716 protein-coding genes, 7 tRNA genes, 73 pseudogenes and 1 riboswitch (2 of these 797 cut by a window edge) are annotated in these 922746 nt (G+C 69.0%); of the genes and pseudogenes, 301 read left to right on the forward strand and 495 right to left on the reverse strand.

Annotation, left to right across the window (positions count from 1 at the left end):
• From AB8998_RS15805 to AB8998_RS15835, 7 genes are all read right to left on the reverse strand, one after another.
• Positions 1 to 681: the 5' portion of a formate/nitrite transporter family protein gene (locus tag AB8998_RS15805; RefSeq protein ID WP_369741602.1), read on the reverse strand. Its footprint begins 246 nt before the window's first position; only the first 681 of its 927 coding nucleotides appear in the window; it begins with the start codon at positions 679 to 681; the stop codon falls past the left edge of the window.
• A gap of 55 nt (positions 682 to 736) precedes the next feature.
• Positions 737 to 1000 (reverse strand): hypothetical protein, encoded by a 264-nt coding sequence (locus AB8998_RS15810; RefSeq protein WP_369738737.1) that lies wholly within the window; start codon positions 998 to 1000, stop codon positions 737 to 739.
• The gene (locus AB8998_RS15815; protein ID WP_369738738.1) at positions 997 to 1626 is read right to left on the reverse strand and encodes an RNA polymerase sigma factor; all 630 of its coding nucleotides are present in this window, start codon (positions 1624 to 1626) and stop codon (positions 997 to 999) included. The genes AB8998_RS15810 and AB8998_RS15815 overlap by 4 nt, the downstream gene beginning before the upstream one ends.
• A gap of 10 nt (positions 1627 to 1636) precedes the next feature.
• Complete coding sequence (locus tag AB8998_RS15820) at positions 1637 to 2704, reverse strand: acyl-CoA dehydrogenase (protein ID WP_369738739.1); 1068 nt, start codon at positions 2702 to 2704, stop codon at positions 1637 to 1639.
• On the reverse strand, positions 2701 to 3186 hold the full coding sequence (gene cynS, locus AB8998_RS15825) for a cyanase (protein ID WP_369738740.1): 486 nt from the start codon (positions 3184 to 3186) through the stop codon (positions 2701 to 2703). The genes AB8998_RS15820 and cynS overlap by 4 nt, the downstream gene beginning before the upstream one ends.
• Before the next feature lie 10 nt (positions 3187 to 3196).
• A complete protein-coding gene (locus AB8998_RS15830; RefSeq protein WP_369738741.1) occupies positions 3197 to 3721 on the reverse strand; it encodes an OsmC family protein in 525 nt (174 codons plus the stop codon).
• 244 nt (positions 3722 to 3965) lie between these two features.
• Entirely contained in the window at positions 3966 to 4802 is an 837-nt protein-coding gene (locus AB8998_RS15835) for a DUF3097 domain-containing protein (RefSeq protein WP_369738742.1), read from the reverse strand.
• 249 nt (positions 4803 to 5051) lie between these two features.
• Here AB8998_RS15835 and AB8998_RS15840 point away from each other — a divergent pair, with 249 nt between their 5' ends.
• Complete coding sequence (locus AB8998_RS15840) at positions 5052 to 5534, forward strand: MPT63 family protein (protein WP_369738743.1); 483 nt, start codon at positions 5052 to 5054, stop codon at positions 5532 to 5534.
• Between the two features lie 63 nt (positions 5535 to 5597).
• On the opposite strand, the gene AB8998_RS15845 is transcribed toward AB8998_RS15840, so the two are convergent.
• The 6 genes from AB8998_RS15845 to AB8998_RS15870 are packed head-to-tail and all read right to left on the reverse strand — an operon-like array spanning position 5598 to position 11787.
• Positions 5598 to 6572, reverse strand: coding sequence for a patatin-like phospholipase family protein (locus tag AB8998_RS15845; protein ID WP_369738744.1), 975 nt, complete (start codon positions 6570 to 6572; stop codon positions 5598 to 5600).
• Between the two features lies 1 nt (position 6573).
• Entirely contained in the window at positions 6574 to 7704 is a 1131-nt protein-coding gene (locus AB8998_RS15850) for an ABC transporter ATP-binding protein (protein WP_369738745.1), read from the reverse strand.
• Positions 7705 to 7706: 2 nt separating this feature from the next.
• The gene (locus AB8998_RS15855) at positions 7707 to 8531 is read right to left on the reverse strand and encodes a carbohydrate ABC transporter permease (protein WP_369741603.1); all 825 of its coding nucleotides are present in this window, start codon (positions 8529 to 8531) and stop codon (positions 7707 to 7709) included.
• A 13-nt stretch (positions 8532 to 8544) separates the two neighbouring features.
• Positions 8545 to 9471 carry a carbohydrate ABC transporter permease gene (locus AB8998_RS15860; RefSeq protein ID WP_369738746.1) on the reverse strand — a complete coding sequence of 309 codons (927 nt, stop codon included), beginning with the start codon at positions 9469 to 9471 and terminating at the stop codon, positions 8545 to 8547.
• Complete coding sequence (locus AB8998_RS15865; protein WP_369738747.1) at positions 9468 to 10796, reverse strand: ABC transporter substrate-binding protein; 1329 nt, start codon at positions 10794 to 10796, stop codon at positions 9468 to 9470. Before AB8998_RS15865 ends, AB8998_RS15860 begins: the two co-directional genes overlap by 4 nt.
• Positions 10797 to 10842: 46 nt before the next feature.
• Positions 10843 to 11787, reverse strand: a complete 945-nt coding sequence (locus tag AB8998_RS15870; RefSeq protein WP_369738748.1) for a sigma-70 family RNA polymerase sigma factor — start codon at positions 11785 to 11787, stop codon at positions 10843 to 10845.
• Between the two features lie 172 nt (positions 11788 to 11959).
• Here AB8998_RS15870 and AB8998_RS15875 point away from each other — a divergent pair, with 172 nt between their 5' ends.
• Positions 11960 to 12322: a DoxX family protein gene (locus AB8998_RS15875; RefSeq protein WP_369738749.1), complete on the forward strand. Its 363-nt coding sequence runs from the start codon at positions 11960 to 11962 to the stop codon at positions 12320 to 12322.
• A gap of 15 nt (positions 12323 to 12337) precedes the next feature.
• Here the strand turns inward: AB8998_RS15875 and AB8998_RS15880 are convergent, their stop codons facing one another.
• The gene (locus AB8998_RS15880) at positions 12338 to 13150 is read right to left on the reverse strand and encodes a ketosteroid isomerase family protein (protein ID WP_369738750.1); all 813 of its coding nucleotides are present in this window, start codon (positions 13148 to 13150) and stop codon (positions 12338 to 12340) included.
• The gene (gene pncA / locus AB8998_RS15885; RefSeq protein ID WP_369738751.1) at positions 13150 to 13710 is read right to left on the reverse strand and encodes a pyrazinamidase PncA; all 561 of its coding nucleotides are present in this window, start codon (positions 13708 to 13710) and stop codon (positions 13150 to 13152) included. Before pncA ends, AB8998_RS15880 begins: the two co-directional genes overlap by 1 nt.
• A 108-nt stretch (positions 13711 to 13818) precedes the next feature.
• Here pncA and AB8998_RS15890 point away from each other — a divergent pair, with 108 nt between their 5' ends.
• Positions 13819 to 14655: a DoxX family protein gene (locus AB8998_RS15890; protein WP_369738752.1), complete on the forward strand. Its 837-nt coding sequence runs from the start codon at positions 13819 to 13821 to the stop codon at positions 14653 to 14655.
• Between the two features lie 22 nt (positions 14656 to 14677).
• Here the strand turns inward: AB8998_RS15890 and AB8998_RS15895 are convergent, their stop codons facing one another.
• Genes AB8998_RS15895 through AB8998_RS15905 form a run of 3 tightly spaced genes read right to left on the reverse strand, consistent with a single transcriptional unit; the run spans position 14678 to position 18732 of the window.
• Entirely contained in the window at positions 14678 to 15166 is a 489-nt protein-coding gene (locus AB8998_RS15895; RefSeq protein WP_369741604.1) for a gluconokinase, read from the reverse strand.
• Positions 15167 to 15204: 38 nt separating this feature from the next.
• Positions 15205 to 17208 carry a DUF7064 domain-containing protein gene (locus AB8998_RS15900; protein WP_369738753.1) on the reverse strand — a complete coding sequence of 668 codons (2004 nt, stop codon included), beginning with the start codon at positions 17206 to 17208 and terminating at the stop codon, positions 15205 to 15207.
• 18 nt (positions 17209 to 17226) lie between these two features.
• Entirely contained in the window at positions 17227 to 18732 is a 1506-nt protein-coding gene (locus AB8998_RS15905) for a carboxylesterase/lipase family protein (RefSeq protein WP_369738754.1), read from the reverse strand.
• Between the two features lie 88 nt (positions 18733 to 18820).
• Here AB8998_RS15905 and AB8998_RS15910 point away from each other — a divergent pair, with 88 nt between their 5' ends.
• Positions 18821 to 19492 carry a hypothetical protein gene (locus AB8998_RS15910; RefSeq protein WP_369738755.1) on the forward strand — a complete coding sequence of 224 codons (672 nt, stop codon included), beginning with the start codon at positions 18821 to 18823 and terminating at the stop codon, positions 19490 to 19492.
• Positions 19493 to 19669: 177 nt separating this feature from the next.
• Positions 19670 to 20515, forward strand: coding sequence for a cation transporting ATPase C-terminal domain-containing protein (locus AB8998_RS15915; RefSeq protein WP_369738756.1), 846 nt, complete (start codon positions 19670 to 19672; stop codon positions 20513 to 20515).
• Here AB8998_RS15915 and AB8998_RS15920 read toward each other — a convergent pair.
• Positions 20482 to 21696: a cytochrome P450 gene (locus AB8998_RS15920; RefSeq protein ID WP_369738757.1), complete on the reverse strand. Its 1215-nt coding sequence runs from the start codon at positions 21694 to 21696 to the stop codon at positions 20482 to 20484. The genes AB8998_RS15915 and AB8998_RS15920 overlap by 34 nt on opposite strands.
• Positions 21697 to 21790: 94 nt before the next feature.
• Here AB8998_RS15920 and AB8998_RS15925 point away from each other — a divergent pair, with 94 nt between their 5' ends.
• Complete coding sequence (locus tag AB8998_RS15925) at positions 21791 to 22420, forward strand: TetR/AcrR family transcriptional regulator (RefSeq protein WP_369738758.1); 630 nt, start codon at positions 21791 to 21793, stop codon at positions 22418 to 22420.
• Here the strand turns inward: AB8998_RS15925 and AB8998_RS15930 are convergent.
• The 4 genes and pseudogenes from AB8998_RS15930 to AB8998_RS15945 form a co-directional block, all read right to left on the reverse strand.
• Complete coding sequence (locus AB8998_RS15930) at positions 22417 to 24165, reverse strand: AMP-binding protein (protein WP_369738759.1); 1749 nt, start codon at positions 24163 to 24165, stop codon at positions 22417 to 22419. The genes AB8998_RS15925 and AB8998_RS15930 overlap by 4 nt on opposite strands.
• 57 nt (positions 24166 to 24222) lie before the next feature.
• Complete coding sequence (locus tag AB8998_RS15935) at positions 24223 to 26883, reverse strand: sugar epimerase family protein (RefSeq protein WP_369738760.1); 2661 nt, start codon at positions 26881 to 26883, stop codon at positions 24223 to 24225.
• A gap of 12 nt (positions 26884 to 26895) precedes the next feature.
• On the reverse strand, positions 26896 to 39402 hold the full coding sequence (locus AB8998_RS15940; RefSeq protein WP_369738761.1) for a type I polyketide synthase: 12507 nt from the start codon (positions 39400 to 39402) through the stop codon (positions 26896 to 26898).
• Positions 39403 to 39799: 397 nt separating this feature from the next.
• Positions 39800 to 40148 (reverse strand): annotated as a pseudogene (locus AB8998_RS15945) (hypothetical protein).
• Positions 40149 to 40341: 193 nt separating this feature from the next.
• Here AB8998_RS15945 and rbpA point away from each other — a divergent pair.
• A complete protein-coding gene (gene rbpA / locus AB8998_RS15950; protein ID WP_067015244.1) occupies positions 40342 to 40677 on the forward strand; it encodes an RNA polymerase-binding protein RbpA in 336 nt (111 codons plus the stop codon).
• Positions 40678 to 40695: 18 nt separating this feature from the next.
• Here rbpA and lnt read toward each other — a convergent pair.
• The 3 genes and pseudogenes from lnt to AB8998_RS15965 all read right to left on the reverse strand — a co-directional run bounded on the left by lnt (position 40696) and on the right by AB8998_RS15965 (position 45691).
• Positions 40696 to 43310: pseudogene (gene lnt, locus AB8998_RS15955) on the reverse strand (apolipoprotein N-acyltransferase).
• Positions 43311 to 43494: 184 nt separating this feature from the next.
• The gene (locus tag AB8998_RS15960) at positions 43495 to 45045 is read right to left on the reverse strand and encodes an amidohydrolase (RefSeq protein ID WP_369741605.1); all 1551 of its coding nucleotides are present in this window, start codon (positions 45043 to 45045) and stop codon (positions 43495 to 43497) included.
• Positions 45046 to 45148: 103 nt separating this feature from the next.
• A complete protein-coding gene (locus AB8998_RS15965; RefSeq protein WP_369738762.1) occupies positions 45149 to 45691 on the reverse strand; it encodes an FxsA family protein in 543 nt (180 codons plus the stop codon).
• 72 nt (positions 45692 to 45763) lie between these two features.
• On the opposite strand from AB8998_RS15965, the gene AB8998_RS15970 reads away from it, so the two are divergent.
• Positions 45764 to 46462 (forward strand): dienelactone hydrolase family protein, encoded by a 699-nt coding sequence (locus AB8998_RS15970; protein ID WP_369738763.1) that lies wholly within the window; start codon positions 45764 to 45766, stop codon positions 46460 to 46462.
• Positions 46463 to 46464: 2 nt separating this feature from the next.
• Here AB8998_RS15970 and AB8998_RS15975 read toward each other — a convergent pair whose 3' ends face one another.
• From AB8998_RS15975 to AB8998_RS15985, 3 genes are all read right to left on the reverse strand, one after another.
• Entirely contained in the window at positions 46465 to 46866 is a 402-nt protein-coding gene (locus AB8998_RS15975; protein WP_369738764.1) for a PPOX class F420-dependent oxidoreductase, read from the reverse strand.
• A gap of 97 nt (positions 46867 to 46963) precedes the next feature.
• A complete protein-coding gene (cobN, locus tag AB8998_RS15980) occupies positions 46964 to 50542 on the reverse strand; it encodes a cobaltochelatase subunit CobN (RefSeq protein ID WP_369738765.1) in 3579 nt (1192 codons plus the stop codon).
• 70 nt (positions 50543 to 50612) lie between these two features.
• Positions 50613 to 51113 (reverse strand): hypothetical protein, encoded by a 501-nt coding sequence (locus AB8998_RS15985; RefSeq protein WP_369738766.1) that lies wholly within the window; start codon positions 51111 to 51113, stop codon positions 50613 to 50615.
• Positions 51114 to 51280: 167 nt separating this feature from the next.
• Here AB8998_RS15985 and cobG point away from each other — a divergent pair, with 167 nt between their 5' ends.
• The 3 genes from cobG to AB8998_RS16000 are packed head-to-tail and all read left to right on the forward strand — an operon-like array spanning position 51281 to position 54543.
• Positions 51281 to 52408 (forward strand): precorrin-3B synthase, encoded by a 1128-nt coding sequence (gene cobG, locus AB8998_RS15990; protein ID WP_369738767.1) that lies wholly within the window; start codon positions 51281 to 51283, stop codon positions 52406 to 52408.
• Between the two features lie 9 nt (positions 52409 to 52417).
• On the forward strand, positions 52418 to 53044 hold the full coding sequence (locus tag AB8998_RS15995) for a precorrin-8X methylmutase (protein ID WP_369738768.1): 627 nt from the start codon (positions 52418 to 52420) through the stop codon (positions 53042 to 53044).
• Complete coding sequence (locus AB8998_RS16000; RefSeq protein WP_369738769.1) at positions 53041 to 54543, forward strand: precorrin-2 C(20)-methyltransferase; 1503 nt, start codon at positions 53041 to 53043, stop codon at positions 54541 to 54543. The genes AB8998_RS15995 and AB8998_RS16000 overlap by 4 nt, the downstream gene beginning before the upstream one ends.
• Positions 54544 to 54683: 140 nt before the next feature.
• Here the strand turns inward: AB8998_RS16000 and AB8998_RS16005 are convergent, their stop codons facing one another.
• The 7 genes from AB8998_RS16005 to AB8998_RS16035 all read right to left on the reverse strand — a co-directional run bounded on the left by AB8998_RS16005 (position 54684) and on the right by AB8998_RS16035 (position 63545).
• Entirely contained in the window at positions 54684 to 57683 is a 3000-nt protein-coding gene (locus AB8998_RS16005) for an MMPL/RND family transporter (RefSeq protein ID WP_369738770.1), read from the reverse strand.
• The gene (locus tag AB8998_RS16010; RefSeq protein WP_369738771.1) at positions 57680 to 58111 is read right to left on the reverse strand and encodes an MmpS family transport accessory protein; all 432 of its coding nucleotides are present in this window, start codon (positions 58109 to 58111) and stop codon (positions 57680 to 57682) included. Before AB8998_RS16010 ends, AB8998_RS16005 begins: the two co-directional genes overlap by 4 nt.
• A gap of 264 nt (positions 58112 to 58375) precedes the next feature.
• Entirely contained in the window at positions 58376 to 59902 is a 1527-nt protein-coding gene (locus AB8998_RS16015; RefSeq protein ID WP_369738772.1) for a PPE family protein, read from the reverse strand.
• Between the two features lie 212 nt (positions 59903 to 60114).
• Positions 60115 to 60843, reverse strand: coding sequence for a cobalt-precorrin-6A reductase (locus AB8998_RS16020; protein ID WP_369741606.1), 729 nt, complete (start codon positions 60841 to 60843; stop codon positions 60115 to 60117).
• Positions 60840 to 61595, reverse strand: a complete 756-nt coding sequence (cobM, locus tag AB8998_RS16025; protein WP_369741607.1) for a precorrin-4 C(11)-methyltransferase — start codon at positions 61593 to 61595, stop codon at positions 60840 to 60842. Before cobM ends, AB8998_RS16020 begins: the two co-directional genes overlap by 4 nt.
• Positions 61592 to 62764: a precorrin-6y C5,15-methyltransferase (decarboxylating) subunit CbiE gene (cbiE, locus tag AB8998_RS16030; RefSeq protein WP_369738773.1), complete on the reverse strand. Its 1173-nt coding sequence runs from the start codon at positions 62762 to 62764 to the stop codon at positions 61592 to 61594. The genes cobM and cbiE overlap by 4 nt, the downstream gene beginning before the upstream one ends.
• A gap of 31 nt (positions 62765 to 62795) precedes the next feature.
• The gene (locus AB8998_RS16035) at positions 62796 to 63545 is read right to left on the reverse strand and encodes a decaprenylphospho-beta-D-erythro-pentofuranosid-2-ulose 2-reductase (protein ID WP_369738774.1); all 750 of its coding nucleotides are present in this window, start codon (positions 63543 to 63545) and stop codon (positions 62796 to 62798) included.
• Between the two features lie 35 nt (positions 63546 to 63580).
• Between AB8998_RS16035 and AB8998_RS16040 the strand changes: the two genes are divergently transcribed.
• Positions 63581 to 63994, forward strand: coding sequence for a F420-dependent biliverdin reductase (locus AB8998_RS16040; protein WP_369738775.1), 414 nt, complete (start codon positions 63581 to 63583; stop codon positions 63992 to 63994).
• Between the two features lie 943 nt (positions 63995 to 64937).
• Entirely contained in the window at positions 64938 to 65990 is a 1053-nt protein-coding gene (locus AB8998_RS16050) for an ISAs1 family transposase (RefSeq protein WP_369738777.1), read from the forward strand.
• A gap of 14 nt (positions 65991 to 66004) precedes the next feature.
• Here the strand turns inward: AB8998_RS16050 and AB8998_RS16055 are convergent, their stop codons facing one another.
• The 3 genes from AB8998_RS16055 to AB8998_RS16065 form a co-directional block, all read right to left on the reverse strand.
• Positions 66005 to 67078: a transposase gene (locus tag AB8998_RS16055; protein WP_369738778.1), complete on the reverse strand. Its 1074-nt coding sequence runs from the start codon at positions 67076 to 67078 to the stop codon at positions 66005 to 66007.
• On the reverse strand, positions 67079 to 67423 hold the full coding sequence (locus tag AB8998_RS16060) for a helix-turn-helix domain-containing protein (RefSeq protein WP_369738708.1): 345 nt from the start codon (positions 67421 to 67423) through the stop codon (positions 67079 to 67081).
• Between the two features lie 342 nt (positions 67424 to 67765).
• Entirely contained in the window at positions 67766 to 67966 is a 201-nt protein-coding gene (locus tag AB8998_RS16065) for a hypothetical protein (RefSeq protein WP_369738779.1), read from the reverse strand.
• A 499-nt stretch (positions 67967 to 68465) separates the two neighbouring features.
• Between AB8998_RS16065 and AB8998_RS16070 the strand changes: the two are divergent.
• Positions 68466 to 69482, forward strand: a pseudogene (locus tag AB8998_RS16070) (IS256 family transposase); the annotation flags it as partial.
• Positions 69483 to 69659: 177 nt separating this feature from the next.
• Here AB8998_RS16070 and AB8998_RS16075 read toward each other — a convergent pair.
• The gene (locus AB8998_RS16075; protein WP_369738780.1) at positions 69660 to 70073 is read right to left on the reverse strand and encodes a transposase; all 414 of its coding nucleotides are present in this window, start codon (positions 70071 to 70073) and stop codon (positions 69660 to 69662) included.
• A 139-nt stretch (positions 70074 to 70212) separates the two neighbouring features.
• Between AB8998_RS16075 and AB8998_RS16080 the strand changes: the two genes are divergently transcribed.
• A complete protein-coding gene (locus tag AB8998_RS16080) occupies positions 70213 to 71448 on the forward strand; it encodes an IS256 family transposase (protein WP_369741377.1) in 1236 nt (411 codons plus the stop codon).
• A gap of 30 nt (positions 71449 to 71478) precedes the next feature.
• Here the strand turns inward: AB8998_RS16080 and AB8998_RS16085 are convergent, their stop codons facing one another.
• Positions 71479 to 72486, reverse strand: a complete 1008-nt coding sequence (locus AB8998_RS16085) for a transposase (RefSeq protein ID WP_369738781.1) — start codon at positions 72484 to 72486, stop codon at positions 71479 to 71481.
• A 117-nt stretch (positions 72487 to 72603) separates the two neighbouring features.
• Here AB8998_RS16085 and AB8998_RS16090 point away from each other — a divergent pair.
• Positions 72604 to 72828: pseudogene (locus AB8998_RS16090) on the forward strand (transposase); the annotation flags it as partial.
• A gap of 19 nt (positions 72829 to 72847) precedes the next feature.
• On the opposite strand, the gene AB8998_RS16095 reads toward AB8998_RS16090, so the two are convergent.
• The 3 genes from AB8998_RS16095 to AB8998_RS16105 all read right to left on the reverse strand — a co-directional run bounded on the left by AB8998_RS16095 (position 72848) and on the right by AB8998_RS16105 (position 77546).
• On the reverse strand, positions 72848 to 74032 hold the full coding sequence (locus AB8998_RS16095; RefSeq protein ID WP_369738782.1) for a hypothetical protein: 1185 nt from the start codon (positions 74030 to 74032) through the stop codon (positions 72848 to 72850).
• An 89-nt stretch (positions 74033 to 74121) separates the two neighbouring features.
• Complete coding sequence (locus AB8998_RS16100; RefSeq protein WP_369738783.1) at positions 74122 to 76416, reverse strand: alpha/beta hydrolase-fold protein; 2295 nt, start codon at positions 76414 to 76416, stop codon at positions 74122 to 74124.
• On the reverse strand, positions 76416 to 77546 hold the full coding sequence (locus AB8998_RS16105) for a M24 family metallopeptidase (RefSeq protein WP_369738784.1): 1131 nt from the start codon (positions 77544 to 77546) through the stop codon (positions 76416 to 76418). The genes AB8998_RS16100 and AB8998_RS16105 overlap by 1 nt, the downstream gene beginning before the upstream one ends.
• 59 nt (positions 77547 to 77605) lie before the next feature.
• On the opposite strand from AB8998_RS16105, the gene AB8998_RS16110 reads away from it, so the two are divergent.
• Positions 77606 to 78574 carry a 5'-3' exonuclease gene (locus AB8998_RS16110; protein WP_369738785.1) on the forward strand — a complete coding sequence of 323 codons (969 nt, stop codon included), beginning with the start codon at positions 77606 to 77608 and terminating at the stop codon, positions 78572 to 78574.
• 6 nt (positions 78575 to 78580) lie between these two features.
• Here AB8998_RS16110 and AB8998_RS16115 read toward each other — a convergent pair whose 3' ends face one another.
• The 11 genes from AB8998_RS16115 to dop all read right to left on the reverse strand — a co-directional run bounded on the left by AB8998_RS16115 (position 78581) and on the right by dop (position 90782).
• Positions 78581 to 79372 carry a DUF4333 domain-containing protein gene (locus AB8998_RS16115; RefSeq protein WP_369738786.1) on the reverse strand — a complete coding sequence of 264 codons (792 nt, stop codon included), beginning with the start codon at positions 79370 to 79372 and terminating at the stop codon, positions 78581 to 78583.
• Between the two features lie 65 nt (positions 79373 to 79437).
• A complete protein-coding gene (locus AB8998_RS16120; protein WP_369738787.1) occupies positions 79438 to 82200 on the reverse strand; it encodes a DEAD/DEAH box helicase in 2763 nt (920 codons plus the stop codon).
• A gap of 90 nt (positions 82201 to 82290) precedes the next feature.
• Positions 82291 to 83259, reverse strand: a complete 969-nt coding sequence (tatC, locus tag AB8998_RS16125; RefSeq protein WP_369738788.1) for a twin-arginine translocase subunit TatC — start codon at positions 83257 to 83259, stop codon at positions 82291 to 82293.
• A gap of 45 nt (positions 83260 to 83304) precedes the next feature.
• On the reverse strand, positions 83305 to 83571 hold the full coding sequence (gene tatA, locus AB8998_RS16130; protein WP_369738789.1) for a Sec-independent protein translocase subunit TatA: 267 nt from the start codon (positions 83569 to 83571) through the stop codon (positions 83305 to 83307).
• 85 nt (positions 83572 to 83656) lie between these two features.
• Positions 83657 to 84631, reverse strand: a complete 975-nt coding sequence (locus AB8998_RS16135; protein ID WP_369738790.1) for a helix-turn-helix transcriptional regulator — start codon at positions 84629 to 84631, stop codon at positions 83657 to 83659.
• Positions 84628 to 85635, reverse strand: a complete 1008-nt coding sequence (locus tag AB8998_RS16140) for a helix-turn-helix transcriptional regulator (protein WP_369738791.1) — start codon at positions 85633 to 85635, stop codon at positions 84628 to 84630. Before AB8998_RS16140 ends, AB8998_RS16135 begins: the two co-directional genes overlap by 4 nt.
• Positions 85636 to 85691: 56 nt before the next feature.
• Positions 85692 to 87050, reverse strand: coding sequence for a Pup--protein ligase (gene pafA / locus AB8998_RS16145; RefSeq protein ID WP_369738792.1), 1359 nt, complete (start codon positions 87048 to 87050; stop codon positions 85692 to 85694).
• Positions 87051 to 87289: 239 nt separating this feature from the next.
• Positions 87290 to 88051 (reverse strand): proteasome subunit alpha, encoded by a 762-nt coding sequence (prcA, locus tag AB8998_RS16150; RefSeq protein WP_369738793.1) that lies wholly within the window; start codon positions 88049 to 88051, stop codon positions 87290 to 87292.
• On the reverse strand, positions 88048 to 88926 hold the full coding sequence (gene prcB / locus AB8998_RS16155) for a proteasome subunit beta (protein ID WP_369738794.1): 879 nt from the start codon (positions 88924 to 88926) through the stop codon (positions 88048 to 88050). The genes prcA and prcB overlap by 4 nt, the downstream gene beginning before the upstream one ends.
• On the reverse strand, positions 88923 to 89117 hold the full coding sequence (locus tag AB8998_RS16160; protein WP_369741608.1) for a ubiquitin-like protein Pup: 195 nt from the start codon (positions 89115 to 89117) through the stop codon (positions 88923 to 88925). Before AB8998_RS16160 ends, prcB begins: the two co-directional genes overlap by 4 nt.
• 156 nt (positions 89118 to 89273) lie before the next feature.
• Positions 89274 to 90782 (reverse strand): pup deamidase/depupylase, encoded by a 1509-nt coding sequence (dop, locus tag AB8998_RS16165; protein WP_369738795.1) that lies wholly within the window; start codon positions 90780 to 90782, stop codon positions 89274 to 89276.
• Positions 90783 to 90926: 144 nt separating this feature from the next.
• On the opposite strand from dop, the gene AB8998_RS16170 reads away from it, so the two are divergent.
• Together AB8998_RS16170 and AB8998_RS16175 are read left to right on the forward strand one after the other, a co-directional pair.
• Positions 90927 to 92114, forward strand: coding sequence for a hypothetical protein (locus AB8998_RS16170; protein WP_369738796.1), 1188 nt, complete (start codon positions 90927 to 90929; stop codon positions 92112 to 92114).
• 9 nt (positions 92115 to 92123) lie between these two features.
• Complete coding sequence (locus AB8998_RS16175) at positions 92124 to 92768, forward strand: hypothetical protein (protein WP_369738797.1); 645 nt, start codon at positions 92124 to 92126, stop codon at positions 92766 to 92768.
• Between the two features lie 56 nt (positions 92769 to 92824).
• On the opposite strand, the gene arc is transcribed toward AB8998_RS16175, so the two are convergent.
• Positions 92825 to 94612, reverse strand: a complete 1788-nt coding sequence (gene arc / locus AB8998_RS16180; RefSeq protein WP_369738798.1) for a proteasome ATPase — start codon at positions 94610 to 94612, stop codon at positions 92825 to 92827.
• Between the two features lie 290 nt (positions 94613 to 94902).
• On the opposite strand from arc, the gene lppK reads away from it, so the two are divergent.
• Entirely contained in the window at positions 94903 to 95481 is a 579-nt protein-coding gene (gene lppK / locus AB8998_RS16185; protein ID WP_369738799.1) for a lipoprotein LppK, read from the forward strand.
• Between the two features lie 8 nt (positions 95482 to 95489).
• Complete coding sequence (locus tag AB8998_RS16190) at positions 95490 to 95792, forward strand: DUF503 domain-containing protein (RefSeq protein WP_369738800.1); 303 nt, start codon at positions 95490 to 95492, stop codon at positions 95790 to 95792.
• Here the strand turns inward: AB8998_RS16190 and trmI are convergent.
• Positions 95789 to 96640: a tRNA (adenine(58)-N(1))-methyltransferase TrmI gene (trmI, locus tag AB8998_RS16195; RefSeq protein WP_369738801.1), complete on the reverse strand. Its 852-nt coding sequence runs from the start codon at positions 96638 to 96640 to the stop codon at positions 95789 to 95791. The genes AB8998_RS16190 and trmI overlap by 4 nt on opposite strands.
• A gap of 73 nt (positions 96641 to 96713) precedes the next feature.
• On the opposite strand from trmI, the gene AB8998_RS16200 reads away from it, so the two are divergent.
• Positions 96714 to 97595, forward strand: coding sequence for a RecB family exonuclease (locus AB8998_RS16200; RefSeq protein WP_369738802.1), 882 nt, complete (start codon positions 96714 to 96716; stop codon positions 97593 to 97595).
• Here the strand turns inward: AB8998_RS16200 and AB8998_RS16205 are convergent.
• From AB8998_RS16205 to metH, 5 genes and pseudogenes are all read right to left on the reverse strand, one after another.
• Positions 97592 to 98970, reverse strand: a pseudogene (locus tag AB8998_RS16205) (FAD-containing oxidoreductase). The gene AB8998_RS16200 and the pseudogene AB8998_RS16205 sit on opposite strands and share 4 nt — an antisense overlap.
• The gene (locus AB8998_RS16210) at positions 98967 to 99449 is read right to left on the reverse strand and encodes a DUF4126 domain-containing protein (RefSeq protein ID WP_369738803.1); all 483 of its coding nucleotides are present in this window, start codon (positions 99447 to 99449) and stop codon (positions 98967 to 98969) included. The pseudogene AB8998_RS16205 and the gene AB8998_RS16210 overlap by 4 nt, the downstream one beginning before the upstream one ends.
• A gap of 82 nt (positions 99450 to 99531) precedes the next feature.
• The gene (gene hisG / locus AB8998_RS16215; protein WP_369738804.1) at positions 99532 to 100386 is read right to left on the reverse strand and encodes an ATP phosphoribosyltransferase; all 855 of its coding nucleotides are present in this window, start codon (positions 100384 to 100386) and stop codon (positions 99532 to 99534) included.
• A gap of 2 nt (positions 100387 to 100388) precedes the next feature.
• Positions 100389 to 100670 (reverse strand): phosphoribosyl-ATP diphosphatase, encoded by a 282-nt coding sequence (locus AB8998_RS16220; RefSeq protein ID WP_144948834.1) that lies wholly within the window; start codon positions 100668 to 100670, stop codon positions 100389 to 100391.
• A gap of 97 nt (positions 100671 to 100767) precedes the next feature.
• Positions 100768 to 104439 carry a methionine synthase gene (gene metH / locus AB8998_RS16225; RefSeq protein WP_369741609.1) on the reverse strand — a complete coding sequence of 1224 codons (3672 nt, stop codon included), beginning with the start codon at positions 104437 to 104439 and terminating at the stop codon, positions 100768 to 100770.
• 466 nt (positions 104440 to 104905) lie between these two features.
• Between metH and AB8998_RS16230 the strand changes: the two genes are divergently transcribed.
• The 3 genes from AB8998_RS16230 to AB8998_RS16240 all read left to right on the forward strand — a co-directional run bounded on the left by AB8998_RS16230 (position 104906) and on the right by AB8998_RS16240 (position 107653).
• A complete protein-coding gene (locus AB8998_RS16230) occupies positions 104906 to 105841 on the forward strand; it encodes a PAC2 family protein (RefSeq protein WP_369738805.1) in 936 nt (311 codons plus the stop codon).
• Between the two features lie 115 nt (positions 105842 to 105956).
• A complete protein-coding gene (locus AB8998_RS16235) occupies positions 105957 to 107435 on the forward strand; it encodes an amino acid permease (RefSeq protein ID WP_369738806.1) in 1479 nt (492 codons plus the stop codon).
• 77 nt (positions 107436 to 107512) lie between these two features.
• Entirely contained in the window at positions 107513 to 107653 is a 141-nt protein-coding gene (locus AB8998_RS16240; protein WP_369738807.1) for a hypothetical protein, read from the forward strand.
• Positions 107654 to 107670: 17 nt separating this feature from the next.
• On the opposite strand, the gene AB8998_RS16245 is transcribed toward AB8998_RS16240, so the two are convergent.
• Positions 107671 to 108555 (reverse strand): SDR family oxidoreductase, encoded by an 885-nt coding sequence (locus AB8998_RS16245; RefSeq protein ID WP_369738808.1) that lies wholly within the window; start codon positions 108553 to 108555, stop codon positions 107671 to 107673.
• A 25-nt stretch (positions 108556 to 108580) separates the two neighbouring features.
• Positions 108581 to 109828: a cysteine--1-D-myo-inosityl 2-amino-2-deoxy-alpha-D-glucopyranoside ligase gene (mshC, locus tag AB8998_RS16250; protein ID WP_369738809.1), complete on the reverse strand. Its 1248-nt coding sequence runs from the start codon at positions 109826 to 109828 to the stop codon at positions 108581 to 108583.
• A 361-nt stretch (positions 109829 to 110189) separates the two neighbouring features.
• On the opposite strand from mshC, the gene AB8998_RS16255 reads away from it, so the two are divergent.
• Complete coding sequence (locus tag AB8998_RS16255; protein WP_369738810.1) at positions 110190 to 110993, forward strand: PE family protein; 804 nt, start codon at positions 110190 to 110192, stop codon at positions 110991 to 110993.
• Positions 110994 to 111034: 41 nt separating this feature from the next.
• On the opposite strand, the gene AB8998_RS16260 is transcribed toward AB8998_RS16255, so the two are convergent.
• The 5 genes and pseudogenes from AB8998_RS16260 to AB8998_RS16280 all read right to left on the reverse strand — a co-directional run bounded on the left by AB8998_RS16260 (position 111035) and on the right by AB8998_RS16280 (position 114473).
• The gene (locus AB8998_RS16260; protein WP_369741610.1) at positions 111035 to 111802 is read right to left on the reverse strand and encodes a 3'(2'),5'-bisphosphate nucleotidase CysQ; all 768 of its coding nucleotides are present in this window, start codon (positions 111800 to 111802) and stop codon (positions 111035 to 111037) included.
• 64 nt (positions 111803 to 111866) lie between these two features.
• Positions 111867 to 112682, reverse strand: coding sequence for an SCO1664 family protein (locus tag AB8998_RS16265; RefSeq protein ID WP_369738811.1), 816 nt, complete (start codon positions 112680 to 112682; stop codon positions 111867 to 111869).
• Positions 112666 to 113253, reverse strand: coding sequence for a DUF3090 domain-containing protein (locus AB8998_RS16270; RefSeq protein WP_369738812.1), 588 nt, complete (start codon positions 113251 to 113253; stop codon positions 112666 to 112668). Before AB8998_RS16270 ends, AB8998_RS16265 begins: the two co-directional genes overlap by 17 nt.
• 75 nt (positions 113254 to 113328) lie before the next feature.
• Positions 113329 to 114065: pseudogene (locus AB8998_RS16275) on the reverse strand (histidine phosphatase family protein).
• Positions 114066 to 114170: 105 nt separating this feature from the next.
• Positions 114171 to 114473: a hypothetical protein gene (locus AB8998_RS16280; protein WP_369738813.1), complete on the reverse strand. Its 303-nt coding sequence runs from the start codon at positions 114471 to 114473 to the stop codon at positions 114171 to 114173.
• A 163-nt stretch (positions 114474 to 114636) separates the two neighbouring features.
• On the opposite strand from AB8998_RS16280, the gene AB8998_RS16285 reads away from it, so the two are divergent.
• The 3 genes from AB8998_RS16285 to AB8998_RS16295 are packed head-to-tail and all read left to right on the forward strand — an operon-like array spanning position 114637 to position 117046.
• Positions 114637 to 115650: a YncE family protein gene (locus AB8998_RS16285; RefSeq protein WP_369741611.1), complete on the forward strand. Its 1014-nt coding sequence runs from the start codon at positions 114637 to 114639 to the stop codon at positions 115648 to 115650.
• The gene (locus AB8998_RS16290; protein ID WP_369738814.1) at positions 115647 to 115916 is read left to right on the forward strand and encodes a DUF5703 family protein; all 270 of its coding nucleotides are present in this window, start codon (positions 115647 to 115649) and stop codon (positions 115914 to 115916) included. The genes AB8998_RS16285 and AB8998_RS16290 overlap by 4 nt, the downstream gene beginning before the upstream one ends.
• Positions 115917 to 115948: 32 nt before the next feature.
• Positions 115949 to 117046, forward strand: a complete 1098-nt coding sequence (locus tag AB8998_RS16295; RefSeq protein WP_369741612.1) for a quinone-dependent dihydroorotate dehydrogenase — start codon at positions 115949 to 115951, stop codon at positions 117044 to 117046.
• Positions 117047 to 117134: 88 nt separating this feature from the next.
• On the opposite strand, the gene AB8998_RS16300 is transcribed toward AB8998_RS16295, so the two are convergent.
• The 5 genes from AB8998_RS16300 to AB8998_RS16320 all read right to left on the reverse strand — a co-directional run bounded on the left by AB8998_RS16300 (position 117135) and on the right by AB8998_RS16320 (position 123043).
• Positions 117135 to 117992, reverse strand: a complete 858-nt coding sequence (locus AB8998_RS16300; protein WP_369738815.1) for an SDR family oxidoreductase — start codon at positions 117990 to 117992, stop codon at positions 117135 to 117137.
• Positions 117993 to 118045: 53 nt separating this feature from the next.
• The gene (locus AB8998_RS16305; RefSeq protein ID WP_369738816.1) at positions 118046 to 118864 is read right to left on the reverse strand and encodes an HAD-IIB family hydrolase; all 819 of its coding nucleotides are present in this window, start codon (positions 118862 to 118864) and stop codon (positions 118046 to 118048) included.
• 5 nt (positions 118865 to 118869) lie between these two features.
• Entirely contained in the window at positions 118870 to 120615 is a 1746-nt protein-coding gene (locus AB8998_RS16310) for a helix-turn-helix domain-containing protein (protein WP_369738817.1), read from the reverse strand.
• A gap of 482 nt (positions 120616 to 121097) precedes the next feature.
• A complete protein-coding gene (locus AB8998_RS16315) occupies positions 121098 to 121628 on the reverse strand; it encodes a YbhB/YbcL family Raf kinase inhibitor-like protein (protein ID WP_369738818.1) in 531 nt (176 codons plus the stop codon).
• Positions 121629 to 121669: 41 nt separating this feature from the next.
• Positions 121670 to 123043, reverse strand: a complete 1374-nt coding sequence (locus AB8998_RS16320; RefSeq protein WP_369738819.1) for a M20/M25/M40 family metallo-hydrolase — start codon at positions 123041 to 123043, stop codon at positions 121670 to 121672.
• A gap of 90 nt (positions 123044 to 123133) precedes the next feature.
• Between AB8998_RS16320 and AB8998_RS16325 the strand changes: the two genes are divergently transcribed.
• Positions 123134 to 123219 (forward strand) — tRNA-Leu (locus tag AB8998_RS16325).
• Here the strand turns inward: AB8998_RS16325 and AB8998_RS16330 are convergent.
• A pseudogene (locus AB8998_RS16330) lies at positions 123201 to 124067 on the reverse strand (recombinase zinc beta ribbon domain-containing protein); the annotation flags it as partial. The gene AB8998_RS16325 and the pseudogene AB8998_RS16330 sit on opposite strands and share 19 nt — an antisense overlap.
• Positions 124068 to 124220: 153 nt before the next feature.
• Positions 124221 to 125224 (reverse strand): annotated as a pseudogene (locus AB8998_RS16335) (IS5 family transposase).
• Between the two features lie 412 nt (positions 125225 to 125636).
• On the opposite strand from AB8998_RS16335, the gene AB8998_RS16340 reads away from it, so the two are divergent.
• Positions 125637 to 125981 carry a helix-turn-helix domain-containing protein gene (locus AB8998_RS16340; protein WP_369738284.1) on the forward strand — a complete coding sequence of 115 codons (345 nt, stop codon included), beginning with the start codon at positions 125637 to 125639 and terminating at the stop codon, positions 125979 to 125981.
• A gap of 26 nt (positions 125982 to 126007) precedes the next feature.
• Positions 126008 to 127057: a transposase gene (locus AB8998_RS16345; protein WP_369738131.1), complete on the forward strand. Its 1050-nt coding sequence runs from the start codon at positions 126008 to 126010 to the stop codon at positions 127055 to 127057.
• Positions 127058 to 127203: 146 nt separating this feature from the next.
• Here AB8998_RS16345 and AB8998_RS16350 read toward each other — a convergent pair.
• From AB8998_RS16350 to AB8998_RS16360, 3 genes and pseudogenes are all read right to left on the reverse strand, one after another.
• Positions 127204 to 127377: pseudogene (locus AB8998_RS16350) on the reverse strand (transposase); the annotation flags it as partial.
• A gap of 110 nt (positions 127378 to 127487) precedes the next feature.
• On the reverse strand, positions 127488 to 128318 hold the full coding sequence (locus AB8998_RS16355; protein WP_369738281.1) for an ExeA family protein: 831 nt from the start codon (positions 128316 to 128318) through the stop codon (positions 127488 to 127490).
• A 55-nt stretch (positions 128319 to 128373) separates the two neighbouring features.
• On the reverse strand, positions 128374 to 128952 hold the full coding sequence (locus AB8998_RS16360) for a Mu transposase C-terminal domain-containing protein (protein ID WP_369738821.1): 579 nt from the start codon (positions 128950 to 128952) through the stop codon (positions 128374 to 128376).
• A 151-nt stretch (positions 128953 to 129103) separates the two neighbouring features.
• Here AB8998_RS16360 and AB8998_RS16365 point away from each other — a divergent pair, with 151 nt between their 5' ends.
• Positions 129104 to 130339, forward strand: coding sequence for an IS256 family transposase (locus tag AB8998_RS16365; RefSeq protein ID WP_369741377.1), 1236 nt, complete (start codon positions 129104 to 129106; stop codon positions 130337 to 130339).
• A 30-nt stretch (positions 130340 to 130369) separates the two neighbouring features.
• Here AB8998_RS16365 and AB8998_RS16370 read toward each other — a convergent pair whose 3' ends face one another.
• The 3 genes from AB8998_RS16370 to AB8998_RS16380 all read right to left on the reverse strand — a co-directional run bounded on the left by AB8998_RS16370 (position 130370) and on the right by AB8998_RS16380 (position 133632).
• Positions 130370 to 131170 carry a DDE-type integrase/transposase/recombinase gene (locus AB8998_RS16370; RefSeq protein WP_369738822.1) on the reverse strand — a complete coding sequence of 267 codons (801 nt, stop codon included), beginning with the start codon at positions 131168 to 131170 and terminating at the stop codon, positions 130370 to 130372.
• 72 nt (positions 131171 to 131242) lie between these two features.
• The gene (locus tag AB8998_RS16375; RefSeq protein ID WP_369738277.1) at positions 131243 to 131878 is read right to left on the reverse strand and encodes a helix-turn-helix domain-containing protein; all 636 of its coding nucleotides are present in this window, start codon (positions 131876 to 131878) and stop codon (positions 131243 to 131245) included.
• A gap of 77 nt (positions 131879 to 131955) precedes the next feature.
• Positions 131956 to 133632 carry a transposase gene (locus AB8998_RS16380; protein WP_369738823.1) on the reverse strand — a complete coding sequence of 559 codons (1677 nt, stop codon included), beginning with the start codon at positions 133630 to 133632 and terminating at the stop codon, positions 131956 to 131958.
• 84 nt (positions 133633 to 133716) lie between these two features.
• Here AB8998_RS16380 and AB8998_RS16385 point away from each other — a divergent pair.
• The 9 genes and pseudogenes from AB8998_RS16385 (at position 133717) to AB8998_RS16425 (ending at position 140849) form a co-directional block, all read left to right on the forward strand.
• A protein-coding gene (locus tag AB8998_RS16385; RefSeq protein WP_475582073.1) for an IS3 family transposase occupies positions 133717 to 135134 on the forward strand; the annotation gives its coding sequence in 2 pieces (ribosomal slippage) (positions 133717 to 134062 and positions 134062 to 135134; 1419 coding nt in all).
• A 1085-nt stretch (positions 135135 to 136219) separates the two neighbouring features.
• Positions 136220 to 136438, forward strand: coding sequence for a hypothetical protein (locus tag AB8998_RS16390; protein WP_369738825.1), 219 nt, complete (start codon positions 136220 to 136222; stop codon positions 136436 to 136438).
• 6 nt (positions 136439 to 136444) lie between these two features.
• Positions 136445 to 136780 carry a type II toxin-antitoxin system VapC family toxin gene (locus tag AB8998_RS16395; RefSeq protein WP_369738826.1) on the forward strand — a complete coding sequence of 112 codons (336 nt, stop codon included), beginning with the start codon at positions 136445 to 136447 and terminating at the stop codon, positions 136778 to 136780.
• Positions 136781 to 136971: 191 nt separating this feature from the next.
• Positions 136972 to 137899, forward strand: a pseudogene (locus AB8998_RS16400) (IS5 family transposase).
• A 400-nt stretch (positions 137900 to 138299) separates the two neighbouring features.
• The gene (locus AB8998_RS16405; protein WP_369738827.1) at positions 138300 to 138455 is read left to right on the forward strand and encodes a hypothetical protein; all 156 of its coding nucleotides are present in this window, start codon (positions 138300 to 138302) and stop codon (positions 138453 to 138455) included.
• 68 nt (positions 138456 to 138523) lie between these two features.
• Positions 138524 to 138978, forward strand: a pseudogene (locus tag AB8998_RS16410) (type II toxin-antitoxin system Phd/YefM family antitoxin).
• A gap of 3 nt (positions 138979 to 138981) precedes the next feature.
• The gene (locus AB8998_RS16415; protein ID WP_369738828.1) at positions 138982 to 139416 is read left to right on the forward strand and encodes a type II toxin-antitoxin system VapC family toxin; all 435 of its coding nucleotides are present in this window, start codon (positions 138982 to 138984) and stop codon (positions 139414 to 139416) included.
• Between the two features lie 143 nt (positions 139417 to 139559).
• Positions 139560 to 139904 carry a helix-turn-helix domain-containing protein gene (locus AB8998_RS16420; RefSeq protein WP_369738829.1) on the forward strand — a complete coding sequence of 115 codons (345 nt, stop codon included), beginning with the start codon at positions 139560 to 139562 and terminating at the stop codon, positions 139902 to 139904.
• A gap of 47 nt (positions 139905 to 139951) precedes the next feature.
• Positions 139952 to 140849 (forward strand): IS5 family transposase gene (locus tag AB8998_RS16425; protein ID WP_369738830.1). Its coding sequence is split into 2 segments (ribosomal slippage): positions 139952 to 140286 and positions 140285 to 140849, totalling 900 coding nucleotides; the frame shifts between segments, so codons are not numbered across the junction.
• A 142-nt stretch (positions 140850 to 140991) separates the two neighbouring features.
• On the opposite strand, the gene AB8998_RS16430 is transcribed toward AB8998_RS16425, so the two are convergent.
• From AB8998_RS16430 to AB8998_RS16440, 3 genes and pseudogenes are all read right to left on the reverse strand, one after another.
• Entirely contained in the window at positions 140992 to 142335 is a 1344-nt protein-coding gene (locus tag AB8998_RS16430; protein ID WP_369736426.1) for an IS256 family transposase, read from the reverse strand.
• Between the two features lie 89 nt (positions 142336 to 142424).
• Positions 142425 to 143255, reverse strand: a pseudogene (locus AB8998_RS16435) (IS3 family transposase); the annotation flags it as partial.
• Positions 143252 to 143680, reverse strand: coding sequence for a transposase (locus AB8998_RS16440; protein ID WP_369738832.1), 429 nt, complete (start codon positions 143678 to 143680; stop codon positions 143252 to 143254). The pseudogene AB8998_RS16435 and the gene AB8998_RS16440, both read right to left, overlap by 4 nt.
• 81 nt (positions 143681 to 143761) lie before the next feature.
• Between AB8998_RS16440 and AB8998_RS16445 the strand changes: the two genes are divergently transcribed.
• Entirely contained in the window at positions 143762 to 144331 is a 570-nt protein-coding gene (locus AB8998_RS16445; RefSeq protein ID WP_369738833.1) for a helix-turn-helix domain-containing protein, read from the forward strand.
• Between the two features lie 30 nt (positions 144332 to 144361).
• Here the strand turns inward: AB8998_RS16445 and AB8998_RS16450 are convergent, their stop codons facing one another.
• Complete coding sequence (locus AB8998_RS16450; RefSeq protein ID WP_369741377.1) at positions 144362 to 145597, reverse strand: IS256 family transposase; 1236 nt, start codon at positions 145595 to 145597, stop codon at positions 144362 to 144364.
• A 134-nt stretch (positions 145598 to 145731) separates the two neighbouring features.
• Here AB8998_RS16450 and AB8998_RS16455 point away from each other — a divergent pair, with 134 nt between their 5' ends.
• On the forward strand, positions 145732 to 146421 hold the full coding sequence (locus AB8998_RS16455) for an ISL3 family transposase (RefSeq protein WP_369738834.1): 690 nt from the start codon (positions 145732 to 145734) through the stop codon (positions 146419 to 146421).
• 246 nt (positions 146422 to 146667) lie between these two features.
• Here AB8998_RS16455 and AB8998_RS16460 read toward each other — a convergent pair whose 3' ends face one another.
• The 14 genes and pseudogenes from AB8998_RS16460 to AB8998_RS16525 all read right to left on the reverse strand — a co-directional run bounded on the left by AB8998_RS16460 (position 146668) and on the right by AB8998_RS16525 (position 160963).
• Positions 146668 to 147729: an ISL3 family transposase gene (locus AB8998_RS16460; protein WP_369741613.1), complete on the reverse strand. Its 1062-nt coding sequence runs from the start codon at positions 147727 to 147729 to the stop codon at positions 146668 to 146670.
• 18 nt (positions 147730 to 147747) lie between these two features.
• Positions 147748 to 148983 carry an IS256 family transposase gene (locus tag AB8998_RS16465; protein ID WP_369741377.1) on the reverse strand — a complete coding sequence of 412 codons (1236 nt, stop codon included), beginning with the start codon at positions 148981 to 148983 and terminating at the stop codon, positions 147748 to 147750.
• Between the two features lie 833 nt (positions 148984 to 149816).
• Positions 149817 to 152210 (reverse strand): heavy metal translocating P-type ATPase, encoded by a 2394-nt coding sequence (locus AB8998_RS16470; RefSeq protein WP_369738835.1) that lies wholly within the window; start codon positions 152208 to 152210, stop codon positions 149817 to 149819.
• 140 nt (positions 152211 to 152350) lie between these two features.
• Entirely contained in the window at positions 152351 to 153607 is a 1257-nt protein-coding gene (locus AB8998_RS16475) for a fatty acid desaturase family protein (RefSeq protein WP_369738836.1), read from the reverse strand.
• Positions 153608 to 153909: 302 nt separating this feature from the next.
• Positions 153910 to 154080 (reverse strand): DUF6307 family protein, encoded by a 171-nt coding sequence (locus tag AB8998_RS16480; RefSeq protein WP_369738837.1) that lies wholly within the window; start codon positions 154078 to 154080, stop codon positions 153910 to 153912.
• Between the two features lie 305 nt (positions 154081 to 154385).
• Positions 154386 to 154459: transfer RNA gene (locus AB8998_RS16485), tRNA-Pro, on the reverse strand.
• Between the two features lie 70 nt (positions 154460 to 154529).
• Positions 154530 to 155304, reverse strand: a pseudogene (locus AB8998_RS16490) (IclR family transcriptional regulator).
• Positions 155301 to 155668, reverse strand: a pseudogene (locus AB8998_RS16495) (cyclase family protein); the annotation flags it as partial. The pseudogenes AB8998_RS16490 and AB8998_RS16495, both read right to left, overlap by 4 nt.
• Positions 155669 to 155747: 79 nt before the next feature.
• Positions 155748 to 157148: a ribosome biogenesis GTPase Der gene (gene der / locus AB8998_RS16500; protein ID WP_369738838.1), complete on the reverse strand. Its 1401-nt coding sequence runs from the start codon at positions 157146 to 157148 to the stop codon at positions 155748 to 155750.
• Positions 157145 to 157825, reverse strand: a complete 681-nt coding sequence (gene cmk / locus AB8998_RS16505; protein ID WP_369738839.1) for a (d)CMP kinase — start codon at positions 157823 to 157825, stop codon at positions 157145 to 157147. The genes der and cmk overlap by 4 nt, the downstream gene beginning before the upstream one ends.
• Positions 157822 to 158565: a pseudouridine synthase gene (locus tag AB8998_RS16510; RefSeq protein WP_369738840.1), complete on the reverse strand. Its 744-nt coding sequence runs from the start codon at positions 158563 to 158565 to the stop codon at positions 157822 to 157824. The genes cmk and AB8998_RS16510 overlap by 4 nt, the downstream gene beginning before the upstream one ends.
• Complete coding sequence (gene scpB, locus AB8998_RS16515; protein ID WP_369738841.1) at positions 158565 to 159272, reverse strand: SMC-Scp complex subunit ScpB; 708 nt, start codon at positions 159270 to 159272, stop codon at positions 158565 to 158567. The genes AB8998_RS16510 and scpB overlap by 1 nt, the downstream gene beginning before the upstream one ends.
• Before the next feature lie 12 nt (positions 159273 to 159284).
• Positions 159285 to 160103, reverse strand: a complete 819-nt coding sequence (locus AB8998_RS16520) for a segregation/condensation protein A (RefSeq protein ID WP_369738842.1) — start codon at positions 160101 to 160103, stop codon at positions 159285 to 159287.
• Entirely contained in the window at positions 160100 to 160963 is an 864-nt protein-coding gene (locus tag AB8998_RS16525; RefSeq protein ID WP_369738843.1) for a ParA family protein, read from the reverse strand. Before AB8998_RS16525 ends, AB8998_RS16520 begins: the two co-directional genes overlap by 4 nt.
• Positions 160964 to 161283: 320 nt before the next feature.
• On the opposite strand from AB8998_RS16525, the gene AB8998_RS16530 reads away from it, so the two are divergent.
• Positions 161284 to 161988: an O-methyltransferase gene (locus AB8998_RS16530; RefSeq protein WP_369741614.1), complete on the forward strand. Its 705-nt coding sequence runs from the start codon at positions 161284 to 161286 to the stop codon at positions 161986 to 161988.
• Between the two features lie 11 nt (positions 161989 to 161999).
• On the opposite strand, the gene xerD is transcribed toward AB8998_RS16530, so the two are convergent.
• The 14 genes and pseudogenes from xerD to AB8998_RS16600 form a co-directional block, all read right to left on the reverse strand.
• A complete protein-coding gene (xerD, locus tag AB8998_RS16535) occupies positions 162000 to 162941 on the reverse strand; it encodes a site-specific tyrosine recombinase XerD (RefSeq protein ID WP_369738844.1) in 942 nt (313 codons plus the stop codon).
• Positions 162941 to 163561 carry an NUDIX domain-containing protein gene (locus tag AB8998_RS16540; RefSeq protein WP_369738845.1) on the reverse strand — a complete coding sequence of 207 codons (621 nt, stop codon included), beginning with the start codon at positions 163559 to 163561 and terminating at the stop codon, positions 162941 to 162943. Before AB8998_RS16540 ends, xerD begins: the two co-directional genes overlap by 1 nt.
• Entirely contained in the window at positions 163554 to 165302 is a 1749-nt protein-coding gene (locus AB8998_RS16545) for a CTP synthase (RefSeq protein ID WP_369738846.1), read from the reverse strand. The genes AB8998_RS16540 and AB8998_RS16545 overlap by 8 nt, the downstream gene beginning before the upstream one ends.
• Positions 165303 to 165433: 131 nt before the next feature.
• Positions 165434 to 166378 carry a copper transporter gene (locus AB8998_RS16550; RefSeq protein ID WP_369738847.1) on the reverse strand — a complete coding sequence of 315 codons (945 nt, stop codon included), beginning with the start codon at positions 166376 to 166378 and terminating at the stop codon, positions 165434 to 165436.
• A complete protein-coding gene (gene steA, locus AB8998_RS16555) occupies positions 166379 to 167560 on the reverse strand; it encodes a putative cytokinetic ring protein SteA (RefSeq protein WP_369738848.1) in 1182 nt (393 codons plus the stop codon). It abuts the gene before it with no gap.
• Positions 167561 to 167762: 202 nt separating this feature from the next.
• Positions 167763 to 169508, reverse strand: coding sequence for a DNA repair protein RecN (gene recN, locus AB8998_RS16560; protein ID WP_369738849.1), 1746 nt, complete (start codon positions 169506 to 169508; stop codon positions 167763 to 167765).
• Positions 169509 to 169514: 6 nt separating this feature from the next.
• On the reverse strand, positions 169515 to 170438 hold the full coding sequence (locus AB8998_RS16565) for an NAD kinase (RefSeq protein ID WP_369738850.1): 924 nt from the start codon (positions 170436 to 170438) through the stop codon (positions 169515 to 169517).
• A pseudogene (locus tag AB8998_RS16570) lies at positions 170435 to 171239 on the reverse strand (TlyA family RNA methyltransferase). Before AB8998_RS16570 ends, AB8998_RS16565 begins: the two are co-directional and overlap by 4 nt.
• A gap of 4 nt (positions 171240 to 171243) precedes the next feature.
• Entirely contained in the window at positions 171244 to 171429 is a 186-nt protein-coding gene (locus AB8998_RS16575; protein ID WP_369738851.1) for a hypothetical protein, read from the reverse strand.
• Between the two features lie 23 nt (positions 171430 to 171452).
• Entirely contained in the window at positions 171453 to 172463 is a 1011-nt protein-coding gene (locus AB8998_RS16580; RefSeq protein ID WP_369738852.1) for an HAD-IIA family hydrolase, read from the reverse strand.
• A gap of 2 nt (positions 172464 to 172465) precedes the next feature.
• A complete protein-coding gene (locus AB8998_RS16585) occupies positions 172466 to 173266 on the reverse strand; it encodes a tetratricopeptide repeat protein (protein ID WP_369738854.1) in 801 nt (266 codons plus the stop codon).
• A gap of 32 nt (positions 173267 to 173298) precedes the next feature.
• Positions 173299 to 173661, reverse strand: coding sequence for a DUF732 domain-containing protein (locus AB8998_RS16590; protein WP_369738855.1), 363 nt, complete (start codon positions 173659 to 173661; stop codon positions 173299 to 173301).
• Positions 173662 to 173760: 99 nt separating this feature from the next.
• Positions 173761 to 175032 carry a tyrosine--tRNA ligase gene (gene tyrS / locus AB8998_RS16595; RefSeq protein WP_369741615.1) on the reverse strand — a complete coding sequence of 424 codons (1272 nt, stop codon included), beginning with the start codon at positions 175030 to 175032 and terminating at the stop codon, positions 173761 to 173763.
• Positions 175033 to 175051: 19 nt separating this feature from the next.
• Positions 175052 to 175666 (reverse strand): DNA-3-methyladenine glycosylase, encoded by a 615-nt coding sequence (locus tag AB8998_RS16600; protein ID WP_369738856.1) that lies wholly within the window; start codon positions 175664 to 175666, stop codon positions 175052 to 175054.
• 82 nt (positions 175667 to 175748) lie between these two features.
• Between AB8998_RS16600 and AB8998_RS16605 the strand changes: the two genes are divergently transcribed.
• From AB8998_RS16605 to AB8998_RS16620, 4 genes are all read left to right on the forward strand, one after another.
• Positions 175749 to 177020, forward strand: coding sequence for an ammonium transporter (locus AB8998_RS16605; RefSeq protein WP_369738857.1), 1272 nt, complete (start codon positions 175749 to 175751; stop codon positions 177018 to 177020).
• A 51-nt stretch (positions 177021 to 177071) separates the two neighbouring features.
• The gene (locus AB8998_RS16610) at positions 177072 to 177836 is read left to right on the forward strand and encodes an ABC transporter ATP-binding protein (protein WP_369738859.1); all 765 of its coding nucleotides are present in this window, start codon (positions 177072 to 177074) and stop codon (positions 177834 to 177836) included.
• On the forward strand, positions 177770 to 178588 hold the full coding sequence (locus tag AB8998_RS16615) for an ABC transporter permease (protein WP_369738860.1): 819 nt from the start codon (positions 177770 to 177772) through the stop codon (positions 178586 to 178588). The genes AB8998_RS16610 and AB8998_RS16615 overlap by 67 nt, the downstream gene beginning before the upstream one ends.
• A 229-nt stretch (positions 178589 to 178817) precedes the next feature.
• Complete coding sequence (locus AB8998_RS16620) at positions 178818 to 179456, forward strand: TetR/AcrR family transcriptional regulator (protein ID WP_369741616.1); 639 nt, start codon at positions 178818 to 178820, stop codon at positions 179454 to 179456.
• On the opposite strand, the gene AB8998_RS16625 is transcribed toward AB8998_RS16620, so the two are convergent.
• Both AB8998_RS16625 and AB8998_RS16630 read right to left on the reverse strand, forming a co-directional pair.
• A complete protein-coding gene (locus AB8998_RS16625; protein WP_369741617.1) occupies positions 179422 to 179649 on the reverse strand; it encodes a Trm112 family protein in 228 nt (75 codons plus the stop codon). The two genes, AB8998_RS16620 and AB8998_RS16625, sit on opposite strands and share 35 nt — an antisense overlap.
• The gene (locus AB8998_RS16630) at positions 179649 to 182618 is read right to left on the reverse strand and encodes an acyl-CoA synthetase (protein WP_369738861.1); all 2970 of its coding nucleotides are present in this window, start codon (positions 182616 to 182618) and stop codon (positions 179649 to 179651) included. Before AB8998_RS16630 ends, AB8998_RS16625 begins: the two co-directional genes overlap by 1 nt.
• Before the next feature lie 294 nt (positions 182619 to 182912).
• Between AB8998_RS16630 and AB8998_RS16635 the strand changes: the two genes are divergently transcribed.
• Both AB8998_RS16635 and AB8998_RS16640 read left to right on the forward strand, forming a co-directional pair.
• Positions 182913 to 183557, forward strand: a complete 645-nt coding sequence (locus tag AB8998_RS16635; protein ID WP_369741618.1) for a PAS and ANTAR domain-containing protein — start codon at positions 182913 to 182915, stop codon at positions 183555 to 183557.
• Between the two features lie 146 nt (positions 183558 to 183703).
• On the forward strand, positions 183704 to 185485 hold the full coding sequence (locus AB8998_RS16640; RefSeq protein WP_369738862.1) for an ABC-F family ATP-binding cassette domain-containing protein: 1782 nt from the start codon (positions 183704 to 183706) through the stop codon (positions 185483 to 185485).
• Positions 185486 to 185530: 45 nt separating this feature from the next.
• Here the strand turns inward: AB8998_RS16640 and AB8998_RS16645 are convergent, their stop codons facing one another.
• Complete coding sequence (locus AB8998_RS16645) at positions 185531 to 186601, reverse strand: type III polyketide synthase (RefSeq protein ID WP_369738863.1); 1071 nt, start codon at positions 186599 to 186601, stop codon at positions 185531 to 185533.
• 153 nt (positions 186602 to 186754) lie between these two features.
• Entirely contained in the window at positions 186755 to 189823 is a 3069-nt protein-coding gene (locus AB8998_RS16650) for a type I polyketide synthase (protein WP_369738864.1), read from the reverse strand.
• A 305-nt stretch (positions 189824 to 190128) separates the two neighbouring features.
• Between AB8998_RS16650 and AB8998_RS16655 the strand changes: the two are divergent.
• Positions 190129 to 190626, forward strand: a pseudogene (locus tag AB8998_RS16655) (PE family protein); the annotation flags it as partial.
• A gap of 203 nt (positions 190627 to 190829) precedes the next feature.
• Positions 190830 to 195119, forward strand: a complete 4290-nt coding sequence (locus AB8998_RS16660) for a hypothetical protein (RefSeq protein ID WP_369738865.1) — start codon at positions 190830 to 190832, stop codon at positions 195117 to 195119.
• Positions 195120 to 195135: 16 nt separating this feature from the next.
• On the opposite strand, the gene AB8998_RS16665 is transcribed toward AB8998_RS16660, so the two are convergent.
• From AB8998_RS16665 to AB8998_RS16785, 25 genes and pseudogenes are all read right to left on the reverse strand, one after another.
• On the reverse strand, positions 195136 to 201486 hold the full coding sequence (locus tag AB8998_RS16665; protein ID WP_369738866.1) for an SDR family NAD(P)-dependent oxidoreductase: 6351 nt from the start codon (positions 201484 to 201486) through the stop codon (positions 195136 to 195138).
• A gap of 24 nt (positions 201487 to 201510) precedes the next feature.
• On the reverse strand, positions 201511 to 207861 hold the full coding sequence (locus tag AB8998_RS16670; protein ID WP_369738867.1) for an SDR family NAD(P)-dependent oxidoreductase: 6351 nt from the start codon (positions 207859 to 207861) through the stop codon (positions 201511 to 201513).
• 48 nt (positions 207862 to 207909) lie between these two features.
• A pseudogene (locus tag AB8998_RS16675) lies at positions 207910 to 208972 on the reverse strand (type III polyketide synthase).
• Between the two features lie 104 nt (positions 208973 to 209076).
• Complete coding sequence (gene argH, locus AB8998_RS16680; protein ID WP_369738869.1) at positions 209077 to 210492, reverse strand: argininosuccinate lyase; 1416 nt, start codon at positions 210490 to 210492, stop codon at positions 209077 to 209079.
• A gap of 19 nt (positions 210493 to 210511) precedes the next feature.
• The gene (locus AB8998_RS16685; RefSeq protein WP_369738870.1) at positions 210512 to 211708 is read right to left on the reverse strand and encodes an argininosuccinate synthase; all 1197 of its coding nucleotides are present in this window, start codon (positions 211706 to 211708) and stop codon (positions 210512 to 210514) included.
• A gap of 26 nt (positions 211709 to 211734) precedes the next feature.
• Positions 211735 to 212229: an arginine repressor gene (locus AB8998_RS16690; protein WP_369738871.1), complete on the reverse strand. Its 495-nt coding sequence runs from the start codon at positions 212227 to 212229 to the stop codon at positions 211735 to 211737.
• A gap of 48 nt (positions 212230 to 212277) precedes the next feature.
• A complete protein-coding gene (gene argF / locus AB8998_RS16695; RefSeq protein WP_369738872.1) occupies positions 212278 to 213201 on the reverse strand; it encodes an ornithine carbamoyltransferase in 924 nt (307 codons plus the stop codon).
• Positions 213198 to 214397 (reverse strand): acetylornithine transaminase, encoded by a 1200-nt coding sequence (locus tag AB8998_RS16700; RefSeq protein WP_369738874.1) that lies wholly within the window; start codon positions 214395 to 214397, stop codon positions 213198 to 213200. The genes argF and AB8998_RS16700 overlap by 4 nt, the downstream gene beginning before the upstream one ends.
• Positions 214394 to 215329, reverse strand: a complete 936-nt coding sequence (gene argB / locus AB8998_RS16705; RefSeq protein ID WP_369738876.1) for an acetylglutamate kinase — start codon at positions 215327 to 215329, stop codon at positions 214394 to 214396. Before argB ends, AB8998_RS16700 begins: the two co-directional genes overlap by 4 nt.
• The gene (argJ, locus tag AB8998_RS16710; RefSeq protein WP_369741619.1) at positions 215326 to 216561 is read right to left on the reverse strand and encodes a bifunctional glutamate N-acetyltransferase/amino-acid acetyltransferase ArgJ; all 1236 of its coding nucleotides are present in this window, start codon (positions 216559 to 216561) and stop codon (positions 215326 to 215328) included. Before argJ ends, argB begins: the two co-directional genes overlap by 4 nt.
• A pseudogene (argC, locus tag AB8998_RS16715) lies at positions 216516 to 217575 on the reverse strand (N-acetyl-gamma-glutamyl-phosphate reductase). The gene argJ and the pseudogene argC overlap by 46 nt, the downstream one beginning before the upstream one ends.
• Before the next feature lie 116 nt (positions 217576 to 217691).
• Positions 217692 to 224885 carry a PE domain-containing protein gene (locus tag AB8998_RS16720; protein WP_369738877.1) on the reverse strand — a complete coding sequence of 2398 codons (7194 nt, stop codon included), beginning with the start codon at positions 224883 to 224885 and terminating at the stop codon, positions 217692 to 217694.
• Between the two features lie 389 nt (positions 224886 to 225274).
• Positions 225275 to 227035 (reverse strand): PE family protein, encoded by a 1761-nt coding sequence (locus tag AB8998_RS16725; protein WP_369738878.1) that lies wholly within the window; start codon positions 227033 to 227035, stop codon positions 225275 to 225277.
• Positions 227036 to 227192: 157 nt separating this feature from the next.
• The gene (locus tag AB8998_RS16730) at positions 227193 to 228296 is read right to left on the reverse strand and encodes a PE family protein (RefSeq protein ID WP_369738879.1); all 1104 of its coding nucleotides are present in this window, start codon (positions 228294 to 228296) and stop codon (positions 227193 to 227195) included.
• Between the two features lie 148 nt (positions 228297 to 228444).
• Positions 228445 to 230091, reverse strand: coding sequence for a PE family protein (locus tag AB8998_RS16735; RefSeq protein ID WP_369738880.1), 1647 nt, complete (start codon positions 230089 to 230091; stop codon positions 228445 to 228447).
• Positions 230092 to 230279: 188 nt separating this feature from the next.
• Positions 230280 to 231980 (reverse strand): PE family protein, encoded by a 1701-nt coding sequence (locus AB8998_RS16740; protein ID WP_369738881.1) that lies wholly within the window; start codon positions 231978 to 231980, stop codon positions 230280 to 230282.
• A 625-nt stretch (positions 231981 to 232605) separates the two neighbouring features.
• Positions 232606 to 232956 (reverse strand): hypothetical protein, encoded by a 351-nt coding sequence (locus AB8998_RS16745; RefSeq protein WP_369741836.1) that lies wholly within the window; start codon positions 232954 to 232956, stop codon positions 232606 to 232608.
• Between the two features lie 112 nt (positions 232957 to 233068).
• Positions 233069 to 233290: pseudogene (locus AB8998_RS16750) on the reverse strand (PE family protein); the annotation flags it as partial.
• 119 nt (positions 233291 to 233409) lie between these two features.
• On the reverse strand, positions 233410 to 235905 hold the full coding sequence (pheT, locus tag AB8998_RS16755; RefSeq protein WP_369738882.1) for a phenylalanine--tRNA ligase subunit beta: 2496 nt from the start codon (positions 235903 to 235905) through the stop codon (positions 233410 to 233412).
• Positions 235905 to 236948: a phenylalanine--tRNA ligase subunit alpha gene (gene pheS / locus AB8998_RS16760; protein ID WP_369738883.1), complete on the reverse strand. Its 1044-nt coding sequence runs from the start codon at positions 236946 to 236948 to the stop codon at positions 235905 to 235907. Before pheS ends, pheT begins: the two co-directional genes overlap by 1 nt.
• 160 nt (positions 236949 to 237108) lie before the next feature.
• On the reverse strand, positions 237109 to 237912 hold the full coding sequence (locus AB8998_RS16765; protein WP_369738884.1) for a rhomboid-like protein: 804 nt from the start codon (positions 237910 to 237912) through the stop codon (positions 237109 to 237111).
• Positions 237913 to 237921: 9 nt separating this feature from the next.
• The gene (locus tag AB8998_RS16770; protein ID WP_369738885.1) at positions 237922 to 238851 is read right to left on the reverse strand and encodes an adenylate/guanylate cyclase domain-containing protein; all 930 of its coding nucleotides are present in this window, start codon (positions 238849 to 238851) and stop codon (positions 237922 to 237924) included.
• A 182-nt stretch (positions 238852 to 239033) separates the two neighbouring features.
• On the reverse strand, positions 239034 to 239222 hold the full coding sequence (locus AB8998_RS16775; RefSeq protein ID WP_369738886.1) for a hypothetical protein: 189 nt from the start codon (positions 239220 to 239222) through the stop codon (positions 239034 to 239036).
• A gap of 39 nt (positions 239223 to 239261) precedes the next feature.
• Positions 239262 to 240074, reverse strand: a complete 813-nt coding sequence (locus AB8998_RS16780; RefSeq protein WP_369738887.1) for a PE family protein — start codon at positions 240072 to 240074, stop codon at positions 239262 to 239264.
• A 405-nt stretch (positions 240075 to 240479) separates the two neighbouring features.
• Entirely contained in the window at positions 240480 to 241880 is a 1401-nt protein-coding gene (locus AB8998_RS16785; protein ID WP_369736302.1) for an IS1380 family transposase, read from the reverse strand.
• A gap of 338 nt (positions 241881 to 242218) precedes the next feature.
• Between AB8998_RS16785 and AB8998_RS16790 the strand changes: the two genes are divergently transcribed.
• Complete coding sequence (locus AB8998_RS16790) at positions 242219 to 243262, forward strand: oxygenase MpaB family protein (RefSeq protein WP_369738888.1); 1044 nt, start codon at positions 242219 to 242221, stop codon at positions 243260 to 243262.
• Positions 243263 to 243360: 98 nt separating this feature from the next.
• Here the strand turns inward: AB8998_RS16790 and AB8998_RS16795 are convergent, their stop codons facing one another.
• The 4 genes from AB8998_RS16795 to infC form a co-directional block, all read right to left on the reverse strand.
• Complete coding sequence (locus tag AB8998_RS16795) at positions 243361 to 244143, reverse strand: TrmH family RNA methyltransferase (protein WP_369738889.1); 783 nt, start codon at positions 244141 to 244143, stop codon at positions 243361 to 243363.
• Between the two features lie 15 nt (positions 244144 to 244158).
• Entirely contained in the window at positions 244159 to 244548 is a 390-nt protein-coding gene (rplT, locus tag AB8998_RS16800) for a 50S ribosomal protein L20 (RefSeq protein WP_369738890.1), read from the reverse strand.
• Between the two features lie 80 nt (positions 244549 to 244628).
• A complete protein-coding gene (rpmI, locus tag AB8998_RS16805; protein ID WP_369738891.1) occupies positions 244629 to 244823 on the reverse strand; it encodes a 50S ribosomal protein L35 in 195 nt (64 codons plus the stop codon).
• A gap of 39 nt (positions 244824 to 244862) precedes the next feature.
• A complete protein-coding gene (gene infC / locus AB8998_RS16810; RefSeq protein WP_369741620.1) occupies positions 244863 to 245471 on the reverse strand; it encodes a translation initiation factor IF-3 in 609 nt (202 codons plus the stop codon).
• A 406-nt stretch (positions 245472 to 245877) separates the two neighbouring features.
• Between infC and lysX the strand changes: the two genes are divergently transcribed.
• From lysX to AB8998_RS16825, 3 genes are all read left to right on the forward strand, one after another.
• Positions 245878 to 249192 (forward strand): bifunctional lysylphosphatidylglycerol synthetase/lysine--tRNA ligase LysX, encoded by a 3315-nt coding sequence (gene lysX / locus AB8998_RS16815; protein ID WP_369738893.1) that lies wholly within the window; start codon positions 245878 to 245880, stop codon positions 249190 to 249192.
• A gap of 75 nt (positions 249193 to 249267) precedes the next feature.
• A complete protein-coding gene (locus AB8998_RS16820) occupies positions 249268 to 250752 on the forward strand; it encodes an alpha/beta hydrolase (RefSeq protein WP_369738894.1) in 1485 nt (494 codons plus the stop codon).
• A 13-nt stretch (positions 250753 to 250765) separates the two neighbouring features.
• Positions 250766 to 251011: a hypothetical protein gene (locus AB8998_RS16825; RefSeq protein WP_369738895.1), complete on the forward strand. Its 246-nt coding sequence runs from the start codon at positions 250766 to 250768 to the stop codon at positions 251009 to 251011.
• On the opposite strand, the pseudogene uvrA reads toward AB8998_RS16825, so the two are convergent.
• Positions 251001 to 253915: pseudogene (gene uvrA / locus AB8998_RS16830) on the reverse strand (excinuclease ABC subunit UvrA). The gene AB8998_RS16825 and the pseudogene uvrA sit on opposite strands and share 11 nt — an antisense overlap.
• A gap of 97 nt (positions 253916 to 254012) precedes the next feature.
• Between uvrA and AB8998_RS16835 the strand changes: the two are divergent.
• Complete coding sequence (locus tag AB8998_RS16835) at positions 254013 to 254717, forward strand: MBL fold metallo-hydrolase (protein ID WP_369738896.1); 705 nt, start codon at positions 254013 to 254015, stop codon at positions 254715 to 254717.
• Between the two features lie 13 nt (positions 254718 to 254730).
• On the opposite strand, the gene AB8998_RS16840 is transcribed toward AB8998_RS16835, so the two are convergent.
• Positions 254731 to 255174 carry a universal stress protein gene (locus AB8998_RS16840; protein WP_369738897.1) on the reverse strand — a complete coding sequence of 148 codons (444 nt, stop codon included), beginning with the start codon at positions 255172 to 255174 and terminating at the stop codon, positions 254731 to 254733.
• A 295-nt stretch (positions 255175 to 255469) separates the two neighbouring features.
• Between AB8998_RS16840 and AB8998_RS16845 the strand changes: the two genes are divergently transcribed.
• On the forward strand, positions 255470 to 257047 hold the full coding sequence (locus AB8998_RS16845; protein WP_369738898.1) for a mannosyltransferase: 1578 nt from the start codon (positions 255470 to 255472) through the stop codon (positions 257045 to 257047).
• A gap of 84 nt (positions 257048 to 257131) precedes the next feature.
• On the opposite strand, the gene AB8998_RS16850 is transcribed toward AB8998_RS16845, so the two are convergent.
• The 4 genes from AB8998_RS16850 to AB8998_RS16865 all read right to left on the reverse strand — a co-directional run bounded on the left by AB8998_RS16850 (position 257132) and on the right by AB8998_RS16865 (position 264302).
• Entirely contained in the window at positions 257132 to 258529 is a 1398-nt protein-coding gene (locus AB8998_RS16850) for an MFS transporter (protein ID WP_369738899.1), read from the reverse strand.
• Entirely contained in the window at positions 258526 to 260694 is a 2169-nt protein-coding gene (gene uvrB, locus AB8998_RS16855) for an excinuclease ABC subunit UvrB (RefSeq protein WP_369738900.1), read from the reverse strand. Before uvrB ends, AB8998_RS16850 begins: the two co-directional genes overlap by 4 nt.
• Before the next feature lie 110 nt (positions 260695 to 260804).
• Positions 260805 to 261701: a group II intron maturase-specific domain-containing protein gene (locus AB8998_RS16860; RefSeq protein ID WP_369738901.1), complete on the reverse strand. Its 897-nt coding sequence runs from the start codon at positions 261699 to 261701 to the stop codon at positions 260805 to 260807.
• 543 nt (positions 261702 to 262244) lie between these two features.
• Positions 262245 to 264302 (reverse strand): serine/threonine-protein kinase, encoded by a 2058-nt coding sequence (locus AB8998_RS16865; RefSeq protein ID WP_369741621.1) that lies wholly within the window; start codon positions 264300 to 264302, stop codon positions 262245 to 262247.
• Between the two features lie 325 nt (positions 264303 to 264627).
• Here AB8998_RS16865 and AB8998_RS16870 point away from each other — a divergent pair, with 325 nt between their 5' ends.
• Complete coding sequence (locus tag AB8998_RS16870; protein ID WP_369738902.1) at positions 264628 to 267225, forward strand: ATP-binding cassette domain-containing protein; 2598 nt, start codon at positions 264628 to 264630, stop codon at positions 267223 to 267225.
• 3 nt (positions 267226 to 267228) lie between these two features.
• Here the strand turns inward: AB8998_RS16870 and AB8998_RS16875 are convergent, their stop codons facing one another.
• The gene (locus AB8998_RS16875) at positions 267229 to 269277 is read right to left on the reverse strand and encodes a serine/threonine-protein kinase (RefSeq protein WP_369738904.1); all 2049 of its coding nucleotides are present in this window, start codon (positions 269275 to 269277) and stop codon (positions 267229 to 267231) included.
• A 214-nt stretch (positions 269278 to 269491) separates the two neighbouring features.
• Between AB8998_RS16875 and AB8998_RS16880 the strand changes: the two genes are divergently transcribed.
• Both AB8998_RS16880 and AB8998_RS16885 read left to right on the forward strand, forming a co-directional pair.
• Positions 269492 to 272035: an FHA domain-containing protein gene (locus AB8998_RS16880; protein WP_369738905.1), complete on the forward strand. Its 2544-nt coding sequence runs from the start codon at positions 269492 to 269494 to the stop codon at positions 272033 to 272035.
• 94 nt (positions 272036 to 272129) lie between these two features.
• Entirely contained in the window at positions 272130 to 272576 is a 447-nt protein-coding gene (locus AB8998_RS16885; RefSeq protein WP_369738906.1) for a ribonuclease FAU-1 family protein, read from the forward strand.
• Here the strand turns inward: AB8998_RS16885 and AB8998_RS16890 are convergent.
• Entirely contained in the window at positions 272568 to 273176 is a 609-nt protein-coding gene (locus AB8998_RS16890; protein WP_369738908.1) for an Rv1733c family protein, read from the reverse strand. The genes AB8998_RS16885 and AB8998_RS16890 overlap by 9 nt on opposite strands.
• A 243-nt stretch (positions 273177 to 273419) precedes the next feature.
• Here AB8998_RS16890 and AB8998_RS16895 point away from each other — a divergent pair, with 243 nt between their 5' ends.
• From AB8998_RS16895 to AB8998_RS16910, 4 genes and pseudogenes are all read left to right on the forward strand, one after another.
• Positions 273420 to 273938 (forward strand): DNA polymerase ligase N-terminal domain-containing protein, encoded by a 519-nt coding sequence (locus tag AB8998_RS16895; RefSeq protein WP_369738909.1) that lies wholly within the window; start codon positions 273420 to 273422, stop codon positions 273936 to 273938.
• 16 nt (positions 273939 to 273954) lie between these two features.
• Positions 273955 to 274919: pseudogene (locus AB8998_RS16900) on the forward strand (ATP-dependent DNA ligase); the annotation flags it as partial.
• Positions 274920 to 274929: 10 nt separating this feature from the next.
• On the forward strand, positions 274930 to 275652 hold the full coding sequence (ligD, locus tag AB8998_RS16905; RefSeq protein ID WP_369738911.1) for a non-homologous end-joining DNA ligase LigD: 723 nt from the start codon (positions 274930 to 274932) through the stop codon (positions 275650 to 275652).
• Positions 275653 to 275658: 6 nt separating this feature from the next.
• Entirely contained in the window at positions 275659 to 275823 is a 165-nt protein-coding gene (locus AB8998_RS16910; RefSeq protein WP_369738912.1) for a hypothetical protein, read from the forward strand.
• 13 nt (positions 275824 to 275836) lie between these two features.
• On the opposite strand, the gene coaE is transcribed toward AB8998_RS16910, so the two are convergent.
• The 4 genes from coaE to polA all read right to left on the reverse strand — a co-directional run bounded on the left by coaE (position 275837) and on the right by polA (position 281741).
• Positions 275837 to 277051: a dephospho-CoA kinase gene (gene coaE, locus AB8998_RS16915; protein ID WP_369738913.1), complete on the reverse strand. Its 1215-nt coding sequence runs from the start codon at positions 277049 to 277051 to the stop codon at positions 275837 to 275839.
• A 12-nt stretch (positions 277052 to 277063) separates the two neighbouring features.
• Positions 277064 to 278512 (reverse strand): 30S ribosomal protein S1, encoded by a 1449-nt coding sequence (rpsA, locus tag AB8998_RS16920; protein WP_369738914.1) that lies wholly within the window; start codon positions 278510 to 278512, stop codon positions 277064 to 277066.
• A gap of 107 nt (positions 278513 to 278619) precedes the next feature.
• Positions 278620 to 279066: a DMT family transporter gene (locus AB8998_RS16925; protein WP_369738915.1), complete on the reverse strand. Its 447-nt coding sequence runs from the start codon at positions 279064 to 279066 to the stop codon at positions 278620 to 278622.
• Positions 279067 to 279077: 11 nt separating this feature from the next.
• Positions 279078 to 281741, reverse strand: a complete 2664-nt coding sequence (polA, locus tag AB8998_RS16930; protein WP_369741622.1) for a DNA polymerase I — start codon at positions 281739 to 281741, stop codon at positions 279078 to 279080.
• Positions 281742 to 281876: 135 nt separating this feature from the next.
• Here polA and AB8998_RS16935 point away from each other — a divergent pair, with 135 nt between their 5' ends.
• Both AB8998_RS16935 and AB8998_RS16940 read left to right on the forward strand, forming a co-directional pair.
• A complete protein-coding gene (locus tag AB8998_RS16935; RefSeq protein ID WP_369738916.1) occupies positions 281877 to 282338 on the forward strand; it encodes a Zn-ribbon domain-containing OB-fold protein in 462 nt (153 codons plus the stop codon).
• Positions 282335 to 283537, forward strand: coding sequence for a lipid-transfer protein (locus AB8998_RS16940; RefSeq protein ID WP_369738917.1), 1203 nt, complete (start codon positions 282335 to 282337; stop codon positions 283535 to 283537). Before AB8998_RS16935 ends, AB8998_RS16940 begins: the two co-directional genes overlap by 4 nt.
• Before the next feature lie 35 nt (positions 283538 to 283572).
• On the opposite strand, the gene AB8998_RS16945 is transcribed toward AB8998_RS16940, so the two are convergent.
• On the reverse strand, positions 283573 to 284187 hold the full coding sequence (locus AB8998_RS16945; RefSeq protein ID WP_369738918.1) for an ANTAR domain-containing response regulator: 615 nt from the start codon (positions 284185 to 284187) through the stop codon (positions 283573 to 283575).
• Positions 284188 to 284301: 114 nt separating this feature from the next.
• Between AB8998_RS16945 and AB8998_RS16950 the strand changes: the two genes are divergently transcribed.
• The 8 genes from AB8998_RS16950 (at position 284302) to fmdA (ending at position 294005) form a co-directional block, all read left to right on the forward strand.
• Positions 284302 to 284375: transfer RNA gene (locus AB8998_RS16950), tRNA-Leu, on the forward strand.
• A 59-nt stretch (positions 284376 to 284434) separates the two neighbouring features.
• Complete coding sequence (locus AB8998_RS16955) at positions 284435 to 285766, forward strand: adenylate/guanylate cyclase domain-containing protein (protein ID WP_369738919.1); 1332 nt, start codon at positions 284435 to 284437, stop codon at positions 285764 to 285766.
• A gap of 29 nt (positions 285767 to 285795) precedes the next feature.
• Positions 285796 to 286398: an HdeD family acid-resistance protein gene (locus tag AB8998_RS16960; protein ID WP_369738921.1), complete on the forward strand. Its 603-nt coding sequence runs from the start codon at positions 285796 to 285798 to the stop codon at positions 286396 to 286398.
• Positions 286399 to 286494: 96 nt separating this feature from the next.
• The gene (locus tag AB8998_RS16965; RefSeq protein WP_369738922.1) at positions 286495 to 287958 is read left to right on the forward strand and encodes a cytochrome ubiquinol oxidase subunit I; all 1464 of its coding nucleotides are present in this window, start codon (positions 286495 to 286497) and stop codon (positions 287956 to 287958) included.
• A gap of 49 nt (positions 287959 to 288007) precedes the next feature.
• Positions 288008 to 289048 (forward strand): cytochrome d ubiquinol oxidase subunit II, encoded by a 1041-nt coding sequence (cydB, locus tag AB8998_RS16970; protein WP_369738923.1) that lies wholly within the window; start codon positions 288008 to 288010, stop codon positions 289046 to 289048.
• Between the two features lie 65 nt (positions 289049 to 289113).
• Positions 289114 to 290724 carry a thiol reductant ABC exporter subunit CydD gene (cydD, locus tag AB8998_RS16975; RefSeq protein ID WP_369738924.1) on the forward strand — a complete coding sequence of 537 codons (1611 nt, stop codon included), beginning with the start codon at positions 289114 to 289116 and terminating at the stop codon, positions 290722 to 290724.
• Positions 290711 to 292372, forward strand: coding sequence for a thiol reductant ABC exporter subunit CydC (cydC, locus tag AB8998_RS16980; RefSeq protein WP_369738925.1), 1662 nt, complete (start codon positions 290711 to 290713; stop codon positions 292370 to 292372). The genes cydD and cydC overlap by 14 nt, the downstream gene beginning before the upstream one ends.
• Positions 292373 to 292745: 373 nt before the next feature.
• Positions 292746 to 294005 carry a formamidase gene (fmdA, locus tag AB8998_RS16985; RefSeq protein ID WP_369738926.1) on the forward strand — a complete coding sequence of 420 codons (1260 nt, stop codon included), beginning with the start codon at positions 292746 to 292748 and terminating at the stop codon, positions 294003 to 294005.
• A 54-nt stretch (positions 294006 to 294059) separates the two neighbouring features.
• On the opposite strand, the gene AB8998_RS16990 is transcribed toward fmdA, so the two are convergent.
• From AB8998_RS16990 to AB8998_RS17045, 12 genes and pseudogenes are all read right to left on the reverse strand, one after another.
• Positions 294060 to 294350, reverse strand: a complete 291-nt coding sequence (locus AB8998_RS16990; protein ID WP_369738927.1) for an FmdB family zinc ribbon protein — start codon at positions 294348 to 294350, stop codon at positions 294060 to 294062.
• Positions 294351 to 294466: 116 nt separating this feature from the next.
• Positions 294467 to 295417 (reverse strand): annotated as a pseudogene (locus AB8998_RS16995) (bifunctional lysylphosphatidylglycerol flippase/synthetase MprF); the annotation flags it as partial.
• A gap of 219 nt (positions 295418 to 295636) precedes the next feature.
• Complete coding sequence (locus AB8998_RS17000) at positions 295637 to 296512, reverse strand: acyl-CoA thioesterase II (RefSeq protein WP_369741623.1); 876 nt, start codon at positions 296510 to 296512, stop codon at positions 295637 to 295639.
• Positions 296513 to 296545: 33 nt separating this feature from the next.
• Complete coding sequence (pyk, locus tag AB8998_RS17005) at positions 296546 to 297964, reverse strand: pyruvate kinase (RefSeq protein ID WP_369738929.1); 1419 nt, start codon at positions 297962 to 297964, stop codon at positions 296546 to 296548.
• Between the two features lie 90 nt (positions 297965 to 298054).
• A complete protein-coding gene (locus AB8998_RS17010) occupies positions 298055 to 298477 on the reverse strand; it encodes a DUF2752 domain-containing protein (RefSeq protein ID WP_369738931.1) in 423 nt (140 codons plus the stop codon).
• The gene (locus AB8998_RS17015; protein ID WP_369738932.1) at positions 298467 to 298850 is read right to left on the reverse strand and encodes an NINE protein; all 384 of its coding nucleotides are present in this window, start codon (positions 298848 to 298850) and stop codon (positions 298467 to 298469) included. Before AB8998_RS17015 ends, AB8998_RS17010 begins: the two co-directional genes overlap by 11 nt.
• Before the next feature lie 233 nt (positions 298851 to 299083).
• Positions 299084 to 300400, reverse strand: coding sequence for a prolipoprotein diacylglyceryl transferase (locus tag AB8998_RS17020; RefSeq protein ID WP_369738933.1), 1317 nt, complete (start codon positions 300398 to 300400; stop codon positions 299084 to 299086).
• Positions 300397 to 301212 carry a tryptophan synthase subunit alpha gene (gene trpA, locus AB8998_RS17025; protein WP_369738935.1) on the reverse strand — a complete coding sequence of 272 codons (816 nt, stop codon included), beginning with the start codon at positions 301210 to 301212 and terminating at the stop codon, positions 300397 to 300399. Before trpA ends, AB8998_RS17020 begins: the two co-directional genes overlap by 4 nt.
• Positions 301209 to 302468 carry a tryptophan synthase subunit beta gene (trpB, locus tag AB8998_RS17030; RefSeq protein WP_369738936.1) on the reverse strand — a complete coding sequence of 420 codons (1260 nt, stop codon included), beginning with the start codon at positions 302466 to 302468 and terminating at the stop codon, positions 301209 to 301211. The genes trpA and trpB overlap by 4 nt, the downstream gene beginning before the upstream one ends.
• 43 nt (positions 302469 to 302511) lie before the next feature.
• A complete protein-coding gene (trpC, locus tag AB8998_RS17035; RefSeq protein WP_369738937.1) occupies positions 302512 to 303330 on the reverse strand; it encodes an indole-3-glycerol phosphate synthase TrpC in 819 nt (272 codons plus the stop codon).
• A 100-nt stretch (positions 303331 to 303430) separates the two neighbouring features.
• Complete coding sequence (locus AB8998_RS17040; RefSeq protein ID WP_369738938.1) at positions 303431 to 304099, reverse strand: TIGR02234 family membrane protein; 669 nt, start codon at positions 304097 to 304099, stop codon at positions 303431 to 303433.
• Positions 304096 to 305625, reverse strand: coding sequence for an anthranilate synthase component I (locus AB8998_RS17045; RefSeq protein ID WP_369738939.1), 1530 nt, complete (start codon positions 305623 to 305625; stop codon positions 304096 to 304098). The genes AB8998_RS17040 and AB8998_RS17045 overlap by 4 nt, the downstream gene beginning before the upstream one ends.
• 111 nt (positions 305626 to 305736) lie before the next feature.
• Between AB8998_RS17045 and AB8998_RS17050 the strand changes: the two genes are divergently transcribed.
• Positions 305737 to 306195, forward strand: a complete 459-nt coding sequence (locus AB8998_RS17050; protein ID WP_369738940.1) for a peroxiredoxin — start codon at positions 305737 to 305739, stop codon at positions 306193 to 306195.
• Positions 306196 to 306225: 30 nt separating this feature from the next.
• On the opposite strand, the gene AB8998_RS17055 is transcribed toward AB8998_RS17050, so the two are convergent.
• The gene (locus AB8998_RS17055) at positions 306226 to 307317 is read right to left on the reverse strand and encodes a calcium:cation antiporter (RefSeq protein ID WP_369738941.1); all 1092 of its coding nucleotides are present in this window, start codon (positions 307315 to 307317) and stop codon (positions 306226 to 306228) included.
• 47 nt (positions 307318 to 307364) lie between these two features.
• Positions 307365 to 307970, reverse strand: coding sequence for a class I SAM-dependent methyltransferase (locus AB8998_RS17060; RefSeq protein ID WP_369738942.1), 606 nt, complete (start codon positions 307968 to 307970; stop codon positions 307365 to 307367).
• 94 nt (positions 307971 to 308064) lie between these two features.
• Between AB8998_RS17060 and AB8998_RS17065 the strand changes: the two genes are divergently transcribed.
• Positions 308065 to 309591, forward strand: a complete 1527-nt coding sequence (locus AB8998_RS17065; protein ID WP_369738943.1) for a serine/threonine-protein kinase — start codon at positions 308065 to 308067, stop codon at positions 309589 to 309591.
• On the opposite strand, the gene hisI is transcribed toward AB8998_RS17065, so the two are convergent.
• Genes hisI through hisD form a run of 8 tightly spaced genes read right to left on the reverse strand, consistent with a single transcriptional unit; the run spans position 309588 to position 315968 of the window.
• A complete protein-coding gene (gene hisI / locus AB8998_RS17070) occupies positions 309588 to 309935 on the reverse strand; it encodes a phosphoribosyl-AMP cyclohydrolase (protein WP_369738944.1) in 348 nt (115 codons plus the stop codon). The two genes, AB8998_RS17065 and hisI, sit on opposite strands and share 4 nt — an antisense overlap.
• Positions 309932 to 310726 carry an imidazole glycerol phosphate synthase subunit HisF gene (gene hisF / locus AB8998_RS17075; RefSeq protein WP_369738945.1) on the reverse strand — a complete coding sequence of 265 codons (795 nt, stop codon included), beginning with the start codon at positions 310724 to 310726 and terminating at the stop codon, positions 309932 to 309934. Before hisF ends, hisI begins: the two co-directional genes overlap by 4 nt.
• A gap of 1 nt (position 310727) precedes the next feature.
• Positions 310728 to 311528 (reverse strand): inositol monophosphatase family protein, encoded by an 801-nt coding sequence (locus AB8998_RS17080; RefSeq protein ID WP_369738947.1) that lies wholly within the window; start codon positions 311526 to 311528, stop codon positions 310728 to 310730.
• A gap of 7 nt (positions 311529 to 311535) precedes the next feature.
• The gene (gene priA / locus AB8998_RS17085; protein ID WP_369738948.1) at positions 311536 to 312270 is read right to left on the reverse strand and encodes a bifunctional 1-(5-phosphoribosyl)-5-((5-phosphoribosylamino)methylideneamino)imidazole-4-carboxamide isomerase/phosphoribosylanthranilate isomerase PriA; all 735 of its coding nucleotides are present in this window, start codon (positions 312268 to 312270) and stop codon (positions 311536 to 311538) included.
• A 2-nt stretch (positions 312271 to 312272) separates the two neighbouring features.
• Positions 312273 to 312893 (reverse strand): imidazole glycerol phosphate synthase subunit HisH, encoded by a 621-nt coding sequence (gene hisH, locus AB8998_RS17090; RefSeq protein WP_369738949.1) that lies wholly within the window; start codon positions 312891 to 312893, stop codon positions 312273 to 312275.
• Positions 312890 to 313510, reverse strand: coding sequence for an imidazoleglycerol-phosphate dehydratase HisB (gene hisB / locus AB8998_RS17095; protein ID WP_369738950.1), 621 nt, complete (start codon positions 313508 to 313510; stop codon positions 312890 to 312892). Before hisB ends, hisH begins: the two co-directional genes overlap by 4 nt.
• A complete protein-coding gene (locus tag AB8998_RS17100; RefSeq protein WP_369738951.1) occupies positions 313507 to 314643 on the reverse strand; it encodes a histidinol-phosphate transaminase in 1137 nt (378 codons plus the stop codon). Before AB8998_RS17100 ends, hisB begins: the two co-directional genes overlap by 4 nt.
• Positions 314640 to 315968 carry a histidinol dehydrogenase gene (gene hisD / locus AB8998_RS17105; protein WP_369741624.1) on the reverse strand — a complete coding sequence of 443 codons (1329 nt, stop codon included), beginning with the start codon at positions 315966 to 315968 and terminating at the stop codon, positions 314640 to 314642. Before hisD ends, AB8998_RS17100 begins: the two co-directional genes overlap by 4 nt.
• Positions 315969 to 316072: 104 nt before the next feature.
• On the opposite strand from hisD, the gene AB8998_RS17110 reads away from it, so the two are divergent.
• Positions 316073 to 316495: a nitroreductase family deazaflavin-dependent oxidoreductase gene (locus AB8998_RS17110; RefSeq protein ID WP_369738952.1), complete on the forward strand. Its 423-nt coding sequence runs from the start codon at positions 316073 to 316075 to the stop codon at positions 316493 to 316495.
• Between the two features lie 15 nt (positions 316496 to 316510).
• Here AB8998_RS17110 and nadC read toward each other — a convergent pair whose 3' ends face one another.
• The 3 genes from nadC to nadA are packed head-to-tail and all read right to left on the reverse strand — an operon-like array spanning position 316511 to position 319991.
• A complete protein-coding gene (gene nadC, locus AB8998_RS17115; RefSeq protein ID WP_369741625.1) occupies positions 316511 to 317365 on the reverse strand; it encodes a carboxylating nicotinate-nucleotide diphosphorylase in 855 nt (284 codons plus the stop codon).
• A gap of 2 nt (positions 317366 to 317367) precedes the next feature.
• Complete coding sequence (locus tag AB8998_RS17120; RefSeq protein ID WP_369738953.1) at positions 317368 to 318945, reverse strand: L-aspartate oxidase; 1578 nt, start codon at positions 318943 to 318945, stop codon at positions 317368 to 317370.
• A complete protein-coding gene (gene nadA / locus AB8998_RS17125) occupies positions 318942 to 319991 on the reverse strand; it encodes a quinolinate synthase NadA (protein WP_369738954.1) in 1050 nt (349 codons plus the stop codon). Before nadA ends, AB8998_RS17120 begins: the two co-directional genes overlap by 4 nt.
• Before the next feature lie 45 nt (positions 319992 to 320036).
• Here nadA and AB8998_RS17130 point away from each other — a divergent pair, with 45 nt between their 5' ends.
• Positions 320037 to 320762: an NUDIX hydrolase gene (locus tag AB8998_RS17130; RefSeq protein ID WP_369738955.1), complete on the forward strand. Its 726-nt coding sequence runs from the start codon at positions 320037 to 320039 to the stop codon at positions 320760 to 320762.
• Between the two features lie 183 nt (positions 320763 to 320945).
• A complete protein-coding gene (locus tag AB8998_RS17135) occupies positions 320946 to 322286 on the forward strand; it encodes a lipase family protein (RefSeq protein ID WP_369741626.1) in 1341 nt (446 codons plus the stop codon).
• Here the strand turns inward: AB8998_RS17135 and AB8998_RS17140 are convergent.
• From AB8998_RS17140 to AB8998_RS17180, 9 genes are all read right to left on the reverse strand, one after another.
• Positions 322281 to 322895: a DUF2567 domain-containing protein gene (locus AB8998_RS17140; RefSeq protein WP_369738956.1), complete on the reverse strand. Its 615-nt coding sequence runs from the start codon at positions 322893 to 322895 to the stop codon at positions 322281 to 322283. The genes AB8998_RS17135 and AB8998_RS17140 overlap by 6 nt on opposite strands.
• Positions 322892 to 323119, reverse strand: a complete 228-nt coding sequence (bsaP, locus tag AB8998_RS17145) for a biotin synthase auxiliary protein BsaP (RefSeq protein WP_369738957.1) — start codon at positions 323117 to 323119, stop codon at positions 322892 to 322894. Before bsaP ends, AB8998_RS17140 begins: the two co-directional genes overlap by 4 nt.
• Before the next feature lie 12 nt (positions 323120 to 323131).
• Positions 323132 to 324178: a biotin synthase BioB gene (gene bioB / locus AB8998_RS17150; RefSeq protein ID WP_369738959.1), complete on the reverse strand. Its 1047-nt coding sequence runs from the start codon at positions 324176 to 324178 to the stop codon at positions 323132 to 323134.
• Positions 324179 to 324250: 72 nt separating this feature from the next.
• Positions 324251 to 324760, reverse strand: a complete 510-nt coding sequence (locus AB8998_RS17155) for a 2'-5' RNA ligase family protein (protein ID WP_369738960.1) — start codon at positions 324758 to 324760, stop codon at positions 324251 to 324253.
• On the reverse strand, positions 324760 to 325440 hold the full coding sequence (gene bioD / locus AB8998_RS17160) for a dethiobiotin synthase (RefSeq protein WP_369738962.1): 681 nt from the start codon (positions 325438 to 325440) through the stop codon (positions 324760 to 324762). Before bioD ends, AB8998_RS17155 begins: the two co-directional genes overlap by 1 nt.
• Complete coding sequence (locus AB8998_RS17165; RefSeq protein WP_369738963.1) at positions 325437 to 326585, reverse strand: 8-amino-7-oxononanoate synthase; 1149 nt, start codon at positions 326583 to 326585, stop codon at positions 325437 to 325439. Before AB8998_RS17165 ends, bioD begins: the two co-directional genes overlap by 4 nt.
• A gap of 136 nt (positions 326586 to 326721) precedes the next feature.
• Positions 326722 to 330468: a PE domain-containing protein gene (locus tag AB8998_RS17170; protein WP_369738964.1), complete on the reverse strand. Its 3747-nt coding sequence runs from the start codon at positions 330466 to 330468 to the stop codon at positions 326722 to 326724.
• A gap of 430 nt (positions 330469 to 330898) precedes the next feature.
• Positions 330899 to 332353, reverse strand: a complete 1455-nt coding sequence (locus AB8998_RS17175) for a PE family protein (RefSeq protein WP_369738965.1) — start codon at positions 332351 to 332353, stop codon at positions 330899 to 330901.
• A 163-nt stretch (positions 332354 to 332516) separates the two neighbouring features.
• Complete coding sequence (locus AB8998_RS17180) at positions 332517 to 334025, reverse strand: PE family protein (RefSeq protein WP_369738966.1); 1509 nt, start codon at positions 334023 to 334025, stop codon at positions 332517 to 332519.
• Between the two features lie 551 nt (positions 334026 to 334576).
• On the opposite strand from AB8998_RS17180, the gene AB8998_RS17185 reads away from it, so the two are divergent.
• From AB8998_RS17185 to AB8998_RS17195, 3 genes are all read left to right on the forward strand, one after another.
• Positions 334577 to 334771, forward strand: coding sequence for a hypothetical protein (locus AB8998_RS17185; RefSeq protein ID WP_369738967.1), 195 nt, complete (start codon positions 334577 to 334579; stop codon positions 334769 to 334771).
• Positions 334772 to 335413: 642 nt separating this feature from the next.
• Positions 335414 to 335620: a hypothetical protein gene (locus tag AB8998_RS17190; RefSeq protein ID WP_369738968.1), complete on the forward strand. Its 207-nt coding sequence runs from the start codon at positions 335414 to 335416 to the stop codon at positions 335618 to 335620.
• Positions 335621 to 335927: 307 nt separating this feature from the next.
• On the forward strand, positions 335928 to 336602 hold the full coding sequence (locus tag AB8998_RS17195; protein WP_369738969.1) for a methyltransferase family protein: 675 nt from the start codon (positions 335928 to 335930) through the stop codon (positions 336600 to 336602).
• A gap of 34 nt (positions 336603 to 336636) precedes the next feature.
• On the opposite strand, the gene AB8998_RS17200 is transcribed toward AB8998_RS17195, so the two are convergent.
• The 3 genes from AB8998_RS17200 to AB8998_RS17205 form a co-directional block, all read right to left on the reverse strand.
• Entirely contained in the window at positions 336637 to 349233 is a 12597-nt protein-coding gene (locus tag AB8998_RS17200) for a non-ribosomal peptide synthetase (RefSeq protein ID WP_420492641.1), read from the reverse strand.
• Positions 349234 to 349243: 10 nt separating this feature from the next.
• Positions 349244 to 353824 carry an amino acid adenylation domain-containing protein gene (locus tag AB8998_RS31600; protein ID WP_420492642.1) on the reverse strand — a complete coding sequence of 1527 codons (4581 nt, stop codon included), beginning with the start codon at positions 353822 to 353824 and terminating at the stop codon, positions 349244 to 349246.
• Positions 353825 to 353917: 93 nt separating this feature from the next.
• Positions 353918 to 354142, reverse strand: coding sequence for an MbtH family protein (locus AB8998_RS17205; protein ID WP_369738970.1), 225 nt, complete (start codon positions 354140 to 354142; stop codon positions 353918 to 353920).
• An 806-nt stretch (positions 354143 to 354948) separates the two neighbouring features.
• On the opposite strand from AB8998_RS17205, the gene AB8998_RS17210 reads away from it, so the two are divergent.
• Positions 354949 to 355815, forward strand: a complete 867-nt coding sequence (locus tag AB8998_RS17210) for a class I SAM-dependent methyltransferase (protein ID WP_369738971.1) — start codon at positions 354949 to 354951, stop codon at positions 355813 to 355815.
• Between the two features lie 180 nt (positions 355816 to 355995).
• On the opposite strand, the gene AB8998_RS17215 is transcribed toward AB8998_RS17210, so the two are convergent.
• The 3 genes from AB8998_RS17215 to AB8998_RS17225 form a co-directional block, all read right to left on the reverse strand.
• Positions 355996 to 367020, reverse strand: a complete 11025-nt coding sequence (locus tag AB8998_RS17215) for a type I polyketide synthase (RefSeq protein WP_369738972.1) — start codon at positions 367018 to 367020, stop codon at positions 355996 to 355998.
• A gap of 305 nt (positions 367021 to 367325) precedes the next feature.
• Positions 367326 to 368594: a glycosyltransferase gene (locus AB8998_RS17220; RefSeq protein ID WP_369738974.1), complete on the reverse strand. Its 1269-nt coding sequence runs from the start codon at positions 368592 to 368594 to the stop codon at positions 367326 to 367328.
• A 41-nt stretch (positions 368595 to 368635) separates the two neighbouring features.
• Positions 368636 to 369775 (reverse strand): class I SAM-dependent methyltransferase, encoded by a 1140-nt coding sequence (locus AB8998_RS17225; protein WP_369738975.1) that lies wholly within the window; start codon positions 369773 to 369775, stop codon positions 368636 to 368638.
• A 348-nt stretch (positions 369776 to 370123) separates the two neighbouring features.
• On the opposite strand from AB8998_RS17225, the gene AB8998_RS17230 reads away from it, so the two are divergent.
• The 9 genes and pseudogenes from AB8998_RS17230 to AB8998_RS17270 form a co-directional block, all read left to right on the forward strand.
• On the forward strand, positions 370124 to 379819 hold the full coding sequence (locus tag AB8998_RS17230) for a fatty-acid--AMP ligase (protein ID WP_369738976.1): 9696 nt from the start codon (positions 370124 to 370126) through the stop codon (positions 379817 to 379819).
• 254 nt (positions 379820 to 380073) lie between these two features.
• Positions 380074 to 381270 (forward strand): hypothetical protein, encoded by a 1197-nt coding sequence (locus AB8998_RS17235; RefSeq protein ID WP_369738977.1) that lies wholly within the window; start codon positions 380074 to 380076, stop codon positions 381268 to 381270.
• Positions 381271 to 381455: 185 nt separating this feature from the next.
• Positions 381456 to 381836 carry a hypothetical protein gene (locus tag AB8998_RS17240; RefSeq protein ID WP_369738978.1) on the forward strand — a complete coding sequence of 127 codons (381 nt, stop codon included), beginning with the start codon at positions 381456 to 381458 and terminating at the stop codon, positions 381834 to 381836.
• Positions 381809 to 382315, forward strand: a complete 507-nt coding sequence (locus AB8998_RS17245; protein ID WP_369738979.1) for an acyltransferase family protein — start codon at positions 381809 to 381811, stop codon at positions 382313 to 382315. Before AB8998_RS17240 ends, AB8998_RS17245 begins: the two co-directional genes overlap by 28 nt.
• A complete protein-coding gene (locus AB8998_RS17250) occupies positions 382287 to 382685 on the forward strand; it encodes an SGNH hydrolase domain-containing protein (protein ID WP_369738981.1) in 399 nt (132 codons plus the stop codon). Before AB8998_RS17245 ends, AB8998_RS17250 begins: the two co-directional genes overlap by 29 nt.
• A 53-nt stretch (positions 382686 to 382738) precedes the next feature.
• Positions 382739 to 384430, forward strand: coding sequence for a transposase (locus AB8998_RS17255; RefSeq protein WP_369738982.1), 1692 nt, complete (start codon positions 382739 to 382741; stop codon positions 384428 to 384430).
• Between the two features lie 125 nt (positions 384431 to 384555).
• Positions 384556 to 384953: pseudogene (locus AB8998_RS17260) on the forward strand (SGNH hydrolase domain-containing protein); the annotation flags it as partial.
• A gap of 71 nt (positions 384954 to 385024) precedes the next feature.
• Entirely contained in the window at positions 385025 to 387214 is a 2190-nt protein-coding gene (locus AB8998_RS17265; RefSeq protein ID WP_369738984.1) for an acyltransferase family protein, read from the forward strand.
• 83 nt (positions 387215 to 387297) lie between these two features.
• Positions 387298 to 387477, forward strand: a pseudogene (locus AB8998_RS17270) (NAD-dependent epimerase/dehydratase family protein); the annotation flags it as partial.
• Between the two features lie 40 nt (positions 387478 to 387517).
• On the opposite strand, the gene AB8998_RS17275 reads toward AB8998_RS17270, so the two are convergent.
• Positions 387518 to 388567 carry a transposase gene (locus AB8998_RS17275; protein WP_369738131.1) on the reverse strand — a complete coding sequence of 350 codons (1050 nt, stop codon included), beginning with the start codon at positions 388565 to 388567 and terminating at the stop codon, positions 387518 to 387520.
• A gap of 26 nt (positions 388568 to 388593) precedes the next feature.
• Complete coding sequence (locus tag AB8998_RS17280; protein WP_369738130.1) at positions 388594 to 388938, reverse strand: helix-turn-helix domain-containing protein; 345 nt, start codon at positions 388936 to 388938, stop codon at positions 388594 to 388596.
• A gap of 37 nt (positions 388939 to 388975) precedes the next feature.
• Here AB8998_RS17280 and AB8998_RS17285 point away from each other — a divergent pair, with 37 nt between their 5' ends.
• Complete coding sequence (locus AB8998_RS17285) at positions 388976 to 389950, forward strand: NAD-dependent epimerase/dehydratase family protein (RefSeq protein WP_369738985.1); 975 nt, start codon at positions 388976 to 388978, stop codon at positions 389948 to 389950.
• A gap of 6 nt (positions 389951 to 389956) precedes the next feature.
• On the opposite strand, the gene AB8998_RS17290 is transcribed toward AB8998_RS17285, so the two are convergent.
• Complete coding sequence (locus AB8998_RS17290) at positions 389957 to 391237, reverse strand: glycosyltransferase (protein WP_369738986.1); 1281 nt, start codon at positions 391235 to 391237, stop codon at positions 389957 to 389959.
• Between the two features lie 369 nt (positions 391238 to 391606).
• Between AB8998_RS17290 and AB8998_RS17295 the strand changes: the two genes are divergently transcribed.
• On the forward strand, positions 391607 to 393787 hold the full coding sequence (locus AB8998_RS17295; RefSeq protein WP_369738988.1) for an acyltransferase family protein: 2181 nt from the start codon (positions 391607 to 391609) through the stop codon (positions 393785 to 393787).
• 48 nt (positions 393788 to 393835) lie between these two features.
• Here AB8998_RS17295 and AB8998_RS17300 read toward each other — a convergent pair whose 3' ends face one another.
• Positions 393836 to 394837, reverse strand: coding sequence for an NAD-dependent epimerase/dehydratase family protein (locus tag AB8998_RS17300; protein WP_369738989.1), 1002 nt, complete (start codon positions 394835 to 394837; stop codon positions 393836 to 393838).
• A 48-nt stretch (positions 394838 to 394885) separates the two neighbouring features.
• Complete coding sequence (locus tag AB8998_RS17305) at positions 394886 to 396268, reverse strand: nucleotide sugar dehydrogenase (protein WP_369738990.1); 1383 nt, start codon at positions 396266 to 396268, stop codon at positions 394886 to 394888.
• Between the two features lie 197 nt (positions 396269 to 396465).
• Here AB8998_RS17305 and AB8998_RS17310 point away from each other — a divergent pair, with 197 nt between their 5' ends.
• On the forward strand, positions 396466 to 397308 hold the full coding sequence (locus tag AB8998_RS17310; RefSeq protein WP_369738991.1) for an alpha/beta fold hydrolase: 843 nt from the start codon (positions 396466 to 396468) through the stop codon (positions 397306 to 397308).
• 55 nt (positions 397309 to 397363) lie between these two features.
• Here AB8998_RS17310 and AB8998_RS17315 read toward each other — a convergent pair whose 3' ends face one another.
• The 5 genes and pseudogenes from AB8998_RS17315 to AB8998_RS17335 form a co-directional block, all read right to left on the reverse strand.
• Entirely contained in the window at positions 397364 to 398344 is a 981-nt protein-coding gene (locus tag AB8998_RS17315; RefSeq protein WP_369738992.1) for a Gfo/Idh/MocA family protein, read from the reverse strand.
• Between the two features lie 39 nt (positions 398345 to 398383).
• Positions 398384 to 399317: pseudogene (locus AB8998_RS17320) on the reverse strand (transposase); the annotation flags it as partial.
• A gap of 142 nt (positions 399318 to 399459) precedes the next feature.
• Positions 399460 to 400422, reverse strand: a complete 963-nt coding sequence (locus AB8998_RS17325) for a class I SAM-dependent methyltransferase (RefSeq protein ID WP_369738994.1) — start codon at positions 400420 to 400422, stop codon at positions 399460 to 399462.
• Between the two features lie 198 nt (positions 400423 to 400620).
• Positions 400621 to 401068, reverse strand: a pseudogene (locus AB8998_RS17330) (Gfo/Idh/MocA family protein); the annotation flags it as partial.
• Between the two features lie 163 nt (positions 401069 to 401231).
• Positions 401232 to 402374: an SGNH hydrolase domain-containing protein gene (locus AB8998_RS17335; RefSeq protein WP_369738995.1), complete on the reverse strand. Its 1143-nt coding sequence runs from the start codon at positions 402372 to 402374 to the stop codon at positions 401232 to 401234.
• Between the two features lie 96 nt (positions 402375 to 402470).
• Between AB8998_RS17335 and AB8998_RS17340 the strand changes: the two genes are divergently transcribed.
• Together AB8998_RS17340 and AB8998_RS17345 are read left to right on the forward strand one after the other, a co-directional pair.
• Positions 402471 to 402815 (forward strand): helix-turn-helix domain-containing protein, encoded by a 345-nt coding sequence (locus AB8998_RS17340; RefSeq protein ID WP_369738996.1) that lies wholly within the window; start codon positions 402471 to 402473, stop codon positions 402813 to 402815.
• A 26-nt stretch (positions 402816 to 402841) separates the two neighbouring features.
• Positions 402842 to 403891, forward strand: a complete 1050-nt coding sequence (locus tag AB8998_RS17345) for a transposase (RefSeq protein ID WP_369738997.1) — start codon at positions 402842 to 402844, stop codon at positions 403889 to 403891.
• Between the two features lie 56 nt (positions 403892 to 403947).
• On the opposite strand, the pseudogene AB8998_RS17350 reads toward AB8998_RS17345, so the two are convergent.
• A pseudogene (locus AB8998_RS17350) lies at positions 403948 to 404880 on the reverse strand (acyltransferase family protein); the annotation flags it as partial.
• A gap of 351 nt (positions 404881 to 405231) precedes the next feature.
• Here AB8998_RS17350 and AB8998_RS17355 point away from each other — a divergent pair.
• Positions 405232 to 406872, forward strand: a complete 1641-nt coding sequence (locus AB8998_RS17355) for a GMC oxidoreductase (protein WP_369738998.1) — start codon at positions 405232 to 405234, stop codon at positions 406870 to 406872.
• Between the two features lie 46 nt (positions 406873 to 406918).
• Here AB8998_RS17355 and AB8998_RS17360 read toward each other — a convergent pair whose 3' ends face one another.
• On the reverse strand, positions 406919 to 407911 hold the full coding sequence (locus AB8998_RS17360) for a Gfo/Idh/MocA family protein (RefSeq protein WP_369738999.1): 993 nt from the start codon (positions 407909 to 407911) through the stop codon (positions 406919 to 406921).
• A gap of 64 nt (positions 407912 to 407975) precedes the next feature.
• Here AB8998_RS17360 and AB8998_RS17365 point away from each other — a divergent pair, with 64 nt between their 5' ends.
• A complete protein-coding gene (locus AB8998_RS17365) occupies positions 407976 to 409223 on the forward strand; it encodes a glycosyltransferase family 4 protein (protein WP_369739000.1) in 1248 nt (415 codons plus the stop codon).
• Between the two features lie 93 nt (positions 409224 to 409316).
• Here the strand turns inward: AB8998_RS17365 and AB8998_RS17370 are convergent, their stop codons facing one another.
• The gene (locus tag AB8998_RS17370) at positions 409317 to 410606 is read right to left on the reverse strand and encodes a glycosyltransferase (RefSeq protein WP_369739001.1); all 1290 of its coding nucleotides are present in this window, start codon (positions 410604 to 410606) and stop codon (positions 409317 to 409319) included.
• 750 nt (positions 410607 to 411356) lie between these two features.
• Here AB8998_RS17370 and AB8998_RS17375 point away from each other — a divergent pair.
• The gene (locus tag AB8998_RS17375) at positions 411357 to 412127 is read left to right on the forward strand and encodes a putative capsular polysaccharide synthesis family protein (RefSeq protein WP_369739003.1); all 771 of its coding nucleotides are present in this window, start codon (positions 411357 to 411359) and stop codon (positions 412125 to 412127) included.
• Between the two features lie 173 nt (positions 412128 to 412300).
• Positions 412301 to 413036 (forward strand): annotated as a pseudogene (locus AB8998_RS17380) (transposase); the annotation flags it as partial.
• A 35-nt stretch (positions 413037 to 413071) separates the two neighbouring features.
• Here AB8998_RS17380 and AB8998_RS17385 read toward each other — a convergent pair.
• Positions 413072 to 413587, reverse strand: a pseudogene (locus AB8998_RS17385) (IS256 family transposase); the annotation flags it as partial.
• A gap of 124 nt (positions 413588 to 413711) precedes the next feature.
• On the opposite strand from AB8998_RS17385, the pseudogene AB8998_RS31605 reads away from it, so the two are divergent.
• From AB8998_RS31605 to AB8998_RS17405, 4 genes and pseudogenes are all read left to right on the forward strand, one after another.
• Positions 413712 to 413864: pseudogene (locus AB8998_RS31605) on the forward strand (IS256 family transposase); the annotation flags it as partial.
• Between the two features lie 118 nt (positions 413865 to 413982).
• Positions 413983 to 415383 carry an IS1380 family transposase gene (locus AB8998_RS17395; RefSeq protein WP_369736302.1) on the forward strand — a complete coding sequence of 467 codons (1401 nt, stop codon included), beginning with the start codon at positions 413983 to 413985 and terminating at the stop codon, positions 415381 to 415383.
• A gap of 958 nt (positions 415384 to 416341) precedes the next feature.
• The gene (locus tag AB8998_RS17400; protein WP_369736444.1) at positions 416342 to 416623 is read left to right on the forward strand and encodes a type II toxin-antitoxin system RelE/ParE family toxin; all 282 of its coding nucleotides are present in this window, start codon (positions 416342 to 416344) and stop codon (positions 416621 to 416623) included.
• A 15-nt stretch (positions 416624 to 416638) separates the two neighbouring features.
• On the forward strand, positions 416639 to 416923 hold the full coding sequence (locus tag AB8998_RS17405; protein ID WP_369736446.1) for a HigA family addiction module antitoxin: 285 nt from the start codon (positions 416639 to 416641) through the stop codon (positions 416921 to 416923).
• A 234-nt stretch (positions 416924 to 417157) separates the two neighbouring features.
• On the opposite strand, the gene AB8998_RS17410 is transcribed toward AB8998_RS17405, so the two are convergent.
• A complete protein-coding gene (locus AB8998_RS17410; protein WP_369736448.1) occupies positions 417158 to 417793 on the reverse strand; it encodes a polyamine aminopropyltransferase in 636 nt (211 codons plus the stop codon).
• Between the two features lie 143 nt (positions 417794 to 417936).
• On the opposite strand from AB8998_RS17410, the gene AB8998_RS17415 reads away from it, so the two are divergent.
• Complete coding sequence (locus AB8998_RS17415) at positions 417937 to 419337, forward strand: IS1380 family transposase (protein WP_369736302.1); 1401 nt, start codon at positions 417937 to 417939, stop codon at positions 419335 to 419337.
• Positions 419338 to 419516: 179 nt separating this feature from the next.
• Positions 419517 to 420602, forward strand: a pseudogene (locus AB8998_RS17420) (IS256 family transposase); the annotation flags it as partial.
• 45 nt (positions 420603 to 420647) lie between these two features.
• Here the strand turns inward: AB8998_RS17420 and AB8998_RS17425 are convergent.
• Positions 420648 to 421388: pseudogene (locus AB8998_RS17425) on the reverse strand (IS256 family transposase); the annotation flags it as partial.
• A 147-nt stretch (positions 421389 to 421535) separates the two neighbouring features.
• Between AB8998_RS17425 and AB8998_RS17430 the strand changes: the two are divergent.
• Positions 421536 to 421820 (forward strand): annotated as a pseudogene (locus AB8998_RS17430) (transposase); the annotation flags it as partial.
• A gap of 272 nt (positions 421821 to 422092) precedes the next feature.
• On the forward strand, positions 422093 to 422767 hold the full coding sequence (locus tag AB8998_RS17435; protein ID WP_369739005.1) for a class I SAM-dependent methyltransferase: 675 nt from the start codon (positions 422093 to 422095) through the stop codon (positions 422765 to 422767).
• Positions 422768 to 423040: 273 nt separating this feature from the next.
• Here AB8998_RS17435 and AB8998_RS17440 read toward each other — a convergent pair whose 3' ends face one another.
• The 5 genes from AB8998_RS17440 to AB8998_RS17460 form a co-directional block, all read right to left on the reverse strand.
• Positions 423041 to 424288, reverse strand: coding sequence for a glycosyltransferase (locus tag AB8998_RS17440; protein WP_369739006.1), 1248 nt, complete (start codon positions 424286 to 424288; stop codon positions 423041 to 423043).
• A gap of 58 nt (positions 424289 to 424346) precedes the next feature.
• Entirely contained in the window at positions 424347 to 425138 is a 792-nt protein-coding gene (locus AB8998_RS17445) for an ABC transporter permease (RefSeq protein WP_369739007.1), read from the reverse strand.
• Entirely contained in the window at positions 425135 to 425878 is a 744-nt protein-coding gene (locus tag AB8998_RS17450) for an ABC transporter permease (RefSeq protein ID WP_369739008.1), read from the reverse strand. The genes AB8998_RS17445 and AB8998_RS17450 overlap by 4 nt, the downstream gene beginning before the upstream one ends.
• Before the next feature lie 14 nt (positions 425879 to 425892).
• Complete coding sequence (locus AB8998_RS17455; RefSeq protein WP_369739010.1) at positions 425893 to 426825, reverse strand: ATP-binding cassette domain-containing protein; 933 nt, start codon at positions 426823 to 426825, stop codon at positions 425893 to 425895.
• 480 nt (positions 426826 to 427305) lie between these two features.
• Complete coding sequence (locus AB8998_RS17460) at positions 427306 to 428790, reverse strand: PE family protein (RefSeq protein ID WP_369739011.1); 1485 nt, start codon at positions 428788 to 428790, stop codon at positions 427306 to 427308.
• 345 nt (positions 428791 to 429135) lie between these two features.
• Here AB8998_RS17460 and AB8998_RS17465 point away from each other — a divergent pair, with 345 nt between their 5' ends.
• Positions 429136 to 430785 carry a GMC oxidoreductase gene (locus tag AB8998_RS17465; protein ID WP_369739013.1) on the forward strand — a complete coding sequence of 550 codons (1650 nt, stop codon included), beginning with the start codon at positions 429136 to 429138 and terminating at the stop codon, positions 430783 to 430785.
• 3 nt (positions 430786 to 430788) lie between these two features.
• Here the strand turns inward: AB8998_RS17465 and AB8998_RS17470 are convergent.
• Positions 430789 to 432068 (reverse strand): annotated as a pseudogene (locus AB8998_RS17470) (glycosyltransferase).
• A 529-nt stretch (positions 432069 to 432597) separates the two neighbouring features.
• On the opposite strand from AB8998_RS17470, the gene AB8998_RS17475 reads away from it, so the two are divergent.
• The 3 genes from AB8998_RS17475 to AB8998_RS17485 all read left to right on the forward strand — a co-directional run bounded on the left by AB8998_RS17475 (position 432598) and on the right by AB8998_RS17485 (position 438973).
• On the forward strand, positions 432598 to 433023 hold the full coding sequence (locus AB8998_RS17475; RefSeq protein ID WP_369739014.1) for an MmpS family transport accessory protein: 426 nt from the start codon (positions 432598 to 432600) through the stop codon (positions 433021 to 433023).
• Positions 433020 to 435908 carry an MMPL/RND family transporter gene (locus AB8998_RS17480; protein ID WP_369739015.1) on the forward strand — a complete coding sequence of 963 codons (2889 nt, stop codon included), beginning with the start codon at positions 433020 to 433022 and terminating at the stop codon, positions 435906 to 435908. Before AB8998_RS17475 ends, AB8998_RS17480 begins: the two co-directional genes overlap by 4 nt.
• A gap of 146 nt (positions 435909 to 436054) precedes the next feature.
• Positions 436055 to 438973, forward strand: a complete 2919-nt coding sequence (locus AB8998_RS17485; protein WP_369739016.1) for an MMPL/RND family transporter — start codon at positions 436055 to 436057, stop codon at positions 438971 to 438973.
• Positions 438974 to 439100: 127 nt separating this feature from the next.
• Here the strand turns inward: AB8998_RS17485 and AB8998_RS17490 are convergent, their stop codons facing one another.
• From AB8998_RS17490 to AB8998_RS17500, 3 genes are all read right to left on the reverse strand, one after another.
• The gene (locus tag AB8998_RS17490; RefSeq protein ID WP_369739017.1) at positions 439101 to 439640 is read right to left on the reverse strand and encodes a PE family protein; all 540 of its coding nucleotides are present in this window, start codon (positions 439638 to 439640) and stop codon (positions 439101 to 439103) included.
• 441 nt (positions 439641 to 440081) lie between these two features.
• Entirely contained in the window at positions 440082 to 440552 is a 471-nt protein-coding gene (locus tag AB8998_RS17495) for a YbjN domain-containing protein (protein ID WP_369739018.1), read from the reverse strand.
• 176 nt (positions 440553 to 440728) lie between these two features.
• Complete coding sequence (locus AB8998_RS17500; RefSeq protein WP_369739019.1) at positions 440729 to 442039, reverse strand: adenosylmethionine--8-amino-7-oxononanoate transaminase; 1311 nt, start codon at positions 442037 to 442039, stop codon at positions 440729 to 440731.
• A gap of 62 nt (positions 442040 to 442101) precedes the next feature.
• Between AB8998_RS17500 and AB8998_RS17505 the strand changes: the two genes are divergently transcribed.
• The 6 genes from AB8998_RS17505 to treZ all read left to right on the forward strand — a co-directional run bounded on the left by AB8998_RS17505 (position 442102) and on the right by treZ (position 452141).
• Positions 442102 to 442542, forward strand: coding sequence for a hypothetical protein (locus AB8998_RS17505; RefSeq protein WP_369739020.1), 441 nt, complete (start codon positions 442102 to 442104; stop codon positions 442540 to 442542).
• Positions 442543 to 442861: 319 nt separating this feature from the next.
• Positions 442862 to 443611, forward strand: a complete 750-nt coding sequence (gene ripD, locus AB8998_RS17510) for an NlpC/P60 family peptidoglycan-binding protein RipD (protein WP_369739021.1) — start codon at positions 442862 to 442864, stop codon at positions 443609 to 443611.
• 93 nt (positions 443612 to 443704) lie between these two features.
• On the forward strand, positions 443705 to 445873 hold the full coding sequence (locus AB8998_RS17515; protein ID WP_369739022.1) for an acyltransferase family protein: 2169 nt from the start codon (positions 443705 to 443707) through the stop codon (positions 445871 to 445873).
• A gap of 36 nt (positions 445874 to 445909) precedes the next feature.
• Positions 445910 to 448111: a glycogen debranching protein GlgX gene (glgX, locus tag AB8998_RS17520; RefSeq protein WP_369739024.1), complete on the forward strand. Its 2202-nt coding sequence runs from the start codon at positions 445910 to 445912 to the stop codon at positions 448109 to 448111.
• Positions 448112 to 448114: 3 nt separating this feature from the next.
• A complete protein-coding gene (gene treY / locus AB8998_RS17525) occupies positions 448115 to 450415 on the forward strand; it encodes a malto-oligosyltrehalose synthase (RefSeq protein ID WP_369739026.1) in 2301 nt (766 codons plus the stop codon).
• On the forward strand, positions 450408 to 452141 hold the full coding sequence (treZ, locus tag AB8998_RS17530) for a malto-oligosyltrehalose trehalohydrolase (RefSeq protein WP_369739028.1): 1734 nt from the start codon (positions 450408 to 450410) through the stop codon (positions 452139 to 452141). Before treY ends, treZ begins: the two co-directional genes overlap by 8 nt.
• Before the next feature lie 9 nt (positions 452142 to 452150).
• Here treZ and AB8998_RS17535 read toward each other — a convergent pair whose 3' ends face one another.
• The 8 genes from AB8998_RS17535 to AB8998_RS17570 form a co-directional block, all read right to left on the reverse strand.
• Positions 452151 to 452384 carry a hypothetical protein gene (locus AB8998_RS17535; RefSeq protein ID WP_369739029.1) on the reverse strand — a complete coding sequence of 78 codons (234 nt, stop codon included), beginning with the start codon at positions 452382 to 452384 and terminating at the stop codon, positions 452151 to 452153.
• A gap of 112 nt (positions 452385 to 452496) precedes the next feature.
• Positions 452497 to 452976 (reverse strand): DUF5994 family protein, encoded by a 480-nt coding sequence (locus AB8998_RS17540; RefSeq protein ID WP_369741627.1) that lies wholly within the window; start codon positions 452974 to 452976, stop codon positions 452497 to 452499.
• 359 nt (positions 452977 to 453335) lie between these two features.
• Positions 453336 to 454625 carry a threonine ammonia-lyase gene (gene ilvA / locus AB8998_RS17545; RefSeq protein ID WP_369739031.1) on the reverse strand — a complete coding sequence of 430 codons (1290 nt, stop codon included), beginning with the start codon at positions 454623 to 454625 and terminating at the stop codon, positions 453336 to 453338.
• 49 nt (positions 454626 to 454674) lie between these two features.
• Positions 454675 to 455112: a nitroreductase family deazaflavin-dependent oxidoreductase gene (locus AB8998_RS17550; protein ID WP_369739033.1), complete on the reverse strand. Its 438-nt coding sequence runs from the start codon at positions 455110 to 455112 to the stop codon at positions 454675 to 454677.
• A gap of 89 nt (positions 455113 to 455201) precedes the next feature.
• Complete coding sequence (locus AB8998_RS17555) at positions 455202 to 455675, reverse strand: TetR/AcrR family transcriptional regulator (RefSeq protein WP_369739035.1); 474 nt, start codon at positions 455673 to 455675, stop codon at positions 455202 to 455204.
• Between the two features lie 83 nt (positions 455676 to 455758).
• Entirely contained in the window at positions 455759 to 456001 is a 243-nt protein-coding gene (locus tag AB8998_RS17560) for a hypothetical protein (RefSeq protein ID WP_369739037.1), read from the reverse strand.
• Positions 456002 to 456243: 242 nt separating this feature from the next.
• Positions 456244 to 458109 (reverse strand): lysophospholipid acyltransferase, encoded by a 1866-nt coding sequence (locus AB8998_RS17565; RefSeq protein WP_369739038.1) that lies wholly within the window; start codon positions 458107 to 458109, stop codon positions 456244 to 456246.
• A 100-nt stretch (positions 458110 to 458209) separates the two neighbouring features.
• Complete coding sequence (locus AB8998_RS17570) at positions 458210 to 458686, reverse strand: VOC family protein (RefSeq protein WP_369739039.1); 477 nt, start codon at positions 458684 to 458686, stop codon at positions 458210 to 458212.
• A 78-nt stretch (positions 458687 to 458764) separates the two neighbouring features.
• Between AB8998_RS17570 and AB8998_RS17575 the strand changes: the two genes are divergently transcribed.
• Positions 458765 to 458902, forward strand: coding sequence for a hypothetical protein (locus AB8998_RS17575; protein WP_369739040.1), 138 nt, complete (start codon positions 458765 to 458767; stop codon positions 458900 to 458902).
• Positions 458903 to 458957: 55 nt separating this feature from the next.
• On the opposite strand, the gene dnaE is transcribed toward AB8998_RS17575, so the two are convergent.
• From dnaE to AB8998_RS17595, 4 genes and pseudogenes are all read right to left on the reverse strand, one after another.
• Positions 458958 to 462491, reverse strand: a complete 3534-nt coding sequence (dnaE, locus tag AB8998_RS17580) for a DNA polymerase III subunit alpha (protein ID WP_369739042.1) — start codon at positions 462489 to 462491, stop codon at positions 458958 to 458960.
• A 66-nt stretch (positions 462492 to 462557) separates the two neighbouring features.
• A pseudogene (locus AB8998_RS17585) lies at positions 462558 to 462987 on the reverse strand (type II toxin-antitoxin system Rv0910 family toxin).
• A gap of 188 nt (positions 462988 to 463175) precedes the next feature.
• Complete coding sequence (locus AB8998_RS17590) at positions 463176 to 463979, reverse strand: SDR family NAD(P)-dependent oxidoreductase (RefSeq protein ID WP_369739044.1); 804 nt, start codon at positions 463977 to 463979, stop codon at positions 463176 to 463178.
• Positions 463980 to 463983: 4 nt separating this feature from the next.
• Positions 463984 to 465000, reverse strand: coding sequence for an SDR family NAD(P)-dependent oxidoreductase (locus AB8998_RS17595; RefSeq protein ID WP_369739045.1), 1017 nt, complete (start codon positions 464998 to 465000; stop codon positions 463984 to 463986).
• 238 nt (positions 465001 to 465238) lie between these two features.
• On the opposite strand from AB8998_RS17595, the gene AB8998_RS17600 reads away from it, so the two are divergent.
• Both AB8998_RS17600 and AB8998_RS17605 read left to right on the forward strand, forming a co-directional pair.
• Positions 465239 to 465745: a lysozyme inhibitor LprI family protein gene (locus AB8998_RS17600; RefSeq protein WP_369739047.1), complete on the forward strand. Its 507-nt coding sequence runs from the start codon at positions 465239 to 465241 to the stop codon at positions 465743 to 465745.
• 16 nt (positions 465746 to 465761) lie between these two features.
• Positions 465762 to 466520 carry a class I SAM-dependent methyltransferase gene (locus AB8998_RS17605; protein ID WP_369739048.1) on the forward strand — a complete coding sequence of 253 codons (759 nt, stop codon included), beginning with the start codon at positions 465762 to 465764 and terminating at the stop codon, positions 466518 to 466520.
• Position 466521: 1 nt separating this feature from the next.
• Here the strand turns inward: AB8998_RS17605 and AB8998_RS17610 are convergent, their stop codons facing one another.
• Both AB8998_RS17610 and lspA read right to left on the reverse strand, forming a co-directional pair.
• A complete protein-coding gene (locus AB8998_RS17610) occupies positions 466522 to 467448 on the reverse strand; it encodes an RluA family pseudouridine synthase (protein WP_369739050.1) in 927 nt (308 codons plus the stop codon).
• On the reverse strand, positions 467445 to 468035 hold the full coding sequence (gene lspA / locus AB8998_RS17615; RefSeq protein ID WP_369739051.1) for a signal peptidase II: 591 nt from the start codon (positions 468033 to 468035) through the stop codon (positions 467445 to 467447). Before lspA ends, AB8998_RS17610 begins: the two co-directional genes overlap by 4 nt.
• A gap of 41 nt (positions 468036 to 468076) precedes the next feature.
• On the opposite strand from lspA, the gene AB8998_RS17620 reads away from it, so the two are divergent.
• Complete coding sequence (locus AB8998_RS17620) at positions 468077 to 469024, forward strand: asparaginase (RefSeq protein ID WP_369739052.1); 948 nt, start codon at positions 468077 to 468079, stop codon at positions 469022 to 469024.
• Here the strand turns inward: AB8998_RS17620 and AB8998_RS17625 are convergent.
• Entirely contained in the window at positions 468989 to 470386 is a 1398-nt protein-coding gene (locus tag AB8998_RS17625) for a DNA polymerase IV (protein ID WP_475582074.1), read from the reverse strand. The genes AB8998_RS17620 and AB8998_RS17625 overlap by 36 nt on opposite strands.
• 34 nt (positions 470387 to 470420) lie before the next feature.
• On the opposite strand from AB8998_RS17625, the gene AB8998_RS17630 reads away from it, so the two are divergent.
• Positions 470421 to 470987 (forward strand): class I SAM-dependent methyltransferase, encoded by a 567-nt coding sequence (locus AB8998_RS17630; protein ID WP_369739053.1) that lies wholly within the window; start codon positions 470421 to 470423, stop codon positions 470985 to 470987.
• A 137-nt stretch (positions 470988 to 471124) separates the two neighbouring features.
• Positions 471125 to 471628, forward strand: a pseudogene (locus AB8998_RS17635) (hypothetical protein); the annotation flags it as partial.
• Positions 471629 to 471667: 39 nt separating this feature from the next.
• Here the strand turns inward: AB8998_RS17635 and ileS are convergent.
• The 5 genes from ileS to AB8998_RS17660 form a co-directional block, all read right to left on the reverse strand.
• Entirely contained in the window at positions 471668 to 474784 is a 3117-nt protein-coding gene (ileS, locus tag AB8998_RS17640; RefSeq protein ID WP_369739054.1) for an isoleucine--tRNA ligase, read from the reverse strand.
• Positions 474785 to 475006: 222 nt separating this feature from the next.
• Complete coding sequence (locus tag AB8998_RS17645; protein WP_369739056.1) at positions 475007 to 475243, reverse strand: Rv1535 family protein; 237 nt, start codon at positions 475241 to 475243, stop codon at positions 475007 to 475009.
• Between the two features lie 289 nt (positions 475244 to 475532).
• Positions 475533 to 475703, reverse strand: a riboswitch (M-box (ykoK) riboswitch).
• 103 nt (positions 475704 to 475806) lie between these two features.
• Positions 475807 to 476469, reverse strand: a complete 663-nt coding sequence (locus tag AB8998_RS17650) for a TetR/AcrR family transcriptional regulator (RefSeq protein ID WP_369739058.1) — start codon at positions 476467 to 476469, stop codon at positions 475807 to 475809.
• Positions 476466 to 477590, reverse strand: coding sequence for an NAD(P)H-dependent flavin oxidoreductase (locus AB8998_RS17655; protein WP_369739060.1), 1125 nt, complete (start codon positions 477588 to 477590; stop codon positions 476466 to 476468). Before AB8998_RS17655 ends, AB8998_RS17650 begins: the two co-directional genes overlap by 4 nt.
• A 66-nt stretch (positions 477591 to 477656) precedes the next feature.
• On the reverse strand, positions 477657 to 478235 hold the full coding sequence (locus AB8998_RS17660) for a carboxymuconolactone decarboxylase family protein (RefSeq protein ID WP_369739061.1): 579 nt from the start codon (positions 478233 to 478235) through the stop codon (positions 477657 to 477659).
• Positions 478236 to 479339: 1104 nt separating this feature from the next.
• Between AB8998_RS17660 and pks2 the strand changes: the two are divergent.
• The 4 genes and pseudogenes from pks2 (at position 479340) to AB8998_RS17680 (ending at position 489472) form a co-directional block, all read left to right on the forward strand.
• Positions 479340 to 485577: pseudogene (gene pks2 / locus AB8998_RS17665) on the forward strand (sulfolipid-1 biosynthesis phthioceranic/hydroxyphthioceranic acid synthase).
• Between the two features lie 58 nt (positions 485578 to 485635).
• Positions 485636 to 487081 (forward strand): condensation domain-containing protein, encoded by a 1446-nt coding sequence (locus tag AB8998_RS17670; protein ID WP_369739062.1) that lies wholly within the window; start codon positions 485636 to 485638, stop codon positions 487079 to 487081.
• Between the two features lie 50 nt (positions 487082 to 487131).
• A complete protein-coding gene (locus AB8998_RS17675) occupies positions 487132 to 488400 on the forward strand; it encodes a glycosyltransferase (protein WP_369741629.1) in 1269 nt (422 codons plus the stop codon).
• Positions 488401 to 488608: 208 nt separating this feature from the next.
• Positions 488609 to 489472 carry a hypothetical protein gene (locus AB8998_RS17680; protein WP_369739064.1) on the forward strand — a complete coding sequence of 288 codons (864 nt, stop codon included), beginning with the start codon at positions 488609 to 488611 and terminating at the stop codon, positions 489470 to 489472.
• 13 nt (positions 489473 to 489485) lie between these two features.
• On the opposite strand, the gene AB8998_RS17685 is transcribed toward AB8998_RS17680, so the two are convergent.
• Positions 489486 to 490208 carry a GAP family protein gene (locus AB8998_RS17685; RefSeq protein WP_369739066.1) on the reverse strand — a complete coding sequence of 241 codons (723 nt, stop codon included), beginning with the start codon at positions 490206 to 490208 and terminating at the stop codon, positions 489486 to 489488.
• A gap of 241 nt (positions 490209 to 490449) precedes the next feature.
• On the opposite strand from AB8998_RS17685, the gene AB8998_RS17690 reads away from it, so the two are divergent.
• A complete protein-coding gene (locus AB8998_RS17690) occupies positions 490450 to 493857 on the forward strand; it encodes an MMPL/RND family transporter (RefSeq protein ID WP_369739068.1) in 3408 nt (1135 codons plus the stop codon).
• Between the two features lie 7 nt (positions 493858 to 493864).
• Here the strand turns inward: AB8998_RS17690 and AB8998_RS17695 are convergent, their stop codons facing one another.
• A complete protein-coding gene (locus tag AB8998_RS17695; protein WP_369739069.1) occupies positions 493865 to 495619 on the reverse strand; it encodes an AMP-binding protein in 1755 nt (584 codons plus the stop codon).
• A gap of 133 nt (positions 495620 to 495752) precedes the next feature.
• On the opposite strand from AB8998_RS17695, the gene AB8998_RS17700 reads away from it, so the two are divergent.
• Positions 495753 to 497090: a condensation domain-containing protein gene (locus tag AB8998_RS17700; RefSeq protein ID WP_369739071.1), complete on the forward strand. Its 1338-nt coding sequence runs from the start codon at positions 495753 to 495755 to the stop codon at positions 497088 to 497090.
• Positions 497091 to 497107: 17 nt separating this feature from the next.
• Here AB8998_RS17700 and AB8998_RS17705 read toward each other — a convergent pair whose 3' ends face one another.
• From AB8998_RS17705 to AB8998_RS17715, 3 genes are all read right to left on the reverse strand, one after another.
• Positions 497108 to 497887 (reverse strand): glycosyltransferase family protein, encoded by a 780-nt coding sequence (locus AB8998_RS17705; protein ID WP_369739073.1) that lies wholly within the window; start codon positions 497885 to 497887, stop codon positions 497108 to 497110.
• Positions 497888 to 497942: 55 nt separating this feature from the next.
• Complete coding sequence (locus tag AB8998_RS17710) at positions 497943 to 498935, reverse strand: glycosyltransferase family 2 protein (RefSeq protein ID WP_369739075.1); 993 nt, start codon at positions 498933 to 498935, stop codon at positions 497943 to 497945.
• A gap of 107 nt (positions 498936 to 499042) precedes the next feature.
• Positions 499043 to 499807 (reverse strand): GAP family protein, encoded by a 765-nt coding sequence (locus AB8998_RS17715; RefSeq protein WP_369739076.1) that lies wholly within the window; start codon positions 499805 to 499807, stop codon positions 499043 to 499045.
• A 766-nt stretch (positions 499808 to 500573) separates the two neighbouring features.
• On the opposite strand from AB8998_RS17715, the gene AB8998_RS17720 reads away from it, so the two are divergent.
• The gene (locus tag AB8998_RS17720) at positions 500574 to 501629 is read left to right on the forward strand and encodes a glycosyltransferase (protein ID WP_369739077.1); all 1056 of its coding nucleotides are present in this window, start codon (positions 500574 to 500576) and stop codon (positions 501627 to 501629) included.
• A gap of 643 nt (positions 501630 to 502272) precedes the next feature.
• Here AB8998_RS17720 and AB8998_RS17725 read toward each other — a convergent pair.
• The 3 genes from AB8998_RS17725 to AB8998_RS17735 form a co-directional block, all read right to left on the reverse strand.
• Positions 502273 to 503082 (reverse strand): methyltransferase domain-containing protein, encoded by an 810-nt coding sequence (locus AB8998_RS17725; protein ID WP_369739078.1) that lies wholly within the window; start codon positions 503080 to 503082, stop codon positions 502273 to 502275.
• A gap of 331 nt (positions 503083 to 503413) precedes the next feature.
• A complete protein-coding gene (locus tag AB8998_RS17730; RefSeq protein ID WP_369739079.1) occupies positions 503414 to 504271 on the reverse strand; it encodes a class I SAM-dependent methyltransferase in 858 nt (285 codons plus the stop codon).
• A gap of 460 nt (positions 504272 to 504731) precedes the next feature.
• Positions 504732 to 506624 (reverse strand): hypothetical protein, encoded by a 1893-nt coding sequence (locus AB8998_RS17735; protein ID WP_369739080.1) that lies wholly within the window; start codon positions 506622 to 506624, stop codon positions 504732 to 504734.
• Positions 506625 to 506853: 229 nt separating this feature from the next.
• Between AB8998_RS17735 and AB8998_RS17740 the strand changes: the two genes are divergently transcribed.
• Positions 506854 to 507066: a dodecin gene (locus AB8998_RS17740; protein WP_369739081.1), complete on the forward strand. Its 213-nt coding sequence runs from the start codon at positions 506854 to 506856 to the stop codon at positions 507064 to 507066.
• 54 nt (positions 507067 to 507120) lie between these two features.
• Here the strand turns inward: AB8998_RS17740 and AB8998_RS17745 are convergent, their stop codons facing one another.
• The 7 genes and pseudogenes from AB8998_RS17745 to AB8998_RS17775 form a co-directional block, all read right to left on the reverse strand.
• Positions 507121 to 509085: an SEC-C metal-binding domain-containing protein gene (locus tag AB8998_RS17745; protein WP_369739082.1), complete on the reverse strand. Its 1965-nt coding sequence runs from the start codon at positions 509083 to 509085 to the stop codon at positions 507121 to 507123.
• A gap of 66 nt (positions 509086 to 509151) precedes the next feature.
• The gene (locus AB8998_RS17750; protein WP_369739083.1) at positions 509152 to 509652 is read right to left on the reverse strand and encodes a GNAT family N-acetyltransferase; all 501 of its coding nucleotides are present in this window, start codon (positions 509650 to 509652) and stop codon (positions 509152 to 509154) included.
• Positions 509649 to 509962, reverse strand: a pseudogene (locus tag AB8998_RS17755) (type II toxin-antitoxin system TacA family antitoxin); the annotation flags it as partial. The pseudogene AB8998_RS17755 and the gene AB8998_RS17750, both read right to left, overlap by 4 nt.
• A 49-nt stretch (positions 509963 to 510011) precedes the next feature.
• On the reverse strand, positions 510012 to 510437 hold the full coding sequence (gene hepT, locus AB8998_RS17760) for a type VII toxin-antitoxin system HepT family RNase toxin (protein ID WP_369739084.1): 426 nt from the start codon (positions 510435 to 510437) through the stop codon (positions 510012 to 510014).
• Positions 510427 to 510810, reverse strand: coding sequence for a type VII toxin-antitoxin system MntA family adenylyltransferase antitoxin (mntA, locus tag AB8998_RS17765; protein WP_369739085.1), 384 nt, complete (start codon positions 510808 to 510810; stop codon positions 510427 to 510429). The genes hepT and mntA overlap by 11 nt, the downstream gene beginning before the upstream one ends.
• A gap of 60 nt (positions 510811 to 510870) precedes the next feature.
• A complete protein-coding gene (locus AB8998_RS17770; protein ID WP_369739086.1) occupies positions 510871 to 511215 on the reverse strand; it encodes a type II toxin-antitoxin system PemK/MazF family toxin in 345 nt (114 codons plus the stop codon).
• Positions 511212 to 511442 (reverse strand): hypothetical protein, encoded by a 231-nt coding sequence (locus tag AB8998_RS17775; RefSeq protein WP_369741837.1) that lies wholly within the window; start codon positions 511440 to 511442, stop codon positions 511212 to 511214. Before AB8998_RS17775 ends, AB8998_RS17770 begins: the two co-directional genes overlap by 4 nt.
• 58 nt (positions 511443 to 511500) lie before the next feature.
• Between AB8998_RS17775 and AB8998_RS17780 the strand changes: the two are divergent.
• Together AB8998_RS17780 and AB8998_RS17785 are read left to right on the forward strand one after the other, a co-directional pair.
• Positions 511501 to 511677, forward strand: a pseudogene (locus AB8998_RS17780) (type II toxin-antitoxin system Phd/YefM family antitoxin); the annotation flags it as partial.
• Positions 511674 to 511862: pseudogene (locus AB8998_RS17785) on the forward strand (Txe/YoeB family addiction module toxin); the annotation flags it as partial. The pseudogenes AB8998_RS17780 and AB8998_RS17785, both read left to right, overlap by 4 nt.
• 448 nt (positions 511863 to 512310) lie before the next feature.
• Here AB8998_RS17785 and AB8998_RS17790 read toward each other — a convergent pair.
• Both AB8998_RS17790 and AB8998_RS17795 read right to left on the reverse strand, forming a co-directional pair.
• Entirely contained in the window at positions 512311 to 512658 is a 348-nt protein-coding gene (locus tag AB8998_RS17790; protein WP_369739087.1) for a type II toxin-antitoxin system PemK/MazF family toxin, read from the reverse strand.
• Complete coding sequence (locus AB8998_RS17795) at positions 512651 to 512887, reverse strand: antitoxin (protein WP_369739088.1); 237 nt, start codon at positions 512885 to 512887, stop codon at positions 512651 to 512653. The genes AB8998_RS17790 and AB8998_RS17795 overlap by 8 nt, the downstream gene beginning before the upstream one ends.
• A 193-nt stretch (positions 512888 to 513080) precedes the next feature.
• Between AB8998_RS17795 and AB8998_RS17800 the strand changes: the two genes are divergently transcribed.
• From AB8998_RS17800 to AB8998_RS17815, 4 genes and pseudogenes are all read left to right on the forward strand, one after another.
• Positions 513081 to 513356 carry a type II toxin-antitoxin system Phd/YefM family antitoxin gene (locus tag AB8998_RS17800; protein WP_369739089.1) on the forward strand — a complete coding sequence of 92 codons (276 nt, stop codon included), beginning with the start codon at positions 513081 to 513083 and terminating at the stop codon, positions 513354 to 513356.
• Positions 513353 to 513609, forward strand: a pseudogene (locus AB8998_RS17805) (Txe/YoeB family addiction module toxin). The gene AB8998_RS17800 and the pseudogene AB8998_RS17805 overlap by 4 nt, the downstream one beginning before the upstream one ends.
• A 174-nt stretch (positions 513610 to 513783) precedes the next feature.
• On the forward strand, positions 513784 to 514011 hold the full coding sequence (locus tag AB8998_RS17810) for a ribbon-helix-helix protein, CopG family (RefSeq protein WP_369739090.1): 228 nt from the start codon (positions 513784 to 513786) through the stop codon (positions 514009 to 514011).
• Positions 514008 to 514310, forward strand: coding sequence for a toxin (locus tag AB8998_RS17815; RefSeq protein WP_369739091.1), 303 nt, complete (start codon positions 514008 to 514010; stop codon positions 514308 to 514310). The genes AB8998_RS17810 and AB8998_RS17815 overlap by 4 nt, the downstream gene beginning before the upstream one ends.
• 75 nt (positions 514311 to 514385) lie before the next feature.
• On the opposite strand, the gene AB8998_RS17820 is transcribed toward AB8998_RS17815, so the two are convergent.
• From AB8998_RS17820 to mutA, 6 genes are all read right to left on the reverse strand, one after another.
• Positions 514386 to 516929, reverse strand: a complete 2544-nt coding sequence (locus AB8998_RS17820; protein ID WP_369739092.1) for an SEC-C metal-binding domain-containing protein — start codon at positions 516927 to 516929, stop codon at positions 514386 to 514388.
• Positions 516930 to 517049: 120 nt separating this feature from the next.
• A complete protein-coding gene (lipL, locus tag AB8998_RS17825; RefSeq protein ID WP_369739093.1) occupies positions 517050 to 518336 on the reverse strand; it encodes an esterase/beta-lactamase LipL in 1287 nt (428 codons plus the stop codon).
• Between the two features lie 189 nt (positions 518337 to 518525).
• Complete coding sequence (locus tag AB8998_RS17830; protein WP_369739094.1) at positions 518526 to 519560, reverse strand: patatin-like phospholipase family protein; 1035 nt, start codon at positions 519558 to 519560, stop codon at positions 518526 to 518528.
• Between the two features lie 41 nt (positions 519561 to 519601).
• The gene (meaB, locus tag AB8998_RS17835; RefSeq protein WP_369739095.1) at positions 519602 to 520582 is read right to left on the reverse strand and encodes a methylmalonyl Co-A mutase-associated GTPase MeaB; all 981 of its coding nucleotides are present in this window, start codon (positions 520580 to 520582) and stop codon (positions 519602 to 519604) included.
• Between the two features lie 79 nt (positions 520583 to 520661).
• Positions 520662 to 522872, reverse strand: coding sequence for a methylmalonyl-CoA mutase (gene scpA / locus AB8998_RS17840; protein ID WP_369739096.1), 2211 nt, complete (start codon positions 522870 to 522872; stop codon positions 520662 to 520664).
• 5 nt (positions 522873 to 522877) lie between these two features.
• Entirely contained in the window at positions 522878 to 524731 is a 1854-nt protein-coding gene (gene mutA, locus AB8998_RS17845; RefSeq protein ID WP_369739097.1) for a methylmalonyl-CoA mutase small subunit, read from the reverse strand.
• Positions 524732 to 524897: 166 nt separating this feature from the next.
• On the opposite strand from mutA, the gene AB8998_RS17850 reads away from it, so the two are divergent.
• A complete protein-coding gene (locus AB8998_RS17850) occupies positions 524898 to 525632 on the forward strand; it encodes a TVP38/TMEM64 family protein (RefSeq protein WP_369739098.1) in 735 nt (244 codons plus the stop codon).
• Positions 525633 to 525775: 143 nt separating this feature from the next.
• On the opposite strand, the gene AB8998_RS17855 is transcribed toward AB8998_RS17850, so the two are convergent.
• Positions 525776 to 527230 carry a sensor histidine kinase gene (locus tag AB8998_RS17855; protein ID WP_369739099.1) on the reverse strand — a complete coding sequence of 485 codons (1455 nt, stop codon included), beginning with the start codon at positions 527228 to 527230 and terminating at the stop codon, positions 525776 to 525778.
• A complete protein-coding gene (locus AB8998_RS17860) occupies positions 527227 to 527937 on the reverse strand; it encodes a response regulator transcription factor (RefSeq protein WP_369739100.1) in 711 nt (236 codons plus the stop codon). The genes AB8998_RS17855 and AB8998_RS17860 overlap by 4 nt, the downstream gene beginning before the upstream one ends.
• A gap of 84 nt (positions 527938 to 528021) precedes the next feature.
• Between AB8998_RS17860 and AB8998_RS17865 the strand changes: the two genes are divergently transcribed.
• The 3 genes from AB8998_RS17865 to AB8998_RS17875 are packed head-to-tail and all read left to right on the forward strand — an operon-like array spanning position 528022 to position 529107.
• Positions 528022 to 528255 (forward strand): FitA-like ribbon-helix-helix domain-containing protein, encoded by a 234-nt coding sequence (locus tag AB8998_RS17865; protein ID WP_369739101.1) that lies wholly within the window; start codon positions 528022 to 528024, stop codon positions 528253 to 528255.
• Positions 528252 to 528659, forward strand: coding sequence for a type II toxin-antitoxin system VapC family toxin (locus tag AB8998_RS17870; protein ID WP_369739102.1), 408 nt, complete (start codon positions 528252 to 528254; stop codon positions 528657 to 528659). Before AB8998_RS17865 ends, AB8998_RS17870 begins: the two co-directional genes overlap by 4 nt.
• Positions 528660 to 528708: 49 nt before the next feature.
• Positions 528709 to 529107, forward strand: a complete 399-nt coding sequence (locus AB8998_RS17875; RefSeq protein WP_369739103.1) for a hypothetical protein — start codon at positions 528709 to 528711, stop codon at positions 529105 to 529107.
• Between the two features lie 19 nt (positions 529108 to 529126).
• On the opposite strand, the gene AB8998_RS17880 is transcribed toward AB8998_RS17875, so the two are convergent.
• A complete protein-coding gene (locus AB8998_RS17880) occupies positions 529127 to 530479 on the reverse strand; it encodes an MFS transporter (protein WP_369741630.1) in 1353 nt (450 codons plus the stop codon).
• Between the two features lie 225 nt (positions 530480 to 530704).
• Between AB8998_RS17880 and AB8998_RS17885 the strand changes: the two are divergent.
• A pseudogene (locus AB8998_RS17885) lies at positions 530705 to 530794 on the forward strand (nitroreductase family deazaflavin-dependent oxidoreductase); the annotation flags it as partial.
• Here the strand turns inward: AB8998_RS17885 and AB8998_RS17890 are convergent.
• The 3 genes from AB8998_RS17890 to AB8998_RS17900 all read right to left on the reverse strand — a co-directional run bounded on the left by AB8998_RS17890 (position 530791) and on the right by AB8998_RS17900 (position 532863).
• On the reverse strand, positions 530791 to 531147 hold the full coding sequence (locus AB8998_RS17890; RefSeq protein WP_369739104.1) for a DoxX family protein: 357 nt from the start codon (positions 531145 to 531147) through the stop codon (positions 530791 to 530793). The pseudogene AB8998_RS17885 and the gene AB8998_RS17890 overlap by 4 nt on opposite strands.
• Positions 531148 to 531260: 113 nt before the next feature.
• The gene (locus AB8998_RS17895) at positions 531261 to 532394 is read right to left on the reverse strand and encodes an SPFH domain-containing protein (RefSeq protein ID WP_369739105.1); all 1134 of its coding nucleotides are present in this window, start codon (positions 532392 to 532394) and stop codon (positions 531261 to 531263) included.
• A 37-nt stretch (positions 532395 to 532431) separates the two neighbouring features.
• A complete protein-coding gene (locus tag AB8998_RS17900) occupies positions 532432 to 532863 on the reverse strand; it encodes an NfeD family protein (protein ID WP_369739106.1) in 432 nt (143 codons plus the stop codon).
• Between the two features lie 57 nt (positions 532864 to 532920).
• Here AB8998_RS17900 and AB8998_RS17905 point away from each other — a divergent pair, with 57 nt between their 5' ends.
• Entirely contained in the window at positions 532921 to 533841 is a 921-nt protein-coding gene (locus AB8998_RS17905) for a hypothetical protein (RefSeq protein ID WP_369739107.1), read from the forward strand.
• 6 nt (positions 533842 to 533847) lie between these two features.
• Here the strand turns inward: AB8998_RS17905 and AB8998_RS17910 are convergent, their stop codons facing one another.
• Genes AB8998_RS17910 through AB8998_RS17925 form a run of 4 tightly spaced genes read right to left on the reverse strand, consistent with a single transcriptional unit; the run spans position 533848 to position 537118 of the window.
• Positions 533848 to 534867, reverse strand: a complete 1020-nt coding sequence (locus tag AB8998_RS17910) for a ferrochelatase (RefSeq protein ID WP_369739108.1) — start codon at positions 534865 to 534867, stop codon at positions 533848 to 533850.
• Positions 534868 to 534873: 6 nt separating this feature from the next.
• The gene (gene inhA / locus AB8998_RS17915; protein WP_369739109.1) at positions 534874 to 535683 is read right to left on the reverse strand and encodes an NADH-dependent enoyl-ACP reductase InhA; all 810 of its coding nucleotides are present in this window, start codon (positions 535681 to 535683) and stop codon (positions 534874 to 534876) included.
• Between the two features lie 45 nt (positions 535684 to 535728).
• Complete coding sequence (gene fabG1 / locus AB8998_RS17920; RefSeq protein ID WP_369739110.1) at positions 535729 to 536496, reverse strand: 3-oxoacyl-ACP reductase FabG1; 768 nt, start codon at positions 536494 to 536496, stop codon at positions 535729 to 535731.
• A 52-nt stretch (positions 536497 to 536548) separates the two neighbouring features.
• Positions 536549 to 537118 (reverse strand): TetR/AcrR family transcriptional regulator, encoded by a 570-nt coding sequence (locus AB8998_RS17925; RefSeq protein ID WP_369739111.1) that lies wholly within the window; start codon positions 537116 to 537118, stop codon positions 536549 to 536551.
• 171 nt (positions 537119 to 537289) lie between these two features.
• Between AB8998_RS17925 and qcrB the strand changes: the two genes are divergently transcribed.
• Positions 537290 to 538927 carry a cytochrome bc1 complex cytochrome b subunit gene (gene qcrB, locus AB8998_RS17930; protein ID WP_369739112.1) on the forward strand — a complete coding sequence of 546 codons (1638 nt, stop codon included), beginning with the start codon at positions 537290 to 537292 and terminating at the stop codon, positions 538925 to 538927.
• 25 nt (positions 538928 to 538952) lie between these two features.
• Here the strand turns inward: qcrB and AB8998_RS17935 are convergent, their stop codons facing one another.
• The 6 genes from AB8998_RS17935 to AB8998_RS17960 all read right to left on the reverse strand — a co-directional run bounded on the left by AB8998_RS17935 (position 538953) and on the right by AB8998_RS17960 (position 545165).
• Positions 538953 to 539960, reverse strand: a complete 1008-nt coding sequence (locus tag AB8998_RS17935) for a VWA domain-containing protein (protein ID WP_369739113.1) — start codon at positions 539958 to 539960, stop codon at positions 538953 to 538955.
• A complete protein-coding gene (locus AB8998_RS17940) occupies positions 539957 to 540868 on the reverse strand; it encodes a DUF58 domain-containing protein (protein WP_369741631.1) in 912 nt (303 codons plus the stop codon). The genes AB8998_RS17935 and AB8998_RS17940 overlap by 4 nt, the downstream gene beginning before the upstream one ends.
• Before the next feature lie 50 nt (positions 540869 to 540918).
• Entirely contained in the window at positions 540919 to 542052 is a 1134-nt protein-coding gene (gene moxR1, locus AB8998_RS17945) for a chaperone MoxR1 (protein ID WP_369739114.1), read from the reverse strand.
• Between the two features lie 151 nt (positions 542053 to 542203).
• Positions 542204 to 542932, reverse strand: coding sequence for an NlpC/P60 family peptidoglycan endopeptidase RipB (ripB, locus tag AB8998_RS17950; protein ID WP_369739115.1), 729 nt, complete (start codon positions 542930 to 542932; stop codon positions 542204 to 542206).
• Between the two features lie 10 nt (positions 542933 to 542942).
• A complete protein-coding gene (gene ripA / locus AB8998_RS17955) occupies positions 542943 to 544382 on the reverse strand; it encodes an NlpC/P60 family peptidoglycan endopeptidase RipA (protein ID WP_369739116.1) in 1440 nt (479 codons plus the stop codon).
• Positions 544383 to 544613: 231 nt separating this feature from the next.
• Positions 544614 to 545165 (reverse strand): Rv1476 family membrane protein, encoded by a 552-nt coding sequence (locus AB8998_RS17960; protein WP_369739117.1) that lies wholly within the window; start codon positions 545163 to 545165, stop codon positions 544614 to 544616.
• A 241-nt stretch (positions 545166 to 545406) separates the two neighbouring features.
• Here AB8998_RS17960 and AB8998_RS17965 point away from each other — a divergent pair, with 241 nt between their 5' ends.
• Both AB8998_RS17965 and AB8998_RS17970 read left to right on the forward strand, forming a co-directional pair.
• Positions 545407 to 548223: an aconitate hydratase gene (locus tag AB8998_RS17965; protein ID WP_369739118.1), complete on the forward strand. Its 2817-nt coding sequence runs from the start codon at positions 545407 to 545409 to the stop codon at positions 548221 to 548223.
• Between the two features lie 66 nt (positions 548224 to 548289).
• Positions 548290 to 548871 carry a TetR/AcrR family transcriptional regulator gene (locus tag AB8998_RS17970; protein ID WP_369739119.1) on the forward strand — a complete coding sequence of 194 codons (582 nt, stop codon included), beginning with the start codon at positions 548290 to 548292 and terminating at the stop codon, positions 548869 to 548871.
• 9 nt (positions 548872 to 548880) lie between these two features.
• On the opposite strand, the gene AB8998_RS17975 is transcribed toward AB8998_RS17970, so the two are convergent.
• The 4 genes from AB8998_RS17975 to trxA form a co-directional block, all read right to left on the reverse strand.
• The gene (locus tag AB8998_RS17975) at positions 548881 to 549078 is read right to left on the reverse strand and encodes a helix-turn-helix domain-containing protein (RefSeq protein WP_369741632.1); all 198 of its coding nucleotides are present in this window, start codon (positions 549076 to 549078) and stop codon (positions 548881 to 548883) included.
• Positions 549079 to 549196: 118 nt separating this feature from the next.
• Complete coding sequence (locus tag AB8998_RS17980) at positions 549197 to 550834, reverse strand: ABC-F family ATP-binding cassette domain-containing protein (protein ID WP_369739120.1); 1638 nt, start codon at positions 550832 to 550834, stop codon at positions 549197 to 549199.
• 15 nt (positions 550835 to 550849) lie between these two features.
• Complete coding sequence (locus AB8998_RS17985; protein WP_369739121.1) at positions 550850 to 551659, reverse strand: enoyl-CoA hydratase; 810 nt, start codon at positions 551657 to 551659, stop codon at positions 550850 to 550852.
• A gap of 55 nt (positions 551660 to 551714) precedes the next feature.
• Entirely contained in the window at positions 551715 to 552074 is a 360-nt protein-coding gene (trxA, locus tag AB8998_RS17990) for a thioredoxin (RefSeq protein ID WP_369739122.1), read from the reverse strand.
• Between the two features lie 129 nt (positions 552075 to 552203).
• Between trxA and AB8998_RS17995 the strand changes: the two genes are divergently transcribed.
• Positions 552204 to 554030 carry an acyl-CoA dehydrogenase gene (locus tag AB8998_RS17995; protein WP_369739123.1) on the forward strand — a complete coding sequence of 609 codons (1827 nt, stop codon included), beginning with the start codon at positions 552204 to 552206 and terminating at the stop codon, positions 554028 to 554030.
• A 28-nt stretch (positions 554031 to 554058) separates the two neighbouring features.
• On the opposite strand, the gene AB8998_RS18000 is transcribed toward AB8998_RS17995, so the two are convergent.
• On the reverse strand, positions 554059 to 554253 hold the full coding sequence (locus AB8998_RS18000) for a hypothetical protein (RefSeq protein WP_369739124.1): 195 nt from the start codon (positions 554251 to 554253) through the stop codon (positions 554059 to 554061).
• Between AB8998_RS18000 and AB8998_RS18005 the strand changes: the two genes are divergently transcribed.
• Both AB8998_RS18005 and AB8998_RS18010 read left to right on the forward strand, forming a co-directional pair.
• Entirely contained in the window at positions 554252 to 554911 is a 660-nt protein-coding gene (locus AB8998_RS18005) for a DUF5666 domain-containing protein (protein WP_369739125.1), read from the forward strand. The genes AB8998_RS18000 and AB8998_RS18005 overlap by 2 nt on opposite strands.
• Before the next feature lie 116 nt (positions 554912 to 555027).
• Positions 555028 to 555741: a DUF5666 domain-containing protein gene (locus AB8998_RS18010; RefSeq protein WP_369741633.1), complete on the forward strand. Its 714-nt coding sequence runs from the start codon at positions 555028 to 555030 to the stop codon at positions 555739 to 555741.
• Between the two features lie 39 nt (positions 555742 to 555780).
• Here the strand turns inward: AB8998_RS18010 and AB8998_RS18015 are convergent, their stop codons facing one another.
• The 7 genes and pseudogenes from AB8998_RS18015 to AB8998_RS18045 form a co-directional block, all read right to left on the reverse strand.
• Positions 555781 to 556131 (reverse strand): metal-sulfur cluster assembly factor, encoded by a 351-nt coding sequence (locus AB8998_RS18015; protein ID WP_369739126.1) that lies wholly within the window; start codon positions 556129 to 556131, stop codon positions 555781 to 555783.
• Positions 556109 to 556595, reverse strand: a pseudogene (gene sufU, locus AB8998_RS18020) (Fe-S cluster assembly sulfur transfer protein SufU); the annotation flags it as partial. The gene AB8998_RS18015 and the pseudogene sufU, both read right to left, overlap by 23 nt.
• Positions 556592 to 557842, reverse strand: a complete 1251-nt coding sequence (locus AB8998_RS18025) for a cysteine desulfurase (protein ID WP_369739127.1) — start codon at positions 557840 to 557842, stop codon at positions 556592 to 556594. The gene AB8998_RS18025 and the pseudogene sufU, both read right to left, overlap by 4 nt.
• 3 nt (positions 557843 to 557845) lie before the next feature.
• Positions 557846 to 558625 (reverse strand): Fe-S cluster assembly ATPase SufC, encoded by a 780-nt coding sequence (gene sufC, locus AB8998_RS18030; protein ID WP_369739128.1) that lies wholly within the window; start codon positions 558623 to 558625, stop codon positions 557846 to 557848.
• The gene (gene sufD, locus AB8998_RS18035; RefSeq protein ID WP_369739129.1) at positions 558622 to 559791 is read right to left on the reverse strand and encodes a Fe-S cluster assembly protein SufD; all 1170 of its coding nucleotides are present in this window, start codon (positions 559789 to 559791) and stop codon (positions 558622 to 558624) included. Before sufD ends, sufC begins: the two co-directional genes overlap by 4 nt.
• Positions 559788 to 562364: a Fe-S cluster assembly protein SufB gene (gene sufB, locus AB8998_RS18040; RefSeq protein ID WP_369739130.1), complete on the reverse strand. Its 2577-nt coding sequence runs from the start codon at positions 562362 to 562364 to the stop codon at positions 559788 to 559790. Before sufB ends, sufD begins: the two co-directional genes overlap by 4 nt.
• Positions 562361 to 563164, reverse strand: a complete 804-nt coding sequence (locus tag AB8998_RS18045) for a helix-turn-helix transcriptional regulator (protein WP_369739131.1) — start codon at positions 563162 to 563164, stop codon at positions 562361 to 562363. The genes sufB and AB8998_RS18045 overlap by 4 nt, the downstream gene beginning before the upstream one ends.
• A gap of 67 nt (positions 563165 to 563231) precedes the next feature.
• On the opposite strand from AB8998_RS18045, the gene mptB reads away from it, so the two are divergent.
• From mptB to AB8998_RS18065, 4 genes are all read left to right on the forward strand, one after another.
• The gene (gene mptB, locus AB8998_RS18050; RefSeq protein WP_369739132.1) at positions 563232 to 564938 is read left to right on the forward strand and encodes a polyprenol phosphomannose-dependent alpha 1,6 mannosyltransferase MptB; all 1707 of its coding nucleotides are present in this window, start codon (positions 563232 to 563234) and stop codon (positions 564936 to 564938) included.
• Entirely contained in the window at positions 564935 to 565897 is a 963-nt protein-coding gene (locus tag AB8998_RS18055; protein ID WP_369739133.1) for an ABC transporter ATP-binding protein, read from the forward strand. The genes mptB and AB8998_RS18055 overlap by 4 nt, the downstream gene beginning before the upstream one ends.
• Before the next feature lie 62 nt (positions 565898 to 565959).
• Positions 565960 to 566670 carry an ABC transporter permease gene (locus AB8998_RS18060; protein WP_369741634.1) on the forward strand — a complete coding sequence of 237 codons (711 nt, stop codon included), beginning with the start codon at positions 565960 to 565962 and terminating at the stop codon, positions 566668 to 566670.
• Positions 566671 to 566728: 58 nt separating this feature from the next.
• Positions 566729 to 567664: a COX15/CtaA family protein gene (locus AB8998_RS18065; RefSeq protein ID WP_369741635.1), complete on the forward strand. Its 936-nt coding sequence runs from the start codon at positions 566729 to 566731 to the stop codon at positions 567662 to 567664.
• Here the strand turns inward: AB8998_RS18065 and AB8998_RS18070 are convergent.
• A complete protein-coding gene (locus tag AB8998_RS18070) occupies positions 567623 to 568480 on the reverse strand; it encodes an ATP-grasp domain-containing protein (protein ID WP_369739134.1) in 858 nt (285 codons plus the stop codon). The genes AB8998_RS18065 and AB8998_RS18070 overlap by 42 nt on opposite strands.
• A gap of 19 nt (positions 568481 to 568499) precedes the next feature.
• Here AB8998_RS18070 and AB8998_RS18075 point away from each other — a divergent pair, with 19 nt between their 5' ends.
• Positions 568500 to 569489 carry a quinone oxidoreductase family protein gene (locus AB8998_RS18075; protein WP_369739135.1) on the forward strand — a complete coding sequence of 330 codons (990 nt, stop codon included), beginning with the start codon at positions 568500 to 568502 and terminating at the stop codon, positions 569487 to 569489.
• On the opposite strand, the gene AB8998_RS18080 is transcribed toward AB8998_RS18075, so the two are convergent.
• Complete coding sequence (locus AB8998_RS18080; protein ID WP_369739136.1) at positions 569486 to 570463, reverse strand: heme o synthase; 978 nt, start codon at positions 570461 to 570463, stop codon at positions 569486 to 569488. The two genes, AB8998_RS18075 and AB8998_RS18080, sit on opposite strands and share 4 nt — an antisense overlap.
• 260 nt (positions 570464 to 570723) lie before the next feature.
• Between AB8998_RS18080 and tkt the strand changes: the two genes are divergently transcribed.
• From tkt to AB8998_RS18110, 6 genes are read left to right on the forward strand one after another with little or no spacing between them, the layout of a single operon-like run.
• Positions 570724 to 572823 carry a transketolase gene (gene tkt, locus AB8998_RS18085; RefSeq protein ID WP_369739137.1) on the forward strand — a complete coding sequence of 700 codons (2100 nt, stop codon included), beginning with the start codon at positions 570724 to 570726 and terminating at the stop codon, positions 572821 to 572823.
• Positions 572824 to 572838: 15 nt separating this feature from the next.
• Complete coding sequence (tal, locus tag AB8998_RS18090; RefSeq protein WP_369739138.1) at positions 572839 to 573960, forward strand: transaldolase; 1122 nt, start codon at positions 572839 to 572841, stop codon at positions 573958 to 573960.
• Positions 573957 to 575501 carry a glucose-6-phosphate dehydrogenase gene (zwf, locus tag AB8998_RS18095; RefSeq protein ID WP_369739139.1) on the forward strand — a complete coding sequence of 515 codons (1545 nt, stop codon included), beginning with the start codon at positions 573957 to 573959 and terminating at the stop codon, positions 575499 to 575501. Before tal ends, zwf begins: the two co-directional genes overlap by 4 nt.
• A 49-nt stretch (positions 575502 to 575550) precedes the next feature.
• Positions 575551 to 576462, forward strand: coding sequence for a glucose-6-phosphate dehydrogenase assembly protein OpcA (opcA, locus tag AB8998_RS18100; RefSeq protein WP_369739140.1), 912 nt, complete (start codon positions 575551 to 575553; stop codon positions 576460 to 576462).
• On the forward strand, positions 576459 to 577202 hold the full coding sequence (gene pgl / locus AB8998_RS18105) for a 6-phosphogluconolactonase (protein WP_369739141.1): 744 nt from the start codon (positions 576459 to 576461) through the stop codon (positions 577200 to 577202). Before opcA ends, pgl begins: the two co-directional genes overlap by 4 nt.
• A gap of 16 nt (positions 577203 to 577218) precedes the next feature.
• Entirely contained in the window at positions 577219 to 577620 is a 402-nt protein-coding gene (locus AB8998_RS18110) for an ATPase (protein WP_369741636.1), read from the forward strand.
• 8 nt (positions 577621 to 577628) lie between these two features.
• Here AB8998_RS18110 and ppc read toward each other — a convergent pair whose 3' ends face one another.
• The 5 genes and pseudogenes from ppc to gap form a co-directional block, all read right to left on the reverse strand.
• Positions 577629 to 580436 carry a phosphoenolpyruvate carboxylase gene (gene ppc, locus AB8998_RS18115; RefSeq protein ID WP_369739142.1) on the reverse strand — a complete coding sequence of 936 codons (2808 nt, stop codon included), beginning with the start codon at positions 580434 to 580436 and terminating at the stop codon, positions 577629 to 577631.
• A 47-nt stretch (positions 580437 to 580483) separates the two neighbouring features.
• Positions 580484 to 580717 carry a preprotein translocase subunit SecG gene (secG, locus tag AB8998_RS18120; RefSeq protein WP_369739143.1) on the reverse strand — a complete coding sequence of 78 codons (234 nt, stop codon included), beginning with the start codon at positions 580715 to 580717 and terminating at the stop codon, positions 580484 to 580486.
• A 122-nt stretch (positions 580718 to 580839) separates the two neighbouring features.
• Positions 580840 to 581625: a triose-phosphate isomerase gene (gene tpiA, locus AB8998_RS18125; RefSeq protein WP_369739144.1), complete on the reverse strand. Its 786-nt coding sequence runs from the start codon at positions 581623 to 581625 to the stop codon at positions 580840 to 580842.
• Position 581626: 1 nt separating this feature from the next.
• Positions 581627 to 582856 (reverse strand): annotated as a pseudogene (locus AB8998_RS18130) (phosphoglycerate kinase); the annotation flags it as partial.
• A 4-nt stretch (positions 582857 to 582860) separates the two neighbouring features.
• Complete coding sequence (gene gap / locus AB8998_RS18135; protein WP_369739145.1) at positions 582861 to 583880, reverse strand: type I glyceraldehyde-3-phosphate dehydrogenase; 1020 nt, start codon at positions 583878 to 583880, stop codon at positions 582861 to 582863.
• A 661-nt stretch (positions 583881 to 584541) separates the two neighbouring features.
• Between gap and AB8998_RS18140 the strand changes: the two genes are divergently transcribed.
• Both AB8998_RS18140 and AB8998_RS18145 read left to right on the forward strand, forming a co-directional pair.
• Positions 584542 to 585114, forward strand: a complete 573-nt coding sequence (locus AB8998_RS18140; protein ID WP_369739146.1) for a hypothetical protein — start codon at positions 584542 to 584544, stop codon at positions 585112 to 585114.
• A 125-nt stretch (positions 585115 to 585239) separates the two neighbouring features.
• Positions 585240 to 586472 (forward strand): ISL3 family transposase, encoded by a 1233-nt coding sequence (locus AB8998_RS18145; protein ID WP_369736917.1) that lies wholly within the window; start codon positions 585240 to 585242, stop codon positions 586470 to 586472.
• 79 nt (positions 586473 to 586551) lie between these two features.
• On the opposite strand, the gene AB8998_RS18150 is transcribed toward AB8998_RS18145, so the two are convergent.
• The 4 genes from AB8998_RS18150 to AB8998_RS18165 form a co-directional block, all read right to left on the reverse strand.
• Positions 586552 to 587376, reverse strand: a complete 825-nt coding sequence (locus AB8998_RS18150) for a L,D-transpeptidase (RefSeq protein ID WP_369739147.1) — start codon at positions 587374 to 587376, stop codon at positions 586552 to 586554.
• A 127-nt stretch (positions 587377 to 587503) separates the two neighbouring features.
• Positions 587504 to 588925, reverse strand: a complete 1422-nt coding sequence (locus AB8998_RS18155) for a phytoene desaturase family protein (RefSeq protein WP_369739148.1) — start codon at positions 588923 to 588925, stop codon at positions 587504 to 587506.
• Positions 588922 to 590679, reverse strand: a complete 1758-nt coding sequence (locus tag AB8998_RS18160; protein ID WP_369739149.1) for a DUF3556 domain-containing protein — start codon at positions 590677 to 590679, stop codon at positions 588922 to 588924. The genes AB8998_RS18155 and AB8998_RS18160 overlap by 4 nt, the downstream gene beginning before the upstream one ends.
• A gap of 13 nt (positions 590680 to 590692) precedes the next feature.
• A complete protein-coding gene (locus tag AB8998_RS18165; RefSeq protein ID WP_369739150.1) occupies positions 590693 to 591037 on the reverse strand; it encodes a hypothetical protein in 345 nt (114 codons plus the stop codon).
• 286 nt (positions 591038 to 591323) lie between these two features.
• On the opposite strand from AB8998_RS18165, the gene AB8998_RS18170 reads away from it, so the two are divergent.
• Genes AB8998_RS18170 through AB8998_RS18180 form a run of 3 tightly spaced genes read left to right on the forward strand, consistent with a single transcriptional unit; the run spans position 591324 to position 594970 of the window.
• Complete coding sequence (locus AB8998_RS18170; protein WP_369741637.1) at positions 591324 to 592064, forward strand: lysophospholipid acyltransferase family protein; 741 nt, start codon at positions 591324 to 591326, stop codon at positions 592062 to 592064.
• 15 nt (positions 592065 to 592079) lie between these two features.
• The gene (gene fadD12 / locus AB8998_RS18175; RefSeq protein WP_369741638.1) at positions 592080 to 593699 is read left to right on the forward strand and encodes an acyl-CoA ligase FadD12; all 1620 of its coding nucleotides are present in this window, start codon (positions 592080 to 592082) and stop codon (positions 593697 to 593699) included.
• 8 nt (positions 593700 to 593707) lie between these two features.
• The gene (locus AB8998_RS18180) at positions 593708 to 594970 is read left to right on the forward strand and encodes an alpha/beta hydrolase (protein ID WP_369741639.1); all 1263 of its coding nucleotides are present in this window, start codon (positions 593708 to 593710) and stop codon (positions 594968 to 594970) included.
• Between the two features lie 230 nt (positions 594971 to 595200).
• Here the strand turns inward: AB8998_RS18180 and AB8998_RS18185 are convergent.
• Positions 595201 to 595553 (reverse strand): annotated as a pseudogene (locus AB8998_RS18185) (WS/DGAT domain-containing protein); the annotation flags it as partial.
• A gap of 121 nt (positions 595554 to 595674) precedes the next feature.
• Between AB8998_RS18185 and AB8998_RS18190 the strand changes: the two are divergent.
• From AB8998_RS18190 to AB8998_RS18220, 7 genes are all read left to right on the forward strand, one after another.
• A complete protein-coding gene (locus tag AB8998_RS18190) occupies positions 595675 to 597345 on the forward strand; it encodes a nitrite/sulfite reductase (protein WP_369739151.1) in 1671 nt (556 codons plus the stop codon).
• The gene (locus AB8998_RS18195; RefSeq protein WP_369739152.1) at positions 597342 to 598058 is read left to right on the forward strand and encodes a phosphoadenylyl-sulfate reductase; all 717 of its coding nucleotides are present in this window, start codon (positions 597342 to 597344) and stop codon (positions 598056 to 598058) included. The genes AB8998_RS18190 and AB8998_RS18195 overlap by 4 nt, the downstream gene beginning before the upstream one ends.
• Before the next feature lie 31 nt (positions 598059 to 598089).
• The gene (locus tag AB8998_RS18200) at positions 598090 to 599454 is read left to right on the forward strand and encodes an FAD-dependent oxidoreductase (RefSeq protein WP_369739153.1); all 1365 of its coding nucleotides are present in this window, start codon (positions 598090 to 598092) and stop codon (positions 599452 to 599454) included.
• Positions 599455 to 599507: 53 nt separating this feature from the next.
• The gene (gene fdxA / locus AB8998_RS18205; RefSeq protein WP_369739154.1) at positions 599508 to 599825 is read left to right on the forward strand and encodes a ferredoxin; all 318 of its coding nucleotides are present in this window, start codon (positions 599508 to 599510) and stop codon (positions 599823 to 599825) included.
• Between the two features lie 164 nt (positions 599826 to 599989).
• Positions 599990 to 601201, forward strand: coding sequence for a YeeE/YedE thiosulfate transporter family protein (locus tag AB8998_RS18210; protein ID WP_369739155.1), 1212 nt, complete (start codon positions 599990 to 599992; stop codon positions 601199 to 601201).
• A gap of 234 nt (positions 601202 to 601435) precedes the next feature.
• Positions 601436 to 601711, forward strand: a complete 276-nt coding sequence (locus AB8998_RS18215) for a DUF2892 domain-containing protein (RefSeq protein WP_369739156.1) — start codon at positions 601436 to 601438, stop codon at positions 601709 to 601711.
• 42 nt (positions 601712 to 601753) lie between these two features.
• Positions 601754 to 602632, forward strand: a complete 879-nt coding sequence (locus tag AB8998_RS18220) for a sulfite exporter TauE/SafE family protein (protein WP_369741640.1) — start codon at positions 601754 to 601756, stop codon at positions 602630 to 602632.
• A gap of 33 nt (positions 602633 to 602665) precedes the next feature.
• Here the strand turns inward: AB8998_RS18220 and AB8998_RS18225 are convergent, their stop codons facing one another.
• The 6 genes from AB8998_RS18225 to AB8998_RS18250 form a co-directional block, all read right to left on the reverse strand.
• Positions 602666 to 604057 carry a WS/DGAT/MGAT family O-acyltransferase gene (locus AB8998_RS18225; RefSeq protein ID WP_369739157.1) on the reverse strand — a complete coding sequence of 464 codons (1392 nt, stop codon included), beginning with the start codon at positions 604055 to 604057 and terminating at the stop codon, positions 602666 to 602668.
• Between the two features lie 76 nt (positions 604058 to 604133).
• The gene (gene whiA, locus AB8998_RS18230; protein WP_369739158.1) at positions 604134 to 605111 is read right to left on the reverse strand and encodes a DNA-binding protein WhiA; all 978 of its coding nucleotides are present in this window, start codon (positions 605109 to 605111) and stop codon (positions 604134 to 604136) included.
• A complete protein-coding gene (locus AB8998_RS18235) occupies positions 605108 to 606196 on the reverse strand; it encodes a YvcK family protein (protein ID WP_369739159.1) in 1089 nt (362 codons plus the stop codon). Before AB8998_RS18235 ends, whiA begins: the two co-directional genes overlap by 4 nt.
• The gene (gene rapZ, locus AB8998_RS18240; protein WP_369739160.1) at positions 606193 to 607125 is read right to left on the reverse strand and encodes an RNase adapter RapZ; all 933 of its coding nucleotides are present in this window, start codon (positions 607123 to 607125) and stop codon (positions 606193 to 606195) included. Before rapZ ends, AB8998_RS18235 begins: the two co-directional genes overlap by 4 nt.
• Complete coding sequence (uvrC, locus tag AB8998_RS18245) at positions 607122 to 609065, reverse strand: excinuclease ABC subunit UvrC (RefSeq protein ID WP_369739161.1); 1944 nt, start codon at positions 609063 to 609065, stop codon at positions 607122 to 607124. Before uvrC ends, rapZ begins: the two co-directional genes overlap by 4 nt.
• A 36-nt stretch (positions 609066 to 609101) precedes the next feature.
• Positions 609102 to 609392: a CDGP domain-containing protein gene (locus tag AB8998_RS18250; protein ID WP_369741641.1), complete on the reverse strand. Its 291-nt coding sequence runs from the start codon at positions 609390 to 609392 to the stop codon at positions 609102 to 609104.
• 126 nt (positions 609393 to 609518) lie between these two features.
• On the opposite strand from AB8998_RS18250, the gene AB8998_RS18255 reads away from it, so the two are divergent.
• Positions 609519 to 610739: a cupin domain-containing protein gene (locus tag AB8998_RS18255; protein WP_369739162.1), complete on the forward strand. Its 1221-nt coding sequence runs from the start codon at positions 609519 to 609521 to the stop codon at positions 610737 to 610739.
• A gap of 139 nt (positions 610740 to 610878) precedes the next feature.
• Positions 610879 to 612309 (forward strand): PPE family protein, encoded by a 1431-nt coding sequence (locus AB8998_RS18260; protein ID WP_369741642.1) that lies wholly within the window; start codon positions 610879 to 610881, stop codon positions 612307 to 612309.
• A gap of 104 nt (positions 612310 to 612413) precedes the next feature.
• Here the strand turns inward: AB8998_RS18260 and AB8998_RS18265 are convergent, their stop codons facing one another.
• The 4 genes from AB8998_RS18265 to AB8998_RS18280 all read right to left on the reverse strand — a co-directional run bounded on the left by AB8998_RS18265 (position 612414) and on the right by AB8998_RS18280 (position 615322).
• Positions 612414 to 612875 carry a PH domain-containing protein gene (locus tag AB8998_RS18265; protein ID WP_369739163.1) on the reverse strand — a complete coding sequence of 154 codons (462 nt, stop codon included), beginning with the start codon at positions 612873 to 612875 and terminating at the stop codon, positions 612414 to 612416.
• Positions 612872 to 613354 (reverse strand): 6,7-dimethyl-8-ribityllumazine synthase, encoded by a 483-nt coding sequence (gene ribH / locus AB8998_RS18270; RefSeq protein WP_369739164.1) that lies wholly within the window; start codon positions 613352 to 613354, stop codon positions 612872 to 612874. Before ribH ends, AB8998_RS18265 begins: the two co-directional genes overlap by 4 nt.
• 7 nt (positions 613355 to 613361) lie before the next feature.
• Complete coding sequence (locus AB8998_RS18275; protein WP_369739165.1) at positions 613362 to 614642, reverse strand: bifunctional 3,4-dihydroxy-2-butanone-4-phosphate synthase/GTP cyclohydrolase II; 1281 nt, start codon at positions 614640 to 614642, stop codon at positions 613362 to 613364.
• Between the two features lie 80 nt (positions 614643 to 614722).
• Entirely contained in the window at positions 614723 to 615322 is a 600-nt protein-coding gene (locus AB8998_RS18280; protein ID WP_369739166.1) for a riboflavin synthase, read from the reverse strand.
• 84 nt (positions 615323 to 615406) lie between these two features.
• On the opposite strand from AB8998_RS18280, the gene AB8998_RS18285 reads away from it, so the two are divergent.
• Complete coding sequence (locus AB8998_RS18285) at positions 615407 to 616111, forward strand: LppX_LprAFG lipoprotein (RefSeq protein ID WP_369739167.1); 705 nt, start codon at positions 615407 to 615409, stop codon at positions 616109 to 616111.
• Positions 616108 to 617664, forward strand: coding sequence for an MFS transporter (locus AB8998_RS18290; RefSeq protein WP_369739168.1), 1557 nt, complete (start codon positions 616108 to 616110; stop codon positions 617662 to 617664). The genes AB8998_RS18285 and AB8998_RS18290 overlap by 4 nt, the downstream gene beginning before the upstream one ends.
• Positions 617665 to 617676: 12 nt before the next feature.
• Here AB8998_RS18290 and ribD read toward each other — a convergent pair whose 3' ends face one another.
• The 4 genes from ribD to fmt all read right to left on the reverse strand — a co-directional run bounded on the left by ribD (position 617677) and on the right by fmt (position 621862).
• Positions 617677 to 618702 (reverse strand): bifunctional diaminohydroxyphosphoribosylaminopyrimidine deaminase/5-amino-6-(5-phosphoribosylamino)uracil reductase RibD, encoded by a 1026-nt coding sequence (gene ribD / locus AB8998_RS18295; RefSeq protein ID WP_369739169.1) that lies wholly within the window; start codon positions 618700 to 618702, stop codon positions 617677 to 617679.
• Positions 618699 to 619409 carry a ribulose-phosphate 3-epimerase gene (gene rpe / locus AB8998_RS18300; protein WP_369739170.1) on the reverse strand — a complete coding sequence of 237 codons (711 nt, stop codon included), beginning with the start codon at positions 619407 to 619409 and terminating at the stop codon, positions 618699 to 618701. The genes ribD and rpe overlap by 4 nt, the downstream gene beginning before the upstream one ends.
• A 141-nt stretch (positions 619410 to 619550) precedes the next feature.
• Positions 619551 to 620933, reverse strand: coding sequence for an RsmB/NOP family class I SAM-dependent RNA methyltransferase (locus AB8998_RS18305; protein WP_369739171.1), 1383 nt, complete (start codon positions 620931 to 620933; stop codon positions 619551 to 619553).
• Complete coding sequence (gene fmt / locus AB8998_RS18310) at positions 620930 to 621862, reverse strand: methionyl-tRNA formyltransferase (RefSeq protein ID WP_369739172.1); 933 nt, start codon at positions 621860 to 621862, stop codon at positions 620930 to 620932. Before fmt ends, AB8998_RS18305 begins: the two co-directional genes overlap by 4 nt.
• Positions 621863 to 622028: 166 nt before the next feature.
• Between fmt and AB8998_RS18315 the strand changes: the two genes are divergently transcribed.
• Positions 622029 to 622853 carry a class I SAM-dependent methyltransferase gene (locus tag AB8998_RS18315; RefSeq protein ID WP_369739173.1) on the forward strand — a complete coding sequence of 275 codons (825 nt, stop codon included), beginning with the start codon at positions 622029 to 622031 and terminating at the stop codon, positions 622851 to 622853.
• A 16-nt stretch (positions 622854 to 622869) separates the two neighbouring features.
• Here AB8998_RS18315 and AB8998_RS18320 read toward each other — a convergent pair whose 3' ends face one another.
• From AB8998_RS18320 to AB8998_RS18330, 3 genes are all read right to left on the reverse strand, one after another.
• Complete coding sequence (locus AB8998_RS18320; RefSeq protein ID WP_369739174.1) at positions 622870 to 623358, reverse strand: MarR family winged helix-turn-helix transcriptional regulator; 489 nt, start codon at positions 623356 to 623358, stop codon at positions 622870 to 622872.
• A 128-nt stretch (positions 623359 to 623486) separates the two neighbouring features.
• The gene (locus AB8998_RS18325; protein ID WP_369741643.1) at positions 623487 to 625457 is read right to left on the reverse strand and encodes a primosomal protein N'; all 1971 of its coding nucleotides are present in this window, start codon (positions 625455 to 625457) and stop codon (positions 623487 to 623489) included.
• Positions 625458 to 625541: 84 nt separating this feature from the next.
• Positions 625542 to 626309, reverse strand: a complete 768-nt coding sequence (locus AB8998_RS18330) for a lysoplasmalogenase (protein WP_369739175.1) — start codon at positions 626307 to 626309, stop codon at positions 625542 to 625544.
• On the opposite strand from AB8998_RS18330, the gene AB8998_RS18335 reads away from it, so the two are divergent.
• The 4 genes and pseudogenes from AB8998_RS18335 (at position 626308) to AB8998_RS18350 (ending at position 629910) form a co-directional block, all read left to right on the forward strand.
• Positions 626308 to 627270 carry an alpha/beta hydrolase gene (locus AB8998_RS18335; protein WP_369739176.1) on the forward strand — a complete coding sequence of 321 codons (963 nt, stop codon included), beginning with the start codon at positions 626308 to 626310 and terminating at the stop codon, positions 627268 to 627270. The genes AB8998_RS18330 and AB8998_RS18335 overlap by 2 nt on opposite strands.
• Before the next feature lie 26 nt (positions 627271 to 627296).
• Entirely contained in the window at positions 627297 to 628268 is a 972-nt protein-coding gene (locus tag AB8998_RS18340; protein ID WP_369739177.1) for an alpha/beta hydrolase, read from the forward strand.
• Positions 628269 to 628325: 57 nt separating this feature from the next.
• Positions 628326 to 629334 (forward strand): annotated as a pseudogene (locus AB8998_RS18345) (flavin-containing monooxygenase).
• Positions 629335 to 629349: 15 nt separating this feature from the next.
• A complete protein-coding gene (locus tag AB8998_RS18350) occupies positions 629350 to 629910 on the forward strand; it encodes a pyridoxamine 5'-phosphate oxidase family protein (RefSeq protein WP_369739178.1) in 561 nt (186 codons plus the stop codon).
• Between the two features lie 72 nt (positions 629911 to 629982).
• Here the strand turns inward: AB8998_RS18350 and metK are convergent, their stop codons facing one another.
• The 5 genes from metK to mihF form a co-directional block, all read right to left on the reverse strand.
• Positions 629983 to 631194, reverse strand: a complete 1212-nt coding sequence (gene metK, locus AB8998_RS18355; protein ID WP_369739179.1) for a methionine adenosyltransferase — start codon at positions 631192 to 631194, stop codon at positions 629983 to 629985.
• Positions 631195 to 631293: 99 nt separating this feature from the next.
• A complete protein-coding gene (gene coaBC, locus AB8998_RS18360) occupies positions 631294 to 632544 on the reverse strand; it encodes a bifunctional phosphopantothenoylcysteine decarboxylase/phosphopantothenate--cysteine ligase CoaBC (RefSeq protein WP_369739180.1) in 1251 nt (416 codons plus the stop codon).
• A 20-nt stretch (positions 632545 to 632564) separates the two neighbouring features.
• A complete protein-coding gene (gene rpoZ / locus AB8998_RS18365) occupies positions 632565 to 632897 on the reverse strand; it encodes a DNA-directed RNA polymerase subunit omega (RefSeq protein ID WP_369739181.1) in 333 nt (110 codons plus the stop codon).
• A 110-nt stretch (positions 632898 to 633007) separates the two neighbouring features.
• Positions 633008 to 633646: a guanylate kinase gene (gene gmk, locus AB8998_RS18370; protein WP_369739182.1), complete on the reverse strand. Its 639-nt coding sequence runs from the start codon at positions 633644 to 633646 to the stop codon at positions 633008 to 633010.
• Positions 633647 to 633658: 12 nt separating this feature from the next.
• On the reverse strand, positions 633659 to 633976 hold the full coding sequence (gene mihF / locus AB8998_RS18375; RefSeq protein WP_015355818.1) for an integration host factor, actinobacterial type: 318 nt from the start codon (positions 633974 to 633976) through the stop codon (positions 633659 to 633661).
• A gap of 462 nt (positions 633977 to 634438) precedes the next feature.
• Between mihF and AB8998_RS18380 the strand changes: the two genes are divergently transcribed.
• Positions 634439 to 634861, forward strand: a complete 423-nt coding sequence (locus AB8998_RS18380) for a TOBE domain-containing protein (RefSeq protein WP_369739183.1) — start codon at positions 634439 to 634441, stop codon at positions 634859 to 634861.
• A gap of 5 nt (positions 634862 to 634866) precedes the next feature.
• Here the strand turns inward: AB8998_RS18380 and pyrF are convergent, their stop codons facing one another.
• The 7 genes and pseudogenes from pyrF to pyrR form a co-directional block, all read right to left on the reverse strand.
• Positions 634867 to 635694: an orotidine-5'-phosphate decarboxylase gene (pyrF, locus tag AB8998_RS18385; RefSeq protein ID WP_369739184.1), complete on the reverse strand. Its 828-nt coding sequence runs from the start codon at positions 635692 to 635694 to the stop codon at positions 634867 to 634869.
• Positions 635691 to 639040: pseudogene (gene carB, locus AB8998_RS18390) on the reverse strand (carbamoyl-phosphate synthase large subunit). The gene pyrF and the pseudogene carB overlap by 4 nt, the downstream one beginning before the upstream one ends.
• Positions 639041 to 639125: 85 nt before the next feature.
• On the reverse strand, positions 639126 to 640244 hold the full coding sequence (gene carA, locus AB8998_RS18395) for a glutamine-hydrolyzing carbamoyl-phosphate synthase small subunit (protein ID WP_369739185.1): 1119 nt from the start codon (positions 640242 to 640244) through the stop codon (positions 639126 to 639128).
• Complete coding sequence (locus AB8998_RS18400) at positions 640241 to 640771, reverse strand: PH-like domain-containing protein (RefSeq protein ID WP_369739186.1); 531 nt, start codon at positions 640769 to 640771, stop codon at positions 640241 to 640243. The genes carA and AB8998_RS18400 overlap by 4 nt, the downstream gene beginning before the upstream one ends.
• Positions 640772 to 640820: 49 nt before the next feature.
• Complete coding sequence (locus tag AB8998_RS18405) at positions 640821 to 642113, reverse strand: dihydroorotase (RefSeq protein ID WP_369739187.1); 1293 nt, start codon at positions 642111 to 642113, stop codon at positions 640821 to 640823.
• Positions 642110 to 643075: an aspartate carbamoyltransferase catalytic subunit gene (locus AB8998_RS18410; protein WP_369739188.1), complete on the reverse strand. Its 966-nt coding sequence runs from the start codon at positions 643073 to 643075 to the stop codon at positions 642110 to 642112. The genes AB8998_RS18405 and AB8998_RS18410 overlap by 4 nt, the downstream gene beginning before the upstream one ends.
• On the reverse strand, positions 643072 to 643647 hold the full coding sequence (pyrR, locus tag AB8998_RS18415; protein ID WP_369739189.1) for a bifunctional pyr operon transcriptional regulator/uracil phosphoribosyltransferase PyrR: 576 nt from the start codon (positions 643645 to 643647) through the stop codon (positions 643072 to 643074). Before pyrR ends, AB8998_RS18410 begins: the two co-directional genes overlap by 4 nt.
• Before the next feature lie 136 nt (positions 643648 to 643783).
• On the opposite strand from pyrR, the pseudogene AB8998_RS18420 reads away from it, so the two are divergent.
• The 4 genes and pseudogenes from AB8998_RS18420 to AB8998_RS18435 form a co-directional block, all read left to right on the forward strand.
• Positions 643784 to 644320, forward strand: a pseudogene (locus AB8998_RS18420) (DUF222 domain-containing protein); the annotation flags it as partial.
• A gap of 152 nt (positions 644321 to 644472) precedes the next feature.
• Positions 644473 to 645108 carry a class I SAM-dependent methyltransferase gene (locus tag AB8998_RS18425; RefSeq protein ID WP_369741644.1) on the forward strand — a complete coding sequence of 212 codons (636 nt, stop codon included), beginning with the start codon at positions 644473 to 644475 and terminating at the stop codon, positions 645106 to 645108.
• On the forward strand, positions 645105 to 646313 hold the full coding sequence (locus AB8998_RS18430) for a serine hydrolase domain-containing protein (protein WP_369739190.1): 1209 nt from the start codon (positions 645105 to 645107) through the stop codon (positions 646311 to 646313). The genes AB8998_RS18425 and AB8998_RS18430 overlap by 4 nt, the downstream gene beginning before the upstream one ends.
• Complete coding sequence (locus AB8998_RS18435; RefSeq protein WP_369739191.1) at positions 646314 to 646853, forward strand: GNAT family N-acetyltransferase; 540 nt, start codon at positions 646314 to 646316, stop codon at positions 646851 to 646853.
• 4 nt (positions 646854 to 646857) lie between these two features.
• On the opposite strand, the gene AB8998_RS18440 is transcribed toward AB8998_RS18435, so the two are convergent.
• Genes AB8998_RS18440 through AB8998_RS18455 form a run of 4 tightly spaced genes read right to left on the reverse strand, consistent with a single transcriptional unit; the run spans position 646858 to position 651928 of the window.
• Positions 646858 to 649704 (reverse strand): aminotransferase class I/II-fold pyridoxal phosphate-dependent enzyme, encoded by a 2847-nt coding sequence (locus AB8998_RS18440; protein ID WP_369739192.1) that lies wholly within the window; start codon positions 649702 to 649704, stop codon positions 646858 to 646860.
• 42 nt (positions 649705 to 649746) lie between these two features.
• Complete coding sequence (gene nusB, locus AB8998_RS18445; protein ID WP_369739193.1) at positions 649747 to 650238, reverse strand: transcription antitermination factor NusB; 492 nt, start codon at positions 650236 to 650238, stop codon at positions 649747 to 649749.
• The gene (gene efp / locus AB8998_RS18450; RefSeq protein WP_369739194.1) at positions 650235 to 650798 is read right to left on the reverse strand and encodes an elongation factor P; all 564 of its coding nucleotides are present in this window, start codon (positions 650796 to 650798) and stop codon (positions 650235 to 650237) included. Before efp ends, nusB begins: the two co-directional genes overlap by 4 nt.
• A gap of 14 nt (positions 650799 to 650812) precedes the next feature.
• On the reverse strand, positions 650813 to 651928 hold the full coding sequence (locus tag AB8998_RS18455; protein WP_369739195.1) for a M24 family metallopeptidase: 1116 nt from the start codon (positions 651926 to 651928) through the stop codon (positions 650813 to 650815).
• A 33-nt stretch (positions 651929 to 651961) separates the two neighbouring features.
• Between AB8998_RS18455 and AB8998_RS18460 the strand changes: the two genes are divergently transcribed.
• Positions 651962 to 652714, forward strand: a complete 753-nt coding sequence (locus tag AB8998_RS18460) for a B-4DMT family transporter (RefSeq protein WP_369739196.1) — start codon at positions 651962 to 651964, stop codon at positions 652712 to 652714.
• A 15-nt stretch (positions 652715 to 652729) separates the two neighbouring features.
• On the opposite strand, the gene aroQ is transcribed toward AB8998_RS18460, so the two are convergent.
• The 10 genes from aroQ to AB8998_RS18510 all read right to left on the reverse strand — a co-directional run bounded on the left by aroQ (position 652730) and on the right by AB8998_RS18510 (position 662314).
• The gene (aroQ, locus tag AB8998_RS18465) at positions 652730 to 653173 is read right to left on the reverse strand and encodes a type II 3-dehydroquinate dehydratase (RefSeq protein WP_369739197.1); all 444 of its coding nucleotides are present in this window, start codon (positions 653171 to 653173) and stop codon (positions 652730 to 652732) included.
• The gene (gene aroB / locus AB8998_RS18470) at positions 653161 to 654249 is read right to left on the reverse strand and encodes a 3-dehydroquinate synthase (protein WP_369739198.1); all 1089 of its coding nucleotides are present in this window, start codon (positions 654247 to 654249) and stop codon (positions 653161 to 653163) included. The genes aroQ and aroB overlap by 13 nt, the downstream gene beginning before the upstream one ends.
• A complete protein-coding gene (locus AB8998_RS18475; protein WP_369739199.1) occupies positions 654246 to 654776 on the reverse strand; it encodes a shikimate kinase in 531 nt (176 codons plus the stop codon). Before AB8998_RS18475 ends, aroB begins: the two co-directional genes overlap by 4 nt.
• The gene (aroC, locus tag AB8998_RS18480) at positions 654776 to 655984 is read right to left on the reverse strand and encodes a chorismate synthase (RefSeq protein WP_369739200.1); all 1209 of its coding nucleotides are present in this window, start codon (positions 655982 to 655984) and stop codon (positions 654776 to 654778) included. The genes AB8998_RS18475 and aroC overlap by 1 nt, the downstream gene beginning before the upstream one ends.
• A gap of 113 nt (positions 655985 to 656097) precedes the next feature.
• Positions 656098 to 656505 carry a prepilin peptidase gene (locus AB8998_RS18485; protein ID WP_369739201.1) on the reverse strand — a complete coding sequence of 136 codons (408 nt, stop codon included), beginning with the start codon at positions 656503 to 656505 and terminating at the stop codon, positions 656098 to 656100.
• A gap of 10 nt (positions 656506 to 656515) precedes the next feature.
• On the reverse strand, positions 656516 to 657325 hold the full coding sequence (locus AB8998_RS18490; RefSeq protein WP_369739202.1) for a shikimate dehydrogenase: 810 nt from the start codon (positions 657323 to 657325) through the stop codon (positions 656516 to 656518).
• Positions 657303 to 658538 (reverse strand): endolytic transglycosylase MltG, encoded by a 1236-nt coding sequence (locus AB8998_RS18495; RefSeq protein WP_369739203.1) that lies wholly within the window; start codon positions 658536 to 658538, stop codon positions 657303 to 657305. The genes AB8998_RS18490 and AB8998_RS18495 overlap by 23 nt, the downstream gene beginning before the upstream one ends.
• Entirely contained in the window at positions 658531 to 659049 is a 519-nt protein-coding gene (gene ruvX / locus AB8998_RS18500; RefSeq protein ID WP_369739204.1) for a Holliday junction resolvase RuvX, read from the reverse strand. Before ruvX ends, AB8998_RS18495 begins: the two co-directional genes overlap by 8 nt.
• Entirely contained in the window at positions 659050 to 661755 is a 2706-nt protein-coding gene (gene alaS, locus AB8998_RS18505) for an alanine--tRNA ligase (protein ID WP_369739205.1), read from the reverse strand.
• Between the two features lie 169 nt (positions 661756 to 661924).
• Positions 661925 to 662314 (reverse strand): secondary thiamine-phosphate synthase enzyme YjbQ, encoded by a 390-nt coding sequence (locus tag AB8998_RS18510; protein WP_369741645.1) that lies wholly within the window; start codon positions 662312 to 662314, stop codon positions 661925 to 661927.
• Positions 662315 to 662475: 161 nt separating this feature from the next.
• Here AB8998_RS18510 and AB8998_RS18515 point away from each other — a divergent pair, with 161 nt between their 5' ends.
• The gene (locus AB8998_RS18515; RefSeq protein WP_369739206.1) at positions 662476 to 663099 is read left to right on the forward strand and encodes a hypothetical protein; all 624 of its coding nucleotides are present in this window, start codon (positions 662476 to 662478) and stop codon (positions 663097 to 663099) included.
• Positions 663100 to 663214: 115 nt separating this feature from the next.
• On the opposite strand, the gene AB8998_RS18520 is transcribed toward AB8998_RS18515, so the two are convergent.
• Positions 663215 to 664570, reverse strand: a complete 1356-nt coding sequence (locus tag AB8998_RS18520) for a replication-associated recombination protein A (RefSeq protein ID WP_369739207.1) — start codon at positions 664568 to 664570, stop codon at positions 663215 to 663217.
• Between the two features lie 137 nt (positions 664571 to 664707).
• Between AB8998_RS18520 and AB8998_RS18525 the strand changes: the two genes are divergently transcribed.
• The 3 genes from AB8998_RS18525 to AB8998_RS18535 all read left to right on the forward strand — a co-directional run bounded on the left by AB8998_RS18525 (position 664708) and on the right by AB8998_RS18535 (position 671837).
• A complete protein-coding gene (locus tag AB8998_RS18525; protein ID WP_369739208.1) occupies positions 664708 to 665748 on the forward strand; it encodes a hypothetical protein in 1041 nt (346 codons plus the stop codon).
• A 78-nt stretch (positions 665749 to 665826) separates the two neighbouring features.
• A complete protein-coding gene (locus tag AB8998_RS18530; protein WP_369739210.1) occupies positions 665827 to 669147 on the forward strand; it encodes a transglutaminase family protein in 3321 nt (1106 codons plus the stop codon).
• A 23-nt stretch (positions 669148 to 669170) separates the two neighbouring features.
• Positions 669171 to 671837 (forward strand): circularly permuted type 2 ATP-grasp protein, encoded by a 2667-nt coding sequence (locus AB8998_RS18535; protein ID WP_369741646.1) that lies wholly within the window; start codon positions 669171 to 669173, stop codon positions 671835 to 671837.
• Here AB8998_RS18535 and AB8998_RS18540 read toward each other — a convergent pair.
• The 4 genes and pseudogenes from AB8998_RS18540 to AB8998_RS18555 all read right to left on the reverse strand — a co-directional run bounded on the left by AB8998_RS18540 (position 671834) and on the right by AB8998_RS18555 (position 674325).
• The gene (locus tag AB8998_RS18540) at positions 671834 to 671980 is read right to left on the reverse strand and encodes a hypothetical protein (protein WP_369739211.1); all 147 of its coding nucleotides are present in this window, start codon (positions 671978 to 671980) and stop codon (positions 671834 to 671836) included. The genes AB8998_RS18535 and AB8998_RS18540 overlap by 4 nt on opposite strands.
• A gap of 220 nt (positions 671981 to 672200) precedes the next feature.
• Positions 672201 to 672299: pseudogene (locus AB8998_RS18545) on the reverse strand (DUF6629 family protein); the annotation flags it as partial.
• A 39-nt stretch (positions 672300 to 672338) separates the two neighbouring features.
• Complete coding sequence (locus AB8998_RS18550) at positions 672339 to 673391, reverse strand: zinc-binding metallopeptidase family protein (protein ID WP_369739212.1); 1053 nt, start codon at positions 673389 to 673391, stop codon at positions 672339 to 672341.
• A complete protein-coding gene (locus AB8998_RS18555) occupies positions 673384 to 674325 on the reverse strand; it encodes a transglutaminase family protein (protein ID WP_369739213.1) in 942 nt (313 codons plus the stop codon). Before AB8998_RS18555 ends, AB8998_RS18550 begins: the two co-directional genes overlap by 8 nt.
• 85 nt (positions 674326 to 674410) lie before the next feature.
• Between AB8998_RS18555 and AB8998_RS18560 the strand changes: the two genes are divergently transcribed.
• A complete protein-coding gene (locus AB8998_RS18560) occupies positions 674411 to 674800 on the forward strand; it encodes an MmcQ/YjbR family DNA-binding protein (protein ID WP_369739214.1) in 390 nt (129 codons plus the stop codon).
• Here AB8998_RS18560 and AB8998_RS18565 read toward each other — a convergent pair.
• From AB8998_RS18565 to aspS, 3 genes are all read right to left on the reverse strand, one after another.
• On the reverse strand, positions 674733 to 675098 hold the full coding sequence (locus tag AB8998_RS18565; protein WP_369739215.1) for an aromatic acid exporter family protein: 366 nt from the start codon (positions 675096 to 675098) through the stop codon (positions 674733 to 674735). The genes AB8998_RS18560 and AB8998_RS18565 overlap by 68 nt on opposite strands.
• 101 nt (positions 675099 to 675199) lie before the next feature.
• The gene (locus AB8998_RS18570) at positions 675200 to 675631 is read right to left on the reverse strand and encodes a nitroreductase family deazaflavin-dependent oxidoreductase (RefSeq protein WP_369739216.1); all 432 of its coding nucleotides are present in this window, start codon (positions 675629 to 675631) and stop codon (positions 675200 to 675202) included.
• 51 nt (positions 675632 to 675682) lie between these two features.
• Entirely contained in the window at positions 675683 to 677464 is a 1782-nt protein-coding gene (aspS, locus tag AB8998_RS18575) for an aspartate--tRNA ligase (RefSeq protein WP_369739217.1), read from the reverse strand.
• Between the two features lie 77 nt (positions 677465 to 677541).
• Between aspS and AB8998_RS18580 the strand changes: the two genes are divergently transcribed.
• From AB8998_RS18580 to AB8998_RS18600, 5 genes are all read left to right on the forward strand, one after another.
• Complete coding sequence (locus tag AB8998_RS18580; protein WP_369741647.1) at positions 677542 to 678429, forward strand: oxidoreductase; 888 nt, start codon at positions 677542 to 677544, stop codon at positions 678427 to 678429.
• Positions 678430 to 678510: 81 nt separating this feature from the next.
• Positions 678511 to 679008 (forward strand): SRPBCC family protein, encoded by a 498-nt coding sequence (locus AB8998_RS18585; protein ID WP_369739218.1) that lies wholly within the window; start codon positions 678511 to 678513, stop codon positions 679006 to 679008.
• A gap of 9 nt (positions 679009 to 679017) precedes the next feature.
• Positions 679018 to 679899, forward strand: coding sequence for a KPN_02809 family neutral zinc metallopeptidase (gene ypfJ, locus AB8998_RS18590; RefSeq protein ID WP_369739219.1), 882 nt, complete (start codon positions 679018 to 679020; stop codon positions 679897 to 679899).
• Positions 679900 to 680091: 192 nt separating this feature from the next.
• The gene (locus AB8998_RS18595; protein WP_369739220.1) at positions 680092 to 680748 is read left to right on the forward strand and encodes a DUF5642 family protein; all 657 of its coding nucleotides are present in this window, start codon (positions 680092 to 680094) and stop codon (positions 680746 to 680748) included.
• A gap of 23 nt (positions 680749 to 680771) precedes the next feature.
• The gene (locus AB8998_RS18600; protein ID WP_369739221.1) at positions 680772 to 681797 is read left to right on the forward strand and encodes a hypothetical protein; all 1026 of its coding nucleotides are present in this window, start codon (positions 680772 to 680774) and stop codon (positions 681795 to 681797) included.
• A 15-nt stretch (positions 681798 to 681812) separates the two neighbouring features.
• On the opposite strand, the gene AB8998_RS18605 is transcribed toward AB8998_RS18600, so the two are convergent.
• Positions 681813 to 683297, reverse strand: coding sequence for a flavin-containing monooxygenase (locus AB8998_RS18605; protein ID WP_369739222.1), 1485 nt, complete (start codon positions 683295 to 683297; stop codon positions 681813 to 681815).
• Between the two features lie 146 nt (positions 683298 to 683443).
• On the opposite strand from AB8998_RS18605, the gene AB8998_RS18610 reads away from it, so the two are divergent.
• Positions 683444 to 685183: a PE family protein gene (locus AB8998_RS18610; RefSeq protein ID WP_369739223.1), complete on the forward strand. Its 1740-nt coding sequence runs from the start codon at positions 683444 to 683446 to the stop codon at positions 685181 to 685183.
• Positions 685184 to 685196: 13 nt separating this feature from the next.
• Entirely contained in the window at positions 685197 to 686381 is a 1185-nt protein-coding gene (locus tag AB8998_RS18615; protein ID WP_369739224.1) for an LLM class flavin-dependent oxidoreductase, read from the forward strand.
• 10 nt (positions 686382 to 686391) lie between these two features.
• Here AB8998_RS18615 and AB8998_RS18620 read toward each other — a convergent pair whose 3' ends face one another.
• A complete protein-coding gene (locus AB8998_RS18620) occupies positions 686392 to 687093 on the reverse strand; it encodes a nitroreductase family protein (protein ID WP_369741648.1) in 702 nt (233 codons plus the stop codon).
• A 10-nt stretch (positions 687094 to 687103) separates the two neighbouring features.
• Complete coding sequence (locus AB8998_RS18625; protein WP_369739225.1) at positions 687104 to 687937, reverse strand: alpha/beta hydrolase; 834 nt, start codon at positions 687935 to 687937, stop codon at positions 687104 to 687106.
• 67 nt (positions 687938 to 688004) lie between these two features.
• On the opposite strand from AB8998_RS18625, the gene AB8998_RS18630 reads away from it, so the two are divergent.
• On the forward strand, positions 688005 to 688274 hold the full coding sequence (locus AB8998_RS18630) for a cytochrome P450 (protein ID WP_369739226.1): 270 nt from the start codon (positions 688005 to 688007) through the stop codon (positions 688272 to 688274).
• Here AB8998_RS18630 and AB8998_RS18635 read toward each other — a convergent pair.
• The 4 genes from AB8998_RS18635 to AB8998_RS18650 are packed head-to-tail and all read right to left on the reverse strand — an operon-like array spanning position 688235 to position 691904.
• On the reverse strand, positions 688235 to 689167 hold the full coding sequence (locus AB8998_RS18635; protein ID WP_369741649.1) for an SAM-dependent methyltransferase: 933 nt from the start codon (positions 689165 to 689167) through the stop codon (positions 688235 to 688237). The genes AB8998_RS18630 and AB8998_RS18635 overlap by 40 nt on opposite strands.
• 38 nt (positions 689168 to 689205) lie before the next feature.
• Positions 689206 to 689721: a DUF2505 domain-containing protein gene (locus AB8998_RS18640; protein ID WP_369739227.1), complete on the reverse strand. Its 516-nt coding sequence runs from the start codon at positions 689719 to 689721 to the stop codon at positions 689206 to 689208.
• Positions 689722 to 689736: 15 nt separating this feature from the next.
• On the reverse strand, positions 689737 to 690393 hold the full coding sequence (locus AB8998_RS18645) for a flavodoxin family protein (RefSeq protein ID WP_369739228.1): 657 nt from the start codon (positions 690391 to 690393) through the stop codon (positions 689737 to 689739).
• Positions 690393 to 691904 carry a cytochrome P450 gene (locus tag AB8998_RS18650; RefSeq protein WP_369739229.1) on the reverse strand — a complete coding sequence of 504 codons (1512 nt, stop codon included), beginning with the start codon at positions 691902 to 691904 and terminating at the stop codon, positions 690393 to 690395. Before AB8998_RS18650 ends, AB8998_RS18645 begins: the two co-directional genes overlap by 1 nt.
• 125 nt (positions 691905 to 692029) lie before the next feature.
• Here AB8998_RS18650 and AB8998_RS18655 point away from each other — a divergent pair, with 125 nt between their 5' ends.
• Entirely contained in the window at positions 692030 to 692860 is an 831-nt protein-coding gene (locus AB8998_RS18655) for a class I SAM-dependent methyltransferase (protein ID WP_369739230.1), read from the forward strand.
• On the opposite strand, the gene AB8998_RS18660 is transcribed toward AB8998_RS18655, so the two are convergent.
• Genes AB8998_RS18660 through AB8998_RS18695 form a run of 8 tightly spaced genes read right to left on the reverse strand, consistent with a single transcriptional unit; the run spans position 692853 to position 713513 of the window.
• On the reverse strand, positions 692853 to 694115 hold the full coding sequence (locus AB8998_RS18660) for a phthiocerol/phthiodiolone dimycocerosyl transferase family protein (RefSeq protein ID WP_369739231.1): 1263 nt from the start codon (positions 694113 to 694115) through the stop codon (positions 692853 to 692855). The two genes, AB8998_RS18655 and AB8998_RS18660, sit on opposite strands and share 8 nt — an antisense overlap.
• Before the next feature lie 19 nt (positions 694116 to 694134).
• The gene (locus AB8998_RS18665; RefSeq protein WP_369739232.1) at positions 694135 to 694941 is read right to left on the reverse strand and encodes an ABC transporter permease; all 807 of its coding nucleotides are present in this window, start codon (positions 694939 to 694941) and stop codon (positions 694135 to 694137) included.
• Positions 694941 to 695753: an ABC transporter permease gene (locus AB8998_RS18670; RefSeq protein ID WP_369739233.1), complete on the reverse strand. Its 813-nt coding sequence runs from the start codon at positions 695751 to 695753 to the stop codon at positions 694941 to 694943. The genes AB8998_RS18665 and AB8998_RS18670 overlap by 1 nt, the downstream gene beginning before the upstream one ends.
• Entirely contained in the window at positions 695750 to 696730 is a 981-nt protein-coding gene (locus AB8998_RS18675; protein WP_369739234.1) for an ATP-binding cassette domain-containing protein, read from the reverse strand. The genes AB8998_RS18670 and AB8998_RS18675 overlap by 4 nt, the downstream gene beginning before the upstream one ends.
• Positions 696731 to 696740: 10 nt before the next feature.
• Positions 696741 to 701213: a type I polyketide synthase gene (locus tag AB8998_RS18680; protein ID WP_369739235.1), complete on the reverse strand. Its 4473-nt coding sequence runs from the start codon at positions 701211 to 701213 to the stop codon at positions 696741 to 696743.
• Positions 701210 to 706576: a type I polyketide synthase gene (locus AB8998_RS18685; protein WP_369739236.1), complete on the reverse strand. Its 5367-nt coding sequence runs from the start codon at positions 706574 to 706576 to the stop codon at positions 701210 to 701212. The genes AB8998_RS18680 and AB8998_RS18685 overlap by 4 nt, the downstream gene beginning before the upstream one ends.
• Positions 706576 to 710319, reverse strand: a complete 3744-nt coding sequence (locus AB8998_RS18690; RefSeq protein ID WP_369739237.1) for a type I polyketide synthase — start codon at positions 710317 to 710319, stop codon at positions 706576 to 706578. Before AB8998_RS18690 ends, AB8998_RS18685 begins: the two co-directional genes overlap by 1 nt.
• On the reverse strand, positions 710319 to 713513 hold the full coding sequence (locus AB8998_RS18695) for a type I polyketide synthase (RefSeq protein ID WP_369739238.1): 3195 nt from the start codon (positions 713511 to 713513) through the stop codon (positions 710319 to 710321). Before AB8998_RS18695 ends, AB8998_RS18690 begins: the two co-directional genes overlap by 1 nt.
• A 181-nt stretch (positions 713514 to 713694) precedes the next feature.
• On the opposite strand from AB8998_RS18695, the pseudogene AB8998_RS18705 reads away from it, so the two are divergent.
• Positions 713695 to 714694 (forward strand): annotated as a pseudogene (locus AB8998_RS18705) (IS256 family transposase); the annotation flags it as partial.
• Between the two features lie 55 nt (positions 714695 to 714749).
• Here AB8998_RS18705 and AB8998_RS18710 read toward each other — a convergent pair.
• Positions 714750 to 715984, reverse strand: a pseudogene (locus tag AB8998_RS18710) (IS256 family transposase).
• Between the two features lie 132 nt (positions 715985 to 716116).
• Between AB8998_RS18710 and AB8998_RS18715 the strand changes: the two are divergent.
• A pseudogene (locus tag AB8998_RS18715) lies at positions 716117 to 716365 on the forward strand (transposase); the annotation flags it as partial.
• 48 nt (positions 716366 to 716413) lie between these two features.
• On the opposite strand, the pseudogene AB8998_RS18720 reads toward AB8998_RS18715, so the two are convergent.
• From AB8998_RS18720 to AB8998_RS18765, 10 genes and pseudogenes are all read right to left on the reverse strand, one after another.
• Positions 716414 to 718600, reverse strand: a pseudogene (locus AB8998_RS18720) (type I polyketide synthase); the annotation flags it as partial.
• Positions 718597 to 720342 (reverse strand): AMP-binding protein, encoded by a 1746-nt coding sequence (locus AB8998_RS18725; RefSeq protein WP_369739241.1) that lies wholly within the window; start codon positions 720340 to 720342, stop codon positions 718597 to 718599. The gene AB8998_RS18725 and the pseudogene AB8998_RS18720, both read right to left, overlap by 4 nt.
• A gap of 4 nt (positions 720343 to 720346) precedes the next feature.
• Positions 720347 to 721213 carry a class I SAM-dependent methyltransferase gene (locus tag AB8998_RS18730; protein ID WP_369739242.1) on the reverse strand — a complete coding sequence of 289 codons (867 nt, stop codon included), beginning with the start codon at positions 721211 to 721213 and terminating at the stop codon, positions 720347 to 720349.
• A 64-nt stretch (positions 721214 to 721277) separates the two neighbouring features.
• Positions 721278 to 723029, reverse strand: coding sequence for an AMP-binding protein (locus tag AB8998_RS18735; RefSeq protein ID WP_369739244.1), 1752 nt, complete (start codon positions 723027 to 723029; stop codon positions 721278 to 721280).
• Positions 723030 to 723625: 596 nt separating this feature from the next.
• On the reverse strand, positions 723626 to 724273 hold the full coding sequence (locus AB8998_RS18740) for a transposase (protein WP_369741650.1): 648 nt from the start codon (positions 724271 to 724273) through the stop codon (positions 723626 to 723628).
• Positions 724191 to 725426 carry an IS256 family transposase gene (locus AB8998_RS18745; protein ID WP_369741377.1) on the reverse strand — a complete coding sequence of 412 codons (1236 nt, stop codon included), beginning with the start codon at positions 725424 to 725426 and terminating at the stop codon, positions 724191 to 724193. Before AB8998_RS18745 ends, AB8998_RS18740 begins: the two co-directional genes overlap by 83 nt.
• 144 nt (positions 725427 to 725570) lie before the next feature.
• Positions 725571 to 726302 (reverse strand): annotated as a pseudogene (locus AB8998_RS18750) (transposase); the annotation flags it as partial.
• 137 nt (positions 726303 to 726439) lie between these two features.
• Positions 726440 to 727144, reverse strand: a complete 705-nt coding sequence (locus AB8998_RS18755; RefSeq protein ID WP_369739245.1) for a thioesterase II family protein — start codon at positions 727142 to 727144, stop codon at positions 726440 to 726442.
• 22 nt (positions 727145 to 727166) lie between these two features.
• Positions 727167 to 728033, reverse strand: coding sequence for a dihydrodipicolinate synthase family protein (locus tag AB8998_RS18760; RefSeq protein ID WP_369739247.1), 867 nt, complete (start codon positions 728031 to 728033; stop codon positions 727167 to 727169).
• Positions 728030 to 728830, reverse strand: coding sequence for an aldolase (locus AB8998_RS18765; protein WP_369739248.1), 801 nt, complete (start codon positions 728828 to 728830; stop codon positions 728030 to 728032). Before AB8998_RS18765 ends, AB8998_RS18760 begins: the two co-directional genes overlap by 4 nt.
• Before the next feature lie 50 nt (positions 728831 to 728880).
• Between AB8998_RS18765 and AB8998_RS18770 the strand changes: the two genes are divergently transcribed.
• Entirely contained in the window at positions 728881 to 729405 is a 525-nt protein-coding gene (locus tag AB8998_RS18770) for a helix-turn-helix domain-containing protein (RefSeq protein ID WP_369739249.1), read from the forward strand.
• Here AB8998_RS18770 and AB8998_RS18775 read toward each other — a convergent pair.
• Entirely contained in the window at positions 729380 to 729826 is a 447-nt protein-coding gene (locus tag AB8998_RS18775) for a hypothetical protein (RefSeq protein ID WP_369739250.1), read from the reverse strand. The genes AB8998_RS18770 and AB8998_RS18775 overlap by 26 nt on opposite strands.
• A gap of 98 nt (positions 729827 to 729924) precedes the next feature.
• Here AB8998_RS18775 and AB8998_RS18780 point away from each other — a divergent pair, with 98 nt between their 5' ends.
• Entirely contained in the window at positions 729925 to 731511 is a 1587-nt protein-coding gene (locus AB8998_RS18780) for a purple acid phosphatase family protein (RefSeq protein ID WP_369739251.1), read from the forward strand.
• Here the strand turns inward: AB8998_RS18780 and AB8998_RS18785 are convergent.
• Together AB8998_RS18785 and AB8998_RS18790 are read right to left on the reverse strand one after the other, a co-directional pair.
• Complete coding sequence (locus AB8998_RS18785; protein WP_369739252.1) at positions 731508 to 732530, reverse strand: Rv2578c family radical SAM protein; 1023 nt, start codon at positions 732528 to 732530, stop codon at positions 731508 to 731510. The two genes, AB8998_RS18780 and AB8998_RS18785, sit on opposite strands and share 4 nt — an antisense overlap.
• 32 nt (positions 732531 to 732562) lie before the next feature.
• On the reverse strand, positions 732563 to 732832 hold the full coding sequence (locus tag AB8998_RS18790; protein ID WP_369739253.1) for a PE family protein: 270 nt from the start codon (positions 732830 to 732832) through the stop codon (positions 732563 to 732565).
• 331 nt (positions 732833 to 733163) lie between these two features.
• On the opposite strand from AB8998_RS18790, the gene AB8998_RS18795 reads away from it, so the two are divergent.
• The 3 genes and pseudogenes from AB8998_RS18795 (at position 733164) to AB8998_RS18805 (ending at position 736088) form a co-directional block, all read left to right on the forward strand.
• Entirely contained in the window at positions 733164 to 733493 is a 330-nt protein-coding gene (locus AB8998_RS18795) for a hypothetical protein (protein ID WP_369739254.1), read from the forward strand.
• 8 nt (positions 733494 to 733501) lie between these two features.
• Entirely contained in the window at positions 733502 to 734560 is a 1059-nt protein-coding gene (locus AB8998_RS18800; RefSeq protein WP_369739255.1) for a transposase, read from the forward strand.
• Between the two features lie 217 nt (positions 734561 to 734777).
• A pseudogene (locus tag AB8998_RS18805) lies at positions 734778 to 736088 on the forward strand (IS1380 family transposase).
• 155 nt (positions 736089 to 736243) lie between these two features.
• On the opposite strand, the gene hisS reads toward AB8998_RS18805, so the two are convergent.
• Together hisS and AB8998_RS18815 are read right to left on the reverse strand one after the other, a co-directional pair.
• A complete protein-coding gene (gene hisS, locus AB8998_RS18810) occupies positions 736244 to 737518 on the reverse strand; it encodes a histidine--tRNA ligase (protein ID WP_369739256.1) in 1275 nt (424 codons plus the stop codon).
• Positions 737515 to 738189 carry an MBL fold metallo-hydrolase gene (locus AB8998_RS18815; RefSeq protein ID WP_369739257.1) on the reverse strand — a complete coding sequence of 225 codons (675 nt, stop codon included), beginning with the start codon at positions 738187 to 738189 and terminating at the stop codon, positions 737515 to 737517. The genes hisS and AB8998_RS18815 overlap by 4 nt, the downstream gene beginning before the upstream one ends.
• 113 nt (positions 738190 to 738302) lie before the next feature.
• Here AB8998_RS18815 and AB8998_RS18820 point away from each other — a divergent pair, with 113 nt between their 5' ends.
• A complete protein-coding gene (locus AB8998_RS18820; protein ID WP_369739258.1) occupies positions 738303 to 739202 on the forward strand; it encodes a peptidylprolyl isomerase in 900 nt (299 codons plus the stop codon).
• A 10-nt stretch (positions 739203 to 739212) separates the two neighbouring features.
• Here AB8998_RS18820 and AB8998_RS18825 read toward each other — a convergent pair whose 3' ends face one another.
• Positions 739213 to 741600 (reverse strand): RelA/SpoT family protein, encoded by a 2388-nt coding sequence (locus tag AB8998_RS18825; protein WP_369741651.1) that lies wholly within the window; start codon positions 741598 to 741600, stop codon positions 739213 to 739215.
• Positions 741601 to 741822: 222 nt separating this feature from the next.
• On the opposite strand from AB8998_RS18825, the gene AB8998_RS18830 reads away from it, so the two are divergent.
• Genes AB8998_RS18830 through AB8998_RS18840 form a run of 3 tightly spaced genes read left to right on the forward strand, consistent with a single transcriptional unit; the run spans position 741823 to position 742887 of the window.
• Positions 741823 to 742008 carry a hypothetical protein gene (locus AB8998_RS18830; protein WP_369739259.1) on the forward strand — a complete coding sequence of 62 codons (186 nt, stop codon included), beginning with the start codon at positions 741823 to 741825 and terminating at the stop codon, positions 742006 to 742008.
• Complete coding sequence (locus tag AB8998_RS18835; protein WP_369739260.1) at positions 742008 to 742406, forward strand: hypothetical protein; 399 nt, start codon at positions 742008 to 742010, stop codon at positions 742404 to 742406. Before AB8998_RS18830 ends, AB8998_RS18835 begins: the two co-directional genes overlap by 1 nt.
• Complete coding sequence (locus AB8998_RS18840) at positions 742390 to 742887, forward strand: hypothetical protein (protein ID WP_369739261.1); 498 nt, start codon at positions 742390 to 742392, stop codon at positions 742885 to 742887. Before AB8998_RS18835 ends, AB8998_RS18840 begins: the two co-directional genes overlap by 17 nt.
• Before the next feature lie 45 nt (positions 742888 to 742932).
• On the opposite strand, the gene AB8998_RS18845 is transcribed toward AB8998_RS18840, so the two are convergent.
• The 5 genes from AB8998_RS18845 to yajC form a co-directional block, all read right to left on the reverse strand.
• On the reverse strand, positions 742933 to 743475 hold the full coding sequence (locus AB8998_RS18845; RefSeq protein ID WP_369741652.1) for an adenine phosphoribosyltransferase: 543 nt from the start codon (positions 743473 to 743475) through the stop codon (positions 742933 to 742935).
• A gap of 25 nt (positions 743476 to 743500) precedes the next feature.
• A complete protein-coding gene (locus tag AB8998_RS18850; RefSeq protein WP_369739262.1) occupies positions 743501 to 745147 on the reverse strand; it encodes an ABC transporter substrate-binding protein in 1647 nt (548 codons plus the stop codon).
• Positions 745148 to 745152: 5 nt separating this feature from the next.
• Entirely contained in the window at positions 745153 to 746418 is a 1266-nt protein-coding gene (gene secF, locus AB8998_RS18855; protein WP_369739263.1) for a protein translocase subunit SecF, read from the reverse strand.
• Positions 746419 to 746422: 4 nt separating this feature from the next.
• A complete protein-coding gene (secD, locus tag AB8998_RS18860; protein WP_369739264.1) occupies positions 746423 to 748219 on the reverse strand; it encodes a protein translocase subunit SecD in 1797 nt (598 codons plus the stop codon).
• A 130-nt stretch (positions 748220 to 748349) separates the two neighbouring features.
• The gene (gene yajC / locus AB8998_RS18865) at positions 748350 to 748715 is read right to left on the reverse strand and encodes a preprotein translocase subunit YajC (RefSeq protein WP_369739265.1); all 366 of its coding nucleotides are present in this window, start codon (positions 748713 to 748715) and stop codon (positions 748350 to 748352) included.
• 189 nt (positions 748716 to 748904) lie between these two features.
• Between yajC and gabT the strand changes: the two genes are divergently transcribed.
• Positions 748905 to 750251 carry a 4-aminobutyrate--2-oxoglutarate transaminase gene (gabT, locus tag AB8998_RS18870; RefSeq protein ID WP_369739266.1) on the forward strand — a complete coding sequence of 449 codons (1347 nt, stop codon included), beginning with the start codon at positions 748905 to 748907 and terminating at the stop codon, positions 750249 to 750251.
• A gap of 158 nt (positions 750252 to 750409) precedes the next feature.
• Positions 750410 to 753970 (forward strand): carboxylic acid reductase, encoded by a 3561-nt coding sequence (gene car / locus AB8998_RS18875; RefSeq protein ID WP_369739267.1) that lies wholly within the window; start codon positions 750410 to 750412, stop codon positions 753968 to 753970.
• A gap of 57 nt (positions 753971 to 754027) precedes the next feature.
• On the opposite strand, the gene AB8998_RS18880 is transcribed toward car, so the two are convergent.
• From AB8998_RS18880 to ruvC, 4 genes are all read right to left on the reverse strand, one after another.
• Positions 754028 to 754696, reverse strand: a complete 669-nt coding sequence (locus AB8998_RS18880; RefSeq protein ID WP_369739268.1) for a hypothetical protein — start codon at positions 754694 to 754696, stop codon at positions 754028 to 754030.
• Between the two features lie 74 nt (positions 754697 to 754770).
• The gene (gene ruvB / locus AB8998_RS18885) at positions 754771 to 755820 is read right to left on the reverse strand and encodes a Holliday junction branch migration DNA helicase RuvB (RefSeq protein WP_369739269.1); all 1050 of its coding nucleotides are present in this window, start codon (positions 755818 to 755820) and stop codon (positions 754771 to 754773) included.
• Positions 755817 to 756413, reverse strand: coding sequence for a Holliday junction branch migration protein RuvA (ruvA, locus tag AB8998_RS18890; RefSeq protein ID WP_369739270.1), 597 nt, complete (start codon positions 756411 to 756413; stop codon positions 755817 to 755819). Before ruvA ends, ruvB begins: the two co-directional genes overlap by 4 nt.
• The gene (gene ruvC, locus AB8998_RS18895; protein WP_369739271.1) at positions 756410 to 756964 is read right to left on the reverse strand and encodes a crossover junction endodeoxyribonuclease RuvC; all 555 of its coding nucleotides are present in this window, start codon (positions 756962 to 756964) and stop codon (positions 756410 to 756412) included. The genes ruvA and ruvC overlap by 4 nt, the downstream gene beginning before the upstream one ends.
• A 149-nt stretch (positions 756965 to 757113) precedes the next feature.
• Between ruvC and AB8998_RS18900 the strand changes: the two are divergent.
• A pseudogene (locus AB8998_RS18900) lies at positions 757114 to 757263 on the forward strand (DUF4178 domain-containing protein); the annotation flags it as partial.
• 104 nt (positions 757264 to 757367) lie between these two features.
• Here the strand turns inward: AB8998_RS18900 and AB8998_RS18905 are convergent.
• From AB8998_RS18905 to AB8998_RS18955, 11 genes and pseudogenes are all read right to left on the reverse strand, one after another.
• Positions 757368 to 758120, reverse strand: coding sequence for a YebC/PmpR family DNA-binding transcriptional regulator (locus tag AB8998_RS18905; protein ID WP_369739272.1), 753 nt, complete (start codon positions 758118 to 758120; stop codon positions 757368 to 757370).
• A gap of 227 nt (positions 758121 to 758347) precedes the next feature.
• Positions 758348 to 758944 carry a pyridoxal 5'-phosphate synthase glutaminase subunit PdxT gene (gene pdxT / locus AB8998_RS18910; protein WP_369739273.1) on the reverse strand — a complete coding sequence of 199 codons (597 nt, stop codon included), beginning with the start codon at positions 758942 to 758944 and terminating at the stop codon, positions 758348 to 758350.
• Positions 758941 to 759780, reverse strand: coding sequence for an acyl-CoA thioesterase II (gene tesB, locus AB8998_RS18915; RefSeq protein ID WP_369739274.1), 840 nt, complete (start codon positions 759778 to 759780; stop codon positions 758941 to 758943). Before tesB ends, pdxT begins: the two co-directional genes overlap by 4 nt.
• A 10-nt stretch (positions 759781 to 759790) precedes the next feature.
• Positions 759791 to 760696: a pyridoxal 5'-phosphate synthase lyase subunit PdxS gene (gene pdxS / locus AB8998_RS18920; protein WP_369739275.1), complete on the reverse strand. Its 906-nt coding sequence runs from the start codon at positions 760694 to 760696 to the stop codon at positions 759791 to 759793.
• 88 nt (positions 760697 to 760784) lie between these two features.
• Positions 760785 to 761819 (reverse strand): NUDIX hydrolase, encoded by a 1035-nt coding sequence (locus AB8998_RS18925; protein WP_369739276.1) that lies wholly within the window; start codon positions 761817 to 761819, stop codon positions 760785 to 760787.
• Positions 761819 to 762943 (reverse strand): glycosyltransferase family 4 protein, encoded by a 1125-nt coding sequence (locus tag AB8998_RS18930; protein ID WP_369739277.1) that lies wholly within the window; start codon positions 762941 to 762943, stop codon positions 761819 to 761821. Before AB8998_RS18930 ends, AB8998_RS18925 begins: the two co-directional genes overlap by 1 nt.
• Positions 762943 to 763863 (reverse strand): phosphatidylinositol mannoside acyltransferase, encoded by a 921-nt coding sequence (locus tag AB8998_RS18935; protein ID WP_369739278.1) that lies wholly within the window; start codon positions 763861 to 763863, stop codon positions 762943 to 762945. The genes AB8998_RS18930 and AB8998_RS18935 overlap by 1 nt, the downstream gene beginning before the upstream one ends.
• Positions 763860 to 764492, reverse strand: coding sequence for a phosphatidylinositol phosphate synthase (gene pgsA / locus AB8998_RS18940; protein WP_369739279.1), 633 nt, complete (start codon positions 764490 to 764492; stop codon positions 763860 to 763862). Before pgsA ends, AB8998_RS18935 begins: the two co-directional genes overlap by 4 nt.
• 99 nt (positions 764493 to 764591) lie before the next feature.
• A complete protein-coding gene (locus AB8998_RS18945; RefSeq protein WP_369739280.1) occupies positions 764592 to 765167 on the reverse strand; it encodes an ATP adenylyltransferase in 576 nt (191 codons plus the stop codon).
• Complete coding sequence (thrS, locus tag AB8998_RS18950; RefSeq protein WP_369739281.1) at positions 765160 to 767214, reverse strand: threonine--tRNA ligase; 2055 nt, start codon at positions 767212 to 767214, stop codon at positions 765160 to 765162. Before thrS ends, AB8998_RS18945 begins: the two co-directional genes overlap by 8 nt.
• Positions 767215 to 767676: 462 nt before the next feature.
• A pseudogene (locus AB8998_RS18955) lies at positions 767677 to 768606 on the reverse strand (MMPL family transporter); the annotation flags it as partial.
• Between the two features lie 126 nt (positions 768607 to 768732).
• Between AB8998_RS18955 and AB8998_RS18960 the strand changes: the two are divergent.
• Positions 768733 to 770133 (forward strand): IS1380 family transposase, encoded by a 1401-nt coding sequence (locus AB8998_RS18960; RefSeq protein ID WP_369736302.1) that lies wholly within the window; start codon positions 768733 to 768735, stop codon positions 770131 to 770133.
• A 289-nt stretch (positions 770134 to 770422) separates the two neighbouring features.
• On the opposite strand, the gene AB8998_RS18965 is transcribed toward AB8998_RS18960, so the two are convergent.
• From AB8998_RS18965 to AB8998_RS19000, 8 genes and pseudogenes are all read right to left on the reverse strand, one after another.
• On the reverse strand, positions 770423 to 770737 hold the full coding sequence (locus AB8998_RS18965) for a hypothetical protein (RefSeq protein ID WP_369739282.1): 315 nt from the start codon (positions 770735 to 770737) through the stop codon (positions 770423 to 770425).
• 179 nt (positions 770738 to 770916) lie between these two features.
• Positions 770917 to 772317, reverse strand: a complete 1401-nt coding sequence (locus AB8998_RS18970; RefSeq protein WP_369736302.1) for an IS1380 family transposase — start codon at positions 772315 to 772317, stop codon at positions 770917 to 770919.
• A gap of 118 nt (positions 772318 to 772435) precedes the next feature.
• Positions 772436 to 773944: pseudogene (locus AB8998_RS18975) on the reverse strand (MMPL family transporter); the annotation flags it as partial.
• On the reverse strand, positions 773941 to 774396 hold the full coding sequence (locus AB8998_RS18980; protein ID WP_369739283.1) for an MmpS family transport accessory protein: 456 nt from the start codon (positions 774394 to 774396) through the stop codon (positions 773941 to 773943). The gene AB8998_RS18980 and the pseudogene AB8998_RS18975, both read right to left, overlap by 4 nt.
• A 158-nt stretch (positions 774397 to 774554) precedes the next feature.
• The gene (catC, locus tag AB8998_RS18985) at positions 774555 to 774836 is read right to left on the reverse strand and encodes a muconolactone Delta-isomerase (RefSeq protein ID WP_369739284.1); all 282 of its coding nucleotides are present in this window, start codon (positions 774834 to 774836) and stop codon (positions 774555 to 774557) included.
• A gap of 1 nt (position 774837) precedes the next feature.
• Entirely contained in the window at positions 774838 to 775683 is an 846-nt protein-coding gene (catA, locus tag AB8998_RS18990; RefSeq protein ID WP_369739285.1) for a catechol 1,2-dioxygenase, read from the reverse strand.
• 22 nt (positions 775684 to 775705) lie between these two features.
• On the reverse strand, positions 775706 to 776809 hold the full coding sequence (locus AB8998_RS18995; protein WP_369739286.1) for a mandelate racemase/muconate lactonizing enzyme family protein: 1104 nt from the start codon (positions 776807 to 776809) through the stop codon (positions 775706 to 775708).
• Entirely contained in the window at positions 776806 to 777708 is a 903-nt protein-coding gene (locus AB8998_RS19000; protein ID WP_369739287.1) for a LysR substrate-binding domain-containing protein, read from the reverse strand. The genes AB8998_RS18995 and AB8998_RS19000 overlap by 4 nt, the downstream gene beginning before the upstream one ends.
• 201 nt (positions 777709 to 777909) lie before the next feature.
• Between AB8998_RS19000 and benA the strand changes: the two genes are divergently transcribed.
• Genes benA through AB8998_RS19020 form a run of 4 tightly spaced genes read left to right on the forward strand, consistent with a single transcriptional unit; the run spans position 777910 to position 785029 of the window.
• On the forward strand, positions 777910 to 779295 hold the full coding sequence (benA, locus tag AB8998_RS19005; protein WP_369739288.1) for a benzoate 1,2-dioxygenase large subunit: 1386 nt from the start codon (positions 777910 to 777912) through the stop codon (positions 779293 to 779295).
• The gene (benB, locus tag AB8998_RS19010) at positions 779292 to 779816 is read left to right on the forward strand and encodes a benzoate 1,2-dioxygenase small subunit (RefSeq protein ID WP_369739289.1); all 525 of its coding nucleotides are present in this window, start codon (positions 779292 to 779294) and stop codon (positions 779814 to 779816) included. The genes benA and benB overlap by 4 nt, the downstream gene beginning before the upstream one ends.
• Before the next feature lie 10 nt (positions 779817 to 779826).
• Positions 779827 to 782388 (forward strand): benzoate 1,2-dioxygenase electron transfer component BenC, encoded by a 2562-nt coding sequence (benC, locus tag AB8998_RS19015; RefSeq protein ID WP_369739290.1) that lies wholly within the window; start codon positions 779827 to 779829, stop codon positions 782386 to 782388.
• Positions 782389 to 782410: 22 nt separating this feature from the next.
• Positions 782411 to 785029, forward strand: coding sequence for a helix-turn-helix transcriptional regulator (locus tag AB8998_RS19020; RefSeq protein ID WP_369741653.1), 2619 nt, complete (start codon positions 782411 to 782413; stop codon positions 785027 to 785029).
• Here AB8998_RS19020 and AB8998_RS19025 read toward each other — a convergent pair.
• Genes AB8998_RS19025 through AB8998_RS19040 form a run of 4 tightly spaced genes read right to left on the reverse strand, consistent with a single transcriptional unit; the run spans position 784975 to position 788406 of the window.
• On the reverse strand, positions 784975 to 785655 hold the full coding sequence (locus AB8998_RS19025) for a CoA transferase subunit B (protein ID WP_369739291.1): 681 nt from the start codon (positions 785653 to 785655) through the stop codon (positions 784975 to 784977). The genes AB8998_RS19020 and AB8998_RS19025 overlap by 55 nt on opposite strands.
• Positions 785652 to 786422 carry a CoA transferase subunit A gene (locus AB8998_RS19030; RefSeq protein ID WP_369741654.1) on the reverse strand — a complete coding sequence of 257 codons (771 nt, stop codon included), beginning with the start codon at positions 786420 to 786422 and terminating at the stop codon, positions 785652 to 785654. The genes AB8998_RS19025 and AB8998_RS19030 overlap by 4 nt, the downstream gene beginning before the upstream one ends.
• Positions 786419 to 787189 (reverse strand): 3-oxoadipate enol-lactonase, encoded by a 771-nt coding sequence (pcaD, locus tag AB8998_RS19035; RefSeq protein ID WP_369739292.1) that lies wholly within the window; start codon positions 787187 to 787189, stop codon positions 786419 to 786421. Before pcaD ends, AB8998_RS19030 begins: the two co-directional genes overlap by 4 nt.
• Complete coding sequence (locus AB8998_RS19040; RefSeq protein WP_369739293.1) at positions 787186 to 788406, reverse strand: acetyl-CoA C-acetyltransferase; 1221 nt, start codon at positions 788404 to 788406, stop codon at positions 787186 to 787188. The genes pcaD and AB8998_RS19040 overlap by 4 nt, the downstream gene beginning before the upstream one ends.
• Before the next feature lie 253 nt (positions 788407 to 788659).
• Between AB8998_RS19040 and AB8998_RS19045 the strand changes: the two genes are divergently transcribed.
• Together AB8998_RS19045 and AB8998_RS19050 are read left to right on the forward strand one after the other, a co-directional pair.
• Positions 788660 to 789784, forward strand: a complete 1125-nt coding sequence (locus tag AB8998_RS19045) for an adenylate/guanylate cyclase domain-containing protein (RefSeq protein WP_369739294.1) — start codon at positions 788660 to 788662, stop codon at positions 789782 to 789784.
• A 96-nt stretch (positions 789785 to 789880) separates the two neighbouring features.
• Positions 789881 to 791316, forward strand: a protein-coding gene (locus AB8998_RS19050) for an IS3 family transposase (protein ID WP_369737985.1) whose coding sequence is annotated in 2 segments (ribosomal slippage) — positions 789881 to 790241 and positions 790241 to 791316 — 1437 coding nt in all. Because the reading frame shifts where the segments join, the coding sequence is not laid out codon by codon here.
• A 113-nt stretch (positions 791317 to 791429) separates the two neighbouring features.
• Here AB8998_RS19050 and AB8998_RS19055 read toward each other — a convergent pair.
• The 3 genes and pseudogenes from AB8998_RS19055 to AB8998_RS19065 all read right to left on the reverse strand — a co-directional run bounded on the left by AB8998_RS19055 (position 791430) and on the right by AB8998_RS19065 (position 793268).
• Complete coding sequence (locus tag AB8998_RS19055) at positions 791430 to 791681, reverse strand: hypothetical protein (protein ID WP_369739295.1); 252 nt, start codon at positions 791679 to 791681, stop codon at positions 791430 to 791432.
• A gap of 57 nt (positions 791682 to 791738) precedes the next feature.
• Positions 791739 to 792361, reverse strand: a pseudogene (locus tag AB8998_RS19060) (PaaI family thioesterase).
• Positions 792362 to 792395: 34 nt separating this feature from the next.
• Positions 792396 to 793268, reverse strand: a complete 873-nt coding sequence (locus AB8998_RS19065; RefSeq protein ID WP_369739296.1) for an aldo/keto reductase — start codon at positions 793266 to 793268, stop codon at positions 792396 to 792398.
• A gap of 56 nt (positions 793269 to 793324) precedes the next feature.
• Here AB8998_RS19065 and AB8998_RS19070 point away from each other — a divergent pair, with 56 nt between their 5' ends.
• The gene (locus AB8998_RS19070) at positions 793325 to 793825 is read left to right on the forward strand and encodes a DUF1990 family protein (protein WP_369739297.1); all 501 of its coding nucleotides are present in this window, start codon (positions 793325 to 793327) and stop codon (positions 793823 to 793825) included.
• 7 nt (positions 793826 to 793832) lie between these two features.
• Here AB8998_RS19070 and AB8998_RS19075 read toward each other — a convergent pair whose 3' ends face one another.
• From AB8998_RS19075 to AB8998_RS19085, 3 genes are read right to left on the reverse strand one after another with little or no spacing between them, the layout of a single operon-like run.
• Positions 793833 to 794183 (reverse strand): cupin domain-containing protein, encoded by a 351-nt coding sequence (locus AB8998_RS19075; protein ID WP_369739298.1) that lies wholly within the window; start codon positions 794181 to 794183, stop codon positions 793833 to 793835.
• Between the two features lie 38 nt (positions 794184 to 794221).
• Positions 794222 to 794647 (reverse strand): hypothetical protein, encoded by a 426-nt coding sequence (locus AB8998_RS19080; RefSeq protein ID WP_369739299.1) that lies wholly within the window; start codon positions 794645 to 794647, stop codon positions 794222 to 794224.
• Positions 794644 to 795324, reverse strand: a complete 681-nt coding sequence (locus tag AB8998_RS19085) for a helix-turn-helix transcriptional regulator (RefSeq protein WP_369739300.1) — start codon at positions 795322 to 795324, stop codon at positions 794644 to 794646. Before AB8998_RS19085 ends, AB8998_RS19080 begins: the two co-directional genes overlap by 4 nt.
• A 260-nt stretch (positions 795325 to 795584) precedes the next feature.
• On the opposite strand from AB8998_RS19085, the gene AB8998_RS19090 reads away from it, so the two are divergent.
• Positions 795585 to 796445, forward strand: a complete 861-nt coding sequence (locus AB8998_RS19090; RefSeq protein ID WP_369741655.1) for a universal stress protein — start codon at positions 795585 to 795587, stop codon at positions 796443 to 796445.
• Between the two features lie 26 nt (positions 796446 to 796471).
• Here the strand turns inward: AB8998_RS19090 and AB8998_RS19095 are convergent, their stop codons facing one another.
• The 4 genes and pseudogenes from AB8998_RS19095 to AB8998_RS19110 all read right to left on the reverse strand — a co-directional run.
• Complete coding sequence (locus tag AB8998_RS19095) at positions 796472 to 796750, reverse strand: hypothetical protein (protein ID WP_369739301.1); 279 nt, start codon at positions 796748 to 796750, stop codon at positions 796472 to 796474.
• A 466-nt stretch (positions 796751 to 797216) separates the two neighbouring features.
• Entirely contained in the window at positions 797217 to 798011 is a 795-nt protein-coding gene (locus AB8998_RS19100; RefSeq protein WP_369739302.1) for a universal stress protein, read from the reverse strand.
• A 10-nt stretch (positions 798012 to 798021) separates the two neighbouring features.
• Complete coding sequence (locus tag AB8998_RS19105; RefSeq protein ID WP_369739303.1) at positions 798022 to 799215, reverse strand: site-2 protease family protein; 1194 nt, start codon at positions 799213 to 799215, stop codon at positions 798022 to 798024.
• Between the two features lie 309 nt (positions 799216 to 799524).
• Positions 799525 to 800023, reverse strand: a pseudogene (locus tag AB8998_RS19110) (ATP cone domain-containing protein); the annotation flags it as partial.
• 135 nt (positions 800024 to 800158) lie between these two features.
• Here AB8998_RS19110 and AB8998_RS19115 point away from each other — a divergent pair.
• Complete coding sequence (locus tag AB8998_RS19115) at positions 800159 to 800590, forward strand: Hsp20/alpha crystallin family protein (protein WP_369739304.1); 432 nt, start codon at positions 800159 to 800161, stop codon at positions 800588 to 800590.
• 62 nt (positions 800591 to 800652) lie between these two features.
• Here AB8998_RS19115 and AB8998_RS19120 read toward each other — a convergent pair whose 3' ends face one another.
• A complete protein-coding gene (locus AB8998_RS19120; protein WP_369739305.1) occupies positions 800653 to 801330 on the reverse strand; it encodes an SRPBCC family protein in 678 nt (225 codons plus the stop codon).
• A gap of 206 nt (positions 801331 to 801536) precedes the next feature.
• Between AB8998_RS19120 and AB8998_RS19125 the strand changes: the two genes are divergently transcribed.
• The 4 genes and pseudogenes from AB8998_RS19125 to AB8998_RS19140 form a co-directional block, all read left to right on the forward strand.
• The gene (locus AB8998_RS19125; RefSeq protein ID WP_369739306.1) at positions 801537 to 801815 is read left to right on the forward strand and encodes a hypothetical protein; all 279 of its coding nucleotides are present in this window, start codon (positions 801537 to 801539) and stop codon (positions 801813 to 801815) included.
• Between the two features lie 71 nt (positions 801816 to 801886).
• On the forward strand, positions 801887 to 802240 hold the full coding sequence (locus tag AB8998_RS19130) for a wax ester/triacylglycerol synthase domain-containing protein (RefSeq protein ID WP_369739307.1): 354 nt from the start codon (positions 801887 to 801889) through the stop codon (positions 802238 to 802240).
• 88 nt (positions 802241 to 802328) lie between these two features.
• Positions 802329 to 802556: pseudogene (locus tag AB8998_RS19135) on the forward strand (WS/DGAT domain-containing protein); the annotation flags it as partial.
• 76 nt (positions 802557 to 802632) lie between these two features.
• Positions 802633 to 802677: pseudogene (locus tag AB8998_RS19140) on the forward strand (hypothetical protein); the annotation flags it as partial.
• 133 nt (positions 802678 to 802810) lie between these two features.
• Here the strand turns inward: AB8998_RS19140 and AB8998_RS19145 are convergent.
• From AB8998_RS19145 to AB8998_RS19155, 3 genes and pseudogenes are all read right to left on the reverse strand, one after another.
• Positions 802811 to 804214 (reverse strand): wax ester/triacylglycerol synthase family O-acyltransferase, encoded by a 1404-nt coding sequence (locus AB8998_RS19145; protein ID WP_369739308.1) that lies wholly within the window; start codon positions 804212 to 804214, stop codon positions 802811 to 802813.
• Between the two features lie 16 nt (positions 804215 to 804230).
• A pseudogene (locus tag AB8998_RS19150) lies at positions 804231 to 805158 on the reverse strand (IS5 family transposase).
• A 46-nt stretch (positions 805159 to 805204) separates the two neighbouring features.
• Complete coding sequence (locus AB8998_RS19155; protein ID WP_369739309.1) at positions 805205 to 806389, reverse strand: alpha/beta hydrolase family protein; 1185 nt, start codon at positions 806387 to 806389, stop codon at positions 805205 to 805207.
• A gap of 250 nt (positions 806390 to 806639) precedes the next feature.
• On the opposite strand from AB8998_RS19155, the gene AB8998_RS19160 reads away from it, so the two are divergent.
• Positions 806640 to 806900 (forward strand): hypothetical protein, encoded by a 261-nt coding sequence (locus tag AB8998_RS19160; RefSeq protein ID WP_369739310.1) that lies wholly within the window; start codon positions 806640 to 806642, stop codon positions 806898 to 806900.
• A 285-nt stretch (positions 806901 to 807185) separates the two neighbouring features.
• Here the strand turns inward: AB8998_RS19160 and AB8998_RS19165 are convergent, their stop codons facing one another.
• The 3 genes from AB8998_RS19165 to AB8998_RS19175 form a co-directional block, all read right to left on the reverse strand.
• A complete protein-coding gene (locus tag AB8998_RS19165) occupies positions 807186 to 810425 on the reverse strand; it encodes an AMP-binding protein (protein WP_369739311.1) in 3240 nt (1079 codons plus the stop codon).
• 3 nt (positions 810426 to 810428) lie between these two features.
• Positions 810429 to 810911 (reverse strand): flavodoxin family protein, encoded by a 483-nt coding sequence (locus AB8998_RS19170; RefSeq protein WP_369739312.1) that lies wholly within the window; start codon positions 810909 to 810911, stop codon positions 810429 to 810431.
• An 86-nt stretch (positions 810912 to 810997) separates the two neighbouring features.
• Positions 810998 to 812035, reverse strand: coding sequence for a GNAT family N-acetyltransferase (locus AB8998_RS19175; RefSeq protein WP_369739313.1), 1038 nt, complete (start codon positions 812033 to 812035; stop codon positions 810998 to 811000).
• A gap of 229 nt (positions 812036 to 812264) precedes the next feature.
• Between AB8998_RS19175 and AB8998_RS19180 the strand changes: the two are divergent.
• The 4 genes and pseudogenes from AB8998_RS19180 (at position 812265) to AB8998_RS19195 (ending at position 817273) form a co-directional block, all read left to right on the forward strand.
• Positions 812265 to 814104, forward strand: a pseudogene (locus tag AB8998_RS19180) (AMP-dependent synthetase/ligase).
• Entirely contained in the window at positions 814101 to 815432 is a 1332-nt protein-coding gene (locus AB8998_RS19185; protein WP_369739314.1) for a nicotinate phosphoribosyltransferase, read from the forward strand. Before AB8998_RS19180 ends, AB8998_RS19185 begins: the two are co-directional and overlap by 4 nt.
• Positions 815433 to 815499: 67 nt before the next feature.
• Positions 815500 to 816624, forward strand: a complete 1125-nt coding sequence (locus tag AB8998_RS19190; protein ID WP_369739315.1) for an Rv2629 family ribosome hibernation factor — start codon at positions 815500 to 815502, stop codon at positions 816622 to 816624.
• A gap of 298 nt (positions 816625 to 816922) precedes the next feature.
• On the forward strand, positions 816923 to 817273 hold the full coding sequence (locus AB8998_RS19195) for an RtcB family protein (protein WP_369741656.1): 351 nt from the start codon (positions 816923 to 816925) through the stop codon (positions 817271 to 817273).
• Positions 817274 to 817361: 88 nt separating this feature from the next.
• On the opposite strand, the gene AB8998_RS19200 is transcribed toward AB8998_RS19195, so the two are convergent.
• Together AB8998_RS19200 and AB8998_RS19205 are read right to left on the reverse strand one after the other, a co-directional pair.
• Positions 817362 to 818165, reverse strand: coding sequence for a sigma 54 modulation/S30EA ribosomal C-terminal domain-containing protein (locus AB8998_RS19200; RefSeq protein WP_369739316.1), 804 nt, complete (start codon positions 818163 to 818165; stop codon positions 817362 to 817364).
• Between the two features lie 50 nt (positions 818166 to 818215).
• Positions 818216 to 818497 (reverse strand): DUF1876 domain-containing protein, encoded by a 282-nt coding sequence (locus AB8998_RS19205; protein WP_369739317.1) that lies wholly within the window; start codon positions 818495 to 818497, stop codon positions 818216 to 818218.
• Positions 818498 to 818791: 294 nt separating this feature from the next.
• Here AB8998_RS19205 and AB8998_RS19210 point away from each other — a divergent pair, with 294 nt between their 5' ends.
• Genes AB8998_RS19210 through AB8998_RS19220 form a run of 3 tightly spaced genes read left to right on the forward strand, consistent with a single transcriptional unit; the run spans position 818792 to position 825130 of the window.
• The gene (locus AB8998_RS19210; protein WP_369739318.1) at positions 818792 to 820486 is read left to right on the forward strand and encodes an NAD(P)-binding protein; all 1695 of its coding nucleotides are present in this window, start codon (positions 818792 to 818794) and stop codon (positions 820484 to 820486) included.
• A 4-nt stretch (positions 820487 to 820490) separates the two neighbouring features.
• A complete protein-coding gene (gene nifJ / locus AB8998_RS19215) occupies positions 820491 to 824108 on the forward strand; it encodes a pyruvate:ferredoxin (flavodoxin) oxidoreductase (RefSeq protein ID WP_369739319.1) in 3618 nt (1205 codons plus the stop codon).
• Positions 824105 to 825130 (forward strand): dihydroorotate dehydrogenase-like protein, encoded by a 1026-nt coding sequence (locus AB8998_RS19220; RefSeq protein WP_369739320.1) that lies wholly within the window; start codon positions 824105 to 824107, stop codon positions 825128 to 825130. The genes nifJ and AB8998_RS19220 overlap by 4 nt, the downstream gene beginning before the upstream one ends.
• Before the next feature lie 37 nt (positions 825131 to 825167).
• Here AB8998_RS19220 and AB8998_RS19225 read toward each other — a convergent pair whose 3' ends face one another.
• The 4 genes and pseudogenes from AB8998_RS19225 to AB8998_RS19240 form a co-directional block, all read right to left on the reverse strand.
• Positions 825168 to 826535 carry an MFS transporter gene (locus tag AB8998_RS19225; protein ID WP_369739321.1) on the reverse strand — a complete coding sequence of 456 codons (1368 nt, stop codon included), beginning with the start codon at positions 826533 to 826535 and terminating at the stop codon, positions 825168 to 825170.
• Between the two features lie 113 nt (positions 826536 to 826648).
• On the reverse strand, positions 826649 to 827362 hold the full coding sequence (locus AB8998_RS19230; protein WP_369739322.1) for a phosphoadenylyl-sulfate reductase: 714 nt from the start codon (positions 827360 to 827362) through the stop codon (positions 826649 to 826651).
• A gap of 126 nt (positions 827363 to 827488) precedes the next feature.
• Positions 827489 to 827908, reverse strand: a pseudogene (locus AB8998_RS19235) (3-carboxy-cis,cis-muconate cycloisomerase); the annotation flags it as partial.
• Positions 827909 to 827964: 56 nt separating this feature from the next.
• A pseudogene (locus AB8998_RS19240) lies at positions 827965 to 828391 on the reverse strand (hypothetical protein); the annotation flags it as partial.
• Positions 828392 to 828557: 166 nt separating this feature from the next.
• On the opposite strand from AB8998_RS19240, the gene AB8998_RS19245 reads away from it, so the two are divergent.
• The gene (locus tag AB8998_RS19245; RefSeq protein WP_369739323.1) at positions 828558 to 828998 is read left to right on the forward strand and encodes a pyridoxamine 5'-phosphate oxidase family protein; all 441 of its coding nucleotides are present in this window, start codon (positions 828558 to 828560) and stop codon (positions 828996 to 828998) included.
• 13 nt (positions 828999 to 829011) lie between these two features.
• Here AB8998_RS19245 and AB8998_RS19250 read toward each other — a convergent pair whose 3' ends face one another.
• Both AB8998_RS19250 and AB8998_RS19255 read right to left on the reverse strand, forming a co-directional pair.
• The gene (locus AB8998_RS19250; RefSeq protein ID WP_369739324.1) at positions 829012 to 829497 is read right to left on the reverse strand and encodes a hemerythrin domain-containing protein; all 486 of its coding nucleotides are present in this window, start codon (positions 829495 to 829497) and stop codon (positions 829012 to 829014) included.
• Positions 829484 to 830476, reverse strand: coding sequence for a Rieske (2Fe-2S) protein (locus AB8998_RS19255; protein ID WP_369739325.1), 993 nt, complete (start codon positions 830474 to 830476; stop codon positions 829484 to 829486). The genes AB8998_RS19250 and AB8998_RS19255 overlap by 14 nt, the downstream gene beginning before the upstream one ends.
• A gap of 328 nt (positions 830477 to 830804) precedes the next feature.
• On the opposite strand from AB8998_RS19255, the pseudogene AB8998_RS19260 reads away from it, so the two are divergent.
• Positions 830805 to 831592: pseudogene (locus AB8998_RS19260) on the forward strand (Rieske 2Fe-2S domain-containing protein); the annotation flags it as partial.
• Between the two features lie 51 nt (positions 831593 to 831643).
• Positions 831644 to 831856 (forward strand): annotated as a pseudogene (locus AB8998_RS19265) (dihydrodiol dehydrogenase); the annotation flags it as partial.
• A 7-nt stretch (positions 831857 to 831863) separates the two neighbouring features.
• Here the strand turns inward: AB8998_RS19265 and AB8998_RS19270 are convergent.
• Both AB8998_RS19270 and AB8998_RS19275 read right to left on the reverse strand, forming a co-directional pair.
• A pseudogene (locus AB8998_RS19270) lies at positions 831864 to 832001 on the reverse strand (IclR family transcriptional regulator); the annotation flags it as partial.
• A gap of 182 nt (positions 832002 to 832183) precedes the next feature.
• Complete coding sequence (locus AB8998_RS19275; RefSeq protein ID WP_369739326.1) at positions 832184 to 833830, reverse strand: acyl-CoA synthetase; 1647 nt, start codon at positions 833828 to 833830, stop codon at positions 832184 to 832186.
• A 73-nt stretch (positions 833831 to 833903) separates the two neighbouring features.
• Between AB8998_RS19275 and AB8998_RS19280 the strand changes: the two genes are divergently transcribed.
• Both AB8998_RS19280 and AB8998_RS19285 read left to right on the forward strand, forming a co-directional pair.
• A complete protein-coding gene (locus AB8998_RS19280) occupies positions 833904 to 834773 on the forward strand; it encodes an SGNH/GDSL hydrolase family protein (protein WP_369739327.1) in 870 nt (289 codons plus the stop codon).
• On the forward strand, positions 834770 to 835435 hold the full coding sequence (locus AB8998_RS19285; RefSeq protein ID WP_369739328.1) for a DedA family protein: 666 nt from the start codon (positions 834770 to 834772) through the stop codon (positions 835433 to 835435). Before AB8998_RS19280 ends, AB8998_RS19285 begins: the two co-directional genes overlap by 4 nt.
• A 16-nt stretch (positions 835436 to 835451) precedes the next feature.
• Here AB8998_RS19285 and AB8998_RS19290 read toward each other — a convergent pair whose 3' ends face one another.
• Entirely contained in the window at positions 835452 to 836072 is a 621-nt protein-coding gene (locus AB8998_RS19290) for a TetR/AcrR family transcriptional regulator (RefSeq protein ID WP_369739329.1), read from the reverse strand.
• Positions 836073 to 836228: 156 nt separating this feature from the next.
• Between AB8998_RS19290 and AB8998_RS19295 the strand changes: the two genes are divergently transcribed.
• The gene (locus AB8998_RS19295) at positions 836229 to 836666 is read left to right on the forward strand and encodes an anti-sigma factor antagonist (protein ID WP_369739330.1); all 438 of its coding nucleotides are present in this window, start codon (positions 836229 to 836231) and stop codon (positions 836664 to 836666) included.
• Between the two features lie 121 nt (positions 836667 to 836787).
• Positions 836788 to 838446 (forward strand): DUF7159 family protein, encoded by a 1659-nt coding sequence (locus AB8998_RS19300; protein ID WP_420492643.1) that lies wholly within the window; start codon positions 836788 to 836790, stop codon positions 838444 to 838446.
• 24 nt (positions 838447 to 838470) lie between these two features.
• Here the strand turns inward: AB8998_RS19300 and AB8998_RS19305 are convergent, their stop codons facing one another.
• Genes AB8998_RS19305 through AB8998_RS19315 form a run of 3 tightly spaced genes read right to left on the reverse strand, consistent with a single transcriptional unit; the run spans position 838471 to position 841035 of the window.
• Positions 838471 to 839250 (reverse strand): sulfite exporter TauE/SafE family protein, encoded by a 780-nt coding sequence (locus AB8998_RS19305; protein ID WP_369741657.1) that lies wholly within the window; start codon positions 839248 to 839250, stop codon positions 838471 to 838473.
• A gap of 40 nt (positions 839251 to 839290) precedes the next feature.
• Positions 839291 to 840229, reverse strand: coding sequence for a catalase family peroxidase (locus AB8998_RS19310; protein ID WP_369739332.1), 939 nt, complete (start codon positions 840227 to 840229; stop codon positions 839291 to 839293).
• Between the two features lie 17 nt (positions 840230 to 840246).
• Positions 840247 to 841035, reverse strand: coding sequence for an SDR family NAD(P)-dependent oxidoreductase (locus AB8998_RS19315; protein WP_369739333.1), 789 nt, complete (start codon positions 841033 to 841035; stop codon positions 840247 to 840249).
• A gap of 105 nt (positions 841036 to 841140) precedes the next feature.
• Here AB8998_RS19315 and AB8998_RS19320 point away from each other — a divergent pair, with 105 nt between their 5' ends.
• Together AB8998_RS19320 and AB8998_RS19325 are read left to right on the forward strand one after the other, a co-directional pair.
• The gene (locus AB8998_RS19320) at positions 841141 to 841767 is read left to right on the forward strand and encodes a hypothetical protein (protein ID WP_369739334.1); all 627 of its coding nucleotides are present in this window, start codon (positions 841141 to 841143) and stop codon (positions 841765 to 841767) included.
• Positions 841768 to 841832: 65 nt separating this feature from the next.
• Positions 841833 to 843413: a long-chain-fatty-acid--CoA ligase gene (locus AB8998_RS19325; protein ID WP_369739335.1), complete on the forward strand. Its 1581-nt coding sequence runs from the start codon at positions 841833 to 841835 to the stop codon at positions 843411 to 843413.
• 11 nt (positions 843414 to 843424) lie between these two features.
• Here AB8998_RS19325 and AB8998_RS19330 read toward each other — a convergent pair whose 3' ends face one another.
• Together AB8998_RS19330 and AB8998_RS19335 are read right to left on the reverse strand one after the other, a co-directional pair.
• Positions 843425 to 844267: an enoyl-CoA hydratase/isomerase family protein gene (locus tag AB8998_RS19330; RefSeq protein WP_369739336.1), complete on the reverse strand. Its 843-nt coding sequence runs from the start codon at positions 844265 to 844267 to the stop codon at positions 843425 to 843427.
• A 101-nt stretch (positions 844268 to 844368) separates the two neighbouring features.
• Positions 844369 to 844659 carry a hypothetical protein gene (locus AB8998_RS19335; protein ID WP_369739337.1) on the reverse strand — a complete coding sequence of 97 codons (291 nt, stop codon included), beginning with the start codon at positions 844657 to 844659 and terminating at the stop codon, positions 844369 to 844371.
• 155 nt (positions 844660 to 844814) lie between these two features.
• Here AB8998_RS19335 and AB8998_RS19340 point away from each other — a divergent pair, with 155 nt between their 5' ends.
• Both AB8998_RS19340 and AB8998_RS19345 read left to right on the forward strand, forming a co-directional pair.
• A complete protein-coding gene (locus AB8998_RS19340; protein ID WP_281291721.1) occupies positions 844815 to 844940 on the forward strand; it encodes a hypothetical protein in 126 nt (41 codons plus the stop codon).
• A gap of 295 nt (positions 844941 to 845235) precedes the next feature.
• Entirely contained in the window at positions 845236 to 845724 is a 489-nt protein-coding gene (locus AB8998_RS19345; RefSeq protein WP_369739338.1) for a hypothetical protein, read from the forward strand.
• A 261-nt stretch (positions 845725 to 845985) separates the two neighbouring features.
• Here AB8998_RS19345 and AB8998_RS19350 read toward each other — a convergent pair whose 3' ends face one another.
• Positions 845986 to 846282, reverse strand: a complete 297-nt coding sequence (locus AB8998_RS19350; RefSeq protein ID WP_144946406.1) for an ArsR/SmtB family transcription factor — start codon at positions 846280 to 846282, stop codon at positions 845986 to 845988.
• A gap of 400 nt (positions 846283 to 846682) precedes the next feature.
• On the opposite strand from AB8998_RS19350, the gene AB8998_RS19355 reads away from it, so the two are divergent.
• The 3 genes and pseudogenes from AB8998_RS19355 to AB8998_RS19365 form a co-directional block, all read left to right on the forward strand.
• A complete protein-coding gene (locus AB8998_RS19355; protein ID WP_369739339.1) occupies positions 846683 to 847600 on the forward strand; it encodes a sulfurtransferase in 918 nt (305 codons plus the stop codon).
• On the forward strand, positions 847600 to 848184 hold the full coding sequence (locus AB8998_RS19360) for a carboxymuconolactone decarboxylase family protein (protein ID WP_369739340.1): 585 nt from the start codon (positions 847600 to 847602) through the stop codon (positions 848182 to 848184). The genes AB8998_RS19355 and AB8998_RS19360 overlap by 1 nt, the downstream gene beginning before the upstream one ends.
• 469 nt (positions 848185 to 848653) lie before the next feature.
• A pseudogene (locus AB8998_RS19365) lies at positions 848654 to 848915 on the forward strand (peroxiredoxin); the annotation flags it as partial.
• A gap of 25 nt (positions 848916 to 848940) precedes the next feature.
• Here AB8998_RS19365 and AB8998_RS19370 read toward each other — a convergent pair.
• Positions 848941 to 849612: a DUF2202 domain-containing protein gene (locus AB8998_RS19370; protein WP_369739341.1), complete on the reverse strand. Its 672-nt coding sequence runs from the start codon at positions 849610 to 849612 to the stop codon at positions 848941 to 848943.
• Between the two features lie 63 nt (positions 849613 to 849675).
• Here AB8998_RS19370 and AB8998_RS19375 point away from each other — a divergent pair, with 63 nt between their 5' ends.
• Entirely contained in the window at positions 849676 to 849798 is a 123-nt protein-coding gene (locus AB8998_RS19375) for a hypothetical protein (protein ID WP_342781006.1), read from the forward strand.
• 252 nt (positions 849799 to 850050) lie between these two features.
• A complete protein-coding gene (locus tag AB8998_RS19380; protein ID WP_369739342.1) occupies positions 850051 to 850257 on the forward strand; it encodes a hypothetical protein in 207 nt (68 codons plus the stop codon).
• Positions 850258 to 850652: 395 nt separating this feature from the next.
• Here the strand turns inward: AB8998_RS19380 and AB8998_RS19385 are convergent.
• A tRNA-Val gene (locus AB8998_RS19385) sits at positions 850653 to 850727 on the reverse strand.
• A gap of 179 nt (positions 850728 to 850906) precedes the next feature.
• On the opposite strand from AB8998_RS19385, the gene AB8998_RS19390 reads away from it, so the two are divergent.
• The 10 genes from AB8998_RS19390 (at position 850907) to AB8998_RS19435 (ending at position 856343) form a co-directional block, all read left to right on the forward strand.
• Positions 850907 to 850979 (forward strand) — tRNA-Gly (locus AB8998_RS19390).
• A 29-nt stretch (positions 850980 to 851008) separates the two neighbouring features.
• Positions 851009 to 851079 (forward strand) — tRNA-Cys (locus tag AB8998_RS19395).
• 18 nt (positions 851080 to 851097) lie between these two features.
• Positions 851098 to 851172: transfer RNA gene (locus AB8998_RS19400), tRNA-Val, on the forward strand.
• Positions 851173 to 851280: 108 nt separating this feature from the next.
• On the forward strand, positions 851281 to 851505 hold the full coding sequence (locus tag AB8998_RS19405) for a hypothetical protein (protein WP_369739343.1): 225 nt from the start codon (positions 851281 to 851283) through the stop codon (positions 851503 to 851505).
• Positions 851506 to 851583: 78 nt separating this feature from the next.
• The gene (locus tag AB8998_RS19410; RefSeq protein WP_369739344.1) at positions 851584 to 852009 is read left to right on the forward strand and encodes a hypothetical protein; all 426 of its coding nucleotides are present in this window, start codon (positions 851584 to 851586) and stop codon (positions 852007 to 852009) included.
• Positions 852010 to 852153: 144 nt separating this feature from the next.
• Positions 852154 to 852429 carry a DUF732 domain-containing protein gene (locus AB8998_RS19415; RefSeq protein ID WP_369739345.1) on the forward strand — a complete coding sequence of 92 codons (276 nt, stop codon included), beginning with the start codon at positions 852154 to 852156 and terminating at the stop codon, positions 852427 to 852429.
• A 237-nt stretch (positions 852430 to 852666) separates the two neighbouring features.
• Positions 852667 to 853011 carry a hypothetical protein gene (locus AB8998_RS19420; protein WP_369739346.1) on the forward strand — a complete coding sequence of 115 codons (345 nt, stop codon included), beginning with the start codon at positions 852667 to 852669 and terminating at the stop codon, positions 853009 to 853011.
• Between the two features lie 9 nt (positions 853012 to 853020).
• Positions 853021 to 853245: a hypothetical protein gene (locus AB8998_RS19425; protein ID WP_369739347.1), complete on the forward strand. Its 225-nt coding sequence runs from the start codon at positions 853021 to 853023 to the stop codon at positions 853243 to 853245.
• 183 nt (positions 853246 to 853428) lie between these two features.
• A protein-coding gene (locus tag AB8998_RS19430; RefSeq protein ID WP_369739348.1) for an IS3 family transposase occupies positions 853429 to 854573 on the forward strand; the annotation gives its coding sequence in 2 pieces (ribosomal slippage) (positions 853429 to 853696 and positions 853696 to 854573; 1146 coding nt in all).
• 334 nt (positions 854574 to 854907) lie between these two features.
• Positions 854908 to 856343, forward strand: a protein-coding gene (locus tag AB8998_RS19435) for an IS3 family transposase (RefSeq protein ID WP_369737985.1) whose coding sequence is annotated in 2 segments (ribosomal slippage) — positions 854908 to 855268 and positions 855268 to 856343 — 1437 coding nt in all. Because the reading frame shifts where the segments join, the coding sequence is not laid out codon by codon here.
• A gap of 9 nt (positions 856344 to 856352) precedes the next feature.
• On the opposite strand, the gene AB8998_RS19440 is transcribed toward AB8998_RS19435, so the two are convergent.
• A complete protein-coding gene (locus AB8998_RS19440; RefSeq protein WP_369739349.1) occupies positions 856353 to 857492 on the reverse strand; it encodes a type II toxin-antitoxin system HipA family toxin in 1140 nt (379 codons plus the stop codon).
• Entirely contained in the window at positions 857473 to 857817 is a 345-nt protein-coding gene (locus AB8998_RS19445) for a helix-turn-helix transcriptional regulator (RefSeq protein WP_369739350.1), read from the reverse strand. The genes AB8998_RS19440 and AB8998_RS19445 overlap by 20 nt, the downstream gene beginning before the upstream one ends.
• A 181-nt stretch (positions 857818 to 857998) precedes the next feature.
• Between AB8998_RS19445 and AB8998_RS31610 the strand changes: the two are divergent.
• The 3 genes and pseudogenes from AB8998_RS31610 to AB8998_RS19460 form a co-directional block, all read left to right on the forward strand.
• Positions 857999 to 858061, forward strand: a pseudogene (locus AB8998_RS31610) (putative alpha/beta hydrolase); the annotation flags it as partial.
• Positions 858062 to 858167: 106 nt separating this feature from the next.
• The gene (locus AB8998_RS19455; RefSeq protein ID WP_420492644.1) at positions 858168 to 859844 is read left to right on the forward strand and encodes a putative alpha/beta hydrolase; all 1677 of its coding nucleotides are present in this window, start codon (positions 858168 to 858170) and stop codon (positions 859842 to 859844) included.
• Positions 859845 to 859984: 140 nt separating this feature from the next.
• Positions 859985 to 860398, forward strand: coding sequence for a hypothetical protein (locus AB8998_RS19460; RefSeq protein ID WP_369739353.1), 414 nt, complete (start codon positions 859985 to 859987; stop codon positions 860396 to 860398).
• A gap of 744 nt (positions 860399 to 861142) precedes the next feature.
• Here AB8998_RS19460 and AB8998_RS31700 read toward each other — a convergent pair.
• Together AB8998_RS31700 and AB8998_RS19475 are read right to left on the reverse strand one after the other, a co-directional pair.
• A complete protein-coding gene (locus tag AB8998_RS31700; RefSeq protein WP_475582082.1) occupies positions 861143 to 861538 on the reverse strand; it encodes an alpha/beta fold hydrolase in 396 nt (131 codons plus the stop codon).
• A pseudogene (locus tag AB8998_RS19475) lies at positions 861426 to 862220 on the reverse strand (alpha/beta fold hydrolase); the annotation flags it as partial. The pseudogene AB8998_RS19475 and the gene AB8998_RS31700, both read right to left, overlap by 113 nt.
• Between AB8998_RS19475 and AB8998_RS19480 the strand changes: the two are divergent.
• Positions 862174 to 863157, forward strand: a complete 984-nt coding sequence (locus AB8998_RS19480) for a methyltransferase (RefSeq protein ID WP_369739355.1) — start codon at positions 862174 to 862176, stop codon at positions 863155 to 863157. The pseudogene AB8998_RS19475 and the gene AB8998_RS19480 sit on opposite strands and share 47 nt — an antisense overlap.
• A gap of 18 nt (positions 863158 to 863175) precedes the next feature.
• Here the strand turns inward: AB8998_RS19480 and AB8998_RS19485 are convergent, their stop codons facing one another.
• The 4 genes from AB8998_RS19485 to AB8998_RS19500 all read right to left on the reverse strand — a co-directional run bounded on the left by AB8998_RS19485 (position 863176) and on the right by AB8998_RS19500 (position 867010).
• A complete protein-coding gene (locus AB8998_RS19485) occupies positions 863176 to 863544 on the reverse strand; it encodes a DUF732 domain-containing protein (RefSeq protein ID WP_369739356.1) in 369 nt (122 codons plus the stop codon).
• 91 nt (positions 863545 to 863635) lie between these two features.
• Complete coding sequence (locus AB8998_RS19490) at positions 863636 to 865087, reverse strand: alanine/glycine:cation symporter family protein (protein WP_369739357.1); 1452 nt, start codon at positions 865085 to 865087, stop codon at positions 863636 to 863638.
• Positions 865078 to 866337 (reverse strand): ISL3 family transposase, encoded by a 1260-nt coding sequence (locus tag AB8998_RS19495; RefSeq protein WP_369737678.1) that lies wholly within the window; start codon positions 866335 to 866337, stop codon positions 865078 to 865080. Before AB8998_RS19495 ends, AB8998_RS19490 begins: the two co-directional genes overlap by 10 nt.
• 346 nt (positions 866338 to 866683) lie before the next feature.
• Positions 866684 to 867010 carry a DUF732 domain-containing protein gene (locus AB8998_RS19500; protein ID WP_369739358.1) on the reverse strand — a complete coding sequence of 109 codons (327 nt, stop codon included), beginning with the start codon at positions 867008 to 867010 and terminating at the stop codon, positions 866684 to 866686.
• An 81-nt stretch (positions 867011 to 867091) separates the two neighbouring features.
• On the opposite strand from AB8998_RS19500, the gene AB8998_RS19505 reads away from it, so the two are divergent.
• From AB8998_RS19505 to msrB, 7 genes are all read left to right on the forward strand, one after another.
• Positions 867092 to 867865, forward strand: coding sequence for a Clp protease N-terminal domain-containing protein (locus AB8998_RS19505; RefSeq protein WP_369739359.1), 774 nt, complete (start codon positions 867092 to 867094; stop codon positions 867863 to 867865).
• Between the two features lie 20 nt (positions 867866 to 867885).
• On the forward strand, positions 867886 to 868416 hold the full coding sequence (locus AB8998_RS19510) for a hypothetical protein (RefSeq protein ID WP_369739360.1): 531 nt from the start codon (positions 867886 to 867888) through the stop codon (positions 868414 to 868416).
• The gene (locus tag AB8998_RS19515) at positions 868404 to 868946 is read left to right on the forward strand and encodes a GNAT family N-acetyltransferase (RefSeq protein WP_369739361.1); all 543 of its coding nucleotides are present in this window, start codon (positions 868404 to 868406) and stop codon (positions 868944 to 868946) included. Before AB8998_RS19510 ends, AB8998_RS19515 begins: the two co-directional genes overlap by 13 nt.
• Positions 868947 to 869008: 62 nt before the next feature.
• On the forward strand, positions 869009 to 869779 hold the full coding sequence (locus AB8998_RS19520) for a pyrimidine reductase family protein (protein ID WP_369739362.1): 771 nt from the start codon (positions 869009 to 869011) through the stop codon (positions 869777 to 869779).
• 14 nt (positions 869780 to 869793) lie between these two features.
• On the forward strand, positions 869794 to 871353 hold the full coding sequence (locus tag AB8998_RS19525) for an alpha/beta hydrolase (RefSeq protein ID WP_369739363.1): 1560 nt from the start codon (positions 869794 to 869796) through the stop codon (positions 871351 to 871353).
• A 28-nt stretch (positions 871354 to 871381) separates the two neighbouring features.
• Entirely contained in the window at positions 871382 to 872686 is a 1305-nt protein-coding gene (gene aftC, locus AB8998_RS19530) for an arabinofuranan 3-O-arabinosyltransferase (protein ID WP_369739364.1), read from the forward strand.
• Entirely contained in the window at positions 872683 to 873093 is a 411-nt protein-coding gene (gene msrB, locus AB8998_RS19535) for a peptide-methionine (R)-S-oxide reductase MsrB (protein WP_369739365.1), read from the forward strand. Before aftC ends, msrB begins: the two co-directional genes overlap by 4 nt.
• A 63-nt stretch (positions 873094 to 873156) precedes the next feature.
• Here msrB and AB8998_RS19540 read toward each other — a convergent pair whose 3' ends face one another.
• From AB8998_RS19540 to hemE, 5 genes are all read right to left on the reverse strand, one after another.
• Positions 873157 to 874005, reverse strand: a complete 849-nt coding sequence (locus AB8998_RS19540) for a hypothetical protein (protein WP_369739366.1) — start codon at positions 874003 to 874005, stop codon at positions 873157 to 873159.
• A gap of 112 nt (positions 874006 to 874117) precedes the next feature.
• Positions 874118 to 874870, reverse strand: a complete 753-nt coding sequence (locus AB8998_RS19545) for a class I SAM-dependent methyltransferase (protein WP_369739367.1) — start codon at positions 874868 to 874870, stop codon at positions 874118 to 874120.
• Positions 874867 to 875562, reverse strand: coding sequence for a hydrogen peroxide-dependent heme synthase (gene hemQ / locus AB8998_RS19550; protein ID WP_369739368.1), 696 nt, complete (start codon positions 875560 to 875562; stop codon positions 874867 to 874869). The genes AB8998_RS19545 and hemQ overlap by 4 nt, the downstream gene beginning before the upstream one ends.
• A 5-nt stretch (positions 875563 to 875567) precedes the next feature.
• The gene (locus AB8998_RS19555) at positions 875568 to 876920 is read right to left on the reverse strand and encodes a protoporphyrinogen oxidase (RefSeq protein WP_369739369.1); all 1353 of its coding nucleotides are present in this window, start codon (positions 876918 to 876920) and stop codon (positions 875568 to 875570) included.
• The gene (hemE, locus tag AB8998_RS19560; protein ID WP_369739370.1) at positions 876917 to 877966 is read right to left on the reverse strand and encodes a uroporphyrinogen decarboxylase; all 1050 of its coding nucleotides are present in this window, start codon (positions 877964 to 877966) and stop codon (positions 876917 to 876919) included. The genes AB8998_RS19555 and hemE overlap by 4 nt, the downstream gene beginning before the upstream one ends.
• 131 nt (positions 877967 to 878097) lie before the next feature.
• Here hemE and AB8998_RS19565 point away from each other — a divergent pair, with 131 nt between their 5' ends.
• From AB8998_RS19565 to AB8998_RS19590, 6 genes are all read left to right on the forward strand, one after another.
• A complete protein-coding gene (locus tag AB8998_RS19565; protein WP_369739371.1) occupies positions 878098 to 878577 on the forward strand; it encodes a hypothetical protein in 480 nt (159 codons plus the stop codon).
• A gap of 3 nt (positions 878578 to 878580) precedes the next feature.
• Positions 878581 to 879321, forward strand: coding sequence for a gluconate 2-dehydrogenase subunit 3 family protein (locus tag AB8998_RS19570; protein WP_369739372.1), 741 nt, complete (start codon positions 878581 to 878583; stop codon positions 879319 to 879321).
• On the forward strand, positions 879314 to 881023 hold the full coding sequence (locus tag AB8998_RS19575; RefSeq protein WP_369739373.1) for a GMC family oxidoreductase: 1710 nt from the start codon (positions 879314 to 879316) through the stop codon (positions 881021 to 881023). The genes AB8998_RS19570 and AB8998_RS19575 overlap by 8 nt, the downstream gene beginning before the upstream one ends.
• Before the next feature lie 64 nt (positions 881024 to 881087).
• Positions 881088 to 881906: an enoyl-CoA hydratase/isomerase family protein gene (locus AB8998_RS19580; RefSeq protein ID WP_369739374.1), complete on the forward strand. Its 819-nt coding sequence runs from the start codon at positions 881088 to 881090 to the stop codon at positions 881904 to 881906.
• 182 nt (positions 881907 to 882088) lie between these two features.
• Positions 882089 to 882625, forward strand: coding sequence for a DUF3000 domain-containing protein (locus AB8998_RS19585; protein ID WP_369741658.1), 537 nt, complete (start codon positions 882089 to 882091; stop codon positions 882623 to 882625).
• A 1-nt stretch (position 882626) separates the two neighbouring features.
• A complete protein-coding gene (locus AB8998_RS19590; RefSeq protein ID WP_369739375.1) occupies positions 882627 to 883979 on the forward strand; it encodes an HRDC domain-containing protein in 1353 nt (450 codons plus the stop codon).
• On the opposite strand, the gene dxs is transcribed toward AB8998_RS19590, so the two are convergent.
• The 4 genes from dxs to AB8998_RS19610 form a co-directional block, all read right to left on the reverse strand.
• A complete protein-coding gene (gene dxs / locus AB8998_RS19595) occupies positions 883976 to 885892 on the reverse strand; it encodes a 1-deoxy-D-xylulose-5-phosphate synthase (protein ID WP_369739376.1) in 1917 nt (638 codons plus the stop codon). The genes AB8998_RS19590 and dxs overlap by 4 nt on opposite strands.
• 58 nt (positions 885893 to 885950) lie before the next feature.
• Positions 885951 to 887414 (reverse strand): cation:proton antiporter domain-containing protein, encoded by a 1464-nt coding sequence (locus AB8998_RS19600; RefSeq protein ID WP_369739377.1) that lies wholly within the window; start codon positions 887412 to 887414, stop codon positions 885951 to 885953.
• Positions 887415 to 887627: 213 nt separating this feature from the next.
• Entirely contained in the window at positions 887628 to 888896 is a 1269-nt protein-coding gene (locus AB8998_RS19605; protein WP_369739378.1) for a class I SAM-dependent RNA methyltransferase, read from the reverse strand.
• Complete coding sequence (locus AB8998_RS19610) at positions 888893 to 890887, reverse strand: APC family permease (protein ID WP_369739379.1); 1995 nt, start codon at positions 890885 to 890887, stop codon at positions 888893 to 888895. Before AB8998_RS19610 ends, AB8998_RS19605 begins: the two co-directional genes overlap by 4 nt.
• Positions 890888 to 891019: 132 nt before the next feature.
• Here AB8998_RS19610 and AB8998_RS19615 point away from each other — a divergent pair, with 132 nt between their 5' ends.
• The 3 genes and pseudogenes from AB8998_RS19615 to AB8998_RS19625 all read left to right on the forward strand — a co-directional run bounded on the left by AB8998_RS19615 (position 891020) and on the right by AB8998_RS19625 (position 893823).
• Positions 891020 to 891703 (forward strand): potassium channel family protein, encoded by a 684-nt coding sequence (locus AB8998_RS19615; protein ID WP_369739380.1) that lies wholly within the window; start codon positions 891020 to 891022, stop codon positions 891701 to 891703.
• A gap of 64 nt (positions 891704 to 891767) precedes the next feature.
• Positions 891768 to 892424, forward strand: a pseudogene (locus AB8998_RS19620) (potassium channel family protein); the annotation flags it as partial.
• 163 nt (positions 892425 to 892587) lie between these two features.
• A complete protein-coding gene (locus tag AB8998_RS19625; protein ID WP_369741377.1) occupies positions 892588 to 893823 on the forward strand; it encodes an IS256 family transposase in 1236 nt (411 codons plus the stop codon).
• A 65-nt stretch (positions 893824 to 893888) separates the two neighbouring features.
• Here AB8998_RS19625 and AB8998_RS19630 read toward each other — a convergent pair whose 3' ends face one another.
• Together AB8998_RS19630 and AB8998_RS19635 are read right to left on the reverse strand one after the other, a co-directional pair.
• The gene (locus tag AB8998_RS19630) at positions 893889 to 894530 is read right to left on the reverse strand and encodes a DUF3159 domain-containing protein (RefSeq protein WP_369741659.1); all 642 of its coding nucleotides are present in this window, start codon (positions 894528 to 894530) and stop codon (positions 893889 to 893891) included.
• Between the two features lie 53 nt (positions 894531 to 894583).
• Entirely contained in the window at positions 894584 to 894952 is a 369-nt protein-coding gene (locus AB8998_RS19635; RefSeq protein ID WP_369739381.1) for an OB-fold nucleic acid binding domain-containing protein, read from the reverse strand.
• 130 nt (positions 894953 to 895082) lie between these two features.
• On the opposite strand from AB8998_RS19635, the gene AB8998_RS19640 reads away from it, so the two are divergent.
• Positions 895083 to 895781, forward strand: coding sequence for an alpha/beta hydrolase (locus AB8998_RS19640; protein WP_369739382.1), 699 nt, complete (start codon positions 895083 to 895085; stop codon positions 895779 to 895781).
• 15 nt (positions 895782 to 895796) lie between these two features.
• Here AB8998_RS19640 and AB8998_RS19645 read toward each other — a convergent pair whose 3' ends face one another.
• Together AB8998_RS19645 and dut are read right to left on the reverse strand one after the other, a co-directional pair.
• Positions 895797 to 896603 carry a DUF3710 domain-containing protein gene (locus AB8998_RS19645; protein ID WP_369739383.1) on the reverse strand — a complete coding sequence of 269 codons (807 nt, stop codon included), beginning with the start codon at positions 896601 to 896603 and terminating at the stop codon, positions 895797 to 895799.
• 61 nt (positions 896604 to 896664) lie between these two features.
• Entirely contained in the window at positions 896665 to 897129 is a 465-nt protein-coding gene (gene dut / locus AB8998_RS19650) for a dUTP diphosphatase (protein WP_369739384.1), read from the reverse strand.
• A gap of 25 nt (positions 897130 to 897154) precedes the next feature.
• Here dut and AB8998_RS19655 point away from each other — a divergent pair, with 25 nt between their 5' ends.
• On the forward strand, positions 897155 to 897634 hold the full coding sequence (locus AB8998_RS19655) for a DUF3093 domain-containing protein (protein WP_369739385.1): 480 nt from the start codon (positions 897155 to 897157) through the stop codon (positions 897632 to 897634).
• 9 nt (positions 897635 to 897643) lie between these two features.
• Here AB8998_RS19655 and AB8998_RS19660 read toward each other — a convergent pair whose 3' ends face one another.
• The gene (locus AB8998_RS19660) at positions 897644 to 897946 is read right to left on the reverse strand and encodes a DUF4193 domain-containing protein (RefSeq protein ID WP_067115263.1); all 303 of its coding nucleotides are present in this window, start codon (positions 897944 to 897946) and stop codon (positions 897644 to 897646) included.
• Between the two features lie 194 nt (positions 897947 to 898140).
• Here AB8998_RS19660 and cei point away from each other — a divergent pair, with 194 nt between their 5' ends.
• The gene (cei, locus tag AB8998_RS19665) at positions 898141 to 898791 is read left to right on the forward strand and encodes an envelope integrity protein Cei (RefSeq protein WP_369739386.1); all 651 of its coding nucleotides are present in this window, start codon (positions 898141 to 898143) and stop codon (positions 898789 to 898791) included.
• A gap of 9 nt (positions 898792 to 898800) precedes the next feature.
• Here the strand turns inward: cei and AB8998_RS19670 are convergent, their stop codons facing one another.
• Positions 898801 to 899679 (reverse strand): inositol monophosphatase family protein, encoded by an 879-nt coding sequence (locus AB8998_RS19670; RefSeq protein ID WP_369739387.1) that lies wholly within the window; start codon positions 899677 to 899679, stop codon positions 898801 to 898803.
• Between the two features lie 120 nt (positions 899680 to 899799).
• On the opposite strand from AB8998_RS19670, the gene ppgK reads away from it, so the two are divergent.
• Both ppgK and AB8998_RS19680 read left to right on the forward strand, forming a co-directional pair.
• On the forward strand, positions 899800 to 900609 hold the full coding sequence (gene ppgK, locus AB8998_RS19675; protein WP_369739389.1) for a polyphosphate--glucose phosphotransferase: 810 nt from the start codon (positions 899800 to 899802) through the stop codon (positions 900607 to 900609).
• Positions 900610 to 900788: 179 nt separating this feature from the next.
• Positions 900789 to 902309, forward strand: a complete 1521-nt coding sequence (locus AB8998_RS19680; RefSeq protein WP_369739390.1) for an RNA polymerase sigma factor — start codon at positions 900789 to 900791, stop codon at positions 902307 to 902309.
• Between the two features lie 16 nt (positions 902310 to 902325).
• Here the strand turns inward: AB8998_RS19680 and AB8998_RS19685 are convergent, their stop codons facing one another.
• A complete protein-coding gene (locus AB8998_RS19685; protein ID WP_369739391.1) occupies positions 902326 to 902709 on the reverse strand; it encodes a DUF952 domain-containing protein in 384 nt (127 codons plus the stop codon).
• A 134-nt stretch (positions 902710 to 902843) separates the two neighbouring features.
• Here AB8998_RS19685 and AB8998_RS19690 point away from each other — a divergent pair, with 134 nt between their 5' ends.
• Entirely contained in the window at positions 902844 to 903026 is a 183-nt protein-coding gene (locus AB8998_RS19690; protein WP_369739392.1) for a DUF7455 domain-containing protein, read from the forward strand.
• 65 nt (positions 903027 to 903091) lie between these two features.
• Positions 903092 to 904069: a YihY/virulence factor BrkB family protein gene (locus AB8998_RS19695; RefSeq protein WP_369739393.1), complete on the forward strand. Its 978-nt coding sequence runs from the start codon at positions 903092 to 903094 to the stop codon at positions 904067 to 904069.
• Here AB8998_RS19695 and AB8998_RS19700 read toward each other — a convergent pair whose 3' ends face one another.
• Positions 904070 to 904309, reverse strand: coding sequence for a DUF3039 domain-containing protein (locus tag AB8998_RS19700; protein ID WP_369739394.1), 240 nt, complete (start codon positions 904307 to 904309; stop codon positions 904070 to 904072).
• 58 nt (positions 904310 to 904367) lie between these two features.
• Between AB8998_RS19700 and AB8998_RS19705 the strand changes: the two genes are divergently transcribed.
• The 3 genes from AB8998_RS19705 to AB8998_RS19715 all read left to right on the forward strand — a co-directional run bounded on the left by AB8998_RS19705 (position 904368) and on the right by AB8998_RS19715 (position 906744).
• The gene (locus tag AB8998_RS19705; protein WP_369739395.1) at positions 904368 to 904796 is read left to right on the forward strand and encodes a DUF3099 domain-containing protein; all 429 of its coding nucleotides are present in this window, start codon (positions 904368 to 904370) and stop codon (positions 904794 to 904796) included.
• A gap of 109 nt (positions 904797 to 904905) precedes the next feature.
• On the forward strand, positions 904906 to 905910 hold the full coding sequence (sigB, locus tag AB8998_RS19710) for a sigma-70 family RNA polymerase sigma factor SigB (RefSeq protein ID WP_369741660.1): 1005 nt from the start codon (positions 904906 to 904908) through the stop codon (positions 905908 to 905910).
• A 144-nt stretch (positions 905911 to 906054) separates the two neighbouring features.
• A complete protein-coding gene (locus tag AB8998_RS19715; RefSeq protein WP_369739396.1) occupies positions 906055 to 906744 on the forward strand; it encodes an iron-dependent transcriptional repressor DtxR in 690 nt (229 codons plus the stop codon).
• 5 nt (positions 906745 to 906749) lie between these two features.
• Here the strand turns inward: AB8998_RS19715 and AB8998_RS19720 are convergent, their stop codons facing one another.
• A complete protein-coding gene (locus AB8998_RS19720) occupies positions 906750 to 907808 on the reverse strand; it encodes a DUF4192 domain-containing protein (RefSeq protein ID WP_369739397.1) in 1059 nt (352 codons plus the stop codon).
• 367 nt (positions 907809 to 908175) lie between these two features.
• On the opposite strand from AB8998_RS19720, the gene sthA reads away from it, so the two are divergent.
• Positions 908176 to 909591, forward strand: coding sequence for a Si-specific NAD(P)(+) transhydrogenase (gene sthA / locus AB8998_RS19725; RefSeq protein ID WP_369739398.1), 1416 nt, complete (start codon positions 908176 to 908178; stop codon positions 909589 to 909591).
• 13 nt (positions 909592 to 909604) lie between these two features.
• On the opposite strand, the gene AB8998_RS19730 is transcribed toward sthA, so the two are convergent.
• Positions 909605 to 910423: a trypsin-like serine peptidase gene (locus AB8998_RS19730; protein ID WP_369739399.1), complete on the reverse strand. Its 819-nt coding sequence runs from the start codon at positions 910421 to 910423 to the stop codon at positions 909605 to 909607.
• 241 nt (positions 910424 to 910664) lie between these two features.
• On the opposite strand from AB8998_RS19730, the gene AB8998_RS19735 reads away from it, so the two are divergent.
• Both AB8998_RS19735 and AB8998_RS19740 read left to right on the forward strand, forming a co-directional pair.
• Entirely contained in the window at positions 910665 to 911639 is a 975-nt protein-coding gene (locus tag AB8998_RS19735; protein WP_369739400.1) for a proteasome assembly chaperone family protein, read from the forward strand.
• A 52-nt stretch (positions 911640 to 911691) separates the two neighbouring features.
• Entirely contained in the window at positions 911692 to 912723 is a 1032-nt protein-coding gene (locus tag AB8998_RS19740) for an alpha/beta fold hydrolase (protein ID WP_369739401.1), read from the forward strand.
• An 18-nt stretch (positions 912724 to 912741) separates the two neighbouring features.
• Here the strand turns inward: AB8998_RS19740 and AB8998_RS19745 are convergent, their stop codons facing one another.
• The 3 genes from AB8998_RS19745 to AB8998_RS19755 all read right to left on the reverse strand — a co-directional run bounded on the left by AB8998_RS19745 (position 912742) and on the right by AB8998_RS19755 (position 914337).
• The gene (locus tag AB8998_RS19745) at positions 912742 to 913227 is read right to left on the reverse strand and encodes a peroxynitrite isomerase (RefSeq protein ID WP_369739402.1); all 486 of its coding nucleotides are present in this window, start codon (positions 913225 to 913227) and stop codon (positions 912742 to 912744) included.
• A 34-nt stretch (positions 913228 to 913261) separates the two neighbouring features.
• Positions 913262 to 913726: a transcriptional regulator NrdR gene (nrdR, locus tag AB8998_RS19750; protein WP_369739403.1), complete on the reverse strand. Its 465-nt coding sequence runs from the start codon at positions 913724 to 913726 to the stop codon at positions 913262 to 913264.
• A gap of 116 nt (positions 913727 to 913842) precedes the next feature.
• Entirely contained in the window at positions 913843 to 914337 is a 495-nt protein-coding gene (locus tag AB8998_RS19755) for a LysM peptidoglycan-binding domain-containing protein (protein WP_369739404.1), read from the reverse strand.
• Positions 914338 to 914662: 325 nt separating this feature from the next.
• On the opposite strand from AB8998_RS19755, the gene lexA reads away from it, so the two are divergent.
• Positions 914663 to 915337, forward strand: a complete 675-nt coding sequence (gene lexA / locus AB8998_RS19760) for a transcriptional repressor LexA (RefSeq protein ID WP_369739405.1) — start codon at positions 914663 to 914665, stop codon at positions 915335 to 915337.
• A gap of 17 nt (positions 915338 to 915354) precedes the next feature.
• Here lexA and AB8998_RS19765 read toward each other — a convergent pair whose 3' ends face one another.
• The 6 genes from AB8998_RS19765 to AB8998_RS19790 form a co-directional block, all read right to left on the reverse strand.
• Positions 915355 to 917592, reverse strand: a complete 2238-nt coding sequence (locus AB8998_RS19765) for a sunset domain-containing protein (protein ID WP_369739406.1) — start codon at positions 917590 to 917592, stop codon at positions 915355 to 915357.
• Between the two features lie 593 nt (positions 917593 to 918185).
• On the reverse strand, positions 918186 to 919355 hold the full coding sequence (locus tag AB8998_RS19770) for an acyl-CoA dehydrogenase family protein (RefSeq protein ID WP_369739407.1): 1170 nt from the start codon (positions 919353 to 919355) through the stop codon (positions 918186 to 918188).
• A gap of 86 nt (positions 919356 to 919441) precedes the next feature.
• Positions 919442 to 920854 carry a GTPase HflX gene (hflX, locus tag AB8998_RS19775; protein WP_369739408.1) on the reverse strand — a complete coding sequence of 471 codons (1413 nt, stop codon included), beginning with the start codon at positions 920852 to 920854 and terminating at the stop codon, positions 919442 to 919444.
• Positions 920855 to 920900: 46 nt separating this feature from the next.
• Positions 920901 to 921773, reverse strand: a complete 873-nt coding sequence (gene dapF, locus AB8998_RS19780) for a diaminopimelate epimerase (RefSeq protein ID WP_369739409.1) — start codon at positions 921771 to 921773, stop codon at positions 920901 to 920903.
• 24 nt (positions 921774 to 921797) lie between these two features.
• The gene (gene miaA, locus AB8998_RS19785; RefSeq protein ID WP_369741661.1) at positions 921798 to 922727 is read right to left on the reverse strand and encodes a tRNA (adenosine(37)-N6)-dimethylallyltransferase MiaA; all 930 of its coding nucleotides are present in this window, start codon (positions 922725 to 922727) and stop codon (positions 921798 to 921800) included.
• 8 nt (positions 922728 to 922735) lie between these two features.
• Positions 922736 to 922746: the end of a class III extradiol ring-cleavage dioxygenase family protein gene (locus tag AB8998_RS19790; RefSeq protein ID WP_369739410.1), read on the reverse strand. The gene runs 679 nt beyond the window's last position; only the last 11 of its 690 coding nucleotides appear in the window; its start codon lies off the right edge, out of view — the gene reads right to left on this strand; it ends in the stop codon at positions 922736 to 922738.

Below are 922746 nucleotides of genomic sequence, written 5' to 3' on the forward strand. Positions count from 1 at the left end.
ATTGAGCATCAAGGGAAGACCCACAAATCCGGCGTTGGCGACGACGTGCTGGGTGCCGCCGACGACGAAGGCGAACGGGCCGTAGAAAGCGAAGGCCATTCGCGCGACGTCGCTGCGGGCCTTGAAGTACATGCACATCGCCGTCTGCAGGAACCAGGTGCACATCACCGCCAGCAACAGCGCGGTCCAGAGCGGCTGGCCGGCCTTCTGGGCGCCCACGACTGCCGCCCGCTCGGCGAAGGCACCCAGGTATGGACCTCCGGCGGCGCCGCAGACGGTGACGAACACCAGCGCTCCCGCGATGTTGCCGACGAGTCCGACGACAACCAGAAACCCGTAGCCACCCACGCTCATGCGGCCCTTGAGCACGGCGAGGAAGCCGGCGGCCATATCCGCGGTGATCAGCGACATGCCCGACACCAGGATGAGAACGAACGACATCCCGAACGCCAAACCCATCAGCAGGCTCGAGACGCCGGGGGTCTTCACCCCGGTGCTGACGACCAGTGCGAGCAACACCCCGAAAGTCACCATCGCCCCACCGACCAGGGAACGTATCAGAAAAGCCCAGGGATGCGTTGCCTTTTCGACCGCCATGGCGGCCACCCGGTCCACCATGGCCCCGACGCCGAGCGGCTCGAAGGGATCTCCGTCCGCCCGGTGTGCCGGCGGTGCGGTCATCGGAGGGCTGGTCGAAATCAGCTGAGCCATTGTGGTTTTCCTCAAGTTCGTGGGGTTAGTGGCCTGCCCGGAACGCGTTGATGCCCCGGATCACTCCGGCGATGTGCTCGTCGCTGAGTTGTTGTCCGTCGAAGACGTGGCTGAGCAGGATCCGGAGGTCGAGCATTTGTTGCAGGTAGACCAGGCAGGGCGGGCACTCGTCGAGGTGCCGGCTCACGATCGCGCCCCAGCGCCGCGGATCCGAGTCCACGAGATCGTCGACGAGCCGGACGAATTCGACGCAGTCGATGGCGGGAACTGCCTTGTCACGGACGGTCATCGTGGGTACCGCTTCTCCAGTGCGTTGCGAAGGTTCCCCCGGGCGCGGTAGAGCAGTGCGCGTTGCGCCTCGGCGGACAGGTCGAGGGTCTCGGCGGCCTCTTCGGCCGTCATGCCGACGACGTCGCGAAGGATGACCAGTTGCCGCTGCCGCTGCGGCAACGCATCCAGCGCGGCGCGCACGTGGCCGACGATCTCCTGCGTCATGGTCTGGTCCTCGGGCAGGAAGCGCCGCGACGGCGGGACGCTCCAGTGTCCGGCGTCGGGATGACCGACCGAGTGCATGCGACCCGACAGCGGGTCGGCGGCTTCGGCCTCTGCCGAGGCCAGCACCTCGTGGTCGCGGATCCGGGACTCGCGGCGCCGATGCCGCGACGCGGTGTTCTTGACGATCCCGAACAGCCAGGTGCTCACCGACGAACGGCCCTGGAAGGAACGCGAGGACTGCATCACCTGCACCCACGCCTCCTGCACCGCTTCTTCGGCGAGCACCGGCGAGTCCACCATGGTCCGGGCGAAGTTCACCAGCGGGCGGTGGAAGTCGCGCACCAGCACCGCCAGCGGGATCCCGCCGACCAGGTGCCGGTACGCGGTGTCCTCGGGCGGCATCGCCACCGGGGTCACCATGGATCCGTGCTCAGGCACATCGGGCGAGTTCCCAGCGCAGCTGAGCCTCGGACGGTGACTGGACGGGGATGAACGCCGCCTCCCGGTAGCGCCGGCTCGCCGGTGTCCTGCTCGCATATCCTTTGCCGCCGGCGGTCCGGATCTCCAGATCGGCGCTGGCGCTGGACAGTTCGGCGGCCGTGAGGCGCAGCGCCAGCAGCTGCCTCTTGGTCGGCTGTCCGGGGCTGCCGACCGCCGCCGCCAGGCCCGCCAACGTCATCTCCGCGCACGCGAGCCGGCCGGCGATGCGGTCCACATCGGCGGCGAAGACCTCGTTGACCCCCGTGAGCCCCCGCCGGCTCTCCTCCACCGTCGTCCTGGTCAGGCCCAGGCACATGGCCGACTGCAGGACGAGGAACGTCGGGCGGACGGCTTGCAGGAACCCGTCGAAGTCGCGTGACAGCACCTGCTCCGGACCGACGCGGACGCCTTCGAGGGTGAGGTGCGACGAGGCGGTGCTGCCCATGGCGAGCAAGTCGAAGTGGTTGCCCAGGGCCACGCCCGGCATATCCAACGGCATGGCCACGATCAGCTTTTCGCCGTTCTCGGTACGCGCCGCCGTGACCAGGGTCGAGTCGCGGTAGAGGTTGCTGGCCCACCTGATGGCGCCGGACACCTCGTAGCCGTCCGCCACCGGTGTGGCCGTCAGTTCGAGGTTGCCGCAGCCCGCCGCCTCCTTGAACGCCGACGCCATGCCGGTGACGCCCAATGCGGTGCCGGCAAGCAGCGGCCGGGCCGCGGCCGCGCTGAACGGCGTCGCGGCCGTGAGCAGGTACTCCACCGCCATCCGGTGGGCCCACAGCGAAAATCCCGTGCTCATGCACTCCCCGGAGATCAGCCGGATCACCTCGGCCATGTCGGGAAGCCGGCCGTCGGCGTTGCCCGGCGCACCGATCCCGAGCAGCCCGGCCGCACCCAGTGCGGTGAAGCTGCGCCGGGAGTGCTGCTCACCGCGGTCCAACACGCCGGCATGGGCCCGGATGTCTTCCAGCAGTTCGAGATCCAATCGGCCCGCCGCGGGATCCATCGTCGCCGTCATTCGAGTACCTCCTGCGCCTGCTGCGCGGCGTGTTGCCATGCGTAGTCGAGAAACTTTCCGTCGAAGATGACGACCACCCTGTCGCCCTGCGGATCGGGACGCCGTCGCACGCTCAGCTGAAAGTTGATCGCGCTCATGATGCCGTCGCCGAATTCCTCGTGAATGAGTTCTTTGATCGCCGGGCCATAGACGGCCAACGCCTCGTAGAACCGGTAGATCGTCGGATCCTTCGCGGCGACCGAATCCGATCCCCGGTACGGGGCGGTCTGTAGCACCGTCACCGCCTCGTCATCGAGGTCGAGGAGCGATGCGACCGTCGCCGCGTCGCCGGCCGCGAGCGGGTGCTGGCCGAGCAGCGCCGCCACGGTCCATACCGGGTCCTTGCGGATCGACTCGGCGATTTTCGCCCAGCTCAGTCCGCGTTCCACACGGGCCAGCCTGATGGCCTCCGCGAGAACCGTTTTGGTCAATGTGGTTGTCACGGTGGGCTTCCTATTGGGTGTACAGGGTCGAGTCGACGCTGACCGGGTTGCGGAACGTGTTCACCACGGGCGACCAGGCGATCGCGTTGTCGTGGATCTCCTTGAGCGTCGCCTCGTCGACGTCTGCGGCCAGGGTCACCGTGCAACGGACCGCGCTGAAGCCCAGGAGCTTGCCGTCGGGAGTGTCACCGACCCCCCACACGGCGGAGATGTCGATGTCGCCTTCCATCTCGACCTCGATCTTGGTGAGGGTCACGCCCCGGTGCGTCGCGTTGGCGAGCATCCCGACCGAGATGCAGGAACCGAGCGCGGCCAGGGCGGTTTCCGACGGGTTGGGCGCCGAGTCGTCGCCCAGCAGCGCCGGCGGCTCCCCCACCAGCATCGGTGCGAGGTCGCGTACATAGGTCATGTTGCGAAATCCGGCCTCGCACACCGTAGTGGCCTTCAGGGTCTTCTTGCCGGTCGCGGGGTCGGCCTTGGCGTTGCACGACAACCGGTCCAGGGCCGCGGCGTCGATGACGAGCGCGTCGGTCATGGGCTTCCTCCGTTTTCTCGCTGGATATGGGGTCTTCACGGGGTCTTCACGGTGTTAGTGCTCCGAGGACACCCGTATGTGACGGCGAGCGGGAGTGATTTACACGGACGACACGAAACATCACTTCGCTGAAACATCTCGGCCGCCCCGGTGACTGCGCGTGGGTGAATTATGGCCCGGACGAGGGGAATTCGTCGCGCCGAGCGTCACGCGAGCATGGCGCTCGCGGGGTCTGCGGCCGGGTTCAGGACTCCGACGGTTGCGTCACGAAGTCGATGAGCTCCTCGACCCGGCCGATCAGCGCGGGCTCGAGATCGTTCCAGTCGCGCACGCGGGACCGAATGTGCTGCCAGGCCCTGGCGATGTCGGCCTGGGCGGCGTGCGGCAGGCCCAGGGCCTGACAGGCGCCGCTTTTCCACTCCACGTGCCGCGGCACCTGCGGCCAGGCTTTCAGGCCGAGCCGCTGCGGCTTGACGGCCTGCCAGATGTCGACGTAGGGATGGCCGACGACCAGCGTGTCGTCGCCACCCGGTCCGCGCCGCACCGCGTCGGCGATGCGCGCCTCTTTCGAACCCGCCACGAGGTGGTCGACGAGCACACCGAGCCGGCGCCCCGGGCCCGGACCGAACTCGGCAACGATGTCCACCAGGTCGTCGACGCCGCCGAGGTGCTCGACAACCACACCCTCGACGCGCAGGTCATCGCCCCACACCTGCGCGATCAGCTCGGCGTCGTGGCGTCCCTCGACATAGATCCGGCTGGCGCGCGCGACCCGGGCGCGGACGCGCGGCACCGCGACGGAGCCCGACGCCGTCCTGGCCGGGGCAGCCGGCGCGGCGCGTCGGGGTGCTGTGAGGATCACCGGACGTCCCTCGAGCAGATACCCGGGTCCGAGGGGAAATCCGCGGGTCCGGCCGTGCCGGTCTTCCAGGTCGACCCGGCCGTACTCGACCCGCACCACGGCACCGACATAGCCCGTCTGCGCGTCCTCGACCACCAACCCCAGCTCGGCGGGATGCTCGGTCGAACGGGGCTTGCGCCGGCCGGCGGCCAGCACGTCGGTTCCATAGCGATCGACCACGCCGGCAATCCTAGAAAGGCCCACGGGTGATCACCGGCGCGGCGCGCCAGAGCCCGACATCACAATTTGTGGTGTCGCTGACGCCGGCCTCACGCTGCCGGGGCGACCATGACGCACTTCACAACACGTGACGAATTCCAATTGCAATGCGGCAAAGGCAATCAGTCCGAGCGGAGAACGTTTGGCCGGGCGGCTTCGAGGTACGCCTTGTCTAGTTCAAAAAAATGACGCGAACGAGAGGAACGAAGCATGAAGCTCTCCCAAATCGGGACGACGGCGGTCGCGACTCTGGCCGCGGCGACGGGGGTCGGGATTGCGAGCGCACCCGCCGCATCGGCCGACGCCTACCCCGTCTTCAAGAAGTTCGGCAACCAGGAGAGGCTCAACGACTCCGACGGCGCCGTGATCACGGGCTGGACGGTGAGCAACCTGCGCCCGAGCAACGACCCGATCCCGTATCAGCCCCGCGGCCACCTGTGGGAGGCCGACGCGACCGTCCGGGCGATCCGCGGGAACGTCCAGCCGATCATCCCGGACTTCAACGCCCGTGCGGCAAACGGCGACAACTACCCCGAGCTCGGTAACGTGGCCACCGCCCAGGGCATGAACCCGGCCGTGGTGAACCAAGGCGACGAGAGAAGCGGCAAACTGTACTTCGACGTCGTGGGGCCCAACCCCAACAGCGTGGTGTACGACGCCGGTGGGCGCGATCTCCTGTTCTGGACGCGGTGACGCCCGCCGCAGTGGCGCAAGCTGCCGGGTGTCCGTGCACTCGGCAGCTTGCCGGCCCTCACCTCACTTCCGGTCGCCGGTCGGTGGCCCGCACGCGGCCAGATAGGCCGGGTAATTCCAGGTCGTCAAAAAGTTTCGGCCCGCTCGCAAACCGCGTTGGTAAAGCGCGTCCCGTTGTTGGGCGGAAAGGCCGAAATCGATCGGACTGACCTCCTCGGCGGGAACGAAAATGGTGCGTCGCACCGTGCACGGGTCGTCGATGTAGGCGTTGTCCTGGTTGCTCATCAGCGTCTCGACGGCGGCAATGCCCAGCGACACCGGGCCGTGCACCGGGTGGGTGGGCGGAATGCCGGGACGCGCCGAGAGCCGGATGCCGAATGTCGGCCAGCGGGGCCGGCCGTCGGGCTCGTCGAACAACTGAACCGGAAAGTCCGACAACAATCCACCGTCGACCCAGGTGGCCCCTGCCACCCGGACCGGTTGGAACACGTACGGGATCGCCGCCGAGGCGTGAACCGCGCGGGCCACCGGAAAGGTGTCCGGGTCCACCCCGTAATCGGGCAGGTCCCACGGAATGCGCACCAGTCGGCGTCGGGACAGATCGCTGGCGGTCACAACCAGTGACCACGCGAACTGGTCGGGCTTCTCCCCGGTGCGCAGATCGGCGAACGTGCGCACGCCCAGCTCACCGAGCAGCCCGGCGAGCAGACGCTCCAGGTAGGCCCCGCGATAGACACCGTCGGACACCAGCAGCGACAGTCCCCCGCCGATGACAGGAATCCGGCCGATCATGCTGCGGTCGAGGAACTTTCGGTAGTCGATGCTGCGCATCACGTCGCCGAGCCGACTCAGCGGTTCGCCGGCCACCTCCAGAGCGGCCAGCAGCGAGGCGACGATCGCGCCCGCGCTGCTGCCGGCGACGCGCGGGAACCGGTAGCCAGCTTCGGCCAGCGCGTCCACCGCGCCGACCAGTCCGATGCCCCGCACGCCTCCGCCCTCGCAGACCAGGTCGGCGTGTGCCACGCTCACGGCCGCCACCTCAGCCCCGATCCGATGGGTCGCCGGGCCGCACGCCGCTCGGCAGCTCCACGGGAATGCGGCGGCCGTCGGCGCCGAAGAAATGCACGTGCCCGGGCTCGGGGTGCAGGCACACGCGGCTACCCCGTTCCGGCGGCCGGCGCCCGTCGGCGCGCGCCACGACGGTCTGATCGACGGCGTTGCCCGAGAGGATGATTCGCCCGTACAGGTACGCGTCCGCTCCTAGTTCCTCGACCACGTCCACCTGCATCTCGACGCCCCCCTGGGCCCCGGGACCACCCACCTCGAAGTGTTCGGGACGCACTCCGACGACGACCTGTGCCGCTCTGGCGGCGATCTCACGTGGTACCTGGATGGGCCAATCCCCCAGCGACACTGAAGAATGCACGATCGGCAGGGTGAACAAGTTCATGGCCGGCGAGCCGATGAAGCCCGCCACGAAGACGTTGGCGGGGTTGCGGTAGAGCTCGCGGGGCGCGGCGACCTGCTGAAGCACGCCGTCGCACAACACGGCGACCCGGTCGCCCATCGTCATGGCCTCCACCTGGTCGTGGGTGACGTAGACGGTGGTGGTGCCGAGTCGCCGTTGCAGTGCGGCGATCTGGTTGCGCGTCTGGACCCGCAGCTTGGCGTCGAGATTGGACAGCGGCTCGTCCATCAGGAACACCTGCGGACGGCGCACGAGGGCGCGGCCCATCGCCACCCGCTGGCGTTGCCCCCCGGACAGGTCCTTGGGTTTGCGGTCCAGATGCGGGCGCAGGTCGAGCAGGTCGGCCGCGGCCAGCACCCGCTCGCGGATCTCGGCCTTCGGCGTCCTGGCGATCTTCAACGCGAAGCCCATGTTCTGCGCGACCGTCATGTGTGGGTAGAGGGCGTAGTTCTGGAAGACCATCGCGACGTCGCGATACTTCGGGTCGACGTCGGTGACGTCGCGGTCGCCGATGCGGATGCGCCCGGAATCCAGCGTCTCCAGTCCGGCCACCATCCGCAGCGAGGTCGTCTTGCCGCACCCGGACGGGCCCACCAGCACGACGAACTCGCCGTCGCCGACCACCAGGTCCAGCCCGTCCAGTGCCGGCCGGTCCGCGCCCGGGTAGCGGCGGGTCGCGCGTTCGAAACTCACCGAGGCCACGACTAGCCACCGAGCCCGGTCACGGCGATGCCGCGGACGAAGGAACGCTGCGCGATGGCGTAGATGAGCACCAGCGGCAACATGATCAGCATGGACGTCGCCATGAGCACCGGCCAGCGGGCGGCGTACTCCCCGCGCATCCGGACCAGGCCGAGGGTCAGCGTGGCCAGGCCGTCGCGCTGGATCATCAGCAGCGGCCACAGAAAATCGTTCCACACGTTGACCCACGTGAGCACCGCGAGCACCAGCACCGCGGGCCTGGCATGGGGCAGCAGAACCCGCCAGTAGACCTGCCACGAGGAGCACCCGTCGAGGATCGCGGCTTCCTCCAGATCGGTGGGCAGTGTCAGGAAGAACTGCCGCATCAGGTAGGTGCCGAAGGCGCTGCCGAACAAACCGGGCACGATCATCGCCCAGGGCGTGTCGACCCAGCCGAGGGTCCGCATCAGGATGAACTGCGGGATGACGGTGACCGTCAGCGGCACCATCAGGGTGGTCAGGTACACGAAGAACAGCGCATCGCGGCCGCGGAATTGCAGCCGCGCGAACGCATATCCGGCCAGCGAGCAGAAGAACACCTGCCCGGCCGTGACGCAGCCGGCATAGAGCACGGTGTTGAAGAACATCCGCCAGAACGGCATCAACGCGAACACTTCGGTGTAGTTCGACCACTGCGGCCGCACCGGCCACAACGTCGGCTCGGTGACCTCGCCCTCCTTCTTCAAGGATCCCGAGACCGCCCACGCGATCGGGAACAGCGCACAGCAGGCGATGCCGATCAGGGCCGTGTAGACGACCACGGTCCGGATGGCGTTGCGCTTGAACATGCGCGTGGGGTGCTCAACCAAGCCCACGGGAAGCCTCCCAGGAGCGACGCCGCGTGATGCGTAACTGCAGCACGGTCAACACCAGCAGGATGGCGAATATCACCCACGCCAGCGCGGAGGCATATCCGAACTCCAGGAACGAAAACGCGTGCTGGAACAGCATGATGCCCAGCACGTACGTCGCGGTCTCCGGACCGCCGTTGGGCCCGTTGAGGACATACACCAGGTCGAACGCCTGGAAGGCGTGGATGACCGAGATGACGACCACGAACGACATGGCACCCCGGATCATGGGCACGGTGATGGAGACGAACTGTCGTATCCCGCCCGCACCGTCGATCCTGGCGGCCTCGTAGAGGTTTCCCGGCACTCCCTGCATTGCGGCCAGCAGTACGACGCTGGCGAACGGCACGCTCCGCCACACGCTGACCATGCACAGCGACACCATGGCCCATTGTGGTTGGATCAGCCAGGGAACCGGGCCGACCCCGGCCCAGCCGAGCACGATGTTGAGCAACCCGTTGTCGGTGTCGAAGGCGAACTGCCACACGACCGCCATCACCACCGAGGAGATGGCCAGCGGCAGGAACACGATGGTGCGAAAGATGCCGATGCCCTTGACTTCCCGGCTCAGCACGGCGGCCACGACGAGGCTGATCAGCACGGTCGGCACCACGGTGCCGACCGTGAGAACCACCGTGTTGCGAAGCGCGATGACAAACAACGGGTCGGACGTGAGGTCCCCGAAGTTCTTCAGGCCCACGAACTTCGGCGGTGTGAACAGGTCCCACTGCTGAAAGCTCATGTACAGCGAGAACCCGAGCGGGAACAGCATGAAGACGCAGACCGCGGCCAGGTTCGGCGTCACGAACAGCCGGCCCGCCCGGGCGCGTCGTCGCAGCGGGCGGGCGCCCGGGGAGCGTGTGCGGATCGGTGTCATGGGTTGCGCAGCACCTCGGCGAGGGCGTGCGACATCCCGGCCAGCGTCGTCGCGGGCTTCGACCCGCGCAGCACGGGACCGAAGTTGCGGTCCATCAGGGCGCTGACCTTCTCCCATGCCGTGGTGATCGGCAACGCCTCGGAGTGGGCCGGACCTTCGGTGAGCACGGACAGGTTGCGCAACCGGGCGTGGGCCGCGGCGAACCCGCGGGAGGTCAGCGCGGAGTGTAGCGCCGGCACGAAAAGACACGATTCACCGATCAGAGACTGCCCGACGAATCCGGTCGCGAATTTGACGAATTCCCAGGCCTGGTCCTTGCGTTGGCTGCTCGCCGAGATGGCCAGGCCGGTGGCGCCGATGTTGGAACAGGCCGCATGCCCCTTCGGCAGCGCCGGCCCCGTCGGAAGTGGCGCGACGTCGAACTCCAGGCCGTCGGCGCGCAGGAACGTCTGATAGCGCCAGTGGCCGCCCAGCGCGATCGCCGCCTTGCCGGCCGCGAACAGGTTGGGCGTGGACATCGACTGGGTCTCCGAGGCGGTGGGCGCCACCTGGTGCTTGGTGGCCAGGTCGGCGTAGAACTGCACCGCCTCGATGAACGCGTCGTCCCCGAAATTGAAGTGGCTGGGGTTCTTCAGCGGGGTCGACCACGGCACACCGTTGTTCATGGCGAACAGCCCCGCCGACGCGTACGGCAGGAACGTGTCGACGAAACCCCACTGCGTGGTCCGCCCGGAACCGTCCCGCCTGGTGAGCGCGGAAGCGGTATCCAGGAACTCACCGAACGTCCAGGGCTGCGCCCACGTCCCGGGCGGTGCCGGCGCCCCGGCCGCGGCGAACAGGCGCTTGTTGTAGTACAGGTAGTTCCCGGACCACTGCTCGGGGAACGCGTACTGGCCCCCGTTGAACGAGAAGACGTCGTAGAGCGGGCCGAGGCGGTCGGCCTCGAGCTCGGCGGCGAACGCCCGATCGCGCGCCAGCATCGTGTTCAGGTCGAGCAACACTCCCCGGCCGGCCAATTCGGCGTAGGTCGATTCCCAGGCCATCAGCACGTCGGGACATCGGCCGCCGGCGCAGAACGTCGAGAGCTGCTGCATCACGCCGGGCCCGGACAACAGCGTCCGCACCTTGATGTCGGGGTAGCGGCGCCGGAACGCTTCGATGACGCGCATCCTGGCATCGCGTTCGTCCGGGTTGGCGGCGAAGAAGAAGGTGAGCGCGTCGTCGTCGTCGGAAGCGCAGCCGCCCGACCACGGCGTCAGCGCCGCCGCGGTGAGCGCGCCGGCGCCCCGCAGCAGGCCCCGCCGTGCGAACGGCTCGTCGAGCATGGCGCTCCCCGGTCTTCGGTCCCGGCCGGTCGCGCGCCGGCCACTTCTAGTGTCCTTGGTACCCGATGCCACCGCGGGGTCGCCCGGGCGGCGGGTACGGCAACGCCAGAACGGCCCGACGCAGGCGGTCGGCGTCGCCGCGGATGTCGATCGTATGGATGTGGCTGTCGGCTCCGACGCCGATCAGCAGCAGGACCCGGGCGTGCCCGCCCGGCGCGATCACGATGCCCGGTGTCCCGTCGATGAGCAGCACCACACCGGTTTGCGCGCGTCCGGCGAAGCGACGAGCCTCCTCGGCGACCTCACGGGCGCCACGCAACTCGGTCGGCACCCCGGGCGGGACCAGCGACCGGTCGACCCTGCGCATCACGTCGGGAGCCAGCAACTCGAGCAAGGTGGCGACATCACCGCCGCGAGACGCCGCCAGGAACGCCTCCACGATCTCGAGGTGTTCGGGCGCGAGTCGGCGTGACTCGGCCGGGCCGGCGTGCAGCCGGCCCCGGGCTCGGCTGGCCAGCTTTTTCGCGGCCGTCGGCGACCGGTCCAACAGGGCGCCGATCGTCTCGAACGGCACCGCGAACACGTCATGCAGCACGAAAGCAACGCGCTGCGCGGGTGAGAGCCGATCGAGCACGACGAGCAGCGCGCCGCTGACCGAATCCGCCAGCAGAGCATCTTCGTCGGCAGGCGCCGAGGCGCTTCCCGCCAGCCGGTCCAGCTCGTCGGGATCGGCCAACGGTTGTTCGGCACGGCGCTTGCGCGCTCGAAGCTGGTCGAGCGCCTCGCGTGCGGTGATCGTGGTGAACCAGCCGGTCACGTTGTCAATCCCGCTGATGGAGCCGAGATCTGCACGACTGGCCTTCAACCAGGCCGCCTGCACCGCATCCTCGGCGTCCGCGACCGAGCCCAGCAGCTGAAACGCCACCGACCTCAGGTGTCGCCGGTCCGCGTCGAACCGTTGCGCCAGATCAGCGAGATTGTGTGCGCACATGGGTCACCTTTCCTGCGCGGGAGTCGTCAAGAAGATGTCCGCATCCATCGAACCCCTAGTCCCAGAGGAGACCCGTTATGACGCAATCGATTGTGCGCCGCGGCGAGCGTTGCAGCCATCCGGCCCACCACCACGCAGATCACCGCGCCCGCCCGGCAACGGTGTGAGCGCAGTGCATACCGCGTGCATCGTGATCACGCTGATCACCGCGACCATCACCGCCGCAATCGCCGTGGCCGACTTCATCCCCGCACGGTGCGTCCTGGCGAACTCGGCCGAGGTCGGGGTGCCGCGCTCGTGGCTGCCGGCGTTGGGAGCGGTGAAGCTGGCCGGCGCCGTAGGACTGGCCGCCGGGCTGCTCGGCACGCCCGCCCTGGGAATCGCCGCCGCCACCGGTCTGGTCCTGTTCTTCCTCGGAGCCGTCGTGACACATCTGAGGGCGCGTGTCCTCTACAACATCGCGTTCCCGGGCGCCTACCTGTGCCTGTCGGCGGCAACGCTGGCGCTGCTGGTCCGGCCCGCAACCTGGCTATGAATCCGGCCTGGGCGATCAGGCGGGGAAGTACCCGATCCCGTCGATCGCGTCGGCCCGCCGGGCCACCTCGGCGAACAGGACGGCGCGCCCGCGCCCCGAGTTCACCGCGACGGTCACGGTGGATCCGGCACCGATCGTCTTGGTCCAGCCGCCGCCCTCGAGTCGCTCGGCGAGCCCGGCGAGGCCGAGGGGCTGGTCGTCGCCCAAAGTTATTGTGGCGGTTGGGGACAGGGCACGTCCTGCGGTCGTCGTATCGCCGCGGGTCACGGCGCCCAGGAATGCCTCGACGAACTTCTGGTGCCGTGCACCCACGCGGCGAAAACCGGCCCCGAAGCCGGCGGTTCCCCGCAGGCCCTGGTTGGTCAGCAATCCTCGCGACAGTTGCACGGCAGGACGGATCGCCCGCGAGCCGGTCCCGAGGAACTGCAGCATCATCGCGGGCAACTCCCAGTAGGCCCGCAGCCGGGCAATCCGCCACTGGCCGTTGCCTTCTCGCAGGTCTTGCTGAAGGTCATAGCGCAGAAACGCCGGAATGTGCATCGTCACGGCCGAACCCATGCAGACCTCGAGCTCCAGATCCCGCACGACGACCGTGCCGACGACGACGTCGAGATCGCGGTGAAACGTGATGTCGCGCGGACCGATGAAGGTGTCGTAGAAGCGGCCGATCTGCCGGTGCCCCACGTGCGGCCGCGAACCCACCGGGTCCTCGATGCGGCCGTCGGTGGCGAACAACCCGACCCAGCCGGCACGGTCGTGCGCCGCGGCCGCCTGCGGCGAGCGCTCCACCGCGGCCAGCAGACGCTGCCGATCCGGCGGCACCACCATCAGGCCGCCTCGACCAGCTCGACGCCCGCCGCCCGCATCGCGGCCAGGGCCCGCGCGGCCGAGTCCGCGGCGACGGGGCGTGTCAGGTCCACCAGCACGCGCGTCGCCAAACCGGCCCGCGCCGCGTCCTCGGCGGTGCGCCGGACGCAATGGTCCGTGGCGATGCCGACGATGTCGACCGCGTCGACGCCGCGCCGCCGCAACCACGCCAGCAGCGAGGTGCCGTCCTCGTCGACGCCCTCGAAGCCGCTGTACCCGGCGGCGTGGGCGCCTTTGCAGAAGACCGCCTCGATCGGACCGGTGTCGAGGCCGGGCGGAAAGTCCGCACCCGGGGTTCCGGCGAGGCAGTGTGGTGGCCAGGACGACGAAAAGTCCGGCCGGTCGGAAAAGTGATCCCCCGGGTCGACGTGGCAGTCCTTGGTGGCCACGACGTGCCGGTAGCCCGGTCCGGCCGCCAGGTAGTCGTTGATCGCCGACGCCAGCGCGGCGCCGCCGGCGACCGCCAGCGCGCCACCCTCGCAGAAGTCGTTCTGCACGTCGACGATGACCAACGCCCGCACGGGTCCACCCTATCGCCGCCGCACCCCTGTCAGCTGGGAATACGGGCCCCGGATTCGCGCTGCGGACGGGGCGGTTTGTTTGCGGGCGCGTGGGGTAACCAGGCTGCCATGTTGATCCGCAGAATCGCGCGGCCGCTGTTGTCGGCCGTGTTCATCGGGCAAGGAATCGATTCACTGCTCAACCCCAAGGCCGCGGCCGAGGCCGCGGCGCCCGCGGTGGGTGGCCTCCAGTCGTTGCCGGATCCGGTGGGCAGCAGCGTTCCGAGCGACCCGCAGACCGTCGCGCAGATCACCGCGGCGGTCCAGGTCGGGGGTGGCCTGCTGCTCGCCACCGGGCGGATGCCGCGCGTCGCCTCGGCGGCGCTGGCTTTCACCGTGTTGCCGGGCAACCTGGGCGCGCACATGTTCTGGAGCGAGACCGACCCGCAGCGCAAAGCCGAGAAGCGCAAGGATTTCCTGACCGACCTCAGCCTGCTGGGCGGTCTGATGATCGCGGCCGCCGACACCGCGGGCAAGCCGTCGCTGGGGTGGCGCGGCCGCCGGGCGGCCGAGCGCCTCACCGACAAGGTGTCCTCGGCGCTGCCGGACCTCTCGGACACGGTCGGCCCCGACCTCGACGAGCTCGGCGAGAAGATCGTGCACGGGTTGCAGGCGCGCGCCGAACGCGGCCGCGAACTGGCTGGCGAGGCCGTCGAAAGGGCCGAACCGCTGACGAAGAAGGCCCGCAAACGCGGCGAGAAACTGGCTTCTCAGGCCGCCGAGATCGCCGAGCAGCCTTGGGCCCGGTCCGCCCTCGAGCGCGGCCGCGACCTGGCCGACACCGCCCGGGCCCGCGGCGAGCACCTCGCGGAATCCGCACGTCATCTCGCCGATTCCGCGAACGGCCACGCGGCCGAGAACGCGCTGGAGCGGGTCGGTTCGAAAGTCAAGCGCCGGATTCGCTGAACGGGCAGGCGCGCAACAGTTTTCAGCCGTCGGCGCACCGGCGCGCCGCCGAAGCGGACAGGTAGGCGTCGCAGATCGCGCCGACATCCCGGCCCACGTCGACGGTGACACCGGCCTCGTCGGCGCCGAGGGGCTCGAGCACCTCGAACTGCGACCGCAGCAGCGCGGCCGGCATGAAATGCCCTGCCCTGGCGGCCACCCGGGCGCCGATGAGCTCCGGCGAACCACTGAGGTGCAGGAACTCGACGCGCGGGCAGTGCGCGCGCAACCGGTCGCGGTAGGCGCGCTTGAGCGCAGAACAGCTTGCCACGCCGCCGGATCGATGGCCCGCCAACCACTCCCCGACCGCGTCCAGCCACGGGCGGCGATCGTCGTCGTCGAGCGGTTCGCCCGCGGCCATCTTGGCGATGTTGGCCGGCGGGTGCAGGATGTCGGCGTCGACGAACGGGACCCGCAACCGTTGCGCCAGCGCCGAACCCACCGTCGACTTGCCCGCGCCGGAGACACCCATGACCACGATCGGCGGCGGCACACCGGCCCCGGCTCGGCTCACCTGCTCGCCAGGTTGCGGTTCCACTCCACCCAGCCGACGCCGCGACGGCCGTCCGTGGCGGTGACGGTGACCCAGGCGCGCGGGAACTGGCTCACCCGCCCGTCGGCGGAGACCAGCCGAACCGGCGCCTGGCCGCTCACCTCGATGTCCGCGGCGATCCCGCCCGGGTCGAAGACCACAGTCGCGTCCAGCGGTAGACCGTTGGCGCCGAATGCTTCCCGCGAGTCAACCGTGTGCACCTCGGTGACATTGTGGTCGGGGTCCTGGACGTAGCCGAAGCTGAACGCCGGGGCCCCGGGGATGCGGATGTTCACGCCGTGCAGGTGCGTGCCGTCGTCGAGGTGCAGCGCGCTCCATATCCAGTCCATGCTCCACCAGTCGCGCACCCCCCAGGAGTGGTCGCGCTGTCCGGGCACGGAGGCGACGCGGTAGCTGGTGCCGTCCACGCTGACAGTGCCCGAGACCGTGCACGGGATCTCGTAGCGCGTCGTGAGCCGGTACTTGTACGGGGCGCCGTCGGTGGTCCACACCAGCTGCATCGTCATCTCGACCGGACTTCCCGGCTCCCCGCGCAACAGGGCCGAGGGGTCGTCGTACGCCCGGGCCTGCGCGCGGAGGTCGACGCGGTAGGTCCGCAGCGCGGCGGTGGCCGAGTGACCCAGCTCGACGGTGTCGGTGGCCACCACCCACGGGTCCGCGGGCAGCGGAACCAGCGCGTCGACGGCCACCGTCGCCATGCCGGGGCCGCACAGCAGCGCGTGCACCAGGGCCTGCCGCTGGTTGGCGATCAGTCCGAGGCGGAACCAGCCGCCCAATCCCTGTGCGGGATCGGCGAAGTCGGCATACCAGCTTTCGCTCCACAGCGGTTCGGCGGTCGGGGCGTGCGCAAGTTCGTCGTCCTCGTCCGGTCGCAGCGACTCGGGTGCCTTCGCGGCCGGCAGCGTCGCCAACGCGTCGGTGTCGATCACGTGCTCACAATGCCGTTGCAGCATCGTCATGAACATCCGGTCACCGCGCTCGGTGCGCTCCACCAGCATCGAGGAGACGATCGCCATCATCACCCCGAAAAAGCTCTGGCGGCGCACACCTTCGGCTACTTCGGCCAGGCCGATGGGGGCGTCGGGTCCCAGAGCCTCGTGGTAGGCGCGCAGCAACGCGTCGTAGTGCTCCCGACGGTCCGGCGGCGACAGCGCGCACCCCAGGAAGTAGGCCAGGTCGGTCAGCGCGGGGCCCCACGAGACGGTCTGCCAGTCGACCACGGTCAACGCGCGGTCGGCCCCCTCGCTGCCGAACAACATGTTGTCCAGGCGGTAGTCCCCGTGCACCAGCCCCTGGATCCGGTCCGGCTCGGACTCCTGCGCCAGGTACCCGTCGAACGAGGCCACCAGCCGTTCGCACACCACGCGGTGCGCCGGCTCGATCTGCTCGCCGTAGCGGTCGACGAAACCGGCATACAGCGGGGCGACCATCGCCTGGCTCAGCGGCGACTCGCGGTTGAGCCACGGCGCCTCGGCCAGCGCCGGATCCCCGAGCAGCGGGCCGTGCAGCCGTCCCAGCTCCTCGACGCCCAGTCGTGCCTGTTCCGTTGTGGCGCCGGCGATCTCGTCGCCGACGACGGCCGGACCCGCGTCGCCGAGCAGCAGGTCGAAGACGCCGGTCGTGGTGTCGACCGCGGCGTGGTAGCAGGGCGCGACCGGGCCACCCAGACGTGGCGCGATGTCGCCGTAGAAGCAGACCTCACGTTCGTAGAGACCCAGCGCGAGCCCGGTCTGGCGACTCATCGGATCGGTCGCGGCGACCTTCAGCACCACCGACTCGGGCCGGTCGGGGCCGGCCGGCCCGTCCGCGTAGCCGAGCCGCACCCGGTAACACTCGCTCATCTGGCCGGTGCCGATGCGCTCCACGGTGAAATCCGCGACGGGTGCGCCGATCGCCGCGCTCAACCAGGAGGCCGTGAGGTCGTCGGGGCCTTCGATGACTTGCTCGGTGTCGGCGTGCATGGGGGTCAGCGTGCCAGGTCAACGCGCCAGTGAAAAGCCTTCCCAGGCCCTCCGGCGATGCGGATGCGGGTCGAACTCGACGCGGCTCCTGCGGTCGAAAACCATGACGGCGCGGTCCTCGGCGATGTAGGCGGGCCAGTCGTCGCCGGGTACCCCGGTGCGGCTGAAGGTCCGCCAGCGGCGCTGCACCTCGTTGCTGACCCGCAGCGCGGCCCGGCGGTCGGCCGCGGCCGTCAGCAACGCGCCGAACCGGGTCCGATAGATGTCGAAGACCGCGAACAACTCGGTGGCATGCGTGGCGCCCAGACCCGACCAGCGCAGGGTCCGCGGGGCGTAGTCGTAGCGGTACAGGTAGGTGGGCGCGTGGGCGCCGTGGGCCTCGGCGATCTGCCAGGCCGCCGAGCCGAACGCGAAGTCCCCGCCGAGCTGGATACACGCCGACGACGCGGGGTAGTCGGGGTAGGCGGCGGTGATGCGTTCGCGCGCAGCCGGTTCGGCGTCGGCCAGCAGCTCCTCGATCATCGACTCGTTGGTGGGCAGCATCCGCAGGAAGCGGGTGAACAACCTGCCCTCCTCGGCGTTGGTGCCCACGACGAGCGGCACCCGATGCGCATGCCCGCGCCGCATCGCCTCGACGGGGTCGGCGGGCAGGACGTCGTCACCGAAGACGGGACCGATCGGGAAGGCACCCAGCCTGTCCTTCATGCCCTGGTCGAGCAGGCGGTGCTGCGCATCGACCAGCTGCTGCGGCGAGGCCTGCAGCAGGGCCTGCGCGGCGCCCCGGGGCCGGGCCCCGAGCAGTTCGGCGAAGCGGGTCGCGAACTCGGCGGCGGTCTCCTTGGGCCGCGTCATGCCCGAGGCCGGACTTTCGGCGATCGCGCGGGTGAACAACCCTGCGGCGGCGGGCACCGCCAGCAGCGTGGCGGTGATGTGCGCGCCCGCGCTTTCGCCGAAGACGGTGACGTTGTCCGGGTCGCCGCCGAAGGCCGCGATGTTGTCGCGTACCCACTGCAGCGCCAGTACCAGGTCGCGCAGGAAAAGGTTTCCGTCGATTTGGACGTCGGGTGTCGACAGCGACGACAGGTCCAGGCAGCCCAGCGCCCCGAGCCGGTAGTTCGCCGACACGTAGACGCACCCGCGGCGCGCCAGCGCCGCACCGTCGTAGAGCGGCGTCGCCGAGCTGCCCAGGATGTACCCGCCACCGTGGATGAAGACCATCACCGGTAGCGGCTCCGCGCCGCCGGATTCGGGGGTGACGACGTTGAGGGTGAGGCAGTCCTCGCTCATCGGCTGGTACTTGCCGACCCCGAGCAGGGTGTATCGCCGCTGCTGGGGCGCGCAGTTGCCGAATCCGTGGCAGTGCCGCACCCCCGACCACGGCCGCGCGGGCTGCGGCGCGCGGAAGCGCAGCGGCCCCAGCGGGGGGCGGGCATAGGGGATGGATCGCCAGCGGTGCACCCCGTCGCGGGTGAAACCTTCGACGGCGCCGGCGGCCGTGTGCGCGCGGACGGTGCGCTCATGCATGTCCCGACCGTAACCGACACGACGCGCACAACGCGCGCGCAGCGCCGCATTCGGGGCTGGTTCGTGGCTCGGCGGTTAGCCTGGCCCAATGCGGATCGCCGCGCTGGTCGCGCTGACGTTGCTGGTCGCCGGATGCTCACACGGCGACCCCGGTCAGCCCCCGCCTACCGGCCAGGCGCCTGAGACCTCCCCGACGACGAGCACCACCGCCTCTGGGCGGCCCGCCCCGCCGGCCGCGCACGCCGCGATCTCGGAGGTGATCGCCTGGATCGAGGCGGGTCACCCCGCCGACCCCGCCGGCTTCCACACCGTGACGCGCGACGGCGTTGTAACCCCACTGGGCGGCGACGTCGCCTTCACCGCACAGGCCGGCAAAGTCGCGTGCATGACCGACGCCAAACACACCGGGCCCGCGCCCGTTTGCCTGGTCGAGTTGACGAATCCCCCGCCCGCGCCAGCGACCGCCTACGGCGAATGGAAAGGCGGGTGGGTCTTCTTCGACGGGACGAACCTGCAGGTGGGCGCGGCCCGCGGCGACCCCGGTCCCTTCGTCGACGGTGACGGGCCCGTGCTGGCCGACGGTGATTCGCTGTCTTTCGGCGACTACCGCTGCCGGGCCGACCGGTCCGGCCTGTTCTGCGTGAACTACGCCCACCGCTCGGCGGTGCGGTTCGGCACGGCCGGCATCGAGCCGTTCGGCTGCCTGCAGCCCGTGCCGCCGCCCGACGGCGTCGGCCTGGCGTTCGCCTGCCCGCCATGATGGGCGAACACGTCGAGAATCGGTCGTGACCTTGGCCTCTGTCCGGCGGCGCCGGCCCGCCGCGGCCGAATCGCGGGTTCGGCCGCCGAAGCCGAGCGCGACCTGACGCTGCTGGGGCTGCTCGCGCTGGAAGACCCGCCGCGCCAGGCGCTGCCGCGCCGCGGCCACGTGGTTGCCATGACCGGCGTCGGGGTCAACGACGCGCCGGCCCTGCGCGAAGCGGCAATCGGGGTGGCCATGGGCCGGTCGGGCACCGACGTGGCCCGCGAAGCCGCCGACCTGGTGCGGCTCGACGACAACATCAGCACCATCGTCGCCGCCGTCGAACAGGGCCGGGCCACGTTCGCCAACCTGCGCCGCTTCCTCACCTATCACCTCGACAACGTGGCCGAGCTCGCCCCGTTCGTGGTCTGGGCGCTCAGCGCCGGGACGTTCCCCCTCTCGATCGGGGTGCTGCAGGTGTTGGCGCTCGACATCGGCACCGACGTCCTGACCGCCCTGGCCCTGGGGGCGGAGTCGGCCGCCGCGCACGTGCTCGAACGGCCCCGGCGCACGGACACCTGCTGGATCGGCGACTGTTCGCGCGCGTTCGGGGTGCTGGGCCCGGCCGAGGCCGCCGTAAAGCGCGGCGCCTTCCTGGCCGCGTTCCTCGCCCTCGGCTGGCGGCCGGGTGCGCCCTTCCCGCACGGTCCGGCGCTTCTCGCAGCCTCTGGGGCCGCGTTCACCGCCGTGGTGTTCGGGCAGGTGGCCAACGCCTTCGCCTGCCGCAGCACGACGCGCCCCGCCTGGACCGTGGCGCGGCGGACCACCCGCCTGCTGCTGGTCGCCGTCGGCGCCGAACTCGCCATGCTGGCGGCCTTTTTGTATCTGCCACCTGCTCGGCCAAACCGGCCCGACGTGGGCCGGCTGGCTGACCGCCCTGCTCGCCGTGCCCGCCGCCGACACGATCCACAAGCGGCTCCGCGGACGTGGCGCGGTGACAGCACGCGTCACCAGCTGACCGGAAGCTCCTTCATGCCGTAGATGTCGGCCTCTTTGAAGCTCAGCTCCTCCGGCGGTACGGCCAGTTTCAGCCCGGGCAGCCGCCGCGCCAGCGTGGCGAACGCGACCTGCATCTCGACCCGCGCGAGGTTCTGGCCGATGCACTGGTGCGTACCGTAGCCGAAACCCAAGTGCCCCCGGTTATTCCGGCCAGGATCGAAGGTCTCCGGGTGGTCGGTGAACTCGGGATCCCAGTTGCCCGCGGGCAGGTTCATGACGAGGAAGTCCCCGGCACGAACCACTTGGCCGCCGAGGGTCAGGTTCTCGGTCGCCACGCGATCGACCTGGCTGTGCACGATGCTGAGGTAGCGCATCAGTTCCTCGACGACGTTCGCTGCCGCCGACGAGTCACCGGTCTCGCCGAGCCGGCGGAACACGTCGGGATTGTCCAGCAGCGCAACGGTTCCCAGCGAGATCATGTTCGCGCTGGTCTCGTGGCCGGCCAGCATCATCACCACACCGGTCATGGCCGCGGTCTCGCGGGTGAGCTGGCCGGTCATGACGTACCCGGTGACCAGGCGGCTGATCAAGTCGTCACCGGGGTCGTGGACCCGGCGCTCCACCAGCTCGTGGATGTAGACGTACATGGCCCCGAACGACTCGGCCCGCTGCTCGTCGGTTGCGCTCGTCTGCAGCCCCACCGTCGAGTGGTGCTGGAACAGCCCCAGGTCCTCAGCTGGCACACCCAGCAGCATCGCGATGACCAGCGAGGGCACCGGCAGCGCGAAGTCACGCACCAGGTCCGCGGGCGGCCCGCCGGCGATCATCCTGTCGAGGTGCTGGTCGACCAGATCCTGGATCTGCGGGCGCATGGCCTCGCAGCGCCGGAAGGTGAAATCGCGAGTCATCATGCGCCGCAACCGATGATGCTCGGGATCGTCGACCCGCGCGAACATCACCGGGATGGTGCTGTCAGGTCCCGCCGGCTTCAGGGCGGCCGGGATGGTGTCGGCGGACAAGCGCGGATCCAGCAGCGCCGCCCTGATGTCGCGGTAGCGACTCACCGCCCACGCCGGCCGCCCGTGATACATGACCCGCCGCAGCCCCGGCTCGTCGCGCCAGTCCACGAACTCGGCCGGGGCGGCAAGGGGACAGTGTTCGGCGCGCGGGAGGGGGATGGCCGGCAAGTCGGTTCCGGGGCAGAAGTCCGAAGTCGTTGTCATCACCGGGCTTTCCCATTAAGTGTCAGATGGCTGCCAATTCGATCGAGCGTAGAACCCGGCCAACCGACCGTCAACTGTCAGTTACCCTGAGACGATGACGGCGGTTGAAGATCGGCCGCTCCGGTCCGACGCGGCGCGCAACGTTGCGCGCATTCTGCGCAGCGCACGCGCGGTGTACAGCGAGTTGGGCCCTGACACTCCCCTCGAGACCGTCGCCCGCCGCGCGGGCGTGGGGGAACGGACCCTCTACCGGAGGTTCCCGACCAAAGCCGCCCTGGTCCGCGCCGCCCTGGATCAGGGCATCGCCGAGGACCTCACGCCGGTGATCGAGGAGGCCCGCCGAGCCGACGACCCACTACAAGGCCTCGCCCAGCTGATCGAGGCGGCGATCTCCCTCGGCGCGCGCGAACACAACCTCCTGACCGCCGCACACCGGACCGGATCGCTGACCCCCGACATCTCGGTCGCGCTCAACGACGCCCTCAACGACCTTGTCCGCCGGGGCCAGCGGTGCGGCCGTGTTCGCGACGATCTGGTGGCCGACGATCTGCCCCGGCTGGTCGCGATGCTCTACAGCGTGCTGTCGACGATGGATTCCGCCGGCGGTGGCTGGCGCCGCTACGTCGCCCTCGTCCTCGACGCGCTATCCCTCGACGAGCGCCGGCCGCTCCCCCCGGCGCCCGCTTTCCGTTATGCGTCCGGGCCGAACAGCTGGCCGCTCTAGTCCGAGTTCACGCGGACGAACTCGTTCCGCCGGTATAGCTCCACGCACGCCGACCGTCTGATCTTGCCGCTGGTGGTGATCGGAATCGAACCGGGTGCCACCATGACCAGATCCACGACCCGCAGGTTGTGTGAGGTCGAGACCGCCGCGACGACCTCGCGCTTGACGCGGGCGAACTCGTGCGTCGCATCCTCGTCGGAATCGCTGCGCTTCTTGACCTCCGCGACGACGACGAGCTGCTCCATGCCGTCATCCGGAACGGCGATCGCCGCCACCCGGCCCCGGGTGATCTCCTGGATCGTCGCCTCGATGTCGTCGGGAGCGTGGTTACGCCCGTAGATGATCAGCAGGTCCTTGATGCGCCCGACGATGAACAGCGCTCCATCGCAGACGAAGCCCAGGTCCCCGGTCCTCAGCCAAGGCCCCTCGGGTGTGCCGGCCGACGGCTCGACCAGCACGGCGCCGAAGGTGCGCACAGTTTCGTCGGGCTTGTTCCAGTAGCCCGCGCTGACGTTGCCCCCGTGCACCCAGATCTCGCCGGTCGTGCCGTCCGGACACTCGGTGTGGGTCTCGGGATCGACGATCCGCACGGTGGGCCCTTGCAGCGCGGGGTAACCGACCAGCGCCGTCCCGGTCCCGCTCGCGCACCGTTGCGCCTGGCCGGCGGCAAGCTTCTCGGGCTCGAAGTCGACGATCTTCGGGGGTTCACCCTCCGTGCTGGTCGCCACGTACAACGTCGCTTCGGCGAGCCCGTAGGTGGGCCGCAACACGGTGTCGCGCAGGTTGAAGCGGGCAAACCGCTGCGTGAAGCGCTGGAGCGTTTCGGGGCGTACCCGTTCGGCGCCACTGATGATGACCGCCACGTTGCCCAGGTCACGCCCGGCCATGTCGTCGTCCGTCGTCTTACGGGTCGCCAGGTCGAAAGCGAAGTTGGGCGCCCCCGTCGATGCGCTGGGATAGGACGACAGCAGCTGCATCCACCGGGCCGGGCGTTCCAGAAAAGCCGCGGGGCTGGTGAGCACCGCACGGCACCCCGCGAGCACCGGTGTGCAAACACCCATGATCAAACCCAGGTCGTGATAGAAGGGCGTCCACGACACAATCGTGTGGTCGGGCGGTTCGATGCCTCCGTTTTGCGAAAAAAAGCCGGCCATCGTCAGCTTGTAATTGACCTGAAGGTTCGCATAGGAAACCATTACGCCCGCCGGCCGGCGGGTCGACCCGGACGTGTATTGCAAATACGCCATGCTTTGGTAGCTGCTTTCCCCGGTATCGAATCGGGCCGGTGCGTCCAGGTCGAGCAAATCGACCTCGATGAGCGAGGGCGCCTTTTCCCCGGGCCGGTTTGTGACATGCCGGGCGACGTCGCCGACGACGGCGGATGTGGTGAGCACGGCGATCGCCGACGCATCGCGCAGCACCGAATCCACCCGCTCATCGGCGACCCCGCCCAGCGGCACCGAAAGCGGAACCGCGATGACCCCGGCCTCCAAAGCACCCAGGAAGGCCACGATGTAGTCGAGCCCCTGGGGCGCCGATATCACGGCACGGTCCCCGGGTGAGGCACAAAGCCTGAGTTCGCGCGCGACGTTTCGCACCCGCCGATACAGCTGCGGCCAGGTCACACTTTCGGCGACGCCGGCCCAGTCCCGCTCGTAGTCGACAAACGTATATGCCACGTCGTCGGGCTGCAGAGCGGCACGTTTACGTAGCAAAACCGGAAAAGGGGTCCCAAGCACGGGCATGAGAGTACCGTGGCCGTCCGCGCTGCACCGGCGGAGCGGTTAAGTCCTTTTCTGTCGCTAAGAGTTGTTCTCCCGAACCGGCGGATCGCCGTCGGGACCCGGTTCGAGCACCTGAATTTCGCCCGTGGCGCCGTCGACCTCGACGAGGGCGCCGGACGGCAACAACCGGGTGGCGCCCTGGACGTCGACCACACACGGGAAGCCGAACTCGCGGGCCACCACCGCCGCGTGCGACATCGGGCCGCCCAACTCGGTGACCACCGCCGCGGCGTAACAGAAGGCCGCCGTGTAACCGACGTCGGTGACCTCGGCGACGAGGATCTCGCCGGGTTGCAGGTCGTCGATCGTCTCGGGTCGCACGACGCGCACGCGGCCGCGTACCCGTCCTCCGCACACGCCGACGCCGCGCAGGGTTCCCCCGCTGCCCAACGCCACCCTCGAGTCGATCGCGGGTTGCCAGCTTCCGCTGAAGACTGCCGGCGGGACGACACCGGCCAGCCTGAGCCGTTCGGCCCGGCGGCGCGCCACCAGCCCCGCCACGTCCGCCGGAAGCGCGTCGAGTTCGTCGACCAACAGGTAGAACACGTCATCGCAGGCTCCGAAAACGCCGGTATCGGTCAGCCGGCGCCCGTATTCCCGCAACAATCCGCGCAGCACCCAGTTGGCGCGCACCATCTTGTCCCGGCGCACCTCACGATCGCGCAGCTGCCGCACAAAAAGCGACGCCACGGGTTTGGCTTGCAACGGGATTCGCGGATGCTGCGGAACCGGCGCCGGCGGCGCACCGATCGCCCGGGTCACCATCCGCACCAGCAATTCCGGATCGTCGGCGTAGCTGGTCGAGAGCATCTCGAGTTCGGCGGGGCCGCGGTGCCCGATCAGATCCAGCTCGGCCAGCACCGCGGCGTGGAATTCCGGAACCTCCACGGCCAGCTTGCCGAGGCGTTCCCCCGGTTCGGCCAGTAGGCGTACCACATCCGGGTTGTGTTGTGCCGCAACCACAAGCCGCTGCACCGCCTCCACCGACCGCGCGCTGACCAACTCCGGACCGGCCGGCGGGGCGGTGTCTCGCCCGCACAGGCCGCGCAACAGCACGTTGTAGGCGGCACACAACATGAACGACCCCGAGGCCAGCACCCAGCTGTGCACGACGTGATCGCGCGCCAACGCGATCAGGCTGAGGAGCCGGGCGTCGTCGAGACGGGTGAGGTCACCGCCCGCGAGACGTTCCAATCGGTCGACGTCCGCGACGAAGGCCCGGGTGTCCAGCGTCGAGCCGGCGCTCAGGCCGACTTGGTTGACGGCGAATACCCCAATATTGCGGACGGTGCGCAGTTGTTTGCGTCCCCAACGCGTTTCCGGCGAGGGGCGCTCCGCACCGAAGATCGGCAGGGACGCCATGCTGGGGCCGAAGAACCCGCTCTTGCTGACCACCGTCGCGGGCTTGACGAACGGCACCGTCTCCGCCATGAAATGCGCCGTTGTGATCGCCCCGTAGAGGCGGTGGGCGAACACCGCGACCATGCGCATCGCGATTTCGCGCTGAACGATCCCCCCTGGCCGCAGCCGCTCGGCGACCCCGACGCCGGCGGTGCGCAGACCGCGAACGGTGACCGACGCCGATGACGGCGAAAACGGCCCGGGCAGCGCCTCGGACAGGTTCGTGGCCAGGAAGGTCGGGAAACGAGGGTCGATCAAGGTGTCGAACTCGCCGTTGAGCCCGTCCGGGCCGGCCGGTACGGGCACCACCCCGTCGTCGGCGGGCACGTCGGCGGCGGGCGGGTCGTCGATGGTGGCCAGCCGCCACGGCAGCGAGACCACCCGCCGGCCCACCGTCAAACGGCCGCGCAGTCCCATCGCGAGATCCTCGACGCATTCGTCGGCGTTCCATGCCGGTTCGAATCCCCACTCCTCGCGCAGCCGCGAGGTGTCCATCAGCGCGGCGCGTTGCAGCATTTCCAGCTCGCACAGCGAGGTCAGCCGCCGCCGCAGCGGCGCCACGAGCGGACCGCCCAGCGGGACTATCGGCCGGCCGGCCGCGGCGGCGAGCTGCCGAAACGTCGGGACGCCCGGCGCGGCGAGATTGACCGGGCCGCCGGTGATCCCGGTGTCCAGCAGGGCGCGGGTCAAGACCCGCAGCGCGTCGTCGAGATGGACAACCTGTACCGGCGCATCGGCGGAGCTCTCGGGCAGCAGCGGTAGCGAGAACAGCCGGCGCACCCAGTTGTCGACGCCGCGACCGACGACGAGCGCGCAACGGATCGTGACGGATTCGACGTCGGAGGCCGCCAGCATCTCCTCGACCCAGGCTTGCTGCACGCCGCCGGGGAGGGCCGGCGCCGTCGTGTCGCGCTCTGTGTGCGCGGCTCCGCCCATCCCGTAGACGTGCGCCGACGACGGAAAAACGATGCGCCGAGCACCGGTGTGCGCCATCGCTTCGAGGACGTTGACCGCGCCGCCGAGGTTCACCTGGTCGCTGATGCGCTGCTCGGGTCCGGGGGTTTTCGCCCACGCGCAATGCGCGACGACGTCGGCCCCGTCGACGCACAGTTTGACCGCGACCGCGTCCCGGATGTCGCCCACGATGAACTCGGCGGTGCTGGGCCAGCTTTCGGGCCGATGCCGCGCCAGCCCGACGACGTCGTGCCCCTGGCTGAGCAACCGGGCGGCCAGCCCACGTCCCAGGACCCCGCTCGCCCCCGTGATCGAGACTCTCACCGACTGCCCCGGCTAGTCATCGTTGTCCAGCAATGCGGCGTTGACCAGGTCGTCGAGATCCATGTCCGCGATGCTCTTTGCCGTGGTCGTCGCCGTCGTGGGCCGGCCCCCGACCCCGACTTCACTGCCGTTGGACTCATCGGCCAACGCCAGCAACAGCTCCAGAACCCCCGCCTGGCGCAGACGCTTGACCGGGATCGACGCCACCACCCGCCGGATTTCGTCTTCTCCGGGCGTCGCGGCCGGCGCGGTTTCCCCGGACGTTCCAACGAGTTCGCGGTGCATATAACCGGCCAGCGCGGCGGAGTTGGGGTAGTCGAAGATCAGCGTCGGCGACAGCGCCAGTCCGGTAGCGGTCTTGAGCCGGTTGCGCATCTCGACCGCGGTCAGCGAGTCGAAGCCCAATTCCTGGAACGCCTGGTCGGGATGGATCGCCTCGGGGCTGGCGCTGCCCAGCACGGCAGCGATGCTCGAACGCACCAGGTCCAACAGCACCGCGTGTTGCTCGTCCTCGGGTAGGCCTTCGAGTCGTTGCAGCAGGGCCGATTTCGACTTCGCGGCGGCCAGCGAGTCGTCGACCTGGCGCCGGGTGGGCGCGTTGATCAAGTCGACGAACATCGGCGGCAGAGTGCCCCCGTCGAACTTGGTCCGCAGTGCCGCGAGGTCGATGTGTGCCGGCAACACGAACGGCTCGTCGAGGATGAGCGCGGTGTCGAACAACTCCAACGCTTCTTCCGACGACATGGCCACCACGCCGTCGCGGGCGAAGCGGGCGAAGTCGACGGTCGCCAGTCGCCCGGTCATGGCGCTGGCCTGCTCCCACAGGCCCCAGCCCAGCGAGATCGCCGGCAGGCCACGGGCCCGCCGGTGCGCGGCCAACCCGTCCAGGAACGCGTTGGCCGCACCGTAGTTGGCCTGCCCCGAGGAACCCACCAGCGCGGCCAGCGACGAGAACAGCACGAACGCCGACACATCCAGGTCGCGGGTCAACTCGTGCAGATTCCACGCCGCATCCACCTTGGCCCGCAACACCACATCCATTCGCTCGGGGGTCAGGGAGGTGACGACCGCGTCGTCGAGCGCTCCGGCGGCGTGCACGACGGCCGAAAGCGGATGCTGCACCGGAATATCGGCGATCACCTTCGCCAACGCCTCACGATCGGCCGCATCACAGGCCACCACCTGCACCTCGGCACCGGCGGCACCCAACTCCGCCACCAACTCCGCAGCCCCCGGCGCCTCCGGCCCACGCCGGCTCACCAACACCAGGTGACGCACCCCGTGCCGGGCAACCACATGCCGCGCCAGCGCCGAACCCGCCATCCCCGTGCCGCCGGTCACCAGCACCGTGCCGGCGGCCCACGCCCCCGGCATGGTCATCACGACCTTGCCGACATGACGAGCCTGGCTCAGATACCGCAACGCCGCCGGGGCGCGCCGCACGTCGAACGTCGTCACCGGCAGCGGCCGCAGCACCCCCGCCTCGAACAACTCGGTCAAATCGGTGAGTATCCGCTGGATTCGGTCGGGCCCGGCCTCGAAGAGGTCGAAGGCGCGGTACCGCACCCCGGGATACTCCTCGGCGATGGCCTGCGGGTCGCGGATGTCGGTCTTGCCCATCTCCAAGAACACCCCACCGGGGGCCACCAAACGCAGCGACGCATCCACGAACTCACCGGCCAGCGAGTCCAGCACCACATCGAAACCACGCCCACCGGTGACCGCACGGAACTTGTCCTCGAACACCACGCTCCGCGAATCCGAGATGTGATCGTCGTCGAAACCCATCGCCCGCAAGGTGTCCCACTTGCCCTGGCTGGCCGTGGCGAACACCTCCAAGCCCAGATGCCGCGCCAACTGCACCGCGGCCATCCCCACCCCGCCGGTGCCGGCATGCACGAGGATGCGCTGACCCGCCTTGACGGAAGCCAGATCCGTCAGCGCGTAGTAGGCGGTGGCGAAGACCACCGATGTGGTCGCCGCGGCGGTGTGCGACCAACCCGAAGGCACCTTCACCAGCAGCCGCTGATCCGTCACGGCGACCGTCCCGGTGCCTTCCGGGAACAGCCCCATCACGCGGTCGCCCACCGCAAAACGACCATCGGCGGAGGCGGTTTCGATCACCACGCCGGAGGCCTCGACGCCCATGACCGCGTCGGGGTCGGGGTAGAGGCCCAGCGCGATCATGACGTCGCGGAAGTTGGCGGCGACGACCGACGGTGCGACGCGAACCCGCCCGGGCGCCAACGCCACGTCGGCGTCGGGGATGGGCTCGAGTCTGACGTCCTCTAATGTGCCCTGACCGCTCATGCCCAGTCGCCACGGCCCCCGACCGGGCGGCACGAGCACACCGCCGACCGCGCGGCTCCCGCGCACCCGGGCCGTGTACACCGTCCCCTCGCGCAGCAACACCTGCGGCTCACCCGCCGCCAGCACCGCGGCCGCGGCCGAATCGTCCAGCGGCACATCGGTATCCACGAGCACGATCCGGCCGGGATGCTCGGTCTGCGCCGCACGCACCAACCCCCAAACCGCCGCGCCCGCCAGATCGGTGACGTCCTCACCCGGCAACGCCACCGCACCCCGGGTCGACACCACCAGCATCGCCGACCCGTTGCCGGCCAACCACGTTTGCAATACGTTCAGCACGGCACGTGTGGCCGCATAGACGTCCGCGACGACGTCGTCGGTCACCGGCGGAGAGTCGAACAGATACGCCGCGGGCTCGACCTCGGTGGTATCGAAGACCGTTGTTCCCCAGGCGAACACCGAGACCGGCCGCACCTCCTCCGCGGGCTGCGCGGACCAGACGACCTCGAAGATGCGATCCGGGCCCGAGTTCGAAGCCGCCGCCAGTAGCTGCTGATCGCTGACCGGCCGCGCCACCATCGTCGACACCGACAGCACCGGCAACCCCAACCCGTCGGCGAGGTCGATCGACATCGCCGACGGACCCGACGGCGCAATACGCGCCCGTAGCGCCTCTGCGCCCGCGGCGTGCAACGAGACGCGCTGCCAGGAGAAGGGCACCAGCACCGAGCCTTCGGGCAATTCGCCCTCCCTGGACGCCAGGATCACCGCGTGCAGCGCCGCATCCAGCAGGACCGGATGGATTCCGAAGCCGGCCACGGACAGCCCGGCGTCGGCCGGCAGGGCCACCTCGGCGAACACTTCGTCGCCGCGCCGCCACATCGCGGTCAGACCACGGAATGCCGGCCCGTACCCGTAGCCGCGTCGGGCCAGAAGCTCGTAGCCCTCGCCGATGTCCACCGGTACGGCCCCCGCCGGCGGCCAGGCCGACAGGTCCGCGCTGGCCTCGACCGATCCCGCACCCAGCACCCCCTCGGCGTGCAGGAGCCAGGCGGAGCTCGTTTCGGCGCGCGAGAACACCGAGACCGTGCGGGTGCCCGACTCGCCGGGGCCACCGACCACCACCTGCACCGCAACCGAGCCGCCAGCGGTCCCGGCCGGCAGAATCAGCGGAGCAGCCAGGTTCAACTCCTCGACCACTCCGCAGCCCACCTCGTCGCCGGCGCGGATCGCCAACTCCACGAATCCCGCACCGGGAAACAGCACGGTGCCACCGACGGCGTGATCGGACAGCCAGCCCTGTGTGCCGGCCGACAACCGGCCCGTGAGCACCACCCCGCCCGATGCCGGCAACTCGACCACCGCGCCCAGCAGCGGGTGCTCGCTGACGCCCAGCCCCAGACCGGCGGCGTCGGCGGCCCCACCGCCACCGGAGAGCCAGAAGCGGCGCCGCTCGAAGGCGTAGGTGGGCAGTTCGACGAGGTTGGCCGTTCCGATCGCGCGGCGCCAGTCCACGTCCATGCCGGTGACGAATCCTTGTGCGAGCGCGTTGGCCAGCGTCACCGGCTCGGGGCGATCCTTGCGAAGCACCGACGCCGTCAGCACGGGCGTATCGGACAGCGACGCTTCGATCGCCGCTGCCAGGCCGCCGCCGGGGCCCACTTCCAGGAATCGGCTCACCCCGGCGGAGTGCGCGAAGCGGATGCTGTCGGCGAACCGGACTGCTTCGCGGATGTGGCGTTTCCAGTACGACGGCGAGGCATAGTCGTCTGCGGCCAGTTGCCCGGTCACGTTGGAGATGATCGGAATACCGGCCGCCGCAGTGGCGAGCCCGGCGGCGACCGCCCCGAATTCATCGACCATCGGCTCCATCAACGGTGAGTGGAAGGCGTGCGAGACGGCCAGCCGGTGCACTCGGCGGCCTTCCCCGCGGAACCGCTCGGCGATCGCGACCACACTGTCTTCGGCACCCGAAATCACCACGGAGGCGGGCCCGTTGACCGCGGCGAGACCAACCCGGTCGCCCAGCAGCGGCCGCACTTCCTCCTCGGTGGCCTGCACGGCGAACATCGCCCCACCCGCCGGGAGGGCCTGCATGAAGCGGCCCCGGGCCGCCACCAGCACCGCGGCGTTCTGCAGCGACAGGACGCCGGCGACATGCGCTGCCGACAGTTCGCCGACCGAGTGACCCATGACGAAGTCGGGCCGCACGCCCCAGGATTCGAGGAGCCGGAACAACGCCACCTCGACCGCGAACAGCGCGGGCTGGGCGAATTCGGTGGTGTTCAACAGATTCTCGTCGTGGCCCCACATCACCTCGCGCAGTGGGCGCAGCAGGTGTCGGTCGAGTTCGGCCACGACGGCGTCGAGGGCCTCGGCGAAGACCGGGTATTCGCCGTGCAGTTCCCTGCCCATGCCGAGCAGTTGGGAGCCTTGGCCGGGGAACACGAAGACGGTCTTGCCCACCGGTGTGGCGCTGCCCCGCACGACCGAACCGGCCAGGTCATCGCGCGCCAGCTCGTCGAGGCCGGCCAGCAACCGATCCCGATCCGCACCGACCACCACCGCGCGATGCTCGAACACCGACCGGCCCGCCAACGACCACCCCACATCGGCCACGTCGAGCTCGGGGTGCGCGGCCAGATGCGCGGCCAACCGGGCCGCCTGGGCCCGCAACGCCGTCGTCGACTTCGCCGAGACCACCCACGGCACCACCGGCGGCCGAGCAGCCTCGACCACCTCCGCCGGCGGCGCGGCCTCCAGGATCACGTGCGCGTTGGTGCCGCTGATCCCGAACGACGAGATCCCCGCCCGTCGGGGCCGATCCTCGCTTTTCCAGGTTCGCGCCTCGGTCAACAGCGCCACCGAGCCCGCCGACCAATCCACATGCGCGCTCGGCTCATCGACATGCAATGTCGCCGGCAGCATCTCGTGGCGCATCGCCAACACCATCTTGATCACCCCGGCCACCCCGGCCGCGGCCTGCGTATGCCCCATGTTGGACTTCACCGACCCCAGCCACAGCGGCTCGTCGCGGTCCTGCCCGTAGGTGGCCAGCAACGCCTGCGCCTCGATCGGGTCGCCCAACGTCGTGCCGGTGCCGTGCCCCTCGACCACGTCCACCTCGGCCGCGCTCAGGCCGGCGTTGGCCAGCGCTGCGCGCAGCACCCGCTGCTGAGACGGCCCGTTGGGCGCGGTCAGCCCGTTGGAGGCCCCGTCCTGGTTGACCGCCGAACCCCGCACCACCGCCAGCACCGGATGACCCAACCGGCGCGCGTCCGAGAGCCGCTCCACCACCAGCATCCCGCCGCCCTCCGAGAAGCCGGTGCCGTCGGCGGCGTTGGCGTAGGCCTTGCAGCGGCCGTCGACCGACAGTCCGCGCCAGCGGCTGAACTCCACGAAGATGTCGGGTGTGGCGTTGACGGTGACCCCGCCGGCCAAAGCCAGGTCGCACTCCCCCGAGCGCAGCGACTGCACCGCCATGTGCAACGCCACCAGCGACGACGAGCACGCCGTGTCCACCGACACCGCCGGGCCCTCCAGCCCCAGCACATACGACACCCGCCCCGAAGCCACGCTCGAGAGCTGACCCGTCAACCGGAAGCCCTCCACCGGCTCGGCGGCGAACATGCCATAACCCTGCGTCATCACCCCGGCGAACACGCCGGTGGCGCTGCCGCGCAGCCCGCCCGGGTCAATCCCGGCCCGCTCCAACGCTTCCCAGGACAGCTCGAGGAACATGCGTTGTTGGGGGTCCATGGCCAGCGCCTCGCTGGGGCCGATCCCGAAGAACCCGGGATCGAAGTCGGCGACACCGTCGACGAACCCGCCGATGCGGGTGTAGCAGGCGCCCGGGACGTCGGGGTCCGGGTTGTACAACCCGGGCAGGTCCCAGCCACGGTCGCTGGGGAACTCGCTGAGCACGTCGCGGCCCTCGACCAGCATGGCCCAGAGATCGTCGGGCGAATTCACCTCACCCGGATAGCGACACGACATGCCGACGATCGCGATCGGGTCGTCGCCTGTGACGCGCACCGCCGGCGCGTAGGTGACTTCCTGTGGGACACCGGCGAGTTCGGCGCAGATGTACTTGGCCAGCCCGTTGGGGGTCGGGTAGTCGAAGATGAGGGTCGGCGACAGCGCCAGTCCGGTAGCGGTCTTGAGCCGGTTGCGCATCTCGACCGCACTGAGCGAGTCGAAGCCCAGTTCCTGGAAGGCCTTGTCGGGGTCGATGGCCTCGGGGCTGACGTTGCCCAGCACGGTGGCGATGTTGGATCGCACCAAGTCCAACACGACGGCGTGTTGTTCGGATTCGGGCAGCCCGTGCAGACGCTGCGCCAGAGCCGATTTCGACTCCGCAGCGGCCAGTGAGTCGTCGACCTGGCGGCGGGTGGGCGCGGCGACGAGCTCGCTGAACATCGGCGGGACCACAGCGGCGTGCGCTCGCAGCACACCGAGGTCGATGCGGGCCGGTGCGACGAACGGCTCGTCGAGGACGAGCGCGGTGTCGAACAACTCCAGCGCCTCTTCGGAGGACAGGGCCAGGATTCCATCGCGACCCAGACGGGCGCGTCCGGCGGTGCCCAGTCCCCCGGTCATGGCGCTGGCCTGCTCCCACAGGCCCCAGCCCAGCGAGATCGCCGGCAGGCCACGGGCCCGCCGGTGCGCGGCCAACCCGTCCAGGAACGCGTTGGCCGCACCGTAGTTGGCCTGCCCCGAGGAACCCGCCAGCGCGGCCAGCGACGAGAACAGCACGAACGCCGACACATCCAGGTCGCGGGTCAACTCGTGCAGATTCCACGCCGCATCCACCTTGGCCCGCAACACCGCGTCCACACGCTCGGGCGTCAACGACGTCACCACGGCGTCATCGAGCACCCCGGCGGCGTGCACGACGGCCGAAAGCGGATGCTGCACCGGAATATCGGCGATCACCTTCGCCAACGCCTCACGATCGGCCGCATCACAGGCCACCACCTGCACCTCGGCACCGGCGGCACCCAACTCCGCCACCAACTCCGCAGCCCCCGGCGCCTCCGGCCCACGCCGGCTCACCAACACCAGGTGACGCACCCCGTGCCGGGCAACCACATGCCGCGCCAGCGCCGAACCCGCCATCCCCGTGCCGCCGGTCACCAGCACCGTGCCCGTCCCCAGCGCACCACCCGGCATGGTCATCACGACCTTGCCGACATGACGAGCCTGGCTCAGATACCGCAACGCCGCTGGGGCGCGCCGCACGTCGAACGTCGTCACCGGCAGCGGCCGCAGCACCCCCGCCTCGAACAACTCGGCGAGTTCGAGCATGTATTGGTGCATGCGGACGCGGCCAGGTTCGAAGAGGTCGAAGGCGCGGTACCGCACCCCGGGATACTCCTCGGCGATGGCCTGCGGGTCGCGGATGTCGGTCTTGCCCATCTCCAAGAACACCCCACCGGGGGCCACCAAACGCAGCGACGCATCCACGAACTCACCGGCCAGCGAGTCCAGCACCACATCGAAACCACGCCCACCGGTGACCGCACGGAACTTGTCCTCGAACACCAGGCTCCGCGAATCCGAGATGTGATCGTCGTCGAAACCCATCGCCCGCAAGGTGTCCCACTTGCCCTGGCTGGCCGTGGCGAACACCTCCAAGCCCAGATGCCGCGCCAACTGCACCGCGGCCATCCCCACCCCGCCGGTGCCGGCATGAATCAGCACCCGTTGGCCCGGTTGGGCGTCGGCGAGGTGCACGAACGCGTAGTACGCGGTCATGAACACCGCGGATATGGCGGCGGCTTCGGCATAGGACCAGTCGCCGGGCATGGGAAGCAGCAGTCGCACGTCGCCGGCGACCCGCGTGCCGTTGCCGTCCGGGAAGAAGCCGAACACCGAGTCGCCGACGGCGAATTCGGTGACTCCCGGGCCGACCTCGACCACCACGCCGGCGCCCTCTCCGGCGAGCAGTGCGTCGTGGGTGAACATGCCCAGGGTGACCATGATGTCGCGGAAGTTGGCGGCGACGGCGCGCACGGCGACTCGAACCTGGCCCGGCTCCAATGGCGCATCGGCGTTGGGAACCGGTTCCAGTTGCAGGTTTTCGAATGTGCCGGCGCTGCTCAGGCCCAGCCGCCACGGCCCGTCAGCGGGGGGCACCAGCACGCCCCCGGCCGCGCGGCTCCCGCGCACCCGGGCCGTGTATACCGTCCCCTCGCGCAGCACCACCTGCGGCTCACCCGCCGCCAGCACCGCGGCCACCGCCGAATCACCCAGCGGCACATCGGCATCCACAAGCACAATCCGGCCGGGATGCTCGGTCTGCGCCGCACGCACCAACCCCCACACCGCCGCGCCCGCCAGATCGGTGACGTCCTCCCCCGGCAACGCCACCGCACCCCAGGTGGACACCACAAGCACACCGGAGTCGCGCTCGGTGACCCAGGACTGCACGGCGGCCAGCGCCTGGTGCGTACGCGCATAGACGTCGGACAGCGGGAGCACCTCAGCCGCAACGGATTCGAAGACTTCGTAAGAGGGCAGTTCGTTCTTGGCCGGCGTCGTCGCCGCCGGCGACCAGATCAGTTCGAACAGCCGGTCGGGACCCGAACCCGAAACCGCCGCCCGCAGCTGCTGATCGCTGACCGGGCGGGCCACCATCGCACCCACCGACAACACCGGCAAGCCCAACCCGTCGGCGAGCTCGATGGATACGGCCGACTGTCCGGCGGGCGCGACCCGGGCCCGCACCCCTGTCGCACCCGCCGCGTGCAGCGCCACGTTCTGCCACGAGAACGGCAGCAGCACTTCCGCTGTCTGGGAGGCGGGCCGGCCGGCGGTCTCGCCGGCCACGATCAGCGCGTGCAGCGCCGCGTCGAGCAGCGCCGGATGCACCCCGAATCCGTTGATACCACCGGCGGCATCGGGCAACTGCACCTCGGCGAACACCTCGTCGCCGCGAACCCATACCGCGGTCAATCCCCGGAATGCCGGGCCGTATTCGTATCCGCGGGCCGCCAGCCGCTCGTACCCGCCGCGCGGATCCACGGCGACCGCGCCGGCCGGCGGCCACACCGACAGGTCCGCGCCCGGCGCGACCGCCCCCGAACTCAGCACGCCCTCGGCGTGGCACACCCAACCCGAACCCGGGGCCGAGTCGGAGCGGGAATACACCGAAACGCTGCGCCGTCCCGAGTCCTCGGGGGCGCCCACCACGACTTGCAGCGCCGCGGACTCTCCGGGAGCCGGCAACAGCAGCGGCGCCCGCAGCGTCAACTCCTCGATGACCGGGCAGCCGACCTCGTCGCCGGCGCGGATCGCCAACTCCACGAAGCCGGTACCGGGGAACACCGCCACCCCGGAGACCGCGTGGTCGGCCAGCCACTCGTGCGCGCCGGGCGCCAGCCGGCCGGTGAGCACCACCCCGCCGGAGGCCGGCAACTCCACCACCGCACCGAGCAGGGCGTGATCGCCCGCGCCGAGGCCCAGACCGGCGGCGTCGGCCCCGAAGCCTTCGTTCGAGAGCCAGAACCGTCGCCGCTCGAAGGCATAGGTCGGCAGCTCGACGAGGTGCGCCCCGTCCAGTACGCCGCGCCAATCGACGCCCACACCCGCCACGAATGCGGCGGCGACCGACGCGAAAAAGCGCTCCAGCCCGCCCTCCTCGCGGCCCAAGGTGGGCACCACGATCGCCTGGGCGTCACCACCGGCGCAGTCGTTAGCGATGTCCTCGAGCCCGGCGATCAGGGCCGGATGTGGACTGGATTCGATGAACGCGCGATACCCGTGTTCGCACGCGCTGCGGACGGCCTGCTCGAACTGCACCGTCTGACGGATGTTGCGGTACCAGTACTCCGCGTCCAGACCCGCTGTGTCCACACGGCTTCCGGTGACCGTGGAGAAGAAGGCGGTGCGCGTGGAACGCGGTTCGACACCGGACAGCGCCTCGATGAGTTCCGCACGGATGGCTTCGACCTCGACCGAATGCGACGCGTAGTCCACATCGATCCGGCGGGTGCGCAGTTCCTGGCCGGCGCAGACCCGCATCAGGTCCTCCAGTGCGCCCACTTCGCCCGAGACCACCACGGCCGCCGGGCCGTTGACGGCAGCGATGCCGATCCGGTCACCGTAGGGCGCCGACAACTGCCGTGCCCGTTCGGCGCCGCAGGCGATGGACACCATGCCACCGGGAGCGGCCAGTGACCGCAACAGCTTGCTGCGCAACGTCACCACGCGGGCGGCATCGCGCAGGGACAGCGCCCCGGCGACGTGGGCCGCGGCGATCTCGCCCTGTGAATGGCCGATCACGGCGTCCGGGTGCACGCCGACCGACTTCCACATCTCGGCCAGCGAAACCATCACCGCGAACAGCACCGGCTGCACCACGTCGACGCGGTCGATGCCCGGGGCGCCCGGCGCCCCGCGTAGCACGTCGATCAGCGACCAGTCGACGAACTCCGAGAACGCGTCCGCGCACGCCGCCATCTGCTGCGCGAAAACCGGTGCGGTGTCGAGCAATTGGACGCCCATCCCCAGCCATTGGGAGCCTTGGCCGGGGAACACGAAGACGGTCTTGCCCACCGGTGTGGCGCTGCCCCGCACGACCGAACCGGCCAGGTCATCGCGCGCCAGCTCGTCGAGGCCGGCCAGCAACCGATCCCGATCCGCACCAATTACCACCGCGCGATGCTCGAACACCGACCGGCCCGCCAACGACCACCCCACATCGGCCACGTCGAGCTCGGGGTGCGCGGCCAGATGCGCGGCCAACCGGGCCGCCTGGGCCCGCAACGCCGTCGCCGACTTCGCCGAGACCACCCACGGCACCACCGGCGGCCGAGCAGCCTCGACCACCTCCGCCGGCGGCGCGGCCTCCAGGATCACGTGCGCGTTGGTGCCGCTGATCCCGAACGACGAGATCCCCGCCCGTCGGGGCCGATCCTCGCTTTTCCAGGTTCGCGCCTCGGTCAACAGCGCCACCGAGCCCGCCGACCAATCCACATGCGCGCTCGGCTCATCGACATGCAATGTCGCCGGCAGCATCTCGTGGCGCATCGCCAACACCATCTTGATCACCCCGGCCACCCCGGCCGCGGCCTGCGTATGCCCCATGTTGGACTTCACCGACCCCAGCCACAGCGGCTCGTCGCGGTCCTGCCCGTAGGTGGCCAGCAACGCCTGCGCCTCGATCGGGTCGCCCAGCGGCGTGCCGGTGCCGTGCCCCTCGACCACGTCGACATCGCCCGTCGAAAGCCCTGCGTTGGCCAGCGCTGCGCGCAGCACCCGCTGCTGAGACGGCCCGTTGGGCGCGGTCAGCCCGTTGGAGGCCCCGTCCTGGTTGACCGCCGAACCCCGCACCACCGCCAGCACCGGATGACCCAACCGGCGCGCGTCCGAGAGCCGCTCCACCACCAGCATCCCGCCACCCTCCGACCAGCCGACCCCGTCGGCGGCGTTGGCGTAGGCCTTGCAGCGGCCGTCGACCGACAGTCCGCGCCAGCGGCTGAACTCCACGAAAACCGCGGGTGTGGCGTTGACGGTGACCCCGCCGGCCAAAGCCAGGTCGCACTCCCCCGAGCGCAGCGACTGCACCGCCATGTGCAACGCCACCAGCGACGACGAGCACGCCGTGTCCACCGACACCGCCGGGCCCTCCAGGCCCAGCACATACGACACCCGCCCCGAAGCCACACTGGAAGTCATGCCGGTGAGCCGGTAGCCCTCGATCTCCTCGGCCAACATGCCGTAGCCCTGCGTCATCACCCCGGCGAACACGCCGGTGGCGCTGCCGCGCAGCCCGCCCGGGTCAATCCCGGCCCGCTCCAACGCTTCCCAGGACAGCTCGAGGAACATGCGTTGTTGGGGGTCCATGGCCAGCGCCTCGCTGGGGCCGATCCCGAAGAACCCGGGATCGAAGTCGGCGACACCGTCGACGAATCCGCCGGTGCGGGTGTAGGTCTTGTGGCGCGCGTCGGGGTCGGGGTCGAACAATCCGGCCAGATCCCAGCCGCGGTCGGTCGGGAAATCCGACATGACGTCGCGGCCGTCGGCGACCATCTGCCACAGGTCTTCCGGGGTGTCGACCCCGCCGGGGAAACGGCACGACATACCGACGATCGCGATCGGCTCGCCGGACCGCTCCAGCAACGCGCGGTTGGTCCGCTTCAGGCGTTCGACCTGCCCCAGAGCTTTACGCAGCGCCTCGGTCGCATGCTGGAGTTGATCAACCATCACTATCCCTCGCCCTAACCCTCGCCTATTGGTGGCTGTGGCCCGCCGGATGCGGCTGTCGCCAACTCACGGGAGCTGCCGTACGACGCGATGTCATGGTCTTTGCGACCAACGTCGTGCTGCTCTCCGACCCAAGTCCGCTGGTGAGTATGGCCAACTCCGGCAGGATTTCAAAACGTCCGATACTCCCGGCTTCTCGAGGAGGACCGGCATCGACATGTGGAAGGCAGCCGAGTGCATGCGATGGCGCGCGCCGGCCTGCCCGGTGACTGATTCGTCCCGCTGACCCCCGGAAACGAGGACATATTCGGCGCGGCGTCCATGGCGCGACTGTACCCGGCCGGCGGCCGAAGGCGGTTACGCGGGCAATCGGGTGCCCGGGCGACAAAGGACACGGTCAGGCCCCCACCCGGCGCCAGCCGTCGGCGGCCCGGGCGGCCGCGATCAGCGTGTCGCACAGCTCGCGAAGTTCCACCGCCCCGGCACCCTCGTCGAGCGCGGTGACGACGTCCTCGGCCGCACAACGCACCTGATAGACCCGGTCAGCGAGGTCCGCCGCGTCGTCGGCCGACAGGACCACGGCGTCCTCGGGCACGGCGCCGCCCCCGGCACGGCTCAGCGACGCCCGCTGCTCGTAGCCGCTGCCGACAGGACTGCCGGCAATACTGGCGACGGCGGCCCATCCCGGCGTCGGCGACGTTCCGGCCGCACCAGCGGCACGGTTGGGGTCGGTCGCGGCGCGTCACGCCTGCGACTTTAGCCCGCTCAACGCTTGTCGAGCCGCTATGCGGGTATCATGAGTGGCTGCGTCGCGCGCATTCCGCGCCGGGCCCGGGGAACTACCCGGGCCGTCGCCACGTTTGCCATGCGAAGAGACGTCCGAAAAGAACTGCCACCACAGAGCCCACGAGAGCTCAGAGGTCCAAAGGAGTAGCACCTATGGCTGATCGAGTCCTGCGGGGTAGTCGCCTCGGCGCCGTCAGCTACGAGACCGACCGTAACCACGATCTGGCGCCGCGTCAGATAGCCCGGTACCGCACCGAGAACGGCGAGGAGTTCGAGGTTCCGTTCGCCGACGACGCCGACATCCCCGGCACCTGGCTGTGCCGGAACGGCATGGAAGGCACCCTGATCGAGGGCGATCTGCCCGAGCCGAAGAAGGTCAAGCCGCCGCGTACCCACTGGGACATGCTGTTGGAGCGCCGCTCCGTCGAAGAACTCGAAGAGCTGCTCAAAGAGCGGCTCGAGCTGATCAGGTCGCGCCGCCGCGGCTGACGCGGCGCGGCGGAGGGATCAGGCTCGGTCGGGAGCGCGTGTCCCGCGGGCGTGCGCCGTGCGACCCTCGATGCCCCACCGCGTGACCTTGATCAGCGCCTCGCGGATGTTGGATCCGCTCATCTTCGAGACGCCGAGTTCGCGTTCGGTGAAGGTGATCGGCACCTCGACGATGACGAACCCATTGCACGCGGTACGCCAGGTCAGGTCGATCTGGAAGCAGTAACCCTTGGATTCCACGCGGTCGAGGTCGATCTTCTCGAGCACCTCGCGGCGGTAGGCCCGGTAACCGGCGGTGATGTCGTGGACGCCGATGCCCAGCGCCACCCGCGAGTAGGTGTTGGCGGTCTTGGACAGGGCCAGGCGCCGCCACGGCCAGTTCCGGACGGTCCCCCCGGCGACGTAGCGCGAGCCGATGGCCAGGTCAGCACCCGCGTCGACGGCATCCAGCAAACGGTGCAGCTGTTCGGGCGCATGGCTGCCGTCCGCGTCCATCTCCACCAGCACCGAGTAGTCCCGGCTCAGACCCCAGCCGAAACCCGCCAGATACGCGGCGCCCAGGCCGTCCTTGGCGGTGCGGTGCAGCACGAACGTGCGGCCGGGATCGGCGGCGGCCAGCTCGTCGGCGAGTTGGCCGGTGCCGTCGGGGCTGCTGTCGTCGACGATGAGCAGGTGCACTCCCGGGCACGCCTTCTTCAACCGGTCGTGGATCAACGGCAGGTTCTCCCGCTCGTTGAAGGTCGGGATGATCACCAGCGTGCGCTGGCTTGGACGGTTGCCCGGGGCCTGCGGCGCCGGCTGGGCGGTGGTCATTTAGCTCCTCTGTGTCGCCCGAAGTAACGCGGTTGTCGGCCGCTCCGGTGGAGCGGAGTGTAGTCACCGCCCTCGTCGGGCGGGACCTGGTCGCCGCCGTCGTCGGGCGGGGGGTCCTGCGAATCCGAACCGCCCTCGTCAGGCGGTGCGTCGTCGTCCGGGTCGCCCGTTCTGGACCTGAGCCGAATCGGACGCGGGAACCACCCATTGTGCCGTATCCCGGCCAGGATGACCGCCCCGGCCACCGCGACCAGAACCCATTGCAGCGTCGGGCCCCATCTGGTTGCTGGCGTCAGCCGGGTCTTGAGCCGCACCTGCATGTCGAGATAGGCGGGTTCGAAGAACTCCGTGCGCACCAGCTCGCCGCCGTCCGGCGCGATCACGGCGCTGACGCCGGTGGTGCCGGCCACCACGACGAACCGGTCGTGCTCCACGGCCCGAACCTTGGCGAACGCGAGTTGCTGCTCGCTCATCGTCTTGTTGAAGGTGGCGTTGTTGCTGGGCACGGCCAGCAGCTGGGCGCCGTGCAGCACCGCCTCACGCGGCTCGCGGTCGAAGATCACCTCCCAGCAGGTCGCCACCCCCACGGGCACCCCACCGATGTGCACAACCCCGCTGCTTCGGCCCGGAACCATGTGGCCGGCCAGGCCGGCGTACCCGGAGAGGTGCCTGAACAGCCACGGCATCGGCAGGTACTCGCCGAACGGTTGCACGATCTCCTTGTCGTGGCGGTCGGCCGGACCGGTGACGGGGTTCCAGACGATCACGGTGTTGGTGTATTCGGGGTCGTCTGCCGGGCGGCCCGGGATGCCGAGCACGGTGCCGACGAGGATCGGCGCGTGGATGGCCGTGGCGGCTTTCGCGATCTGTTGGGCGGCGTCGGCGTTGACCAACGGGTCGATGTCCGACGAATCCTCCGGCCAGATCACGAACTGGGGTTGCGGAGCTGCCCCTGACCGCACGTCCTCGGCCAGCCGCAGCGTTTCCCGGACGTGGTTGTCCAGCACCGCGCGCCGTTGCTCGTTGAAACCGAGACCCAGCCGCGGCACGTTGCCCTGCACCGCCGCGACGGTGACCGGCGGTTCCCCGCCCGCGCCGGTCCCGGCGTGCCGCACCTGGGGCCAGACCGCGACCGCGGCCAACAACGCCACGCAGATGCACACGCCCGGCAACACGACGGCGGGCGGCCGGTCGACTTCGCGGTCGGTGCGTGCTTGCGCTCGGCCGCCCCGCGGCCACCACGCGACGATCTCCCGCGTGATCGCCGTGGCGCTGAACCCCACCAGCACGATCGCCGTCGACAGCAGCGCCACACCGCCGAGATGGGCCAGCGGCAGGAACGGCCCGTCGGATTGGCCGAACGCAACCGACCCCCACGGGAAGCCCCCGAACGGATAGTTCGCCTTCAACCACTCCTGGGCCGCCCACAGCACGGCGAACCAGATCGGCCAGCCGGGCAGCCGGCGCACCACGACGGCGAACAACCCGAACAGGCCCGGGAACAACGCGCACGTCGCCGCCAGCACCAGCCAGGGCATGGCGCCCACCAGAGCGCTGATCCACGGCAGCAGCGGCAGGTAGAGCGCCAGCCCGAACAGAAAGCCGTAGCCCAGGCCACCGACCGGTGTCGTGGCGCGGTGCGTGAGCACCCAGGCCAGTAGCGCGGCGGCGATGATGGCGGCCCACCACCAGTTCAGGGGCGGAAAGCTCGCGCACAGCAACAAACCGCCCGCGACGGCCAGCAGCAACCGAGGCAGCCTAGGCAGCATCGCGGCCCGGACCGCGGGCAGCCGGGCCGCCACCGCGGCACCCAGCCCCAGCGCGGCCCGGTGCGTCGCGGCACCCAGGCGTGCGGCCAGGGCCGGACCGGCGGGGACGGGCTGGGGCCCGTGTTCCCCCGCCGGCGCTTCCGCGGGCTCCGGCGGCGCGTCGGCGGCGGACTCGTCGTCGGCCGCGACGGTCTCGTCGGCAGCCGCGGGGCGCGCGTCGCGGGCGAACCAGCCCCTAACCATGGATGACAGCGCCCCGATGCACGGTTTGCCGGCAGCGTGGCACGGGGTCGCCGGCGCCGAGTCGGGGCAACGCCGGAACCCGGGAGCGCGGGTCGGTGGACCAGCGCTGCACACCGTCGGGCGCCGCCCGGGTGTCCAGGGGCCCGGCGTCCCACACGGCGTATGACGCCGGCGCGCCGGGCACCAGGGTCCCCGCCCTGGCGTCGAGCGCCCCGCTCGCGCGCCAGCCGCCGCGGGTCGCGGCGGCGAATGCGGCCCGGGGCGAGATTGCGCTTCCCGCGGTGCGATGGTTGACCGCGGCGCGGACGCTCACCCACGGGTCCAAGCCCGTGACCGGGGCATCGGAACCGAGGGCGAGGGGCACGCCTTGGGATGCTAACAGCGCGAACGGGTTGAGCCGGCTGCCCCGCTCGGCGCCGAGCCGCTGCGCGTACATGCCGGTGGGCCCGCCCCACAGCGCGTCGAAATTGGGCTGCACGCTGGCGATGACGCCCCAGGCGCCCAGTTTGGCGGCCTGCTCGGCGGTGACCATCTCGAGGTGCTCGAGCCGGTGCCCGCATCGGGCGACCGCGGCCATGCCCAGGTCGGCGACCACCGCCTCGAACGCCGCGACGACGGCCGTGACCGCGGCATCGCCGATGACGTGGAAGCCGGCCGTGACCTGCGCCTGCGTGCATGCCCGCACGTGCGCTTCGACGGCGTCGGGGTCCAGGTGGCAGCTGCCGACGCGGTCGGGCGCGTCGGTGTAGGGCTCGTGCAACCAGGCGGTGCGCGACCCCAGCGCCCCGTCCACGAACAGATCGCCGGCCAGCCCGCGAGCGCCCGTCTCATCCAGCAGCGCTCGGGCCCGAGCCGGGGTGGTGACCGCCTCGCCCCAGTAGCCGATCACCTCCACTCCCGGGACGCCCTGGACGTTGCGGTCCGGCGCGCACAGCCGCAGCCAGTCGTCGAGGCCCCCGATCTCGGGACCGGCGCATTCGTGCACGGCGACGATCCCGGACGCGGCGACGGCCCGCAGCGCGGCCGCCCGCGCCTCGGCCAGCTGCGTATCGGTGAGCAGGCCCCGGGCGACGGCCCGAACCAGGTGATGCGCGTCGCCGGTCAGTGGCCGCTCGGGGGCGAAACCGGCGGCGGCGGCCAGGCCGGGAACCAGCCGCCGCAGCGCGGTCGAGGCGAGGGCGGAGTGGACGTCGACGCGGGCCAGGTAGGCGGGCCGGTCGCCGAGCACGCCGTCGAGGTCGACGGTGCCGGGGGCATCGTTGTCCGGCCACGCCGATTCGTCCCAGCCGTGCCCCCACACCGGCAGGCCGGGATGGGCGGCCGCATGGTCGCCGATCATCTTCAGGCAGTGCGCACGCGAGGTGGCCGCCCGCAGGTCCAGGCCGCTGAGCGCCAGGCCGATCGCGCTGAGGTGAACATGGCTGTCCACGAACGCCGGCGCGACGAACCCGCCGTCGAGATTTTCCACGGTGGCGTCGGGGAACTGCTCGCGGCCGACGGCGTCGCTGCCCAGCCAGACGACGACGCCCCCGCGCACCGCCATGGCGGTGGCATCCGGGTGGGTCGGGCTGTGCACCCGGCCGTTGACCAGCAGCTTGGTCACAGGCCAAACCTAGTCAAACCTGGGCGTGGCGGTGCCGGGGCGATCAGTAGGGGCTTCGCGCGGTACGTTCCCGGGGCCCACCGGCAATCGGGGCGTTCGGCAACGTGGGGGGCTCGCCCTCGGTCACGTCGATGACCTCGCCGTCGATGTAGTCGATGTAGTCGCGTTCGCCGCCCGGTTCGCCCTGCCGTACACCGGCCGCGAAAGTGGTGATCAGCGGCACCCGCCGCTGCAGGCCGCGCATCGTCACCGCGGCCAGTCCCGAACCGGCGGCGGCCCGGATGGGCGGCACCAGCAGCAGGATCCCCAACGCGGTGGTGACCAACCCGGGCACGACAACCAGACCGGTGGCCACCGTCACCAGGGCTCCGTCGCCCAACGCACGCCGCGGATTCCTGAGGCCCGATCGCAGCTGGCCCACGTGGTGGACGAGTTGCGATCCCGCCATCGGCACCATCAGGGCCCACCCGAGCACGAAGCTGGCCAGCAGCGCCAACACGGTCCAACCGAACCCGATCGTCGACACCAGCGCGATGATCACCGCGAGTTCGACACCGGCATATATCAGCAACAACCGCCACAGCATATGACGCCAACGCCTGCGGGCCGGGCCGGAGTTCCCTGGTGGCGAACGACGCGGCTGCAGTTAGATGACGCTATGACAACGATCGAGATCAACACCCCCGACGGACCGATCGACGCGCTGCTGAGCCTGCCGCCGGGGCAGGGCCCCTGGCCGGGGGTGGTGGTGGTCCACGACGCGTTCGGCTACAACCCCGACAAGGAGGCGACCAACGACCGGATCGCCCGGGCGGGATACGTGGCGATCACGCCGAACCTGTACGCCCGGGGCGGCCGCGCCCGCTGCATCACCCGGGTCATACGGGAGGTGCTGACCCAGCGGGGCCGCTCCCTCGACGACCTGCTGGCCGCCCGCGACCACCTGCAGGCCATGCCGGAGTGCACCGGACAGGTCGGTATCGCGGGCTTCTGCATGGGCGGCCAGTTCGCGCTGGTGATGGCGTCCAGCGGCTTCGGCGCCTCGGCACCGTTCTACGGCACTCCGCTGCCGCGCCACCTCGGCGAGACGCTGGACGGCGCTTGCCCGATCGTGGCCAGCTTCGGCGCCCGCGACCCGCTCGGCGTCGGCGCGCCGGCGCGGCTGCGCGAAATGACCGACGCCAAGGGGGTGACCGCCGACATCAAGGTCTATCCGCACGCCGGGCACAGCTTCGCCAACAAGCTGCCGGCCCAGCCGCTGCTGCGCATCACCGGCTTCGGCTACGACGAAGCGGCGACCGAGGACGCGTGGAGCCGGGTGTTCTCGTTCTTCCGCCGGCACCTCACGGCGTCGTAGGCCTAGCCGGGACTTCCGGCGGGCCTGATCTCGAGGCCGACGTTGTTCTGCATCCCGCCGCGCAGCTTGCTGAACAGGTTGAAGACCTTGCCGACGATGCCGTACCGCCTGCCGATCGCGTCGTAGACGGCGCCCGTGTGCGACTTGTCGAGGACGGCCGCGCTGCCTTCGACGGCCTCGCTTTTCGGGTTGCCGCGCATGTCGCAAGCGGCCAGCGTGACCCGCGGGGTGTTGCGGATCCGCTTGACCTTCCACGACTTCTCCTGCGTGATCACCAGCAGCCGGTCCCTCTCCTTGTTGTCAAGGGCCGCCCAGACGGGCGTGGGCTTGGGCCGGCCATCCCTGGTGAACGTGGTCAGCAGGACGTATTGCGACTTGGCGAGGTCGGCAAAGGTGGGTGTCACGGTGTTCAACCTACCGCCGCGGCGACTCGAACGTGACCTGCAGCCACGGTGGGGCCCGAGCGTGACCGCAGTGTCACGTTCGGGCGCCAGAGGGGGCTCAGCCCTCGAGGTCGCCCTCGGTTTCCAGCAGCGCCTGGCGCAGACCGTCGAGCGTTTCCGGTTGGGGGTCGGCCCACATGCCGCGCCCGGCGGCCTCGAGCAGCCGCTCGGCCATGCCGTGTAACGCCCACGGGTTGGACTCCGCCATGAACTTACGGTTCTCCTGATCCAGCACGTAACGCTCGGCGAGCTGTTCGTACATCCAGTCGGCCATCACCGCAGCGGTGGCGTCGTAGCCGAACAGGTAGTCGACGGTCGCGGCCATCTCGAACGCGCCCTTGTATCCATGGCGGCGCATCGCCGCCATCCAGCGGGGGTTGACGACGCGGGCGCGGAACACGCGCGTGGTCTCCTCCAAGAGCGTGCGAGTGCGGATCGCGTCGGGCCTGGTGTTGTCGCCGATGTAGGCGGCCGGTGCCTGCCCGGTCAGCGCCCGCACCGTGGCCACCATGCCGCCGTGGTACTGGAAGTAGTCGTCGGAGTCGGCGATGTCGTGCTCGCGGGTGTCGGTGTTCTTCGCGGCCACCGCGATCCGACGGTACTGCCGGTTCATGTCGTCGACCGCCTCCCGGCCGTCCAGGTTGCGCCCGTAGGCGAACCCGCCCCAGGCCGTGTAGACCTGCGCGAGGTCGGCGTCGTCACGCCAGTTGCGGCTGTCGATCAGCTGCAGCAGCCCGGCACCGTAGGTACCCGGCTTGGAACCGAAAATTCTTGTGGTCGAGCGCCTCTGGTCGCCGTGCTGGGCCAGGTCGGCCTGGGCGTGGGCCCGCACGTAGTTGTCGGCGGCGGGCTCGTCGAGATCGGCGACCAGCCGCACCGCGTCGTCGAGCATCGTGACCACGTGCGGGAACGCGTCCCGGAAGAACCCCGAGATGCGCACGGTCACGTCGATGCGCGGGCGGCCCAGCTCCGCCGGCGGGATCGGCGTCAGGCCGACGACCCGCCGCGACGCGTCGTCCCACACCGGCCGGACACCCAGCAGCGCAAGCACTTCCGCGATGTCGTCGCCCGAGGTGCGCATCGCCGAGGTGCCCCACACCGACAGCCCGACGGACCGCGGCCACCGGCCGTGCTCGTCGCGGTACCGGGCGAGCAGCGAATCTGCAAGCGCCACACCGGCTTCCCACGCCAGCCGGGACGGCACCGCCTTGGGGTCCACCGAGTAGAAGTTGCGCCCGGTTGGCAGCACGTTGACCAGGCCGCGCAGCGGCGAGCCCGATGGCCCGGCCGGGACGAAGTGGCCGTCCAGGGCCCGCAGTACCTGCTCGATCTCGGCGGCGCTGCCCGCGAGACGGGGCACGACCTCGGTGGCCGCGAACCGCAGCACCGCCGCGGCGTCGGGGTTGTCGGTGAGCCGGTCGACGGCATCGGCGTCCCAACCGGTGGCCTGCAGCGCCGCGACCAGTTCCCGGGCGGCGGCCTCGGCGCCGTCGACCGAGGATCGATCGTCGGTGCCGTCCTCGGCCAACCCGAGCGCCTGGCGCAGGCCGGGCAGTGTGTGCTCGCCGCCGAATAGCTGCCGGGCCCGCAGGATCGCCAGCACCAGGTCGAGTTCGGTTTCCCCGGAAGGCTTTTGGCCCAGGATGTGCAGGCCGTCGCGGATCTGGACGTCCTTGATCTCACACAGCCAGCCGTCGACGTGCAGCAGCATGTCATCGAACGAGTCCTCCGCCGGGCGCTCGGACAGCCCGAGATCGTGGTCCATCTTCGCGGCCCGGATCAGCGTCCAGATCTGCTGGCGGATGGCGGGCAGCTTGGCGGGATCCAGCGCCGCCACGTTGGCGTGCTCGTCGAGCAACTGCTCCAGGCGCGCGATGTCGCCGTAGGTTTCGGCGCGCGCCATGGGCGGGATCAGGTGGTCGACGAGCACCGCGTGCGCCCGCCGCTTGGCCTGGGTGCCCTCGCCGGGGTCGTTGACCAGGAAGGGGTAGATCAACGGCAGGTTGCCCAGCGCGGCGTCGGGCCCGCAGGCGGCCGACATGCCCAACGTCTTGCCCGGCAGCCATTCCAGGTTGCCGTGTTTGCCCAGATGCACCACCGCGTGCGCCCCGAAACCCGCGTCCAGCCAGTGGTAGGCGGCCAGGTAGTGGTGGCTGGGCGGCAGGTCTGGGTCGTGGTAGATCGCGACGGGGTTCTCGCCGAAGCCGCGCGGCGGCTGCACCAGCAGCACCAGGTTACCGGATCGCATTGCGGCGATCACGATCTCACCGTCGGGGTCGTTGGTGCGGTCCACGAACAGCTCGCCGGGCGGCGGACCCCAGTGCGCCTGCACGGCCTCGGTCAGCTCGGCTGGCAATGTGGCGAACCACGCACGATATTCTCTGGCCGGCAACCGAATCGGGTTGCCTGCCAGCTGCCCGTCGGTGAGCCAGTCGGGGTCCTGGCCGCCGCGTTCGATCAGCGCGTGGATCAGCGCGTCGCCGTCGCCGTTCTCCACACCGGGCAGCTCGCCCACCCGGTAGCCGTGCTCGCGCATCGCCGCCAGCAGAGCGACCGCGCTGGCCGGGGTGTCCAGGCCGACCGCGTTGCCGATGCGGGCGTGCTTGGTGGGGTACGCCGAGAACACCAGAGCCACCCGCTTGTCGGCGGGCGCGACGTGCCGCAGCCGCGCGTGCCGGATCGCCAGTCCCGCCACCCGCGCGCAGCGTTCCGGGTCGGCCGCATACGAGATCAGACCGTCGTCGTCGAATTCCTTGAACGAGAAAGGAACCGTGATGATGCGCCCGTCGAACTCGGGCACCGCCACCTGGGTGGCCACGTCGAGGGGGCTCAGACCATCGTCATTGTCCAGCCACTGCCTGCGCGGGCTGGTGAGGCAAAGCCCCTGCAGGATCGGGATGTCCAGGGCCGCCAGGTGTTCGACGTTCCAGCTGTCGTCGTCCCCGCCGGCGGACACCGCCGCGGGTTTCAGTCCCCCGGCCGCGAGCACGGTGACCACCATGGCGTCGGCCTCGCGAAGCCGTTGCAGCAGATCGGGTTCGGCGGTGCGCAGCGACGCGCAGTAGAGCGGAAGGGGCCGGCCGCCGGCGTCCTCGATCGCCCGGCACAGCGCCTCGACGTAGGCGGTGTTCCCGGCCAACTGCTGGGCGCGGTAGTAGAGCACCGCGATCGTCGGGCCTTCGGCGCGCTCAGCGGCACCCGCGCGGGCGAGCTCGCCCCAGGTGGGGGTCGCCATCGGCTCGGCGAACCCGTAGCCCGTCATCAGGACGGTGTCCGACAAGAAGGCGTGCAACTGACGCAGGTTTTCCACGCCGCCGTGGGCCAGATAGATGTGGGCCTGCACCGCGATCCCGGCGGCGACCGTCGACAGGCCGGTCAGCTCCGCGTCGGCGGCCTGCTCACCGCTGACCAGGACGGCCGGGACGCCGCTCGCGATCACCGCGTCGATGCCGCTCTGCCAGGCGCGGTAGCCGCCCAGGATCCGCACCACCACGACCGCGGCGTTCTCCAGCAGGGAGGCCAGCTCGTCTTCGGAGAGCCGCGACGGGTTGGCCCACCGGTAGTTCTTGCCGCTGGAGCGGGCACCGATCAGGTCGGTGTCGGAGGTCGACAGCAGCAAAATGGTCGGGTCAGCCACCCATCATTCGTACCGCATCGGCCCACCGCATCGGCCCACCGCATCGGAAGGCGCGGATTCCCGGCCCGATTCACGCCAGCAGGACACCGCGCGCGACCAGCACCTCGCGTATCTCCTCGAAGATCGACTGGCGCTGCTCGTAGCCCCGAACGACGGCGACCCAGTCGTCGCCGCTCTTGACCGCGAACTCGGCGGCCGCGGTCAGCGCCGCGTAGTACGCCGCCCCGACATCGTCGGACCACATCACCCAGGCCGCCTCGTCGGTTTGGCACAGCGCGCCGATCGACGCGAAGAACGTGTCGAGCGCACCGTTCTCCCGATCCGGGTTCAGGAAGTACAACAGGTAGGGCAATTCCGAGTACACCCTGTGCAGGAAGCCGGTGATCGCCGGGTTCATGTATGGGTGGCGCTCCTCCAACTTGTCGGTGTCCGCGAATTTCAGCGCGATCGATCCGCGCCAGGCGCGGGCCACCGCCGGGTTCGCAGACACGTCGGCCAGGGTCTTGTGCATCACCGCGGTGTCTTGCGACCGCCAGTCGTCGGCCGGGATCTCGATCTGTCGCAGGCTCATGCCCCGGCCCGCCGTTGCCGCTCGTGCTCAGCACCGATTACCGGGTCTGCCCAAAAGGTGTCTGTACGCACCACGCCCCCAAAATTCACCACGCGACGCATGCCAGGCCATCATATTCCCCCGAGACCGTAGCGCCCGCGACCACGATCTCCGTCGTACCGTAGGGCATGCCTCGAACCCGCGACACCGACGCCTGTCCGGGTGCGTTGCAGGTGCATCAGGCCGCCGACGGCGCGCTGGTGCGGGTGCGACTGCCCGGCGGCATGATCACCGCCGACCAGTTGGCAGCGCTGACCGCCGTCGCGGGCGGGCTGGGCTCGGGAACCCTGGAACTGACCGTGCGGGGCAACGTTCAGGTGCGCGGGATCACCGACGTGACGGCGGCCGCCGCGGCGATCGCCGGGGCCGGGCTGCTGCCGTCGGCGACCCACGAGCGGGTTCGCAACATCGTCGCCTCGCCACTGTCCGGCCGCGCCGGCGGGCGAGCCGACGTGCGGGGATGGGTCGGTGACCTGGATGCGGCGATCCGCGCCGAGCCGCGGCTGGCCGAACTGGGCGGCCGATTCTGGTTCAGTGTCGACGACGGCCGCGCCGACGTGTCCGGTCTGGGCGCCGACGTCGGGGCCCAGGTGCTCGACGACGGTGTGGCGCTGCTGCTGGCCGGGCGGGACACCGGCGTGCGACCTGACGCCGACGGCGTCATCGAGGCGCTCGTCGCCGTCGCCCTGCGGTTTCTGGAAGTGCGCGGAAAGGCTTGGCGGGTCAACGAATTGGCCGACGTGCGCGTGCTGCTGCCCGCTGCCGACCCGCGCGGCCCCACGTTTCCCGTCCGCACCGGCCCCCCGGTGGGGTGGATAGGCCAGGACGACGGCCGCGTCACGCTGGGCGCCGCGGTCCCGCTCGGCGTGCTGCCCGCACGCGTCGCGGAGTACTTGGTCGCCGTCCAGGCGCCACTGGTCGTCACACCGTGGCGCTCGGTGCTGATCTGCGACCTCGACGAAGCCGTCGCCGACGCCGCGGTGCGGGTGCTGGCGCCCGTGGGCCTGGTCTTCGACGAGAACTCCCCCTGGCTGACGGTCAGCGCCTGCACCGGCAGACCCGGGTGCGCGCACTCGGTGGCCGATGTGCGGGCCGACGCCGCGCGGTCGCTGGACCCCGACTCCACGGTGCACCGTCACTTCGTCGGCTGCGAGCGGGCGTGCGGCAGCCCGCTGGCCGGCGAGGTGCTGGTCGCCACCGGGGACGGATACCGGCTGGAGCGCTCCGCGGCGGGTCGCCGCCGCGACGAGCCTTAGGGTGATCGGGTGCTCGACTACATCCGCGACGCGGCCGAAATCTATCGGCAGTCGTTCGCGACCATCCGCGCCGAGGCCGACCTGGGCCGGTTCCCCGCCGACGTCGCGCAGGTCGTGGTCCGGTTGATCCACACCTGCGGCCAGGTCGATGTCGCGGGTCACGTCGCCTTCACCGACGACGTCGTGGCGCGGGCCCGCGCCGCCCTGCGCGCCGGTGCGCCGGTGCTGTGCGATTCGTCGATGGTGGCCGCCGGCATCACCGCCGCGCGGTTGCCCGCCGGCAACGAAGTGGTGTCACTGGTGGCCGATCCGCGCGCGGCCGAACTGGCCGCCCGACAGCGCACCACCCGCTCGGCGGCCGGCGTGGAATTGTGGGCCGACCGGATGGGCGGCGCGGTCCTGGCGATCGGCAACGCGCCCACCGCCCTGTTCCGCCTGCTGGAGCTGATCGACGAGGGGGTCGCCGCGCCGGTCGCGGTGCTGGGCGGCCCGGTCGGATTCGTCGGGTCGGCACAATCCAAGCAGGAGCTCATCGACCGTCCGCGCGGCATGTCCTATCTGGTCGTGCGGGGCCGACGCGGCGGCAGCGCCATGGCCGCCGCCGCGGTCAACGCGATCGCGAGCGAGAGCGAATGACCGCCCCCAGAGGCACCGCGCGAAGCGCCCCCAGAGGCACCCTGTGGGGCGTCGGGCTGGGACCCGGTGACCCGGAGCTGGTGACCGTCAAGGCCGCCCGGGTGATCGGCGACGCGGACGTGGTGGCCTATCACAGCGCCCGGCACGGTCACAGCATCGCGAGGGCAATCGCCGAGCCGTACCTGCGGCCCGGTCAGATCGAGGAGCACCTGATCTACCCGGTGACCACCCAGTCCACCGACCATCCCGGCGGCTACGCCGGGGCGCTGGAAGACTTCTACGCCGAGGCCACCCGCCGGATCGCGGCACACCTGGACGCCGGACGCAACGTGGCGCTGCTCGCCGAGGGCGACCCGCTGTTCTACAGCTCCTACATGCACCTGCACACCCGCCTGACGGAGCGCTTCGACGCGGTCATCGTGCCCGGGGTCACCTCGGTGAGCGCCGCCTCGGCGGCCATCGCCACACCACTGGTAGCCGGTGACGAGGTGCTGTCGGTGCTGCCGGGCACCCTGCCGGCCGCCGAACTGACCCGCCGGTTGGCCGACGCCGACGCCGCCGTGATCCTCAAACTGGGCAGGTCGTATTCCAATGTGCGGGAAGCGCTTTCGGCCGCCGGCAAGCTCGACGACGCATTCTACGTGGAGCGGGCCAGCACCCGCGGTGAACGCGTGCTGCCCGCCGCGGACGTCGACGCGAACAGCGTGCCCTACTTCTCGCTGGCCATGCTGCCGGGCGGGCGGCGGGACCGCGGCCCGGCAACCGGCGCGGTGGCGGTGGTGGGACTCGGGCCCGGCGACACCGACTGGATGACGCCGCAGACCCGGCGGGAACTCGCGGCCGCGACCGATCTGATCGGTTACGCAGGCTACCTGGACCGCGTGCCCGCCCGCGACGGTCAGCGCCGACATCCCAGCGACAACACCGACGAACCCGCGCGGGCGCGGCTGGCGTGCTCGCTGGCCGAGCAGGGACATGCGGTCGCGGTGGTGTCCTCGGGCGACCCGGGCGTGTTCGCGATGGCCACCGCCGTACTCGAAGAGGCCAAGCAGTGGCCGGGCGTTCAGGTGCGGGTCATTCCGGCGATGACCGCCGCCCAGGCCGTGGCCAGCCGGGTAGGCGCTCCGCTCGGTCACGACTACGCTGTGATCTCGCTGTCCGACCGGCTCAAACCGTGGGACGTCATCGCCGCCCGGCTGACCGCCGCCGCCTCCGCGGATCTGGTGCTGGCCGTGTACAACCCGGCGTCCAAATCGCGGACCTGGCAGGTCGGGGCGATGCGCGACATCCTGCTGGCTCATCGCGAACCGGGCACACCGGTGGTGATCGGCCGCGACGTCTCCGGGCCCGAGGAAACCGTCCGGGTCGTGCGGCTGGCCGACCTCGACCCCGCCGACGTCGACATGCGCTGCCTGCTGATCGTCGGGTCCTCCCAAACGCAGTGGCACTCAGTCGATTCGGGTGACCGGGTGTTCACTCCACGGCGCTACCCGTTCTGATCGCGCTCGGCCCCGTTCAGGGTCGGACGACCGGGATATCACCCCCGACGAAAATTGCCCGGTAGGCCGCGCGGCGAGCGAAGGTGTTGATGGCACGAAGCTACGGCTGTGGACCGGAAGAGATGCGCTGCGCACCTGTGTCAATGCGCGTGGCCCAGCCCCGGCCCCTCGCCGCCGCTGTGCGTCATGTCGCCAGAGAATTGGCTGCCGTCCTTCTGGGTGTCCGCCGCGGCGTTGCCCTCCGGGCGCCGGGACCTGACTGTCGTCGCGTCCGCGGGCTCACCCAACAGCAGCGAGCGGACCAGGCGACGCGGCCCGAACGGCCGCAGCATCTCGCTGGCCGGGCGGGGCCGCACCTTCAGCGGCCACCAGAACCAGCGGCCGAGCAGCGCGGCGATCGACGGCGTCATCAGCGACCGCACGATCAGGGTGTCGAACAACAGGCCCAGCCCGATCGTGCTGCCGGCCTGGCCGATCGAGCGCAGGTCGCTGGCGACCATCGACATCATGGTGAAGGCGAACACCAGGCCCGCCGAGGTGACGACCCCCCCGGTCTCGCCCATCGAGCGGATGATGCCGGTTTTCAGGCCGGCGCCGATCTCCTCCTGGAACCGCGACACCAGCAACAGGTTGTAGTCCGAACCGACGGCCAACAGGATGATCAACCCGAACACCGGTGCGATCCAGTTCAGGTCCAGGCCGAGCAGGTGCTGCCACACCAGCACCGAGAGCCCGAAGGCCGCGCCCAGCGACAGCAGCACCGTGCCGACGATCACCAGGGACGCCACCAGGGCCCGCGTGATGATCACCATCACGACGAAAATCAATGTGATCGCGGCAATCCCGACGATCAACAGGTCGAAATTGGCGCCCGACTGGATGTCGCGGTAGATGGCTGCCGTTCCGGCCAGGTAGAACCTGCTGTCGGTCAGAGTCGTCCCCTTCACCGCATGGTGGGCGGCCTCGAGTTCCGGCTTGACCGCGGCGATGCCCGCCGGGGTCGCCGGGTCCTTCTCGTGGGTGATGATGAACCGCGCTGCCTTCCCGTCGGGCGACAGGAAGAGTTTCAGGCCGCGCTGAAAGTCAGGGTTCTGGAACGCCTCTGGCGGCAGATAGAAGTAGTCCCCACTCCGGGACGCGTCGAACGCCTGGCCCATCGCGCTCGCGGTGTCGGTCATCTGCGACATCTGCGTGACCAGGCCGGAGAAGCTGCTGTGGATGGTGAGCAGGCTGCCCCGCATCGACTTCGCGACGGCGATGATCGGCGGGAACTGGGCCACCATCTGGGGCATGATCGCGTCGATGTTGTTGACGTCCTTGATCAGCGTGCTCATGTTCTGGCTGAACTTGTCGACGCCATCGATCGCCTCGAACACCGAGCGGGTCGCCCAGCAGACCGGGATGTTGTAGCAGTGCTGCTCCCAGTACAGGTAGCCGCGCAACGGCCGCGCGAAGTCGTCGAAGTCCGCCAGGTGGTCCCGCATCTCGTCCAGCGTCGTCTGCATGTCATGCATGTCGCCGACCATGCGATGGGTCGAGTTGCTCATCCGCGCCATCAGCGCCTGCATGCGCTCCATCGACCCGATCATGGCGCCGAGATCGTCGCTCATCTTGAGCATGTCACCCATCCGGTCCTTCATGAACTGAAGGTTCTCCTGGATCGGGATCGACTGGGCGCTGATCTGAAACGGTATGGACGTGTGCTCGATCGGGCCGCCCAGCGGCCGGGTGATGCTTTGCACCATGGCGATTCCCGGCGAACGGAAGACGTCTTTGGCAACCCGGTCCAGGATGATCATGTCGCCGGTGTTCCGCATGTCGTGATCGCTCTCGATCATGAGGATGTCGGGATTCATCGTGGCCGCGCTGAAATGGCGCTCGGCGGCCTCATAGCCGACGTTCGAAGGCAGGTCTTTCGGGATGTAATAGCGGTCGTTGTAGCTGATCTTCATCGTCGGCATGATGAGGATGCCCACGATCGCGATGGCCAGCGAGGCCGCGAACACCGGGCCGGGCCAGCGCACTGTCGCGGTGCCGATGCGCCGCCAGCCGTGGACTTTGACGGCGCGTTTCGGGTCCAGCAGGCCGAACCGGCTGGCCACGGCGACAACGGCCGGTGCCGCGGTGAGCGCGCCTGCGACCACGACCAGCAGCCCCAGCGCCGAGGGGATGCCCAGCGCCTTGAAGTACGACAGCCGCGCCAGGTGGAGGCAGAAGGTTGCGCCGGCGATCGTCAGCCCGGATCCCAAAATGATGTGGAAGGTGCCGCGGAACATGCTGTAGTAGGCCGCTTCCCGGTCCAGACCGGCCTGACGCGCTTCCTGGTATCGGCCGATGAGGAAGATCGCGTAGTCGGTTCCCGCCGCGATCGCCAACGAGGACAGCATGGCGACGACGAACGTCGAGAACCCCAGCAGGTCGTAGTTGCCGAGTATCGCGACAAGGCCCCTGGCCGTGCCCATCTCGAAACCGACCATGACCAGGACGAGCAGCACCGTGCTGATGGAACGGTAGGCGATGAACAGCATGATCATGATGACCACGCCCGTCACGCCCATCATCACGAACATGCTCTTGTCGGCGGCTTCGTTCATGTCCGTCGTCAGTGCCGCCGGGCCGGTGAGGTAGACCTTGAGTCCCTGGGGCGGCGATGAGTGGTCGATGGTCTCCCGGACCGCTTTGACGGACTCGTTGCCCAGCGTGCTGCCCTGGTCGCCGGCCAGGTTGAGTTGAACGTAGGCGGCTTTACCGTCCCGGCTCTCCACACCGGCGGCGGTGAGCGGATCTCCCCATACGTTCTGGACGTGCTGCACGTGCTTGTGGTCGGCCTGCAGCTTCTTCACCAGGCCGTCGTAGTAGCGGTGTGCGTCCGGGCCGAGTTTGTGATCGCTCTCCAGGACGATCATCGCGATGCTGTCGGAGTCGGACTCGTGGAACGTCGCGCCGATGCGCTTGGCGGCGATCATCGCCGGCGCATCCCCGGGCGACATCGTGACCGCGTGATTTCTGGCGACCGACTCGATCGGCGGCACGAGCAGGTTGACGGCCGCGGTCAGCAGCAACCACCCAATGATGATCGGGACCGCGAAGTTGCGGACGAAGCGCATGAATTTCGGGCGCGTTTCGGTGTCTGTGTTCATCCGGCTTTCACCAAGCAAGAGGTTTGGGCGTGGTGGCCGTCCGCCGACCGCTCGTCTTTGACCTCGCCGTTGACAGTGATGCGGCACCCGATGGTGTCGCTGTTACCTTGTGCCACCAGGTTGGCGATCACCGCCGGCACCGTGGTGCTGATCGTGTAGGTCCAGGGCAGGCTGGTGAAGTTCGCCTGCTCCGGCTGGGCGCTCATGTCCAGGTAGCTCACGCTCCCGACCGTGTCAGCGGGCCCGTAGACCTCGTATGTCACCCGCTTGACGTGGGATGGTTTGAGCGGTTCGGCGCTGCTGCCGGTGGCCGTGAAGATTTCGTCGGAGCCGAACACGCCGCGAAGATTGATAACCGCGACAGCACCCAGGGCGACTGCCACCGCGACGACGAGAGGTACCCAAGCCTTCTTGAGAAAGGCCAACATCGGGGGTTCCTTTCGCTCGCGGTCTGGTTAAACCGGGTTTGCTCATCGGCAGTTTCACCCCTGCGCCATTGCAGCTGATAGGGCCATTCGACCCTGTGGGCAGTGGTCTTCAGCCATCTGACGTGCGGTTTGTTGCCTGGTTACGCGCCCGCAGCACAATTTATACCATACCCCCCACCGTATTCCGGGCCGCCGCCTCGCGAACCCCGCGCGCGCATCCGGCGCACCTTCAGGTCACCCGTTCCAACAGTATTAAACAGCTTGTCAGCAGGCCGGATTCGGCAGATGCCCACCCCAGCTGCCGGGCAGCATCGGCACGACCGGGCCCTCGGTCATGCCGTCGCCGGACAGTGTCATCAATCCGGCAGCCGGCGGGACATCGGATTCCGCTGCGGCCCCGGCAGATCCGAGCGGCCCCGCACCCGGCCCGGACGCCGTGGCCGGTACCGACGGTGCGGAGTCGCTCGCCTCCATGAACTCGTAGCGGTGCGCGTGATCCTCGACGGACGCCGCGAGACCGCGGCGCGCCCGCGCCCGCCCGTTGACCACGGCCGAGGACGCGGGGGCGGCCGCGACGTCCGGCGCCGACTCGGCGACCCCACGACGCGCTCGGCCGCCGGCGGCGGCACGCGCCGACAGCCTCCCCGACAGGCCCACGGCGTACACGGCGTCAGGCATGACCGCGCCGGGCCCGTCGGGGGCCGTTGGACCGAACCCCGTCCCCGGCCCGCCATCGACCGGTGCCCCGACGGGCGTCGCCGCCGTGCCAGGCATGCCCGGGCTCGGAGCCGCCGCCGCTCCGCCGGGCCCGGCGGCGAGACCGCCCGGCAGCGCGGCAGCCGCTGCCCCCGCCGCCGGCGCGGCCAGGGGAATCGACAGCGGAAGCGCGATGCCTGCCGCGGCCGCGGCGGCGGCCGCCACGGCAGCACCCTCCGCAGCCGAAACGACGGCGGCCAGCGCCGGAGCCAGCGATACGGCCAGTTGGATCGCCTGCTGGCCCAAGGGCCAGAAGATCATCAACGTGTGGAACATCGCCCAGCCCAGCGCGCCGGCCAGGGTCGGGGTCATGCCGGGGAGCTGCAGCAGCGCGGAGCTGAGCCCGTTGACGAAGGGCGCCGCGGGTATGGGCCAGCCGCCCGGGTTCAGCTCCTTGGAGACCGGCCAGGCGAATTTCGAGGTGTACTGCTTGATCGCGGCTGCCAGCTGGTCCTGCCAGGACTGGGCGGCAGCGGCGCTCGGTGCGGCCGCCGTGGCCGTGGCGACGATCTGCGGCGCGGGCGCGGTCGCGGGCACCGCGGCCAGCGCCGCTTCGGCGACCAGCTGGTAGGTCGCCATCGTCTCGGCGGCTTGCAGCCACATGCGTGTGTAGTCGGCCTCGTTGACGGCGAGCGGAATCGCGTTGATGCCGAAGAAGTTCGTGGCCAGCAACGCCGCGTGGGCCGCGTGGTTTGCTGCGAGTTCGGCTGGCGTGGGCATGGCGGCGAGCGCGACGCCGTAGGCGTTGGCGGCCGTCTTGTGCAGTGCGGCCGCGGCTTCGCTCTTGGCCGCGCTCTCGAGCAGCCAGTCCAGGTACGGAACGTGGGCTGCCAGATACCGTTCCGCGCCGGGGCCGTCCCACGCGTGTCGCACCGCACCGAGAAGCGCGCCGAGTTCATCGGCGGCCGCGGCATATTCGGTGCTCATCGACGACCATGCCCCCGCCGCGGATTGCAACGGCCCAGCGCCCGGGCCGCTGTTTAGCAAGGCCGAGTGCACCTCCGGGGGCAGGGCCAGCCAGACGGGGGCGATCATCGGGGCCGGACTTCGGAACCGAACAGCGACACGGGGACCCCTTGTTTGCCGGCGATGCTTGTCTTCACTGGTCGGTTGGCCGGCGACTTTGGTTCCCGTCGGTTCTCCGAGGTCGCACGACCGTGGCTGGGCCGCGATCGGCGTCGGCCTGCGCCAGGTGGCGTTCGCGGCCGGGCAGATCAGCGGCATCGAAAGCGGCGCTTGGCCGGCGATCAGCCGAGCCCGGTCACCCATTCAGCGGCCTCATCGATGGTTCCGACGGCGCGCACGCCCGCCGGCAGCGCCGGCCGCGCCACCATCACGACAGCGACATCCAGCGCGGCGGCGGCATCCAGCTTCGCCCGGGTCATGTCCCCGCCGCTGTTCTTCGTCACCAACGCGTCGATGCGGTGATCGCGCAACAGGGCGAGCTCGTCGTCATAGCGATACGGACCGCGGGAAAGGACCAGGCGATGACGGCGCGGCAGCACGGCCCCGTCCGGGGTGGTCACCGCGCGGATCAGAAACCACGCGTCGCTGCCGGCGAATGCCCCGACGCCCGACCTGCCCGTGGTGAGAAAGACCCGCGAATAGCTCTGCGCGGCGACGACTTCGGCCGCTTCGGTGTCGGACGCGACGACGATGGCCGCACCCGGGTCCCAGGCGGGGCGGGCCAACACCAGGTGTGGCACGCCTACTTGGCGGCACACCTGGGCGGCGTGGGCGGTCATCGTAGCCGCGAACGGGTGGGTGGCGTCGACGACGGCGTCGATGCCCTCGTCGTGCAGCCAGCGCCGCAGCCCGTCGACGCCGCCGAATCCGCCGATGCGCACCGGCCCGACCGGCAGGGCCGGGTCGGGCACACGACCGGCCAGCGAGCTAACGATGTCGACCCGTGGATGCAGGGCCCGGGCCAGTGCCCGCGCCTCGGCGGTGCCGCCGAGCAGCAATACCCGCATCAGTGCCTGGTTCCCCGGGTCCGCCCGCTCGAGTACAGGTAGCTGTCGGTGAACCCCTGCGCGGCCAGCACGTCACCGACGACGATGACGGCGGTCCGGGTGACACCGGCGTCGTGCATCTGCCCGGCGATGTCGGCGAGCGTGCCGCGCAGCACGCTCTCCTTCGGCCAGCTTGCGAAAGCCACCACCGCAGCCGGCGTTTCGGGGCGGTAGCCGCCCGCGAGCAGCTGCGGGACGATGGCATCGATCTGGGCGGCGGCCAGGTGCAGGACCAGGGTGGCGCCGGACCGGGCGAGCGCGGTCAGGTCCTCCCCGGGCGGCATGGGGGTCGACAGCGTGGCGACCCGGGTCAGCGTCACGGTCTGCGCCACCCCGGGAACGGTCAGCTCTCGCTTCAGCACGGCAGCGGCCGCGGCGAAAGCCGGAACGCCGGGCACGATCTCGTAGCCGATGCCCACGGCGTCGAGCCGACGGCACTGCTCGGCCACGGCGCTGTAGAGCGACGGATCGCCGGAGTGCAGCCGCGCCACGTCGTGACCGGCGGCGTCCGCGTCGGCCAGCTCCGCGACGATCTGTTCGAGCGTGAGCGGTCCGGTGTCAACGACTTTCGCATCGGGGGGGCACAGCGCCAACAGGTCGTCGGGCATGATCGATCCGGCGTAGAGGCATGTCCCGCATCGCTGCAGGATTCGCTGCCCGCGCACGGTGATCAGGTCCGCGGCGCCGGGACCCGCGCCGATGAAGTAGACCGTCACCGCGTCACCGACCATTGGGTGACCGGGTACTGCGGGCGCCAGCCGGTGAACTCGCCCAGCGGCTCGCCCTGGTAGTGCTGGAAACGTCGCAGCAGTCCACCGAATCGCGAATGCGCGTGGATCAGCGCGGCTTCCGATTCGGCGGTGACCACGTTGGCGACCAAGCGCCCGCCCCGGGGCAAGTTGTCGAAGCATGCGTCGAGCAGACCCGGTTGGGTCAGCCCGCCGCCGACGAAGATCGCCGACGGGGTTTCGGCCCCGTCGAACGCCCGTGGCGCGTCGCCGCGCACGTCGATGGTCACGCCCGAGGCGACGGCGTTGAATTTGACGTTCTCGCGGCGTTTCCCGTCGCGCTCGAACGCGACCGCGCTGCAGCCCGGCCAGCTGCGGCACCACTCGACACCGATGCTGCCCGATCCCGCGCCGACGTCCCACAACCGCTCCCCCGGCCGCGGCGCCAGCGCCGCCAGGGTCACCGCACGCATCGCGTGTTTGGTGATCTGGCCGTCATGCACGAACGCGTCGTCGGGCAGCGGCGAGATGCGTTCGTCGGGCAGGTAGTGGATGGCGATCACGTGGAGATCGTCGATATCCGGCGGGGCGTTGTGGGCCCACTGCCCCGCGGTGCCGTCGCGGCGGCGTTCGCCCGGGCCGCCGAGTTGTTCGAGGGTGGTCATCGAGGAATCGCCGCGGCCGTGGGCGTGCAGCAGTCCCGCCAGCGTTGCGGGCGTGGTGTGGTCGCGCGAGAGCACGATCGCCCGGCCGCCGCGGCGCACCGCGGTGTCGGGCCGCGCGGTGACCAGGCTGATCACCTCGGTGTCGTGGACGTTCCAGCCCATCCGGGCGCAGGCGAGCGCGACCGACGAGACGTGCGGCAGGACGGTGACTTCGCCTGCTCCGAACATGCGGACGAGGGTGCCGCCGACGCCGTGCATCAGCGGGTCGCCGCTGGCCACGACGTGGACGTCGAGGCCGGCCTCGACGGGCAGCTGCCGCAGGGCGGGCAGCATCGGCGACGGCCACTCCCGACGCTCGGCGGTGACGGTGGCGTCGAGCAGGGCGAGTTGCCTCTTTGCGCCGTAAATTACGGTGGCTCTTGCCAATTCGGAGCGTGACACCGACGACAGGCCCGCCATGCCGTCGGCGCCGATGCCGACCACGACGATCATAAGCGCCGCTCAGCATATTCGGCGGTGCGGATCATCGGGGCATCCTGCGCCACACGAACTGCGGCAACAACCGCATCGCGAAGAACACCGGCCGCAGCGCCCACGGGATCCACACGGTGCGCCGCCCCTTTGCCAGCGCGCGCGCGGTGGCCTCGGCCACCTGCTGCGGGGTGCTGGACAGCGGCGCTGGCGACATGCCCTGCGTCATGCGCCCGATCACGAACCCCGGGCGGACGATCAGCAGGCTGACGCCGCTGCCGTGCAGCGCGTCGGACAGGCCGCTGGCGAAGCCGTCCAGACCCGCCTTGGCCGAGCCGTACACGTAGTTGGCGCGGCGCACCCGGATCCCGGCCACCGAGGAGAACACAACCAGCGCGCCCTTGCCGGCTTGACGCATCGCCGTCGCCAAGTGGGTCAGCATGCTGACCTGCGCGACGTAGTCGGTGTGCACGACGGCGGTGGCGTGGGCGGCGTCGACTTCGGCGCGGGCCTGGTCGCCCAGGATGCCGAAGGCCAGCACGGCGGTCGCGATGGGGCCGTGCTCGTCGACGACCGCAGCGACGAACGGGCCGTGCGAGGCCAGGTCGTCGGCGTCGAACTCTTCGGTGTGCACCGCAGCCGCGCCGGCGGCTTTCAGCGTGGTGACCTGCTCGTCGAGCCGGTCGGCGTGGCGGGCGGCGAGCACCACCGTCGCGCCGGGAGCCAGGCGGCGGGCGAGTTCGACGCCGATCTCGCTACGGCCGCCCAGGATCAGTATCGGGCCTGCGCCCGTGTCATCCACGGCTGCGATTATCACCTGCGCTAGCGTGGGCGGTGATGGCGAACACCACGACCCGGCTCACCGACGACGCGCTGGCATTTCTGTCGGAACGTCATCTGGCCATGCTGACCACGCTGCGCAACGACGGTTCACCGCACGTCGTGGCGGTGGGATTCACCTTCGATCCCAAGACTCACATCGCACGGGTCATCACCTCCGGCGGGTCGCAGAAGGCGGTCAACGCCGACCGCGCCGGCGTCGCCGTGCTCAGCCAGGTCGACGGTGCGCGATGGCTGTCGCTGGAAGGCCGGTCCAAGGTCAACAGCGACGCCGACGCCGTGCGCGACGCCGAGCTGCGCTACGCCCAGCGCTACCGCACCCCCAAGCCCAACCCGCGACGGGTCGTCATCGAGGTGCAGGTGGAGCGGGTGCTGGGGTCCTCGACGCTGCTCGACCGGGGCGAGGGATAGTCTGGCCTGCTCGGGCCGAGTTGCCCGAGGCAAAGCCGTCGGCGCCCCGACTCCTCGCGTTTAGCGATCTCCCCTCCGAGGGTCATACTCGGTACCCGAAATGTCATCCCAAAACTTTGGCGAGATCTCTGTTGGCCGATCTTCGTCGGCAACGGCGTCTACTTTCTCCTGAAACTCATCAAAAAGTTGTCGTGCGCGCGCCAGCTTTTCCGCAGACGGCGGAGTAGCGCCTGCCTCTTCCCGGGCCATAAAGACCTTCCCCGCGATCTCCCTCACCTTAGACCTCCCGTGGTGTCATTTCGTTCATGGTTATTCTAGTCTTCCATCAATTCGATGATAGTTCGGCCAGTTAGGGGATCCACCCTATTATCGATCACCAAGAATCTGGTGTGCGAACGAAATAGCACTTCCTGTTCCGCCGGGAACACTGAAACTGCAGAAACGCCGCGACCGGCAAAGATACGATTCTGAACTCGACATTCCCTGCAAATGCTGGCGACTGAGCCACGACTGGATCCTTTGTCGTGCTCATGAATCCTTTTTCGATGATGTATTCGCCTGGTCGATATTCAGCAAGAACTTCGGGAGAGATTAGTACCACGGACCACTGGCCCCTCATATGCGGGGAGCTTTCCCAATGCATTATTTAGCGCTTCAATGCGAGCGGATTGAGACGCGTCCAAAGCATCGCTCCTCAACGCCTCGTTCATGTCTATGTAGCCTGAGCCAGTGTAGTCGGCAAATGCCGAAAGATCATCCGAGGTCAACTCGTCAATAGCCAGCGATGGGACGCCGCCTTCAGTCGCACCGCCATGGTTTCCGTGCCCGTCGCCGGGCCTCTGAGGCAGGGTGCCGGAAAAGTTGATGCGTAGTGCTGTGACCTTGGCTGTTATCGCCGCGTGACCGGCGTGGCGTATGTGGCGGGTGTGACCAACGGGTTTGGATGCAGGTTGCGAATCCATCCATCCGAACCCGAGGTCACACCCGCGTGCCATCTTCTCCTACGCCGCCTGCCGATGCGAATCCGACGCGCCACGAACGACTGCTGAGTGTCCTCAACACGGTGCCCGACCCACGTGACCGACGCGGGGTGCGTTACTCGTTGGTCGGGGTGCTCGCACTGGCGGTCACAGCTACCTTGGCCGGGTGCCGCTCGTTCGCGGCGATCGGTCAGTGGGCCGCAGAGACCGCAATTGACAATCTGGCCTCGTTCGGACTCACCAGCGGTAGCGTTCCGGACGAATCGACGTTGAGAAAGTTGTTCGCCCGCATCGATGCCGACGCCCTCGACCGGGCGTTGGGCACATGGATGTGGACGCGAACCTTCACCGTCGAGCAACGCCGGGTGATCGCGTTGGACGGCAAGACCCTGCGAGGTGCGCGCACCCGCCCCGACGGTAAGGCGCCGCAGCTGGTCGCCGCGTTCGACCATGGTGCCGGTGCGGTGCTCGGGCAGGTGGCCATCGACGCAAAGAGCAACGAAATACCTGCTGTGCGAACACTGTTGGGACAGTTCGATCTGGAAGGGGCGGTGGTGACCCTTGATGCGATGCACACCCAGACCGACACTGCCACCGCGATCACCGGGGCGGGTGGGGACTACGTGTTCACGGTCAAGGCGAACATGCCCACCCTGCACCAGACGCTCAAGAAGCTGCCGTGGAAGGACATGCCCGCGCACACCGCCACGACTGTTGAGCGTGGCCGGCGGGTCACCCGAACGATCAAGGTCGCCGACGCTCCCGACTGGATCGACTTTCCCGACGCAGCCCAAGTCGCCCAACTGCGCCGCACCGTCACCGACAAAGCAACCAAAACCGTCGAGGTCGTCTACCTGATCACCTCAGCAAACCACACGGCGGCGCCGCCGCAGCGACTCGCCGCCTGGGTACAGGGCCACTGGAGCATAGAAAATCGCCTTCACTGGGTCCGAGACGTCACTTTCGCCGAGGACGGATCACAGGTACGTAGTGAGGTGTTTCTGACTTTGCGATAGACATTCGCGTTTGATCAGACAACATCGTCGGGATCCTGTATGGGTTGAGTGTGCCTTTGCTGGCGGTGCCAGGCAAGTCGGCGGTTGCGGGCGGATTCGAGCCCGGCTTGGCGTGCTTTGCGGATGGCCTCCCCTCGTCCTTCGTGTTCGTCGTTGGGCGTGACATAGCCGATGCCGGCGTGCAACCGGACTCCGTTCCAGAATTGGCGGGTGACGGCAAGTTCGGCGCGCAGGGTGGCGGGGTCCTCGATCGCGAGCAGGTGCGGGAACTCGGCCTTGAGGTGCCCGTTGAAACTCTCGATCCAGGCTTGATCGGTCGGCGTTCCGGGGCGTCCGAAGTGCTGGGCGATCGCAGACATGGCCATGAACTCCCGCGTCGAGCCCGACGTCATCTGGGGACCGTTATCGGACACCGCGAGCAGGATCGGCCGGGCCTGGTCGTCGATGCCGATATCGACCAGGCCGTCGGCGCGTCGCTCAACGGCCTGCAGGAGTCCCTCGATGTCGAGCGCGTCGGTGAACCCGATCTCGACCTGGGTGGAGGTTTCCTCAGCGGAGACGACCTCGGTGATCCACTTGCGCGAGACCAAATCCTGAATGATCAACACTGCCATCCCCGCCCTGGTGAAGTGCGTCGTATCGTAAATCCAGATCGAGTTCGGCTTGTAGTCCACCCAATCCGGGAAGGGCTTGCGTTGAGAACGTCCAGGCTTGGGAAGTGGTCGAAAGTGCTTGTCCGCCAAGAACAGGACCCGACGAACACTCGACGGTGACACCCATACCCGGCCCAGATAAGAGCCGCGGTGAGCAAGCTTGCGGTGCGAGCGGTCGGTCTCGCCCCACTGGTCGAACAACGCCAAGATCTCGCTGACTTCTTCGTCGAGCAGCCCATGCATGGGCGACCCACCAGGGATCTTGTCGACCAGCTGGCCGATCGCTCGGCGAGCGATCCAGCGATGTGCCCGCAGCTCGCCGAGCTCCAACGCATGGCATGCCTGGCGCAGTGTCCAACCTTCATCGACCGCCTGGTCGAGCAAGCCCAACAGCGCCGTCTTGGGCCACGTCGACACGGTGTGGGACTCGGCCACTTAGCCCCAGCGCCCTTTTCCCTCGACCAACGTCAGCCGCACGGCCATCTCCTTGAGTGCCTCGGACAGCCGCGCGTTCTCGGCCTTGGCGGCATCGAGTTCGTAGTCGCGTTGGCGGGCCGCCGCGCCTGGCTTGGCTGCCGCCAGCGTGGCCAGCGCACCTTCCTTGGCGATCGTGCGGATGCGCATGATCGTCGTGCGATCCACCTGATGGTTGGCGGCGGCCTCGGCGATCGTCACCTCCTGGCGTACCAGCTGCAGCCATATCTCGTACTTCTGCGACGGGCTCAAGAACCGCTTCGGGCGACGGTGCGAGCGGTCGCCACCAGAGTTTGCTTCGGACATGATCAGATCCTCCAAGAGAGCTCGGAGAACCCGTCGGATGTCGTCTGATCGACACACCGATCTCTATCGCGAAGTCAGACGCAAAACAGTACCGGTCAAGCGCCACGCGTGATGGCCACCTGCCGCAACCTCGCCATCGGAATACTCCGCATCACCGGATGGGACAACATCGCCGCCGGCCTCCGCCACCACGCCAGACACCCAGATCACGCCCTCAAATTGATCCTGACCTCATGAGACGTGACTTTTCCGGGACCCTGGCCTCTGAGGTGTTCCATCGTGCAGGTGCGGCTCACGCGAGTAGCCGTCTGACGCACCGCCATCACACCATGTCCACGCAGATCAGGCCGTGCGGCGGTTTTCCTTGGTGCTGACCAGCCGACACGCCGTCGCCTGGCGTCCCTGGCCCACCAACACGCGGAGTTGGCAATTCAGCCGGACGACCGCTGGCAGGAGCGAAATCGGAAGTGCGAGGCGCAGGCGATGCGTCAGCCGGCGCAGGTGGGTGCGCAGCGTCGGATGCTGGCGCGGCGGGCGATCCACCGGGAAATTGCGGCACCTGCTCGGCCGCCGGCACGTCCGCCCAGGACGATTCACGGGCGCCGCCGGCGACGGCCGGCACCGGATCGTGCGGACCTTTGGCCGGCGGAGACGACGACGGTTCGTGCGGTGTATCCGTCGGCGTCGACCCCGGTTCATGCAAGGTCGGGGCTGACGCCGGTTCGCGCAGGCCGTCCGGCGGGGCCGGTGCCGGCTCGTGCGCGCCACCTGCCGGCGCGGGGTCGTCCGGGTGTGGTGCGTGCTTGACGGGGGCCGGGGCCAGCGTGTCGGTCGGCCGTCCGACGGGTTGGGCGCCGCGCGGGGATTCGGGCTTGGCTAGATCTCCGGTGAGGCCGTCGAGGTCTTTGGTCAGCGGGCGTGTCATTCCATCTGTGTAAGTCCGGGGTGGTCCATCATCGGACCGCCGTTGGGCGGACAGAAGGAGTGTTTTGTGACCAAGACCATGCAGATGCCGGCTGAGGAGACGACCGCGGCGCGGCGGCTGGCCGAGATGTTCACCGAAGAGACGCTGGACTCGTTGATTAAGGATGCGGTGAAGACCGGGACCCCGATCGACGGCGCGGACGGTTTGCTGAACCAGCTGACTAAGGCCGTGCTGGAGCGGGCGCTGAATGCGGAGCTAACCCACCATCTGGGCTATGAGGCCGGCGATCCGGCCGGACGCGGATCGGGAAATTCGCGCAACGGCACCACGCCGAAAACGGTGACCACCGTCAACGGCCCGGTGCAGATCGATGCGCCGCGTGATCGCAACGGCTCGTTTGAGCCGGCGATTGTGCCGAAGAAGACCCGCCGGCTCAACAACATCAATTCGGTGGTGTTGTCGCTGTATTCACGGGGAATGACCACCCGCGATATCGAAGCCCACCTGCAGGAGGTCTATGGGGCGTCGGTGTCGCGGGAGTTGATCTCCAATATCACCGAGGTGGTGGTCGATGAGATCAAGGCCTGGCAGGCCCGCCCGCTCGATGAGGTCTACCCGATCCTCTACATCGATGGGCTGCGGCTGCGGATCGGCGACAACGGGGTCATCACCACCAAGGTCGCCTATTTGGCCATTGGCGTGGATCTGGAGGGCCGCAAACACGCCTTGGGCTGCTGGATCCAGGACTCCGAGGGGGCGAAGTTCTGGCAGAAGGTCGTCATCGACCTGCGCAACCGCGGGGTGCGCGACATCCTCATCGCCTGCTGCGACGGGCTGACCGGTCTGCCTGATGCGATCCGCTCGATCTATCCCGATACCGTGGTGCAGACCTGCGTCGTGCACGTCATTAGGAATGCGATGCGCTTCGTGTCTTATAAGGACCGCAAGAAGGTCGCCACCGCGATGCGGGCGATCTACAGTGCGCCGACCGTCGATGGAGCCGAACTCGCACTCAAGGAGTTCGACCAGCAATTCGGCGCCCAATATCCGGGTGCAATTGACGTGTGGCACAACGCCTGGGGGGAATTCGTTCCGTTCCTGGACTATCCGGTGGAGTTGCGCAAGATCGTCTACCTCAGAATTTCACGGTGGCCCGGGTTCTGCTGTGGCGGTCTGCGGGGCGGCAGCTTTGTCGAGGTTTTGAGGCTGGGGGTAGGCGGCGGCGCCGCGTGTCGTGCGGTGACGCCGGGTCCTTTATCCCGGGGGTGGTTACTCCTTTCTTGGGGTCGAGAGGGCATAGGGGCCTGTGGGTCAGGGTATGGCGCGGACCCTGTTGAGGGCGTCGGCGAATTCTTGTGCCCAGGGCCAGGTTTGGGGGATCCGCAGGATCAGGTAGCGGGATCGTTTGATCAGCCGGGCCGCGGCGTGCAGCAGCCGGTAGCGCAGGGTGGCGGGTTCGGCTTTGGCCAGTGGGCCGTCCAGGAGTAGCAGTCGCATCCAGCACAGCAGGTCGATGGCGATCGCGACGGCGGTGACCCAAGCGGTGTTGATGGCGAACGAGTGTGAGGGCCAGCGGGCCAGGCCGGTGTCTTTGCCGGTGCGGATGAAGCCCTCCACCCGGGCGTGGACGCGGTGGCGGGCTTCCAGTCGCTGGGGTTGTCCACCGGCAGTCGAGGTGGCGAGGACCTGGTAGCGGTAGCCGGCCAGCTGCTCGAACAATGACAACTGGGTGCCGTGGGCGTGTCATTCCATCTGTGTAAGTCCGGGGTGGTCCATCATCGGACCGCCGTTGGGCGGACAGAAGGAGTGTTTTGTGACCAAGACCATGCAGATGCCGGCTGAGGAGACGACCGCGGCGCGGCGGCTGGCCGAGATGTTCACCGAAGAGACGCTGGACTCGTTGATTAAGGATGCGGTGAAGACCGGGACCCCGATCGACGGCGCGGACGGTTTGCTGAACCAGCTGACTAAGGCCGTGCTGGAGCGGGCGCTGAATGCGGAGCTAACCCACCATCTGGGTTATGAGGCCGGCGATCCGGCCGGACGCGGATCGGGAAATTCGCGCAACGGCACCACGCCGAAAACGGTGACCACCGTCAACGGCCCGGTGCAGATCGATGCGCCGCGTGATCGCAACGGCTCGTTTGAGCCGGCGATTGTGCCGAAGAAGACCCGCCGGCTCAACAACATCAATTCGGTGGTGTTGTCGCTGTATTCACGGGGAATGACCACCCGCGATATCGAAGCCCACCTGCAGGAGGTCTATGGGGCGTCGGTGTCGCGGGAGTTGATCTCCAATATCACCGAGGTGGTGGTCGATGAGATCAAGGCCTGGCAGGCCCGCCCGCTCGATGAGGTCTACCCGATCCTCTACATCGATGGGCTGCGGCTGCGGATCGGCGACAACGGGGTCATCACCACCAAGGTCGCCTATTTGGCCATTGGCGTGGATCTGGAGGGCCGCAAACACGCCTTGGGCTGCTGGATCCAGGACTCCGAGGGGGCGAAGTTCTGGCAGAAGGTCGTCATCGACCTGCGCAACCGCGGGGTGCGCGACATCCTCATCGCCTGCTGCGACGGGCTGACCGGTCTGCCTGATGCGATCCGCTCGATCTATCCCGATACCGTGGTGCAGACCTGCGTCGTGCACGTCATTAGGAATGCGATGCGCTTCGTGTCTTATAAGGACCGCAAGAAGGTCGCCACCGCGATGCGGGCGATCTACAGTGCGCCGACCGTCGATGGAGCCGAACTCGCACTCAAGGAGTTCGACCAGCAATTCGGCGCCCAATATCCGGGTGCAATTGACGTGTGGCACAACGCCTGGGGGGAATTCGTTCCGTTCCTGGACTATCCGGTGGAGTTGCGCAAGATCGTCTACACCACCAATGCGATCGAGTCGATCAACTTCCAGTTGCGCAAGATCACCAAGAACCGTGGTCATTTCACGGACAAGGACGCCGCGATGAAGTTGCTGTACCTCGGGCTGCGCAACATCTCCAGCGAGAGAGGAGGCTATTCGGGTACTGGAACGCACAACTGGACTGTGGCGCTCAACACACTCGCCAGACTATTCCCTGGGCGAATCCCATTGTGCTAGAATACAACTCGTAGTCAAATCACCTCTGACTTACACAGAAATCGTGACAGGCTCGGTGCCGTGTTCGATTTCTTCGCGCCGCACCAGGATGCGCATGCCGGCCGGCCAGCCGACCAGCCGATCCCCTCCGGTGCTGTGGCGCAGCAGCCCGGTCAACTCGGCGACCTGGGCGTCGTCACGGGCCGCTCCGGTGGCATCCAGTGCGGCTTGCCATCCCGCATCGGGCATCTGGCCGATCGCGACCCGGACCCGCTCATCGAGGTCGAATCCGACCGAGTAGCCCACTGACATCCCCGGCCGGGCATTGAGTTTCTCCAGGTGTTCGACGACGGCGTGGCTTGAACCCGCGCCGTCGATGGTGACCAGCAACTTGCGGCGCCACTTGGCCGGGATCGCCGCGATCGCGGCGTCGATGATCGCGATATGATCGGCCGCGGTGTTCGAGCCGGCGTTGCCTGCACGGGCGATCACCGCCAGCAGTTCGCCGGTGTTGTCACACCACGCCAACAGCGGGTGGAAGCCAAACCCGCCTTTGAAATTGCCTGCGGCGTGCTGCTTATCGCTGTGCGACTGAATCAGCGACGCGTCGATGCGGATCACGATCGTGTCCCCGAGGTCCCCATAGCAGGTCTGCGAAGCCGGGATCGCACCGTGGCGGGCCTCGATCGCCTCCCACACCCGAGAGCGGACCTTGTTGCGCACGGCCGTGACCTCGGTGATGCTCTGCTCGTCGATCTCGCCCAGGGACCGCCACATCGTCGGAACCGACGCCACCGCCTGAAACAACCGGTGCTGATCGCGCAGCACCGCGGTGCCGGCCAGGTTCTGCGCGCCGCCGGCGATCGATACCGCCACATCGCGCAACACCGCGCCTCGGTCGTGGGTGACTTCTGGGCGCGACAGCACCGACGACAAACCGCTGGTCAAACCCAGATTGTCGGCCAGCAACCGGGGTATCACGTTACCGGCGTGCCCGACCACGTCGTCGCCACGGACCTCAACTCGGACATTCTTCGACCAATCCGTAGTAGCCTGCATCTGACAGGTGCACTCCCATCCTGGATAACCGAGCCTCGAATACTCCGATTATCCTTGCGGCAGTGCACCTTTCACGTTAACGACACCCCTGAGCTCCACATTCGATGAAAAATCCAGGTCTACACCACCAATGCGATCGAGTCGATCAACTTCCAGTTGCGCAAGATCACCAAGAACCGTGGTCATTTCACGGACAAGGACGCCGCGATGAAGTTGCTGTACCTCGGGCTGCGCAACATCTCCAGCGAGAGAGGAGGCTATTCGGGTACTGGAACGCACAACTGGACTGTGGCGCTCAACACACTCGCCAGACTATTCCCTGGGCGAATCCCATTGTGCTAGAATACAACTCGTAGTCAAATCACCTCTGACTTACACAGAAATCGTGACAGGCTCTGGTCAGCCCCGCCCCGGCTTTGCCGATATCGCCCAGCGCGCCGCCGGCACCGGCGGCTCCCGCACCACGCCCGGCAACGCCGGCGGCCTGACCACCTTCTTCGGCGGCCCGCCCTGCCGCGGCGGCACCCTTGGCCCCGGCTCCGGCCTCACCGACCCCGGGCACAACCAGCGTCGCGACGTCGAAGAGGTTCTCCCCCAACCCCAATCCCGGGCGATCGGCGCGCCAATCGTCCAGGTGCAGCAGCGATCCGACCATCTGCTTGTCGGCGTCCACGGCATCCTGGGGGTTGAGGACGTGGTTGAGCAGACCCGTTTTGGTCATGGTCTTCCAGGTGGCCGCCGCGCCCTGCGGGTCGAGCACAAACCACCACGGATCCACCCCCTCGATGCCCCTGGCCATCTCGTAGGCGCCCTTGAGGAACCCCTCACCGGTGTTGACCCAGGTGTCAAACGTCGCCGCCACCTGATTGCCGACCTGCTGGCCCAGGAAATGGGTGAACTGGCCGCCCATAAACCGCTCCATCCCCACCACCAGGCCGTCGACGGCCTGCACGCCCCCATCCAGCGACTGCTCCCACGCCGGGGCTTCCCGGCCCAGGCAATGCAGGACGGCGTTGATGTCCGCGGCGATCCTTTCCACCTCGTCGAACGCCTTGCCCTCCAAGACCAACGCGATATCGTGGGCGATATCGCCCAGCGACCCCAACCGGTGCAACAGGTCCCGGATCGCTTTCTGGGCGTAGCTCACCTCCTCGGCGAACCGGTCGAGGGTCGCGGCCAGCTTCCCGCATTGCGCGCCGACGCTGCTCGCATGGTCACCGATCTGCGACAACACCTCACCGATCTGCGCGCCTTCGGGAATCTGCTGGCCACCGACGAGCGCAGTGGACGCGCTCAGCGCACCCGACAGCTCGATCTTGGCCCCGTTGAACCGGCACGCATTCACCACGGCCGCCGCCGCGCTCACCAGCGACTGGCCCGCGCACTGATACCCCAACCCGAGCGCCGTCCCGCCATGATCGTGCCCGGTGTTGGCCGCAAACCCACCCACCAGCACCGTGAGATTCGCAGCCAGCCCATCCCCGGCCGCCACCACGGCGGCGCCCGCAGCAGACAACACCACAGGGTCCACCACCAACGGAGTCACCCGCGGAATTCTCACCTCGCCAGCGATCGGTGCTAATCACCCAAGGGGCCGCGCCGCCAAGCTAGCCCTCACGAACAAAACAGCACAACTCACGCGCTAACAGGCCGGCGCGCCCCCAACGTGATCTGATGCCGCCCAGCCGGCACCGCGACGGGCGATCCCGCAGGCTCGCCATCCAGACGCACCTCGACCCCAACGGGCAACCCGCCGAGCGTGACGCGCGCGGCGGCGTCGGTGGTCACCATGATCGTCGACGCCGGCAGTGCGGCCAGACCGGCACGCGCAACATCCAGCGTGAGGCCGGCGACCCCGGTCAACCGCAGCGTCAGATACGGCATCGGGGCCGGGGGTGCCCCCACCCGCCAGTCCAGCGCGCTGTACACCCCGGGGGTCGGCTCGAAGTTCAGCACCACGCCGCGGTCATAATGCACGGTGTGCGTCGGGTCCGGCCGGGCGTAGGACCGCGCGTCGACTTCCGCGACGGCGCCGCGCCGCTCCGTCACCGCGGGATCGGCCGTCAGGTCCGACAACCACCACACCCGGTGCGGTCCGATACCCAGGTCGGGATGCACCAACTGCGGGTACCACGCGAAGGTGATGTGTCCGGGATCGGCTTGGCGCAGACCGGTTCCCATGTGGGAGATCGGGTCCTCGAACTTGTCCTGCAACACCCAGGCGAGATGGTCCTCGAGCGGGTAGGTCGTGAACCGGTGGCGGTAGCCCAGCCGATCGAGCTCGAGTACCTGCTCGGCGACCGAGGTGAACGGCACCAGCTCGTCGATCAATCCCTGGGCGATGACGTAGGGCAGCCAGCGGGCGTTCACCAGCAGCTTCCACGTGTCGCCTTCGCGCGCGCAGGTCGAGTCCGGGTCGACGTCGGCCGGGATGTCGACGTCGGGAAGCAACCGGACGCCGCACGCCGGTGGTCCCGCGAGCACCACGGCCTGTGCGAACACCTCGGGATAGCTCAGACCTAGCTTGTAGGCCGCGTATCCGCCCATCGAGTAGCCCGAGATCACGGTGCGGTTGGGGTCGGTGCCCAGTTGTTCGGCCACCCGCGCCCACACCTCCCAGACGTCGAGTTCCCCGGTGCCGAAATACCAGGTCGACGGCCCTCGGGCCAGCGGCGTGATCACCACCGAGTCGCGGCCCTCGCATACCTCGTGCAGCAGGCGCGGGTCGATCGCGGCGAACTGGTTCTGCCCGAGCGCCAGCGAGTGCAGCAGCAGCGTCAGCGGCAGCGACTGGCCGGGCTTGAAGCTCGACGGCACGCAGATCGAATAGGGCTGCACGCGCCCCAGGAACTGCGGCTTGAGACTGAAAATGTCGTCGGGAGCCACCCCCTGCCCCAACTCGACGGAGGACACGTACCAACGCGTCGAGGGGCCGGTGACGACCGGCTCGGGATCGGCCCGGCCGGACGCGAGCCGGTCCCACGCCACCGTGACGGCGAACTCCGACACGTCGCCTTTGGTCAGCGCCGCGGCCTGCGCCGCATCGGACCAGAAGTTCAGGTGCGGCGCTTCCTGCGCGTTGGTACGGAAGGCGACGTTGTAGACGTTTGGCTGGCCCGGGAGCGCGCCGTGGTCGGCGGGCACGTCGGCGAACCCGTCCCCGGCCTCGTTGGCCAGGCCCGCGCCCACTCGCACGGTCCAGCTTCCGGCGGGCTCGGCCAGCGACCGCGGCACCCGCGCCAGAAACGACCGCGACTCCATGTCCACGCTGTGCTCGACCGGCGTGCTCACCTGCGAGGACATGTCGATCAGCGCGGCGCCGCGCCCCGAGATGCGCAACGCCAGGTCGACACCCCTCGAGCGCACGCCGGCCCCGGCGGGCCAGGTCGCGGCGGCCGACCCGCCGCGGCCGGTGTCGATGGCGAACAGCGCGATCGGCACCGAGGCGTCCAGCAGCGTGTTCCAGTCGATTCGCCACCAGGTGTCGGTGTCGGTGAGCCCGATGGCGACCCGGAAGATGTCGGCGCCGTTGCGGGCCGCGGGCCCGGCCGGATAGACGTAGGTGCCCCGGGGTGGCGCCTGGATCTTCAGGTCCCCGACGGGCAGGCCCGTCGCACCGTGGTCGTCGTAGATGAAGTCGGTCCAGAACAATGCACCGCCGGCCACCCGGCCCGCGCCGCAGGTGCGGGGGAACTCCTCGCCGAACGGCCAGTCCGACGGCACGGGAAGCGGCGGCTCGGGCCGCAGCGCCGCCGGCGGTACGCCTTCGGGCATGCCGCCGACCACGACCAGCTCGGCAGGCGGAGCCGGTGCGGGCACGAGGGTGTGCACGACGGCGCCGGCGATGTGGCGTGCGACGCGAAGCGGAAGCAGTGTGAGATCCCCCAGGAGTGACACCCCGCCCAACCTACGCGGCCCCGGTGACACCATCACCGAGACACGGGCACCACGATCAACTCGTGCGGCCGGTGATTGACGGCCAGGGCGCCGTCGGCGGTGACGACGACGATGTCCTCGATGCGCGCACCCCACCGGCCGGGGAAGTAGATGCCGGGCTCGATGGAAAAGGCCATCCCCTCCGTCAGCGGCAGGTCGTTGCCGGCGACGATGTAGGGCTCCTCGTGCACCGACAGGCCGATCCCGTGCCCGGTGCGGTGCACGAAATACTCCGCGAGCCCCGCTTCGGCCAGCACCTCGCGGGCCGCGGCGTCGACCTGCTCGGCGCTCACGCCCGGGCGCACCGCGTCCAAGGCCGCACGCTGGGCACGCTCGAGCACCGAATAGCGTTGGGCCACCTCGGGTTCGGGGTCCCCGATGCTGTAGGTGCGGGTGCAGTCGGAGTGATAGCCGGGCTCGTAAACTCCCCCGATGTCGACGACGACGATGTCGCCCACCCGCAGTTCGCGGTCCGAGTAGCCGTGGTGCGGATCGGCGCCGTGCGGTCCCGAGCCGACGATGACGAACGCGACGTCCGAATGCCCTTCGGCGACAATGGCTTCGGAGATGTCGGCGGCCACGTCGGCTTCGGTGCGCCCGGGAACGAGGAACTCCGGCACCCGGGCGTGCACCCGGTCGATGGCCGTACCGGCCTTGCGCAACGCGTCGATCTCGCACGCCTCCTTGACCATCCGCAGCCCGCGCATCACCCCGGTGGCCAGCACCGGCAGCACGCCGAGCGCCCCTGCCAGCGGCAGCAGGTGCAGCGCCGGCATGGAATCGGTGACGGCGGTCGCGACGCGGCCCCCGCCCAAGGCCGTGCCCACCAGCGCGTAAGGGTCATCGCCGTCGACCCAATCGCGCACTGCCAAGCCCAGTTCCGTGATCGCGGACCCCTTCAGGGCGGCCAGTTCGAGGCGCGGCACCACGACCATCGGATCGCCGGCGGCCGGCAACACCAGCGCGGTGAGCCGTTCGAACGTCTGGGCCCGCGATCCGCAGAGGTACCGCAGGTCATAGCCCGGGGTGATCACCAGGGCGTCGAGACCCGCGTCGGCGGTCGCGGCGGCCGCCGCGGCCAGGCGGCGGGCATACACGCTCGCGTCGAATCGGTCTGCGTCCACGGCAGCCAGGCTAGCCCGGTGCGGCACCCACGGCGAGCAGGCGTGAGACCATACCCGGCATGCGATCACCACTGTTGCTGCTCGACGGCGCCAGCATGTGGTTCCGCTCCTACTTCGGCGTGCCCTCCTCGATCACCGCTCCCGACGGCCGGCCGGTCAACGCCGTCCGCGGCTTCATCGACTCCATGGCCGTGGTGATCACCCGGCAGCGCCCCGGCCGGCTGGCGGTGTGCCTGGACCTGGATTGGCGGCCGCAGTTCCGGGTGGACCTGATCCCGTCCTACAAGGCGCACCGGGTGGCTCAGGAAGTCAGCGGGCCGGGATCCGAGGGCCAACCCGACGTCGAGGAGGTTCCCGACGACCTGACGCCGCAGGTCGACATGATCACCGATCTGCTGGACGCGCTCGGGATCCCGATGGCCGGCGCGGCCGGGTTCGAGGCCGACGACGTGCTGGGCACGCTGGCGGCGCGGGAACGCGACGACCCGGTCGTCGTGGTCAGCGGCGACCGCGACCTGCTGCAAGTGGTCGCCGACGACCCGGTGCCGGTGCGGGTGCTCTACCTGGGCCGCGGGCTGACCAACGCGACCCTGTTCGGTCCCGCCGAAGTGGCCGATCACTATGGCGTGCCCGTCGACCGCGCCGGGGCGGCCTATGCCGAGCTGGCATTGTTGCGCGGCGATCCGTCCGACGGTCTGCCCGGCGTGCCGGGCATCGGCGAGAAGACGGCGGCGACGCTGCTGGCACAGCACGGCTCGCTGCAGCAGATCGTCGCCGCCGCCGGCGACCCGAAATCGAAGATGGCCAAGGGACTTCGTACGAAACTGCTGGCCGCCGCCGACTACATCGAGGCCGCCCAACCGGTGGTACGGGTGGCCACCGACGCGCCGGTCACCCTGTCGACTCCGACCGACGCGCTGCCCCTGACGGCCGCCGACCCGCAGCGCACCGCACGGCTGGCCACCGAGCTCGGTGTCGGCTCGTCGATCGCGCGGCTGCAGAAGGCGCTCGACGCGCTGCCCGGTTGACCGCCCCTACTGGGGCCGGCCGACCTCGTACGTGCCCTTGTTGTCCTGGAAGGTCACCGTCACGTGCTTCTGCGCGCCGTCGATGCTCACGCTGCAATCGAAGCTGGCGCCCTTCTTGACGGTCGGGTCGGCGCCGTTGTTGCACTTGACGTCTTTGACGTTGCGGGCGCCGTAGCCGTTGGTCTCATCCGACAGGATCTGCTGGACGCCGGTCTGGGCCTTTTTGATGTCCAGCTTGGTGGTGACGAAAAAGCCCGGCTCCCAGAAGCCGAGCACCAGCACGGCGGCGATGAGCAGGAAGGCGATCACGCCGACCACCCCGGCGATCAGCGTGGTCGAGCGCTTCTTGCCCGGTTGCTCGTAAGGCGGGAACTGCTGCGGGTACTGGCCCGGCTGGCCGTATTGACCGTACTGACCCGGCTGGCCGTACTGGGCGTACTGGCCCGGCTGGGCGTACTGGCCCGGCTGGGCGTACTGGCCCGGCTGGGCGTACTGGCCCGGCTGGGCGTACTGACCGTACTGAGTCGGCTGGCCGTATTGACCGTACTGGGGGGTTTGCCCACCGTACTGCTGCTCGGGCTGCCCATAGCCGGGCTGCTGCGGGTAGGCCTGCTCCCCCTGCTGCTGGTACGGCGAATACCCGGGGGGCGGCGTGTAGGCCGGGGTCTGCCACCCCGCGTCCTGGTTCGGCTGCTGCTGCCAGGGCGATCCTGCCTGGGCCGCTTCCGAGGACTGGTCGCCACTGTGACCGGGCGGTTGCCACTGCTGGTCCGGCTCGGATCCCTGCGGTCCGCTCATCGTTTCTCCTCAGCCCCTTGACGTCTTGGCTTCTCGTTACGGTGTCACCGTAGCTCCGGCACAGCCTACCCGGCGTCAACAGCGACGACGCCGCGCCGAACGTCGTTGATGGCGCGCTTGGCGACCGCCCGCAGATCGGCGTCGGGGGCGGCGTTGCGCACCTGGTCGAGCAGGTCGAGCACCTGCCGGCACCAGCGCACGAAGTCTCCCGCCAGCAACGGCGAACCGGTGCCCGTGACGTCCGCGGCGGCCAGCGCCGCCGTCAGGTCACCGGTCCGCGCCCAGCGATAGATGACGTTGACGAAGCCGTCGTCGGGCTCGCGGCTCGGGGCGATGCGGTGGGCCTGCTCGTCGGCGCGCAGCGCGGTCGACATCCGGGACGTCTGCTGCAGCGCCTGCCGCAACCGCTGGGTCGGCACCTCGGCGACGAACCCGGAGCCGGCCCCGTCGCCGCCCCGGGTCTCGTAGAGCACCGCGGAGACCACCGCCGCCAACTCGGCGGGCTTCAATCCCGCCCACGCGTCGGTGCGCAGGCATTCGGCCACCAGCAGGTCGCTCTCGCTGTAGATGCGGGCCAGCAGCCGGCCATGGTCGGTGACGTGGGGATCGGCGGCCGGGCCCTCGATGAAGCCCCGCTCGGTGAGCAGCCCGACGATCCGGTCGAAGGTGCGCGCCAGCGAGTTGGTGGCCGCGGCCACCTTCTTCTCCAGTTGCGCGTTGTCCCGCTCGATGCGCAGGTAGCGCTCGGCCTGACGAACCCGCGCCTCCAGGCCCGGACTGTTGTGCGACGGATGCCGGCGCAGCTGCGCTCGCAACTCCGCGAGCTCCGGATCGTGGAACTCGCCGTCGCCGTCACCGCCGCCACGGCGCCGCGACGGGACGGCCAGTCCGGCCACGGCCGAACGCAGCGCCGATGCCAGATCGCGCCGCACGCGCGGCTGGCGGTGTTCGACGTGCTTCGGCAAGGACATCGACCCGAGCGGACCCGGCGCACCCGAATAGTCCGCCGAGGAGATCCGGCCCGCCCACCGGTGTTCGGTCAGCACCAGGGGCCGCGGATCGTCGCTGTCGCGGGCCGACTCGAGCACCACCGCAAGCCCGCCGCGTCGGCCCTGGGTGATGTTGATGATGTCGCCTTTGCGCAGCGCGGCCAGCGCGTCGCTGGCCGCCTGGCGGCGTTGCAGCCGGGAGGCGCGCGACTGCGCGCGCTCCAATTCGGTGATCCGCGCGCGCAATCGGGCGTAGTCCAGGACCGGCGCCTTCGGCCCACCCAGTTCGGCGGCGATCTCGTCGAGCATCTTGGTGCCCCGCTCGATGCCGCGGACCAGGCCGACGACCGACCGGTCGGCCTGGTACTGGGCAAAGGACTGCTCGAGCAGCTGGTGCGCCTGTTCCGGGCCCATGTGCTGCACCAGGTTGATCGTCATGTTGTAGGACGGCGCGAACGAACTGCGCAGCGGGAAGGTGCGGGTCGACGCCAGGCCGGCCACCGCCGACGGTTCGGTGGTCTCCTCGCTGGGTTGCCAGAGCACCACCGCGTGGCCCTCGACGTCGATGCCGCGCCTGCCGGCGCGCCCGGTCAGCTGCGTGTACTCCCCCGGCGTGAGCGGCACGTGCTGCTCGCCGTTGAACTTCACCAGCCGCTCCAGCACCACCGTGCGGGCGGGCATGTTGATGCCCAGCGCCAGCGTCTCGGTGGCGAACACCGCCTTGACCAGGCCGGCGGCGAACAGCTCCTCGACGGTGTGCCGGAATGCCGGCAGCATGCCGGCATGGTGGGCCGCCAGGCCGCGCAGCAGGCCCTCGCGCCACTCGTAGTAGCCGAGCACCTCCAGGTCGGCGTCGGCCAGATCGCCGCACCGGTGGTCGATCACCTCGGCGATCTGCGCGCGCTCCTCCTGGGTGGTCAGTTGCAGCGGCGAGCGCAGGCATTGGTGGACCGCGGCGTCACACCCCGCCCGGGAGAACACGAACGTGATCGCAGGTAGCAGGCCCTCGGAGTCCAGGGTCGCGATCACGTCGGGCCGGGCGGGCGGGCGGTAGAACCGCGGCCTGCCACCCGGGCGTCCGGAACCGTGGCGGCGGGGACCTCGCCAGTCCGACATCCGGTCCGCCTCCCGGCGGTGTGCGATGTGGCGCAGCAGGTCCGGGTTGACGCGCGGCTCGCGGCTGCCGTCTGGGGGCTCGCCGGCCTCGGAATCGCGGTAGTCGAACAGGTCGTAGAGCCGTTTGCCGACCAGCACGTGTTGCCACAGGGGCACCGGCCGGTGCTCATCGACCACCACCGTCGTGTCGCCCCGCACGGTCTGGATCCAGCCGCCGAACTCCTCGGCGTTGCTCACCGTCGCCGACAGGCTGACCAGGCGCACCTCGTCGGGCAGGTGCAGGATGACCTCCTCCCACACCGGACCACGCATCCGGTCGGCGAGGAAGTGCACCTCGTCCATCACCACGTGGGAAAGCCCATGTAGGGCAGGCGAATTGGCGTAGAGCATGTTGCGCAGCACTTCGGTGGTCATGACCACCACCGGCGCATCGGCGTTGACCGACAGGTCGCCGGTCAGCAGGCCGATGCGGTCGCGGCCGTAGCGCGCCGTCAGGTCGGTGTGCTTCTGGTTGCTGAGCGCCTTGAGGGGCGTGGTGTAGAAGCACTTGCCGCCGGCCGCCAGCGCCAGGTGCACGGCGAATTCGCCGACCACCGTCTTGCCGGCGCCGGTCGGCGCGCAGACCAGCACACCGTGGCCCCGCTCCAGCGCCTCGCAGGCGCGCCGCTGAAAGGCGTCGAGGGCGAACGGCAGCTCGGTGACGAACCGCGCCAGCTCGGTCACGCGGCCGCCCTTGCGCGCCGCGAGGGTGCGCAGAATGCCGGCCCCGGCGGCGTGTCGCCGTACCGACGCGCACACTCGCGGGTGACGAGGCTAAGTGACATCGTCGTGCTGCCCCGTGGTGAACGACGGCTCGGGCACCGGGGGGGTCACCGGGCCGGGCCGCTCGATGACCGAGGCCACGTCGTCGGGAATCTCGGCCTGGGCTTCGCGTCTGGCCTTGCGCTTGTCGTGCAGCCGGGCGATCTGGATGGCGAACTCGAGAAGCACCGACAACGCCACGCCCAGTGCCGTCATCGAGAACGGGTCGGAGCCGGGCGTGAACACCGCCGCGAACACGAACATGCCGAAGATCAGGCCGCGCCGCCAGGCCTTCAGCCGCTGGTAGGTCAGCAACCCGGCCATGTTGAGCATGACGATCAGCAGAGGGAATTCGAAGCTGACCCCGAAGACGACCAGCAGGTTGATCAGAAAGCCGAAGTACCGGTCCCCGGACAGCGCGGTCACCTGCACGTCGCTGCCCACGGTCAGCAGGAAGCCCAGCGCCTTGGACAGTACGAAATAGGCCAGCATCGCGCCGCCGGCGAACAACCCCGCGGCGGGGACGACGAACCCGATCGCGAAGCGACGCTCGTTCCGGTACAGCCCCGGCGTGATGAACGCCCAGAGCTGGTACAGCCACACCGGGCAGGCCAGCACCGCCCCGGCCGTCAACCCGACTTTGAGCCGCAGCATGAACTGGTCGAACGGTGCGGTGGCCAGCAGCCGGCACTGCCCGTCGGCGCTGATGGAGGCCCGCGCCGACGCCGGCAGGGAACAGTAGGGATGGCGCAGCCACTCGCCGAGGCTTTCCATCCCGAAGACCGGGTGCGAATACCAGACGAACCCGAAGATCGTGGTGACCAGGATCGCGGCCAGCGAGACCAGCAGCCGGGTGCGCAACTCGGTCAGGTGGTCGACCAGCGACATCGTCGCGTCGGGATTGGTGCGGCTGCGCCGGTTACGGGGATTGAGCCGCTTCAGCACGGCGGCGGTGCGCGCTGAAACTTTGGAGACGTTCACGACGCCGGGTCAGTGGTGACCGGGCACCACGGGGATGCTGCCGCGCTATGCCGGGCGTGCTTCAGTGTGACCCTGCTCGGTAGCCGCGGGAGGGTCGACTCGCTGCGCTTGCACGGGAGTGGGGTTCGCCGACGATGTGTCGATCGCGGACGCCTCCGATTTGCTCTCGCTCTGCATTTCACGGATCTCGGATTTGAAGATGCGCATCGACTTACCCAGCGAGCGTGCCGCATCGGGGAGCTTCTTGGCACCGAACAGGACGATCACGACCACAGCGAGGATCGCCCAGTGCCACGGACTAAGACTGCCCACGTTCATTACCTCCAGACGTCCACCCGATGCTACCGCAGGGTGGCGCGATGCCGGTGGCTCCGCAGCCCGGCGTGGTAGAGGCCGGTCACGTCTGGTCTTGACCCCGGTAGAGCTCGAGGGCCGCCGCCGCGGCGTCCCGCACCCGCCGCGCCAGCGATTCCGGTTCGAGCACCCGGACGGCCGGGCCGAAGCCCAGCACCAGGCGCGTCATCCACTCGTCGGAGGCGTACGTCATCACGGCCTCGCACGATCCGTCGTCCAGCTCGCGAACCTCCCGCATCGGGTAGTACTCGAACATCCACGACGCCGAGGGCGCCACCCGCAGCCTGGCCGACGGCAGTGCCGGGTCGCCGTCGAACAGCGACGTGTCCGGCGGCGCCTGCCGCGCCGGTTCGGGCGGAGCGGCAGGTTCATCCAGCTCGTGCGCATCCACGATCCGGTCGAAGCGAAACAGCCGGACCCCTTCCGCGTCGCGCGACCATGCCTCGAGGTAGCTGTGGCCGGCGATCAGCAGCACCCGGATGGGGTCGACGACACGGCTGCTCAGGGTGTCGCGTGAGGCCGAGTAGTAATCGATGGCCAGCGCGCGCTGGCCCTGCAGCGCCGTGCGCACCACCGCCGCGACGCGGCTCTCGGCGGGCGCCGGCGCGCCGGTGGCCGCCGAGAGCCGCGGGCCCTGTTGCCCGACGGCTCCGGCGGCGGCCTCGATCTTGGCGATCGCGCTGCGCGCCGCCTCGGGATCGACGACGCCCGGAATGTCGGCCAGTGCCCGCAACGCCACCAACAGGCCGGTCGCCTCGGGCGAGGTGAGCTTGAGCGGCCGGTCGATGCCCGCCGAGAACGTCACCTCGATGGTGTCGCCGGAGAACTCGAAGTCGATGAGGTCACCCGGGAAGTAGCCGGGCAGCCCGCACATCCACAGCTGGTTGAGGTCCTCTTCCAGCTGCTTGTCGGACACACCCAGGCCGGCCGCAGCCTCGGCTCTGGTGATCCGCGGGTGTGCCTGGAAATACGGCACCATGTTGAGCAGCCGGACGAGCCGGGCGGACACGGCTGTCACCGGCCTTCCTCCCCGCCCGCGTGGGCGCGCAACCTGTCCAGCACGTCGTCGCGCAGGGACTGCGGCTCCAGCACGACGGCGTCGGGCCCGTATCCGGCGACGTCGCGCGCCAGACGCTCGGTGGATCCGATGTCCACCTCGATCACCTCGCCGTCGCGGTCGCCCAGCCGGCGCGCGCCCACCGACTTCCCCGCGCGGCGCAGCGCGGTGGCCCGGCCGTCGGCGACCCAGAGCCGGGCCAGCTCGCCCGTCGGGACCTCCGCTCCTGCGCGGGCGATTTTCTCGGCCACGATGCCGCGCAGGTCCACGTCGGCGGGCACGGTGATCGCGCCGCGCGGTCCGATCGGCGTGACCTCGGCCCCGATGCGCGACAGTCGAAAGATGCGCGTGTCGTCGCGGTCGCGGTCGTGCCCGACCAGATACCAGCGACCCTTCTGCGTCACCACGCCCCACGGTTCGACGGTGCGCGTGGTGTAGGGCTCGGCCCGCGACGGGCGATGCGCGAACCGCACCGCCTGCCCCGACTCGATCGCCGACAACAGCACGCCGAGAACGTCCTCCGAACCGCGCAGACTCGGCACCCCCGCCGGCGAGGCGATGGCCACCGGCGCATCCGGATCCACGTCGACGCCGGCGGCGCGCAACTTCAGCAGCGCGCCCTGCGTGGCGGTGACCATCTCCGGCGACTCCCACAGCTGCGTGGCGACCGCGACGGCGGCCGCCTCGTCCGGGGTCAGCTGCACCGGCGGCAAGGCGTAGGCATCCCGGTTGATGCGGTAGCCCTCGGTGGGATCCAGGGCCGACACCCGGCCGACTTCCAGGGGGATGCCCAGATCACGCAGCTCGTTCTTGTCGCGTTCGAACATCCGGGAGAACGCCTCGGCGTTGGGGCTCTCGGTGTAACCCGCCACGCTGGACCTGATCTTCTCCGCGGTGATGTAGCCGCGGGTGGACAGCAAAGCGATGACGAGGTTCATCAGCCGTTCGACTTTCGAGGTCGCCATTTGCCCGAGCCTAAAGCGTCCGCGCGGCCGGCGTCTCCCGCCACGCAGCAGACTCGCTACATGCTCGCGATGAGCCGCTTGACCCGCTCGTCAACCGCCCGGAACGGGTCCTTGCACAGCACCGTGCGCTGCGCCTGATCGTTGAGCTTGAGGTGCACCCAGTCGACGGTGAAGTCGCGGCCCGCGGCCTGTGCGGCGGAGATGAACTCGCCGCGCAGCCGGGCGCGGGTGGTCTGCGGCGGGTTCTCGACGGCGTCGGCGATGTCCTCGTCGGTGGTCACGCGCGTAGCCAGGCCCTTGCGCTGCAGCAGGTCGAACACACCGCGGCCGCGCTTGATGTCGTGGTAGGCCAGGTCCAGCTGGGCGATCTTGGGGTCGGACAGCTCCATGTTGTAGCGGTCCTGGTAGCGCTGGAACAGCTTGCGCTTGATCACCCAGTCGATCTCGGTGTCCACCTTGGCGAAGTCCTGGCTCTCGACGGCATCGAGTTGGCGGCCCCACAGGTCGACGATCTGCTCGACCTGGGCGTTCGGCTCCCGCGTCTGCAGGTGCTCGACGGCGCGGGCGTAGTACTCGCGCTGGATGTCCAGCGCGCTGGCCTGACGACCGCCCGCCAGCCGGACCGGCCGGCGCCCGGTGGTGTCATGGCTGACCTCGCGGATGGCGCGGATGGGATTGTCCAGCGAAAAATCGCGGAACGGAACGCCGGCCTCGATCATCTCCAGCACCAGCGCCGCGGTGCCCACCTTCAGCATGGTGGTGGTTTCGCACATGTTCGAGTCGCCCACGATGACGTGCAGCCGGCGATACTTCTCGGCGTCGGCGTGCGGCTCGTCGCGCGTATTGATGATCGGCCGGCTGCGGGTGGTGGCCGACGAGACGCCCTCCCAGATGTGCTCGGCACGCTGGGACAGACAGAACGTCGCGGCCTTGGGGGTCTGCAGCACCTTGCCGGCCCCGCAGATCAGCTGGCGCGTGACAAGGAACGGCAGCAGCACGTCGGAGATCCGGGAGAACTCGCCGGCCCGCACGATCAGGTAGTTCTCGTGGCAGCCGTACGAATTGCCGGCCGAGTCGGTGTTGTTCTTGAACAGGTAGATGTCGCCGCCGATACCCTCGTCGGCGAGCCGCTGCTCGGCGTCGACCAGCAGGTCTTCCAGAACCCATTCGCCGGCCCGGTCGTGGGTGACCAACTGCACCAGGCTGTCGCATTCAGCGGTCGCGTATTCGGGGTGGCTGCCCACGTCGAGATACAGACGGGCGCCGTTGCGCAAGAAAACGTTGGAGCTGCGCCCCCACGACACCACCCGGCGGAAGAGGTAGCGGGCCACCTCGTCCGGGGACAGCCGGCGATGGCCGTGAAAGGTGCAGGTGACACCGAACTCGGTCTCGATGCCCATGATTCGCCGCTGCACCTTACCGAGCGTACTGGCTGCGGGCGCCACTGGCGCGAAAGCGCGGCGGCAAATGACGTTTTTGCCGACCTTGACGGGTCAAGCAGCGGCGGCGCCGTTCCCGCCGGCGAGGTGCGCGACCACCGGTCAACCGCCGCCGAATGCGGGGATTCACTGCCGATTACGTTGCCACCACGCGGAATTCGGCCAGGGACCCGTCGGCGGCGCCCTCGACCGTCACCCGGCCGCTGCTGTCGAAGCTATTTCGGCGGCTCGCCGCCGCCCGAGTCCCCGTCCGCGGAACCGTTGTCGGATTGCGGTAGGAGCGCGTCCAGCGCGGGTCCGGTGATCCGCCGGAACGCTCGGCGCGGCCGGTTGGCGTCCAAGACCGCGACCTCGAGGCCGGCCACTCCGAGGGAGGACTGATCGTTGCCCGACGTCTCGGCGCTGCCCGCCCGCAGCGCGTTCACGGCGATCCGCACCGCGTCGGAGAGCTCCGAGTTCTCGGTGTAGGACTGCTTGAGCGCGGTGGTGACCGGCTCGGTGGTGCCACCCATCACCACGAAATACGGCTCGTCGGCGATCGACCCGTCGTAGGTGATCCGGTACAGCTCGGGCGGCTTGGTCTCACCGAGATGGGCGACCTCGGCCACACACAACTCGACCTCGTACGGTTTGGCCTGCTCGGTGAAGATCGTGCCCAGCGTCTGCGCGTAGACGTTGGCCAACTGGCGGCCGGTGACGTCCCGGCGGGCGTAGGCGTAACCGCGGGTGTCGGCGAACTGGATGCCGCCGCGGCGCAAATTGTCGAACTCGTTGAACTTGCCCGCGGCCGCGAAACCGACCCGGTCGTACAGTTCGCTGATCTTCTGCAGCAGCCGCGAGGGGTTGTCGGCGACGAAAAGCACGCCGTCGGCGTAGGTCAGCGCCACCACGCTGCGACCGCGCGCGATTCCTTTGCGCGCGAGCTCGCTGCGCTCGCGCATCGCCTGCTCGGGCGAGATGAAATACGGGAAGCTCATGACTCTCCCCACAGGTCTGCGTCCGGGCCGAAAGTGTCGGAGCGCGAACGACTCTCGATGACCTCACGCGCCAGTGCGGCGATGCGCTCTTCGGGCACCTCGACCGCGCCCTCGGCACCGATGGTCGCCGCCGTGGGGTAGATCCCCCGCACCAGGTCCGGACCGCCGGTGGCGGAGTCGTCGTCGGCGGCATCGTAGAGCGCCTCGATGGCCACCCGCAGGGCGGAATCCGCATCGGTCACCTGCGCGTACAACTTCTTCATCGACGACTTGGCGAAGACCGACCCCGATCCCACCGACTGGTAGCCCTCTTCCTCCATGTTCCAGCCGCCGGCGGCGTCGAACGACACGATCCGGCCTGCCTTCTGCGGGTCCGCGGCGTTGATGTCATAACCCGCCAGCAACGGCAGCGCCACGAGGCCCTGCATCGCGGCCCCCAGATTGCCGCGCACCATGGTGGCCAGCCGGTTGACCTTGCCGGGGAACGTCAGCGGCACACCTTCGAGTTTCTCGTAATGCTCGAGTTCGACCGCGTACAGCCGGGCGAACTCGACGGCGATCGCGGCGGTGCCGGCGATCCCGGTCGCGGTGTAGTCGTCGGTGATGTACACCTTGTTGACGTCGCGGCCCGCGATCATGTTGCCCTGCGTGGAGCGCCGGTCACCGGCGATGACGACGCCGCCGGGGTACTTCAGCGCGACGATGGTGGTGCCGTGTGCGAGTTGGCCACCGGCCTGAGCGCCGCCACCAAGGCTGGCCGGCAGCAACTCCGGCGCCTGACGGCGCAGCAGATCGGCAAACGAGGACAAATCGACGGCTGAGGCTTCGGAAAGCGCGGGGTTAGTGGGCAGGCGGTCGGAAAACTGCCAGGTCACTGTCCACCCTTCTGCACGTACGCGCGGACGAAGTCCTCCGCGTTCTCCTCGAGGACGTCGTCAATCTCGTCGAGCAGATCGTCGGTGTCTTCGGCTAATTTCTCGCGGCGCTCCTGGCCCGCGGCCGCGGTGTCGGTGAAGTCGTCGTCATCGCCGCCGCCACCGCCACGCTTGGTCTGCTCCTGCGCCATCGCCGCCTCCTGCATGATAAACAGCCGCGTCACGCGCCTGCTGGTATTTCCCTACCCTACCGTTCCACTCCGACGTTTCCCGGCTCCACACCAGTATTGTCGGCCCGCGTTGGCCGTCGCGCTTCGCACGCCCGCAAACAATCGGGTCCCCCGATATCAGCTGGTCAGCTGCTGGACCAGTTCGGCCGCGCTGTCCACCGAATCCAGCAGCGCCCCGACGTGCGCTTTGCTGCCCCGCAGCGGTTCCAGGGTGGGGATACGGACCAGCGAATCGCCGCCCAGGTCGAATATGACCGAGTCCCAGCTTGCCGCCGCGATGTCGGCACCGAATCTGCGTAGGCATTCGCCGCGAAAGTAGGCACGGGTGTCCGTAGGCGGACTGTCCACGGCGTCGAGTACCTGTTGTTCGCTGACCAGTCGTTTCATGGATCCGCGCGCCACCAACCGGTTGTAGAGGCCCTTGTCCAGCCGGACGTCGGAATATTGCAGATCCACCAGGTGCAGCCGCGGCGCCGACCAGCTCAGGTTCTCCCGCTGCCGAAAACCCTCCAGCAGTCGCAGTTTGGCCGGCCAGTCGAGCAGCTCGGCGCAGTCCATGGGGTCGCGTTCGAGCTGGTCGAGCACGTGCGCCCACGTCTCCACTACGTCGGACGCGCGTGGGTCGGGGTCGCGGCTGTCGACCAGTTTTGCCACCCGGTCCAGGTAAACCCGTTGTAGCGCAAGGCCGGTCATTTCACGGCCGTCGGACAGCGCGACGGTGGCGCGCAGGCCGGGATCGCGGCTGATGGCGTGGACCGCGTGCACCGGCCGGGCCAGGGTCAGGTCGCTGAGGTCTATTCCGTGGGCGGGGCCCTCTTCGATCAAGTCGAGCACGAGCGCGGTGGTGCCCAGCTTGAGGTAGGTCGAGGTCTCGGCGAGGTTGGCGTCTCCGATGATCACGTGCAACCGGCGGTACCTGTCGGCGTCGGCGTGCGGCTCGTCGCGGGTGTTGATGATCCCGCGCTTGAGCGTGGTCTCCAGCCCGACCTCGACCTCGATGTAATCGGAACGCTGCGAAAGCTGGAAGCCCGGCTCGTCACCGGATGGGCCGATGCCCACCCGACCGGAGCCGGTCACCACCTGGCGCGATACCAGAAACGGGGTCAGGCCGGCGATGATCGCCGAGAACGGCGTCTGCCGGCTCATCAGGTAGTTCTCGTGCGCCCCGTAGGAGGCGCCTTTGCCGTCGACGTTGTTCTTGTAAAGCTGCAGTTTCGCGGCGCCCGGCACGCTGGCGACGTGGCGGGCGGCGGCTTCCATCACACGCTCGCCCGCCTTGTCCCAGATCACGGCGTCCAGGGGGTCGGTGCACTCGGGCGCGGAGTACTCCGGGTGGGCGTGGTCAACGTAGAGCCGCGCCCCGTTGGTGAGGATCATGTTGGCCGCGCCGACCTCGTCGGCGTCGACCACCGGCGGCGGACCCGTCGACCTACTCAGATCGAAGCCGCGGGCGTCGCGCAGCGGCGACTCGACCTCGTAGTCCCAGCGGGTGCGTTTGGCGCGCTGAATGCCGGCGGCCGCCGCGTAGGCCAACACCGCCTGGGTCGAGGTGAGGATCGGGTTGGCGGTCGGGTCCGACGGCGACGAGATACCGTACTCGACCTCCGTCCCGATAATCCGTTGCATGCCATAAGCCTAGGCCCGGCGACGAAGCGGCCCGCGAAGCGGGGCGTGAGTAGTCGGCGGCGAAGAGCTGCCCGCGCTCGGTCGCCGCCTGGACGCGGCGGTATCGCCGGCGCGCGGAGCGCGCCGGCCGTAGGGTGAGCCGTCATGGGCCCTCTCAGCCGTCCGCCGGCCGGAGCGTCGGCGGGTGACGCGGCCGAGAGTTGGTTCCTGGCCCGCGGCCTGCCGCTGGTGCTGACACCGCGGGCGCGGGTGCGCCGGCTCTGGCCCCGGTCGGCGCCCGTGTTGGCGGCCTACGCGACGACCGAGGGCTGCGAGCTCGCGATCTGGGTGATCACCGGAGACCGCAACGTCGACATCGTCGGAAACCCGACGGCCGTCGAATGGGGACTGCTGGCCATCCTGGCGGCCATGTTGCCGCTGGCCGCCGTCGTCGGCTGGCTGGTGTCCCGGTTGTCGGGCAGCCGCAGCCGCACGGTTGTCGCGGCCATCGCGGTGGCCTTCGCGACCATCACCGGAACCATCGAAACCGGCCCGATTCACGTGCTGCGGATCGCCGCCCTGGTGGCTCTGGCGCTGCTCTTGACCGCCTCCGGCGTCGGGGCGGTGTTCGCCTGGGCGGTGCGGATGACGTTGTCGCACCTCGCGGCGGTGGGCTCCATGGCGGTGCGGGCCCTGCCCGTCGTGTTGCTGACCGTCCTGGTGTTCCTCAACCCCTATGTCTGGCTCATGGCGGCGACGATCAGCCAGCAGCGGCTCTGGCTGGCGCTGGCGTTTCTCGTCGCCATCGCGGCGGCGTTCGTCGTGTCCGGGAGCCTGGAACGGGTCCGGCCGATGCTGCGGACGACTGCCGCCCCGCCCCACGACTGCGAACGGCTGGCCGACACGCCCTTTGCCGACATGGCGGACCCGCCGGCCAGCCCCCGCCTGACCAGGGCCGAGCGCCTGAACGTCGTGTTCGTGCTCGCCACCTCGCAGCTGGTGCAGATCCTGGTGGTGGCCGCGGTCATCGCCACGATCTTCTTCGTTCTCGGCCTGATCCTGCTCAGCGAACCGCTGCTCGCCGAATGGACCCACAGCAAGGGCTCGACGCACGGCACGCTGCTGACGATGACGGTCCCGGTGCCGCAGCCGCTGATCAACACCTGCCTCTTCCTCGTCGCGCTGGCGTTCATGTACATCGGTGCCCGTGCGGTCGGCGACGGCGAATACCGGTCCACCTTCCTCGACCCCTTGATCGACGATCTGCACGTCACCCTGATCGCGCGCAACCGCTACCGCGGTGCCGTCGCTGCGCCGGCGCCAGCTGTTGACGCGGCCTATGGCAGTGACTAACTTCACCGTGTGTCAGCCCCCGAATCCGACCACGTAGCGAATCAACAGGCAACCGATCTGGCCGGGAAGCGTTACGGCGAAGTGCTTCTCGTGAAGGTCGGCGAGTCCGGCCCCCGGGCCACCGTGTACAACAGCTTCCCGCTCAACGACTGCCCCGCCGAGCTGTGGTCCGCGCTCGACCCTCAGGCCATCGCCGCCGAGCACGGCGCGGCCGCCGCATTGCTCAACGGCCCGCGCTACTGGCTGATGGATGCGATCGAAAAGCAGCCGCAGGGCCAGCAGGAGACGGAGACCTTCGGCGGGATCGAGATGATCCGCCAGGCCACGGTCGCGATGTCGTCGATGAACCCGGCTCCCTACAGCCTCAACGAGGTGGACCGCAACACGGTCTTCGTCTTCAACGCCGGCTCCGAGGTCTACGAGCTGATCGACCCCGAAGGCCGGCGCTGGGTCATGCAGACCTACAGCCAGGTCGCCGATCCCAACCTGTCCCGGGCGGACCTGCCCGGCCTGGCCGAACGGCTCAATCTGCCCGAAGGCTGGAGCTACCAACCGCGGGTGCTCACCGAGACCCTGCGCATCGACACCACGACCCGGCCGGCCAAGGTCACCCAGGACGACCTGACCAACAGCTACTCGCTCGCCGAAACATAAAGCCATGCGCCCACGCCGCGGCGTGGGCGCATGGCTTTTGTTTCGCGGTGGCGGCCTTAGAGGTACTGACCGAGGTTGGATTCGGTGTCGATGGCGCGCGACGCGCTCGATGACTTGCCGGTGACCAGGGTGCGGATGTAGACGATCCGCTCACCCTTCTTGCCCGAAATCCGCGCCCAGTCATCGGGGTTAGTGGTGTTGGGCAGGTCCTCGTTCTCGGCGAACTCGTCGACGATCGAGTCGAGCAGATGCTGGATCCGCAGACCCGGTTGGCCGGTTTCGAGCACAGACTTGATGGCGTTCTTCTTCGCCCTGTCGACGACGTTCTGGATCATCGCCCCGGAGTTGAAGTCCTTGAAATACATGACTTCCTTGTCACCGTTGGCGTAGGTGACCTCCAGGAACCGGTTGTCGTCGATCTCGGCGTACATCCGGTCGACGACCTTCTCGATCATCGCCTTGATGCAGGCGCCTCGGTCACCGTCGAACTCCGCCAGGTCGTCGGCGTGCACCGGCAGCGACTCGACCAGGTACTTCGAGAAGATGTCCTGTGCCGCTTCGGCATCGGGGCGTTCGATCTTGATCTTCACGTCGAGGCGGCCGGGCCGCAGGATCGCCGGGTCGATCATGTCCTCGCGGTTGGAGGCGCCGATCACGATGACGTTCTCCAGCCCCTCCACGCCGTCGATCTCGCTCAAAAGCTGCGGGACGACGGTCGTTTCGACGTCCGAGGAGACCCCGGTGCCGCGGGTGCGGAAGATCGAGTCCATCTCGTCGAAGAACACGATCACCGGCGTTCCCTCCGACGCCTTCTCGCGGGCCCGCTGGAAAATCAGCCGGATGTGCCGCTCGGTCTCGCCGACGAACTTGTTGAGCAGCTCCGGGCCCTTGATGTTGAGGAAGTACGACTTGGCCTCGCGGGCGTCGTCGCCGCGCACCTCGGCCATCTTCTTGGCCAACGAGTTGGCCACCGCCTTGGCGATCAGCGTCTTACCGCAGCCGGGCGGGCCGTAGAGCAGCACGCCCTTGGGCGGACGCAGCGCGTACTCCCGGTACAGCTCCTTGTGCAGGAACGGCAACTCGACCGCGTCGCGAATCTGCTCGATCTGGCGGGTCAGCCCACCGATGTCGGAGTAGCTGACGTCGGGCACCTCCTCCAGGACCAGGTCTTCGACCTCGGCCTTGGGGATGCGCTCGAAGGCATAGCCGGCCTTGGTGTCGACCAGCAGCGAGTCACCCGGGCGCAGCTTGCGGGGCTTGGTGTCGTCGTTCAGAGCGTCGGGAACACCGTCGGGCAGGTCCTCGGCGACCAGCGGCTCGGCGAGCCACACGATGCGCTCCTCGTCGGCGTGGCCGACGACCAGGGCCCGGCTACCGTCGGCCAGCACCTCGCGCAAAGTCGAGATCTCACCGACCGATTCGAACGTGCCGGCCTCGACGACGGTCAGGGCCTCGTTGAGCCGGACCGTCTGGCCCTTCCGCAGCGACGTGGGGTCGATGTTGGGAGAGCACGTCAAGCGCATCTTGCGGCCGGACGTGAAGACGTCGACCGTGTCGTCTTCGTGTGCGCCCAACAGCACGCCGTAGCCGCTGGGCGGCTGGCCGAGCCGGTCGACTTCCTCGCGCAACGCCAGCAGTTGCTGGCGGGCTTCTTTGAGGGTTTCCATCAACTTGGAGTTGCGGGCCGCCAGAGAGTCGATACGGGCCTCGAGTTGATGCACGTCTCGTGCGGTGCGGCCGCCGCCCTGCGTACCGACCGCCTGCTCGAGTTGCTCGCGAAGCAGCGCCGCCTCACGCCGTAGTTGTTCCAACTCGGCAGCATCAGAACGCTCTGAGTCACCCATGTTGCGCTCCTTTCCCACACCAGGAATTGGTGCAGCGGATACTTCAACGCTACCGGCGATTGGCGCTTGATGTGCGGAACCGAATGCCGCCAAAAGTTAAAACTGTGATGCCGCTGGTAACGTCGCCTTGCATTCGGGTGGATCGAAAGGGAAGGCGTGACCACAAACCCCCTCGCCACGGGCCCAGCCGCCCTCGCCGTTCCCGGCGCGGGAGCCGCCGGTGTGACGTCCGTTGCATCCGGCGGTGCGGTCTCCGACGCGGACACGCGGCGCCGGGGCTGACCGACTGGATGCGCCGGCAACTCTGCGTTGCGCTGGCCACCGTGGCCGCGTTCGGGCTCTCGGCATGTTCGCCCTCCAAGCCGACGGTGTCGTTGCCGCCGTCGTCGCGGGCCGCACCGGCATCGCCGACGTCGCCGCCTGCGGTGGTCGCTCCCCCGGCGGTCCCGTTGCCCGCACCCCCGGCGCTGACCGACGTGCTGAGCCGGCTCGCCGACCCCAACGTCCCCGCCGCCGAGAAGGTGAACCTCATCGAAGGCGCCACGCCCGAGAATGCGGGGACCCTGGAAAAGTTCACCACCGCGCTGCGCGACAACGGCTACCTGCCGATGACCTTCGCAGCCAACGACATCGCGTGGTCGGACAAGAACCCCTCGAACGTCAAGGCCATGGTCACCGTCAACACCGCCAAGGCGGACAACGGCAACTTCACCTTCCCCATGGAGTTCACGCCCTCCCAGGACGGCTGGCAGTTGTCGCGGCGGACCGCGGAGATGCTGTTGGCCCTGGGCAAGTCGTCGGCGCCGACGGCCTCGGCCCCACCGGCCCCGCCCCCCGCGCAGGCTCCGGCCCCGGCCCCACCGAGGTGATCAGCGGGATGTGGATCGGCTGGCTCGAATTCGACGTGCTGCTGGGCGACGTGCGATCGCTCAAACAGAAGCGGTCGGTGGTCCGCCCGGTGGTCGCCGAGCTGCAGCGCAAGCTCAGCGTGTCGGCGGCCGAAACCAACTCCCCCGAGTTGCATCGCAGGGCCGGCATCGGGGTGGCCATGGTGTCGGGCGACCGCAGCCATGCGGTCGAGGTCCTGGATGCCGCCGAACGTCTGGTTGCCGCGCATCCCGAGTTCGAGCTGCTATCGGTGCGACGGGGTCTGCACCGCAGCGACGACTGGTCCGGCTAGCCGTCGCGTCCCGGCCGCTTGCGGCCCAGCGGCGCCGGGGCCACCGCGCCGGGAGCGAGCCGGCGCGTGAAGATCAGGAACGCGGTGTGCCCGCGCATCGTGTGTTGCGGCCGCACCGCCAGGCCCACGACGTTCCAGCCGCGCTGCAGCGTCTCCCACGCGCGCGGCTCGGTCCAGCATTGCTGCGCCCGCAGCGCCTCCACCGCCTTCGACAGCTGGGGCACGGTGGCGACGTAGACGATCAGGACCCCGCCGGCGACCACAAGCCGCGCCACCGCGTCCAGCACCTCCCAGGGCGCGAGCATGTCGAGGACCGCGCGGTCGAAGGAGCCATCGGGGAGGTCCGACTCGCCGACGTCGCCGACGATCAACTGCCAGTTCGCGGGCGGCCGGCCCGCATCGCCGTGAAAGGCGGCCACGTTGCGCCGCGCGTGCTCGGCGTGGTCGGCGCGCTGTTCGTAGGAGACCACCCGCCCGTCGGGCCCGACGGCGCGCAGGAGCGAAAGGGTCAGCGCGCCGGACCCGGCTCCGGCCTCCAACACCCGGGCGCCCGGGAAGATGTCGCCCTCGTGCACGATCTGGGCGGCGTCCTTGGGGTAGATCACCTGCGGCCCGCGGGGCATCGACATCACGTAGTCGACGAGCAGGGGGCGCAGCACCAGGAACAGGGCGCCGTTGCTGGATTTGACGACGCTGCCCTGTTCCAGGCCGATCAGCGCGTCGTGCGCGATCGAGCCGCGGTGGGTGTGGAACTCGGCACCGGGTGTGAGCGACAGCGTGTAGTGCCGGCCCTTGGCGTCGGTGAGCTGGACGCGCTCCCCGCTGGTGAACGGACCGGTGGCAAACACGCGGTCCAGCGTGCCAGCCGACTCGCCGGTGCCGGTGCCCGGGGTTGTCGGCGCCCGGTCCTAGGCTGCGGGCATGACCGTCGAGCCGGAGACACGCCCGTCGCGGCCGGCTTCAAGACCGGCGCTGTCGCCGTCGCGGGCGGCGGACTTCAAGCAGTGCCCGCTGCTGTACCGGTTCCGGGCGATCGACCGGTTGCCCGAGGCCCCGTCGGCGGCCCAGCTGCGGGGCTCGGTGGTGCACGCCGCCCTGGAACAGCTCTACGGCCTGCCCGCGGGGCGGCGCGGGCCCGACACGGCACGGTCGCTGGTGGAGTCCGCGTGGGAACACGTGGTCGCGGCGGAGCCCGACCTGGCCGGCGAGTTCGATACCGACCAGCGGATCCGGCTGATCGAGGAGGCCCGCGACCTGCTCTCCGGCTACTACCGGCTCGAGGACCCGACCCGGTTCGACCCGCAGTGCTGCGAGGAGCGGGTGGAGGTCGAGCTCGCCGACGGCACGCTGCTGCGCGGCTTCATCGACCGCATCGACGTCGCCGCCACCGGCGAGGTGCGGGTGGTGGACTACAAGACCGGCAAGGCGCCGCCGGCCGCGCGGGCGATGGCGGAGTTCAAGGCGATGTTCCAGATGAAGTTCTACGCCGTGGCGCTGCTGCGTTCCCGCGGTGTGCTGCCCGCCCGGCTGCGCCTGATCTACCTCGCCGACGGACAGGTGCTGGACTATTCGCCGGATCACGAGGAGCTGCTGCGCTTCGAAAAGACGCTGATGGCGATGTGGCGCGCCATCCAATCTGCCGGTCAGACCGGCGATTTCCGGCCCAAGCAGTCACGGCTGTGCGACTGGTGCCCCCACCAGCAGCACTGCCCGCTCTTCGGCGGAACTCCCCCACCCTACCCCGGATGGCCGGAAAGCTTTGCGGCCGTTGATGTTTCGCCGCGCACCTCACCGGCGGCCTAATCCGATCGGGTGAGCGGCGAGAGCTCCTGCAACATCGTGGGGACGAGCTCGCTGACGGTGGGGTGGATGTGCATGGTGCGCGCCAGCGTGGTGTAGGGCGCGCCGGCGGACATGACGTCCAGGATGGCGTGAATCGCCTCGTCGCCGCCGACCCCCAGGATGGCCGCCCCCAGGATTTGCTCGGTGTCGGTGTCGACGACGATCTTCATGAAGCCTTGCGTCTCACCCTTTTCCACCGCCCTGCCCACCCGCGTCATCGGCCGCGTGCCGACCAGCGCCCTGCAGCTCGACGCACGGACCTGCGCGAGAGTCATGCCGGCCGGCCCAGCGGTGGATCGATGTACAGCGCGTAGGTGGTGATCCGGTCGCTCACGCGCCGCGGGTCGCCGTCGAGGAGGTTGGCGGCCACGATCTCGAAGTCGTTGCAGGAGGTATGGGTGAACGCGCCCCTGCCGTTGCAGTCGCCCATCGCCCAGATGTGATCGGCGCTGGTCTTGAGCCCGTCGTCGACCAATACGTAGCCGCGGTCGACGGTCTGCACGCCGGCCGCTTCCAGGCCCAGGTCGTCGGTGTTGGGCCGCCGCCCCGCCGCCAGCAGCAGGTGGGTGCCCGCGACCGGTGCGGCACCGGGGCCCGGCGTGAGGTCGAACCCTTTGTCGCTCTTGGTGATTCGCACGTCGTCGGCGCCGAGGAGGACCTCGACTCCTTCGTTCTCGAGGATGCCCAGGATGGCCGCCGACACGTCTTGGTCTTCGCGGGACGCCAGCCTGGGGCCCCGCTCGACCACGGTGACCCGGGACCCGAAGCGCCGGTACATCTGCGCGAACTCCAGCGCGATCTAGCTGCCACCCACGACGACCAGATGGGTTGGCAGCGTGTCTAATTCGAGGATCGAGACGTTGGTGAGATAGTCGACGCCGGACAGTCCCGGAATGTCGGGCACCACCGCACGGCCGCCGACGTTGAGGAAGATCCGCTCGCCGCGCAGCAGGTCGTCGCCGACCCGCAGGGTGTGCGGATCCACGAAACGGGCGTGACCGCGGACGACGGTGCAGCCGTCCATGTCGGCCAGCCAGCTCTCGACGCCGTGGCGGTCGGCGAGCATGATCTCGTCCTTGCGCGCCTTGACCTTCGCCATGTCCACGCGCACCGGTCCGGTCACGACGCCGTACTCCGCCCCGCGACGCGCCACCTGCGCGGCCCGCGCGCTGGCCACCAGCGTCTTGGTGGGGATGCACCCGGTGTTGACGCAGGTGCCCCCGACGAGTTTGCGCTCGACGACGGCGACGCGCTGCCCGGCGGCAGTCAGCCGACCGGCCAGCGGCGGCCCCGCCTGGCCGGCACCGACGATGATCGCGTCGAAACGCTCCGTCACAGGCTGGCCGTCAGCGCCAGGATCGCGAACCCACCGACCGCCGCGACCGCGTCCTCCAACAGCGCGATCGGCAGGTCCTGCCCGCCGCGGGACTCCACCAGCCGCCGGCGCGTCTGGTAGCCGCCCATGGTCCCGATCACGGCCCCGATCACACCGCAGCCGAGCGCGGAGAAGGTGTAGTGCCACGCGGCGCCGATCACCGCGGCGGCGAACGCGCCCATCGTGATGCGCCCGGCGAAGGCCGGCGGCGCGGTGCGCGGCGGTGTCTTCGGGAGTTTGTCGGTAACGAGTTCGGCGATCGCCAGGACGGTGACGATCGCGACCGTGATGCCGTTGCCCATCCAGAACGCCCAGGTGGACTGCAGGTCGATCCACCCGAGCATGGCGGCCCAGGCGACGACGGCGGGAGCCGTCAGGGAACGCAAGCCGGCGACGACGCCGATCAGCAAGGCCATCAGCAAAACGAGCACATGCAACACGGGCCCTCCCGGGGACTAAGGCGACGCGGGTGGCGGCTCAGCTACGCGGACGCTAACACAGCCGCGCGAGCCGCACCCGCCGTCAGAACCGGCAAAACCGGATGTCAGAGGCGAGGATCGCCTTGGCGCCGATCGCGGCGAGCTCGTCCATGACCTCGTTGACGCCCCGTCGTGGCACCAGCGCGCGGATGGCGACCCAGGCCGGGTCGGCGAGCGGCGCGATGGTCGGCGACTCCAGCCCCGGCGTGATCGAGGTGGCCTGGTCCAACACCGAGCGCGGGCAGTCGTAGTCGAGCATCAGGTACTGCTGGCCGAACACCACACCCTGGATCCGGGCCACCAGCTGGTCGCGTGCCGCCCTGGCCTGCTGGGCGTCGTAGTCCATGCTCTCGATCAGCACCGCCTCCGAATCGCACAGCGGCTCACCGAAGGCGACGAGGTGGTGCAGGCTCAGGGTGCGCCCGGACCCCACCACGTCGGCGATGGCGTCGGCGACCCCGAGTTGCACCGAGATCTCCACCGCGCCGTCGAGCCCGATGACGGTCGCCTCGATTCCCCGCTCGGCCAGATCTTTCCGGACCAGGTTCGGGTAGGCGGTCGCGATGCGTTTGCCGGCCAGGTCGGCCATCGTCCACTTGCGACCCGCCGGCCCGGCGTAGCGGAAGCTCGACGACCCGAAGCCGAGCGCCAGGCACTCGCGCACCGCCGCACCGGAATCGCACACCAGGTCGCGTCCGGTGATCCCGAAATCGAGTTCTCCCGAACCGACATAGATCGCAATGTCTTTGGGGCGCAGGAAGAAGAACTCGACCTGGTTGACGGGGTCGAGGACCGTCAGGTCCTTGGGGTCGCTGCGGCGACGGTAGCCGGCCTCCGCGAGGATTTCGGAGGCCGGCTCGCTCAGCGAACCTTTGTTGGGAACCGCGACGCGCAACATGCTCACAGCTTCCGGTAGATGTCGTCGAGGGACAGTCCGCGCGCGATCATCAGCACCTGCGTCCAGTACAGCAGTTGGCTGATCTCCTCGGCCAGGGCGTCGTCGGGTTCGTGCTCGGCGGCCAGCCAGACCTCGCCGGCCTCCTCGAGGATCTTCTTGCCCAGCCCATGCACCCCGCCGTCCAGCGCGGCGACCGTGGCGCTGCCGGCCGGTCGGGTGCGGGCGCGGTCGCCGAGTTCGGCGAAAAGATCCTCGAAGGTTTTCACGGCCAGCGATTCTGTCATGCTGCGCCCGCCGCGCTCGTCGCGAGGGTGCGCAGAATGCCACCCTCACCGGCGTGTCCCCGTACAAACACGCGCGCTCGGCGGCCGGGCGAGGGGCTCAGTCCTCCGGGTTGTAGCCGAGGTTCGGGCCCAGCCAGCGCTCGGCCTCCCGCAGGGTCCAGCCCTTGCGCTTCGCGTAGTCGGCGACCTGGTCCTGGGCCATCCGACCGATCACGAAGTACTGCGACTGCGGGTGCGAGAAATACCAGCCGCTGACGGCGGCGCCGGGCCACATCGCCATCGACTCGGTCAACTCGATACCGGTCCGCTCCTTGACCTCCATCAACTCCCAGAGCGTCAGCTTCTCGGTGTGCTCCGGGCAGGCCGGGTAGCCAGGGGCCGGGCGGATCCCGACGTACTTCTCGTCGATGAGCGCCGCGTTGTCCAACTGCTCGTCGGGCTGGAATCCCCAAAACTCCTTGCGGACCCGTTGGTGCATCCGTTCGGCGAACGCCTCTGCCAGCCGGTCGGCGATCGACTCCAGCAGGATCGCGCTGTAGTCGTCGTTGGCCGCCTTGAACTCCGCGATCTTGTCCCCGCCGCCCAGGCCCGCGGTGACGGCGAAGGCGCCGACGTAGTCGGCCAGGCCGGTGTCCTTGGGCGCGATGTAGTCACTTAGCGACCGGTTCGGGATGCCGTCCCGGTGCTCGCCCTGCTGGCGCAGGTTGTGCAACGTGGTCAGCACCTTGGTGCGGGTGTCGTCGGTGTAGACCTCGATGTCGTCTCCGACCGCGTTCGCCGGGAAGAAGCCGATCACCCCGTTGGCGGTCAGCCACTTCTCCTTGATCAGGGTGTCGAGCATCTCCTGGGCCTCGTCGTAGAGCTTGCGGGCGGCCTCGCCGGTGGAGGGGTTGTTGAGGATGTCGGGGAAACGGCCCTTCATCTCCCAGGCGTTGAAGAACGGCTGCCAGTCGATGTAATCGCGCAACTCGGCGAGGTCATAGTCGTGAAACTCCCGCACGCCGAGCCCTTGGGCGGGTACCGGCGGCGTGTAGCCGTCCCACTCGATCGGCGTCCGGTTGGCGCGGGCCTTCTCCAGCGTCAGCATCGGCCGCTCGTTCTTCTGGGAGTGCCGTTCGCGCAGCGATGCGTAGTCCTGCTCGGTGGCCTCCAGCAGCGCCGGACGCTGCTTGTCGTCCAGCAGCGCGGCGGCGACCGGCACCGAGCGGGATGCGTCCTTGACCCACACCACCGGGCCGCTGCGGCGCGGCGCCACCTTCACGGCCGTGTGGGCGCGCGAGGTGGTCGCCCCGCCGATCAGCAACGGGATATCCAGCCCCTCGCGTTCCATCTCGGCGGCGAAGTTGACCATCTCGTCCAGCGACGGGGTGATCAGCCCGGACAGCCCGATGATGTCGGCGTCGTGCTCCTTCGCCGCGGCCAGAATCTTCTCGGCGGGCACCATCACCCCGAGGTCGATCACCTCGAAGTTGTTGCACTGCAACACGACCCCGACGATGTTCTTGCCGATGTCGTGCACGTCGCCCTTCACGGTCGCCATCACGATGGTGCCGCTGGTGTCCTTGGCCTCGGGAGCCCCAGCCGTGCCGTTCTGCTCTTTCTCCGCCTCGATGAACGGCAGCAGGTACGCCACGGCCTTCTTCATCACCCGGGCCGACTTGACGACCTGGGGCAAAAACATCTTGCCCGAGCCGAACAGGTCACCGACGACGTTCATTCCGTCCATCAGCGGGCCCTCGATCACCTCGATCGGGCGGCCACCGGCGGCGGCGATCTCGGCCCGCAACTCCTCGGTGTCGTCATCGACGTGGGCATCGATGCCCTTGACCAGGGCGTGCGTGATCCGCTCGCGGACCGGCAGGTTGCGCCATTCGGCGGTCGCCGGGCCCTCGCTCTTCTCCGAGGAGTTGAACCGCTCGGCAATCTCCAGGAGCCGTTCGGCAGCATCCTCGCGACGGTTCAGGACGACGTCCTCGATCCGGTCCCGCAGCTCCGGGTCGATCGAGTCGTAGGGCACCAGCGCACCGGCGTTGACGATGCCCATGTCCAGGCCGGCCTTGATGGCGTGGAACAAAAACACCGCGTGGATCGCCTCGCGGACGGGATTGTTGCCCCGGAACGAAAACGACACGTTCGAGATACCGCCGGAAATGTGCACGCCGGGCAGGTTCTCCTTGATCCAGGCGCAGGCCTCGATGAAGTCGATCCCGTAGGTCGCGTGCTCCTCGATACCGGTCGCCAGCGCGAAGCAGTTCGGATCGAAGATGATGTCCTCGGCCGGGAAGCCGACCTCTTCGGTCAGGATCCGGTAGGCGCGCCCGCAGATCTGTTTGCGGCGCTCCAGATTGTCGGCCTGCCCCTGCTCGTCGAAGGCCATCACGACGACGGCGGCGCCGTACTTGCGGCACAACCGCGCCTCGCGGACGAACTTCTCCTCGCCCTCCTTCAGGGAGATCGAGTTCACGATCGGCTTGCCCTGCACGTTCTTCAGGCCCGTCTCGATGACCTCCCACTTGGAGGAGTCGATCATCACCGGGACGCGGCTGATGTCCGGTTCGGCCGCGACCAGCTTGGTGAACCGGTCCATCGCGGCGACGCCGTCGATCATGCCCTCGTCCATGTTGATGTCGATGACCTGCGCACCGACCTCGACCTGCTGCAGGGCGACCGACAGCGCGGTGTCGTAGTCCTCGGCCTTGATCAGGTTGCGGAACCGGGCCGAGCCGGTGATGTTGGTGCGCTCACCGATGTTCACGAACAGAGACTCGTCGGTGATGTTGAGCGGTTCGAGACCCGCAAGCCGGGTGGCCAACGGGATCTTCGGCACCTCGCGCGGCGGCTTGCCCTCGACGACCTTGGCGATCTCGGCGATGTGCGGCGGCGCCGTCCCGCAACACCCACCGACCAGGTTGACCAGGCCGGCGTCGGCGAAATCGGCGATGTAGCTCGCCTGACGTTCCGGGGACTCGTCGTACTCGCCGAAGGCGTTGGGCAGTCCGGCGTTCGGGTAGCAGGAGACGAAGGTGTCCGCGATCCGCGACACCTCGGCGATGTAGGGGCGCATCTCCGGCGCACCCAGGGCGCAGTTGAGGCCGACCGCGAGCGGCTTCGCGTGCCGGATCGAGTTCCAGAACGCCTCGGTGACCTGACCGGACAACGTCCGCCCGGAAGCGTCGGTGATCGTGCCCGAGATGATCAACGGCCAGCGGCGTCCGCGCTCCTCGAACAGCGTCTCGACGGCGAACACCGCCGCCTTGGCATTCAGCGAATCGAAGATCGTCTCAATGATGAGCAGGTCGACACCGCCGTCGACCAGCCCGTTGGCGGATTCGAGGTAGGCGGCGACCAGCTGGTCGTAGGAGACGTTGCGGGCCCCGGGGTCGTTGACGTCCGGCGAGATCGACGCGGTCCGCGTGGTCGGCCCGATTGCTCCGGCCACGTAGCGGGGCTTGTCCGGGGTGCTGAACTCGTCGGCGGTCCTGCGGGCCAGTGCGGCGCCGGCGTAGTTCAGCTCGTAGCTCAAATCGGACATGTCGTAGTCGGCGAGCGAGATCGCATTCGCGTTGAACGTGTTGGTCTCCAGGATGTCGGCGCCCGCCTCGAGGTACTCGCGGTGAATCCCGGCGATGATGTGCGGCTGCGTCAGGCTGAGCAAGTCGTTGTTGCCCTGGAGAGCGGTAGGCCACTCCGTGAACCGGTCGCCGCGGTAACCGGCCTCGTCCGGCCGGTCGCGCTGAATCGCCGTGCCCATCGCGCCGTCGATCACCATGATCCGCCGACGCAGTGCCGTGGTCAGTTCGTGGGTGCAGTCCGGCCGGATGTGCGGCTCGAAGGTCTCTGAAGCCGGGGCGCTGTTGGAGGCGTTCACGTACGTTCCTTCCGTAGTGGAAGGCGTCCTTGACTTCGCCGAGCGTGGCGGATACCGGTAGGCAGCCGGAACCGTTGCAACGCCTCTCGACCAGAGGAGTCTACGTCGCCACCCGACGTCTGGACGCCCAGCTCGACCCGACCCGCTCGGCGATTGCGAAGCCCTTGAGCGCCAGCTCGCGGATCTTGTCGGCCATGTCGGTAGTTACCCAGCTTAACCAAATGGCTGCCGAACGTATTTCGGCTCGACCGCGTCGTAGCCGGCCACCGCACGCTGGGGTTTGTTTTCGGCTGCCACCCGCTTAAGGATAGCCGTCCTATGGATTCGGGCTCGCCCCCGGCGGCGGGGTCCGCCGCCCCCGACCCGCATGCCGCACGGCCCGCGTCGTCGCCGGGGGACGCCGTACCCTGATTCTGTGACTTGGAGGGATGGCGGGCGCGAGGGCGGTGCCGCGCTGCCCGAACTGCGCAACACCGTCGTCGTGGCGGCGTTCGAGGGCTGGAACGACGCCGGTGACGCGGCCAGCGACGCGCTCGAGCACCTCGAGGCCATCTGGGAAGCGGAGGCCATCGTCGAGATCGACGACGAGGCGTACTACGACTACCAGGTGAATCGTCCGGTGATCCGCCAGATCGACGGCGTCACCCGCGAGCTGGTGTGGCCGGCGATGCGCATCTCGCACTGCCGGCCGCCGGGCAGTGGCCGCGACGTGGTGCTGATGCACGGGGTGGAGCCCAACATGCGCTGGCGCACCTTCTGCGCCGAGTTGGTGGCCATCGCCGACAAGCTCAACGTCGACACCGTCGTGATCCTCGGCGCCCTGCTGGCCGACACGCCCCACACGCGACCGGTGCCCGTCTCCGGCGCGGCCTACTCGCCGGAGTCGGCGAAGCTGTTCGGCCTGGAGGAAACGCGCTACGAGGGGCCGACCGGGATCGCCGGGGTCTTCCAGGACGCGTGCGTGGCCGCCGGGATCCCCGCGGTGACGTTCTGGGCGGCGGTGCCGCACTACGTGTCGAGTCCGCCCAACCCGAAGGCGACGGTGGCGCTGCTGCGGCGCGTCGAAGAGGTGCTCGACATCGAGGTTCCGCTGGGCGATCTGCCCGCGCTGGCCGAGGAGTGGGAACAGTCGATCACCGAGGTGGCCGCCGAGGACGAGGACCTGGCCGAATACGTGGAGTCGCTGGAGCAGCGCGACGCCGAGGTCGACATGAGCGAAGTCCTGGGCAAGATCGACGGCGACGCGCTGGCTGCCGATTTCGAACGCTATCTGCGCCGCCGCCGCCCCGGATACGGGCGCTGAGTCCGCCCCACCGACGAGACCGCCACAATTTGCCGTCATCGGCGGCGATGCGAAAAAATCGGCAGTTCAAGGGCAAACCCAGCCGGACGGCGTAAGCGACGACGATAGGACCCGCATGGCCGCGTGCCCCGATCCCGACAGTCCGGCGCCCGGCGGGGACCCCCTCGGCGAAGAGGCCGGCTATCACAAGGGACTCAAGCCGCGGCAGCTGCAGATGATCGGCATCGGGGGTGCGATCGGGACCGGACTCTTCCTCGGCGCCGGCGGGCGGCTCGCCAAAGCGGGGCCCGGGCTGTTCCTCGTCTACGCGTTGTGCGGTGTCTTCGTCTTCCTGATCCTGCGAGCCCTGGGCGAGTTGGTGCTGCACCGCCCGTCGTCGGGCTCATTCGTGTCCTACGCGCGGGAATTCTTCGGCGAGAAGGCCGCGTACGTCGTCGGGTGGATGTACTTCCTGAACTGGGCGATGACGTCGATCGTGGACACCACCGCGATCGCCACCTACCTGCACCGGTGGAGCTTTTTCGCCGTCGTCCCCCAATGGCTCCTGGCCCTGATCGCCCTGGCGGCCATCCTGGGCATGAACCTGATCTCGGTGGAATGGTTCGGCGAGCTGGAGTTCTGGGCTGCGCTGATCAAGGTGTTCGCGCTGATCGCCTTCCTGGTCGTGGGGACCGTCTTTCTCGCCGGCCGCTATTCCATCGACGGGCGCAGCACCGGATTGAGTCTTTGGACGGGCCATGGCGGCTTCTTCCCGACCGGGCTGGCGCCCCTGCTGGTGGTCACCTCCGGCGTCGTGTTCGCCTACGCCGCGGTCGAACTCGTGGGCACCGCGGCCGGGGAGACCGCGGAACCGGAGAAGATCATGCCGCGGGCCATCAACTCCGTGATCGCGCGCATCGCGGTGTTCTACGTCGGGTCGGTCGCCCTGCTCGCCCTGCTGCTGCCCTACACCGCCTACAAGGCCGGGGAGAGCCCGTTCGTCACGTTCTTTTCCAAGGTCGGCTTCTACGGCGCCGGGGACCTGATGAACATCGTGGTCCTCACCGCGGCGCTGTCGAGCCTGAACGCGGGCCTCTACTCGACCGGCCGCGTCATGCATTCGATAGCGATGAGCGGCAGCGGCCCGAAGTTCGCGAAGCGGATGTCCCGCAACGGCGTGCCCTACGGCGGCATCGCGATGACGGCCGTCATCTGCCTATTCGGGATCGCGCTGAACGCCTTCAACCCCGGCGAGGCGTTCGAGATCGTGCTCAACGTCGCAGCGCTGGGCATCATCGCGTCGTGGGCCACGATCGTGCTGTGCCAGCTTCAGCTCCGCCGGGCGGCGCGCGCGGGGCTCCTGCAGCGCCCGCGGTTCCGCATGCCGCTGACGCCGTACAGCGGGTACGCGACCCTGGCGTTCCTGGTCGCCATCCTGGTTTTGATGGGCTTCGACGCACCGATCGGCACGTGGACGGTGGCATCGCTGCTGGTGATCGTCCCGGCCCTGGTCGTGGGGTGGTACGTGGTGCGCCACCGCGTCATGGCCGTCGCGGATCGGCGCACGGTGCCGCAGCCGCCGATTGCCAACCCGCCGGTGCACCCGCGAGACTGATGCCCGTCGCCGAACCCCGCCCGCAGGAGTGAACCGCCATTCGCAACCGCTACGCCGCCACACCCCCGCTGTACGGAATGGCCATGGTCTTTTTGGCCATCGCCGTCGTCGCGGCCACCGCGTACCTGCACGCGGGCTGGTGGTCGGCCATCGGGTACGGCGCCGCGGCGCTCATCGCCGTGGTCGGCTTCGCGCTCATCTTTCGCGACCTGTCCTGACGCCGGGCGCGGACGGGTCAGGCCCCGGGCTTCTGCAAATCCTCGTTGTAGGCGCTCGTGGAGCGGCCGAGCGCGGCGACCTCGGCGTCCATCCGCGGCAGCAACTCGGCGGTGGTCCTGCGGATGGGCAGTGCCCCGACCGGGGTGGACAGCACCGGTTTGAGCCAGCGGAACGCGCCGACCCAGGGCGGGCAGTAGACGTGGTCCCGGCGGCCCTCGATGCCCTTCACCAGGGCGTCGGCGCACTTGTCGACGGTGGTCGTCTTGTTCAGCGGCCACGGCAGCTTGGCGAGCAGCTCGGCGAAGGAGGGCAGGTCAGTCTTGGTGTCGCGGACCAGCGCGGTGTCGATCCAGGACATGTGCGAGGAGCCCACCCCGACGCCCCGGTGGGCCAGCTCCAGGCGCAGCGCGTCGGCCAGGATCTCGACGCCGGCCTTCGACGCGTTGTAGGGCGCCAGCCCCGGGGCTGCGGCGTATGCCGCCAGCGACGAGACGACGAGCACGTAGCCACGACGGTCGATCACCGACGGCAGGGTGGCGCGCACGGTGTGGAAAACGCCCAGCACGTTGACGTCCAGCACCCGCTTGAACGCCTCGGGATCGACCTGCAGCACCGATCCGTAGCTGGCGATGCCGGCGTTGGCCACGACGACGTCGATGCCGCCGAAGCGTTCGACGGCCTTCGCTGCCGCCGCCTGCATGGCGGGCAGATCGCGCACGTCGGCGACCGCGGTCAGCACCACGTCCTCGCCGAGCTCAGTGGCCAAGGTGTCGAGCTCGACCTTGTCCAGGTCGGTCAGCACGAGTTTGGCGCCCTTGTCGCGCAGCCGGCGGGCGGTCTCGGCCCCGATCCCCCGGGCGCCACCGGTGATGAAGACGACTTTGCCCTGCAGCGATGTCATGGCCGAAAAGGTACCGCCGCGCCGCCTAGAGGTCCACCCCGAGCAGCGCATCGACCGCGGTCGCGACCAGCCGGGGCGCGGCGGTGTCGTGGCCGCCGTATTCGAGCGCGTCGGTGACCCAACCGTCAAGGGCAGCAAGGGCTTTGGGGGTGTCCAGGTCGTCGGCCAGGTAGCGCCGCAGCCGGGCGAGGACGTCGGCGGCGTCCGGGCCCGCCGGCAGCGCCGCGGCGGTGCGCCAGCGCCGCAGCCGCGCCGTCGCCTCGGCGAGCACCTGCTCGCTCCAGAACCGGTCGGCGCGGTAGTGCCCGGCGAGCAGGCCGAGCCGGACGGCCGCCGGCTCGACGCCCCGCGCGCGCAGCGCCGAGACCAGGACCAGGTTGCCGCGGCTCTTGGACATCTTGTGGCCGTCCCAGCCGATCATCCCGGCGTGCACGTAGTGGCGCGCGAAACGCCGCTCGCCCCCGACGCATTCGGCGTGGGCGGCGGTGAACTCGTGATGCGGGAAGATCAGGTCGCTGCCACCGCCCTGGATGTCCAGTCCGCTGCCGAGGCGGCTGAGCGCGATCGCCGCGCATTCGACGTGCCAGCCGGGCCGGCCGGCCCCGAACGGTGACGGCCAGCTGGGCTCCCCGGGCCGCGCGGCCCGCCACAGCACGGCGTCGAGCGCGTCGGACTTACCCGGCCGATCCGGGTCGCCGCCACGCTCGGCGAACAGCCGCAGCATGGTCTCGCGGTCGTAGCCGGACTCGTAGCCGAACTGCAGGGTGGCATCCGCGCGGTAGTAGACGTCGGGGTACTCGTCCTCGACGGTGTAGGCCGCCCCGGCGGCGACCATTTTCTCGACGAGTTCGACGACCTCGGCGATCGCCTCGGTGGCGCCGACGTAGTCGTGGGGCGGCAGGACGCGCAGCGCGGCCATGTCCTCGCGGAACAGGGCCACCTCGCGGTCGCCGAGCTCTCGCCAGTCGATGCCGTCGCGGTCGGCGCGCTCGAACAATGGGTCGTCGACGTCGGTGACGTTCTGCACGTAGCGGACGTCGTGACCGGCGTCCAGCCAATACCGGTGCACGAGGTCGAACGTCAGGTAGGTGGCGGCGTGCCCCAGGTGGGTCGCGTCATACGGCGTGATCCCGCAGACGTACATGCCGGCGACCGCGCCCGGGCCGGTGCCGACCGTCACCGGGCGGACCTGACGGTCGGAGGTGTCATAGAGCCGCAGCTCCGGGCCGCGTCCGGGCAACTCCGGAACCCCGGGAGAACTCCACGACTGCATGCCCCCGACTTTAGGCGCGGCGACGATGCGGCCCGGAACGGGCCGCTGAGTAGGCGCGCAATCCAACCCAGCGCGGCGACGATGCGGCCCGGAACGGGCCGCATGGACACCCCCTACAAACCGAAAGTCGTGTCGCGCGTCCTCACCGCGCAATTCTGCACGATTAGAACGCGAATTCGCAGTGCATTGTTGAGTCAGCGATACCGAACCAGGACCAACGACTCCCCCATTGGTTTTCGAGCTAGAAAAGCGGTCGAAAAATTCAGACGGCCAATAACGCGAATATCTTGTTAGGATTTGATTCGCGACAATATTTACCGGCCCGTCTTCGCGGGCCGCCTTTCCGAGAGGGGAGAAAGCCATGTCGGTGTTGAGCATCGAGCCGGACGCCATATCGGGAGCAGCCGCAAAATTGGAGGACCTCAACGCTGCCCTGCGCAGCGCGACGGTGGCGGCGGCGAGCAGAACAACCGCGATCGCGGCGCCGGCCTCTGATGAGGTGTCGAGGGCAGTCACATCCCTTTTTGGTGCGCACGCGCAAGAATTCCAGGCCCTAAGCACCAGGGCGGCGGCTTTTCATGATCAATTTGTTAGCCTATTGAGCCACGGGGCGGCACAGTATCTGAATGCCGAGTTTACTAATGCTGAAACTGTCGCGAATTCGATCAACGGGACCTCGACACCGGCCGCGCTCGCCGTCATCGGCCTTAACGAGCAGACCTTCAACATCCCGTTCGGCCCGTTCACGATAACAGCGAATCAGACGCTCACCCTCACGAACAGTGGATTTTCCGGAATAATTCAGGGAAGCCTTAGCTTCAACGGTCCGCACGGTTTAGTAAATGTGTTCTCAGGCAACGGGAACGAGAACTTCTCTGCGCTCAACGGCATATTGTCGGGAGACTTCGCTGGAAGCGGCTCATCGATTTCGGCCACCGGATACGGATCCCTCAATGAACTCTCCGGTGCGTTCTCCGCCGTGTTGAACGGGCTCGGTCCGTCCTGGTACGCAGGGGGTTCGATCGGCGGGTTCCTTCCCGTGAACGGCACCGGGTCCCCCCAAATCACCGCGCTCTCGTTGATGTTCGACGGGAGACTGTTGCCCGTCCAGCCGCTCATCGGCGACTTGAACCTGCTATTGCGGCAGTGGTACCCCTACATGTAGTCGGCCGCCGAGGAGACGTGCAGCCTCGGCGTGGCCGCTGGTCACCGGTAGGCGTCGCGTATCGCTCCGAGCAGAATCGGCGCCAGCTCGGCACGGCACATCACGAAGTCGGGCAGGTAGGGGTCGTACTGGTTGTAGCGCAGCGGGGAACCGTCGAGGCGCGACGCGTGCATGCCGGCGGCCATCAACACCCCGGCCGGCGCCGCCGAGTCCCACTCCCATTGCCCGCCGGCGTGCACGTAGGCGTCGACCTCGCCGTCGATCACGGCCATCGCCTTGGCGCCCGCCGAACCGATCGCCACGGGCTGGATGGGCAGCATCTGGTGGATGCGGTAGAGCACCGCGGGCGGCCTGGTGGCGCTGACCGCGATCCGGATGGTGCCGGTGACGCCGACGCGCGCGGCGTCGGCGGTCACCGTGTCGCTCCGGTACACCGTGTTGCCGCGGGCCGGCAATGCCACTGCGGCGTCGGTGATCTCGCGCTGGCCGTCGGTGGGCCGCTGCCACAACGCGACGTGGACCGCCCAGTCGTCGCGGCCGGGGGTGGAGAACTCCCGGGTGCCGTCGAGCGGGTCGACGATCCACACCCGGTCGCGCTGCAGCCGGACCAGGTCGTCGTGGGCTTCCTCGCTGAGCACCGCGTCGCCCGGACGCTCGGCGCGCAGCCGCCGCAGCAACAGGTCGTTGGCCAGCCGGTCGCCCGCGTCGCCGAGCATCCACGGATGACCGAAGCCGATCTCCTCGCGCACCTTGAGCAGCAACTCCCCGGCGTCGGCGGCGAGATCGGCGGCCAGTGCGGCATCGGTCATCTCATCCGCGCCGGGGCTCACCGTCCCAGTATCGCCGACGCCGGAGCCGGCGTCGGAGTCCGCGTCAGAAGGCCGGCCACGGAATGGGGCGGTGCCGGTTGGGTTCGGGCATCACCGGCTTGTCCAGCAGCGCCTGGGCGCGCCCGCGCAGGGCCAGAATCTCGGCCGGGGTGACGTGCCCGGCCAATTCGTCGCACAACGAACCGCGCAGGGCGTCGACGAGGCCGGCGACCGCCTCGCACGTCGCGTCGTCGATCGGCTTGCCGGCCCAGCCCCACAACACCGTGCGCAGTTTGTTCTCGACGTGCAGGCAGACACCGTGGTCGACCCCGTAGACCCGCCCGTCGATCCCGGACAGGACATGACCGCCCTTGCGATCGGCGTTGTTGACCAGGATGTCGAAGACCGCGATCCGCCGTAGCCGAAGGTCGTCGGCGTGCATCAGGACGACCTCGTCGCCGGCGTAGTCGTAGGCCCGCAGCACCGGCAGATAACCCGGCTGCGGCTTGCCGGCGGGAAACAAATCGATCAGGTCCGGTCCCGGCCGGGGATCGGCGCCGACCGCGTCGCCGGGTTGCTGCACCCACAGCTGCACCATGCCCGGGCCGGCGGGCCCGTCACGAATCACGGTGTAGGGCACGATGTCCCAACCCAGCTGCACCGACACCAGGTAGGTGCCGACCTCCCGGCCGGCCAGGGTCCCGTCGGGAAAATCCCACAGCGGCTGCTCCCCCGAGACGGGCTTGTAGACGCAGTGCACGGTCGAGCGGCCCAGGCTCGCCTCGCACAGGAAGGTGGCGTTGCTGGCCGAGCGGATCCGTCCGAGCATCGTCAGCTCGCCGTCGCGCAGCACCTCTCGCCGGTCATTCGTCGACGTCATCGCCGGGCCCGAGCAGCGCGCCGCGCCGGTAGCCGTTCGTGCGCGCGCAGATGTGACCGTCAGGGTCCAGCGGTTCCTCGCACAACGGGCAGGGCGGGCGTCCCGCGGAGATGACGCGGTTGGAGCGGCTGGCGAACTGGCGCGCCGACTCCGGCGTCAGGAACACCCGTACGGCGTCGGGGCCCTCCTCGGTGTCGTCGAGCACCACCGAGGCGTCGAACTCGCCGTCGGTGACCGCCAGCAGTTCGACCACCACCGTCTGGGCCTCCGAATCCCAGCCCAGCCCCATCGTGCCGACCCGGAACTCCGCGTCGACGGGCGTGACCAGCGGGCTGAGGTCGTCGATCTCGGAGGGCTCCGGCGGCACGGGCGTACCGAACCTGCGGTTCACCTCGAGCAGCAGCGCACCGATGCGTTCGGCCAGCACCGCAACCTGTTGCTTCTCCAACATCACGGACACCACCCGCGCATCGTGCACGGCCTGGATGTAGAACGTGCGATTGCCGGGCTGGCCGACGGTCCCGGCCACGAATCGGTCGGGGGTGCGGAAGACGTGAATTGCGCGGGGCATGGCACTTCCAAAATACCGGCTGTTGCCGTCGCCGTGCGATCCGATGGGGGACCCGATCGTCGCGCGGCGGCGAAATCAGTCGGTCGAGCCGCCGACCACCGCGTCGCCGGCCGGCACCGCCCCGGACGATTGTTCCTGCGCCTGTCCCGGCTCCTCCCGGGCGTCGTCCTTGGGGGTGGGCGCCGCCCGCAACGCGGCCGATAGCCGCGCACCGGTGTGGTTGACGTGCAGCACGAACGGCCGCAGCTCGGTGTAGCGGATGACGCTGACCGAGATCGGGTCGGCGGTGACGCGCTGGAAGCCGTCGAGATGGATGCCGTAGGCGTCGGCGATCACCGCCTTGATGACATCACCGTGGGTGCACGCCACCCACAGCGCGTCGGCCCCGTGTTGCTCGGCCAGCCGGCGGTCGTGTTCGCGTACGGCGGCCACCGCGCGGGCCTGGACCTGCGCCAGCCCCTCGCCGCCGGGGAACACCGCCGCGCTGGGGTGGGCCTGGACCACCTTCCACAGCGACTCGCCCGCCAAGTCGCCCAGCTTGCGACCCGTCCATTCCCCGTAGTCCACTTCGGCGAGCCGGTCGTCGACCTGCGGCTCGAGGCACAGGGACTCTGCGAGCGGTTCGACGGTGCGCCGGCAGCGCAGAAGGGGGAGCAGACGACCGCGCGGATCGGCAGGTCGCCGATCCGGTCGATCAGGCCGGCCGCCTGTTCGCGTCCCCTGTCGTCGAGATCGACGCCCTCGGACCGGCCCGCGAGGACGCCCGCGGTGTTTGCGGCGGACCGGCCGTGCCGCACCAACATCACGGTCATGCCGCGGCCAGCGCAGCCGAGACGACGCCAGGGAGCCGAGCCGTCGTCGAAACCGCAGTCACGACGACGACGGTACCTGGTGCCCAGGGCTGCCGACCGACCTGACTAGCGTGAGACGGGCACTGCGTGCGCGACCGAGTCGCGCACCGCCGCGGTCAGGCTGCGCTCGTCGGTGAGGTCGATGTCGACCAGGCCGCGGACCGCGGTGGCGACCACCTCTTCGGCCTGCGGAACCGGCCCGGCCAGGCGCGGCCGGTACACCTCGACGACGAGCGATCCGTGCTCGATGCGGAAGGAGAAACTACGCCCGTCTCCGACCCGCCCGTAGCCACTGGCGAAAATCCCCGTCAACATGTCCTCGACCGCGAAATGGTCGTCTACGACATGCCGGTCAACGGTGACGGTCATGTGGGGAACATACCTCTCCGGTACGGCCCGGTGTCGCCTACATGGCCGTATCGGATACGAAACCGTTCCTTAGAATTGACCTTTCCGTTATCCGACCCGAGGTTGCCCGTTGCCGTCACGACAGAAATCCGGTGAGCGACCTGTTCAGCGGCGCGTTGCCACATTGCTGGGGTTGCTGACGCTGCTCACGGCGTGCTCCTCGAATCCGCTCGAGGCCCCTCCACCCACGATCGAACCGGCCCGGCCGGCCGTGTCGCCGCCGCCGTCGCAGGAGCCGGCCGGTTCGGTACGGCCACTGGCCGGACACGCCACGGCGGCGGTTTTCGACGCGGCCACCCACCAGTTGGTGGTCCTGACACCCGGCCCCGACGCGGCGGCCCCGTCCGCGCTGACCGCGTTCGGCGATCCGCGGGGCGCGCCGCGTCTCGTCACTCTGCCGGGTCCGGCGGCGGCGCTGACCGGCGACGGCCACGGCACGGTCTACCTGCCTACCGACGGCGGGTACTTCGTGGTCGACGTGGCCACCGGCCACACGGCCCACGCGCGGGTCGCCGGGGCCGAGCAGACCCAGTTCACCGCGATCGCCCAACGCGCCGATGGCAAGCTGGTGCTCGGCAGCGCTGACGGCGCGGTCTACATCCTCGGCGCCACCACCCCGGACCGCGACGGCACCGCGACCGTCGCCAGTCGGAGCAAGATCTTCGCGCGCGTGGATGCCCTTGTCGCCCAAGGCGATACCACGGTGGTGCTGGACCGGGGACAGACCTCGGTGACGGCGATCGGCGCCGACGGCCGCGCCCAGCAGGCGCTGCGGGCAGGCGAGGGCGCGACCACCCTGGCCGCCGACCCGCTGGGCGTGGTGCTGGCCGCCGACACCCGCGGCGGCCAGCTGCTGGTGTACAGCGTCAACCCGCTGATGCTGCACCAGGCCTACCCGGTGCGGCAGTCCCCCTACGGCCTGGCCGGTTCCCGCGAGTTGGCCTGGGTATCCCGGACCGAATCGAATACGGTGGTTGGTTACGATCTGTCCACCGGAATTCCCGTCGAAAGGGTGCATTACCCAACCGTGCAGCAACCGAACTCGCTGGCCTTTGACGAAGCGTCAGGCACCCTGTACGTGGTGTCGGGGTCAGGTGCGGGGGTCCAGGTCATCGAGCACGCGGCGGGCGGGCGTTGAGCGCGCCGCGCCGAGCGGCGTTGCCCGCGGGCTGGGACACCGAGATGTCCGACGAATACGAGTGGGCGCCGTTGCGCCTGCCCCCGGACGTCACCCGGATCAGCGCGTCCACCCGCCTGTCGATCGAGGCCGAATACCGCGGCTGGGAGCTGACCCGCGTGCGGCTCTACACCGACGGCAGCCGACGGGTGTTGTTGCGCCGCAAGAAGACTCGCTTGGACAGGGCCGACGCCACCGGGCGCCGGCCCGACCAGCCGGAACTGTGACGGCCGTCGAGCGGCACGAATCCGCCCATCGCATATACGGTCTGGTGCGCCGGCTGCTGTTCGCCGTTCCGCCCGAGCGTATCCACATGCTGGTCTTCGCCTTGCTGCGCGGCGCGGCGGCCGTCGCCCCGGTGCGCCGGGCGCTGCACCGGCTGTTGGCTCCCTCCGATCCGGTGCTGGCCAGCACCGTGTTCGGGGTGCGGTTCCCGGGTCCGCTGGGGCTGGCCGCCGGTTTCGACAAGGACGGCACGGGGCTGCGCACGTGGGGCGCCCTCGGGTTCGGGTACGCCGAGGTCGGCACCGTCACCGCACGCCCGCAGCCGGGCAACCCGGCCCCCCGCATGTTCCGGCTGCCCGCCGACCGGGCCCTGCTGAACCGGATGGGCTTCAACAACCTCGGCGCGGGCACGCTCGCGGTCCGGCTGGCCCAGCACCGTGCCGCGGTGCCGATCGGGGTGAACATCGGCAAGACGAAGACGACCCCGGCCGCCGACGCCGTCGACGACTACCGGGCCAGCGCCCGCCTGGTCGGCCCCCTCGCGTCGTACCTGGTGGTCAACGTGAGCTCGCCGAACACGCCCGGACTGCGCGACCTGCAGGCCGTCGAGTCGCTGCGGCCCATCCTGGCGGCCGTCCTTGCGGAAGTTTCGACAGCCCCGGGGTCCTCGACCCCGGTGCTGGTGAAGATCGCCCCGGACCTGTCCGATTCCGACGTCGACGACATCGCGGACCTGGCCATCGAGTTGGGCCTGGCCGGAATCGTCGCCACCAACACCACCGTGTCGCGCACCGGACTGAGCACCCCCGGCGTCGACCGGCTGGGCCCGGGTGGCATCTCGGGACCACCGGTGGCGCGCCGCGCCGTCGAGGTGCTGCGCCGGCTCCACGCGCGGGTCGGCGACCGACTGGTGCTGATCAGCGTCGGGGGCATCGAGACCGCCGACGACGCGTGGGAACGCATCACCGCCGGGGCCTCGCTGCTGCAGGGCTACACCGGTTTCATCTACGACGGCCCGCTATGGGCCAAGCACATTCACGATGGCATCGCCCACCGGCTACACGAGGGAGGGTTCGCCTGCCTGGCCGATGCCGTCGGCTCGGCGGCCAGGCGGGAGGGCCCGGCGGCGTGAACCGGCCGTCGGCGATCCGCCGGCGCGAGAGTGCGTGTGCCCGGCCCCCGATGTGGTTCTCGCGGCGGGTGTTGCGGCGCACGTTCGATCAGGCTGTCAGTTCGGCGACCCGCACCCGGGTGGCCGACCACACCGTTCCGGCGGCAGCGCGCATTTCTGGATGGCGTGTCGAGAGCTCAACATCCACCGGTCGCCGTGCGCATGACCTCTCGGTTGCCACCGCCACAGCCGGCGCGCGTTTGCCGAGCAGCCCGGCGATGTAGTTTGCCCACTCCAACTTCGTCAGCCCGTCGACGCCGACGGCGTGATATACGCCGCGCCGGACATGCGTCGCGATGGTCATGGCGGTGACCTGAACAACATGGTCCAGCGGAATCGGAAACCGTCGGCGCTCGTCGCATCGAAGAGGTAGGCCCTTCACCGTCGCGTTGACGGCTTCAGCAACAAAATCTCTACTCCCGAACAGCAGAGGAAGCCGCAGCACGACATGGTCGCCGTCGTCGAGGAGAAACTGCTCCGCCTCAACCTTGTGACGTCCATAAACCTGCTGGGGCGACACCTGGGCGTCCTCACGGTAAGACCCGGGCGCCCCGAATACGTAGTCGGACGAATAGTAGATGATGCGACCGCCGATACGCGACGCCGCGGCGGCCGCATGGCGCACGCCCCGCACGTTGACGTCGTAGGAGGCCGACGGATCCCGCTCGCACCGATCCGGGTCGGACAAACCCGCAGCGTAGATCACGACCCGGGGCCGCACGGCTTCGACACACTCGACGACGTCCCCGGCGGAGCGGACGTCGACGCCGTGAACGTTCGCCACCGGCGGGTGGCGCGACGCACTGCTGATCGACAAGCCGTATCCGGGGAGCAGCCGGCCCAACGCTTCCCCGACGCGGCCACCCGCCCCGAGGATCAGCACGTCGGTGCGACGAGACGTCGCCATCTCAGCTGGACCCGAATTTCATCGCGCCCACCGTCGCCATCGTTCGTCCCACATCAGTCGGACGTCACGATCCTGTCCAACCACCCGGCAAGGGCGTTCGAGCCCGGGCCGTCGATGTGCTCGCGCGCCGCCGTTCTCGCACGGGCGGTCGCGGCCCCCACCGCGACCCCGTAGCCGACCATGCACAGCATCGGCGCGTCGGAATCACTGTCGCCGAAGGCCACGACGTCGCCCGGCGCTATGCCGAGATGCCGGCACAGTACCGTCATTGCATCAGCCTTCCCGACGCCCTTGGCCTGGATGTCACAGCAATCCAAGCCGCTCGCCACGGCGTCCAGGTCGGGAAATGCTTCCATATCGCCGAGTAGCCGTCTGCAGGCCGATTCGTTCCCCCGGCACATAACTTTCAAAACTGAAATACCGACCGTATCCTGCAGCGCATCCGAGGGGAGTCGGGAGTCGGCCGTCAAACCTGTCGCCCGCTCTTCGACTTCGATGAGGGTGGATTGCCCGAACGCCATCCAGTGCAATCCGTCACTCACATAGAGGTTCACCGCGCCGCCCATATTCGAAAATGTGCGGAGGACGTCAATCAGACGCCCGTCGACTCCGAAACTCTCAGCGGTCAGCTGCCGGCCGGACGCGGTTCTGGCCAGGGCGCCGTTATACGCTATCAAGTGCGCATCCAACCCCAAACCACGCGCAAGAAGTTCCAGTGAGGCAATCGGTCTCGAGCTGACGAGAACTATCTGGAGTCCTCGCTTCTGCAGTTTCCGAAGGGACGCTGCGGTGACATCGGAAACAGGATTTTCCGAATCCAGCAACGTGCCGTCGACGTCGAAGGCGACGAGACGCGCGTGGACATCGTGCATGTCTGCTATCCCTCGAGTCGCCACGCATCGTGATTGACGTCATTCATGCGGCTCAATCCGCGGTGCTGGAATTGGCTTGAGAACGGCAGGTCAATCGACAGTTTTCCGAGGACGTCCGCCAGAAGCAACGCGCCCGTCGCGTATATGGCCACGGCGACATTCGGCGAGGCCTCGGCATTTATGTGAAATGGCATGTCAGAACAGAAATGCATGGCCTCGTTGAAGTTGATCTTCAGATCCATTTCGTCAAAATCGGCGCCCAGAACTTCTTCGACGACGCCCTGCATGGAGTCCTTCAACCGCCGGTACAGTCCGACGAGATACGGCGATCTGAAGCCCAGGTCGACCACGACGGTGTCGTTCACGACACGATGCCTTACCTCATGTCGGCCCTCGTGCAGCAAGTCGTACATTCCGTTGTAACTATGGGCCAACTTCCCGATGTCATAGTAAATATCGCACGCGGGATAGCCACGCGGATCAACCAACCAGAACTTGTCCGACTCCTGGTCGTACAAGATGTTCTCCAGATGCAAATCGCCATGAATGTAGGGCGACACCCCGGGGGGCGCCAATTCCGCCACCGCACGACCGCTCCGCTCCAGCTCAAACAGCATCGCCGGGATGTTAGGAATAACACGTCCGTTGACCTGCAGGCAACGACTCTCTATCAGCGGAGCAAATCCTGGGTCCAGGTCGATAGTAACCCCGAGACGATTCCAGACACGACTGAAATGATAATCCTGCACATAGGTCGAGGGTGTCTCCGTCAAATGTCCGAGATACACCTCGTTGTATTCATAATCGAGAACCTTTCTGAGTACGGACGCCGCCCGCTCGGGTGTGATACGAAGATTCAGCAATAAATCACGGAGATTGGGGTAACCGACATAGTCGAGCCCGATACAAACGGCATCGCCCTCTTCGTGGGAAAACAATAACTTGGGATAATGGCGGCGAAGCGGTTCCGGAAGTCGCCCATAGAAACGCTTCTCGTCACCCAACTTCACCGAACCGCGGCCTTCGGCTTGCTTACGAAAATATTTCTGCACACCCGACTTTGCGAACGAGCCCCCGACGCGGACCGCATCGTTGGCCACGAGTTCATCAACCGTGTATTGGTGAAGATTCCTCGTGCTACTCAATTTCCGGAGTTCGCAGTCGAAATCACGGGGATCGCTGCAATTTATCTGCAGCACATCCCCACACGCGAGACGGGCGGCGGCTATGCGGCCGTTGTCGTTGGGATCCCACACGATGAAATGGGAGGGCAAGCGAACCGACCTCAACGTCAAGAGCCGCACCACCGACGGTATCAACTCCCGGCCAGAGCGGATGAGAATTACCTCGTCTGCGGGCGAGCAGCTATCCATCAACTCACCCAGGTCATCATTGGCGTAGAGAGTCAGGACATCGCTTACGCCGTACCGTTGCAACTCGTATTTAATCGATTCGTGTAGAGCGTCCGGCCCTTCGTCCGCATTGCTCCGTTGAGATTCGTCGACGATTATTCCGTGCACACGCGGGCCGCCCCCGAGCGCCGCTTGGATGAACTCGCCGAGCGGGGCACCCAACAGCTTCGCGAACCTGTCGAGCACGGTGACGTCGGTCAGGACGACTTCGCCACGTTCGACCTGCGACAGCCAGCTACTGGGTTTGCGCATCTCCTCGGCGAGCCGCTCACGCGACCAGTCGCGTTCGACTCGGTACTGGTAAACGAGGTCGGCGATGGTGGCTTCAGGCTCTGCCACGGTGCCCCATGAGCGGTGATCGGTTGGCCGCACCGCTCGCGGACCGAGGCCGTCGCGGCGTGGGTCTGCCGACGCTGTTCCTCGACGGGCGATCGCCTCGCGACGGCAGGGCCCCCCTCGGAGGGGCCACGAGCGGGTGTCGCCGAACGGGCCGCGGTTGGACGCCGACGGTGGCGCGCTCGTAACGGGCGGTCGCGGCGACCGCGTCCAAGCGCCGCGTGTGCGGCGCCCGGCTGTGGCGGTCACGGACCTTCAACTCGATGACGAGTGCAAACATCAATGGCCTTCCTGGCTCATCACGATGGGGTTGCGGCATCGACGACGTTAGCGTCCGCCAGCAGCCAGGCTACCCAATCGCCTCGCGGAGGTGATGCACCGCCCGAACGGGATGGGCCCGAACGGGATGGGATTGTCGGCGCCGACCGGGCGTTCGCCCGGCAACCCACGCGCGCGCAACCCCGACGGGATCCGACCGGGCCGCCCTAACGCTGTTCGTAGGTGCCGTAGATGTAGGCCCGTGCGATCGCGTGCTGGAAGAGGTTGAACCCGAGGAAGGCGGGGCTGGCGTCCTCGGTGAGGTCCAGCTTGTCGACGTCGACGGCATGGACCGCGAAGTAATACCGGTGCACGCCGTGGCCCGGCGGCGGCGCCGCGCCGACGTAGCGGCGCATGCCCGCGTCGTTGACCAGGGTCACCGCGCCACCCGGGAGTTCACCGCCGGCGCCGGCGTCCTCGGGCAACTCGGTGACGTCGGCGGGCAGGTTGGCCACCGCCCAGTGCCAGAACCCCGACAGCGTGGGGGCGTCGGGGTCGTAGCAGGTGACCGCGAAGCTGCGGGTCCCCTCGGGGAACCCCGACCAGCTCAGCTGCGGGCTGACGTCCTCACCACCCGCTCCCATGATCCCGCTGATCTGCGGTGTGGCCAGCGGTTCGCCGTCGGTGATCGAGTCGGACGTCAGGGTGAACGTCGGCAGCTTGGGCAACGCATCGTACGGGTCGGGCGGCGAGCTCATGGGGCGTTCCTCTCGTGACGTGATGTTTCGGGCTAACTCGGCTAACAATGGGTCAGGAAATGTGCCAGCACCTCGGTGCCGAACCTCAACGAGTCGACGGGTACCCGCTCGTCCACACCGTGGAACAGCGCGGCGAAATCCAGGTCCGGCGGCAGCCGCAGCGGGCTGAAGCCGAAGCAGCGAATACCCAGGCGCGCAAAGGCTTTCGCGTCAGTTCCGCCGGAGAGCATGTAGGGTACCGTCCGGCCGTCCGGGTCGAGCGCCAGCACCGCAGCGTTCATCGCGTCGACCAGTTCACCGTCGAACGTGGTCTCGTAGGACGGCAGGTCCCGGATCCATTCCCGCGTCACGTCCGGGCCGATCAGCTCGTCGACCTCGGCCTCGAACGCCGCCTTGCGGCCCGGCAGGATGCGGCAGTCGACCACCGCTTCGGCGGTGGCCGGAATGACGTTGGCCTTGTAGCCCGCCTTGAGCATCGTCGGGTTGGCGGTGTCGCGCAGCACCGCGTTGAGCATGCGGGCCATCGGGCCCAGCTTCTCGATCGTTCCCTCCAAATCCGGTGAGTCCGCGTCGAACGCGATGCCGGTCTCCTCGCGCACGGCGGCCAGGAACTGCGCGACGGCGTCGGTCATCACCGCCGGGAACCGGTGCCGACCCAGCCGGGCGACTGCCTCGGCGACGGCGGTGACGGCATTCTTGTCGTGCACCATCGAACCGTGTCCCGCCGGGCCCCGGGCGGTCAGCCTCATCCACGACAGGCCCTTCTCGGCCGTCTCGATCAAGTAGAGCCGGCGTTCGCCGCCGTCGCGGCGCGGCACGGTCAACGAGAAGCCGCCCACCTCGCCGATCGCCTCGGTGACGCCCTCGAACAGGTCGGGACGGTTGTCGACCAGCCAGTGCGCCCCGTAGTGACCGCCGTGCTCCTCGTCTGCGACGAAGGCGAACACCAGCTCGCGCGGCGGCACGACACCCGCCCGCTTCAACTGGCGGGCGACCACGATCATCATGCCGACCACGTCCTTCATGTCGACCGCGCCGCGGCCCCAGACATAGCCGTCCTCGACGGCGCCGGAGAACGGGTGCACGCTCCATTCGGACGGCTCGGCGGGCACCACGTCGAGATGCCCGTGGATCAGCAGGGCGCCGCGGGCGTTGTCGGCGCCCTCGAGGCGGGCGAACACATTGCCCCGGCCGGGCGCGCCGGACTCGACGTACTCGATCCGGTAGCCCACCTCCGCAAGCTGCTCGGCGACCCAGCGGGCGCACTCGGCCTCGCCGCGCGTCGTCTCCAGTTCACCGGTGTTGGTGGTGTCGAACCGGATCAACCTGCTGACGACCTCGACGACGTCGTCGCCCGGGTTGTCGGGAACCCCGGCCTCCCCACGATCAACGGTCACAACCCAAATTCCTACCATTGCCGGGGGCCGTGGGCCGTCTCAGCAGCTGGGTTGGGCGGGCGCAGGCCGATCCGATAGCCTTAGCTGCCGACCCGTGCGGTTGGTATTGTCCGAGTGGCGGAATGGCAGACGCGCTAGCTTGAGGTGCTAGTGCCCTACTAATGGGCGTGGGGGTTCAAGTCCCCCCTCGGACACATCCGGCGACACGACTCAAGTCGGCCGTCGCCTTGACCCGTCGCAGGTAGGGATCGTAGTCAAGACGCAGACCCAGGCTTGCGTACACCTGTGCGCGTTCCGCCCCGGTTGCCTCACCAAGCACGGCTGACAGCCCACCCAACTCCTCGACCAATTCGCTGATCTGCGCGGCAGATATGGCGCGGGGTCTTTCGGCTCGCTCAAGGCGGGCCTTCAGCTCGTCGCGCTCGGCGGTGCGGCGACGCAATGCAGCGGTCAAGTCCTCAACGGCCACACCAGACTCCAGGGCGGTAACGAGGGCAGTCACCTTGCCATTCGCCTCGCTGAGCTGGCGCTGCAGGGCGGCGTACCCAGTTCCTGATGCCGGGTCCGCGTCCTGCCCGCGTGCGAGGTCTTCCGCATCGGCCAGGGTGGCGATCCATTCGTCGATTCGCGCTGTCACCTCGTCTTCACGGAGGTAGACGGTGCGGGGGTGATCGCTGAGGTCTGCAGGTACAGAACGCGACTTACCTAGCTCACAGCGGTAGAGGATGCGGGTCGTTCGCTTCCCTACGCGGGCGGCGCCCTGCATCCGCCGTCCACATGCGGCGCAGAACAGCAGCCCACGCAGCGCATACGGCACCGTCGATTCTCTGCTGCAGACGAGGCCGGGGCCCCGCCGCGCCTGTGTCCGAAGACGAACAGCCTGAGCCAAATCGTCAGGGATCAGCGCTTCGTGCGTCCGGCGGTCCGGTGCGATCCAGTCGGCCTGATCACGCCACCGCAGCCGTGTCTCGTACCCAGCGGCGACATCGTCAGGGTTGACCAGGACCTCGTATTTCTCCTGCTTGCCCCAAACGCGGATACCTAGGGAAGCGCTGATCAAAGGGCCGTTGTGAGCGGTTGGACTTCGGGTCTTCCTCGTAGGGGCTGTGGTGGGACATCGCAGTGGCTCTGGCTGGCCCCGGGCCTCGGTTCGAAGGCTTGCGGGGCCGGTTTTGGGCAGGCTGACGCTTGGCCGTCACCCCATCAGGGCGACGGCGCGGGCCCGCATCAGCCAGTTCGCCGAGGCGAACAGCATGTGCAGGTGGTTGAGGTTCTTCGCTATTCCGCGGTAGCGGGTCTTGGCGAACCCGAAGTCGCGCTTGACGATTAAGAACGGATGCTCGACCTTGGCCCGCACCGACGCCTTGCGGGTCTCGCTGGCCCGGTCGTAAGGATGCATCGCCTTGAGCTCGGTCTTGCGGGCAGCCACCCGCCACGCGATCTTCGACTTGCGCTCGTCGCCGGTGATCTCGGGGCGCTTGTGCGCGCCCCGGTAACCCGAATCGGTGTAGACCACCTCGTCGTCATCGCGCACCAGGTTGGCCGCCTCGTCCAGGTCATGGGTGTTCGCGGGCGTCGCGGTCACCGTATGGACGTACCCCGTGCCGGCGTCGACCCCGATATGGCCCTTCATACCGAAGTACCACTGGTTGCCCTTCTTGGTCTGGTGCATCTGCGGATCACGCTCGCCCGCAGCGTTTTTGGTCGAGGACGGTGCGGCGATGATCGTGGCGTCGATGATGCTGCCCCCACGCATGATCCAGCCTTCCTCCTCGAAGATCTGGTTCTGCGCCTCGAACAGCTTCTCCCCGAGCTTGTGCTTCTGCAGAAGGTGGCGAAAACCCAGCAACGTGGTCGCGTCGGGAACCTGCTCGACAGCGAAGTCGAGCCCCATGAACCGGCGCATCGCATAAGAGTCATAGATCGCCTCCTCCACGCCCTCATCCGACAGCGAGAACCACACCTGCAGCAGGTACATCCGCAGCATCGTCTCGATCGGCTTGGCCTTGCGGCCCCGGGTCATGCCCGCTTGCCCGGCGCGTCGATGTAGTAATGCTGCTCGATCAGCCCCACCCACACCGCCCACGGGATCGTGGCATCCATCATCTGAAGAAATCGCTCACGGCGAGACACCCGCCGCCGGTTGCCGTACTCGATATCGGTGAAACTGGGCTGCTGGCTATCCACGACCCCGATCATTTCGCAACATCAGCCACCCAGGTGCCACCCAGGCCAGACGCCGGGCCGGACTACCACCGAATAAATCCGCGCTTCCCTAGATATGTCGGGTTGTCGAGTATGGCGCGGATCGCCGAATGCGACCCCCTCTCTGTCAACCTTGGGTGAGGCACCCGTCCCCTGACAATCAGTGACTCGAGGGCGGGGATGGAGAGCTTCCCCGAGATGACAAGCAAGGTGACCACGTTGGTGCGAGCGACCGGGATCGAAGATCCTAGGACGGCGCTGATGTAGTGACCTCCAGCAGGGCGGGGATTTCGCGGTATCGGGGTCTCGACGGCTGGGTGTTTTGCGTCTGACTTCGCGATAGAGATCGGTGTGTCGATCAGACGACATCCGACGGGTTCTCCGAGCTCTCTTGGAGGATCTGATCATGTCCGAAGCAAACTCTGGTGGCGACCGCTCGCACCGTCGCCCGAAGCGGTTCTTGAGCCCGTCGCAGAAGTACGAGATATGGCTGCAGCTGGTACGCCAGGAGGTGACGATCGCCGAGGCCGCCGCCAACCATCAGGTGGATCGCACGACGATCATGCGCATCCGCACGATCGCCAAGGAAGGTGCGCTGGCCGCGCTGGCGGCAGCCAAGCCAGGCGCGGCGGCCCGCCAACGCGACTACGAACTCGATGCCGCCAAGGCCGAGAACGCGCGGCTGTCCGAGGCACTCAAGGAGATGGCCGTGCGGCTGACGTTGGTCGAGGGAAAAGGGCGCTGGGGCTAAGTGGCCGAGTCCCACACCGTGTCGACGTGGCCACCAAGACGGCGCTGTTGGGCTTGCTCGACCAGGCGGTCGATGAAGGTTGGACACTGCGCCAGGCATGCCATGCGTTGGAGCTCGGCGAGCTGCGGGCACATCGCTGGATCGCTCGCCGAGCGATCGGCCAGCTGGTCGACAAGATCCCTGGTGGGTCGCCCATGCATGGGCTGCTCGACGAAGAAGTCAGCGAGATCTTGGCGTTGTTCGACCAGTGGGGCGAGACCGACCGCTCGCACCGCAAGCTTGCTCACCGCGGCTCTTATCTGGGCCGGGTATGGGTGTCACCGTCGAGTGTTCGTCGGGTCCTGTTCTTGGCGGACAAGCACTTTCGACCACTTCCCAAGCCTGGACGTTCTCAACGCAAGCCCTTCCCGGATTGGGTGGACTACAAGCCGAACTCGATCTGGATTTACGATACGACGCACTTCACCAGGGCGGGGATGGCAGTGTTGATCATTCAGGATTTGGTCTCGCGCAAGTGGATCACCGAGGTCGTCTCCGCTGAGGAAACCTCCACCCAGGTCGAGATCGGGTTCACCGACGCGCTCGACATCGAGGGACTCCTGCAGGCCGTTGAGCGACGCGCCGACGGCCTGGTCGATATCGGCATCGACGACCAGGCCCGGCCGATCCTGCTCGCGGTGTCCGATAACGGTCCCCAGATGACGTCGGGCTCGACGCGGGAGTTCATGGCCATGTCTGCGATCGCCCAGCACTTCGGACGCCCCGGAACGCCGACCGATCAAGCCTGGATCGAGAGTTTCAACGGGCACCTCAAGGCCGAGTTCCCGCACCTGCTCGCGATCGAGGACCCCGCCACCCTGCGCGCCGAACTTGCCGTCACCCGCCAATTCTGGAACGGAGTCCGGTTGCACGCCGGCATCGGCTATGTCACGCCCAACGACGAACACGAAGGACGAGGGGAGGCCATCCGCAAAGCACGCCAAGCCGGGCTCGAATCCGCCCGCAACCGCCGACTTGCCTGGCACCGCCAGCAAAGGCACACTCAACCCATACAGGATCCCGACGATGTTGTCTGATCAAACGCGAATGTCTATCGCAAAGTCAGAAACACCTCAGCGGGGATTTCGCGGTATCGGGGTCTCGACGGCTGGGAGGGGCTTGCGCTGGCTGATATTAATGGGATCGTAGGTGGCCTGGTGGCCTGGTGGCCTGGTGGTCCCGATCAGGCGATGGCCCAGCCCCCGGCCGCTGAATGCAGGCCCAGGCTGGCCAATCGGGCGAGGTTGATCGCGCCGGCTCGGGCGAGGATGTCGGTCAGGATGCGTTGTTGTCCGCGGCAGCGAGCCTTGCGACCACCCCAGGGGCGCCGGGTGAAGTGACTGATGTTGCGCGTCACTGATCTTGGACATGGTGGCGTCATTCCTGTTGAGGCTGGTTCGGGTGTGAAATAGCCCCGCTCAATCGTGTCGAGCGGGGCTGTCGGTGGTCGTGATGTCGCGGCGGTGCTCAGGGTGTCGCGGGCTGGATGTCGTGGTTGGTTTCGGTGATCGCCGATCGTGCGCTGGACTCGTCGACGAGGTTTTTGCCTGCGGCGCAGGCGGCGATGAGCGCGGCGATGGCGAGCCGGTTGACACCGCGGGGCTTGCCGCGACCGGAGTCGTGGATCAGGGCGAGGGCATCGTCGGTGAACAGCGGGTCGGATCGGCCGGCGAGCTGTAGGTGGTGGCGGATGTATCCGGCGGTCTCCTCGCTGGTCATGCCGGTCATGGTGCGGCGCACGGTGATGCGTTGTTCCAGGGCGGCCAAGATGCCCAGGGACATTTTGGCGGCGAGTGTGGGTTGGCCGAGAAGTATTGTGGCGAACGGTGATTCGGTGTCGAGACGGTGATTGGTGAGCAGCCGCAGCGCTTCGAGGGCGTCGTGGGAAAGCAGGTGGGCCTCGTCGATGCACAAGATGGGGACGCGGCCGCGTTCGGCGGCTTCGGCGGCCAGCGCATCGCGGGCTTGGGGAACCAGGGCGGCGTTGTGGAAGCTGGGCCGGCAGCCCAGCGCGGTCACGATGTGGTGGTAGATGCCGCGGGCGGCGACGGTGGGGTCGGGGATGTAGATCAGGTGGTGACGTGCCGGTTCGGCGCGCTCGATCGCGGCGCGGGCGGCGACGGTCTTGCCGACACCGACTTCGCCGGTGATCACGGTGATACCGCGGGTGGCGATGCCGTAGCCGATGCGGGCGGCGGCCTGGGAGTGGTCGGCACTGGGAAACAGCATGCCCGGCGCCAGGGCGCGGCCGAAGGGCATGGTCGTCAAACCGAAATAGGATTGGATCTTGTCGAGCATGATGGTCCGTTCCCCGTGGGCTCGCCACGGTGGTCGAGGTGGATAGCGTTGCTGCTTAAGGGTTTTGCGGTCCGGTTTGGTCGTGGCGGGGTGCTTGGATGTCGCTGTCGGCCAGGGCGAGATAGTTGATCGCCTGACCCACATCGGCTTGATGTGCCTGCTCCAGCAGGTGCAGGTAGTCGATGCCGGTGGCTTGCACCGGTGCGGGGATGTCGGGTTTGACCGCGGGGTGGGTGTGGCGGCCGATGGTGTGCGGAATGGCCCGGCCCATCGCCTTGCCCTGGTATTCGATGTCGATGACGGTCAGGTCGAACGGGGTGAACAGCAGATCCACGACACGGCCGACCAGGGCGGGGTCGAGCTCATAGCGGTTGCCGTGCAACGACACCGTGGCGGTGGCGGTGACCCTGCGCTGCTCGCGCCACAAAAACGCGCGCCGCAAAAGCCCCGCGTCCGGGCGCGGCGCCGGGGTGCGGCCCTGGGCGTGATAGCGCGCCAGCGGGGTGGCGCCGGTTTCTGAATGCACGCTGCGGTGGTAGTGCTGGTGGCACCAGGCGGTGAACAACCGGTTCAGCTCCTCGAGCGAGGCCACCTCCCCGGCGGCCTCGATCTCGACCAGGAACTGGTCGCGCACGGTGCGGTTCCAGCGTTCTATTTGGGCGTGTCATTCCATCTGTGTAAGTCCGGGGTGGTCCATCATCGGACCGCCGTTGGGCGGACAGAAGGAGTGTTTTGTGACCAAGACCATGCAGATGCCGGCTGAGGAGACGACCGCGGCGCGGCGGCTGGCCGAGATGTTCACCGAAGAGACGCTGGACTCGTTGATTAAGGATGCGGTGAAGACCGGGACCCCGATCGACGGCGCGGACGGTTTGCTGAACCAGCTGACTAAGGCCGTGCTGGAGCGGGCGCTGAATGCGGAGCTAACCCACCATCTGGGTTATGAGGCCGGCGATCCGGCCGGACGCGGATCGGGAAATTCGCGCAACGGCACCACGCCGAAAACGGTGACCACCGTCAACGGCCCGGTGCAGATCGATGCGCCGCGTGATCGCAACGGCTCGTTTGAGCCGGCGATTGTGCCGAAGAAGACCCGCCGGCTCAACAACATCAATTCGGTGGTGTTGTCGCTGTATTCACGGGGAATGACCACCCGCGATATCGAAGCCCACCTGCAGGAGGTCTATGGGGCGTCGGTGTCGCGGGAGTTGATCTCCAATATCACCGAGGTGGTGGTCGATGAGATCAAGGCCTGGCAGGCCCGCCCGCTCGATGAGGTCTACCCGATCCTCTACATCGATGGGCTGCGGCTGCGGATCGGCGACAACGGGGTCATCACCACCAAGGTCGCCTATTTGGCCATTGGCGTGGATCTGGAGGGCCGCAAACACGCCTTGGGCTGCTGGATCCAGGACTCCGAGGGGGCGAAGTTCTGGCAGAAGGTCGTCATCGACCTGCGCAACCGCGGGGTGCGCGACATCCTCATCGCCTGCTGCGACGGGCTGACCGGTCTGCCTGATGCGATCCGCTCGATCTATCCCGATACCGTGGTGCAGACCTGCGTCGTGCACGTCATTAGGAATGCGATGCGCTTCGTGTCTTATAAGGACCGCAAGAAGGTCGCCACCGCGATGCGGGCGATCTACAGTGCGCCGACCGTCGATGGAGCCGAACTCGCACTCAAGGAGTTCGACCAGCAATTCGGCGCCCAATATCCGGGTGCAATTGACGTGTGGCACAACGCCTGGGGGGAATTCGTTCCGTTCCTGGACTATCCGGTGGAGTTGCGCAAGATCGTCTACACCACCAATGCGATCGAGTCGATCAACTTCCAGTTGCGCAAGATCACCAAGAACCGTGGTCATTTCACGGACAAGGACGCCGCGATGAAGTTGCTGTACCTCGGGCTGCGCAACATCTCCAGCGAGAGAGGAGGCTATTCGGGTACTGGAACGCACAACTGGACTGTGGCGCTCAACACACTCGCCAGACTATTCCCTGGGCGAATCCCATTGTGCTAGAATACAACTCGTAGTCAAATCACCTCTGACTTACACAGAAATCGTGACAGGCTCTTCTATTTTGCCCCGCCCTTGCGGTTTTCCGGGCCGGCTGTGCACCAGCGCGATGTCGAGCACCGCCGCCGACCAGGCCAGCTGACCGCTGACGTAGGCAGCTCCGTTGTCGCAGTACAGTTTTCGCGGGCAGCCGTGGGTTTTGACCGCGTCGTGCAGCGCGGCCTGCATGCCCAGGGTGTCCTCGCCGTGGCCCCACCGGTGCCCGGGCACGTAGCGGGAGTGGTCGTCAAGCAGCGCGAACAACACCGCCCGGCGGCCGGCGACGATCGGGCCGTGCAGCCCGTCGCTGATCCACATCTGGTCGGGCGCCTCGGCCTCGAATCGGCCGAACGCGGCCGGCGGGTTGCCGTCCGGGCGGGTGTTGAGCTCGAGCCGGGCGAAGTGGCGTTGCAAAGTGCGCGCCGAGGGCGCCCACCCCTGCTCGGCCTCCACGATGCGGGCGATGTGGGCCGCAGTACGGGCGGGGTGTTCGCGCTTGAGCCGCGCCGCGAGCTCCAACACCTCGGCGTCGGTGCGCGGGGCCACCTGGCGTTCGGGCGGGATCAGCGCGTCGAACCCGCCGGCCCGCCACGCCCTAATCCAGCGGTCCAGGCTGGCGCGGGACACCGTCACCGGCTCACCGGATGGGCCCAGATGCACCTGGGCGGCCAGCTCCCGCACCAGCCGACCCCGCTCGGTCGCTGACAGGCCCGGATCGGCCAGCGGCCTAATCAGCGCATACCGGTACAGCGCGATATCGCGCGCCCGCTCGGCCCGCGACTTCTTCTTCGACATCTATTGGCACCTCAACGCTTCCCACGGTCGACGGCAGTGACGCGCTCGACCCTGACGCGCCGAGGCGGCCGTTCACAGACGCGGGCTCATGTTGATCGACAACGCCGCCACCGCCGGCGGCCCCGACCCCAACAGCCAGCCACCCGAGCACGCCGCCACCAGCTCGGCCGCCGACACCTCGAACACGGCCGAACCGGCCACCCGGCGCACCGCCGCGCACGCCACACCGATCTGGGCGACCGCATCGGCGACCGGGCTTGCCGCAGGAGCCAGACGATCCATGTCGGCGCCGGTATTGGCGTGGCGTTCCAGCCGGGCGAACCCGACCCGGATCGACTCGGCATGCACGCAAAACCGCGACAGCCAGCCCCGAACCGTGGAGGCCGGGCGACCCGCCGCCGCGCAGATCCGCCGCCACCCCCAACCCGCCGCCCGGGCCAGCAGCGCCGCCCAAATCACCGAAACCGCGTCGACCCGCCGGCCCAGACAGAACCGGGGTAGCAGCACGTGTGAGCGGCCACAGCCCGCCGCGCTCGAACAGATCGCCCGCCGCGGCCAGATCCGCTCCACCACCGCCGTCGCACGACGCACAAACCGCGGCGCGGCGTGCCCCCACGGCGCCAACCGCTGCCCGCACCGCGGGCAGCTCAGCACGCCCGAGCGCAACTGACGTTCAACAACAACAGGATCGACACCTACACTGAGCAACGACGCCTCCGGGCGTTCGGACGGCCCTTCCCAGTAGCCCAGTCAAAGCACGTGGGAAGGGCCGTCGACTTTCAAGATCACCCGGACCCTAAACCGACCGTCCTCACCGTGACAGCACCACCCACAACCCGCCCGCCGGTCGGCGTCACGCCCAGCCCGTCCTCAACCCACATGACGCACCACCACCCCGCCGTGCTCACCCAAAGAGTCGCGCCACAACTGATCTTGCGTTCCACAACCGGCCGATACGTTCGGTAATCGGTCTGCCAGGCCGGGTCGCGTTGGCGGGCCTTGGCCAGCTGTAGGGCGGCCTCATGGGCATGGATGGTGATCACCCGTCCACGGCGGGCTTTGGTGCATTGCGCCCGCAGCGGACACGACCCACACAATGCCCCGAAGCGAGCGACCTGCTGACGCCGCCCGGTGCTGATGGCCACAGTGTGCTCGGCCGGGCAGGTGACGGTGCCCGCAGTCAGGTCGATACCGAACTGGTCTTTGGAATAGCCGTTGGCGTTGCGCACCGGGGGCACTTTGGCGCGCATGTCATGGCCACGTTGGGTCTGCTCATCGAGGGTGGCCCCATCAGCGTAAGCCGAATCGCCATACACCTCAAAGACATTGGGCTCCGACTCGTTTCGCACATGCTCACCGTGATCGGTGATCGTTTCATCGGCATCGGCATCGGCATCGGCATCGGCATCGGCATCGGTGGCGGCATCGGTGGCGGCGGAATCGGGTGCAGCACTCGTGGTGTCGGTGACCGGGTTGCCCAGCAGCTCGTCGATGACCTCACGGTCGGCGGCGTTGGCCGCGGTGACGGCCACCGCGGTGATCAGCTCGTCATCGGGATCGATACCCAAATGGGACTTGTAGCCATCGAAGGTCCGCGCCCGCGACTTATGCCCATGGCGGGCCTCGGTATCAACGGTGGAGATCAGCCGATCCCGGGCCACCCGCCTCGCGATGCGAAACACCCCGTCGTCGCCGGCCTCGACGTCCTGGCCGGCCACCAGCGCCAGCAACTCGACCGCCTCACCGAGTGCCCCGTCAAGCTGGCGGCCATCGCAGGCCTCCAGTGCTGCCTTGGCGTCGCGCACCAGCGCATCGACCAAGGCTTCACGCGCCGTGGGATCGTCCCAGTCACACGGTGGTTTTCCCAGGCTGGCGTAGTCATCGTCGCGGGTCAGCACGGTGCGCACCGCACCGGCCACCTCCGGATCGGCCCGATCGGCCACCGCCAGTAGTTTGCGGATCGCGGCCCGCAGCTGGATCACCGTGTCCTGGGTGGCCACCGCATCCAACAGCGGAGTGGAATCGAGCACCCGGCGCCGTCCCCGCAACAACCCCGCCGCCCGCGCCGTGGTGTTGACGTCCTCGAACAACCGCCGTGGCCGATCCGATGCGCGTAGCCGGCTGCGCATCCCGACCAGCACCGTGGGATGAAACGCCTCCGCATCCACGGTCAACCCGGCGGCCGCTTTCCAGCGCAGGTCAAAGGCCAGCCGGTCGCAGGCCTCCCGATCCGAAAGCCCCTCGTAGGCCTGCAGCAGCATCACCGCGGCCATCACCCGCGCCGGCACCGTTGGCCGACCCAACGCCGAACGCTTGAACACATCAGCGAAATAATCGTCGTCGAACAGTGCACCGCCGTGGTCGGCCAGCAGCCGATAGATGCTGCCCGCCGGCAGCTGATCGCCGACAAGCAGCATCACGTCATCGAACCGGCCCTGCCGATTTTCCCGTCCCAAAGCCACGCATCTGATCCTCGCCGCCCATCCATGCGAAACCCGCTCAGCCACGCCGAAAGTCAGCGACTAAAACAGCACCGTCCTAGTCGGGTGTCCGACGCTGAGACGCAACGTCCCGATCCGCAGGTGCCCGAGCGGGCCCGGCGGCGAACGTTCACGGCGCAGTACAAGCTTGAGATCTTGGCGGCCTACGAGGCCGCCCCTGAAGGTGAGAAGGGTGCACTGCGCCGCGAGGGTTTGTACTCCAGCCACATCGTGGAGTGGCGGCGGGCCCGTGACGCCGGCGCGCTGGCGGCGCTGGCCGCCCCGCGTGGACGCAAGCGACGCGACCCACAGGCCGAACGGATCGCCCGGTTGGAGGCCGAGAAACACCAACTGGAGCAGGAGCTGGCCAAGACCCGCTTCGTGGTGGATGTCCAGGCAAAACTGCACGCGCTCTTGGAGACGCTCTCCGAGAGCGCGGAGCCCGAGAACGGGTCGATGAAGTGAGCGACGCAGCGATCGTCGAGCTGGCGCCCAAGATCGGCGTACGCAACGCCTGCGATGCCGTCGGTGTCGCCCGAGCCAGCTACTACCGCCGGCACCGGCAAAGCCCGCCATCACAGCGGCCGGCGCCGATCCCACACACCGACCGGGTGCAGCCGCGTGCGTTGTCCGGCGCCGAGCGGGCCGCAATCCTCAATAAGTTGCACAGCGAGCGGTTCGTCGACACCTCGCCAGCCGAGGTGTGGGCCACCCTGCTCGACGAAGGCCGCTACCTCGGCTCGATCTCGACCTTCTACCGGCTGCTGCGGCAAGCCGGCGAGAGCCGGGAGCGCCGCCGGCAGGCCACCCACCCAGCGACGGTAAAACCCGAGCTGGTCGCGTTCGAACCGAACCAGGTGTGGAGTTGGGATATCACCAAGCTGCGCGGCCCGGCGAAGTGGAGCTGGTACTACCTGTACGTGATCTTGGACATCTTCTCTCGTTACGTGGTCGGATGGATGGTTGCCAGTCGCGAAAGTGCCGCGCTCGCTGAGGTATTGATCCGTCAGACTTGCACCAAGCAGGGCATCGGGCGCGACCGGTTGACCATCCACGCCGACCGTGGCTCCTCGATGACCTCCAAGCCGGTGGCGTTCCTGCTCGCCGACCTCGGTGTCACCCAGTCGCACTCGCGCCCGCACGTCAGCAACGACAACCCCTTCAGCGAGGCGCAATTCAAGACGTTGAAGTATCGGCCCGATTTCCCCGACCGGTTCAACTCGATCGAGGCCGCCCGCCGGCACTGCCAGGTCTTCTTCGGCTGGTACAACGACGAACATCGCCATACCGGGCTGGGTTTGCACGTTCCCGCCGACGTGCACTACAGCACCGCCGCGATCATCCGTGACAAGCGCGCCGGTGTGCTCGACACCGCCTACGCTGCACACCCAGAACGGTTCGTGCGAAAGCCGCCCGAGCCGCCGAAACTGCCCAGCGGTTCATGGATCAACAAACCAGACGACACCCAGGAGGCCACTCAGTAAATACCACCCAACGGTGCCTCATTCAGGTTGACAGATTCCGACTGGAAAGCGCGCGACGCCGAACACAGGGGTTCGCGGGTGACGACGGCGGCGCGTGAGGGTCCACGGACTCGGGGCGTTCTCATCCGCTCCACATCCGCCGCGGCATCGAGTGAGGCTGTCCAGCCGATACCGCAGTCGATACCGCAGCACTTCCAGACCCGTCCAGCTCAGGCCAACGCGACAAGCCGCATCGCCGCAGCTAGAAACAGGTATTTCTCGAACGCGCCAACTCCAGCCAACCCAGCAAACACCCAGGTACACCGATTGTGAGTCCGTCAACACGCTAAGCCGCGGCCCCGAGCCACTGGTCGGTAATGGTTTCCCGACCCACGTAATCATGCCGGGTGGCGGAAGAGTGTCAGGTTAGTCAATCTTGTTCTGCCACAAGCTGTTCTCTGGCACGCCAAGGGCGAAATTGTGGTGTCGGGCTTGGTGAGCTGTCAACGCTCGAACCTACCGTTCGACCGCATGCGGCTACGGCCTTGACAGCTCACCGCGCCCGACACATATTCGGCACCTACCAGGGAAACCCCTGGCCGTCCCACGTCGCCGAACGCAAGTTCGCCAGGCCTTCCCCCACAGCGGGCGCTACTTCCGGCGGATGCGCGGCCCGCATCGCCGCCGGGCACATTCACCTATTATCCGCGGTGCATTCACCCTGCGCGCCCGCGGATTTCGCGATTACGGGCTGAGTGTCAAGTTCGGAACCGAACCCGATCACCTGCGACACCGTCTCGCCGTCCTCACCGCCGTGGCGTTCGACGGTGAGGGTCGCGCCGACCACCACGCCCCCGACCCAGCCACCTCGGCGCGACGTCGTACCCGCTTGTCGCCCAGCTACTCAATCGTCTCGACAGAGCCGGCCCGCCCCACGACATCAAAGCACGACCGGCGTCAGTGCGCGTGCACATACGGCCCGCCGACTGGCGCTGGGGCAGCAGCCCAAGATCAACTGATCCTACGATCGTGGACTCGCAGTCAGCGGCGGCGCACCGGACCGCAACAACGCCCCGCATGTCGCGTTGGCCTGGCACAATGAATCCATGACCACCCGCGAGCGGCTACACCTGCTTGTTGACGCTATGGACGACGAGCAGGCAGAGCGTGCGCTACGCGCAGTCGAGCCGATTGCGCAGTCCCGCTCTACCCGTGCTGACGCCGGTCGCCGACCGGTGCCTGAGTTCGTTGGGAGCTTCGACAGCGGACGCCACGACCTATCCCAACGGGTGGACGAGCTGCTCGCGGACGGCTTCGGCCGCTGACCGTTCGTGGTGATTCTGGTAGACACCAACGTCATTGTGGCGTTGGCGGATCGGTCCGACACCGCACATGAACGCTGCCGCCGCTGGCTGGAAGAACAGACCGAGGAGCTCGCCTTTCCGATCACCGTTTTGGCCGAGGCATGCTACCTCATCGATCGGTTCGGTGGTCCGAACGCCGAGGCCCAGTTCCTCGACTCGGTTGGCAGTGAGCCCGCACGCCGATTCCGCCCAGTGAACCTCACTGACCCCGACCTGCGGCGAATGTCCGAACTCGTCCGGCAGTACGCCAGTGGGCATGACCCGCCGATCGGCGGTTGGGCGGCACCGACGCCTCGCTGGTAGCAGTCGCCGAACGGCTTGGGGTCGCCACCATTGCCACCATGAACCGCAGGGATTTCGACAACGTCCAGCCTCGCCATGTGCCTGCGTTCACCGTCGTCCCCACCTGACCCGTACAGCATCCGCGCCCGCCGTTCACCCGAGCTAGGGCGTGTCTCCCAATTTTTCGACTGTTGACCAGCCAGGATTGGCTGGTGACGCGGATTGGTGTGATTTCTGACGAGTTCTGGGCGGTGGTTGAGCCGTTGATGCCTTCGCATGAGGGCAAGCGGGGCCGGAGGTTTGGTGATCACCGGTTGATTTTGGAGGGGATTGCCTGGCGGTTTCGCACGGGATGCCCGTGGCGGGACCTGCCCGCTGATTTCGGGCCATGGAAAACGGTGTGGAAGCGTCATCACCGATGGTCGCTGGATGGCACCTATGACGTGATGTTTGCTCAGGTGGCGCACGCCTTCGGGTTCGACGCCGAGATGGCCGGCGATATCGAGAAGCTGTTGTCGGTGGATTCGACGAACGTACGGGCGCATCAACATTCGGCGGGTGCCCGGTCGGACACGCTGGCAAAAGGGGGCCCTGTCGAATTACAAGAAATCCGCCGATGAACCCGACGACCATGCAATTGGGCGTTCGCGAGGCGGGCTGACCACCAAGATCCACACCCTGACCGATCAGCGCGAAGCTGTTGTCGCGGTCCGGTTGACCGCTGGCCAGGCCGGCGACAATCCGCAGTTGCTGCCTTTGCTCGACGACTACGACCACGCCTGCGCTGAGCACGGTGTGACCGGTGGCGACTTCCGATTGCTCGCCGACAAGGCGTATTCACACCCGAGCACGCGCACCGAATTACGTTCCCGAAGAATCAAGCACACGATTCCCGAACGCAAAGACCAGATCGCCCGGCGCAAGGCCAAGGGATCGGCCGGGGGTCGCCCACCGGCGTTCGACGCCGAGCTCTACGGTCTGCGCAACACCGTCGAACGAGGCTACAACCGGCTCAAGCAATGGCGCGGTATCGCGACCCGCTACGACAAATACGCCCTGACCTACCTCGGCGGTGTCCTATTGGCCTGCGCCGTAATCCATTCCCGCGTCGGAAACAACCAATTGGGAGACACGCCCTAGCCACAGCCAACTGCAAACTCGGTCACGCGTGTCGCAGGTGGCCAACTCCCCCCTCGGACACAATTTATTAGCTAAAAATATGGGCAAATCTGCTCTGCCCTCGATCGGAGAGGATTTTCTGGATTTGCTGATATCGATTGGGCATCGCGTTGATGTGCTAGATCTGTCATACGGCGGGAACAGCGAATATCCCATTGCGGTGCTATGCCGCGGGGTGTCGCGTGGTGCTCGTGCGGAGCGAGCACAGGACGATCGCAGAAGAGCATGACGCATTCAGCGGGCTCGCGTCTCTGGCAGCCGGTGAGTCTTGCGGGGCGGCTGTTAGCTACGGGGCGCGCGGCCCGGGTCGGGTGGCGTGTCGCGCGTGCCGCCTTCGGCCTCTTGGTGCCACGATCCGGTCATGGGGGATCGCCTGCGTGAAACGATGGATGGGACACTCGGCCATTTCTGGATGAATTTCGGCGATGTGTACAACCTCGACAAGGCAGCAGATGGCTACGTGCGGCTAGCCGACCCGGCGTCCGACACCGAAGCGCTGCCGTCTCCATGCAGCTGACTACGAAACGCCAGCTGCGCCGAAGTCCCACCGGAGACGGCAAACACCTTCCGCCGCAACACCTTCGGATGCAGCTTGGGCGGAAGGCGACCAGCCACCAGGACATCGACCGTCTCGGCGTCGCCAGCACCGCGGACGAATCGGTGTATCGGCCCGTTGCCACCTCGCCTCCGGCTTGCGCAGGTTAATCTTTCAGGTCGTCGTTGCCGCACTCAGGAGTGACACGTACAAATCACGGTTCAGTGAGTGTACAGTTCACGGTGTGGAGGTATCCGTGACCGAGTTGCGCGCGCACCTCAGCGATTGGCTCGATCGAGCTCGGGCTGGTGGTGAGGTCGTCATCACCGACCGCGGGATTCCGGTCGCGCGACTCGCTGCGCTGGACAGCGCAGGCACCTTGGAGCGTCTCACGGCTGAAGGCGTGATTGGCAAGGCCAACGCGCAGCGGCCCGTCGCTGCGGGTCGGTCCCGGCCCCGACCGCGGCGGCCGGTGTCTGACCGGGTCAGCGACCAGCGGCGCTGACCGGTGCCGCTCGTCTACTTCGACGCCAGCGCCTTCGTCAAACTTCTCACCTCCGAGACAGGGAGCTCGCTAGCATCCGCGCTATGGGACGGCTGCGACGCCGCATTGTCCAGCCGTCTGGCCTACCCCGAAGTCCGCGCCGCACTCGCTGCAGCAGCCCGCAATCACGACCTGACTGAATCCGAGCTCGCCGCTGCCGAGCGTGACTGGGAAGACTTCTGGGCCGCCACCCGCCCAGTCGAACTCACCGCGACGGTTGAACAGCACGCCGGCCGCCTCGCCCGCGCCCATGCCTTGCGCGGAGCCGACGCTGTTCATCTGGCCAGCGCGTTGGCTGTCGGTGAACCCGGCCTGATCGTCGCCGTTTGGGACCGACGCTTGCACGCCGGAGCCCAAGCCGCCGGGTGCCGAGTCGCCCCCGCCCAACTCGACCCCTAATCCGACCGCTCGACATTAGAGTGGGTCAACCCCAGCACGGACGACGATCAGGTACTGTTTTGCGTCTGACTTCGCGATAGAGATCGGTGTGTCGATCAGACGACATCCGACGGGTTCTCCGAGCTCTCTTGGAGGATCTGATCATGTCCGAAGCAAACTCTGGTGGCGACCGCTCGCACCGTCGCCCGAAGCGGTTCTTGAGCCCGTCGCAGAAGTACGAGATATGGCTGCAGCTGGTACGCCAGGAGGTGACGATCGCCGAGGCCGCCGCCAACCATCAGGTGGATCGCACGACGATCATGCGCATCCGCACGATCGCCAAGGAAGGTGCGCTGGCCGCGCTGGCGGCAGCCAAGCCAGGCGCGGCGGCCCGCCAACGCGACTACGAACTCGGTGCCGCCAAGGCCGAGAACGCGCGGCTGTCCGAGGCACTCAAGGAGATGGCCGTGCGGCTGACGTTGGTCGAGGGAAAAGGGCGCTGGGGCTAGGGCGTGTCCCGTAACCGTTTGGTGAGTTGGGTGGCAGTGTTCGTTGGATGTCGCGGTTGCAGGTGTTGTCCGATGAGATGTGGGCTCTGGTTGAGCCGTTGATGCCAGTGGCTTCGGCCAAGGGCGGCAGGCCGTTTCGTGATCACCGCACGGTGGTCGAGGCGATTATCTGGCGGTATAGGACCGGCTCGCCGTGGCGCGATCTGCCCGAGCAATTTGGCGCGTGGAAGACCGCGTGGCGCCGTCATGACCAGTACAGCAAAGACGGCACGTGGGACGCGATCTTGGGTGCATTGCTCACCGTCGCCGCCGACGCCGATCTGATCGACTGGGCGGTCAGCGTCGATTCCACGGTCAACCGGGCGCATCAGCACGCCACGAACCTCCCGCGCGACACAGGGGGCACCATCGAATTACAAGAATTTGTCCGAAGAGCCGGCTGACCACGGCATTGGCCGTTCCCGCGGCGGGCTGAGCACCAAAATCCATCACCTCGTCGATGGGGCAGGGATGCCTCTGGTAGTCCTGACTGCGCCCGGCCAGGCCGGCGATGCCCCGATGTTTCCGATCCTGATGGGCCACCTGAAGGTGGCCAGCAGCAAACCGGGTCGCCCGCGTACGCGTCCGGACAAAGTTCGCGGCGACAAGGCATACTCGTCGAAAGCCATCCGCGAACTGTTGCGTAGTAAGGGCATCACAGCGGTGATCCCGCAGCCCGATGACCAGATTGCCAACCGGCGGCGCCGAGGAAAAAACGGCGGGCGCCCACCAGCCTTTGATGTCGAGGACTACAAGGGTCGCAACGTCGTTGAACGCGGATTTCAACGCTGCAAGCAATGGCGCGGAATCGCCACACGATACGACAAGCACAACCTCAACTACCGCGGCGGCGTTGTCCTCAACGCGGTCGTCGCCTGGCTCAAACGGTTACGGGACACGCCCTAGCGGCGTAGGCCGCATCCAGCGTGGCGGCACGTTGGGCCTGGATCTCGTTTGCGGTGCCGTAGTGCACCGATGCAACGGTGTGGGTGGCGTCCGGATTCCGGTGTAAATCGGTGGGCGGAGATTCCGGCTTCGGTGGGTGATGTTACGCGGTGGCGCTGACGGTTTGGGTGGTGCTGTCGGCGGCGTTGGGGATGGGGTGGGGTCGCAGTTGCTGGGGTGGTTGCAGCAGGCTGCGGCGTAGGTCTTGGAGTCCGCGCAGCCCGGCCGGTGTCATGGTCAGTCCGCGCCAGCCGCGAGATGCCCGGTCGAGCACGGCCCAGGCGATGCTGATGCAGCTGGTCTCGCCGGGGAAACGTCCGATAACCTTTGCTCGGCGCCGTGTTTCGCCGAAGGTGCGCTCGATGAAATTCGAGTGCCGGATACGGTGATGATGCTCAGCCGGGAACCGCAGATAGGCGGTCAAGCCCTCACGATCGGTCAACAATATCTTCATCGCCGCCGGGTAGGTGGCGCCGTAGCGGGCAGCGAACGCGTCCAGCCGGGCATCGATGAGTTCGACCAGCCGCGGTCCGGGCTCGATGTCGGCCTCGGCGGTGGTATCGAAGAGGGCCCAGTAGCCGTCGCGGATCTCTGGCTGCATCCCGGTGGGGATCTTGGCCAAAACATTGCGCAGTCGATGAATCAGGCAGCGTTGCCGCAACGCCGCCGGGAAGATCTGCTCGATCGCGGCGATCAGACCGCGGGCGCCATCGGAGACGACCAGCAGCGGACACGAAAGCCCCCGCTCGGTCAGGTCGGTCAAGAAACCGGCCCAGGCATCAGTGGATTCCCCCGAGCCCGGCGCCAAGCCGACGAAGACGGGCTTGCCGTCGGTGCTCACCCCCCAGGCGGCCAGGACCGGCTCGGCCGGCGAGCCGGGATGCATCCGGAAAAACGACGCATCCAAAAACAGGTAGTCCAACACGATCTCGTCGAGGCGGCGCTTGGCCCAGGTGTCGTACTCGGTCTTGATCGCCTGGCAGACCTGCGAAACCGTCGATTTGGAGATCGCGGCCTGATCACCCAGCGCATCAGCCAGGGTGGCCTCGACATCGCGTACCGATAGCCCCCGCACGAACGAGGCGATCACCAGTGATTCCAGCGCGTTGGTCTTGGTGACGTGCTTGCCGAACAGCCGCGAGGCGAATGCGGTGGTCGTGCCGCGCAGCTTGGGTCGCTCCAAGGTGACCGGGCCGGCGGTGGTCTTGACCGACACCGGCCGATAGCCATTGCGCGACCCAGGCTGGGCATCCGGCGTCGCGCCGGCGCGTTGATAGCGGTCCCGGCCCAGGAATTCGGTCACCTCGGCCTCCAGCGCGGCCTGCATCAGCAACTGCGCACCGAGGCGGGCCACCTCCTCGAGGATCTCAGGCAACTCACGATCCGAGGCGAACAGCTCGTCGATCTTGGCACGGACACGATCGGTCGGGGATACTCGTGCAGGCACGGGCGTAGGTCCTTTCTTCGATGACTTGGTAGGTCTCGAAGCAGAACCTACGCCCGGCCTCTTTTACACCGGCTTTAGGACGCGACCACGGTGTGTAGGCCCACGCCGCTGTGGCGATGCTCATGGTTGTAGTAATCGAAGAATGTCGTGCAGAAGGCGCGGGCATCTTCGATCGAGCCGAACCGGCCCGGGAACGCCGGGCAGTACTTGAGGGTCTTGAAATTAGCCTCCGAGTAGGGATTGTCGTTGGACACGTGCGGGCGGCTGTGGCTGCGGTCCACCCCCAGGTCGATCAGCAACTGGGCGACCGGCTTGGAGGTCATCGAGGTGCCGCGATCAGCGTGCAAGGCCAACTGGCCGCGGGCGATGCCGTGACGGGCCATGGTGTCGGCGATAAATGCTTTGGCCAACTCACCGTCCTCAACTTCTGCGATGATCCAGCCGACGACGTAGCGCGAGAAGATGTCGATAATCACATAGAGTTGATAGAAGATACCCCGTTGTGGCCCTTGCAATTTCGTTATATCCCAGGACCAGACCCGGTTTGGTGCGTTAGCGATCAGCTCGGGTTTCTTGCGCGCCGGATGGGTGCGCTGGCGACGCCGCTCGCGGTTCTCCCCGGCAATGGCCAGTAGCCGGTACATGGTGCGAATCGAGCACAGGTAGACACCATCATCAAGCAGTCGCGCCCACACCTGCGCCGGCGCCAGATCGCAGTACTGCTCTGAGCGCAGCACCGTCAGAATCTGCTGGCGTTCGGCCTCGGTGAGCTTATTCAGTGGCTCGGGCCGCACCCGCCGTGCCGGCCGTGGTGGTGGGTTGCGGTGGCGGTGGAGCGTGGCCCGCGATGCACCCAGCAATTCGCACGCCCGTTTGGTGCTGGTTGCGGCCTCCAGGTCGGGCAGGTGCTCGCCGATCACGGCTTGGACTTCGGCTCGAAATCCGCGCTCTCGGAGAGCATCTCCAAGAGCGCGTGCGCTTTTCCCGTGATCTCCAGCGCTAGCTTGGTCCGATCCAGCTCAGCCTGCAGTTGCGTGGTGCGCCGCCGCAGCTTGTCCAACTCGACCTGCTCAGCGCTGCGCTTCGGCTTGCCCTTCGCCGACAAACCCTCCCGAGCACCGGCATCACGGGCCTTTCGCCATTCGGCGATATGCGAGCTGTACAGGCCTTCACGGCGCAGCAACGCACCACGCTCCGACGAGCCCACCGACAGCGCGTCGTACTCGTCGAGGATGCGGGCCTTGTACTCGGCGGTGAACGTGCGCCGCCGCGCCCGAGCACCTGGATCGGGCACGTTGTCCACTTGGTCATTATCACTGCACCCGTCCAGGGATGCGATCGTCATAGTCACGGAAAATGGGGCGCTTCCGGGTTTTCTGTGGGTCTGGTCTGGGCGTGATGGGCGCAGGGCGGCAGGATGTGCTGTGTGCGCGACACCGAGTTGTACCGCCATCTGCTGGGACTGGTAGCGCCGTGGGAGGTGCAACGGGTGGAGCTGTCGGCTCAGGAAGGTCGGGTGGACGTCTGGGTCGTGCATCCGGGCCGGACCCGGTTCGCCTGCCCGGACTGCGAGCGCGAGCTGTCGGTGTATGACCATGGCGAGGAACGGGCGTGGCGGCATCTGGACTCGTGTGCGTTTCTGACGTTCCTGCATGCCAGCCCGCCGCGGGTGGCCTGTCCCGAGCACGGGGTGCATCAGGTGCGGCTGCCGTGGGCCGAGCCGCATTCGCGGTTCACCATGTTGTTTGAGCGGCTGGCCATCGACGTGCTCGCCGCGTGCGACGTGGCGGCCGCGGCCGGGCTGCTGCGGGTCAGCTGGGACGAGGCGTGGCACCTGATGGACCGTGCGGTGGCCCGCGGCCTGGCCGCCAAACCGCTGGTGGCGCCGGCCCACGTCGGGGTCGATGAGAAGGCGGCCGGGAAGGGACAGGACTACATCACCGTGGTCAGTGACCTGGACGCGGGCACGGTGGAGCCTGTCACGATTTCTGTGTAAGTCAGAGGTGATTTGACTACGAGTTGTATTCTAGCACAATGGGATTCGCCCAGGGAATAGTCTGGCGAGTGTGTTGAGCGCCACAGTCCAGTTGTGCGTTCCAGTACCCGAATAGCCTCCTCTCTCGCTGGAGATGTTGCGCAGCCCGAGGTACAGCAACTTCATCGCGGCGTCCTTGTCCGTGAAATGACCACGGTTCTTGGTGATCTTGCGCAACTGGAAGTTGATCGACTCGATCGCATTGGTGGTGTAGACGATCTTGCGCAACTCCACCGGATAGTCCAGGAACGGAACGAATTCCCCCCAGGCGTTGTGCCACACGTCAATTGCACCCGGATATTGGGCGCCGAATTGCTGGTCGAACTCCTTGAGTGCGAGTTCGGCTCCATCGACGGTCGGCGCACTGTAGATCGCCCGCATCGCGGTGGCGACCTTCTTGCGGTCCTTATAAGACACGAAGCGCATCGCATTCCTAATGACGTGCACGACGCAGGTCTGCACCACGGTATCGGGATAGATCGAGCGGATCGCATCAGGCAGACCGGTCAGCCCGTCGCAGCAGGCGATGAGGATGTCGCGCACCCCGCGGTTGCGCAGGTCGATGACGACCTTCTGCCAGAACTTCGCCCCCTCGGAGTCCTGGATCCAGCAGCCCAAGGCGTGTTTGCGGCCCTCCAGATCCACGCCAATGGCCAAATAGGCGACCTTGGTGGTGATGACCCCGTTGTCGCCGATCCGCAGCCGCAGCCCATCGATGTAGAGGATCGGGTAGACCTCATCGAGCGGGCGGGCCTGCCAGGCCTTGATCTCATCGACCACCACCTCGGTGATATTGGAGATCAACTCCCGCGACACCGACGCCCCATAGACCTCCTGCAGGTGGGCTTCGATATCGCGGGTGGTCATTCCCCGTGAATACAGCGACAACACCACCGAATTGATGTTGTTGAGCCGGCGGGTCTTCTTCGGCACAATCGCCGGCTCAAACGAGCCGTTGCGATCACGCGGCGCATCGATCTGCACCGGGCCGTTGACGGTGGTCACCGTTTTCGGCGTGGTGCCGTTGCGCGAATTTCCCGATCCGCGTCCGGCCGGATCGCCGGCCTCATAGCCCAGATGGTGGGTTAGCTCCGCATTCAGCGCCCGCTCCAGCACGGCCTTAGTCAGCTGGTTCAGCAAACCGTCCGCGCCGTCGATCGGGGTCCCGGTCTTCACCGCATCCTTAATCAACGAGTCCAGCGTCTCTTCGGTGAACATCTCGGCCAGCCGCCGCGCCGCGGTCGTCTCCTCAGCCGGCATCTGCATGGTCTTGGTCACAAAACACTCCTTCTGTCCGCCCAACGGCGGTCCGATGATGGACCACCCCGGACTTACACAGATGGAATGACACGCCCGGCACGGTGGACTACATCGCCGACGAACGCCGCCAGGCCAGCCTGGACGGCTACTTCGACCGGTTCACCCCCGAGCAGCTGGCCGGGATCGAGGCGGTGGCAATGGACATGTGGGAGCCGTTCGCCGCCTCGGTGCGCGCGCACCTGAGCGACGCCGAGAACAAGATCGTCTTCGACCGCTACCACCTGATGGGCTACCTGACCAAGGCCGTGGACACCGTGCGCAAGGCCGAGAACCGGGCGCTGGCCGCGGCCGGCGATAAGAGCCTGGCCGGCAGCAAGTACCTGTGGCTGTATTCGGCGGAGAACCTGCCCGACCGTCACCAAGACCGCTTCGCCACGCTGCGCTCCGGTGACCTGAAAACCGCTCGGGCATGGGCGATCAAGGAGAGCCTGCGGCACTTCTGGTCCTACCAGCGTCGCGGCTGGGCAGCCAAACACTTTAAGCGCTGGTACTTCTGGGCCACCCACTGCCGTCTCAAGCCGATCATCGACGCGGCCAAGACGTTGAAGCGCCACGAGGCGGGGCTGTTGTCCTACTTCGCCCACCGCATCACCAACGCCGGTGCCGAGGGCCTGAACTCACGCATCCAGGCCATCCGGGTTTCGGCCCGCGGCTACCGCAACCGCGAGCACTTCAAGACCGCGATCTACTTCCACCTCGGCGGGCTCCAGCTCTATCCGGCCATCCCATGACCCACGGAGTTCCCAGAAGAGCCCCAAAATGGTGATCCTGTCTCGCCCTGTAGCGATGATTGGCTACTGCTGCTGTCTCACTTAACCCTGTCACACAGGGGACGGGTGCCTCACCCAAGGTTGACAGAGAGGGCAGGCTGGGCTACCTCAATGAGATTCAAAGCCATCTCGACCTTACGAAGGAAGTGTCGACTCCTTCTCGCGTGGTGTTAGCGGGGATCTCCTGACAGTTCCGTGGGTGGGGTTTCATGCTGTGCGGCCGGGTAGTGCGGGGCAGAGGCCGCCGCGGGTGAGCATGGCCATGCCGATCAGCGCATCTGGACTATGAAACCCGTATGCCCGCTTGGTCAACGCCCGTAGATGGGTGTTCGTGGACTCCGAGCGGGCATTGGACAGTTGGTGGTCGAGGGTGTTGCCGATCAACTCCTTGTGACGGCGGACGGTTCGGGCCACAGCGACGAATTCCGGGATGTGTGAGTGCGAGGCCCAGGACAGCCATCCGGCCAGCAGTTGGCGGCCGTCGCGGCCCTTGACCTGAAACACTTCGCGGAGTTGCTCTTTGAGCAGATAAGCCCGATACAGCGTGGCGTTGGTAGTCGTGATCGCCGCGAGGCTGGTGCGTTGCTCGCCGGTCAGGTCGGCCGGGTTTTTGCGGACCGCCCACATGGCGTGGCGATCCCGCACGCCGGCACGGGTCATGGTGCGCACCCGCACCTTGTCGAGAGCCCTCATCGCCCAGGCCACGATGTGGAAGGGATCCAGGCAGATCACCGCCTGAGGGGCCCGCTCGCGCAGCACGGTGTGGATCCATTCCGCGCCATCGCAGCTGACGTGGGTCAATGCCGCGGCGCGGGCATCACCGAGCTGGTCGAAGAAACGGCTCAGGGTGTCTTGGTTGCGGCCGGGTGCGGCCCACACCAGCCGGCCTGTGGTGTGGTCGATCACGCAGGTCAAATAGCGGTGGCCGTTGCGGTAGGAGATCTCGTCGATGCCGATGCGGGTCAGGCCGGCGAGCAGGTCGTTGGTGTCGCGGCCATCGGCGATGACCCGGGCCACGATCGCCGCGACGGTGCGCCAGGCGACCCGCAAAAACACCGCAACCACGCTGATCGCGGCGTGTGCGGCCCACCATGCGCAGGTGTCCTCAAAGGCCCAGGTGTGTTTGGCTCCGGGACGCGCCCACGGCACGTGTGCCACCCCCACTCCGTGCTCACCGCAGGTCACCCGGGGTACCGGTGCCTGCAGGTAGGCCTTGGTGGCGCCCACGTCGAGGAGCCTGTCACGATTTCTGTGTAAGTCAGAGGTGATTTGACTACGAGTTGTATTCTAGCACAATGGGATTCGCCCAGGGAATAGTCTGGCGAGTGTGTTGAGCGCCACAGTCCAGTTGTGCGTTCCAGTACCCGAATAGCCTCCTCTCTCGCTGGAGATGTTGCGCAGCCCGAGGTACAGCAACTTCATCGCGGCGTCCTTGTCCGTGAAATGACCACGGTTCTTGGTGATCTTGCGCAACTGGAAGTTGATCGACTCGATCGCATTGGTGGTGTAGACGATCTTGCGCAACTCCACCGGATAGTCCAGGAACGGAACGAATTCCCCCCAGGCGTTGTGCCACACGTCAATTGCACCCGGATATTGGGCGCCGAATTGCTGGTCGAACTCCTTGAGTGCGAGTTCGGCTCCATCGACGGTCGGCGCACTGTAGATCGCCCGCATCGCGGTGGCGACCTTCTTGCGGTCCTTATAAGACACGAAGCGCATCGCATTCCTAATGACGTGCACGACGCAGGTCTGCACCACGGTATCGGGATAGATCGAGCGGATCGCATCAGGCAGACCGGTCAGCCCGTCGCAGCAGGCGATGAGGATGTCGCGCACCCCGCGGTTGCGCAGGTCGATGACGACCTTCTGCCAGAACTTCGCCCCCTCGGAGTCCTGGATCCAGCAGCCCAAGGCGTGTTTGCGGCCCTCCAGATCCACGCCAATGGCCAAATAGGCGACCTTGGTGGTGATGACCCCGTTGTCGCCGATCCGCAGCCGCAGCCCATCGATGTAGAGGATCGGGTAGACCTCATCGAGCGGGCGGGCCTGCCAGGCCTTGATCTCATCGACCACCACCTCGGTGATATTGGAGATCAACTCCCGCGACACCGACGCCCCATAGACCTCCTGCAGGTGGGCTTCGATATCGCGGGTGGTCATTCCCCGTGAATACAGCGACAACACCACCGAATTGATGTTGTTGAGCCGGCGGGTCTTCTTCGGCACAATCGCCGGCTCAAACGAGCCGTTGCGATCACGCGGCGCATCGATCTGCACCGGGCCGTTGACGGTGGTCACCGTTTTCGGCGTGGTGCCGTTGCGCGAATTTCCCGATCCGCGTCCGGCCGGATCGCCGGCCTCATAACCCAGATGGTGGGTTAGCTCCGCATTCAGCGCCCGCTCCAGCACGGCCTTAGTCAGCTGGTTCAGCAAACCGTCCGCGCCGTCGATCGGGGTCCCGGTCTTCACCGCATCCTTAATCAACGAGTCCAGCGTCTCTTCGGTGAACATCTCGGCCAGCCGCCGCGCCGCGGTCGTCTCCTCAGCCGGCATCTGCATGGTCTTGGTCACAAAACACTCCTTCTGTCCGCCCAACGGCGGTCCGATGATGGACCACCCCGGACTTACACAGATGGAATGACACGCCCACGTCGAGGGTCCGCCAGCGGCGCACATCGTCGCCGCCGTCATAACCCGGGCAGTGTTTGCGGCATCGTGAACAACGACTGGCCTGCGATGCCTTGGGACGCACCGAAAACACCAGCACCTCGCTGGTCACCGGCGTCTTACCACGGGAGGTCTCCGTCTGGATCGTCACGTCCTCGATGAGCGTGTCCTGGCCCTCGAGAGCCGCTACGAATACCCTGGATTTGCGCAACGCCGTCCACCCTCCTTCGTCTTGAACCTTCCAACAGTCCAAAACGTAAGCAGGACACGGCGTTGCGCCCCAAATCCCCTGGTCACGGACCCACGACAACGTCACAAGAGCCGTTAGCGGGCCGGACAGGAAACGGGAAAACCGTTCTTGCATCGGACTATTGCCATATTGAAGCCATCTCGTACGCGTTCATATGTTGGGTCGACTGTCGCGACGTTGACTTCATCGAACCGCAGATCCGCAATCTGACTGAGCAGTTGAACGAGACCGTCCCAGGTGGTACGACAATCGGGCCGCGGACCACGGTGAGCACTGTCACTGCGGGAACATCGAATACCCATGCCGCCCAGTAATTTCGGCCCTCCCCCAGCCGCCCGACGAGCGCGTCCAGCGACCGTTGAACCACGTCGGTCGATCGGGTGAGCGCGGGTTACACCCGGCGTTGGTTGCGGCTCAACAGACCCATGTGGCTGATCTAGCCGGCCGCCGAATCGGCACGAGGAGCCGGGCCGGGTCGTCGACTCGCGTCGGGCGGAGTTGGCTCGTCCTCGACCAGGGTGAAGTAGTTTTCCTCCTCCTGGACGAAGTGCAGCCGCAGCAGGGCATACAGGCCGTACAGGCAGGCCAGGAGGTCGTCGACCTGGTCGGGCTGGATCGCTCCGGCCGATTGCGCCAGCGCCACATGCGTGCCGATGCGGTCGGCGAGGCGCTGGATCTCGGCGTGGGTGCGGCTCATGGTCGCGGTGGCCTCGTCGCTGCCGAGCGGCCGCGCCAACGCGGGGTACAGCAGGGTCTCCTCCGCGCGTTCGTGCGGCAGGATCCGCTCGGTGAGCAAGCCGTGCACTGTCCTCAGTGATTCCAGCGCCGCGGCGTCGGGGCCGTGGGCCAGGCGGTCGGCGCTGTCGCGCAGCAGGCCGATGGTGTCGCGCAGTTCGTCGTGTTCGGCCGCGAAACGCCGCAGCATCTGCTCGGTGCCGGTGGGCAACTCCAGTTCGGTGCGCGGATTGCCGCGCAGCGCACGCAGCGCGTTGAGGATCACCGCGACATCGATACCCTCCTGCAGCAGCGCACCCGGGGCCGGCGGCAGCCAGCCCAGCGCGGCGATCACCATCGCCAGCAGCGACAGGCTCATCCCCACCACGGCGCTCTGCACGGCGATGCGCCGGGACCAGCGCGCGATGTCGATCGCGTCGGCGAGCCGGTCGACGCGATCGGCGGTCAGCACGATGTCGGCGGCCTCCGAGGACGCGGTGGCCCCGCGGGCACCCATCGCCACACCGACCGTCGCCGCCGCCAACGCCGGCGCGTCGTTGACACCATCGCCCACCATCACGGTGACCGCCCGTTCTCGTTCGGTACGCACCGCCGCGACCTTGTCGGCGGGGGTTTGTTCGGCGTAGACGTCGTCGAGGCCCAGCACCGTGGCGACCTCGCGTGCCGGTTCGACACGGTCACCGGTGAGCATCACAAGCCGATTGAAGCCGGCCGCGCGCAACCGGCGCATCGTGTGGGGCGCGTTCCGGCGCAACGGATCCCGCAACAGCACCGCGCCGGCCGGTTCACCGTCGAGGCACATCCAGGCGATGGCAGCGCCGTCGAGGCGCGCCCGGTTGACCGCTCCCCGCGCCCACGCGCCGCTCACGGAACGGGGGGGCAGTTTGCCGACGGTCACCCGGCGCTCGCCGATGGTGGCGGTGACACCGCGGCCCGGCTCCTCGAGTACGTCGGCGGGCAAGGACAGCTCGAGGCCGCGTGCGAGGGCTTCGGTCACGATGGCCTCGGCGAGCACGTGCGGGGAGAGCTGATCCACCGAGGCCGACAGCCGCAAAACCTCGGTCGCGTCACCGCCGGGCGGGGCGATCACATCGACGACCACCGGTCGGCCCATCGTCAGCGTGCCGGTCTTGTCCATCATCAAAGTGGTTGCACTGCCGAGATTTTCCAGAGCGCCACCGCCGCGGACGATCACCCCGGCCCGGGATGCGCGCGACAGGCCGGAGACGATGGCCACCGGCGCCGCCAGCAGCAGCGGGCAAGGGGTCGCCACCACCAGCACGGCCACCGCCCGCACCGCCGACCCGCTGGCCAGCCACGCACCACCGGACAACAGCAGCGCCAGCGGCAGGAACCACGCCGCGTAGCGGTCGGCCAACCGCACGATCGGAGCGTTTTCCGCACCCGCCTGCTGGGCCAGCCGCACGATGCCGGCGTAGGTGCTGTCTTCGGCCGTCGCGGTGGCCCGCAACTCGAACGCGCTACCCGCGTTGACGACCCCGCTGCGCACGGGTTCACCGACGCCGCGCTCGACCTGCAGCGGCTCACCGGTCAGCACCGACTCGTCCAACACCGCGACCACGTCGACCACGCGGCCGTCCACCGGCACCACCTCACCGGGGCCGACTTCCAGCAAGTCGTCGACGACCACGTCGGCCAGTGGGATCACGCTGACCTGCGTGCCGTCGCGCCGCCGCGCGAAGCGTGGCGCCCGCTCCAGCAGGGCCCGCAGATCGTGGGAGGCGCGACGCGCGGCCGCCGCGTCCAGCGCACGCCCACCGGCCAGCATCACCGCGACCAACGCCCCGGCCAGGTATTCGTGCACCAGCAGGGTGCCCACCAGGGACAGCACGGCGATGACGTCCACGCCGAGCCGGCGCCGGCACAACGCCGCCGCCACCCATACCGAGGCGGGTAGCACCGCCAGCACGGTCCCAGCGCGCCAGCAACTGTCGGCGAGTTCGCGACTGCCGGTGAGCCACGCGATCCCGCCGGCGGCCAGCGCGCCGACCGTGAGCACCACCAGGACCGGCTCGATCAGCGGACGCAGCCGCGTGATCCCCCGCACGATCCCAGGTCCCGTACCGCCCGTCACTGCTGATCCTCCCGGTCGCTTCCGGCCGTCTGGGCAGAGTTGACCAGTGGCGGCCGCCGCGTTCTAGGGTCGCAATACCCCACCATGGAGGCAGTTGGGCCCGGGTGTGGCCGAAAGTGGCGGGCAGGGGCCGAACGGCTTCAGCGGCGGGACTCCGGCTCCCCCCGGCGCCATTCGCGGACCGCCGCCAGCGCCGTCTTGAGCCCGCGGCGGCGCCCCGTCACCAGGCCGGTGTCGGCGCGACCGGGCTCGAGTTCAGCGAACATACGCTCGCTGCGAGTTTCCGGAGCGTCGTCGGCGGTGTCGCGCAAGTACTTGTCCGGCAGCGACAATTTGGCGATGGTGCGCCACGTTTTGCCGTACTGCATCAAAAACGAGCCCGTCGTGTAGGGCAGGTCGTACTTGTCGCACACCTCGCGCACCCGCACCGAGACCTCGTGCAGCCTGCTGCTGGGCAGATCGGGAAACAGGTGATGCTCGATCTGATGGCACAGGTTCCCGCTCATGAACCGCAGCACCGGACCCGCTTCGAAGTTGGCGCTTCCCAGCAGCTGACGCAGATACCACTCACCCTTGGATTCACCGGCCATGTCGGTCTTCGTGAATTTCTCTGCACCATCAGGGAAGTGGCCGCAGAAAATCACCGCGTTGGCCCAGACGTTGCGAATCACGTTGGCAACCAGGGTGGCCTTCAGCGTCGATTTGTAGGTCGCCGCCGGCGACAGCGAGGTGAGCGCAGGGAACGCGACGTAATCCTTGAACACCTGCCCGCCGGCCTTGATCGAGAACTCGCGCATCTGCTGAAGGGTGGCGTCGCGGTCCGGGCCGGCCTCCAGGACCTTGGCCAGGTCGATGGTCTGCAATCCGATGCCCCACTCGAATCCCAGCGCCAGGAGGGCATTGAACAGCAGGTTGCCCGTGTTGACACGCTCCCAGGGCTGGTCACGTGTGACACGTAGGACGAAGTAGCCCACATCGTCGTCCATGCCCACGATGTTGGTGTACTTGTGGTGCTGGAAATTGTGGGCGGAGATCCAGTGCTTCGACGCGGCAGTCATGTCCCACTCCCACGTCGTGGAGTGGATCTCGGGATCGTTCATCCAGTTCCACTGGCCGTGCATGACGTTGTGGCCGATCTCCATGTTCTCGATGATCTTGGCCAGACCGAGCGTCACGGTACCCGCCCATCTCGCCGACCGTTTCGAGCTACCGGCCAGCAGGAGCCGGCCGACTACGTCGGCGGCGCGTTGTGCGGCGATGGTGCGGTGGATGTAGCGGGCGTCGCGCTCGCCGAGCGAGTCGATGACGTCAAACCGGATCGCGTCCAGCTCTGCGGCAAAATTCTCGATGTCGGCGACAGTTAAGTGGGCGAAGGCGGGAACGTCGGTAATCGCCATGGTTTCCTCTCTGCGGACTGCTATGTCGAAATCTCGGCGTGCACAATCGTGGGGCGTCCACCGGTGTTTGGCAGCGCCTGATCGCCGGGATGAGCCGCTCCTCGAGCGCTCAACACGACTAAGGGTGCTGCGGCTCCTTCTCGGCGGCGGACGTAGGTGTTTTCACGCCTGCAGGTGGAGCCAGGATGGCCGAACGTGGCCGAGATTGATTGGCCCCCTGCAGGAAACGGTTCGAGATAGGACGTGCGCACGAATCCCGCAGCCGTGTGACCACCGATGCGCCACCACCGTGGGTGCTTGTTTCAGCGCACCTTCTCCGGAATCGAAATCAGTGCGAGCAAGATCTGTTCCGCCAGTTCGCTCGCCGCCTTGTCTCCAAGCTTGGAATGGGACCTGATCGTGTCCCTGACCAGTTCGAGACGTTGGACGTAGGGCGAGCGGAATGCCGTTGGCGAAGCCATCAAATTTTCCATCCAGTGCAGGATGTCCGCTCACAACCGAGCGGACCGATGCCCCTGACGTTACCCGCTCACCGTCACTGCTGCGTGAGTACGGACTTGGGGCAGTCCGCCCGAGGCCACAACGGGCCCGGCGCGCGGCGGGCATCGGGGCGCCAGGACGCGGCGTTCGGGGCCACCTCGTCGCGGCCACGTCGCATCCAGTACGACGACGGCCTCTCGGGATCCATGGCCGGCGGCTACTCCCGCATACCCGGATACTTGATTGCCCGCCTGACCAATAAGCGGATCTCAGAGGCAAAAATACCCTCTGACCTGCGTCGGGCTGACAGGATTTGAACCTGCGACCACTTGACCCCCAGTCAAGTGCGCTACCAAACTGCGCCACAGCCCGGATGCCGCCAGCGTGCGCGGCAGCAGGTCGAAAGCCTACCTTAAGACACCCGCCGGCCCAGCAAGCGACCTCACTTCCGCTCGACCTGGCCGAACGAGACGTCGACCTCGGCCACGCAGGGCAGCAGCGTCCCGGCGAGTTCGGCTTCGCGGCCGTAGAATCGCTGCGCCGGAACCGGCACGCTCACGGCCACCCTGCTCTCAGTCACACCCTTGAGCATCGCGCCCACCGCACAGATGCCTTCGGTTTGCTTCCTGCGGTCGTAGGCGACACCCTCGGCCCGAACACGCTCAAGCTTCTTGCGCAAATCTGCGGGGCTGGTCACCGTGTTCGCGGTGAGCCGGGCCAGTCGGCTGGGCAGCGCCGGCGCCAATTGTTGGGGCGGCAGGCCGGCCAGCAGCGCTATGCCGTGGGCGCAGCAGTGCACGGGGAAGGAATCTCCCACCGCGCTGATCGCCCGCAAGCGCTGCGGCGAGACGACCTGGTCGAGGAATGTCGCTCGATCGCCGTCCAGAATCGACAGGTCCACGGTCTCCCCCAGCTCGCGAGACAACTCTTCCATGAACGGGTGCACCTCCATCACCACGCCGAGGCGCACGCTGGCGGCCATGCGCGCGATCTCGGGGCCGAGCCGATACCTGCCGCGGCCGCCGCGCGCGACCACCAGGCCTTTGTCGTCGAGCGCGTTGAGGATCCCGCTGACCGTGGAGCGCGCCCTTGCCAGCCGCTCGCCGATCTCGGCCTGGGTGAGCCCAGCCGGGTGCGCCTGCAGCAGTCGCAGCATCGCGGCCTCGCGCGATGACCTGGATGCCACCGCCGCGCGCTTCCTGCCCTTCGGCCGTCACGCCGACCGGCCCGTCTCGATGCGGTAGGCGCCGCCCGGATCCACGACCGCCACCAGCCGCACGATGCAGCCGTCGCCCCCGACCCAGGGCCACGGGAAGGCAGCGAAAGCGACGCGCTTGCCGGTGACCTTGTCCAGGTCACCGCCGACGTTCTCGAATCCGTAGATGCCCTTGGACAGGATCGCCCGGTGGCAGAGTTCCCACTCCGGGAAGTCGTCGAGCACCTTGCAGCCGGTGTCCTCCTCGTATTCGCTCATCGCCCGGGGCAAGACGCCGCCGGTGTGCTCGGCGGTCCGTGCGGGCCGATCGACGTGGCCAGCGGGTGATCCAGCGCCTGGGTGTCGGTGCCGACCGCCTTGACGCCCCCGAGCGAAAGTCGAAGATAATTCCTGTGATGCAGCTTTCACTGGCCGCATCGTGGGATTAAGGCGGTCGGCGCACGCTCAGCGCCGCTTGGGTGCCCGCTTCTCGCGCACCCGCACGTTGATCCGGATCGGGGTGCCCTCGAACCCGAACGTCTCACGCAACCGCCGCTCCAGGAAACGCCGGTAACCGGCCTCCAGGAACCCGGTGGTGAACAGCACGAACGTCGGCGGCCGGGCCGCGGCCTGGGTCGCGAACAGGATGCGCGGCTGCTTGCCGCCACGCACCGGCGGCGGCGTGGCCGCCACCACCTCCTTCAGCCAGGAGTTCAGCGGGCCGGTCGGGATACGCGCGTCCCACGAGGCCAGCGCCGCCTCCATCGCGGGCACCAGCTTCTGTAGCGCGCGGCCCGTCTTAGCCGAGATGTTGACCCGCTGCGCCCATCGCAGCTGCACCAGCTCGCGGTCGATCTCCCGCTCCAACAGCTCGCGGCGATCCTCGTCGACCAGATCCCACTTGTTGAACGCCAGCACCAGCGCCCGGCCCGCCTCCACCACCATCGACAGCACCCGCTGGTCCTGTTCGGTCAGCGGCGCCGAGGCGTCGATCAGCACGACCACCACCTCCGCGGCGTCGATGGCCGAATGGGTGCGCACCGAGGCATAGAACTCGTGCCCGCTAGCCTGCCCGACCTTGCGCCGCAGGCCCGCGGTATCGACGAACCGCCACACCCTGCCGCCCAGGTCGATCAGCGAATCCACCGGGTCGACCGTCGTCCCGGCGACATCGTGCACCACCGAACGCTGGTCCCCGGCCAGCTTGTTGAGCAACGAACTCTTGCCCACGTTGGGCTTGCCGACCAGCGCCACCCGCCGGGGCCCGCCGGGCGCCGGCGCCACCTCGGACAGCGTCGGCAGCACGGCCAGCACCTCGTCGAGCAGGTCGGCCACCCCGCGGCCGTGCATGGCGCTGACCGCGTGGGGCTCCCCGAGGCCCAGCGACCACAACGCCGCCGCGTCCGCCTCGTTCTTGTCGCTGTCGACCTTGTTGGCGGCCAGGAAGACCGGCTTGCCCGAGCGCAACAGGATCCGGGCGGCGGCCTCGTCGGCGGCAGTCGCGCCGACGGTGGCGTCCACCACGAGGATCACCGCGTCGGCGGTGCGCATGGCCACCGACGCCTGCTCGGCCACCAGTTGCTGCAGGCCCTTGGCGTCGGGCTCCCAGCCCCCGGTGTCCTGCACCACGAAGCGCCGGCCGGTCCACAGCGCGTCGTAGGACACGCGGTCGCGGGTCACGCCGGGAACGTCCTGCACCACCGCCTCGCGGCGGCCCAGGATCCGGTTGACCAGCGTCGACTTGCCGACATTGGGCCGCCCCACCACCGCCACGACGGGCGCCGGACCCGCCTCGGTACGCTCGTCTACATCGAAACCGACGGCGTCCCAATCGGTTTCGTCGCTCCATGTCCCGTCCTGGGTCACCGCATCACCCCGCTTCGCTGCTCGACCAAGTCCAGGACGTGGGCGATCACCTGCGCCTCGGTCATGTCGCTGGTGTCGACGACCACCGCGTCGGGCGCCGCGCGCAGCGGCGAGACCGCCCGGGTCGAATCCAGGTGGTCGCGGCGCCGCACATCGGCAAGCACGCCCTCGTAATCCCCGCCCAGCCCCGAGGCGAGGTTCTGGTCGTTGCGCCGCCGGGCCCGCGTCTCGGCCGAGGCGGTCAAAAAGATCTTCACCGGAGCGTCGGGCAGCACCACCGTCCCAATGTCGCGGCCCTCGACGACCACACTGCCCGGGCCGGCGGCCATTTCGCGCTGCAGCGCGACGAGCCGCGCGCGCACCGCGGGCACCGATGACACCGCCGACACCGCCCCGGTGACCTCTTCGCCGCGGATATCGGCCGAAACATCCTCCCCGGCAAGCGAATAGCTGAGCCGGTCCGGGTCGTAGCCCACCGCCAAGTCCACAGTCGACGCGAGCGCGGCGACGGCCTCGGCGTCGGCCGGGTCCACCCCGGCCCGCAACACCGCCAGCGTCACGATCCGGTACATCGCGCCGGTGTCCAGGTACCGGGCCCCCAGGGCACGCGCCAAACCCCTTGACACCGAGGACTTCCCAGTGCCAGCGGGCCCGTCGATGGCCACTACGACGTTCACAGGCCCACCGCTTGGTAGAGCTGCCCGACCTCGCCACGGCTCAACGACCGGATGCTGCCGGGCCGCTGCTCCCCCAGCGACACCGGCCCGAGCTCGATGCGCACCAGCGACTCCACCGGGAAGCCCGCCGCCGCCAGCAGCCGGCGCACGATCCGGTTGCGGCCCTCGTGCAACGTCAACCGCACCAGCGTCTTTCCGGGAATGGCGTCCACCACGGCGAAATCATCGACCCGCGCGGAGCCGTCGTCCAGGTCGATGCCCGCGCGCAGCCTCTTGCCCAGCCCACGCGGCACCGAACCGGTCACGGTCGCCAGATACGTCTTGGGCACCTCGTGGGAGGGATGCATCAACCGGTGCGCCAGTTCACCATCGTTGGTCAGCAGGATCAGCCCCTCGGTGTCGGCGTCGAGACGCCCGACGTGAAACAGGTTCTTGGTGCCGCGCACCCTGCGTTCCACCAGATCGCCGATGCAGGGGCGCCCCCGATCGTCGGACATGGTCGAGTGCATGCCGCGGGGCTTGTTCAGCGCCAGGTAGACCATCGAGTCGTCGGCGACCACCCTGACCCCGTCGACGCGGATCACCGACGCGTCGGGATCCACGCGGGTGCCCAGCTCGGTCACCACCTGCCCGTCCACCTCGACGCGACCCTCGAGGATCAACTTCTCGGCGGCGCGCCGCGACGCAATCCCAGCCTGGGACAACACCTTTTGCAGGCGCACTCCCTCGGTTTCGCCCATCAGTCGTGGTCCACGTCGAACGACAGCGCCTGCTCGGCCGGAACGCCCCCGGCAAGTTTGACGAAACGCGGCTCACTGTCCAGGGATTCGCTGAGCTCCTCGATCGTGTCGACGTCGGGAAGCAGCGGTGCGATGTCGGGCAGGTCGGCCAACGACGTCAGGCCCAACCGCTCCAGGAACAGCGCGGTGGTCGCGAACATCGTCGCGCCGCTGTCCGCGTCGGTGCCCGCCTCGGTGATCAGGCCGCGCGCCAGCAGGGTGCGCATCACCGCGTCCACGTTGACGCCGCGGACCGCGCTCACCCGTGCCCGGGTCACCGGCTGGCGGTAGGCCACCACGGCCAGCGTCTCCAGCGCGGCCCGGGTGAGCTTGGACCGCGAGCCGTCGAGCAGCAGCTTCTCGACGTACGGGGCGAACCTGGCCCGGGTGTACATCCGCCAACCCTCGTCGGTGTTGCGCAGGTCGATGCCGCTGTCGCGTTCGGTGAGTTCCGCCGACATCTGCTGCAGCCTGGTGGCAATCCGGTAGGCGGGCTGCTGGGTGGCCGCGGCCAGCGCTTCGACCGTGACCGGGCTGTCTACCACCAGCAACAGCGCCTCGAGCACCGAGCCGAGTTCGTCGGCGTCCATGGGCGCCGCCTCGGCGATGTCGGGGATGCCCGCGTCGGGGTCGACGTCAGGATCGACGTCGAATGCGTCGTCAGTCATTGGCGGCGCTCCTCACGACTCGTCCCGGACTTCTGCCAGGGCCTCGTTGGTCTGACGCTCCCCGGTCCACGAAATTTGAAGCACGCCAAGCGGCTCCGACTGGTCGAATGCTACCGTCCGGCTCCGATACAGTTCGAGCAGCGCCAGGAAGCGCCCGACGACCTCCATCGGCGCCCGACAGTCGGCGACCAGCTCCGAGAACGAGACCCACTGGCCGCTGCCCCGCGCCTCCAGGATCGCCAGCAGTTTCTTGGCCTGCTCGGGGACCGAGACCTGCAGCTCGTGCAGATGCCCGGTGCTCACCGTCGGCGCCGGGCGCGGCGTGAACACGATCGCGGCGATCTGGGCGAAGCGCTCGGCGTCGACACCGAGCATCACCTCGGGCAGCAGTTCGGTGAACCGGTCCTCCAGCGACACCGCGCGCGGATAGCTGCGCAGCGCGGTGGCCTCCAGCTCGGCGAACATCTCGGCGACGTGTTTGAACGCGCGGTACTGCAGCAGGCGCGCGAACAGCAGGTCGCGCACCTCCAGCAGCGCGAGGTCCTCCTCGTCGTCGACCTGCCCGGCCGGCAGCAACCGGGCCGCCTTGAGGTCCAGCAGGGTCGCCGCGATCACCAGGAACGCCGTGGTCTCCTCCAGATCGAGTCGCGGGCCGATCTCCCGGGTGTAGGCGATGAACTCGTCGGTGACCTGGTGCAGCGCCACCTCGGTGACGTCGAGGCGGTGGGCGAAGATCAGCTGCAGCAGCAGATCGAACGGCCCCTCGAAGTTGGTCAGCCGGACCTGAAAGCCGTTCTTTGGTGCCGCCTCACCGTTGGCGCTGCCGGTCACGCGCCGAATCGGTCGATGAACTCGCGGGCCAGCGCGCGGTAGGCGATGGCGCCGGTCGACTTCGGCGCCCAGGTGGTGATGGGCTCGCCCGCCACGCTGGTCTCCGGGAACCGGACGGTTCGGGTGATGACGGTGTCGAACACCAGGTCGCCGAACCGCTCCACCACGCGGGCCATCACCTCGCGCGCATTGATGGTGCGCGGGTCGTAGCGGGTGATCAGGATTCCGCTGATCTCCAGCTTCGGGTTGAGCCGGTCGCGGACCTTGTCGACGGTGTCGGTGAGCAGCGCCAGGCCGCGCAGCGAGAAGAACTCGCACTCGGTGGGGATCACCACACCGTCGGCGCAGGCCAGCCCGTTCACGGTGAGCAGGCCCAGCGACGGCTGGCAGTCGATCAGCACGTAGTCGTAGCGGTCCAGCACCGGGTGCAGCGCGCGGCCCAGGGTCTGCTCGCGGCCCACCTCGTTGACCAGCTGGATCTCGGCCGCCGAAAGGTCGATGTTGCTGGGCACCAGGTCCAAATTCTTGACCCGGGTGTGCAGCAGCACGTCGTCGATCGACACCCGCGACTCCACCAGCACGTTGTGGATCGTCTTCTCCAGCTCGTAGTGCGGAACCCCCAGCCCCGCCGACAGGGCACCCTGCGGGTCCATGTCGACCAGCAGCACCCGCCTGCCGTACTCGGCAAGGGCGGCGCCCAGGTTGATCGTCGACGTGGTCTTCCCGACGCCACCCTTCTGGTTGCACATCGCGACGACCTTGGCCGGGCCGTGCGACGTGCGCGGCCCGGGCTCCGGGATCGCCCGCGCCGGTCGCCCGGTCAGACCGATCTCGACGCCGTTGTCCGGCCGATCGGTCATGGCGGGGGTGTTCGGGAGGTGAACATCGCAGGAAAGTCTAACGGCTCCGCGCGCTGACACCGGGCGACCCGCAGGGCGATTTACCAGCGAATATGCCTGGATGCCGCGGGGTGCCGCCCATTCGAGTGCGCAGGCTTCACACCCGTCACACCAGCACCGTCGGAGCGGTCGTGGCCCGGATCCCATCGCCAACGCGCACGCGGCCTCGCGTTTGCGGAGGACCGCGTCCAGCCGCTGCGCCCGCCGCGGCTCGACGGCCTATCGTGGCGGTCGTGGACCTCAAGAAACGGATACCTCTGCTGCGCTGGTCGGCCTGGCGGATGGCCGCCGGGGTCCGCAACATCACCAAGACGGGCCAGATCGGTGACGGGCGGGAAGCGGCCGCGGTGAAATACGTCCTGCAGCACGCCCGGCCCGGCGACGTCGACGACGTGCTGGCCGCCATCGACACATTCGCCTACGAGAAGTCTCTGCTGATCAACGTGGGCGACGAGAAGGGACAGCTGCTCGACGCCGCGGTCCGCCGCGCCGATCCCGCGCTCGCACTCGAGCTGGGCACCTACTGCGGTTACGGCGCCCTGCGGATCGCCCGGGCAGCGCCGAATGCCAAGGTGTTCTCCGTCGAACTGGCCGAGTCCAACGCCGCCAACGCCCGCCAGATCTGGGCCCATGCCGGGGTCGCCGACCGGGTGACATGCGTCGTCGGCACCATCGGCGACGGCGGGCGCACCCTCGACGCCCTGGCCTTTCAACACGGATTCGGTCCCGGCGCACTGGGATTCGTGTTCCTGGACCACGACAAGAACGCCTACCTCGACGACCTGACCAGCATCCTGGACCGGGGCTGGCTGCGACCGGGTGCGGTCGTGGTCGCCGACAACGTCCGCATCCCGGGCGCGCCCAAGTACCGCGCCTACATGCGCCGCCAGCAGGGCACGCTGTGGAACACCGTCGAGCACAAGGCACACCTGGAATACCAGTCCATGATCTCCGACCTGGTGCTGGAATCCGACTACCTGGGCTGACCGCCCCCAACCTATTGCGCCCGCGGGTGGGCGCCGGCCCAGACTTCGCGCAGGGCGTGCACGGTCACCAGCGTGTAGATCTGCGTCGTCGTGACCGAGGCATGACCGAGAAGTTCCTGCACGACCCGCACGTCGGCGCCGCCCTCGAGAAGATGGGTGGCAAACGAGTGCCGCAGCATGTGCGGCGACACACCCGAGGTGATACCGGCCCGTTCGGCGGCGTCCTGCAGCACCTGCCACGCGCTCTGCCGCGACAACCGGCCGCCCCGCACGTTGAGGAAGATCGCCGGCGTGCCACGCCCGCGTCGCGCCAGTTCCGAGCGTCCGCGCACCAGGTACGCGTCCAGCGCCGCCACGGCCGGACGCCCCACCGGCACCAACCGCTGCTTGCCACCCTTGCCGCGCAGCAACACCGACCGGGCCTCGGTGTCGATGTCGTCGACGTCCAGCCCGACCGCTTCGGAGATGCGTGATCCCGTGGAATACAACAACTCCAGCAGCGCGCGGTTGCGCAACATCAGCGGGCCGTCGGCCGGGCTGTCGCCGCCGGCGCCCTCCAGCAGCGCCAGCACCTCGTCGACCGTCAGGCTCTTGGGCAGCCGGCGCGACGGCGTCGGCGGCCGCACCGCCTGTGCCACGTTCAGTTCGGCCAGCCCTTCGGCGGCGGCAAACCGGTGCAGGCCGCGGACCGCGATCAGCGCCCGGGCCGCCGACACCGCCGACAGTGCGGCGGTCCCGGCCTCGGGGTCGCCGCGACGCAACGCCACCAGGAAGTCGCTCACGTCGTTCTCGCCCACCTTCGCCAGATCGTGAATTCCCCGGTCCGCCAGGTGTTTCGAATAGCGCCGCAGGTCGCGGCGATAGGAACTGAGCGTGTTCGCCGAAACGCCCCGCTCGATCGTCAGATGGTCGAGGTAGCCCTGCAGTTGCGACTCCAGCGCCACCGTCGCCATCAGACCTTCCTTCGGGCGGTGAACGCCGTCGGCCGGTCGGTCCAGGGACTCTCGACCGGACGCGGCTCCGCGAACCCGGCGGACACGGTGTGGGCGGCCAAGAGTCCCGCCACGGCAATGGCGTTGACGATTTCGCCGCCGAACACCTTGCGGACGGCATCGGCGAGGGGAAACCACTCCAACTCCATGTCGGCTTCCTCGTGATGTGCCTCGGGCCGGTCCACCCCGCTCAACCCGGTGGCCAGGTAGACGCGCACGGATTCGTCGCTGAAGCCGGGTGTGGAATCGAGGTCCACGAGCACGCGCCAGGTGTCGGCCCGCAGTCCGGCTTCCTCCTGCAGTTCCCGGGCCGCGGTCAGATGCGGCGCCTCCCCGTCGACGTCGAGCAACCCCGCGGGTAACTCCCACAGCCGACGGCCCAACGCGTGCCGGTACTGGTAGACCAACGCGACGTTGCCGTCGTCGTCGAGCGCCACCACGGCCACCGCGCCGAAGTGCTCGACGACCTCCCGGGTGACGACCTTGTCGCCGGGCATCCGCACCCGGTCGCGACGCAGCGCGAAAATCTTTCCGGTGTAGAGGGTTTCGGACGACGTCGTCTCGAAAACGTGCTCAGCCACGGGACGCGGGCTCGGGAAGCGACCGCTCGCCGCTGTCTTGGTGACTGCCGTTGGCTGAGTGCTCGGAGATGTCCATCGGCAGCAGTTCGCCCGCCTTGTAGTCGATCGCCGCGCCGACGAACGCGGCGAACAGCGGGTGCGGACGGGTCGGGCGGCTCTTCAGTTCCGGGTGGGCCTGGGTGCCCACGATGAACGGGTGCACCTCCGGCGGATACTCGACGAACTCCACCAGGTGCCCGTCGGGCGAGGTGCCCGAAAACCGCAGACCACTCTCGGCGATCTTCTCGCGGTAGGCGTTGTTGACCTCGTAGCGATGCCGGTGCCGCTCCGACACCTGGGTGCTGCCATAAGCCTCGGCCACGATCGAACCCGGTTCCAGCACGGCCGGGTACGCGCCGAGGCGCATGGTTCCACCCAGATCGGCCTCCCCGGCCACGATGTCGAGTTGGTCGGCCATCGTGGAGATCACGGGATCCGGTGTGCCCGGCTCGAATTCGGCGGAGTTGGCCGCCTCGATGCCCACCGAGCGCGCGGCGTCGATCACGATGCACTGCAGGCCCAGACACAGCCCCAATAGCGGCAGACCGCGCGTGCGGGCATGGCGGATCGCCCCGATCTTGCCCTCGATGCCGCGGATGCCGAACCCCCCGGGCACCAACACCCCGTGCACGTCGGCCAGCGCGTGCGCGGCGCCGGCGGCGGTCTCGCACTCGTCGGACGCCACCCAGTGCATCTCCACCTTCGCGTGGTGCTTGAACCCGCCGGCCCGCAACGCCTCGGTGACCGACAGGTACGCGTCGGAGAGCTCGACGTACTTGCCCACCAGCGCGATTCGCACGGTGTCGTGCGGCTCGTGCACCCTGCGCAGCAGGTCGTCCCACTCGGTCCAGTCGACATCGCGGAAGGGCAGATTGAGCCGGCGCACCACGAACGCGTCGAGTTCCTCGCGGTGCAACACCTTGGGGATGTCGTAGATCGACGGCGCGTCGGGGGTAGAGATCACCCCGTCGATGTCGACGTCGCACATCAGCGCGATCTTGTTCTTCAGCGACTCCGGGACGTCGCGGTCGCAGCGCAGGATCAGCGCGTCGGGGGTGATACCGATGCTGCGCAGCGCGGCCACCGAGTGCTGGGTCGGCTTGGTCTTCAGCTCCCCCGACGGTGCCAGGTAGGGCACCAGCGACACGTGCAGGAAGAACACGTTCTCCCGCCCGAGGTCGTGGCGGACCTGCCGGACGGCCTCCAGGAAAGGCAGCGACTCGATATCGCCCACCGTGCCGCCGATCTCGGTGATGACGACGTCGGGACGGTGGCCGTCGGCGTCGGGTTCGGCCATCGCCAGGATGCGCCGCTTGATCTCGTCGGTGATGTGCGGGATCACCTGGACGGTGTCGCCGAGGTATTCCCCGCGCCGTTCCTTGGCGATCACGGTCGAATAGACCTGCCCCGTAGTGACATTCGCCGATCCGGACAGGTCCCGATCCAGGAAGCGCTCGTAGTGACCGACGTCGAGATCGGTTTCGGCGCCGTCCTCGGTGACGAACACCTCGCCGTGCTGGAACGGGTTCATCGTGCCCGGGTCGACGTTGAGGTACGGGTCGAGCTTCTGCATCGTCACATGCAACCCGCGGGCGGTGAGGAGCTGGCCGAGGCTGCTGGCGGTCAGGCCCTTGCCGAGCGAGGAAACGACGCCCCCGCTGACGAAGAGGTGCTTCGTAGCGGATTGCGGATGCTTACGCAACAGGCGACCTCCGTGAAGAAGGGCAGGGCTTGAGTTTTTCTAGCTTCAGCTAGATGGGCCTGCCGAACCACGGAATCCCACCCTAACACCCGGCACGCCCAGGTGCCGCGAACACGCCCGGCGCGAGCCGTTTACTGCGGGACGGTGACCGAGGTCGCCCCGTGGCCGATGCCGTACTGCCCGACGTGGCCGCCGTTGATCAGGTCGTGCAGGCCCAGGATCGCGGTGATCCTCCCCGGGGCGGTGTCGACGTCGTCGACGGTGCTGACCACCGACGACATGCCGGAGTCGGCGCGGGTCACGGCGACCGCGGCGCCGCCGGTGGCAGACCCGTCGCGCCCGGCGAGCAGCGTGCCCGAACCGTGCGGCGCCAGTGCCGCGGAGAACCGCGCCACACTGACACCCTGGTTGCCGGCGTCCTGCGGCAGCGCCCCGCCGGTCACCACGAGTGCGGCGTTGGCCGCCCCCAGGTGATCGGCCGGCTGATAGGTGATGAATCCGGTGTCCCGCAGCGCCGCCAGCACGGTGTCACGCTCGGGATCGCCGACGGCGGGCGCGTCGGGGTTGGCGTTGATCAACAGCGCGATGCCCATCAGGTCACCGGCCTGCGAGCCCTGGTCGACGAGCTTGGTGCTCAGTTGCTGGCCGGCGGGCAGGACCGACGAGTTCACCACCGTACGCAGCTTCTCGGCAGAGTTGGCGTCGACGAACTCCTGGGTCAGGGAAACCGTCCCGGTGACCGCGCCACCGGCCTGGCCGACGAACTTCGCGACGGCCGCCACGTCGTCGTCTTTGGCGTCCGGGGTGCGGAACACCACCACCGACTTGCCGCCCAGCGCGTCGTGCACGATGCGCCCGGCCAGTTGGTCATCGAAAGTGTTTGCCGCGCCGAGCTTTTGATTCAGCGCATTCTTCTGGTCGTTGAGTCCGCTGATCTGCGTGTACAGATCACGCTTCTCGGCGCGCAGGCTGGACAGCAGGGTGTCCGACAGGAAGCCGGAACCCAGCACCACCCCCACGGCCAGGGCCAGGAAGACCGCGGCCAGCGAGAGCGCGTGTTGACGTAACGAGATCATCTAGGTCATCCACTTCTGCACCATGAGAGTCAGGTGGTTCCAGTAGTCGGTGATCCAGTGCAGCACCAAGGCGTCAGTGCGCGAGACCCACAGCGCGACGACGACGGCGATCAGCATCGTCAGCGCCAGCAGCGCGATGGCGCCGCCGGAGATGTTGTGGCGGTACAGGGTAGCAACGGCCTTGGCGTCCACCACCTTCTCCCCCACCCGCAACCTGGTCAGGAACGTCGACGGGTTGCTCTGCGCGCGCGTGCGGTCGAAGAAGGTCTCGATGTTGGCGGTGTGGCCGGCCGTCACCAGCAGCGCGGCGCCGTGATGGTCGGCCAGCAGCAGCGCCAGGTCCACGGCCGAACCCGCCGCCGGGAACGTCATTGCCCCCACCCCAAGATCCTGGATCCGCGCCAGGCCGGGCGCGTGCCCGTCTGCATCGGCGGGCAGCACGACCTGGGCGCCGCACTTGAGGGCCTCGGTGCTGATGTGGTCGGGGTCGCCGACGATGAGTTGCGGGCGATATCCTGCCTTGCGCAACACATCCGCACCGCAACCGACACCGATGAGCACCGGCTGGTACTCCTTGATGAAGGGCTTGAGCGAGCGCAGGTCGTCTTCGGCGCTGGGCTCGTCGGCGACGATCACGACGTGCCGACGGCGCAGGTCGACGTCGACGTCGGGGATGCCGATACCGTCGATCAGCAGCGGGCTCTCGCTCTTGATGAACTCGATGGTGTTGCCCGCGAACGCCTCCAGGTGGGCGGCCAGGCCGCTCTTGGCCTCCCGCATCAGGTCGGCGATGTCGTGGTCGGTGCGCTCGGTCCCGCGGACCAGCCGACGATCCCCCGCGTACACCCCGCCCTCGTGCAGGCGGATCTTGGCGCCGTCCTTGACCTTCTTGAAGATCTCCGGGCCCGTGTCGTCGATCAGGGTGACCCCGTTGTTGACCAACACCTCCGGGCCCATGTTCGGGTAGCGTCCCGACACCGAGGGCGACGCGTTGACGACCGCGGCGATGTCGGCTTCCACCAGCGCGTCGGCGGTGATGCGGTCCAAGTCCAGAATGTCGAGTACCACGATGTCGCCGGGACAGACCCGGCGCAGCAGGCGGTCGATGTTCCGGTCCACCCGGGCGGTGCCGGTCAGGCCCGGCCGGGACGTGTTACGCGAGAGCAGCCCTGACATCTTCATGGGCCGATTCTGTCGGCGATGCGCCGCCGGGGCGGGGAGGCGCGCCGTAACACCAGCATCATAAGTTATCTAGAGCCACACCTGTCACAGGCCGGTGACAGGTCGGCATCGGGACTGCCGCGCAAGGGTGCGTAGTTGTACGCGGTTTGCGGCGTGTCAGCGCACAAAACACGCGCGGTCGCGGCTGATAGGGGTTTCGCCGCTAGGGGTGGCTGTCGCGCTGGGCGGCGTCGAGCAACTCGCGGGCGTGGGCGCGGCCGCTGTCGGATTCGCCCAGGCCGGCCAGCATCCGCGCCAGCTCGGCGACCCGCTCGTCGCCGGTGACGCCCCGCACCGAACTCGCGCCCCGGGCGCCGTGCACCACCAGGTGCACGTCCGCGTACGCGGCGACCTGCGGCAGGTGCGTCACCACGATGACCTGATGGGTGCGCGCCAGCCGGGCCAGCCGCCGCCCGATCTGCACCGCCGCGCGGCCGCCGACGCCGGCGTCGACCTCGTCGAACACCATCGTCAGGCCCGACGCGGAGGCCGCCAGCACCACCTCCAGCGCCAGCATCACCCGGGACAGCTCGCCGCCGGAGGCGCTCTTGGCCAGCGGCAGCACCGTCATGCCGCGGTGCGCCGCGAAGCCGAACTCGACGTTGTCGACGCCGTCGGCGCCCGCCCTGGCCAGTTCCCCGGAGGGCAGCGCGAGGGCCGCGGCGTCGTCCGGCTCCGCCGCCTCGATGCCGACTTCGATGGTGAACTCCGCGTCGCCCATCGCCAGGCCGGACAGCTCCGCGGTCACGTCCTTGGCCAGCCGCTTGGCCGCCTTGCGTCGCGCATTGCTGAGATCGACTGCGGCCGCTGATAATTCGGCTGCCAACTCGTCGACCCGAGCCGACAGGCCCGCCAGGCCCTCCGGCGAGGTGTCAAGCTGGGCGAGCCGCTCCCGGGCGTCGCGCGCCCAGCGCAGCACGCCGTCGATGTCGGCGGCGTACTTGCGGGTCAGCGTGCGCAGCTCGGCCTGACGGGCCAGCTTGGATTCCAGCGCACTCGCGTCGACGGGCAGCTCGTCCAGGAAGCCACCGAGCTCGCGGGCCGCCTCGGCGACCAGCGTCAGGGCATCGCCGACCTGCCCGGCCAGCGCCCGCAGCGTCGCGTCGTCGACCGACTCCAGGGCCGTGCGCGCCCGCCCCAGCCACTCGGTGGCGCCCGCACCGTCGGCGTCGTCGGTCGCCCCGGCCAGCGCTGCACGCGCACCGGCCGCGGCCTCGCGCAGCGTGTCCAGTTCGGAGAGCCGCACGATGTCGGCGACCAGCGCGTCGTCCTCGCCGGGTTTCGGGTCGACGGCGTCGATCTCGGTGAGCGCGAACTTCAGCCGGTCGGCCTCCTGCGCGAGTTCGCGGGCCCGGGCGCGCCGGTCGGCCAGGTCGCGCCGCGCCGACAGCCAGGCGTCGCGCAGCGTGCGGTAGCGCTCACACGCGGGGGCGGTGCCCGCGAAGCGGTCCAGCGCGGCGCGCTGCTCCTCCGGGCGCATCAGGCGCAGCTGGTCGTTCTGCCCGTGCAGGGTCAACAGCTCGGCGGTGAAACCGCTCAGCGACTTGGCCGGCACGCTGCGGCCCCCCAGGTAGGCCCGCGACGGCCCCTCCCGGCTGACCGAGCGCAGCGCGATGACGCTGCCGTCCTCGTCGCGCTCGGACCCCGACGCGTCCAGCATCCCGTCCAGGCGCGCGCTCACCGCATCGTCGAGATCGGTTGTGGTGAAACGGCCTTCGACTATGGCGCGCTCGGCCCCGGACCGCACCCGGGTCGGGTCGGCGCGGGCGCCGCCCAGCAGGTGCAGGCCGGTGACCACCATCGTCTTGCCGGTGCCGGTCTCGCCGGTGAGCACCGTGAGGCCGCGGCCGAACTCGGCGGTCGCCACGCTGATGGCGCCCAGCGACTCGATCCGAATCTCGGTGAGCACCCGCGGTTACTTTCCGCGCCACCCGGTCACCGGCAACCGGAACTTGCGCACCAGCCGGTCGGTGAACGGCGCACTGTCGATGCGCGCCCACTTCACCGGGGTGTCGCAGCGCGCGACCTCGAGCCGGCTGCCGGCGGGCACCGGCATCTCGCGGCGCCCGTCGCAGAACACCAGGGCGTCGTGACCGTCCCCTTCGATCTCGATCGCGACGGTGGCATCGGGACTGATGACCATGGGCCGGGCGAACAACGCGTGAGCGTTGTTGGGCACCACCAGGATCGCCTCGAGGTCCGGCCACAGCACCGGGCCACCGGCGGAGAACGCGTACGCGGTCGACCCGGTGGGCGTCGACACCAGCACCCCGTCGCAGCCGAAAGCCGACACCGGGCGTCCCTCGATCTCGACGACCACCCCGAGCACACCCAACCGCGGACCGCGTTCCAGACTCATCTCGTTGAGCGCCCAGTCGCGCCCGATGACCCGGTCGCCCTGGGTCACGACGACGTCGAGGGTCAGGCGGTGCTCCACCTGGTAGTTGCGGGTGACGACGCGGTCCAGCACGCGATCGATGGTCTCGGCCTCGGCTTCGGCCAGGAATCCGATCCTGCCCAGGTTGACCCCCAGCACCGGGACGCCGGCGTTTTTCGCCAGCTCCGCCGCCCGCAGGAAGGTGCCGTCGCCACCGAGCACCAGCACCAGCTCGCAGCCCTCGGCCGCGTGCGGGTCGGCCTCGACCACCTCGATGTCGACGCCCATCGCCCGCATCTCCTCGGGAGCGAGGTGCAGCGATCCCCTGTCGACGGCCTCGGCGGAGAGCAAGCGCAGCCTGATGCCGTTGTCGCCCAGGACTTTTACTATCCGCCGCGCGGTCTCGGTGGCCTCCTCGCGGCCGGTGTGCACCACCAGCAGGACGGTCCGTTCGGACGTCATCGCGGGCCCTCCGTCACGGCGCGACGCACCGCGTCCCCCAGCTCGTCTCCGGTCAGCGCGCGATCGGTCTCGGCGCGCAGCCACAAGAAGTACTCCACGTTGCCCGAGGGACCCGGCAACGGGCTGGCGGCGACGCCGACCGTGTGCCAACCCAGCTCCCCGGCCCGCCGCCACGGCCAGCACCGAGTCGGCGCGCAAACCGGGATCGGCCACCACCCCACCGGCACCCACCAGGCCCCTGCCCACCTCAAACTGCGGCTTCACCATGGGAACGATATCCGCGCCGCCCCGCGCGCACCGAACCAGCGCGGGCAACACGGTGGCCAGCGAGATGAACGACAGGTCGGCCACCACCACGTCGACCGCCCCGCCGATCGCCTCCGGTGTCAGGTCGCGGACGTTGGTCCGCTCGACGACGACCACCCGCGGATCGCTGCGCAGCGACCAGGCCAGCTGCCCGTACCCCACGTCGGCGGCGACCACCTCGGCGGCCCCGCGGTCCAGCAGCACCTCGGTGAACCCGCCCGTCGACGCCCCGGCGTCCAGGCAGCGGCGGTCCGCCAGGGAGATGTCGAAGGCGTCGAGTGCGCCGATGAGCTTGTGCGCCCCGCGCGACACCCAGCCGCGTTCGCCGTCGGCGACGGTCAGCCTGGCGGTGACGGCGACGGCGGTGCCCGGCTTGCGCGCGGGCAGCCCGTCGATGCTGACCTTCCCGGCGTCGATCAACTCCGCGGCCTGCTGACGCGACCGGGCGAGGCCGCGCCGAACGAGCTCGGCGTCAACGCGGGCACGTCGCGCCACCGCGCTAGCCCTTCTCCGCCGACTCCAGCGCGGCCAGCAGCACGTCGTGCGCCTCGGAGAGGCGGCGGGCTATGTCTTCCAGCTGGGCGAGCGAGGGCCCGTCCTCGGCGGTTTCGGACTCCCCGGGGTCGGGCAGCCGGGCGAGCAGGGTGTCGATTTCGGCGCGGATCTGGTCAGGGTCGATATCCATCGCGTCCCTACGCTAGTCATCCATCACTCGGAGTGCAGCAACGACCAGCGCTGCAGGGCGTCGCGGGCCCGGTCGTCGCCGGCCCGGATGCGCGGCGCGGCGGCCCCAGCGCTCCACACCGCGTCGGCGACCGCGCGCACGACCGCCATCCCGTCCCCATCCGGGTCGCCGCCGCCGTCGGCGCTGACGGTCACCGCGGCGTCGGTGACCTCCACGCGCCAGCCCGGTTGCGGGCCCACCGCGAGCGACTCGCCGCTGCGATGCAGGGAGCGCAGGTCGTGGCCGATGTAGGTGGGGCGGTGGACGGGCTCGGCGCACACCGCGTCGCGCGCGGTGTTGACCCCGCAGAGCACCAGCAGGCTGGGCAGCCCGGCGGCGTTGGCGCCCTCGATGTCGGTGTCCAGCCTGTCCCCGACCACCAGCGGCGCGCGGAACTCGCCGCGGGCCACGGCGTCGGTGAACAGCCGCGGCGCCGGCTTGCCGGCGACCTGAGGTTCGGCGCCGGTCGCCGTCCGCAGCGCGGCGACCATGGACCCGTTGCCGGGCAACAGCCCCCGTTCGGTGGGCAACGCGGGGTCGAGGTTGGCCGCCACCCACAACGCGCCGGCCCGGATCGCCTGGGCGGCCTCGGCCAGTTCCGGCCAGCCGACGGTCATGGACAGCCCCTGCACGACGGCGACCGGGTGATCGTCGTAGCGGCGCACGGGGCGCAGCCCGACCGCGGCGACCTCGCCGGCCAACGCGTCGGTGCCCACGATCAGCACCGGGGAGCCCGCCGGCAGCTGATCGGCCAGCAGCCGCGCGGCGCTCTGGGCGCTGGTCACGACGTCTTCGGGGGCGGCGGTGAAGCCGAGGTCGCCCAGGTGCGCCGCGACCTCCTCGGCGCTGCGGGAGGCGTTGTTGGTGACGAAGAAGATGCGGGCGCGCACCTCGGCGAGCGCCTCCACCGCGCCCTCGGTGGGGCTACGGCCGCAGAACGCCGTCCCGTCCAGGTCGATCAGCAGGCAGTCGTATTCCTGCGCGATGGTCCTCATGTTCAGGCGAGCTCGCCGACCCGGTCCTCGGCGTCGGTGACGCCTTCGACGTCCGCATCCGCGGAACGCAGGAACCAGTGCAGCGCCTCGTCCCTGCGACCCAGCGCGAGCAGCGTGTCGGCGTAGGCGTAGAACAGCCGGGCCGCCGTCGGGCCTCTGCGGGCCGGGTCCAGCTGCGGTGTGGACAGCACCGTCAGCGCCTGCTCGAGCTGGCCGAGATCGGCGCGAGCGCCGGCGGCGACGATGCGCAACTCGTCGGCGTCGTCGCCGCTCAGCGCGGCGGCCTCGGGTCCGCGGGCCAGCTCGATCGCCCGCTCCGGGCGGCCCAGCCCGCGCTCGCAATCGGCCATCATGGCGAGCAACGACGATTTGCTGCCCATCCGGCGCGCGGCGCGCAGCTCCGACAGCGCCTGGGCCCAGTCGCCGCAGTGATAGGCGGCGATGCCGACCGCCTCGCGGACCGCGGCGATCCTGCTGGAGCGGGCCCGGGCCGCGCGCGCATGAGCGAGCGCGGTCTGCGGGTCCTCGTCCAGCAGCGCGCCGGCGGCGACCAGGTGACGCGCCACCGCGTCGGCGGTGGCACGGTCCAGGGTGCTCAGCTCGCGGCGGATCGCGGGGTCCAGCTGGCGGGCGTCCACGTCGGCCGGGATGGCGGGCGCGTCGTGCACCGCGCGGTCGCCGTGGGGGTGGCGGCCGTCGGCGTTCTTCGGCTGGGACGTGCGGGCCCGGCCGGGCCCCGACCAGCCCCCCGACGCCGGGCGCGGACGGCGCTCCCTGCCGGGTTTCTGCCTGTCGTCGACCACGCTGCTGAGGATACGGGGCCGCCCGGACTCGACTAGGACTGCAGGCGGTTGGGCAGCAGCGGCGCCATCATCGCCGGGCAGTACGTCGCGACCGCGACGATCGCGAACTTGCCCGCGATGACGTAGGGCATGCCGGTGTTCGCGGCCATCCTGTCCACGACGGAGTCGAACGACCCGCCCGGGGAGAACAACGACGGGCACACCGACTGCCCCAGCGCCAGCGTGGTGGCGGGCTGGGAGTAGGCGATGCCGGCGTTGGTCAGTGCCGACAAAAAGGCGTTACCGAGCATGTCCGCGCGAATGGGCGCCGCCACCGCTCCGGCCAGAGCGATCAGCACCGTGGTCACCCCCAGGAACCGCACCAGGGTCAGTTGCGCATGCGTCGCCCAAGTCATCGTGACAACACTGGCCAACGGGGATCACAGCCGTGGCACGGTGAGGTAAAGGTTTGCGCACTAACGCGTTTTGCGGTCGCGGATCGTTGCGGCCGCGTTCTAGATCCTCTGCACCCCGGCGACGTTACGTTTGCCGCGGCGCAGCACCAACCAGCGGCCGTGCAGGAAATCCGAGCTCTGCGGGGCCCACTCCTCGGTCTCGATGCGCGTGTTGTTGACCGAGACGCCGCCCTCGCCGATCGTGCGGCGGGCGGCCTTCCGGCTCTCGGACAGGCCGCTGGCCACCAACAGGTCGACGATGCCGTCGGGGCCGCCCGGCTCGAGCTCGGCCACCGACGTCTCGCGCAAGGCCGCCGCCAGCGTCGCCTCGTCCAGACGCTCGAGTTCGCCCTGCCCGAACAGCGCGCGGCTGGCGTGTTCGACGGCCTCGGTGGCCGCCTCGCCGTGCACCAGCACGGTCAGCTCCCGGGCTAGCCGCCGTTGGGCGGCGCGTTGTTGGGGGCGTTCGGCGGTGGCCTGTTCCAGCTCGGCCAGCTCGTCGGCGGTCAGGAAGGTGAACCAGCGCAGGTAGCGGATCACGTCGGCGTCGGCGGTGTTGAAGAAGTACTGGTACCACGCGTAGGGGCTGGTCATCTCCGGGTCCAGCCACAGGCTGCCGCCGCCGGTGGACTTGCCGAACTTGGTGCCGTCGGCCGCAGTCACCAGCGGGACCGTCAGCGCGTGCACGGACGCGCCCAGCTTCTGGCGGACCAGCCGCACCCCGGCGATGATGTTGCCCCACTGGTCGGAGCCGCCGATCTGCAGCGTGCAGCCGTAGCGGCGGTGCAACTCGACGTAGTCGTTGGCCTGCAACAGCATGTAGCTGAACTCGGTGTAGGAGATGCCCTCGCCCTCCAGGCGCCGCCGGACGGTGTCGCGATCCAGCATCACGTTGACCGAGAAATGCTTGCCGAGGTCGCGCAGGAACTCGATCGCCGACAGCGGGGCCGTCCAGTCCAGGTTGTTGACGACGACCGCTCCGGTGGGCGACGTGTCGAAGTCGACGAAGCGCTCCAGCTGGCCGCCGATGCGCTCGGTCCACTGCGCGACGGTGTCGGCCTCGTGGAGGGTGCGCTCGCCGATCTCGCGCGGGTCGCCGATCATGCCGGTGGCGCCGCCGGCCAGCACGATCGGCCGGTGACCGGCCCGCTGGAACCGCCGCAGCGCCAGCAACGGCACCAGGTGTCCGGCATGCAGGCTGGGCGCGGTCGGGTCGAAGCCGGCGTACACCGTCATCGGGCCGCGCTCCGCTTCGGCGGCCAGCGCATCGAGGTCGGTGGACTGCGCGATCAGCCCGCGCCAGCCCAGCTCGTCGAGGATCATGGCGTCGATTTTTCCAGTGCGCCTCGGGCTAGTCGCTGGCGCCCGGCGCCGGCGCCCGGGGGTTACGGCGGTAGGCCGACACCTCCGGCCGGTCGGCGAGCCACAGGCGCCACGGCCGGTCGGCGGCCTGGCTGATCCCCACGCGCGGGCCCGCGACCGCGGCGCCCGCCGGCCCGTTGAGCGTCAAGCGCACGGCGGCGTCGGGGTCGAACACGTCGAGCCCGTTGTCGGCCATGGTGATTCCGAGCGCCGAACACAAATTGCCCGGGCCGCGCGCCAGCGCGGCCTCGCGCACCGACTCACCCCGCCGGGACCGGGCGACGGGCAGCCCGTCCTCGATCGCGGCTGCCCGCAGCAGGACCGCCGCGGCGGTGCCGTCGGGCCCGCACGAGACGTTGGCGCAGACGTGGATTCCGTGGCTGCGGTAGGTGTAGAGCCGCCCCGGCGGCCCGAACATGACGGCGTTGCGGGCGCTGAGCCCGCGGTAGGAGTGGGCGGCGGCGTCCGGCCAGGGGCCGTCGGGAACTCCCCCGTAGGCCTCGACCTCGACCACGGTGGCGCGCACGCCGCGGCAGGCGAGGGTGGCGCCGAGCAGCCGGTGCGCGGCCGCGACCGGGTCGACCAACAGCCGGCGTGCAGCCACCCGTCGAACCTACCGGGACCACGAACGTGGCAGGATCCCGGTGTCTCGAGGACGTCAGGGGCGGAAGAAGGAGCCCAAAGCGATGCAAGCGATCGACCCTGCCGCGACGGCGTGGCTCCTGGCCAGCACCGCCCTGGTCCTGCTGATGACCCCGGGCCTGGCCATCTTCTACGGCGGCATGGTCCGCACGACCGGGGTGCTCAACATGATCATGATGAGCTTCATCTCCATACCGCTGGTCACGGTGGCATGGCTGCTGGTCGGCTATACGATCGCGTTCTCCGACGACGCGGCGGGCGGGCTCGTCGGCAACCTCAGACACGTCGGCCTGCTCGGCATCACCCCCGGCACCGCCCACGGCGCGGTGCCTGAGTTGCTGTTCGCCACGTTCCAGTTGACGTTCGCGATCATCACCGCGGCCCTGGTCAGCGGCGCGATCGCCGACCGCGCCAAATTCGCCGCCTGGATGGTGTTCGTCCCGGTGTGGGCGATCGTGGTGTATTCGGTGGTCGCCCACTGGGTGTGGGGACCCGGCGGTTGGCTGGCCAAACTCGGGGTGCTCGACTACGCGGGCGGTCTCGTCGTCGAGATCGTCTCGGGTGCCTCCGCCCTGGCCCTGGCGCTGGCGCTGGGGCCCCGCATCGGCTTCAAGAAGGACGCCATGCGGCCGCACAACCTGCCACTGGTCATGCTCGGCGTCGGGCTGCTGTGGTTCGGCTGGTTCGGCTTCAACGCCGGGTCGGCCCTGGCCGCCAACGGGACCGCCGCGGCCATCTTCCTCAACACGCTCGTCGCCGGCTGCCTGGGCATGCTCGGCTGGCTCTCGGTCGAACAGTTTCGTGACGGCAAGCCCACCACGTTCGGTGCGGCGTCCGGGGTGGTCGCGGGCCTGGTGGCCATCACGCCGTCGTGCGGGACCGTGGACACCCTCGGCGCGGCGGTCGTCGGGCTCGCGGCCGGTTTCGTGTGCTCCTTCGCCGTGGGTGCCAAATTCCGTTTCTCCTACGACGATTCGCTCGACGTGGTCGGTGTGCACTTCGTCGGCGGTGTCGTCGGGGTGTCGCTGATCGGGTTGCTCGCCACGGCGGTCATGACGTCGGGGCCGCGGGGCCTGCTCTACGGGGGCGGCTTCGCCCAACTCGGCAAGCAGTCGGTGGCGATCGTAGTGGTCGCGGTCTATGCGTTCGTCGTGTCTTTCGTGCTGGCCAAGTTGATCGATCGCCTGCTGGGCTTCCGGCTCAGCGCCGAGGACGAGACCACCGGTGTCGATCTCACCCAGCACGCCGAGACCGCCTACGCCGAGGGCGTGCACGGGCACCTGCCGTTGCGCCGCCCCGGCTTGCCGGGGAGCTGAGCGCGCTTCGCCGCCCTTGACATCCCCGCTGCGCCGGCGGATATTCATCATGTGATGAGTTCATCGAGTGATGAATTATTGCGGGACGGCGCGGAACCGGCCGTCACCATCGAGAGCCTGCACGTGGTACGCGGCAAGATGCTTGCCGTCCAAGATCTTTCGGTGCGCATAGCGCGCGGCACGATCACCGGGCTGCTCGGCCCGTCCGGCTCCGGCAAGACCACGCTGATGCGCTGCATCGTCGGCACGCAGATCGTCACCGGGGGCTCGGTGACCGTCCTCGGCCACCCCGCCGGCACCCGGTCGCTGCGGCACCGGGTCGGCTACATGCCGCAGGATCCGACGATCTACGGCGACCTGCGGGTGATCGACAACATCCGCTACTTCGCCGGCCTCTGCGGCGCCGACCGGCAGGCCGCCGACGAGATCATCGACGCGGTGGACCTGCGCACCCACCGCACCACCCGCTGCGCCAACCTCTCCGGCGGCCAGCGCACCCGGGTCTCGCTGGCCTGCGCACTGGTCGGCCGCCCGGACCTGGTGGTGCTCGACGAGCCGACGATCGGCCTGGACCCGGTGCTGCGCGTCGAGCTGTGGGAGCAGTTCGGCGCGCTGGCGCGGCGCGGCACCACGCTGCTGGTCTCCAGCCACGTGATGGACGAGGCCGACCGCTGCGGCGACCTGCTGCTGATGCGCGAGGGCCGGCTGCTGGCCCACACCACACCGGACCAACTGCGGAAGGAGACCGGATGCACGTCACTGGAGGAAGCGTTCCTGTCCATCATCCGGCACACCACCATGCCCGCAGCCGGCTGACGCTGCGGAACTACGCGGCCACGACCGCCCGAATCTTGCGTCAGCTAGCCGCCGACCAACGCAGCGTCGCGCTGATTCTGGTGGTGCCGATCCTGGTCATCACGCTGATGTACTACATGTTCGAAAACGTGCCGCACCGGCCGGGCACGCCGTCGCCGTTCAACACCGCCTGCCTGATCCTGCTCGGCCTGTTCCCGTTCTTCGTGATGTTCATCATCACCGCGATCACCATGCAACGAGAGCGTGGTTCCGGGACCCTGGAACGCATCCTGACCACCCCGCTGCGCCGGTTCGACCTGCTCGCCGCCTACGGGACCGCCTTCTCGATCGCCGCGGCGGCGCAGGCCACCCTCGCCTGTGTCGTGTCGTTCTGGCTGCTCGGCTTCCAGACCGCGGGCAGCCCCGTGTGGGTGTTCGTGATCTCGATCGTCAACGCCGTGCTGGGCGTCGGCCTGGGCCTGCTGTGTAGTGCGTTCGCGCGCACCGAATTCCAGGCCGTGCAGTTCATCCCGTTGGTCATCGTCCCGCAGCTGCTGCTGGCCGGCATCATCGTCCCACGGGCGCTGATGGCGCACTGGCTGCAGTGGGTCGCCGACGTGCTGCCGGCCAGCTACGCCCTGGAGGCCCTCCAGCAGGTGGATGCGCATCCCGGGCTGACCGGCGTCGCGCTGCGCGACATCGTCGTCGTGTTGGGCTTCGCGGTGGCGGCGCTGGGACTGGCGGCGGCGACGCTGCGGCGGCGGACGCCCTAGTGGTGATCGCAAGCGCGGCGCAGCCGGGCGCAGCGGGTCACCACGGAGGGTCCTAGTGGTGATCGCAAGCGCGGCGCAGCCGGGCGCAGCGGGTCACCACGGAGGGTCCTAGTGGTGATCGCAAGCGCGGCGCAGCCGGGCGCAGCGGGTCACCACGGAGGGTCCTAGTGGTGATCGCAAGCGCGGCGCAGCCGGGCGCAGCGGGTCACCACGGAGGGTCCTAGTGGTGATCGCAAGCGCGGCGCAGCCGGGCGGCAAGGGCGCGCCCAGACGGCGCGGGCGGCCGGCGGGCAGTTCCGGCACCCGCACCCGGATCCTGCACGTTGCGCGGGAAATGTTCGCCGCCAACGGTTTCGGGAACACCTCGATCCGTGCGGTGGCGGCGGCGGCGGGAGTGGACTCGGCGCTGGTGCATCACTACTTCGGCACCAAGGAGAAGCTGTTCGCCGCTGCGGTGCACATCCCGGTGGATCCGATGGACATCATCGGCCCGCTGCGCGAGGTGCCGATCGAGGAGATCGGCTACCGGCTGCCGTCGATGTTGTTGCCGCTGTGGGATTCCGACCTCGGTACCGGGTTCATCGCCACGCTGCGGTCGATCCTCGCCGGCTCCGAGGTCAATCTGTTCCGCACGTTCATCCAGGACGTGATCGCGGTGGAAGTCGGCCCGCGCGTGGACGATCCCCCCGGCAGCGGGCTCATCCGCATCCAGTTCGTCGCGTCGCAACTGGTCGGTGTCGTGATGGCCCGCTACATCCTGGACCTGGAACCGTTCGCGTCGCTGCCGGCCGAGCAGATCGCGCGGACCATCGCGCCGAACCTGCAGCGCTACCTCACCGGGGAGTTGCCGGACGGGCTCGTGCCATGAGCTTGGCGTGCTCGTCGTCGTCGACGTCGCGGGCCTCGTCGATCAGCAGCACCGGGATGCCGTCCTCGATGCGGTAGGCGCGCCGCAGCCGCGGGTTGTAGAGCAGATCGGCCCCGCCGTCTTCGGATACCAGCACCAACGGACCCCGGTCGGCCGGGCACACCAGAATGCTCAGCAGTGCATCGTCGATCATCATGAGGCGCCGCTCATCTCGGATCGGACCCCCGGAGTCAGTTTGCGGAACTGTGTGCTGTCGGTGTCGAAATACCACACCTGGCGTCCCGGCTTGGGGATGCCGGCCGCGCGCAGGGCGCTGACGGTGGGACGGTAGCTGGCACTGAGCGCCAGCTCCGGGACCACGTGCACGACGTCGGGCCCGAGCCCGACGGGGATCTTGGCGACCGCCTCGGTCAGGTCGGCCGCGGTGATGGTGGCACCGGGCAGCAGCGTCACCGCCGACACCGCGACCTGCCTGTCCCCGACCGGCACGTTGTAGGTCACCGCCAGGTCGACGCCGTTGATGCAGCCCAACGCGTCGGTGACCGGCTCGGCGTAGACCAGGCCGCGGGCGGTGCGCACCACCGAGCCGCGCCGGCCCATCAGCCAGAAGTCGCCGTCCTCGTCGCGGCGGAAGAGGTACTCGGTGCAGATCCAGGTGTCGCCGGCGGCGAACACCCCGCGCTTGACCGACGCGCTGGGATCGATCGGCCCGTTGGACGCGGCGAGCAGGACCCCGACCTGGTTGGGCTCGGCGACCTGCACGAAGCCACGGTCGTTTTCCAGGATCAGGTCGCGCTCGGCGTCGTAGGCGCCCAGCTCGATTCGCCCGGCGCCGGGCAGCGGGCGGCCCTTGCTGCCGATCTTGGCGCCCGAGACGTTGGCCAGCACGGCCTGCCCGTCGGTGGTGGCGAAGAACTCGACGACGTGGGCGGGGGCGAACGCGTCGACGACCCGCGCCCACAACCCGGTCGGCATGCCCGAACCGATGAACAGCCGCACCGGATGGTTGCCGTGCAGCACGAAGGCGGGGTCGTCGACGACGTCGCGTAGCAGGGACCAGGTGTAGGACACCACGGTCACGCCGTACTGCCGGACCTCCCGGATGAACCGATCGGGCTCGAGGCCGCGCGACAACGCGATGCGGGTGCCGACCACGGCGCCGCCCAGGCTGACCAGCAGCGCGGACTCGTGATGCAGCGGTGTCAGGCAGTAGACGGTGTCTTTGCGGTCGAGCGCGGCCGTGGACGCGGTGCCGAAGGCCGACACCGCCCAGCGGTAGTTGGTGATGTGCCGGGGCACCAGCTCGCCGCCGACCGCGGTGAACGCGATGAACGCCAGGTCGCGGGCCAGCCCGGGGTTGGGCCGGTACCAGGCGGGCAGCTCGACGGCGTCCGGGTCGATCTGCTCCATGTCGATGATGTCGCTGTCGCCGGGCAGGTGCAGGTCCCGGGACTCGCCGCCGCCGAGCACCAGGATGTGCCCCGGAAGGTCACGCGCCGCGTCGAGATTGGTGGGGTCGGTGAGGATCTCCGACGCTCCCCCGAGCCGAACGGCCGCGGCCAGGTCGGTATCGGGCTTCATCACCACGGCGATCGCGCCCAGCCGTGACAGCGCGGCGATCGCGACCAGCGCACTGGGCCGGGTCTCCATCAGCACACCTACGCGATCGCCCTGCCGCACCCCGACCGCGATGAGGCCGCGCACGACGTTGTCGATGCGCCGGTTCACCGCCTCGTAGGTGTGCACGCGCCCGTCGAACAACAGGAACTCGCCCTTGGGTGCGTCGTGGGCCTGCTCCTCGATGATGCGGCCCAGCGAGATCCGGGTGTGGTCGTTGATCTGGCCGAGGCGGACCAGCCGCGGCAGCGTCCGGACCGTCTCCACGGCCAGGGTGCGCATGGACTTGTTGGCCGAGACGACGGCGTCGGCGGCGCCGCGGGCCGCCGACAACGCCGCGCCGGAGACCTCCCCGATGCCGTGCACGAGCCGCGCGCTGAGCGCGACCCCGCTGTCGGTGTGCTCTTCGGGCTGATCGGCCATCAAGTCGATGCCGCCGGGTTTGTCACCGCCGTTGGAGAGCCATTGCACCCATGCCGCGACGGTGGGCCAGCTCTGCTCCGCCGCCTTGGAACCGACGACGAGGCCGAAATGTCCTGTCCTGATGATGGATTCGTACACTTCGGCGTTCGGGGCCGCCCGGCGGATGCCGCGCACCGAGGCCGGCTGCCCGATGTCGTCGACCTCCCCGACGAAAGCCAAAACCGGGCAGGTGATGTCGGTGAGCGTGACCATCTGCCCGTTGATGGCGAAACCGCCCGTCATCATCCGGTTGTGCGCGATGAACTGCGTGAGCAGCTCGGAAACGGCCGGGCCGGACCAGGCGATCCAGCCCTCGCGTTCGAGGAACCTGCGCTGCTGTTCGCGCGGCAGCAGGGCCTCCCGGTCGTGCAGCTGACGCACGAAGTCGATCCGGGCCTTGGCGGTCTTGAGTGGATCGAGCATCTGGAAACCCATGCGCGCCAACCAGCTCGGGATGTCCATCCAGCTGAAGACGTGCTCGGCCATGAAGCTCGCGGCGGGCGCCGCGAAGTTCGCGGGGATGCCCATGGGCAGGGCGGCCAGGGTGTCCACCGGCGAACCGAACGCCACGATGCTGGCGATGTTCTTCGAACGCCGATAGGCCGCGGCCTGGTAGCAGAACATGCCGCCCTGCGAATATCCGACCAGGTGCACGTCGCTGCCGGTGGCGTCGTGGACCGTGTCGATGGCCTGGCTGAGCGCGACGATGTGGTCGGTCAGGTTGCGGCGCATGCCGCCCTCGACCTTGTCGGGCGAGCCGAAGTCGATCACCCACGGATCGAGCCCGTTGGCGTGCAGGATCCCGACCGCGCCTTCCGCGCGGGTGACGTCCCACATGTCGGCCGACATCATCATCGGGTGCACCATCAGCACCGGCGGACCCACCCGTCCCTGCCCTGGCCGGCTGTCCGGCGGGAAGTAACGGCGCAGCTTGTACATCGAAACGCTCTCGACCGTCTGCGACGGCGAGGGGACGCTGCCGGTCTCCAGGCCCCCCAGTCGCAGGACCTCCAGACCGTTCTGCGCCGTGGCGACCAGGCGCCCGACCGGTCGTGTGATCACCGACAAGTTCAGATCCACCAAAGCTCCCTGATTCTCGACAGCCTGGCCATCATGGCACATGAGCGCCCTTTGCGGTCCTGATCAGGACGTTTCCCGCGGCTACCGGGTCACCGTCGCCGGCCGGTCACCGGGTCCGCGGGCGTGCATGAACTTTTCCCAAAATGGGCATGTGTGACTCACAGAAACAAGCAGCGGTACAGCGAGGGACGCGCGATGACTGTGAATTTCGAAGGCGACTTCGTCCTCAGACCGGACGGGCGGCCAGACACCGAGGGGCAGGCGAGCACCGAAAGCGATTCACGGGCGCTCGAGTCGATGACGTCCGAGGTGATGCAGGAAGAGGGGCACACCCCGGTCGATCTGGTGCTGGGGCTGGGCGAGCCCCAGGAGGTGGGCAGGTTCCGGTTCTTCCTGGACGACGAGCGTTGGGAGTGGTCGGACGTGATCGCTCGCATGCACGGCTACGAGCCCGGGAGCGTCGAGCCGACCACCCAACTGCTGCTGAAGCACAAGCACCCCGAAGACCGCGAGCGCGTCGCGGCCGTGCTGGAGCACCTGCACAAGGGAGAGCCGTTCAGCAGCCGGCACCGCATCATCGACACTGCCGGGCGCACCCGCTGGGTCGTCGTCGCCGGAGACCGCATGGTCGACGACGACGGCCGGATCATCGGCATGTCCGGTTTCTACGTCGACGTCACCGACTCGTTGCAGTCCGACATCACCGCCGTGATGTCGACGGCGGCCGCCTCCCGGGCGCGGATCGAACAGGCCAAAGGCGTGCTCATGGCCGCCTACGGCATCTCCGCGGAGCGCGCGTTTCGCATCCTGGCCTGGCGTTCCCAGGAGGCCAACGTCAAGCTGCGTGACCTGGCGTCGCGGTTCCTCGACGTCGTGTCCGACGGCAGGGCGCCGGCCGACACCCGCAGCCACGTCGACCACGCGCTGCTCGCGCTCGAGTAGCGCCGGCCGGCCGTCATTCCGGCCACCGCGATGACGGGGCAGCCTGACGGGTAACTCAAATCGGACTTCGCTGTCGTGTGCTCTCGTGCAGCAAGCCTCACGCTGTCGTAGATGCCCGCCGCCGGCGTCCGACTAAGGTCGTCCCGGTGGCGCACCTATTGGGGGCCGAGGCCGTTCACCTGGAATATCCCACTCAAGTGGTCTTCGAGTCGGTCACGCTCGGGGTCAACGACGGCGCGCGCATCGGCATCGTCGGGCGAAACGGCGACGGCAAGTCCAGCCTGCTCGCCCTGCTGACCGGTGAGCTGCAGCCGGACTCAGGGCGGGTCACCCGCCGCAGCGGGCTGCGGGTGGGCGCGGTGAGCCAGGCCGACACCCTCGATCCCGACCGCACGGTGGGCTGGACCCTCGTCGGCGACCAGGCCGAACACCAGTGGGCGGGTGACGCGCGGGTGCGCGACGTCGTCGGCGGCCTGGTGTCCGACATCGCCTGGGAGGCGACCGTGGCCACCCTCAGCGGGGGTCAGCGACGCCGAGTGCAGCTGGCCAGGCTGCTGGTGGGCGAATGGGACGTGATCGCCCTCGACGAGCCCACCAACCACCTCGACATCGAAGGCATCACCTGGCTGGCCGAGCACCTGCGGCAACGCTGGGCCCGCAACACCGGCGGCCTGTTGCTGGTCACCCACGATCGCTGGTTCCTCGACGACGTCGCGACGACGACATGGGAAGTGCACGACGGCATCGTCGAGCCCTTCGAAGGCGGATATGCGGCCTACGTGCTGCAGCGCGTCGAACGCGACCGGCTGGCCGCCACGGCCGAGGCCAAACGGCAGAACCTGATGCGCAAGGAACTGGCCTGGCTGCGCCGGGGCCCGCAGGCGCGGACCTCCAAACCCAAGTTCCGCATCGAGGCCGCCAACCAGCTGATCGCCGACGTGCCGCCGCTGCGCAACACCGTCGAACTGGCCAAGCTGGCGAGTGCCCGGCTGGGCAAGGACGTCATCGACCTGCTCGACGTGTCGGTCTCCTTCGGGGGCCGCCCGGTGCTGCGCGACATCGAATGGCGAATCGGCCCGGGCGAGCGCACCGGCATCGTCGGCGCCAACGGGGCCGGCAAGTCGACGCTGCTGGGTCTGATCGCGGGCACCATCCAGCCCGACAGCGGGCGCGTCAAACGTGGCAAGACCGTGCGGCTGGCGGTGCTCGACCAGCAGGGCGAGATGCTCGCCCCGGTGGCCGGGGACCGGATCGCCGACGTCCTGGCCCGGCTGCGCGGCGGCTACCAGGTCGAGGACCGCGAGGTCACCCCGACGCAGCTGCTGGAGCGGCTGGGGTTCGGCCGCGGCCAGCTGTCCGCGCGGGTCGCCGACCTGTCCGGGGGCCAGCGGCGGCGACTGCAGCTGATGCTCACATTGTTGTCCGAACCGAACGTGCTGCTGCTCGACGAGCCCACCAACGACGTCGACACCGACATGCTCACCGCCACCGAGGACCTGCTCGACTCCTGGGCCGGCACGCTGATCGTCGTCTCGCACGACCGCTATCTGCTGGAACGGGTCACCGATCAGCAGTACGCGATCCTCGACGGGCGGCTGCGGCATCTGCCCGGCGGCATCGACGAGTACCTGCGGCTGGCGGCGCAGCGCACCGCGGCGAACGCCGCCGGGCCGGCAAGCGCCAAGGCTTCGGAGCCGCAGGCGATGTCCGGCGCACAGCGGCGTGCCGCCGAAAAGGAACTGGCCGGCGTCGACAGGCAGCTGGCGCGTCTGGCCGACCGGATCGCCGCCAAGCACGTCGAGCTCGCCGAGCACGACCAGGCCGACCACGTCGGCATCACCCGGTTGACCCAGGAGCTGCGCGGGCTGGAAGACGAGGTCGCCGCGACCGAAAGCCGCTGGCTGGAGCTGTCCGAGACCCTCGAATAATCGTCGCCGCGCCCCCGGGTCCAGCGGGCCCGGGACATCGGCGGGTCAGTGCCAGCGCAACAGCACCATCTCGGAACAGAATCCGGGCCCCATCGCAAGCATCAGCCCGGGGCTTTCGCTGGGCGGCGGCTTGGCGATGGTGTCGCGCAGGATGTGCAGCACCGAGGCCGACGAGAGGTTGGCGATCTCCCCCAGCGAGCGCCACGTCAACTCGAGTGCCTCGGGCGGCAGATCGAGGCTGTCGGTAATCGCGTTGAGGACCTTGGGCCCGCCGGGATGGGTGACCCAGGCACCGATGTCGTCCGTGCTCAACCCGTGCGCGGCGAGGAACCCGTTGACGTCGTCGGCGAGGTAACGGTGGATGAGCGCCGGCAACTCCGGGGACAGCACCAGTTGGAGGCCGGCGGAACTGACGTTCCAGCCCATGATGTTCAGCGAATCGGGGTACAGGCGGCTGCGCGTGTCGACGATGTCCGGGCCGCTGGCGCGGAGTCGTTCGTCGCGTTGGGCCCGGCGCTCCCCCACGGCCACCACCGCGGCCGCACCGTCGCCGAACAGGGCGCTCCCGACCAGGCCCGACACCGTGGGTTTGCACGCCGGGTACGTCAGCGAGCACAGCTCGACCGAAAGCAGCACCGCGACGTCGTCGGGCGCGCCGCGCAGATAGTCGTGCACCCGGGCCACCCCCGCCGCGCCGGCGACGCAGCCGAGGCCGAACAGCGGCATGCGGCGCACGTCGGGTCGCAGGCCGAGCCGTCCGGCGATCCGGGCGTCCAGCGACGGCACGGCGACGCCGGTGACCGTCGTGGTCATGATCATGTCGATGTCCTGGGGCTGCAGACCCGCCTCATCCAGCGCACCCAGCAGCGCCTCGCAGCCGAGTTCGACCGCGTTCTCGATGAAGATCTCGTTCGCCTCGCCGAAGTCGGTGAGCGACGCGTACCTTTCCAGCGGGAGGACGAGGTGGCGCGCGTTGACCTTCGCGGCGGCGTGCAGGCGCCGAACGATTTCCTCGTGCTCCTTGAGCCCGGGGAACTCGACGAACTGGTCGGTGACCTCGCTCTGGCTGTACCTATTCGGCGGCAATGCCCCGAACACACCCGCTATGACGCTCAATGTTCTACCTCCGGTGCCCCCGCCCGAAAAAGGCCCCCTGCGGTCGAAATCTTAGGACGTAATTTTCACGGTCGCAAAATTCTCGCTATTAAACACATGTGGTATTAGGGCGGGATTTTCGCCACGTAATCGCCGCTGCCAGCAAGAATTTCGTCAATCGACGTCCTCGGGCTCCTCTGAATTCAGCGCCATCGCCACCAATGCGTCGGGGCTGAGCGCGTCGATCTCATCAGCCCCGACCGGTGCGTCACGAGCCGGAAGTTGACCGGCGACCAGCAGAAGTTCGTCAAGCAATCCGGTGCGCCGCAGTTCGCGTAACGGAATCTTGCGCAGCATCGACCAGATCCGTTCTTCTTCGGATTCCCCGGCCTCGCGGTGCAGCAGTCGTTGCTGCAAGTGCTCGGCCAATGCGGCCGGCGTGGGATAGTCGAATATCAGGGTGCGTGACAAAGCCAACCCGACGTCGCTTCCGAGGCGATTGCGCAACTCGACCCCGGTCATCGAATCGAACCCCAGGTCCTGGAAGGCCTGTTCGGCATCGATGTCACTGCCGGCCGGGTGGCCCAAGACAATCGCCGCATTCGAGCACACCAATTCCACGAGCCGACGACGCTGATCGTCGGCGGACAACGCGTGCAGTCCGTCGGCCAGGGTGGCTGGTCGCGGCGCCGTCTCTCCCCGCTCATCCAGCCAAAATCGCTGCCTGGCAAAGCCGTACGTGGGCAACTCGACCGGGTGGGCATCGACGTCTGCAAACGCCCCGGCCCAGTCCACGGGTACGCCCGTAGCGAACAACCGTGCGGCCGCACCGAGCGCCGAGTCGATTTCGGGCCGGTCCCTGGGCATCGTCACCACCGCGAAGGCCCGCTCGTCGGTCAGGATCTGCTCTATAGCGGCGCTCAGACCGCCGGCGGGGCCGATTTCCACGAACACGCCGGCTCCCAGCGACTCGGCCAACCCGACCCCGTCGGCGAAGCGCACCGGGCGACGCACATGTTCCACCCAGTAATCCGGCGAGCCGTACCCATGACCGGCCAACCGCCCAGTCACGTTCGATACCAGCGGAATTCGCGGTTCTGCGGCCGTCACGCCGGAGACCACCGTCGCGAAGTCCCCGAGCATCGGCTCCATCAGCGCCGAATGAAACGCATGCGAGACCGCCAGGCGGCGCACCCGCCGGCCATCCCGGGCCAACCGGTCCACCACGGCGTCGACGGGTTCTGCTGCACCGGAGAGAACCACCGAGGCCGGGCCGTTGACCGCTGCGATGCTGACACCGTCGACGAGCAGGGGGGCCACCTCGGCCTCCCCGGCCGCCACTGCGACCATCACCCCGCCGGCGGGAAGCGCGCTCATCAACCGCCCCCGGGCCGCCACGATTTCGGATGCATCCTGCAGCGACAGGGCGCCGGCAACATACGCCGCGGCGATCTCGCCCACCGAATGCCCCATCACCAGATCGGGCTCCACACCCCACGACCGCCACAATGCCGCCAACGCCACCTCGACGGCGAACAGCGCCGGCTGCGCAAACTCGGTGTCATGCAGCAGGTCTGGGTCACTGCCCCACATCACCTGCTTCAGGGGCAGCCGCATCCGGGCATCCAGCAGGCGCGCTGCCTCGTCAAAGGCGTTGGCGAACAACGAGAACCGCTCGTGGAGCCGGCGCCCCATCGCCAACCACTGCGCGCCCTGACCGGGAAAGACGAACGCCGTCTTACCCACCGGTCGCACCCGCCCCGCGATGACGTCGGCACCCGGCTCACCGGCGGCCAACTCCGCCAGGCCGACGGTGACCTGCTCGCGAGTCGAGCCCACCAGCACCGCCCGATGCTCGAACACCGAACGCGTCGCGACCAACGACCACGCCACATCGCAGGGGCGAAGCTCCGCGTCGGCGGAGACGTGCGTCAGCAACCGTGTCGCCTGGTTGCTCAGCGCCGCGGCCGAGCGGGCCGACAACACCCACGGCACCGCCACGTCATCCCGTTGGGCCCCGGGGCTTTCCGAGCGCGGCGGGGCCTGTTCGACGATCACGTGCGCGTTGGTGCCGCCCATGCCGAACGACGACACCCCGGCCCGCCGCACATCGTGTTGCCATGGCAGCGGCGTCGTGTTGACCCGCAGGCCAAGCGCCGGCAGGTCGAGGGCCGGATCGGGGGTGGAATAGTTGAGACTTGGTGGGATCAAGGCGTTTTCGATCGCCAGCACTGCCTTCAGTAGGCCTGCGACCCCCGCGGCGGCTCCGGTGTGGCCGATGTTGGTCTTCACCGATCCCACCCGCAACGGCTCCTCGCGAGGGCCCGCGAAAACCTCCCCGAGTGCGTTCGCCTCCACGGGATCGCCGACCCGGGTGCCCGTGCCGTGCGCCTCGACGTAGTGGAGATCGCCGGCTTCCAGACCTGCCCGGGCCAGCGCCGTGCGGATGACGTCGGCCTCGCCGGGAACCGAGGGCACGGTCTGACCGGCGGCGGTATGCCCGGCGTTGCCCACCGCACTGCCGCGGATGACGGCGCGGATGCGGTTCCCGTCATCGAGGGCGGCGCGCAGCGGTTTGAGCAGCACGAGGCCGGCGCCTTCGCTTCGCACGTAACCGTCCGCGCGTGCGTCGAACGCGTAGGTGTGACCCGACGGTGACACGGCGCCGAATGCCGTTTCCAGCGACCGGGTTTCGTCCGCCAGGTTCAGCTGGAGGCCGCCGGCTACCGCCAGCGCGGACTCACCGCGGCGCAGGCTCTCACAGGCCAGGTGCACGGCGACCAGCGACGACGACTGGCCGCTGTCGACGGTCAGGCTGGGGCCGCGCAACCCGAATGCATACGAGACCCGGTTGGCGATCATTCCCCGGGCGATACCGGCGAACGACTGATGATCGAGATGCTCCGGCGCGCCGCTCAGCGTCAACAGGGCGTAGTCGTCGGTCATCGCCCCGAGGTAGACGCCGACCTGCTCGCCGCCCAGCGTCGCCGGCAGGACGAAAGCGTCCTCGAACAGCTCCCAGGCCAACTCGAGGGCCAGGCGCTGCCGGGGGTCCATCGCGCGGGCCTCGCGCGGCGACACGTTGAAGAAGTCGGCGTCGAAGCCGGTGACGTCGTCGAACGCCTTTGCCGCTTCCGCCCCGTCGCCGATCAGGCGCCAGAGGTCCCGGGGGCCGGCCGCCGACGGGAACCTGCACGCGAGGCCGATGATCGCCACGTCCGTCGGCCGCGCGGGTTGCTTCACGGAATGAGGTCTAGCACGACCCGTGCCGCCCGTCGATCCGCGGCGCACGAGCCGACCGCCGGCGCCGAGCGAGCCCCGGGCTCGCCGGCGCGATGGCACATCCGCGCCGCTGCGCTCACCGGGCCGGCACACCGTCCGGCGTGCGTACGTCCGCATTACGAAATCGTTAAATGAAAACGAACGTATCCCTTCCGACTATGTCCTATGGCTACCTATGCTCCGAAACAGCGCCAATTGCACTTAAGTCCAATTAATCCCAGACCAGGCAGGGGAGCCCTGTGTCTTTACTTGTCATGTCTCCAGACATGGTGTCCGCCGCGGCTGCGGACCTGGAAAGTATCCGATCGGGGCTCGCGGCGGCGCATACCGCCGCCGCGGCTCCGACGACGGGCATGCTCGCCGCCGCCCGGGACGAGGTGTCGACCGCCGTAGCGCGCTTGTTCGGCGCCTACGGCCGGGAATACCAGGCAATGGGCGCGCAGGCGACGGCATTTCATTCGCAGTTCGTTCGGGCCCTGAGTGGAGCGGCCGGGACGTATGCGGCCGCCGAGGCGGCCAACGCGTCACCGCTGCAAACCGTGCGGCACGACATTCTGGGCGTGATCAACGCGCCGGCCGAGGCCGCGCTCGGGCGCCCGTTGATCGGCAACGGCACGAATGGGGCGCCGGGCACCGGACAGGCCGGCGGACCCGGCGGGATTCTGTGGGGCAACGGGGGCAACGGGGGCTCCGGCGTGGCCGGAACCGCCATCACACCGGCCGGACCGGGCGGCGCCGGAGGCGCGGCCGGTTTCTTCGGCAACGGCGGGATCGGCGGTACGGGCGGGGCCGGCGCCATGGGCCATACCGGGGCGCCGGCGGGGTCGGCGGTGCGGGCGGCATCATCTTCGGGTCCGGCGGATCCGGCGGAATCGGCGGGGCCGGCGGCGGTGCCGGGCTCAATCTCTCCGGCATCGGATTGGCCGGCGGCAGCGGTGGGACGGGTGGGGCCGGGGGCACCGAGGGCTTGTTCGGCTTCGGTGGTGCCGGCGGCACCGGCGGGCAGGGCGGAGCCGGCTTTGCCGGCTTCGCCGCCGGCAACGGCGGGGCCGGCGGAGTCGGCGGCAACGAGGCGGTGCTCGGCGTCGCCGGGGCCGGCGGAAGCGGCGGCGCCGGCGGCATCGGTGCGACCGGTGCGACAAGCGGCGACGGCGGGACCGGCGGCGACGGCGGTGCCGGTGGTGCCGGCGGCACCAACCAGCTGATCGGGTTCGGCGGTGCCGGAGGCAGCGGCGGCATTGGCGGAAGCGGCGGCTCTGGCGGGAACGGTGCCGACAGCCTGGGCCTGGCCGGCGGGAACGGCGGCAACGGCGGGGCGGGCGGCAACGCCGGCGGCCCGGGCAGCGGCGGCGCGGGCGGAATCCTGGGCCTCACGGGCCAGGCCGGAACCTGGGGCGCCGGCGGCACCGGCGGCGCCGGCGGCACCGGCGGCGCGGGCACTGCCGGGGTCAGCGACGCCGTCGGCCTCAACGGCGGCGACGGTACCGCCGGCGGTGTCGGCGGCAACGGCGGGACGGGCGGCAACAGCGGGGCCGGAGGTCTCAACGGCAGCGGCGGGGCGGGCGGTGACGGCGGCGTCGGTGGGGCCGGCGGTAACGGCGGTGTGGGCGCCTCCGCGGTCGCCGGCGGCAACGGCGGCAACGGCGGGGCGGGCGGCAACGCCGGGTCGGGCGGCGCGGTCGGCACCGGCGGCGGCGGCGGGACGGTCGGATCCGGCGGGACCGGCGGTGCCGGCGGGCAAGGCGGCGCGGGTGGCGACGGCACCAACGGCAGCGCCGGCGGTGCCGGTGGGGACAGTTATGCCGGTGGCACCGCCGGCAGTGGCGGGCTCGGTGGTGACGGCGGAGCCGGCGGGCACGGCGGTGACGGCGCCTCAGCACTGAGTCTGGGACTGGCCAGCACCAACGGCGGTCTCGGCGGCAACGGCGGCGCCGGCGGCGACGCCGGAGCCGGCGGCGCGGCCGGGACCATCCACACCGGCACCGGCACCACCGGCACCGGGGGAGCCGGCGGTGTCGGCGGCGCCGGCGGCGACGGCGGCTCCGGCGGCGACGGCACCGCGGGCACCGATGTGGTGGCGACGTTGGCCGGCGGGGCCGGCGGTGATGCGGGCAATGGTGGGGCCGGCGGGGCCGGTGGTGCGGCCGGAGGGGTCGGGGCGGCCAACGGGTCCGGGGGGGCCGGCGGGTCCGGCGGACACGGCGGGGCCGGCGCGGATGCGGGTTCGAGCCTCGGGTTGGGGCTGGCCGGGGCTGACGGCGGGGCCGGCGGTACCGGCGGCAACGCCGGCGCCGGTGGGGCCGCCGGCACCGGGGGCACCGGTGCGGGCACTGCCGGGGTGTCGGGGGCTGCCGGGGACGGCGGCAACGGCGGCAGCGGCGGCGCCGGGGATGCCGGCAGCACGGTGTTGGGCACGCTCAACGGCGGCAATGGTTTGGCCGGCGGGGCCGGCGGGGCCGGCGGGGCCGGCGGTGACGGAGCGGCCGGGGTGGCCAACGGCGACGGCGGTGTCGGCGGCAACGGCGGTGACGGTGGGGCCGGAGCCGCCGGTTTGGTGGGCGCGGCCACCGGGTCCGGCGGGTCCGGCGGTATCGGTGGCGCCGGAGGCGATGCCGGGGCCGGCGGTGCGGCCGGACAAGGCGGGCTGGCCGGCAGCGGCACCGGCGGGGCCGGCGGGGTCGGCGGGGCCGGCGGTGACGGCGGTGACGGCGGCGCCGGCAGCGTGGTCCTGGGCGGCCTGAACGCCGGCAACGCCGGACACGGCGGTCTCGGTGGGGCCGGCGGCGCCGGCGGCAGCGCCTACGACGGCGGGACCGCCGGTGACGGCGGGCTCGGCGGCAACGGCGGAATCGGCGGCAACGGCGGTGACGGCGCCTCAGCGCTGAACCTGGGGGTGGCCAGCACCAACGGCGGTGGCGGCGGCAACGGCGGCGCCGGTGGGGATGCCGGAGCCGGCGGAGCGGCCGGAGGCCTGCACGGCGGCACCGGCACCGCCGGCACCGCGGGAGCCGGCGGTGTCGGCGGACACGGCGGCAACGGCGGCTCGGGCGCCCAAGGCGCCGCGGGCACCACCGTGTTGGGCAGCACCACCGGCGGAGCCGGCGGCAACGCCGGGGCCGGCGGGGCCGGCGGCACCGGCGGTGATGCCGGAGGCACCGGGGCGGCCAACGGGTCCGGCGGGACCGGCGGGTCCGGCGGCACCGGCGGCAACGGCGCCGACGCCGCCAGCAGCCTCGGACTCGGCCAGGCCGGCTCTAACGGCGGGGCCGGCGGCACCGGCGGCAACGCCGGCGCCGGCGGGGCCGCCGGGGCCATCGGCAACGGTACGGGCACTGCCGGGGCATCAGGGGCCGCCGGGGACGGCGGCAACGGCGGCAACGGCGGCACCGGCGCCAACGGCACCGCCGGCAGCGGCCTGCTCAACACCCTCACCGGCGCCAGCGGCACCACCGGCTACACCGGCGGTGACGGCGGCGCCGGCGGCGCCGGCGGCAACGGCGCCCCCGGAGTGGCCAACGGCAACGGCGGTCACGGCGGCAACGGCGGCACCGGCGGTAACGGCGGCGCCGGCGCCACCGGCCTCCTCCTAGGAGCCAACGGCGGTGACGGCGGCAACGGCGGGACCGGCGGCAACGCCGGCGCCGGCGGCACAGCCGGCACCGGCGGACTCACCGGCACCGGCACCACCGGCACCGCAGGCACCGGCGGCAACGGCGGCCAAGGCGGCCAAGGCGGCGCTGGCGACAACGGCACCAACGGCAGCGCCGTCGCCGGCAGCCTGGGCCTGCTCAACGCCACCAACGGCTACACCGGCGGCCACGGCGGCTCCGGCGGTGCCGGTGGGGACAGTTATGCCGGTGGCACCGCCGGCAGTGGCGGGCTCGGTGGTGACGGCGGAGCCGGCGGGCACGGCGGTGACGGCGCCTCAGCACTGAGTCTGGGACTGGCCAGCACCAACGGCGGTCTCGGCGGCAACGGCGGCGCCGGCGGCGACGCCGGAGCCGGCGGCGCGGCCGGGACCATCCACACCGGCACCGGCACCACCGGCACCGCCGGAGCCGGCGGTGTCGGCGGCGCCGGCGGCAACGGCGGCTCCGGCGGCGACGGCACCGCGGGCACCAACCTGCTGGGCAGCGCCACCGGCGGCAACGGCGGCAACGGCGGAGCCGGCGGAACCGGCGGGGCGGGAGGCGATGCCGGGGGCACCACGGCAGCCAACGGCAGCGGCGGTACCGGCGGCGACGGGGGCATCGGCGGCAACGGCGCCGACGCCGGCAGCAGCCTCGGGCTCGGGCAGGCGGGAGCCGCCGGCGGCAACGGCGGCAACGGCGGCAACGCCGGGGCGGGCGGAACGGCCGGCACCGTCGGCGACGGCGCGGGCACCAGCGGCGCGGCCGGGCAAGGCGGCAACGGCGGCAACGGCGGCACCGGCGGCACCGGCGGCACCGGAGACAACGGCGCCGCCGGCGGCGACGTGCTGGGCAATCTCGACGGCAGTGCGGGGCTGAAGGGCGGCACGGGCGGCACGGGCGGTGCGGGCGGCGCCGGAGTCGGCGGGATCAACGGCGGCAGCGGCGGCACCGGCGGTGGCGGCGGCGCCGGCGGCGCAGGAGGCATCGGCGGCACCGGTCTGCTGGGAAGCGCCGCCGGCGGGACCGGCGGCGCCGGCGGCGCCGGCGGTGACGGCGGTGTCGGTGGGACCGCAACCGATGGCGGCAGCGGCGGCGGCGGCGGGACCGGCGGTGACGGCGGAAGCGCCGGGGCGGGCGGCGCCGGCGCCACGGTCGGGACGGGCGACGGCGGTGTCGGTGGGGCCGGTGGCGCCGGCGGGACCGGCGGCGACGGCGGGACGGCGACCGGCGGCGGCAACGGCGGAACGGGCGGAGCCGGCGGCACCGCAGCCATCGGGGGCCGCGGCGGTGCGGGCGGCATCGTCGGCCTGATCGGCGGCAGCGGCGGTGACGGCGGAACCGGCGGCGCCGGGGGCAACGGCGGAACCGGCGGCGACGCGATCGGCGGCGGCACCGGCGGGACCGGCGGCGACGGCACGGTGGGCGCTACCGGCGGCTCCGGCAGCGCGGGCGGTCTCCTCGCCTCCGCCACGGGTTCCGGCGGCAGCGGCGGAAACGGCGGCGACGGCGGCGACGGCGGCTCGCCCGGTGGCCACGGTGGCACGGGCGCCGGCGGTGGCAGCGTCGGCAGTGGCGCGTCCGGCGGTACCACGGGCACACCCGGTCACGACGGCGCTACCGGCTGACCCGGCCCACGCAGGTTTAGGGCCCGGCGTCGTCGTCGAGGATCGCGAAGAGCTGACTCTCGGTCGCGGTGTTGATGTCGTCGTCGAACGGGACGTCGGCGTACTCCGGTTCGGGCGGGGCGGTCAGGCCCGCGAGCATGACCTGCAGCCGAGCGCTCAACCGCGCCCTGTCGTCGGTATTCCAGCCCGGTCTGTCGAGCAGAGCCTGCAGTTCCCGGGCGATGTCGTTGAAGCGGGCCATCGGATTCGGCTGCTTGTCACCCGAAGCTACTGTGCCGGTAGCGATTTCGGCGTCGACGTACTCGGCCAGAGCAGACGGCGTGGGGTGATCGAAGATCACCGTGGGCGACAGGGTCAGCCCCGTCGCCGTCTTGAGCCGGTTGCGCAATTCGACCGCGGTCAGCGAATCGAACCCGAGGTCTTGGAAAGCCTTGTCGCCGTCGATGTCCGCGACACTTTGGCCCAACACGGTGGCGGCATTGCCGCAGACCAGGTCCACGAGTTCGCGGCGGCGCCGCTCGGCGGTCATACCCTCCAGCCGCGCCCGTAATCCGGTCGCCGCCATGGTGGCGTCGGCGTCGGCGACGACACGCCGCGTCGGGCGGGCGGCCAGCTCCCGCAACAACGGCGGCAGGTCGTCGGCGTTGCCGGCCAACGCAACCCGGTCCAGCCGCGTGGCCACCACGACGGGGCGCTCGCCCAGCAAGGCGGTGTCGAACAGTTCGAGCGCCTGCTCGCTCGACAGGGCCGCCAGGCCGGACCGGCCGATGCGGGATCTGTCGCGATCGCCCAGATGGGCGGTCATACCCGAGGCCTGCTCCCACAGCCCCCAGGCCAGCGACAGGCCCGGCAACCCGTGCGCACGCCGGTACGCGGCCAGCGCATCGAGGAAGCTGTTGGCGGCGGCATAGTTGCCCTGGCCGGGCGCGCCCACGATCCCCGCCAGCGACGAAAACAGCACGAACGCGGCCAGATCCAGATCTTGGGTCAGTTCGTGCAGATGCCAGGCCCCATCGACCTTGGCACGCAGCACCGTGTCCACCCGATCCGGGGTCAGCGACGCGACCATGCCGTCGTCGAGGACGCCGGCGGCGTGGATCACGCCCGTCAACGGATGTTCCTCGGGCACGCCGGCCAGCAGTGCCGCCAGCGCGTCCCGATCGGCCACGTCGCAGGCCACCACCGACACCCGCGTCCCCCGCTGCGACAACTCCTCCACCAGCAGATCGACACCGTCGGCGGCCGGACCGCGACGACCGGCCAACACCAGATGCCGAACGCCGTAACGGCTCACCAGGTGCCGGGCCACCGCGGCGCCCGCCATGCCGGTTCCACCGGCGATCAGCACCGTGCCCGCGGCCAGCCCGACGCCGGGCGCGCCGGGCAGCGTGAGCAACACCTTGCCGATATGGCGGGCCTGGCTGACGAACCGGTAGGCGTCCGCGGCGCGCCGCACATCGAAAGCCTTGACCGGCAACGGCTCGAGGGCTCCCTCGGCGAACAAGGCCGTCAGCTCGCCGAGCATCGCCGCGATGCGGTCTTCCCCGGCCTCCATGAGATCGAATGCCCGGTAACAGACGTCGCGGTATCGCTCGGCGACGACCCGGGGGTCGCGCAGATCCGTTTTGCCCATCTCGATGAAGCGCCCACCGGGGCGCAGCAACCGCAACGAGGCGTCGGTGAACTCCCCAGCCAGCGAGTTGAGCACCACGTCCACACCCGCGCCGCCGGTGGTGGCCAGGAACTTCTGCTCGAACTCCAACGTCCGCGAGTCTCCGATGTGATCGTCGTCGAACCCCATGTCCCGCAACGTGTCCCACTTGCCGCGGCTGGCCGTGGCGAAAACCTCTACGCCCCAATGCCTGGCCAGCTGCACCGCGGCCATCCCGACCCCGCCCGTCGCGGCGTGCACCAACACCCGCTCACCGGCGCGCAGCCCGGCCAGATCCGCCAACCCGTACCACGCCGTCAGGAACACCACCGGCACACCGGCGGCCTGGGACAGCGCCCACCCCTGCGGCACCCGGACAACCAACCGCCGATCCACCACCGCTTCGGACCCCGTCAGCCCGACGATCCCGAGCACCGCATCGCCGACGGCCAACCCCGTCACGTCCGGGGCAACCTCGACGACGATCCCGGCCCCCTCGGCGCCCAGCTGCGCCGCACCCGGATACATGCCCAACGCCACCAGCACGTCCCGGAAGTTCACCCCGGCCGCGGCCAGCGCCACCCGCACCTGCCCGGCCGCCAGTTCCGCGCGCGGGCACTGCTGCAACGTCACGTCGTCCAGCGTCCCCCCGCCGCCGGCGGCCAACCGCCAGCCATCGGAGGGCAATCGCAGGAATTGTGCGGCGGCCGGCCTCAGCCGGGCGCCGTGAACGACGCCGTCGCGCACCACCAATTGTGGCTCACCACAGGCGAGTACGGTGTCGAGCTCGACGGATCCGTCCGAATCGACCAGCACGAACCGGCCCGGATGCTCGGCCTGCGCCGACCGGACCAGGCCCCACACCGCGGCGCCGGCGAGATCGTCGACGCCCTCGTCGGCCGGGGCCACCGCCCCGCGGGTGGACACCACCAACGGCCCCGCCCCGTCGCGAGTCAGCCAGGACTGCAACGTCGTCAGCGCCTCGCTGGTGGCCGCGTGGACCGATTTGAGCGCTCCCCCACCCGCGGCCGAGCATTCCCAGACCGAGTGCTCGCCACCGACCGCGTCGTCGGCCGGGGACACCGGGGACCACACCACCTCGAGGAGCCCGTCACGGCCCGAGCGGCCACCGGCCGCGGCCAACTGCTCGGCGGAGACGGGGCGTAGCGACAACTCCCGCACCGACAACACCGGCAGGCCCGACGCGTCGGCCAGCTCGACCGACACCGCGCCCGTTCCCGCCGGCGCCAGCCGCACCCGGATCCGTGACGCGCCGGCCGCGTGCAGGCACACCCCTTGCCAGGAGAACGGCAGCACGGCCGCCGCCTGCTCGTCGGCGACCCCCAGCGCATGCAACGCCGCGTCGAGCACCACGGGGTGAATCCCGAAGCCGCCCAACGCCACATTGGCGTCCTGCGGAACATCGACCTCGGCGAACACCTCGCTCCCCCGCCGCCACACCGCCCGCAGGCCGCGAAAGGCCGGGCCATACCCGTAGCCACGCCCGGCCAGCCGGTCATAGGCCCCGCCGGCGTCCACCGCCGTCGCGCCGACGGGCGGCCACACCGCCAGGTCCGCGCCGGGCGCGACCGCGGCCGCGCCCAGGGTGCCTTCGGCGTGCCTGGTCCACTCCGAATCCTGTTCTTCCCCCGATGAATACACGGCGAACGTACGAGCACCGGCTGCGCCGGCGGCGTCGACCACCACCTGTACCTGCACACCGCCGGACGCGGGCAGCAGCAACGGCGCCGACAACGTCAGCTCCTCGAGCACCGGGCAGCCGGCCTCGTCACCGGCCCGCAGCACCAGCTCCACGAACCCGGCTCCGGGAAAGAGCAGCACGCCACCGACGGCGTGGTCGGCCAGCCAAGGCTGGGTGCCCACCGACAGGCGGCCCGTCAACACCACCCCGCCCGAATCCGGCCGCTGCACCACCGCGCCCAGCAGCGGGTGCCCGGTCCCGACCAGTCCCAGACCGCCCGCGTCCCGCGACCCCACCGAGGAGGCCGGCAGCCAGAACCGGCGCCGCTGGAACGCATACGTCGGCAGCGGCACCGTTCGCACGTCCAGACCGGCGAACACCGCGCGCCAGTCCACACCGGCGCCGGCGGTGAACAGCCGGCCCGCCGCGGCGAGCAGCGCGTCGATCTCGGGGCCGTTCTTAGGCATCGTCACGACCGACATGGCCCGGTCGTCGCGCAGGCTCTGCTGCACCGAGGCCGTCAACGCCGCACCGGGGCCCACTTCGAGGAAGACCCCGGCGCCCAGCGACTCGGCCAGGCGCACTCCGTCGAGGAAGCGCACCGGCCGGCGCACGTGCTCCACCCAGTAGTGCGCCGAGCCGTAACCGGTATCGGCCAGCTCGCCGGTCAGGTTGGACACCAACGCCATTCGGGGCGCGCCGGCCGTCACGCCGTCCAGTACCGCGGAGAAATCCTCCAGCATCGGCTCCATCAGCGCCGAATGGAACGCATGCGAGACGGCCAGCCGATGCACCCGCCTGCCGCGTGCGGCCAACTGGTCGGCAATGGCGTCGACCGCGGCCCGCTCGCCCGAAATCACCAGCGACGTGGGCCCGTTGACCGCCGCGACGCTCACCCCCTCGGTGAGCAACGGCGCCACCTGGTCCTCACCGGCGGCGACGGCCACCATCACCCCGCCCGCGGGCAGGTCCGCCATCAGCCGGCCGCGCGCGGCGACCAGCCGAGCGGCGTCGGCCAGGGACAACACCCCGGCGACGTGGGCCGCGGCGATCTCCCCGACCGAGTGGCCCATCACGATGTCGGGGACCACCCCCCAGGATCGCCACAGCGCCGCCATCGCGACCTCGATGGCGAACAGGGCCGGCTGGGCGAACTCGGTGTGCTGCAACAGTTCCGGGTCGTCGCCCCACATCACCTGGCGCAGCGGGCGGCGCAGATGGGCGTCCAGTGCCGCCGCGGCCTCGTCGAAGGCGCGGGCGAACTCGCCGAACCGCCCATAGAGCTGGGCGCCCATCCCGAGCCGCTGCGAGCCCTGGCCGGGAAACGCGAACACCGTCTTGCCGTTCGGCCGTGCGCGGCCCACGAGGGCCGCACCGGAGTCGCCCGAGGCCAATGCCGCCAGCCCGCGCGCCAACTCGCCGCGGTCGGCGCCCACCAGGACGGCGCGGTGTTCGAGGACCGACCGCGTGGTCGCCGACGACCAGGCCACGTCCACCACCCGCAGGTCCTCGTGCGCGCTCAGGTGCTCCAGCAGCCGCCCGGCCTGGGCGGCCAACGCCGCATCCGAGTGGCCCGACACCAGCACGGGCACCACGGGCCGGGAGTCGTCGGCTTCGGCGTCGACGCTTTCGTCCGGTTCCGAGGGTGGCTGTTCCACGATCACGTGCGCATTGGTCCCGCTGATCCCGAATGACGACACCCCGGCCCGTCGCGGGCCGTCCGGCCACGGCTGCGGCCCGGTCAGCAGCGACACCGCGCCGGCCGCCCAGTCCACGTGCGGCGTCGGCACATCCACGTGCAGGGTCTGCGGGATGACGCCGTGGCGAATCGCCTGCACCATCTTGATCACCCCGGCCACCCCGGCGCCGGCCGAGGTGTGGCCGATGTTGGATTTGATCGACCCCAACCACAGCGGGCGATCCGCCGGGCGGCCCTGCCCGTACGTCGCCAGAAGCGCCTGGATCTCGATCGGATCGCCCAGCACGGTTCCGGTCCCGTGGCCCTCCACCACGGCCACGTCGGCGGTGCTCAGCCCCGCACCGGCCAGCGCCGCCCGGATCACCCGTTGCTGCGACGGCCCGTTGGGGGCGGTCAAACCGTTGGAGGCGCCGTCCTGGTTCACCGCCGAACCCCGCAGCAGCGCCAGGACTGGGTGGCCCAGCCGCCGCGCGTCGGCCAACCGCTCCAGCACCAGCACGCCGACACCCTCCGACCACGAAGTCCCGTCCGCGGCACCGGCATACACCTTGCATCGGCCGTCGGCGGCCATCGCCCGCTGCCGGCTGAACTCGACGAACGCCGCGGGGGTCGCCATCACCGTCCCGCCCCCGGCCAGCGCCAGATCGCACTCGCCCGAGCGCAGCGACTGCGCCGCCAGGTGCATCGCCACCAACGAGGAGGAGCACGCCGTATCCACCGACACCGCAGGGCCTTCCAGGCCGAGCACGTAGGACACCCGGCCCGAGGCCACGCTCAGCGTCGATCCGGTGAGGCCGTATCCCTCCAGCTCCCCCTTGACCTCGCCGCCGTATCCGGCGTGGATGACCCCGGCGAACACCCCGGTCGCCGAACCGCGCAACCCGAGCGGGTCGATCCCGGCCCGTTCCAGGGCTTCCCACGAGATCTCCAGCAGCATGCGTTGCTGCGGGTCCATCGCCAGCGCCTCGCTGGGTCCGATGCCGAAGAACCCGGCGTCGAAGTCGGCGGCGTCGTGCAGGAAGCTGCCCCGGCGCGTGTACATCTTGCCGCGGGCGTCGGGATCAGGGTCGTAGAGGGCGTCCACGTCCCAGCCGCGGTCCGCCGGGAAGTCGCCGACGGCGTCGCGGCCCTCGATGACCAACTCCCACAGGCGTTCCGGGGAGTCGATCCCGCCCGGGTACCGGCAACCCATCCCCACCACCGCCACCGGCTCGGAGAGCCTGCCCTCCAGCTCGGACAGTTGGCGCCGGGTGCGGCGCAGGTCCGCGGTGAGCCGCTTCAGGTAGTCGAGCTGCTTGTCATCGGTGCCCGGCATCGTCACTCCTCAAGATCTGGGGCATCAGTGGCCGAGTTCCTCGTCGAGGATGGCGAAGAGTTCGCTTTCGCTGGCGGCCTGGATGTCGTCGTCGGTGTCGTCGTCGGGGCGAGCGGCGGTGGTCAGTGCGGCGAGAAGGTGGCGCAGCCGGGTGGACATCTGCGCCTTGTCGTCGGGCCCGGCGTCCGGGCGGTCGAGCAGGGTTTGCAGTTCGCGTGCGACGGCATGGAAACGGGTCATCAGGTCGGGTTCCGCGGTAGCGGTGGTGGCGCCGAGCTGGGTGTCGAGGTACTCGGCCAGGGCGGTCGGGGTCGGGTAGTCGAAGATCAGGGTGGGCGAAAGGGATAGCCCGGTGGCGGTTTTGAGCCGGTTACGCAACTCGACGGCCGTCAGCGAGTCGAAGCCGAGCTCCTGGAAGGTACGGCCGCCGTCGAGGTCTGCGGCCTGCGCAAGGCCCAGCACGGTGGCGGCGTTGCTGCACACCACGCTCACCAGGTCACGCCGCCGCGTCTCGGGGCTCAGCCCGTGCAGGCGCGCACCGAGGCCGCCCACCGACGCGGTGGCCCCGGTGTCGGCGACGACGCGGCGGGTGGGACGGGTAGCCAGGCCCAGCAGCAGCGGCGGCAGCGCCGCGGCGTGACCGGACAGCGCGGCCCGATCCAGGTGCGAGGCCACCACCACGGGGCTGTCCGCGAGCAGGGCGGCGTCGAACGACGCGAGCGCCTGTTGCGTGGACAGCGGTGCCAGCCCGACCCGGCTCATCCGGGCCTTGTCCCGGGCTGCGAGGTGCGCCGTCATCGTCGAGGACTGCTCCCAGAGCCCCCAGGCCAGCGACAGCCCGGGCAGGCCGCGGGCGCGCCGGAATCCGGCCAGCGCGTCCAGGAAGCTGTTGGCCGCGGCGTAGTTGCCCTGACCGGGCGTGCCGACGATCCCGGCCATCGAGGAGAACATCACGAACGCCGCGAGGTCGAGATCCCGGGTCAGCGAATGCAGATGCCAGGCGGCATCGGCCTTGGCCCGCAACACCGCATCGACCCGTTCCGGGGTCAACGAGGAGATCAGCCCGTCGTCGAGCACCCCGGCGGCGTGGACCACCCCGCTGAGCGGGCGGTCGGCGGGGATCCGTGCGAGCATCGCCGCCAGCGCGTCGCGGTCGGCCACGTCGCAGGCCACGACCGATACCTCGGCCCCGGCCTCGCGCAGCCCATCCACCAGTTCCGCGGCCCCGGCCGCGTCGGGGCCCGCGCGGCTGACCAGCAGGAGGTGCCGCACCCCGTGGCGGCTCACCAGGTGCCGGGCCAGCGCGGACCCGGCCATGCCCGTTCCGCCGGTGATCAGCACCGTGCCCGCGGCCAGCCCGACGCCGGGCGCGTCGGGCATGGTGAGCACCACCTTGCCGACATGCCGCGCCTGGCTGACGAACCGGTAGGCGTCCGCCGCGCGGCGCACGTCGAAAGTCTTGACCGGCAACGGCGCCAACACACCGTCGTCCAGCAGCCCGACCACCTCGGCCAGCAGCTGCGCGCAACGGTCGGGGCCCGCCTCCAGGAGGTCGAACGCGCGGTACCGCACTCCCCGATGGTCCCGGGCGACGACCTGGGCATCGCGGATGTCGGTCTTGCCCATGTCGATGAAGCGCCCGCCCGGGGCCAACAGCCGCAATGAGGCGTCGGTGAACTCACCGGCCAGCGAGTTGAGCACCACGTCCACACCCGCGCCGCCGGTGGTGGCCAGGAACTTCTGCTCGAACTCCAACGTCCGCGAGTCTCCGATGTGGTCGTCGTCGAATCCCATGTCCCGCAACGTGTCCCACTTGCCGCGGCTGGCCGTGGCGAAAACCTCTACGCCCCAATGCCTGGCCAGCTGCACCGCGGCCATCCCGACCCCGCCCGTCGCGGCGTGCACCAACACCCGCTCACCGGCGCGCAGCCCGGCCAGATCCGCCAACCCGTACCACGCCGTCAGGAACACCACCGGCATGCCCGCGGCCCGGGCCGGCGACCAGCCCCGCGGCACGCGTACCACCGAGTGCTGGTCGACCACGGCCTGCGGGCCCACCACCCCGAGGAGTCCCGTCACGAGGTCGCCGACGGCCAGTCCGGTCACGCCGGGCCCGACCGCGGCGATCACACCGGCACCCTCGACGCCCAGGTCCCCGCCACCGGGATACATCCCCAACGCCACCAACACGTCGCGAAAGTTCACGCCGACCGCCCCCACGGCCACCCGCACCTGCCCGGCGCCCGGTTCCGCCGGCGCGCAGGGCCGCACCTCCACATCCTCGATGGTGCCTCCGCCGCCGGGCGCCAGGCGCCAGCAGCCGTCCGCGGGCAACCGCAAACCCGCCGGCGCCGCCGGCGGTGTCAACCGGGCGCCGTACACGACCCCCGCCCGTATCACCAGTTGCGTTTCCCCGCAACCGGTTACATCACCCACCTCCACCGAGGCGTCGGAATCGAGGAGCATCACCCGGCCCGGATGCTCGGCCTGCGCCGAACGCACCAACCCCCACACCGCCGCGCCGGCAAGATCGCGGACCCCCTCACCCGGCAGGGCCACCGCGCCCCGGGTCAGCACCACCAGCAGCCCCGGGCCGTCACCGGCCAGCCACGTCTGCAGCACCGATAGTGCCTCGGTGGTGGCCGCGCGCACCGAACCCGTCACCGGCCCGTCGCCGGATGCCCACTCCCACACCACGGTCCCGTCGCCGGAGTCGCTGCCGCGCGGCGCCACCGGCGACCACACCACCTCCAGCAACCCGTCGGCACCGACCGGGCCCGGCGCCAGCCGCCCGGCGGACACGGGGCGCATCACCAACTCCCGCACCGACAGCACCGGCGAGCCGGCCGGGTCGGCCAATTCCACCGACACCGCGTCCGGCCCGGCCGCGGCCACCCGCACCCGTGCCCGGGAGGCGCCCTCGGCGTGCAGGCACGCGCCCTGCCACGAGAACGGCAGCACCAGCTGCGTCTGGACGCCGGCCACTCCCAGCGCGTGCAGGGCCGCGTCGAGCACCACCGGATGAATCCCGAACCCGGAGGTCACGCCGGCGTCCTGCGGGAGTTCGACCGCGGCGAAGATCTCGTCGCCCCGCCGCCACAGTGCCCGCAGTCCGCGGAAGGCCGGGCCGTACTGGTAGCCGCGCCCGGCCAGCTCGTCGTAGGCGCCGCTGACGTCCACCGCCTCCGCGCCCACCGGCGGCCACACCGACAGATCGGCGGCCGGCTCCACCGTATCCGACCCCAGCACTGCTTCGGCATGCAGCGTCCACTCCGAACCGGGCTGCGCCGCGGCGGAATACACCGACACCGCCCGCGATCCCGAATCGGCGGGAGCGGCCACCACGACCTGCAGCCGCACCCCGCCGGCCGCCGGCAGCGCCAGCGGCGCCGACACGGTGAGCTCCTCGAGCACCGGGCAGCCGACCTCGTCACCGGCCCGCAACATCAACTCCACGAAGGCGGCCCCCGGGTAGAGCACCGTGCCGGCCACCGCGTGATCGGCCAGCCACGGCTGCGCGCTCAGCGACAGCCGGCCCGTGAACACCGTCTGGCCCGAGTCGGGCCGCTCCACCGTCGCGCCCAGCACGCCGTGTTCGATGCGCGCCAACCCCACCGCGGCCACATCGGATCCCGCCGCAGCGGGCGGCAGCCAGAACCTGCGCCGCGCGAAGCCATACGTCGGCAGCGGTACCCGCCGGGCGTCCAGGCCGGTGAACACCGCGGGCCAGTCCACCCGCACGCCGGCGACGCTCGCCTGGCCCAGCGACAGATGGAACCGCTGCAGGCCGCCGTCGTCGCGCCCGAGGGTGGGGACGACGACGGCGTCGCCGCGTTCGGCCACGGTGTCCTCGATGCCGGCGATCAGCACCGGGTGCGGGCTGGATTCGACGAAGACCCGGTACCCGTCGGCGTGCGCGGCGCGGACCGCCCGTTCGAATTGCACTGTCTGGCGGACGCTTTGGTACCAGTACTCGGCGTCCAGCGCGGCGGTGTCGACGGAGGCGCCGGTGACGGTCGAGAAGAACGCGACCGAGGAGGAACGGGGAGCGATGCCGCACAGCGCCTCGGCGAGGGGCTCGCGGATCGCGTCGACCTGTTCCGAATGCGACGCGTAGTCCACGTCGATGGTGCGGGCCCGCACGTCCTCGGCCGCGCAACGGCGCATCAGCCCGGCCAGCGCGTCCGGTGTGCCGGAGACGGCGACCGCCGAAACGCCGTTGACCGCGGCGATGTTGAGGTGATCCGCCCATGGCGCGATCAACTCGGCCGCCCGTTCCGCGCCGCAGGCCAGCGACACCATGCCGCCCGCGCCCGCCAGCCGCACCAGCAGCCGGCTGCGCAACGCCACCACCCGCGCGGCGTCCTCGAGCGACAGCGCCCCGGCCACGTAGGCCGCCGCGATCTCGCCCTGGGAGTGGCCGATCACCGCGTCGGGCAGCACCCCCACCGAGCGCCACAACTGGGCCAGCGACACCATGACCGCCCACAGCGCCGGCTGCACCACGTCCACCCGGTCCAGCCCGGGCGCGCCGGGCGCGCCGCGCAGGACGTCGATCAGCGACCACGGCACGTGCTCGCCGAGCGCCTTGTCGCAGCGGGTGATGTGTTCGGCGAACACCGTTGATTCCTCGAGCAACTGGGCACCCATGCCGGTCCACTGGGAGCCCTGGCCGGGGAACACGAACACGGTCTTGCCCACCGGCCGCGCCCGGCCCACCACCACACCCGCGCCCGGGGCGCCGGCGGCCAGACCGGCCAGCCCGCTCATCAATCGCCCGCGATCCGGCCCCGCCAGCACCGCCCGGTGCTCGAACAGCGACCGCGTCGACACCAGGGACCAACCCACGTCCACCGCATGCAGATCCGCGTCGGCCGACAGGTGCGCCAGCAGGCGGGCGGCCTGGTTGGTCAGCGCCTCGGCCGACCGGGCCGACAACACCCAGGGCACCGGCGCATCGGCGCGTTGTGCCGGCGGGCTTTCCGGCGCGGCGGGGACCTCTTCGACGATCACGTGCGCGTTGGTGCCGCTGATCCCGAACGACGACACGCCCGCGCGCCGCGGCCGGCCCTCGGCGGGCCATGGGCGCGGCTCGGTCAGCAGTGACACCGCGCCGGCCGACCAGTCCACGTGCGGCGTCGGCGCGTCGACGTGCAGCGTCTTGGGCATCACGCCGTGCCGCATCGCCTGCACCATCTTGATCACCCCGGCCGTCCCGGCCGCGGCGGACGTGTGCCCCATGTTCGACTTGATCGACCCCAACCACAGCGGCCGGTCCGCGGGCCGGTCCTGGCCGTAGGTGGCCAGAAGTGCTTGTGCCTCAATGGGATCCCCGAGCGTGGTGCCGGTGCCATGCCCCTCGACCACGTCCACGTCGGCCGTGCCCAGGCGGGCGCTGGCCAGCGCCGCGCGGATCACCCGCTGCTGCGCCGGCCCGTTGGGCGTGGCCAGCCCGTTGGAGGCGCCGTCCTGGTTCACCGCCGTACCCCGCAGCACCGCCAGCACCGGATGGCCCCGTCGGCGCGCGTCGGTCAAGCGCTCCAGCACCAGCACCCCGGCGCCCTCGGAGAACCCGGTGCCGTCGGCGGCGGCCGCATACGCCTTGCACCGGCCGTCGGCCGACAGGGCGCGCTGGCGGCTGAAGTCGACGAACATCGCCGGGGTCGCCATGACGGTCACACCACCGGCCAGCGCGAGATCGCACTCGCCCGACCGCAGCGACTGCACCGCCAGATGCATCGCCACCAGCGACGACGAGCACGCCGTGTCCACCGAAACCGCGGGGCCTTCCAGCCCCAGCGTGTACGCCACCCGCCCCGAGGCCACGCTCAGCGTCGACCCGCGCAGCCCGTAGCGCTCCAACTCGCCGGGTACCCGCCCCTGGCCGCCGTAGGAGCCGTGGAACACCCCGGCGAACACGCCCGTCGGCGAACCCCGCAACGTCGACGGGTCGATCCCGGCGCGTTCCAACGCCTCCCACGACACCTCCAGCAGCAGGCGCTGCTGGGGGTCCATCGCCAGCGCCTCGCTGGGCGCGATCCCGAAGAACGCGGCGTCGAAGCCGGCCACGTCCGCCAGGAACCCGCCCGAGCGGGTGTAGGACCTGCCCGTCGCGTCGGGGTCGGGATCGAACAGTTCCGCCACGTCCCAGCCCCGGTCCGCGGGAAACTCGGAGACCACGTCGCGGCCGTCGGCGACCAGCCGCCACAAGCCTTCCGGTGAATCCACCCCGCCCGGGTAGCGGCAGCCCATCCCGACCACCGCCACCGGCTCGGTGGCCAGCGCGAGGAACTGACGGTTCTCGCGCTTGAGCCGCTCGTTTTCCTTCAGGGTCTTCCGCAGGGCCTCGACGAGCTCTGCGTGGCTGCTGGTCACCGGGCGACCCGGCCTCTCAAAGCGCGCAGCGCAGTCCCCGATCGCGCATCAGTGCCAGCGCAGCAACACGAGTTCGGAACAGAATCCCGGCCCCATCGCGATCATCAGCCCGGGGCTGTCACTGGGCGGCGGTTTGGCGATGGTGTCGCGCAGCACATGCAGCACCGAAGCCGACGAGAGGTTGCCGATCTCCCCGAGCGAGCGCCAGGTCAGTTCCAGGGCCTGCGGCGGCAGGTTCAGGCTTTCGGTGATCGCCTCGATGATCTTGGGGCCGCCGGGGTGGGTGACCCACGCGCCGATATCGGTGGTCGTCAGGCCGTGGTCGCCCAGGAACGCCGTGACGTCCCCGGCCAGGTACTGGCGGACCGTGTCCGCCAGGTCCCGCGACAGCACGAGCTCGAACCCGGCGGCGCCGACGTCGTAGCCCATGGTGCGCAGCGAGTCCGGGTACAGATGGCTGCGCGAGTCGAGGACGTCGGGCCCGCCGGCGCCCGTCTGTTCGGCGCGGCGCTCGCCGACGGCGACCACCGCGCCGGCCCCGTCGGCGAACAGCGCGCTGCCGACAAGGCCGGGCAGCGACGGCTTGTACCCCGGGTAGGTCAGCGAGCAGAGCTCGACGGAGACCAGGGCCGCGACGCCGTCCGGCGCGCCGCGCAGGTAGTCGTGCAGCCGGCCCACACCCGCCGCCCCGGCCACGCAGCCCAGGCCGAACAGGGGCACCCGCCGCACGTCGTCGCGCAGGCAGCCGTCCGGCGATCCGGGCGTCCAGGGACGGCACGGCCAGCCCGGTCACCGTCGTCGTGATGAGCAGGTCGACGTCCTGCGGCTGCAGCCCCGCCTCGTCCAGGGCGCCGGCGAGGGCCTTGCAGCCGAGGTCGACGGCGCTGTCGATGAAGATGCGGTTGGCCACCCCGAACTCGGTCAGCGTGGGGTAACGCTCCAGGGGCAGGACCAGGTGGCGGCCGTTGACCTTGGCGCTGGTGTGCAGCTGCCGAACGATGTCCTCGTAGCCCTCGAACTCCGGAATGCTGACGAAGAAGTCGGTCAGCTCTCGCTGGGTATAGCGGTAGGGCGGCAACGCGCCGAACACTCCCGCGACGACGCTTCTCATCGGCACCCCTTTTGGAGACGGAGATCGCGGCCGAGATTTTCGGCCACTTCTCAACGATGCCGGAGTTTAGTCGCTCCGAATGCGGGAACGCCGGGTCCGGGCGTCTACCTGCGGCGCAGTTGGTCGGCGAGGCTTTCGCGGCGTGACATGACCGCTTCCAGCTGTTCGGCGACCCGCGCCGGCGCGGTGCCGCCGCGGGCGTCCCGCGAGGCCACCGACCCCTCGATCGTCAGCACCTCCCGGACCCGGGGCGTCAGCTCGGGGCCGATCGCGGCCAACTCGTCGTCGGTCAGCTCGTCGAGGCCGACGCCGCGTGCCTCGGCGGTGCGCACCGCCGCACCCGCGGCCTCGTGCGCGGTCCGGAACGGCACGCCCTGGCGCACCAGCCACTCGGCGATGTCGGTGGCCAGCGTGTAGCCGGCCGGGGCCAGGGCCGCCATCCGCTCGACGTCGAAGGTCAGGCTGGCCACTAGCCCGGCCATCGCCGGCAGCAGCAGCTCCAGCTGGGCCACCGAGTCGAACACCGGCTCCTTGTCCTCCTGCAGGTCGCGGTTGTAGGCCAAGGGCTGGGCCTTCAGCGTGGCCAGCAACCCGGTCAGGTTGCCGATCAGCCGGCCCGACTTGCCGCGCGCCAGCTCGGCGATGTCGGGGTTCTTCTTCTGCGGCATGATCGAGCTCCCGGTCGACCACGAGTCGTGCAGCCTGGCGTAGCCGAACTCCGTCGAACTCCACAGGATGATGTCCTCGGCCAGCCGGGACAGGTCGACGGCGATCATGGCGAACACGAACGCGGCCTCGGCGGCGAAATCGCGGGCCGCGGTGGCGTCGATCGAATTCTCGGCGGCCGCCCGGAATCCCAGCTCCGCGGCGATGGCGTCCGGGTCCAGCCCCAGCGACGAGCCGGCCAGCGCGCCCGAGCCGTAGGGCGATATCGCCGCGCGCTTGTCGAAGTCGACGATGCGTTCCACGTCGCGCAGCAAGGGGTGGGCGTGCGCGAGCAGGTGGTGGGCCAGCAGGACGGGCTGCGCGGACTGCAGGTGGGTCTTGCCGGGCATGATCGCACTCGGGTGGGCCCCGGCCTGGGTGGCCAGCGCGGCGACGACGTCGAGCGCCCCGGCGGCGACCCGGCGGGCCGCGTCGCGCAGCCACATCCGGAACAGGGTGGCCACCTGGTCGTTGCGGGAACGGCCGGCTCGCAGGCGCCCACCCAGGTCGGCCCCGACCCGGTCGATCAGTCCGCGCTCGAGCGCGGCGTGCACGTCCTCGTCGCTGACCAGCGGGGCGAAGCTGCCGTCGGCGACGTCGGAGGCCAGGCTGTCCAGGCCGGCCAGCAGCCCGTCGCGTTGGTCTTCGGTGAGCAGACCGGCCCGGAACAGGATTACGGTGTGGGCCTTGGAGGCGGTGACGTCGTAGGGGGCCAGCACCCAGTCGAAGTGGGTGGACTTGCTCAGCGCGGCCAGCGCGTCCGACGGCCCGTCGGCGAACCGCCCGCCCCACAGCGACCCCTCCCGCGTGCTCACTTTCTCTCCGCGAGCACCGTCACGCCAGATCCCGGCGGGCGGCCAGCTTGGACGACAACCCGTGCACGTAGACGAAGCCCTTGGCGGCCGACTGGTCGAAGCTGTCGCCCTCGTCGTAGGTGGCCAGGTTGAAGTCGTAGAGGGATTCCGCGCTGCGCCGGCCGTTCACGGCGATGTGGCCGCCGTGCAACACCATCCGGATCTCCCCGGAGACGTGCTCCTGGGTCTTGGCGACGAACGTCTCCAGCGCCGTCTTCAGCGGCGAATACCACAGGCCGTCGTAGACCAGTTCGGCCCAGCGCTGGTCGGTGTGGCGCTTGAACCGTCCCAGCTCGCGCTCGAGGGTGACGTGCTCGAGTTCGGTGTGGGCCGTGATCAGCACCATCGCCCCGGGCGCCTCGTAGATCTCGCGGCTCTTGATGCCCACCAGGCGGTCCTCGACGACGTCGAGGCGCCCCACGCCCTGCGCGCCGGCGCGCTCGTTGAGCTCCTTGATCGCCTGCAGCATGGTGACCGGCTTGCCGTCGATGGACACCGGCACCCCGCGCTCGAACCCGACGATCACCTCGTCAGGCGTGCTCCAGTTCAGGGTCGGGTCTTCGGTGTAGGCGTAGATGTCCTTGGTGGGCGCGTTCCACAGGTGTTCCAGGAAGCCCGTCTCCACCGCGCGGCCCCACACGTTCTGGTCGATGGAGAACGGCGAGCGCTTGGTGACGTTGATCGGGATGGCGTTCTCCTCGGCGAACGCGATGGCCTTCTCCCGCGTCCAGGCGTAGTCGCGCACCGGCGCCAGCACCTCGAGATCCGGTGCCAGCGAAGCGAATCCGACCTCGAAGCGCACCTGGTCGTTGCCCTTGCCGGTGCAGCCGTGTGCGACGATGCTGCCGCCGTGCTCGCGGGCGGCCGCCACCAGATGTTTGGCGATCAGCGGCCGGCTGATCGCCGACACCAGCGGGTAGCGGTCCATGTAGAGCGCGTTGTTCTGCACGGTGGGCAGGCAGTAGCCCTGCGCGAACTCGTCGCGTGCGTCGACGACGACCGCCTCCACGGCGCCGCAGTCCAGCGCCCGCTGGCGGATGACCTCCATGTCCTCGCCGCCCTGGCCGAGGTCGATCGCCACCGCCACGACCTCGCGGCCGGTCTCCTTGCCTATCCAGCTGATCGCCACCGACGTGTCCAGCCCACCGGAATACGCCAGGATGACGCGTTCTGACATGAACCAACTCCTTTTAGTTGAAACGCTTACGTGAGCTTTTCCAGTGCGCTGGCCAGCTCGGTACCGGTCATGGGCTCGCGGGCCGCCACGAAGACGGTGTCGTCGCCCGCGATGGTGCCGACGACGTACGGTAGCGCCGCGCGATCGATCGCGCTGGCCAAATAGTCCGCCGCGCCGGGCGGGGTGCGCAGCACCGCGAGGTTCCCGCTGGCGTCCGCCGACACCAGCAGGTCGCTGAGCAGCCGCGACAGCCGCGCGGTGCCGCCGGACACCCCGCGCACCGGGCTGCCGTCCTCGGGCACGATGTAGACCCCGACGCCGCCGTCGGCGCCGCGCAGCTTGACCGCGCCCAGTTCCTCGAGGTCGCGCGACAGCGTGGCCTGGGTGACGTCGATGCCCTCGCCCGCCAGCCGCGCGGCCAGCTCGCTCTGGCTGCGCACCGGCGAGGACGACAGGATCGCCACGATCCGGGCCTGCCGCCCGGCCCGCGTCGTCTCCGGTGTCGCCTTCGATCTAGTCAACGGCGCCACTCCTCCTCACCGCTTCGCTCTGCATCATCGCCGGCGCGGTCATGAGCGCCGCTCCAGCAGCCACACCAGCAGCGCCTTCTGGGCGTGCAGCCGGTTCTCGGCCTCGTCCCAGACGGCGCTGGCCGGGCCGTCCATCACCTCGTCGGTGATCTCCTCACCTCGGTGGGCCGGAAGGCAGTGCAGCACAATGGCTTCGGGGTCGGCCAGGCTCAGCAGTCGCTGGTTGAGCCGATAGGGGCGGAACGGGCCCACGCGGTCCAGCCCGTCGGCCTCCTGCCCCATCGACGTCCAGGTGTCGGTGACCAGGACGTCGGCGCCGGAGGCGGCCACCTCGGCGTCGGTGGTGACGGTCACCGACGCGCCGGTGGCCTGCGCCCGGTTGTGGGCCGCCGACAACACATCCCGGTCCGGGACGAAGCCGTCCGGGGCGGCGATGGTGACATGGATGCCCGCGGTGACCCCGCCCAGCATCAGCGAGTGGGCCATGTTGTTGGCGCCGTCGCCGAAGTAGGACAGCCGCAGCCCCCGCAGCGTTCCCTTGCGCTCGGCGATGGTCTGCAGGTCGGCCAGCACCTGGCAGGGGTGGAACTCGTCGGAGAGCGCGTTGACCACCGGCACCGTCGCGGTCGAGGCCATCGCCTCCAGGCGCTCCTGACCGAACGTGCGCCAGACGATCGCTTCGACGTAGCGCGACAACACGTTCGCGGTGTCCTGCAGGGTCTCGTCGCGGCCCAGCTGGGTGGCGTGGCTGTCGACGACGACCGCGTGGCCGCCGAGCTGGGCTATGCCGAGCTCGAACGAGAACCGGGTGCGCGTGGAGTTCTTGTCGAAGATGACGGCGACGCCGCGCGGGCCCTCCAGCGGACGGCGGCTGAACGGGTCCTTCTTGAGTTCGGCTGCCAGTGTGAGGATCTCGGCCTGCTCTTGGGGCGACAGGTCGTCGTCGCGCAGGAAGTTTCTCATGCCGGCGTCCCTGCCGCGTCCAGGATGCCCGGCAGCGCGGCGACGAAGCTGTCGGCCTGGGCTTCGGTGATGATCAGCGGCGGCGCCAGCCGCAGCACGTCGGGCGCCGGGGCGTTGATGAGGAACCCGGCCTCGCGGGCGGCGGCCTCGGCCTCCTTGGCGCGCGGCGCGCTCAGCGCGACGCCCAGCAGCAGCCCGCGGCCGCGCACGTGGTCGATCAGCGGGTGCCCGAGCGCCTCGATGCCGTGGCGCAGCGACTTGCCCATCATCTCGGCGTGCCGGACCAGGTCCTCGTCCCGGAGCACCCGCACCACCGCCAGCGCCGCCGCGGTGCAGACCGGGTTGCCGCCGAAGGTGCTGCCGTGCAGTCCCGGCGTCAGCAGGTCGGCGGCCGGTCCGACGGCCAGGCACGCGCCGATGGGCAGGCCGCCGCCGAGCCCTTTGGCCAGCGTCACCACGTCGGGGGTGATGCCGTCGTGCTGGTGGGCGAAAAACGCCCCGGTGCGGCCCATTCCGGTCTGCACCTCGTCGATGGCCAGCAGCGCGCCGTGCCGCGCGGTGATCTCGCGCGCGGCGGGCAAATAGCCGGCGGGCGGGACGACGACGCCGCCCTCCCCCATGATCGGTTCGAGGAACACTGCGGCCGTGGCGTCGTCGACCGCGGCGGCCAGCGCGTCGGCGTCCCCGTAGGGCACGTGGGTGACGTGGCCGGGCAGCGGCTCGAACGGCGCCTGCTTGCTCGGCTGGCCCGTCAGCGCCAGCGCCCCCATCGTCCGGCCGTGGAAACCACCTTGTGCAGCAACAATTTTGGTGCGCCCGGTGAGCCGGGACAGCTTGAAGGCCGCCTCGTTGGCCTCGGCGCCGGAGTTGCAGAAGAACACCCGGGCCGGCGCGGGCGCGTCGAGCAGGGCGACCAGTTCCTCGGCGAGCGCGATGCCGGGTTCGGTGGCGTAGAGGTTCGAGGTGTGGCCCAATGTCCGCATCTGCTGCGTGACGGCCTCCACGACCGCGGGGTGCCGATGGCCCAGGACGTTGACCGCGATGCCGGCGAGCAGGTCCAGGTAGGTCTTGCCGTCCACGTCGGTGACCGTGGCGCCGTCACCGCGGGCCAGGGCGACGGTCGGGGTGCCGTAGTTGTTCATCATCACGGCTTCCCACCGCTGCCGAATTGTGGCCGTGTCCGTCACGCTTGTCACCTGCGCCGCTCCTCCGCAGCTTTTCCGATCGCACCGCGCCGCTTATCGTCGCCGGCGCGCACCACCTTGGTCCCGGTGCCCGCGTCGGTGAAAAGCTCCACCAACACACAGTGTTCGACCCGGCCGTCGATGATGTGGGCGCTGGGCACGCCACCGGTGACGGCCCGCAGACACGCCTCGACCTTGGGGATCATGCCCTCCTCCAGCGTGGGTAGCAGTTGCGACAGTGTAGCGGTGTCGATTTCGCTGACCAGCGATTCTTTCTCGGGCCACCGCGTGTACAGGCCCTCGATATCGGTGAGCACCAAAAGCTTTTCGGCCCCAAGGGCTTCGGCCAGCGCCGCGGCGGCGGTGTCGGAGTTGATATTGTGCACCACGCCGTCCTCGTCGGGCGCCAGCGTCGACACCACCGGGATGCGGCGCGCTGCAATGAGATCCAGCAATGCGGCTGTGTTGACGTGGGCGACGTCTCCGACCAGGCCTATGTCGGTGGCCACGCCGTCGACGTTGACGCTGCGCCGGATCGCGGTGAACAGCTGGGCGTCCTCACCGGTCACGCCGACGGCATAGGGCCCGTGCGCGTTGACGAGGTTGACCAGCTCGCGCCCGACCTGCCCGAACAACACCATCCGCGCCACGTCGAGCACTTCCGGTGTGGTGACGCGGAATCCGCCCTTGAAGTCGCCCGCGATGCCGAGGCGCCGCAGCATGGCCGTGATCTGGGGGCCGCCGCCGTGCACGACGACCGGGTGGATGCCGCAGTTGCGCAGGAAGGCCATGTCCGCGGCGAAGGCGTGTTTGAGCGTGTCGTCGATCATGGCGTTGCCGCCGTATTTGACCACGACGATCTTGCCGTGCAGTTGCTTGAGCCACGGTAGGGCCTCGGCCAGCACCTCGGCCTTGAGCTGCGTGGGCAGGGTGTCGACGTTCACGAGCTGTAGGCCGAGTTCTCTTCGACATAGGCGTGCGAGAGGTCGGTGGTCCGGACGGCGGCCCGCCCGTCACCGACCGCGAGGTCGATGGTGACGTCGATGTCGGTGACCGACAGGTCCACCTCGCGCGCCCCGGGCACCCCGACGCTGTCGACGCACACCGCGGAACCGTTGAACGACACGGCGATCCGGTCGGGGTCCAGGTGGACCGGCGCCATACCGACGGCTGCCAGCACCCGGCCCCAGTTGGGGTCGGACCCGAACAGCGCGGTTTTGACCAGGCTGTCGCGGGCTACCAGGCGCGCGACGGTCAGCGCGTCGTCGTCGGAGGCGGCCCCGGTGACGGTGACGATGACGCGTTTGGTGACACCCTCGGCGTCAGCCTGCAGCTGCGCGCACAGGTCGTCACAGGCCCGCAGCACGGCCTCGTCGAGATCGGCCTGGGGCGGGGCGATTCCGCTGGCCCCCGAGGCCAGCAGCAGCACGGTGTCGTTGGTGGAGCAGCTGCCGTCGACGTCGAGCCGGTCGAAGGTGCGCGCGGTGGCGCGGCGCAGCGCGGTGTCGAGGGCCGCCGGCTCGACGGCGGCGTCGGTGGTGAGCACGCACAGCATGGTGGCCAGCGATGGGGCGAGCATGCCCGCCCCCTTGGCCATCCCGCCGACCGTCCAGGCGTCGGGGTGATGCACCGCAACCTGTTTGGCGACCTTGTCGGTGGTCATGATGGCCTGGGCGGCCTCGTCGCCTCCGGACAGGCCGCCGGCCATCTCGCGCACGATGTCGCGGGCCCCGGCGAGCACCCTGTCCATCGGCAACCGGTCGCCGATGAGGCCGGTGGAGCAGACCGCGACCTCGATGGCCCCGGTCTCGGTCCCCCATTCCGACAACGCGGCCGCGACGGCCTCCGCCGTGGCGTGGGTGTCCTGGAAGCCTCCCGGCCCGGTGCAGGCGTTGGCGCCGCCGGAGTTGAGGATGACCGCACGCAGCCGGCCGGTGGTGAGCACCTGCTGGCTCCACAGCACCGGCGCGGCCTTGACTTTGTTGGAGGTGAAGACACCGGCGGCGGCATAGTCGGGCCCCTCGTTGAAGACCAGCGCGAGGTCGCGGGCCCCGGACGCCTTGATACCGGCGGCGATGCCGGCGGCCCGGAATCCGGCCGGGGCGGTCACGCCCTGCTCGCGCAGCAACCTCACGGCGCCACCCCGACCACCGAAAGGCCCTGGGTCTCCGGCCAGCCCAGCGCCAGGTTCATCGACTGCACCGCGGCACCGCCGGTGCCCTTGACCAGGTTGTCGATCGCGGCGATCGCCACGAAGGTCTCGGCGGCCTCGTCGACGGCCACGGCGACGTGGGCCGCGTTGCTGCCGATGACCGCGCCGGTGCGCGGCAGCTGCCCCTCGGGCATCACGTAGATGAAAGGCTCCGTCTGGTAGGCCTTTTCGTAGGCGGCCCGCAGCTGGGACAGCGGGGATCGGGTGCGCGCCGTGCAGGTCGCCAAAATCCCGCGGGAGGTGGGGATCAGCACCGGGGTGAACGACACCGTGACGTCGCGGTCGGCGACCGCGCCCAACCCCTGGGCGATCTCGGGGGTGTGCCGGTGGGCTCCGGCGATGTTGTAGGCCCGCGCCGACCCGATGACCTCCGAGCCGAGCAGGTCCGTCTTGGCGGCACGACCGGCGCCCGACGTGCCGCTGACGGCCACGACGGTGACGGCGGGCTCGATCAGGCCCTCGGCGACCGCCGGCCACAGCGCCAGCAGCGCCGCGGTCGGGTAACAGCCCGGGACGGCGATGCGGCGCGCGCCGCGCAGCCGTTCGCGCCCACCGGGAAGCTCCGGAAGGCCGTATGGCCAGCTGCCGGCGTGGGGGGATCCGTAGAAGCGCTCCCAGGCGGCGGCGTCGGTGAGCCGGAAGTCCGCGCCGCAGTCGACGATCAGGGTTTGGGGGCTCAGCACTTCGGCCAGCGCCGCCGAATGCCCGTGCGGCAGCGCCAAAAACACCACGTCGTGGCCGACGAGGACGGAACGGTCGGTGGGCTCGACCACGCGCTGGGCCAAGGGCGTCAGGTGCGGGTGGTGCTCACCGAGGGCGCTGCCGGCGCTGGCCGCGGCGGTCACCACGCCGATGGAAAGCCGTCCGTCGCCGTAGGCCGGGTGCCCGAGTAGCAGCCTGAGGATCTCTCCGCCCGCGTAGCCGGTCGCCCCTGCGACGGCGACCCTGATCACGTCGGCCATTTCGACGATTCTGCATGGTTATGCAGCACTTTGCAAATCCATTCTGACGCTCCGGAATGTTGCCCTGACACAAAGTGGTGCCGGACTCCGTTAGGAGCCCGGCACCACTTCGTTGTCGGGTTCTGGCAGCCCTTACGCGGCGACGCTGATGCCGAGGCTGGCCTGCAGGCTGGCCTCCAAGGAGGCGCCCAGGTCGTTCAGGGCGGCCTCCAGCGAGCCCACGACGGTGCCGCCGGTCTGGGCGAGCCCGTTGAGGGCACCGCCGAGGTCGACGGCCAGGGACTCGGCCGTCTGGAACACCCCCGGGAAGGCCACGCCCACGGTCGCGCCGAGAGCGTCGCCGAGTTCGGTGGCGATGGCCGCGGTGGTGTCCACCCAGATGTTCGCGATGGCGCCACCCGTCTGCCCCAGGCCGTACAGCGCCCCACCCAACCCGCTGACCAGGTTTGCGGTGGTGCTGAGCAGGCCCGTCAGGCCGCCGCGCAGGCCGGCCGTCAGGGCTCCCCCGGCGTTGGCCAGTCCGCTCAGGGCGGCGCCCAGGCTGGCGGCCAGGGCGGCGTTGATCGTCAACGCCAGGTTGGTGTTGAGCAGCGCGCCCAGGCTGGCGGCCAGGTTCTCGCCGGTCTGGATGAGGGCGTTGATGCCCCCACCGAGGTCGGCGGCCAGGGTGCCACCGAGGTTGAGCAGGCCGTTGAGGCCGCCGCTCAGACCGGCCTGGATGGCCGCCTCCAGCGGACCGAGGCCCGCCAGCGAGCCGTTCAGGGCCAGCGACAGGGCGGCGTTCAGTGAGGCACCGAACCCGTTGAGGGCGGCGCCGAGGCTGCCGGTCAGCGCGACCCCGGTCTGCAGCAGCCCGTTCAGGCTGCCACCGAGGTTGGCCGCCAGGTTCGCCCCGGTGTTGATCAGCGAGTTCAGGCCGGTCTGCAGGCTGGCCGCCAGCGAGGCGGGCAGGCCCAGCAGCGCGCTCAGGCCCGCCAGGTTGCCGCTGAGCGCCAACTGCAGCGCCGCACCGAACGACCCACCCAGATTGCCCAGCGCCGCACCGAAGTTGGCCGCGAACGACTCCCCAGTCTGGATCAACCCGTTGAGACCCGCCCCGAACGAATTCAGCAGCGTCGCACCGGTGTTGACCAACCCGTTGAGGCCGCCGGTCAGACCCGCCTGGATCAGCGCGCCCAGCGGGCCCAGGCCCGCCAGCGACCCGCTCAACATGCCCGACAACGCCACACCGAGCGAACCACCCAACCCGTTGAGCGCCCCACCGATGTCGCCGGCCAGCGACGCCCCGGTCTGCAGCACACCGTTGAGCCCACCACCAAGGGTCGCCGCCAGGTTCGCACCCGTGGTGATCAACCCGTTCAGACCCGTCTGCAGGCTCGCCGCCAGCGAGGCCGGCAGACCCAGCAGACCACTCAGACCCGCCAGGTTGCCACTGAGCGCCAACTGCAGCGCCGCACCGAACGACCCACCCAGATTGCCCAGCGCCGCACCGAAATTGGCCGCGAACGCCTCGCCCGTCTGGATCAACCCGTTCAGCCCGGCACCCAGCGTGCTGGCCAGGGTGCCACCCAGGTTGGCCAGGCCCGACAGCCCGCCGGTCAGGCCGCCTTCGATGGCCAGCCCTAGCGGGCCGAGACCCGCCAGCGACGCGTTCAGGGCGGCGTAAAGGTTCGCGCCTACCGAACCGCCGAGGCCGTTGAGTGCCACACCGATGTCGGTGGCCAGGCCCTCGGCGGTGTGTACCAGCACGTTGAGTCCGGCACCGAGGTTGCCCGCGAGGGCTCCGCCGACGTTGGCCAGGCCGTTGAAGCCGGTCTGCAGGGTGGCGGCCAGCGAGGCCGGCAGGCCCAGCAGCGCGCTCAGGCCCGCCAGGTTGCCGCTGAGCGCCAACTGCAGCGCCGCACCGAACGACCCACCCAGATTGCCCAGCGCCGCACCGAAGTTGGCCGCGAACGACTCCCCGGTCTGGATCAACCCGTTGAGACCCGCCCCGAACGAATTCAGCAGCGTCGCACCGGTGTTGACCAACCCGTTGAGGCCGCCGGTCAAACCCGCCTCGATGACCGCGCCCAGCGGGCCCAGGCCCGCCAGCGACCCGCTCAACATGCCCGACAACGCCACACCGAGCGAACCACCCAACCCGTTGAGCGCCCCACCGATGTCGGCGGCCAGCGACGCCCCGGTCTGCAGCACACCGTTGAGCCCACCACCAAGGGTCGCCGCCAGGTTCGCACCCGTGGTGATCAACCCGTTCAGACCCGTCTGCAGGCTCGCCGCCAGCGAGGCCGGCAGACCCAGCAGACCACTCAGACCCGCCAGGTTGCCACTCAGCGCCAACTGCAGCGCCGCACCGAACGACCCACCCAGATTGCCCAGCGCCGCACCGAAATTGGCCGCGAACGCCTCGCCCGTCTGGATCAACCCGTTCAGCCCGGCACCCAGCGAGGTGGCCAGCGTCGCGCCGGTGTTGAGCAGGCCGTTGAGGCCGCCGCTCAGACCCGCCTGGATCAGCGCGCCCAGCGGGCCGAGACCGGCCAGTGAACCGCTCAGGGCGAGCGACAGGGCCCCGCCCAGCGAGGCGCCGAAGCCGCTGAGCGCCCCGCCGATGTCGCCGGCCAGCGAGGCACCGGTCTGCAGGGCGGCGTTGAGGCCGGCCCCCAGCGAGGTGGCCAGAGTCGCGCCGGTGTTGACCAGCCCGTTCAGACCCGTCTGCAGGCTCGCCGCCAGCGACGCGGGCAGACCCAGCAGACCACTCAGACCCGCCAGGTTGCCGCTGAGCGCCAACTGCAGCGCCGCACCGAACGACCCACCCAGATTGCCCAGCGCCGCACCGAAGTTGGCCGCGAACGACTCCCCGGTCTGGATCAACCCGTTGAGACCCGCCCCGAACGAATTCAGCAGCGTCGCACCGGTGTTGACCAACCCGTTGAGGCCGCCGGTCAAACCCGCCTCGATGACCGCGCCCAGCGGGCCCAGGCCCGCCAGCGACCCGCTCAACATGCCCGACAACGCCACACCGAGCGAACCACCCAACCCGTTGAGCGCCCCACCGATGTCGGCGGCCAGCGACGCCCCGGTCTGCAGGGCGGCGTTGAGGCCGGCCCCCAGCGAGGTGGCCAACGTCGCACCGGTGTTGACCAGCCCGTTGAGACCCGTCTGCAGGCTCGCCGCCAGCGAGGCCGGCAGACCCAGCAGACCACCCAGGCCCGCCAGGTTGCCACTCAGCGCCAACTGCAGCGCCGCACCGAACGACCCACCCAGATTGCCCAGCGCCGCACCGAAATTGGCCGCGAACGCCTCGCCTGTCTGGATCAACCCGTTGAGGCCGGTCCCCAGCTCGGCGGCCAGCGTCCCGCCCAGGTTGGCCAGGCCGGAGAAGCCGCCGCTGAGGCCGGTCTCGATGGCCACGCCCAGCGGGCCCAGGCCCGCCAGCGAGCCGCTCAGCCCGGCCGAGACGGCCAGACTCAGGGAGCCACCCAGGCCGTTCAGCGCGCCGCCGACGTCGGCGGCGAGCGAGGCGCCGGTCTGCAGCAGCCCGTTCAGCCCGGCACCCAGGGTGGTCGCCAGGGCCACACCGGTCTGGAACAGGTTCGGGAACGTCACGCCGAGGCTGGCGGCCAGCGCGTTGGTCAGCGCGGCGCTGATCTGCGCCGCGGCGTTGGCCCAGATGGCCCCGAGGTTGGCGCCGGTCTGCAACAGCGCGTTCAATCCGCCGCCGAGCTCGGCGCCCAGCATCGCGCCCGTGTTGAGCAGGCCGGTGAAGCCGGTCTGCAGGCTGGCTACCAGCGAGGCCGGCAGACCCAGCAGGGCGCTCAGACCGGAAAGGTTGCCGCTGATCGCCAACTGCAGCGCCGCGCTCAGCGACCCGCCGAGCCCGGACAGGGCACCACCGAGGTTGGCCGCGAACGACGCCCCTGTCTGCAGCAAGCCGTTGAGCCCGGCGCCCAGGGTGGTGGCCAAGGTGGCGCCGGTGTTCAACAGATCCGACAGGCCGCCGCTGAGGGCGCCACTCAGGGCCGCGCCCAGCGGGCCCAGCCCGGCCAACGAACCGCTGAGGGCGAGCGACAGGGCCGCGTTCAGCGAGCCGCCCAGGCCTGAGAGGGCCGCGCCGAAGTCACCGCCCAGCGAAAGCCCGGTCTGCAGCAGACCGTTGAACCCGGCGCCCAGGCCGTTGAGCAGGGCGCCGCCGGCGTTGAGCACGCCGTTCAGGCCGGTCTGCAGGCTGGCCGCCAGCGAGGCCGGCAGGCCGAGCAGGCCACTGAGCCCAGTGATGCCGGCGTTGAGACTGGCGTTCAGGCCCGCGCTCAGCGACGCACCCAGGTTGCCCAGTACCGCACCGAAGTTGCCCGCCAGCGATGCGCCCGTCTGCAGCAGGCCGTTGAGGCCGGTACCCAGCTCGGTCGCCAGCATCCCGCCGGTGTTCAGCAGGCCGTTCAGGCCGCCGCTGAGCCCCGCCTCGATCAGCGCACCCAGCGGGCCCAGACCCGCCAGCGAACCGCTCAGGCCGAGCGACAGCGCCGCGTTCAGCGACACACCCAGGTTGTTGAGCGCGGCGCCGAAGTTGCCGGCCAGCGACGCCCCGGTCTGCACCAGCGCGCTCAGGCCGCCGCCGAGGCCGTTGAGCAGGGCGCCGCCGGCGTTGAGCACGCCGTTCAGGCCGGTCTGCAGGCTGGCGGCCAGCGAGGCCGGCAGGCCGAGCAGGCCACTGAGCCCGGTGATGCCGGCGTTGAGACTGGCGTTGAGGGCCGCGCTCAACGACCCACCCAGGTTGCCCAGCGCCGCACCGAAGTTGCCGGCCAACGACGCACCCGTCTGCAGCAGCCCGTTCAGGCCGGCGCCCAGCTGGGTCACCAGCATGCCGCCGGTGTTCAGCAGGCCCGACAGGCCGCCGGTCAGGCCGGCTTCCAGGAGTGCCCCCAGCGGACCTAGGCCGGCCAGCGAACCACTCAGCAGGCCCGAGAGCGCCAGGTTGAGGGAGCCGCCCAGGCCGTTCAGGGCCCCGCCGATGTCGGCGGCCAGCGACACCCCGGTGTCCAGTAGCCCGTTGAGGCCCCCGCCGAGGTTCGCCGCCAGATTCGCGCCGGTGTTGAGCAGGCCGTTGAAGCCGGTCTGCAGGCTGGCCGCCAGCGAGGCCGGCAGGCCCAGCAGGGCGCCAAGACCCGAGAGGTTGCCGCTGATGGCCAGCTGCAGCGCCGCGCCCAGCGAGCCACCCAGGCCGGTCAGGGCCGCACCGAAGTTGGCCGCGAACGACTCGCCGGTCTGGACGAGCGCGTTCAGGCCCGCACCCAGCTCGCCGGCCAGCGTCGCCCCGGTGTTGGCCAGCACCGACAGCCCGCCGGTCAGGCCGGACTCGATGGTCAGCCCCAGCTGACCGAGCCCGGCCAGCGAACCACTCAGCGCGGCCGACAGCGCGGCGTTCAGGGAGCCGCCCACCCCGTTGAGCGCCGCGCCGATGTCGCCGGCCAGCGACGCACCGGTCTGCACCAGGACGTTCAGCCCGGCCCCCAGGTTGCCGGCCAGGGCCTCACCGACGTTGAGGAGCCCGTTCAGGCCGGTGCCCAGGCTGGCCGCGAGCGAGGCCGGCAGGCCCAGCAGCGCGCCGAGGCCGGCCAGGTTGCCACTCAGGGCCAGCTGGAGCGCCGCGCTGAACGACCCACCCAGATCGGACAGCGCCGCGCCGAAGTTGGCCGCGAACGACGCACCGGTCTGCAGCAGCGAGTTCAGGCCGGCACCGAGGTCACCGACCAGCGCGGCGCCGGTGGTCAGCAGCCCGTTGAGGCCACCGGTCAGGCCCGCCTGAATGAGCGCACCCAGCGGGCCGAGACCTGCCAGCGACCCGCTCAGGGCACCCGAGAGCGCCACGCTGAGCGAGCCGCCCAGCCCGTTGAGCGCCCCACCGATGTCAGCGGCCAGCGACACCCCGGTCTGCAGCAACCCGTTCAGGCCCGCACCGAAGTTGGCCGCCAGGTTCGCGCCGGTGTTGATCAGCCCGTTGAGGCCGGCACCGAGGCTGGCGGCCAACGACGCCGGCAGACCGAGCAGCGCACCAAGGCCGCTCAGGTTGCCGCTGAGCATCAGCTGCAACGCCGCGTTCAGCGATCCACCGAGCCCGCTGAGCGCGGCGCCCAGGTTGGCCGCGAACGACTCGCCGGCCTGCAGCGCGCCGTTCAGCCCGGCACCCAGTTCGGACACCAGCATCCCGCCGGTGTTCAGCAGCCCGTTGAGGCCTCCGCTCAGACCGGCTTCGATGAGCACGCCCAGCGGGCCCAGGCCGGCCAGCGATCCGCTCAGCATGGCCGACAATCCGACGTTGAGCGAGGCACCCAGGTCGTTGAGCGCCGCGCCGATGTCACCGGCCAGCGACGCCCCGGTCTGCAGGAGCCCATTCAGGCCGGTACCCAGGCTGGCCGCGAAGATGCCACCGGTATTCAGCAACCCGTTGAGGCCGGTCTGCAGGCTGGCGGCCAAGGAAGCCGGCAGGCCGAACAGGTTGGCCAGGCCGGTCAGCGAACCGTTGAGGCCGGCATTCAGCGCCGCGCTCAACGACCCGCCCAAGTTGTTCAGCGTCGCGCCCAGGTTGCCGACCAGCGATCCCCCGGTCTGCAACGCGGCGTTCAGGCCGGCGCCCAGGTTCGCCAGGCCGCTCAGCCCGCCGGTGAGGCTGGCCGACAACGACGCGCCCAGCTCGGCGGCCAAGCTGCCGTTCAACAGAGTGTTGAGGGCCGCCCCGGCCTGGGCGCTCAACCCGGCGCCGAGGGTCGACAAGGCGGCGCCACTGCTTTCCAGGGCCGTGCCGAGGTTCACGATGGCGTTGCCGGTCTGGACCAGGCCCGCCCCGACGCCTTGCAGCAAGGCGCCACCGGTTTGCAGGAAGAGCCCGCTGGCCCCGGCGCCGATGGCCGTGCCCAGGGCAGCGCCGATGCTGCCCGCCAGCCCCGCGTTGATGCTCGTCGACAGCGCCCCGCTGATGTTGGCGCCCAGCCCGGACAGCGCGGCGCCCAGATCCGCGGTCAGGGAGCCGCCGCCCTGCAACAGCGCGGCACTGTTGGCGACCTCAGCGCCCACATACGCGGCCGCGCCGCTGCTCATCGTGCTGACGAACTCGTTGTGGAAGGCCGCCACTTCAGCGTTCAGGGTCTGATACTGCTGGCCGAATTCGCCGAACAGCGATGCGATCGTTTGCGACACCTCATCCTGGGCGGCAGGCATCAACGCAGTCGTAGGGCCGGCTATCGCCGAGGCGACCTCGTCGAGGGCCGAACGGATGCCCGCAAGATCCTGGGCTGCAGCTTCTACGAGGTCCGGCACCGCGATAACGAACGACATGTCCATCTCCCCACGACAAATGAACGAAATGTGACTCCAAGAGCCCGAATCACCCCTAGGTGAATCGAAGCCTAGCGGGGCCTCACCTGGGTAAAGCGAAAACGGGTGTTTTCAGAAGGTTGGCGCTCGCCCCTCAGCAGCGAATTCGACGCCGGCCGACGAACCGAAATCGCAGCCTTCCCTTGGGATCAGCGGTCCGGGTGAGCATCAGGTGAGATTTATCTCATACCAGAAGCGAAAGCGGCAGCCGTTTGCCGAAGAACCGAAACCGTTCCTGTCAAACGCGCGCCGAATAAGGGCGCCACCCTCGTCGCTATCTTCGCCGAAATCCCCTCCAGGGCGCTATCTTTCATAGGCTATGTGAAAATCTGACCGAACCGGACCCCGGTCTAGAGAGGCAGCGAGATCAGTGGCGCCGGTGACGCCGATGCGCCGATCGCCTGGGCCAGTTGCTCGGGCGCGTAGTTCACCAGGAAGGGCAGCAGGCCGGAGAAGGGCGTGCCGCCGACGCCGAGGTCGAGCACCACCGGGCCGACCCCGATGCCGTTGAGCAGAGTGGAGATCGTCACCGTCGCGCTGTAGTAGCCGGGCGGGACGAGCAGCCCGTCCAGCGGCAGGTTGCCGACGGCGCTCACATTCGCTATGTCGCCGACTGCAGATCCCGTGATGTTCGACAGGCTCAGCGCGTAGGGGAATGTCGCCTGGCCGTTGAGGAAGCCGTTGGCAATGACCGCCGGCGCGTCGATGAGGGCGACGATCGCACCCCCGGGGTCCCCGGCCTGCAGCGCGGCGGTGAAGGCCGCGGCGCTGGAACCGGCCGCCTCCAGCATGCTGACCGGCGGCCCCAACAAGGCGACGCCGAACACCACCGGTAACCCGACGACGTCGTTCAAGGTCGCGCTGACGGGCGGGACCAATCCTTGTTGCAGAAGCGAGACATCCAGGTAGGGGGTGATGCTCGTGTTCGTCGCCAACTGGACGACATTGGTCATGTTCTGTGCGATGTGGCCCGGGATGGCCGAGATCGGTGTCAGGGTGGGCCCGACGCCGGAGAAGACGTTCTGCAATCCGGTTTCCACATCACTGAGCCCGGCGGAGTAATTGCCGGCCGAGAAAGCCTGTGCTGCCGCCTGGAAGGCCGTGGGCAGGGCCGCCGCGTGCGCCTCGACGGATTGGGCAGCGTTGCCGAAGGCCGTCGCAACGGTCTGGGCGTAGCCCATCTGGTTGGTGATGAACTGGCGCAGGAACGGGAAGGGATCGGCCAGCCAGGTCGCCCCGAGGTTCTGCAGGTTGTTCCAGGTGTTGTAGAAGAGCTCTTCGTACGGGCCGGCGATGCCGGCGAAGTAGGGTCCCGCATCGCCGATGTTGATGTGCACCAGCCCGGGCAGCAGTGAATTCGTCAGCCCTGTCAACGAGTTCCCAAGGCCGCTGAGGAGATTGGGCAGCCCCGGAAGAAGCGCACCGATGGTGCTGCCGAGCGAGCCCAGGTTGCCAAGCCCGCCGAGAATCCCGGTGAGACCGCCGGTGCCGCCCGTAAGTCCGCCAAGAAGGTCACCGAGCAGCCCGTTGCTACCGGTGAGACCGCCGAGCAAGCCACCACTACCGGTCAGACCACCCAGGAGCCCACCGCTACCGGTCAGACCACCCAGCAGGCCGCCGCCACCGGTAAGACCGCCGACCACGCCGGTCAGCCCGCCGGAGCCTCCGCTGCTCGTGCCGGCGAGGCCACCCAGGAGACCGCCGAGCAGGCCGCCGGCAGCTGGGGTGCCGGCGCCGGCCGCGGCCGTGCTACCGAGACCCGGCGCGCCACCGAGTCCCAGCACCGCCTGGGCGGGCGCGGTGACCGCGTTCGCGAGCGTCTGCTCGGCGTTGGCGAACTCCGTGCTGAGGTACGCACCGGCACCGACGTTGATCACGTTGACGAACTCGGCATGGAACGCTTGCGCCTGGGCGCTCAGGGACTGGAACTCCTTGCCGAAGTTGCCGAACGTCGCCGCAACGGCCGCGGACACCTCGTCGCCGGCCGCGGGGACCACCCCGGTCGTGGGCGTCGCAGTGGTCGTAAGCGCCTCGGCCAACACCGACCGGATTCCCGCCAGATCTTGGGCTGCCGCCTGGATCGCTTCCGGCACCGTCACCACAAACGACATATTTGCTCCCCATCGATGTAACAGCGCTGCATCCGATGGCCGTCAAGGCAAATTCGACCTTAATGGACCTTCAATATGCCATTGCCGACAACTCTCGTTTTCGTGAACCGCCCGGGCACGGGAGCAGCACGCCCTCGTCCGTAATAAGTTGTGCGCCTTAGCTTTCGAACGCCATCGCAAGAAGTTGGGGCGTGTACTCCGCCAGCGCGGGAATGAGGCCGCCGACGGGTGGGCCGCTGATGGCGACGGTCTGCAGCAGCGACGAACCCTGCAGTGTCGCCGTCGCCGAAAAGGGTCGAAGCGGGGCGAGCAGACCGCTGAAGGGAACCTCGGCGACCGCCGGCACTCCGGCGAGCGGCAACCCGACCGGCACCGTCACCTCGCCGTTGAGGAAGGCGTTGGCGATGTTGGCCGGAGCGCCGACGAGCGTGGTGAACGCCCCGATCGGGTTTCCGGCTTGCAGCGCACCGAAAAACGCTGTGGTGCTTGACTGCATCGCCAGCGCTGCGTTGACCGGCGCGCCCAGCGCGTCGAACGCCAGCAGCTCTGGCAGACCGACCCCGATCGCCAGCGACGCATTGGTCTGCGTCAAAGACGTGACCGTCACCGAGATCGGGTTGACGACGTCGCCGAGGACGTTGGCGGTGCCCAGCGCGAGTCGCGCGGGGATGGCCAGGAGCGGCTGCAGGTTTCCGCTCGCCACCGAGGTCAAAAGCTGCTGCGGGCTGCCGAATTGGGTGGTGAACGCCTGCGCCAGGGCGGGCTCGGTCACCGATGTCCAAGTGGTGCCGATGCTTTGCAGGTTCGCGTTGGTATTGGCGAGCAGGCTTTCATACGGGGCGAGGAGCGAGTTGGCGGACGCGGCCGTATTCGCGATGGCGCCCTGGCCCGCGTTCTGTTCGGCGGCCGCGGCGCTGGACTGGACGGCCAACATCGCCCTCGCGGGCGCGTTCACCGCGGCGGCCAGGGTTTGCTGGACGTTGGCCGCCTCGGTGGCGGCGTAAGCGGTCGCGCCGGAGTTCAGCAAATTGACGAACTGCTGATGAAACGCCTGTGTCTGGGCGCTGATCTCTTGGTATTCCTGACCGAAGGCGCCGAACAGCTGCGCCACCGAAGCCGAGACCTCGTCCTGGGCCGCGGCCACCACGCCCGTCGTGGGAGCCGCGATCGTCGCGCTCGCCTGGCTCAGCGTCGAATGAATGCTCGCGAGGTTTTGTGCTGCCGTCGCCACCACGTCTGGCGCCGCGACCACAAACGACATCTGCCTCTCCCATCCACCGTTGACCGCGCGAAACCTGGGAAGCTTGAGACTACTGTGATCGCACTCACATGTCTGCGGAAACCATAATTCTCGTATGTGTTTGCCCGGCGTGAACTCGGGGGGCCTGCAGCAGGCGTTCGGTAAGCCGTTAACCTGCGCCGATGGCCAGCGCGAGTTGTTCGGGCGCGTAGATCAGCAAACCGGTGGCGAGTCCGCTGAGCGGGGTGCCGCCGACGGCGGTGGTGATCGGCCCGACGAGGGGCACGGTGACCGTCGCGGTGTACGGCGTGGGCGGGACGAGGATGCCGTTCAGCGGGAGGTTGAGGACCGCGGGGTTGCCCGAGACTTCGAACGCGATGGGCAGCGTCGACTGGCCGTTGAGGAAGGCGTCGGTGACGACGGCCGGTGCGTCGACCAACGCGGTGGCCGCCCCCGACCAGTTGCCGGTTTGCACCGCGCCGACGAACGCCGTGGTACTGGCCCCGAAGGCGTTCGCCGCGTCGACGGGCGCCCCGATCGCATCAAGCGCGAGCGCGGTCGGCAGCCCCGCGGTGGCAGTGAGCGAGAGCGTCGCCGACGGAGGAATGATGGTCGTTTTGAGCAGGACGTTCGCGACGAGCGAGGTATCCGCGACGGTGTCGAGCACGTTGGTCAGATTCTGGGTGATCTGCGCCGGGATCGAGCCGGCCGGCAACAGGCTGGTGAGGTACTCGGTCCGCATCCCCGGAACGGCGAGGATGGGCGACAGATCCGCCAGGGCGCCCGTCAGGCGGACGTCGGCGATCAGCGGCCCAGGGGGAAAGCTTCCGGTGGTCGAGACGTCGACGCCGGTGACGAACAGATTCGCGAAGCCCTGCTGCAGGTCGCTCACCGCGCCGTTGATGTCACCGGCCGCCAGGGCCTGGAAGGCCGATTGGAGGGCCGTCGGCAATTGCTGCAGTCCGATGCCGAAGTCGTGGGCGGCGTTCTGCAGGGAGGTGGCCCAGATCTGGGTGTAGGCAATCTGGTTGGCGACGAACTGCTGGACGTAGGGCGCCGGGTTGAAGGCCAGCAGTGCCTGGACCGCCGCGTGGATGTTGGCGGGCAGGTTGGCCAGCACCGTCGGGAAGTTCTGGACGACGTACGCGATGTCCGCCGCGATCGCCTGCGCGTAGCCCGTCTGGTTGACCAGGCACTGGTGCAGGAACGGCGCGGGGTTGGCCAGCCAGGTGCCGCTGAGGATCTGCAGGTTGGCGACCGTGTGGTTGAACAGCGCCTGGTACGGAGCGGCGACGGTGGCCAGGCCGGTGCCCGCGCCGGCCTGTAGCAGCCCGGGCGTCAGGGCGGCGATGCTGCCGGACACGGTCTGCAGGCCGGAGCCGAGTTGACCGGAGAGCACCGAGACCGCGCTGCCGTTCTGCACAGCGGTCAGGGCTCCCCCGACGGTTCGGCCCACCGACGTGCCGCCGAGGAGCGAGGCGGCGGGCGCCGCACCGGCGCCGCCGTTCACCGCGCCCAGCAGGTTCTGCCCGGCATTGGTGGCCTCGGTGCCGAGGTAGGCCCCGGCGCCGGCGTTCAGCAAAGCGACGAACTGCTCGTGAAAGGCCTGCGCCTGTGCGCTGACCGACTGGTATTGCCGACCGAAGGCGCCGAAGGCCGCCGCGATCCCGGCGGACACCTCGTCTTCGGCTGCCGCCACGATCCCGGTGGTCGGCGCCGCGGCCGAGGCCGTGGCCTGGGCCAGCGACTCGTGCAGACCCGCCAGGCCTTGCGCTGCCGCCCGGACCGAGTCCGGCGCCACGAGTACATACGACATGTCCGTCTCCCACCGACTCGATCGACGGTCACCCGACGGTCGTCGAGGCAATGTGAGCGTAGTCACACCCGCAGGGCGTGCGCGGCAAATTCGACAACTCCGTGGCGCCGCGCCCGTCCGGGACCGAAACACGTTGGAGACGAGGAAGCGGGACGCCGGCTGACCGACGCCCCGCCTCTGCGTGAAAGCTACGGCGTGATGTCCGCGGCCAGCAGCGACTGCCAGTACTGCAGGGCCGGGATGATGCCGCCGATCGGCGTGCCCGGAAGCGGGCCTCCGCCGCCGGTGAGTTCAAGCGAACTCAACGGGGTGAGCAGCCCGCCCAAAGGAAGCTGAGCCGTTTGCGTGATAGGCGGGAAGGAGCCCGCACCCGTGAGGTCCACGGTGAGCGGCGGCAGGGCTACCAACGTCTGCCCGTTGAGGACACCGTTGGCGAGTACCGCCGGAGCGTCGAGGACAGCGGCGATGGCGCCCGAGACGTTCCCGGCCTGCAACGCTCCGCCGAACGCCGCCGCACTGGACTCGATCGCGCTGAACGCGTTGACCGGCGCGCCGATCCCGTCGAAGACGAGCTGCAACGGCAGCCCGAAGGTGATGGCAAGGTCTTGCGAGTTGAGCGTCGACCCGAAGTTCGTGAGCGTCGAGAGCACGTTGGTGAAGTTCTGCGAGATCTGTGCGGGGATGGTGCCGGCGGGCAGCAGATTGGTGAAGTCCTGCGCCAGCTGCCCCGGGATGGCCAAGACCGGCAGCAGGTCGCCCAACGAGCCGGTCGGGATGATCGGGAATTCGGCGGATACGACCCCGAAATCAGCTAACGGAACCGACAGGGGCCCGAAACCCGGCAGGACGATGCCCTGCAGGCCCGACCCGATGGCGTCCAGGGCGCCCTGGAAGTTCCCGGCCATCAGGTCCTGAGCCGCGGTTTGGAAGGCCGCGGGCAAGCCGGCGAAGCCGGTGCCCAGGTCGAGGACGGCTTGCGTCAGGCCGGTCACGATCGTCTGCGTGTAGGTGATCGTGTTGTTGATGAATCCCTGCAGGTAGGGCACGGGGTTGAAGGACAAAAGCCCCTGCACGGCGGCCTGGATGGTCGCCGGCAGGTTGGCCAACTCGGTCGGCAGGTTCACGAGACCGTTTCCGATCGCCGTGGCGATCGTCTGCGCGTATCCGATCTGGTTGGTGATCAACTGATGTGCGAAGGGGAACGGGTTGGCCATGAACGTGTTCCCGATGCTCTGCAGGTTGGCGACGGTGTTGTTGACCAGCGCCTCGTACGGGCCCGCGATCTGGTTGGCGAAGACGTTCGCGCTGGTGACCAGCCCCGGCACACCGCCAGTGGCGAGGGCCTGGAACTGGTTCCCGAAACCGGTGACGGCCTGCGAAACCCCTTGCGCGCCCGTCTGAAGCGCACCCGTCACGGATGCGGGCGCACCCAGGATGGCCGAGGAGACCGCGCTGATATCGGCCTGCACCGCGCCCACGGCACCGTTCAGGTCGGCAACGATCGACGCGCCGAATTGCCCGACGGCCGCCTCGACACCGCCGAGGGACCCGCCCAGAGTTCCGCCGATGTTGCCGACGATGCCGCCGCTGAGCAGCGTCTGCCCGGCGTTGACGGTTTCGGCCGCCGCGTAGGCACCCGCACCGGCGTTCATCATCTCCACGAACTGTGCATGGAACACCTGCGCCCGGGCGCTCAGCGCCTGAAACTCCTGGCCGACGTTGCCGAACAGCGAAGCGACCGCGAGCGATACCTCATCCTGCGCCGCGCTGGCAATCCCTGTGGTGGGAAACGCCGCGGTCGACGTGGCCTCGGCCAGCGACGAACGAATACCGGCCAGTTCGGAGGCTGCGCTCTCCACCAGGTCCGGTGTCGCGATCACAAACGACATATCAATCTCCTTGACTCAGTGCGCCATGACCAGCGGCCGACCCGCTGTTAGACGTGAGGGTAATTCAACAGATACTACTTGTGGGTAATATTTGCTCAATTTTCTCGCGAAAGCATGAAAAATATTGTCGGATACAGTTTTACGGCACGCCGAGGCCACCACTGCCGGTTGCGGGTGCGTGCTTTCCATGCCCTGCCCGGGAAGAGATGACCAACGGTCGTCCGAGCGAGCATTGATATTACCCACAAGTACATTACTTGCAAGTAAGGAGCCCTGGCGTCGCCGGCCCACGCCGGAAACCGGGGGCATGACCGCCGCCCGAGCAAGCGCGGATACCGACCCGCTCGCCGGCCCTCGCAACGACAGCGAAGGCATGACCGGCGCCGCGGGCCCGCCGATCGCGGCCGCGAGACCTGCCGGCAGGACGTTAAGCAGGCCGGGCAGGGTGCCGCCGAGGGGGGTTCCCGTGACCGACGCGGGTTCTGCGCCCTCTGCCCGGGGATAAACAAGATCGGCAGCAGGTCGCCCAGGGCTCCGCCGGGCGTGATCGTGACGAGACCGCCGGTTCCCGTGACCGTGTCGAAGCCCGTGAAGCACAGGTTGGGGAAGCCCCGCCCGGCGTCGGTCACCGCCGCCTGGGCTTTGCCACCACCAGCGACCCGAAGCCGGCCTGCACCACAGTGCTCTGGAGGAATATCGCGACGGTCTGGGCGTAGCCGATCTGCCGGCCGACGAACCGCTGCAGATACGACGCCGGGTTGAACGCCAGCAGGCCCTGAACGGTCGCCGGGGCGTCGGCGAACCCGGCGCGCAGATTCGGGAGGCCAGGACCCGAAGCGCCGGCAATCGCCCGGCCGAAGCCGAACTGGTTGTTGACGGACTTGTTCAGCAACGGGAACGGGTTTGCCGTCGCGGTGCCGCCGTCCCGGCGCGCCGCCGGTGCCCAGCACCACAAGCTGAGACTCGAGTCCGCCAACGTCCCGCGAAACCCTCTCCGCGCCTGCCTGAATCGCGCCGGACAGCGCCGCGCGCGGGCGGCGGTCGATGGCGCCGAGCCGGTGAATTGACCCAGGGGCAAGCGCCCGGGCGGTGAGCGCCTGAAACTCCTCGCCGACGTTGCTGAACAGCGCGGCGACCGCGACCGAAATCTCGTCCTGGGCCGCCCTGGTCGGTCCGGCCGCCATCGCCGCGGCCAGCGCCGGCCGGATACCGGCCTGGTTCCGCGGCCGCGCACCAGGTCCGGCGTCGCGATCACGTAGAACTCCCTCGACTCTTCGCACGATGACCAGCGGTCCTGCACCGGTTGACATGAGCCTGAGAAGCCGTTTCCTACTGGCGCGTAATCACGCGGAAGTTGGCGGAATCCGTTGCCCAACAGGGCCGCATTCGAGGGGTGATCGGCCGCGGCCGGCTTCTTTGCTGCGCGGTATCAGGCGCGCAGTTCGGCGCCGACGCGCTCTGCGGCGCACCGCACCGCGGCGTCGCGGGCGGCGCTGGCGTCGTCCTCGGTGAGCGTGCGATCCGGCGCCCGGAAGCGCAGCGCGAACGTCAGCGACTTGCGGTCCTCGCCGATCTGCGGGCCGGTGAAGACGTCGAACAGCGCGATGTCCTCGAGCAACTCGCCGGCGCCCGCACGCACCGCGTCGGCGACCGCCGCCGCCGGCACGTGGGCCGGCACGACCAGGCTGACGTCCTGGAACACGGCCGGGAACGGCGAGACCTTCGGCGCCGGGAACGCGTCGACGATCGCAATCGCATCCAGGTTCAACTCCATGGCGCAGGTGCCCTTGGGCAGGCCCGCCCGCTCGACCACGGCGGGGTGCAACTGGCCCGCGTGGCCGACGACGGCGCCCCCGACGAGCACCTCGGCGCACCGGCCGGGATGCCACGGCAGGCGTTGGGCCGCCCGCAGCGTCACCTCGACACCGCTGGCGCGCAACACGATTCGGACCGCCTCGAACGCGTCGGCCGCCTCGACCCGCCGACCCGGCCCCCACGGGCCCCGCGGTTCCCGCAGACCCGTCAGCACCGCCGCCACGTGCTGGGGTTGCCGCGGCAGCGACGCGTCCAGCAGGGCGATCTCGGCGTCGGTCGGGCGCCGGTGCACGGGGATGAGCTCCACGGCGCGCGTCTGTTCGGTGGGCTGGACCACCTGGGCGAGGGCGAACAGCGCGGTGTCGACAAGACCGCGAGATACGTTGCGCCCCAACGCTTCCAGCAGAGCGGGCAACAACGTGGTCGCCAGGTGCGGGCGGTCGGCCTCGAGCGGGTTGAGCACGTGCGTGGTCGCGCGTCGCGGGTCGTCGTCGGGCAGCCCCCACAGATCGAAGACGCCGGCCGGTAGAAAGGGCGTCGGCAGGACCTCGACATAGCCGGACTGGGCCAGCGACCTCCCGATCGCACGGCGACGCTTCTGCGCCGCGGTCAGCCCGCGGCCCGCGGGCGCCGACGGCAGCACCGACGGAATGGCCTCCAGACCCTCCAGCCGCAGCACCTCCTCGACGAGGTCGGCGGGCTGCAGCAGGTCGGGCCGCCAGCTCGGCGGTGTCACGGTCAGCTCGCCGTCACCGTCAGTCACCAGGGCCCCGATCTGGGTCAGCCGCCGGGCGGTCGCGCCCGGGGCGTACGCGACGCCGGCGACACGGTCCGGCAGGTCGGCGGCGATCCGGATCGGCGGTGGTGACCAGCGCTCACACGGCGGATCACCACGCCAGTCCGTCAAAGCGTCGGACACCGCTCCCCCGGCGATGTCGGTGAGCAGCGTCGCACAGCGGTCCAGCGCGGCCACCGAGATCGCCGGGTCCACCCCGCGCTCGTACCGGCGGGCGGCCTCACTCGGCAGGTGCAGCCGGCGCTGCGTCCGCGAGATCGCGGCGGGGTCCCACACCGCCGCCTCCAGCAGCACGTCGGTGGACTCAGCGCGCACCTCGGTGCTGGCCGCGCCCATCACACCGCCGATGGCCGCCGTCGCCGCATCGTCGACGATCAGGACGTCGGCCGGATCCAGCCGCCGCTCCACGTCGTCGAGGGTCACGACGGTCTCGCCGGGATGGGCGAAGCGCACCCCCAGTCCGCCGGTGATGCGGTTGCGGTCGTGGGCGTGCATCGGGTGGCCCAGTTCCAGCATCACGTAGTTGGTGACGTCCACCGCCGGGGAGGTCGCGCGGATGCCGCACAGCAGCAGCCGGCGCTGCAGCCACCAGGGCGACACGGCGGCGGGATCGATCCCGGTGACCGGGCGCAGCGCGAACCGGCGCACGCCGGTGCCGGCCTGCACGGTCAGCGGCCAGGCCTCCCCCGCCACCGGCAGCGGCTTGACCACTTCATCGCTGGCGGGGTCGACGAACGTCAGGTCGTAGGCGCAGGCGATCTCGCGGGTCAGGCCGCGCACCGACATGCAGTAGCCGCGGTCGGGCGTGATGGCCAGGTGGAAGACCACGTCGTCCAGCCCCAGCACCGCCGCGCCGCCGGCACCCGGCTCGGCGGTACCCGGCGGCAGCACCAGGATCCCGGAATGGTCGGCGCCCAAACCGAGTTCGGCGGCCGAGCAGATCATCCCCTCGGAGCTGCGGCCGTAGGTCTTGCGGGCCGCGATGGCGAAGCCGCCCGGCAGGGTGGCGCCGGGCAGCGCCACCACGACGAGGTCGCCTACCGCGAAGTTCGTTGCCCCGCAGACAATTTCACGCGGTCGATCCTCGCCGACGTCGACCAGGCAGGCCCGGATCGGTTTTTTGAAGCCGGCAAGCTCCTCGATCGCGGTGACCCGCCCCACCGTCAGCGGGCCGTCGACCGGGCCGAGGGGCGCCACCTCCTCGACCTCGTGGCCGATGCGCACCAGCGTCTGCTCGAGCTCACGCGGGGCGACGTCCCAGCCCGGGGCGCCGGCCTGCACCACCTCGCGCAGCCAACTGTAGGGAACGCGCATCAGGCACCCACCCCGAACGGCAACGAGAACCGGACGTCGCCCTCGACCATGTCGCGCATGTCCGGGATGCCGTTGCGGAACTGCAGGGTGCGTTCCAGCCCCATGCCGAACGCGAAGCCCGAGTACACCTCCGGATCGATCCCGGCGGCCCGCAACACGTTCGGGTGCACCATGCCGCAGCCGCCCCACTCGACCCAGTCGGCGCCGCCCTTCCTGTTGGCGAACCACACGTCGACCTCGGCGGAGGGCTCGGTGAACGGGAAGAAGTGCGGCCGGATCCGGGTGCGTGCCGACGGGCCGAACTCGGCGCGCGCGAACGCGTCGAGCGTTCCGCGCAGGTGGGCCATGGTCAGGCTGCGGTCCACCGCCAGGCCCTCGACCTGGTGGAAGACGGGGGTGTGGGTGGCGTCGAGTTCGTCGGTGCGGAAGGTGCGGCCGATCGACACGATGTAGATGGGCAGCTCGTGTTCGAGCAGGGTGCGCACCTGCACCGGTGAGGTGTGGGTGCGCAGCAACTGCCGGGAGTTCTCCGGCGCGATGTAGAAGGTGTCCTGCTCGCTGCGGGCGGGGTGGTCGGCCGGGAAGTTGAGGGCGTCGAAGTTGAACTGCTCGGTTTCGACTTCCGGGCCCTCCGCCACCTCCCAGCCCATGGCGACGAAGGTGTCGGCGATGTGCTCGGCCAGGATCGTGATCGGATGCCGGGCGCCGGGCGGCTGTCGCGTCGACGGCAGGGTGACGTCGATGGCCTCAGCGACCAATACGGCCGCGTCCCGCTCGGCCCGCAGCGCCGCCAGCCGGTCGTCGTAGCTGCGCTGGGCCTCGCCGCGCGCGGTGTTGACGCGCTTGCCGGCGTCGGCGCGCTCCTCCTTGGGCACGGCGGCCAGCGCCTGGCGGGCCAGCGCCAACGGCGAACGGTCACCGAGGTGTTCGGTCTTGACGCGGGCCAGCGCGTCGAGGTCGCCCGCGCCTGCGATGGCCTCCCGGGCGGCGGTGACCGCCTTGGCCAACGCTTCCGGCGACAGGTCGACGGGTTGCTCACCCACGCGGCGACACACTCCTTGCTCATGGCTGTCCGGTTGCCCGCATCGTCGCCGGGCGCGCCCCAATTATTCCGGCCCGCGCGCGGCACCGGCCGAGTGCCGATCATAGGCGATGGGGTCGGGGACCCTTGGAGTTGCGCGGCGCGCGGCCGGGGCGGGCAGGCTATCCGGACGCAACCGGCTGCGGGACGTCGGCTGCCGGAACCAGCACCGCCCTGCGCGCCGTGACCATCTGGTCGAGCTTGTAGGCCAGCACCGCACCCAGCACACCGAAGACCGGCGCCGCAGCCATCGTGGCCCAGTGGTGGGCCAGCAGCAGGAACCCGAAGCCCGTCGACGCGACCAGCATCATGCGGCGCAGCGGGGTCCAGTAGATCGGTTGGCGGAACCGGGAGGACACCAGCACACCGAGGATGACGGCGACGGTGTGGCCGGCATCGGTGAAGTCGCCACCGACGATCGCCGAGGCGATGCCCGCGGCCACCCACCAGCCGATCCACGCCATCCGCCAGCGCCGGGGAATCACCGCGGTCATCGCCCCGAGGACCGCGAGGGCACCGTAACTCATGCCGACGTCACTGGCCCGGGTGACCGACAACGGCAGCCAGCGCAGTTCGACGGCCGCGGCAAGCGCGGCGGCGACCAGCAGCGTCGCACCGATATGGCCCACCACGAACGCCACGACCAGCCGGATGGTGCGCAGGTGCAGTTCGGCCAGCACGAGCATGCACGTCAGGAAGGGCAGCCAGAAATACAGCGGACCCGCATCGACGACCAACGCGCTGCCGAGCAGGGTGCCCAGGTGCCCGTGGGCCAGATTGTGCAGGTTGGTGCTGGCGCGCTGAATGATGATGTCGCGCGCCTGGGGGCCCAGAACGATCAGCGCGGAACTGACGGTCAGCAGCACTCCCACGTAGCCGATGGTGAACCGGATCCGGCCGAGCCGGGACAAGATGCCGTAGATCATCGACACCTACTATGCCTGTGATTCGGCTTCGTCGCTGTCATCGGAGACTGCCAACTCCCTACTGGCCTTGAGGCGATAGATTGCCAAGTCTGCGGGCAGCCCGGCGGGCTGGGGCGCAAACATGGGTTTACGTGCTCGTTTTGCAAAGACGCCCAAGGCGTCCAGTTCGCTCTGCGGTATCACGTCCAACGTCGAACCGGACACCATGATTCCACCTTTGGTGGCCCGTTCCATAACTCGGGCCGCGATGTTGACGTCGACGCCGAGCCAGTCGGAGGCCATCCGGGTCGGGCGTCCGGTGTGAATACCCACCCGCATCCGCGGAGTGTGGCCGGCCACCTCGACCGATCGCAGGGCCTTTTCGGCGGCCAGCGCGGCCCGCACGGCGACGGTCGGGTCGCCGAACACCGCCATCAGCCCGTCGCCCAACCGTTTGACGATGTGCCCGCCGGCGTCCAACAGCGGCGGCTCGATGGCCTGCGCGACCTGCCGCAACAGCGTCAGGGCCGCGTCGTCGCCTGCCTGCAGCGACCAGGCGGAGAACCCGACCAGGTCGGTGAAGACCAGCGTCACCTCCGGATTGGCCGGCCGTCGGGAAACCGCCTCGGTCAGCGCCTGCCACAGCTGCAGCACACCCAGGCTGACCTCGCGCGACGCGGCACCGCGATCGCCCAGCAACCGGTCGGCGGCACGTGCGGCGGCGCGGGGACCGCCGTCGCCGGCGGTGGACAACGGGTCACCGAACTCGGGGTCGCCGGGCAGCAGTCGCCGGGCCCGCCGGATCAGGCCGACCAGCCCGGGGTTGCGGTTGGTGGTGTGCAACCACTGGGTGGCGTTCTGTATCGAGACCGGAGGGAGCCGCCGAAGAGTGGAGAGCGCCGCGGTTGTCACCGGTTCTTCGACTTCGCCCTTGTCCGGATCGCTGGGCGCGACTTGCACTCAACCAACGTTAGGTGCATCTCGCAAAGCCAGGCAATGGCACTCGCCCCGCGTGTGTCACACGTCGCAACCAAGGGCCGATCACGCCAGTGCCACACCCTACAGAGCGGTTGCGATGCCCCCCAGTTCGCTGCCGGACAACGTCACGACGGTCGGCGCGGCGCCTTCCATGGGATCCAGGGTCACCGTGATCGGACGGGCGGCCGACAGCAGCCCCCGACGGGCAGGTTCACATACGCCGAGCTGTACCCCGTCGGCGCCGGCAGCTGTGCCGTTATCGTCGCCTGCCCGTAGAGGTAGCCATTTGCCACCTCGTAGGGCATGCGCACCAGCGCCTCGGCGGCCACCAGGGGCGGCTGCGGTAGGGTCACCGATCCCGACCAGCCGACCATCCCGTTCGCCAGGGGCGTCTAGCTCACCGAGATGTCGATGGGACCGAACGGGGTTTTCACGTCCACGACGGACAGGGGCGCCGCGGTGGTGCTTGTTGCGGTGCCGGTGCTGGCAGTGGTGGCGTTGGCGCCGGTGGTGATGCTCGTGGCGTCACCAACGGCCTGCGAGGCGATGGCCTGCGTGGCGGCGGCGGTGGTAGCGCCGGGGGCGGTGGCGGCGACGATACCGGTGTCGGTCTTGGCGACGGGTTGGGTGGTGCCCGGTTGGGTGGTCACCGGTTGCGTGCTGATGGGTTGCCTGGTCACGCCGCCACCGGTGGCCGTGGTGTTGCCGCTGCTGCTAATGCTGCTGCTGCCGCCGGATGTGGCGTGCCCGCCTGTCCCGATCAGCGGATGCCCTAGCAGCCTCTCGGCCGGCGGGTTCACCACGCTCGCGACAACCCGCCTGAGCGTGGCGACGTCGGCCCGCGCAACCCGCCCGGCAGCGACGCTGTCGGCCTTCGCGGCCTGGCGCACAGCGGCGATGTCGGCGCCCAGCGTCTGCCTGGCGTTGGCCATCTCGGCGCCCAAATACGCGAGCGAACTACTGTTCAGCGCCTTCACCAAGTGCGCGTGGAAAGCCGCAGCTTTGGCGCTGACCTCCTGATATCCCTGGGCATAGGTGACGAACGTCGATTGCAGGGCGTACGACACCTCGTCGCCCGCCATGGCAGCCATTCCGGTGGTGCCGCCGGCCGCCGCAGCATTCGCCGCGTTCAGCGAAGAACCGAGGGTTTCCAAATTGCCGGCCGCTGACGTCACCGCGTCGGGTGGCACGTTCAGAAACGACATAGTCCGTCTCCTTTGGACTTCACTATGTAAATCATCACCTAATTGGCGAGGAACTGAGTCTATCGCTATACAAAAACGTGTCCGGTTAAATTTTTCTGGCGCTTTCACAAACACTTCCCACCGCAGCGCGCCGCTCGTTTACCGCGCCGCTTCGGCCACTGGAACCGAAACCCGGCGCCGCAATTACCATCCGATGCTCGCGCGGGGCGGATTTCAGCGGTGGCTAACCTCAGAATTTCACGGTGGCCCGGGTTCTGCTGTGGCGGTCTGCGGGGCGGCAGCTTTGTCGAGGTTTTGAGGCTGGGGGTAGGCGGCGGCGCCGCGTGTCGTGCGGTGACGCCGGGTCCTTTATCCCGGGGGTGGTTACTCCTTTCTTGGGGTCGAGAGGGCATAGGGGCCTGTGGGTCAGGGTATGGCGCGGACCCTGTTGAGGGCGTCGGCGAATTCTTGTGCCCAGGGCCAGGTTTGGGGGATCCGCAGGATCAGGTAGCGGGATCGTTTGATCAGCCGGGCCGCGGCGTGCAGCAGCCGGTAGCGCAGGGTGGCGGGTTCGGCTTTGGCCAGTGGGCCGTCCAGGAGTAGCAGTCGCATCCAGCACAGCAGGTCGATGGCGATCGCGACGGCGGTGACCCAAGCGGTGTTGATGGCGAACGAGTGTGAGGGCCAGCGGGCCAGGCCGGTGTCTTTGCCGGTGCGGATGAAGCCCTCCACCCGGGCGTGGACGCGGTGGCGGGCTTCCAGTCGCTGGGGTTGTCCACCGGCAGTCGAGGTGGCGAGGACCTGGTAGCGGTAGCCGGCCAGCTGCTCGAACAATGACAACTGGGTGCCGTGTTCGATTTCTTCGCGCCGCACCAGGATGCGCATGCCGGCCGGCCAGCCGACCAGCCGATCCCCTCCGGTGCTGTGGCGCAGCAGCCCGGTCAACTCGGCGACCTGGGCGTCGTCACGGGCCGCTCCGGTGGCATCCAGTGCGGCTTGCCATCCCGCATCGGGCATCTGGCCGATCGCGACCCGGACCCGCTCATCGAGGTCGAATCCGACCGAGTAGCCCACTGACATCCCCGGCCGGGCATTGAGTTTCTCCAGGTGTTCGACGACGGCGTGGCTTGAACCCGCGCCGTCGATGGTGACCAGCAACTTGCGGCGCCACTTGGCCGGGATCGCCGCGATCGCGGCGTCGATGATCGCGATATGATCGGCCGCGGTGTTCGAGCCGGCGTTGCCTGCACGGGCGATCACCGCCAGCAGTTCGCCGGTGTTGTCACACCACGCCAACAGCGGGTGGAAGCCAAACCCGCCTTTGAAATTGCCTGCGGCGTGCTGCTTATCGCTGTGCGACTGAATCAGCGACGCGTCGATGCGGATCACGATCGTGTCCCCGAGGTCCCCATAGCAGGTCTGCGAAGCCGGGATCGCACCGTGGCGGGCCTCGATCGCCTCCCACACCCGAGAGCGGACCTTGTTGCGCACGGCCGTGACCTCGGTGATGCTCTGCTCGTCGATCTCGCCCAGGGACCGCCACATCGTCGGAACCGACGCCACCGCCTGAAACAACCGGTGCTGATCGCGCAGCACCGCGGTGCCGGCCAGGTTCTGCGCGCCGCCGGCGATCGATACCGCCACATCGCGCAACACCGCGCCTCGGTCGTGGGTGACTTCTGGGCGCGACAGCACCGACGACAAACCGCTGGTCAAACCCAGATTGTCGGCCAGCAACCGGGGTATCACGTTACCGGCGTGCCCGACCACGTCGTCGCCACGGACCTCAACTCGGACATTCTTCGACCAATCCGTAGTAGCCTGCATCTGACAGGTGCACTCCCATCCTGGATAACCGAGCCTCGAATACTCCGATTATCCTTGCGGCAGTGCACCTTTCACGTTAACGACACCCCTGAGCTCCACATTCGATGAAAAATCCAGGCTAACGACGGCACTCCGGGCACCGGACCGCGCCGCGCGGTCCCCCGTGCGTTCATCGGTGGCGCCGCACCCTGCCGTCCGCGTCGCCCGCAAAAAACTCCTGGTCACAGGGTTACGACGCGGGTGTGGAAAGTCGATAACACCGCGCGCCGATGCGCGCCGAAACGTGGACAACGCGTGTTGTCAAAGCATATCGTGGCCGCAACGACGAGGAGGTTGCGATGACCCCGACATCGATCCCCGCAGCGACTCCCACCGCGACGTCCGCCGGGCCACTGGGACCGGATTCCCTCACCTGGAAGTACTTCGGCGACCTCCGCACGGGAATGATGGGGGTGTGGATCGGGGCGCTGCAGAACATGTACCCCGAACTCGGAGCGGCCGTCGAGGAACATTCGATCCTGCTGCGCGAACCGCTACAGCGGGTGGCCCGCTCGGTGTACCCGATCATGGGCGTCGTCTACGACGGTGAACGCGCCGCGCAGACCGGTCGGCAGATCACCGGCTTCCACAACACCATCAAGGGCGTGGACACCGCCGGCCGGCGTTACCACGCGCTCAATCCCGAGACTTTCTACTGGGCGCACGCCACTTTTTTCATGTTGGTCATCAAAGTCGCCGAGTACTTCTGCGGCGGCTTGACCGAGGCCGAGAAGCGGCAACTGTTCGACGAACATGTTCAATGGTATCGGATGTACGGGATAAGCATGCGGCCGGTACCGAATTCATGGGAAGAATTCCAGCAGTATTGGGAACGGGTGTGCCGCGACGAACTGGAAATCAATCGGGCGACTCTGGATATCTTCCGAATGCGCATTCCAAAACCGAAATTTGTCTTGCTGCCCACACCGATTTGGGATCAATTGTTCAAACCCATGTTAGCTGGGCAACGGTGGATCGCCGCAGGATTATTCGACCCGCCCGTTCGCGAGAAAGCGGGAATGCACTGGACCCCGGGCGATGAGGTGTTGCTGCGACTGTTCGGGAAGGCGGTCGAATTCGCTTTCCTGGCCGTTCCCGACGAGATCCGCCTGCACCCCCGCGCGCTGGCCGCCTACCGGCGCGCCGAAGGGCGAGACCGGACCGACGCGCCCCTGGTCGAGGCGCCAGGATTCGTCGCGCCCCCGCGTGACCGTCGCGGACTGCCCATGCACTATTTCCCACCTCACAAGTCGCTGATGGCGCGCGCCGGCTCGCTGATGCACACGACCCTGTCTCTGGCCGGCCTGCGACCCGCCCGGGGCCGGGGCACCAAAGCCGCCTAGGCCTGCGCGCACCACCAAGTTGTCGCTGATAGGCGGGCACAACGTTTGCCGCGTCGGCCAGGTGTGCGAGGGGCGGATGTGATTGCAGCGGGGTCCCGCTACAGCAGATCCAGCGCCCGCGCGCTCTGGTAAAGGCAGATCGCCGCGGCGGCGGCGACGTTGAGGCTCTCGGCACCGCCCGCCATCGGGATGCGCAACCGGCGGTCCGCCGCGGCGGCGAACTCGGCCGGCAGGCCGTGAGATTCCGGCCCGAACAACCACGCCGTCGGTGCGCCCAGCAACCGGTCTGCCTCATCGAGACGCGTGTCACCGTCCGGCGCGGTCGCCAGCACCTGCAGGCCGGCGCCGCGCAGCGCCGAGATGGCGGCGTGCCCGTCAGGCACGACGACCACCGGGCACGCGAAAATGCTGCCCGCCGATGCTCGCAGGCATTTGCCGTTGTACGGATCGACGCTGTGGCCCACGAGGAGCACCCCGCCCGCGCCCATTGCATCGGCGATCCGGATCAGCGTGCCCGCATTGCCCGGTTCGCTGATCCCGACCGCCACCGCCACCAGTCGCGGCCGGCCGGCCAGCACGTCCTCGAGCCGCGTTCCCGGCAGGTCGCATGCCGCGACCAAACCCACAGGTGTGACGGTGTCCGAAAGCGCCTTCGCGGCCCGCTCGGTGACCGGATGGACCGGGCAATCAAGCGCGTCCACCAGTGCGGCGTGCCGCTGCGCCGCCGGTTCGGTGACGAAGACCTCGCGGACCAGCCCCACCGCCGCGGCGGCCTCGACCAGGTTGGGGCCTTCGGCCAGGAACCGCCCGGCGCGCCGGCGGCCGACGTGGCGATGCAGTTTGACCGCCGCGACCACGCGCGCCGAGCGCTCGGTCAACACCTAGGATGCCCGGACTCAGGCAGCCTCTCCCGACGGGCGGTTGACGTCCTCGGGCAGTGCCGCGCGGGCCACCTCGACGAGCGCGGTGAACGCCGCGGGGTCGGTGATCGCGATGTCGGACAGGTTCTTGCGGTCCACGTCGACGCCCGCGGCCTTGAGCCCCTGGATCAGTCGGTTGTAGGTGATGTCGTTGGCGCGCGCGGCCGCGTTGATCCGCGAGATCCACAGCTTGCGGAACTCCCCCTTGCGCGCCCGACGGTCGCGGTAGGCGTAGTTCAGTGAATGCAGCTGCTGCTCTTTGGCTTTGCGGTAAAGCCGGGAGCGCTGACCCCGATAGCCTTTCGAGGCCTTCAGGATTGTGCGCCGCTTCTTCTGGGCGTTGACCGCGCGCTTTACGCGTGCCATGAGATGTTCCTACTCTCGTTCCGGTGTGTCTGGTGAGGTGCCGGTGCCAAGTCGCTCGCGTGCTCGGCCCGGCTCGATGGTCAGCCGTTCAGCATCGCGTTGACACGCTTGGTGTCGTTGGCTGAAACGGTCGTGCGGCCGTCCAGCCGCCGAGTCCGTTTGGTCGGCTTGTGCTCCAAAAGGTGGCGGCGATTGGCGCGCTGGCGGACGATCTTGCCGGTCCCGGTGCGGCGGAACCGTTTTGCCGCCCCGCTGTGGGTTTTGGCCTTAGGCATGTCTCTCCCGTTCTGCTGGTCTGCTGTCCAGATGTCAGGTCAGTTGGATGAAGGTGCGGGGTCAGCGCTTTCGTCGGAAGCCGGTGCCGGCGCGGCTTCCGGCTCTTCCGGATGCCGCGCCCTGGCGCGGGTTTTGGCGCCCCGATGCGGTGCCAGCACCATGGTCATGTTGCGGCCGTCCTGCTTGGCCGAGGTTTCGACGAATCCGTATTCGGCGACGTCCGCGCCCAACCGTTGGAGCAGCCGGTAGCCCAACTCGGGCCGCGACTGCTCACGTCCGCGAAACATGATGGTGACCTTCACCTTCGACCCCGCCTCCAGGAAGCGGACCACGTGGCCCTTTTTGGTCTCGTAGTCGTGGTCATCGATCTTGGGCCGTAGCTTCTGCTCTTTGACGACGGTCTGCTGCTGGTTCCGGCGGGATTCGCGCGCCTTTTGCGCCGCCTCGTACTTGTACTTGCCATAGTCCATGATCTTGCAGACCGGCGGCCTGGCATTCGGGGCAACTTCGACAAGGTCGAGATCGGCGTCCGCGGCGACGCGCAGTGCATCTTCGATGCGCACTATGCCTACCTGCTCCCCTCCTGGGCCGATCAATCGGACTTCAGGTACGCGAATGCGCTCGTTGACGCGGGTCTCAGTGCTGATGGGGCCTCCCTGGGTGGGCGTTGTCGTGTAGTCACGACCAGCGCCTGGGCCGTCCGGATTCGCAAGTGGAAAACCACACCATCAGCAGAAAAGCCCTGCACCGGCAGGGCCCATGCCGACCGATCGCGGCGAGAGCTGTCAGGCCGCCCGCGTCACCGCGGAACAGACACCGTGGCGCCTGTGACCGGACCGCTGAGCCTCGTAAATTGTGCGGCCAGCGGTGGGAGTGGGACTCCACTTAACTTTCCTGGCGTTCGCCGGGATGGTCGCAGCGGTAAGTTTAGCAGCACCGGAGCCCTTTCCCGCACTTCAGCCTGACGGCGGCCGCACCAGCCGCGGAAGTCCGCGCGCCGTGCCTGGCGCTTCGCAGAGCTTTTCCAAGATTGAACGAATATCCTCGCGGTCTGTGACTGTCGCTACGCCTCGTTTAGGTAGCCGGTCGACGTCTCGGTATCACTGGGTACCGGCGGCCGCCGGCTGGACCGTCGGCATCATCGCCACGGTGTCGCTGGTGGCCAGCGTGTCGCCGCTGGTCCGCGTGCTGATCAGGGTGCCGCGGGAATTCATCAACAGCTACCTGTTCAACTTTCCGGACACCAGCATCGCCTGGTCGTTCGTGTTGGCTTTGCTGGCCGCCGCGCTGACCGCCCGCAAGCGAATCGCGTGGGTCCTGCTGCTGGGCAACATGGTCCTTTCCGCGGTGCTCAACGCCGCCGATATCGCCGCCGGCGACAACACCGCCGCCGAGACATTCGGCGAGAACCTGGGGTTCGCGGTTCACATCGTGGCGGCCGCCGTGCTGGTGTTGGCCTATCGCGAATTCTGGGCGAAGGTGCGCAGGGGCGCCCTGTTCAAGGCGGCCGCCGTGCTGGTCGCCGCCGGCGCCGTCGGGATCCTGATCTCCTGGGGCCTGGTCGAAGTCTGGCCGGGGACGCTGGCGCGCCAGGACCGGCTGCCCTACGTGGTCAACCGCGTGATCGGCTTCGCCCTGGCCGATCCGGACCTGTTCACCGGCCGGCCACACCTGATCCTCAACGCGATCTTCGGGTTGTTCGGTGCGCTCGCGCTGATCGCGGCGACGATCGTGCTGTTCCAGTCCCAGCGCGCCGAGAACGCGCTGACCGGGCCGGACGAGTCCGCCATCCGCGGGCTGCTCGAGCTCTTCGGCAAGAACGACTCCCTGGGGTATTTCGCGACCCGCCGCGACAAGTCGGTGGTGTTCGCGAGCAGCGGCCGCGCCGCCATCACCTACCGGGTCGAGGTCGGGGTCTGCCTGGCCAGCGGCGACCCGATCGGCGACCCCAGAGCCTGGCCGCAGGCCATCGCCGCCTGGTTGAGCCTCTGCAAGACATACGGCTGGGCGCCCGGCGTGATGGGCGCAAGTTCGGAGGGGGCCCAGGCCTTTCGTGAAGCCGGCCTCAACGCGCTGGAGCTGGGCGACGAGGCCATCTTGCGCACCGCTGACTACCGGTTGTCGGGGCCCGACATGCGCGGGGTGCGCCAGGCGGTCACCCGCGCGCGCAGGGCCGGGCTCACGGTGCGCATCCGGCGGCATCGCGACATCTCCGCCGACGAGATGGCCGACACCATCGAACGCGCCAACGCGTGGCGCGACACCTCCTCCGAGCGCGGATTCTCGATGGCGCTCGGCCGGCTCGGCGACCCCTCCGACGGGGACTGCCTACTTGTGGAGGCGCTGGACCGAGGGGGTGACGTCGTCGCGATGCTGTCGCTGGTTCCGTGGGGAACCACCGGTGTGTCGCTGGACCTGATGCGCCGTTCCCCGCAGTCCCCCAACGGAACCATCGAGCTGATGGTCAGCGACCTGGCCCTCAACGGCGAACAGCTCGGCATCACCCGCGTCTCCCTGAACTTCGCGATGTTCCGCGCGGCGTTCGAACAGGGGGCCCAGCTCGGCGCCGGTCCGGTTGCGCGGCTGTGGCGTGGCTTCCTGTTGTTCTTCTCTCGGTGGTGGCAGCTGGAGACTCTGTACCGCTCGAACGTCAAATACCAACCCGAATGGGTCCCCCGCTACGCCTGTTACGAAGACGCCCGACTGATCCCGCGGGTCGGGGTCGCCTCGGCGATGGCCGAGGGTTTCCTGGTGTTGCCGTTCAGCCGGCGCAACGAGACGCATACGGGTCACCACCCCGCCGTGCCGCCTCGGCTCGCGGAGTCGGGGCTGCTGCACCCCGACGGATCGGCACCCGACGTCAGCGGGCTGCGTCGCGCGGGCGCCGACGCGGAGCGGGCCCGCCTACCCGAGCAGGTGCGGGTGCGACTAGCCAAGCTGAAGGTCCTGCAGCGCAACGGCATCGACGCCTACCCCGTCGGGTCTCCGCCCAGTCACACGATCGCCCAGGCGCTCGACGCGGGCGACCAGGAGACCATCTCGGTGGCGGGGCGGATCCTGCGGGTCCGCGACTACGGCGGGGTGCTGTTCAGCCAGCTGCGTGACTGGTCGGGCGAAATGCAAGTGCTGCTGGACAATTCATGCCTGGGCGGCGGACGGACCGCCGACTTCACCGGCGCCGTCGACCTCGGTGACCTCGTCGAGATGACCGGGCACATGGGCTACAGCAAAAAGGGCACCCGCTCGTTGATCGTGCACGACTGGCGGATGGTCGGAAAGTGCCTGCGGCCGCTGCCCAACAAATGGAAGGGGTTGACCGACCCGGAGGCCCGGGTGCGGACCCGCTATGTCGACCTGGCGGTCAACCCCGAGTCACGCGAGCTGATCAAGGCGCGCAGCAACGTCGTACGTGCCGTGCGGGAAACGTTGTACGCCAAGGGATTCATCGAAGTCGAGACCCCGATCCTGCAGCAGGTCCACGGCGGAGCCACCGCCCGCCCATTCGTCACCCACAGCAACACCTACGACATGGACCTGTTCTTGCGCATCGCGCCGGAGCTCTACCTGAAGCGGCTGTGCGTCGGCGGTGTGGAGCGGGTGTTCGAGCTCGGCCGGGCGTTCCGCAACGAGGGCGTCGACTTCAGCCACAACCCCGAGTTCACGCTGTTGGAGGCATACCAGGCGCACGCCGACTACACGGCGTGGATCGACGGCTGCCGCGAACTCATCCAGAACGCCGCCGAGGCCGCCCACGGCGAGCAGATCGTGATGCGGCCCCGCGGCGGCACCCACGGCGCCGCCCTCGAACCGGTCGACATCTCCGGGGCGTGGCCGGTGCGGACCGTGCACGACGCGGTGTCCGACGCTCTCGGAGAACACATCGGACCCGACACGTCCCTGGCCGCGCTGCGCAAGCTGTGCGACGCCGCGCACATTCCCTACCGACCGCACTGGGATGCCGGCGCGGTGGTGCTCGAACTCTACGAGCACCTCGTCGAGGACCGCACCGAGCAACCGACCTTTTACACAGACTTCCCGACGTCCGTGTCGCCGTTGACCCGGCCGCATCGCAGCCGCGCCGGCGTCGCCGAGCGCTGGGACCTGGTGGCGTGGGGGGTGGAGCTGGGCACCGCCTACAGCGAGCTGACCGACCCGGTCGAGCAGCGGCGCCGCCTGCAGGAGCAGTCGCTGCTGGCCGCCGGCGGGGACCCCGAGGCGATGCAGCTCGACGAGGACTTTCTGCAGGCCATGGAGTATGCGATGCCGCCGACCGGCGGGATGGGCATGGGCATCGACCGCGTCGTCATGTTGATCACGGGCCGCAGCATCCGCGAGACCCTGCCCTTCCCGCTGGCCAAGCCGCACTAGCGGGGCGGCGACTTCCAACGATTCCACAGCGAACATCGGGTGAACATGTTCCATCGCGGTTGACGATGGCTCACAATGATCCACGTGACAGCGTCCAACCACGCCGCGGCGCAGTTGATGGCAAGTGGGCACACCTCTTTGATGCATGGTTGGGTGCCCCTCACCACCCAGGTCCTCGCCGCCGCGGTCCTGACGCTGGCCGCCGGCCGGCGATCGCGGCGCTGGCGCACGGTGTGGCTGCCGGGGGCGGTACTGCTCGGCGGCGCCGCGGCGTATGCGACACACTGGTACGTCGCCGACCGTGGTCTTTCTAACGACCCAGCGCCGTCGGCGGTATGGGTCTGGATTGCGCTGACCGGGACGGCCACGGCCGTGCTCCTGCTGGGCTGGCGCACCGCGCGCCGCTGGCGACGCGGCGCGGCGCTGGCCGCCGTGCCCTTGTGTCTGCTCAGCGCCGCGCTGGCGGTCAACCTGTGGGCCGGCTACTTCCCCACCGTCGAATCCGCGTGGAACCAAATCGTTTCCGGGCCGCTGCCCGACCAGACCGACCAGGCCACGGTCACCGCGATGGCGGCCAAAGGCACCCGACCTTCGCACGGCAGCGTGCTGCCGGTGACGATCCCCTCGGTCGCATCGCATTTCAAGCACCGCGGTGAGCTGGTCTACCTGCCGCCCGACTGGTTCGCCACCAGCCCGCCGCCCAAGCTGCCGACGGTGATGATGATCGGCGGACAGTTCAACACGCCCGCGGACTGGACGCGTGCGGGCAACGCGGTCAAGACGATCGACGAGTTCGCGGATGCCCATGACGGCAAGGCCCCCGTGCTGGTTTTCGTGGATTCCGGCGGCGCGTTCAACAACGACACCGAGTGCGTCAACGGGGTGCGCGGCAACGCGGCGGACCATCTCACCAAAGACGTTATCCCCTTTATGGTCTCGACGTTCGGTGTCAGCCCCGACCGCTCGCACTGGGGCGTCGCGGGCTGGTCCATGGGCGGCACCTGCGCCGTCGACCTCACGGTGATGCACCCCGAGATGTTCAGCACCTTCGTCGACATCGCCGGCGACCTCACCCCCAACGCCGGCAGCAGGGCGCAGACGATCGCCCGCCTGTTCGGCGGCAACGCCGACGCCTGGGCGGCATTCGACCCCACCACGGTGATCACCCGGCACGGTCCCTACAGCCGCGTAGCCGGGTGGTTCGCGATCTCCTCGGAGGGCCCGTCGACACCGCGCCGTGGCGTGGCGATCACCGACACCGGCGCCATGCGTCTCGCCGGTCGCAACGCCGCGGCCAACCCCACCAACCAGACCGCGGCCGCCTATTCGCTGTGCGCGCTGGGCCGCGCCAACGGGATCGACTGCGCCGTGGTCCCCCAGCCGGGCAGGCACGACTGGTCCTTCGCCGACCGGGCTTTCGCGGCGGCACTGCCCTGGCTGTCCGGGCACATCGGCACCCCCGGCGTGCCGCGGATGCCCTTACCCGGCACCTCCGGTGCCGGCGCGCCCAACGCCCCGGTGGTGGTCCCGGCCCAGCGTTCCAGCGGCGCCCCCAACTAGCCGCCGCGCTCGCATGCCCGACGAACCGGAAGCCACGGCCGACGCCGGCTACGACGACGCCGGTGTGCCCACGTTCGACTCCGTCCGGGACAAGATCGAGGACCGTTACGCGAGATCGCTGGGCGCGGCGGAACTCGACGCCGAGTCACCGGAGGGGCGGTCGGTCGAGGAGCAGTACGCCCGGCGCGCCCGCGCGGCGGCCGAGCGGCTGGCGCAGATCCGCGAGTCGATGCGCGACGGCGACGAACTCAGGCCGTGACCTTGCGCCGTCGGCCGGGCCGCTGCGGGGCGCGGGCCGGAGCGCGGGCGACGACCTCGGCGAGGAACTTGCCGGTGTAGCTTTCCGGGACCGCGGCGACGTCCTCCGGAGTGCCTTGCGCGACAACGGTTCCGCCCTCGGAACCGCCCTCGGGGCCCATGTCGACGATCCAGTCCGACGTCTTGATCACGTCCAGGTTGTGCTCGATGACGATGACGGTGTTGCCCTTGTCGACGAGGCCGTTGATGACGCTGAGCAGCTTGCGGATGTCGTCGAAATGCAGCCCGGTGGTGGGTTCGTCGAGGATGTAGATGGTCCGCCCGGTCGAACGCTTCTGCAGCTCGGCGGCCAGCTTGACGCGCTGCGCCTCCCCGCCGGACAGCGTCGGCGCGGGCTGGCCGAGCCGGACATAACCCAGTCCGACGTCGACAAGCGTGCGCAGGTAGCGGTGGATGCCGCTGATCGGTTCGAAGAACTCCGCGGCTTCCTCGATCGACATGTCCAGCACTTCCGAGATCGTCTTGCCCTTGTAATGCACCTCGAGGGTCTCCCGGTTGTACCGGGCGCCGTGGCACACCTCGCAGGGCACGTACACGTCGGGCAGGAAGTTCATCTCGATCTTGATCGTGCCGTCACCGGTGCAGGCCTCGCAGCGGCCGCCCTTGACGTTGAACGAGAACCGACCGGGCTGGTAGCCGCGCACCTTCGCCTCCGTGGTGGCCGCGAACAGGGTGCGGATCTTGTCGAACACCCCGGTGTAGGTGGCCGGGTTGGAGCGCGGGGTGCGGCCGATCGGCGACTGGTCGACGCGCACCAGCTTGTCGAGGTGATCCAGCCCGGTGACGCGGGTGTGGCGGCCCGGGACCTGCCGGGCGCCGTTGAGCCGGTTGGCCAGCACCGCGGCCAGGATGTCGTTGACCAGGGTGGATTTGCCCGAGCCGGACACACCGGTCACGGCGGTCAGGACACCGAGTGGGAAGTCCACGTCGATGCCGCGCAGGTTGTGCTCGCGGGCGCCGACGACGGTGAGCTGGCGCTTCCGGTCGACGGGACGCCGCAGGGCGGGGATCTCGATGCTCTCCTTGCCCGACAGGTAGGCACCGGTCAGCGACTCCTTGTTGGCCAGCAGCTCGCTGTAGGTCCCGCTGTGCACGATCTGGCCGCCGTGCTCGCCGGCCCGCGGCCCGATGTCGACGACCCAGTCGGCGTGGGCGATGGTGTCCTCGTCGTGCTCGACCACGATCAGTGTGTTCCCAAGATCCCGGAGGCGGGTGAGGGTTTCGATGAGGCGGCGGTTGTCGCGCTGGTGCAGCCCGATGGACGGCTCGTCGAGCACATACAGAACCCCCACCAGGCCGGACCCGATCTGGGTGGCCAGCCGGATGCGTTGCGCCTCACCGCCACTGAGCGTGGCCGCCGCGCGTGACAGCGACAGGTACTCCAGTCCGACGTCGAGCAGAAAGCCCAGCCGCGACTGGATCTCCTTGAGCACCTGCCCGGCGATCGCCTGCTCCCGCGGACCCAGGGTGAGCGCGTTGAGGAAGTCCGAGCAATCCGAGATCGACAGCTCACACACCTCGGCGATGGACTTCTGCCGCGGTCCCCCGCGGCAAGCGAGACGGCCAGGATCTCCGGCTTGAGGCGGGTGCCCTCACACTCCGGGCAGGGCACGTCGCGCATGAAGCCCTCGTAGCGCTCCTTCATCTGCTCGGACTCCGTCTGGGCCATCTTGCGCTGCAGGAATGCCAGCACGCCCTCGAAGTCGGCGTAGTAGGAGCGGGTTCGGCCGTAGCGATTGCGGTAGCGCACGTGCACCTGATGGTCGGAGCCCTCGAGGATCGCCTTGCGCGCCTTGGCCGGCAGCTTGCGCCACGGCGTGTCGACGTCGAAACCCAGCTCCTCGCCGAGGCCGGCCATCATCCGGGTGAAGTACTCGGCGGTGTGGCCCGCCGACCAGGGCGCGACCGCGCCCTGGGCCAGGGTGCGTTCCGGGTCGGGGATCACCAGGTCCGGGTCGACCTCCTTGCGGATGCCTAGGCCGGAGCATTCGGGGCAGGCGCCGTAGGGCGAGTTGAACGAGAACGATCGCGGTTCCAGGTCGTCGACCGCCAGCGCGTGCCCGTTGGGGCAGGCCAGCTTCTCGGAGAATCGCTGCTCCCGGGGATGGTCGTGTTCATGGGCCCGATCATCGGGGAACTCCAGCACCACGATGCCGTCGGCCAGGTTCAGCGCAGTTTCGACCGAGTCGGTGAGCCGCTGCTTGGCGCTGGCCTTGACGGTGAGGCGGTCCACCACCACCTCGATGTCGTGCTTCTCCTGTTTCTTCAGCTTGGGCGGGTCGGTCAGCGGGTGCACCACGCCGTCGACGCGCACCCGGCTGTAGCCCTGGGCGTTGAGCTTCTCGAACAGGTCGGCGAACTCGCCCTTGCGGGTCCTCACGACCGGGGCCAGCACCAGGAACCGCGTGCCCTCCGGCATCGCCAGGACCTGGTCGACGATTTGCTGCGGGGTCTGGCGGGCGATCCGCTCGCCGCAGACCGGGCAGTGCGGCGTGCCCGCACGCGCATACAGCAGCCGCAGATAGTCGTACACCTCGGTGATCGTCCCGACCGTCGACCGCGGGTTGCGGTTGGTCGACTTCTGGTCGATCGACACCGCCGGGGAAAGGCCCTCGATGAAATCGACGTCCGGCTTGTCCATCTGGCCCAGGAACTGGCGGGCGTAGGCCGACAGCGACTCCACATAGCGGCGCTGCCCCTCGGCGAAGATGGTGTCGAACGCCAGCGACGACTTGCCCGACCCGGACAACCCGGTGAACACGATCAGTGCGTCACGGGGCAGGTCGAGGTCGACGCCGCGCAGGTTGTGCTCGCGGGCGCCCTTGACGATCAGGCGTTCAGCCACACTGCCCCTCTCGGTGAACTCTCCTGTGCCGCAAACGGCGCAGTCCATGCTATGCGCCGGTACCGACACGCAGCGGCGGACCAGTAACGTGACCCACATGAGCACCTTGGACGAACCCAAACAGCCCAAAGAGCCCAGCGACACTTACACCGGTCACGTCGACCCCGGTACCGCCGCCCGCCGCACCCTGCCCGGCGCCACCATTGTGAAGACTTCGGTGGGCCCCATGGACAACAACGCCTACCTGGTGACCTGTTCCGCGACCGGGGAGACCCTGCTGATCGACGCCGCCAACGACGCCGACGCGCTGCTCGGCCTCATTCGCCGCTACGCGCCCAAGATAGCGCTGATCGTGACCACCCATCAGCACTTCGACCACTGGCAGGCGCTCGAGGCGGTGGCCGAGGCGACCGGCGCGCCGACCGCCGCCCACGAGATCGACGCCGAAGCGCTGCCGGTGAAACCGGACCGGTTGCTGGCCGGCGGCGACACCGTGCAGATCGGCGAGCTGACGTTCGACGTCATCCACCTGCGCGGGCACACGCCCGGGTCGATTGCGCTGGCTTTCGACGGCGAGGCGACCGGCGGGGTCACCCAGCTGTTCACCGGTGACTGCCTATTCCCGGGCGGCGTGGGCAAGACGTGGCAGCCCGGGGACTTCACCCAGCTGCTCGAGGACGTCACCACCCGGGTGTTCGACGTGTACGACGACGCCACCGTGGTCTATCCCGGTCACGGCGACGACACGGTGCTGGGCGCCGAACGCCCTCACCTGGGCGAATGGCGCGAACGCGGCTTCTAGAGCCGGTGAGCGGCTACGACGTGGTGTGCACGATCAGCACGTCGACCTTGGCTCGGCGGGACACGTTGGCCGGCACCGATCCCAGCAGCCGTCCCGCGATCGTGCTCAGGCCGACGTTGCCGACGACGAGCAGGTCGGCCTTCTCCTCCTCGGCAAGATTCACCAGGACGTCAACCGGAGCACCGACGATCGGCCGCTCGTCGACGTTCTTGGCGCCGGCCGCGCGTGCCCGCTCCTTGGCGTCGCGCAGGATCGCGTAAATCGGCGCGGTGCCGGACACCTTGTAGCTCTCCGCCCCCAGGGCGTCGGCGGCCCGGGCGTCCTGATGTTGAGGTAAATACGCCGACGCGATGATCAACTTGGCGTCGGCCCCGGCGAGTTGCGCCGCCCGGTCCACCGCGCGCATCGACGAGTCCGAGCCGTCGGTTCCTACCACCACGACCTGATAGGCGCCCATTTACCCTCCCATTCCCGGTTGGTCAGCCAACGAATGACAGTATCGCGTTTGCCCATTCCACAGGGAAAAGATTCCCGTCTCAGCGTGGCGTGGCGTGACCAGCGTTTGCGGGCCCGTGCCGGGCCGACTGACAATCTTCCATGACGACAAATCGTGAAATGTTCATCCCGGGTGCGGGAAGCCTTGGGTTACCAGTCTTTTCGCCAATTCCGACGGTTGCGGCGGAGGAGCGGCGGCGGTACCCCGCCGCGCGCGGTGACCAGGCCGTCCGGAGCGCCCTAGAGTGAGAAGCGTCATGTCCATGCACACCCTTGAGCAGCGGGTTCCGGAGTCCCCCGAGGCCGCGGGGGCCCCGGCGGGCGCCCCGCCGCGCAGCAGGTTGCTCGACCCGTGGGCCGTCGCCGCGCTGGCCGCCGTCGTCAGCGCGGCCTGGGCGTGCCGGCCTTCGCTGTGGTTCGACGAGGGGGCGACGATCTCGGCGGCGGCCAACCGCACGCTGCCCGAGTTGTGGCGGCTGCTGGGCCACATCGATGCCGTGCACGGCCTGTACTACCTGGTGATGCATGGCTGGTTCGCGATCTTCCCGCCGACGGAGTTCTGGTCGCGGCTGCCCAGCGCGCTGGCAGTCGGCGCCGCCGCCGCCGGCGTCACGGTGTTCACCCGGCAGTTCACGACGCGGGTGACCGCGGTGTGTGCGGGTGTCGTGTTCGCCATCCTGCCGCGCATCACCTGGGCGGGCATGGAAGCACGCTCCTACGCCTTCGCCGTCGCGGCGGCCATCTGGCTGACGGTATTGCTGGTCGCCGCCGTCCGGAGCAACCGGGCGCGTCTGTGGGCGGGGTACGCGCTGGGCCTGGCGCTGTCGATCCTGCTGAGCCTCAACCTGGTCCTGCTCGTGACGGTGCACGCCATCGCGCTGGCGTTGTTGGCTCCCAAGGGGGCCCGCAAGTCGCCCGTGATTCGGTGGGCGATCGCCACGACCGTCGCGGTGGGCGCGATTACACCCTTCCTGATGTTCGCCCACGGCCAGGTCTTCCAGGTCAACTGGATCTTCCCGGTCAGCTGGCACTACGCCTTCGACATCGTCCTGCGGCAGTACTTCGACCACAGCGTCCCCTTCGCCGTCCTCACCGCCGTGCTGATCGTCGCGGCGATCGCAGCCCGGTGGCGCGGCGCGCCGGCCCCGGCGGGCCAGACCCGCGGACTGCTGTTGCTGTGCGCGGCGTGGGTCGTCATCCCGACCGGGCTCGTCGTCGTGTACTCGGCCGTCGTCGAACCGATCTACTTCCCGCGCTACCTGATCCTCACCACGCCCGCGGTGGCCGTCATCATGGCGGTCTGCATCGTCACGATCGCGCGCGAGCCGTGGCCGATCGCCGGGGTGGTGCTGCTTTTCGCCGTCGCCGCGGTGCCGAACTACCTGTTCATCCAGCGCTGGCCGTACGCAAAAGAAGGCTGGGACTACAGCCAGGTGGCCGATCTGATCGGCTCCCATGCCGCACCCGGGGACTGCCTGATGGTGGACAACACCGTGGGTTGGCGGCCCGGGCCGGTCCGCGCCCTGCTCTCCACCCGGCCGGGGGCATTCCGGTCGCTGATCGACCTCGAGCGCGGTGCGTACGGGCCCAAGGTGGGCTGGCTGTGGGACGGGCACATCGCGGTGTGGCTTACGACGGCCAAGATCAACAACTGCTCCACGATCTGGACCATCACCAACAAGGACGGTTCACTGCCGGACCACCAGGCCGGGCCCTCGTTACCACCGGGGGCGTTCGGGCATGCCCCGGCGTATCGCTTCCCGGCCTACCTCGGGTTCCACATCGTCGAGCGCTGGCAGTTCCACTACTCGCAGGTGGTCAAGTCGACCCGCTGACCTGCTGTCCCCGCGAGCGTGCGTGTTTGTGCGGGGACACGCCGGTGCGGCTGACATTGTGCGCACGCTCGGCCACGGTGTCGGTCAGGCCGCGCGCCGGGAGGCCCGATACCCGGAGATGACGCCCGCGGCGCTGAGCACGGTGAAGACCGTGAACAGCCACCGGGCGGCCACCACGCCGCCGCCGTGGGCGGTGTTGACGACCACGCCGGCCAGGCTTGCGCCGAACGCCGCGGCGACCAGCTGCACCGTGTTGATCGCGGCCGCGGCCGCGCCGCTCTCGGCCGGGTCGTCGACGGATTCCATCGCACGCACCGAAAGATGTGGCCAGGCCATCCCAATCCCGATCCCGGCGACGAGCAACCCCACCGCCCACGACGCGGCGATGCCAGCCGAGGCGTCGGCGCGCTGGGTGAGCGCACCCAGCGCCAGGCCCGAGGCCACCACCATGGGTGCGGCCACGATCACGCGCCCGATCACCCGCGGATCGTCCAGGGAGGCGCTGACGATCTCGCTGACCGTCCAACCGAACGCCAGCGCCGCTCCCAGGAACCCGGCCACCACCGGCCTCAAATGCGCCAGTTGCTGACCGAACAGCGGCACGTAGGTGTTCACCATCGCGGCGCCCATCAGCCCCGCCATCGCCAGGTACACCCACTTCAACGGCCCGGGACCGAACACGCTGGGCGGCAGCACTGCTGCATGCGCCCGCCGGTCGACGACCACGAAGCGGACGGACAGCCCCACGCCCGCCACGAGCAGGGCCGCGGTCGCACCGACGTCACGGGGGATCTGCGCGACGCTGACCGCCAGCGCGGCCACCCCCAGGATCAGCAGCGACAACACCGGCACCTTCAGCACCGGCGTCGCCGCGACGCGGTCCGCGCGTGACGCGGCCAGCGCCGCCGGAACCAGCGCGGCCATGAGTGCGCTCAGCACAGCCATCGCGACGAAAGCCCACCGCCACAGGCCGAACTGGGCGAAGAGGCCACCGGTGGCGGGACCGACGACGGTGGCGACGCCCCACATCGCCGACACCAGCGCAGAACCGCGGGTCCACAACGCCCGCGGCAGCGCCGCGTTGATGACCGCATAGCCAAGCCCTGCCAGCAGCCCACCGGCCACCCCTTGCAGGGCGCGTCCGGCGATCAGCACCGCCATGTCGGGGGCCGCCGCGCACACCAGGCTGGCGACGGCGAAGACGCCCAGCCCGGACAGGTACGACGACCGCGGGCCGGCCCGCAGCAGGATCGGGTTGACCATGGTGGCGGCGACCACCGACCCGACCAGGTAGAGCGTCGTCACCCATGCGTAGAGGCGGGCGCCGCCGATCTCGGCGACGGTGTTCGGCAGCAGGCTGCTGGTGAGGAACTCGTTGGTGGCGTAGAGCGCGACGCCGCCGGCCAGCACGAGCGAGGTCCGCAGATACCTGCCGCGCAGCAGGTCCCGCCACTTGCCCGCGACTTCCGCCGTCTCGGTCACTTGAGACCGGCGGCGTCCATCCCCCGCAGCTCCTTCTTCAGGTCGGCGATCTCGTCGCGGAACCGGGCGGCCAGCTCGAACTGCAGATCGCGCGCGGCGGCCATCATCTGGGCGGTGAGGTCCTTGATCAGGTCGGCCAGCTCGGCGCGCGGCATGCCGGCAGTGTCGCGGCCCTCGAAGACGCCGGCGCTGACGGCGCGGCCGGGCTCGCCCTGGGCGCGCCGCCCGCGGGAGGAGTTGCGGCCGGATCCCCCTATTTGGACGCCATCGGTGGCATCAGTGTCAGCCGCCTCGCGGTAGACCTGGTCGAGGATGTCGGCGATCTTCTTGCGCAGCGGTTGGGGGTCGATGCCGTGGGCCTCGTTGTAGGCGATCTGCTTGGCCCGGCGCCGTTCGGTCTCGTCGATGGCCTCCTTCATCGACTCGGTGATCGTGTCGGCGTACATGTGCACCTCCCCGGAGACGTTGCGGGCGGCGCGGCCGATCGTCTGGATCAGGCTGCGCGACGACCGCAGGAACCCCTCCTTGTCGGCGTCGAGGATGGCCACCAGCGACACCTCGGGCAGGTCGAGACCCTCCCGCAGCAGGTTGATGCCGACCAGCACGTCGTACTCACCGAGCCGCAGCTGGCGCAGCAGTTCGACGCGGCGCAGCGTGTCCACCTCGGAGTGCAGGTAGCGCACCCGGATGCCCATCTCGAGCAGGTAGTCGGTGAGGTCCTCGGCCATCTTCTTGGTCAGGGTCGTCACCAGCACCCGCTGGTCGGCGTCGGTGCGCTTGCGGATCTCGCCGATCAGGTCGTCGATCTGGCCCTTGGTGGGCTTGACCACGACCTTGGGGTCCACCAGGCCGGTGGGGCGGATCACCTGCTCGACGAACTCGCCGCCGGACTGACTCAGCTCGTAGGGTCCGGGCGTGGCCGACAGGTACACCGTCTGCCCGATCCGGTCGGCGAACTCCTCCCAGGTCAGCGGGCGGTTGTCGACCGCCGAGGGCAGCCGGAACCCGTATTCCACCAGGTTGCGCTTGCGGGACATGTCGCCCTCGTACATGCCTCCGATCTGCGGCACGGTCACGTGCGACTCGTCGATGACGAGCAGGAAGTCCTCCGGGAAGTAGTCCAGCAGCGTCGCCGGCGCCGAACCCGCCGGCCGGCCGTCGATGTGGCGGGAGTAGTTCTCGATGCCGGAGCAGAAACCGACCTGGCGCATCATCTCGATGTCGTAGTTGGTGCGCATCCGCAGCCGCTGGGCCTCCAGCAGCTTGCCCTGCCCTTCCAGCTCGGCGAGCCGCTCGGCGAGCTCCTCCTCGATGGTGGAGATCGCCTGGGCCATCCGCTCGGGACCGGCCACATAGTGGGTGGCGGGGAAGATCCGCAGCGAGTCGACCTGGCGGATCACCTCCCCGGTCAGCGGGTGCAGGTAGTACAGCGCCTCGATCTCGTCGCCGAAGAACTCGACCCGAACCGCCAGCTCTTCGTAGGAGGGGATGATCTCCATCGTGTCGCCGCGCACCCGGAACGAGCCGCGGGTGAACGACAGGTCGTTGCGGGTGTACTGCACGTCGACCAGCAGCCGCAGCAGGGCGTCCCGGGCCACCTCGGTGCCGACCTGCAGCTCCACGGAGCGGTCCAGGTAGGACTGCGGGGTGCCCAGGCCGTAGATGCACGACACCGACGCGACCACCACCACGTCGCGGCGCGACAACAGCGACGACGTCGCGGAGTGCCGCAACCGCTCCACGTCGTCGTTGATGGAGCTGTCCTTCTCGATGTAGGTGTCGGTCTGCGCGATGTAGGCCTCGGGCTGGTAGTAGTCGTAGTACGACACGAAGTACTCGACGGCGTTGTGCGGCAACATCTCTCGCAGCTCGTTGGCAAGCTGGGCGGCCAGCGTCTTGTTCGGCGCCATCACCAGTGTAGGGCGCTGCAGGCGCTCGATGAGCCAGGCGGTGGTCGCCGACTTACCCGTACCGGTGGCGCCGAGCAGCACCACGTCGCGCTCGCCGGCCCGGATGCGGCGCTCCAGCTCGTCGATGGCGGCCGGCTGGTCGCCGGCCGGCGAGTGGGGGCTGACCACCTCGAAACGCGCCCCGGTCCGCACCACGTCCTCGACCGCACGGTATTCCGAGTGCGCGACGACCGGATGCTCGGTAGCAAATGCCATTGGTAGTCAGGGGCGCGGTGTCTGCGGTGCAGACCCGTTTCCCCATCCCCCTTTCAATCCGTGCGTGCGGTTTTCCCGCACACGGCTTACCGATGATCTTCTTGACATGGTTACGCAGCCTTCGGATAGCGGATGGTGCCGCGAAGTCGGTGCAGGCCGTGCCCGTTGAACAGCCGGTGCACCACGTACCAGTCGGCCTGGCGGAACTTCTTGGCGGCATTGCCGGTGCGAAAGTAGTTACCCCACCCGCGCAGGATCGGGTTCAAATCCGCGATCACATCACCGATGTCCATTCCGACCCGATTGCGCCCGGTACGGTCACGAACCTTGGCCCGTAAGCGGGTCATGGCTCGCTGGGAGGGCCAGCGGTGCAGGTAGTATCGGACAATCCGGCACTGTTCCCATAACCGCCCCGACATACCCGCCCGGAAGTGACAACCCAGGAAATCCAGGCCCTCACGACCCTCACGCAGGTCGACCACCTTCGTCTTCTCCGGATGCAGCCGCAACCCCGACGACGCCAAGATTTCTCCCACCGCCGCTAGCGCGTGCTCGGCTTGTGCCGCGCTGCGGCACAACACCACACCATCATCGGCGTAGCGCACCAACTCCCCCACATCCCTGCGGGACAGCTCGGTGTCGAGCACGTGCAAGAAGATGTTGACCAGCAGCGGCGAAATCGGATGGTATGTCCCTGCACGAAGGTCACGGCGCAACTCACGCAACATGCGGTCCACGCCGTAGTCCTCCACCGCAGCCAAGGTGATCCGATCCACCCCGGCCACGCCCTTGTTCTTACGCACCCGCTCCCACGCCTCCCACAGGACGTCACCCCTGTAGATACGGTCATACAGGGCATGGAAACGCCGACCCGAAGACTGCTTGGCCGCAGCCCATAGCGCCCGTTGCAGTTGTTGCACTTTCACCGACGAGAACACCAACGGTTCCTCGTCGGCTACGACAGGCGATGGCCTGCCGGGGTAGTTGGACCGGGCAAGCCCGGCCATGCCCTCACACGTACCCGCTTCGTGCGCGTGATCAAAGTTGGGGCCCTTCCCTCCCGGCGCGTTATGTTGCACGCCGATCAGCGGTACTACGACCCCATCGAACTCCCGCTGCCCTCCAAAAGCTTTCACCATCGGCTTATACCCCTGGCCTTTGCCCGACGCGGGCCGGGCAGACGGGTCTCTCCTGTTTCGAACCAGACTGTCTGCACGTGCCGCCTCCCGTACCCCGGAAGGACCCGACGAGCTGACCCCGGACCAGGACCCGCCGGACATGGCCTTCGCCGTGACATGATCGGCTCGGCTGCTCCGTTGTATCTGTGACGAGGCTGCAGAGTTCGCTTGACGCTACGACCCGCGCAGTTACTCCCTCCGAAGAGGCTCTCGACACCCCGCTTAGCCCGCCGGATCTCTCCGACGAACCGGGGCCTGCTACCCGGCGCTCCGATGCTTACCGGGACGGGACTTCCACCCGCTAGTCCAGTCCAACTTGCAGGACACAACATGCGTCCAGGGTAGAGGGATGCACCGACACGCGGCCCGGAGCTAACGCGGGCTCCGCGTCCACACCCGCGTGCGCGGGTTGCATTCGATCAGGTAGCCGTCGTCGGACGCGGACATCGCGAAGACCGGGATGTCGGGCTGGGCGCACGACTCCCCCACCGCGTGCACCCCGGTCGTGGCGGGCGCTTTTTCCCACGTCTTGGTGTCCCACGTCTTGTCCTCACACACGACCTGCTCATTCGTGGTCAGGTCGTAGCCGAGCTTGTCGGCGTCGCCACAGGTCCGGCCCAGCACCGGCGCCGGCGCCGGCGGGCCGGTGCGGTCGGGCGGCGCGACGTTGGCGGGATCGGCCACGGTGACGTCCGGGGGCACGTCACCGATCCGGGTGGCCACCAGCGTGGTCCGCTGCACCACGCCCCGGTGACCGCATTCGTCGGTGCGCACGGTCGCGGTCTGCATCCCGCGCAGCTTGCCGTTCGCCTCCGGCGCCAGCGACCAGACGACCATTTCCAGCTCCGTCGCCGTGCCCGCCCGGCCGGGCAGGCGGCAGCCCGCCCATACCTGCGTGGGGGTGCCGTCCCAATACCCGTCGACGAAACGCAGCACATCGGTCTCGCCGCCACCCGCAATGCTCGCCACCTGGTGGTTGCGGTCGTCGAGCCGCGTGCCGGTGGCGACACATCCCGCGGCCGTGCACGACGAGCGGAACGCCCACCAGCCGATCTGGTGCTCCCGGCCGGCGCCGACGGCACCGGCCGTGGCGTGCCGGGCCCGGCCGATGTCGAAGTCGAGCCGGTAGGCCCCGTCCAGTGCCGGCGCAACGGCCGCCGCCGTGGCCGGACGCGGCGGGGCGGGGCGCGACGTGGCCGGGTGCGGCGTGTTCGGGCGGACCCGCGGTGCGACCGGCGGCGAGGCGGCGGCCACGGGTTCGGGCGGAGTGAGTCCCTGCGCGGCAACCCACGCGGTCCCGGCGGCGGCCACGACGGCGACCAGGGCCGCCGCCGCGCGGGTTCTCCGCGACAGCCGCCGCATCGCGGACCCCGGCCCGCCGCCGCGGCCGCCCCAGGCGCCCAGCGCGGCGGCGAAGCCACGACACCGCTCGAATCTCTGCTCGGGTTGTTTGGCCAGGGCTTTGCAGAACACGTCGTCGAGATACGCCAGTTCCGGGCGATGGTCGCTGAGCCTGGGGGGATCGGCGCGCAGGTGCTGGCTGATCACCGCAACCGGATTGGTCTGTTCATAGGGTGGCGAACCGGTGAGCAGGTGAAACGCGGTCGCGGCCAGCGCGTACTGGTCGGCCCGACCGTCGAGGTTCGAACCCATCAGCTGTTCGGGCGCGGCGTAGGACACCGTGCCCACGGCGACGTTGGTCGCGGTGATCCCGCTGACGTCACCGAGGTGTCGCGCAACCCCGAAGTCCGCCAGAAGGATTCGGCGTTCACCGCATTCGGGTTCGGTGACCAGGATGTTGGCGGGCTTGACATCACGGTGCAGCAGGCCCCGGTCGTGGGCGTAGTCGAGGGCGTCCGCCACGGCGGCGACTATCGCGAGAACTTCCGGCAGCGGCATCCCGTCCGGGTAACGCTCCTCGACCAGCCGGGCAGCGTCGGCACCCTCGACGTAGTCCATCGAGATCCACAGCCGGCCGGCAAACTCGCCGCGGTCGTGGACGCCCACGATGTGCGGGTGCCAGAGCGTCGCGGCGAGATCGGCTTCCCTGTTGAACCTCTCGCGGAATTCCGCGTCCGCCGTCATGTTCTCGGCGAGGACCTTGAGCACGTCGCGCCGCGGCAGCCTCGGGTGCTTGGCCAGATACACCTCCGCCATCGCACCGGCACCCAGTGGCCGCAACACGGTGTAGCCCGCGAAAACGGCGCCGGCGGCCACCGAAGCCCGAGGCGCGTCGCCCGCGAAGCCGCCGCGGCTGCCCAGAGACATCGGCCGCCACGTCGCAGTCGCCCGTGCCCGCAGCCGGAACAGGGAGGCGACGAGCGGCGAGTAAGCCAGGCGGGCCCGCATCATCCCGCGGAACACCCTCGGGCTGGGCGGCGTTCGCCGCGGGGTGGCCCAGGCCTGGGTGGCGTTGGTGGCGTCGTCCATCTGGTGCTGCTTCCTCATGTGCCCGGCAGTACCCAGGGACGTTGACTCGATATGCCTTCGGGAGGAACGCTTTTCGGCCATGTGACCCTGCCGGTCATCCGTCCCTGCATGACCGGTGGCCAATTTGGCCGGCGCGCCCGGGGCCCCGACATTGCACATCCGTCAAAGACGATGCTAACCCGCGGCGATCGCTTTGGCTCGGAACCACATTCGGAACAGCTGTGAATTTACAGTCCGCAAAAACCGCGCGGCTCTTTGTGAACGACAAGAAACCTCACAGGCGCCGGGCCTGTGACCGGGCCGTCGCAACGCCCATACTGGAACCGTGGGTCGCCCAACCCGGCCCGTTTTGACCATCCGCCACAACGGGTCGCAGCGCACGTTCAGCCCAGGTCACGATGTCGTAGTCGGACGTGACCTGTTGGCCGACTTGCGCATTGCCGATCCGCGGATCTCGCGCAGGCACCTGATCCTGCGCTTCGACGAGAGCCGTTGGCTCGCTATCGACAACGGCTCGGTGAACGGCACCTACCTCAACGGCTACCGGATGCCGGTGATCGACATCCACGACGGCCAGAGCATCAACGTCGGTAACCCGGAGGGGCCGCAGCTGACGTTCGACCTCGGCCGGCGTGAACGGCCGCGGTCGCTCCCGGAGCGCGGCGACGGCCCGCGCACCATGTGGTGGTCGTCGGATCCGCAGACCGCACAACCATGTTCGCAGACCGTGCGGCGGGTCGAGCTCGCCGCGCGGCAGGAATGCGCCGCGCCCGCACCGGAAACCGGGCGCGGCGCCGATTCCGACCGGCGGGACACATCGCCACGGTCGCGGCGCATACCCGATCATCTGGTCAACCCGCAGCCGGACACCGGGCGGGCACCCGCCGGCGACCCGCCGCCCGCCACGGAGGCCCGGCCCGCGAGCCGGATGTCGAACCTGGCGACGCGGATGGTGCAGGTCCCGCCACCGTCCAGCCCCGAAGCCCGGGCACCGGAAAACCTCGGCAGCACAATCACCATCGGCCGTGCCGCCGACAGCGACGTCGTGGTTCCCGACGTGCTGGCCTCTCGCCACCACGCGACGCTGACCCGGACGCCGCTGGGCACCGAGATCCACGACCACAGCAGCAACGGGACCTTCGTCAACGGCACCCGGGTCGGGTCGGCGATCCTGACCGAGGACGACGTCGTCACGATCGGCAACGTCGACCTGGTGTTCCGCGGCGGCACCCTGGCCAAGCGGACCGAAAGCGACAGGCGCAGCGGCGGTCTGGAGGTTCACGGCGTCAAGTACGTCGTCGGCAACGGCAAACAACTGCTCGACGACATCTCCCTGACCGCCCGCCCCGGAACGCTGACCGCGATCATCGGCGGCTCGGGCGCGGGCAAGAGCACCCTGGCCCGCCTGATCGCCGGTTACACCAGCCCGAGTTCGGGCACGGTCACCTTCGCCGGCCACGACATCCACGCCGAATACGCCTCCCTGCGCAGCCGCATCGGCATGGTCCCCCAAGACGACGTCGTGCACCGCCAGCTCACCATCAACCAGGCCCTGGGCTACGCCGCCGAACTGCGCCTGCCCCCCGACACCAGCAAGGCCGACCGCGCCAGGGTGGTCGCGCAGGTGCTCGACGAACTCGACCTGACCAAACACGCCGACACCCGCGTCGACAAACTCTCCGGCGGCCAGCGCAAACGCGCCTCGGTGGCCCTCGAACTGCTCACCGGACCCGCCCTGCTGATCCTCGACGAACCCACCTCCGGCCTGGATCCCGCCCTCGACCACCAGGTCATGACCATGCTGCGCGCACTCGCCGACGCCGGCCGCGTGGTCATCGTGGTCACCCACATGCTGTCCTACCTCGACATCTGCGACCAACTGCTGCTGGTGGCCCCCGGCGGCAAAACCGCCTACTGCGGCCCACCCGAGCAGATCGGCGACGCCATGGGCACCACCAACTGGGCCAAGATCTTCACCCGGGTCGGCGCCGACCCCGACGAGGCCAACCGCCGCTTCCAGGCCCGGCGCGACGCCGGACGCCGACCCCAAAGACTGCTCCCGGACCGCGACGAGCCCGGCGATCTGGGCGAACCGGTCCACACCAGCCTGCGACGGCAGGTCTCCACGATCACGCGCCGCCAAATGCGGCTCGTCGTCGCCGACCGCGGGTATTTCGTCTTCCTGGCGCTGCTGCCGTTCATCCTGGGCGCGCTGTCGCTGACCGTCCCCGGCTCGCACGGATTCCACGCCGCCGGGCCCGACTCCGGCACACCCGACGAGTCCGCCCAGATACTGAACCTGCTGTTGCTGGCCGCGGCGTTCATGGGCACCGCCCTGACGATCCGCGACCTGGTCGGCGAGCGCGCCATCTTCCAGCGCGAACAGGCGGTCGGCCTGTCCACCACCGCCTACCTGCTGGCCAAGACCGCGGTGTTCTGCGCGTTCGCGGTTGTTCAGTCCGCGGTCGCGACCACCATCGTCGTCCTCGGGAAGGGCGCGCCGACGCGCGGCGCCACCGTCCTGGGCAACCCCGCCGTCGAGTTGTTCGCCACGGTCGCCGCCACCTGCGTCGCCTCGGCCATCCTCGGCCTGGCCATCTCGTCCCTGGTCCGCTCCAACGAGCAGATCATGCCGCTGTTCGTCGTGTCGATCATGGCCCAGCTGGTGCTGTGCGGCGGGATGGTTCCGGTCACCGGCCGGCTCGCCCTCGATCAGCTGTCCTTCGCGATGCCCGCGCGCTGGGGCTACGCGGCGGCGGCGGCCACGGTCGACCTGCGGCACCTGGTACCGGATTCGCTGCTGTCCCAGGACCGCTACTGGCAGCACACCGCCGGCACCTGGCTGCTCGACATGGGCATGCTCGCCGCACTCTCGGTGTTCTATGGCGGCTTCGTTCGCTGGAAGATCCGCCTCCGGCGCTGACCGCTACCCGGCGGGGCGCGTCCACATCCGGGTCACGGGGTCGCATTCGAGCAGGTGCCCGTCGTTGGAGGTCGTCATGGCGAACGCCGGAAGCCCCGGCCGGTCACAGGAGCTTCCGGCGGCGTGCACCCCGTTCGTGATGGGGGCCCTGGCCCAGGCGTTGCCCTCGCACACGATCTGCTCGTTGTTGGTGGGGTCGTAGGCCAGCTTGTCGATGTCGCCGCACCGTCCACCCAGGACGGGCGGGGCCCCCGACGGCGCCGGCGGGCTCGCGGCGCCGGCCACCCGGGTGGGGTCGGCGAGGTGCACGCCCGGCGGCACGTCACCGACCCGGGTGGCCACCACGGGCACCCGCACGACCGCTCCCCGTGCGCCGCAGTCGTTGCCGAGCACGGTCTCGGTGACCGTGCCGCGCAGCGTGCCGTCGGCCTGCGGCGCCAACGACCAGGCGATGGTCTCCTGCTGGGTCGCCCCGGTTCGCCCGTCGGGCTGGGTGCAGCCGACCCGCTGCTGCTGCGGGGTGCCCTGCCAGTAGCCGCCGACGAAGCGCAGCGTGTCGGTGTGACCGCCGTCGGTCGTGGCGGGGATCTGGTGGGTGGCGTCGTCGAGCCGAGTCGCGGTGGCCGTGCACCCGTTGGTGGTGCACGCCGAACGGAAAGCCCACCAGTCGGTGTCGGTCCCATCGTGGCGGATCGGGATGCCGTTGGCGGTCTGCTTGCCGTGGTCGTAGCTCAACCGGTAGGTGCCGTCGAGCGCCGGCCCGCCGGTTCTCGCGGCCGGCGCGGCGCCGGGCGCCGGCCCGGCCGGTTTGGCGGCCAGCGCCGGGCTCGTCGGCGGGCCCTCCGGCTCGAAGGAGTACAGGACCGACCAGGTCGCCGCCACCGCGATCAGCACCGCGCAGACCAGCGCGGCCGCCCACCGGGCTCGTGAGGAAAACCGGTGACTCGTGGCCGCGACGGCGGCGAGGGGCCCCGGCCGCCGGGCCGGGGCGAATTCGCCGGACGCCCGCACGCCGGCGGCCTTGTCGACGCGCTCGGCGACGGCGGCGGCGAACGCCCGGCACCGCTCGAACCGCTCTTCGGGCCGCTTGGCCAGGGCCGTGCGGAACACCTCGTCCAGGTACGCCAGCTCCGGGCGGGCATCGCCGAGCCGGGGCGGCGCCTCGTGCAGATGCTGGCCGATCACCGCGATCGGGTTGGGGTGCCGGAACGGCGGCGCGCCGGTGAGCAGGTGAAAGGCCGTGGCCGCCAGCGCGTATTGGTCGGCCCGGCCGTCGATCTTGGCGCCGGTGAGCTGTTCGGGCGCGGCGTAGGCCACCGTGCCCACCGCGACGTTGGTCGCGGTGATGCCGCTGATGTCGCCCAGGTGGCGCGCAACGCCGAAGTCCGCCAACAGGATTCGGAGTTCTTCGGCCTCGGGATGGGTGAGCAGGATGTTGGCGGGTTTGACGTCGCGGTGCAGCAGGCCGCGGTCGTGGGCGTAGTCGAGTGCGCCCGCGACGGCGTGCAGGATCGCGCACACCTCGTCGATCGGCATCCCATTCGGGTGCCGCTCTCTGACCAGCCGGGCGGCATCGGTGCCCTCCACGTAGTCCATGGAGATCCACAGCCGACCGTCGAATTCGCCGCGGTCGTGCACGCCGACGATGTGCGGGTGCCACAGCGTCGCGGCGAGATCGGCCTCCCGGCTGAATCTCTCGCGGAACTCACCGTCCGCGGTGACCGCTTCGGCGAGGACCTTGATGACGTCGCGGCGCGGCAGCCTCGGATGCAGCGCCAGGTAGACCTCGGCCATCCCGCCGGCACCCAGCTGCCGCAGGATCGTGTAGCCGGCGAACGGCTGCCCACCGCGCACGGCCGGACGCGACCCGCCTTCCTCGCCCGCCCGCCCCGCCGCAGGGGTGGCGCCGATCGGCGGGGTGCGGCGCAGCAGCTGCGCGACGCTCCCCGACGGCAGCGAGTGAAAGCCCGCGCGCAGGGCCGCACGGGCCTGCCGCGGGCCGCTCAGCAGCCGTCGCCCGGCGTCGAGCCGCCGGGTCGTTCCCTTGTCCATCTGCGCCCTCCCCTCATCACCGGGCAGCCCGCCGCCCCGAGGAATCGTTGTCCGGTATCGACATTGCGGCGCGCCCCACGCACGCATCCTGCCGAGCCTTCGTGGGCGGTTAGTCGCAGCAAGCTATGAAACAGCTATGAGTGAGGGGCCCGGAAACAAAGCGAAGTCACAGCCGCGTCCGGCCGAAGCACCCCCGGCCCGCACCGATACTTGAGTGGTGAGTCCACCCGCCCCGCCCGTCCTGACGGTTCGGCACGAGGAATCCCGGCTGACGTTCGCCGCCGGCGCGGAAGTGGTGGTCGGGCGTGACGCCCACGCCGATGTGCGGATCCCCGACCCGCGTATCTCTCGCGCGCACCTGATCCTGCGGTTCGACCGGGGCCGCTGGCTGGCGATCGACAACGGTTCGCTGAACGGCACGTACGTCAACGGCTACCGGATGCCGGTCGTCGACATCCACGATGGCCAGAGCATCCACGTCGGCAACCCGTGGGGGCCGAGGCTGACGTTCGCGATCGGACCGCAACTGGGCCGCGCCGGCCGCCCTGGCCGGCGCGCGCCGATGCGGGACGCGGGGCCGCCCACCGTGGCCTGGTCGGTGACCGACCGCACTCCCCCCGCGCGGCGGGTGCCGCCGCCGCCGGAGGAGGTGACCGTCGTCGACGCCGGGCCGGCGGAAAGCGCCGCGGCGGACCGCCGGCAGCCGACGCCCCCGGCGGAGCTCACGGTGATCAACGCCGGGACCGCCGACGTCTCGGGTCTGGCGACGCGGATGGTGCAGGTCCTGGCTCCGCGCGGGCCGGGAACGCACGGTCCGCAGAACCGCGCCGGGGCGATCACCGTCGGGCGGGCGGCCGACAGCGACGTCGTGGTTCCCGACGTGCTGGCCTCTCGCCACCACGCGACGCTGACCCGGACGCCGCTGGGCACCGAGATCCACGACCACAGCAGCAACGGGACCTTCGTCAACGGCACCCGGGTCGGGTCGGCGATCCTGACCGAGGACGACGTCGTCACGATCGGCAACGTCGACCTGGTGTTCCGCGGCGGCACCCTGGCCAAGCGGACCGAAAGCGACAGGCGCAGCGGCGGTCTGGAGGTTCACGGCGTCAAGTACGTCGTCGGCAACGGCAAACAACTGCTCGACGACATCTCCCTGACCGCCCGCCCCGGAACGCTGACCGCGATCATCGGCGGCTCGGGCGCGGGCAAGAGCACCCTGGCCCGCCTGATCGCCGGTTACACCAGCCCGAGTTCGGGCACGGTCACCTTCGCCGGCCACGACATCCACGCCGAATACGCCTCCCTGCGCAGCCGCATCGGCATGGTCCCCCAAGACGACGTCGTGCACCGCCAGCTCACCATCAACCAGGCCCTGGGCTACGCCGCCGAACTGCGCCTGCCCCCCGACACCAGCAAGGCCGACCGCGCCAGGGTGGTCGCGCAGGTGCTCGACGAACTCGACCTGACCAAACACGCCGACACCCGCGTCGACAAACTCTCCGGCGGCCAGCGCAAACGCGCCTCGGTGGCCCTCGAACTGCTCACCGGACCCGCCCTGCTGATCCTCGACGAACCCACCTCCGGCCTGGATCCCGCCCTCGACCACCAGGTCATGACCATGCTGCGCGCACTCGCCGACGCCGGCCGCGTGGTCATCGTGGTCACCCACATGCTGTCCTACCTCGACATCTGCGACCAACTGCTGCTGGTGGCCCCCGGCGGCAAAACCGCCTACTGCGGCCCACCCGAGCAGATCGGCGACGCCATGGGCACCACCAACTGGGCCAAGATCTTCACCCGGGTCGGCGCCGACCCCGACGAGGCCAACCGCCGCTTCCAGGCCCGGCGCGACGCCGGACGCCGACCCCAAAGACTGCTCCCGGACCGCGACGAGCCCGGCGATCTGGGCGAACCGGTCCACACCAGCCTGCGACGGCAGGTCTCCACGATCACGCGCCGCCAAATGCGGCTCGTCGTCGCCGACCGCGGGTATTTCGTCTTCCTGGCGCTGCTGCCGTTCATCCTGGGCGCGCTGTCGCTGACCGTCCCCGGCTCGCACGGATTCCACGCCGCCGGGCCCGACTCCGGCACACCCGACGAGTCCGCCCAGATACTGAACCTGCTGTTGCTGGCCGCGGCGTTCATGGGCACCGCCCTGACGATCCGCGACCTGGTCGGCGAGCGCGCCATCTTCCAGCGCGAACAGGCGGTCGGCCTGTCCACCACCGCCTACCTGCTGGCCAAGACCGCGGTGTTCTGCGCGTTCGCCGTCCTGCAGTCGGCGATCACCACGACGATGGTGGTGGCCGGCAAGGGGCCCCCGACGCGGGGGCCGGTGCTGCTGGGCCACGGCACGGTCGAGGCCACGCTGGAGTTGTTCGCCACGGTCGCCGCCACCTGCGTCGCCTCGGCCATCCTCGGCCTGGCCATCTCGTCCCTGGTCCGCTCCAACGAGCAGATCATGCCGCTGTTCGTCGTGTCGATCATGGCCCAGCTGGTGCTGTGCGGCGGGATGGTTCCGGTCACCGGCCGGCTCGCCCTCGATCAGCTGTCCTTCGCGATGCCCGCGCGCTGGGGCTACGCGGCGGCGGCGGCCACGGTCGACCTGCGGCACCTGGTACCGGATTCGCTGCTGTCCCAGGACCGCTACTGGCAGCACACCGCCGGCACCTGGCTGCTCGACATGGGCATGCTCGCCGCACTCTCGGTGTTCTATGGCGGCTTCGTTCGCTGGAGGATCCGGCTGCGCCGTTGAGCACGCCGCTGACCGGTAGAGTGACACCATCCACGCGCCCAAACACGAGACGTTCGACCTGCTCGCCCGCACCAACACCGATCCCAAGGGCATCGTGCGGGCCGTCGACGAATACGCGGTGCACCCGTGGGGCCTCTATGTCGCCCGGCCCACGCCGGGCCGGGCCCAGTTCCACTACCTCGAGTCGTGGCTGCTGCCGTCGCTGGGGCTGCGCGCCACGGTGTTCCACTTCAATCCCGGCCACGAACGCGACCAGGACTACTACCTGGACGTGGGCGAATACGTCCCGGGCACGCAGGCGTGGCATGCCGAGGACCACTACCTCGACATCGAGGTCCGCACCGGGGCGGGCGCGGCGGTGCTCGACGTCGACGAGCTACTGGATGCGGTCCGCCACGGCCTGCTGACCCCGGAGGTCGCCGAGCGGGCGGTGCGCCACGCGGTGGACGCCGTCGACGGGCTGGCCCGCAACGGCTACGACCTGTCCCGCTGGGTGGCCGGCAAAGGCATGCACCTCACCTGGCGCGCAGGTTCAGGATGACTTGCCCGGCGTCGCGCCGTTGGCCCTGCCACCATCTTCGTTGACCAGTACGCGGATTTCGCGGTCCCACTGCGCGTCGTGGGCGCGCTCGAAGCCCCAGCGCAGCACCGCCAGGACCGCGCCCGACGACAACATCACCAGCAGACCGATCGACACGGCGACCGTGAGCGCGTCCAGGACGGGACGCAACGGCGCGGGCGACCGGGTGTGGTCGCCGTGGTTGTCGACCCAGATCTGGATGCGGTCACCCGGTCGCACCGTCCCGCTCCACTGGAACGTGTCGGTGTGCGGCGCACCGCCGGCGGTCCACTGCGCCCGCACCACGGGCATTTCGGAACCGTCGAAATTCGCGACGGTGCCGACTTCGAGGACCGTCGCGCTCACCGTCTGGCGCGTCCGGGCCAGCATGGCGTCGGCGCGGCGCTCGCTGTCGTGTATCTCGGTGCCCACGGCACCGGCGACGGCGATCCCCGCGAGCGCGACCAGCAGCACGGCCAGCACGGCCAGCACCTCGATGCGGTCGCTGCGCCGCAGCAGCGGGTTGCCGGCGAACAACCGGCCTATCCACCAGCGGCGCGGATCCACGGTGAACGTCTGCACGACAGCTCCTACACCCACCACGGTTATGCCCCCATTCTGCGCCGCCGGCGATGACACGTGCAGGGCCGAAAGGCCCGAAGCGCCGCGGCCGGCGCGACCCGCGGGCGCAGCCGTGCCCGCCCGCGTGCCGGGAACGCCAGAAACTCTGCCGCGGAGCGCTTTCCGGGCACGCACCGGGGGTTCGGCCGCCACGGGCCGGCCCGATACGGTTTCCGGATCCGCGGAGCGGGTACCTGTCCGGGCATGTCCTTGAGCGTGCACCGGCGCAAGCACCGGTCCGGCCGCAGCCCCGAGTCGCCCGACGGGCCGCGGGCGGGGCGCCGCCGACGCCGCGGTGAGCCCGGCTTCGTCATCGCGCACCGCGCGGCGGGCGGCGACCATTACGACCTTCGGCTAGAGATCGACGGCGTCCTGGTGTCGTGGGCGATACCCAAAGGGCCCTCCCCCACCCCCGAGCTCAAGCGGATAGTGCGCCGCGGCGGGGACCGCCCGCTGCAACACCCGGACGGCGATGACGACGTCATGGTGGTGGACAGCGGCACCTACACCAACGCGACCAGGCACGCGATGGGCGAATGCCTCAGGCGGGGCCACGTGTCGTTCCACCTGCGCGGCGAGCGGGTGCGCGGCTGCTACGCCCTGACCCGGGTCCGGGAGGGCGAACACGAGACGTGGCTGCTGCTGCGGCGCAAGGACCCCGAGTCGGTGCCGTCCGAGCGCCCGCCGGACGAGCACCCGGACGCGCACAATGAACAGCCATGACCGATGCCGAACATCCATGGCCGGCCTCGCCGGTCTCCCCGAACCGGTGCGCCGCGCGCTGCACCATGAGGCGGTGCCCGACTGGCGCGCCCCCACCCTGGCCACCCTGACCGACAAACGGTTCTCCAACGCCGGCTGGATCTTCGAGCGCAAGTTCGACGGGATGAGCGCTCTGGCCTTCCGCGACGGGGACAGCGTCCGGCTGCTGTCGCGAAATCGCCAGCCGCTCGACAGAACCTACCCCGAACTCATCGACGCGCTGCTTGCCCAGCGCACCACCCGCTTCGTCGTGGACGGCGAGGTGGTGGCCTTCGAGGGGCGGCGGACCAGCTTCGCCCGGCCGCAGGGGCGCCTGGGGATCACCGATCCCGGCGCGGCGCGCGCGTCGCGGGTCCGGGTGTTCCACTACCTGTTCGAACTGCTGCACCTGGACGGCGACTCCACCACCGACGTGCCGCTGCTCTGGTTTGCTGCGCGGCGCCATCGACTTCGGCGGTCCGCTGCGCTACACCCCGCACCGCGTTGCGGACGGGATCGCCGCCTACCGGGCGGCGCGCGAGCGCGGCGACGAGAGCGTGATCGCCAAGCTGGCCGATTCGACGTATGACGCCAGGCGCTCACCGCATTGGCTGAAGTTCAATTGCGTGCGCGACGAGGAATTCGTGGTCGGGGGTTACAACGGCCCCAAGGGCAGCAGGGTCGAGTTGGGGGCCCTGCTGCTCGGCTACTACGAGGGCCGGGAGTTGCGCTACGCCGGCAAGGTCGGAACCGGCCTCGACGAGGCCACGCTGCGCTGCCTGCACAAGCGGCTGTCGGATCTCGAGCGGGATTCCTCGCCGTTCGTTTCGGCGGTGCGCGAGCCCGGCATCCTGGGTGCGCCCGGAGCTGGTAGCCCAGATCGGGTTCACCGAGTGGACACGCGACGGCAAGCTGCGTCACCCGCGCTACCTCGGGCTGCGTACCGACAAGGACCCCGCCGACGGACCCGCTGATGCCGTGCGCGCGGGTCGAGATCACCCACCCCGACCGGGTGTTGTTCCCCGAGGACGGGATCACCAAGGGTGAGCTCGCCGACTACTACGGCGAGGTGGCCGAGGCGATCCTGCCGCACCTGCGGGGCCGGGCGCTCACCGTGCAGCGGTTTCTCCGCGGCATCGGCGAACCGGGCTTTGTGCAACAGGATTTCGCCGATTCGCTGCCGGACTGGATGGGACGGGTCGAGGTCGCCAAGGAGGGCGGCGGCACCGTGGTGCATCCGCTGGCCGGACACCCGGAGGCGTTGCGCTGGCTGGCCAGCCAGAGCTGCATCACGCTGCACGCGTGGCAGTCTCGGCGGGTCCGGCTGAATCACCCCGACCGGCTGGTCTTCGACCTGGACCCGACCGACGCCGACTTCGCGGTGGTGCGGGCGACGGCCCGCGCGGTGGCCGGGGTGCTGCAGGACCTCGGTTTGGTCAGCTACGTCCAGACGACGGCGCCACAGCAAATGGCTGATCCTGCCGCCGGTCGGGCCGACGTTGTTGATCCACAGCGGGATGACCGGCCACCCCCGCTACCGCGCCGGCGGCGCCGGCCGCGAACGCCAGGAACGGCTGGTGATCGTCCTGGACGAAGGCGAGTTGCGCTCCACGGCGGCCAGGCCAACAGCGCCGCGCTCAGCGCGATGCCCGGCCAGGTGTTCGAGGCCAACGAGGTGCTGCCCGACCCGAAGTAGGACGGCATGCAGGTGGCGTTGCACTGGCCCTACTCCGCCAAGGTGCGCTGCGAGATCGACGTGGACGACAACGTGTTGGCGCAGGTCGACGAGATGGTCTCGCCCAAGCAGGGCGACGGCGGGCCGGGCAACGGGGTGCTGGGCTGCGGCGCGCCGCTGCCCGGCGGTTAGGTGGCGCCGGGCCTCACGGCCGCCAGCCGGATCCGTCGGCCCATTCCCAGGCCCGCGGGTAGGCGTCGTGCAGCCAGGGCTCTTTGGCGTCGGCGTAGTGCGCGACGTCGCCGTGCGCGCCGCTTTCGGCCGCACGCTTGATCGCCAGATACTCCTCGCGCACCTTGGGTTCGGCCCGCAGCCAGTCGACGAAGAGCAGGGCGAACTGCTGTCCGGGCCAGCCGTCCACCCGGACGTGCACATTGGTCGGCCGGCCGGGATCGGCCGAGGCGTGAGTCCGCTTGTGCCACAACGTCGGATCGTCGCAGTAGTCGAAGCCGTCCACGGTGCTGCGGGCCTCGGCCCGCGGGACGTCGCTGACGACGTCCGCGATGCGCGGGTAACCGGCGGCCAACAGCGGTTCGGCCAGCTCGTCGGCCACCGCGAGCGACTCGACGGTGATCTGCATGTCGATCACGTCCTTGGCGTCGAGCCCCGACACGGCGGTCGACCCGACGTGATCGACCCGCAGCGCCTTGTGCCCGCAGGTGGTCTGCAGCCGGGCCCGGATGCGGCGCGCCTGCTCCGGCCACCTCGGGTCGGCCGGCGCCAGCCGCGCGGGGGCGCGCGCGGCCCGGCGCGCGGTCAGGTTGTGGGCGAACGGCAGTATCCGGTTGTCCCACACCTCGCGGGCGCGCCGCTTCAGCTCCGCGGGGCTGCCGGAGTTATCCAGCCATACGTCGGCGACCGCGCGGCGCTGCTCGTCGTCGGCCTGGGCGGCGATGCGGGCGCGTGCGTCCTCCTCGGCCATGCCGCGCTGGTCGACCAGCCGGCGCACCCGCACTTCGACGTCGGCGTGCACGACGACGACGAGCGGAAACAGTGGCGCCATCCCGGATTCCACCAGCAACGGGATGTCCTCGACGACGACGGCGTCGTCCGCCACCCCCGCGATGATCTCCGCGCGCCGCCGGCCGACGAGCGGGTGCACGATCCCGTTGAGCGTCTTGCGGGCGTCGTCGTCGCGAAAAGCCTTGGCGGCCAGGGCCGGACGGTCCAATGCCCCGTCGGGCAGGAGGATGTCGGCACCGAACGCGTCGACGAGGGCGGCCAGGCCCTCGGTGCCCGGCTCGACCACCTCGCGCGCGATCACGTCCCCGTCGACGATGACGGCGCCGCACTCGGCGAACGTGGCGGACAGCGCCGATTTGCCGGCCCCGATGCCGCCGGTCAACCCGATGCGCAGCATCAGCAAGCGGTGTTATGCGTTGCCGGCGAGCTTTTCCCGCAGGGCCGCCAGTTGGGCATCACTGGCCAGCGATCCGCCCGCGGACTTCTCCGAGGGCGAGCCGTTGCCCGGCGACTGGTCGCCACCGGCGTGATGCCCGGCCTCCTCGGCCGCGGCGAACTTCTCCATCTGCGCGGTGTGCATCTTGTGCTGGCGCTCGGCCTCGGCGTAGCGGGCCTCCCACTCGGCGCGTTGCTTGTCGAATCCCTCGAGCCATTCGTTGGTCTCGGAGTCGAAGCCCTCGGGGAAGATGTAGTTGCCCTGCTCGTCGTAGCTGTCGGCCATGCCGTACTTGGCGGGGTCGAACTCCTCGGTGTAGTCCTCGTTGGCCTGCTTGAGCGACAACGAGATTCGGCGACGCTCCAGGTCGATGTCGATGACCTTGACCATCGCGTCGTCGCCGACGGCGACCACCTGATCGGGCACCTCGACGTGGCGCTCGGCCAGCTCCGAGATGTGCACCAGACCTTCGATGCCCTCCTCGACGCGCACGAACGCGCCGAAGGGCACCAGCTTGGTGACCTTGCCCGGCACGATCTGGCCGATGGCGTGGGTGCGGGCGAAGTGCCGCCACGGGTCTTCTTGAGTGGCCTTGAGCGACAACGAAACCCGCTCGCGGTCCATGTCGACGTCGAGCACCTCGACGGTGACCTCGTCGCCGACCTGGACCACCTCGGACGGGTGGTCGATGTGCTTCCAGGAGAGCTCGGAGACGTGCACCAGACCGTCGACACCGCCGAGGTCGACGAACGCGCCGAAGTTGACGATGGAGGAGACCACACCCTTGCGGATGGTGCCCTTCTGCAGCTGGTTGAGGAACTCGCTGCGCACCTCGGACTGGGTCTGCTCCAGCCAGGCGCGGCGGCTCAGCACCACGTTGTTGCGGTTCTTGTCCAGCTCGATGATCTTGGCCTCGATCTCCTTGCCGATGTAGGGCTGCAGATCGCGGACGCGGCGCATCTCGACCAGCGAGGCGGGCAGGAAGCCGCGCAGCCCGATGTCGAGGATCAGGCCGCCCTTGACCACCTCGATGACGGTGCCCTTGACGGCCTCGTCCTTCTCCTTGAGCGCCTCGATGGTGCCCCAGGCGCGCTCGTACTGCGCGCGCTTCTTGGACAGGATGAGCCGGCCCTCTTTGTCCTCCTTGGTGAGAACCAGGGCCTCGACCTCATCGCCGACGGAAACGACCTCGTTGGGGTCGACGTCGTGCTTGATGGACAGCTCACGGGCGGGAATGACGCCCTCGGTCTTGTAGCCGATGTCGAGGAGCACCTCGTCCCGGTCCACTTTGACGATCGTGCCCTCGACGATGTCGCCATCGTTGAAGTATTTGATCGTTTTGTCTATTGCGGCAAGAAAATCCTCGCTGGAGCCAATGTCGTTGACGGCTACTTGGGGCGAGGTGACGGCGGGACTCGGCATGTGGTGGGTTGCTCCGGACAGGTTGGGTCGTAGGGACAATGTGGGATTTACCCATCGAGGCTACTCGACACTGCACACGCTGGACAAACTCAGACGGCCGATCCAGGTCAGAACTTGGCGATCAACACGACACCGCAGACCATCAGCGCACCCCCGAGGGCGCGCCACGCCGTGATCGGGTGAGGATCGAGGCGCAGCCAGCCGAAATGGTCGAGTACCAAGGACATGACGAGCGCCGAGGTGACCGTGATGCCCATGAAAGTTCCGGCTCCGACCCGGTTGACCAGGGTGAGGCCCGCATAGACCTGGACGGCCCCGACGAGACCGCCGACGACGGCCCACCAGGGCATCGACGCGACGTCCTTCGCGCTGGGCAACGGCCTGTGCATGACCAGGAATGCCGCGACGAAGAAGACCGTGATCACCGCGAACGACACCGCCGAGGCCAGCCACGGGTTGATCAGGTGCTTGAAGAGCTGACCGTTCATGGCCGCGCCGCAGGTCTGCAGCGCACCGCCCAGGATTATGAACGGAATCATCCAGATCGGGTTCATGACACTCCTAGCTAGTGCGCGGCCGCATCCCAGCTACGGCCGTAGCCCACCGACACCTCCAGCGGAACGTCGAGCGGGTAGGCCCGGCCCATCTGCTCGCGGGCCAGCTTCTCGACCTGCTCGTGCTCGCCGGGGGCGATCTCGAACAGCAACTCGTCGTGCACCTGCAGCAGCATGCGCGAGGCCAGCCCGGCCTCCTTGATCGCGTGGTCGACGCGGATCATCGCCACCTTGATGATGTCGGCCGCACTGCCCTGGATCGGCGCGTTGAGCGCGGCCCGCTCGGCGGCCTCGCGCACCTGGCGATTGCTGCTGTCCAGCTCGGGCAGGTAGCGGCGGCGGCCGAAGACCGTGGAGGTGTAGCCGTCCTTGCGGGCCTGCTCGACGACGGCGTGCAGGTAGTCGCGCACCCCGCCGAACCGGGTGAAGTACTGGTCCATCTGGACCTTCGCCTCCTCGGTGGAGATATTGAGCTGGGTGGAAAGCCCGTAGGCGCTCAACCCGTAGGCCAGCCCGTAGGACATGGCCTTGACCCGGCGGCGCAACTCGGCGGTGACCTCCTCGATGGGCACCCCGAACGCGCGGGAGGCCACGAACGAGTGCAGGTCCTCGCCGGTGTTGAACGCCTCGATCAGCCCCTCGTCGCCGGACAGGTGGGCCATGATCCGCATCTCGATCTGGCTGTAGTCCGCCGTCATCAGCTCGGAGTAGCCGTTCCCGACGACGAACGCGTCGCGGATCTGCCGGCCCGCGTCGGTGCGGATCGGGATGTTCTGCAGGTTGGGTTCGGTCGACGACAGCCGGCCGGTGGCCGCGATGGTCTGGTTGAACGTGGTGTGAATCCGGCCGTCCGCGGCGACCGCGTTGAGCAGCCCGTCGACGGTGACCTTCAGCCGGGTGACGTCGCGGTGGGCGAGCAGGTGCTGCAGGAACGGGTGGCCGGTCTTGTCGGACAGCGACTGCAGGGCGTCGGCATCCGTGGTGTAGCCGGTCTTGGTCCGCTTGGTCTTGGGCATGCCGAGTTCGTCGAACAGCACGACCTGCAGCTGCTTGGGCGAGCCCAGGTTGATCTGCTTGCCGATCACGGCGTAGGCGGCCTCGGCGGCGTCGCGGATCTGGTCGCCGAACTGGCTCTGCAACGCGCCGAGCATGTCCAGGTCCACGGCGATGCCGGCGCGTTCCATCTCCGCCAGCACCTGCTGCACCGGCAGCTCCATCTCGGCCAGCAGCGCGGTGGAGTCGATGCGGTCCAGCTCGGCGTCCAGCGCGTCGGCCAGGTCCACCACCGCCCGCGCCCGCAGGATCAGCGTCTGCACCGCCTGGTCGTCGGTGCCGTCGGTGTCATCGAGCAGCGAAAGTTGTCGTTGCTCTTGGGTTTCCGCGCGCAGCTCGCGTCGCAGGTAGCGCAGCGAGAGGTCGTCGAGAGTGAAGCTGCGCTGCCCCGGCCGCACCAGGTAGGCCGCCAGCGCAGTGTCTGAGGTGATCCCACCCAGCGTCCACCCGCGGCCCGCGAGGTCGTGAATGGCCAGTTTCGCCTCGTGCAGCGCCTTGGGTTTGGCCGGGTCGGCCAGCCAGGCCGCCAGCGCGGCGTCGTCCTCGGGGGTCACCGCCGCGGTGTCGATGTAGCCGCCCTCCCCGTCGGCGGCGGCGATCGCCAGCGCGGTGGCGTCCCCGCCGTGCGGTAAATGGGTGCCCGCGACGGCCAGCCCGGCCCGGCGCCCGTCGCCGGCGTGCTCGGCCAGCCAGCGCCCGACGGTGCCGGGCTCCAGCGCGCCACCCTGCACGTCGAAACCCTCGTCCACCTCGGGCTCGACCGCGGCCAGGGTGTCGAACAGCCGGTCGCGCAGCACCCGGAACTCGAGGTCGTCGAAGAGCCGGTGGATGTGGTCGCGGTCCCAGGGCTGCAGCCGCAGCGTGTCCGGGGTCTGGGCCAGCGGCACATCGCGCACCAACTCGGTGAGCTCGCGGTTGCGCACCACCCCGGCCAGGTTGGCCCGCAGCGCGTCGCCCACCTTGCCGCGCACCGCGTCGACGTTGTCGACCAGGCCCTGCAGCGAGCTGTATTCGGCGATCCACTTGGTGGCGGTCTTCTCCCCCACCCCGGGGATGCCGGGCAGGTTGTCGCTGGGATCGCCGCGCAGCGCGGCGAAGTCGGGGTACTGCGCGGGGGTGAGCCCGTACTTCTCGACGACGGCCTCGGGGGTGAAGCGGGTGAGTTCGCTGACGCCCTTGCGCGGGTACAGCACTGTCACGTCGTCGGTGACCAGCTGCAGCGAGTCCCTGTCCCCGGTGACCACGAGCACCCGGTAGCCCTCGTTGGCGGCCTGGGTGGCCAGCGTCGCGATGATGTCGTCGGCCTCGAACCCGGGCTCGGCGAGCACCGTGATGCCCAGCGCGCCGAGCACCTCCTTGGTGATGTCGATCTGGCCCCGGAATTCGTCGGGGGTCGCCGACCGGTTGGCCTTGTATTCGGGGTAGCGCTCGGAACGGAACGTCTCGCGGGACACGTCGAACGCCGCGGCGATGTGCGTCGGCGCCTCGTCGCGCAAGAGGTTGATCAGCATGGCGGTGAAGCCGTACACCGCGTTGGTGGTCAGGCCGCCGCGGGTCTTGAAGTTCTCGGCCGGCAGCGCGTAGAACGCCCGGAACGCCAGCGAATTTCCGTCGAGCAACATCAGCGTCGGCCTGGTTTTGTCCTCGCCGGCGGTACTCACGGGTCACACTCTAGGCACCCCACCTGACACGGCCCACCGCCGCCACAGAACTGCAACACGTTTCAGTTTCCTACCGGCGCTGGGTACGCTGGCACGGTGTCAGAGGTCATCCGCCAAGAACCGGCGATCGATGGATGGTTCGCCACCGACAGCTCCGGCAACCCCTATCTGATCGGCAGCAAGTGCCCCCAGTGCGGCACCTACGTCTTCCCGCCTCCCCAATCGGAGGGCCGGAGCAACAACTGCCCCAACCCGGCGTGTGACGGCGACACGCTGCAGTCGGTCGCCTTGTCGCGACGGGGAACGCTGTGGAGCTACACCGAGAACCGGTACGCCCCGCCCCCGCCCTATCCCGCCCCCGACCCCTTCGAGCCGTTCGCGATCGCCGCGGTGGAGCTGGCCGACGAGGGACTGATCGTGCTCGGCAAGGTGGTCGAGGGCACGCTGGCGGCCGACCTGAAAGTCGGAATGGAGATGGAGCTGACGACGATGCTGCTGTTCACCGACGACGACGGCGTCGAGCGCGTCGTCCACGCCTGGAAGGTCGCGCCCCGATGAGCATTCCGGAACCCGTCTACATCCTCGGCGCCGGAATGCACCCGTGGGGCAAGTGGGGCCGCGACTTCACCGAATACGGGGTGGTTGCCGCCCGGGCCGCGCTCGGCGAAGCGGGGCTGGACTGGCGCCAGATCCAGCTGGTGGCCGGCGCGGACACCATCCGCAACGGCTATCCCGGCTTCATCGCCGGGTCGACGTTCGCGCAGAAACTCGGCTGGAACGGCGTCCCGGTCAGCTCCAGCTACGCCGCGTGCGCCAGCGGCTCGCAGGCCCTGCAGAGCGCCCGCGCCCACATCCTGGCCGGTTTCTGCGACGTCGCGCTGGTGATCGGCGCCGACACCACCCCCAAGGGCGCGTTCGCCCCGGTCGGCGGGGAACGCAAGAACGACCCCGACTGGCAGCGCTTCCACCTGATCGGGGCGAGCAACCCGGTGTATTTCGCGCTGCTGGCGCGGCGGCGCATGGACCTCTACGGCGCCACCCTCGAGGACTTCGCCCGGGTGAAGGTCAAGAACTCCCGGCACGGCCTGCAGAATCCCAACGCCCGGTACCGCAAAGAGGTGTCGGTCGAGGACGTGCTGGCCAGCGCGGTGGTCTCCGATCCGTTGCGGCTGCTCGACATCTGCGCGACCTCCGACGGCGCGGCGGCCCTGGTGGTGGCCAGCGCCGCGTTCGCCCGCAAACACCTCGGCTCGCTCGACGGCGTGCCGTCGGTGCGGGCGGTCAGCACCGTAACCCCGCGATACCCGCAGCACCTACCCGAATTGCCGGACATCGCAACGGATTCCACCGCTGTGACGCCCGCACCGGAGCGGGTGTTCAAAGACCAGATCCTCGACGCGGCCTACGCCGAGGCGGGCATCGGGCCCGAGGACGTCAGCCTGGCCGAGGTCTACGACCTGTCCACCGCGCTGGAGCTGGACTGGTACGAGCACCTGGGGTTGTGCCCCAAAGGTGAGGCCGAGGCCCTGCTGCGCAGCGGGGCGACCACCGTCGGCGGCAGGATCCCGGTCAACCCGTCGGGCGGCCTGGCCTGCTTCGGCGAGGCGATCCCCGCCCAGGCGATCGCGCAGGTCTGCGAGCTGACCTGGCAGCTGCGGGGTCAGGCGACGGGCCGGCAGGTGGAGAACGCCACGGTCGGCATCACCGCCAATCAGGGCTTGTTCGGGCACGGCTCCTCGGTGATCGTCGCCCGGTAGGACTCCGCCGCCGGCGTGCGCGCACGCTCGCCGGGCTATTCGTCCTCGGTGTCGAGGGTTTCCAGGACCACTTCGGCCACCCGCTTCATGGTCGTCCGGCGGTCCATGGCGGCACGCTGGATCCACTTGAACGCCTCGGGCTCGGTCATGCCCTGTTTGGTCTGCAGCAGGCCCTTGGCGCGCTCCACGAGCTTGCGGGTCTCCAGCCGGTCGGACAAGGACGCCACTTCGGTTTCCAGCGCACTGATCTCGCCGAAGCGGCTGACGGCCAGCTCGATGGCCGGAACCAGGTCGCTCGCCGTGAACGGCTTCACCAGATAGGCCATGGCCCCGGCGTCGCGGGCCCGTTCGACGAGGTCACGCTGGCTGAACGCGGTCAGCACCACGATGGGAGCAATGCGCTTGCTGGCGATCTCCGACGCCGCGTCGATGCCGTCGCGACGCGGCATCTTCACATCCATGATGACCAGGTCGGGTTTGCAACGCTCGGCCAGTTCGACGGCCTCCTGGCCGTCGCCTGCCTCGCCGACGATCTCGTAACCCTCCTCCCGCAGCATCTCGGCCAGGTCCAGCCGGATGAGTGCCTCGTCTTCGGCGATCAGCACTCGGCGCGGGACAGTGGCGTCGTTGTCGGTCGTGCGGCCTGTCATGACCGATATTGTGTCGTGGCCGGCTGTGATCACCGACGTCGGGGGCGTCAAGCACCCGTGACCGCGCCGATCCTCTAGGGTGGGATGCTGCCTCATCACTCAAAGAGGCGGCAGGCCCTCGTATCCCAACTGGCAGAGGAAACGGACTCAAAACCCGTCCAGTGTGGGTTCGAATCCCACCGAGGGCACGCAGCCACCGAAGCGTTCGCGCTGGGCTTTTGCCCGGCACGACGGCTAGGCTTCGATCGTGGTGCCCAACAACTGCGGCGCTCCACGCCCGACGGACGTGACGTCGCGACGCCCGGACTGCGTGGCCGCGGTGCGGGCGCAGAACCATGACCGCAGCCGGCACTACGCCGACAGCGCGGCTCGCCGCGCGCGTGTGCTCAACATCACCGCCTGGCTGGCCGTGCTGGTCACCGTGAGCTTCCTGCTCGTGCAGGTGCTCGCGGGTGTGTGGGCCTGGCAGTTCAGCGCGACCAACATCGCCGCCGCCACCGTCTTCGCGTTCGTGCCGTGGCTGCACCGCTTCGGCGAACTGGTTGCGCCGCTTACCTTTATCGGCGCCGCCTACGTATCGATCTTCGCCAGCTGCTGGGACGTGGGCACCGGTTCGGGCTCTCAGTTCTTCTACCTCGTCGCGGCCTGCCTGGTGGTGCTGATGCTGGGCACCGAGCACATCGTGCTGGCCTCGGGCCTGGCCGCGGTCGCCGCCGGCCTGATCATCGCGCTGCAGTTCCTCGTCCCCGACTACACCGGGTTGCAGCCCGTCTGGGCGCAGTCGACGGGCTTCGTCATCACGACCGTCTCCGCCGTGGTGATGGTGGTCGTGACGATCTGGTTCGCCCTGCGCGACACCGCCCGCGCCGAAGCCGCCATGGAGGCCCAGTACCAACGCTCCGAGGCGCTGCTGACCAACATGCTGCCCGCCAGCATCGCCGACCGGCTCAAGGAGCCCGAACACGGCATCATCGCCGACAAGTTCGAGGACGCCTCGGTCCTTTTCGCCGACATCGTCGGCTTCACCGAGCGCGCCAGCAACACCGCGCCGGCCGACCTGGTGCGCTTCCTGGACCGGCTGTACAGCGCCTTCGACGCGCTGGTGGACAAGCACGGGCTGGAGAAGATCAAAGTCAGCGGCGACTCCTACATGGTGGTGAGCGGGGTCCCCCGGCCACGGCCCGATCACGTTCGAGCCCTGGCGGATTTCGCGCTCGACATGGTCGCCGTCGCCGCCGGGATGAAAGATCCGCACGGCATGCCCGTGCCGCTGCGGATGGGCCTGTCCTGCGGCCCCGTCGTCGCCGGCGTGGTGGGTTCGCGCCGGTTCTTCTACGACGTGTGGGGCGACGCGGTCAACGTCGCGTCCCGGATGGAGTCCACCGACTCCGTGGGACGAATTCAGGTGCCCCACTCGGTCTACGAACGCCTCGAGGACGAGTTCGTGTTCCAGGAGCGCGGGTACGTCGACGTCAAGGGCAAGGGCGTCATGCGCACGTGGTATCTCGTCGGCCGCAGGGCCTCGGCCGCCGAGTCCGGCAATGTTCTTGCGGAGGAATCACACTCGGCGCGCGTGTAACCCGCAATGCCCTATCCCCGGGCCTTTGTTTGTGTCACACTGCGGCCATGCAAACCACTCCTGGAACCACTCCCGTTCCGAGCTTGTTGCCGCATCTGTGGAAGTCGACGCTGATATCCGGGCTTCTGTCGCTGGTCGTCGGTGGTCTGATCCTGGCGTGGCCGGGCAGGACCATCCTATTGGCCGCCATCCTCTTCGGCATCTATCTGCTGGTCACCGGCATCGCCCAGGTGATCTTCGCGTTCAGCCTGCACGTGTCGGCCGGGAGCCGGATTTTGCTGTTCATCAGCGGGGCGGCGTCGCTGATCCTCGCGGTGCTGGCGTTCCGTCACTTCGGAAAAGACGATCTGACCGCGATTCTGTTGCTGGCCATCTGGATTGGCATAGGTTTCATCTTCCGCGGTGTCGCCACGACGATTTCGGCGATCAGCGACCCGGGCCTGCCCGGGCGGGCGTGGTCGATCTTCGTTGGCGTGATCAGCCTTCTGGCCGGCATCGTCGTACTGGCTTCGCCGTTCGCGTCGATCGTCACACTGGCGATCGTGGTCGGTGTGTGGTTCGTGGTCATCGGCGTGTTCGAGATCGTGTCATCGTTCCGCATCCGCAAGGCGTCGAAGAACCTCGGCGCATGACAGTGGCACCGAGTGCCGATGGCGCCGGAACAACCGGGCTACTACACTCCGTAGTAATACGGTTGACCGGCCCCCATCCTCCCGGGAGATGAATGCATGAACGTCGTCGACATTTCGCGGTGGCAGTTCGGCATCACCACCGTCTACCACTTCATCTTCGTGCCGCTCACCATCGGCCTGGCCCCGCTGATCGCCGTGATGCAGACGGTGTGGGTGGCCACCGGCAACACCGCGTGGTATCGCCTCACGAAATTCTTCGGCAAGCTGTTCTTGATCAATTTCGCCATCGGCGTGGCGACCGGGATCGTCCAGGAATTCCAGTTCGGCATGAACTGGTCGGAGTACTCGCGTTTCGTCGGTGACATCTTCGGCGCTCCCCTGGCGATGGAGGGCCTGTTCGCGTTCTTCTTCGAGTCCACCTTCATCGGGTTGTGGATCTTCGGCTGGAACCGGCTGCCCAAGCTGGTCCACCTGGCCTGCATCTGGATCGTGGCGTTCGGTGTCAACGCGTCCGCGTTCTTCATCATCGTGGCGAATTCGTTCATGCAGCACCCGGTCGGCGCGCACTACAACCCGGTGACCAAACGCGCCGAGCTCGACAGCATCGGCGCGCTGTTGTCGAACAACACTGCGCGCTCGGCGTTCACCCATGTCGTCACCGGCTCACTGCTGACGGCGGGCACGTTCGTCGCCGCCGTCAGCGCGTGGTGGCTGGTCCGTTCGCGCAACGGCGCACCGGGCGACGTGGACACCCCGGCGTCTCGCGCCGCGATGTTCCGCCCGGCCGCGATCCTGGGCTGCTGGGTGGTGCTGGTCGCCACGGTCGGCCTGTTCCTCACCGGGGACCGCCAGGGCAAACTGATGTTCGTCCAGCAACCGATGAAGATGGCGTCGGCGGAATCGTTGTGCGACACCGAAACCGATCCCGACTTCTCCGTCCTCACGGTGGGCAGACACAACAACTGCGACGCCGTCAAGGGCGTGATCCAGCTTCCTTACCTGCTGCCGATCCTGGCCCAGGGCCGGGCCGAGGGCGTCACCCTGCAGGGGGTGCGCAACATCCAGCAGGACTACCAGCACCGGTTCGGGCCGAACGACTACCGGCCCAACATGTTCGTCACGTACTGGGCGTTCCGCGCGATGATCGGGCTGCTGGCGATCCCGGTGCTGTTCGCGTTGGCGGTGCTTTGGTTGACCCGCGGTGGCCGCAATCCCGATCAGCGGTGGCTCTCGCGGCTGGCGCTGGTGACGATTCCCACCCCGTTCCTGGCCAACGCGGCGGGGTGGGTGTTCACCGAGATGGGCCGCCAGCCGTGGATCGTCGCACCCAACCCGACCGGTGACCAGCAGGTGCGGTTCACCGTCGGCCAGGCGGTCTCGCATCACGCCCCCGCCATGGTGGTCACCTCGTTGGTGACGTTCACGCTGGTCTACGGGGTCCTTGCGGTGGGCTGGTTCTGGTTGCTGAAACGTTACGTCACCGAGGGCCCGCTGGAGCACGACGCCGAACCGGCGCCGCCCGGCGCGGACGAGGTGGCACCGTTGTCTTTTGCCTACTGAGGTGCCTACCGGGGCGTCGACGGGGTCGGGTTCGGAAGGGAGCTGATCGGTGGGTCTGCAAGAGTTGTGGTTCGGCGCCATCGCCGCGTTGTTTCTCGGTTTCTTCATTCTCGAGGGCTTCGACTTCGGCGTCGGCATGTTGATGGAGCCATTCGCCCGCGTCGGCATCGGCGACCCCGAACTGCACCGCCGCGCGGCCCTGAACACCATCGGGCCGGTGTGGGACGGCAACGAGGTGTGGCTGATCACCGGCGGCGCGGCGATGTTCGCCGCGTTCCCCGGGTGGTATGCCACCTTGTTCTCCACCCTGTACCTGCCGCTGCTGGCCATCCTGGTCGGCATGATCGTGCGCTCGGTCGCGATCGAGTGGCGGGGCAAGATCGACGACACGCGCTGGCGGGTCTGGGCCGATCTGGGTATCGCGGCCGGGTCCTGGCTGCCCGCCGTGTTGTGGGGCGTGGCGTTCGCGATCCTGGTGCGCGGGCTTCCGGTGGACGCCGCCGGCCGGGTAAACCTGTCGATCACCGACGTGCTCAACCCCTACACGCTTTTCGGCGGGCTGGCCACGGCTGGACTGTTCGCGTTCTACGGCGCGGTATTCGTGGCGCTGAAGACCTCCGGAACCATGCGCGACGACGCCCACCGGTTCGCGGTGTGGCTGTCGCTTCCGGTGACCGCACTGGTCGGGGGCTTCGGCCTGTGGACCCAGCTGGCCTACGGCAAGAGCTGGACGTGGCTGGTGCTGGCGGCCGCGGTGGTCGCCCAACTGGCGGCGGTGGGCCTGGTGTGGCGCCGTGTTTCCGACGGCTGGGCGTTCGCCTGCGTCGCGGCGGTCGTTGCCGCCGTGGTGGTCCTGTTGTTCGGCGCGCTGTATCCGAACCTGGTGCCCTCGACGCTGAACAGGCAATGGAGCGTGACGATCTACAACGCCTCGTCCACCCCCTACACGCTCAAGATCATGACGTGGGTGACGGTGTTCATGCTGCCCTTGACGCTGGTATACCAGGCGTGGACGTATTGGGTTTTCCGGCAACGGATTTCGGCTGAGCGGATACCGGCGTCCATCGGCCTGGCGAGGCGCGGCTCCTGAGCGCGAACGACGCGCAAACCACCAGGGGGCCGCTGGACCCGCGACTGTGGCGGGCATCGGGCGCGGTGCGCCGCTACCTGGTCGCCGCGGTGGGCTGTGGCGTGGTGATCTCGGCCTGCGCGGTCGGCTCGGCGATCGTGCTGGGGCACCTCGTCGCCCGCGCGGTGGCCCACCCCCCGCCCGGACTGCGCGGCTGGCTGGGCCCGTTGTCGGCCCTGGCCGCGCTGTGGGCGGTGCGCGCCGTGACGCACTGGCTGCAGGCGCGGCTGGGCCAACGGGGAGCCAGCGCGGTCATCGCCGATCTCAACGGCCAGGTGCTGGCGGCGGTCACCGCCCGCCCGCCGGCCGAACTCGCCGCGCAGCGCGACGACGCCGCGGTGGTGGTCACGCGCGGTCTCGACGGCGTGCGCCCGTACTTCACCGGATACCTGCCCACGCTGGTGCTCGCCGGGATCCTGACGCCGGCGACCGTGGCCGTGATCGCCTGCTACGACCTGAAATCAACGGTGATCGTGGTGATCACCCTGCCCCTGATACCGCTTTTCATGGTGCTGATCGGGCTGGCGACCGCGGAGCGGTCGGCGGCGGCGCTGACGGCCATGACGACGCTGCAGGCGCGGCTGCTGGACCTGATCGCCGGGATCCCGACGCTGCGGGCGCTGGGCCGCGCCACGGGCCCCGAACACCGGATCGCCGAACTGGCCGCCGCCCACCGTCGGTCGGCGATGGCGACGCTACGGATCGCGTTCCTCTCGGCGCTGGTGCTCGAATTGCTGGCCACGCTGGGGGTGGCGCTGATCGCCGTCGGGATCGGCCTGCGGCTGGTGTTCGGGGAGATGTCGCTGGCCACCGGGCTGACCGTGCTGCTGCTCGCGCCGGACGTGTACTGGCCGCTGCGTCGCATCGGCGTGGAATTCCACGCCGCCCAGGACGGCCGGGCCGCCGCCGACCGGGCATTCGCGCTCATCGGCGAACCGGAGGCCGCGACGCCGCGGCACCGCACCGTGGCCGCGCGCGGCGCCGAGATTCGCCTGGAAAACCTCAGCGTCACCGGCCGTGACGGTCGCGCGCCGTGCGACCTGACCGCCGTGCTCGAACCCGGCCGCGTGACGGTGCTGACGGGACGCAACGGGGCCGGCAAGAGCACCACGCTGCAGGCGATCGCCGGCCTGACGCCGCCGTCGTCGGGCCGCGTCACCGTGGCCGGGGTCGACGTCGCCGACCTCGAACCGGGCGCGTGGTGGCGGCAGCTGTCCTGGCTGCCGCAGCGACCGGTATTGGTCCCGGGTACCGTCGCCGACAACCTGGACCTGTTCGGCCCGCTGGCCGATCGCGACGCCGCTTGCGCCGCAGCGGCTTTCGACACCGTGCTGGCCGAGCTGCCCGACGGGGTGAACACCGTGCTCGGGCGCGGGGGCGTCGGGCTGTCCCTGGGGCAGCGGCAGCGGCTGGGGCTCGCGCGAGCGCTCGGGTCGGCGGCGCCATTGCTGCTGCTCGACGAACCGACCGCGCACCTGGACGCCCGCACCGAGGCGCTCGTGCTGCGCGCCATCGTCGACCGGGCGCGCGCCGGCGCGACCGTGGTGGTCGTCGGCCACCGCGAGCCCGTCGTGGCCGTCGGGGACCGGGTCGTCGAGGTCGCCGCCGCGACCGGGGTGCGGTATGCGGCAGTCTGACCCGCTCCCCGCCGCCCTGCGCCTGTTGCGTCCGCGGCTGCCCCGCGTGCTGGCGGCGATCGGGCTGGGCGTGCTGTCGCTGGGCAGCGCGCTGGCCCTGGCCGGTGTCTCGGCGTGGCTGATCACCCGGGCCTGGCAGATGCCGCCGGTGCTGGACCTGTCGATCGCGGTGGTGGCGGTGCGCACGTTCGCGATCTCGCGGGGCTTGCTCCACTACTGCGAGCGGCTGGCCACCCACGACACCGCGCTGCGCGCCGCGGGCACCGCCCGGACGCAGATCTATCGCCGGCTGGCCCGGGGGCCGGCCGGCGCCGCCGCACGGTTGTCCAGCGGCGAGCTGGTGGCGCGCGTGGGCGCCGATGTCGACGAACTGGCCGACGTGCTGGTACGCGCGCTGGTGCCGATCGGCGTCGCGGCGGTGCTCGCAGTAGCCGCGACCGCGGTAATCGCGGCCATCTCCCCGGCGGCGGCGGCGGTGCTGGCAGTCTGCCTGCTGTTCGCGGGCGTGCTGGCGCCCCGGCTGGCCGGCCGGGCAGCGGCCACCCGGGAGGAGCTCGCCCGCCGGCACCATGCCCGGCGTGACGCGTCGGCGATGCTCGCGCTCGAGCATGCGCCGGAGCTGCGTGTCGCCGGCGCGCTGGGCGGGGTGATCGCCGAGTCGCAGCGCCGCCAGCGCGCGTGGGGCGATGCCCTGGATGCCGCGGCCCGCCCGGCCGCGATTGCCGAGGCGATGCCCACCGTCGCGATCGGGGTCAGCGTGCTCGGCGCGGTGGCGGCCGGCATCGGCCTGGCCCCCTCGGTCGCACCGACCACCCTGGCGGTGCTGATGTTGTTGCCGCTGTCGGCCTTCGAGGCGACGACACCGCTGCCGGCCGCCGCCGTGCAGCTGACGCGGTCGCGGATCGCCGCGCGGCGCCTGCTCGACCTGACGCCAGAGGCTGCGACCGGACCCGCGCGGGCCGCGGAGCCGCCCCCGGCCGGCACCGGCCGGTTGTCAGCCGCCGTCCGGTGCGGTCACTCTGATGCGGCGGGGCCGGGCGGGATCGAGCTCGACCTGCCGCCTGGCTCCCGGTTGGCCGTCACCGGTCCCAGCGGTTCGGGGAAGACGACGCTGCTGATGACGCTGGCCGGGCTGCTGCCCCCGCTGGAGGGCCGGGTGCTGCTGGACGGAACAGACCTGCGCCGGTTCGACGACGACCGACTACCCCGTGCCGTCAGCTTTTTCGCCGAGGACGCGCACGTGTTCGCCACCACCGTCCGGGACAACCTGCTGGTGGCCCGCGGCGACTGCGGCGACGACCAGCTGACGGCGGCGCTGGATGCCGTCGGGCTCGGAGCGTGGCTGGCCGGTCTGCCCGACGGCCTGTCCACGGTGCTGACCGGGGGCGCCCAGGCGCTGTCGGCGGGCCAGCGCAGGCGGTTGCTGCTGGCGCGGGCGGTGATCTCACCCGCCCGGATCGTCCTGCTCGACGAGCCCACCGAGCATCTCGACGCGGCGGACGCGGGCCGGCTACTGGAGGACCTGCTCGGCGGCGACGGTCACGGCCTGTTCGCAGCGGCGCGGACCGTGGTCGTGGCCACCCACCACCTGCCCGCGGGCGTGGACTGCCTGCAACTGCACATCGAACCTGCCGCACGGACCAGTTGATCCGCGCCGCCATCGCGCCCGGGCACGTCCCACGCGCTTGCGGGCAACGACGTCCCGCCGGGCAGGGCGATGCCCGAAACCGTTGTGGTCATAAGTTAGTTCGTCGAACTCGGGACCGATCACCGCAAGGACGACGCGTTGCTGCGCGAGTTTGCCGGCGCAGCAACCTCGGTGCGTACCACTACGGATCTGCGACACCTCGGCGCATCAGCGTGTCGGAAGTCGTGGTTCAGCGCAATAGTCTGCACCGCAGCATTTTTCGATGCAGTTACTCAAGCGGAACGCGCAGAGGTCCTGGCTATTGCGGCGTTGGCTTGTAGATTTTCGTCTAGCCACTGCAGGAAGTCCACGCCCGCAACAATCAGGAGGCCTTGTGCCACAGGTAGTCTTTCCACTTGATTCCACCAAGTCATTCACCGACCAGCAGATAGTCGGCCACAATCGGTGGCACTGGGCCATCCCGGCTCAGGTTGAGGTGAAACCGGGAGACACGTTTCGGGTCCACTGCCGTGAGTGGTTCGATGGCGCGATCCACAACGACGACTCCGCGGAAGACATCCTGAACGCGCCACTCGCCGCGGTGCACGTGCTCAGCGGGCCGATCGCCGTGCGGGGCGCCAAGCCCGGTGACCTGCTCATCGTCGACATCCTCGATGTCGGACCCCTCCCCCAGGAGGACTCGGGACCGCTGGCCGGCCAGGGCTGGGGCTACACCGGCGTATTTGCCAAGCAGAACGGCGGCGGGTTCTTGACCGAGCAGTTCCCCGACGCCTACAAGGTCGTCTGGGACTTTCAGGGTGGGGTGGCCACATCGCGACATGTGCCGGGGGTGTCGTACACGGGCATCGTGCATCCTGGGCTGATGGGGACGGTGCCCTCGCCGGAGCTACTGGCGAAATGGAACGCCCGTGAACAGGCACTCATCGACACCGACCCGGACCGGGTGCCACCGCTGGCGCTGCCGCCCCTGGCGGATTCGGCGATCCTGGGCAGCCTCTCCGGTGAGGAATTCGATCGGGTTGCCGCCGAGGCGGCACGCACCGCTCCGCCGCGGGAGAACGGCGGCAACCAGGACATCAAGAACTTCACCAAGGGAACACGGGTCTTCTATCCGGTCTTCGTCGACGGCGCAAACCTGTCCGTGGGAGACCTGCACTTCTCCCAGGGAGACGGCGAGATCACCTTCTGCGGCGCCATCGAGATGGGCGGATTTCTGGACCTGCACGTCGACCTGATCAAAGGCGGGATGGAGACCTACGGCGTCACCGAGAACGCGATCTTCCTGCCCGGCAACGTCAGCCCGCAATTCAGCCAATGGCTGGCGTTCTCGGGAACGTCGGTCACGCTCGACGGCGTCCAGCGCTACCTGGACTCGCACCTGTCCTACCAGCGAGCCTGTCTACACGCGATCGACTACCTGTCCAAGTTCGGCTACAGCCCTATCCAGGCGTACATGATTCTTGGTTCGGCACCGATCGAGGGCAGACTCTCCGGCGTTGTTGACATCCCGAACTCGTGTTCAACGGTTTACATCCCCACCGAGATCTTCGACATCGATGTGCGTCCCTCAGCCGATGGGCCGACGCAAATCGACCCCGGGGTGGGCGTCCCGACGGCTTCTGCCGGATCCTGATGACCGCCGCTCGAGGAAAGCGCTAAAAGCCGGGGCTTGCCGGCGAGGAGTCGCTCACGGCCGCGGGAGACGCCGCCATGCGGGATTCTGTGCCGGCGCCGGATTGTGCGCTGGCGCCGATCGTGGCGGCAGAGCCGACACCACCTCGGGTTCGTCGCGCGATTTCTCGGTTCGGTCGATTGCGGTCACCAACGCGCGGGGCGCCAGCGACAGCATCGGCGCACGAAAGACGCGGCCTGCCCAGCCGTTGCATACCGGACACGCCGACTCGGCGGGCGCCGTTCCCAACGGGCATCTGACGTCGAACTCGCCGTGTTGCGTGCATCGATACGCGTATGTGGCCATAGGAAATAGTAGCCGGTCGCCGGTTCATCCCCGCCGCTTCGCGGAACGGGCCGCCGTCCAGCGCCGTGGACGCTTAGTCAGCGGTAATTACTTGCGCCGCAACGCTTTCCGGCCATTTACAGGTGACGCCGGCGCGGCATGAACTCCAGCGACAACAGCACGAACAGCAGGGGCACCAGCTGCGTCATCGAGATCAGCGCGTAGCGTCGCGCGTCAAGCGCATGCCATTTCCGCACGTACCGGTACAGCGACTCCAGCGCGATCAGCGGGTCGAGGACGTGGATCAGGTGGTAGAAGACGGCTTGTAGCCGGCCTCGGTGCTTTTCCTCGAAGATCTCTGGGAACGCCGCGAACGCCAGCGACAGCCGCTGAGCCCCGTTCTCCTTGCCGGCCATGATCATGTCGACGCTGAGCCGCTCGTCGATCCCGTTGGGGGCCCCGCGCCGGCGCCACGGCACGTCGAGGGTGATCTCAGTGCCGCCGCCCGCGGTCGCGTAGCGGTGGAACCCTTGCACTTTGCCCGCAGCGTCCCGGGCCAGAATCAGCTGTATGCCGGGGAAGCGGCCCTCCAGCACGCCGTCGAGGTTCATGTGGAAGCCGCGATCGCTGTGCGCGCCCTTGGTGGACTCCCGAACCACCTCGGTGAGCTCGGCCAGCAGCGTGTGGTCGAGTTCCTGCTCGGCGACGATCTCGGTGGTGATGCCGCAGTTGTGCGTGCGCTTGACCGCCTGCCGCAAGTTGCGGAACTTGCGCCCCACCAGGTCGAAACCGGGCACGTCGACGACGACGTCGCGGCCGATCGGCACGGCACGCAGCGAGTGGCCGATCACGACCGGATCCTGCCACAGCCCGAGGCGCGCTTCGCTGCACCCGACCACTGCGATCCTCCAGCCGTGGGCGTGGCACATGGCCGCGAAGTCGGCGACGAGGTGCGGGAACTGCGCCTCTTCGCCGATCGGGTCTCCCCCGACGACGGCGATGCCCAACCGCGTCCGGTAAGCCAGCGCCGCCCCGCCATCCGCGCTGAAGTGGAAGGTCTTGCCCGTCTGCATCGTGAACGGCGCCGCCGCCCGCGAGTCGACGCTGACGACCACGCGTTCGCGGGCGGGGGGCTTTGCTACGACATCCACCAGCGGCCCGTTCACCTTCACCTCCCGATGCGCTTACGTTAGCTGGGCGACAGCCCGCCGCCTCCACACCAAATACCCGGCCTGGTGCGAAGCTACGCGCCAATCGTGGCGTTGTCGGCCGAAATCGGGGGCTGACGTGCGGGTCCGGCAATTCCTCTATCGGCCGGCGGACGGGAAATATAACAGGACGCCCTCCTGCACCACCGTGGCGATGACTTGCCCCGCGCGGTCGAAGAAATGCCCGGTTCCCAGCCCGCGGGAGTCGGCGGCCACCGGCGAGGACGTCGAGTAAAGCACCCAGTCGTTGAAGTTGACCTGCCGGTGGAACCAGATCGAATGGTTGGCCGAGGCAGCGAAGATGCGATCGTAACCCCAGGACAGGCCGTGGGTGGTGATGACCGAGTCGAGCACCGTGGTGTCCGAGGAGTAAACCAGGGCGGCGGTGTGCAGCACCGGATCGTCGGGCAGCACGCCCAGCGCCTTCTGCCACACGCGGTTGTGCGGGAGGCGCTCGCCCTTGTCCCGCATCACCCAGGAGGGATCGTTGGTGAAGCGCCATTCGATCGGATGCAGGGCGTTGACGAAGTGCGGGACGGTCTCCTCGTAGCCGCGCAGCAACTCGCCGATCGGCGGGTGGTTCTCGGGCTGCCCGACCTGCGGAGGCTTGACGCCGTGCTCGAGGCCGGGGCCGCCGGACATGTAGGAGATCAGCGCCGAGGACAGCACCACGCCGTCCTGCACCGCGTCGACGCGCCGGTTGGCGAAGCGCCGCTCGTCGCGCAGCCGCGTGACCCGGAATTCGATGTCCCTGGCGGTGTCGCCGCCGTTGACGAAATGCACCGAGAGCGCGCTGGGCGGCAGGCCCTGCGAAGGCAGCGTTCGGCTGCTCGCGACGAACGACTGCGCCATGAGCTGCCCGCCGAACGTCCGCATCGGGTTCTTGCTGGGGTGCGAGCCGAGGAACCGGTCGTCGGCGACGCGGTCCAGGTCCAGGACCGCCAGCAGTTCCTTGAAGTCGGGCGCATCGTTCATCGCATCACCGGCCGGCACGGGCTCTCCTTCGGGCTAGACGTCGTCCTCCCCGATCCGGTGCACGTGGATCAGGTTGGTCGAACCTACCGTGCCCGGCGGGGCGCCGGCGACGATCACCACCAGGTCACCGCGCTTGTAACGACCGAGGTCGAGCAGCGATCTGTCGACTTCGCGGATCATGCCGTCGGTGGACTTCATCATCGGGACGATGAACGTCTCGGTGCCCCACGTCATGGCGAGCTGGCTGCGCACCTCGGGCCATGCCGTGAAGGCCAGCAGCGGCAGCGGGGTGTGCAATCGGGCCAGGCGCCGCACGGTGTCACCGGACTGGGTGAACGCGACCAGCGCCTTGGCATCGAGCCGCTCGCCGATGTCGCGGGCCGCATACGAGATCACCCCGCGCTTGGTGCGCGGCACGTGGGTCAGCGGCGGCGCGGCGGTGGAGTTCTCCTCGACGGCGCACACGATGCGCGACATCGTCTTCACCGCGGCCATCGGGTACTTGCCCACCGAGGTCTCCCCGGACAGCATCAGCGCGTCGGCGCCGTCGAGCACGGCGTTGGCGACGTCGGAGGCCTCGGCGCGCGTCGGTCGCGAGTTCTCGATCATCGAGTCCAGCATCTGGGTGGCCACGATGACGGGTTTGGCGTTCTCCCTGGCCATCTGGATGGCCCGCTTCTGCACCAGCGGAACCTCTTCCAGAGGCAATTCGACACCCAGATCGCCGCGAGCGACCATGATGCCGTCGAATGCCAGCACGATGGCCTCGAGATTGTCGACGGCTTCGGGCTTTTCCAGCTTGGCGATCACCGGCACCCGCCGGCCGAGCCGGTCCATCACCTCGTGCACCAGCTCGATGTCCGACGGCGAGCGCACGAACGACAGCGCGACGATGTCGACGCCGAGCTCCATCGCGAAGGTGAGGTCCGCGATGTCCTTCTCCGACAAGGGCGGGGCGGACACGTTCATGCCGGGCAACGACATGCCCTTGTTGTTGCTCACCGGACCGCCCTCGACGACCGTGCAGACCACGTCGTCGCCCTCGATGGCATCGACCACCAGGCCAACCTTGCCGTCGTCGACCAGGACGCGGTCGCCGACCGCGGCGTCTTTGGCCAGTCGCTTGTAGGTGGTCGACACCCGGTCGTGGCTGCCCTCGCATTCGGCGACGGTGATCCGCACCGTCTCCCCGTCGGCCCAGTAGGTGGGCCCGGTCGCGAAGCGCCCCAGCCGGATCTTCGGGCCCTGCAGGTCGGCGAGCACACCGACGGCGCGGCCGGTGGTGTCGGAGGCGGCCCGCACGCGCTCGTAGGCGGCCTTGTGATCCGCGTAGTCGCCGTGGCTGAAGTTCAAACGGGCCACGTCCATTCCGGCTTCGACCAGCGCCAGAATCAGTTCGTCGGATTGGGTTGCAGGGCCAAGGGTGCAGACGATCTTCCCGCGTCTACTCACGCCGACCCAGCATAGTCTTGCCGGTTGCAACGGGGGTGACCGCAGGGTGGCGCCGCGATTAGCCACCCGAGAAACCGCGACACGGGGCCGCTACCCACCGAGAACGGTCGGCACGAGCGGAAATCCGGGAAGATTGCGCACCACCGTCCACACGGCCGCGACGAGCGTGATCGCCAGCGCGGCCGGTATCGGCAACGGCTCCCGGCCGTGGCGGCGGCGCAGCAGAAGCCACCCGGCCAGCAGCGGGATACCGACGAGCGCGAAGAGGTTGTCGCTGACGGCGGCCGGCAGGTCGCCGTGCAGCAAGTCATGCGTCATCCGAAGCCCCCCGCACAAGGGGCAGTTCCAGCCGGTGAGCCACTTGAACGGGCACGGCGGGTAGAGCGAGTGCGCGTGATGCGGGTCGACGCGAGCGACATAACCCAGTGCGCCGGCCAGCAGTACCGACGTGCCGGCCGCGGTGTAGAGGCGTTGAAGGCGCGGCCCCGCCCGCGACGCCTCCTCAGGTGCCATCACGCAACGGCCTGCCCTCGGGATCGCTGACCTTGTCGGTCAATATCAAGACGGCGTCGACGATGCCCCAGATGACGGCGCCGAGTCCGCACGTCGCCAGGCCGACGATCAACTGCGCGATCCCCAAGCCCGTCTGGCCGAGGTAGATGCGACCGAGCCCGACGAGGCCGAGCAGTCCGAGCAGCTGCAGAAGGGCCGCCACGACTTTCGATTTGTCCGAAAAGGGTTGTCCGGTCAGGGGGTGACGGCCGAAGGGTGCGGACGGGTCGAAGTAAGGCCCGGGCGCCGGGTAGTAATGGTAGGGCGGCGGATATCCGGGCGGCGGTGGCGGCGGCGCGCCGGACCCGGGGTCGCCCCACGACGGATCGGTCACATGTGCAGCATGCCAGATGCGCCGGGACTTGGGGGCGCTGATCACATCCGCCACACGAGTAACTGGTAGGAGTCGGCACTCTTTGTGCCCGCCTCATAGCGACAGGGTGCGAGCCGCCCGGGTTTTGTCGCTCGAAGGCGGGCACAACGGCTACTGCCTGTCCCCGGTGCGGCTGTGACTGGTGTGACGCCGGCCCTCGAGGCGCCGGGGAAGCCGCAGGCTTTTCGGGGTCTTTAACGGCCGGAACGCCGGCTTCGGGGACGCAGTGCCCACCGCCGCCGCGTTCGCCCGGGGGGCTCGTCGGCTTCAGGCGCGTCGATGGGTGTTTCGGTTGGTGGTTCCTCGGTTTCGCCGGCGGCAACCGGCTCTTCCGCGTCGGCTTCGGGCGCCGCGGCTTCGGCTTCCGCGGCTTCGGGCTCCGGCTCCGCGGCTTCAGACGCCGCGGCTTCGGGCTCCGCGGCGTCGGGCTCCGCGGCCACCGCCTCCGCGGCTTCGGCCTCCTCGGCTGCAGGCTCCGCCGCTGCAGGCTCCTCGGCTGCAGGCTCGGCCTTCTCTCCCACGTCGGGGGGTTGGTCGTCGCCGGCCGTGCCCACCGGGGCCGGCACGGTCTCCGCCGCGGGCGATGCGACGGTCGAAAGCTCTTCCCTCCGAACGGTTTCTGGTTCCGCCTCTTCGGCGATGTAATCGTTGCCGCGCAAGCTGGCGGGATCCTCGCGACCCTTCGGCGCCAGAATGGTGTAGACGACCGCCCCGATGAACACGAACGTCGAGGTGAACGAGTTGATCCGGATTCCGGCGATGTGGGTGGCGGGATCGTCACGCAACAGCTCGACGCAGAAGCGACCAACGCAGTAACCGGCCACGTACAGCGCGAACAGCCGCCCGTGGCCCAGCCTGAACCATCGGTCCGCATAGATCAGGGCGGCGAAAACCAGCAGGTTCCAGAGCAATTCGTACAGGAACGTCGGCTGCACGACCAGGGCCACCTGGCCGGTCGAAACCCCGTCCAGCGAATGGGTGTCGACGTAGCCCGACGGGTCGCGCCGGTAGAAGATCTCCAGGCCCCACGGCAGCGTCGTCTCCCGGCCGTAGAGCTCCTGGTTGAAATAGTTGCCCAGCCGGCCGATGGCCTGCGCCAGGACGATTCCCGGGGCGATCGCGTCGGCGAAGGCCGGCAACGGAATCCCGCGACGGCGGCAACCGATCCACGCGCCGACGCCGCCGAGCGCGACCGCACCCCAGATGCCCAGGCCGCCGTCCCAGATGCGCAGCGCCGCCCCGAACCCGGCGCCGCCGGGCCCCCAGTAGGTCCGCCAATCGGTGGCGAGGTGATAGAGCCTGCCGCCGATTAACCCGAACGGCACCGCCCACAGCGCGATGTCGTAGATCACGCCGCGCTGGCCGCCGCGGGCCTCCCAGCGCCGGTCGCCGATCAGCAGCGCGGCCACGATGCCGACGATGATGAACAGCGCGTAGGCGCGCAGGGGCAGCGGCCCCAGGTGCCAGACACCCTGCGGTGGGCTGGGAATGAACTCGGGCCGCATCATCATGAACCGGACGCCCGCTCGCGGACGCCGGAGACGAGCTCTCCGGTCAACGCGCGCAACGCGGGCAGCCCGTCGGTCAGTGCCGACACCAGTGCGGACCCGACGATGACGCCGTCGGCGTAGCTGCCGATCTGCGCGGCCTGCTCCCGCGAGCGCACCCCCAGGCCGACTCCGACAGGTATGTCCGACACCGCTTTCACCCTCTTGACCAGTTCGGGTGCGGCGTGCGAAACCGCGTCGCGCGCCCCGGTCACCCCCATCGTCGAGGCCGCGTAGACGAACCCCCGCGACGCCTTCACGGTGCCCACCAGGCGCTCCGGCGTCGATGACGGCGCCACCAGGAAGATGCGATCCAACCGATGCTCCTCGGATGCCGCCATCCACTGCCCGGCCTCGTCGGGGATCAGGTCGGGAGTGATGAGACCGTACCCGCCGGCCGACGCCAGATCGCGCGCAAACGCGTCAACCCCGTAGCGCAGCACCGGGTTCCAGTACGTCATCACCACGGCGTGCCCGCCGGCCGCGCTGATCGCTTCGACCGCCGCCAGCGTGTCCCGGACTCGCACTCCCCCGCGCAACGCGGCCTCGGTGGCGCGGGCGATCGTTGGGCCGTCCATGCCGGGATCTGAATAGGGCACGCCGACTTCGATGATGTCGCAACCGGATTCGACCAGGGCGAGCATCCCGGCCACCGACCCCGCCACGTCGGGGTAGCCGGTGGGCAGGTAGCCGATCAGCGCGGCACGCGCGTCGGCGCGGCACGCGTCGAAGACCGGCCCCAGCCTGCTTGCCTCGCGTTGTTCCACGGTCATCACTCGCCGGGCTCCAGGAGGCCGAACCATTTCGCCGCCGTCTCGACGTCCTTGTCGCCGCGGCCCGACAGATTGACGACAATGACGGCCCCCGAACCCAACTCGGAACCCAGCTGCAACGCACCGGCCACCGCGTGCGCGGATTCGATGGCCGGGATGATGCCTTCCGTGCGGCACAGCAATCGGAACGCCTCCATCGCCTCGGAGTCGGTGATGGGCCGGTACTCGGCACGCCCGGTCTCCTTCAGATGCGCGTGCTCGGGACCCACCCCAGGGTAATCCAGACCCGCCGAGATCGAATGGGATTCGATGGTCTGACCGTCCTCGTCCTGCAGCAGGTAGGAGAATGATCCCTGAAACGCCCCTGGCGAACCTCCGGCGAAAGTGGCTGCGTGCCTTCCGGTTTCGACGCCCTCACCGGCCGCCTCGTAACCGATCAGCCGCACACCGGGGTCGTCGATGAACGGGTGGAAGATGCCGATCGCGTTGGATCCGCCCCCGACGCAGGCCACCACCGCGTCCGGCAACCGGCCCGCCTGCTGCTGGATCTGCACGCGCGTCTCCATGCCGACGATCCGCTGGAAGTCACGCACCATCGTCGGGAACGGGTGCGGTCCCGCCGCGGTGCCGAAGCAGTAATACGTTCGGTCGGCGTTGGTGACCCAGTCCCGGAATGCCTCGTTGATGGCGTCCTTGAGTGTCCGGGAACCGGTTTCGACCGAGACGACCTCGGCGCCCAGCAGCCGCATCCGGGCGACGTTGAGCGCCTGCCGCGCGGTGTCCACCGCACCCATGTAGATCACGCACTCCAGCCCGAGCAGCGCGCACGCGGTGGCCGTGGCCACGCCGTGCTGCCCCGCCCCGGTCTCGGCGATCACCCGGCTCTTGCCCATCCGGCGGGCGAGCAGGGCCTGGCCCAGGACGTTGTTGATCTTGTGGGATCCGGTGTGGTTCAGGTCCTCACGCTTGAGGAAGATGCGCGCCGAGCCGGCGTGCTCGGACAGCCGCGTGGCCTCATACAGCGGTGACGGCCGCCCGGTGTAGTGCTCCTGCAGGTCGTCGAGGGTGCCCAGGAAGTCGGGGTTGACGCGTTCCTTCTCGTAGGCAGCGGTGACCTCTTCGATCACCGCCATCAACGCCTCGGGCAGGTAGCGGCCGCCGTAAACGCCGAAATGCCCGCCCGGGTCGGGATCGTGCCGGGTGGGTTCGGAGATGGCCGCACTCATCACAGGGAGGTCCGGCCGGGGCAGACCGACCATCACCAAGGCTCGACGCGCGGACGACTCATTGCGATCAACGTGACTAGCGAGCCGGTTTCGGACAGGACGGATGGGTGCCCGCGGTGACCAGGTCGGCGACCGCGGCGCGCGGGTCACCGCTCTTGACCAGGCCTTCGCCGACCAACACGGCGTCGGCGCCCGCCCCGGCGTAGGCCAACAGGTCCCCGGTGCCGCGCACACCGGACTCGGCCACCCTGATCACGTTGCTGGGCAGCCCGGGCGCGATGCGCGCGAAGCAATCCCGGTCCACCTCCAGCGTCGTCAGGTCGCGGGCATTGACACCGATCACCTTGGCCCCGGCCGTCAGCGCACGGTCTGCCTCCTCCTCGGTGTGCACCTCCACCAATGCCGTCATCCCCAGCGATTCGGTGCGGTCCAGCATCGACACCAGCTCCGACTGGTCCAGCGCGGCCACGATGAGCAACAGCATGTCGGCGCCGTGGGCGCGGGCCTCGTGGATCTGATACGGCTGAATCACAAAGTCTTTGCGCAGGATCGGCACCGAGACGGCGGCCCGCACGGCGTCGAGGTCGTCGAGCGAGCCGCGGAAGCGCCGCTCCTCGGTCAGCACGCTGATGATCCGCGCGCCGCCGTCCTCGTAAGCCCGGGCCAGTTTGGCCGGATCGGCGATGGTCGCCAGCGCGCCCGCCGACGGGCTGGCGCGCTTCACCTCCGCGATCACACCGATGCCGGGCTGACGCAGCGCGGCCATCACGTCGAGCGGCGGCGCGGCCGCCGCCGCGGCGGCTTTGATCTCCGACAGGCCGATCAGGGCTTCGCGGGCGGCAACATCGGCGCGGACTCCCTCGAGGATGGAGTCGAGCACGGTTGCCGGACTCATGCCTGTCGTTTCCTTCCCACTGTCATCCGGCTAGTCGCAACGATGCCCAGCCGATTCCGACGACGTCCATGAAGGGTAGCGGCCCTGGACGTGGGGCACGTCACCGCCCCTCGCTGTCCGAGCCGTCGGGCCGCTCCGTGGGGTCACGGCCCTCGTCAAGCGCATCCCAGATCATCCGTTCCGACATTCCCGGCGCCTCCTGCCCCTCCAGCATCGCCCCGCCGGCGGCATCCCGCAGTGCAATCGACCGGCGCGTCGCGGGTGCCGCGTATTTCGTTGCGCTCGAACGGGCCGACCCGGAATCGCCGGCCGCCCGCATCAGCAGAACGGAGGCGATCAGCGTGCACACGGCGGCCGCCACCGCCACCCCGGCGCCCCCGTACTGCCGCTCGCTTCCCACCAGCGTCATGGTCGGAACATGCGCCAGATCGGCGCCCCGCACCGCCACGTCCGGGACGACCCACAGGCTGATGCCGAGGTAGCCCACCGCCAGGCTGGCCGCGGCCAGCAACGCCGCCAGCACGCGCAGGGCCCAGCCGCCCACCGCCAGCGCCGCGACGGCCGCCGCCAGCATCAGCAGCGCCAGCGGCAGCAGCGCCGTAGACCACGTCGCCCCGGACAAAGTGACCTGCTTGGGCGGGCCCAGCCCGTCGAACGAGCGGATTCTCACCCAGGGCAGCCGCGACGCCGCCCACAGCGCGACGGCGGCCGCAACCAGCAGCACCTGTGCGCTGCGGATCGCCAGCCGGGCCCGCCGGTCAGCGGTCACGTCGCATCCGGGGCGGTCAGCGTTTCGGCGGCGGCGATCGCGTTGAGCACCGCGCGCGCCTTGTTGGACGCCTCGGTGTACTCGTAGGGCCCGTTGGAATCGGCCACCACCCCGCCCCCGGCCTGCACGTAGGCGGTGCCGTCGCGCATCAGCGCGGTGCGGATGGCGATCGCGAAGTCGGCGTTGCCGGCGAAGTCGAGGTAACCGACCACCCCGCCGTAGAGGCCGCGGCGCGTCTTCTCCACCTCCTCGATGAGCTCCATCGCCCGCACCTTGGGCGCCCCGGACAACGTCCCGGCCGGGAAGCAGGCCGTCACCGCGTCCAGTGCGGTCCGGTGCTCGTCGAGCATCCCGGTCACCGTCGACACCAGGTGCATCACGTGGCTGTAGCGCTCGATGTGGCTGTAGTCCTCGACGCGCACGGTGCCCGGGGTGCAGACGCGGCCGAGGTCGTTGCGGCCGAGGTCGACCAACATCAGGTGCTCGGCGCGTTCCTTGTCGTCGGCCAGCAACTCCTTTTCCAGCAGCTGATCTTCTTCTTCGTTGTTGCCCCGCCACCGCGTCCCGGCGATCGGGTGCGTCGTCGCCCAGCCCTCGGCGACGGTGACCAACGCTTCGGGGCTGGATCCGACGATCGAAAAGTCAGTTGCGCCATCGCTGTTCGGGACATGCAGCAGGTACATGTAAGGGCTGGGATTGGTGGCCCGCAGCATCCGGTAGACGTCGATCGGATCGACGTTGGTGTCCATCTCGAAGCGCTGGGAGGGCACCACCTGGAAGGCCTCACCAGCCGCGATCTGCTCGACGAGGTAATCGACGATCTTGCCGTACTCCTCGACGCTGCGCTGCGCGCGGAACCGCGGTTCGGGCGTGCCGAACGTGGAGACCGTTGACTCCAGCGCCTGGCCCAGCGCCGTCGTCATCACGTCGAGCCGCGCGACCGCGTCGTCGTAGGCCTCGTCGACGTGCTCGTCGGTGGCGTTCCAGTTCACCGCGTTGGCGATCAGGGTGATGGTGCCCTCGTGGTGGTCGACCGCGGCCACATCGGTGGCCAGGAGAAGCAGCATGTCGGGCAGGTGCAGGTCGTCGGCGGCCAGCTCGGGCAGCCTTTCCAGGCGCCGCACCAGGTCGTAGGCGAAGAAGCCGACCATGCCGCCCGACAGCGGCGGCAGCCCGGGCAGCGCGGCGGTGGCCAGCAACCCCAGCGTGGCCCGCAGCGCCTGCAGCGGGTCGCCGCCGGTGGGCGCGTCCTGCGGCACGGCGCCCAGCCACACCGCCTGGCCGTCGCGCACGGTCAGCGCCGACGGCGCCCCCGCGCCGATGAACGACCACCGCGACCAGGACCGCCCGTTCTCGGCGGATTCCAGCAGGAAGGTGCCCGGGCGGTTGGCGGCGAGTTTGCGGTAGGCCGACAGGGGCGTCTCGCTGTCGGCCAGCACCTTGCGGGTCACCGGAACGACGCGGTGTTCTGCGGCCAGCCGGCGGAAGTCCTCCCGTGAGGTGGTGGCGGCGAAATGGTCGTGCACCGAACCATCCTCCCAGATGCGCGGCCGGGGTCCGCGAGCGTGACACCCGGGCGACTTTCGCGCCGACTTTTCACCGTGTGGTCGCGTTCGCGGGCGGTAGCGTTGACGCGCATGAACCCTGGTGACACCGTGGCCGACTTCGAACTTCCCGACCAGACGGGAACGCCGCGCAAACTGAGCGCCCTGCTTGCCGACGGACCGGTGGTCCTGTTCTTCTACCCCGCCGCGATGACGCCCGGCTGCACCAAGGAGGCCTGCCACTTCCGCGACCTGGCCGACGAATTCGCCGCGGTCGGGGCGGTCCGCGTCGGCATCAGCGCCGACACCGTCGCCAAGCAGGCCAAGTTCGCCGAGATGCAGAAGTTCGACTATCCGCTGCTGTCGGACAGCGCCGGAACGGTGGCCGCGCAGTTCGGCGTCAAGCGCGGCCTGCTGGGCAAGTTGATGCCGGTCAAGCGCACCACGTTCGTCATCGACACCGATCGCACGGTGCTCGACGTGATCGCCAGCGAGTTCAGCATGGACACCCACGCCGACAAGGCGCTGCAGACGCTGCGGGCGCGGGCGTAGTCCATTGGCGCGAGCAGACGCCGGGGAAGCTCACGGGATGACCGACAGGAACACGTAGGCGGCCAGCAGCACCAGGTGTACCTCGCCCTGCAGCCGGGTGGCCCGTCCGGGCACCACGGTGAGCACGCTGATCACCACGGTCAGCGCGAGCAGGACCAGCTGGGTGGCGCCCAGGCCCAGCAGCAGCGGCCCCTCGAACCAGATCGAGGCCAGCGCGATGGCCGGGATGGTGAGCCCGATGCTGGCCAGCGCCGAGCCGTAGGCCAGGTTCAGGCTGGTCTGGATGCGGCCCTGCCGCGCCGCCCGCGCCGCCGCGAGCGTCTCGGGGAGCAGCACCAGCGCGGCGATCACCACCCCGACGAACGACTGCGGGAAACCGGCCGCCGATACCAGGCGTTCGATCGTCGGCGACTCCCCCTCGGCCAGCCCCACCACCGCGACCAGCGCCACCAGCAACAACCCCAGGCTGCGCAGCGCGGCGGCGGTGCTCGGCGGCTCGGCGTGGCTCCCGTCCTCGAAGAAGCTCTTCTGGCCCTTCTGCGTGACCGGCAGGAAGAAGTCCCGGTGCCGCACGTTCTGCGTGAAGACGAACAGCAGGTAGAGCCCCAGCGAGGCGACCGCGGCGAACGCCAGCTGGCCGGGCGAGAACTCCTGTCCGCCTTGGGTCGTGGTGAACGAGGGCAGCGCCAGGCTCAGCGTGGCCAGCGTGGTGAGCGTGGCCAGCGCCGCGCCGCTGCCCTCGGCGTGGAACAGGGTCACGCCGTAGCGGTGCGAACCGAGCAACAGCGACAGGCCCGCGATCCCGTTGGTGGTGATCATCAGCGCGGCGAACACGGTGTCGCGGGCCAGCGTCGAGGTCTCGTGCCCGCCGGAGGCCATGAGCGTGACGATCAGCGCCAGCTCGATCGTCGTCACCGCCGTGGCCAGCACCAGCGACCCGAACGGCTCGCCGACCCGGTGCGCGACCACCTCCGCGTGGTTGACGGCAGCCAGCACGGCGCCGATCAGGAACACCGCCAGGAGCAGGGCCAGTGCCGGCCCGATGTCCTCGCCCCAACTCAGCGCGAGCGCGACGATGGCGAACAGGGGTACGGCCACCGTCCACGACACGCGTTTAGACATCGCCCGTCATTGTGATCGAAGTTGCCCGGGAATGCGCGCGATGTCGCCTACGCGGGCCGCAGGACCGCGACGAGGAAGTCGGAGTCGTCGCGGAAGGGCCGCAGATCCCAGGTGGACAGCAGCAGGTCGGGCGCCAGGCCGGCGGCCGCCGCGTCGTCGAGGAACTGACCGAACGCGTAGTCGCGCCCGGCGCCGAAGCCGATCACCGCGCGGCCGTCGCGGCCGAGGTGGGCACGCACCCGGCTCAGCACGCGGCCCCGCGTGGTGGGGGCAAGGAACGCCATGACGTTGCCGGCCAGGACGATGACGTCGAACGGCTCGGCGATACCGCGCGCGGGCAGGTCGAGTTCGGCGAGGTCGCCGACGAGATAGCGGGGTCCGGGATGATCCTGCTCGGCCGCCGCGATCAGCACCGGGTCCACGTCGACGCCGACGACGTGATGGCCGGCGGCGGCCAGGTACCCGCAGAGTCGCCCGGGCCCGCACCCGGCGTCCAGGACGCGGGCGCTGCGCGGCACCATCGCATCGACGAACCGGGCCTCGCCGGCCAGGTCCTCACCGGCGCGGGCCATGGAACGGAAACGCTCCACATACCAGTGCGAGTGCTCGGGGTTCGCCGCGACCTTCTGCATCCAGATGCTTTGCTCGCCCATGCGACCATTATCGGCCATTTATCGGCCATTGCCGCGGCACGAACCCGTGTGTGAATGCCCGTTGCCGCGCTCACCGCCTCAGTAGCATGCTCACATGCCGAACAGCGACGGCCTTGCCGAAGGGGACGTGTTCGCCGGGTACACCATCGTTCGGCGTCTGGGTGCCGGCGGGATGGGCCAGGTGTATCTGGCGCAGCACCCCCGATTGCCCCGCCGCGACGCCCTGAAGATCCTACCCGGCGACCTGACCGACAACCTCGAGTTCCGCCAGCGCTTCAACCGGGAGGCCGACCTGGCCGCCAGCCTCTACCACGAGCACATCGTCGGCATCCACGACCGCGGCGAATACGAAGGGCAGCTTTGGATCTCGATGGACTACGTCGAGGGCACCGACGCCGCCCAGCTGCTGCGCCGCGACTATCCGGCCGGGATGCCGAAAACCGATGTGGTGCAGATCATCTCGGCTGTCGCCGATGCGCTCGACTACGCCCACTCCCGCGGGTTGCTGCATCGCGACGTCAAGCCCGCCAATATCCTGCTGGGCACCGCCGGCCCGCGCCGGCGCATCCTGCTCGGCGATTTCGGCATCGCGCGCGAGCTCGGCGAGATCAGCGGGCTGACCGCCACGAACATGCTGGTGGGTACGACCGCCTACTGTGCGCCCGAGCAGCTGCGCGGCGCCGACGTCGACCCGCGTGCCGACCAGTACGCGCTCGGCTGCACCGCGTTCAACCTGCTCGCCGGGTCCGCGCCGTTCGCGCACTCCAACCCGGCGGTGGTGATCGGCCATCACCTGTCGACGCCGCCGCCCCGCCTCGGCGAACGGCGCCCGGCACTGGCCGAGCTCGACGCGGTCATCGCCAGGGCGATGGCCAAGAACCCCGACGAGCGCTTCGCCACCTGCGGGGAGTTCGCGACGGCACTGGCCGGCCAGCCGGCCACCGCTCCGGCCCCCTTAACAGGCCGCGCCGACGCCGTCGCCGCTCCGACGCCGGTGATCGCGCGCCCGCCGGAGCCCACGCCGAAAACCCGCGGTGGCCGCCCCGGCGCGGTCACCGTGGTCGCGGCGGTGGTCGCCGTCGCGCTGGTCGGGGTGGCCGTGGTCGTCGGCATCAACCTGCTGGGCGGCAAGTCCCGCCCGCCGGCGGCCGGCACGCCCTCGCCGTCGGCGGCGGCGCCGGGCGGCGCGGTCGCGGCACCCCCGCCGGCGCCGGTCCCGTCGGCCGCGCCGACGATCACGCTCTCCACCCAGATCACCGACCAGTCCGGCGTGCTGGGGCCCGTCGAGCGCGCCGCGGTCGACCGGGCGCTGACCAGGCTCTACAACGGCCGCGGCACCCGGCTGTGGGTGGTGTACGTCAAGGACTTCGGCGGCCTGCGCTCGTTTCGGTGGGCCGAGAACGCCGTGCGCGCCAACGGGTTGGGCGACAGCGACGCCCTGCTGGCCATCGCCACCGACGAGCCGTCCTATTCGTTCCGGGTGCCCGGTGCGCTGGCCAACGGAACGGCCATCGACGTCGAGAAGATCCGCCGCGACCGCATCGGGCCGGCGGTCTACCACCGCGAGTGGGCCCGCGCCGCGATCGCCGCGGCCAACGGGCTCGAGGGAGTGCCGGGTTAACCCTTCGGCCCCAGCAGCAGGTCGGCGTCGAAACAACTGTGGTCGCCGGTGTGGCAGGCGCCGCCCACCTGGTCGACCGTCAGCAGCACGGCGTCACCGTCGCAGTCCAGCCGCACCGCATGCACGTGCTGCGTGTGGCCCGAAGTCGCGCCCTTGACCCACTGCTGGGCGCGGGAGCGCGAATAGTAGGTCGCCTCACGGGTTTCCAGGGTGCGCGCCAGCGCCGCGTCGTCCATCCAGGCGACCATCAGCACGTCGCCGCTGCCCCGCTCCTGCACGACGGCGGTGAACAGACCCTCGGCGTTGCGTTTCAGGCGTGCGGCGATGTCCGGGTCCAGCGTCATCGCACGACCACCCCCGCTGCGGCCATGGCCGCCTTGACCTGCCCGATCGTGAGTTCACGGAAATGAAAGACGCTGGCCGCCAACACCGCATCCGCGCCGGCCGCGACCGCGGGCGCGAAATGCTCGGCCGCGCCGGCACCGCCGCTGGCGATCACCGGGACCGTGACCGCCGAGCGCACCGCGCGCAGCATCGCTAGGTCGAACCCGGCCTTGGTGCCGTCGGCGTCCATCGAGTTCAGCAGGATCTCCCCCACGCCGAGGTCGGCCCCGCGCGACGCCCACTCGACGGCGTCGATGCCGGTGCCGCGGCGGCCCCCGTGGGTGGTGACCTCCCAGCCCGACGGGGTGGGCACCGACCCCGACGGCACCGTGCGCGCGTCGACGGACAACACAATGCACTGCGAGCCGAACTGCCTCGCCATCTCTTCGAGTAGGTCGGGCCGGGCGATCGCGGCGGTGTTGACCGAGACCTTGTCGGCCCCCGCACGCAGCAGGGTGTCGACGTCCTCCACCGTACGCACCCCGCCGCCGACGGTCAGCGGAATGAACACCTGCTCGGCGGTGCGGCGCACCACGTCGAGCATGGTCGCCCTGCCCGACGACGACGCGGTCACGTCCAGGAAGGTCAGCTCGTCGGCGCCTTCGGCGTCGTAGACGGCCGCCAGCTCCACCGGATCGCCGGCGTCGCGCAGGTTCTCGAAGTTGACCCCCTTGACGACCCGCCCGGCGTCGACGTCCAGGCAGGGGATGACCCGCACGGCAAGGCCACCGGCGGACGTTGACGGGCCCATCTCAGTAGTCCTCGGGTTCGCCGGTGGCGCGCAGGATCTCGAGAATCTCGCCGTGCACGCCGGGTGCCGCGGCCAGCACCGACCGCGCCGCGGGTGTCCACGCCTCACCGGCGAGGTTGGTGACGATGCCACCGGCGGCCCGCACCAGTGCAACGCCGGCGGCGTGGTCCCAGATGTGGTCCCCGAAACTTATCGCCCCGCCGAGGATCCCGTCGGCGACGTAGACGAGGTCGATGCCGGTGGATCCGTGCATGCGCAGCCGTGACGACACCCGGCTGAGGTTCTCCAGCACGGCCATCCGATACCGTCCGGGGAAACGCCCCCGCGCGTCGACGCTGAACGTACCGACCCCGACGAGGCTGTCGACCAGTTTCGTGTCGGCCAGCGACGGCTGCGGCACACCGTTTTTCAGCAACGGGCCCCCGGCAACGGCGGTATAGCGCTCGTCGACGAACGGCAGCCAGGTCAGGCCCGCCACCGGGTCCCCGTGGTGCAGTAGGGCCAGCAGGATCGCGGCCATCGGTGACCCGGCGGCGTAGTTGAAGGTGCCGTCGATCGGGTCCAGCACCCACACCCACGGCTCGTCGACGTCGGTGCCGCCGAACTCCTCGCCGTGCACGCCGATGCCGGTGGCCTCGACCAGAGCGTCGACCACCTGCCGCTCGATCGCCAGGTCGATCTCGGTGGCGAAGTCGTTGCCCTTCTTGGCAACCGCCGAATGGGCCCGGTGGCCGCCCAGGAACCGGGGCACGGCCGCGTCCAGGATCACCGACGCCTGGGCGACCAACGCGTTGACGTCCATCGCCGCCCTATCCCCGCACCGCGGCCAGCGCCCGCGGCAGGGTGAACCGCCCGGCGTAGAGGGCCTTGCCCACGATGGCGCCCTCGACGCCGTGGCCGACCAGGGTGGAGATCGCGCGCAGGTCGTCGAGGCTGGACACCCCGCCGGAGGCGATCACCGGAGCGTCGGTGCGCTCGGCGACGCGGGCCAGCAGGTCCAGGTTGGGTCCGCCCAGCGTGCCGTCCTTGGTGACATCGGTGACGACGTAGCGCGAACAGCCTTCGCCGTCGAGGCGTTCCAGCACCTCCCACAGGTCGCCGCCGTCGGTCTCCCAGCCGCGCCCGCGCAGCCGGTGCCGTCCGTCGTCGATCTGGACGTCCAGCCCGACGGCCACCCTGTCGCCGTGCTCGGCGATCGCGCGGGCGCACCACTGCGGGTTCTCCAGCGCCGCGGTGCCCAGATTCACCCGGGCGCAGCCGGTGGCCAGCGCCGCGGCCAGGGAGTCGTCGTCGCGGATGCCGCCCGAGAGCTCCACCCGCACGTCGAGCTTGCCCACCACCTCGGCGAGCAACTCGCGGTTGGAGCCGCGACCGAACGCGGCGTCCAGGTCCACCAGGTGGATCCATTCGGCGCCGTCGCGCTGCCAGGTCAGCGCGGCGTCCAGCGCCGAGCCGTACTCGGTCTCGCTGCCCGCCTTGCCCTGCACCAGGCGGACGGCGCGGCCGTCGACCACGTCGACGGCGGGTAACAAAATCAGCGGCATCTCTACAACCCCTCGACCCAATTGCTCAGCACGACCGCACCGGCGTCCCCGCTCTTCTCGGGATGAAACTGGGTGGCCGAGAGCGCACCGTCCTCGACCGCGGCCAGAAAGGGCACCCGGTGGGTCGCCCAGGTCAGCATCGCCTCGCGCGTACCCTCCCAGCGCTGCGCGGCGTAGGAGTGCACGAAGTAGAACCGGGTGTCGGCGTCCAGGCCCTTGAACAGCACACTGCCCGGCGCGGCGTCCACCACGTTCCACCCCATGTGCGGGATCACCGGGGCGCGCAGCCGGGTCACCTCCCCCGGCCATTGCCCGCAGCCTTGGGTCTGCACCCCGAACTCGATGCCGCGGGCGAACAGGATCTGCATGCCGACGCACACCCCCAGCACCGGACGGCCGGCGGCGACCCGCTCGGCGATGATGTTCTGGCCGCCGATCCTGCCCAGGCCGTTCATGCACGCCTCGAAGGCGCCGACGCCGGGCACCACCAGCCCATCGGCGGCGGCGGCGGCCACGGCGTCGGAGGTCACCTCGACCGACGCCCCGACCCGCTGCAGCGCACGCTGCGCCGACCGCAGGTTGCCCGAGCCGTAGTCCAGGACCACCACCGATGGTTTTGTCACAGAACGCCTTTGGTGGACGGCACACCCGACACCCGGGGATCGGGCTCGACGGCCTGACGCAACGCTCGGGCCACGGCCTTGTACTGCGCCTCGGTGATGTGGTGCGGGTCGCGCCCGTAGAGGACCCGGACGTGCAACGCGATGCGGGCATTGGCGGCCAGCGACTCGAACACGTGCCGGTTGGCGACGGTGTGGTAGGGCACCGAGCTACCCGCAATGGTGGTGCGCAACAGGTGATCCGGCTCCCCGGTGTGCACGCAGTAGGGCCGCCCTGACACGTCGACCGCGGCGTGGGCCAGCGTCTCGTCCATCGGGATGAACGCGTCCCCGAAGCGGCGGATGCCCTTCTTGTCGCCGAGCGCCTCCCGCAGTGCCAGGCCAAGCGCGATCGCGGTGTCCTCGATGGTGTGGTGCCCCTCGATCTCGACGTCGCCCTTGGTGCGCACGGTCAGGTCGAAGCTGGCGTGGCTGCCCAGCGCCGTGAGCATGTGGTCGTAGAACGGGACACCGGTGTCGACGTGGACCTGACCCGTGCCGTCGAGGTCCAGTTCGATGACGATGTCGGACTCGCGGGTGCGACGCTCGATGCGCGCGCGGCGGGTTACGGTCGCGGTCACGGTGCTCCTACGGGGGTGACGGAGGCCAGTTCGGTGGCGGCGAGGTGGGCGCTGGCCCGCAGAAACGCGTCGTTCTCCTCGGCCAGGCCCGTGGTGGCGCGCAGGTAGCCGGGGATGCCGACGTCGCGGATCAGCACGCCGGCGTCCAGGTAGCGTTGCCAGGCGGCCGGTGCGTCGGCGAACTCCCCGAACAACACGAAGTTCGCATCGCTCGGGATGACGCGGAAACCCATGTCGCGCAGCGATTTCGTGACCCGTTCCCGCTCGGCGATCAGCGCGGCGACGCTGCCCAGGGTGTCGTCGGCGTGCCGCAGCGCGGCCCGCGCCGCCGCCTGGGTGACCGAGGAGAGGTGGTAGGGCAAGCGCACCAGCAGCAGCGCGTCGATCAGCGCCGGTGTGGCGACCAGGTAGCCGAGCCTGCCGCCGGCGAAGGCGAACGCCTTGCTCATGGTGCGGGTGACGGCCAGTCGCGTCGGGTACTCCCCGACCAGCGTCACCGAGCTGGGCTGCGCGGAGAATTCGCCGTAGGCCTCGTCGACGATCAGGATGCCCGGCACCACGTCGAGCAGCCTCCGCAGGTCGGGCAGCGAGATGCTCTGTCCCGAAGGGTTGTTGGGGCTGGCGACGAACACCACGTCGGGCTTGTTCTCGACGATGGCGGTGACCGCGGCGTCGACGTCGAGGCTGAAGTCGTCGGCGCGGGCGGCCTCGATCCATTCGGTCTGGGTGCCGTCGGCGATGATCGGGTGCATCGAGTAGGACGGGACGAACCCGATCGCGGAGCGCCCCGGCCCGCCGAAAGCCTGCAGCAGCTGTTGCAGGATCTCGTTGGAACCATTTGCCGCCCAGACATTTTCGACACCCACCCGGGTGCCGGTCTGGGCGCTGAGGTAGTCGGCCAGATCGCGGCGCAGGGCCACCGCGTCGCGGTCGGGGTAGCGGTGCAGTTCCGCCGCCGCCGCACCCACCGAACGCGTCACGTCCTCGACGAGCGCCGCGGTGGGCGGGTGCGGGTTCTCGTTGGTGTTGAGCCGGACCGGGACCTCCAATTGCGGTGCCCCGTAGGGGGATTTGCCCCGCAGGTCCGCGCGCAGCGGCAGGTCCTCGAGCGTCAGCCGCTCGGGCGTGTTCATCGTTCGAACCTCCGCCGCACCGCCACACCGTGGGCGGGCAGGTCCTCGGACTTGGCCAGCGTGATCACGTGCCCGGACACGTCCTTGAGGGCCGCCTCGGTGTAGTCGACGACGTGGATGCCGCGCAGGAAGGTCTGCACCGACAGGCCGCTGGAATGGCGGGCGCTGCCCGCCGTCGGCAGCACGTGGTTGGATCCCGCGCAGTAGTCACCGAGGCTCACCGGCGCGTACGGGCCCACGAAAATGGCACCGGCCGAACGGATCCGGCCGGCCACCCGCGCCGCGTCGGCGGTCTGGATCTCCAGGTGCTCGGCGGCGTAGGCGTTGACGACGTCGACCCCGGCGTCCAGGTCGTCGACCAGGATGATCGCCGACTGAGGCCCGCCGAGTGCGGTGGACACCCGTTGGCGGTGCACGGTGGTCCGCAGTTGGTCGGCCAGTTCGGCGTCGGTGGCATCGGCCAGGTCGGTGCTGGGGGTGACCAGCACGCTGGCGGCCATCTCGTCGTGTTCGGCCTGGCTGATCAGGTCGGCGGCCACGTGCGCCGGGTCGGCGGTGTGGTCGGCGAGGATGGCGATCTCGGTCGGCCCGGCCTCGGCGTCGATGCCCACCTGCGAGCGGCAGAGCCGCTTGGCGGCGGTGACGTAGATGTTGCCGGGCCCGGTGATCATGTCCACCGGCGCCAGTTCTGACCCGTCGGTGTCGGTGCCGCCGTAGGCCAGCAGCGCCACCGCCTGCGCGCCGCCCACGGCCCACACCTCGCCGACGCCCAGCAGCGCGGCCGCAGCCAGGATCGTCGGGTGCGGCAGGCCGTCGAACCCGGCCTGTGAGCGGGCCTGCGGCGGGCTGGCCACCACCAGCGAGGCGACGCCGGCGGCCTGCGCGGGCACCACGTTCATCACCACGCTCGACGGGTACACCGCGTTGCCGCCGGGCACATACAGGCCCACCCGCTCGACCGGGACCCACCGCTCGGTGACCGTCGCGCCCGGCCCCAGCGTGGTGGTCACGTCGGGGCGACGCTGCTCGGCGTGCACCGCGCGGGTGCGCTCGATCATCACCTGCAGCGCGTCGCGCACCTCGGCGTCCAGGCCGGCCAGGGCCGCATCCAGCGCGGTCTTCGGGACCCGCACGGCCGTGGGCCGCACGCGGTCGAACGATGCTCCGTATTCCAGCGCCGCCTGCGCGCCGCGCTCGGCGACGGCCTGCACGATCGGACGCACCGTCGGAAGGACGGTCTCCACGTCGGCGCCGCCGCGCGGCAACGCCGCCCGCAGCCGGGCAGCCGTCAACTCCGCGCCCCGCAGGTCGATGCGGGCGATCACGGGCGTCGGCGTGGCAGTCACAGCGTCCATTGTCCCAGAGCAACTCAAGTCGTTATCCGGCCGGTACAGTGCCGGTGAACACCCGCTTTGGAAAGGGAGCCGCAATGTCCGCAAAGGATCATCCCAACAACGCGCCGGGCGTCCCGATGGTGTTCCCGCCCTGGTTCGAGCGCTTCCAGATCAAGTACTTCAACCCGGTGGTCAAGCCGTTCGCGCGTTTTCTGCCCGGAACGGCGACCATCACGCATCGCGGCCGCAAGTCCGGGAAGATCTACGAGACCATCATCACGCCCTACCGCAAGGGAAACGTGCTGGCGATCGCGCTGGGCCACGGCAAGACCAACTGGGTCAAGAACGTGCTCGCCGCCGGCGAGGCCGACGTGGCGTTCAGCCGCAACCGCGTGGTGCACGTCACCAATACGCGCATCCTGCCGGCCGGTTACGAGGGGCCCGACGCGGAAGACCTGCCGCGGATGGCGCGCATGCAGTTGCGTCGTGTCGGGGTGTTCGTCGGCGACATCGCCTAGCGGGGTCTCGAACCGCTACATGTCCAGGCCGATGTCGAGCACGCGCACCGAATGGGTGAGCGCCCCGACGGCCAGGTAGTCCACGCCGGTGGCGGCGTAGGTCGCCGCCGTGTCGAGGCTGAGCCCGCCCGACGACTCCAGCAGCACGGTCGGTGCACGGGTGTCGCGGCGCTGCACGGCGATCTGTGTCTGCCACACCGGGAAGTTGTCCAGCAGGACCAGCTCGGGCTTCTCGGCCAGCACCGCATCCAGCTGCTCGAGGGAGTCGACCTCGACCTCGCAGGGCAGGTCGGGGGCCGTCTCCCGCACCGCGCGCAGCGCCTCGACCACCGACCCGGCGGCCACCACGTGATTGTCCTTGATCAAGGCGGCGTCGCCGAGGCCGAGCCGGTGGTTGACGCCCCCGCCGACGCGCACCGCGTATTTCTGCAGCAGCCGCAGGCCGGGCAGGGTTTTGCGGGTGTCGCGGATCTTGGCCTTGGTGCCCTCCACGGCCACCACCCAGGCCGCGGTCGCGGTGGCGATCCCCGACAGGTGACAGATCAGGTTCAGCATGGTGCGCTCCGCGGTCAGCAGCCCGCGGGTGGGCGCCTGCACGGTCAGCAGCGCCTCCCCCGGCTGCAGGCGGACCCCGTCCTCGACACGGTGCAAAACCTCGTAGCCGCCGGCACCGAGCACCTCGGCGAGCACCAGCAACGCGACGTCCACCCCGGCGACCACGCCAGGCTCGCGGGGCACCATCGACGCGGTGGCCACAGCGTCACCGGGAACCGTCGCCAGCGTGGTCACGTCGGGCCCGTAGCACAGATCCTCGTCGAGACCACGCCGGATGGTGTCCAGAGCGGCGGCCCGTTCGGCGTCGGAAAGCATCGTCACCCGACCGCCGCCACCGTTTCGACCAGCACCGACGCGCGGTCCCCGGCCAACCGCAGAACGCTGGGAGCGGCCCGCCCCGGCGCCGCGTCGGGGTATTCGGCGCGATGGTGGCAACCCCGGCTCTCGGTGCGGGCCAGGGCCGCGGCGGTCACCGCGCGGGCCGTCATCGTCAGGGCGACGTCCTCGAAATCGTGCCGTCCCGCGACGCGACGCACCGGCGCCCCCGCCAAGGTCTCGGACAGCCGCTGCAGCCCGGCCGCATCCCGCACGACCGCCGCGTCACGGCTCAGCGCGCGCTGCAGGTCCTCGCGGCGCGGCGCGGTGTAGGTCAGCGGCTCGGGCACCTCGGCGTGCACCCGTCCGGCCGCCGACGCGTGCGCGGCCGCGGCCTTGCCGGCGCGGCCGCCGACCACCAGCCCTTCCAACAGGCTGTTGGACGCCAGGCGGTTCGCGCCGTGCATCCCGGTGCGCGCCACCTCTCCGGTAGCGAACAGCCCCGGCAGCTCGGTGCGGCCGAACACGTCGGTGACGATGCCGCCGCAGCTGTAGTGCGCGCCCGGCACCACCGGCATGGGCTGGCGGGCGGGGTCGATGCCGACGGCCCGGCACGCGGCGGTGACGGTCGGGAACCGGGTCTCGAAGCCCTCGATGCCGCGGGCGTCGAGCAGGACGTAGGGGTCGCCGGTGGCCCTCATCCGGGCGTCGATCGCGGCCGCGACGATGTCGCGCGGCGCCAGATCCGCCATCGGGTGAACGCCGGCCATGATCGAATTGCCCTGCTGGTCGAGCAGTATCGCGCCCTCACCGCGGATCGCCTCGGTGACCAGCGGGCGGCGCCCGCCCGCTCCGCCCCGGAACAGCATCGTCGGGTGGAACTGGATGAACTCGACGTCGCTGACCGCGACCCCGGCCCACAGCGCCAGCGCGATCCCGTCGCCGGTCGACCCGCTCGGGTTGGTGGTGGCGCCGTAGAGCTGCCCGAGCCCGCCGGAGGCCAGGATCACCGACGGCGCGCTGATGATCCCGTGACCGTCCGGGTTGCCCACCAGCACCCCGGTGACCGCCCCCTCGTCGCGCAGCACCCGCAGGGCCACGTGGCCGGTGCGGATGTCCAGGACGGCCGCCGCATGGTCGAGTGCGCGCTGCACCTCGGCGCCCGTGGCGTCGCCACCGGCGTGCACGATCCGGCGCCGGGAATGCCCGCCCTCGCGCGTCAGCGCCCACCGGCCGGGGGCCGCTTCGTCGAATCGTGCTCCGTCACCGACCAATTCGGTCACCGCGCGGTAGCCGTCGGCGACGATCGAGGTGACCGCGTCGGGATCGCACAAGCCCGCGCCGGCGGCCAGGGTGTCGGCGACGTGGGCGTCGACCGAATCGTCGTTGTCGGGCAGCACCACCGCGATGCCGCCCTGCGCGTAGTGCGTGGCGGTCGCGCCGTGGGTCTGATCGGCCTTGGACAGCACCACGACGCGGCGGCCGGCGCGCTGAGCGGCCAGGGCGGCGGCCAACCCGCCGACGCCCGTACCGATCACGACGACGTCGGCGCTGTCCGTCCACGCCGCAGCGGTGATCATTCCCCGCCGCCCGGCTGCCCGATCGCGATCATGCGCTGCACGCTGCGCCGCCCCGCCGCGGCGATCTCCGGGTCGACATCGACCTCGTCGGCGCCGTCGACCAGGCAGCGCAGCAGGGCCGCGGGGGTGATCATCTTCATGTAGCGGCACGACGCGCGGTCGTTGACCGCCTGGAAGTCCACTTCCGGTGCCGCCCGGCGCAATTGGTAGAGCATGCCAACCTCGGTGGCGACCAGCACCTTGCGGGCCTGCGTGGCGTTGGCGGCGTCCAGCATGCCGCCGGTGGACAAAATCTTCACCCGGTCCGCCGGGAACGCGCCCTCGCCAGCGAGGTACAACGCCGAAGTGGCACAACCACATTCGGGATGCACATACAGTTCGGCGTCGGGGTTCGCGCGCGCCCGGTCGGCGAGTTCGTCGCCGTTGATGCCGGCGTGCACGTGGCATTCGCCGGACCACACGTGCAGGTTGGTGCGCCCGGTGACGCGACGGACGTGCGCGCCCAGGAACTGGTCCGGGCAGAACAGCACCTCGCGGTCGGGGTCGATGGATGCGACGACGTCGACGGCGTTGGACGACGTGCAGCAGATGTCGGTGAGCGCCTTGACCGCCGCGCTGGTGTTGACGTAGGAGACGACGACGGCGCCGGGGTGTTCGTCCTTCCAGGCGCGCAGGTCCTCGGGGGTGATCGAATCGGCCAGCGAGCACCCGGCCCGCTGGTCGGGGATGAGGACGGTCTTGTCCGGGCTGAGGATCTTGGCGGTCTCGGCCATGAAGTGCACGCCGCAGAACACGATGGTTTCCTCGGGCGCCTCGGCAGCGATCCGCGACAGCGCCAGCGAGTCCCCCACGTGGTCGGCGACATCCTGGATGGCGGGCAGTTGGTAGTTGTGCGCCAGCACGGTGGCGTTGCGTTGCTCGGCCAGGCGGCGGATCTCGGCGGCCCACTGCTCGTCGGCGTCCACCCCGGTGTAGCCGGAGGGTGAATCGGTGATCTTGTTTGTGGCGTCTTCAGCGAGCGCGTCCACGCGGTTCAGCACCGTCACGGCGGCTCCTTTCAACTGGGAGGTTTTCGACTTAGAATCGAAAACATGTCCAATGGTAACACCTCGCACGAAGTGCTCGCCGTCGTGTTCCAGGTTCGCAGTGTGGCCGAGCAGGTTAAGACGGGGGCTCGGAAAGAAAAACCGCAGCTTAACGTGCTGTTATGGCAGCGGGCCAAGGACCCGCAGCAGGGCGCCTGGTCACTGCCGGGCGGGCGGCTGCGCAACGACGAGGACATGACCACCTCCGTGCGGCGCCAACTGGCCGAGAAGGTCGACCTGCGCGAGCTGGCGCATCTCGAGCAACTGGCCGTCTTCTCCGACCCCCACCGGGTGCCCGGCAACACCCGGGTGATCGCGTCGACGTTCCTGGGCCTGGTGCCCTCCCCCGCCACCCCCGAGCTGCCACCGGACACCCGCTGGCATCCGGTGAGCGCGCTGCCGCTGATGGCCTTCGACCACGGGCCGATGGTGACCCACGCACGCGCCCGGCTGGTGGCCAAGATGTCCTACACCAACATCGGGTTTGCCCTCGCGCCCAAGGAGTTCGCGCTGTCCGCCCTGCGCGACATCTACGGCGCCACGCTGGGCCACCCGGTCGACGCAACGAACCTGCAGCGGGTCCTCGTCCGGCGCGGGGTCATCACACAGACCGGTACCATCGCACAGTCGGGACGCAGCGGGGGGCGGCCGGCGGCGCTGTACCACTTCGTCGACTCCCAGCTGCGGGTCACCGAAGAATTTGCCGCGTTCCGGCCCCCCGGGCAGCCGTGAAGGTTTGGGACCCACCCCGCGGGGCTATCTGAGGTGGCAACCGGTGCGGCGGCGGCCGATCTGCCGGGCGTCGCCGCAGGCGAGCGGACCGACCGACACGAACTGGTCCAAACTGCGGCGATTACGTTTTGGTTACCACCCGTTCATACGCGACAATGCCGGTTGGCCAAGAAGGGATCCGTGATGGTTGAACTCGGCAATCTGGCGGGAGCGCGCGGCGCGGAGTGGATCGGCCGGCCACCACACGAGGAACTGCAGCGCAGCGTGCGCCCGCTGCTGCCGTCCGACGATCCCTTCTACCAGCCGCCGCTGGGCTATCAGCATGCCCAGCCGGGCACGGTGCTGCGCTCGCGCGACGTCGAACTGGCGTTGCTGGGCCTGATCCCGCAGGCCGTCAACGCCGTCCAGCTGCTCTACCGGACGATGGACCTCAACGGCGAGCCGGAGGCGGCGGCGACCACGGTGATCGTGCCTGCCGAGCTCGCTCCCGGGCAGACCTGCCCGCTGCTGTCGTATCAGTGCGCGATCGACGCCGTGTCGTCGCGCTGCTTCCCGTCCTATGCGCTGCGGCGCCGGGCCCGGGCGCTCGGGTCCATCGGCCAGCTCGAGCTGTTCCTGATCGCCGCCGCCGTCGCCGAGGGGTGGGCGGTTTCGGTGCCCGACCACGAGGGCCTCAAGGGGCTGTGGGGCGCCCCGTACGAGCCCGGCTATCGCGTCCTGGACGGCATCCGGGCCGCCCTGAGCTCGGACCGGCTCGGGCTATCCCCGTCGGCGCCGATCGGGCTGTGGGGCTACTCCGGCGGCGGACTGGCCAGCGCGTGGGCCGCCGAGATGTCCGCCGACTACGCACCCGACCTGGACATCGTCGGGGCGGTGCTGGGATCACCCGTCGGCGATCTGGGCAACACCTTCCGCAGGCTCAACGGCAGCTTCCTGTCCGGCCTGCCCGCAATGGTCGTGGCGGCACTCGCCCACACCTATCCCGACCTGGACCGCATCATCAAGAAGCACGCCAGCGAAGAGGGCCGCGCCCTGCTGGAGTCGCTGGAGAACATGACGACCGTCGAAGCCGTCGTCCGGATGGCGGGCAAGAACATGGGCGACTACCTCGACGAACCGCTCGAGGCCATCCTGTCGACCCCCGAGGTCAGCTACGTCTTCGACCAGATCAAGCTGGGCGCCGCGGTGCCGACGCCGCCGGTGCTGCTCGTGCAGGCCGTGCATGACTACCTGATCAACGTCAACGACATCGACGTGCTCGCCGACGCCTATTCGACCGGCGGCGCCCGGGTCACCTACCACCGGGACGCGTTCAACGAGCACATGCTCCTGCACCCGCTGTCGGCCCCGATGACGCTGCGCTGGCTCACCGACCGGTTCAACCGCCGGCCGCTGACCGAGCACCTCATCCGGACGACGTGGCCGACGATGTTCAACCCGATGACCTACGTCGGCATGGCCAGGCTGGCCAAGATCGCGGCCAAGGTCGTCTTCGGCAGGAAGATCCACCGCCGCCCGCTATGACATCGCCGCTTCCGCGGAGCCGCCGGCACCCACCGGCAGCGCGTCCTCGGGCCGGTCGGCCACGGGCGGGGCCCCCAGGTCATCGCGGGCGTCCGCCGCGGCCATCAGGGCGTAGACCAGCGCCGCGATGGCGGCGGGCCACAGCAGCGTGGCCGCGACCTGCAACGGCCCGTGGGAGAAGAAGACCGGCGGCGCCTCGAGGACGTAGGCCAGCGCCGGGTCTCCCGACAGCGGCACGGCGTCGAAGTCCAGCGCGCCGTAGCGCATCCGTACCAGCGCGGCGCCGACGGCCGAGGCCGCCGCGGCGGCGGCCACCATCCCGAAAAACAGCCCGACGACCATCCCCGGCCCGCGGTGGCGGCGCCACTGCCACCCCAGCACGGCCCCCACCACCGCCAGCGCGGTCAGCAGGCCCAGCAGCAGGCACGGGTCGTCGAAGAAGTGCTGGGACTCAGTGCCCAGATAGTCGTGGACGCGTTCGCCGGCCCGGGTCTTGGCCACCACCACGTGGATGGGCGCGGCGATCCACGCCCACAGCGCACCGAGCAACGCGCCGGCGACCGTCAGCCCCAGCGCGGCGGCGGCCAACGCGCGCGCCCGCCCGTTCACCGCTGCGCCTCGAGGTCGGAGGAGTCCACCTGTCCGTGCCGCGAGCACTGTGCCCGCCAGCCGTCGGGACGGACCTGCACCACCATGCGGCGGCCGCACTCGGCGCAGAACCGTGGCGGCTCGAGGCCCAGCTGGGCCGCGGTCGGCACCTCGGTGCCCCCTAACTCCCCGGTGTAGATGTTGTAGACGCCGCCGCTGACCGGCGCGCCCAGATCCTCGACCACAATCGCCAGTTCCTACAGGCTGGCGTTGAGCGCCTTGATCGGCATCTGCAGATCGCCGAGCAATTCCAGGTCGGCCTCGGCGGGCCGGCCGAGGGTGGTCAGGTAGTTCCCGACGATCACGGCGTTGATGCCGCCCAGGATGCCCTGCTTGGCGCCCAGGTCGCCCAGGGTGATCTCTCGGCCGCCGGCGAAGCGCAGGATGGTGCGCGGCAGGGCCAGCCGGAACGCGGCCACCGACTTCAGCGCTTCGGCGGCCGGCAGCACCTGCAGGTCCCCGAACGGGGTGCCGGGCCGGGGGTTGAGGAAGTTCAGCGGCACCTCGTCGGGACCCAGCTCGGCCAGGTCTGCGGCGAATTCGGCGCGCTGCTCGAGGGTCTCTCCCATGCCGAGGATGCCGCCGCAGCACACCTCCATTCCGGCGTCGCGCACCATCGACAACGTCTGCCAGCGCTCTTCCCAGGTGTGGGTGGTGACGACGTTGGCGAAGTAGGAGCGCGCCGTCTCGAGGTTGTGGTTGTAGCGGTGCACGCCCATCGTCGCGAGCTGCTCGACCTGCTCGGCGGTCAGCATCCCCAGCGAGCAGGCGATGTTGATCTCGACCTCGTCGCGGATCGCCTCGATGCCCGCGGCGACCTGGGCCATCAGGCGTTCGTCGGGTCCGCGGACCGCGGCCACGATGCAGAACTCGGTGGCACCCGACTTGGCGGTCTGCTTGGCCGCCTCGACCAGGCTGGGGATGTCGAGCCGGGCGCTGCGCACGGGCGACGCGAACAGGCCCGACTGGGCGCAGAAGTGGCAGTCCTCGGGGCAGCCGCCGGTTTTCAGGCTGATGATGCCCTCCACCTCGACGTCGGGGCCGCACCAGCGCATCCGCACCTCGTGCGCCAGCGCCAGCAGCTCGTCGAGCCGCTCGTCGGGCAGCTGCAGCACGGCGAGCACCTGGTCCCGGCTCAGGCCCTCACCGCGTTCCAGGACCTGCCGGCGGGCCACCGCCAGAATGTCGGCCGGATCGTCGGTGTCGTGGCCGTCGGTTCCTGGCCGAGCCGCCGCCTGAGTCACCCGGTACTCCTTTACGCCGTGAACGAGTTCGCGTTCACGTTAGGTTAGCGGCCCGCACCGACCAAACCGCGGTCAGCCGATCGGGTGTTCGGCGCGCTTGTCGCCGTCCCAGCGGCGCAGGCCCGCAAAGGTGGCGTCGATGCGCGCCGGCCGGCCCGCGATCCGCAGCGCCCGGCCCAGCTGCGCGCCACCGACCCGGCGGGCCAGCGTGACGTGCGCGGTCCACTGCCCTGGCCGGCTGTTGCCCATCGGCTCGGGCCGCAGGTGCGCGGCGCAGAGCCGGTGCACCTCGGCGTGCAGGTCGAACAGCTCAACGGTCGGCACGATCAGCCGGGCGAACACGGCGTCGGCCCGGCCGAAGAGCACCGGCGCGCCGACGACGGCCGGCAGCGGCAACCGCGCGCTCACCGGCCGCAGCAGCTCGTCCACGTCGGCGTCGATGCGCTCGGCGACGGCCAGCGTGACGTGCGGGCGGCTGGCGGGTGCCTGGCTGGGGATCCCGGCGCCGGCCAGGTCGCCCCAGACGCGGCGGATCGCCGCCTCGGTGTCGAGGTCGAAGACCAGCTCGATCGAATGGACCATCAGCCGGCCAGCGCGCCCACCCAGTGGCGGTCGAACGCCGCCGCACTCATGTCCGCGAATTCCGCTGTCCCGAGCCGGCCCGCCCCGGCGGGCAGCTCGGCCCGCACGGCGGCCAGCCGGGCCAACGCGGACCTGTTGGAAACCTCGGCGGGTCCGGGCCTGGCCGGCCAGCTGCCGATCACCAGCCCGGCGCACGAAACTCCTTTGGCGGCAAGGGCTTCCAACGTCAGAGCGGTGTGGTTGAGGGTGCCCAGCTCCGCGCCGACCGCGACCAGCGCCGCGGCGCCCAGGTCGACGGCCAGATCCCGCAGCGTGACACCCGCGTCGGCCAGTTGCACCAGCAGTCCCCCGGCGCCCTCGACCAGCGTCAGCCGTCCGGGACGGTCCAGGCCGGCGATTGCGGTCAGCAACTGGTCGCGGGTGGGCAACGCGGCCCCGGCCTGCTCGGCGGCGGCGGCCGGCGCCAACGGCTGCGGATACCGCGCACACCAGGCGAGCTCCGTCACCCCGGACAGCCGCGCCACTTCTGCGAGGTCGTCGTCGCCCGAGTCGGTGCCGGTCTGGACGGGCTTGCACACCGCCACGTCGATGCCCGCCTGGCGGGCATGGCAGGCCAGCGCCGCGGTGGCGACCGTCTTACCGACCCCGGTGCCGGTGCCGGTGACGAACAGGACGGTCAACGGCGCGACACCGCGACGACGTCCGCCAACACCCGGCGCGCGATGTCGAGCTCGGCCGCGTCCAGCGACGCGCGTGCGGTGAGCCGCAGCCGCGACGTGCCGACGGGAACCGTCGGGGGCCGGAAGCAGCCCACCTTCACCCCGGCGTTCAGGCAGGCTGCCGCGGCGGCCAGCGCCACTTCGGGCTCGCCCAGGATCACCGACACCACCGCCGAGTGCGGAACCTCGGGCACTCCGCAGATCCGGGCCAGTTCGCGGGCGTGCCGCAGCACCGCCTCGGGCCGCCAGGGCTCGGCGCGCAGCACCTCGAGGGCGGCCAGGGCGGCGCCGACGGCCGCCGGGGCCAGACCGGTGTCGAAGATGAACGGCCGCGCCGCGTCGATCAGGTGGGCGCGCACGGCAGCCGGCCCCAGCACCGCACCGCCCTGGCTGCCCAGCGCCTTGGACAACGTCGTGGTCATCACCACGTCGGGTTCCCCGGCGAGCCCGACTTCGTGCAGCAGCCCGCGCCCGCCGCCGCGCACGCCGAGACCATGCGCCTCGTCGACGATCAGCAGCGCGCGGTGCCGGCGGCACACCTCGTGCAGCTCGCGCAGGGGGGCCAGCGCGCCGTCGGCGCTGAACACCGAGTCGGTGATCACCACGGCGCGTTCCTCGTCGCGCGTAGCGAGGGCCGCGTCGACGGCGCCGACATCGCGGTGCGGCGCGACCACGACCCGGGCCCGCGACAACCGGCAGGCGTCCACCAGCGACGCGTGCGAGTAGGCGTCGGATACCAGCAGCGATCCCGGCCCGGACAGGCCGACCACGGCGCCCAGGTTGGCCGTGTAGCCGGAGGAGAACAGGAGCGCGGAGGGCGCGCCGACGTATGCGGCGAGCACGGACTCGAACCGCTGATGCAGTTCGGTGTCCCCGGTGACCAGGCGCGAACCGGTGGCCCCGGCGCCCCACATGCGCAGGGCGGCGACGCCGCCCTCGATGACATCGGGATGCTGTGAAAGGCCGAGGTAGTCGTTGGACGCCAGGTCCAGCTCGGTGGCAACCGCGGGCCGGGGCCGCAGCGCACGACGCAGTCCGGCTTCTCGGCGCTGTTGCTCCACCTCATCCAGCCAGGCCAGCGGTGATATCCCGATCGGTGCCTTCATCGGAGTTCAGCCTACGAGTCGCGCAACCTCGACGATCGCGGAGGTGCTCACACCGATGTGCGCAAACGCCGCCGCTGCGCCCTTCCGATCGGCGCGCAGATGCCCGGGCCATCGCCGCGCCGTCGACCTGCCGCGATCAGCCGATGCCGCCCGGGCCGCCGCTGCCGGCGGCACCACCGGAGCCGCCGGTGGTACCACTGGCAGGGTTGCCGGTGCCGCCGCTGGTGCCGCTGTTCCCGGGGTGCGCACCGGCGGCGCCGGCGCCGCCGGTGCCACCGCCGCCACCGTTTCCGCCGGTTCCACCCCCACCGGTGCCGCCACCACCGCTGCCGCCGACGGCGCCGTTGCCCCCGGACCCGCCGCTCCCGGTCGCGCCTCCGGTGCCGCCGTTTCCGCCGGTACCGGCGTTGCCACCGGTGCCGCCTACACCGCCGGCACCAAAGAAGCCGCCGGCGGCGCCGCCCGTCCCGCCGCTACCGCCGCCGCCGGAGGCACCGCCGTCGCCCCCCGCGCCGCTGCCGCTGCCGGCACCGCCCGTCCCGCCGGCGCTGCCACTGCCACCGGTGCCCCCGTTGCCTCCGGTACCGAAGAAGAAGGCGCCGGCGCCTCCCGGCCCGCCGCCGCCCCCCACGCCGCCTTGACCGCCTTGGCCGCCGTTGCTGTTGCCGGCGCCGCCGGCACCGCCATTGGCGGCCGTGCCGCCGGGACCGCCGGGCCCGCCAGTGCCGGCGGTACCGCCGAAGCCCCCGCCGGTGCCGCCGGCGCCGCCCGTCCCGCCCGCGCCGGCGTTGCCGCCGTTGCCGCCGGTGCCACCGTTGCCCGCCTTGCCGGCGCCGGACCCGGGCGCACCGCCCGTGCCCGGCGTGCCGCCGGTGCCACCCCGACCGCCCGCACCGCCGGTGCCCGTCCCGGTGTTCGCGCTACCGGCGCCGCCGTGGCCGCCGGTACCGCCGGTGCCGCCCGTGCCGCCGTTGCCGTTGGTGCCGCCGGCCGCGGCCGATCCGCCCTGTCCACCGCCACCACCGGCCCCGCCCTGGCCACCCTGGCCGCCGCTGCCCGCGTTTCCGGTACCAGCAGTCCCAATGCCCCCGTTGCCGCCGTTGCCCCCGGTGCCGCCCTGGCCACCGGTCCCGACGCTGCCAACACTGCCGCCGTGGCCCGCGCCGGCGCCCGCAGCACCACCGGCGCCGGCGGCGCCACCGGTGCCACCGTTGCCGCCGTTGCCGCCTGCGCCGGTACCGGTGTTGTTGCCGCCGTTGCCGGCGCTGCCGCCTTGGCCGCCGGCGCCACCGGTGCCGCCGTTGCCGTTGGTGCCGCCGACCGCGGCCGATCCGCCTTGGCCGCCGGTGCCGCCGGCGCCGCCGGCCAAGCCAGTCCCGCCGGCGCCGGGCGACGTGCCGTTGCTGCCGGTGCTGCCGGCGCTGCCGGCGCCGCCGTTACCGCCGGTGCCGCCTTGGCCGCCGGTGCCGACGGCGCCTGTGGTGGAGCCTGCCCCGCCGCTTCCGGCGGTCCCGCCGGTACCACCTGTCCCGCCTTTGCCGCCTGCCGAGCCGTTGCCGGCCCCTCCGGCACCGCCGGTGCCGCCGGCGCCGCCTTGGCCGCCGGTGCCGCCGGCACCCTGAATACCGGGCGTGCCGCCGTTGGCGGCCCCCGCCGCCCCGCCGGTACCACCGGTTCCACCGCTGCCCCCGGCCGCACCCTGACCGCCCTGAGCACCGGCGGCCCCCGCGCTGCCCTGGCCGCCCTGGCCGCCGGCGCCACCGGCGCCGCCGGTACCTCCGTTACCCGCATTCCCGGCCGCGCCCGTGGTGGAGCCGGCCCCGCCGGCCCCGGCCGCCCCACCGGTGCCGCCTGTACCGCCCTGTCCACCAGCCCCGCCGGCGATTCCGGGATTGCCGCTGTTGTCCGTGCCTGCCCCGCCCTGGCCGCCACCGCCGCCGGTCCCGCCGTTGCCGCCCTGACCACCGGCACCCTGGACGCCTGCGGTGCCGCCGTTGGTGGCTCCGGCAGCCCCGCCGGCGCCGCCCTGACCGCCGTCGCCGCCGGCGCCGCCCTGGGCCCCGTGCTGCCCCGCCGCGGCCGTCGTGAGGTTGTCGGCGCCGTTGGCGCCGTTACCCCCGATGCCACCGGCCCCGCCGTCGCCGGCCACCCCGGCCGTCCCGCCGCTGCCGCCCGCTCCGGCCGCCCCGCCGCTGCCACCGGCGCCGCCGTTACCGCCACCACCGCCGGCGCCGCCGTTCACCGCGGCTACGCCCGCGCCTCCGGTTCCGCCCGCACCACCGGTGCCACCGTCGCCGCCGGTACCGCCCGTGCCACCGGTACCCACCGCCCCGCCGGCGCCCCCGCTACCGCCGGCTCCGCCATTACCGCCGGAGGTACCGGCCGTCGCGTTGACGTCGTGTGACGGGTCATACCCGGCGCCGCCCGCACCGCCCTGGCCGCCGTGACCGCCCGAGCCGTTGGTGGCCGCGATACCCAACGCGTTGCCGCCGGCACCACCGGCACCCCCGCTGCCGCCGACCCCACCATCGGGGCTACTGGCCGTGCCGGCGAACCCGCCACCACCGCTACCCCCGTTGCCGCCCTGACCGCCCAGGGCAACGCCGGTGCTCAAAAAGTTCATTGCGGTCCCACCGACCCCGCCGGCTCCACCGGTGGTGGCCCCGGCCCCACCCGCACCGCCGGTCCCGCCGGTGGTCGTACCCCAGTCGGCGGGGTATTTCAGCAGACCGTCGAACGTGTCGACAAAGTTGTAGGGCCCCATGATCGCCGCACCGCCATGACCGCCCTGGCCTCCCGCACCCAACGTGCCGACGCCGCCCGCGCCTCCGGCACCCCCGGTCGCCGTCCCCCATCCCAGGTTGAACGCCACCCCTCCAGCCCCGCCGTTACCCCCGGTGGCGCCGGCACCCCCGGCACCGCCGCCACCGCCCAGCTGGAAGCCGGCCCCGCCGGCCCCGCCATTGCCACCTACTCCGGTAACACTGCTACCGCCTGCACCGCCGACAGCGCCGGCCGGAACGCCGAAGCCCAAGTCGGCGCCCCCGAGGAAGCCCACGCTGCCGCCCGCCCCGCCGCTGCCACCGGTCGCGTCGGTTGCGCTCCCCCCGGCCCCACCGGCCCCACCAACACCCGAGAAGAACCCACCCTGCCCGCCTACCCCGCCGTTACCGCCGTTCACCCCAGAGATCGTGGAGTTCCAACCGGCCCCGCCGGCCCCGCCATTGCCCTGCCACACGGCGGCCCCACCGTTACCACCGGTCCCAGGAGCCACACCGACCGCACCGGGCCCACCGGTCCCGCCGGCGCCGCCGTTGCCGAGGATCCCGGCCATCCCGCCGTTACCACCGTTCACCCCGGCGACCGTGGAGTTCCAGCCGGCCCCGCCGTTACCCATCAACAAGCCGCCGTTTTGGCCATTGGGATTGGACTGCGACGTCCCATTCGCCCCGTCGTAGAACAACGGCTGCCCGAACAATTTGTCGCCGGTCTGGTTCAGCTCATACATCACCGTCGCCAACGGATCCGTCCTCGGCGGCGGCGAAGAACCCGAGGCCTCGGCCACCGCAGCCGGCCACGTCGACGGAGTCAACATCTGCAGGGCAAGCACATCAGCGCCCAACAGCGCGGCCTCTGCCTGGTGTAACGCCTGCGCGATCTGGGCACTGACCGTCGCAGCCTCTTTGAGGAGCGTCTGGAACTCCTGGCCGACCTCGGAGAACAACGTCGCGAGCGCCTTGGAAATCTGATCACCGGCGGATCCCGGCACCCAGACGAACGGGAGGCCCGCCGCTGCGTTCGCCGCGTCCAGCGACGCATTGATCGTCGCCACATTCGCCGCCGCCGCCGTCAGCGCACCCGGCGCGACGAACACATGCGACACTGCCGACCTCCGAAGAGTCTGCGCAGAGGCAGTAAGCGCCCCCACCGCGGCCCAATTATTGTTTGTTAACTTAATCAATATAGGGCTATTTGACAGGAGTTCAGTCACATTGGTCCGGATAGGCCGGGAATACCGATAGGCGGTATGTTTCACGTCGGGCTCACCGAGTTTGCTGGTTCAAGTTATGCGGTCGCCGAGTGCCGGTGCGGCGACGGAGGGCAAGCTCAGTCGATCGGTACGACGTTGTGGTGCAGCGGGTGGCCGCCAGTCGTTACCCGCCCAAAAGGCTGCACCGCCATCCGGACCGAGACCGCACTGGCCATCCCGGCCGCTGGTGCAATAACCGGAGCCCGCCGCCGGCATGAATCGGCAGGCTCGAGTCGCCCGGGTGGACCGTCGTCCTCGACCGCGGCCCCTGTCGGGCGACTCGTCAGAACGAGATGACGCTGCCGGGGCCGCCGGCGGTTCCGCCGGACCCGCCGGCCGCCCCGCCGCTCCCGACGGTGGCGTTGCCCGGAGTGACCGCGAAGACGTTGCCGCCGGTCCCGCCGTTGCCGCCGGTGGCACCGGTGCCGCCGGGGCCGCCGGAGCCGCCGAAAGCGACGCCGGTGCTCAAGAAGTTGTACCCGGTGCCGCCCGTCCCGCCGGTACCGCCGATGGTGACACCGCCGCCGCCCGCGCCGCCGACACCGCCAGTGGCGGTACCCCAGTTGCTGGGCCATATCGCCAGGCCATTGAAGGTGTCGATGAAGCTGTAGGGACCCATGATCGCGGCGCCGCCGTGGCCGCCGTTGCCCCCGACGCCGGCCGTGCCGGCACCGCCGACCCCGCCGGCCCCGCCGGTGGCGGTTCCCCACCCCAGGTTGTACGCCACACCGCCCACACCGCCGTCACCACCGGTGGCGCCGCTGCCGCCGGCCCCGCCGGTACCGCCGAGCGCGAAGCCGGCCCCGCCGGCCCCGCCGGCGCCGCCCGTGCCGCTGACGCTGTCACCACCGGCGCCGCCGACAGCGCCGGCCGGAACGCCGAAGCCCAAGTCGGCGCCCCCGAGGAAGCCCACGCTGCCGCCCGCCCCGCCGGTGCCACCGGTCGCGTCGGTTGCGCTCCCCCCGGCCCCACCGGCCCCACCAACACCCGAGAAGAACCCACCCTGCCCGCCTACCCCGCCGTTACCGCCGTTCACCCCAGAGATCGTGGAGTTCCAACCGGCCCCGCCAGCCCCGCCATTGCCCTGCCACACGGCGGCCCCACCGTTACCACCGGTCCCAGGAGCCACACCGACCGCACCGGGCCCACCGGTCCCGCCGGCGCCGCCGTTGCCGAGGATCCCGGCCATCCCGCCGTTACCACCGTTCACCCCGGCGACCGTGGAGTTCCAGCCGGCCCCGCCGTTACCCATCAACAAGCCGCCGTTTTGGCCATTGGGATTGGACTGCGACGTCCCATTCGCCCCGTCGTAGAACAACGGCTGCCCGAACAATTTGTCGCCGGTCTGGTTCAGCTCATACATCACCGTCGCCAACGGATCCGTCCTCGGCGGCGGCGAAGAACCCGAGGCCTCGGCCACCGCAGCCCACCACGTCGACGGAGTGAACGCCTGGGTGGCAAGTACCTCAGCGCCCCTGAACGCCTGCCCCGCCTGATTCAAGGCCTGCGTGACCTGAGCACTGACCGTCGTGAACTGGTTGAGGAGCGTCTGGAACTCCTGGCCGACCTCGGAGAACAACGTCGCGAGCGCCTTGGAAATCTGATCACCGGCGGATCCCGGCACCCAGACGAACGGGAGGCCCGCCGCTGCGTTCGCCGCGTCCAGCGACGCATTGATCGTCGCCACATTCGCCGCCGCCGCAGTCAGCGCGTCTGGCTGGACGAACACATACGACATTGCTGACCTCCGGGGACCGCTGTGGGGTAAGACGCCCCCGCACCACGGTCACGATTACGAGCGTTAAGGAATCTATCTCGTTGCACACATGTATATCTGCGTTTTCCGGTAAACGCAGGTGCGGCCGCCGCGCCGCGACCCGTGATTCACGCGGGCTGTGGACCTAGAGCGATACGACGCTGCCGGGGCCGCCGGCGGTTCCGCCGGTCCCGCCCGCCGCGCCACCACTCCCGACGAAGGCAGTGGCCGGATTGGCCGCGTAGACGTTGCCGCCGGTGCCGCCGTTACCGCCGGTGACGCCGGTGCCGCCGACTCCACCGGTGCCTCCGTAGGCGGTTCCGCTCGCCAACAGGTTGAACGCGGTCCCGCCCGTCCCGCCGGTGCCACCGGTGGTCGCCCCGACGCCGCCCGTACCGCCGGCGCCGCCGTAGGCGGTTCCCCAGTCGGTAGGGAGGTACTTCAGCAGGCCGCCGAAGTTGTCGACGGCGACGTTGTAGGGCCCCATCATCGCGGTGCCGCCATGGCCGCCCATACCGCCGGCGCCGACCGTGCCGGCGCCGCCCACTCCGCCGGCGCCGCCGGTGGCGGTTCCCCACCCCAGGTTGAACGCAAGGCCGCCTTCGCCGCCGGCACCGCCGGTGGCGCCGCTGCCGCCGGCCCCGCCGATACCGCCGAGCTCAAAGCCGGCCCCGCCGGCTCCACCGGCGCCGCCCGTGCCGGTGACGCTGTCACCACCGGCCCCGCCGGTCGCTCCGGTCGGAACGCTGAAGCCCAGATCCGTGCTCCCGACCAGGCCCGTGTAGCCGCCGGCCCCGCCGGTGCCGCCGGTAGCGTCAGTTGCGCTCCCGCCGGCCCCACCAACACCACCGGTACCCCCGAAAAGTCCAGAGGACCCGCCGTTCCCGCCGTTCCCGCCGTTCACTCCGGAGATGGTGGAGTTCCAGCCGGCTCCGCCGGCCCCGCCATCGCCCAACCACACAGAAGACCCACCGTTGCCACCAGTCCCAGGGGCCACAGTGAGTGAGCCGGGGCCGCCCGTCCCACCGGCGCCGCCGATGCCGATGAGCCCGGCCTGCCCGCCGTTGCCGCCGTTGACGCCGGTAACCGTCGAGTTCCATCCGTTGCCGCCGTTGCCGATCAGCAAGCCGCCGTTTTGGCCGTTGGGGTTGGACTGCGACGTCCCGTTGGCGCCGTTATAGAACAGCGGCTGCCCGATCAACTTGTCGCTGGTCTGATTCAACTGGTACATCACCGTCGCCAGCGCATTCGTCATGGGCGGCGGTGAGGACCCGGAGGCCACAGCCACCGCATTCTCCAGAATCTGAAACGGTGATTGATACGTCGACGCGGCGGACGTGAACGCGCTTTGCGCCCCGGCCAACGGCGACACGTTGGTCGCCTCCGCGGCCGCATAGGCGCCGCTCGACCCGGTCAAGGCCTGCACGATCTGGGCATGCAGCGCCGCCGCCTGAACGCTGAGCGCCTGAAACTGCCTGCCGACACCGGAGAACACCGACGCGACCGCCGCCGACACCTCGTCACCAGCGGCGGCCGCCACCGCGGTGGTCGATGCGGCGGCCGAGGCATGCGCGGCGTTGAGCGACGATCCGATCGCCGCAACATCCGTCGCCGCCGCCGCCAGCGTGCTCGGCGCCACGATCACATACGACATTGCTGACCTCCACAGACCGTGGCGGAGCGGCCCACCCCCGCACCACGGTCACCAGTACCACCGGGGTGAAAACCTATCCTGTTGCACATCTGTATATCTGTATTTTGGCAAAAGTCCTCGGCGGCGGGCGCGCTCGGACACCGCTGGCGGCAAAGTGGCGTGCGCCGAATCCGCCCGACAGCCGAGTGCCGGCGGAAGGGGCGGCGACGGTCGTCGCGGCCGGCCCTTGACAGCCCGCGTTTGCGTGGCGCCCGCGCTCGACATGGCTTTCGACAATGTGCCGGCCATGCGGGCATTCGCTGTCGGCCTCACCACCACATCGCCCGCGCCCGAGGGCATGCCACAGCCGGCCGGTGCCGTGATATTCGGCGGTGTAGGGCAAACATTTTAATGGGCGCATGTTCAATAAGAGGGCGCTGCGGAATGAAATGGTAATAAGGGGGTAATTGCACGTTTCGTTTCGTATCGGAGAATTCCGGGTACTGGCCCGGGGCAAGCGCGAGGCGGGGAGCCGGGCATGAGCCTGTCACGGCGCCTGATTTGGGGGAACGATGAACGAGAGCGAATTTCACGTGGCCGTCGGCGAGGCGGCGCAGGATGCGGTTTGGCAGACGCAGCACCCGCTCACCTACGACATGGCAGACGATGACCCGCGCCGGGCGCAATACCTGCGGGAGTACCAGGAATCGGTCGGTCGCCAGGTGCTTGCGGCGATAAAGACCCTGAGGCCTCGCACATCGATCTAGAGGCAAGCTCCGCTCCTCGTCGAGGCGACGAGGGAGACGCCAGCCCCTGTCGGGCCGGTCGACCCAATGAGATGCGAGCTTTGCCCAGCAAGTGGCCGAGCCGCCGATCCACCTCTCGGAAGAGCCGGCCGAAGCGCGCGAAAACTGTTGAAAAACAACGCCAAAGACTTTCGGTGTTCGCAATCGACCGGAGTCCGGCGGCCGACGGGCCCACACGTTTGCCGTGTAACGGCGGTGAGGCGGTCGCGTTCGCCGGAAAAAAGTTGTGCCGACCGCGTGACTTTTCTACCTACTACAGAGTAACTTCTATCCTTACTGTGAAGTAAGAAAGCATGCCGTGAGGGAACACATGCAAGCCCGAGTTGCCACAAGGAGGGTGGAGCCTTCACCGCGCGCACGTCCGTCCAATCGTCGGCGAATCAGGCTGCCCTCCAGCCCCCGCGGGCGTACCGGCAACACTCACCCGGCACTCGAACGGTGCCGTAAATGGATTCATGTGTAGGCGTGCGCCCATTTATTTCATAGCCGTAAACCGAATAGCGAAAACAACAAATACGGGAGCTCGATGAGAGGATGGCTGCTCAACCGCGTTTCGTGTCTGAAATTGACGGTGGCCCGTGGCGGCGCGCAATCGGGGGAACGATGAACAGGGACGAGGATTTTGAAGTAGCCGTGGGCGAAGCGGCGCAGGATGCGGTTTGGGGAACGGAACATCCCCTCACCCACCACCTGGAAGAGTCCGACCCGCGCCGGGCGAAATACCTGCGTGAGTACCAACGGTCGGTCGGTAACCGAGTGCTTGCGGCTATCGAGGCCCTCAGACCCTCCGGCTACCAAAAGTATTGGTAAGGACCCGCGCCGGCAGCCAACGCCCTCGGAACACGCGCGTCGACGCCAAAGCCCTCGTGGTGACACCGGCGCCGAGAGTCGGCATGGCGATCACCGATCCGAACAATTGCTGCCCGGCGCGCGGCAAATGACCCATTCGCCCCATTTTCCCGGTAGGCGACGGTAGTTTCAGACGGTAGTTTCAGTCGTGCGCCGCCGCGGTGAGCGCTTGGCGATCGATCCAGCACTAGGCACGCAGGGAGTGGCGGCTTTTAGCCGCCACGATGTGCGCTGTGGGCGTGGGCACCGGACGGACGAAGGAGGATCGGTGAAAACCATTCCTAAGTTGTTGGTGTTCGGTCTTGTCGAATTTGTCGCGTTCGGCTTGCTGTTGTTCGTCCCGGCGGGGACATTCCATTACTGGCAAGCGTGGGTCTTTTTGGTGGTCGTCGCCGTTTCGGCGTGGACCCCCGCGATCTACTTGCTGCGCACCAACCCCGTCGCGCTTCAGGCGCGGATGCGCGGGGGCCCGGCAGCGGAGAGTCGAATGGCGCAGAAGGTCGTCATCGCCGGCCTGTATTTGTCGCTGGCGGCGATGGTCGTGGTCAGCACCCTCGACCATCGCTTCGGCTGGTCGCCGGTGCCGACGGCAATCTGCTTGGTCGGGGACGTCGTGGTCGCCGTCGGACTGGGCGTGGTGGGGATGGTGGTCATCCAGAACAGCTATGCGGCCGCAACCGTCCGGGTCAAGGAGGGCCAGACGGTCGTCTCGACCGGTCTGTACGGGCTGGTGCGGCACCCCATGTACACCGGCAACGTGATCATGATGGTCGGCATCCCGCTTGCGCTCGGTTCTTACTGGGGGCTCGTCTTCGTCGTTCCGGGCGTCTTGGTGCTCGCCTGGCGCATCCGCGACGAGGAGAAGCTGCTGCGAACGGAGCTGGCCGGGTACCGCGAGTACACCCAGAAGGTTCGCCATCGCCTGGTGCCGTCCATGTGGTGACGGCCGACGCCCGGGTCCGTGGTCCGAGCAGATCTCAGAGATCGATGACCGGGCTCACCGCGGGAACTTCTTCGACCGCGCTGACATCCCCGCTCAACCACCGACTCAGGTGCCCGACGGACAGCGCCTCGAACAGGGTCCGCACCGGGAGGTCGGTGTCGAGCGCCGCGTTGATCGCGGCGATCGCCCGCATCGCGGAAATCGAATCCCCGCCCAGGTCGAAAAACGACTCGTCGGTGCCGACGCGGTCCAAACCCAGCACGTGGGCATAGATCCCTGCCAGGATCTGCTCGACCAGGGTGGCCGGCGCGCGGTAACCACCACCGTTGTGGTGGATCCCGGATTCCGCTGGTGCCGCGGCCGCCGGCTGGGCCGCTGTCGACCCGTTGCCGTTCCCGTTCGTACGGGCGTGCCTGCCGCCGGCTTCCACCTCCATCGACGGCAGCGGCCGCGCCGGGTCGTCGGTCATGGCCACCAGCACCTGCTCGAATCGCTCGATCAGGGCTGCGATGCCGGCGGCGTCGAACACGTCCGCGCGGTATTGGACGTGAAGCTCCAGTTCGCGGCCCGGCAGGGCCTGGACCGTCAGTGGGTAGTGGTAGTAGTCGCGGTTGGTCATCGCGGTGATGGCCAGCCCGTCCTCGCTCGACAACGCGGCGGCGTCGGTGGGGTAGTTCTCGTAGACGAAGACGGTGTCGAACAGTTTGTGGTGACCGCTGACGCGGTGAATCTCGCTGAGCCCCAGGTGCTGGTGCTCGAATGTCTGGTTGTAGGCGCTTTGCAGCTGGTCGAGCAGATCGGCGGTGGTGGTGGCCGGCGTGACGCTCGCCCGCACCGGCACGGTGTTGATCAACAGGCCCACCATAGAGTCCGCTCCGCTCACGTCGGCGGGCCGCCCCGCGACCACGGCGCCGAAGGCGACGTCGTGCCGGCCGGTCATCCCCATCAGCAGCTGCGCCCAGGCGCCCTGCAGCACGGTGCTGACGGTGGTGTGGCGCGAGCGCGCCAGTTCGTTGACGGCCCGGGTGGTCTGCTCGGGAACCCGGAACGAGGCAACGCCTCGCCGCCCCAGCCCGAAACGGTCCGCCGGGCCGACCAGCGTGGGGGTGTCGAAGCCGGCGAGCATCTCACGCCACACCGCGCGGGCGGCGGCGCGGTCCCGGCCGGCCAGCCAGGTGAGATACCTGCGATAGGGCGCAGCCGCGGGAAGCCACTGCCCGTAGTAGCCGGCGAACAACTCCCCCAGCAGTATCGGCAGCGACCAGCCGTCCAGCACGATGTGGTGATTCGTCAGCACGAACCGGTGTTGATCTGCCGCGGTCCGGATCAACACCGCTCGGAATGCCGGCTGGTCTGCCAGGTCGTAGACCGCGGCGCGTTCGGCGGCGCACATCTGCTGGATCTGCTGCTCGACTTCGGATCCGTTCGAGCCGTCGACGACGATGTATTGCCAGGGCACCACCGGATCGGCGGGGATGATCTGCACCGGTTCGTCGAACTGCGTGCAGAACCGGGCCACCAGGTTCGGATGCCGGTTGACCACCGTCTGCACGGCGGTGCGCAGGCGGTGCTGATCGAGCCGGCCGCTCAAGGCGATATCGAGTTGCACCGCATACACGTGGTCGCCACCGCGCGCGGTGCCGGCATGGAACAGCAGCCCCCGCTGCAAGGGGGTCAGCGGCAGCACGTCGGCGATGCGATAGCGCCGCGCGAGCTCGTCGATCTGCTGCTGGCTCAGGCGGGCGGGCAGGACGTCCGAGGGCGTCAACCCGCCTCCGCCGCCGCGGACATGCGCGCAGATTCCGGCCAGGGCCTCGAACCACAACCGGCTCAACTGGCCGACCTGCGCGTGGTCCAGGGCCGAGCGCGCCCACATCCAGCCGGCGCGCAACTGCGGCCCCGCGTCGGTGTCCACCGTGCCCGCGTTGAGCTCGACCGTGTGCATCAGCGGCATCGGGACGGCCGCGGCGATGCCGGCAACCGACCCGCTGTCCCGCGAAATCTGCCACACGTCACTGGACACCTCGGCCGCCGCACCCAGGCGGCCCAGATAGTTGAACCCGATCGGCGGATCGGACCCACCCAAATCGACATCGGGATTCAGGTAGCGCAGCAGGCCGTAGGTCAGACCGTCCGGCAGCGCCCGGAGTTGCTCCTTGGCGTCTTTGATCACCGCCCCCAACGCGGCATCGCCGGCCACCACCTGCGCCCAGTCCAGCCCACCCACGTTCAAGGCCACCGGGTATTTCGCGGTGAACCAACCCACCGTGCGCGACAGGTCCACGTGTTCTTTCGAGGCGGCGAAGTGCTCGTCGCGACCGTGGCCCTCCACGTCGATACCGACAGGCCCGCCGGTGCCCACGAACTCGGCCACCGCGACCGCGAAGGCGATCAGCAGAATGTCGTGGATTCCGGCGTGGAACGCCGCCGGCACCTCACCGAGCAGCATGCGCGTGGTCTCGGTGTCCAGATCCACCGACAGGTTCCCGGCGGCGGCGAACGTATCCACCGCGGGGCGCACCGCCGGCAGCGCCGCCGGGCTCGCCGCCACCTGCCGCCAGGTGTGCGCCTGCTCCACGACTTCCGGGTCGCATGCGTGCTCGGCCAGCAGCGACGCCCACCGCGCGAACGACGTCCCGCCCGCCGGCAACACCACCTGCTGGCCCGCGCGGAGCTGGGCCCAGGCCAGGTTGAGGTCCTCCAGCAGGATCCGCCACGACACGCCGTCGACGGCCAGGTGGTGAACGATCAGCAGCAACTGACCCGTGGAGGCCACCCACAGCCCGCTCAGCATCACCCCGGCCGCCGGGTTCAACCGCGACCGCGCCTCGACCACCGCCGCATCGGTCAACGCCTCGACCGCCTGCAGGCACCCGCGGGCGTCCACCGAGCCTACCTCCGGCACGGTCAACGACCAGCCCCCGGCATCCTCGTCGACGCGCAGGCGCAGCATCGCGTGCCGATCCAGCACGGCCTGCAACAGCGCCACCACATCGTGCTCGGTCACCCCAGCGGGAGCTTGCACCAGCACCGTCTGGTTGAACTGGTCGACCGGGCCGTCGACGCCGTGCAGCCAGCACATGATCGGGGTGGCCACCACGGATCCCACGCCCTCGTCGATCACATCGGCGTCGTCGTCGGCGACCCCGGCCACCCGGGCCAGCCGGGCCACGGTCTGCTCGACGAAGATGTCACGCGGCCGGCACACCACACCGGCCGCGCGCGCCCGCGCGACCACCTGCATCGACAGGATGCTGTCCCCGCCCAGCTCGAAGAACGACTCGTCAACCCCGACCCGCTCGAGCCCCAGCACCTGGGCGTAGATGCCGGCCAGGATCTCCTCCACCGCACTGGCGGGGGCGCGGTAGTGGTCGACGTCCTGGTACTCCGGCGCCGGCAGGGCGCGGGTGTCGAGTTTGCCGTTGACGGTCAGCGGCAGCGCATCGATGACCACCACCGCGGCCGGCACCATGTAGGCGGGCAGCCGCTCGGCCAGCACGGCACGCGCGCTGACCGGCTCGACGGCCCCGGTCACATAGCCCACCAGACGCTTGTCCCCGGGGCGGTCCTCGCGGGCGATCACCACCGCCTGCTGCACGCCCTCCAGGCAGGCCAACGCCGCCTGCACCTCACCGAGCTCGATGCGGTACCCGCGGATCTTGACCTGCTCGTCGGCGCGCCCCACATACCGCAGCTGCCCGTCGGCGCCCCACCACATCAGGTCCCCGGTGCGGTACATGCGCGCCCCGGGCTCCCCGAACGGGCACGCCACGAACCGCGTCGCAGTCAGGCCGGCCCGGCCCACATAACCGTTCGCCACGCCCGCCCCGGCCACGTACAACTCCCCCACCACGCCGACCGGCACCTGCCGCAGATGCCCATCGAGGACGAAGAAGCCCAGATGGGCCAGCGGCACCCCGATGGGGCTCACCGTGCTGTCGACATCGGTGGCCAGAATCTCCCGGAACGAGGCGTGCACCGTCGTCTCGGTGATCCCGTACATGTTGATCAGCCGCGGCGATTGCGGATGCTTGTGCAACCATGCCGCAAGGCGCTGGGGCTCGAGGGCTTCACCGCCGAACACCACGGCCTGCAGGGACAGCTGCTCTGCCGAGTCGGGTTGTGCCGCATCGGCGGTCTGTAACGCATAGAACGCCGACGGGGTCTGGCTCAACACGCCGACGCGTTCGGCGACCAGCAGGGCGTGCAGGTCGTCCGGCGAGCGCACCACCGCATCCGGCACCACGACCACCCGGCCGCCGTAGAGCAGCGCGCCCCAGATCTCCCACACCGAGAAGTCGAACGCCAACGAATGGCACTGCGACCACACCCGACCCGTCAACCCGAGGTCGCCGTCGAGGGTCTCCAGCAACTGGGTCACGTTGCGGTGCGGGATCGCCACCCCCTTGGGCCTGCCGGTGGTGCCGGAGGTGTAGATGAGGTAGGCGACGTCGTCGGGAGCCGGCCCGGGCGGTGCGGTGCAGGGTTGGCTGTCGACGGCAGGGTCGTCGACGTCGATCACCATCAGTTCACGTCCGCCGAGCCGATCCAGAAGCCCGGTGGTGGTGATCGCGGCGACCGGCGCGGCATCGCCGAGGACGAACTCCATCCGGGCCGCCGGCACCGACGGGTCGACCGGCACATAGGCGGCCCCGGTCTTGGCCACCGCGAGCATCGCCACGATCGCCTGCGCCGAACGCGGCAACAGCAGCGCCACCCGCTGCCCCGGCTCCACCCCCTGACCGGCCAGCAGCTGCGCCAACCGATTCGACGCCTCGTCGAGCTCACGATAGGTCAGCGAGTGGCCCTCGAAGGTGACCGCCACCGCGTCCGGGGTGCGGGCCGCCTGCGCGGCGAACACCGCCGGAATCGACCCCGTCGTCGCCGGCCGGGCCAGCACCGCCCTGTTACCCCACTCGGCGAGCCGGGCGTGCTCGTCCTCGGTGAGCACGTCCACCGACGACAACCGCCGCCCCGGGTCCGCCGTCATCGCCATCAGCACCCGCTCGAACCGCGCGACCAGGCTGCGGATGGTTGTTTCGTCGAACACGTCGGTGCGGAATTCCACCAACCCGCCGATGCCGGCGGGCTCGCCGGCCTCGTTCCAGCGGTCGGCCAGGTTGAACGTCAGGTCCATGCGGGCGGTGTGGGTGTCCACCGGCAGCGGGGTGACCTGCAGGTCGCCCAGGGCGAGCCCGGCGGCGTCGGTGTCCTGCCAGGCGAAGTTCTGCCAGGCGAGCATCACCTGCACCAGCGGGTGATGGGTCAGGCTCCGGGTCGGCTTGAGCCGCTCCACGAGCACCTCGAAGGGCACGTCCTGGTGCTCGTAGGCGGCCAGGCTGCGCCGGCGCACCTGGGCCAGCAACTCCGCGACGCTGGGGTCACCGGCCAGGTCGACCCGCAACACGAGGGTGTTGACGAAAAAGCCCACCAGCTCGTCGAGGGCGGCGTCGCCGCGCCCGGCGATCGGGAATCCAACCGCCACCTCGCTGCTGGCGCTGAGGCCCGACAGCAGGGCCGCCAGGGCGGCCTGCAGCACCATGAAGCTGGTCGCGTTGTGCTCGCGGGCCACCCGGGCGACCCGTTGCTGCAGCTCGGCCGGCCATTCCAGCGCCAGGGTGGCGCCGCGGTAGTCCGCGACCGGCGGGTATGGCCGATCGGTGGGCAGCTGGAGGTGCTCGGGCATGCCGGCCAGGGCATCCTCCCAGTAAGCCAGCTGCGCGGCGATGCGGCTGCCCTCGTCGCCCAGGTCCCCCAGCTGCGCGCGCTGCCACAGCGTGTAGTCGACGTACTGCACCGTCAAATCGGCCCAGTCGGGGGCCTGCCCCGCGCACCGGCTGACGTAGGCGACCCCGAGGTCGTTGACCAGCGGGGTGATCGACCAGCCGTCGGCGGCGATGTGGTGCACCACCGACACGTACACGTAGTCGTCGTCGGCGACGCGGAACAGCCTCGCCCGCATCGGGATCTCGCTCGCCAGGTCGAACGGGTAACTCGCCACGGCGTCGATGGCCTCGGAGAGTTGGCTTTCCGACCATCCGGTGGCATCCACGACGGTCCAGCCGAAGTCGGCCCGCTCGGCGGGCACCACCAGCTGGCGCGGTATCCCCTCGATCGCCGGGAACATCGTGCGCAGACTTTCCTGCCGGGCCACCACGTCGGCCAGCGCCGCACCCAGCGCGTCGGCGTCCAGGTGCCCGCTCAGCCGCAGCGCCACCGGCAGGTTGTAGATCGGTGAGGGGCCCTGGAACTGGTCGATGAACCACAACCGGTTCTGGGCGAACGACAACGGCACCACCGCGGGCCGCTGGACGGCCTTCAGCGGCGCCAGCCGGCCCTCGACGCCTCCGATGCGGGGCGCCAGCTGGGCGATCGTGGGTGCCTCGAACACGGTGCGCACCGCCAGGCCGGCGTCCAGGGCGGTGTTGACGGCGGCGACCAGGCGCATCGCCGACAGTGAGTCCCCGCCCAGATCGAAGAACGAGTCGTCCACCCCAACCAGCCGGGGCGGCTCGACCCCCAGCACCTGGGCGTAGATGCCGGTGAGGATCTCCTCGGTGAGGGTGGTCGGCGCGCGGTATGCGCCGCTGTCCTGGTAGTCCGGTGCCGGCAACGCCCGTTTATCGAGCTTGCCGCCGACCGTCAACGGCAGCGCGTCCAACGCCACGACGGCGGCGGGAACCATGTAGGGAGGTAGGCGCTCGGCCAGCGCTGCGCGCAGCTTGGCCGGCTCGGCGGTCCCGGTGACGTACCCCACCAGCCGCTTGTCGCCGGGGCGGTCCTCGCGGGCGATGACCGCCGCCTGAGCGACCCCGTCCAGCGCCGCCAGTACCGCCTGGACCTCCCCGGGCTCGATGCGATAGCCGCGGATCTTGACCTGCTCGTCGGCGCGTCCGAGATACTGCAGCTGGTCGTCGGGGCGCCACCGCACCAGGTCCCCGGTGCGGTACATGCGCGTGCCGGGCGCGCCGAAGGGCGAGGCCACGAAACGCGATGCGGTCAAATCGGCCCGACCGAGGTATCCGACGCCCACGCCGCGGCCCGCCACGTACAGCTCACCGACCACGCCCGCCGGCACCGGCCGCAACGAATCGTCGAGGACGAACAGCGCCGTGGTCGGCACCGGCGAGCCGATCGGCGCCGCGCCCGCCCCGACGGTGTCCGCCTGTAACGGCGCGCTCATCGACGCGTACACCGTGGCCTCGGTGGGCCCGTAGGCGTTGATCACCACCCGCCCGGGCGCCCACTGGTCCACCACCTCGGCCGAGCACGCCTCGCCGCCGAGCAGCAACGCCACCGACTCCAACCCGTCCGGGTCGAGCGCAGTCACCGCCGAAGGAGTCTGGGTGAGCACGTTGACCTGTTCGCGCACCAGCAGGGCCTGGAAGTCGTCCGGCGAGCCGACGACGCAATCGGGCACCACCACCAGCCGCCCGCCGCCCAGCAGCGCGGCCCAGATCTCCCACACCGAGAAGTCGAAGGCATACGAGTGGCACTGCGTCCACACCTGCGACGCGGGCAGGTGGGCGGGGGTCGACTCCGCCAGGTGGGCCAGGTTGTGGTGGGCGATGGCCACGCCCTTGGGCCTGCCGGTGGTGCCCGAGGTGTAGATGAGGTAGGCGATGTCATCGGGGGCTGGCGCCGGCAGCGCGGTGCTGGGGTGGCGCGCGACGGCGGGGTCCTCGACGTCGATGACGGTCAGGTCGCAGCCGTCCAGCCGGTCGGCCAGACCGGCCGAGGTGACCGCGGCCGTCGGGGCGGCATCGGCGATCAGGAACGCGATCCGGGCGTCGGGCAGCGCCGGGTCGATCGCCAGGTAGGCGGCCCCGGTCTTCAGCACGGCCAGCATGGCCACGACGGCCCGGGCCGAACGCTCCAGCAGCAGCGCCACCCGCGCGCCCGGGCCGACGTCGTATCCGATCAGCAGGTGCGCGAGCCGGTTCGCCGCCTCGTCGAGTTCCCGGTAGGTCAGGGACGCGTCCGGGGAGCTGACCGCCACGGCGTGCGGGGCGCGGGCCACCTGCGCGGCGAACAACGCCGGTACCGACGCCGCGGCCGGCGCGAGCCCGGTCAGCAGCGCGCGGTTGCCCACCGCGTCGAGCCGGGCGCGCTCGGCATCGTCGAGCACATCGATCGACGACAGCCGCCGTCGCGGGTCGGCGGTCATGGCCACCAGCACCCGCCGGAAGCGCTCGAGCAGCGTCTCGATGCTGGCCGCGTCGAACACGTCGGTGCGGAATTCGACGCCGCCCCAGATGCCGGCGGGCTCACCGGCCTCGCTCCAGCGTTCGGCCAGGGAGAACGACAGGTCCATGCGGGCGGTGCGGGTGTCCAACGGCAGCGGGGTGACCTGCAGGTCGCCCAGGGCCAACCCGCCGGCGGGCTCGCCGGCACCGTTGGCCTGCCAGTTCTGCCAGCCCAGCATCACCTGCACCAGCGGGTGATGGGTCAGGCTCCGGGTCGGGTTGAGCCGCTCCACCAGCACCTCGAAGGGCACGTCCTGGTGCTCGTAGGCGGCCAGGCTGCGTCCCCGCACCTGGGCCAGCAACTCCGCGACGCTGGGGTCACCGGCCAGGTCGACCCGCAACACCAGGGTGTTGACGAAAAAGCCCACCAGCTCGTCGAGCGCGGCGTCGCCGCGCCCGGCGATCGGGAATCCGACCGCCACCTCGCTGCTGGCGCTGATCTTCGACAGCAGCACCGCCAACGCGGCCTGCACCACCATGAAGGTGGTCGCCTTGTGCTCGCGGGCCACCCGGGCGACCTGCTGCTGCAGCTCGGCCGGCCATTCGACCAGCACGCTGGCGCCGCGGTAGTCGGCGACCGGCGGGTAGGGCCGGTCGGTGGGCAGCTGCAGGTGCTCGGGCATGCCGGCCAGGGCCTGCTCCCAGTAGGCCAGCTGTGCGGCGATGCGGCTGTCCTCATCGCTGAGGTCGCCCAGCTGCGCGCGCTGCCACAGCGTGTAGTCGACATACTGTACGGCCAGCGGCTCCCAGCCGGAGGCCTGCCCCGCGGAGCGGCTGGCGTAGGCCACCCCGAGGTCGTGGACCAGCGGGGTGATCGACGACCCGTCGGCGGCGATGTGGTGCACCACCGACACCAGCACGTGCTCGTCGTCGGCGACGCGGAACAGCCGCGCTCGCATCGGGACCTCGGTCGCCAGGTCGAACGGGTGACTCGCCACGGCGTCGATGGCCTCGGCCAGTTGGCTCTCCGTCCAGCCTGCGGCGTCCACGACGGCCCAGCCGAAGTCGGCACGCTCGGCGGGCACCACCAGCTGGCGCGGCACCCCTTCGTGCGCGGCGAACAGCGTGCGCAGGGTCTCCTGGCGGGCCACCACGTCGGCCAGCGCCGCGCCCAGCGCGTCGGCGTCCAGGTGCCCGCTCAGCCGCAGCGCCACCGCCATGTTGTAGATCGGTGAGGGGCCCTGGAACTGGTCGATGAACCACAACCGGCTCTGGGCGAACGACAACGGCACCACCGCGGGCCGCTCGACGGCCGCCAGCGGCGCCAGCCGGCCCTCGTCGCGCCCGATGCGCGGCGCCAACTGCGCGATCGTGGGCGCCTCGAACAACGCGCCCACCGACAGGCCGGCGTCCAGGGCGGTGTTGACCGCGGCGATCAGGCGCATCGCCGACAGCGAATCACCGCCCAGGTCGAAGAACGAGTCGTCCACTCCGACCAGCCGGGGCGGCTCCACCCCCAGCACCTGGGCGTAGACCCCGGCCAGGATCTCCTCGACCGCGGTGGACGGTGCGCGGTAGTGACCGCCGTCCTGGTATTCGGGCGCGGGAAGGGCGCGTTTGTCGAGTTTGCCGTTGACCGTCAACGGCAGCGCGTCGACGACCACCACCGCGGCCGGCACCATGTAGGCGGGCAGCCGCTCGGCGAGGGTGGCGCGCAGCGCGGCCGGGTCCGCGGTGCCGGTGACATACCCCACCAGGCGCTTGTCGCCGGGGTGGTCCTCGCGCACGATGACCGCCGCGTGTTGCACGCCGTCCAGGCCGGCCAACGCCGCCTGGATCTCACCGAGCTCGATGCGATACCCGCGGATCTTGACCTGCTCGTCGGTGCGCCCCACGTAGCGCAACTGCCCGTCGGCGCCCCACCAGACCAGGTCCCCGGTGCGATACATGCGGGCCCCGGGCTCGCCGAAGGGGCAGGCCACGAACCGCGTCGCCGACAGGGCGGCCCGGCCCACGTACCCGGCGGCCACCCCCGCCCCGGCCACATACAGCTCCCCGACGACCCCGGCCGGCACCGGCCGCAACCACCCGTCGAGTACGAAGAAGCCGAGATGGGCCAGCGGCACCCCGATGGGGCTCACCGTGCTGTCCACGTCGGCGGGCAGGATCTCCCGGAACGAGGCGTGCACCGTCGTCTCGGTGATCCCGTACATGTTGATCAGTCGCGGCGAGTCGGGGTGGTTGGTGAACCACGCCGCAAGGCGCTGCGGCTCGAGGGCCTCACCGCCGAACACCACGGCCCGCAGCGCGAGCTGCTCCGCCGACTCGGGTGATGCCGCATCGGCCCTCTGCAGCGCGTAGAACGCCGACGGGGTCTGGCTGAGCATGCTGACGCGCTCCGCGACCAGCAGCGCGTGCAGGTCTTCCGCGGAGCGCACCACCGGGTCGGGCACGATCACCACCCGGCCGCCGTAGAGCAGCGCGCCGAAGATCTCCCACACCGAGAAGTCGAACGCCATGGAGTGGCACTGCGACCACACCTGCCCCGCCAGGCCCAGGTCGTCGTCCAGGGTCTCGAGCAACTGGGTCACGTTGCGGTGGGGTATGGCCACCCCCTTCGGGGTGCCGGTGGTGCCCGAGGTGTAGATCAGGTAAGCGATGTCGTCGGGGGCCGGCGCCGGCGGTGCGATACCGGGCCGACCGTCGACGGCGGGGTCCACGAGATCGTCGGCGTCATCGACGTCATCGACTTCGAGGACCCACATTTCGCGCCCGTCCAACCGCGGACGCAACTCACATGTGGTGATCGCGGCGGCGGGCGCGGCATCGCCGAGCACGAAGCCCATCCGCGCCTCCGGCACCGACGGGTCGATCGGCACATAGGCCGCCCCCGATTTGAGCACCCCCATGATCGCCACGACCGCCTCGGCCGAACGCGGCAGCAGCAACGCCACCCGCTGCCCGGGCCCGACGCCCCGCGCGGCCAGCAGGTGCGCCCACCGGTTGGCCGCCTCATCCAGCTCCCGGTAGGTCATGGACCGGCCGTCGCAGGTCACCGCCACCGCGTCGGGTGTGCGCGCCGCCTGCGTGGCGAAGACCGCCGGAATCGACGGGGTCGCCACCGGCCGGCTCAACGCCGCGCGGTTGCCCCAGCCGTCCAGCCGGGCGTGCTCGGCCTCGTCCAGCAGATCCAGCGACGACAACCGTCGCCGTGGGTCGGCGGTCATCGCGACCAACACCCGCTGAAAACGCGCGACCAGCGTCTCGATGTCGCCGGCGTCGAACACGTCGGTGTCGAATTCGACGCGCAGGCTCAGTTCGCTGCCCGGCATCGCCTGGATGGCCAGGGGGTAGTGGTTGTATTCGCGATGGGTGAACTCGGTGACGGCCAACCCGTCTTTGCCCGACATCGCCGCGGTGTCCAGCGGGTAGTTCTCGTAGACGAAGAAGGTGTCGAACAGCTGGTCCTGGCCGGCGATCCGGTGAATCTCGCTGAGCGCCAGGTGCTGGTGGTCGAGGGTGTGGTTGTGGGCGTTGTGCAGCTGCTCGATCAGGTCTGCGGAGGTGGTGGTCGCCGCGGCGAGGTTGGCCCGCACCGGCACCGTGTTGATGAACAGGCCGACCATCGACTCCGCGCCGACCACTTCGGCGGGCCGGCCCGAGACCGTCGTGCCGAAGGCGACATCACGCTGACCGGTCAGCCACGTCAGCACCTGCGCGAACGCGGCCTGCAGCACGGTGTTGACGGTGGCGTGGCTCGAGCGCGCCAACTCGTTGAGGGCCCGGGTGGTCTGCTCGGGCACCCGGAACGAGGCAACACCTCGCGGGCCGAGGCCCGGGCGGCCCGGCGGACCCACCAGCGTGGGGGTGGCGAAGCCGGACAACGCCTCGCCCCACGCCGCGCGGGCCGCGTCGAGGTCGCGGCCGGCCAGCCAGGCGACAAACCGGCGATACGGGACCGCCGCGGGCAGCCACTGGCCGTCATAGCTGGCGAATATCTCTCCGAGCAGGATCGGCAGCGACCAGCCGTCCAGCACGATGTGGTGATTGGTCAGCACCAGCCGGTGCTGACTTTCCGCGGTGCGAATCAGAGCCGCCCGGAAGGCCGGCTGGTGGGCGACGTCGCAGACGGCAGCGCGTTCCTCGGCGCACAGCTGCCGGATCTGCTCGTCGACATCCGCGAGGTCGTGGCCGTCGGCGCTGAGGTCGACATACCGCCACGGCACCACCGGATCGGCCGGGATGATCTGCATCGGCACGTCGAACCTGTCCGCGAATCGCGCCGCCAGGTTCGGATGCCGGGTGACCACCTTGTGCACCGCATCGCGCAGCCGGTGCTGGTCGAGCCGGCCGCTCAACGTGATGTCGAGCTGCACCGCATACACGTCGTCGCCGCCCTGCGCGGTGCTGGCGTGAAACAGCAGCCCCTGCTGCAGGGGGGTCAACGGCAGAACGTCAGCTATCCGCATATTGCCGCTGAAGCTCGTCGATTTGCTGCTGGCTCAGGCCCACGGCGATGTCGGAGGGCGTCAACCCGCCACCGCCGCCCCGCACATGCGCGCAGATGCCGCCCAGAGCGTCGAACCACAACCGGCTCAACCGGCTGACCTGCGCGTGGTCGAGAACCGAGGGCGCCCATGTCCAACCGCCGCGCAGCCGCGGCCCGGCGTCGGTGTCGATGGTGCCGGCGTTGAGTTCCACGGTGTGCATCAGCGGCATGGGGATGGCCGCGGCGACGCCGGTGACCGACCAGCCGTCCTGGCAGATCTCCCACACATCACCGGAGTGGTTGATCTCCCCCGCCGCACCGAGGCGCCCCAGATAGTTGAAGCCGATCGGCGGGTCGGACCCGCCCAGGTCGACATCGGGGTTCAGGTAGCGCAGCAGACCGTAGGTCGCCCCGTCGGGCAGGCTGCGCAGCTGCTCCTTGGCATCCTTGATCGCCGCCCCCAGCGCCGCCCCGCCCGCGGTGACCTGCGCCCAGTCCAGTCCCCCGACGTTCAGCGCCACCGGGTATTTGGTGGTGAACCACCCCACCGTGCGCGACAGGTCGACGTGTTCGTCCGGGCCGGCCAACTCCTCCTGGCGACCGTGACCCTCCACATCGATACTGATCGGCGCCCCGCCGGTACCCAGGAACTCGTCGACCGCCAGGGCGAAAGCGATCAGCAGGATCTCGTGTATCCCGGCGTGGAATGCGCCCGGTACCTCACCGAGCAGCAACCGTGTCGTCTCGGCATCCAGCTCCACCGACAAGCTTCCCGCAGCGGCGAAGGTGTCCGCCGCGGGGCGCACCGCCGGCAGGGCCGCGGGAATCGCCGCGACCCGCCTCCACTGTTGGGCGTGCTCCACCACGTCCGGGCGCGACGCATGCTCGGCCAGCAGCGACGCCCACCGCTGGAACGACGTCCGCGCCGCCGGCAGCAGCACCGGCTGCCCGCCGCGAAGCTGAACCCAGGCCAGGTTGAGGTCCTCGAGCAGGATCCGCCACGACATCCCGTCGACGGCCAGATGGTGAGCGATCACGACCAGCTGCCCGGTGGGGGCCACCCACAGCGCGCTGAGCATCTTCCCGGCCGCCGGGTTCAACCGCGACCGCGCCTCGATCACCGCCTCGTCCGACAACACCTGCACGGCGCGCAGGCATTCGCGGGCGTCGACCGACCCCACCTCGGGCACCGTCAACGACCAGCCGCCGGCGCCGTCGTCCTCGACCCGCGACCGCAGCATGGCGTGCCGATCCAGCAGGGCCTGCAACAGCGCCACCACATCGGCCTCGGTCACCCCCACGGGAGCCTGCACCAGCACCGTCTGGTTGAACTGGTCGACCGGGCCCCCCGTGCTTTCCAGGCCATGCAGCCAGCACATGATCGGGGTGGCCACCACCGAGCCCACGCCCTCGTCGAACGCGTCGGCGTCGTCGCCGGTGACCCCGACCACCCGGGCCAGCCGGGCCACGGTCTGCTCGACGAAGACGTCGCGCGGCCGGCACACCAGGCCGGCGGCCCGAGCCCGGGCCACCACCTGCATCGACAGGATGCTGTCCCCGCCCAGCTCGAAGAACGACTCGTCGACCCCGACCCGTTCGAGCCCCAGCACCTGGGCGTAGATGTCGGCCAGGATCTCCTCCACCGCGTCGGTCGGGGCGCGGTAGTGGTCGACATCCTGATACTCCGGCGCCGGCAGGGCCCGCTTGTCGAGTTTGCCGTTGACCGTCAGCGGCAGCGCGTCGATCGCGACCACCGCCGCCGGCACCATGTACGACGGCAGCCGCTCGGCCAGCGCGACCGGAATCTCGGCCGGGTCCGCGGTCCCGGTGAGGTACCCCACCAGGCGCTTGTCGCCCGGACGGTCCTCGCGGACGATGGCCACCGCCTGCTGCACTCCGTCCAGTGCGGACAACGCCGCCTGTACCTCACCGAGTTCGATGCGGTACCCGCGGATCTTGACCTGCTCGTCGGCGCGCCCCACGTACCGCAGCTGCCCGTCGGCACCCCACCACGCCAGGTCCCCGGTGCGGTACATGCGCGCCCCGGGCTCCCCGAACGGGCACGCCACGAACCGCGTCGCCGACAACCCGGGACGCCGCCAATACCCGGCTCCCACGCTCGAGCCCGCCACATAGAGCTCGCCGACCACGCCCGCCGGCACCGGCTGCATCCACGCGTCGAGCACGAAGAAGGCGAGGTGCGCCAGCGGCACCCCGATGGGGCTGGCGGTGCTGTCGGCGTCGGCCGCGGTGATCTCCCGGAACGAAGCGTGCACCGTCGTCTCGGTGGTGCCGTACAGGTTGAGCAGGCGCGGTAAGCCCGGGTGGTTGTCCAGCCACGGGGAAAGCCGCTGGGGCTCGAGCGCCTCCCCGGCGAACACGACGGCCTCGAGCTTGAGCTGACGCCCGAGTTCGGGTGCCAGCGAGTCCGCGGTCTGCAGCGCGTAGAACGCCGACGGGGTCTGGCTCAAGACGCCGACCTCTTCGGCGACCAGCAGCGCATGGAAATCTTCCGGCGAACGCGCCACCGACTCGGGCACCACGACGAGGCGGCCCCCTGCCAGCAGCGCACCCCAGATCTCGCACACCGAGACGTCGAAGGCCAGTGAATGCCACTGCGACCACGCCAGCCCCGGCGACAACTCGACGTTCAGGGAGTCCAGCAGCCCGATCACGTTGCGGTGGGTGATGGCCACGCCTTTGGGGACACCGGTGGTTCCCGACGTGTAGATGAGGTAGGCGATGTTGTCCGGGTCCGGCGCGGGCAGCGCGGTGCCGGTGTCGACGGCGGCGCCTTGGAGAGCATCGACATCGATGATCGGCAGATCGCGCCCGTCCAGCCGGTCGGCCAGCCCGGTGTTGGTGATCGCCGCGATCGGCGCGGCGTCGTCGAGCATGAACCCGATGCGCGCCGCCGGCACCGCGGGGTCGATCGGCACGTACGCCGCCCCGGTCTTGAGGACCGCCAGGATCGCCACGATCGCCTCGGCCGAACGCGGCAACAACAGCGCCACCCGCTGACCCGGGCCCGCGCCCCGGCCGGCCAGCAGATGCGCCAACCGGTCGGCGGCGTCCTCGACTTCGCGGTAGGTCAGCGAACGCTGCCCGCACGTGATCGCCGTCGCCTCCGGTGCGCGCGCCACCTGGGCGGCGAACGCCACCGGAAGCGACGTCGCAGCGGTGGCCGGCCGAGTCAGCACCGCCCGGTTACCCCACGCGTCCAGCCCGGCGAGGTCCCCGGCATCGAGCAGTTCCAGCGACGAGAGCCGCCGCGCCGGGTCGGCGGTCATCGCGGTGAACACCCGCTGCAGCCGTCGCGCCAATTCCGGGACGTCGAAATTGGAGAATGCCCCGCCCGCGCCCGCGGTGCTGAGGAAAAGCTGATCCCCGGCGCCGGAGAAGATCAATCCGAAGCTGCCCACCTGAACGGGGTTGGTGAAAGACGCCGACGCCGCCACACCGGCGAAGTCCATGGTCATCTTGGACGGCATGAAATTGACGCTCACCCGATCGGCCGGTTGTGCCGCGCCGCGCGGGTCGGCTTTGCGTTCCAGGGCGTGCACGGGGAATCGCTGATGCTGCAGCGCTTCCCGGATTCGAGCATCGACGTACTGACAGAAGTCGGCGACCGTGGCGTCCGGCGAGACGCTCAGCACCAGCGGCACCACCCCGGAAAGCATCCCGGGCAGCATCTTGGATTCGGGACGCACACGCCTGCTGACCGGGAAGTCGAGCACCACCTCGGAGCCCTGGGCACCCCAGCCACGCACCAGGAGCGCGCACGCCGCGGTGATGAGCGAGGAGCGGGGTACCTTCCACGCGTCGGCCAACTCCTGAACCTGCCGCAGGACCACGGGGTCCAACCGAACCGGCGCAGACGGCGCGCTCTGGTCGCTTTCGCCCCCGGCTTGGGGTAACCGATTGTGCGGCCCGCTGTCCGACGGGAGGTTCCCGGTCCAATAGGCCCGGTCGTCCTGGTAATCGGCGGACGCTTCGTATTCCGACTCGCAACGAACCAGATCTTCCAGGGAGCCGAAGAAGGCCGGAGGAATGGTCGCGCCGGAAGCAATTGCCGCATATACGGTCGCAATCCGGTTGGCGAGAAGCGTTATTCCGGTTCCATCGAGGATTATGTGATGGAAGCAACCGAACAAGTAGAATTCGTCCGCCCAGGTCTGAAACAGGGCGAATTTGAACAGCGGGCCGTCCGGCGGCATGGGCGTGTGCTGAATCGACAGTGCCATCGCGCGGGCCTCTTGCACCGGATGACGGGAGTCGCTCAGGTCATGGAAGTCCAGTTCGATGTCCGGGTAATCGATCGCCCGCTGAAAAACCTGGCCATCGGCCTCGAAGATGGCGGCCCTGGCCGGTTCGGCCTCCCCCATCGCATGACTGATCGCGCGCTTGAGCAGGTCGGGCTCCACGGTGCCGTCGAATCGCACTAGTACGCCCAGCTGCCACTCCGTACCGGAGTGACCCGTCTCCTGCGCGAGCCAAATGTCCAGTTGGCCCCGCGTCAGCGGAAGCGCCCGGTCATCACGTTTCATTTGGTCTACCTATCAACGCCCCTGTCCCGCGGCCAACCGGCAATGCCGTCGTCCCGCGGGCAACCGTCAATGACCCTGTCTCACGGCTAACCGTCAATGCCCCTGTCCCGCGGCCAAACGCTCGCGCAGACTCTTCGGCCTGATGTCGGTCCAGTTCTGCTCGATGTACTCCAGGCACGCCGCGCGATCCGCTTCGCCGTGCACCACCCGCCAGCCGGCGGGAACATCGGCGAAGGCCGGCCACAGGCTGTGCTGCTCCTCGTCGTTGACCAAGACGAAAAACCTGCCATCTTCGTCGTCGAACGGATTGATGCTCACCGTGTCTCCCAGACCCGTCTACTGGACATAGGTATAACAAGTTCTAGACCATACTGGAGGCCGACGGAAGTTGTCTCGGTCTTGGGGGAAATTCAGGTGGTGATCCCTCAGCTGAAACCTACCCGCTGGTACCATCGGCCCGGCCGTACTCTGGCGCGCTGAAATTCGCCGCGCTCAGTTCACGGCCCGACTCCGTTCACCAAAAAGGTTGCCGGACGGTCCGTCTCGGCGCCGGTGCGCACCGCGGCTTCGATGGCCGCGGGCGTTCAATCATTCGGCAATCGGATGCCGAAATCTCCCAAGCGCTTTGTCGTTCGGCCCACGGATCGCCGTACCGTTCGCTGGCCCACGCCGATCGGCCGGCGGAAATCGTTACTGCCTCTCCGGTCGGCGCGCCCGGGCGACCACTGCCCGGGCCCGGCCCCAGCCGCCGGCACGACCGAGACGACCGGCCTTCAAGTCCGCCCGCGCGGTCCTCGACGGGACGCCACCCGCTTGCCGTCGAGGCTTCGGCGGAGGGCGCTGCGGTGTCCTTTGCGATTGCAAACATCGCGGCTACTGTAGGGACGGCACAATTCGGCGAGGCGACAGAGTTTCCCCCACTCCGCAAAGGATTTCTTCGCACTCGACGGTTGCGGCACGCACGAAAATTGGAGGCATCCGGAATAGTCATCTTCATGACGCGACAGGCGCGGGCGCTCCCGTGCGCCGCGTCAGACCGGACTGATTCCCGGTCAAAGTCATCGCAAAAGCAGCACCATGTCAGGCGCTCATGGGGCAGAGCAGATTCGATTGAGGCGACATAAATGGACGACCACAGCGAAGCTTCGGTTCACGTCGAATCGAAGGACGGTGCACCGGTTGCAATGTCGGCGCACCTGGCCGACGACCTGCTGTCCACGACCGCCGTCGGCTGGCGCAGTTTCTACGACAAACTCAGCCGCCGCCTCGAGGACATCGGCGTGGCCGACTCGTCGTTCTTCCTGAATTATGGCTACCTGCCGATAGATTCCAGCAACGAATCCGCGTTCCCCATTCGCGAGGGCACCTTCAACGCCAACTCGGTCCGGTTGGTGTTCGAGGTCGTCGGGTCCCGCGACCTCAACGACCGCAGAGTCGTCGAAATCGGATGCGGGCGCGGCGGCAACTCCGCACTCGTCGCGGAGAAATTCAACGCGCGGGTCACCGGCATCGACATGTCCTCGGAAGCAATCGCCTTCTGCAGCAAAACGCACGTCAAACCTTCGCTCGACTTCATGGTCGGCGACGCATTGAACATTCCCCTCGACGATTCGTCTTGCGATGCGGTCATCAACATCGAGTCCTCGCATTCGTATGGCAACCTGCCGAAATTCCTGAAAGAAGTGCGCCGGATCTGCCGGCCCGGGGCGTGGTTCTTGCACACGGACTTCCTGAGCCCGGAGGACTGGGACTATGTCAGGTCGCGTTTGAAGGCGCTGGGCTTCGTCACCGAAGACGACCGCGACATCACCGCCAACGTACTGGCCTCGCGGGATCAGGCGAGCAACAACTACGAGCAGGTGTACGGCGACGGCAATGCCCGGGTGGCCAACTTCCTCGCGCTGCCCGGGTCCGCGATCTACGAGCAGATGCGGGCGGGCTTGCTGGAGTACCGGATCCTGAGGTCTCAGCTGCGCGCCGAGGCGACCTAGGGCCGTCCCACTTCGTACCCGCCGTATCGGCAACCACATCAGTCACGTGAGTACCGTGAGGCCGCCGTCAGGTGATCGCGAAATGCGATATCACCGGCGCTATCGCACGCGAGACTCGTCGCTTGGTCGGTCGCCGCAACGGCGTGCGCGCACGCGGCTATACCTACCCGTTCCCCGCGATCACTGCGCGGGCTCGGACGCCCCGAAGGACTGCACCTCGTCGGACTCCGGCACCTGACCGGCGAGGTACTCGGCGAGCGCCCCGATGGTCGGATAGTCGAAGACCGCGGTGGCGCTGATCGTGAACGCGCCGCCGAACTGGGGAAGCAACCGGTTGCTGAACTCGACCGCCATCAGCGAGTCCGTGCCCAGCTCCAGGAACCGGCTGGTCGCCGCCGGCGGCTGCGCGAGCCGCAGGAACTGCTGCACTTCGCGCCGCAGGTAGTCGGTGAGGAAACTGCCCCGCTCGGACTCGGGCACCTCGTTCAACTGCCGGAGCAACTCGCTGTCGCCGCGCGTGGCGGTGGCGGCGCTGGGCAACACGTGCGCGAGCAGCGACGGGCGGGAGGCGCCCAGCCCCTTCGCGGCGCGCTGCCAGTTGGCCTTGATCACGGTTGCCTGCCCGGTCCCGTTGGCGACCACCTCGGAAAGCGCGTTGAGCGCGGCCGCGGGTTCCAGCGGAATCAGGCCCTGCGCGCTGAGGTTCGCGCGCGCGGCGTGCGACGTGGCCATGCCACCCTTCGCCCACGGGCCCCAGTTGATGCCGGTCGCGGGCAGGCCCTGCGCCCTGCGGTCCACGGCGAGCCCGTCGAGCAGCGCGTTGGCGGTGGCGTAGTTGGCCTGGCCCGGCGACCCGAGCACGCTGGCGGCCGACGAGTACAGGATGAAGAAGTCGAGATCGTCGTCGGTCGTCAGCCGGTCCAGGTAACGGGCGCCGAACGCCTTGGGCGCCAGCGTCGTCCGGAAATGCTCCACGTTCTGCTGGGTCAGCAGCGCGTCGTCGAGCACACCGGCCAGGTGTGCCACCCCCGCGAGCGGGGGCAGCTCCGCCCGGATCCGCTGGAGCAGCGCTTCGACCTGCGCCTCGTCGCCGACGTCGGCCGTGAACACGTGGATGCGGCAGCGGTGGCGCTCCACGATGTCGTCGATCGCCTGTTGCGCGTCGGCGTCGGGCGCGCGCCGGCTGGTCAGCACGATGTCACCGGCGCCGAGTTGCGCCAGGTGGGCCGCCGTGAACAGGCCGAGCGCACCGAGCCCGCCGGTGATCAGGTAGGTCCGATCACCGCGCGGCTGCAGCGGTTGCGGCATCTGCAGCACGATCTTGCCGACGTGTCGCGCCTGTTGCATCCGCCGGAACGCGGTCTTGGCCTCCGTCACCGGGTAGACCTCGACGGCGATCGGCGCCAGTTCGCCGTTGGCCATGCTGTCGGCCACCTCGTGCAGCAGCTTGCCCACCCGCTCGGGTTCGTTCTCGATGCACGCGTCCAGCGCGATGATCTCGTAGGAGATGTCCGGACGGGCCGCCGCCATCTGCTCACGAGTCCAGATGTCGCGCTTGGCGATTTCGGCGAAGCGGCCGCCCTGGGCGGTGGCCCGCACGGTCGCGGCGATGAACCCCTCGTTGGTGAGCGAGTTGAGCACCACGGTCACGCCGGCGCCGCCGGTGTCCGCCAGGATCTGGTCGGCGAAGTCGGTGCTGCGCGAGTCGTAGATGTATTGCACACCCATCTCCCGCAGCTTGGCGCGCTTGTAGGTGCTGGCGGTGGCGAACACGGTCGCCCCGCGCTGCTGCGCGATCTGGATGGCGGCCAGACCGACGCCGCCACTGGCGGCGTGGATGAGCACCCGGTCACCGGGGCCGACCTGCGCCCAGTCGAACGCCAGCCGGGTCGTCAGCGCCCCGGCGGGGATGGTCGCGGCGCCCACCCCGCTGACCCCGTCGGGCACCGGCGCCAGGAACTGCGCCGGCACGTTGACCCGGGTGGCGAAGGAGCCGGGCATGAAGCCGAAGACGCGTTGCCCGACCTCGAACCCGGTGACGCCGGCGCCAAACTCGGTGACGACGCCCGCGAGGTCACCGCCGCCGATCTGCCCCGGATCGCCCGGGTACAGGCCGAGCACGTTGAGCACGTCCCGGAAGTTCAGGCCCGCGGCCTCCACCCGGATCTGCACCTGGCCCGCCTCCGGCGGCGCCACGTGCGTCTCGTTGAGGCGCAGGTTGTCGATCGCGCCGCGTTCGGTCGGGGCCAGGTAGAAGTCGGCGGCGCGCGGTATCGCCAGGTGGCCGCTGCGCGACCAGGGCAGGAGCCGCGGCACCCAGTACTTCCCTTGCCGCAGTGCGAGTTCGGGCTCCTCGAGGGCCGCGCCGAGCAGGCCGGCCAGCGAGTGCGCGTTGTCGTCGAATCCGTCGGAGTCGACCAGCCGGCAGCGCAGGCTCGGCTGCTCGGTGATGACGGTGCGCCCGAGGCCCCACAACGCCGCCTGCGCCGGGTCCACCGGCTCGCCGGACTCGGTCGCCACGGCCCGTTCGGTGACGATCCACAGGCCGCCGGTGAGCTTCAGGTCCTGCTGGGCCAGCAGCGTCCGGACAACCGCGAGCAGCTGGTCGATCTCGGTTTCCACCCGCGCGGCGAAGTCGTCGCTGGACTCCTCCGCGGTGGGCCGGTTTGCGCTGCGCCAGACGATCCCCGAGACCGGGGCACCGCGCTCCTGGGCCTGGACGAGTTGCTGCTTCCAGGCCTCCGCGTCCGTACCGCGGTCCAGGGTGACGGACCCCGGCACGTCGGCGGCCAGCTCGTCGAATCCGGCGATCAGCCAGGTGCCGTCGCCCTTGGCGGCGGTACCCGGCGCCGGCGCCGGCACCTCCTCCCAGCCGAGCGTGTACAGGTTGCGGGTGGCGTCGCCGCCCAGCCCGCGCAGCAACGCCTCGCGGGGCGCGCGTTTGACCGCGAACTCGCGGATGCTGCCCAGCTGACGGCCGTCGCGGTCCACGAAATCGAGGTCGAAGACCTGCGTTTCGCTGTCGGAACCGCCGCTCTGCCACCGCGCGCGGCAGTAGAACCGCTTGGGCAGCTTCTCCCGCAGCTCCACCCGCCCATACCGCAGCGGCAGGAACAGATCGGGCAGCCCGTCCTCGGACGCCGCGAGTGAGGCCGGGAAGGCCGGGAACGCGACGCCGGTGCACAGGTCCAGCAGCACCGGGTGAACCGGCTCGCTGCCGAGCTGTTCGGCCAGTTCGTCGCCGATGGCGATGTCGCCGACCGCCTCGCCGTCGCCGGACCACAGCGATTTCAGCGACGTGGCCCAGGTGGGGCCCCAGTGCAGCTCCAGGTCGGCGAAGGTGTCGAACAGCTGCTGCGGGCGCATGCGGCTCAACCGCTCGCAGGCGGCGTCGATGGATTCCGACGGCTCCGTCGCCGGCTCGTCGTCGATGCTGCCGGCGATGCGGCCGTCGGCGTTCAACGACCAGTCGGCCTCGCGGTCACCGTACGGACGGCTGTGCACCTGGAAGGTCCAGCCGCCGTCCTCGACCGGATGCAGGGTCAGCTGCACCTCCCGGGAACTCTTGTCGCCCAGGATGATCGGCTCGTAGAAGAAGACCTCGCGCACCTGCGCCGGCGCCCCGACGGCGGCCAGGGCCATCGCCGCATACGTGGCGCCGGGGACGACGACGGTGCCGTAGATGACGTGGTGCGAGAGCCACGGCTGCGTCTTGGTGGACCACCGGCTGGTGTAGACCATGTCACCGGAGGCGAGGTCCTTGACGCTGCCCAGGATTCCGGACCCGGCGGCGCCCTGACCGTCGACGCCGCGGATGTCGGCGTTCTTGGGCCAGAAGCGGCGGCGCTGGAAGGGATAGGTGGGCAGCGGGACCCGGCGGTGCGGCCGGTGATACAGGGCGGCGAACACCGGCCGATGCCCGGCCACGTAGGACGCGGCCAGCGCTTCGGCGATCTGGCGCCGGTCCTCGGTGCCCTTGCGCAGGGAGACGACGGTGCGCGGGGTGGCCGAGGAATCCGGCCAGACCTGCACCGCGGCACCGGTCAGAACCGGTTGGGGCCCGATCTCCATCAGCACCGAGCAGCCCAGCGCCGCCACGGTCTGCACGCTTTCGGCGAACTGCACCGGCTGGCGGGAATGCCGCCGCCAATACTTCGCGTCCAGCGGGGTGTCCGCGTTGAGCACCGCGCCGGTGCGGTTGCACACCAGCGGCAGGAACGGCACCGCGAATTCGAACTTGCTTGCGTAGGCTTCGAATTCGTCGAGCACCGGATCCAGCAGCTCGGAATGGAAGGCGTGGCTGGTGTCCAGCCACGTGCAGCGGATCCCGTCGCCTTCGAGCTTGGCGACGACCTGTTCCAGGTCGGCGGCCGGACCCGACAGCACCGTGTTGGGGCCGTTGTAGGCCGCGACGGAAAGGTGCGGGAACTCCTCGGCGACGCGCTCCACCTGCTGGGCGTCGGCGAACACCGCGACCATCCGGCCGCCCTCGGGCAGGCTGCCGAACAGCCGGCCGCGCTCGGCCATCAGCCGTGCCCCGTCCTCGATGCTGAACACCCCGGCCACACAGGCCGCCGCGTACTGGCCCACGCTGTGGCCCAGCACCACGTCGGGCTCGATGCCCCACGACTGCCACAGCCGGGCCAGGCCCATCTCGACGGCGAACAGCGCCGGCTGCGCAAAAGAGGTGTGCCGCAGCGCTTCTCCGTTGTCGAGATCGAACATGACCTCCAGCAGCGGGCGCGGCAGCATGCCGTCGACCGCGTCGGCGCACCGCTGCACGGTCTCGGCGAACACCGGCTCGGTGTCGAACAACTCGCGCGCCATCCCCGGGTACTGGCTGCCCTGCCCGGTGAACAACCACGCCGTCTTCGGCGGGTCACCGCACTCGCCACGCACCGCGCCGGGGCCAAGCCGGTTCTCGGCCAGCCCGGCCAGCAGCTCACGGGCGCCCTCGACCGAATCCACGACCAGCGCGGCCCGGTGCTCGAAGTGCGAACGGCCCACCCCGGCGGTGTAGCACACGTCGGTGATGTCGACGTCCGGGTGCGCACCCAGCCAGTCCCCGTAGCGCTGCGCCAACGCCGTCAGCGCCTGCGGTGAGCGCGCCGACAGCGGCAAGACGCCGACACGGTCGGCGGCGGCGCCCGACTCCGGTGCCACGATCACGTCGGCGGCGGCCGCCGGCTTCGCCGGCGCCTCCTCGATCAGCACGTGGGCGTTGGTGCCGGAGAACCCGAAGGAGCTCACCCCGGCGCGGCGCGGCCGGCCGTTGGCGTGCCACGGCATCGCCTTGTCGACGACCCGCACCGGCAGCGAGGCCCAAGGGATGTTCGGCGACGGCGTCTCGAAGTGCAGGTTCTGCGGCAGCATTTCGTGCTGCAGCGACAGCACGACCTTGATCAGGCCGGCGATGCCAGCCGCCGACTCGAGGTGGCCGATGTTGCTCTTCACCGATCCGATCAGCAGCGGCCGGTCCGCGTCGCGGTTGGCGCCGTAGACGGCCGCGGCGGCCTGCACCTCGATGGGATCGCCCAGCGAGGTGCCCGTCCCGTGCGCCTCGAGGTAGTCGACCTCCCCGCCGGACAGCCCGGCGCGGGCCAGCGTGGTGGCGATGAGGCGTTGCTGCGCGCCGCCGTTGGGCACGGTCAAACCGCTGGAGGCGCCGTCCTGGTTGACCGCGGTGCCGCGGATGACCGCGCAGATCCGGTCGCCGTCGCGCTCGGCGTCGCTGAGCCGCTTGAGCACCAGGACCCCGCAGCCCTCGCTGCGGGCGTAGCCGTTGGCGAGGGCGTCGAAGGTCTTGCATCGGCCGTCGGCGGCCAGCATCCTGGCGCGCGAGGTGGCGACGATGGACGCCGGGCTCACCAGCACGTTGACCCCACCGGCCAGCGCCATGTCGCAGTCACCGGAGTGCAAGGCCTGGCAGGCCTGATGCACGGCGACCAGCGACGCGCTGCAGGCGGTGTCGACCGCCATCGCCGGGCCTTCCAGCCCGAGCGCGAACGCGACCCGGCCCGCGATGACGTTGAGCGCGTTGCCGGTGATGAAGTGGGCTTCGATGGTCTCGACCGAGTTGGCGTTGAGCAGTTGCGAGTATTCGTTGGCGGCCACGCCCACGAAAACGCCGCTCTTGCTGCCGCGCAACGACGCCGGCGAATACCCGGCCCGTTCGAGGGCCTCCCACACGATTTCGAGCATCAACCGCTGCTGCGGGTCCATCCACACGGCCTCGCGCGGGGAGATGCCGAAGAACTCCGGGTCGAATCCGTCGACCCCTTCCAGGTAGCCGCCGTAGCGCGTGTAGATCTTGCCCGGCGCCTCGGGGTCCGGGTCGTAGTACTCGTCGACGTCGAAGCGGTCCTCCGGGATCTCGCGGATCGCATCGACGGCGCCGGCCAGTTCCTCCCAGAACGCCTCGGGATCGGGCGCGCCCGGGAAGCGGCAGGCCACCGCGACGATCGCGATCGGCTCGTCGGCGTGGGTCGTGACGACCGCGGCCGGCTGGGCCGGTGCTGCGGCGCCCGCATCGGCGGCCGCCTTCCCGTCGATGCCGAGGACGTCGCGCAGCAGGAAGTCCGCCACGTCGACCAGGCGCGGATAGTCCATCGCCAGGGTCGACGGCAGCTCCTTGCCCACGGCGCGCTCGACGCGGCGCCGCATTTCGACGGCCATCAGCGAGTCCATGCCGAGATCGAAGAACCCGGCCTCCTCGCGGATCCCCGCCGCGTCGATCCGCGTCACCTCCGCGACGACGTCGCGCAGGTAGTCCACGACGAGCTTCTTGCGCTGCTGCACGGGGGCGGCGGCGAGCCGGTCGACCAGCTGGGTGCCCCCCGACGCCGACGCCGGCGCCGACTCCGACTGGGGCACCTCGCGTTCCAGCTGCGCCAGGAAGGCCCGCTTGCCCGCCATCTGGTAGAGCGGCAGGAAGCTGGCCCAGTCGATTCGGGCCACGACTCCCTGCACGGCCCCGTTCGCGGACGATGCCATGAGGTCGGCCATCCCCGCCAGCGCGTCGGCGGGCGACAAACCCCGGACGCCGCGCTTGTCCAGGTGAGCGCGGGATTCCTCGTCGGCCATGCCCGCCGACCCCGACACCCATGGCCCGAAGTTGACGCTGATGCCCGGGACACCCTGCGCACGCTGCCGCCAGGCCAGCCCGTCGAGGAAGGCGTTGGCCGCCCCGTAGGCGCTCTGCCCGAAGCTGCCCCACACCCCGGAGATCGAGGAGGTGCTCAGGAAGAAGTCCAGCTTGACGTCGGCGGTGGCCTCGGCCAAATACCAGGCGCCCCAGACCTTTCCGGCGAAGACGCGGTCCACCTCGTCGTCGGTCAGGGTCTGCAGCGGGGTGTTGCCGATCTCGCCGGCGGCGTGCACGATGCCGGCCAGCGGCGGCAGTTCGGCCTGCACGGTGGTCATCAGCCGGGCCACGTCGTGCGGATTGCCGACGTCGGCGGCGACGACGCGCACGTCACAGCCCTGCTGTTCGCGCAGGGCGTCGATGCGCTGCTGCGCGTCCTCGTTCGGTGCGCGCCGGCTGGTCAGCACGAGATGCCGGGCCCCGTGCGCGGCCAGGTAGCCGGCAACCTCCAGGCCGATCGCGCCCAGCCCGCCGGTCACCAGGTACGTCGCGTCGTCGCGCAATGCCATCGGTGTTGCGTTCGGCAACCCCGCGCGCCGGGTCAGCCGGGGCACGAAGGCCGCCTGGTCGCGCAACGCGAACTGATCCTCACCGGCCGGGGCGGCCACCAGTTGGTCGACCAGCCGTGACCACTGGTCGGCGCCGGCGGCGGACAGGTCCGCCAGCCCGCCCCACTGGCGCGGATATTCCAGGGCGGCGGCGCGACCGAAGCCCCACAGGCAGGACTGCACCGGTGACACCGCGTCCGCGTCCGTGACCCGTTGCGCGCCGCGGGTGACCAACCAGATGGGTGCGCGCAGTTCGGCGGCGGCCGCGGCGCGGAAGAGCCGCCGGGTCCCGCCCAGGATGCGGTGCTGCATGCGCAGCAGCGATTGCGTCGACGGCGCGGTGTCCGAGTCGAGGGCCGCGACGTGCAGGATCCGCAGCTCCGCGTCGTCTGCCGCCGCGGTGCGCAGCGTCGCTTCGAGCTGTTGCTCGTCCGCGTCGGACATCGGCAGCCCGAGAATCTGGGACCGGTGCCCGCGCGCGGTCAGCGCGTCGACCAACGGCTGGGCCGCCGCGGCGTCGTCGCTGATCAGCAGCCAGGCGGCGCCCTCGCCCGCGCGCGCGGCCCCGGCCGCGGCCTTCTCCCAGCGGATCTCGTAGCGCGAGTCGGCGATGGACTGGGTGCTGCGCTGCTGGTTGTGTTGCGCGGCAAGCTCTCTGAGCACCGCGACGGTCTGCTGCTGGTCGCCGTTGGTGCGGCCCAACAGCGCGGCGAGTTCCTCGAACTGGCCGTCCTCGAGCAGCCGGACGGCGTCGGTGCGCATCGCCGATCCCTGCTGGGGGGCCTGTTGGGTGTGCGGTGTCCGCTCCTCCCGGAACCAGTACTGGCGGTGCTGGAACGGGTAGGTGGGCAGGTCGAGCTTGCGCACCGCTCCGTGCGCCAGGGCGCCGAAGTCGGGCACGTGGCCGGCGACGTAGGCGTTGGCGAGGGCTTCGGTGATCTGGCGGTGGTCGGCGGTGTTTTTCCGCAGCGACGCGATCGCGCGCGGGGCGGTGGCCGGGTCGGGCCAGGCGCGCAGCGCCGCGGCGGTGAGCACCGGCTGCGGACCGATCTCGAGCAGCACCGCGCAGCTCAGGTCGGCCAGGGTGCGCACGCTCTTGGAGAACTCGACCGGCTGGCGGGCGTGGCGGCGCCAGTAGGCGCCGTCCAGCTTCGCGCTCCGGCCCAGGGCCCCGCCAGTGCGGTTGCACACCAAAGTCCGCTGCGGCGAACGGTATTCGAACCGGTTCGCATACGCCTCGAACTCGTCGAGGATCGGGTCCAGCAGCGCCGAGTGGAACGCGTGGCTGGTGTCCAGCCAGTCGCAGCGCACACCGTCGTCTTCCAGGCCCTCCAGCGCCCGCTCCAGGTCCTCCGCGGGACCCGACAGCACGGTGTTGGCGCCGTTGTAGGCGGCCACCGACAGGCTCGGGTACTCGTCGGTCAGGCTCTCCACACGCTCGGGGGCGGCGAAGATCGCGACCATGCGGCCACCGGCGGGCAGGCTGCCGAACAGCCGGCCGCGCTCGGCCATCAGCAGCGCCCCGTCCTCGAGGCTGAACACGCCCGCGACACACGCGGCCGAGTACTGGCCCACGCTGTGGCCCAGCACCACGTCGGGTTCGAACCCCCAGGACTGCCAGAGCCGGGCCAGGCCCATCTCCACCGCGAACAACGCGGGCTGGGCGTAGGTGGTCAGCCGCAGGGTGTCTTCGTGTTCCGGGTCGAAAATGACGTCCAGCAGCGGCTTTTCGAGCACGCCGGCGATCGCCTCCGCGCACCGGGTCATCGTCTCGGCGAACACCGGCTCGGTCTCGAACAACTCCTTGGCCATGCCGGTGTACTGGCTGCCCTGGCCGGTGAACAGCCACGCCGTCTTCGGCTTGTCGACGCAGTCCCCGCGCACCAGACCGGGCGCCGGGCGGTCGTCGGCCAGCGCACCGAGGGCCTCGCGCGCGGATTCGGTCGAGTTGACCAGCAGGGCGGCGCGGTGCTCGAAGTGGGAGCGACCCGCACCGGCGGTGAAGCAGATGTCGGCCAACGGGGCGTCCGGGTGCTCGGCCAGCCAGCCGCGGTAGTCCTGCGCGAGCTGCACCAGGGCTTCCGGGTTGCGCGCCGAGAGCGGCAACAGGGAAAAGCGCCGGTCGTCGGACGGCGCCGGGGCCGCGGCCGCCTGGCTCACCTCGGCGGGGGCTTCGGAGATGATGACGTGGGAGTTGGTGCCGGAGAACCCGAACGAGCTGACGCCGGCGATGCGGGGTCGCCCGTCGCGCACCCAGGGGGTGGCCTCGTCGACTACCCGCACGGGAAGCCGGTCCCAGGGGATGTGCGGCGACGGCTTCTGGAAGTGCAGGTGCTTCGGCAACACCTCGTGCTCGAGCGCCAGGATGACCTTGATGACGCCCGCGATCCCCGCGGCCGCCTCCAGGTGCCCGATATTGGTCTTCACCGACCCGATCAACAGCGGCCGGCCGGCCTCGCGCCCCTTGCCGAAGGCCGCGCCGGCGGCCTGGACCTCGATGGGGTCGCCCAGTGAGGTCCCGGTGCCGTGCGCCTCCAGGTATCCCACGTCGCCGGGGGCGACGCCCGCGGACGCCAGTGCCTCGGCGATCACGCGTTGCTGCGCCACACCGTTGGGTACCGTGAGACCACCCGACGCGCCGTCCTGGTTGATCGCGCTGCCGCGGATCACGGCCCGGATCCGGTCGCCGTCGCGGAGCGCGTCCGCGAGGCGCTTGACGACGATGACGCCGCAGCCCTCGCCGCGCACATACCCGTCGGCGGACGCGTCGAAGGTCTTGCACTTGCCGTCGGGCGCGAGCATGTGCGCGTGGGAGAAGGTCATCGCGGTCTTGGCGCTCAGCAGCGCGTTCGCGCCGCCGGCCAGCGCGAGGTCACATTCGCCGTAGCGCAGCGCCTGGCACGCCTGGTGGATCGCGACCAGCGACGAGCTGCACGCCGTGTCAACGGTGACCGCCGGGCCCTGCAGGCCCAGCCCGTAGCTGATCCGGCCCGCGCCCGCGGCCGCCGACGTCCCGATCGCGACGTACGCCTCGATGTCCTCGTAGCTCAGCTGTTCGGAGATCAATCCCAGATAGTCGTGGGTGCCCAGGCCCATGAACACGCCGGTCTTGGTGTTCGCCAGAGACGACGGCGCGGTGCCCGAGTGCTCGACCGCTTGCCACGCCGTCTCCAGCAGCAGCCGGTGCTGCGGGTCGATCAACATGGTTTCCCGGTTCGACAACCCGAAGAAGGGCGCGTCGAAACCCGTGACGTCCTCGATGAATCCCGCCCGGCGGGTCACGATCTTGCCGGGCGCGTCGGGGTCGGGGTCGTAGAACTCGTTGACGTCCCAGCGGTCGGAGGGAACCTCCGAAATCGCGTCCCGCCCCTGCTGGAGCACATCCCAGAACTCGTCGACGTCCGCGGCGCCCGGGAAGCGCGCCGCGTAGCCGATGATCGCGAAACCCTCTGGTTCGCGCGGGCGGGTGGGTGATCCGTTGGTCGGCAGGGCCCCGTTCTGGTTTTCGGTCATTTCCGACCGCCCATCGTCTCGGGGTGCCTATCGTCGTTGACCAAGACGAAAATGCTGCCACTGCGATCGCTGAACGGATTGATGCTCAACCGCGTCTCCAGTCCCCTACTCGACATGGGTGTAACAAGTCCTAAACCATACTTCCCTGCTGAGACGCGTGTCACCCGAATGGGCAATTGGTGCGCGGCGCAGCACACCGGCACCGGCACATAGGGCGTGGCCTGCGGCGATGGGTTTCGCTTGCCGTCGTGGGTGCCGCGAGCTGACAAGTAGGCGCGGACAACGGCGAAACCGCGAATCGTGGATCAGCCGACCCGTTTGGAGCGGGCGAGATCTTCCAGCAGATCGGCGGCGGCGGCGACGCTCTTGGCGGGCTCGGTCATGCGGGTGGCGAGTTCACGGGCCCGGGCCGCGCATTCCGGGGCGAGGATGGTGCGCAGATCCGCGACCAGGGTTTCCTCGGTAGCGGCCGAGAACCGCCGGGCGGTGCCCACCCTCAGCTGTTTGACCCGAGATCCCGAGAGCGTCTGGTCCATGTCCGTCGGAAGGATCAGCGTGGGGGCTCCCGCGCGCAGGCCGGTGGCCGTGGTGCCCGTGCCCCCGTGGTGGACGACGGCGCGGCAGGCGGGAAAGACGGTCGAGAAGTTCACCGCTCCCACGACCTTGACGTGGTCGGGATGGGGGACGCCGCCGAAGTCGGTGCCGGCGGCGGCCACCAGCGCCCGCTCGCCCAGCCGCGCGCAGGCCGCGCCGATCATGGCGATCGTCTCGGCCGGGGATGCGACCGGGGTGCTGCCGAACCCGAAGTAGATCGGGGGCGTTCCGGCGGCGATCCAGGACGCGATCTCCTCGTCGGTGTCCGTCGCCAACCCCAGCGTCAGCGCGCCGACAAAGGGGCGCTGCCGCTCGTATTGCGCCCATTCGGCCGCCAGCCCGGGGAAGAGCGCCTCGTCGTAGCCCTGGATTTCCAGCGATCCGCGTTCGGTGATCCGTCGCGGCGCCGACCCCTTCGCCTTCGGTAGGCCCAGGTCGCGGCGCAGGGCGTCCTCGGCCTTTTTCACCCCGCGCCACGACACCCACCAGAACGCCGCCACCGCCGAACGCCGCAGCGGCGCCGGCAGGAATACCAGGGTCTGGCCATTGGGCCGCAGCGGGAAGTAATGCAACGTGGCCAGGGGAATGCCGTAATACTCCGCGACGTTGGCGGCGGCGTCCTCGAAGTTGATGCCGCTGAATATGAGGTCGGCCCCGTCCGCCAGCGACACCAGCGTCGTGCTCATCTCCTGCCAGGCCCGCAGCAGCGGCCCCGAGATCTCCAGCCGCGACCTCACCAGATCCCGGACCCGCCAGGGGTGGCTGAAAAAGCACGTCCAGAACTCGCGGTGCGCGTCCAGGATCGAGCGCGCCTCCGGCCCGAACCCGACGGCCGCAACCCCGGCCGCCTCCGTGAAGCCGACCAGGTCGGGCGGGACGGCCATGCAGACCTCGTGCCCCCGGCGCACCAGTTCGCGACCGACGGCGAGGTTGGGCTCGACATCGCCGCGACTCCCCCAGCTCGCCAGGACGAACTTCATAGCGGAGCCGGGAACCCGGCGCACGACCGAGGGCCCGCCATTCATCCGTCGTTCTGGTCGCGCGGACGCGTCCGGTCCAACTTGCCCAGTCCGGTGATTTCGAGGCTGACCGACTTCCGCTGTCCGGCGGCGCCGAGCATGAAGAAGATGTCGCCGATCGGTGCGCCCAGCCAGAATCGCCAGAACCGCTTGCCGAAGAACTTCCAGACATAGCTGCCGTCGCCCGCCAGCCAATACGCCGCGATCCAGAGTAGGTAGTACGTCGCGCGCTTCCACCGCGACACGACCATTTCGAGGTTCATCTCCATGACTTCGAGACCCCAGGCCCGGTAGCGCCATTCCAGCCCGTACTGCTCCTGAAACTCGAAGAACGCCCGCATTTCGGCATTGGTGACGAGGTATTCGTCGAAGACGAGAATGGATCCTTCGACAAAGCGGTCCTTGCAGGTCTCCAGCGCGTGCAGGCAGCTCTCGTAGGTGTCCAGATCCATGTGGAAAAGCCGAATCGGGGCGTCCGGTCGCTCGGCCAGGAACGGTTCCAGCGTGTCGTAGGTGGCGCCCTTGATGAACTGGACCTTGCGGCCGAGCGGCGCGGGCAGGCCGTCCTGCAGGATCACCCCGGTGTCGTGCATGGATCGTTGCGCGAGCGGCTCGGACAGCGAGAAGGTGCCGCGCTTGAAGACGATCTCGTCGTCGACCTGCCAGTCTTCGACGAGGCCCTCGAAGGTGTCGAAGCCGTAGACCTGGCGGCCGGAGGCATCGGATGTCAGCCTCGTCGACCAGCCCAGCCAGACACCCAGATCGAGCAGAAGTTCGTCGGAATTCTGGCGGCTTGGTTTCGGCAGGCGCGATGCCTCCCACAACAGCGTGTGGCCACCAATCCTGCACCGCCGAATATCCTCGAGCGTGCGGCGGATGAACGAGCGGTACGCGTCGTCGTAGACCCTGGTGTCCCGGGAATACAGGTTCGGGATGTAGCGGTCGCGGTCCCGATAGACCAAGCGCGCGCAGAGGAGCAGCAGAACAGCTATTCCGAGCGCGGCGAGTAATACCGGCGCGAAGTAACAAGCCACAGCCACGACGATCGCGATCCCGGCGAGAATCGCTTTCCACAGATGGTGCAGAGTCGTCCGATCCACCGCGACTGGGCTATCCACTGTCGCACTGTCGACTACGCTCACCGGCTCACCTCCGGGTGCTGGGTTTGACGCGGCCCCGCGATCTCGCGCACCTCCGCGTTGGCAGGGAAGCCATGGGGTCTTGGACAGCCCGGGAGCTCCCAGTCCGACGACGATGACTTAATGATTGGCAACATACCCAATGGGTTGGACAGCTGTGTAATAATTCCCCGACTCGAAGAACACGTCCTCTTCTTCCAAGGCTGGTGATCGTGCAGCACACCGACGGCGTTAGCCCTACCGCAGGACTGCCGGGCCGGCGCGCGGTACAGACGGGGTTTGGCCCGACATCGAAGGCTTGCCCGCTGTCGCCGTGGCGGTCGCTGTCCTCTTTCCTGCTGGCCTGCCGTTGTGATTGAGCGTTCCCTTCCGGCGGTACTGCGAAGGCACGCCAGTCTCCGACCCGACGAGACGGCAGCCACGTTCGTTGATTACGAGCAGGACTGGGAGGGCTTCGAGCAAAGCCTGACGTGGTCGCAGCTGTACCGGCGAACCCTGAACGTCGCACAGCAGCTCAAGGCCCACGGGTCAACCGGCGACCGCGTCGTGATATCGGCGCCGCAGGGACTGGAGTACGTCGTCGGGTTTCTCGGCGCATTGGAGGCCGGGCAGATCGCGGTTCCGCTGTCGGTTCCGCTGGGTGGTGCCAGCGATGAACGGGTGAGTGCCGTCCTCGCCGACGCGTCACCTTCGGCCATTCTCACGACGTCCGCTGTCGCAGGAAGCATCGCCGACTACGTCGCGGCGCAGCCCGCCGGATCCCGGCCGTCAGTCGTCGAGCTTGATTTGCTGAACCTGGACGCCGACTGCGGTCCCCTCGCCGAGCCCGAAAGCCTGCACGACATCGCGTATCTGCAATACACCTCCGGGTCGACGCGCACGCCCGCCGGAGTCGTGGTCTCGCACAAGAACGTCCAGGCCAATTACGAGCAGATCATTTCCGCCTACTACGGCGGGCCCCCTCCGCCGGACACCACCATCGTGACGTGGCTGCCGTTCTTCCACGACATGGGTTTGATCGTGGGAATCGTCCTCCCGGTTCTGGGCGGACTGCACGCGGTGGTTACGAGCCCGATGTCGTTCCTGCAGCGACCGGCGCGATGGATGCAGTTGCTGGCAAGCAACACCGGCGCTTTCACGTCAGGGCCCAACGTCTCTTTCGAATTGGCCGCCCTGAAGACGTCGGACGGCGACCTGGCCGGGCTCGACCTCGGCGACGTGCGCCACATCCTCAACGGTGCCGAACGCGTGCAACCGGTGACGATGCGGCGCTTCGCCGAGCGGTTCGCCCGCTTCAACCTTCGCCCCGAGGCGTTACGGCCCTCGTATGGACTCGCCGAAACAGTGGTCTTCGTGGCGACCCGCGAGTCGGGGCACCCACCAGAAATCGTGTATTTCGAATCCGAGGAACTGTCCGCCGGCCATGCGAAGCGGTGCGCGAGCGGCGAAGGCATGCCGCTGATCAGCTACGGCATGCCGCAGTCGCCACTGGTGCGCATCGTCGACCCCGAAACCCGCATCGAGTGTCCGGCCGGAACCGTCGGTGAGATCTGGGTGCATGGCGACAACGTCGCCGAAGGCTATTGGCAGAAACCCGAAGAGACCGAACGCACCTTCGGCGCAACGCTTGTCGGCCCGTCGGCCGGCACACCCGAAGGGCCGTGGCTGCGAACCGGGGATTTGGGCTTTGTCTCCGAGGGAGAGCTTTTCATCAAGGGCCGCATCAAGGACATCCTGATCGTCTACGGGCGTAACCACGCTCCGGACGACATCGAGGCGACGATCCAGGAAATCACCCACGGCCGCTGCGTTGCCATCGCGGCTCCCGACGATGACGGTGTCGAGCACCTGGTCGCCATCGTCGAGGTCAAGCAGCGAGACGAGCCCGAAGAGGCTGCGGCGCAAAGGTTGACCACCGTCAGGCGCGAGATCACCGCGGCGATATCGAGATCGCACGGTCTGGCTGTGGCGGATCTTGTTCTGGTCCAACCCGGTTCGATTCCCCTGACCACAAGCGGCAAGGTCAGGCGACGGGACTGCGCGCAGCTGTACCCGCGTGGCGCGTTCACCCGCATAGACGAGGGGCTCCGCGCGCTCGAGCGGCCCGTGGTCGACGACACGGGCGCGGACGCCGGGGCCGACGCGGGATTGGCCCAACGACTCCGCACACTCCACGGGCAGCAACACGACCTGCTGGTAGCGGAGGTGTGCTCGCAGGCGGCAACGGTGTTGGGCCATGCCAGCCCGGACCACATCGATCCCGGGCTCACGTTCCAGGAGCTGGGGTTCGACTCGATCAAGGCCACCGAGTTGCTGGACCGGCTCAAGACCGTCACCGAGCTGGAATTGCCGCTCACCCTGGCCTTCGACTACCCGACGCCGGACGAGTTGGCCACCTACCTGGGCCGGCTGATGGCCGGGCCGGCCTCCGCCGCCGCAGCGGCGGGCGCGCAGGTGCGGGTCGACGAGCCAATCGCCGTGGTGGGGATGGCGTGCCGGTTCCCCGGCCGGGTGGATTCGGCTGCGGCGCTGTGGGATCTGGTGGCCGGCGGCACCGACGCGGTCGGGGATTTTCCGGCCGACCGCGGCTGGGATCTGGCGAACCTGTTCGACCCCGACCCCGACGCGGTCGGCAAGACCTACACGCGTGCCGGCGGTTTCGTCACGGACGTGGCCGGCTTCGACGCCGACTTCTTCGGGATCTCGGCGCGCGAGGCCCAAAGCATGGATCCCCAGCAGCGGTTGCTGTTGGAGGTGTGCTGGGAAGCGTTGGAGACCGCCCGGATCGATCCGGCCAGCCTGGTGGGCTCGGCGACCGGGGTGTTCGCCGGGGCGTGGTCACAGACCTACGGCGCCGGCGGGTCCGATGGCGCGGAAGGATACGGCCTGACCGGTTCGTCCACCAGTGTGGTGTCGGGTCGTGTCGCCTATGCGCTGGGCTTGCAGGGCCCCGCCGTCACCGTCGACACGGCATGCTCGTCCTCGCTGGTGGCCGCGCATTGGGCGTGCCAGTCCCTGCTCAACGGCGAGTCCAGCCTGGCGCTCGCCGGCGGCGTCACGGTGATGACCACCCCGACGATCTTCACCGAGTTCGCCCGCCAACGGGGGCTGGCCGCCGACGGGCGGTGTAAAGCGTTCTCCGCCAATGCCGATGGCACCGGCTGGGGCGAAGGGGCCGCGGTGCTGGTGCTGGAACGGCTCAGCGACGCCCGGCGCAACGACCACCCGGTGCTGGCGCTCATCGCCGGCTCGGCGATCAACCAGGACGGCGCCTCCAACGGTTTGACCGCCCCCAACGGGCCCGCCCAACAACGCGTCATCACCCAGGCCGTGGCCAACGCGGGCATCAACCTCGATGAGGTGGATGTGGTCGAGGCCCACGGCACCGGCACCACGCTGGGTGACCCGATCGAGGCCGGCGCCCTGATCGCCACCTACGGCGCCGCGCGTAAACCACAACATCCGCTGTGGCTGGGATCGATCAAATCCAACATCGGCCACACCCAGGCCGCCGCCGGGGCCGCCGGCATCATCAAAATGGTCGAGGCCCTCAACCACGACAGCCTGCCGCCGACCCTCAACGTCAGCAGCCCCAGCCCGCACATCGACTGGTCGGCCGGCACCGTCCGGCTGCTGACCGAGCCGGTGCCCTGGCCCGCCACCGAACACCCCCGCACCGCGGCGGTGTCCTCGTTCGGGATCAGCGGCACGAATGCGCACCTGATCCTGCAACAGGCCCCCGCCCCGCCGGGCGAAGGGGCCGACGCCGAGGCCCCGGGCGGCGAAGCCGGTGCCGAGTTCGGGCTGTTGCTGTGGCCGGTCTCGGCGCGCACCCCCGCGGCGTTGTGCGCGCAGGCCGACCGGCTGCACCACCACCTTGGAGAGCGTCCCGATCTGGATCCGGCCGATGTGGCCTACAGCCTGGCCACCACGCGGAGCCATCACCCGTACCGGGCGGTGATCAGCGCGCCGGCCGGCAGCGCCGATCCGCGCAAAGAGCTTCTGGATGCCCTGGACGCGCTGCGGGCCGGCCAAGCCCATCCACAGCTGGTCGGTCACCATTACCTGGCCCACCTGCGCGGCAAGATCGTGTTCGTGCTGCCCGGCCAGGGCGGCCAATACCCCGGCATGGGCCGCGAACTCTACGAACACCACCGCGTCTTCGCCGACACCGTCGATGACTGCGACAACGCGTTGCGCCCGTTCACCGGCTGGTCGGTACGCGAGGTCCTGTGCCAGGACCCGGGCGCCCCGGCGCTGGAGCGCGTCGACGTGGTCCAGCCGGTGCTGTTCACCATGATGGTGTCGCTGGCCGAGGTGTTGCGGCACTACGGCATCGTTCCCGACGCCGTGATCGGCCACTCCCAGGGAGAGATCGCCGCGGCCTACATCGCCGGGGTGCTCTCCCTGCCCGAGGCCGCCAAGGTGGTGGCGCTGCGCAGTCGAGCACTCAGCGCCCTGGGCGGTACCGGCGCCATGGCATCGGTCCTGCTCAGCGCCGATCGGCTGGAGCCACTCCTGCGTCCCTGGGGTGCGGCGTTGAGTATCGCCACGATCAACGGCCCCTCGCACACCATCATCAGCGGCACCCCCGACGCGCTGGAGCAGTTCACCGCGACCTGCGAGCGTGACGGCCTCCACATCCGGCCCATCGCCGTCGACTACGCCTCGCACTCGGCCCAGGTCGCACCACTGCGGGAGCGCCTGCTGACCGAGCTGGCCGACCTGACGCCGATGCCGGCCAGCATCCCGCTGTATTCCACAGTGGGAGAAGCACTTTCGGCTGAACCCCTCGACACCACCACCATGGACGCCGACTACTGGTATCGCAACTTGCGCGAGCCGGTCCGGTTCCACGACCGGGTGGCCGAGAGGCTGGCGGTCGGCGAGCACACGTTCGTGGAGCTGTCCCCGCACCCCGTGTTGGCCCCGGCCATCACCGACACCCTGGCCCAGGAAACGAGGCGGACCCAGTCCGCGGTGATCACCACGTTGCACCGCGACCATCCCGACCAGGACAACCTGGCCACCGCCCTGGCCCACCTGCACAACCACGGCCACAGCCCCGCCTGGTCGGCCCTGTATCCCTACGCCCGCACCATCGACCTGCCCACCTACCCCTTCGAGCACCGCCGCTACTGGCTGAACCCCGCCCCGGCCGGCGACGCGTCCGGGCTGGGCCAGGACCCGGCGGAGCATCCCCTGCTGGCTGCGGTGATCGATCTTGCCGACCAGGACCAGGCCGTGTTGACCGGCCGGTTGTCGACGGCCACGCAGGGCTGGCTGCGCGGCCACCAAGTCAAGGACACCGTGCTGTTTCCCGCGACCGGGTTCATCGACTTGGTGCTACAGGCCGGTGAGTACACCGGCTCCCCCGTCATCGACGAACTCGTTCTGCACGCCCCCTTGAGGCTCTCCGACGATGCGCCCACCGATCTGCAGATCGCCGTGCATTCGGCCGCGGACACCGGGCAGCGGACGTTCAGCGTCCACTCGCGCACCGGCGGCCAGTCCGGGGTGTGGACGTTGCACGCCAGCGGCGCGCTGAGCTCCCACCCGCCCGCCACCGCCCTGCTCATGCCGACGCCGGCCGTCGAGGCCGTCGACCAGGACGACTTCTACGAACGGCTGGCCCAGCGCGGCTACCGCTACAGCGGCCCCTTCCGGTCGCTGCGGGGTATCGGCACCGACCCCGCCCAACCCGAGACCGTCTACGCCGAGGTGGCCCTGCCCGCCGGCACCGATGTCGCCGGCTACGGAATCCACCCCGCGCTGATGGACGCCGCCCTGCACGCGATGGCATCGGTGTTGGACCGCACCGGCGAGGCAGACTCGGCGTCGTTGCGGCTGCCCTACGCGTTCAGCGGCATCACCCTGCATGCCACCGCGGCCACTCAGCTGCACCTCCGGCTGAGCCGCACCGCCGACGACACCTGGGAGCTGTGCGCCACCGACCCCGCCGGCGCCCCGGTGATCACCATCGCAACGATCACCCTGCGGGAACTGCCCGACATCACGGGGCCGCTAGCTGTCGCCGGACTCCGGGACAGCGTGTTCCAACTGAGCTGGCCACCTCTGCTCGACGACACCTCAACGGCGGCCGCCCCCGTCCCCGAGTGGGCGGTTGTCACCGGCGCACCCGATCGACTTCCCGCCGGCCTGCAAAACGGGCCGATCCACACCGACCTGGCCGCGGTGGCCCCCTGCCCGGAGTTGGTGATCTGGTTCCTGCCCGACACCGAGGACACGGCTGATCCGCCGCAGCAGGTGCACGACCTGACCCGCGACGTGCTGGCCCAGCTGCAAAGCTGGCTGGCCCGGCCCGACACCGCCCCCGCCCGCCTGCTGGTCGTCACCCGAAACGCGGTCAGCATCAACGCTTTTGACGGTGCCCCCGGCCTGGCCCATGCCGCGGCCTGGGCGCTGATCCACACCGCCCAAAACGAGCACCCCGACCGCATCGTCCTGCTCGACACCGACAACACCGCGGCCAGCCAGGACAACCTGCTCACCATCGCCGCGACCCGACCGGCCGGCGAGCCGCAACTGGCCCTGCGTCACGGCGTGGCCCACATCCCCCGCGTGGCCCGCCCCTTGATCCTGACTCCACCGGATTCCCCCCACTGGCAGTTGTCCAGCACCGGCAGGGGTGACTTGAGCAACCTGACCCTGGCCGCGACGACTCCCGACGCGCTGGCCCCCGGTCAGGTCCGCGTCCAGATCCGGGCGGCGGGGCTGAACTTCCACGATGTGGTCGTCGCGTTGGGCGCCATCGCCGACGAGAACATGGGCAGCGAGGCGGCCGGGATCGTCCTCGAAGCCGCGCCCGGCAGTTCATTCCGTCCCGGCGACGCGGTGATGGGCTCGTTCACCACCAACGCGTTCGCGCCCACCGCGATCGCCGACGAGCGCCTGCTGGTGCCGGTCCCGGACGGGTGGTCGTTCACCCAAGCGGCGTCGGCGCCGGTGGCGTTTTTGACCGCCTACATCTCCCTGGTCGAGATCGCCGGGCTGTCGGCGGGCCAGCGGGTGCTCATCCACGCCGGGTCCGGCGGCGTCGGACAGGCCGCCATCCAGATCGCGCACCACCTGGGTGCCGAGGTCTTCGCCACCGCCCATCCGAGCAAGCATCACGTGCTCACCGGACTGGGGTTGGACCCCGACCACATCGCTTCCTCGCGCACCCTGGATTTCCTCGACGCCTTCCGCGCCGCCACCGGCGGCCGGGGCATGGACGTCGTGCTCAACAGCCTGGCCGGAGAGTTCATCGATGCCTCGCTGAAACTGCTGCCGCGCGGGGGCAGCTTCGTCGAGATCGGCAAAACGGACCTCCGTGCTGCCGCCGAGGTCGCCGCCGCCCATCCCGGAGTCGACTACCAGGTCTACGACTTGGCCAGCGCCACCGCGCAAGAGCTGCAGCCGGCGTGGGCGGCGCTCGCCGAGATGTTCGCCTCCGGCGCCCTCAAGCCGCTGCCCACCACCAGCTACGGCCTGCTGACTGCCCCCCAGGCCTTCCGCGACATGAGCCAGGGGATCCATATCGGAAAGATCGTCCTGCTTCCGCCCCCGGTGCTGGATCCCGAGGGCACGGTGCTGATCACCGGGGGTACCGGGATGCTGGGCGCGCTCTTCGCCGAACACCTCGTCACCCACCACGGCGTCAAGCATCTGCTGCTGGTGTCTCGTAGCGGCCCGGCCGCTTCCGGCGCCGCGGAACTTCAGCAGCGCCTGGCCGGGCTCGGCGCCCAGGCCACCATCACCGCCTGTGACACCGCCAACGCCACCGAGTTGGCTAGAGTGCTGGACAACATTCCCGCTCAGCATCCGTTGACCGCCGTGCTGCACGCCGCCGGGGTGCTGGAAGACGCCGCGGTGGCCGACATGACCGCCGATCAGATCGACGCGGTCCTGGCCGCCAAGGTCGATGCCGCCTGGCATCTGCATCGCCTCACCGCCGACCGCGACCTGGCGGCCTTCGTCCTGTTCTCCTCGGCCGCGGGCATATTGGGCAGCCCCGGGCAGGGCAACTACGCGGCCGCCAACGCCTACCTGGACGCGCTGGCCCGCCAGCGCAACCACACCCGGCTCGTGGCCACCAGCCTGGCCTGGGGTTACTGGCAAACCCCCAGCGGCATGACCGCCCACCTGTCCACCGCCGACCTGACCCGCCTGGCCCGCACCGGTCTGACCCCCATCACCAACGAGCACGGCCTGGCGCTGTTCGACGCCGCGATCGCCAGTCAGCGCCCCAACCTGCTGGCCAGCCCCTTCAACATCGCCGCGTTGACCCGCCAAGCGCGCAACAACGCGCTGCCCGCGATCCTGTCGACGCTGACCACCGGCCGCCCCCGCGCCAGCGTCGCCAGTGCCCGCAGTCTGCAGGCTCAGCTGGCCGCTCAGACCCCCGAACAGCAACTGCAGGCTCTCACCGCGATGGTCACCGCCACCACCGCCGCCGTGTTGTCCCACCCGGATCCGGCGGCCCTCGATTCCGACCGTCCGTTCAAAGACTTGGGCATCGACTCACTGACCGCCCTGGAATTGCGCAACACCATCAACCAACACACCGGCCTGGCCCTGCCGGCGACCCTGGTCCTCGACCACCCCACGCCGGCCGCGCTCGCCGCCCACCTGGCCGACCTGCTCATCGACACCGCCGCGCCATCGGCCCCCGCGGCTCAAGTCGCCACGCACGACGATGAGCCGGTGGACAACCGGCTCGCATACGTGGATCAGGCGATGTTTCTTGCGATGCGAGCGGTTCACGACACACTGACCCAGTTCACGTGGCTCTATGACCACGCCGTCGACGTCGATGCGCTACGGCGTTTCCACCGCAATCTGGGATGCGGGTTGCTCGGACGCAAAATCGAGCGGTCTCCGTTACCGTTCGCGCGCGATCGCTGGGTCAGGGCTACGGCGACGGCCGACCTCGATGTCGCCGCGACGGCGCGGCCGCGCGCCGAGGTGAACGCCTGGCTCGACGAGCGGGCGCGCCTACCCATCGACCCCGAGTGGGGACCCGGCTGGCATCTGGGGATGCTGCCGCTCGACGACGGCGGGGCCGCGGTAACTCTGGTGGTTTCCCATACGCTCGTCGACGGGATCGGGCTCGGCCAGGCGATCGCCGATGCCGCCGAGGGCAGGATGCGCGACTTCGGCTACCCGCCCGGGGGATCGCGCACCCGCAGGCAGGCCGTGCGTGAGGACTTGCGGCAAACCGTCCAGGAACTGCCCGGCATAGCGAAGGCCTTCGCCTCCGCGGCGGAAAAAATCTGGTCCGACCGCAAACATTTCACCTCGTCGGTCAAGGCGGCACCACCACCTGCCCCCAGGACCACCGACAGCGATCACGTGGTGGAGGTGCCCGCCGTGACCGCATACGTGGACTTGACGAAATGGGATGCTCGCGCGAAAGGCCTTGGCGCAAGCAGCAATTCACTGGTGGCAGCGGTTGCGTGCAGACTCGCGGTGCGGGCGGGGCGCGTTCACGACGACGGAACGGTCACCCTGCGGTTTCCGGTGACGCTTCGGGCCGAAGACGATACCCGCGGCAATGCGCTCACGGTGGTCGACGTGGTAGTCGACCCGACGCACGCGGTGTCGGATCTCGGGGATATGCACGCAAAGATCACACAGGCGATCCTCGCGGCGATGAAGAACCCCGATGAGGAGTATTTGTCGACGTTCCCGCTGGCACCGTTGGTGCCGAAGCGGCTGAACAGGAGGCTGGCGGGGCTCGCGGCCGGTGGTGCCAGCCATCCGGTCACCGTCTCCAATGTCGGTGACCTGCCCGCGGCGGTGAACCGGCCCGACGGCACCGACGCCGACTATGCGTACATGAGGTCCGTCGAGCCCGATATCAAGAAGAGCACGCTCGAGCACATCGGGGGGCAGCTGTTCGTGGGTTCGGGGCGGAGCCGCGGGAAGATCTTCTTCAGGATCTCCGCATACGTTCTCGGCCGGCCAAACACCCAAGATGAGCTGCGGGAGATGGTCTCGAGCACTTTCGCCGAGTTCGACCTTGTTGCCGAAATCGATTGCTAGCCGACGATTTTTGTGCGGCTGGCCTAGTCGGGCGCCGGTCAGGCGTAGGGTGCCCAGCATGCGACCTTTCGTGACCCGTTGCCCGCGAGAATCCCCCCACCGTGAGCCCTGAGGCGGAGCGGCTAGACCCCCTCTCGGCGCCGGCGGGAACCGCCACTGCGGACCCAGCCGAAACCGACGAGCCGCCAAGGGCTTTGCAATCGAATGGGCCAAGCACCCGGGCCAAATTCGTTTACGCGCTCGTCGGACTGCTGGTGCTGCTCTCCATGGCGTCGTGGGTTGCGTTCGCATGCGTTTACGAACCGAATCTGCAATTTTTCCCTTACTATGCGGTCGATTACAGCCAAGGGTTTGTCAGGCGGGGACTCGGCGGCGAGATTCTGGACCTCTTTCCGGCGGACCGGTACTTCACGGGCCTGTTGATTTTGCGCTGGCTCATGCCGGCGCTTTTCGGAGTCGGCCTCGCGGCGGTGGCGTGGACGGTCGCCGTGCGATTCGGCCACTCCGAACGTCGGTTGATGTTGGCCCTGCTCACCGCCGTGCTGCCGTTGGGCTTCGTGCACGCCGTGATGTTGCCGACCCCCGACCTTCTCGGCGAGGCCGCGCTGGCAGTGTTCGCGGTGGTGCTCGCTTCGACGAAGAGTGACCGATCACTGCCGGTTGCGAGCGGGATCTACGGCATGACGACGGCGATGCTGACGCTTATCCACGAGGCCGTTCCGTTTCTGCAGGCACTCGGCGCGGTCCTGGCGATCGTGGTTCTGGCGCACGGTTCCACCAGGATGCGGCGTCTGAGCGGGGTTCTCGCGGTGGGCCCGGGCTTGGCCGTCGCGCTGGCGGTCGCGTTGCTGCGACGGCAAGACGTGTCGTCGCATTGTGGCCGCTTGCCGCACAGAGCCGTTCGCTGGGCCCCCGGCCCGGCACCGAGCGGGGAACACGCCTACGTGGACTATCACGACTGGACCTGTCGCTTCATCACCGTCACGACGAGAAAAACTCCCCTCATCGGACCTGACCAAATCGGTGGGGGCCCGTTGATCATGTCGACAATGGCTGGGGTTTTCGTCCTCGCGCTGACAATGGTTGTGATCAGGGGTATTTCCGGCGTCCCCTTCGGGCGATTTCGCCAGGCCGTACGCGGATGGCTTTCCTCGGTGACGCTGGCGGCACTGCTACTGCTGCCGGTTTACGCAACGTCGGCCGATTGGACCCGATGGTGGATCGCGGTCTCCTTCGATGTGGGCGTGGTTTATCTGCTCTATGTGAGCCGTGAACCCGAATCGGCCCGCTCGGCCACCGGACGCACCCGGGTCTGGTTCGCGGTGGCGATCGTCTTCTTCGCGCTGTCCCCGATCCCCGCTGCAGTCAACACCGAACAATCGGTGCGGGGTCTGTTGTCCCGCTGCTCGCAGCTGGTCAACGACCCGATGTGGGTGGGGATCTGTCCCTGATCGCCGGCGATGTCGACCGGAAGGGTTCTTTGCTTGGCCTGACAACCCGGTGATTGCCTCGACGCCGAAGCCGAGCCCGCCGCGGAGCGGCGGCGTTTACACTCCCCGCGGTCTGGCGTCGGCTGGCGGTGAGATCCGGCGCGTCGGTCCGGTCGCCGGCATCTGCCACGGTCGGCGTGATCACGATGATCGCCTCGGTTGCGCTGCTGCCCCCACTGCAGGCCCCGTTGGTCCTCGACGACGGCATCGCCAGCGCGCTGTATGTCGGCAACTACTGGTTCATCGCGCAACAAGTCGACTACTTCGCCGCGTCCAGAACGGGCTCGCCGTTCCAGCACTACTGGTCGTTGGGCGTCGAGGAGCAGTTCTGTCTGGTGTGGCCGGCCATGATCATTGCTACGGCCTGGCTCATCCGGCTTGCACGGCGGCGCACCAGAGCCGAGGCGACCTCCTCGAAACGCCCGTATCTGGTGGTCCTGGCGCTGGTCGCGGCCGTGTCGTTCCTGCTTTCGCTGGCGATCCGGGTGTCACCGCGCTGTTGCCCGTGCTGGGCGCGGCGCTGGTGATCGGCGCCGGCTGTGCCACACCGTCGCAGAATTGCGGCCGCGCGCTGGCAGTGCGACCGATGCGGGCGATCGGCCGGGCGTCCTATTCGTGGTATCTGTGGCACTGGCCGGTGCTGGTGCTGGTAGCGCCGTTGCTGGGCCACCCCCTTGGGCTGGCCGGCAGGTTGGCGACGGTCCTCGTCTCCAGTGGGCTGGCGGTGCTTACCCTGCGCTTCGTCGAAAACCCGCTGCGGTTCGCCGCCCCAATCCGCCACTCCGCCCTGGCCAGCCTCGCGCTCGGTGGCGCCGCGACTGCGATGGCGGTCGCCGTGGGCGTGGCGCTGCTGGCATCGATTCCCGTACCGGTGGGGCACGGCCCAGCGGCTGCGGCGCTGTCCATCGATGCAACGCCGCCCCCCGCAGGTTCCAGCATCGACGCACGACGCGGCGGTGCATCTGGCGTTCGCGCAGGTGCAGGCCGCGGTCAACGCATCGGCTGAGCTCAAGGCCGTCCCGTCGAACCTGGACCCTCCGCTCGCCGGTACGGCGGCCGAATATAAGGCCGTATTCCAGAATGGGTGCCTGCGCAATCTTTTCGAAGCGGGTCAACCTGAGTGCGCCACGGGCGATACCGCCTCGACGACGACGGTGGCCCTGCTCGGCGACTCGCATGCCACGATGTGGGCCCCGGCGTTCCAGCACATCGCCATGCGGCGGCACTGGCGGCTGGAGACTCTGGGAAAGGGCGCCTGCACGCCGATGGGCTTGCCGATCGCCGATACCATACGTCGCGCGGTGTCCGACGCGTTATGTCAGCAATGGCGCGCCCAGATCCTCGCCCGCCTAGGACGGTGCTGTTTTAGTCGCTGACTTTCGGCGTGGCTGAGCGGGTTTCGCATGGATGGGCGGCGAGGATCAGATGCGTGGCTTTGGGACGGGAAAATCGGCAGGGCCGGTTCGATGACGTGATGCTGCTTGTCGGCGATCAGCTGCCGGCGGGCAGCATCTATCGGCTGCTGGCCGACCACGGCGGTGCACTGTTCGACGACGATTATTTCGCTGATGTGTTCAAGCGTTCGGCGTTGGGTCGGCCAACGGTGCCGGCGCGGGTGATGGCCGCGGTGATGCTGCTGCAGGCCTACGAGGGGCTTTCGGATCGGGAGGCCTGCGACCGGCTGGCCTTTGACCTGCGCTGGAAAGCGGCCGCCGGGTTGACCGTGGATGCGGAGGCGTTTCATCCCACGGTGCTGGTCGGGATGCGCAACCGGCTACGCGCATCGGATCGGCCACGGCGGTTGTTCGAGGACGTCAACACCACGGCGCGGGCGGCGGGGTTGTTGCGGGGACGGCGCCGGGTGCTCGATTCCACTCCGCTGTTGGATGCGGTGGCCACCCAGGACACGGTGATCCAGCTGCGGGCCGCGATCCGCAAACTACTGGCGGTGGCCGATCGGGCCGATCCGGAGGTGGCCGGTGCGGTGCGCACCGTGCTGACCCGCGACGATGACTACGCCAGCCTGGGAAAACCACCGTGTGACTGGGACGATCCCACGGCGCGTGAAGCCTTGGTCGATGCGCTGGTGCGCGACGCCAAGGCAGCACTGGAGGCCTGCGATGGCCGCCAGCTTGACGGGGCACTCGGTGAGGCGGTCGAGTTGCTGGCGCTGGTGGCCGGCCAGGACGTCGAGGCCGGCGACGACGGGGTGTTTCGCATCGCGAGGCGGGTGGCCCGGGATCGGCTGATCTCCACCGTTGATACCGAGGCCCGCCATGGGCATAAGTCGCGGGCGCGGACCTTCGATGGCTACAAGTCCCATTTGGGTATCGATCCCGATGACGAGCTGATCACCGCGGTGGCCGTCACCGCGGCCAACGCCGCCGACCGTGAGGTCATCGACGAGCTGCTGGGCAACCCGGTCACCGACACCACGAGTGCTGCACCCGATTCCGCCGCCACCGATGCCGCCACCGATGCCGATGCCGATGCCGATGCCGATGCCGATGCCGATGAAACGATCACCGATCACGGTGAGCATGTGCGAAACGAGTCGGAGCCCAATGTCTTTGAGGTGTATGGCGATTCGGCTTACGCTGATGGGGCCACCCTCGATGAGCAGACCCAACGTGGCCATGACATGCGCGCCAAAGTGCCCCCGGTGCGCAACGCCAACGGCTATTCCAAAGACCAGTTCGGTATCGACCTGACTGCGGGCACCGTCACCTGCCCGGCCGAGCACACTGTGGCCATCAGCACCGGGCGGCGTCAGCAGGTCGCTCGCTTCGGGGCATTGTGTGGGTCGTGTCCGCTGCGGGCGCAATGCACCAAAGCCCGCCGTGGACGGGTGATCACCATCCATGCCCATGAGGCCGCCCTACAGCTGGCCAAGGCCCGCCAACGCGACCCGGCCTGGCAGACCGATTACCGAACGTATCGGCCGGTTGTGGAACGCAAGATCAGTCACTTCACCCGGCGCCCCTGGGGTGGTCGCAAGGCTCGCTGCCGCGGACAACAACGCATCCTGACCGACATCCTCGCCCGAGCCGGCGCGATCAACCTCGCCCGATTGGCCAGCCTGGGCCTGCATTCAGCGGCCGGGGGCTGGGCCATCGCCTGATCGGGACCACCAGGCCACCAGGCCACCAGGCCACCTACGATCCCATTAATATCAGCCAGCGCAAGCCCCTCCCAGCCGTCGAGACCCCGATACCGCGAAATCCCCGCCCTGCTGGAGGTCACTACATCAGCGCCGTCCTAGAGGCTGAACACCCGCGGCTGGTGGTGGTGAGTATGTACCGCGGGTACGGCTTCGGGCACACCTACACGCCGGGCTTCACCTCCTACGACCCGGTGTGGAACGACGGCCTGGCACGACTGGTGCAGCAGCTTCGACCGCCTGCTCTTCGCCAAGGTCGGCGGCGGTCAACGGATCCGGCATCGCCGCCGAGTCCGCCGCCACGCAAGCCGCCGGCGGACGCTACGCCGACCTCAGCCAGCTGTTCTGCACTGCCGATCGCTGCCCGGTCATCGTCGACAACACCCTTGTGTACTTCGACGGCAATCACATGACACTCGAATACGCCCAAGCGTTGGCCCCGGCTATGGGGGCGCTGGCCGACCGCGCGCTCGCCGACGGTTGAGAGTGGTGGAATCGACTTGGTCTGTTGGACAGGTGTGTGATAATGCCTCGACTCTTCCTATTCCCAGGTAGGTGACCTTGCATCCGGCCGACAGCGTTAGCACTACCGACGCAGTACAGAGTCGACCGCCGGAAAAAAAGGGATTTCGCCCCGACATCGAGGGGCTGCGCGCCGTCGCGGTGTTGGCCGTTGTGCTGTTTCACGCCGACATACCCGGGGTGGGCGGTGGATTTGTCGGCGTCGACGTCTTCTTCGTCATCTCAGGCTTCCTGATCACCGGACTGCTCTGGCGCGAGGCAAACACCAGCGGCACCGTCCGGCTGGCCCGCTTCTACGGAGCGCGGGCCCGCCGACTGCTGCCGGCCTCCGCCGCAGTCGGCGTGGTCATCATGCTCGGCGCGGCTGTTCTGGTACCCGCGTTGCTGTCCCGGAGCATCATCAAAGACGGCATCGCCAGCGCGTTGTATGTAAGCAACTACCGGTTCATGCTCCAAGGCGTCGACTACCTCGCCACCAACCTACCGCCGTCGCCGTTCCAGCACTACTGGTCCTTGGGCGTCGAGGAGCAGTTCTACCTGGTGTGGCCCGCCTTGATCCTTGGTACGGCCTGGCTGATCCGGCTTGTTCGGCGGCGTACCCGAACCCATGCCGGCTCATCGCCAGCCCCGTATCTGGCGGTCCTTTCGCTGGTCGCGGCCGTGTCCTTCGCAATGTCGCTGGCGCTCACCCGCCTGGCGCCTCCCGTGGCGTTCTTTTCGCTGCCAACCCGCGCCTGGGAGCTGGCGGTCGGCGGCCTGGTGGCCCTCACCGCCGGCCAGTGGCGCCGACTCCCGGCTCTGCCCGCCACCATCGCGGGGTCGGCCGGGCTAGGGGTAATCCTGCTGGCCTGCACCCAATTGGGGCGGGCCACACCGTATCCGGGTACCGCGGCGCTGTTGCCCGTCCTGGGCGCGGCGCTGGTGATCGGCGCGGGCTGCGCAGCCCCGGTCCAGGGAATCGGACGCGTCCTGGCTGTGCGGCCCATGCGCGCGATCGGCCGGGTGTCCTACTCGTGGTACCTGTGGCACTGGCCGGTCCTGCTGGTGGCGATGCCTGCGGCGGGATGGCCGAGGCACCCGCTCTGGCTGGCAATTGTGGCGATTTTGTTTTCTCTCGGGCTGGCCATGCTCACCCTGCGTTTCATCGAGAACCCGCTGCGCTTCGCCGCTCCCGTGCGCCGGTCGGCTGGCCGCAGCCTGGTACTTGGCGGTGCCGCCACCGCGGTAGCGGTCTGTATGGGCGTGGCGCTGCTTGCAGTGGTACCCAGCCCTGTCGGCCGTGGCCCGGCAGCGCCCACGTTGACCGTCACTGCGACGCCTCCGCTCGCGGGCTCAGACAAGGACGCGTATGACGCGGCGGTAAAGAACGCGTTCGCTCAGGTGCAGGCTGCGGTCGCGGCTTCGGCCGATCTCAAAGCCGTCCCCTCGAACCTGAACCCGCCGCTTACCGACGCGACGAAAACACCGCTCGGCGGCTCCAAAGACTGCTTGCGCGATCTCCTCCTGATCGATCATCCCCAGTGCGCGACGGGCGATACCGCCTCGTCGACCACGGTGGCCCTGGTCGGCGATTCGAATGCCGCGATGTGGGAGCCGGCATTCGAAAAGATCGCCGGGCAGCGGCATTGGCGGCTCGAGACCCTGGCCAAGGCCTACTGCCCAATGATGGATCTGCCCATCGCCATCCCCCTCTTTGGCCGGGGGTACACCGAGTGCGAGCAGTGGCGCGATCACATCGCCGCCCGGTTACGGGCCGAGCACCCGCGCCTGATCGTGCTCAGCATGATGCGCCGATACGGCGCCCGCTATGGTTGGGCGTCCGGTTTCACGTCCTACGATCCGGCGTGGATCGCCAGCCTGACCCGTCAAGTGCAAGAGCTGCGCGAGACGGGCGCCCAGGTGCTGGTGCTCGGGCCGATGCCGGATCCGCAGTCGGTGGTGCCCCTATGCCTGTCCCTGCACCTCGACGACGCGAGCGCCTGCTCGCCGCCCCGGTCGAAGGCGGTTAACCAACCCGGCATAGCGGCCGAGTCCGCCGCCACCCAAACCGGCGGTGGACAATACGCTGACCTCACCGAGTTGTTCTGCACCGCCGAACGCTGCCCGGTCATCGTCGGCAACGCCTTGGTTTACCGTGATCAGGACCACGTAACTTTCGAATACAGCCGGCTATTGGCCCCGGTCGTCGGCGCCCTGGTGAACCGCACTCTCGCCCCGGGTTGATGCGGAACCCACCTCGAACAACGCGTGCCGGTCACGTATTTCCTTTGCTGCGCAACGAGAGGGATCGGATTTTGTCGAAATCGGTGCTCATCACTGGCGGAGCAGGGTTCATCGGGTCCGCGCTTTCGCGCCGCCTCGTCGACGCCGGCTACGACGTCGCGGTGATGGACGTCTTGCACCCGCAGGTACACGGCCAACGCGCCACGATCGACCTGCCACCATCGGTGCGGCTGTGCACCGGCGACGTCACCCACGCTCCCGACTTGAGGTGTTTCTGACTTTGCGATAGACATTCGCGTTTGATCAGACAACATCGTCGGGATCCTGTATGGGTTGAGTGTGCCTTTGCTGGCGGTGCCAGGCAAGTCGGCGGTTGCGGGCGGATTCGAGCCCGGCTTGGCGTGCTTTGCGGATGGCCTCCCCTCGTCCTTCGTGTTCGTCGTTGGGCGTGACATAGCCGATGCCGGCGTGCAACCGGACTCCGTTCCAGAATTGGCGGGTGACGGCAAGTTCGGCGCGCAGGGTGGCGGGGTCCTCGATCGCGAGCAGGTGCGGGAACTCGGCCTTGAGGTGCCCGTTGAAACTCTCGATCCAGGCTTGATCGGTCGGCGTTCCGGGGCGTCCGAAGTGCTGGGCGATCGCAGACATGGCCATGAACTCCCGCGTCGAGCCCGACGTCATCTGGGGACCGTTATCGGACACCGCGAGCAGGATCGGCCGGGCCTGGTCGTCGATGCCGATATCGACCAGGCCGTCGGCGCGTCGCTCAACGGCCTGCAGGAGTCCCTCGATGTCGAGCGCGTCGGTGAACCCGATCTCGACCTGGGTGGAGGTTTCCTCAGCGGAGACGACCTCGGTGATCCACTTGCGCGAGACCAAATCCTGAATGATCAACACTGCCATCCCCGCCCTGGTGAAGTGCGTCGTATCGTAAATCCAGATCGAGTTCGGCTTGTAGTCCACCCAATCCGGGAAGGGCTTGCGTTGAGAACGTCCAGGCTTGGGAAGTGGTCGAAAGTGCTTGTCCGCCAAGAACAGGACCCGACGAACACTCGACGGTGACACCCATACCCGGCCCAGATAAGAGCCGCGGTGAGCAAGCTTGCGGTGCGAGCGGTCGGTCTCGCCCCACTGGTCGAACAACGCCAAGATCTCGCTGACTTCTTCGTCGAGCAGCCCATGCATGGGCGACCCACCAGGGATCTTGTCGACCAGCTGGCCGATCGCTCGGCGAGCGATCCAGCGATGTGCCCGCAGCTCGCCGAGCTCCAACGCATGGCATGCCTGGCGCAGTGTCCAACCTTCATCGACCGCCTGGTCGAGCAAGCCCAACAGCGCCGTCTTGGTGGCCACGTCGACACGGTGTGGGACTCGGCCACTTAGCCCCAGCGCCCTTTTCCCTCGACCAACGTCAGCCGCACGGCCATCTCCTTGAGTGCCTCGGACAGCCGCGCGTTCTCGGCCTTGGCGGCATCGAGTTCGTAGTCGCGTTGGCGGGCCGCCGCGCCTGGCTTGGCTGCCGCCAGCGCGGCCAGCGCACCTTCCTTGGCGATCGTGCGGACGCGCATGATCGTCGTGCGATCCACCTGATGGTTGGCGGCGGCCTCGGCGATCGTCACCTCCTGGCGTACCAGCTGCAGCCATATCTCGTACTTCTGCGACGGGCTCAAGAACCGCTTCGGGCGACGGTGCGAGCGGTCGCCACCAGAGTTTGCTTCGGACATGATCAGATCCTCCAAGAGAGCTCGGAGAACCCGTCGGATGTCGTCTGATCGACACACCGATCTCTATCGCGAAGTCAGACGCAAAACAGACTGGGACGCCGTGCTGCGGTTGTGCCGACCCTCCCAAGTCGTCCACTTGGCGGCCGAGACCGGAACGGCCCAGTCGCTTTCGGAGGCGACCCGCCATGGTTTGGTGAACGTAGTTGGCACCACCCAACTCCTCGATGCCTTGAGTCGCTCGGCACACGTGCCCGACCAGCTCGTCGTGGCGTCCTCGCGCGCCGTCTACGGGGAAGGCGCTTGGCGATGCGGCTCCCAGATCTTCTACCCGCAGCCCCGCAGCCACACTCAGCTCGTGTCCGGCATCTGGGATCCGCAAGGACCTACGGACGAACCTGCGGTGCCGCTGCCGAGCTGCGCGGAACGAACGGAGCCGCGGCCCACCAACATTTACGCCGCAACCAAACTCGCCCAAGAACACCTCTTGGCCGCCTGGACAGCCGCCCACGACAACAACCTCAGCGTGCTGCGGCTGCAGAACGTCTACGGACCGGGCCAGTCACTGACGAATTCCTACACCGGAATCGTCGCCCTTTTCGCGCGACTGGCGCGCCAGCAGTGCCCGCTGGAGGTCTACGAAGACGGACACATCGTGCGCGACTTCGTCTACATCGACGACGTCGTCGAGGCGCTGTTCGCCGCGATTGAAAAGCCTGCGACCGGACCACGCTGCCTCGACATCGGCTCGGGTACCCCAACCACCATCCATGAGCTGGCTAAAAAGATCGCCACCCTCTGCGATGCCCCCGAACCGAAGATCGTGGGAAAATTCCGCGACGGCGACGTACGCGCCGCCCAGTGCGACATCGAGCCGGCAACGAACGGACTCGACTGGCGCCCCCAATGGGCACTCGAGGACGGCCTGCGCGCCCTGCTTGACTGGATCGGCGAGCAACCCGAAACACCGGGTGGCCCAAGCGATCACACACCAAAGACAGCTGTGCTGAAGTAGAACCGCTCAGCCAACCCGCTTGAGGCGAGCGAAATTCTCCACCAGATCGGCGGTGGTCGCCACGCTATCGGCGGCTTTGGTCATCCGGGCAGCAAGCTCACGCGCACGGGTAAGGCACTGCGGCGCCAGGACCGTGCGCAGGTCCGCGACCAACGATTCCTCGGTGGTCGCCGAAAAGCGACGCCCAGTACCGACTTTCAGTCGTTTAACCCGCGCTCCCCAGAGTCCCTGGTCGGGCAGCGTCCACAGGATCAACGTCGGCAATCCCGCGCGCAGGCCCGCGTTGGTGGTACCGCAGCCGCCGTGGTGCACGAACGCGCGGCAGCCCGGCAAGGCCGCCGCGTAATTCATCACGCCCACCACCTTGACGTGCTCGGAGTGGGAGACGTTGCTGTAGTCGGTCCCGGCAGCGCAGATCAACGCCCGCTCGCCTAGCCGCGCGCAGGCCGAGCTGATCATGGCAAGCGTGTCGGCAGCAGATTCGACGCCTACGCTGCCGAAGCCGAAGCAGATCGGCGGTTTTCCCGCGGCGATCCACGACGCGACCTCGTCGTCGTTATCGGTCGGCAACTCCATCGTCAACGCACCGACGAACGGCCTTTTGGGAACCTGCTGTGCATTCCATTTCGCCCATTCGGCCGCCAGCCCGGGGTAGCACACCTCGTCGTAGGCCTGGATTTCCAGCGATCCGCGTTCGGTGATCCGGCGCGGCCACGGCCGTGTTGCTTCCGGCAACCCGAAGCCACGACGCTGCGCATCCTCGACCTTCTTCCCTCCTCGCCAAGCCGCCCAGTCGACCAGCTTCATCGCCGAGCGCGCCAACGGAGCCGGCAGAAACGGCAGGAGCTGGCCGTTGGCCCGCAGCGGGAAGATATGCAGGGTGGCGAGCGGAATGTCGCAGTGCTCTGCGACATTGACCGCGTCATCCTCGTAATTCATGCCGGTGAGCAACAGGTCGGCCCCGTCCGCCAGCGACGTCAGCGTTGCGCTCACCTCCGCACGACACTCGATGAGGGGCTGCGAATACTCGGCCGACAACTTGCCCAGCTCCCGGATCCTCCACGGGTGGGTGAACAAACCCGCCCAGAAATCGCGGTGCGGGTCCAGGATGGCCTTCAACGCCGGTCCGTAGGCAACCGCCGCGGGCCCGGCGGCCTCGGTGAAGCTGACCATCTCGGGTGCTACGGCCATGTGCACCTCGTGCCCGCGGCGCACCAGCTCGCGGCCGACAGTGACGTAGGGCTCGACTTCGCCGCGAGTTCCCCAGTTTGCCAGCACAAATTTCATCGGCGAAACCCTAGCCTTTCACTGCCCGTGCGCATTCTGGGAATTCAAGCGGAAGCCTGCATACCCGGCTCAGACGCCCAGCAGCATAACCCGGTAACCGCGCTATCGAGCCGGAAGGCGGAATTTTTAGGCGAGCGGCCCACACGCCGGACCATCGCGGCAGAGTCCCTGGACTGTCCTTCAGCCGCTGTGACGCAAATATTCGTCATCTGCCCGTTGTCGTGCGGCGGAATGGCGGCGATCTTGACCGACAACTTTTGTTCGCCCGAGAGCGGGCCTATGTGCAAGTAGTTGAGGATTCGGCCGAGCCGTGTTGAACAGGTGTGTGATAATGCCTCGACTCGAAGCACTCCTCCTCTCATTAGGTAGGTGACCGTGCGGCAGGCCGACAGCGTCAGTCCTACCAATGAGGTGCTGCGCCGGCAAACGCCACACAAGGAATTTCGCCCTGACATCGAGGGTCTGCGCGCCATCGCGGTGCTGGCCGTTGTCCTGTTTCACGCCCACGTAACTGGGGTGAGCGGTGGGCTTGTTGGCGTGGACGTGTTCTTCGTCATCTCGGGCTTTCTGATCACAGGGCTGCTCTGGCGCGAGGCGAGTAGCACCGGAACCGTCGGGCTGCGCCGGTTCTACGGGGCGCGGGCACGCCGACTGCTCCCGGCGTCGGCGGCGGTCGGCGTCGTCATCATGATCGGCGCAGCCTTCCTGTCACCGGTGTTGCAGTCGCGGAGCGTCTTCGTCGACGGCATCGCCAGCGCGTTGTACGTCGCCAACTACCGGTTCATGTTCCAAGGCGTCGACTATCTCGCCGACGCCGTTCCGTCGCCGTTCCTGCACTACTGGTCGTTGGGCGTGGAGGAGCAGTTCTACCTGGTGTGGCCGGCCTTGATCATCGGCACGGCGTGGCTGATCCGGCGTGCGCAGCGGCGCACCAACGCCCTGGCCGCCTCCTCGGAACGCCCGTATCTGGTCGTCCTGGCGTTGGTCGCGGCGGCGTCGTTTGCGCTGTCACTGGTGTTCACCCGCGTGCTGCCGCCCGTAGCGTTTTTTTCCCTGCCCACCCGGGCCTGGGAGTTGGCCGTGGGGGGCCTGGTGGCGCTGACCGCCGGCCAGTGGCGCCGACTCCCGGCAGTGGCCGCCGCCATCGCGGGATGCACGGGCCTGGGGGTGATCGTCCTGGGCTGCGTCCTAGTAGGCCCGGCCACGCCCTATCCGGGTACCGCCGCGCTGTTGCCCGTGCTGGGTGCGGCACTGGTGATCGGCGCGGGCTGCGCCGCACCCGCTCAGGGAGTGGGACGCGTCCTGGCAGTGCGGCCGATGCGCGCGATCGGCCGGGTGTCCTACTCGTGGTATCTGTGGCACTGGCCGTTGCTACAGGTGGTACCCCCGTCAGCGATCGCCGGTTCCCCAGAGCAAAGGCTGACCGCGGTTTTGGTCTCCCTTGGGCTGGCCTTCTTGACTCTGCGCTTCATCGAGAACCCGCTGCGCTTCGCCCCTGCCCTGCGCCGGTCGGCCAACCGCAGTCTCGCCGTTGGCGGCGCGGCCACCGCGATCGCAGCCGGTGTCGGCGTGGCACTCCTGGTATGGATGCCTGTCCCGGTCGGCCGCGGGCCGGCGGTTCCAGCGCTGACTATCACCGCGGCCGCCCCGCCCACCGGTTCCAGCATGGACGCCTACGACGCGGCGGTACAGCAAGCATTCGCGCAAGTGCAGGCGGCGGTCGCGGCATCAGCCAACCTGAAATCCGTCCCCTCGAACCTGAGCCCGCCGCTTGCCGACGTCACAAGCGAATTTCGGGCCCTGTACTTGCACGGCTGCCTCCGCAATTTATTCGAAGTCGGACAGCCGGAGTGCACATCGGGCGATACCACCTCGAAGACGACCGTGGCTCTGGTCGGCGACTCGGATGCTGCGATGTGGAACCCGGCGTTTCAACAAGTCGCAACCGAGCGGCACTGGCGGCTCGAGACCATGACGAAGAGCGCCTGCCCGCTGCTTGACCTGCCCACCATCAACACCGCCGTTGACCGGGCTTACACCGAGTGTGACCAGTGGCGGGGTCAGATCACCGCACGCTTACAAGCCGAGCGTCCGCGGCTCATAGTGCTCAGTATGACGCGCATTTACGGCAGCGCCGTTGTTAAAGCGGGTTTCAAGTCATACGATCCGGCGTGGATCGACAGCCTGAACCGCCTGGTAAAAAGGCTACGCGACACCGGTGCGCAGCTGCTCGTCCTCGGGCCGATCCCAGATCCGCTTTCAATAGCGCCGGACTGCCTGGCCGCCCACCTCGATGACGCGACGGCCTGCTCTCCGCCGACCTCGAAGGCGGTGAACCAAGCCGGCATCGCGGCCGAAATCGCCGCCACCAAGACCGGCGGCGGACAATACTCCGATCTCACCGAGCTGTTCTGCACCGCCGACCGCTGCCCCGCCATCGTGGGCAACACCCTGGTCTACCTGGACGAGGCCCACCTGACGCGCGAGTACTCCCGGCAGTTGGCACCGGTGATGGGGGTGCTGACCGACCGCGCACTCGCCAGTGGTTGACACGTTGCGGGGCGCCGAAAGCGGTCCCGCATACGACTGCTCGCAGCCTTACGCCTGATGCGCAGCGGGCTCTTCGAGGTACCAGGGGTTGGCCCGCGCCCACTCGATGGTGCGCCGGATCCCCTCCTCGACGTCGACCCGTAAGCGCCACCCCAGCTCACGCTGCGCCTTCCTCGAGTCCGGGATGCGACGGGGGATGTCCTCGTAGCGGCCCCCGTAGCGCGCCGCGGTGTCCACAGCTTCGGCACTCGACACCGCATCGACGTTCGCGATCTTGATCGCCAGGTCGACGGCATCACGCATGGTCGTCTCGGTCATGCTGCCGATGTTGAAGGCCTCACCGATCGCCGCGTCGCTGTCGGCGGCGAGCAGGGTGCCGGCGATGGCGTCGTCGATGTAGGTGAAACACCGGGTCTGCTCACCGGAGTCGTAGAGCAACGGGGGGCGGCCGTTGAGAATCCGGTGAATGCTCTGCGAGATCACGAATATCGGATTCTGCCGCGGGCCATACACATTGAAGTAGCGCACCACCGTCACGGGCAGCCCGTAGGCGGAATGCATGGCGAACACGAGATGTTCGGCCATGGCCTTGCTGGTGCTGTAGCTCCAGCGCGCGGTCCTCGTCGAACCCAGGACACGATCGTCGTCCTCGGCCCACGGCGGGTTGGGGTTTTTTCCGAACACCTCCGACGTGCTGGCGAACACCACACGCGTTCCGCGCCGCTGGCTGAGCTGCAGGACGTTGCGCGTGCCGATCACGTTCACGTCGAGAACACCGAGCGGATCGTTGAGATAGTTTTTGACACCGACGACGGCGGCCAGGTGAAAAACCGTGTCAACCCCGGCAGTCAGGGCCTGTTCCAGCGCGCCCAGGTCGGTGACGTCGCCTTGCACGAACCGAAAATTGGGGTGCCGATCGAAGTCGATGCTGGTGTCGCGGGTGTTCTTGGCGAAGTCGAACACCGTGACCGAGTCCCCGCGGTCCAGCAATGCCGAGACCAAGTGCGATCCGATGAAGCCGTAGCCGCCCGTCACGACGACATTGGACATGTTTGCTCTTTCGTTTCCAACTAGCGGTTGATGTTTGCTGTCGGCCGCTTACCGGCCGATCCCCTTGTAGACGAAGCCGGCGGCGCGCACCGCCGCCGGGTCAAAGCTGTTCCGTCCATCCAGGAACACACACCCGGCCGCGGTGAGTTCGGCGAGGCGCACCAGCGGGATCTGGTGGAACTCCCGGTGCCCCGCGAGAACCACGAGGGCGTCGGCATCCTTGACCGCCGATTCGATGTCCGGGGTCAGCGGGATCTTCGTCACCGTGTGGGCCTCCTCGTCCGGCACCCACGGATCATGGACCGACAGCTGGCAACCGGACTCCTCGAGCAAGGCGAGAACGTACTTGGTGGGGGTGAGCCGGCAGTCGCCGGTGTTGTTCTTGAACGCGATGCCCAGCACCGCGATTTTGCTGGTCTCGACCGCCTTGCCCTGATCGGCAAGCAGCTGGGTGAGCAGCCCGTAGGTGTAGGCGGGCATCGTGTCGTTGACGGTCCGCGACGTCCGCGGGATGGCCAGATCCAACCCGACGGACTGGCCGAGATGGTTGACGAACCACGGATCCTTGGTCAGGCAGTAGCCGCCCACACCCATGCTCGGGCGCAAGATGTTCGCATCACGCCCACCCTTGGGCATCGTGTTGGCCGCCTCGATGACTTGCAGCGCGTCCATGCCGAGCCGGTCGCACACCTTGGCCAGCTCGTTGGCCAGCGCGACGTTGAGGTCCACCCACAGGTTGTCGGCGAGCTTGACCATCTCGGCGGTCCGGGGATCGTCGACGATCACCGAGTCCACTCCCAGGGCATGTCGCCACAGTGTGGAGCAGGCGCGGGCGCTGCGCTCATCGACAGCACCGACCACGACGGGGATCGACGTCAGCTCGCGGATGGCTTGGCCTTCGGCAAGCCGCTCGGGGCAGAACGCCAACCCGAAGTCGACACCGGCCGCCAGCCCCGAGGTCTCTTCGAGGATCGGCCGCACAAGTTTTTCGGTGGTGTCGGGCGGGACTGTGCTCTTGAGGATGACGAGGTGGCCGGCGCGCAGGTGCTCGCCCACGGCCCGCGCCGCCGCCTTGATGTCGTCGACGATGGGCTCGAAGTCCGGGCCCAGCGGCGTACCCACGGTCACGATGACGAAGTCGTTGTCGGCGAGCGCACCGAAATCGGTGGTGGCGCGGAGCCGACCCATTCGCACGCTGTTGGCGACGAGTTCGCCCAGCCCCGGCTCGGGCACGGTGCTTTTGCCCAGGTTGATCTCGTCGACGACGGCCTCTCGCACGTCGATCCCGGTCACGGGCCAGCCGCGATCGGCCAGCACGGCGCCGATCACCGTGCCGATGTAGCCGAAGCCCACCACCGCGATGCCCGACCGCATGCCACGCACCAGGAGGTCGATCTCGGCGTCGCTGCGTCCGAACACGCCTTCAGCCATCGCGGAACCAGCCCTTCAGTCCCCCGTGCGCGTTCTGTGAATCGACAGCGGCGACCTCCCACCCCGCTAACCGTCGAAAGTCTAATCCAACACCAGTGCAATAGACCTGAGATCCGGAAGTTTCGGGGCAGGGCCGCGATGACCCTTCGCCACGGCGACCCGGCCGGCAAACGCGAATAGGTCCGACCAGCGCCGAGGTGGGCAATCATGCGGTGCGCTGGAGGGGAACGCCTCATAATGCTGCTATGGACCTGTTCGTACGCGAATCCGGTCCGGCGGCGGCGCCTGCCGTCGTCTTTCTTCACGGCGCGTACGCGAGCGGCTGGGCCTGGGAGCCGATCGTCGAGCGCGTGCAGCAATATCACTGCCTTGTCCCCGATCTGCCCCACTTCGGCAAGAGCTTCGAGCTGGGACCGTTCGAGATGGGCCGAGCCGCCACCGCGGTCGCCGAACTCATCGGCTCCCGGGTAACAACAGGCCGTGCGCACGTAGTGGGCTGGTCGCTGGGGGCCCAAGTGGGGGTGCAGTTGCTGGCGACCGAGCCGAAATTCGTTGATCGGGCGGTGCTGTGCGGAACGTTCGTCAACACGTTGCCGTTCGTCAAGTTCACGCGGCGACTGCTGGCGCTGCCCGCCCGGAACGCGATGTACCGCTGGATGGTGAGCCGCTACCGGACGTCCTGGCAGGCAAAAGTCCCCTCGGCCCACATCGACGAGTATCTCGAGGACGTCCGTCTCATCACCAGCGGGCAGCTCGCCGACGTCACCATGGCCGCCGCGGGGTTCACCCTCCCCAAGGGGCTCGCCAAATCGGAATCGCCCACCTTGTTCGTCACCGGCAGCAAAGAACTGCCAGTCGTACGGCGCTTGGCTGCGGCGCTCGCGCAGCAAATGCCCAACGGAGTCGACGGGGTCGCGATCGGCATGCCCCATGACTGGCCCACCCGCCATCCAGACCTCTTCGCGCGCACCGTCGACGCCTGGCTCACCGACTGCGCCCTGCCGCCCCAGATCAGACTGCCGAATCCGTGTCGTCGCTGATCGACGCGGCATGCTGCTTGTGATCCGGCGCGCTAACCGGCGAACGGATCAGCGTTCAGGATGGCTGGCGGAGCGGGAGGCCGGCAGCGCGATAGATGGCGTCGATCACCGTCATGTTCTCGATCGCGCTCTGCGGCGTCGTCTTCACCGGTTCCCCGCGCAGCACCGCCCCGGCGAAAGCCTCGAGCTGATACGCGTAACTGCTGCGCCGCGGGAAGCGCTCCACGCGCTTTCCGTCAGCCGAGCGGATCGAGAGCCGAGGGATGAGATGTGGCGCCGCCGGGCTGCGGTAACGCAGGCGACCGCGATCGCCGATCGCCGTGACGCTTGCCCGAAACAGATCCGACGACCACTGCGCGCAGCGCAGCAAGCCCGTGTGCCCGCCGGCGAACCGCACCTCGGCCATCATGGCCCGGTCCACCCGAGGAGCGTCCAGCTTCGCCCGTGCTGACACGACGTCGGGGGTCGAACCACCGAAGGTGCGAGCCATGTCGACCACGTAAACGCCGGTATTCATGAGCGCACCCCCGGCAAGGGAGTAGTCATAGGCGTTGGCGTTGGAACGCTTGGGCAGTAACACGCAGATCGCGATCTCCACCCGCTCCAGGTTGCCGAGCTCTCCTGACGCGATGATCTGCTCAACGCGCGAGGTCAACGGGTGGTAGCGGTATTGGAGGGCCTCCATCACGACGCGATCGCACTTGCCGGCCAGTTCGGCGATCTCGCGGGCCTCGGCCCCGTTGGCGGAGAACGGCTTTTGGCACAGCACATGCTTGCCCGCGTCCAGCGTGGCCCGAGTCCACCTGCCATGCATGCTCGTTGGCAGCAGGTTGTAGACGGCGTCCAGCTCTGGATCGGCGATCAGCGCCGCGTAGTCGTCATAAACCCGGTCGATGCCGTGTTTGGCGGCAAAGGCCCGGGCGCGAGACACGTCGCGCGAGGCCACCGCCGCCACGACGACCGAGGTGTTGTCCTTCGCCGGGGCGAGGAGCGTCATCGGCGCCCAGCGCGACGCGCCCAGGATGCCGATCCGCACCGGGGCGGCGGTGCGTCCAGGCACTGAGTTTCTCCTATTTCAGGCCGCTGCCGGTTGGCAAGCGGTTTGGTGGGTTATGTGATCGGTGTGTAGGTGGCCGAAGACCACGCGGGCCAGTCGGGGTTTGAGACAACGCAGCGCCTCTCGGGTGGAGTCGCCTTCGGCGAGGCGGCGGGGATAGTAGCTCTGCCCGAGGCTGGTCTCCATGCGGATCTGGGTGACGCCGATGCGGTGCAGGGCGGCGTTGAGTTGGCGGTTGCCCGAGCGGGTCATGCGGATCGGCCGGCGGTGTTGCCTGACCAGACCGGGATGGGCGCCACGCGGCATTGCGGGCGAAGGCGGCCTCGCATTTGAACCGCGTAACCCCGGCTGCCTCGCCCACGAGCTTGGCCGCGGTCAGCTTCCCACAGCCCGCCAGAGCCAGCAGCGCCGGAGCGACGGCACGGACCCGCTCACCAATGCGGTTACCCAGCTCCTTGATGGCGGCCACGAGCCGGATTACGTCGGTCAACTCCTCGTGGGCCGGCTTGGCGACTGGGCCGGGCTGGATGGCCAGCCAGTCCGCGAGGGTGCCCTGATGTTTGCCCGTGTTCAGCGAGCCGGCCCTAGGAACATGAGCGGGATCAAGCTCGTGCACCCGCCACAACAGCCGGTTGATCGTCGCAGTGCGTTGGCCGACAAGGACTTCGCGGCGATCCACCAACACCTTCAGCTCCCGCAACACCTCGTTGTGTGAAGCCGACGGAAGGTCCGGCTCGCGCAAATACGCCCGCACGACCGCCAAGGCGTCGATAGGATCGGGCTTACCCCTCGTGCGTGCGGACGCCCAGGCCTGAGCCCTCAGCTTCGGCGGCATCCGCACCACCTGCTGGCCGGCGGTCAACAGATCGCGTTCCAACCGCACTGAGAGGTGCCGACAGTCCTCGATCGCCCACCCCAGCTGCGCCCCGAAGCGCTCCCGGGCCCACAGCACCTCTACACCCTCAACTGTGAAGAGCCGGATTAATCCCAAACCATCCAGGCGACGTCGCACAATCGCTATAGAACTCCTCACCGCTTCTCGGGTAGCCGACAATGCACCAAATATGGTTATGCTGATGACACGCCAGGTTGCATCAAGATTCACCGCCGATTCTCTGAATGTAGAAAGAACCCGGTTCGCGGCCCTCCGTTAGGTAGGGGCATTTTTCTTTCAATTCCTCGTAATAATGGTGCCGAAGGAAGTTGATAGCCCCTATCACTTTCCATTCCGTGTTGGACGTTAGAAAAGCTTCGAGCAGATATTGCTCGTTCCAGAAAAGCACTTTGTCGACGACCCATGCATTCGGATAATCCCTTGGAGAGAAAATGTCATGGATATGAACAATTACACCATTGTTGAGCACGGGAAGGATTCCCAAAAACTCGAACAGGACATCACCCTGGGGTCGGATCACATGCGATGAGTCGATGAACAGTATGTCGTCTGCACCCAACTCCTTGAACATCTGTAAGTCACAATTCTCAACTTTTTCCCGGATGACTGTGACGCCTAGGCTTTCGAGCCAGTCATTCTCGTAAGGCTCTATCAAGATGTGTTCGCATGAGTAATGCGGATCGACGCGCTTGTTATCGTCGAGCGCCCGGCGCGCAACTTGGCTCGAAAAGCCGCTACCGATCTCAATAATCCGCTTCGGCTTCTTCGACCGAATCAAACTGTACCAGTACTCGGCATCTCCCGATTCAAAGGCGCCATTATCAATGTAGAATTCACGACCACCAATCTTCGTCCCTGACAAAGTGGCGAGCTCGGTAGCGTACGAAAAAGAGGAAAGAAGCTGCAGCTGTTCTTCGATGTTCCAGTCTATTCCCGGCAGGGCCCGCTCTGCCGATAAAAGCTCGCTGATCGGCGCATTGCGGAAAGCAGGTTCGTGGTAATGATCCCTAATTGGAAAACAGCCAGCGCGCAAAAGCATGGCTTTACACCACGGAAGCTGTTCAACCCCGACCGTTCTGACGTATTTGAGCAAAACTGCGCCGATAAAGACAAATGGGGCAAGGATAATGTCGACTATCGCCACTATCTTTTTCTCAACCATGCGCATCATATCATTGCTCAACCGGGGTGACCGCCTCTCCTTTTTCGAAATGAGTCCATCACTGCAATCTGGCCAAGCTTCGTCCCGAACCGCTATCATGATGCTCTGAACTATCAAAGACAACTACTCGCTCGCGATGCAGCTTAGCACGGACGTTGTCGATTCACCGCTATTGATCGTTCGAACATAGGCGTTGGCGTTGGAGCGCTTGGGCAGTAACACGCAGATCGCAATCTCCACCCGCTCCAATTTGCCGAGCTCTCCCGACGCGATGATCTGCCCAACACGCGCAGTCAACGGGTAGCGGTATCGGAGCGCCTCCATTACGACCCGATCCGAGTTGACGGCCAATTCGGCGACCTCGCGGGCCTCGGCGGAATTGGCGGTGAACGGCTTTTGCACAGCACATGCGTGCCCGCGTCGAGCGCGGCCCGAGTCCACCTGCCGTGCGCGCTTGTCGGCAGCAGGTTATAGACCAGTTATAGATCGCGTCCAGCTCTGGATCGGCGATCAGCGCCGCGTAGTCGTCATAAACCCGGTCGACGCCGTGTTTGGCGGCAAAGGCCCGGGCGCGAGACACGTCGCGCGAGGCCACCGCCGCCACGACGACCGCGGTGTTGTCCTTCGCCGGGGCGAGGAGCGTCATCGGCGCCCAGCGCGACGCGCCCAGGATGCCGATCCACACCGGGGCGGCGGTGCGTCCAGGCACTGAGGGCGCTACTAACAGTGGCCGCCTGGGGGATCTCGATCGAGAACGTCGTGGCTCAACCTGCTGGCGCTGAGCCTCATCAACGAGCCCCCTCCCGTCGTCAGCCGCGCGCAAGCATGCGGTCGACCAGCGCCCCGATCACCGATGCCAGCAGCCGGGCATATTTCTCCGTCGCGTGGTTCTGGTCTTGATACACCAGTGTGTTGCCGACGATGACCGGACAGCGGTCCGCGGTGCAGAACAGTCCGGTGAGGTCGACGTAATATCCGCCGGCGGCTTTCGTGGCGGCCGACTCGGCTGCCATGCCAGTTTCGTTGACCGCCGTCGATCTTGCCGACGAGCAGGCCGTTGCGTCATCGAGGTGGCCGGACAGGCAGAACGGCGCCTGCACATGCGGATCCGGGATCGGCCCGAGCACCAACACTTGCGCACCGGTGCCGCGCAGCTCGAGCACTTCGCGGGTCAGGCTGTCCACCCAGGCTGCGCCGTATGGCGTCATACCGTATTGGGCACCGTATCGCCGCATTGCGCTGAGCACGACCAGCCGAGGGTGCTCATCGCGCAACCGGGCGGTGATTTGACCGCCCCATTGCTCACACTCGGTGTACTCCCGGCCAAAAACAGGGTTGCGAATTGGCAGGTCGAGCAGTGGGCAGGCGACTTTGGCCATGGTTTCCAGCCGCCAATGCCGCAGCTCGGCGACCTGCTGGAGCGCAGGGCGCCACATTTCAGCGTTCGAGTCGCCGACCAGGGCCAGCGTAATCGGCGAGGTGGTGTCACCCATCGCGCAGTCAGTCTGTCTGATTTCGAAAAAGCTGAGAAGGCAGCGTTCGGGGGCGAAGAACGATAATTTTGGCGGCCCGGCAAGCGGTGGGTCCAGATTTGACGGTACGGCTCTCAGTGCAACCGATGCCGCGACCGCGGCCTGCACCTGCGAAAACGTATTCCGCACAGTCGCGTCAAACACGTCAATGCCAGAGCCCGCGGGTGGAGGCGCCACAGTGACAGTCAGAGTTGGAGCCTTCGGGCCGCGACCGACTGGGTGTGGCAGCACCACCAGAAACACCACGCCCACACAGACCACTACTGCAGTGGCGCCACCGCCGAGCGCGAGACTGCGAGTAGCCGACCGACATACAGAAGGGGCGAATCGCAGCGGGTTCTCGATGAAGCGCAGGGTGAGCACCGCCAGCCCGAGGGAAATCGATATCCCCGCCAGCGCAAGCCAGAAGGCATGACCCACCAAGGGTGTGTTTTGCGTCTGACTTCGCGATAGAGATCGGTGTGTCGATCAGACGACATCCGACGGGTTCTCCGAGCTCTCTTGGAGGATCTGATCATGTCCGAAGCAAACTCTGGTGGCGACCGCTCGCACCGTCGCCCGAAGCGGTTCTTGAGCCCGTCGCAGAAGTACGAGATATGGCTGCAGCTGGTACGCCAGGAGGTGACGATCGCCGAGGCCGCCGCCAACCATCAGGTGGATCGCACGACGATCATGCGCGTCCGCACGATCGCCAAGGAAGGTGCGCTGGCCACGCTGGCGGCAGCCAAGCCAGGCGCGGCGGCCCGCCAACGCGACTACGAACTCGATGCCGCCAAGGCCGAGAACGCGCGGCTGTCCGAGGCACTCAAGGAGATGGCCGTGCGGCTGACGTTGGTCGAGGGAAAAGGGCGCTGGGGCTAAGTGGCCGAGTCCCACACCGTGTCGACGTGGCCACCAAGACGGCGCTGTTGGGCTTGCTCGACCAGGCGGTCGATGAAGGTTGGACACTGCGCCAGGCATGCCATGCGTTGGAGCTCGGCGAGCTGCGGGCACATCGCTGGATCGCTCGCCGAGCGATCGGCCAGCTGGTCGACAAGATCCCTGGTGGGTCGCCCATGCATGGGCTGCTCGACGAAGAAGTCAGCGAGGTCTTGGCGTTGTTCGACCAGTGGGGCGAGACCGACCGCTCGCACCGCAAGCTTGCTCACCGCGGCTCTTATCTGGGCCGGGTATGGGTGTCACCGTCGAGTGTTCGTCGGGTCCTGTTCTTGGCGGACAAGCACTTTCGACCACTTCCCAAGCCTGGACGTTCTCAACGCAAGCCCTTCCCGGATTGGGTGGACTACAAGCCGAACTCGATCTGGATTTACGATACGACGCACTTCACCAGGGCGGGGATGGCAGTGTTGATCATTCAGGATTTGGTCTCGCGCAAGTGGATCACCGAGGTCGTCTCCGCTGAGGAAACCTCCACCCAGGTCGAGATCGGGTTCACCGACGCGCTCGACATCGAGGGACTCCTGCAGGCCGTTGAGCGACGCGCCGACGGCCTGGTCGATATCGGCATCGACGACCAGGCCCGGCCGATCCTGCTCGCGGTGTCCGATAACGGTCCCCAGATGACGTCGGGCTCGACGCGGGAGTTCATGGCCATGTCTGCGATCGCCCAGCACTTCGGACGCCCCGGAACGCCGACCGATCAAGCCTGGATCGAGAGTTTCAACGGGCACCTCAAGGCCGAGTTCCCGCACCTGCTCGCGATCGAGGACCCCGCCACCCTGCGCGCCGAACTTGCCGTCACCCGCCAATTCTGGAACGGAGTCCGGTTGCACGCCGGCATCGGCTATGTCACGCCCAACGACGAACACGAAGGACGAGGGGAGGCCATCCGCAAAGCACGCCAAGCCGGGCTCGAATCCGCCCGCAACCGCCGACTTGCCTGGCACCGCCAGCAAAGGCACACTCAACCCATACAGGATCCCGACGATGTTGTCTGATCAAACGCGAATGTCTATCGCAAAGTCAGAAACACCTCAGGTGCTATGGACCAGAGCGCCACCATCAACACCGGCCAGTGCCACAGATACCACGAATAGGACACCCGGCCGATCGCCCGCATGGGCCGCACCGCTAGTGCGTGGCCGCATCCTTGCGCAGGGGCGGCGCAGCCTGCACCGATCACCAACACCGCTCCCAGCACGGGCAACAGCGCCGCGATACCCGGATAGGGTGTTGTCGGGTTCAACCAGGTGCAGGCCAGCAGGATCAAGCCCAGCCCTGACCAGCCCGCGATTGCGGCGGGCCAGGGCGGAAGTCGGCGCCACTGGCCGGCGGTGAGGGCCACCAGGCCGCCGGCCGCCAATTCCCAGGCGCGGGTGGGCAGAGAAAAGAACGCCACAGGAGGCGCCAGGCGGGTAAGCGCCAGCGACATCGCGAAGGACACGACCGCGACCAGCGCGAGGACCAGCAAATATAGGCTCTGCGACGAAGTGGCCCCAGGCCCTGTGCGCCGATGCGCGCGGCGGACGAGCCAAGCCGTACCGATGATCATTGCCGGCCACACCAGGTAGAACTGCTCCTCCACCCCCAACGACCAGTAGTGCTGAAACGGCGAGGGCGTCGCCGTGGCGGCCAGGTAGTCAACGCCTTGTAGAGCAAACCAATAGTTGCTGATGTACAACGCGCTCGCGATTCCGTCGCGAATGATCGGTCCGGCCTGCAACACGGGTAGTAGGAAAGCCGCACCAACCATCGTAACGATGCCCACCGTGGCCGATGCCGGCAGCAGGCGGCGGGCTCGCGCCCCGTAGAAGCGGCCCAGTCGGACGGTGCCGGTGCTACTCGCCTCGCGCCACAGCAACCCGGTGATCAGGAAGCCGGAAATGACGAAGAACACGTCGACGCCGACGAATCCGCCGCCGACCCAGGGCACCTCAGCGTGAAACAGGACAACGGCCACCACCGCGACGGCGCGCAAACCCTCGATGTCCGGCCGAAATCGCTTCTGTGCCGCGCGTTGACTTTGCGTCTCGTCGGTAGGGCCAACGCTGTCGGCTGGGTGCAAGTTCACCTACCTGGAAAGAGGACGCGATCTTCGAGTCGAGCAATTATCACACACCTGTCCAACACGTTGAGTATGTTGGCGAATCATGACGTCATCGCCGCCGGATCGGGGGCTTCGGGCGCCTCGGGCTCTCAAAGCGCTGACGCGACGCGGCGGGAAAGTTGTCCTGTTTAAAGCGGAGAACTGGAATCGCCAACAACCCTCCGGCCGACGGCTGCTTGGCGGCGCGGGTGACTTCGCCCCGTTTGTCCCTTACAACTGAGGAGCTCTATTTTGGCTGACGGCGATCTGAGCGCGCGCGAGGCCGAACGCATCGTGTGGGACGTGATCGTGGTGGGCACCGGCATGGGTGGGGGCATGCTGGGCTACTCGCTGGCCCGCTCGGGCCGACGCGTGCTGTTCGTCGAAAAAGGACGCTCCACCCTGCCCGGCACACCGGGCACGATCCGCGCGGCCATGCCCGAACTGGCCGAACCCCAGGCGGCACGCTCCGCAACGACCTACTACGACGCCTTAGCCCGCGCCGGACGCTCCACCGACGAAATCGAAGACATCAGCGGACGCTTCCCCAAACGCTTCGTGCCGTACATCGGTGCCGGTACCGGCGGCTCCTCGGCCCTCTACGGCATGGTCTGCGAACGCTTCTTCACCCAAGACTTCACCCCCCGCCAAAACTTCAAGGATCCCGGCGACTCCACCGTCCCCGAAACCTGGCCGATCACCTACGACCAGCTAGCCCCCTGGTACACCCAGGCCGAAAAACTGCTCGGGGTGCGCGGCGCACCCGATCCCCTGCGACCCGAAGCCGCCCACGTCAACCTGCCCGCCGCTCCCCCGTTCTCCCCCGACAACCAGCCCCTGGTCAACTACCTGACCGGACGCGGCCTACACCCCTACCACCTGCCCATGGCGTGTGACTACACCGACGGCTGTGCCACCTGCCAGACCTATCTCTGCGACCGATCGTGCAAGAACGACGCCGGCCGCAACGGCGTGCTACCCGCCCTCACCGAGCACGGCGCCCACCTGATCGACGAATGCCGAGTGCTCCGCCTCGAGGCCGACCACACCCACGTCCGACAGGTGATCGCCCAACACCACGACGACATGCTGGCACTGAAAGCCAAAGTGGTGGTGCTCGCCGCCGGCGCCCTGGCCACCCCACTGCTCCTACTCAACTCCCGCTCCGGGCAATGGCCACGCGGACTGGCCAACGGCTCCGACTACGTCGGGCGCAACCTGATGCGCCATTTACTGGACACGATCGAGGTCTGGCCGCACCCCGGCCACAAGACCACCGCCGCGAACAAGGAGATCGGGCTCAACGACTTCTACTTCTGGGAGGGCCAAAAGCACGGCACCGTCCAGTCATTCGGCGCGATACCGCCCATGCAGTGGCTGACCAACCGCCCCGACTGGCGTGGCAAGGCGCTGCGTGCGATGAGCCCGGCGGTGCGCCAGATCTACACGCGGTTCTTCACCGGCGGGCTGGTGCTGGCCGCGATGACAGAAGATCTGCCCTATCTGGAGAACCGCGTGCTGCCGTCCGACCGGCCCGGCCTGGACGGCCGTCAGCGGCTGCGCATCAGATATCGCTTGCATCCCAGTGAGATCGAGCGCCGGGCGACGTTTTTGCGCGAATTGAAAGCGGTGCTGCAGCCCTTTCGCCACATGTCCGTGGGGAGCGGCGAAAACAACGGGAACCTGGGTCACGTCTGCGGAACGTGCCGCTTCGGCACCGATCCCAAAACTAGCGTGCTCGACCCGCAAAACCGGGCGCACGAAGTCGACAACCTGTACGTGGTGGACACTTCGTTCTTCCCGTCCAGCACCGGCCTGAACCCCAGCCTGACCGTCGCGGCCAACGCGCTGCGCGTGGCCGAGCACGTTAACCAGGCACAGTTCCCCAGCTGACCCGGCCGATGATGTCCGAAGCGCCTGGGCGAACGGACCGCCACCGTCAGGCTGGCATCCGAATCGAAAGGCCCGCAGCGCGATACATCGCGTCGATGACGGTCATGTTCTCGATCGCTTCTTCCGGTGTCGTCTTGATCGGTTGGTCGCGCAGCACGGCCGCGGCGAAAGCGTCGAGTTGATACGCATACGTGGGGCGCGCTGCCGCGAAGTTCTCCACCCGCTTCCCCTTGGCCGACCGGACCGAGAAGCGCTGGAAAGGTATCAGCGGATGGAGCCGCAACTCGCCGCGGTCACCAACTACCCTTACGGTCAACCGCGGCAGGTCGGTCGACCACATCGAGCAGTGGATCCGGCCGGTATGCCCGCCGGCAAAGCGCAATTCGGCGGTCATGACGCGGTCCACCTCAGCACCGCGCAGCTTGGCCTGCGCCGAAACGACATCCGGAGTCGAACCACCGAACCTGCGCACCATGTCGACCGCATAACATCCGAGGTCCATGAGCGCGCCCCCACCGAGGGCGTAGTTGTAGCGGTTGCGCGAGGACTTCGGCATCGGAAAGCACCAGTGCCCCTCGACCCGCTTCAAGTTGCCCAACTCCCCGGAGGCAATGATCTCGTCGACCCGCAAAGCACACGGGTGGTAGCGGTAATGAAAGGCCTCCATCACAACCCGGTCAGACTTCGCGGCCAGCTCGGCGACCTCGCGGGCCTCGGCTGCATTCGCGGTGAAAGGCTTTTCACACAGCACGTGCTTACCCGCGTCCAGCGCGGCGCGAGTCCACCTGCCGTGCAAGGCGACCGGTAGCGGGTTGTAGACAGCGTCCAGGTCCGGATCGGCGATCAGCGCCTCATAGGTGTCGTGCACCCGGGCGACGCCGTGTTTGGCGGCAAAGGAGTTCGCACGCGACACGTCGCGCGCGGCCACCGCGGCCACCACGACTTCGGCGCTTTTCCGAGCCGGTTTGACAAGCGCCGTGGGTGCGATGCCCGCTGCCCCCAGAATGCCGATCCGCACCGGGGCGCCGCCTCCAGACATGGCCGGGATGCTAGCACCCGACCCACCGCTTTCGTGTGCCGGCGCGGTTGGGCATACTGTCGCAATGATTGCCGCCGATATCTGGCGCCGCATTGGCCTGTGGCGGCACGCAAATGAGGCATCGGGCACTAAAACCGATCTCCCCCGAATCCTGGTGATCTCCCATCGATGGGAATTGGACGGAGGCGCTGAGTTCGGATTTCGCGATATGGTCCTGGCGCTCCGCAAAAAGCGGCCAGACCTCGATGTGGTCGGCGTCTACCCGCGGAAGGGAAGCCTCGCGAGGGAGTGCGAGGGATACGGCATCCGGACCGAAATCACCTGGGTACCGTGGTGGGCTTACTACGAACAGTGGCGCGAACGCGTCAGCTCGCGACTCACCCAAGCCCTTGTCGGCGCACTTCTCGTGCCACTCGCCGAGGCGATTGTCGTCGCGCTGCTGCTGCCGGGCATCTTGCGAGCAGTGTGGCTGCTTATTCGGCTGCGGCCGACGATGGTGCTGACCAATACGATGGGCATTCCTTCACACGCCATCGCTGCCAAACTGCTCGGTATCCCCCACTACTGGATGGTTTGCGAGTTCGGAAAAGAGGACCACCAGCTTCGGTTTTTCCTGGGCTACCGCCGGACCGTCCGTGTGATTGGCCGGCTCTCGAATATGGTGATCTGCAGTTCGCAAGCGGTTGAGAAATCGCTACTCGCGGTGGATCCGACGATGAAGACGTCCGTCCTCTATCCGGCCATCGACGCCGCACCCGCGACGCCGCCGCAGCGACAGCCGGGCGAACGGATACGAGCTGTGCTTGTCGGCCGTTTCTCTGCATCCAAGGGACAACACCTTGCGGTCGAGGCTGTTGCCGTTGCCCGGCAGGCCGGTGTCGACATCGAGTTGACATTGGTCGGTGCGGGCGACCAAGAACCGGTACGCGAGCTCGCTCGACGCCTGGGCGTCGCGGACCTGGTCAACATTGACGGACCAACGGACGACGTCGACCGCTACTGGTCGGCCGCCCATGTCGGCCTGATGTGCAGCGAGTGCGAGGCGTTCGGCCGCGTCACCGTGGAGGCGATGAGGGCCGGATTGCCGGTGTGCGGAACGAACGCGGGCGGTACCCCGGAGATCATCGATCCGGGCGTCAACGGGCTGCTGAGTCCCGCCGGGGATGCCACCGCACTCGCGGCCAACCTGATGGCGCTAGAGTCGGACGAGGAGCTGCGCCGTAGCCTCGGTGTTCGTGCGGTGGAAACCGCGCAGCGCTTCGAACGCAACCGCCACGACAATGAACTCGCCACCGTTCTCGACCTGTGCTGAACCGCCTGCCAGGGCTGCCTTTGCGTCAAGGAATGGCAATCACATCCACTATTGGTGGATAGGTGTTGCAGCGGAACGGAAATGGCCGCCGCCTCAACGGCTCGGCTTCACCGATCTATCGATGCGCCGCTGGCGGGCGAAATTTTCGAGGAGATCGGCAGCGGCTGCGGCGCTTTCGGCGGGTCGGGTCATGCGGGTGGCGATCTCGCGGGCGCGTGCGAGGTAGTCCGGGGCCAGGATGGTGCGAAGTTCTGCGACCAGCGATTTAGGGGTGACAGACGAAAAGCGCCGGGAGGAGCCGATTTTGAGTCGTTTGAGCTGGGCTCCCCAGATGATCTGATCGGGCAGGGTCCACAGGATCAACGTCGGGACTCCGGCGCGCAGCCCCGCGGCCAGGGTGCCCGCACCACCGTGGTGCACGACCGCGCGACAGGTGGGGAAGGTCGTCGCGTAATTGACCGTGCTCACCACCTTGACGTGTTCGAAGTCGGCGGCATTGCCGAAGTCACTGGACCCGGCGCAGACCAATGCCCGCTCACCGACCTCCGCGCAGGCCGCGGCGATCAGGGCGAGCGTGTCGGCCGGGGATGCGATGGGTATGGTGCCGAAGCCGAAGAAGATCGGCGGTGTCCCGGCGGCGATCCACGCCGCGACCTCCTCGTCGGCATCGGTCGGCGACTCCATTGTCAGGGTGCCGACGAAGGGCCGCTGGCCTCCATATTTCGCCCACTCCGCGGCCAACCCGGGAAACCACACCTCGTCGTAGGCCTGGATTTGCAGGGAACCGCTTTCGGTGATCCGCCGCGATGTGGTGCGCGTGGCCTTCGGTAGACCCAGTTCCCGGCGCTGGGCATCCTCGGTCTTTTTCATCGCGCGCCAATTCATCCAATCGCCCGCCATCCATGCGCGGCGGATCAACGGAGCCGGCAGGAACGGCAGCAGCTGCCCGTTGGCCCGGATCGGGTAGTAATCCAGTGTGGCCAACGGAATGTCGTAATACTCGGCGACATTGGCGGCGGGCTGCTCAAAGGTGAGGCCGGTGAACAGCAGGTCGGCCCCTTCTGCGAGCGAGGTCAGCGTGGCGCCCATCTGCCGCCAGCATTGGTTGGAGATTTCCAGATTCTCGCGCTGCAACCTGTTCATCTCTTTGATGTTCCAGGGAGTGCGAAAGCGACATGTCCAATAGTTGCGCTGCGCGTCCAGGAGGGCCTGAGTGTCCAAGCCGTAGGCAACCGCCGCAAGCCCTGTCGCCTCGGTGAAGCCGACCAAGTTGGGTGAAACGGCCATACGCACGTCATGCCCTCGGCGCTGCAACTCGCGACCGACAACGACGGAGGGCTCGACATCACCGCGACTTCCATAGCATGCCAGCACAAATTTCATCGCGGGCTCAAGCCTTTCAGTCGGGGCATAGGCGACGCCGGGGGGCATCGATCATTATTACCGGATCTCGGATTATGGGCGGGGGTTGGAGCTTTGAAGCGCCTCCGAGAGCATGTGCAGTTTGCTTTCCCCCCGGCGCGGGTCTTTCTCGTCTCTTGCTAGTCTCGGCTCGTCGGCTCGTCAACCCGCAGGTGGGCGATCTGCCCGGCCTGCGGGTCGCGCCGATTGACCCCCGGATGCGGCAGCAAATTCCCCGACGCACGCGCGCCGGGGTCCGATGCCATCTCAAAAACTTAGCTGAAATGCCACTCGTCACGACGCAGCACCGGGCCCGAGATCGTTGGTGACCCGAGAGGCCTGCACCGCCCCGCTCGAGGTCGAGCCGTTGGCCAGCCGCCTCAGCTCGAGTTCAGAGAGCGTCGCGGAAAGCGGTCGAGGCGGCGCAAACCGAGCTTGAACTGCCAAAACGTGCGCACATCTAGGCCTTTTGGAAGGCCGATGTAGGAATCCCCGTCATCGGAAGACCCCCACCCCCGGCTGGGCCCGCAACGGGCCAAGCCCCTCCAGACCTCGATCTATGAAGAGCCGACGAACTTCGCCCAGTAGGCTCGTTTCGGTTGCGGAAACAGTATCCCTTGGGCATAGTAGTAGGGGATGCGGCAACGGAACAGAACGAAGTGGACCCTGAATCCTGAGCTAGCCTGGCGTCGGACTCGCGGTCGCTTCCGAGACCCGCTATTCGTGTTTCAGATGGGCAAGGTGGGGTCCACAACACACGAGGAAACGCTCGAGGCCCGTTACCGCTACTACCATCTGCATGATCGCGCGGACTTCCATTCCACGTACGAGCCCTACAGGATGGGTCGACGGTCAAAGAGGGCTGAGTATTTCGACATCATCACTGCCACACGGGATCCGCTGGCTAGGAAGATTTCATGCTTTTTCCAAAACCTTGCCGTGACTCGGGTAAGCCCAGATGCTGCGGTGCATGGCTTTTGCTTCGAGTCCGAGGAAGCCGCCCGAAACGCTAGCATGGACGAGATGATCGCGCGTTTTCACGCATGGGACGAAGGGATACCGCAGGCAACGGAATGGTTTGATCGCCATTTTGAACCGGCCACCGGAATCCGGATCTACGATCATGGCTTCGAGCCGGAGCAGGGCTGGCAGATTTTCCGGGAAGGGAACTGGCGGGTTCTGGTGCTCCGGTTCGAAGACATCCATAAGAACCACCTGGACGCACTGAACGAGTTCGTGGTGAGCCGCTATGGGGAGTCTTCCCGGATCGACCGCCTCTGGCCAGCTAATCTTTCTTCTCGGAAGTGGTACTTCGATTTGATGAACGAGTTCCGACAGGAAATCACATTTTCGGACGCCGATTTCGAGGCTGCATACTGTACGCCTTATGCACGCTATTTCTATACCGATCAAGAGTTGGCGAGCATGCGGTCAAGATGGCGGAAAGCATCCACTAGTGAAGCAGCCGTAGATTGGGATCATCGGGCCCCGCGGCATCGGTAGCGGGAAAGTCGTGCTGCATATCGGCACCTTTGCCGCCATCGTGAGCAAGGCCAGCAGATTAGCGGCTCTTCGCAGTTGAGGGTGTAGAGGTGGTCGGCGCGTCGTTGCCGGGGTAGGCGTCGAGGTCTTCCGAAGATGAAGGTTCCTACACGCCTCATCTGGAAGACCTCGACGTGCCTGACGCTACCTTCGCTTGCCCTGATCTGACCACGTTCTGCTGCCTTGATGAGCTCGGACTGCAGGTGACCGGACAACGCCTGCAACCTGATCGGGCGGTACTGGCGTGCCGGATCATCGATGACGACTCGTGGTGTCGCCGCTGCGGCGAACAGGGCAGCGTGCGTGACAGCGTCACCCGCCAACTGGCGCACGAGCCGTTCGGATGGCGGCCCACGACCTTGCTGGTCACCGTGCGCCGCTATCGGTGCGCCGGCTGCGCGCATGTGTGGCGCCAAGACAACAGCAAGGCCGCCGAGCCGCGGGCCAAGCTCTCCCGCTGGGGGTTGCGCTGGGCGCTGGAAGCCCCTGCCCTGCCAGCACCTGAGCATGGCCCGGGTCGCCGAGGGACTGGCGGTGTCGTGGAACACCGCCAACAACGCGGTGCTCGCCGAAGGACAGCGGGTACTCATCGCCGATCCGGCCCGCTTCGACTCGGTGGCGGTGATCGGTGTCGATGAACACGTGTGGCGTCACACCCGCCGCGGCGACAAGTACGTCACCGTCATCATCGACCTGACCCCGGTGCGGGATGGCTCCGGTCCTGCGCGGTTGCTCGACATGGTCGGAGGGCGGTCCAAGAAGGCGTTCCAACAATGGCTGGCTGAGCGGCCACAAGACTGGCGTGACCGAGTGGAAGTCGTTGCTATGGATGGATTTTCCGGTTTCAAGACGAGCCTGTCACGATTTCTGTGTAAGTCAGAGGTGATTTGACTACGAGTTGTATTCTAGCACAATGGGATTCGCCCAGGGAATAGTCTGGCGAGTGTGTTGAGCGCCACAGTCCAGTTGTGCGTTCCAGTACCCGAATAGCCTCCTCTCTCGCTGGAGATGTTGCGCAGCCCGAGGTACAGCAACTTCATCGCGGCGTCCTTGTCCGTGAAATGACCACGGTTCTTGGTGATCTTGCGCAACTGGAAGTTGATCGACTCGATCGCATTGGTGGTGTAGACGATCTTGCGCAACTCCACCGGATAGTCCAGGAACGGAACGAATTCCCCCCAGGCGTTGTGCCACACGTCAATTGCACCCGGATATTGGGCGCCGAATTGCTGGTCGAACTCCTTGAGTGCGAGTTCGGCTCCATCGACGGTCGGCGCACTGTAGATCGCCCGCATCGCGGTGGCGACCTTCTTGCGGTCCTTATAAGACACGAAGCGCATCGCATTCCTAATGACGTGCACGACGCAGGTCTGCACCACGGTATCGGGATAGATCGAGCGGATCGCATCAGGCAGACGGGCGTGTCATTCCATCTGTGTAAGTCCGGGGTGGTCCATCATCGGACCGCCGTTGGGCGGACAGAAGGAGTGTTTTGTGACCAAGACCATGCAGATGCCGGCTGAGGAGACGACCGCGGCGCGGCGGCTGGCCGAGATGTTCACCGAAGAGACGCTGGACTCGTTGATTAAGGATGCGGTGAAGACCGGGACCCCGATCGACGGCGCGGACGGTTTGCTGAACCAGCTGACTAAGGCCGTGCTGGAGCGGGCGCTGAATGCGGAGCTAACCCACCATCTGCCTGGATTTTTCATCGAATGTGGAGCTCAGGGGTGTCGTTAACGTGAAAGGTGCACTGCCGCAAGGATAATCGGAGTATTCGAGGCTCGGTTATCCAGGATGGGAGTGCACCTGTCAGATGCAGGCTACTACGGATTGGTCGAAGAATGTCCGAGTTGAGGTCCGTGGCGACGACGTGGTCGGGCACGCCGGTAACGTGATACCCCGGTTGCTGGCCGACAATCTGGGTTTGACCAGCGGTTTGTCGTCGGTGCTGTCGCGCCCAGAAGTCACCCACGACCGAGGCGCGGTGTTGCGCGATGTGGCGGTATCGATCGCCGGCGGCGCGCAGAACCTGGCCGGCACCGCGGTGCTGCGCGATCAGCACCGGTTGTTTCAGGCGGTGGCGTCGGTTCCGACGATGTGGCGGTCCCTGGGCGAGATCGACGAGCAGAGCATCACCGAGGTCACGGCCGTGCGCAACAAGGTCCGCTCTCGGGTGTGGGAGGCGATCGAGGCCCGCCACGGTGCGATCCCGGCTTCGCAGACCTGCTATGGGGACCTCGGGGACACGATCGTGATCCGCATCGACGCGTCGCTGATTCAGTCGCACAGCGATAAGCAGCACGCCGCAGGCAATTTCAAAGGCGGGTTTGGCTTCCACCCGCTGTTGGCGTGGTGTGACAACACCGGCGAACTGCTGGCGGTGATCGCCCGTGCAGGCAACGCCGGCTCGAACACCGCGGCCGATCATATCGCGATCATCGACGCCGCGATCGCGGCGATCCCGGCCAAGTGGCGCCGCAAGTTGCTGGTCACCATCGACGGCGCGGGTTCAAGCCACGCCGTCGTCGAACACCTGGAGAAACTCAATGCCCGGCCGGGGATGTCAGTGGGCTACTCGGTCGGATTCGACCTCGATGAGCGGGTCCGGGTCGCGATCGGCCAGATGCCCGATGCGGGATGGCAAGCCGCACTGGATGCCACCGGAGCGGCCCGTGACGACGCCCAGGTCGCCGAGTTGACCGGGCTGCTGCGCCACAGCACCGGAGGGGATCGGCTGGTCGGCTGGCCGGCCGGCATGCGCATCCTGGTGCGGCGCGAAGAAATCGAACACGGCACCCAGTTGTCATTGTTCGAGCAGCTGGCCGGCTACCGCTACCAGGTCCTCGCCACCTCGACTGCCGGTGGACAACCCCAGCGACTGGAAGCCCGCCACCGCGTCCACGCCCGGGTGGAGGGCTTCATCCGCACCGGCAAAGACACCGGCCTGGCCCGCTGGCCCTCACACTCGTTCGCCATCAACACCGCTTGGGTCACCGCCGTCGCGATCGCCATCGACCTGCTGTGCTGGATGCGACTGCTACTCCTGGACGGCCCACTGGCCAAAGCCGAACCCGCCACCCTGCGCTACCGGCTGCTGCACGCCGCGGCCCGGCTGATCAAACGATCCCGCTACCTGATCCTGCGGATCCCCCAAACCTGGCCCTGGGCACAAGAATTCGCCGACGCCCTCAACAGGGTCCGCGCCATACCCTGACCCACAGGCCCCTATGCCCTCTCGACCCCAAGAAAGGAGTAACCACCCCCGGGATAAAGGACCCGGCGTCACCGCACGACACGCGGCGCCGCCGCCTACCCCCAGCCTCAAAACCTCGACAAAGCTGCCGCCCCGCAGACCGCCACAGCAGAACCCGGGCCACCGTGAAATTCTGAGGCTAACGGCGATGCCCAAGGCGAGCGCGACGAGCGTCCAGCCGTCGTGCTGGATAAGAGTGTTGTCGGCAACCCTGCTAAATGTGACTATGGGTTCGACCAGCGGCAAGAACGTCGAGATATCAATCGCGACGGCACCGACGATAACTAGGCCCAGACCGAGAGGATTGTCAGACGCTGCTCTGTTCATTGCGCCCCCGCTATTCGGTAGTTCGGAGTGGTTTCGCTCCTACCGGGAGTGTGGACTGAGCGCGTGGCAGACGTGTCTACAACCTGAGGCATGTACAGGAGATTCGCAGGCGGCTTTTCTCGTGTTACGGGTTCCGAGCGCCCCTGGCCTCAGGCAACGTCGGCCTGCCCGCCGCGGATGGCGGCCGAGTGGACATGCGCAACCCCCAGGCGCCCCATGGACACCATTGGCAGCAAACGCTGGCGCCCTTCACCAGTCTCCACTTTACTGATACAAACCCGATAGATGCGCCCGGATTCAACCGGTTTAGCACGGACGCTGTGCCTACAGAAACTATTGTGCTGCAATACATTAACGGACGCACGCGGACGGTCTACTGGCGGTTGGATACGCCAGAAGGTTAGGGGTTCGAATCCCTTCGGGCGCGCTCAGGTCAGACCTTTTTGGCCGCCGTGTCGGGGCGATACCCATACGTTTGACGACACGATTCCTGTCGATCGTCGATGAGGCTGACCACCTGATTCCCGAGCAACTGCCTGTAGCTCGGGCCGTACGCTTTGGCCGTGTAACGCTACGCGGTACGCTTTGATTTGTGATCCAGGCGTTCGCCGACAAGGACACAGAGAAGCTGTTCAACGGACGCCGAGTAAAGAAGTACAGCCCGGAACTCAGCGATCGAGCGCTCCAAAAGCTTCTGATGCTCAACGCGGCCAACCAGATCAGTGATCTCAGAATGCCGCCCGGTAACCGTCTCGAAGCCTTGGGTAGTGACCGCAAAGGCCAGTACAGCGTCCCCATCAACGGCCAATACCGCATCTGCTTCGTGTGGACCGCCGCCGGCCCGCGCGACGTTCAAATCGTCGACTACCACTAGGGAAAGGACATCACTATGAGGGATATTGCGCCGGTTCACCCCGGCCGGATTCTCGCCGACCAGTACCTCGCTGACCTCGGTCTTTCACAGCGCAAGCTCGCTGATCTGATCGATGTACCGCCGCGGCGCATCAATCAGATCGTGCACGGTCAGCGTGCCATCACGCCCGACACGTCGTTGCGGCTCGGGAAGCTGTTCGGCCAGTCGGACACTTACTGGCTGAACCTCCAGAAGCACTACGACATCGAAGTCGCACGTGAAACAGCCGACTTGAGCCGCGTTCAAGTTCTGGCGTCGTAGCCACAACCAACGTGGGGGACGCGCAACCCTGTTTGCGGTCGGCGGGTCCACGTCAGTTAGTTACCTTCGAACACCGCCAGCACCCCGTCGCCGAGGCGGGCGGCGGACGACATTTCTGACGACAGTCAGGCATCCCTGCACTGCTGGCTACACGGTTCGAATCCCTTCGGGCGCGCCATAGATGCAGGTGGCAGGCACCACGAACCCCGCGTCGTTCACATCGAGGTGTGGCTCTCACCGCCGGGTCGCGAGGTAGATGGTCGCGGACGACTTGCCTCTGGTGAGGGGGTTGTCGAACCAGATATGCCTGGCCTCGACGTCGGTGAAGACGGCCTCGAGGATGGAGCTGAAGCTGTCGTCCGGTGCATCGTCGGACCACATGGCGAACGTGCCGCCGGGGGCCAGAAAAGCCGACATGGCGTGCAGGCCGTCGTAGGTGTAGAAGTCTGCGTGCGGATGGTGTAGCACGTGGCGGGGCGAGTGATCGATGTCGAGCAGGATCGCGTCATAGGTTCGGCCGGGCTGGGCAGGATCGAAGCCCACCGAGTCCGTCGTCGCCGCGAAGAAGTCCGCGCACACCAGCGCCACACGGTTGTCAGCGGCTAGGCCGGCTGTGTCAGGTAGCAGGTCGCGTTCATGCCAGCTGATGACGGCATTGGAGTATTCGACCACAGTGAGTGTCCGAATCCGGTTGCATTCCAGTGCTTCTCGCGCGGTGTAGCCAAGGCCGAGTCCACCGATTACCACGTCGAGGCCCGCTCCTGGCGTCCGTGCCAATCCCAGCCTTGCGAGTTCCCTTTCGGCGACGGTGAACAGGCTCGACATCAAGTACTCGTCATCGAGCTTGACCTCATAGACATCGGCGCGCACCGTCAGATCGAATCGGCGCCGCAGGCCTGGATTTTTCATCGAATGTGGAGCTCAGGGGTGTCGTTAACGTGAAAGGTGCACTGCCGCAAGGATAATCGGAGTATTCGAGGCTCGGTTATCCAGGATGGGAGTGCACCTGTCAGATGCAGGCTACTACGGATTGGTCGAAGAATGTCCGAGTTGAGGTCCGTGGCGACGACGTGGTCGGGCACGCCGGTAACGTGATACCCCGGTTGCTGGCCGACAATCTGGGTTTGACCAGCGGTTTGTCGTCGGTGCTGTCGCGCCCAGAAGTCACCCACGACCGAGGCGCGGTGTTGCGCGATGTGGCGGTATCGATCGCCGGCGGCGCGCAGAACCTGGCCGGCACCGCGGTGCTGCGCGATCAGCACCGGTTGTTTCAGGCGGTGGCGTCGGTTCCGACGATGTGGCGGTCCCTGGGCGAGATCGACGAGCAGAGCATCACCGAGGTCACGGCCGTGCGCAACAAGGTCCGCTCTCGGGTGTGGGAGGCGATCGAGGCCCGCCACGGTGCGATCCCGGCTTCGCAGACCTGCTATGGGGACCTCGGGGACACGATCGTGATCCGCATCGACGCGTCGCTGATTCAGTCGCACAGCGATAAGCAGCACGCCGCAGGCAATTTCAAAGGCGGGTTTGGCTTCCACCCGCTGTTGGCGTGGTGTGACAACACCGGCGAACTGCTGGCGGTGATCGCCCGTGCAGGCAACGCCGGCTCGAACACCGCGGCCGATCATATCGCGATCATCGACGCCGCGATCGCGGCGATCCCGGCCAAGTGGCGCCGCAAGTTGCTGGTCACCATCGACGGCGCGGGTTCAAGCCACGCCGTCGTCGAACACCTGGAGAAACTCAATGCCCGGCCGGGGATGTCAGTGGGCTACTCGGTCGGATTCGACCTCGATGAGCGGGTCCGGGTCGCGATCGGCCAGATGCCCGATGCGGGATGGCAAGCCGCACTGGATGCCACCGGAGCGGCCCGTGACGACGCCCAGGTCGCCGAGTTGACCGGGCTGCTGCGCCACAGCACCGGAGGGGATCGGCTGGTCGGCTGGCCGGCCGGCATGCGCATCCTGGTGCGGCGCGAAGAAATCGAACACGGCACCCAGTTGTCATTGTTCGAGCAGCTGGCCGGCTACCGCTACCAGGTCCTCGCCACCTCGACTGCCGGTGGACAACCCCAGCGACTGGAAGCCCGCCACCGCGTCCACGCCCGGGTGGAGGGCTTCATCCGCACCGGCAAAGACACCGGCCTGGCCCGCTGGCCCTCACACTCGTTCGCCATCAACACCGCTTGGGTCACCGCCGTCGCGATCGCCATCGACCTGCTGTGCTGGATGCGACTGCTACTCCTGGACGGCCCACTGGCCAAAGCCGAACCCGCCACCCTGCGCTACCGGCTGCTGCACGCCGCGGCCCGGCTGATCAAACGATCCCGCTACCTGATCCTGCGGATCCCCCAAACCTGGCCCTGGGCACAAGAATTCGCCGACGCCCTCAACAGGGTCCGCGCCATACCCTGACCCACAGGCCCCTATGCCCTCTCGACCCCAAGAAAGGAGTAACCACCCCCGGGATAAAGGACCCGGCGTCACCGCACGACACGCGGCGCCGCCGCCTACCCCCAGCCTCAAAACCTCGACAAAGCTGCCGCCCCGCAGACCGCCACAGCAGAACCCGGGCCACCGTGAAATTCTGAGGTCTGGGCTATGAGGCCGGCGATCCGGCCGGACGCGGATCGGGAAATTCGCGCAACGGCACCACGCCGAAAACGGTGACCACCGTCAACGGCCCGGTGCAGATCGATGCGCCGCGTGATCGCAACGGCTCGTTTGAGCCGGCGATTGTGCCGAAGAAGACCCGCCGGCTCAACAACATCAATTCGGTGGTGTTGTCGCTGTATTCACGGGGAATGACCACCCGCGATATCGAAGCCCACCTGCAGGAGGTCTATGGGGCGTCGGTGTCGCGGGAGTTGATCTCCAATATCACCGAGGTGGTGGTCGATGAGATCAAGGCCTGGCAGGCCCGCCCGCTCGATGAGGTCTACCCGATCCTCTACATCGATGGGCTGCGGCTGCGGATCGGCGACAACGGGGTCATCACCACCAAGGTCGCCTATTTGGCCATTGGCGTGGATCTGGAGGGCCGCAAACACGCCTTGGGCTGCTGGATCCAGGACTCCGAGGGGGCGAAGTTCTGGCAGAAGGTCGTCATCGACCTGCGCAACCGCGGGGTGCGCGACATCCTCATCGCCTGCTGCGACGGGCTGACCGGTCTGCCTGATGCGATCCGCTCGATCTATCCCGATACCGTGGTGCAGACCTGCGTCGTGCACGTCATTAGGAATGCGATGCGCTTCGTGTCTTATAAGGACCGCAAGAAGGTCGCCACCGCGATGCGGGCGATCTACAGTGCGCCGACCGTCGATGGAGCCGAACTCGCACTCAAGGAGTTCGACCAGCAATTCGGCGCCCAATATCCGGGTGCAATTGACGTGTGGCACAACGCCTGGGGGGAATTCGTTCCGTTCCTGGACTATCCGGTGGAGTTGCGCAAGATCGTCTACACCACCAATGCGATCGAGTCGATCAACTTCCAGTTGCGCAAGATCACCAAGAACCGTGGTCATTTCACGGACAAGGACGCCGCGATGAAGTTGCTGTACCTCGGGCTGCGCAACATCTCCAGCGAGAGAGGAGGCTATTCGGGTACTGGAACGCACAACTGGACTGTGGCGCTCAACACACTCGCCAGACTATTCCCTGGGCGAATCCCATTGTGCTAGAATACAACTCGTAGTCAAATCACCTCTGACTTACACAGAAATCGTGACAGGCTCAGGCAGACCGGTCAGCCCGTCGCAGCAGGCGATGAGGATGTCGCGCACCCCGCGGTTGCGCAGGTCGATGACGACCTTCTGCCAGAACTTCGCCCCCTCGGAGTCCTGGATCCAGCAGCCCAAGGCGTGTTTGCGGCCCTCCAGATCCACGCCAATGGCCAAATAGGCGACCTTGGTGGTGATGACCCCGTTGTCGCCGATCCGCAGCCGCAGCCCATCGATGTAGAGGATCGGGTAGACCTCATCGAGCGGGCGGGCCTGCCAGGCCTTGATCTCATCGACCACCACCTCGGTGATATTGGAGATCAACTCCCGCGACACCGACGCCCCATAGACCTCCTGCAGGTGGGCTTCGATATCGCGGGTGGTCATTCCCCGTGAATACAGCGACAACACCACCGAATTGATGTTGTTGAGCCGGCGGGTCTTCTTCGGCACAATCGCCGGCTCAAACGAGCCGTTGCGATCACGCGGCGCATCGATCTGCACCGGGCCGTTGACGGTGGTCACCGTTTTCGGCGTGGTGCCGTTGCGCGAATTTCCCGATCCGCGTCCGGCCGGATCGCCGGCCTCATAGCCCAGATGGTGGGTTAGCTCCGCATTCAGCGCCCGCTCCAGCACGGCCTTAGTCAGCTGGTTCAGCAAACCGTCCGCGCCGTCGATCGGGGTCCCGGTCTTCACCGCATCCTTAATCAACGAGTCCAGCGTCTCTTCGGTGAACATCTCGGCCAGCCGCCGCGCCGCGGTCGTCTCCTCAGCCGGCATCTGCATGGTCTTGGTCACAAAACACTCCTTCTGTCCGCCCAACGGCGGTCCGATGATGGACCACCCCGGACTTACACAGATGGAATGACACGCCCTTCAAGACCGCCACCAGTGTTTCCCTCTGCCAGGCACCCGGCTTCCTGGGCCGGACTGGCCCCGGGATCCAACGAGTCCGCCGGGCGAGTGAAGTCCAACAGGACCCGCCCCGGCAACCGCTACCTCAAGGGCGCACTCGGTATCGCCGCCTGGAACCTGCTCACCAACGGAGACTTCTACCGCGACCCCGGCGCTGACTACTACACCGCACACCGGCCAGCTGTCTCCAAAGCACGAGCGGTCAACCAACTCCAAGCCCTCGGCTACCGCGTCACCCTCGAACCACTCGCCCAACCCACCTAACCCACCACAGGCTCCAGTCACCTGTTGTGGTCTCCGAATTTTCGTGTCAGCGCCGGCCACCGGATGGGTCACCCGGCTTGCCGAACCCGGTCACGTCGCGCGCCTGGACGCCGACCTGCGCAAAATCTGGCGCATCAGGTTGATTGTTGTGAAGTCGGCGACATCCCCTTCGAGGCCGAAGCGGCTAATCGGTTCTCCCAATTGGTGTCCACCCAATAAGAGAAGTTGCCCAGTGTATGCTCGGGATACGCCGCTGACGGGATGGATTAGTTATGCGCATCGTGATTAGCCGGAATCAGGTCTCAGATCCAGCCGAAGTTGAAGCCTACTATCGTCAACGACGGCCGGAGATGTTGCCATTCGTGCCTGCGACGGCAAAACGCGTGCTGGAGCTCGGCTGCGCAGAGGGGGCATTCGCTGCCACAGTCAAGGAACGTACGGGAGGGGAAGTTTGGGGCATCGAGTTCAACCCGCAGGCGGCCGAACGTGCATGTGCTCTCATCGATCGAGTCCTCGTCGGAGATGCCGATGAGCAGATCGCCAAACTACCGGACAACTACTTCGACGCGATCGTGTGCAATGACGTCCTAGAGCATCTTGTTGATCCGGGTTCCACACTTCGGGAGCTCCGGCGCAAGCTCGCCCCCGGGGGTGTCGTTGTTGCCTCTATCCCAAACATCCGCTTTCTACCTGCGCTCAGCAAGGTAGTATTTCGGAAGGATTTTCCACAGGAGGACTACGGTATATTCGATCGCACGCATTTACGCTTTTTTACCCACAAAAGTATCGTGCGGCTGTTCAGAACATCAGGCTTTAGTATGCGGCGCATGAAGGGCATCAGCGCATATTACAGTCCCCTTGCACTGGTGCTGACCATCATAAGCTTCGGATACTTCAGTGATTGCTTCTATATGCAGTATGCGTGCGTCGCGTCGCCATCAACGTGACATCCGCTCGTCCTTAGCTTAGGCATGACAAATAATTTGCGCGCAGTAGAAAATCTACTGGGCCACGCCCGACAGCGCATACAGTACGCAGCGCTGCTGTACGCTTGCCCAAGTTGGCCTATCCGATCGATGTTTCGATCTACTCGTTTAATGCTGTAGCGCGGTAGCCCTTGATCGCGCACTTGCACGCTGAGACCGCGTCGGCGTCTTCGGAGCCATCGTGAGCAGGCCGACAGAGTAGACGCAGGACCGTCCAGAGACCGCCTTCGCTAATCAGCGGGAACACTTCAAGCGGACGAATTTTTCCAACAGATCGGCAGCGTTGGCAACGCTTTCAGTCGGTGTCGTCATGCGCGTGGAAAGCTCACGGGCTCGGGCGGCGTATTCAGAGGCAAGGATCTGGCGCAGGTCCGCAACCAGCGATTCCTCGGTGGCGGCCGAAAAACTCCGGGCGGCACCCACTTTCAGTCGTGCGACCTGAGTTCCCCAAACGGCTTGATCGAGCCATGTCCAGAGAATCAATGTGGGGAGTCCGGCGCGCAGGCTCGCAGCCGTGGTGCCCGCGCCGCCATGGTGAACGGCGGCACGACAAGTCGGAAAGATAGTCGCGTAATTCATCGATTCCACGACCTTGACGTGCTCGAACTGCGGGACGTTGCTGAAATCAGACACCGCGGCGCATACCAGAGCTCGCTCGCCTAACCGCTGGCAGGCCGCGGCGATCATGGCGATCGTGTCTGCCGGAGATTCGACCGGTGTGCCACCGAACCCGAAGTAGATCGGCGGTGTTCCCGCGGCGATCCATGACGCGACCGCGTCATCGGCCTCCGTCGCCAACGCCAGCGTCAGCGTGCCGACGAAAGGTCGTTGCCCATCCCATTTCGCCCATTCGGTCGCCAGCCCCGGAAAGCACACCTCGTCGTAAGCCTGGATTTCCAGCGATCCGCGTTCGGCGATGCGTCGCGCCGACGGAGTTGTTGCCTTCGGCAAGCCGAGTTCACGGCGCTGCGCGTTGTCGTTCTTCTTGAACATGCCCCAGTAGTGCCGCCACTCGTTCAGCGCCGTGGCCGAGCGTATCTGGCGGTTGACCCGTCGCGGGGTGACGTGCACCGTGGCCAGCGGAATCCCGTAATACTCGGCGATATTGAACGCGGACTCCTCGAGGAGCTGATAGGTGACCAGCAGGTCGGCCCCCTCCGCCAGGGGCGTCAGCACCGCGCTCGTCTGCTTCCAGGTCTGCGTAAGGAGCGCCTCAGCTTCGCGCGATAACCTGATAAGACGCGGGATGTTCAAGAGTATCCGGAAATCAGTGGCGGGCAACAGGTTACGTTGCGTGTCGTTATAGGTCTTGAAATCCGGTCCGAATGCGACCGCCGCAAGCCCGGCCGCCTCGGCGAAGCCAACCAGATCGGGAGTGACGGCAATGCGTGTGTCGTGGCCTCTGCGCAGCAGCTCACGGCCGATGGCAACGCACGGCTCGACATCGCCGCGAGTGCCGTAACATGCCAGCACAACTCTCATAGCGGAACAGCCTTTCCGTTGTTGCGTGTGCCTTGGATGCCGGTGCGTAGAAAAAGTGTCACTGCGGGGATTCGGCTGCCGCGCGGTACCCGCGGACGGCCAGCGGTCCGATCACTGCGGCCAGGCCCAGGGCCCACACCACGGTCAGCAAAAGCGGCCACAGCGCGGGATCGCCCTGCGCGAGTGCCCGCATGGACTCAATCGTCGGCCACATCGGCTGCAGGTGCATCTCTAGCCGCACCGCCGAGGGCAGGTTCTCAGCGGGAACAACGCCCGAGCTGGAGAACACCGAGCCGATGGATGGCACCGCCAGCCAGGAGAGCACAGCACCGGTCTTGGACCGTACCGCGATCGCTATCACCGCCATCGCGAAGACGAGAACTATCAGCACGGGCACCAAGAGGAACGGAATCACGGCGAGCCAGCCCCCTTTGAACCGAAGTCCGAGCCCAACGCCGACCGCGGTGATCAATGCGGTGCTCACCAGCGTGCGGGCAGCCTCGGCGAGGAGCCGACCGGTCAGCGCGCTCGCCCGGTGCACGGGCATCACCCACAATCGACCGATCATGCCGCTGTCGCGTTCGAAAGGAAGGGTGCGTCCGGCTATAACGGCCCCAAACATCGCACCGGCTACGGCGCACATGGGCACCAAACCATACAGACTGTCCGTGCCGGTGAGTCTCATGATCGATTTGCCGACCAGCAATTTGTAGGTGATCAGCAGAAAGGTTGGGAACACCAGGGCCTGGATCAGCACCGCCGGCTGGCGCCGCCACTCGGTGAGGAGCCGACCGGCAAATACCAGACTTTCGGTGGCCAGCGAATTCCGCAACGGTGCGTCGACGGTCATTGCTTCCGCCTCTGTGCCCGCACAGCAATGACACCGAACACCGCCAGCAACGCGAGGCACCATGCCACGCTGGTCGCTAAGTTACTGGCCACTACGTGGCCGGCTGCGAACCCGCGCAGGGTTTGCGTCACTTGCGAGACAGGCTGGTTACGCACGAATGGATGGAGCCAGTTGGGGAACGAGTCGACCGGCGCCATCCCAGTGGACAGCATGACCAGCAGCATTTGGGGCACCAGAAGCAACTGCGAGAGCCCTCCGCTGCTCGCTGTCTTGCTCCGCGATGCCTCGGCAAGAACCCCAGCTGCGTCGGCCGCCAACGACAGCGCCAACGTCAACGCCAGGGTAAGAACGGCGAAACCCGCGGCGCAGCCGAACCCGCCGAACAATCGGAAGCCGAACGCGTACCCGACTGCGATCGCGGCGAGCAGAGCGAGAGCGCCCCGAAAGAGGCAATACACCATGCGGGCCATCATCGGCGTCACCGCGGATATGGGAAGTGTGCGAAGCCGATCCCCGAAGTCGCCGCGCTCGTCGCGGGCGGCCCGGTCAACGGTCGTCAGCGCACCGAGGAATATCACCTGGACGATGACGACCGGTAGCACATACTGCGGGTAGCTCATTCCACCGGTGTCGATCACATTGTTCAGCATGAAGTTGAAGACAACCAGGCTGGCGACGGGCGACAGCACCGCAAACGGCAAATCGTCACGCATTGCGACGCGCACCACACGCTCGGTCAAGGCAGCTAGCGCGGTCACTTCGTGGTGACCTCCCCGGTGAGGTGCAGAAACGCCTCGTCCAGCGACGGCTTACGCAGCGCTATGTCGGCGAGCTCAACCCCGAGCTGGTCCACCCGGCGAAACACCTCACCGAGCGTCGCGACACCATCGGGCGACCGCACCGAGACGGTGTTCGCCTCGTAATCGGCTTCGGCGCCGTCGAGATCGGCGACCGCGGTGAAAATCGTGGCGAGATCGGCCGGATTCACCGGGCTCACGGTGCAGTAGCCCAACCCCACGCGGCGCTTGAGGTCTTCAGCGGTCCCGTTGGCGACGATGCGACCATTGCTCAGGACGACGATCGAATCGCTGAGCACGTCGGCTTCCTCGAGATATTGCGTGGTGAGCAGGATTGTGACGCCCTGAGCTGACAACGACGACACCAAGTCCCACACGTCACGGCGACTACGCGGGTCCAACCCGGTCGTCGGCTCGTCGAGGAAAAGCACTTTCGGCAGAACCACCAGTCCGGCGGCAATATCGATGCGACGCCGCATGCCACCCGAATAAGTTCGCACTGGCCGGTCGGCGGCGTGCGACATCTCGAACTGGTCGATCAAGGCGTCGGCCCGCAACCGCGCGTGTTTGCGCCGCAACCCCCGCAGCCGGCCGAACAACACCAGATTCTCCCGGCCGGTGAGCTCGAGATCGATCGCGGCCCACTGGCCGATGCTCCCGATACTTGCCCGTACCTGTGCCGGGTCGCGGACGACGTCGAACCCGGCCACGACCGCATGGCCGGAGGTGGGCTGCAACAATGTTGACAGGATCTTGATCGCGGTCGTCTTACCGGCGCCGTTATGACCGAGCAGCGCGCATATCGACCCCGTCGGAACGGAAAAGCTGACGTCGTCCAGGGCGTGTATTGCCCCGTCGAACGTCTTGGCTACGCCGTCTAGTTCGATCACGATCACAGACGATACCCGCCGCTATACGCGTGTTGAGTAGAAACCGGCTCCTACGATTTCGCGGTGGCCTCCTCGGCCTGCGCGCCCTTCGCGGCCGGCAGCGTGGTCGCCTCGGTTGCGCTGCGCGATTATCACTCCCGGCAATGGCCGCGCGGACTTGCCGAGGGATAAGACTCGTTGGCACGCAACCTGACACGGCAACTGTTGGACTATCTCGGGATCTGGCCACAAATCCGGCTAAACGATCACCGCCAAAACCAACGGCTTCTATTTCGGGCAGGACCAGAAATGCACACCGCACATTCACCAGCGCGCGAGGGGCCCCATTGGAGGCAGGTGGCCTGACGACGCCCGACCGACACGCGGTTCTTTGACCACTGACTCCGTCACAGAGCGAGATCGCGGAAAACCTTGGGACGCGCCGCAGCAATCCACAAGGATCTGGCGTCCCCCGCGCAGTGCCGGCGCGGGCGGAGCGGGTCACAACAAGGGATAGGGCGGTAACGGAGGTAGCGGAGGTAGCGGAGGCGGCGGGGGCGGCGGCGGCGGCGGAAGGGGCGGGAGCAATGCATACCACCACGGTGGCGGGTCGGGCGGTATCGGCGTACCAGCGACACCTGGGGTGCCCGGGGCGCCCGGACCATCGCCAGCCGGTGCACCCGGAGCGCCATAACCGCCCTGACCCGCCTGCCCGCCGGTACCAGCGGCCCCACCTTTACCGCCATCGCCTCCGTTGCCGCCGTTGCCGTTGGTGCCGCCGACGCTGGCATAGCCGCCATAGCCACCGGCAGCGCCGGCGCCCCCGCTGAAGCCGTTGTGTCCGGAAGCGCCCTCGGCGCCGACGGCGCCGCTACCGCCGTTTCCGCCGTTTCCGCCGTTACCCCCAAGACCCGCAGCACCGGGGTGAGCCAGGAAGTTGAAGAACAGGGATTGGCCGCTGGCCCCGCCGATGGAGTAGCCGCCGTTGCCGCCGGCCCCGCCCGCGCCCCCAGCCGAGCCCGTACCGGAACCACCGTTGCCGCCGTAACCGCCGTTGCCGCCGTTGCCGGCGTTGCCGCCCGCCCCGGCGGTGCCCCCCAACAGCGCCCCGTTGTCGCCACCAGCCCCGCCGTAACCGCCGTTGCCGCCGTTCCCGCCGGCCATCCCGGCGGCCCCGGGCGTGGTGCTCGACGTTCCGGGGAGGCCGTTGCCGCCGTTGCCGCCGTTGCCGCCGTGCCCGCCGGCACCGGTCATCGAGAAGATCGCCCTGTTGAAGCCACCGCCCCCACCGTTGCCGCCGTTCCCGCCGCTTTGGCCGGGCTGCGATGCGGACAGGCCGTTCCCGCCGTTCCCGCCGATCCCGCCGTTGCCGCCGCCGAGCCATCCATTGGCCCCGCCGGCCCCGCCGTTGCCGCCGTTCCCGCCTGCGCTTGTGGCATCTCCACCGGCGCCGCCGTTACCGCCGTGGCCCCACAGGCCCGCCGACCCGCCGGCACCACCGTTGCCGCCGTTGGGGCCATTCGCGCCGTTACCGCCGTTGCCGCCGTTGCCAATGATCCACCCGCCGTTCCCGCCGGCCTGGCCCGCGCCCCCAGGGGTTGTGGCCGACGCCCCGTTGGCGCCGTTGCCGACCAGCGGTCGACCGGTAAGCGTCTGGATCTCGCCGTTGACCGTGTTCCACACGCCCTGCAAGCCCGCCACGCCGGCCGCCTCTGTGGAGGCATACTGTGCCCGGGCAGCATCCAAGGCGTTGAGGAATTGCTGGTGAAACAGCATCGCCTCAGCATTCAGCGCCTGGAACTCCTGCGCGTAAGCGCCGAATAATCTTGAGACCACCTGCGAGACATCGTCCTCGGCCAGGGGTATCAGCGACGTCGTCGAAGGCGCCGCCGCCGCGGTGGCGGCCATGATCGTCTCCCGGAGCCCAGCCAAATCCGACGAAGCGACGGCCAACAGGTCCGGCGTGGCGATCACATAGGGAGACATGCGTGGGCTCCGATGGCGAGACCGGTCTCAACATAAAGCTGTGGACCGTGACAGTGTAGTACACAAGTTGAATTGTTATCGAGGTCTAATTGATCAGTTTGACTCATTCCGGTACTTATCCACCGAAGCGCGTAGCACAAACCGGGAGTCGGTCTCCGCCCGCCGGACAGCACCGGCCGGACCGCACCGCCGCTTTTTGCGAACCGGCCTGGACAACCGAGGTGCGGCAAGCCGAACCGGGGGCGGTGACTACGGCGCGTTTGTGCGGGGCGTCGGATGGTACGATCCCGATTCGCCAGACCCGGGCAATGGATTGGGGCGTCATCCCAGCTGAGGAGCTCTATTTTGGCTGACGGCGATCTGAGCGCGCGCGAGGCCGAACGCATCGTGTGGGACGTGATCGTGGTGGGCACCGGCATGGGTGGGGGCATGCTGGGCTACTCGCTGGCCCGCTCGGGCCGACGCGTGCTGTTCGTCGAAAAAGGACGCTCCACCCTGCCCGGCACACCGGGCACGATCCGCGCGGCCATGCCCGAACTGGCCGAACCCCAGGCGGCACGCTCCGCAACGACCTACTACGACGCCTTAGTCCGCGCCGGACGCTCCACCGACGAAATCGAAGACATCAGCGGACGCTTCCCCAAACGCTTCGTGCCGTACATCGGTGCCGGTACCGGCGGCTCCTCGGCCCTCTACGGCATGGTCTGCGAACGCTTCTTCACCCAAGACTTCACCCCCCGCCAAAACTTCAAGGATCCCGGCGACTCGACCGTGCCCGAAACCTGGCCGATCACCTACGACCAGCTAGCCCCCTGGTACACCCAGGCCGAAAAACTGCTCGGGGTGCGCGGCGCACCCGATCCCCTGCGACCCGAAGCCGCCCACGTCAACCTGCCCGCCGCTCCCCCGTTCTCCCCCGACAACCAGCCCCTGGTCAACTACCTGACCGGACGCGGCCTGCACCCCTACCACCTGCCCATGGCGTGTGACTACACCGACGGCTGTGCCACCTGCCAGGGCCATCTGTGTCCCCGGTCGTGCAAGAACGACGCCGGCCGCAACGGCGTGCTGCCCGCGGTGACCGAGCACGGCGCCCACCTGATCGACGAATGCCGAGTGCTCCGCCTCGAGGCCGACCACTCTCAGGTCCAGCAGGTGATCGCCCAACACCACGACGACATGCTGGCACTGAAAGCCAAAGTGGTGGTGCTCGCCGCCGGCGCCCTGGCCACCCCACTGCTCCTACTCAACTCCCGCTCCGGGCAATGGCCACGCGGACTGGCCAACGGCTCCGACTACGTCGGGCGCAACCTGATGCGCCATCTCATGGACTGGATCGAGGTCTGGCCAGAACGCGGCTGCAAGATCACGGCCGAGAACAAGGAGATCGGGCTCAACGACTTTTACTTCTGGGAGGGCCAGAAATACGGCACCCTGCAGTCGGCCGGCGCGATGGCCAATCTGGCGTCCCTGGACATGTTGACCAACCAACCCGGCTGGCAGCCGAAGTTGCTGCGCCTGATGAGTCCGGCAGTGCGGCCTATCTACGACCGCTTGTTCAACGGCGGACTGCTGCTGGCCCCGATCATGGAAGACCTGCCGTATCTGGACAACCAGGTCGAGCCCAGCGATCGTCCCGGCGCGGACGGCCGCCAACGGCTGCGGCTTCGGTACCGGTTGCATGCCAGTGAGATCGAACGCCGCGCGGTGTTCATGCGGCAGATAAAAGAGGTGTTGCAGCCGTTTCGCACCCTCACGCTGCGGACCGGCGCAAACAACTCGACCCTGGGCCACGTCTGCGGCACGTGCCGCTTCGGCACCGATCCCAAAACCAGCGTGCTGGATCCCCAGAACCGGGCGCACGACGTCGACAACCTTTATGTCGTCGATGCGTCGTTCTTTCCCTCCAGCACCGGGTTGAACCCCAGCCTGACCGTTGCGGCCAACGCCCTGCGGGTGGCCGAGCACATCAACCAGGCCCACTTCGCCACCTGACGCTCAGCCAACACGCTCGAGGCGAGCGAAATTTTCCACGAGGTCGGCCGCGGCGGCGACACTTTCGGCGGGTCTGGTCATTCGAGTGGCGATTTCGCGGGCTCGGGTCGCATATCGCGGGGCCAGGATCCGACGCAGGTCTGCGACCAGCGATTTCTCGGTGGTGCTCGAAAAGCGCCGGGCGGTACCCACCTTCAGCCGTTTGATCGCAGCTCCCCATATCAGCTGAACGTCCGCCATCCAGAGGATCAACGTGGGCACGCCGGCGCGCAAACCTGCGGCCGTGGTGCCCGCGCCACCGTGGTGGACGACGGCACGGCAGGCGGGAAAGATCGCCGCGTAGTTCACCGCACCCACCACTTTGACGTGATCGGAGTGGGCGGCGCTGCTGAAATCGGACCAGCCGGCGCAAACCAGCGCTCGCTCGCCCAGTTGCGCACACGCGGCGCTGATCATGGCCAGCGTATCGGCTGGAGATTCCACCGGTATGCTGCCGAACCCGAAGCAAATCGGCGGCGTACCCGCGGCGATCCACGATGCGACGTCGTCATCGGCACCGGTCGCCAACTCCATCGTCAGCGTGCCGACGAAGGGCCGCCGCGGCGGCTTCCCCTCATTCCATTTCGCCCATTCGTCCGCCAGCCCCGGAAAACACACCTCGTCGTAGGCCTGGATCTCCAGTGATCCGCGTTCCGCGATGCGTTGCGGCGCCGGATGTTTCACTTTTGGAAGGCCGAGTTGACGGCGCTGCGCGTCCTGAACCTTCTTCACTCCCCGCCACACCAACCGCTCGTAGACCGTCATCGCCGAGCGGATCAACGGGGCGGGCAGGACGGAACGAGGTGACCGTTGGCCCGTATCGGGAACCACAGCAGGGTGGCCAATGGAACCTCGCGATATTCGGCGACGTTGAGAGCTAGCTCCTGGTAGCTCATGCCGGTGAGCAACACGTCGGCACCATCGGCCAGCGCCGTCAGCGTCGTGCTCATCTCCGCCCAGCGCTGGGTGCCGGGCTCCCGAGCTTCGCGCAGCAGCTTCTTCACCTCCTGGATTCTCCAGGAGTTGCGGAAGAATCGCGCCCAGAAGTTGCGCGTCGATTCCAGCCACGCCTGCATGTCGGGTCCGTAAGCGGTCGCTGCGAGCCCAACCGACTCGGCGAAGCCGACCAAATCGGGCGGAACGGCCATGTACACGTCGTGCCCTCGGCGCAGCAACTCCCGACCGACAGCGATGCCGGGCTCGACATCGCCACGAGTTCCATAGAATGCGAGCACAAATTTCATCGCGCGATCTCGGCCTTTCACTCCCCGTACGCGTTCTGTGAAATGAAGGCGGCGGACCGCGTCCACAGCTCAGCCGCACCGCAGCATAACCCCGGTACCTGACGGCGATGGCAACGACGCGTGACCGTACCCGGGTCGGGGCAACGTCTGGCGCGACAGTGGCGTGAGCGGCTGGGCGGCCAAATGTCTTGGGAGTGTGCGCGCTTCCCCGACGCGGTCGCCGCCGAGACCCCGACTGCGTCGGGACACCACCCTGAGAAGTTCCTTAAATCCTGGTCGGGCGCTGTAGGCCACCAGTATGGTTTGGAGCCGTAATTAAACTCGTGTCAGCTAGGGTGGTGCGGTGGTCTGGGGCAGTGTGCACGATGTCGAGCCGGCGTGGCCCGATGTCCCCGTCGAGGGCGGCCAAAACGCTGACCAACGCCACGGCCCGCGGCGCGTTCTGCTGCGACGTCCTCGCCAACCGTCGAGTGCGCCTACAGCACAGGTCGGCCCCGGTAAGAATCGCCGAAATCCGGGGTCTGTGATTATGCGGGGCCTGAAGCGGCTGTGGATCCCGCTGGTCATCCTGGCGGTGATCGCCGTTGGCGGATTGACTGTGTCGCGACTGCACGGGCTCTTCGGCTCCGAGAAGAGCCTCTCTTATGCCGACACCAGAGCCGACAACAAACCCTACAATCCCCAGCACCTGACCTATGAGGTCTTCGGACCACCGGGGACCGTGGCTTTGATCAGCTATTTCGGCGCCAATGGTGATGCGCAACATGTCGAGGGGGTGAGCCTGCCGTGGTCATACGAGTTCGCGATAACCGCGGCAACGGGCATGAGAAGCGTCGCTGCGCAGGGTGACACCGACAGTATCGGCTGTCGCATCCTGGTGGACGGCGTGGTCAAAGCCGAGAAGACAACGCACGAAGTAAGCGCCTTCACCTCCTGCACGCTGAACGCCTCATGACCAACCGTCAGCAATCCCACAGTCGACCATTGGTAGCGCGGACCATCCGGAAATTTTCGGTGCTCGTCATCCTGGCGTGGCTGGCGTTCATCGGTGTCTTGATCGTCTGCGTCCCGTCGTTGGAGCAGGTCGAGAGCGAGCATTCGGTATCCCTGAATCCCACGGATGCGCCGTCCGTCAGGGCAGCACAGCGGCTGAATGAGGACTTCAAGGCGTCAGACCAAACCGGGCAAAAGAATTCCGGCGGCGTGGCGACGATCGTTTTGGAGGGCCAGCAACCCCTCGGCGACGACGCCCACAGGTACTACGACCATTTGATCGCTCAATTAAAAGACGATCCGAAACATGTGGCATACGTCCAGGATTTCTGGGGCGATGAACTAACCAGACACGCTGCGCAGAGCGTGGACGGAAAGGCCGCATATGTTCAAGTAGTACTCGCCGGTAATTCGAGCCAGACCACGGACAACGAATCGATCGCCGCCGTTCAGCGCATCGTCGCGCGAACGCCGGCCCCGCCGGGGGTCAAAGCGTACGTCACCGGGCCCGCGGCGATCAATGCGGACATGAGCCACAGTGGCGACAGGACGGTCGCCACGATCACCGCGGTAAGCGTCGCGGTGATCTTCATTACGTTGCTTCTCGTCTACCGGTCGGTCATCACAACAGTTCTGCTGTTGCTGGTGGTGGGCATAGAATTGCAAGTGGCGCGAGGAATTGTCGCATTTCTTGGCCATCACGGGTTTATCGGTCTCACCACCTTCGCCGTTAATTTGTTGGTATCGCTGGTGATCGCGGCCGGAACCGACTACGGAATATTTTTCGTCGGCCGGTATCAGGAGGCGCGTCAGGCCGGCCAGGACAGGGAAACGGCCTACTACACCACCTACCACGGGGTCACCAAAGTCGTCGTGGCCTCGGGTCTGACGATCGCCGGAGCACTGTTCTGCCTGATCTTCACGCGGCTGCCCTCGTTCTACGTGCTGGCCGTCCCGTGCGCGGTCGGTGTACTGGTCGCCGTCGCGGTCGCGATCACGCTGATCCCGGCAGTCCTCACCGTCGGGAGCCGTTTCGGCCTGTTCGAGCCCAGGCGGACATTCAACCCCCGCGCGTGGCGGCGGGTGGGCACGGCGATCGTTCGATGGCCCGGCGCCATCCTGGTCGCCACCTTGGCGGTCACCCTCGTCGGGTTGCTGACGCTGCCGGGCTACAAACCCAGCTACAACGACCAGAAGTACATCCCCAAGAATATCCCCGCCAATTTGGGGTATGAGGCGGCAGCGCGGCACTTTCCCCCGTCGGCGATGATGGCGCCCGACGTCCTGATGATCGAAACCGATCACGACCTGCGCAATCCGGCCGATTTTCTGGTGCTGGAGAAACTCGCCAAGGCAGTCCTCGCGGTGCCGGGCATTTCGTCGGTTCAGGCGGTGACGCGCCCTGAGGGAACCCCGATAAAGCACACGTCGATACCGTATTTCCTGAGCATGCAAGTCGCCGGCCAGCAGCAATTCCTGCTTTTTCAGAAAGCGCGCCTCAAGGACATGGTCAAGCAGGCCGACATGTTGGCGGAAGCGATCAGCATCACGCGGCATCTCTATGCCCTGACCAAGCAGATGGTCACCACGACGCACGACATGGTCGTCACGACGCGCGACATAGACGACCTCACGAACGAGTTGCGAGCCCATATTTCGGATTTCGAGGATTTCTTCAGGCCGATCCGCAGCTATTTCTACTGGGAAAAGCACTGCTACGATATTCCGATCTGCCTTTCGCTGAGAAGCATATTCGATTCTCTCGACGGTGTCGACGCGGTTACCGATGAGCTGGGAAAGGTTGTGGGAGACCTTAATCAGATCGACGTCCTGCTGCCGCAGATACTCGCCCAGTTTCCCGAAATGATCGCGATCATGGAGAGCTCGCGGTCCATGCTACTCACCATGCACAGCACCATGTCCGGAGTCCTCGGGAACATGAGCGACGACAACGGCAATGCGAGCGCCATGGGAAGGGCGTTCGACACCGCCCAAAACGATGATTCGTTCTACCTGCCACCGGAAGCCTTCAAGAACAAAGACTTCCAGCGAATCATGAAGATCTTCCTGTCACCGGACGGGAAGACCGTCCGCATGCTCATCTTGCAAAAAGGCGACCCCGCGTCGCCCGAGGGCATTTCCCGCGTCGATCCGATCAAAAGCGCGGCCGAGGAAGCGCTCAAGGGAACTCCACTGGAAGCCTCGAAAATCTATCTCTCCGGCACCGCAGCGGGTGTGCGCGACGTGGTCCAGGGGTCCACATACGACCTCATGATCGCCGGTGTGGCCGCGCTCTGCCTCATCTTCATCGTCATGCTGATCATGACGCGAAGCTTTGTTGCCGCCCTGGTGATCGTCGGTACCGTATTGCTGTCGCTGGGCGCATCCTTCGGCCTCTCCGTGTTCGCCTGGCAGGATCTGCTCGGCATCCAAATACACTGGTCAGTGCTCGTGATGGCGGTGATCGTCCTCTTGGCGGTGGGGTCCGACTACAATCTGCTGCTCGTCGCCCGGATCAAAGAGGAAATAGGCGCCGGCATCAACACCGGCATCATCCGCGCCATGGGCGGCACCGGCAAAGTGGTGACGAACGCGGGACTGGTGTTCGCGTTCACCATGGCGTCCATGCTGGTCAGCGACCTGCGTGTCATCGGTCAGGTGGGCACCACGATCGGTCTGGGCTTGCTGTTCGACACGCTGGTCGTGCGCGCGTTCATGACGCCGTCCATCGCCGCGCTGCTCGGGCGCTGGTTCTGGTGGCCGCAGCAAGTGCGCCCCCGCCCCGCCAGCACCCTACTTCGGCCCACCGGGCCCCGCCCGTTGGTACGTGCCTTGTTGCTGAGATGACGGCAGTCAATGGCGGATTTTGAGTTCAGGACCGTACCGGCAACCGTGGAGAGCACCGTGGCACAACGCTATAGCGAAAGCAGTGGCTGCCGCTTCGAGGTGCACGGCGCGGGCGCCCGTACCGTCTTCTGCCCGGGGCAGCCCAAATGAGCCCCGAGCAACCTCGCCGGCCCTTCGTGGCGCGGACGATACGCACGCTTTCACCTTTCATCGTTCTGGCCTGGGTGGCGCTCACGCTCACCGTGACCTTTGCGGTTCCACCGTTGGAGCGGGTCGGCGAAGAGCACTCCGTACCGCTGGCCCCCCAAGACGCGCCATCGGTGCGGGCGATGATGGAGATGGGCAAGGCCTTCAAGGAATCCGATTCGGACAGCTTCGCCATGATCCTCCTGGAGGGCAAGCAACCACTCGGGGACGACGCCCACACGTATTACCGCGAACTGGTCCGCGAATTGCGGAACGACCCGCGGCATGTCGAACACGTGCAGGACATGTGGGGAGACCGACTCACGGCGGCGGGTGTGCAAAGCCCCGATGGCAAGGCTGCCTATGTGCAACTGAATCTGGCGGGCAACCAGGGCACCACCCTGGCACAGGAATCCGTGGCGTCGGTCCGGAAGATCATGAAGCAGACGCCGCCTCCCGACGGCGTCGAAGTGCATCTCACCGGCCCGGCGGCGCTCATTCCGGACATGCAGCGCAGCGGCGACGCATCGCTTCTGCAGATGGCCCTGATCGGCGCCGTGATCATCTTCGTCGTGCTGTTGATCGTCTACCGCTCGGTCACCACCGCGGTCCTGGTGTCGATCGGGGTCGGGATCGAAGTGGGCTCGGCCCGAGGAATCATCGCGTTTCTCGCCGACCACAACGTCGTCGTGCTCTCGACGTTCGCCATCAACCTCCTGGTGACGCTCTCGATGGCGGCCGGAACCGACTACGGGATCTTCTTCGTCGGCCGTTATCAGGAGGCCCGCCAGGCCGGCGAAGACACCGAATCGGCCTACTACACCACCTACCGCGGGGTTACTCCCGTCGTCTTGGGTTCCGGATTGACGATCGCCGGGGCGATGTTGTGCCTGAGTTTCACCCGGATGCCCATCTTCCAGACCATCGGCGTGCCCTGCGCCGTGGGCATGCTCGTCGCCGTCGCGATCGCGATCACGCTGGTTCCGGCCATCCTGGCCATCGGAAGTCGCTTCGGGCTGTGCGACCCCAAGCGCCAGATCGCACAACGCCGGTGGCGGGGGGTCGGCACGGCGATCGTCCGCTGGCCCGCGCCCATTCTCGCCGCGACGCTGGCGGTCGCGCTGATCGGGCTGGTGACCCTACCGGGCTACAAGACGAGCTACGACGACCGAGCCTATCTACCCCAGGACCTGCCAGCTAACCTGGGATTTGCGGCCGCCAATCGGCATTTCTCCCAATCACGAATGATGCCCGATATCTTGATGATCCGGACGGATCACGATATGCGCAACCCGGCCGATTTCCTCGTGCTGCACAAAGTCGCCAAGGCGATCTTCCGGGTTCCCGGGATTTCCCGCGTCCAGGGCATAACCCGGCCCGAGGGGACACCGATCGAGCACACGTCGATCCCGTTTCTGATCAACATGCAAAACGCGGTCATGCAACAGAACGTGACGTTCATCAGACGAAGCATGGACGACCTCCTCAAGCAGGCCGATCTGATGACCAGACAAATTGCGTTGATGAAGCGCCTCTACTCGTTGCAGGAACGGCTCACTGCGCTCGCTCACCACACCATCGTTCTGACTAAAGAAGTGGTTGAGATCGTCGATGAGACGGAGATCCATTTCTCCGATTTCGAGGACTTCTTCAGGCCGATTCGAAGTTACTTCTACTGGGAAAAGCACTGCTACGATATTCCCATTTGTTATTCGCTGAGAAGCATATTCGATTCGCTCGACGGTCTCGACGAGCTCGCCGACAAAACTCACCAGATCCTGAAGGACTCGGAGAAGATCGACGAGCTGCTGCCGCAGATCCTCGCGCAGATCCCGCCGATGATCGCGATCCTGGAGGCCACGCGTACCGTCCTGCTGACGAACCACAGCACCACGTCCGGCTTCTTGGGCGAGATGGACGACGCGAGCCAGAACACCACCGCGATGGGACAGGCGTTCGACGACGCCCACAACGATGATTCCTTCTATCTGCCTCCGGATGTCTTCCAGAACGAGGACTTCAAGCGCGCGATGACTTCCTTCGTCTCCCCGGACGGAAAGGCCGCGCGATTCATCATTTTGCATCGCGGCGATCCCGCGACGCCGGAAGGTATTGCGCGGATCGACCGGATCAGGTCGGCCGCCGAGGAAGCGCTCAAGACAACACCTTTGGAGGGTGCCAAGATCTCTCTCGCCGGCACCGCCGCGACCTACAAAGATTTCCGCGATGGCGCCAGATACGACCTGTGGATCGCGCTCGTCGGTGCGCTCTGCCTAATTTTCGTCATCATGCTCGCCCTCACGCGAAGTTTCGTGGCCGCCCTGGTCATCGTCGGGACGGTATTGCTTTCGTTGGGTGCATCTTTCGGGTTGTCGGTGCTCGCCTGGCAGTACATGCTCGGCATCAAATTGCACTGGATGGTGCTGCCGATGTCGGTGATCGTCCTGTTGGCCGTCGGATCGGACTACAACCTGCTTCTGGTATCGCGGATGAAAGAGGAAATCGCGGCCGGCATCCACACCGGCATCATCCGCGCCATGGGCGGAACCGGGAAAGTGGTGACGAACGCGGGCCTGGTGTTCGCCTTCACCATGGCCTCGATGGTGTTCAGCGATTTGCGCATCATCGGCCAGGTCGGCACCACCATCGGCCTGGGCTTGATGTTCGACACCTTGGTCGTGCGCTCGTTCATGACACCGTCCATCGCCGCGTTGCTCGGACGCTGGTTCTGGTGGCCGCAGACGGTGCGCCCGCGCCCGGCCAGTTTCATGCTTCGCTCCACGGGACCGCGTCCGCTGGTGCGGTCCCTGCTGCTCAAGGAGGACTTGCCCGCGAACGGCGAAGCGGCCACCGTCGAATTCCCGCGGCTGTCCGTCTAGGTCGAAATTCGTGCGTCAGCGGGTCTCGCGCCGTTGGCGATCCGGCGGCACAAATAGGCCGGGCCCGGTAGAGCACACCGCAGACAGGGCAACCCGAGAATCTTCGCTATCAACGCGTTCGAAACTATCAAGCACCGGGGATCGGAATCGACACACCCAGGTACTGCAGCAGCAATTGAATCGCACCGATCCCCAGGGCCAGGGACAAGTACGACAAGACCAATGCCTCGTACGGCACCAGGACGATCAGCTCGATTACACCCAAAATCTTTTGCACGACAGCGGTTAACGTGTTGTAGGCGCTTGTCATCTGATTGGAAATCGACGCGACGATGCCGTTGATGATATCGACATATGAGCCGCTACTCGGCACCAGCGAAGCAGCGCCGGCCGCCTCGGCCGCCGCATAAGAGCCCGCACCCGAAGTCAAATGCTGCACGAACTGAGCGTGAAATGCCGCCGCCTGCCCCGCCAGGTAGTGAAATTCCTGGCCCACTCCGGAGAAAAGCTGCGCTACGGCCGCCGATACCTCATCGGCGGCCGCGGGTGCCACCCCGACGGTCGAGGCCGCAGCCGCCATATGGGCCGCGTTGACCGACGAACCAATGGCAGCCACGTCCTTAGCCGCCGCCGCGATCAAATCCGGCGAAGCCATCACATATGACATATCAGTCCTTCCACCGGTCATCACCGACCCAGCGGCAAAGTGAAAGCATGACACCGGTCCGTCACGCCCACGAAAGACCTTAGCCCTTGTAGCAGGATTATGTGGGTGCTTTCGAAAAGATACCGAGGGCCTACAAATCGGCGGCACAGTGCACCGACGGCAATCCCACCGGTTCCGGGCGCCCGCTGTGGGCAGCCCAGAATAACCACCTGTACAACCAGCACCATAGGCACCATAAGCACCAGATTGGGCTCGGATTGATTGTCCGCAGACGGGTCCCGGGGAATGGTCGCACCGAGGGTTGCGAATCGACGTGCACACGCAACTGTCGTAAGACCGGCCACTTTCGGCCATGCCACCCAATGAGATGTTGCGGGTAATGGCTTCGGTGTTTACCGGGCGCGGCTACTTTTCAGTGTCACGATGCGCTCCGCCGGAATCTCAGCCGGCGTTGCGCAACACCGGCTGCGACATAGAGTGCGCGTCGACAACCGGCTTGCACTCAGCAAACAAATCGATAGCGGCAGCAATGGTTCGGTCGACGATGGAAGCGAATTCCTCGGAGGTGATGCCGTCACGGATCCACTCGGACCTGCGGGCCGAGACACCGACGCGCTGCGGGTCGGGGGAACCTTGCAGGATCGCGGTGACTCCGCGGTTTTGCCGGTTCCAGGTATCCGCCAGGCGCGTCAGCCGGGGACGGTCCGCGATCGGAAAAGCCCGCGCGGGAGTGATGCTGATGTTCAGCACGTCACCGAACGACGCGGAGACCTCGAGGCGGACATGCAGGCGGCCGGAACCCGTGTTGGCGGCACAGAAGTATTCGCCATCGTGGTCGCCCCGGAGGAAACGCAGCCCGCAGGTGTTCAGGTAGCGTTCGATGAGGTTGGCGCAGAGCAACTCGCTGGTCATGAGATAGATACTGGGCGCCCCTGCTTTGCGGACCCTTTGAGCCGAGCTAGCCAAAGCCCAAGAAGTTGTTGAGATTTCCCTGAGAGAGCGAGCCGGCGACGGCCCCACCCAGTACAACGCGCCTGGATCCGTCACGCGGCACGGCAGCGGGCCGTCACGGTTGAGACGGCCGGCGCTCAGGCGTTGACGACGAGCCGCGCGACCTCGACCATCGCGGACGTGATCCGCCCGATCTCGTCGGGCGTACAGATATACGGCGGCATGGCGTAGATCAGGTTGCGGAACGGGCGCAGCCACACGCCGCGGTCCATCGCCGCCGGGGTGGCGACGGCCAGGTCGACGGGCCGGTCGCATTCGATGACGCCGATCGCGCCGCACACGCGCACGTCGGCGACACCGGGCAGCGCCCGCGCGGGCTCGAGCCCGTCGGTCAGGCCGGAGCCGATCTCGGCGACCCGCGACCGCCAGTCCTGGCCCAGCAGCACCTCCACGCTGGCCACCGACACTGCACAGGCCAGCGCATTGGCCATGAACGTAGGCCCGTGCATCAGTGCACCCGCTTCCCCGGCGCTGATCGTGGCCGCGATGTCGCGGGTGCACAGGGTCGCGGCCATGCTCAGGTATCCCCCGGTCAGCGCCTTGCCCACGCACATGATGTCCGGGCTCACCCCGGCGTGGTCGGCGGCGAACAGCTCGCCGGTGCGGCCGAAGCCGGTGGCGATCTCGTCGAACACCAACAACACCTCGTGCTGCCGGCACATCGCGCGCAGGTCGGACAGATAGCGGGGGTCGTGAAAGCGCATCCCGCCCGCGCCCTGCACCACTGGCTCGACGACCACGGCCGCCAGTTCGTGAGCGTGTTCGGCCAGTTGTTCCTCGAACGCAGCGGCGTAGGCCGGGTCATAGTCGGGGGGCACCTGCGGGGCGAACACCTGCCGGGCCAGGATGTCGGTCCACAGCGCGTGCATGCCGCCCTCGGGGTCGCAGACGCTCATCGGCGTGAACGTGTCGCCGTGGTAGCCGCCCCGCCAGGTCATCAGCCGGCGTTTGCCGGGCCGCGCGCGGCTACGCCAGTACTGCAGCGCCATCTTCACCGCGACCTCGAGCGACACCGACCCCGAGTCGCTGAAGAAGACCGTCTCCAGACCCGCCGGAGTGACCTCGACCAGCAGCTGGGCCAGCCGGGCCGCGGGCTCGTGGGTCAGGCCGCCGAACATCACGTGGTTCAGCACGCCGAGTTGGCTGGTCAGCGCCGCGTCCAGGACCGGGTGGCCGTGCCCGTGGATGGCGGTCCACCAGGAGCTCATCGCGTCGAGAGCCTCGATCGGCCGCCCATCGCGGATCAACGTCAGCCAGGCACCGCGGGCGCCGACGGCCACGACGGGCGGCACGGCTTCCCGGCCGATCGTGCTGTACGGGTGCCACAGGTGCGCGGCGTCGATCGCGCTGATTTCGCCGGGGGTCAACCGGGCTCTCGCCGCAGGCATAGAGATGCAGCGTAAAGCAGTCCGGTCGCGCAATCCCCGGCCATCGGGAAGCATGGGAGGACATGGCCGCGCCGCATCAGCCCGAAGACCCCGGTCCGGGCGACCCCGCCCCGTCCGCACCGGTGGACTACGACCAGGAAGCACCTCGGGTGCTGCGGCTGCGGCTGGCCGCCTGGGACGTCGTCAGCACCGTCGCGCTGCTGATCCTGCTCTTCGTCCTGGCCACGGAGACGCGATGGCCAGCAAGGCTTTTCGGCTTCCTCGCCCATGTGTGCGAGGGGGACGAGTGCGGGATGGTGCCCTTTGGCCTCGATTTCTACATCCGTCCGCTGGTGTGGGGCGGGATCGGCGCGGCCGTTGCCGCGGCCGTCGTCGGCCCGGTGGTTTCGCTGTTGAAGGGCTGGTACATGTCCTTCTGGCCGGTGCTCTCGCTCGCGCTGCTCATGGTCGCCTCGGTGGTCGGCTTCATGCTCACGACCTTCAGCGAACGCTATTGGCTCTGAGCCCCGCCGCGGCCCCCGCGTGAGACCGAAATCACAACTGCGCATGGGGTTTTGGGCCGATGCCGTTACCTTCCGGTCACGTTCCGACAAATAATCCCCTGTGGGCCTCACCAGCTATTTTCCGATCGCGACTTCTGTTGTAGAAGTGTCTGTAGTGACTGGTGTGAATTCAGCCGGCTATCCGACCGAGTTCGTACCACCAACGTCATGCCGCGGCGTCGGACCACGACGAGGAGGACTTCGCGCGAGTCATGACATCGGGGCCGATGCGCGAAGTCACCGCGTCGAGGCCCACTAGAAAGTTCGGAGGGAAACCGAGATGAAGCGCCTCTACCTCTTCGCGGCGGGCCTGGCCATGCTGGTCGGCGCGTTGCTCGCGCCTGCCGTGGCAAGCGCCGACCCGATCGTGCGGCCGATGGACTATCAGCAGGCCACCGATGTCGTCATCATGCGCGGGCTGTCCCAGCGGGGCGTGCCGTACGCCTGGGGCGGCGGCGGCATCACCGGTCCGACCCGCGGCCGGGGAAGCGGCATCACCACCGTCGGCTTCGACGCCTCGGGCCTGATGCAGTATGCCTACGCGGGCGCCGGGATCCGGCTGCCGCGCTCCTCCGGCGAGATCTACAAGCTCGGCCAGAAGGTGCTGCCGCAGCAGGCCCGCCGGGGCGACATGCTCTTCTACGGCCCCGAGGGCACCCAGAGCGTGGCGATGTACCTGGGCAACGGGCAGATGCTCGAGGTCGGCGACGTCGTCCAGGTCTCGCCGGTGCGCAGCGCCGGTATGACGCCCTACCTGGTCCGGGTGCTCGGAACCCAGCAGGTTCCCGTCCAGCAGGCCCCCCTGCAGCAGGTGCCCACCCAGCAGGCGCCGCTGCAGCAGACGCCCGCCCAGCAGATGCCCACCCAGCAAGCGCCGGCGCAACAGGTGCCACTGCAACAGGCACCCGTCCAGCAGGCGCCGTTGCAGCAGCGGCCGGTCCAGCAGGCACCGCTGCAGCAAATGCCCGCACTGCAACTGCCGGCGCAGCAGGCGCCGTTGCAGCCCGCTCCCGCCGGCATCACGCGGTAACCGCCGCGGCACTACCCGACAGCCGCCACCTGCTCGATCACCGGCGATCATGACCGGAGAGCAGGTGGCGGTTTAGGTAAATTGGCTCCAGCCATGTTGAGCCTCTCGTCCCCGCCCCGCCCGCCGGCCACCGACCCGGAGCCGGTCAGCGGGGCTGGCGCGGCCAACTTCTATCGCCATGACCTCGACGGCCTGCGCGGCATCGCCATCGGGCTGGTCGCGATGTTCCACGTCTGGTTCGGCCGCGTCTCCGGCGGCGTCGACGTGTTCCTGGCGCTGTCCGGGTTCTTCTTCGGCGGCAAGATCCTGCGCGCCGCGCTCAACCCCGCCGCGCCGCTGTCGCCGGCGGCCGAGGCGATCCGGCTGATCCGGCGCCTGGTCCCGGCGCTGATCGTGGTGCTGGCTGGGTGCACCGTGCTGACGATCCTGGTGCAGCCCGAGACCCGCTGGGAGACGTTCGCCAACCAGAGCCTGGCCAGCCTGGGCTACTACCAGAACTGGGAACTGGCCAACACGGCCTCGGACTACCTGAAGGCGGGCGAGGCCGTCAGTCCGCTGCAGCACATCTGGTCGATGTCGGTGCAGGGCCAGTTCTACATCGCCTTCCTGCTGCTGATCGCCGGGTTCGCCTACCTGTGGCGCCGGTTCCGGGTGCCCGCGGCCCCACGACTGCGCTCCGGGTTCATCGTGCTGCTGGGTGCGCTCACCGTGGCCTCGTTCGTCTACGCGATCGTCGCCCACCAGGACAACCAGTCGACCGCGTATTACAACAGCTTCGCGCGGGGATGGGAGCTGCTGCTGGGCGCGCTCGCCGGTGCGCTGGTGCCCTACCTGCGCTGGCCGATGTGGCTGCGCACCACGGTCGCCTCGGTCGCGCTGGCGACGATCGTGTCCTGCGGTGCCCTCATCGACGGCGTCCGCGAGTTCCCCGGGCCCTGGACGCTGGTGCCCGTCGGCGCCACCATGCTGATGATCCTCGCTGGGGCCAACCTGCCGGGCGACCGCGGTGGCGGCCGCCGGCTGCCGCTGCCCAACCGCCTCCTGGCGACCGGGCCGCTGCTGGCGCTGGGCACCATGGCCTACTCGCTGTACCTGTGGCACTGGCCGCTGCTGATCTTCTGGCTGTCCTTCACCGGTCACCGGCAAGCCAACTTCCTCGAAGGGTCGGCGGTGCTGGCTGTGTCCGGCGTGCTGGCGTACCTGACCACCCGGCTCGTCGAGAACCCGCTGCGCTACCGCGGCCCCGCCGGTGCGACCACCGCGGGCCCCGCGCTCCCGTGGCAGGCCCGCCTGCGCCGGCCGACGATGGCGCTGGGGTCGGCGGTGGTGCTGCTCGGCGTCACGCTTACCGCGACGGCGTTCAGTTGGCGCGAGCACGTCACCGACCTGCGCGCCGCGGGCAAGGAACTCAGCGGGCTCAACGCCCGCGACTACCCCGGTGCCCGCGCCCTGACCACGCACGTGCGGGTGCCCACGCTGCGGATGCGGCCGACCGTGCTCGAGGTGCGGCACGACTACCCGGCCTCCACCCGTGACGGCTGCATCAGCAACTTCGTCAACCCGGCGGTGGTGAACTGCACCTACGGCGACGAGTCCGCCACCCGGACGATCGCGCTGGCGGGCGGGTCGCACGCCGAGCACTGGCTGCCCGCGCTCGACCAGCTGGGCCGCCTGCACCACTTCAAGGTGGTCACCTACCTGAAGATGGGCTGCCCGTTGTCGACCGAGGAAGTCCCGCTGATCATGGGCAACAACGCGGCATACCCGCAATGCCACGACTGGGTGCAGCGCACGATGGCCAAGCTGATCGCCGACCATCCGGACTACGTGTTCACCACCTCCACCCGGCCGTGGAACATCAAACCCGGCGACGTGATGCCGGCGACCTACATTGGGATCTGGCAGGCGTTCTCCGACAACAACATTCCGGTCTTGGCGATGCGCGACACGCCGTGGTTGGTCAAGGACGGCAAACCGTTCGACCCCGCGGACTGCCTGGCCAAGGGAGGCGACGCGGTGTCGTGCGGGATCAAGCGCTCCGACGTGCTGGCCGAGCGCAATCCGACCCTCGACTTCGTCGACCGGTTTCCCGTGCTCAAGCCGCTCGACATGTCCGACGCGGTGTGCCGGCAGGACATCTGCCGCGCGGTCGAGGGCAACGTGCTGATCTACCACGGGGCCCATCACCTGTCCCCCACCTACGTGCGCACCATGACCAATGAGCTGGGCCGCCAGATCGCCGACAGCACCGGGTGGTGGTAAGGGCCCCGACCGACCGACCGCGGATAAGGTTTTGTGATGCCGACGAACGATCGCGCTTCAGAAGCAGGCGCCGATGATTCCGAACAACCCAAACTCGCCACGGTCTGGCCGGGAACCCCCTATCCGTTGGGAGCCACCTACGACGGCGCCGGCACCAACTTCTCGGCGTTCTCCGAGGTCGCCGAGAAGATCGAACTGTGCCTGATCGACGACGACGGCATCACCGAGTCCCGGATCGCCTTGGAAGAAGTCGACGGGTTCGTCTGGCACGCCTACCTCCCGAACGTCGGCCCGGGCCAGCGCTACGGATTCCGGGTGCACGGGCCGTTCGACCCGGCGGCCGGGCACCGCTGCGACCCCAGCAAGTTGCTGCTCGACCCCTACGGCAAAGCCTTTCACGGCGATTTCGACTTCACCCAGGCGCTGTACTCCTACGACCTGAACGCCGTCGACCCCGAAGCCCCCGATTCGATTAGCGCCGACCCCGGCACTCCCCCGATGGTCGACTCGCTGGGCCACACCATGACCAGCGTGGTGATCAATCCGTTCTTCGACTGGGCATACGACCGCTCGCCCAACACCCCGTACAACGAGACGGTCATCTACGAGGCCCACGTCAAGGGCATGACGCGAACCCATCCCGGCGTGCCCGAGGAACTGCGTGGCACCTTCGCCGGGCTGGCCCACCCGGCGATCATCGACCACCTGCAGTCGCTCAACGTCACCGCGATCGAGCTTATGCCGGTGCACCAATTCATGCACGACGCGCGGCTGCTGGACCTGGGTCTGCGAAACTACTGGGGCTACAACACGTTCGGGTTCTTCGCCCCGCACAACGAGTATGCGGCCAACCGCAAAGCCAGCGTCCCGGAGTTCAAGGCCATGGTGCGGACGTTCCACGAGGCCGGCATCGAGGTCATCCTCGACGTGGTGTACAACCACACCGCCGAGGGCAATCACCTGGGCCCGACCATCAACTTCCGCGGCATCGACAACGCCGCCTACTACCGGCTTGTCGACACCGACCTGCGGTTGTACAAGGACTACACGGGTACCGGCAACAGCCTCAACGCCCGCCACCCGCATGTGCTGCAGCTGATCATGGACTCGTTGCGCTACTGGGTGATCGAGATGCACGTCGACGGGTTCCGCTTCGACCTGGCCGCCACCCTGGCTCGCGAGCTCCACGACGTCGACCGGCTGAGCGCGTTCTTCGACCTGGTGCAGCAGGATCCGATCGTCAGCCAGGTCAAATTGATCGCGGAGCCGTGGGACGTCGGCGAGGGCGGCTACCAGGTCGGCAACTTCCCTGGTTTGTGGACCGAGTGGAACGGGAAGTATCGCGATACTGTGCGTGACTACTGGCGGGGCGAGCCCGCAACCCTGGGCGAATTCGCGTCCCGGCTGACCGGGTCGTCGGACCTCTACGAGGCGACCGGCCGGCGCCCCAGCGCCAGCATCAACTTCGTCACCGCCCACGACGGTTTCACGCTGAGCGACCTGGTCTCCTACAACGAGAAACACAACCTGGCCAACGGCGAGGACAACCGGGACGGGGAAAGCCACAACCGCTCGTGGAACTGCGGCGTGGAGGGGCCCACCGACGACCCCGACGTCCGGGAGCTGCGTCGCCGCCAGATGCGCAACTTCTGGGCCACCCTGATGCTCAGCCAGGGCACGCCGATGATCGCCCACGGCGACGAGTTGGGCCGCAGCCAGAACGGCAACAACAACGTATACTGCCAGGACTCCGAATTATCTTGGATGGACTGGTCGTTGGCCGACAAGAACTCCGATCTGCTGGCGTTCGCGCGCAAGGTGACCACACTGCGCAAGCAACACCCGGTGTTTCGCCGGCGCAGGTTTTTCGAGGGCGAGCCGATCCGCACCGCCGACGAATTGCGCGACATCGCCTGGCTCACCCCCGACGGCCGGGAGATGACACACGAGGACTGGGGCAAAACCCTGCACAAGTGCGTGGCTGTTTTCCTCAACGGCGAGGCCATCACCGCACCCGACGCACGCGGAGAGCGGGTCGTCGATGACTCGTTTCTGTTGTGCTTCAACGCGGACGAACGAACGCTGGAGTTCGTCATGCCGCACGCCGACTACGCCCAGGAGTGGACGGTGGAACTGGACACCAACGATCCCGTCGGCGAGGCCGACCAGGTCGTCAACGCCGAGGAGAAGATCACTGTGCCGTCCCGCTCGCTGCTGGCACTTCGTAAGACGTTGTGACGCATGGCTTTACCGGTCCTGGCCACCTACCGCTTGCAGTTGCGTGGTGAATCGAGCGGGTTCGCGTTCACCTTCGCAGACGCCGAGAACCTCCTCGAGTACCTTGACGAGCTGGGCGTTTCGCATCTGTACCTGTCCCCGATCACGACGGCGGTCCGCGGCTCTAGTCACGGCTACGACGTCGCCGACCCGACGGCGGTCTCGCCCGAACTCGGCGGCCCCGAGGGGCTGGCACGACTGGCGGCGGCGGCCCGGGAGCGCGGGCTGGGCCTGATCGTCGACATCGTGCCCAACCACGTCGGCATCGACCAACCCGAGCAGAACCCGTGGTGGTGGGACGCGTTGCGGCACGGCCGCTCGTCGCCGTATGCGGCGTTCTTCGACATCGACTGGGACCTGGACCAGGACGGCCGGATCGTGTTGCCCGTCTTGGGTTCCGACGAGGACACCGCCGCGCTGCAGGTCGACGGCGACGTGCTGCGACTGGGTGACCTGGCGTTCCCGATCGCACCCGGCACCGCGGCGGGCACCGGCCCCGAGGTGCACGATCGTCAGCACTACCGGCTGGTCGGATGGCGCAACGGCGTCTGCGGATATCGGCGGTTCTTCTCGATCACCTCGCTGGCCGGACTGCGCCAGGAGGATCCCGCGGTGTTCGACGCCGGCCATGCCGAGGTCGCCCGCTGGTTCGCCGACGGACTCGTCGACGGCGTGCGGGTCGACCACCCGGACGGGTTGTCGGATCCCTGTGGCTACCTGACCCGGCTGCGCGCCCTCGTCGGCCCCGACGCCTGGATTGTCATCGAAAAGATTCTGGCTCCTGACGAGGCGCTCGAACCCACGCTGCCGGTGGCCGGCACCACCGGCTACGACGTGCTGCGCGAGGTGGGCGGGATCTTCGTCGACCCGGCGGGCGCCCCGGCGCTGACCGCGCTGGTCGAATCCGCGGGGGTGGACTACGAGGCGATGCCAGAGCTGCTGGCCGAGCTCAAGATCCGTTCGGCCACCGAAACTTTGGGCAGCGAGCTGCGCCGGCTGCGCCGCAGCGTCGTCGCCGTCGCCGGTGCCGATCATCCGCTGCTGCCCGACGCGGTGGCCGCCCTGCTCAGCCACATCGGCGTCTACCGTTCCGACTATCCGGGGCTGGCCGCGATCATGCCGACCGCGCTGGCCGAAACGCAGGCGGGCGCACCGCAGCTGGCCCCCGCGCTGGAGGTGCTGGCCGCCGCGCTGGCCCGCGGTGGCGAACCGGCCACCCGACTGCAGCAGCTGTGCGGAGCGGTGACAGCCAAGGCGAGCGAGGACTGCCTGTTCTACCGCGACGCCCGGCTGGTGTCGCTCAACGAGGTGGGTGGGGAACCTTCGCGGTTCGGTGTGGGCGCCGCGGAATTCCACCAGAGCGCCGCCACCCGCGCCCGGCTGTGGCCGCAGGCGATGACCACGCTGACCACCCACGACACCAAGCGCGGCGAGGACGTGCGCGCCCGCATCGGCGTGCTCTCGCAGGTGCCGTCGCTGTGGACCGAGTTCGTGTCCCGCTGGGAAGTTCAGGCGCCCTCCCCCGATGCGGCGACCGGACGCTTCCTGTGGCAGAACATCTTCGGGGTGTGGCCGCTCAACGGGGAGGTCACCGACGAGCTGCGGCAGCGGCTGCACGCCTACGCCGAGAAGGCGATCAGGGAGGCGTCGTTGCGCACCTCCTGGAACGACCCGGACGCCGAGTTTGAGGACGCGGTGCACCGCTGGCTGGAAACCGTGCTCGACGGCCCGGTCGCCGGACAGCTGACCGAGCTTGTCGCCCAACTGAACTCGCACGCCGCAAGCGACGCGCTTGGCCAGAAGCTGCTCGCGCTCACCGTGCCCGGCGTGCCCGACATCTACCAGGGCACCGAGTTGTGGGACGACAGCCTCGTCGACCCGGACAACCGCCGCCCGGTCGACTACGCCGCCCGCCGGGCCGCCCTGCAGGTGCTACAGCATCCCAAGCTGCGGGTGGTGACCACGGCGCTGCGGTTGCGTCGTGCCCATCCCGGGTGCTTCCTGCGCGGCGCCTACACGCCGGTGCTGGCCGACGGTGAGGCCGCCGAACACACCGTGGCGTTCCGCCGCGGCGAGGACATCGTGGTCGCGGTGACCCGCTGGACGGTGCGGTTGGCCGAGAAAGGTTGGGGCAACACCGTGCTGCCGCTTCCCAACGGGACCTGGAAGGACACGCTCACCGGGGCCATCGCCGCCGGACCGACCGCGGCCGCCCAGCTGTTCGCGGACCTGCCTGTCGTGCTGCTGGAGCGGCACCATGACTGAATTCCGCGTCTGGGCGCCCAAACCCGAGCTGGTCCGCCTCGACGTCGACGGCCGGGTGCACCCGATGACGCGCTCGGACGACGGCTGGTGGCACGGATGCGTCGACACGGCCCCGGACGCCCGCTACGGCTACCTGCTCGACGACGACACCACCGCGCTACCCGACCCGCGATCGCCGCGCCAGCCCGACGGGGTACACGAGCGCTCACAGTTGTGGGACCCCGCCCGGGCCGAGTGGACCGACTCCGGCTGGACCGGCCGGTCCGTGCAGGGTGCGGTGATCTACGAGCTGCACGTCGGCACCTTCACCGCCGCCGGTACCTTCGATGCGGCCATCGAACGCCTCGACTACCTGGTCGATCTCGGGATCGACTTCGTCGAGCTGATGCCCGTCAACTCCTTCGCCGGCACCCACGGCTGGGGCTACGACGGCGTGCTGTGGTACAGCGTGCACGAACCCTACGGCGGTCCCGACGGCCTGGTCCGGTTCGTCGACGCCTGCCACGCGCGGGGTCTGGGCGTGCTGATCGACGCGGTGTTCAACCACCTGGGCCCGTCGGGAAACTACCTGCCGCGCTTCGGCCCGTATCTGTCGTCGGGCAGCAACCCCTGGGGGGAGGGGATCAACATCGCCGACGCCGACTCCGACGAGGTGCGCCGCTACATCATCGGGTGCGCGCTGCGGTGGATGCGCGACTTCCACGCCGACGGGCTGCGGCTCGACGCCGTGCACGCGCTGGTCGACACCACCGCCATCCACATCCTCGAGGAGATGGCAGGAGAAACCGATTGGCTGTCAGAGCGGTTGGGCCGCCCACTGTCGCTGGTCGCCGAAAGCGACCTCAACGACCCGCGCCTGATCACCACCAGGGACCGCGGCGGGTACGGGATCACCGCGCAATGGTCCGACGACATCCATCACGCCATCCACACCGCGGTATCCGGCGAGAGGCAGGGCTACTACGCCGATTTCGGCTCGCTGGCCACGCTGGCGCAGACACTACGGCACGGTTACTTCCACGCCGCGACGTATTCGTCGTTCCGGCACCGCCGCCACGGTCGTCCGCTGGACACGACCACAGTGCCGGCCACCCGGCTGCTGGCCTACACCTGCACGCACGACCAGGTCGGCAACCGGGGCCTCGGGGATCGGCCGTCGCAGAACCTGACCGGTGGCCAACTTGCGGTCAAGGCGGCCCTTGTCCTCGGGTCTCCCTACACGGCAATGCTTTTCATGGGTGAAGAATGGGGCGCGTCGACCCCGTTCCAGTTCTTCAGCTCGCATCCCGAGCCGGAGCTGGCCGAGGCGACCCGGACGGGCCGCAGGGCCGAGTTCGCCGAGCACGGCTGGGACGCCGAGGACATCCCCGACCCGCAGGACCCGCAGACGTTCCAGCGCTCCAAACTCAACTGGGACGAAGTCGACTCCGGCGAACACGCCCGCCTGCACCGAGTGTATCGCGACCTGATCGCGTTGCGGCACAATGACCCCGACCTGACCGATCCCTGGCTTGACCACCTCGTCGTCGACTACGACGAGGACGAACACTGGATCGTGTTGCGACGCGGCCGGTTACGCATCGCGTGCAACCTGAGCGCCCAGCCGGTGGCGGTGCCGGTCACCGGCGAGGTGGTGTTGGCCTGGGGCGAACCGGCCGTCGATGCCGACCGCACCGTGCTCGAGGGCCATTCCTTCGCCGTCATCTCCACGGCCGAGCAGCCCTAGGCGCCGCCGCTACGAGGACTTGGCGTACCGGCGCACGACCTGGTTCTCCCCGAACGTGCTCGCGTGCTGCCGGCCGTGGTCGTCCTGTCCGAAGAACGTCCACTGCTTGGGACTCTTCTGCGGCTCGCCGATCATCTTCACCTTGAAGGGCAGATGACTGGGCTCGATCGTGCCGATGGTGTCGCCGACCCGGATCTGGGACGGATGGATCTCGGGTGCGTCCATCCAGTTTTGTACGGCCATGTCGTTCGTCCTTTCTCACCAAGAGTTGAGCGCGACGTTGCGCGTCGCCTGTCAAGAGGGAATTGGTCTCGCACTCCTGCCGGGCCCGTCTCCGCGATGCGTGGGATCTCTGTCAATCGGTCACGGCCGCTTCGGCAGGAGCGCCGCAGTCATCCGGCCAGCGCTGGCCACAGCGCGCGCTTGCGGTGCGGGCCGCCCGCACGATGTCTGCGCCGGTGCGGAATTCTTGGCTTTCGCGTTCCACGCGCGCTACGGGAAGGGCGGCCGCCTGCCGTAACACCATCGTCGCCAGAGCAGCCGAGGTTCTGCACGGCACCACCAGGACGTTGGCGCAAGCCCGGCTACCGACGACCACCATCAGCCGCTGGCGCCCGACAGCCCGGGCACCATCTCCGACCCGAAGGCGGTTCAGCGCGTCCAGGTCCGGGGAGCTTTCCAGCGATGACCAGTTGACGCTGATGTCGATGATCTCCCCCAGACGGGCGGACAACGCACCGACCAGCTCGGGCAACTCGGCCGCGATCGAGGAGGTGTGCGGCCACCACGCCCCGTCGATGGGCGAACCCAGTTCGGCGGCCAGGGCGAGCCGCACCGGGCTGGCCAGGCGCCGGCCACGCACGTCCCGATTCATGGTGCCGGGATCGTCGAGACTGGTGCGCGAGTAGACGCTGCCGCCAGCGGAGCCGCACGTGACGCCCGTTGATCCATCGACGATCCCTTCGCTTCCGGCTGCACCGGCATATAAACGTGAGGATCGACAGAGAACGTCAGTCGTAGACCACGATTTTCACGTCGGCTTAGGTAAAGCTCGGGGTCGACATTACACCTCACGCGGCAAAATCGCGTTGGTTGAGCTGTCGCGGCCACCGGCTGCCGCCCAGGGCGCGTGTCTGTGCGGCGACGCGCCGCACAGCGTGTATATCTGCGCACGCTCGCGCCCGGAAGCGACGGCTACAACAGGTAGCGGTACGCCGGTGAACCCGGCGCCAGTGGCTCGACGTGGATCTCGGTGGCCCGCATCCGGGCCAGCAGCCCGTCCAGGTCGGCGGCCGAGCCCAGTTCGATGCCCACCAGCGCCTCACCGGTCTCGCGGTTGTTGCGCTTGACGTACTCGAACAGGGTGATGTCGTCGTTGGGCCCGAGCACCTCGTCGAGAAAGCGGCGCAGCGCACCGGGTTCCTGCGGGAAGTCCACCAGGAAGTAGTGCTTGAGCCCGAGGTGGACCAGCGATCGCTCCAGCACCTCGCCGTAGCGCGAGACGTCGTTGTTGCCGCCCGAGATCAGGCACACCACAGTGGATCCGGGTTCGATGTCGGCTTCCAACAGCCCGGCAACCGCCAGCGCGCCCGCCGGCTCGGCGATGATGCCCTCGTTCTGATAGAGGTCCAGCATCGCAGTGCACACGGCCCCCTCGTCGACCGCCGTGATCGACACCATGTCACCGGCCGCGGCCAGCGCTGCGTAGGTCAGCGCACCCGCGCGCCGCACCGCGGCGCCGTCGACGAACTGGTCGACATGATCGAGCTCGACCGGCTCGCCGGCGGCCAGTGCGGCCATCATGGCCGCGGCCCCGGCCGGCTCGACGCCCAGCACCGCCGTGTTCGTCGTCCGCTCGGCCAGGTAGGTCGTGATGCCCGCGATGCATCCGCCACCGCCCACCGGGACCACCACGAGGTCGGGTTCCCCGCCGAGCTCGTCGAGTTGCGCGAGGAGTTCGACGGCGATCGTGCCCTGCCCGGCCATGGTCCGCGCGTCGTCGTACGGCGGCACCAGGGTGGCGCCGGTGCGGGCGACGTCGGCCAGCGCCGCCTCGGCGGCCAGGTCGTAGGTCGACCCGCCCACGATCAGCTCGATGAACTCACCGCCGTGGTAGCGGATCCGGTCGCGCTTCTGCTTGGGGGTCTTGGCGGGGACGTAGACGCGGCCGCGCACGCCCAGCCTCCGGCACGCATAGGCGAAGCCCTGCGCGTGGTTGCCGGCCGAGGAGCACACCACCCCGGCGGCCAGCTCCTCGTCGGAGAGCTGCACCAGCAAGTTGTAGGCGCCGCGGATCTTGTAGGACCGCACGATCTGCAGGTCTTCGCGCTTGAGATAGACCCGGGCGCCGGTGATCGCCGACAGCCGATCGCTGAGTTGCAGGGGCGTGGGCGTGACCACCGGGGCGATCCGCTTGGCCGCGCCGTCGACGTCAGCCGCGCACAGCGGTGACACGCTCGGGTTCTGGCTCAGTTCAGCGGACACCGATCAATGGTGCCATGACCGCAGACTGCAGGCGTCGGCCCTGTGGAAGTCAACCGACGGGTGTCAGCACGAACACGGGGATCTGGCGCTCGGTCTTCTTCTGGTAATCCGCGTAGTCCGGGTACGCCTCGACGGCGCGCTCCCACCACACGGCCTTTTCCTCGCCGAACACCTCACGGGCGTCGTAGTCGCGGGTGACGGACCCGTCCTGCAGCTCGACCCGCGGGTTCTTCTTGACGTTGTAGTACCAGACCGGGTTCTTCGGCGCCCCACCGAGCGACGCGACGCAGGCGTACTCGCCATTGTGCTCCACGCGCATCAGCGGCGTCTTGCGCAGCTTGCCCGTCTTGGCTCCGACGGTGGTCAGCAAGATGATGGGCATGCCCCGCAAATCGGCGGCTTCTTTCCCACCGGACTCGGCGAACTTCTCCGCTTGTTCGCGAGACCAATCCCAGGGCGACGGTTCGTACTCTCCGGTAAGTGGCATGCTCGTCATTTTACGGCCGTGACGCACCGGCCGACCCGCGGCAACGCCGGCATCCGTGCCCGCCGGCGCCGGACAGGCACCGCCGGAGATCAGGGCCGGTGCGAGGTCGCCAGACCCTGCCGGATCCCCTGATCGATCTCGTTCCGGAGATCCGGGCTGCCGGCAGATGCCGTCTCGTGGCAGCTGCAGCCCAGGACGGCGAACGCGTTGGGGTCGGCGCGGGCCGGTTCTGCCGCCGCGACGCAAACCACGACGGCGACGGCGGCGCTGATCAGTTTTCTGGCCGAAACCCGCTCACGCGTGGCCCTTTTCGGCAATTGGCCGATTCGCCCGCTCACTTCCGTGGCCATCTCGGACAGAAACGCATCCACGGCGACCGCGTACTTGTTCGACCACCACTTGTAGATCGTCGCATTGCTCACCCCGCTGCGGGCCGCGATCTCGTCGGTCGTCATAGCCCGCAGCCCAACCTCGTCGAGCAACGCGGATGTCGCAGCCAGCACGGCCACCCGCGACGGCTCACTGCGCGGACGGCCGGGACGGCCTGCGGCGCGGTCGGCCACGTCTCACCCCTGCACACCCATATAGCGAACTAAATGTTCAATATTTCGGCGACAATAGCAGGGACGGGCACCGAGCAGGCACCTCAGAGCCTGTCCGCCTCGCGAGCCATCAGGGAGCGCTCGAGATAACCGCAGCGCGCCGAGCAGCCGATGCGCGGCGGGCGTGCAACTCCCCGGGGCGTCAGGAGGGTGCGACGCATCGACGCGGCCACAACGCGCAGCGAGCCCGAGAAGCGGCGACCCGACCACATCGGAGCGCCCTGCCGGTGCCGCAACGGCACTGCCACCGACGCGCTGGAGACGACTTCGCTGGTACCTGTCGTCATGGCTTACTTCCTTCGCCCGTCGGCCCGAGGCGTAGGGCGCAAAGCACGGTGCTGCGCCCTCAGGCGGGACCAACGCGGATACCGGAGGGGGTATTCCTCCCAGTGACGAGGATCGCAGCGCGATTTCGGAGAGTTCAGCCGACTCGACAGCCGCCTACAGGCGTTACGCCGCGTGGCACAGCACGAAAGCTGCGATCAACCTGCCGGGCCGCCCGGATGCCTTCCGCGCGGCGAAGCGCCGGTTACCGCGTCCGCGCCAGTTCCGCGATCTCGTTGACTCGCCTTGTCGCCGTGGCGATCTCGTCGGCGAACTGCTGACGGCGCTTGGCCAGGTCGGCTCCGTCGGAGTCCCCCGAGCCGTCGATCAGCTCGCGGTGCCGGGCCAGGCGCAACCCGGTCTTGAACAGCTCCATCGACCTCGACTCGGCGCTGGCGATGCGGCGCTGCAGCTCCCACTGCTTGCCCACCTCCAGGCACTCCGCGAGAAAGGTTTCCTCGTCGAAGGATTCGTCCTCGTAGGCGGCCAGCCGCTCGGCCACGATGTGGTAGGCGTCCAGGAACGGGCGCAACACCAGATGCGCCAAGAGCACGTCGGCCGACTCCAGCAGCCGCCGCACGTCGGCGGCGCAATAGGTCTGGGTCGTGTCCACGGGGGCCAGCAGGCGGATCTCGTCGACCAACTCCCTCTCGAACTGCGTGCGCCCGGAGAACAGGAACTCGAACTTGAGCAGTTCGCGCAGGCGCAACGCCTCGTCGCGCACGGTAGCCGGCGCGACCGACTCACCGCCCTCGCAGGCCGCGACCAGCGCCATCTCCGCGATGGCCCGGTCGACCAGGATGTGGATGGCGGTGTTGCGGTAGAACGCCGCCACCAGGTGCTGTTCGGCGCCGATGCCCCAGACCGCCTCGGTGCCGGCGTCGTAGACGCTGACGACTCCGGAGGCGACGAGCTGGTGCAGGGTCCACCGGATTGTCGAGCGGTTGTTCAGGTCCGCCGCGCCGGCCACCGCCCAGTTGCGCGCGGCGATGTAGTTCGCCAGCGGCTGCACGGTGGCCAGCACCTCGCTGATCGACAGCGAGCGGTCCGCCCCGAGCAGCGCGAGGCTGACTACCGCGGTCGGAGTCACCGGGGTCGCCCGGTTGATGCGGTGTTCCGCGTCCAGGGCGATGCGTTCGATCTCGGTCCCGGTGCCCGACTCGTCGCCGCGCAACTCCTCGAGCCGCTTGCGCAGCGGCAGCGGCTCGCCGAAGTCCAGGTAGGCCCGGCCCAGCCGATGGCCCTGCTGGCGCGCGAGCCGGACCAGAAAGCGGAGGTCCTCGGGACGTTTGGCGGCCCCGTAGGCCTCGGTGGTCATCGCCTCCACCTCGTGCAACTGGTCGTACACGATCGAGGTCGGCACCAGATACACCTCGGGGCCGTCGATTTCGTCGACGGCGTCGGCTATGTAGCGCAGGATCCCGAACACCGGCGGGCGCAGCTTGCCGGTCCTGGTGCGGCCCCCCTCGATCGACCAGGTCAGGTTGGCGTGGTTCTGCACGAGCTGCGCGGCGTAGGCGCGCAGCGCGAACCGGTAGACCGGAATGTCCTTGGTCTGGCGGCGAATGAAGATCGCGCCGGTGCGCTTGGCCCACGCACCCATCGGGAAGAAGTTCAGGTTGGCCCCGCCGAACGTCAGCGCCGGGGACAGCCGATTGGCCATGATCACCTCGGGCAGCAGCATGCCGTCCAGGTAGGAGCGATGCGAGAAGGCGAACGCCAGCGTTGCCTTGCGGTCCAGCTTGCGCAACTGGTCGATCTCGTCCTCGTCGACCAGCACGTCGTAGGCGCGCATCAGCCAGCGGCTGAACCCGCGCCAGGCCTGCACAGCGCGTTCGTCCAGGGAGGCCGCCATCTCCCGCAGGTAACCGGCGGCCTCGGCGCGCACGGCGCCGGGATCGCGCCCGAGTTCGGCCGCCAGCGCGCTCAGCCTCTCGTCGTACCAGCGCGCCCGCAGCAGCTGGCTCACCTCCGTCGGGTCGGTGGCCAGCGGGACGCTCGATTCGCCTTTGATGCCGTTGCGCTGCAGCACCTTTCGCACGCCCACGCGGCCGAGTTCGCGCGCGGTCACCGCCGCTCCCGGATCGTCATCGCCGTCGTCACAACGGTGAGCGTACGTCGGCGATCGGCGCCGGGGAACACATCACGAGATTTCCCGAAGGCGGTCGGGGTCAGCCGCCGGGACGCCACAGCTGCAGCGTGGAGGTCACCCCGGCGGGCAGCTCCAGCAGCTCGATGGGGGTGTCGTCGGGGTCGTAGACGAAGAACATCCGCACTCCCCCGATGTCGACGGGCGAGTCCGCCCGGACCTCGGGGTGGTCGCGCCGGACGGATTCATAGGCGGCGTCGAGGTTCTCGACCCGGAACGACATGTTGGTGTAGCCCAGGTGCGGGCCGCTGGGTGTGTCCGGCACGGCGCCCAGGGACAACAGCTCGACCATCGCCCCACCGATCAGGCCGCCGACCATGCGGCCCCGCTGCGCGGCCCCGCCGGTCACCGCGTCCAGAGCGGCCCCTTCGAGCGCGACGTCGAACACGACGTCCATGCCCAGCACGGCGGTGTAGAACGCCATGGAGGCCTCGACGTCGGAGACACCCACGCAGACGTGGGAGAAGTTCTGCACGGCGATGGGGGGCGGTTGGCTCATGGGTTCTCCTCGCGCGGTCGGTGCGCAACATGATATGCATCCGATCGACCGGCGAGCGCCCACGAATACCATGCGACGATGGCGACGGCGCTGATCACCGGTGCCGACGTGCGGGACGGAATCTCCGAGCGGGCGGCGCCCCGACACGTGCTGGTCGCCATGCCCGGGGATCCCTTCGCCGACATCGACGTGACAGCCGCGTCGACTTCGTCATGAACGACGTTGTGGCGCAAAAGCATCCGGCCGCGGCATGACCCCCCGGGCGGGCCGCTCAGGCGCCCAGGCAGCCGGGGCCGAGCAACTCCTTGAGGTCGCCCATCAACGCCGGCGACGGCGTCACCCGCAGCGACTGGTCCAGCTCGAGCGTGGTGATGCGGTCACCGCTGATGAGCCGCAGGTGCACCTGTGAGGTTCCGGGATGGCGCGCCAGCACCTGCTTGAGCGCGCTGACCTTGTCGACGGTGCACTGGCGGGTGGGCAGGCTGACCGACAGCGGCCGGTCCGCCTGGGCGTTGGAGAAGTCGGGCACCACCAGCTCGTTGGCGATCAGGGCGATCCGATCGTCGCGGATGGCCACCTTCGCGTTGACCAGCACCACCGCGTCGTCGGCGATGTCGGCGCCGTAGGCGGAGTAGGCGTGCGGGAAGAACATCACCTCGATGCCGCCGGTGAGGTCCTCCAGTTGCGCTGACGCCCAAGGCATCCCGTTCTTGTTGACGCGTCGGTTCACCGACGCCAGGATGCCCCCGACGCGCACCTGGGTCTCGTTGGGCACGTCACCGTCCAGGATCGCCGGGATCTGGGTGTCGACCTGCGCGGCCAGCAGGTGGGCCACCCCGTTGAGCGGATGCCCGGACACGTACAGGCCCAACATCTCGCGTTCCAGGGCCAGCTTGTGCTTGTCCTCCCACTCGTCCTCGGGCACCTTGATGGTGAATACCGCGTCGGCGCCGGAGTCGCTGCCGCCGAACAGGTCGAACTGGCCCATGGCCTCGGCCTTCTTGGTGCCCAGCACCGAGTCGACGGCGTCGGTGTGCACCAGGAACAGGCCCTTGCGGGCATGGTTCAGTGAGTCGAACGCGCCCGCCTTGATCAGCGACTCGGTGACCTTCTTGTTGCAGGCCGCGATGTCGATCTTGTTCAGGTAGTCCGAGAAGTCGGTAAACTTCCCCTTCTCGTTGCGGGTCTTGATCAGCGAACCGACCACGTTGGCGCCGACGTTGCGCACCGCGCCCAGGCCGAAGCGGATGTCTTTGCCGACCGAGGCGAAGTTCACCAGGGATTCGTTGACGTCCGGCGGCAACACGGTGATACCCAGCTTGCGGCAGTCAGCCAGGTACACCGCGGCCTTGTCCTTGTCATCGCCCACCGAGGTGAGCAGCCCGGCCATGTATTCGGCCGGGTAGTTGGCCTTCAGGTAGGCGGTCCAGTACGACACCAGCCCGTAGCCGGCGGCGTGCGACTTGTTGAACGCATACCCGGCGAACGGAAGGATGGTGTCCCACAACGCCTTCACGGCCTTCTCCGAGAAGCCGTTGGTGGTCATACCCTCGTAGAAGCCCTTGTATTCGGCCTCGAGCACCTCGAGCTTCTTTTTGCCCATCGCCTTGCGCAGCGCGTCGGCCTTGCCCATCGTGTAGGAGGCCACCTTCTGCGCGATGAACATGATCTGCTCTTGGTAGACGATCAGGCCGTAGGTCTCGGAGAGGATCTCGCGCAGCGGTTCCTCGAGTTCGGGATGGATCGGCTTGATCGGCTGACGGCCGTTCTTGCGGTCGGCGTAGTCGTTGTGGGCGTTCATGCCCATCGGGCCCGGGCGGTAGAGCGCGAGCACGGCGACGATGTCGTTGAACTCGGTGGGTTGCATGCGGCGCAGCAGGTCGCGCATCGGCCCGCCGTCGAGCTGGAAAACCCCGAGGGTGTCGCCGCGGCCCAGTAGCTCGTAGGTGGGCTTGTCGTCCAGCGGCACCGACTCCAGGTCGAAATCGATGCCCCTGTTGGCCTTGATGTTCTCGATCGCGTCGCCGATGATCGTCAGGTTGCGCAGGCCCAGGAAGTCCATCTTCAGCAGGCCGATGGCCTCGCAGGACGGGTAGTCCCAGCCGGTGATGATCGCGCCGTCCTGCGGCCGCTTCCACAGCGGGATGGCCTCGGTGAGCGGCTCGCTGCTCATGATCACCGCGCAGGCGTGCACACCGGCGTTGCGGATCAGGCCCTCCAGGCCGCGCGCGGTCTGGTAGATGGTGCGCACGTCGGGGTCGGTTTCGATCAGGCCCCGGACCTCGGCGGCCTCCTTGTACCGCTCGTGGGCCGGATCGGTGATGCCCGAGAGCGGGATGTCCTTGGCCATGATCGGCGGCGGCAACGCCTTGGTGATCCGGTCGGCGATGGCGAAGCCGGGCTGACCATAGTGGATCCGCGCCGAATCCTTGAGTGCCGCTTTGGTTTTGATGGTGCCGAAGGTGATGACCTGGGCCACTCGGTCCTGGCCCCACTTGTCGGCCGCGTAGCGCACCATCTCCCCGCGGCGGCGGTCGTCGAAGTCGATGTCGATGTCGGGTGCCGACGGGCGTTCCGGGTTGAGGAACCGCTCGAACAGCAGCCCGTGGGGAATCGGGTCGATGTTGGTGATGCCCATCGCATAGGCGACCAGCGAGCCGGCCGCCGAACCGCGCCCCGGCCCCACCCGGATGTCGACCGAGCGCGCGTAGTTGATCAGGTCGGCGACGATCAGGAAGTACGACGGGAAGCCCTTGTCGCAGATGACCTTGATCTCGTACTCGGCCCGGTCGATGTAGTCCTGCCCGACGCCGGACGGGAAACGCCGGCGCAGTCCGGCCATCACCTCGTGGTGCAGCCAGGTCGCCTGGTCGTGTCCTTCGGGCACCGGGAAGATCGGCATCCGGTCCCGCGGCTCCCACACGTCGTCGTAGGGCTGCACACGTTCGGCGATCAGCAGGGTCGAGTCGCACGCGCCGGGAATCTCGTCGTCCCACAGCTGGCGCATCTCGGCGGCCGACTTCAGGTAGTAGCCGTCGCCATCGAACTTGAACCGGTTGGGGTCCGAGAGCGTCTTGCCGGTCTGCACGCACAGCAGCGCCTCGTGGTTGTGCGCGGCGTCGCGTGTGACGTAGTGGCAGTCGTTGGTGGCCAGCGGCGGGATGCCCAGCTTGCGCCCGATCTCTAGCAGACCCTCGCGGACCCGCTGCTCGATGGACAGCCCGTGGTCCATCAGCTCCAGAAAGTAGTTGTCGGCCCCGAAGATCTCGCGCCACTTGGCGGCCGATTCCAGCGCCTCGCGGTCGTGGCCCAGGCGAAGGCGCGTCTGCACCTCCCCCGAGGGGCACCCGGTGGTGGCGATGATGCCCTCGGCGTGTTCGGCGATGAGCTCGGCGTCCATCCGGGACCACTTGCCGAGCTGTCCCTCGAAGGACGCCAGCGAGGACAGCTTGAACAGGTTGCGCAGGCCGGTGGCGTTCTCGGCGAGCATCGTCAGGTGGGTGTAGGAGCCGCTACCCGAGACGTCGTCGGACTTCTGGCCGGGGTCCCCCCACAGGATCCGCCGGGTGTCGAAGCGGGAAGCCGGAGCGATGTAGGCCTCGACGCCGATGATCGGCTTGATCCCGGCTTTGGCGGCCGCGTTGTAGAACTCGCTGGCGCCGAACATGTTTCCGTGGTCGGTCATCCCGACCGCGGGCATCCCCAGCCGCTCCACCTCGGCGAGCATCGGCGTGATCTTCGCGGCACCGTCCAGCATCGAGTACTCGGTGTGGTTATGCAGGTGCACGAAAGAGGACTGGTTCATAGGGAGGCCAGTCTATGACCGAGGACCGACGACGTTCGGGCGTGTCGCGAAGTGTGTCTTGCGGGCCTACCCGTAAAGCTCCACGAAGCGCTCGAGCGACTTCTGCACGTCGCCTTTGACGGCACGGGCCGGCCGAGCCCACCGGGCCGAACAGGGGACGTCCGCCCAGCTCGAGACGCAGGCCGAGGGTCGACCCAGCGGCGGTGGGCCGCACTGTGAGCGTCACGCCGTACCTGGCGCCGCCCTTGCCGGCCCCCGACATCGCGACCTCGTGCGGCGGGTTCCACGTGGTCACCGTCCAGGTGACGCGGTTGCGCATGCCCTTGGCCCGTGCCACGCCGACGATCTCGGTGCCCTCGGTGATCTCGTCGGGCAACTCGCTGCGCCACCCCTCGTGCATGACCAGCCACTCACCGAGCTCCGAGAGGTCCGATACCCGGTCCCACATGTCGTGGGGACTCATCGGCATGTCGGCGGTCATGTCCAGCGCGGCCATGGCGTGAGCCTAGCCCCGGCGCCGGCGCGGGCCGCGTGGAGCTCGTGTCGCGACACACGCGATTTGTCGCTACAAGGCGGGCGAAGAGCGAGCCGTCCGGCGCAGAGGCTGGTGTGACGACTGCGACCGACGAGACGGTAGTGGCCTGCGATGCTCCGACGGCGGCGGCCCGGGATCGCCTCGGGCGCTTAGCGGTCCGGCCCGCCGCGCAGGCGCTGACCGATCCGCAGGGCGGGCAGCAGCACGCTGCGTGGCGCGAACCTGCCGCTCATGCTGACCGCCTTGGGCACCACTCCCGGCACCACGCTGCGCTTGCCGGCGAGCATCCCCTCGATCGCGGCCTCGGCGACGTCACGCGGGGAGACCTGCGCCACCGGGATGCTGAAGCGCTCGGCACTGGCGATCTCGGCCCACTCGGTGGGCACCGGTCCGGGACACAGACAGGTGACCGACACGCCCGTCCCGTGCAGTTCTTCGTGGACGGCCTCGGAGAACGTCTGCACGAAAGCCTTGGTGGCCGAATAGACCGCCATGTAGGGCATCGGCTGGAACCCGGCGATCGACGCGATGTTCAGCACCGCGCCGACACCGCGCTCGACCATGCCGGCCAGGGCGGCGTGGGTGAGTTCCATCAACACCAGCGAGTTGAGGGTGACTTCTTCGCTTTCGCGTTCGAGCGGCAGCGTGTGGAACAGCCCGCTGGTGCCGAAACCGGCGCTGTTGCACAACCCGGCGATCGGTTCGCCGCGCAGCCGACCCGCCAACTCGCCGCGCGATCGCGGTGCGGACAGATCGAGAGGCAGAACCTCCACCCCGACCGAGTAGTCCGCACCGATCTCGTCGGCCAGTTCGTCGAGGCGCTCGCGCCGGCGCGCGACCAGCAGCAGCGGGAAGCCGCGCCGCCCCAGTCCCCGCGCCAGTTCGGCGCCGATGCCGGAGGAGGCGCCGGTGATCACGACGGTGGCGCGGTTGTCGGGTTTCGGAAGGCTCATGGTGTCACCAATGTATCCCGCGGGTCGCGCGCACAAACGTCTCGCTGCGTTTGTCCAGTTCGGCTGCATCGGAAGCGGATTCGCGACCCTTGGCGGCCTCGGAGTCGCTGAACATCCCGAAGGCGCGGTTGCGCACCATGTCCATGACCGCCGGGTTCACGGCGTCGGCGACGGCGGCGAACTGCCCGAAGGGCGAGCTCGCGCGCCGCGGCCGGTGCACGATGGCGTCGGCGATCACACCGGCGGCCTGTTCGGGCGTCAGCGCCGGGAACTTCTCGTACATCGTGGTGGGACTGATCATCGGGGTGCGCACCAGCGCCATGTGCACCGTGGTGAACCGGACGCCGTCGTTGACCGTCTCGGCCTGCAGCGAGTCGCACAGGCTGTCCAGCGCGGCCTTGCTGGCAATGTAGGCGCCGAAGCGCGGCGCGCGGGTCTGCACCCCGACCGACGAGACGTTGATGATCTGACCCGAGCCGCGTTCCCGCATCCCGGGGATGAACTTGAGGATGAGCTGCACGGCGCCGAGGTAGTTCAGCTGCATGGTCCGCTGGTAGTCGTGAATCCGGTCGTAGGACAGTTCCAGCGAGCGCCGGATCGAGCGCCCGGCGTTGTTGATCAGGATGTCGACGCCGCCCAGGTCGGCGAGCACCTGGTCGGCCATCGCGGCGATGGCGTCGGTGTCCGACAGGTCGCACGGATAGACATGGGCGGTTCCGCCTTTGCCGCGGATCTCGTCCGCGACCTTCTCGAGCTTTTCGAGGGTGCGGGCGACCAGCACCACGGTGCCACCCGCCTCCGCGATCTTCTTCGCGGCCGCCTCCCCGATGCCCGAGGACCCGCCGGTGATGAGCACCACCTTGCCCTCGACGGCGTCCTCGAGGGTGCGCCCCTGCACCGCGTCGAGCACGTTGCGCCAGTAGAACGGCCGGTAGCGCCCGGCCGAGTTGGGAGTGTTCACCAGATTGGACACAGCGGCCAGCGGTTTCTCGACCAGGTTGGTGAGGTCACCGAGGTTCATCAGCGGTCGCTCCTGAGGACAGGGTGGATGGTGTGACGCGGGTCATAGCGCAAACCTAGGACATCGGTCGGCGAATGGCTGTGGATAGCGACAGATTCCCGTCGTCTACGCCCGGGGACTCTCGAGGCCGCCCGCAAGATAACAGCCGGGCAAAGATCTGAGCACACGCTGCGAACAACCTGTGGACAACGCGGTGTAGCGCATACGACACCCGTCGAACGAGTCATACTTGGCAGGTATGAGACTGCTGCCCGCCACCGTCGCGGCCCTGGTCTTGAGCGTCTGCGGGTTGGCCGCAGCCCATCCAGCGGCCGGCACCACCGCGGGCGCCGACTGCGCCGCGCCGGTCAACGCGGTCAAACGGTTGATCTGCGCCGACCCGCATCTGAGCGAGCTCAACCACCGGACCAAGACCGCCTATCACAAGGCGCTGGCACGGCCCGGCGCCGACCGTGCGGCCCTGATGTCGGCGCGGAAGGACTGGAAGGCCGCCCGCGACGGCTGCGCCTACAACACCGAGGTCCGCCGCTGCGTGCTCGCCGCTTATCAACCCGCGGGCTTCGGCCAGCTCACCTCGCAGTTCTACCGCCAGCTGGCCCCGCCGAGCGCGGTGCTCAACTGGAAGGGTGACCACCAGGTTCTGTTCCTGCAACGGTCCGGCTACCGCGGCTCGGACAGCGCCGAGCACCGGGGCGAGCCCAAGCTGGTTTTCAACGGCGCGACGTTCATCTGCCGCCCCGAGTGAGCCGGGCCGCGCCCGCATGACTCGCACCTTCGAGGATGTGGTTGCCGAAGCCGAGCAGGTCTCGGTGGACGGTTGGGATTTCTCCTGGCTCGACGGACGGGCGACCGAGGAGCGCCCGTCCTGGGGTTACCAACGGCTGATGAGCCGGCGGTTGGCGGACGCGACGGCCGCCTGCGACCTCGACACCGGGGGCGGCGAGGTGCTCGCCGGCGCCGAGAAGTTCCCGCCCGCGATGGTCGCCACGGAGTCGTGGCCGCCCAACGCGGCCCTGGCCACCAAGCTGTTGCATCCGCGCGGCGTGGTGGTCGTGAAGACAAAGGACGAGGCCGAGTTGCCGTTCGCCGATGAAGCGTTCGACCTGGTGACCAGCCGGCATGCCATCACCGTGCGGTGGCCCGAGATCGCGCGGGTGCTGCGCCCGGGCGGCACCTACCTGGCGCAACAGATCGGCCCGGCGACCATGGCGGAGCTCGTCGAATACTTCATCGGGCCGCAGCCGGAGAAATGGGCCGAGCTGAGTCCGGACCACCAAGCCGCGCAGGCCCAAGCCGCCGGGTTGCAGGTGGTGGAGATGCGGATGGAGCGGATGCGCGCCGAGTTCTTCGACATCGGGGCCGTCATCTATTTCCTGCGCAAGGTGATCTGGACGGTGCCGGACTTCACGGTCCAGCGCTACCGCGAGCGGCTGGCCGAACTCCACGAGCGCATTCAGGCCGAGGGCTCCTTCGTCGCCCACTCCGCGCGGGTCCTCGCCGAGGCGCGCAAGCCCGCGTGATTCACCCTTCGGCCCGCAGCACGTCCAGGGCGTGCTGCAGGTCGGGCGGGTAGGGGCTGACGAACTCGACCCGCCGGCCGTCGGCCGGATGGACGAACGACAGGGACCGCGCGTGCAGCCATTGTCGTTCCAGGCCAAGCCTTTTCGCCAGCACCGGATCGGCCCCGTAGGTGAGGTCCCCGCAGCACGGGTGGTGCAGCGCGGCGAAATGCACCCGGATCTGGTGCGTGCGGCCGGTTTCCAGGTGCACGTTGAGCAGGCTGGCGGCGATGAAGGCCTCGCACGTGTCGTAGTGGGTGAGGCTGTGCCTGCCGTCCTTGGTGACCGCGAACTTCCACTCGGGGCCACGGTGGCGTCCGATCGGGGCGTCGATCGTCCCACTGGACGGATCCGGATGCCCTTGCACCAGCGCGTGGTAACGCTTGTCGACGGTGCGCTGCTTGAAGGCCCGTTTGAGCGCGGTGTAGGCGCGCTCGGACAACGCCACCACCATCACCCCGGAGGTGCCGACGTCGAGGCGATGCACGATCCCCTGCCGTTCGGGCACTCCCGACGTGGTGATCCGATAGCCCGCGGCGGCCAGGCCCCCCAACACCGTGGGCCCGCTCCAGCCGACGGACGCGTGCGCGGCCACCGCCGCCGGCTTGTCGACCACGACGATGTCCTCGTCGGAGTACAGGATCGTCATCCCCTCGATGTCGACGGGCGTGTTCTCCAGCGGCGGCGGCGCTTCGGGTATCCGCACCTGCAGCCAGGCGCCGGGTGTGAGCCGGTCGGACTTCCCGGCCGGCGCGCCGTCCAGTTCGACACCCCCCTCTTCGGCGATGGCCGCCGCGGCGCTGCGCGACAACCCCAGCAGGCGCGCCAGTCCGGCGTCGACACGCATGCCCGCCAGGCCCTCCGGGACGGGCATCGAGCGCTCGGTCAACGCCGGCCGGCCTTGCGCCGGCCCGCAGTGTCGAAGTCGTAGCCGAACACCGACAGCACCACCAGCAGGATGGCCCCGCCGACCACAGCCGGGTCGGCGACGTTGAACACCGGCCACCACCCGACCGACAGGAAGTCCACGACGTGTCCCCGCAGCGGGCCGGGCGACCGGAAGAACCGGTCGACCAGGTTGCCCGTCGCGCCGCCCAGGATCATGCCGAGGCCCACCGCCCACCACGGCGACACCAGCCGCCGCCCCATCCAGAAGATGCCGACCACCACACAGGTAGCGATCAGCGTCAGCATCCAGGTGTACCCGGTCGCCATCGAGAACGCGGCCCCCGAATTGCGCACCAAGGTCCAGGTCACCGTGTCACCGATGATGGAAACCGGCTGGCCCGGCGGCAGCAGCTTGACGGCGAGCACCTTGGTCACGACGTCCAAGGTCAGCACGACCGCGGCGACCGACAGCAACAGGCGCAGCCGCCGGGGCGGGTTCGCCGGGCTCCGCGGGCCAGAGCCTTCCGGTTCCCCGGATTCCGCGGCCGCCGTCACCGACTCCGCCGATCCACTGGGTTCCTCAGACACTCCCCCATCATCCCCTAAAGCCATTGCGGGATGATCCCCCCATGGCCCGGCTCACCGTCATCACCACCGGAGGCACGATCGCGACCAGTACCGGCGCCGACGGGGTGCGCCGGCCCACCCGCAGCGGAGCGGAGCTGATGTCGGGCCTGAACGTCGACCAGGACGTCGAGGACATCGACGTCGTCGACGTCCTGGCCGTGGACAGCTCGCAGCTGACCCCGCCCGATTGGGACCGCATCGGCGCCGCGGTTCGGGCGGCGGTCGACGGCGGCGCCGACGGCGTGGTCGTCACGCACGGCACCGACACCCTCGAAGAGACCGCGCTGTGGCTGGAACTGACCTATGCGGGGGCCGCACCGGTGGTGGTGACCGGCGCAATGCGCAGCGCCGACGCCCCCGACGCGGACGGTCCGGACAACCTGCGCGACGCGCTGGCCGTCGCGGCCAGCCCGGCGGCGGCCGGCCTCGGCGTGGTGGTGTGCTTCGCGGGCCGCGTGCTGCAACCGCTGGGCCTCTACAAGGTGACCACCTCGGACCTGAGCGGCTTCACCGGCGAACTGCTCGGCACCGTCGACGGCGAGGTGACGCTGACCCGCACCAAGACCCGGCCCTACGTCGGCGACCTGAACGCGGCCGAGGCGCCCCGGGTCGACATCGTCGCGGTGTACCCCGGCAGTGACGCGGTCGCGCTGGATGCGTGCGCGGCCGCCGGCGCCGCGGCCGTCGTGCTCGAGGCGGTGGGTTCGGGCAACGCCGGGGCGGCGGTGATCGACGGGGTCCGCCGGCACTGCCGCGACGGCGTGGTGGTCGCGGTGTCCACCCGGGTGCCCGGAGCGCGGGTCAGGGCGGGCTACGGCCCCGGCCAGGAACTGGTGGAGGCCGGCGCCGTGCTGGTGCCCCGCCTGCGGCCTTCCCAGGCCCGGCTGCTGCTGATGGCCGCGCTGGCCGCCGGACTACCGGTCGCCGCGGTCATCGCCCGCTGGGGCTGACGAATCGGCTTGCAGCGGAACGACATAGTCCGGCCAGGCCAGGGAGTCGACCGGGTTGGCGCCGACGAGGTCGCCGGTGTCGGCGGGGAACGTGCGCGCCTGCCCCGGACCGGAAGCACGGGTTTCGAAGCGCACGGTGACGACCCCGTGGCCCGCGCCCTGCACCCAGCCGTGACCGAGGTCGCGGTGGCCGACGTCGTCTCCGATCCGCCACGCCGACGTCTCCGCTTGGGCCGCGAACATCGCCTCGGTCGTGGTCTCGACGGGTGGGGATTCCACCTGGGACGCCGGCAGCTCCAAGTCCGGGAACAGCGACTCCTGCCGCACCTCAGTCAGCCCCGAAAAGCCAACGCCCAGAAGGCGAATCGGCCCGATCTCGCGGGGATCCAGCAGCAGCCGCCGGGCCGTCGCGACCAGCGCGCCGGCCTCGGTGGTGGCGTAGGGCAGCGTCGCCGAACGGGTCAGGGTGCTCATGTCGGATTTCTTCAGCTTGACCGTGACGGTGCGGGCGCCACGGCCGTCGCGCAGCAGCCGTCGATGCGCATGCTCGGCGATCGGTCCGATCGCCTCGAGCAACCGCTCCAGGCTGGTCAGGTCGGCCGCGAAGGTCGACTCGGCGCTGATCTGCTTGGCTTCGGCGCGCTCGGCGACGGGGCGGTCGTCGATGCCGAGGGCAAGCCGGTGCAGCGCCGGCCCGAGCGTCGCGCCCAGGATGTTTGCCGCCTCGACGTCGGTCAGCGCGGCCAGCTGCCCGATGGTCGCGATGCCGAGGCGGTGCAGCTTTTCCTCGGCGACGGGGCCGATTCCCCACAGCCGGCGCACCGGCAATCCGCCGAGCAGCGACCGTTCCTCGTCGCGGCGCACCACCCGGATTCCGTCGGGCTTGGCCAGGCCGGACGCGATCTTGGCGATCTGCTTGCCCGAGCCCGCGCCGACCGACGCCGTCAGCCCGGTTTCCTCGCGCACCCGGCGGCGCAGGTCCTCGCAGAACGTCTCGACGTCCGCGGCCGAGGCCCCGGCGAGCTGCACCGGCTCCCCGAAGCCCTCGTCGTGGGACAGCTGCTCGACCACCGGCAGCACCGAGCGCACGGTGTCGAAGACCCGCCGACTGGCCACGCCGTACACCACGCCGCGCGGCGGCAGCACCACCGCGGTGACCCCGATCAGCCGGCGGGCCTGGTGCATCGGCATGGCAGACCGGGCGCCGTACACCCGCGCCTCATAGCTGGCGCCCGCGACCACGCCCCGGCCGCCCAGGCCGCCGACCAGCACCGGCCGTCCCCGCAGGGTCGGTCGGGTGAGTTGTTCGACGGAGGCGAAGAACGCATCCATGTCCAGGTGCAGCACCCAGCGGGACTCCACACCTGCAGATGCTATTGGTCTAGGTTCGTCCGGTATGGCGATGAACCTGGCCCACCGGTGGTACTGCAACTCCGACCGCTGGAGTCGTGCGGTGCGGGCGCGCCTGTTGCCCTGGGTCCTCGGCGGCGTGGACCTGGGCGACAACACGCTGGAGATCGGCCCGGGCTACGGCGCCGTCCTGCGGCTGCTCGTCGACAGGACGCCGCGCCTCACCGCGGTCGAGATCGATCCGCCGATGGCGCAGCGCCTGCAACGGCTTTACGGAGACCGGGCGCACATCGTCAACGCCGACGGCACGAACACCGGATTGCCGGCCGGCGAGTTCAGCTCGGTGGTGTCGTTCACCATGCTGCACCACGTGCCGACCGCCGAACTACAGGACCGGTTGTTCGCCGAGGCCTTCCGGGTGCTGCGGCCCGGTGGTGTGTTCGCCGGCAGCGACAGCGTGTCCTCGCTGCGCTTCCGGCTCCTGCACATTCGCGACACCTGCAACACGGTCTCGCCCTCGACGCTGCCGGATCGCCTGCGCGCGGCCGGTTTTCGTGACATCCAAGTCGAGGTTCGCGGCGGCCGGCTGCGCTGGCGCGCTCGCAAGGGCTAGCCTTCGCCGAGATCGACGTTGCGCAGGGCCGCTCTCGCGATTTTCCTGCCAAATGTCGATTTCGCGTGCTGTCGGCGGCCGGTGTCACCATGCGGGCGTGAGGAACGTCTTTCTCGGCGGACAGGCCGTGGCGGCCGGCCCGCACGGCCTTCGATCTGGGCCGGCATCTGCCGCGCGCGGAGGCGGTGGCGCGGCTCGACGCACTCATGTACGCGACACCATTCGACCCAGCGGGTGTGCTGGAGCTCGCCAGGCGTTACCCCGGAGCCCGGGGCCTGCGGCGGCTGCGCGCGGTGCTGCCGCTCGTCGACGGTGGCGCCGCGTCCCCGAAGGAGACCTGGCTGCGGCTGTTGTTGATCGACGCGGGCTTTCCGCGGCCGGTCACACAGATACCGGTCGTCGAGGGCTGGCAACCCATCCGCTTCCTCGACATGGGCTGGAAGGACCGCAAGGTCGCCGCCGAGTACGACGGCGATCAGCATCGGACCAACCGCAAGCAGTACGTGAAAGACATTCGCTGTCAGGCGAAACTGCAGCGACTGGGCTGGATCGTCGTGCGGGTGGTAGCCGAGGACAGCGAAGAGGACATCATCGGCCGCGTCAGTGAGGCACTCGACCGTCGCGGATATCGCCGAGATTGACGTATTGCAGGCCCGCTCTCGCGGTTTGTCTGCAAAACGTCAATCTCGGCTCAGGCTCACCAGGACGCCGTCCCCGATCGCGACGGCGTCCGCTCCCGGCTCGCCGAATTCGAAGCTGGTGGCCAGGATTTCACCGGCGATCAGGTCGCGATGCGTCGCCGCCCAGTCGAGGCGCCCGGCGGGCACCGACATCACCACGGCGATGCGGTCGGAGACGTCCAGTCCGGTCGACTTTCGCAGCTCCTGCAGCTCACGGATCCGGTCCTTGGCCCAGCCCTCGGCCTCCAGCTCGGGCGTCACCGTGCCGTCGAGCACGACCAGGCCGGCCCCGTCGGGCAGCGCCGCGGTGAACTCCGGGTCGGCGGCCACCAGCCGCGAGCTGTACTCGCCCGGTTGCAGCACCGCCGGGCCCGCGGTCAGGGTGCCGTCCGGGTTGACGACGCCCTCGCCGGCCTTGACCGCCTTGATCGCGGCCTGCACGTCCTTGCCCAGCCGCGGCCCGGCCACCCGGGCATTCACGGTCAGCTCGAAACGGCCGTAGGTGTCGATGGCGTCGGTCAGCTCGACGGCCTTGACGTTGAGCTCGTCGGCAATGAGGCCGACATACGGCTCGAGGCTCTGCGGATTCTCCACTGCCACGGTCAGCTTCGGCAGCGGCAGCCGCACCCGCAGCTTCTTGGCCTTGCGCAGCGAGGACGCCGACGAGCACACGTCGCGGACCTGGTCCATCGCGGCCACGAGGTCCGGGTCGGCGGGCGCGACGCCCGCTTCGGGCCAGTCGGTCAGGTGCACCGAGCGCCCGCCGGTCAGACCGCGCCAGATGATCTCGGTGACCGACGGCAACAGCGGAGCGGCCAGCCGCGCGGTCACCTCCAGCACGGTGTGCAGGGTGTCGACGGCGTCGGGGTCCTCCTCCCAGAACCGCGAACGCGACCGCCGCACATACCAGTTCGTCAACGCCTCGGTGAACTGGCGCAGATGCTCGCAGGCCCGGGAGATGTCGCAGGTCTCCATCTCCGCGGTGAGGTCCTCGCGCAGCACCGCCAGCTTGGCCAGGATGTAGCGGTCCAGCACGTGCGGCGAGTCGGTGCGCCAGGTGCCGACCTTCGGCGCGTACAGGGCCAGGAAGCTGTAGGCGTTCCACAGCGGCAGCAGCACCTGGCGCACGCCCTCGCGGATGCCCTGCTCGGTGACGATCAGGTTGCCGCCGCGCAGGATCGGCGAGGCCATCAGGAACCAGCGCATGGCGTCGGAGCCGTCCCGGTCGAACACCTCGGTGACGTCGGGGTAGTTGCGCAGCGACTTGCTCATCTTCTGGCCGTCGGATCCCAGCACGATGCCATGTGCCACACAGGTTTTGAACGCCGGGCGGTCGAACAGGGCGGTGGCCAGCACGTGCAGCGTGTAGAACCAGCCGCGGGTCTGGCCGATGTACTCGACGATGAAGTCGCCCGGGTAGTGCGTCTGGAACCAATCCGCGTTGTCGAACGGGTAGTGCACCTGCGCGTACGGCATCGAGCCCGAGTCGAACCACACGTCGAGCACGTCGGAGATGCGCCGCATGGTGCTGCGACCGGTCGGATCGTCGGGGTTGGGCCGGGTGAGCTCGTCGATGTAGGGCCGGTGCAGGTTGTCCGGGCGCACCCCGAAGTCGCGCTCCAGCTCGTCCAGACTGCCGTAGACGTCGACGCGGGGATAGGCCGGGTCGTCGGACTTCCACACCGGAATCGGGGTACCCCAGTAGCGGTTTCGCGAGATCGACCAGTCGCGGGCGCCGGCCAGCCACTTGCCGAACTGGCCGCGCTTGACGTGCTCGGGGTACCAGGTGATCTGCTCGTTGAGCTCCACCATGCGGTCCCGGAACTCGGTGACCGAGACGAACCACGACGACACCGCCCGGTAGATCAGCGGATTGCGGCAGCGCCAGCAGTGCGGGTAGGGGTGCTCGTAGGTCTCGTGGCGCAGCAGCACCGCGCCGTTGGCCGCGGCCGCCCCGCTCCCGTTCTTCAGGTCCCGGATGATCTGCGCGTTGGCGTCGAACACGTGCTGGCCCTGGTAGTCCGGGACTCCCGCGTCGAAGCGGCCCTTCGCGTCGACCGGGGTCACCGGCACGATGCCCGCCGCCTCGCAAACCGCCATGTCGTCCTCACCGTAAGCCGGTGCCATGTGCACAATCCCGGTGCCGTCCTCGGTGGTCACGAAGTCGCCCGGCAGCACCTGAAAAGCCTTGGGGCTCTCCATGAAATACGGGAACGGCGGCAGGTAGCGCACGCCCAGCAGGTCGGCGCCCCGCCAGGTGCCCAGGATCTCGGGCTCCTCCCCCAACTCGCGCGCATAGGCGGCCAGTCGCGCTTCGGCCAGCACGTAGCGCCGGCCGCCGGCCCCGACGACCACGTAGGTCACCTCCGGGTTGACGGCGACCGCCAGGTTCGACGGCAAGGTCCACGGCGTCGTCGTCCAGATCAGCAGGTACGCACCGTCCACCGGGCCACCTACCGCTTTGAAGCCGACCGTGAGCGCGGGGTCCTGGCGACTCTGGTAGACGTCGTCGTCCATCCGCAATTCGTGGTTGGACAAGGGGGTTTCGTCGCGCCAGCAGTACGGCAGCACCCGGTAGCCCTCGTAGGCCAGGCCCTTGTCCCACAGCCGCTTGAACGCCCAGATCACCGACTCCATGTACGGCAGGTCGAGCGTCTTGTAGTCGTTGTCGAAGTCCACCCAGCGGCCCTGCCGGGTGACGTAGGCCTGCCATTCGTCGGTGTAGCGCAGCACCGATTCGCGACAGGCGTCGTTGAACGCGGCGATGCCCATCGCGTCGATCTGCGACTTGTCGGTGATCCCCAGCTGGCGCTCGACTTCCAGCTCGGCGGGCAGCCCGTGGGTGTCCCAGCCGAAACGGCGCTCCACCTTGTAGCCGCGCATGGTGCGATACCGCGGGACGATGTCTTTGACGTATCCGGTGAGCAGGTGCCCGTAATGCGGCAGCCCGTTTGCGAACGGCGGCCCGTCGTAGAAGACGTATTCCGGGGCGCCGTCGCGGCGGGCGATGCTGGCGCGAAACGTGTCGTCGCGGTCCCAGAAGGCGAGAACCTCGAGCTCGAGCGCCGGGAAGTCGGGCGCCCGGCCGACCAGTTTGGGATAAGCCTTGTCCGTCACGTCGTGCGTCGTCTCCTGTGCCAAACGCCGTTACAGGGACGACGCCGCGCCGGGTGCGCGAGCGCCGCGGTACCACCCCGCTTGCCGCACTTTCGCGTGGCCGCTCATTGAAAGGCTGTGACGGGCCTACCCGTTCGGGTCTACTGGGCCGAGCTGGCTGTTCTTCCGAAGGCTCCCCGGTGATGGCCGGATCGATGCCGTTGGGTCGATTCTACCCAGCACTCAGGCGCGGACTTCGAGCACGCCGACGCGCCACAGCGCCGCATACACGTGCCGCAGCGGGATGCACAGCAGGTGAGCCGCGCCGTCGACCAGGGGGTCGCCGCCGAACGGCAGGCTGGCCGACCGGCGGGTGGCCTTCTTGGGCGCGGGCGCCGCAGCCGCGTCGGTGTCGCGCACCACCGTCAGCGTGCGGACGGGCGCCGGGCTTACCACTTCGTCGTACAGGGCTGCGGTCATCATCGCCTCCTCGGGGACTTCCAAAACGAGAACTGACTGGACTGACGCGTCCCGTCCCGTTGTGGTTCCGTCCCCAGAACGCCTGGCTGGTAAGCCTATTGGCGTAGTGACAACTCAGCCGAGTATGTCGTGCCGGAGAACGGATCGGGACGAGACGAAGTTCGGATTTCGACCCGGACTATCGCTGGAACTCATGCGTCCCTCACCTCCTCTACGGTCACGACTCGTGCGGACTACCCGCACGATCAGCGCGCACGCGTGGAATACAGGACCCGACGACCGTCGGAGACCGGCACCCCTCTCGTCAGAGTTTTGACACCACACGACGTGATCCGGTTGCCCGGAAGCCACCTGGGCTCAACCCTTAAGCCGGGAGGAGCTGTCCTGACCCGGGGCGTCTTTCGACGTTCGGGGTCAGTGGCCTGTATTCGTGTAGCCGCCTCACCTAACGAGGTGCATACCAGACCGATGATGCACGACGGGTAGGGCGCGGTCAAATTCCGCGTGCCGTGTTCGCGATTCTTTATGCTCCCATTCACCTGCCCCACAGGCTTCGTCCAGCTTTATCCCGGCTGAGCTGGGCTTACGAGCTCACGCGGGCGCAATCCGTCGAACACCAGCGCGACGAGGAAGTCGGCGACCTGGGCCGCGGTGACGCCATCGTCGGTGCTCAGCCGCCGCTGCGCCAGCTGCCCCACCAGCGCGGCCAGGCTGTGGGCCACCATCCGCGGCGGGGCGGCCACCACCTCGCCGCGCGCCTGCGCGCCGACGACGACGGATTCGATGTCGTCGACGAACCGCTCGTACATGCCGCCCAGCTGCTTCTCGAAGCGTTCGCCGAGCGCGTAAGGGTCGCGCAGCAGCAGCTTGATGGTGTCCTTGTCGGCCTCGAAGAACTCCAAGGTGGCTTGCGCGGCGACTTGCAGAGATACCCGCAGCGGCACCTGATCCGGGCCGTCTGCGGCCGCGGCCAGAGCAGCGCCGACGTGGCTGCGCAGGGCACTGTCCTCGGCCGCCATCAGCGCGTGGAACAGCTCGTCTTTGGAGTGGAAGTACCAATAGACCGAGCCGTAGGCCAGGTTCGCCCGCTTCGCGATGTCGGCGATCGTTGTCGCGTGAAAACCTTTACGCGCGAACACTTCTTTCGCGGCCGCCAGGATCTCGTCACGCCGCTGCGATTTGTCCTCGTCGGTGACCGCGCGGCGCCGGCGGACACCGCTGCTCACCTGTCGACCAGACCCTCGAGGCGCCCGACGGCGTCGATGAACTCCTCGACCATGTCCAGGACGACCGCACGCGTCGGCCGGACCCGGTCGAGCGATCCGACGACCTGGCCGACGAAGTAGGTGGCCAGCTCGCGGGCCCTGGAGTCGGGATGGGTGGCGGCCTTGTTGATGCGCACCTGCGACTCGGCGATCAACGCGCTCTGCAGCGGCATGCCGAGCGGGGCGGGACTGTCGGGGCGCTCCCACTCGTCCGTCCAGGCGGTGCGCAGCATCCGGGCCGGCTTTCCGGTCATCGACCGCGACCGCACCGTGTCCGTGGAGCTGGCGGCCAGGAATTTCTCCTTGACCGCGGGGACCGTCTCGGCTTCCTCGGTGGTCAGCCACACCGACCCGCACCAGACGCCCTCGGCTCCCAGCGCCAGGGCGGCGGCGACCTGGCGGCCCCGGGCGATGCCCCCGGCCGCCAGCACCGGGACGGGCGCGACCGCGTCCACCACCTCGGGCACCAGCACCATCGTGGCCACCTCACCGGTGTGGCCGCCGGCCTCGGTGCCCTGCGCGACGATCAGGTCCACCCCCGCCGCGGCGTGCCGCTGCGCGTGCCGGGTGGTGCCCGCGAGCGCGGCGACCAGCACGTCGTTGTCGTGGGCGCGCTCGACGAGATCGGCCGGGGGCGGCCCCAGCGCGCTGGCGATCAGCCGGATGTCGTGGTCGAAGGCCACGTCGAGCAGGGGTTCGTAACCCTTGGGAGAGATGTTGAGGCCGCCGGGCGGCCGGCGGGTCTGGTCGACGGTCGCGGTGACGCCGTAGCGGGCCAGCAGATCGTCGACGAAGGCGCGGTGCTCCTCGGGCAGCAGGTCCCGGGCCTGCGCGGCGTCGATCCCGCCCCGCTCGGACCCGACGTATTTGGGCGGCAACAGCAGATCCACCCCGAAGGGCTTGCCGCCCGTCTGTTCCGCGATCCAGGTCAGCTCGTTTTGCAGGCGCTCGGGACTGTGCGCGACGGCGCCGAGAACCCCGAATCCGCCCGCGTTGGTCACCGCGGCGACGACATCGCGGCAGTGGCTGAAGGCGCAGATCGGGAACTCCACGCCGAGCAGTTCGGCGGCCCTGGTTCGCATTCGCCGACGCTAAGATTTGATGACTGATAAGTCAATCTAGTTTGCGAACGCTGGAGAATTCGGCACTCACGACACCTCGGGTGTGGGTGGGCGGCCGTCCGGCGGCCAGCTCGCGACGCCGTCTTCCAACGGGACTTCGAGGCTGTGCAGGATCGACGCGATCATCCGCCACGCGCCGATCGCGGTGACGAGTTCCAGCAGAACCTTTGTGTTGCCGTTCAATTCGTGCGCACAGGCCGCCCAGCTCGCCGCGCTGACCGCCCCGTCGCACACCACATCGTCGGTGGCGGCCAGCACCGCGCGCTCGGCGGGCCCGAAGGAGTCGTGGTGCCGCCAGTCGCGCACCCCGAGCAGGTCGTCGGCCGGCACCCCCAGCCGGCAAGCGACCCGCCAGTGCTGCGTCCACTCGTAGTCGCAGGCGGTGAGCCAGCCGATCCGCATGATCGCCAGCTCGCGCAGGCGCGGGTCGAGGTCGCCGTGCCACAGCATCGTGGCGAGCAGGTCGTTGATAGCGCGCGCCAGCGGTGGATGGTTGAGCAGCACCTGAAAGATGCTCAACTCCGCCATGTAGTCGGGCACGGCCGCTTCGTCGGCGGCGGCTTTGGCTTCGTCGAGCGGCAGTCTGGGCACCCGGGTTGTCGTCATGGCATGCGTACTCCATTGTACTGGCGGGAATCCGTTGCGTTCACCGGCAATGGTATCCAGCGGGTAGGTGCCGGACACAACGACGACCCGCCGAACGGGTCGGGCTCAGCCGATACCGAAACATCCTTGCGTGCAGCGGCTTTCACCGGTCCACACCACGGGCGACCGGAAACCGTTGCCGCCCAACGCCCGTCCGGCAGCCACGGCGAAATCTCGGCCCGCCGACCAGGCATGGCGGACCGCCCCTAACATTTCGATCGACCCGGGCCCGCACACGGTTTGCGCATGCGGTCGACGAGGTCCGATCCGTCCCCGTCCAGAAGACGGTTCGAGCCATTAATTTAACGCTTGTGTAGTAACGATCAGGCTCACGGCGCGGCACACATTGATGTGGAATACGTCACTCATGCATATCAATTCGCCGAATTGCCCACGTGGATTCCCCAAAGCACCTACCATCACGCCATCGGGCTCCACTGGAACGCCACTTCCAGGCGCCGAACTCGCGTCTGCCCGGACCTCGCCGGGGCAGCCGAAAAGCAGCGCCGAGGCGCCCGATCACCGCTCGGCGAAGCACCGCCGATGCGGCAGTCCCCTGTTACATCGACGGGCGCTTCCCCGGGAGAACGCCCACCCAACTGCGGAGGGCTAAACCACTGTCGCACTCGTCCGCCGCACCGCGGCCCGATCCCACGAATACTGGACAACGTTGGCGCACAGCGCCTCTAGCTGCGGTTTCTAGCCGATCAGGAGGCATGGCAGGGGCGCGATCGCCTAATGACCGATGAGTCAGTCAAGCCGGTGGGCCGACTTGACCGACTCCTGAGGATTGTAAATTTTTTGTACGTCCGAACGATTTTTCCGCGCAGGTGAACCGAAGCCGCTACGCTGCAGATCGCGCCAAGGTCTAGCGGCAGGGTTCGACTGCGGGGGTCGATGGGTTCTTCGTGCGGCACTGCGATGTTCGCGACCAGCACTGAAAATTCAACGATATTTCTCGAAGCGCTGATAAGAGCTTGCGGCAGTGATAGGAACTTCAGGATAGGCAAGGAGAGGTGAAGGACAGTGGATAGGGCAGGAGTTACTCCGGTAGCCGTCATTGGGATGGCATGCCGGCTGCCGGGGGGCGTCAACTCCCCTGACCTCTTTTGGGAAGCATTGCTGCGCGGCGACGACATGGTCGTCGAGATCCCGGCCGACCGTTGGGACGTCGACTACTACTACGACCCCGAACCGGGTGTCCCCGGACGTTCGGTGTGCAAGTGGGGCGCGTTCCTCGAAGACATCGGCGCATTCGACCCCGAGTTCTTCGGCATCTCTGAAAAAGAAGCGACCGCGATGGATCCACAGCAGCGCTTGCTGATGGAGACGGCGTGGGAGGCCATGGAGCACGCCGGCCTCACCAAGGCCACCATGGCCGAGGCCACCGGTGTGTTCGTCGGATACAACTACAGTGACTACGAATTCGTGTCGGCGGCCACCGACGCGTTCGACGGGCCGTACGGAACGCCGGGCACCATTTCCTGCATGGCCTCCGGGCGCATCGCCTACGCCCTCGGGGTGCACGGACCGGCCGCGACCATCGACACCGCTTGCTCGTCCGGCCTGTTCGCCGTGCACCAGGCCTGCCGCAGCCTCGCCGACGGCGAGAGCGACCTCGCCTTCGCCGGCGGCGTCAACGTGATGCTCGAACCGCGCAGGTCGGTGTCCGCGTCGGCCGGCGGCATGCTGTCGGGGACTGGGCACTGCCACGCCTTCGACACCAAGGCGGACGGCTTCGTGACCGGCGAGGGTTGCGTGGTGCTGCTGTTCAAGCGCCTGGCCGATGCGCAGCGCGACGGCGACCGGATCCTGGCGGTGATCCGTGGCACGGCCGCCAACCAGGACGGCCACACCATGAACATCACGATGCCGTCGGCGGAGGCGCAGGCCGCGGTGTACCGCGCGGCCCTGACCGCATCCGGGGTGGACCCCAGCACGGTCGGCATGGTCGAGGCGCACGGCACCGGCACGCCGGTCGGTGACCCGATCGAGTACTCCAGCCTCGCCGAGGTCTACGGCGTCGACCAACCGTGCGTGCTCGGCGCCGTCAAGACCAACTTCGGACACACCCAGGCCGCCGCCGGCGTGCTGGGGATGATGAAAGCGGTGCTCGCCGTCCAGCACGGCGTCGTTCCCAAGAACCTGCACTTCGAGGCCCTGCCCGCCGAGATGGCCCAGATCGAGACCGGGCTGTTCGTGCCGCAGGAGACCACGCCCTGGCCGACCAACGGTGGCCAACCGCGGCGGGCAGCGGTGTCGGCGTACGGCCTCTCCGGCACGAACGTGCACGCCATCGTGGAGCAGGCACCCGATACCACTTCACGCAACGGCGCGGTGATCGACACCCGCCACGACGGCGCCCTGCTCTTCCCGCTGTCGGCCTCGTCGGCCGAGGGGCTGCGCGAGACCGCCCGGCGGCTCGCCGACTGGGTCGAGGCCCACGCCTCGGAGCTGACGCCGGCGGACCTGGCCTACACCCTCTCCCGCCGGCGTGGGCACCGCCCGGTGCGGACGGCGGTGCTGGCCGGCACCAACGCGCAGCTGGTCGAGGCGCTGCGTGAGGTCGCCGACGGCGACACTCCCTACCAGGAGGCGGCCGGCAAGGACGACAAGGGCCCCGTGTGGGTGTTCTCCGGCCAGGGCTCGCAGTGGGCGGCGATGGGCGCCGACCTGCTGGCCAACGAGCCGGTCTTCGCCGCGACCATCGCCGAGCTGGAGCCCCTCATCTCCGCCGAGTCCGGGTTCTCGGTGAGAGAGGCGCTCACCGCGCCCGAGAAGGTGACCGGGATCGACCGCGTGCAGCCCACGCTGTTCGCCGTGCAGGTCGCGTTGGCCGCGACCATGAAGTCCTACGGTGTGCGGCCCGGCGCGGTCATCGGCCACTCGATGGGCGAGTCCGCGGCGGCCGTGGTCGCCGGGGCGCTGTCGTTGCAGGACGGGGTGCGGGTCATCTGCCGGCGCTCCAAGCTGATGACGACCATCGCCGGCAACGGTGCGATGGCCTCGGTGGAGCTGCCCGCCCAGCAGGTGCTCTCGGAGCTGATGGCCCGCGGTGTCGACGACGCCGTGGTGGCCGTGGTGGCCTCCCCGCAGTCCACCGTGATCGGCGGGGCGACCGAAACGGTCCGCGAGCTCGTCGCGGCGTGGGAGCAGCGTGAGGTGATGGCCCGCGAGGTGGCCGTCGACGTGGCATCGCACTCGCCGCAGGTGGACCCGATCCTCGACGAGCTGTACGAGGTCCTGGCCGACATCGAGCCGTTGACCCCCGAGATTCCGTATTACTCGGCCACCTCGTTCGACCCCCGCGAGGAGCCGTACTGCGACGCCAACTACTGGGTGGACAACCTGCGCCACACGGTGCGGTTCTCCGCGGCGGTGCAGGCGGCGTTGGAGGACGGCTACCGCGTCTTCGGGGAGCTCGCACCGCACCCGCTGCTGACCCACGCCGTCGACCAGACCGCCAAGAGCCTGGACATGACGGTGGCCGCTCTGGCCGCCATGCGGCGCGAGCAGCCGCTGCCCCACGGGCTGCGCGGCTTCGTGGGCGACGTGTACTCCACCGGCGCCGCGGTGGACTTCTCGGTGCTGCACCCGAGCGGACACCTGGTGGATGCGCCGCTGCCGTCCTGGACGCACCGGACGCTGCTGCTGAGCCGCGACGGCCACAGCTCGCGGGCCCTGCGTTCCAGCGTGGCGGTGCACCCGCTGATGGGCCAGCACGTGCGTCTGCCCGAGGAGCCTGAGCGCCACGTGTGGCAGGCCGAGATCGGCACCGCGGTGCTGCCCTGGCTGGCCGACCACCAGGTCCACGGCACGGCCACCCTGCCGGGTGCGGCCTACTGCGAGATGGCGCTGGCCGCGGCCCGCACCGTGTTCGGTGAGACGGCGGGGGTCCGCGACGTCCGCTTCGAGCAGATGCTGCTCCTGGACGAGGAGACACAGGTCAGCCTCACCGCGACCGCGGAGGCCCCCGGTGCCCTCAACTTCTCGGTGGAGACCACCGACGAGGGCATGCAGGTGCGGCGCGCCAGCGCGGTGCTGTTCGACGTGCTCGACGAGGAGGAGCACCCGCCGGCGCAGGACATCGACGCCCTGCTGGCGGCCCACCCGAGCCACCTGGAAGGCGCCGACCTGCGCGACGCGATGGACCTGTGCGGCATCCAGTACGGTCCGGCCTTCACCGGCCTGGCCGCCGCGCACACCGCCGAGGGCACCGGCACCACGGTGCTGGCCGAGATCGGGCTGCCCAGCGTGATCCGGACGCAGCAATCCAGCTACGGCGTGCATCCGGCGCTGCTGGACGCCTGCTTCCAGTCGGTGGCCGCTCACCCCAGCGTCGCGAACGCCAGCTTCGGTGGCCTGCTGCTGCCCCTGGGCGTGCGCCAGCTGCGCGTCTACGGCCCCGTCCACACCGCCCGCTACTGCTACTCGCGGGTGACCGCGGCGACCGGCGGCGCCGTCGAGGCCGACCTCGACCTGCTGGACAAGCACGGCGCGGTCCTGTTGACCGTGCGGGGGCTGCAGATGGGCACCGGCTCCGCGCCGGGCAGCGAGCGCGCCCGCGTGATGAGCGAGCGGCTGCTGACGGTCGAGTGGCAAAAGCGGTCGCTGCCCGACGTGGCCACCGCCGAGCCCGGAACGTGGCTGCTGATCAGCACCTCCGATGCCGCGGACCTGGTGGCGGCGTCGTTCACCGACGCGATGAAGCTGCACGACACGGAGTGCACGACGATGTCGTGGCCGCAGGACGCCGACCACGCCGCCGTCGCCGAGCGGATGCGCAACCAGATCGGCAACGGCGGGTTCACCGGCGTCGTCCTGCTGACCGCGCCGCAGAACGGCAGCCCCGACGACGAAAGCGCCGCCCGGGCTGGCGAGTACGTCCGCCACCTGGTGCGAATCACCCGCGAGCTGCCCGAGCTCGAGGGCGAGGCGCCACGGCTGTACGTTGTGACCCGCAACGCGCAGACGGTGCTCTCCGACGACCGGCCCAACCTCGATCAGGGCGGCCTGCGCGGCCTGCTGCGCGTGATCGGGGCCGAGCACCCGCACCTGCACACCACCCACATCGACGTCGACGACAACACCGACGCCGAGCAGGTGGTTCGCCAGTTGCTGCTGGTCGGCCCGGAAGAGGACGAGACGGCGTGGCGCAACGACGAGTGGTATACCGCACGGCTGTGCCCCTCGCCGCTGCGGCCCGAGGAGCGCCAGACCAAGATCGCGGTCCACGAGAGCGACGGCATGCGCATGCAGATCCGCATGCCGGGCGACCTGCAGAGCATGGAGTTCACCGCCTTCGACCGAGTCCCGCCGGGGCCCGGGCAGATCGAGGTGGCGGTCACCGCGTCGAGCATCAACTTCGCCGACGTGCTACTCGCGTTCGGCCGCTACCAGAGCCTGGACGGGATCCTGCCGCAGCTGGGCACCGACTTCGCCGGCGTGGTGACCGCCGTCGGACCCGACGTGACCAACCACAAGGTCGGCGACCACGTCGGCGGCATGTCCCCCAACGGCTGCTGGGCCACGTTCGTCACCTGTGACGCGCGCCTGGCCACCAAGCTGCCCGAGGGAATGACCGACGCGCAGGCGGCCGCGGTGACCACCGCGCACGCCACCGCCTGGTACGGGCTGACCGACCTGGCCCGCATCAAGGCCGGCGACAAGGTGCTGATCCACTCCGGCACCGGCGGCGTGGGGCAGGCGGCCATCGCGATCGCCCGCGCCGCGGGTGCGGAGATCTTCGCCACCGCCGGCAGCGAGCAGCGCCGACAGCTGTTGCGCGACATGGGCATCGAGCATGTCTACGACTCGCGCAGCGTCGAGTTCGCCGAACAGATCCGCCGCGACACCGACGGCTACGGCGTCGACATCGTGCTCAACTCCGTGACCGGTGCCGCGCAGCTGGCCGGGCTCAAGCTGCTGGCCCTGGGCGGGCGGTTCGTCGAGATCGGCAAGCGCGACATCTACGGCGACACCAAGCTGGGGCTGTTCCCCTTCCGGCGCAACCTCGCGTTCTGGGGTGTCGACCTTGGATTGATGTCGGTCAGCCACCCGGAGCAGGTCAGCCAGGTGCTGAGCACGGTGTACCGGCTGACCGCCGAGGGCACGCTGCCGATGCCCGAGAGCACGCACTACCCGCTGGCCGAGGCGGCCACCGCGATCCGGGTGATGAGCGCGGCCGAGCACACCGGCAAGCTCATCCTCGACATCCCGCACGCCGGGCGCAGCAGCGTGGTGCTGCCTCCCGAGCAGGCTCCGGTGTTCCGGCGCGACGGCTCCTACATCATCACCGGCGGTCTGGGCGGCCTGGGGCTGTTCCTGGCCGAGAAGATGGCCGAGGCCGGCGGGCCGCATCGTCCTGAGCTCGCGCTCGGAGCCGACGCAGAAGGCGCTTGAAACGATCGAGCTCGTCCGAGCGATAGGTTCTGACGTGATCGTGGAATGCGGCGACATCGCCCACGCCGACACCGCGGAGCGGCTGGTGGCCACGGCGACCTCGACGGGTCTTCCGCTGCGCGGCGTGTTGCACGCGGCGGCGGTGGTCGAGGACGCCACCTTGACCAACATCACCGACGAGTTGCTCGACCGCGACTGGGCGCCCAAGGTGTACGGCGCCTGGAACCTGCACCAGGCCACCGCCTCGGCGGAGCTGGACTGGTTCTGCCTGTTCTCGTCGGCGGCGGCCCTGCTGGGCTCCCCGGGTCAGGGCGCCTACGCCGCGGCCAACAGCTGGCTGGACGCCTTCACCCAGTGGCGGCGCACCCAGGGGCTGCCGGCCACGGCCATCGCGTGGGGCGCCTGGGCCGAGATCGGCCGCGGTGCCGACTTCGCCGAGGGCAGCGGCGCGGCGATCACGCCCGACGAGGGCGCCTACGCGTTCGAGTCGCTGCTGCGCCACGACCGGGCGTACACGGGTTACACCCCGCTCGTCGGGACCCCGTGGATCGCGTCCTTCGCCGAACGCAGCAAGTTCCTCGAGATGTTCAAGACAGCCGGCGAACAACGTTCGGGTTCCAGCAAGCTGCGCGCCGAGCTGGCCGAGCTGCCGCTCGAGGAGTGGCCAACCCGGTTGCGGCGTCTGCTCTCCGAGCAGATCGGGCTGATCCTGCGTCGCAACATCGATGTGGACCATCCGCTTTCGGAATACGGCCTTGACTCGTTGGGCAACCTAGAGCTGCGAACACACATCGAAGCTCAAACGGGGGTAAGGATCACCTCTGCCGATATCACGACCGTGCGGGGTTTGGCGGATCACCTGTTCGACAAGCTGGCACCCAAAGAGGATGCACCGGCGTGACGGAGAGCTGGACGGCAAAGTGGCCTGGTTTTCAGGAGTTGGAACAGAGGAGGGAAACGTGTTCATAGGTGGAGGCACCGAGCACGACAGCCTGCGGGTGGGGAACGCCTACGACTGGGACCTGAACGGGGGATCAGTCGTGACGTGGCAGCCAACGCCTGGTTCTCTTGCGAAGGCCCGGCAGGCGCCGGTCAGCCCGGTGCCGGCGAGCTCCATGCAGGTCGGCCACCTTCGCGGCTACGTCGAGTTCAAGGAGAAGGGGCTCGACTACTCGCGGGCTGTCATGGGCTCCTGGGACGTTCCCGGTCGTTGCGACATCCGCGCGATGACCTACGTGATCAACGCCCACCTTCGTCGGCACGCGACGTACCACAGCTGGTTCGAGTACAACGGTCCCAAGGACATCGTCCGGCACACCATCGCGAACCCGCGCGACATCCAGTTCGTCGCAAAGCAATACGGTGAGATGACGCAGCCGGAGTGGGAAGAGCACGTCCTGGCGACGCCGGACCCGCTGCAGTGGGACTGCTTCCGTTTCGGCATCGTCCAGTACGACGAGCGCTTCGCGTTGTACGCGGTGGTCGACCACCTGCACTGCGACCCGATGCTGATCGCCGGGCTCTACGTCGAGATCCTGATGAACTACACCGCGATCCTGGAGGGCAAGGCGCCGGTCACCCTGCCGCCGGCGGCCAGCTACGACGACTTCTGCCTGCGCGAGGCGCAGACGGTGTCGTCGATGACGCTGGACTCCCCCGAGGTGCGCAAGTGGATCGAGTTCGCCGAGGCCAACGGCGGCACCCTGCCCGACTTCCCGCTGCCGCTGGGTGACCAGTCGATCCCGTGCGGCGGGGACGTGCACGCGGTGCAGTTGCTGGGGCCGGAGCAGACGGCGCAGTTCGAAGCCCTGTGCCAGAAGGCGGGCGCCCGCTTCAGCGGCGGCCTGTTCGCCTGCGCTGCCCTGGCTCACCACGAATTGTCCGGTGCGGACACCTATTACGGGCTCACGCCGACCGACAAGCGCAAGAGCCCGGCGGATTTCATGACGGTGGGTTGGTTCACCGGTGTGGTGCCGTTCACGGTGCCCATCAACCCCAACTCGTTCGGGGAGACCGCACGCGCCGCGCAGGAATCCTTCGACGCGAACATGGAATGCGCGAACGTGCCGTTCGACAAGGTGCTGGAACTGGCCCCGTGGCTGCGCAAGTACGGGCCACAGTTCACCATGATGAGCTACATGGACGCGGGCCTGCCTCCCCTGTCCGCGATCGTGGCCACCGCGCTCGATGGGGTGAACGCGACCGCGTTCACCGACGGCCGCAGCCCGGCCTACATGTACTCGACGGTGTTCCGGCTGTTCGACGAGGTTTCCATCATGGTCTCCTTCCCGAACAACCCGGTCGCCCGCGAGTCGGTGATCCGTTACACCGACGCGCTGAAATCGGCGTTCGACAAGGTCGTCGCGGGCAGCCTGGCCGAGATACCGGTCCGCGCCGCCGGGTGAGGCTCGCCGAGCCCCAAAAGCCCACGCCCGCAGAGTAACCGGCGTCGGTGATGAAAGCTGTTCTGGCTGTCCATGGCACCCGCGGCGATGTCGAGCCCTGCGCCGCGGTCGCCCTGGAATTGCGGCGCCGGGGGCATGACGTGCGAATGGCGGTGCCGCCCAACCTGATCGGATTCGTCGAATCCGTTGGGCTTTCGGCGGTTGCCTACGGGCCCGATTCGCACACGCAGCTGGACGAGGAAGTGTTCCGCCACTTCTGGCGGGTCCAGAACCCGGTCAACGTGTTGCGGCCGGGCGCGGAGTACCTGACGCGGGGCTGGGCGGAGATGAGCACGGCGCTGGTGTCGCTGGCCGAGGGCGCCGACATCATCGTGTCGGGGCAGACCTACCAGGGCGTCGTCGCGAATATCGCCGAGTACTACGGCATTCCGATGGCCGCCATGCATCACTTCCCGCACCGGGTCAACGGCCACATCGTCCCGTATGTGCCCGGGCCGCTGATCCGTACGACGATGCGGGCGCTCTACGGGATGTATTGGTGGATGACGAAAGACGCCGAGGACACCCAGCGGCGCGCCTTGGGTCTGCCCAAGACGTGGCGCTCCTCGGCCAGGCGGATGATCGACGACGGCGCGCTGGAGATCCAGGCCTACGACGCGGTCTACTTTCCGGGCCTCACCGAGGAATGGGACAGCCGGCGCCCGTTCGTGGGCCAGCTGACACTGGAGCTGCCGACAGCGTGCGACGACGAGGTCGCGTCGTGGATCGCGGCGGGGACACCGCCGATCTACTTCGGTTTCGGCAGCATGCGGGTCGAATCGCCCGCCGACGCGGTCGCGATGATCGGCGATGTCTGTGCGCAGTTGGGCGAGCGGGCGCTGATCTGCGCCGGGGTCACCGATTTCGGCGACGCGCCGCACCGTGACAACGTCAAGGTGGTCCGTGAGGTCAATCACGCGGCCGTGTTCCCGTCCTGTCGCGCGGTCGTCCATCACGGCGGCGCGGGAACCACGGCCGCGGGCATGCGGGCCGGCGTGCCCACGCTGATCCTGTGGATCGGCGCCGAACAGCCGGCCTGGGCGTTGCAGGTCACGACGCTCAAGGTCGGCAAGGCGCGGCGCTTCGCGGGAGTGACCAAGAAGTCGCTGCTCAAAGACCTGCGCACCGTCCTGGCTTCGGACTACGTAGCGCGCGCCCGCCAGATCGCCGACCGCATGACGCCGGCCAAGGTGAGCGTGACCACCACCGCCGACCTGCTCGAGGACGAAGTCCGGAGGCATCACCTGATCGCGGCGGGCTCCGGCGGAACGGCGCGGTAGCGGCTGACCGTCGACGCGGCCCTCTTCGCCATGCACATCGGTGGCCCCGGGTGTTAGCCCGTGGCATTCGGGTATTCCGGGGGATTCCGAAACTCGTTCGAACCTCAGTATTTCGAAGGGGACATTTCGTGCGCGCGCAGCACTCGACAGGTAGCCGACTCGAGCCGCGTCCACCCGCCGCCCGGCGGTGCCGACCGTTTGCTGCGCGGTGAGCACCCGAACCGTCTTCGCCCTGACCAGCGCGCGGTCGGGGACCATGTCGTTGTACGAGCTGCTGCGACGAAACGCCAGGCAGTTCACCGTCATCCACGAAACCAACGTGCGCAACGGGTGGAATCCGCCGATGTTCGGGCGGGTGATCCACGACCACACCACGGGCTGTCTGGACCGGGTGCGGGCCGTCCTGAACAGGAAGCGCCGTGCGATCGCCTGGCATCCCACCTCGACCTACATCGAAACCAGTCACTCGTTTCTCGAGTCGTACTGGGATCTGGCCCCGGAGTTCTTCCCGCGCACCAAGGTCTTCCATCTGATCCGTAACCCGCTGGAAGTCGCACGCAGCGAATCGAATCGGGAACTGTGGATGACCGAGAACGGCTTGTACCGCTGGTACCGCGCAGCCGACGGCGGGCGTTACAAGCGCTTCGCGCTCACCGAACTCGAGCCCATCTACGGCGGCTTCGAGCTGTCGGAGCTCACACTGTTCCAGCGCTACCTGATCCAGTGGATCGAGCTGGAAAACCGGGCGATGGACTACCTGCGACGCTTCGACATGCACGACCGCTGCCTGACCCTGCACACCCCGCAGGACCTGAACGATCCGCAGATGGCGGCCGCCATCCTGGACTTCGTCGGGGCCGGCCACGGCGACCGGGTGCGGCTGCCGGGAGCCCAGAACCGCAGCCACCCGGGCTTCGAGACGACCCTGGACGACGACGCGCTACGCCAGTGCCGCGACGTCGTCGACGCCCTGCCGGCGAACTACCTCGAGATCTTCCAGAGCGAGCCGTACCGGGGCCTGCCCTGGGCCACGCTGTTGAGCAAGAGCTCGCAACTGCCTGGGGTGCGCTGACTCAGGCGCTGACTCAGGAGAAGCCCGTCCCCTGGGCCAGCATGACGACGCCCAGCACGCCGGCGCTGACGACCAGGATTCGCCGGCTGTGTCTGCGCATCCATCGGTGCGCCTGCAGCGTGATCGCCTCGGTCCGCGCGGGCGCCACCAGGTAACTGACGAGCGGAATCTCGACCAGCACCAGCGTCACCGCGGTGAACGTGACGGCCGCGCCCAGTTGCGTGCCGAACGCGGCCCCGGAGGCCAGGATGGCCGCCAGCGCCGCCAGGTACTGCACGGGCGGGGTCGCCTGCCCCAGGCCGACCACGAACGCCACCCACGGATTGCCGCCACCGAGCGTGTCGCGGGCGCGCGAGACCAGTTGGGAGAACGCCGTCGGGGTGCTCGACTGCGGCGGCGGCGCGACCGGTCCCCCGGTGGGTACCGGCACCCGGGCCGGCCTGCGCATCGCGCCCACCGCGGCGACCGACAGGACGAGCACGCCGACGACGATCTGGACGTGCCCGCCGGTGAGACGGGCCATCGTCGCCGTCATGTCGTGCACCAGGCCGGGCAACGCGTCGCGCAGAACCAGCAACGCGGTCAGGCCAGCAACCACGCCCGTTGTCATGCCGCCGAGCCAGAACGCAAACAGATTGAGCAACGGCCGTGGCCGCGAGACCAACAGGATGGCGATACCCATGCGCACCGGGTCGGGCGCCGTGACCAGCGCCATCCACAGCACAAAGCTCCACATGACGGCAAACGCTACGCGATAGTACCGGGCCGCACCGGGCAACCGGAAAATCGATGCGCGACGGCCGGCCCGGCTAATATCACATCCAGATCACGATCACCTCGCGGATCGCGATCCCCCGACGTGGATCGATATCGAATTGTAGGGTTGTTGCGTGTCAAGCCGTACTGGTTCTCATGATGCGGCGAAACCCGGGGGGCTGTTCGACCACCTAGGCGATTTCGTCATACGGCGACCGCTCGTGGTCATCGCCGGCTGGATCATGTTCGCCGGCGCCCTGGCGCTGATATTTCCCCCGCTTCCGGTACAGGCAGCCAAGCAGGAGCAAAAGCCCCTGCCGGACGACGCCCCGACCGTGATCGTGGGCCACGAGATGCAAAAGGCCTTCCACGAGATCGGCGGGGGCTCCGAAGCGCTGATCATCTTAGTCGACGAGAGGGGCCTGACACCCGCCGACGAGGACACCTACCGCAAACTCATCGACACGCTACAGCAGGACGAGCAGGACAAGCAGGCCAAGGTAGCCGTCCAGGACGTCCTGAAAGTGCCGGAGATGCGCGAGCTCCTGGCCAGCAAGGACGGCAAGGCCATCAACCTGCCGGTCAGCTTCCCCGGTGAGGCCATGGCGCCCGCGACGCTGGCGGCGTATCGCCACGTCAAGGAGATAGCCCAGCAGGTCACGAAGGGCACCACGCTCACCGCCTACCTCAGCGGGCCGCTCGCGAGCATCGCCGACATCACCGCGATGACCGAAGAGGACGCGCACTTCATCGAGATCTCGACGGTGATCTGCGTGCTGGTCATCTTGTTCGTCATCTATCGCAACGTGGTCACCATGTTGGTGCCGTTGGCCAACATCGGTGCATCTATCGGGACCACCCAGGGCGTGTTGTCCGGGCTCGTCGGCGCGGGCCTGCCGTTCAACCTGGAAAGCATGATCCTGATGAGCGCGGTCATGCTCGGTGCGGGAACGGACTACGCGGTCTTTCTGATCAGCCGCTATCACGACTATGTGCGGCACGGCCAGACGTCGGACGAAGCGGTCAAGAACGCGTTGATGTCGATCGGGAAGGTCATCGCCGCGTCGGCGGCCACGGTCGCAGTCACCTTCCTCGCGATGGTCTTCACCAAGCTGCAGGTGTTCTCGGCCGTCGGCCCGGCGATCTCCATCGCGATCGTCATCGCGTTGTGCTCCGCGGTGACGCTGATGCCGGCCCTGCTCGTCCTGGCGGGACGCCGCGGCTGGATCAAGCCCCGCCGCGAGTTGACCACCCGCATGTGGCGGATCACCGGAACGCGGGTGGTGCGCCGGCCGCGAATCCATCTGGTGGGCAGCCTGGTGGTGCTCGTCGCCCTGGCCAGTTGCACGAGCGTGATGCGCTTCAACTACGACGACCTCAAGACGATGCCGGCCTCCGTCGACAGCTCCAAGGGCTACGCGGCGATGAACCGCCATTTTCCGATGAACGCCATGACCCCGATGATGTTGTTCGTCCAGTCCTCCCACGACCTGCGCACCCCGACCGCCCTGGCCGACCTCGAGCAGGTCGCCAACCGGGTGAGCCAACTGCCCAACGTCACCATGGTGCGGGGCCTGACGAGGCCCAATGGTGAACGGCTGGAACAGATGAAGCTGTCCTGGCAGGCCGGCGAAGTCGGCGGCAAGCTCGACGAGGCATCCGGCCAGATCGCCAACCACGGCGACGACCTCGACAAGCTGGTCAACGGCTCCAACCAGCTGGCCGATGCCCTGGCTCAGCTTCGGGACCAGGTCACCGGCACCGTTTCGAGTCTCAGCGGAGTGGTCGGGACGCTGACGTCCATGGAGCAGATGCTGGGCGGTGACAAGGCCATCGCCGCGCTCGACCAGGGGTCCACCTACACCGGGCAGATGAAATCACTCGGCGACAACCTCGGCGCGTCCACCGCGCACGCCGAGAACACGGCCCAGTGGGCCGGCCCGATGCTGGCGGCGCTCAACGACAGCCCGGAATGCAATGCCGACCCCGGCTGCGTGCAGTCGCGCGCGGGGTTGGCGGCCCTGGTCGCGGCCGACAACGACGGCACCCTGAACTCGCTGAAGATCATGTCCCGCAATCTGCAGTCGGCCCAGAAGGCGGCGACGATCGGCCAGACGCTGGACACCGTGCAGCAGACGCTGATGCAGGCATCCAGTGCCATGAAGACGATCAAGGGCCTGCAGGCCACGATGGCGCAGGCGCAACAGGGCTCCAACATGCTGGCCGACGGCAGCCGGGCGATCGCCGGCGGTGTGAAGGCGTTGGTCGAGCAGACCAGGAAGCTGGGCACCGGCCTCAACGAGGCGTCGCAATTCCTGCTGAACATGAAGCAGGACGCCGACACGCCGTCGATGGCCGGGTTCAACCTGCCCCCCCAGATCACGACCAGGGACGAGTTCAAAAAGGGCGCCCAGATATTCCTCTCGCCGGACGGTCACGCGGCCCGCTATTTCATCCAGAGTGCGCTGAACCCGTTCACCACCGAGGCGATGGATCAGGTCAACACGATCGAGAAGGCGGCCCGCTCCGCCCTGCCGAACACCGAGCTGGCCGATGCCAAGGTGTCGGTGGTCGGAGTTCCGACCGGGCTCAGGGACACTCGTGACTACTACAACCACGACATCAACTTCATCGTCATCGCGACGATCCTCATCGTGTTCCTGATTCTGGTCGGTCTGCTGCGGGCCATCGTCGCGCCGCTGTACCTCATCGGCTCGGTGCTGCTCTCCTACATGTCCGCGATGGGCCTCGGCGTGCTGGTGTTCCAGATATTCATGGGCCAGAACCTGCACTGGAGCCTTCCCGGCCTGTCCTTCATCCTGCTGGTCGCGATCGGCGCCGACTACAACATGCTGCTGATCTCGCGGATCCGCGACGAGTCACCGCACGGGGTGCGCGTCGGGGTCATCCGCACCGTGGGCTCGACCGGTGGCGTGATCACCTCGGCGGGGCTGATTTTCGCCGCCTCCATGTTCGGCTTGATGAGCGCCAGCATCTACACGATGCTCGAGGCCGGCTTCATCCTCGGCATGGGGATTCTGATCGACACGTTCGTGGTGCGCACCATCACGGTGCCGGCGCTGGCCGCGATGATCGGCCAGAAGAACTGGTGGCCGTCGAACCTCGGAAAGACTCCCGCGCAGGTGGTCGCGGCGTACGAGACCAAGCAGCGCCAGCTGGAGCAGATTTCCGAACAACTGGTCCGGATGAAGGTCATTCCCAGCCCCAGAACCCACGTCCCGGCGCCTGCGCCGCAGGCAAATGGTCATGCACCGGGGGCGCACAAGGCGTCCAAGGGCGATCGATCGACCGCGCATGTCCCCAACCACGCACTCCCCCTGTTCGACCTCAGCGGCATGTCCACGCAACTGACCGATGAACTGGTCGAACCGACACGTGATGCGGTGTCCGCCAACGGCCGCCGCAACGGCAACCACAAGCGCAGAGTCGACCGCTATCTGGGCCACTCGTTGCCGCTGTTCGGCCCGGACGTCCTGTCGCACGCGCTCGTCAGCGTGGGAACGAACGGGCATGCCAACGGGAGCAACGGGAAACACCGCACGGCCGATGCCGAGCAGGCAGGCGACCAGGACGAGTCGCTCCCGCTGTTCGGCCCCGACGGACGGTGACGAAGGACTAGGCGTCTAGCCTGGTGAACTCGTCCTGCCGGTAGAGCTCGACGCACTGCGAGCGCCTGATCTTGCCGCTCGTGGTGATGGGGATCGCGCCGGGCGAGACGAGCACAAGATCGGCTACCCGCAGCCCGTGAGACTTCGAAATCGCCGAAGTGACTTCACGTTTGACCACGCGGAGCCTGTCCGTCGCCTCTTCGTCGGACTCGCCCTTCTTCTTGAGTTCGATGATGGCGACCAGCTTTTCGACGCCCTTGTCCGGGATGGCGATCGCCGCGCAGCGCCCGGGCGTGACCTCCTGGATGGTGGCCTCGATGTCGTCGGGAGAGTGGTTGCGCCCGTAGACGATCAGCAGGTCCTTGATGCGGCCGACGATGAACAGCTCGCCGTCGGAGAAGAAACCCGAGTCCCCGGTGCGCAGCCACGGGCCCTCGGGGGTGCCTTCGGAGGGGTTCTTGATGCGGGCCCCGAACGTGGCGGCGGTATCTTCGGGTTTGCGCCAGTAGCCCGAAGCCACGTTGCCGCCGTGCACCCAGATCTCGCCGACTGTTCCGTCGGGGCATTCGTGGCAGGTCTCGGGGTCGACGGCGCGGACCAGCATCGATTTCGGGACACCGTAGCTGATCAGCGGTGTGCCGCTTCCGGTTGCGCAGCGCTGCGCTTGGCCGGCGGGCAGCTTCTCGGAGTCGAAGTGCACGGTTTCGGGGGGATCGCCCACGTTCCGGGTCGCGATGTACACGGTGGCCTCGGCCATGCCGTAGGACGGCCGCAGGGCCGCGGGATTCAGATTGAACGGGGCGAACCGGTCAGCGAATTGCTTGAGTGTTTTCGGCTGCACGCGTTCGCTGCCGTTTTGGATGGTGTGGACGCCCCCGAGGTCAATCCCGGCCATGTCCGCGTCAGATGTCTTGCGCGCGGCCACCTCGAACGCGAAGTTCGGCCCTCCCGAAAATGTGGGGCCGTCGCCGGCCATCAGGTGCAACCACCGGGCGGGTCGCTGCAGGAATGCAACCGGGCTGGTGAGCACGCTGGGCGCCCCCACCAGAATCGGCATGACTATTCCCAGCAGCAGCCCCAGGTCGTGGTAGAACGGCAGCCACGACACCGCGGTGAGCCCCGGTGGGGCCACTCCCCCGTCGAGAGCGAAATAGTCGGCCATGATCTGCTCGAAGTTGGTGAAGACGTTCTTGTTGGAGACCGTCACCCCGGCCGGTGTGCGGGTGGAACCCGACGTGTACTGCAGGTAGGCGGTTTCGGAGTGTTCGGCGGGGGCGCGGCGCGATCCGGGCCGCGGACCGCTCGGCCGCGAATCCAGGTCCAGCCGGTCGACTTCGACGATCGAGGGCGCCGATCCGCCCTCCTGCGCCCGGGCGTACGGGCTGACGTGGTCGACGACGCCCGAGGTGGTCAAAAGGACGGTGGGGGTGGTGTCGGCCAGCACCGACGTGGTGCGCTCGTCGTGGGGGCCGCCGTAGGGCACCGACAACGGGACCGCTATGAGCCCGGCCTGCAGCGCGCCGAGAAAGCTGATGAGGTAGTCGGGGCTCTGCGGGGCCAGGATCACGGCCCGATCACCCTTGGACCCGTGATCGAGCAACTGGGCGGCGAGATTGGATACCCGCCGATAAAGCTGCGACCACGTCAGCGGTATCGCGACGCCGTCCCAATCCTGGTCGTAATCGAGAAACGTGAACGCCGTGTCATTGGGCTGCAGGCTCGCACGTTCGCGCAGCACCGCGGGGATGGAGGACTGGACCACGGGATGAGGTTACCTTCGTGACGGGCCGTTGCGGCCGAGACTGGCAAGCTGTCAGAGTACCAATATGTCGCGGCGGCGGGGCGCAATCCCGAAGCCCTGCGTATTGCGGCGCCGGTCAACTACCCTGATCGCGGTGGACAACCGGCTCGCTCACATGGATCAGGCCTCGTTCCTGGGTCTGCGGGCGCTTGGCTATGGCGCGCTCGTGCAGTTCAGCTGGATCTACAACCGCCCCGTGGATATGGACGGATTGCGGCGATTCAACCGCAACCTCGGATACGGGCTGCTGGGGCGACGTGTCGAACGGTCACCGATCCCGTTTGCGCGCGACCGGTGGGTGATCTCCCGCGGTCCGGCCGACATCGACGTCGCCGAGACACCACGTCCGCGCTCCGAAATCAGCGCCTGGACGCATGAGCGCGCGAGGCTGCCGCTGGACCCCGAATACGGACCCAGCTGGCATCTCGGTGTGCTGCCCCTGCAGGACGGTGGCACCGCCGTCACCCTGGTGACCTCGCACACGCTCGTCGACGGGCTCGGGATCTTGCAGGCGATCGGCGATGCGGCCCACGGCCGGACTCGCTACCTGGGCTACCCCCTCCCCCGTTCCCGCACCCGCCGGCGGGCCGTGCTGGAAGACGGCAAGGCGTTCCTCGCCTCGGCGCCGGAACTGGGGCGGGCGGTGGCCGCGACGGTGCGCATCGCCCGGAAACGGCGCCACGACGTCGCCGCCTCGATCGCGTCGGCGCCCCCCTCGCCGCGGGGAACCGGCGACGACAAGCCCGTCACGGTGCCCGCCCTGACCGCCTATGTCGATCTGGCCGAGTGGGACGGCCGCGCGAAAAGCATTGGCGGCAACGGGTACACGCTCTTCGCGGCGTTCGCGGGCCGGCTCGGCGCCCGGCTCGGGCGCATCTGCGACGACGGAACGGTCACCCTGTCGTTTCCGGTCAGCAACCGCACCGAGGACGACACCCGGGGAAACGCCCTGGTGTTCCCCGTGATCTCCGTCGACCCGGCGAACCTGGCCTCCGATCTCACCGAGGTGCGGCTCAAGTTCAAGCAGGCCTTCGCCGACCTGGCCGAAACCACCGAGGAGTTGTTGGCGCCACTGCCGCTGACGTCGCTGACGCCGAAATGGGTGGCGCGCCGGGCGGCGGGCATGGGCCTGGGCACCGCGGACCTTCCCATCGGCTGCTCCAATGTCGGGGACACCGACCCGGTGGTGAACCGGCCCGACGGCACCGAGGCCGACTACGCATCGGGACGACTGATCGAACCGGGCATCAGCAGGCACACCCTGGAGCGCATGGGCGGCCAATTGTTCGTGGTGTCCGGGCGCAGCTGCGGAAAACTGTGGATTTCGGTCAACGCCTATCTGCCCGGGCGCAACAACTCCCTGGACGCGCTGCGCGACGTCACGTCTCGTGCTTTCGCCGACTTCGGCTTGACCGCCGAGATTTTGCACTGAACGCGCGGCGACGGCCGTCAGTCCGTCAGCTGGCGGCTCGCGTTGTCCAGCGGAATCGGCTTGTGCCACTTGCGGTCATGCGCGGCACCGATCTGCCGCATGATCGCAAGCGCGGCGCCCAGGCCGTGCAGCCGGCGCAATCCTTGCAGCATCGCCACATTGGCGCCCAGCTCATAGCGCCAGCTGCCATAGTGGCCGTTGGCCGTCCTGCGGCCGAAGTGGTTGATGTAGGCCATCTCGGTGGTGTAAATCCCGAATCCGGCGCGTCGCGCGCGTAATGCGAGGTCCAGGTCGATGCCCCAGCCGTAACGCTTGAAGTTGGTCAGGTCCAGCCCGCCCGCGCGTTGCCAGCATTCGCGGGAGATCATCAGCGCCGTGCCCTCCACGGCGGGCACCACCCGGTACTGCGGCCGGGGGCGATAGTCGGCGGCGTGCGGTTCGCTGCTTTCGACCGCGTAGGGAAAGCCGTGATCGATCATGGGCCCGACGATTCCCGCGTCGGGGGGCAGGCGCGAGTCCAGAAAGGCACCGACGAACCCCTTGGAGAGCCGGGTGTCGTTGTTCAGTGTCATCGCGTGGGTGTAGCCCTCGGTGAACGCGATGCGGAACCCGTGTTCGCTGCCGCCGGCCCAACCGAGGTTCGTGCCCGGGGTGGAGACCCGCTCGCTGCCGATCCGGGGATAGTCGCCCCGGTTGTCCACGATCAGGTAGTCGGCGCCCTCGCGCTCCAGATCGCCCACCAGGGCATGGGTGTACTCGTGCTGCCCGAACACCGGGACCGTAATCAGGAGCGACACGAGCCAACCGTACCGCGGGGGCGGATGTGCCAAGACTGTTTACAGGTGAACCTGGTCAGCTTCGTCTACTCGCGGGCAACATCGCTGCCGGCCTTGACAGGTCATCGCGCAGCCGCCGGGCATGCGCGAACTCCCGATAGGGTGCTCGAGCAAGGATCTTCAGGCGTGACCACCGCTGGGGTCCGAAGAGCGTGACTTCGCCTACGGCCACCAGCCATGCTGGTGGCCACAACACCGCCGACATGACGCGAACGCCGGCGGGCGATGCCGGGTCCACGATCAGCCAGGTGAGAATGCGTAGGTGGTCTAGCCACCAACGCCGGGTTGTGACGTTGCGCGTCGTCTCGGTGCCACCGCTGTGGCTGCGCACCGACAACTCGCGTGGGACGAAACAAACCGCCGATCGCAGCATCAAGCGGTACCAGAAATCCAAATCGACGAGTTGGAAAATATCGTCACGAAGTCCCCCGACCTCCAGGGCCAATTCGCGGCGAAACATCACGCATGTCGGTTCGCCGATCCAATTCCCTTTGCCACCTTGCAGCAACATTTGCGTGACCAGCGACGGTCCGTCGTTGTATTCGCGAAGCCCCCAGAATCGGGTGTGCTGCCTACCGCATCGCCGCAGCCATCTGAGGTCTTCTGTCTTCACGTGCCTGGGCGCGAAAGCCAGCCCAACAGTCGGATCGTCGAACCGTGTGGATAACATCTGCAAAGCTCCCGGAAGTAACCAGTCGTCGCCGTGGACGAACTGGATGCACGTACCGCGTGCGTTTTCCAAGCAGTTGTTGTGGTTGCGGTTGAGCCCGGCGCGCGATTCGTTGCGGATCAGTCGATCTCCCGGCCTGAGCAGGCGCGCGGCGATCGCGGCACCATCGTCAGATGAATTGTCGTCAACGACGACTATCTCGAAGTCGACGCCGTCCTGGTCAAGGATGCTCCGCAGACAACGTTCGATCGTCGCGCCGTTGTTGTACATGGGTACACATACCGAGACGTGCGGAGTCCTGGTCGCTTCGTCACGATAGTCGGCGTCTACCGACACCACGGCTGTCGCATCAGTCGGGAGCGAAACCACCTTCGCCGCCCCTGGTCGGTCAGCCACTGCAGCCTTAGCGGATGCCAGCTGGTCGAGTGCACTTCGCAGAGCCCACCTCAGAGACTGCCTATGCCCTGGAACATTAACGCCACTCCACTGACGCCCAGCGCCGTTTGGGAAATCCGGGCACGGTGAACGTGTAGCCAATTCTGCACACGCAGCATGACCGCTTGAGTTTTGTCGGGCTCCACCAGATAGCAGACCAGTGGAATCTCGATGACCGCAAGAACCATCACGGTGTACACGAGGAATGCGCTGAACTGCGTGCCGATGGCAGCGCCCGAAGCCATGATGATGGTCAGCAGGATCAAGGTCTCCACCGGCGGCGTCGCCGACCCGAGACCAACCACGAACGCCGGCCAGAAAAATCCCCGGTTCAGGATGTTCTGGTTGAGAGTTCCGAGCTTGGCGAACAATCGCAGGAAGCGCGGCTGCGCCGCGCCCCCGGACCCATCGCTGTGGCCACAGACCGCTGCGACAGGCCGTAGCATTCGCGCCCGCTCACGTGCCAAGAGGACCACTAGGGACACCAGCGCAATCGCGCCGAGAGTGATCTTGAGATGCCCACCTTCGAAGAAGGCGATCGAGGATCGCACGTCTGCGACCACGGCCGCCGCACTCCGCAAAGCTGCCATCGCGGTGTCGCGCATGACAACCAGCACAGCCATTCCGATGCCGATGCCCGCGATCATGCCGCCCATCCAGAAAGCGAAGAGGTTGAGCATGGGGCGCTTCCGCGACAACACGACGGCGACGAGCCCCAACCGCAGCGGGTCGAGCGCCATCCCAAAGCCCAGAAATAGCACGCTGTTCCACAACATCACCTGGGACGCTACTATGGTCCGATCTGTCCCGCGACGTTACTGCGAAATTTCTGCCGACGGGCTTCCTGAGCAGCCAAGACACGCCGGATTCTCGTGTTGCGTTTGTCGGCATAAGGGACCTGTCCAGCGGCCGTCGGGACGACGAAGTACGACGGGCGATCGAGGAGCAGCGCTGCATCCCCCGTGTGCTGTAATAGGGCATCTGAGGCGACGAAGCCGGCATGATCCTAGGCAAAGACGAGCTTCCTTGACTCGCCCGAGATGGGGGCTCGTTGGTGAGACGGAGTTAAATGTTGGGTCTTGCTAACAAAGTCCTGCGCAGGCTGCGCCCCGCACGCAGCGAACAGCAGAACCATGCGGCCGCCCGGCCGCACGCTCTCATCGCCACCGCAGCCACCCACGCTGCCGGACGAAACGTCCATAAGCTGCCCGGACGACGCCGAAAAGCGCTCGGCCGCGTGCGGGACACGCTGACAGATTCCAGCGAAGCCAGCCAGGAATCTGGCTGCCGGATCGGATCTGCGCAGCGAACTCGACCCAAGGCTGAATGCGGGTGGCCGCCCGAGTACGGCGACCACTTACGCGACTCGCCATCGCTTCCCCTGAAGCCGCACTCTGCAGCAAACTTTTTGCTAAGGTCTACCTGCCCGCCCGCCAGGAAGAATGTCTGCTCGCAAATCGTTACGCTTCCGTCATGTGACGGCATCGCCGAAGGCGACGGCACATCACGCGTCTTAGCCACCGGACGAAAATGGAGCCCCGCGTGACTGACAGGACAGGAGCCAACTGCCCCAAAGTAAGCGTGGTATCGACCACCTATAACCAGGAGGCCTACGTCCGCCAGACTTTTGACGGCTTCGTGGCTCAGCAGACTGACTTTCCCGTGGAAATCATCGTCGCCGACGATGCCTCGACCGATGCCACGCCAGCGATAATCCGGGAGTACACCGACCGTCACCCAAACTTGTTCCGGCCAATCTTCCGGTCCGAAAACCTGGGCCTTAACGCCAACTTGATCGACGCCTTATCGTCTGCTCGTGGCGAGCATCTCGCCCTGTGCGAAGGCGATGATTACTGGATCGATCCGCTAAAACTCAGCAAACAGGTGACATTCCTCGACGAGCATCCCGAGGCGTCGGTGTGCTTCCATCCCGTGAGAGTGATCTGGGAAGACGGCCGCATCAACGACTCGGAATTCCCGCCGGTCGACTGGCGCCGCGACCTGAGCGTCGACAAGCTGCTCAGGCGGAACTTCATCCAGACGAACTCTGTGATGTACCGCCGCCTTCCGGACTACGGCGGCATCCCGGCCGATGTCATGCCGCTGGACTGGTATCTGCACGTGCGGCACGCGGTTCACGGCGGCATCGCAATGCTGCCGGAGACGATGGCGGTCTACCGCCGCCACCCTCATGGCATGTGGTACAACCTCGTCGTCGACCCGGCAAAGTTTTGGGTAGGGCAAGGTCTAGGGCATGCGGCGACGTTCAACGCGATGCTCGACCTGTTTCCCGACGACCTGATGCGCGAGCATATCGTCGCCGAGCAAGTTGACTTTATGCTCCGCCAGGTCGCCAAGGTCCCGGGGCGGGAGGGTCGCGCCGCTTTACTGGAAATCGGGCGAAAATACCCGCGGATTGCGATGCTCGCCCTTGAAACAAGGTATTCGACGCCATGGCAGCGAATGAAGGCCAAATGGCACACGCACGGCACTGAATCGCTGAGCCGACGCGCGCTCGCAAATTCGTGCTCCCAGCTGATTGAAAATCTAAGGAGAGAATCCACGCGTCGCGTACAGTCGCGCGCCGACCCGCAGTAAGTAAGCCTTGAAACCGTGGATCGGTGATTTGGATCGGTCGTCGGCGGTTTGGGTGAGGCGTGATCGGGAGTGTGGACGCGCGGTGCGTGGTCTGCTCGCGGCAACAAGCTTTTCCTTATTGCGGGGTTCTCGGTTGGGCCCGGGCCGCAACTCATAGCGTGCTTTGCAGTCCTCGCGCTGTCGGTGGCGAGGCCATCAATAGCTTCTCGGTGGTTACGGCAGTCGATTATCCGCCGAGGTGATGGACATCGCGATACCCCCCGGTCATGCCCTGGCGCTTACCCACTTCGCCGCGTGATCAAAGTTGGGGTCCATTCCTCGCAGCGCGTTCTGTTGCACCCCGATCACCGGTATTACTACGCCATCGGGGATCCGCCTGCGCTCCAGGGGATTTCACCATAGGCTTCTTGTATCCTATGGGCTTTAGCCGACGAAGGCTGAGCAAACGGGCCTCTCCTGTTTCGAACCGAACTGTGTCGACGTGCCATAACGCCCCGCTCAGCCTGCCGCATCTCCACGACGAACCGGGGGTCTGCTACTCGACGCGCCGGTGCCTACCGTGACGTACTATAACTTGCGCGAGCTAGCCAGCCCGACTTGCAGAACGCAAAACGATTTCACGTAAAGGCGCGCCAGTCGACCGTCAGAGGCCGTCGGTCTCTGGTTTGTGCACCACATACAACATCGATTTGAGAGCTATGCTATGCCGCACGAACGTCCGCTGCGTGAAAGTGCTCCAGCTGAGCGCCGAGAGTTCGAATCCGCTCTGCCGGATACGCGAACACAGCGTGGAGCGGTCGTAGAGTCGCACGTGGTCGCCTTGACAGAAGCGGCGCCAACGCTCCGATTCATCGGTCACCGTGGGATCCTCGTCGAAGCAGCCTTCAGGCGCCACCGGTGTCATAACGATCCCGCAACCACCGGGCGCCAGTATCCGGTACAACTCATTGAGCGCGCGGCCGTCGTCCGAAACGTGCTCGAGGATATGGGAGCAGATGAAGAAGTCGAATGAGTCGTCCGCGTACGTCTGCATGTCCATGATGTCAACGACGTCATCGACGCCGGTCATCATGAGATCCGCGGTGCGGTACTGAAAGTCGGCGCGGCTGCGTAGATACGCTGATAGGGGCGCCGATGGCGCAAATTCCAGTACCCGCCGAATGTCGTCGGGTCGGAGGAACCGGTCGACGTAGAGCTTGTAGAGCCGATCTCGATCGATCGAACCGCATATCGGACAGAGAAACCGGCGGTGGTTGAGGGTCTCGAAATCGTCGATGGAGTACCGAAAACCATGTCGGACCAGCGTGTCTCGCAAATCAGGATGCCTGCCGAAGCGGACCCAGTAACCGCACAGGTTGCACTGGTGGAGGCCCAAGTAGCACACGCCGCGACCAAAGCGTGTGGCGCGGCGGAGAACGGCGCCGGCGCGAACACGGATGTCGAGGTTCAGCATGGGTCTCATTCAACAACAGACCACCATAGTTGGCACAATCCCCGCTTGGAGACTTCCGCTCTCGAAGTCGGGAGTAGTCGAACGCTGATCGGGACTTGGCGGTAATGCAAGGCTGCACCACGTCTGTTGACGATCTGTGCGTCCTGTGATGCCGGAGCGCCAAGTGTCACTCCGCCAAAGCGCGGCAACAGAGTAGAGCGGTTCCGGGGCGGGGTCGCGAGACCCGCCGTGGGTGCCTGGCAAATTAGGTTGTCTAAGCAGAAAGCGAATTCCCGTAGCCGGTCTCGCGTGGTTTGAACAGTTCAGACCACACGCAAAGCAGCTTCGGCAGTTAGCGTGAATTGTGGGTCTTGATGCCGATGAAAGTCCCCCGAAGATTTGCTTGATAGGAACCACCGACCAAGCATTCTGCAATGCTCGGTTGCAAATTGCCATATTCTTCCAGCACGAGATCAAATCCAGCGTCCTGAATCGCCTGAATTAAGTACTCACGTTGAATCCAGAAAGACCGACGATTGTCCCACGACGACCATTTCGCAGTCTGCCTTTTGCCGAATGATCGATCGTTGGCGAATTCCGTATACCACCTTCCAGGGAGGCCCTCGTTTTCGGTGGGCGGCGAAAGAACGTACTTCGTGGACTCATGCCTTCTTAATAGCTTGTCTGTCAATAGATTCGTCGGTAATCTAAACCTCCTATCATTCCGACTAATAAGCGAAAAATGTGTCTGCAGAATCAGAAGCTTGTTCGTCACTGCTGAAAGTGTTTTCAGGTATTCTTTTGGGCGATCAAGGTGATACAGCAGGCCGCAGCAGAAAACAGCATCGAAGGTGCCGTGTCTGGCTATGTTCAAGGCGTTATCCTGGACAAAAGCTAAGTGCGGCAGATCAGTCTTCGACTTGACATAATTACACGCCGCTATATTCAGCTCACGTACCTCAATCCCAACAACCTGAAAGCCCATGCGCGCGAACTCAACCGCGAACCCGCCTTCCAAGCAGCCCACGTCGGCCAAGCGAAGTTGGCTTTTATCCCCAGGGAACACCGTTTCCAGAATTCCGCGCGCCGATATGAACCACGGATGATCCACCATTGAAATCATTGAATCGGGTTTCGTGAAAGTTCCGTCATCGAGGCGGATGTTATGCGCGGTGAATTCCAACGTGCTTTCAGATTTTCCCGATGCCACGCTTTGTTCCTTTCATGTGCTTGCGCACTTCTAGGGCAGTAGGACCGCACCGAGATTTGTTCGGTACCTGCCGTCGAACTGCAACACTACGAACGCCATCCCTGTGTGCCGCCTTGGAAGGACAGGCTACCGCGCGGGCAAAGTTGAACAAAGGGGGCCGGGGGGTTAGCGGCACGTCGTTGCGGGCCGCGGCAGCCTCTACACGGCGCCGCTCCGTGGCGACCCACCGCCCCCGCAGGCCCTCGTTCACACGGAGATCGCGAGCAACCTCGGCGATCATACGGCCGGAATCGATCACCCGATGGGCGGCTTCGACCTTGTACCCTGGCGCGCAAGGGCGGCGGGTTCGGGACATGGCGACATCCCTCAGCGGGACCATTTATCCCGATGTCCACCGCGTTGGCCACGCCTCACTAAGGCGGCAAGCCCTGTCAAGGACATCCCTGGCCAACTAGCTGCGTCAAGCTCCGTGGCCCCCAGGAACTTCAACGCTGACCCCTACCGGAGGGGGGACAAACCGGACGAGGCGGCCGTTGCGCCAGATCACGAATGCGAGGCTAGGGCTATCTAGCGGGACATCGACCGTCACGTCGAGGGATGTGGGCAGACGACCCTCGACGGTACGGACGGTCAGCGCAGCACCGGTGAGTTCCACGTGGCGACTAACCCGAGGAGCGTCGCGGAGCGAATCCCACGCGTTGGTTCCATGTGCGCCGCCGACAACGTCCAGCCGGAAACTGGCCACACCGGTGCGCGTGAAGCGATGGTCGCTGTCGGCGATGGATAAGATGTGCCAGCCACTCACAGCTTGCGGCTGAAGCGCCTGCGCCACCGTACCGGCGTAGAACGCTTCCATATCAGGGGCCGCCAGAACGATCACGTGATGTGTTGCAGAATGATCGAACTCGGCTCCAACGAAGGCATCGCTTTCTCCGCGGGCATCATCGGCAAGTTGCGTGGTGGCGACCACGAACACCACTGGGGCAAGGACGAGGTGTACCCCAACGAGAAACCAGCGCCCAGCGCTCAGCGTCGATTGCGGTCGTGCGGCGGCCAGTTGCTGGCTGCCGCGGTAGATCAAGATGGCAACGAACAACGCGCTTGCGATGCTCGGCAAGAGCATCAGCCGCGCGCTGGGCGGGCCAGCTGTCAACACCAACGCGAACACGGCCCCCGGGAGTAACCACCGCAGCGCGGCTTGCTCCGCATCGCAGACGGCGGGCCGCGCGAGCCGATAGAGCGCAAACGCGATAAGCGCGGCGCCAAATCCAAGCACGATAAAGAGAACTGGCGGCACCGCCTGGGCCGCCTCTGGAATCCCCGATAACGCGATACCCACCAACATGGGGACCCGCTGAGCGGCAGCACGCAAGAAACCGAGTGGTTCTTTGGTGGGATCGAAATATGCACCGCCGCGCGAGCCGAAACCGAAAAACGTATAGATGCCTAGATAAACCGCGGTGATCGCACCTATCGGCATGCTCGAGAACAGACGAGAGCGGGGCGACGACCGCTCGGGCGGTGCCGGCCCTAACGCGTCAAAAGCCAGCCAGTAAACGACAGCGCCCACACCGGCCTCGCTGCCGAGCAACGCCGCGACGACGCCGATCGGGCCAAGCCAGAGACCCGGGCCCCAACCCTCGCGGACGAATCGCACGTGGGCAGCGAGGCCGAGCACCGCCGGGATAGCAGCGACCACGAAGTGGCGGGACGAGATCCAGTCGACGGGCATCACATGATGCGGGTCGACGGCAAAGAGCAGAGTTGCGAGCGTCGCCGTCACTGCCGACGAGCCTGGTCGGCGCACGCCGAGAGCGATGTGGAAAAAGAGGCCCACACACAGAACAAGTCCGACGTAGAGCAGCACCGAGGTGATGTGGTAGCCCGCCGCGTGGTAACCCCAGAGACTGTGGTCAAGAGCAAACACGAGACTCGTCAGCGGCCGGAAGAAGTGCATCGTCGAACCGGGATCGCTGAACCACGGAGTCGGCCCGTCCCGAATCTGTCGTTCGACCTCGGTGCGGTCGGAAGCAAAATGATAGAGGTCGAGCGGAGACCGGTGTGCAAGGGACGGCACCTTATGCTCGATCTCGACGATCAAACTGTAATCATCCGCGTAAAAGCCCACCCACAACGTGGGCACGACGACAAGCGCCGACAGCACGACGATCGCGGCGAACGTTCGCGGAAGCCCAAACAGCTGGATAAACCGGATAAACCGGCTAGGAGATCCCGCGGCGGCCAACGTCGAGCCCGGGTCCGATGAACTCTGGCGTTCCCGGGCGGCCGGCGCCGATAAGCGCTCCCGCAACGTCGAAACCCCGCGTCGACGCATCCCGAGGGGTCGGCTCACTTTTCCCCCTTTTTCTCCCGCGAAACGGCAGCGGAGCACTGCGAACCCCACCGCAGTCGTCGGGAGCCTAACGCGGGCCGACCCCTCGCCGACCCCGAATCGCAAACTTTTCATCGACCGGCCGGCAATCCACGAACAACCGGCCCGCGCCGCCGGCCCGGCACCGGCTCACCGCTCGGCGATTGCACCCGAACGCTCCCTGCGCCGCGGCCGGTGCGAGGGTAGAGCGATGAACAATCACACCTACCGCGTGATCGAGATAGTCGGAAGTTCACCCGACGGCGTTGACGCGGCTATCCGCAGCGGCCTGAAACGAGCGGCGCAGACGATGCGCAACCTCGACTGGTTCGAAGTGGAGTCGATTCGCGGCCACCTGGATGACGGGGCCGTCGGCCACTACCAGGTGACCATGAAAGTCGGCTTCCGCCTGGAAGACTCGTAGAGCCGCTCAAGCAGCGGTCGGCGGCGGTCGCGGCCAACCCGCGAGCCGCCTCGGCTACCGCACCGATGCGGCGAACCGCCGCGACAGGGCCACGACGAGGTCCACGGGGTCAGGCTCACCGTCGAGCAGCGCGATCAGCCCGTCACGCTCGCCCGGTGACACCGGCTCCATCCCGCCGAAGATCTGCATCGTCTCCCCCGCGGGAACCACGCGCGCGCAATAGTATTCGCCCGCTTTGACCCGCCCGCTGGCGGTGCGCTCGCGCACCTCGCACACCTCACCGGTGCGCACGTCACGCAACGTGAAACCCTGACCGGGTGACACGTCGAGCACCTCGTGCACCGAACGCCGCACGAGCAGCCACTGCTCGGCCAGCGCGCGCTCGTCGTCGGGCAACAGGAACCCGCGCGTGTCGAGGAACTCGGCGAACGCCCCGCCCTCGAACAGCACCGCATCGCAGACCAGCGGATCGCCGAACGCGGCGACGAGCGCCTCGGGGTCGTCCCCGTACTGCGCCCGGGCCTCGGCGGCGTCGACGAACAGGGACCCGAACGCTCCGTCGAGCAGGTCGGTGGTGGCCTTCTGGTACAGCCATGCGGCCCGCTGCTCGAGCGGCAACTGCTCGCGGTTGAGGTGGCACGCCTTGTATTTGCGGCCCGACCCGCACCAGCAGCGTTCGTTGCGGCCCAGGCCGGCCCGGGGCGCCGGGCGGAACCGCGCGAACAGTTGCACCAATTCGTCGTCGTCGGGCGCCCCCGCGCGGCGCAGCAGCGCCAGGCCACGCTCGGCGTCGCCGCGGTCGCCGGCATAGCGGGCCAGCGACAGCAGGGTCAGCGGCCACGACGGGTCCAGCGACTCGGCGGCGTGCAGCGTCGCTTCCGCTTCCTCGCAGCCGCCGAGCGCCTCGAGCGCCTTGGCCCGCATCCAGCGCAGCGCGGGACGCGCCGCGCGCGGCGCCAGCGGCTCCGCCGTCTCGGCGAAAACACCCAGCGCGGCGGCGGATTGGTCGTCGTGCACGTCCATCTCGTCCAGCGCGGCGGCCGCGACGGCGGGCTCGGCCAGCGACTCCAGGGCGGCAGCGGCGATCTCCCGGTCGAGATCCAATGCCACCTCGTCATCCGCGGGCGGCGCGGTCTCCGCGCTCCGCATGCCCTCGACCGCGTCGAGAACCTGTTCGTAGATCCCCACGACGGCCAGCACGGCCAGGGCCTCGTCGTCGTCGAGCTCGTAGCGCTCCTTCATCGCCTCGATCCGGGCGTTGAGTCGCCACTCGGCGAAATCGAAACCGGCACGGGCGATCCAGTCGCCCTCGCAGGCCAGCCCGCTCGTCGCAAGCAGTTCGCTCAGCGGCGTGGTCGGCTCCCGGAACAGGCCCTCGTCGTCGGCGCACACCGTCCACACCGCGTTGTCGAGCATCTCGGGCCGGTCGGGGTGTTCCTCGAGCAGGGCGGCCAGCGCCGCGCCGCCGGCCGAGGGAGCCGGCCCCACGACCACGGTGAGGTCGAAACCGTCGGCGGTGACCCGCAACCCGACGAGATCGCCCGCGCGGACGCCAAGGCCGGCCAGGCACCCGGGCGGCAGCAGCAAGGCCCCCTCGCCGCCGATCGCCGCCGCGGGCACCCCACGCGCGGCGAAGGCGTCCGCGTCCTCGTCGAGCAGCGCAAACGCGTCGCCGACCGGTGCGCCGTCGGCGAGCCGTCGGTAGGCGTCCAGCTCGGTCAGCATCGACACCGGCGCCAGGTCGGGGCCCCACTCGAGCAGGTCGTGGGCGACCTCGGCCTCACCCAGGCGGTGGGTGAACACCCTGCCGTCGAGCACCGCCGGAATCAGCGCCCACCGGCCGTCGGCCAGGGGCATGACCAGATCGGCGTTCCCGTCGAGGGCCTCCGCGAGCGTCGCCTCGGCATCGCGCCCGAGATCGACGCCGTCGGCGACCAGCGCGTCGTGCAGGTCGTCCTCGGTCATGGGGCCGCGCGCCGACAGAACCTGGCGCACCGCGGCGTCAATCGCGTCGAACATCGCCCCGACGCTACCCGCGCGGCGCGCGCCGTCAGGGACGGGCCGTCGCGCAGGAAAGCGGTCACCTTACGCCCGCGTCAGCGCGTCGGCGTCCTTGATGAGCAACAGCAGGTGCAACCGGTCGGTGGGCGACGGCTCGAAGTCGAAATGGGCGTAGAACGAGCGGGCCTCATCGCTGATGGCGTGTACCAACATCGCCCGCGCGCCGATCAGGCCGGCCGCGCGCACGCTGCGAATAATCGCATCCCGCAGCAGATGTGCACCGAGCCCCTTGCCTTGTTCCGCACGATCGACCGCCAACCGGGACAACAGGATCACCGGCACGGGCTCTGGTATGTTGCGCCGCACTCGTCCGGGCGCCGCACGGCGCTGCAGCGACGCCGCCGACAGCGCGTAAAAGCCGACGACCCGGTCGGCGCGACACGTCACATAACAACGAGACGCGCCTTCGACGTGGTTGGCCAAAGCTCGGGCACGCAGGTAGTGGTCCAAGCTGGTATCGCCGCAGTCAAATGGGAGGAGATCGTAGCGTTCACTGATCGGACGCGGCGTGCTGTAGCCGCTCACTCCGCTGCATCGAAGATGGATTCCTCGGCGCGCAGCGCTTTCAGCCGTGGCTTGTGCGACACGGGCCGGTCGAGCGCCGCCATAAATTTCGACCAAGCCGCGTCGTCGAGCACGAACCGGCGGCGATCGGCCAACACGTTGCGGGCATGCGCCAGCGTTGCTGTGACCGTGAAATTGGTGAGATCGGTCCCTTCCACCTCGGCTGCACACCGGATCAGCGCGCCCTGTTCGGCGGTCAGACGCACCGCGAATCGTTCCGTCTTGGTGGCCATTACCCCATTGTGTGCCCAATAGGCACACAGGTCAACGCCGCGGGCCGCTCGAAAATCGCCTCGACGCCACTCGCTCCGGACACGCTTTCAGGCGCGCGGGCCGTCGCGCAGGAAAGCGGTCACCTGTTCGACGAACTGATCCAGGTCCCGCAGATCGCTCAGCCGGGACTCCACGATCGCGTCGGACACCTCGACGTACTCGTGCACCAGGACGTTGCGAAAGCCGACAGCCTTACGCATGGCGTCGGACAGGTCGGCCGTGAGGGCCCCGTGGCGCCCGAGCACGTTCATGGCATCGCCGTTGTCCGCCGGTGGCCCCCAGCCCTGCGCCGAGCAGATGTGCTGGGCGATGTCGATACACGCTTCGATCGACGTGACGAACGTGTACTTCACCCCGCGTAACCACAGCGGATCGGCACGCCGCGCTGCATCGGCCTTGGATTCCTGAAACAAAAGATCGAGGTCGTCGGTGACGGCACGTAGCAACCGCAGGACGCGGACTTCATCCACCACGGCGCAGCACCGCGTCCGCGAACTCCCGGTGGGCCCGGGTCAGCCGCGGCAACTCGTCGAGATAGATCTTGCGGGTCGTGGCCTCCCACACCACACGAGCGCCGGGATCGCGCTCGAAAAGCAGTGTCCCGCGCAGCGCGACCCGGCCGGCAAGCTCCAGGGGGGCACGGTTGAGCACCAACAGGTCGATGCCGGCGGGCAGGAGGACCTCGAAAGGCTGCGGCGCCGCTCCGTCGAAGTAGGCGGCAATGTCGACATCGGAATCTTCGCGCGCGGTTCCGGCGGCGCGACTGCCGTGCAGGTACGCAAAATGCGCGCCGTGGCGCCGCAGCGCCTCGACGGCCTCGGCGATCCGGGGGTCGACGTGATCCACCGTCCGATTGTCGCACCGCGCGGCGAAAATCTGCGTGAGCGCGGGGGAACGCTCGACGCGTCAGACGGTCAGCATCTGCGCCAAGGCGTGCCGGACTTCGTGCAATTCGGCGACCGAGAGCCGGATCTCGGGGGCGTGGCGGCGAAACCGCTGGACGGACACGGTGCGAATCTGCTCGGTGATGACCCAACCGCCGCCGGAGCCCACATGGACCCGGTGCAACCAGCCGACGCGCTCCACGCTTGTCAGCGGCAGCACGCAGATCCGCTGCCCCATCGTCAAGTCCAGGTGGAAGCGGGACGAAACCACCAGCGCCGGCCGGTCCTTGCCCTGCTCGCGCCCACGCACCGGATCGAAGTCGACGAACCACACCTGCCCCGACTCGATGCGTGGCAGGCGCCTCACTCCGCCCACTCGTCAGTGATGGGCGCGTCGGCACCCGTCAGTTCGTCGGCTTCGGCGACGTAGTCCGCCCAACCCCGGGGGTCGTTCTCGCGGTAGTTGCGCACCGCAGCGATGGCGGCCGCCTGCCAGTGCTCGTCGATCAGGCGACGGATCGTCTCATCGGCCGACGCGCCGCCGAACTCTTCACGGCCGATCCGCAGCACTCGCTCGCGGGTTTCGTCACCCACGCGCAACACCCTGCGAATATACAGACGTGTAAACATTATTGTTAACACGGCGGGACCCGGTACCACGGTGCTCATGTCCGCCGACGACTACGACTCGTGGCAGGAACCGTCTACCTGCTGCGAGCGCCGGAAAACGCCAGGCGGTTGATGGAAGCGGAGGCCCTCGACCAAGCCGGGAGTCCGCCGTCACCAAATCCGTCGGCGGCAGCGGGAGATGGCCGGCCGCGAACAGTGAGAAGCACCCACGTCGACCCCGACGCCTGGCAGGACTTTCTGTTCTGGCTGGCCTCGGACCGCAAGACCACCAGGCGGATCACCCGCTTGATCACAGAGATCAACGAGATCGGCAAACCCGAGCCCCTCAAAGGCGAGCTGTCGGGCTACTGGTCCCGCCGCGGCGACGACGATCATCGGCTGGTGAGCTCCCCACGGGCGCCGCCAAAAGGCCCGTCAGCCGACAGCGGCTCCCGGCTGCGCGTAGCACGTGCCGAAGTCGGCCACCGGCCGGAAGCCGTGCTTGCGCGCCTTGGCCCGGCATGATGTTGCCGATGGGCAGGCTGCGGTAAGCCAGGCGAAAAGCCAAGGGTACGAACAGGTTCCGATCCGCCACAGGATTCCACCAATCGAATCCCTCGCCGCCGAGCCGGCCCAGACCGAAGGTAGGGCACGGCCAAAGTGTGGTACGACAGTTATCTCACTTTGAGTAGGATGCCCTTGATACGGCGAAGCACAAGGTTTCGGCGACGATCGACCAGGCGGTACTCGCGGCGGCCGATGCGGACGCCTGGATCATCACCTGCCCCTTCACTCCGGTGAAATAGGCCCCGCAGGCTGGCCCGTTCTCGGCACGCAGATCACACAACGAGATTCATTCCTCAACGCCCAAAATCATGGCGAGGGCGCGTTCGACTTCGCGCATCGTGACCGGCGCGAGCGTTCCCAACTTTTCCAGCAGGCGGGTACGGGCGACAGCGCGCACGCTGCGGCAGACAGCGACACTCGGGCTGTCTACACCTTCGTCCGGTGAGACGGTCGGCCGCAACGGGGTGGATGAGCGTGAACTCGACACCGGTACCACGACAACGAGTTCGTCATCGACCCCGGCGAGTATCTCATCAACGGAAACGATGACGGCCGGGCGGTGTTTGCCGGGCTCACTGGCGCGGGCGGCTCCAAGTGCCACCAGCCAAACGTCGCCTCGTCGCGGTTCAGGCAAGGCCGTCAGCGACGGAGTCGTCCCAGTCGCGGTCCTCCTCGCGTACTTCGGCGGCGGTCGACTCGGCGCGCGTGGCGTCGCGTTCGGCGCGGAAGCTGATCTCGCGCTGGGCACGCAAGGCCAGCTCCGAGAGAAGAGCGGCAATTGAGATGCCTCGTTCGCGGGCCTGGGCTGCCAGTCGGTCACGAGTCTGGACCGGCACCCTGATCGTTGTGGTACGTATAGCCATATACATAGCTTACTTGTGTCGCCATAAACGGGCGCTAATTCGTGTAGGCGGGATCGAAGCCGGCCAACACGATGACGACCTCGACCACCTTGGCGACCTTGGCCACCTCAAGCGAGGCGACAATCGTTCTACGATGTCTCCGTACTGGAACGGTACGAGTCTGTTGTACCGGGTCCGCCCGGGGAGGTTTACGTTGAGCATCAGCGCAAGCGACGCCAGGCGGCGCCTGTTCCCCCTGCTCGAGCAAGTCAACACCGACCACCAGCCGGTGCGCATCACCTCCAAGAGCGGAGATGCGGTGCTCATGTCCGCCGACGACTACGACTCGTGGCAGGAAACCGTCTACCTGCTGCGCTCGCCGGAAAACGCCAGGCGGCTCATGGAAGCGGTCGCCCGCGACAAGGCCGGGCAGTCCGCCGTCGCCAAATCCGTCGACGAGCTGCGGGAGATGGCCGGCGGCGAGGAGTGAGAAGCATCCACTTCGACCCCGATGCCTGGCAGGACTTTCTCTTCTGGCTGGCATCGGACCGCAAGACCGCCCGGCGGATCACCCGCCTGATCGCAGAGATCCAACGCGATCCATTCAACGGGATCGGCAAGCCCGAGCCCTCAAAGGCGAGCTGTCGGGGTACGGGTCCCGCCGCATCGACGACGAGCATCGGCTGGTCTATCGGGCCGTCGACGACGAAGTCAGGATCCTCGTGGCCCGATACCACTACTGACCCCGTAGGGGCGCAAGCCCGTCAGCCGACGGCCACCCCGGGCTGCGCGTAGGGCGCAGCTGCGGTAGGCGAGACTAGGTCGAATCCCTCGGCCACCGAGCCGGCCCAGACCGAAGCCAGGGCACGGACAAAGCCTGGTACGACAGTTGTCGTACTTTTTGTAGGATGTTTGGTATGGCGAAGGATAAAGTTTCGGTGACGATCGACCAGGCTGTACTCGCGGCGGCCGATGCGGACGCCCGGGCGGCTGGGCTGAATCGTTCAGAGATGATCGAACGAGCCCTGCGCAACGAGCATCTCCGAATCTCGCTTGAGGACTACACCACCTACACCGTGCCGACACTGGATATCGACGCCTACGCAGAGAAGGTTTATCGGGCGAACCGGGCCGCTGGCCTGTGATCACCCCCGGCGACATCACGCCACGCCGCGACACCGACCAGGAACTCTACGTAGTCGTGCTGTCCAACGCGATCCACCTCGCAGCCGCTACCGGACGGATCATCACCTGCCCCTTCATTCCAGGTGAAATCCCCAGCGGCACAATGGTTATGACCGTCACGGTGCAGCAACCCAAAGGGGTTGTCCTGCCGGAGCTCGTTCAGTGGTTTCCGCGTGCGGCCCTCGACGAACCGATCGGCAACGTCGGCGGCGCACTACTCGCCGACACGATCGCAACCGTCATCGCCCTCGTTTCCTGACAGCTCGATTTACGCGTCGGCGCTCGCGGCCACCGGGTACGCGACCCGGCCGGGGACAACACGCCCGGCGGCGGATCAATCCAGCCCGAGCGCCGCACGCAGCCGTGCCGGACTCATGGTTCCGGGCCGGCCCGTGTCCGGGGGGAACGAGTCGAGCAGGCGGATCAGGTCCGGGCGCCGGGTCGGATCGTCGGCGCACTGCCGGGGTGTGTGACCAGCCAGGGCAGGGATCGGTTCGTCGAGCCAGGCCGCCTCATAGGTGTGGATCATCTCCTCGAGGGCCGCGGCGAGTGCCGGATCGGCGGCCGCGTCGACGCCTTCCTCGATCACCCCACCCTCTGCAGCGTCGCCGGCGAGCCGCTGGACGTCGCGCAGATCGCCGAGTGGCTCACGGGTCTCGCTAAGCACACTCACCGGCGAATCGAGCGCGCGCACAGCGGCCAGAACCCGATCGAAGCGTTCCACGCTGTTGGCGTGCACGCGGAGCTCGTCGCCGGTGAGCTCCAGGTGCGCCCGAATCCGCTGCATGCCGTCGGTGACGACATGCTCGAACCACGCCGTCGCGTCTCCCGACTGACCCTCCTCGCGTTCGTAGAGGCCGTCGAGCCCGCGGGCCAGCTCGCCCGGGTCGGCGGCGCGCAGCACCGCATCGCACATCGTCAGCGGCTCCCCCTCGGTGTTGAGCAGCACCGGCGGCGCGAATCGCCGCGACAGCGCCGCGACGAGGCCGACCGGATCGGGCTCCTCATCGAGCAGCGCGATCAACCGGTCACGCTCCCCGAGAGAAACCGGCTCCAACCCGCCAAACACCTGCATCGTCTCCCCCGCGGGAACAACTCTGGCGCAATAGAATTCACCGGCCTGGACGTGCATGCTGCCGGCCCGTTCACGCACCTCATGCACGTCGCCGGTGCGCACGTCGCGCAACGTGAACCCCTGCCCCCGCGACACGTCGAGCACTTCGTACACCGACCGCTGCACGAGCAGCCACTGCTCGGCCAGCGACCGCTCGTCGTCGGGCAACAGAAAGCCGCGGGTACCGACGAACTCGGCAAACGCCCCTCCCTCGAACAGCACCACGTCGGCGACCAGCGCATCCCGGAGCCCGTCGACGAGCGAACCGGGCGAGTCCCAGTGCTGCGACCGGGCGGAGGCGGCCTCCAGGAGCAGCGCCACAAAGCGGCCTTCCAACAGATCGATAGCCGCTTTCTGATACAGCCAGGCCGCCCGCTCCTCCAGCGGCAACTGCTCGCGGTTGAGGTGACACACCTTGTATTTACGCCCCGAACCGCACCAACACCGCTGATTGCGGCCAAGGTCGGCACGGGGGGCGGGCCGGAAGCTCTCGAGCACGTGCTGCAAATGGTCGTCGGAGGCTACCCCCGCGCGACGCAGCAACAAGAGCCCCCGCTCGGCGTCCCCCCGATCGCCGGCGTAGCGCGCCAAGTCCCGCAGCGTCAACGGCCACGACGGGTCCAGCGACTCGGCGGCCTGCAGCGCCGCCTCGGCCTTTTCGACATCCCCGAGCGTCTCGTGTGCCTTGGCTTGCATCCAGCGCAAGGCCGGGCGCGCAGCACGCGGGGCCAGCGGCTCGGCGGACTCGGCGAAGACACCCAAGGCCGTCGCCGAGGCCTCGTCGTCCGCGCCGATCTCCGCCAGCGCGGCGGCGGCCACGGCCGGCTCGGCCAGCAACCCCAAAGCGGCGCGCACGCTGATGCCGTCGGGCGCGGCGAGCGCACCTGCCGGGGCGGCTTGCGCGGCGATCTCGGCGAGGTCGGGCCCGCCCGCGTCATCGAGGTGGGCGCGCGCCACGGCGACCACGTCGAGGGTCTGTTCGTGCAGCTTGACGACCGCCAGCACGGCCAGCGCCTCGTCGTCGTCAAGTTCGTAGCGCGCCTTGACCACTTCGAGCCGTTCGGCCAGCCGCGCCGCGGCGAAGTCGCAGTCATCCCGTGCGACCAGATCCCCGTCGTGAGCCAACCCGCTCGCGGCGAGCAGCTCGCTCAGCGGTGCTGCCGGCTCGCGGAAAAGGCCGTCGTCATCGGCGCATACCGTCCACGTCGCGACATCGAGCATCTCGGCCCGGCCGGGCCGCTCGTCGAGCATCGCCGACAGCGCCGCACCGACGCTGCACGAAACCGTCTCCGAGACCCCGACCAGCTCGAACCCGTCCGCCCCGACGCGCACCCCGACCAGGTCACCGGCACCCACACCGAGCGCGGCGAGGCGTCCGGCCGGCAGTAGCAACGCTCCGGCGGGGTCGACTGCTTGCGGGGACACGCCGCGGGCGGCCAGGACCTCGCTGTCCAACATCGGAAACACGTCGCTCAGCGGCGAACCGTCGACGAGCCGCTGAAAGGTCGCCATCTCCGTCAGGATCGACACCGGCGTCAAGTCGGGCCGCCAGGTGAGGATGTCGTGACTGGCCTCGGTTTCACTGAGGCGATGGGTGAAAATCCTGCCTTCGAGCAAACTCGGGAGCCAGACCCACCTCTCGTCGAGCAACGGCATCACCAACTCGGTGTGTTCGTGGAGAACACCGTCGAGCACTTCCTCGGCGTCGATTCCCAGGTCGACGCCGTCGGCTTCGAGCACGTCCAGCAGATCGTCCTCACTCATTGCACCGTGCGTCGAAAGGGCTTGGCGCACTGCGGCGGCTACCAGATCGTCGGACATCGGAACGAGACTACCCACCCCCAGGTGGGCTGCCAGTACCGGCCTCACGCGGCTGCTCGCGGATCAGCCGACGGCGGCCCCCGGCTGGGAGTAGGGGGCGCCGAACTCGGGCACCGGCGCGAAGCCGTGCTTGCGGGCCCTGGCGGCGGCCTGGCGCATCAGTGCATAGATCCCGACGAACGCGGCGTGATCGGTCATCACCAGCGGCGTCAGGAGCCGGTTGTGCACCAGAGCGAACGCGATCCCGTCGGCGGGATTGGTCCAGCCGACCGAACCGCCCAACCCGACGTGACCGAAGCCCGGCATGATGTTGCCGATCGGCAGGCTGTGGTAGCCCAGGTGGAAAGCCAACGGCACGTAGAGGTTTCGGTCCGGCCACAGGCTCTTGCGCCCGGTCAGGGCGGCGACGAGCTCCGGGGACAAGAACCGGATACCGTCGATCTCGCCGCCGTTGGCGATCGCACCGTACATGCGCGCCAGACCGCGGGCCGTCGCCACCCCGTTGGCCGCGGGCATCTCGGCGTCCAGCATCGCGTTGTCGCCCTTGACGACATCGATGATGCCCGGGAAATACATCGAGCGGTATGCGCCGGACATCTCGTTGGCGACCTTGCGCAGCACGAAGTTCGCCACCGGATTGCCGACCATGTTCTGCGGCATGACGATCTCGGCCACCCGCGTCGGCGCTCCGGCCGGCGGCCGGCCCAGGTGCAGCCCGTCGGTGCCCAGCGGCGCGGCGAGCTCCTCGCGGATCAGCGCACGCATGCCCTTCCCGGTCACCGCCCGGCCCAGCCCCGACATCAGCCAGCCGAACGTCAGCGCGTGATAGGCCGACTTGCCCAGCAGGCGCCCCGGCGGCGCCGCGGCCAGCCGCTCCTCCATCGCGATGTGGTCGAGCAGGTCTTCCTGGGTGGCGCCGCGCAGACCCGACAGGCCGGCGGCGTGCCGCATCACGTCGCGCACCGTCAGGTACGCCTTGCCGTTGGCCCCGAACGCCGGCCAGTACTCGGCCACCGGCGCCTCGTAGTCGATCAGCCCCCGGTCGGCGAGGCGGTGGATGACCGTGGCCGCCATGCCCTTGGTCGCCGAGAACACCATCGGGGCGCTGTCCGCCGACCACGGCGTGTGCCCGCCCCGGTCGGACCAGCCCGTCCATACGTCCACCACCGGCTGGCCGTCGAGGTATACCGCCAGGGCGCCGCCGCCGAGCCGGCGCGCCGGGAACATGCTGGCGAAACTGCGAACGACGCAATTGAAATGTGAGTCCGCCGCGCCGGACACGCGATGACCTGCGTCGGGGTCATCGGGGTGGGAGACCCCGCGGCGATCGACTCGTGTTTCCACCGTCACACATTTGAATTTACGTGGATTTCACACCGGTGCGGAGCGAAATATAGATTATTTACCTATCCGTTAGTCGCGTCGCCCGAGATGATCCGCCGGGCGGGCAGCGCAGTGCGAGCGCACGTGCGCCGGAGTCGGCCAAGCGCCCCCGAACTGCGGATTCCCCCGCCGAGCGACGGCCGTGATCGCACCACTTCACTGGGACGGCGCCGTGTTGGGCCACCGGAAGCGCTCGCGATAGGTAGACCAATCCCACGTGGACAGGAAGTCCTGCGCCGCCTCATAACCCTTGTCGAAAAGCTGTTCCAGACGCTGGCGGGACGCGCTGAAGTCGAGCACGCCGACGTCGGTCGATTCGACCAGGATGGCGCGGGAACGGACCCACGGCTGGTTCAGCTGGGTCTGGTCATGACCGACCAGCATGGTGGTGAGCAGGCTCTCCAATAGCGAAGTCTGCTCGAAGAAGCGGAGTGGCCTCAGAGCGGGCATCACTTCACCGATTCCCTCGGCGATTCTGGGTACCACCGTGATCCCGAACGTGGGCCGGCGGGGCGCCTTGCCATCGAGACGGTCGAAGGTGTCGATCGGAAAATTCGACAGCACACCGCCGTCGACCAGGGTGGATGGCCGCCCGGTGGCGCTGACCAGGGTGACCGGTCGGTAGAAGAACGGAATCGCCATCGAAGCGCGCACCGCGTCGGCAACGGATTGTTCATCGGCGTCGAGCCCGTAGAGCCGCCGGTAATCCCATGGCAGCCGCACCAGTTGGGCTGCCGTCACGTCCGCGACGGTGACCACCAGCCTGCTACGGCGCAAGTCCGGCAGGTCGTCTTCATCGAGGTAGAGGTCACCGAAAGTCTCGACACCCAGGTTCTTCAGCTCGCTGCGTACCCACTCATGGGCGAAGTCGCCGCGATACATGCTCGTCTCCCGCAGCAGGCCCCAAGCCGCTCCGATGAAAGGGACAGGCGGTGCGTCGCGCCATTTGCTCAGCGGCACCGACAGCGCCAGTTCCTTGATCTCCTGGCTCGTCAGCTGTTCACCCTTGGATGCGGCCGCAAGAACCGCCGCGACGACCGAGCCGCCAGAGACGCCGGACACCCTCTTGAACGAATAGCCGGCATCCATGAGGGCGACGATGGCACCGACCAGGCCGATGAACTTGACACCCCCACCAGAAAGGACGACGTCCGCATGTTTCGGCTCGCGCATCTCGTTGTCGTCTTCCATAACCGCCCTTCCCCTCGCAACGCAGATCAGTCTGATCCCAGTTACTGCGCCATCGCTGCCAGAATCTGCTGGGCGGCCAGCGCCGGCGTCAGCTCCCCCGCCTTGACCTGGCGCTCGATGTCGGCGCGGATCTTGCGCACCGCCGGGTTGGACAGCACCCGGTCCAGCACCGTGTCGCGCACCATCTGCCAGGTCCAGTCGACCTGCTGGGCACGCCGGCGCTCCTCGAAGTCGCCGGCCTCGGTGAGCACCCGGCGATGCCGCTCGATCGTGTCCCAAAGCTCGGCCAGGCCGGTGCCCTCGGTTGCGCTCATCGTGAGAACCGGCGGCCGCCAAAGAATTTCACCTGCATGGATCAACCGGATCGCCGCGGAGAGCTCCCGCGCGGCCGACCGCGCCTCGGCCAGGTGCTCCCCGTCGGCCTTGTTGACGACCACGATGTCGGCCAGCTCCAGGGCACCCTTCTTGATGCCCTGCAGCGAGTCGCCGCTGCGCGCCAGGGTCAGCAGCACGAAGGTGTCCACCATGTTGGCGACCGCCACCTCCGACTGCCCGACGCCGACGGTCTCGATCAGGATCACGTCGAACCCGGCCGCCTCCAGCAGCACGATCGTCTCCCGCGTCGCCTTTGCCACACCGCCCAACGTGCCCGACGTCGGGGACGGCCGCACGTAGGCGTCGTCGTGCACCGCCAGCCGCGCCATCCGGGTCTTGTCGCCCAGGATCGACCCGCCGGTGCGCGTCGACGACGGGTCCACGGCCAGCACCCCCACCCGGTGGCCGCGCTCGATCAGGTACATACCGAGGGCCTCGATGGTGGTGGACTTGCCCGCCCCCGGCACGCCGGTGATGCCCACCCGGTGGGCGCCGCCCGCGTCGGGCATCAGCTCCAGCAGCAGCTGCTGGGCCTGCTCGTGATGATCGGGCCGAGTCGACTCCAGCAACGTGATGGCCCGCGGCAGCGCCGCCCGGTCACCGCCGCGGACCGCGGCGGCCAGCTCCTCGACCGCTTGCGGACTCATCGGCTCGCCGAGCGTGAAGTCACTGCGAGATACGGCGCGATTTTTCGCACTGGCTTCACGCTCGCGGGTGGAAGACGGGTCACTGGCCCAGGTCGTAGCCCAGCCGCTCGGCCAGCTTGTGCAGCAGGCCGATCGCGGCGTCGGCGATCACCGTGCCGGGCGGGAAGATCGCGGCGGCCCCGGCGGCATAGAGCTCGTCGAAGTCGCCGGGCGGGATGACCCCGCCGACCACGATCATGATGTCGGGCCGGCCCACCTGCACCAGCGCGTCGCGCAGCGCCGGCACCAGCGTCAGGTGGCCCGCGGCCAGCGAGGACACCCCGATGACGTGCACGTCGTTGTCGGCGGCCTGACGGGCCACCTCCTCGGGGGTGGAGAACAGCGAGCCGACGTCGACGTCGAAGCCGATGTCGGCGAACGCCGTCGCGATCACCTTCTGGCCGCGGTCGTGGCCGTCCTGCCCCATCTTGGCCACCAGGATCCGGGGCCGGCGGCCGTCGGCCTCGGCGAACTTCTCGACCAACTCGGTTGCGGTGGCGATGTTGGTGGCCTTTCCGGCTTCGTCACGGTAGACCCCGGCGATGGTACGGATCTCCGCCTGGTGCCGCCCGTACACCTTCTCCAGGGCGTCGGAGATCTCCCCGACGGTCGCTTTGGCCCGCGCCGCGGCGATGGACAGCGCCAGCAGGTTGTTGCCCAGCCCGTCCGCACCGGCGCGGCCGTGGGCGGCGGCCGCGCGCGTCAGCTCGGCCAGGGCGGCGTCGCAGGCCGCCTGGTCCCGGCTCGCCCGCAACTCCCGCAGCTTGGCCAGCTGCTCGGCGCGCACCCGGCTGTTCTCGACCTTGAGGACCTCGATCTCGGTGTCCTCGTCGACCTGGTACTTGTTGACCCCGATCACCGGCTGCTGACCCGAGTCGATGCGGGCCTGGGTGCGGGCGGCGGCCTCCTCGATGCGCATCTTGGGGATGCCCTCGCTGATGGCCTGGGCCATCCCGCCGTACTCGGCGATCTCGGTCAGGTGCGCACGAGCCTTCTGCGCGAGCCGGTGGGTCAGCCACTCCACGTAATACGAACCGCCCCAGGGGTCAATCGGGCGGGTGGTGCCCGACTCCTGCTGCAACAACAACTGGGTGTTGCGGGCGATGCGCGCCGAGAAATCCGTCGGCAGGGCCAGCGCCTCGTCGAGGGCGTTGGTGTGCAGCGACTGGGTGTGGCCCTGGGTGGCGGCCATCGCCTCGATGCAGGTGCGCGCCACGTTGTTGAAGGCGTCCTGGGCGGTCAGCGACCAGCCCGAGGTCTGCGAGTGTGTGCGCAGCGAAAGCGATTTGGGGTTCTTCGCGCCGAACCCGGCGACCAGCTCGCTCCACAGCAGTCGCCCGGCGCGCAGCTTGGCGACCTCCATGAAGAAGTTCATCCCGATACCCCAGAAGAACGACAGCCGGGGCGCGAACTTGTCGATGTCCAGCTCGGCGTCCAGGCCGGCCTTGATGTAGTCCACCCCGTCGGCCAGCGTGTAGGCCAACTCCAAATCGGCTGTGGCACCGGCCTCTTGGATGTGGTAGCCGGAGATCGAGATGGAGTTGAACTTCGGCATCTTGGCGCTGGTGTAGGCGAAGATGTCGGAGATGATGCGCATCGACGGCTTGGGCGGATAGATGTAGGTGTTGCGCACCATGAACTCTTTGAGGATGTCGTTCTGGATGGTGCCGGCCAGCTTCTCCGGCGGCACCCCCTGCTCCTCGGCGGCCACCACGTACAGCGCCAGGATCGGCAGCACGGCCCCGTTCATCGTCATCGACACGCTGACCGCCGACAGGTCGATGCCGTCGAACAGCTGCCGCATGTCGAGGATGGAATCGATTGCCACACCGGCCATTCCGACGTCACCCTGAACGCGCGGGTGGTCGGAGTCGTAGCCGCGGTGAGTGGCCAGGTCGAAGGCCACCGACAGGCCCTTCTGGCCGGCGGCCAGGTTGCGCCGGTAGAACGCGTTGGAGTCCGCCGCGGTGGAGAACCCGGCGTACTGGCGAATCGTCCAGGGCTGGTTGACGTACATCGTCGGGTAGGGCCCGCGGATGAACGGCGGCTCGCCGGGGAAGCTGTGCAGCGGATACCCCTCGGCCTGCGCGGCGGCGCGGTCGGCGGCGACGTAGACCGGCTTGACGTCGATGCCCTCCGGGGTGTGCCAGCTGTCGTCCCGATCCACCGCGGCGGCCGGTGGCCGCCCGGCGCGGTCGCCCTGCAGCGGGACGTCGGCGAAACTGCCGATCACTGAGGTGCTTGCGGTCATCGCGGCTACGCCCCCAATCGGGTGAGCAGATTCGACAGGGCTTCGACCGCATCGATTTTCGCGGTCAGGTACTCGTCGGGCCGGGGCTCGGCATCGCCCATCGCCTTCTCCGGCCCGGCTAGGTACACCCTCGCCACGCCGGCGCCGCGGGCCGCCGCCACGACGCCCGCCGCCTCCTCCCCGTAGCGCTTGTCGGTGCCACAGATGACCGCCACCTCCGAAGAACCGGCGTCGGACACGGCCTGCGCGACACCGGCGGCGTCGAGCGGCCCGGGGTTGACCGCCTCGATCCCGCCGGAGGCCAGCAGGTTGGCGGCGAACGTCGCCCGGATGTTGTGCTCGGCCAGCGGGCCCAGCGGCAACAGCAGCGCCCGCGGGCGGGCGCCGGTACGGGCCAGGAAGGAATCCGAGCGGTCCCGCAGCGCCTCGAACGCGGCGGCGTAGCGGGCCACCGTCGGCGTCGAATCCTGTTGCGGCAGAGCCGCCTCGGCCAGGTTCGGGAACTCGTTGACGCCGGTGATCGCGGTGCGGCGGTGCGCGATGTCCTCGGCGCGGCGCGCGGCCACCGCGGCGATCTGCCCGGCGAGGTAGCCGCGGGCGTCGGCGAACCCGCCGCGGGACTCGATCTCCTGGAAGTGCCCCCAGGCGTCGCGGGCCAGCTCGTCGGTGAGTTCTTCGACGAACCACGAGCCGCCGGCGGGATCCAGCACCCGCCCGACGTGGGACTCCTCGAGCAGCAGCAGTTGGGTGTTGCGCGCGATGCGGCGCGCGAAGCTGGCCGATACGCCCGGGAAGCCGGCCGGGATCGCGACGTCGAACGGGTGCACCAGGACGGTGTCGGCGCCGCCGACACCCGCGGCGAACGCGGCCACCGTGGTGCGCAGCATGTTCACCCACGGGTCGCGCTGGGTCATCATCGGCAGCGAGGTCTCGGCGTGCAGCACCGCCGCGCCGCCGTCGGCGTCACCGGCCACCTCGGCGACCCGCGCCCACAGCCGGCGAACGGCCCGCAGCTTGGCGATCGTCATGAACTGGTCGTCGTCGGCAGCCAGCCGGAAGCTGATCTGGCGCAGCGCGTCGCCGACCGGGATCCCCGATTCGACGAGCATCCGCAGGTAGGCCACCGCGGCCGCCAGGCTGCCGGCCAGTTCCCACGCCGCGCTGGCGCCCAGGTTGTGAAAGGCCGGTCCGTCGACGGTGATCGCCCGCACGCCGCGGCGCCCGGCTGTCCGGCCCGCGACCGCCATCACGTCCTCCACCGGGCACGACGGCCGGCCACCCAGCGCCGCGCTCAGCGGGTCGGCGCCCAGGTCCACCGCCGGCGTCGCGCCGGCATCCAGCCGGTCGACCAGCTCCAGCACCGCGTCGCAGGCCGCCGCATAGTCGGCGCCCGCGTCCAGGATCAGCGGCGCCAGGTCCAGGTGCACGCCGGCGAGCAGGCCGCCGAGCTGCCCGGGTGCCACGCCGGACTCCCCCACCCGGACCAGCAGCGCGCTGACCCCGTCGTTGAGCGCGGCCAGCACCGCCGCGTTGCCGTCGTCGGCGCCGGGCCTGGGGAACACCTCGGCGACCTTCCAGCCGGCGTTGACGTCGCGCGCCGCGTCGCCACCGCGCACGTAGGGCCACTCGCCGGGCAGCGGCGGCTCGGGCAGCTCGTCGAAGGCGGTGTAGAGCGCCCGGACGGCAAACCCGTCATAGGTCGGGGTGTCCAGCGAGCGCTCGGGTTCCTCACCCAGCTCCGCGGGGTCACGCCGGGCGCTCTTGGCCAGCACACCCGCGACCGCGGTGCGCCAGCGCGCCAGCGCTTCCTGACCGGCTGCTGGTTCGGCAGGTACCTCCGTTGGTACGTCCACGGACACCGACTGCTCCTGTAATCGCAGGAATTGGCAATCTTCCCCATCCCGGGTCGCCACTTGCTAACCAGGCTAATTGATCGGCTGCGGCCCTCCCGCGGGGAGGTCGCCATCGCGAAACGCCAGACTCGGGCAACGCGATATTCACCCGCGGCCCGTAACCTTTGAAGACGTGACGGCCCCCGCCACCGGCAAATCCACCGGCGTCCTGCGCAGCGTCGGATGCGCGCTGGGCGCGACCGCGCGTCAGCTGTCCCGGCCGCGCGCCGTCGCGACGGCGCTCGGCATCGGCGTCGTGGTGGCGGTGGCGCTGCTGGTGCCGCTACCGACCGCGGTGCAGGTGCGCGACTGGGCGCAAACCGTGGGACCGTGGTTCCCGCTGGCGTTTCTGACCGCGCACGTCGTCGCCACCGTGGTGCCGATTCCCCGCACGGCGTTCACGCTGGCCGCCGGGCTGCTGTTCGGCCCGCTGCTGGGCGTGCTGATCGCGGTGTCCGCCAGCGCCGCCAGCGCGGTGATCGCCCTGCTGCTGGTACGCGCCGCGGGATGGCAACTGGGCCGCCTGGTTCGCCACGGCGCGGTCGACAAGGTGGACACGCGCCTGCGGGAGCGGGGCTGGCCGGCGGTATTGTCGCTGCGGCTGATTCCCGTCGTACCCTTCTCCGCGCTGAACTACGCCGCCGGCGCGTCGGCCGTGCGGGTGCTGCCGTTCGCGGTGGCCACCGTCGCCGGCCTGCTGCCCGGCACCGTCGCCGTGGTGGTCCTCGGCGACGCGCTGGCCGGTCACCCCGACCCGCTGCTGTATCTGGTGTCGCTGTGCACGACCGCCCTGGGGCTGCTGGGGCTGGTGTTCGAGGTTCGCCACTACCGGCGTCAGCACCGCCACGAGCCTGCCGTCGGCCGCTGAGCGAACCGCACTTTTAGCGCCCCGGCATCGAGATCCGCGGTGGCAACCCGGCCAATCCGCACGCGGGATGCTCGGTTCCGGTGGAGTTCTCCTGGCAGAGTTGGTGCAGCCCTGGCTGGACAGGTGGCACCTGACCGCCGTCGTCACGCTCCCTCGCCCAGGGGCAGGGTGAGCACGAACTGCGCCCCGCCCTCGCGCGGCAGACACACCAGCTCGCCGCCGTGCGCGCGGGCCAGGGCACGGACGATCGGCAGGCCCAGGCCGGCGCCGCCGTGATCGTAGGCGCGGCCGGCATCCAGGCGCACCAGCCGCTCGAAGATGCGTTCGCGCTCGGCGTCGGGAACACCGGGTCCGGTGTCGGTGACGGTCACCCAGGCGGCGCCGTCGCTGACGGCGACGTCGATGTGGATGGCACCCCCGCCCGGGGTGTGCCGGCGCGCGTTGTCGAGCAGATTAGCCATGATCTGGGCGAGCCGCGTCGAGTCCGCGGTGACGGCGAGCTCGCTCAGGCCGGTACGGATCACGGTGAGCTGCGGCGCCAGCAGCGTGGTCCGGTCCGCTTCGGCGTCCACGACGGCCGCCAGGTCGACGTCTGCGACCTGCAGCGGAATCCCGGCGTCGATGCGACTCAGATCCAGCATGTCGGCGACGAGGCGCCCGGCGCGACGGGCGTCCGCCAGCAGCAGGCCCGCCCTGCGGTACTGCCCGCGCGCGGCGGGGTCCTCCCGGTGCCGGACGGCGCTGCCGGCGATCTGTTCGGCCGCCGCCTGCATGCCGGCGATCGGGGTGCGCAGCTCGTGGGCGGCGTCGGCGAGGAACTGCCGGGTCGCCGCCTCGGCGCGCCTGGCCGTGTCGGCGGCCTGCCGGGCCTGCCGCTCGGAGGTCTCCAAAGCGTCCAGCATCCGGTCGAACGCGCCCGCGGCGCGGCCCAATTCGGTGTCGGCGCGGTCCGGATGCAGGCGACGGCCCCGGTCCCCGGTGGTGATGTCGTCGGCCAGCGCGGTGAGCCGGTCCAACGGCCGCAGCGCTGCCCGGCTGACCGCGACCACCAGCAGCGCCGCCAACAGCAGGGTGGCCAGGCCGGCCCCGATCATCAGCCCGCGCAGCTGGCGGGTCACCTGCGTGGTCTGCGTGGTGTCGGCGACCAGGACGAGCCGGGAGCCGCCGGGCAGGGGGTGCACCACGACGGTCGCGGTGGCATCCGGCGGTGGTGGCGGCGGGGGCGGCCAGGGGGGCATGCCGGGCGGGGGCGGGCCGTGCGGCGGCGGAGGGGGCGGCCCGGGCGGCGGCACGAAGGCGCCGGCGCGGGCGTCGGGACTGATGCCCCGGTCGCCGTAGGTGGCGCCGTCGGCGGTGACCAGCAACGCCCGCACACCACCCCCGTTGAGCTCGGCGGCCAGCAGCTCCGGCGGCGTCCGCGCGGCCGTCAACGCGTCGGCGCGGGACGTCGCGGCCAGCAACCGGTCGTGCAGGTTCCGGCGGGCCAGAACCCCCAGGCTCACGTCGAGGGTGGCACCGAGGAGCACCAGCAGGCCGGCCAGCAACGCCAGCAGCACCACCGTCACCCGGCGCTGCAGCGACGGCGTCGGCGTCGTCACGGCCGCTGCGGCTGCAGGCGGTAGCCGATACCGCGGACGGTGTGCAGGATGCGCGGCCCGTGGGCCTCGAGTTTGCGCCTCAGGCCGCTGACATGGACCTGCACCAGGTTGGGGTCGTAGGCGTCATAGCCCCACACGGCGTTGAGGATCTGCCCGGCGTTGACGATGCCGCCGCGCTGCTCGACGAGGAAGGTCAGCAACCGCAGCTCGGTGCCCGTCAGCTCCAGCCGGTGCCCGCCGCGCGCGGCCACGCCGGCCTCGACGTCCAGCACCAGGTCGCCCACCTGGACGACCCGCGGCAACCGTCCGCGCCGGCGCAGCACCGCGCCGACGCGCGACACCAGTTCGGCGAGCTCGAAGGGTTTGACGACGTAGTCGTCGGCACCGCCGTCCAGGCCGCGCAGCCGGTCCTGCAGGGCGTCGCGGGCCGTGATCAGCACGATCCCGATGTCTCCCCACTCGTGGATCACGTCGATGAGCGCGAACCCGTCGCGCCCCGGCAGCATCACGTCGAGCACCACCAGGTCGGGCCGCAGCCCGTCGAGGGCGTCCTCCAACTCGTCGCCGTCGCGGCGGGCGTCGGTGTGGTAGCCGACCTCGGTGAGCGCCTCGCTGACCATCTCGCGGATCGTCCGGGAGTCTTCGACCACCAGCACCCGCGGGGTGCCCGCAGTGAGCCGATCGCCCGCCCCCAGCAAATCGGCCATGCCCTATTTGTAGTGCCCCTTTCTGGGATTGGGCTGAAGATCGGCATGCATCTGTTCTGCTGCTATCGCTGCTAATATGCATGCATGGTGGCCATCACGATCCGCGGCATCCCCGACGACGTCCGCGACGAATTGGCCGCGCGTGCCGCCCGGTCGGGCCAGTCCCTGCAGGAATACCTGCGCGGCCTGCTCGTCGCGACAGCGGCCAAGCCGACGGCACGCGACGTCGTCGCCCGGGCCCGCGCGCGGGTGAACGCGACCGGCGTGCGATTCGACGCGGACGCCATCCTCGCCGCCAAAGAATCCGATCGCCGGTGAGCGAGCGCGTCGTCTGCGATGCCTCGGCCATGGTCGCCGTCCTGCTGGATTCCGGCAGCGACGGCCTGTGGGCGACGGCACAGCTGACAGACGCCGAACTGGTGGCGCCCGCGGTGTTTCCGTTCGAATGCGGCAACGTCATCAGGCGGGCCGAACTCGCCGCGGCGATCGGCGCCGACCAGGCCGCGCAGGCCCACGCCGACCTGCTCGACCTACCGGTGGACCTGTGGCCGTACGAGTTGCTGGCGGCCCGGGTGTGGGAGCTGCGAGCGAACCTGTCCTGTTACGACGCCGCCTACGTCGCGCTCGCCGAGCTCCTGGCCGCCCCGCTGGTGACGCTGGACCGGCGGATCGCGCGGGCACCGGGCATCGCCTGCGCGGTGTCGGTTCCCGACGACAACTGACGCAACTTCTTCAGACCCACTTCAGGTCCGGCTCCTAACGTCCGGGCACATGAGCACCGAAGACAACGACCACAACCCCGCAGTCACCCCGGCACCCATTCCTGCACCCGCCGCCGCCCCACCGCGCGAGCCACGCCGCCACTCCACGCCCGTGGTGGTCGGCGCCGCCGTGGCGGGCGCGCTGGTCGGCGCGGTCGGCACCGTCGCGGCGATCGCCTTCGCCTGGATCATCAGCGCCGGGCCACCCGGACCACCGCCCCCGCCGCCGCTGCTGGCCCCGCAGCTGCATCCCGGCCCCCCGCCGCCGCCGATGCCGGGACTCACGTCCGACGGCTTCGGCTTCGGGCCGCCCGGACCGGCCGGGCCGCCGCGGGGCTTCCGGCCACCACCACCGCCACCGCCGGGCGGGCCGCCGGCCCCGGCCCAGCCGCCGGCCCCGCACAGCTGAGCACGCCGACCTGCGCGCCTCAGCGCGGGGCCGGCCGCGCGTCGCGCTGTTTCCCGACCAGTGCGCGCGCCTCCTCCTCGCTTTCGACCGCAGGCCCCGAGCCCGGCAGCCGCTTGCCGGCCACCTCGGGGGTGAAGAACAGCGTCGCGGCGCCGACCAGCCCGGCGAACATCAGGATGTAGGCCGGCATCAGCGCGTTGCCGGTGGCGGAGACCAGCGACTCGGCGATCAGCGGGGTTGGCCCGCCGAAGGCAGAGACCGCGATGTTGTAGGCGACGGACACCGCACCGTAGCGGACGTTGGTCGGGAACAGGGACGGCAGCGTCGCCGGCTCGACGCTGTTGAAGCACAGCAGGGTCAGCCCCACGATCAGCACGCCCGCGAACTTCGTCGGGTAGCCACCCGCGCGCATCAACAGGAACGCCGGTATCGACGCCGTCATGAGCAGGACGCAGCCGGTCCACATCAGGGGTTTGACGCCGACGCGGTCGGACAGCCTCGCCACGAACACCACCACGGCCATCAGGATGACCAGCACCATCAGCAGCATCACCAGCGCCGGGTTGTCCGGCAGGCCCACGGTCTTCTTCAGGTACGTGGGCAGGTATCCGGTGGTCATGTAGCTGACGACGCTGATCGTCAGCTCCAGACAGACGCACAGCACCAGCGCCTTCCCCTGCCCCAGCACCGTCTTGCGGAACTGTTCACGACCAGAGGTTGTGCGCTCGTCCTCACCCATCTCCTCGTAGTCGGGCGACTCTTCGATGCGCAGCCGCATCAGCAGCGCCGCCAGGCCCAGCGGCGCGCCGAGAAAGTACGGGAGGCGCCAGCCCCAGCTGGTCATGTCCGAGGTCGACAGCAGGACCTGCAGCGCCGTCACCAGGCCCGCACCCGCGACGTAGCCGCTCAGCGTGCCCATCGGCAGAAACCCGGCCATCATGCCGCGTTTTCGGTCCGGGGCGTGTTCGTCGACGTAGGTCATGGCGCCCGCGAACTCCCCGCCGGTGGACAACCCCTGACAGACGCGGATGAGGACGAGCAGGATCGGCGCCCAGGCCCCGACGGTGCCGTAGCCCGGCAACAGGCCGGTCGCGGTCGTGCTCGCCGCCATGAGCACGATGGTGATCATCAATACCCTCTTGCGCCCGATGCGATCGCCCAAGGGGCCGAAGATGAATCCGCCGAGGGGCCGCACCCCGAACGCCGCGGTCAACGTGCCGAATGTGGCGATCAGGTTGCCGGTGCTGGAGGTGTTGCCGGGATAGAAGACCTGCGCCAGCGTGGTCGCCGTGTAGCTGTAGAGGCTGAAGTCGTACCACTCCATGAAGTTGCCGATCGCGGTGCCCTGGATGGAGCGGTGCGCCGCATCCATGTCGGCGACCCGAATTTCGTCCCGCGACCATCTTTTCGTTCTCATCGAGCGGTGACGTACCCGCCACGGGCGGGGTCTACGCGTTCGCGTGGATCACGGCCGCTCAAACTGCGAGGATGGCACGAATGTCGGCAAACTCCCTTCGCGGCAGGCTGGGTGGACGTCTGCTCCGGTCGCGGCGGCTGATGCGCGCACCGATCTGGATCTTCAAGGCCCGCGCGGGCGCAGCTCCGGCCCGTGCTGGAGACGACGCTCGGCGTTCCGATCACCGAGACGGGCACGCCGCTACCGCTGGTCGAGTTGCGTCTCGACTAGCTGCGGTCGGGTCCCTTGACCGTCATGACGGCGAAGGTGGTCAAAAACGCCGCAGCCGGCAGGGTGTTGACGATCTTGTCCCGCGCCCGGATGTGCGCACCGACCGCCAGGACGAAATACAGCGTCAGCATCGCCGTGGTCAGCCTGGCCAGCGCCGGGAACCGGCTCACCGACAGCAGGCCGATCGCGGCGGCGGCCTTGACCACCGGCAGCACCGGCCGCACGCTCTCGGGGACATCGAGGTCGTCGAGGATTTTCTTGATCGGGGCTACCGGGATGGCGCAGGCCACCGCATCGCCGGCATGGAACGCGGCAAGCGCCGCATATGTTTTCGGGGAAGTCAGCACGCTCATGTGCAGATCCTATTGCGCGGCGCCGGCGGCGCCGGCGGCAACGGCGGCGGCCTGCTATAACCGGCGACCGACGCCGACACGGCACGCTCTCGTCCCGCGCGCCGATCTGTTGACTATTGGCCCAATTCCGGCGGCCGGTGACCCTCCACCGGCTTCTGCGCAATCGCCTCGGCCCTGGCCACCGCCCGCGCGATCGCCGGATCAGTCTCAGTCGAAAACCAGTCGGCGACCTCGGCGTCATCGGTCTCGCGCTGCGGCGCCTCGTCAACCGGCGACGGCTCGAACCGGAACACCCCGTCCTCGCCCGGCTTGCCCAGCATCCGGGTGAAACCCTGCAGCGCGGCGTTGAAGTCGCTGGGCACCACCCACACCTTGTTGGCGTCACCGCGCGCCATCTCCGGCAGCGTCTGCAGGTACTGGTAGGCCAGCAACTCCGGGGTGGGCCGCGCGGCCTTGATCGCGGCGAACGTCTTCTCGATGGCCTTGGCCTGCCCCTGCGCCTGCAGGTAGGCCGCGGCGCGCTCGCCCTGGGCGCGCAGCATGCGGGACTGCCGGTCGGCCTCGGCGGCAAGGATCGCGGCCTGCTTGGCGCCCTCGGCGGCCAGGATCTGCGCCTGCTTCTGCCCCTCGGCCTCCTTGATCGACGACTCCCGCATGCCTTCGGCGGTCAGAATCATGGCCCGCTTCTCGCGGTCGGCCTTCATCTGCTTCTCCATCGAGGCCTGGATCGACGGCGGTGGGTCGATGCTGCGCAACTCGACCCGCGCCACCCGCAGGCCCCACCGGTTGGTGGCCTCGTCGAGCACGCCGCGGAGCTGGGCGTTGATCACCTCGCGGGAGGTCAGGGTCTCCTCCAGCGTCATGCCGCCGACGACGTTGCGCAGCGTGGTGGTGGTGAGCTGCTCGACCCCGACGATGTAGTTGCTGATCTCGTACACGGCCGCCTGCGGACTGGTGACCTGAAAGTAGACCACGGTGTCGATGTTGAGGGTCAGGTTGTCCTCGGTGATCACCGGCTGCGGCGGGAACGACACCACCCGCTCGCGCAAATCCACCCGCGCGCGCACGCGGTCGATGAACGGAACCAACAGGGTCAGCTGACCGCTGACCGTGCGGCTGTACCGGCCCAGCCGTTCGATCACCGCCGCCTCGGCCTGCGGGATGAGCGCGACCGACTTGGCCACCACGACGACGGCGAAGATCACCAAAACCACCAGCAACACCAGGCCGGCTACCGCTCCTTGCACCGGAGTTCCTTTCTCTCGCAGCGTCTGTCGAACGCCGTCACGCGGTCCTGAACACCACCGCGGTGGCGCCGTCGATGTGCACGACGGTGACCGACTCCCCCGGTTCGTAGACATCGCCGTCGTTCAGCGGCCGGGCCGTCCACACCTGGCCGTCGAGCTTGACCTGGCCCGCATCGCGGGCCACCCGGTCGAGCACCAGCGCATTCTTGCCCTCCAGCGCCTGGATGCCCAGCTGCGGCGCCCGGGGCGTCAGCTTGCGCCGCAGCGCCGGCCGGACCAGCACCAGCAGCAGGACCGAGACGATCAGGAACACCAGCCCGTCGGCCCAGATCGGCCAGTCCGCCAGCCAGGAGACCGCCGAGGCAGCCAGCGCGCCGCCACCGAGCATGAGCAGGAACATGTCGCCGGTGAGGGCCTCCGCGCCGGAGAGCACCAGTGCGAAGATCAGCCAGAGCGCCGCGCCGGGCATGCGGCCAGAATACGCGTGATCGGCCGATGCGGGACAAAGCAACTACACTGCGACATCGTGTGGTGTCCCAGTGTTTCGCTGTCCCTGTGGGGCAACGCCTGGCTCGCGGGCAAGGCCGCGCCCGATGACGTCCTGGACGCGTTATCCCTCTGGGCGCCAAAGCAATCCGTGACCGCGTATGATGCGGTCGCCGCGGGCCACACCGGCCTGCCCTGGCCCGACGTCAACGACGCCGGGGCGGTGTCGCTGTTGCAGACCCTGCGCACGGCGGTGGGGCGCCCGGCGGGTGGTCCCGGCGGTCTGCGCGGCAGCATCAACGTGCTGCTGCCGGTGCCCGGCGACGTGCGGGGGCTGGCCGCCGGAACCCAGTTTCAGCGCGACGCCCTGGCCGCGGGCGAGGCGATCATCGTTGCCGGCCCCGGCGCTCCCGGCAGCACCGTCGGACTGGTGCCCGAGTTCGGCTACGGCGACTTCGAGGACGCCGACGACGACGCGGGCCTGCCCGAATCGTCCGCGCTGTCCTGGACGGTCTACTCGCTGCCCGGTGTGCCGGTGCCGCATCACCACGACCTCGGTGACGCCGAGTACTCGCTGCGCTCGGCCGTGCGGTCGGCCGCCGACGCGCTGGGCACCCTCGGTCTCGGGTCGGCATCGTCCGACGTCGACGACCCGCGCGGGCTCGTCGAGCAGCTGCTGGAATCCACACGGCAGCACCGGATTCCCGACCATGCACCGTCACGCGCACTGCGGGTGCTGGAGAACGCCGCGCACGTCGACGCCATCATCGCGGTCAGCGCCGGGCTCAGCCGATTGTCGGACTCCCCCCGGGGCGGGTTCGCCGGGCTGGAACCGATCGCGGCGCAATCCTCCTCCGAGTCCCGCATCGCCAACGACGCGCTGCTGCCGCTGAACGCGGTGGTGCGTTCGGCGCGGATGGCCGCCGTCACCGCGATCCTGCACTCGGCGTGGACGGAGTGAGGGTCGCTACTGTTGCGGCGCCACGCAGTGCGGCGGGCGGCACGGCTCGCCGTTGACGCTGGCCAGGCAGCCGGGCACCGGATTCCGGCCGCCCACCCGCAGCGGCGTGCGGTCGTCGCGCAGTTCGTCGATCAAACCGGCGGCCAGCTGGGCGAATCGCCTGTCGGCGTTGGGTGTTGCAGCCCGGGCCAACGCGATGCCCGCCGCCTCGGCCTGCAGGCGCAACTCGTGGTCGAGGTCCCACACCACTTCGATGTGGTCGGCGACGAAGCCGATCGGGCACACGACGACGGCGTCGTTGCCGCCCTTCGCCAGCGCCCCCAGGTGGTCGGCGACGTCGGGTTCCAGCCAGGGCACCTGTGGCGGGCCCGACCGCGACTGCCACACCACGTCGTGCTCGGCGTAGCCGGCGGCCGCCGCGACCAGCCTTGCGGCATAACCGACTTGGCGGCTGTAGAGGTTCGGGCCGCAGCGCCGGTCGGCGGCCACCGGCACCGAATGCGCGGTGAACACCAGCCGCGCGGCATCGCGTCGCCCGGGAGGCATCGTGGCGGCGGCCGCAGCGATCGACTCGGCGAACATCTCAACGAACAGCGGGTGGTCGAAGTAGGGCCGCAGCTTGACCAGCTCGGGCGCTCCCGGCCCGGTCACCCGCCGGGCCCGGGCGATGTCCTCGACGTACTGGGTGCAGCTGGAATACCCGCTCCACGCCGACGTGGTGAACACCGCCGCCCGCCGAACGCCGTTGTCGCGCATCGTGGCAACGGTTTCCTCGACGTAGGGCTCCCAGTTGCGGTTGCCGAAGTACACCGGTAGCCCGGTTTCTGTCTGCAACTCGGCGATCAGCGCCCGGTTGATCCCGTTGATCGGCGACACCCCGCCGAAGTGCAGGTAGTGTTGCGCGACCTCGTCGAGGCGTTCGGGCGGAACGCCACGGCCGCGGGTGACGTTCTCCAGGAACGGCCGCACCTGCTCGGGACCTTCCGGCCCGCCGAACGACAGCAGCAGGACGGCATCGAATTGCATTGGTGCCTACAGTAATTGGGTGCTGGCGCCGCCATCGGCGAAGATGATGGTCCCAGTCGTGGCCGGCAGCCAGTCGGAGAGCACCGCGCACACGGTCTTGGCAACCGGCGTGGGGTCCTTCATGTTCCAGCCGATGGGCGCGCGCTGGTCCCAGCCCTGCTCGAGCAGCTGCATCTGGGCGCCGGCTTCGTCGCCCAGCGCGCCGCCGACGATCGCGCTCATGGCCAGCGTCCGGATCGGCCCGGCGGCAACGAGATTGGAGCGCACACCGTACTTGCCGGCCTCGCGGGCCACGAACCGGTTCACCGATTCCAGCGCGCTCTTGGCCACGGTCATCCAGTTGTAGGCGGGCATGGCACGGCTCGGGTCGAAATCCATCCCGACGATGCTGCCGCCGGGATTCATGATGGGCAACAACGCCTTCGCCAGGGAGGCGTAGGAGAACGCCGAGATATGGATGCCCTTGGAGACGTCTTCGTAGGGGGCGTCGAAGAACGGGTTGATGCCCATCCCGGTCTGCGGCATGAAGCCGATCGAGTGCACCACGCCGTCGAGCTTGTGGTCCCGCCCGATCGCCTCGCTCACCCGGTCGGCGAGCGTGTTCAGGTGCTCCTCGTTCTGCACGTCGAGCTCGATCAGCGGCGCCTTCTCGGGGAGCCTGTCGGCGATGCGCTGGATCAGCCGCAACCGGTCGAACCCGGTCAGCACCAACTGCGCCCCCGCCTCCTGAGCCACCTTGGCGATGTGGAACGCGATCGACGAGTCGGTGATGATCCCGCTGACCAGGATTCGTTTGCCTTCGAGCAGTCCTGCCATGTCCGTCCTTGTTTCCTTCTGGCTCAGTGGTGGCTCAGTTCTGGCTCAGTGGCCCATGCCCATGCCGCCGTCGACCGGGATGACCGCACCGGAGATGTAACTGGCGTCCTCGGACGCCAGGAAGCTGACCACCCCGGCGACCTCGGCGGCGGTGCCGACCCGCTTCGCCGGGATGAATTGCAGGGCGCCCTCCTGGATGCGCTCGTCGAGCGCACGGGTCATGTCGGTGTCGATGTAGCCCGGGGCAACCACGTTCGCGGTCACGTTGGCCTTCGACAGCTCCCGGGAGATCGAGCGGGCCATGCCGATCACGCCGGCCTTGGAGGCCGCGTAGTTGGCCTGGTTGCCGATGCCCCAGGTGCCGGAGACCGAACCGATGAAGATCATCCGGCCGAACCGCTTCTTCTGCATGCTGCGCGACGCCCGCTGAGCCACCCGGAAAGCCCCGGTGAGATTGGCGTCGATGACCTTCTGGAACTTCTCCACGGTCATCCGGATGAGGAAGGCGTCCGCAGACACGCCGGCGTTGGACACCAACACCTCGACGGGGCCCTGGTGCTCCTCGACCTGCTTGAAGGCGCGGTCGACGGCGGCCTCGTCGGTGACGTCGCACTCGACGCCGAACAGCCCCTCGGGCACCCCGGATCCGCGGTGGGTGACGGCCACCTTGTGTCCGTCGGCGGCCAGCCGCCGCGCGATCGCCAGGCCGATCCCCCGGTTGCCGCCCGTGACCAGGACGGAACGGGACACGAACGGGGGCCTGACCGCTTCGGCGGCGTTCTCGGTGGTGGCGTCGGTGGCTGTGTCAGTCACTCCGTCAACCTAGCGCCTTGCCGGGCGGGGACTGCAATCGGCTCGCCGCGACTCAACGACGGCGCAGGACGATGTCGACGGCGGCCTCGATGACGTCGTCGCCGGGCACCGTGCCGAACATCAGCGACGGGCAGGCGACCACGCCGGAGAGCATGGAGACCGCCGCCTCCAACTCCGGCCCCTCCGCGAAGGCCTGGGCGAGCATCGTGCGGATCGGCCGCTGGCCTTCGGAATTGATTTCGTCCCTGACCCGGTTCATCGCATCGGCCATCGCCCACTCGGCCATCGCGGCAAGCACCCGGTCCAGGCGCAGGTCGAGCACCGCCTGCCGGAACGTCTTGAGCTCCCCGATCAGATCGGCGCGCAGATCGCCGGTGGGCTCGTGGTGTTCGAAGTTCCGCAGGGACTCCAAGGCGAGTGCGGCGAGGTCGGGGCGCGACGGCCAGTGCTTGTAGAGCGTGGTCTTGGAATAGCCGGCCTTCTCGGCGACGCGAGCGTGCGTGAGCGCCTCGGAGCCCTCCTCGACGAGCACGTCGAAGGCCGTACGCGCGACGTCGGCCCGGGTTCGGGTGATCCGGGCGTCTTCGCCCGGCGCGCTCGATGGGCGGCCGCGGTCGGTCATCGGTGCGCTTCCTTTCCCGCGGCGAGCGCTCGAGCGGTTCACGGGTGGTCCGCAAAGAAAACTATCCGATGAACAAGGAGACCAGAATCATACCCCTCGATCACTAGTGGTCTGTTAGTTCATTACTGTACGGTTGGTGAATCCAGCGCCGTGGACTTGGGAGTGAACCGCATGGACCGGAAGAACGAAGCGGGTGCACGGCTGGCCCGCAGAGCCGACGAGATCGACACCCGCTACCACCCGTCGGCGGCGCTGCGCCGCCAGCTGAACAAGGTGTTCCCGACGCACTGGTCGTTCCTGCTCGGCGAGATCGCGCTGTACAGCTTCGTCGTGCTGCTGCTCACCGGCGTGTACCTGACCCTGTTCTTCGACCCGTCGATGACCGAGGTCACCTACAAGGGCGTCTATCAGCCGCTGCGCGGCATCGAGATGTCGAAGGCCTACGCCTCGACCGTCGACATCTCCTTCGAGGTGCGCGGCGGGTTGTTCATGCGCCAGATCCACCACTGGGCCGCGCTGATGTTCGCCGCCGCGATCATGGTGCACCTGGCTCGCGTCTTTTTCACCGGCGCGTTCCGGCGGCCGCGCGAGGCCAACTGGGTGATCGGGTCGCTGCTGCTGATCCTGGCCATGTTCGAGGGCTTCTTCGGCTACTCGCTGCCCGACGACCTGCTCTCGGGCACCGGCCTGCGGGCCGCCCTGTCGTCGATCACCTTGGGAATCCCCGTGATCGGCACCTGGCTGCACTGGGCGTTGTTCGGCGGGGACTTCCCCGGCGACGTCCTGATCCCGCGGCTGTATGCGATCCACATCCTGATCTTCCCGGGCATCATGCTGGCGCTGATCGGACTACACCTGGCGCTGGTGTGGTTCCAGAAGCACACCCAGTTCCCCGGGCCGGGCCGCACCGAGCGCAATGTTGTCGGCGTGCGGGTGATGCCGGTGTTCGCGGTGAAGTCCGGCGCGTTCTTCGCGGCCATCGTCGGCGTGCTGGGACTGATGGGTGGCCTGATGCAGATCAACCCGATCTGGAACCTGGGCCCCTACAAGCCATCCCACGTCTCGGCCGGCTCGCAGCCCGACTTCTACCTGATGTGGACCGACGGGCTGGTGCGGCTGTGGCCGGCCTGGGAGTTGTACTTCTGGCACCACACCGTTCCGGCCGCCGTGGCCGTCGCGGTGCTGATGGGCGTGATCTTCGCCGTCCTCATCGCCTACCCGTTCCTGGAAAGGCGGTTCAGCGGCGACGCCGCCCACCACAATCTGCTGCAGCGTCCGCGCGACGTCCCCGTGCGCACGTCCATCGGGGCCATGGCGATCGCGTTCTACCTCGTGTTGACGTTCTCGTCGTTCAACGACCTCATCGCCTACAAGTTCGACATCTCGCTGAACGCGACGACCTGGATCGGGCGCATCGGGATGGTGGTGCTCCCGCCGATCGTCTACTTCGTCACCTACCGCTGGTGTGTGAGTCTGCAGCGCAGCGACCGCGCGGTGCTCGAGCACGGCATCGAAACCGGCATCATCAAGCGCCTGCCACACGGCGCCTACATCGAGGTGCACCAGCCGCTGGGCCCGGTCGACGAGCACGGCCACCCCGTCCCGCTGCCCTACCAGGGCGCTCCGGTGCCCAAGCGCGTGAACAAACTCGGCGCGGGCGGCCGACCGGGCGCCGGCAGCCTCCTGTTCGCCGATCCACCCGCCGAAGCGGCGGCCCTGCGCGAGGCGGCCCACGCCGGCGAACGGCGCGCCCTGACGGCGCTGCGCGGGCGCCAGAACGGCGACAACGGCCACGATCCGGAGCCGTAACGGCGCACCGAGCCGGGCAGGGCCGTCAGGCGGGCAGGCGGCGGTTGATCAGCAGCGCCGCCAGCGCCGCCAGCGCCAGCACCAGCGCCCCCAGCCGCAGCCAGCCGGCACTGGCGTCGCCCTTGATGGTCTCGTAGCCGATCTGCTGCTGCAGCGAGGCGTAGACGGCCTTCAGCTCCTGCAGGTTCGACGCGCTGTAGGAATTGCCGCCGGACAGCTGGGCCACCTTCTTGAGCGTCTCGTCGTCGACGGGCACCGGCTGACGCTGGTCGTTGATCTCGACGAAGCCGTAGGGCGTGCCGAACGAGATCGTCGAGATCGGCACCCCCTGGTCCTTGGCGGTGCGCGCGGCGGTGAACGCGCCCTTGGGGTTGTCGGGGCTGGTCGGCATCGTCTCCTTGCCGTCGGAGAACAACACGATGCGCGCCGGGGGCGGGGTGTCGCCGCCCCCGATCACCGCACCGACCGTCGCGATCGCCTGCAGCGCGGTGAAGATGGCCTCACCCGTGGCGGTCCGGTCGGCGAACTGCAGCTTGCCGAGCGCGTTCTTGGTCGCATCCCGGTTGGTGGTCGGCGACACCAGCACCGTCGCGGTGCCCGCATAGGAGATCAGCCCGAGGTTGATACCCGGGGTCAGCTCCTCGGCGAACTGCTTGGCGGCCTCCTGCGCGGCGACCATCCGGTTGGGCGCGACGTCCGTGGCGCGCATCGACTGCGACACGTCTATCACCAGCATCACCACCGCGCGGTTGCGCGGAATCCGCACGTCGCGGGTGGGGCCGGCCATCGCGACGGTGAGCAACACCAGCGCGGCCACCAGCAGGATCGCCGGCACGTGCCGCCACTTGGCCGGCCGCTTGGGCGCGACGCTTTCCAGCAGCTCCATGTTCGCGAACCGCAGAATCCGCCGCTGCCGGGCCAACTGCATCAGCACGTAGAGCACGGCCAGCCCGGCGACCACCAGCAGGAACAGGAAAAACCACGCGTGTTCGAAGCCGGACAACGACATCGGGCCGAGCAACGGCAACGTCACTGCCGCCCCGCCAGTGCCCCACGCCGCCGGGACTCCACGAAACGCACGATGTCGGCGAGCCAGTCCCGGTCGGTGCGCAGCGTCAAAACCGGTGCGCCGCAACCGCGGATCGTGCGCGCGACGTCGGCGCGGTGCGCCGCGGCCGCCTTGGCGAAGTCGTCGCGCAGCTGGGCGTCGATGGTGAACTCGCGGGTCAGCCCGGACTCGGCGTCCTGCAGCACGACGTCGCCGACGTCGGGCAGTTCGACATCGCGGGGGTCGAGCACCTCGATGGCCAGCACCTCGTGGCGGGCCGCGATCGCCCGCAGCGGGCGCATCCAGTTGATCGGCCCCAGGAAGTCGCTGATGATGACCGCCATACCGCGCCGACGCTCCGGGCGGCGCAGCGCGTCGATGGCCGTGGCCAGATCCCCGCGCACCCCGATCGGCGCCCGCGGGGTGGTGGCGATGGTGCGCAGCAGCGTCTGCTCGTGCTGGCGTCCGGACCGCGCGGGCACGCGGATCATCCTCTCGCCGTTGGTGATCAGCGCGCCGAGCCGGTTGCCGCCCCCGCTGTTGAGGTAGGTGATCGCGGCCGCCGCCGCCACCGCCAGGTCGCGCTTCTCGCATCCCACGGTGCCGAAGTCCAGGCTGGCCGACATGTCGACCACCAGCCAGGTCTCGAGCTCCCGGTCGGCGATCATCTGCCGCACGTGGGGATGCGTGGTGCGCGCGGTGACCGCCCAGTCCATCCGGCGGACGTCGTCCCCGGGCTGGTACTCCCGCGACTCCCCCGGTTCGCTGCCCGGCCCGGGGATCAGCCCGAGGTGATTGCCGTGCAGCACGCCGTCCAGCTTGCGCCGCACGGTGAGCTCGAGGGTGCGCAGCGCCGCCGACAGCTTCGGGTCGTTGATCTGCCCGCGCTGCATCGACGGTGGATGGCGAGGAGCCGCAGGCACCGCGGCGGGGTCGGTGTCGGTCACCGACCGCTGGCCACGCCCGCGGCCTGCATCACCGGCGGCACCGATTGGCCTTGCTGCGGAACGGCGTTCACCTGCGGGAGGGCAACCGTCTGCAGCACCCGGTTGATGACGACCTCGGCAGAGATCTCGTCGGCCAGCGCGTCGTAGGTCAGCACCAGCCGGTGGCGCAGCACATCGGGGATCACCTCGACGATGTCCTGCGGGATCACGTAGTCGCGCCCGCGCACCAGCGCCAGCGAGCGCGAGGCGGCGATGATCCCCAGCGAGGCGCGTGGGGAGGCCCCGAACGAGATCCAGGACTTGACGTCGTTCATCCCGAGCTGCTCGGGATGGCGGGTGGCGGTGACCACGCGCACCACGTAGTCGACCAGCGCGTGGTGGACGAAGTTGTTGGCCGCGATGTCCTGCAGGCGCAGCAGGTCGCCGGGATTCATGATCTGCTTGGGCTGCGGCGGCTTCACGCCCATCCGGTAGATGATCTCGCGCTCCTCCTCGGGCGAGGGGTAGCCGACGTTGATCTTGAACAGGAAGCGGTCCCGCTGCGCCTCGGGCAGCGGGTAGACGCCCTCGTGCTCGATGGGGTTCTGCGTGGCCATCACCAGGAACGGGTTGGGCAGGTCGAAGGTCTTGCCGCCGATCGACACGTGCCGTTCCTGCATGACCTCCAGCAGCGCCGACTGCACCTTGGCCGGGGCGCGGTTGATCTCGTCGGCGAGCAGGAAGTTGACCACCACGGGGCCGAGCTCGGTGTCGAACTCCTCGCGGCCCTGCCGGTAGATGCGGGTACCGATGATGTCGGTGGGCACCAGGTCGGGCGTGAACTGGATGCGCGCGAACGTGCCGCCGACGACCTTGGCGAAGGTTTCCACGGCCAGCGTCTTGGCCACGCCGGGAACCCCCTCGAGCAGCACATGTCCCTTCGACAGCAGGCCGACGAGCATCCGCTCCACCAGCTGGTCCTGGCCGACGATGATCCGCTTGACCTCGAAGATCGCCCGTTCCAGCGTGTGGACCTCGGCCGCCAGCCCGTCACCGCCGACGGAGGGTCCGTCCTGGGCCGGCGAGGCGACGTGCGCGCCCGGGCCCGAGTAACCGCTGGCGCCCGGGGGCGGCCCGCCTGCTGATGTCATTAGCAACCCTCCACAGCTCAATCGGACACATATGCCGGCACGACCGAAATCGTGGGGCAGTCACGTGCCCGCGTCCAACTATTCCAGGCCCGCCGGATTCCGTCGACGCCGCGGCTGCACCCGGCAATCACCCGGGCGACCCGCGCCTGGGTCAGTACTCGATGATCCTAGTCAGGTAGGGCGTCATGCCGGGCTTGCGCACCGGGCTGACGGTGACCTTGCCGGCGCTTCCGGAGGCCTCGAGCATCTGGCCGTTGCCCAGGTACATGGTCACGTGCTGGCCTCCGCCGGGGCCGTAGAAGATCAGGTCGCCGCGGCGGGCCTGGCTCGGCGGGATGTGGCGGCCGGCGTTGTACTGGTCACCGGAGAACCGCGGGATCAGCACACCGACGCCGGCGAAGGCGTACCGCATCAACCCCGAGCAGTCGAAGCCGGTGATGTTGGCGCCGTCGCCGACGCCCTTGCTGGGCCCCTGCAGCGAGCCCCCGCCCCAGGAGTAGGGCACGCCCATCTGGGAGCCGCCCCGCTTGATCACGTACTCGATGGCCTGGCGGCCGTAGACGCGCGGGATCTTGCCGCCGGGATTGGTGGCGGCGGCGGGAGCCTCGCCGCCGGGAAGGTTGATACCCAGACCGCCCAGGAACTGCCTGCCCAGATCGAAGGTGGTCTGGGTGGCCTGCGCGGTCGCCTGCAGCGACGCGTTGGCGACCGCGAGCGGGTCCCCCGGCGCGCCCGCGCTGATCATGGCCGGCAGTGTGGGGTCCCAGGGGCCGGGGTCGGCGGTGGCCACGGGTGCGCGGCCGGCCGCGGACACTATCAGCCCGGTCACCACGGTGGTGATCCAGACGAGCTTGGTGAGGCGAAACCGATTGCGGCGCATGGCTCCTCGCTCAGTAATCGATGTAGCGGACCACGTAGGGCGTCATGCCGCTGGTGCGCACGGGCGCGACGCGCACCTTCAGCCCGACGTCGGGGGCCTCGAGCATCTGCCCGTTGCCGAGATAGATGGTCACGTGCTGACTGCCGCCAGGTCCGTAGAAGATGACGTCGCCGCGGCGCATCTGCGCCGACGGGATCTTGCGGCCCAGGTTGTACTGCGCCCCCGAGTAGTGCGGCAGCTTGATGCCCACCCCCGCGAACGAATACAGCACCAGGCCCGAGCAGTCGAAGCCGACGGTCCCGGCCCCCGAGTCGATGCCCTTGCTGGGGCCGGCCGCGTTGCCGCCGCCCCAGGAGTACGGCACCCCGATCTGCGACATCCCGCGCCGGATCACGTACTCGGAGGCCTGCCGCCCGTAGACCCTCGGGATCCGGCCCGGGGCGTTGGTGAAGCCGGTGTCGTCCGGTTTGAGAATGCCCAGGCCCTGCAGGAACTTTCGTCCCATGCTGGCGGTGACCTGAGCCGAGGTCGCCGAGTAACCCAGCACCTGGTTGACCACCGCGACCGGGTCGCCGGGGACGTTGGCGCTGGGCACCATCGGAAGCGTCGGGTCCCAGGCGCCGTCCCACTTGCGCCCCCCGGCCGCCGGCGCGGCGGAACCGCCGGATTCCCAGCGGTCACCGGACGGCGGGGCGCCGGATCCGCCGCCGCCCGCCGACCATTTGCGCGCGGCCTCGCGTTTCGCGGCCTCCAGCGTGGCCTGAGCCTCGTCGCGCTCGGCGGCCAGGCGGGTGACCTCCTCGCGTTGCCGGACGAACTTGTTCTTGGAGTCCACCAGCGCGGCGACGGCCGCATCCTGGCTGGCCTTGGCGTCGGCGGCCGCCTTGTCGGCCTTCTGCTTGGCAAGCCGCGCCGCCGACTCCCGGTTCACCTGCTCGGTGCGGGCGCGCTGCAGCTTGTCCAGCGCAGACTGCGAACTGGCGGTCAGGGCCTGGGCGGTCGCCGCGGTGGCGAGGATGTCTTCGGGGCTGGTCGCGGTCAGGTAGCTGCCCGACGGCCCGTTCATGTACACAGCCGCCGCGAAGTGGTCGAAGCGGCGCTGCGCCCCGGCGATCGCCGCATCGGCGTCCCTGACGGCGCCCCGGCTGGTCTCGACGTCGTGTTGGGCCGCGGCGGCGTCGTCCCGCGCGGTCTCGACGTCGACCATGGCCTTGTTGACGCTTTCGAGCTCCGTCTGGATTTCGGCGTTCAGGTCCTCCAGGCGCTGGTTGGCCTTGGCGACGTTGGCGATCGCCGCCGCCAGTTTGTCGGCAACGGGATCACCGTGCGCGAGCCCGGGCGTGCCCACCAGCAGCGCCGCGCTGACGAGCGAACCCAGGACCGTCGGGATGACCGGCCGGCCCAGCCTTGCGGCCGGTCGCCCAGAAAAGCCCCGGATGGTGCCTCTCATTCGACAGGTCTCCTACGTCTGACGCGAACGGACGGCGCAGATCGTGACGTAAGGCGCCATAGATAACACGAGCATCATTTGCACCGTACGTCACAGATGCCGCTGTGGAAACGGTGGTCACAAACTGCATTCTGGACGTGCGTTTAATGTGACCGAACGGTTACCCGTCGCCTTTGCCAGTCGTGATCACCGGGGTTGCGCCCCGACGACGACTCAGACCGAATTCCCTTGTCAGGAACCTTCGGCGGGCTCGGCCGCCGAAGCGTCGGCAGCGATGGCCGACGTTGCCGCACGCCGTCCGCGCAGCTGCAGGAACCGGGTGCCGACGGCGGTCGCGAGCACCCCGACCAACAGCACTATGGTCAGCCCGGTCCAAGGGAATTCGGGCGTCTCCAGCGCATGCAGGAAGTTCTGGGCCGAGACCACCGGGTTGCCCGTCTTGGAGTGGTCCTCGCCGGCCTCGAGCGTCACACGCGGGAACCGCGTGCTGTAGCTGCCGACATAGCTGGGGCTGAGCGTGAGGACCGTGGCGTCCGGATAGTCGGCGCCCACCACCGTGGAGATGTCGCGCAGGGGCGTGTCGTTGGGCGGATTGTGGTCGAGCAGCACGATCTTGAGGTCGATACCCTCGGCGCGTGCCTGGTTTACCACATCGAGCAGTCCCGGCACCGCCGCCGGCGGGGCGCTGACCCCGTCCGCCGCCACCTGTGCCTTGACCACGGTCATGTCGACGTCCTGCGGAATGTAGGTGGGCAGGAGGCCGAAGGAATCGTGGCCCGTCATCGCGTCGCTCCTTCCGCACGGCTACAGAAACGGTACGCGACCCCCCGGGCCGGCCACGCCGCACGGGCGCCGACGCGCGGAGATGGCGGGCGATCGAGCGGTAACGGGGGGTTTAAACCCGCGCTGGAGGCGACAAGACTGGGGAGGTACGCGTGCGGTCGCAATGCAGGACAACCGTACTGTTAAAGTGGCTCCGCCGGCACGGCCCGTCGGCGCAAGAACTCAATCCCCGGGAGTTGATGTGACTAGCAAGGATCCTGTGAACTCGTTCGGAGCCCGAAACGACCTGAAGGTCGGCGACAAGAGTTACCAGATCTATCGCCTGGACGCCGTCCCCAACACCGGGAAACTCCCGTACAGCCTCAAGGTGCTCGCCGAGAACCTGCTGCGCAACGAGGACGGCAGCAACATCACCAAGGACCACATCGAAGCCATTGCGAACTGGGACCCCGAGGCCGAGCCCAGCATCGAGATCCAGTACACGCCCGCCCGCGTCATCATGCAGGACTTCACCGGCGTGCCCTGCATCGTCGACCTGGCCACCATGCGCGAGGCCATCGGCGATCTGGGCGGTAACCCGGACAAGGTCAACCCGCTCGCACCCGCCGACCTGGTGATCGACCACTCGGTGATCGCCGACCTGTTCGGCACCCCCGACGCGTTCGAGCGCAACGTCGAGCTCGAGTACCAGCGCAACGGCGAGCGTTACCAGTTCCTGCGCTGGGGCCAGGGCGCGTTCCGGGACTTCAAGGTGGTCCCCCCGGGCACCGGCATCGTGCACCAGGTCAACATCGAATACCTGGCGCGTGTCGTCATGGAACGCGACGGGGTCGCCTACCCGGACACGTGCGTGGGCACCGACTCGCATACCACGATGGTCAACGGCCTGGGTGTGCTGGGCTGGGGCGTGGGCGGCATCGAGGCCGAGGCGGCGATGCTGGGCCAGCCGGTGTCGATGCTGATCCCACGGGTGGTCGGCTTCAAGCTGACCGGCGAGATCCAACCGGGTGTCACGGCCACCGACGTGGTGCTGACCGTCACCCAGATGCTGCGCGAGCACGGTGTGGTCGGCAAGTTCGTCGAGTTCTACGGCGAGGGCGTCGCCGAGGTGCCGTTGGCCAACCGCGCCACGCTGGGCAACATGAGTCCCGAATTCGGTTCCACCGCAGCTATTTTCCCGGTCGACGAGGAGACCATCTCCTACCTGCGGTTCACCGGGCGCAGCGAGGAGCAAGTGGCGCTGGTCGAGGCCTACGCCAAGGAGCAGGGCATGTGGCACGACCCCGGGCACGAACCCACCTTCTCCGAATACCTCGAGCTCGACCTGGCCGACGTGGTGCCCTCGATCGCCGGACCCAAGCGTCCGCAGGACCGAATCCCGTTGTCGCAAGCCAAGGCAACGTTCCGCCGGCAACTCCCCGGCTATGTCGACGACAGTCAGGACACCGCGGAGTACTCGAAGCTGGACGAAGCCGTCGACGAGAGCTTCCCCGCCAGCGACCCGTCGTCGCTGTCCTCCAACGACCACGACGACGCTCCCGAGGTATCGGCCGCCCAACACGCCAACGGCCGTCCGAGCAACCCGGTGACCGTGAAATCCGAGGAGCTCGGCGAATTCGTGATCGACCACGGCGCGGTGGTGATCGCCGCGGTCACGTCCTGCACCAACACGTCCAACCCCGAGGTGATGCTGGGCGCGGCGCTGCTGGCGCGCAACGCCGTCGAGAAGGGCCTGGCGACCAAGCCGTGGGTGAAGACCTCGATGGCGCCCGGCTCGCAGGTGGTCCACGACTACTACGAGAAGGCCGGCCTGTGGCCGTACCTGGAAAAGCTCGGCTTCTACCTCGTGGGCTACGGGTGCACCACCTGCATCGGCAACTCCGGGCCGCTGCCCGAGGACGTCTCCAAGGCCGTCAACGACAACGACCTCGCGGTGACCGCGGTGCTGTCGGGCAACCGGAACTTCGAGGGCCGCATCAACCCCGACGTGAAGATGAACTATCTGGCGTCGCCGCCGCTGGTGGTCGCCTACGCGCTGGCCGGCACCATGGACTTCGACTTCGAGTCCGAGCCGCTGGGCAAAGACGAGAACGGCAAAGACGTCTTCCTCAAGGACATCTGGCCGTCGCAGAAGGACGTCTCCGACACCATCGCCTCGGCGATCAACTCCGAGATGTTCACCAAGAACTACGCCGACGTGTTCAAGGGCGACGCGCGCTGGCGCAACCTGCCGACCCCGAGCGGCAACACCTTCGAGTGGGACCAGGACTCGACGTACGTACGCAAGCCGCCGTATTTCGCCGGCATGCCGGCGGAACCCGAACCGGTCGACGACATCACCGGTGCGCGGGTGCTGGCGCTGCTCGGCGACTCGGTGACCACCGACCACATCTCCCCGGCCGGCGCGATCAAACCGGGCACCCCGGCGGCGCAGTACCTCGACGAGCACGGCGTGGACCGCAAGGACTACAACTCCTTCGGTTCCCGGCGCGGCAACCACGAGGTGATGATCCGCGGCACGTTCGCCAACATCCGGCTGCGCAACATGCTGCTCGACGATGTTTCCGGCGGCTACACCCGCGACTTCACCCAGGAGGGCGGTCCGCAGGAGTTCATCTACGACGCGGCGCAAAACTATGCGGCACAGAACATTCCGCTGGTGGTGCTGGGCGGTAAAGAATACGGGTCCGGCTCCTCGCGGGACTGGGCGGCCAAGGGCACGCTGCTGCTGGGCGTGCGGGCGGTGATCGCCGAGTCGTTCGAGCGCATCCACCGGTCCAACCTGATCGGCATGGGCGTCATCCCGCTGCAGTTCCCCGAGGGCAAGTCGGCCGGTTCGCTCGGGCTAGACGGCACCGAGGTTTTCGACATCACCGGGATCGGCGCGCTCAACGACGGCAACACGCCCAAGACGGTGCACGTCAAGGCCAGCAAGGACTCCGGTGACCCGGTCGAGTTCGACGCCGTGGTGCGCATCGACACCCCCGGGGAGGCGGACTACTACCGCAATGGCGGCATCCTGCAGTACGTGTTGCGCAACATGCTCAAGTCGGGCTAGTGACGATCGCGAGCGCGGCGCGGCCCGGCGCAGCGGGCCGCCGCCCGCAGAGCTAGCCGACCACCTGTGCCGAAGGTCAGCCAGGACCATCTGGCGGCTCGCCGCCGCCAGATCCTGGACGGCGCCCGTCATTGCTTCGCCGAGTACGGCTACGACAAGGCCACCGTCCGCCGGCTCGAACAGGCGATCGGGATGTCGCGCGGCGCGATCTTCCACCATTTCCGCGACAAGGACGCACTGTTCTTCGCCCTGGCGCACGAGGACGCCGAACGGATGGCCGACGTGGCGTCCCGCGAGGGCCTCATCCAGGTGATGCGCGACATGCTCGCTGCGCCCGAGCAGTTCGACTGGCTGGCCACCCGCCTGGAGATCGCGCGCAAGCTGCGCAACGACCCCGCCTTCAGTCGCGGGTGGGCGGAACGGTCCGCGGAACTGGCGGCGGCAACGACCGAACGGCTGCGCCGGCAGAAGGAGGCGCAGCGGGTGCGCGACGACGTCCCCGCCGACGTGTTGCAGTGCTATCTGGAACTGGTCCTGGACGGCCTGGTGGCGCGGCTGGCATCGGGGGAGGATCCGCGGCGGCTGGCCGCGGTGCTGGACCTGGTGGAGAAGTCGGTGCGGCGCAACGACTCCCGGTCACCGGCGTAACCGGTCAGGCTAGGTTCGCGAGGACCTCGCCGTGCGGTTGGGCCCGCCGCGGCCGCGCATCGTGTTGCCCGACTCGCGCAGCATGCTGTGCACCGATCCGTACGATCTGCCGACGGTGGCCGCCAGGTTGCGAATACTGGCCCCCTGCTCGTAGGCGCTGCGCAACTCACCCAGCAATTGCTCGCGCGTCGTGTTCGACTTCTGCACCGGCTTTCCCACGGGTATCCTCCCCAACGCTCGCTCACGATCCAAGCACCCAGAGTAAGAACCCGGTGTCCGGCGTGGGCTGGATTGACCGAAAATCGCCTGCGGCGGCGCGGCCGAACTAGGCCAGCTCGATCAGATCGCGGTATTCGTCGGACCAGTAGTCCTCGGTGCCGTCGGGCAGCAGCAGCACCCGCTGCGGGTCGAGCGCCTCGGCGGCACCGGGGTCGTGCGTCACCAGCACCACGGCACCGGCGTAGCTGCGCAGCGCGTCGAGAACCTGCTCGCGGGACGCGGGATCGAGGTTGTTGGTCGGTTCGTCCAGCAGCAACACGTTGGCCGTCGACGCCACCAGACCGGCCAGCGCCAGCCGGGTCTTCTCACCGCCGGACAGCGTGCCCGCCGGCTGGTCGAGCTGCGGGCCGCTGAACATGAACGCCCCGAGCAGCCCGCGCAGGTCCTGCTCGCCGGATTCGGGTGCGGCGTGCCGGATGTTCTCCCACACGGTCGCGTCGTCGTCGAGCGTGTCGTGCTCCTGCGCGAAATAGCCGATCCGCAAACCGTGTCCGGGCTCGAGGCCGCCGGTGTCGGGGCTTTCCACACCCGCCAGCAGGCGCAGCAGCGTGGTCTTCCCGGCGCCGTTGAGCCCCAACACCACCACCCGCGAGCCGCGGTCGATGGCCAGGTCCAGGCCGGTGAACACCTCGAGCGAGCCGTAGGTCTTGCTCAACTCCTTGACCACCAGCGGCGTCCGCCCGCACGGAGCCGGCGTCGGGAACTTGATGCGGGCCACCTTGTCGGCCACCCGTTCGTCGTCGAGGGCGGCCATCATCCGGTCGGCGCGCCGCAACATGTTCTGCGCCGCAGCGGCTTTGGTCGCCTTGGCGCCCAACTTGGCCGCCTGCTCGCGCAGCGCAGTGGACTTGCGCTCGGCGTTGGCGCGTTCCCGGCGACGACGCTGCTCGTCGGTGGCACGGGCGTCGAGGTATTTCTTCCAGCCCATGTTGTAGATGTCGACCTCGCCGCGCACCGCGTCCAGGAACCACACCCGGTTGACGACGTCGGCGAGCAATTCGACGTTGTGGCTGATGACCACCAGCCCGCCGGTGTGCGCCCGCAGGAAATCGCGCAGCCACCCGAGCGAATCCGCATCCAGGTGGTTGGTCGGCTCGTCGAGCAGCAACGTGGTGTCCGAACCCGAGGCTCCCGCTCCGCCTTCGGAGGCCGCGAACAGGATGCGCGCCAGTTCCACCCGGCGGCGCTGCCCGCCTGACAAAGTGCGCAGTTTCTGCGTCAGCACCCGGTCGGGCAACCCGAGGCTCGCGCAGATGCGGCCGGCCTCGCTTTCGGCGCCGTAGCCGCCCAGCGCGACGAACCGCTCCTCCAACTGCCCGTAGCGGCGGATCGCGCGGTCGCGCGCCTCGTCGTCGGCGACCTCGGCCATCAGCACCTGCTGCTTCTCGAGATCGCTGACCAGCACGTCGAGGCCGCGGGCCGACAGCACCCGGTCGCGCGCCAGCACCTCCAGATCCCCCTGTTTGGGATCCTGTGGCAGGTAACCGATTTCGCCGGTGCAGATGACCGAACCGGCGTACGGCTGACCCTCCCCCGCCAGGATCCGCAGGGTGGTGGTCTTGCCCGCGCCGTTGCGCCCGACGAGCCCGATGCGGTCGCCGGGCTGCACGCGCAGGTCCGGGCCGTCGGGTGAGAGCAGGATGCGCGCGCCGGCGCGAACCTCGAGGTTCGTGGCCGTGATCACGATCGCGCCCCTTGCCTATTTGTCGTCGGTGAAAACCGCCGGCCGGCGCTCTTTGCGCGCGGCGACCGCTTCTTCGAAGTTCGCGGTGAGCAGGCGGACGAACAGCTGTCCGAGGCCCTCAGCCTGCATATGCCCCTCCAGGCTACCGGCATCGAGCCCGCTCCACAGTGTGCGCTTGGTCAACTCCGTCCCCGGCCGGGAAAACGCCGCGATCCGCCCGGCGATGGCATAGCAGGTGTCCAACAGCTGATCCTGGGGCACCTGGCAGGACACCAGGCCGATCCGCTCGGCCTCCTCGGCGGTCACGTCGCGGCCGGTCAGCATGATCTCGAAGGCACGCGAGGATCCGATCGCCCTGGGCAGCAGGTAACTCAGGCCCAGTTCGCTGGCGGTCAGGCCGTTGTTGATGCCCGCGGCGCGGAAGTAGGCACCGGTCGCGGCGACGCGGATGTCGGCAGCCAGCGCCAGGCACAGGCCACCGCCGATGGCCGGGCCGTTGACCGCGGCGATTACCGGTTGGTGCAACCGGCGCAGGGCCAGGATGACCTCGTCCAGAACCTCCATCGAGCGCAACGCGTAGGTGGGACGGGTCAACCCGTCCACGTGGGGCACCGCGCCCGCGGACTTGTGGTCGGCGCCCGAGGAGAATCCCCGGCCCGCCCCGGTCAACACCACCACCCGCACCGAATTGTCGTGCCTGACCCGCTCGAGAGCCTCCCTGAGCGGCACCATGACGTCGAACGCCATGGAGTTCATCCGCTCGGGGCGGTTGAGGGTTACCAGCGCGACGCCCGGTCGCGGATGCTCTACCAGAACCAAACTCACCCGTGAACGGTAGCGCGGACCCCCGCGCCGGGCCGCGACGCAGCGCGGCGGGGGCTCAGGTCTGGTCCGCCTGATCCGCCTGAGCGGCCTCGACGTCGAACGCCTTGACCTGCCGCACCAGGTCCTCCAGCGCCGCCGGCGGCAGGGCTCCGGGCTGATTGAACAGCAGCATGCCCTTCTTGAACGCCATCAGGGTGGGGATGGAGCGGATCTGGGCGGCCGCAGCCAGCTCCTGCTGGGCCTCGGTGTCGACCTTGGCGTGGACGATGTCGGGGTGCTTCTCCGACGATGCCTCGAACGTCGGCCCGAACTGACGGCACGGTCCGCACCACGAGGCCCAGAAGTCGACGAGCACGATGTCGTTGCCCTCAATCGTTTCGTTGAATTTCTCAGCAGTGAGTTCCAAAGTTGTCACACCGAACCCAACGCGGCCGGGGGGGCGTTGTGTTCCCGCGACGGGCCGGGCGGCGCCCCGGTTACGGTTGCGTACCTATTCCGGCTCGGAGGACACTGTGGCTGATGCCCGCCGGTGAAGGGAACCACCTTGGGCCACTACATCGCGAACGTGCGTGATCTCGAGTTCAACCTGTTCGAGGTGCTCGAGTTGGGCGCTGTCCTCGGCGCCGGGAAATACGGCGACCTCGACGAGGAGACCGTCCGGACCATCCTGGCCGAAGCCGCCCGCCTGGCCGAGGGCCCGCTCGCCGAATCGTTCGCCGTCGCCGACCGCCACCCGCCGGTGTTCGACCCTCAGCAGCACACCATCAGCGTGCCCGCCGAGTTGGCCGAGACGGTCGAGGCGATCCGAGCGGCCGGGTGGTGGCGACTGGGCCTGGCCGAAGAGATCGGCGGCGTGCCCGCCCCGCCGCCGCTGACGTGGGCGGTCAACGAGATGATCATCTGCGGCCATCCCGCCGCCACCTTCTTCTGCCTCGGTTCGTTGATGGCCCAGGCGCTGTACGAGGTGGGCACCGACGAGCAGCGGCGGTGGGCGGCCGAGGGGCTGGAGCGCGGCTGGCAGGGCACCATGGCGCTCACCGAGCCCGACGCGGGCTCGGACGTCGGCGCGGGCCGCACCAAGGCCGTCGAGCAGCCCGACGGCACCTGGCACATCGAGGGCGTCAAGCGGTTCATCTCCGGCGGGGATGTCGGGGACACCGCCGAGAACATCTTCCACCTCGTGTTGGCCCGGCCGGAGGGCGCCGGCCCGGGCACCAAGGGGCTGAGCCTGTTCTACGTGCCCAAGTTCCTGTTCGACCCGGACACATTCGAGCTCGGTCCCCGCAACGGGGTCTATGCCACAGGGCTCGAACACAAGATGGGCATCAAGGCGTCCCCGACTTGTGAGATGACGTTCGGCGCCACGGACGTCCCAGCCGTGGGCTATCTGGTGGGCGGCGTGCACAACGGGATCGCACAGATGTTCACCGTGATCGAGCAGGCGCGCATGACCATCGGCGTCAAGGCCGCCGGCACCCTGTCCACCGGCTACCTCAACGCGCTGGCCTTCGCCAGGGAACGGGTGCAGGGCGGCGATCTCACCCAGATGGCCGACAAGACCGCGCCGCGGGTGACGATCATCCACCACCCCGACGTGCGGCGGAGCCTGATGACCCAGAAGGCCTACGCCGAAGGCCTGCGCGCGCTGTACATGTATGCCGCCACACACCAAGAAGACAGCGTGGCGCAACATGTTTCGGGCGCTGATCACCAGATGGCGCACCGCGTGGACGATCTGCTGCTACCGGTGGTCAAAGGGGTGAGCTCCGAACGCGCCTACGAGGTGCTCACCGAGTCGCTGCAGACGCTGGGCGGTTCCGGCTACCTGCAGGACTATCCCCTCGAGCAGTACGTGCGCGACTCCAAGATCGACTCGCTCTACGAGGGCACCACGGCCATCCAGGCGCTCGACTTCTTCTTCCGCAAGATCGTCCGCGACCGGGGTGAGGCGCTGCGCTTCGTCACCGCCCGGATCGCCGCGACCATCGACACCTGCGACGAGGCGCTCAAACCGGACGCGCGGCTGCTGCAGACCGCGCTGGAAGATGTCACGGCGATGACCGGGGCGCTGACCGGGTACCTGACGGCGGCCGCCGAGCATCCCCCCGAGATCTACAAGGTGGGACTCGCCTCGGTGCGCTACCTGCTGGCGGTGGGCGACCTGCTGATCGGCTGGCGCCTGCTGGTCCAGGCCGGGGCGGCGCGCGCCGCGCTCGACCGGGCCGCCGCTACTGACGCGGCGTTCTACCGCGGCAAGATTGCCACCGCCGGCTTCTTCGCCCGGAACATCCTGCCCAGGCTGAGCTCCCTGCGCAGCGTCGTCGACTCCCTCGACGGCGACCTCATGCGGGTTGCCGAAGACGCCTTCTGATTTTGTTACACACAGGTTACTTTCAGCTTCAACGGGTAAACCCCTTGCGTTGGTGCCAAACCAGGATTGGAGAAACGTTGATATCTGTCAGCCCACAGTCCCCTCGACTCACCCGGTTCGCTGTTTTCGCTGTCACCGGAGCCACCGCGCTCTCCATCGCGGCCTGCACCTCGTCGAACAAGTCCAGCTCGACGTCGACGTCGACGTCGACCTCCACGTCCATGTCCACCTCCACCGAGACCTCCACCAGCGGTGTGCCCCCGGCCGAGGGTCAGGCCAAGGTCAGCGGGCTGGTCGCGTCGGTCGCGGGCAACGCGGTCCAGGTCACCCAGAAGGACGACTCCAACGCCACCGTCGACTACACGCCGACCACCAAGATCACCGAAATCACCCCCGCGGCGCTCACCGACGTCACCACGGGCAGCTGCGTGATCGTGCGGCCCACCAAGGCCGAAGCCGAGGCCGGACAGCCGGTCACCGCGGCGTCGGTGCGTGTCAAGCCCGCCGTCAACGGCAAGTGCCCGCAGGGGCCGAAGTCCCCGGCCGCCTCCAGCAGCCCGGCGCCGTCGGGCTCGGCCACGCCGGCGCCCGCCAAGCCGATACCGGTCCGGGGCACGGTCGCGTCGGTGGCCAACAACACGATCAACGTCACGACCAACGACGCCGCCGGCAATCCCGTGCAGACGGCTGTGACGGTCGACGGCAAGACCAAGTACTCCAAGCAGGTGGAAGCCACCAGCGACGCGATCACGCAGGGCAAGTGCATCAAGGCGCGCGGCACCAAGGACAGCACCGGCACGCTGCAGGCGACCAGCATCAAGCTGCGCGAGGCCGTCGACGGCAAGTGTGGCAAGGCGGCGCAACCCGCCCAGGGCGGCTGACGGCGACCCGCTCGCCTCAGCCGCCTGAGGTTCGTATCGCCCGGTGCGGGCGCGGTGTGACGCGCCCGCACCGGGCATCGACGTGCGATCGGAGAAAGTCGGTGCCTGCCATCCCGGTGAAACCTCGGGTGCTCCAACCCGCGATCGTCGCCGTCATCGTCGCGCTGACCGTCGCCGCGTGCGGCGCCACGCACACCACGAACAGCGACGCCGGGAAGCGCAGCGTGACGGCGACTGCCCCACCGCGCTCCGCACCGAGCGCGGCGCCGCCGGCACCCCCGGAGGGCAGGGACTACGTCGAGGGCCTCGTCGAGTCGGTGTCGGGCAACGCGATAGCGCTTCGGACCCGGACCGGGAGCGCGACGGTCGACTTCGCGCCGTCGACGCGCGTCGTCGAGGTCACCCCCGCCCGGCTGAGCGACGTGACCCCCGGCAGTTGCGTCAACGTCCGCGCCACCCCGCAAAGCGCCCCGTCGGGCGGCGGCGTCACCGCCGACTCAGTGACGATCGCCCCGGCGGTCGACGACACCTGCCCGCCGCCCGCAGGCCTCTATGGCAGGGTGGCCGCGGTCTCGGGCAACACGATCTCGGTCGACGGCGGCCCCGGCGGGAAGCCGCCCACCACGGTGACCGTCCTGAACACCACCACTTACCGCAAGCAGACCCAGGCCGGCGCCCAGGCGATCGTCAAAGGCCGGTGCCTGGGAGCCCAGGGAACCGGCGGCGACGGGGTACTGCAGGCGACGACCATCAGCCTGGAGGCGTGCCCACCGATGGGCGGCCACCATCATCACCATCTGCACCTCCCGCACTTCCCCTTCCACCTGTAGGGCCCGTCCACCGTAGGGCCCGTCGGGGTTGGGGCCGACTCAGACGGTGAAGCCGAGGGCCCGCAGTTGCTCGCGGCCGTCGTCGGTGATCTTGTCCGGGCCCCAGGGCGGGTTCCAGACCCAGTTGATCCGCAGCTCGTCGACCAGGCCGCTGCCGACCAGCGCCATGCGCGACTGGTCCTCGATGACGTCGGTCAGCGGGCATGCCGCCGACGTCAACGTCATGTCGATGACGGCGACGGTTCCCTCGTCGCCCTCGTCGACGACGTTGAGGCCATAGACCAGGCCCAGGTCGACGACGTTGATGCCCAGCTCCGGGTCGACGACGTCGCGCATAGCCTCCTCGACGTCGGCGAGCAGCTCGTCGTCCGGGGCGGTGGTCTCGCTCATCACCCAACCTCCTTCAAAGCTTCGCAGGCCCGGGCCAGCGCGTCCTTACAGGCCATCCATCCCAGCAGCGCGCACTTCACCCGCGCCGGGTACTTGGCGACGCCGGCGAAGGCGATCCCGTCGCCTAACACGTCCTCGTCGCCCTCGACGGTGCCGCGGGAGGACACCATCTCGGTGAACGCGGCGATGGTCTCGAGCGCCTCCGGGACGCTCTGGCCGATCACCTGCTCGGTGAGCACCGAGGTCGCCGCCTGGCTGATCGAACACCCCTGCCCGTCATAGGAGACGTCGACGACGCGCTCACCGTCGTCGGACAGCGCGACCCGCAGGGTCACCTCGTCGCCGCAGGTCGGGTTGACGTGGAAGACCTCCGCGCCGAACGGTTCCCGCAGTCCCCGGTGCTGCGGATGCTTGTAGTGATCGAGAATCACTTCCTGATACATCTGCTCGAGCCGCAACGTCATTCTCTCCCGAAGAAATCGAGCGCGCGCCGAACGCCGGCCACCAGACGGTCGACCTCCTCGGCGGTGTTGTACACCGCGAACGACGCGCGCGCGGTGGCCGCCACCCCGAACCGGCGGTGCAGCGGCATCGCGCAATGGTGCCCGACGCGCACCGCGACGCCCTCGTCGTCGAGCACCTGCCCGACGTCGTGCGCGTGCACCCCGTCCACGACGAACGACACCGGGGAGCCGCGGTCCACCAGGGACGTGGGCCCGATGATCCGCACGCCCCCGATTTCCGAGAGTCCCTCGAGGGCCGCGGCGACCAGTTCTCGCTCGTGGGCCTCGACGGCGTCCATCCCGATCGCATCCAGGTAGCGCGCGGCCGCACCCAGCCCGACGACCTGGGAGGTCATCGGCGTGCCCGCCTCGAAGCGTTGCGGTGCGGGCGCGTAGGTGGACGTCTCCATCGTCACGGTCTCGATCATCGAGCCGCCGGTGAGGAACGGCGGCAGCGTCGCCAACAGCTCGCGGCGGGCATACAGCGCGCCGATCCCGTTGGGGCCCAGCATCTTGTGCCCGGAGAAAGCCGCGAAGTCGACGTCCAGCGCGTGCAGGTCGACCGGCTGGTGCGGCACCGACTGGCAGGCGTCCAGCACGGTCAGCGCGCCCACCGCCCTGGCCCGGGCGACGATTTCGGCCACCGGCGCCACCGCCCCGGTGACGTTCGAATGATGGCTGAAGGCGACGAGTTTCACCCGCTCGTCGAGCCGCAGCGAGTCCAGGTCGATGCGGCCCTCGCCGGTGACGCCGTACCAGCGCAGGGTGGCGCCGGTGCGCCGGGCCAGCTCCTGCCACGGCACCAGGTTGGCGTGGTGCTCGAGCTCGGTGGTGACAATGACGTCACCCTCGCCCACGGCCCGCTCGAACCGGTTGTCGCCCAGCACGTAGGACACCAGGTTGAGCGCCTCGGTGGCGTTGCGGGTGAAGACCAGTTCGTCGGCGTCGGCGCCGACGAACGCCGCGACGTCCGCGCGGCCCTGCTCGTAGGCGTCGGTGGCCTCCTCCATCAGCTGGTGGGCGCCGCGGTGCACCGCGCCGTTGGACGTGAGCAGGAACTCACGCTCGGCGTCGAGCACCGGCAGCGGGCGCTGCGAGGTCGCCCCGGAATCCAGATACGCCAACTGGTTCCCGCCACGCATGACGCGCTGCAGGATCGGGAAGTCGGCGCGGATGGCCGCGACGTCCAGCCGGGTCGGGGTCGTCATGGGTCACGCTCCCGCAGCCGCTTGGGTGAAGCGCACGTAGCCGTTCTGCTCGAGTTCGTCGGCCAGCTCCGGCCCACCGGACTCGGCGATGCGGCCGCCGACGAAAACGTGGACGAACTGCGGGCGGATGTAGCGCAGGATGCGGGTGTAGTGGGTGATCAGCAGGATGCCCCCGTGCTCGGTCTCGGCGTAGCGGTTCACTCCCTCGCTGACCACCCGCAGCGCGTCGACGTCCAGCCCGGAGTCGGTCTCGTCGAGGATGGCGATCCTGGGCTTGAGCAACTCGAGCTGCAGGATCTCGTGGCGCTTCTTCTCGCCACCGGAGAATCCCTCGTTGACGCTGCGCTCGGCGAACGCGGGGTCGATCTCGAGCGAACCCATCGCCGCCTTGACCTCTTTGACCCAGTGCCGCAGCTTCGGGGCCTCACCGCGCACGGCGGTGGCCGCCGAGCGCAGGAAGTTCGACACCGACACGCCCGGCACCTCGACGGGGTACTGCATGGCCAAAAAGATGCCGGCCCGGGCGCGTTCGTCGACGCTCATCGCCAGCACGTCCTCGCCGTCCAGCGTGATCGACCCCGAGGTCACCCGGTACTTGGGGTGGCCGGCGATCGCGTAGGACAACGTCGACTTGCCGGAGCCGTTGGGGCCCATCAACGCATGCGTCTCACCGGATTTCACCGTGAGGTCCACACCGTTGAGGATGGGGATCTCGCGCTCCCCCTCGGCGGCGTCGGGATTGTCGACGCTGACATGCAGGTCCCTGATTTCCAGTGTCGTCATGAGGTTGTCGTCTTCTCCGTGAGTTCGAGTTCGTGTTCAATGGCTGCGGTCAGCCGTTCCCTTACCTCGGGCACCGCGATCTTGGAGATGATCTCGCCGAAGAAACCGCGGATCACCAGCCGGCGCGCCTGCTCCTCCGGGATGCCTCGGGAGCGCAGGTAGAAAAGCTGCTCGTCGTCGAAACGCCCGGTGGCGCTGGCGTGGCCGGCGCCGGCGATCTCACCAGTCTGGATCTCCAGGTTGGGCACCGAGTCTGCGCGCGCCCCGTCGGTAAGCACCAGATTGCGGTTGGCCTCGAAGGTGTCGGTGCCGGTGGCCGCCGCGCGGATCAGCACGTCGCCCACCCACACGGTGTGCGCGTCGGGCAGCGCGGAGTCCGGATCCCCTTGCAGCGCACCCTTGTACAGCACGTTGGACGTGCAGTCCGGCTGCGCGTGGTCCACCAGCAGGCGCGACTCCAGGTGCTGGCCGTCGTCAGCGAAATACAGGCCCAGCAACTCCGCGTCGCCGCCGGGGCCGTCGAAGCGCACGGTGGCCGACATCCGCACGACCTCCCCGCCCAGGGTGACGGCGACGTGGCGCAGCACCGCGTCCTTGCCCAGCCTGGCGTGGTGGGCGCTGACGTGCACCGCGTCGTCGGCCCAGTCGGCGATCCAGACGACGGTGAGCCGGGCCGCGTCGCCGACCACAAATTCGACGTTGTCGGCGTAGGTTCCGCTGCCGCGGTGGTCGATGACGACGACGGCCTCGCCCAGTTCGTCGGCGCGGACCTGCAGATGCCCGTAGGCGACCGCGCCCTCGCCGGGCCCGGTGACCGTGACGTTGACCGGTTCGGCGACCTGTACGTCGCGCCCGACGGTGATCAGCGTCGCGGAGTTGAACGATGAAAAAGCTTGCGCCGCAACGCGGTCGGTGGGGGCACCGGCCTGGCCCAGGCGTTCGTCACCGCGGCGGACGGTCTCGGTGTGCACGCCGGGCCGCTCGTCGACGTCGATGCGCGCGCTGCCGGTGGCGGGCGCCGAGCCGTCGTGCAGGCCGCGCAGCCGCCGCAGCGGGGTGAACCGCCACAACTCGTCGCGGCCGTGCGGGACCTCGAAGGCGTCGACGTCGAAGGAGGCGAACAGCTCACCTTTGGTGAGCGCGCCCGTCGTTCCCGTGGCGGTCATCCGACCGCACCTTCCATCTGCAGTTCGATGAGCCGGTTGAGTTCCAGCGCGTACTCCATCGGGAGTTCCTTGGCGATCGGCTCGACGAAGCCGCGCACCACCATCGCCATCGCCTCGTCCTCGGTCAGCCCGCGGCTCATCAGGTAGAACAGCTGGTTGTCGCTCACCTTGGACACGGTGGCCTCGTGACCCATCGTGACGTCGTCCTCGCGGATGTCGACGTAGGGATAGGTGTCGCTGCGGCTGATCGTGTCGACCAAAAGCGCATCGCATTTCACGCTGGAACGTGAGCCGTGCGCGCCCTTGTTCACCTGCACCAGGCCGCGATAGGAGGCGCGGCCGCCGCCGCGGGCCACCGACTTGGACACGATGTTGCTCGACGTGTTGGGCGCCAGGTGCAGCATCTTGGCGCCGGTGTCCTGGTGCTGGCCCTCGCCGGCGAAGGCCACCGACAGCACCTCGCCCTTGGCGTGCTCGCCGGTCATCCAGACCGCCGGGTACTTCATCGTCACCTTCGAGCCGATGTTGCCGTCGACCCACTCCATGGTGGCGCCGGCCTCGGCACGGGCCCGCTTGGTGACCAGGTTGTAGACGTTGTTCGACCAGTTCTGGATCGTGGTGTAACGGCAACGGCCGCCGGGCTTCACGATGATCTCGACCACCGCCGAGTGCAGCGAGTCGCTCTTGTAGATCGGCGCGGTGCAGCCCTCGACGTAGTGCACGTAGGCGCCCTCGTCGACGATGATCAGCGTCCGCTCGAACTGGCCCATGTTCTCGGTGTTGATCCGGAAGTAGGCCTGCAGTGGGATGTCGACGTGCACGCCCGGCGGGACGTAGATGAACGATCCGCCGCTCCACACCGCGGTGTTCAGCGCGGAGAACTTGTTGTCCCCCGCGGGGATCACGGTGCCGAAGTACTGCCGGAAGATCTCGGGGTGCTCGCGCAGCGCAGTGTCGGTGTCCAGGAAGATAACTCCTTGTGCCTCAAGGTCTTCCCGAATCTGGTGGTAGACCACCTCGGAGTTGTGCACCACCAGACCTTCGGCCACGAAGTTGTGCGGTCCGTCCACCTCGATGTCGAAGACCGGCTCGACGGTGTGGGGTTCGATCGACTTGACCCGCTCGAAACCGAGCCAGTCGTTGGTGTGTGCCCGGATCGTCGTTCCATGTGCGCCGGTGGACGAGTGCATGTAGCGCCGCCGGCCGAAGCGGTCCGTCCGCTTCGGGTTACGGCAGCCGAGCCGCTCGAAGTCACCGGAAATGCCGAGCCGCCAAGCGGTTTGGATGCGCTGCGGTGCATGCCGATAGGGTTGCGTGAACGACCACGGGCCACCCGCGCGCAGACCGCTTAATTCGGCCAGTTCGCGGGCCTGCCCGAGCGACGCTTCGTTGGCACAGGTCAGGAGGACCGATCCGCTGCTCGCCGGCCCCACGTACCCGTCGGCGTCGACCCAGCCGCCGAGAAACGCCAGCCGCTGATCGACCGGCACGCCGTAGACCCAGTCCGGCACATGCTTGGTCAGCGACAATCCGTTGAAGCCAAGCGTCACGATCCACTCGGTCAGCGCCTTCGAGTTCACGACGACACGGTATTCGTCGGCTTCGATGCAGCGCAGGCCGAAAAGCTCATTGACCACCCGGGTCAACTCCGCGCGCAACTCGACATCGGCTGCCGGAATAGCGAACTGAACCCGATACGTCCTCCCCGAAACGTGCAGGTTGCCGTCACCGACGTAAAGGCCGAGCAGCCACATCAAGTCGACCGAGCTGGCCTGCGGCGCAGGCAAACCGGCCACGCCCGGAAGTTCCGCGTTGGCGCCGAACTCGGGGATTCCCCTTGGCACGGCGACGAAGTCGCCCGGCTTGATCTCACCAACTGTCACCCAACGGCGGGCAAAGCGCGCGCGTTGCCGGCCCTCTTTGCGTTCGTCCCGCAACACCAACATGGGGTGGTTATCGGTCGCGCGGATGCTGCGACGGGTCGTCTTGACCGTGTAGGTGAGCCGAGTGTCCGTCTGCGCGGAGGCCTTGACCGGGGCCACGACAAATCGCTCGTCGTCCTCGTCGTAGGAGAACACCCGGTCACCGCGCTGGATTTCCTTGATCGGCACTTGTCCCCGGTTGGCCGTCCACACCAGGGTCTCTCCGGCCAGACATTCGTACTGCGCGGCGACACCCGAGACCAGCCGCTGCTTTTCGGCTTCCGGAATGCCGAGCTTGTCGTAGGTCTTGCGGATGTCCTCCGGCAGGTCGTCCCACGTGGCGGCCTGCTTCTCGGTGGAGCGCACGAAGTACTTGATGTTGTCGAAGTCGATGCCCTCCAGGTTCGACCCCCACGACGGCATGGGCTTGCGCTCGAAGATGCGCAGCGCCTTGAGCCGCGTCTCCAGCATCCACTCGGGCTCGTTCTTCTTGGCCGAGATGTCACGCACCACCGCCTCGGACAGCCCGCGCTGTGCGCTCGCGCCCGCGACGTCGGAGTCCGCCCAGCCGTAGCCGTAGCGGCCCATCGAGGCGATGGCCTCCTCTTGGGTGAGCGGGACGGCAGCGGTCTTGTCGGCTTCCAGGGTCATGACGACGCTCCTTTGATGCTCGTGGTGTCGGCGCGGCGCGGGCTGTGCGCCTTGCTCGGTGACTGGGTCAGGGGTACGTGGGTGGTGCAGGCGCAGTCGCCGTTGACGATCGTCGCCAACCGCTGGACATGGGTTCCGAGCACTTCGGCCATCGCCTGCTGCTCGGCCTCGCACAGCTCCGGGAACTCCTCGGCGACGTGCGACACCGGGCAGTGGTGCTGGCAGATCTGCACGCCGTGGATCGGCCCGCCCACCCGGGCGGTGGTGGCGACGTAGCCGGCCTTGGTGAGCGCGCCGGCGACGCGCGCGGCGGCCGCCTCGACCTCGGCGTCCTCGAGGCTGCCCGCCGCCTCGACGCCGGTCAGGATGGCATCGATGCGGCGACGGGCGAACGTCTTGATCGCGTCCTCGCCACCGACCTCGCGCAATTGCCGCATCGCCGCGGCCGCCAGGTCGTCGTAGGCGTGCTCGAGCTTGGCCCGGCCCGCCCCGGTCAACCGGTAGCGTTTGGCGGGACGCCCCCGACCCGCCTGCTGCCAGGCCGCGGCGGGCACGGACTCGGCGTCGCCGGCCTCGATCAACGCTTCGAGGTGACGCCGCACGCCGGCCGCCGCCAGGGCCAGCCGGTCGCCGATCTCGCCGACGGTGATCGATCCGGATTCCAGCAGCAGCCGCACGATCGCGCGGCGGGTGTGACCATCCGGCGTCGCGGGCGACACCGCCGCATCGCATGCGACAGCCTCGTCGCTGGTTCGGATTTTCACAACACCAGTGTGACGCAATTCCGGGCGCCGGTCCACCGCGGGTCCCCCCTGGAGGAGTTGCGCTGCTCACACCCCGTGCCCGGTCGAGGCTAGGCTGCTGAGGATGTCGGCTCGCCACCACACGCTGAGCTCGTCGATCGCCAGTCTGCACGGCGACGAGCTGACGGTGGGTTCGCCGCTGAACGACACCGAGCGCACCGCGATGCAACGCACCCGATTGTTCGGCGCCACCGGCACAGTCGTGATGGCGATCGGCGCGCTGGGCGCCGGCGCGCGGCCCGTCGTCCAGGACCCGACGTTCGGGGTGCGGCTGCTGAACCTGCCGTCCCGGATCCAGACCGTGTCGCTGACGATGACCACGACCGGGGCGGTGATGATGGCGCTGGCGTGGCTGATGCTGGGCCGGTTCGCGCTGGGCAGCAGGCGGATGTCGCGCGGCGACCTGGACCGCACCCTGCTGCTGTGGGTCCTGCCGCTGCTGCCCGCGCCGCCGATGTACAGCAAGGACGTCTACTCTTACCTCGCCCAGAGCCAGATCTCCCTGGAAGGGCTCGACCCCTACCGCGTGGGTCCGGCCTCCGGGCTCGGGCTGTCGCACGTGTTCACCCTGTCGGTGCCCAGCCTGTGGCGGGAGACCCCGGCGCCGTACGGCCCGTTGTTCCTGTGGATCGGGCGCGGCATCTCGTCGCTGACCGGGCAGAACATCGTCGCCGCCGTGCTCTGCCACCGGGTCGTGGTGCTGCTCGGGGTGGGCCTGATCGTATGGGCGACGCCGCGGCTGGCGCGGCGCTGCGGCGTGGCCGAGGTCAGCGCGCTGTGGCTGGGCGCGGCCAACCCGCTGCTGATCATGCATCTGGTCGGCGGCATCCACAACGAGGCACTGATGCTCGGGCTGATGCTGACCGGCGCCGAGTTCGCGCTGCGCGGCCTGGACCCGTCCCGCTTCCCGCGGCTCCTGCCCGCCACCTGGCGCCACCCCGCCGCCTGGGAGCCCCTGGGGCTGCTGCTGGCCGGGTCGGTCCTGATCGCACTGTCGTCGCAGGTGAAGCTGCCCTCGCTGCTCGCGCTCGGGTTCGTCACCATGGCGCTGGCCAACCGCTGCGGCGGTAGCCTGCGCGCGCTGCTGCTCTCCGGCGGCGCGATGGCGGGGTTGTCGCTGGCGGTGATGGCCCTGGTCGGTTGGGCCAGCGGGCTGGGGTTCGGCTGGATCTACACGCTGGGCACCGCCAACGTGGTGCGCAGCTGGATGTCGCCACCGACGCTGTTGGCCCTGGGCACCGGACAGGTGGGCATCCTGCTGGGGCTGGGCGACCACACCACCGCGGTACTGGCGCTCACCCGCGCCATCGGTGTGCTGATCATCACGGTGATGGTGGGCTGGCTGCTGGTGTCGGTCCTGCGCGGCCGGTTGCACCCGATCGGCGGGCTGGGTGTCGCGCTGGGTGTGACGGTGCTGCTGTTCCCCGTCGTGCAGCCCTGGTATCTGCTCTGGGCCATCATCCCCCTGGCGGCCTGGGCGACCCGCGCCGGCTTCAGGATGGCCGCCATCGTCATCACCCTGGTCGTGGGCATCTTCGGGCCGACGGCCAACGGGGATCGCTTCGCGCTGTTCCAGATCGTCGATGCGACGGTCGCCAGCACCCTCATCGTGCTGGGACTGATCGCGGGGACCTATACCCGGCTGCCGTGGCGGGGACTGCCGCCCGAGGGCCGGGAACCGGCCGAAGCGGCGCCGACCGCGCCGGCCCCCGAGTCAGCCGAGACCCCACGGCAGGCCGCGGCGCCGGACGCCTACGCTGATTCCACGTGAGCGCGCCCGCCTCGACCCCCGACGCCCCCGAAATCGTGGTACGGCTGCGCGGAGTGAGCAAACGGTACGGCTCCGGCGCGACAGCCGTGGCGGCCGTCTCCAACCTCGATCTGGACGTGCACGCCGCCGAGGTGTTCGCGTTGCTGGGCCCCAACGGCGCCGGGAAGACGACGACGGTCGAGATGTGCGAGGGCTTCGCACGCCCGGACGCCGGGTCGATCCAGGTGCTGGGCCTGGACCCGGTCACCGACAACGCGCGCCTGCGCGCGCGCATCGGGGTGATGCTGCAGGGCGGCGGTGGCTACCCCGCCGCCCGCGCCGGGGAGATGCTCAACCTGGTGGCCTCCTACGCCGCCGACCCCCTCGACCCCGCGTGGCTGCTGGACACCCTGGGCCTGACCGAGGCGGCCCGCACCACCTACCGGCGGCTCTCCGGCGGTCAGCAACAGCGCCTCGCACTGGCGTGCGCGCTGGTGGGCCGCCCGGAACTGGTGTTCCTCGACGAACCCACCGCTGGGCTGGACGCGCACGCCCGGCTGCTGGTCTGGGAGCTGATCGACGCGCTGCGCCGCGACGGCGTGACGGTGGTGCTGACCACCCACCAGCTCAAGGAAGCCGAGGAACTCGCCGACCGGCTGGTCATCATCGACCACGGCGTGCCGGTGGCCGCGGGCACGCCGGCGGAGCTGATGCGCAGCGGCGCGCAGGGCCAGTTGCGGTTCACCGCGCCGCCGCGGCTCGACCTGTCGCTGCTGGCCTCCGCCCTGCCGGAGGACTACCGGGTCAGCGAGGCGACGCCGGGCGAGTACCTGGTCGAGGGTGCCGTCGACCCGCAGGTGCTGGCGACCGTCACGGCGTGGTGCGCGCAGATCGGCGTGCTCGCCACCGACATGCGGGTCGGGCAACGCAGCCTCGAGGACGTGTTCTTGGATCTCACCGGCAGGGAGCTGCGTTCGTGAGCGAATCCCCTTTTCCCGCAGGCACTTTCACCCCGAACCCGCGGCCCAACACCGTGCCGCGCATGCTGGGCGCACAGTTCGGCCTGGAGTTGAAGCTGCTGCTGCGCAACGGCGAGCAGCTGCTGCTGACCATGTTCATCCCGATCACGCTGCTGGTCGGGCTCACGCTGCTGCCGCTGGGCTCCTTCGGCGCCAACCGGGCCGCCACCTTCGTCCCGGTCATCATGGCGCTCGCGGTGGTCTCCACCGCGTTCACCGGCCAGGCGATCGCGGTCGCGTTCGACCGCCGCTACGGGGCCCTCAAGCGGCTGGGGGCCACCCCGTTGCCGGTGTGGGGAATCATCGCGGGCAAGTCGCTGGCGGTGGTCGCGGTGGTGTTCCTGCAGTCGCTCATCCTGGGCGCTATCGGGTTGGCGCTGGGCTGGCGGCCCGCCCCGGCCGGGCTGCTGCTCGGCGGGGCGATCATCGCACTGGGCACCGCCGGATTCGCCGCCCTGGGCCTGCTGCTGGGCGGCACGCTGCGGGCCGAAATCGTCCTCGCGCTCGCCAACCTGCTGTGGTTCGTCTTCGCCGGGCTCGGCGCGCTGACCATCGAGACGCGGATGATCCCGGCGGCGGCCAAATGGCTCTCGCGGCTGACGCCGTCGGGCGCGCTCACCGAGGCGCTGTCGCAGGCGTTGACCTTGTCGGTGGACTGGTTCGGCGTCGCCGTCCTGGCGGTGTGGGGTTCGGTGGCGGCGCTGGCGGGGCTGCGCTGGTTCCGGTTCACCTGACGCCCACGCCCGTACTACAAGCCGTAGTTGTCGTTGCCTTACGATCGGACGCGTGCTGATGCGGCTGGTGAACCTGCTCCCCGATCCCAGCCTGCGCACCCAGCGCGTCATCGCCGCGATCGTGACCCTCACCCAGGGCGGCATCGCCGTCACCGGCGCGATCGTCCGCGTCACCGCCTCCGGGCTCGGCTGCCCCACCTGGCCGCAGTGCTTCCCGGGCAGCTTCACCCCGGTGGCCCACGCAGAGGTCCCGCGCATCCACCAGGCGGTCGAGTTCGGCAACCGGATGATCACGTTCGCGGTGGTCATCGCCGCGGTGCTGGCCGTGCTGGCGGTGACCCGGGCGCGCCGGCGCCGCGAGGTCCTGGTGTACGCGTGGCTGATGCCGGTGTCGACCCTGGTGCAGGCGGTCATCGGGGGCATCACCGTGCGGACCGGCCTGTTGTGGTGGACAGTGGCCATCCACCTGCTCACCTCCATGACGATGGTATGGCTGTCGGTGCTGCTCTACGTCAAGATCGGCGAGCCGGACGACGGGGAGGTCCGGCGGCGGGTGGCCCGGCCGCTGCGCGCCCTGACCGCCCTGATCGGGGCGAATCTGGCCGCGGTGCTGGTCACCGGCACGCTGGTGACGGCCGCCGGCCCGCACGCCGGGGACCGCGGCCCCAGCCGGGCGGTGCCGCGGCTGAAGGTCGAGATCGACACCCTGGTGCACGCGCACTCGTCGCTGCTGGTCGCCTACCTGGCGCTCGTGGTCGGCCTGGGCTTCGGCCTGCTGGCCGTCGGCGCGGCGCGGCCCATCCTGCTGCGGCTCGGCGTGCTGCTCGCCCTGGTGTGCGCGCAGGCCGCCGTCGGCACCGCGCAGTACTACACCGGGGTCCCCGCCGCCCTGGTCGCGCTGCACGTGGCGGGCGCCGCGGCGTGCACGGCGGCCACCGCGGCGCTGTGGGCGTCAATGCGACAGCGGGCCGAGCCCCAGCCGGTCGCAGGCTGACTCCACGGCCAGCGCGAACTCGCGCTCGGCGAGGTCACGGGCGCCGGCGTCCAACCGACGCCAGCCCAGCGACGGCTCCACCAGTTGCAGTTCCAGAAGGCGCGGATCGTCGTGCCCGCCGACGACGTGGGCGCGCGCGTAGAGCAGCTCGCGTCGCGCGACGCCCGTCCGGGCCGCCGCGGCGGCCAGCGCGGCGGCGCCGACCGCCCAGATCTCCGGGTCGGGTTCGGCCTGGACCAGCCGGCGTTCCCGCATCGTGAACGCGTGCGACGGCGCGCCGCCGAGAAAGACCAGCACCGACTCGGGGGCCGCGTCACAGGCTTGCAGCAGCACGGCACGGCCCGCCCTGTGTAGTTCGCCCGCGTCCACCACGGCCGAGACGCGGTCGGCGCAGCGGCGGCTCCCGGTGCCGACTGCCGGGCCGAGGAAGACGTGCCCGCTGGGCGGCACCCGGATACGTTCCCCGGGCGCGAAGAACTCCCCCGGCACCGTCGGCACCCCCGCACGCGCCAGGTCGGCCAGATAGTGGCGGTCGGCGTTCCAGGCCACCACGGCGGGCGGGTTCAGCACGTTGGCCATGACGCTCATCCAGGCCAGAAAGTCCTCGAGCCGCTCGGCGTAGTCGGCGGTGGCACGCAGGATCACCAGGTCCGCCAGACCCGTTTCGGGGTCGTCCCAGGACAGCCAGCGTGCGTGCAGACCGCGGTGGCGCAGCGCAGCGACCAGCCCCGCGTCGTCGCCGTCGCCGGTGACGTGCCGCCGACAGCCCGCCAGCACGATGCGCGGATGGAAGAGGTCCGGCCGGGCGAGCTTCATCTCCCGGCATGATAGGCCCATGCACGCAATAGAAGTCGCCGACACAGGCGGCCCGGAGGTCCTGCGTTACGTCGACACCCCACGGCCCAACCCGGGTCCCGGCGAGCTGCTGATCGAGGCTGAGGCCATCGGCGTGAACTACATCGACACCTACTTCCGCTCGGGCCAGTACCCGCGCGAGTTGCCGTTCATCCTCGGCCAGGAGATGTGCGGCACGGTCGTCGGCGCCGGCGAGGGGGTGGACGGTTTCAGCGACGGCGATCGGGTGGTCAGCGCCGCGGTGTCCGGGGGCTACGCCGAATACGCCACCGCACCGGCCGCGCTGACCGCGAAGGTGCCGGGCGGGGTGGCATCCGATGTGGCGGCCTCGGTGTTGCTGAAGGGCCTGACCGCCCATTACCTGCTGAAGTCGGTGTATCCCGTGCAAAGCGGCGACACCGTGCTGGTGCACGCGGGCGCCGGCGGGGTCGGGCTGCTCCTGACGCAGTGGGCGCGCCTGCTGGGCGCCCGGGTGATCACCACGGTCTCGACGCCGGAGAAGGAGCGGATGTCGAGGGACGCCGGAGCCGCCGAGGTGCTCTCCTATCCTGACGACGCCGCCGGATTCGGCCGGCGGATCCGCGAGCTGACGGGCGGCGCGGGGGTGGCGGCGGTCTACGACGGCGTGGGCGCGAGCACGTTCGACGCCAGCCTGGCCAGCCTGGCGGTGCGCGGCACCCTGGCGCTGTTCGGCGCCGCCAGCGGACCGGTTCCGCCCGTCGATCCGCAGCGGCTCAACGCGGCCGGGTCGGTGTACCTCACCCGCCCCTCGCTGGTCCACTTCATCCGCACCCGCGACGAGTTCGCCCGGCGGGCGACCGAACTGTTCGATGCGATCGGCAGCGGGGCCATCTCCGTGCAGGTCGGGGGCCGGTACCCCCTCGCCGAAGCGGCCCGCGCCCACCAGGATCTGCAGGGCCGCCGCACCGCGGGCTCTATCGTGCTACTGCCCTGGCCGCCATCGCGCTAGAACAGCGTCGGCAGCGCGAGGGCCGAGTCGACCGCCAGCGCGCAGAACACCACCGCCAGGTAATTGTTGGACTGCAGGAACAGCCGCAGCGGTTTGACGGGCTGGCCGGCGCGGACCCCGGCGTACAGCTGGTGGGCCATCGCCAGGAACCACACCCCGGCGGCCACGGCCACCGCCGCGTACAGCCACCCCGCCGCCGGCGCCAGCGCCAGCGTCGTCAGCACCGTCAGCCAGGTGTAGATCAGGATCTGCTTGGTGACCTGGCGCTCGGTCGCCACGGCCGGCAGCATCGGCACGCCGGCCGCCTTGTAGTCGTCCTTGTAGCGCATCGCCAGCGCCCAGGTGTGCGGCGGTGTCCAGAAGAAGATGATGGCGAACATCACCAGCGCCGGCCACGCGATGGTGCCGGTGACCGCCGACCACCCGATCATGACCGGCATGCAGCCGGCCGCGCCGCCCCACACGACGTTCTGCGACGTCCGCCGCTTGAGCAGCAGCGTGTAGACGAACACATAGAACGCGATCGTGGCGACGGCCAGCAGCCCCGACAGCAGGTTGGTGGTCAACCACAGCCAGAAGAACGAGCCCACGCTCAGCACCAGCCCGAACACCAGGGCGTTTCGCGTGGGCACCGCGGCCCGCGCCAGGGGCCGGCGCGCGGTCCGCTTCATCACCTTGTCGATGTCCGCGTCGGCGACGCAGTTGAGCGTGTTGGCGCCCCCGGCCGCCAGCATCCCCCCGAACAGTGTGTTGAGGATCAACAGCGGGTTCACGGTGCCGCGCGCGGCGAGCAGCATCGCGGGAATCGCGGTGACCAGCAGCAGTTCGATGACCCGCGGCTTGGTCAGCGCCAGGTACGCCAGCAGCGTGGCCATGACCCGGTTCCGCGCCGGGCCCTTCGACGGCTCGGACGACGGCCCGGGCCGGGCGGTCTCGGCTTTTCGGCTCGGCGCGACGCGCCCGCGAACGCTCACGCAATAACTCCTCGGGTTCCCAGCGGCGCGCAGCATCTACTACAGACGATGGTAGACCGCACACCCTGGGTGGCGAGCCCGCAGGGTCCCTTCACTGATGTTTCTCCCTCGATTGCGGGACTGGTTGCACCGCGCGTTCGGCCGGCGCGTAATTTTCACAACGCCCGGCCGTGGGTACCCCAAAATCTTGCACTGCAAGAGCCGCCGCTCCCGCACTAGGGTTGAGATTGATCAGCTCGATGACCCCAAGGACTGAGTCTGTGACAACACTCGAAGAGATCTCTGCGCTGACCCAACCACACCATCCCGATGACTGGGCCGAGATCGACTCGGTCGCCGTCGACACCGCGCGGGTGCTGGCCGCCGATGCGGTCCAGAAGGTCGGCAACGGCCACCCCGGGACGGCGATGAGCCTGGCGCCCCTGGCCTACACGCTGTTCCAGCGGGTGATGCGGCACGACCCCAGCGACACCAACTGGCTGGGCCGCGACCGGTTCATCCTGTCCTGCGGACACAGCAGCCTGACCCTCTACATCCAGCTCTATCTGGGCGGCTTCGGGCTGGAACTCTCCGACATCGAGTCGCTGCGCACCTGGGGGTCCAAGACCCCGGGGCACCCTGAGTTCCGGCACACCCGGGGCGTGGAGATCACCACCGGCCCGCTCGGCCAGGGGCTGGCCTCGGCGGTCGGGATGGCGATGGCGGCCCGCTACGAGCGTGGCCTGTTCGACCCCGACGCCGAACCGGGCACCAGCCCGTTCGACCACTTCATCTACGTGATCGCCTCCGACGGGGACATCGAGGAGGGCGTCACCTCGGAGGCGTCGTCGCTGGCGGCCGTGCAGCAGCTGGGCAACCTGATCGTGTTCTACGACCACAACCAGATCTCGATCGAGGACGACACCGACATCGCGATGTGCGAGGACACCGCGGCCCGTTATCGCGCCTACGGCTGGCACGTCCAAGAGGTGGAGGGCGGCGAGAACGTCGTCGCCATCGAGGAGGCCATCGCCAACGCGAAAGCCGTCACCGACCGGCCGTCGTTCATCTCGCTGCGCACCATCATCGGCTACCCCGCCCCCAACCTGATGAACACCGGCAAGGCGCACGGCGCCGCCCTCGGCGACGAGGAGGTGGCGGCCGTCAAGGAGGCCCTCGGCTTCGACCCGAACAAGAAGTTCGAGGTGCGCGAGGACGTCATCACCCACACCCGCGGGCTGGTGGGCCGGGGCAAGGAGGCGCACGAACGCTGGCAGGCCGACTTCGAGGCCTGGGCCCAGCGCGAGCCGGACCGCAAGGCGCTGCTGGACCGACTCACCGCCGGGCAACTGCCCGACGGCTGGGACGCCGACCTGCCGCACTGGGAGACCGGCGGCGACGCGGTGGCCACCCGTAAGGCGTCCGGGGCGGTGCTGTCGGCCGTGGGTCCCAAACTGCCCGAGTTGTGGGGCGGTTCGGCCGACCTGGCCGGGAGCAACGACACTACCATGAAGGGCGCCACTTCCTTTGGCCCGCCGGCGATTTCGACCAAGGAGTACACCGCCGGCTGGTACGGCCGCACGCTGCACTTCGGCGTTCGCGAGCACGCGATGGGCGCCATCCTGTCCGGGATCGTGCTGCACGGCCCGACGCGGGCCTACGGCGGCACCTTCCTGCAGTTCTCCGACTACATGCGCCCGGCGGTGCGGCTCGCCGCGCTGATGGACATCGACACCATCTACGTGTGGACCCACGACTCGATCGGGCTCGGCGAGGACGGGCCGACCCACCAGCCGATCGAGCACCTGGCTGCACTGCGGGCGATCCCCCGGCTGTCGGTGGTGCGGCCCGCCGACGCCAACGAGACGGCCTACGCGTGGCGCTCGATCCTGGCCCGCGGCAACGGCAGCGGACCGGTGGGCCTGATCCTGACCCGCCAGGGCGTGCCGGTGCTCGAGGGCACCAGCCCGGAGGGCGTCGCCCGCGGCGGCTACGTCCTGGGCGACGACGGCGCCGAGGACGGCGAGGAGCCCGACGTCGTGCTGATCGCCACCGGCTCCGAGGTCCAGCTCGCCGTCGCGGCCCAGAAGTTGTTGGCGGACAAGGACATCGTCGCGCGGGTAGTCTCGATGCCGTGCGTGGAGTGGTTCGAGTCGCAACCCTCGGATTACCGCGACAGCGTGCTGCCGCCGTCCGTGTCGGCGCGGGTGGCCGTCGAGGCCGGCATCGCGCAGAGCTGGCACAAGCTGGTCGGCGACACCGGCAAGATCGTCTCGATCGAACACTACGGCGAGTCCGCCGATTACAAGACTTTGTTCCGTGAGTTCGGCTTCACCGCTGAGGCCGTCGCCGCCGCCGCGGAACAGGTAGTCGACAACTGAGAAAGGGCGATTCCCATGACCACTCAGAACCCGAACCTCGCGGCGCTGTCCGCCGCCGGCGTATCCGTCTGGCTCGATGACCTCTCGCGGGACCGGCTGCAGTCGGGCAACCTGCAGGAGCTGATCGACACCAAGAGTGTCGTCGGCGTGACCACCAACCCGTCGATCTTCCAGAAGGCGCTGGCCGAGGGCGACGCCTACGACGGCCAGATCGCCGAGCTGGCCGAACGCGGCGCCGACGTGGACGCCACGATCCGCACCGTCACCACCGACGACGTGCGCAACGCCTGCGACGTGTTCACTCCGCTGTGGGAAGCCACCCGGGGCGTCGACGGCCGGGTGTCGATCGAGGTCGACCCGCGGCTGGCCAACGAGACGGACAAGACCATCGCGCAGGCCGTCGAGCTGTGGAAGATCGTCGACCGCCCGAACCTGCTCATCAAGATCCCCGCCACCAAGGCCGGCCTGCCGGCCATCACCGCCACGCTGGCGGAAGGAATCTCGGTCAACGTCACGCTGATCTTCTCCGTCGAACGGCACCGCGAGGTCATGGACGCGTATCTGACCGGGCTGGAGAAGGCCCGCGAAGCCGGCCACGACCTGTCCAAGATCCATTCCGTGGCGTCGTTTTTCGTGTCCCGTGTGGACACCGAGATCGACAAGAGGCTGGACAAGATCGGCTCCGAGCAGGCGCTGGCGCTGCGCGGCAAGGCCGGGGTCGCCAACGCCCGGCTGGCCTACGCGGCCTACCAGGAGGTCTTCGAGGGCGGCGAGCGCTATGGGGCGCTCAAGTCCGCCGGCGCCCGCGTGCAGCGCCCATTGTGGGCGTCCACCGGTGTGAAGAACCCCGCCTACCCCGATACCCTCTACGTGACCGAACTGGTGGCGCCGAACACGGTGAACACCATGCCGGAACCCACGATCGACGCCGTCGCCGACCACGGAGAGGTCAAGGGCGACACGGTCAGCGGCACCGCCGCGGCCGCCCAGCAGGTGTTCGACGACCTGGAGCAGGTCGGCATCGACCTGACCGACGTGTTCGCGGTCCTGGAGAACGAAGGGGTCGAGAAGTTCGTGGACTCCTGGAACCAGCTACTCGACGAGACGCAGAAACAACTGGGTTCCGCCGACAAATGAGCCGTGGCGCCGAGGCCGCACAGTGGCGTAATCCGTTACGGGACCCCAACGACAAACGTCTGCCCAGGATCGCGGGTCCGTGCGCCATGGTGCTGTTCGGCGTCACCGGGGACCTGGCCCACAAGAAGGTCGTGCCGGCCATCTACGACCTGGCCAACCGTGGCCTGCTGCCCCCGACCTTCTCGCTGGTGGGCTTCGCCCGCCGCAACTGGGACCACGACGATTTCGCGCAGGTGGTCCACGACTCGGTCAAGCAGCACTGCCGCACCCCATTCCGTCAGTCGATATGGGAGCGGCTGGCCGATGGATTGCGTTTCGTGCGAGGCGAATTCGACGACGCCGTCGCCTTCGGGCGACTGGCCGTCACGCTGGAGAAGCTCGACGTCGAACGCGGCATCGGCGGCAACCACGCCTTCTACCTGGCGATCCCGCCCAAATCCTTCCCCGTGGTCTGTGACCAGCTGCGCAAGTCCGGGCTGGCCAACGCCCAGGACGGCAGCTGGAGCCGGGTGGTCATCGAGAAGCCCTTCGGCCACGACCTGCACAGCGCGCAGGAACTCAACCACGTGGTCAACGCAGTATTCCCGGAGGAGTCGGTGTTCCGCATCGACCACTACCTGGGCAAGGAGACGGTGCAGAACATCCTGGCGCTGCGGTTCGCCAACCAGCTGTGGGACCCCGTCTGGAACTCCCACTACGTCGACCACGTTCAGATCACCATGGCCGAGGACATCGGGCTGGGCGGGCGCGCCGGCTACTACGACGGCATCGGTGCCGCCCGCGACGTCATCCAGAACCACCTGATGCAGCTGCTGGCGCTGACCGCGATGGAGGAGCCGGTCAGCTTCAACCCGGTGGCGCTGCAGGCCGAGAAGATCAAGGTGCTCTCGGCGACCCAGCTCGCGCAGCCGCTGAACGAGACGAGCAGCCGCGGCCAGTACGCGGCGGGCTGGCAGGGCGGCGAGCAGGTGGTCGGGCTGCTCGACGAGGAGGGCTTCTCCGCGGACTCCACCACCGAGACGTTCGCCGCGATCACCCTCGAGGTCGACACCCGCCGCTGGGCCGGTGTGCCGTTCTACCTGCGCACCGGAAAACGCCTGGGCCGCAGGGTGACCGAGATCGCTCTCGTGTTCAAGCGCGCCCCGCACCTGCCGTTCGACGCGACCATGACCGACGAACTGGGCACCAACGCCATGGTGATCCGGGTCCAGCCCGACGAGGGCATCACCCTGCGGTTCGGTTCCAAGGTGCCGGGCAGCGCGATGGAAGTGCGCGACGTCAACATGGACTTCTCCTACGGCTCGGCCTTCGCGGAGGATTCACCCGAGGCCTACGAGCGGCTGATCCTGGACGTCCTGCTGGGTGAGCCGTCCCTGTTCCCGGTGAACGACGAGGTCGAACTGGCTTGGCGCATCCTCGATCCCGTGCTGGACTATTGGGCCACCCACGGCAAGCCCGACCCGTACGAGGCGGGCACCTGGGGCCCGGAGTCGGCGTTCGAGATGCTGCGCCGAACCGGCCGGGAATGGCGGCGGCCATGATTCGCGCCGACGACGATGCAGAGCGCAGCGATGCTGAGGAGTGGCGCAGATGATTGTCGACCTGCTCGACACCAGCACCAACGCGGTCAACAAGAAACTCGACGAGCTGCGCGAGCAGGTCGGCGCCGTGACGATGGGCCGGGTCGGAACCCTGATCATCGCCTCGGAGAACGAGGCCCTGCTCGAGGAGTGCATCGAGGCCGCGAACGACGCCAGCCACGAACACCCGATGCGGGTGCTCGTGGTGATGACCGGCGACGCCGAGGCCTCCGGCGCCCGGCTGGACGCCCAGCTGCGCGCCGGAGGCGACTCCACCGCCGGCGAAACGGTGGTGCTGCGGCTGTCCGGACCGCTGGCGCGCCACGCCGACAGTGTCGTCATCCCGTTCCTGCTGCCCGACATCCCGGTGGTGGTGTGGTGGCCCGACATCGCGCCGGCGGTGCCTGCCCGGGATCCGTTGGGTAAGTTGGCGATCCGTCGCATCACCGACGCCACCAACGGGCAGGACCCCCTCTCTGCGATCAAGAGCCGGCTGCCCGGCTACACCGCCGGCGACACCGACCTGGCGTGGGCCCGCATCACCTATTGGCGGGCGCTGCTGACCTCGGCCCTCGACCAGCCGCCGTACGAGCCGATCGAGTCAGCCCTGGTCTCGGGTCTGCGCACCGAACCCGCGCTCGACCTCCTGGCGGGGTGGCTGGCCAGCCGGATCGAAGGGCCGGTGCGCCGGGTCGTCGGCGACCTCAAGGTCGAGTTGCAGCGCCCGACCGAGACCATCACCCTGAGCCGTCCCCAGGAGGGCACGACGGCCACCCTGAGCCGGACCGGACGCCCGGATGCCCTGGTTCCGTTGGCGCGCCGGGAAACCCGCGAGTGCCTCGCCGAGGACATGCGCCGGCTGGACCCCGACGAAATCTATTTCGCCGCGTTGGAGGGAATAGGCAAGGTGCAGTACGCATGAATACCGTGGTCGAGGTTTTCCCGCAGACCCAGGAGTTGCTCGAGGCCGCCGTCAGCCGGCTCGTCGACTCCGTCCAGAGCGCCATGATGGCCCGGGGACGGGCCATGCTGGTGCTCACCGGCGGCAGCAACGGCATCGACCTGCTGCGGCGGCTCGGCCGGGAAGCGGACCGGATAGACTGGACCAACGTGCACCTGTTCTGGGGCGACGAACGCTACGTGCCCGAAAGCGACGACGAGCGCAACGACAAACAGGCGCGCGAGGCGCTGCTCGACCACATCGAAATCCCTTGCAGCAACATACATCCCATGCCGGCTAGCGACGGGGAGTTCGGCGATGACATAGCCGCCGCGGCGCTCGCCTACGAGCAGTTGCTGGCGGCCAACGCCGCACCCGGGCAGCCGGTGCCCAACTTCGACGTCCACCTGCTGGGCATGGGGCCCGAGGGCCACGTCAACTCGCTGTTCCCGGAGACCCCGGCGGTGCGCGAAACCACCCGCATGGTGGTCCCGGTCGACAACTCCCCCAAACCCCCGCCGCAACGAATCACCTTGACCCTGCCCGCGGTTCAGCGCTCCCGTGAGGTCTGGCTGATCGTCTCCGGGGAGGCCAAGGCAGATGCGGTGGCCGCCGCCGTCGGCGGCGCCCCGCCCGCCTCGGTCCCGGCCGCCGGGGCCGTCGGCCTCGAAACCACCCTGTGGTTGCTCGACGAGGCGGCCGCGTCCAAACTTCCGGGCTGACCGCGGACGACGGATAATCACCGTCATGGCAGACAAAACGGTTCGCGGCGGGCCCCCGGAGCGAAACCGGATCAAGACGCTCACCCAGGCGGCGCTCAACGCCGACAAGACGGTGGAGCAGGTCGGAGACGTCCTCGACAGCCTGAACAGGACCATGACGGAGCTCAGTAGCTCACTGTCGGCGCTGAACGCCACCGTCGAACGCATGGAAAACGGCCTGGACCATCTGGACGGCACGCTGTCCAGCCTCGACGACCTGGCCAAGCGGCTGCTCGGGCTGGTCGAACCCGTGGAGGCGATCGTCGACCGGATCGACGACATGGTCAAAGTCGGCGAGACGCTGATCTCGCCCCTGTCGGTCACCGAGCACGCGGTGCGCGGCGTACTGGACCGGCTGCGCAACCGGACGGTGCGCTAGCCGACGCGTCACCCGCTGTTGCGCAGCGCGCTGGCCAGGCCGTTCATCGTCAACAGGATGCCGCGCTGCACCAACTCGTCGTCGTCGCCGGAGCGGTAGCGGCGCAGCAACTCCACCTGCAGGTGGTTCAGCGGCTCCAGGTACGGGAAGCGGTTGAACACCGAGCGCGCCAACGCCGGGTTGTCGGCCAGCAGGTCGTCCTGCCCCGTGATGAGCTTGTGCATCGCGATGGTCCGTTCGTGCTCGGCGACGATCTTGTCGAACACCCGGTGCCGCAACGACTCGTCGTCCACCAGCTCGGCGTAGCGGGCCGCCAGGCCCAGATCGCTCTTGGCCAGCACCTGCGCCATGTTCGACAGCACGCTGCGGAAGAACGGCCACCGGCGGTACAGGTCGTGCAAGGTCTCCACCCGCTCGTCCTCGGTCTCCGGGCCCGCCGAGATCCAGCGCTCGAACGCCGTTCCGGTGCCGTACCAGCCCGGCAGCATCACCCGGGACTGGCTCCAGGCCAGCACCCACGGGATGGCGCGCAGGTCGGCGATCGAGGCGGTGGGCTTCCGCGAGGTCGGGCGGCTGCCGATGTTCAGCGACCCGATCTCGCTGACCGGGGTGGAGGACATGAAGTACTCCACGAAACCCGGTGTCTCGTGGACCAGTTCGGCGTAGGCGCGCCGCGCCAGCGCGGCCACCTCGTCGAGCAGCGCGTACGCCGGCTCCGCGGTGTCACCGAGGCCCTCGACGTCGAGCAGCGTCGACTCGAGCGTCGCCGCCACCAGGCTCTCCAGGTTGCGCCGCGCCGTGCGCGGCTCGGCGTATTTGGCGGCGATGACCTCGCCCTGCTCGGTGAGCCGCAGCGAACCGCTCACCGCGCCGGGCGGCTGCGCCAGGATGGCCTGGTAGCTCGGACCGCCGCCGCGGCCGACGGTGCCGCCGCGACCATGGAAGAGTCGCAACCGGATTCCGGCGTTGCGGGCCACCTCCACCAGCGCGAGCTCGGCGCGGTAGACCGCCCAGTTGGCTGCCAGATAGCCGCCGTCCTTGTTGGAGTCGGAGTAGCCGAGCATCACCTCCTGGCAGTCCCCCCGCGCAGCCACCAGTGCCCGGTAGAGGGGGAGCCCGAGCATGGCGTGCAGGGTCGCCGCGCCGTTGTGCAGGTCGTCGATCGTCTCGAACAGCGGCGAGATCGCCACCGGGCAGTAGGGTTCGGGCCCGGAGGCGTCCAGCAGGCCGGCCTCCTTGAGCAGGATCGCGGCCTCCAGGACGTCGGAGACCGACCGGCACATCGAGATGACGTAGTTGGGCACCGCGGCGGGGCCGTAGGTCCGGATCGCGTGGGCGGCGGCCGCGACGACGCCCAGCTCGCCGCGGGCCAGGTCGGATAGTTGCGCGCGCTCACCGACCAGCGGCCGGCGGGTGGCGAGCTCGCCGACCAGCAGTGCGACCCGCTCCGCTTCGGGCAACGAGCCGTAGTCGGGGTGCACCCCCGCCCACGCCAGCAGCTCGGCGACCACCTGTTCGTGCACGTCGGAGTTCTGCCGCAGGTCCAGGCCGCACAGGTGAAACCCGAAAGCGTGCACACCCTCCCGCAGCAGCGCCAGGCGGTCGTCGGCCAGCAGCGCGCTGCCGTGCGACCGCAGCGAGGCATCGATCGTGTCCAGGTCGGCCCGCAACTCGGCCGGCGTGCCGTAAGGCGCCAGCCCCAGGTCGAGCCCGTGTTGCGGCCGCCTGTCCAAGATGTGGGACGCGGTGGCGGTGAGCCGCCCGCGGATCACCCGCAGCGCCCGCCGGTAGGGCTCGTCGGCGCGGGCCTGTTCGCGGCAGCCGTCGGCCAACGCCGCCAGCGCGTCGGTCACCGCCACCAGCCGCGCCGACATCGAAAGCTCCTGCTCGAGGTCCGTCAGCTCGGACAGGTAGTGGGCCAGCGCGGTGAACGCGGCGCTGCCGGTGGCCAGGCGCACGACGTCGGCGGTCACGTTGGGATTGCCGTCGCGGTCGCCGCCGATCCACGACCCGGGTTGGAGCAGGGGCCCGGACAGCAGGTCGGTGCCGGGCCAGCGGGCGCGCAGCGCGGCCCGGACCTCCGCGTTGACCTGCGGGATCACCTCGAACAACGCCGCCGGGTAATACCGCAGCCCCACCTCGATCTCGTCGGAGATCTGCAGCCGCGACAACCGGATGAGCGCGGTCTGCCACAGCGTCAGGACGTGCCGGCGCAGTTCGCGTTCGATGCTGCGCCCGTCGGCGGTCTCGGTGCGCCCGTCGGCGTGCAGCCGCATCAGCTCGGTGATGCGGTGCTGGGTGACGAACACGGTGCGCCGCCGTGTCTCGGTCGGATGGGCGGTGATCACCGGGGAGACCAGCGCGCCCCGCAACGCGTCGGCGACGGTTGCCGAATCCAGTTCGGCGGCTTCGAGTTTCGCGTAGGTGGCGGCCAGGCTGCTGTCCTGCGGCGGCTCCCCGGCGGCCACGTGGACCGCGCGCCGGCGCTCCCGGTGGATGTCTTCGGCGACGTTGGCAAGCAGCGCGAAATGGCTGAACGCCCGGATCACCGGGATCGCCCGGTGGATGTCGAGCCCGAAGAACATGCGCGACATGTCCGCCCGGTCGATCTCGGAGCGCCGCACCCGGAACGACTCCACCCGGGCGCGTTCCACGAGGTCGAACACCTCGTCGCCGCTCTGCTCGCGCACGGTGTCGCCGAGGATGGCGCCCAGCAGGCGGATGTCGGCGCGCATCGGCTCGGTCGCCTCGCGGCCGACCTGGGTCCGCTGCACGGCGCCGATCGGGGCCAGCGCGGTATCGGATACCTCAACCATGGGTTCCAGTATCGGTGGAGACCACCGGGCCCGCCCGCCGAGAGAGGTCAGCGGTACTTGATGAGCAGGGCCATTCCGACGATGCACACCAGCCAGATGCCGACGATGAACAGCGTCAGCCGGTCGAGGTTCTTCTCGACCACCGTCGACCCGGACAGGCTGGACTGCACGCCGCCGCCGAACAGCGTCGACAGGCCGCCACCCTTGGCGCGGTGCAGCAGCACCAGCAACACCACCAGGATGCTGGTGACGACCAGGGTGATCTGCAGGGCCAACTCCATGGCTGGGAGTCTAGCGGGTGGGGACCGGGCGCCTCCCTTGCCCTTGTCCGAGTCGGCTCGTCGTGCTGACCGGCCCACCTGCGGGTCGGCGCGCAGGGCCGCCGCCGCGGTCAGGGGCCCCGCTAGGGAAGCGGCCCGCCGGCAGCGATCGCCGCCAGCGTCGCGAACTGCTCGCCGTCGAGCGACGCCCCACCGACCAGTCCGCCGTCGATGTCGTCGCGGGCGACGAGCTCGCCGACGTTCTTGGCGTTCACGGAGCCGCCGTAGAGCACGCGCACGGATTCGGCGACCTGCGGTGAGGCCAGCGAGGCCAGCTCCGCGCGGATCGCCGCGCACACCTCCTGGGCGTCGGCGGCGCTGGCCACCCGCCCGGTGCCGATCGCCCACACCGGCTCATAGGCGATGACGACCTTGCCGATCTGCTCGGCCGAGAGCCCGGCCAGCGAGCCGTGCAGCTGCTCGACGTTGTGGGCGACGTGGTTTCCCGCCTCGCGGACGTCGAGGTGCTCGCCGATGCAGACGATCGGGGTCAGCTCGTTCTTGAGCGCGGCGGCGGCCTTGGCGGCGACCAGCGCGTCGTCCTCGTGGTGGTAGGTGCGCCGCTCGGAGTGCCCGACGACGACGAAGGTGCAGCCCAGCTTTGCCAGGAAGGCGCCGCTGATGTCGCCGGTATAGGCGCCCGCGTCGTGCTGGGACAGGTCCTGGGCGCCGTAGGTCAGGCGCAGCTTGTCGCCGTCGACCAGGGTCTGCACGCTGCGCAGGTCGGTGAACGGCGGGATGACCGTGACGTCGACCTTGTCGTAGTACTTGTCCGGCAGCGCGAACGCGATCTTCTGCACCAGCGCGATCGCCTCGAAGTGGTTGAGGTTCATCTTCCAGTTGCCGGCGATCAGCGGCTTGCGGCTCATGACCGCCTCCAGGCTGGGGCCGGCCGAGCACCTCGATGCCCGGCAGCGTCTTGCCCTCCAGGTATTCCAGCGAGGCGCCGCCGCCGGTGGAGATGTGCGAGAAGTCCCCTTCGGGGATGCCCAGGGCGCGCACCGCGGCCGCCGAGTCGCCGCCACCGACGACGCTGAACGCGCCCTTGCCGGTAGCCGCGGCGATCGCCTCGGCGACCCCCTTGGTGCCCGCGGCGAACGCCGGGAACTCGAACACGCCCATCGGACCGTTCCAGAAGACGGTGCTGGCGTTGGACAGCAACGTGGCGAACCGTTTGACCGAGCCCGGCCCGATGTCCAGCCCCATCGCGTCGTCCGGGATGGCGTCGGCGGGCACGGTCCGCGGGGTCGCCTCGGCGGCGAACTTCTCGCCCACCACGATGTCCACCGGCAGGCGCAGCACGTCGTGATAGTCGTCGAGCAGCCTGCGGCAGGTCTGCACCATCTCTTCTTGCAGCAACGACTTGCCCACCGAAAGCCCTTGTGCGGCGAGGAAAGTGAAGCACATACCGCCGCCGATGACGATGCTGTCGGCCTTGGTGGCCAACGACTCGATCACCCCGAGCTTGTCGGACACCTTCGACCCGCCGAGCACCACCGCGTAGGGCCGCTTGGTGGAGCTGGTGAGCTGCTGCAGCACCCGGATCTCCTCGGCCACCAGCGTGCCGGCATAGTGCGGCAGCAGGGTGGCCACGTCGTAGACGCTCGCCTGCTTGCGGTGCACCACGCCGAAACCGTCGGAGACGAAAGCCCCGGTGGGCCCGACCAGTTCGGCCAGCTCGCGGGCCAGGGCGAGTCGTTCGGCGTCGTCCTTGCTGGTCTCCCGCGCGTCGAAGCGGACGTTCTCCAGCAGCAGGACGTCGCCGTCGGTGAGGCCCTCGGCGCGGGCCAGCGCGTCGACGCCGACCACATCCCCGGCCAGCTGCACGTGCCGGTCCAGCTGCTCGCCCAGGGCCGCGGCGACCGGTGCCAGCGACAGCTTCGGGTCCGGGCCACCCTTGGGCCGGCCCAGGTGGGCGGCGATCACCAGCTTGGCGCCGGCGTCGAGCAGTGCGGTCAGGGTGGGTACCGAGGCGGTGATCCGGCCGGGATCGGTGATGGCGCCGCTCTCGTCGAGCGGCACGTTCAGATCGGAGCGCACCAGCACGGCACGACCCGAAACACCTTCCGACAGAAGGTTTTCCAGAGTGGGGACGGCCACGGGTCTACAGCGACTTGCCGACCAGGGCGACCAGGTCGATGAGGCGGTTGGAGTAACCCCACTCGTTGTCGTACCACGACACCACCTTGGCCTGGTTGTCGATCACCTTGGTCAGGCCGGAGTCGAAGATCGAGCTGTGCGGGTCGGTGACGATGTCGCTGGAGACGATCGGCGCGTCGTAGTACTTCAGGATGCCTTTGAGCCTGCCGTCGGCGGCGGCCTTGAACGCCGCGTTGATCTCCTCGACGCCGGCCGGCTTGGACAGCTCGGCGGTCAGGTCGGTCACCGAGCCCGTCGGGATCGGCACCCGCAGCGCGTAGCCGTCCAGCTTGCCCTTCAGTTCGGGCATCACCAGGCCGATCGCCTTGGCCGCCCCGGTGGACGTCGGCACGATGTTCAGCGCCGCGGCGCGGGCCCGCCGCAGGTCCTTGTGCGGGCCGTCCTGCAGGTTCTGGTCCTGGGTGTAGGCGTGGATGGTGGTCATCAGGCCCCGGACGATGCCGAACTCGTCGTTGAGCACCTTGGCCAGCGGTGCCAGGCAGTTCGTGGTGCAGGAGGCGTTGGAGATGATGTTCTGGCTGCCGTCGTACTTGTCGTCGTTGACACCGAGAACGATCGTGATGTCGGGGTCGGTGGCGGGCGCGGAGATGATGACCTTCTTCGCGCCGGCGTCCAGGTGCCCCTTGGCCTTGGCCGCGTTGGTGAACAGACCGGTGGATTCGACGACGACGTCGACGCCGAGATCGCTCCACGGCAGCGCGGCCGGGCCCTCCCGGACCTCGAGCGCCTTGATCTTCCGGTCGCCCACGACGATGGTGTCCTCGCCCTCCAGGCCGACGTCATAGGGCAGCCGGCCCAGGATCGAGTCGAACTTGAGCAGGTGCGCCAGCGTGTGGTTGTCGGTGATGTCGTTGACGGCGACCACTTCCATGTCCGCGGTGCCCTGCGCCTGCTGCGCCAGCAAAGCCCGGTAGAAGTTTCGCCCGATTCGACCGAAGCCGTTGATGCCTACTCGGACCGTCACTTTTTTCTCCCTGTCTTCCGTGTCCGCTGATGAGCGCTGTGTCCGCTGAAGTGCGCTTTGCCGCCAGCCTAGATCAGCGACGCGCGCCGCCATCCCGCCGGTGGAAGCGGCGGACCCTTCGCCGCGGTCGACCGCCCGGCGGGCGCGGCGTCTCGCGCTTCCGAAAATGCCCACCGGGGATGCTTTCCGAAATCATTCCGGCCGGCGTGACGCCACCGCGCCATACCACATTAGAAAACATCCGCGGTAACCGAATAATTACTCCTCGGCATCGATTTTGTCGCCGCCGGAATCGTCGGTCGGAAAATAATCGATATTCGGCCCCGCATTTACGCATGCCCGGCCGGGGCCCGCGCCCCCGGCGAAGCCCGGTGCACCCTGCGTTGGAATTGACCAGCTAAAACGAGTCGAATATGGTCGGCGCCGACGGAAGGCGGCACCCGCGCAGCCCCCTTTTTTCGACTAATTCGCGCCACTTTGACCGGACAGGAATCGGCTACGTCACCATTTGGAAACAGCGCGGTGCGGCGCGGTGCGTGTCGCACCTGCGCTGCTAATAATCGTGGCGGTCGGCTAGACACCTCTGCGGGGGTACGGCTAATGCGGTTCTGCTGCACCACTTGATTGCGAAATACTGAGCGCTCATAAAGGAGTCGACTTGATGACGGTCTTTGATCGGTTCAACGTCAAAATGGTTGCCGGAGTGGGGTTGTGCGGGGCAGCGATGGCGTTGAGCCCGGAAGCGGCGGCCGCCCCCCTGAAAACCGGCGGTTATGCATGCGTCCAGGATCAGGCGGGTGACGCCGCGGCCCCGGCTGCGGACGGCGCACCCGCGGCCGGTGCGGCCGCCGGCGCGGCGGCCGCGGCCGGTGCGCCGGCGTGCGCTCCGCTCACCGACATGGCCGGTGTTCCGGTGATCGCGCCGGGGCCGGTGGTTCCGGTCGGCGCCCCGCTGATCGCGCTCGGGCCGCCGATACCGGCGGGCGCCCCGCTGCCGCTGGGTGCCCCGCTGCCGCTGGGTGCCCCGTTGCCGCTGGGTGCCCCGCTGCCGGTGGTCCCGGCCGGTGCCCCGCTGATCGCGCTCGGCCCGGCGTTGGCCGGGGCTCCCGTGGGTGGGGTCGCGGCCGCTCCCATCATCGACATGGCCGGGGCCAAGGACGCGCCGACCGGTCCGGCGCCGACCGGCGGCCCGGTTGCCGGTCAGCCGGCCCTGCCCGGCCCTTCGGGAGGCTGAGGCCGATCCCTTCCGACGCAAACGGACCCGCTGGTTGCGACCAGCGGGTCCGTTTTTTGGGCGCTTCCGGGTTTTCTGTGGGTCTGGTCTGGGCGTGATGGGCGCAGGGCGGCAGGATGTGCTGTGTGCGCGACACCGAGTTGTACCGCCATCTGCTGGGACTGGTAGCGCCGTGGGAGGTGCAACGGGTGGAGCTGTCGGCTCAGGAAGGTCGGGTGGACGTCTGGGTCGTGCATCCGGGCCGGACCCGGTTCGCCTGCCCGGACTGCGAGCGCGAGCTGTCGGTGTATGACCATGGCGAGGAACGGGCGTGGCGGCATCTGGACTCGTGTGCGTTTCTGACGTTCCTGCATGCCAGCCCGCCGCGGGTGGCCTGTCCCGAGCACGGGGTGCATCAGGTGCGGCTGCCGTGGGCCGAGCCGCATTCGCGGTTCACCATGTTGTTTGAGCGGCTGGCCATCGACGTGCTCGCCGCGTGCGACGTGGCGGCCGCGGCCGGGCTGCTGCGGGTCAGCTGGGACGAGGCGTGGCACCTGATGGACCGTGCGGTGGCCCGCGGCCTGGCCGCCAAACCGCTGGTGGCGCCGGCCCACGTCGGGGTCGATGAGAAGGCGGCCGGGAAGGGACAGGACTACATCACCGTGGTCAGTGACCTGGACGCGGGCACGGTGGACTACATCGCCGACGAACGCCGCCAGGCCAGCCTGGACGGCTACTTCGACCGGTTCACCCCCGAGCAGCTGGCCGGGATCGAGGCGGTGGCAATGGACATGTGGGAGCCGTTCGCCGCCTCGGTGCGCGCGCACCTGAGCGACGCCGAGAACAAGATCGTCTTCGACCGCTACCACCTGATGGGCTACCTGACCAAGGCCGTGGACACCGTGCGCAAGGCCGAGAACCGGGCGCTGGCCGCGGCCGGCGATAAGAGCCTGGCCGGCAGCAAGTACCTGTGGCTGTATTCGGCGGAGAACCTGCCCGACCGTCACCAAGACCGCTTCGCCACGCTGCGCTCCGGTGACCTGAAAACCGCTCGGGCATGGGCGATCAAGGAGAGTCTGCGGCACTTCTGGTCCTACCAGCGTCGCGGCTGGGCAGCCAAACACTTTAAGCGCTGGTACTTCTGGGCCACCCACTGCCGTCTCAAGCCGATCATCGACGCGGCCAAGACGTTGAAGCGCCACGAGGCGGGGCTGTTGTCCTACTTCGCCCACCGCATCACCAACGCCGGTGCCGAGGGCCTGAACTCACGCATCCAGGCCATCCGGGTTTCGGCCCGCGGCTACCGCAACCGCGAGCACTTCAAGACCGCGATCTACTTCCACCTCGGCGGGCTCCAGCTCTATCCGGCCATCCCATGACCCACGGAGTTCCCAGAAGAGCCGTTTTTTGTCGGGCATTCGGCGGCAACAAGAGGTTCCGCCCGCTCCCTGAAGCGCGCTATTCCTGCACGATGACGGGGTCACCGACGTGGACGGTGTTGTAGTACCACTCCGCGTCGGTCGGGCTCAGGCTGATGCAGCCGTGGCTGACGTTGTCCAGCCCGAGCGAGTTGATGGCCCACGGCGCCGAGTGAACGAAGAGGCCGCGGCTGGTGATGCGGACGGCGTAGTCAACCGGGATGCGGTAACCGTCGGGATCGTCGACGGGGATGCCGACGCTGCTCGAGTCCATGATCACCGAACGTTCCTTGGACAGAACGGTGTAGGAGCCGGTGGGCGTCGGGAACTCCGGCCTGCCCATCGAGGCCGGCAGCACGCCCTCCTGCCCCCAGTGGGGCCGGTGGTGCGGCGCCGGCAGCGGGGTCGGCGGATCGGCCTCGGCTCCGTCGATGCTCACGGTGAACGTGTGGTCCGAGATGCTGGCGACGCCGACGACGGCGGGACCGGTCTGGAAGTCCACGGCAAGCCCGCGCGGGCCGCCCACCGACAACGACACCGTGCTGTGCGCCGGCCAGTACCTGTTGGGAACCCACTGCACGACGTCGTTGTCGAGCCATTCGAACGTGCCGGTCCGCGCGGGCGATGAGGTGACGTCCACGGCGCGCTCGGCCGCGTGCCGCGCGGCCGAGCCGGTCACGGGCGCGCGGAAGGTCACTACGACCGGGTGCGCAATCCCCACCACCTCGCCACGGGTCGGCAGCACCGATGCGATGGCGAACCGGTCGGGCTGGGCGGCCGCCGCCTGGCTGACGCCGGCCGGCCCCGCAACCACGCTCGCAGCGACCCCGATGACCGTGAGAACACCCCGAACAGCCGTCCGCATGGCTCCAATTCCCTTGTAACTGACATCGTTGCAATAGTGATCGTAGGGGTGCCGTGGCGAGTGGAACCGCAAGGGCGCGTGAGCGATTCGGTCAAGGCTCAGTCACGTTTCGGCAACGGCGGATAGTTCAGCGCCGCGTGCGCAACCAGCGCAGCGCCGCGTCGGCGGCGTGGTACCCGCACAGTCCGTGGACACCGGCGCCCGGCGGCGTGGACTGCGAACACAGGTACACCCCCGGTACGCCGGTCGCATACGGGTTGACGGCGATCCGCGGGCGGAACAGGACCTGCAGCCCGTCGTTGGCGCCGCCGATGATGTCCCCGCCGACGAAGTTGGGGTTGTAGGCCTGAAGATCGGCGGTGCCCTTGCTGACGGTGGCGACGACGCGGTCGCGAAAGCCAGGGGCGAACCGCTCGATCTGCGCGACGACCGCGGCGGTGGCGTCGCCGTCGTAACCGAAGGGCACGTGCGCGTAGGCCCACACCGGGTTGAGGTTGCCGGCGCTGCGCGACGGGTCCGCCAGGTACTGCTGCCCCACGAGCACGAACGGGCGCCGTACCATCCTACCTTGTGCGCGTTGGCGTTCGGTGTCGGCGACCTCGGCGAACGAGCCGCCGAGATGGACGGTGCCGGCGCGCCCGCAGTCGGTGTTCGTCCACGGGATGTCGCCCTCGATGACGAAGTCGACCTTGAACGCCGATGCGCCCTCGCGGTAGCGCCGGTAGGAGCGCCCGATCCGGGCGGGCATGAGGTCGCCGTAGAGGTCGTAGGCCAGCGCGGGGCTCAGATCGAGCATGACGATGTCGGCGTCGGGGATGTCGCGGCGGACGGTGACGGTCACTCCGGTGGCCACGGAGCCGCCGTGCTCGGCCAGCGCGGCGGCCAGGGCGCGGGTAATCGCCCCGGATCCGCCTTCGGCCACGGGCCAGCCGTAGCGGTGCCCGCTGGCCAGGATCATCAGGCCCAGCGACGCGGTCAGCGGCCGGTCCAGCCGGGTGTAGACGTGCGCGGCGGTGCCGCCGAACAGCGCGCGCGCCTGTTCGGTGCGGAACCAGCGGGCCATCGTGGTGGCGGGCAGCAGCGCGCGCGGCCCGAAACCGGCCAGCCGCAGCGGGTGTCGCGGGACGTTGAGCACCGGGCGGAGCAGATCCTCGGCCAGCGCGTCGAACCCCGCCGCGAGGTCTCCGACGGCACGCCGCCACCGCGTCGCGTCGGGCCCCATGCCGCCCGTGGTCCGATCGATCGACCGGTACAGCACGCCGGCCGTGCCGTCGTCGAGCGGGTGGGCGCAGTCGACCTCGGGCCACTTCCACACCAGCCCGTGGCGCCCCAGGTCGATCTCCTGCCAGAACGGGGACCCGACGCCGAGCGGGTGGAACGCCGAGCAGTGGTCGTGGACGACCCCGGGCACCGTCAGCTCCCCCGAGCGCGCTCCCCCGCCGACGCTGTCACGGGCCTCGAGCACCTGCACGTCGACACCGTGCCGGGCCAGATGGATCGCTGCGGCCAGGCCGTTCGGCCCGGCCCCGACGACGACGGCCCGGGTCATCGGTTGGCACGCCGGGCCGTCACGTGGACCGGATAGTCGTCACCGGGCTCCGGCCACGGCTGGCGGGTCAGCATGTCCGCGACGTCGACATAGCCCTCTTCGATCAGGCCGGCCTTGGCGTCGACGATGCGATATCCCTGCCGCTGGGCCTGGATCGGCTGGCTTTCCAGGATGATCACCCGCACGTCGCCGTCCTCGAATCGGCAGCGCCGCTGCACGGCGGCGAGCAACTGCTCGTTGTGCAGGTGGCCCTCCCCGAAATTCCAGCCGATCAGCGGCCCGGCCATGATCTCCCCGTCCCGCAGGCGATAGTCCGCCTCGTCGGCCCCGCACAGGGCGCGGGGAACCAGGCCGTTGAGCGTTCGCCCGTGGGTGTGCATCGACCGCCATGCCATCAGCTTGTCGATCATCAGTTCGGAGGTTTCCGGACCATAGAGGCGGGCAAGCTGATTCGGGGGCAGGGCCGACGCCTTGGTGATGCTCGCCTCGATCTTGTCCTCGGCGCCGGTGCGCAGGCACCAGGTGCTGGTCGCCCAGTTCCCGGCGTAGTAGCGCATCGCGGGCAGGAACGAGATCTGTTCGGGGAAAAGGTTTCCCACGATCGGCACCACCGCCAGCGCCGCGATCATGATGGCCAGCAGCAACGGCGAGCGCAGGCCCAACGCCGTCACCCCGGCGTAGTGCCCGAACAGGTAGATCAGCGAGAAGATGAAGAACACGTTCCATTCCAACGGGACTCCCATCGGAATGGTCGAGGTGATGTTGAGGTGGAACAGCACCATGAACCCGATGAGAAACCAGGCCCAGCGATGGCCGTCGGCGAAGAAGACCAACACCAGGGGCACCAGGAACTCGGCGGTGGTGCCGCCGACGTGGGCCATGACCTTCGGCACCCACGAGGGGCGCAGGTCGTCGACGGGGTCGAGGTAGAGCCTGCGCTTGAACCAGTTGAACGCCCTGCTGCGCAGCAGCGGGCTGTTGCTCATCATGACCGCCACCACGTAGGGGAAGTGGTGGTTGAGTTTGGAGGTCGCCGCCCCCCACCACAGCGCGAGCATGATGATCTTGAAGGCGGCGATCTGGTCGGTGAAGCCGAAGAAGAACACCAGCAGCGTCAGCCCGTAGTGCTCGCCGCGCGCGGCCAGGAAGACGGTCTTGTCGCGCAGTCCCAGCAGGGCCAGCGCGACGATCGCGGGCAGCACCCGCACGGGATCGATCAGGCCAATGTCGTTGGAGGGGGTGACCGGCCCGCCGGTCCCCGGCGCGAGCAGGGCCCACACCCCCGACCCCAGCACGATGACGTAGAGCGCCACGTCGACGACGGCGCGGTTGTCGCCGGCGGTCAAGGGCACCTTGCCCGGCCAGGGCGGCAGCCGGATCGTGTTGGGCCGCAACCAATATAGAAAGCCACCGAACGGCGGCCAGAAGCGCGCGGTCAGCGGCCCCGACCCGCAGCCCAGGCCGAGGATCTCGAACAGCAGCGTGAAGACGACCACCTTCTGGTACACGATCGGCTGGGTCCACCAGCCGGCAACGCGCCCGAGCCCGCCCAGCCCCGGGGTCAGAGAGATCACCGCGGCGGCACCGGCGACATAGAGCGCGACCTTGACGACGTAGAACAGGTACACCGCATACGGGGAGCCGAAACCGTGCTCGACCCAGTGCCGGGCCATGATCTGGCGCCGCTCGGCCCGCGGCCGGCTGGGCCAGGTTGCGGGGTCGACGTCGGGAAACTCCGGTGTCATGAAGCCCATCGGCCGACTACGCCTACCGGACGGCGAACCGCACCTGCGCACCGCCGGGGACGCCGCCCGGGTCCTGACGCGGGAAGCGCCGCCGCAGGTTCTGAATCAGATCTTCGAGAGTCCGCCGGTCCTCTTCGGCGTGGGCCATCCGCCGCAAGCCGTAGGAGCATTCGGCGTCGCCGCCGTTCTGGGCGGCGGCGACCGCCTTGCGATATTGCTCGATCCGGTGGTCGACGAGGCGCCGGCGCTGCATCAGCAGCCCCAGAAAGTACTCGGCCTGGCGGCGGTCGGCCGTCTCGACCGCCGCGGCGACGGATTCGTCGGGAGTCACCCCGGTGGTGCGGACCCGCTCGGGCGTGTCAGTCATGCCGGCGAGGTCCATTCCGTCCCTCTCAACTGGGAGTTTACCGTCGGGCGTGCGTAACAATAGCGCGCCGGATACGACCGGCACCATACGTGTGGACGACAAGATACCGCCGCCGCTACGCCCGCCGCGGCGGAATCCGCCGGAAAATGCGGAGGAAACTGCCCGACACCCGGCCCGTTACGATCGAGGAAATCACCGTGGCAGCAACCCCAGGAGCGACGTGACCGACGACAGCGCGGATACCGGCGACATCGACAGGTGGGATCCCGGACTGACGCAGCGCGTCATGGGCGTCATGCGCCCGGTGCTCAAGACGTACTTCCGCTGCCAGGTGCTCGGGCTGGACTCGTTCCCGCCCGGCGGGGCGTTGGTGGTCGGCAACCATTCCGGCGGCATGTTCCCGATGGACGTCCCGATCTTCAGCGCCGACTTCTACGCGAAGTTCGGGTACGACCGGCCCGTCTACACGCTGAGCCACGACATCCTCATGACGGGGCCCAGCGGGCAGTTCTTGCGGCGCACCGGCTACATCCGGGCCAGCCGGGAGAACGCGGCCCGCGCCCTGCGCTCCGGCGGTGTCGTGATCGTGTTTCCCGGCGGCGACTACGACGCCTACCGGCCCACCTTCTCGGAGAACGTCATCGACTTCAACGGCCGCAAGGGCTACGTGCGCACGGCGGTCGAGGCCGGGGTGCCCATCGTGCCCGCGGTGTCGGTCGGCGGGCAGGAGACCCAGCTCTACCTGTCCCGCGGCACCTGGCTGGCCGAGCGGCTCGGGGTGAAGCGCCTGCTGCGCAGCGCCATCCTGCCGCTGTCGTTCGGCTTCCCGTTCGGCCTGAGCGCCGTGATCCCGCCCAACGTGCCACTGCCCACCAAGATCGTGACGCGGGTGCTGGAGCCGATCGACATCGCGGCGCGCTTCGGTGAGGACCCCGACGTCGACGAGGTCGACGAGTACGTGCGCTCGGTCATGCAGCAGGGTCTCGACGAGCTCGCCGCCAAACGCCGTTTCCCGATCCTGGGCTGAGCCGTGGCTTCTCTCATCGGGCGCATCGACCAGACCCTCGGCCTCATCGCCACCCTGCGCCGCGCCGGATTGCTCGCGCCGATGCGGCCCGACCGCTACCTGAAGATCGCCGCCGCCATGAGCCGCGAAGGCTTGGGCATGACGGTGGGCTTCGCCGGCGCGGCGCAGCGCTGCCCGGACCGCCCCGGCCTGATCGACGAGCTCGGCACGCTCACGTGGCGGCAGCTCGACGAGCGGATCAACGCGTTCGCCGCGGCGCTGCAGGGCCTGCCCTCGGGCCAGCCGAAGGTGGTCGGGGTCATGTGCCGCAACCACCGCGGCTTCGTCGAGGCGGTGGTGGCCGTCAACCGGATCGGCTCCGACGTCGTGCTGCTCAACACGTCGTTCGCCGGGCCGGCGCTGGCCGATGTGGTCAACCGCGAGGGCGTCGACGCGGTCGTCTACGACGAGGAGTTCACCGAGACGGTGGACCGCGCGCTGGCCGACCGGCCGGACGCCACACGCATCGTGGCCTGGACCGAGGGACAGCACGGCCTGACGGTCGAGGGGCTCGCCGCCGAGCACGCCGGGCAGCAGCCCCGCCGCACCGGCGGCAAGGGCCGGATGATCCTGCTCACCTCCGGTACCACCGGAACGCCCAAGGGCGCCAACCAGACCGGCGGCAACGCCGGGGTGGGCACGCTCAAGGCGATCCTGGACCGCACGCCGTGGCGCGCCGAGGAGACGGTCGTAATCGTGGCGCCGATGTTCCACGCCTGGGGCTTTTCGCAGCTGATCTTCGCCGCGTCGATGGCCTGCACGGTGGTCACCCGGCGCAAGTTCGACCCGGAGGCCACCCTCGAGCTGGTCGACCGCCACCGGGCGACGGGCCTGGCGGTGGTGCCTGTGATGTTCGACCGCATCATGGAGCTGCCCGACGAGGTACGAAACCGCTACAGCGGCAAGTCGTTACGGTTCGCGGCGGCATCGGGGTCGCGGATGCGCCCCGACGTCGTCACGGCGTTCATGGACGAGTTCGGCGACGTGATCTACAACAACTACAACGCCACCGAGGCGGGCATGATCGCCACCGCCACCCCGCAGGACCTGCGCGCCGCGCCCGACACCGCCGGCCGGGCCGCGGGCGGAACCGAGATCCGGATCCTGGACTCCGAATTCAACGAACTGCCCACCGGCGAGGTGGGCACCATCTACGTGCGCAACGACACCCAGTTCGAGGGCTACACCTCGGGCACCACGAAAGACTTCCACGCCGGGTTCATGTCGTCGGGCGACGTCGGATACCTCGACGCCGCCGGACGGCTGTTCGTCGTGGGCCGCGACGACGAGATGATCGTCTCCGGCGGCGAGAACGTCTACCCCATCGAGGTGGAGACGGCCCTGGCCGCACATCCCGGCGTGGCCGAGGCCGCGGTGATCGGCATCGACGACAAGGAGTACGGGCAGCGGCTGGCCGCATTCGTGGTGCTGAACCCCGGCGAGTCGGCGACCTCCGACGACCTCAAGCAACACGTCCGCGAGAACCTGGCCAACTACAAGGTTCCCCGCGAGATCGCGATCGTCGAGGAACTCCCCCGCGGCAGCACCGGCAAGATCCTGCGCAACGAACTGCGGGCGAAGGTCACCGGCTCGTGAGGTTCGGGCTGACCGGGCGGCTGTGCCGCCCGCGGCCCCTGGCCCGGGCCGCGCTGGAATTGGCCAACGCCGCCAACGGCTTCCGGCCGCTGGCCCGCAAGGGTTACAGCACCGTTCTGGTGTTCTGGTTCGGCTGGCCGACCTCGGAGGTGCCGGGCCTTTACTTCTCGGCCTCCCTGGTGGATGCGCTGCGCCGCGGCCGGCGCGGCGACTTCGCCGGGCCCCGGGGCCGGGCGGCGCTCGTCCTGACGGTCGCGTCGTGGGCGATCCTGGGGGCGATCCGCTACCGCGGCGTCACCACCCCCGGCCCCGTGCTCGAGGCCGGGCTGCGCGAACAACTCGGCCCCGACTACGCCAACGACATCCTCGACCTCCCGGCGGCCTTCACCCGCCGCGGGCGCCGGATCCTGCCGCTGGCCAACACCGTCGCGCGCCGTCGCTACGTCGAGAAGACCAACGTGGTGCGCTACGGCCCGCACGGCCGCGCGAACCTCGCCGACGTCTGGCGGCGCCGCGACCTGCCGCGCGACGGCAAGGCACCGGTGCTGCTGCAGGTGCCCGGCGGGGCCTGGGTGATCGGGATGCGCCGCCCGCAGGCTTACCCGCTGATGAGCCACCTGGCCGCCCGCGGCTGGGTGTGCGTGTCGATCGGCTACCGGGTGTCCCCGCGGCACACTTGGCCCGACCATATCGTCGACGTCAAACGCGCGCTGGCGTGGGTGAAGGAGAACATCGCCGACTACGGAGGCGACCCCGACTTCGTCGCGATCACCGGCGGGTCCGCGGGCGGTCACCTGTGTTCGCTGGCCGCGCTGACCGCGGGCGACCCCCAATACCAGCCGGGCTTCGAGGACGCCGACACCTCGGTGGTCGCCGCGGTTCCGGTGTACGGGCGCTACGACTGGTACTCCACCGAGGGCGACGGGCGTCGCGAATTCATACGCCTGCTCGAGAAGTTCGTCGTCAAAAGGGAATTCGCTTCGCACCGGCACCTCTACGTCGACGCCTCGCCGATCCGGCGGCTGCGCGCCGACGCGCCGCCGTTCTTCGTCCTGCACGGCCGCGACGACTCGCTCATCCCGGTCGGCGAGGCGCAGGAATTCGTCGACGAACTGCGCGCGGTGTCCAAGTCGCCGGTCGCCTACGCCGAATTGCCCGGCGCCCAGCACGCTTTCGACATCTTCTCGTCGCCGCGGGCGCACCAATCCGCCGAGGCGGTGGCACGGTTTTTGTCCTGGGTCTACGCCACTACCCATCCGGACCGCGGCTAGCCGAAAAATCAGCCTGGAGCCGCGTCACCGGCGTCGATGACCACCATACCCATCGACACCGCCTTCATCGGCTCCTGCACCAACGCATGACCGCGGTCGACCCGGGGATGCAGATGCGGTGACTCCGTCGGCCCCGCAAACTGCTTCTCGACGGACTGGACGACATCGGCGACAATCTGCGCCACCGCAACGCCATCGACGCCTACCGCACCGGCGACCGACACCTGCGCAGCCGCCTTCTCCAGCCCGGTCAGCGCCGACGCGATGCCGTCGGCCATCTCGTCGATGTCGTTGGCCACCTCTGGCGTCGTCACGCGCCGAAGTCGAGGTAGTCCGTGTAGGAGAAACAGGTGACGTTCAAGGCGACGTCCAGCACCGGCGGACCGGGCGGAACCAGCGAATCCAGCTTCGCGCCGGCCAGGTACAGCGCTCACGGCGGCCCCGTCACGTTGGACACGACCAGGTTGATGGGGCCCGGTTTTCGCGACAGCCCGCTGGCGGTGTAAGCCCGCGCGGCCAGCTGCAGCCCGGGCGGGGTGGTCCCGGTCAGCCCCGTGATCTGATGCGCCGACAGCGCCTCGGCCCGAGGCGATCGATGCGCTCAGGACGTTCCCTTGTTTTTCACAGCAGGTCCCCCGTTTAGCACGTCGGTGCCGTGGGCAACCGCGACTGAAGTGTCATCCGCTTCAGGAGGAGGACCGGGATTGAATGCATCGACTCATTCGGGTCGTCAGCGCTCCGAGGGCCAGTGGGCGTCGGCAGGTCGGGCGCCGCTTAATGACAACGAGCAGTTCAAACACGACGACGCGCCGCTCAATGTGCGTGACCGCATCCTGAACACCTACGCTGCGGCGGGGTTCGACAGCATCGACAAGACCGATCTGCGGGGCCGGTTCCGCTGGATGGGTTTGTACACCCAGAGGGAACAAGGGTATGACGGCTCGTGGACCGGTGACGAGAACATCGACGTGATTGAGAGCCGCAACTTCATGATGCGGGTCCGCTCGGACGGTAAGGCGTGGTCGGCCGCCGCGGTGGCCGCCCTGGGGGAGATTTCCACAGAGTTCGCCCGCGATACCGCCGATATCGGGGATCGGGAAAATCTGCAGATTCATTGGGTGCAGATCGAAGACGTTCCCGAGATCTGGCGTCGGTTGGAGACGGTGGGCCTGTCGACCATCGAGGCGTGTGGGGATTGTCCGCGTGGCTTCCACGGGTCGCCTCTGGCTGGTGAGTCTGTCGATGAGGTGCTCGACGCGACCCCCGCGATCGACGAGATCGTCCGGCGGTTTTTGGATAACCCGGAGTACGCGAATCTGCCGCGTAAATACAAGACCGCGATTTCGGGTTTGCAGGACGTCTCACACGAAACCCACGATGTGGCGTTTATCGGGGTTGACCACCCTGAGCACGGCCCGGGGACGGACTTGTGGGTCGGTGGCGGGTTGTCCACCAATCCGATGCTCGCCCAGCGATTAGGGGCCTGGGTCCCGCTGGACGAGGTGCCCGATGTGTGGGAGGCGGTGACTGCGCTGTTTCGTGACTATGGTTACCGTCGGCTGCGTTCCAAGGCGCGAATGAAGTTTCTGGTCAAGGACTGGGGTGTGGAGAAATTCCGACACATCCTGCAAACCGAGTACCTGCACCGCTCGCTTCGTGACGGCCCGGCCCCCGAGCCGCCGGCTTTCCCGATCGACCATGTCGGTGTACAGCGGCAAAAAAACGGCCACAATGCGATCGGGGTCGCCCCGATCGCCGGACGGGTTTCTGGCACCATCTTGTCGGCGGTGGCCGATCTGATGGGGAAAGCCGGCTCGGACCGGGCCCGGTTGAGTCCATATCAGAAATTGATCGTGCTCGATGTGCCCGACGACAAACTTGACGACACACTGGCCGGCCTCGACGCCGTGGGCCTGCCGCGGCAGCCGTCACGCTGGCGGAAAAATCTGATGGCCTGCAGTGGGATTGAATTCTGCAAATTGTCTTTCACCGAGACACGGGTCCGAGCCCAAACCTTGGTCCCCGAACTGGAGCGCCGTCTGGCCGATCTCAACAGCGCGCTGGACGTGCCGATCAGCGTGCACCTCAACGGGTGCCCGAATTCGTGCGCCCGGGTGCAGATCGCCGACATCGGCTTCAAGGGCCAAATGGTCGACGACGGTCACGGCGGGGCGGTGGAAGGCTTTCAGGTGCATCTCGGCGGCAGCGTTGGCGCGGGTGCCGAGTTCGGGCGAAAGCTGCGCCAGCACAAGGTTTTCAGCACCGATCTCGGTGACTATATCGACCGCGTGGTGCGCAACTTCGTCGATCAGCGTCAGGACGGCGAACGATTCGCGCAGTGGGCTATGCGCGCCGACGAAGAGGATCTGCGATGAGTCAACACACCGACAGCTGGACCGAGGACCAGTTGCGCGACCTGGCCGCCCGCGGCGCGGCCGAACTTGACGGCGCCGACGCGACCGACCTGCTGCGCTGGACGGACGCGCAGTTCGGCGAGCATTACGTCGTCGCGTCGAACATGCAGGACGCGGTGCTCATCGACCTGGCCGCCGCCGTGCGCCCGGGTGTGCCGGTGCTCTACATCGACACCGGCAACGAATTCAGCGAAACCCTCGGCATGCGTGACGCGGTCGCGGCCAGCTACGACGTGCGGATGCTGACCATCGGTCCCGAACCGTCGGTGCTGGCTCTGGGAACGAGCCTGTGCCACACCGATCCCGACGAGTGCTGCCGGTTGCGCAAGGTCGTCCCGTTGACCAAAGCACTGTCCGAACACGGATTTCGCGCCTGGGTGACCGGGCTCCGGCGGGTCGACGCGCCCACTCGCGCCGACGCCCCGCTGATCAGCTTCGACGAGACGTTCGGGTTGCTCAAGGTTAATCCGTTGGCCGCCTGGACCGATGACGACATGCAGCGCTATATCACGGAACACAAGGTGCTGGTCAATCCCCTTATGGAAGAGGGCTACACGTCGATCGGGTGCGCACCGAACACCACGAAGCCGGCGCCGGGCGCCGACAAACGTAGCGGACGTTGGCAGGGATTGAACAAGACCGAGTGCGGGCTACACGTCCCGAAAGCACCGTGAATCACCGTCGTCGAAGGGAAATTCGGTGGTGATGCGTCGCTTTTACATTGCGATCGTCGGCTCCGGCCCGTCGGCATTCTTCGCCGCGGCGTCCCTGTTGAAGGCCGCCGACGCATCGGCGGACTTCGACGTGACGGTCGACATGCTGGAGATGTTGCCGACCCCGTGGGGTTTGGTGCGCTCGGGGGTGGCGCCGGATCATCCCAAGATCAAGTCCGTCAGCAAGCAGTTCGAAAAGACTGCCGATGATCCGCGCTTCCGGTTTTTCGGGAATGTCGCAGTGGGCCAACATATCAGCGTGGACGAGCTGGCCCGGCAGTACGACGCCGTGATCTATGCCGTCGGCGCGCAATCTGATCGGCCGCTCAACATTCCCGGGGAACACCTGGTCGGGAGTGTGGCCGCGGTCGACTTCGTGGGTTGGTACAACGCCCACCCGAACTTCTCACAGATGGCGCCCGACCTGTCCGGGGCGCGGGCTGTCGTGGTCGGCAACGGCAATGTCGCCCTGGACGTGGCACGGATGCTGGTGACCGACCCTGACGTCCTCGCGACCACCGACATCGCCGATCATGCGCTGGAATCGCTGCGACCCTGCGGAGTACGCGAAGTGCTGATCGTGGGCCGGCGCGGCCCGTTGCAGGCCGCGTTCACCACACTGGAGCTTCGCGAATTGGGCGAGCTGGGCGGCGTCGACGTCATCGTCGACCCGGCCCAACTGGCGGTCGACGACGACGATGTCGCCGCGGCGAGCAAGACCGTCAAGAACAACGTGGCCGTGCTGCGTCAATACGCCGCCCGCCAGCCCCATCCCGGCTACCGCCGCATCGTCTTCCACTTCTTGAGCTCGCCCATCGAGATCCGCGGCAACGGCAAAGTCGAGCAGGTCGTGCTGGGCCGCAACGAGCTGGTCCGCGACGACAACGGCGCGGTGGTGGCCAAGGACACCGGCGCACGCGAAACCCTTTCCGCCCAACTCGTCGTCCGAGCGGTCGGTTACCGCGGCGTCCCCACCGCCGGGCTGCCGTTCGACGACCGCAGTGGCACCATCCCCAACACCAACGGCAAGGTCGCGGGCAGCCGCAACGCCTACGTCGTCGGCTGGATAAAACGCGGACCCACCGGGGTTATCGGCACCAACAAAAAAGATTCCCAAGAAACCGTCGACACGCTGCTCAACGACCTGCGTGCCGCCGGAGATTCCGGGCTCACCGAGTTCGGCGCCGACCACGCCGACCAACTCGCCACCTGGCTGGCCGCACGCCGACCGCAACTGGTCACTGCCGCACACTGGAAGCTCATCGACGCCTACGAGCGAAAAGCCGGTCAGTCCTGCGGCAGGCCCCGCGTCAAGCTGTCCACCATTGCCGAAATGCTGCGGGTTGGCCACGATTGACCCGTTCCTCGCACCGTATCGCCCGCCATGAGCTGGAAAGGAAGGCAAAATCCGTGACGTTTGTGATTACCGAACCCTGCATCGACGTTAAAGACAAGAGTTGCATCGACGAATGTCCCGTCGACTGTATCTACGAGGGTCAACGCATGCTCTATATCCAGCCCGACGAGTGCATCGATTGCGGCGCCTGCGAGCCGGTGTGCCCGGTCGAAGCCATCTATGTCGACGAAGACGTCCCGGAGGAGTGGAGTGACTACACCCAGATCAACGCCGACTTCTTCGCCCAGCTCGGCTCTCCCGGCGGCGCAGCCCGGGTCGGAATGACCGACAACGACCCGGACCCGATCAAAAATAAGGACCCCGCAAAGTAGGCGTCACTCATATTGCGAATGTAACTGATTGTGCTACATACACTTCGCCCGCGGTCACTCGCCTCGCCGGCCAGTGCCCGCGCGCCGTACCCTGCTGCGCGCACTGTTGTGTTGTCCGCTCAGCCGGTCCCGGCTGATTCCCGGGCATTAAGGTCGACGCCGTAATGATCACGGTGACAGCCCCGCTGTGGATTGGCGTGGTGTTCGGAATCCTGTTCGGCGGCGTCGGCGAGGTCTGGGGAATCGGTAATCCGGAGACCCTGATCCGGCTCGCCCGTTGGAAAGACCGGTTGTTGGTCGGCTGCCTGGCTATCGCTTGCGCAATCGGGGCTCTCGCCCTCTACGGCCTGTACGCTCTGGGAATTTCCATGCATTTTTCGCCAAAGCCCGTATACGTCGTCGGCGTGGCTATCGGTGGACTGCTGTTCGGTGCGGGCATGGCGGTATCTGGCTACGTCCCGGGTTCCGAATTGATGGCCCTCGGCGAGGGCCGCCGCGACGCGTTGTATGCGTTTCCGGGCGGTGTCCTGGGCGCCGCAGCCTGGACAATGCTGTATCAAACGGCGGCCGGCCGGTGGTTACTACACACCGCTGGCTACGGCGATGTCATCGCATCCGGTTCGGTCCACCACATTCGGCCGGTATTCACACTGCTGATCGCCGCCGTGTACGCGGTTGCACTGCTCGCCGGTACGGCATTTCTTCCTCGCTATTCAGGCGGCCGAAGTTGGGTGATGCAAGCCCGCACCGGACAGATCAGTCCGCGGGATCAGGAATCGATGCGCGACACGGCCGCATATTTGGCAGAAGGCGGGTTGCGGCAGAACTGCTCGAACCGGCTCCACAGCGTGGTGGCGGCCGACGTGCCCGACAGCAACTTCTACTCCCGAATCAAGTTGAGCACCAGTGTCTTTATCGGGTTGCTGGTGGTACTCGCCATTTTCCTGCACCAGATTTTCGGTGAATCCACGACATACTCGTGGTTGGCCGGTCGACTGTTCCTCCCGAGCTTCGATTACAGCAACGTGGCGATCCACAAAGTAGGATGGGAGCCGTTTTCCGACATCGGAACGTTCCTCGGCGCATTGCTTGCCGCGCTCTTCGTGAGCCGGCATTTTCAAGGCTTCCGGCCGGTTATTCCTCCATCCTGGCGCAACCGGTTCGGAAACGGTCCGATCAAGCGGGCACTCGGCAGCTTCGGTGGCACCTTCGTCATGATGTTCGGTGCGCGGATGACCGATGGATGTACCAGTGGGCACCTTCTCAGTGGTGGCGTGCAGATGGCCGCCAGCGCCTGGGTTTTCGCGATCGCGGTCTTCATCGGCATGACCGCGACGGCTCGTTTCGTGTACGGGAACGCGCGTGCAGAAAGATGAAATCGCATGAGAAATGGTTGCGCGTGATCGTTGTGTGCGGCACGGCAGCGACGTGTGCGGTCGCGGCGCTGGTGACCCACAATCGCGCGTCGACGCCGCTGACCCTGGCCCAGGTGGGCATCACGGCCATCATCCCGGTGGGGCTCCTCGCCTACGCCACCATCTCCCTGCAGCCGAAGCGGATATCAAAGCCCGACTCGGCTGACGCAAATCAAACGAGCCGCCCGACAACCGATGCGGACGGCAACGATGCACGGCCAGCAACACCAGGTTGCGAAGGATCGCGGCGCGTTCGGGATGTTCACGCCACAGCGGCGGAGCATCGAGCGGATCGGCAATCTCATCGCCGACACCATGATGCTGACAACCCTGGCCCCGGGACGTGAGCGTTCGAGCCGCCGGCGGCCGCTCACCGGAATTTCCGGCGCCGATATGGTGCTCGACGCGATGGTGCGCGGAGGCCCGGCAAGTGCCGTACTTCATCGCTGGGGAATTGCCGCCGGGCCCTGATATCAGGGCCCCGGCCACGCAGGGTGCGCCACGGTGAACACGATGCGCTTGGCGGCGCTGACCACCGGCGGCGTCGTCGCCGCGGGACCGTTGGGCTTTCTGATCGGACTCTCCCTTGGCGCGCTCGGCGGTGGTGGCTCCATGTTGGCGGTGCCCGCCCTGGTCTACGGGGTGGGCCAGGGGGCCCACGCGGCGACGACGACCTCGCTGTTGGCGGTCGGCGCCACGGCGTTGGTCGGGACGGTTGGCCACTTGCGCGCGGGCCGGGTGCGGATCGTCGCCGGGCTGGTTTTCGGATTGGTCGGCATCGGCGGCTCGGTTCTTGGTTCACTACTCAGCCGTGCAATCCCCAACAGCGTTCTGATGCTTGCGTTTTCCGCGCTGATATTGCTGGCTGCATGGCGCATGCGCGCCCGGGACACCGAGACTCCCTGCCACACCAAGCAATTGACCTCCGCCGCTGCCGACGGCCACCAGCCGACCACCGTCGCTCACCACGCCGGCTCGGATGCGAACGCCAGTGAAGGCGGCGGTCCGCAACGGACAAAGCCGGGAACCGCCTGGCGAGTGGTCGTCGCCGGCAGCGTCGTCGGATTCTTCACCGGATTCTTCGGGGTGGGCGGCGGCTTCGTGATCGTGCCGGCGCTGGTCCTGGCGCTGGGCTACGAGATGCCGCTCGCGGTCGGGACCTCCCTGCTGGTGATCGTCATCAGCTCCGCCGAAGGGCTGGTGGCCCGCCTGCCCGACGCACGGATCGACTGGCGAGTGGCGATCCCGTTCACCGTGGCCGGAATGGTCGGGGTACTCCTCGGCGATGTGATCGCCGGCCGGGTGCCGGCGGACCGATTGACCCGATGGTTCGTGTGGCTCCTCGTCGCTGTCGCCGGGTACACCGCGGTCCAGTCGCTATTGGAGATTTAAACCGATACCCCGACAACCAAGGACAGGAGAAAGCTAGGAGCCCAGCGCCGCGGCCTTCTCCAGTTCGGTCAGCGCATGGTCGATGCCGTCCGCCATCTCGTCGATGTCGTTGGCCACCTCTGGCGTCGTCACGAAGCCGAAGTCGAGGTAGTCCGTGTAGGAGAAACAGGTGATGTTCAAGGCGACGTCCAGCACCGGCGGACCGAGCGGAACCAGCGAATCCAGCTTGGCGCCGGCCAGGTACAGCGGGCAGGGCGGCCCCGGCACGTTGGAAACGACCAGGTTGATGGGGGCCAGGTTTCGCGACAGCCCGCTGGCGGTGTACGCCCGCGCGGCCAGCTGCAGCAGCCCGGGCGGGGTGGTCTCGGTCAGCCCCATGATCTGATGCGCCGAGAGAGCCTTGGCCATCAGCTTGGCGCTCTGCGCGCTCTCGTGGATGACCCGCAGCCGCTCGGCGGGGTCGTCGACGTCGGTGGCCAGCGACACGGTCATCGAGCTGATCTTGTTGCCGACGTCGTCCTTGCTGTCGTCGGTGCGGGTCGACACCGGGATCTGCGCGATCAGCGGCTTGGCCGGCAGCTCGCCGCGCTTTTGCAGATACTCCCGGGCGGCGCCGGCCACCAGCGCGAGCACGACGTCGTTGAGCTTGACGCCGAAGGCGTCCTTGACCGCCTTGGCCCGGGACAGCTCGACGCGGCACCCGGTGATTCGCCGGTGCGGCGACACCGGCGCGTTGAAGCGCGTTTTGGGTGCCTCGAAGAAGCGCGGCGGGCGGCTGCGGACCCCGAGCGCGGCGATCTGCTGGCGCAGCGTCTGCTCCACCAGCCGGGCGATGCGGAACGGCGTCATGACACCGACGTTGATCAGGGCGCCCACCGCACGCCGTTCAAAGCCCGGCGGCTGGAAACCCACCAGCGATCCCACCGTCTCCTGCTGCGGCGGCCGGGGTTCGGGCGTCACGTCCAGCAGGATCTCACCGAGCCCGGCGCCGGAGACCCCGTCGACGATGGCGTGGTGCATCTTGGTCAGCGAGGCGATCCGGCCACCCTCGACGCCCTCGATCACCCACAGCTCCCACAGCGGCCGCGCGCGGTCCAGCTTGTAGGACATCAGCCTGCCCACCAGCTCCTCGAGTTCGCGGCGCCCGCCCGGCGCGGGCACCCCGATGCGGCGGACGTGGAAGTCGATGTCGAGGTCCTCGTCCTCGACGAACCAGGGCCGGTCCAGGCCCAGCGGCGCCCCGGTGACGCGCCAGCGCAGCTGCGGCAGCTCGGGCAGGCGCTCGATGATCAGCTGACGCAGCCGCTGAAAGCTGTACTCCGGCGCACCGCTGGGATCGCAGATCGCCAGTGCGCCGACGTGCATGTGCCAGCCCGCGGTCTCGGCAGACCAGAACGCCGCGTCCACACTCGAAAGCCGTTTCATTCTTCCGACCGTAGCCCTCGGCGTCGAAAACTAAACAGCTATTTTCGACAATTCGTGCGGGGCCGGCCCGCGCCCATCAGGCGTCTTCCAAGAGGTCCGGCGTCACAACCGACTCCGTGTCGGGAATGCCGTCAACCTTGGCCTTGCGGTCGGCCATCGAGAGCAGACGCCGAATACGGCCCGCCACAGCGTCTTTCGTCATCGGGGGGTCGGCCAGCCGGCCGAGCTCCTCCAGCGAGGCCTGCCGGTGCTCCACCCGCAGCTTGCCGGCGGAGGCCAGATGGTCGGGCACGGTGTCGCCGAGGATCTCCAGCGCACGCTCCACCCGGGCGGCCGCGGCGACCGCCGCGCGCGCCGAGCGGCGCAGGTTGGCATCGTCGAAGTTGGCGAGCCGGTTGGCCGTCGCGCGGACCTCGCGCCGCATCCGGCGCTCCTCCCAGACCAGCCGGGTGTCCTGGGCGCCCATGCGGGTCAGCAGCGCGCCGATCGCCTCGCCGTCGCGCACCACCACCCGGTCGGCGCCGCGCACCTCGCGCGCCTTGGCGCTGACCCCGAGCCTGCGCGCCGCGCCCACCAGCGCCAGCGCGGCCTCCGGGCCGGGGCAGCTGACCTCCAGCGCCGACGACCGTCCCGGCTCGGTCAGCGAACCGTGCGCCAGGAACGCCCCGCGCCATGCCGCTTCGGCGTCGGCGACGCTGCCGCCGACCACCTGGGCCGGCAGGCCGCGCACCGGACGCCCCCGGTTGTCGAGCAGGCCGGTCTGGCGCGCCAGCGCCTCGCCGTCGTTGGCCACCCGCAGCACGTAGCGGGTGGTCTTGCGAATCCCGCTGGCCGACAACACATGCACGACGGCGTTGTACCCGTACAGGTCAAAGATGTCCTTGCGCAGGCGCCGCGCGATGTTGCCCAGGTCGACCTCGGCCTCGACGATCACCCGGCCGCCCACGATGTGCAGCCCGCCGGCAAACCTGAGCAACGACGTGACCTCGGCGCGGCGGGCACTGACCGACTGCACGACCAAGCGGCTCAACTCGTCCTTGACTTCGGTCGTCATCGCCACGCGTCGTCACCCCTCGGTCCGTTGCCAGCCGCTCCATCCGCCCCGGTCTGCGGGCGGTCACCGTCGATCCGAATCTCTTCGGTGGCTGTCGCGCTGGGCACCGACGAGTCCTTGTTGCCCACCCGCACTCCGTCCAGGGCGGCCGCGAGCTTGCCCGGGTCATGTAAAGGTGTACCAGGTCTGGACACGTCAGCGAAGTGCACCTGGGCTTGCAGCAATGTCGCCGTGCGGCGCAGATGGTCGCGCTCGCGGTCGCTGGGGACCCGATCGGCGTCGATGATGACGTCGTGGACGGTGAAATCGGGCGCGTGCTGGGCCAGCACGTGCAGATGGCGCTCCACCGAGAAGCCGGCCGTCTCCCCCGGTTCGGCCACCAGATTGAGCACCAGCGCGCGGCGGGCGGTGGTGGAGCGCAGCGCCGCGGCCAGCTCCGGCACCAGCACATGGGGGATCACGCTGGTGAACCACGACCCGGGCCCGAGCACCACCAGGTCGGCGGCCATGATCGCGTCGACGGCCTGCCGGGTCGCCGGCGGGTTGCCGGGCAGCAGCCGGACCCTTCGCACCTTGCCCGGCGTCGTCGCGATGGCCACCTGCCCGCGGATCAGCCGGAACATGCGCGGGTCGGCCTCCAGGCCGGACACGTCGGCCTCGATCTGCAGCGCGATCGGGCACATCGGCAGCACCCTGCCCTTGACGCCGAGGATGCGGCCGAGCTCGTCGAGGGCCGCGACCGGGTCGCCCAGCACCTCGGACAGGCCGGCAAGCATCAGGTTGCCGATGGGGTGCCCGGCCAGGGCACCGCTGCCGCCGAAGCGATGCTGCAGGATGGTCGCCCACAGCCGGCCGTGCGGGCTGTCAGATGCCAACGCCGCCAACGCCATCCGCAGGTCACCCGGAGGCACGATGTCCAGTTCGTTGCGCAGCCGGCCCGACGAGCCACCGTCGTCGGCGACGGTGACCACCGCGGTGACGTGTGGGCTCAGCCGGCGGGCCGCGGACAGCGTCGCGTACAAACCGTGCCCACCGCCCAGCGCGACGATGCTCTGACTGCCCGGCGGGCTTCCTGCCGGGTTCATTCGCGGCCCAGGTCCCGGTGCAGCACCCGCACCGACAGTTGGGCTCCGGTGTTGGGGCCCCGCAGCAGCTGCATCAGCGCCTCGGCGATCGCGACGCTGCGATGCTTGCCGCCGGTGCAGCCGATCGCGACCGTCATGTAGCGCTTGCCCTCCCGGCGGTAGCCGTCGACGACCAGGTTCAGCAGCTGATGGTAGGCGTCGAGGAACTCGGCCGCGCCGGGCTGGGCCAACACGTAGTCGCGCACCGCCGGGTGTTGGCCCGTATGGGGACGCAGCTCGTCGACCCAGTGCGGGTTGGGCAGGAATCGCACGTCCATCACCATGTCGGCGTCCATGGGCAGCCCGTATTTGAACCCGAACGACTCGACGGTGACGCTGATGGACGCGGCGGCGACGCCGCCGAAGGCCCGCTCGATGCTTTCCCGCAGACCCCGCACCGACAGCGTCGAGGTGTCGATGATCAGGTCGGCGCCGGCGCGCACCGGGGCCAGCATCTTGCGTTCGGCGGCGATCCCCTCGGCCAAAGTCTGCTCACCCTGTAGCGGGTGGCTGCGGCGGTTCTGCTCATAGCGGCGCACCAGGGTGGCGTCGGAAGCCTCCAGGAAGACCACCCGCGGGGCGATGTTGCGGGTGGCCAGCTCGGTGCGCACCGAATCCAAATCCCCGGTGAACCCGCGCGACCGGACGTCCATCACGACCGCCAGCTGGGTGATCCTGGACCCGGCGGCCAGACCGAAATCGACCATCCGGGTGATCAGCTGCGGCGGGAGGTTGTCGGCCACGTACCAGCCGAGGTCCTCGAGCACCTTGGCCGCGGTGCCCCGCCCGGCCCCGGACAGCCCGGTCACCAGGACGACGTCGATGCCGGCGGCGGATCCTTCGCTGTGCGGCCCCGGCGGGCTCTGGGCCAGCTCACCCTGCCCGCTCATACCGACTCCTCCGGTTGCGCCGGCCGCAGCGCCTCGAGAACGGCCGTGGCGGTGGCCACGCCGATACCCGGGACGGCCGTGATCTGATCGACGGAGGCCTCCTTGAGGCGGGCGATGGATCCGAAATGCGTTACCAGCGCCTTGCGGCGGTGCTCCCCCAATCCTGGCACCGAATCCAGCACCGATGCGGTCATTCGCTTGGATCGCTTGCTGCGATGGTAGGCGATGGCGAACCGGTGCGCCTCGTCGCGGACCCGCTGGAGCAGGTAGAGGCCCTCGCTGTTGCGCGGCAGGATGATCGGGTCCGGCTCCGACGGCACCCACACCTCTTCCAGGCGCTTGGCCAGGCCGATCACCGCCACGTCGGTGACACCCAGCTCCTCGAGCACGGCGCTGGCCGCGTTGACCTGCGGCGCCCCGCCGTCGACGACGTACAGATTGGGCGGATAGGCGAATCGGCGCGATTTCCCTTCCGGCGAAAGCATATTCGGGTCCTGCTGATCGTTCAGGTGGCGCAGGAACCGGCGGCGGGTCACCTCGGCGATGGAGGCGACGTCGTCGGAGCGGCCCTGCCCGGCCGCTTCCCGGACCGCGAAGTGGCGGTAGTCCGACTTGCGGGGCAGCCCGTCCTCGAACACCACCAACGAGGCCACCACGTCGGTGCCCTGCACGTGGCTGACGTCGACACACTCGATGCGCAGCGGCGCGTCCGCCAGGCCCAGGGCGTCCTGGATGTTCTGCAGCGCAGCGGATCTGGCGTTGAAGTCGCCGGCCCTTTTCAGCTTGTGTTGCTGCAGCGCTTCTTTGGCGTTGCGCTGCACGGTTTCGGCCAGCGCCTTCTTGTCGCCGCGGCGCGGCACCCGCAGGTTGACCCGGGAGCCGCGCAGCCCGGCCAGCCAGCTGGACAGCTGCTCGGCGTTGGACGGCAGGCACGGCACCAGCACCTCGCGCGGCACCGGGTTGGCGGCTTCGTCGGCGGCGCCACCCAGTTCGGCCTGCTCGCCGTAGAACTGGGTCAGGAACTGCTCCACCAGCTGCTCCTCGCCGGAATCATTCGGGTCGCCCGACTTTTCGACGATCCAGCCGCGCTGGCCCCGCACCCTCCCGCCGCGGACGTGGAACACCTGCACCGCGGCTTCCAGCTCGTCGTCGGCGAAGGCGATGACGTCGGCGTCGGTGCCGTCGCCGAATACCACCGCCTGCTTCTCCATGGCCCGCTTCAGCGCGGACAGATCGTCCCGCAGCCGGGCGGCCCGCTCGAAGTCGAGCCGCTCGGCCGCGGCGTTCATCTGCTGCTCCAGCTCGCGGGCGAACCGGTCGGTCTTCCCGGACAGGAAGTCGCAGAAGTCGTCCACGATGCGGCGGTGTTCTTCGGCGCTGACCCTGCCGATGCACGGCGCCGCGCACTTGTCGATGTAGCCGAGCAGGCATGGCCGGTCAATCTGCTTGTGCCGCTTGAACACCCCGCCCGAACAGGTGCGTGCCGGGAAGACCCGGGTGAGCAGGTCCAGCGTCTCGCGGATGGCCCAGGCATGGGAGTACGGCCCGAAATAGCGCACGCCCTTGCGCCGCGGTCCGCGATACACCATCAGGCGCGGAAACTCCTCGCCCAGGGTGACCGCCAGCACCGGGTAGGACTTGTCGTCCCGGTAGCGCACGTTGAAGCGCGGATCGAACTCCTTGATCCAGTTGTATTCGAGCTGCAACGCCTCGACTTCGGTGGTGACCACCGTCCACTCGACCTTGGCCGCGGTGGTCACCATCTGCCGGGTGCGCGGATGCAGGCCGGCGACGTCGGCGAAGTACGACGTCAGCCGGCTCCGCAGGCTCTTGGCCTTGCCGACGTAGATGACTCGCCCGTGCGGGTCCCGGAACCGGTAGACACCCGGCTCGAGCGGGATGGACCCCGGCGCGGGGCGATACGTGGCGGGATCGGGCACCTACCCAGGTTAGTAGCCGCCGTGAGGGCTCCGGGCTCAGTCGTCGATGTGGGTCGGCGGGTCGGCGAAGCCTGGATCGGCGGGCGGCTGGCCGGGGCCCATCTCATCACAGTGCCCGTCGGGCACCAGGAAGGAACTGGCACCGCTGGGGATCAGGCGGGGCACCGCCACGCAACGTTGCCAGGTGCCGTCGGGCTGGACGGGTCCGTCGCACTTGCTGATCACCCCTCCCCCGTACACGCAGCCGGCTTGGGCCGGCGGTGCCGAGGCGACCAGTTCCGCGGCCAGCAGCAGGGCAGTCAGTCCCCCGACGATGCCGCGATTCATGGCTGCCTCCCGCCACTCGACGCCGGGGGCCGTTGCCGCGTGCTCGGGTGCCCACCACCGTCGGCGTCCCACCGGCAACCACCTACGCTACCGCGCACACGTCGATCCGCACGCGGTTTCGCTACGATGCCGACAGCGCGTCACCCGGACATCACCACGGAGTTTTGCGGAGGGGCCACCGTCGAACCGTCGCTAGCCTGGTTGCTCTCACCGCTGCCGGTGCAGACCTTCCTCGACGACATCTGGGGAGCCACGCGCTACCACATCAAACGAGACTGCCCGGGCTACTTCGACGGCCTGCTGCCCGGCCCCTCGGTGGTCGACGGGCTCCTCGATCACCTGCGGGCGGAGCCGTCGGTGCTGTGCCTGGTCAAGGGCGAGCAGAACAGGGACCCCGCCACCTATCGGCGCCCCGACGGCAGCCTGGATCCCGCCGGTGTCCGCGACGGCCACGCCGCCGGTTACACGATCGTCGCCGACAACCTCGAGCGCTACGTGCGCACCATCGGGTCGCTGGCCCACGCGATCGAGGTGGAGCTGAACTTCCCGACCCAGGTCAACGGCTACGTCACGCCACCCCGATCGCGGGGATTCGTGCCGCATTACGACCATCACGACGTGTTGATCCTGCAGATCCAGGGGTCCAAGGTCTGGCATCTCTACGGCGACACCCCGGTGGCGCCGCACGAGATGCAACAGCGCAAGGTCGTCACCGCGGCCGAGCTGCCGGCGCCGACCCACCTGCGTATGGACGCCGGGGACACGCTGTACCTGCCGCGCGGGCAGATCCACGCGGCCGAGACGACCTCGGAGACGTCCGTCCACCTGACCGTCGGGATCCACGCGCCGACCGTGCTCACGCTGATCACCCACGCGCTGCACATGCTCAGCTTCCGCGACGACCGCATCCACGACCGGCTCCCGCCGCGGCATCTCGACGACGCCGGCGTGCGCGCGCGCCTGGGCGAACTCGTGCGCGACATCGTCGAGGGCCCGGACGTCGTCCCGGAAGGACTCGGCGCGATGGAGGACCTTCTGGTCCGGCGCGGCAGGTGCCCACCGGTCGGACGGGGCGCGAGCGCCGCCGGGATCGACGGATACACGCTGGTGGTGAAGCACGAACCGCTCTACTCGCGGGTGGTCACCGGCGCCGGCGGCGTCGCCCTGCAGTTCGCCCAGCTGCTGATCAGCGTCGGCGCCGACCACGAAGCCGCCCTGCGGTTCCTGGCGAAGCGCACCGGGCCGTTCCGGGTCCGCGACCTGCCCGGGCTCACCACGGCCCAGCAAACGGAGCTCGCACGGACGTTGATCGTGACCGGATTCCTCGTCCGCCAACCCGACGACTGACGCGGAGCCGGAATCCGCACGCGCTCGAGTGCGCGGTTGCTGTTCCCGCAAATGCGGAGCCAAATACTCTGAAAAGTCGCCATTGCGGCTTTCTCCGGGCAGGGGCAAGATCGGCTCAGTGACGGTCACGCCGATCTGGATGGCCTCGCCGCCGGAGGTGCATTCGACGCTGCTCAGCAGCGGCCCGGGCCCGGTTTCGTTGCTTGCGGCGGCCGCGGCGTGGAACTCGCTCAGCGCCGAATACGCCTCGACAGCCGACGAACTCGGTGCCGTGCTGGCCGCGGTGCAGGCCGGGGCGTGGCAGGGCCCCAGCGCGGAGTCCTACGTGGCCGCGCACGTGCCGTACCTGGCGTGGTTGCTGCAGGCCAGTGCCGACAGCGCGGCGACGGCCGCCCAGCACGAGGCCGCGGCCGCGGCCTACACCGCCGCCCTGACGGCCATGCCCTCGCTGGCCGAGCTGGCCGCCAACCACGCCGTCCACGCGGTTCTGCTGGCGACGAACTTCTTCGGGGTCAACGCCATTCCGATCGCGCTCAACGAGGCCGACTACGCGCGGATGTGGGTCCAGGCGGCCACCACCATGGCGACGTATCAGGCGGTGTCGGGCGCCGCGGTGTCGTCGACGCCGCGCCCCGCCCCGGCACCGCAGATACAGAAGTCCGCCGCCAACAGCTCCTCGTCAAACCAGGACAGCGGGCCACGACCCAATCAGTTGAGCTGGTGGACGACCCGGGCCCAAGAGGTGGCCAACGCCATCGGGCAGGACTTGTCGGGGTTTCCGTCCAACCCCGCCGCGGCGATCACCCGCTTGGAAACCGATCCCCTACTCGTCAGCGAACTTCCACACTGGGAAGGCGAAGCCATCAACACGTTCGCGCCGCAACTGCAGCAGCTCACGCAGGTGGTGGAGGCACTGGGCATCGCGCCGCTGCCGACTCCGGCGTTCGCCGGGCTGGCGGGGTTGGCCGGGCTGGCCCAGCCGGCCGCCGCCGCGCCGGCCGTCGTCGCCCCCGCGCCGGTGGGCGCGCCGGCCCCGGCCACGCCGGCTCCGGTGGTCGGGGTGGTCCCGACCACCCCCACGCCCGCCCCGGTGCCGGCCCCGGCACCCGCGGCCATGCCGGCGCCGACCCCCACGAGCGGCGCCGCTGGGCCGCCGGCGCCGCCACCGGCACCGCCACCCACCGTCCACGCCTTCAGCCACCCCTACGTGGTCGGTCCGCCCGGGGGCGCCGCGGGCTCGCCGATGAGAGTGCGGCCCCCCGCCGTCGCCAGGGCGGCCGAACCCGCCGCCGCGGCCGCCGCGGCCGCGGACGTGCCCGAGTTGGCGCGCCGACGCGGGCGGCGGGGAACCAAGGTGATCGACCGCGGATTCCGCCATGAGTATCCGGAATTGGAGTCCACCGCCGCGGCGCTGGCGTCGGCGGCGGGCGCGGGCGCCGCGGGATTCGCCGGCACCTCGCAGCGGGCCGACGCCGCCGAGGCGGCCGGACTGGCCACGCTGACCGGCGACTCGCCGGGCACCGGCCCGGGCATGCCGATGCTGCCTCGCAGCTGGGATGCCGACGACTGACCCGGCGCCGGCGCCGGCCCGCGCACTGCGGTGCTGGGCCGGAATGCGTTGCGGCGAGGCGGCTTGGCCGGCCTACCGCGTCCTGCGCGCCGGCCGTGCCGGGCTCACCGGCCGGGTTGGTACCGGGCCACCAGGGACCGCACGGTGTCCATGGCCGCCACGGCGCGCTCCTTGTCGACGGCCTGGATCGCCATCACCGGGATGTACTCGTCGTCGGGCAGGTCGATCCGCGCCCAGCGACTGCCCGGCGGAAACGACACGTCGACCACGTCCGGCCACGGGATCAGCCGATCGCCCAACAGGTTACGCACCGAGAGCCCGGCCGCGCCCACCCGCAGCCGCGGCCGCGCGAACAACAGCACGACACCGCCGATGACCAGGCCCAGCGCCGCCATCGCGACCTGGTCGGCCGTCTGGAATATCACCCCGGTGGATTTGATCTTGAGTAGCAGGCCCACCGCGATGTGCGCGGCGGCGATCAGGAAGGCCGCGGAGTAGACGAAGGGCAGCGTGCGATGCGGGCGCAGCACGACGTCCCAGTCGTCGTGGTCCGGTGCGTCGGTCACGACCGGGCGCGCAGGTCACGCAGCGTCAGGGCGGTGGTCAGGGCGGCCGCGGTCGCCTGGGCGCCCTTGTCCTCCGACGAGGAGGGCAGCCCGGCCCGGTCGAGCGCCTGCGCCTCGGTGTTGGTGGTCAGCACCCCGTTGGCGATCGGGGTCGAGGCGTCCAGCGCGACCCGGGTCAGCCCCTGGGTCACCGCGTCGCAGACATAGTCGAAATGCGGTGTCTCACCGCGGATCACGACGCCCAGGGCGATCACCGCATCGTGGTTGCGGGCAAGCTCCTGGGCCACCACCGGGATCTCGATGGCCCCGGTCACGCGGACCACCGTCGGGCTGTCGATGCCGGAATCGGAGGCCACCTTGCGGGCCCCCGCCAGCAGCGCATCGCAGATCGTGCTGTGCCAGGTGCTCGCCACGATCGCCAGCCGCAGCTGCGACGCGTCCAGCGCGGGCACCTCCGGCACACCGGCGGCGGGACTCATACGCGGCTCACAGGGCACCACCGAATTCCCCTGGCAGATGCACGGATTCGTGGAAGTAGTCGTCGAGGCCGGCCAGATCGTGGCCCATCCGGTCCCGCTTGGTCATCAGGTAGCGAATGTTCTCGGCGTTGGCCCGCACCGGAAGCGGGACCCGCTCGATGATGTGCAACCCGTACCCGTCCAGGCCGACCCGTTTGGCGGGGTTGTTGGTCAGCAGCCGCATCGAGCGCACGCCGAGGTCGACCAGGATCTGCGCGCCGATGCCGTAATCCCTTGCATCGGCCGGCAACCCGAGTTTCAGGTTGGCGTCCACGGTGTCCTCGCCGGCGTCCTGCAGCTGGTAGGCCTGCAGCTTGTGCATCAGGCCGATGCCGCGGCCCTCGTGACCGCGCATGTAGAGCACCACGCCCCGGCCCTCGCGGGCGACCATGGCCATCGCGGCGTCGAGCTGCGGGCCGCAGTCGCAGCGGCGCGAGCCGAACACGTCGCCGGTCAGGCATTCGGAGTGCACGCGGACCAGCACGTCGTCGCCGTCGGCGTTGGGGCCGGCGATCTCGCCGCGGACCAGCGCCACGTGTTCGACGTCCTCGTAGATGCTGCTGTAGCCGATCGCGCGAAACTCGCCGTGCCGGGTCGGGATCCGCGCCTCGGCGATGCGCTCGATGTGCTTCTCGTGCTTGCGCCGCCACTCGATCAGGTCGGCGATAGTGATCAGCGCGAGGTTGTGCTCGTCGGCGAAGACCCGCAGCTCGTCGGTCTGGGCCATCGCGCCCTCGTCCTTCTGGCTGACGATCTCGCAGATCGCGCCGGCGGGCCGCAGTCCCGCCATCCGGGCGAGGTCGACGGCGGCCTCCGTGTGGCCGGGCCGACGCAGCACGCCACCGTCCTTGGCGCGCAACGGGACAACGTGACCCGGGCGGGTGAAGTCGGTGGCGGCGCTGTCCGGGTCGGCCAGCAGCCGCATGGTGGTGGCCCGATCCGATGCCGAAATACCGGTTCCCACACCGTTTTTCGCATCGACGGTGACGGTGTATGCCGTCCCGTGCTTGTCCTGGTTCACCGCGTACATCGGCAACAGGCCGAGCCGGTCGCAGATCGCGCCGTCCAACGGCACACACAGGTAGCCCGAGGTGTAGCGGACCATGAACGCCACCAGCTCCGGAGTCGCCTTCTCGGCGGCGAAGATCAGGTCGCCCTCGTTCTCGCGGTCCTCGTCATCGATGACGACGACGGCCTTACCGGCCGCAATGTCGGCTACCGCCCTTTCGACGGAGTCCAACCTCGTCATCGCTGCTACCTTGCTGTCGTGCGGCCCCAGGGGGAGCCCTATTGTTGCATTCAGTATGAACCACCGCGCGGGACCGACCACTACGTGGACATCAACCGCTCAACATATTTGGCGATGACGTCGGCCTCGAGGTTGACCCGCGCCCCCACCGGTGCGCGGCCCAGCGTGGTCAGCTCGCGGGTCGTGGGGATGAGGGACACCTCGAACCAGTCCTGCTGTTCGGCGCCCAGGCCCGAGACCGTCAGGGAGATGCCGTCGACGGTGATCGACCCCTTCTCGACGACATAGCGGGCCAACGCCGCGGGGACCGCGATCCGGACCACCTCCCAGTGCTCGGAGGGGGTGCGCGCGACCACCTGCCCGGTGCCGTCGACATGGCCCTGCACGATGTGGCCGCCGAGCCGGCTGTTGACAGCGGCGGCCCGTTCCAGGTTGACGCGGCTGCCCACCTCGAGGTCGCCCAGGTTGGAGCGGTTCAGGGTTTCGGCCATCACGTCGGCGGTGAACTGGCCGTCGGCCAGCAGCTCGGCGACCGTCAGGCAGACGCCGTTGACGGCGATCGAGTCGCCGTGCCCGGCGTCGGCGGTGACGACGGGCCCGCGGATGGTCAGGCGCGCGGCGTCGGACAGGACATCGCGGCCGGTCACCTCCCCGAGTTCCTCGACAATTCCGGTGAACATCGCCCCAGGCTAATGGCTGCAGACGCGAGCCCACACCCCACTGGTACACCGGCCACGGCACCGCCACCCTCTACGATGCAGGGTATGCAGACCCGCCGCCTGTTGGGCGCCCTCGCATCCCTGGGCATCGCCGCCGCCCTGATCGCCGGCTGTTCGTCGGGATCCAAGCCGAGCGGCGGGCCGCTGCCGGACGCAAACACCCTGATCAAGCAGTCCGCGCAGACCACCAAAAACGTCAAGAGCGCCCACCTGGTGCTGACCGTGACCGGCAAGGTCCCGGGGATGCCGATCAAGAACCTGACCGGTGACCTCACCACGACGCCGGCCACCGCCGCGAGCGGAAACACGACGATCACGCTCGGCGGCTCGGACATCAATGCCGACTTCATCGTCGTCGACGGGACCCTGTATGCCACGCTGACGCCCAACAAATGGAGCGATTTCGGCAAAGCCTCCGACATCTACGACGTCTCGGTGATCCTCAACCCGGACACCGGCCTGGCCAACGCGCTGTCGAACTTCAGCGACGCCAAGGCCGAGGGCCGCGACACCATCGACGGGCAGACCACCATCCGGATCAGCGGCAACGTCACCGCCGACGCGGTCAACAAGATCGCCCCGCCGTTCGGCGCGTCGGGCCCGGTCCCGGCGACGATCTGGATCCAGGAGAACGGCGAGCATGAGCTGGTGCGGGCCAACCTGCAGAAGAGCAAGGGCAACGCGGTGCAGATGACGCTTTCGAAGTGGGGCGAGACCGTTCAGGTCAGCAAGCCCCCGGTGAGCTCGTGAGCACATCGGTCGGGCGCCGGGTCGCCATCAGCGCAGGCAGCCTGGCGGTGTTGCTGGGCGCCCTGGACGCCTACGTCGTGATCACGATCATGCGCGACATCATGCGCGACGTCGGGATCCCCATCAACCAGCTGCAGCGGATCACCTGGATCATCACGATGTACCTGCTGGGCTACATCGCCGCCATGCCCCTGCTGGGCCGGGCTTCCGACCGGTTCGGCCGCAAGCTGGTCCTGCAGATCAGCCTGGCCCTGTTCATCGTCGGTTCCGTGGTCACCGCGCTGGCCGGACACTGGGGCGACTTCCACATGCTGATCGCCGGCCGCACCATCCAGGGTGTGGCCAGCGGGGCGCTGCTGCCGGTCACCCTGGCCCTGGGCGCCGACCTGTGGGCGCAACGCAACCGCGCCGGTGTGCTGGGCGGCATCGGCGCGGCCCAGGAACTCGGCAGCGTGCTGGGCCCCCTGTACGGCATCTTCATCGTCTGGTTGTTCCACGACTGGCGCGACGTGTTCTGGATCAACGTCCCGCTCACCCTGATCGCGATGGCGATGATCCAGTTCAGCCTGCCGCCGCACCAACGCGTGCAGAATCCCGAACGGATCGACCTGGTCGGTGGGGTGCTGCTCGCCGTCACCCTGGGCCTGGCGATCATCGGGCTGTACAACCCCCAACCCGACGGCCAACACGTGTTGCCCTCCTACGGGCCGCCGCTGGTCATCGCGGCAGTCGTGGTCGCGGTGCTCTTCCTGCTCTGGGAACGCTTCTCGCGGACCCGGCTGATCGAACCGGAAGGAGTGCACTTCCGACCCTTCCTGGCCGCGCTGGCCACTTGGTTGGCCGCGGGCGCAGCCTTGATGGTGACCCTGGTCAACGTGGAACTGTTCGGCCAGGGCGTGCTGCAAATGGACCAGGCGCAGGCCGCCGGGCTGTTGCTGTGGTTCCTCATCGCGCTGCCGATCGGGGCGGTGCTGGGCGGGTGGATCGCCACCCGGGCCGGCGACCGTGCGATCGCGTTCCTGGGCCTGATGATCGCCGCCTACGGCTACTGGCTGATCCACTACTGGCGCCAGGACGTGATGCAGCAGCGGCACGACATTCTCGGTTTGTTCCACGTGCCGGTGTTGCATGCCGACCTGCTGGTGGCCGGGCTTGGGCTCGGCCTGGTGATCGGGCCACTGACCTCTGCGGCGCTTCGGGTCGTCCCACCCTCCCAGCACGGCATCGCCTCAGCGGCCGTCGTGGTGGCCCGGCAAACGGGGATGCTGATAGGCGTGGCGGCGCTGAGCGCCTGGGGCCTGTACGAGTTCAACCGGATCGTCGCGGGGTTGACGGCCCAGATCCCACCCGATGCGACCCTCTTCCAGCGGGTGGCCGCCCAGGCGACGCTGTACCTGCAGGCGTTCGCGGAGATGTACGGCAAGATCTTCGAAGCCACCAGCTTCATCTGCGTGGTCGGAGCGCTGCTGGGCCTGCTGGTTGGTGGCCGCACGGAGCAGGCCGAGGAACCTGAGGTCAGCGAGGAACAGGCCGTCGCCCCCACGAAGGGTTAGCCGGGTTAGCGGTCAGTCGCCGCGCGGCACCAGACTCAGCAGCAGATCGGGTCCCGCCCGGTCGATCCCGTCGAACTGCCAGCGCAGCGCCCGCGCGATGCTCGGCACCCCCACGTCGTCGACCGCGGTGACGGGTCCACCCAGCAGGATCGGCGCCAGGTAGACGAGGATTCGGTTGACCAGCCCGGCCCGCAGGAACGCGCCGGCCAGCGTGGGGCCCCCCTCCAGCAGCACGTCGGTGCGGTCCGACACCGCCTTGAGCACCTCCATCGGGTCGTGGGTGCGAATCAGCATGGTGCGCGAGTCGTCGTTGAGCACCTTCGCCTCCGACGGCAGGGCGCGCATGCCCACCACCACCCGCAGCGGTTGCCGCCGCGCCAACGTGCCGTCGGGGGCCCGCGCGGTGAGCGCGGGGTCGTCGGACAGCACCGTGCCGGTGCCGACCACGATCGTGTCGGCGGTGGCGCGGCGGCGATGCAGGTCCAGGCGAGAGGCGTCGCTGGAGATCCACCGGCTCGTTCCATCGGCGGCGGCGCTGCGCCCGTCGACGCTGCTGGCGTACTTCCAGGTCACGTGCGGCAACCCGGTGCGCTGCTTATAGAGCCATTCGCGCAGCGGCCCGCCCGCCACCTGATCGGCCAGCACGCCGGACTGCACCTGCACGCCGGCCGCCTGCAGCCGGCCCGCACCACCCCCGGCGATCCCGTTCGGATCGGTGACCGCGTAGACCACCGCGCCCACCCGCGCCTCGACGAGGGCGTTCACGCACGGCGGGGTCTTCCCGAAGTGGTTGCACGGCTCGAGCGTCACCACCGCGATGCCGCCGGCCGCCAGTCCGCCGGCCCGGCGCAGCGCCACCACCTCGGCGTGGTCGCCCCCGGCCGGCTCGGTCGCGCCGACGCCGACGACATGGCCCTCGCGGTCGATGATCACGGCCCCGACCGGCGGGTTCGGGTAGGTGTTGCCCTTGACCAGATAGGACTGCTCGATCGCCAGCCGCATGGCCTCGTCGAGGTTCTTGACCTGTTCGCCGCTCATGAGTTCTTCGGCGTGCGCAGGTGCGAGGACGCGGCGCCGGCCCGCTGCCGCAGTGCCTCCAGCGCGGCCTCCGGGTCGTCGGCGCCGTACACCGCCGAACCCGCGACAAAGCAGTCGACGCCGGCCTCGGCGGCCTGCTCGATCGTGTCCTCGTTGATGCCGCCGTCGATCTCGAGCAGGATGGCCAACTCCCCCGCGTCGACCATCTTGCGCACCGCGCGCACCTTCCCGAGCACCTCGGGGATGAACCGCTGACCGCCGAATCCCGGCTCCACCGACATGATGAGGAGCGTGTCGAAGTGCGGCAGGATCTCCAGGTAGGGATCCAGCGGCGTTTTCGGCTTGACGCCGATGCCCGCCTTGGCGCCGGCGGCGCGGATGTCGCGGGCCACCCCGACCGGGTTGTCGGTGGCCTCGGCGTGGAACGTCACGTTGTGCGCGCCGGCCTCGGCGTACGGGGGCGCCCAGCGATCGGGATTGTCGATCATCAGGTGGCAGTCCATCGGGATGGTGGTGGCGGCCAGCAGGTGTTCCACGACCGGCAGGCCGATCGTGAGGTTCGGGACGAAGTGGTTGTCCATCACGTCGACGTGCAACCAGTCGGCGCCGGGCACGGCCGCCGCCTCGTCGGCGAGCCGCGCGAAATCGGCGGCCAGGATCGACGGTGCGATCCAGGGCCTTTCGGACTGTCCCGTGAAGCGAGGCATGAGCGACAGATTACGCAGCCTCGCGCTCGCTCTCACGTCAGCCCGCGCAGCGCGGCGGCGGCCGGGTCGTCTTGTCGCCGCCGCGCTACCCCGCCTCGCGGCGCAGCGCGGCGGCGGCCGGGTCGTCTTGTCGCCGCCGCGCTACCCCGCCTCGCGGCGCAGCGCGGCGGCGAACATCGCGTCGGTGCCGTGCCGGTGCGGCCAGAGCTGCACGTGCGGGCCATCACCGAGCGCCGGGACGGGATCGAACAGCGGCCGGGTGTCCACCGCGCTCACCGGATGGCGTCGCAGCGCGTCGGCGACCACGCCCACGGTTTCGGCCAGGTGCGGCGAACACGTCGCATAAAGGACCACACCGCCGGGGCGGGTCAGCGCGATCGCGGCGGCCAGCAGCTCGCGCTGCAGCTTGGCCAGGACCGGCACGTCGGCCGGCTGCCGCCGCCACCGCGCCTCCGGGCGACGCCGCAGGGCACCCAGCCCGGTGCAGGGCGCGTCGACGAGCACCCGGTCGAAGCCCGACTGCAGACCCGTCTCCCGCCCGTCGGCCCGCACCACGTCCACCGGCAGGCCGCGGGTGTTCTCGGCGACCAGGTCGGCGCGCCGCGGCGACGGCTCCACCGCCGTCACGCGGGCCCCCGCGCCGGCGGCGCCCAACGCGGCCAGCAACGCCGTCTTGCCGCCCGGCCCCGCGCACAGGTCCAGCCACCGGCCGGTGTCACCGTCGACCGGCGCCAGCGCCAGCGCGCGGGCCACCAGCTGGCTGCCCTCGTCCTGGACCAGCGCGGCGCCCTCGCGCACCGGCGCCAGCCCGCCGGGGTCCCCGCCCGGCAGATACACCGCGTACGGCGAATACCGCCCGACGGTGCCGCCCACCGCCTCGGCAAGCTCGGCGGCGGTCAGCACCGCGGGGCGGGCCGCCAGGTGCACCTGGGGCCGTTCGTCGTCGCTGGCCAGCACCGCGTCGAGTTCCCCGGCGGCCGCGCCCAGCGCGTCGGCGAAGGCCTGCGCGATCCAGCGGGGGTGGGCGTGCACGAACGCGGCATGCCCGACCGGATCCTTGGCCGGGTCGGGAGCCAGCTCGCCGGTCCAGGACTTCTCGTCGCGGCCGGAGATGGTGCGCAGCACGGCGTTGACGAAACCCGCTCGCGCGGAATCGAATTCGATGCCCGCCTGCTCGACGGTGGTGGACACCGCGGCGTGCGCGTCGACGCGGGTGCGCAGCAGTTGGTAGGCGCCGAGGCGCAGCAGGTCGAGCAGCACCGGATCGATCGCGTCCGGCGAACGCCCGGCCGCCGCGCCGATGATCGCGTCGAGCAGGCCCCGGGTGCGGCAGGTGCCGTAGGTCAGCTCGGTGGCGAACGCGGCGTCGCGCCCGGCGATACCGCGTTCCCGCAGCAGCGCGGGCAGGGCCAGGTTCGCATACGCGTCGCGCTGGCTCACCGCGCGCAGCACCTCGAACGCGGCGGCGCGCGCCGGGTCCAGCGGCCGGCGGCGCGGCCGGCGCCGTTGCGGGGGCGGGCTCATGACGCCCGCGCGGCGGGGTCGAGCCGGGCTCCCCGCGCCCAGTCGACCGCGTCCATGACTTTCTTGCCGGGCGGCTGGATCCGGCCGAGCCGCACCGGCTCGGTGCCGGTACCGACCCAGACACCTTTACGGTCAACGTGAATGGCGCCCGGCGACAACGGTTTCGGCGCGTCGGCGGCGAGGAGCACCGGTCCGAGTTTGATGCGCAGGTCGCCGATCAGCGTCCAGGCGCCCGGGCTGGGTGTGACGGCGCGGATGCGCCGCTCCACCACCGGCGCCGGCAGATCCCAGCGCACCCGGGCCTGCTCGACGGTGATCTTCGGCGCCAGGCTGACCCCCTCGGCCGGTTGCGGCCGGGGCGTCAGCGTTCCGTCGGCGATGCCGTCCAGGGTCGCCGACAGCAGCGCCGCACCCGAGAGGGCGAGGCGTTCGAGCAGGTCCCCGGCGGTGTCGGCCGGCCGGATCGTCTCGGTGACGACACCGTAGACGGGCCCGGAATCCAGGCTGGGCTCGATCCGAAAGGTGGTCGCGCCGGTGATGGCGTCGCCCGCGGCGATCGCGGCCTGCACCGGCGCCGCGCCGCGCCACGCGGGCAGTAGCGAGAAGTGCAGGTTGACCCAACCGTGCGCGGGCACCGCGAGCAGGTCCTCGCGCAGCAGCGCGCCGTAGGCCACCACCGGGCAACACTCCGGCGCCAGCTCGGCCAGCTCGGCGACGAACTCCGCGGAGTTGGGCCGCGCGGGCCGCAGCACCGGGATGCCGCGGTCCAGCGCCTCGCGGGCCACCGGCGAGGGTTCCGGTTTGCCGCGCCGGCCGGACGCGGCGTCGGGCCTGGTCAGCACGGCGGCCACCTCGTGCCGGGGCGAGTCGAGGAGGCGGCGCAGCGCGGGCAGCGCGGGTTCGGGGGTGCCGGCGAAGACGAGGCGCACGCGCACAGTGTAGGGAAGAACACCGCGGTGCTTTCACTTGCGCGCGTAGACTATGTCTGATGCATACTATTTCTAGCGGTTAAAGTCGGTCGGCCTGACCGCACTGCGGTGCTAGCGACGACGAAGTCGAGTACGCAGCCCTTTCCTTAACCCTGAAGGAGGTCTGATGACTCTCGACACCACCATCCCCGATGACCACGCACTGGCGTCTACGCACCGGGCGGTGTGGGCTCTGGGCGACTACGCCCTGATGGCCGAGGAGGTCATGGCGCCCCTGGGCCCCGTCCTGGTGGCCGCGACCGGTCTGGGGCCGGGCGTCCGTGTCCTCGACGTCGCGGCCGGCTCGGGCAACATCTCGCTGCCCGCCGCCAAGTCCGGTGCCGCGGTCGTGTCCACCGACCTGACCCCCGAGTTGTTGCAGCGGTCCCGGGCCAGGGCCGCCGCCCAGAGCCTCACGCTGGACTACCGCGAGGCCAACGCGCACGCGCTGCCCTTCGGCGACGGCACCTTCGACGCGGTGATCTCGGCGATCGGTGTGCAGTTCGCGCCGCAGCATCAGCGCGCCGCCGACGAGATGGTCCGCGTCTGCCGTCCCGGCGGAAAGATCGGCGTCATCAGCTGGACCCCCGAAGGCTTCTTCGGCCGGATGCTGGCCACGATCAGGCCCTACCGGCCGTGCCTGTCGCCGGCGGTGTTCCCCGCCGCGCTGTGGGGACGGGAACGCTACGTCGGCGGGCTGTTCGGCGACCGCGTGCAGGCCGTCACGGCGACGCGCGGACTGCTGGAGGTCAGGCGATTCACCAGTGCCGAGTCGGTGCACGACTACTTCAAGAACCACTACGGCCCGACGATCGAGGCCTACGCCAACATCGGGCACAACCCGGTGCTGACCGAGGAACTCGACGCCCAGCTCATCGAACTGGCACGGCAATACCTCGCCAACGGCGCGATGCAGTGGGAGTATTTGCTGGTCACCGTCGAAAAGCGTTGAGTCGCGGCGGTGCGTCCTACAGGTCGATCTCGACGTCGAGGTGGGCGTCGGGCTCCCCGCCGGCCGTGGTGAACGCCGTCAGAGCCCGCACCAGGCCGTGGCGCTCCGGGGGCGGCATCTTCTCCACGATGGCGGCGATCTCGGCGCGCCGGTAGGCGGTGACCCGGCGAACGACCTCGCGGCCACGTTTGGTCAGCGCGGCCAGCAGCTCGCGCCGCGACGTCGGGTGCGGCAGCCGGTCGATGAGCCCCGCGGCGACGAGCCGGTCGACCATCCGGCCGGTCGCCGACGGTTGCACGCCGAGCAAACCGGCCAGCGTGGCCAGATTGACCGGGCCCCGGTTGGACAGGATCACCAGGGTGCGGAACTGGGAGATGGTGATGGTCTCGTCGACGCGCCCGATCGAGCGGGCCGATATGGCTACCAGGAGGCGAGACGCCGTCAGCAACGCATCGGTGATCACATCCAGTGACTCTTCGGCGGTCGTCATGTCGTCCTGTGCCATCGTGCCACCCTCTTCCGACTGTTCCTACGGGCCGCCGCGGGCTGAAAAAGTAGAAGTGTAACAGCCCCCCACATTCGTACTTACGCATAGTTTCCTAACCCAACTATCACCCTGGGATATGATTTGCGCTAGCCGATGTGCAGCGGGTCGATCTGCACCCGCACCGGTTGGTGGGTTTGCCGGGCACTGAGCACGCTGACGCCGCGGCGCAGGCTCGCCGCCAACTGCAGGCCCTGCTCGCGGGGCACCCGCACCAACATCCTGGTCACCGGCACGTCGGCGGGGGTGCCCGGGGGGCGGCGCACGCCGGGCGGCAGCTCAACCGGGCCGAGCAAATCGGCCCCCGCGGGCAGGCGGGCCTCGTCGAGCAACGCCGCGACCGCTCCCGGTGCGCCGTCGATCGCGGCCATGTGCACGCTGGGCGGCAGACCGACTTCGGCCCTGGCCGTGAGTTCGGCCTCGGCGTGGCCGACCGGATCCCAGCGAATCAGCGACTGCACCGTCGGGATGGACGACTCGGCGACCACCGCCACCACCCCGCCGGCGCCGCGGGCGCGGACCAGCGCGGCGGCCGTCATCCACCGCCACAGAGCGTCCTCTGCGGCGCGCAGGTCCTGCCGACCCAGCAACGCCCAGGTGTCGAGCAGCAGCGCCGCCCCGTACCCACCGGGTGCAACGGGTTCGGCGCCCGGGGTGGCCACGACCAGGGCCGGGCCGGCGGCGACCTCCGCCACGATGGCGTCGCCGGCCGAGGTGACGACAGGCGTGCCGGCGAAGGCGCGGCCGAGTTCCTCGGCGGTGCGCCGCGCGCCGACCACCACCGCGCGCACCGAAACCGAGCCGCAGCGGGCGCACCGCAGCGCGGGCTCGGCGCGGCCGCACCAGCGGCACACGGCAGTCGGCCCGGCCTGCTGCCACGACCGCCCCGGTGACTCCGCCAGGGAAAGGGGCCCGGTGCAGTGCCGGCACCGGGCGATGGCGCGGCAGCGGCCGCAGGCCAGCGATGGGACGTAACCCCGCCGCGGCACCTGCACCAGCACCGGAGCGCCGGCCTGCAGCGACGAGCGCGCGGCGCGCAGCGCCACCGAGGGAATGCGCGCGGTGCGGGCCGCGGGATCGCGTTCGTCCTCGTAGCCGCTGTCGTCGAGGGCTACCACCCGCGGGGTGCGAGCACGCACCACCGGCCGCGCCGCCACGATGTCGTGCGCCCATCCGCTGCGCACCAGCGCGTGGGCTTCGGCGGTCCGAGCGTAGCCGCCGATCAGCGCCGCGCAGCGCGCCAGGTGGGCCCGCAACATCGCCACCTCGCGGGCGTGCGGGTAGGGCGCGCGCGGTTCGGCGAGGCTGTCGTCGGCGTCGGCCCACACCATGACCAGGCCCAGGTCGCTCAGCGGCGCGAACACCGCGCTGCGGGTGCCGATCACCAGCCGCGCGGTGCCCCGCAGCGCCGCCAGCCAGCGCCGATACCGGGCGGCCGGTCCCAGGCCCGCCGAAAGTGCCACCACGCTGCCCTCATCGATCAGGGCCGTCGCGGCCGCCCACAGCGCGTCCAGATCCCGCTGGTCGGGGACGATGGCCAGCACCGCCCGGCCGGCGCGGACGCTCTGCGCGGCGGCCTCGGCGAATCGGTCCGCCCACGCCTCCCCCGGGAGCGCCTGCCACACCGCGCGGGCGGCACGCGCCTCACCCAGGGCACCCAGGAACTGCGCGCCGCGGCCGTAGGTGTCCCAGCCCGCCGGGTCGACCGGCGCCGGCCCGGCCGGGACGGCCCGGGGTTCGCGGGTTTCCCGTTCCACCCGGGCGTGGCGCGCCGGGACCGCCAGCCGCAACACGTCCGGCCGGGTACCGGCGTAGCGGGCAGCCACCGCGTCGACCAGACGACGGATCTCGGGGGTGAGCACCTGTTCGGCCGACACCACCCGATCGAGCCAGCCGAGCTTGCCCGCGTGATCGGTGTCGTTGCGGCGCTCCAACACGAACCCGTCGACCAGCCGCCCGTGGAACCGCACCCGGACCCGCACCCCGGGCTGGGCGTCGTCTGACTGCTCAGCCGACACCAGGTAGTCGAACTCGCGATCCAGGTGCGGCACCGACAACATCGGCAGCACCCGGGCGATCGGCTCCACCTGGACGGGCGTGCGCGCGCTCGGGGTCACGGGCCTCTCATGCCCTCAAAAGCGTTGCTAGTCAGCGCGTTCGGCGGGCCAGTCGACGACCCCGCCGTCGCCGGTCCAGGTGCCGGCGGCTTCCTCCCGGCCGAAGAAGAACCCCGCGCTGAGCAAGATCTCCGCCGCGGCGTAGGACCACCAGATCGGCACCGCCAGCGCCTCGTTGTGCAGGACGAAACGGCCGATCCCGATCATCGAGTCGGACGCCGCAAAACACAGCGCCCCCACCGCGGCCCAGATCGTGGGCAGCCGCGCGAACTGCGCCGTGCACACCATCGCGGTCAGGACGAGGATGTAGACCGTCACCGGAAGCTGCAGGTCGTCGCGGCTCAGGTGCGGCCAGAACCACGCCAGCAGCACCAGCGTCGTGAGGCCGACCAGGACCGCAACCGCGATGCGCGGCGGCGTCGGGCGCGCCAAGCGCGCCAGCGGCAGCAGCGCGGCCAAAAAGCACAAGTGCGCCAACATGAACGCCGACAGCCCCGCGACGAACGACAGCGTCCACCACGGGATCGCCAGCAGCCAGTCGCCGACGGCCGACAACAGCAGCGCCGGCATCAGCCAGCGCCGCTCCCGCACGATGGGATGCCCGACGGCGGCCAGGGTCAGCAGCACCGCCATCAGCGCCTTGAACGGCGGCTGCATGAACCAGTGGCCGGTCAGCTCGGTCCCCGGCGGCGAGCGCAACGCGAGCACCGTCAGATAGACGCCGTAGGCAACGCCGGCCCAGCCCGCCACCACCCATCCGCCGGACACCAGCCGAGGTGCGTACGGTACCTCCATGCCCAGCTTGGACAACACAGCCGACGAAAGACCAGCAATCGACCCCATCCTGCAGAAGGTACTGGATGCGGTTCCGTTCCGGCTATCGACCGAGGAGGGCGTCGACGCGGCCCGGCAACGGTTCCGCGACCTGCCGCGCCGGCCGGTGCACCCGGAGCTGCGCGTCGAGGACCGGACGATTGCGGGACCGGCGGGCCCGGTCGGCGTGCGGATCTACTGGCCGGCAACCGAAACCGACGGGGGCGCCCGGCCCGTCGTGATGTTCTTCCACGGCGGCGGTTTCGTTGTGGGCGACCTGGACACCCATGACGGCACGGCGCGCCAGCACGCAGTCGGCGCCGACGCGATCGTGGTGTCCGTCGACTACCGGCTGGCGCCCGAGCACCCCTACCCCGCCGCGATCGAAGACGCTTGGGCCGCAACGCTGTGGGTCGCCGAGCGCGGCTCCGAAATAGGCGCCGACGCCGGCCGGATGGCCGTCGCCGGGGATTCGGCCGGCGGAAACGTCGCGGCGGTGCTGGCCCAGCTGAGCCGGGACCGGGGCGGCCCGCGGATGGCGTTCCAGCTGCTGTGGTACCCCTCCACGCTGTGGGATGCGTCGCTGCCGTCGTTCACCGAGAACGCCGCCGCCCCGATCCTCGACGTCAAGGCCATCGCCGCGTTCTCCCGTTGGTACGCAGGCGATGTCGACATGGCCAACCCCCCGCCGGGCATGGCGCCGGGGCGTGCGGGCAACCTGGCCGGGCTGCCGCCGGCCTACATCGGCGTCGCCGGCTACGATCCGCTGCGCGACGACGGGATCCGCTACGGCGAACTGCTGGCCGCCGCCGGCGTCCCCGTCGAGGTGCACAACGCCGAGACGATGGTGCACGGGTTCCTCGGTTACGCCGGCGTGGTGCCCGCCGCCACCGCCGGGCTGGACCGCGGCCTGGCAGCGCTGCGGCGGGCATTGCACACATAGCCGCGGCCAATGCGTACGGTAAACCCATGACAGAGCCGACCATCGCCCGACCCGGCATCGACCCGACGTTCAAGTCGTTGCTCGACGCGTTCCCGATGACATTCAGCGCGTCCGACGGCGTGGAGGTCGCACGCTCACGGCTGAAGCAGCTCGCGGTGCCCCCGGAGATGCTGCCCGACCTACGCGTCGAGGAGCGGACCGTCGGCTACGGCGATCTGGACGGGATCCCCGTGCGGATCTACTGGCCGCCCGGCGCCGACACCACCGACCGCGCACTGCCCCTCGTCGTCTTCTACCACGGCGGCGGGTTCTGCCTCGGCGACCTGGACACCCACGACCCCGTCGCCCGCGCCCACGCCGTCGGCGCGGAGGCCATCGTGGTGTCCGTCGACTACCGGCTGGCCCCCGAGCACCCGTTCCCGGCGGGCGTCGACGACTGTTGGGCCGCGCTGCGCTGGGTGGCCGACAACGCCGCCGAGCTCGGCGGCGACCCCGACCGCATCGCCGTGGCCGGCGACTCGGCGGGCGCCAACCTCTCCGCGGTGATGACGCACCTGGCCCGCGACAATGCCGGGCCGGAACTGGCCTTCCAGCTGCTGTGGTACCCAACGGTGTGCGCCGACATGTCGCTGCCCTCGTTCACCGAGAACGCCACCGCGCCGGTGCTGGACCTCGAGGTCATCGACGCCTTCCTGACGTGGTATCTGCCCGACCTCGACATCACCGATCCCGCGGCCCTGCCCGTCACGTTCGCCCCGGCCGCCGCAACCGATCTGTCCGGGTTGCCGCCGGCCTACATCGGGACCGCCGAGCACGACCCGCTGCGCGACGACGGGGCCCGCTACGCCGAGTTGCTCACCGCCGCCGGGGTGCCCGTCGAGCACAGCAACGAACCCACCCTGGTGCACGGCTACGTCAGCTTCGCCATGGTGATCCCCGCCGCCGCCGAGGCCACCAACCGCGGTCTTGCCGCTCTCAAGAGGGCGCTGCACGGGTAGGCGGGAACTCGTGACCAGCCCCGGCTTCCAGACGCTGATCGCGCCGGATTCTCCGGGATCGGCGCCGCGATCAAGCTCGACAAGGCCGGCCTGCCGGACTACCTGGTCGTCGAGGCCGGCGACGGGGTGGGTGGCACCTGGCACTGGAACACCTATCCCGGTATCGCCGTGGACATCCCGTCGTTCTCCTACCAGCCTTCGAGCAGAGCCCGCGCTGGTCGCGGACCTACGCGCGCGGCCGCGAGCTGAAGGCCTACGCCGAACACTGCGTCGACAAATACGGCCTGCGATCACGGATCCGATTGGGCACCAAGGTGATTTCCGCCGCTTTCGACGACGAGCAGTCGCTGTGGCGCATCCAGACGGACCCCGGCGGCGAGATCACCGACCGGTTCCTGATCAGCGCGAGCGGGGTGCTCACCGTGCCGAAGCTCCCCGACATCGACGGAGTGGGCTCCTTCGCCGGGGTCACCATGCACACCGCGCGGTGGGACCACGGGCAGGACCTGGCCGGCAAGCGCGTGGCGATCATCGGCACCGGCGCCTCGGCGGTGCAGGTCATCCCCGAGATCGCACCGATCGTCGAGCGGATCACCGTGTTCCAGCGCACGCCGATCTGGTGTTTTCCCAAGCTCGACGTCCCGCTGCCGGCGCCGGTGCGCGCGGCGATGCGGGTGCCCGGCGCCAGGCTCGCCCAGCGGCTGGCCAGCCAGGCAGCGTCTCCCGTTTTCCCAACCTGTTCAGCGTGTTCGGGCCCTACGGCTACGTCGGCTCGTCGTACTTCGCGCTGATCGAGGCCCAGACGCATCACATCGCGCGGTGCCTGCTGCGGGCCCGCCGCGACGGCGCGACCCGCGTCGAGGTGACCGAGGAGGCCAACGCCCGCTACTTCGCCGAGATGCTGCGCAAGCGGCACCGCCAGGTCTTCTGGCAGGACAGCTGCCGGCTGGCCAACAGCTACTACTTCGACAAGAACGGCGACGTCCCGCTGCGCCCGGCCACCACCGTGGAGGCCTACTGGCGCAGCCGGCTGTTCCCGCTCGACGACTACCGCTTCACTGCGTAGCGCTACGCTCGACGGGTGGCAAAGGAGTTTTCCCACCTCGATGCCTCGCTCCGGGAGTTCATCGCCGAGCAGGCGATGTTCTTCGTTGCCACCGCCCCCTCCCAGGGGGGCCGAATCAATCTGTCGCCCAAGGGGTATCGGGACACCTTCGCGGTGCTCGACGACCACACCGTCGCGTACCTGGATCTGTTCGGCAGCGGCGCGGAGACCATCGCGCACCTGCGCGACAACGGCCGGATCACGCTGATGTTCTCCTCGTTCACCCGCACGTCGCGAATCCTGCGGCTGTTCGGCACCGGACGGGTCGTTCGACCCGATGACGCCGAATTCGACGGTCTGCTGGCGCATTTCGGCGACCGGCACGCGGGCGTCCGGGCCGCGGTCGTCGTCGACGTCGAGCGGATCGCCGACGCCTGCGGGTTCGCGGTCCCCTACTACGAGCTCGTCGACGAACGCCCGGTCCTGGATGCGCATCACGCCAAGGCCACCGACGAGGAATTCGCCAGCCTCCTCGACCGCAACCGGCGCAGCATCGACGGCCTGCCGGCGCTGGACGCCGACCATCCCCTACCCTAGTCCGCGCCAGTAAACGCAAAGTCGCAGGCAAACAACGCGTTTCGTGCGACCCGGCGTCTGCTCGCAGTGAAACTAGACGGCGGCCTTCAGCGCGTCGACCTTGTCGAGCCGCTCCCACGGCAGTTCGACGTCGGTGCGGCCGAAGTGGCCGTAGGCGGCGGTCTGCGCGTAGATCGGGCGCAGCAGGTCCAGGTCGCGGACGATCGCGCCGGGCCGCAGGTCGAACACCTCACCGATGGCCTTCTCGATCTTGACCGGGTCGACCGTCTCGGAACCGAAGGTCTCGACGAACAGGCCCACAGGCGCGGCCTTGCCGATCGCGTAGGCCACCTGCACCTCGACGCGCTCCGCCAGGCCGGCACCCACGATGTTCTTGGCCACCCAGCGCATCGCGTACGCCGCGGAGCGGTCCACCTTCGACGGGTCCTTGCCCGAGAACGCGCCGCCGCCGTGGCGGGCCCAGCCGCCGTACGTGTCGACGATGATCTTGCGGCCGGTCAGCCCGGCGTCGCCCATCGGGCCGCCGAGGACGAACTTGCCCGTGGGGTTGATCAGCAGTCGCGTCGACGACGTGTCCAGCGTGTCGTGCGCCAGGTCGTTGAGCACGGTGTTGAGTACCTTTTCCCGCAGGTCGGGGGTCAGGGTGTTCTCCAGGTCGACGTCGGCGGCGTGCTGGGTCGACATGACCACGGTGTCCAGGCGGACCGGGGTGTTGCCCTCGTAGGCGATGGTGACCTGCGTCTTGCCGTCCGGGCGCAGGTAGGGCAGCACCCCGCTTTTGCGGACCTCGGTCAGCCGCCGCGACAGCCGGTGCGCCAGCGCGATCGGCAGCGGCATCATCTCCGGCGTCTCGGCGATCGCGTAGCCGAACATCAGGCCCTGGTCGCCGGCGCCCTGGGCGTCCAGTGGGTCAGCCGCACCCTCGACGCGCGTCTCGTGGGCGGTATCGACCCCCTGGGCGATGTCGGGTGACTGTGCGCCGATGCCGATGTTGACCCCGCAGGTCAGCCCGTCGAAGCCCTTGTCCGACGAGTCGTAGCCGATCTCCAGGATGCGCCCGCGAACGGTTTGGGTGATGTCGGCGAACGCCTCCTTGGCCGTCGTCGTCACCTCGCCCACCACGTGCACCTGCCCGGTGGTGACCAGCGTCTCGACGGCCACGCGTGAGCGCGGGTCCGCGGCCAGCAGCGAGTCCAGGATCGAGTCGCTGATCGCGTCGCAGATCTTGTCCGGGTGTCCCTCGGTCACCGACTCACTGGTAAACAGCCGACCCGTTTCGCTCACTGTGCTCAATCCCTTCCCATTAATTAGTTAATCGAATCATATCGTCCGGCCCCCGCTCCGATCCGGCGGGCAAGGCCCGCCCGGCCCGGCTCGGGGGCGCTATCCGGCCTCGCCGCGCAGGAAAGTGGCAATCGCATCAACGATACGACTGGCCATCAACGTCTTGGACCCGTGCTCCAGCGCCGACTCGGTCCCGTCGGAGGCCAGCAACCAACCGTCGTTGCTGTCCACCTCGAAGGCCCTGCCCTCCCCGACGGCGTTGACAACCAACAGGTCACAGCTCTTGCGCCGGAGCTTCGCCCGCGCGTGGAACAGCACGTCCCCGTTGGCATCCCCGGTCTCGGCGGCAAACCCGACGATGGCCCGCATGTTGGGCAGCTCACCGTGGGCGCGCGCCCGCACCGCGGCGGCCAGCACGTCGTCGTTGCGCACCAGCTCGATCGCCGGCGGCCCGGCTTCATCGTCGGCGCCCTTTTTGATCTTGGCGGCGGCGACCTGCGCCGGCCGGAAGTCGGCGACGGCCGCCGCCATCACCAGGACGTCGGCCGCGGGGGCGTGCTTGGACACCGCGTTGCCGAGCTGCTCCGCCGAGCTGACCCGCACGACCTCGACCCCGGCGGGATCGATCAGCCCCGCGGTGTGCCCGGCGATCAAGGTGACCTCGGCGCCGCGCTGCGCCGCGACCCGCGCGACGGCATAGCCCTGCTTGCCGGAGCTGCGGTTGCCGATGAAGCGCACAGGATCGATCGGTTCGCGCGTGCCCCCGGCCGTCACCAGCACCTTGCGGCCGGCCAGGTCGTAGGGCAGCGCGTCGTGCCTCTCCAGCAGCAGCTGCGCCAGGGTGGTGATCTCTTCGGCTTCGGGCAGCCGGCCCGTCCCGCTGTCGGCGCCGGTGAGGCGCCCGGCCGCGGGTTCCAGCACGACGGCGCCGCGGCGACGCAGGGTGGACACGTTGTCGGCGGTGGCCGGGTGGAACCACATCTCGGTGTGCATCGCCGGGGCGAACAACACCGGACAGCGCGCGGTGAGCAGGGTCGCGGTCAGCAGGTCGTCGGCGCGTCCGGCCACCGCGCGGGCGAGCAGGTCCGCGGTCGCGGGCGCCACCACGACCAGGTCGGCCTGCTGCCCGATCTGCACGTGCGGCACGTCGGGAACGTCCTCGAAGACCCCGGTGTGCACGGACTGGCCGGACAGGGCCTCGAAGGTCGCGGCGCCGACGAAACGCAGCGCGGACTCGGTGGGGAGGACCCGGACGGAGTGACCGGCCTCGGAAAGCTGCCGAACCACGGTGCACGCCTTGTAAGCGGCGATACCACCGGAGACTCCGACGACGATCCGCTTGCGGTCCACAGCGCGCCCGGCCCTGCCAGCTACTCGCCCTCGGTGTGCTCGAGCAGGTCGGCGTGGATCTCGCGCAGCGCGATGGACAGCGGCTTCTCCTGCAGGCCGGGCTCGACCAGCGGCCCGACGTACTCGAGGATGCCCTCGCCGAGCTGGTTGTAGTAGTCGTTGATCTGCCGGGCCCGCTTGGCCGCGTAGATCACCAGGGCGTACTTGCTCGAGACGCGGTCCAGCAACTCGTCGATGGGCGGGTTGGTGATACCCAGCGGGGTGTCATAGACGCGCTCACCACCTGCGGAGGGATCGAACTGATCGCCGGCGGGGACGGCGGTCAGCGACGCGTCGGACTGCGGAATACTCACGTGAGAAAATCTCCTGGCGGCGTAGAGCGGTGCGAAAGCGGCTCGCAACTCGGGGCTCGATAGTTTTTGGGCTCGATGGTTTGGGGCTCGATATGGTGTGGCCAGGCGGCTTATGCCGGGCCCGGGGCGGTTCCCACCAGCAAGGATACCAATTCCGCACACGCGGATTCCAATTGGCTGTTCACCACCACCGTGTCGAAGTCGTTTTGGGCGGCCAGTTCGACGCGGGCGGTGTCGAGGCGGCGCTGTATCGCCTCGGGCGTCTCGGTGCCGCGGCCGACCAGCCGGGCCCGCAGGTCCTCCCAGCTCGGCGGGGCGAGGAACACGGTGGTGGCCTCGGGCATCGCCTTCTTGACCGCCCTGGCGCCGGCCAGGTCGACCTCGATCAGCACCGGGACGCCGGCCGCGGCAGCCGCCCGTACCGGCCCGGCCGGGGTGCCCGACCGGTGCAGCCCGCCGTGGATCTCGGCCCATTCGAGCAGGTCGCCGTCATCGATCAGCCGCTGGAAGCGTTCCGGGCTGACGAAGTGGTAGTCGACGCCGTCGACCTCGCCCGGCCGGGGCGCTCGCGTCGTCGCCGAGACGCTGAAATGCAGGTCCGGTATCCGCTCGCGCAGACACCGGACCACGGTCGACTTGCCGACCGCCGAGGGACCGGACAGCACGACCACGCGGCCCGCCGGCTCGCGGCGCACCCCGTGCCGGGTGTCCGGTCCCCCGCCGGCGCCTACAGGCCCTCCGGCCTGCATCGTCGGCGCGGGCTAGGCGGAGCCGAACTTTTCCAGCAGGGCCTTGCGCTGCCGATCACCCAGCCCACGCAGGCGCCGGGTCGGCGCGATCTCGAGCTCGGTCATGATCTCCTGCGCCTTGACCTTGCCCACCTTCGGCAATGCCTCGAGCAGCGCAGACACCTTCATCTTGCCCAGGACTTCATCGGTCTCGGCGTCCTTGAGCACCTGGGTCAGGTTGGTGCCGCCACGCTTGAGCCGATCCTTGAGTTCTGCGCGCGCTCGACGTGCGGCAGCCGCCTTCTCCAACGCGGCCGCGCGCTGCTCGTCGGTCAACTGGGGAAGGGCCACAATTCCTCCGTATCTGATCAATCAATCTCAATCGATCTGGTTTGTCTCTGCCGGTTATAACCAGCGCAGACGACCGTACTCAGGCTTCCTGACGAAATCTAACCCGCCCCCTCGCTTTAGCGGGTAACTGACCAGCGTAAACCTGGCGCGGCGGCCGGGGCGGCTTGCGGGAGGGGGCCGGCAGGGCCCCTCGCACCGCACCGGGGCGCCCTCCGGCCACCCCGGTATCCGGACCGCTTCCAAGCCCTCTAGCTGGGCTTTTACCCCCGGCGATCACGTCCCGACGGCGCGGCGCCCCGGCCCGGCCGCCCCGCCGCGACCACCTGCGGCGGGCGGGCGGACAACCGATGCCGTGAATCACGCATTCGGGTGGCGTGTCGCGCGTGTCGCGGCGGGTTCACGCGCCGCCCCGCTGGGACGCGCTGCGGCCGTGGCAGCGGGGCGATCGGCTACCATCGAGCGGTGCCGAACCTGCGGATCCGCCAGGCGGCGGAGCTGCTGGGGGTCAGCGACGACACCGTGCGGCGATGGATCAACCAAGGCGCGCTCGCGGTAGACCACGACGCGGCCGGCCGCAAGGTCATCGCCAGCGAGGATCTCGCCGAATTCGCGCGCACCAACGCACCCACCCCGCCACCGGACCCGCTCAGCATCGGCAGCTCGGCCCGCAACCGGTTCGTCGGGCTGGTCACCAGGGTCGTCAGCGACCGGGTGATGACGCAGGTCGAGATGCAGTGCGGCCCGTTCACCGTGGTGTCGTTGATGAGCACCGAAGCCGCCCAGGAGTTGCAGCTGCGGCCGGGCACCGTCACCGTGGCCGTCGTCAAGGCGACCAACGTCATCGTCGAGACCGCCAATCCCGGCGCGGCGATCGGGTCCGACTGACGCGGCTAGGGCGCCGCCAGGTACGCGACGGCCTCGAGCATCCGTTGGCCGGCCGCCCGCAGCTCCGCCACGCCCGGCCCGGCCCGCAGCACCTCCCGTGACACCGCGGGCAGCAGCTGGCCCGGTTGCGCCCCGCCCAGCCCGGCCAGCGCCTCCGGTCGCCCGCCCTGCGCCCCGATTCCCGGCACCAGCACCGGCCCACCCAGCGCGCTGACATCGGGCGCCTCGAAGACCGTGGCCCCCACCACCACGCCGACGTAGCCCGGGCCGTAGGGCGCCACGGCCCGGTTCAGCACGGCCGCCTGGTCGATGACCAGCTGGGCCACGGCGCGACCGTCGAAGACGGCACGCTGGACGGTGGCGCCCTCCGGGTTCGACGTCGCCGCCAGCACGAACACCCCCCGGTCATTGGCGGCGGCGGCCTCCAGCAGCGGCCGCAGCGAGCCGAACCCCAGATAGGGCGAGGCCGTCACCGCGTCGGCGGCCAGCGGCGAGTCCCCCGCCCACGCGGCCGCGTAGGCGGCCATCGTCGTCCCGATGTCGCCGCGCTTGGCGTCGGCCAGCACCAGCACCCCCGCCGACCGCAACGCGGCGATGGTGCGCTCGAGCACCGCGTAGCCGGCCGCGCCGTAGGCCTCGAAGAACGCCACCTGCGGTTTGACGACGGCGAAGCCGGCGAACGCCTCGACGCAGGTGTCGCAGAACGCGGCCAGCCCGTCGGCGGTCACCGGCAGCTCCCATGCCCGCAGCAGTTCCGGATGCGGGTCGATACCCAGGCACAGGGGCCCGCGTTGCGCCTTCGCGGTGGCCAGCCGGACGCCGAACCCGGTCACCGGTCGTTACCGGGCCCGAGCGTGCTGTGCAGTTCCTGCAGGCAGCGCACCCCGATGTCGCCGCGGATGCCGGCCTCGATGCCCTGCACCGCCGCCGACGCGCCCTGCACCGTGGTGACGCAGGGGATGTTGACCCCGACCGCGACCGACCGGATCTCGTAGCCGTCGATACGCGGGCCGGAGTTGCCGTAGGGCGTGTTGATCACCATGTCGACCTCGCGGGCCTTGATGGCGTCCACCGCCGAGGCCTCCGGGCGTCCCGGCTGCGGCGGCTCGAAGTGCTTGCGCACCTCGTCGCACGGGATGCCGTTGCGGCGCAACATCTCCGCGGTCCCCTCGGTTGCCAGCACCCGGAAACCGAGGTCGGCCAGCCGCTTGACGGGAAACACCAGCGAGCGCTTGTCGCGGTTGGCGACCGAGACGAACACGGTGCCCCGGACGGCAGCGAGCCGTAGGCGGCGGTCTGGCTCTTGGCGAAGGCGCTGCCGAAGTCGCGGTCGATGCCCATGACCTCGCCGGTCGACTTCATCTCCGGGCCCAGCAGCGAGTCGATCGCCGCCCCGTCGGCGCTGTGGAACCGGTGGAACGGCAGCACCGCCTCCTTGACCGCGATCGGGGCCGTCGGGGCCGCGAGGCCGCCGTCCCCGGACGCGGCCAGGATGCCCTCGTCGCGAAGCTGGGAGATCTTGGCGCCCAGCATGATCCGCGCGCAGGCCTTGGCGAGCGGGATCGCGGTGGCCTTGGACACGAAAGGAACGGTGCGGCTGGCGCGCGGGTTGGCCTCCAGGACGTAGAGCACGTCGTCCTTGAGGGCGTACTGCACGTTCAGCAGGCCGACCACGCCGATGCCGTGGGCAATGGCCTCGGTGGCGCGACGGACCTTCTCGATGTCGCTGCGGCCCAGCGTGACCGGCGGCAGCGCGCACGCCGAGTCGCCGGAGTGGATGCCGGCCTCCTCGATGTGCTCCATGATGCCGCCGATGTAGACCTCGGTGCCGTCGCACAGGGCGTCGACGTCGATCTCCACCGCGTCCTCGAGGAAGCGGTCGACGAGCACGGGATGCTCGGGCGAGAGCTCGGTGGCGCGGCTGATGTAGCTCTTGAGCGTCTCCTCGTCGTAGACGATCTCCATGCCGCGCCCGCCCAGCACGTAGGACGGCCGCACCAGCACGGGATAGCCGATGTCCTCGGCGATGCGGCGCGCCTGCGCGAAGGTCGTCGCCATGCCGTAGCGGGGCGCGGGCAGGCCGGCGGCGCCCAGCAGGTCGCCGAACGCGCCGCGGTCCTCGGCCAGGTCGATCGCCTCCGGCGGGGTGCCGACGATGGGAACCCCGGCGTCGGCGAGGCGTTGCGCGAGCCCGAGCGGGGTCTGGCCGCCGAGCTGCACGATGACGCCGGCGACGCCGGGGCCGTCACCGGCCGACTCCGTCTCGGCGCGGAACACCTCGAGGACGTCCTCGAACGTCAGGGGCTCGAAGTAGAGCCGGTCGGCGGTGTCGTAGTCGGTGGACACCGTCTCGGGGTTGCAGTTGACCATGACGGTCTCGAAACCAGCCTGGCTCAGCGTGGTTGCCGCGTGCACACAGCTGTAGTCGAACTCGATGCCCTGCCCGATCCGGTTCGGGCCGGAGCCCAGGATCAGCACCTTGGGCTTCTCGGTCTGCGGGGCCACCTCGGTCTCGGCGGCGGGGTCGAGCTCGTAGCTGCTGTAGTGGTAGGGCGTCTTGGCCTCGAACTCCGCGGCGCAGGTGTCCACCGTCTTGTACACCGGGTGGATGCCGAGACGCTCCCGCAGCGAGCGCACCCCGTCCTCGCCGGCCAGTTCCGGCCGCAGCGCGGCGATCTGGCGGTCCGACAGGCCGTTGTGCTTGCCGCGGCGCAGCAGCTCCGCGTCGAGCACCGGGGCCGCGGCCAGCTCGGCGCGCAGCTTCACCAGCTCGCCGATCTGCGCGACGAACCACGCGTCCACGCCGCTGGCCTCGGCGACCCGCTCCACCGACGCGCCCAGCCGCAGCGCCCGTTCCAGGTCGTAGAGCCGCCCCTCGGTCGGGGTCCGCAGCCGGGCCAGCGCCTGCTCGGCGTCACCCTCGGGATCGGGCTTCGTCCAGAACCCGGCGCGGGGGGTCTCCAGCGACCGCATTACCTTGCCCAGCGCCTCGACGAAGTTGCGCCCCAACGACATCGCCTCGCCCACTGACTGCATCGTGGTGGTCAGGGTGGGGTCGGCACCGGGGAACTTCTCGAACGCGAACCGCGGCGCCTTGACCACGACGTAGTCCAGCGTGGGCTCGAAGGCGGCCGGGGTCTCCTTGGTGATGTCGTTGACGATCTCGTCGAGGGTGTAGCCGATGGCGAGCTTGGCGGCGATCTTAGCGATCGGGAAGCCGGTGGCCTTGGACGCCAGCGCGCTGGAGCGCGACACCCGGGGGTTCATCTCGACGACGATCAGCCGGCCGTCGGCCGGGTCGACGGCGAACTGGATGTTGCACCCGCCGGTGTCGACACCGACCTCGCGCAGGATCGCGATGCCCAAATCGCGCATCCGCTGGTATTCCCGGTCGGTCAGCGTCATCGCCGGCGCGACGGTGACCGAGTCGCCGGTGTGCACGCCCATCGGGTCGACGTTCTCGATGGAACACACCACGACCACGTTGTCGTGGCCGTCGCGCATCAGTTCGAGCTCGAATTCCTTCCAGCCGTAAATGGATTCCTCGATCAGCACGTTGGCGCTCGGCGAGGCGGCCAGCCCGGCGCCGGCCATCCGCTCGATCTCCTCGGTGGAGTGCGCCATCCCCGAGCCCAGCCCGCCCATGGTGAAGCTGGGCCGCACCACCACCGGCAGGCCCAGCTCGGCGACCGTCTCGTGGACCTGCTCCATCGTGAAACACACTCGGCTGCGGGCGGATTCGCCCCCGACCTTGGCGACGATGTCCTTGAACATCTGCCGGTCCTCGCCGCGCTGGATGGCGTCGAAGTCGGCCCCGATGAGTTCGATGCCGTACCGTTCCAGCGCCCCGTTCTCGTGCAGCGCGACCGCGGTGTTGAGCGCGGTCTGCCCGCCCAGGGTGGCCAGCAGCGCGTCGATGCGGTTGCCGCGCTCGGCCTGCTGGGCGATCACCCGCTCGACGAAGGCCGGGGTGATGGGCTCGATGTAAGTGAAGTCGGCGTACTCGGGGTCGGTCATGATGGTGGCCGGGTTGGAGTTGACCAGGCTCACCTGCAGGCCCTCGGCCCGCAGCACCCGGCAGGCCTGCGTGCCGGAGTAGTCGAACTCGCAGGCCTGTCCGATCACGATCGGCCCCGAGCCGATCACCAGCACGTGGTTGAGGTCGGTGCGACGCGGCACTAGCGCTTCCTTCCCATCTCGGCGCGAGCGTGCGGGTGTGCACGCCGGCACGCCGTCAGCGGCGTGCAACTGCGCACGCTCGCGGTCATTGCTGCCCCGCCATCAGGTCGACGAATTGGTCGAACAGGTATTCCGCGTCGTGCGGACCGGCGGCGGCCTCGGGGTGGTACTGCACCGAGAACGCCCGCCCGTCGGCGAGTTTGACGCCCTCCACCACGCCGTCGTTGGCGCAGGTGTGGCTGACCACCGCGGGGCCGAACGGCGTGTCGAAGGTCTGGCCCGCCTCCCCTTCCAGCGCGAACCCGTGGTTCTGGGCGGTGATCGCGACCCGGCCGGTGGCGTGGTCGATGACCGGGATGTTGATACCCCGGTGCCCGAACACCATCTTGTAGGTGGACAGTCCCAGCGCCCGCCCGAGGATCTGGTTGCCGAAACAGATGCCGAACAGAGGGATTCCGGCGCCCAGCACCTCGCGGGTGAGCCCGACGACATGGTCGGCGGTGGCCGGGTCACCGGGCCCGTTGGACAGGAAGACGCCGTCGGGCTGCAGCTCGCTGATCTGCTCGAAGGTGGCCGACGACGGCAGGACGTGGCTGCGGATGCCGCGGCGGGCGAAGTTGCGCGGGGTGTTGGTCTTGATCCCGAGGTCCAGCGCGGCCACCGTGAACCGGCGGGCGCCCTCCGCCTCGACGACGTAGGGCTGCGGCGTGCTGACCTCGTCCGCCAGGTCGGCGCCCAGCATCGAACGCTGGCCGACGACCCGCTCGAGCAGTTCGGCCGGTTCGGCCAGGGCGTCGCCGGAGAACACGCCGGCCTTCATCGATCCGCGGCTGCGCAGACGCCGCACCACCGCGCGGGTGTCGATGCCGGCGATCCCGACGATGTGCTGGCGGACCAGCTCGTCCTCCAGGGTGCCGGTGGCGCGCCAGTTGGACGCCCGCGGTGACGGGTCGCGCACCGCGTACCCGGCCACCCAGATCCTGTCGCCGCGGCTCTCGGCGTCCTCGGCGTTCCAGCCGGTGTTGCCGATCTGCGGCGCGGTGGCCACCACGATCTGGCGGTGATAGCTCGGATCGGTCAGCGTCTCCTGATAGCCGGACATGCCGGTGGAGAACACGGCCTCCCCCAGCGTTTGGCCGACCTCGCCGTACGGCGTGCCGGTGAAGACGCGGCCGTCCTCGAGCACCAGCAGGGCCTTGGTCACGCTGCTCCCTCCTTGCGCTGCTGCGGGCCGGGCGACCCCGCCCGCAGCACGTCGTAGTATTCGTCACGGTTTCCGGCGCGGAACCCGGTGTCGATCTCGGCGCCCGACGGCAGCCGCCACCGGATCGCCAGTATCCCGTTGCGGGCGCCGACCTTTCCGGCCATGCGCCGCTCGGTGCGGACGGCGGCGATCGACTCCTGGGGAATCCAAATCGGATTGGCGTGGCTGCGTTCCAGCAGGATCCCCTCCGGATAGCGGGTCAGCACGGCCTTGCTGCGGTAGCCCAGGTCGCCGGCCGTGACGCGGTCGTTCCAGGCGGGCGACAGCGTGCACCCGAGATAGGCGCCGCGGATGGTGCTGGTCGCAGCGCCCACCTCGGCGGGCATCTGGGGCAGATTTCCGATCAGCTCGGCCTGCCGCTCGGCGCGACGCCGCCAGCCGCGCATCATCAGCTGGATCAGCACCGCGATCACCACCACCAGCACGGCCGCGAAAATGAGCGACCCCACCAGCGTGCCGGAGTTCATGGGCGCCACTCCTGCCCACCGCTGCGCTGTCGATCGTCGCCGGCGCGGTTCATGCCGGGCTCTTCCCGTCTCGGGCGGTGACCTTGCCGCGCAGCAGGGTAGCGGTCACGGTGGCGGGCAAAGTCATCGACTCGTACGGCGTGTTGGCCGACCGGCTGGCCAGATGCGACCCGGCGACCGTCCAGGTGGCGTCGGGGTCGACCACGGTCAAATTCGCCGGCTCCCCCACCTCCAGCGGGCGGCCGTGGTCGGGCAGGCGCGCGATGCGGGCCGGGTTCTCGCTCATCACCCTGGCGACGTCGCGCCAGGTCAGCAGCCCGGGCGCGACCATGGTCTGCACCACCACCGAGAGCGCCGTCTGCAGCCCCAGCATGCCGGGGCGCGCCGCGGAGAACTCGACGCATTTCTCGTGCTCGGCGTGGGGTGCGTGATCGGTGGCCACACATTCGATTACCCCGTCGGCGAGCGCTTGACGCAAAGCGAGCGCATCGGAGGCTTCCCGCAGCGGCGGATTGACCCGGTTGACCCCGTCGTAGCTGGTCAGTCTGGTGTCGTCGAGCAGCAGATGGTGGGGGGTGACCTCGGCGGTGATCGAGATACCTTGGCCCTTGGCCCATTTCAGGATCTCCACGGTGCCCGCGGTGGAGGCGTGGCAGATGTGCACCCGGGCGCCGGCGTCGCGGGCCAGCAGCGCGTCGCGCGCGACGATCGATTCCTCGGCGGCTCTGGGCCATCCGGCCAGCCCCAGCCGCCCGGCGGTAGGCCCCTCATGGGCGACGGCGCCCGCGGTCAGTCGCGGCTCCTCGGCGTGCTGGGCGATGAGCACCCCCAGCCCGGCGGCGTATTCCAGGGCGCGGCGCATCACCAGCGGGTCGTGCACGCACACACCGTCGTCGGAGAACATCCGCACCTGCGCGGCGCCGGCGGCCATCATGCCCATCTCGGTGAGCTGCACCCCGGCCAGTCCGACGGTGACGGCCCCGACGGGGTGCACGTCGACCAGGCCGACCTGCTGGCCGCGGTGCCAGACGTGATCGGTGACCACCGGGCTGTCGGCGACCGGGTCGGTGTTGGCCATCGCGAACACCGCGGTGAATCCACCCAAAGCCGCTGCGGCCGAACCTGTTTCGATGTCCTCGGCGTATTCGCGGCCGGGCTCGCGCAGGTGGGTGTGCAGGTCGACGAATCCGGGCAGCAGCACGTGGCCGGTGGCGTCGATGACGTCCGCGGTGTCGGGGATCGCGAGCCCGGCACCGATCCGGGCGATCTGGCCGTCCTCGACCAGCACGTCGACCCGGTCGCCCTCGCCGTAGAGCCGGACCCCGCGAAGCAGCACAGTCACGCCGCACCCTCTTCCCCGGCCGGTTCGGTGCCGACCAGCACATGGAACAAGACGGCCATCCGCACGTGTACCCCGTTGGAAACCTGTTGCAGCACAGCCGATTGCGTTGAGTCGGCCACCGAAGAGGCGATCTCCATGCCGCGCACCATCGGTCCCGGGTGCAGGACCACCGCGTGGCCGGGAAGCATGGCCTGGCGGCGGTCGGAAAGGCCGTAGCGGACCGAGTATTCGCGCACCGAGGGGAAGAAGCCGCCGGTCATCCGCTCGGCCTGCACCCGCAGCATCAGCACCGCGTCGGCGGCGGGCAGCTCGGCGTCGAAGTCGTAGGAGACGGTGGCCGGCCAGCCGTCGACCCCGGCCGGCAGCAGCGTCGGCGGCGCCACCAGCACCACCTCGGCGCCCAGGGTGGCCAGCAGCATGACGTTGGAGCGGGCGACGCGGCTGTGCAGGATGTCCCCGACGATCACGATGCGCCGCCCCTCGATGCCGCCGAGCCGCTGGCGCAGGGTCAACGCGTCCAGCAGCGCCTGGGTCGGGTGTTCGTGGGTGCCGTCGCCGGCGTTGATCACCGACGGGCCGCCCCCGTCGAGGCCCGCGGACGAACTCCACTCGGCCAGCAGATGCGCGGCGCCCGAGGCCGGGTGCCGGACGATCAGCGCGTCGGCGCCGGCCGCCCGAAGCGTGAACGCGGTGTCGCGCAGCGACTCCCCCTTGCCCACCGAGGATCCGGTCGCGCTGACGTTGATCACGTCCGCGCTCATCCACTTGCCGGCCACCTCGAACGACACCCGGGTGCGGGTCGAGTTCTCGTAGAACATCGTGATCACGGTGCGGCCGCGCAGCGTCGGAAGCTTCTTGATCTCGCGGCCCACCAGGGCCTGCGCGAACCGGTCGGCGTCGTCGAGGATCGCGGTGGCCTCGTCGCGGCTCAGGTCGCCGGCGGCCAACAGGTGTCTGGTCATCTGATGTCGTCCCTCGAGATCACCACGCCGTCGCGGCCGTCGTGCTCGCCGAGCAGCACGTGGACGCTCTCGCTGCGTGAGCTCGGTACGTTCTTGCCCACATAGTCGGCCCGCAACGGGAGTTCGCGGTGGCCACGGTCCACCAGCACCGCCAGTTGCACCGCGCGGGGCCGGCCGACGTCGCGCAGCGCGTCCAGGGCGGCGGCCACGGTGCGTCCCGAGAACAGCACGTCGTCGACCAGGATCACGAGGGCGTCGTCGACGCCGCCGGCGGGGATCGAGGTGGGTTCCAGCGCCCGGGGCGGCTTCTGCCTGAGGTCGTCGCGGTACAGCGTGATGTCCAGGGCGCCGCGCGCGACGTCGACCCCGCTGTACTCGCCGATGTGGACGGCCAGGCGTTCGGCCAGGATGACGCCGCGGGTCGGGATCCCGAGCAGCACGACGCGCGGCGCGTCCGCGCCGTCGAGCGCGGTCTTCTCGATGATCTGGTGCGCGATGCGGGAAATGGTGCGACCCACGTCGGCCGCCGACATCAATTCGCGGCCGGTGGCGGATTCGTCCGCGGCACCCATGCGTGACTTGACCTCCTTCTCCGCCTCGCGGGACGGATCGTTAAAGGATGTCGACTGCCCGGCAGCTTAGCATCGCCGGCGGCGGCGCCGATACGGCCCGCAGACATTGTCCGGGGTGCGCGCTAGTATCGAACGCATGTTCGAAGAATTGGTGGCGGTGGCCCCCCAGGCCGACGAGGCCGCGCTGATCGGGCGCATCGCCGAGCTGGAACGACTCAAATCGGCCGCCGCGGCCGGCCAGGCCCGCGCGGCCGCCGCCCTGGATGCCACCCGCCGCGCGGACGAGGCCGCCGCCGGGATGCCCGCCGCCCGGCGCGGGCGCGGCGTGGCCGCCGAAATCGCCCTGGCCCGGCGGGACTCCCCGGCCCGGGGCGGGCGCCATCTCGGACTCGCCAAAGCACTGGTGCACGAGATGCCCCACACCCTGGCCACCCTGGAACAGGGGCCGCTCTCGGAGTGGCGGGCCACCCTGATCGTGCGCGAATCCGCCTGCCTGGACGTCGAAGACCGCCGCACCCTGGACGCCGAGCCGTGCGCCCGGCCCGCGCGGCTCGAGGGCATGGGCGACGCCCGCATCGCCGCGGCCGCCAAAACGATCGCCTACCGCCTCGACCCGCACGCCGGCGTCGAACGCGCCGCCAAAGCCGCACATGACCGCACCGTCACCATCCGCCACTACCGCTCAGGAGCCCCACCGTGCGCACCCTCCATCGACCGCAGCGAACTCGAAACCCGCATCGGCAGCACGCTGGCGCAACCGCACGCCGCCTAAGACCTAAGCTGGCACCAATGACCGACTCGAATTCATCGTCCGGGTTCTCGGGGTTGCAGCGCATGGACTTCGACGCGCTCTACCGCGGCGAGAGCCCCGGCGAGGGCATCCCGCCCATGACCACGCCCCCCTGGGACACCAAGGCGCCCAAGGACAACGTCATCGCCTGGCACGACCGCGGCTGGGTGCACGGCGACGTCCTCGACATCGGCTGCGGGCTCGGCGACAACGCCGCCTATCTGGCCGCGAACGGCTACCGGGTGACGGGACTGGACCTCTCGCCGACGGCGCTGATCACCGCCGAACGGCGGGCCGCCGACGCAGGAGTCGACGTGCGGTTCGCGGTGGCCGACGCCACCAGGCTCGACGGCTACACCGGCGCCTTCGACACTGTGGTCGACAGCGGCATGTTCCACTGTCTCGACGACGACGGGAAGCGCCGCTACGCCGCCGCGGCCCACCGCGCGACCCGGCCCGGGGCGACGTTGCTGATCAGTTGCTTCTCCGATGCCAACCCCGTCGACGACCGATGGCCCCGCCCGATGGTCTCCGAGCAGACGCTGCGCGATGTCCTCGGCGGCGCCGGCTGGGACATCGCATCGCTGGAGCCCGCCACGATGCGCCGCGAACACGACGGCACCCAGGTCGAGATGTCGTTCTGGTACGTGCGCGCGCAGCGGCGCTCGTGAACCTGCAGGGCAACGCGGCCTCCATCCGCGAAGTGTGCGACGCGGGGCTGGTCTCCGGCGCGGTGACGCTGGTCTGGCAGCGCGGAGAAGTGCTGCAGGTCAACGAGATCGGCTACCGCGACGTCGAGGCGGGGCTGCCGATGCGGCAGGACACCCTGTTCCGCATCGCGTCGATGACCAAACCCGTCACCGTCGCCGCGGTGATGAGCCTCGTCGACGAGGGCAGGCTGGCGCTGAAGGACCCGATCGTGCGCTGGGCGCCGGAACTGGCCGACGTACGGGTGCTCGACGACCCACGCGGCCCGCTGGACCGCACCCACCCGGCGCGGCGCGCCATCCTGATCGAGGACCTGCTCACCCACACCAGCGGCCTGGCCTACGGCTTCTCGGTGACCGGGCCCATCTCGCGGGCCTACGTGCGGCTGCCGTTCAACCAGGGGCCCGACGCGTGGCTGGCCGAGCTGGCCAAACTGCCGCTGGTGCACCAGCCCGGCGAGCGGGTCACCTACAGCCACTCCATCGACCTGTTGGGGGTCATCGCATCCCGTGTCGAGGGCAAGCCGTTCCACCGGGTTCTCGACGAGCGGGTGCTGGGTCCGGTGGGCATGCCCGACACCGGCTTCTTCGTGAGCCCCGAGGCGCGGCGGCGCGCCGCGACGATGTACCGCATCGACGAGCAGGGCGCCCTGCGCCACGACGTCATGGGAACCCCGCACATCAAACCGCCGGCGTTCTGCAACGCCGGCGGCGGGCTGTGGTCGACCGCCGGTGACTACCTGCGGTTCGTGCGGATGCTGCTCGGCGGCGGGACCATCGACGGCGTGCGCGTGCTCTCCGCCGAGTCGGCGCGACTCATGCGCACCGACCGGCTGACCCCCGAACTCAAGCGCCACGACTTCCTGGGAGCGCCGTACTGGGTCGGCCGCGGATTCGGGCTGAACCTGTCGGTGGTGACCGATCCGGCGCGCTCCGCCCCACTGTTCGGGCCGGGTGGGCTGGGCACGTTCAGCTGGCCCGGCGCCTACGGCACCTGGTGGCAGGCCGACCCGTCCGCCGACGACCTGGTCCTGCTGTACCTGATCCAGAACATGCCCGACATGACCGCGGACGCCGCCACGGCCGTCGCGGGCAACACGTCGCTGGCCCAACTGCGCACGGCGCAGCCGAAATTCGTCCGTCGCACCTATCGAGCGCTCGGCCTGTGAATGCCCGGCTACCCGCCTGACAGCATCGCCGGGCCCCGGCTGCTGCTGCGGCTGCCCGTCCTCGACGACGCGGGTGCGCTCTTCCAGCGGGTGGCCCGCGATCCCGAGGTCACCCGCTATCTGCTGTGGTCGCCCCACCCGGACGTGGCGGCGACGCGGCGGGTGATCAGCGAGAAGCTCAACGTCGGCGGCGACGAGCGGACCTGGGTCATCGAGCTGCGACACAGCGGCGAGGTCGTCGGGATGGTCAGCTGCCGGCAAACCGCCCCGCACTCGGTGGAGATCGGTTACTGCCTCGGCAAGCGCTGGTGGGGCAGGGGTTTGCTGTCCGAGGCGCTCGACATGCTGCTGCACGCGCTGGAATCCGACCCGCAGATCTACCGGGTGTGGGCCACCTGCAGCCCCGACAACCAGCGGTCCACCCGCCTGCTCGAGCGTGCCGGTTTCTTCCTGGAGGGCCGCCTCGCCCGGCACGTCGTCTACCCCACCATGGGGCCCGAGCCGCAGGACAGCCTGCTCTACGCCAAGATCCTGCGGTAGCGGCTCAGGCCTCGTCGGTGACCGTCCGCACCACGCCGTCGCCGTTGCCGTTGCCCCGGGCGTCGGCGGGCAGCGCGAAGACGGGCAACGCCGAGCCCAACGCGGCCGTCGCCGCGTTGCGCTGGGCCTCCATCCGCGCCAGCGCCGCCTCGGTGAACACCGACAACCCGAGGTCGGGGTTGTACCCGTGGATCTCCTTGACGTCGAGCTGGGCCAGGAAGTAGACGATCTCCTTGGACACCACCTGGCCGGGCACCAGCACCGGGAACCCCGGCGGGTAGGGCACCACGAACGTCGTCGACACCAGCGTCTTGCCCTCGGCGAGCCGCCGCCCGGCCATCCCGATCAGCACGTGCTCGCGGTCGGACTCCTCGTAACCGGCGTAGAAGGCCGAGCGCATGTCGCCGAACGAGCACGCGTCGACGGGACGGAAGGCGATGTCGAACTCGCTGAAGTCGGGCAGGTGCGGCAGGTCCTCGGTGATCTCCTCGACGCGGCGCGCCTGCAGGGCGCGGTCGTCCTTGCCGCGGTCGAGCTGCCGGCGATCCAGGTCCCAGGCGATCCGGCGCAGCACGTCGAGCAGGTAGTGCACGCTCGACCAGGTGACCCCGATGGTGAAGATCAGCAGCACGCTGTTTATGGAGGTCTTGTTGATCTGGATGCCGAACCGCTTCATCAGGATGTTCTCGCGGAAGTCGTACCCGTTCATCCCGGTCCGCCCGATGAACAAGGTGACCCGCGTCGGGTCCAGCACGAACTGATCCGATCGCCACGCCTCGTTCCACTCCGCCAGCGCGCCCTGCCGGACCTGACGGTACGAGCTCACCGACGAGGTGCGGTACTCGTCGGGCACCAGGTCGGACTCGTCGAGGATGCGGAACCACCGGCTGATCAGCGCATCCTTGCGGACGCGGTGCCGGAAGACCAGCGCCATGTTGTAGACGTGGCGGACCAGCTCGAACCCCTCGATGTCGACCTGCCGGCGCGCCAGGTCCAGCGACGCCAGCAGTTGCTGGTTCGGCGACGTCGAGGTATGGGTCAAAAACGCCTCGTCGAACGCGTCGCGGGTCAGCGCCTTGAAGTCCTGGTCACGCACGTGGATCATCGACGACTGCCGGAACGCCGACAACGACTTGTGGGTGGAGTGCGTGGCGTACACGCGGACCCGGGCGCGGGCGGGGTCGGGCAGCAGCCGCCGGTCAACCCACTCCGAGCGGTCCACGCCGTCCATCTCCGCGCTCCACTGCCGGTACTCGGCAGCGTATTCCGGCGACCTCAGCATCTGCTCGAGGCGCTCGGCCGACACCATGGCGGTCCGCTGCCGGGCCCACGGCACCGCGGTCGCGAACGCGTACCAGGCCTCGTCCCACAGGAAGCAGATGTCCGGTTTGATCGCCAGCACCTCCTCCATCACGCGGCGGGGGTTGTAGACGACGCCGTCGAAGGTGCAGTTGGTCAGCAGCAGCATGCGCACCCGGTGCAGTTGTCCCGCGGCCTCGAGGTCCAGCAGCGTCTGCTTGATGGTCTGCAGCGACACCGCACCGTAGATCGCGTACTCGGGCAGCGGATACGCGTCCAAGTACAGCGGGTAGGCCCCGGCCAGGACCAGGCCGTAGTGGTGGGACTTGTGGCAGTTGCGGTCGATGAGCACGATGTCGCCCGGCCGGGTCAGGGCCTGCACGACGATCTTGTTGGCGGTCGAGGTCCCGTTGGTGCTGAAGTAGGTCCGGTTGGAGTTCCAGGTGATGGCGGCCTTGTCCATCGCCGCCTTGATGTTGCCGTGCGGGTCCAGCAGCGAGTCCAGGCCGCCCGAGGTCGACGACGTCTCGGCCATGAAGATGTTGCGGCCGTAGAACTCGCCCATGTCCTGCAGCGACTTGGAGTTGAAGATGCTGGCGCCGCGGGCGACCGGCAGCGCGTGGAACTGGCCGACCGGGGCGGCCGCGTACGCCCGCAGGGCGTCGAAAAACGGTGTGGCGAAACGGTTCCGCAGACCCGCGAGCACCGTGCTGTGCAGGTCGGTGACGTCGTTGAGCCGGTAGAACGTGCGGTCGTAGACGTCGGGTTCGTCCTCGGTCTCCGCGGCGATCGACTCGTCGGTGAGCAGATACAGGTCGATGTGCGGCCGCAGCTCCCGCATCCATTCGGCGCACTCGACCCAGTCCTGGGTGCCTTCGCTCGCCACGTCCTGACCACCTTGGCCGACGGCGCCCAGCAGCGAGTTCGTCACCGGCATCCGGTCGCGCGAGCGCAGCGGCAGGTCGTCGCGGATGATCGCCGCCTGGATCTCGCCGTTGAGCGCGACCGCGGTGATCGCGTCCTCGATGCTGGAGACCAGCAGCAGCTCGTACTGGATCTCGTCGGAGGAGTGGCGCAGCGCCCGCAGGCACTCCGCCAGGCTGTCGGGGGCCGTCATCGGGGCGTCGTCGGCGAGCAGCACCGTGTAGAACTGCTGCTGTTTGGCCTGGGCGACCAGCTCCTGCTCGGCCAGCGACGCTGAGGTGTCGAAAAGCCCTGCGCGGTCACCGTATTCGGACAGCAGCCGCACCGCCAGCGACACCTCTTCGGCGAGCCGCACGGTGGAGAGCGCCTCCAGGTGCGCGCGGAAAGTCGCCAGGTTCGCCGCGCCCGGGTACAGCCAGTACCGCTCGTAGGCGGCCAGCCGGTCCATCAGCCGCCGCACCTTGGCCACGTCGTGGTGGATCTCCTGCTTGCTCAGGTCCACCTCGGCCAGGTGGCGGCACGCGTCGTCGAGCAGGTTCCACGTGTCCAGCCGGGTGTACGACGGGTTTGCCACCGCCGCCAGCGCGGACACGTGCAGTCGTCGCGGCCGGCCCGTGTGTCGACTCATAACCTCACCTGTCCTTTGGTGCGGATAGTTACTGTGACCCGCTCACGAGTCGGGCCCCGGGTTGCGGACCGCCTCGGCGGCGGCCCGGATCTGCGGCGTCACCAGCATCACGTGACCGAGCACCCCGTTGAGGAAGCCGGGCGACTCGTCGGTGGACAGCTCTTTGGCCAGCTGCACGGCCTCGTCCACGGCGACCGGCGCCGGCACGTCGCCGGCATAAAGCAGTTCCCACACCGACACCCGCAGGATCGCCCGGTCCACCGCGGGCAGCCGGTCCAGCGTCCAGCCCTGCAGGTGCGAACTGATCAGGTCGTCGATGTGCGCGCTGTTCTCGCCGACGCCGCGCGCCACCGTCACCGTGTACGGGTGCAGCGGCTTCACGTCGGGCTGGGACTCGGCCAGCGCGGTCCGCACGTCGACGAGCTCCCCGGGGGTCATCCCGCGCGCCTCGGCCTCGAACAGCAGGTCGACGGCGCGTTTGCGGGCGTGATGACGTCCTTTGACGGGACGCGCGGGGCGCGCGGGTCCGCTCACGCGTTGACGCGCCCCAGGTAGCTGCCGTCGCGCGAATCGACCTTCAGCTTGTCGCCGGTGTTGATGAACAACGGCACCTGGATCTCGGCGCCGGTTTCCAGCGTGGCCGGCTTGGTGCCGGCGCTGGAGCGGTCGCCCTGCAGACCCGGCTCGGTGTGGGTGACCTCGAGCTCGACGGTCACCGGCAGCTCGAGGTACAGCGCCGCCCCGTTGTGGAATGCGATCTGCACCGGCATGCCCTCGAGCAGGAAATTGGCCGCGTCGCCGACCAGGGACTCCGGCAGCGGGTGCTGCTCGTAGTCCTGGCTGTCCATGAACACGAAATCCGAGCCGTCGCGGTACAGGTAGGTGGTGTCGCGCCGGTCGACGGTCGCGGTCTCCACCTTCACCCCGGCGTTGTAGGTCTTGTCGACGACCTTGCCGGAGACCACGTTCTTCAGCTTGGTGCGCACGAAGGCCGGCCCCTTGCCGGGTTTGACGTGCTGGAACTCGACGATCTGCCACAGCTGGCCGTCGATCACCAGCACCAGTCCGTTCTTGAAGTCGGCGGTCGATGCCACGGTCGGTGTATCTCCTAGAGGATGGTCAGTTCCTTGGGGAACTGGGTCAGCAATTCCGGGCCGTGCCCGGCGGTCTCGTCAGGGACAACCAACGTGTCCTCGATGCGGACACCGCCGCGGCCGGGTAAATAGACGCCGGGCTCCACGGTCACCACGGAGCCCGCCAGTAGTGTACCGGCGGAGGTGGCGCCGATCCCCGGCGCTTCGTGGATCTGCAGGCCGACCCCGTGGCCCAGTCCGTGGCCGAACTGCTCGCCGTAGCCGGCGTCGACGATCAGCTTGCGGGCCGCGCCGTCCACGTCGCGCAGCGCGGCGCCGGGCACCAGCGCCTCCCGGCCGGCCCGCTGCGCGTCGGCGACCAGCCGATAGATCTCCAGCTGCCAGGCCGCGGCCTTACCGGCCTTGCCCAGGATGAAGGTGCGGGTCATGTCGGAGTGATATCCGGCGACCAGCGCGCCGAAGTCGATCTTGACGAAATCGCCGGCGGCGAGCACCGCGTCGGACGGGCGGTGGTGCGGGATCGCCGAGTTGGCGCCGGCCGCCACGATCGTCTCGAACGAGATCGCGTCGGCGCCGTGGTCGAACATCAGCGCTTCCAGCTCGCGGCCGACCTCGCGCTCGGTTCGCCCGGGCCGCAGGCCGCCGCGCTGCACCAGGTCGGTCAGCGCGGCGTCGGCCGCCTCGCAGGCCAGCCGCAGCAACGCCACCTCACCCTCGTCCTTGACCTCGCGCAGCGCCTCCACCGTTCCGGCGGCCCGCACCAGTTCGGTGGCCGCTTTGCGGTCCGCCAACTCGGTGGTCAGCGCGTCGAAGCCGTCGACCGTGACGACGTTGCTTTCGAAGCCCAGCTTGCCCACCCCGGCGTCGGCGGCCCGCCCGACCAGGTGGCGGCCGACGGCGCGCTCGATGGCGACCTCGATCCCGGCCGCCTGCTCGGCGGCCTGGGTGCGGTAGCGGCCGTCGGTGGCCAGCACGGGGCCACGATCGTCGGCGAACACCAGCAACGCGCCGTTGGACCCGGTGAATCCGGAAAGATAGCGGACGTTGATCAGGTCCGTGACCAGCATGGCTTCCAGCCCGCGGGCGGCGATTTGCGCCTTCAAGTTGTCTCGACGCTGCGAATGTGTCACGCCCCTTGACGGTACTCGCTACGCTGAGGGCCCATGACTAACTGGATGCTGCGCGGACTGGTGTTCGCCGGGGTGATGGTCGTCGTCCGCCTGACCCAGGGGACGATCATCAACGCCTGGCCGACCCAGGCCGGGCTGGTCAGCATCGTGCTGCTGCTGCTGTTCACCGCCGCCGCGTTCGTGTGGGGCGTGCTCGACGGCCGCGCCGACGCCATGGCCAACCCCGACCCGGACCGGCGCCGGGATCTGGCGATGACCTGGCTGCTGGCCGGCCTGGTGGCCGGCATCCTCAGCGGCGCGGTGTCCTGGATCATCGCGCTGGTCTACAAGGGCCTCTACACCGGGGGGCTGATCAACGAGCTGACGACGTTCGCGGCGTTCACCGCGCTCATCGCGTTCCTGGCCGCGATCATCGGTGTGACGGTCGGCCGCTGGCGGGTGGACCGCAATCCGCCGCCACGCGGGGCGGGCACCGACGAGGAGCGGGCCGACACCGACGTGTTCTCCGCGGTGCGCGGCGACGACACCCCCACCGGGGAGGTGGCCGTGCCGGCGGCCGCGGCAGCCGCGTCCGCCCCGGCGGCGGTGGCCACCGCCGAGCGCGAGGCCCCCACCGAGACGATCCCGACTGCCACGTGGGGCGGCAGCACCGAGGCCATGCCCACGGCCGCCGACGAGGCCAAGACCGAGGTGATCACGCCGGTCCCCGCCGACGAGGCGGGCGAGGCGACCGAAGCCACCGAAGCTGTCGCCGAGCAGCCGTCCGAGGAGCCGGAGCGCGGCTGAGCCGAACAGGCCGGCTCAGTCCCGCTGCGCGCCAGCCAAAAAGCGCAGGGCCAGCAGGTAACCCTGCACGCCCAGGCCCACGATCACCCCGGTCGCGACGGGGCTGAGGTAGGAGTGGCGCCGAAACTCTTCGCGCGCGTGCACATTGGAGATGTGCACCTCGATCAGCGGGGCGCGCAGCTCGGCACACGCGTCGCGCAGCGCGACCGAGGTGTGGGTGAGGCCGCCGGCGTTGAGGATCACCGGCTCTTCCGCGTCGGCGGCCGCATGGATCCACTCGAGCAGCTGGGCTTCGCTGTCGCTTTGCCGCACCACGGCCGTCAGCCCCAGCGCGGCGGCCTCGGCCTCGACCAGCGCGGCCAGCTCGTCGTGCGTGGTGTGTCCGTACACGCCGGGCTCGCGCCGGCCCAGCCGGCCCAGATTCGGGCCGTTGAGGACGTTGACGATCACGGGGCGCACACTCCCGCGTAGGCGGCCGCCAGCAGCGCGGGATCCGGCCCCTCCAGGCGGCCGGGTTTGGCCAGCCCGTCGAGCACGACGAACCGCAGCACGCCCGCCCGGGATTTCTTGTCGGCGGCCATGTATTCCAGCAGCTGCGGCAGCGCGTCGGCGTCGTATTCGACGGGCAGGCCCAGCGACGTCAGGACGGCCCGGTGCCGGTCGGCGGTGGCGTCGTCCAGCCGGCCGGTCAGCCGGCCCAGTTCGGCGGCGAACACCAGACCCACGGAGACCGCGGCGCCGTGCCGCCACCGGTAGCGTTCGCGGCGCTCGATGGCGTGGCCCAGGGTGTGGCCGTAGTTCAGGATCTCGCGCAGCTCCGACTCCTTCTCGTCGGCGGCCACGACCTGCGCCTTCACCGCGATCGCGCGGCGCACCAGCTCCGGCAGCACCGCACCGGAAGGGTCCGGGGCGGCCTGCGGGTCGGCCTCGATGAGGTCGAGAATCACCGGGTCGGCGATGAACCCCGCCTTGACGATCTCGGCCATCCCGGAGACCAGCTCGTTGCGCGGCAGCGTTTCCAGCGTCGCGAGGTCGACCAGCACGGCCAGCGGCTGGTGGAACGCGCCGACCAGGTTCTTGCCCGCGTCGGTGTTGATGCCGGTCTTGCCACCGACGGCGGCGTCCACCATGCCGAGCAGGCTGGTGGGCATGTGCACGATCGACACGCCGCGAAGCCAGGTGGCCGCCGCGAAGCCGGCGACGTCGGTGGCCGCGCCGCCGCCCAGGCTGACCAGGGCGTCCTTGCGGTCGATGCCGATGCGGCCCAGCACCTCCCAGATGAACCCGACGACGGGCAGCTCCTTGCCGGCTTCGGCGTCGGGGATCTCGATGCGGTGCGCATCGACGCCGTGGCCGGCCAGCCGGGCGCGGATCTCCTCGGCGCCGGCCGCCAGCGCCGGCTGGTGCAGGATCGCGACGCGGTGCCGGCCCGACAGCAGCCGGTCCAGCTCGCCCCCCAGATCGGTGCCGATGATCACCGGGTAGGGCGGATCGACGGCCACCTCGATGGTGACCGGCGCGGTCGTCCCGGTCATGTGGCCGCCCCGCTGGGCTCGGTTTCCTGCAGCCGCTCCACGATGTTGCGAACCACCGCCCCGGGGTTGCGGCGGTTGGTGTCCACCCGGATCGTCGCGACGCGCCGGTACAGCGGGACGCGCTGGGCCATCAGGTCGCGGTACCTCTCGGCGCGGTCGGGGCCGGCCAGCAGCGGCCGCGCGGTGGAACCGGCGGTGCGCCGCACCCCTTCCCGGGCGCTGATCTCCAGGTAGACGACGGGGTGGCCGGCCAGCGCCTCGCGCACCCCCGGGCTGGTGACCGCGCCCCCGCCGAGTGAGACGACCCCGTCGTGGTCGGCCAGCGCCGTGCGCACCACGTCCTCCTCGATGCGCCGGAACTCCGGCTCGCCGTCGGTGGCGAAGATGTCGGCGATGCTGCGGCCCGTCCGTTGCTCGATCGCCGCGTCGGTGTCGAGCAGCTCCACGTCGAGCGCCCTGGCCAGTCGCCGCCCGATAGTGGTCTTGCCGGAGCCGGGCAGCCCCACGAGCACCGCCTTGGGCGCCATCACGCGGTCCCACGGGCCGCCGGCGCCTCCCGCTCGGCGACCGCGCGCCGGTAGGAGTCGATGTTGCGGCGGGTCTCGGTCAGCGAGTCGCCGCCGAACTTCTGCAGCGCCGCGCGGGCCAGCACCAGCGCCACCATGGTCTCGGCCACCACGCCGGCGGCCGGCACGGCGCACACGTCCGAGCGCTGGTGGATGGCGACGGCCTCGTCGCCGGTGGCCATGTCGACCGTCGCCAGTGCCCGCGGCACCGTGGAGATGGGTTTCATCGCGGCGCGTACCCGCAGCGGCTGGCCGTTGGTCATGCCGCCCTCGAGCCCGCCGGCCCGGTTGGTCGACCGGACGACACCGTCGGGCCCGGGGTACATCTCGTCGTGGGCACGGCTGCCGCGGCGCCGCGCCGTGGCAAAGCCGTCGCCGATCTCGACGCCCTTGATCGCCTGGATCCCCATGACCGCGGCGGCCAGCTGGCCGTCGAGCCGGTTGTCGCCGCTGGTGAACGATCCCAGCCCGATCGGCAGGCCCAGCGCCACGACCTCGACCACGCCGCCGAGGGTGTCGCCGTCCTTCTTGGCGGCCTCGATCTCGGCGATCATCGACTCCTCAGCGGCCTTGTCGTAGGCGCGGACCGGGCTGGCATCGATCGCGGGCAGGTCTTCGGCGCGCGGCGGCGGGCCGTCGTAGGGTTCCGACGGCCCGATCGCGACGACATGGGACAGCACCTCGACACCCATCGCCTGGCGCAGGAACGACCGGGCGATGGTCCCGGCCGCGACGCGGGCGGCGGTCTCCCGCGCGCTGGCCCGCTCCAGCACCGGCCGGGCGTCGTCGAAGCCGTACTTGAGCATGCCCGCGTAGTCGGCGTGGCCGGGCCGCGGGCGGGTCAGGGGCGCGTTGCGCGCCGCGGAGTTCTCCAGCTCGGCGGCGTCGACCGGGTCGGTCGCCATCACGGCTTCCCATTTCGGCCATTCGGTGTTGCCGATCTCGACGGCGATGGGCCCGCCCAGGGTGATGCCGTGGCGCACCCCGGACAGCACGGTCACCGCGTCGCGCTCGAAGGCCATGCGGGCGCCGCGGCCGTAGCCCAGTCGGCGGCGGGCGAGTTGATCGGCGATGTCGGTGGAGGTGACCTTTACGCCAGCGACCATGCCTTCGAGCACGGCCACCAGCGCACGACCATGCGACTCCCCGGCGGTGATCCAGCGCAACACCGGATCATTCTCCCATGTGCACCAGGCATCGCCTAAAGCGCGCCGAGCGTGAAACTGCGGCGAAAAAACCGCCGAAAAATCGCAACCGTTTCACGCTCGGCGATGACGCCGGGCTACCAGGCCGCCACGCCCACCGCCGCCGCGGTAGCCGCGCACATCGACGGACCGTGCGGCACGGCGCGCCCGCCCCGCAGGGTCGACCACAGCGCCGTCAGCAGGGGAGCGCCCACCGCCGCCAGCAACCACACGCCGGCGCCGAAGCACCCGGTCAGCCCACCCAGGCCCGCAGCGAGCTTGACGTCCCCGGCGCCCATCGCCGCCGGCGCGCCCAGATACACGAGCAGGTACACCGCGACCAGGGCAGCCGCACCCGTCATCGCCGGCAGCGGGTGCCCGGCAACGCCGGCGGCCGTCAGCACCGCAACCGCGCCCGGCAGTGTGAGCCAGTTGGGCAGTCGTCGCTGCGCGAGGTCGTAGCCGCTCAGCGCAGCCATCCACAGCAGCGCCCCCGCGACCAACATGCCGGGCACCCTAACCCAGCGCGGCGGCCATGGCCTCTCGCGGAGCGGGCAGCCCTGTGAATTGCTCGACCTGCGCGAACGCCTGGTGCAGCAGCATCTGCAGGCCGCCGATCACCCGGCCGCCCGCGGCGGCGACCGCGGCGGCCAGCGGGGTGGGCCACGGGTCGTAGACGGCGTCCAGCAGCACCGGGATCGCGGCGAAGGTGTCGGCGTGGCGCGACGCCGCGTCCGCCGGGATGGTGCTGACCAGCACCTCCGCGGCCGCCACCCGCGCGGCCAGCCCGCCGTCGTCGTCCAGGCCGCAGAACCGCGCCGTGACGCCGGCGCGCTCACCCAGGTCCACCAGCCGGGCCGCCTTGGCGGCGTCGCGCGCCACGACGGTGATGTCGGTGACGCCGAGCCGGGCCAGCCCCACCACCGCGGCCGGGGCGGTGCCGCCGGACCCGCACACCAGCGCCGGTCCCGACGCGGTCCCGAGCGCCCCCGCCACGCCGTCGACGTCGGTGTTGTCGGCGCGCCAGCCCGCCGGGGTGCGCACCAGGGTGTTGGCCGAACCCACCAGCGCGGCGCGTTCGGTGTGGTCGTCGGCGAAGCGCAGGGCGGCGAACTTGCCGGGCATGGTCACCGAGACGCCGACCCACTCGGGCCCGAAACCGCCGACCACGCCCGGCAGTTCCTCGGCGCCGCACTCGATGCGCTCGTATGTCCAGTCGTGCAGGCCCAGCGCGCGATAGGCGGCCAGGTGCAGTTGCGGGGATTTCGAATGGGCGATCGGCTTGCCGAGCACCCCGGCCTTTCTACCGCGCGGAGTCGAGGACACCGTTGCGCTTAGCCAGCTCGATGTTGGCCAGATGCTGTTGATAGTCGCGGGTGAACAGGGTCGTCCCCTGGGCGTCGATGGTGACGAAGTACAACCAGTCCCCAGGCACGGGATGCTCGGCGGCCTGCAGCGCATCGACACCGGGCGAACAGATCGCGGTGGCGGGCAGCCCCGGCGACACGTAGGTGTTCCACGGCGTCCGCTGGGCCCGGTCGGCGTCGCTGGTGGCCACCTCGCGGCGGTGCAGCGGATAGTTCACGGTGGAGTCGAACTCGAGCGTGCGGTGTTCGTGCAGGCGGTTGTAGATCACCCGCGCCACCTTCGGGAAATCCTGCGTGTTGCTCTCCTGCTGCACCAGCGAGGCCACCACCAGGATGTCGTAGGGCGAGAGGTGCAGCGACGCCGCGGTGTCGGTCAGGCCGGACTTCATGTACTCCACCGCCCCGGCGCTGATCAGGCTGGCCAGGATGTTCGCCGGCGAGGCCGCGGGGTCGACGTTGAAGGTCCCCGGCGCGATGAGGCCCTCGATGCGGCGATGGTCGTTGCCGAGCTCGGTCACCGGTTCCATGGCCCACGGCGGCACCGCCAGCACCGCCGGCGAGCTGTTGGCCGCCGCCGCCCGCAGGTCGCCTGCCGCTACGCAGCGCCGGTTGCCGTCGAGGTCCACGCAAGTGGCCTGCGAGATCAGGCTGAAGATGCCGGGGTTGACCTTGTCGGTCTTCATGTCGGTGGTGTCGTCGAGCTGCCGGCCCTCCGGGATGACCAGGCGCCCCACCCGGTCCTTCGGGTCGGTCAGCCGCGCGACGGCGTCGGCCGCCGGGATCTCGGTGCGCAGCCGGTAGTAGCCGGGCTGGATCGCGTTGATCGCGACGTTGCCGTGCGCGGCGTTGACGAAGGCCCGGACCGTCTTGACCACGTGCTGCTTTTGTAGCGTCTCCCCGACCATGGTGGTCGAGTCGCCGGCCTGGACATGGATCACGACGTCGCGCTTGCCGTTCCCGGTGTAGTCGTCGCCGGACCCGAACATCGTGTGCCAGAGCTTGGTGCCGGCGAACACGGCCGCCACCACCACGCCGACGAGGGCGACGAGCGCGAACCTGGCCACGGTGCGCCGCCGGCGCCGGCCGCGTTCGGCGCGCTTGCGGGCCGAACGGCTCATCCGGTGCCGGGGCGGCCCGATCGTCTCCGGCTCGGCCCGTTGGCTGTCAACCATCTGCACGCTCCCCGGTGCACGGGGCGCGGCGCTGGTCGAGCCAGCTCTGCAGGATCGCGATCGCCGCCGCCTGGTCGATCACCGCCCGCTGCTCGCGGGCGCGCACGCCGGCCGAGCGCAGCGAGCGCTGGGCGCTGACGGTGGTCAGGCGTTCGTCGGCCAGCCGCACCGGGACGGGTGGAACGCGGCGCGCCAACACTTCGCCCAATTTCCCGGCCAGTTCGATCGCGTCCAGCGCGGCGGGGCCGGTGCGGTCGGCGAGGGTACGCGGCAACCCAACAACGACCTCCACCACCCCGAGTTCGGCGACCAGCTCGGCCAGCCTGCGCACGTGCCGCCCGCTCCGGTCCCGGCGCACCGTCTCCACCGGGGTGGCCAGGATGCCGTCGGGGTCACCGGCGGCCACGCCGATGCGCACGCTGCCGACGTCGACGCCGAGTCGTCGGCCCGGGCCCGGATCCTGATCGGGGTCACCGGGCCGGTCTGGCAAGCGATGCGGCGTGGGGACCACTCAACCGACCCGCGCTATCTCCGCACGCACCGCGTCGAGCGCCGCGTCGATGCCGGTCGGGTTCTTCCCGGAGCCCTGCGCCAGGTCCGGCTTGCCGCCGCCGCGCCCATCGACGGCCACGGCGAGGTGCTTCACCAGCTCGTTGGCGCGCACCCCGAGGTCCTGGGCGGCGGGATTGGCGGCGACCGCGTACGGCACCGTCCCGCCGTCACCCTCCGCGATGAGCGCCACGACCGCGGGGTCGCTGCCCAGCTTGCCGCGGATGTCGCCGACCAGCGAGCGCAGGTCGCCCGCCGTCGTCCCCGAGGACATCCGTTGCGCCACCAGCCGGACGTTACCGATCCGCTCCGCACCGGCCGCGGCGTTGGCCGCCGCGGCCCGCGTGCCCGCGAGCCGGGCCCGTTCGAGCTCTTTCTCGGCGGCCTTGAGCCGGTCCACCAGGGTGGCCACCCGGGCCGGCACCTCGTCGGACGGCACCTTCAGCGACGACGCCAGCCCGGCCATCAGCGCCCGCTCCTTGGCCAGATGGCGGAACGACTCGAGGCCGACGTAGGCCTCCACGCGGCGCACCCCGGAGCCCACCGACGATTCGCCCAGGACGGTCACCGGCCCGATCTGCGCCGAGTTGTGCACGTGGGTGCCCCCGCACAGCTCCAGCGAGAACGGCCCACCGATCTCGACCACCCGGACCTCGTCGGGATAGGCCTCGCCGAACAGCGCCAACGCGCCCATCGCCTTGGCCTTCTCCAGCCGCTCGGTGAAGGTGTGCACCGCGAAGTCGGCCTGCACCGCCTCGTTTGTCACCTCTTCGATCTGGGTGCGCTGCTCGTCGGAAAGCGGACCCTGCCAGTTGAAGTCGAACCGCAGGTACCCCGGCCGGTTGAGCGAGCCGGCCTGGACGGCGTTGGGCCCCAGCACCTGTCGCAGCGCGGCGTGCACCATGTGGGTGCCCGAATGGCCCTGGGTGGCACCGCGGCGCCAGCCCGGGTCCACGGCCGCCACGACGGTGTCGCCCTCGACGAATTCCCCGGATTCCACGTTGACCCGGTGCACCCACAGGGTTTTCGCGATCTTCTGGACGTCGGTGACCGCGGCCCGGGCGCTCTGCCCGGCCCCGGTGCCGCTGATGGTGCCCTCGTCGGCGATCTGCCCGCCGGACTCGGCGTAGAGCGGGGTGCGGTCCAGCACGAGCTCGACCTGGTAGGCGCCGTCGCGTTCGCGGTGGCCCTCGTGCGCGACCACCGGCACCCGCTTGCCGTCGACGAAGATGCCCAGAATCCTTGCCTCCGTAGTCAGCTCGGTGAAACCGGTGAACTCGGTGGGACCGGCGTCGACCAGTTCCCGATAGGCGCTCAGGTCGGCGTGGGCGTGTTTGCGCGCGGCCGCGTCGGCCTTGGCGCGGCGGCGCTGCTCGGCCATCAGTTCGCGGAAGCCGATCTCGTCGACCTGCAGGCCGGCCTCGGATGCCATCTCCAGCGTCAACTCGATCGGGAAGCCGTAGGTGTCGTGCAGGGTGAAGGCGTCCGAACCGGAAACCACCTCGGCGCCCTTTGCTTTGGTGGCGCCGACGACCTCGTCGAACAGCCTGGAACCCGACGCCAGGGTGCGGTTGAACGCGGTCTCCTCGGCGACGGCGATGCGCGCGATCCGGTCGAAGTCGATGACCAGCTCCGGGTAGGACGGGCCCATCGCATCGCGCACGGTGGCCATCAGGTCGCCGACGATCGGGCCGGCGATGTCCAGCAGCCGCGCCGAGCGGATCACGCGGCGCAGCAGCCGGCGCAACACGTAGCCGCGTCCGTCGTTGCCGGGGGTCACCCCGTCGCCGATCAGGATGGCCGCCGTGCGGCTGTGGTCGGCGATGACCCGGTAGCGCACGTCGTCGTCGTGGTTCCCGACGTCGTAGGGGCGAGCGGCCACCGCCGCGACAGTGTCGATGACCGGCCGCAGCAGGTCGGTTTCATAGACGTTGTGCACGTCCTGCAGGATGAACGCGACCCGCTCGACGCCCATGCCGGTGTCGATGTTCTTGCGGGGCAACGGCCCGAGGATCTCGAAGTCGGTCTTGGAAGTGCCCTGGCCGCGCTCGTTCTGCATGAACACGAGGTTCCAGATCTCGATGTAGCGGTCCTCGTTGGCGATCGGGCCGCCGCCCACGCCGAACTCCTCGCCGCGGTCGTAGTAGATCTCCGAGGACGGTCCGCACGGCCCGGGGATGCCCATCGACCAGTAGTTGTCTTCCATGCCGCGGCGCTGGATGCGGTCGACCGGCAGCCCGGCGATCTCCTGCCACAGCCGCACGGCCTCGTCGTCATCGAAATAGACTGTCGTCCAGATTCTTTGGGGATCCAGGCCGTAGCCGCCGGCGTCCACCGGGGTGGTCAGCAGGCGCCACGCCAGTTCGACGGCCTCGCGCTTGAAGTAGTCGCCGAACGAGAAGTTCCCAGCCATCTGGAAGAACGTGTTGTGCCGGGTGGTGATCCCGACCTCGTCGATATCGGGTGTGCGGATGCACTTCTGGATGCTGGTGGCCTTCGAGTAGGGCGGGGTGCGCTGCCCCAGGAAGTACGGCACGAACTGGACCATGCCGGCGTTGACGAACAGCAGGTTGGGATCCTCGAGGATCACCGACGCGCTGGGCACCTTGGTGTGTCCCGCCTTCACGAAGTGATCGAGGAACCTCTTCCTGATCTCGTGTGTCTGCACTCTTTTCCGCTCTTCCTGTTTTCCTCGCCTTGCCGCGGCCCGAACGGGATGGGCGCGCGGCGGCCCTTCAAGTCGTCAACCAGCTTATTCGCCGGGTTTTGGGGAGACTGTCTAACGACTGGCTTGACCGCCCAACAGTACCTCGTTCGCCGCTTCCGCCACCGGCCCGCTAACCCTCCACGAAGCTCAGCCGCACCGACCGCCGCGGGTTGTCGCGGTTGAGGTCGACCAGCACGATGCTCTGCCAGGTGCCCAGCTGCAGTTCGCCGCCGGCGACCGGGACCGTCACCGACGGCACCACGATCGCCGGCAGCACGTGGTCGGCGCCGTGGCCCGGCGAACCGTGTGAGTGCCGGTACCGGTCGTCGCGCGGCAACAGCCGCTCCAGCGTGTCGACCAGGTCGTCGTCGGAGCCGGCACCGGTCTCGATGATCGCGACCCCGGCCGTCGCGTGGGGGACGAATACGTTGCACAGCCCGTCGCCGCAGCTGAAGCAGAACCTGCGGACGGCATCGGTCAGATCGACGGTGCGGCGCCGGGAGGTGTCCACGTCCAACACATCGGTTTGCACCCGGCCCAGCCTACGGCGGGGCCGCAGGACGCGGCCAATTCCGTGTGACGGTTGCCACACGGTCGCATGCAGGAGGAAGGTGGCTGGTATGCCCCGGTGGCGCCACCGGGGCCCGGTTTGAAGGCAAGCCCCGGCATGGGAGGTCCGTCATGTACGCACGCTCAACCACCATTCAGGCGCAACCCCTGTCCATCGACATCGGGATCGCGCACGTCCGCGATGTCGTCATGCCCGCGCTGGCGGAGATCGGCGGGTTCGTCGGCCTGTCGCTGCTGGTCGACCGGCAGTCCGGCAGGTGCATCGCCACCAGCTCCTGGGAGAGCGTGCAGGCCATGCGCGCCGCGGCCGAGCGGGTGGCCCCCATCCGGGACCGGGCGGCGCTGATGTTCGACGGCAGCGCCCGTGTCGAGGAGTGGGAGATCGCCTCCCTGCACCGCCACCACCGGTCCGGCGAAGGGGCCTGCGTGCGGGCGACCTGGCTCAAGGTGGTGCCCGACCAACTCGGCCGGTCCCTGGACTTCTACCGCGCGTCGCTGCTCCCGGAGATGGAGGCCCTCGACGGTTTCTGCAGCGCCAGCCTGCTGGTCGATCACCCCGCATGCCGGCGGGCCGTGTCGAGCTCGACGTTCGACAGCATGGAGGCGATGGCCCGCAACCGCGACCGCGCCACCGAGCTGCGCAGCAGTCGGGTGCGCGACCTGGGGGCCGAGGTCGTCGACGTGGCCGAGTTCGAGCTGGCGCTCGCCCACCTGAGGGTGCCCGAGCTGGTCTGAGGCGCGGCCCTCCGTCCGCCGTTCGCCGAGAGACGTTTTGCCGGCGCCTACTCGCGCTTTCTCTGCCAAACGTCGATCTCGGCGTCGAAGCCGAGGGACGCCGCTCGGGGATCCGTCAGCCCCTCCGGCGGATGATCGCGCGCAGCCGCTCCAGGCGGCCCGCCATCTCGCGCTCGCCGCCGCGACCGGTGGGCCGGTAGTAGTCCACCCCCACCAGCTCGTCGGGCGGATATTGCTGGGCCACAACACCGTCCGGGGCGTCGTGCGAGTACTTGTAGCCCTGGGCGTTGCCCAGGGCCGCCGCGCCCGAGTAGTGCCCGTCACGCAGGTGCGGCGGGACCAGACCCGCCTTGCCGGCCTTGACGTCGGCCATCGCCGCGCCCAGCGCGGTGGTCACCGCGTTCGACTTGGGCGCGGTGGCCAGGTGGACGGTGGCGTGCGCCAGCGTCAGCTGGGCCTCGGGCATTCCGATCAGCGCGACGGTCTGCCCGGCGGCCACCGCGGTCTGCAGCGCGGTCGGGTCGGCCATGCCGACGTCCTCGCTGGCCAGGATCATCAGCCGGCGCGCGATGAAGCGCGGGTCCTCCCCGGCGACGAGCATGCGGGCCAGGTAGTGCAGCGCGGCGTCGACGTCGGAGCCGCGCACCGACTTGATGAAGGCGCTGACGACGTCGTAGTGCTGATCGCCGTCGCGGTCGTAGCGCACCGCGGCCTTGTCCAGCGACTGCTCGATGGTCTCGACGGTGACCTCGTCGCCGGCCGCCGCGGCCCCTTCGGCGGCCACCTCGAGCGCGGTCAGGGCGCGGCGGGCGTCGCCGGCCGCCAGTTGCACCAGCAGGTCGACGGCGTCGGGGTGCACTCGGACCCGCCCGCCCAGGCCGCGGGGGTCGTCGATGGCGCGCCGCACCACCGCGCGGATGTCGTCGGGGCTCAGCGGCCGCAACTGCAGGATCAGCGACCGCGACAGCAACGGCGCCACCACGGAGAAGGACGGGTTCTCGGTGGTCGCCGCCACGAGCAGCACCACCCGGTTCTCCACGGCGGAAAGCAGTGCGTCTTGCTGGGTCTTGGAGAACCGGTGCACCTCGTCGATGAACAGCACGGTCTGCTCGCCGTGCAGGAGCGCTCGGCGCGCCTGGTCGATGACGGCCCGGACGTCCTTGACACCGGCCGATAGCGCCGACAGCGCCTCGAACCGGCGTCCGGTCGCGTGCGAGATCAGCGCCGCCAGCGTGGTCTTGCCGCTGCCGGGCGGACCGTAGAGGATCGCCGAGGCCACACCCGAGCCCTCGACGAGGCGGCGCAGCGGCGATCCCGGCGCCAGCAGGTGGTCCTGCCCCACCACCTCGTCCAGCGTGGCCGGGCGCATCCGCACCGCCAGCGGCGCGCCGGCCGACACGCCCGGGTCATGGGTGGTCGTCGGGCGGTCGCCGGGAAGGTCGAACAGACCGTCGGACACGGCTTCAGGCATACCACGCCCGGGGGCCGGGTGCGCCGGGCCCGACCCGGTGCCCCGCCAATGCGCGCGGCCTGCCCACATTTTTGCTAAGTTGCCGTTTGCCAAGGTCCGTGTGGCGTGCCCGTAAAGCCCCTAGAGCTAGGACGGAAATGAGCCAGCCCCCAGAGCATCCAGGCAATCCGGAGTATCGAGGCAATCCGGAGCAGACGGGCGGCCCGGCCGGTCCCCCGCCCGGCTACGGCGCCCCGCCGGGACCGCCACCCGGATACGGCCCGCCCCCCGGCTACGGCGGACCACCGCCCGGGTACGGCCCCCCACCCGGCTACGGCGGACCGCCGCCCCCGCCGCCCGGATACGGCCCCCCACCCGGATACGGCCCCCCACCCGGATACGGCCCGCCACCGGGTTACGGCGGCCCGCCGCCCGGCTATGGCGGTGGACCCGGTTTCGGGGGCCCGCCCAAGCCCGCGTTCGGCATCGGCGAGGCGTTCGGCTGGGCGTGGAAGAAGTTCACGCAGAACGCCGTGGCGCTGATCGTCGCCGCCTTGGTCTACGCGCTGCTGCTGGGCGCCGCCTATGCTCTGATCGCCGTGAGCGGCGGCATGGGCACCACGATCACCACCTCCGACGACTACACCAGCGCCAGCCCCAATCTCGGCCCGGGTGAGTGGGTCATCATGGCCGTCGGCTATCTGCTGGTCTTCGCGGTGGGGGTGTTCGCGCATGCGGCGTTCCTGACCGGATGCCTCGACATCGCCGACGGGCGGCCGGTGACCATCGGCTCGTTCTTCAAGCCGCGCAACTTCGGCACGGTGATCCTTGCGGCGCTGCTCGTCGGCGTCCTCAGCACGCTCGCCTCGGCCCTGTGCTTCCTGCCCGGCCTGATCTTCGGCATCTTCGCGATGTTCACGGTCCCGTTCGCCATCGACCACGCGCTACCGCCCGTCGCCGCGCTGACGTCGAGCATGTCGACGGTCTGGTCGAACTTCGGCAACGCCCTGCTGGCGTGGCTGGTGCAGGTGGCGGTGGTTGTCGTCGGCGCGCTGCTGTGCGGCATCGGCATGCTGGTGGCGGTCCCCGTCGCCGCGCTGATCCTGATCTACGCCTACCGCACCCTGTCCGGTGCGCGGGTCGTGCCGCCCGAGCAGGGCTACCAGCAGGGACCGCCACCGGGATACCAGCCGTCCTGACGCCGGACAGCTAACCGCGCGCGGGGCGCCCCCGCGGCGCGCTGCGGCGTTGTGGCGCCTGTGATGCAATCAGCGGTTATGAGCATCAAAGTTGCGCTGGAGCACCGCACCAGCTACACCTTTGACCGGCTGGTCCGGGTGTATCCGCACGTGGTGCGGCTGCGCCCGGCGCCCCACTCCCGAACACCGATCGAGGCTTACTCGCTGCGCGTCGAACCCGACGACCACTTCATCAACTGGCAGCAGGATGCCGTGGGCAACTTCCTTGCCCGGCTGGTGTTCCCGAACCCCATGACCCGGCTGACCATCACCGTCGGGCTGATCGCGGACCTGAAGGTGATCAACCCGTTCGACTTCTTCATCGAGGACTGGGCCGAGATATGGCCCTTGAATCACGGGGCCGGGCCGGCCTACCCCAAGGCGCTGGCCGACGACCTCGAGCCCTATCTGCGGCCGGTCGACGAGGACGGCGAGGGGTCGGGGCCGGGCGACCTCGTCCGCGCCTGGGTGCGCGACTTCTCGGTGCCGGACGGCACCCGCACCATCGACTTCCTGGTCGCCCTCAACCGCGCGGTCAACGCCGGCGTCGCCCACAACGTGCGCATGGAACCCGGCGTCCAGACACCGGATTTCACGCTGCGCAGCGGTGTCGGCTCGTGCCGGGACTCGGCGTGGCTGCTGGTGTCGATCCTGCGCCGGTTCGGGCTGGCCGCCCGGTTCGTGTCGGGCTACCTGGTGCAGCTGACGTCCGACGTGGAGGCGCTGGACGGGCCGTCGGGACCCGCCGCCGACTTCACCGACCTGCACGCCTGGACCGAGGTGTACATCCCCGGTGCGGGCTGGATCGGCCTGGACCCGACGTCGGGACTGTTCGCCGGCGAGGGGCACATCCCGCTGGCCGCCACGCCGCATCCGGCGAGCGCGGCACCGATCAGCGGCGGCACCGAACCGTGCGAATCGGTGCTGGAGTTCTCCAACACCGTCACCCGCGTGCACGAGGACCCGCGCGTCACGCTGCCCTACACCGACACGGCGTGGCGGTCGATCTGCGAGGTCGGCCGCCGGGTCGACGCCCGGCTGGCAGCCGCCGATGTGCGGCTCACCGTGGGCGGCGAACCGACGTTCGTCTCGATCGACGACCAGGTCAGCGAGGAATGGACGACGGCCGCCGACGGCCCGCACAAGCGGCAGCGGGCATCCGATTTGGCCGCCCGGCTGAAGGCGGCGTGGGCCCCAAGAGGGCTGATCCAGCACAAACAGGGCCGGTGGTATCCCGGAGAGCCGTTGCCGCGCTGGGAGATCGCGCTCTACTGGCGCACCGACGGACGGCCGCTGTGGGCCGACGCGGCGCTGCTGGCCGACCCCTGGGGAGACCAGCCCGCCCGACCCGCCGACACCGACGCGGCCCGCGCGGTGCTCGCCGCGGTCGCCGACGGCCTGGGGCTTCCGGCCACCCAGGTGCGACCCGCCTACGAGGACCCGCTGCACCGACTGGCGGCCAAAGTGTGCCTGCCGGAAGGGGATCCGGTGGAACCGGCCGACGACCTCGCCGACGACTCCCCCGCCGGGCGTGCCGCGCTGCTGGCCCGACTCGACGAAACCCTCACCGCGCCTGCGGCTTTCGTGCTGCCGCTGCACCGGCGCGACGACGACCTCGGGTGGGCCAGCGCGGACTGGCGGTTGCGCCGCGGGCGCATCGTGCTGGTCGACGGCGACTCGCCGGCGGGCCTGCGGCTGCCGCTGGACTCGATCAGCTGGCAACCGCCGCGCCCCACCTTCGACGCCGACCCCCTGACCGTGGCCGACGCGCCGGCCACCGACTCGGCCCGCGCAGTCGTCACCGAGCCCGACGGGGCGCCGCCGACCGCGATGGTCGCCGAGGTCCGCGACGGGCTGGTGCACATCTTCCTGCCGCCCACCGAGGCGCTGGAACACTTCACCGATCTCGTCGCGCGCGTCGAGGCCGCGGCGGCGGACGCCGGCCGCGCCGTGGTGATCGAGGGCTACGGCCCGCCGCCGGATCCTCGCCTGCGCTCGACCACGATCACCCCCGACCCGGGCGTGATCGAGGTCAACGTCACACCGACCGCCGGCTTCGCCGAACAATGCCGGCTGCTGGAATCGCTGTACGAGAACGCTCGCCTTGCTCGATTGTCAACGGAGTCGTTCGACGTCGACGGCACCCACGGCGGCACCGGCGGAGGCAACCACATCACGCTGGGCGGGGTCACGCCGGCGGACTCGCCGCTGCTGCGCCGCCCGGATCTGCTGGTCTCGCTGCTGACCTACTGGCAGCGCCACCCGGCGCTGTCCTACCTGTTCGCCGGGCGCTTCGTCGGGACCACGTCGCAGGCCCCGCGCGTCGACGAGGGCCGCGCCGAGGCGCTGTACGAACTCGAGATCGCGTTCGCCGAGATCGCGCGGGTGAGCGGCGGCGGCGCCAAACCGTGGCTGGCCGACCGCGCGCTGCGCCACCTGCTGACCGACATCACCGGCAACACCCACCGCGCCGAGTTCTGCATCGACAAGCTCTACAACCCCGACAGCCCCCGCGGCCGGCTCGGGCTGCTGGAGCTGCGCGGGTTCGAGATGCCGCCGCACCTGCGCATGGCGATGGTCCAGTCGCTGCTGGTGCGCTCGCTGGTGGCGTGGTTCTGGGAGCAGCCGCTGCGCGCCCCCCTGATCCGCCACGGCGCCAACCTGCACGGTCGATATCTGTTGCCGCACTTCATCATTCACGATATCGCCGACGTCGCAGCGGATCTGCGCGCGCACGGCGTCGCCTTCGAGACCAGCTGGCTGGACCCGTTCACCGAGTTCCGCTTCCCGCGCATCGGTACCACCGTGTTCGACGGTGTGGAGATCGAGCTGCGCGGCGCGATCGAGCCGTGGACCACCCTGGGTGAGGAATCCACCGCGACGGGCACCGCCCGCTACGTCGACTCCTCGGTCGAGCGCCTGCAGGTCCGCGTCATCGGCGCCGACCGGCACCGCTACATGGTGACCTGCAACGGCTACCCGGTGCCGCTGCTGGCGACCGACAACCCGGACGTGCACGTCGGCGGCGTGCGGTTCAAGGCCTGGCAGCCGCCCAGCGCGCTGCACCCGACCATCTCGGCCGACGGCCCCCTGCGGTTCGAGCTGGTCGACCTGACCACTCAGACGTCGCGCGGGGGCTGCACCTACCACGTCACGCACCCGGGCGGGCGCGCCTACGACGAGCCGCCCGTCAACGCCGTCGAGGCCGAGGCCCGCCGGGCCCGCCGCTTCGAGGCGACCGGCTTCACCCCCGGCAAGCTGGACCTGTCCGGCCTCCGGGAGAAGCAGGCCCGCATATTCACCGACGTCGGCGCGCCCGGCATCCTCGACCTGCGCCGCGTGCGTACCGTTCAGCTGTAATGGCAGCTGCGGACGACACGGCGATGGCACTCGGCAGGAACGGCTGGCCGGAGACGGCTGCCGCCGTACCGGGCGGCCGCCACGACGCCGACCGGCTGCTGGACGGGTACCGCACCGCGCGCGCCCAGGAGGCGCTGTTCGACCTGCGGGAGGGCCCCGGGACGGGCCCGGCGATCGGTTTCGACGAATTCGTCGAACCCGACGGGACCGTGCGCCCGGCGTGGCACGAGCTGGCCGACGCCGTCGCCGAGCGCGGCCGCGCCGGGCTGGACCGGCTGCGCTCGGTGGTGCGCACCCTGATCGACAACGACGGCATCACCTACACCGAGGTGGGCCCGGGCGGTCACGGACTGGAGCCGCGGCCCTGGCGTCTGGACACGCTGCCGATCGTGCTGTCCGCGGCGGACTGGGAAACGCTGGAGGCCGGGCTGGTGCAGCGCTCGCGCCTGCTCGACGCGGTGCTCGCGGACCTGTACGGACCGCGTCGTCTGCTCACCGAGGGCCTGCTGCCCCCGGAGTTGCTGTTCGCCCATCCCGGTTACGTGCGCGCCGCCAACGGGATCGAGATCCCCGGGCACCATCAGCTGTTCATGCACGCGTGCGACCTCAGCCGGCTGCCCGACGGCAGCTTCCGGGTCAACGCCGACTGGACGCAGGCGCCGTCGGGCGCCGGCTACGCGCTGGCCGACCGGCGCGTGGTCGCGCACGCGCTGCCGGACCTCTACGAGCGGATCGCGCCGCGGCCGACGACCCCGTTCGCCCAGGCGCTGCGGCTGGCGCTGATCGACGCGGCACCCGACGTCGCGCAGGATCCCGTGGTGGTGGTTCTCAGCCCGGGCATCTACTCCGAGACCGCGTTCGACCAGGCGTACCTGGCGACACTGCTGGGCTTTCCGCTGGTGGAGAGCGCGGACCTGGTGGTGCGCGACGGCAAGCTGTGGATGCGTTCGCTGGGGACCCTGAAACGCGTCGACGTGGTGCTCCGCCGGGTCGACGCGTTGTACAGCGACCCGCTGGACCTGCGCGCCGACTCCCGCCTGGGGGTGGTGGGCCTGGTCGAGGCGCAGCACCGCGGGGCGGTGACCGTGGTCAACACGCTGGGCAGCGGCATCCTGGAAAACCCCGGGCTGCTGCGCTTTCTGCCCGGGCTCGCCGGGCGGCTGCTCGCCGAGGACCCGTTGCTGGACACCGCGCCGGTGTACTGGGGCGGCATCGCCGCCGAACGCTCGCACCTGCTGGCCAACCTGTCGGCGCTGCTGGTGAAGTCGACGGTCGGCGGGAAAACCCTTGTCGGACCGACGCTTTCGTCGCATCAACTGACCGAGCTGGCCGCGCGCATCGAGAGCATGCCCTGGCAGTGGGTGGGCCAGGAGCTGCCGCAGTTCTCGTCGGCGCCCACCGACCATGCCGGTGTGCTGGCCTCGGCCGGTGTCGGGATGCGCCTGTTCACGGTGGCCCAGCGCAGCGGCTACGCGCCGATGATCGGCGGCGTGGGTTACGTGCTGGCTTCCGGGCCCGCGGCGTACACGCTGAACACCGTCGCGGCCAAAGATGTCTGGGTGCGGCCCACCGAACGCGCGCGGGCCGAGGCGGTGACGTTGCCGGCAGCCCCGGCGGCACAGCCGGCGAAGACCGGCGCGGGCACCTGGGCGATCAGCTCGCCGCGGGTGTTGTCCGACCTGTTCTGGATCGGGCGCTACGGCGAGCGCGCCGAGAGCATGGCCAGGCTGCTGATCGTGACCCGCGACCGCTTCCACGTCTACCGCCATCACCAGGACAGCGAGGAAAGCGCGTGCGTGCCGGTGCTGATGGCCGCGCTGGGCGCGATCACCGGGGCGGACACCGCAACCGACGGCGACCAGGCCGAGATGATCGCCGTCGCGCCCTCGACGCTGTGGTCGCTGACCGTGGATCCGGACCTGTCCGGGTCGCTGGTGCAGTCGGTGGAGGGCCTGGCGCTGGCCGCCCGGGCGGTCCGCGACCAGCTGTCCAACGACACGTGGATGGTGCTGGCCGGGGTGGAGCGCGCGCTCGCCCACCCCGCCGAGCCGCCGGACTCGCTGACCGAGGCCGACGCGCTGCTGGCCTCGGCGCAGTCGCAGACACTGGCCGGGATGCTGACGCTGTCGGGGGTGGCCGCCGAGTCCATGGTGCGCGACGCGGGCTGGACGATCATGGACATCGGCAAGCGCATCGAACGGGGCCTGTGGCTCACCGCTTTGCTGCAGGCCACGCTGACCGTGGTGCGGCCCGCGGCGGCCGAACAGATCATCATCGAGGCGGCGCTGGTGGCCTGCGAGTCGGCGGTGATCTACCGGCGCCGGACAGCCGGCTCGGTCAGCGTGGCCGCGATGGCCGAGCTGATGCTGTTCGACGCCACGAACCCGCGGTCGTTGCTGCACCAGGTGGAGCGGCTGCGGGCCAACCTGCGCGACCTGCCCGGGTCGTCGGGTTCGTCGCGCCCGGAGCGCCTGGTCGACGAGATCAGCACCCTGCTGCGCCGGTCCCATCCCGCCGAGCTCGAGCAGGTCAGCGACGACGGGCGCCGCGCGGAGCTGGCCGGCCTGCTGGCCGGGATACACGCCGGGCTGCGCGACCTGGCCGAGGCGATCACCGCCACGCAGCTGGCGCTGCCCGGCCACATGCAGCCGTTGTGGGGTCCCGACGAGCGCCGGGTGTTGCCGGCTTAGACGGCGTTGGACTCCGACCGTTCCCCGGCGACACCGTGGTAGCGGTGCGGATCGGGCAGTCGCCGGCGTCGCGCCATGTGCACCAGTACCAGGACCGACAGCACCGCGGCGTAGACACACCACAGCGACGCGAACGCCTGCACGTAGAGGACGGCCGACCACGATCAGGCCCGCCAGGTTCGCCCATCCGAACACCACGATGGAGCGATAGCCCGACAGCACCGCCGGACCGATGACGGCGATCACGTAGAGCACCGCCCAGAAGTAGCCGTCGTGAACGCCGGTCTGGTAGCGCAGCGCGTGGGGCCACACCGCCGCCTCGATGAACTGGTGGACCGCGAACACCCTGGGCAGCAACGCAAACGGCACTTCGCGACAGTGCTTGACCGCGCGCAGGGTCAACACCGCGACCGGCACGAGGGCGGTACCCACCACCAGGTAGGCCGTCATCGAGAAGCACATCGCCGGGTGTGTGCCCACTTTCCGGCGCCGCCAACCGGGCTAGCCCGCGATCGCGGCGGCTCCCCCCGACGCCGACGTCACCTCGTCGATCACGGTGTGGATGAACCGCATCTTCTCCAGCACCGCCGCGGGCAGCACGAACGGATAGAGGTCGTCGTGGCCCATCGACCGGTTCACCATGTTCAGCGACCACGACAGCGGCAGCCACAGGTCGATGATCGTCGCAAAGGCGCTGGGGCCCAACATGGTCCGGTCGAAAGTCGCCGTCGCCGGTGCGAAGCCGCACCATGCCGAGGTGTCCAGGGTGTCGCGGATGTGCAGATAGTGGGCGAAGGTCTCGGCCCAGTCCTCGGCGGGATGCATCGTCGCATACGACGACACGAACCGCTCCTGCCAGCCGTCGGGCGCGCCCTCGCTGTAGTGGCGGTCCAGCGCCTCGGAGTAGTCGGCGTCGGGATCGCCGAACAGCTCGTTGAACCGCGCCACGTAGTCGCCGGACGGGGAGATCAGCCGGTAGAAGTAGTAGTGCCCGACCTCGTGGCGGAAATGCCCGAGCAGGGTGCGGTACGGCTCCTCCATCTCGACGCGCAGCTGCTCGCGGTGCACGTCGTCGCCCTCGGCCAGATCCAGCGTGATGACCCCGTTCTCGTGCCCGGTGAACACCTTCTCGTGCGCGCTGGACAGCAGCCGGAAAGCCAGCCCGTAGTCGGGGTCGCGGTCACGCCCGATGATCGGCAGCTCGAGCTCGTGCAGCTCGGCGATGAGCCGCCGCTTGGCCGCCTCGGCCCGGGCGAACGCGGCCAGGCCGTCGGCGTCGGCGTCGTTGGGCCGCTCGATGGTCAGCGCGCACGACTCGCACAGCCCGCCGGAACTCTTGGACACCAGCCAATTGCATTCGGCCAGATACAGATTGGCGCACAGCTGATACTCCTCGGCGTCTACGGCGCCGGCGTGCTCGCCCTGCTCGCCCGTGGCGATCACCAGCAGCGCCATCTGATCCAGGGAGAACCCCAGCGCGCTGCCGCACGACAGGCACGCGGAGTTCTCGAACGTCAGACGCTGACCGCAGTTGGGGCAATGGAAGTCACGCATGCGAGAAGTCGCCTTCGACGGGGCCGGAGTAGGGCACCACGTCAACCGCGACGTCGATGACGCTGTGCTCGGAGTTGGTGTAGATGATGCCGCGCAGCGGCGGCACGTCCGCGTAGTCGCGGCCGCGGCCGACGACGATGTAGCGCTCGTCGACCATCTGGTCGTTGGTGGGATCCAGGCCCAGCCACTCGTGGTGGCCGGGCTTCTGCGGAGTCCACACCGCCGCCCAGGCGTGTGTGGCGTCGATTCCGATCATCCGATCCTTCCCCGGCGGCGGGTCGGTGGCCAGGTATCCGGAGACATAGCAGGCCGCCAAACCGTTGGCTCGCAGGCAGGCGATCGCCAGCCTGGCAAAGTCCTGGCATACCCCTTCCCGGGCGGCCAGAACCTCATTCACCCCGGTGGATATCGTCGTCGAGCCCGAGCGGTAGGTGAAGTCGGAGAAGATCCGCGACGCCAGGTCGCGCAGCACCTCCACCAGCGGACGCCCGGGCGCGAAGCTGGGTGCGGCGTACCGGCGCACCTCGTCGGTGATCTCCGGCGGATCCAGGTCGAGGGTGAACTCGGCCGCGAGCGCTCCCGCGGGCCCCGCCGGCCGCGCGGCCTCCCACGGTCGCAGCGCCGGACCGCTGCTGTAGAGCGCCGGCGCCGGCGGGTACACGTCGACGATGGAGTCGCCGGTGATCGTCAGGGTGCGGTGCGGCTCGGTGACGTGGAAGTAGGAGCTGGTGTTGCCGTAGCCGTCCTGGCTGGTGGAGACGTCGGCGGGCGGCGGATCGATGAGCAGCCGGTGCGCCACGCAGCGCTGCCGCGGCGAGTCCCGCGGCGTGAGGAAGCCGCGGCCGTAGGAGCTCGTCACCACGTCGGAGTAGCGATACTCGGTGCGGTGCGTGACGCGATGGCGGCGGGCGACCCCGTCCTCGGCTGCTGGCAAGACCCCTCCTCCTCACGGCTGATCACATCACATGCCGCACGATTTCGGCGGCCAAGCGTGCCGCGCCGGGAGCACAATCGGAGGCGTGGCCACGTGGGACGACGTCGCCCGCATCGTCGGACGGCTGGCGCTGACCTCCGAGCCGGCGCCGCACGACTGGCGCGTCGGCAAGAAACTGCTGGCGTGGGAACGTCCCCTGCGCCAGTCCGACCGCGAGGCGCTGACCCGCGCCGGGATCGACCCCCCGGAGGGCGACGTCCTGGGCGTGCGGGTCTGCGACGAGGGGGTCAAGTTCGCGCTGATCGCCGACGAGCCGGGGGTGTATTTCTCCACCCCGCATTTCGACGGATACCCGGCGGTGCTGGTCAGGCTGGCCGAGATCGACGTCGGCGTCCTCGAGGAAGTGATCACCGAGGCCTGGCTGACGCAGGCGCCCCGCAAGCTGGTCCAGGAGTTCCTGGCCGATTCGTCCTGACGGCCGTCACGCCGGCAGGTCGAGCACCGTCTGCAGGTTGCCCAGCACGCCGGCGCGCGGTGCGCGGCACGGCCAGCCGGTCGGCGGGGCACAGGACGATGGCGAAGACGAGGGCCACGGCCCCGCCGATCAGGGCGTCGAAGATCCGCTCGAAGCCGGTGCCGCTGCGGTAGAGCGCCAGCACCAGGATCGCCGAGATCGCGGTCTGGTTGGCGAACATCATGCCCTGCCCGATCAGGCCGTGCCCGATGAGTACCGCCACGCACGGCGCGGTCAGCGCGGCGACCGCGCTGGCCACGTCGCGGGCGAGTCACCAGGACACGCCCGCGGCGACTGGCGTCTGCACCAACGTGAACCAACCGTGCGGAGCCGATCGATGCCTGCGCCCACGGCCGAAGGTCAGGTGCGGTGCAGCTCGAACAGCGGAATCACCCGGCTGGTCTTGGACTGGTAGTCGGCGAAGCCCGGCGCCGCGGCGGTGATTTCCGGGAAGAGCGCGTCGCGTTCGGCGGCCGGTAGTTCGCGCGCGGTGACGTCGAACGCCTCGGTGCCGATCTCGACGCGTGCGCCGGGGTTGGTCCGCAGGTTGTGCACCCACGCCGGGCTGACTGGGGCGCCGGCGAAGGAGCCGACGATGATCAGCCTGCCGTCGATGCGGAAGTAGGCCAGCGGCGAGAGCCGCGGCCGGCCGGACTTGGCGCCGGTGGTGGTGAGCAGCAGCAGGTCGGTGTCAGCGAACTGACCGCCGACCTTGCCGCCGTTGGCGCGGAACTCGTCGATGATGCCCGTGTTGAACGCGTTGATCGTCTCGGTGTCCGGCATTTCAGTCATGGCGCCGCTCCTCCTCATCGCTTCGCGCTGCATCGTCGCCGGCGCGGCTGCTCATGCCCGGTCAACGTGCTCGGGCCGGACGTCTATTCCGGACTCCTTGCGCTGCTGGGCGGTGATCGGCGCCGGCGCGTCGGTGAGCGGGTCCACCCCGCCGCCGGTCTTGGGGAAGGCGATCACCTCGCGGATGGAGTCCACCCCGGACAGCAGCGCGTTGATCCGGTCCCAGCCGAACGCGATCCCGCCGTGGGGCGGCGCGCCGAAGGTGAACGCCTCCAACAGGAATCCGAACTTCTCTTCGGCCTCGGCCCGGTCCAGGCCCATCACCGCGAACACCTTCTCCTGGATGTCGCGGCGGTGGATACGGATCGAGCCGCCGCCGATCTCGTTGCCGTTGCAGACGATGTCGTAGGCGTCGGCGAGCACGCTGCCGGGATCGCTGTCGATCGCGTCGGCGTGCTCGGGCTTGGGCGAGGTGAACGCGTGGTGCACCGCGGTCCACGCCCCCGCGCCGACGGCCACGTCCCCGGCGGCGGTCGCGTCTGCGGCGGGCTCGAACAGCGGCGGGTCGACCACCCAGACGAACGCCCAGGCGTCGGGGTCGATCAGGCCCAGCCGGTGGGCGATCTCGCCGCGGGCCGCGCCCAGCAGGGCCCGCGAGGGCTTGGCCGGGCCGGCCGAGAAGAAGACGCAGTCCCCCGGCTTCGCCCCGACGTGCGCGGGCAGGCCGTCGCGTTCGGCGTCGCTCAGGTTCTTGGCCACCGGGCCGCCCAGGGCGCCGTCGTCGCCGACCAGCACATAGGCCAGCCCCTTGTGCCCGCGCTGCTTGGCCCACTCCTGCCAGCCGTCCAGGGTGCGTCGCGGCTGCGACGCCCCGCCGGGCATCACCACGGCGCCGACATAGGGCGCCTGGAACACCCGAAAGGTGGTGTCGGAGAAGAACTTCGTGCACTCGACGAGCTCCAGCCCGAACCGCATGTCGGGCTTGTCAGAGCCGAAGCGCCGCATCGCGTCGGCGTAGCTGATCCGCGGGATGGGCCGCGGAATGTCGTAGCCGATCAGCGCCCACAGCGCGGACAGGATCTCCTCGGAGACCGCGATGATGTCCTCGGCGTCGACGAAGCTCATCTCTATGTCGAGCTGGGTGAACTCGGGCTGGCGATCGGCGCGGAAGTCCTCGTCCCGGTAGCAGCGGGCGATCTGGTAGTAGCGCTCCATCCCGGCCACCATCAGCAGCTGCTTGAACAGCTGCGGGCTCTGCGGCAGGGCGTAGAACGAACCGGGGTGCAGGCGGGCCGGAACCAGGAAGTCGCGGGCACCCTCCGGCGTCGAGCGGGTGATGGTCGGCGTCTCGACCTCGACGAAGTCGTGACCCGCCAGCACCGCGCGGGCGGCAGCATTCACCTTGGAGCGCAACCGCATCGCGGCGGCCGGGCCGTCGCGGCGCAGGTCGAGGTAGCGGTACTTCAGCCGCAGCTCCTCGCCGGCGGGCTCGTCGAGCTGGAAGGGCAGCGGCGCGCTCTCACCCAGCACGGTCAGCGACGCGGCGTTGACCTCGATGTCGCCGGTGGCGATCTCCGGGTTGGCGTTGCCCTCCGGGCGGACCTCGACGACCCCGGAGACCGCGACGCAGAACTCGGCGCGCAAGCGGTGCGCCTGCTCCAGGACGGCCGGGTCGCGAAACACCACCTGGGCGACACCCGACGCATCGCGCAGGTCGATGAAGATAACGCCGCCGTGGTCGCGGCGGCGGGCCACCCAGCCCGCCAGCGTCACCTGCTGGCCGGCGTCGGTCTTCCGCAGCGAACCGGCGGCGTGGCTGCGCAGCACAAACACTCCTCTTGTAATGGGCTTTCAAGGGCTTTTGAAGGGCTGGAACGAATGCCCAGTCTAGAGGAGGTAATTTCTGTCCCATCGCCACCAACATCGCACTCGTCGGTCCCGGCGCCGTCGGCACGACGATCGCCGCGCTGCTCCATGCGGCCGGGCACCGGGTCCTGTTGTGCGGTCACACGCCCCGGGACCACATCGAGCTGCGGCCCGACGGCGCGGAACCGATCGTGGTTCCCGGGCCGGTGCACACCGACCCGTCCGAGGTCGACGGCCCGGTCGACGTGCTGGTCCTGGCGGTCAAGGCCACCCAGAACGACGCGGCCGCGGGCTGGCTGGCCCGGCTGTGCGCCGAACACACCATCGTCGCGGTGCTGCAGAACGGGGTCGAACAGGTCGAGCAGGTGCAGCCGCACCGCCCGGCCTCGCCGGTGGTGCCGGGAATCGTGTGGTTCGGCTCCGAGACCCAGCCCGACGGGTGGGTGCGGCTGCGCGGCGAGCCCGCGCTGGTGCTGCCCAGCGGGCCCGCGGCGGAGACGGTCGCCGGGCTGTTGCGCGGCGCCGGCTGCCGGGTGGACTGCGACCCCGACTTCATCACCGCGGCGTGGCGCAAGCTGCTCGTCAACGCGCTGGCGGGTTTCATGGTGCTGTCCGGGCGCCGATCGGGCATGTTCCGCCGCGACGACGTCGCCGCGCTGTCGCGCCGCTACGTCACCGAGTGCCTCGCCGTGGCCCGGGCCGAGGGGGCCCGCCTCGCCGACGACGTGGTCGAGGAGCTGGTGGACCTGTTCCGTCGCGGCCCCGAGGACATGGGCACCTCGATGCTGGCCGACCGGGAGCACCGCCGGCGTTTGGAATGGGACATCCGCAACGGCGTGGTCGTGCGCAGGGCGCGTGCGAACGGCCTGGCCACACCGATCAGCGACGTGCTGGTGCCGCTGCTGGCGGCGGCGAGCGACGGCCCCGGCTGATGCCGCGCAAGCAATCGCAAAAGCCCCTCATTTCGCCACGAAATGGGGGCTTCTGCGAGCGCTCGCGCTAGGTTGGTGGCCATGTTCCGCTGCGAGCGTGTCGACCTGACCTTCATCGACACCGCACCGTTCCGTTTCCGCAACAGCGTCGACCTGGCCATCACGCCCGAGCAACTGTTCGACGTGCTCGGCAACGCCGAGGCCTGGCCGCGCTGGGCGCCGGTGATCACCAAGGTGACCTGGACCAGCCCCGAGCCGCGCGGTGTCGGCACCACCCGCACCGTGCAGATGCGCGGCGGCATCGTGGGCGACGAGGAGTTCCTCGCGTGGGAACCGTTCACTCGCATGGCATTCCGGTTCAACGAATGCTCGACAAAGGCGGTAGCGGCGTTCGCCGAAGACTACCGCGCCGAGGCCATCCCCGGCGGCTGCCGGCTGACGTGGACGATGGCGCAGAAACCCGCCGGTCCGGCGCGGCTGGCGATGGTCGTGGTCGCCCCGCTGCTGAACCTGGGCCTGCGCCGGTTCCTGAGCAACCTGCGCCGCTACACCGACGCCCACGCGGCCCGGCCGAGTTAGGAGCGCGCGATGACCTTCAACGAGGGGATGCAGATCGACACCAGCGCCGCGTCCACGTCCGGGGGCGTCGGCGGGATGCGGATCGCCCTGGGCGGGGGCATCGGCGGGTTGCTGATCCTGTTCGCGGCGTTGTTCTTCGGCGTCGATCCCGGCGGCATCACCAGCCAGCAGCCGATGGACACCCGCGACGACGTGGCCAGCGGCTTCGACTTGAGCCGGTGCCGGACCGGGGCCGACGCCAACAAGTACGTGCAGTGTCGCGTGGTGGCGACCGGCAATTCCGTGGACGCGGTCTGGCATCAGCTGATGCGCGACTACACCCGCCCGCGAATGCGCCTGTTCACCGGCAGCGTCAACACCGGCTGCGGTCCGGCCACCAGCGCGGTCGGCCCGTTCTACTGCCCGGTGGACCAGACGGCCTACTTCGACACCGACTTCTTCCAGGTCCTCGTCAACCAGTTCGGTTCCAGCGGAGGGCCGTTCGCGCAGGAATACGTGGTTGCCCACGAGTACGGCCATCACGTGCAGCAACTGCAGGGCATCATCGGCCGCGCCCAGCAGGGCGCCCAGGGCGCCCTCGGCAACGGCGTGCGCACCGAGTTGCAGGCGGACTGCTACGCCGGCGTGTGGGCCCACTACGCGTCCACCGTCAAACAGGAGAGCACCGGCGTCCCCTACCTGGAGCCGTTGAGCGACAAAGACATCCGCGACGCCCTCTCGGCGGCGGCGTCGGTCGGCGACGACCGCATCCAGAAGGCCGCGACCGGGCACATCAACCCCGAGTCGTGGACGCACGGATCCTCGGCCCAGCGCCAGAAGTGGTTCACCACCGGCTACCAAACCGGCAACCCCAACAAGTGCAACACCTTCTCCGCCGCCAATCTCGGCTGACGGGCCGCGCTCGCCCCCGATCCCGGCGCCTCGGCTGACGCCAGAGTCTGTGCCCGAATAGCGTTCACTCACTGCGAAATACGACCGACGATGGTGGCGAGGTGGGGCGGGAGGCCACGGCTATCGGCCATATTGCGCGGCTCTTCGGCGGGTGGGCTGGGCACGAAGGCTGCACTTCGATACATTGCCTGGGTGTCCGTTCTCAAGGCATTGCTCGGCCTGTCCTGCGCCGGTCTGGTCGCGGCCTGCTCGTCGGGCGAGTCAGCCCACCCGGCGGACATCAAGAAGGTGTTCACCGTCGAGTCGACGTTCGGTCCGGAATTCCGCGTCAAGGGCAAGGGACCCACGGGGATCGACCCGCAGCTGGAGGGATCGCAGGGCCTGCCGCCCAACGTGACGTTCGAGCCGGCGGACTGCGGCAAGTACACCACCGGACAGCGGCTGCCGCTGGGCACGCAGGGCAAGATGGCCGCGGTGTTCGCCGACGGCAAGGGCAACCGGTTCGTCACGGTCGCCTTCCAGACCGCCGACGAGTTGCCCTTCGAAGCCATCCCCGACCAGTGCAAGCACGTGACGTTCAGCGGCCCCAACCTCAACGGTGTCGTCGACGCGGTGGATGCACCACACATCGAGGGCGCCCACACGCTGGGCACATACCGCCAGATCGAGGCCAAAGTCGGCGAGAAGGCCCAGTCCCAGGAGGTCTACCGCTTCGCCGCCTACCTCGGGCGGTCGTTGGTGGTGGTCACCGCGACCCCGCTGACGGCGCCGAACCAGCCGCCGTCGTCGATCGACGTCGACCGCGCACGCCGCCTGCTGACCGACGCCGTTTCGGCCATCCGCGGCTGAGGCGCTGGCTAAGCTTGGCGCCCATGACTTCGGATGACGGTGCGTCGAGGCGCAGCAACCGCCCGAAGTGGGCCTTGATAGCGCTGACGGCGGTCGCGGTGCTGGCCGCCGCGTTGGCCACATCGACGCTGCTCGGCCGCAACGGGGCCAACGATTCGTCGTCGGCTCCCCCGTCGGCATCGGCGCCCGCCGAAACGTCGGAGGTCGCCAGCGCACGGGACGTCGGCCCGGTCACCGTGGTCGTCGACGATCCCACATGTCCGGCGTGGACAGCCATCAACAACAGCCTCGCGACCGGCGGGCAGGGCCTGTGGAACGACCGGGACCGGTCCGTTCCGGCTTCGGCATGGAACGACAAGCAACGCATCCAGTTCCTCGCCGCGGGTCAAGCCATGGGCAACGCCGCCGCGCAAACCGTCGGACTGGTCAAGCTGACGCCGCATCGGGTGGTGCGGGAACTCTACGAGCAGTTCATCGCCTATGCGCGCGCCTACGCCGAGCACATCCCGCACTACACCCCGGCCGACGACACCCTGGCGGGCACCGCGAACAGCGCCTCCTCGGCGCTGGGGGCGATCTGCGCGGCGGTTGCCGACGGCTCGGCAGCGGAGCGCGGGCCGGTCGTACCGCCGCCGGCCCCGCCGTCACAGGTCGCACCGGTGGGCAACATCGCCAAGCCGCAGCGCTTCCTCACCAAACCCAATCCCATATGCGCCGATTGGAAATCCGCGCTGGACGAATTCGGCCGACAAACCGCCGACTGGCAGAAGATCAACCCCAACCTCCCCGCCTTGTGGTGGAACAAGGAGCAGAAGGCGACCAATTTCGCCGTCGCTCCGGTGATGAACGCCTTTGCCGGCAAGCTGGAACTGCTCGGCCGGCGCGCCGGGAACCCGACGCTGCAGGACTTCGCGGTGCTCTCGGCGCAGTACCGGCGCGCGTTCGTCGCGGCGATACCGACCTACAGTCCGGCGGACAACCATCTGGCCAACGCCGCGAACTACGCCTCCACCACCGTTCTGGGAGCCTGCGCGGCCACGACCGGATAGCCCGGCGCCCGCCCGTCAGGCGATCAGGTAGTCGCTCAACGGGAACCGGTCCTGCTCGGCGACGGCCTCGTACACCGACGTCGGCCGGAACAGCGGCGCCTCCCCGCTGGGGCAGAACCAGTACGACCGCGAGTTCGCGCAGTTGCCGGCGTAGAAGACCGAGTCGTCGAGCAACTCGGTCATCCGGTCCAGGAAGCGGGCGTTGGCCTGCTCGGTGACCTCGAAGGTGCCCGCACCCCGCCGCTGCAGTTCCCCGAACAACCGATTCATGTGCCGCATCTGGTATTCGACGGTGTTGAACCACGACAGGCCCACCCACGCGTACGGGCTGGCCATGGTCAGAAAGTTCGGGAAGTTGGGCACCGAGATGCCTTCGTAGGCCTGAAACCTGTTCTCCCGCCACCATTTTCCGAGGTTGCGGCCGTCCCGGCCGATCACCTCGATCGCGGGTAGGTTGGCTTCCCAGACGTCGTACCCGGTGGCCAGGACCAGCGTGTCGATGGTGCGTTTGGTGCCGTCGCGGCCCACGATGCCGTCGGGTTCGATGCGTTCGATGCCGCCGGTCTCCAGGTGCACGTGCGGCTTGGTGAAGGCCCGGTAATAGGAGTTGGAGATCGTGGGCCGCTTGCAGCCGAAGTCGTACTCGGGGTTCAGCTTCCGCCACACATCCTTGTCGCGCACCGCCAGCAGCCGGTGCAGCTTCGAGAGATCCGACGCGGCCTTGTTGACCCACCGGAACCTGCGGAACCGCCACATCGCGATAACCATCATCAGGTCCATGGCCATGTCGGTGAACCACCGCACGACGCGCTGCGCGGCCGGCACCCGGGCGAACAGCCGCTGCACCGGGGGCGGGAACCCGACGTCGAGCTTGGGCATGACCCAGATGGGGGTGCGCTGGTAGACGGTCAGCTCGGCGGCCTCCTTGGCCAGCTCCGGGATCACCTGCACCCCGGTGGAACCCGTGCCGATGACCGCGGCGCGGCGCCCGGCGAAGGAGTAGGCGTCGTCCCAGTCGGCGGTGTGCACGACGCGCCCGCCGAACGTCTCGATGCCCGGGATGTCCGGGGTGCGCGGCTGGCACAGGAAGCCGGTCGCCGCGATCAGGAACTGCGCACCGAGCGTGTCGCCGCCGGCGAGCGAAACCTCCCAGCGCCGGGCCTCGTCGTCCCAGCGCGCGCCCTCGACGGTGCTGTTGAACCGCATGTGGCGGCGCACGTCGTACTTGTCGGCGACATGCTCGGCATACCGTTTGACCTCCGCGCCCGGCGCGAACAGCCGCGACCAGTACGGGTTGGGTTCGAACCAGTAGGAATAGGTGGTCGACGGGACGTCGACGGTGAGGCCCGGGTAATGGTTGACATGCCACGTTCCGCCCAGGTCGCTTTCGCGGTCGACGATCAGGATGTTGTCGTAGCCCAGCCGGTTGAGCTGAATCGCCGCACCGATGCCCCCGAAACCCGCCCCCACGATGACGGCGTCGAATTGCTGCACGCCCATACTTTCCAAACCGTACCCGACAGCGCCGCCGCACGGCCGTCGGCGATTGCCGCCAGGACTCCTGCTCGTGGACGCACCGGTTTGCGGTAAAGTCGATTTTCAGTCGGTTCCGGGGGGTCGGAAAAAGCCGAATTTTGGGGGGTTTCATGTCGTATTTGGTGACGACGCCGGAGTATGTGTCGGCAGCGGCAACGGATCTGGCGAACATCGGCTCGACGATCAGCGCCGCCAACGCGTCGGCGTCGGGCCCGACGACGGCGATGGTGGCCGCCGGCGCCGACGAGGTGTCGGCCGCGGTGTCGGCCGTCTTCTCCGAATACGGCCGGGCCTACCAGGCGCTCAGCGCGCAGGTCGAGGCGTTTCACCAGCAGTTCGTGCAGCTGATGACCGCCGCGGGTGGCACCTACGCCGCCGCCGAGGCGGCCAACATCTCCCCGCTGCAGACAGTGCAGGAGGAGCTTTCTGCGGCGGTCAACGCGCCCGCGCAGCTCGGGAGCGCGCTGGCCGGAGCAAACTTGGGCGGTCTCACGCGGGGGCTCACGAGTGGGTTGGGAAACCTCGCCGGCCTGGGCGGCGCGGCGAGCCTCGGAAATCTGGTCGGACTCACCGGCCTGGGTGGCCTGACCAATCTCGGCGGGCTCGCGAATGTCGGAAATCTCACCAATCTCGGGGGGCTGGGGAATCTCGGCGGCGTCACCAATCTGGGCGGCCTGACCAATCCCGGCGGTCTCGCCAACCTCGGTGGCCTCACCAACCTCGGCGGCCTGACCGGGGGCCTCGCCAATCTCAACGTCGGCGGCGACCTCAGCCGCCTGGCCAACGTTCCGTACAACCTGTTCGCCGACGTCGCGAACATCCCCTATTACGAGTCGCTGGCGCTGCAGGAGTACGCGTACGCCCTGGGTCCGGCCGGTTCGGTCGGCGGGGTTCCGGGCTGGATCCCCTCGGGTACCGCACCCAGCGCGATCGCGACAATCGACGGGCTCAAGTACTACGCCTTGGGTGGAACCGGCAGCTGGGAGATGCAATCACTCGGTAACACCTGGGGCTGGGACGATGGCAACTGGCCGCAGGTGGACGCGATCTTGCACTTCCTGTTGCCTTTCCCGTTCACCGAATCCCTCGCCAACCAGGTCCAGACACTGGCGCAGGCCGAATTCATCGACGGTTCTACGGTCGGCACCGAGTTCCAGGCCGCCAACCCCTTGGCCTACCTTGGTCAATGGGTCCATGGCGACACGTCGCTGCAGTCGTTGCTCGCGGGCACCCACTACCCCAACATCATCGAAGACACTGTCGGTGCGAATGTCCTACCGGGCGAACCCAACCTCGCCTCAAGTGGATCAGGAGTCGTCACGTTGGCCAACGGCCAACTCGCACAGAACGTCGCCTGGTCCGGCCAGTATGCGCAGCTGCAGCCGCTGGCGCCGCTTAACGCCATTGGCGCAAACCTGACAGGCCCTCCGGCGGCGAATCCGATCCAGCTCCCGAACGTCGGCAATGTCGTGTCGAGCGCGATCAAACTGGAGTCCGACGAAATCTACGACTTCGACCCGTTCGAAACTGGCAGCTTTCTGTATTGGGGCTCACCAACCCTCTACAGCGTCCCGGCCGGGCTTGGCGGTACGATTCAGGACTTCACCGGTATACCCAACCAATTCCCGCTGGCTAACCTTGGCGCCGAGCCAGTTTGGGGATATGGCACCGGCCCGTCGTTCCTGCCGACGGGTCTACAGGAGGGCGGATCCTACTTCGCGCAAGGACTGCTTGGATACACCAACCCCGGCATCTATGCTCAGGCGCTCGGCAACGACATCAACGTTCTGACCAACCCCAGCTCGCTGCTGGCCAGCGCGCCGCTGGTCGGATATCTGGGAATCGATTAGTCGGCGCGCGGATATGGCGCTGCTGCTGAACGGAAACCGGTCGGTCGACAAGCACGGGTTCCGGTTCGGAATCCTCGATGGGATCGTGAACTCGCGCCTGTCGCCGACCGCGCTGACGCAGGCGAGTTACGTGACCGCCGCGGCGACGGGGGCCGACTCGTTCTGGGTCGGCGATCATCTGAACGCGTTCATCCCGCGCTCGCTGGCCACGCGCGAACATCTGGGCGTGGCAGCCACAGTCGTGCCCGACGTCGACGCGGTCCTCGAACCGTGGACCGTGCTGGGAAACCTGGCCGCCCGCAACCGTATTCGCCGGCTCCGGCTCGGGATCTGCGTGACCGACGCCAGCCGCCGCAACCCGGCGGTGACGGCGCAGGCCGCGGCGAGCCTGCATCTGCTCACCCGGGGCCGCGCCATGCTGGGCATCGGTGTCGGGGAACGCGAGGGCAACGAACCCTACGGTGTGCGGCGGAGCAAACCCGTGGCCGAACTCGAGGAGGCCCTGGCCACGATCCGCGCGTTGTGGGATTCGGGCGGCGAGCTGGTCACCCGCGACTCGCCCTATTTCCCTTTGCACAACGCCATCTTCGCGCTGCCGCCCTATCGCGGGAAGTGGCCGGAGATCTGGGTGGCGGCCCACGGGCCGCGGATGCTCCGCGTCACCGGGCGCTACGCCGACGCCTGGGTGCCCTTTGTCATCTCCCGTCCCGCCGACTACTCCCGCGCGCTGGAGGCCGTGCGCGCGTCGGCCTCCGACGCCGGCCGTGACCCGATGTCGATCGTGCCCGCGGTGAACCGCGCCCTGGTCACCGGTCGCAGTCGCGACGACGTGGACGAGGCGCTGGACTCGGTGATCATGAAAGCCTCCGCGCTGGCTGCCCCCGCGGAGGCCTGGGCGCGGCACGGCGCCCAACACCCGCTGGGCGCGGAGTTCTCCGGTGTGCAGGACCTGGTGCCCCAGACCATCGACGCGCGGACGGCGTTGTCCTACACCGCGAAAGTCCCGCTGTCCCTGATGAAAGAGCTGACCTTCAACGGTACGCCCGACGAAGTGGTCGACCAGCTGGCACAATGGCGCGACCACGGGCTGCGCTACGCGCTGATCATCAACGCCGGACCACTGAACCCCAGCTTCCGCAAGAGCCTCGCGGCTAACACCCCGTACCTCAAGCTTCTTCGCCGGCTGAAGAAGTTGTGACCCGCGGGCCTCAGCGGTCCTGCCACGCCCGGTTGCCGTAGGTGTCGAGGTGGGTCACCTCGCCGACCGGCCGCCGCGTCGTGGGTCCGTAGCGCCCGCGCGGCCACCCCAGCGGGACGACGCAGCACGGCGTCACCGCGTGCGGCAACCCCAGCGTCCGGCGCGCCGATGCCACGCTCCACAACGGCAGGGTGATCAGCGAGGCCCCCAACCCCATTGCGCGCGCGGCCAGCAACAGGTTCTGCACGCTCGGGTAGATCGAGCCGTAGTACCCCGACTCGGCGGCGTGCGGCAGCGGCACCAAGGGCAGCTTGCCGTCCCGCACCCCCAGCCGCAGGCACGCCACCACCAGCACCGGGATCTCGGTGAAGTGGTCGACCTGCCACTGCACCGCGCGGGTGATCTTCGCCATCGACTCGTCGCGGGCGGCCACCCGCCGGATCATCGCGTTGTGGTAGATCCACCACGCCTGCCGGTAGCGCCGGGCCAGTTTGTCCTTGACGCGCTGGTCCTTGACGACGACGAATTCCCAGTTCTGCCCGTTGGCGCCGGTCGGGGCGCGCAGCGCCAGCTCGATGCACTTGAGCACCACTGCGTCGTCGACCGGGTCGGGCAGGACGCGGCGCACCGCCCGCTGGGTCATCATCGCCTCGGCGAGCGGCATGTCGAGGCGGCCCAGCGCCTCGGCGGCGCCGGGCACCTGCTCCGTCATGTCGTGCACCTCAAAGGCCTTGTCCACCAAGCCATTCGTCGATCCTTTCAGCCACCGCGGCCCATCCGGGCTCCAGCATCATGTTATGGCCCATGCCGGGGAAGAACTCCGCCTCGGTGCCGTAGGCGCGCGCGGTGGCGTGCACTTCGCTGCGGGTATGGGCACCGTCCTCCCGAGCGCCCAGGACGAGCAGCGGAGCGCTCACCCGTTTCGGCCGGACCAGGTTGAGCACCAGGCAGTCCACCCCAATGCGGGTGCTCTCCTCCTGCAGGCGCGCCGCGTAGCCGCGGACCTCGGCGTCGGTCAGCCCGCCGGCGAAGAACCGCTCGCGCGCGAGCTCGAGGGTGTTGACGTACGCCAACGATCTACCGGTGACGGCCATCTTCGCGAAGTGCCACGGATGGCGGCGCAGCCAGCGCAGGCCGGAACCGAGATTTCCCCGCGGCGGCATGGACGACAGCAGCACGCCCGCGGGCGCGTCGCGCTGCTCCAGGTACTTCTGGACGACGAAGCCGCCCAGGGAGTGACCGACCACGACGGGGCTGGTGGCCAAACTGTCGGCAACCGCACCGACATCCGCGACGTAGTCGGCAATCGAACAGCTGCGCAGCGGCTTCGCCGTCGGGCTCTTTCCGTGACCGCGCAGGCTCACCGCCAGCGCCCGATATCCCCGGCCGGCGAAGAACTCGAGGAAGTGCTCGTCCCAGCACCAGGCCGCGTGCCAGGCGCCGTGGACGAAAAGCAGCGGGACTGGATGGGATTGGCTGACGCTTCCCTTGTCGATCACCTCGAGCGCGCCCGCGCCGGTGTAGTTAGGCAACTCGAAGCGCCCCCGGATCGACATGGGGTCTCGACGGGCAGGCGTTCGTCGATGCGCAGATTGCTGCGCGAATTCCGCTTGGTGCCCACCGATGCGCGCGGTGAGCGGCCACCCGGCCCTGCACGAACGCGACGGCGTCGTCGCGCTGCTGTTGCGGGCCCGCGACGAGACCGGCCGGCCGCTCCCGGACCGGCATGTCGCCAACGAGTTGGTGACCCTGTTGGTCGCCGGCTACGAGACGACGTCCGCCCCGTTGGCGTGGGCGGTGGATGCTCAGACAGGTGCGCGCGGTACACAGCGCCGGCGGCTGACGTTGCGTGACTACGCCTGCGTCGCTTTTCTGGCCACCGCCAGGATGTAGTCGACATGCCACTCGTGGATCCAGAAGTTGTCGGGCCGCACCGTCCACCGCAGGACGGGATTCACGGATCTGCGTTCGGGCGCGAACAGGCTCTTGGACAGGAACCTGGCCAGCGGGCGGAAGATCTCGCCGGCGATGGAGCGCGTTTCGGCTTCGGCAAAACCAGTGTACAGCAACAGGTCCCGATAGGAATCGACGTTCGCCGCCTTGCGGACCGCCAACGGCGGGGCCCCCCGCCACCCGAGCCGGGCGACCTTGCGGCGGTGCCGGGCATTGAGGAACGTCTTGCGGGGCACGATGTCGGCGGTCACCAGCAGGCCGCCCGGCTTGAGCACGCGCAACGCCTCGGAGAAGAAGTCGACGCGGGACGGGAAGTGGAAGGCCGATTCCATCGCGACGACCTTGTCGACCGACTCGTCTTCCTGGGGCAGCGCGCAGGCGGACGCGTGGACGTAGTCGATCCGGTCGGACAGGCCCGCTTCCCGCACGCGGCGCGTCGAGATGGCGATCTGCTCGGTGGCCACGTTGATGCCGGTGATGTGTTTCACGCCGAACTCGTTGGCCCACAGGATGTCCTGGTCGCCGTAGCCGGGACCGCAGTCCACCACCACATCGGACGGGGCGAACTCGGCGCTGCGCGCGACCAGACGGGCCAGGTCCCGGCTCGCCTCGTCCAGCGTCGCGGGGTCGTTCTCCCAGTACCCGAAGTTGATGAACAGCGACTCCTCGCCGAACAGGTTCTGGGTGCCGATGATGTCGTATATCTGACCGGTCTTGGAGCCGTCGGTCCGCGACAGCAGGACGCGCGCCGTGCGCCGGCACTCGTCCGCCCAGCGGCGCAGCCGCACCCCGGTGGTTTCCTCCTGTATGCGACGCGGAACCGTGACCACGATCTCCCCCTGCTCTACTCGTTGATTGCGGATGGTGAGTCCTAAGAATGCTCGGCGATCCAGGCCGTGGTGAAGTGCTGGATGACCGGAATGTTCTCGGCCAGATTGGCGCCGATGGCGTTCTCGAGTTTGCCGCCCAACAGCGGAATCTTGACCTCGACCGACGCCGCGAAGAGCAGTTGCGAGCCGTGGTGGCCGGGCGGGCCCGCCGGCACCAGCCGCGCATTCGCCAGCCCCGACCCCAACCCGCCGGGGGCCGAGACCCGGACCTCGCCGCGTACCTCGTCGGGCGCGACGGGCGTCCACATCTCGCTGTGCAGGATCTTGATGTCCCCCGGGACGAGTCTGGCGACCGCGCCGGGTAGCAGCTGCCGGCCCAGGTATTGGGTGGCGTGCATGGTGACCGTCCCGTCGGGGTCGACGGTCAGCGAATCCATCGAGGTGGAAGCGTCGAAAGCCTCGTGCCGGGCCAGCCAGTAGTCCTTGCGGCTGAACGCCGCATGGACCTGCCCGACGCTGGCCGACGACTCGGTCACGATGTCGAATGTGCGTGGCATGGGGCTGACGATTCCTTATCGGGTGGCGGCGAACAAGCGGTCCGCCAGGGCGGAGGCGAACTGGCGCGCCTGCTCCAGCTGCTGCGGTCCGACGTTGGTCGCCGGGATGGGCACGCCCAGGTACCGGTCCCGGTACTCCCCGGTGCCCAGGTAGCTGGTCAGCGAGAGCATGGAGCGGACCTGGTCGCCGGGATAGGCGAAATGCACGCCGTCGACGTAGCGGCCGCCCCGCTTGGTGCCCAGCTTGCGCACCGCGGTGAGGTTTTCCCGCCAGTAGCGCCGGCACACCACGAACACGGCGAACGGTTTGCCCGCCAGCAGTCGTCGCGCCTCGTCGGACTTCAGGAACGACCGCATCGGCATGCTCGCCGTCCGCCACCAGGTCGGCGAGCCGATGCAGATCAGGTCGTAGTCGCCGTCGCGGACCGCGTCCGGGGTGCGGATCTCCCCACTCGCGCGGCGCAGCTGGGCCGGGAGCACGCTGAGCATGTCGGGCCACACGCGCCGCATCGGGAAGCGGGTGAACGGTTCGGCGAAGCGCGGGTCGGTGAACTCGATCTGCGCCTTGCGCACCTCGCACCCGCGGTCGCGGAACACCTCCGCCGCGGCCTCGAGGACTTTCAGCGATTGCCCCGTGTAGGTGTAGTACAGCAGCAGGACCCGTGGGCGCATCAGTGAGTCTCCTTGTGGTTCAACGCTTCGCTTCTGCCGAGGGGCCGCAGCACGATGGGCATGCCGTCGACCGGGATGGGCATGCCGCCGTAGTCCCAGCGCGACCGGTAGCCGGGGTGGGCCAGCTCGAGGCGGTAGCGGCGCAGCAGCCGGTGGATGACGGCTTTGACCTCGAGCTGGGCGAACACCAGCCCGATGCACTTGTGCGCGCCACCGCCGAACGGGGCGAAGGCGTAATGGTGGCTCTTGTGCTCGGCCCGCGGCTCGGCGAACCGCGCGGGATCGAACCTGTCCGGTTCCGTCCACAGCTCGGGCAGCCGGTGGTTCATCGACGGCCACACCAGCATGAGGGTGCCGGCCGGCAGGTAGTGGCCCACCAGATCGGTGTCGCGCACCGTCTGGCGCATGACGAACGGCAGCGGGGTCACCATCCGCAGCGACTCGTTCATCACCAGGTCCAGCGCCTCCAGCTTCTCCAGCGCCTCGATGTCCAGCGGCGCGTCACCCAGTCGCGCCGACTCGTCGCGGCACCGCTCCTGCCATTCCGGGTGCGCGGCAAGGTTGTAGGCGATGTTGGTCGTGGCCGTCGTGGAGGTGTCGTGGCCGGCCATCAGCAAAAAGATCATGTGGTTGACGATGTCGGCGTCGGTGAAACTGTTGCCGTCCTCGTCCGTGCTGTGACACAACACGGTGAGCAGGTCGCTGCCGTCGGCGTCGCGGCGTTCCCTGACCCGCTCGGTGAAGTAGTCCTCCAGCACTCTGCGGCCCCGCAGGCCGCGCCACCACTTGAACGGCGGCACCGGATAACGGATGAACGCCCCACCGGCGCGGGTCGTGATGGTGAAGGCGTCGTTCACCTTGGTGACCAGTCGACGGTCGGTGCCGGGTTGGTGGCCCATGAACACCATCGACGCGATGTCGAGGGTGAGCTTCTTCATCGCGGGATGGAACAGGAACCGGGCGTCGTCGGTCGGCCAGTCGGCGACGACGCCCGTGGCCACCCGGTCGATGTGCTCGACGTAGCCGGACAACCGGGTCCGCGTGAACGCGTCCTGCATGATGCGCCGGTGGTAGAGGTGCTCGTCGAAGTCCAGCAGCATCAGGCCGCGGTTGAAGAACGGCCCGCAGATCGGGTACCACCCCTTCTGGGAGAAGGCCTTGTCCTTGTTGGCGAACACCGCCCGGGTGGCCTCTGGCCCCAGCGCGTTGACCGAGCGCAGGATCCGCACGTCGGAGAAGAACACCGGACCGTATTTGCGGTACATGTGCAACGCGAAGTCGGGTCCGCCGCGGAACATCTCGAGGCTGTGGCCGAAAACCGGCAGGCCCGAGTCGCCCAGCACCGGCGCCAGGCCGCTGCCGGCGGGCGGCGCGGCCAGCACCTTGGTCTTCCACGGATGGTCGCGCACCTTGCGCTCCACCAGTCCCAGGCCGGGAATGTTGTTGAGCGTCGGCGTGAGCCGGCGACGGGCCTGGTCGGCCAGATACGCCGGCGTGCTGATGGCGGTCATCGGCGTTGCTCCTTTCCGGGGGCGACGACAGGTGCGCGGGGTGTGGCCGCAACTCGCGGGATCCTGGGGGGTCTCGGTCGACCCGCGCGCCCACGAACCCCGAAGCGGCCCGTAACCTCGGAGAGGTGACGGAGAAGGTTTCGGTCGATCTCAGCGGCGCCCCGCAGACCATGCTGGCGACGCTCTACCTCAAGGCGCTGGACGCCGATTTCGCTCGCCCGATCCTCGGCGACCGGTTCGCCAAGGAGGCGGCCGCACGCCTCGACTACGACTTCACCGACATCGGCATCACCGCCAAGTGGGCTCCGCTGATCACCGTGCGCACCGCGCAGTACGACATCTGGGCGCGCCAGTTCCTGGCCATGCACCCGCGGTGCACGGTCATCCATCTGGGTTGCGGGATGGACAGCCGGGTCTTCCGGCTCGATCCCGGACCGGACGTGCGGTGGTACGACGTCGACTACCCCGAGGTGATTGCCTTGCGGCAGAAGGTTTTTCCGTCCCGCCACGGATACCACCTGTTGCCCACGTCGGCGACCGACATGTCCTGGCTGGACCGGATACCCGCCGAGGGCCCCGCGCTGCTGCTGGCCGAGGGCATCAGCATGTACCTGACCGCGGACGAAGGCGCCGCGCTGCTGAACCGCTTCGTCGAGCACTTCGGATCCGGGGAGCTGCAGATCGACTTCTACAACCGGTGGGCGATCAGGTCGCAGAAGGGCCACACGCTGGTGCGGCGCACCGGCTCGAAGCTGTTCTGGGGGGTCGACAGCCCGCAGGACGTGCTGAGCCGGGTGCCCGGCATCCGGCTGCTGATCGCCGCGACATTGTTCGACGCCAGCACATTTCGCGGCGCGCCCCGAGGGTTCCGGGTGGCGGGCCGGCTGAGCCGCATCGCCCCGCCGCTGCGCCGCACCCTGCAATACCATCGCTACGCCTTCGGGCCCGTCAGCTGACGCCACTGGCGGCGTGTTGTTCGGCGACGCTGCGCAGCACCGCATGTATCTCGTCGACGAACTTCTCCGGTCCCGGCGCGTGCGTGTGGTATTCGACCACCAGCTGGCCGGCGAAGATCTTGCTCAGATACATGTCGATGCCGGCGCTGACGGCGAAGTAGAACTCGCTGTGGGCGGCGACCAGCTCCACCTCCGGCGGCGTGCGCACCGGCGGCACCAGCCCGCTGTCGGTCAGCATGACGACGTCGGGCATGCCGGGCGGGTTGCCGACGTACTGCGGGCTGAAGTGCAGTAGTGACTGCTGGACCACCCCGTCGGCCAGGTCCGCCCGAAACGTCTCGGCGATGTCGCGGGCCAGGCTCACCACCTCGGTGTGGTGGTCGATCTCGGCCAGATAGGTAGCCACCCCCAGGGGGTTGGTGCACGCGGTCGCCGACAGCGGCGGCGAGAGGACGTAGCGCAGGTCGACGGGGTAGAGGTAGGGCACCGGGATGTTGGTCTCGCCGCGCAGCTTCCACTCCGCCATCAGGACCGCCGCCGACAGCAGTCCGTTCAGGTTGACCTTCCGGGACCGGCCGAAGGCGATCAGGTCCTGCGTCTCGCGCTCGCTCAGCCGGCATCCCGCCATGGGAACGCGCAGCGGCGAGGCCGGCGTGACTTCGGAGGCGGTCCGCCGCGACGGCGGCAGGTCGTAGGCGAACACGGCGGGCATGAACCGCTCGAGCCCCGACCGCTGCTGCTTGCCGATACCACGTTGCGCCAGAACGGTTTCCAGCGAATCCGGCGCGGGTCGCACCTCGACCCGGCCGATGCCGCCGCCGCAGACCAGGTCGGTGTAGTAGGAGAACAGCTCCTCGACGAGGCTGAACTCGTGGTGGCCGTCGGCCAGCGCGTGGTGCACGTACAGGGTCAGCTGCACACCGTCGGCGTGGGAGACCACGCGCAGGTGCACCAGCGACGCGGTCTGGTCCAGGTGCACGGGCGGGACTCCGGCTGCCGGGTCGGCGTTCTCCAGCACCTCGATCCCCGGATGCATCAAGTCGTCGTCGACGGCGAACTGGTGGCGCCCGTCGGGGTCCTGCTCGAGATGGCCGCCGAGCACCGGGTGGGCCTCCAGCAGCGCGTCGAAAGCCGCCGAGAGGGCGTCCAGGTCGACCCGGCCCCGCACGTCCGCGCCGAGACCCACGTAACTCTGCGTCTCGGCGAAGATCTCCTCGCTGCGCGACAGCCTGCGAATTATCGATGAGGTGAACACTTTTCGAACTCCTAGCCTCTCAACCGCGGGTGCTGGCCCGTCGGAAGCCGATCGCCATCGGCACCGCGCACGCCGCGGCCAGGGCCGCCGACCACGCCAGCATGTCGACCAGCGGCGCCCGCACCGGCCCGCCGAGCGACAGGCCGCGCATGGTCTCGACGGCGTAGCTGATCGGCTGGTGCCGCACGATCGGCTGCAGCCAGCCCGGGTACTGGTCTGCCGGCACGAAGCCGGTGGAGAAGAACATCATCAGTCCCCAGACGATCTCGGTCGCCTCCACCACGATGGTGTTCGCCGTGTACAGCGCCAGCGTCATGACGGCCATCGTGAAGGCCACCCCGAACGCGATCGGGACCAGCAGCCAGGCCACCGCCGCCGCAATACCTTGGTGGAAGCGGAAACCCAGCGCGAACCCGGTGCCCATGATGACCGCGGTGGTCACCACGATCCGGACGGTGTCGGCGATCAGGCGCGACAGCATGCCCGACGCCCGGTGCACGGGCACCACCCACAGCCGCGACAGCAGGCCCTCGCCGCGTTCGCGCATCAGGTTGATGCCGCCGACCATCGACCCGGACATGGCCCCGACCATCGCGATGAGCGGGACGGTGCCGTACAGGGCGCTGTGACCGGTCAGTTGCTGAACCCCGTTGCCCAACACGGTGTTCACGGTCACCAGCAGGGCCACGGGCATGATCAGCGACTCGAGCACCGTGGCCGGGTCGCGGCGCCACCGCAGCAGCAGCCGTGCGGCCAGGAGCCAGGTCTGCGGGGCGAGCGCCCCCGGCGAGTTCTCCGTCGTCTTGCGATGCGCGGCCACCGTCATCATCGCCTCCCCGACGACACGCGGGCGTGCAACGGCAGCAGGGTCACGAAGACCCCCGCGCACCAGATGACGGCGGGACCGATCGTGGACCAGCTCACCGCCCCGGCAGCCGGCGTGCTGTCCCCGGCCAGCACGCGCAGCGCGTCGACGTACTGGGACACCGGCTGGTCGCGGACGAAACCCTGTATCCAGCTGGGGAACCGCTCGACCGGCTGCAGGCCGACCGACAACAGGCCCAGCACGAACAGGGGCGGAAGCAGCAGCGGCATAGTCGCCTCGGGGTTCTTGTTCCAGGCTCCGATGACGTCGCCGAGCAACGCCAGCGAAGCGCCGATGGCGAGTACCAGCACGCAGAACCCCACGACATGCGCCCAGCCGCCGTAGAAACGGAACCCGATGACGTAACCGCACGCCAGTGACACCACCAGCGCGATGCCGCAGCGGTACATGCTGGCCGACATGCGCGCGGCCAGCGGTGTCAACCCGCCGATCGGCATCGCCTTGAACCGCCGGTCGATGCCCAGCACCGCGTCGGTCGCCGCCCGGAAGGCGGCCGAGATCGCAGCGAACGCGATCGCCACCAAGGCGATCAGCGGCATCAGATATTGCGCATAGCTGCTCATGCCCTGGGTGAAGGCGCCCATGATCTGCTTGAGCGGCAAGTAGAAGTTCACGGTGAACATGATCGGCGCGGCGATCTGGGTGGCCAGCTCCCCGTTGCGCAGCGTGGGCCGGACCACGCGGACCGTCAGCACCCACCACTGCTGGACGGGCGACGTCCCCGGGCGAGCGGCGATCGCGGCCGCGGTCACGAGACACCCACCCGATGTCGCTCGCCGGCGTCCTGGCTGGTCAAGGCGAGGAACACCTCGTCGAGCGAGGGCCGCCGCAGCGCGATGTCGGCCAGGTCGATGTTCGCCTCGTTCAGCCGGCTCAGCACCTGAGTGAGGGTGCTGGGTCCGTCGGGCGCGGGCATGGCGATGCGGTCGGAGGCGCCGGTGAGCGCGTCCCGGTTCTTCTCGGGCAGCAGGGATCCGAGCGCCCGCGCCGCGGCGGGCAAGTCCGCCAGGTCGCGCGGCACGATCTCGCAGTAGGTGCCCCCGGTGCGCTCCTTGAGCTCGTCGGCCGTGCCCTCCGCGATGATCGTGCCGTGGTTGATCACGATGATGCGGTCGGACAGCGCGTCGGCCTCCTCGAGGTACTGGGTGGTCAGCAGCGTGGCGATACCCGATTCCTTGAAGTCGGACACCAGCTTCCAGATGCTTTGGCGGCTGCGGGGATCGAGCCCGGTGGTGGGTTCGTCGAGGAACACCACCTCGGGCTGGACCACCAGCCCGCAGGCGATGTCGATCCGCCGGCGCATCCCGCCCGAATACGTGCTGACCCGGCGGTCGGCCGCGTCGACGAGGTCGAACTGGGCGAGCAGTTCGGTGGCCCGCGAACGCGCCCGGGATTTCTTCAGGCCCTGCAGACGGCCGAACATCAGCAGGTTCTCCCGGCCGGTCAGCATCTCGTCGAGCGCCACGTGCTGGCCGGTCAGCATGATCGAGCGGCGCACGCCGGCCGGGTCGGACACGACGTCGTGCCCGGCGACCTCCGCGTGGCCGCCGTCCGGGCGGGTCAGCGTCGAGAGGATGTCGACCGTCGTGGTCTTGCCGGCGCCGTTGGGCCCGAGCAGCCCGAGCACCTCCCCGCGGCCGACCTTGAAACTGATGTCGGTCAGTGCGACGACGGAACCGAACGACTTCTTGATCCCGTTGACGACGACCGCGTTCTCGGTGATTGGCATTGCTTCTCTCCTAGGTCGAATCGCTCGACGACAAGTCCACGAGGGTCAACTCCTCTTCCGCCGAGGCGCTTTCGTCCTCGGCCACCGCCGCGCGGGCGAGGTCGAGCAGCGTCGCGGAGAACGCGTCGGCCAGCGACCGCGCGCGCGCCGCGTCGATGCGGCGGGAGTCGTACCACCAGTCCAGGTGCATGGCCCCGGCGCTGCGGTACACGCGCAGCTCGACGGCGTGACCGAGGCCCGGGTAGGCCTCGCGCACGGGCAGCGCCGTGTCGGAGTCGAACTGGACCGGGGCCTCGCCGGCGGCCGAGGGAAGGTCGGGGATGGTGCCCGCGTACGAGAAGAAGATGTCCGCGGGCGGCGTGGCAGCGAGCCAGCCGGCGGTGCGCGCATAGACGTACCGCAGCAGCCCGTATCCGATTCCGTAGTGCGGCACCGACTTCAGCGTGTCGTGCACGTCCTCGACCAGTTGCCGCACACTGCCGTCGCGGTCCGCCGCGCACGGCAGCGCGACGGGATAGACGGTGGTGAACTCACCGACAGTGCGGTGCAGGTCGACGTCGGGTTTGAGCACCGACCGCCCCGGCCCGCCGAGGTCGAGCCCCAGGCAGCCGTCGCCGACCGTCGCCGCGATCGTCCGCGTCAGCGCGGCCACCACGACGTCCTCGATCGGCGCTCCGAGCCGGCGCCGCGCGTCGTCGATCTCGGTGGTCTGCGCGACGGTCAGCGCCGAGGGCAGCCGCACCAGGTCGTCGACCGTGGGCGGTTCGGTGGCCGGCTCCGCGACACGCAGGTTCGCCTTGGCCGCGGTTTCGAGCCAGTATTCGCGGCTTTCCAGGACGGCCGGGTGGGCGGCGAGCCCAGCGCACCGCTGGCACCAGTCCCGCCACGGCGTGCTCACCGGCTGCAGGGTGATCTCCTCGCCGGCCAGCCGCTGCCCGAACGCGGTGAAGATGTCAGTGAGCAGGATGTCGCGGGACATGGTGTCTGCGGCGGTCCCGTGCACGCTGAGCGCCAGGTAGCACGGCCCGCCGTCCCCGCCGCGGACGTGCGTGGCGGCCAGGGGCGGGCCGGCCAGGTCCTGCCCGCGAATCTGCGCGTCCAGGATCTGCAGCAGGGCTTCCCGCTCCTCGGGTCCGCCGGGCGCCAACCCACCCGGCAACGACTCGGCGCCCAGCTCGACGGTCTCGACGGGTTCGCCGAGGTCCTGCTCCCAGGTGCCGCCGCGGTGCACCAGGCGCATCCGCAGCGCGTCGTGCTGGTTGGTGACGGCGGTCAGCACCGCCGTGATGTCCTCGGCCCGCACATCCGGGCGCAGCCGCAGGATCAGCGGGATTCGCCAATGCCCGCCGTCGGCCAGGCCGTGCGCCAGGAAGTGTTCGATGTTCGGCGGCACCGGCGGGTGGGCGACGTCGTCCGGGGACAACCGGGCCAGCCCGCCGGCCTCGTAACGGGCGGTCAGCGTCTTGGCCAGCTTGGCCACGCTGGGGTTCTCGTAGAGGTCCTGCGGGGTGAGGTCCAGGCCCTGGTTGGCGGCCGTCATCGCGACGCTGATCGCGATCAGCGAGTCACCGCCGAGCTCGAAGAAGTCGGCGTTGCGGTCGACCGGTCCGCCACCCAGGCACTGCGCCCAGATGTCGCGCAGCGTGTCCTCGAGCTGCGCGGCGCCGGTGGCAGGCCGAGCAGCGCCGGTGCCGTTCGCCGACGTCGGCGCGGGTGTGGCGCCGTTCCCGTTCAGCGGGTACGCCGCCGCGCTGCGCGGCGCGGCGTCGATCCAATGCCGTTGCCGCACGAAGGGATAGCCCGGTAGCGAAACCAGGTTCGGCCGGCGCCCCGCAGCGTGCGGCGACCAGTCGACGTCGACGCCCGCCGACCACAGCTGACCGAGACCGAGCAGGAAGGCGTCCCGGTCATCGCGGTTCTGCACCGGATGGCGCATCAGCCGGACGGTGCGGTGACCGCCGGCCCACTGCGGGTGCCGCGCCGCCGCGGACGTCAGCGTGCCGCCGGGACCGACCTCGACGAGGACGCGGGCGGGTTCGGCGAGCAGCGCGGCGATCTCGTCGGCGAAGCGCACCGTCGACCGGATCTGGCGGGCCCACGTCGCCGGGTCGGTCGCCTCCGCGGCCGACATCCAGGTGCCGGTGACGTTCGACAGCAGCGGAATCTGCGGTTCCCGCAGCGTCAGGCGGGCCAGGAAACTCTGGAACTCCGGGACCACCGAATCCATCAGCCGGGAGTGGAATGCGTGCGAGGTGCGGACCCGGCGTGCCGTGATACTTTGTCGCGCAAGCTGTTCGGTGAACGCGCGGATGCCCTCTTCGGATCCGGCCACGACGCAGCCGCCGGGCTCGTTGACCGCGGCGAGGTCGACGTCCGCCGACAAGTGCTCTTCGACGGTGTCGGGGCTCGCGGCCACCGCGACCATCACGCCGCGCGGCGCGGCGTGCATCAGCCGGGCCCGCATCGACACCGCCTTGACCGCCGTCGGCAGGTCGAAGACCCCCGCGATGGTCGCCGCCGCGTACTCGCCGATGCTGTGACCGGCCAGGGCCCCCGGCCGGATCCCATGGGACTGGGCGAGTTTCGCCAGCGCGTATTCCACGGAGAACAGGGCGGGCTGGGTCCGGTCGGTGCGCTCCAGGCTGCGTCCGGAGCCGTCGAACATCTCGGCGCGCAGGTCGATGCCCATCTCCGCGTCGAACGCCGCGGCGCAGCGGTCGAAGTGCTCGGCGAACACGGGCTCGGTTGCATGCAGGCCCCGCGCCATGCCGACGTGCTGGGAACCCTGGCCGGGGAACAGGAAGGCGACGCGCTCCGAATCGCTTTCGGCGTTCGCCGGCGGGGCGGCCGACTCGGCGACGAAGACGTTGTCGTGCTCGGGGGTCCGCAGCAGCTCCGCGGCGTGCCCGTTGTCGTCGACCACCGCCGCCATGCGGAAGTTCTCCGTGCGGCGGCGGGCCAGGGTGTGGGCGACGTCGGCCAAATCGGGCGCGTCGGGGCAGGACAACTCGGCGGCCAGGGCCGCGCGCGCGTCCGCGAGCGCCTCGGCGGTCCGGGCGGACAGCACCAACACCTGCGGGGCGGGCCCGGCGCCCGCCGGCGCGTCGGGCGCCGGCACCGCCGGCGCCTCCTCGAGGACGACGTGGGCGTTGGTGCCGCCCACGCCGAACGCGCTGACCCCCGCGCGCCGCACACCGTCCCAGTCCCACGGGCCGTATTCGCCGCGCACGGCAAAAGGCCCACGCTCCAGGTGCAATTCGGGGTTGGGATGGGTGAAATGCAGGGTCGCCGGGATCGCCCGGTGCTGCAGGCACAGGATCGTCTTGATCAGCCCGGCCATGCCGGCCGCCGTCTCCAGGTGGCCGATGTTGGATTTCACCGAGCCGACCTGGCACGGGCCGGGCCTGGCCGACTCGGACAGGGCGAACGCCTGCCGCAGGCCTTCGATCTCGATCGGGTCGCCCAGCGGCGTTCCGGTCCCGTGGGTTTCGACGTAGCTGATGCTCGACGCGTCGACGTCGGACACCGCGTGGGCTTCGGCAATCACCTCGGCCTGACCGGCCGCGTTGGGCGCGGCGTACGTCATCTTCGTCGAGCCGTCGTTGTTGATCGCCGAGCCCCGGATCACCGCGTGCACGCGATCTCCATCGGCCAGGGCGTCCTCGAGCGGCTTGAGCACCACGACGCCGACACCGCTGCCGAACAGGGTGCCGTCGGCGCGGGAGTCGAACGGCCGGCAGCGGCCGGTCGGGGACACCATCGAACCGGGTTGGTACCAATAGCCGACGCGGTGCGGGACGCGGATCGACGCGCCGCCGGCCAGCGCCATGTCGCACTCCCCGTTCAGGATGCTCTGGCAGGCCAGGTGCACCGCCACCAGCGAGGACGAGCACGCCGTCTGCACCGACAGCGCGGGCCCGCGCAGGTTCAGCTGGTGCGCGACCCGGGTGGCCAGGTGGTCCTTGTCGTTCTGCAGCGAGAGGTTGACCATCTCGAAGGTGGCGCCCTGACCGATGATCGCGTGCGGGTCGTGGTGCGACATAAGGTTGTGCAGCAGGTAGCCGCTGGCCGAGCTGGTCCCGAAGACGCCGACCGAGGCGTCGATCCGCTCGGGGTCGTAGCCGGCGTCCTCGAGCGCGTGGAACGCGCACTGCAGCATGAGGCGGTGCTGCGGGTCGGTCATCGACGCGTTCTGCGGGGTGAAGCCGAAGAACTCGGCGTCGAACTCCTCGATGCCGTTCATCACCGGCGCACGCTTGACGTAGCCGTGACCGGCCAGCGCCTTCTCGCCGACGCCGGCCGCGCTGAGCTCGTCGTCGGACAAGGAGACGATCGACTCCTCGCCGCGGCGCAGGTTGTCCCAGAACTGCGACACCGAGTCGGCGCCGGGGAATCTCCCGGCCATCCCGACGACGGCGATCGCGTTGGGCGGCAACGTGTTCGAGGGGTTTTCCTTGGATTTTGTCACGTGTTGTCCTGTCATACTCTTTGTCGCGGCTGGCGCCGGTCGGCGGCTCGCCGGCGCGCCGCGGCGCGTCGCTGGGCCCGCTCGCGCAGCTCGTTCGCGGGCTCGGGGCTGTCCTGGCCGGTGAGGCCGAGTTGTTCGATGAGTTCGGCGGCCAGGTCGGCGACCGTGGCCCCCTGCAGCAGCAGCGCCACCGGCGGCTCCACGCCGAAGTCGCCGCGCACGGTGTTCCTGATCCGCACGGCCATCAGCGAATCCATGCCCAGCTCGGTCAACGGCCGGGTGGGCGGGACGGCGGCGTCGCCGGCGTGGCCCATGATCGCCGAGATGCGCCGGCGCAGCCGCGCGGTGACGATCTCCTTCGCCTCCGCCGGGTCGAGTTCGCACAGCGCCTCCGGCCCCGCCCAGTCACCGCTGTCGCCGGCGGTGCCCAGTTCCTCGACGAGTTCGGCGAAGTAGCCGAGCCGGCCGATTTCGGGGAAGGCGGCCGCGGCCCGGTCGAGCCGCAGCCGCGCCACACCGGTCTGCGTGGCGGCGCCGCCGATCAGGGATTCCAGCGCCTCGATGCCTTCGTCGGGGGTGATGGGGTCGAGGACGCCCATGCTCAGGGACCGGGCGACGCCCACGTGCGACCACTGCCCCCAGTTGATCGTGGTGGCGGGCAGCCCCGCCGCCCGCCGCCAGGCGACCAGGGCGTCGAGCCATGCGTTGGCCGCCGCGTACGCGCCCTGACCCGGGGAGCCGAGCAGCGACGCCACCGACGAGAAGCCGACCCACCAGTCGAGCCGGCATTCGGAGGCCGCCTGGTGCAGGCGTAGCGCGCCGCCGGCCTTGGGCGCCCACACCCGTTGCAGGCTTTCCCGGTCGAGGGTGGCCACCAGGCTGTCGTCGATCACTGCGGCCGAGTGGATGATCCCGCGCAGCGGCAGCCCGGTCTCCTCGGCGGCCGTCACGAGCCGCTCGGCCACCCCGGGTGCGGAGATGTCGCCGGCCACGACGGCGATATCGGCGCGGCCCTCCAGCTCGGACAGGCCTTCCCGAGGTTGCGCCGAGCGGCCGTTGAGCACGATGCGGCCCGCACCCCGGTCGGCCAGCCAGCGCGCGACCACCAGGCCGATGCCGCCGAGCCCGCCGCTGACGATGTACGAACCATTTTGTCGTACAACGTTTGCGGAGTCGCCCACCGCGGGCAGGGGGGCCCGCCTGAGCCGTTCCGCGTGGCGGCGCCCGTCGCGCCAGGCGATCACGTCGTCCCCGGCCGGCAGGCCCAGTTCGACCGCCAGCCTGGCGGGCGCCTCGTCCGCGGTGCCCAGGTCGACGAGGGTGGCCCGCAGTTCGGGATGCTCGTAGGCCAGGACCCGGACGAGCCCGCGCAGGGCGCCGACCGCGGGGTCGCCGCCCTCGCCGTCGGCGACCGCCAGGCCGTCGCGGGTGACCAGCCACAGCCGCGGCAGGGTGCCGTGCCAGCCGCCGACGATCGCGCGCACGGTTCCCGCGACAGCCGCGACCAGGTCTTCGCCGCGCCGCAGGGCGGCGTCGGTGTCGAGGCCGTCGGCGGGGCGCTGCCCGAGGAAGACGACCACCCCGCGCGGCGGAAGGTCGGGGTCCGCGGCGGTCTTCGCGAACGCCTCCGGCAGCGCCGACTCGTCGGTGAGGTCCGCGCCGATCACCCGCCGCGCCGGTGCGGCGAACCGCTCGGTGAAACCGTCTACCAGGTCGGGGTTTTCGCCGGCGGACAGCAGCAGCCAGCTGCCCGCGGGCGGTTCGGCGGCCGCTTCGCCGACGGCGCTCTCGGTCCACGCCGCGTCGAACACCTTCTGCGCCAACGGCAACGGCACCGTGCGCCGGTCGATGCGCCGCAGGTAGACGCCGGCGAGCTGCGCGGTCGGGTTGCCCGCGTCGTCGGTCAGGGTGATCCGCCCGAGCTTGCCCGAACCGTCGTCGTCCAGGCTGACCAGCTCGGCGTGGCACCGGGCGCGGCGCCCGGTGTCTCGGAAGACGCGGACGGTCTCCAGCGAGACCGGCAGATAGGTGGCTTCACCGGCGTCGTCGCCGGGCTCGGCGGGCATCGCGGCGGCCAGGCCCTGCAGCGCGGCGTCGAGCATGACCGGATGGACCCGGTAGCCGCGATGGGCGGCGGCCTCGTCGGGCAGGACGATCTCGCTCTCCGAGGAACCGCTGGGCCAGCGCACGATTCGCGTCAGCGCGGCGAACGCCTGCCCGTGGTGGGCGCCGGTGCGCCGCAGCGTCGCGTACAGCTCCGCCGGCGCCACGGTCGTGCCCGCCTCGGCGGGGGCGGCCGGGGCCTCGGGCGCGCAGTCCCGGGCGGCGACGTCCACGCGCGCGACCGCATGCCGGTTCCAGTCGCCCTCGGCCGAGCGGGTGTAGACCTCGACCCGGGCGCCCTCGTCGGTCCGGGTCAACTGGGTGGTCAGCGTGGTCCGCTCGTCCAGGGCCAGCATCTGCTCGACCTCGAGTCGGTGCACCGCGAGCCCGTCGGCCGGCAGACCCAGGGCCTCGCTGCCCGCGGCGAGCGCGATCTCGGCGAACGCCGCGGCCGGCATGACGGCTTGTCCGTACACCCGGTGGTCGGCCAGCCACGGCACCGCGCCGGTGCCCACGTCGGCCTGCCACACGTGGTCACGGCCCGAGGGGATCTCGACGTGCAGCCCCAGCAACGGGTGGGCGCCCGCCGGCGCCGGGCTCGCGCCCCGCCGGGCGGCCCAGTACGGCGCATGCAGCCACGGTGCCGGCGGCAGGTCCACCAGCCGGCCCGCACCGTCGGCCGGCCGGATCGCAGCCAGTTGCGTTCGGAACGCCACGGTTTCGTCGCTGTCCCGGGTGACGGTGCCCATCGTCCGGGCGGCGGACTCGGCGGCGGCCAGGCTTTCGGCGATGGCGTGGGTGAGCAACGGGTGCGGGCTGATCTCGACGAACGTGCCGTACCGGGCGCCGGCGCCGGCCACCGCCTGGCTGAACCGGACCGGGTTGCGCAGGTTGGCCACCCAGTGGTCGGCGTCGAACGCCGGCTCCGCCGCGGCGTCGCCGGTGGTGCTGAGCACGGGAATCGTCGGGGTGCGCGGCGCCAGGTCCGCCAGGGCGCTGCGCAGTTCGGGCAGGATCGGGTCGATGGTCGGATGGTGGGATGCCACGTCGACCTCGACGCGCCGCGCCAGCCGCCCCTGCGCGTCGACCGCGGCGATCGCCGCGTCGACCTGCTCGGGCGGGCCGGCGATCACCGACTGCTGCGGGGCGGCGTACACCGCCACGGTGCTGCCGGGGTAGTCGGCGATCAGCTCCTCGGCGGCGGTCGCGCTCAGCTCCAGCAGCGCCATCGCGCCCTGGCCGGACAGCGCCGACATCAACCGGGAACGGGTGGCGATCACGCGGATGCCGTCGGCGGCGCTCAGCGCGCCCGCGACGACCGCGGCGGTGACCTCCCCCATCGAATGTCCCATGACCGCATCGGGTTCCACACCGTGCGCGCGCCACAGCGCGGTCAGGGCCAACTGCACGCCCACCAGCGCGGGCTGGATGCGGGCGATGCCGGCCAGCGGTTCGCCGGCCTCGAGCACCTCGCGCAGCGAGAAGCCGGCCTGCTCGACGAAGATCGGGTCCAGCTCGGCCACCGCGGCGGCGAACGCCGGCTCGTCGGCCAGCAGCCGCTTGCCCATGCCGGGCCACTGGGAGCCCTGACCGGAGTACACGAACACCGTGCCCGGGCCCGGTGTTCGGTCGGAGGGCAGGACCACCCCGGGTTCCGCCCGGCCCGCGGCGACCGCACGCAACCCCACCACCGCCTGTGCGCGGTCGCGGGCGCACACGACGGCGAACTTGCCGTGCCGACCGTGTTGTCGGCGCAGGGTGTGGGCGACATCGGCCAGCGGCGTCCCGGCGCCGCGGCCCTGAAGCCACTCGGCCAGCGCCGACGCGCGGGCGGCCACCCGCTGGTCGGTCTTGCCCGCGATCACCAGCGTCGCCACCCCCGGCTCCGGGGCCGCCGGCTCCGGGTCCGGACCCTGTTCCAGCACCACGTGCGCGTTGGTGCCGCCCAGCCCGAACGAGGACACCGCGGCCCGCCGCGGGCCCTCGCTGCGCGGCCACGGGGTCAGCTCCCCGGGGATGAACATGCGGGTGGCGGCCGCATCGATCGCCGGATTCCACTGCGAAAAGTGCAGATTGGGCGGGATCTTGCCGTGCTGCACCGCCAGGGCGGTCTTGATGAATCCGGCGATCCCGGCGGCCGCCTCCAGGTGGCCCACGTTGGTCTTCACCGCACCCAGCGCGCAGGGGCCGCCGCCGGCCCCGTACACCTCCGCCAGCGCGTCGAACTCGATCGGGTCCCCCAGGGAGGTTCCGGTGCCGTGCGTCTCGACGAAGTTCACCGAGTCCGCGGTCACATCGGCATTGCGCAGCGCCCGGGTGATCACGTCGGACTGTGCCAGCGCGTTCGGCGCGGTCAGGCCGTTGGAGCGGCCGTCGGAGTTGACCGCCGAGCCGCGCACGACCGCCAGGACCCGGTCGCCGTCGCGGACCGCGTCGGTCAGCCGCTTGAGCACCACGACGCCGGCGCCCTCGCCGCGGACGAACCCGTCGGCGCCCGCGTCGAACGCGTGACACCGGCCGCGCGGCGACAGCATGCCCCACTTGGACAGCGCCAGTTGGGTTTCCGGGCGCAGGATGAGGTTCACCCCGCCGGCCAGCGCGAGATCGCTCTCCCGCAGCCGCAGGCTCTGGCAGGCCAGATGCACGGTGACCAGCGACGACGAACACGCCGTGTCCACCGCCACCGCGGGCCCGCGCAGCCCGAGCGAGTACGCGATCCGCCCCACCGTGACGCTGTGGGCGTTGCCCGTCGCCGAGTAGGCGTCGATGCTGTCCGGGTCGGCGGCAGAGGAGTTCTGGTACTCGTTGTAGTACACACCCATCATCACCGCGGCTCGGGTCTCCCCCACCGATTCCGCTGTCAGGCCGGCGTTCTCGAGCGCCTCCCAGGCAACCTCCAACAGCACCCGCTGCTGCGGGTCCATCGCTTCGGCTTCGCGCGGGGAGATCCCGAAGAACTCGGCGTCGAAGCCGGCCACGTCGGGCAGGAAGCCACCCCACTTGGAGGCCATCCGGCCGGGCGCGAACGGGTCGGGGTCGTAGTAGGCGTCGGCGTCCCAGCGGTCGGGCGGAACCTCGATGATCGCGTCCCCGCCGCCGGACAGGAACTCCCAGTAGGCCTCGGGCCCGGCCGAGGGGCCGGGGAAGCGGCACCCGATGCCCACCACCGCGACTGGCTCCGCGGTCGCCAGTCGGGAGGCCTTGTCGAACTGCTCTCCCAGTGCCGTGCGCTGCTCGGCGGTCATGCCCGCCACTCTGTCGAAGATCGTCTTCATCACATACCGCTTTCCACGCTCTCGAACAGCGCGTCCAGCACGCCGCCCGCCGAGCCGTCCGTGTCGGCCCCGTTGTCGCGCTCCGTCGTGTCACGCCTCGAGCCATGTTGCGCGACGATAAGTTTCGTCAGATATTCGGTCATCGCAGCGATGGTCGGGTGATCCCACATCTTCGTCGCCGAAACGTCGAAGCCGACCAGCCGTTTGGCGTCCTTGAGCACGGCCATCGCCATCATCGAGTCGAGGCCCAGTTCGGGGAACGGCCGCTCCACGTCGACCGCCGAGGCGGACATCCCGAGCTCCCGGGCCAGGATCGACCGCAGCCTGGACCCCAGTTCGGCGGCCACCTCGTCGGCGGAGAGCTCCGCCCATGCCGGCGCGGTCGCTTCCTGCCCGGCGGCCGGCTCCGCCGCCGTGTAGCGAAGGGCGCGGATGTCGATGCAGACGCCGCCGCCGGGCGCCGTCGCGACGAGGTCGACGACCAGGTCGCCGGCGGCACCACCACCGTGTCGGCGGACCCTGACGCTGCCGCGCGGCTCGGCGAGCTCACCGACGAGCCTGGCGCTTTCGGCGCCAACGGCGCGCACCGGCCGCGCCCCGCCACGCGCGACGCCGAGGGCGGCGTCGAGCAGCGCCACCGTCGAGGCCTCCGGCAGGTCGACGTCGACCGGTGGTTGCTCGGCCGCCGGCCCGGTCTCGGCGTCCGGGTCGTGGACGAGCCGGGCGCCGGCGTGCACGGCCGAATCCGACGACACGGTGACGGATTCGCCGTCGGCCGTCACGTGGATCACTTGCGGCTCGTCGACGACGACGGGATCCTCGAAACGCACGTCGCGCACGGCAGACGCGCCGCATTCGGTGGCCGCGGTCACCAGCGTCTGCAGCAGAACCGATTCGGAGACGGTGGGTGCCGCACCGTCCGGTGCCAGCCGGGCCTGCCACAGGTGCACCGGCGGGGTGGTCGCGACGGTGATGTGTTCGCCCAACAGGGTTCCGGGGCGAGGTGGCGCCACCGCGGCCTCCAGGCGGTCGCGGATCGCGGTCCAGTGCGGCGCCGCTTTCGCCTCGCGCGCAACGGTTCTCGGCGCGCTCACCCAGTGGCGGGTGTGGTGCCACGGTGTGCTCGGCAGCAGCGGCGGGGGCCCGGCCGGATGTTCGGTGTCGGGCGCCTTGGCCGTGTGGGCGGCGTTGAGGTTGGTGTGGAAGGTCAGCGTGTCGTGGGTGTCGCGGGCCAGCGTCCCGAGGCTGTGGTGATGGACGCCGGCCAGCGTGTCACCGATCGCATCGGTCAGCAGCGGGTGCGGGCTGACCTCGACGAAGGTGCCGTGCTCGGCTCCCGCCGCGGCCACGGCGTCGGTGACCTGCACCAGGTTGGGCCGGTCCGATGCCCAGTGTTCGGCGTCGAAGGCCGGCGCCGCGCCGTCGGCGGTGACGACCGGGATGACCGCCCGCCGCGGCGTTAGATCCGCCAGCGCCGCGGGGACATCCGGCCCACCCGGATCCGCGGCGGCCCCGGACAGGGTGGTGATGACGCGGAGCCCGTCGCGGGGGCTCAGGGCGCCGGCGACGACCGCGGCGGTCACCTCCCCCATCGAATGGCCGATCACCGCATCGGGTTCGATCCCATAGGACCGCCACAACGCGGTCAGCGCCAACTGCACCCCCACCAGCACCGGCTGAATACGCTCGATACCGGCCACCGACTCCCCACCGGCGAGCACCTCCCGCAGCGAAAAACCAGTTACCTCAACGAACACCGGCTCCAACTCGGCCACCGCCCCCGCAAACGCCGGCTCATCGGCCAACAACTTCCGACCCATCCCCGGCCACTGCGAACCCTGCCCCGAATACACAAACACCGTCCCGGCCCGACACGACCCGGCATGCGGACCCACCACACCCGGCGCCGAACGCCCCGCCGCCAACGCCGCCAACCCCGCCACCGCCTCCCGGCGATCGCGCGCAACCACCGTGGCGAACACCGGATACCGCGCCCGATGATGATTGAGCCCATGGGCCACCTGCGCCAACCCCACCCCGGCGCCGGCACCATCCATCCACTCGGCCAACACCCCAGCCGTGGCCGCCACCCGCTGCGCGGACTTGCCCGAGACCACCAACGTGCTCACCACCGGCTCGGCAGCCTCGGGCACCACGACCGGCTCGGGACCCTGCTCGAGCACCACATGGGCATTGGTCCCACCAAACCCGAACGAGGACACCCCCGCCCGCCGCGGCCGACCCGTCACCGGCCACTCCAGCGCCTCGCCGACAACCCTCAACCCCAACTGCTCGAACGGAATATGCGGATTAGGCTCGGCAAACCCCAAATTCGCCGGAATCCAACCCCGCTGCAACGCCAACACCGCCTTGACCAACCCCACAACACCCGCCGCGGCGTCGAGGTGACCGAGGACGGGTTTGACGGAACCGAGCAGCAGCGGTTCCTCCGGTCGGCGCCCGCGGCCCAGCACCGTCCCCAGCGCGCGGGCCTCGATCGGGTCTCCGAGCAACGTGCCCGTGGCGTTGGCTTCGACGTAGTCGACCTCACGCGCCTGCACCCCGGCATTGGCATACGCCGCCCGCAACACCGCCATCTGCGCGGCCGGATTGGGCGCCATCAACCCGTTGGAACGACCATCGGAATTGACCGCCGAACCCCGCACCAACGCCCACACCCGATCACCATCACGCAGCGCATCACCCAAACGCTTGAGCACCACCACCCCACAACCCTCACCACGGACAAAACCATCCGCAGCCGCATCAAAGGCATGACACTGCCCCGACGCCGACAACGCCTCGGCCGCATCGAAACTGCGCGTGATCGCCGGCGACAACAACAAATTCACCCCCGCCGCCAACGCCACCGCCGACTCACCACTGCGCAAACTCTGACACGCCAAATGCACCGCCACCAACGACGACGAACACGCCGTATCCACCGTCACCGACGGACCCCGCAAATCCAGAAAATACGACAACCGATTCGCGATGATGCTCAACGCACCACCGGTCCCCGACCACGCATCCACCCGACTCAAATCCGACGACGCCAAATACCCGTACTCACCCGCACACGCACCCGCGAAAACCCCGGTCTGGCTGCGGCGCAGGGCATCCGCCCTGATCCCCGCGTGCTCGAGGGCCTCGTGGGCCACCTCCAGCAACAACCGCTGCTGGGGATCCATCGCGGCCGCCTCGCGCGGGGAGATCTCGAAGAACTCCGCGTCGAAACCCTCGATGTCGTCCAAAAACCCACCGAAGCGCGTCGTGCCCGCCAACGCCGCCGCCGACTCCGGCGAACCGTCGTCAAACCAGCCCCACCGCCCCGCGGGCACCTCACCGACCGCCGAACGGCCCTCACCCAGCAACCGCCACAACGCCTCCGGCCCGTCCACCCCACCCGGCAGCCGGCAACCCATACCCACCACCGCGATCGGCTCATCACCACCCACCACCGCAGCCTCGGGCGCCGCGGCGCCGCGGTTCTGGGCTTCCGGGTTGGTCAGGTACTCGACGAGGTCGTTGATCGTCGGGTACTGCCACATCTCCACCGGGGATATCGCGCGACCGGCCAGTTCGGCGAGTTCGCCCGACAGCACCACCGCGTCCCGCGAACCGACCCCCAGGTCGGCGAACGACGCGTCGAGTTCGATGTCGTCGGGACTGCAGCCGATGTTGGTGACGAGATAGTCGACCAGCCAGTGCCGCAGTTCGTCGGCAGAATGAGTATTTGTCATCACGCGGACTCCACACTGTCGAACAGCGCATCAAGCACGCCGTCGGCCGGTGCGGCCGTCTCCTCCGTTCTTTCCGTCGAATCAGGTTGCGGTGCGATCTTTTTGGCGAGGAAAGCAGAGAGCGACGCGATCGTCGGATGGTTCCACAGCATGGTCGCCGAAAGTTCCATACCCGCCACCCGCTCGATCTCGCGCCGGATCGACATCGCCATCACCGAGTTGAGCCCCAGTTCCGCGAACGGCCGGTCCGGTTCGAGTTCGGCCTCCGGGAGCCGAAGCTCGTGGGCCATGACCGCGCGCAGTGCGGTCTCGAGTTCTCGCAGCAGGTCGTCGCCGCTCAGCTGCGACCATGCCGCGGCCGGCGCGGGCAGGGAGTCACCGTCGGTATCGGCCGACGTCATCGGCGCGATCACCGCCTGCGCGATGTCGCGGCCCGCGACGTATTCCCACGCGGCGAAGGCCTCGGCAGGACGCAGCGATCGTGAGCCCAACCGTTCGAGCTCGCCGACGGTGATCGCCGCATCGGCGGCGAAGCCGAGACCCTCCCAGGCCACCCAGTCCAGGCTGACGGTGTGGCATCCCTGCCGACTCCGGCTGCGCGCCAGGCAATCCAGGTAGGCGTTGGCCGCAGCGTACGCGCCCTGCCCCGGGACGCCGAAAACCGTTCCCGCCGAGGCGGTCAGGAAGAAGAAGTCGAGCCGTCCCGGCGGGAAGGCCCGATGCAGCGCCTGCGCGCCGGCGATCTTGGGCCACATGACGCGCCGCAGCGTGTCCTGCGCCGTCTCGGTCAGCAGCCTGTTCTCGGTGATGCCCGCGGCGTGGATGATGCCTCGGATCGGGGGCGCCCCGTCCCGGTCACGCCTGTCCAGCAACTCCCGGACCGCCGCCGGGGAGCCAACGTCGAGCGCGACGGCCTCGACGGAGACGCCGCGGCGCTCCAGGGCCAGGATCGCGGTGATCCTGTGTTGCACGGCGGGGTCGTCGATGCCGTCCCAGTCACGCCTGGGTGGCAGTGGGGTGCGGCCCGCCAGCACCAGGCGACGCGCGCCGCGGTCCGCGAGCCAATCGGCCATCAGCAGGCCGAGCGCACCCATGCCGCCGGTGATCAGGTAGGCCGCGCCGGGCTGACAACGCAGCGGTTCGCGCACCGGCCCACCCACGATGGGAGTCATTGTGGAACAGAGGAATTCGCCATCCCGCAGCGCCAGAATCCGCTTGGCCGGATGGGGCAGCACCTCCGGCAGCCGTGCCGCGCAGTCGGCGAGGTCGGCGCCGGCCGCGATGTCGACCAGCCCACCCCACAGTTCGGGATGCTCGGCCCCGACGACCCCGGCCATCCCCCACAGGCCGCTGTGGCGCAGCGCCTCGCCGGAGTCGGCCTCGCGGACGCCGCGGGTGAGGATCCACAGCGTCACCGGTTCGTGGTCGCCGCGGCCGGCCAGCTCTCCGACGAGCTCGGCCACCTGAGAGGTGAGTCGCGTCGCGCCGTCGACGTCGGCATCGTCGGCCGCCGGGCCGGCCAGGTAGACGACGTAGCGGGCCTCGGTGACCCGGGCCGGGGCGTACCCGGCGTCGGCGAGCCGGTCGGCCAGCCCCGCGGTGTCAGCACCGTCACCGCCGACGATGGCGAGCGGCCCGGGCGCGAAGCGCACCTGGTCCCCGCCGGCGCGCCAGGGGTGCCAATCGATCGCATGGCACATCGAGGCGGGGTCGCTGTCGTGGGCGGCGGCCGCGGGACCGGACTCCACATCGGTGTACCGCAACGCGCGGACGTCCGCGCAGACTTTGCCGTCGGGTGTCCTGACGACGAGGTCGACGACGACGTCGCCGGCGTCACCGGGCAGCCGGCGCAGCTCGGCCACGGCCCGCCGGTCCCCGGGAGTGGTTGCCAGCCAGGCGCTGCCGACCCCGGAGGGCACCAGGAGCCGCGGGTTGTCGCGATCCACCAGGCGCGCGGCGTGCACGGCGGCGTCCAGCAGCGCCACCACCGACGGTTCGGCCGGCCCGGCCAGGACGAGGTCGGCGACGGCGCCGTCGCGGGTGGGCCGCAACGCGTCAATCGACCAGGGAAACGGCTGCCCCTCGACGCCCCACTCCTCGAAGAGGTCGGTGATCGAGCGTGTTTCGGCCTCGCCGGTGGGGGCGGGGGCGCCGTGGTCGCCGTCCGGCGCGGACGGCGCCAGCCGCCCGCTGACGTGCCGGACCCAGGGCGCGTCGGTCCCCGCACGCGACGACACGGTGACCGACCCGTCGGCGGCGAGCACCTGGATCGCCCGCGGCCGGTCCACGACGATGGGATGCTCGAACCGGACGTCGGACACCGCCGCTGCGCCCGCCTCGCGGGCCGCGGCCGAAAGCGTCTGCAGCAGAACCGACAACGGGACCACGTCCACCCCGTGCAGGCGGTGACAGCCCGGGTACGGCTTGACCTCCGGGGCCAGGTTCGCCTGCCACAGGGAGGCCGCGGTCGCGGCGACGTCGGTGCGCGCCCCGAGCAGGGTGCCGGGCGCCGGCGCGGATGCGCCGGCGGCCGGGCGTTGCGTCGGGGTCACCCAGTGACGGGTGTGGTGCCAGGGTGTGGTCGGCAGCACCGGGGCCGGCCCGCCCGGATGGTCGGTGCGCGGCGGTGCGACGGTGTGGGCGGCGTTGAGGTTGGTGTGGAAGGTCAGCGTGTCGTGGGTGTCGCGGGCCAGGGTCCCGAGGCTGTGGTGATGGACGTCGGCCAGCGTGTCGCTGATCGCGTAGGTCAGCACCGGGTGCGGGCTGACTTCGACGAAGGTGCCGTGCTCGGCTCCCGCCTCGGCCACCGCCTGGGTGAACCGGACCGGGTTGCGCAGGTTGGCCGCCCAGTGGTCGGCGTCGAACGTCGGCGTCTCGCCCGTCGTGGTGATGATCGGGATGGCGGGCCGGCGCGGTGCCAGATCGTCTAGTGCCGAACGCAATTCGGGCAGCACCGGGTCGATGATCGGGTGGTGTGACGCCACGTCCACCTCGATGCGGCGTGCCAAAAGGTTCCGCGCGGCGACCGCGGCGATCACCGCGTCGACCTGTTCGGGCGGGCCGGCGATCACGGTCTGGCGGGGCGAGGCGTACACCGCCGGCGTGAGGTCGGGGTGCTCGGCGATCACTTCGGCGGCGCCGTCGGGGTCCAGCTCGAGCAGCGCCATGGCACCCTGCCCGGACAGCCGGGCCATCAGCCGCGAGCGGGTGGTGATGACGCGGAGCCCGTCGCGGGGGCTCAGGGCGCGGGCGTGTCATTCCATCTGTGTAAGTCCGGGGTGGTCCATCATCGGACCGCCGTTGGGCGGACAGAAGGAGTGTTTTGTGACCAAGACCATGCAGATGCCGGCTGAGGAGACGACCGCGGCGCGGCGGCTGGCCGAGATGTTCACCGAAGAGACGCTGGACTCGTTGATTAAGGATGCGGTGAAGACCGGGACCCCGATCGACGGCGCGGACGGTTTGCTGAACCAGCTGACTAAGGCCGTGCTGGAGCGGGCGCTGAATGCGGAGCTAACCCACCATCTGGGCTATGAGGCCGGCGATCGAAGAAGACCCGCCGGACGCGGATCGGGGAAATTCGCGCAACGGCACCACGCCGAAAACGGTGACCACCGTCAACGGCCCGGTGCAGATCGATGCGCCGCGTGATCGCAACGGCTCGTTTGAGCCGGCGATTGTGCCGAAGAAGACCCGCCGGCTCAACAACATCAATTCGGTGGTGTTGTCGCTGTATTCACGGGGAATGACCACCCGCGATATCGAAGCCCACCTGCAGGAGGTCTATGGGGCGTCGGTGTCGCGGGAGTTGATCTCCAATATCACCGAGGTGGTGGTCGATGAGATCAAGGCCTGGCAGGCCCGCCCGCTCGATGAGGTCTACCCGATCCTCTACATCGATGGGCTGCGGCTGCGGATCGGCGACAACGGGGTCATCACCACCAAGGTCGCCTATTTGGCCATTGGCGTGGATCTGGAGGGCCGCAAACACGCCTTGGGCTGCTGGATCCAGGACTCCGAGGGGGCGAAGTTCTGGCAGAAGGTCGTCATCGACCTGCGCAACCGCGGGGTGCGCGACATCCTCATCGCCTGCTGCGACGGGCTGACCGGTCTGCCTGATGCGATCCGCTCGATCTATCCCGATACCGTGGTGCAGACCTGCGTCGTGCACGTCATTAGGAATGCGATGCGCTTCGTGTCTTATAAGGACCGCAAGAAGGTCGCCACCGCGATGCGGGCGATCTACAGTGCGCCGACCGTCGATGGAGCCGAACTCGCACTCAAGGAGTTCGACCAGCAATTCGGCGCCCAATATCCGGGTGCAATTGACGTGTGGCACAACGCCTGGGGGGAATTCGTTCCGTTCCTGGACTATCGAGCCTGTCACGATTTCTGTGTAAGTCAGAGGTGATTTGACTACGAGTTGTATTCTAGCACAATGGGATTCGCCCAGGGAATAGTCTGGCGAGTGTGTTGAGCGCCACAGTCCAGTTGTGCGTTCCAGTACCCGAATAGCCTCCTTCTCGCTGGAGATGTTGCGCAGCCCGAGGTACAGCAACTTCATCGCGGCGTCCTTGTCCGTGAAATGACCACGGTTCTTGGTGATCTTGCGCAACTGGAAGTTGATCGACTCGATCGCATTGGTGGTGTAGACGATCTTGCGCAACTCCACCGGATAGTCCAGGAACGGAACGAATTCCCCCCAGGCGTTGTGCCACACGTCAATTGCACCCGGATATTGGGCGCCGAATTGCTGGTCGAACTCCTTGAGTGCGAGTTCGGCTCCATCGACGGTCGGCGCACTGTAGATCGCCCGCATCGCGGTGGCGACCTTCTTGCGGTCCTTATAAGACACGAAGCGCATCGCATTCCTAATGACGTGCACGACGCAGGTCTGCACCACGGTATCGGGATAGATCGAGCGGATCGCATCAGGCAGACCGGTCAGCCCGTCGCAGCAGGCGATGAGGATGTCGCGCACCCCGCGGTTGCGCAGGTCGATGACGACCTTCTGCCAGAACTTCGCCCCCTCGGAGTCCTGGATCCAGCAGCCCAAGGCGTGTTTGCGGCCCTCCAGATCCACGCCAATGGCCAAATAGGCGACCTTGGTGGTGATGACCCCGTTGTCGCCGATCCGCAGCCGCAGCCCATCGATGTAGAGGATCGGGTAGACCTCATCGAGCGGGCGGGCCTGCCAGGCCTTGATCTCATCGACCACCACCTCGGTGATATTGGAGATCAACTCCCGCGACACCGACGCCCCATAGACCTCCTGCAGGTGGGCTTCGATATCGCGGGTGGTCATTCCCCGTGAATACAGCGACAACACCACCGAATTGATGTTGTTGAGCCGGCGGGTCTTCTTCGGCACAATCGCCGGCTCAAACGAGCCGTTGCGATCACGCGGCGCATCGATCTGCACCGGGCCGTTGACGGTGGTCACCGTTTTCGGCGTGGTGCCGTTGCGCGAATTTCCCGATCCGCGTCCGGCCGGATCGCCGGCCTCATAGCCCAGATGGTGGGTTAGCTCCGCATTCAGCGCCCGCTCCAGCACGGCCTTAGTCAGCTGGTTCAGCAAACCGTCCGCGCCGTCGATCGGGGTCCCGGTCTTCACCGCATCCTTAATCAACGAGTCCAGCGTCTCTTCGGTGAACATCTCGGCCAGCCGCCGCGCCGCGGTCGTCTCCTCAGCCGGCATCTGCATGGTCTTGGTCACAAAACACTCCTTCTGTCCGCCCAACGGCGGTCCGATGATGGACCACCCCGGACTTACACAGATGGAATGACACGCCCGGACTATCCGGTGGAGTTGCGCAAGATCGTCTACACCACCAATGCGATCGAGTCGATCAACTTCCAGTTGCGCAAGATCACCAAGAACCGTGGTCATTTCACGGACAAGGACGCCGCGATGAAGTTGCTGTACCTCGGGCTGCGCAACATCTCCAGCGAGAGAGGAGGCTATTCGGGTACTGGAACGCACAACTGGACTGTGGCGCTCAACACACTCGCCAGACTATTCCCTGGGCGAATCCCATTGTGCTAGAATACAACTCGTAGTCAAATCACCTCTGACTTACACAGAAATCGTGACAGGCTCCAGGGCGCCGGCGACGACCGCGGCGGTCACCTCCCCCATCGAATGGCCGATCACCGCATCGGGTTCGATCCCATAGGACCGCCACAACGCGGTCAGCGCCAACTGCACCCCCACCAGCACCGGCTGAATACGCTCGATACCGGCCACCGACTCCCCACCGGCGAGCACCTCCCGCAGCGAAAAACCAGTTACCTCAACGAACACCGGCTCCAACTCGGCCACCGCCCCCGCAAACGCCGGCTCATCGGCCAACAACTTCCGACCCATCCCCGGCCACTGCGAACCCTGCCCCGAATACACAAACACCGTCCCGGCCCGACACGACCCGGCATGCGGACCCACCACACCCGGCGCCGAACGCCCCGCCGCCAACGCCGCCAACCCCGCCACCGCCTCCCGGCGATCGCGCGCAACCACCGTGGCGAACACCGGATACCGCGCCCGATGATGATTGAGCCCATGGGCCACCTGCGCCAACCCCACCCCGGCGCCGGCACCATCCATCCACTCGGCCAACACCCCAGCCGTGGCCGCCACCCGCTGCGCGGACTTGCCCGAGACCACCAACGTGCTCACCACCGGCTCGGCAGCCTCGGGCACCACGACCGGCTCGGGACCCTGCTCGAGCACCACATGGGCATTGGTCCCACCAAACCCGAACGAGGACACCCCCGCCCGCCGCGGCCGACCCGTCACCGGCCACTCCAGCGCCTCGCCGACAACCCTCAACCCCAACTGCTCGAACGGAATATGCGGATTAGGCTCGGCAAACCCCAAATTCGCCGGAATCCAACCCCGCTGCAACGCCAACACCGCCTTGACCAACCCCACAACACCCGCCGCGGCCTCGAGGTGACCGAGGTTCGATTTCACCGCTCCCACCAGGAGCGGGGCGTCTTTGGGCCGTCCGCGACCCAAGACCTTGCCGAGGGCGCGGGCCTCGATCGGGTCTCCGAGCAACGTGCCCGTGCCATGGGCTTCGACGTAGTCGACCTCACGCGCCTGCACCCCGGCATTGGCATACGCCGCCCGCAACACCGCCATCTGCGCGGCCGGATTGGGCGCCATCAACCCGTTGGAACGACCATCGGAATTGACCGCCGAACCCCGCACCAACGCCCACACCCGATCACCATCACGCAGCGCATCACCCAAACGCTTGAGCACCACCACCCCACAACCCTCACCACGGACAAAACCATCCGCAGCCGCATCAAAGGCATGACACTGCCCCGACGCCGACAACGCCTCGGCCGCATCGAAACTGCGCGTGATCGCCGGCGACAACAACAAATTCACCCCCGCCGCCAACGCCACCGCCGACTCACCACTGCGCAAACTCTGACACGCCAAATGCACCGCCACCAACGACGACGAACACGCCGTATCCACCGTCACCGACGGACCCCGCAAATCCAGAAAATACGACAACCGATTCGCGATGATGCTCAACGCACCACCGGTCCCCGACCACGCATCCACCCGACTCAAATCCGACGACGCCAAATACCCGTACTCACCCGCACACGCACCCGCGAAAACCCCGGTCTGCGTTTGCCGTAACGATTCGGCGGGGATGCCGGCGTGCTCGAGGGCCTCGTGGGCCACCTCCAGCAACAACCGCTGCTGGGGATCCATCGCGGCCGCCTCGCGCGGGGAGATCTCGAAGAACTCCGCGTCGAAACCCTCGATGTCGTCCAAAAACCCACCGAAGCGCGTCGTGCCCGCCAACGCCGCCGCCGACTCCGGCGAACCGTCGTCAAACCAGCCCCACCGCCCCGCGGGCACTTCACCGACCGCCGAACGGCCCTCACCCAGCAACCGCCACAACGCCTCCGGCCCGTCCACCCCACCCGGCAGCCGGCAACCCATACCCACCACCGCGATCGGCTCATCACCACCCACCACCGCAGCCTCGGGCTCCGCGGGCAGCTCGGATTCCGGGCTGGTCAGGAATCTGGCCATCGCGTTGATGCTCGGGTGCTGCCAGAACTCGACGGGCGAGACCGGCCGGTCGGCCAACTCGGACAACTCGCCGCAGAGCACCACCGCATCCCGCGACCCGACGCCCAGATCCTTCATCGAGGCGTCGAGTTCGATGTCGTCGGGACTGCAGCCGACGTTGGTGACGAGATATTCGACCAGCCAATTCCGCAGCGCTGGCTCGTCGTGAACCGTCATGCGTCCCCGTCCAGGCGAGGGAACGCACCCTGCCGGTAATTCTGGACGCACGCCGAACGGCGGACCTTGCCGCTGGTGGTGATCGGGATGGAGCCTGGCGCGACCAGCATCAGGTCGCTCACCTGCAGGCCGTGCACCTTCGAGATCGTCGACGTGACTTCGCGTTTGACGTCGCGCACCCTGCCCCGCTCCGCCTCGGGCGACCCGCCCCGCGCCTTGTGCTCGATGATCACGACCAGCTGCTCGCTGCGCTCGTCCGCGATGGCGATCGCCGCGACGCGGCTGCGGGTGATCTCCTGCACGCTCGCCTCGATGTCGTCCGGGTAGTGGTTGCGACCGTCGACGATCAGGACGTCCTTGATGCGGCCGATAATGAACAGCTCGCCCTCGAAGATGACGCCCAGGTCTCCGCTGCGCAGCCAGCGGTCCTCGGGCGTGCCGGGCGAGGCGTTGACGAGCCGGGCGCCGAAGGTCGGCTCCGACAGCTGCGGGTTGCGCCAGTAGCCGTTGGCGACGTTGTCGCCGTGCACCCAGATCTCGCCCACCTTGCCGGCCGGGTTCTCGGTGCACGTCTCGGGATCGACGATGCGCACGGTGCACGCGCGCGGGGTGCCGTGGCTGACCAGCTCGGAACCGGCTTCCTCGACCCCGCAACGCTTTGCGTAGCCGGCCGAGAGCTTCTCGTAGTCCAGGCGGATGATCGGCGCGGGTCGGCCCGGGTTCGACGTCGTCACGTACACGGTCGCCTCGGCCAGCCCGTAGGCCGCCCGCAAACCCGTTGCGGGAAGGTTGAACTGGGCGAAGCGCTCGAGGAAGCGGGTGACCGTCGCGGGGTTGACCCGTTCGGCGCCGCTGATGAAGGTGTGCACGTCGCCCAGGTCCAGGCCCGCCATGTCGTCGTCGGACGTGCGCCGCGCCGCGAGCTCGTAGGCGAAGTTGGGGGCGGGCGTGACCGCCTTCCCGGCGCCGGCCACCAGCTTGATCCACCGGGCTGGCTTCTGCAGAAAGGCGATGGGGCTTGTCAACACCGCGTGCAATCCGAACCTGACCGGGATGAAGATGCCGAACATCAGGCCCATGTCATGGTAGAACGGCAGCCAAGACACCAGCGTGGCGTCGCGCGGCGGAATGCCGCCCTGGTCCTCGAAGTAGTCGGACATGATCTGCTCGAGGTTCGCCATGACGTTCTTGTGCGTCACCTCGACGCCGGCCGGCGCCCGTGTCGAACCCGAGGTGTATTGCAGCAGAGCAGATTTGGTCTGCTGCGTACCACCGGGCCGGCCGGCCGGCGCGCCGTAGAGGTCGAGCGCGTCGATCTCGATCACCGCCGGGGGCGGGCCGGGGAGCGCCTGGACGCAGGCGTCGACGTCGGCGGCGGCCACCGAGGTGGTCAGGATCGCCGACGGCGCACTGTCTTTCAGCGCGCTGGAAACCCGCTCGTCGTGCGCGCCCAGCATCGGCACCGACAGGGGGACGGCGATGAAACCGGCCTCCATAGCGCCGAGGACCGCAATCACGTACTCCAGGCCCTGCGGGGCGAGGATCGCGGCACGGTCACCGGGCGAGCCGCAGGATGCGAGTTCCGCGGCGACGATCTGCGCGCGCTCGTGCACCTGACGCCACGTCAGCGTCTGGGTCTGCCCGGCCGGGTCGATGTCGTAGTCGACGAACGTGTAGGCCGGCACATCCGGCTGCTGCCGCGCCTGGTCACGCAGCGCGTCGGGAATGCATGTATAGCCCAAGGCTTCACACCCTTCGGAGAGAGAGACGGTAAAGGTTGGCGTGGCCCTGCTCGAATTGCCGAACACATGCCTTGAGGTAGGTCTCGTACGCCTCCGCCTTCTCGCGGCCGGTGATCTCGACCGCCTCGTCCATGTTCGCCTGGAGTCTGTCGAGCCAGGCCGCGCACGTGCGCGCGTAGTGTTCGCGATGGTTGACCACCGACCTGACCTCGAAGAGCTTCTCGGAGGCGTGCACGATTTCGGCGAGCCTGGGCAGGTCCGACTCCGGGAAGATGTGCTGCACGATGAACAGGGTGTCTTTCAGCCCCTGCTCGTCGAGCGCGACGCTGCCCTTGCCGATGGTCTGCAACGCCATGCCCGCCCCGGGCTTGAGCGCCTCGTGGCATTTCTCGAAGAACGCCCGGTAGGCGGCGACCTTGCGCGACCGCTCCCACCCGAACTTGACGAAGTGTTCCATGGCGCCGACGCTGATCAGCGCGTCGTAGGGCTCATCGGGAACGAAGTCGGCCCAGTCCTGCACCCGCACCTGCAGGCGCGAGTCGTCGAGTTCCTCGATGTGGCGGGCCTGCGCCTCGCTCAGGGTCAGGCCCGTGACGTGTTCCACCTCGTGCGCGGCGACCAGGCGTTGCATGGCCGAGCCCCAGCCACACCCGATGTCCAGCACGCGTTTGCGCCCACGGGCACCGGCCAGCGACGCCAGGTAGTCGATCTTGCGGGTCTGCGCCGCCGACAGGGAGTCGTCGTTGGTCTGCCACAAGCCGCACGAGTACGTCATGGACTCGTCCAGCCACAGCGAGTAGAACGCGTCGCTGACGTCATAGTGGTGCTGGATTGATTCGGCGGATGCCCCCCGGTCGGTTGTCGTCGTCATGCCCACGCCCCCTTAGCTGCGATATTGCGGATTTCCTGCGATTCGGTGCCGTCGAACGACGACGTCAGGCCGGAATTTGCATTTCGGCGAACTTGTCCTGCAGGTATTGCTCGGCGCAGGCGGAGCGGCGGATCTTGCCGCTGGTGGTGATCGGGATGGAGCCGGGCGGCACCACGACCACGTCGGCGACTCGCAGGCTGTGCGACTCCGAGACGGCCGTCTTGACCCGTTGTTTGACGGTGCGGACGTCCACCGCACCGCCGCCCTCATTGCCCCTCTTCTTGAACTCGATGATCGTGACCAGTTGCTCGCGCTGGCCGTTGGGCACCGAGATCGCCGCGGCGCGCCCGGCCGTGATCTCCTGGATGGTGGCCTCGATGTCGTCGGGGTAGTGGTTGCGCCCGTCCACGATCAGCAAATCCTTGATGCGGCCGACGATGAACAACTCGTCGTCGGAGATGACCCCCAGGTCACCGGTGCGCAGCCAGGGACCCTCCGGTGTGCCCGGCGACGGGCCGGCGATCCGTCCCCCGAAAGTCCTTGCCGTCAGCTCCGGGTTGCGCCAGTAACCGCCGGCGACGTTCTCCCCGTGCACCCAGATCTCGCCGACCTTGCCGGCCGGGTTCTCCTGGCACGTCCCGGGGTCGACGATCCGCGCGGTGCAGGCACGCGAGCGGCCGTGGCCGACGAGCTCGGAGCCCCCGCCGCTCTCGTCGAGACGCTCGGCGTAGCCGCTCGACAGCTTCTCGTAGTCGAAGCGGGCCGTTACCGGGGCACGCCCCGGGGTCGACGACGCGACGTACACCATCGCCTCGGCCAGCCCGTAGGACGGCTTCAACGCGGTGCCGGGCAGGTTGAACGACGCGAAGCGTTGCGTGAAGCGCCGGATCGTCGCGGCGTGAATCCGCTCGGCACCGCTCAGGATCGTGTGCACGTTTCCGAGGTCGAGGCCGGCCATGTCCTCGTCCTTGGTCCGCCGCGCGGCCAGCTCGAACGCGAAGTTCGGTGCGGCGGAAAAAGAGTGGTGGGCAGCCAGCATCTGGATCCACCGCGACGGCTTCTGCAGGAACGCCGTCGGACTGGTCAGCACCGCGGGGAACCCCCGCAGCACGGGGGCCACCACGCCGAGCAGCAGACCCATGTCGTGGTAGAAGGGGAGCCACGACACCATCGTGATGTCCGGCGGTGGCACCTTCCCGTTGTCCTCGAAGTAGTCGTCGATCACCTGGTCGAGGTTGGCGATGACGTTGCGGTGTGTCACCACGACCGCCGCCGGTGCCCGGGTGGAGCCCGAGGTGTATTGCAGCAGTGCCACTTTCGTCTTCGGCGTCGCGCTCTCCCGGCTGGCGGCGCCGGCGCCGATGTCGAGGTCCAGGGCGTCAAGTTCGATCACGGCCGGCGCGCGGCCGGCGACGTCGCGCGCACAGGAAACGACGTCGTCGACGGAGTCCGACGTCGTCAGGATCGCCACCGGGGCGCTGTCGTTGACCGCCGCGGCAACCCGCTCGTCGTGCGTACCGAACTGCGGCACGGGCAGCGGCACCGCGATGTAGCCGGCCGCCATGGCGCCGAGAAACCCGATGATGTAGTCGAGACCCTGGGGAGCGCATATCGCGACCCGGTCCCCCGGCGATCCACAGGAGGCCAACTCCCCGGCCAGCGCCTGCACGCGCCGCTGCACCTCGGACCTCGTCAGCGTCTCCGAGTAGCCCCGCGGATCGAGTTCGTAGTCGATGAACGTGAACGCGGCCGCATCAGGCTCACGCGAGGCATTCTCGCGCAAGACGGCAGGTATGGACCAATCCCCCACTAACAACCCCCAGTAACACAGCTGTACAGATTTGCTTTTTCCCCGACCCAAAATCGAGCATACGTGGCCCATTCGGACGAAACCCCTCGGTTCCGGAGCGGTACCCCGTTCGGCCGGTATGTAATCGCGTTGCGCCGAAAGACTTTCAGCGTCACGAATGCACGAGCACAGACCTTTTTCTATGTTTGCCCGGCGCCGCAACCGCGATAGCCGGGGTCACCGTGCGGCCGTGCGCGCACCACGCGGCGCCGTTGGTACGTACGTACCGCTTTTGGCCGCGACACCGCCCCCGGAGTGCCGGAACCGGCCCTGCGGCGCGGCGCCCAGTTTACGGCGACACCAACCGGTGGCCGGCACACCCGCGCCCACCGCGGCGCTTGCCACCCACGTTGGTTTGCTGCCGCGATTTGCCCGGTCGCCGCGCCTGCGATTCCACGCCCGGGCCGCCTCCGCCCGCCCGCGGGCGCGCTCTGGCCGCCACAGCGCTCACTGTGGAGTTGCACACATCGCAAAGCCTCAGGCAAGGCACAGCAGATTCCTATATTCTTGGCGCGGGGATTAATTCAACGTTCATCCGGGGGATCTACTGACGTTGTAGTGGGTCATTTCCGTCCGGGTAGTGCTGGGCAGAGGCCGCCTCGGGTGAGCATGGCCATGGCGATGAGTGCGTCTGGGCTGTGGAATCCGTAGGCGCGTTTGGTTAATGCCCGCAGGTGGGTGTTGGTGGCTTCGGATCGGGCGTTGGACAGGCCGTGATCGAGCGTGTTCCAGATGAGGTCGCGGTAGCGGCGGATGCTGCGGGCCAGCGCGGCGAACTCGGGGATGCGTGAGTGCGACGCCCACGACAGCCAGCCGGCCAGCAGCTGCCGCCCGTGGGTGCCCTTGACCCGAAACACCTCGCGTAGTTGCTCTTTGAGCAGATACGCCCGGTAGAGGGTGCGGTTGGTGTCGGCGATCTTAGCGAGGCTGGTGCGCTGCTCGCAGGACAGGTCAGCCGGGTTCTTGCGGGTCGCCCACATGGCGTGCCGATCGGTGATCCCGGCGCGGGTCATGGTGCGTACCCGCACCTTGTCCAGTGCCTTCATGGCCCAGGCCACGACATGAAACCCATCCGAGCCTGTCACGATTTCTGTGTAAGTCAGAGGTGATTTGACTACGAGTTGTATTCTAGCACAATGGGATTCGCCCAGGGAATAGTCTGGCGAGTGTGTTGAGCGCCACAGTCCAGTTGTGCGTTCCAGTACCCGAATAGCCTCCTCTCTCGCTGGAGATGTTGCGCAGCCCGAGGTACAGCAACTTCATCGCGGCGTCCTTGTCCGTGAAATGACCACGGTTCTTGGTGATCTTGCGCAACTGGAAGTTGATCGACTCGATCGCATTGGTGGTGTAGACGATCTTGCGCAACTCCACCGGATAGTCCAGGAACGGAACGAATTCCCCCCAGGCGTTGTGCCACACGTCAATTGCACCCGGATATTGGGCGCCGAATTGCTGGTCGAACTCCTTGAGTGCGAGTTCGGCTCCATCGACGGTCGGCGCACTGTAGATCGCCCGCATCGCGGTGGCGACCTTCTTGCGGTCCTTATAAGACACGAAGCGCATCGCATTCCTAATGACGTGCACGACGCAGGTCTGCACCACGGTATCGGGATAGATCGAGCGGATCGCATCAGGCAGACCGGTCAGCCCGTCGCAGCAGGCGATGAGGATGTCGCGCACCCCGCGGTTGCGCAGGTCGATGACGACCTTCTGCCAGAACTTCGCCCCCTCGGAGTCCTGGATCCAGCAGCCCAAGGCGTGTTTGCGGCCCTCCAGATCCACGCCAATGGCCAAATAGGCGACCTTGGTGGTGATGACCCCGTTGTCGCCGATCCGCAGCCGCAGCCCATCGATGTAGAGGATCGGGTAGACCTCATCGAGCGGGCGGGCCTGCCAGGCCTTGATCTCATCGACCACCACCTCGGTGATATTGGAGATCAACTCCCGCGACACCGACGCCCCATAGACCTCCTGCAGGTGGGCTTCGATATCGCGGGTGGTCATTCCCCGTGAATACAGCGACAACACCACCGAATTGATGTTGTTGAGCCGGCGGGTCTTCTTCGGCACAATCGCCGGCTCAAACGAGCCGTTGCGATCACGCGGCGCATCGATCTGCACCGGGCCGTTGACGGTGGTCACCGTTTTCGGCGTGGTGCCGTTGCGCGAATTTCCCGATCCGCGTCCGGCCGGATCGCCGGCCTCATAACCCAGATGGTGGGTTAGCTCCGCATTCAGCGCCCGCTCCAGCACGGCCTTAGTCAGCTGGTTCAGCAAACCGTCCGCGCCGTCGATCGGGGTCCCGGTCTTCACCGCATCCTTAATCAACGAGTCCAGCGTCTCTTCGGTGAACATCTCGGCCAGCCGCCGCGCCGCGGTCGTCTCCTCAGCCGGCATCTGCATGGTCTTGGTCACAAAACACTCCTTCTGTCCGCCCAACGGCGGTCCGATGATGGACCACCCCGGACTTACACAGATGGAATGACACGCCCACCCATCCAGGCAAATCAGCGCCTGCGGCGCGCGGGCACGCACCAGGGCGTGGATCCATTCCGCCCCGTCGCAGCTGACGTGGGTGAGCAGCTTGGCCCGCTCGGCGCCGAGCTGATCGAAGAACCGGCCCAGCGTGTCCTGGTTGCGGCCCTCGCCGGCCCACACCAGCCGGCCTGTCGTGTGGTCAACCACGCACGTCAAGTAGCGATGTCCCTTGCGGTAGGCGATCTCGTCGATGCCGATCCGCGACAGTCCGGCGAGCAGGTCGTTGGTGTCGCGGCCATCGGCCACCACCCTGGTCACGATCGCCGCCACGGTGCGCCAGGCGATCTGCAGCAGCACCGTGAGCACACTCAATGCGGTGTGCGCGGCCAGCCACGCGCAGGTGTCCTCGAACGCCCAGGTGTGTTTGGCGCCCGGCCGCGCCCACGGCACATGCGCAACCACCACCCCATGCTCGCCGCATGCCACCCGCGGGGCCGCGGCCTGCAGATACGCCTTTGTGGTCCCCACATCCAGGGTCCGCCAGCGCCTGATCCCGTTCCCGTCCCGGCCCCCCGCGTCATAGCCCGGGCACCGCTTCCGGCACCGCGAGCACCGGCCCGCCTGCGACGCCTTGGGCCGCACCGAGAACACCAGAACTTCGGAGGTCTTCGGCTGCTTCCGACCCGTGGTCTCGGTCTCGATCGTCACGTCCTCGATCACCATGTTTTGGTCACCCAGACCGCTCGCCAATACCCTGGACATGCGCAACGCCGTAGCTCCTTCTCGCGGATTGAACCCTAGACAGTCCAAAACGTAAGCAGGACACGGCGTTGCGCCCAAATTCCCAGGTCAGCGAACCCACGACAACGTCACAAGAGCCCATCCGGGGGTGATGGGCCTCAGCCCCGGCACAAGGACATCTTTTCCTCGATGTCGCCCACCAGCTGCGGCAGGTGGTCGTCGAGATAGAAGTGATGGCCGGGAAACACCCGCGCACTGAACGCCGACGAGGTGCGCTCGGCCCACGGAGCGACTTTCTCCGGGGTGGCGACTTCGTCGGTATCACCCAGGAACGCGAAAATCGGACACGACACACTCGCGTCGGGCGCGCACTCGTACTTGGTGATGGCCTTGAAGCCGCGCAACGTCGGCAGAATTTTCGCCGCGAATTGCTCGTCGGCCAGAAATTCCGGGTTCACACCGGTCATTTCGCTGACCGCATCGAGCAGCCCGCGATCGGAGTCGGGAATATAGTCGTAGCCGATGCGGCCGGGCGCCGCACACGCCGAGACGAACAGCGCGGCGATGGGATTGCCCGCCGCCTCGAACCGGCACGCCACCTCGAACGCGACCAACGCCCCCATGCTGTGGCCGAAGAACGCGACCTTGTCCTCGGACCGCTCGGCCGGCGGCAGCATCCGGCAGACCTGGTCGGCCAGGTCACCGATCCCGGTGAAGGACGCGAGATCCTGCGTGCCGCGCCGTCCGGGATATTGCACCGCAACGCATTTGACGTTCGAGAACGTCTTGGCGAACGGGACGTAGTACTGCGCCGATCCGCCGGCGTGCGGGAACACGTAGAGTTTCTGCGTACCGCCACTCACGAATCCACCGTACCCGGGTCGTTCAGGTGCCCGGCAGCAACTCCCGCAGCGCCGCACGGCCCCGCTCGTCGAGCGGCAGCAACGGCGGGCGCGGATCACCGACCGGGAAGCCGAGCAGTTCCAGTCCCGCCTTGACCGTGGTGGCCAGTCCCCCGGCGACGATGAACTCCAGCAAGCCTTTCAGGTCGTCGTAGCGGGCGCGCGCCGTGTCGAGGTCACCCGCGCGCACCGCGTCGTACAGGTCGAGGCACGGCTGCGGCCGCAGATTCGGTGCGGCCGTGCACCATCCGGAGGCGCCGGCCAGCAGCGCGTCGAGCACCAGGGGGTTGCTGCCGTTGTAGAAGGGCAGCCGGCCGCCGGATAGTTCGGCGATGCGCTGCATCCGGGACAGGTCGCCGGTGGATTCCTTGACCATCGTGAGGTTTTCGATGGCCTCGAACATGGCGACCAGCAACTCGGGGCGCATGTCCACCCCGCTGGTGGCCGGGTTGTTGTAGGCCATGATCGGGATCTCGATGGCGTCACCGATGCGGCGGTAGTGTTCGACGATCTCGCGTTCGGTGAGCTTCCAGTAGGAGACGGGCAGGACCATCACCGCGGCGGCGCCGGCGCGTTGCGCGTACGCGGCGCGCCGGACGGTCTTGGCGGTCGTCACGTCCGACACGCCCACGACCACGGGCACCCGGCCGGCGACGGTGGCCAGGGTGGTGTCGACCACGCTGTCGAACTCGGGTTCCTCGAGGTACGCCAACTCACCGGTGCTGCCCAGCGGGGCGATCGCATGCACGCCGTCGGCGACCAGCTTGTCGACCAGCGCGGCCAACCGCGCCGTGTCGACTCCGGTGTCGGCGAACGGGGTCACCGGGTAGGCGATGATGCCGTGGATCACTGCCGCCCCCCCGAGGTGGTCAGCGCGTCGGGATGCCGCGAAAGCGCGCGGCGGGCGTAGTAGGCGAAGTTGGCGCGGCTGCGCTGCGGGGTCAGCGTCCAGTCGTGGGCCTCGCGGGCGAGTTGCTCGGGCAGTTGCCTGATGGTGCCGGCGGCCATGGCGGCCAGCTGCAGCTTGGCGGCGCGCTCGATCAGGATGCCCAACGAGCACGCCTCCTCGACGCTGGCCCCGGCCACCACCTGGCCGTGATGGGCCAGCAGGACCGCCTTCTTGGCGCCGAGTGCGGCGGTGATGATCTCGCCCTCCTCGTTGCCCACCGGCACGCCGGGCCAGTCGGGCAGGAACGCGCAGTCGTCGTAGAGGGGCGTGGTGTCCATGTGGGAGACGACCAGCGGTACCCCCAGCATCGACAGCGCGGCGACATGGAAGGCGTGGGTGTGCACGATGCAGTGGACGTCGGGGCGCGCGCGATAGATCCAACTGTGAAAACGGTTGGCGGGGTTGGGTATCCCGTCCCCGTCGAGGACGTTGAGGTCTTCGTCGACCAGCAGCAGGTTGTCGTCGGTGATCTCGTCGAACCCGAGCCCGAGCCGCTGGGTGTAATAGGTTCCCGCCGCTTCGGCCCGCGCGGTGATCTGGCCGGTCAGCCCCGAGTCGTGCCCGGCGTCGAACAGCGCGCGGCACGTCAGCGCCAGCTTCTGGCGGGTGGTCAACTGCGGATCGTCGACATGGGCGCTCAGCTGCTCGGCGGCCCGACGCATCAGGTCGGATTTGGAGTCGGTGAACGTACTCGCCATCTGACACAATGTATCACAATAGGAAACTTAGTGTCATGAAAGGGGCGCCGATGACGGCACTGCTGCGCGCGGTCCGCCGGGAACGCGGCCTCACCCTCGAGGGGCTCGCCGCCGCCACCGGACTGACCAAGAGCTACCTGTCCAAGGTCGAGCGCGGGCTCAGCACGCCGTCGATCGCGGTGGCGCTCAAGGTCGCGCGGGCGCTCGACGTCGACGTCGGGCGGCTGTTCTCCGGCGAGACGGCCTCCGAGAAGATCGCCATCGACCGGGCCGGGCGTCAGCCCGGCGAGCGCTATCGGGCGCTGGGGGCCGCGCTGCTCGCAAAATCGATGTCGCCCTTCGTCGTTCGCCCGGGCGAGCACGCCGCCGACGATCCACATCCCGTGCACGCGGGTCAGGAGTTCGTGTTCGTGCACTCCGGGGCCGTCGAACTCGAATACGGGGACACGACCCTCGCGCTCGGCACCGGCGACAGCGCCTACTTCGACGCGGCGATCGGCCACACCCTCCGGGCGGTGGGCGGCGAACCGGCCGAGGTCGTCGTGGTCGCTACCAGGGACGCGTCGAGCAGGTGACGCCGGTGGTGGCGTTCTGGGTCACCACGACCTTGCCGTCCACGGCGATCTCGCAGTGCAGCTGCGGGGTGGACCCGGAGCCACAGTCCGGCCAGTGACACCCGCCGCTGGCGTTGACGAACGCCCACTGGTTCGGGTTCGCCAACGTGGTCGTGTACACCAGCGGCTGGTCCGCGCTGAACGTCGCCTGCACCGTGTTCATGTACTTCGACGAGTTGTCGTCGAAGGCGGACTGGCTGGGCGGGTCGCTGTTCATGTAGCGCACCTGGCCGGTCAGGTTGCCGGTGGCGCTGACCGTGTAGGTCACCTGATGGCCGGCCGCCGGGTCCGCCTGGGAGGTCGCGGGCGTGACGGCTGCCGCGAAAGCCGCCGCGGCCACCGCCGCCCCGAATACGCTGATCGCTTCTCGCACGTTGATCATGTCGGAGACGGTACCGAATCCGTTACGGACCGCTCCGCCGAAAGCGGTGTTCACCGGTGGATATGCCCACCGTCGCCCGGCTCGGGTATGAAGCATGCATGACCGACGAATCCGGGCAGCCCCGCACCATCAGCCGCCGCAGGTTGTTGACGACGAGCGCCGTCGCGGCGGCCGGGGCCGGTGTCGGCGCGGGCGTCGGGCTGGGGGCCGGTGCGCTGTTGTGGTCGCACCCGCACGGACCCGGCGTCTGGTATCAGCCGGACCGTACCGGCGCGCCGCCGGTGTCCGGGCTGCACCTGCAGTTCGGCAGGAACGCCGGCACGGAGGTGGTGGTGTCCTGGCACACCACCGAGGCCGTCCGCAATCCGCGCGTCATGCTGGGCACGCCGGCGGCGGGCTTCGGGCGCACCGTCGCGGCCGAAACCCGCACCTACCGCGACGCCAAGTCCCACACCGAGGTGCGGGTCAACCACGCCCGCCTGACCGACCTGACCCCGGATTCCGACTACGTCTACGCGGCGGTACACGACGGCGCCGATCCGGTCACCGGGACGGTGCGGAGCGCGCCAAGGGGACGAAAGCCGTTGTGTTTCACCAGCTTCGGGGACCAGTCGACTCCGGCGCTGGACAAGTTGGCCGACGGCGGCTACGGGACGGACAACATCGGTTCGCCGGCGGCGGCCGACACCACGCTGGCGATCGAACGGGTCGGGCCGTTGTTCAACCTGGTCAACGGCGACCTGTGCTACGCCAACCTCGCCCGCGACCGTATCCGCACCTGGTCGAACTGGTTCGAGAACAACACCCGCTCCGCCCGCTACCGGCCGTGGATGCCCGCGGCGGGCAACCACGAGAACGAGTTGGGCAACGGGCCGATCGGCTACGCCGCCTACCAGACGTACTTCGCGGTGCCCGAGTCGGGCGCCACCGGGGAACTGCGCGGCCTGTGGTACTCGTTCACCGCGGGCTCGGTGCGGGTGATCAGCCTGAGCAACGACGACGTGTGCTTCCAGGACGGCGGCAACTCCTACGTGCACGGCTACTCGGGTGGCGAGCAGAAGCGCTGGCTCGCAAGCGAATTGGCCGCCGCACGAAGCGACCCGGACGTCGACTGGGTGGTGGTGTGCATGCACCAGACCGCGATCTCGACCGCCGACCACACCAACGGCGCCGACCTGGGCATCCGCGAGCAGTGGCTGCCGCTGTTCGACCAGTACGGGGTCGACCTGGTGGTGTGCGGCCACGAGCATCACTACGAACGGTCGCACCCGGTGCGCGGCACGCTCGGCACCGACACCCGCACGCCCAAGCCGGTCGAAACCGGCGACGGGGTGATCGACGCGACCAAGGGCACGGTGCACGTCGTCATCGGCGGGGGCGGCACCTCGCTTCCGTCCAACGGGATGTTCTTCCCCGACCGGCGGTGCCGGGTGGTGACGGGCGTCGGCCCGTTCGATCCCGCGATCGGGCGCAAGGCGCCGATCTATGTGACCGAAGAGGCGCCGTGGTCGGCGTTTCGCGACCGCGACTACCCGCACGGCTTCGCGGCCTTCCAGGTCGACCCGGGCCGTCCCGGCGGCAATACCTCGATCAAGGCGACGCATTACGCGCTGAGCGGGCCGTTCGGCGCGATGACCGTCGTCGACGAGTTCACCCTCACCAAGCCCCGCGGCGACGGGACTTAGAACAGGGTCGGCTGCACCGGCGCCGCCACCGCCTCGGGTGCGCGGGGAAACGGACGATCGTCGCCTCCGAGCCCATGCTTGACGATCAGCGCGGCGGCGCGCTCCCGCAGCGCCGTCCGATAGCCCGCCGACAGGTAGGCGCCGCGCCGGTACAGGTCGCGGTACGGCCCGACCAGGCCGGGATGGGTGCTCGCCAGCCAGGACATGAACCAGCCGCGGGTGGAGCCGCGCAGGTGCAGGCCGAAGACGCTCACGCCGGTGGCGCCGGCCGCCGCGATCCGGCCGAGCAGCCCGTCGAGATGCTCGACGGAGTCGGTCAGATGCGGCAGCACCGGGGCGACCATCACGTGGCAGTCCAGCCCGGCGTCGCGGATCGCGGTGATCAGGCCCAGCCGCGCCTGCGGCGTCGGCGTGCCCGGCTCGACCTGCCGGTGCAGCTCGGCATCGCCGACGGCGAGCGACACCGCGACGGACACCGGCACCTGGGCGGCCGCCGCGGCGAGCAGCGGCAGGTCGCGGCGCAGCAGCGTGCCCTTGGTCAGGATCGACAGCGGCGTGCCCGACCCGGCGAGCGCCGCGATGATGCCCGGCATGAGCGCGTAGCGGCCCTCGGCCCGCTGATAGGGGTCGGTGTTGGTGCCCAGCGCCACCGTCTCGCGCCGCCACGACGGCCGGCGCAGCTCGCGGCGCAGCACCTCGGCGACGTTGGTCTTGACCACCACCTGGGTGTCGAAGTCGGCGCCGGGATCGAAGTCGAGGTATTCGTGGGTGGGACGGGCGAAGCAATACCTGCAGGCGTGCGAGCAGCCGCGGTAGCCGTTGACGGTGTAGCGGAACGGCAGCGTCGCCGCGCCGGGAACCTTGTTCAGCGCCGACTTGCACAGCACCTCGTGGAACGTGATGCCCTCGAACTGCGGGTGCCGCACGCTGCGTAGCAGTCCGATCCGCTGCAGCCCGGGCAGCGCCCCGTCGTCGACGGGCGCCCCGTTGACCGCGACGGCCTGACCGGACCAGCGCACGCCACTATTCGAACACAAGTTCGAATAGTGGGTCAAGGGCGCCCCGACGGGCCGCGAGCAAGCGGCGAAAGATTGGCCGTCTCCGCGCTGACATAGGCCTGCGCACTGAACGCCTGATAAGTCTGGCCATGCCCGGAGAACAACGTCACAATCGCCGCCGACACCTCGTCCTCAGCCGCAGCCGGGATCCCCGTCGTCGGCGCCGCCACCGCCGCACCCGCCGCGCTCAGCGCCGACCCGACCCGCGTCAAATCCGACGCCGCCGTCGCCACCGCATCCGGCGCCACCGACATAAAAGACATTGCCCAGCCTCCTCAAGCAGCACCTACCGCGCCTCAAAGGCTCACTGCGGCAGAACTATTCAGACCGATGCCGGCCACCCGAAACCGACTAAATTCAAGTCCAATGGTCAGGCCCGAATCGAAGATCGCCGTAGGCCAAAAGTCACTGCTGCGCATATCCAATTACCGAATTCTGTAACCTGCACAGCTTCGACACGTGGTAGTCGTCTCAGTTACGGATAGGTGTTAATTCCCGGCGCTGCGTGGTTTGCGTCTGACTTCGCCGCAGAGATCGGGGTGAGAAATTACCCAAGGGTGGGAGTCTTCTCGGGTGATCCGAGAGGAGCGATCCATGCCCGAGTCGAACGAGTCCGGCCGTCGGCGGCCGATGAAGCTGTCGGCGGAGACGAAGTGGGAGATCTTCCTGCAGGTCACTGCCGGGGAGATCAGCCAGGCCGAGGCCGCGCGCAGGTGGGCCGTCGACGTGTCAACGGTGATCGGGATACGCCGCACAGTCAAAGACGCCGCACTGGCCGCCCTGGCCCGCAAGCCGGGGCGTCCTGGCCGGCAACGCGATTGGCAATTGGAGGCGGCACGATCCGAGATCGCGCAGTTGACCGAGGCGGTCAAGGCGCAGGCTATCGAGCTGGCGGTTGTGCGGGGAAAATCCGGCTGGGGCTGAGCGGACCGGTGCCGGCGCGGGTCCCCGCCGAGGCGAAGGAGCTGGTCCTCAAGACGGTCGACGAGGCGGTCGCAGCCGGGTTCTCCCATAGCTGGGCGTGTGCGCTGTGGCAGGTCTCCGATTCGCGGGTGCACCGGTGGCGGGCGCGGCGCCGCGACACTGGCACCCTGGTCGACTGCGCCCCGGGCGGGCACCCGATACACGGTTTGCTGCCCGAGGAAGTGGCCGCGATCCTCGACCTGGTCGAGCAGTGGGGTCCGATCGACCGGTCGCATCGCAAGCTGGCCCACCGCGGCTCCTACCAGCAGCTGGTGTGGGTGGCGCCGGCCACCCTGCGCCGGGTGCTCATCACCCACGGGCTGAGCCTGCCGGCACCTCAACCACGGCGCCGGTCGGAGAAAAAGCCCTGGCCGGACTGGCTGGTGTGGGCGCCCAACCGGATTTGGATCTGGGACGCGACCCACTTCACCCGGGCTCGCCGCGTCGTCTTCGCCATCGTCGATATGGTGTCACGCAAGTGGATCGACACCCTGGTCAGCGTCGAGGAGACCACCACCCAGGTGCAGGTGGTCTTCGAACACGCCCTCGAAATCGAGGACCTGTTGGATTTGCTGACCGACGAGCGCCTCGACCTCGACGCGGACGATCCGCGCCGCCCGATCCTACTGGCGGTTTCCGACAACGGGCCGCCGATGACCGCCCACGACACCCGCGCTTTCATGGCCCTGATGGCCATCGTCCAACACCATGGTCGCCCCGGCGTGCCACAAGACCAAGCGTGGATCGAATCGTTCTTCGGCCACATCAAGTGCGAGTGGCCGCACCTGGAGGCCATCACCGACCCGGCGCTGCTGGAAACCGAACTCGCAAGGGTGCGAACCGAATACAATTGCGTCAGGCTCCACGAAGCGATTGGCTATGTGACCCCCGACGACGAGCACGCCGGCCGTGGAGAGGCTATCCGCCAGGCCCGTCGTGACGGCCTCGACCGAGCACGCCAACGCCGCCTGGACTACCATCGTCGAACCAGCACCAACCCCACCGGGGAGACGCCATGCATTGGGTAATTTCCCGCGCGATCTCTGCGGTTAAGTCAGAAACACCTCATGCGACCGTGGGACATGGAGACACGAAGCCACGCGTCACGCCAGCGGCCCGACTAAACCTGGATACACCGATTCGGTAGGGGTTTTATGTGAGTTGTAACGCCGAAATGCCCTGTCGTGGTGGGAGAATGGGATTTCTCAAGGATCACATTCGGCCAGAACGAAGGGCATCTCGTAGATGCAACGATCTCACACTCGACCAGTAGCGTCCGCGATCTTCGACGACCCCAATCTGGTGTCCTGCGCGGGCCTGGTCCCGATGATGGCGTTGGCCCAGCAGTGCGACCTGGCGACCTTGGCGGATGAGCACCTCAGCGTGCCCACCGACACGGGCGCCAACGCCGGAGCGAAGGTCACCTCGCTGGTCGCGGGCATGATGGGCCGGCGCCGACAGCATCGATGACATGGCATTGCTGCGGCACGGGGCGATGGGCAGCCTGTTCGACCGGCCCGACGCGCCGTCGACGCTGGGGTCGTTCCTGCGGGAATTCACTTTCGGGCACGTCCGCCAACTCGACGCCGTTGCCGCCCGGCTGTTGACTGGACTGCACGGCCGCACCCCGCTGGTCGCCGGGATCGACGGCCCGGTGCTCGTCGACATCGACGACACCATCATCGAAGTGCACGGACCCGGCAAGCAGGGATCCGGTTACCGATACTCCGGGGTCCGGGGTTTGAACGCGCTGATCGCTACGGTCACCACCGAACACCCCGCGCCGGTGATCGTTGGCCAGCGGCTGCGCAAGGGCGCCTGCGGGTCCCCACGCGGAGCTGCCCGGATGGTCTCCGACGCCCTGGCCACCGCGCGCCGGCTGCGGTCGACCGGGTCGACCGGAAAGGTATCGCTGCGGGCAGACTCCGCGTTCTACCGACACCCCACCGTGTCGGCGGCGATCCGCCCATCGAGTACACCGACGCCATCTACGACGAAACCACCGGCAGAGGGAACTCGCGCGCCGAGGTCGCCGAGATCGCGTTCACCGCGTTCAGTTCCAAGAAGGCCAGTAAGCAGGTCCCGGGCCGGTTGGTGGTGCGCCGCATCCCCGACCTCAACCACCGCAGCCGCGACGGGCAAGCCACGCTGTTTGACACCTGGCGCTTCCACGCGTTCTTCACCACCAGCGCCCTGGCCACTGTCACCGCCGACAAGACCCACCGCGGTCACGCGATCATCGAACAGGTCCACGCCGACCTCAAAGACTCCGCCCTGGCGCATCTACACTCGGGGCGATTCGCCGCCAACGCCGCCTGGCTGGTGCTGGCGGTGATGGCGTTCAACCTCACCCGCGCCGCAGCCACCATCGCCGGGCCCCGATTGGCCAGGGCCCGCACCGCCACCATCCGCCGCACGCTGATCACGGTGCCGGCGCGGATCGCGTCCTCGGCCCGCCGCCTGACCCTGCACCCACCGCAGGGCTGGCCATGGAAATCAGCGTGGAACACCCTGTTCGACAGCCTGTTTCGCCGAAACACACCGATCATCGCCTAACCCACGCGCTCCCACCGACCCTCAACGCGAAAGACCAAGTGGAACAACCCGACACCGAGGTCGGGCGATCACACACGTCCAACACCGCAGCACACCCAGTTCAAGACGCACAACCGAAATCGACTTCAGACCGATAGCCCATCGGTGGATTGAGGCTAAACGGCGCGCAACCCCGAAAGCACCTCGTCGACAACCGAATCCGTCGCCACCGGCACCTGCTCGCCGGTCGTCAGGTCCTTCACCCCGACCGTGCCGGCCTCCAGGTCACGGTCGCCGGCGACCAGCGCAAAACGCGCACCGGAACGGTCGGCGGCGCGCATCGCGCCCTTGAGCCCCCGGTCGCCGTAGGCCATGTCGACGCGCACACCGCGGGCGCGCAGCCGTGCCGCCAGCACCGCCAGCCGCAACTTGGCGGCCTCGCTCAACGGCACTCCGAACACGTCGCAGCGCGTCGTCTCCCCCGCGCTCTTGCCCTCGGCGCGCAGCGCCAGCAGGGTCCGGTCGACACCGAGCCCGAAGCCGATGCCGGACAGATCCTGGCCGCCGAGCCGGTGCATCAGGCCGTCGTAGCGGCCGCCACCGCCGATGCCCGACTGCGCGCCCAGGCCGTCGTGCACGAACTCGAACGTGGTCTTGGTGTAGTAGTCCAGCCCGCGCACCATGCGCGGGTTGATGACGTAGGGCACCCCGAGGGCGTCCAGGTGGGCCAGCACGGTGTCGAAGTGGGCCTTGGCGACGTCGGACAGATGGTCCAGTAGTACCGGGGCGTCGGCCGTCATCGCCTTCACCTCGGGCCGTTTGTCGTCGAGCACGCGCAGCGGGTTGATCTCGGCGCGCCGGCGGGTGTCCTCGTCGAGATCGAGCCCGAACAGGAACTCCTGCAACAGCTCCCGGTACTGCGGGCGGCAGGTCTCATCGCCCAGTGAGGTGATCTCCAGCCGGAACCCGTCGAGCCCCAGCGCGCGGAAGCCGGCGTCGGCGACCGCGATCACCTCGGCGTCCAGCGCCGGGTCGTCGACCCCGATCGCCTCCACGCCGACCTGCTGCAGTTGCCGGTAGCGCCCGGCCTGCGGGCGCTCATAGCGGAAGAACGGTCCGCCGTAACAGAGCTTGACCGGCAGCGCGCCGCGGTCCAGACCGTGCTCGATCACCGCGCGCACCACCCCGGCGGTCCCCTCGGGCCGCAGCGTCACCGAGCGGTCACCCCGGTCGGCGAAGGTGTACATCTCCTTGGACACCACGTCGGTGGACTCCCCGACGCCGCGCGCGAACAGGGCGGTGTCCTCGAAGATGGGCAGCTCGATGTCGCCGTACCCGGCCCGGCGGGCGGCGCCGAGCAGGCCGGAGCGCACGGCCACGAACTGCGCCGACTCCGGCGGGAGATAGTCCGGCACCCCCTTGGGCGCCGAGAACGCCGTAAATTCCGTCACGGGCTCAGGCCCTCGATGAAGGGATTGTGCCGGCGTTCGGCGCCGATGGTGGTGGCGTTGCCGTGCCCGGGCAGCACCACCGTCTTGTCGTCGAGCACCAGCAGCTTGCCGGCGATGGAGGTCAGCAGGTCGCGGCCGCTGCCGCCGTGCAGGTCGGTGCGGCCCACGGAGCGCTCGAACAGCGTGTCGCCGGTGAACACCACGTCGGCATCGGCGTCGCCCGCCTGCGGGACCCGAAAGACGACCGAGCCGCGGGTGTGTCCGGGCGTGTGATCGACGTTGACGCTGACACCGCCCAGATCGAGCTTGTCGCCGTCGCGGTCCAGCTCGACCACCTGCCTGGGCTCGCGGAAGAAGGCCCCCGCGACCACCTGCGCCAGCCGCGGCCCCAGGCCGTAGATCGGGTCCTTGAGCATGAACCGGTCCTCGGGATGGATGTAGGTCGGGCAACCGAAGGTGTCGGAAACCTTCTGCGCCGACCACATGTGGTCGATGTGCCCGTGGGTGAGCAGCACCGCCGACGGCGTCAGCCGATGCTTGTCGAGGATGCGGCGCAGCGGGCCCATCGCACGCTGCCCCGGATCGACGATGACGGCATCGCTTCCGGGCCGCTCGGCCAGGACGTAGCAGTTGCACTGCAACATCCCGGCGGGAAATCCGGTGATCAACACGGTTCCCAGTTTCCCATGGGGCCGCGTGACACCCGTCGCGGCGCCCGCATTAGCCTGAGCAGCCTGAGCTTTCTACTCGGCCGCTCATCACCAAACACGGAGGCAAACCGGTCGTGCCGACCAACGAACAGCGACGTGCCACAGCCAAACGCAAATTGGAGCGGCAGCTCGAGCGCCGCGCGAAGCAGGCCAGAATGCGCCGGATCTTCGTGATCGCCGCCGGCGCGATCGTGGCGGTGGCCGTGATCGCCGGCGTGGCGTTCGCGGTCATCAACAACCGCCACGACCACCGGGGCACCACCGCCGCACCCGCCACGACGACCACCAGCAGCCCGGCGCAGACGACCACGACCGCGTCCCCGCAGCCCGGGGCTGTTCCGCCGTTGCCGCCGTTCAAGCCGTCGGCCAGCCTCGGCGCCGACTGCCAGTACCCGGCGACGAAGACGGCGGCCGCCAAGGATGTCAAGCCGCCGCGGAGCGGCAAGGTGCCCACCGACCCGGCCCAGGTCAGCGCCAGCATGATGACCAACCAGGGCCCCGTCGGCCTCCTGCTGGCCAACAACGAATCACCCTGCACCGTCAACAGTTTCGCCAGCCTGGCTCAGCAGAAGTACTTCGACGGCACCAAGTGCCACCGGCTGACAACCTCGCCGACGCTGGGCGTCCTGCAATGCGGCGACCCGGCGGGCAAGGGCACCGGCGGCCCCGGCTATCAGTTCGCCAACGAGTACCCCACCGACCAGTACCCGCCGAACGATCCCAAGCTCGACGAGCCGGTGCTGTATCCGCGCGGCACGCTGGCGATGGCCAACGCCGGGCCGGGCACCAACGGCAGCCAATTCTTCCTGGTCTACAAGGACTCCGAGCTGCCGCCCCAGTACACCGTGTTCGGCACGATCCAGTCCGACGGGCTGACCACGCTAGACAAGATCGCCAAGGCCGGCGTCGCCGGCGGCGGCGAGGACGGGCCGCCGGCCACCGAGGTCACCATCAAGTCGATCATGCTCGACTAGGGCGCCGGCCTCAGGACGCGGACGTCACCCGGTACACGTCGTACACACCCTCGACGTTGCGCACGACGTTGAGCAGGTGCCCCAGATGCTTGGGGTCGCCCATCTCGAAGGTGAACCGGCTGATCGCCACCCGGTCGCCCGACGAGGTGGTGACCGACGCCGAGAGGATGTTCACCTTCTCGTCGGCCAGCACCCGCGTGATGTCGGAGAGCAACCGGTGCCGGTCGAGCGCCTCGACCTGGATGGCCACCAAAAACACCGACGACGCCGACGGCGCCCACAGGACCTCGATGATGCGCTCGGACTGCTGCTGCAGCGACGCGGCGTTGGTGCAGTCGGTGCGGTGCACGCTGACCCCGCCGCCGCGGGTGACGAAGCCCATGATCGCGTCGCCCGGCACCGGGGTGCAGCACTTGGCCAGCTTGGTCAGCACGCCCGGGGCGCCCGGGACCGAGACGCCGACGTCGTCGTTGCTGCGCGGGCGGCGCAGCATGGTCGCCGGTGTGGACCGTTCGGCGAGGTCCTCTTCGGCCTGGTCGATACCGCCGAGTTCGGCCAGCAGCCGCTGCATCGCGTGCTTGGCCGATACGTGCCCCTCGCCGATCGCGGTGTAGAGCGCGGACACGTCGGCGTAATGCAACTCGCGGGCAACCGCCCCCATGGATCCGCCGTTCACCAAGCGTTGCAACGGAAGTCCGCCGCGGCGCACCTCGCGGGCGATGGCCTCCTTGCCGGCCTCCAGGGCTTCCTCGCGGCGTTCCTTGGCGAACCACTGCCGGATCTTCGCCTTGGCCCGCGGCGACACCACGAACTGCTGCCAATCCCGCGACGGCCCCGCGTTGGGCGCCTTGGACGTGAAAACCTCGACGACCTCGCCGTTTTCGAGCTTGCGTTCCAGCGCCACAAGTCGCCCGTTGACCCGCGCGCCGATGCAACGGTGACCGACCTCCGTGTGCACGGCGTAGGCGAAGTCCACCGGTGTCGACCCCGTCGGCAGCGTGATGACGTCGCCCTTGGGGGTGAAGACGAAGATCTCCTGCACCGCAAGGTCGTAACGCAACGACTCCAGGAACTCACCCGGGTCCGCGGCCTCACGCTGCCAGTCGAGCAACTGACGCATCCAGGCCATGTCGTCGATCTCGGCGGCCGCGTGGGGATGCGGAATGCCGTTGCGGCCCTTGGCTTCCTTGTAACGCCAGTGCGCGGCGATGCCGTATTCGGCGGTGCGGTGCATGTCGCGGGTGCGGATCTGCACCTCCAGCGGCTTGCCCTCCGGGCCCACGACGGTGGTGTGCAACGACTGGTAGACCCCGTAACGCGGCTGGGCGATGTAGTCCTTGAAACGACCGGCCATCGGCTGCCACAGCGAATGGACAACGCCCACCGCGGCGTAGCAGTCGCGGATCTCGTCGCACAGGATGCGGATACCGACCAGGTCGTGGATGTCGTCGAAGTCGCGACCCTTAACGATCATCTTCTGGTAGATCGACCAGTAGTGCTTGGGGCGGCCCTCCACGGTCGCCTTGATCTTCGAGGCGTTGAGCGTGTTGATGATCTCGGCGCGCACCTTGGCCAGGTAGGTGTCCCGCGACGGCGCGCGCCCGGCGACCAGGCGGACGATCTCCTCGTACTTCTTGGGATGCAGGATCGCGAACGACAAGTCTTCCAGCTCCCACTTGACGCTGGCCATACCCAGCCGATGGGCAAGCGGGGCAATCACTTCCAGCGTCTCGCGGGCCTTGCGCGCCTGCTTCTCCGGCGGCAGGAAGCGCATGGTGCGCATGTTGTGCAACCGGTCGGCGACCTTGATCACCAGCACCCGGGGGTCGCGGGCCATCGCGGTGATCATCTTGCGGATGGTCTCGCCCTCGGCGGCGCTGCCCAACACCACCCGGTCCAGCTTGGTCACGCCGTCGACGAGGTGACCGACCTCGTCACCGAACTCCTCTCTCAAAGCCTCGATCGAGTACCCGGTGTCCTCGACGGTGTCGTGCAACAGCGCGGCCACCAACGTAGTGGTGTCCATGCCCAGCTCGGCCAGGATGTTGGCGACGGCCAGCGGGTGGGTGATGTAGGGGTCGCCGGAATGCCGGATCTGCGTGGCGTGCCGCTGGTCGGCGACCTCGAAGGCCCGCTGCAGCAGCTGCATGTTCGCCTTGGGATAGATCTCCCGGTGCACCGCCACCAGCGGTTCCAGCACGGGATTGAGGGTGCTGCGCTGCGCGGTCATCCGTCGGGCCAGCCGGGCCCGGACCCGGCGGGACGCGCTGCTGCTGGTCTTCGGCGTCTCGCCGGGCGGCTGGGGTGTGCCGCGCGACGATTCGGGAGCGGGATCGTTGCGCAACGCGTCGTCGGCCGGCGGCGGCACAGTCTGCGCCATGCTCTGGTCGTCCGCCACGTCGGTCACCTCCGACCTTCGAGGATATCGCCTCGGCGGCGCGAACAGGCTGACTGGCATCCCTGCGCCTGCCCGTTACACGTCGGCGGATGGCGGGCGGATGGCGGAGGACGACCGAGCAAGCGCCAAGCGACTGAAGGTGCTTGCTTCGGGGTTGCACCAGCTGGCGCCACATGCGCGACGGTCGGCGCGTATGTGGCCGCCGATGCCAGGCCGCCGTCCGTGGTCGGGCCTAGCTGGGCGTCGTCCGCGGCGATCGCCGGCAGCGCCGCCGCGGCGGCAGGCCAGGACGTAGGGGCAATCGGCAAACACATCGTCACCCGCGGCGCGGACTATGTGGATGCCGCAAAGGCCTACGCCGCCAACGACCGGGGTAACGCCGAACAGTTGCGTCGGCTGGTGGGCTGATGATCACCGGAGGCTGGCCGACGCTTTCGGGAGTCGAGGCCTCCGACTTCGCCTACTTCGGGGCGCTCGCCGGATATCTGGGCAGAATGCGGCCGAACGCCGAGAGCGCGCTGCAGAAGCTGGCCGAGGATGTTCAACGCCCCGGCGGAGTGTCGTGGGAGGGCGCGGCGGGGGATGCGGCCGCTGGGCGGGCGGCCGCAGACCTCGTGCACGCACGCGAGAGCCTGACCATGAGGATCGTGGCGAATGTCAATGAAGGCCGTTCAGACGTGCCTGGCGGCGGCCAGAAGGGAGTGATCACTATGTATCCGCTTGAGGGCGGTAGCGGAGTACTTTTACTCGGAAAGGACTGGACATGGACCCCGCCTTGGGTGAATAAGAATGTTCCCATCAACTAAAGACACCGGCCCGGAGAACGCGTTTGCTGCAGTGGTGCTGCATAACTTGCTGGGCTACATCGAAGAGCAGAACGCGAAGGGGTTTAAGCCCTTCCACGTCTCCCACGCCTGGACCCAGGGACCCATGATGTACCTCGTCTACTCCGCGCCGCCGTCTGACATCACCAGGGGACTCGTCCGCGACACCAGACGTTCGCTCATCGACCGGGGTCATTGGCCGTCCCAGGACGAGGCGGTGCTGTACTACTACCTACTTGATCTCGAGGAGCGGCAGCCATGGGGGTCTCGCCGGAAGACGGGCGAACCGGACACCATCTTGTGGGACGGCTATCCGCTCAACGATGATCTCCCACAGCGTCCAGCCGATATTGCCAGTGTGCATCGTTACACACGACCGGCCCAGGTCGCCTCGGTGCAGCGCGACAAAAGTCAGGATCGGCGCGTCGTCAACGAGCCCCGCCGGTACGCAGATCCGTTCTGAGCTCTGCCGCAACGTGGCAAGTCGTGCGCCGGCCCAACCTAACGGCTAAACCCGACTCAGGCTGTGCACCGGCAGCGGTGCGACGGCCGCGCGACCGCCCAGCGAGCCGAGCTCGACCACCACCCCGGCCCCGGTCACCCGGGCGCCGGCGCGTTCCATCAACCGGGCCGCGGCGGCGAGCGTGCCGCCGGTGGCCAGCACGTCGTCGACGAGGAAGACGCTGCGGTCGCGCAGGTTGAGCCCGTCGGCGGGGATTTCGATGCAGGCTTCGCCGTACTCCCGGGTGTAGCTCTCGCTGAGCACCGGGGGCGGCAGCTTGCCGCTCTTGCGGATCGCCAGCACGCCGGTCCCCAGCCGGGTGGCCACGGCCGCCCCCACCAGGAACCCCCTGGAGTCGATGCCCGCGACCAGGTCTGCGCCCGACACCATGCCCGCCAGCGCGTCCGTCACCGCCGCCAGCGCGGCCCGGTCGGCGAACAGCGGGGTGAGGTCCTTGAACTGCACTCCGGGCTCGGGAAAATCGGCCACCTTGCGGGTGAGCGACGCGATGAGGTCGGCCAGGGCGGCCTGGGAACCCAGGGCAGCGATCGTACCGGCACGAGTCACTGAAACCTCATTGCACTAGGGCCCATCGGTCCATGTTCCAGCCCGCGCCCCAGCGGGTCGGATTCCTGGTCACCGCGTACATCTTCTTCGACCTCAGCAGCGTGCGTTGCTGTCGATAGAGGGGCAGAGTCGGCATGTCCCTCCACAGTACCGGCGCGGCCTCCCCCACCAGCCTGGCCCGCTCGGCGGGGTCGGCCGACACGGCCAGCGCGCCGATGATGCCGTCGATTTGAGCGTTCGCGAACCCGGACAGGTTGTTGCCGTTACCGCTGTGCAGGTCGTAGGCGTCCATCGCCGACGACCCGGTCGATCCGCTGCCGCTGGCCCCGCCGGTGCTGGCCAGCAGCACGTCGATCTTGCCGTCCCGCAGCGCCTGCGGCCCCGGCGAGTCCAGGGTGACGTTCGTGACGGTGATACCGGCCGCGGCACACGATTTGGTGATCGTCCCGACGGTGACCGCCAGCCGCGCGTTGGGTCCGTGGTAGCCGATCCGCACCGTCACGGGTCCGGCCCCGTGCAGCTCGTCGCGGGCGGCGCCGGGATCGGCCCTGCTGAAGCGCTCGGCATCGGCGCCGGCCTCCCCGCGGGCGACCGCGTCGTCGGTGGCCGGCTCCAGCCGCGAGTTGGCGATCGGCACCCCCGCGTCGCGCGCGATCGTGTCGCGCGGCGTGCACAGCGCGAACGCGCGGCGCACGCTGGTCAGCGCTAGCGGCCCCGCCGGCGCGAAGATGAGCTGTTCGATGCCGTCGGACGGCGAGTCGTCGCGGTCGTAGTCGTCCGGGGTGACCAGCGCCCCGGCCGAACCGGCCGCCACGTCGACCACGTCGACGCTGCGGCTGTTGACCCGATCCTGGATGTCGGCGCCCTGCGACCGCACGATCACCCGCTTGGTGATCGCCCGCGGCCCCCACCACCGGTCGTTGGCGACGAGCACCACCGCGCCGCGGTCCAGCACCGATTCGATCTTGTACGGCCCCGACGACGGGAAACGGCGGAGATCGAGCCCGGGCTTGAGGTCCCAGATGGTGTTCCACAGCCGTGCGATCTGTTCCACCACCGGCTCGTCGTTGTTCAGCAGGGCCGCGGTCACGTCGGTGTGCAACTGGTCGGCGATCACGTGCGACGGCATCATCGAGGTCGCGGTGAACAGCTGCGTGTAGTCGACGACGCCGCGGTCCGGGGCGAAGGACACGCGCGCCTTCTTCTGACCCGGCTTGCACTCGACGTTGGCGATGTCGACGTAGCCGCCCCGGGTGGCCGCGTCGAAGCCCGGAAACCGGCCAGACTGGGCCGCCCAGGCCAGGACGAGGTCGTCGCAGGTCACGGGCTTGCCGTCGGAGTAGACGGCCTTGTCGGCGAGCTGATAGTCGAGCACCAGCGGCGCGCCGTCCACGACCGAGACGGTGCCGAAGTCGTGGTCGGGGACGACCTGCCCGTCCGGCCCGTGGTAACCGAAGCCGGTGAGGGTGCGAGCGAAGGCCTGGGCGCCGGCCGACGCGGCGCCCACGACGGTGTTGGCGTTGTAGGTCAGCAGCGGTCCGTCGACGACGTAGTCGACCTGCGAGGCGGCGCTGCCGGAGCATCCGGTGAGGGTGGCTGCCCCCGCCAGCACCGCGGCCAGAGCAACGATCGCCCATCCGCGCCAGCCGGCCATGCTGACTACCGCCGGCCGGCGTTTCGCTTGCCGCTCGGACGCCGGGTGCCGGTGGGCCGCACGGGCCGGGCGCCCGGGGCGGGCTTGCTAGGGGCCGGCTTGCCGGACCCTGCGGCTTCCGTGTCAGCTTCCGTGTCGTCCTGCGCGGGTTCGGTGTCGCCGGCGGATTCCGCCGGCTCGGTCGTCTCGGTGTCGTCCCCGGCGCCGCCGCGCCGCCTCATGACCCGGCGGGTGTGCGTGCGCACCAGCTCCGTGCGCTCCCGCAGCGTGACCAACAACGGCGTCGCGAAGAAGATCGAGGAGTACGTGCCGATCACGATGCCGATCAGCTGCACCAGGGCCAGGTCCTTCAGGGTGCCGACCCCCAGCAGCCACACCGCGACCACCATCAGCGACAGCACCGGCAGCACGCCGATCAGGCTGGTGTTGATCGAGCGCATGAAGGTCTGGTTGATCGCGAGGTTGGCCAACTCGGCGAAGGTGCGCCGGTTGGTGTGCTGGAAGCCGTGGGTGTTCTCCTCGACCTTGTCGAACACGATGACGGTGTCGTAGAGCGAGAACCCGAGGATCGTCAGCAGGCCGATGACCGTGGCGGGGGTGACCTCGAAACCGACGAGCGAGTACACGCCCGCCGTGACGGTCAGGTCGAAGAACATCGCCGCGATCGCCGACAGCGTCATGTAGCGCTCGTAGCGCACGGTGATGTAGAGGGCGACCAGCGCCAGGAACACCACCAGCGCGATCAGCGCCTTGTTGGTGATCTGGTCGCCCCAGGTCTCCGACACCGCCGAGTCACTGATGGCCTGCTTGCTGGGTTTGCCGTCGGCGCCCTTCGGTTGGAAGGCGTCGAACAGCGCGTTGCGCAGCCGGCTGGTCTGGTCGTTGGACAGCGTCTCCGAGCGGATCTGCACCGTCGCCGCGGCGCCGCTGCCGACGGTCACCACCGACTCGGGGTCCTTGCCGATGGCCTTGCTGAAGACCTCGGCGACCTGAGACGTCTGCGCCGTGCCTTTCCCACCCGTGGCGGGAAAGGACACCGTCGTCCCGCCGTTGAAGTCGATGCCGAAGGTGAACCCGCGCACCAGGATGCTGACGATCGCCACCGCGACGATCGCGCCGCTGATGCCGAACCACAGCCGGCGCCTGCCCACCACCTCGAACGCCCCGGTGCCGGTGTAGAGCCGCGTGACGAAGCTGCGGCGGGCCGGCCCGGTGAGCTCGACGGCGTCGGTGGACGCCTCGGTCGTTTCGATCTTGTCCCGGGAAGCCATCACGTCACGTCCGTCCCGTCTTCACCTGCGTGGCGGCCCGGCGTTCACGGGCGACCTGCTGAACGGCGCCCAGGCCGTTGTAGGAGGGCTTGGCCAGCGTCGGCGACTTGGAGGCCAGGTACACCAGCGGCCAGGTCACCAGGAACACGACCACCAGGTCGAGGATCGTGGTCAGGCCCAACGTGAACGCGAATCCCTTGACCTGGCCGATCGCCAGGAAGTAGAGCACCGCGGCGGCCAGGAACGTGACGGCATTGCCCGAGACGATCGTCTTGCGGGCCCGCACCCAGCCTCGCGGCACCGCCGACCGGAACGAGCGGCCCTCGCGGATCTCGTCTTTGATCCGCTCGAAGAACACCACGAACGAGTCGGCGGTGGTGCCGATACCGATGATCAGACCCGCGATGCCCGCCAGGTCCAGGGTGTAGTTGATATACCGCCCCAGCAGCACGAGGATCGCGAACACCATTGCGCCGGAGGCGATCAGCGACAACGCCGTCAGCAACCCCAGCACCCGGTAATAGAGCAGCGAGTACAGCAGCACCAGGATCAGGCCGATGCCACCCGCGATCAGGCCCGCCCGCAGCGAGGTCAGCCCCAGGGTGGCCGACACGGTCTGGGCCTCCGACGACTCGAAGGACAGCGGCAGCGACCCGTACTTCAGGACGTTGGCCAGCTGGCGCGCCGTCGAGGCGGTGAACGGAGGGTCGCCACCGGTGATCTGGGTGCGGCCGCCGGGGATGGCCTCCTGGATCATCGGCGCGCTGACCACCTGGGAGTCCAGCGTGAACGCCGTCTGCGTGCCGATGTGGGACGCGGTGAAGTCGGCCCACACGCTGGCCGCCCCGGGCTTGAACTGCAGGTCGACGACATAGCCGATGCCGTGCTGGTTCATGCCCGAGGTGGCGTTGGCGATCTGGTCACCGCTGATGATCGACGGCGCCAGCAGGTAGGCCGTCTTGTGGTCGGTGGAGCAGGTCACCAGCGGAAGGTTGGGGTCGTCGTTGCCGGCGAGGATGTCGTCCTTGTCGCAGCGGGTGGCCTCGAACTGCAGGGCGAGGAACTGGATGCCCTGCTTGGTGCTCTGCCGCCACTTCTTCTCCTCGGCGATGCGCTCGGCGAGGTCTTTGCGCGGGTCCGCCGGCGCGGGCTGCTCCCCCGGCGCGGGCCCTTCGGCGGGGGCACCGGGCGCGGGTGCCGGCGGAGGCGGCGCCGGGCTCGGTGACGGCGGGTCCTGCGGGTAGGGGCGGGGCTGGGCGCCCGGCGCGGGCGGGGCCGGCGGCGGGTTCGGCCCAGGCGGCTCGGGGGCCGGTTGCCCCGACGGCGCGGGGGCCGGCTGGCCCGGGGTTCCGGCCGGCGCGCCGTTGTCGCCCTTGGGCTTGGGCTCACCCTGCTGCGGTGGCTTGGGTTCCACGCTCTGCGCCGGCATCGAGTTGAGCACCGGTCGGATGTACAGCCGTGCGGTCTGCCCCAGGTTGCGGGCCTCGCTGCCGTCCTTCCCCGGGACCGTGATGACCAGGTTGTCGCCGTCGACGACGACCTCGGAGCCGGAGACGCCCAGCCCGTTGACCCGCGCGCTGATGATCTGCTGTGCCTGCGCCAGGGCCTCCCGGCTGGGGGCCGAGCCGTCCGGGGTGCGCGCGGTCAGCGTCACGCGCGTGCCGCCCTGCAGGTCGATGCCGAGCTTGGGGGCAGCCCGCTTGTTGCCGGTCAGGAACACCAGCAGGTAAAGGCCCACGAGCAGGATCAAGAAGACCGACAGGTAGCGGGCAGGGTGCACCGGCGCCGAAGACGATGCCACGTTCCTTGTGTCTCCTCGAGAATCGGTTTGTTAGCCAGGACTTCCTTGCCCGGGACAAAGACTACGTGTCAGCCTCCCGTGCACCGCGCAAGCGGTCCGGGTCGCCGCAACCCTTCCCCGGAAATCCTCCTCAGAAATCCTTGCGCAGCCGGCTCTCATCGGCGGCGTCCCCCGGTTTTCCGGGTGCCGGCAGCCGGTCGGCCCCCTCGGCCTCGTCGATGTCGTCGAGGTCGTCGTCGGTCAGGATTCGGTCGCGGACGGCCAGTTTCATCCACCTGGTCACCACGCCGGGTGCGATCTCGAGGTCGACGGTCTCGTCGGCGATCGCGACGATGGTGGCTTCCATGCCCGAGGTGGTGTGCACCCGGTCACCGGCCCGCAGCGACTCCTGCAGGTCGATGGTCGCCTGCATCGCGCGTTTCTGGCGACGCGACGCAAAGTACATGAACCCGCCCATGATGAGCAGGAAAGGCAGGAACAGAACCAAACTCTCCATCGCGGCGCCCGTCTTTCGTCTCGGTGTGTTGAACCCGGGTCCAGTCTGCCCTTTTCAGTGCGACCAGCCGCACGCAGGCACTCCTGTGGCCACTCCAGGGGGGCGCTCGGCGGCGGCCCCGCCGCGGCCGCGCGACCAGATAGGGTGGATTTCGTGGCGTGACGGGCGCGCCGCGGTGAGGAGGAGATTGTGGCCGGCCTCGAGCAGACCCGAAAGCTGGTCACCGAGATCCCCGGTCCCGCCTCGCTGGAACTGACCAGACGCCGGACCGCGGCGGTGTCGGGCGGTGTGGGCGTCATCATGCCGGTCTTCGCCGCCCGGGCCGGCGGCGGCATCGTCGAGGACGTCGACGGCAACCGGCTCATCGACTTGGGTTCGGGCATCGCGGTCACCACGATCGGCAACTCCTCGCCGCGCGTGGTGGAGGCGGTGCGGGCGCAGGTGGCGGAGTTCACCCACACCTGTTTCATGGTGACGCCGTACGAGTCGTACGTCGCCGTCGCCGAGGAGCTCAACCGGATCACCCCCGGCTCCGGCGAGAAGCGCTCGGTGCTGTTCAACTCCGGCGCCGAGGCGGTCGAGAACGCCATCAAGGTCGCGCGCTCGCACACCGGCAAGCCCGCCGTGGTGGCGTTTGACCACGCCTACCACGGCCGCACCAACCTGGCGATGGCGCTCACCGCGAAATCCATGCCCTACAAGAGCGGCTTCGGACCGTTCGCACCCGAGATCTACCGGGCACCGCTGTCCTACCCCTACCGGGATGGCCTGACCGACAAGAAACTGGCCACCAACGGCAAGCTGGCCGCCGAGCGGGCGATCACCGTCATGGAGAAGCAGGTCGGCGCCGGGAACCTGGCCGCCGTCATCGTCGAACCGATCCAGGGCGAGGGCGGGTTCATCGTGCCGGCCGAGGGATTTTTGCCCACGCTGCTGGACTGGTGCCGCAAGAACGACGTGGTGTTCATCGCCGACGAGGTGCAGACGGGGTTCGCCCGCACCGGCGCGATGTTCGCCTGCGAGCACGAGGGCATCGAGCCCGACCTGATCTGCACCGCCAAGGGGATCGCCGACGGCCTGCCGCTGTCGGCGGTGACCGGCCGCGCCACGCTCATGGACGCCCCCCACGCCAGCGGTTTGGGCGGCACCTTCGGCGGAAACCCCGTGACGTGTGCGGCCGCCCTGGCCACCATCGAGACCATCGAGCAGGACAACCTAGTTGAGCGGGCCCGCCGGCTGGAACACCTGATGTTCGACCGGCTGGCGCGGCTGCAGGCCGACGACGACCGGATCGGCGACGTCCGCGGCCGCGGCGCCATGATCGCCGTGGAGTTTGTGAAGTCGGGGACCGCCGACCCCGACCCCGAGTTGACCCACAAGCTGGCGACCACGGCCCACGCGTCCGGGATCATCGTGCTGACCTGCGGCACGTTCGGCAACGTCATCCGACTGCTGCCCCCGCTGACCATCAGCGACGAGTTGCTCGGCGAGGGGCTAGACGTACTCGGCGAAATCCTGGCCGGCCTCTCGAGCTAGACCCGGGGGCGCAGCACATCGTTGTCGTGGGCAAGCTCACAATCTCGCCCCGAATCCGCTCCTAGAGGAATATAGTTACCTTAGCTAAGGTTATATCCGTCGTCGCGCGACAGCGCAAATTAGCTTCATTAATTCTCCAAACCGCAAAAGGATTTGTTATGCCGACTACGACTCACGAAGAGTGGCTTGCTCGCCGCGTCGAGAACCTGACCGCAACCGACCCCCAGTTCGCCGCCGCGCGGCCGGACCCGGCCGTCGCCGAGGCCCTGGATCAGCCCGGGCTGCAGCTGCCGCAGATCATCCGGACGGTCCTGGACGGGTACGCCGACCGGCCGGCCCTGGGACAGCGCGTCGTGGAGTTCGTCGAGCACCCCAAGACCGGACGCACGGTGCTCGAGCTGCTGCCCCGCTACGAGACCCTCACCTACGGTGAGCTGGGCGAGCGGGCCGACGCGCTGGCGCGCGCCCTGGCCGGCGACCCCGTGCATCCCGGCGACCGGGTGGCCGTCCTGGGCTTCAACAGCGTCGACTTCACCACCATCGACGTGGCGCTGGGCCTGATCGGCGCGGTGTCGGTGCCGCTGCAGACCGGCGCGGCGATCACCCAGCTGCAGCCGATCGCGACCGAGACCACGCCCACCGCGATCGCGGCGAGCGTGAAACAACTGCCGGTGGCCGTCGAGCTGATCCTCAGCAGCCGCGAAACCGGGACCGCGCCTGCCAAGCTCCTGGTGTTCGACTACCACCCACAGGTCGACGACGAGCGCGAGGCCGTGGAGACGGCGCGCGGCCGCCTGCAGGGCACCCCGGTGAACGTGGAGACGCTGGCGGAGGCCCTCGAGCGCGGCAAGGGTCTGCCGGCCGCGCCGGCCGCGCAGCCGACCGACGACGACCCGCTGGCCCTGCTGATCTACACCTCCGGCAGCACCGGCGCCCCCAAGGGGGCGATGTACCCGCAGAGCAACGTCGGCAAGATGTGGTGCCGTTCGAGCCGCAACTGGTTCGGACCGAGCGCCGCGTCGATCACGCTGAACTTCATGCCGATGAGCCACGTCATGGGCCGCGGCATCCTCTACGGCACGCTGGGCAACGGCGGCACGGCCTACTTCGCCGCCCGCAGTGACCTGTCCACGCTGCTGGAAGACCTCGCCCTGGTGCGGCCCACCGAGCTGAACTTCGTGCCGCGCATCTGGGAAACCCTGTTCGGCGAATTCCAGCGGCAGGTGAACATCCGGCTCGCCGAGGCGGGCGACACCGCCGACCGCGCCGCGATCGAGGCCGAGGTGCTCGACGAGCAGCGCCGGTACCTGCTGGGCGCACGGTTCATCTTCGCGATGACCGGCTCGGCGCCGACGTCACCCGAGCTGCGGGCCTGGGTGGAGTCGCTGCTCGAGATGCACCTGATGGACGGCTACGGCTCCACCGAGGCCGGCATGGTGCTGTTCGACGGCGAGGTGCAGCGCCCGCCCGTCCTCGACTACAAGCTGATCGACGTCCCCGAGCTGGGCTACTTCGGCACCGACCGGCCGCACCCGCGCGGCGAGCTGCTGCTCAAGACCCTCAACATGTTCCCCGGCTACTACAAGCGACCCGAGATCACCGCCGGGGTGTTCGGCGACGACGGCTACTACCGCACCGGGGACGTGTTCGCCGAGGTCGGCCCCGACCGGCTGGTGTACGTCGACCGCCGCAACAACGTCCTCAAGCTGGCGCAGGGCGAGTTCGTCACACTGGCCAAGCTGGAGGCCGTCTTCGGCAACAGCCCGCTGATCCGGCAGATCTACGTCTACGGCAACAGCGCCCAGCCCTACCTGCTGGCGGTGGTGGTGCCCACCGAGGACGCCCTGGCGCGCGTCGACGACCCCGCCGCGCTCAAGCCGCAGATCGCCGACTCGCTGCACAAGGTCGCCCGCGAGACCGGCCTGCAGCCTTACGAGGTGCCGCGCGCCTTCATCGTCGAGACCACGCCGTTCACGGTGGAGAACGGCCTGCTCACGGGCATCCGGAAGCTGGCCTGGCCCAAGCTCAAGGCGCACTACGGCGAGCGGCTCGAGCGGCTCTACGCCGAGCTGGCCGAGGGGCAGGCCAACGAACTGGTCGAGCTGCGCCGCAACGCCGCCGACGCGCCGGTGCTGCAGACGGTCAGCCGGGCCGCGGCCGCCCTGCTGGGTGCGGCTTCCCCTAGTGGGCAAACAGACCTGCCCCATGACGTCCACTTCACCGAGCTAGGCGGGGACTCGTTGTCGGCGTTGACGTTCGGCAACCTGCTGCACGAGATCTTCGACATCGATGTGCCGGTGGGGGTCATCGTCAGCCCGGCCAACGACTTGGCGGCCATCGCCGACTACATCGAGGCCGAGCGGCGGGGCAGCAAGCGGCCCACGTTCGCCACCGTGCACGGCCGCGACGCGAAGACGGTGCGGGCGGCCGACCTGACGCTGGACAAGTTCCTCGACGAGGCGACGCTGGCCGCCGCACCGAGCCTGCCCGGGCCCACCGCCGAGGTGCGCACGGTGCTGCTGACCGGAACGACGGGCTTTTTGGGCCGCTACCTGGCGCTGGAGTGGCTGGAACGCATGGACCTCGTCGACGGCAAGGTCATCGCGCTGGTGCGGGCGAAGTCGGACGACGACGCGCGCGCCCGGCTCGACAAGACCTTCGGCGTCGGCTCTCCAGGAGGGGATCCCGAGCTGCTCGCCCACTACCAGGAACTGGCCGCGGACCACCTCGAGGTCATCGCCGGCGACAAGGGCGAGGCCAACCTTGGGCTCGACCAGCAGACGTGGCAGCGGCTGGCCGACACGGTCGACTTGATCGTCGACCCGGCGGCGCTGGTCAACCACGTGCTGCCCTACAGCGAGCTGTTCGGTCCCAACGCGCTGGGCACCGCCGAGCTGATCCGGATCGCGTTGACCACCAAGCTGAAGCCCTACACCTACGTGTCGACGATCGGCGTGGGCGACCAGATCGAGCTCGGCAAGTTCGTCGAGGACGCCGACATCCGGCAGGTCAGCGCGACGCGGGCGATCAACGAGAACTACGCCAACGGCTACGGCAACAGCAAGTGGGCCGGCGAGGTGCTGCTGCGTGAGGCGCACGACCTGTGCGGCCTGCCGGCCGCGGTGTTCCGGTGCGACATGATCCTGGCCGACACCACCTATGCGGGCCAGCTCAACCTGCCGGACATGTTCACCCGGCTGATGCTGAGCGTGGTCGCCACCGGGATCGCGCCCGGATCGTTCTACGAGCTGGACGCCGAGGGCAACCGGCAGCGCGCGCACTACGACGGCCTGCCCGTCGAGTTCATCGCCGCGGCCATCTCGACGCTGGGCGCGCAGGCCCTGACCAACGGGGACGCCTTCCAGACGTATCACGTGATGAACCCGTACGACGACGGCATCGGGCTCGACGAGTACGTCGACTGGCTGATCGAGGCGGGATACCGGATCCACCGGGTCGGGGACTACGCGGAGTGGTTGCAGCGCTTCGAGACCGCGCTGCGGGGCCTGCCGGAGAAGCAGCGCCAGTACTCGCTGCTGCCGCTGCTGCACAACTACGGCAAGCCCGAGAAGCCGCTGCGCGGATCGCTGGCACCGACCGACCGCTTCCGCGCCGCGGTGCAGGAGGCCAAGATCGGCCCGGACAAGGACATCCCCCACGTCTCGGCGCCGGTCATCGTCAAGTACGCCACCGACCTGCAGTTGCTCGGACTGCTGTAACGACGGCACAGCGAAAGCGCCCGGCCCCCGGAAGGGCCGGGCGCTTTCGCTATCGGGTCAGGCGCCGGTGCCCGCGCGCTGGCGGCGCCAGCCCCGCGCGGATTTGCGATCGCCTTCGTGGCGCGCCCTGGTCGTAGCATCCGGTGAGACCTCCTCGGCCGCTGGCTGCGCGTAGGGGGCCGCGTACGGCTCGTAGGCCGGCATCGGCGCTTCGGGTTGCGCCGCCGCGGCCGCCGCCACGGGTGGCACGTCGCGGGCCAGTCGGACCGTCGTCAGCGCCAGGACGACCGCGCCGACGAAGACGATCAGCGCGCCCAGCCCGGAGAAGTAGGAGATCTCGAGGACGGCCCGCTTGCGGTCGGTGGCCGCAACCGGATCGCCGGGGGACCCGATCCGCAGGATCGGGGCGACCTCCTCGCCGAGGATGAACCAGGCGCCGGCCAGCACCGCCAGCCAGCCGCCCAGCATCGCGCTCAGCCGGTTGCCGGAGAACGTCACCAGCAGGCCGCCCACGACGGCGGTGGCGCCCGGCAGTACTTCCAACCAGCCCCGGGCCGAGGTCCAGGCCCACACCTGGTCGGGGGTGTAGGCGAAATCGAAGTGGGGGCCGACGAACGGGATCAATGCGCCCCACGCACCCAGGCAGATCAGCAGCAATCCGCTGACCGCGCCGCGCGAGCGCGGCATGCGCAGCCCGCCCGAGTGGTCCAGCTCTGCGTTCTTCATGACATCTCCTCGATAGACACGGGCTGAACGGGTATCTACGGGTACCCGAACCGTGTCCGGATGTAACCGGCGTCTCAGTCGAACAGGCCGGGCTGGCCGAGCCCGGCAGCCCCCGCCGGCGGCGTCATGCCCAGGTGCGTCCAGGCCAGCGCGGTGGCCACCCGGCCGCGCGGGGTGCGCGCGACCATGCCGGCGCGCACCAGGAACGGCTCGCACACCTCCTCGACGGTGGCGGCCTCCTCCCCGACCGCCACCGCCAGCGTCGACACCCCGACCGGGCCGCCGCCGAAGTTGCGGGTCAGCGCCGACAGCACCGCCCGGTCCAGCCGATCCAGGCCCAGCTCGTCGACGTCGTAGACCGCCAGGGCGGATTTGGCGACGTCGCGGGTGATGACGCCGTCGGCGCGCACCTCGGCGAAGTCACGGACCCGGCGCAGCAGCCGGTTGGCGATCCGCGGCGTGCCGCGCGAGCGCCGCGCGATCTCCGCGCCGGCCTCCGCGCCCAGCTCGATGCCCAGGATCCCGGCCGAGCGGCTCAGCACTCGCTCCAGCTCGGCCGGCTCGTAGAAGTCCATGTGCGCGGTGAACCCGAATCGGTCGCGCAGCGGGCCGGTCAGCGCGCCGGACCGGGTGGTCGCACCGACCAGTGTGAACGGCGCCACCTCCAGCGGGATCGACGTCGCCCCCGGGCCTTTCCCGACGACGACGTCGACCCGGAAGTCCTCCATCGCCAGATACAGCATCTCCTCGGCCGGCCGGGCGATGCGGTGGATCTCGTCGATGAACAGCACGTCGTGCTCGACGAGGTTGGACAGCATGGCGGCCAGGTCGCCGGCGCGTTCCAGGGCGGGCCCGGACGTCACCCGCAGCGACGACCCCAGCTCGGCGGCGATGATCATGGCCAGCGACGTCTTGCCCAGCCCGGGCGGGCCCGACAGCAGGATGTGGTCGGGGGTGCCGCCGCGGTTCTTGGCGCCCTCGATGACCAGCTGCAGCTGTTCACGCACCCGCGGCTGGCCGATGAACTCCCGCAGGGAGCGGGGCCGCAGGCTGACGTCGACGTCGCCCTCGCCGACGGTCAGCGACGGGGACAGCTCGCGATCGGCGTAATCGTCTTCGGTCACCGCGACTTCCCGAGCAGCGAGAGCGCGGCCCGCAGGGCGCTGGACGTCGTCGCGTCCGCGTCCCCGGCCAGCACCTTGTCGGTGGCCTCCTCGGCCTGTTTGGCGGCGAAGCCCAGGCCGACCAGGGCCTCCACGACGGGACCGCGCACCGCGTGCCCGTTGGGGGCGGCGCCGGCCGCCGTGCCCGCGGCGCCGGCACCGACCTTGTCGCGCAGCTCGAGCACCATGCGCTCGGCACCGCGTTTGCCGATGCCCGGCACCCGGGTCAGGGCGCTGACGTCGCCGTCGCGCAACACCTGGCGCAGCGCGGGCGCGTCGTAGACCGCGAGGGTAGCCAGGGCAATCTTCGGCCCGACGCCGGAGACCCCCAGCAGCGTCAGGAACAGGTCGCGGGCGTCGGCGTCGGCGAACCCGTACAACGTCATCGAGTCCTCGCGCACGATCATCGCGGTGACCAGCCGGGCCTCCGCGCCGCGGCGCAGCGACGCCAGCGTGGACGGGGTGGCCATCAGCTTGTATCCCACACCGGCGGCCTCGATGACGACGTGGTCGAGCGCCACGTCGAGCACCTCTCCGCGGACCGAGGCGATCACCGCGCCGCCTCGATCTTCGCGGCGAACGTGCGGCGCTGCTGGGCGGCCTTCTCCTGCGCGGCGGCCATCCGGGCGATCATCGGCGCCCGCCAGCAGTGGCAGATCGCCAGGGCCAGCGCGTCGGCGGCGTCGGCGGGCGTCGGTTTGGCCTGCAGCGCAAGGATTCTGGTGACCATCGCGGTGACCTGCGCCTTGTCGGCGGACCCGTTTCCGGTGACCGCGGCCTTGACCTCGCTGGGCGTGTGGAAGTGAACGTCGATGCCGCGTTTGGCGGCCGCCAGCGCGACGACACCGCCGGCCTGCGCGGTGCCCATCACTGTGGAGACGTTGTGCTGAGAGAACACCCGCTCGATGGCTACCACGTCGGGGAGGTGGGTGTCCAGCCAGTGCTCGACGGAGTCGCTGATGGCCAGCAACCGTTCGGGCACGGGCGTCTGCGCTGGGGTGCGCACCACGTCGACGTCCAGCGCGACAACCCGGCGGCCGCGGCCGCTCTCGACGACCGACAGCCCGCATCGGGTCAGCCCGGGGTCCACGCCCATCACCCGCATTGCCCGCTCCCGCCTGTAGAACAGCTGTTCGATACCCTAGCGGGCGGCGCCGACACCGGCGGGCAGGACACGCGGCGCCGGCCCCGGTTCTCCTCGAATGTCATCGTGGCGAGATACTGCTACGTTGAAGCGGCGCGTTTGCTCTCTCCGACGCGATGCCGCAGTTCGGCCCGCGGCAACTCGGCCCCGGCGCGATCGTCAGCCACGGCGGCGTCGACTACGTGGTCCGCGGGTCGGTGGCGTTCCGCGAGGATCCGTTCGTCTGGTGGGAGCATTTGCTGGAAGGTGGCGACCAGCCGAGATCGTGCTGAGCCTTGAGGAACTTGACGACTTCATTGGGCGGTTCGACCAGCATGTCGGGCAGGCCGACTAACTACCCCCCACCAGCAACGCCAAACGCGGGTCAGTCCTCGATCTGGGCCAGGACCTCGTCGGAGATGTCGGCGTTGGTCCAGACGTCCTGCACGTCGTCGCTGTCCTCGAGCGCGTCGACGAGTTTCATCACCTTGCGGGCGCCCTCGGCGTCCAGCGGCACGGTCACCGACGGCTGGAAGCCCGCGTCGGCGGAGTCATAGTCGATGCCGGCGTCCTGCAGCGCGGTCCGCACGGCGACCAGGTCGGTCGGCTCGGTGAGGATCTCGAAGCTGTCGCCGAGGTCGGTGACGTCCTCGGCGCCCGCCTCGAGCACGGCCGCCAGCACGTCGTCCTCGGTCAGGCCGTTCTTCTCCAGGGTGATCACGCCCTTGCGGGCGAACAGGTAGGCCACCGACCCGGGGTCGGCCATGGTGCCGCCGTTGCGCGTCATCGCCACCCGCACCTCGCTGGCGGCGCGGTTGCGGTTGTCGGTGAGGCACTCGATCAGCACCGCCACCCCGTTGGGGGCGTAGCCCTCGTAGGTGATGGTTTGCCAGTCGGCGCCCCCGGCCTCCTCGCCGGCTCCCCGCTTGCGGGCGCGCTCGATGTTGTCGTTGGGCACCGAGGTCTTCTTGGCCTTCTGAATCGCGTCGTAGAGCGTCGGGTTGCCCGCCGGGTCGCCACCGCCGGTACGGGCGGCGACCTCGATGTTCTTGATCAGGCGGGCGAACTCCTTGCCGCGGCGCGCATCTTTGACGGCCTTCTGGTGCTTGGTGGTGGCCCACTTGGAATGGCCGCTCATCGCTGTCCTCTACCTCTTCTGTCTTCTTCGAAGTTCGCCCAACGAGTCTACGTGGGCGGTCGGGGCCGATCGCGCGGCCACTCCCCCGACGCCTCAATGAACCCACCGGTCACAGAAAGGAAGGCCGGCGCCGGTTCGCAAAAGCGATATCGCATGCGCTATCGGTTTTCGGATCGCGGTGGCCACCGTCTCGCGGTGCCGATGTCACTGGTGTGACGCCGTGGGGCTCAGGCGACGCCGTTGACGATGTCGACGAACAGCCGGTGGATGCGGCGGTCGCCCGTCATCTCCGGATGGAACGCCGTCGCCAGCACCGGGCCCTGGCGCACCGCGACGGGATGTCCCGCCGCGCGCGCCAGTACCTGCACGCCGTCGCCGGTGCGCTCCACCCAGGGCGCGCGGATGAACACCGCCCGCACCGGATCGTCCAGGCCCGCGAACCCGATGTCGCCCTCGAACGAGTCGACCTGGCGCCCGAAGGCGTTGCGCCGCACCGTCATGTCGATCCCGCGCAACGGCAGCGCCGCCCGCCCGCCGACACCCGCGTCGAGGATCTCGCTGGCCAGCAGGATCATGCCCGCACACGCGCCGTAGGCCGGCAACCCGCCGGCCAGCCGCGCCCGCAGCGGCTCGAGCAGGTCCAGTTCGCGCAGCAGGTGGCTCATGGTGGTGGACTCCCCACCCGGGATGACCAGCCCGCTCACCGCCTCGAGTTCGCCGCGACGGCGCACCGGAATAGCGTCGGCGCCGGCCTCGCGCAGCGCGGCCAGATGCTCGCGGGTGTCGCCCTGCAGTGCCAGCACCCCGATCCGCGGTCGACTCACGGGTGGTAGCCGCGGGGGAAGCGGGTCAGGCCCTCCTGCATGACCGCGGCCACCATCTCGCCGCGCTGGTTGAAGATCTTGCCCTGGCACAGCGAGCGGCCGCCGCACGCCGACGGGGACGACTGGTCGTAGAGGAGCCACTCGTCGGCACGGAACACCCGCATGAACCACATCGCGTGGTCGAGCGAGGCCACCTGCAGGTGCTCGCGCTCGTCGAGATGGGTGACCTGAGCCGAGCCCAGCAGTGTCAGGTCGCTCATGTAGGCCAGCGCGCAGATGTGCAGCACCGGGTCGTCGGGCAGCGGGTCGCGGTGGCGGAACCACACCTGCTGCTGGGAGGCCTTGCCGGGCAAGCGCTTCAGGCGGTCCTGAGGCACGATGCGGATGTCCCACTCGTCGAACTGGCGGAAACCGGCATCGTCGAAGACCCGCATCGAGCTGAGCCCCGGCAGGTCGTCGTCCGGTGCGGGCGCCTCCGGCATGACGTCCTGGTGGTTGATGCCGTCCTGGTCAGTCTGGAACGACGCCGACATCGAGAAGATGGTCTCGCCGTGCTGGACGGCGTTGACGCGGCGGGTGCAGAACGAGCCGCCGTCGCGTAGCCGCTCGACGATGAACACCGTGGGCGCCGTGGCGTCACCGGGACGGATGAAGTAGCCGTGCAGCGAGTGCACCAGGTGACCGGGTTCGACGGTGCGCACCGCCGACACCAGCGACTGGCCGGCCACATGACCGCCGAACGTCCGTTGGAAATACCCGGAGTCGGGGCTGAACACGCCACCGCGATAGATGTTGACCTCGAGCTGCTCGAGATCGAGAATCTGCTCGATCGACACGGAGAAGTTCTTACCAGCCGCGCTGCGCCAGCCGCTCCGGTGCCGCGATCTGCTCCACGTTGATGCCGACCATCGGCTCGCCCAGGCCGCGCGACACCTTGGCCAACACGTCGGGGTCGTCGTAAAACGCCGTGGCCTTGACGATCGCGGCGGCCCGCTGCGCGGGGTCGCCCGATTTGAAGATGCCCGAGCCCACGAACACGCCCTCGGCGCCGAGCTGCATCATCATCGCCGCGTCGGCCGGCGTGGCGATGCCGCCGGCGGTGAACAGCGTGACCGGCAGTTTGCCGGCCCGCGCCACCTCGACCACCAGGTCGTAGGGCGCCTGCAATTCCTTTGCCGCGACATATAATTCGTCCTCGGACAGCGACGTCAGCCGGCGGATCTCGCCGCTGATCGCGCGCATGTGCGTCGTTGCGTTGGACACGTCGCCGGTGCCGGCCTCGCCCTTGGACCGGATCATCGCCGCGCCCTCGCCGATGCGCCGCAGCGCCTCACCGAGGTTGGTCGCCCCGCACACGAACGGCACGGTGAACTTCCACTTGTCGATGTGGTGGGTGTAGTCGGCGGGGGTCAGCACCTCGGACTCGTCGACGTAGTCCACGCCCAGGCTCTGCAGAATCTGCGCCTCCACGAAGTGCCCGATGCGCGCCTTGGCCATCACCGGGATGGTGACCGCGTCCTTGATGCCCTCGATCATGTCGGGGTCGCTCATGCGCGACACCCCACCCTGGGCACGGATGTCGGCGGGCACTCGCTCCAGCGCCATCACCGCGACCGCCCCGGCGCCCTCGGCGATGCGGGCCTGCTCCGGGGTGACGACGTCCATGATGACGCCGCCCTTGAGCATCTCCGCCATGCCGCGTTTGACCCGGGCCGTTCCGCGCCCGGTGCCGTTCTGCGCCACGCTGTCCACCGCTACCTCTATCGTTCTCGATCGTTGTCACGTGCCGGTACCCGTCCAGTGTAGTGGGGGGCCACCAGCGATTTTCCCGCCGCCGGATTCAGCGGATGGTCTGCAGCGGGCCCGGTGACCCGCTGCCGGCCACCACCGCCGCCTCGGCGAGCAGCTCGGCCAACTGCAGCGGGTACACGGTCTGGCCGGCGGCGACCAGCTCGGCGATGCCGGCGGCATCGCACCAGCGGTGGCCGTGGATGTAGCGCCGCTCCAGCTCGGTGCGGGCAGTACAGTCGGGTTCGAAGCGCCGGGTCCGGCACACGAAGAAGAACTCCTCGCTGTCGATCAGCGAACCGTTGAACTCGAAGACCTCGTCGCGCCGCCACACGGGCCCCACCATGTCGGCCGCGGCCACCCGTAGGCCCGTCTCCTCGGCCACCTCCCGCGCGGCGGCCTCGGCCAGCCGCTCCCCCGGCCCGACCTTGCCGCCGACGGTGAACCACCACCGGGGCGCGGGACCGTCGGTGATCGCCGGGTCCGACCCGCACAGCAGCAGCACCGAGCCGGTCTCGTCGAGCAGCACCACCCGCGCCGACGTGCGGTGGTTGAGCACTCCGTGATCGCGGTACGCCAGCGCATGCGATCGTTCGACGATTTCGAAATAGCTCGGCAGTGGCGCCCTTCCTCCGAGCCGCAAGGCGCGCACCGGTCGCCGCTCGGCCAGCGCGAGGGTGTCGCGCACCGCGTCGTTGTGGAACCGGCGCGCCAGCAGCACCCTGGCCTCGGCGTCGGCCAGCTCGGCGATCAGCCCGGCCGGCAGCGACGCGGGGTCGACCATCGCCAGCGCCGCGGACAGCTCGTTCTCCGCGTTCTCCCGCTCGGATCGGGCCGCGCCCTCGGCGGCGTCGGCCAGCGCGGCCAGCCGCCTGCCCCCCTGAGCCCCCGTGGCCCCGCCATAGGCGTCGATCGCCACGGCGCGCGCGACCACGGCCCGCCGGGCCAGCGCGCCGTCGAGCGCCTGCCAGGACAGGTCGTAGCGCACGTTCAGCCGGTCGAGCCGGTTGGCCGTCTGATACGCCCACGCGCCGGACACCGCCAGCACCAGGACGAGCACCGCCGTCGCGACGATCAACCAGGTCATCAGCTGGCCACCTGAACCTTGACGCCCGCCCCGGCGACCGTCTCGTACACCCGCATGATCTGGCTGGCCACCACCGACCAGTCGTAGCGTTCGACCGCCTCGGAACCGGCCGCCACATAGCGTTGCCGCAGCTCCTCGTCCCCCAGCACCGCGATCAACCCGTCGGCCAGCGCGTCGGGGTCGCCGACGGGCACCAGGCGCCCCAACTCGCCGTCGCGCAGCACGCGCCGGAACGCGTGCAGGTCGCTGGTCACCACCGCGGTGCCCGCGGCCATCGCCTCCACCAGCACGATGCCGAAGCTCTCGCCGCCGATGTTGGGTGCGCAGTACACGTCGGCACTGCGCATCGCCGACGCCTTTGCCGCGTCGTCGACCAGGCCCAAGAAACGGATGTGGCGCACCAACCCGCCCGCGCGGGCGCGCAGTTCGTGCTCGTCGCCGTGGCCGACGACCAGCAGTTGCACATCCGCGAACCGCTCCACCACCCGCGGCAGGGCGTCGAGCAGCACCGACACGCCCTTGCGGGGCTCGTCGTAGCGGCCCAAAAACAGCACCGTCTTGCCGGGCCGCGGGTACCCGTCCAGCAGCGGCGTCGAGGCGAACGAGGCGACGTCGACGCCGTTGGGGATCTCCACCGCGTCGGTGCCCAGCGCCTCCATCTGCCAGCGCCGGGCCAGGTCGGACACCGCGATCCGCCCGACGATCTTCTCGTGCCAGGGCCGCAGCACCCCCTGGAACACCGCCAGCGTCAGCGACTTGGTCGTCGAGGTGTGAAACGTCGCCACGATCGGGCCCTCGGCCACCCGCAGCGCCCACATCGACAGGCTGGGCGCGTTGGGTTCGTGCAGGTGCAGCACGTCGAAATCGCCCTCGGCCAGCCAGCGCCGGACACGGCCGTGCACCGCCGGGCTGAACTGCAGCCGCGCCACCGAGCCGTTGTAGGGGATCGGGATCGCCCTGCCGGCCGACACGACGTACTCGGGCAGCGACGCATCGGGGGACGCCGGGGCGAGCACGCTGACCTCGTGCCCGCGGGCGCGCATCACCTCGGCCAGCTGCAGGACGTGCGACTGCACCCCGCCCGGCACGTCGAACGAGTACGGGCACACCATCCCGATGCGCATCAGGCTTGCCTCAGACGCGCCCGCCTGGCCTCCGAAAGGTCGGCCAGCCACAGCGGCTGCATCATGTGCCAGTCCTCGGGGTGGGCGGCGATGTTCGTGGCGAACTGATCGGCCAGCGCCTGGGTGATCGCGCCGACGTCACCACCGGTGCAATCCAGCGGCGGGTGCACAGAGAAGCCCCAACCATCGCCGTCGAACCAGCAATGCACCGGAAGCAGGTCCGCCCCGGTGGCGATCGCCAGCTTCGCCGGTCCGGCCGGCATCCGGGTGACTTCGCCGAAGAAGTCGACGTGGACACCGGTGCGGGTGAGGTCGCGATCGGCCATCAGGCAGACCACCCGGTTGTCCCGCAGCCGGTCGCACAGCACCTCGAAGGGTGGCCGCTCGCCGCCGGACAGCGGCAGCACCTCGAAGCCGAGGCTCTCGCGATAGCGAACGAAACGCCGGTACAACGACTCGGGTTCGAGGCGTTCGGCGACGGTGGTGAAGGTGTCACGGGATTGCGTGAACCACACGCCGGCCATGTCCCAGTTCCCGCTGTGCGGCAATGCGCACACCGCGCCGCGGCCCGCAGTCAGCGCCGCGTCCAGGTTGTCGGCGCCCCGGAATGCAGCGTCGAGTTCTCCGGCCAACGCGCGCAGGTCCATCGATGGCAGCCGGAACGCCTCCCGCCAATAGCGCGCGTAGGAGGCCAGTGACGCGCGCATCAGCGCGTCGGGCACCTCGGCCGGGCGCACCCCGATGACGCGGGCCAGGTTCTTGCGCAACTGCGCCGGGCCGCCGCGCCGGGCCGCGTAGCGCGCCCCCGCGTCGAAGACGGCGCGGGCAGCGAATTCGGGCATCGCCCGCACCGCGCGCCAACCGGTCGCATACGTCCAGTCGCTGACGGCGCCGGTCAGGCGGTCCGGATTCAGGATCACGGCATGTGCTCCGTCGCACCGGGAGAAGTCCGCACCGTATGCAGCCGCTGGACGCAGGTGAGCACGCTGGCCACCGCCAGCAGCCACATCGCGACGGGAAGGGCGGGCGGCCACGCGACGAACGGGAAGTCCGACACGCCCGCGCCGGCCAGCACGATGATCAGCCGCTCCGGGCGCTCGATGAGCCCACCGTCCCCGCGCAACCCGCTGGCCTCGGCGCGGGCCTTGATGTAGGAGATCACCTGCGAGGTGACCAGGCAGATCAACGTGGCCGCCACCAGGAGCCGGTCGTGCAGGCCGAACGCCGCCCACCACAGCAGCCCGCCGAACACCGCGCCGTCGCTGACGCGGTCGCAGGTCGCGTCCAGCACCGCGCCGAAGCGGGTGCCTCCGCCCCGCAGGCGGGCCATCGCCCCGTCGAGCATGTCGAACATGACGAAGAACCAGATCACCACCGCGCCGACGAACAGCCTGCCCATCGGGAACAGGGTCAGCGCCGCCGTCACCGACACGACGGCGCCCAGGATGGTGACGGCGTCGGGCGTGAAACCGAGGCGCAACATGGCCCGGGCGGCGGGAGTCGTGATCCGCGCGAACGCCGCCCGCGACAGGAAGGGCGCCTTACTCATGTGCGCCGCTCTCCCCCGCAAGCGGGAGGTGCCCCCACCTCATCGCTCCGATCTGCATCGTCGCGCCGCGACTCATGTGCGCCGCTGATGCCTCACGGCTCATGGCTGTCTGCCCCACTCCGCGGCCAGCAGCTGGCGCGTGTCGCGCAGCAGCTGCGGAATCACCTTCGAGCCGCCGATGATGGTGATGAAGTTGGCGTCGCCGCCCCAGCGGGGCACGACGTGCACGTGCAGATGCTCGGCCAGCGACCCGCCCGCCGAGGTGCCCAGGTTCAGACCGACGTTGAACCCGTGCGGCTGCGAGACGCTCTTGATGACGCGAATCGCCTTCTGCGTGAACGCCATCAGCTCGGAGCTCTCGCGATCGGTCAGGTCCTCCAGTTCGGAGACCCGCCGATACGGCACCACCATCAGATGCCCGGGGTTGTAGGGATACAGGTTGAGCACGGCGTAGACCAGCTCGCCGCGCGCGACCACCAGGCCCTCCTCGTCGGAGAGGCGGGGAATGTCGGTGAACGGCTGCGCGGATTTGGTGTCGTCGCGCTGGCGCGGCGCTTCGGCCAGGTAGGTCATCCGGTAGGGCGTCCACAACCGCTGCAGATGGTCGCATTCGCCGACACCTGTGTCGAGGATGGCCTCGTCGGCGTGTTCCACGTCATCCTCCGGGTCACTCAACGGGTGCCACCTTCACCAATTTCGCTGTGGGGAAAGCATTCTCGCGATTAGCAAGCCACCTCAGGATGGCATCGACCGCGCTGTCGCGCGCCACGCCGTTGATCTGGCTGCGGTCGCCGAAGCGGAAGCTCACCGCCCCGGCCTCCACGTCGCGGTCCCCGGCGAGCAGCATGAACGGCACCTTCTGGGCGGTGTGATGGACGATCTTCTTGGCCATCCGGTCGTCACTACCGTCCACCTCGACGCGCACCCCGCGCGACTTCAGCTGCGCCGCAACATCTTCCAGATAGGCGATGTGCTCATCGGCCACCGGGATCCCGACCACCTGGACGGGCGCGAGCCAGGCCGGGAACGCTCCGGCGTAGTGCTCGGTGAGGATGCCGAAGAACCGCTCGATCGACCCGAACAGCGCCCGGTGGATCATCACCGGACGCCGGCGGGTCCCGTCGGGGGCGGTGTACTCGAGTTCGAAACGCTCGGGAAAGTTGAAGTCCACCTGGATGGTGGACATCTGCCAGCTGCGGCCCAGCGCGTCGCGGGCCTGCACCGAGATCTTCGGTCCGTAGAACGCCGCACCGCCGGGGTCGGGCACCAGCTCGAGGCCCGACTCGGCCGCCACCCGCGCCAGCGACTCGGTGGCCTGCTCCCACATCTCGTCGGAGCCGACGAACTTCTCGGAATCCTTGGTGGACAGCTCCAGGTAGAAGTCCTCCAGCCCGTAGTCGCCGAGCAACTCGAGCACGAACCGCAGCAGCGACGCCAGCTCGTCGTGCAGCTGCTCGCGGGTGCAGAAGATGTGCGAGTCGTCCATGGTGAACCCGCGCGCCCGGGTCAGCCCGTGCACGACGCCGGACTTCTCGTAGCGGTACACGGTGCCGAATTCGAAGAGCCGCAGAGGGAGTTCGCGATAGGAACGCCCGCGCGCGGCGAATATCAGCGTGTGCATCGGGCAGTTCATCGGCTTGAGGTAGTAGTCCTGGCCCGGCTTGCGCACGCTCCCGTCGTCGTTGTACTCGGCGTCCAAGTGCATCGGCGGGTACATGCCGTCGGCGTACCAGTCCAGGTGCCCCGAGGTGTGGAACAGCTGCGCCTTCGTGATGTGGGGGGTGTTGACGAACTCGTAGCCGGCCTCGATGTGCTTGCGCCGCGAGTACTCCTCCAGCTCGCGGCGCACGATGCCGCCCTTCGGGTGGAAAACCGCCAGGCCGGAACCGATCTCGTCGGGGAAGCTGAACAGGTCCAGCTCGGCGCCCAGCTTGCGGTGGTCGCGGCGCTGGGCCTCCTCGATCAGTTCGAGGTGGCGGTCGAGCGCCTCCTGGGACTCCCAGGCGGTGCCGTAGATGCGTTGCATGCTGGCGTTTCTCTGGTCGCCCCGCCAGTAGGCGGCCGAGCTACGGGTCAGCTTGAACGCCGGGATGTGCCTGGTGGTCGGGATGTGTGGTCCGCGGCACAGGTCACCCCAGACTCGTTCCCGTGTACGGGGATTGAGGTTGTCGTAGGCGGTGAGCTCGTCGCCACCGACCTCCATGACCTCGGGGTCGCCGGACTTGTCGTCGACGAGTTCGAGTTTGAAGGGTTCGCCGGCCAGTTCGGCGCGCGCGGCGTCGGTGGATTCATAGACCCGCCGGTCGAACAGCTGGCCGTCCTTGATGATCTGGCGCATCCGCTTCTCCAGCGCCGCCAGGTCCTCGGGGGTGAACGGCTCGGGCACCGCGAAGTCGTAGTAGAAGCCGTCGGTGATCGGCGGCCCGACGCCCAGTTTGGCCTGCGGGAACAGGTCCTGGACGGCCTGGGCCAACACGTGGGCGGTCGAGTGCCGCAGGACGCTGCGCCCCTCCTCGGTGTCGGCTGCCACCGGGGTGACCTCGGCGTCGGCGTCGGGCACCCAGCTCAGGTCCCGCAGCTTGCCCTCGGCGTCGCGCACCACCACGATCGCGTCGGGCGCCCCGCGACCGGGCAACCCCGCGTCCCGCACGGCGGCGGCCGCGGTGGTCCCGGCGGGCACCCTTATCGGGACTACCGGGGTTTGGTGTGCGGGGGCGGTCATCGGGTCGGCTCTCCAAGCTTAGGGTGCGGTAACGATCGCTGCCATGCTATCGGGGCCGTGCGGAACCCAGCAGTGCGCTTCCAGACGCGGGTGACAATCTAAGCCCCACCGGGCACAGCCCTGCCTGCTGCACCGCATCACGATGACCCCGCCAACTGCCACCACGATGACGACCAGCGTCGCCATTTTCGTCTATGGCGCCAACCCCGCCCGGTTCCGGCATCGCCGACCCACCCCACCGAAACTTCCGAACCGTCGCTTGGATCAACCAACCAATCAATCCCCGAAGCACTCATCAAATCCGAGTATGAACGAGTACGGAACAGTCTCATCCACCTTGACACATCCCGGCCCACTTGCTCTCGCCAGTTGCCACGACCTTGCAGAACTTCGAGTTTGAGGTTGGTGTTGGTGTTGAACACCCTGCCTCCCCCTCGGCTGGTGAGCGTTCGCTCAAGCCGGCTACTTGGCGGCCGGGGTCATGCCGGCGCGGGGGCGAAGGGGAATCTTTTCGGGCCACCAGAACCACCGGCCGAGAAGGCGCGCCAGTGGCATGACCAGGAATATCCGGACGATCAACATATCGAACAGCAGTCCGATGCAAATAGTCGAGCCGGCCTGGCCGACATTGAGGACATCACTGGATAGAAGTGCCAGCATTGTGATGGCAAACACGACACCCGCGGTGACCACCGAGCTCCCAGCGCTTCCCATCGCCCGGATCACTCCGGTCTTCACTCCGGCGTGGATTTCCTCTCTATACCGAGAAAGCAGCAGCAAGTTGTAGTCACACCCGACTGCCACGAGAACGATAAACGCGATCGGCAGCGTCAGCCAGTACATGTCTTGATGGAGTAGCTGCACCCAGATAAATGAGGACAGCCCATATGCGGCTCCAAATGAAAGAATCACGGTGAGGAGTACGACAATGGCGCCGATCAAAGCGCGGGTCAGGACAACAAGGATGGCGAATACCAGACTGAACGTTGCCAGCATCATGATCATGACGTCGTTACGCGAATAATCTTTGATGTCTCGGTAGTTGGATGCGGCACCTGACATGTACAGTCGGGCATTCGATAGTGACGTGCCTTTAAGAGATTCCTTCGCGGCGGACATCGCAGCCTCGACCTGCTTAATTCCCGCCATGCTCATGGCCTCGCCCTTGTGATAAATAATGATCCGAGTGCCTTTACCGTCTCGCGTCACGAAAAAATCGAGACCAACCTTGAAATCGTGGGTCTGGAAAGATTCCGGTGGCAGGAAGAAAAAGTCGTCATTTTTGGCATTATCGAACGCTTGGGCCATGTCAACCATCGGATTGATCATGGAGTCCAACTGCGGAATAAGCGCATGTAGCGTGCTTTGCAGCGTAAGCGTCAGAGCCTGCATTGCATAGGCCTGGATTTTTCATCGAATGTGGAGCTCAGGGGTGTCGTTAACGTGAAAGGTGCACTGCCGCAAGGATAATCGGAGTATTCGAGGCTCGGTTATCCAGGATGGGAGTGCACCTGTCAGATGCAGGCTACTACGGATTGGTCGAAGAATGTCCGAGTTGAGGTCCGTGGCGACGACGTGGTCGGGCACGCCGGTAACGTGATACCCCGGTTGCTGGCCGACAATCTGGGTTTGACCAGCGGTTTGTCGTCGGTGCTGTCGCGCCCAGAAGTCACCCACGACCGAGGCGCGGTGTTGCGCGATGTGGCGGTATCGATCGCCGGCGGCGCGCAGAACCTGGCCGGCACCGCGGTGCTGCGCGATCAGCACCGGTTGTTTCAGGCGGTGGCGTCGGTTCCGACGATGTGGCGGTCCCTGGGCGAGATCGACGAGCAGAGCATCACCGAGGTCACGGCCGTGCGCAACAAGGTCCGCTCTCGGGTGTGGGAGGCGATCGAGGCCCGCCACGGTGCGATCCCGGCTTCGCAGACCTGCTATGGGGACCTCGGGGACACGATCGTGATCCGCATCGACGCGTCGCTGATTCAGTCGCACAGCGATAAGCAGCACGCCGCAGGCAATTTCAAAGGCGGGTTTGGCTTCCACCCGCTGTTGGCGTGGTGTGACAACACCGGCGAACTGCTGGCGGTGATCGCCCGTGCAGGCAACGCCGGCTCGAACACCGCGGCCGATCATATCGCGATCATCGACGCCGCGATCGCGGCGATCCCGGCCAAGTGGCGCCGCAAGTTGCTGGTCACCATCGACGGCGCGGGTTCAAGCCACGCCGTCGTCGAACACCTGGAGAAACTCAATGCCCGGCCGGGGATGTCAGTGGGCTACTCGGTCGGATTCGACCTCGATGAGCGGGTCCGGGTCGCGATCGGCCAGATGCCCGATGCGGGATGGCAAGCCGCACTGGATGCCACCGGAGCGGCCCGTGACGACGCCCAGGTCGCCGAGTTGACCGGGCTGCTGCGCCACAGCACCGGAGGGGATCGGCTGGTCGGCTGGCCGGCCGGCATGCGCATCCTGGTGCGGCGCGAAGAAATCGAACACGGCACCCAGTTGTCATTGTTCGAGCAGCTGGCCGGCTACCGCTACCAGGTCCTCGCCACCTCGACTGCCGGTGGACAACCCCAGCGACTGGAAGCCCGCCACCGCGTCCACGCCCGGGTGGAGGGCTTCATCCGCACCGGCAAAGACACCGGCCTGGCCCGCTGGCCCTCACACTCGTTCGCCATCAACACCGCTTGGGTCACCGCCGTCGCGATCGCCATCGACCTGCTGTGCTGGATGCGACTGCTACTCCTGGACGGCCCACTGGCCAAAGCCGAACCCGCCACCCTGCGCTACCGGCTGCTGCACGCCGCGGCCCGGCTGATCAAACGATCCCGCTACCTGATCCTGCGGATCCCCCAAACCTGGCCCTGGGCACAAGAATTCGCCGACGCCCTCAACAGGGTCCGCGCCATACCCTGACCCACAGGCCCCTATGCCCTCTCGACCCCAAGAAAGGAGTAACCACCCCCGGGATAAAGGACCCGGCGTCACCGCACGACACGCGGCGCCGCCGCCTACCCCCAGCCTCAAAACCTCGACAAAGCTGCCGCCCCGCAGACCGCCACAGCAGAACCCGGGCCACCGTGAAATTCTGAGGTAGGTTTTCTCGGCCAGTTGATGGGTCTGAGCGGCCAGCTGGGGGGTGGCCACATCAAGGATGCCGAGGCCGTCGACCAGATGGGTCGTCGCTGCGCTGATCTTATCGATATCATCCGTCAACTCGAACGCGGACCGAAGCGACCAGCACATGGGGATGTCGAAACAGTGCCGTTCCCAGTAGAAATAGGAGCGGAGGCCGCCAGAAGTCGTCGAAATCGGCCAGGTGATCACGCATCCCCTCGGTGGCGGTGTTCAATTGCTCCGCGGCCTCATGCGACACATGGGTGCCGCGCGCCATCTCCGTCGTCACCTCCTCCATGCGACTCGCCGCATCGGCAACCCCCTTCATTTTCTCGGCGAGGGTGTCGATATCGGCCGTGCGATCGCGCAGAAAGCTGATGTTCTCGCCGATCTTCGTCCCCATGCCTCAGAATTTCACGGTGGCCCGGGTTCTGCTGTGGCGGTCTGCGGGGCGGCAGCTTTGTCGAGGTTTTGAGGCTGGGGGTAGGCGGCGGCGCCGCGTGTCGTGCGGTGACGCCGGGTCCTTTATCCCGGGGGTGGTTACTCCTTTCTTGGGGTCGAGAGGGCATAGGGGCCTGTGGGTCAGGGTATGGCGCGGACCCTGTTGAGGGCGTCGGCGAATTCTTGTGCCCAGGGCCAGGTTTGGGGGATCCGCAGGATCAGGTAGCGGGATCGTTTGATCAGCCGGGCCGCGGCGTGCAGCAGCCGGTAGCGCAGGGTGGCGGGTTCGGCTTTGGCCAGTGGGCCGTCCAGGAGTAGCAGTCGCATCCAGCACAGCAGGTCGATGGCGATCGCGACGGCGGTGACCCAAGCGGTGTTGATGGCGAACGAGTGTGAGGGCCAGCGGGCCAGGCCGGTGTCTTTGCCGGTGCGGATGAAGCCCTCCACCCGGGCGTGGACGCGGTGGCGGGCTTCCAGTCGCTGGGGTTGTCCACCGGCAGTCGAGGTGGCGAGGACCTGGTAGCGGTAGCCGGCCAGCTGCTCGAACAATGACAACTGGGTGCCGTGTTCGATTTCTTCGCGCCGCACCAGGATGCGCATGCCGGCCGGCCAGCCGACCAGCCGATCCCCTCCGGTGCTGTGGCGCAGCAGCCCGGTCAACTCGGCGACCTGGGCGTCGTCACGGGCCGCTCCGGTGGCATCCAGTGCGGCTTGCCATCCCGCATCGGGCATCTGGCCGATCGCGACCCGGACCCGCTCATCGAGGTCGAATCCGACCGAGTAGCCCACTGACATCCCCGGCCGGGCATTGAGTTTCTCCAGGTGTTCGACGACGGCGTGGCTTGAACCCGCGCCGTCGATGGTGACCAGCAACTTGCGGCGCCACTTGGCCGGGATCGCCGCGATCGCGGCGTCGATGATCGCGATATGATCGGCCGCGGTGTTCGAGCCGGCGTTGCCTGCACGGGCGATCACCGCCAGCAGTTCGCCGGTGTTGTCACACCACGCCAACAGCGGGTGGAAGCCAAACCCGCCTTTGAAATTGCCTGCGGCGTGCTGCTTATCGCTGTGCGACTGAATCAGCGACGCGTCGATGCGGATCACGATCGTGTCCCCGAGGTCCCCATAGCAGGTCTGCGAAGCCGGGATCGCACCGTGGCGGGCCTCGATCGCCTCCCACACCCGAGAGCGGACCTTGTTGCGCACGGCCGTGACCTCGGTGATGCTCTGCTCGTCGATCTCGCCCAGGGACCGCCACATCGTCGGAACCGACGCCACCGCCTGAAACAACCGGTGCTGATCGCGCAGCACCGCGGTGCCGGCCAGGTTCTGCGCGCCGCCGGCGATCGATACCGCCACATCGCGCAACACCGCGCCTCGGTCGTGGGTGACTTCTGGGCGCGACAGCACCGACGACAAACCGCTGGTCAAACCCAGATTGTCGGCCAGCAACCGGGGTATCACGTTACCGGCGTGCCCGACCACGTCGTCGCCACGGACCTCAACTCGGACATTCTTCGACCAATCCGTAGTAGCCTGCATCTGACAGGTGCACTCCCATCCTGGATAACCGAGCCTCGAATACTCCGATTATCCTTGCGGCAGTGCACCTTTCACGTTAACGACACCCCTGAGCTCCACATTCGATGAAAAATCCAGGCATGTATCCCATGGCGAACGGCAACGACGCATGTTCGAGAGGCCGTGCATCCGGTCGGGTGATGCTTTGCACCATGGCGATACCCGGGACGCGGTACACGTTTTTGGCAACCCGGTCCAGGCTGATCATGTCGGTGGTGTTGCGCAAGTCGTGATCGGATTGCACATACAGCACGTCGGTGGACAGCTGACTCTCCTGAAAGTGCCTGTCGGCGGCCCGGTAACCCTGGATCGAGTCCATCCTTGCCGGCGCGAACTCCTTGTCGTTGTAATCGACCTTGTAGACCGACAACCCTAAAATGGCGATCGGAATCAACAGGGCCGCCAGAGCTATCATCACCACCGGCCAGCGGGCCATCATGGCTCCCAGGTCGCGCCAAATGGGGTTCGCCCGGGGGGCCGGCGGTGCCAACTTCACGATTCTGCTGCCGACCAAGATCAAAGCCGGGTGCAGCGTCAGGCCACCCAGAACCGCGACCACCATCGAAATCGAACAGGGTGGGCCGAGCGTGCGGAAGTAGTCCAGCTTGGTGAGGCTCAGGCACAGCGTCGCGCCGGAGATCGCCAGGCCAGACCCCAGCACTATGTGCGACGTGTGAGACACCGACGCATACCAGGAATCTTCGCGGTCGAGACCTTGCTGGCGGCCTTCCAGGAAGCGGCCGAGGAAAAAGATGGCGTAGTCGGTGGTGGCGCCGAGCACCAAAGCGACCAGCATGTTCAGCGCGAACGACGAGATGCCAATGAAATGGTGGTCGACCAAGAACGAGACGATGCCTTTGGCCGCGGCCAAGATGATCAAGACCCCGATCAGCGGTACCACGGCCCGGGTAATCGAGCGGTAGGCGATCAGCAGCATGACAATGATCAAGACGACCGTTACGATCGTCAGCTTGTCCATGCTTTTTTCGGCGGCAATGAGCGTATCGCCGGCCAGTGGCGCCGGACCGCTGACATAGACTTTGAGATGGTCCGGTTTCGGAGTTTTGTCCACGATGTCGCGAATGGCATCGATCGACTCGTTCGCGGTTGCGTCGCCTTGATCGCCGCGCGGGCGGACCGTGATCGTCGCGGCCTTGGCATCAGGGCTCTGCTGCCCGGGTTTGGTCACCGGGTCACCCCAGAGATCAAGGACCGACTGAACGTGCTTGTGATCTTGTCGTAGTTTGCGTACTAATTCGTCGTTGAACTTATGGTCCTGCTCGCCAAGTCTGCGGCCGCCTTGAGCTTCCAAAAGGATGACAGCGACGCTGGTGGAGTTAGATTCGTTAAATGCCTCGCCGGTGATGACCGCGTCGACGGAGGATGGTGCGTCGCGGGGAATCATCGGTGCCGCGTTGGCATCCGTCGTTTTCTCGAGCGGAGGCACGAATACGTTCGTGATCACAGCCAGCGCGACCCAAAATATGATGATCGGGATCGCCATGGCGTGGACCAGTTTCGCGTAGCGCGTGCGCTTGACCTGCCCGCCACGGTCCTTACGTTCGTAAGGCATCTGAGGTGTCGTCATGCGGCGATCACGGTGCAAGAAACGGCAGCACTCCGATGGGACACGACATGCTCATCGAGGACTTTGCCGTTGACGATGATCCGACACCCCAGGGAGTCCCCGGACACCTGCGAGACGAGGCTCAACGTGACCGCCGGCGACATCGTCGTCTGTGAATAAGACCATGGCAGCGAAGTCGGCGTGATCTGGATCGGCTGGCTGTTGAGGTCGGCGTAGGTGACCCGCCCGCCGCCGCCGAGATCGCCGAACACCTCGTAAGTCACATGCTTGGGGTTGACTTCCACCACCGTGGGGGGTATCGAGGGTGCCGGCACCGGCTCGCCGATGGCATCAGACATTTTCTGGACGGCTTCAACCCCGTAACCCGCAACCACGATAACCCCGACGAGCAGACCGAACAGCCAGTACTTGCTGATAAGGCCCTTGGCTTTGCGTCTCTTATCCCTTGCCATGACAAGAAATGTCCTTCCGCCCCGAGCATGAGCATGACTATTCTTTTACATTTAGGTTTCGACGCGCAAGATTTTCCCGCTTAACGCGATGAAGGGGTCAGAGATTTCGATCCCCCAGCTAGCCTCGCCTATTCCTGGCGCGTAGCCCGTTGGTGGTCTCAGGTTTTGACATCAGAAGGATGCCGGGCCAGCGGCGTCACCTGGATATCCAGGTACGGGAACAGGGGCAAACCGGCCAGCAGGTCGTGCAGCTCGTCGGGGGACTCGACATCCAAAATCGAGAAATTCGCGTATTGGCCGGCGATCCGCCAGATGTGTGGCCATTTCCCGGTCCGCTGCAACTGCTGCGAGTAGTCCTTTTCCCGGGCAACGATGTCGGCGCGGGTCCGCGGGTCGAGATCGGGCGGCAGGCGCACGTCCATGCGCACGTGGAACAGCACGTCAGCTCCTCACCGGGTCCAGGACGAAGTTGTACATCATCCGATAACTGCCGTCCGGCTGCTGCTTGGGATCGAGCATCAGTTCCGGTTTGACTGCGCTGGCGATATCGTCGCCGTTATGCGGATCTCCGGGGAAATACAGCTGGGCCGTGAGCAATTCGTGTCCGGGTGCGGATACCTTCACATGCAGGTGGGCCGGTCGCCAGGCGTGCCAGCCTGCGGCGGCGATCAGCTTGCCGCAAGCACCGTCGGTGGGAATCTGGTACGCCGCCGGGCGGATCGTGGTGATGGTGAACTTGCCGTCCGGCCCAGTGGAGAAGCTGCCCCGTAGATTCCACTCCGGGAGACCGGGCGCGTACTGGGAGTAGTAGCCGTCGGCGTCGGCGTGCCAAAGTTCGACCTTGCCGGCCAGCGGCTTCCCTGCGGTGGAAACGATGGCGCCTTCCCACACCAGGGGGGCACCCTTCTCATCTGCACGCATCGGCAGCGCCGCGTGAGCGCCACGTTCGGGGGCGTTGGGCACGTAGTACGGCCCCTCGATGCTGCCCTTGTTGCCGTGCCGGTGGTCGGTGGCGACGTCCTCGATCACGTGCTCGACCCACACATCGAGGAACAGCGGCCATTCGCCGTCCTGGCCGACCTGGATCAGCCATGCCTTGAGCGCGTTGTACTCGTCGTAGGTGACGCGGTGTTTGCGGATTGTCGCGTGCACGGCGTCGAGCACTTCGCGTGCCAGCGCGTCCACCCGTTGCTTGGGGGTGTCCTTCACCGCGTCAAAGGGTGACTTGTCGGTGCGGAACCGGTCGGTGGCAGCGGCCCCGGAAGCGGCGGCGGTTGCTGTAACCATCATTTTCTCCTTACTTGCTGGGTCAACGGTCGGTGCGGTAGTGGGCCAGCTTGTCGCGGTCGATCTCGACGCCCAGACCCGCGCCGGGCGGCCGGCAGAGCACGCCGTCACGAATCTGCAGCGGCTCGGCCAGCAAGTCGTCGCTCATGTCGAGGAAGTTCGACAGCTCCGCGGCCCGCCGTGAGGTCGACTGGTAGGCAGCCCCGAAGTTGACCGTGCACACGGTGCCCAGCTGGCCGTCGATCTGGTTGCCCATCACGACTTCCACCCCGAGCCCTTCGGCTAGGTGGTGCACCCGCTGCGACCCGGTGAAGCCGGTGCGGGCGGTCTTGATGCTGATCGCTGTCGCGGCGCCGGCAAGTAACTCCCGGGTCGCGTCGGCCGCCGTCGGGACCGACTCGTCGGCAATGAACGGAACGTCGAGTTGGCCGACCAGCCAACGCCTTCCGAGCACGTCGTCGGCCGGGCACAACTCCTCGGCGAACAGCAGATCCAGGTCGGCCATCTCCTTCATCGCACGCAGCGACTCCGATGCGGTCCACCCGCGGTTCCCGTCGACGTACAGCTCGACCGCATCCCCGAAGTGCTCCCGCAGCGCGCGCACCACCGCGGTGTCCAGTGCGACCGGGCGGCGACCGACCTTGACCTTGAAGGTGCCGATCCCGTAGCACTCGCGCATCCGCTCGGCTTCGGCGACCATCGCGGCGGGCTCGTCGAAACCCAGCATGTGCGCCGCCCGCAGCCGGTCGGTGAACCCGCCCAGCAGGTCACTGACCGGCAGCCCCAGGGTGCGCCCGAAAGCGTCCCAGATCGCCATGTCGACCGCGGCCTTGGCGGTCGGATTACCCACGGTGCGGGCCAGCCGCGAGCCGACCACTTCGCGTTCGCTCAGGTCGAGCCCAACGACCTGCGGAGCGAAGATCTGCTCGACCACCGCGACGATGCCGGCTTGGGTCTCGCCGTAGGTGAACGGCCGCGGCGGCGCCTCGGCGACCCCGACCACCCCGTCGCCGGTGCGCACCCGCACCAGCACGTGCTCGGCCGTATGCACCTCGCCGGACGCGAACCGCAGCGGCTTGGTATACCGAATCGCGAACGGAATCGCTTCCAGTGCAACGATCTTCACGGCACCACTCCGGTTCCTAAAGGCGTGAACACGGCCTGCAGAACGGCGGCGACCGATTCGATGACGGGATTGTCGTCGCCGCTGCGCCGCGCCAGGGCGAGTTCGATGGTGCCGGCGTCGAGTAGGTCACGGAAGACGACGCCACCCAGCGGCAAGGCACGAACCGATTCCGGCACCACGGCCACGCCGCACCCGGCGGCGACCAGTGCCAACAGCACTGCGGTACCCGGCGCGGCATATTCGCGATGGGGGACGAACCCAGACTGCCGACAGGCACGCAGCACCGCGTCGTTGACCGCCGACTCTCGGCTGGCGTAGGCCACGAACGGCTCGCTGCGCAGATCCGACAACGAGACAACGGGTTCGACGGCAAGCCGGTGGTCGACGGAAACCGCCAGCACCAGCGACTCGACTTCGATGGTTTGCAGTACGATCCCGTCGCCGACGGCGGGCGGCCGCAGCAGACCCAAATCTATTGTGCCAAAACGTAACTGTTCGCACTGCGCGGGGGTGAGCAGGTCGGCGTGAATCTCCAGGGCCACTCCCGGCAACTCCGCCCGGAGGACGCGGGCAAAGCGCGGGAGATGCGAGAAAGCGGCGCCACCGGTCAGGCCCAGCCGCACAAGACCGGCGCGGCCGGCGGCGATCCGGCGCACCCCGCACACGGCGTCATCGATTCCTCCGAGAATCCGGACGGTCTCGTCACGCAAGAATTCGCCGGCCGCGGTCAGCGAGACCTGCCGGGTGGTCCGGTTGAACAGGGTCACGTTCAGCTCCGCCTCGAGTTGGCGAATGGCGTACGACAACGCGGGTTGCGCAAGGTGGAGCTGCTCGGCGGCCCGCCCGAAGTGACAGGTTTGCGCCACCGCGGCAAAATAGCGCAGGTGCCGTAGCTCCATCAGATACCTCTCGGGGGGTCGGCCAGGGCGATCGACGACATATCCAGGCTATGGTCCCGATCAATACGGAACAAGAACTTGTTTTCGGCTAATTAATACCGATCGCTTATTGGTGAATAGCTAGGCCAGGACTAGCAATTAGACTGGTGTGACCGGCGCCACTGAGTGCGATGGTTCAACAAACCACCGCTGGAGGCAACCATGACCGCACCGATCACCGAACACCTCGACCACCTCGCAAGCGTCCTGGCCGACGCGGTGGTCGACGACCCGCAAGCAGGCATCTTCCGGGTCAACCGCCGGATCTTCACCGACGGCGAGATCTTCGAACTGGAGATGAAATACCTCTTCGAGGGCAACTGGGTATACCTGGCCCACGAAAGCCAGCTACCCGAACCGGGTGACTACTTCACCACCTACATCGGCCGTCAGCCCGTGGTGATCACCCGGGACAAGCATGGCGAACTGCACTGCCTGATCAACGCGTGCGCACACCGCGGTGCGATGGTCTGCCGCCGCAAGGCCGACAACCGCATGACACTGACCTGCCCGTTTCACGGCTGGACCTTCCGTAACGACGGCTCCCTGCTCAAGGTGAAAGACCCCGACGGCGCCGGCTACCCACCAACGTTCAACCACAATGGTTCACACGACATGACCAAGGTCGCGCGGTTCGACAGCTACCGCGGGTTCTTGTTCGGCAGCCTCAACCCCGACGTGCTGCCACTCGACGAACATCTCGGCGATGCCGCCAAGGTCATCGACATGCTCGTCGACCAATCCCCCGACGGGCTCGAAGTGCTGCGCGGCTCGTCGCAGTACACCTATGACGGAAACTGGAAGGTGCAGGCCGAAAACGGGGCGGACGGATACCACGTGACCGCCACGCACTGGAACTACGCGGCCACCACGTCGCGGCGCAGCACCGGCGAATCAAAAACCGACACCAAGGTTCTCGACGCCGGCAGCTGGGGAAAATCCGGCGGCGGCTACTGGTCTTTCCCGCACGGCCACCTGTGCCTGTGGACCTGGACGCCCAACCCACAGGACCGGCCGCTGTATGACAAAATCGACGAACTCAAAAGCACGCTGGGCGAGGCCAAGGCCGAGTTCATGGTCAAGGGGTCACGCAACCTGTGCATCTACCCCAACGTGTATCTGATGGACCAATTCTCCACCCAGATAAGGCATTTTCGGCCGATCTCGCCGGACAAGACCGAAGTCACCATCTACTGCATCGCCCCCAAGGGCGAGAGAGCCGAAGCCCGGACCCGACGAATCCGCCAATACGAGGACTTCTTCAACGCCTCCGGCATGGCCACCCCCGACGATCTGGAGGAGTTTCGCTCCTGCCAACTTGCCTATTACGGTGCGGCCGCGCCGTGGAACGATATGAGCCGCGGCGCCACGCATTGGCTGGCCGGCCCAGACCCGGTCGCTGAATCGTTGGGCATGCAAGGCGTTATCTCGGCCGGCGTCCGCAACGAAGACGAAGGCCTCTACCCGGTGCAGCACGGCTACTGGCTGCAGACCATGCAGGCAGCCCTCGCGCACGAGGCGAAGCAATCAGGGAAAGAATGCCAATGACCACCGTCGAGAACACCGAAACCGCCGCCAAGCTGATCACCCAGAACATGATCGAGCAGTTCCTCTACCGCGAGGCCCGCTACCTCGATGATCGCGAATTCGAGAAGTGGCTCGAGTGTTACGCCGACGACGTCGTCTACTGGATGCCGTCCTGGGGCGACGACGACCGCTTGGTCGAGGACCCGCAGCGCGATATCTCGCTTATCTATTACGCCAACAAGGGCGGCCTGCAGGATCGCGTGTTCCGGATTCGCACCGAGCGGTCCTCGGCCACATCGCTACCCGAGCCGCGGACCAGCCACAACATCACCAACGTGGAGGTGATCGACCGGCGCGGCGACCTGGTCGACGTGCGGTTCAACTGGTACACCATGTATTTCCGCTACAAGACCGTCGACCCGTACTACGGGACGTCGTTCTACACCATCGACTTCTCCCGCGAGCAGCCACTGATCCGGCGCAAGACCGTCGTACTCAAGAACGACTACATCCACCACGTGGTGGACATCTACCACGTCTGAAGGTGCCGAAATGACCACCGCCGCCGAGACCTACCAGGTAGCCTTGTCCTTCGAGGACGGGGTTACCCGGTTCATCAGCTGCCGCGCCGACCAGACCGTCGCCGACGCGTCCTACCGGCAACGGATCAACATTCCGCTGGACTGTCGCGACGGCGCCTGCGGCACCTGCAAGGCATTTTGCGAATCGGGTCGCTACGACGGCGGGGCCTACATCGCCGACGCATTGTCCGATGACGAGGCCGCAGCCGGTTACGTGCTGCCATGCAGCATGAAGCCCCGCTCGGACCTGGTGCTGCAGATCGCCAGCACATCCGACGTCGCCAAGACCCAGGCCGCCCGCTACAGCGGCAAGTTGACCGAGCTGCAACGCCTGACACCGACCACCATGCGGATCGGCATCGACGTCCCCAACCGGGGCGACCTGGCATTTCTGCCCGGCCAATACGTCAACATCGCCGTTCCCGGCACCAACGACACCCGTTCGTACTCGTTCAGCAACGCCCCCCACGAAAGCCGACTGACCTTCCTGATCAAGCTGACGCCCGGCGGCACAATGTCGAGTTACCTCACCGAGCGCGCCGCCGTCGGCGACGACATCGAGTTCACCGGCCCGCATGGCTCGTTCTTCCTGCGCGAGGCCGACCGGCCAGTGCTGATGCTCGCCGGCGGAACCGGGCTCGCGCCGATCCTGTCCATGCTGGGCAAGTTACGGGCCCAATCCAGTCGTCGCAAAGCACATTTGATCTACGGGGTGAGCACCGACGACGACCTGGTGGCTCTCGACGAACTGGCCCGGTTGGCTGACCAACTGCCCGGATTCACCTGGGACTATTGCGTCACCGACCCGGCCAGTAATGCCCGCAACAAGGGACCGGAGAAGGCTTACATCACCAGCTTGATCCAACCCCCGCATCTTTATGATGGCGACGTCGCGATCTATCTGTGCGGGCCGCCGCCCATGGTCGAAGCTGTCCGAAAGTTCGTCGCCGAGGCCGGGATCGAACCGACCGGCTTCTACTACGAGAAGTTTGCGCTCGCCATCCCCACTGCTGCAAAGCCGCCTGCGGAGCAGGCGAATCCGGCGCAGCATGACGAAGCGTTGTTGCCTGCACCCGACGCCCGCGCGATCGGACGTCAGATTCTGCTGCCACACGAGGAGATCAGCGCCTGGACCGGTTCTCCCACACTCACCGACGACACCCACGCAATCCGCCGGATCGCCGGGCAGGAAATGTTCCCGCCGCCCGCTGCCGGCGCGCCACCACCTTCCGTGCAGTTGGCGCCGGCGGTGGCCGCCGACGGTTACCAAATCGGCGAGGAGCATCCCGCGGTACACGAGTCCGACGCGTTGTTCGAAGCCCGGCGCGCCCTTGAGCTCGGCGCGCTGGAGCTAACCCTGGGACGATTGACCCGCCAGCAGCTGGCCGGCTACCGGCTGCTCGCCGACTCGACGCTGCCGTATGTCGCCGGCGACCGGTTCGTCGACGCGGCTCAGTACACCGAAACCAATGCCGCGTTTCATGATTACCTGTTCACGCTGACCGGCAACCAGCACCTGCTGCAGGCCTACCAGGCGCTCGGCGTCAAAGGCCGGATGGCCGCGGTGCTGCGCAACGCCACCTGGTGTCACCCACTGTGCGCGCAGGACCACGTCGATATCGTCGACGCATTCGAAGCCGGTGACCGCGAGGCCACCCGCGAACTGATAATCGCCCACGCCGAACGGTCCAAACAGACCATGCGCCGCGCCATGGCCGACGCGCTGAGCCAGCGACGACCGAGATTTGTCACTCCCGGACGCTTCGCCGGCGAGGTCGTCGTCGTGACCGGCGCGGCGCAGGGCATCGGCGAACACACCGCGCGGCGGATCAGCGCCGAAGGCGGCACGCTGGTGCTTGCCGACCGCTCCGAGCTTGTCAAGGAGCTCGCCGAAGATCTGGCGAGCATCGGCCCCGATACGCTTGCCGTCACGGCCGATCTCGAATCCGCCGAAGGCGCGAACACTGTCGTCCAATCGGCTATTGATGCGTTCGGGCGCATCGACGTCCTGATCAACAGCGTGGGCGGTGCGATCAACTTCAAGCCGTTCACCGAATTCACCGACGCCGAGATCCGCGCCGAAGTCGACCGCTCGTTGATGACCACGCTGTACTGTTGCCGTGCCGTACTGCCACCGATGGTGCAGCGCCGGCGGGGCGTGATCGTCAACATCTCCTCGGCGGCCGCCCGCGGCATCCACCGGATTCCGTATTCGGCGGCCAAGGGCGGGATCAACGCGCTCACCGCCTCGCTCGCCATGGAGTACGCCGGAGCAGGTATCCGCGTCGTCGCCACCGCGCCCGGCGGCACCCAGGCGCCGCCGCGGCGAATTTCTCGAGGCACCCCGGAACCCGGCAATGACACCGAGCGGGCGTGGTTCCAGGCCCATATCGACCAGACCCTCGAATCGTCGCTGATGAAACGCTACGGGACACTCGACGAACAGGTCGCCGCAATCTGCTTCCTGGCCTCCGACGAAGCCTCCTACATCACCGGCACGGTGCTGCCGGTGGCCGGCGGAGACCAAGGCTGACGCATAGCATGTGAACGTGAACATCGCGCCCGGTCCGTTCGTCGGGCGCGACCGCGAACTCGCCGAGCTGGCCCGTCACAGCGACGGGGTCCACGGCGCCGACCTGATCGCCGTCGTCGGCGCAGCGGGCATCGGTAAAACGACGCTGCTGCGGAGGCTGGCCGCGCGGCATCCGGGCCCGGTGTGGTGGACACAGGCCGTGGAGTGGGAATGCGGCGTGCCCGCAGCGGTGCTGCGGCAACTTCTGCAGGACGACGTACCACCCGATCCCGTCGCTGCCGCCACCGCCGTGGCGGGCCGGATCACCGGCGAACCGGTTTTGGCGGTGATCGACGACGCCGAAAACGCCGATCCCGCATCCGTGCAGGCGCTGGCGACGGTGGTGCGGCGACACCGCGACCTACCGTTGTTGGTGGTGTTCGCGACGGCTGCCAACGACGGGGCGGCCAGGACGCTCGTCTCCGCCGAAGTGCGCCTCGAGGGGCTTGACGCGGCGTCAATCGGCGAACTCGCCGCGCTGTCCGGCCGGACGCTACATCCTGCAGTCGCCGAAAAACTGCGCCGGCATACCGGGGGCAACCCGCGTGACACGTTGGCGTTGCTGAACGAACTGCCCGCGTCGGTGTGGTCTGAGCCGGACTCCCGCTTGCCCGCACCCGCACACGTCGTCGCCGAGGTCCGCGCCCAACTGCAACGCTGCGACTCGTCCAGCAGGGCCCTCGTCGAGGCGCTGGCCGTCCTCGACGAGGATGATTCCTTAGGTGTCGCAGTGCAATTGGCGGGAATCGACGACCCACTGGGGTCTATCGACAAGGCTAACGGCGCGGGTCTGCTGGCCCCCTCACCGGCATACCAACCGCGGCTGCGCACCCCGCTGACCCGGGCCGCCGTGCTCGACCTGATGGGCGCGCGCGCCACCAGCGAGGCGCATCACCGTGCGGCGGAAATCCTCGCCGATCCGGTGCGCCGGCTGCGCCACCGGGTTGCGGCCACCCCGCTGCCAGACGCTGCTCTGGCCGACGAGGTGGACCAGCTCGCCCGGGAACGGGGTGCCGAAGGCGCCTGGGCGGAGGCGGCCGGGTTGTTCCGCGACGCCAGCCGGCTCAGCCCGGACCCGCTGTTACGCGACGAGCGGCTGACCCGCTCGGTCGACGCGCTGGTCGCCGCCGGTGACTGCAACGGCGCGGCCGCGCTGGTGCCCACCATCGAGAGTATGCGCGAAACACCGCTGCGCAACGCTGTGCTGGCGTATCTGGCGATCCTCCGCGGCCGCGCCGCCGAGGCGGAGGTACGGCTGCACCGAGCGTGGGACATCGTCAACGCCGAACGCGATCCGGAAACGGCTGCCCTGATCGCCCAGCGATTTGTCCTGCACTCGCTGCTCCGTTGTCGCGGTACGGAATTGGTGGACTGGGCCGATCGGGCGATCGCGCTGGCCGGCGACGACTCCCCCGCCGGGGTCGAGGCCGCGGCGATCCGCGGCCTCGGACTGTCGTCGTGCGGGCAATTCCGCACCGCGTCGGCCGCCTACGAGCAGCTTTCCTCCCGCGTCCGCCATGGCGCCCAGGCCCAGCGGGTCACCATGGGCCGCGGCTGGTTACAGCTGAGCCAGGGCGATATCGACGGCGCCCGAAGCAGTTTGGAGAGCGCAGTCGCGATGGCTACGCTGGGTGGCTCCACCCGCATCACACTCTGGTCGCTGGGCTGGCTGGCCCGGGTGCAGTTTCTCACCGGGGACTGGGACCGCGCATTGCACAGCGTCGAACAGGGCTATGCCCTTGCCGCGTCCACCGGTATCGTGCTGACCATACCGCTGCTGGCCTGGACCGCTGCTCAGGTGCATGCACTGCGCGGCGACTCGGAGCAGGCCGCTGCGGCGATCCGCGCGGCCGACGCGGTCACGCAGGACTACCAGCTGATGCAGATTCCGACGCTGCTGGCGCGCGGCCAAATCGCCGAAGCCGAGGCCGATTACCCGGCGATACGCCGAGTACTGGATCCACTCACCGCGCTGAACTCGGGCACGGTGCTACACGAGCCGGGCCTGTGGCCATGGATCGACCTGCTGGCCGCCGCGCTAGTCGTCGACAACCAACTCGACACCGCTGACGCGTTGCTGCGTCGCCATGAGGAGCGGGCGCGCGGCCACCGCTCCGCGATCGCACGTCTGCGCACCGCACGCGGTCGGTTACTCGGCGCGCGGGGCGATCTTCCCGCGGCAAGGGAAGCTTTCGACGAGGCGCTCGCGCTGCTCGACGGGCTGCCGCTGCGCTACGACCTGGCCCGCGCCCGTTTCGCCTACGGTCAGACGCTGCGCCGGGCCGGCAAGCGCCGCGACGCCGACGCCATGATCAGCGCCGCCCGCGAACTGTACCTGTCTTTAGGTGCGCAGACATTCGCCCAGCGCTGCGAGCGCGAACTCAAGGCCGGGGGTTTACACCAGCTACGTGGCCCGAGCGCTCATGTCGAACTCACCCCGCAGGAGGAAGCAGTGACTTCGCTTGTGGCACAAGGGCTTTCTAACCGTGAGGTAGCGGCAGAACTGTACATCTCACCGAAGACCGTGCAGTACCACCTCACCCGGATCTACGCCAAGCTCGGAGTGCGGTCACGCGCCGAGCTCGCCGCGCTGCGGCGCTGATCCGTCACCGGCGCCGCGGTCTTGGCCACCACGTCGGCGAAGTCCACACCCGGTGCGAGTTCGACGAGCGCAAAATCTTGGCCGCACACATCGAAGACCCCCAGGTCGGTGATCACCCGGCTGACAACCCCTTGCCCGGTCAGCGGCAGATCGCAGACACTGACCAGCTTCGCGGCACCGGTTTTGGTGACATGCTCCATCAGCACGATGATCCGCCCGGCGCCGGAGACCAGATCCATGGCCCCACCCATACCTTTGACCATCGCACCCGGAACCATCCAGTTCGCCAGGTCGCCGTTGGCCGCCACCTGCATGGCACCCAGCACCGCGACGTCGACGTGCCCGCCGCGGATCATCGCAAAACTGGTCGCCGAATCGAAGTAGGATGCCCCGGGAAGGACCGTCACGGTTTGCTTGCCGGCGTTGATCAGATCGGGATCAACCTGGTCCTCGTAGGGAAACGGACCGACGCCCAGGATGCCGTTCTCGGCGTGCAAGGTGACCTCCGAGCCGTCGGGCAGATGCTCGGGAATCAGCGTCGGCAGGCCGATACCGAGGTTGACGTAGTCGCCGTCGCTTAACTCGCGGGCAGCCCGCGCGGCCATCTGTTCACGCGTCCAGCTCATAGCTGCGCCCCCCTGGTCGTGCGCTTCTCAATGTCCTTGCGAGACGCCTGCTCCGGGGTCAGCGCCACGACACGCTGGACGAAGATCCCCGGCAGGTGAACCGCGTCGGGACCTAACTCTCCGACCTCGACCACACACTCGGCCTCCACGATCGTGACCCGCCCCGCCATCGCCGCCGGTGGGTTGAAATTCCTTGCTGCGGCGTGAAAACAGCAATTGCCGGCCTTGTCGGCGACGGCGGCGCGCACCAATGCGTAATCGGTGACGATGCCCTCTTCGAGCACCATGTCCTTGTCGCGGAACCGCCGGACCTCCTTGGGTGGTGACGCGATCGCGACACTGCCATCCGGACGGTAGCGCCACGGCAGCCCGCCATCGGCGACCAGGGTGCCGACTCCCGTCGGGGTGAAAAAGGCGCCGATTCCGCTGCCGCCGGCGCGTAGCCGCTCCGCGAGGGTGCCCTGGGGAGTGAGCTCGACGGTCAGCTCGCCGTTGAGGTACTGCCTTGCGAATTCCTTGTTTTCACCGACATAGGAGGCGATCACCCGGGTTATGCGTTGCCCCTCCAGCAGCAGACCCAGACCGGCTCCGTCGACGCCGCAGTTGTTCGACACGATCGTTAGATCGTCCGCACCCTGCTCCAGCAGCGCCCCGATCAAGACCCACGGGACGCCCGCGAGGCCGAACCCACCGACGGCCAGGCTGGCTCCAGCCGGTATGTCCGCAACCGCCTTCGCAGCCGAGCCGACCACTTTGTTGAGTGTCATGGCCACTCCAGGTGTTCGATAATTGCAGGGGTGATGACGTCAGGCCGTTCGGCGTTGGCGAGATGTGCGGCATGCGAAACAACAAGCAGTCGACCATCCTTCACACCATTCGCGATCTCCTCCAGCTTGGCGGGCGGGGTGGCCGGGTCATCGGATCCGGCGACCGCAAGGGTGGGCGCAGCGATCATCGACAAGTCGTCACGGAGGTCGAGTGTGGCGATCGCCTCGCAGCACCCCGCGTAGCCTTCGGCCGGGGTGGCGGCGACCATCGACACGTATGCGGTCTCGAGATCTGGATGTGCCATCAGGTATTCACGGGTGAACCAGCGCTGCACGACGGCGTGCGCGACCGCATCGCAGCCATGTTCGCGCACGACCGCGGCCCGATCGGTCCAATCCGAGGCGGGCGGCAGCCGAGTTCCGGTGCACAGCAGGACCAGTCGGTCGACCCGCCCAGGGTTACGGGCCGCGACCCGCATCGCCGTCATACCGCCCAACGACAGCCCGACCAGGTGCGCCCGCGTGACGCCAAAACGGTCGAGCAGCGCCAGTAGATCATCGGCCAAATCGTCGATCGTGTACGGGCCCAACGGAACCGTGGATTCACCGTGGCCGCGGGTGTCGTAGCGCACGACCCGGAACCGCTGCTCCAGAGCGTCCAACTGTGGCGCCCACATCCGATGGGTGGCGCCCAGCGAATTGGACAGCACCACAACCGGGCCGTCGTTGCGGCCGGTGATCACGGCATGGACCTCTACCGCAGTCATCGCACCGCCTCGAAGACCGCGGCCAGCCCCTGGCCGCCACCGATACACAGGGTCTCCAACACGTATCGGGCACTGCGCCGTTGGGCCTCGTAGGCGGCGGTAGCCAGGATGCGGGCACCGGTGGCACCGACGGGGTGACCCAACGAGATACCCGACCCGTTGGGGTTGAGCCGTTCGTCGAGCGGATCGAGATTCCATTCGTGCAGCACCGCCAATACTTGCGCTGCGAACGCCTCATTGAGCTCGATGAGGTCGATATCGTCGAGGCTCAGGCCGGCCCGGTCGAGTGCGATAGCGGTGGCGCTGACCGGGCCGATACCCATCGTTTCGGGGGCGCAGCCGGTGACCGCCCACGATCGCAACGTCAACAACGCCGGCAAACCCCGTCGTTCGGCCTCTGCCCGTGTCGTGACGACACACATCGCGGCGCCGTCGTTCTGCCCCGAGGCATTACCGGCGGTGACGGTCGATTCCGGGTCCAGCGTGGCCCGGATCGGGCGCAGTGCCGCCAGCGCCTCGATGGTGACCCCGGCGCGGGGATGCTCGTCGCGGTCCACGACGGTGTCCGGTTTGCCGCGTTTGCCGGCTACCGTGACGGCGACCAACTCCTCGGCGAACTTACCCGCGTCGTGGGCCGCAACGGCGCGCCGATGGGAACGCACCGCAAGGTCGTCTTGCTCGCGACGGGTGATGCCGTAGGTTTTGCGCAGGTTCTCCGCGGTTTCGATCATGCCGCCAGGCACCGGATGGTCCGCGCCGCCTGCCGTCAGGCGGGCCCGGTCGAGGCGATCCATCAGCTCGATGCCGCCCTGGCGCACCCCGGTGCGCAGACCCAGCGCGTAATGCTCCACGTTCGACATCGACTCCACGCCCCCGGCAATCGCCAGCCGCGCGGCACCGGTGGCGACCTGCGCCGCCGCGTACAGCACTGCCTGCAAGCCCGAGCCGCAGCGGCGATCGATCTGCAAACCCGGAACGGCCGTCCCCAGACCGGCGTCCAACGCAGCGATCCGGCCGATCGCCGGCGACTCGCCGTTGGCGTAACCCTGACCGAGGACCACGTCGTCGACATCGCCCTCGACCAAGCGCGCGCGACGGACAAGTTCGCGTAGCAACTGCGTGGCCAGTTCGGTGGCCGACAGTGGTGCGAGCACGCCTCCGAAGCGACCGACCGGGGTGCGAAGCGCCGAGCAGATGACGATATCGACGTCTGTCATGTCACGAACTGCCACCCGCTCTACGCTACTGAGCTGCCGTCATAACCTGAAATATCTATTTTGTCATGATTAAGAGGCGTGAAGTCTTAATCCGAAGTAAGGCTTGGCCCGACTACCCCGACACCCGCACAACCCGTCCGGCGCCGTGAAAATCACCGCTTGTCCGGCACCGTCACCCCGGAGCATCACAACGCCAGAGTGAGCACACCAAACCGAGGTTCATCAGTCTGCGATAACGAACGATAATGACGCGGTGAGCGACAGGGAAGCGATAGAGGAAACCGGCCTGTTGGACGGCTTGGACGGCGCCATCCGCGCGGAGCGGACTGAGCTCATCGCCTGGCTGCTGCAGCAAGGCTTTGATGTGGACCAGATCCGCGAAGAGATCGCTCCGACGCTGCTGCCAGTACGTCGAGCGCTGGGTGATGACGGCAGCCACGTGTCGGCACGCGCGATCAGCGAAGCTCACGGCATCGACTTGCACGTGTTGCAGCGCATCATGCGGGCATTGGGGCTGCCCAGGGTGGACGATCCAGACGCGGCCGTCTACTTACGCGCGGACGCCGAGGCCGCCGCGCGCCAGCAGCAGCTCATCGAGTTTGGTCTGGATCCCGACCGTGTGGTCCTCATGGTCCTCAGGCTCAGCGAAGGGCTTTCGCGCGCCGTCCCGGCGCTGCGATACGGCGTATTGTCGGCGGTCCTGCATCCTGGAATCACCGAGCTCGAGGTTGCACAGGCGCACGAGGCCTTAGCAGGCAAGATCGCTCCGCTGCTGGGCCCGTTGATTCGTGACATCATGTTTGTGCAGTTGCGTCGAGCGGTGGAGGGCGAGGAGCTCAACGCCAGCGAGCGGGCTATCGGCGCGGCGCTCCCCGGGGCTCGTTTACTCACCTTCGCATTCGCTGACATGGTTGGGTTCACTCGCTTGGGCGAGGTGGTGCCGCCAGAGGACTTGGTGGTGCTAGTTGAACGGCTGGCCGATCTCGCACGTGAACTCGTCAACCCGCCGGTGCGATTGGTCAAGACAATCGGCGATGCGGTGATGTTGATCTGCCCCGATCCCGTCAACCTGATCGACATGATGCTGGAATTGTCGGAAGCGGCCGACCGCGATGAGACTCTGCCGGAACTGCGGATCGGGATAGCGTCGGGTTGGGCCGTTAGCCGCGCCCGGGACTGGTTCGGTAGCCCGGTCAACGTTGCGAGCCGCGTCACCGAAGTCGCCCCACCCGGCGCAGTACTGGTGGCAGAATCTGCGCGAGAAGCTGTCGGTGACGCGCAAGGGTTCGCGTGGTCCTTCATCGGGGCACCCCAGCTCAAAGGCGTCCGAGGTCGAACAAAGCTATTTCAGGTACGCCGGGCGGCAAGCGCCATTTGACGATCGAGTGCCGCCCTGTGTGACAGGGTTAAGTGAGACAGCAGCAGTAGCCAATCATCGCTACAGGGCGAGACAGGATCACCATTTTCCGTGACTATGACGATCGCATCCCTGGAGGGGTGCAGTGATAATGACCAAGTGGACAACGTGCCCGATCCAGGTGCTCGGGCGCGGCGGCGCACGTTCACCGCCGAGTACAAGGCCCGCATCCTCGACGAGTACGACGCGCTGTCGGTGGGCTCGTCGGAGCGTGGTGCGTTGCTGCGCCGTGAAGGCCTGTACAGCTCGCATATCGCCGAATGGCGAAAGGCCCGTGATGCCGGCGCTCGGGAGGGTTTGTCGGCGAAGGGCAAGCCGAAGCGCAGCGCTGAGCAGGTCGAGTTGGACAAGCTGCGGCGGCGCACCACGCAACTGCAGGCTGAGCTGGATCGGACCAAGCTAGCGCTGGAGATCACGGGAAAAGCACACGCGCTCTTGGAGATGCTCTCCGAGAGCGCGGATTTCGAGCCGAAGTCCAAGCCGTGATCGGCGAGCACCTGCCCGACCTGGAGGCCGCAACCAGCACCAAACGGGCGTGCGAATTGCTGGGTGCATCGCGGGCCACGCTCCACCGCCACCGCAACCCACCACCACGGCCGGCACGGCGGGTGCGGCCCGAGCCACTGAATAAGCTCACCGAGGCCGAACGCCAGCAGATTCTGACGGTGCTGCGCTCAGAGCAGTACTGCGATCTGGCGCCGGCGCAGGTGTGGGCGCGACTGCTTGATGATGGTGTCTACCTGTGCTCGATTCGCACCATGTACCGGCTACTGGCCATTGCCGGGGAGAACCGCGAGCGGCGTCGCCAGCGCACCCATCCGGCGCGCAAGAAACCCGAGCTGATCGCTAACGCACCAAACCGGGTCTGGTCCTGGGATATAACGAAATTGCAAGGGCCACAACGGGGTATCTTCTATCAACTCTATGTGATTATCGACATCTTCTCGCGCTACGTCGTCGGCTGGATCATCGCAGAAGTTGAGGACGGTGAGTTGGCCAAAGCATTTATCGCCGACACCATGGCCCGTCACGGCATCGCCCGCGGCCAGTTGGCCTTGCACGCTGATCGCGGCACCTCGATGACCTCCAAGCCGGTCGCCCAGTTGCTGATCGACCTGGGGGTGGACCGCAGCCACAGCCGCCCGCACGTGTCCAACGACAATCCCTACTCGGAGGCTAATTTCAAGACCCTCAAGTACTGCCCGGCGTTCCCGGGCCGGTTCGGCTCGATCGAAGATGCCCGCGCCTTCTGCACGACATTCTTCGATTACTACAACCATGAGCATCGCCACAGCGGCGTGGGCCTACACACCGTTGCATCGGTGCACTACGGCACCGCAAACGAGATCCAGGCCCAACGTGCCGCCACGCTGGATGCGGCCTACGCCGCTAACCCCGCTAGATTCCGGCACCGGCGGCCCGCTCCACCGAAGCTGCCCACCGTCGCCTGGATCAACCAACCAACCCCGGAAGCACTCATCAAATCCGCGTAAGAAACTGTCTCACCGACCTTGACACGTTCCGCCGCCCACTGTGCCGGGCGGATATGGCGACGGAGTGGACCCGCGTCCCGATTGGATCTACTGACGTTTCTGTGGGTCGGGTTTCATGCCGCGCGGCCGGGTAGTTGTGGGCAAGCCTTCCGCGCTACGCGCTCAAAATAGCTGGGGCACCACCATCGGCCACGCGCTCGAAGTAGATGAGGCACGCCGATGTCTGTCGGCTGTGCGTGCGTTACCTGCCACACCAAAAGTGTGTCCTTCCGGGCGAATACACCGTCCGGCAGCGCGTTGCTGAACACGCCCGTCAGCTCCATCGCACGGAACAAGTCCGTCATCGTCAGCTCGGCGATCGCCACTGCGGCAACCTCCTCTTCGAGCGCTCTCGGCGGGACAGCGCGCGGGGGCGGGGCTCCTCAGGGCTGGCCAGGCTTGAGCCGCACGAACAGCGCATCGGCCTCCGTCAGCAACGTGTCGCCGTCGCTGAGCCGGCCCGAGACGAAGATCTTGCGCCCGTCCACCCGGTCGATGCCCGCGTCGAACTGCAGTTCCTTCCCGATCGGCACGATGTGGCGGTAGTCGATCTTGAGGTAGGCGGTGCGCTGGTAGGGGCCGCCGGTGAGCACCGAGGACGTCAGCCCCAGCACGCTGTCGAACAGCATGCCCAAACAACCGCCGTGCACGGCCCGTTGCGGCCCAGGTGGTACCGGGCGAAGCGGGCCCAGCCGCGGATCCGGCCGTCGTCGGTCTTGTGCGCCGACATGGGGATCGACAGGATGTTGCCGCGCATCGGCAGGTCCATCCGGCGTCCCGACGGCGAGCGCCACTCGTCGGCGTCGTACGGGCTCAGCAGCGCCGACACCTTCTCGAGCAGGTCGGCGGCCTCGGTGATCACCTCGTCGGGCGCGTCGGCGGCGCGCGCGTGGTCCTGCATCCTGCGGACCGCGTCGACGAACCGGCCGTAGTCGGGCCCGCCCTTGGTGGTCGGTTCGGGCGGGTTGAATCCCCCGCCGGGGTGCCGGGCCTGCTCGCTGGTCACCCGGACACCGTATCCGCCCACCCGCCGGACCCGGTCAGGCGTTCTGCTCCCCGATGGCCCCGAGCAGCTCGACCTCCTGTTCGCTCAGCTCGATCTCGGCGGCGGCCACGTTCTCCTCCAGGTGGGCCACCTTGGAGGTGCCCGGGATCGGCAACATCACCGGTGAGCGGTTGAGCAGCCAGGCCAACGCCAGCTGCGACGGTGTCACGTCGTGCTCGGCGGCCATGTGCTGCAGCGGCCCCTCGGGGTCCGCGAGCGGTCCGGCGGCCAGCGGGAACCACGGGATGAAGCCGATGCCCTGGCTCGTCGCGGCGTCCAGCAGCGGCTCGGCGCCCCGGGCGGACAGGTTGTACATGTTCTGCACCGACACGATCTCGGTGATCTGCTGGGCCGCGTTGAGCTGGTCGACGTTGACCTCCGACAGGCCGATGTGGCGGATCTTGCCCTCGTTCTTCATGGCCACCAGCTCGCCCAACTGGTCGGCCAGCGGGAAGTCCGGGTCGATGCGGTGCAGCTGGTAGAGGTCGATGGTGTCGACGCCGAGGCGGCGCAGGCTCATCTCGCATTCCTGGCGCAGGTACGTCGGGTTGCCCAGCGGGATCCAGACGTCCGGGCCGGTGCGCAGCAGCCCGGCCTTGGTCGCGATCACCAGACCGTCATAGGGGTGCAGCGCCTCGCGGATGATCTCCTCGGAGACGTAGGGGCCGTAGGAGTCGGCGGTGTCGATGAAGTCGACGCCCAGTTCGACGGCGCGCCGCAACACCCGGACGCACTCGTCGCGGTCGGTGGGCGGACCCCACACGCCCTTGCCGGTCAGGCGCATGGCGCCGAAGCCGAGGCGGTTGACGGTCAGGTCGCCGCCGATGGTGAACGTTCCGGACGCGTGGGCAACAGTCTGTGTGGTCACCTCTCGACCGTACGCCGGGAGGCCGGGCGCCCGTCTTGCCGTGGCAAGCTGGGCGGGTGGACCTACGCGCCCTGGAGGAACTTCCGCTGACGTACCCGGAGGTGGGCGCGACGGCCGCCGGCCAGCGGCCCGCCGGGTACGGCCACCTCCACGTGGAGGCCCGGATCGGCAGCGGGCGGCAACGATTCGAGCAGGCCGCCGACGCCGTCATGCACTGGGGGATGCAGCGCGGGTCGGGCCTGCGGGTGCAGGCGAGCTCGGAGACCGTGGTCCTGGACGCGATCGTGGTGGTGCGGCTGGGTTTCCTGCCCGCTCCGTGCCGCGTGGTGTACGTCGTCGACGAACCCGACATCCGCGGATTCGGCTACGGCACGCTGCCGGGTCACCCGGAGTCCGGCGAGGAGTGCTTCGTCGTGCGCCACGACCCTGCCACCTCCGCGGTGTTCGCGGAGGTGTCGTCGTTCTCCCGGCCGGCGACCTGGTGGAGCAGGGCGGGCCGGCCGGTGGTGTCGTTGGGCCAGCGCCTCATCGCCAGGCGCTACCTGCGCGCGGTGTGACGCCCGCCTACGAGGGGGCAGCCGACGGAAGGGTTTTCAGCACGGTCAGCAGGACCACCGAGTCCTCGACCGCGTGCAGGGCGTGCCGCTCCCGCGGAATCTCGACGTAGTCCCCGGACCTGCCCTCCCAGGCGTCATCCCCGGCCGTCAACCGCACGTGTCCCTGCAGCACCTGCAGCGTCGCCTGCGCGGGCCCGTCGTGCTCGGACAGGTCGTGGTCGGCGAGCAGGGCCAGCAGGGTCTGGCGGAGTTCGTGGCTGTGCCCGCCGTGCACGGTGTGCGCGGCGCGCCCGCTGTGCGACTTCTTGGCCTCGGCCAGCTTTTCGGCGGCCAGGCTGGTCAAAGAGATGGATTCCATAGATCGAGTCCCTTGGTTGGGGGTGGTTTGTCGAACGGTCAGCCGGCTAGTAGGGATATCCCCGCTACGACCAATGCAATCGTCTTGACCACCTCCAAACCGATGTAGACGTGGTGGGCGCGGGAGCGCGGTGCGTCCAGGCCGGCGAGCACCCGGTCGGACCGACGGGTCAGCGCGGGACGCACCGCCAGCACCTGGACCAGCAGCGCGGCAACGGCCGCACCGAGCGCCACGGCGGCCCGCGCCGGCATCGGGGCGGTGGTCAGGACCGCCACGACGACGACGACGAAGGCGATCTCCACGGCGTTGAGCACGCGGAAGACCAGGCGACCGATGCCCAGGCCGAGCGGCAGCGTGACGCCGGGCGCGCGGAACTTCAGCGGCGCTTCCAGAAACGAGATGGCCGACACCATGCCCAGCCAGACGAAGGTGACCGCGACGGCGACAGCCGGCGCGCCGCTCATCGGGCGTCCGCCCGTGCCGTTAGGTGCGCCACGCACAGGTCCGGCTGGACGAACGCGTCGAGGCTGACCACCGAGACCGGCGCCTCCCAGGCCGCCAGGACGCCCTGCATCACGCCGAGATGAGCGGGACAGACGATGCCGGTCCCGTTCTCGGCGATCTCCAGGAAGGGGCAGTGCCGCAGGCCGACCTGCTCCCGGCCGTCGATCGTCCGGCGCTCGGGGGCGAAGCCGAGATCGTCGAGCAGGTCGACCAGCCGGTCGACGGCTTCTTCGGCGCCGAGGGCCGCCCCACCGGGCGGTTGCGCGGCGGACTGGGTCTTCCGCGCCCAGGCGCGGCCGGCGCGCAGGGCCTTGGCGCGCGGATCCCGCTCGGAGGCAAGCGCTTCCGCCAGGATCTCGGCGAGCATCCGGTAGTGCCGCGCTCCCCCGCGGTCCATCTGCCGGACCGCCCGGAACATCAGCGCCGGCCGCCCGGGTCCCTTGCGGCCCGGCTCGACCCGCTCGACCTGGCCGTCGCCCAGGAGTATGTCGAGGTGGAACCGGACGGTGTTGGGATGCACGCGCAGCACCTCGGCGATCGCGGCGATGCTCATCGGCTCGGGCGACGCCCGCAACACCTGCAGCACCCTGCGGCGGCGCCCGACCGATTCCCGAACTGACGTGACCTCGACCATCATGTTCCTTCAGAACTGCCGGCCCGCGCACCGCGCGTGCCGGGTTTTCAACAATACCGTTCGTAGAAAGACCGGACCCGCGGGACCTGCGCCCGCCGGGATGGTGACAAACGCCTCTGACCGAGCCGTGGGCGGCTCAATACGGTCGTGAGTCAGCGGCACGGCCAACCTCGGCCGGGCCGAGACGGATCGCCGATCAGCCATCGAGGCACAGAGGACGGGCCATGTCATCGCAGCACGTACCGACGGGATCTACCGGGCCGATGGGGATCGTCGTCGGCATCGACGACTCGCCCGCCGCCAGGGTGGCGGTGCAGTGGGCCGCGCGCGACGCGGAGTTGCGCAAGGCGCCGCTCACGCTCGTGCATGCGGTGTCGCCCGAGATGTCGACCTGGCTGAGAACGCCGATGCCCGCCGGGGTGATGCGCTGGCAGCAGGATCACGGTCGCCGACTGGTCGACGGGGCGCTCGAGGTGGTCGAAGGGGCGACCGAACACGGCGGTCCCCCCGCCATCCACACCGAGATCCTGACGTCCGGAGCACTTCCGGCGTTGATCGACCTGTCCGAACACGCGGGGCTGATGGTCGCGGGCGCGCAGGGCAGCGGCCGCTGGCCCGGCCGGCTGCTCGGTTCGGTCAGCTCCGCGCTGCTTCGCCACGCGCACTGCCCGGTCGTGATCGTCCACGAGGAGGATCCGTCGAGGCCGCAACCGGCCGGGGCGCCGGTGCTGGTCGGCATCGACGGCTCGCCCGCGTCCGAGTCGGCGACCGCGATCGCGTTCGACGAGGCGTCGCGCCGGCACGTCGGCCTGACCGCGCTGCATGCATGGAGTGACCTGGACGTCTCGGAATGGCCCGGAATCGATTGGCCCGCAACGCAGTCCGTGGCCGAGGAGGTGCTGGCCGAGCGGTTGGCGGGTTGGCAGGAACGGTATCCGGACGTGCACGTGCGCCGCGTCGTGGTGGAGGCCCAGCCGGCGCGACGGCTCGTCCAGGAGGCCGAACAGGCGCAGCTGGTGGTGGTCGGCAGCCGGGGCCGGGGCGGGTTCGCCGGGCTGCTGGTGGGTTCGGTCGGCGAGACCGTCGCCCAGCTGGCGCGGGTCCCGGTAATGGTCGTCCGTTAGCCGAACAGGCTTGGCCGCAAACGGCTTCACCTCACCACCACGTCGGCGGCGGCGGGGTCGCGGCGCATCCCTCGGCGTGCTGAAACTGGAACAGCTCGAGCACCCCGCGCCCGCTCGCCGGATGCGGCGACGACGTTGCGTCCGCCGTGGTTGTCGGCCAGCAGCAGTCCGACCGCCTCGACGCCGAGGGCTCGTTGCGCGTGCACGGTCACCGAGTGCAGGAACTCGACCAGGTCGAAGTCGTCGACGAGCGTATCAGACAGTTGGGCAGAGCTTTCCGTGATAGCAAGCTGCGGCTCACTCATCCCTGTGGCCTGCCGCCGCTGTCCGTGGCGGGTTCCGCGGCGTCCGAGAATCGCAGTCGTCGTTCCACCACGGGACCCGCGACCTCGGTGAGCCGCTGCTGGTGCGCGTAGGAGTATGCGCGCAGCCGTACCAGCGTCGGCGTGGACCAGGGCGTCCACCAGCTGTTCCTGGGTTCCTCGATCTCCCGGCACGCGCATCCGTGACGTACACGGTTCCAGCGACCTCACTTCCCCGGCCAGCAGCAGGCGCGCACCGCTCACGCCGACCGCCTCCACGCACGCCAGGCACTCGTCGGTCCGTCATGGCGGTCCCCTCGCGGCGCGCGAGCATCGCGATCGACGTCCAGATCCGAGACGTGCGGTCACCGTCCACCGTCAGCCACCCTCCCTGTCAGATCGCGCCGCGGCTCCGGTGATCATCCCGTCCCGGGGTCGGGCCCAGAAGTGCCAAATGTCACCTGCCCGGCTACGCGCGGACGACGAGCACCGAGCACTCGGGGTGGCGGAACAGGGGATGTCCGTGCGGGCCGATCAGCCGTGCCAGCTGTGCGGCCTCGGGTCCGCTGATGACCGCGAGCTGTACCCGCTCGTCGTTCGCGCCCAGGAAGTCGGCGATGGCGTCCCTGGTGGTGACCGGGTAGACGCGCACCTCGGGGTGGCGTTGTCGCCAGTCCCGCACCCGGTCCTCGAACGCACCGTCGGCGTGTTCGGTGAGCTCCTCGGGCCGGCCGCCCAGGACGAGCATGGGCGACCGCCGCAGCCTCGCCTCCCACGCGGCCCATTCGACGACGGCGTCGTTGCCGGGTTCGTCGGTCATGCGGACCACCACCCAGTCGATGTCGGGCGGCGGCTGCTCGGCGCCGGTGCGCAGCACAGCGACCGGGCAGTGCGCCTTCTCGGCGAGCGCGGCCGCCGCCGAGCCCAGGATCGCGCTGGCGTAGCGCCCGATCCCGACGGAGCCGACGCACACCATCCCGGCGTCGCGCGACGCCTCCACGAGCATCGGGCCGGCCGGGCCGCGCGGGATGTCGGTTTCGATGCCGACGGGTTTTCCGGCGGCCTCGAGCGCTGATCGCGCCTCGCGCAGCGCCTTTTCGGCGTGCTCGAGGTCGCGGGCGTAGTCGCCCGGGGACGGGTGCCTCAGCTTGATCACCGAGACGAGTCGCAGCGACGTGCCGCGGCCGATGGCTTCGTCGACCGCCCAGAGCGCGGCCGCGATCCCCGCGTGCGAGCCGTCGATGCCCACGACGATCGGTTTCATGGCCGGCTCCTCAGAACCCGGCACTTCCTGCGCCGGAATAGTTTTCGGCGTTCCCGCGCTCGAGGGCGCGAATCTGCTCGGCTTGGGCGAGCCGGTAGACGTCGAGCAGGCGGGTGATGTCGCTGGGGGTGACGATCCCGACCACCTGACCACCGTCGACGACCAGGGCCCGGCTGCGCGGACCGGCCGCCGCCATCCGTTCGAGCAGGGCGCTCAGCGGCTCCTGCGGTGTCGCGGTCGGCACCGCGTGCAAGGGTAGTGCGATGTCGCTCACGCTCGTGGTGGCGCGCCGGGCGGGTGGGAGGCCGCGCAGCTGTGCCAAGGTCACCAGCCCCACGATCGCGCCGTCGCGCCCGGCGACCGGATACGCCGAATGGCGATCGCCCAGCACGTAACCCTGGATGAAGTCGTCCACGCTGATCCATCCGGGCGCGCTGTGCGGACGGGCCGTCATCGCGTCGGCCACGCGCACCCCGGCGAACAGCTGCTGGGTCGAGATGCGGGTCTCCTCCTCGCGGCTGGCGGCGAAGATGAACCAACCGATGAACGCCAGCCAGACACCGCCGACGAGGCTGCCCGTCACGAATTCGGCCAGACCCAACGCGATGAGGACGTATGCCAGCACCCGTCCGGCGTGTGCGGCGCCGATCCCGGCGCGCACGATGTCGCCGTGGCGGCGCCACAGGTAGGCGCGCAGCACCCGGCCGCCGTCCAGCGGGGCGCCCGGCAACAGGTTGAATAGGCCCAGCACCAGGTTGATCATCGCCAGCCAGGACGCCACGCCCACCGCGACGGGGGCGGCGTGCATGGCCCGCAGCGCCGCGACGAGCCCGCCGAAGATCGCCGCCAGCGCCAGGCTGGTGGCCGGGCCGGCGATGGCGATCCTGAAGGCCGCTTTGGGGGTCTTGGCCTCACCGCCGAGCGTCGTCACACCGCCGAACAGCCACAGCGTCACCCCGCCCACGGACACACCCGCGCGGCGGGCGACGACGGCGTGTGCGAGCTCGTGGGCCAGCAACGAGGCCAGCAGCACCAGGGCACCGCACGCGCCGGCCAACCAGTAGCCGGCCGGCGAATACCCTTTGACGGTGCCGGGCAACGTGCTTGCCAGGCTCCAGGTGAACAGCCACAGGATGACCAGGACGCTCCAGTGGACTTTCACCGCAAAACCGGCGATTCGCCCCAGCGGGATCGCATCTCCCATCTCGAACCTCCAAAACCCCTGTCGGGTGGCCGCTTCGGCCCGTGTATGCATCCGTCCCGTATCGAAGTTAGGACCGCGCCGTTGCCGCTACTAGGGTCGTTTGACCTCGCCGGGGCGGCCAATCGGCACCGCAAAGCTCAGAATTGGCAGGTGTGGCCGATGCAGGCGCCGCTGAAGCCGGCAGCGGCCGACAGTAGGCCCTATAGATGGCCCGGACGTCGACGGTCGCGTCGGCCGGAAAGTTGACCGTTTTGGACACCGCGGCGTCGAGGAACCGCACGGCCAATTGCCTGACCTCGACGAGCCGGTCCGCAGCGCCGCCGAGAACCGTTCCGCCCATCGCGCCGAGGTGCCACGCCGGTGGTCGTCCTCGGCCGCCGCGACGCACGTGGCGGTCCGGTCCATCATCTCGCCCGTGGATTCGGCCGTCCTGTCGCGCTCATCCCGGAGCAGATAGCGTTCGCCCAGCACGGTCACCGCGGCCACGGTCGGCTTCAGCTCGTCACGCACCCCGATCAGCGCCTTGGCGGCGCGCACCTCGGCGCGGTGCCGACGCTAGGGGATGTACTTGCGGGCAACGTCATTCCGGCCCGCGGCCACCAGTTGCCCCTCGACCAGGTTATGGATCTCCTCGACGGTGGGGACGGCGCCGCGGGGCCGCCGCGACAGCGCGTCGACGACCGATCCGGGCACCGCGCGCGGCGCGGGCGACCGCCATCTCGATGCGTGACGGATCGATGGGCGCCGGACGCCCGTCGCGCCGTCGCACACTCGCCGGCCACCCGGTGGCCCGCGGCGTTCTGGTCATCACCCGCGCATCCCCGCGTTCGACCGGAATTCGCCGAACCGACGCCCAATGAGGACTTCGGTCCCTACCGTGCCGCCCGGTGCCGTGGTCGGATCGGAGACGTCGTGTCACCGGAACACACACTAGGAGCACATGATGACCGGTACCCTTCCCGCGGCGCAGAAGCCGCATACGCTGTTCCCCGAGATCTCCGACCTGCTGGCGGGATTCCCGTCGTTCGCCGGGATCCGCCCGATGTTCGACACCCGGCTGATGCGGCTGGAAGACGAGATGAAGGACGGCCGCTACGAGGTCCGTGCAGAGATTCCCGGCGTCGACCCGGCCAAGGACGTCGACATCACCGTCCGCGACGGCCAACTCACCATCAAAGCCGAACGCAGTGAGAAGAAGGAATTCGACGGCCGGTCGGAATTCTCCTACGGCTCGTTCGTCCGCACCGTGTCGCTGCCGGCCGGCGCCGACGAGGACGACATCAAGGCGACCTACGACAAGGGCATCCTGAGCGTCTCCGTGGCGGTCCCGAAGCCGGCACCCGCCGAAAAGCACGTCAAGATCGCGACCAAATAGCCAGATCCGGACGGGGCCCGGACCGCGGCATCCGGACCCCGTCACTCAAAACCGTCTGTGCCTCAATTGTTCTCGGCAGCGCTGCGCGACCGCACCGGTCCGGGCGCGGGCAGTCGTTCCACGCGGTGCTTGATGCCCAGCAACAAGCCCCGCGTGGTCAGCGCGATCAGCGGCCGGACCAGCTCCATGGCGAACACCTCGCCCGGGTGGCGCAGCGAGATCCTGGCGCGGGTAAGCAGCCGGACGCGGTCCTCCCAGTGTGGCTGCAGGTGGAACGACCACACGACGTTCCACCGCAGCTCCGGCCGGGCGGCATGCAGCACCAGATACTTCTCCGGCACAATCTCGGAAACGGTCAGCGCCACCCCGTCCGGCAGCCCCATCCAGCCGGCGGGGGCCAGGCGCACGACATCCCCGACGGCACGTTGCCGCCACTCGGGATGGATGCGGTCGGCGTCCTGATGCTGAAGGCCCAGCAGGTCTTTGACCCCCCCACAACCGTAGAAACCGCCCCGGTCCTGGCCCATCTGCAACAGCCAGGGCCACACCGCGGAGGTCGGCGCATCGATGTAGAGCGCCTCGGTGGTCTGGATGGCCGGATCGCCGACCAGGGTGTCGCCCGGCAGCGACATCTGACACTCAGCCTTGGTGGCACCCCAGTTCCGGTAGTAGCGGCGCGCCGCATACAGCAAACCGGTGAGCGTCGCCGCCTGGGCGATTCGTTTCGTCGTGGGGGCCATGAATCGAGTCTGCGCGGCGGGCCTCGCGATCCGACAGGGTCGATGGTCCTCGCGGGCGCGCCGATTCGTCCCGCGGATGGCCTTCCCGCACGCGGCGGGACAGAGGACTTTGGGCCCTTCCGCCGACGGCCCCGCGGTGGAACAATGGCCCGCGTCTGACGTGACCGGGCAGGGGCGGTCGCGGCTGAACAAAGGAGCAGGCGACCATGGGTGTCCACCCGCCGCTGATGTTTACCGATTCCGACTTAGACGACCTCGCTTGCGAATTCCTGGGCTCGCGATATGCCGGCCCCGTCTACGCCGACTGGTCGCCCGATCGACGCCTCGATACGTTCCTGCGGCGGCGCGGCCTGGCCCGGGTCGCCGACGACGGCGATCTGTCCGATCTGGTCCTGGACCACATCATGACCCACGTGGGCGTCGGCGCGCCGGCGCGCCGCGTCGCGAAGCCGTCGGAGAGGCCGGCCGCACCGCTTGGGGACTAACGGCACTATCGACCCGCGCCCCGCGCGACGGATAGTGATGCCGATCATTCGTGGATCGAAGATGACCGGCAATGGAACAGCTAACGCTGGCCGCGACGCTGGCCGAACGGATCCGCGACGTCCCACGCTTCCGGCAGCGGGTGCACAAGCACCCGTTCGAGCTCGCGGCGCCGGAATGGGTCGACGACAATGCGCTCACCCACACCGCCCTGGGCGCAGCACAATTCGTCACCGGCCTGCTCACCCCGGCGGCGGGATCCTCGCTGCACGGCTCGCTGGCGGGCATGCGGCGCTACAGCGCGGCCCGCGTGTCGCTCAAGGACGTCGAGACGGTGTGCCACACGTTCGGCGTGACCCTCAACGACGTGGCGCTCGCGGCGATCACCGACAGCTTTTCGCACCACGCTGCTGCGGCGCGGCAATAAGCCGAGGCGCAACTCGCTGCGCACGCTGATCCCGGTTTCGGTGCGCACTCCGGATGCGATGAACCGCACCGACATCCGGGTATCGGCGATGTTGCCCTCGTTGCCGGTCGAGCAGCAAGACCCGCTCACACGGTTGCAGCTGGCGCACACCCGGCTGGACAGGATCAAGGGCGGCGGTGAGCGCGAGGCGGCGAATGCCTTTGTGGCATTGACCGATTACGTCCCCTTCGTGGTCAGCGCGTGGATGGTTCGGCTGCTGACGCGGCTGCCGCAGTGCAGCATCGTCACGCCGGCAACAAACGTGCCGGGCCCGCGCCAGCGGCTCCAGGTGCTGGGTCACCCGGTCGAGCAGCTGCTGCCGGTGCCGCCGATCTCGATGCACCGTCATCAGCATGCTCAGCTACGTCGACGAACTGGCGTTCGGCATCACCGCCGACTACGACGCCGTCCCCGACGTCGACGAGCTCGCCAGCGGCATCGAACTCGGGGTCGCGCGCCTGGTCACCCGCGCCCTCTCGCGGAAGCCGGCGGGCACCAGGCAAAGCCACCGCGTCGCCAACCAGACAGGGGTCAGGCGCCCACACCCAGGCCGGATTCGAGTTCGGCCAGCGACCCTTCGGTCATCGGGATCAACGCCTCGACGTCGGGGACCACGTCGCGGCCGGCTGCGTAACCGAACCCGATCCGCCCGGCGTACGAGCACGTCGTCACGTTGAGCCCCAACCCGTCGAAAACCGTCGAGACCGGGTAAATATCCTCGACATGTGCTCCGTTCCAATACATTTCGCACTCAGGTCCGGGAACGTGCGAGATGGGCAGGTTGAATCCGGTGCGAAGCTTCTGGGTGAGCGGCAACAGCGGCGGGACCACCGTGGCGGCGATGCTGCCCGCCGTCGTCAGCAGCGACGCGGCCGCGCCGCGCTTGGCCACCCAGCGCTTCCCCTCCGCCATCGACCGGCTGATCAACGCCAGGCGTGCCACCGGGTCCTCGACGTCGGTCCCCAGCGGACACGGCCAGAGGCCGAACCTGTTGCCGTGCCGGTCATCTGCCGCAGCACCGCCATGGTCGCGCACCGTGATCGGGCAGGCCGCCACCAGCGAGCGCCCCGGCAGTTCGCCGCGGTCACCCAGCCAGCGGCGCACTGCCCCGGCCACCAGGGCGGTCACCACGTCGTTACCCGTCACCCCCGCCGCCTGCTGGACCGCCCGGATCCGATCCCTGGGCCAGGTGGCCGCGGAGACGGCGCGCTGCGGGCCGAGGCGGCCGTTGAAGCGGGTGTAGGGCGCCCCGAAGGGTAGCACGGTGGTGTGTCCGACCAGGCTGTCGAACACGGCCGACAGTTCGCCGCCGAGCACGCCGCCGATCAGCGCGGCCCCCGACGCAGCCGCGCCGACCAACGACCGAACCGGTGCGGTCACGCGAGGCAGCAGTCCGGGCCCCGGGCGCGGCGGGGTTTCGGGACGGCGATCCGCGTAGAAGTGCGGCATCGACCGGCGTTGCGCGTCGGCACTCAGCGCGTCGGCGATCATCTGGAGGCCGGCCACGCCGTCGATCACGGCGTGATGCACCTTGATGTAGAACGCGAACCGCCCCCCGGGGAGGCCGTCGATCAGGTAGGACATCCACATCGGTCCGGACCGATCGAGGCGTTCGGCGTGCAGTTCGCCGATCAGCCGCCAGAACTCGTCGCAGCCACCGGAAACGGTGCGGCGCTGCAGATGCCGGCCCATGTCGATGACCTCGACGGCGCGCCACACCCACAGGCCACCGGTGTCCACGCCGCGGTGCGGGTATCGGCGAAGCCTCGGATCGACCGGGTGGTTCATGGCCAGACCCTCGCGATGCAGCCCGTCGACGTAGCCGGGGCCGGCTTCGGCCGGGGGTGACAGGATCAGCACGACACCTGCGTGCATCGGGTTGGACACCACCTCGGCGGTCATCATCGCCGCGGCCAGTGGATCGAGTGGAGTCATTCGTCGGGCCCGGCGGCTAGGGCGTGTCTCCCAATTGGTTGTTTCCGACGCGGGAATGGATTACGGCGCAGGCCAATAGGACACCGCCGAGGTAGGTCAGGGCGTATTTGTCGTAGCGGGTCGCGATACCGCGCCATTGCTTGAGCCGGTTGTAGCCTCGTTCGACGGTGTTGCGCAGACCGTAGAGCTCGGCGTCGAACGCCGGTGGGCGACCCCCGGCCGATCCCTTGGCCTTGCGCCGGGCGATCTGGTCTTTGCGTTCGGGAATCGTGTGCTTGATTCTTCGGGAACGTAATTCGGTGCGCGTGCTCGGGTGTGAATACGCCTTGTCGGCGAGCAATCGGAAGTCGCCACCGGTCACACCGTGCTCAGCGCAGGCGTGGTCGTAGTCGTCGAGCAAAGGCAGCAACTGCGGATTGTCGCCGGCCTGGCCAGCGGTCAACCGGACCGCGACAACAGCTTCGCGCTGATCGGTCAGGGTGTGGATCTTGGTGGTCAGCCCGCCTCGCGAACGCCCAATTGCATGGTCGTCGGGTTCATCGGCGGATTTCTTGTAATTCGACAGGGCCCCCTTTTGCCAGCGTGTCCGACCGGGCACCCGCCGAATGTTGATGCGCCCGTACGTTCGTCGAATCCACCGACAACAGCTTCTCGATATCGCCGGCCATCTCGGCGTCGAACCCGAAGGCGTGCGCCACCTGAGCAAACATCACGTCATAGGTGCCATCCAGCGACCATCGGTGATGACGCTTCCACACCGTTTTCCATGGCCCGAAATCAGCGGGCAGGTCCCGCCACGGGCATCCCGTGCGAAACCGCCAGGCAATCCCCTCCAAAATCAACCGGTGATCACCAAACCTCCGGCCCCGCTTGCCCTCATGCGAAGGCATCAACGGCTCAACCACCGCCCAGAACTCGTCAGAAATCACACCAATCCGCGTCACCAGCCAATCCTGGCTGGTCAACAGTCGAAAAATTGGGAGACACGCCCTAGGCGGGGCGTCGGCGCCGCGTCGACGGACCGTCCAGCAGCCCCGACTGCCGCAGCGCGTCCCAGACGAACCGCTGCACCGGACGCGAACGGAAGAATCCGGTGTGACCGCCCGGGTACCAGACGATTTCGGGCTTGCCCCAGTGTTCCCACAGCCGGATCACCTGCTCGCGGGGATGCACGACCCGGTCGGCGACTCCCGCGTAGATGAACCGGCCCGGCTTGGGCACCAGCGGAGTGAGCGACAGGGGTGAGGTCATCCGGCCGATGGGGGCGGCCATCTCCATGGTGCGGCAGCGCGGATCATCCTTTCTCAAGCCGGAGTGGCGCCCCAGCACCTCGACCAGATTGGCCACAGGGACCCCCAGAATCGCGCAGGTGAGCCCCTTTTCGAGGCTGGCGACCAGCGACGCGATGTAGCCGCCGAGCGAGAGGCTGTTCAGCCCGATCGGCGAGTCGGGCTCCTGCATCCGGATCCAGGACAAAAGCCGGCGGATGTCGGAGACCGCCTGCGCCGTCGCGTGCACGTTGTCGAGCACGTCCTCCCCTGGGAAGATCGCGCCCTTCGGCAGGCCGCGCGCCCGGGGACCGTGCATCGGAAGGACGGGCATCACGACGTTCAGGCCGAGCTCGTCGTGCAGTTTCCAGGATCGGAACAGGGCCAGATCGAGTGGGGCGCGGCCCATCTCGGTGCCGTGCACGCACACCAGCCAGGGCCGGGGTTCGGGGTGGCGCAGCAGCAGCGCGTACTCGCGGTCGTTCGCCGTGTACCCCGCCCAGCGCTGCGCACCCGGTTCGCCGGCCCGCGGTGCGTATCCGCTGTCGAAATAGAGGCGATAGAAGGATCTCCTGCGGTCCTTGACCTTTCGCACCGTGACGTCGGACAGTGGAGGTGGTTTGGCGAAGAAGCCCTTCGGCTTCTCCAACCACCCCTTGGCACCGTAGAACTCCAGCCCCGCGGCCACCTCGCCGGTGATGCGCTCGAAAACCTGCGGTTTGCTGACCGGGCGGCGGGCCCGCAGGCCCATCAGCACGATCTCGTCCCGAAACGCCTGCGCGGTCAGGGCTGGCGTGGGGCGCGCGATCGGCAGCTCGTCGGAGGCCGGACCAAAGAAGTCGCGCCACGACTGGGCCAGATACATGCCCGTGTGCGTGAGCGGTGCGACGGAGCCGGGTAGAGCCATGGCGGCAAAACTAACGGCACCTCCGGAGGCCCGGTTAGGGTCTTACGTCCCGCCTGCAGCCGCGAAAGTCCCTGCCTGCCACAAGTAGCCCGCGACGGCGACGTGCGACGAGCCACGCCTGCCAGAGGACTTTTGTCACTCGTGCCAGCCAGCCGGCGGTCGTAGCGTCGGAGCCGTCGGCAGCAAAGCCGAAGTCCGCTGCGGCAACGGCGCCGGCAGCCAGGAGTATTGGACCGTTGAGGAGTTCGACATGACACAGACCCCGGAGAAGTCCGAACCGCGCTGGGCCGAGGTTTCCGACGACGTGCTGGAATCGCTCGAGGCCGGCCGCAAGCAGGCCATCGACGCGGTCCGCAGGTTCGTGGACCAGATCAGCCCGGTGCTGCCCGAGCAGTCGCGGCGCAAGACCGTCATCGACGCCGCCCTGAACCTGGCCGAGGAGCTGGGCACCGCGCGGATCGAGTTCATCCGCAGCGTGGTGCACAGCGCCGGCGAGGCGATGAACAAGTAGCAGTCCTCCTGTTCGGCGGCCGGTGGCAGGGTCGGCACCGCCCGGCCACCGGCTGCCGCCGCATCGAGGGCCGACCGCCGATCGACTGCCGGTCATCGCCCCGTTTCGGGCCGTGTGCCAGGCCCGCGTTATCCGGCGGTTCGCGCCAGCCGCCTTCAGCTAACATCGCCGTTTTCACGTCATCGCGAACGAAATCGATCGGCCGGGCAAAACTACGGTACGGTAACGAGTTTCGCCACACAATTTTTCCTGGCCGCAAATGCCAGCTTTTTGCGCGCAACGTGGCTACAGTTTACTCACCGGTAGAGTGAAGCAATGCACCCACACGAGCGGATGTTCTGCGTGGCGTGGTTGATCTCTTCGGGGGGAATGTCCTGTTCGATTCAGGAAAGGGCAAGCCGATGAGTTTCTTGCCGAATCCACCGGGAATCCATTCGTCCAAGCTGACAATGACCCGGAACGACTTCGAGATCGCCGTCGGGGAGGCTGCGCAGAACGCGGTGTGGAACACGCCGCATCCGCTGACCCACCACTTGGCGGAGGACGACCCGCGCCGGGTCCAGTACCTGCGGGAATACCAGCAGTCCGTCGGTTGCCAGGTGATTGCGGCGATAGTCGCGCTGCGTGCGGCGGCGTGCCGCAACAAGCGCAGGCAAGGCGTCCGCGCAGCCCTGGTGGAACCCGCCGAGGCGGTGCGCGCCTATCGGGATTCGCGCTCTTAGCACCTCGGGCGCAACGTCGTTCGACGTCCGGCTCGCCTGACATCTGCAGGACGGCGGCGCGCGCGGCCCGCTGCAGACCGACGGCCGCGGGCCAGTCCGAGCCCCCCGCCTGGATCGGCTCGCCGACGGCTCCCCGCCGCGGAAAGTGGTGCTCCGGGCGCAGAATCGCTCGGGTGCCGCGGATCGCCATCGGGACGACGGGCACCCCGGTTTCGGCGGCCACCACGAAAGCGCCCATGTGGAAAGGCCGCAACCCGGGCGCCCGGGCCAGCCGGCCTTCGGGGAAGACGACGAGCGAGTGCCCGGCCCGCACCAGGACCGCCAGCCGGTCGGCGTCGGCCAGGCTGCGTTCGCGCACGTGGCGTTCGACGAACTGATGGCCCAGCCGCCGGAGCACGAACCCGTTGAGCCCCTGATGCTCGAGCGCTTCGGCCGCCACGAAGCGGAACGCCCGCGGCAGCACCGAAGCCAGCACCAGACCGTCGATCCAGCTGAGGTGGTTGACGACCGCGATGCAGACCCCCGCCGGGAGGTGGTCGAGTCCCTGCGTGGTGACCGGCGTCCGGGTGAGGCGGGCCAGCATCCGCACCGATGTCCGGGCCACCCACCAGCGCCAGCGCGGTCGAGGCAGCAGCAGCACCGACACCGCGACCGCCAGGCCGAGCAGCGTGTAGACGACCCACGCGTAGGCGGCGAAGGCCAGGGCCGCCGCCGCGTTCCGCGCCCGGCGCAGCGACGGTGCCGCGCCGCGGAGACGCAGCCGGGCCAGCTCCCACCACACCGCATGCGGCCGGGCGCCGATCCTGCCGGTGCGGTAGACCGCCTGGCTGGCCGCCCGCCGGATCTTGCCGCTGGAGGTCTTCAGCACCGTGCGCGGTGGCGCCAGCACCACGTCGTCGGCGGCCACGCCGAGCAGATCGACGGTTGTGGACTGGATTTGCGCGCGCAGCGCGGCGCGGGCGGCCTCGTCGGCGGCCCGGGTCTCGGCCATCACGACGAGCCGTTCCGGTCCCCCCGCGGGGTCGGGTGAGGCGAACACCGCCACGCATCCCTTCCCGACACCGTCGAGGTTGCCGACGGCTTCCTCGAGTTCGGTCGGGTGCAGGTTGCGGCCCGCCCGGATGATCACGTCCTTGACCCGTCCGGTGACGTAGACGTCGGCGCCGGCGGTGTATCCCAAATCGCCGGTGTCGAGCCAGTTGCCGTGGAACAAGGCATGCGTCGCCGCCGCGTTGTGAAAGTAGCCCGCCGTCGCGGACGGCCCGCGAAACTCGATGCGCCCCTCGCGGCGGTCGCCCAGCTCGTTGCCCGCGGCGTCGACGACGCGGATCTCGTGACCCGGCAGCGGTTGACCGCAGGCGACGAATCGGCGGTCCCGCTCGCCGGGCCTGGCGGGCTCGGCCCGCCCGGACCGCACGAACGCGTCGCGGCGGATCCGGTCGATCAGCGGGCCCCTGCCCAGCGGCGGGAACGCCAGACCCACCGAGGACTCGGCCAGCCCGTACACCGGCGTCATCGCCTCCCGAAGAAACCCGTAGGGGGCGAACCGGTCTCCGAACCGCTTGATCGTCACCGGACTCACCGGCTCGGCACCGTTGTAGGCCAGCCGCCACGAGCTCGGGTCCAATCCCTGGATCTCCTCGTCGCGGATCTTGTTCAGGCACAGTTCGTAGGCGAAATTGGGGCCGGCCGACATGGTCGCCCGGTTGGCGTGGATGGCCCACAGCCAGCGAGAGGGGCGGATCAGAAACGACTGCGGGCTCATCATCACCAGCGGGACACCGAAGTACATGCAGCCGAGCCAGGCGCCGATCAGCCCCATGTCGTGGTAGAGCGGCAGCCAACTGACGAACCTGTCCGACGTGGTCGCGCCCGCGGCCTGGCCCATGGCCCGGATGTTGGCGAGCAGGTTCCGGTGCGTCAGCGCGACGCCCTTGGGCTGCCCGGTGCTGCCCGAGGTGTACTGCACCAGCGCCAGGTCGTCGGTTCGCGGTCGTGGCAGGGTGTCTTGGCTTGCGCCCGTGAGTGTTTCGGGAACGACCACATGGCGCATGCTGTCGACGTTGGCGCGCAGCAGGTGGCCGAGGGTGACGGCCTCCGGCAGGGTGACCAGGATCGCTGCCCGGGCGTTCGCGAGGATGCCGGTCGTGCGGCGCAGGTGGTCCGCGAGCTGGGAGGGCCGGGCCGGGGGGTAGACCGGGACCGGGACGGCACCGGCGAGGACCACACCGGCGAAGGTGGTGAAATACGCCCGGCCGGTGGGCAGCATGATGGCCACCGTGTCCCCCGGCATGACGTCGCGGGCGATCAGCCCCGCGGCCAGCGCGGCGGCGTCGCGGCGCAGCGCGGCATAGGTGACGTCCAGCGGGCCACCCGGATCGTCGAGGATGCGCAGGTGCAGCCGGTCCGGTGTGGCGCCGGCATGCCAGTCGAGCGCGTCGTTGAGGGTCGACGCCCCCGCCGGCGGCAGGCCGCCCTCGGCGGCGGCCGGCAAGGACGCCAGGCCTTTCGATGGAGCCTCACCCTCCCCCGCCCCGGCGCGGCCCGCCACGGGCCGGCCACGCCCGATCGCGGCGACGAGGTCGCGCGGAGTGTCGGCGTCGGCCAACAGGTGCTCCGGCAGGGCCACCCCGAACGTGTCCTGGATGCGCAGCAACAGCTCGGCGAGCTCGAGGCTGCCGATGCCCAGGTTCTCGAACGTGCTGTCCAGGGTGACCGTCGGCGGCACGGCATGCGGATGGACCTCGGTGACCAGGCCGCGTACCAGGGCCAGGACCGGAGCGGCGCGCCCGTCGGCCGTCATCGGTCAAGAGGCGGTCGGGGAGCCCGCGACTCGTTTGTGCAGACGCTCCGCGAACTCCGCGGCCCGGTCGAGGTCGCGCTCGTCCGGCCGTCCCCTGTTGATGCCGCCGACGAGCCCGAACGGCCCCACCGTGTCGAACCCGCGGCAGGAGAACGAATCGAGCACCTCGAAGCCCTTCGCGGCGAGCGGCTTTCGCAGCGTCTTCGAATACCCCAGCAGCGGGATCTCGCGCGCGCCGCTGGTGAAGAAGGTGAACGCGCGGACACCATCGACGTGTGGGAGGCGACGTATCAGGTTGCGTAGCCGCGCGTCGGGGGCCATGTAGTAGATGCCGGACCCGAACCCGACGAGGTCGTAGTCGCCGAACTTCGCGGGGTCGGCCGACTCCGGCTCGACGATCTCGGCGCCGAGCACCTCGGCCATCCGGTCGGCGACCCGCCGGGTGTTGCCGTGCGATTTCGAGACGCAGACGATGAGCGACTTCATCGCCACACTCTGCGCCGCAGCGGCACGATCCGGAAAGGGCGCAAAGGCACCTTGACGCCGGGGCATTGGTCGCCACGGCTGCAGTACTAGTCGACCGCGTGGATCACCTGGCGGGCCACGCGCCGGATCCGCCGGCACATGTCGGGGTCGAGGGGCACGTCGGCATCGGCGGGGATCTCCCCCGTCGTCGTGACCACCCCGGGCTCCTCGTGCTGCCAGCGAGCGTTCACCTTGTCGCCCAGCGCGCGGGCGGGCGGGTTGTCCGAGAAAACGCGGGCGTGGAACCGCTCGATCCCGTCGATGCGTGCGGCTAGCGCCAGCGCCCCCAACAGCAGCGTGCCGACGCCGCGGCCCTGGTAGGCGTCGGCCACGGTGAGCGCGACCTCGGCCGAGCCGTGGTCGTCCTCGTCGCGGATGAAGCGCGCGTCGGCGACGGCCGGCCCCTGCGGCCCGTCGGTGACAACCCAGACGAAGTGGTCGAGGTAGTCGACCTCGAACAGGTAGGCCAGCCGGGCGTCGGTCGGAGTGCCACCCTGGTAGCGGCGGTAGAGGGTCTGCCGCGAGAAGCAACCGTCGCTCTTGAAACGCTCGGCGTCGCCGGGCAGGACCGGACGCAGCAGCAGCGCGGCACCGTCGTTGGTCGACACCGGAATCGGAGTGATGTAGGCGGCCAGCCGCTGCCGTGCGGTGCGGACCATCCGCTCGGCGACGACCGGCATGGCCAGCATGCGGTCGAAGGCGCCGGCGTATCCGGTGTACCCGAAGACATTGTCCATCGCCGTCACCGTCGCCGTTCTGGGTTGTTCTCGCAGCAGGGCGATTTCGCCAACGACCGTTCCCGGAGCGAGCTCGGTTTCGGCAACCTGGCCTCGGGGGCCGAGGTGGCTGATCGCGACGCGGCCCGAGGTGATGATCGCAAAGGACGTCGCCCGCTCGCCCTGCCGCATCAAGACCTCGCCGGGGACCGCGCGTAGCGGCATCAGGTCGGCAGCCAGAACAGCGAGGTCTTCCGCCGGAATGCCGGCGAAGACGTCCAGCGCGGCCAACTCCTCGGCGCACACGGCGCTCGCGGGAGCCCGCTCGGCGGCCACCGCCGGCCGTGATCGGCTGCCGCGGCGCGTCATGTCACCGACCCGGGTACTTGGTCACGGGCTGTACGCTACGCGAGCGGCGCGCCCGGCGCCGGGGCAATTAGCCGATGGGCGCGGTGACAAAAGGCCCTGCCCGGCCGGCGGTTCGCCGGCGGCGATCGGGTGACTTTCGTCTCTATCCCCGCGGCCGGGATCACCGCAGGATCGGGGTTACCGATAACCCAACCCGCGGCATTCGGCACGGCACCAATGGATTAGCGAAATGACAACACCACTCGCCTCGATGGAGAGGCCGGACTTCACCAAGATCGAAAATCGCGCGCCCTCGGTGGCGCGGATGTTTCTCGACCGCGTCGCCGCCACACCGCAAGCGGAAGCCTTTCGGTACCCACAGGACCACAGCTGGGACAGCGTCACCTGGCAGCAGGTCGGTGAGCGCGTCGCCAACATCGCGGGCGGGCTGATCGCGCTGGGGATCGCCCCGGAGGACCGGGTGGCGCTCGCGTCGTCCGCGCTACGAGTGGGTGCTCGTCGACTTCGCCGTGATGTGCGCGGGCGCGGCGACCACCACGGTGTATCCGACGACGAACGCCGCCGACGTCGCCTACATCGTCGCCAATTCGGGCAGCCGCGTCGTCGTCGCCGAGGACCAGGGCCAGCTCGACAAGCTGCTCGAGCGCCGCGCCGAACTGCCCGACGTGAGCAAGGTGGTGCTCATCGACGGCAACGGTGACGGCGACTGGGTGATCAGCCTGGCCGAACTGGAGCAGCTGGGCAAGCAATTGCTCGCCGACTCCCCCGACGCCATCCGGGAACGGGTCGCGGCGATCGGCCCGGCCCAGCTCGCCAGCCTGATCTACACGTCCGGTACCACCGGGCGGCCCAAAGGGGTGCGGCTGACCCACGGGGCGTGGACCTACACCGCCGCGGCCATCGACGCGCTGAACATCCTCGGGCCCGACGACCTGAACTTCCTGTGGCTGCCGCTGGCCCATGCGTTCGGCAAGGTGATGCTGGCGTTGCCGCTGCAGATCGGTTTCCCCACGGCGATCGACGGCCGGGTCGAGAGGATCGTCGACAACCTCGCGGACCTGCGGCCGACCATCATGGGCGCGGCACCGCGCATCTTCGAAAAGGCCCACGCCCGCATCGAGGGAATGGTCGCCGAGCGGGGACTGCTCACGAAAAAGATGTTCGACTGGGCGATCGCGGTCGGCAGGAACGTGTCCGAGGCCCGGCAGGCCGGCAGAAAGCCGTCGCTGGTGTCCTCGCTGGCCTACAAGGTCGCCGACCGCCTGGTGCTGGACACCATCCGGCAGCGCTTCGGCGGCCGGTTGCGGTTCTTCGTCTCGGCGGCCGCCGCCCTGGACCGCGACGTCGCGCGGTGGTTCGACGCCGTCGGGATCGTGGTGCTCGAGGGCTACGGGCTGACCGAGACCGCGGCCGCCTCGTTCATCAACCGCCCCCACGCCTACCGGTTCGGGACGGTCGGCTGGCCATTCCCGGCCACCGAGGTGAGGATCGCCGACGACGGCGAGATCCTGCTGCGGGGGCCGGGGCTGATGACCGCCTACCACGACCTGCCGGACGCCACCGCCGAAGCGCTCGACGCCGACGGCTGGTTCCACACCGGTGACGTCGGGGAGATCGACGCCGACGGGTTCCTGCGGATCACCGACCGCAAAAAGGACATGTTCAAGACCTCGCAAGGCAAATACGTTGCGCCGTCGGCGATCGACGCGAAGTTCAAGGGCCTGTGCCCGTATGCCAGCGAGCTGCTCGTGTACGGGGAGGGCAAGCCGTACTGCGTGGGGCTGGTCAGCCTCGACGGCGAGGCGATCGCGGACTGGGCCGCCAAGAACGGCTTGGCGGGCAAGCCTTTTGCCGAGATCGCGCACGACGAGAGGACGCGGGAGCTGATCGCGGGATACATCGACGCGCTCAACCTGGAGTTGAACCGCTGGGAGCAGATCAAGAAGTTCACGATCGCCGACCACGAGCTCTCGGTCGAGTCCGGTGACCTGACACCGAGCCTGAAGCTACGCCGTAAGGCCGTGATCGAGAAGTTCGCGGACCGGCTGTCGGCGCTCTACGAGCAATGACCCCCGGGGCCCTGTTCACCGACCTCTACGAGGTCACGATGGCGCAGGCCTACCTGGCCCGGGGCATGTCGGGAACGGCGGTGTTCGAGACGTTCTTCCGCAAGCTTCCCGAGACCCGGTCCTACGTCATGGCCGCCGGATTGCCCGACGTGCTCGAGCATTTGGAGACACTGCACTTCACCCGGGCCGACATCGACTACCTGCGCGGACTGGGCTTGTTCACCGACGAGTTCCTGCGGGCGCTCGCCACCGTGCGGTTCACCGGCGACGTGTGGGCGGTGCCGGAGGGCACGGTGGTCTTTCCCCACGAGCCGATCGTGCAGGTGATCGCGCCGATCCTTGAGGCCCAGCTCGCCGAGACGTTCGTGGTGAACCAGATTCACCTGCAGAGCGTGCTGGCCAGCAAGGCCGCCCGCGTGGTCGACGCCGCGCGCGGCCGCACGGTGGTGGACTTCGGGGCGCGGCGCGCACACGGCACCGACGCGGCGCTCAAAGTCGCGCGGGCCGGCTACCTCGCCGGCCTGGCGGGCACCTCGAACCTGCTCGCTGCCCGCGAGTACGGGATTCCCGCGTTCGGCACGATGGCGCACAGCTTCGTGCAGGCTTTCGACAGCGAACTCGACGCGTTCGACGCGTTCGCCCGGATCTACCCCGGCACCACGTTGCTCGTCGACACCTTCGACACGCTGCGCGGCGTCGATCGCGTCATCGAGCTGACCCGCCGTGGCGCGGGTGTCGACGTGGCGGCGATCCGCCTCGACTCCGGGGACCTGGGCGCCCTAGCGAAGGCCGCCCGCGCGAAGCTCGACGCCGCGGGACTGAACCACATCGAGATCTTCGCCTCGTCGGGTCTCGACGAGTACCGCATCGCCGCGCTCGTGGCCGACGGATCCCCGATCGACGCGTTCGCCGTCGGCACCAAAGTCGTTGTTTCCCAGGATGCGCCCGCCCTCGACATGGCATACAAACTGGTGGAGTACGACGGCACCGGGCGGACCAAGTTCTCCAGCGGCAAGGTGATCTACCCGGGCCGCAAACAGGTGCTGCGGCGGCTGGCGGACGGCGTGTTCGCCGGCGATACCATCGCCCGGCCCGGCGAAGACTTCGGCGGCGAACCGCTGCTGGTGCCCGTCATGAAGGACGGCCGGCGCATGCCGCGCCACGATTCGGGCCTGGCGGAGTCGCGTGAGCGGGCGCGTCGGCAGATCGACCGGCTGCCGCCCGCGCTGCGCGCCCTGGACGCCGGCGAGCGGACCTACCCCGTGCAGGTCAGCCCGAGCATCACCGGCGAACTCGACGCGTTGCGGCACGCCCGGCAGGCGCGATGACCTTAGGCCCGAATCTGGGGGCTAACGACCCTCGCGTGCCCGCGCCCGGCGTTCCTAGCGTGATGCGATGCGATCAGAACGCCTCAAATGGCTGGCAAAAGCCGAAGGCCCCTTCGCGTCGGTGTACTTCGATGACTCCCACAACACCCTGGACGCCGTCGAGGTGCAGGAGACGCAGTGGCACGATATTCACGCCCGGCTCGAGGGCATGGGTGCGGCCGCGGAGCTGCTGGGCATGCTCGACGGGGCCGTGCTCAATCACCGGCCCGCCGTCGGGCGGCGCGGCCGCGCGGTGATCGCGACCGCCGAACAGGTGCTGGTCAACGAGCAGCTGGCCACCCCACCACCGGCCACCGTGGTCCGCCTGTCGGATTACCCCTACGTCCTGCCGTTGATCGACCTCGAAATGCGGCTCCCGACTTACGTGCTCGCCACGGTCGACCACGCCGGCGCCGACGTGAGCCTGTATCAGGGGACCGCGGTCAGCTCGAAGAGCATCGGCGGTGTCGGTTACCCGGTGCACAAGCCGGTGACAGCCGGCTGGAACGGTTACGGCGACCTTCAGCACACGACCGATGAGGCCGTGCGCATGAACTGCCGGGCCGTCGCCGACCATCTGACGCGGTTGGTGGACGAATCCCACCCCGAGGTGGTGTTCGTCAGCGGTGACGCCCGTTCGCTCGCCGAGCTGGTCCCCGCATTGCCCAAGCGGGTTGCCGACCGGGTGACACAGCTGCACGCGGGTACCCGCAAGAGCGCTATCGGCGCGGATGAGATCCGCGAGCTGACGGCCGCGGAGTTCGACCGGCGCCGCGGCGCCGAGATGGCCGACGTGGCCGAGCGCTTCGAAGCCGAACGCGGGCGCGACTCGGGCCTGGCGGTCGAGGGGCTGGCCGCCGTCTGCGCGGCGCTGCGCGACGGCGACGTCGACACGCTGATCGTCGGCGATCCGGGCGATGCCACCGTGGTCACCGCCGAGGCGCTGACGACCATCGCCCCCGACGCCGACGCGCTCTCCGAGCTCGGCGAACCGGTGGTACGGGTGGCGCGGGCCGACGAGGCGTTGCCGTTCAGCGCGATCGCGGTGGGCGCCGCCGTGATGCGCGCCGATAAACGGATCGCCCCGGCCGACGGGGTGGGTGCGGTGCTGCGCTACGCCGTCGCCGAGAGGTCCGGCCGTCGGGGCGCGTAGAAGCGGGCACCAGCTCTGCGAAATATCATGGCGGAAAGCGCTTCCGGGCACCGGGCTCTACCGCACATCGTGGCGATGGCGGCGATGGCCAACTCCGGTGGCGCCAAACGCCAATTGCTCACCGCGGCAACGCGCCGGGTATTCGATGACTAAACCGCGAGCGCGCTGGATCTGCTCTACGACGTATCGCACAATCTGGTTAATTTAAGATCGAAGTGACTCCGTCGACGGCCGGCCGCGCTGCCTGTGCGTTCACCGCAGAGGCGCCACCCGCTCACTGCCGCCGCATCACGCCGAACTGCCCGACGGGCTGGCATCGATCGGTCAACCGGTGCTCATCCCGGGAACGATGGGCACGGCGTCGTATGCGCTCGCCGGGGTGGTCGGCAATCCCGCGTTCTATTCCACCGCACACGGTGCCGGGCGCGTGCAGAGCCGTCATCAGGCGGCCCGCCACACCAGCGGAGGGCAGATACGTACCCGCCTTACGGCGGGCGGCATCCTCGTGCACGGCACCGCCCGCAGGGGAATCACCGAGGAAAAACCCGAGGCGTACAAGGAAATCGACCACGTCATCGAGGCCAGTCACCACGGCGGCCTGGCACGCAAGGTCGCCCGCCTGGTCCCGCTGGGGGTCGTCAAGGGCTGAGTCGAGAGCGGCGGTCCCGGACAGGGGGGAGTTTCCGGGACCGCCGCGGCACGGGGGTTTCATGCTCTCGACGGTTTACGCCGCGCGCTCAGTTCGCCGGTGTGATGAGCCCGTAATGACCGTCGTAGCGGTGGTACAGCACGCTGCCGCGCTCGCGTGCGGTGTCGACGAAGAACAGAAACGGCAGGCCGAGCAGCCCGATCCGTTCGATCGCCTGCTCGACGGTAAGCCGCGGGGCGGGCGCGGGACTGATGGTCAGCGGAAGCTCGAATGGTGCCAGGTCGTCGGCGGACTGCGGATCGATCTGCGCCAAGCGGTATTCGGCGGGGCCGCCCCGATAGAGCACGCTGTCTTGCCTGGTGCCCTTCTCGGTGAAGAGATGGAAGTCGTAGTCGAGCAGTTCCATCTCGAACCCGGCCTCGTCGACGGTGCACATGGGCACGCTGAACGACTTGTGCCGCATGACCCGACGTTCGCTTTCGGGCCGGGGGAAGTAATGCGGCCGGTGGGCGGGCTCGGACTGGTGCCGCCATTCGTGCGGCCCGCGGCGGGGCGTCCCGCCCCGCCTGGCTTCCCAGTGCTCGGCGCTGCGTTCCAGCCGGTGGCGCAGCCGCGCCTCGAGGCGGTCGACGGCCTCGCGCGCCGTGACCCCTTCGACCTGGGCGCGGACCAGCCGGCCGTCGACGTCGAGGTTCGCCTGCGCGATAACCCGGCGGGCGACCGCCGGGTCGCCGTGCTCGCTCAGCCGAACGTGAGCGTGCAGCACCGGCTCGTGGGTGAGCCGGCCGAGCTCACCGACCTTGGTCCGGGCGTAGTCGTCGGCGCCGGCCAGCCGGCCGTGCGTCGTGACCTCCACCTCAAAGGCGGCCGGTAACTCGGGGCGTTGTCTCATCATTCGTTGCTACGCTACGCTTTCAGGATTCGTTGCTGCAGGGCCAAAGGTCAGTGATGCAGCCGGGTGACCGGCTGATGGGTGCTGGTCTGGATGTCGGTCGACGTCAGCGCGAACAACTGGTTCGCCAGATCCGTCAGTGCGCGGGCGATGGCAAGCTCCTCGCCAATCTTGGCCACCGGCTCGTCGAGCGGGTCGACTCGCGCCAGGCCGATGCCGACGAGGGAGTTGCCCGCCCAGGACAGCCTCGCCTTGGCCCGGGTCCGCTCCTCGTGCTCGTCGATCAGCACGTCGATGTGGCAGGTCATACCGCCCTCGTGGTTGGCCGTCATCTACGGTCTCCTCGCGTTCATGGCTGGTCCCGATTCGACCACCGCCACACGACGCGCAGTAGGGGCGGAAGTCCCGAGTCGCGGGGCCGTTGATCGACCGTCCGAGCACGTCGTGGTGTGACATTCGGCCAGGCTCCCGCAGGGCTTAAGGCCCTACGCCCGCCGGCCGGCTGTGCCGTACAAACGTCGTAGCGATTCGGCGACAAAGGGATGCGCGTTCGTCGCGGCGGCCAGACGGGCACACCGACGGCTCCGCTGTCGGTCGGCGGAATCGTGTCGGCCTGGAGGGACGTCGTGTCGTTGAATCTGCCCGATATGACCCAGGTCCTGCGGGAAACGACGCGCAGGGGCGTGGGCAGCCACCGATGGCAGCGACCGCTCTACGTGGATCTGCTACCGCCGTGCAATCACGCCTGCCCGGCCGGCGAGAACATCCAGGCCTGGCTGGCCCACGCGCACGACGGAGAATACGAAAAGGCGTGGCGGGCGCTCGTCGAGGACAATCCGCTGCCGTCGACTCACGGGCGGGCGTGCTATCACCCCTGCGAAAGCGGCTGCAACCGCGCGTCACTGGACACATCCGTGGCGATCCACGCCGTCGAGCGCTTCCTGGGCGATCTCGCGGCCGACGAAGCCTGGCGCGTGCCCGTCGCGGCACCCAGCGGTAAGTCGGTTCTGGTCGTCGGCGCGGGTCCGGGCGGGCTGGCGTGCGCCTATCACCTGGCGCGCATGGGTCACCGTGTCGAGATCCGGGATGCCGCCGAGGAACCCGGCGGGATGATGACCTGCGGCATCCCGGCTTATCGCCTGCCGCGCGAACCGCTGCGCCAGGAGGTCGCCCGCATCACTGCCATGCCGGGGATCACCCTCACGTGCGGCCATCGCGTCGAGGATGTGGCCGGCGAGATGCGCACTGGCGGCTTCGACGCCGTCTTCGTGGCCGTCGGCGCCCAGGAGGCCAACCACCTGGACATTCCGGCGATGGACGGCAAAAAGCTCACCGACGCGGTCGCGCTGCTCGGCGAGGCGAAAAAGGGTCGCCAACCCCGGCTCGGCCGTGCGGTGGCGGTCATCGGTGGCGGCGATGTCGCCATGGATGCCGCTCGCACCGCCCGGCGGCTCGGGGCACGCGACGCGGTGCTGGTGTACCGCCGCGACGAGTCCCATCTCGCGGCATCGCCCGGCGAGGCCCGCGAGGCGTTCGCGGAGGGCGTGAAGATCAAGTGGCTCAGCACCGTCGAACAGTTCGGCGCCGCGGGGATTCTGATCGAAAAGGTCGCGATGAACCCCGACGGCAGCCTTACCCCGACCGGCGAAACCGAGCGCATTGCCGCCGATTCGGTCGTGCTGGCCATCGGCCAGCACAGCGACCTGTCCTTGCTGCGCGGCGCGGCCGGTGTCCGGATCAACCCGGACAATGTGGTGCAGGTGGACGAGGTCTTGATGACCGGGCACCCGGGGGTCTTCGCCGGCGGGGACTGCATCGGCGGCCCCCGGACCATGACCGCGGCCGTCGGGCACGGCAAGCTGGCGGCACGCGCCATGGACGCCTGGATGAGAGGCGAAACCTACCGGCACCCGCCCTCGCACCCGCTGGTCACCTTCGACATGCTGCATCTGCTCGACTACTTGGACGCCCCGCGCAGCCAACAGCCCGAAGTCCCGCCCGCGCAGCGCGGCGGGTTCGGCGAAATCGTGGCGGGTCTGGACGAAACGCAGGCGCGCTACGAGGCACAACGCTGCCTGTCGTGCGGCAACTGCTTCGAATGCGACAACTGCTACGCGGCCTGCCCCGAACAGGCGATCACCCGCCTGGGCCCCGGGCGCGGCTACAGCGTCGAACTCGACCTGTGTACCGGCTGCGCAACGTGTTTCGAGCAGTGCCCGTGCCACGCCATCGAGATGGTGCCCGAGCCGCCCGGGCAGCCCGCGCCGTCGGGCAGGCACCGCGAAGCGTTGACGCCGAGCAGTTTCAAGGTACGGAGATAGGCGCATGCGGCAACCACCCGAGGCACCACGAGGAGCCGATGCGACGGAGCGCGACGACACTGTCGACGGCAACACCGCCGTGGCGCACATCGCCTATCGGGTCAACGAGGTCTGCGCCATCTACCCGATCACCCCGTCGTCGCCGATGGCCGAACTGGCCGATGCCTGGTCGGATCGGGGCCTGTGCAACATCTGGGGCAGCGTCCCGGTCGTGCAGGAGATGCAGTCGGAGGGCGGCGCCGCGGGCTGTGTGCACGGCTCACTGCAAAGCGGCGCGCTGACAACGACTTTCACCGCCTCGCAGGGCCTGATGCTAATGCTGCCCAACATGTACAAGATCGCCGGCGAGCTGACCTCGACGGTTTTTCACGTGGCCGCACGCGCGCTGGCCGCCGGGGCCTCCTCGATCTTCGGCGACCATCAAGACGTCATGGCCGCGCGGGTCACCGGCTTCGGGATTCTCGGCGCCGCCTCGGTGCAGGAAGCCCATGACCTTGCGCTGGTCGCGCAGGCCGCCACGCTCACGGCGCGCGTCCCATTGATCCACTTCACCGACGGCTTTCGAACCTCGCACGAGTACAACAAGATTGCGCTGCTGCCCGACGCCCACATCTCCGCCATGATCGACGATGACGTGGTGCACGCCCACCGCGAGCGCGGCCTGAGCCCGGAACGCCCGGTCATCAGGGGGACCTGGCAGAACCCGGACACCTATTTCCAGACACGCGAGGCGGTGAACCCCTTCTACGCCCGCCTGCCTGCGATCGTGCAGTCGAGCATGGACCGGCTCGCGGCTCTGTGCGGCCGGCGCTATTCCCTGTTTCGCTACGACGGCCCGCACGACGCCGAGCGCGTGGTCATCAGCATGGGGTCGGCCGCCGAAGTCGTGCGCGAGACCGCGCGCTGGCTCAATCGCCGTGGCGAGAAGGTGGGTGCCCTGCAGGTCCTGCTGTATCGGCCGTTCTCCGCCGAACACTTCCTGGACGCGCTGCCGCAGACCGTGCGCTCGATCGCGGTGCTCGACCGGACGAAAGAGCCCGGCGCGCCGATGGAACCACTGCACGCCGACGTCGTGGCGGTACTGAGCGACGCCGTCGCCGAGGGCCGGCTCACGCGGATGCCGAGGGTGATCGGTGGACGATACGGACTGTCCTCCAAGGATTTCCATCCCGGGATGGCCAAGGCGGTGTTCGACGAACTGGCCAAGCCGGTGCCTCGCAACCACTTCACGGTCGGGATCATCGACGATGTCGGCCACACCAGCCTCGACTACGACCGGACACTGGACATCGAGCCCGACGACACCGTGCGCTGCCTGTTCTTCGGGCTCGGGGCCGACGGGACGGTCGGCGCCAACAAGAACAGCGTCAAGATTCTCAGCCAGGCGCCGCAGCGTTACGCCCAGGCCTACTTCGAATACGATTCCCACAAGTCGGGCGCCGAGACGGCATCGCACCTGCGCTTCGGGACGCGGCCGATCGCGGCGCCCTACCTGATCCGCCACGCCGACTTCGTGGCCTGCCACAAATTCAGCTTTCTGACCAAGCGCGACGTCCTCGGCGCGGCTGTCCCGGGAGCGACGTTCCTGCTCAACAGCCCCTACGGACCCGACGACGTCTGGGGTCGGCTTCCACACCAGGTCCAAAGGCAGATCATCGACAAGAAGCTGCGTTTCCACGTCATCGACGCCTCGGCCGTGGCGCTGCGGATCGGGCTTGGGCCACGGGTGAACACCATCCTGCAGACCTGCTTTTTCCACCTGGCCCGGGTGTTGCCGTCCGCGGAGGCCACCGCCGAAGTCAAACGCTTCATCGAAAAAACCTACGCCGGCAAGGGCGAAGCGGTGGTGAAGCTCAATTTCGCCGCGGTCGACGCCGCCCTCGACGCCCTGCATGAGGTGCACGTGCCCGAGACGCCCACCGGCAGCGAAGAAATGCCACCGATCGTCGCGCCCGACGCGCCGGAGTTCGTGCGCCGGGTCACCGCGGAGATCATGGCCGGGCGCGGCGATGACATCCCCGTGAGCCGGCTGCCGGTGGACGGCACCTTTCCGGTGGGCACGACACAGTACGAGAAGCGCAACATCGCCGTGCAGGTGCCCATCTGGGATCCGGCGCTGTGCATCCAGTGCGGCCAGTGCAGCATCGTCTGCCCGCACAGCGTGATCCGCGTGAAGACGTACAACGCGAATAGCCTGACCGACGCGCCGGAGGACTTCCCGTCCGCGCCGGTCAACGCCCGCGGCTATCCCGACGCGCGCTTCACCCTGCAGATCTACGTCGAGGACTGCACCGGCTGCGGTGTCTGCGTGGAGAACTGCCCGGCCTACAGCCAAGCGGGCGACGACCGGCGCGCCATCAATATGGGCGACAAGCTGCCGATCCTGCGGCAGGAACGCGACAACATCGCATTCTTCGAGACACTGCCCACACCCGACCGCCAACAGGTGAACTTCGCCAATGTGCGCGGAGTGCAACTCCTGGAGCCGCTGTTCGAGTTCTGCGGCGCCTGTGCCGGATGCGGCGAAACCCCTTATCTGAAACTGATCTCACAGCTTTTCGGTGACCGGCTGCAGATCGCCAACGCGACGGGTTGTTCGTCGATCTACGCGGGTAACACCCCCACCCATGCCTGGAAGGCCAACGCCGACGGGCGCGGCGCGGCATGGTCCAACTCGCTCTTCGAGGACAATGCCGAATTCGGTCTGGGCTACCGGCTGGCGATCGACAAGCAGACCGGCCTGGCCCGCGACCTCCTGACCCGGCTCGCGCCCCAGCTCGGAGCGGATCTGGCCGGGGCGCTGCTGCAGGCCACCCAGCGCACCGAATCCGAGTACGCCGCGCAGCGCACCCGCGTGGCGGCCCTGAAAGCCGAGTTGGCGCCGATCGGGTCGCGCGATGCGCAGATGCTGCTGACCGTCGCCGACTTCCTGGTCCGTCGCAGCGTGTGGATCGTCGGCGGTGACGGCTGGGCCTATGACATCGGCTACGGCGGCCTCGACCACGTGCTGGCCCAGGGCCGCGACGTCAACGTGCTCGTCCTCGACACCGAGGTCTACTCGAACACCGGAGGCCAGTCTTCCAAGGCGACTCCCCTGGGCGCCTCGGCGAAATTCGCGGCGGCGGGAAAGCGTGTGCCACGCAAAGACCTTGCCATGCAAGCGATCTCCTACGGCAACGTATACGTGGCCCAGATCGCGCTCGGCGCCAACTCCGAACAGGCGTTGATCGCGCTGCGCGAAGCCGAGGCATTCGAGGGCCCGTCGGTCGTGCTTGCGTATTCGCAGTGCATCGCCCACGGCATCGACATGCGCACCGGCATGAAAGAGCAAGCCCGTGCCGTGGCCAGCGGCCACTGGCCCTTGTTCCGGTTCGACCCGACGATGCGCAAGAAGGGCCTGAACCCGTTCCGGCTGGACTCCCCCCGCCCGCGGATTCCGCTGCGCGACTACGCCTACCGTGAGCTTCGCTACAGCACACTCACCAGAAGCCACCCCGAGAAGGCGGCCGAGATGCTGCGCCAGGCCCAAGCGGCCGCCGACGAGCGGTACCGGAGCTACGAAGACCTCGCGGCGCGCGACGGCAGCCGCTTTCTGCCGCACTGGGAAGACGTCACGGAATGACCGGGCCGAGTCACGTGGACCTGCGAACGCGGTATCTCGGGCTCGACCTCGAACACCCGATCGTCGCCTCGGCGTCTCCGCTGACCGCCGGCCTGGACGGCATCCTGCGTCTCGCCGACGCGGGTGCCGCGGCGATCGTGATGGCCTCGATCTACCAAGAGCAGATCGTCGCCGAGGAGCTGGCTCAGGCGGCGCTGCTCGAACAGGGCAGCGAGACCCAGCCGGAGGCCGCCGGGTACTTCCCCGAAATCCCCGCGGAACGGGGCATTTTGGAGGGCTGGCTGCGGACGCTTCGGATGGCGGCGCGGCGCGCAGGAGTGCCCATCATCGCGAGCCTGAACGCCAAATCCGGTTCGGGCTGGGTCGACGTCGCGCGTCGACTGCAGGACGCCGGCGCCAGCGCGGTCGAGCTCAACATCTATCGGGTACCCGCCGACCCGGCCGAAACCGGCGCGGCGCTGGAAGACAGCTACATCGAAATACTGCGGGCGGTCAAGGACGCCGTCAGCGTTCCCGTCGCAGTCAAGATCTCCCCGTTCTTCAGTTCACCGGCACATATGGCGACCCGAATGGTGCAAAGCGGCGCCGACGGCCTTGTCCTGTTCAACAGGTTCTACGGCCCCGACATCGACCTCGAATACCTGAAACCGAGATCCGATCTTCGGCTCAGCACACCCTATGACATCCGGCTGCCGCTCCTGTGGATCGCGTTGCTCTCGCCGGTGTTGGACGCCTCGATCGCCGCAAGCACCGGCGTGTGGACACCGGACGAAGTCGTCAAGTATCTTCTGGCCGGCGCCGACGTGACGATGACAACCTCGGCCCTGCTCGCCCACGGCCCCGAACATGTCTCCACGCTGGTGGACGGCCTGCGCGACTGGATGCACAACCGGGGATTCGAGTCCGTCGCCGCCCTCAAGGGCCGGCTGGCCGCGGGCCAGAATCCTGCCGACACAGCCGAACTCATGCGTGCCCAATATCACGAGATCCTGACCACCAACTACCCGGACATCGGGCGATGACGGTCCGCGCCGCCTGGTCGGCAGGCCACGCGCCCGGTTACAGCCCCTGTGCGGCAGGGGGCCTCACGTAGCGCGCCCAGGTCAGCAACGCGGCCCCGACATAGCACACCAGAAAGCTGACGAATGCCGGGGTCTCGGTGTGGGTGCTCAGATAAGACTGCCGCAGCACCAGATTGGTCACCGTCGCGCCGAGTGCCCCGAGCGCACCGGCCAGCCCGAGAACCGAACCCGACATGGCGCATTGCTGGTGCCGGCGTTGCTCCTCGCTGACATCCAGTGTGCGGCAACGCGCCGCGAAGACCGTCGGGATCAGCTTGGACACCGATCCCTTGCCCACGCCGCAAAAGATGAACAGCACGATGAACCCGGCGATGTAGCCGGCCGTCAGGATCGTCTTGGGGCCTCCGGGTCCGCCGATCACGTCTTGGCGGCTGCTGACGCCGACCAGGAAGCCGCCGGCCGCGATCATGCCGGCAAGAGCGGCCAGGGTGACGCGGCCACCCCCGAGGCGGTCGCTCAACCAGCCCCCGATCACGCGTGCGACCGACCCCAGCAGTGGCCCCACGAAGGCGACCTCGGCGGCGTGCAACGACGCCTGCGCATGGCTTTGCCCGCGGGCCAACAAGTTCAGATGTATCACCTGGCCGAAGGCGAAGGCAAAACCCAGGAATGATCCGGAGACGGTCACGTAGAGCAACAAGATTCCCCACGTATCGGGCATCGCGAGGGCGCTCCGCATGTCGGCCACCCTGATGGGCTGGGAGAAGTTATCCATGAACAGCGCCGCGCCGGCGCCGACGACGGCCAGCAGCACCAGGTAGATCGCGCACACCCAGTACGGTTCCCGGTGACCGGCGGCCGCCAGCACCAGCAGTCCGACCACTTGGACAGACGCCGCCCCCAGGTTGGCTATCCCCCCGGTGAGACCCAGCGCCAAACCCTTGAGGCGCTGCGGGTAGAGCACTTCGGCGTTGGCCAGCGCTGCCGCGTAATTGCCGCCACCCAATCCGGTCAAACCCGCGCACACCAGGTACGGCCACAACGGCAGGCCGGGATTGGCCAACAGCACCATCGCCCCGCTCGTGGGGATCAGCAGTATCAGCGACGAGAACGTCGCCCAGTTGCGCGCGCCGAACCTGGTGGTGGCCATCGTGTAGGGGATGCGCGCGACCGCACCGACCAGGGCTGCGGTGGCGCCCACCAGCAGCTTGTCGCTTGGCGTGAAGCCGTAGACGGCCTGCGGCATGAACAGCACCATTACCGACCACAGGTACCAGATCGAAAAGGCGACATGGGCGGTGGCGATCGACCAGACCAGGTTGCCGCGGGCGATGGCGTCGTTACCCGTGCGCCAGGCCGTGGCGTCTTCCGGGTCCCAATCCACTATGTGATGCGTATCAGCCATCCGGCCCACCTTTCACCGCGGGTTTCGGCCGGGCATCCGTCACGTCGCTGGTTCGGGAGATATTGCGCGGGAACCCATCCAGCGCTCACCGCCGCAGTCCGTGCGCTACCCGCTCACGAAGCGTGCAGGCCGCATTCGACCTTCGCGTGTCCCGGCCAGCGCCCGCTGCGCGGGTCGGCGCCCGGCGCCGGCTTTGCGGTGCACGGGGCGCACCCGATCGAGGGGTAACCCTCCTCGACAAGCGGGTTCACCAGCACGTTGCGCTCGGCGATGTAGTCGGCCATGTCCCGGTCAGACCACGCGGCCAGCGGGTTGACCTTCACCAGCTTGAACTTCTCGTCGAAACTGATCAACGGCGCGCCCGCACGTGTGGGCGCGTCGACGCGGCGCAATCCGGTCACCCAGGCCGAATACCCGTGCAAAACTTTGGTCAGCGGGACGACCTTGCGCAGCCGGCAACATTCGTCGGAGTCGCGGGCAAACAGATCCTTGCCCAAGAGGGCGTCCTGCTCGGCTACGGTGTGCTCCGGTGTCACGTTGAGCAACCGGATGTCGTACGTGGTTTCAACCGCGTCGCGGGTGCCGATGGTCTCGGGGAAGTGATACCCGGTGTCCAGGAACAACACCGCCACACCCGGTCGCACCTCGGCGGCCAGGTCGATCAGCACCGCGTCCTGCATGTTGGACGCCACCACATAGCCGTCGGGGCCGAAGGTCGCGTCCGTCCAGCGCAACAGCTCGGTCGCCCCGGCGTCCGGCAACTCCAATGCGCCGCGTGCGGCTAACCCACGCAGTTCGGTTTCGGTAAAACGCCGTGACCCGTTCATCCCCATGCCTCCGTCCGACGACTTGTGAAGTGTCCCAGCGCTATCAGATCATTCGAGCGGGTCCCGCGGTAGGGACCGAAGCCCCTTTCCTTTCGGGCGTGCGGCCTCAGGGCACGCCGATCGCAGTCAGCCCCGAAGGACGCGCCGGGGGCGGGTCACGCTCTCCTCGATGAACCGGTCGACCGCTCCGAAATAGGTGGGCGAGGCCGCCTTGCCGGCCAGTTCGGCTATGGCGCGTTGTTCGCCCAGAACGTCGGTGGCCCAGAGGTTCTCGGCCATGCGAGCGGCGTGTACGTCGAGTCCGGCCAGTAGCTCGGTGCATTGCGAACCTGCGACGACGGTACGGCGGGCCAACGTGCGCAGCGTGTCCCATTCGGCATGCCATGCGCCGTCGGGCCGCTCGTCGTGGGCCAACGCGGCGGCGGTGTGCAGGGTCGCGGCCAGCTGCGGCGCGGTGATGGCGGTCCGCCGGATCAGCACGGACAGCACCGGGTTTCGCTTGCGCGGCACCGAGGACGATCCCCCGCGGTGCTCACCCGCCGGCTGCGGTCACCGGGGTAGGACAACCCGAGGTGCAGGAAGGGACCCGCCGTTTGCCCTGGCGTGCGGCCGGGTTCAACCATCGTCGGTCCAGGTTCGGCCAGCACGATGTCCCAGCGGTAGCCGGTCGCGTACTCCGGTTCGGTGAGGTCGTGGTCGTAGCCGGCGATCAGCCGCCGGCGCGCGGCGGGGTCGATAACGGACCCGAGAATCGGGTCGAGGGCGCACGGCCCGCCCCGTCGAGCAGCCGACCGGCCACGGCGATGCGCTCCCCGATCGGCTCACCGGCATGGCCGGACGTCAGGTCGGCGTCGGCGGGATCGACGTCCCGCTCGCCGAAACACGGGGCCCCCGTTCGGCCCCTTCGGAGTCGACGGCGAGCGGGGGCCGCTGCGGGTGGCGCAGCGCCGTGCCCCGGTACGGCGGGTAGTCGAGCCGCGGCCGCGCGTCCCCCGCGGCTGCCCGGTGCTCGGCGGCGATGCCGGCCATCTCCGCCGTGATGTCGTCCTGCGAGACGCTCGGCGCTCATGAGCCGTGAGGCTACTCCCGCCCGACGCGGTGACAACCGTCCGCCGAGATAGGGCCTTGCGGCCCTTATCGGATCCGGCCCCGCCACGGCAACCTTGAGCGACAAGCTCCACCCGAGGTGACAACGATGAACGCAATACTGGTCCGCCCAGACGGATTCACCGCAACCGAACTGACCCGCGCCGAGGCGATGCGCCTGCTGGCGAGCGTCAGCTACGGGCGCGTGGTGCTCAGCGTGGGCGCACTGCCGGCGATCCGCGCGGTCAACCATCTCATCGACGAGGGCCGGATCATCCTGCGCACCCGGTTGACCGCCCCCGCCTCCGGAACCCGGCGCGCCAACGCGCATTCGGGTCTGGTCGTGGCCTACGAAGCCGACGACCTCGACCCGGACCGGCACACGGGCTGGAGCGTCGTGGTCACCGGCATGGCGAAGACGGTCAGCGATCCCGGCGCCATCGCCCGCTACGAGCGCCTGCTGCGTCCGTGGGTCAACGAGGCCGACACGGTCGTCGCGATCGAACCGCAGATCGTCACCGGCATGCGCCTCGCGCCCGACGGCGACTGACGGTCGCGGACCGCTACAGGGCCCGGACCAGCGCCGCCCGGCCCTTGGTCCGCAGCCGGTGCAGGGCAGAACCGCGGTAGCGCTCCATCATGGCGGCCATCTTGTCACCGAGTTCCTCGAGTTGGGCGTCGGTGAGCTCGACCTCGGGGGGAGCCGGGATCAGGTCGCGCTCCTCCTCGTCGGCGTGCGCCTCCAGGACGGTCTTGAACGAGTTCCACTCCTGCTCGTACCCGGGTGCGCTCTGCGGGGTCTTCAGCAGCACGGACAGCTGGTCGACCACCTGGCGATGTTCGGCGTGGGCGATCGCGATCAACCTGCTGGCCTTCTTGAGGGCCGGGTAGTACAGGTCGTCCTCGATGCGGAAATGGATGTCGAGCTCGATCAGCATGTCGTCGAAAAAGTCGTGCCGCTCTTGCGAATTCACCGGCGACCGGCTGATCTTGCCGCCCAGCCCCTTGAGCACGGTGTGGTGCTCCTTCAACACGTCATAGGCGTTCACTTGGCTCCTCCCTCTCGAATCCCTCTCGAATCCCCGTCGCCCCGCGGACGAACGACGTGGCCTCGCCGCGGACCTCGACCGTTCCGTCGACCAACCGGGCCTCATAGCACGGCAACGGGGCCGCCGACGGGCCCCGCAGCACCTCACCGGATTCGGCCGAGAACCACGAGCCGTGCCAGGGGCACACGAGCCGGCCCCGGTCGACCCAGCCGTCGGCCATCGGAGCCGCCAGGTGCGGGCAGAACTCGCCGAACGCGGCGACCTCGTCGGGGCCGGTCCGGCACACCACCAGCCCCACACCGTCGACCTCCACCCGCACCGGTTTCCCGTTCAGCGATTCGGCGGGCAGCACCGGTGTCCACTCCCTGGTGCGCAGCCGCTCGCCGGAGCGGTCGATGCCGATCCCGGACTCGAACACCAGGGCCCCGCCGAGGTAGCTGCCGGCGACGGTGATGCCGTAACCCAGCGCCGTCAGGGCGATGCCGCGGTAGTGACGGCCCCGGCGGCGGTCCCGCCAGGACTGGGCGTACAGCGCGGTCGCGGCCAGGTTCACCAGGCCGTGTACCAGCCCCACCCGGCGGTCCTCCTCGTGGGTGTGCTGCCAGTCGGTGACGCCGGTGACGGCCGACCCGACGCTGGCCAGGATGCCCACCCCCAGCGCGCGGCCCGCGAACCGCGCGGCGTCGCGGACCTCGCCGCGCCGCTGCCCCGGCAGCAGACTGAGGGCGTCCAGGGCGACGGTTGTGCCGAGCGCCCCGCTGGTCAGCGACGCCAACGGCGGGTGCGCCGGGTGCCCCAGCCACACGCCGTGCAGTGCGTTCGTGACCCCGTTGCGCGCCCCGCCCAGCCCGTTGTAGGCGAAGCTCAGCAGGTGCTCCAGCCGGTAGCTCGGCCGGTCCAGCCATTCCTGGCGCCCGATCGCGGACACGACCCGTTCTCCGAGTCCCTGCAACCGGGCACTTCGTGTCCGACCAGCCATGCCACCAGCCCTTCCCGCCGAGAGACAGACGACGTTGCTCGAGGCAAAACCCGAGGATTACCTCGCGGTTAATTTTTGCTCACACGCCTGACAGCCCTAACGTGACCACAGTAACGCCGGTCGCCCGTCTCTATCCTTGCCAACCACCTGTGAATTAGCCCAAATCATTCTTGTAAAAACCTGGCCACGCCGGATCGCGGCGATTGACCAGGACTGCGGGCTGCGGAATTCTACTGAACAGGAAGCTATTTCTGTAGCACAGACAAGGTGGGGCGCCGTGGCGGACGATCGCGCCCTCGACGACATCTGCGAAAACGTGCGCCGCGGCATGGTCCCCGCCCACATCTACAACGACACCGACCTGTTCGCGCTGGAGAAGGAGCGACTGTTCGGCCGCGCGTGGGTCTTTGTCGGGCACGAGTCGGAGATCCCTCAGGACGGCGACTACGTGGTGCGCCGGGTGCTCGACGACTCGTTCATCATCGCGCGCGGTTCGGACGGCGAGGTGCGCGCCATGTTCAACATGTGCCTGCACCGCGGCATGCAGGTGTGCCGGGCGGAGATGGGCAACGCCTCCAATTTCCGCTGCCCCTACCACGGCTGGTCCTACCGCAACGACGGCCGGCTCACCGGCCTGGCGTTTCACCAGGAGGCCTACGGCGGCGACGACGGCTTCCCGCGAAGCGGCCAAACCCTGCTGCCGGCACCGCGTTTCGCGAGCTACAACGGCTTGCTGTTCATCAGTTTGGACCCGCACGCCGAACCACTCGAGGACTTCCGCGAGGACTTCAGGTTCTATCTGGACTTCTACACCCGGCAGAGCGTCGGCGGGGTGGAGTTGCGGGGGCCGCAGCGCTGGCGGATCAAGGAGGTCTGGTCGCCACGCCAGCAGCGGGTCGTCGGCGAGGACGGTTTCATGGTCTCGGCGGCCACCTGCTTTCCCAACCTCAGCTTCGTGCACAACTGGCCGAAACTGCCCGCGGCGAGCCCGGAAAAGAGAACGTCCTGCCCTTCATCTCGATCCGGCTGTGGCAGCCTCTCAGCGCGAACGAGACGGAGGTGTGCTCGTGCTTCGCGGTGGACTCCGCGGCTCCCCCGCGGTACAAGCGGGACTCCTATCCTTGTCGACGAGTCCGTCTTGCGGATGCAGAATCTGGCGGTGTTCCTGTGAACGAAACCATCACGGTCGCAAATGAATTCGCCGAAGTCGAGGTGCGGCGGGTGGACACCCGCAACGGCTCGCGGCTGCCGATCAGAGCCCTGCGAACCGGGCGCTCGATCAGCCTGGACGCGCTGGAACTCGAGGCGCTGACCCGGCAGAACGCCCGCACGCTCACGGCCATGGTCGGCACCTCCGGCGGCCCGCTGCTACCGGACGAGGAGGGCAGGCCTCGCTCAGCCGGATCTGCGGCCGCCCGCCCAGCAGCAACAGCAGTTTCAGCGCGTTGTCGACCGACTCGATCGGATACTGCGGCACAAGGGAATCGGCCGTCGATCCGCCCGCCCGGTCACGCTTGTGCTGCATGCGTCCACGGTAGTCGCTACGCCGCGCCGCAGAAACCCCAACCGCCACGCCGGTCCGCGCCCGGGACTCTTCGTGCCCGCCTTCTAACGACAACCGCACGAGCGCCGGATTTGTCGCCATGAGGCGGGCGAAAGAAAGCGTCCGCCCCGCCGGAAGCCGGTGCGGCGACGAGACAGGGCCGCTCAAAAAGCAGCTGCAACAACGCTTTTCGCCCACCGGTAATCGGCCTTGCCGGACGGCGAACGTTGCACCCGGTCGCAGAACACGACCGCCTTCGGCAGCTTGTAGCGGGCGAGGTGACGGGCGGCCTCGGCGATGATGCTGTCGCCGTCGGCCTGCGCGCCGTCGGCCAGCTGCACGACGGCGACCACTTCGTTGCCCCACCGGACGCTGGGCCGGCTCGTGACGACGACGTCGTAGACGGCGGGGTGTCCGGCGATCGCGGCCTCGACCTCCTCGGCGAAGATCTTCTCCCCGCCGGAGTTGATGGTGACCGAGTCGCGGCCGAGCAGCTCGATCTGGCCGTCGGCGTACCAGCGGGCCCGGTCGCCGGGCACCGAGTGCCTGATCCCCTCGATGACCGGGAACGTGCGCGCCGTCTTCTCCGGGTCGCCCAGATAACCCAGCGGGATGAACCCCTGCTGGGCCAGCCAACCGACCTCCTCGTCGCCCGGCGACAACACCCGGGTCATGTCCTCGCTGACCACCACCGCACCGGGGTTGGGCGCGAACCGGCCGCTCGCGTGCTGCGACCGCGAGGACACCTGCCCCATCTGCGCACCGGATTCCGACGAGCCGCCGGCGTCGAGGATCGTCAGATGTGGCAGCAGCTCGACGAAGCGCTGCTTGAGCGGAGCGCTGAGCGCGGCCCCGCCGGTGACCAGCACCAGCAGCCCGGACAGGTCGTAATCGCCGGACTCGAATTCGTCGAGCAGCGGCCGCCCGAAGGCATCACCGACCATGGACAGCGACATCACCCGCTCCCGACTCGCCAGCGCCCACGCCTCGGCCGGGTCGAAGTGCGTCGTCGTCGGCGCCATCACGAAGGGCCGGCCGGCGCACAGGCTGATGAGGGCCGCCCACTGCGCCGCGCCGTGCATGAGCGGTGCGACCGTCATCGAGCCCGGTCCCCCGGCCCGCGACCGCTCGACGATCTCCGCGAGGCCGGTCATCGGCTCCCCGGTCGCGGGATCCCGCCCGCCCATCGCGTTGACGTAGATGTCGTGCTGGCGCCACAGCACCGCCTTGGGCATTCCGGTGGTGCCGCCGGTGTAGAGCACGTAGAGGTCGTCGGGCGAGAGCGCGAGGTCGAGCGGCGCGTCGGAGACGGAGGCCAGCAGCTCCTCGTAGCGCACCGCCCCGGGCAGCGGATCGACCCCGGAGCCGTCGTCGACGTGGATCAGGCGGGGCCGGATGTCCATCTCGGCCAGCGTCTCGGCCAGCGTCGGGGCGAACCGCGCGTGGTACATGACGGCGTCGGCGCGGGCGTTGCCGAGCAGATACACCAGCTCGTCGGCGACGTAGCGGTAGTTGACGTTGAAGGGGGCGACCCGGGCCGCATAGGCACCCAGCATGGCCTCGAGAAACTCGTTGCAGTTGGCCATGTACAGCCCGAGGTGGCTCTGACCCGACTCGTGTGGTGCCAGCTCGGCGCGTTCCCGGCGCGCGCCGAGCCCCCAGTCATGCAGCGCGCGGGCGAACCGGCGGGCACGCTCGCCGGTTTGGGCGTAGGTGAACCGCCGATCCCCGAAAACAATGCAGTCCCGGTCGGGGTTGGCCGCGGCCACCGCGGCGAACACCTGGGCGAGATTGAACCCCTCGTCGTGCACACACACTCCTCAGCATCGAGCGAGCGCCAGGTTACAACGCATTTCCGCGGGGACTGCTATTAGTCTCGGCTTCGTGTGCGGGGCTAATCGGGCCGGGTACTGCCGATACGTCGCGATCGGTGACAGCCAGACCGAGGGATTGTGGGACGGCGACGACACCGTCGGCCTGCTGGGCTTTGCCGACCGGCTCGCCGCGATGATCGACACGCTGCACCCCGGCCTGCAGTACGCCAACCTGGCGATCCGCGGCAAGCGGATCAGCGACGTGCTCACCGAGCAGCTTCCCGAGGCCCTGGCGATGCGGCCCGACCTGATCACGGTGTGCGCCGGGATGAACGACGTCATCCAGCCGGGCCGGTCGTTCGGCCGGGCCCTGGTCGACCTCGACCACCTGCACGCCGCGCTCGCCGAGTCGGGGGCGACGGTGGTGACGACGACCTTCCCGAACGTCGCGCAGTTCCTCCCGCTCGGACGGCTGGTGGCGACGCGGCTCACCCGCATCAACCAGGCGATCAGCGACGCCGCCGGGCAGTACGGCTTCCGGCTGGTCGACCTGTACAGCGCGGCCTCGATGCGCGAACTGGACACCTGGGCGATCGACCGGGTGCACGCATCCACCAAGGGCCACATCCTGTTCGCCGCCGCGGCCGCCGAGGCGCTGAATCTGCCCGACAGCAACCATGATTGGGCCGATGCGAGCGCGGATCCAGCGGGATTGTCCTTCTCGGCCGGCGCCCGGGGCCACCTGCGCTGGGCGCACGAGAGTTTCGTCCCGTGGATCTGGCGCCGACTGCGCGGCCGGTCCTCGGCCGACGGCCGGGTGCCGAAGCGTCCCCGGCTGCAGCGCCTCACCGCGCCGAGCGGTCCGCACAACGGCTGCGCGCCCCGGGAAGAAGGCTTTGCACCGCGGATGATGCGCGAGTCGGGCATCCTTGACCCATGAACGTGGAGGCCTTGCTGCACTCGATCCCGCCGCTGGCGGTGTACCTGGTAGTCGGGGCCGTCGTCGGGCTGGAAAGCCTCGGGATTCCGCTGCCCGGCGAGATCGTGCTGGTCAGCGCGGCGCTGATGTCGTCGTATGACGACCTGCCCATCAATCCGGCCTTCGTCGGTGCCGCCGCCGTCCTGGGCGCGGTGGCCGGCGACTCCGTCGGCTACGCGATCGGGCGCCGGTTCGGCATGCCGCTCTTCGATCGGCTCGGCCGCCGGTTCCCGAGACATTTCGGGCCCGGACACGTCGCGCTGGCCGAAAGGCTGTTCAACCGCTGGGGTGTCCGGGCGGTGTTCTTCGGCCGCTTCATCGCATTGCTGCGCATCTTCGCCGGGCCGCTGGCCGGAGCGCTCAACATGCACTACCCGCGATTCCTGGCGGCCAACGTGTCGGGCGCCGTCTGCTGGGCCGGGGGCACCACCGCGCTGGTCTACTTCGCCGGGATGGCCGCCGAGCGCTGGATGGAGCGGTTTTCCTGGATCGCGTTCGTCATTGCCGCCGTGTGCGGCGTCACGGCGGCAATCCTGCTGCGCGAGCGCACCTCCCGGGCAATTGCCGAACTCGAGGCCGAGCACGGCCGCAGAGCCGGGACCGCCGCCGCCGACCCCGTGTGAAGCCGGTTCCGGCGGGTCAGCCGGCCGCCTCCCCCAGACCGGGGTTCGACGACGGTCGGTGCGCTTCGATGAGAGCGCCGGCCATCGTCTTGGCGTGCAGGGCGGCGTCCCGGTCCCCCACTGCCGTGAGAACGATCGCGCCCTTCATGAGGATATGCCAGGAGGAGGCGAACCCCTCCACATCGGTGAGCCCCGCCGCGATCGCGCGCCGGCGCACGATGTCGCGGACGTGGTCGATGTGGGCGATGCTGGCCCGGCCGGCGGGATGGTCGGGGCCCACCTCGAGCAGCACGTTGATGAACGAGCAGCCCTCGTAACCGCCGCGCAGCTGGAACCATTCGTGCAACACGTCGAAGATCGCCATCAACTGCTGCTCGGGCGTGTCGGCGCGCTTGCGGGACTGCTCCTCGATCAGACCGTGGGTCCAGAGTTCCTCGCGGCGCTGCAGCACGGCCAACACGAGGTCGTTCTTCGTCGCGAAGTGCCGATACAGTGTGGCCCGCGCCACCCCGGCGCGTTCGATCACCTCGTCGGTGCCGACAGCACGAATTCCACGGCGGCTGAACAATTCATAGGCTGCGCTGAGGATTCGTTCGCGCGCCGGCACCGCGGGTGCCGCAGCGTCAGGGCCTGTCATAGCCTCCCTTACGATACTCTTAGCGCCCCATGGGTAGACAGACCGCCCTGTCTCGTTATACAAAAGAGATTCGCACTTCGCGAGGTCTGTCTTCAGACAATAGGACGGGCAACCTTCGCAGCGTTTTCGACGCCAGCCGAACAGGGAGCCACCACAATGAGCCCAGTATTTGCCGACACCACATCCAGCCCCCCTTTGACACTCAGCACGCGGCTGGTCTACGAACTGGGCGATCCAAACAGCACTCTGCGGGCGACCACCGACCGCGTCGGCGGCGCGGTCCTCGTCAACGCGGGGGGCGAGGTCGACGCGTGCAACGAGCACACCTGGCGCCAGCTGGTCAGTGAGGCAGCCGGCGTCGTCTCCACCCCGGGACCCCTCGTCATCGACGTCACCGGGCTCGACTTCATGGGTTGCTGCGCGTTCGCGGTGCTGGCCGACGAGGCGGAACGCTGCCGCACCCGCGGCATCGAGCTGCGCCTGGTGAGCCACGAGCCGCTGGTCGCCCGCATCGTCGCGGCGTGCGGACTGAGCGGCGTGCTGCCCATCTATCCCACCGCCGACGCCGCGCTCGGCACGACCGCCCGCTGGTAGCGCTCCCGTTCGCTTCGTTGTTCAACGGCCCGCCAACTCATAGCTGATTCACAGCGCCCAGCCGCGTCCGGACGCTAACGCCGTACCCCGAAACGGTGACAAACTTAGAGAAGCTTTGTAGATGGCGCGGACGGGCGGCGCCTCGCAGCCAGCGGGGCGGGCCGGAGCGGACTCGGGAGGCGCGGTGGACGTCGTACTAGGGATATCGATGGAATCCACCGCGGTGCGCATGGTGCTCCTCGGGGGCGAGAACGCCGACGGCGTGACCGTCGAGGAGGACACCGTGCGCATCGCCGCGGCGGACACCGCGACCCGCAACGCACCCGGACACGTGATCTCGGCGATCCTGGGCACTCGGCAGGGCGCCGCCGAGGGCGGTTACCGCCTGGCGTCGACGGGGGTGGCCTACACCAACCCGGTCGAGGCCGCCGCGCTACAGGAAGCGTTGGCAAGCAACGGGATCCGCGACGTCACCCTGGTTTCGGCGTTTCTGGCCGCGGCCGCGCTGACCCAGACGGTCGGTCAGGCGATCGGGTACCGCCACACCGCGATGCTGCTCGTCGACCCCAATTTCGCCACGATCGCGGTGATCGACTCCGAGGACGGTTCGATCACCGGGGTGCGCAGGCAACGGCGGGCCCTTTCCCTCGCCGACACCGCCGTCCAGCTGGCCGCGATGGTCGCCGGCGCTGACGCCGCGGAGCTGACTGCCGAGGGGGTTTTCCTCGTCGGCCAGGGGGTGGACACGGCGCGGCTCAAGGCGGCGCTGGAGGCGGTGACGCCGTTGGCCGTGAGCGCGCCGGAGGAGCCGCAGGCGGCCCTGGCGCGCGGCGCGGCGCTGGCGTCGGCCAACGCGCCGCTGTTGGTGCTCTCCACCGGTGCGCTGGCCTACGCACAGGATCCCGGCACCGGGGAGGTGCCGCCGTACCCCCTGCACGACTACCCCGGCGTCGCCGATCCACCGGCCGAGCGCCCCATCGCGTACAGCGACATCCCGGAGCCGTCCGCGGAAGCCGAGACCACGCTGCTGACCGGGATCGGCCGCCGAGGTGCCGGCCCCACGCGCAAGCGCCGCAGGCCGGTGCTGCTGACCAGCAGCGTGCTGGCGGTGATCTTCACCTGCGCGGCGGTGGCGCTGGAGATCGCGCTGGCGATCAACATCCGCACGACCGTCGCCCTGCAGCCCAATCCCGAGCAGAACATCATCGTCCCGACCCGCCAGGCGCCCGCCCCCCACAGTCAGCCGGCGCCGGTGACGCATCCCGTTCCCAGGGTCAGCGCGCCCACGGTCGCGATACCCGATCTGCCGAAGCCGGCCGTGGCCGCCCCCGCCGCCCCGGCTCCCCCGGTTCCCGTCGCCGCCCCGGTGCCGGTGCCGGTGCCCATGCCGGTCCCCGTCGCAGCGCCGCTGCCGCCCGTTCCCAACATCGCACCGCTGCTGACGCCGCACCCGGTCTCGGTGGCACCGCTGCAGCTGCCCAAACCGCCCGCGGTGCAACTGCCCACACCGCCCGCGCTGCAGTTACCCAAACCGCCTGCGGTACAACTGCCCACACCGCCGGCCCCGCAATTGCCCAAACCGCCCGCGCTGCAACTGCCCAAACCGCCGGCCCTGCAATTGCCGGCACCCCAACCGCTGCAACTGCCCACACCCGTGCTTCCGAAGGCGCCCGTTCTGCCCGCGCCGTCGTTGCCCGTGTTTCGCCCGCCCGCGCCGATCATGCCGCAAATGCCGGCGCTGCCCCGGTTCCCGTTCGTGCTCCCGCACTTCGGGCTTTGAGGTCTGGCCACCCAACGCCGCGGGCTACACCGTGACCAGGCGGTACAGCCCGATCAGGCCGACCACCACGATCGTGGCGCGCAACGCGTCCGGCGAGAGCCGGCGCCCGTAACGCGCCCCGAGCGATCCCCCGACCAGCGAGCCCGCGGCGATCAGCCCCGCGACCGGCCAGCTGATGCGGTCTGGGGCGGCCAGCGTGTAGCCAAGGGCCGCAACGATATTCACCAGCAGCGTGGTGAGGTTCTTGGCCGCGTTCATCCGCTGCATCGACTCTGGCAGCAGGGCCCCCATCACGCCGACCAGCAGGATGCCCTGCGCGGCGGTGAAGTAGCCGCCGTAGACGGCGACCGCGAACGTGCCCAGCACCAGCATGGCCATGCGTGCCGGGGTGACGTGTTCGGCGGAGCGTCCCGCCTGCTCGGCCCGCCGGCGGGCCCACGACTGAATCCGCGGGCCGCTCACGACCAGCAGCAGGGCCACCACCAACAACACGGGAACGACCTCGGTGAACACCCGGGCGGGCAGGTGCAGCAGCAGAAATGCGCCCAGCGCGGCACCAGTCAGCGACGCGGGGATCTGCCATCGCAGCCGATCCCACTGCCCGCCGAGTTCGGCACGGTAGCCCCAGGTGCCCGACGCGCTGCCGGCCACGAGGCCGACCGCGTTCGACATGGTCGCCGTGACGGGCGGATACCCCAGAGCCACCAGGGTCGGAAACGTGATGAGGGTGCCGGAGCCGACGAGGGCGTTGATCGCCCCGGCGCCGAACCCGGCCAGACTGATCAACACCACGTCGGAGGCCATCACAGACAGGAAACCTTAGCCTGCCGCGTGCGCACGCCGGTCAGACCGGAGGCGCGTCCACGCCGCGGTCGACTCCGGTGCGCAGCTTGACCGACGCCGAATAGGCCAGCGTGCGGAACCGCAGAACCGGGTCGTCGGAGGGTTCGATGCCGTCGGTCACCCGCATCGGGTCGAACACGACGATGTCGTCGCCGTGCTCGCGCTCGGTGTCGAGGCCGGTGATCTCGATGGTCCCCACGGTGACGACCTGGGTGCCCTGCCACGGCGCCGACGGGTCGACGGTCGAGTCCTGCGGCCCGGCGATCTGCACCCGGAAGTCGAACCGCACCGGCCCGCGGTCGAGCCGGGCGTTCAGCTCGTCGGTGAGGAAGTCCGGGGACTCGTCCCCCGGGGCCGGGCCGGAGGACTTCGCGCCGGCGGCGGGCACCAGGTGGTAACGCACGAATCGGGCGTTGCCGTCGGCGCCGACCCAACGGAAGGCGTGCAGGCCGTGATACTCGGTGGTGGCGTAGCTGGCGGGAACCGTGCTGGCGTCGCGCAGCACGGGCAGCGCGGCGAGCAGCCGCGGGTGGGTGAGCAGGTGCCGGGCCATCCGCAGCGGTTGCAGCAGGCCGGGGCGCATCGCCTTGAGCAGGTCGATAAACCCGTCCGGGGTGCTCGAGACGAACAGCCGCGCGGTCTGCGTGGAGACATCGGTCGTCGAGCCGTCGGGCAGCGTGAACTTCACCGCCAGGCCGCGCACCCCCGGGGCGCCGTCCGGCTGTTCGGGGTTGCCGGATCCGTTGGAGAAACGGATCAGCGCGGGGACCGTGGAGCCGTCGAGGTGGGCTGCGCGCGAGAGCTGTACCGCCTCGGGGCTTGCCGTGAACGTCCCCCGGTACAGGGTCCCCTTGGCGTGCAGCGCGCGACAGCCGGGCCGCGCTCCCCCGGCGCTTCGAATCGCCTCGATGGCGTCGTCGGGGGAAAGCTTGGCTGCCATAGGGGAATCCTAGGGGCTCACTCGGGCAGGCCGAAGAGTTTGACGACGCCGTGATCGCGGCCGGCGGTGTAGCCGCCGTCGACGGCGATGGCCTGCCCGGTGACGAACGAGGCGTCCGGGGAGAGCAGGAACGCCGCCATCGCCGCGACTTCCTCGGGCCGGCCGAGCCGCTGCAGCGCGTGTTCCTTCGTGATGGAGGCCAGCGGACCCGCCATCCCCTCCAAACCGAAAACGCTTTCCGCCATCGGTGTTTCGATGAAACCGGGGCAGATGGCGTTGACCCGGATGCCGCTCGGTCCGTAGTCGAGCGCCATGTTTCTGGTCAGCAGCACGACCCCGCCCTTGGCGGCGTTGTACGAGCTGCCGCCCGCCGTTCCTTCCAGGCCTTCGATGCTGGACACGGTGACGATGGAGCCTCGCTCACCGTCGATTCTGGGTTGCTCGATCATCCTGGCCAGCGCCGCCTTGGCGACCAGGAACGTGCCGGTGAGGTTGACGCCGATCACCCGCTCCCAGTCGGCGCGGTCGAGCAGATGGACCGGTCCGCCCCCGGCGACGCCGGCGGCGTGGAAGACGCCATCGAGACGACCCGGCACCGCCTGCAGCACGGCACCGATCGCGGCTTCGTCGGTCACATCGGCGGTGACGAAGTGGAAGTCGGGCCCCAGGTCCGGCGGAGCGGCCAGGTCGGCACCGACGACGGAGCCGCCCTCGGCCAGCAGGCGCAGCGCGGTGGCCAGGCCGATCCCGGATGCCGCGCCCGTCACGACGAACGTGCGGGAACGGGCACGGTCGGCATTCACCATGTCGAAGTCCTTTTGTCGGGTAGGGGTTCCGCTCGGCGGGATCTGCCCATATCGCGATTTGTACCTTACGATTTGCGCAACCACCCGGGGGCACGAGGAGCCACGATGTCATCAACGCACACACTCCGGTTGCCCGGTGCGACACGGGCCGCGCGCGGCCTGCGGCCCGTGGGTGTCGCCGCCGTGGCCGCCACGGTCCTGATCACGGGCACCGCCGACCCGGCCGGACAGCCACCGCGCACGCCGGCGCCGGCGGCGGTGCGGTTGCTCGCCGCCGACCCGGTCGACGTCGCGCAGGGCATCTCGATCACCCCCGCACCGGGCTGGACGGTCGGCGACCGGGGCACGGACTGGGTGGCGCTCTACAACGCCGACTCCAGCGCACAGCTGCAGGTCACCGTCAAGACGGCCGACGGGACCGACGTCGCCGCCGTGCTGCAGGGCGACATCGACCGGTTGACCGGCGATCCGTCCTCCGATCTGACCAACGTGAAAAACCTGACCCCGCCCATCATCAAGATGGTGCAGGGCGACAACTTTCAACAGAAGGCCTCCATCGACTACACCGGCGTCGTGTCGTCGCCGCGACGCACGGTTCCCGTCCTCGGCACGTTCAGCGAGCTGCTGAACACCTCGACCGGGCTGTCGGCGTTCATCGACTTCCGGCAGAACGACAACGCGACCGGTCAAGCCGCCCAGGACGGCGGGGCCATGATCGACTCCATGCTCTGACGAGTTGCCGCGGCCGCGACGCGCCGCGTATCACAGAGGAGGGACACACCGAACTCGGAGGGGTAATGCCGGCAGCCGACGCCACCATCAGCACGACCGACACGCTCATCGGATTCGTCGAGCAACACGCACGGCAACGCCCCGACGGCATTGCGATTCGCTACGGCGAACAGCAGTGGACCTGGGCCGGCTGGGCGGCGCGGATCCGGCGGGCGGCCGGAGCGCTGCGCGCCGCCGGTGTCCGCCGCGGCCAGTGCGTGGCGTTCCTGGACAAGAACCACCCCGCCTGCCTGGAAACCCTGTTCGCGGCCGCATCGATCGGCGCGGTCACCACCGTGGTGAACTGGCGCCTGGCCGGTGCGGAACTGGCGCATGTGCTCGAAGACAGCGGGGCGCGAATGCTTTTCGTCGGCGCCGAACTGCATCCCGCGGCGCAGGCGGCCGCCGCGCACGTCGCGGGCCTGCGGCGCATCGTCGTGGTCGGCGGCGACGGCGGCGGCGACGACGACGAGTACGAATCATTGCTCGCCGCAGCATCTCCCGAGGACACCGACGCCGAGGTCACCGGCGACGACACCGCGCTGGTGATCTACAGCTCGGGCACCACCGGGCGCCCCAAGGGCGTGGTGCTCAGCCAGCGCGCGCTGGTCAACCACGCGGCGAACCTCGCACCGGCGTTTCCGTTCGGCGAGGGCGACGCGAACCTGGTGTGCATGCCCCTGTTCCACGTGGGCGGGATCGGGTATGCCCTGTTCGGCATCCGGCCCGGGGCCCCGACGATCATGACCCGCGAGCCCGACGCCGCGGCGCTGGCCGGGGCGGTGCGCGCCGGCGCGACGCACGCGTTCTTCGTGCCACCGGTGATCGCCAGGTTCCTCGACGGCGGCGAGGCGGCCGTCGACGCCATCTCGGGGCTGCGCTACATCGTGTACGGCGCCGCCCCGATGCCGCTGCCCCTGCTGCACCGGGCGCTCGCGGCCTGGCCCGAGACGCAATTCGTCCAGGTGTACGGGCAGACGGAACTGTGCGGGGCGGTCACGGCGCTCGGCGACGCCGACCATCGCGACGACACCCGGCCCCATTTGCAGCTCTCGGCCGGAAAAGCGGTGCTGGGAACCGAAATTCAGATCGTCGATCCCGAAACGGGGCGTCAGGTGCCGGCGGGCCGGCCGGGCGAGATCTGGGTGCGCAGCAACCAGAACATGAGCGGCTACCTGAACCGCCCGGAGGCAACGGCCGAGACGATCACCGCCGACGAGTGGGTGCGCACCGGCGACGTGGGGCGCCTCGACGCCGAGGACTACGTCTACGTCGAGGACCGGCTGAAAGACATGGTGATCACCGGCGGGGAGAACGTCTACGGGCCCGAGGTGGAAAGCGTGCTGATCAAGCATCCCGCCGTCGCCGACGCCGCCGTCATCGGGGTGCCCGACGACCGTTGGGGCGAGTCGGTCAAGGCGATCGTCGTGGCCGCCGGCGAGATCGGCCCCGAGGATGTCATCGCGTTCTGCCGTGAGCACCTGGCCGGCTACAAGTGCCCGCGTACCGTCGACTTCGTGGCGGAGCTCCCCCGCAACGCCAGCGGAAAGATCCTCAAAACCGCACTGCGGGAACCATATTGGGCGGACCGCGCCAGGAAGGTGTGACCGCCGGGCGCCTACAGGCGTCCCTCGACGCGCAGCTGCGGATGCACCCAGTCCGGTGAGCGGCGCTCCTTGAAGGCGCGGAAACCCTCCCGCGCCTCGGCGTCGCTCAGGCTGGCGGTCATGCCGATGCGGTCGTACAGGCCCAGGTAGTTGTCGATGCTGGACTTGATGACCCCACGGGCCCGCGGGGCGGTGCGGCACACCTGGGCCAGCACATCGCGCGCCTCCGCGAGCAGGCTCTCGTGCGGCACGACCCGGCTGACCAGGCCCCAGTCGTAGGCCTCGGCCGCGCTGAGCACCCGCCCGGTGAACATCAGGTCGCGGGTGCGCACCGGCCCGACCAGCCGTGCCAGCATCTGGCTGTAGTAGGTGTCGGCGTAGCCGCGGAACAACTCGGGCACGCGGAAGGTCGCCCGTTCGCTGACCACCGACAGGTCGCTGCACAGCGCGATCTGGAAGCCGCCGCCCTGGCACAGCCCGTTGACCGCCGAGACGATCGGCTTGGCCGAGGTCCGCACCGCGTCGAACGGCGTGACGTCCATGCCCAGCGCGGCGCCGAAGGTGATCCAGGCGTCGGCGCCGCCGGCCCCGCCGCCCATGTCGCCGCCGGGCGCGAACACGTCACCGGTTCCGGTGATCAGCAGCCCGGCCAGATCCGGGTCCTCGTTGAGACGGCCGACGGCATAACGGATTCCGAAGTACATCGCCGGGGTCAGGGCGTTGCGGGCGTCCGGGCGGTCGATCGTGCACACCGCGATCGGCCCCTGCCGCTGCAACGTCAGGTACGGCGTGCCCAGCCAGTCCCCCTCGGGTGGGCGCGGGCTGCCGTGCGGGGGCGGGGGCTGCTGCGTCACGGGACTCCTTCGACGTCGGCGACCGCGTCGTCGCGTCAGCGCGCGGCGCGGTGGAGATACTGTAGTTCTTACAGTATGTGGGGCGGGGTCCGGCGGCCGGTCTACAGGTACGGCAGCGTCGCGACGGCGGCGCCCTGGGTCGTGTCGTTGAGCAGCTTGGCCAGCGTGGACTGCAACGTGGCCGTGGCCTCGCCCACCGGCCGGTCGCAGAACCGGCAGTGGACGGCGAACCGTGGCTGGTCGTCCTCGTCCGGCCAGAACCGGCGTGGCCCCACTGCGGCGCCCGGGTCGTACTGGACCGACTGATGCGGAGCGTCCCTGAGGATCCTGCCGACGGGATGACCTTGCGGGCATTCAAGTTTCAGCACGCCGATTCCCTCTTGATTGCTCACCGTCCACCGTCCTCACGAAGTCGTGGTCTCCTCGGTCACACGTATTGTCGCCCCGGGCCGGCCGGTGTGCCCGGCGTGGTCGCGTGTCCGGTGCGTAGCGCGAACGTCTGGGCGTGGGCAAACCAAGTATCCAGCGGTGACTGCGGTACGCACGGGTGTACGACGTCGCCCGGCGCCAGCTGCGGGGCAACCTGCCGCAGTCGTTCGTGCACGCGTTGCTGTTCGAGGCGGCGCACACGCTGGCAGGTGACGACGATCCGGCGCTGGGCAAGAGCTGGTGAGCTCACGTCGCAGTCGGGGACTACGGATTGCTCGCGTCCGCTCTGGCACGGCCGCGTGCATCGGTATCCGGCCACCCCGACAACCGACTATTGCGCCAGCGCCCCGCCATGATGCCCCAACGTCGCCACACCCGCGCCCAGCACCGGGCGGCGCAAATCTGTGCCGAACGCCGCCGGAACCACGAGGCCCGCACCGCGGCGCCAACCGAATGCCCGACCTACACCGGACCCGCCCCACCCCACAGCGACGACGACCGAACATCTTTTTAGGTGTTATGAAGATCCCGCGACGCAGATGGGCGCCTCGACCGAGGCCGCCGCGGTGCCATTCGCCACTGACGATCGCCAATCCGATTGGGGCGGCCGCTCAGGCCAGCAAGGCGCCCACCGCGACCCGCGACTTTCGTCTAACATCAATGACACTAGCCGAAGGAGGACATCGCATGTCCGCATCAAAGGAAAGCGCCGAGGTCTTACGGGCGCAGTTAATTTAGCTGAGCACGAGAAGATGGCCGAGGCTCACCTGCGAGAGCATCGCGAGTTGGCGGACGGCCACCTCGCTGACCTGCGAGCCCTCACGGACTGGCACCTGACCGAGCATCGCGATGCCGCCAAGCAGGGTGGTCTGTCCAGCAGCGAATATGAGTCATTGGCCGCGCGGCATATGGACGAGCATCGCAAGCTCACCGAGCGAATGCTGCAGGATCATCATAAGTTGGCCGACCGGCATCTGGCCGAATTGGGCGAACTTTCGGCACGCCATTCCCATGAACATGCGGGGTAACTGGTCAGGCCACGCGAGCAGCCATGGTCGGCTCTCGGCCAGCACGGCGAGGGCATCGAAGACATTGCTGGCCGCGTTTGGCGACGGTGGATAGTTAGTTTCGGATCGCGCGGAACTTTTTGGCCCGGTGAGGGTCCGCAAGGCAGTCGGACACCTTCTGGCGCAGCGTGATTCGTCCGGATGTCGCGTGCGGATCCGTTGTCGTAGGGCCGGTCGGGTCTGCCTGAACCCCGCGCACACAGCCCGCTTGGGGCTGTGCCCTCACGCGGCGCTGTCCGGCGGGATGGGTCCCGCCGCCCGGCGGATGTCGGCCAGCCGTTCTTCACAGATGCGGTAGAAGACCCAGCTTCCGCGACGCTGCCTGGTGACCAGGCCGGCTTCGTGCAGGATCTTGATGTGGTAGCTCACGCTCGGTTGGGAGATACCGAGTGGGCCGGTCAGGTCGTAGCCGCATTCCCCGCCAGGTCTCGTTCTGAGCAGTCCGAGGAGTTGGACTCGGGTCGGGTCGGCCAGGGCCTTGAACAACTTGGCGATCCGTTCGGCCTCGTCGCGAGACATGGCTTCGTCCAGCGTCGGATAGGTCCTTGCGTCTTGGGGCCTCGGCGTTATCGGCGCCGCACCCGCGTCCAACTGGGCCTTCCGAGAACCTAGCATATCGAGATATTGACATTTATCGAATGCTGGCGCAACCTACCAGCACCACCCGTTTCGTCTATCGACCGGAGACCAGCGTGTCCAATCCCCTGATCCCGGTGTTCGGCACAGGGCGAACCGGACCAGCCGGGCCGGAGTGCGCGGCGCGCGTGGACCGTGCCGGTGCGGTAATTACCGTCGCTCTGTCGCAGCCCGGCATCGAGCTGGTTCGACCGACGCCGGCGCATAACCCCGGCGCGGCGGCCCGGGGAGGACCACCGGACGCTCGCGGAGCACCGGCGCGAACAAGCCGAGGGCCGACACCGTGACCTACCGCCATCCTGAGGCCCTGGCCACCGTTGAATGGCTGGCCGAGCACCTCGACGACCCGTCGGTCCGGGTGGTGGATGCCCGCTTCGCCATCCGGCCCACCGCCGGGAGAACGTTGGAGGCCGTCGCCGAGCGTGACGCCTACCGCGAGGCCCACATTCCCGGCGCGGTGTTCGTGGATGTGATGGGTGACCTCTCCGATGCGGACGATCCCGTTGTGGTGGTATCGCCGGAGCGGTTCGAGGACCTGATGAGTCGCCTCGGGATCGGCGACGGGACCACGGTGGTGGTCTACGACGGCCAAGGTGGAACCTGGGCCGCTCGGCTGTGGTGGGCTTTGCGGTACTACGGCCACGACGCCGTCATGCTGCTCGACGGCGGTTTCACCTGTTGGCTGGCCGCAGATCTCCCGGTCGACAGCGGGGTGCCCGACCCTTCGCCGGCGACGTTCACCGCCCGGGTCCGGCCCGAGCTCCGGGTCGACGCCGATCAAGTGGCTCAAGCCATCGGTTGTGACGACGTCTGCATCGTCGACGCGTTGCCCGAAGTCTTCTTTACCGGTGCGGCGCGCCTGTACCCGAACCACCGGGCCGGCCACATACCCACCGCCCACAACGTGCCGGCGCCGTCGCATGTAGATCCGGTCACTCACCGATTGTTGCCCGCTAGCGCGCTGGCCCGGCTGTGGGAGCCGGTCGGGTTGGAGCCTTCTCGCCGCGTCATCACCTATTGCGGCGGCGGCGTGTTCGGGGCCTACGCCCTCTTCGCGCTGCATGTCATGGGACACGAGAACGCCGCCCTCTACGATGCCTCGTGGACGGAGTGGGGTGCCGATCCCAGCCGGCCGGTGGAGACCGGACCGAAAGCTGCGACACATGATCGCTATCAACCGACGAACCCAAGGAGGCAGTGATGGCGCGAATCAAGCTCATCGATCCCGGCCAGGCGCAGGGACGCACGCGCGAGGTCTTCGAGCGGGTGAAGGCGTATTACAAGATGGTGCCCGGGCTTCAGCGGGCATTGAACTACCTGCCCGAGACCACGGATGCGTTGTGGACCCTGAGCCTGAATACGGCGATGGAGGGAAGCATCCGTGAAGAGCTCAAGCGCGTGTTCTTCGCGGTGACCGCCTACGAGGTCGAATGTGAATACTGCACCGCGGCCCACATGATCGCCCTGATGGGCAAGAAGTGGAGCCGCCAGGAGTGCGTGGATCTCATCGAGGGCAAACCATCTCCCCGGTTGACCGACAAGGAGAACGCCGCGGTGGACTTCGCCCGGACGGTCGGTCGTCGTCCGGCCGCGGTGACTGACGAGATGACCGACAAACTACGAGCATTCGGATGGACCGATGCCGAGATCGTGGAGATCGTGACCTCGGTTGCGCTGATGCGCTACACGACCACGGTGGCCAGCGCCCTCGACGTGCCGCTCGAAGAGGCCATGGAAGGCGTAGGGCTCAGCTGCGGGGTGCCGCTCGATCGGCTCGAGGGTTGAGGGAACCGGCCGCCGGGTCCCCGGTTGGTGTCGGGCGCCAGCGGTAGTCGGTCGCCAGAGGCGAGCCTTCCGGCGACTGCCCCACGCCCTCGAAAAAACTGCAGGCAGAGCCTTCGAGCGTCTCGGCCGCATGATGGTGGCTGCTCACGCTGCCGGGGCCAGCCACCCTCGGCCTTTCAGCTGGGGCGGTCCGGACGATGGCCGGCCAGGGAGCCCCGGTCAGCGTTCAGGTCTCCGATCGAGCCGGGCTGCATCAGCGGTGGTTCTGAGAGTGGCTCCACACCAGGGCGCCGCCGGAGTGGTCACCTACGGCTGGGACGTACGGTTCGAGATGAGTGACGAGGCGGTCACCTTACTGGCCGATGAGTCGAGGCTCCTCATCTGCGTTGGGGACCCTCGTAAAGTGTTGGAATGCTTTGATTTTCGCTGTTTGGCCTGTTTCTCGGCCCGTGGTTGACAGCGGTGGACCTACCACCCGCTGAGCACCGGCCGCAATTTTGCTGAGCTGCTGCGCTTGATCAAGGCACTGCAGACCGCCGACAGCTTCGGGGTGGCCACCCCGACCGATTGGTGACCCGGCGACCCGGTCATCGTTCCGATCGCCTGATCCTGCAGTGTGGCCGCCGACCGGATGGCCGGGGCCGAAGAAGGTGTCGCATGCGACGACTGGATTCTTCTGCACCAAAAAGATCAGCGAAGCTGCCGTGGAGCACGCCATCCGCGCCCGCTGACGCCGACGGACCGCGCCGATCCGCCTCAACTGTCGCGTCGTCCCCGCCCGCCACGGTGGCCGTGACCACCTCCACCACCGTGGTGACCACCGTCGCAACCATCCCCGCCGCCGCGCCTGTGCCGGCGCCACCCTCGACCGCCGCCTATCGGCCGACCCGATATCGCCGCTTCGAACGCCCGCAGGTGGTCCTCGGAAGCGGCACGCAAGTTCTCGTACACCCTCTGGATGGCTGCCTCGTCACTGCCTTGCACGGCCGCAGACAGGTCGGCGATGTCACCAGTTTCGAGTTCGACTCCGACCGCGTAAGCCCCTTCGGCCGAGGACAGTCCCCGGGCGAGCCACATGTCGTAGGCGTCCTGCAGTTCAGGGCCGACGTAGACACCGGGCGGCTGCCCTACCGACGGATCGGGGACGCCGTACCGCTCGAGCAGTCGCCCGATCGCGTCATAATGACGCTGCTCGCTGGCGGCAATGTTGTCGAAGATCGGCACACCCCACGCCCGGTGGAACCGCCGGTACAAATCACGCGCCAGCCGTTCCTCCTCCCGCATCAGCACCAGATCCGCCCGCTCTCCATCGGACAACGGACCACCAGCCGCCGGGTCCAAACTGTCGACCACATTCATCCGATGACTCCGTTCATGTTCGGCCACCCCGAAACCGGTCGGATCGACTACGCATATCTCGGCAGCCATGTTCAACGCACCAACCGAACGCAGGAGGCAGGAACACGCTGTCCTGACGTCAGCGTATTAGACATGATCCTCGACACCAGCACCGCCACGTCGGACTTCATCAACGGCTACGGCGGCTCAGCTACGCTGGCCCCTCGACTCCGGATGTACGAACGCTACGGCAAGACGAGTGTCGACGGCACGTGAAAACCGACCCCCACGCGGAATTTTGACCCTCTGGTCGGGAGATACTTTTGCTGTGCGGCAAAGGATTCAACGGCGACGTCGATGAAGCCGTCGACCATCTCGATACCCGTACCTGCCGGCCCGATCGAACAAGCAGGTACGAGACGCCCGGCAACTGACACTTCGCGGCCCTTCTTCGCCCCCGACGCCGTGCCTGGCCCGAGCCGACCGGGACTGGCGTTCGAGCCCCTCGGGCGCCGGTCTCGGGCGGCGGTGGACGCGAAAGGGGACTACGCCGGGATCCCATTCGGCGGCGTCCGCCATTGCCTAAACGCGGCGTTCACCGAATACGAGCTGCGCATCGTGCTCGCCACGTTGTTCGACCGCTACGCGGTGCAGCTCACCAACGAGCGATCCGGGCGCGACACACCCCCGGCCATGACGTCGCCTCCTCGGCGACCATCATCACCGCACGGGTGATGCCGGCTGAGCACCACGGAAATCTTCGTCAGACACCAAATCCCGGGAAGCCAATTTGCCGCTCCGCTGAACCAGTCGATCGATCTCTTCCCGGTGGCTCGGGTCGCTCGACACCGCGGTGATCCACGGGGAGGAGTCTTCCCCCGTCACCGGTGATTTGCAGGCGACCTGGCGCACCGATGATGAACGGATCCATGGACAAACTCGTCTGCGAAAACTCGAATCCGGCCTCACCAAGGAGGCGCACCAGCCACGAGGCGGCCGACGACTGCCGCTGACCAGCGCTCAGCCTCACGACCGGCCGATCCGACTCGTTCATCTATCCCTCGTCACCCGAAGAAACGCGACAGATGTTGCACGGAAGTTGCACGGTGCCGACGATTCACGCTGTGACCTGGTGGTCCCGGCTGGGATCGAACCAGCGACCTTCCGCGTGTGAAGCGGACGCTCTTCCACTGAGCCACGGGACCGGCGCCGAGAGGCGAACGACGTCGAAGACTAGCACGATCCGAGGATCCCAGTGCGCGCCCATCCTCGGCTTGGCGGCCCGGGATAGCCCAGAACCGCAGCGTACCTGGAAACTTGTAAGTGCCCGCCGGTGTGGACTATCGTCGTGCTTCGCACCGGGCGACGATCTCGCCCGTTGCGCGCGGATGTAGCGCAGTTGGTAGCGCATCACCTTGCCAAGGTGAGGGTCGCGGGTTCGAATCCCGTCATCCGCTCGAAGGTGCAAGTGGCATCAGTTCCCAGCGGTGGAGTGGCCGAGTGGTGAGGCAACGGCCTGCAAAGCCGTGCACACGGGTTCGATTCCCGTCTCCACCTCCGCTTTCGAACCCCCCAGCGCGATTAGCTCAGCGGGAGAGCGCTTCCCTGACACGGAAGAGGTCACTGGTTCAATCCCAGTATCGCGCACCAGAGTTCTTGCAGATCAGAGGCAGTTTTTAAGTCTCGAATTCGGCAGCGTGCCAGATACATGCCAGACCGGTCAGGTGGCTCGGGACAACCCCGAGGAGCACCCGAGGCATGACCACTACTCCCCCTATATCTGTCGACATCCTGAATGTCGCTGCCTCGCCGGACGCCACCGAGATCCATGACTGGTTGCAGCGCGGCGCGGGCCTGCCGACCCGGGCCTTCGACGGCGCTGTCCGCGAGGCCGTGGGTTTCATGGACGACCTCACCGACGCGGGCAGCGTGGTCACCACCGCAACCGAGCACGGCCGGATGTACCGACTCAAGCCCGAGTAGCGACCCCGCGGACAGCTGTCCCGGACAGTTGTCACCCCCCGGGTGCAAGATTTACGGCAACCCCAGGAGCCCCTGAAGATGTCCGCCAACGACCAAGACGATGAGTTGCCGCCAACCGTGGGCGCCGACGCCGACGAGACGGAGATCGTGCCGGGTCTGGCCCAGGCCGCACCCGAGCTGGCCTGGTCGGCTGATCGCTACGCCACTGTCTTGGACTACCCGACGATGCCGTGGTGGGGAAAGCTCCGACAGCGCGTCACCGATTTCTTTCACCCCTACCTCGATGACGCCCCGATGGATGATGACGGCGCCCCCGCGATGGACGATGACGACGACGGCGAACCAATCGCCGTGACCGACCCATCCTGGGGTGCTTGCTTCGCCAGCGCCGCGCCGATCCTATTCGTCGCCGCCGCGGTGGCCCTGGTCATCATCCTGAGCGCCGCATGGCAGGTGTGGATAACACCGCGCTCGCCTGCTCTTTCGACGTTGCCGCCCACATAAACGAGCCCCGTCGAGACGATCCCGCCTGCAGCGCTTCCATCTGTCAGCAGCGTGCCGCCGTCGGACAGCATCCATACAGACCTCCCGGCGCCCGCCGCGCCGCCGACGGTGACAGTGACCGCGCCACCGCCATCCCCGCCGACCGTGACCGTGCAAGCCGCCCCCACGCTCGCGCCGCCGCCCGCGGACGCGGACCGGATCTTCCGGGAAGGCGTCGCCGGTATCCCCGGCTTGCATGTCGTCAACTGGGACGTGGCCGAAGCGGGCGCCCGCAGCATCTGCGGCGGCTTCGCCCGCGGCATGACCCGCGCCCAGATCATCGACGAAGTACAACGCGACGACCCCACCTTCACACCGTGGCAAACCTCCGGCATGGTCAACGTCGCCCTGGCCGCCTACTGCCCGCAGTACGAAGGATGAAAAGCTTTGAGCCAGAAGGCTTCTTGCCGGTGGCCTACGCCAGCCGCCGTGCACACCGGGACCGGGAACCTGTGCGCCGCCCAAGGCATGCGTCGGTGGTCCACGACCCAGCGCTACACCGCAGTCTCGGCCATGGAGATCCGCCGTGTCTCCGAGGCTGCGGCGAAATCCGGCGCTGCGCTCAATCACGTCGCCACGGTATTGAATTAGGAGCATAGGAGGTCCACGATGCTGTCCATGACCCACGCAAGGCTCGTCTGCGGCGTCGCCGCCACGCTGGCCGCGCTCGCCACGCTGACAGCCAGCCCGGCGCGCGCCGACGATCCCCACGTCCCCAACATGGCGGCAGGCCAGTGCGCCGGCGGCGGGGGCGGCTCCATCTTCGAGGGGTGGTGCGACGGCGCGCACTATCCCGACGGCTCCTACTGGCACCAGCTGTCCTACGCGGGCTCCTCGATGCCGTTCTTCATGCCCGGCTCGAGCGAACCGACGCGGCTGGGCATGTCGTGCGTCATCGACCCCGACAACGGTCCGATCCCGCAACCGGCGCCCCCCGGTGGCTGCGGCGGTGCGCAGAAATAGGAGGTTGCCATGTTGACACGAGCGCTCTGCGGGCTCGCCGCAGCCGCAGCGCTGATCGGCGTGATTCCGATGCCGCCCGCGCACGCCGGTCCGGTCCAGTGGTGCGACCCGTCCTCGCCGCTGTTCGACCCGACCATCTGCTACAACGAGTCGCCGTCGACCGGCAGCTACGCGTGCGACCCGTACGGGCCCGCGTACAACGCGAACTACTGTGCGTCCCAAGGCGCACAGTGAGGCCCACCCCCACCCCCTGAAAGGAGCCACCCCCGATGACAAGTGCCCTGCGCGTAGACCCCGACACCCTGGTGGGCGCCAGCGCCGAGCTGACCACGCTCTGGCGTGCCCCCGGTGAATGAGTCCGCCTTGTTTTAGGGTCCTGTGGCCCCGATGTGGGGGCCGGAAGGGACGATGAATCACATGGCTGGGCGGAAGAAACATTCTGCTGAGGACGTCGTGCGCAAGCTGCGCTGTGCCGACGAGCTGGCTGCGGCGGGCAAGACCAACGAGGAGATCGCCGCGGAGTTGGGGGTGTCGGCGGCGACGCTGTACAACTGGCGGCGTGCTTACGGCGGCATGGACATCGATGCCCCCAAGGAACTGCGGGAGCTGCGGGAGCAGAACGCCAGGCTCAAGCGGCTATTGGCCGACGCCGAGCTGGAAAAAGACGCTCTGCGGGAGGTGGCCAAGGGAAAATTCTGAGCCCGGCCGCCAAGCGCCGTGCCGTGGACATGCTCAAAGAGGTTCTGAACGTGTCCGAGCGGCTCGCGTGCAAAGCGGTCGGGCTGGCCCGCTCCACCTACCGCCGGACCCCGATCGCGCTGACCCCAGACGATCCCGACGCTGATCTGCGGCGATGGCTGCGTGACTACTCCACCGCTCACCCGTGTCATGGGTTTCGGCGGGCCTGGGCCGCCCTGCGCCATGACGAGCATCGCGGGGTGAACAAGAAGAAAATTCACCGCTTGTGGAAGGAGGAGGGCCTGCAGCGACGCGTGCACAGCCCACGCAAGCGGGCCGGCATGTCCTCGGCCCCGGAAGTGGTTGCCGATGCCCCGAAGGTGGTGTGGGCATTGGATTTCCAGTTCGACTCCACCATCGACGGCAGGACGGTCAAGATTGCGTCGATGGTAGACGAGCACACCCGCGAATCGCTGCTGAACATCGTGGAGCGCTCCATCACCGCCGAGCGGTTGATCGAGGACCTACGCAGGTGTTTCGCCGCGGCTGGCGGGCCGCCGCTGGTGCTGCGCATGGACAACGGTCCTGAGATGATTTCCCAAGCGCTGCAATCGTTTTGCTCCGGATATGTCGGGCTCTGCTACATCCCGCCAGGCACGCCGTGGAACAACGGTCACATCGAATCGTTCAACAACCGGCTACGAAGGGAGTGCCTCAACCGCAATCACTGGACCAACCTGACCGAGGCCCGCGTGGTCATCGGCGACTTCAAGGACGAGCACAATCGGCGACATCGTCACTCGGCCCTGGGCTATCTCACCCCGGCCGAGTACGCTGCCCGATGCAGCCACACCCACCACCCCGTGGCCTGCGAGATCAACTGAAATCGGTATCAATCACAACCTGGCTCCAAAACCAGGTGGACCGACTATCGGGGACCTGCCAAGACAGCACCGGAGAGAGGCCCTAGAGTCCCGAACCGGTGCTTTTTCGTGCCCGGGGCTTCGGCCAAGAACGTTGGGTCCATAGTCGGGCAAGGTTTGGCTTGACCGACTCGGTTCCCGGTGGAAGCGCGACACGCTCGACTGAGCTGTATATCCGCTCCAGGCATGCCTGTATCGCCGCACGTGCTCGCCCCTGTGTGACAGGGTTAAGTGAGACAGCAGCAGTAGCCAATCATCGCTACAGGGCGAGACAGGATCACCATTTTCCGTGACTATGACGATCGCATCCCTGGAGGGGTGCAGTGATAATGACCAAGTGGACAACGTGCCCGATCCAGGTGCTCGGGCGCGGCGGCGCACGTTCACCGCCGAGTACAAGGCCCGCATCCTCGACGAGTACGACGCGCTGTCGGTGGGCTCGTCGGAGCGTGGTGCGTTGCTGCGCCGTGAAGGCCTGTACAGCTCGCATATCGCCGAATGGCGAAAGGCCCGTGATGCCGGCGCTCGGGAGGGTTTGTCGGCGAAGGGCAAGCCGAAGCGCAGCGCTGAGCAGGTCGAGTTGGACAAGCTGCGGCGGCGCACCACGCAACTGCAGGCTGAGCTGGATCGGACCAAGCTAGCGCTGGAGATCACGGGAAAAGCACACGCGCTCTTGGAGATGCTCTCCGAGAGCGCGGATTTCGAGCCGAAGTCCAAGCCGTGATCGGCGAGCACCTGCCCGACCTGGAGGCCGCAACCAGCACCAAACGGGCGTGCGAATTGCTGGGTGCATCGCGGGCCACGCTCCACCGCCACCGCAACCCACCACCACGGCCGGCACGGCGGGTGCGGCCCGAGCCACTGAATAAGCTCACCGAGGCCGAACGCCAGCAGATTCTGACGGTGCTGCGCTCAGAGCAGTACTGCGATCTGGCGCCGGCGCAGGTGTGGGCGCGACTGCTTGATGATGGTGTCTACCTGTGCTCGATTCGCACCATGTACCGGCTACTGGCCATTGCCGGGGAGAACCGCGAGCGGCGTCGCCAGCGCACCCATCCGGCGCGCAAGAAACCCGAGCTGATCGCTAACGCACCAAACCGGGTCTGGTCCTGGGATATAACGAAATTGCAAGGGCCACAACGGGGTATCTTCTATCAACTCTATGTGATTATCGACATCTTCTCGCGCTACGTCGTCGGCTGGATCATCGCAGAAGTTGAGGACGGTGAGTTGGCCAAAGCATTTATCGCCGACACCATGGCCCGTCACGGCATCGCCCGCGGCCAGTTGGCCTTGCACGCTGATCGCGGCACCTCGATGACCTCCAAGCCGGTCGCCCAGTTGCTGATCGACCTGGGGGTGGACCGCAGCCACAGCCGCCCGCACGTGTCCAACGACAATCCCTACTCGGAGGCTAATTTCAAGACCCTCAAGTACTGCCCGGCGTTCCCGGGCCGGTTCGGCTCGATCGAAGATGCCCGCGCCTTCTGCACGACATTCTTCGATTACTACAACCATGAGCATCGCCACAGCGGCGTGGGCCTACACACCGTTGCATCGGTGCACTACGGCACCGCAAACGAGATCCAGGCCCAACGTGCCGCCACGCTGGATGCGGCCTACGCCGCTAACCCCGCTAGATTCCGGCACCGGCGGCCCGCTCCACCGAAGCTGCCCACCGTCGCCTGGATCAACCAACCAACCCCGGAAGCACTCATCAAATCCGCGTAAGAAACTGTCTCACCGACCTTGACACGTTCCGCGCCGCTTCCCCATGCCCCAGGAAGCCGCTTCGGCTGTCAGATCATCGACGTTGATGCGGTCGATACTCGTCTTGCCGTTAATCACATGGCCTGTGCCCTTGAATGCGGGATCCAGGTACATGACCGGCGAGGCATCGTAGATCGGTGCCAGGGACACGCTCCCATCGCGGCCGATCATCACTGAGTAGTTTTTAGAGTGCGCGTCAGCATTACCAATGACGACGTTGAATGTGACGACCTGCAGCAACGCCAAGCGAAACCCGTCAGGGTCCAACGCTCTCGGTGCGGCCGCGCGGGCTACGCGTCGTAGCCGCGAGCCTGAGCGAGTTGCTTCGGTGGTGCTCTCGTATTTGGCGGCAGGATCGAGACCTAGCGCTTGACAGAAATCTTCCTGATGCAGCCGATTGCCGTCAGAGCTTCGGTCATAGCGGACCACGACGATGGCCTCGCGTTCACCGAACCGCTCTAATCGCGACTCCGCAGCATTCATGCCTGCTCCGCGTGCGACTCGTAGCGCCCAGTCTTCCGTCTGAATGAGATGCTTTACGGCGCCGCCGAGTGGCTCGGGTTTGATGATGTGCGTTGAGACCGCACCGGCTTCGGGCCAGCCCCATTCACCGTTGGGAAGAGCTACCAACAGCACTTTGTCCTGAATGCCGGCGAGCGATGCCTGTGGCGTGGCGCCCTCGGGCAGGTGGTAGGTCGGCAGGTCCGCGATCAGAATGTCGACCTCCTGTTTCGTCAAACGGCGGACCTGGCCGGCACCGGGCTTTGCTCCGTCGAGAAGGATTTGGACAGCACCGGCACATTCCGCACCTACCCGTTCTAATAGCGTCATCGTGTCGTTGGTTCGTACGCGAGCCTCAGTGGCGATGTGACGACGCAGGTTGCCCTCCGGCAGAAGACCGTCGATGAACGCCGACACTTGCAACTTGCCGTCACGGTCTTGGATGGGTTTTCGCGAGATGGGTAGCGCCAAGGACAGGACTCGGCTTCCCTCGCCGAAGGTGTCGAGCGCCTCCTCGGTGAAATCCAGACGCAGGCGAAACCGGCGTGGCTCACTCAGCCTTGCGACGTGGACGCCGTACAACCAAACGTCAAGCGCTTTGCGTGCCATCGACTGTCGTCACTCGGGAGAACTTCGGCACCAGCGCAAGCGCGATGCCGCACTCCGAAAGTGCGCGCAGCGCTATGTCGACGCTGACAGATTCCCCCCGCTCAAGACGGGAGATGGTCATACGAGTGACTCCGATACGGTCGGCGAGCTCGTCCTGGTTGAAGCCTCTGTCTTGGCGCGCGCGCCGGATGTGTTGGCCGAGTTCGATGGTGTCGTATACAAGCGGGACAGGATGATACATATTTCGATCATAGGACCGGAATGCCCCAATGATCACTATTTCGATCATCACAGCCGGATGCTCGATGATCGAAATATATAGCACACACATCCATCGTGACGGACTGGTCTCAGAACTAAAGATATGAGACGCACCCTGCAGGTCCCGCCCGGGCAGAGGAAGACCCAGGCCACCCTCGTCGACAAAACACGCTGGTGGCCAGCAGAACGCGAGTAGCATTGCCAGCCAGGTTTGGGAAGGGCATGGGGACGTTGCGGGCGGTGGGATGCAGCTGCGCTTCATAAGCGTCGCGGCGCTGATCGCAGAAGCCGGTGGCGATCCGTGGGCGATCAACAACAGCCTGCAAACCGGTAGCCCTGCGCAGATCTCGGACCTGGCAGAAGCTTTTCAACAATGCGGGCCGCAGCAGCGCCGAGGCCGATCACTCCTTCGATATGGCCCGTCGCCGCTTCGACGCCGCCTGGAACCACCAGAATGGCGATCACCCGGTCAACGACTCCGCCGAGGTAAAACGGGTGACCAAATCGCTGGGTGCGCAGTCGGCGCAACTGCCGAAGATCGCCGCCGATCTCGAAGGCATCGCCGCGTCGCTGGCCGAGGCGCAAAAAAGCGCCGCCGGCCAGATCGCGGCGCTTGAAGCCCAGCTGGAGAAGCTCGATGACTTGATCGGCCAGGCGCTGCAACTCGAGCACGACCCCAACCTCAGCGCAGCCGACCGAGATGCTCTGAACACGTTGATCGCCAATTGCGAAGAGGATGCCATCGCCGACACCAAAGCGGCCGTGGCCCACATCGAGTCGGTACGCACCGGGTACTCGAACTGCCTACAGACGTCACTGACCACGCTGCGCACCGATGGATACGATCCCACGGCCCTCGCCCCCGTCGATGCGCAGGACAAGCCCGAGCAGATCCAGATTCCGCCGCCGACCACCACCCCCGAGGACGTCAAACGATGGTGGGACTCCCTGAGCCGGCAACAACGCGATCAGCTGATCGCTCAGCACCCGCCAGAACTGGGCAACCTCAACGGCATTGACACAGACGCCCACGACACGATCAACCAGGCCGTGATGAACGACGACATCGCCCGGGTGGAGAGCGCCGCTTCGAGCCAGCACGTATCGGTCGATCAAGTCACTCAACACCCGCAGCAATACGGCCTCACGCCCACGGCAATCACCCGCTACACCAACGCTTTACAGACCCGCAACGGCCTCAGGACAGATGCCACCAACCCCGACGGCAGCAAAAACCCCGTCTTCCTGCAAACCTACGATCCCGAGGCCTTCGACGGCCGCGGCCGCGAAGCCATCGCGATCGGCAACCCCGACAAGGCCGACAACACCACCGTCCTGGTGCCGGGGACGGGCAGCAGTGTGCGCGACGGCTACTTGAGTCACACCGAGGGGCGAAACCTCTACACCGAGGCTCGACGAGCCGACCCGAACAGGTCCGACGCGGTCCTGGTGTGGATGGGATACCACGCCCCCGACAGCGCCATCGACCCCCAGATCGGGCAGACCACGCTGGCCAGGCAAGGGGGCGGCCTGCTCGCCGGAGACGTCAACGCGCTCGCCGTCACGCACCAGGCGGGGGCCTCCCATGTGACCGTGATCGGCCACTCCTACGGTTCGACCACCGTGGCCGACGCCGCAGCGGGTTCCGGGATGCACACCAACGACGTCGTCCTCGTCGGCTGCCCCGGAACCGACCTCGCCCACAGCGCCGCCGACTTTCACCTCTCCGCAGGCGGCCACGTCTACGTGGGCGCCGCCTCCTCCGACCCGATCACCCACCTCGGCGGCATCAGGGACATCTACCGGGCACCGGAGTCACTATCGGCCTCGGCAACGATCCGGCCCGTGGAGGGCTACGGATCGACCCGGTTCAAAGCCGAGGCTCCGGGCCTGACCTCTCCGTTGAAGGATCACAGCTCCTACTTCACCAACGGCGGCGAATCGTTGTTCAGCCTCGCCGACATCGCCTCCGGGCACGGCGACGCACTCGAGCACGACCACATGACCGCTGCGCATCGCGGCAGCTACTGGCTGCCCGACGAAGTCGACCCGGAGACGTTCCGGGAACCAACAGCGGGCCACTACCATTGAATTCCTCGATGAACCGACCCAAGAGAAGCGACGCCGCCGCACTGCGTGCGGTGATTGCCGCCGTCGTCGCGGCCATCCTTGCCATCGCAATCCAATCCTGCAGCACCGTAAGGAATCTCAGCGAGGGGGTACCTCACCCAATGACTCCCGATCAGACCAGGGCGCAAGTCATCAACGCGGCGCGAGAGATCGTCGCGACGCTGGGACTCAAAGACGTCTCCGGGCATTTCAGCCGTGAGTCCTGCAACGACCAGGCCGTCGCACCCTTCCGCGGAGTGGTCGGGCTCAGCTATGGCCACGCGCCGACCCTCGAAGCATCCCAAGCCCAAATTCAACAGATGATCGGTGTGCTCAAGGAGCACGGTTGGTCAGCTCCGGGCGACTTCCACAGTCATTCCCCCGCCGTGAGCAAACAGAACGTCACGGCCGTCTTCGATCCCTACTCCCCCGTCCAAGACGCGGGCGGCTCGATCACCCTCTACGGCGAATGCCGGGACATGACCACCAAACAGAACGCGGTACCGGAGCCGATACCCGCGGATCAGTTGGCCTGACGCTGCCACCACGAGGATCCGGGCGCTGCCCCCGGTCCCTTCGTACACCCGGGTAGCCCGCGCGCCGGGTCCCCCTTGCGGTTACGGAATTTTCCGAACGGTTGTCGTACCCCGGTGCCACCATTCAGAGAGGAGCCGGACAGGAGCCCGAACATGAGCATCGACGACGACCGGGGCGAAAGGCAGCCGCCAACCACGGCTGCCGCCGACAGTGCTGCGACCGCGATCGGGCCGGCCGCCGACGAGACGGCGATCGTCCCCCCGCTCGCCGCCGCCCCGCCCGCGCTGGCCTGGTCGCGCGACGAGGATGACGACACCGCTGTCTCGTGGGGTGCAGCCGCACGACGCGCCGGCATCATCCTCGTCGCCGCCGTCGCGGTTGCGCTCGTTATCGGACTCCTGACGTGGCTCGGGTTCTCCATCTACGGCAAGACCAAGCCGATCGTCGCCGGGCGGGCCACGAAGCCTTCCGCTACGCTTCCGGCGGCCGCACCGGCCCCGCCGCCGTCAACGGTGACGATCACCCCGGCACCCGCGCCGACGGTCACGGTGCAAGCAGCCCCACCGCCTCCCGTCCGCGGCGACGGCGTCGCGCCACCACCCGCCGGCGACCGCACCGACGTCTTCACCATCTGCCCCGACGGGCACGAAGGCGTCGTCGGCGGACACACCAGCTGCGCATTCGCCGAAAACGTGCGCCGAATCTTCTACGCCACGGGCATGTCCGACAACTTCACCGCGTTCTCACCGGTCACCGGCGAGGCCTACGAGATGACCTGTGTCGGCAGATACCCCGCCTTTTTCGACGACGGATCGACGATGATCTCGACCCGCTGCTACGGCGGGGACGACGCCGAAGTGGTCATCTGGTGACGGCGCCGGCCTCGCGCGGCCCGAGTGCTCTGAACCATATTGCGCTGCAAACGATTCCACGACGTCGATCAGGTCTTCGGGCGCCTCCCGGTTCAGCAGGTGCCCCGCGTCGGGCACCTGCACCAGCCGCGCGCCGGGTATCCCCGCGGCGAGGCGGCGCGAATGGGTTGGCGGCGTGGTGCTGTCGGCGGTGCCGACCATGACCGCGGTCGGCACCCCGATCTCGGCCAGCCGCGGAGAGCGGTCCTCGCGCGAGAAGGCCCGCACGATCGGCAGCAGCGGCCCGTGCTCGTCGAGGTGCCGGTTGAAGAACTCGACGAACACCGAGACCATCGCCGGCGACGGATGCGCCCCGCACTGCGCGGATGCTGACGAAACCGCCCATGGAGTGCCCGACGAGCACCCCGTCGCGCACGTCGAAGTGCCGCAGGACCGCGGCGACGTCGGCGGCCATCGGTTCGGAGCCGACACCGTCGCCGCCCAGCGTGGACTGCCCGTGCCCGCGCTGGTCGAACGCGATGACACGAAAACCATTGACCTGCAATGCCTCCCACACTAGGTTCCACTCCAGAATGCGCGCGCCGTAGCCGTGGACGAGGACCACCGGCGGCCCCTGCCCGGCGGCCAGCGCGTGCAGCACGGTCCCGTCGGGGCGGGTGATGCGAACCTGCTCGCCGCGGGGCTCGGCGACCAGCCGCTCGCGCGGATAAGGGTCCGGGTTCTGCCGGATGCGCGCGACCGCCGCCCGCGCGACGCCGTGCGCCGATACGGTACGTGCCGGGCACCGCCGCGGCCATCCGTGAAAGACTCCGTGGAGTTCAGTGGCCACCGACCCGAGGGCATCCGTGACGACTTCCGACGCAGCATCATCCGACCCGCAGCAGCCCCCGTTGCCGGAGGTGATGAACGAGCTGATCCTGGGCGCCTGGATGTCGCAGGCGATCACCACGGCCGCCGATCTGGGGGTGGCCGACGCGTTGGCGTCCGGGCCGCTTCCCCTCGACGAACTGGCCGGCAGGGTCGGCGCCAACCCCGACGCGCTGCGCCGGCTGCTGCGGGCGTTGACGAGCCGGGACATCTTCGCCCTGCGCGCCGACGGCCGCTACGCGCTGACTCCGCTGGCCGAGCTGTTGCGTTCCGACGCGCCGGTGTCGATGGCGGCCATGGCGCGCTTCGTCGGCTCGCGCCAGCAGCGCGAGCATTGGAGCCTGCTGACCGAGGCGATCAAGACCGGCAACTCCGTCGTCAAGAAGCTGCGCGGCAAGAGCTTCTTCGAATACATGGGCGACGACACCGAATTCGGGCAGATCTTCAACGACGCGATGACGGGCTTGTCCAGTGCGGCGATCGGACCCGTCGTGCAGGCCTACGACTTTGCGTCCTACGGCACCGTCGTCGACGTCGCCGGCGGTCACGGCCGCCTGCTGGCCGCGATCCTGGAGTCGGCACCCGAGGCGCAGGGCGTGCTCTACGACCTGCCCGACGTGGTCGCCGGGGCGATGCCGCTACTGCGGGAACTCGGTGTGGCGGAACGGGTTCGGCTTGCCGAGGGGTCGTTCTTCGACGGCGTCCCCGCCGGCGGCGACGCCTACGTCCTCAAGCACATCATCCACGACTGGGACGACGACCCATGCGTGCAGATCCTGCGCAACATACGGTCGGCCGGCGGCCCCGGCGCGACGCTCCTGCTGGTCGAGGCGGTCGTGCCCGAGGACGACAGCGCACCCGTCGTCAAACTGGTCGACATGGAGATGCTGATCATCAACAACGGCCGGGAACGCACCGCCGACGAGTACCGTCGGCTGCTCGAGGCGGGCGGTTTCGAGATGACGCGCGTGGTGCCGACCGCGTCGCGGTTCAGCATCATCGAGGCCCGCGCGACGTGACGCCGCGCCGGTAGGCCGTCAGTTGCCGGGGCTGCCCGGGGCGGCCGGGCCGCCGGCCTCGTTCGCCGGTTTCGGTCCCCCGCTGCCGGTCAGGTAGTTCGGGCAGTAGTGGGCGGCCGAGAGCGTGGTGAACTTCGCGGCACCGGCACCCTGGAATTCCGGGTTGCGGTTGCGCAGCTCCGTCACGATCTCCGCGGCCGACGACCCGTCGTCGAGCAGCGAGCACACCGATTTGGCCGCGCTGATGGCCAGCTCGGGATTCTTGTAGGTGATGTCGGCGGCGCGCAGCTGCGTCAGGAAGTCCTGATCGTTGTTGATGTCGGCGTGCGCCGGTGCGGCTATGCCGATCGCTGCGGCCACACAAGTGAGCGGAAGGAGAAATTTCATAACCAGACAATTCTCGCGCACGCCGCGGCGGACCGACCTGCCCGGCGGCAAACTGTAGGTGAACTTTCCGAAGCCACCGGCCACCCGCCCGCTACGCCGCAGGCGCCCGCGAAGCCCGCGAAACCCACGGAACGCGCGGCAAGGGCCGCCGAGCGGGAGGCGATTCGGGCAGCCCCCGGACCAGCAGTGGCTCGGGCGAGTCCCAGACGTCGCCGTCGAGCACCCCCGGCAGCCCCGCCTCGCTGGCCACGAACACCGGGCGCACGCCCCGCGCGGACTGCCGGTGGAAATCCCGCAGCGCGGCGAACGCCCACCTGCCCAGCAGGCAGATCGCCACCAGGTTGACGATGGCCATCAGCGCCATCGCGAGATCTGCCAGCGCCCACACCAGCGTCAGCTGCGACATCGCGCCCACCGCCATCGACAGCAGGGTCACGCCCTTGAGCGCGTGGATCGCCGGCCCCCGACCACCCAGGAAGAACAGGTTGGCCTCGGCGCACACGTAATTGCTCAGCACCGAGGCGAACGCGAAGACGAACACCACCGACGTCATGACCACCGTGGTCCACGAGCCGAGACCCGCGGCGATCGCCGACTCGGTCAGGCTGGCACCGGCGAGCGCACCCGGGTGCGCCGGGTCGTAGACCCCGGGCCCCGACATCAACACGATGAAGGCCGTCGCCGTGCAGATCACCATGGTGTCGACGAAGACCGCGAGCGACTGGATCAGCCCCTGTTCCACCGGATGCGCCACGGTCGCGGCGCCCGCGATGTTGGGCGAACTGCCCAGACCGGCCTCGCACGCGAACAGGCCCCGCTTGACCCCGGTCAGCATCGCCACCGCGATGCCACCGGCGAAGCCGCCCGCCATCTGACTGGCCCCGAACGCCCCACCCACGATCTCCTCGATCACCGCCGGCAGCTGGGCGATGTTGAGCGTCACGATCGCCAGGGCCAGCAACGCATAGACCAGCGCCACCACCGGCAGCACCAATCCCGCGAACTTCGCGACGCTGCGCACCCCACCGAACAGCACCGGCGCCGCGAGCAATGTCAAAACCGTTGTCGTCCAGCCGGTCCCGATGCCATGTGACGACTTCAGTACCCCGCTGATCGCATTGGTCTCCACCATGTTGAACGCGGTGGCAAAGCTGCACACCAGCAGGATGGCGAACAAGACGCCGCCCGCCTTCGAGCGCAGCCCGTGCTGGATGTAGAACGCGGGGCCACCGCGAAAGGCCCCGTCCTCGGAGCCGACCTTGAAGATCTGGGCCAGCGTCGCCTCGATCACCGCGGTGGCCATGCCGACCGCGGCCACCACCCACATCCAGAAGATGGCACCGGGCCCGCCGACGGTGAGCGCGATCGCGACCCCGGCGATGTTGCCGGTGCCCACCCGCGACGCCAACCCGACGCAGAACGCCTGAAACGACGAGATCCCGCCGTGCCGGCGACGGGATCTGCGGAGCTGACGCAGCATTCGGCCGAAGTAACGGATCTGGACGAATCTGGTGCGCACCGTGAAATACGGCTCTATTGACATGAATGTGGGTGGCCCCTGGTGTGGTATGGGAGTTCGAGGGTGACCGGTCCGCAAGCCAGGAGGATGAGAGCGAGGGCAGCTTGAGCGCTGTGGAAGCCGTAGGCACGGCGCACGAGGAGACGCACCTTGGTGTTGAGCCCTTCGTGGCGTCCGTTCGACAGGTTCCTCTCGATGGCGGCGTTGATGCCGGCGCGGTGTTTGCGGATGGTGCGCCCGGCCTTGACGAACTCCGGGATGCGGCTGCGTTGGGCTCGCGAGCACCAACGATCCAGCAGTTCGGCGACGGTGGCGGCGTCGAGGTCGCCGGCGAAGACCTCGCGCAACGCTTCTTTGAGTTGATAGGCGCGCCAAAGGATCCCGCCGCTGCGTTTCATTTCCCGCAGGGTTTCGGCTTGGGTGTCGGTGAGGTCGGCGGGGTTCTTCAGCAGCGCCCAGCGCGCACCCTTGAACGTGCGAGCGATGCGCTGATCGGGCAGCGTGCGGGCGGCCTGCCACACCTGGCGGCGCACCGCATCGAGCGCGTCGGTGACGAGCTTGACAACGTGGAACGGGTCGACGCAGATCACCGCCGCCGGCACCCGCTGGCGCACCGCTTTGGCGTAGGCGGGTCCCATGTCCATCGACACCGCTTCGATGGACGCACCTTCGTCGGGCAGTTCATCGAAGAAGGCGTCCAAGGTGTCGCTGTCCTTGCCGGGTTTGCCCCACACGATGGTGCCGCTGTCGTGGTCGGAGACCAGCGTCAAATACCGGTGGTGTTTGCACCAGGAGATCTCGTCGACGCCGATGTCGACCAGCCCGCACAGCCGGTTGGGGTCGAGCACGTCGGGGGCGAGGCGTTCGCAGATTGCGCCTACGGTGCGCCAGGCCACCCTGGCGAAGGTGCTGACGGTGGTTTTGTCGGTCTTGGTGACCAGCCAGGCCACCAGGTCCTCGAAGTCGCGGGTGTGGCGGGAGCCGGGGCGGGCGAACGGCACCGCTTCGGCCAGCACACCATGTGTCGGGCAGCGCAGCCGCCTGCGCCGCAACAGGATCCGGCATATCCGCCCGGCGGTGTCCAGATGCCGCCACGACGAGTCCACCTCCCGGGTGTCATAGCGATGCCGGGTCGTAAACGAGCAGTGCGGGCAGCCAAGCCGGCGCCGGCGCAAGCTAACCGTGACGCGCAGCTCACCACCGTGCACAGCGGCCGCGCCGACGCGCACGCCAGGCAGATCGAGCAGGGAATTGAGTAGGGTTGATGCGCGCACGGACGGCTCCAGGATCGATCGGGGTTAAGGCCATCGAACCTAGATCACCGTCCGTGCGCCCCGCTCACCATCCCCGCCGCCATACCACACGCTCCCTGATCCACATGAACGTCAGGAGAGCCTGAAATACATGCCGACGCCGATGAGCAGATAAACGAGGATGCGCGTGTTGAGGATTTCGCTGAGTGGGTCGACCAATTGCCGTTGCAGAACGTCCAAATTCGCATCCTCGAGGAAAGCCGGGCGCCGTCCGACGAAGCTTAAATTCGGAATGTTGACAACACGTTTCGCCGATAGAACCCCGGTAGCGCGAATGTAAAAAGACGATGACGAACGGCGCGAGCGGTCAGCCCCCGTTCGGGGGCGCCGGCACGGCGCCCAGCGCATCCGGGCAGTAGACGTTGGCCGCGATCGCGGTGAACTTCGCGGCGTTGTCGCCTTGGAGCTTGGGGTTGAGTTTCTGGACGCTTTTGACGATGTCGGCCATCTGCGTGCCCTGCCCGGCCATGTTGCAGACCGCCTTTCCGGCCGCGATCGCCCGGCCCGGATCCGAATAGGTGATGCCGGCCGCCTGCAGGGTCGCGAGGAATTGGTCGTCGGGGGCGTCGGCGTGCGCGGGCACCGCCACGCCGAGCATGACGGCGAGCCCGATCACCGCCGCGGAGAATCTCATACCGCCCCGATCGTCGCAGAGGAACCACGGGGCGTCAACGTCAGGTTGACAGCGGTGCCGTCGTCAACCTAGCGTTGACGCATGCCGGATGCCACGCCGATCTCCTACCCCGTCCGCCTCGACGACCTGATCACCGCCATCAAACAGGTCCACCCCGACGCGCTGGACCAGCTGGCCGACGCCGTCCTGGCCGCCGAGCACCTCGGCGAGGTCGCCGACCACCTCATCGGGCACTTCGTCGACCAGGCCCGCCGCTCCGGGGCGTCCTGGACCGACATCGGCAAGAGCATGGGCGTCACCAAACAGGCCGCCCAGAAGCGGTTCGTCCCGCGCCCCGGAGCCACGACGCTCGACCCCCGGCAAGGCTTCGGCCGCTTCACGCCGCGGGCCCGCAACGCCGTCGTCGCCGCGCAGAACGCCGCACACGACGCGGGCGTCACCGAGATCACCCCCGACCATCTGCTGCACGGCCTGCTCGCCGACCCGGCCGCGCTGGCCACCGTGCTGCTGCACCGCGGGCACGTCGACACCGATGCGCTGCGCGCCGCCGCGACCCCGTCGCCGTCGGACCCCCCCGCACCGGCGACCACACCGGAGCTGATCCCGTTCAGCGGCCCGGCCCGCAAGGCCCTCGAACTGACCTTCCGCGAGGCGCTTCGGCTCGGCCACAACTACATCGGCACCGAGCACCTGCTGCTGGCGCTGCTCGAACTCGAGGGCGGGGACGGCCCGCTGCACCGCTGCGGCGCCGGCAAAGACCAGATCGAGGCCGACCTGGCTCGCGCACTCGAGTCCCTGAACAGCGACAAAGACGCCGCCGGACGCGGTCCGGACAACCGCTCCCCCTCGCCGTAGCGCTGTGCGATCATGCCAAGATGCGCCGCCCGCTGATCGCCCTGTCCACCGTCCTCGTCGCCGCCGCGAGCGCCACCGCCGTGAGCGTGGCGGGCTGGGCCGCACCGCGGGCCCTGGCCGGCGACGCCCCGATCGGTCACCTCGGTGACACCCTGCGCGTGGACAACGGCGACTACATCGCCGACGTCACCGTCACCAGCGTGGGCCCCTGCGACCCGCCGCCGGGATTCGGCTACATCCGCAGCGGCACCTACAAGGGCTTCCCGGGCAGCAGCGTCGAGCGCGCCGACGTGACCGTGCGCGCGGTCCGGGTGCCCAACCCGTTCATCCTGGCGACCGACTTCGCCTTCGACGGGGTGACCCCGAACGCCGACGCCTACGTGCCGCGCACCTCCGACGCGCCCGACGCGCTGGACAACGTGCTCGTCAACGCGCCCAACGGCGCGATCGTGCGCGGCGAGGTGTACTGGGACGCCTACCGCGACCCGGTCTCCACCGTCGTCCTGCTGGACAAGAAGACGGGTTATCATCTCGCGCAATGGAATCTCTGACCCGAGTCGTCCACCCGGCAACGGCGGATTCCGTCGACGAGTTGGCCGCCGTTGCCGCTCTTACCTTTTCGTTGGCATGCCCGCCGTCGGTGCCGCCCGAGAGCGTGGCCGTGTTCATCGGTGCGAACCTGTCCGCCGCGCGCTTCGCCCAATACCTGGCCGACCCGGACCGGGCGGTGCTCACCGCACGCCAGGACAACCGGATCATCGGTTACGCCATGCTGGTTCGCGGCGTGGGTGACGACGCGGACGTGCAGCGGGCCGTCGACCTCCGCCCGGCCGCCGAGCTCTCGAAGATGTACGTGCTCGCCGAACAGCACGGGACCGGGGCCGCGGCGGCGCTGATGGCGCGGGCGCTGGACGCCGCCGGACGGTGGGGCGCCCGCTGCGTGTGGCTGGGCGTCAACCAGAAAAATGAACGCGCACAACGCTTCTACACCAAGAGCGGCTTCCGGGTGAGCGGCACCCGGACATTTCAGGTGGGCACCCACCGCGAGGACGACTACGTCATGGTTCGCCAGATTCGCTGACCCCGCGTCCGCAAGCGGCCCCTTGCGTGCGCGAACGCCGCCGACGTGCTGCAATCAAGGTCATGCCCGACTCCGAGGCGATCGACACCCCGCTGACCCAGCTGGGGTCCGCCCGCGAGCTCGACGAGGGCGAACTGGCACTGCTCTACGCCTATCCCCCGCGCGACGACACCTGGGTCCGGGCGAATTTCATCACCAGCGTGGACGGCGGCGCCACCACCGACGGCACCAGCGGCGCGATGGGCGGGCCCGGGGACCGGATGGTGTTCAACCTGCTGCGCGAGCTGGCCGACGTCATCGTCGTCGGGGCGGGCACCGTGCGGGTCGAGGGGTACTCCGGCGTGCAGGTGGGCGCCGCCCAGCGGCAGCGCCGGCAAGCCCGCGGCCAGAGCGAGGTCCCGCAACTGGCGATCGTCACCCAGGCGGGCCGTCTGGATCGCGACATGGCGGTGTTCACCCGCACCGAGGTGCCGCCGCTGGTGCTCACCAGCTCGGCGGCCACCGACGAGGCGCGCCGGCTGCTCGGGGACGTCAGCGAGGTCGTCGACTGCTCCGGCGACGATCCCGGCACGGTGGACGAGGCCGCGCTGCTGGCCAACCTCGCGACCCGCGGGATGCGCCGCATCCTGACCGAGGGCGGCCCGATGCTGCTCGGCTCGCTGATCCAGCGCGACATGCTCGACGAGCTGTGCCTGACGATCGCGCCCTTAGTGCTCGGCGGCCAGGCGCGCCGCATCGTGACGGGCCAGGGCCAGCTGCTGACCCGGATGCGCTGTGCCCACGTCCTGACCGACGACGCCGGCTACCTCTACACCCGCTACGTGCGCAGCTAGCTAGGGTGGTCGTTATGCGTCGGCCCCTCCCGTCCGTTGCGGCCCTGCTCGCGGTGAGCACGGTGCTGGCCGGCTGTGTCCCGGGCCTGCCCGCCGACCCGCGCTTCGCCACCAACTCCGGCGCCCGGCCGCAGGGGGCGGCCCCGAGCAAGCCGAAGCCGAGCGGACCGCCGCCGATCGCCGCACCCAAGAACGACCTCTCCTGGCGCGACTGCACGTCGCGGGTGTTCACCGACGCGGCCGTCCCCGTCCCCGCCGGTGTCCGGCTGGACTGCGCCACCTACGACACCGACCTCGACCCGATCAACGGCGGGTCGGGAACCCTGACCATCGGGGCGGTCCGCGCCCGGTCGGATCGCACCCCGCGCGACGCCGGTCCGCTGGTGTTCACCACCGGCTCCGACCTGCCGTCCTCGGCGCAGCTGCCGGTGTGGCTGGCGCGGGCGGGCGCCGGCGTGCTGCAAACCCACCCGATCGTCGCCGTCGACCGCCGCGGCATGGGGATGTCGACCCCGATCGACTGCCGCGACCGCTTCGACCGGGACGCGATGCGCAACCAGGCGCAATTCCAGCGTGGCGACGACCCCGTCGCCAACCTGTCCGACATCTCCAACACCGCCACCACCAACTGCACCGACGCCATCGCCCCGGGCGCCTCCGCCTACGACAACGTGCACGCCGCCTTCGACATCGAGCGACTGCGCACCCTGTGGGACGTGCCCGCGGTCGCGCTCGTGGGAGTCGGCAACGGCGCCCAGGTGGCGCTCACCTACGCCTCGTCGCGGCCGGGCAAGGTTGCCCGGCTGATCCTGGACTCCCCGGTCGCGTTGGGAACCGGCGCCGAGGCGGCCGCCGAGCAGCAGGTCAAGGGCCAGCAGGCCGCGCTCGACGCGTTCGCCGCCCAGTGCGTGGCGCTCAACTGCGCGCTGGTCCCCGACCCCAAGGGCGCCGTCAGCGCGCTGCTGTCCGACGCGCGCGCCGGCCGGGGCCCCGGCGGGGCGTCGGTCGCGCAGGTGGCCAACGCCATCACCGTCGCCCTGGGCTACCCGTCCGGCGGGAGCACCGACACGGTCTCGAGCCTGGCCAACGCGCTGGCCAGCGCCCGTTCCGGCGACGTCGACCCGCTGAACACCCTGATCACCCACGCCGACGCCACCCAGGACACCGACGGCCAGTTCGTCAACTCCTGCAGCGACGCGGTCAACCGCCCCACCCCCGACCGGGTCCGCGAACTCGTCGTGGCGTGGGGCAAGCTCTACCCGCAGTTCGGCACGGTCGGCGCGCTCAACATGGTCAAATGCGTGCACTGGCCCACCAGCTCACCGCCGGCGCCGCCGAAAGACCTGAAGATCGACGTGTTGCTGGCCGGCGTGCAGAAGGACCCGATCGTGGGCACCGGTGGCGTCGCCGCGACGGCGGCCCTCATCATCAACGCCAACGCGGCCAGCAAGCGGGTGATGTGGCAGGGCATCGGGCACGGTGCGAGCATCTATTCCGCGTGCGCGATCCCGCCGCTGATCGCCTACCTCAACGACGGCAAGCTGCCCGGCACCGACACCTACTGTCCCGCCTGAGTCCCTTACGCCGGCCCGCGCCGCCCCGGTGTACGGTTCGCTCGTGACGGCAGCTGACTCGACCCGAACCGGCTGGGGTGACCGGATCCTGACCGCTTTTCGTCCCCGCACCGGCGCGCCCGGCGCGGCGGCGGTCGTGCGATCGGCGTTGTGGCCGGTGGCCATCCTGTCGGTGCTGCACCGCAGCATCCCGCTTTCCCTCAACGGCAACATCACCGACGACTTCAAGCCGGTGTACCGGGCGGTGCTTAACTTCCGGCACGGCTGGGACATCTACAACGAGCACTTCGACTACGTCGACCCGCACTACCTGTACCCGCCCGGCGGCACGCTGCTGATGGCGCCGTTCGGATACCTTTCCTTCACGCCGTCGCGCTACCTGTTCATCCTGATCAACACCGTGGCCATCCTGATCGCCTGGTACCTGCTGCTGCGGATGTTCAAGTTCACCCTGTCCTCGGTGGCCGCACCCGCCCTGCTGACGGCCATGTTCGCCACCGAGACCGTGACCAGCACGCTGGTGTTCACCAACATCAACGGCTGCGTCCTGTTGGCGGAAATCCTGTTCCTGCGCTGGCTGCTGGACGGCCGGTTCAGCCGGCAGTGGTGGGCCGGTGTCGCCATCGGCCTGACGCTCACGCTCAAACCGCTGCTGGGACCGTTGCTGTTGCTGCCGCTGCTGAACCGGCAGTGGCGCGCGCTGGTGCCGGCCTTCGCCATCCCCGTGGTGATCAACGCGGCGGCGTGGCCGTTGGTGAGCGACCCGATGGACTTCCTCACCCGCACGGTGCCCTACATCCTGGGCACCCGCGACTACTTCAACAGCTCCATCGAGGGCAACGGCGTGTACTTCGGCCTGCCCGCCTGGCTGATCTTGTTCATGCGGATCCTGTTCACGCTGCTGGCGATCGGCGCCCTGTGGCTGCTGTACCGCTACTACCGCACCCGCGACCAACTGTTCTGGTTCACCAGCTCGACGGGCGTGCTACTGCTGTGGTCGTGGCTGGTGCTGTCGCTGGCCCAGGGCTACTACTCGATGATGCTGTTCCCGTTCCTGATGACTGTGGTGCTGCCCAACTCGCTGATCCGCAACTGGCCGGCGTGGCTGGGCATCTACGGCTTCCTGACGCTGGACGACTGGCTGATCTACAAGTGGATGCGGTACGGCCGCGCGCTGCATTACCTGAAGATCACCTACGGCTGGTCGCTGCTGCTGATCGTGGCGTTCACCGTGCTGTACTTCCGCTACCTGGACGCCAAGGCCGAGGGCCGGCTGGACGACGGGATCGACCCCGCCTGGTTACCGGCCGGCCGCGCTACCGTTGACTCATGACCAGTCCCAAGGTGCAACTGAGCGACGCCGAGTGGCGGCAGAAACTCACGCGTGAGGAGTTCGAGGTGCTTCGCCGTGCCGGCACCGAGCGGCCGTTCACGGGCGAATACACCGACACCACCACCGAAGGCATCTACCAATGCCGGGCCTGCGGTGCCGAATTGTTCCGCAGCACCGAGAAATTCGAGTCGCACTGCGGCTGGCCGTCGTTCTTCGACCCGTCGAGCTCCGACGCGGTGATCCTGCGTTCCGACACCTCGCTGGGGATGACCCGCACCGAGGTGCTGTGCGCCACCTGCCACAGCCACCTGGGTCACGTGTTCACCGGTGAGGGCTACCCGACGCCCACCGACCAGCGCTACTGCATCAACTCCATCTCGCTGCGCCTGGTCCCGACGGGCTCATAGCCGGGCCCCAGCCTCGCGACACATAACCAGCTGCGACGACACGCCTATGCTCAACGCAACGGTTTATATCTCGCGGCATCCGCGACGGACGAGCGCGTCGCGCACCCGCCGCACGACGTCCTGCGGCTTGTCCTCGGCGATCACCCGGACGACGATCCAGGCGAGCTCCTGCAGCTTGCGTGAGCGCCACTGGTCTCGGGCGTACTGCCGGCGGTCGGACCGATGCCGGTCACCGTCGTACTCGGCGGCTACTTTGTATCTCTCCCAGCCCATGTCGAGCACGCCGACCAATCGCCAGTGGTCATGCACCGGAATCTGGGTCGTCGGAGCCGACAACCCGGCATCGATCAGCAGAAGACGCAGCCAGGTCTCCTTGGGCGACGCGGCACCAGGGTCGACGAGCGGAAGCGCCGCGCGTAACCGCCGCAGGCCCCGCGCACCGCGGTACCGAATGGCCAGCACTGACACCTCCCCGACGTCGAAAGGCGTCGCGCGCATCAGGGCGTCGAGCCGCGCCACAGCCTCGCCCCTGCGTAGTTGTCTGGCCAGGTCGAACGCCGTCCTCGCTAGGGTGGTCACCGGTAAACCGGCGACGAGGGTGACCTCATCCGGCCGGACACGCTGATTGCGCGTGACCACTCCGTCCGGAGCGTGCTGGTTACGCCAGATCAACTCGACGGGCACGTCGTCGTCGATCCAATTCGAGCCGTGCAACGCCGCCGCGGCGAGCCCGGCCACGACGCCGCGCCGGCCCGACCACAGCCACGCCGCACGGGAACGCATACGCAGCGACGGCGCGGAATGATGCGGCAGGTAGACATCGGGGTAGATGGCCTGGAAATCGGTGCGCAATCGGTACGGGCTCAGCCGCCCCTGCCGCACCGCGTCACTGCCGACAAACACCTCGTCCACTCGTGGGAAGACGCATTTACGACGCCCCAGGATCCCCGGGACATAACTCGTTGCGACCCGCGTCGGCGTGTCGTCGCAACGAGTTATGTGTCGCGACAAGCCAGGGCGCAGATCAGTCCACGCGCGTGGCGTGCACCTCCCAGAACGGGGCGTGCACACGACCGCCCTGCAGCCACGGCTCCATCGCCCGGAACCGCTCCAGCAGGCTCCGGGCCTGCTCGGCCATGTCGGGGTTGCGCGCGGCCATCATCTCGATGGTCTCGGCGCTCATGTTGACCAGGTAGGTCGTCGGGCCAAGATAGGTGATCTCCCAGCCACCCGGCGGCAGCACCTGACGAAAGTCGTCCTCGGACAGCGACCGCATCATGGTGAAGCCGTTGACGTCGTGCGCGCCGAACTCGAACATGTACAGCCGCGCGCCCGGCCTGGTGGCTCGGTGCAGCGCCCGCACGTAGGACTTCTGCAGCTCGGGATCGGTGCTGAACGTGTGGTAGAAAGCGCAGTCCACGACGGTGTCGAAGCGGCCCTCGAAACCGTCCAGCCTGGTCGCGTCGGCCAGCTCGAAATCGACCGACACACCTGCCTTTTGCGCGTTGTCCCGGGCCCGCTCCAACGCGGTCGCCGAGCCGTCGATGCCGGTGGCCGCATACCCCTGCGAGGCGTAGTAGATGGCGTGGTGGCCGGGCCCGGTGCCCGGGTCGAGCACCTCACCCCGCACGGCGCCGAGGGCGACCAGCCGCCGGACCACCGGCTGCGGCCCGCCGATGTCCCACGGCGTGGCCGCCGGCAGGCCGTTCGACAGCCGCTCGTCGCGGTACATCTCCTCGAACCGGGCGGGATCTGTCGGGTCGAAGGGGACCGTCATGGCAGCGCGTTCACCAGCTGCTCGACCGCCACCCGCGGCCCGGTGAAGAACGGCGTCTCCTCGCGGGTGTGCCGCCGGGCGTCGGTGGCGCGCAGCTCGCGCATCAGGTCGACGATGCGGTGCAGCTCGGGGGCCTCGAACGCCAGGATCCACTCGTAGTCCCCGAGCGCGAACGCCGGGACGGTGTTGGCGCGGACGTCCTTGTACTCCCGGGCGGCCATGCCGTGCTCGGAGAGCATGCGGCGGCGCTCCTCGTCGGGCAGCAGGTACCACTCGTAGGACCGCACGAACGGATACACGCAGATGTAGGCGCCGGGTTCCTCGCCGGCCAGAAACGCCGGGATGTGGCTCTTGTTGAACTCGGCCGGGCGGTGCAGCGCCACGCTGCTCCACACCGGCGCGCAGGCCCGGCCCAGCGTTGTGGTGCGCCGGAAGTCGGCGTAGGTCGCCTGCAGCGCCTCGACGGTCTCGGCGTGGGTCCAGATCATGAAGTCGGCGTCGGCCCGCAGGCCGGCGACGTCGTAGAGGCCGCGCACCACGACGCCGCGCTCCTCCTGCAGCTTCAAGAAGGTCGCCGCGTCGTCGACGACGGCTTCCCGCTGTTCGCCGAGCGCGCCCGGGCGCACGGAGAACACCGAGAACATCAGGTAGCGCACCGTCGCATTCAGCGCGTCGTAATCGAGCTTGGCCATGGAACCTATCGTGCCACTTCCGCTTCGAGGGCCTCGACCGCGCGTCCCGCCGAGCCGACACACGCCGGCACGCCGATGCCGTCCAGGTAGCTGCCCGCCACGGCCAGCCCCGGGGGCAGACCCGCGCGCACCTCGGCGACCAGCGCGGCGTGTCCGGGACCGTACTGCGGCATCGCCGCGAGCCAGCGCTGCACGCGCACGTCGACCGGCTCGACGGACAGCCCGAACACGTCGACCAGGTCGCTCAGCGCCCAGCCCAGCAGGTCGTCGTCCGAGGCGGATTCGGCCAGCCCGTCGCCGCAACGCCCGAACGACAGCCGCAGCAGCTGGGTGTCCCCGCGGGCGCCCCACTTGCGGGACGACAGGGTGACCGCCTTACACCGCAACCGCTCCCCGCTGGCCACCAGCACGCCCGAACACTGCGGGAACGGGGTGTCGGCGGGCACCGCGAGCGCCACCACCGCCGACGACGCGCAGACGATCCGGCCGGCGGCCGCGGCGCTGTGCGGGGCGATGCCGGCCACCAGCTGCGCCACCTGTGCGGGCGGAATCGCCAGGACCACCGCGTCGGCGTGGTGGCGCGCACCGGAGTCGTCGAGCAGGTCCCAGCCGGCCCCGGCCCGGTCGAGCCGGCGCACCGCGGCGCGGACCCGGCGCAACCGGCTGCGCCGCACCAGCTCGTCGACCAGCACCTGATAGCCGCCGTCGATCGCCCCGAACACCGGCGCGCCGGTGGCCAGCGGCAGTGCCCGGCGGACCGCGTCGGTCAGGCAGGCGGCGCCGCCATCGAGGGCCGCCGCCACGCCGGGGGCCGCCGCGCGCAGGCCTATCGTCGCCGCGGAACCCGCATACACCCCGCTGAGCAGCGGATCCACCGAGCGGGCCACCGTCTGTTCGCCGAAGCGCTCACCCACCAGGTCGGCGACCGCCGGATCGGCGCCGGGGCGCCAGTCCAGCGGGCGGGCGGGCTCGGCCTCGATGCGTGCGACGGTGGCCTCGTCGACCAGCCCCACCATCGAGGCCGCCGACGACGGGATCCCGACGACGGTACCCGTCGGCAGCGGATGCAACGTCTGCCCGGCGTAGATCAGCGGCCGCGCGCCGGTGGTGGCGAGCTGGCGCCCGGACAGCCCGAGTTCGGCCAGCAGCGCGGGCAGCTCGGGCCGGCGCAGCACGAACGCCTCGGCGCCGACGTCCATCGACTGCGCCCCGACGCGCTCGGTGCGCAGGATCCCGCCCAGCCGGTCACCGGGCTCCACGAGCGTGATGTCGGCGTCCGCATCGGCCGCACGCAGCCGGTAGGCCGCCGTCAGCCCCGAAACACCGCCCCCGACAACGCAATACGAGCGAGATGTCATAGCGAGTGGACCAGCGACACCAACTCGGTCAGCACGCCGGCATCGGTTTCCGGGAGCACCCCGTGGCCGAGGTTGAACACGTGACCGGCCGCCCCGGCGTCGACGGCGCGGCGTCCGTCGTCGACCACCGCGCGCGCGGCGCGCTCCACCGCCGGCCAGTCCGCGAGCAGAACCACCGGGTCGAGGTTGCCCTGCAGCGCCGTGCCGGCGCCGACGCGGGACGCGGCGTCCGCGAGCGAGGTACGCCAGTCCACACCGACCACCGTGGCCCCGCAGTCCGACATCGCGCCCAGCAACTCGGCGGTGCCGACCCCGAAGTGCGTCATCGGCACGCCGTAGTCGGCCAGCTCGGCGAACACCCGAGCGCTGTGCGGCTGCACGTAGGTGCGGTAGTCGGCCAGCGACAGAGCCCCCGCCCACGAGTCGAACACCTGGATGGCGTCCACCCCCGCGTCGAGCTGGGCCCGCAGGAAACCGACGGTGACGTCGGCCAGCTTGCCCAGCAGCGCGTGCCAGCTGTCGGGTTCGGCCAGCATCATCGCCTTGGTGCGGGCGTGGTGGCGGCTCGGGCCCCCCTCGATCAGGTAGGACGCCAGGGTGAACGGCGCACCGGCGAACCCGATCAGCGGGACCTCCCCGAGCGCGGCCACCAGCAACCCGACCGCGTCCGAAACCGGCTGAATTCGTTGCGGGTCAAGGGGTTTGAGCCCATCGACGTCGGCCGCGGTGCGCACCGGCGCGGCGATGACCGGCCCGACACCGGCGACGATGTCCAGGTCGATGCCGGCGCCGAGCAGCGGCACCACGATGTCGGAGAACAGGATCGCCGCGTCGACGCCGTGGCGGCGCACCGGCTGCAGGGTGATCTCACACACCAGCTCGGCGTCGAAGCAGGCGGCCAGCATGTTGTGGTTGGCGCGCAGCGCGCGGTATTCGGGCAGCGAGCGGCCGGCCTGGCGCATGAACCACACCGGCGCCCGGCTGGGTTTGCGACCGGTCACGGCGGCCAGATACGGCGACTCGGGTAGGTCGCGGCGAGTACTCATCGCGCTCAATGCTGCCACGAGCGGCCGGCAAGGTGTGCGCGGCGAGCTTCTGGGTAATGGGTGATACGGAGGCCGTGTGTTTCGGCGTCACGCCGGCTTTGCCCCTCGATGGCTACGGAAGGAGACGGTTGATGTTGCTGACGGGCGGCTCGGCGAAAGACAAGAACGTGGGCGAGGAGGTGGAGCATTTCGTCGACCGGGCGCTGGAGAACGTCGCGCACGGCCGTTTCGAACGGTCACTGTCGGGCCTGACGGCCATCGGGGCACTGGTGACGACCACGGAGATCTACTTCGAGCACTATCGCGCCAGCTTCGGTAACAAGTGGATGTGGAGCCCCATCGTCGTCACCCCTCCGGTCGTCGTCGCCGGGGTGGCCGGCGTCTTCTCACGGCGGTGGGCCAAGCGGTGGCTGCCGATCACCTCGGCGGTGTACGCGGCCAACGGCCTGCTGGGCGAATACTTCCACGCCCGCGGCGTGGCCCGCCGCCCCGGCGGCTGGAAGCTGTTCAACTACAACGTGCCGATGGGCCCGCCGATCGCCGCGCCCGGGCTGATGAGCATCGTCGGCGCGATGGGCCTGCTCGCCGCGATCCTGCGCCGGGAGAAGTGAGCCGTGGCTGACGTCACCAGCGGCCACCACCTGCCAAACCTGCGTCCGGACGGCAAGCCGCTGCACCCGTCGTGGCTGCCCCGCCAGCGCCGCGGCGTCACACCGCAGATGATCGGCCGCTACCCCGACTACGACGTGCTCGGCGCCATGGACACCTGGGACGGGGCCACCCGCCGGGTGGTGCTGGCCCGGCTCGAGGAGCCGGGCCCGTTGCGGTTCTTCGACGCCTCCGAGGAACCCACGCTGCGCGCGTTCTGCGACATCGCGCTGGCCCAGGACGCCGACCCGCGGATCCCGGTGGCCGAGATGGTCGACGCCAAGCTGGCCGACGGCGAGTTCGACGGCTACCAGTACGCCGGCATGCCCGACGACCGCGATACCTGGCACATGGTGCTCGCCGGCTTGAATGAGACAGCCGAGGCGACCTCGGGCGCGGAGTCGTTCGCGGCGGCCCCCATCGAGGACCAGGAGTTCATCGTCGGGCGCTTCGCCAAGGCACAGCTCTGCGGCGGGACGTGGGAGAAGCTCAACGTCAAGCGGGCGTGGTCGGTGGTGATGCGGGGCGCGTTAGGCGCGTTCTACAGCCACCCGTGGGCCTGGAACGAGATCGGGTTCGGCGGGCCGGCCTACCCGCGCGGTTTCATGCGGCTCGGCGGGGTGGCCAACCGCGAGCAGTTCGAGACCCCGGGTGCCACCGCCGAGGACCCGGCCGGGGCCGTCGAGGAGGACCACCTCTATGGGTGACTTCTGGCGCGGCGTGTTCAAGGGTTCGGTGGGCCCGCGCGACAACGATTCGCGATTTCTGCTCGACGTACACTCGCGCGAACTGCCCGGCGAGGCCACCATGCGCCGCTACTCCGACGACGAGGAAGTCGACCTGGTGATCGTCGGCGCGGGCGCGGGCGGCTCGGTGCTGGCCCAGCGGCTGGCCCGGGCGGGCTGGCGCATCGTGATCCTCGAGGCCGGGCCGTTCTGGCACCCCGACGAGGACTGGGTCTCCGACGAAGCCGGATCGCGCCACCTGTACTGGACGCAGAAGCGGATCATCGGCGGCGCGGACCCGATCGAGCTGGGCAAGAACAACTCCGGCCGCGGCGTGGGCGGGTCGATGGTGCACTACGCCGGCTACACGCCCCGCTTCCACCCCAGCGACTTCGAGACCTTCAGCCGCGACGCGGTCGGCGTTGACTGGCCGATCAGCTACGCCGACCTGCTGCCGCACTACGAACGCGTCGAGCGCGAACTCCCCGTCGCCGGCCAGGACTGGCCGTGGGGATACCAGCACCGCTACCCGCACGCGCCCCATCCGGTGTCGGGGTCGGCCATGAAGATCTGGGAGGGCGCGCTGAACCTGGGCATCGAGATGCGCGTCGGCCCGGTGGGCATCGTCAACGGCACCTTCGGCAACCGGCCGCACTGCATCTACCGCGGCTACTGCCTGCAGGGCTGCAAGGTCAACGCCAAGGCCAGCCCGTACGTCACCCACCTGCCCGACGCGCTGAACCACGGCGTCGAGATTCGCGCGAACTGCATGGCCGGGCGCATCGAGCTCGATGGAAACGGGAACGCAAGCGGGGTAACCTATTTCGCCAACGACGACGACGGGAGTTTTCGAGAGCGGTTCCAGCGCGCCAAGGTGGTCGCGGTGGCCGGCTACTCGATCGAGACGCCCCGGCTGCTGCTCAACTCGACCAGCCCGAGCTTCCCCGACGGCCTGTGCAACAACCACGACCAGGTCGGCCGCTACGTGATGGTGCAGGGCGCCACGCAGACCGCCGGGCGCTGGCCGGAGGAGCTGCGGATGTACAAGGCGCCGCCGCCGGAGGTCTCCTCGGAGCAGTTCTACGAGACCGATCCCGACCGGGGCTTCGCCCGCGGGTTCTCCATCCAGACCGTCTCCCCGCTGCCGATCGGCTGGGCCGAGCACGTGCTGGCCGACGGGCACTGGGGGCCGGCGCTGCGCGAATACATGCGCGACTACAACCACTGGGCCGTCGTCGGCGTGCTCAACGAGCTGCTGCCCCATGCGGACAACCGGGTGACCACCGTGGACGGGGAGACCGATCGCTATGGCATTCCGATCGCCCGGATGGACTACAGCCTCTCCGGTAACGACAGGGCCAACATGGACTACTCGAGGGAGGTCATCACCAACATCCTGCACGCCGGCGGCGCCCAGGACATCCTCACCATCGAGCGCTTCGCCCACCTCATCGGCGGCGCCCGGATGGGCACCGACCCGGAGAAGAGCGTCGTCAACTCCGACCACCGCAGCTGGGCGGTGCCGAACCTGTTCATCACCGACGGTTCGGTGTGCCCCACCCAGGGCAGCGCCAACCCGGCGCTGACCATCATGGCGCTGGCGTCGCGGCTGGGCGAGCGGATCGCCCGCGGCGACATCAAGGCCGAGGCCGTCGGCGTGGGTGCACGCTCCGGGCGTGGTTAGCGGCTGCGTACTATCCAGAACCGCAACCGTTCAGCGCGCAGCGATCGAAGATTCAGGAGCCCGGATGCCCGTCAGTGTCCCCCCGGTGAGTTACGACGAGTTCCCCAGCCTGCGTTGTGAACGCGGCGAGAACGGGGTGCTGACGCTGGTTCTCGACGCGCCCGGGCTGAACTCGGTCGGGCCCCAGATGCACCGCGACCTCGCCGACATCTGGCCGGTGATCGATCGCGACCCCGACGTGCGCGCGGTGCTGGTGCACGGTGAGGGCAGGGCGTTCTCCTCCGGCGGCAGCTTCGATCTGATCGCCGAGACCATGGGCGGCTACGAGGACCGGATGCGCATCATGCGTGAGGCCCGCGACCTGGTGTTCAACATGATCAACTGCGACAAGCCGGTGGTCTCGGCGATCCGGGGTCCGGCCGTCGGCGCGGGCCTGGTGGTGGCGCTGCTGTCCGACATCTCGGTGGCCAGCCGAACCGCCAAGCTCATCGACGGGCACACCAAGCTCGGGGTGGCCGCGGGTGACCACGCTGCGATCTGCTGGCCGCTGCTGGTCGGCATGGCCAAGGCCAAGTACTACCTGCTCACCTGCGAAACGCTGCTGGGCGAGGAGGCCGAGCGCATCGGCCTGGTCTCGGCGTGCGTGGACGACGACGACGTGCTGACCACCGCCGCCGGCATCGCCGAGAAGCTGGCACAGGGCGCGCAGAACGCGATCCGCTTCACCAAGCACAGCCTCAACCACTGGTATCGGATGTTCGGCCCGACCTTCGAGACGTCGGTGGGCCTGGAATTCCTCAGCTTCAGTGGGCCCGACGTGGCCGAGGGCCTGGCCGCGCACCGAGAGAAACGCCCCGCGAACTTCACCGGCACCGCCACCTAGCAGGGCCGATACCTGCCGCCGCGGGAACGGCGGACCGACATAACGGCTTGGTCGCGACGGCGCGCGATGCGGCGTGCCTGTCGCGGCGTGTCGGGCCGGGGGTCTACCGTCGGACGTTGTGACGAGGAGCGGCACTCGTGAGCTCAGCTGAACCGGCCCCATTCCGCGATGCGGTCGCGGCGATGAACGCCGTCAGCGTGCGGCCGGAGATCGAGCTGGGCCCGATCCGGCCGCCGCAGCGGTTGGCGCCCTACAGCTACGCGCTGGGCGCCGAGGTCAAGCACCCCGACCTCGAGATCGTCCCGGAGCGGTCCGAGGGTGACGCGTTCGGCAGGCTGATCCTGCTGTACGACCCCGAGGGCGCCGACGCCTGGGACGGCACGCTGCGCCTGGTCGCCTACATCCAGGCCGACCTGGACGCCAGCGAGGCCGTGGACCCGCTGCTCCCCGAGGTGGCGTGGAGTTGGCTGAACGACGCTCTGGAGGCACGCCTGCAGCACGTCACGGCCCTCGGCGGCACCGTCACCGCCACCACCTCGGTGCGCTACGGCGACATTTCCGGGCCACCCCGCGCCAACCAACTCGAGCTTCGGGCGTCGTGGACCGCAACCACCCCCGACCTCGGCGTCCACGTCGAGGCGTTCTGCGAGGTGCTCGAGTACGCCGCGGGCCTGCCGCCGTCCGGGGTCACCGACCTGAGCTCGCGGTCACGCGCCTGACATGCGCGAACCGTCGGCCTCCAGGACCGGTGGCGCGCCGGCCGCGGAACCCGGCGGCGACGCGCCCGACGCCACCGAACCCGACGCCATCCCCCTGGTGCACCCGGCCGCCGGACTACCAGAGCTGTCCGTCAGCGTCCGCGAGATCGGGGCGGCCGCCGAACTGCTCGACCGCGGCCACGGCCCGTTCGCGGTGGACACCGAGCGCGCGTCGGGCTTCCGCTACTCCAACCGGGCCTACCTGATCCAGATCCGGCGCGCCGGGGCCGGCACCGTGCTCATCGACCCGGTCAGCCACGGCGCCGAGCCGCTGGAGGCGCTGCGGCCCGTGGCCGACGTGCTCGGCACCGACGAATGGATCCTGCACGCCGCCGACCAGGACCTGCCGTGCCTGGCCGAGGTCGGGATGCGGCCCCCGGCGCTCTACGACACCGAGCTGGCTGGGCGGTTGGCCGGCTTCGACCGGGTGAACCTGGCGGCCATGGTCGAGCGCCTGCTGGGCTACGGGCTGGCCAAGGGCCACGGCGCGGCCGACTGGTCCAAACGCCCACTGCCCGCCGAGTGGCTCAACTACGCGGCCCTGGACGTCGAACTGCTCATCGAATTGCGCGAGGCGGTCTCGGAGGTTCTGGCCGAACGAGGCAAAACCGATTGGGCCGCGCAGGAATTCGACCATCTGCGCAACTTGGGGCTGATGGACGCCGCCCCGGTGGCGCGCCGGGACCGGTGGCGGCGGACGTCGGGAATCCATCGCATTCGCGACCGCCGCGGCCTGGCCGCAGTACGCGAGCTGTGGTTGGCCCGCGACCGCATCGCCCAGCGCCGCGACGTCGCACCGCGCCGCGTCCTGCCGGACTCGGCCATCATCGACGCCGCGGTCGCCAACCCGACGACGGTCGAGGAACTCGTCGCGCTGCCGGTGTTCGGTGGGCGCAACCAGCGGCGCAGCGCCGAGGTGTGGCTGGCGGCGTTGCAGGCGGCCCGCGAGAACCGGCCTCCGCCGCTGGACGCCGAGCAACCGAACGGGCCGCCGCCCGCGTCGCGGTGGAGCAGACGCAAACCCGAGGCGGCGGCCCGGCTGGAGGCGGCGCGGGCCGCGCTGGCTGAGGTGTCGCAGCGGGTGGACGTCCCCACCGAGAACCTGGTCTCGCCCGACCTGGTGCGGCGACTGTGCTGGGACTGGGAGACCCCCGGCGGAGCGGCGGACGCGGTCGAGGCCGTCGACGCGTTCCTGCGCGCCGGGCAGGCACGGACCTGGCAGCGGGAGCTGGTGGTCGCCGTGCTGGCGCGCGCGGTCCAGCAGGCCGAGGGTGCCGGCACCGAGATCGACGGCAGCGGGGAAAGCCCGGATTAGTCTAGGCGCTCGCGGATCTCAGTTTCGGCGGCGATGCTGCTGCCCAGGGCGGCGACCCAGCCCGTGATCCGTCGGGCCACGTCCTGGTCGGTCAGCCCGAGGTCGGCCAGCACCTCACCGCGCGAGGCGTGCTCGAAGAACTCCTGCGGCAGCCCGACGTCGCGGCACGGCACGTCGACCTCGGCACGCCGCAGTGCGCCCGACACCGCGGACCCGACACCGCCGTTGACACCGTTGTCCTCGAGCGTGACCACCAGCTTGTGCTGCGCCGCCAGTTCCACGACGCCCTCGGCCACCGGCAGCACCCAGCGGGGGTCGATCACGGTCACGCCGATCCCCTGGTTGTGCAGCCGCCGGGCCACGGCCATCGCCATCGCCGCGAACGCCCCGACCCCCACCAGCAGGACGTCGTGGTTGCAGCCACTGGCCGGCACCGCCAGGACGTCCACGCCGGAACGCCGTTCCAGGGCCGGGATGTCTTCGCCCACATCGCCTTTGGGGAAGCGTATGGCGGTCGGCCCGTCACCGACGTCGAGCGCCTCGCCGAGTTCCTCGCGCAGCCGCGTCGCATCGCGCGGCGCGGCCACCCGCATGCCCGGCACGATGCCCAGCATCGACAGGTCCCACATGCCGTTGTGGCTGGGGCCGTCCGAACCGGTGATCCCGGCCCGGTCGAGCACCATGGTGACGGGCAGCTTGTGCAGCGTCACGTCCATCATGACCTGGTCGAACGCCCGGTTCAGGAACGTCGAGTAGATCGCCACCACCGGATGCATCCCCGCCATGGCCAGACCGGCCGCGGACGTCATCGCGTGCTGCTCGGCGATGCCGACGTCGAACAGCCGGTCCGGGAACTGCTGCCCGAACGCCGTCAGCCCGGTGGGGCCGGGCATCGCCGCGGTGATGGCCACGATGTCGCGGCGCTGCCTGCCGTAGGCGATCAGCGCGTCGGAGAAGGTCGCCGTCCACCCCGGGCCGGAAATCTTGGTGGCCCGGCCGGTGACCGGGTCGATCACGCCGCAGGAATGCATCTGCTCGGCTTCGTCGTCCTCCGCCGGCGCGTAGCCCATCCCCTTCCGGGTGACCACGTGCACGATCACCGGGCGCCCGAAGTCGCGCGCGTGGCGCAGCGCCACCTCGACGGCGCGTTCGTCGTGACCGTCGACCGGTCCCACGTATTTGAGCCCGAGATCGGTGAACAGCAACTGCGGGGACAGCGAATCCTTGATGCCCGCCTTCACGCTGTGCATGAACCGGTAGGCGATCTTGCCGAACAGCGGCATCGCCCGCAGCGCCTCGCGCCCCTTCTCCAGCGCCTGCTCGTAGGCCGGCTGCAGCCGCAGCGTGGCGAGATGGTCGGCGACGCCGCCGATGGTCGGCGCGTAGCTACGGCCGTTGTCGTTGACGACGATGACCACCGGCCGGCGGGATGCGGCGATGTTGTTCAGCGCCTCCCAGCACATGCCGCCGGTGAGCGCGCCGTCCCCGACCACCGCGACCACGTGCCGGTTGCGGTGACCGCTCAGCTCGAACCCCTTGGCCAGCCCGTCGGCGTACGACAGCGCCGCGCTGGCGTGGCTGGACTCCACCCAGTCGTGCTCGCTCTCGGCGCGCGACGGATAGCCCGACAGCCCGCCCTTTTTGCGCAGGCTCTCGAAGTCCTGGCAACGCCCCGTCAGCATCTTGTGCACGTAAGCCTGATGGCCGGTGTCGAAGATGATCGGGTCGTGGGGCGAATCGAACACCCGGTGCAGCGCCAGCGTCAGTTCGACGACGCCCAGGTTGGGGCCCAGATGTCCTCCGGTGGCAGCGACCTTGTGGATCAGGAACTCGCGGATCTCGGCGGCGAGATCGCGCAGCTGCTGCTGGGAAAGGTGCTGCAGATCAGCGGGCCCGCGGATCTGTTCGAGCATCCGGTCAGTCTACGCAGCGGTTGCGGGAACAGCAGGGCCGCGGCGGAAGTCAGCCGGCTTAGGAGGGACCGAAGAGTTCGGCCAGCGTGCCGTGAAGCTCGGGGTCGGCCAGCATGACGACCTCGTCGCCGGCCTGAAGTTCGGTGTCGCCCCGCACCGGCACCAGGCCGGTGGCGCGGACCACGATGCTCACCCAGATGTCGCCGACGCGGTCGCTGAGCCCCTCGACGGTGCACCCCTCGGCGGCCGAGCCCTTGGCAACACTGAACCGGTGGACGCCCTCCGGCTCGTCCGCGAGCCGGACACCGATCTCCCACGGCTGGGTCTCTACCGTGCGCATGGGCAGCTGCAACAGGGTCGCGACACCGGGCACCGCGCTGCCCTGCACCAGAACCGAGAAGATCACGACGACGACCACGATGCCGTACAGGCGTTCCGCGTCGGGCACGTGCGCGGCGCGCACGAACTCGCCGAGCAGGATCGGCACCGCCCCCTTGAGGCCGGCGAACAGGATGAACAGACGTTCGTTTCGCGCAAGCTCCACCCCGAGCAGGCAGGAACTCACCGCCAGCGGACGGATCAGCGCCGTCAGGGCCACCCCGAGAGCCAGCCCGGGAATCCATACGTCCGGATGGGTGAGCACGTTGAGGTCGACGGTCAGACCCAGCACGACAAAGGCAACGATTTCGGCGAGACCGGCCAGGGCGGCGTGGAAGCGCTTGATCTCGGCCTTGTAGGGCGCTCGAGCGTCGCCGATCACGATGCCGGCGACGAACACGGCCAGGAACCCCGAGCCGTGCGCCAGCGTGGCGATGCCGTACAGCATCAGGCTGGATGCCAGCGTTCGCAGCGGGTAGAGGCCTTCGCTCGGCAATGCCACGCGGCGCATGAAGACGAGCAGGGCACGGCCGCCGATCACCCCGACGGCCAGGCCGATCGCCATCTGCAGGATGAACTGGGCTCCCACGCCGGCGAACCCGGCCGCGCTGAGGGCACCGGCGGCGACCAGGCTCGTCATCAACGAGATGCCGACCGGATCGTTGGCGCCGGACTCGCCCTCCAGGATGGTGCTGCTGCGCCCCCTGATCTCTCGTTTGCCCAGGACGGAGAAGACCACGGCCGGATCCGTGGGGGCCACCGCGGTCGCGACGAGCACCGCGGGGAACCAGCCGATTCCGCACGCGTAGTGCAGCATCAGCGCGGCGCCGGCGGCGGTCAGGGCGGTACCCAGGACGCCGACCGACAGGATCGGCGCGACTGCCGCCCGGAAACGGGCGGGCCCGATGTGCATTCCGCCGTCGAACAACACCAGCACCAGCGCGATGGTGATGACCCGCTCCACGATCCGCTCGGTCGGCGGCTGCACCGCGGGCACGGCGCGCACCGCCACCGCCGCTCCGACCAGCACCAGCAGGGGCACCGGAATCTTGAACCGCTCGGTCAGGCGGTTCGCCAGGACCGCGACCAAACCGATGGCGCTGGCGAACAGGACCATCAGCGCGTAACTGAGGGTCTCGTTCACGACGGCGGCACTCGGAGACGGCCCGGGGAGCACCGCATGGGCGATCGACCCGGCTCGACGGCCGGGGACCGTCCTATTGTGGTAAGCACCTGAGCCTTTCAGTCGGTCGACAAAGACGTCGCCGACCAGACTTCCCGGCACACCGCGAATGGAGTGTAGCCGCTCTCGGCTGGCACCCGCAGAGGCATTGCGCCTACCGGTTTCTCGTGCGCTTCACGGTCGCCGTCGCGCGCGGGTCAGCAGCGCAACGCATTCGGTGTGATGGGTCAGCGGAAACGCGTCGAACACCTTGAGCTTGTCCACCACATAGCCGTGCCCGCGGTACAGGCCGATGTCGCGCGCGAAAGACGCCGCCTCGCAACCGATGTGGACAACACACGGAACCCCGGCGGCGGCCAGCAGATCGATCACCTCGCGTCCGGCCCCCGCCCGCGGCGGATCCAGCACGGCCACGTCGGCGCCGGCGCGCTGCGACGCGAGCGCCCGTCGCACCGAGTCGGTGACCACGTTCACCTGCGGCAGGTCAGCCAGCGCCACCCGGGCGGCGCGCGTCGACGCGCGCGACGTGTCGACCGTCAGCACCCGCCCGGCGCGCCCCACCGCGTCCGCGAGCGCGGCGGCGAAGACCCCCGCACCGCCGTAGAGGTCCCACACCGCCATGCCCGCCGCCGGCTGCGCCCACTCGGCGACCAGGCTCGTGTAGACGCGCGCCGCGTCGCGGTGGGCCTGCCAGAAGGCCGTCACGGGCACCCGCCAACTGCGCTCGCCCACCCGCTGCACCGCCTCGTAGCCGCCCTCCACGACCTTGGTGGCGATCCGCCCGCCCTGCCGCACGGTGCGCACCACGTGGCGCCGGCCGTCGTCGTCGACGGCCACGTGCAGCTGCGCGGCCGGCGGCAGGTCGGCCCGGGTGACGTTCGCGGCGATCCCGTCCAGCATCCCGTGGGGCAGTTGCGCGCAGCGCAGGTCGGTCACCAGGGCGTCGCTGTGGTACCGGTGAAACCCGGGGCGCCGGTCCGGTCCCACCTCCAGCCGGACCCGGGTGCGCCACCCGGTCGGCCCGGAACCCGACAGCTGCTCGGCCCCCGCGTCCGCGCCGCTCCAGTCGAACCCGCCCAGCCGTTGCAACTGGTTGGCCACCACCTGAGCCTTGAGCACCCGGGCCGCCTCCGGGGTGGCGAACGCCAGATCGCAACACCCGGCACCGCCCACCCCGGCGATCGGGCACAGCGAGTCGGTGCGGTCCCGCGACGGCTCGATCACCTCGACAACCTCGGCGTGCCAATAGGATCCGCGGTCCGCGGTGACGCGCACCCGCACCCGTTCGCCGGGCAGCGCATACCGGACGAACACGACCCGGCCTTCATGGTGGGCCACGCAGCTGCCGCCGTTGGCGGGGGCGCCGGTGACCACCGTCAGCTCGGCCTCGGCCGGCGCCGCTGTCCCCGCCCGAGGCGGGTCGGGCCGCGGTCGTGTGCTCAATCGAAAATTCCGCGACGGGCGTCGCCGGGCGCGGATTGCGGCTGCAGGTTGGAGAGCCGCTCCGACGAGGTCAACTGCCAGGGAACCGAGGTCACCATCACGCCGGGCATGAACAGCAGGCGGCCCTTGAGCCGCAACGCACTCTGGTTGTGCAGCAGCTGCTCCCACCAGCGTCCGACCACGTATTCGGGGATGAACACCGTCACCACGGTGCGCGGCGACTCCTTGCTGGCACGCTTGACGTAATCCAGCACCGGGCGGGTGATCTCGCGATACGGGGAGGCGATGACCTTGAGCGGCACGCTGATCTCGCTCTGCTCCCACTGGTGCACCAGCTCCCGCGTCTCCGCGTCGTCGACGCTGACCGTGACGGCCTCCAGCGTGTCGGGCCGGGTGGCCCGCGCGTAGGCCAGCGCGCGCCGGGTCGGCAGGTGCAGCTTCGACACCAGCACCACGGCGTGGTTGCGGCTGGGCAGGACGATCTCCTTCTCCTCCTCCGCGGCCTGCGCCAATTCCCGGTTGACGGTGTTGTAGTGCTTGCGGATGAGTTTCATCACGACGAACAGCGCGCTCATCGCGACGATCGCGATCCAGGCGCCGGCAAGGAATTTCGTGATCAACACGATGAACAGGACCGTGCCCGTGGACAGCAGCCCGACGGTGTTGACGACCCGTGAGCGCATCATCGTGCGCCGCACCCGCGGGTCGGTCTCGGTGCGCAGCAACCGGGTCCAGTGCCGGACCATGCCGATCTGACTGAGCGTGAACGAGATGAAGACCCCCACGATGTACAGCTGGATCAGCGCGGTGACCTCCGCCCGGAACGCGAGGATCGCCAGCAGCGCCGCCGCCGACAGGAAGAGGATGCCGTTGGAGAACGCCAACCGGTCTCCGCGGGTGTGCAACTGGCGGGGCAGGTAGCTGTGTTGCGCCAGGACGGAGCCCAGCACCGGGAACCCGTTGAACGCGGTGTTGGCCGCCAGCACCAGAATCAGCGCCGTCACCGTCGCGATCAGCAGGAACCCGATGTGGAAGCTGCCGAACACCGTCTCCGCCAGCTGCGTGACGAGGGTCTTCTGGTAGTAGTCCGGCGGGGTGCCGGTCAGCTGGGTCGCGGGGTCGTCGACGAGCTGGACCCCGATCTTCTGGGCCAGCACGATGATGCCCATCAGCAGCGTCACCGCGATCCCGCCCAGCATCAGCAGCGTCGTGGCGGCGTTGCGCGACTTGGGCTTCTGAAACGCCGGCACCCCGTTGCTGATCGCCTCGACACCGGTCAGCGCCGCACAGCCCGACGAGAACGACCGCGCCACCAGGAACGCGAACGCGAAACCGAGGACCGGGCCGTTCTCGGCGTGCATCTGAAACGCGGCGGATTCGGCGCGCAACGGATTGCCCAGCACGTAGATCCGGAACAGCCCCCAGCCGATCATGATGACGACCCCGAAGATGAACGCGTAGGTCGGGATGGCGAACGCCACCCCCGACTCGCGGATTCCGCGCAGGTTCAGCCCCATCACCAGCAGGATGGCCGCCACGCAGAACCACACCTTGTGTTCGGCCACGATCGGGATGGCCGAGCCGATGTTCGACATCGCCGACGCCGTCGAAACGGCAACGGTGAGAACGTAATCCACCATCAGTGCGCTGGCCACCGTGAGGCCGGCGTTGTCGCCGAGGTTGGTGGTGACGACCTCGAAGTCGCCGCCGCCGGAGGGGTAGGCGTGCACGTTCTGCCGGTAGCTGGCCACCACCACCAGCATGACCGCGACGACCGCGAGCCCGATCCACGGCGTGAGCGAGTAGGCGGCCACGCCGGCCACCGAGAGCATCAGGAAGATCTCCTCGGGCGCATAAGCCACCGAGGACAGGGCGTCGGAGGCGAACACCGGCAGGGCGATGCGCTTGGGCAGCAGCGTGTGCGTCAGCCTGTCGCTGCGGAATGGTCGCCCGATCAGCAACCGGCGAGCGGCGGTGGAAAGTTTGGACACGAGAGCCAAGAGTAAGCCCACCCCGGCTTGCCGGTAGCGTTCTCCAGGCGAGAATGTTCTGGACCGAAATCGGCTGGCCACACGAGGTTGCCGACAGATGAACACCAGCGGGACCAGCCGGGAGGACTCCAAGTGCGGGTGGTAGTGATGGGGTGCGGCCGGGTGGGTTCGTCGGTCGCCGACGGGCTATCCCGGATCGGCCACGAAGTCGCGGTCATCGACCGCGACAGCACTGCATTCAACCGGCTCAGCCCGGAGTTCGCCGGCGAGCGGGTGCTGGGCCAGGGTTTCGACCGCGATGTGCTGCTGCGGGCGGGCATCGAGGAGGCGGAGGCGTTCGCCGCGGTGTCCTCCGGCGACAACTCCAACATCATCTCGGCGCGGCTGGCGCGCGAGACGTTCGGCGTCCAGCGCGTCGTCGCCCGCATCTACGATGCCAAGCGCGCCGAGGTCTACGAGCGCCTCGGGATACCCACGATCGCCACCGTGCCCTGGACCACCGATCGGCTGCTCAACGCGCTGCTGCGCGACACCGAGACCGCCAAGTGGCGCGACCCGACCGGCACGGTCGTCGTCACCGAGGTCGTCCTGCACGAGGAGTGGATGGGCCATCGGATCACCGATCTCGAGCAGGCCACCGGCGCCCGCGTCGCGTTCCTGATCCGGTTCGGGGCGGGGGTGTTGCCGGAGCCGAAAACGGTCATCCAGGCCGGGGATCAGGTCTATGTCGCCGCGATCTCCGGTCGTGCCGCCGAGGCGGTGGCCATCGGGGCGCTGCCGCCGAGCGAGGATCTCGAGTCGGGACCGGGCCGGTGAAGCGGAAAGAGCCGACCGGCGGGGCTGTGGGGGTACCACCCGCTTGCGGGGGAGAGTGGGCCAGATGAGGGTAGCTGTCGCCGGGGCCGGAGCGGTCGGTCGTTCGGTCACGCGGGAACTGGTCGGGAACGACCACGAGGTGACCCTGATCGAGCGCAACCCCGACCACGTCGACGTGGACGCCATCCCGGCCGCGCACTGGCGCCTCGGCGACGCCTGCGAACTGAGCCTGCTGGAATCGGTGCACCTCGAGGACTTCGACGTGGTCGTCGCCGCGACCGGCGACGACAAGGCCAACGTCGTGCTCAGCCTGCTGGCCAAGACCGAGTTCGCGGTGCCGCGGGTCGTGGCGCGGGTCAACGATCCACGCAACGAATGGCTGTTCACCGACGCCTGGGGGGTGGATGTCGCGGTGTCGACGCCACGCATGCTGGCGTCGCTGATCGAGGAGGCCGTCGCCGTCGGCGACCTGGTGCGGCTCATGGAGTTCCGCCGGGGTCAGGCCAACCTGGTCGAGATCACCCTGCCCGACGACACGCCGTGGGGCGGCAAGCCGGTACGCAAGCTGCAACTGCCCCGGGACGCCGCCCTGGTCACCATCCTGCGCGGTCCGCGCGTGATCGTCCCGGAGGCCGACGAACCACTGGAGGGTGGCGACGAGTTGCTGTTCGTCGCGGTTACCGAGGTCGAAGAGGAGCTGCGCGCACTGCTGCTGCCGAGCACTGCGCCGGCCGAGCCGGGGGAAGCGGCGCCGGCGGGCGTGTCATTCCATCTGTGTAAGTCCGGGGTGGTCCATCATCGGACCGCCGTTGGGCGGACAGAAGGAGTGTTTTGTGACCAAGACCATGCAGATGCCGGCTGAGGAGACGACCGCGGCGCGGCGGCTGGCCGAGATGTTCACCGAAGAGACGCTGGACTCGTTGATTAAGGATGCGGTGAAGACCGGGACCCCGATCGACGGCGCGGACGGTTTGCTGAACCAGCTGACTAAGGCCGTGCTGGAGCGGGCGCTGAATGCGGAGCTAACCCACCATCTGGGCTATGAGGCCGGCGATCCGGCCGGACGCGGATCGGGAAATTCGCGCAACGGCACCACGCCGAAAACGGTGACCACCGTCAACGGCCCGGTGCAGATCGATGCGCCGCGTGATCGCAACGGCTCGTTTGAGCCGGCGATTGTGCCGAAGAAGACCCGCCGGCTCAACAACATCAATTCGGTGGTGTTGTCGCTGTATTCACGGGGAATGACCACCCGCGATATCGAAGCCCACCTGCAGGAGGTCTATGGGGCGTCGGTGTCGCGGGAGTTGATCTCCAATATCACCGAGGTGGTGGTCGATGAGATCAAGGCCTGGCAGGCCCGCCCGCTCGATGAGGTCTACCCGATCCTCTACATCGATGGGCTGCGGCTGCGGATCGGCGACAACGGGGTCATCACCACCAAGGTCGCCTATTTGGCCATTGGCGTGGATCTGGAGGGCCGCAAACACGCCTTGGGCTGCTGGATCCAGGACTCCGAGGGGGCGAAGTTCTGGCAGAAGGTCGTCATCGACCTGCGCAACCGCGGGGTGCGCGACATCCTCATCGCCTGCTGCGACGGGCTGACCGGTCTGCCTGATGCGATCCGCTCGATCTATCCCGATACCGTGGTGCAGACCTGCGTCGTGCACGTCATTAGGAATGCGATGCGCTTCGTGTCTTATAAGGACCGCAAGAAGGTCGCCACCGCGATGCGGGCGATCTACAGTGCGCCGACCGTCGATGGAGCCGAACTCGCACTCAAGGAGTTCGACCAGCAATTCGGCGCCCAATATCCGGGTGCAATTGACGTGTGGCACAACGCCTGGGGGGAATTCGTTCCGTTCCTGGACTATCCGGTGGAGTTGCGCAAGATCGTCTACACCACCAATGCGATCGAGTCGATCAACTTCCAGTTGCGCAAGATCACCAAGAACCGTGGTCATTTCACGGACAAGGACGCCGCGATGAAGTTGCTGTACCTCGGGCTGCGCAACATCTCCAGCGAGAGAGGAGGCTATTCGGGTACTGGAACGCACAACTGGACTGTGGCGCTCAACACACTCGCCAGACTATTCCCTGGGCGAATCCCATTGTGCTAGAATACAACTCGTAGTCAAATCACCTCTGACTTACACAGAAATCGTGACAGGCTCGCGCCGGCCGGCTAGTCCACGCCGCGGGCGCCGGCCTCGTTGACCGCGGCGATCGCGCGCTGGGCCGACCGGTAGGCCGAATAGGTGACCAGCGCGGCCATCGCGGTCAACGGCCAGCCCATCGCGATGCGGGCGACCCCCAGCCAACCGGTCTGGTCGGCCTCGTAGAGGTGTCGCTGCACGACGAACCGGGCGCCGAACACCAGCACCCAGCACAGGGACGCGACGTCGAAGGCGTACACCGCGCGGGGCACGCCGCGCCAGGTGTGCTCGCGCCCGCCAGCCCAGCTGGCCAGGTAGCCGACCAGCGGCCGGCGCACCAGCACCGACACCGAGAAAACGATCGCCCACAGCAACGACATCCAGATGCCCAGCAGGAAGTAGCCCTTGGACTCCCCCATGACGTAGGCGATCAGCGCACACACGACGACGCCACCGAACCCGGAGACCGCCGGCTGCATGGATTCCCGCCTGGCGAGCCGCCACAGCAGCACCAGCGCGGACACCCCCAGCGCGGACCCGACCGCGGCCAGCAGCCCGAACAGGTTGGAGGCGAACACGAAGGTGACCACGGGCAGCGACGAGTAGACGACGCCGCTGACCCCGCCCAGCTGCGCCAGCAGGCGTTCGGCGCCGGTGCGCCCGGTGACGATGCCACCGCAGTCCGTCGGGCCGATCGGAGCGGCCCCCCCGTCGTCGGAGACGGTCACCGCTGAATTTCGTAGTGCGGGTTGTAGATCGCCTTGGCGCCGTTCTCGAGCTTGCCCACCCGGCCGCGCACCCGCAGCGTGCGGCCCGAGTCGATGCCGGGAATGCGGCGCTGACCCAACCACACGAGGGTGACGGTGTCGGTGCCGTCGAACAACTCGGCGCGAACGCCGCCCGAGCACCCCTTGCCGTTGGTCTCCACGCTGCGCAGCGTGCCGACCATGGTGACCTCCTGGCCGCGCTCGCAATCGATCGCCCGCTGCGCGCCGGTGCTCGTCACTTCGTCGGACAACTCCTCGGAGTCGCGTTGCTCCGGGTGCTCCGTCAACCGACGGGTGAGCCGGCGCAGATACCCTTGCGCCCCCATGGCCACTCCTGACAATGCTGATGGCGCTTTCCGTTATGCCAACGGACACCTTAGAGCTCTTGGTTCCCGCGCGCCAACCGGGCCAAACCTCGTGTTGGAGCGGACGGCAGGGCCGGGCACTATCGGAGAGGTGGGTGTCGATCTGAGCGGTGTCACCACCGTGCTGCTGCCCGGAACCGGCTCCGACGACGACTACGTCCGGCGGGCGTTCTCCGGCCCGTTGCAGCAGGCCGGCGCGCTGCTCGTGGCCCCCGCGCCGCGCCCGGAGCGGTTGATCGACGGATATCTGTCCGCCCTGGACGATGCCGCGCGGGTCGGTCCGGTCTGTGTCGGCGGCATCTCGATCGGCGCCGCGGTGGCAACCGCGTGGGCGCTGGCGCACCCGGACCGCACGGTCGCAGTGCTGGCCGCGCTGCCCGCCTGGGCCGGAGCGCCCGGGTCGGCGCCCGCCGCCCTGGCGGCCCGGTACTCGGCGGCCCGGCTGCGCAGCGACGGGTTGGCGGCGACGACGACCCAGATGCGGGCATCCAGCCCGCCCTGGCTCGGCGACGAGCTGGCGCGGTCGTGGCGGGCGCAGTGGCCACACCTGCCCGACGCCATGGACGCAGCGGCGGGCTACGTCGCCCCCGGCCACGCCGACCTGGGCCGGCTGGCCGCGCCGCTGGCCGTGGTCGGCGCCGTCGACGACACCGTGCATCCGCTGCAGGTCGCGGTGGAATGGGTCGCCGCCGCGCCGCGTGCAGCCCTGCGCACGGTGACGCTGCAACAGTTCGGCGCGGACACCGCCGAACTCGGCGCGGCGTGCCTGGGGGCGCTGGCCGACCTGTGAGCCCCGGGGTCCGGGTCAGCCGCCGGTCGTCGACCGCAGCTGCTGCATGGCCGATCCCTGGGCGCTGCGGCGTTCCGCGGGCCCGTCCGGCGCCGGTTGCGCGTCGCCGGCCTGCTGGGCCTGCTGCGCGGCGGCGGCCTCCCGCAGCTGCGCCACCATCGCTTCGGGCAGCTGCACCGCCAGCGGCGTGCGCACCGGCAGGGGCGTCTCGCCGCGGCGAACCACCGTGTCCGCCAACGCCGCACGCGCCTCCCGGTCCAGCGCCTCGATCGTCTCGTGCGTGCCATTGACCACGCAACGAATCATCCAGCGATAACCGTCGACCCCGATGAACCGCACCACCCCGGCGGCGCTGCCGACCACTTCCCGGCCCCACGGGCCGTCCTGGATGCTGACCGTGGCCGAGTCGTTGCGCAGCGACTCCGCGAGCTCGGCGGCCACCTCCCGCCACAGACCGCCCGTCTTGGGCGCCGCGTAGGCGGCGATGGTGAAACGGCCATTGGGTGTGACGACCCACACGGCGCTGGGGACGCCGGTCTCGGTCAGCTCGACCTGCAACTGGCCGCCGTCGGGCATCGGGATGAGCACCGAACCCAGGTCGAGCCGGGCCACCTGCGCGACGGACGGGTCGTCAAAGTCGTCGATGTCGAACGGGCCTTCGAGAGCGCCCGGCTCGTCGGCGGCCTGAGCGCCGGCAGCCTCCGCCTCGACCGGCTCCTCGACGGGTCGGTCCGTTTCCGTGGGTCCGCCGCCCGGCCCGCCGGCGGCCTGGGGGGCCTCGTCCCCACCGCGTTTACCTGAGCGCCTGCCGAATGCCACCATCAGCGCCGCTCCTCCTCATCGCATCCGTCTGCATCGCTTCCCTCAGCATTCCCGCCGGCGGTCACAAACTCGCGTGTCCTCCGGAGGAACCGTGGCCGCCGTCGCCACGGGACGTCTCGGCCAGCCCGGCCTCGTCGAACGACGCGACCTCGACCAGCTCCAACAATTCCACCCGCTGCACCAGCAGCTGGGCGATGCGGTCGCCGCGATGCACCACGATGGGCTCGGCCGGGTCGAGGTTGATCAGCGAGACCTTGATCTCACCGCGGTAGCCGGCGTCGATGGTGCCCGGGCTGTTGACGATAGAAAGTCCCACCCGCGCCGCCAAACCCGAGCGGGGGTGGACCAGCCCGACCATCCCGAACGGGATCGCGACCGCGACCCCCGTCCGCACCAGCGCACGGTGCCCCGGATCGAGCGTCACGTCTTCGGCGCTGTAGAGGTCCACTCCGGCGTCGCCGCTGTGAGCGCGCGCGGGCACCGGAAGCTCGGGGTCGAGGCGAACGATCGCCAGAGGGGTCGACACGGGGGCACAGATTACCCTTGACCGCGTGTCTGGAACGCGCGTCGCGCCCCACAGCGTGCGATACCGCGAGCGGCTGTGGGTGCCGTGGTGGTGGTGGCCGCTCGGCTTGGCGCTGGCGGGGCTGATCGCCTTCGAGGTCAACATGGGTGCGGGCGCGGCTCTGCCTGCCTGGGTGCCGTTCGTGATCTTGTTCACGGTCGCCGGGGGAACGCTGCTGTGGCTGGGCCGCATCGAGATCCAGGTCACCGCCGGGCCCGACGGCGTCGAGCTGTGGGCGGGCCGGGCGCATCTGCCCGCCACGGCGATAACGCGGTCCGCGGTGATCCCGCGCTCGGCCAAGTCCGCGGCCCTGGGCCGCCAGCTCGATCCCGCCGCCTACGTGCTGCACCGGGCGTGGATAGGCCCGATGGCCCTGGTCGTCCTCGACGACCCGGACGACCCCACGCCCTACTGGCTGGTGAGCTGCCGTCACCCCGGGCGGGTGCTGTCGGCCCTGACAAGCTGAGTGCAGCTCTCAGGCCGCGCAGTCGGTACAGATCATCACGCCGTTCTTCTCGCTGGCCAGCCGGCTGCGGTGTTGCACCAGGAAGCAACTCGAACAGGTGAACTCATCCGCCTGCTTCGGAATGACACGTACCGAAAGCTCCTCGCCGGACAGGTCGGCGCCGGGCAGCTCGAAAGACTCGGCCGTCTCGGATTCGTCGACATCGACCACCGCCGAGGCCGCCTCGTTCCGCCGTGCTTTGAGCTCCTCCAGCGAGTCTTCCGAGACGTCGTCCGTCTCGGTGCGCCGTGGAGCGTCGTAATCGGTCGGCATATCTGTTACCTGCCCTGTTCCCCTCGCAAGCCCTAAATAACTTCAAGCAACGCTTTGTATCAGCGTCGAACGCATCCACCAAACGATTCGTGCCCGTATCTCGACCCGTTAATGTGTGATTTGCATCACACCGCAAGATAAGCCTTGCGTTCGGCGTCAAAACAGTGTGAACGGTGTGCGACTAGAGTGCACCTGTGGTCGCACAAATCACACAGGGTACAGCGTTCGACAAGCACGGTCGGCCATTTCGGCGCCGCAACCCTCGCCCGGCCATCGTGGTGCTGGTGTTGCTGATCGTGGCGACCGGCGTGGTCTGGACCGTGGCGCTGACTCGGCCCGCGACGGTTCGCGAGGCCGAGGCGTGCAATCCGCCGCCCCAACCCCCGGGATCGGCCCGCCCGCAGCTCGGCGAGCAGGTGTCGCGCACGGCGATGATCGACGTGTCCCCCGCCAGACTCGCCGACACCAAGGTGCGGGTGCTCAACGCCAGCGGCCGCGGCGGCCAGGCCGCCGACGTCGCCGGCGCGATGAAAGACCTCGGTTTCGCGCAGCCGACGGCCGCCAACGACCCGATCTACGCCGGCACGCGGCTCAACTGCCAGGGCCAGATCCGCTTCGGGACGGCCGGACAGGCCACCGCGGCGGCGGTGTGGCTGGTGGCGCCGTGCACGGAACTGTTCAACGACAACCGCGCCGACGACTCCGTCGACTTCGCGGTGGGCACCGACTTCGGCACGCTGGCGCACACCGACGACATCGACGCCGTGCTGGCCAGCCTGCGCCCCGGCGCCACCGAACCGCCGGATCCCATGCTCCTGCAGAAGATTCACGCCAGCAGCTGCTGAGAGCTCTGCTCAGTCCAGGATCGGGTCCAGGCCGTTGAACCGCTCCAGGGCCGCGGCCAACTCGTCGGCGATGCCCGGCGCCGCGGCCATCACCAGCCCCGCCCCGTCGACGTCGCGGGGCGGCAGCACCACCCGGGCGCCCGCCTCCGCCGCGATCAACCCGCCGGCGGCGCAGTCCCACACCTGCAGCCCGTGCTCGTAATAGGCATCCAGCCGGCCCGCGGCGACCATGCACAGGTCCAGCGCCGCCGAACCGATGCGGCGCACGTCGCGCACCATCGGCAACATCCTGGCCAGCAGCTCAGCCTGGGCTGCGCGGCGGGGCGCGGAGTAGCCGAAACCGGTGCCCAACAACGCCATCGAAAGATCTTCGACCGCCGCGCACCGCAACGAACGCGTCTCGTGGCCGTCGGTGACTTGCGCGCCGAGGCCGGTCGCCGCCGAATACACCCGGCCGGCGACGACGTCGGCGACCGCCCCGGCCACCGACACGCCGTCGATCTGGGCGCCGACCGACACGGCGTAGGCGGGGATGCCGTACACGAAATTCACCGTGCCGTCGATGGGGTCGAGCACCCAGGTGACCGCCCCGCCGTGCGCGGCGGTCACCTCGGCGGGGCCACCGCCCTCCTCCCCGAGGATGGGATCACCCGGCCGTAGCCGCGCCAACCGGTCTCGCAGCAGCCGTTCGGTTTCGGTGTCCACGACGGTGACGGGATCGGTCGGAGTGCTCTTGGAGCGCACCGCCCCATCGCCTGGGGCGCCCGGGGCGCCCGCATGCGGGCCGAACACCTCGGCGCGGCGGCGCCGCACGAATTCGGCCGCCTCGGTGGCCAGCGCCTCGGCCACCGAACGCAGCAGGGCAAGGTCGTCGTCGGTTCCGGTCACCGCTCCATCGCATCACAATCGCCGCGGCCACGCAGAAACGGCGGCCCGCGTAGTCGCCAAGCTAAGGTGAGCCGGACAACCTCTCTCCCCCGTCCTCTCTCCCCCCGCCGAGGAGACGCGATGACCAGCACCGAACCGACCACCGACACGCCTGGCCCCGAGACGGTCGCCGGTCTGGGCCAGCGTCGTGGATTCGGCATCGACGTCGGCGGCAGCGGCATCAAAGGTGGCATCGTCGACATGGACACCGGTCTGTTGATCGGCGACCGGATCAAGGTGCCGACCCCGCAACCGGCAACGCCGCCGGCAGTCGCCAAGGCCATCGCCGAGGTGGTCAACGGATTCGGGTGGACGGGTCCGCTCGGGGTCACCTATCCGGGTGTGGTCGCCCACGGCGTCGTCCAGACGGCGGCCAACGTCGACAAGTCGTGGATCGGCACCCACGCCCGCGACGTTATCAGCGCCGAACTGAACGGCCAGGACGTGACCATCCTCAACGACGCCGACGCAGCCGGACTCGCCGAGGAGCACTACGGAGCGGGCAAAGGCAGGGCCGGGCTGGTGGTGCTGCTGACGTTCGGCACCGGGATCGGCTCCGCGCTCATCCACAACGGCGCGTTGATTCCCAACACCGAGTTCGGTCACCTCGAGGTCGGCGGCAAAGAGGCCGAGCAGCGGGCGGCGTCATCGGTGAAGGAGAAGCACGCCTGGAGCTACGAGAAGTGGGCGAAGCAGGTCACCCGTGTCCTGGTGGCCATCGAGAACGCCATCTGGCCGGACTTGTTCATCACGGGTGGCGGCATCAGCCGCAAGGCCGACAAGTGGATTCCGCTGCTCGAGAACCGGACCCCGGTGGTGGCCGCGGCGCTGCAGAACACCGCCGGCATCGTGGGTGCGGCCATGGCCGCCACCGTCGACGTGGCGCACTGAATTTTGCCCGGTCGGACGGTGCGAGCGCCCGGTATCGTTACAATGGTTCACGGCGGCAGCCCAAAGTCATTAGCGTGCGTATCGCCACGCTGATATCCAACGCCGACATTCGACATAGCAGACACTTTCGGTTCAGTATGCCCAAAGCGCCGGGAGTGAATCCGAACGAAGGGGTGTAAGTGGCAGCGACCAAACCCAGCACCGATGAACCGGTGAAGCGCAACGCCACGAAGTCACCAGCGTCCCCCGCAAAGCGACCGGCGGCAAAGTCCGCCAACGGCACCGCGCCCGCGAAGCGGGCAGCCAAGGCCGTGCCCCGCAGCGCCAAGTCCGCGGCGGGGCACGAGACCGACGCGGCGGCTGGCGACGAGAAGAAAACCCGCACCACCGCAAAGGGCGCCGCCGCGAAGGCGCCGGCGCGCGGCACCAAAGCGGCCGCACGGGAATCCGCGGCCGACCCCGATGCCCTCGACACCGGCGAGGAGCTGGACACCGAGCCGGACCTCGACGGCGAGCCGGGCGACGAGATCGACATCGCCGACCTCGGTCTCGACGACCTCGACGACGACGCGGCGCCGGAAGCCGACCTCGACGCGGGCGACTCCGAGGACGGCGAGGATGACGTCGCCGCCGCCCCCGCCGCGGCCACTGCGGCTCCCGCCGAAGACGACGAGGAGATCGCCGAGCCCACCGAGAAGGACAAAGCGTCCGGCGATTTCGTGTGGGACGAAGACGAATCCGAGGCGCTGCGCCAGGCCCGTAAGGACGCCGAACTCACCGCCTCCGCCGACTCGGTCCGCGCCTACCTCAAGCAAATCGGCAAGGTGGCGCTGCTCAACGCCGAGGAGGAGGTGGAGCTGGCGAAGCGAATCGAGGCCGGCCTGTACGCCACGCAGCTGATGACCGAGATGGCCGACCGCGGCGACAAACTGCCCGCGGCCCAGCGCCGCGACATGATGTGGATCTGCCGCGACGGCGACCGCGCGAAGAACCACCTGCTGGAAGCCAACCTGCGGCTGGTCGTCTCACTGGCCAAGCGCTACACCGGCCGCGGCATGGCGTTCCTCGACCTCATCCAGGAGGGCAACCTGGGCCTGATCCGTGCGGTCGAGAAGTTCGATTACACCAAGGGCTACAAGTTCTCCACCTATGCGACGTGGTGGATCCGTCAGGCCATCACCCGTGCCATGGCCGACCAGGCCCGCACCATCCGCATCCCGGTGCACATGGTCGAGGTGATCAACAAGCTGGGCCGCATCCAGCGCGAGCTGCTGCAGGACCTGGGCCGCGAGCCAACGCCCGAAGAGCTCGCCAAAGAAATGGACATCACCCCCGAAAAGGTGCTCGAGATCCAGCAGTACGCCCGCGAGCCGATCTCGCTGGACCAGACCATCGGCGACGAGGGCGACAGCCAGCTGGGCGACTTCATCGAGGACAGCGAGGCCGTGGTGGCCGTCGACGCGGTGTCGTTCACGTTGCTGCAGGATCAGCTGCAGTCCGTGCTGGAGACGCTGTCGGAACGCGAGGCCGGCGTGGTACGCCTGCGCTTCGGTCTCACCGACGGCCAGCCCCGCACCCTCGACGAGATCGGCCAGGTTTACGGGGTCACCCGCGAGCGCATCCGCCAGATCGAGTCCAAGACGATGTCGAAGCTGCGCCACCCCAGCCGCTCCCAGGTGTTGCGCGACTATCTCGACTAGAGAACCGGGCGCGCAGCTACACGGACTCCGGCGCCTCGGCGACCGGCGGGAACGAACCGTCGGGCCCCGGCCGGTAAGCCGTGACCCAGATAACAGCGCTCACCGGCAACGGACCGTACAAATGCGGGAACACCATGGACGTCGGATCCGTTGCCACACCGGGCTCCCAACGAACAGGCGAATCCAGCAGCCCAGGATTGATGTGCAGCATCACCAGGTCCGCACGGCCGCGGTAGAGGCGGTTTGCCGGCAGATGCACCTGCTGCGGCGTCGACAGGTGGATGAACCCGGACCCGACGTCAGAGCCGGACGGTTCCGGCCGGATCGCGCCCTCCTCGCGAGCCCGCGACCACTCGTCGGCACCGCACAAGTGCACCAGTACGTCAGGAGCGAAGGTCACGGAAGGACACCTTAAAGAGCCTTCCTGGAAGGCGTGAGGAGCGCGTGAGAAACGACACACCCGATAACGATCGGGGAACAACGCGAAAACCCCATACGTCTGAGACAGTGAGTAAACGCCAGAACGGAGAAGCCATGAACGCAACTCTGACCAGTCCCTTGACCAGAGCTGACCGCTGCGACCGCTGCGGCGCTGCGGCCCGCGTTCGGGCCACGCTGCCCTCCGGCGCCGAGCTTCTCTTCTGCCAGCACCACGCCAACGAGCACGAAGCCAAGCTGGTCGAGCTGGCCGCCGTGCTGGAGTTCAGCGAGAGCTAGCCAACACCAACTCACCCGTGGCCAATGTGGGCCGCGGGCGCAGTTTTCGGTAATGCTGGACTCGTATGAGCGATCAGGTCGCGAAACCGTCCCGCCACCCCGTCTGGCGAATCTGTCTTCGAACTCTTGCGAAGAGTTGGGACGATTCGATCTTTTCCGAGTCCGCGCAGGCCGGCTTCTGGTCGGCGCTGTCCCTGCCCCCGCTACTGCTGGGCATGCTGGGCAGCCTGGCCTACGTGGCGCCGCTGTTCGGGCCGGACATGCTGCCCAGCATCGAACGCCAGGTGATCACGACGGCCCACACGGTGTTCTCCCGCAGCGTCGTCAACGAGATCATCGAACCCACCATGCGCGACATCACCAACGGCGCGCGGGGCGAGGTGGTGTCGCTGGGCTTCGTGATCTCGCTGTGGGCGGGCTCCTCGGCGATCTCGGCGTTCGTCGACTCCGTGGTCGAAGCGCACGGCCAGACACCGTTGCGCCACCCGGTGCGGCAGCGGCTCTTCGCCTTGTTCCTGTACGTGGTGATGCTCGTGGTCGTCGTGTCGACGGCACCGTTGCTGGTGGTGGGCCCGCGCAAGATCGGAGAACACATCCCGGTCACCCTGGCCAACGCGCTGCGCTACGGCTACTACCCGGCGCTGGCGCTCGGGCTGATGGTCGGGATCATGATCCTGTACCGGGTGGCGCTGCCGGTGCCGCTGCCGTCGCACCGGCTGATCCTGGGGGCGGTGCTGGCGACGGCGGTGTTCGTCGTCGCCACGCTGGGTCTGCGGATCTACCTGAGCTGGATCACCCGTACCGGCTACACCTACGGCGCGCTGTCTACACCCATCGCGTTTCTGCTGTTCGCCTTTTTCGGCGGTTTCGCGATCATGCTGGGCGCCGAACTCAACGCCGCCGTCCAGGAGGAGTTCCCCGCTCCCAAGACGCATGCCCACCGGTTGCGCCACTGGTTGGTCTCGCGCGTGCGCGCGCTGACGGAAACCGGGGATTCGCCGGCGCAGAAGCGCGACGTCGCGACGGCCGAGCCGCCGGTCTGATCAGCCCTTCTTGAGCGTCTCGTAGATCTTCTTGCAGTCCGGGCAGACCGGCGAACCCGGCTTGGCCGCGCGCGTGACCGGAAAGACCTCACCGCACAACGCGACGACGTGGCTGCCCATCACCGCGCTCTCGGCGATCTTGTCCTTCTTGACGTAGTGGAAGTACCGAGGGGTATCGCTGCCGGTCCCGTCGTCGACGCGTTCGTCGGTCTCGGTGCGTTCGATCGTCTGCGTCTCCATACCCGACATTGTGCACCGCTGCGCAAGGTCCGAAACCGGCCGAGCCGGAATCGGCGACATGTGGAACAGTGGAGGGATGAAGCGCGGCTCCGATCCGGGACCCGATGAAAGGTTCGACGACGAGGGCCGTCCCGTACTCATCACCGCCGCCGCGCCCTCCTACGACGAACAGCACCGCGCGCGGGTGCGTAAGTACCTGACGCTGATGGCTTTCCGGATACCGGCGCTCATCCTGGCCGCCGTCGCCTACGGCGCCTGGCACAACGGGCTGATCTCCCTAGCGATCGTGGCCGCGTCGCTGCCGCTGCCGTGGATGGCCGTGCTGATCGCCAACGACCGCCCGCCGCGGCGCCGCAACGAGCCCCGGCGGTTCGACCCCGCCCCGCCCCGTACTCCCCTGTTCCCGACGGCGGAGCGTCCGGCTCTCGAGCCCCGCCGCGACCCCCAGCCACACCCCGGTTCGCGCGGCGGACACCACCACGGTTAGCGTGCTGGCCGCGACCCCCGCACTTCTCAGGACTTTCTCAGCTCGCCAGTACATTTCTGCACGTCATAGCGTGTGAGATCACAGACCGCCGGGAACTCTCAGGCCGTACCTGTCGTTAACCCATACGACAGCACAAGCCGATCAGGAGGTCGCTATGGCGAACGCCACCCCCAGCAGGATCGAAGGCGATCTGGATGCTCAAAGCCCCGCAGCGGACTTGGTGCGCGTGTATCTGAACGGCATCGGCAAGACGGCGCTGCTCAACGCGGCGGACGAAGTCGAACTGGCCAAGCGCATCGAGGCCGGCCTCTATGCCGAGCATCTGCTGGCAACCCGTAAGCGCCTCGGCGAGAACCGCAAGCGCGACCTGGCGGCCGTCGTGCGCGATGGCGAGGCAGCGCGGCGCCACCTGCTGGAAGCGAACCTGCGTCTGGTGGTGTCGCTGGCCAAACGCTATACCGGCCGGGGCATGCCGCTGCTCGACCTGATCCAGGAGGGCAACCTGGGCCTGATCCGCGCGATGGAGAAGTTCGACTACACAAAGGGATTCAAGTTCTCGACGTATGCGACGTGGTGGATCCGCCAGGCCATCACCCGCGGCATGGCCGACCAGAGTCGCACCATCCGGCTGCCCGTGCACCTGGTCGAGCAGGTCAACAAGCTGGCGCGGATCAAGCGCGAGATGCACCAGAACCTGGGACGCGAAGCCAGCGACGAGGAGCTCGCCGCCGAATCGGGCATCCCGATCGAGAAGATCAACGACCTGCTCGAACACAGCCGCGACCCGGTGAGCCTGGACATGCCGGTAGGCTCCGAAGAAGAGGCACCGCTGGGCGACTTCATCGAGGACGCCGAAGCGATGTCCGCCGAGAACGCGGTGATCGCCGAACTGCTGCACACCGACATCCGCAGCGTCCTGGCCACTCTCGACGAGCGCGAGCATCAGGTCATCCGGCTGCGCTTCGGCCTGGACGACGGGCAGCCGCGCACGTTGGACCAGATCGGCAAGCTGTTCGGCCTGTCCCGCGAGCGGGTCCGCCAGATCGAGCGCGACGTGATGTCCAAGCTGCGCAACGGCGAGCGTGCCGACCGCCTCCGGTCGTACGCGAGCTGACGCCGCCGGCACGGACGCCGGCCACAGCCAGATAGCAGGGAAGTATGCCCGCCGCCTCCGCGGCGGGCATACTTCGCGCCGTGGAAGCGTTGCATCCATTCGCGCAGCTGGCCCAGTAGACTCGGCGTCATTGGAGGGTGCTGAATGAACGACCTGGTTGATACCACCGAGATGTACCTGCGGACCATCTATGACCTCGAAGAAGAGGGCGTCACGCCGCTGCGCGCCAGGATCGCCGAACGCCTCGATCAGAGCGGACCGACCGTCAGCCAGACGGTATCCCGAATGGAACGAGACGGCCTACTCCAAGTCGCCGGCGACCGGCACCTCGAGCTCACCGACAAGGGCCGCGCCCTGGCCGTTTCCGTGATGCGCAAGCACCGCCTGGCCGAGCGACTGCTCGTCGACGTCATCGGGTTGCCCTGGGAGGAAGTGCACGCCGAGGCGTGCCGGTGGGAGCACGTCATGAGCGAGGACGTCGAACGCCGGCTGGTGAAGGTGCTCAACCACCCGACCACCTCCCCGTTCGGTAACCCGATCCCGGGTCTTTTGGACCTGGGCGTTGGCCCGGACTCCGGCGCCGAGGAGGCCAACCTGGTCCGGTTGACCGAACTGCCCGGCGGATCGCCGGTGGCTGTCGTCGTGCGGCAGCTCACCGAGCATGTGCAAGGCGACATCGACCTGATCAGCCGGCTGAAGGACGCCGGCGTCGTGCCCAACGCCCGGGTGACCGTCGAGACCGGGCCGGCGGGGGTGACCATCCTGATACCCGGTCACGAGAACGTCACCCTGCCGCACGAGATGGCGCACGCGGTCAAGGTCGAGAAGGTCTGACCGGCCTACCCGGCACGCCGGCCGAACGCCTGCCGCGGCGGTAGCCGAACACCGAGGCGCTTGGCCAGGCGGTAGCCCGTGAGGGCGAGTTCCCGGATGTTCTCGGGCCGCACCCCGGACTGCAGCGCCGTGTCCAGCATCCCCGCCATCCGGTGCTCGGGATCGCAACACAACGCCGCCTCCAGCGACACCCCCGCGAGCGGCCCGTCACCGCGGGCATAGGCGCTGAACGCCAGCAACACGAGCGCTTCCACGCGCCAGGGCTGTGGCAACGTCCGGGCCAGCTGCGCCCACAGCGACTCCGCCTCCCCGGCCCTCTCGCCGACCGCCAGCGCGTACAGCGCGTCGCGGACCTGCACGTCGCTCAGCGCGCAGCCCAGCCGGGCCAGCTCGGCCTCGGGCAGCGGAAGGCCCTCGGCGACCCGGGCGGCGGCGGCCAGCGCGCGTTCCACGTCGCGGCGGCTGCAGCCGGTCGGATCGCCCCGGTGTGCCACGTCCCGGGCGGCGGCCTCCCGGCTGAGCAGTTCGGTCAACTCGCCGGTGCGTCGCGGGTTTTCGATGGCGATTACCGCCTGCAGGTCGGCACGCCGCGGGTAGAGCCGCCGTCCGTCCAGCACGGCCGCCGCGGCCAGCGGTGACGCCGAGGGATCGTCGACCACACCGACCGCGCCGCAGCCGTCGACGCAATGCCAGCGTCCACCCGCGGCCACCCGATCCACGACGTGGGCGGCCCACAGTTCGATGTTGTGCTCGGACAACGCATCTGTGAGCGCCGCGCACAGCTGCCGGTACTCATCATTGCAGCCGGGGCAACGGGCGCCGGCCTCGTCGACGACGACCGCAACCGCGGCCTCGGGTTCGGCCGAGGCCGCAACCTCGGCCAGGTGGGCGATCCGGTCGATGAGCTTCTCGGAGAGGTCGACCCGCAGCACCGACCCCAGCTCGCCGCCGTCGAGTGCCACCAGCACCAGTGAATTCTCCGGGACGAAGCCGAGAACGGCCGGTAGTGCCGCGATCAATGCCCCGGGGCGATTCAGTTCGAAGTCCGCGTGATCCGTCGTCATGAGTCCCAACGCTGACGGGCGGCACCGTCAGCCGGTGCTCACCGGAACCGGCGCAGCGTTCCTGCTGTGCATGAACCCAGCACTGTGAGTGGCGCTGTTCTAGCTTCGCTTGGTCAGGGCGAAGTTCACGGGCAGGCCAACTTTTCGTTGTGGGGTTAAGTGCGCGGGCGTGACGCCTGCAGTGGCTCCTTCGGATCGCCAAAGCTCCGACCCGCCACTTTGCGTGGCTTACAGCCGGTTTCATCGGACCGGCACCTTGGGTGGAGAGAGTCGGGAACGTGATCTTCTAAGTGGGAGCGACCGGCTCGTATGCCCAGAAAGGTCATGCCGACAAGGCGGTATGAGGTCGCTCGCTACTGTCTAGCCCATGGCGTCGACGCGCGAATACGACATGGTGGTCATCGGGTCGGGGCCGGGCGGGCAGAAGGCCGCAATCGCCTCGGCCAAGCTGGGCAAGTCGGTCGCGGTGGTGGAGCGGGGCCGCATGCTCGGCGGGGTATGCGTCCATACCGGCACGATCCCGTCGAAGACGTTGCGCGAGGCCGTGCTCTACTTCACCGGCATGAACCAGCGCGAGCTCTACGGGGCGAGCTACCGCGTGAAGGACCGCATCACCCCCGCCGACCTGCTGGCCCGGACCCAGCACGTGGTCGGCAAGGAAACCGACGTGGTGCGAAACCAGCTGATGCGCAACCGCATCGACCTGCTCACGGGTCATGGCCGGTTCGTCGATCCGCACACCATCCGCGTCGAAGACCACGCTCGCGGCGAAAGCACCATCATCACCGGCGATTACGTCGTCATCGCCACCGGCACCCGGCCGGCCCGGCCCTCCGGGGTCGAGTTCGACGAAGAGAAGGTGCTCGACTCCGACGGGATCCTCGACCTCAAGTCGCTGCCGGCCTCGATGGTCGTGGTCGGCGCCGGGGTGATCGGCATCGAGTACGCCTCGATGTTCGCCGCCCTGGGCACCAAGGTCACCGTCGTGGAGAAGCGGGACGACATGCTCGACTTCTGCGACCCCGAGGTCGTCGAGGCGCTGAAGTTCCACCTGCGCGACCTGGCGGTGACCTTCCGGTTCGGCGAGGAGGTGACCGCGGTCGACGTCGGCTCGACGGGAACGATGACCACGCTGGCCAGCGGCAAGCAGATCCCGGCCGAGACCGTCATGTACTCCGCCGGCCGTCAGGGCCAGACCGACCACCTGGACCTGCACAACGCCGAGCTCGAGGCCGACAACCGCGGGCGGATCTTCGTCGACGAGACGTTCCAGACCAAGGTCCCGCACATCTACGCCGTCGGCGACGTCATCGGCTTCCCCGCCCTGGCGTCAACGTCGATGGAGCAGGGACGGCTGGCCGCCTATTACGCATTCGGGGAACCGGTGGAGGGCATCACCGCACTACAGCCGATCGGCATCTATTCGATCCCCGAGATCTCCTACGTGGGCGCCACCGAGGTGGAACTGACCAAGAACGCGGTCCCCTACGAGGTCGGGGTCGCCCGCTACCGCGAGCTGGCGCGCGGGCAGATCGCCGGTGACTCCTACGGCATGCTCAAACTCCTGGTTGCCACCGAGGACCTCAAGCTGCTCGGCGTGCACATCTTCGGCACCAGCGCCACCGAGATGGTGCACATCGGGCAGGCCGTGATGGGCTGCGGCGGCACCGTGGAGTATCTGGTGGACACGGTGTTCAACTACCCGACGTTCTCCGAGGCCTACAAGGTCGCCGCGCTCGACGTGATGAACAAGGTGCGGGCGCTAAACCAGTTCCGCCGCTGATCCGCCCGTCCCGCTAGCAGGAGTCGTCCAGGCCGTTCGGGACGGTGTCGCCGGGGCCACCCGCTTCGGCCCGGGCCAGCAGCTGGGCGACATGCTGATCGAACGGCGCGGAATACGAAACATTCTCGGCGCACCCGCCCCGTTCGAAACCGCCCGTGAGACCGGTGATCGTCGTGCCGCTCACCCACGGTCCGCCGCTGGTGCCGTCGACCAGGCCTTCGCACACCACCGAGGGGTAACCGTTCTCATTGATCTCGGCGCTGGCCTGACAGGCCACGGGGGAACCGCCGACCCCCGAGGGATACCCCAGCACCGTGACGTGACTGCCGGGAGACGGTGCCTGGCCCAGGGTCAGCGCCAAGCCGACGTGCGACTCCACCGACTCAGCGGCCGGACCGCTGACCCGGATGACCGCGTAGTCGGCGCGCGGGTCCTTGGCGGCGGTCCAGCGCGGGTCGAGATAGACGGCATCGGCCGTCCACAGGTCGGTGGGCGCGGCATCCCCGGCGAAACCGGGAGCGAAGCTGATCTGCGAGCCGCCGGCCAGGCAGTGCGCCGCGGTCATCACCAGGTTCCCGCTCGCCGAATGCACCACCGACCCCGTGCACACGTGCAGCGTGCCCCCGTCGAGGAAGATCGGCCCGACCCGCATGTCCGGGTCGACGGGCGCGGCGAGCGCCGCGTTTTGGGGCTTGCTGAGCCGTTCCACGGGCTTGCTGGCCGCCTGTGTCGGCACCCTGGGGGCCGCGGCGTGGTCGGCGGGCCGGCCGCAGGCCGTCAACAGCGTCGCCAGGCCGACCACCGGACAAAGCATTCTCAGCGCGCTTCGCATTGGCTCCCATCATGCCCGACCGGCGCCGCGCGAGCATTTCCCACCGGGAGTTGGTGCGCCCCGCGGTTTGCCGGCCAGGTCCGCTCGGTCGCGCGCAACGCCTCGGGAATTTCGCCGACGCGTTTTGGCGTTTCGAACATACGGGCGCACATGGGTTCCCTGTTCAATTGTTGGGTTCCCCCGATTTGGGGGAGACTACAGGGGGCACCCCTCAAGCAGCTCCCGGAAGGAGGCAACATCGATGGCTCACCGCCACGACCCGGACGACGAGTACTACCAACCCGAACAGGCGGGCATGTACGAGCTCGAGTTCCCGGCGCCGCAGTTGCTGACGTCCGACGGCCAGGGACCGGTGCTGGTGCACGCGCTGGAGGGCTTCTCCGACGCCGGTCATGCGATACGGCTGGCGTCCAACCACCTCAGGGCGGCCCTCGACACCGAGCTGGTCGCCTCGTTCGCGATCGACGAACTGCTGGATTACCGCTCGCGGCGCCCGCTGATGACGTTCAAGACGGATCACTTCACCAGCTACGACGATCCGGAGCTGAGCCTGTACGCGTTGCGCGACAGCGTCGGGACGCCGTTCCTGTTGCTGGCCGGCATGGAGCCGGACCTGAAATGGGAGCGTTTCATCACCGCGGTGCGCCTGCTCGCCGAACGGTTGGGTGTGCGGCGGACCATCGGACTGGGCACCGTCCCCATGGCGGTCCCGCACACCCGCCCGATCACGCTGACCGCGCATTCCAACAACGGAGAGCTGATCGCCGACTTCCAGCCGTGGATCGCCGAGATCCAGGTCCCGGGCAGCGCGTCCAATCTGCTCGAGTACCGGATGGCCCAGCATGGTCACGAGGTGGTCGGGTTCACCGTGCACGTGCCGCACTATCTGACGCAGACCGACTACCCCGCCGCCGCCCAGGCGCTGCTCGAGCAGGTCGCCAAGAGCGGGTCGCTGGAGCTACCGCTGTCGGCGCTGTCGGAAGCGGCGGGCGAGATCCGGGCCAAGATCGACGAGCAGGTCCAGGCCAGCGCCGAAGTGGCTCAAGTGGTAGCCGCGCTCGAGCGCCAGTACGATGCCTTCATCGACGCGCAGGAGAACAGATCGTTACTGGCTCGTGACGAGGAGTTGCCCAGCGGCGAGGAGATCGGCGCCGAGTTCGAGCGGTTCCTGGCCCAGCAGGCCGAGAAGAAGCACAACGACGACGACTCGGCCTGAGCGCCGTCCGAGTGCAGCGAAGTGCCTCCGCGGCCAGACGACAAGGGTGAAGATGACCGAGCGGCAGCGCAAGAGCAATCTTCGCCCGGTGCGGGAAGTGACGGCACCCAGGCTGGAGTTCCGCACCATCCACGGGTACCGGCGGGCCTATCGGATCGCCGGCTCGGGGCCGGCGGTCCTGCTCGTCCACGGCATCGGCGACAACTCCACCACGTGGAAGACCGTGCAGGCCAAGCTCGCTCAGCGGTTCACCGTCATCGCCCCCGACCTGCTGGGCCACGGGCAGTCCGACAAACCGCGCGCCGACTACTCGATCGCCGCGTACGCCAACGGGATGCGCGATCTGCTCAGTGTGCTCGACATCGAGCGGGTGACCATCGTCGGCCACTCGCTCGGCGGCGGGGTCGCCATGCAATTCGCTTACCAGTTCCCGCATCTGGTCGAGCGCCTCATCCTGGTCGCCGCCGGCGGTGTCACCAAGGACGTCAACCTCGTCCTGCGGTGGGCCTCGTTGCCGATGGGCAGCGAAGCCCTCGCGCTGCTGCGGCTGCCCCTGGTGCTGCCGGCGGTCCAGGTCGTCGGCCGCGTGCTGGGCGCGGCGTTCGGGAGCACCGGCCTGGGCCGCGACCTGCCCAACGTGTTGCGCATCCTCGACGACCTCCCGGAGCCGACGGCCTCGGCGGCGTTCAGCCGGACCCTGCGCGCGGTGGTGGACTGGCGCGGCCAGATCGTGACCATGCTGGACCGGTGCTATCTGACCGAAGCCATTCCGGTGCAGATCATCTGGGGCACCAAAGATGTGGTCGTCCCCGTCCGCCATGCGCGGATGGCGCACGCGGCGATGCCGGGCTCGCGACTCGAGATCTTCGAAGGTTCCGGACACTTCCCGTTCCACGACGACCCGGCCCGCTTCATCGACGTCGTGCAGCGTTTCATCGACACCACCGAACCAGGCGAATACGACCAGGTCGCCCTCCGCCAGTTGCTCCGCTCCGGCGGCGGCGAGAAGGCGGTCACCGGTCCGGCCGACACCCGCGTCGCCGTGCTCAACGCCATGGGCAACGACGAGCGCAGCGCCACCTGAGGCCGGGGCCCCGAAGTTCTAGTGCTGCCGGTGCAGCACCGCGGCCAGATGATGCTGCAAGGGCTGGCCGACGGCGCCCATGCGCAGCGAGTACGAGAGCTCGTCGCCTTCGATGCGTAACGAACGGCCAAGCGCGGAAACCTCTTTCGCGGTCGGCGTCAGCCCGACCGAGGTGGTGGACAAGTCGAGCTCGATGACGCCGCCGGCGGCCGAAAAGGTGCCCACCTCGATCTCCGCGACACCGGTCGGATGCGCCAGGACCAGCTCCAGGTTGCCCGGCTGCGGCACCCGCAGATAGCCCGTCTCGGCGTGCAACGGCCTCCCGTCGGCCACCGCCCTGGTCTTTTGGGCGTAGGCCAGAAACGGTTTCCCGACGTGGGAGAACGCGACCTCCTCGAAGTAGTCGAAGGGCTCGATCGTCGGGTACTCCCCGGCGCCGCGTCCCGCCCAGGTACCGAGCAGTGGCGCGAGCGCCTCCAGATCGGGATGCAATTCAGCGGCCATTGCACCAGCCTAGTGCCGGGCCCGGGGCGGCCCGTCAGCCCGAGGTCGGCACCGTGCGGTGCGCCCGCAGCAGTTCTATCTCGCGCTCGAAATCGTCCGCGGACTCGAAGGACCGGTAGACCGACGCGAACCGCAGGTAGGCCACCTCGTCGAGGTCGCGCAGCGGTCCCAGCACCGCCAGTCCGACCTCGTGACTGGGAACCTCCGGTGAGCCCGCCGCGCGCACGGTGTCTTCCACCTGCTGGGCCAGCAGGTTCAGCGCATCGTCGTCGACCTGGCGGCCCTGGCACGCCCGGCGGACCCCGCTGATCAGCTTCTCCCTGCTGAAGGGCTCGGTGACGCCGCTGCGTTTGACCACGGCCAGCACCGCGGTCTCGACCGTGGTGAAGCGTCGTCCGCACTCGGGGCAGGACCGGCGGCGGCGAATGGCCTGGCCCTCGTCGGTTTCCCGCGAATCGATCACCCGAGAGTCCGGGTGACGGCAGAACGGACAGTGCATGACCGCTCCTTCGCCGCACTCACCGACCTCGCAGGACACTCCGAGCGTACCCGTGCGCGCCGCCGGGCGCGGCGACCGTGGCCGTACGGCGGTCCCGCCGCCATGCGATGTCGCGGTCAGCCCACCGGCGCGATCAGGGGCTGACCCGCAGCCAGCGTCGGGGAGTGCAGGTCGTTGAGTGCGCGGATGCGCTCGGCCACCTGTCGAACCGGCGCGTCGGGCGCGACGCGGTGGGCGACATCCTGCAGCGATTCCCCCGGTTCGACCCGCACGACGGCCAGCCTGTCGGGCACGGGGGCCGCCGAATCCGGCGAGCCGCCGTTGACCGCCTGCCCGACGTCGGCGATGAGCCCGAGCCACAGGGTGATCAGCCCGGCGCCCACGGCCAGGGCCGCCGTCTTCGCCCACGTGACGGAACGCCTGCGGTGGGGCGCGGCGGACATCGCGACCCCGGTACCGCGGTACCGCGGCGGGGCGCCCGCCGGCCCGCACGGGGCGGGTCCGCGCGATCCGGGCGTCCGGACCCGCCCCCGGCGAGGCTCCGGGACCGGCCCGTTGATCGGGCGCCGAACGCCGCCGGACCGCGGCGAGACTGTCTGAATGATTGTCATCTGCGTTCCTCCGGTCAACCGATCCTCGCTCGTGTGTTCGACAGTATCGCTCGTGTGTTCGATTTCCGAACATTTGAGCGAAGCGTGTCGCACGAGCCAAACGCTAGACCACCCCACCGACAACGACCCGGCGGACGAACGGCGCCGCGGTCATCTATCACCTGGGACATGCCGCTGAAATACCCGATCGGCCGGGGAGTTACACCTTTGTTATTCGGCCGCTCTCGACGGCCGGACGGGCGCCCGCCCGGGCCGCGGGGAGCCGTAGACACGCCAGTCGAACACATGTTTGATTATCGGGCCCCGAGCGGTTACATTTATTGCCATGAGCGACAGCAACGACACCTCCGCCGGTGATGCATCGCTGACCGAGCGGCAGCGCACCATCCTGAATGTCATCCGCGCGTCGGTCACCAGCCGCGGCTATCCCCCGAGCATCCGCGAGATCGGCGACGCCGTCGGGCTGACGTCGACCTCCTCGGTCGCCCATCAGTTGCGCACCCTGGAGCGCAAGGGATACCTGCGCCGCGACCCGAACCGTCCGCGCGCCGTCGACGTCCGCGGCGCCGACGAGGCCATGCCCGCGGCGCCGGCCACCGAGGTGGCCGGCTCGGACGCGCTGCCCGAACCCACCTTCGTCCCGGTGCTCGGGCGGATCGCGGCAGGCGGACCCATCCTCGCCGAGGAGGCCGTCGAAGACGTCTTCCCGCTACCCCGCGAGCTGGTCGGCGAGGGGACGCTCTTTTTGCTCAAGGTCGTCGGCGACTCGATGGTCGAGGCGGCGATCTGCGACGGCGACTGGGTGGTCGTGCGGCAGCAGCACGTCGCCGAGAACGGCGACATCGTCGCCGCGATGCTCGACGGCGAGGCCACGGTCAAGACGTTCAAGCGCGCCGGCGGTCAGGTGTGGCTGATGCCCCACAATCCCGCGTTCGATCCCATTCCAGGCAATGACGCGACCGTGCTGGGCAAGGTCGTCACCGTGATCCGCAAGGTTTAGCCGTACCCGGCGGATGTCTAGTCGGCTTTGATGAACCCGTTGGCCTGCGCGACCTGTTCGCTCGACATCCAGATCTCGGCGAGCGTGTCCTGGTAGAGGGCGCTGTCGGGGGTGTAGTACAGGCCGAAGCGGGCGCTCGCCTTGATCGGGTACCCGTCGGGCATCTGATAGGGGTCGTCCAGCGGTAGGTGAATCGTCGGGCGCCCCGACGCGCTCGGGCCCGCGCCGGCGGCGTGCGCGGCCAACGGCGAGGTCTCGTCGGTGTCCACGGCCGCGTGCCGCCCCGGTCGCGCCTCCGCGACGGGCGAGACGGCCTCGACGGCGCCGGTGTCGGCGGCAGACCCGTCGAAGGCGGCTTCGGCATGGCCGTCACCCGGCCGGGCGGGCTCCGCCGCCTCGCGATATTCGTCGGCCGGCACCGGCGCCGGGTAATCGCCTCGCTCGGCACTTTCGTCCTCGGGGACTTGCTCCGGGGCGAACTCGGCGTAACCGGCCTCCGCCACGTCGAGATAGCTCCCTTCCTCGTCGAACTCCGAGTAGCCGGCTTCCGCCAAGTCGGCTTCGGTGACGACGGGGATGGAGTCGGTGTCCACCACGTCGGGATTTTCCTCCCCGCCGAACACGCTCTCGAAGTCGTCCGCATCCTCTCCCGGGCCGGGCGACGCTTCGCCGCCGTAGTGCCCGCGATGCGCAACCTCCTCGCCCGCGAGCGCGACCCCGGTCCCGTGCCCCCAGCTGACCTGGTGCGCGGCCTCGGCATCCGCCGCGTGCTCCTCGGAGGCGTGCAGGTCATCGCGCCCGAAGTGCTCGGTGGCCGCCTCGCCGTCGCGGCCCCAGAGCCCGTCGGCCGGGCCGTGCCCGGCGCCCCCGTCGTGCTCGGCGGCACCTGCGGTGGCGTCGCGACCGGCGCGACCGCGGTGCACGCGGACCCCCACCAGCACCAGCGACGCAAGCAGCACCAGCGCCGCGGCACCGCCTCCCAGCCACCACCATTGCTGCCAGGCCGGCTTCTTGGCGTGGGGCGGCATCGCCACGGCACTCGGCTGGTTCTGCCCCGATATCTGCAGCCCGCCCAGCAGCGGCGCCAGATTCGAGGGGTCGGTGGTGAACGTGTTCTTCGCGCGGTTCCACGAGATCGTGCCGCCGGCGAATTTCTGCGAGACCACGTCGCCGTCCACGGCCTGATCCCCGACCGGCGCTCCCAGCTTTCCGCCTGCGCCGCGCAGCTTGTCCCAGGCGGCCTTCATGGCCCCGCGCACCACGAACGCGCCGTGGTCGGCGGTCCAGAAGATCACCGGTTTGTCGGCCGCGGAGAACGTGCAGATCCGGCTCGACGGTATGCCCCCGTCGGACTCGTTGGCGACGGGGAATCCCAGGTCGCTGCCCACCGGGCCGCCCAGGGACTCGTACTTGGCCAGGATATCGCTGTCGACGGCGTTCGCACCGGTCGCCGGGCTGAAGTACACCTTCCCGCCGGCGAAGTTCTGGGCGATCCCGTCACCACCGATGGGGTACTGCCCGCCTTGCTTGGCGCCCAGCGGACCGTTGACCCCCCCGGCCGCGCGCCAGGCCATGTTGATGGCCGCGGTGGGGTCGATCGGCACCTGCAGGCCCTTCAACTGGTCGGCCAAGACCGCCGGCTCGGTCGTGAACTCCTTGGTGTCCCGGTTCCAGGAGACCTGGCCGCCGCTGAACTTCTGCGAGGCGAGTTCGCCGTCGTATGTCTCGTCGCCGACCGGCACCCCGAGGACGCCACCGGAGCTGCCCAACTTGTCCCATGCGGCGTTCATCGCGCCGCGCACGACGAACGCGCCGTGGTCGGGCGTCCAGAAGATCACCGGGTGGTCGCTGGCCGAGAAGGTGCTCACACGGCTGTCCGGCCCCGAAAGCCCGGGCACCTCGTTGATCGTCGGGAAACCCAGGTCGCTGCCGGCCGGACCGCCCAGCGACTCGTATTTGTCCAGGATCGGCCCGTAGACGTACCGGGCGCCGGTCGCCGGGGTGTAGAACATCTTGCCGCCGTCGAAATCCAGGGCGAAGCCGTCGCCGACGGGGTAGACGTCACCCTTGCGCGCGCCCAGCGGTGACGTATCGCCCCCGGCCTTCTCCCATGCGGCCATCATGGCCGCCTCGGCGTCGCCGATCGGGCTCGCGGCCCCTGTGGGAGCCAGCAGTACCGCGGCCAGCGCTGTGGTCACCAAGCCGACCAGTGCACGCCCGACCAGCTTTCGCATGTGACCTCTCCGCCTGTTCACCAAGCCCTCCAGTCCACGGGTGTGCGCCGATCTGCGGCCATGCCCATAACCCGCGGCCCTGCGAACGGAGGGTCACCCCACCGACGGGCCTTACCCCCGTAACGGTCCGCATTTTCGCCGGGCTCGCACAACATTGCTCCAATCGACGAGAAATGCGAACTGAATTTAGGGATATTACAAAAATGGATACCGCATCGATGTGCAAATGATGCCGAACCGGGCGCGGGTCGCAACGAACCGTGCAGCCGCGCGCGCGGCGTTCGGATCGCGCTGACGCACCGCGGGGCCGCCGCCGGCCCCCGGCCGCTCCCCGTGACGTCGATGCCCGCGCACCCGTTCGAGCGCTCACCGGCCCCGTGGTCGCCGGGTTGACGATGTGCGATCACGCCGTCGCCACCTGCCAAATGCATGCGTCGACGGTACGTCAGGCCATGAGCGGGCCGACACCGGACCGACCATTGCCGATCGCGCGAGTTTCAATTCATTCGCCCCCGATGCACTCCGGCGCCCGCGAAAGAGGAGAACCAAACCCGCTACGCGTCAGCAACTTCGCCGACGTCGACGAGTTCGCGTTGTACGCGAAGGAGATCCGGCTAAACCCCGAGCCCGCGACCGATGATCTCCTTCATGATCTCGGTGGTGCCACCGTAGATGGTCTGCACCCGGGCATCGAGATAGGCTCGCGCAACGGGGTATTCGCGCATGTAGCCGTAGCCGCCGTGCAATTGCAGGCAGCGGTCGATCAGATGCACCTGCTTCTCGGTGGCATACCACTTGGCCATTGCGGCCTGTTCGGCCGTGAGCTTCTTGTCCAGGTGCAGCCGCAGGAACTCGTCGACCATCATGCGCACCACGGTCGCCTCGGTCGCCAGCTCGGCCAGGACGAATCGACTGTTCTGGAAACTGCCGATCGGCTTGCCGAAAGCCTTCCGCTCCTTGGTGTATTGCAGCGTCTGTTCGAGTACCTGTTCCATCGCCGCGGCCGCCATCACGGCGATCGAGATGCGTTCCTGCGGCAGGTTCTGCATGAGATAGATGAAGCCCATGCCCTCCTCGCCGAGCAGGTTCTCGGCCGGCACCTTGACGTCGGTGAACGACAGCTCGGCCGTGTCCTGCGCGTCCAGGCCGATCTTGTCCAGGTGGCGACCCCGTTCGAAGCCCTCCATGCCGCGCTCCACCACGAGCAGCGAAAAGCCTTGCGCGCCTTTGTCCGGATCCGTCTGCGCGACGACGATCACCAGGTCGGAGTTGATCCCGTTGGTGATGAACGTCTTTGACCCGTTGAGCACGTAGTGGTCACCCTGCTTGACCGCGCGGGTCTTGATGCCCTGCAGGTCGCTGCCGGTGCCCGGCTCGGTCATCGCGATCGCGGTGATCAGTTCCCCGCTGCAGAACTTGGGCAGCCAGCGCTGCTTCTGCTCCTCGGTGCCCAGCGCCAGCAGGTAGGGCGCGACGATGTCGTTGTGCAGCCCGAAGCCGATCCCGTTGAAGCGCCCGGCGGCGGTCTCCTCGGTGATGATGGTGTTGTAGCGAAAGTCGGGGTTGCCGCCACCGCCGTACTCCTCGGGCACCGCCATCCCCAGAAAGCCCTGCTTGCCGGCCTCGAGCCAGACCCCGCGGTCGACAATCTTGGCCTTCTCCCACTCCTCGTGGTGGGGCGCGACGTGGCGCTCGAGAAACGCCCGGTAGGACTCGCGGAACAATTCGTGCTCGGGCTCGAACAGCGTGCGTTCGTATTTGATGGCGCTACTCGCTGAACTCACTGAACTCATGGGAAGACCTCCGGCGGACGGGAACTCTGCCGCCCAACATATACCAACCACCCGGTTGGTCGGCGGGCGGTGGCTGTTTACCGGGCGGCGAATTCCCGCAGGCTGGCGGCCAGCGCCACCGGAACCCTCGCCTTGATCCGGGTGCCGTCGCCGTTGTGCTCCTCGTGCTGAACCCGGCCGTCGGAATACAGTCGCGACACCAGGTCACCGCGGTGGTAGGGAATCACCACGTCCACGGCGGTGTCGGTGGGCGCGACAAGCTCGGCCATCCGCCGCCGCAGCGCGTCGATGCCGTCACCGGTGCGCGCGGACACGAACACCGCGCCGGGCAGGGCGTGCCGGAGTTTGGCCAGGGCCAGGTCGCTGGCGGCGTCGACCTTGTTGACCACCAGCAACTCCGGCGGCGGATTTCCGTCGTGGTCGGCGATCACTTCGGAGATCACCTGGCGGACCGCGTCGATCTGGGCCAGCGCGGTGGCGTCGGAGCCGTCGACGACGTGCACCAGCAGGTCGGCGTCGACGACCTCCTCCAGCGTGGAGCGGAACGCCTCGATCAGCTGGGTCGGCAGGTGCCGGACGAAGCCCACGGTGTCGGTGAGCACGAACGGCCGGCCGTCGGGCAGTTCCGCGCGCCGGGTGGTGGGTTCCAGGGTGGCGAACAGGGCGTCCTGCACCAGCACGCCCGCCCCGGTGAGCGCGTTGAGCAGGCTGGACTTGCCCGCGTTGGTGTACCCGACGATGGCGATCGAGGGCATGTCGCTGTGCAGGCGCCGGCTGCGCTGGGTGTCGCGGACCTGCTTCATGTCCTTGATCTCGCGGCGCAGCCGGGCCATGCGTTCGCGGATGCGGCGGCGGTCGGTCTCGATCTTGGTCTCACCGGGACCGCGCAGACCCACACCGCCCCCGCTGCCGCCGGCGCGGCCACCGGCCTGCCGCGACATCGACTCACCCCAGCCGCGCAGCCGCGGCAGCATGTACTCCATCTGGGCCAGCGACACCTGCGCCTTGCCCTCCCGGCTGGTGGCGTGCTGGGCGAAGATGTCGAGGATCAGCGCGGTGCGGTCGATGACCTTGACTTTCACGGCCTTTTCCAGCGCGGTCAGCTGCGCCGGGGACAACTCCCCGTCACAGATGACGGTGTCGGCGCCGGTCGCCAGGACCACCGCGCGCAACTCGGCCGCCTTGCCGGAGCCGATGTAGGTCGCCGGGTCGGGCTTGTCGCGGCGCTGGATGAGCCCTTCGAGCACCTGGGAGCCGGCGGTTTCGGCCAGCGCCGCCAGTTCGGCCATGCTCGCCTGGTTTTCGGCGGCGCTGCCTTCGGTCCACACGCCGACCAGCACCACCCGTTCCAGTCGCAGCCGGCGATATTCGACCTCGGAGACGTCGGCCAGCTCGGTCGACAGCCCGGCGACCCGGCGCAGCGCCGACCGGTCTTCGAGGGCGAGTTCGCCGACGCTGGGGTCCTGATGAGGAAATTCGGGTTGTGTCATAGGCAATCTGCAATAGCGCACGCCGGATCGGCGTGATGCATCCGATTTAACACTGCTGCGCGCTCCACCATTCCCCGCCGACTTCGCCGCGGGCGACCAAGACCGACGGCCCGCGCAGGTGGCTGGTGGCGTCGGTGACCGTGACGGTGACGTCACCGCCCGGTACCCGCACGGTGAGGGTCCCGGTGTCGGCGCCGGCATCGGCCAGCGCGGCAACCGCGGCGGCGACCGTCCCGGTGCCGCACGACCGGGTTTCCCCCACACCACGCTCATGTACCCGCATCCACACCAGCCCACCCACCGGGGCGGTGAGCACCTCGACGTTGACGCCCTGCGGGAACTGGGCGTGGTCGAAGCCGACCGGCGCGGCCACGTCGAGGGCCGCCAGTCCGTCGGCGCTCAGCCGCCGATCCACGCAGGCCAGATGCGGGTTGCCGACGTCGACCGCCAACCCGGCGAACCGCCGACCGCCGACGACGGCCTCCCCGGTGCCGATCCGATTGACTTTGCCCATGTCGACGCTGACGTCGGCCCGGGCCGCATCCGCATGGTGCAACGTGACCAGGCGGGCGCCGGCCAGCGACCCGACAACGAACTCGTCGCGGGATTCCAAGCCGCCGGCCCGCAGGTAGTGGGCGAACACCCGCACCCCGTTGCCGCACATCTCGGCGATCGACCCATCGGCGTTGCGGTAGTCCATGTACCAGTCGTCGGTGGCGACACCGTCGGGTAGCCGCCCCAGAACACCGGCCGCCAGCGCGGCGCCGGCGGTGGTGATCCGCAGCACCCCGTCGGCGCCCACCCCGCGGCGCCGGTCGCACAACGCGGCCACCCCGGTAGGGGTCAGCGTCAGCGCAGCATCCACGTCGGGCAGCAGCACGAAGTCGTTCTCGGTGCCGTGGCCCTTGGCGAAGATCATCTGCGCCGCCCTGAGATCACCTGTTCAGGGTACTTGCCGCCACGCCCGCAACGCGGCGTCGACGAGGCCGGCACCCGCGGTGGCATCGAGCCACCGCACCCGGTGGTCCCGGCGGAACCACGACCGCTGCCGTCGCACGTAGCGCCGGGTCCCCATGAACGTCTGCTCCCGGGCATCCCGCAGCTCCGCTGCTCCCCCACCGGCGCCGAGTGCCGCGAGCACCTGGGCGTAGCCCAACGCGCGTGACGCGGTCACCCCGTCGCGCAGGCCGGCGCGCAGCAGGGTGCGCACCTCCTCGACCAGGCCCCGGTCGAACATCGCGTCGGTGCGGCGCGCCAACCTTTCGTCGAGAATCGCCGTGTCACAGTCCAATCCGATGATGACTGCGCCCCAGCGCGGAGTGCCGACGCGCGGCGCCGACGCGGCGAACGGCTTACCGGTGAGTTCGACGACCTCCAGCGCCCGCACCGTGCGTCTGCCGTCGGTGGGCAGGATCGCCGCGGCCGCGGCCGGGTCCCGGCGGGCCAGCTCGGCGTGCAGCCCACCCGCCCCGACCTCGGCGAGGCGTCGTTCCCAACGCGCCCGCACCTCCGGATCGGTGGCCGGAAACGACCAGTCGTCCAGCAGCGACTGGACGTAGAGCATCGACCCGCCCACGATGAGCGGTATCGCACCGCGGGCCGCGATCGCCTCGACGTCGGCGGCGGCGGCTCGTTGGTAGCGGGCGACGGTCGCGGTCTGCGTGACGTCGAGGACGTCGAGCTGGTGATGGGGAATGCCGCGACGCTGCTCGACGGGCACCTTCGCGGTGCCGATGTCCATGCCGCGGTAGAGCTGCATGGCATCGGCGTTGACGACCTCGGCGCCGGCCGTGTCGGCGAGCCGCTCGGCGACATCGAGCGCCAGCTGCGATTTTCCCGTGCCGGTCGGACCGATGATCGCCAGCGGTCGCAGCACCGGATTCACGGCTGCC

It is taken from the genome of Mycobacterium sp. HUMS_12744610 (assembly GCF_041206865.1).
Classification (GTDB): domain Bacteria; phylum Actinomycetota; class Actinomycetes; order Mycobacteriales; family Mycobacteriaceae; genus Mycobacterium; species Mycobacterium servetii.

Bases quoted from the DNA above. Each gene is read 5' to 3' on its own strand.
- AB8998_RS15810 (WP_369738737.1), bottom strand. From the start codon at position 1,000: ATGACCGTCCGTGACAAGGCAGTTCCCGCCATCGACTGCGTCGAATTC.
- AB8998_RS15815 (WP_369738738.1), bottom strand. From the start codon at position 1,626: ATGGTGACCCCGGTGGCGATGCCGCCCGAGGACACCGCGTACCGGCAC.
- AB8998_RS15820 (WP_369738739.1), bottom strand. From the start codon at position 2,704: ATGACGGCGACGATGGATCCCGCGGCGGGCCGATTGGATCTCGAACTG.
- AB8998_RS15830 (WP_369738741.1), bottom strand. From the start codon at position 3,721: ATGACCGACGCGCTCGTCATCGACGCCGCGGCCCTGGACCGGTTGTCG.
- AB8998_RS15840 (WP_369738743.1), top strand. From the start codon at position 5,052: ATGAAGCTCTCCCAAATCGGGACGACGGCGGTCGCGACTCTGGCCGCG.
- AB8998_RS15855 (WP_369741603.1), bottom strand. From the start codon at position 8,531: ATGTTCAAGCGCAACGCCATCCGGACCGTGGTCGTCTACACGGCCCTG.
- AB8998_RS15860 (WP_369738746.1), bottom strand. From the start codon at position 9,471: ATGACACCGATCCGCACACGCTCCCCGGGCGCCCGCCCGCTGCGACGA.
- AB8998_RS15865 (WP_369738747.1), bottom strand. From the start codon at position 10,796: ATGCTCGACGAGCCGTTCGCACGGCGGGGCCTGCTGCGGGGCGCCGGC.
- AB8998_RS15870 (WP_369738748.1), bottom strand. From the start codon at position 11,787: ATGTGCGCACACAATCTCGCTGATCTGGCGCAACGGTTCGACGCGGAC.
- AB8998_RS15880 (WP_369738750.1), bottom strand. From the start codon at position 13,150: ATGGTGGTGCCGCCGGATCGGCAGCGTCTGCTGGCCGCGGTGGAGCGC.
- AB8998_RS15890 (WP_369738752.1), top strand. From the start codon at position 13,819: ATGTTGATCCGCAGAATCGCGCGGCCGCTGTTGTCGGCCGTGTTCATC.
- AB8998_RS15895 (WP_369741604.1), bottom strand. From the start codon at position 15,166: ATGGGTGTCTCCGGCGCGGGCAAGTCGACGGTGGGTTCGGCGCTGGCG.
- AB8998_RS15900 (WP_369738753.1), bottom strand. From the start codon at position 17,208: ATGCACGCCGACACCGAGCAAGTCATCGAAGGCCCCGACGACCTCACG.
- AB8998_RS15905 (WP_369738754.1), bottom strand. From the start codon at position 18,732: ATGCATGAGCGCACCGTCCGCGCGCACACGGCCGCCGGCGCCGTCGAA.
- AB8998_RS15910 (WP_369738755.1), top strand. From the start codon at position 18,821: ATGCGGATCGCCGCGCTGGTCGCGCTGACGTTGCTGGTCGCCGGATGC.
- AB8998_RS15915 (WP_369738756.1), top strand. From the start codon at position 19,670: ATGACCGGCGTCGGGGTCAACGACGCGCCGGCCCTGCGCGAAGCGGCA.
- AB8998_RS15920 (WP_369738757.1), bottom strand. From the start codon at position 21,696: ATGACAACGACTTCGGACTTCTGCCCCGGAACCGACTTGCCGGCCATC.
- AB8998_RS15925 (WP_369738758.1), top strand. From the start codon at position 21,791: ATGACGGCGGTTGAAGATCGGCCGCTCCGGTCCGACGCGGCGCGCAAC.
- AB8998_RS15930 (WP_369738759.1), bottom strand. From the start codon at position 24,165: ATGCCCGTGCTTGGGACCCCTTTTCCGGTTTTGCTACGTAAACGTGCC.
- AB8998_RS15940 (WP_369738761.1), bottom strand. From the start codon at position 39,402: ATGGTTGATCAACTCCAGCATGCGACCGAGGCGCTGCGTAAAGCTCTG.
- rbpA (WP_067015244.1), top strand. From the start codon at position 40,342: ATGGCTGATCGAGTCCTGCGGGGTAGTCGCCTCGGCGCCGTCAGCTAC.
- AB8998_RS15960 (WP_369741605.1), bottom strand. From the start codon at position 45,045: ATGGCGGTGCGCGGGGGCGTCGTCGTCTGGCTGGGCAGCGACGCCGTC.
- AB8998_RS15965 (WP_369738762.1), bottom strand. From the start codon at position 45,691: ATGCTGTGGCGGTTGTTGCTGATATATGCCGGTGTCGAACTCGCGGTG.
- AB8998_RS15970 (WP_369738763.1), top strand. From the start codon at position 45,764: ATGACAACGATCGAGATCAACACCCCCGACGGACCGATCGACGCGCTG.
- AB8998_RS15985 (WP_369738766.1), bottom strand. From the start codon at position 51,113: ATGAGCCTGCGACAGATCGAGATCCCGGCCGACGACTGGCGGTCGCAA.
- cobG (WP_369738767.1), top strand. From the start codon at position 51,281: ATGCCTCGAACCCGCGACACCGACGCCTGTCCGGGTGCGTTGCAGGTG.
- AB8998_RS16000 (WP_369738769.1), top strand. From the start codon at position 53,041: ATGACCGCCCCCAGAGGCACCGCGCGAAGCGCCCCCAGAGGCACCCTG.
- AB8998_RS16005 (WP_369738770.1), bottom strand. From the start codon at position 57,683: ATGAACACAGACACCGAAACGCGCCCGAAATTCATGCGCTTCGTCCGC.
- AB8998_RS16010 (WP_369738771.1), bottom strand. From the start codon at position 58,111: ATGTTGGCCTTTCTCAAGAAGGCTTGGGTACCTCTCGTCGTCGCGGTG.
- AB8998_RS16015 (WP_369738772.1), bottom strand. From the start codon at position 59,902: ATGATCGCCCCCGTCTGGCTGGCCCTGCCCCCGGAGGTGCACTCGGCC.
- cbiE (WP_369738773.1), bottom strand. From the start codon at position 62,764: ATGATCGTCGTGGTCGGCATCGGCGCCGACGGCATGGCGGGCCTGTCG.
- AB8998_RS16040 (WP_369738775.1), top strand. From the start codon at position 63,581: ATGGCGAACACCACGACCCGGCTCACCGACGACGCGCTGGCATTTCTG.
- AB8998_RS16050 (WP_369738777.1), top strand. From the start codon at position 64,938: ATGCAGGTTGCGAATCCATCCATCCGAACCCGAGGTCACACCCGCGTG.
- AB8998_RS16060 (WP_369738708.1), bottom strand. From the start codon at position 67,423: ATGTCCGAAGCAAACTCTGGTGGCGACCGCTCGCACCGTCGCCCGAAG.
- AB8998_RS16085 (WP_369738781.1), bottom strand. From the start codon at position 72,486: ATGCAGGCTACTACGGATTGGTCGAAGAATGTCCGAGTTGAGGTCCGT.
- AB8998_RS16100 (WP_369738783.1), bottom strand. From the start codon at position 76,416: ATGGTGTCACCGGGGCCGCGTAGGTTGGGCGGGGTGTCACTCCTGGGG.
- AB8998_RS16110 (WP_369738785.1), top strand. From the start codon at position 77,606: ATGCGATCACCACTGTTGCTGCTCGACGGCGCCAGCATGTGGTTCCGC.
- AB8998_RS16115 (WP_369738786.1), bottom strand. From the start codon at position 79,372: ATGAGCGGACCGCAGGGATCCGAGCCGGACCAGCAGTGGCAACCGCCC.
- AB8998_RS16140 (WP_369738791.1), bottom strand. From the start codon at position 85,635: ATGGCGACCTCGAAAGTCGAACGGCTGATGAACCTCGTCATCGCTTTG.
- prcA (WP_369738793.1), bottom strand. From the start codon at position 88,051: ATGAGCTTCCCGTATTTCATCTCGCCCGAGCAGGCGATGCGCGAGCGC.
- AB8998_RS16160 (WP_369741608.1), bottom strand. From the start codon at position 89,117: ATGGCGCAGGAGCAGACCAAGCGTGGCGGTGGCGGCGGCGATGACGAC.
- dop (WP_369738795.1), bottom strand. From the start codon at position 90,782: ATGCAACGGATTATCGGGACGGAGGTCGAGTACGGTATCTCGTCGCCG.
- AB8998_RS16170 (WP_369738796.1), top strand. From the start codon at position 90,927: ATGGGCCCTCTCAGCCGTCCGCCGGCCGGAGCGTCGGCGGGTGACGCG.
- arc (WP_369738798.1), bottom strand. From the start codon at position 94,612: ATGGGTGACTCAGAGCGTTCTGATGCTGCCGAGTTGGAACAACTACGG.
- lppK (WP_369738799.1), top strand. From the start codon at position 94,903: ATGCGCCGGCAACTCTGCGTTGCGCTGGCCACCGTGGCCGCGTTCGGG.
- AB8998_RS16190 (WP_369738800.1), top strand. From the start codon at position 95,490: ATGTGGATCGGCTGGCTCGAATTCGACGTGCTGCTGGGCGACGTGCGA.
- AB8998_RS16200 (WP_369738802.1), top strand. From the start codon at position 96,714: ATGACCGTCGAGCCGGAGACACGCCCGTCGCGGCCGGCTTCAAGACCG.
- hisG (WP_369738804.1), bottom strand. From the start codon at position 100,386: ATGTTGCGCGTCGCGGTTCCCAACAAAGGTTCGCTGAGCGAGCCGGCC.
- AB8998_RS16220 (WP_144948834.1), bottom strand. From the start codon at position 100,670: ATGACAGAATCGCTGGCCGTGAAAACCTTCGAGGATCTTTTCGCCGAA.
- metH (WP_369741609.1), bottom strand. From the start codon at position 104,439: ATGGTGATCGACGGCGCGATGGGCACGGCGATTCAGCGCGACCGGCCG.
- AB8998_RS16230 (WP_369738805.1), top strand. From the start codon at position 104,906: ATGCCGCACGGCCCGCGTCGTCGCCGGGGGACGCCGTACCCTGATTCT.
- AB8998_RS16235 (WP_369738806.1), top strand. From the start codon at position 105,957: ATGGCCGCGTGCCCCGATCCCGACAGTCCGGCGCCCGGCGGGGACCCC.
- AB8998_RS16240 (WP_369738807.1), top strand. From the start codon at position 107,513: ATGGCCATGGTCTTTTTGGCCATCGCCGTCGTCGCGGCCACCGCGTAC.
- AB8998_RS16245 (WP_369738808.1), bottom strand. From the start codon at position 108,555: ATGACATCGCTGCAGGGCAAAGTCGTCTTCATCACCGGTGGCGCCCGG.
- mshC (WP_369738809.1), bottom strand. From the start codon at position 109,828: ATGCAGTCGTGGAGTTCTCCCGGGGTTCCGGAGTTGCCCGGACGCGGC.
- AB8998_RS16255 (WP_369738810.1), top strand. From the start codon at position 110,190: ATGTCGGTGTTGAGCATCGAGCCGGACGCCATATCGGGAGCAGCCGCA.
- AB8998_RS16260 (WP_369741610.1), bottom strand. From the start codon at position 111,802: ATGACCGATGCCGCACTGGCCGCCGATCTCGCCGCCGACGCCGGGGAG.
- AB8998_RS16265 (WP_369738811.1), bottom strand. From the start codon at position 112,682: ATGACGTCGACGAATGACCGGCGAGAGGTGCTGCGCGACGGCGAGCTG.
- AB8998_RS16270 (WP_369738812.1), bottom strand. From the start codon at position 113,253: ATGCCCCGCGCAATTCACGTCTTCCGCACCCCCGACCGATTCGTGGCC.
- AB8998_RS16280 (WP_369738813.1), bottom strand. From the start codon at position 114,473: ATGACCGTCACCGTTGACCGGCATGTCGTAGACGACCATTTCGCGGTC.
- AB8998_RS16300 (WP_369738815.1), bottom strand. From the start codon at position 117,992: ATGGCGACGTCTCGTCGCACCGACGTGCTGATCCTCGGGGCGGGTGGC.
- AB8998_RS16305 (WP_369738816.1), bottom strand. From the start codon at position 118,864: ATGCACGATGTCCACGCGCGTCTCGTCGCCTTCGACGTCGACGGCACG.
- AB8998_RS16315 (WP_369738818.1), bottom strand. From the start codon at position 121,628: ATGAGCTCGCCGCCCGACCCGTACGATGCGTTGCCCAAGCTGCCGACG.
- AB8998_RS16320 (WP_369738819.1), bottom strand. From the start codon at position 123,043: ATGGTAGGAATTTGGGTTGTGACCGTTGATCGTGGGGAGGCCGGGGTT.
- AB8998_RS16340 (WP_369738284.1), top strand. From the start codon at position 125,637: ATGTCCGAAGCAAACTCTGGTGGCGACCGCTCGCACCGTCGCCCGAAG.
- AB8998_RS16355 (WP_369738281.1), bottom strand. From the start codon at position 128,318: ATGCTCGACAAGATCCAATCCTATTTCGGTTTGACGACCATGCCCTTC.
- AB8998_RS16370 (WP_369738822.1), bottom strand. From the start codon at position 131,170: ATGTCGAAGAAGAAGTCGCGGGCCGAGCGGGCGCGCGATATCGCGCTG.
- AB8998_RS16390 (WP_369738825.1), top strand. From the start codon at position 136,220: ATGACCACCCGCGAGCGGCTACACCTGCTTGTTGACGCTATGGACGAC.
- AB8998_RS16405 (WP_369738827.1), top strand. From the start codon at position 138,300: ATGGGGGATCGCCTGCGTGAAACGATGGATGGGACACTCGGCCATTTC.
- AB8998_RS16420 (WP_369738829.1), top strand. From the start codon at position 139,560: ATGTCCGAAGCAAACTCTGGTGGCGACCGCTCGCACCGTCGCCCGAAG.
- AB8998_RS16440 (WP_369738832.1), bottom strand. From the start codon at position 143,680: ATGACGATCGCATCCCTGGACGGGTGCAGTGATAATGACCAAGTGGAC.
- AB8998_RS16475 (WP_369738836.1), bottom strand. From the start codon at position 153,607: ATGGCGATTACCGACGTTCCCGCCTTCGCCCACTTAACTGTCGCCGAC.
- AB8998_RS16480 (WP_369738837.1), bottom strand. From the start codon at position 154,080: ATGGAAAATTTGATGGCTTCGCCAACGGCATTCCGCTCGCCCTACGTC.
- AB8998_RS16510 (WP_369738840.1), bottom strand. From the start codon at position 158,565: ATGGGCGAAACCGAGGGAGTGCGCCTGCAAAAGGTGTTGTCCCAGGCT.
- scpB (WP_369738841.1), bottom strand. From the start codon at position 159,272: ATGACTGACGACGCATTCGACGTCGATCCTGACGTCGACCCCGACGCG.
- AB8998_RS16525 (WP_369738843.1), bottom strand. From the start codon at position 160,963: ATGACCGATCGGCCGGACAACGGCGTCGAGATCGGTCTGACCGGGCGA.
- AB8998_RS16530 (WP_369741614.1), top strand. From the start codon at position 161,284: ATGGCCGCCGGGGTCCGCAACATCACCAAGACGGGCCAGATCGGTGAC.
- xerD (WP_369738844.1), bottom strand. From the start codon at position 162,941: ATGGCGACGGTGGCGCTGGAGTCGCAACTGCAGGGCTACCTCGACCAT.
- AB8998_RS16550 (WP_369738847.1), bottom strand. From the start codon at position 166,378: ATGATCTCGTTACGTCAACACGCGCTCTCGCTGGCCGCGGTCTTCCTG.
- steA (WP_369738848.1), bottom strand. From the start codon at position 167,560: ATGAAGATGTCAGGGCTGCTCTCGCGTAACACGTCCCGGCCGGGCCTG.
- AB8998_RS16565 (WP_369738850.1), bottom strand. From the start codon at position 170,438: ATGACGTCCGAACGGACCGTCCTGCTGGTGGTGCACACCGGCCGCGAG.
- AB8998_RS16575 (WP_369738851.1), bottom strand. From the start codon at position 171,429: ATGGATATCGACCCTGACCAGATCCGCGCCGAAATCGACACCCTGCTC.
- AB8998_RS16580 (WP_369738852.1), bottom strand. From the start codon at position 172,463: ATGAGGACCATCGCGCAGGAATACGACTGCCTGCTGATCGACCTGGAC.
- AB8998_RS16590 (WP_369738855.1), bottom strand. From the start codon at position 173,661: ATGACTTGGGCGACGCATGCGCAACTGACCCTGGTGCGGTTCCTGGGG.
- AB8998_RS16605 (WP_369738857.1), top strand. From the start codon at position 175,749: ATGCAAGCGATCGACCCTGCCGCGACGGCGTGGCTCCTGGCCAGCACC.
- AB8998_RS16615 (WP_369738860.1), top strand. From the start codon at position 177,770: ATGCACGTCACTGGAGGAAGCGTTCCTGTCCATCATCCGGCACACCAC.
- AB8998_RS16625 (WP_369741617.1), bottom strand. From the start codon at position 179,649: ATGATCGACGATGCACTGCTGAGCATTCTGGTGTGCCCGGCCGACCGG.
- AB8998_RS16635 (WP_369741618.1), top strand. From the start codon at position 182,913: ATGACGTCCGAGGTGATGCAGGAAGAGGGGCACACCCCGGTCGATCTG.
- AB8998_RS16665 (WP_369738866.1), bottom strand. From the start codon at position 201,486: ATGCCGGGCACCGATGACAAGCAGCTCGACTACCTGAAGCGGCTCACC.
- AB8998_RS16685 (WP_369738870.1), bottom strand. From the start codon at position 211,708: ATGTCAGAACGCGTCATCCTGGCGTATTCCGGTGGGCTGGACACGTCG.
- argF (WP_369738872.1), bottom strand. From the start codon at position 213,201: ATGAGAAACTTCCTGCGCGACGACGACCTGTCGCCCCAAGAGCAGGCC.
- AB8998_RS16720 (WP_369738877.1), bottom strand. From the start codon at position 224,885: ATGTCGTTCGTTATCGCGGTGCCGGACCTCGTAGAAGCTGCAGCCCAG.
- AB8998_RS16725 (WP_369738878.1), bottom strand. From the start codon at position 227,035: ATGTCGTTTGTGGTGACGGTGCCGGAAGCGATCCAGGCGGCAGCCCAA.
- AB8998_RS16730 (WP_369738879.1), bottom strand. From the start codon at position 228,296: ATGTCGTTTGTGGTCGCGGCGCCAGACGTGGTGGCGACGGCAGCACAA.
- AB8998_RS16735 (WP_369738880.1), bottom strand. From the start codon at position 230,091: ATGTCGTATGTACTCGTGGCGCCGGACTCGGTCCGGGCGGCAGCGCAA.
- AB8998_RS16740 (WP_369738881.1), bottom strand. From the start codon at position 231,980: ATGTCGTTTGTGATCGCGACACCGGACCTGGTGGAGAGCGCAGCCTCC.
- pheT (WP_369738882.1), bottom strand. From the start codon at position 235,905: ATGCGCGTTCCCTACAGTTGGCTGCGCGAGGTGGTGCAGGCCGGCGCC.
- AB8998_RS16765 (WP_369738884.1), bottom strand. From the start codon at position 237,912: ATGATCTACGGCATCTTGTCCCGGCTCGGCCGGATCCGGTTCACCATC.
- AB8998_RS16780 (WP_369738887.1), bottom strand. From the start codon at position 240,074: ATGTCGTTTCTGAACGTGCCACCCGACGCGGTGACGTCAGCGGCCGGC.
- AB8998_RS16785 (WP_369736302.1), bottom strand. From the start codon at position 241,880: ATGCAGGCTACTACGGATTGGTCGAAGAATGTCCGAGTTGAGGTCCGT.
- AB8998_RS16790 (WP_369738888.1), top strand. From the start codon at position 242,219: ATGACCCCGACATCGATCCCCGCAGCGACTCCCACCGCGACGTCCGCC.
- rplT (WP_369738890.1), bottom strand. From the start codon at position 244,548: ATGGCACGCGTAAAGCGCGCGGTCAACGCCCAGAAGAAGCGGCGCACA.
- rpmI (WP_369738891.1), bottom strand. From the start codon at position 244,823: ATGCCTAAGGCCAAAACCCACAGCGGGGCGGCAAAACGGTTCCGCCGC.
- AB8998_RS16820 (WP_369738894.1), top strand. From the start codon at position 249,268: ATGATCCACGTGACAGCGTCCAACCACGCCGCGGCGCAGTTGATGGCA.
- AB8998_RS16825 (WP_369738895.1), top strand. From the start codon at position 250,766: ATGCCCGACGAACCGGAAGCCACGGCCGACGCCGGCTACGACGACGCC.
- AB8998_RS16835 (WP_369738896.1), top strand. From the start codon at position 254,013: ATGAGCACCTTGGACGAACCCAAACAGCCCAAAGAGCCCAGCGACACT.
- AB8998_RS16840 (WP_369738897.1), bottom strand. From the start codon at position 255,174: ATGGGCGCCTATCAGGTCGTGGTGGTAGGAACCGACGGCTCGGACTCG.
- AB8998_RS16845 (WP_369738898.1), top strand. From the start codon at position 255,470: ATGTCCATGCACACCCTTGAGCAGCGGGTTCCGGAGTCCCCCGAGGCC.
- uvrB (WP_369738900.1), bottom strand. From the start codon at position 260,694: ATGGCATTTGCTACCGAGCATCCGGTCGTCGCGCACTCGGAATACCGT.
- AB8998_RS16860 (WP_369738901.1), bottom strand. From the start codon at position 261,701: ATGGCCGGGCTTGCCCGGTCCAACTACCCCGGCAGGCCATCGCCTGTC.
- AB8998_RS16865 (WP_369741621.1), bottom strand. From the start codon at position 264,302: ATGGACGACGCCACCAACGCCACCCAGGCCTGGGCCACCCCGCGGCGA.
- AB8998_RS16875 (WP_369738904.1), bottom strand. From the start codon at position 269,277: ATGGACAAGGGAACGACCCGGCGGCTCGACGCCGGGCGACGGCTGCTG.
- AB8998_RS16895 (WP_369738909.1), top strand. From the start codon at position 273,420: ATGTCCTTGAGCGTGCACCGGCGCAAGCACCGGTCCGGCCGCAGCCCC.
- ligD (WP_369738911.1), top strand. From the start codon at position 274,930: ATGCCGTGCGCGCGGGTCGAGATCACCCACCCCGACCGGGTGTTGTTC.
- AB8998_RS16910 (WP_369738912.1), top strand. From the start codon at position 275,659: ATGCAGGTGGCGTTGCACTGGCCCTACTCCGCCAAGGTGCGCTGCGAG.
- coaE (WP_369738913.1), bottom strand. From the start codon at position 277,051: ATGCTGCGCATCGGGTTGACCGGCGGCATCGGGGCCGGCAAATCGGCG.
- rpsA (WP_369738914.1), bottom strand. From the start codon at position 278,512: ATGCCGAGTCCCGCCGTCACCTCGCCCCAAGTAGCCGTCAACGACATT.
- AB8998_RS16925 (WP_369738915.1), bottom strand. From the start codon at position 279,066: ATGAACCCGATCTGGATGATTCCGTTCATAATCCTGGGCGGTGCGCTG.
- polA (WP_369741622.1), bottom strand. From the start codon at position 281,741: ATGTTGCTCGACGGAAATTCGCTGGCGTTCCGGGCGTTCTACGCGCTG.
- AB8998_RS16940 (WP_369738917.1), top strand. From the start codon at position 282,335: ATGAGCATTCCGGAACCCGTCTACATCCTCGGCGCCGGAATGCACCCG.
- AB8998_RS16945 (WP_369738918.1), bottom strand. From the start codon at position 284,187: ATGACAGGCCGCACGACCGACAACGACGCCACTGTCCCGCGCCGAGTG.
- AB8998_RS16965 (WP_369738922.1), top strand. From the start codon at position 286,495: ATGAACGTCGTCGACATTTCGCGGTGGCAGTTCGGCATCACCACCGTC.
- cydC (WP_369738925.1), top strand. From the start codon at position 290,711: ATGCGGCAGTCTGACCCGCTCCCCGCCGCCCTGCGCCTGTTGCGTCCG.
- AB8998_RS16990 (WP_369738927.1), bottom strand. From the start codon at position 294,350: ATGGCCACATACGCGTATCGATGCACGCAACACGGCGAGTTCGACGTC.
- AB8998_RS17000 (WP_369741623.1), bottom strand. From the start codon at position 296,512: ATGAACGATGCGCCCGACTTCAAGGAACTGCTGGCGGTCCTGGACCTG.
- AB8998_RS17010 (WP_369738931.1), bottom strand. From the start codon at position 298,477: ATGGCACCTGAGGAGGCGTCGCGGGCGGGGCCGCGCCTTCAACGCCTC.
- AB8998_RS17020 (WP_369738933.1), bottom strand. From the start codon at position 300,400: ATGATGATGCGGCCCGAGTTCATTCCCAGCCCACCGCAGGGTGTCTGG.
- trpB (WP_369738936.1), bottom strand. From the start codon at position 302,468: ATGGTCGGTCTGCCCCGGCCGGACCTCCCTGTGATGAGTGCGGCCATC.
- trpC (WP_369738937.1), bottom strand. From the start codon at position 303,330: ATGAGTCCGGCAACCGTGCTCGACTCCATCCTCGAGGGAGTCCGCGCC.
- AB8998_RS17050 (WP_369738940.1), top strand. From the start codon at position 305,737: ATGAACCCTGGTGACACCGTGGCCGACTTCGAACTTCCCGACCAGACG.
- AB8998_RS17055 (WP_369738941.1), bottom strand. From the start codon at position 307,317: ATGTCTAAACGCGTGTCGTGGACGGTGGCCGTACCCCTGTTCGCCATC.
- AB8998_RS17060 (WP_369738942.1), bottom strand. From the start codon at position 307,970: ATGGGCGAGCAAAGCATCTGGATGCAGAAGGTCGCGGCGAACCCCGAG.
- AB8998_RS17065 (WP_369738943.1), top strand. From the start codon at position 308,065: ATGCCGAACAGCGACGGCCTTGCCGAAGGGGACGTGTTCGCCGGGTAC.
- hisI (WP_369738944.1), bottom strand. From the start codon at position 309,935: ATGACGCTGGACCCGGACATCGCCGCACGCCTGAAACGCAACGCCGAG.
- hisF (WP_369738945.1), bottom strand. From the start codon at position 310,726: ATGGGCCCGTCAACGTCCGCCGGTGGCCTTGCCGTGCGGGTCATCCCC.
- AB8998_RS17080 (WP_369738947.1), bottom strand. From the start codon at position 311,528: ATGGACGTCAACGCGTTGGTCGCCCAGGCGTCGGTGATCCTGGACGCG.
- priA (WP_369738948.1), bottom strand. From the start codon at position 312,270: ATGCCGCTGATTTTGTTACCCGCCGTCGACGTGGTCGACGGCCGCGCC.
- AB8998_RS17100 (WP_369738951.1), bottom strand. From the start codon at position 314,643: ATGAACACGCCCGAGCGGCTGACGCTCGAGGACCTGCCGCTGCGCGCG.
- AB8998_RS17110 (WP_369738952.1), top strand. From the start codon at position 316,073: ATGTCCGCAAAGGATCATCCCAACAACGCGCCGGGCGTCCCGATGGTG.
- nadC (WP_369741625.1), bottom strand. From the start codon at position 317,365: ATGCTTTCCGACGCCGAACGGGCCGCCGCTCTGGACACCATCCGGCGT.
- AB8998_RS17120 (WP_369738953.1), bottom strand. From the start codon at position 318,945: ATGATCACCGCTGCGGCGTGGACGGACAGCGCCGACGTCGTCGTGATC.
- AB8998_RS17130 (WP_369738955.1), top strand. From the start codon at position 320,037: ATGTCCAATGGTAACACCTCGCACGAAGTGCTCGCCGTCGTGTTCCAG.
- AB8998_RS17135 (WP_369741626.1), top strand. From the start codon at position 320,946: ATGGTTGAACTCGGCAATCTGGCGGGAGCGCGCGGCGCGGAGTGGATC.
- AB8998_RS17155 (WP_369738960.1), bottom strand. From the start codon at position 324,760: ATGGTCCATTCGATCGAGCTGGTCTTCGACCTCGACACCGAGGCGGCG.
- AB8998_RS17165 (WP_369738963.1), bottom strand. From the start codon at position 326,585: ATGAAGGCACCGATCGGGATATCACCGCTGGCCTGGCTGGATGAGGTG.
- AB8998_RS17175 (WP_369738965.1), bottom strand. From the start codon at position 332,353: ATGTCGTATGTGTTCGTCCAGCCAGACGCGCTGACTGCGGCGGCGGCG.
- AB8998_RS17180 (WP_369738966.1), bottom strand. From the start codon at position 334,025: ATGTCGTATGTGATCGTGGCGCCGAGCACGCTGGCGGCGGCGGCGACG.
- AB8998_RS17185 (WP_369738967.1), top strand. From the start codon at position 334,577: ATGAACGAGAGCGAATTTCACGTGGCCGTCGGCGAGGCGGCGCAGGAT.
- AB8998_RS17190 (WP_369738968.1), top strand. From the start codon at position 335,414: ATGAACAGGGACGAGGATTTTGAAGTAGCCGTGGGCGAAGCGGCGCAG.
- AB8998_RS31600 (WP_420492642.1), bottom strand. From the start codon at position 353,824: ATGAAACGTGATGACCGGGCGCTTCCGCTGACGCGGGGCCAACTGGAC.
- AB8998_RS17210 (WP_369738971.1), top strand. From the start codon at position 354,949: ATGGACGACCACAGCGAAGCTTCGGTTCACGTCGAATCGAAGGACGGT.
- AB8998_RS17215 (WP_369738972.1), bottom strand. From the start codon at position 367,020: ATGACCGAAAACCAGAACGGGGCCCTGCCGACCAACGGATCACCCACC.
- AB8998_RS17220 (WP_369738974.1), bottom strand. From the start codon at position 368,594: ATGAAGTTCGTCCTGGCGAGCTGGGGGAGTCGCGGCGATGTCGAGCCC.
- AB8998_RS17240 (WP_369738978.1), top strand. From the start codon at position 381,456: ATGATCGCCTCGGTTGCGCTGCTGCCCCCACTGCAGGCCCCGTTGGTC.
- AB8998_RS17280 (WP_369738130.1), bottom strand. From the start codon at position 388,938: ATGTCCGAAGCAAACTCTGGTGGCGACCGCTCGCACCGTCGCCCGAAG.
- AB8998_RS17285 (WP_369738985.1), top strand. From the start codon at position 388,976: ATGTCGTCTGATCGACACACCGATCTCTATCGCGAAGTCAGACGCAAA.
- AB8998_RS17290 (WP_369738986.1), bottom strand. From the start codon at position 391,237: ATGAAATTTGTGCTGGCAAACTGGGGAACTCGCGGCGAAGTCGAGCCC.
- AB8998_RS17300 (WP_369738989.1), bottom strand. From the start codon at position 394,837: ATGTCCAATGTCGTCGTGACGGGCGGCTACGGCTTCATCGGATCGCAC.
- AB8998_RS17305 (WP_369738990.1), bottom strand. From the start codon at position 396,268: ATGGCTGAAGGCGTGTTCGGACGCAGCGACGCCGAGATCGACCTCCTG.
- AB8998_RS17325 (WP_369738994.1), bottom strand. From the start codon at position 400,422: ATGGTTGAGAAAAAGATAGTGGCGATAGTCGACATTATCCTTGCCCCA.
- AB8998_RS17340 (WP_369738996.1), top strand. From the start codon at position 402,471: ATGTCCGAAGCAAACTCTGGTGGCGACCGCTCGCACCGTCGCCCGAAG.
- AB8998_RS17360 (WP_369738999.1), bottom strand. From the start codon at position 407,911: ATGTCTGGAGGCGGCGCCCCGGTGCGGATCGGCATTCTGGGGGCAGCG.
- AB8998_RS17365 (WP_369739000.1), top strand. From the start codon at position 407,976: ATGATTGCCGCCGATATCTGGCGCCGCATTGGCCTGTGGCGGCACGCA.
- AB8998_RS17370 (WP_369739001.1), bottom strand. From the start codon at position 410,606: ATGAAATTTGTGCTGGCATGCTATGGAAGTCGCGGTGATGTCGAGCCC.
- AB8998_RS17375 (WP_369739003.1), top strand. From the start codon at position 411,357: ATGGGCAAGGTGGGGTCCACAACACACGAGGAAACGCTCGAGGCCCGT.
- AB8998_RS17395 (WP_369736302.1), top strand. From the start codon at position 413,983: ATGCAGGCTACTACGGATTGGTCGAAGAATGTCCGAGTTGAGGTCCGT.
- AB8998_RS17405 (WP_369736446.1), top strand. From the start codon at position 416,639: ATGAGGGATATTGCGCCGGTTCACCCCGGCCGGATTCTCGCCGACCAG.
- AB8998_RS17415 (WP_369736302.1), top strand. From the start codon at position 417,937: ATGCAGGCTACTACGGATTGGTCGAAGAATGTCCGAGTTGAGGTCCGT.
- AB8998_RS17435 (WP_369739005.1), top strand. From the start codon at position 422,093: ATGCGCATCGTGATTAGCCGGAATCAGGTCTCAGATCCAGCCGAAGTT.
- AB8998_RS17440 (WP_369739006.1), bottom strand. From the start codon at position 424,288: ATGAGAGTTGTGCTGGCATGTTACGGCACTCGCGGCGATGTCGAGCCG.
- AB8998_RS17445 (WP_369739007.1), bottom strand. From the start codon at position 425,138: ATGACCGTCGACGCACCGTTGCGGAATTCGCTGGCCACCGAAAGTCTG.
- AB8998_RS17460 (WP_369739011.1), bottom strand. From the start codon at position 428,790: ATGTCTCCCTATGTGATCGCCACGCCGGACCTGTTGGCCGTCGCTTCG.
- AB8998_RS17475 (WP_369739014.1), top strand. From the start codon at position 432,598: ATGCGGGGCCTGAAGCGGCTGTGGATCCCGCTGGTCATCCTGGCGGTG.
- AB8998_RS17480 (WP_369739015.1), top strand. From the start codon at position 433,020: ATGACCAACCGTCAGCAATCCCACAGTCGACCATTGGTAGCGCGGACC.
- AB8998_RS17485 (WP_369739016.1), top strand. From the start codon at position 436,055: ATGAGCCCCGAGCAACCTCGCCGGCCCTTCGTGGCGCGGACGATACGC.
- AB8998_RS17490 (WP_369739017.1), bottom strand. From the start codon at position 439,640: ATGTCATATGTGATGGCTTCGCCGGATTTGATCGCGGCGGCGGCTAAG.
- AB8998_RS17495 (WP_369739018.1), bottom strand. From the start codon at position 440,552: ATGACCAGCGAGTTGCTCTGCGCCAACCTCATCGAACGCTACCTGAAC.
- AB8998_RS17500 (WP_369739019.1), bottom strand. From the start codon at position 442,039: ATGCCTGCGGCGAGAGCCCGGTTGACCCCCGGCGAAATCAGCGCGATC.
- AB8998_RS17505 (WP_369739020.1), top strand. From the start codon at position 442,102: ATGGCCGCGCCGCATCAGCCCGAAGACCCCGGTCCGGGCGACCCCGCC.
- ripD (WP_369739021.1), top strand. From the start codon at position 442,862: ATGAAGCGCCTCTACCTCTTCGCGGCGGGCCTGGCCATGCTGGTCGGC.
- AB8998_RS17515 (WP_369739022.1), top strand. From the start codon at position 443,705: ATGTTGAGCCTCTCGTCCCCGCCCCGCCCGCCGGCCACCGACCCGGAG.
- glgX (WP_369739024.1), top strand. From the start codon at position 445,910: ATGCCGACGAACGATCGCGCTTCAGAAGCAGGCGCCGATGATTCCGAA.
- treY (WP_369739026.1), top strand. From the start codon at position 448,115: ATGGCTTTACCGGTCCTGGCCACCTACCGCTTGCAGTTGCGTGGTGAA.
- treZ (WP_369739028.1), top strand. From the start codon at position 450,408: ATGACTGAATTCCGCGTCTGGGCGCCCAAACCCGAGCTGGTCCGCCTC.
- AB8998_RS17535 (WP_369739029.1), bottom strand. From the start codon at position 452,384: ATGGCCGTACAAAACTGGATGGACGCACCCGAGATCCATCCGTCCCAG.
- AB8998_RS17550 (WP_369739033.1), bottom strand. From the start codon at position 455,112: ATGCCACTTACCGGAGAGTACGAACCGTCGCCCTGGGATTGGTCTCGC.
- AB8998_RS17560 (WP_369739037.1), bottom strand. From the start codon at position 456,001: ATGACGACAGGTACCAGCGAAGTCGTCTCCAGCGCGTCGGTGGCAGTG.
- AB8998_RS17570 (WP_369739039.1), bottom strand. From the start codon at position 458,686: ATGAGCCAACCGCCCCCCATCGCCGTGCAGAACTTCTCCCACGTCTGC.
- AB8998_RS17575 (WP_369739040.1), top strand. From the start codon at position 458,765: ATGGCGACGGCGCTGATCACCGGTGCCGACGTGCGGGACGGAATCTCC.
- dnaE (WP_369739042.1), bottom strand. From the start codon at position 462,491: ATGAACCAGTCCTCTTTCGTGCACCTGCATAACCACACCGAGTACTCG.
- AB8998_RS17590 (WP_369739044.1), bottom strand. From the start codon at position 463,979: ATGAGCCTTCCGAAACCCGACAACCGCGCCACCGTCGTGATCACCGGC.
- AB8998_RS17595 (WP_369739045.1), bottom strand. From the start codon at position 465,000: ATGAACCTCGGTGACCTCACCAACCTGGTCGAGAAACCGCTGGCCGCT.
- AB8998_RS17600 (WP_369739047.1), top strand. From the start codon at position 465,239: ATGAGACTGCTGCCCGCCACCGTCGCGGCCCTGGTCTTGAGCGTCTGC.
- AB8998_RS17605 (WP_369739048.1), top strand. From the start codon at position 465,762: ATGACTCGCACCTTCGAGGATGTGGTTGCCGAAGCCGAGCAGGTCTCG.
- AB8998_RS17620 (WP_369739052.1), top strand. From the start codon at position 468,077: ATGGCCCGGCTCACCGTCATCACCACCGGAGGCACGATCGCGACCAGT.
- AB8998_RS17630 (WP_369739053.1), top strand. From the start codon at position 470,421: ATGGCGATGAACCTGGCCCACCGGTGGTACTGCAACTCCGACCGCTGG.
- AB8998_RS17645 (WP_369739056.1), bottom strand. From the start codon at position 475,243: ATGACCGCAGCCCTGTACGACGAAGTGGTAAGCCCGGCGCCCGTCCGC.
- AB8998_RS17655 (WP_369739060.1), bottom strand. From the start codon at position 477,590: ATGCGAACCAGGGCCGCCGAACTGCTCGGCGTGGAGTTCCCGATCTGC.
- AB8998_RS17660 (WP_369739061.1), bottom strand. From the start codon at position 478,235: ATGACGACAACCCGGGTGCCCAGACTGCCGCTCGACGAAGCCAAAGCC.
- AB8998_RS17675 (WP_369741629.1), top strand. From the start codon at position 487,132: ATGAAAGCTGTTCTGGCTGTCCATGGCACCCGCGGCGATGTCGAGCCC.
- AB8998_RS17685 (WP_369739066.1), bottom strand. From the start codon at position 490,208: ATGTGGAGCTTTGTGCTGTGGATGGCGCTGGTCACGGCGCCCGACCCG.
- AB8998_RS17715 (WP_369739076.1), bottom strand. From the start codon at position 499,807: ATGTTGTGGAACAGCGTGCTATTTCTGGGCTTTGGGATGGCGCTCGAC.
- AB8998_RS17725 (WP_369739078.1), bottom strand. From the start codon at position 503,082: ATGCTGAACCTCGACATCCGTGTTCGCGCCGGCGCCGTTCTCCGCCGC.
- AB8998_RS17740 (WP_369739081.1), top strand. From the start codon at position 506,854: ATGAACAATCACACCTACCGCGTGATCGAGATAGTCGGAAGTTCACCC.
- AB8998_RS17745 (WP_369739082.1), bottom strand. From the start codon at position 509,085: ATGTTCGACGCGATTGACGCCGCGGTGCGCCAGGTTCTGTCGGCGCGC.
- AB8998_RS17795 (WP_369739088.1), bottom strand. From the start codon at position 512,887: ATGGCTATACGTACCACAACGATCAGGGTGCCGGTCCAGACTCGTGAC.
- AB8998_RS17810 (WP_369739090.1), top strand. From the start codon at position 513,784: ATGGCGAAGGATAAAGTTTCGGTGACGATCGACCAGGCTGTACTCGCG.
- AB8998_RS17820 (WP_369739092.1), bottom strand. From the start codon at position 516,929: ATGAGTGAGGACGATCTGCTGGACGTGCTCGAAGCCGACGGCGTCGAC.
- AB8998_RS17830 (WP_369739094.1), bottom strand. From the start codon at position 519,560: ATGGAAGACGACAACGAGATGCGCGAGCCGAAACATGCGGACGTCGTC.
- meaB (WP_369739095.1), bottom strand. From the start codon at position 520,582: ATGAGTCCGCAAGCGGTCGAGGAGCTGGCCGCCGCGGTCCGCGGCGGT.
- scpA (WP_369739096.1), bottom strand. From the start codon at position 522,872: ATGACCGCAAGCACCTCAGTGATCGGCAGTTTCGCCGACGTCCCGCTG.
- AB8998_RS17860 (WP_369739100.1), bottom strand. From the start codon at position 527,937: ATGGCCGATTTGCTGGGGGCGGGCGATCGGCTCACTGCGGGCACCCCG.
- AB8998_RS17865 (WP_369739101.1), top strand. From the start codon at position 528,022: ATGGTGGCCATCACGATCCGCGGCATCCCCGACGACGTCCGCGACGAA.
- AB8998_RS17875 (WP_369739103.1), top strand. From the start codon at position 528,709: ATGAGCACCGAAGACAACGACCACAACCCCGCAGTCACCCCGGCACCC.
- AB8998_RS17880 (WP_369741630.1), bottom strand. From the start codon at position 530,479: ATGGATGCGGCGCACCGCTCCATCCAGGGCACCGCGATCGGCAACTTC.
- AB8998_RS17890 (WP_369739104.1), bottom strand. From the start codon at position 531,147: ATGAGCGTGCTGACTTCCCCGAAAACATATGCGGCGCTTGCCGCGTTC.
- AB8998_RS17900 (WP_369739106.1), bottom strand. From the start codon at position 532,863: ATGCCCGGCGCGGCGCTCTGGCTGATCTTCGCACTGGTGCTCTCCGGC.
- AB8998_RS17910 (WP_369739108.1), bottom strand. From the start codon at position 534,867: ATGCAATTCGATGCCGTCCTGCTGCTGTCGTTCGGCGGGCCGGAAGGT.
- inhA (WP_369739109.1), bottom strand. From the start codon at position 535,683: ATGGCAGGACTGCTCGAAGGCAAACGAATCCTGGTCAGCGGGATCATC.
- AB8998_RS17925 (WP_369739111.1), bottom strand. From the start codon at position 537,118: ATGACCGACCGCGGCCGCCCATCGAGCGCGCCGGGCGAAGACGCCCGG.
- qcrB (WP_369739112.1), top strand. From the start codon at position 537,290: ATGGACCGGAAGAACGAAGCGGGTGCACGGCTGGCCCGCAGAGCCGAC.
- AB8998_RS17940 (WP_369741631.1), bottom strand. From the start codon at position 540,868: ATGCAGCGCGGGCAGATCAACGACCCGAAGCTGTCGGCGGCGCTGCGC.
- moxR1 (WP_369739114.1), bottom strand. From the start codon at position 542,052: ATGACATCAGCAGGCGGGCCGCCCCCGGGCGCCAGCGGTTACTCGGGC.
- ripB (WP_369739115.1), bottom strand. From the start codon at position 542,932: ATGCGCCGCAATCGGTTTCGCCTCACCAAGCTCGTCTGGATCACCACC.
- ripA (WP_369739116.1), bottom strand. From the start codon at position 544,382: ATGAGAGGCACCATCCGGGGCTTTTCTGGGCGACCGGCCGCAAGGCTG.
- AB8998_RS17960 (WP_369739117.1), bottom strand. From the start codon at position 545,165: ATGACGGGCCACGATTCCTTCGGCCTCCTGCCCACCTACATTCCGCAG.
- AB8998_RS18005 (WP_369739125.1), top strand. From the start codon at position 554,252: ATGTCCACCTCCACCGAGACCTCCACCAGCGGTGTGCCCCCGGCCGAG.
- AB8998_RS18000 (WP_369739124.1), bottom strand. From the start codon at position 554,253: ATGGACGTGGAGGTCGACGTCGACGTCGACGTCGAGCTGGACTTGTTC.
- AB8998_RS18015 (WP_369739126.1), bottom strand. From the start codon at position 556,131: ATGAGCGAGACCACCGCCCCGGACGACGAGCTGCTCGCCGACGTCGAG.
- AB8998_RS18025 (WP_369739127.1), bottom strand. From the start codon at position 557,842: ATGACGACCCCGACCCGGCTGGACGTCGCGGCCATCCGCGCCGACTTC.
- sufC (WP_369739128.1), bottom strand. From the start codon at position 558,625: ATGACGACACTGGAAATCAGGGACCTGCATGTCAGCGTCGACAATCCC.
- sufD (WP_369739129.1), bottom strand. From the start codon at position 559,791: ATGACCGCCACGGGAACGACGGGCGCGCTCACCAAAGGTGAGCTGTTC.
- sufB (WP_369739130.1), bottom strand. From the start codon at position 562,364: ATGACCCTGGAAGCCGACAAGACCGCTGCCGTCCCGCTCACCCAAGAG.
- mptB (WP_369739132.1), top strand. From the start codon at position 563,232: ATGTCGGCTCGCCACCACACGCTGAGCTCGTCGATCGCCAGTCTGCAC.
- AB8998_RS18060 (WP_369741634.1), top strand. From the start codon at position 565,960: ATGCTGGGCGCACAGTTCGGCCTGGAGTTGAAGCTGCTGCTGCGCAAC.
- AB8998_RS18065 (WP_369741635.1), top strand. From the start codon at position 566,729: ATGCGGCTGGTGAACCTGCTCCCCGATCCCAGCCTGCGCACCCAGCGC.
- AB8998_RS18070 (WP_369739134.1), bottom strand. From the start codon at position 568,480: ATGAAGCTCGCCCGGCCGGACCTCTTCCATCCGCGCATCGTGCTGGCG.
- AB8998_RS18075 (WP_369739135.1), top strand. From the start codon at position 568,500: ATGCACGCAATAGAAGTCGCCGACACAGGCGGCCCGGAGGTCCTGCGT.
- tal (WP_369739138.1), top strand. From the start codon at position 572,839: ATGACCACTCAGAACCCGAACCTCGCGGCGCTGTCCGCCGCCGGCGTA.
- zwf (WP_369739139.1), top strand. From the start codon at position 573,957: ATGAGCCGTGGCGCCGAGGCCGCACAGTGGCGTAATCCGTTACGGGAC.
- opcA (WP_369739140.1), top strand. From the start codon at position 575,551: ATGATTGTCGACCTGCTCGACACCAGCACCAACGCGGTCAACAAGAAA.
- pgl (WP_369739141.1), top strand. From the start codon at position 576,459: ATGAATACCGTGGTCGAGGTTTTCCCGCAGACCCAGGAGTTGCTCGAG.
- ppc (WP_369739142.1), bottom strand. From the start codon at position 580,436: ATGGTTGAGGTATCCGATACCGCGCTGGCCCCGATCGGCGCCGTGCAG.
- secG (WP_369739143.1), bottom strand. From the start codon at position 580,717: ATGGAGTTGGCCCTGCAGATCACCCTGGTCGTCACCAGCATCCTGGTG.
- tpiA (WP_369739144.1), bottom strand. From the start codon at position 581,625: ATGAGCCGCAAGCCGCTGATCGCCGGCAACTGGAAGATGAACCTCAAC.
- AB8998_RS18140 (WP_369739146.1), top strand. From the start codon at position 584,542: ATGACGGTCTTTGATCGGTTCAACGTCAAAATGGTTGCCGGAGTGGGG.
- AB8998_RS18150 (WP_369739147.1), bottom strand. From the start codon at position 587,376: ATGCGGACGGCTGTTCGGGGTGTTCTCACGGTCATCGGGGTCGCTGCG.
- AB8998_RS18155 (WP_369739148.1), bottom strand. From the start codon at position 588,925: ATGACCCGGGCCGTCGTCGTCGGGGCCGGGCCGAACGGCCTGGCCGCA.
- AB8998_RS18160 (WP_369739149.1), bottom strand. From the start codon at position 590,679: ATGGGCTTCATGACACCGGAGTTTCCCGACGTCGACCCCGCAACCTGG.
- AB8998_RS18165 (WP_369739150.1), bottom strand. From the start codon at position 591,037: ATGACTGACACGCCCGAGCGGGTCCGCACCACCGGGGTGACTCCCGAC.
- AB8998_RS18170 (WP_369741637.1), top strand. From the start codon at position 591,324: ATGGGCGTCATGCGCCCGGTGCTCAAGACGTACTTCCGCTGCCAGGTG.
- AB8998_RS18195 (WP_369739152.1), top strand. From the start codon at position 597,342: ATGAGTCAACACACCGACAGCTGGACCGAGGACCAGTTGCGCGACCTG.
- AB8998_RS18200 (WP_369739153.1), top strand. From the start codon at position 598,090: ATGCGTCGCTTTTACATTGCGATCGTCGGCTCCGGCCCGTCGGCATTC.
- AB8998_RS18210 (WP_369739155.1), top strand. From the start codon at position 599,990: ATGATCACGGTGACAGCCCCGCTGTGGATTGGCGTGGTGTTCGGAATC.
- AB8998_RS18215 (WP_369739156.1), top strand. From the start codon at position 601,436: ATGCGGACGGCAACGATGCACGGCCAGCAACACCAGGTTGCGAAGGAT.
- AB8998_RS18220 (WP_369741640.1), top strand. From the start codon at position 601,754: ATGCGCTTGGCGGCGCTGACCACCGGCGGCGTCGTCGCCGCGGGACCG.
- AB8998_RS18225 (WP_369739157.1), bottom strand. From the start codon at position 604,057: ATGAAACGGCTTTCGAGTGTGGACGCGGCGTTCTGGTCTGCCGAGACC.
- whiA (WP_369739158.1), bottom strand. From the start codon at position 605,111: ATGACGACCGAAGTCAAGGACGAGTTGAGCCGCTTGGTCGTGCAGTCG.
- AB8998_RS18235 (WP_369739159.1), bottom strand. From the start codon at position 606,196: ATGAACCCGGCAGGAAGCCCGCCGGGCAGTCAGAGCATCGTCGCGCTG.
- rapZ (WP_369739160.1), bottom strand. From the start codon at position 607,125: ATGAGCGGGCAGGGTGAGCTGGCCCAGAGCCCGCCGGGGCCGCACAGC.
- AB8998_RS18250 (WP_369741641.1), bottom strand. From the start codon at position 609,392: ATGAATCGCGGCATCGTCGGGGGACTGACTGCCCTGCTGCTGGCCGCG.
- AB8998_RS18255 (WP_369739162.1), top strand. From the start codon at position 609,519: ATGCCGACAGCGCGTCACCCGGACATCACCACGGAGTTTTGCGGAGGG.
- AB8998_RS18260 (WP_369741642.1), top strand. From the start codon at position 610,879: ATGGCCTCGCCGCCGGAGGTGCATTCGACGCTGCTCAGCAGCGGCCCG.
- ribH (WP_369739164.1), bottom strand. From the start codon at position 613,354: ATGAGTCCCGCCGCCGGTGTGCCGGAGGTGCCCGCGCTGGACGCGTCG.
- AB8998_RS18275 (WP_369739165.1), bottom strand. From the start codon at position 614,642: ATGACGAGGTTGGACTCCGTCGAAAGGGCGGTAGCCGACATTGCGGCC.
- AB8998_RS18280 (WP_369739166.1), bottom strand. From the start codon at position 615,322: ATGTTCACCGGAATTGTCGAGGAACTCGGGGAGGTGACCGGCCGCGAT.
- AB8998_RS18285 (WP_369739167.1), top strand. From the start codon at position 615,407: ATGCAGACCCGCCGCCTGTTGGGCGCCCTCGCATCCCTGGGCATCGCC.
- ribD (WP_369739169.1), bottom strand. From the start codon at position 618,702: ATGAGCGGCGAACAGGTCAAGAACCTCGACGAGGCCATGCGGCTGGCG.
- rpe (WP_369739170.1), bottom strand. From the start codon at position 619,409: ATGCCTCGCTTCACGGGACAGTCCGAAAGGCCCTGGATCGCACCGTCG.
- AB8998_RS18305 (WP_369739171.1), bottom strand. From the start codon at position 620,933: ATGAGCCCGCCCCCGCAACGGCGCCGGCCGCGCCGCCGGCCGCTGGAC.
- AB8998_RS18315 (WP_369739173.1), top strand. From the start codon at position 622,029: ATGACTCTCGACACCACCATCCCCGATGACCACGCACTGGCGTCTACG.
- AB8998_RS18320 (WP_369739174.1), bottom strand. From the start codon at position 623,358: ATGGCACAGGACGACATGACGACCGCCGAAGAGTCACTGGATGTGATC.
- AB8998_RS18325 (WP_369741643.1), bottom strand. From the start codon at position 625,457: ATGTTGTCGGTGCCGCACCTGGATCGCGAGTTCGACTACCTGGTGTCG.
- AB8998_RS18335 (WP_369739176.1), top strand. From the start codon at position 626,308: ATGCCCAGCTTGGACAACACAGCCGACGAAAGACCAGCAATCGACCCC.
- AB8998_RS18330 (WP_369739175.1), bottom strand. From the start codon at position 626,309: ATGGAGGTACCGTACGCACCTCGGCTGGTGTCCGGCGGATGGGTGGTG.
- AB8998_RS18340 (WP_369739177.1), top strand. From the start codon at position 627,297: ATGACAGAGCCGACCATCGCCCGACCCGGCATCGACCCGACGTTCAAG.
- gmk (WP_369739182.1), bottom strand. From the start codon at position 633,646: ATGCAGGCCGGAGGGCCTGTAGGCGCCGGCGGGGGACCGGACACCCGG.
- AB8998_RS18400 (WP_369739186.1), bottom strand. From the start codon at position 640,771: ATGAACTCCGGCACGCTGGTGGGGTCGCTCATTTTCGCGGCCGTGCTG.
- AB8998_RS18410 (WP_369739188.1), bottom strand. From the start codon at position 643,075: ATGACCAGACACCTGTTGGCCGCCGGCGACCTGAGCCGCGACGAGGCC.
- pyrR (WP_369739189.1), bottom strand. From the start codon at position 643,647: ATGGGTGCCGCGGACGAATCCGCCACCGGCCGCGAATTGATGTCGGCG.
- AB8998_RS18435 (WP_369739191.1), top strand. From the start codon at position 646,314: ATGCCCGGCTACCCGCCTGACAGCATCGCCGGGCCCCGGCTGCTGCTG.
- AB8998_RS18440 (WP_369739192.1), bottom strand. From the start codon at position 649,704: ATGAGTCGACACACGGGCCGGCCGCGACGACTGCACGTGTCCGCGCTG.
- AB8998_RS18460 (WP_369739196.1), top strand. From the start codon at position 651,962: ATGACTAACTGGATGCTGCGCGGACTGGTGTTCGCCGGGGTGATGGTC.
- aroB (WP_369739198.1), bottom strand. From the start codon at position 654,249: ATGACCGGGACGACCGCGCCGGTCACCATCGAGGTGGCCGTCGATCCG.
- AB8998_RS18475 (WP_369739199.1), bottom strand. From the start codon at position 654,776: ATGGCGCCCAAGGCGGTGCTCGTGGGGCTGCCCGGCTCCGGCAAGACC.
- AB8998_RS18485 (WP_369739201.1), bottom strand. From the start codon at position 656,505: ATGTTGGTCGCGGGGGCGCTGCTGTGGATGGCTGCGCTGAGCGGCTAC.
- AB8998_RS18495 (WP_369739203.1), bottom strand. From the start codon at position 658,538: ATGGTTGACAGCCAACGGGCCGAGCCGGAGACGATCGGGCCGCCCCGG.
- AB8998_RS18515 (WP_369739206.1), top strand. From the start codon at position 662,476: ATGTACGCACGCTCAACCACCATTCAGGCGCAACCCCTGTCCATCGAC.
- AB8998_RS18520 (WP_369739207.1), bottom strand. From the start codon at position 664,570: ATGCCTGAAGCCGTGTCCGACGGTCTGTTCGACCTTCCCGGCGACCGC.
- AB8998_RS18525 (WP_369739208.1), top strand. From the start codon at position 664,708: ATGAGCCAGCCCCCAGAGCATCCAGGCAATCCGGAGTATCGAGGCAAT.
- AB8998_RS18530 (WP_369739210.1), top strand. From the start codon at position 665,827: ATGAGCATCAAAGTTGCGCTGGAGCACCGCACCAGCTACACCTTTGAC.
- AB8998_RS18535 (WP_369741646.1), top strand. From the start codon at position 669,171: ATGGCACTCGGCAGGAACGGCTGGCCGGAGACGGCTGCCGCCGTACCG.
- AB8998_RS18550 (WP_369739212.1), bottom strand. From the start codon at position 673,391: ATGCGTGACTTCCATTGCCCCAACTGCGGTCAGCGTCTGACGTTCGAG.
- AB8998_RS18570 (WP_369739216.1), bottom strand. From the start codon at position 675,631: ATGACTGAAATGCCGGACACCGAGACGATCAACGCGTTCAACACGGGC.
- AB8998_RS18585 (WP_369739218.1), top strand. From the start codon at position 678,511: ATGTTCCGCTGCGAGCGTGTCGACCTGACCTTCATCGACACCGCACCG.
- ypfJ (WP_369739219.1), top strand. From the start codon at position 679,018: ATGACCTTCAACGAGGGGATGCAGATCGACACCAGCGCCGCGTCCACG.
- AB8998_RS18600 (WP_369739221.1), top strand. From the start codon at position 680,772: ATGACTTCGGATGACGGTGCGTCGAGGCGCAGCAACCGCCCGAAGTGG.
- AB8998_RS18605 (WP_369739222.1), bottom strand. From the start codon at position 683,297: ATGGGCGTGCAGCAATTCGACGCCGTCATCGTGGGGGCGGGTTTCGGG.
- AB8998_RS18610 (WP_369739223.1), top strand. From the start codon at position 683,444: ATGTCGTATTTGGTGACGACGCCGGAGTATGTGTCGGCAGCGGCAACG.
- AB8998_RS18615 (WP_369739224.1), top strand. From the start codon at position 685,197: ATGGCGCTGCTGCTGAACGGAAACCGGTCGGTCGACAAGCACGGGTTC.
- AB8998_RS18620 (WP_369741648.1), bottom strand. From the start codon at position 687,093: ATGACGGAGCAGGTGCCCGGCGCCGCCGAGGCGCTGGGCCGCCTCGAC.
- AB8998_RS18625 (WP_369739225.1), bottom strand. From the start codon at position 687,937: ATGTCGATCCGGGGGCGCTTCGAGTTGCCTAACTACACCGGCGCGGGC.
- AB8998_RS18630 (WP_369739226.1), top strand. From the start codon at position 688,005: ATGCGCGCGGTGAGCGGCCACCCGGCCCTGCACGAACGCGACGGCGTC.
- AB8998_RS18640 (WP_369739227.1), bottom strand. From the start codon at position 689,721: ATGCCACGCACATTCGACATCGTGACCGAGTCGTCGGCCAGCGTCGGG.
- AB8998_RS18645 (WP_369739228.1), bottom strand. From the start codon at position 690,393: ATGCGCCCACGGGTCCTGCTGCTGTACTACACCTACACGGGGCAATCG.
- AB8998_RS18650 (WP_369739229.1), bottom strand. From the start codon at position 691,904: ATGACCGCCATCAGCACGCCGGCGTATCTGGCCGACCAGGCCCGTCGC.
- AB8998_RS18665 (WP_369739232.1), bottom strand. From the start codon at position 694,941: ATGACGGTGGCCGCGCATCGCAAGACGACGGAGAACTCGCCGGGGGCG.
- AB8998_RS18675 (WP_369739234.1), bottom strand. From the start codon at position 696,730: ATGCCAATCACCGAGAACGCGGTCGTCGTCAACGGGATCAAGAAGTCG.
- AB8998_RS18680 (WP_369739235.1), bottom strand. From the start codon at position 701,213: ATGACAGGACAACACGTGACAAAATCCAAGGAAAACCCCTCGAACACG.
- AB8998_RS18685 (WP_369739236.1), bottom strand. From the start codon at position 706,576: ATGAAGACGATCTTCGACAGAGTGGCGGGCATGACCGCCGAGCAGCGC.
- AB8998_RS18690 (WP_369739237.1), bottom strand. From the start codon at position 710,319: ATGACAAATACTCATTCTGCCGACGAACTGCGGCACTGGCTGGTCGAC.
- AB8998_RS18695 (WP_369739238.1), bottom strand. From the start codon at position 713,513: ATGGCCCGGCTGTCCGGGCAGGGTGCCATGGCGCTGCTCGAGCTGGAC.
- AB8998_RS18730 (WP_369739242.1), bottom strand. From the start codon at position 721,213: ATGACGACGACAACCGACCGGGGGGCATCCGCCGAATCAATCCAGCAC.
- AB8998_RS18765 (WP_369739248.1), bottom strand. From the start codon at position 728,830: ATGGCGAGTACGTTCACCGACTCCAAATCCGACCTGATGCGTCGGGCC.
- AB8998_RS18770 (WP_369739249.1), top strand. From the start codon at position 728,881: ATGACGGCACTGCTGCGCGCGGTCCGCCGGGAACGCGGCCTCACCCTC.
- AB8998_RS18775 (WP_369739250.1), bottom strand. From the start codon at position 729,826: ATGATCAACGTGCGAGAAGCGATCAGCGTATTCGGGGCGGCGGTGGCC.
- AB8998_RS18780 (WP_369739251.1), top strand. From the start codon at position 729,925: ATGACCGACGAATCCGGGCAGCCCCGCACCATCAGCCGCCGCAGGTTG.
- AB8998_RS18790 (WP_369739253.1), bottom strand. From the start codon at position 732,832: ATGTCTTTTATGTCGGTGGCGCCGGATGCGGTGGCGACGGCGGCGTCG.
- AB8998_RS18795 (WP_369739254.1), top strand. From the start codon at position 733,164: ATGCCCGAGTCGAACGAGTCCGGCCGTCGGCGGCCGATGAAGCTGTCG.
- AB8998_RS18835 (WP_369739260.1), top strand. From the start codon at position 742,008: ATGATCACCGGAGGCTGGCCGACGCTTTCGGGAGTCGAGGCCTCCGAC.
- AB8998_RS18840 (WP_369739261.1), top strand. From the start codon at position 742,390: ATGTTCCCATCAACTAAAGACACCGGCCCGGAGAACGCGTTTGCTGCA.
- AB8998_RS18850 (WP_369739262.1), bottom strand. From the start codon at position 745,147: ATGGCCGGCTGGCGCGGATGGGCGATCGTTGCTCTGGCCGCGGTGCTG.
- secF (WP_369739263.1), bottom strand. From the start codon at position 746,418: ATGGCTTCCCGGGACAAGATCGAAACGACCGAGGCGTCCACCGACGCC.
- yajC (WP_369739265.1), bottom strand. From the start codon at position 748,715: ATGGAGAGTTTGGTTCTGTTCCTGCCTTTCCTGCTCATCATGGGCGGG.
- car (WP_369739267.1), top strand. From the start codon at position 750,410: ATGCCGACTACGACTCACGAAGAGTGGCTTGCTCGCCGCGTCGAGAAC.
- AB8998_RS18880 (WP_369739268.1), bottom strand. From the start codon at position 754,696: ATGAAGAACGCAGAGCTGGACCACTCGGGCGGGCTGCGCATGCCGCGC.
- ruvC (WP_369739271.1), bottom strand. From the start codon at position 756,964: ATGCGGGTGATGGGCGTGGACCCCGGGCTGACCCGATGCGGGCTGTCG.
- AB8998_RS18905 (WP_369739272.1), bottom strand. From the start codon at position 758,120: ATGAGCGGCCATTCCAAGTGGGCCACCACCAAGCACCAGAAGGCCGTC.
- AB8998_RS18925 (WP_369739276.1), bottom strand. From the start codon at position 761,819: ATGACCTGGTTGATCGTCGCGACGGCGGTGCTCGTCCTGGTGCTGGCG.
- AB8998_RS18930 (WP_369739277.1), bottom strand. From the start codon at position 762,943: ATGCGCATCGGGATGGTGTGCCCGTACTCGTTCGACGTGCCGGGCGGG.
- pgsA (WP_369739279.1), bottom strand. From the start codon at position 764,492: ATGAGTAAGGCGCCCTTCCTGTCGCGGGCGGCGTTCGCGCGGATCACG.
- thrS (WP_369739281.1), bottom strand. From the start codon at position 767,214: ATGACCGCCCCCGCACACCAAACCCCGGTAGTCCCGATAAGGGTGCCC.
- AB8998_RS18960 (WP_369736302.1), top strand. From the start codon at position 768,733: ATGCAGGCTACTACGGATTGGTCGAAGAATGTCCGAGTTGAGGTCCGT.
- AB8998_RS18965 (WP_369739282.1), bottom strand. From the start codon at position 770,737: ATGGGGACGAAGATCGGCGAGAACATCAGCTTTCTGCGCGATCGCACG.
- AB8998_RS18970 (WP_369736302.1), bottom strand. From the start codon at position 772,317: ATGCAGGCTACTACGGATTGGTCGAAGAATGTCCGAGTTGAGGTCCGT.
- AB8998_RS18980 (WP_369739283.1), bottom strand. From the start codon at position 774,396: ATGGCAAGGGATAAGAGACGCAAAGCCAAGGGCCTTATCAGCAAGTAC.
- catA (WP_369739285.1), bottom strand. From the start codon at position 775,683: ATGGTTACAGCAACCGCCGCCGCTTCCGGGGCCGCTGCCACCGACCGG.
- AB8998_RS19000 (WP_369739287.1), bottom strand. From the start codon at position 777,708: ATGGAGCTACGGCACCTGCGCTATTTTGCCGCGGTGGCGCAAACCTGT.
- benA (WP_369739288.1), top strand. From the start codon at position 777,910: ATGACCGCACCGATCACCGAACACCTCGACCACCTCGCAAGCGTCCTG.
- benB (WP_369739289.1), top strand. From the start codon at position 779,292: ATGACCACCGTCGAGAACACCGAAACCGCCGCCAAGCTGATCACCCAG.
- benC (WP_369739290.1), top strand. From the start codon at position 779,827: ATGACCACCGCCGCCGAGACCTACCAGGTAGCCTTGTCCTTCGAGGAC.
- AB8998_RS19025 (WP_369739291.1), bottom strand. From the start codon at position 785,655: ATGAGCTGGACGCGTGAACAGATGGCCGCGCGGGCTGCCCGCGAGTTA.
- AB8998_RS19030 (WP_369741654.1), bottom strand. From the start codon at position 786,422: ATGACACTCAACAAAGTGGTCGGCTCGGCTGCGAAGGCGGTTGCGGAC.
- pcaD (WP_369739292.1), bottom strand. From the start codon at position 787,189: ATGACTGCGGTAGAGGTCCATGCCGTGATCACCGGCCGCAACGACGGC.
- AB8998_RS19040 (WP_369739293.1), bottom strand. From the start codon at position 788,406: ATGACAGACGTCGATATCGTCATCTGCTCGGCGCTTCGCACCCCGGTC.
- AB8998_RS19075 (WP_369739298.1), bottom strand. From the start codon at position 794,183: ATGGAATCCATCTCTTTGACCAGCCTGGCCGCCGAAAAGCTGGCCGAG.
- AB8998_RS19080 (WP_369739299.1), bottom strand. From the start codon at position 794,647: ATGAGCGGCGCGCCGGCTGTCGCCGTCGCGGTCACCTTCGTCTGGCTG.
- AB8998_RS19085 (WP_369739300.1), bottom strand. From the start codon at position 795,324: ATGATGGTCGAGGTCACGTCAGTTCGGGAATCGGTCGGGCGCCGCCGC.
- AB8998_RS19090 (WP_369741655.1), top strand. From the start codon at position 795,585: ATGGGGATCGTCGTCGGCATCGACGACTCGCCCGCCGCCAGGGTGGCG.
- AB8998_RS19095 (WP_369739301.1), bottom strand. From the start codon at position 796,750: ATGAGTGAGCCGCAGCTTGCTATCACGGAAAGCTCTGCCCAACTGTCT.
- AB8998_RS19100 (WP_369739302.1), bottom strand. From the start codon at position 798,011: ATGAAACCGATCGTCGTGGGCATCGACGGCTCGCACGCGGGGATCGCG.
- AB8998_RS19105 (WP_369739303.1), bottom strand. From the start codon at position 799,215: ATGGGAGATGCGATCCCGCTGGGGCGAATCGCCGGTTTTGCGGTGAAA.
- AB8998_RS19115 (WP_369739304.1), top strand. From the start codon at position 800,159: ATGACCGGTACCCTTCCCGCGGCGCAGAAGCCGCATACGCTGTTCCCC.
- AB8998_RS19120 (WP_369739305.1), bottom strand. From the start codon at position 801,330: ATGGCCCCCACGACGAAACGAATCGCCCAGGCGGCGACGCTCACCGGT.
- AB8998_RS19125 (WP_369739306.1), top strand. From the start codon at position 801,537: ATGGGTGTCCACCCGCCGCTGATGTTTACCGATTCCGACTTAGACGAC.
- AB8998_RS19130 (WP_369739307.1), top strand. From the start codon at position 801,887: ATGGAACAGCTAACGCTGGCCGCGACGCTGGCCGAACGGATCCGCGAC.
- AB8998_RS19145 (WP_369739308.1), bottom strand. From the start codon at position 804,214: ATGACTCCACTCGATCCACTGGCCGCGGCGATGATGACCGCCGAGGTG.
- AB8998_RS19155 (WP_369739309.1), bottom strand. From the start codon at position 806,389: ATGGCTCTACCCGGCTCCGTCGCACCGCTCACGCACACGGGCATGTAT.
- AB8998_RS19160 (WP_369739310.1), top strand. From the start codon at position 806,640: ATGACACAGACCCCGGAGAAGTCCGAACCGCGCTGGGCCGAGGTTTCC.
- AB8998_RS19165 (WP_369739311.1), bottom strand. From the start codon at position 810,425: ATGACGGCCGACGGGCGCGCCGCTCCGGTCCTGGCCCTGGTACGCGGC.
- AB8998_RS19170 (WP_369739312.1), bottom strand. From the start codon at position 810,911: ATGAAGTCGCTCATCGTCTGCGTCTCGAAATCGCACGGCAACACCCGG.
- AB8998_RS19175 (WP_369739313.1), bottom strand. From the start codon at position 812,035: ATGACGCGCCGCGGCAGCCGATCACGGCCGGCGGTGGCCGCCGAGCGG.
- AB8998_RS19185 (WP_369739314.1), top strand. From the start codon at position 814,101: ATGACCCCCGGGGCCCTGTTCACCGACCTCTACGAGGTCACGATGGCG.
- AB8998_RS19190 (WP_369739315.1), top strand. From the start codon at position 815,500: ATGCGATCAGAACGCCTCAAATGGCTGGCAAAAGCCGAAGGCCCCTTC.
- AB8998_RS19200 (WP_369739316.1), bottom strand. From the start codon at position 818,165: ATGAGACAACGCCCCGAGTTACCGGCCGCCTTTGAGGTGGAGGTCACG.
- AB8998_RS19205 (WP_369739317.1), bottom strand. From the start codon at position 818,497: ATGACGGCCAACCACGAGGGCGGTATGACCTGCCACATCGACGTGCTG.
- nifJ (WP_369739319.1), top strand. From the start codon at position 820,491: ATGCGGCAACCACCCGAGGCACCACGAGGAGCCGATGCGACGGAGCGC.
- AB8998_RS19220 (WP_369739320.1), top strand. From the start codon at position 824,105: ATGACCGGGCCGAGTCACGTGGACCTGCGAACGCGGTATCTCGGGCTC.
- AB8998_RS19225 (WP_369739321.1), bottom strand. From the start codon at position 826,535: ATGGCTGATACGCATCACATAGTGGATTGGGACCCGGAAGACGCCACG.
- AB8998_RS19230 (WP_369739322.1), bottom strand. From the start codon at position 827,362: ATGAACGGGTCACGGCGTTTTACCGAAACCGAACTGCGTGGGTTAGCC.
- AB8998_RS19245 (WP_369739323.1), top strand. From the start codon at position 828,558: ATGAACGCAATACTGGTCCGCCCAGACGGATTCACCGCAACCGAACTG.
- AB8998_RS19255 (WP_369739325.1), bottom strand. From the start codon at position 830,476: ATGGCTGGTCGGACACGAAGTGCCCGGTTGCAGGGACTCGGAGAACGG.
- AB8998_RS19285 (WP_369739328.1), top strand. From the start codon at position 834,770: ATGAACGTGGAGGCCTTGCTGCACTCGATCCCGCCGCTGGCGGTGTAC.
- AB8998_RS19290 (WP_369739329.1), bottom strand. From the start codon at position 836,072: ATGACAGGCCCTGACGCTGCGGCACCCGCGGTGCCGGCGCGCGAACGA.
- AB8998_RS19295 (WP_369739330.1), top strand. From the start codon at position 836,229: ATGAGCCCAGTATTTGCCGACACCACATCCAGCCCCCCTTTGACACTC.
- AB8998_RS19300 (WP_420492643.1), top strand. From the start codon at position 836,788: ATGGCGCGGACGGGCGGCGCCTCGCAGCCAGCGGGGCGGGCCGGAGCG.
- AB8998_RS19305 (WP_369741657.1), bottom strand. From the start codon at position 839,250: ATGGCCTCCGACGTGGTGTTGATCAGTCTGGCCGGGTTCGGCGCCGGG.
- AB8998_RS19310 (WP_369739332.1), bottom strand. From the start codon at position 840,229: ATGGCAGCCAAGCTTTCCCCCGACGACGCCATCGAGGCGATTCGAAGC.
- AB8998_RS19315 (WP_369739333.1), bottom strand. From the start codon at position 841,035: ATGGTGAATGCCGACCGTGCCCGTTCCCGCACGTTCGTCGTGACGGGC.
- AB8998_RS19320 (WP_369739334.1), top strand. From the start codon at position 841,141: ATGTCATCAACGCACACACTCCGGTTGCCCGGTGCGACACGGGCCGCG.
- AB8998_RS19325 (WP_369739335.1), top strand. From the start codon at position 841,833: ATGCCGGCAGCCGACGCCACCATCAGCACGACCGACACGCTCATCGGA.
- AB8998_RS19345 (WP_369739338.1), top strand. From the start codon at position 845,236: ATGGGCGCCTCGACCGAGGCCGCCGCGGTGCCATTCGCCACTGACGAT.
- AB8998_RS19350 (WP_144946406.1), bottom strand. From the start codon at position 846,282: ATGTCTCGCGACGAGGCCGAACGGATCGCCAAGTTGTTCAAGGCCCTG.
- AB8998_RS19360 (WP_369739340.1), top strand. From the start codon at position 847,600: ATGGCGCGAATCAAGCTCATCGATCCCGGCCAGGCGCAGGGACGCACG.
- AB8998_RS19370 (WP_369739341.1), bottom strand. From the start codon at position 849,612: ATGGCTGCCGAGATATGCGTAGTCGATCCGACCGGTTTCGGGGTGGCC.
- AB8998_RS19375 (WP_342781006.1), top strand. From the start codon at position 849,676: ATGATCCTCGACACCAGCACCGCCACGTCGGACTTCATCAACGGCTAC.
- AB8998_RS19405 (WP_369739343.1), top strand. From the start codon at position 851,281: ATGACCACTACTCCCCCTATATCTGTCGACATCCTGAATGTCGCTGCC.
- AB8998_RS19410 (WP_369739344.1), top strand. From the start codon at position 851,584: ATGTCCGCCAACGACCAAGACGATGAGTTGCCGCCAACCGTGGGCGCC.
- AB8998_RS19420 (WP_369739346.1), top strand. From the start codon at position 852,667: ATGACCCACGCAAGGCTCGTCTGCGGCGTCGCCGCCACGCTGGCCGCG.
- AB8998_RS19425 (WP_369739347.1), top strand. From the start codon at position 853,021: ATGTTGACACGAGCGCTCTGCGGGCTCGCCGCAGCCGCAGCGCTGATC.
- AB8998_RS19440 (WP_369739349.1), bottom strand. From the start codon at position 857,492: ATGGCACGCAAAGCGCTTGACGTTTGGTTGTACGGCGTCCACGTCGCA.
- AB8998_RS19455 (WP_420492644.1), top strand. From the start codon at position 858,168: ATGGCCCGTCGCCGCTTCGACGCCGCCTGGAACCACCAGAATGGCGAT.
- AB8998_RS19460 (WP_369739353.1), top strand. From the start codon at position 859,985: ATGACTCCCGATCAGACCAGGGCGCAAGTCATCAACGCGGCGCGAGAG.
- AB8998_RS19480 (WP_369739355.1), top strand. From the start codon at position 862,174: ATGAACGAGCTGATCCTGGGCGCCTGGATGTCGCAGGCGATCACCACG.
- AB8998_RS19485 (WP_369739356.1), bottom strand. From the start codon at position 863,544: ATGAAATTTCTCCTTCCGCTCACTTGTGTGGCCGCAGCGATCGGCATA.
- AB8998_RS19490 (WP_369739357.1), bottom strand. From the start codon at position 865,087: ATGTCAATAGAGCCGTATTTCACGGTGCGCACCAGATTCGTCCAGATC.
- AB8998_RS19500 (WP_369739358.1), bottom strand. From the start codon at position 867,010: ATGAGATTCTCCGCGGCGGTGATCGGGCTCGCCGTCATGCTCGGCGTG.
- AB8998_RS19505 (WP_369739359.1), top strand. From the start codon at position 867,092: ATGCCGGATGCCACGCCGATCTCCTACCCCGTCCGCCTCGACGACCTG.
- AB8998_RS19510 (WP_369739360.1), top strand. From the start codon at position 867,886: ATGCGCCGCCCGCTGATCGCCCTGTCCACCGTCCTCGTCGCCGCCGCG.
- AB8998_RS19515 (WP_369739361.1), top strand. From the start codon at position 868,404: ATGGAATCTCTGACCCGAGTCGTCCACCCGGCAACGGCGGATTCCGTC.
- AB8998_RS19520 (WP_369739362.1), top strand. From the start codon at position 869,009: ATGCCCGACTCCGAGGCGATCGACACCCCGCTGACCCAGCTGGGGTCC.
- AB8998_RS19525 (WP_369739363.1), top strand. From the start codon at position 869,794: ATGCGTCGGCCCCTCCCGTCCGTTGCGGCCCTGCTCGCGGTGAGCACG.
- msrB (WP_369739365.1), top strand. From the start codon at position 872,683: ATGACCAGTCCCAAGGTGCAACTGAGCGACGCCGAGTGGCGGCAGAAA.
- AB8998_RS19545 (WP_369739367.1), bottom strand. From the start codon at position 874,870: ATGACGGTCCCCTTCGACCCGACAGATCCCGCCCGGTTCGAGGAGATG.
- hemQ (WP_369739368.1), bottom strand. From the start codon at position 875,562: ATGGCCAAGCTCGATTACGACGCGCTGAATGCGACGGTGCGCTACCTG.
- AB8998_RS19555 (WP_369739369.1), bottom strand. From the start codon at position 876,920: ATGACATCTCGCTCGTATTGCGTTGTCGGGGGCGGTGTTTCGGGGCTG.
- hemE (WP_369739370.1), bottom strand. From the start codon at position 877,966: ATGAGTACTCGCCGCGACCTACCCGAGTCGCCGTATCTGGCCGCCGTG.
- AB8998_RS19565 (WP_369739371.1), top strand. From the start codon at position 878,098: ATGTTGCTGACGGGCGGCTCGGCGAAAGACAAGAACGTGGGCGAGGAG.
- AB8998_RS19575 (WP_369739373.1), top strand. From the start codon at position 879,314: ATGGGTGACTTCTGGCGCGGCGTGTTCAAGGGTTCGGTGGGCCCGCGC.
- AB8998_RS19580 (WP_369739374.1), top strand. From the start codon at position 881,088: ATGCCCGTCAGTGTCCCCCCGGTGAGTTACGACGAGTTCCCCAGCCTG.
- AB8998_RS19585 (WP_369741658.1), top strand. From the start codon at position 882,089: ATGAACGCCGTCAGCGTGCGGCCGGAGATCGAGCTGGGCCCGATCCGG.
- AB8998_RS19590 (WP_369739375.1), top strand. From the start codon at position 882,627: ATGCGCGAACCGTCGGCCTCCAGGACCGGTGGCGCGCCGGCCGCGGAA.
- dxs (WP_369739376.1), bottom strand. From the start codon at position 885,892: ATGCTCGAACAGATCCGCGGGCCCGCTGATCTGCAGCACCTTTCCCAG.
- AB8998_RS19635 (WP_369739381.1), bottom strand. From the start codon at position 894,952: ATGGGGGCGCAAGGGTATCTGCGCCGGCTCACCCGTCGGTTGACGGAG.
- AB8998_RS19645 (WP_369739383.1), bottom strand. From the start codon at position 896,603: ATGGTGGCATTCGGCAGGCGCTCAGGTAAACGCGGTGGGGACGAGGCC.
- AB8998_RS19660 (WP_067115263.1), bottom strand. From the start codon at position 897,946: ATGCCGACCGATTACGACGCTCCACGGCGCACCGAGACGGACGACGTC.
- ppgK (WP_369739389.1), top strand. From the start codon at position 899,800: ATGACCAGCACCGAACCGACCACCGACACGCCTGGCCCCGAGACGGTC.
- AB8998_RS19690 (WP_369739392.1), top strand. From the start codon at position 902,844: ATGAACGCAACTCTGACCAGTCCCTTGACCAGAGCTGACCGCTGCGAC.
- AB8998_RS19695 (WP_369739393.1), top strand. From the start codon at position 903,092: ATGAGCGATCAGGTCGCGAAACCGTCCCGCCACCCCGTCTGGCGAATC.
- AB8998_RS19700 (WP_369739394.1), bottom strand. From the start codon at position 904,309: ATGGAGACGCAGACGATCGAACGCACCGAGACCGACGAACGCGTCGAC.
- AB8998_RS19705 (WP_369739395.1), top strand. From the start codon at position 904,368: ATGTGGAACAGTGGAGGGATGAAGCGCGGCTCCGATCCGGGACCCGAT.
- AB8998_RS19715 (WP_369739396.1), top strand. From the start codon at position 906,055: ATGAACGACCTGGTTGATACCACCGAGATGTACCTGCGGACCATCTAT.
- AB8998_RS19720 (WP_369739397.1), bottom strand. From the start codon at position 907,808: ATGACGACGGATCACGCGGACTTCGAACTGAATCGCCCCGGGGCATTG.
- sthA (WP_369739398.1), top strand. From the start codon at position 908,176: ATGGCGTCGACGCGCGAATACGACATGGTGGTCATCGGGTCGGGGCCG.
- AB8998_RS19730 (WP_369739399.1), bottom strand. From the start codon at position 910,423: ATGCGAAGCGCGCTGAGAATGCTTTGTCCGGTGGTCGGCCTGGCGACG.
- AB8998_RS19735 (WP_369739400.1), top strand. From the start codon at position 910,665: ATGGCTCACCGCCACGACCCGGACGACGAGTACTACCAACCCGAACAG.
- AB8998_RS19740 (WP_369739401.1), top strand. From the start codon at position 911,692: ATGACCGAGCGGCAGCGCAAGAGCAATCTTCGCCCGGTGCGGGAAGTG.
- AB8998_RS19745 (WP_369739402.1), bottom strand. From the start codon at position 913,227: ATGGCCGCTGAATTGCATCCCGATCTGGAGGCGCTCGCGCCACTGCTC.
- nrdR (WP_369739403.1), bottom strand. From the start codon at position 913,726: ATGCACTGTCCGTTCTGCCGTCACCCGGACTCTCGGGTGATCGATTCG.
- AB8998_RS19755 (WP_369739404.1), bottom strand. From the start codon at position 914,337: ATGACAATCATTCAGACAGTCTCGCCGCGGTCCGGCGGCGTTCGGCGC.
- lexA (WP_369739405.1), top strand. From the start codon at position 914,663: ATGAGCGACAGCAACGACACCTCCGCCGGTGATGCATCGCTGACCGAG.
- hflX (WP_369739408.1), bottom strand. From the start codon at position 920,854: ATGACACAACCCGAATTTCCTCATCAGGACCCCAGCGTCGGCGAACTC.
- dapF (WP_369739409.1), bottom strand. From the start codon at position 921,773: ATGATCTTCGCCAAGGGCCACGGCACCGAGAACGACTTCGTGCTGCTG.